The 922,746-nt window shown below is 47.3% G+C and carries 974 protein-coding genes, 3 tRNA genes, 1 other RNA gene, 2 pseudogenes, 3 riboswitches and 8 other annotated features (2 of these 991 only partly in view); of the genes and pseudogenes, 699 read left to right on the top strand and 281 right to left on the bottom strand.

The genetic code is table 11. The features are described 5' to 3' along the window. The 5 genes from ACZGCQ_RS09145 to ACZGCQ_RS09125 all read left to right on the top strand — a co-directional run. Positions 1–915, top strand: partial view of an iron-containing alcohol dehydrogenase gene (locus ACZGCQ_RS09145; protein ID WP_410501699.1) — the 3' portion only. It extends 252 nt beyond the left edge of the window; the window shows 915 of its 1,167 coding nt (coding positions 253–1,167); its start codon lies off the left edge, out of view; the stop codon is at positions 913–915. Positions 916–1,028: 113 nt separating this feature from the next. Beyond that, positions 1,029–2,378, top strand: coding sequence for a glucose-6-phosphate isomerase (locus ACZGCQ_RS09140; protein WP_047393465.1), 1,350 nt, complete (start codon positions 1,029–1,031; stop codon positions 2,376–2,378). Positions 2,379–2,550: 172 nt separating this feature from the next. Then, on the top strand, positions 2,551–3,024 hold the full coding sequence (gene ytkD, locus ACZGCQ_RS09135) for an RNA deprotection pyrophosphohydrolase (RefSeq protein WP_149427744.1): 474 nt from the start codon (positions 2,551–2,553) through the stop codon (positions 3,022–3,024). Then, positions 2,996–3,751, top strand: a complete 756-nt coding sequence (locus tag ACZGCQ_RS09130; protein WP_481266072.1) for an alpha/beta hydrolase family protein — start codon at positions 2,996–2,998, stop codon at positions 3,749–3,751. The genes ytkD and ACZGCQ_RS09130 overlap by 29 nt, the downstream gene beginning before the upstream one ends. A gap of 174 nt (positions 3,752–3,925) precedes the next feature. Next, positions 3,926–5,179: an EAL and HDOD domain-containing protein gene (locus ACZGCQ_RS09125; RefSeq protein ID WP_481266071.1), complete on the top strand. Its 1,254-nt coding sequence runs from the start codon at positions 3,926–3,928 to the stop codon at positions 5,177–5,179. Positions 5,180–5,204: 25 nt separating this feature from the next. Here ACZGCQ_RS09125 and pckA read toward each other — a convergent pair whose 3' ends face one another. Next, on the bottom strand, positions 5,205–6,773 hold the full coding sequence (pckA, locus tag ACZGCQ_RS09120) for a phosphoenolpyruvate carboxykinase (ATP) (protein WP_481266070.1): 1,569 nt from the start codon (positions 6,771–6,773) through the stop codon (positions 5,205–5,207). Positions 6,774–7,007: 234 nt separating this feature from the next. Continuing rightward, a riboswitch (SAM riboswitch) is annotated at positions 7,008–7,134 on the top strand. Between the two features lie 128 nt (positions 7,135–7,262). Here pckA and metK point away from each other — a divergent pair. From metK to ACZGCQ_RS09105, 3 genes are all read left to right on the top strand, one after another. After that, a complete protein-coding gene (metK, locus tag ACZGCQ_RS09115; RefSeq protein ID WP_023469108.1) occupies positions 7,263–8,471 on the top strand; it encodes a methionine adenosyltransferase in 1,209 nt (402 codons plus the stop codon). A 138-nt stretch (positions 8,472–8,609) separates the two neighbouring features. Beyond that, positions 8,610–9,098: a GNAT family N-acetyltransferase gene (locus ACZGCQ_RS09110; RefSeq protein ID WP_069940898.1), complete on the top strand. Its 489-nt coding sequence runs from the start codon at positions 8,610–8,612 to the stop codon at positions 9,096–9,098. Positions 9,099–9,176: 78 nt separating this feature from the next. Continuing rightward, positions 9,177–9,881, top strand: a complete 705-nt coding sequence (locus ACZGCQ_RS09105) for an alpha/beta hydrolase (protein WP_481266069.1) — start codon at positions 9,177–9,179, stop codon at positions 9,879–9,881. 47 nt (positions 9,882–9,928) lie between these two features. On the opposite strand, the gene mnmM is transcribed toward ACZGCQ_RS09105, so the two are convergent. Further along, positions 9,929–10,528 carry a tRNA 5-(aminomethyl)-2-thiouridylate-methyltransferase MnmM gene (mnmM, locus tag ACZGCQ_RS09100; protein WP_481266373.1) on the bottom strand — a complete coding sequence of 200 codons (600 nt, stop codon included), beginning with the start codon at positions 10,526–10,528 and terminating at the stop codon, positions 9,929–9,931. A gap of 153 nt (positions 10,529–10,681) precedes the next feature. On the opposite strand from mnmM, the gene ACZGCQ_RS09095 reads away from it, so the two are divergent. From ACZGCQ_RS09095 to ACZGCQ_RS09075, 5 genes are all read left to right on the top strand, one after another. Then, complete coding sequence (locus ACZGCQ_RS09095; RefSeq protein ID WP_481266068.1) at positions 10,682–11,860, top strand: MDR family MFS transporter; 1,179 nt, start codon at positions 10,682–10,684, stop codon at positions 11,858–11,860. 184 nt (positions 11,861–12,044) lie between these two features. Then, positions 12,045–13,079 (top strand): peptidoglycan bridge formation glycyltransferase FemA/FemB family protein, encoded by a 1,035-nt coding sequence (locus ACZGCQ_RS09090; RefSeq protein WP_481266067.1) that lies wholly within the window; start codon positions 12,045–12,047, stop codon positions 13,077–13,079. 94 nt (positions 13,080–13,173) lie between these two features. Then, entirely contained in the window at positions 13,174–13,818 is a 645-nt protein-coding gene (locus tag ACZGCQ_RS09085) for an HAD family hydrolase (RefSeq protein WP_069940895.1), read from the top strand. Positions 13,819–13,856: 38 nt separating this feature from the next. Further along, positions 13,857–14,079, top strand: a binding site (T-box leader). 46 nt (positions 14,080–14,125) lie between these two features. Further along, positions 14,126–16,531: a leucine--tRNA ligase gene (gene leuS, locus ACZGCQ_RS09080; RefSeq protein WP_481266066.1), complete on the top strand. Its 2,406-nt coding sequence runs from the start codon at positions 14,126–14,128 to the stop codon at positions 16,529–16,531. Positions 16,532–16,662: 131 nt separating this feature from the next. After that, positions 16,663–17,640 carry a hypothetical protein gene (locus tag ACZGCQ_RS09075; RefSeq protein ID WP_149427738.1) on the top strand — a complete coding sequence of 326 codons (978 nt, stop codon included), beginning with the start codon at positions 16,663–16,665 and terminating at the stop codon, positions 17,638–17,640. A gap of 59 nt (positions 17,641–17,699) precedes the next feature. On the opposite strand, the gene ACZGCQ_RS09070 is transcribed toward ACZGCQ_RS09075, so the two are convergent. Further along, the gene (locus ACZGCQ_RS09070) at positions 17,700–18,971 is read right to left on the bottom strand and encodes a BaiN/RdsA family NAD(P)/FAD-dependent oxidoreductase (RefSeq protein WP_050678607.1); all 1,272 of its coding nucleotides are present in this window, start codon (positions 18,969–18,971) and stop codon (positions 17,700–17,702) included. Positions 18,972–19,163: 192 nt separating this feature from the next. On the opposite strand from ACZGCQ_RS09070, the gene ACZGCQ_RS09065 reads away from it, so the two are divergent. Beyond that, positions 19,164–20,828: a putative polysaccharide biosynthesis protein gene (locus ACZGCQ_RS09065; protein ID WP_481266065.1), complete on the top strand. Its 1,665-nt coding sequence runs from the start codon at positions 19,164–19,166 to the stop codon at positions 20,826–20,828. Then, positions 20,815–21,534 carry a pseudouridine synthase gene (locus ACZGCQ_RS09060; RefSeq protein ID WP_214727605.1) on the top strand — a complete coding sequence of 240 codons (720 nt, stop codon included), beginning with the start codon at positions 20,815–20,817 and terminating at the stop codon, positions 21,532–21,534. Before ACZGCQ_RS09065 ends, ACZGCQ_RS09060 begins: the two co-directional genes overlap by 14 nt. A 58-nt stretch (positions 21,535–21,592) precedes the next feature. On the opposite strand, the gene ACZGCQ_RS09055 is transcribed toward ACZGCQ_RS09060, so the two are convergent. Both ACZGCQ_RS09055 and ACZGCQ_RS09050 read right to left on the bottom strand, forming a co-directional pair. Next, positions 21,593–22,225 (bottom strand): SDR family oxidoreductase, encoded by a 633-nt coding sequence (locus ACZGCQ_RS09055; protein WP_481266064.1) that lies wholly within the window; start codon positions 22,223–22,225, stop codon positions 21,593–21,595. Between the two features lie 108 nt (positions 22,226–22,333). Further along, positions 22,334–22,552, bottom strand: a complete 219-nt coding sequence (locus ACZGCQ_RS09050; RefSeq protein WP_023469095.1) for a DeoR family transcriptional regulator — start codon at positions 22,550–22,552, stop codon at positions 22,334–22,336. Positions 22,553–22,873: 321 nt separating this feature from the next. Between ACZGCQ_RS09050 and pepV the strand changes: the two genes are divergently transcribed. From pepV to ACZGCQ_RS09020, 6 genes are read left to right on the top strand one after another with little or no spacing between them, the layout of a single operon-like run. Beyond that, positions 22,874–24,271, top strand: a complete 1,398-nt coding sequence (gene pepV, locus ACZGCQ_RS09045) for a dipeptidase PepV (protein ID WP_133207628.1) — start codon at positions 22,874–22,876, stop codon at positions 24,269–24,271. Between the two features lie 59 nt (positions 24,272–24,330). Further along, positions 24,331–25,479 (top strand): MFS transporter, encoded by a 1,149-nt coding sequence (locus ACZGCQ_RS09040; RefSeq protein ID WP_481266063.1) that lies wholly within the window; start codon positions 24,331–24,333, stop codon positions 25,477–25,479. 7 nt (positions 25,480–25,486) lie between these two features. Then, positions 25,487–26,005: an RNA 2',3'-cyclic phosphodiesterase gene (gene thpR / locus ACZGCQ_RS09035; RefSeq protein ID WP_481266062.1), complete on the top strand. Its 519-nt coding sequence runs from the start codon at positions 25,487–25,489 to the stop codon at positions 26,003–26,005. Between the two features lie 22 nt (positions 26,006–26,027). Further along, the gene (locus tag ACZGCQ_RS09030; RefSeq protein WP_481266061.1) at positions 26,028–26,882 is read left to right on the top strand and encodes a hypothetical protein; all 855 of its coding nucleotides are present in this window, start codon (positions 26,028–26,030) and stop codon (positions 26,880–26,882) included. A gap of 34 nt (positions 26,883–26,916) precedes the next feature. After that, the gene (pulA, locus tag ACZGCQ_RS09025; RefSeq protein WP_481266060.1) at positions 26,917–29,058 is read left to right on the top strand and encodes a type I pullulanase; all 2,142 of its coding nucleotides are present in this window, start codon (positions 26,917–26,919) and stop codon (positions 29,056–29,058) included. A gap of 51 nt (positions 29,059–29,109) precedes the next feature. Then, the gene (locus ACZGCQ_RS09020; RefSeq protein ID WP_481266059.1) at positions 29,110–29,910 is read left to right on the top strand and encodes a phosphotransferase family protein; all 801 of its coding nucleotides are present in this window, start codon (positions 29,110–29,112) and stop codon (positions 29,908–29,910) included. Positions 29,911–29,950: 40 nt separating this feature from the next. Here the strand turns inward: ACZGCQ_RS09020 and budA are convergent, their stop codons facing one another. The 3 genes from budA to cydS all read right to left on the bottom strand — a co-directional run bounded on the left by budA (position 29,951) and on the right by cydS (position 32,631). Further along, complete coding sequence (budA, locus tag ACZGCQ_RS09015) at positions 29,951–30,664, bottom strand: acetolactate decarboxylase (protein ID WP_481266058.1); 714 nt, start codon at positions 30,662–30,664, stop codon at positions 29,951–29,953. 11 nt (positions 30,665–30,675) lie between these two features. Next, positions 30,676–32,367, bottom strand: coding sequence for an acetolactate synthase AlsS (alsS, locus tag ACZGCQ_RS09010; protein ID WP_481266057.1), 1,692 nt, complete (start codon positions 32,365–32,367; stop codon positions 30,676–30,678). A gap of 162 nt (positions 32,368–32,529) precedes the next feature. Then, positions 32,530–32,631, bottom strand: a complete 102-nt coding sequence (gene cydS, locus ACZGCQ_RS09005) for a cytochrome bd oxidase small subunit CydS family protein (RefSeq protein ID WP_023469087.1) — start codon at positions 32,629–32,631, stop codon at positions 32,530–32,532. Positions 32,632–32,807: 176 nt separating this feature from the next. On the opposite strand from cydS, the gene trmB reads away from it, so the two are divergent. Both trmB and ACZGCQ_RS08995 read left to right on the top strand, forming a co-directional pair. Next, on the top strand, positions 32,808–33,449 hold the full coding sequence (gene trmB, locus ACZGCQ_RS09000) for a tRNA (guanosine(46)-N7)-methyltransferase TrmB (protein WP_029342370.1): 642 nt from the start codon (positions 32,808–32,810) through the stop codon (positions 33,447–33,449). A gap of 116 nt (positions 33,450–33,565) precedes the next feature. Next, the gene (locus ACZGCQ_RS08995) at positions 33,566–34,081 is read left to right on the top strand and encodes a hypothetical protein (RefSeq protein ID WP_058703918.1); all 516 of its coding nucleotides are present in this window, start codon (positions 33,566–33,568) and stop codon (positions 34,079–34,081) included. A 38-nt stretch (positions 34,082–34,119) separates the two neighbouring features. On the opposite strand, the gene ACZGCQ_RS08990 is transcribed toward ACZGCQ_RS08995, so the two are convergent. Then, positions 34,120–34,476 (bottom strand): DUF1304 domain-containing protein, encoded by a 357-nt coding sequence (locus ACZGCQ_RS08990; RefSeq protein ID WP_029342368.1) that lies wholly within the window; start codon positions 34,474–34,476, stop codon positions 34,120–34,122. 69 nt (positions 34,477–34,545) lie between these two features. Next, positions 34,546–34,848, bottom strand: coding sequence for a PepSY domain-containing protein (locus tag ACZGCQ_RS08985; RefSeq protein ID WP_012371126.1), 303 nt, complete (start codon positions 34,846–34,848; stop codon positions 34,546–34,548). Positions 34,849–34,967: 119 nt separating this feature from the next. On the opposite strand from ACZGCQ_RS08985, the gene ACZGCQ_RS08980 reads away from it, so the two are divergent. Further along, the gene (locus tag ACZGCQ_RS08980) at positions 34,968–36,038 is read left to right on the top strand and encodes a M42 family metallopeptidase (RefSeq protein WP_481266056.1); all 1,071 of its coding nucleotides are present in this window, start codon (positions 34,968–34,970) and stop codon (positions 36,036–36,038) included. A gap of 156 nt (positions 36,039–36,194) precedes the next feature. Beyond that, positions 36,195–37,208 (top strand): PTS sugar transporter subunit IIC, encoded by a 1,014-nt coding sequence (locus ACZGCQ_RS08975; protein WP_481266055.1) that lies wholly within the window; start codon positions 36,195–36,197, stop codon positions 37,206–37,208. Positions 37,209–37,291: 83 nt separating this feature from the next. Here ACZGCQ_RS08975 and ACZGCQ_RS08970 read toward each other — a convergent pair whose 3' ends face one another. Then, positions 37,292–37,582: a hypothetical protein gene (locus tag ACZGCQ_RS08970; RefSeq protein ID WP_023469080.1), complete on the bottom strand. Its 291-nt coding sequence runs from the start codon at positions 37,580–37,582 to the stop codon at positions 37,292–37,294. A gap of 126 nt (positions 37,583–37,708) precedes the next feature. Between ACZGCQ_RS08970 and ACZGCQ_RS08965 the strand changes: the two genes are divergently transcribed. The 7 genes from ACZGCQ_RS08965 (at position 37,709) to ACZGCQ_RS08935 (ending at position 43,095) form a co-directional block, all read left to right on the top strand. Beyond that, positions 37,709–38,017: a thioredoxin family protein gene (locus ACZGCQ_RS08965; protein ID WP_481266054.1), complete on the top strand. Its 309-nt coding sequence runs from the start codon at positions 37,709–37,711 to the stop codon at positions 38,015–38,017. Between the two features lie 53 nt (positions 38,018–38,070). Continuing rightward, complete coding sequence (locus ACZGCQ_RS08960) at positions 38,071–38,868, top strand: DUF1444 domain-containing protein (protein ID WP_029342364.1); 798 nt, start codon at positions 38,071–38,073, stop codon at positions 38,866–38,868. 53 nt (positions 38,869–38,921) lie between these two features. After that, the gene (ytpR, locus tag ACZGCQ_RS08955; RefSeq protein WP_481266053.1) at positions 38,922–39,530 is read left to right on the top strand and encodes a YtpR family tRNA-binding protein; all 609 of its coding nucleotides are present in this window, start codon (positions 38,922–38,924) and stop codon (positions 39,528–39,530) included. Positions 39,531–39,567: 37 nt separating this feature from the next. Then, positions 39,568–40,500 (top strand): hypothetical protein, encoded by a 933-nt coding sequence (locus ACZGCQ_RS08950; protein WP_481266052.1) that lies wholly within the window; start codon positions 39,568–39,570, stop codon positions 40,498–40,500. A gap of 78 nt (positions 40,501–40,578) precedes the next feature. Further along, positions 40,579–41,874, top strand: coding sequence for a UDP-N-acetylmuramate--L-alanine ligase (murC, locus tag ACZGCQ_RS08945; RefSeq protein ID WP_481266051.1), 1,296 nt, complete (start codon positions 40,579–40,581; stop codon positions 41,872–41,874). A gap of 172 nt (positions 41,875–42,046) precedes the next feature. Beyond that, a complete protein-coding gene (locus ACZGCQ_RS08940; protein ID WP_023469074.1) occupies positions 42,047–42,562 on the top strand; it encodes a DUF2179 domain-containing protein in 516 nt (171 codons plus the stop codon). 92 nt (positions 42,563–42,654) lie between these two features. Continuing rightward, positions 42,655–43,095, top strand: coding sequence for a Dps family protein (locus ACZGCQ_RS08935; protein ID WP_023469073.1), 441 nt, complete (start codon positions 42,655–42,657; stop codon positions 43,093–43,095). Between the two features lie 53 nt (positions 43,096–43,148). On the opposite strand, the gene ACZGCQ_RS08930 is transcribed toward ACZGCQ_RS08935, so the two are convergent. Beyond that, positions 43,149–44,261: an aminopeptidase gene (locus ACZGCQ_RS08930; protein ID WP_481266050.1), complete on the bottom strand. Its 1,113-nt coding sequence runs from the start codon at positions 44,259–44,261 to the stop codon at positions 43,149–43,151. A gap of 139 nt (positions 44,262–44,400) precedes the next feature. Between ACZGCQ_RS08930 and ACZGCQ_RS08925 the strand changes: the two genes are divergently transcribed. The 4 genes from ACZGCQ_RS08925 to ccpA all read left to right on the top strand — a co-directional run bounded on the left by ACZGCQ_RS08925 (position 44,401) and on the right by ccpA (position 47,957). Then, positions 44,401–44,970, top strand: coding sequence for a DUF948 domain-containing protein (locus ACZGCQ_RS08925; protein ID WP_029342359.1), 570 nt, complete (start codon positions 44,401–44,403; stop codon positions 44,968–44,970). After that, positions 44,967–45,503, top strand: coding sequence for a YtxH domain-containing protein (locus ACZGCQ_RS08920; protein ID WP_481266049.1), 537 nt, complete (start codon positions 44,967–44,969; stop codon positions 45,501–45,503). The genes ACZGCQ_RS08925 and ACZGCQ_RS08920 overlap by 4 nt, the downstream gene beginning before the upstream one ends. A gap of 199 nt (positions 45,504–45,702) precedes the next feature. After that, positions 45,703–46,788: a bifunctional 3-deoxy-7-phosphoheptulonate synthase/chorismate mutase gene (locus ACZGCQ_RS08915; RefSeq protein WP_023469069.1), complete on the top strand. Its 1,086-nt coding sequence runs from the start codon at positions 45,703–45,705 to the stop codon at positions 46,786–46,788. A 158-nt stretch (positions 46,789–46,946) separates the two neighbouring features. Continuing rightward, on the top strand, positions 46,947–47,957 hold the full coding sequence (gene ccpA, locus ACZGCQ_RS08910; RefSeq protein WP_023469068.1) for a catabolite control protein A: 1,011 nt from the start codon (positions 46,947–46,949) through the stop codon (positions 47,955–47,957). Between the two features lie 53 nt (positions 47,958–48,010). Here the strand turns inward: ccpA and ACZGCQ_RS08905 are convergent, their stop codons facing one another. The 4 genes from ACZGCQ_RS08905 to ACZGCQ_RS08890 all read right to left on the bottom strand — a co-directional run bounded on the left by ACZGCQ_RS08905 (position 48,011) and on the right by ACZGCQ_RS08890 (position 51,345). Then, a complete protein-coding gene (locus ACZGCQ_RS08905; RefSeq protein ID WP_481266048.1) occupies positions 48,011–48,766 on the bottom strand; it encodes a maltotransferase domain-containing protein in 756 nt (251 codons plus the stop codon). A 105-nt stretch (positions 48,767–48,871) separates the two neighbouring features. Continuing rightward, complete coding sequence (locus tag ACZGCQ_RS08900; RefSeq protein WP_481266047.1) at positions 48,872–50,065, bottom strand: acetoin utilization protein AcuC; 1,194 nt, start codon at positions 50,063–50,065, stop codon at positions 48,872–48,874. Further along, positions 50,062–50,694: an acetoin utilization AcuB family protein gene (locus tag ACZGCQ_RS08895; RefSeq protein ID WP_035396507.1), complete on the bottom strand. Its 633-nt coding sequence runs from the start codon at positions 50,692–50,694 to the stop codon at positions 50,062–50,064. The genes ACZGCQ_RS08900 and ACZGCQ_RS08895 overlap by 4 nt, the downstream gene beginning before the upstream one ends. A gap of 18 nt (positions 50,695–50,712) precedes the next feature. Then, a complete protein-coding gene (locus tag ACZGCQ_RS08890) occupies positions 50,713–51,345 on the bottom strand; it encodes a GNAT family N-acetyltransferase (protein WP_023469064.1) in 633 nt (210 codons plus the stop codon). A 146-nt stretch (positions 51,346–51,491) separates the two neighbouring features. Between ACZGCQ_RS08890 and acsA the strand changes: the two genes are divergently transcribed. Continuing rightward, a complete protein-coding gene (acsA, locus tag ACZGCQ_RS08885) occupies positions 51,492–53,195 on the top strand; it encodes an acetate--CoA ligase (RefSeq protein WP_481266046.1) in 1,704 nt (567 codons plus the stop codon). Positions 53,196–53,240: 45 nt separating this feature from the next. On the opposite strand, the gene ACZGCQ_RS08880 is transcribed toward acsA, so the two are convergent. Continuing rightward, entirely contained in the window at positions 53,241–55,781 is a 2,541-nt protein-coding gene (locus ACZGCQ_RS08880; protein ID WP_481266045.1) for a transglycosylase domain-containing protein, read from the bottom strand. Positions 55,782–55,929: 148 nt separating this feature from the next. Next, positions 55,930–56,136: a binding site (T-box leader), on the top strand. Between the two features lie 56 nt (positions 56,137–56,192). Between ACZGCQ_RS08880 and tyrS the strand changes: the two genes are divergently transcribed. Beyond that, positions 56,193–57,440 carry a tyrosine--tRNA ligase gene (tyrS, locus tag ACZGCQ_RS08875; RefSeq protein WP_029342350.1) on the top strand — a complete coding sequence of 416 codons (1,248 nt, stop codon included), beginning with the start codon at positions 56,193–56,195 and terminating at the stop codon, positions 57,438–57,440. 46 nt (positions 57,441–57,486) lie between these two features. Here tyrS and ACZGCQ_RS08870 read toward each other — a convergent pair whose 3' ends face one another. From ACZGCQ_RS08870 to ACZGCQ_RS08860, 3 genes are all read right to left on the bottom strand, one after another. Next, positions 57,487–58,014 carry a biotin transporter BioY gene (locus tag ACZGCQ_RS08870; protein ID WP_023469060.1) on the bottom strand — a complete coding sequence of 176 codons (528 nt, stop codon included), beginning with the start codon at positions 58,012–58,014 and terminating at the stop codon, positions 57,487–57,489. Positions 58,015–58,167: 153 nt separating this feature from the next. Next, on the bottom strand, positions 58,168–58,767 hold the full coding sequence (gene rpsD, locus ACZGCQ_RS08865) for a 30S ribosomal protein S4 (RefSeq protein WP_023469059.1): 600 nt from the start codon (positions 58,765–58,767) through the stop codon (positions 58,168–58,170). Between the two features lie 233 nt (positions 58,768–59,000). After that, positions 59,001–59,486: a GAF domain-containing protein gene (locus tag ACZGCQ_RS08860; RefSeq protein WP_481266044.1), complete on the bottom strand. Its 486-nt coding sequence runs from the start codon at positions 59,484–59,486 to the stop codon at positions 59,001–59,003. 223 nt (positions 59,487–59,709) lie between these two features. Here ACZGCQ_RS08860 and ezrA point away from each other — a divergent pair, with 223 nt between their 5' ends. After that, entirely contained in the window at positions 59,710–61,416 is a 1,707-nt protein-coding gene (ezrA, locus tag ACZGCQ_RS08855; RefSeq protein WP_064299501.1) for a septation ring formation regulator EzrA, read from the top strand. 67 nt (positions 61,417–61,483) lie between these two features. Then, positions 61,484–63,043: an amidohydrolase gene (locus ACZGCQ_RS08850; RefSeq protein ID WP_029342348.1), complete on the top strand. Its 1,560-nt coding sequence runs from the start codon at positions 61,484–61,486 to the stop codon at positions 63,041–63,043. On the opposite strand, the gene ACZGCQ_RS08845 is transcribed toward ACZGCQ_RS08850, so the two are convergent. Together ACZGCQ_RS08845 and ACZGCQ_RS08840 are read right to left on the bottom strand one after the other, a co-directional pair. Beyond that, positions 63,035–63,799: a MerR family transcriptional regulator gene (locus ACZGCQ_RS08845; RefSeq protein WP_481266043.1), complete on the bottom strand. Its 765-nt coding sequence runs from the start codon at positions 63,797–63,799 to the stop codon at positions 63,035–63,037. The genes ACZGCQ_RS08850 and ACZGCQ_RS08845 overlap by 9 nt on opposite strands. Before the next feature lie 93 nt (positions 63,800–63,892). Continuing rightward, a complete protein-coding gene (locus ACZGCQ_RS08840; RefSeq protein WP_023469054.1) occupies positions 63,893–64,708 on the bottom strand; it encodes an NAD kinase in 816 nt (271 codons plus the stop codon). Between the two features lie 165 nt (positions 64,709–64,873). On the opposite strand from ACZGCQ_RS08840, the gene tpx reads away from it, so the two are divergent. The 4 genes from tpx (at position 64,874) to ACZGCQ_RS08820 (ending at position 68,624) form a co-directional block, all read left to right on the top strand. Next, positions 64,874–65,371: a thiol peroxidase gene (gene tpx / locus ACZGCQ_RS08835; RefSeq protein ID WP_148662037.1), complete on the top strand. Its 498-nt coding sequence runs from the start codon at positions 64,874–64,876 to the stop codon at positions 65,369–65,371. Between the two features lie 100 nt (positions 65,372–65,471). Further along, positions 65,472–66,380 (top strand): class I SAM-dependent methyltransferase, encoded by a 909-nt coding sequence (locus ACZGCQ_RS08830; RefSeq protein ID WP_047393526.1) that lies wholly within the window; start codon positions 65,472–65,474, stop codon positions 66,378–66,380. Between the two features lie 120 nt (positions 66,381–66,500). Beyond that, complete coding sequence (locus ACZGCQ_RS08825; RefSeq protein WP_047393528.1) at positions 66,501–67,712, top strand: acetate kinase; 1,212 nt, start codon at positions 66,501–66,503, stop codon at positions 67,710–67,712. Between the two features lie 306 nt (positions 67,713–68,018). Further along, on the top strand, positions 68,019–68,624 hold the full coding sequence (locus ACZGCQ_RS08820; protein ID WP_029342343.1) for a 3D domain-containing protein: 606 nt from the start codon (positions 68,019–68,021) through the stop codon (positions 68,622–68,624). A 109-nt stretch (positions 68,625–68,733) separates the two neighbouring features. Here ACZGCQ_RS08820 and ACZGCQ_RS08815 read toward each other — a convergent pair whose 3' ends face one another. Further along, positions 68,734–69,171, bottom strand: coding sequence for a universal stress protein (locus ACZGCQ_RS08815; protein WP_029342342.1), 438 nt, complete (start codon positions 69,169–69,171; stop codon positions 68,734–68,736). Positions 69,172–69,325: 154 nt separating this feature from the next. On the opposite strand from ACZGCQ_RS08815, the gene ACZGCQ_RS08810 reads away from it, so the two are divergent. Beyond that, positions 69,326–70,051 (top strand): SDR family oxidoreductase, encoded by a 726-nt coding sequence (locus ACZGCQ_RS08810; protein WP_029342341.1) that lies wholly within the window; start codon positions 69,326–69,328, stop codon positions 70,049–70,051. A 45-nt stretch (positions 70,052–70,096) separates the two neighbouring features. Here ACZGCQ_RS08810 and ACZGCQ_RS08805 read toward each other — a convergent pair whose 3' ends face one another. Continuing rightward, complete coding sequence (locus tag ACZGCQ_RS08805; RefSeq protein ID WP_481266042.1) at positions 70,097–71,200, bottom strand: M24 family metallopeptidase; 1,104 nt, start codon at positions 71,198–71,200, stop codon at positions 70,097–70,099. Between the two features lie 155 nt (positions 71,201–71,355). Between ACZGCQ_RS08805 and ACZGCQ_RS08800 the strand changes: the two genes are divergently transcribed. Next, positions 71,356–72,666, top strand: a complete 1,311-nt coding sequence (locus tag ACZGCQ_RS08800) for a DRTGG domain-containing protein (protein WP_023469046.1) — start codon at positions 71,356–71,358, stop codon at positions 72,664–72,666. 51 nt (positions 72,667–72,717) lie between these two features. Here the strand turns inward: ACZGCQ_RS08800 and ACZGCQ_RS08795 are convergent, their stop codons facing one another. Then, positions 72,718–73,026 carry a YtpI family protein gene (locus ACZGCQ_RS08795; protein ID WP_023469045.1) on the bottom strand — a complete coding sequence of 103 codons (309 nt, stop codon included), beginning with the start codon at positions 73,024–73,026 and terminating at the stop codon, positions 72,718–72,720. 63 nt (positions 73,027–73,089) lie between these two features. On the opposite strand from ACZGCQ_RS08795, the gene ACZGCQ_RS08790 reads away from it, so the two are divergent. Continuing rightward, the gene (locus ACZGCQ_RS08790) at positions 73,090–74,025 is read left to right on the top strand and encodes a DHH family phosphoesterase (protein ID WP_481266041.1); all 936 of its coding nucleotides are present in this window, start codon (positions 73,090–73,092) and stop codon (positions 74,023–74,025) included. Between the two features lie 65 nt (positions 74,026–74,090). On the opposite strand, the gene ACZGCQ_RS08785 is transcribed toward ACZGCQ_RS08790, so the two are convergent. Then, on the bottom strand, positions 74,091–74,285 hold the full coding sequence (locus ACZGCQ_RS08785) for a YtzJ family protein (protein WP_023469043.1): 195 nt from the start codon (positions 74,283–74,285) through the stop codon (positions 74,091–74,093). A 146-nt stretch (positions 74,286–74,431) separates the two neighbouring features. Between ACZGCQ_RS08785 and dnaE the strand changes: the two genes are divergently transcribed. The 11 genes from dnaE to ACZGCQ_RS08730 all read left to right on the top strand — a co-directional run bounded on the left by dnaE (position 74,432) and on the right by ACZGCQ_RS08730 (position 88,710). Beyond that, the gene (gene dnaE / locus ACZGCQ_RS08780; protein WP_481266040.1) at positions 74,432–77,593 is read left to right on the top strand and encodes a DNA polymerase III subunit alpha; all 3,162 of its coding nucleotides are present in this window, start codon (positions 74,432–74,434) and stop codon (positions 77,591–77,593) included. Positions 77,594–77,695: 102 nt separating this feature from the next. After that, on the top strand, positions 77,696–78,214 hold the full coding sequence (locus ACZGCQ_RS08775; RefSeq protein WP_029342337.1) for a FadR/GntR family transcriptional regulator: 519 nt from the start codon (positions 77,696–77,698) through the stop codon (positions 78,212–78,214). Between the two features lie 21 nt (positions 78,215–78,235). Then, positions 78,236–79,096: an acetyl-CoA carboxylase, carboxyltransferase subunit beta gene (accD, locus tag ACZGCQ_RS08770; protein WP_023469040.1), complete on the top strand. Its 861-nt coding sequence runs from the start codon at positions 78,236–78,238 to the stop codon at positions 79,094–79,096. After that, entirely contained in the window at positions 79,083–80,018 is a 936-nt protein-coding gene (gene accA, locus ACZGCQ_RS08765) for an acetyl-CoA carboxylase carboxyl transferase subunit alpha (RefSeq protein WP_481266039.1), read from the top strand. Before accD ends, accA begins: the two co-directional genes overlap by 14 nt. A 147-nt stretch (positions 80,019–80,165) precedes the next feature. Next, positions 80,166–81,134 carry a 6-phosphofructokinase gene (pfkA, locus tag ACZGCQ_RS08760; RefSeq protein ID WP_029342336.1) on the top strand — a complete coding sequence of 323 codons (969 nt, stop codon included), beginning with the start codon at positions 80,166–80,168 and terminating at the stop codon, positions 81,132–81,134. Between the two features lie 65 nt (positions 81,135–81,199). Then, positions 81,200–82,948 (top strand): pyruvate kinase, encoded by a 1,749-nt coding sequence (gene pyk, locus ACZGCQ_RS08755; RefSeq protein ID WP_481266038.1) that lies wholly within the window; start codon positions 81,200–81,202, stop codon positions 82,946–82,948. A 59-nt stretch (positions 82,949–83,007) separates the two neighbouring features. After that, complete coding sequence (locus ACZGCQ_RS08750; RefSeq protein WP_023469036.1) at positions 83,008–83,478, top strand: DUF441 domain-containing protein; 471 nt, start codon at positions 83,008–83,010, stop codon at positions 83,476–83,478. A gap of 218 nt (positions 83,479–83,696) precedes the next feature. Further along, positions 83,697–84,809, top strand: a complete 1,113-nt coding sequence (citZ, locus tag ACZGCQ_RS08745) for a citrate synthase (protein ID WP_047393546.1) — start codon at positions 83,697–83,699, stop codon at positions 84,807–84,809. A gap of 71 nt (positions 84,810–84,880) precedes the next feature. Beyond that, complete coding sequence (gene icd / locus ACZGCQ_RS08740; protein ID WP_050677651.1) at positions 84,881–86,155, top strand: NADP-dependent isocitrate dehydrogenase; 1,275 nt, start codon at positions 84,881–84,883, stop codon at positions 86,153–86,155. Between the two features lie 22 nt (positions 86,156–86,177). Beyond that, positions 86,178–87,116 (top strand): malate dehydrogenase, encoded by a 939-nt coding sequence (gene mdh, locus ACZGCQ_RS08735; protein ID WP_481266037.1) that lies wholly within the window; start codon positions 86,178–86,180, stop codon positions 87,114–87,116. Positions 87,117–87,570: 454 nt separating this feature from the next. After that, positions 87,571–88,710, top strand: coding sequence for a zinc-dependent alcohol dehydrogenase (locus ACZGCQ_RS08730; RefSeq protein ID WP_481266036.1), 1,140 nt, complete (start codon positions 87,571–87,573; stop codon positions 88,708–88,710). A gap of 54 nt (positions 88,711–88,764) precedes the next feature. Here the strand turns inward: ACZGCQ_RS08730 and ACZGCQ_RS08725 are convergent, their stop codons facing one another. Continuing rightward, on the bottom strand, positions 88,765–89,190 hold the full coding sequence (locus tag ACZGCQ_RS08725) for a divergent PAP2 family protein (RefSeq protein WP_029342330.1): 426 nt from the start codon (positions 89,188–89,190) through the stop codon (positions 88,765–88,767). Between the two features lie 211 nt (positions 89,191–89,401). Between ACZGCQ_RS08725 and ACZGCQ_RS08720 the strand changes: the two genes are divergently transcribed. The 13 genes from ACZGCQ_RS08720 to ACZGCQ_RS08660 all read left to right on the top strand — a co-directional run bounded on the left by ACZGCQ_RS08720 (position 89,402) and on the right by ACZGCQ_RS08660 (position 104,934). Next, a complete protein-coding gene (locus ACZGCQ_RS08720) occupies positions 89,402–90,121 on the top strand; it encodes a response regulator transcription factor (protein ID WP_029342329.1) in 720 nt (239 codons plus the stop codon). After that, positions 90,118–91,851, top strand: a complete 1,734-nt coding sequence (gene pnpS, locus ACZGCQ_RS08715) for a two-component system histidine kinase PnpS (protein ID WP_481266035.1) — start codon at positions 90,118–90,120, stop codon at positions 91,849–91,851. The genes ACZGCQ_RS08720 and pnpS overlap by 4 nt, the downstream gene beginning before the upstream one ends. A gap of 212 nt (positions 91,852–92,063) precedes the next feature. Next, positions 92,064–94,661, top strand: a complete 2,598-nt coding sequence (gene polA / locus ACZGCQ_RS08710; protein WP_481266034.1) for a DNA polymerase I — start codon at positions 92,064–92,066, stop codon at positions 94,659–94,661. A 16-nt stretch (positions 94,662–94,677) separates the two neighbouring features. Beyond that, positions 94,678–95,508 (top strand): DNA-formamidopyrimidine glycosylase, encoded by an 831-nt coding sequence (gene mutM, locus ACZGCQ_RS08705; protein ID WP_035396555.1) that lies wholly within the window; start codon positions 94,678–94,680, stop codon positions 95,506–95,508. Next, positions 95,487–96,101: a dephospho-CoA kinase gene (coaE, locus tag ACZGCQ_RS08700; protein ID WP_481266033.1), complete on the top strand. Its 615-nt coding sequence runs from the start codon at positions 95,487–95,489 to the stop codon at positions 96,099–96,101. The genes mutM and coaE overlap by 22 nt, the downstream gene beginning before the upstream one ends. 139 nt (positions 96,102–96,240) lie before the next feature. Then, entirely contained in the window at positions 96,241–97,284 is a 1,044-nt protein-coding gene (locus ACZGCQ_RS08695; protein WP_481266032.1) for a glyceraldehyde-3-phosphate dehydrogenase, read from the top strand. A gap of 258 nt (positions 97,285–97,542) precedes the next feature. Continuing rightward, a complete protein-coding gene (speD, locus tag ACZGCQ_RS08690) occupies positions 97,543–97,929 on the top strand; it encodes an adenosylmethionine decarboxylase (RefSeq protein ID WP_023469024.1) in 387 nt (128 codons plus the stop codon). A gap of 107 nt (positions 97,930–98,036) precedes the next feature. Beyond that, positions 98,037–98,405, top strand: coding sequence for a hypothetical protein (locus tag ACZGCQ_RS08685; RefSeq protein ID WP_023469023.1), 369 nt, complete (start codon positions 98,037–98,039; stop codon positions 98,403–98,405). A 13-nt stretch (positions 98,406–98,418) separates the two neighbouring features. Continuing rightward, positions 98,419–98,895 (top strand): transcriptional regulator NrdR, encoded by a 477-nt coding sequence (nrdR, locus tag ACZGCQ_RS08680; protein ID WP_023469022.1) that lies wholly within the window; start codon positions 98,419–98,421, stop codon positions 98,893–98,895. A gap of 72 nt (positions 98,896–98,967) precedes the next feature. Next, the gene (locus tag ACZGCQ_RS08675) at positions 98,968–100,329 is read left to right on the top strand and encodes a replication initiation and membrane attachment family protein (protein ID WP_029342322.1); all 1,362 of its coding nucleotides are present in this window, start codon (positions 98,968–98,970) and stop codon (positions 100,327–100,329) included. A 12-nt stretch (positions 100,330–100,341) separates the two neighbouring features. Next, entirely contained in the window at positions 100,342–101,259 is a 918-nt protein-coding gene (gene dnaI, locus ACZGCQ_RS08670) for a primosomal protein DnaI (RefSeq protein ID WP_149427706.1), read from the top strand. Between the two features lie 310 nt (positions 101,260–101,569). After that, positions 101,570–103,510, top strand: a complete 1,941-nt coding sequence (thrS, locus tag ACZGCQ_RS08665) for a threonine--tRNA ligase (RefSeq protein WP_029342321.1) — start codon at positions 101,570–101,572, stop codon at positions 103,508–103,510. Between the two features lie 218 nt (positions 103,511–103,728). Further along, complete coding sequence (locus ACZGCQ_RS08660; protein WP_481266031.1) at positions 103,729–104,934, top strand: glycoside hydrolase family protein; 1,206 nt, start codon at positions 103,729–103,731, stop codon at positions 104,932–104,934. 47 nt (positions 104,935–104,981) lie between these two features. On the opposite strand, the gene ACZGCQ_RS08655 is transcribed toward ACZGCQ_RS08660, so the two are convergent. Then, on the bottom strand, positions 104,982–106,451 hold the full coding sequence (locus ACZGCQ_RS08655; protein WP_029342319.1) for a catalase: 1,470 nt from the start codon (positions 106,449–106,451) through the stop codon (positions 104,982–104,984). A gap of 433 nt (positions 106,452–106,884) precedes the next feature. Here ACZGCQ_RS08655 and infC point away from each other — a divergent pair, with 433 nt between their 5' ends. From infC to pheT, 8 genes are all read left to right on the top strand, one after another. Further along, positions 106,885–107,415, top strand: a complete 531-nt coding sequence (gene infC, locus ACZGCQ_RS08650; protein ID WP_029342318.1) for a translation initiation factor IF-3 — start codon at positions 106,885–106,887, stop codon at positions 107,413–107,415. Between the two features lie 27 nt (positions 107,416–107,442). Further along, on the top strand, positions 107,443–107,637 hold the full coding sequence (gene rpmI / locus ACZGCQ_RS08645) for a 50S ribosomal protein L35 (RefSeq protein WP_023469015.1): 195 nt from the start codon (positions 107,443–107,445) through the stop codon (positions 107,635–107,637). A 37-nt stretch (positions 107,638–107,674) separates the two neighbouring features. Next, positions 107,675–108,034 (top strand): 50S ribosomal protein L20, encoded by a 360-nt coding sequence (rplT, locus tag ACZGCQ_RS08640; RefSeq protein WP_012371057.1) that lies wholly within the window; start codon positions 107,675–107,677, stop codon positions 108,032–108,034. A gap of 118 nt (positions 108,035–108,152) precedes the next feature. Continuing rightward, positions 108,153–108,635 carry a dUTP diphosphatase gene (locus ACZGCQ_RS08635; RefSeq protein ID WP_029342317.1) on the top strand — a complete coding sequence of 161 codons (483 nt, stop codon included), beginning with the start codon at positions 108,153–108,155 and terminating at the stop codon, positions 108,633–108,635. Positions 108,636–108,647: 12 nt separating this feature from the next. After that, positions 108,648–109,730, top strand: a complete 1,083-nt coding sequence (locus ACZGCQ_RS08630) for a M42 family metallopeptidase (RefSeq protein WP_481266030.1) — start codon at positions 108,648–108,650, stop codon at positions 109,728–109,730. Next, complete coding sequence (locus ACZGCQ_RS08625; protein ID WP_481266372.1) at positions 109,705–110,490, top strand: TrmH family RNA methyltransferase; 786 nt, start codon at positions 109,705–109,707, stop codon at positions 110,488–110,490. The genes ACZGCQ_RS08630 and ACZGCQ_RS08625 overlap by 26 nt, the downstream gene beginning before the upstream one ends. Positions 110,491–110,798: 308 nt before the next feature. Then, on the top strand, positions 110,799–111,821 hold the full coding sequence (gene pheS, locus ACZGCQ_RS08620) for a phenylalanine--tRNA ligase subunit alpha (protein ID WP_035396564.1): 1,023 nt from the start codon (positions 110,799–110,801) through the stop codon (positions 111,819–111,821). Positions 111,822–111,833: 12 nt separating this feature from the next. Beyond that, a complete protein-coding gene (pheT, locus tag ACZGCQ_RS08615; protein ID WP_481266029.1) occupies positions 111,834–114,230 on the top strand; it encodes a phenylalanine--tRNA ligase subunit beta in 2,397 nt (798 codons plus the stop codon). Between the two features lie 67 nt (positions 114,231–114,297). Here pheT and ACZGCQ_RS08610 read toward each other — a convergent pair whose 3' ends face one another. Then, positions 114,298–115,485, bottom strand: a complete 1,188-nt coding sequence (locus ACZGCQ_RS08610; protein ID WP_481266028.1) for an MFS transporter — start codon at positions 115,483–115,485, stop codon at positions 114,298–114,300. Next, a complete protein-coding gene (locus ACZGCQ_RS08605) occupies positions 115,482–115,910 on the bottom strand; it encodes a MarR family winged helix-turn-helix transcriptional regulator (protein ID WP_480003229.1) in 429 nt (142 codons plus the stop codon). Before ACZGCQ_RS08605 ends, ACZGCQ_RS08610 begins: the two co-directional genes overlap by 4 nt. Positions 115,911–116,167: 257 nt before the next feature. Between ACZGCQ_RS08605 and ACZGCQ_RS08600 the strand changes: the two genes are divergently transcribed. Then, complete coding sequence (locus ACZGCQ_RS08600) at positions 116,168–117,634, top strand: UDP-N-acetylmuramoyl-L-alanyl-D-glutamate--2,6-diaminopimelate ligase (protein ID WP_481266027.1); 1,467 nt, start codon at positions 116,168–116,170, stop codon at positions 117,632–117,634. Between the two features lie 23 nt (positions 117,635–117,657). On the opposite strand, the gene rnhC is transcribed toward ACZGCQ_RS08600, so the two are convergent. Then, positions 117,658–118,578, bottom strand: coding sequence for a ribonuclease HIII (gene rnhC, locus ACZGCQ_RS08595; protein ID WP_481266026.1), 921 nt, complete (start codon positions 118,576–118,578; stop codon positions 117,658–117,660). 120 nt (positions 118,579–118,698) lie between these two features. Between rnhC and zapA the strand changes: the two genes are divergently transcribed. From zapA to trxA, 11 genes are all read left to right on the top strand, one after another. Beyond that, a complete protein-coding gene (zapA, locus tag ACZGCQ_RS08590) occupies positions 118,699–118,935 on the top strand; it encodes a cell division protein ZapA (RefSeq protein ID WP_029342308.1) in 237 nt (78 codons plus the stop codon). A 3-nt stretch (positions 118,936–118,938) separates the two neighbouring features. After that, positions 118,939–119,487 (top strand): CvpA family protein, encoded by a 549-nt coding sequence (locus tag ACZGCQ_RS08585; RefSeq protein WP_029342307.1) that lies wholly within the window; start codon positions 118,939–118,941, stop codon positions 119,485–119,487. A gap of 46 nt (positions 119,488–119,533) precedes the next feature. Continuing rightward, a complete protein-coding gene (gene polX / locus ACZGCQ_RS08580; protein ID WP_481266025.1) occupies positions 119,534–121,249 on the top strand; it encodes a DNA polymerase/3'-5' exonuclease PolX in 1,716 nt (571 codons plus the stop codon). Beyond that, positions 121,250–123,616 (top strand): endonuclease MutS2, encoded by a 2,367-nt coding sequence (locus ACZGCQ_RS08575; protein ID WP_214727506.1) that lies wholly within the window; start codon positions 121,250–121,252, stop codon positions 123,614–123,616. Positions 123,617–123,626: 10 nt separating this feature from the next. Beyond that, positions 123,627–124,034 carry a DUF350 domain-containing protein gene (locus tag ACZGCQ_RS08570; protein WP_023469001.1) on the top strand — a complete coding sequence of 136 codons (408 nt, stop codon included), beginning with the start codon at positions 123,627–123,629 and terminating at the stop codon, positions 124,032–124,034. A 183-nt stretch (positions 124,035–124,217) separates the two neighbouring features. Further along, positions 124,218–125,114 (top strand): YitT family protein, encoded by an 897-nt coding sequence (locus tag ACZGCQ_RS08565; RefSeq protein WP_034786074.1) that lies wholly within the window; start codon positions 124,218–124,220, stop codon positions 125,112–125,114. A gap of 197 nt (positions 125,115–125,311) precedes the next feature. Then, complete coding sequence (locus tag ACZGCQ_RS08560; protein ID WP_481266024.1) at positions 125,312–126,985, top strand: AMP-binding protein; 1,674 nt, start codon at positions 125,312–125,314, stop codon at positions 126,983–126,985. Between the two features lie 71 nt (positions 126,986–127,056). Next, the gene (locus tag ACZGCQ_RS08555) at positions 127,057–127,635 is read left to right on the top strand and encodes a TetR/AcrR family transcriptional regulator (protein ID WP_023468997.1); all 579 of its coding nucleotides are present in this window, start codon (positions 127,057–127,059) and stop codon (positions 127,633–127,635) included. A gap of 74 nt (positions 127,636–127,709) precedes the next feature. Continuing rightward, entirely contained in the window at positions 127,710–128,483 is a 774-nt protein-coding gene (locus ACZGCQ_RS08550) for an electron transfer flavoprotein subunit beta/FixA family protein (RefSeq protein WP_029342301.1), read from the top strand. Positions 128,484–128,496: 13 nt separating this feature from the next. Next, entirely contained in the window at positions 128,497–129,462 is a 966-nt protein-coding gene (locus ACZGCQ_RS08545) for an electron transfer flavoprotein subunit alpha/FixB family protein (RefSeq protein ID WP_047393592.1), read from the top strand. A gap of 162 nt (positions 129,463–129,624) precedes the next feature. Further along, complete coding sequence (trxA, locus tag ACZGCQ_RS08540) at positions 129,625–129,936, top strand: thioredoxin (RefSeq protein ID WP_023468994.1); 312 nt, start codon at positions 129,625–129,627, stop codon at positions 129,934–129,936. Between the two features lie 59 nt (positions 129,937–129,995). Here the strand turns inward: trxA and ACZGCQ_RS08535 are convergent, their stop codons facing one another. Then, positions 129,996–130,376: a VOC family protein gene (locus ACZGCQ_RS08535; protein WP_481266023.1), complete on the bottom strand. Its 381-nt coding sequence runs from the start codon at positions 130,374–130,376 to the stop codon at positions 129,996–129,998. Between the two features lie 11 nt (positions 130,377–130,387). Next, positions 130,388–131,710, bottom strand: coding sequence for a dihydrolipoyl dehydrogenase family protein (locus ACZGCQ_RS08530; RefSeq protein ID WP_481266022.1), 1,323 nt, complete (start codon positions 131,708–131,710; stop codon positions 130,388–130,390). 82 nt (positions 131,711–131,792) lie between these two features. Here ACZGCQ_RS08530 and uvrC point away from each other — a divergent pair, with 82 nt between their 5' ends. Further along, the gene (gene uvrC, locus ACZGCQ_RS08525; RefSeq protein WP_481266021.1) at positions 131,793–133,577 is read left to right on the top strand and encodes an excinuclease ABC subunit UvrC; all 1,785 of its coding nucleotides are present in this window, start codon (positions 131,793–131,795) and stop codon (positions 133,575–133,577) included. Positions 133,578–133,618: 41 nt separating this feature from the next. Here the strand turns inward: uvrC and ACZGCQ_RS08520 are convergent, their stop codons facing one another. After that, positions 133,619–134,233: a PH domain-containing protein gene (locus tag ACZGCQ_RS08520; RefSeq protein WP_411211117.1), complete on the bottom strand. Its 615-nt coding sequence runs from the start codon at positions 134,231–134,233 to the stop codon at positions 133,619–133,621. A 117-nt stretch (positions 134,234–134,350) separates the two neighbouring features. Beyond that, positions 134,351–134,770, bottom strand: a complete 420-nt coding sequence (locus tag ACZGCQ_RS08515; RefSeq protein ID WP_047393602.1) for a YslB family protein — start codon at positions 134,768–134,770, stop codon at positions 134,351–134,353. 213 nt (positions 134,771–134,983) lie between these two features. Here ACZGCQ_RS08515 and ACZGCQ_RS08510 point away from each other — a divergent pair, with 213 nt between their 5' ends. The 30 genes from ACZGCQ_RS08510 to ACZGCQ_RS08365 all read left to right on the top strand — a co-directional run bounded on the left by ACZGCQ_RS08510 (position 134,984) and on the right by ACZGCQ_RS08365 (position 171,190). Then, positions 134,984–135,601 (top strand): succinate dehydrogenase cytochrome b558 subunit, encoded by a 618-nt coding sequence (locus tag ACZGCQ_RS08510; protein WP_214727497.1) that lies wholly within the window; start codon positions 134,984–134,986, stop codon positions 135,599–135,601. A gap of 19 nt (positions 135,602–135,620) precedes the next feature. Continuing rightward, the gene (gene sdhA / locus ACZGCQ_RS08505) at positions 135,621–137,384 is read left to right on the top strand and encodes a succinate dehydrogenase flavoprotein subunit (RefSeq protein ID WP_481266020.1); all 1,764 of its coding nucleotides are present in this window, start codon (positions 135,621–135,623) and stop codon (positions 137,382–137,384) included. Further along, a complete protein-coding gene (gene sdhB, locus ACZGCQ_RS08500; protein WP_023468986.1) occupies positions 137,384–138,190 on the top strand; it encodes a succinate dehydrogenase iron-sulfur subunit in 807 nt (268 codons plus the stop codon). Before sdhA ends, sdhB begins: the two co-directional genes overlap by 1 nt. Before the next feature lie 56 nt (positions 138,191–138,246). Further along, positions 138,247–138,702 carry an acyl-CoA thioesterase gene (locus ACZGCQ_RS08495; protein WP_029342293.1) on the top strand — a complete coding sequence of 152 codons (456 nt, stop codon included), beginning with the start codon at positions 138,247–138,249 and terminating at the stop codon, positions 138,700–138,702. 65 nt (positions 138,703–138,767) lie between these two features. Next, positions 138,768–139,031, top strand: coding sequence for a phosphocarrier protein HPr (locus ACZGCQ_RS08490; protein ID WP_012371023.1), 264 nt, complete (start codon positions 138,768–138,770; stop codon positions 139,029–139,031). A gap of 86 nt (positions 139,032–139,117) precedes the next feature. Next, positions 139,118–139,924 carry a glutamate racemase gene (racE, locus tag ACZGCQ_RS08485; protein ID WP_029342292.1) on the top strand — a complete coding sequence of 269 codons (807 nt, stop codon included), beginning with the start codon at positions 139,118–139,120 and terminating at the stop codon, positions 139,922–139,924. Beyond that, a complete protein-coding gene (rph, locus tag ACZGCQ_RS08480) occupies positions 139,925–140,680 on the top strand; it encodes a ribonuclease PH (protein WP_481266019.1) in 756 nt (251 codons plus the stop codon). Further along, positions 140,677–141,270, top strand: a complete 594-nt coding sequence (locus ACZGCQ_RS08475) for an XTP/dITP diphosphatase (protein WP_481266018.1) — start codon at positions 140,677–140,679, stop codon at positions 141,268–141,270. The genes rph and ACZGCQ_RS08475 overlap by 4 nt, the downstream gene beginning before the upstream one ends. A 5-nt stretch (positions 141,271–141,275) precedes the next feature. Beyond that, complete coding sequence (locus tag ACZGCQ_RS08470; RefSeq protein WP_481266017.1) at positions 141,276–141,785, top strand: metallophosphoesterase family protein; 510 nt, start codon at positions 141,276–141,278, stop codon at positions 141,783–141,785. A gap of 73 nt (positions 141,786–141,858) precedes the next feature. Continuing rightward, positions 141,859–141,932: transfer RNA gene (locus tag ACZGCQ_RS08465), tRNA-Arg, on the top strand. Between the two features lie 102 nt (positions 141,933–142,034). Continuing rightward, complete coding sequence (locus ACZGCQ_RS08460) at positions 142,035–142,559, top strand: hypothetical protein (protein ID WP_231681742.1); 525 nt, start codon at positions 142,035–142,037, stop codon at positions 142,557–142,559. A gap of 28 nt (positions 142,560–142,587) precedes the next feature. Beyond that, positions 142,588–143,571 (top strand): hypothetical protein, encoded by a 984-nt coding sequence (locus ACZGCQ_RS08455; protein WP_481266016.1) that lies wholly within the window; start codon positions 142,588–142,590, stop codon positions 143,569–143,571. A 110-nt stretch (positions 143,572–143,681) separates the two neighbouring features. Further along, the gene (gene tig, locus ACZGCQ_RS08450) at positions 143,682–144,974 is read left to right on the top strand and encodes a trigger factor (RefSeq protein WP_029342286.1); all 1,293 of its coding nucleotides are present in this window, start codon (positions 143,682–143,684) and stop codon (positions 144,972–144,974) included. 234 nt (positions 144,975–145,208) lie between these two features. Next, positions 145,209–146,474, top strand: a complete 1,266-nt coding sequence (clpX, locus tag ACZGCQ_RS08445; protein ID WP_023468977.1) for an ATP-dependent protease ATP-binding subunit ClpX — start codon at positions 145,209–145,211, stop codon at positions 146,472–146,474. Positions 146,475–146,543: 69 nt separating this feature from the next. After that, positions 146,544–148,853: an endopeptidase La gene (gene lon / locus ACZGCQ_RS08440; protein ID WP_023468976.1), complete on the top strand. Its 2,310-nt coding sequence runs from the start codon at positions 146,544–146,546 to the stop codon at positions 148,851–148,853. A 1-nt stretch (position 148,854) separates the two neighbouring features. Next, entirely contained in the window at positions 148,855–149,436 is a 582-nt protein-coding gene (gene yihA / locus ACZGCQ_RS08435; protein ID WP_023468975.1) for a ribosome biogenesis GTP-binding protein YihA/YsxC, read from the top strand. 183 nt (positions 149,437–149,619) lie between these two features. Beyond that, on the top strand, positions 149,620–152,667 hold the full coding sequence (locus tag ACZGCQ_RS08430) for a hypothetical protein (RefSeq protein ID WP_481266015.1): 3,048 nt from the start codon (positions 149,620–149,622) through the stop codon (positions 152,665–152,667). Next, positions 152,668–153,414, top strand: a complete 747-nt coding sequence (locus tag ACZGCQ_RS08425; RefSeq protein WP_481266014.1) for a response regulator — start codon at positions 152,668–152,670, stop codon at positions 153,412–153,414. Next, entirely contained in the window at positions 153,414–154,433 is a 1,020-nt protein-coding gene (locus ACZGCQ_RS08420) for a HEAT repeat domain-containing protein (protein WP_481266013.1), read from the top strand. The genes ACZGCQ_RS08425 and ACZGCQ_RS08420 overlap by 1 nt, the downstream gene beginning before the upstream one ends. Further along, a complete protein-coding gene (locus ACZGCQ_RS08415; protein ID WP_326187569.1) occupies positions 154,423–155,856 on the top strand; it encodes a glycosyltransferase family 2 protein in 1,434 nt (477 codons plus the stop codon). Before ACZGCQ_RS08420 ends, ACZGCQ_RS08415 begins: the two co-directional genes overlap by 11 nt. Before the next feature lie 27 nt (positions 155,857–155,883). Beyond that, positions 155,884–157,026: an AI-2E family transporter gene (locus ACZGCQ_RS08410; protein WP_481266012.1), complete on the top strand. Its 1,143-nt coding sequence runs from the start codon at positions 155,884–155,886 to the stop codon at positions 157,024–157,026. A gap of 214 nt (positions 157,027–157,240) precedes the next feature. Next, a complete protein-coding gene (hemA, locus tag ACZGCQ_RS08405; protein WP_410501618.1) occupies positions 157,241–158,581 on the top strand; it encodes a glutamyl-tRNA reductase in 1,341 nt (446 codons plus the stop codon). An 83-nt stretch (positions 158,582–158,664) separates the two neighbouring features. Next, positions 158,665–159,591, top strand: coding sequence for a hydroxymethylbilane synthase (gene hemC / locus ACZGCQ_RS08400; protein ID WP_058703856.1), 927 nt, complete (start codon positions 158,665–158,667; stop codon positions 159,589–159,591). Continuing rightward, a complete protein-coding gene (locus ACZGCQ_RS08395; RefSeq protein WP_149427687.1) occupies positions 159,581–160,261 on the top strand; it encodes a uroporphyrinogen-III synthase in 681 nt (226 codons plus the stop codon). Before hemC ends, ACZGCQ_RS08395 begins: the two co-directional genes overlap by 11 nt. Next, positions 160,258–161,247 (top strand): porphobilinogen synthase, encoded by a 990-nt coding sequence (gene hemB, locus ACZGCQ_RS08390; protein WP_023468970.1) that lies wholly within the window; start codon positions 160,258–160,260, stop codon positions 161,245–161,247. The genes ACZGCQ_RS08395 and hemB overlap by 4 nt, the downstream gene beginning before the upstream one ends. Beyond that, positions 161,244–162,554 (top strand): glutamate-1-semialdehyde 2,1-aminomutase, encoded by a 1,311-nt coding sequence (gene hemL / locus ACZGCQ_RS08385; RefSeq protein WP_481266011.1) that lies wholly within the window; start codon positions 161,244–161,246, stop codon positions 162,552–162,554. The genes hemB and hemL overlap by 4 nt, the downstream gene beginning before the upstream one ends. A 54-nt stretch (positions 162,555–162,608) precedes the next feature. Continuing rightward, positions 162,609–162,838, top strand: a binding site (T-box leader). A gap of 50 nt (positions 162,839–162,888) precedes the next feature. Then, positions 162,889–165,525, top strand: a complete 2,637-nt coding sequence (locus tag ACZGCQ_RS08380; RefSeq protein ID WP_481266010.1) for a valine--tRNA ligase — start codon at positions 162,889–162,891, stop codon at positions 165,523–165,525. A gap of 54 nt (positions 165,526–165,579) precedes the next feature. Further along, on the top strand, positions 165,580–166,812 hold the full coding sequence (locus tag ACZGCQ_RS08375) for a bifunctional folylpolyglutamate synthase/dihydrofolate synthase (protein ID WP_481266009.1): 1,233 nt from the start codon (positions 165,580–165,582) through the stop codon (positions 166,810–166,812). Positions 166,813–166,894: 82 nt separating this feature from the next. Then, on the top strand, positions 166,895–170,485 hold the full coding sequence (locus ACZGCQ_RS08370; RefSeq protein ID WP_481266008.1) for a GEVED domain-containing protein: 3,591 nt from the start codon (positions 166,895–166,897) through the stop codon (positions 170,483–170,485). An 18-nt stretch (positions 170,486–170,503) separates the two neighbouring features. Further along, positions 170,504–171,190 carry an ankyrin repeat domain-containing protein gene (locus ACZGCQ_RS08365; protein WP_481266007.1) on the top strand — a complete coding sequence of 229 codons (687 nt, stop codon included), beginning with the start codon at positions 170,504–170,506 and terminating at the stop codon, positions 171,188–171,190. 128 nt (positions 171,191–171,318) lie between these two features. On the opposite strand, the gene ACZGCQ_RS08360 is transcribed toward ACZGCQ_RS08365, so the two are convergent. From ACZGCQ_RS08360 to ACZGCQ_RS08350, 3 genes are read right to left on the bottom strand one after another with little or no spacing between them, the layout of a single operon-like run. Then, positions 171,319–172,890, bottom strand: coding sequence for a type IV pilus modification PilV family protein (locus ACZGCQ_RS08360; RefSeq protein ID WP_481266006.1), 1,572 nt, complete (start codon positions 172,888–172,890; stop codon positions 171,319–171,321). A gap of 18 nt (positions 172,891–172,908) precedes the next feature. Further along, on the bottom strand, positions 172,909–173,529 hold the full coding sequence (locus tag ACZGCQ_RS08355) for a prepilin-type N-terminal cleavage/methylation domain-containing protein (protein WP_029342271.1): 621 nt from the start codon (positions 173,527–173,529) through the stop codon (positions 172,909–172,911). Beyond that, positions 173,492–174,019 (bottom strand): prepilin-type N-terminal cleavage/methylation domain-containing protein, encoded by a 528-nt coding sequence (locus ACZGCQ_RS08350; RefSeq protein ID WP_481266005.1) that lies wholly within the window; start codon positions 174,017–174,019, stop codon positions 173,492–173,494. Before ACZGCQ_RS08350 ends, ACZGCQ_RS08355 begins: the two co-directional genes overlap by 38 nt. A gap of 190 nt (positions 174,020–174,209) precedes the next feature. On the opposite strand from ACZGCQ_RS08350, the gene ACZGCQ_RS08345 reads away from it, so the two are divergent. The 23 genes from ACZGCQ_RS08345 (at position 174,210) to ACZGCQ_RS08235 (ending at position 194,965) form a co-directional block, all read left to right on the top strand. After that, the gene (locus tag ACZGCQ_RS08345) at positions 174,210–175,571 is read left to right on the top strand and encodes a G5 domain-containing protein (protein WP_481266004.1); all 1,362 of its coding nucleotides are present in this window, start codon (positions 174,210–174,212) and stop codon (positions 175,569–175,571) included. A 15-nt stretch (positions 175,572–175,586) separates the two neighbouring features. After that, the gene (locus tag ACZGCQ_RS08340; protein ID WP_481266003.1) at positions 175,587–175,901 is read left to right on the top strand and encodes a hypothetical protein; all 315 of its coding nucleotides are present in this window, start codon (positions 175,587–175,589) and stop codon (positions 175,899–175,901) included. 8 nt (positions 175,902–175,909) lie between these two features. Beyond that, positions 175,910–177,574, top strand: a complete 1,665-nt coding sequence (locus tag ACZGCQ_RS08335; protein WP_481266002.1) for a GspE/PulE family protein — start codon at positions 175,910–175,912, stop codon at positions 177,572–177,574. Next, positions 177,571–178,617 (top strand): type IV pilus twitching motility protein PilT, encoded by a 1,047-nt coding sequence (locus ACZGCQ_RS08330; protein ID WP_149427679.1) that lies wholly within the window; start codon positions 177,571–177,573, stop codon positions 178,615–178,617. Before ACZGCQ_RS08335 ends, ACZGCQ_RS08330 begins: the two co-directional genes overlap by 4 nt. 4 nt (positions 178,618–178,621) lie before the next feature. Further along, the gene (locus ACZGCQ_RS08325; protein ID WP_047393618.1) at positions 178,622–179,839 is read left to right on the top strand and encodes a type II secretion system F family protein; all 1,218 of its coding nucleotides are present in this window, start codon (positions 178,622–178,624) and stop codon (positions 179,837–179,839) included. Between the two features lie 137 nt (positions 179,840–179,976). Continuing rightward, positions 179,977–180,492, top strand: a complete 516-nt coding sequence (locus ACZGCQ_RS08320) for a type II secretion system protein (protein ID WP_481266001.1) — start codon at positions 179,977–179,979, stop codon at positions 180,490–180,492. 57 nt (positions 180,493–180,549) lie between these two features. Further along, positions 180,550–181,305 (top strand): prepilin peptidase, encoded by a 756-nt coding sequence (locus ACZGCQ_RS08315; protein WP_214807561.1) that lies wholly within the window; start codon positions 180,550–180,552, stop codon positions 181,303–181,305. 18 nt (positions 181,306–181,323) lie between these two features. Then, positions 181,324–183,063, top strand: a complete 1,740-nt coding sequence (locus tag ACZGCQ_RS08310) for a fimbrial assembly protein (RefSeq protein ID WP_481266000.1) — start codon at positions 181,324–181,326, stop codon at positions 183,061–183,063. Continuing rightward, positions 183,060–183,782, top strand: a complete 723-nt coding sequence (locus ACZGCQ_RS08305) for a RodZ family helix-turn-helix domain-containing protein (protein ID WP_481265999.1) — start codon at positions 183,060–183,062, stop codon at positions 183,780–183,782. The genes ACZGCQ_RS08310 and ACZGCQ_RS08305 overlap by 4 nt, the downstream gene beginning before the upstream one ends. A 107-nt stretch (positions 183,783–183,889) precedes the next feature. Next, positions 183,890–184,465 carry a Maf family protein gene (locus ACZGCQ_RS08300; RefSeq protein ID WP_481265998.1) on the top strand — a complete coding sequence of 192 codons (576 nt, stop codon included), beginning with the start codon at positions 183,890–183,892 and terminating at the stop codon, positions 184,463–184,465. Positions 184,466–184,511: 46 nt separating this feature from the next. Further along, positions 184,512–185,144 (top strand): RadC family protein, encoded by a 633-nt coding sequence (radC, locus tag ACZGCQ_RS08295; RefSeq protein WP_481265997.1) that lies wholly within the window; start codon positions 184,512–184,514, stop codon positions 185,142–185,144. A gap of 162 nt (positions 185,145–185,306) precedes the next feature. After that, positions 185,307–186,341: a rod shape-determining protein gene (locus tag ACZGCQ_RS08290; RefSeq protein ID WP_029342258.1), complete on the top strand. Its 1,035-nt coding sequence runs from the start codon at positions 185,307–185,309 to the stop codon at positions 186,339–186,341. A gap of 14 nt (positions 186,342–186,355) precedes the next feature. Next, positions 186,356–187,240: a rod shape-determining protein MreC gene (mreC, locus tag ACZGCQ_RS08285; protein WP_058703839.1), complete on the top strand. Its 885-nt coding sequence runs from the start codon at positions 186,356–186,358 to the stop codon at positions 187,238–187,240. After that, positions 187,233–187,736 (top strand): rod shape-determining protein MreD, encoded by a 504-nt coding sequence (gene mreD / locus ACZGCQ_RS08280; RefSeq protein ID WP_023468949.1) that lies wholly within the window; start codon positions 187,233–187,235, stop codon positions 187,734–187,736. The genes mreC and mreD overlap by 8 nt, the downstream gene beginning before the upstream one ends. A gap of 3 nt (positions 187,737–187,739) precedes the next feature. Beyond that, the gene (locus ACZGCQ_RS08275) at positions 187,740–188,414 is read left to right on the top strand and encodes a septum site-determining protein MinC (RefSeq protein ID WP_029342256.1); all 675 of its coding nucleotides are present in this window, start codon (positions 187,740–187,742) and stop codon (positions 188,412–188,414) included. Positions 188,415–188,464: 50 nt separating this feature from the next. Next, positions 188,465–189,268, top strand: coding sequence for a septum site-determining protein MinD (minD, locus tag ACZGCQ_RS08270; protein WP_029342255.1), 804 nt, complete (start codon positions 188,465–188,467; stop codon positions 189,266–189,268). A gap of 63 nt (positions 189,269–189,331) precedes the next feature. Beyond that, positions 189,332–190,672 (top strand): ribonuclease E/G, encoded by a 1,341-nt coding sequence (locus ACZGCQ_RS08265; protein WP_481265996.1) that lies wholly within the window; start codon positions 189,332–189,334, stop codon positions 190,670–190,672. Positions 190,673–190,746: 74 nt separating this feature from the next. Beyond that, positions 190,747–190,816: a sequence feature (ribosomal protein L21 leader region), on the top strand. A gap of 15 nt (positions 190,817–190,831) precedes the next feature. Then, a complete protein-coding gene (gene rplU, locus ACZGCQ_RS08260; RefSeq protein WP_012370978.1) occupies positions 190,832–191,140 on the top strand; it encodes a 50S ribosomal protein L21 in 309 nt (102 codons plus the stop codon). A gap of 3 nt (positions 191,141–191,143) precedes the next feature. Then, positions 191,144–191,482 carry a ribosomal-processing cysteine protease Prp gene (locus ACZGCQ_RS08255; RefSeq protein WP_023468945.1) on the top strand — a complete coding sequence of 113 codons (339 nt, stop codon included), beginning with the start codon at positions 191,144–191,146 and terminating at the stop codon, positions 191,480–191,482. 14 nt (positions 191,483–191,496) lie between these two features. Continuing rightward, entirely contained in the window at positions 191,497–191,775 is a 279-nt protein-coding gene (gene rpmA, locus ACZGCQ_RS08250) for a 50S ribosomal protein L27 (protein ID WP_012370976.1), read from the top strand. Positions 191,776–191,843: 68 nt separating this feature from the next. Then, complete coding sequence (locus ACZGCQ_RS08245; RefSeq protein ID WP_023468944.1) at positions 191,844–192,326, top strand: Spo0B domain-containing protein; 483 nt, start codon at positions 191,844–191,846, stop codon at positions 192,324–192,326. Positions 192,327–192,341: 15 nt separating this feature from the next. Further along, on the top strand, positions 192,342–193,637 hold the full coding sequence (gene obgE / locus ACZGCQ_RS08240; RefSeq protein ID WP_023468943.1) for a GTPase ObgE: 1,296 nt from the start codon (positions 192,342–192,344) through the stop codon (positions 193,635–193,637). 53 nt (positions 193,638–193,690) lie between these two features. Further along, a complete protein-coding gene (locus tag ACZGCQ_RS08235) occupies positions 193,691–194,965 on the top strand; it encodes a hemolysin family protein (protein ID WP_481265995.1) in 1,275 nt (424 codons plus the stop codon). Between the two features lie 41 nt (positions 194,966–195,006). On the opposite strand, the gene ACZGCQ_RS08230 is transcribed toward ACZGCQ_RS08235, so the two are convergent. Both ACZGCQ_RS08230 and ACZGCQ_RS08225 read right to left on the bottom strand, forming a co-directional pair. Further along, the gene (locus ACZGCQ_RS08230; protein ID WP_047393638.1) at positions 195,007–195,549 is read right to left on the bottom strand and encodes a transcription repressor NadR; all 543 of its coding nucleotides are present in this window, start codon (positions 195,547–195,549) and stop codon (positions 195,007–195,009) included. Between the two features lie 24 nt (positions 195,550–195,573). Further along, positions 195,574–196,656, bottom strand: a complete 1,083-nt coding sequence (locus tag ACZGCQ_RS08225) for a cysteine desulfurase family protein (RefSeq protein ID WP_481265994.1) — start codon at positions 196,654–196,656, stop codon at positions 195,574–195,576. Positions 196,657–196,754: 98 nt separating this feature from the next. Between ACZGCQ_RS08225 and ACZGCQ_RS08220 the strand changes: the two genes are divergently transcribed. The 19 genes and pseudogenes from ACZGCQ_RS08220 to ACZGCQ_RS08130 all read left to right on the top strand — a co-directional run bounded on the left by ACZGCQ_RS08220 (position 196,755) and on the right by ACZGCQ_RS08130 (position 219,033). Then, positions 196,755–198,224, top strand: coding sequence for an L-aspartate oxidase (locus ACZGCQ_RS08220; RefSeq protein ID WP_481265993.1), 1,470 nt, complete (start codon positions 196,755–196,757; stop codon positions 198,222–198,224). After that, positions 198,148–198,990 (top strand): carboxylating nicotinate-nucleotide diphosphorylase, encoded by an 843-nt coding sequence (gene nadC / locus ACZGCQ_RS08215; protein WP_481265992.1) that lies wholly within the window; start codon positions 198,148–198,150, stop codon positions 198,988–198,990. Before ACZGCQ_RS08220 ends, nadC begins: the two co-directional genes overlap by 77 nt. After that, entirely contained in the window at positions 198,980–200,077 is a 1,098-nt protein-coding gene (nadA, locus tag ACZGCQ_RS08210) for a quinolinate synthase NadA (RefSeq protein ID WP_481265991.1), read from the top strand. Before nadC ends, nadA begins: the two co-directional genes overlap by 11 nt. Before the next feature lie 163 nt (positions 200,078–200,240). After that, positions 200,241–200,834: a Holliday junction branch migration protein RuvA gene (gene ruvA, locus ACZGCQ_RS08205; RefSeq protein WP_023468936.1), complete on the top strand. Its 594-nt coding sequence runs from the start codon at positions 200,241–200,243 to the stop codon at positions 200,832–200,834. A gap of 4 nt (positions 200,835–200,838) precedes the next feature. Further along, positions 200,839–201,834 carry a Holliday junction branch migration DNA helicase RuvB gene (ruvB, locus tag ACZGCQ_RS08200; RefSeq protein WP_029342246.1) on the top strand — a complete coding sequence of 332 codons (996 nt, stop codon included), beginning with the start codon at positions 200,839–200,841 and terminating at the stop codon, positions 201,832–201,834. A gap of 4 nt (positions 201,835–201,838) precedes the next feature. Continuing rightward, positions 201,839–202,879 carry a tRNA preQ1(34) S-adenosylmethionine ribosyltransferase-isomerase QueA gene (gene queA / locus ACZGCQ_RS08195; RefSeq protein ID WP_023468934.1) on the top strand — a complete coding sequence of 347 codons (1,041 nt, stop codon included), beginning with the start codon at positions 201,839–201,841 and terminating at the stop codon, positions 202,877–202,879. Next, complete coding sequence (gene tgt / locus ACZGCQ_RS08190; RefSeq protein ID WP_029342245.1) at positions 202,879–204,024, top strand: tRNA guanosine(34) transglycosylase Tgt; 1,146 nt, start codon at positions 202,879–202,881, stop codon at positions 204,022–204,024. The genes queA and tgt overlap by 1 nt, the downstream gene beginning before the upstream one ends. Before the next feature lie 71 nt (positions 204,025–204,095). Then, complete coding sequence (gene yajC, locus ACZGCQ_RS08185) at positions 204,096–204,386, top strand: preprotein translocase subunit YajC (RefSeq protein WP_029342244.1); 291 nt, start codon at positions 204,096–204,098, stop codon at positions 204,384–204,386. A gap of 153 nt (positions 204,387–204,539) precedes the next feature. After that, positions 204,540–206,751 (top strand): annotated as a pseudogene (secD, locus tag ACZGCQ_RS08180) (protein translocase subunit SecD). A gap of 72 nt (positions 206,752–206,823) precedes the next feature. After that, positions 206,824–209,133 carry a single-stranded-DNA-specific exonuclease RecJ gene (gene recJ / locus ACZGCQ_RS08175; protein ID WP_481265990.1) on the top strand — a complete coding sequence of 770 codons (2,310 nt, stop codon included), beginning with the start codon at positions 206,824–206,826 and terminating at the stop codon, positions 209,131–209,133. Continuing rightward, a complete protein-coding gene (locus ACZGCQ_RS08170; protein ID WP_023468928.1) occupies positions 209,112–209,630 on the top strand; it encodes an adenine phosphoribosyltransferase in 519 nt (172 codons plus the stop codon). The genes recJ and ACZGCQ_RS08170 overlap by 22 nt, the downstream gene beginning before the upstream one ends. 141 nt (positions 209,631–209,771) lie before the next feature. Next, positions 209,772–211,970, top strand: a complete 2,199-nt coding sequence (locus tag ACZGCQ_RS08165) for a RelA/SpoT family protein (protein WP_023468927.1) — start codon at positions 209,772–209,774, stop codon at positions 211,968–211,970. A 14-nt stretch (positions 211,971–211,984) separates the two neighbouring features. After that, positions 211,985–212,434, top strand: a complete 450-nt coding sequence (dtd, locus tag ACZGCQ_RS08160) for a D-aminoacyl-tRNA deacylase (protein WP_214859635.1) — start codon at positions 211,985–211,987, stop codon at positions 212,432–212,434. A gap of 45 nt (positions 212,435–212,479) precedes the next feature. Further along, positions 212,480–212,701 (top strand) — a binding site (T-box leader). 42 nt (positions 212,702–212,743) lie between these two features. After that, on the top strand, positions 212,744–214,024 hold the full coding sequence (gene hisS, locus ACZGCQ_RS08155) for a histidine--tRNA ligase (protein WP_214727419.1): 1,281 nt from the start codon (positions 212,744–212,746) through the stop codon (positions 214,022–214,024). Further along, entirely contained in the window at positions 214,021–215,787 is a 1,767-nt protein-coding gene (gene aspS / locus ACZGCQ_RS08150; RefSeq protein WP_029342239.1) for an aspartate--tRNA ligase, read from the top strand. The genes hisS and aspS overlap by 4 nt, the downstream gene beginning before the upstream one ends. A 63-nt stretch (positions 215,788–215,850) precedes the next feature. After that, positions 215,851–216,435: a DNA-3-methyladenine glycosylase gene (locus ACZGCQ_RS08145; protein WP_481265989.1), complete on the top strand. Its 585-nt coding sequence runs from the start codon at positions 215,851–215,853 to the stop codon at positions 216,433–216,435. 291 nt (positions 216,436–216,726) lie between these two features. After that, positions 216,727–217,911 carry a DASH family cryptochrome gene (locus ACZGCQ_RS08140; protein ID WP_481265988.1) on the top strand — a complete coding sequence of 395 codons (1,185 nt, stop codon included), beginning with the start codon at positions 216,727–216,729 and terminating at the stop codon, positions 217,909–217,911. A 74-nt stretch (positions 217,912–217,985) separates the two neighbouring features. Continuing rightward, positions 217,986–218,175, top strand: a non-coding RNA gene (gene ssrS, locus ACZGCQ_RS08135) — 6S RNA. Positions 218,176–218,268: 93 nt separating this feature from the next. Further along, positions 218,269–219,033 carry a tRNA threonylcarbamoyladenosine dehydratase gene (locus tag ACZGCQ_RS08130; protein ID WP_023468920.1) on the top strand — a complete coding sequence of 255 codons (765 nt, stop codon included), beginning with the start codon at positions 218,269–218,271 and terminating at the stop codon, positions 219,031–219,033. Between the two features lie 11 nt (positions 219,034–219,044). On the opposite strand, the gene ACZGCQ_RS08125 is transcribed toward ACZGCQ_RS08130, so the two are convergent. Beyond that, the gene (locus ACZGCQ_RS08125; RefSeq protein WP_047393656.1) at positions 219,045–220,382 is read right to left on the bottom strand and encodes a replication-associated recombination protein A; all 1,338 of its coding nucleotides are present in this window, start codon (positions 220,380–220,382) and stop codon (positions 219,045–219,047) included. A 60-nt stretch (positions 220,383–220,442) separates the two neighbouring features. On the opposite strand from ACZGCQ_RS08125, the gene cymR reads away from it, so the two are divergent. Genes cymR through ACZGCQ_RS08105 form a run of 4 tightly spaced genes read left to right on the top strand, consistent with a single transcriptional unit; the run spans position 220,443 to position 223,808 of the window. Further along, complete coding sequence (gene cymR / locus ACZGCQ_RS08120) at positions 220,443–220,850, top strand: cysteine metabolism transcriptional regulator CymR (protein ID WP_029342236.1); 408 nt, start codon at positions 220,443–220,445, stop codon at positions 220,848–220,850. 13 nt (positions 220,851–220,863) lie between these two features. After that, entirely contained in the window at positions 220,864–221,991 is a 1,128-nt protein-coding gene (locus ACZGCQ_RS08115; protein ID WP_481265987.1) for a cysteine desulfurase family protein, read from the top strand. Between the two features lie 16 nt (positions 221,992–222,007). Next, on the top strand, positions 222,008–223,129 hold the full coding sequence (gene mnmA, locus ACZGCQ_RS08110; RefSeq protein WP_029342234.1) for a tRNA 2-thiouridine(34) synthase MnmA: 1,122 nt from the start codon (positions 222,008–222,010) through the stop codon (positions 223,127–223,129). A gap of 13 nt (positions 223,130–223,142) precedes the next feature. Beyond that, a complete protein-coding gene (locus ACZGCQ_RS08105) occupies positions 223,143–223,808 on the top strand; it encodes a tetratricopeptide repeat protein (RefSeq protein WP_023468915.1) in 666 nt (221 codons plus the stop codon). Positions 223,809–223,852: 44 nt separating this feature from the next. On the opposite strand, the gene ACZGCQ_RS08100 is transcribed toward ACZGCQ_RS08105, so the two are convergent. Further along, positions 223,853–224,401, bottom strand: a complete 549-nt coding sequence (locus tag ACZGCQ_RS08100) for a VOC family protein (RefSeq protein WP_029342232.1) — start codon at positions 224,399–224,401, stop codon at positions 223,853–223,855. Positions 224,402–224,517: 116 nt separating this feature from the next. On the opposite strand from ACZGCQ_RS08100, the gene recD2 reads away from it, so the two are divergent. From recD2 to ACZGCQ_RS08025, 15 genes are all read left to right on the top strand, one after another. Continuing rightward, entirely contained in the window at positions 224,518–226,743 is a 2,226-nt protein-coding gene (gene recD2 / locus ACZGCQ_RS08095; RefSeq protein ID WP_047393660.1) for an SF1B family DNA helicase RecD2, read from the top strand. A 42-nt stretch (positions 226,744–226,785) separates the two neighbouring features. Next, positions 226,786–226,996 (top strand) — a binding site (T-box leader). Positions 226,997–227,053: 57 nt separating this feature from the next. Further along, a complete protein-coding gene (gene alaS, locus ACZGCQ_RS08090; protein WP_029342230.1) occupies positions 227,054–229,696 on the top strand; it encodes an alanine--tRNA ligase in 2,643 nt (880 codons plus the stop codon). A gap of 34 nt (positions 229,697–229,730) precedes the next feature. Further along, a complete protein-coding gene (locus ACZGCQ_RS08085) occupies positions 229,731–230,000 on the top strand; it encodes an IreB family regulatory phosphoprotein (protein WP_029342229.1) in 270 nt (89 codons plus the stop codon). Then, a complete protein-coding gene (gene ruvX, locus ACZGCQ_RS08080; protein WP_023468910.1) occupies positions 229,997–230,419 on the top strand; it encodes a Holliday junction resolvase RuvX in 423 nt (140 codons plus the stop codon). The genes ACZGCQ_RS08085 and ruvX overlap by 4 nt, the downstream gene beginning before the upstream one ends. 14 nt (positions 230,420–230,433) lie before the next feature. Continuing rightward, the gene (locus ACZGCQ_RS08075) at positions 230,434–230,721 is read left to right on the top strand and encodes a DUF1292 domain-containing protein (protein ID WP_023468909.1); all 288 of its coding nucleotides are present in this window, start codon (positions 230,434–230,436) and stop codon (positions 230,719–230,721) included. Further along, on the top strand, positions 230,708–231,001 hold the full coding sequence (locus tag ACZGCQ_RS08070) for a DUF1292 domain-containing protein (RefSeq protein ID WP_023468908.1): 294 nt from the start codon (positions 230,708–230,710) through the stop codon (positions 230,999–231,001). Before ACZGCQ_RS08075 ends, ACZGCQ_RS08070 begins: the two co-directional genes overlap by 14 nt. Before the next feature lie 78 nt (positions 231,002–231,079). Further along, a complete protein-coding gene (gene mltG, locus ACZGCQ_RS08065; RefSeq protein WP_029342227.1) occupies positions 231,080–232,228 on the top strand; it encodes an endolytic transglycosylase MltG in 1,149 nt (382 codons plus the stop codon). 71 nt (positions 232,229–232,299) lie between these two features. Continuing rightward, positions 232,300–232,938 carry an O-methyltransferase gene (locus ACZGCQ_RS08060; protein ID WP_081834729.1) on the top strand — a complete coding sequence of 213 codons (639 nt, stop codon included), beginning with the start codon at positions 232,300–232,302 and terminating at the stop codon, positions 232,936–232,938. A gap of 16 nt (positions 232,939–232,954) precedes the next feature. Continuing rightward, positions 232,955–233,602, top strand: coding sequence for a uridine kinase (gene udk / locus ACZGCQ_RS08055; protein WP_023468905.1), 648 nt, complete (start codon positions 232,955–232,957; stop codon positions 233,600–233,602). Positions 233,603–233,658: 56 nt separating this feature from the next. Beyond that, on the top strand, positions 233,659–234,132 hold the full coding sequence (gene greA / locus ACZGCQ_RS08050) for a transcription elongation factor GreA (protein WP_029342224.1): 474 nt from the start codon (positions 233,659–233,661) through the stop codon (positions 234,130–234,132). 52 nt (positions 234,133–234,184) lie between these two features. Continuing rightward, positions 234,185–234,883: a 5'-methylthioadenosine/S-adenosylhomocysteine nucleosidase gene (gene mtnN / locus ACZGCQ_RS08045; RefSeq protein ID WP_023468903.1), complete on the top strand. Its 699-nt coding sequence runs from the start codon at positions 234,185–234,187 to the stop codon at positions 234,881–234,883. Positions 234,884–234,989: 106 nt separating this feature from the next. Further along, positions 234,990–235,934, top strand: coding sequence for a beta-ketoacyl-ACP synthase III (locus tag ACZGCQ_RS08040; protein WP_058703818.1), 945 nt, complete (start codon positions 234,990–234,992; stop codon positions 235,932–235,934). Between the two features lies 1 nt (position 235,935). Continuing rightward, positions 235,936–237,174 (top strand): beta-ketoacyl-ACP synthase II, encoded by a 1,239-nt coding sequence (gene fabF, locus ACZGCQ_RS08035; protein ID WP_481265986.1) that lies wholly within the window; start codon positions 235,936–235,938, stop codon positions 237,172–237,174. A 226-nt stretch (positions 237,175–237,400) separates the two neighbouring features. Then, positions 237,401–238,828 carry a peptide ABC transporter substrate-binding protein gene (locus tag ACZGCQ_RS08030; RefSeq protein WP_481265985.1) on the top strand — a complete coding sequence of 476 codons (1,428 nt, stop codon included), beginning with the start codon at positions 237,401–237,403 and terminating at the stop codon, positions 238,826–238,828. A gap of 204 nt (positions 238,829–239,032) precedes the next feature. Next, positions 239,033–240,676, top strand: a complete 1,644-nt coding sequence (locus ACZGCQ_RS08025) for a peptide ABC transporter substrate-binding protein (RefSeq protein WP_215147363.1) — start codon at positions 239,033–239,035, stop codon at positions 240,674–240,676. A 97-nt stretch (positions 240,677–240,773) separates the two neighbouring features. On the opposite strand, the gene trpS is transcribed toward ACZGCQ_RS08025, so the two are convergent. Together trpS and ACZGCQ_RS08015 are read right to left on the bottom strand one after the other, a co-directional pair. Next, the gene (gene trpS / locus ACZGCQ_RS08020) at positions 240,774–241,775 is read right to left on the bottom strand and encodes a tryptophan--tRNA ligase (RefSeq protein ID WP_029342196.1); all 1,002 of its coding nucleotides are present in this window, start codon (positions 241,773–241,775) and stop codon (positions 240,774–240,776) included. 51 nt (positions 241,776–241,826) lie between these two features. Next, positions 241,827–242,032, bottom strand: a binding site (T-box leader). 56 nt (positions 242,033–242,088) lie between these two features. Beyond that, positions 242,089–242,469 (bottom strand): DUF3899 domain-containing protein, encoded by a 381-nt coding sequence (locus tag ACZGCQ_RS08015; RefSeq protein ID WP_029342197.1) that lies wholly within the window; start codon positions 242,467–242,469, stop codon positions 242,089–242,091. A 271-nt stretch (positions 242,470–242,740) separates the two neighbouring features. Between ACZGCQ_RS08015 and ACZGCQ_RS08010 the strand changes: the two genes are divergently transcribed. The 5 genes from ACZGCQ_RS08010 (at position 242,741) to ACZGCQ_RS07990 (ending at position 248,700) form a co-directional block, all read left to right on the top strand. After that, positions 242,741–244,354: a peptide ABC transporter substrate-binding protein gene (locus ACZGCQ_RS08010; protein WP_029342198.1), complete on the top strand. Its 1,614-nt coding sequence runs from the start codon at positions 242,741–242,743 to the stop codon at positions 244,352–244,354. 334 nt (positions 244,355–244,688) lie between these two features. Next, the gene (gene opp3b, locus ACZGCQ_RS08005) at positions 244,689–245,615 is read left to right on the top strand and encodes an oligopeptide ABC transporter permease (protein ID WP_029342199.1); all 927 of its coding nucleotides are present in this window, start codon (positions 244,689–244,691) and stop codon (positions 245,613–245,615) included. Continuing rightward, positions 245,615–246,646, top strand: a complete 1,032-nt coding sequence (gene opp3C / locus ACZGCQ_RS08000; protein WP_029342200.1) for an oligopeptide ABC transporter permease — start codon at positions 245,615–245,617, stop codon at positions 246,644–246,646. The genes opp3b and opp3C overlap by 1 nt, the downstream gene beginning before the upstream one ends. A 27-nt stretch (positions 246,647–246,673) precedes the next feature. Then, complete coding sequence (locus tag ACZGCQ_RS07995; RefSeq protein ID WP_029342201.1) at positions 246,674–247,747, top strand: ABC transporter ATP-binding protein; 1,074 nt, start codon at positions 246,674–246,676, stop codon at positions 247,745–247,747. Further along, positions 247,747–248,700: an ABC transporter ATP-binding protein gene (locus tag ACZGCQ_RS07990; RefSeq protein ID WP_029342202.1), complete on the top strand. Its 954-nt coding sequence runs from the start codon at positions 247,747–247,749 to the stop codon at positions 248,698–248,700. The genes ACZGCQ_RS07995 and ACZGCQ_RS07990 overlap by 1 nt, the downstream gene beginning before the upstream one ends. Positions 248,701–248,746: 46 nt before the next feature. On the opposite strand, the gene ACZGCQ_RS07985 is transcribed toward ACZGCQ_RS07990, so the two are convergent. Beyond that, a complete protein-coding gene (locus ACZGCQ_RS07985; protein ID WP_029342203.1) occupies positions 248,747–249,280 on the bottom strand; it encodes an HD domain-containing protein in 534 nt (177 codons plus the stop codon). 223 nt (positions 249,281–249,503) lie between these two features. On the opposite strand from ACZGCQ_RS07985, the gene ACZGCQ_RS07980 reads away from it, so the two are divergent. The 3 genes from ACZGCQ_RS07980 (at position 249,504) to mecA (ending at position 251,010) form a co-directional block, all read left to right on the top strand. Beyond that, the gene (locus ACZGCQ_RS07980; protein ID WP_023468890.1) at positions 249,504–249,641 is read left to right on the top strand and encodes a hypothetical protein; all 138 of its coding nucleotides are present in this window, start codon (positions 249,504–249,506) and stop codon (positions 249,639–249,641) included. A 172-nt stretch (positions 249,642–249,813) separates the two neighbouring features. Further along, positions 249,814–250,212, top strand: a complete 399-nt coding sequence (gene spxA / locus ACZGCQ_RS07975) for a transcriptional regulator SpxA (protein ID WP_012370920.1) — start codon at positions 249,814–249,816, stop codon at positions 250,210–250,212. A 171-nt stretch (positions 250,213–250,383) separates the two neighbouring features. Then, positions 250,384–251,010 carry an adaptor protein MecA gene (gene mecA, locus ACZGCQ_RS07970; protein WP_481265984.1) on the top strand — a complete coding sequence of 209 codons (627 nt, stop codon included), beginning with the start codon at positions 250,384–250,386 and terminating at the stop codon, positions 251,008–251,010. Between the two features lie 62 nt (positions 251,011–251,072). On the opposite strand, the gene ACZGCQ_RS07965 is transcribed toward mecA, so the two are convergent. Then, a complete protein-coding gene (locus ACZGCQ_RS07965) occupies positions 251,073–251,795 on the bottom strand; it encodes an SDR family NAD(P)-dependent oxidoreductase (RefSeq protein ID WP_047393679.1) in 723 nt (240 codons plus the stop codon). A 70-nt stretch (positions 251,796–251,865) separates the two neighbouring features. Between ACZGCQ_RS07965 and cls the strand changes: the two genes are divergently transcribed. The 3 genes from cls (at position 251,866) to pepF (ending at position 256,213) form a co-directional block, all read left to right on the top strand. After that, positions 251,866–253,377 (top strand): cardiolipin synthase, encoded by a 1,512-nt coding sequence (gene cls, locus ACZGCQ_RS07960; protein WP_034786055.1) that lies wholly within the window; start codon positions 251,866–251,868, stop codon positions 253,375–253,377. Between the two features lie 18 nt (positions 253,378–253,395). After that, a complete protein-coding gene (locus ACZGCQ_RS07955) occupies positions 253,396–254,346 on the top strand; it encodes a competence protein CoiA family protein (RefSeq protein WP_481265983.1) in 951 nt (316 codons plus the stop codon). A gap of 64 nt (positions 254,347–254,410) precedes the next feature. Beyond that, entirely contained in the window at positions 254,411–256,213 is a 1,803-nt protein-coding gene (gene pepF, locus ACZGCQ_RS07950) for an oligoendopeptidase F (protein ID WP_481265982.1), read from the top strand. Between the two features lie 217 nt (positions 256,214–256,430). Here the strand turns inward: pepF and ACZGCQ_RS07945 are convergent, their stop codons facing one another. Beyond that, positions 256,431–257,222, bottom strand: coding sequence for a DsbA family protein (locus ACZGCQ_RS07945; protein ID WP_050677567.1), 792 nt, complete (start codon positions 257,220–257,222; stop codon positions 256,431–256,433). A gap of 94 nt (positions 257,223–257,316) precedes the next feature. Next, positions 257,317–257,877: a CYTH domain-containing protein gene (locus tag ACZGCQ_RS07940; protein WP_481265981.1), complete on the bottom strand. Its 561-nt coding sequence runs from the start codon at positions 257,875–257,877 to the stop codon at positions 257,317–257,319. A 117-nt stretch (positions 257,878–257,994) separates the two neighbouring features. On the opposite strand from ACZGCQ_RS07940, the gene yjbM reads away from it, so the two are divergent. The 3 genes from yjbM to ACZGCQ_RS07925 are packed head-to-tail and all read left to right on the top strand — an operon-like array spanning position 257,995 to position 260,356. Next, a complete protein-coding gene (gene yjbM / locus ACZGCQ_RS07935) occupies positions 257,995–258,639 on the top strand; it encodes a GTP diphosphokinase (RefSeq protein WP_035396676.1) in 645 nt (214 codons plus the stop codon). 10 nt (positions 258,640–258,649) lie between these two features. After that, positions 258,650–259,453: an NAD kinase gene (locus tag ACZGCQ_RS07930; protein WP_023468882.1), complete on the top strand. Its 804-nt coding sequence runs from the start codon at positions 258,650–258,652 to the stop codon at positions 259,451–259,453. An 18-nt stretch (positions 259,454–259,471) separates the two neighbouring features. Continuing rightward, positions 259,472–260,356, top strand: a complete 885-nt coding sequence (locus ACZGCQ_RS07925; protein ID WP_350464186.1) for an RluA family pseudouridine synthase — start codon at positions 259,472–259,474, stop codon at positions 260,354–260,356. 53 nt (positions 260,357–260,409) lie between these two features. On the opposite strand, the gene ACZGCQ_RS07920 is transcribed toward ACZGCQ_RS07925, so the two are convergent. Further along, a complete protein-coding gene (locus ACZGCQ_RS07920) occupies positions 260,410–261,579 on the bottom strand; it encodes an FtsW/RodA/SpoVE family cell cycle protein (RefSeq protein WP_029342211.1) in 1,170 nt (389 codons plus the stop codon). Between the two features lie 144 nt (positions 261,580–261,723). Here ACZGCQ_RS07920 and fabI point away from each other — a divergent pair, with 144 nt between their 5' ends. Next, positions 261,724–262,497, top strand: coding sequence for an enoyl-ACP reductase FabI (fabI, locus tag ACZGCQ_RS07915; protein WP_029342212.1), 774 nt, complete (start codon positions 261,724–261,726; stop codon positions 262,495–262,497). 112 nt (positions 262,498–262,609) lie between these two features. Further along, positions 262,610–262,828 (top strand): hypothetical protein, encoded by a 219-nt coding sequence (locus tag ACZGCQ_RS07910; RefSeq protein ID WP_023468878.1) that lies wholly within the window; start codon positions 262,610–262,612, stop codon positions 262,826–262,828. Between the two features lie 4 nt (positions 262,829–262,832). Here the strand turns inward: ACZGCQ_RS07910 and ACZGCQ_RS07905 are convergent, their stop codons facing one another. Next, positions 262,833–263,345: a YjcG family protein gene (locus tag ACZGCQ_RS07905; protein ID WP_023468877.1), complete on the bottom strand. Its 513-nt coding sequence runs from the start codon at positions 263,343–263,345 to the stop codon at positions 262,833–262,835. A 145-nt stretch (positions 263,346–263,490) separates the two neighbouring features. On the opposite strand from ACZGCQ_RS07905, the gene ACZGCQ_RS07900 reads away from it, so the two are divergent. From ACZGCQ_RS07900 to ACZGCQ_RS07890, 3 genes are read left to right on the top strand one after another with little or no spacing between them, the layout of a single operon-like run. Then, positions 263,491–264,033, top strand: coding sequence for a phosphatidylglycerophosphatase A family protein (locus ACZGCQ_RS07900; protein ID WP_034786059.1), 543 nt, complete (start codon positions 263,491–263,493; stop codon positions 264,031–264,033). Beyond that, the gene (locus tag ACZGCQ_RS07895) at positions 264,033–264,653 is read left to right on the top strand and encodes a phosphatase PAP2 family protein (RefSeq protein WP_481265980.1); all 621 of its coding nucleotides are present in this window, start codon (positions 264,033–264,035) and stop codon (positions 264,651–264,653) included. Before ACZGCQ_RS07900 ends, ACZGCQ_RS07895 begins: the two co-directional genes overlap by 1 nt. Further along, a complete protein-coding gene (locus ACZGCQ_RS07890) occupies positions 264,653–265,150 on the top strand; it encodes a hypothetical protein (protein ID WP_055968682.1) in 498 nt (165 codons plus the stop codon). Before ACZGCQ_RS07895 ends, ACZGCQ_RS07890 begins: the two co-directional genes overlap by 1 nt. 55 nt (positions 265,151–265,205) lie before the next feature. On the opposite strand, the gene ACZGCQ_RS07885 is transcribed toward ACZGCQ_RS07890, so the two are convergent. From ACZGCQ_RS07885 to ACZGCQ_RS07870, 4 genes are all read right to left on the bottom strand, one after another. Further along, positions 265,206–266,081 (bottom strand): DegV family protein, encoded by an 876-nt coding sequence (locus ACZGCQ_RS07885; RefSeq protein ID WP_055968680.1) that lies wholly within the window; start codon positions 266,079–266,081, stop codon positions 265,206–265,208. A 65-nt stretch (positions 266,082–266,146) separates the two neighbouring features. Further along, positions 266,147–267,472, bottom strand: a complete 1,326-nt coding sequence (gene brnQ, locus ACZGCQ_RS07880) for a branched-chain amino acid transport system II carrier protein (RefSeq protein ID WP_064299589.1) — start codon at positions 267,470–267,472, stop codon at positions 266,147–266,149. A gap of 344 nt (positions 267,473–267,816) precedes the next feature. Beyond that, on the bottom strand, positions 267,817–268,110 hold the full coding sequence (locus ACZGCQ_RS07875) for a hypothetical protein (protein ID WP_050677561.1): 294 nt from the start codon (positions 268,108–268,110) through the stop codon (positions 267,817–267,819). Between the two features lie 247 nt (positions 268,111–268,357). Beyond that, the gene (locus tag ACZGCQ_RS07870) at positions 268,358–269,089 is read right to left on the bottom strand and encodes a hypothetical protein (protein WP_064299590.1); all 732 of its coding nucleotides are present in this window, start codon (positions 269,087–269,089) and stop codon (positions 268,358–268,360) included. Between the two features lie 132 nt (positions 269,090–269,221). On the opposite strand from ACZGCQ_RS07870, the gene ACZGCQ_RS07865 reads away from it, so the two are divergent. The 7 genes from ACZGCQ_RS07865 to ACZGCQ_RS07835 all read left to right on the top strand — a co-directional run bounded on the left by ACZGCQ_RS07865 (position 269,222) and on the right by ACZGCQ_RS07835 (position 275,014). Further along, entirely contained in the window at positions 269,222–269,779 is a 558-nt protein-coding gene (locus ACZGCQ_RS07865; RefSeq protein WP_023468869.1) for a GNAT family N-acetyltransferase, read from the top strand. 8 nt (positions 269,780–269,787) lie between these two features. Beyond that, entirely contained in the window at positions 269,788–270,501 is a 714-nt protein-coding gene (locus ACZGCQ_RS07860) for an alpha/beta fold hydrolase (protein ID WP_064299591.1), read from the top strand. Between the two features lie 86 nt (positions 270,502–270,587). Beyond that, positions 270,588–271,679, top strand: coding sequence for a conserved virulence factor C family protein (locus tag ACZGCQ_RS07855; protein ID WP_050677558.1), 1,092 nt, complete (start codon positions 270,588–270,590; stop codon positions 271,677–271,679). Between the two features lie 360 nt (positions 271,680–272,039). Beyond that, positions 272,040–272,252, top strand: coding sequence for a hypothetical protein (locus ACZGCQ_RS07850; RefSeq protein WP_023468866.1), 213 nt, complete (start codon positions 272,040–272,042; stop codon positions 272,250–272,252). Positions 272,253–272,331: 79 nt separating this feature from the next. Continuing rightward, positions 272,332–272,775 carry a BsuPI-related putative proteinase inhibitor gene (locus ACZGCQ_RS07845; RefSeq protein WP_064299592.1) on the top strand — a complete coding sequence of 148 codons (444 nt, stop codon included), beginning with the start codon at positions 272,332–272,334 and terminating at the stop codon, positions 272,773–272,775. 33 nt (positions 272,776–272,808) lie between these two features. After that, positions 272,809–273,627 carry an ammonia-dependent NAD(+) synthetase gene (gene nadE / locus ACZGCQ_RS07840; protein ID WP_064299593.1) on the top strand — a complete coding sequence of 273 codons (819 nt, stop codon included), beginning with the start codon at positions 272,809–272,811 and terminating at the stop codon, positions 273,625–273,627. A gap of 115 nt (positions 273,628–273,742) precedes the next feature. Further along, a complete protein-coding gene (locus tag ACZGCQ_RS07835) occupies positions 273,743–275,014 on the top strand; it encodes an FAD-dependent oxidoreductase (protein ID WP_481265979.1) in 1,272 nt (423 codons plus the stop codon). Positions 275,015–275,072: 58 nt separating this feature from the next. On the opposite strand, the gene ACZGCQ_RS07830 is transcribed toward ACZGCQ_RS07835, so the two are convergent. Further along, entirely contained in the window at positions 275,073–275,468 is a 396-nt protein-coding gene (locus ACZGCQ_RS07830; RefSeq protein WP_481265978.1) for a disulfide bond formation protein B, read from the bottom strand. A gap of 65 nt (positions 275,469–275,533) precedes the next feature. On the opposite strand from ACZGCQ_RS07830, the gene ACZGCQ_RS07825 reads away from it, so the two are divergent. The 5 genes from ACZGCQ_RS07825 (at position 275,534) to ACZGCQ_RS07805 (ending at position 280,960) form a co-directional block, all read left to right on the top strand. After that, complete coding sequence (locus tag ACZGCQ_RS07825; RefSeq protein WP_029342184.1) at positions 275,534–276,424, top strand: LysR family transcriptional regulator; 891 nt, start codon at positions 275,534–275,536, stop codon at positions 276,422–276,424. Beyond that, positions 276,408–277,520 carry an N-acetyldiaminopimelate deacetylase gene (locus ACZGCQ_RS07820; RefSeq protein ID WP_023468860.1) on the top strand — a complete coding sequence of 371 codons (1,113 nt, stop codon included), beginning with the start codon at positions 276,408–276,410 and terminating at the stop codon, positions 277,518–277,520. The genes ACZGCQ_RS07825 and ACZGCQ_RS07820 overlap by 17 nt, the downstream gene beginning before the upstream one ends. A gap of 234 nt (positions 277,521–277,754) precedes the next feature. Then, a complete protein-coding gene (locus ACZGCQ_RS07815; RefSeq protein ID WP_023468859.1) occupies positions 277,755–279,152 on the top strand; it encodes a cytochrome ubiquinol oxidase subunit I in 1,398 nt (465 codons plus the stop codon). Between the two features lie 12 nt (positions 279,153–279,164). After that, positions 279,165–280,187, top strand: coding sequence for a cytochrome d ubiquinol oxidase subunit II (locus ACZGCQ_RS07810; protein WP_023468858.1), 1,023 nt, complete (start codon positions 279,165–279,167; stop codon positions 280,185–280,187). A 104-nt stretch (positions 280,188–280,291) separates the two neighbouring features. Then, positions 280,292–280,960 (top strand): potassium channel family protein, encoded by a 669-nt coding sequence (locus ACZGCQ_RS07805; protein ID WP_023468857.1) that lies wholly within the window; start codon positions 280,292–280,294, stop codon positions 280,958–280,960. 37 nt (positions 280,961–280,997) lie between these two features. On the opposite strand, the gene ACZGCQ_RS07800 is transcribed toward ACZGCQ_RS07805, so the two are convergent. Beyond that, a complete protein-coding gene (locus ACZGCQ_RS07800; RefSeq protein ID WP_064299596.1) occupies positions 280,998–281,774 on the bottom strand; it encodes a Cof-type HAD-IIB family hydrolase in 777 nt (258 codons plus the stop codon). Between the two features lie 173 nt (positions 281,775–281,947). On the opposite strand from ACZGCQ_RS07800, the gene ACZGCQ_RS07795 reads away from it, so the two are divergent. Both ACZGCQ_RS07795 and rnjA read left to right on the top strand, forming a co-directional pair. Continuing rightward, on the top strand, positions 281,948–282,163 hold the full coding sequence (locus ACZGCQ_RS07795) for a DNA-dependent RNA polymerase subunit epsilon (RefSeq protein WP_023468855.1): 216 nt from the start codon (positions 281,948–281,950) through the stop codon (positions 282,161–282,163). Then, positions 282,160–283,827 (top strand): ribonuclease J1, encoded by a 1,668-nt coding sequence (gene rnjA / locus ACZGCQ_RS07790; RefSeq protein ID WP_035396693.1) that lies wholly within the window; start codon positions 282,160–282,162, stop codon positions 283,825–283,827. The genes ACZGCQ_RS07795 and rnjA overlap by 4 nt, the downstream gene beginning before the upstream one ends. Positions 283,828–283,873: 46 nt before the next feature. On the opposite strand, the gene def is transcribed toward rnjA, so the two are convergent. Beyond that, positions 283,874–284,413 carry a peptide deformylase gene (gene def, locus ACZGCQ_RS07785; protein WP_029342180.1) on the bottom strand — a complete coding sequence of 180 codons (540 nt, stop codon included), beginning with the start codon at positions 284,411–284,413 and terminating at the stop codon, positions 283,874–283,876. 377 nt (positions 284,414–284,790) lie between these two features. Here def and pdhA point away from each other — a divergent pair, with 377 nt between their 5' ends. The 5 genes from pdhA to ACZGCQ_RS07760 all read left to right on the top strand — a co-directional run bounded on the left by pdhA (position 284,791) and on the right by ACZGCQ_RS07760 (position 290,080). Continuing rightward, positions 284,791–285,873 (top strand): pyruvate dehydrogenase (acetyl-transferring) E1 component subunit alpha, encoded by a 1,083-nt coding sequence (pdhA, locus tag ACZGCQ_RS07780; RefSeq protein WP_023468852.1) that lies wholly within the window; start codon positions 284,791–284,793, stop codon positions 285,871–285,873. Between the two features lie 3 nt (positions 285,874–285,876). Further along, a complete protein-coding gene (locus ACZGCQ_RS07775; RefSeq protein WP_023468851.1) occupies positions 285,877–286,854 on the top strand; it encodes an alpha-ketoacid dehydrogenase subunit beta in 978 nt (325 codons plus the stop codon). 101 nt (positions 286,855–286,955) lie between these two features. Further along, positions 286,956–288,248 (top strand): dihydrolipoamide acetyltransferase family protein, encoded by a 1,293-nt coding sequence (locus ACZGCQ_RS07770; protein WP_029342177.1) that lies wholly within the window; start codon positions 286,956–286,958, stop codon positions 288,246–288,248. A 3-nt stretch (positions 288,249–288,251) separates the two neighbouring features. Then, positions 288,252–289,664 (top strand): dihydrolipoyl dehydrogenase, encoded by a 1,413-nt coding sequence (gene lpdA / locus ACZGCQ_RS07765; protein ID WP_029342176.1) that lies wholly within the window; start codon positions 288,252–288,254, stop codon positions 289,662–289,664. A 110-nt stretch (positions 289,665–289,774) separates the two neighbouring features. Beyond that, a complete protein-coding gene (locus ACZGCQ_RS07760; protein ID WP_481265977.1) occupies positions 289,775–290,080 on the top strand; it encodes an SAV0927 family protein in 306 nt (101 codons plus the stop codon). A gap of 56 nt (positions 290,081–290,136) precedes the next feature. Here the strand turns inward: ACZGCQ_RS07760 and ACZGCQ_RS07755 are convergent, their stop codons facing one another. Beyond that, complete coding sequence (locus ACZGCQ_RS07755; protein ID WP_023468847.1) at positions 290,137–291,624, bottom strand: aminotransferase class I/II-fold pyridoxal phosphate-dependent enzyme; 1,488 nt, start codon at positions 291,622–291,624, stop codon at positions 290,137–290,139. Between the two features lie 132 nt (positions 291,625–291,756). On the opposite strand from ACZGCQ_RS07755, the gene ACZGCQ_RS07750 reads away from it, so the two are divergent. The 3 genes from ACZGCQ_RS07750 (at position 291,757) to ACZGCQ_RS07740 (ending at position 293,410) form a co-directional block, all read left to right on the top strand. Beyond that, complete coding sequence (locus ACZGCQ_RS07750; protein ID WP_029342174.1) at positions 291,757–292,029, top strand: UPF0223 family protein; 273 nt, start codon at positions 291,757–291,759, stop codon at positions 292,027–292,029. 282 nt (positions 292,030–292,311) lie between these two features. Continuing rightward, the gene (locus tag ACZGCQ_RS07745; RefSeq protein ID WP_023468845.1) at positions 292,312–292,500 is read left to right on the top strand and encodes a hypothetical protein; all 189 of its coding nucleotides are present in this window, start codon (positions 292,312–292,314) and stop codon (positions 292,498–292,500) included. A 124-nt stretch (positions 292,501–292,624) separates the two neighbouring features. Next, positions 292,625–293,410 (top strand): inositol monophosphatase family protein, encoded by a 786-nt coding sequence (locus ACZGCQ_RS07740; RefSeq protein WP_023468844.1) that lies wholly within the window; start codon positions 292,625–292,627, stop codon positions 293,408–293,410. Between the two features lie 41 nt (positions 293,411–293,451). Here ACZGCQ_RS07740 and ACZGCQ_RS07735 read toward each other — a convergent pair whose 3' ends face one another. Continuing rightward, positions 293,452–293,622, bottom strand: coding sequence for a DUF5325 family protein (locus ACZGCQ_RS07735; protein WP_023468843.1), 171 nt, complete (start codon positions 293,620–293,622; stop codon positions 293,452–293,454). A 184-nt stretch (positions 293,623–293,806) separates the two neighbouring features. On the opposite strand from ACZGCQ_RS07735, the gene typA reads away from it, so the two are divergent. From typA to ACZGCQ_RS07720, 3 genes are all read left to right on the top strand, one after another. Continuing rightward, positions 293,807–295,654: a translational GTPase TypA gene (gene typA / locus ACZGCQ_RS07730; RefSeq protein ID WP_023468842.1), complete on the top strand. Its 1,848-nt coding sequence runs from the start codon at positions 293,807–293,809 to the stop codon at positions 295,652–295,654. Between the two features lie 26 nt (positions 295,655–295,680). Further along, on the top strand, positions 295,681–296,034 hold the full coding sequence (locus ACZGCQ_RS07725) for a YlaH-like family protein (protein WP_023468841.1): 354 nt from the start codon (positions 295,681–295,683) through the stop codon (positions 296,032–296,034). Positions 296,035–296,156: 122 nt separating this feature from the next. Further along, on the top strand, positions 296,157–297,251 hold the full coding sequence (locus tag ACZGCQ_RS07720; RefSeq protein WP_481265976.1) for a PQQ-dependent sugar dehydrogenase: 1,095 nt from the start codon (positions 296,157–296,159) through the stop codon (positions 297,249–297,251). A 45-nt stretch (positions 297,252–297,296) separates the two neighbouring features. On the opposite strand, the gene ACZGCQ_RS07715 is transcribed toward ACZGCQ_RS07720, so the two are convergent. Then, positions 297,297–297,500 carry a YlaI family protein gene (locus tag ACZGCQ_RS07715; protein ID WP_029342171.1) on the bottom strand — a complete coding sequence of 68 codons (204 nt, stop codon included), beginning with the start codon at positions 297,498–297,500 and terminating at the stop codon, positions 297,297–297,299. Positions 297,501–297,617: 117 nt separating this feature from the next. Here ACZGCQ_RS07715 and ACZGCQ_RS07710 point away from each other — a divergent pair, with 117 nt between their 5' ends. Further along, positions 297,618–298,070: a PNPOx family protein gene (locus ACZGCQ_RS07710; RefSeq protein WP_149427636.1), complete on the top strand. Its 453-nt coding sequence runs from the start codon at positions 297,618–297,620 to the stop codon at positions 298,068–298,070. Positions 298,071–298,110: 40 nt separating this feature from the next. Beyond that, complete coding sequence (locus ACZGCQ_RS07705) at positions 298,111–299,427, top strand: PhoH family protein (protein ID WP_481265975.1); 1,317 nt, start codon at positions 298,111–298,113, stop codon at positions 299,425–299,427. 39 nt (positions 299,428–299,466) lie between these two features. On the opposite strand, the gene ACZGCQ_RS07700 is transcribed toward ACZGCQ_RS07705, so the two are convergent. Further along, a complete protein-coding gene (locus ACZGCQ_RS07700) occupies positions 299,467–299,928 on the bottom strand; it encodes a hypothetical protein (protein WP_481265974.1) in 462 nt (153 codons plus the stop codon). A gap of 123 nt (positions 299,929–300,051) precedes the next feature. Here ACZGCQ_RS07700 and ACZGCQ_RS07695 point away from each other — a divergent pair, with 123 nt between their 5' ends. The 4 genes from ACZGCQ_RS07695 (at position 300,052) to ACZGCQ_RS07680 (ending at position 306,531) form a co-directional block, all read left to right on the top strand. After that, the gene (locus tag ACZGCQ_RS07695) at positions 300,052–300,330 is read left to right on the top strand and encodes an Fpa/YlaN family protein (RefSeq protein ID WP_023468835.1); all 279 of its coding nucleotides are present in this window, start codon (positions 300,052–300,054) and stop codon (positions 300,328–300,330) included. A gap of 70 nt (positions 300,331–300,400) precedes the next feature. Then, the gene (locus ACZGCQ_RS07690) at positions 300,401–301,672 is read left to right on the top strand and encodes an FtsW/RodA/SpoVE family cell cycle protein (RefSeq protein WP_481265973.1); all 1,272 of its coding nucleotides are present in this window, start codon (positions 300,401–300,403) and stop codon (positions 301,670–301,672) included. After that, on the top strand, positions 301,665–305,099 hold the full coding sequence (locus tag ACZGCQ_RS07685; protein ID WP_481265972.1) for a pyruvate carboxylase: 3,435 nt from the start codon (positions 301,665–301,667) through the stop codon (positions 305,097–305,099). Before ACZGCQ_RS07690 ends, ACZGCQ_RS07685 begins: the two co-directional genes overlap by 8 nt. A 76-nt stretch (positions 305,100–305,175) precedes the next feature. Beyond that, positions 305,176–306,531 (top strand): cryptochrome/photolyase family protein, encoded by a 1,356-nt coding sequence (locus tag ACZGCQ_RS07680; RefSeq protein ID WP_481265971.1) that lies wholly within the window; start codon positions 305,176–305,178, stop codon positions 306,529–306,531. A 46-nt stretch (positions 306,532–306,577) separates the two neighbouring features. Here ACZGCQ_RS07680 and ACZGCQ_RS07675 read toward each other — a convergent pair whose 3' ends face one another. Beyond that, positions 306,578–307,471, bottom strand: coding sequence for a COX15/CtaA family protein (locus tag ACZGCQ_RS07675; RefSeq protein WP_029342165.1), 894 nt, complete (start codon positions 307,469–307,471; stop codon positions 306,578–306,580). Between the two features lie 325 nt (positions 307,472–307,796). Between ACZGCQ_RS07675 and cyoE the strand changes: the two genes are divergently transcribed. From cyoE to ACZGCQ_RS07630, 9 genes are all read left to right on the top strand, one after another. Then, positions 307,797–308,729: a heme o synthase gene (gene cyoE, locus ACZGCQ_RS07670; RefSeq protein ID WP_023468830.1), complete on the top strand. Its 933-nt coding sequence runs from the start codon at positions 307,797–307,799 to the stop codon at positions 308,727–308,729. A 64-nt stretch (positions 308,730–308,793) separates the two neighbouring features. Next, on the top strand, positions 308,794–309,825 hold the full coding sequence (gene coxB / locus ACZGCQ_RS07665) for a cytochrome c oxidase subunit II (protein ID WP_081834728.1): 1,032 nt from the start codon (positions 308,794–308,796) through the stop codon (positions 309,823–309,825). Positions 309,826–309,860: 35 nt separating this feature from the next. After that, on the top strand, positions 309,861–311,729 hold the full coding sequence (ctaD, locus tag ACZGCQ_RS07660; RefSeq protein ID WP_029342162.1) for a cytochrome c oxidase subunit I: 1,869 nt from the start codon (positions 309,861–309,863) through the stop codon (positions 311,727–311,729). Between the two features lies 1 nt (position 311,730). Further along, positions 311,731–312,360 (top strand): cytochrome (ubi)quinol oxidase subunit III, encoded by a 630-nt coding sequence (locus ACZGCQ_RS07655; protein ID WP_029342161.1) that lies wholly within the window; start codon positions 311,731–311,733, stop codon positions 312,358–312,360. A 1-nt stretch (position 312,361) separates the two neighbouring features. After that, positions 312,362–312,691 carry a cytochrome C oxidase subunit IV family protein gene (locus tag ACZGCQ_RS07650; RefSeq protein WP_029342160.1) on the top strand — a complete coding sequence of 110 codons (330 nt, stop codon included), beginning with the start codon at positions 312,362–312,364 and terminating at the stop codon, positions 312,689–312,691. A 131-nt stretch (positions 312,692–312,822) separates the two neighbouring features. After that, on the top strand, positions 312,823–313,728 hold the full coding sequence (gene ctaG, locus ACZGCQ_RS07645; protein WP_023468825.1) for a cytochrome c oxidase assembly factor CtaG: 906 nt from the start codon (positions 312,823–312,825) through the stop codon (positions 313,726–313,728). 18 nt (positions 313,729–313,746) lie between these two features. Then, positions 313,747–314,208 (top strand): DUF420 domain-containing protein, encoded by a 462-nt coding sequence (locus ACZGCQ_RS07640; protein ID WP_023468824.1) that lies wholly within the window; start codon positions 313,747–313,749, stop codon positions 314,206–314,208. 12 nt (positions 314,209–314,220) lie between these two features. Continuing rightward, positions 314,221–314,826 carry an SCO family protein gene (locus ACZGCQ_RS07635; RefSeq protein WP_029342158.1) on the top strand — a complete coding sequence of 202 codons (606 nt, stop codon included), beginning with the start codon at positions 314,221–314,223 and terminating at the stop codon, positions 314,824–314,826. A 6-nt stretch (positions 314,827–314,832) separates the two neighbouring features. After that, entirely contained in the window at positions 314,833–315,090 is a 258-nt protein-coding gene (locus ACZGCQ_RS07630; RefSeq protein WP_214726942.1) for a hypothetical protein, read from the top strand. Positions 315,091–315,237: 147 nt separating this feature from the next. Here the strand turns inward: ACZGCQ_RS07630 and ACZGCQ_RS07625 are convergent, their stop codons facing one another. Then, positions 315,238–315,588 carry a YugN family protein gene (locus ACZGCQ_RS07625; RefSeq protein ID WP_023468821.1) on the bottom strand — a complete coding sequence of 117 codons (351 nt, stop codon included), beginning with the start codon at positions 315,586–315,588 and terminating at the stop codon, positions 315,238–315,240. A 110-nt stretch (positions 315,589–315,698) separates the two neighbouring features. Beyond that, positions 315,699–316,445, bottom strand: a complete 747-nt coding sequence (locus ACZGCQ_RS07620; protein ID WP_235609831.1) for an ATP-grasp domain-containing protein — start codon at positions 316,443–316,445, stop codon at positions 315,699–315,701. A gap of 122 nt (positions 316,446–316,567) precedes the next feature. On the opposite strand from ACZGCQ_RS07620, the gene ACZGCQ_RS07615 reads away from it, so the two are divergent. Genes ACZGCQ_RS07615 through ACZGCQ_RS07595 form a run of 5 tightly spaced genes read left to right on the top strand, consistent with a single transcriptional unit; the run spans position 316,568 to position 319,404 of the window. After that, complete coding sequence (locus ACZGCQ_RS07615; RefSeq protein WP_029342155.1) at positions 316,568–317,008, top strand: YlbF/YmcA family competence regulator; 441 nt, start codon at positions 316,568–316,570, stop codon at positions 317,006–317,008. 24 nt (positions 317,009–317,032) lie between these two features. Then, positions 317,033–317,290, top strand: coding sequence for a YlbG family protein (locus ACZGCQ_RS07610; RefSeq protein WP_023468818.1), 258 nt, complete (start codon positions 317,033–317,035; stop codon positions 317,288–317,290). A gap of 46 nt (positions 317,291–317,336) precedes the next feature. Further along, a complete protein-coding gene (rsmD, locus tag ACZGCQ_RS07605) occupies positions 317,337–317,918 on the top strand; it encodes a 16S rRNA (guanine(966)-N(2))-methyltransferase RsmD (protein ID WP_214726951.1) in 582 nt (193 codons plus the stop codon). Continuing rightward, positions 317,915–318,406 (top strand): pantetheine-phosphate adenylyltransferase, encoded by a 492-nt coding sequence (coaD, locus tag ACZGCQ_RS07600; RefSeq protein WP_029342153.1) that lies wholly within the window; start codon positions 317,915–317,917, stop codon positions 318,404–318,406. The genes rsmD and coaD overlap by 4 nt, the downstream gene beginning before the upstream one ends. After that, a complete protein-coding gene (locus tag ACZGCQ_RS07595; RefSeq protein WP_481265970.1) occupies positions 318,406–319,404 on the top strand; it encodes a SepM family pheromone-processing serine protease in 999 nt (332 codons plus the stop codon). The genes coaD and ACZGCQ_RS07595 overlap by 1 nt, the downstream gene beginning before the upstream one ends. On the opposite strand, the gene ACZGCQ_RS07590 is transcribed toward ACZGCQ_RS07595, so the two are convergent. Beyond that, positions 319,377–320,528 (bottom strand): tRNA(Met) cytidine acetate ligase, encoded by a 1,152-nt coding sequence (locus tag ACZGCQ_RS07590; protein ID WP_481265969.1) that lies wholly within the window; start codon positions 320,526–320,528, stop codon positions 319,377–319,379. The genes ACZGCQ_RS07595 and ACZGCQ_RS07590 overlap by 28 nt on opposite strands. 171 nt (positions 320,529–320,699) lie before the next feature. On the opposite strand from ACZGCQ_RS07590, the gene ACZGCQ_RS07585 reads away from it, so the two are divergent. The 35 genes from ACZGCQ_RS07585 (at position 320,700) to ACZGCQ_RS07415 (ending at position 357,090) form a co-directional block, all read left to right on the top strand. Next, entirely contained in the window at positions 320,700–321,209 is a 510-nt protein-coding gene (locus ACZGCQ_RS07585) for a YceD family protein (protein ID WP_235504895.1), read from the top strand. Positions 321,210–321,255: 46 nt separating this feature from the next. Further along, entirely contained in the window at positions 321,256–321,429 is a 174-nt protein-coding gene (rpmF, locus tag ACZGCQ_RS07580; protein WP_012370841.1) for a 50S ribosomal protein L32, read from the top strand. Between the two features lie 83 nt (positions 321,430–321,512). Next, positions 321,513–322,322 carry a ketopantoate reductase family protein gene (locus ACZGCQ_RS07575; protein ID WP_481265968.1) on the top strand — a complete coding sequence of 270 codons (810 nt, stop codon included), beginning with the start codon at positions 321,513–321,515 and terminating at the stop codon, positions 322,320–322,322. Continuing rightward, the gene (locus tag ACZGCQ_RS07570; RefSeq protein ID WP_481265967.1) at positions 322,319–322,675 is read left to right on the top strand and encodes a DUF3397 domain-containing protein; all 357 of its coding nucleotides are present in this window, start codon (positions 322,319–322,321) and stop codon (positions 322,673–322,675) included. Before ACZGCQ_RS07575 ends, ACZGCQ_RS07570 begins: the two co-directional genes overlap by 4 nt. Before the next feature lie 29 nt (positions 322,676–322,704). After that, positions 322,705–324,267 carry a bacillithiol biosynthesis cysteine-adding enzyme BshC gene (gene bshC / locus ACZGCQ_RS07565; RefSeq protein ID WP_481265966.1) on the top strand — a complete coding sequence of 521 codons (1,563 nt, stop codon included), beginning with the start codon at positions 322,705–322,707 and terminating at the stop codon, positions 324,265–324,267. A 161-nt stretch (positions 324,268–324,428) separates the two neighbouring features. Then, positions 324,429–325,367, top strand: a complete 939-nt coding sequence (gene rsmH, locus ACZGCQ_RS07560; protein WP_029342146.1) for a 16S rRNA (cytosine(1402)-N(4))-methyltransferase RsmH — start codon at positions 324,429–324,431, stop codon at positions 325,365–325,367. Between the two features lie 13 nt (positions 325,368–325,380). Beyond that, positions 325,381–325,767, top strand: a complete 387-nt coding sequence (gene ftsL, locus ACZGCQ_RS07555; RefSeq protein WP_023468808.1) for a cell division protein FtsL — start codon at positions 325,381–325,383, stop codon at positions 325,765–325,767. Positions 325,768–325,832: 65 nt separating this feature from the next. Then, positions 325,833–327,902: a penicillin-binding protein gene (locus tag ACZGCQ_RS07550; RefSeq protein WP_481265965.1), complete on the top strand. Its 2,070-nt coding sequence runs from the start codon at positions 325,833–325,835 to the stop codon at positions 327,900–327,902. A gap of 108 nt (positions 327,903–328,010) precedes the next feature. After that, positions 328,011–329,330, top strand: a complete 1,320-nt coding sequence (locus tag ACZGCQ_RS07545) for a UDP-N-acetylmuramoyl-tripeptide--D-alanyl-D-alanine ligase (RefSeq protein ID WP_481265964.1) — start codon at positions 328,011–328,013, stop codon at positions 329,328–329,330. Positions 329,331–329,352: 22 nt separating this feature from the next. Beyond that, entirely contained in the window at positions 329,353–330,315 is a 963-nt protein-coding gene (mraY, locus tag ACZGCQ_RS07540) for a phospho-N-acetylmuramoyl-pentapeptide-transferase (protein WP_050677532.1), read from the top strand. A gap of 33 nt (positions 330,316–330,348) precedes the next feature. Beyond that, on the top strand, positions 330,349–331,695 hold the full coding sequence (gene murD / locus ACZGCQ_RS07535) for a UDP-N-acetylmuramoyl-L-alanine--D-glutamate ligase (protein WP_481265963.1): 1,347 nt from the start codon (positions 330,349–330,351) through the stop codon (positions 331,693–331,695). Further along, on the top strand, positions 331,692–332,786 hold the full coding sequence (gene murG / locus ACZGCQ_RS07530) for an undecaprenyldiphospho-muramoylpentapeptide beta-N-acetylglucosaminyltransferase (protein ID WP_481265962.1): 1,095 nt from the start codon (positions 331,692–331,694) through the stop codon (positions 332,784–332,786). Before murD ends, murG begins: the two co-directional genes overlap by 4 nt. A 60-nt stretch (positions 332,787–332,846) precedes the next feature. Further along, positions 332,847–333,626, top strand: a complete 780-nt coding sequence (locus tag ACZGCQ_RS07525; RefSeq protein ID WP_214727007.1) for a cell division protein FtsQ/DivIB — start codon at positions 332,847–332,849, stop codon at positions 333,624–333,626. Positions 333,627–333,855: 229 nt separating this feature from the next. Beyond that, positions 333,856–335,160, top strand: a complete 1,305-nt coding sequence (ftsA, locus tag ACZGCQ_RS07520; RefSeq protein WP_223040588.1) for a cell division protein FtsA — start codon at positions 333,856–333,858, stop codon at positions 335,158–335,160. A gap of 47 nt (positions 335,161–335,207) precedes the next feature. Beyond that, positions 335,208–336,362 carry a cell division protein FtsZ gene (gene ftsZ, locus ACZGCQ_RS07515; protein WP_029342137.1) on the top strand — a complete coding sequence of 385 codons (1,155 nt, stop codon included), beginning with the start codon at positions 335,208–335,210 and terminating at the stop codon, positions 336,360–336,362. An 84-nt stretch (positions 336,363–336,446) separates the two neighbouring features. Next, positions 336,447–337,223 carry a peptidoglycan editing factor PgeF gene (pgeF, locus tag ACZGCQ_RS07510; RefSeq protein ID WP_069940846.1) on the top strand — a complete coding sequence of 259 codons (777 nt, stop codon included), beginning with the start codon at positions 336,447–336,449 and terminating at the stop codon, positions 337,221–337,223. Next, on the top strand, positions 337,210–337,881 hold the full coding sequence (locus tag ACZGCQ_RS07505; protein WP_214727017.1) for a YggS family pyridoxal phosphate-dependent enzyme: 672 nt from the start codon (positions 337,210–337,212) through the stop codon (positions 337,879–337,881). The genes pgeF and ACZGCQ_RS07505 overlap by 14 nt, the downstream gene beginning before the upstream one ends. A gap of 193 nt (positions 337,882–338,074) precedes the next feature. Beyond that, positions 338,075–338,401 (top strand): cell division protein SepF, encoded by a 327-nt coding sequence (locus ACZGCQ_RS07500; protein ID WP_231496839.1) that lies wholly within the window; start codon positions 338,075–338,077, stop codon positions 338,399–338,401. 2 nt (positions 338,402–338,403) lie between these two features. Next, entirely contained in the window at positions 338,404–338,679 is a 276-nt protein-coding gene (locus ACZGCQ_RS07495) for a YggT family protein (protein ID WP_023468796.1), read from the top strand. Further along, the gene (locus ACZGCQ_RS07490; protein WP_029342133.1) at positions 338,676–339,446 is read left to right on the top strand and encodes a YlmH family RNA-binding protein; all 771 of its coding nucleotides are present in this window, start codon (positions 338,676–338,678) and stop codon (positions 339,444–339,446) included. Before ACZGCQ_RS07495 ends, ACZGCQ_RS07490 begins: the two co-directional genes overlap by 4 nt. Before the next feature lie 25 nt (positions 339,447–339,471). Continuing rightward, complete coding sequence (locus ACZGCQ_RS07485) at positions 339,472–339,993, top strand: DivIVA domain-containing protein (RefSeq protein WP_023468794.1); 522 nt, start codon at positions 339,472–339,474, stop codon at positions 339,991–339,993. A gap of 1 nt (position 339,994) precedes the next feature. Beyond that, positions 339,995–340,235 (top strand) — a binding site (T-box leader). Positions 340,236–340,292: 57 nt separating this feature from the next. Beyond that, positions 340,293–343,028, top strand: a complete 2,736-nt coding sequence (gene ileS, locus ACZGCQ_RS07480) for an isoleucine--tRNA ligase (RefSeq protein WP_481265961.1) — start codon at positions 340,293–340,295, stop codon at positions 343,026–343,028. Positions 343,029–343,100: 72 nt separating this feature from the next. Then, positions 343,101–343,577, top strand: a complete 477-nt coding sequence (gene lspA, locus ACZGCQ_RS07475; RefSeq protein WP_029342131.1) for a signal peptidase II — start codon at positions 343,101–343,103, stop codon at positions 343,575–343,577. Further along, positions 343,574–344,497, top strand: coding sequence for an RluA family pseudouridine synthase (locus ACZGCQ_RS07470; protein ID WP_047393734.1), 924 nt, complete (start codon positions 343,574–343,576; stop codon positions 344,495–344,497). Before lspA ends, ACZGCQ_RS07470 begins: the two co-directional genes overlap by 4 nt. Before the next feature lie 248 nt (positions 344,498–344,745). Then, positions 344,746–345,276, top strand: a complete 531-nt coding sequence (gene pyrR, locus ACZGCQ_RS07465) for a bifunctional pyr operon transcriptional regulator/uracil phosphoribosyltransferase PyrR (RefSeq protein ID WP_029342129.1) — start codon at positions 344,746–344,748, stop codon at positions 345,274–345,276. A gap of 51 nt (positions 345,277–345,327) precedes the next feature. Continuing rightward, positions 345,328–346,641, top strand: coding sequence for a uracil-xanthine permease family protein (locus ACZGCQ_RS07460; protein WP_029342128.1), 1,314 nt, complete (start codon positions 345,328–345,330; stop codon positions 346,639–346,641). A 123-nt stretch (positions 346,642–346,764) separates the two neighbouring features. Further along, a complete protein-coding gene (locus ACZGCQ_RS07455) occupies positions 346,765–347,700 on the top strand; it encodes an aspartate carbamoyltransferase catalytic subunit (RefSeq protein WP_214807503.1) in 936 nt (311 codons plus the stop codon). After that, positions 347,684–348,955 carry a dihydroorotase gene (locus tag ACZGCQ_RS07450; protein ID WP_029342126.1) on the top strand — a complete coding sequence of 424 codons (1,272 nt, stop codon included), beginning with the start codon at positions 347,684–347,686 and terminating at the stop codon, positions 348,953–348,955. The genes ACZGCQ_RS07455 and ACZGCQ_RS07450 overlap by 17 nt, the downstream gene beginning before the upstream one ends. Next, on the top strand, positions 348,948–350,036 hold the full coding sequence (locus ACZGCQ_RS07445; RefSeq protein ID WP_481265960.1) for a carbamoyl phosphate synthase small subunit: 1,089 nt from the start codon (positions 348,948–348,950) through the stop codon (positions 350,034–350,036). The genes ACZGCQ_RS07450 and ACZGCQ_RS07445 overlap by 8 nt, the downstream gene beginning before the upstream one ends. Continuing rightward, entirely contained in the window at positions 350,029–353,238 is a 3,210-nt protein-coding gene (gene carB / locus ACZGCQ_RS07440; RefSeq protein WP_481265959.1) for a carbamoyl-phosphate synthase large subunit, read from the top strand. The genes ACZGCQ_RS07445 and carB overlap by 8 nt, the downstream gene beginning before the upstream one ends. Then, positions 353,235–353,966 carry a dihydroorotate dehydrogenase electron transfer subunit gene (locus tag ACZGCQ_RS07435; protein ID WP_481265958.1) on the top strand — a complete coding sequence of 244 codons (732 nt, stop codon included), beginning with the start codon at positions 353,235–353,237 and terminating at the stop codon, positions 353,964–353,966. The genes carB and ACZGCQ_RS07435 overlap by 4 nt, the downstream gene beginning before the upstream one ends. Further along, the gene (locus tag ACZGCQ_RS07430; protein WP_481265957.1) at positions 353,963–354,895 is read left to right on the top strand and encodes a dihydroorotate dehydrogenase; all 933 of its coding nucleotides are present in this window, start codon (positions 353,963–353,965) and stop codon (positions 354,893–354,895) included. Before ACZGCQ_RS07435 ends, ACZGCQ_RS07430 begins: the two co-directional genes overlap by 4 nt. Next, complete coding sequence (gene pyrF / locus ACZGCQ_RS07425; RefSeq protein ID WP_214727050.1) at positions 354,870–355,571, top strand: orotidine-5'-phosphate decarboxylase; 702 nt, start codon at positions 354,870–354,872, stop codon at positions 355,569–355,571. Before ACZGCQ_RS07430 ends, pyrF begins: the two co-directional genes overlap by 26 nt. Next, complete coding sequence (gene pyrE, locus ACZGCQ_RS07420) at positions 355,559–356,200, top strand: orotate phosphoribosyltransferase (RefSeq protein WP_481266371.1); 642 nt, start codon at positions 355,559–355,561, stop codon at positions 356,198–356,200. Before pyrF ends, pyrE begins: the two co-directional genes overlap by 13 nt. 80 nt (positions 356,201–356,280) lie before the next feature. Then, positions 356,281–357,090: a GNAT family N-acetyltransferase gene (locus tag ACZGCQ_RS07415; RefSeq protein WP_481265956.1), complete on the top strand. Its 810-nt coding sequence runs from the start codon at positions 356,281–356,283 to the stop codon at positions 357,088–357,090. A 108-nt stretch (positions 357,091–357,198) separates the two neighbouring features. Here ACZGCQ_RS07415 and ACZGCQ_RS07410 read toward each other — a convergent pair whose 3' ends face one another. Next, positions 357,199–358,170 carry a zinc-binding dehydrogenase gene (locus ACZGCQ_RS07410; protein WP_481265955.1) on the bottom strand — a complete coding sequence of 324 codons (972 nt, stop codon included), beginning with the start codon at positions 358,168–358,170 and terminating at the stop codon, positions 357,199–357,201. Positions 358,171–358,172: 2 nt separating this feature from the next. Next, on the bottom strand, positions 358,173–358,664 hold the full coding sequence (locus ACZGCQ_RS07405; RefSeq protein WP_481265954.1) for a lactoylglutathione lyase family protein: 492 nt from the start codon (positions 358,662–358,664) through the stop codon (positions 358,173–358,175). A 104-nt stretch (positions 358,665–358,768) separates the two neighbouring features. Here ACZGCQ_RS07405 and ACZGCQ_RS07400 point away from each other — a divergent pair, with 104 nt between their 5' ends. The 4 genes from ACZGCQ_RS07400 to ACZGCQ_RS07385 all read left to right on the top strand — a co-directional run bounded on the left by ACZGCQ_RS07400 (position 358,769) and on the right by ACZGCQ_RS07385 (position 361,808). Next, a complete protein-coding gene (locus tag ACZGCQ_RS07400; protein WP_023468777.1) occupies positions 358,769–359,083 on the top strand; it encodes a winged helix-turn-helix transcriptional regulator in 315 nt (104 codons plus the stop codon). 19 nt (positions 359,084–359,102) lie between these two features. Continuing rightward, the gene (locus ACZGCQ_RS07395; protein WP_023468776.1) at positions 359,103–359,792 is read left to right on the top strand and encodes a metal-dependent hydrolase; all 690 of its coding nucleotides are present in this window, start codon (positions 359,103–359,105) and stop codon (positions 359,790–359,792) included. Between the two features lie 205 nt (positions 359,793–359,997). Further along, positions 359,998–360,900, top strand: a complete 903-nt coding sequence (locus ACZGCQ_RS07390; RefSeq protein ID WP_481265953.1) for a DUF4097 family beta strand repeat-containing protein — start codon at positions 359,998–360,000, stop codon at positions 360,898–360,900. Next, a complete protein-coding gene (locus tag ACZGCQ_RS07385) occupies positions 360,897–361,808 on the top strand; it encodes an FUSC family protein (protein ID WP_058704466.1) in 912 nt (303 codons plus the stop codon). Before ACZGCQ_RS07390 ends, ACZGCQ_RS07385 begins: the two co-directional genes overlap by 4 nt. A gap of 63 nt (positions 361,809–361,871) precedes the next feature. Here the strand turns inward: ACZGCQ_RS07385 and ACZGCQ_RS07380 are convergent, their stop codons facing one another. Next, positions 361,872–363,563: an Rqc2 family fibronectin-binding protein gene (locus ACZGCQ_RS07380; RefSeq protein WP_481265952.1), complete on the bottom strand. Its 1,692-nt coding sequence runs from the start codon at positions 363,561–363,563 to the stop codon at positions 361,872–361,874. A gap of 168 nt (positions 363,564–363,731) precedes the next feature. Here ACZGCQ_RS07380 and gmk point away from each other — a divergent pair, with 168 nt between their 5' ends. The 12 genes from gmk to ACZGCQ_RS07320 all read left to right on the top strand — a co-directional run bounded on the left by gmk (position 363,732) and on the right by ACZGCQ_RS07320 (position 376,480). Beyond that, positions 363,732–364,349: a guanylate kinase gene (gmk, locus tag ACZGCQ_RS07375; RefSeq protein ID WP_174316772.1), complete on the top strand. Its 618-nt coding sequence runs from the start codon at positions 363,732–363,734 to the stop codon at positions 364,347–364,349. Position 364,350: 1 nt separating this feature from the next. After that, positions 364,351–364,554, top strand: a complete 204-nt coding sequence (rpoZ, locus tag ACZGCQ_RS07370) for a DNA-directed RNA polymerase subunit omega (RefSeq protein ID WP_029342114.1) — start codon at positions 364,351–364,353, stop codon at positions 364,552–364,554. Positions 364,555–364,610: 56 nt separating this feature from the next. Then, positions 364,611–365,801, top strand: a complete 1,191-nt coding sequence (gene coaBC / locus ACZGCQ_RS07365; RefSeq protein WP_214727076.1) for a bifunctional phosphopantothenoylcysteine decarboxylase/phosphopantothenate--cysteine ligase CoaBC — start codon at positions 364,611–364,613, stop codon at positions 365,799–365,801. Next, complete coding sequence (gene priA / locus ACZGCQ_RS07360; RefSeq protein WP_481265951.1) at positions 365,798–368,122, top strand: primosomal protein N'; 2,325 nt, start codon at positions 365,798–365,800, stop codon at positions 368,120–368,122. Before coaBC ends, priA begins: the two co-directional genes overlap by 4 nt. 9 nt (positions 368,123–368,131) lie before the next feature. Then, positions 368,132–369,514, top strand: coding sequence for a methionyl-tRNA formyltransferase (gene fmt, locus ACZGCQ_RS07355; RefSeq protein ID WP_481265950.1), 1,383 nt, complete (start codon positions 368,132–368,134; stop codon positions 369,512–369,514). Next, positions 369,511–370,842 carry a 16S rRNA (cytosine(967)-C(5))-methyltransferase RsmB gene (rsmB, locus tag ACZGCQ_RS07350; protein WP_029342110.1) on the top strand — a complete coding sequence of 444 codons (1,332 nt, stop codon included), beginning with the start codon at positions 369,511–369,513 and terminating at the stop codon, positions 370,840–370,842. Before fmt ends, rsmB begins: the two co-directional genes overlap by 4 nt. Positions 370,843–370,860: 18 nt before the next feature. Further along, positions 370,861–371,595: a Stp1/IreP family PP2C-type Ser/Thr phosphatase gene (locus ACZGCQ_RS07345; RefSeq protein ID WP_029342109.1), complete on the top strand. Its 735-nt coding sequence runs from the start codon at positions 370,861–370,863 to the stop codon at positions 371,593–371,595. Positions 371,596–371,597: 2 nt separating this feature from the next. Further along, complete coding sequence (gene pknB, locus ACZGCQ_RS07340; protein ID WP_481265949.1) at positions 371,598–373,532, top strand: Stk1 family PASTA domain-containing Ser/Thr kinase; 1,935 nt, start codon at positions 371,598–371,600, stop codon at positions 373,530–373,532. Positions 373,533–373,557: 25 nt separating this feature from the next. Further along, the gene (gene rsgA, locus ACZGCQ_RS07335) at positions 373,558–374,463 is read left to right on the top strand and encodes a ribosome small subunit-dependent GTPase A (RefSeq protein ID WP_214727094.1); all 906 of its coding nucleotides are present in this window, start codon (positions 373,558–373,560) and stop codon (positions 374,461–374,463) included. Positions 374,464–374,465: 2 nt separating this feature from the next. Further along, positions 374,466–375,122: a ribulose-phosphate 3-epimerase gene (rpe, locus tag ACZGCQ_RS07330; RefSeq protein ID WP_481265948.1), complete on the top strand. Its 657-nt coding sequence runs from the start codon at positions 374,466–374,468 to the stop codon at positions 375,120–375,122. A 22-nt stretch (positions 375,123–375,144) separates the two neighbouring features. After that, positions 375,145–375,254: riboswitch (TPP riboswitch) on the top strand. A 61-nt stretch (positions 375,255–375,315) separates the two neighbouring features. Continuing rightward, a complete protein-coding gene (thiT, locus tag ACZGCQ_RS07325; RefSeq protein ID WP_481265947.1) occupies positions 375,316–375,876 on the top strand; it encodes an energy-coupled thiamine transporter ThiT in 561 nt (186 codons plus the stop codon). 1 nt (position 375,877) lies between these two features. Continuing rightward, a complete protein-coding gene (locus ACZGCQ_RS07320) occupies positions 375,878–376,480 on the top strand; it encodes a thiamine diphosphokinase (protein ID WP_481265946.1) in 603 nt (200 codons plus the stop codon). A gap of 54 nt (positions 376,481–376,534) precedes the next feature. On the opposite strand, the gene ACZGCQ_RS07315 is transcribed toward ACZGCQ_RS07320, so the two are convergent. Both ACZGCQ_RS07315 and rpmB read right to left on the bottom strand, forming a co-directional pair. Continuing rightward, entirely contained in the window at positions 376,535–377,938 is a 1,404-nt protein-coding gene (locus tag ACZGCQ_RS07315; RefSeq protein WP_481265945.1) for an amino acid permease, read from the bottom strand. A gap of 140 nt (positions 377,939–378,078) precedes the next feature. Continuing rightward, a complete protein-coding gene (rpmB, locus tag ACZGCQ_RS07310; protein ID WP_023468758.1) occupies positions 378,079–378,267 on the bottom strand; it encodes a 50S ribosomal protein L28 in 189 nt (62 codons plus the stop codon). Between the two features lie 283 nt (positions 378,268–378,550). On the opposite strand from rpmB, the gene ACZGCQ_RS07305 reads away from it, so the two are divergent. The 11 genes from ACZGCQ_RS07305 (at position 378,551) to rnc (ending at position 388,739) form a co-directional block, all read left to right on the top strand. Then, positions 378,551–378,913, top strand: a complete 363-nt coding sequence (locus ACZGCQ_RS07305) for an Asp23/Gls24 family envelope stress response protein (RefSeq protein ID WP_023468757.1) — start codon at positions 378,551–378,553, stop codon at positions 378,911–378,913. Positions 378,914–378,938: 25 nt separating this feature from the next. Next, complete coding sequence (locus tag ACZGCQ_RS07300; RefSeq protein WP_029342102.1) at positions 378,939–380,612, top strand: DAK2 domain-containing protein; 1,674 nt, start codon at positions 378,939–378,941, stop codon at positions 380,610–380,612. 100 nt (positions 380,613–380,712) lie between these two features. Continuing rightward, positions 380,713–381,375, top strand: a complete 663-nt coding sequence (gene sdaAB, locus ACZGCQ_RS07295; protein WP_047393774.1) for an L-serine ammonia-lyase, iron-sulfur-dependent subunit beta — start codon at positions 380,713–380,715, stop codon at positions 381,373–381,375. 4 nt (positions 381,376–381,379) lie between these two features. After that, positions 381,380–382,276: an L-serine ammonia-lyase, iron-sulfur-dependent, subunit alpha gene (sdaAA, locus tag ACZGCQ_RS07290; protein ID WP_023468754.1), complete on the top strand. Its 897-nt coding sequence runs from the start codon at positions 381,380–381,382 to the stop codon at positions 382,274–382,276. After that, complete coding sequence (gene recG / locus ACZGCQ_RS07285; protein WP_214727112.1) at positions 382,260–384,290, top strand: ATP-dependent DNA helicase RecG; 2,031 nt, start codon at positions 382,260–382,262, stop codon at positions 384,288–384,290. The genes sdaAA and recG overlap by 17 nt, the downstream gene beginning before the upstream one ends. Before the next feature lie 85 nt (positions 384,291–384,375). Further along, entirely contained in the window at positions 384,376–384,945 is a 570-nt protein-coding gene (fapR, locus tag ACZGCQ_RS07280) for a transcription factor FapR (RefSeq protein ID WP_023468752.1), read from the top strand. Then, positions 384,942–385,937 (top strand): phosphate acyltransferase PlsX, encoded by a 996-nt coding sequence (gene plsX, locus ACZGCQ_RS07275; protein ID WP_029342098.1) that lies wholly within the window; start codon positions 384,942–384,944, stop codon positions 385,935–385,937. The genes fapR and plsX overlap by 4 nt, the downstream gene beginning before the upstream one ends. Before the next feature lie 16 nt (positions 385,938–385,953). Continuing rightward, positions 385,954–386,874 (top strand): ACP S-malonyltransferase, encoded by a 921-nt coding sequence (fabD, locus tag ACZGCQ_RS07270; protein ID WP_035396761.1) that lies wholly within the window; start codon positions 385,954–385,956, stop codon positions 386,872–386,874. Then, positions 386,871–387,602, top strand: a complete 732-nt coding sequence (gene fabG / locus ACZGCQ_RS07265; RefSeq protein ID WP_406747567.1) for a 3-oxoacyl-[acyl-carrier-protein] reductase — start codon at positions 386,871–386,873, stop codon at positions 387,600–387,602. Before fabD ends, fabG begins: the two co-directional genes overlap by 4 nt. Before the next feature lie 70 nt (positions 387,603–387,672). Beyond that, positions 387,673–387,912, top strand: coding sequence for an acyl carrier protein (acpP, locus tag ACZGCQ_RS07260; RefSeq protein WP_029342095.1), 240 nt, complete (start codon positions 387,673–387,675; stop codon positions 387,910–387,912). 56 nt (positions 387,913–387,968) lie between these two features. Next, a complete protein-coding gene (rnc, locus tag ACZGCQ_RS07255; protein ID WP_023468747.1) occupies positions 387,969–388,739 on the top strand; it encodes a ribonuclease III in 771 nt (256 codons plus the stop codon). A 70-nt stretch (positions 388,740–388,809) separates the two neighbouring features. Here the strand turns inward: rnc and ACZGCQ_RS07250 are convergent, their stop codons facing one another. Further along, entirely contained in the window at positions 388,810–389,010 is a 201-nt protein-coding gene (locus tag ACZGCQ_RS07250) for a DUF1128 family protein (RefSeq protein WP_023468746.1), read from the bottom strand. Between the two features lie 126 nt (positions 389,011–389,136). On the opposite strand from ACZGCQ_RS07250, the gene smc reads away from it, so the two are divergent. The 85 genes from smc to ACZGCQ_RS06825 all read left to right on the top strand — a co-directional run bounded on the left by smc (position 389,137) and on the right by ACZGCQ_RS06825 (position 474,939). Then, positions 389,137–392,700, top strand: coding sequence for a chromosome segregation protein SMC (smc, locus tag ACZGCQ_RS07245; protein ID WP_406747568.1), 3,564 nt, complete (start codon positions 389,137–389,139; stop codon positions 392,698–392,700). Then, a complete protein-coding gene (gene ftsY / locus ACZGCQ_RS07240; protein WP_023468744.1) occupies positions 392,697–393,701 on the top strand; it encodes a signal recognition particle-docking protein FtsY in 1,005 nt (334 codons plus the stop codon). Before smc ends, ftsY begins: the two co-directional genes overlap by 4 nt. A 99-nt stretch (positions 393,702–393,800) precedes the next feature. After that, positions 393,801–394,121, top strand: a complete 321-nt coding sequence (locus ACZGCQ_RS07235) for a putative DNA-binding protein (protein WP_023468743.1) — start codon at positions 393,801–393,803, stop codon at positions 394,119–394,121. A 12-nt stretch (positions 394,122–394,133) separates the two neighbouring features. Next, a complete protein-coding gene (ffh, locus tag ACZGCQ_RS07230; RefSeq protein WP_023468742.1) occupies positions 394,134–395,483 on the top strand; it encodes a signal recognition particle protein in 1,350 nt (449 codons plus the stop codon). A 93-nt stretch (positions 395,484–395,576) separates the two neighbouring features. Continuing rightward, complete coding sequence (rpsP, locus tag ACZGCQ_RS07225) at positions 395,577–395,852, top strand: 30S ribosomal protein S16 (protein WP_023468741.1); 276 nt, start codon at positions 395,577–395,579, stop codon at positions 395,850–395,852. A 62-nt stretch (positions 395,853–395,914) separates the two neighbouring features. Further along, positions 395,915–396,424 carry a ribosome maturation factor RimM gene (gene rimM / locus ACZGCQ_RS07220; RefSeq protein ID WP_023468740.1) on the top strand — a complete coding sequence of 170 codons (510 nt, stop codon included), beginning with the start codon at positions 395,915–395,917 and terminating at the stop codon, positions 396,422–396,424. Continuing rightward, positions 396,421–397,149 (top strand): tRNA (guanosine(37)-N1)-methyltransferase TrmD, encoded by a 729-nt coding sequence (gene trmD / locus ACZGCQ_RS07215; protein ID WP_023468739.1) that lies wholly within the window; start codon positions 396,421–396,423, stop codon positions 397,147–397,149. The genes rimM and trmD overlap by 4 nt, the downstream gene beginning before the upstream one ends. Positions 397,150–397,261: 112 nt before the next feature. Further along, a complete protein-coding gene (gene rplS / locus ACZGCQ_RS07210; protein ID WP_023468738.1) occupies positions 397,262–397,615 on the top strand; it encodes a 50S ribosomal protein L19 in 354 nt (117 codons plus the stop codon). 104 nt (positions 397,616–397,719) lie between these two features. Continuing rightward, positions 397,720–398,259: a signal peptidase I gene (gene lepB / locus ACZGCQ_RS07205; protein WP_034786034.1), complete on the top strand. Its 540-nt coding sequence runs from the start codon at positions 397,720–397,722 to the stop codon at positions 398,257–398,259. 147 nt (positions 398,260–398,406) lie between these two features. Next, positions 398,407–399,270: a ribosome biogenesis GTPase YlqF gene (gene ylqF, locus ACZGCQ_RS07200; protein WP_035396901.1), complete on the top strand. Its 864-nt coding sequence runs from the start codon at positions 398,407–398,409 to the stop codon at positions 399,268–399,270. Positions 399,271–399,321: 51 nt separating this feature from the next. Further along, positions 399,322–400,074, top strand: coding sequence for a ribonuclease HII (locus tag ACZGCQ_RS07195; RefSeq protein WP_290778039.1), 753 nt, complete (start codon positions 399,322–399,324; stop codon positions 400,072–400,074). 12 nt (positions 400,075–400,086) lie between these two features. Further along, positions 400,087–400,953 carry a flagellar hook-length control protein FliK gene (locus tag ACZGCQ_RS07190; protein WP_481265944.1) on the top strand — a complete coding sequence of 289 codons (867 nt, stop codon included), beginning with the start codon at positions 400,087–400,089 and terminating at the stop codon, positions 400,951–400,953. Beyond that, positions 400,950–401,210, top strand: a complete 261-nt coding sequence (locus tag ACZGCQ_RS07185) for an EscU/YscU/HrcU family type III secretion system export apparatus switch protein (RefSeq protein WP_214723618.1) — start codon at positions 400,950–400,952, stop codon at positions 401,208–401,210. The genes ACZGCQ_RS07190 and ACZGCQ_RS07185 overlap by 4 nt, the downstream gene beginning before the upstream one ends. A gap of 87 nt (positions 401,211–401,297) precedes the next feature. After that, complete coding sequence (sucC, locus tag ACZGCQ_RS07180; RefSeq protein ID WP_481265943.1) at positions 401,298–402,458, top strand: ADP-forming succinate--CoA ligase subunit beta; 1,161 nt, start codon at positions 401,298–401,300, stop codon at positions 402,456–402,458. 13 nt (positions 402,459–402,471) lie between these two features. Beyond that, the gene (sucD, locus tag ACZGCQ_RS07175; protein WP_023468731.1) at positions 402,472–403,389 is read left to right on the top strand and encodes a succinate--CoA ligase subunit alpha; all 918 of its coding nucleotides are present in this window, start codon (positions 402,472–402,474) and stop codon (positions 403,387–403,389) included. An 84-nt stretch (positions 403,390–403,473) separates the two neighbouring features. After that, positions 403,474–404,301 (top strand): DNA-processing protein DprA, encoded by an 828-nt coding sequence (dprA, locus tag ACZGCQ_RS07170; protein WP_481265942.1) that lies wholly within the window; start codon positions 403,474–403,476, stop codon positions 404,299–404,301. Positions 404,302–404,348: 47 nt separating this feature from the next. Beyond that, entirely contained in the window at positions 404,349–406,445 is a 2,097-nt protein-coding gene (topA, locus tag ACZGCQ_RS07165) for a type I DNA topoisomerase (RefSeq protein ID WP_029342082.1), read from the top strand. Between the two features lie 3 nt (positions 406,446–406,448). After that, positions 406,449–407,753 carry an FADH(2)-oxidizing methylenetetrahydrofolate--tRNA-(uracil(54)-C(5))-methyltransferase TrmFO gene (gene trmFO / locus ACZGCQ_RS07160; RefSeq protein WP_058264804.1) on the top strand — a complete coding sequence of 435 codons (1,305 nt, stop codon included), beginning with the start codon at positions 406,449–406,451 and terminating at the stop codon, positions 407,751–407,753. A 172-nt stretch (positions 407,754–407,925) separates the two neighbouring features. After that, a complete protein-coding gene (locus ACZGCQ_RS07155; RefSeq protein WP_481265941.1) occupies positions 407,926–408,804 on the top strand; it encodes a tyrosine recombinase XerC in 879 nt (292 codons plus the stop codon). A 14-nt stretch (positions 408,805–408,818) separates the two neighbouring features. Further along, the gene (hslV, locus tag ACZGCQ_RS07150) at positions 408,819–409,370 is read left to right on the top strand and encodes an ATP-dependent protease subunit HslV (protein WP_023468727.1); all 552 of its coding nucleotides are present in this window, start codon (positions 408,819–408,821) and stop codon (positions 409,368–409,370) included. Beyond that, positions 409,363–410,736: an ATP-dependent protease ATPase subunit HslU gene (gene hslU, locus ACZGCQ_RS07145; protein ID WP_035406964.1), complete on the top strand. Its 1,374-nt coding sequence runs from the start codon at positions 409,363–409,365 to the stop codon at positions 410,734–410,736. Before hslV ends, hslU begins: the two co-directional genes overlap by 8 nt. A gap of 16 nt (positions 410,737–410,752) precedes the next feature. Beyond that, on the top strand, positions 410,753–411,532 hold the full coding sequence (gene codY, locus ACZGCQ_RS07140) for a GTP-sensing pleiotropic transcriptional regulator CodY (RefSeq protein WP_023468725.1): 780 nt from the start codon (positions 410,753–410,755) through the stop codon (positions 411,530–411,532). Positions 411,533–411,781: 249 nt separating this feature from the next. Next, positions 411,782–412,144 carry a flagellar basal body rod protein FlgB gene (flgB, locus tag ACZGCQ_RS07135; protein WP_029342079.1) on the top strand — a complete coding sequence of 121 codons (363 nt, stop codon included), beginning with the start codon at positions 411,782–411,784 and terminating at the stop codon, positions 412,142–412,144. 3 nt (positions 412,145–412,147) lie between these two features. After that, the gene (flgC, locus tag ACZGCQ_RS07130) at positions 412,148–412,546 is read left to right on the top strand and encodes a flagellar basal body rod protein FlgC (protein ID WP_029342078.1); all 399 of its coding nucleotides are present in this window, start codon (positions 412,148–412,150) and stop codon (positions 412,544–412,546) included. 17 nt (positions 412,547–412,563) lie between these two features. Next, on the top strand, positions 412,564–412,851 hold the full coding sequence (gene fliE, locus ACZGCQ_RS07125) for a flagellar hook-basal body complex protein FliE (protein ID WP_029342077.1): 288 nt from the start codon (positions 412,564–412,566) through the stop codon (positions 412,849–412,851). A gap of 61 nt (positions 412,852–412,912) precedes the next feature. Further along, positions 412,913–414,448 carry a flagellar basal-body MS-ring/collar protein FliF gene (gene fliF, locus ACZGCQ_RS07120; RefSeq protein ID WP_481265940.1) on the top strand — a complete coding sequence of 512 codons (1,536 nt, stop codon included), beginning with the start codon at positions 412,913–412,915 and terminating at the stop codon, positions 414,446–414,448. A gap of 4 nt (positions 414,449–414,452) precedes the next feature. Beyond that, the gene (fliG, locus tag ACZGCQ_RS07115) at positions 414,453–415,460 is read left to right on the top strand and encodes a flagellar motor switch protein FliG (RefSeq protein WP_050677479.1); all 1,008 of its coding nucleotides are present in this window, start codon (positions 414,453–414,455) and stop codon (positions 415,458–415,460) included. Beyond that, positions 415,444–416,181 (top strand): FliH/SctL family protein, encoded by a 738-nt coding sequence (locus ACZGCQ_RS07110; RefSeq protein WP_350468755.1) that lies wholly within the window; start codon positions 415,444–415,446, stop codon positions 416,179–416,181. Before fliG ends, ACZGCQ_RS07110 begins: the two co-directional genes overlap by 17 nt. Continuing rightward, positions 416,174–417,487, top strand: coding sequence for a flagellar protein export ATPase FliI (gene fliI / locus ACZGCQ_RS07105; protein WP_406747574.1), 1,314 nt, complete (start codon positions 416,174–416,176; stop codon positions 417,485–417,487). The genes ACZGCQ_RS07110 and fliI overlap by 8 nt, the downstream gene beginning before the upstream one ends. Before the next feature lie 12 nt (positions 417,488–417,499). Next, entirely contained in the window at positions 417,500–417,934 is a 435-nt protein-coding gene (locus tag ACZGCQ_RS07100; RefSeq protein ID WP_406747575.1) for a flagellar export protein FliJ, read from the top strand. Further along, entirely contained in the window at positions 417,931–418,476 is a 546-nt protein-coding gene (locus tag ACZGCQ_RS07095; protein ID WP_406747576.1) for a magnesium transporter MgtE N-terminal domain-containing protein, read from the top strand. Before ACZGCQ_RS07100 ends, ACZGCQ_RS07095 begins: the two co-directional genes overlap by 4 nt. Before the next feature lie 13 nt (positions 418,477–418,489). Continuing rightward, positions 418,490–419,608 carry a flagellar hook-length control protein FliK gene (locus ACZGCQ_RS07090; RefSeq protein WP_406747577.1) on the top strand — a complete coding sequence of 373 codons (1,119 nt, stop codon included), beginning with the start codon at positions 418,490–418,492 and terminating at the stop codon, positions 419,606–419,608. Further along, on the top strand, positions 419,601–420,071 hold the full coding sequence (locus tag ACZGCQ_RS07085; RefSeq protein WP_029342069.1) for a flagellar hook capping FlgD N-terminal domain-containing protein: 471 nt from the start codon (positions 419,601–419,603) through the stop codon (positions 420,069–420,071). The genes ACZGCQ_RS07090 and ACZGCQ_RS07085 overlap by 8 nt, the downstream gene beginning before the upstream one ends. Next, positions 420,071–420,925: a flagellar basal body rod protein FlgG gene (flgG, locus tag ACZGCQ_RS07080; protein WP_214727177.1), complete on the top strand. Its 855-nt coding sequence runs from the start codon at positions 420,071–420,073 to the stop codon at positions 420,923–420,925. Before ACZGCQ_RS07085 ends, flgG begins: the two co-directional genes overlap by 1 nt. After that, positions 420,922–421,158, top strand: coding sequence for a flagellar FlbD family protein (locus ACZGCQ_RS07075; protein WP_029342067.1), 237 nt, complete (start codon positions 420,922–420,924; stop codon positions 421,156–421,158). Before flgG ends, ACZGCQ_RS07075 begins: the two co-directional genes overlap by 4 nt. A 19-nt stretch (positions 421,159–421,177) precedes the next feature. After that, entirely contained in the window at positions 421,178–421,582 is a 405-nt protein-coding gene (locus ACZGCQ_RS07070; RefSeq protein WP_231681733.1) for a flagellar basal body-associated FliL family protein, read from the top strand. 9 nt (positions 421,583–421,591) lie between these two features. Next, entirely contained in the window at positions 421,592–422,575 is a 984-nt protein-coding gene (fliM, locus tag ACZGCQ_RS07065) for a flagellar motor switch protein FliM (RefSeq protein WP_029342065.1), read from the top strand. Between the two features lies 1 nt (position 422,576). Further along, on the top strand, positions 422,577–423,710 hold the full coding sequence (fliY, locus tag ACZGCQ_RS07060; RefSeq protein ID WP_050677473.1) for a flagellar motor switch phosphatase FliY: 1,134 nt from the start codon (positions 422,577–422,579) through the stop codon (positions 423,708–423,710). A gap of 12 nt (positions 423,711–423,722) precedes the next feature. Then, on the top strand, positions 423,723–424,088 hold the full coding sequence (locus ACZGCQ_RS07055; protein ID WP_029342063.1) for a response regulator: 366 nt from the start codon (positions 423,723–423,725) through the stop codon (positions 424,086–424,088). Beyond that, on the top strand, positions 424,085–424,576 hold the full coding sequence (locus ACZGCQ_RS07050) for a flagellar biosynthetic protein FliO (RefSeq protein ID WP_406747579.1): 492 nt from the start codon (positions 424,085–424,087) through the stop codon (positions 424,574–424,576). Before ACZGCQ_RS07055 ends, ACZGCQ_RS07050 begins: the two co-directional genes overlap by 4 nt. Beyond that, entirely contained in the window at positions 424,573–425,241 is a 669-nt protein-coding gene (fliP, locus tag ACZGCQ_RS07045; protein WP_023468706.1) for a flagellar type III secretion system pore protein FliP, read from the top strand. Before ACZGCQ_RS07050 ends, fliP begins: the two co-directional genes overlap by 4 nt. Positions 425,242–425,252: 11 nt before the next feature. After that, the gene (gene fliQ, locus ACZGCQ_RS07040; RefSeq protein ID WP_023468705.1) at positions 425,253–425,525 is read left to right on the top strand and encodes a flagellar biosynthesis protein FliQ; all 273 of its coding nucleotides are present in this window, start codon (positions 425,253–425,255) and stop codon (positions 425,523–425,525) included. After that, positions 425,522–426,289, top strand: coding sequence for a flagellar biosynthetic protein FliR (gene fliR / locus ACZGCQ_RS07035; RefSeq protein WP_029342060.1), 768 nt, complete (start codon positions 425,522–425,524; stop codon positions 426,287–426,289). The genes fliQ and fliR overlap by 4 nt, the downstream gene beginning before the upstream one ends. A gap of 4 nt (positions 426,290–426,293) precedes the next feature. After that, entirely contained in the window at positions 426,294–427,385 is a 1,092-nt protein-coding gene (flhB, locus tag ACZGCQ_RS07030) for a flagellar biosynthesis protein FlhB (RefSeq protein ID WP_023468703.1), read from the top strand. A 14-nt stretch (positions 427,386–427,399) separates the two neighbouring features. After that, positions 427,400–429,424, top strand: coding sequence for a flagellar biosynthesis protein FlhA (gene flhA / locus ACZGCQ_RS07025; protein WP_481265939.1), 2,025 nt, complete (start codon positions 427,400–427,402; stop codon positions 429,422–429,424). Positions 429,425–429,427: 3 nt separating this feature from the next. Continuing rightward, positions 429,428–430,471 (top strand): flagellar biosynthesis protein FlhF, encoded by a 1,044-nt coding sequence (locus tag ACZGCQ_RS07020; RefSeq protein ID WP_481265938.1) that lies wholly within the window; start codon positions 429,428–429,430, stop codon positions 430,469–430,471. Next, positions 430,468–431,322: a MinD/ParA family protein gene (locus ACZGCQ_RS07015; protein ID WP_481265937.1), complete on the top strand. Its 855-nt coding sequence runs from the start codon at positions 430,468–430,470 to the stop codon at positions 431,320–431,322. The genes ACZGCQ_RS07020 and ACZGCQ_RS07015 overlap by 4 nt, the downstream gene beginning before the upstream one ends. Before the next feature lie 21 nt (positions 431,323–431,343). After that, the gene (locus ACZGCQ_RS07010; protein ID WP_214805154.1) at positions 431,344–433,347 is read left to right on the top strand and encodes a chemotaxis protein CheA; all 2,004 of its coding nucleotides are present in this window, start codon (positions 431,344–431,346) and stop codon (positions 433,345–433,347) included. A gap of 11 nt (positions 433,348–433,358) precedes the next feature. Then, positions 433,359–433,787 carry a chemotaxis protein CheW gene (locus ACZGCQ_RS07005; protein WP_029342054.1) on the top strand — a complete coding sequence of 143 codons (429 nt, stop codon included), beginning with the start codon at positions 433,359–433,361 and terminating at the stop codon, positions 433,785–433,787. Further along, the gene (locus ACZGCQ_RS07000; protein ID WP_029342053.1) at positions 433,780–434,388 is read left to right on the top strand and encodes a chemotaxis protein CheC; all 609 of its coding nucleotides are present in this window, start codon (positions 433,780–433,782) and stop codon (positions 434,386–434,388) included. The genes ACZGCQ_RS07005 and ACZGCQ_RS07000 overlap by 8 nt, the downstream gene beginning before the upstream one ends. Next, on the top strand, positions 434,381–434,863 hold the full coding sequence (locus tag ACZGCQ_RS06995) for a chemotaxis protein CheD (protein WP_029342052.1): 483 nt from the start codon (positions 434,381–434,383) through the stop codon (positions 434,861–434,863). The genes ACZGCQ_RS07000 and ACZGCQ_RS06995 overlap by 8 nt, the downstream gene beginning before the upstream one ends. Before the next feature lie 13 nt (positions 434,864–434,876). Further along, entirely contained in the window at positions 434,877–435,650 is a 774-nt protein-coding gene (locus ACZGCQ_RS06990) for a FliA/WhiG family RNA polymerase sigma factor (protein WP_047393832.1), read from the top strand. 11 nt (positions 435,651–435,661) lie between these two features. Continuing rightward, positions 435,662–436,090: a hypothetical protein gene (locus tag ACZGCQ_RS06985; RefSeq protein ID WP_406747583.1), complete on the top strand. Its 429-nt coding sequence runs from the start codon at positions 435,662–435,664 to the stop codon at positions 436,088–436,090. 129 nt (positions 436,091–436,219) lie between these two features. After that, positions 436,220–436,954, top strand: a complete 735-nt coding sequence (gene rpsB / locus ACZGCQ_RS06980) for a 30S ribosomal protein S2 (protein WP_012370721.1) — start codon at positions 436,220–436,222, stop codon at positions 436,952–436,954. An 82-nt stretch (positions 436,955–437,036) separates the two neighbouring features. Continuing rightward, a complete protein-coding gene (gene tsf, locus ACZGCQ_RS06975; RefSeq protein WP_023468693.1) occupies positions 437,037–437,918 on the top strand; it encodes a translation elongation factor Ts in 882 nt (293 codons plus the stop codon). A 111-nt stretch (positions 437,919–438,029) separates the two neighbouring features. Then, the gene (gene pyrH, locus ACZGCQ_RS06970; RefSeq protein WP_029342047.1) at positions 438,030–438,749 is read left to right on the top strand and encodes a UMP kinase; all 720 of its coding nucleotides are present in this window, start codon (positions 438,030–438,032) and stop codon (positions 438,747–438,749) included. A 1-nt stretch (position 438,750) separates the two neighbouring features. Beyond that, positions 438,751–439,308 (top strand): ribosome recycling factor, encoded by a 558-nt coding sequence (gene frr, locus ACZGCQ_RS06965; protein ID WP_058704863.1) that lies wholly within the window; start codon positions 438,751–438,753, stop codon positions 439,306–439,308. Between the two features lie 79 nt (positions 439,309–439,387). Further along, positions 439,388–440,128: an isoprenyl transferase gene (locus ACZGCQ_RS06960; RefSeq protein ID WP_481265936.1), complete on the top strand. Its 741-nt coding sequence runs from the start codon at positions 439,388–439,390 to the stop codon at positions 440,126–440,128. A 19-nt stretch (positions 440,129–440,147) separates the two neighbouring features. Next, positions 440,148–440,948, top strand: coding sequence for a phosphatidate cytidylyltransferase (locus ACZGCQ_RS06955; protein WP_023468689.1), 801 nt, complete (start codon positions 440,148–440,150; stop codon positions 440,946–440,948). Positions 440,949–440,962: 14 nt separating this feature from the next. Then, positions 440,963–442,117, top strand: coding sequence for a 1-deoxy-D-xylulose-5-phosphate reductoisomerase (locus ACZGCQ_RS06950; protein WP_481265935.1), 1,155 nt, complete (start codon positions 440,963–440,965; stop codon positions 442,115–442,117). Positions 442,118–442,131: 14 nt separating this feature from the next. After that, on the top strand, positions 442,132–443,373 hold the full coding sequence (gene rseP, locus ACZGCQ_RS06945) for an RIP metalloprotease RseP (RefSeq protein WP_214727217.1): 1,242 nt from the start codon (positions 442,132–442,134) through the stop codon (positions 443,371–443,373). Positions 443,374–443,407: 34 nt separating this feature from the next. Next, a complete protein-coding gene (locus tag ACZGCQ_RS06940; RefSeq protein WP_481265934.1) occupies positions 443,408–445,108 on the top strand; it encodes a proline--tRNA ligase in 1,701 nt (566 codons plus the stop codon). A gap of 129 nt (positions 445,109–445,237) precedes the next feature. Continuing rightward, on the top strand, positions 445,238–449,527 hold the full coding sequence (locus ACZGCQ_RS06935; protein ID WP_481265933.1) for a PolC-type DNA polymerase III: 4,290 nt from the start codon (positions 445,238–445,240) through the stop codon (positions 449,525–449,527). 129 nt (positions 449,528–449,656) lie between these two features. Beyond that, the gene (gene rimP / locus ACZGCQ_RS06930; protein ID WP_023468684.1) at positions 449,657–450,124 is read left to right on the top strand and encodes a ribosome maturation factor RimP; all 468 of its coding nucleotides are present in this window, start codon (positions 449,657–449,659) and stop codon (positions 450,122–450,124) included. 17 nt (positions 450,125–450,141) lie between these two features. Then, complete coding sequence (gene nusA / locus ACZGCQ_RS06925; protein WP_023468683.1) at positions 450,142–451,251, top strand: transcription termination factor NusA; 1,110 nt, start codon at positions 450,142–450,144, stop codon at positions 451,249–451,251. A 3-nt stretch (positions 451,252–451,254) separates the two neighbouring features. Further along, complete coding sequence (rnpM, locus tag ACZGCQ_RS06920) at positions 451,255–451,524, top strand: RNase P modulator RnpM (protein ID WP_023468682.1); 270 nt, start codon at positions 451,255–451,257, stop codon at positions 451,522–451,524. Continuing rightward, on the top strand, positions 451,517–451,819 hold the full coding sequence (locus ACZGCQ_RS06915) for a YlxQ family RNA-binding protein (RefSeq protein WP_023468681.1): 303 nt from the start codon (positions 451,517–451,519) through the stop codon (positions 451,817–451,819). Before rnpM ends, ACZGCQ_RS06915 begins: the two co-directional genes overlap by 8 nt. A 15-nt stretch (positions 451,820–451,834) precedes the next feature. Continuing rightward, a complete protein-coding gene (gene infB, locus ACZGCQ_RS06910; RefSeq protein ID WP_481265932.1) occupies positions 451,835–454,006 on the top strand; it encodes a translation initiation factor IF-2 in 2,172 nt (723 codons plus the stop codon). Positions 454,007–454,045: 39 nt separating this feature from the next. Next, positions 454,046–454,387: a 30S ribosome-binding factor RbfA gene (gene rbfA / locus ACZGCQ_RS06905; RefSeq protein WP_023468679.1), complete on the top strand. Its 342-nt coding sequence runs from the start codon at positions 454,046–454,048 to the stop codon at positions 454,385–454,387. A 51-nt stretch (positions 454,388–454,438) separates the two neighbouring features. Then, positions 454,439–455,347 (top strand): tRNA pseudouridine(55) synthase TruB, encoded by a 909-nt coding sequence (gene truB, locus ACZGCQ_RS06900; RefSeq protein WP_481265931.1) that lies wholly within the window; start codon positions 454,439–454,441, stop codon positions 455,345–455,347. A gap of 16 nt (positions 455,348–455,363) precedes the next feature. After that, on the top strand, positions 455,364–456,293 hold the full coding sequence (locus ACZGCQ_RS06895; protein ID WP_481265930.1) for a bifunctional riboflavin kinase/FAD synthetase: 930 nt from the start codon (positions 455,364–455,366) through the stop codon (positions 456,291–456,293). Between the two features lie 123 nt (positions 456,294–456,416). Next, entirely contained in the window at positions 456,417–456,686 is a 270-nt protein-coding gene (rpsO, locus tag ACZGCQ_RS06890) for a 30S ribosomal protein S15 (RefSeq protein ID WP_023468676.1), read from the top strand. A 138-nt stretch (positions 456,687–456,824) separates the two neighbouring features. Then, positions 456,825–459,044, top strand: coding sequence for a polyribonucleotide nucleotidyltransferase (gene pnp, locus ACZGCQ_RS06885; RefSeq protein ID WP_481265929.1), 2,220 nt, complete (start codon positions 456,825–456,827; stop codon positions 459,042–459,044). Positions 459,045–459,118: 74 nt separating this feature from the next. Next, entirely contained in the window at positions 459,119–460,351 is a 1,233-nt protein-coding gene (locus tag ACZGCQ_RS06880; protein ID WP_481265928.1) for a M16 family metallopeptidase, read from the top strand. A 59-nt stretch (positions 460,352–460,410) separates the two neighbouring features. Then, a complete protein-coding gene (locus ACZGCQ_RS06875; RefSeq protein WP_481265927.1) occupies positions 460,411–461,874 on the top strand; it encodes a UDP-N-acetylmuramoyl-L-alanyl-D-glutamate--2,6-diaminopimelate ligase in 1,464 nt (487 codons plus the stop codon). Then, positions 461,871–463,130 (top strand): lipid II:glycine glycyltransferase FemX, encoded by a 1,260-nt coding sequence (locus ACZGCQ_RS06870; RefSeq protein WP_481265926.1) that lies wholly within the window; start codon positions 461,871–461,873, stop codon positions 463,128–463,130. The genes ACZGCQ_RS06875 and ACZGCQ_RS06870 overlap by 4 nt, the downstream gene beginning before the upstream one ends. Further along, positions 463,130–463,792, top strand: a complete 663-nt coding sequence (locus ACZGCQ_RS06865) for a M15 family metallopeptidase (RefSeq protein WP_029342034.1) — start codon at positions 463,130–463,132, stop codon at positions 463,790–463,792. The genes ACZGCQ_RS06870 and ACZGCQ_RS06865 overlap by 1 nt, the downstream gene beginning before the upstream one ends. Before the next feature lie 153 nt (positions 463,793–463,945). Then, positions 463,946–465,610, top strand: coding sequence for a ribonuclease J (locus tag ACZGCQ_RS06860; protein ID WP_023468670.1), 1,665 nt, complete (start codon positions 463,946–463,948; stop codon positions 465,608–465,610). Positions 465,611–465,678: 68 nt separating this feature from the next. Continuing rightward, complete coding sequence (locus ACZGCQ_RS06855; RefSeq protein ID WP_481265925.1) at positions 465,679–467,826, top strand: FtsK/SpoIIIE family DNA translocase; 2,148 nt, start codon at positions 465,679–465,681, stop codon at positions 467,824–467,826. A gap of 331 nt (positions 467,827–468,157) precedes the next feature. Next, entirely contained in the window at positions 468,158–469,171 is a 1,014-nt protein-coding gene (locus ACZGCQ_RS06850) for a BMP family lipoprotein (RefSeq protein WP_481265924.1), read from the top strand. Positions 469,172–469,393: 222 nt separating this feature from the next. Then, positions 469,394–470,113 carry a GntR family transcriptional regulator gene (locus ACZGCQ_RS06845; protein WP_058704877.1) on the top strand — a complete coding sequence of 240 codons (720 nt, stop codon included), beginning with the start codon at positions 469,394–469,396 and terminating at the stop codon, positions 470,111–470,113. Between the two features lie 130 nt (positions 470,114–470,243). Then, positions 470,244–471,317 (top strand): BMP family lipoprotein, encoded by a 1,074-nt coding sequence (locus ACZGCQ_RS06840; RefSeq protein WP_214727235.1) that lies wholly within the window; start codon positions 470,244–470,246, stop codon positions 471,315–471,317. A gap of 66 nt (positions 471,318–471,383) precedes the next feature. Beyond that, complete coding sequence (locus ACZGCQ_RS06835) at positions 471,384–472,913, top strand: ABC transporter ATP-binding protein (protein ID WP_023468664.1); 1,530 nt, start codon at positions 471,384–471,386, stop codon at positions 472,911–472,913. Further along, positions 472,910–473,980 carry an ABC transporter permease gene (locus ACZGCQ_RS06830; protein ID WP_023468663.1) on the top strand — a complete coding sequence of 357 codons (1,071 nt, stop codon included), beginning with the start codon at positions 472,910–472,912 and terminating at the stop codon, positions 473,978–473,980. The genes ACZGCQ_RS06835 and ACZGCQ_RS06830 overlap by 4 nt, the downstream gene beginning before the upstream one ends. Beyond that, positions 473,980–474,939: an ABC transporter permease gene (locus ACZGCQ_RS06825; protein WP_023468662.1), complete on the top strand. Its 960-nt coding sequence runs from the start codon at positions 473,980–473,982 to the stop codon at positions 474,937–474,939. Before ACZGCQ_RS06830 ends, ACZGCQ_RS06825 begins: the two co-directional genes overlap by 1 nt. A 128-nt stretch (positions 474,940–475,067) precedes the next feature. On the opposite strand, the gene ACZGCQ_RS06820 is transcribed toward ACZGCQ_RS06825, so the two are convergent. Next, entirely contained in the window at positions 475,068–475,316 is a 249-nt protein-coding gene (locus tag ACZGCQ_RS06820) for a ferredoxin (protein WP_029342027.1), read from the bottom strand. Positions 475,317–475,544: 228 nt separating this feature from the next. Between ACZGCQ_RS06820 and ACZGCQ_RS06815 the strand changes: the two genes are divergently transcribed. From ACZGCQ_RS06815 to ACZGCQ_RS06780, 8 genes are all read left to right on the top strand, one after another. After that, positions 475,545–476,567 (top strand): YpbB family protein, encoded by a 1,023-nt coding sequence (locus tag ACZGCQ_RS06815; RefSeq protein ID WP_481265923.1) that lies wholly within the window; start codon positions 475,545–475,547, stop codon positions 476,565–476,567. Then, entirely contained in the window at positions 476,567–477,997 is a 1,431-nt protein-coding gene (locus tag ACZGCQ_RS06810) for a RecQ family ATP-dependent DNA helicase (RefSeq protein ID WP_481265922.1), read from the top strand. Before ACZGCQ_RS06815 ends, ACZGCQ_RS06810 begins: the two co-directional genes overlap by 1 nt. A 43-nt stretch (positions 477,998–478,040) precedes the next feature. After that, entirely contained in the window at positions 478,041–478,235 is a 195-nt protein-coding gene (locus tag ACZGCQ_RS06805) for a hypothetical protein (RefSeq protein ID WP_152995552.1), read from the top strand. 71 nt (positions 478,236–478,306) lie between these two features. After that, the gene (locus ACZGCQ_RS06800) at positions 478,307–479,191 is read left to right on the top strand and encodes a MerR family transcriptional regulator (RefSeq protein ID WP_481265921.1); all 885 of its coding nucleotides are present in this window, start codon (positions 478,307–478,309) and stop codon (positions 479,189–479,191) included. A 58-nt stretch (positions 479,192–479,249) separates the two neighbouring features. Beyond that, complete coding sequence (locus ACZGCQ_RS06795; protein ID WP_481265920.1) at positions 479,250–479,840, top strand: adaptor protein MecA; 591 nt, start codon at positions 479,250–479,252, stop codon at positions 479,838–479,840. 138 nt (positions 479,841–479,978) lie between these two features. After that, entirely contained in the window at positions 479,979–480,923 is a 945-nt protein-coding gene (locus ACZGCQ_RS06790; protein WP_481265919.1) for a D-alanine--D-alanine ligase, read from the top strand. Positions 480,924–481,057: 134 nt separating this feature from the next. Beyond that, positions 481,058–482,323: a Glu/Leu/Phe/Val family dehydrogenase gene (locus ACZGCQ_RS06785; protein ID WP_023468654.1), complete on the top strand. Its 1,266-nt coding sequence runs from the start codon at positions 481,058–481,060 to the stop codon at positions 482,321–482,323. A gap of 121 nt (positions 482,324–482,444) precedes the next feature. Beyond that, positions 482,445–483,434: a YpdA family putative bacillithiol disulfide reductase gene (locus ACZGCQ_RS06780; RefSeq protein ID WP_481265918.1), complete on the top strand. Its 990-nt coding sequence runs from the start codon at positions 482,445–482,447 to the stop codon at positions 483,432–483,434. A gap of 53 nt (positions 483,435–483,487) precedes the next feature. Here the strand turns inward: ACZGCQ_RS06780 and ACZGCQ_RS06775 are convergent, their stop codons facing one another. Continuing rightward, a complete protein-coding gene (locus ACZGCQ_RS06775) occupies positions 483,488–484,456 on the bottom strand; it encodes an asparaginase (protein WP_481265917.1) in 969 nt (322 codons plus the stop codon). A 167-nt stretch (positions 484,457–484,623) separates the two neighbouring features. Here ACZGCQ_RS06775 and prsW point away from each other — a divergent pair, with 167 nt between their 5' ends. The 26 genes from prsW to ACZGCQ_RS06645 all read left to right on the top strand — a co-directional run bounded on the left by prsW (position 484,624) and on the right by ACZGCQ_RS06645 (position 505,690). After that, complete coding sequence (gene prsW / locus ACZGCQ_RS06770; RefSeq protein WP_481265916.1) at positions 484,624–485,301, top strand: glutamic-type intramembrane protease PrsW; 678 nt, start codon at positions 484,624–484,626, stop codon at positions 485,299–485,301. Between the two features lie 19 nt (positions 485,302–485,320). Continuing rightward, positions 485,321–485,977: a flagellar brake protein gene (locus ACZGCQ_RS06765; protein ID WP_481265915.1), complete on the top strand. Its 657-nt coding sequence runs from the start codon at positions 485,321–485,323 to the stop codon at positions 485,975–485,977. A 76-nt stretch (positions 485,978–486,053) separates the two neighbouring features. Next, complete coding sequence (cmk, locus tag ACZGCQ_RS06760) at positions 486,054–486,728, top strand: (d)CMP kinase (protein WP_029342016.1); 675 nt, start codon at positions 486,054–486,056, stop codon at positions 486,726–486,728. Beyond that, on the top strand, positions 486,725–487,324 hold the full coding sequence (locus ACZGCQ_RS06755; RefSeq protein ID WP_214727262.1) for a lysophospholipid acyltransferase family protein: 600 nt from the start codon (positions 486,725–486,727) through the stop codon (positions 487,322–487,324). Before cmk ends, ACZGCQ_RS06755 begins: the two co-directional genes overlap by 4 nt. Positions 487,325–487,426: 102 nt before the next feature. Next, on the top strand, positions 487,427–488,560 hold the full coding sequence (gene rpsA / locus ACZGCQ_RS06750; RefSeq protein WP_023468647.1) for a 30S ribosomal protein S1: 1,134 nt from the start codon (positions 487,427–487,429) through the stop codon (positions 488,558–488,560). Between the two features lie 123 nt (positions 488,561–488,683). Beyond that, positions 488,684–489,994, top strand: coding sequence for a ribosome biogenesis GTPase Der (gene der / locus ACZGCQ_RS06745; protein WP_029342014.1), 1,311 nt, complete (start codon positions 488,684–488,686; stop codon positions 489,992–489,994). Positions 489,995–490,008: 14 nt separating this feature from the next. Further along, the gene (locus ACZGCQ_RS06740; protein WP_029342013.1) at positions 490,009–491,034 is read left to right on the top strand and encodes an NAD(P)H-dependent glycerol-3-phosphate dehydrogenase; all 1,026 of its coding nucleotides are present in this window, start codon (positions 490,009–490,011) and stop codon (positions 491,032–491,034) included. 39 nt (positions 491,035–491,073) lie between these two features. Then, positions 491,074–491,250, top strand: coding sequence for a DUF2768 domain-containing protein (locus ACZGCQ_RS06735; protein ID WP_034786022.1), 177 nt, complete (start codon positions 491,074–491,076; stop codon positions 491,248–491,250). Then, positions 491,247–491,981 (top strand): hypothetical protein, encoded by a 735-nt coding sequence (locus tag ACZGCQ_RS06730; RefSeq protein ID WP_029342012.1) that lies wholly within the window; start codon positions 491,247–491,249, stop codon positions 491,979–491,981. The genes ACZGCQ_RS06735 and ACZGCQ_RS06730 overlap by 4 nt, the downstream gene beginning before the upstream one ends. 85 nt (positions 491,982–492,066) lie before the next feature. Next, positions 492,067–492,339, top strand: coding sequence for an HU family DNA-binding protein (locus ACZGCQ_RS06725; RefSeq protein WP_012370671.1), 273 nt, complete (start codon positions 492,067–492,069; stop codon positions 492,337–492,339). Positions 492,340–492,479: 140 nt separating this feature from the next. Beyond that, entirely contained in the window at positions 492,480–493,058 is a 579-nt protein-coding gene (locus ACZGCQ_RS06720) for a heptaprenyl diphosphate synthase component 1 (RefSeq protein ID WP_029342011.1), read from the top strand. 22 nt (positions 493,059–493,080) lie between these two features. After that, positions 493,081–493,788 (top strand): demethylmenaquinone methyltransferase, encoded by a 708-nt coding sequence (locus ACZGCQ_RS06715; protein ID WP_481265914.1) that lies wholly within the window; start codon positions 493,081–493,083, stop codon positions 493,786–493,788. A gap of 1 nt (position 493,789) precedes the next feature. Continuing rightward, positions 493,790–494,752 (top strand): polyprenyl synthetase family protein, encoded by a 963-nt coding sequence (locus tag ACZGCQ_RS06710; RefSeq protein WP_023468640.1) that lies wholly within the window; start codon positions 493,790–493,792, stop codon positions 494,750–494,752. A 93-nt stretch (positions 494,753–494,845) separates the two neighbouring features. Continuing rightward, positions 494,846–495,262: a nucleoside-diphosphate kinase gene (gene ndk / locus ACZGCQ_RS06705; protein ID WP_029342009.1), complete on the top strand. Its 417-nt coding sequence runs from the start codon at positions 494,846–494,848 to the stop codon at positions 495,260–495,262. Between the two features lie 192 nt (positions 495,263–495,454). Then, on the top strand, positions 495,455–496,231 hold the full coding sequence (locus tag ACZGCQ_RS06700) for a CheR family methyltransferase (RefSeq protein ID WP_029342008.1): 777 nt from the start codon (positions 495,455–495,457) through the stop codon (positions 496,229–496,231). A gap of 19 nt (positions 496,232–496,250) precedes the next feature. After that, positions 496,251–497,405 carry a chorismate synthase gene (gene aroC / locus ACZGCQ_RS06695; protein WP_029342007.1) on the top strand — a complete coding sequence of 385 codons (1,155 nt, stop codon included), beginning with the start codon at positions 496,251–496,253 and terminating at the stop codon, positions 497,403–497,405. Then, complete coding sequence (aroB, locus tag ACZGCQ_RS06690; RefSeq protein ID WP_214727272.1) at positions 497,402–498,463, top strand: 3-dehydroquinate synthase; 1,062 nt, start codon at positions 497,402–497,404, stop codon at positions 498,461–498,463. Before aroC ends, aroB begins: the two co-directional genes overlap by 4 nt. Further along, positions 498,454–499,710 (top strand): 3-phosphoshikimate 1-carboxyvinyltransferase, encoded by a 1,257-nt coding sequence (aroA, locus tag ACZGCQ_RS06685; protein WP_481265913.1) that lies wholly within the window; start codon positions 498,454–498,456, stop codon positions 499,708–499,710. Before aroB ends, aroA begins: the two co-directional genes overlap by 10 nt. Before the next feature lie 11 nt (positions 499,711–499,721). Beyond that, positions 499,722–501,008, top strand: a complete 1,287-nt coding sequence (locus ACZGCQ_RS06680; protein WP_231925633.1) for a tetratricopeptide repeat protein — start codon at positions 499,722–499,724, stop codon at positions 501,006–501,008. Between the two features lie 28 nt (positions 501,009–501,036). Then, positions 501,037–501,567, top strand: coding sequence for a ReoY family proteolytic degradation factor (locus tag ACZGCQ_RS06675; protein WP_029342003.1), 531 nt, complete (start codon positions 501,037–501,039; stop codon positions 501,565–501,567). Positions 501,568–501,748: 181 nt separating this feature from the next. Next, positions 501,749–502,189, top strand: a complete 441-nt coding sequence (locus ACZGCQ_RS06670) for a DUF2487 family protein (RefSeq protein WP_023468632.1) — start codon at positions 501,749–501,751, stop codon at positions 502,187–502,189. 104 nt (positions 502,190–502,293) lie between these two features. After that, positions 502,294–502,800, top strand: a complete 507-nt coding sequence (locus tag ACZGCQ_RS06665; protein ID WP_023468631.1) for a ubiquinol-cytochrome c reductase iron-sulfur subunit — start codon at positions 502,294–502,296, stop codon at positions 502,798–502,800. A gap of 3 nt (positions 502,801–502,803) precedes the next feature. Continuing rightward, entirely contained in the window at positions 502,804–503,475 is a 672-nt protein-coding gene (qcrB, locus tag ACZGCQ_RS06660; protein WP_012370658.1) for a menaquinol-cytochrome c reductase cytochrome b subunit, read from the top strand. 40 nt (positions 503,476–503,515) lie between these two features. Beyond that, positions 503,516–504,307 carry a menaquinol-cytochrome c reductase cytochrome b/c subunit gene (locus ACZGCQ_RS06655; RefSeq protein ID WP_023468630.1) on the top strand — a complete coding sequence of 264 codons (792 nt, stop codon included), beginning with the start codon at positions 503,516–503,518 and terminating at the stop codon, positions 504,305–504,307. 45 nt (positions 504,308–504,352) lie between these two features. After that, positions 504,353–504,964: a DUF1405 domain-containing protein gene (locus ACZGCQ_RS06650; protein ID WP_481265912.1), complete on the top strand. Its 612-nt coding sequence runs from the start codon at positions 504,353–504,355 to the stop codon at positions 504,962–504,964. A 45-nt stretch (positions 504,965–505,009) separates the two neighbouring features. Further along, complete coding sequence (locus tag ACZGCQ_RS06645) at positions 505,010–505,690, top strand: zinc metallopeptidase (RefSeq protein WP_023468628.1); 681 nt, start codon at positions 505,010–505,012, stop codon at positions 505,688–505,690. A gap of 49 nt (positions 505,691–505,739) precedes the next feature. Here the strand turns inward: ACZGCQ_RS06645 and ACZGCQ_RS06640 are convergent, their stop codons facing one another. Further along, on the bottom strand, positions 505,740–506,627 hold the full coding sequence (locus tag ACZGCQ_RS06640) for a YitT family protein (RefSeq protein ID WP_481265911.1): 888 nt from the start codon (positions 506,625–506,627) through the stop codon (positions 505,740–505,742). A gap of 170 nt (positions 506,628–506,797) precedes the next feature. Here ACZGCQ_RS06640 and bshA point away from each other — a divergent pair, with 170 nt between their 5' ends. From bshA to nth, 13 genes are all read left to right on the top strand, one after another. Next, positions 506,798–507,940 (top strand): N-acetyl-alpha-D-glucosaminyl L-malate synthase BshA, encoded by a 1,143-nt coding sequence (bshA, locus tag ACZGCQ_RS06635; protein ID WP_481265910.1) that lies wholly within the window; start codon positions 506,798–506,800, stop codon positions 507,938–507,940. Continuing rightward, positions 507,927–509,060 (top strand): CCA tRNA nucleotidyltransferase, encoded by a 1,134-nt coding sequence (locus ACZGCQ_RS06630; protein ID WP_481265909.1) that lies wholly within the window; start codon positions 507,927–507,929, stop codon positions 509,058–509,060. Before bshA ends, ACZGCQ_RS06630 begins: the two co-directional genes overlap by 14 nt. Beyond that, the gene (locus tag ACZGCQ_RS06625) at positions 509,030–510,001 is read left to right on the top strand and encodes a biotin--[acetyl-CoA-carboxylase] ligase (protein ID WP_481265908.1); all 972 of its coding nucleotides are present in this window, start codon (positions 509,030–509,032) and stop codon (positions 509,999–510,001) included. The genes ACZGCQ_RS06630 and ACZGCQ_RS06625 overlap by 31 nt, the downstream gene beginning before the upstream one ends. A gap of 248 nt (positions 510,002–510,249) precedes the next feature. Beyond that, on the top strand, positions 510,250–511,089 hold the full coding sequence (panB, locus tag ACZGCQ_RS06620; RefSeq protein WP_029341996.1) for a 3-methyl-2-oxobutanoate hydroxymethyltransferase: 840 nt from the start codon (positions 510,250–510,252) through the stop codon (positions 511,087–511,089). Beyond that, positions 511,086–511,916: a pantoate--beta-alanine ligase gene (gene panC / locus ACZGCQ_RS06615; RefSeq protein WP_481265907.1), complete on the top strand. Its 831-nt coding sequence runs from the start codon at positions 511,086–511,088 to the stop codon at positions 511,914–511,916. Before panB ends, panC begins: the two co-directional genes overlap by 4 nt. A gap of 2 nt (positions 511,917–511,918) precedes the next feature. Then, complete coding sequence (gene panD, locus ACZGCQ_RS06610) at positions 511,919–512,302, top strand: aspartate 1-decarboxylase (protein WP_029341994.1); 384 nt, start codon at positions 511,919–511,921, stop codon at positions 512,300–512,302. A gap of 105 nt (positions 512,303–512,407) precedes the next feature. Beyond that, positions 512,408–515,221 carry an ATP-dependent DNA helicase DinG gene (gene dinG, locus ACZGCQ_RS06605; protein ID WP_481265906.1) on the top strand — a complete coding sequence of 938 codons (2,814 nt, stop codon included), beginning with the start codon at positions 512,408–512,410 and terminating at the stop codon, positions 515,219–515,221. Positions 515,222–515,283: 62 nt separating this feature from the next. Continuing rightward, positions 515,284–515,454 (top strand): YpmA family protein, encoded by a 171-nt coding sequence (locus ACZGCQ_RS06600; protein ID WP_069940825.1) that lies wholly within the window; start codon positions 515,284–515,286, stop codon positions 515,452–515,454. Beyond that, positions 515,451–515,918 carry a hypothetical protein gene (locus ACZGCQ_RS06595; RefSeq protein WP_481265905.1) on the top strand — a complete coding sequence of 156 codons (468 nt, stop codon included), beginning with the start codon at positions 515,451–515,453 and terminating at the stop codon, positions 515,916–515,918. The genes ACZGCQ_RS06600 and ACZGCQ_RS06595 overlap by 4 nt, the downstream gene beginning before the upstream one ends. 14 nt (positions 515,919–515,932) lie before the next feature. Next, complete coding sequence (locus tag ACZGCQ_RS06590; protein ID WP_481265904.1) at positions 515,933–517,114, top strand: pyridoxal phosphate-dependent aminotransferase; 1,182 nt, start codon at positions 515,933–515,935, stop codon at positions 517,112–517,114. 20 nt (positions 517,115–517,134) lie between these two features. After that, the gene (gene asnS / locus ACZGCQ_RS06585; protein ID WP_481265903.1) at positions 517,135–518,433 is read left to right on the top strand and encodes an asparagine--tRNA ligase; all 1,299 of its coding nucleotides are present in this window, start codon (positions 517,135–517,137) and stop codon (positions 518,431–518,433) included. Between the two features lie 75 nt (positions 518,434–518,508). After that, positions 518,509–519,087: a DnaD domain-containing protein gene (locus tag ACZGCQ_RS06580; protein ID WP_029341990.1), complete on the top strand. Its 579-nt coding sequence runs from the start codon at positions 518,509–518,511 to the stop codon at positions 519,085–519,087. Positions 519,088–519,091: 4 nt separating this feature from the next. Beyond that, positions 519,092–519,748 carry an endonuclease III gene (gene nth, locus ACZGCQ_RS06575; protein ID WP_069940824.1) on the top strand — a complete coding sequence of 219 codons (657 nt, stop codon included), beginning with the start codon at positions 519,092–519,094 and terminating at the stop codon, positions 519,746–519,748. Between the two features lie 40 nt (positions 519,749–519,788). Here the strand turns inward: nth and ACZGCQ_RS06570 are convergent, their stop codons facing one another. Then, complete coding sequence (locus ACZGCQ_RS06570; RefSeq protein ID WP_023468614.1) at positions 519,789–520,703, bottom strand: DUF3800 domain-containing protein; 915 nt, start codon at positions 520,701–520,703, stop codon at positions 519,789–519,791. A 175-nt stretch (positions 520,704–520,878) separates the two neighbouring features. Next, positions 520,879–521,181: a DUF1798 family protein gene (locus ACZGCQ_RS06565; protein ID WP_023468613.1), complete on the bottom strand. Its 303-nt coding sequence runs from the start codon at positions 521,179–521,181 to the stop codon at positions 520,879–520,881. 74 nt (positions 521,182–521,255) lie between these two features. On the opposite strand from ACZGCQ_RS06565, the gene recU reads away from it, so the two are divergent. The 7 genes from recU to ACZGCQ_RS06530 all read left to right on the top strand — a co-directional run bounded on the left by recU (position 521,256) and on the right by ACZGCQ_RS06530 (position 529,700). After that, entirely contained in the window at positions 521,256–521,882 is a 627-nt protein-coding gene (gene recU, locus ACZGCQ_RS06560) for a Holliday junction resolvase RecU (protein WP_035396916.1), read from the top strand. A gap of 20 nt (positions 521,883–521,902) precedes the next feature. Then, complete coding sequence (locus ACZGCQ_RS06555) at positions 521,903–524,569, top strand: PBP1A family penicillin-binding protein (protein WP_481265902.1); 2,667 nt, start codon at positions 521,903–521,905, stop codon at positions 524,567–524,569. Positions 524,570–524,672: 103 nt separating this feature from the next. Next, on the top strand, positions 524,673–526,937 hold the full coding sequence (locus ACZGCQ_RS06550; protein WP_481265901.1) for a DEAD/DEAH box helicase: 2,265 nt from the start codon (positions 524,673–524,675) through the stop codon (positions 526,935–526,937). Beyond that, positions 526,934–528,139, top strand: a complete 1,206-nt coding sequence (locus ACZGCQ_RS06545) for a ribonuclease H-like domain-containing protein (RefSeq protein WP_481265900.1) — start codon at positions 526,934–526,936, stop codon at positions 528,137–528,139. The genes ACZGCQ_RS06550 and ACZGCQ_RS06545 overlap by 4 nt, the downstream gene beginning before the upstream one ends. Further along, positions 528,136–528,696 (top strand): SLOG family protein, encoded by a 561-nt coding sequence (locus ACZGCQ_RS06540; protein WP_029341984.1) that lies wholly within the window; start codon positions 528,136–528,138, stop codon positions 528,694–528,696. The genes ACZGCQ_RS06545 and ACZGCQ_RS06540 overlap by 4 nt, the downstream gene beginning before the upstream one ends. 5 nt (positions 528,697–528,701) lie before the next feature. Further along, positions 528,702–529,016 carry a cell division regulator GpsB gene (gpsB, locus tag ACZGCQ_RS06535; RefSeq protein WP_023468607.1) on the top strand — a complete coding sequence of 105 codons (315 nt, stop codon included), beginning with the start codon at positions 528,702–528,704 and terminating at the stop codon, positions 529,014–529,016. Positions 529,017–529,145: 129 nt separating this feature from the next. Beyond that, entirely contained in the window at positions 529,146–529,700 is a 555-nt protein-coding gene (locus tag ACZGCQ_RS06530) for a nuclease-related domain-containing protein (RefSeq protein ID WP_029341983.1), read from the top strand. Between the two features lie 44 nt (positions 529,701–529,744). Here the strand turns inward: ACZGCQ_RS06530 and ACZGCQ_RS06525 are convergent, their stop codons facing one another. Both ACZGCQ_RS06525 and ACZGCQ_RS06520 read right to left on the bottom strand, forming a co-directional pair. Next, positions 529,745–530,062 carry a hypothetical protein gene (locus tag ACZGCQ_RS06525; RefSeq protein WP_029341982.1) on the bottom strand — a complete coding sequence of 106 codons (318 nt, stop codon included), beginning with the start codon at positions 530,060–530,062 and terminating at the stop codon, positions 529,745–529,747. A 33-nt stretch (positions 530,063–530,095) separates the two neighbouring features. Further along, positions 530,096–531,670, bottom strand: a complete 1,575-nt coding sequence (locus ACZGCQ_RS06520; protein ID WP_029341981.1) for an FAD-dependent monooxygenase — start codon at positions 531,668–531,670, stop codon at positions 530,096–530,098. Between the two features lie 88 nt (positions 531,671–531,758). Here ACZGCQ_RS06520 and yvfG point away from each other — a divergent pair, with 88 nt between their 5' ends. The 11 genes from yvfG to ACZGCQ_RS06465 all read left to right on the top strand — a co-directional run bounded on the left by yvfG (position 531,759) and on the right by ACZGCQ_RS06465 (position 541,785). Beyond that, complete coding sequence (gene yvfG, locus ACZGCQ_RS06515; protein WP_023468603.1) at positions 531,759–531,980, top strand: protein YvfG; 222 nt, start codon at positions 531,759–531,761, stop codon at positions 531,978–531,980. Further along, positions 531,977–532,588, top strand: coding sequence for an NUDIX hydrolase (locus ACZGCQ_RS06510; protein ID WP_481265899.1), 612 nt, complete (start codon positions 531,977–531,979; stop codon positions 532,586–532,588). The genes yvfG and ACZGCQ_RS06510 overlap by 4 nt, the downstream gene beginning before the upstream one ends. A 60-nt stretch (positions 532,589–532,648) precedes the next feature. Beyond that, positions 532,649–532,858 (top strand): hypothetical protein, encoded by a 210-nt coding sequence (locus tag ACZGCQ_RS06505; RefSeq protein WP_023468601.1) that lies wholly within the window; start codon positions 532,649–532,651, stop codon positions 532,856–532,858. Between the two features lie 661 nt (positions 532,859–533,519). Next, positions 533,520–534,155 carry a 3D domain-containing protein gene (locus tag ACZGCQ_RS06500; protein ID WP_481265898.1) on the top strand — a complete coding sequence of 212 codons (636 nt, stop codon included), beginning with the start codon at positions 533,520–533,522 and terminating at the stop codon, positions 534,153–534,155. Between the two features lie 184 nt (positions 534,156–534,339). Further along, positions 534,340–535,071 carry an ABC transporter ATP-binding protein gene (locus ACZGCQ_RS06495; RefSeq protein WP_029341975.1) on the top strand — a complete coding sequence of 244 codons (732 nt, stop codon included), beginning with the start codon at positions 534,340–534,342 and terminating at the stop codon, positions 535,069–535,071. Further along, a complete protein-coding gene (locus ACZGCQ_RS06490) occupies positions 535,068–536,585 on the top strand; it encodes an ABC transporter permease/substrate-binding protein (RefSeq protein WP_481265897.1) in 1,518 nt (505 codons plus the stop codon). The genes ACZGCQ_RS06495 and ACZGCQ_RS06490 overlap by 4 nt, the downstream gene beginning before the upstream one ends. After that, the gene (locus tag ACZGCQ_RS06485) at positions 536,582–537,454 is read left to right on the top strand and encodes a diacylglycerol/lipid kinase family protein (RefSeq protein ID WP_481265896.1); all 873 of its coding nucleotides are present in this window, start codon (positions 536,582–536,584) and stop codon (positions 537,452–537,454) included. The genes ACZGCQ_RS06490 and ACZGCQ_RS06485 overlap by 4 nt, the downstream gene beginning before the upstream one ends. A 176-nt stretch (positions 537,455–537,630) precedes the next feature. Continuing rightward, complete coding sequence (locus tag ACZGCQ_RS06480) at positions 537,631–538,974, top strand: sodium-dependent transporter (RefSeq protein ID WP_481265895.1); 1,344 nt, start codon at positions 537,631–537,633, stop codon at positions 538,972–538,974. Between the two features lie 256 nt (positions 538,975–539,230). After that, positions 539,231–539,974: a 5-bromo-4-chloroindolyl phosphate hydrolysis family protein gene (locus tag ACZGCQ_RS06475; protein WP_029341971.1), complete on the top strand. Its 744-nt coding sequence runs from the start codon at positions 539,231–539,233 to the stop codon at positions 539,972–539,974. Continuing rightward, positions 539,961–541,169, top strand: coding sequence for a toxic anion resistance protein (locus ACZGCQ_RS06470; RefSeq protein ID WP_029341970.1), 1,209 nt, complete (start codon positions 539,961–539,963; stop codon positions 541,167–541,169). The genes ACZGCQ_RS06475 and ACZGCQ_RS06470 overlap by 14 nt, the downstream gene beginning before the upstream one ends. Before the next feature lie 49 nt (positions 541,170–541,218). Further along, positions 541,219–541,785, top strand: coding sequence for a deoxycytidylate deaminase (locus ACZGCQ_RS06465; protein WP_481265894.1), 567 nt, complete (start codon positions 541,219–541,221; stop codon positions 541,783–541,785). 270 nt (positions 541,786–542,055) lie between these two features. Here the strand turns inward: ACZGCQ_RS06465 and ACZGCQ_RS06460 are convergent, their stop codons facing one another. Then, positions 542,056–542,541 (bottom strand): hypothetical protein, encoded by a 486-nt coding sequence (locus ACZGCQ_RS06460; RefSeq protein ID WP_481265893.1) that lies wholly within the window; start codon positions 542,539–542,541, stop codon positions 542,056–542,058. A gap of 140 nt (positions 542,542–542,681) precedes the next feature. Here ACZGCQ_RS06460 and ACZGCQ_RS06455 point away from each other — a divergent pair, with 140 nt between their 5' ends. The 3 genes from ACZGCQ_RS06455 to ACZGCQ_RS06445 are packed head-to-tail and all read left to right on the top strand — an operon-like array spanning position 542,682 to position 545,237. Next, positions 542,682–543,872, top strand: a complete 1,191-nt coding sequence (locus tag ACZGCQ_RS06455; RefSeq protein ID WP_481265892.1) for an HD domain-containing protein — start codon at positions 542,682–542,684, stop codon at positions 543,870–543,872. 11 nt (positions 543,873–543,883) lie between these two features. Beyond that, a complete protein-coding gene (locus ACZGCQ_RS06450) occupies positions 543,884–544,843 on the top strand; it encodes a CobW family GTP-binding protein (RefSeq protein ID WP_047393931.1) in 960 nt (319 codons plus the stop codon). After that, positions 544,836–545,237: a reverse transcriptase-like protein gene (locus tag ACZGCQ_RS06445; RefSeq protein ID WP_064299690.1), complete on the top strand. Its 402-nt coding sequence runs from the start codon at positions 544,836–544,838 to the stop codon at positions 545,235–545,237. Before ACZGCQ_RS06450 ends, ACZGCQ_RS06445 begins: the two co-directional genes overlap by 8 nt. A 22-nt stretch (positions 545,238–545,259) precedes the next feature. On the opposite strand, the gene ACZGCQ_RS06440 is transcribed toward ACZGCQ_RS06445, so the two are convergent. Next, positions 545,260–546,564, bottom strand: coding sequence for a hemolysin family protein (locus ACZGCQ_RS06440; RefSeq protein WP_047395515.1), 1,305 nt, complete (start codon positions 546,562–546,564; stop codon positions 545,260–545,262). A 116-nt stretch (positions 546,565–546,680) separates the two neighbouring features. Here ACZGCQ_RS06440 and fumC point away from each other — a divergent pair, with 116 nt between their 5' ends. Both fumC and ACZGCQ_RS06430 read left to right on the top strand, forming a co-directional pair. Further along, positions 546,681–548,075 (top strand): class II fumarate hydratase, encoded by a 1,395-nt coding sequence (gene fumC / locus ACZGCQ_RS06435; RefSeq protein WP_029341963.1) that lies wholly within the window; start codon positions 546,681–546,683, stop codon positions 548,073–548,075. Between the two features lie 80 nt (positions 548,076–548,155). Beyond that, a complete protein-coding gene (locus ACZGCQ_RS06430; RefSeq protein ID WP_481265891.1) occupies positions 548,156–549,673 on the top strand; it encodes a diguanylate cyclase in 1,518 nt (505 codons plus the stop codon). A 51-nt stretch (positions 549,674–549,724) separates the two neighbouring features. Here the strand turns inward: ACZGCQ_RS06430 and ACZGCQ_RS06425 are convergent, their stop codons facing one another. Genes ACZGCQ_RS06425 through ACZGCQ_RS06415 form a run of 3 tightly spaced genes read right to left on the bottom strand, consistent with a single transcriptional unit; the run spans position 549,725 to position 551,658 of the window. Next, on the bottom strand, positions 549,725–550,201 hold the full coding sequence (locus ACZGCQ_RS06425; RefSeq protein WP_481265890.1) for a dihydrofolate reductase: 477 nt from the start codon (positions 550,199–550,201) through the stop codon (positions 549,725–549,727). Then, entirely contained in the window at positions 550,198–550,992 is a 795-nt protein-coding gene (locus tag ACZGCQ_RS06420) for a thymidylate synthase (protein ID WP_481265889.1), read from the bottom strand. The genes ACZGCQ_RS06425 and ACZGCQ_RS06420 overlap by 4 nt, the downstream gene beginning before the upstream one ends. Positions 550,993–551,040: 48 nt before the next feature. After that, a complete protein-coding gene (locus tag ACZGCQ_RS06415; RefSeq protein WP_481265888.1) occupies positions 551,041–551,658 on the bottom strand; it encodes a hypothetical protein in 618 nt (205 codons plus the stop codon). Between the two features lie 224 nt (positions 551,659–551,882). Between ACZGCQ_RS06415 and ACZGCQ_RS06410 the strand changes: the two genes are divergently transcribed. Then, complete coding sequence (locus ACZGCQ_RS06410; protein WP_481265887.1) at positions 551,883–553,553, top strand: glycoside hydrolase family 13 protein; 1,671 nt, start codon at positions 551,883–551,885, stop codon at positions 553,551–553,553. 286 nt (positions 553,554–553,839) lie between these two features. On the opposite strand, the gene ACZGCQ_RS06405 is transcribed toward ACZGCQ_RS06410, so the two are convergent. The 3 genes from ACZGCQ_RS06405 to ACZGCQ_RS06395 all read right to left on the bottom strand — a co-directional run bounded on the left by ACZGCQ_RS06405 (position 553,840) and on the right by ACZGCQ_RS06395 (position 555,568). After that, positions 553,840–554,196 (bottom strand): PilZ domain-containing protein, encoded by a 357-nt coding sequence (locus ACZGCQ_RS06405; RefSeq protein WP_481265886.1) that lies wholly within the window; start codon positions 554,194–554,196, stop codon positions 553,840–553,842. Between the two features lie 59 nt (positions 554,197–554,255). Then, complete coding sequence (locus tag ACZGCQ_RS06400) at positions 554,256–554,954, bottom strand: queuosine precursor transporter (protein ID WP_481265885.1); 699 nt, start codon at positions 554,952–554,954, stop codon at positions 554,256–554,258. 131 nt (positions 554,955–555,085) lie between these two features. Beyond that, positions 555,086–555,568 (bottom strand): GNAT family N-acetyltransferase, encoded by a 483-nt coding sequence (locus tag ACZGCQ_RS06395; protein WP_481265884.1) that lies wholly within the window; start codon positions 555,566–555,568, stop codon positions 555,086–555,088. A 204-nt stretch (positions 555,569–555,772) separates the two neighbouring features. On the opposite strand from ACZGCQ_RS06395, the gene ACZGCQ_RS06390 reads away from it, so the two are divergent. Further along, a complete protein-coding gene (locus tag ACZGCQ_RS06390; RefSeq protein ID WP_023468579.1) occupies positions 555,773–556,087 on the top strand; it encodes a hypothetical protein in 315 nt (104 codons plus the stop codon). A gap of 41 nt (positions 556,088–556,128) precedes the next feature. After that, complete coding sequence (locus ACZGCQ_RS06385) at positions 556,129–556,920, top strand: class I SAM-dependent methyltransferase (RefSeq protein WP_481265883.1); 792 nt, start codon at positions 556,129–556,131, stop codon at positions 556,918–556,920. Between the two features lie 55 nt (positions 556,921–556,975). Here the strand turns inward: ACZGCQ_RS06385 and putP are convergent, their stop codons facing one another. Continuing rightward, positions 556,976–558,448: a sodium/proline symporter PutP gene (putP, locus tag ACZGCQ_RS06380; protein ID WP_481265882.1), complete on the bottom strand. Its 1,473-nt coding sequence runs from the start codon at positions 558,446–558,448 to the stop codon at positions 556,976–556,978. A gap of 260 nt (positions 558,449–558,708) precedes the next feature. Continuing rightward, positions 558,709–559,884 carry a MalY/PatB family protein gene (locus ACZGCQ_RS06375; RefSeq protein ID WP_481265881.1) on the bottom strand — a complete coding sequence of 392 codons (1,176 nt, stop codon included), beginning with the start codon at positions 559,882–559,884 and terminating at the stop codon, positions 558,709–558,711. A 155-nt stretch (positions 559,885–560,039) separates the two neighbouring features. On the opposite strand from ACZGCQ_RS06375, the gene ACZGCQ_RS06370 reads away from it, so the two are divergent. The 8 genes from ACZGCQ_RS06370 to ACZGCQ_RS06335 all read left to right on the top strand — a co-directional run bounded on the left by ACZGCQ_RS06370 (position 560,040) and on the right by ACZGCQ_RS06335 (position 565,982). Then, complete coding sequence (locus tag ACZGCQ_RS06370) at positions 560,040–560,237, top strand: hypothetical protein (protein ID WP_023468575.1); 198 nt, start codon at positions 560,040–560,042, stop codon at positions 560,235–560,237. A gap of 85 nt (positions 560,238–560,322) precedes the next feature. Continuing rightward, a tRNA-Thr gene (locus ACZGCQ_RS06365) sits at positions 560,323–560,393 on the top strand. An 89-nt stretch (positions 560,394–560,482) separates the two neighbouring features. Then, on the top strand, positions 560,483–561,370 hold the full coding sequence (locus tag ACZGCQ_RS06360) for a helix-turn-helix domain-containing protein (RefSeq protein WP_481265880.1): 888 nt from the start codon (positions 560,483–560,485) through the stop codon (positions 561,368–561,370). 13 nt (positions 561,371–561,383) lie between these two features. Beyond that, a complete protein-coding gene (locus ACZGCQ_RS06355) occupies positions 561,384–562,280 on the top strand; it encodes a helix-turn-helix domain-containing protein (RefSeq protein ID WP_481265879.1) in 897 nt (298 codons plus the stop codon). Between the two features lie 47 nt (positions 562,281–562,327). Next, a complete protein-coding gene (locus ACZGCQ_RS06350; RefSeq protein WP_481265878.1) occupies positions 562,328–563,209 on the top strand; it encodes a helix-turn-helix domain-containing protein in 882 nt (293 codons plus the stop codon). 83 nt (positions 563,210–563,292) lie between these two features. Continuing rightward, positions 563,293–564,174 carry a helix-turn-helix domain-containing protein gene (locus ACZGCQ_RS06345; protein WP_481265877.1) on the top strand — a complete coding sequence of 294 codons (882 nt, stop codon included), beginning with the start codon at positions 563,293–563,295 and terminating at the stop codon, positions 564,172–564,174. Between the two features lie 37 nt (positions 564,175–564,211). Next, complete coding sequence (locus ACZGCQ_RS06340; protein WP_481265876.1) at positions 564,212–565,078, top strand: helix-turn-helix domain-containing protein; 867 nt, start codon at positions 564,212–564,214, stop codon at positions 565,076–565,078. 28 nt (positions 565,079–565,106) lie between these two features. Further along, positions 565,107–565,982: a helix-turn-helix domain-containing protein gene (locus ACZGCQ_RS06335; RefSeq protein ID WP_481265875.1), complete on the top strand. Its 876-nt coding sequence runs from the start codon at positions 565,107–565,109 to the stop codon at positions 565,980–565,982. Here ACZGCQ_RS06335 and ACZGCQ_RS06330 read toward each other — a convergent pair. After that, the gene (locus tag ACZGCQ_RS06330) at positions 565,979–566,608 is read right to left on the bottom strand and encodes an FMN-dependent NADH-azoreductase (protein ID WP_481265874.1); all 630 of its coding nucleotides are present in this window, start codon (positions 566,606–566,608) and stop codon (positions 565,979–565,981) included. The genes ACZGCQ_RS06335 and ACZGCQ_RS06330 overlap by 4 nt on opposite strands. Before the next feature lie 145 nt (positions 566,609–566,753). On the opposite strand from ACZGCQ_RS06330, the gene ACZGCQ_RS06325 reads away from it, so the two are divergent. Further along, positions 566,754–568,595 carry a putative bifunctional diguanylate cyclase/phosphodiesterase gene (locus ACZGCQ_RS06325; protein WP_481265873.1) on the top strand — a complete coding sequence of 614 codons (1,842 nt, stop codon included), beginning with the start codon at positions 566,754–566,756 and terminating at the stop codon, positions 568,593–568,595. Between the two features lie 80 nt (positions 568,596–568,675). Here the strand turns inward: ACZGCQ_RS06325 and ACZGCQ_RS06320 are convergent, their stop codons facing one another. Together ACZGCQ_RS06320 and ACZGCQ_RS06315 are read right to left on the bottom strand one after the other, a co-directional pair. Further along, complete coding sequence (locus ACZGCQ_RS06320; protein WP_481265872.1) at positions 568,676–569,353, bottom strand: amino acid ABC transporter permease; 678 nt, start codon at positions 569,351–569,353, stop codon at positions 568,676–568,678. A gap of 2 nt (positions 569,354–569,355) precedes the next feature. Further along, positions 569,356–570,198, bottom strand: a complete 843-nt coding sequence (locus tag ACZGCQ_RS06315) for a transporter substrate-binding domain-containing protein (protein ID WP_069940808.1) — start codon at positions 570,196–570,198, stop codon at positions 569,356–569,358. 295 nt (positions 570,199–570,493) lie between these two features. Between ACZGCQ_RS06315 and gltB the strand changes: the two genes are divergently transcribed. The 22 genes from gltB (at position 570,494) to ACZGCQ_RS06205 (ending at position 597,016) form a co-directional block, all read left to right on the top strand. Further along, complete coding sequence (gene gltB / locus ACZGCQ_RS06310) at positions 570,494–574,966, top strand: glutamate synthase large subunit (protein WP_481265871.1); 4,473 nt, start codon at positions 570,494–570,496, stop codon at positions 574,964–574,966. Then, entirely contained in the window at positions 574,963–576,429 is a 1,467-nt protein-coding gene (locus ACZGCQ_RS06305; RefSeq protein WP_481265870.1) for a glutamate synthase subunit beta, read from the top strand. Before gltB ends, ACZGCQ_RS06305 begins: the two co-directional genes overlap by 4 nt. Positions 576,430–576,587: 158 nt before the next feature. Beyond that, positions 576,588–576,881 (top strand): PTS sugar transporter subunit IIB, encoded by a 294-nt coding sequence (locus tag ACZGCQ_RS06300; protein WP_058705357.1) that lies wholly within the window; start codon positions 576,588–576,590, stop codon positions 576,879–576,881. Next, positions 576,874–578,886: a BglG family transcription antiterminator gene (locus tag ACZGCQ_RS06295; RefSeq protein ID WP_481265869.1), complete on the top strand. Its 2,013-nt coding sequence runs from the start codon at positions 576,874–576,876 to the stop codon at positions 578,884–578,886. Before ACZGCQ_RS06300 ends, ACZGCQ_RS06295 begins: the two co-directional genes overlap by 8 nt. 192 nt (positions 578,887–579,078) lie before the next feature. Further along, complete coding sequence (locus ACZGCQ_RS06290) at positions 579,079–580,509, top strand: PTS mannitol transporter subunit IIBC (RefSeq protein ID WP_050678286.1); 1,431 nt, start codon at positions 579,079–579,081, stop codon at positions 580,507–580,509. A 34-nt stretch (positions 580,510–580,543) separates the two neighbouring features. Next, positions 580,544–580,981 (top strand): PTS mannitol transporter subunit IIA, encoded by a 438-nt coding sequence (locus ACZGCQ_RS06285; RefSeq protein WP_236627092.1) that lies wholly within the window; start codon positions 580,544–580,546, stop codon positions 580,979–580,981. Positions 580,982–580,983: 2 nt separating this feature from the next. Next, positions 580,984–582,126, top strand: coding sequence for a mannitol-1-phosphate 5-dehydrogenase (locus ACZGCQ_RS06280; RefSeq protein ID WP_481265868.1), 1,143 nt, complete (start codon positions 580,984–580,986; stop codon positions 582,124–582,126). A gap of 238 nt (positions 582,127–582,364) precedes the next feature. Beyond that, positions 582,365–583,162: a hypothetical protein gene (locus tag ACZGCQ_RS06275; RefSeq protein ID WP_481265867.1), complete on the top strand. Its 798-nt coding sequence runs from the start codon at positions 582,365–582,367 to the stop codon at positions 583,160–583,162. Positions 583,163–583,230: 68 nt separating this feature from the next. Beyond that, positions 583,231–583,755, top strand: coding sequence for a TraR/DksA C4-type zinc finger protein (locus tag ACZGCQ_RS06270; RefSeq protein WP_023468557.1), 525 nt, complete (start codon positions 583,231–583,233; stop codon positions 583,753–583,755). A gap of 194 nt (positions 583,756–583,949) precedes the next feature. Then, complete coding sequence (gene adh / locus ACZGCQ_RS06265; protein WP_481265866.1) at positions 583,950–585,470, top strand: aldehyde dehydrogenase; 1,521 nt, start codon at positions 583,950–583,952, stop codon at positions 585,468–585,470. 22 nt (positions 585,471–585,492) lie between these two features. After that, positions 585,493–585,855, top strand: coding sequence for a DUF779 domain-containing protein (locus ACZGCQ_RS06260; protein ID WP_023468555.1), 363 nt, complete (start codon positions 585,493–585,495; stop codon positions 585,853–585,855). A 188-nt stretch (positions 585,856–586,043) separates the two neighbouring features. Next, a complete protein-coding gene (locus ACZGCQ_RS06255; protein WP_481265865.1) occupies positions 586,044–587,054 on the top strand; it encodes a S66 family peptidase in 1,011 nt (336 codons plus the stop codon). A gap of 15 nt (positions 587,055–587,069) precedes the next feature. Next, positions 587,070–587,411: a hypothetical protein gene (locus ACZGCQ_RS06250; RefSeq protein WP_023468553.1), complete on the top strand. Its 342-nt coding sequence runs from the start codon at positions 587,070–587,072 to the stop codon at positions 587,409–587,411. A gap of 21 nt (positions 587,412–587,432) precedes the next feature. After that, positions 587,433–588,365 (top strand): alpha/beta hydrolase, encoded by a 933-nt coding sequence (locus ACZGCQ_RS06245; protein ID WP_029341930.1) that lies wholly within the window; start codon positions 587,433–587,435, stop codon positions 588,363–588,365. Between the two features lie 42 nt (positions 588,366–588,407). Continuing rightward, a tRNA-Leu gene (locus tag ACZGCQ_RS06240) sits at positions 588,408–588,491 on the top strand. 202 nt (positions 588,492–588,693) lie between these two features. Continuing rightward, the gene (locus ACZGCQ_RS06235) at positions 588,694–589,461 is read left to right on the top strand and encodes a transporter substrate-binding domain-containing protein (RefSeq protein ID WP_023468551.1); all 768 of its coding nucleotides are present in this window, start codon (positions 588,694–588,696) and stop codon (positions 589,459–589,461) included. 31 nt (positions 589,462–589,492) lie between these two features. Then, complete coding sequence (locus tag ACZGCQ_RS06230; RefSeq protein ID WP_023468550.1) at positions 589,493–590,137, top strand: amino acid ABC transporter permease; 645 nt, start codon at positions 589,493–589,495, stop codon at positions 590,135–590,137. Continuing rightward, positions 590,134–590,862 (top strand): amino acid ABC transporter ATP-binding protein, encoded by a 729-nt coding sequence (locus tag ACZGCQ_RS06225; protein WP_481265864.1) that lies wholly within the window; start codon positions 590,134–590,136, stop codon positions 590,860–590,862. Before ACZGCQ_RS06230 ends, ACZGCQ_RS06225 begins: the two co-directional genes overlap by 4 nt. 312 nt (positions 590,863–591,174) lie before the next feature. Beyond that, complete coding sequence (locus ACZGCQ_RS06220; protein WP_481265863.1) at positions 591,175–594,015, top strand: 2-oxoglutarate dehydrogenase E1 component; 2,841 nt, start codon at positions 591,175–591,177, stop codon at positions 594,013–594,015. Between the two features lie 35 nt (positions 594,016–594,050). Then, the gene (odhB, locus tag ACZGCQ_RS06215) at positions 594,051–595,307 is read left to right on the top strand and encodes a 2-oxoglutarate dehydrogenase complex dihydrolipoyllysine-residue succinyltransferase (protein WP_195864861.1); all 1,257 of its coding nucleotides are present in this window, start codon (positions 594,051–594,053) and stop codon (positions 595,305–595,307) included. Positions 595,308–595,458: 151 nt separating this feature from the next. Then, a complete protein-coding gene (locus ACZGCQ_RS06210; RefSeq protein ID WP_481265862.1) occupies positions 595,459–596,355 on the top strand; it encodes a glycerophosphodiester phosphodiesterase in 897 nt (298 codons plus the stop codon). Positions 596,356–596,572: 217 nt separating this feature from the next. Beyond that, positions 596,573–597,016 (top strand): Rrf2 family transcriptional regulator, encoded by a 444-nt coding sequence (locus tag ACZGCQ_RS06205; protein WP_481265861.1) that lies wholly within the window; start codon positions 596,573–596,575, stop codon positions 597,014–597,016. Positions 597,017–597,065: 49 nt separating this feature from the next. On the opposite strand, the gene mnhG is transcribed toward ACZGCQ_RS06205, so the two are convergent. The 7 genes from mnhG to ACZGCQ_RS06170 are packed head-to-tail and all read right to left on the bottom strand — an operon-like array spanning position 597,066 to position 602,853. Continuing rightward, a complete protein-coding gene (mnhG, locus tag ACZGCQ_RS06200; protein WP_481265860.1) occupies positions 597,066–597,440 on the bottom strand; it encodes a monovalent cation/H(+) antiporter subunit G in 375 nt (124 codons plus the stop codon). Then, positions 597,424–597,660, bottom strand: coding sequence for a Na(+)/H(+) antiporter subunit F1 (locus ACZGCQ_RS06195; RefSeq protein ID WP_369792030.1), 237 nt, complete (start codon positions 597,658–597,660; stop codon positions 597,424–597,426). The genes mnhG and ACZGCQ_RS06195 overlap by 17 nt, the downstream gene beginning before the upstream one ends. 47 nt (positions 597,661–597,707) lie before the next feature. Beyond that, positions 597,708–598,184 (bottom strand): Na+/H+ antiporter subunit E, encoded by a 477-nt coding sequence (locus ACZGCQ_RS06190; RefSeq protein ID WP_481265859.1) that lies wholly within the window; start codon positions 598,182–598,184, stop codon positions 597,708–597,710. A 3-nt stretch (positions 598,185–598,187) separates the two neighbouring features. Beyond that, the gene (locus ACZGCQ_RS06185; protein WP_481265858.1) at positions 598,188–599,675 is read right to left on the bottom strand and encodes a Na+/H+ antiporter subunit D; all 1,488 of its coding nucleotides are present in this window, start codon (positions 599,673–599,675) and stop codon (positions 598,188–598,190) included. Further along, positions 599,668–600,009 carry a Na(+)/H(+) antiporter subunit C gene (locus ACZGCQ_RS06180; RefSeq protein WP_023468540.1) on the bottom strand — a complete coding sequence of 114 codons (342 nt, stop codon included), beginning with the start codon at positions 600,007–600,009 and terminating at the stop codon, positions 599,668–599,670. Before ACZGCQ_RS06180 ends, ACZGCQ_RS06185 begins: the two co-directional genes overlap by 8 nt. A gap of 1 nt (position 600,010) precedes the next feature. Continuing rightward, complete coding sequence (locus ACZGCQ_RS06175; RefSeq protein WP_214854251.1) at positions 600,011–600,451, bottom strand: Na(+)/H(+) antiporter subunit B; 441 nt, start codon at positions 600,449–600,451, stop codon at positions 600,011–600,013. Then, complete coding sequence (locus ACZGCQ_RS06170) at positions 600,448–602,853, bottom strand: Na+/H+ antiporter subunit A (protein WP_481265857.1); 2,406 nt, start codon at positions 602,851–602,853, stop codon at positions 600,448–600,450. The genes ACZGCQ_RS06175 and ACZGCQ_RS06170 overlap by 4 nt, the downstream gene beginning before the upstream one ends. Positions 602,854–603,210: 357 nt before the next feature. On the opposite strand from ACZGCQ_RS06170, the gene ACZGCQ_RS06165 reads away from it, so the two are divergent. Next, the gene (locus ACZGCQ_RS06165) at positions 603,211–603,462 is read left to right on the top strand and encodes a hypothetical protein (RefSeq protein WP_481265856.1); all 252 of its coding nucleotides are present in this window, start codon (positions 603,211–603,213) and stop codon (positions 603,460–603,462) included. Between the two features lie 40 nt (positions 603,463–603,502). Here the strand turns inward: ACZGCQ_RS06165 and ACZGCQ_RS06160 are convergent, their stop codons facing one another. Beyond that, positions 603,503–603,796 (bottom strand): hypothetical protein, encoded by a 294-nt coding sequence (locus tag ACZGCQ_RS06160; protein WP_023468536.1) that lies wholly within the window; start codon positions 603,794–603,796, stop codon positions 603,503–603,505. A gap of 243 nt (positions 603,797–604,039) precedes the next feature. Then, positions 604,040–604,753 (bottom strand): YebC/PmpR family DNA-binding transcriptional regulator, encoded by a 714-nt coding sequence (locus ACZGCQ_RS06155; RefSeq protein ID WP_481265855.1) that lies wholly within the window; start codon positions 604,751–604,753, stop codon positions 604,040–604,042. A 195-nt stretch (positions 604,754–604,948) separates the two neighbouring features. On the opposite strand from ACZGCQ_RS06155, the gene ACZGCQ_RS06150 reads away from it, so the two are divergent. Then, on the top strand, positions 604,949–606,721 hold the full coding sequence (locus ACZGCQ_RS06150; RefSeq protein WP_481265854.1) for a glycoside hydrolase family 13 protein: 1,773 nt from the start codon (positions 604,949–604,951) through the stop codon (positions 606,719–606,721). A gap of 51 nt (positions 606,722–606,772) precedes the next feature. Here the strand turns inward: ACZGCQ_RS06150 and ACZGCQ_RS06145 are convergent, their stop codons facing one another. From ACZGCQ_RS06145 to ACZGCQ_RS06120, 6 genes are all read right to left on the bottom strand, one after another. Next, positions 606,773–607,975 carry a DUF1015 domain-containing protein gene (locus ACZGCQ_RS06145; protein ID WP_481265853.1) on the bottom strand — a complete coding sequence of 401 codons (1,203 nt, stop codon included), beginning with the start codon at positions 607,973–607,975 and terminating at the stop codon, positions 606,773–606,775. 13 nt (positions 607,976–607,988) lie between these two features. After that, a complete protein-coding gene (locus tag ACZGCQ_RS06140; protein ID WP_481265852.1) occupies positions 607,989–609,146 on the bottom strand; it encodes a phosphoglycerate dehydrogenase in 1,158 nt (385 codons plus the stop codon). Next, complete coding sequence (gene serC, locus ACZGCQ_RS06135) at positions 609,147–610,211, bottom strand: 3-phosphoserine/phosphohydroxythreonine transaminase (protein ID WP_481265851.1); 1,065 nt, start codon at positions 610,209–610,211, stop codon at positions 609,147–609,149. 125 nt (positions 610,212–610,336) lie between these two features. Then, positions 610,337–610,702 (bottom strand): nuclear transport factor 2 family protein, encoded by a 366-nt coding sequence (locus tag ACZGCQ_RS06130; protein WP_481265850.1) that lies wholly within the window; start codon positions 610,700–610,702, stop codon positions 610,337–610,339. A gap of 84 nt (positions 610,703–610,786) precedes the next feature. Then, positions 610,787–610,987: a cold-shock protein gene (locus ACZGCQ_RS06125; RefSeq protein WP_023468529.1), complete on the bottom strand. Its 201-nt coding sequence runs from the start codon at positions 610,985–610,987 to the stop codon at positions 610,787–610,789. A 244-nt stretch (positions 610,988–611,231) separates the two neighbouring features. Further along, on the bottom strand, positions 611,232–611,492 hold the full coding sequence (locus ACZGCQ_RS06120; RefSeq protein ID WP_481265849.1) for a hypothetical protein: 261 nt from the start codon (positions 611,490–611,492) through the stop codon (positions 611,232–611,234). A gap of 143 nt (positions 611,493–611,635) precedes the next feature. On the opposite strand from ACZGCQ_RS06120, the gene ACZGCQ_RS06115 reads away from it, so the two are divergent. From ACZGCQ_RS06115 to egtD, 5 genes are all read left to right on the top strand, one after another. Continuing rightward, complete coding sequence (locus ACZGCQ_RS06115) at positions 611,636–612,193, top strand: GNAT family N-acetyltransferase (RefSeq protein ID WP_481265848.1); 558 nt, start codon at positions 611,636–611,638, stop codon at positions 612,191–612,193. Then, positions 612,180–612,686, top strand: coding sequence for an NUDIX domain-containing protein (locus ACZGCQ_RS06110; RefSeq protein WP_481265847.1), 507 nt, complete (start codon positions 612,180–612,182; stop codon positions 612,684–612,686). Before ACZGCQ_RS06115 ends, ACZGCQ_RS06110 begins: the two co-directional genes overlap by 14 nt. Before the next feature lie 160 nt (positions 612,687–612,846). Beyond that, complete coding sequence (guaC, locus tag ACZGCQ_RS06105) at positions 612,847–613,830, top strand: GMP reductase (RefSeq protein ID WP_481265846.1); 984 nt, start codon at positions 612,847–612,849, stop codon at positions 613,828–613,830. Positions 613,831–613,953: 123 nt separating this feature from the next. Beyond that, on the top strand, positions 613,954–615,234 hold the full coding sequence (egtB, locus tag ACZGCQ_RS06100; RefSeq protein ID WP_481265845.1) for an ergothioneine biosynthesis protein EgtB: 1,281 nt from the start codon (positions 613,954–613,956) through the stop codon (positions 615,232–615,234). After that, on the top strand, positions 615,234–616,190 hold the full coding sequence (gene egtD, locus ACZGCQ_RS06095; protein ID WP_481265844.1) for an L-histidine N(alpha)-methyltransferase: 957 nt from the start codon (positions 615,234–615,236) through the stop codon (positions 616,188–616,190). Before egtB ends, egtD begins: the two co-directional genes overlap by 1 nt. Before the next feature lie 81 nt (positions 616,191–616,271). Here the strand turns inward: egtD and ACZGCQ_RS06090 are convergent, their stop codons facing one another. Then, the gene (locus ACZGCQ_RS06090) at positions 616,272–616,595 is read right to left on the bottom strand and encodes a hypothetical protein (RefSeq protein ID WP_481265843.1); all 324 of its coding nucleotides are present in this window, start codon (positions 616,593–616,595) and stop codon (positions 616,272–616,274) included. A 42-nt stretch (positions 616,596–616,637) separates the two neighbouring features. Then, on the bottom strand, positions 616,638–617,756 hold the full coding sequence (locus tag ACZGCQ_RS06085; protein ID WP_481265842.1) for an NAD(P)/FAD-dependent oxidoreductase: 1,119 nt from the start codon (positions 617,754–617,756) through the stop codon (positions 616,638–616,640). A gap of 284 nt (positions 617,757–618,040) precedes the next feature. Here ACZGCQ_RS06085 and ACZGCQ_RS06080 point away from each other — a divergent pair, with 284 nt between their 5' ends. From ACZGCQ_RS06080 to ACZGCQ_RS06070, 3 genes are all read left to right on the top strand, one after another. Next, positions 618,041–618,589 carry a hypothetical protein gene (locus ACZGCQ_RS06080; protein ID WP_023468520.1) on the top strand — a complete coding sequence of 183 codons (549 nt, stop codon included), beginning with the start codon at positions 618,041–618,043 and terminating at the stop codon, positions 618,587–618,589. Between the two features lie 95 nt (positions 618,590–618,684). Then, positions 618,685–619,635, top strand: a complete 951-nt coding sequence (corA, locus tag ACZGCQ_RS06075; protein WP_214809361.1) for a magnesium/cobalt transporter CorA — start codon at positions 618,685–618,687, stop codon at positions 619,633–619,635. A gap of 12 nt (positions 619,636–619,647) precedes the next feature. Next, a complete protein-coding gene (locus tag ACZGCQ_RS06070) occupies positions 619,648–620,556 on the top strand; it encodes a LysR family transcriptional regulator (protein ID WP_481265841.1) in 909 nt (302 codons plus the stop codon). Between the two features lie 55 nt (positions 620,557–620,611). Here ACZGCQ_RS06070 and ACZGCQ_RS06065 read toward each other — a convergent pair whose 3' ends face one another. Together ACZGCQ_RS06065 and ACZGCQ_RS06060 are read right to left on the bottom strand one after the other, a co-directional pair. Further along, on the bottom strand, positions 620,612–624,199 hold the full coding sequence (locus tag ACZGCQ_RS06065) for a dynamin family protein (RefSeq protein ID WP_481265840.1): 3,588 nt from the start codon (positions 624,197–624,199) through the stop codon (positions 620,612–620,614). A 120-nt stretch (positions 624,200–624,319) separates the two neighbouring features. Then, the gene (locus ACZGCQ_RS06060) at positions 624,320–625,744 is read right to left on the bottom strand and encodes an NAD(P)H-binding protein (RefSeq protein WP_481265839.1); all 1,425 of its coding nucleotides are present in this window, start codon (positions 625,742–625,744) and stop codon (positions 624,320–624,322) included. 156 nt (positions 625,745–625,900) lie between these two features. Here ACZGCQ_RS06060 and ACZGCQ_RS06055 point away from each other — a divergent pair, with 156 nt between their 5' ends. Next, positions 625,901–626,290: a hypothetical protein gene (locus tag ACZGCQ_RS06055; protein ID WP_029341901.1), complete on the top strand. Its 390-nt coding sequence runs from the start codon at positions 625,901–625,903 to the stop codon at positions 626,288–626,290. 245 nt (positions 626,291–626,535) lie between these two features. Then, the gene (locus tag ACZGCQ_RS06050) at positions 626,536–627,885 is read left to right on the top strand and encodes a phenylacetate--CoA ligase family protein (RefSeq protein ID WP_481265838.1); all 1,350 of its coding nucleotides are present in this window, start codon (positions 626,536–626,538) and stop codon (positions 627,883–627,885) included. Positions 627,886–627,944: 59 nt separating this feature from the next. Here the strand turns inward: ACZGCQ_RS06050 and ACZGCQ_RS06045 are convergent, their stop codons facing one another. Beyond that, positions 627,945–628,799, bottom strand: coding sequence for an effector binding domain-containing protein (locus ACZGCQ_RS06045; protein WP_481265837.1), 855 nt, complete (start codon positions 628,797–628,799; stop codon positions 627,945–627,947). Positions 628,800–628,971: 172 nt separating this feature from the next. On the opposite strand from ACZGCQ_RS06045, the gene ACZGCQ_RS06040 reads away from it, so the two are divergent. Next, positions 628,972–630,324, top strand: coding sequence for a phenylacetate--CoA ligase family protein (locus ACZGCQ_RS06040; RefSeq protein ID WP_481265836.1), 1,353 nt, complete (start codon positions 628,972–628,974; stop codon positions 630,322–630,324). Positions 630,325–630,670: 346 nt separating this feature from the next. On the opposite strand, the gene ACZGCQ_RS06035 is transcribed toward ACZGCQ_RS06040, so the two are convergent. After that, positions 630,671–631,003: a hypothetical protein gene (locus tag ACZGCQ_RS06035; protein WP_481265835.1), complete on the bottom strand. Its 333-nt coding sequence runs from the start codon at positions 631,001–631,003 to the stop codon at positions 630,671–630,673. A 130-nt stretch (positions 631,004–631,133) separates the two neighbouring features. Here ACZGCQ_RS06035 and ACZGCQ_RS06030 point away from each other — a divergent pair, with 130 nt between their 5' ends. Then, positions 631,134–631,850: a DUF5694 domain-containing protein gene (locus tag ACZGCQ_RS06030; RefSeq protein WP_481265834.1), complete on the top strand. Its 717-nt coding sequence runs from the start codon at positions 631,134–631,136 to the stop codon at positions 631,848–631,850. Positions 631,851–631,865: 15 nt separating this feature from the next. Continuing rightward, complete coding sequence (locus ACZGCQ_RS06025; protein ID WP_481265833.1) at positions 631,866–632,462, top strand: VOC family protein; 597 nt, start codon at positions 631,866–631,868, stop codon at positions 632,460–632,462. Here the strand turns inward: ACZGCQ_RS06025 and ACZGCQ_RS06020 are convergent. Next, positions 632,444–633,370 (bottom strand): zinc-dependent alcohol dehydrogenase, encoded by a 927-nt coding sequence (locus ACZGCQ_RS06020; RefSeq protein WP_481265832.1) that lies wholly within the window; start codon positions 633,368–633,370, stop codon positions 632,444–632,446. The two genes, ACZGCQ_RS06025 and ACZGCQ_RS06020, sit on opposite strands and share 19 nt — an antisense overlap. A gap of 122 nt (positions 633,371–633,492) precedes the next feature. Here ACZGCQ_RS06020 and ACZGCQ_RS06015 point away from each other — a divergent pair, with 122 nt between their 5' ends. Genes ACZGCQ_RS06015 through ACZGCQ_RS06000 form a run of 4 tightly spaced genes read left to right on the top strand, consistent with a single transcriptional unit; the run spans position 633,493 to position 635,231 of the window. Continuing rightward, entirely contained in the window at positions 633,493–633,660 is a 168-nt protein-coding gene (locus tag ACZGCQ_RS06015) for a hypothetical protein (protein WP_023468507.1), read from the top strand. A 12-nt stretch (positions 633,661–633,672) separates the two neighbouring features. After that, positions 633,673–634,086: an RDD family protein gene (locus ACZGCQ_RS06010; protein ID WP_481265831.1), complete on the top strand. Its 414-nt coding sequence runs from the start codon at positions 633,673–633,675 to the stop codon at positions 634,084–634,086. Next, entirely contained in the window at positions 634,076–634,801 is a 726-nt protein-coding gene (locus ACZGCQ_RS06005) for a dienelactone hydrolase family protein (RefSeq protein ID WP_481265830.1), read from the top strand. The genes ACZGCQ_RS06010 and ACZGCQ_RS06005 overlap by 11 nt, the downstream gene beginning before the upstream one ends. Beyond that, positions 634,773–635,231, top strand: coding sequence for an NUDIX hydrolase (locus ACZGCQ_RS06000; RefSeq protein WP_481265829.1), 459 nt, complete (start codon positions 634,773–634,775; stop codon positions 635,229–635,231). The genes ACZGCQ_RS06005 and ACZGCQ_RS06000 overlap by 29 nt, the downstream gene beginning before the upstream one ends. Before the next feature lie 55 nt (positions 635,232–635,286). Here the strand turns inward: ACZGCQ_RS06000 and ACZGCQ_RS05995 are convergent, their stop codons facing one another. Next, entirely contained in the window at positions 635,287–636,030 is a 744-nt protein-coding gene (locus tag ACZGCQ_RS05995) for an SDR family oxidoreductase (RefSeq protein ID WP_481265828.1), read from the bottom strand. 202 nt (positions 636,031–636,232) lie between these two features. On the opposite strand from ACZGCQ_RS05995, the gene ACZGCQ_RS05990 reads away from it, so the two are divergent. Next, on the top strand, positions 636,233–636,622 hold the full coding sequence (locus ACZGCQ_RS05990; protein WP_481265827.1) for a thiol-disulfide oxidoreductase DCC family protein: 390 nt from the start codon (positions 636,233–636,235) through the stop codon (positions 636,620–636,622). A 42-nt stretch (positions 636,623–636,664) separates the two neighbouring features. Here the strand turns inward: ACZGCQ_RS05990 and ACZGCQ_RS05985 are convergent, their stop codons facing one another. From ACZGCQ_RS05985 to ACZGCQ_RS05950, 8 genes are all read right to left on the bottom strand, one after another. Continuing rightward, complete coding sequence (locus tag ACZGCQ_RS05985; protein ID WP_481265826.1) at positions 636,665–637,780, bottom strand: hypothetical protein; 1,116 nt, start codon at positions 637,778–637,780, stop codon at positions 636,665–636,667. Between the two features lie 74 nt (positions 637,781–637,854). Further along, positions 637,855–638,148, bottom strand: coding sequence for a spore coat protein (locus ACZGCQ_RS05980; protein WP_029341888.1), 294 nt, complete (start codon positions 638,146–638,148; stop codon positions 637,855–637,857). Further along, the gene (locus tag ACZGCQ_RS05975; RefSeq protein WP_133207425.1) at positions 638,141–638,359 is read right to left on the bottom strand and encodes a spore coat protein; all 219 of its coding nucleotides are present in this window, start codon (positions 638,357–638,359) and stop codon (positions 638,141–638,143) included. Before ACZGCQ_RS05975 ends, ACZGCQ_RS05980 begins: the two co-directional genes overlap by 8 nt. 5 nt (positions 638,360–638,364) lie before the next feature. Continuing rightward, the gene (locus ACZGCQ_RS05970; RefSeq protein ID WP_411211317.1) at positions 638,365–639,246 is read right to left on the bottom strand and encodes a manganese catalase; all 882 of its coding nucleotides are present in this window, start codon (positions 639,244–639,246) and stop codon (positions 638,365–638,367) included. 77 nt (positions 639,247–639,323) lie between these two features. Continuing rightward, positions 639,324–640,469 carry a M14 family metallopeptidase gene (locus tag ACZGCQ_RS05965; RefSeq protein WP_481265825.1) on the bottom strand — a complete coding sequence of 382 codons (1,146 nt, stop codon included), beginning with the start codon at positions 640,467–640,469 and terminating at the stop codon, positions 639,324–639,326. Between the two features lie 3 nt (positions 640,470–640,472). Next, on the bottom strand, positions 640,473–641,024 hold the full coding sequence (locus ACZGCQ_RS05960; protein ID WP_481265824.1) for a cysteine hydrolase family protein: 552 nt from the start codon (positions 641,022–641,024) through the stop codon (positions 640,473–640,475). 12 nt (positions 641,025–641,036) lie between these two features. Beyond that, complete coding sequence (locus ACZGCQ_RS05955) at positions 641,037–641,342, bottom strand: hypothetical protein (RefSeq protein WP_481265823.1); 306 nt, start codon at positions 641,340–641,342, stop codon at positions 641,037–641,039. Next, the gene (locus ACZGCQ_RS05950; RefSeq protein WP_481265822.1) at positions 641,332–643,647 is read right to left on the bottom strand and encodes a HAMP domain-containing sensor histidine kinase; all 2,316 of its coding nucleotides are present in this window, start codon (positions 643,645–643,647) and stop codon (positions 641,332–641,334) included. The genes ACZGCQ_RS05955 and ACZGCQ_RS05950 overlap by 11 nt, the downstream gene beginning before the upstream one ends. 291 nt (positions 643,648–643,938) lie before the next feature. On the opposite strand from ACZGCQ_RS05950, the gene ACZGCQ_RS05945 reads away from it, so the two are divergent. Continuing rightward, on the top strand, positions 643,939–644,340 hold the full coding sequence (locus ACZGCQ_RS05945) for an RrF2 family transcriptional regulator (protein ID WP_047394819.1): 402 nt from the start codon (positions 643,939–643,941) through the stop codon (positions 644,338–644,340). 328 nt (positions 644,341–644,668) lie between these two features. After that, a complete protein-coding gene (locus tag ACZGCQ_RS05940) occupies positions 644,669–645,097 on the top strand; it encodes a hypothetical protein (protein ID WP_481265821.1) in 429 nt (142 codons plus the stop codon). 45 nt (positions 645,098–645,142) lie between these two features. On the opposite strand, the gene ACZGCQ_RS05935 is transcribed toward ACZGCQ_RS05940, so the two are convergent. Continuing rightward, on the bottom strand, positions 645,143–645,526 hold the full coding sequence (locus ACZGCQ_RS05935) for a VOC family protein (RefSeq protein ID WP_481265820.1): 384 nt from the start codon (positions 645,524–645,526) through the stop codon (positions 645,143–645,145). Positions 645,527–645,658: 132 nt separating this feature from the next. Between ACZGCQ_RS05935 and ACZGCQ_RS05930 the strand changes: the two genes are divergently transcribed. From ACZGCQ_RS05930 to ACZGCQ_RS05920, 3 genes are read left to right on the top strand one after another with little or no spacing between them, the layout of a single operon-like run. Then, positions 645,659–646,471 carry an MBL fold metallo-hydrolase gene (locus ACZGCQ_RS05930; protein ID WP_481265819.1) on the top strand — a complete coding sequence of 271 codons (813 nt, stop codon included), beginning with the start codon at positions 645,659–645,661 and terminating at the stop codon, positions 646,469–646,471. Continuing rightward, positions 646,468–646,962 (top strand): AAA family ATPase, encoded by a 495-nt coding sequence (locus tag ACZGCQ_RS05925; RefSeq protein WP_481265818.1) that lies wholly within the window; start codon positions 646,468–646,470, stop codon positions 646,960–646,962. Before ACZGCQ_RS05930 ends, ACZGCQ_RS05925 begins: the two co-directional genes overlap by 4 nt. After that, complete coding sequence (locus tag ACZGCQ_RS05920) at positions 646,959–647,591, top strand: HAD hydrolase-like protein (RefSeq protein ID WP_481265817.1); 633 nt, start codon at positions 646,959–646,961, stop codon at positions 647,589–647,591. The genes ACZGCQ_RS05925 and ACZGCQ_RS05920 overlap by 4 nt, the downstream gene beginning before the upstream one ends. Before the next feature lie 42 nt (positions 647,592–647,633). On the opposite strand, the gene ACZGCQ_RS05915 is transcribed toward ACZGCQ_RS05920, so the two are convergent. Then, positions 647,634–649,019 (bottom strand): MFS transporter, encoded by a 1,386-nt coding sequence (locus tag ACZGCQ_RS05915; RefSeq protein WP_481265816.1) that lies wholly within the window; start codon positions 649,017–649,019, stop codon positions 647,634–647,636. A gap of 330 nt (positions 649,020–649,349) precedes the next feature. Here ACZGCQ_RS05915 and ACZGCQ_RS05910 point away from each other — a divergent pair, with 330 nt between their 5' ends. Continuing rightward, complete coding sequence (locus tag ACZGCQ_RS05910) at positions 649,350–649,703, top strand: hypothetical protein (RefSeq protein ID WP_481265815.1); 354 nt, start codon at positions 649,350–649,352, stop codon at positions 649,701–649,703. A 160-nt stretch (positions 649,704–649,863) separates the two neighbouring features. Here ACZGCQ_RS05910 and ACZGCQ_RS05905 read toward each other — a convergent pair whose 3' ends face one another. From ACZGCQ_RS05905 to ACZGCQ_RS05890, 4 genes are read right to left on the bottom strand one after another with little or no spacing between them, the layout of a single operon-like run. Beyond that, a complete protein-coding gene (locus ACZGCQ_RS05905; protein WP_481265814.1) occupies positions 649,864–650,304 on the bottom strand; it encodes a hypothetical protein in 441 nt (146 codons plus the stop codon). A 52-nt stretch (positions 650,305–650,356) separates the two neighbouring features. Next, complete coding sequence (locus ACZGCQ_RS05900; protein ID WP_481266370.1) at positions 650,357–650,512, bottom strand: hypothetical protein; 156 nt, start codon at positions 650,510–650,512, stop codon at positions 650,357–650,359. A gap of 38 nt (positions 650,513–650,550) precedes the next feature. Continuing rightward, positions 650,551–650,997: a hypothetical protein gene (locus tag ACZGCQ_RS05895; protein ID WP_481265813.1), complete on the bottom strand. Its 447-nt coding sequence runs from the start codon at positions 650,995–650,997 to the stop codon at positions 650,551–650,553. 13 nt (positions 650,998–651,010) lie between these two features. Continuing rightward, positions 651,011–651,721, bottom strand: coding sequence for a GntR family transcriptional regulator (locus ACZGCQ_RS05890; RefSeq protein WP_481265812.1), 711 nt, complete (start codon positions 651,719–651,721; stop codon positions 651,011–651,013). A 165-nt stretch (positions 651,722–651,886) separates the two neighbouring features. Here ACZGCQ_RS05890 and ACZGCQ_RS05885 point away from each other — a divergent pair, with 165 nt between their 5' ends. The 3 genes from ACZGCQ_RS05885 to ACZGCQ_RS05875 all read left to right on the top strand — a co-directional run bounded on the left by ACZGCQ_RS05885 (position 651,887) and on the right by ACZGCQ_RS05875 (position 655,921). Then, positions 651,887–653,779 (top strand): beta-glucoside-specific PTS transporter subunit IIABC, encoded by a 1,893-nt coding sequence (locus ACZGCQ_RS05885; RefSeq protein WP_481265811.1) that lies wholly within the window; start codon positions 651,887–651,889, stop codon positions 653,777–653,779. A 24-nt stretch (positions 653,780–653,803) separates the two neighbouring features. Further along, positions 653,804–655,261, top strand: coding sequence for a 6-phospho-beta-glucosidase BglA (bglA, locus tag ACZGCQ_RS05880; RefSeq protein ID WP_481265810.1), 1,458 nt, complete (start codon positions 653,804–653,806; stop codon positions 655,259–655,261). Positions 655,262–655,363: 102 nt separating this feature from the next. Further along, entirely contained in the window at positions 655,364–655,921 is a 558-nt protein-coding gene (locus tag ACZGCQ_RS05875) for a ribonuclease FAU-1 family protein (RefSeq protein ID WP_481265809.1), read from the top strand. Positions 655,922–655,937: 16 nt separating this feature from the next. Here the strand turns inward: ACZGCQ_RS05875 and ACZGCQ_RS05870 are convergent, their stop codons facing one another. Continuing rightward, positions 655,938–657,149: an MFS transporter gene (locus tag ACZGCQ_RS05870; RefSeq protein ID WP_481265808.1), complete on the bottom strand. Its 1,212-nt coding sequence runs from the start codon at positions 657,147–657,149 to the stop codon at positions 655,938–655,940. Between the two features lie 130 nt (positions 657,150–657,279). Between ACZGCQ_RS05870 and ACZGCQ_RS05865 the strand changes: the two genes are divergently transcribed. Together ACZGCQ_RS05865 and ACZGCQ_RS05860 are read left to right on the top strand one after the other, a co-directional pair. Further along, complete coding sequence (locus tag ACZGCQ_RS05865; protein ID WP_481265807.1) at positions 657,280–657,849, top strand: GNAT family N-acetyltransferase; 570 nt, start codon at positions 657,280–657,282, stop codon at positions 657,847–657,849. Between the two features lie 3 nt (positions 657,850–657,852). After that, positions 657,853–658,476, top strand: coding sequence for a zinc dependent phospholipase C family protein (locus tag ACZGCQ_RS05860; protein ID WP_481265806.1), 624 nt, complete (start codon positions 657,853–657,855; stop codon positions 658,474–658,476). Here the strand turns inward: ACZGCQ_RS05860 and ACZGCQ_RS05855 are convergent. Next, a complete protein-coding gene (locus ACZGCQ_RS05855) occupies positions 658,459–658,764 on the bottom strand; it encodes a hypothetical protein (protein ID WP_481265805.1) in 306 nt (101 codons plus the stop codon). The genes ACZGCQ_RS05860 and ACZGCQ_RS05855 overlap by 18 nt on opposite strands. 247 nt (positions 658,765–659,011) lie before the next feature. Between ACZGCQ_RS05855 and ACZGCQ_RS05850 the strand changes: the two genes are divergently transcribed. Genes ACZGCQ_RS05850 through ACZGCQ_RS05840 form a run of 3 tightly spaced genes read left to right on the top strand, consistent with a single transcriptional unit; the run spans position 659,012 to position 660,979 of the window. Then, positions 659,012–659,230, top strand: a complete 219-nt coding sequence (locus ACZGCQ_RS05850; RefSeq protein ID WP_406748295.1) for an AbrB/MazE/SpoVT family DNA-binding domain-containing protein — start codon at positions 659,012–659,014, stop codon at positions 659,228–659,230. A 24-nt stretch (positions 659,231–659,254) separates the two neighbouring features. Beyond that, complete coding sequence (locus ACZGCQ_RS05845) at positions 659,255–659,755, top strand: cation:proton antiporter regulatory subunit (RefSeq protein WP_029341865.1); 501 nt, start codon at positions 659,255–659,257, stop codon at positions 659,753–659,755. Between the two features lie 3 nt (positions 659,756–659,758). Beyond that, positions 659,759–660,979 carry a cation:proton antiporter gene (locus ACZGCQ_RS05840; RefSeq protein WP_195864911.1) on the top strand — a complete coding sequence of 407 codons (1,221 nt, stop codon included), beginning with the start codon at positions 659,759–659,761 and terminating at the stop codon, positions 660,977–660,979. 51 nt (positions 660,980–661,030) lie between these two features. Here the strand turns inward: ACZGCQ_RS05840 and ACZGCQ_RS05835 are convergent, their stop codons facing one another. Next, entirely contained in the window at positions 661,031–661,555 is a 525-nt protein-coding gene (locus tag ACZGCQ_RS05835; protein WP_481265804.1) for a dihydrofolate reductase family protein, read from the bottom strand. Between the two features lie 83 nt (positions 661,556–661,638). On the opposite strand from ACZGCQ_RS05835, the gene ACZGCQ_RS05830 reads away from it, so the two are divergent. Together ACZGCQ_RS05830 and ACZGCQ_RS05825 are read left to right on the top strand one after the other, a co-directional pair. Then, positions 661,639–662,547: a helix-turn-helix transcriptional regulator gene (locus ACZGCQ_RS05830; RefSeq protein WP_481265803.1), complete on the top strand. Its 909-nt coding sequence runs from the start codon at positions 661,639–661,641 to the stop codon at positions 662,545–662,547. A 56-nt stretch (positions 662,548–662,603) separates the two neighbouring features. Further along, a complete protein-coding gene (locus ACZGCQ_RS05825; RefSeq protein ID WP_058713166.1) occupies positions 662,604–664,619 on the top strand; it encodes a Na+/H+ antiporter in 2,016 nt (671 codons plus the stop codon). Between the two features lie 85 nt (positions 664,620–664,704). Here ACZGCQ_RS05825 and ACZGCQ_RS05820 read toward each other — a convergent pair whose 3' ends face one another. After that, a complete protein-coding gene (locus ACZGCQ_RS05820) occupies positions 664,705–665,148 on the bottom strand; it encodes an NUDIX hydrolase (RefSeq protein WP_481265802.1) in 444 nt (147 codons plus the stop codon). Positions 665,149–665,305: 157 nt separating this feature from the next. Next, positions 665,306–666,721: an NAD-dependent succinate-semialdehyde dehydrogenase gene (locus tag ACZGCQ_RS05815; protein ID WP_481265801.1), complete on the bottom strand. Its 1,416-nt coding sequence runs from the start codon at positions 666,719–666,721 to the stop codon at positions 665,306–665,308. A 193-nt stretch (positions 666,722–666,914) separates the two neighbouring features. Here ACZGCQ_RS05815 and ACZGCQ_RS05810 point away from each other — a divergent pair, with 193 nt between their 5' ends. Further along, entirely contained in the window at positions 666,915–668,162 is a 1,248-nt protein-coding gene (locus ACZGCQ_RS05810) for a polysaccharide deacetylase family protein (RefSeq protein ID WP_481265800.1), read from the top strand. A gap of 37 nt (positions 668,163–668,199) precedes the next feature. On the opposite strand, the gene ACZGCQ_RS05805 is transcribed toward ACZGCQ_RS05810, so the two are convergent. Together ACZGCQ_RS05805 and ACZGCQ_RS05800 are read right to left on the bottom strand one after the other, a co-directional pair. Then, positions 668,200–669,006, bottom strand: a complete 807-nt coding sequence (locus ACZGCQ_RS05805; RefSeq protein WP_481265799.1) for an SDR family NAD(P)-dependent oxidoreductase — start codon at positions 669,004–669,006, stop codon at positions 668,200–668,202. A gap of 62 nt (positions 669,007–669,068) precedes the next feature. Further along, positions 669,069–669,836 (bottom strand): SDR family NAD(P)-dependent oxidoreductase, encoded by a 768-nt coding sequence (locus tag ACZGCQ_RS05800; protein WP_481265798.1) that lies wholly within the window; start codon positions 669,834–669,836, stop codon positions 669,069–669,071. Positions 669,837–669,954: 118 nt separating this feature from the next. Here ACZGCQ_RS05800 and ACZGCQ_RS05795 point away from each other — a divergent pair, with 118 nt between their 5' ends. Continuing rightward, entirely contained in the window at positions 669,955–670,584 is a 630-nt protein-coding gene (locus ACZGCQ_RS05795; protein ID WP_481265797.1) for a hypothetical protein, read from the top strand. Here ACZGCQ_RS05795 and ACZGCQ_RS05790 read toward each other — a convergent pair. Further along, the gene (locus ACZGCQ_RS05790; RefSeq protein WP_481265796.1) at positions 670,572–671,426 is read right to left on the bottom strand and encodes a LysR family transcriptional regulator; all 855 of its coding nucleotides are present in this window, start codon (positions 671,424–671,426) and stop codon (positions 670,572–670,574) included. The two genes, ACZGCQ_RS05795 and ACZGCQ_RS05790, sit on opposite strands and share 13 nt — an antisense overlap. Before the next feature lie 136 nt (positions 671,427–671,562). Between ACZGCQ_RS05790 and ACZGCQ_RS05785 the strand changes: the two genes are divergently transcribed. From ACZGCQ_RS05785 to ACZGCQ_RS05775, 3 genes are read left to right on the top strand one after another with little or no spacing between them, the layout of a single operon-like run. Continuing rightward, complete coding sequence (locus ACZGCQ_RS05785; RefSeq protein ID WP_051656275.1) at positions 671,563–671,928, top strand: ArsR/SmtB family transcription factor; 366 nt, start codon at positions 671,563–671,565, stop codon at positions 671,926–671,928. Then, the gene (locus ACZGCQ_RS05780) at positions 671,900–672,406 is read left to right on the top strand and encodes an SRPBCC family protein (RefSeq protein WP_481265795.1); all 507 of its coding nucleotides are present in this window, start codon (positions 671,900–671,902) and stop codon (positions 672,404–672,406) included. Before ACZGCQ_RS05785 ends, ACZGCQ_RS05780 begins: the two co-directional genes overlap by 29 nt. 17 nt (positions 672,407–672,423) lie before the next feature. Then, positions 672,424–672,834, top strand: coding sequence for a DUF4362 domain-containing protein (locus ACZGCQ_RS05775; RefSeq protein WP_481265794.1), 411 nt, complete (start codon positions 672,424–672,426; stop codon positions 672,832–672,834). Positions 672,835–672,882: 48 nt separating this feature from the next. On the opposite strand, the gene ACZGCQ_RS05770 is transcribed toward ACZGCQ_RS05775, so the two are convergent. Beyond that, entirely contained in the window at positions 672,883–673,518 is a 636-nt protein-coding gene (locus ACZGCQ_RS05770; RefSeq protein WP_481265793.1) for a homing endonuclease associated repeat-containing protein, read from the bottom strand. 183 nt (positions 673,519–673,701) lie between these two features. Here ACZGCQ_RS05770 and ACZGCQ_RS05765 point away from each other — a divergent pair. Continuing rightward, positions 673,702–674,412: pseudogene (locus tag ACZGCQ_RS05765) on the top strand (SAM-dependent methyltransferase). Here ACZGCQ_RS05765 and ACZGCQ_RS05760 read toward each other — a convergent pair. Both ACZGCQ_RS05760 and ACZGCQ_RS05755 read right to left on the bottom strand, forming a co-directional pair. After that, positions 674,401–675,168, bottom strand: a complete 768-nt coding sequence (locus ACZGCQ_RS05760) for a nucleotidyltransferase domain-containing protein (protein WP_481265792.1) — start codon at positions 675,166–675,168, stop codon at positions 674,401–674,403. The pseudogene ACZGCQ_RS05765 and the gene ACZGCQ_RS05760 overlap by 12 nt on opposite strands. Before the next feature lie 12 nt (positions 675,169–675,180). Beyond that, positions 675,181–675,537 carry a hypothetical protein gene (locus tag ACZGCQ_RS05755; RefSeq protein ID WP_481265791.1) on the bottom strand — a complete coding sequence of 119 codons (357 nt, stop codon included), beginning with the start codon at positions 675,535–675,537 and terminating at the stop codon, positions 675,181–675,183. 74 nt (positions 675,538–675,611) lie between these two features. On the opposite strand from ACZGCQ_RS05755, the gene ACZGCQ_RS05750 reads away from it, so the two are divergent. From ACZGCQ_RS05750 to ACZGCQ_RS05715, 8 genes are all read left to right on the top strand, one after another. Beyond that, positions 675,612–676,016 (top strand): MarR family winged helix-turn-helix transcriptional regulator, encoded by a 405-nt coding sequence (locus ACZGCQ_RS05750; RefSeq protein WP_481265790.1) that lies wholly within the window; start codon positions 675,612–675,614, stop codon positions 676,014–676,016. Further along, positions 675,997–676,341, top strand: a complete 345-nt coding sequence (locus ACZGCQ_RS05745; protein ID WP_481265789.1) for a DUF3147 family protein — start codon at positions 675,997–675,999, stop codon at positions 676,339–676,341. The genes ACZGCQ_RS05750 and ACZGCQ_RS05745 overlap by 20 nt, the downstream gene beginning before the upstream one ends. 16 nt (positions 676,342–676,357) lie before the next feature. After that, on the top strand, positions 676,358–676,813 hold the full coding sequence (locus ACZGCQ_RS05740; protein ID WP_481265788.1) for a GNAT family N-acetyltransferase: 456 nt from the start codon (positions 676,358–676,360) through the stop codon (positions 676,811–676,813). 56 nt (positions 676,814–676,869) lie between these two features. After that, positions 676,870–677,085 (top strand): helix-turn-helix transcriptional regulator, encoded by a 216-nt coding sequence (locus ACZGCQ_RS05735; protein WP_481265787.1) that lies wholly within the window; start codon positions 676,870–676,872, stop codon positions 677,083–677,085. Then, positions 677,082–677,435, top strand: coding sequence for a hypothetical protein (locus ACZGCQ_RS05730; protein WP_051656274.1), 354 nt, complete (start codon positions 677,082–677,084; stop codon positions 677,433–677,435). Before ACZGCQ_RS05735 ends, ACZGCQ_RS05730 begins: the two co-directional genes overlap by 4 nt. 176 nt (positions 677,436–677,611) lie before the next feature. Further along, positions 677,612–678,454: a BglG family transcription antiterminator LicT gene (gene licT, locus ACZGCQ_RS05725; protein ID WP_481265786.1), complete on the top strand. Its 843-nt coding sequence runs from the start codon at positions 677,612–677,614 to the stop codon at positions 678,452–678,454. Between the two features lie 164 nt (positions 678,455–678,618). Beyond that, complete coding sequence (locus ACZGCQ_RS05720; protein ID WP_481265785.1) at positions 678,619–680,457, top strand: beta-glucoside-specific PTS transporter subunit IIABC; 1,839 nt, start codon at positions 678,619–678,621, stop codon at positions 680,455–680,457. 14 nt (positions 680,458–680,471) lie between these two features. Beyond that, the gene (locus ACZGCQ_RS05715) at positions 680,472–681,923 is read left to right on the top strand and encodes a 6-phospho-beta-glucosidase (protein WP_481265784.1); all 1,452 of its coding nucleotides are present in this window, start codon (positions 680,472–680,474) and stop codon (positions 681,921–681,923) included. 110 nt (positions 681,924–682,033) lie between these two features. Here ACZGCQ_RS05715 and ACZGCQ_RS05710 read toward each other — a convergent pair whose 3' ends face one another. After that, positions 682,034–682,435, bottom strand: coding sequence for a VOC family protein (locus ACZGCQ_RS05710; RefSeq protein WP_481265783.1), 402 nt, complete (start codon positions 682,433–682,435; stop codon positions 682,034–682,036). Between the two features lie 140 nt (positions 682,436–682,575). On the opposite strand from ACZGCQ_RS05710, the gene ACZGCQ_RS05705 reads away from it, so the two are divergent. Both ACZGCQ_RS05705 and ACZGCQ_RS05700 read left to right on the top strand, forming a co-directional pair. Next, a complete protein-coding gene (locus tag ACZGCQ_RS05705; RefSeq protein WP_481265782.1) occupies positions 682,576–683,883 on the top strand; it encodes an APC family permease in 1,308 nt (435 codons plus the stop codon). A gap of 23 nt (positions 683,884–683,906) precedes the next feature. Continuing rightward, a complete protein-coding gene (locus tag ACZGCQ_RS05700; protein ID WP_481265781.1) occupies positions 683,907–684,896 on the top strand; it encodes a phosphotransferase in 990 nt (329 codons plus the stop codon). Positions 684,897–685,110: 214 nt separating this feature from the next. On the opposite strand, the gene ACZGCQ_RS05695 is transcribed toward ACZGCQ_RS05700, so the two are convergent. From ACZGCQ_RS05695 to ACZGCQ_RS05685, 3 genes are read right to left on the bottom strand one after another with little or no spacing between them, the layout of a single operon-like run. Beyond that, positions 685,111–685,242 carry an NUDIX hydrolase gene (locus ACZGCQ_RS05695; RefSeq protein ID WP_481265780.1) on the bottom strand — a complete coding sequence of 44 codons (132 nt, stop codon included), beginning with the start codon at positions 685,240–685,242 and terminating at the stop codon, positions 685,111–685,113. Next, a complete protein-coding gene (locus tag ACZGCQ_RS05690) occupies positions 685,239–686,114 on the bottom strand; it encodes an NAD-dependent epimerase/dehydratase family protein (RefSeq protein WP_481265779.1) in 876 nt (291 codons plus the stop codon). The genes ACZGCQ_RS05695 and ACZGCQ_RS05690 overlap by 4 nt, the downstream gene beginning before the upstream one ends. A gap of 6 nt (positions 686,115–686,120) precedes the next feature. Further along, entirely contained in the window at positions 686,121–686,303 is a 183-nt protein-coding gene (locus tag ACZGCQ_RS05685; protein ID WP_481265778.1) for a Fe3+ hydroxamate ABC transporter substrate-binding protein, read from the bottom strand. Between the two features lie 100 nt (positions 686,304–686,403). Here ACZGCQ_RS05685 and ACZGCQ_RS05680 point away from each other — a divergent pair, with 100 nt between their 5' ends. From ACZGCQ_RS05680 to ACZGCQ_RS05630, 11 genes are all read left to right on the top strand, one after another. Further along, positions 686,404–686,553: a hypothetical protein gene (locus ACZGCQ_RS05680; protein WP_023468457.1), complete on the top strand. Its 150-nt coding sequence runs from the start codon at positions 686,404–686,406 to the stop codon at positions 686,551–686,553. A gap of 116 nt (positions 686,554–686,669) precedes the next feature. Beyond that, positions 686,670–688,295, top strand: a complete 1,626-nt coding sequence (locus ACZGCQ_RS05675) for a M3 family metallopeptidase (RefSeq protein ID WP_481265777.1) — start codon at positions 686,670–686,672, stop codon at positions 688,293–688,295. A 39-nt stretch (positions 688,296–688,334) separates the two neighbouring features. Continuing rightward, positions 688,335–688,775: an NUDIX domain-containing protein gene (locus tag ACZGCQ_RS05670; RefSeq protein ID WP_481265776.1), complete on the top strand. Its 441-nt coding sequence runs from the start codon at positions 688,335–688,337 to the stop codon at positions 688,773–688,775. A gap of 96 nt (positions 688,776–688,871) precedes the next feature. Then, positions 688,872–689,573 carry an ABC transporter ATP-binding protein gene (locus ACZGCQ_RS05665; protein WP_481265775.1) on the top strand — a complete coding sequence of 234 codons (702 nt, stop codon included), beginning with the start codon at positions 688,872–688,874 and terminating at the stop codon, positions 689,571–689,573. Then, positions 689,570–690,340, top strand: a complete 771-nt coding sequence (locus tag ACZGCQ_RS05660) for an ABC transporter permease (protein ID WP_050677271.1) — start codon at positions 689,570–689,572, stop codon at positions 690,338–690,340. The genes ACZGCQ_RS05665 and ACZGCQ_RS05660 overlap by 4 nt, the downstream gene beginning before the upstream one ends. Positions 690,341–690,350: 10 nt before the next feature. After that, positions 690,351–690,773 (top strand): cytidine deaminase, encoded by a 423-nt coding sequence (locus tag ACZGCQ_RS05655; RefSeq protein ID WP_481265774.1) that lies wholly within the window; start codon positions 690,351–690,353, stop codon positions 690,771–690,773. Between the two features lie 97 nt (positions 690,774–690,870). Then, positions 690,871–691,620, top strand: a complete 750-nt coding sequence (locus ACZGCQ_RS05650) for an ABC transporter ATP-binding protein (protein ID WP_481265773.1) — start codon at positions 690,871–690,873, stop codon at positions 691,618–691,620. Next, positions 691,617–694,061 (top strand): ABC transporter permease, encoded by a 2,445-nt coding sequence (locus tag ACZGCQ_RS05645; protein ID WP_481265772.1) that lies wholly within the window; start codon positions 691,617–691,619, stop codon positions 694,059–694,061. Before ACZGCQ_RS05650 ends, ACZGCQ_RS05645 begins: the two co-directional genes overlap by 4 nt. A 29-nt stretch (positions 694,062–694,090) precedes the next feature. Next, positions 694,091–694,408 carry a hypothetical protein gene (locus ACZGCQ_RS05640; RefSeq protein ID WP_481265771.1) on the top strand — a complete coding sequence of 106 codons (318 nt, stop codon included), beginning with the start codon at positions 694,091–694,093 and terminating at the stop codon, positions 694,406–694,408. A 33-nt stretch (positions 694,409–694,441) separates the two neighbouring features. After that, the gene (locus ACZGCQ_RS05635) at positions 694,442–694,912 is read left to right on the top strand and encodes a hypothetical protein (RefSeq protein WP_481265770.1); all 471 of its coding nucleotides are present in this window, start codon (positions 694,442–694,444) and stop codon (positions 694,910–694,912) included. A 105-nt stretch (positions 694,913–695,017) separates the two neighbouring features. After that, positions 695,018–695,941 (top strand): DMT family transporter, encoded by a 924-nt coding sequence (locus ACZGCQ_RS05630; RefSeq protein WP_481265769.1) that lies wholly within the window; start codon positions 695,018–695,020, stop codon positions 695,939–695,941. A gap of 52 nt (positions 695,942–695,993) precedes the next feature. Here ACZGCQ_RS05630 and ACZGCQ_RS05625 read toward each other — a convergent pair whose 3' ends face one another. After that, the gene (locus tag ACZGCQ_RS05625) at positions 695,994–699,230 is read right to left on the bottom strand and encodes an FtsX-like permease family protein (RefSeq protein ID WP_481265768.1); all 3,237 of its coding nucleotides are present in this window, start codon (positions 699,228–699,230) and stop codon (positions 695,994–695,996) included. 66 nt (positions 699,231–699,296) lie between these two features. After that, positions 699,297–699,884 (bottom strand): hypothetical protein, encoded by a 588-nt coding sequence (locus ACZGCQ_RS05620; protein ID WP_481265767.1) that lies wholly within the window; start codon positions 699,882–699,884, stop codon positions 699,297–699,299. A 186-nt stretch (positions 699,885–700,070) separates the two neighbouring features. Between ACZGCQ_RS05620 and ACZGCQ_RS05615 the strand changes: the two genes are divergently transcribed. Beyond that, positions 700,071–700,601, top strand: coding sequence for a nucleotidyltransferase family protein (locus ACZGCQ_RS05615; protein ID WP_481265766.1), 531 nt, complete (start codon positions 700,071–700,073; stop codon positions 700,599–700,601). Between the two features lie 20 nt (positions 700,602–700,621). Continuing rightward, entirely contained in the window at positions 700,622–701,308 is a 687-nt protein-coding gene (locus tag ACZGCQ_RS05610) for a hypothetical protein (protein WP_481265765.1), read from the top strand. A 239-nt stretch (positions 701,309–701,547) separates the two neighbouring features. Here the strand turns inward: ACZGCQ_RS05610 and ACZGCQ_RS05605 are convergent, their stop codons facing one another. After that, entirely contained in the window at positions 701,548–702,423 is an 876-nt protein-coding gene (locus ACZGCQ_RS05605; RefSeq protein WP_481265764.1) for an alpha/beta hydrolase, read from the bottom strand. A gap of 144 nt (positions 702,424–702,567) precedes the next feature. On the opposite strand from ACZGCQ_RS05605, the gene ACZGCQ_RS05600 reads away from it, so the two are divergent. Next, positions 702,568–703,182, top strand: coding sequence for a histidine phosphatase family protein (locus tag ACZGCQ_RS05600; protein ID WP_481265763.1), 615 nt, complete (start codon positions 702,568–702,570; stop codon positions 703,180–703,182). 35 nt (positions 703,183–703,217) lie between these two features. Here ACZGCQ_RS05600 and ACZGCQ_RS05595 read toward each other — a convergent pair whose 3' ends face one another. Next, positions 703,218–703,760, bottom strand: coding sequence for a hypothetical protein (locus ACZGCQ_RS05595; RefSeq protein WP_481265762.1), 543 nt, complete (start codon positions 703,758–703,760; stop codon positions 703,218–703,220). Positions 703,761–703,914: 154 nt separating this feature from the next. On the opposite strand from ACZGCQ_RS05595, the gene ACZGCQ_RS05590 reads away from it, so the two are divergent. The 3 genes from ACZGCQ_RS05590 (at position 703,915) to ACZGCQ_RS05580 (ending at position 705,913) form a co-directional block, all read left to right on the top strand. Then, positions 703,915–705,195, top strand: coding sequence for a right-handed parallel beta-helix repeat-containing protein (locus ACZGCQ_RS05590; RefSeq protein ID WP_481265761.1), 1,281 nt, complete (start codon positions 703,915–703,917; stop codon positions 705,193–705,195). A gap of 2 nt (positions 705,196–705,197) precedes the next feature. Then, the gene (locus ACZGCQ_RS05585) at positions 705,198–705,416 is read left to right on the top strand and encodes a hypothetical protein (protein WP_481265760.1); all 219 of its coding nucleotides are present in this window, start codon (positions 705,198–705,200) and stop codon (positions 705,414–705,416) included. Positions 705,417–705,502: 86 nt separating this feature from the next. Continuing rightward, positions 705,503–705,913, top strand: a complete 411-nt coding sequence (locus ACZGCQ_RS05580; RefSeq protein WP_058264949.1) for an SRPBCC family protein — start codon at positions 705,503–705,505, stop codon at positions 705,911–705,913. Here the strand turns inward: ACZGCQ_RS05580 and ACZGCQ_RS05575 are convergent. The 5 genes from ACZGCQ_RS05575 to ACZGCQ_RS05555 form a co-directional block, all read right to left on the bottom strand. Continuing rightward, positions 705,888–706,106 (bottom strand): helix-turn-helix domain-containing protein, encoded by a 219-nt coding sequence (locus ACZGCQ_RS05575; RefSeq protein ID WP_058713141.1) that lies wholly within the window; start codon positions 706,104–706,106, stop codon positions 705,888–705,890. The two genes, ACZGCQ_RS05580 and ACZGCQ_RS05575, sit on opposite strands and share 26 nt — an antisense overlap. Further along, positions 706,087–706,434 carry a hypothetical protein gene (locus ACZGCQ_RS05570; RefSeq protein ID WP_406747718.1) on the bottom strand — a complete coding sequence of 116 codons (348 nt, stop codon included), beginning with the start codon at positions 706,432–706,434 and terminating at the stop codon, positions 706,087–706,089. The genes ACZGCQ_RS05575 and ACZGCQ_RS05570 overlap by 20 nt, the downstream gene beginning before the upstream one ends. 104 nt (positions 706,435–706,538) lie before the next feature. Beyond that, positions 706,539–707,243 carry an AAA family ATPase gene (locus ACZGCQ_RS05565; RefSeq protein ID WP_481265759.1) on the bottom strand — a complete coding sequence of 235 codons (705 nt, stop codon included), beginning with the start codon at positions 707,241–707,243 and terminating at the stop codon, positions 706,539–706,541. 10 nt (positions 707,244–707,253) lie between these two features. Continuing rightward, positions 707,254–707,961, bottom strand: a complete 708-nt coding sequence (locus ACZGCQ_RS05560) for a hypothetical protein (RefSeq protein ID WP_481265758.1) — start codon at positions 707,959–707,961, stop codon at positions 707,254–707,256. Positions 707,962–708,042: 81 nt separating this feature from the next. Continuing rightward, complete coding sequence (locus ACZGCQ_RS05555) at positions 708,043–708,762, bottom strand: alpha/beta fold hydrolase (protein ID WP_481265757.1); 720 nt, start codon at positions 708,760–708,762, stop codon at positions 708,043–708,045. Between the two features lie 90 nt (positions 708,763–708,852). Between ACZGCQ_RS05555 and ACZGCQ_RS05550 the strand changes: the two genes are divergently transcribed. Then, positions 708,853–709,515, top strand: coding sequence for a Type 1 glutamine amidotransferase-like domain-containing protein (locus ACZGCQ_RS05550; protein WP_481265756.1), 663 nt, complete (start codon positions 708,853–708,855; stop codon positions 709,513–709,515). Continuing rightward, positions 709,512–710,069: a histidine phosphatase family protein gene (locus ACZGCQ_RS05545; protein ID WP_481265755.1), complete on the top strand. Its 558-nt coding sequence runs from the start codon at positions 709,512–709,514 to the stop codon at positions 710,067–710,069. Before ACZGCQ_RS05550 ends, ACZGCQ_RS05545 begins: the two co-directional genes overlap by 4 nt. A gap of 5 nt (positions 710,070–710,074) precedes the next feature. Here the strand turns inward: ACZGCQ_RS05545 and ACZGCQ_RS05540 are convergent, their stop codons facing one another. Then, positions 710,075–710,347 (bottom strand): hypothetical protein, encoded by a 273-nt coding sequence (locus ACZGCQ_RS05540; RefSeq protein ID WP_058264956.1) that lies wholly within the window; start codon positions 710,345–710,347, stop codon positions 710,075–710,077. A 147-nt stretch (positions 710,348–710,494) separates the two neighbouring features. Here ACZGCQ_RS05540 and ACZGCQ_RS05535 point away from each other — a divergent pair, with 147 nt between their 5' ends. Together ACZGCQ_RS05535 and ACZGCQ_RS05530 are read left to right on the top strand one after the other, a co-directional pair. Further along, entirely contained in the window at positions 710,495–711,031 is a 537-nt protein-coding gene (locus ACZGCQ_RS05535; RefSeq protein WP_058264957.1) for a PadR family transcriptional regulator, read from the top strand. 1 nt (position 711,032) lies between these two features. Then, positions 711,033–711,497 (top strand): DUF4188 domain-containing protein, encoded by a 465-nt coding sequence (locus tag ACZGCQ_RS05530; RefSeq protein ID WP_047394648.1) that lies wholly within the window; start codon positions 711,033–711,035, stop codon positions 711,495–711,497. 35 nt (positions 711,498–711,532) lie between these two features. Here the strand turns inward: ACZGCQ_RS05530 and ACZGCQ_RS05525 are convergent, their stop codons facing one another. Further along, positions 711,533–711,691 carry a DUF1272 domain-containing protein gene (locus ACZGCQ_RS05525; protein ID WP_074668424.1) on the bottom strand — a complete coding sequence of 53 codons (159 nt, stop codon included), beginning with the start codon at positions 711,689–711,691 and terminating at the stop codon, positions 711,533–711,535. A 136-nt stretch (positions 711,692–711,827) separates the two neighbouring features. Between ACZGCQ_RS05525 and ACZGCQ_RS05520 the strand changes: the two genes are divergently transcribed. From ACZGCQ_RS05520 to ACZGCQ_RS05500, 5 genes are all read left to right on the top strand, one after another. After that, a complete protein-coding gene (locus tag ACZGCQ_RS05520; RefSeq protein ID WP_058264958.1) occupies positions 711,828–712,253 on the top strand; it encodes an Lrp/AsnC family transcriptional regulator in 426 nt (141 codons plus the stop codon). A 43-nt stretch (positions 712,254–712,296) separates the two neighbouring features. Further along, positions 712,297–712,920 carry a Type 1 glutamine amidotransferase-like domain-containing protein gene (locus tag ACZGCQ_RS05515; protein ID WP_058264959.1) on the top strand — a complete coding sequence of 208 codons (624 nt, stop codon included), beginning with the start codon at positions 712,297–712,299 and terminating at the stop codon, positions 712,918–712,920. Between the two features lie 136 nt (positions 712,921–713,056). Beyond that, positions 713,057–713,491 carry a MarR family winged helix-turn-helix transcriptional regulator gene (locus ACZGCQ_RS05510; RefSeq protein WP_481265754.1) on the top strand — a complete coding sequence of 145 codons (435 nt, stop codon included), beginning with the start codon at positions 713,057–713,059 and terminating at the stop codon, positions 713,489–713,491. Positions 713,492–713,550: 59 nt separating this feature from the next. After that, on the top strand, positions 713,551–714,534 hold the full coding sequence (locus ACZGCQ_RS05505) for a ring-cleaving dioxygenase (RefSeq protein ID WP_029341802.1): 984 nt from the start codon (positions 713,551–713,553) through the stop codon (positions 714,532–714,534). Positions 714,535–714,588: 54 nt separating this feature from the next. Further along, a complete protein-coding gene (locus tag ACZGCQ_RS05500) occupies positions 714,589–715,131 on the top strand; it encodes an NADPH-dependent FMN reductase (protein ID WP_023468418.1) in 543 nt (180 codons plus the stop codon). Between the two features lie 57 nt (positions 715,132–715,188). On the opposite strand, the gene ACZGCQ_RS05495 is transcribed toward ACZGCQ_RS05500, so the two are convergent. The 3 genes from ACZGCQ_RS05495 to ACZGCQ_RS05485 form a co-directional block, all read right to left on the bottom strand. Beyond that, positions 715,189–715,398 carry a hypothetical protein gene (locus ACZGCQ_RS05495; RefSeq protein WP_481265753.1) on the bottom strand — a complete coding sequence of 70 codons (210 nt, stop codon included), beginning with the start codon at positions 715,396–715,398 and terminating at the stop codon, positions 715,189–715,191. Between the two features lie 75 nt (positions 715,399–715,473). After that, positions 715,474–715,644 carry a hypothetical protein gene (locus ACZGCQ_RS05490; RefSeq protein ID WP_481265752.1) on the bottom strand — a complete coding sequence of 57 codons (171 nt, stop codon included), beginning with the start codon at positions 715,642–715,644 and terminating at the stop codon, positions 715,474–715,476. A gap of 12 nt (positions 715,645–715,656) precedes the next feature. Then, positions 715,657–716,001 (bottom strand): DUF2200 domain-containing protein, encoded by a 345-nt coding sequence (locus ACZGCQ_RS05485; protein WP_481265751.1) that lies wholly within the window; start codon positions 715,999–716,001, stop codon positions 715,657–715,659. Positions 716,002–716,083: 82 nt separating this feature from the next. Between ACZGCQ_RS05485 and ACZGCQ_RS05480 the strand changes: the two genes are divergently transcribed. Beyond that, positions 716,084–716,788: a hypothetical protein gene (locus ACZGCQ_RS05480; protein ID WP_481265750.1), complete on the top strand. Its 705-nt coding sequence runs from the start codon at positions 716,084–716,086 to the stop codon at positions 716,786–716,788. On the opposite strand, the gene ACZGCQ_RS05475 is transcribed toward ACZGCQ_RS05480, so the two are convergent. Continuing rightward, positions 716,789–717,817 (bottom strand): ABC transporter permease, encoded by a 1,029-nt coding sequence (locus ACZGCQ_RS05475; RefSeq protein ID WP_481265749.1) that lies wholly within the window; start codon positions 717,815–717,817, stop codon positions 716,789–716,791. Beyond that, the gene (locus ACZGCQ_RS05470) at positions 717,817–718,533 is read right to left on the bottom strand and encodes an ABC transporter ATP-binding protein (RefSeq protein WP_223040365.1); all 717 of its coding nucleotides are present in this window, start codon (positions 718,531–718,533) and stop codon (positions 717,817–717,819) included. Before ACZGCQ_RS05470 ends, ACZGCQ_RS05475 begins: the two co-directional genes overlap by 1 nt. A 155-nt stretch (positions 718,534–718,688) precedes the next feature. On the opposite strand from ACZGCQ_RS05470, the gene ACZGCQ_RS05465 reads away from it, so the two are divergent. Next, positions 718,689–719,276, top strand: a complete 588-nt coding sequence (locus tag ACZGCQ_RS05465) for a TetR/AcrR family transcriptional regulator (protein WP_195864979.1) — start codon at positions 718,689–718,691, stop codon at positions 719,274–719,276. Beyond that, on the top strand, positions 719,273–719,803 hold the full coding sequence (locus tag ACZGCQ_RS05460; RefSeq protein WP_481265748.1) for a nucleotidyltransferase family protein: 531 nt from the start codon (positions 719,273–719,275) through the stop codon (positions 719,801–719,803). Before ACZGCQ_RS05465 ends, ACZGCQ_RS05460 begins: the two co-directional genes overlap by 4 nt. A 1-nt stretch (position 719,804) precedes the next feature. On the opposite strand, the gene ACZGCQ_RS05455 is transcribed toward ACZGCQ_RS05460, so the two are convergent. After that, positions 719,805–721,061 (bottom strand): hypothetical protein, encoded by a 1,257-nt coding sequence (locus ACZGCQ_RS05455; protein WP_481265747.1) that lies wholly within the window; start codon positions 721,059–721,061, stop codon positions 719,805–719,807. A 265-nt stretch (positions 721,062–721,326) separates the two neighbouring features. On the opposite strand from ACZGCQ_RS05455, the gene ACZGCQ_RS05450 reads away from it, so the two are divergent. After that, positions 721,327–721,449, top strand: coding sequence for a hypothetical protein (locus ACZGCQ_RS05450; RefSeq protein ID WP_481265746.1), 123 nt, complete (start codon positions 721,327–721,329; stop codon positions 721,447–721,449). Between the two features lie 201 nt (positions 721,450–721,650). Here ACZGCQ_RS05450 and ACZGCQ_RS05445 read toward each other — a convergent pair whose 3' ends face one another. The 6 genes from ACZGCQ_RS05445 to ACZGCQ_RS05420 are packed head-to-tail and all read right to left on the bottom strand — an operon-like array spanning position 721,651 to position 729,471. After that, positions 721,651–722,178 (bottom strand): HAD-IIIA family hydrolase, encoded by a 528-nt coding sequence (locus ACZGCQ_RS05445; protein WP_481265745.1) that lies wholly within the window; start codon positions 722,176–722,178, stop codon positions 721,651–721,653. A gap of 17 nt (positions 722,179–722,195) precedes the next feature. Then, positions 722,196–724,832 (bottom strand): ABC transporter permease, encoded by a 2,637-nt coding sequence (locus ACZGCQ_RS05440; protein WP_481265744.1) that lies wholly within the window; start codon positions 724,830–724,832, stop codon positions 722,196–722,198. 14 nt (positions 724,833–724,846) lie between these two features. Beyond that, on the bottom strand, positions 724,847–725,263 hold the full coding sequence (locus tag ACZGCQ_RS05435; RefSeq protein WP_055968256.1) for an NUDIX hydrolase: 417 nt from the start codon (positions 725,261–725,263) through the stop codon (positions 724,847–724,849). 52 nt (positions 725,264–725,315) lie between these two features. Next, positions 725,316–727,958: an ABC transporter permease gene (locus ACZGCQ_RS05430; RefSeq protein ID WP_481265743.1), complete on the bottom strand. Its 2,643-nt coding sequence runs from the start codon at positions 727,956–727,958 to the stop codon at positions 725,316–725,318. 19 nt (positions 727,959–727,977) lie between these two features. Continuing rightward, positions 727,978–728,748 carry a hypothetical protein gene (locus ACZGCQ_RS05425; RefSeq protein ID WP_481265742.1) on the bottom strand — a complete coding sequence of 257 codons (771 nt, stop codon included), beginning with the start codon at positions 728,746–728,748 and terminating at the stop codon, positions 727,978–727,980. A gap of 27 nt (positions 728,749–728,775) precedes the next feature. Beyond that, positions 728,776–729,471 carry an ABC transporter ATP-binding protein gene (locus ACZGCQ_RS05420; protein WP_481265741.1) on the bottom strand — a complete coding sequence of 232 codons (696 nt, stop codon included), beginning with the start codon at positions 729,469–729,471 and terminating at the stop codon, positions 728,776–728,778. A 168-nt stretch (positions 729,472–729,639) separates the two neighbouring features. On the opposite strand from ACZGCQ_RS05420, the gene ACZGCQ_RS05415 reads away from it, so the two are divergent. Genes ACZGCQ_RS05415 through ACZGCQ_RS05395 form a run of 5 tightly spaced genes read left to right on the top strand, consistent with a single transcriptional unit; the run spans position 729,640 to position 734,314 of the window. After that, positions 729,640–730,497 carry an efflux RND transporter periplasmic adaptor subunit gene (locus ACZGCQ_RS05415; protein ID WP_481265740.1) on the top strand — a complete coding sequence of 286 codons (858 nt, stop codon included), beginning with the start codon at positions 729,640–729,642 and terminating at the stop codon, positions 730,495–730,497. Continuing rightward, positions 730,497–731,174 carry an ABC transporter ATP-binding protein gene (locus ACZGCQ_RS05410; protein ID WP_481265739.1) on the top strand — a complete coding sequence of 226 codons (678 nt, stop codon included), beginning with the start codon at positions 730,497–730,499 and terminating at the stop codon, positions 731,172–731,174. Before ACZGCQ_RS05415 ends, ACZGCQ_RS05410 begins: the two co-directional genes overlap by 1 nt. Next, positions 731,171–732,316: an ABC transporter permease gene (locus ACZGCQ_RS05405; RefSeq protein ID WP_481265738.1), complete on the top strand. Its 1,146-nt coding sequence runs from the start codon at positions 731,171–731,173 to the stop codon at positions 732,314–732,316. Before ACZGCQ_RS05410 ends, ACZGCQ_RS05405 begins: the two co-directional genes overlap by 4 nt. A gap of 16 nt (positions 732,317–732,332) precedes the next feature. Continuing rightward, positions 732,333–733,004: a response regulator transcription factor gene (locus tag ACZGCQ_RS05400; RefSeq protein ID WP_023468396.1), complete on the top strand. Its 672-nt coding sequence runs from the start codon at positions 732,333–732,335 to the stop codon at positions 733,002–733,004. Beyond that, positions 733,001–734,314, top strand: a complete 1,314-nt coding sequence (locus ACZGCQ_RS05395) for a HAMP domain-containing sensor histidine kinase (RefSeq protein ID WP_481265737.1) — start codon at positions 733,001–733,003, stop codon at positions 734,312–734,314. Before ACZGCQ_RS05400 ends, ACZGCQ_RS05395 begins: the two co-directional genes overlap by 4 nt. 67 nt (positions 734,315–734,381) lie before the next feature. Here ACZGCQ_RS05395 and ACZGCQ_RS05390 read toward each other — a convergent pair whose 3' ends face one another. Continuing rightward, on the bottom strand, positions 734,382–735,188 hold the full coding sequence (locus tag ACZGCQ_RS05390) for a phosphotransferase (RefSeq protein WP_481265736.1): 807 nt from the start codon (positions 735,186–735,188) through the stop codon (positions 734,382–734,384). A 138-nt stretch (positions 735,189–735,326) separates the two neighbouring features. Here ACZGCQ_RS05390 and ACZGCQ_RS05385 point away from each other — a divergent pair, with 138 nt between their 5' ends. Continuing rightward, positions 735,327–735,683 (top strand): potassium channel family protein, encoded by a 357-nt coding sequence (locus ACZGCQ_RS05385; protein WP_421018132.1) that lies wholly within the window; start codon positions 735,327–735,329, stop codon positions 735,681–735,683. Here the strand turns inward: ACZGCQ_RS05385 and ACZGCQ_RS05380 are convergent. Both ACZGCQ_RS05380 and ACZGCQ_RS05375 read right to left on the bottom strand, forming a co-directional pair. Continuing rightward, positions 735,641–736,186, bottom strand: coding sequence for an ATP-binding protein (locus ACZGCQ_RS05380; RefSeq protein ID WP_481265735.1), 546 nt, complete (start codon positions 736,184–736,186; stop codon positions 735,641–735,643). The two genes, ACZGCQ_RS05385 and ACZGCQ_RS05380, sit on opposite strands and share 43 nt — an antisense overlap. 11 nt (positions 736,187–736,197) lie before the next feature. Then, a complete protein-coding gene (locus tag ACZGCQ_RS05375) occupies positions 736,198–736,608 on the bottom strand; it encodes a group-specific protein (protein ID WP_481265734.1) in 411 nt (136 codons plus the stop codon). A 157-nt stretch (positions 736,609–736,765) separates the two neighbouring features. On the opposite strand from ACZGCQ_RS05375, the gene ACZGCQ_RS05370 reads away from it, so the two are divergent. Genes ACZGCQ_RS05370 through ACZGCQ_RS05360 form a run of 3 tightly spaced genes read left to right on the top strand, consistent with a single transcriptional unit; the run spans position 736,766 to position 738,165 of the window. After that, positions 736,766–737,260 (top strand): RNA polymerase sigma factor, encoded by a 495-nt coding sequence (locus ACZGCQ_RS05370; protein ID WP_481265733.1) that lies wholly within the window; start codon positions 736,766–736,768, stop codon positions 737,258–737,260. Continuing rightward, positions 737,257–737,712 carry a hypothetical protein gene (locus ACZGCQ_RS05365; protein ID WP_481265732.1) on the top strand — a complete coding sequence of 152 codons (456 nt, stop codon included), beginning with the start codon at positions 737,257–737,259 and terminating at the stop codon, positions 737,710–737,712. The genes ACZGCQ_RS05370 and ACZGCQ_RS05365 overlap by 4 nt, the downstream gene beginning before the upstream one ends. A 15-nt stretch (positions 737,713–737,727) precedes the next feature. Next, the gene (locus ACZGCQ_RS05360) at positions 737,728–738,165 is read left to right on the top strand and encodes a GNAT family N-acetyltransferase (RefSeq protein ID WP_481265731.1); all 438 of its coding nucleotides are present in this window, start codon (positions 737,728–737,730) and stop codon (positions 738,163–738,165) included. On the opposite strand, the gene ACZGCQ_RS05355 is transcribed toward ACZGCQ_RS05360, so the two are convergent. Then, on the bottom strand, positions 738,157–738,540 hold the full coding sequence (locus tag ACZGCQ_RS05355) for a GNAT family N-acetyltransferase (protein WP_481265730.1): 384 nt from the start codon (positions 738,538–738,540) through the stop codon (positions 738,157–738,159). The genes ACZGCQ_RS05360 and ACZGCQ_RS05355 overlap by 9 nt on opposite strands. Then, positions 738,537–739,202, bottom strand: a complete 666-nt coding sequence (locus ACZGCQ_RS05350; RefSeq protein ID WP_481265729.1) for an HAD family hydrolase — start codon at positions 739,200–739,202, stop codon at positions 738,537–738,539. Before ACZGCQ_RS05350 ends, ACZGCQ_RS05355 begins: the two co-directional genes overlap by 4 nt. Positions 739,203–739,241: 39 nt before the next feature. On the opposite strand from ACZGCQ_RS05350, the gene ACZGCQ_RS05345 reads away from it, so the two are divergent. Both ACZGCQ_RS05345 and ACZGCQ_RS05340 read left to right on the top strand, forming a co-directional pair. Then, entirely contained in the window at positions 739,242–740,087 is an 846-nt protein-coding gene (locus tag ACZGCQ_RS05345) for an alpha/beta fold hydrolase (protein ID WP_481265728.1), read from the top strand. Continuing rightward, positions 740,084–740,773 (top strand): alpha/beta fold hydrolase, encoded by a 690-nt coding sequence (locus ACZGCQ_RS05340; RefSeq protein ID WP_481265727.1) that lies wholly within the window; start codon positions 740,084–740,086, stop codon positions 740,771–740,773. Before ACZGCQ_RS05345 ends, ACZGCQ_RS05340 begins: the two co-directional genes overlap by 4 nt. Here the strand turns inward: ACZGCQ_RS05340 and ACZGCQ_RS05335 are convergent. Continuing rightward, positions 740,756–741,598 (bottom strand): sensor domain-containing diguanylate cyclase, encoded by an 843-nt coding sequence (locus ACZGCQ_RS05335; RefSeq protein ID WP_481265726.1) that lies wholly within the window; start codon positions 741,596–741,598, stop codon positions 740,756–740,758. The genes ACZGCQ_RS05340 and ACZGCQ_RS05335 overlap by 18 nt on opposite strands. Before the next feature lie 137 nt (positions 741,599–741,735). After that, positions 741,736–742,254: a DUF4256 domain-containing protein gene (locus ACZGCQ_RS05330; RefSeq protein WP_481265725.1), complete on the bottom strand. Its 519-nt coding sequence runs from the start codon at positions 742,252–742,254 to the stop codon at positions 741,736–741,738. Positions 742,255–742,450: 196 nt separating this feature from the next. Between ACZGCQ_RS05330 and ACZGCQ_RS05325 the strand changes: the two genes are divergently transcribed. The 3 genes from ACZGCQ_RS05325 to ACZGCQ_RS05315 all read left to right on the top strand — a co-directional run bounded on the left by ACZGCQ_RS05325 (position 742,451) and on the right by ACZGCQ_RS05315 (position 744,672). Then, positions 742,451–742,843 carry a hypothetical protein gene (locus tag ACZGCQ_RS05325; RefSeq protein ID WP_481265724.1) on the top strand — a complete coding sequence of 131 codons (393 nt, stop codon included), beginning with the start codon at positions 742,451–742,453 and terminating at the stop codon, positions 742,841–742,843. A 108-nt stretch (positions 742,844–742,951) separates the two neighbouring features. Further along, positions 742,952–743,641, top strand: a complete 690-nt coding sequence (locus ACZGCQ_RS05320; protein WP_050677982.1) for an ABC transporter ATP-binding protein — start codon at positions 742,952–742,954, stop codon at positions 743,639–743,641. A gap of 62 nt (positions 743,642–743,703) precedes the next feature. Continuing rightward, complete coding sequence (locus ACZGCQ_RS05315) at positions 743,704–744,672, top strand: LLM class flavin-dependent oxidoreductase (protein WP_481265723.1); 969 nt, start codon at positions 743,704–743,706, stop codon at positions 744,670–744,672. 65 nt (positions 744,673–744,737) lie between these two features. Here ACZGCQ_RS05315 and ACZGCQ_RS05310 read toward each other — a convergent pair whose 3' ends face one another. Beyond that, positions 744,738–745,466: an SDR family oxidoreductase gene (locus ACZGCQ_RS05310; protein ID WP_047391386.1), complete on the bottom strand. Its 729-nt coding sequence runs from the start codon at positions 745,464–745,466 to the stop codon at positions 744,738–744,740. 85 nt (positions 745,467–745,551) lie between these two features. Between ACZGCQ_RS05310 and ACZGCQ_RS05305 the strand changes: the two genes are divergently transcribed. From ACZGCQ_RS05305 to ACZGCQ_RS05245, 13 genes are all read left to right on the top strand, one after another. Beyond that, positions 745,552–745,989: a hypothetical protein gene (locus ACZGCQ_RS05305; protein WP_481265722.1), complete on the top strand. Its 438-nt coding sequence runs from the start codon at positions 745,552–745,554 to the stop codon at positions 745,987–745,989. A 290-nt stretch (positions 745,990–746,279) separates the two neighbouring features. Next, positions 746,280–746,822 (top strand): alkaline shock response membrane anchor protein AmaP, encoded by a 543-nt coding sequence (amaP, locus tag ACZGCQ_RS05300; RefSeq protein ID WP_023468372.1) that lies wholly within the window; start codon positions 746,280–746,282, stop codon positions 746,820–746,822. A gap of 15 nt (positions 746,823–746,837) precedes the next feature. Continuing rightward, positions 746,838–747,044, top strand: a complete 207-nt coding sequence (locus ACZGCQ_RS05295) for a DUF2273 domain-containing protein (protein WP_029341760.1) — start codon at positions 746,838–746,840, stop codon at positions 747,042–747,044. Positions 747,045–747,090: 46 nt separating this feature from the next. Then, the gene (locus ACZGCQ_RS05290; RefSeq protein ID WP_481265721.1) at positions 747,091–747,528 is read left to right on the top strand and encodes an Asp23/Gls24 family envelope stress response protein; all 438 of its coding nucleotides are present in this window, start codon (positions 747,091–747,093) and stop codon (positions 747,526–747,528) included. A 291-nt stretch (positions 747,529–747,819) separates the two neighbouring features. Continuing rightward, positions 747,820–748,002, top strand: coding sequence for a hypothetical protein (locus ACZGCQ_RS05285; protein WP_481265720.1), 183 nt, complete (start codon positions 747,820–747,822; stop codon positions 748,000–748,002). A 105-nt stretch (positions 748,003–748,107) separates the two neighbouring features. Then, entirely contained in the window at positions 748,108–748,866 is a 759-nt protein-coding gene (locus ACZGCQ_RS05280; protein WP_481265719.1) for an SDR family oxidoreductase, read from the top strand. A gap of 116 nt (positions 748,867–748,982) precedes the next feature. After that, entirely contained in the window at positions 748,983–749,897 is a 915-nt protein-coding gene (locus ACZGCQ_RS05275; protein WP_481265718.1) for a methyl-accepting chemotaxis protein, read from the top strand. A gap of 160 nt (positions 749,898–750,057) precedes the next feature. Continuing rightward, positions 750,058–751,575, top strand: a complete 1,518-nt coding sequence (nikA, locus tag ACZGCQ_RS05270) for a nickel ABC transporter substrate-binding protein (RefSeq protein WP_481265717.1) — start codon at positions 750,058–750,060, stop codon at positions 751,573–751,575. Beyond that, entirely contained in the window at positions 751,575–752,510 is a 936-nt protein-coding gene (locus ACZGCQ_RS05265; RefSeq protein WP_481265716.1) for an ABC transporter permease, read from the top strand. Before nikA ends, ACZGCQ_RS05265 begins: the two co-directional genes overlap by 1 nt. A gap of 80 nt (positions 752,511–752,590) precedes the next feature. Continuing rightward, entirely contained in the window at positions 752,591–753,334 is a 744-nt protein-coding gene (locus tag ACZGCQ_RS05260; protein ID WP_481265715.1) for an ABC transporter permease, read from the top strand. Further along, on the top strand, positions 753,282–754,028 hold the full coding sequence (locus tag ACZGCQ_RS05255) for an ATP-binding cassette domain-containing protein (protein WP_481265714.1): 747 nt from the start codon (positions 753,282–753,284) through the stop codon (positions 754,026–754,028). Before ACZGCQ_RS05260 ends, ACZGCQ_RS05255 begins: the two co-directional genes overlap by 53 nt. Beyond that, a complete protein-coding gene (locus ACZGCQ_RS05250; RefSeq protein ID WP_481265713.1) occupies positions 754,007–754,744 on the top strand; it encodes an ABC transporter ATP-binding protein in 738 nt (245 codons plus the stop codon). The genes ACZGCQ_RS05255 and ACZGCQ_RS05250 overlap by 22 nt, the downstream gene beginning before the upstream one ends. Next, positions 754,738–756,027 (top strand): MATE family efflux transporter, encoded by a 1,290-nt coding sequence (locus tag ACZGCQ_RS05245; protein ID WP_481265712.1) that lies wholly within the window; start codon positions 754,738–754,740, stop codon positions 756,025–756,027. Before ACZGCQ_RS05250 ends, ACZGCQ_RS05245 begins: the two co-directional genes overlap by 7 nt. Positions 756,028–756,067: 40 nt before the next feature. On the opposite strand, the gene ACZGCQ_RS05240 is transcribed toward ACZGCQ_RS05245, so the two are convergent. Then, on the bottom strand, positions 756,068–756,667 hold the full coding sequence (locus ACZGCQ_RS05240) for a TetR/AcrR family transcriptional regulator (RefSeq protein ID WP_481265711.1): 600 nt from the start codon (positions 756,665–756,667) through the stop codon (positions 756,068–756,070). Between the two features lie 109 nt (positions 756,668–756,776). On the opposite strand from ACZGCQ_RS05240, the gene ACZGCQ_RS05235 reads away from it, so the two are divergent. Further along, entirely contained in the window at positions 756,777–757,304 is a 528-nt protein-coding gene (locus tag ACZGCQ_RS05235) for a hypothetical protein (protein ID WP_481265710.1), read from the top strand. Positions 757,305–757,321: 17 nt separating this feature from the next. Here the strand turns inward: ACZGCQ_RS05235 and ACZGCQ_RS05230 are convergent, their stop codons facing one another. Continuing rightward, positions 757,322–757,705 carry a hypothetical protein gene (locus tag ACZGCQ_RS05230; RefSeq protein WP_023468358.1) on the bottom strand — a complete coding sequence of 128 codons (384 nt, stop codon included), beginning with the start codon at positions 757,703–757,705 and terminating at the stop codon, positions 757,322–757,324. Between the two features lie 145 nt (positions 757,706–757,850). Between ACZGCQ_RS05230 and ACZGCQ_RS05225 the strand changes: the two genes are divergently transcribed. Continuing rightward, positions 757,851–758,258: a hypothetical protein gene (locus ACZGCQ_RS05225; protein ID WP_023468357.1), complete on the top strand. Its 408-nt coding sequence runs from the start codon at positions 757,851–757,853 to the stop codon at positions 758,256–758,258. 24 nt (positions 758,259–758,282) lie between these two features. Here the strand turns inward: ACZGCQ_RS05225 and ACZGCQ_RS05220 are convergent, their stop codons facing one another. Continuing rightward, the gene (locus ACZGCQ_RS05220; protein ID WP_481265709.1) at positions 758,283–758,849 is read right to left on the bottom strand and encodes a recombinase family protein; all 567 of its coding nucleotides are present in this window, start codon (positions 758,847–758,849) and stop codon (positions 758,283–758,285) included. A 199-nt stretch (positions 758,850–759,048) separates the two neighbouring features. Between ACZGCQ_RS05220 and ACZGCQ_RS05215 the strand changes: the two genes are divergently transcribed. Together ACZGCQ_RS05215 and ACZGCQ_RS05210 are read left to right on the top strand one after the other, a co-directional pair. Next, on the top strand, positions 759,049–759,522 hold the full coding sequence (locus ACZGCQ_RS05215; protein ID WP_481265708.1) for a hypothetical protein: 474 nt from the start codon (positions 759,049–759,051) through the stop codon (positions 759,520–759,522). Next, a complete protein-coding gene (locus ACZGCQ_RS05210) occupies positions 759,503–760,231 on the top strand; it encodes a nucleotidyltransferase domain-containing protein (protein ID WP_481265707.1) in 729 nt (242 codons plus the stop codon). The genes ACZGCQ_RS05215 and ACZGCQ_RS05210 overlap by 20 nt, the downstream gene beginning before the upstream one ends. A gap of 71 nt (positions 760,232–760,302) precedes the next feature. Here ACZGCQ_RS05210 and ACZGCQ_RS05205 read toward each other — a convergent pair whose 3' ends face one another. Beyond that, positions 760,303–761,088 carry a pentapeptide repeat-containing protein gene (locus ACZGCQ_RS05205; RefSeq protein WP_481265706.1) on the bottom strand — a complete coding sequence of 262 codons (786 nt, stop codon included), beginning with the start codon at positions 761,086–761,088 and terminating at the stop codon, positions 760,303–760,305. Between the two features lie 44 nt (positions 761,089–761,132). On the opposite strand from ACZGCQ_RS05205, the gene ACZGCQ_RS05200 reads away from it, so the two are divergent. The 4 genes from ACZGCQ_RS05200 to ACZGCQ_RS05185 all read left to right on the top strand — a co-directional run bounded on the left by ACZGCQ_RS05200 (position 761,133) and on the right by ACZGCQ_RS05185 (position 762,900). Then, complete coding sequence (locus ACZGCQ_RS05200; protein WP_481265705.1) at positions 761,133–761,564, top strand: GNAT family N-acetyltransferase; 432 nt, start codon at positions 761,133–761,135, stop codon at positions 761,562–761,564. Beyond that, complete coding sequence (locus tag ACZGCQ_RS05195) at positions 761,561–762,184, top strand: hypothetical protein (protein ID WP_481265704.1); 624 nt, start codon at positions 761,561–761,563, stop codon at positions 762,182–762,184. The genes ACZGCQ_RS05200 and ACZGCQ_RS05195 overlap by 4 nt, the downstream gene beginning before the upstream one ends. A gap of 32 nt (positions 762,185–762,216) precedes the next feature. Beyond that, positions 762,217–762,546 carry an antibiotic biosynthesis monooxygenase gene (locus tag ACZGCQ_RS05190; protein WP_035407890.1) on the top strand — a complete coding sequence of 110 codons (330 nt, stop codon included), beginning with the start codon at positions 762,217–762,219 and terminating at the stop codon, positions 762,544–762,546. Between the two features lie 117 nt (positions 762,547–762,663). Further along, positions 762,664–762,900: a hypothetical protein gene (locus ACZGCQ_RS05185; RefSeq protein WP_481265703.1), complete on the top strand. Its 237-nt coding sequence runs from the start codon at positions 762,664–762,666 to the stop codon at positions 762,898–762,900. A 1-nt stretch (position 762,901) separates the two neighbouring features. Here the strand turns inward: ACZGCQ_RS05185 and ACZGCQ_RS05180 are convergent, their stop codons facing one another. Then, positions 762,902–764,158, bottom strand: a complete 1,257-nt coding sequence (locus ACZGCQ_RS05180; RefSeq protein WP_481265702.1) for a hypothetical protein — start codon at positions 764,156–764,158, stop codon at positions 762,902–762,904. Next, a complete protein-coding gene (locus ACZGCQ_RS05175) occupies positions 764,155–765,423 on the bottom strand; it encodes a hypothetical protein (protein WP_481265701.1) in 1,269 nt (422 codons plus the stop codon). The genes ACZGCQ_RS05180 and ACZGCQ_RS05175 overlap by 4 nt, the downstream gene beginning before the upstream one ends. Before the next feature lie 154 nt (positions 765,424–765,577). Between ACZGCQ_RS05175 and ACZGCQ_RS05170 the strand changes: the two genes are divergently transcribed. Beyond that, positions 765,578–766,396, top strand: coding sequence for an alpha/beta fold hydrolase (locus ACZGCQ_RS05170; RefSeq protein WP_481265700.1), 819 nt, complete (start codon positions 765,578–765,580; stop codon positions 766,394–766,396). Between the two features lie 72 nt (positions 766,397–766,468). Here the strand turns inward: ACZGCQ_RS05170 and ACZGCQ_RS05165 are convergent, their stop codons facing one another. The 9 genes from ACZGCQ_RS05165 to ACZGCQ_RS05125 form a co-directional block, all read right to left on the bottom strand. Continuing rightward, positions 766,469–767,500: an NAD(P)/FAD-dependent oxidoreductase gene (locus ACZGCQ_RS05165; protein WP_481265699.1), complete on the bottom strand. Its 1,032-nt coding sequence runs from the start codon at positions 767,498–767,500 to the stop codon at positions 766,469–766,471. A 55-nt stretch (positions 767,501–767,555) separates the two neighbouring features. After that, positions 767,556–768,278, bottom strand: a complete 723-nt coding sequence (locus ACZGCQ_RS05160; RefSeq protein WP_481265698.1) for an energy-coupling factor transporter transmembrane component T family protein — start codon at positions 768,276–768,278, stop codon at positions 767,556–767,558. Next, positions 768,250–769,779 (bottom strand): ABC transporter ATP-binding protein, encoded by a 1,530-nt coding sequence (locus tag ACZGCQ_RS05155; RefSeq protein ID WP_481265697.1) that lies wholly within the window; start codon positions 769,777–769,779, stop codon positions 768,250–768,252. Before ACZGCQ_RS05155 ends, ACZGCQ_RS05160 begins: the two co-directional genes overlap by 29 nt. Further along, positions 769,776–770,348, bottom strand: coding sequence for an ECF transporter S component (locus ACZGCQ_RS05150; protein WP_481265696.1), 573 nt, complete (start codon positions 770,346–770,348; stop codon positions 769,776–769,778). Before ACZGCQ_RS05150 ends, ACZGCQ_RS05155 begins: the two co-directional genes overlap by 4 nt. A gap of 100 nt (positions 770,349–770,448) precedes the next feature. Continuing rightward, positions 770,449–770,548, bottom strand: a riboswitch (TPP riboswitch). Positions 770,549–770,644: 96 nt separating this feature from the next. Next, positions 770,645–771,322, bottom strand: coding sequence for a 50S ribosomal protein L25/general stress protein Ctc (locus ACZGCQ_RS05145; RefSeq protein WP_481265695.1), 678 nt, complete (start codon positions 771,320–771,322; stop codon positions 770,645–770,647). Positions 771,323–771,613: 291 nt separating this feature from the next. Continuing rightward, a complete protein-coding gene (locus ACZGCQ_RS05140) occupies positions 771,614–773,164 on the bottom strand; it encodes a GNAT family N-acetyltransferase (protein ID WP_481265694.1) in 1,551 nt (516 codons plus the stop codon). A 12-nt stretch (positions 773,165–773,176) separates the two neighbouring features. Continuing rightward, entirely contained in the window at positions 773,177–773,707 is a 531-nt protein-coding gene (locus tag ACZGCQ_RS05135; protein WP_481265693.1) for a glycerol-3-phosphate acyltransferase, read from the bottom strand. Then, entirely contained in the window at positions 773,704–776,316 is a 2,613-nt protein-coding gene (locus ACZGCQ_RS05130) for a DEAD/DEAH box helicase (RefSeq protein WP_481265692.1), read from the bottom strand. Before ACZGCQ_RS05130 ends, ACZGCQ_RS05135 begins: the two co-directional genes overlap by 4 nt. A 30-nt stretch (positions 776,317–776,346) precedes the next feature. After that, positions 776,347–777,387: a tyrosine-type recombinase/integrase gene (locus ACZGCQ_RS05125; RefSeq protein WP_481265691.1), complete on the bottom strand. Its 1,041-nt coding sequence runs from the start codon at positions 777,385–777,387 to the stop codon at positions 776,347–776,349. A gap of 429 nt (positions 777,388–777,816) precedes the next feature. Between ACZGCQ_RS05125 and ACZGCQ_RS05120 the strand changes: the two genes are divergently transcribed. The 9 genes from ACZGCQ_RS05120 (at position 777,817) to ACZGCQ_RS05080 (ending at position 786,950) form a co-directional block, all read left to right on the top strand. After that, positions 777,817–778,218, top strand: coding sequence for a CoA-binding protein (locus ACZGCQ_RS05120; protein ID WP_023468336.1), 402 nt, complete (start codon positions 777,817–777,819; stop codon positions 778,216–778,218). A 178-nt stretch (positions 778,219–778,396) separates the two neighbouring features. After that, positions 778,397–780,367 carry a DNA topoisomerase IV subunit B gene (gene parE, locus ACZGCQ_RS05115; protein WP_481265690.1) on the top strand — a complete coding sequence of 657 codons (1,971 nt, stop codon included), beginning with the start codon at positions 778,397–778,399 and terminating at the stop codon, positions 780,365–780,367. Then, the gene (parC, locus tag ACZGCQ_RS05110) at positions 780,360–782,765 is read left to right on the top strand and encodes a DNA topoisomerase IV subunit A (RefSeq protein WP_064299873.1); all 2,406 of its coding nucleotides are present in this window, start codon (positions 780,360–780,362) and stop codon (positions 782,763–782,765) included. Before parE ends, parC begins: the two co-directional genes overlap by 8 nt. Before the next feature lie 298 nt (positions 782,766–783,063). After that, complete coding sequence (locus ACZGCQ_RS05105) at positions 783,064–783,534, top strand: NUDIX domain-containing protein (protein WP_230088538.1); 471 nt, start codon at positions 783,064–783,066, stop codon at positions 783,532–783,534. Positions 783,535–783,819: 285 nt separating this feature from the next. Further along, positions 783,820–784,467 (top strand): hypothetical protein, encoded by a 648-nt coding sequence (locus ACZGCQ_RS05100; RefSeq protein ID WP_481265689.1) that lies wholly within the window; start codon positions 783,820–783,822, stop codon positions 784,465–784,467. Continuing rightward, positions 784,464–785,258: a DUF3307 domain-containing protein gene (locus tag ACZGCQ_RS05095; RefSeq protein ID WP_481265688.1), complete on the top strand. Its 795-nt coding sequence runs from the start codon at positions 784,464–784,466 to the stop codon at positions 785,256–785,258. The genes ACZGCQ_RS05100 and ACZGCQ_RS05095 overlap by 4 nt, the downstream gene beginning before the upstream one ends. A gap of 46 nt (positions 785,259–785,304) precedes the next feature. Continuing rightward, positions 785,305–785,856, top strand: coding sequence for a histidine phosphatase family protein (locus tag ACZGCQ_RS05090; protein WP_214728712.1), 552 nt, complete (start codon positions 785,305–785,307; stop codon positions 785,854–785,856). Then, entirely contained in the window at positions 785,853–786,713 is an 861-nt protein-coding gene (locus tag ACZGCQ_RS05085; RefSeq protein ID WP_481266369.1) for a ComEC/Rec2 family competence protein, read from the top strand. Before ACZGCQ_RS05090 ends, ACZGCQ_RS05085 begins: the two co-directional genes overlap by 4 nt. 21 nt (positions 786,714–786,734) lie before the next feature. Beyond that, positions 786,735–786,950: a DUF3006 domain-containing protein gene (locus ACZGCQ_RS05080; RefSeq protein ID WP_406747791.1), complete on the top strand. Its 216-nt coding sequence runs from the start codon at positions 786,735–786,737 to the stop codon at positions 786,948–786,950. 33 nt (positions 786,951–786,983) lie between these two features. Here ACZGCQ_RS05080 and ACZGCQ_RS05075 read toward each other — a convergent pair whose 3' ends face one another. After that, a complete protein-coding gene (locus ACZGCQ_RS05075) occupies positions 786,984–787,211 on the bottom strand; it encodes a hypothetical protein (protein WP_481265687.1) in 228 nt (75 codons plus the stop codon). Positions 787,212–787,434: 223 nt separating this feature from the next. Between ACZGCQ_RS05075 and ACZGCQ_RS05070 the strand changes: the two genes are divergently transcribed. The 3 genes from ACZGCQ_RS05070 to ACZGCQ_RS05060 are packed head-to-tail and all read left to right on the top strand — an operon-like array spanning position 787,435 to position 790,364. Beyond that, positions 787,435–788,343, top strand: coding sequence for an AAA family ATPase (locus ACZGCQ_RS05070; RefSeq protein ID WP_214809501.1), 909 nt, complete (start codon positions 787,435–787,437; stop codon positions 788,341–788,343). Positions 788,344–788,346: 3 nt separating this feature from the next. Next, complete coding sequence (locus ACZGCQ_RS05065) at positions 788,347–789,393, top strand: DUF58 domain-containing protein (RefSeq protein WP_481265686.1); 1,047 nt, start codon at positions 788,347–788,349, stop codon at positions 789,391–789,393. Further along, entirely contained in the window at positions 789,390–790,364 is a 975-nt protein-coding gene (locus ACZGCQ_RS05060) for a hypothetical protein (protein WP_481265685.1), read from the top strand. The genes ACZGCQ_RS05065 and ACZGCQ_RS05060 overlap by 4 nt, the downstream gene beginning before the upstream one ends. A 13-nt stretch (positions 790,365–790,377) precedes the next feature. On the opposite strand, the gene ACZGCQ_RS05055 is transcribed toward ACZGCQ_RS05060, so the two are convergent. Then, complete coding sequence (locus ACZGCQ_RS05055; RefSeq protein WP_481265684.1) at positions 790,378–790,731, bottom strand: winged helix-turn-helix transcriptional regulator; 354 nt, start codon at positions 790,729–790,731, stop codon at positions 790,378–790,380. Positions 790,732–790,845: 114 nt separating this feature from the next. On the opposite strand from ACZGCQ_RS05055, the gene ACZGCQ_RS05050 reads away from it, so the two are divergent. Further along, positions 790,846–791,568 (top strand): SDR family oxidoreductase, encoded by a 723-nt coding sequence (locus ACZGCQ_RS05050; protein ID WP_481265683.1) that lies wholly within the window; start codon positions 790,846–790,848, stop codon positions 791,566–791,568. Between the two features lie 69 nt (positions 791,569–791,637). On the opposite strand, the gene ACZGCQ_RS05045 is transcribed toward ACZGCQ_RS05050, so the two are convergent. From ACZGCQ_RS05045 to ACZGCQ_RS05035, 3 genes are all read right to left on the bottom strand, one after another. Then, positions 791,638–792,156: a hypothetical protein gene (locus ACZGCQ_RS05045; protein ID WP_481265682.1), complete on the bottom strand. Its 519-nt coding sequence runs from the start codon at positions 792,154–792,156 to the stop codon at positions 791,638–791,640. 326 nt (positions 792,157–792,482) lie between these two features. Then, a complete protein-coding gene (locus ACZGCQ_RS05040; protein ID WP_481265681.1) occupies positions 792,483–792,809 on the bottom strand; it encodes a hypothetical protein in 327 nt (108 codons plus the stop codon). Between the two features lie 159 nt (positions 792,810–792,968). Then, positions 792,969–793,973 (bottom strand): helix-turn-helix transcriptional regulator, encoded by a 1,005-nt coding sequence (locus ACZGCQ_RS05035; RefSeq protein WP_069940698.1) that lies wholly within the window; start codon positions 793,971–793,973, stop codon positions 792,969–792,971. Between the two features lie 113 nt (positions 793,974–794,086). Here ACZGCQ_RS05035 and ACZGCQ_RS05030 point away from each other — a divergent pair, with 113 nt between their 5' ends. Next, complete coding sequence (locus tag ACZGCQ_RS05030) at positions 794,087–794,938, top strand: alpha/beta fold hydrolase (RefSeq protein WP_481265680.1); 852 nt, start codon at positions 794,087–794,089, stop codon at positions 794,936–794,938. Here the strand turns inward: ACZGCQ_RS05030 and ACZGCQ_RS05025 are convergent. Next, positions 794,926–795,594, bottom strand: a complete 669-nt coding sequence (locus tag ACZGCQ_RS05025) for a hypothetical protein (RefSeq protein WP_481265679.1) — start codon at positions 795,592–795,594, stop codon at positions 794,926–794,928. The genes ACZGCQ_RS05030 and ACZGCQ_RS05025 overlap by 13 nt on opposite strands. 164 nt (positions 795,595–795,758) lie before the next feature. Between ACZGCQ_RS05025 and ACZGCQ_RS05020 the strand changes: the two genes are divergently transcribed. Continuing rightward, positions 795,759–796,295, top strand: a complete 537-nt coding sequence (locus ACZGCQ_RS05020) for a flavodoxin family protein (RefSeq protein ID WP_481265678.1) — start codon at positions 795,759–795,761, stop codon at positions 796,293–796,295. A 79-nt stretch (positions 796,296–796,374) separates the two neighbouring features. After that, positions 796,375–796,692 carry a hypothetical protein gene (locus ACZGCQ_RS05015; protein WP_050677938.1) on the top strand — a complete coding sequence of 106 codons (318 nt, stop codon included), beginning with the start codon at positions 796,375–796,377 and terminating at the stop codon, positions 796,690–796,692. Positions 796,693–796,832: 140 nt separating this feature from the next. Here the strand turns inward: ACZGCQ_RS05015 and ACZGCQ_RS05010 are convergent, their stop codons facing one another. The 10 genes from ACZGCQ_RS05010 to ACZGCQ_RS04965 form a co-directional block, all read right to left on the bottom strand. After that, entirely contained in the window at positions 796,833–797,198 is a 366-nt protein-coding gene (locus ACZGCQ_RS05010) for a YciI family protein (protein WP_481265677.1), read from the bottom strand. Positions 797,199–797,291: 93 nt separating this feature from the next. Further along, positions 797,292–797,753 carry a YflT domain-containing protein gene (locus ACZGCQ_RS05005; protein ID WP_023468312.1) on the bottom strand — a complete coding sequence of 154 codons (462 nt, stop codon included), beginning with the start codon at positions 797,751–797,753 and terminating at the stop codon, positions 797,292–797,294. Between the two features lie 86 nt (positions 797,754–797,839). Then, positions 797,840–799,513, bottom strand: a complete 1,674-nt coding sequence (locus ACZGCQ_RS05000; protein ID WP_481266368.1) for an FTR1 family protein — start codon at positions 799,511–799,513, stop codon at positions 797,840–797,842. After that, a complete protein-coding gene (gene efeB, locus ACZGCQ_RS04995) occupies positions 799,497–800,729 on the bottom strand; it encodes an iron uptake transporter deferrochelatase/peroxidase subunit (RefSeq protein ID WP_481265676.1) in 1,233 nt (410 codons plus the stop codon). The genes ACZGCQ_RS05000 and efeB overlap by 17 nt, the downstream gene beginning before the upstream one ends. Before the next feature lie 2 nt (positions 800,730–800,731). Further along, positions 800,732–801,550 carry an iron uptake system protein EfeO gene (gene efeO, locus ACZGCQ_RS04990; protein WP_481265675.1) on the bottom strand — a complete coding sequence of 273 codons (819 nt, stop codon included), beginning with the start codon at positions 801,548–801,550 and terminating at the stop codon, positions 800,732–800,734. 133 nt (positions 801,551–801,683) lie between these two features. Beyond that, positions 801,684–803,387: a DUF2339 domain-containing protein gene (locus tag ACZGCQ_RS04985; protein ID WP_481265674.1), complete on the bottom strand. Its 1,704-nt coding sequence runs from the start codon at positions 803,385–803,387 to the stop codon at positions 801,684–801,686. 139 nt (positions 803,388–803,526) lie between these two features. Then, positions 803,527–804,603, bottom strand: a complete 1,077-nt coding sequence (locus tag ACZGCQ_RS04980) for a C39 family peptidase (protein ID WP_214728630.1) — start codon at positions 804,601–804,603, stop codon at positions 803,527–803,529. Positions 804,604–804,786: 183 nt separating this feature from the next. Beyond that, complete coding sequence (locus ACZGCQ_RS04975) at positions 804,787–805,836, bottom strand: oxidoreductase (RefSeq protein WP_481265673.1); 1,050 nt, start codon at positions 805,834–805,836, stop codon at positions 804,787–804,789. A gap of 73 nt (positions 805,837–805,909) precedes the next feature. Further along, positions 805,910–806,395 carry a GNAT family N-acetyltransferase gene (locus tag ACZGCQ_RS04970; protein ID WP_047395463.1) on the bottom strand — a complete coding sequence of 162 codons (486 nt, stop codon included), beginning with the start codon at positions 806,393–806,395 and terminating at the stop codon, positions 805,910–805,912. Positions 806,396–806,617: 222 nt separating this feature from the next. Continuing rightward, complete coding sequence (locus ACZGCQ_RS04965; protein WP_481265672.1) at positions 806,618–807,490, bottom strand: SDR family NAD(P)-dependent oxidoreductase; 873 nt, start codon at positions 807,488–807,490, stop codon at positions 806,618–806,620. Between the two features lie 160 nt (positions 807,491–807,650). Here ACZGCQ_RS04965 and ACZGCQ_RS04960 point away from each other — a divergent pair, with 160 nt between their 5' ends. Then, on the top strand, positions 807,651–809,114 hold the full coding sequence (locus tag ACZGCQ_RS04960) for a potassium/proton antiporter (protein ID WP_214728624.1): 1,464 nt from the start codon (positions 807,651–807,653) through the stop codon (positions 809,112–809,114). Positions 809,115–809,198: 84 nt separating this feature from the next. Next, positions 809,199–809,606, top strand: coding sequence for a hypothetical protein (locus ACZGCQ_RS04955; protein WP_481265671.1), 408 nt, complete (start codon positions 809,199–809,201; stop codon positions 809,604–809,606). A gap of 47 nt (positions 809,607–809,653) precedes the next feature. On the opposite strand, the gene ACZGCQ_RS04950 is transcribed toward ACZGCQ_RS04955, so the two are convergent. Then, positions 809,654–810,838, bottom strand: a complete 1,185-nt coding sequence (locus ACZGCQ_RS04950; protein ID WP_481265670.1) for a hypothetical protein — start codon at positions 810,836–810,838, stop codon at positions 809,654–809,656. A 21-nt stretch (positions 810,839–810,859) separates the two neighbouring features. Beyond that, positions 810,860–811,456, bottom strand: a complete 597-nt coding sequence (locus ACZGCQ_RS04945; protein ID WP_029341691.1) for a DUF1129 family protein — start codon at positions 811,454–811,456, stop codon at positions 810,860–810,862. 148 nt (positions 811,457–811,604) lie between these two features. On the opposite strand from ACZGCQ_RS04945, the gene ACZGCQ_RS04940 reads away from it, so the two are divergent. Next, positions 811,605–811,751: a hypothetical protein gene (locus ACZGCQ_RS04940; protein ID WP_023468299.1), complete on the top strand. Its 147-nt coding sequence runs from the start codon at positions 811,605–811,607 to the stop codon at positions 811,749–811,751. 32 nt (positions 811,752–811,783) lie between these two features. Here ACZGCQ_RS04940 and ACZGCQ_RS04935 read toward each other — a convergent pair whose 3' ends face one another. From ACZGCQ_RS04935 to ACZGCQ_RS04920, 4 genes are read right to left on the bottom strand one after another with little or no spacing between them, the layout of a single operon-like run. Beyond that, the gene (locus ACZGCQ_RS04935; RefSeq protein WP_481265669.1) at positions 811,784–812,575 is read right to left on the bottom strand and encodes a PP2C family serine/threonine-protein phosphatase; all 792 of its coding nucleotides are present in this window, start codon (positions 812,573–812,575) and stop codon (positions 811,784–811,786) included. Between the two features lie 18 nt (positions 812,576–812,593). Continuing rightward, positions 812,594–813,514 (bottom strand): alpha/beta hydrolase, encoded by a 921-nt coding sequence (locus ACZGCQ_RS04930; protein ID WP_481265668.1) that lies wholly within the window; start codon positions 813,512–813,514, stop codon positions 812,594–812,596. 34 nt (positions 813,515–813,548) lie between these two features. Continuing rightward, the gene (locus ACZGCQ_RS04925; protein WP_481265667.1) at positions 813,549–814,997 is read right to left on the bottom strand and encodes a PH domain-containing protein; all 1,449 of its coding nucleotides are present in this window, start codon (positions 814,995–814,997) and stop codon (positions 813,549–813,551) included. Beyond that, on the bottom strand, positions 814,994–815,485 hold the full coding sequence (locus tag ACZGCQ_RS04920) for a PH domain-containing protein (protein WP_035408021.1): 492 nt from the start codon (positions 815,483–815,485) through the stop codon (positions 814,994–814,996). Before ACZGCQ_RS04920 ends, ACZGCQ_RS04925 begins: the two co-directional genes overlap by 4 nt. 126 nt (positions 815,486–815,611) lie before the next feature. Between ACZGCQ_RS04920 and ACZGCQ_RS04915 the strand changes: the two genes are divergently transcribed. Next, the gene (locus ACZGCQ_RS04915) at positions 815,612–816,067 is read left to right on the top strand and encodes a hypothetical protein (RefSeq protein ID WP_411211458.1); all 456 of its coding nucleotides are present in this window, start codon (positions 815,612–815,614) and stop codon (positions 816,065–816,067) included. 17 nt (positions 816,068–816,084) lie between these two features. On the opposite strand, the gene ACZGCQ_RS04910 is transcribed toward ACZGCQ_RS04915, so the two are convergent. Further along, the gene (locus tag ACZGCQ_RS04910; protein ID WP_029341686.1) at positions 816,085–816,516 is read right to left on the bottom strand and encodes a MarR family winged helix-turn-helix transcriptional regulator; all 432 of its coding nucleotides are present in this window, start codon (positions 816,514–816,516) and stop codon (positions 816,085–816,087) included. 109 nt (positions 816,517–816,625) lie between these two features. Here ACZGCQ_RS04910 and ACZGCQ_RS04905 point away from each other — a divergent pair, with 109 nt between their 5' ends. Next, entirely contained in the window at positions 816,626–817,048 is a 423-nt protein-coding gene (locus ACZGCQ_RS04905; protein ID WP_023468292.1) for an organic hydroperoxide resistance protein, read from the top strand. A 132-nt stretch (positions 817,049–817,180) separates the two neighbouring features. Here ACZGCQ_RS04905 and ACZGCQ_RS04900 read toward each other — a convergent pair whose 3' ends face one another. Next, a complete protein-coding gene (locus ACZGCQ_RS04900; RefSeq protein ID WP_411211459.1) occupies positions 817,181–818,317 on the bottom strand; it encodes a Six-bladed beta-propeller, TolB-like protein in 1,137 nt (378 codons plus the stop codon). Between the two features lie 140 nt (positions 818,318–818,457). On the opposite strand from ACZGCQ_RS04900, the gene ACZGCQ_RS04895 reads away from it, so the two are divergent. The 4 genes from ACZGCQ_RS04895 (at position 818,458) to ACZGCQ_RS04880 (ending at position 820,938) form a co-directional block, all read left to right on the top strand. Continuing rightward, positions 818,458–819,534: a GTP pyrophosphokinase gene (locus ACZGCQ_RS04895; protein ID WP_231681756.1), complete on the top strand. Its 1,077-nt coding sequence runs from the start codon at positions 818,458–818,460 to the stop codon at positions 819,532–819,534. A gap of 71 nt (positions 819,535–819,605) precedes the next feature. Further along, on the top strand, positions 819,606–820,049 hold the full coding sequence (locus ACZGCQ_RS04890; protein WP_023468290.1) for a MarR family winged helix-turn-helix transcriptional regulator: 444 nt from the start codon (positions 819,606–819,608) through the stop codon (positions 820,047–820,049). Between the two features lie 72 nt (positions 820,050–820,121). Beyond that, positions 820,122–820,607: a tetratricopeptide repeat protein gene (locus ACZGCQ_RS04885; protein ID WP_481265666.1), complete on the top strand. Its 486-nt coding sequence runs from the start codon at positions 820,122–820,124 to the stop codon at positions 820,605–820,607. 85 nt (positions 820,608–820,692) lie between these two features. After that, positions 820,693–820,938: a hypothetical protein gene (locus ACZGCQ_RS04880; RefSeq protein WP_023468288.1), complete on the top strand. Its 246-nt coding sequence runs from the start codon at positions 820,693–820,695 to the stop codon at positions 820,936–820,938. A gap of 78 nt (positions 820,939–821,016) precedes the next feature. Here ACZGCQ_RS04880 and ACZGCQ_RS04875 read toward each other — a convergent pair whose 3' ends face one another. From ACZGCQ_RS04875 to ACZGCQ_RS04855, 5 genes are read right to left on the bottom strand one after another with little or no spacing between them, the layout of a single operon-like run. Beyond that, a complete protein-coding gene (locus ACZGCQ_RS04875; RefSeq protein ID WP_481265665.1) occupies positions 821,017–821,904 on the bottom strand; it encodes a phosphotransferase family protein in 888 nt (295 codons plus the stop codon). Between the two features lie 50 nt (positions 821,905–821,954). Next, positions 821,955–822,512, bottom strand: coding sequence for a guanylate kinase (locus ACZGCQ_RS04870; RefSeq protein ID WP_481265664.1), 558 nt, complete (start codon positions 822,510–822,512; stop codon positions 821,955–821,957). Next, positions 822,502–822,972, bottom strand: coding sequence for a hypothetical protein (locus ACZGCQ_RS04865; RefSeq protein ID WP_023468285.1), 471 nt, complete (start codon positions 822,970–822,972; stop codon positions 822,502–822,504). Before ACZGCQ_RS04865 ends, ACZGCQ_RS04870 begins: the two co-directional genes overlap by 11 nt. Before the next feature lie 13 nt (positions 822,973–822,985). Then, positions 822,986–823,708, bottom strand: coding sequence for a glycerophosphodiester phosphodiesterase (locus ACZGCQ_RS04860; RefSeq protein ID WP_481265663.1), 723 nt, complete (start codon positions 823,706–823,708; stop codon positions 822,986–822,988). Continuing rightward, positions 823,708–825,186, bottom strand: a complete 1,479-nt coding sequence (locus ACZGCQ_RS04855) for a carboxypeptidase M32 (RefSeq protein ID WP_481265662.1) — start codon at positions 825,184–825,186, stop codon at positions 823,708–823,710. Before ACZGCQ_RS04855 ends, ACZGCQ_RS04860 begins: the two co-directional genes overlap by 1 nt. Positions 825,187–825,331: 145 nt before the next feature. On the opposite strand from ACZGCQ_RS04855, the gene ACZGCQ_RS04850 reads away from it, so the two are divergent. Further along, complete coding sequence (locus tag ACZGCQ_RS04850) at positions 825,332–825,961, top strand: Lipopolysaccharide core heptose (II) kinase (RefSeq protein ID WP_023468282.1); 630 nt, start codon at positions 825,332–825,334, stop codon at positions 825,959–825,961. Positions 825,962–826,103: 142 nt separating this feature from the next. Here ACZGCQ_RS04850 and ACZGCQ_RS04845 read toward each other — a convergent pair whose 3' ends face one another. Beyond that, positions 826,104–826,799, bottom strand: a complete 696-nt coding sequence (locus tag ACZGCQ_RS04845; protein WP_214770049.1) for a hypothetical protein — start codon at positions 826,797–826,799, stop codon at positions 826,104–826,106. Between the two features lie 78 nt (positions 826,800–826,877). Continuing rightward, the gene (locus tag ACZGCQ_RS04840) at positions 826,878–828,170 is read right to left on the bottom strand and encodes a globin-coupled sensor protein (protein ID WP_029341673.1); all 1,293 of its coding nucleotides are present in this window, start codon (positions 828,168–828,170) and stop codon (positions 826,878–826,880) included. A gap of 250 nt (positions 828,171–828,420) precedes the next feature. Here ACZGCQ_RS04840 and ACZGCQ_RS04835 point away from each other — a divergent pair, with 250 nt between their 5' ends. Then, positions 828,421–830,679: a putative bifunctional diguanylate cyclase/phosphodiesterase gene (locus ACZGCQ_RS04835; RefSeq protein WP_481265661.1), complete on the top strand. Its 2,259-nt coding sequence runs from the start codon at positions 828,421–828,423 to the stop codon at positions 830,677–830,679. Positions 830,680–830,732: 53 nt separating this feature from the next. Here the strand turns inward: ACZGCQ_RS04835 and ACZGCQ_RS04830 are convergent, their stop codons facing one another. Next, on the bottom strand, positions 830,733–832,034 hold the full coding sequence (locus tag ACZGCQ_RS04830; RefSeq protein ID WP_481265660.1) for a hemolysin family protein: 1,302 nt from the start codon (positions 832,032–832,034) through the stop codon (positions 830,733–830,735). Between the two features lie 282 nt (positions 832,035–832,316). Between ACZGCQ_RS04830 and ACZGCQ_RS04825 the strand changes: the two genes are divergently transcribed. The 3 genes from ACZGCQ_RS04825 to ACZGCQ_RS04815 all read left to right on the top strand — a co-directional run bounded on the left by ACZGCQ_RS04825 (position 832,317) and on the right by ACZGCQ_RS04815 (position 835,279). Next, positions 832,317–833,369, top strand: coding sequence for a YrzE family protein (locus tag ACZGCQ_RS04825; RefSeq protein WP_481265659.1), 1,053 nt, complete (start codon positions 832,317–832,319; stop codon positions 833,367–833,369). Positions 833,370–833,486: 117 nt separating this feature from the next. Continuing rightward, positions 833,487–834,080: a TetR/AcrR family transcriptional regulator gene (locus ACZGCQ_RS04820; RefSeq protein WP_290776879.1), complete on the top strand. Its 594-nt coding sequence runs from the start codon at positions 833,487–833,489 to the stop codon at positions 834,078–834,080. 17 nt (positions 834,081–834,097) lie between these two features. Continuing rightward, positions 834,098–835,279, top strand: coding sequence for an MFS transporter (locus ACZGCQ_RS04815; RefSeq protein ID WP_481265658.1), 1,182 nt, complete (start codon positions 834,098–834,100; stop codon positions 835,277–835,279). Positions 835,280–835,318: 39 nt separating this feature from the next. Here the strand turns inward: ACZGCQ_RS04815 and ACZGCQ_RS04810 are convergent, their stop codons facing one another. The 4 genes from ACZGCQ_RS04810 to ACZGCQ_RS04795 all read right to left on the bottom strand — a co-directional run bounded on the left by ACZGCQ_RS04810 (position 835,319) and on the right by ACZGCQ_RS04795 (position 838,113). Beyond that, positions 835,319–835,924 carry an HAD-IA family hydrolase gene (locus ACZGCQ_RS04810; RefSeq protein ID WP_481265657.1) on the bottom strand — a complete coding sequence of 202 codons (606 nt, stop codon included), beginning with the start codon at positions 835,922–835,924 and terminating at the stop codon, positions 835,319–835,321. Then, complete coding sequence (locus tag ACZGCQ_RS04805) at positions 835,896–836,807, bottom strand: PhzF family phenazine biosynthesis protein (RefSeq protein WP_481265656.1); 912 nt, start codon at positions 836,805–836,807, stop codon at positions 835,896–835,898. The genes ACZGCQ_RS04810 and ACZGCQ_RS04805 overlap by 29 nt, the downstream gene beginning before the upstream one ends. Next, positions 836,804–837,856 carry a flavin monoamine oxidase family protein gene (locus ACZGCQ_RS04800; RefSeq protein WP_481265655.1) on the bottom strand — a complete coding sequence of 351 codons (1,053 nt, stop codon included), beginning with the start codon at positions 837,854–837,856 and terminating at the stop codon, positions 836,804–836,806. Before ACZGCQ_RS04800 ends, ACZGCQ_RS04805 begins: the two co-directional genes overlap by 4 nt. A gap of 80 nt (positions 837,857–837,936) precedes the next feature. Beyond that, complete coding sequence (locus ACZGCQ_RS04795) at positions 837,937–838,113, bottom strand: hypothetical protein (protein ID WP_481265654.1); 177 nt, start codon at positions 838,111–838,113, stop codon at positions 837,937–837,939. A 213-nt stretch (positions 838,114–838,326) separates the two neighbouring features. On the opposite strand from ACZGCQ_RS04795, the gene ACZGCQ_RS04790 reads away from it, so the two are divergent. The 3 genes from ACZGCQ_RS04790 (at position 838,327) to ACZGCQ_RS04780 (ending at position 839,439) form a co-directional block, all read left to right on the top strand. Further along, positions 838,327–838,608 carry a hypothetical protein gene (locus tag ACZGCQ_RS04790; protein ID WP_481265653.1) on the top strand — a complete coding sequence of 94 codons (282 nt, stop codon included), beginning with the start codon at positions 838,327–838,329 and terminating at the stop codon, positions 838,606–838,608. A 163-nt stretch (positions 838,609–838,771) separates the two neighbouring features. Next, complete coding sequence (locus tag ACZGCQ_RS04785; protein ID WP_214723164.1) at positions 838,772–838,981, top strand: helix-turn-helix transcriptional regulator; 210 nt, start codon at positions 838,772–838,774, stop codon at positions 838,979–838,981. After that, complete coding sequence (locus ACZGCQ_RS04780) at positions 838,978–839,439, top strand: DUF2178 domain-containing protein (protein WP_481265652.1); 462 nt, start codon at positions 838,978–838,980, stop codon at positions 839,437–839,439. Before ACZGCQ_RS04785 ends, ACZGCQ_RS04780 begins: the two co-directional genes overlap by 4 nt. Here the strand turns inward: ACZGCQ_RS04780 and ACZGCQ_RS04775 are convergent. Next, a complete protein-coding gene (locus ACZGCQ_RS04775) occupies positions 839,436–839,852 on the bottom strand; it encodes a GNAT family N-acetyltransferase (protein ID WP_481265651.1) in 417 nt (138 codons plus the stop codon). The two genes, ACZGCQ_RS04780 and ACZGCQ_RS04775, sit on opposite strands and share 4 nt — an antisense overlap. A 79-nt stretch (positions 839,853–839,931) precedes the next feature. Here ACZGCQ_RS04775 and ACZGCQ_RS04770 point away from each other — a divergent pair, with 79 nt between their 5' ends. Together ACZGCQ_RS04770 and ACZGCQ_RS04765 are read left to right on the top strand one after the other, a co-directional pair. Next, positions 839,932–840,462 (top strand): N-acetyltransferase family protein, encoded by a 531-nt coding sequence (locus ACZGCQ_RS04770; RefSeq protein WP_481265650.1) that lies wholly within the window; start codon positions 839,932–839,934, stop codon positions 840,460–840,462. Next, positions 840,459–841,244: an endonuclease/exonuclease/phosphatase family protein gene (locus ACZGCQ_RS04765; RefSeq protein WP_481265649.1), complete on the top strand. Its 786-nt coding sequence runs from the start codon at positions 840,459–840,461 to the stop codon at positions 841,242–841,244. The genes ACZGCQ_RS04770 and ACZGCQ_RS04765 overlap by 4 nt, the downstream gene beginning before the upstream one ends. Positions 841,245–841,284: 40 nt before the next feature. On the opposite strand, the gene ACZGCQ_RS04760 is transcribed toward ACZGCQ_RS04765, so the two are convergent. Together ACZGCQ_RS04760 and ACZGCQ_RS04755 are read right to left on the bottom strand one after the other, a co-directional pair. Then, positions 841,285–841,770 (bottom strand): YusW family protein, encoded by a 486-nt coding sequence (locus ACZGCQ_RS04760; protein WP_481265648.1) that lies wholly within the window; start codon positions 841,768–841,770, stop codon positions 841,285–841,287. After that, entirely contained in the window at positions 841,767–842,384 is a 618-nt protein-coding gene (locus ACZGCQ_RS04755; protein WP_481265647.1) for a flavodoxin family protein, read from the bottom strand. The genes ACZGCQ_RS04760 and ACZGCQ_RS04755 overlap by 4 nt, the downstream gene beginning before the upstream one ends. A 330-nt stretch (positions 842,385–842,714) precedes the next feature. Here ACZGCQ_RS04755 and ACZGCQ_RS04750 point away from each other — a divergent pair, with 330 nt between their 5' ends. Beyond that, on the top strand, positions 842,715–843,461 hold the full coding sequence (locus ACZGCQ_RS04750; RefSeq protein ID WP_133208586.1) for a bacteriorhodopsin: 747 nt from the start codon (positions 842,715–842,717) through the stop codon (positions 843,459–843,461). A 32-nt stretch (positions 843,462–843,493) separates the two neighbouring features. Here ACZGCQ_RS04750 and ACZGCQ_RS04745 read toward each other — a convergent pair whose 3' ends face one another. After that, entirely contained in the window at positions 843,494–843,916 is a 423-nt protein-coding gene (locus ACZGCQ_RS04745; protein WP_481265646.1) for a hypothetical protein, read from the bottom strand. Positions 843,917–843,997: 81 nt separating this feature from the next. Here ACZGCQ_RS04745 and ACZGCQ_RS04740 point away from each other — a divergent pair, with 81 nt between their 5' ends. Then, positions 843,998–844,501 carry a DNA topology modulation protein gene (locus ACZGCQ_RS04740; RefSeq protein WP_481265645.1) on the top strand — a complete coding sequence of 168 codons (504 nt, stop codon included), beginning with the start codon at positions 843,998–844,000 and terminating at the stop codon, positions 844,499–844,501. A 143-nt stretch (positions 844,502–844,644) separates the two neighbouring features. Here the strand turns inward: ACZGCQ_RS04740 and ACZGCQ_RS04735 are convergent, their stop codons facing one another. Then, positions 844,645–846,351 carry a methyl-accepting chemotaxis protein gene (locus ACZGCQ_RS04735; protein WP_481265644.1) on the bottom strand — a complete coding sequence of 569 codons (1,707 nt, stop codon included), beginning with the start codon at positions 846,349–846,351 and terminating at the stop codon, positions 844,645–844,647. A gap of 161 nt (positions 846,352–846,512) precedes the next feature. Here ACZGCQ_RS04735 and ACZGCQ_RS04730 point away from each other — a divergent pair, with 161 nt between their 5' ends. Beyond that, positions 846,513–847,565 carry a C45 family autoproteolytic acyltransferase/hydolase gene (locus ACZGCQ_RS04730; protein WP_481265643.1) on the top strand — a complete coding sequence of 351 codons (1,053 nt, stop codon included), beginning with the start codon at positions 846,513–846,515 and terminating at the stop codon, positions 847,563–847,565. A gap of 39 nt (positions 847,566–847,604) precedes the next feature. Here the strand turns inward: ACZGCQ_RS04730 and ACZGCQ_RS04725 are convergent, their stop codons facing one another. From ACZGCQ_RS04725 to ACZGCQ_RS04710, 4 genes are all read right to left on the bottom strand, one after another. Further along, a complete protein-coding gene (locus ACZGCQ_RS04725; protein ID WP_481265642.1) occupies positions 847,605–848,081 on the bottom strand; it encodes a GNAT family N-acetyltransferase in 477 nt (158 codons plus the stop codon). After that, positions 848,063–848,641: a GNAT family N-acetyltransferase gene (locus ACZGCQ_RS04720; protein ID WP_481265641.1), complete on the bottom strand. Its 579-nt coding sequence runs from the start codon at positions 848,639–848,641 to the stop codon at positions 848,063–848,065. The genes ACZGCQ_RS04725 and ACZGCQ_RS04720 overlap by 19 nt, the downstream gene beginning before the upstream one ends. Positions 848,642–848,675: 34 nt before the next feature. Beyond that, positions 848,676–849,164, bottom strand: a complete 489-nt coding sequence (locus ACZGCQ_RS04715) for an N-acetyltransferase family protein (RefSeq protein WP_481265640.1) — start codon at positions 849,162–849,164, stop codon at positions 848,676–848,678. A gap of 121 nt (positions 849,165–849,285) precedes the next feature. Next, complete coding sequence (locus ACZGCQ_RS04710; protein WP_481265639.1) at positions 849,286–850,191, bottom strand: methyl-accepting chemotaxis protein; 906 nt, start codon at positions 850,189–850,191, stop codon at positions 849,286–849,288. 264 nt (positions 850,192–850,455) lie between these two features. Here ACZGCQ_RS04710 and ACZGCQ_RS04705 point away from each other — a divergent pair, with 264 nt between their 5' ends. From ACZGCQ_RS04705 to ACZGCQ_RS04695, 3 genes are read left to right on the top strand one after another with little or no spacing between them, the layout of a single operon-like run. Further along, positions 850,456–851,439: an ROK family protein gene (locus ACZGCQ_RS04705; protein ID WP_481265638.1), complete on the top strand. Its 984-nt coding sequence runs from the start codon at positions 850,456–850,458 to the stop codon at positions 851,437–851,439. Then, positions 851,436–852,599 carry an MFS transporter gene (locus ACZGCQ_RS04700; RefSeq protein ID WP_481265637.1) on the top strand — a complete coding sequence of 388 codons (1,164 nt, stop codon included), beginning with the start codon at positions 851,436–851,438 and terminating at the stop codon, positions 852,597–852,599. Before ACZGCQ_RS04705 ends, ACZGCQ_RS04700 begins: the two co-directional genes overlap by 4 nt. 17 nt (positions 852,600–852,616) lie before the next feature. Continuing rightward, entirely contained in the window at positions 852,617–852,994 is a 378-nt protein-coding gene (locus ACZGCQ_RS04695) for a VOC family protein (protein ID WP_481265636.1), read from the top strand. Between the two features lie 507 nt (positions 852,995–853,501). Here ACZGCQ_RS04695 and ACZGCQ_RS04690 read toward each other — a convergent pair. Next, positions 853,502–854,113 (bottom strand): DUF3885 domain-containing protein, encoded by a 612-nt coding sequence (locus ACZGCQ_RS04690; RefSeq protein ID WP_481265635.1) that lies wholly within the window; start codon positions 854,111–854,113, stop codon positions 853,502–853,504. A 97-nt stretch (positions 854,114–854,210) separates the two neighbouring features. On the opposite strand from ACZGCQ_RS04690, the gene ACZGCQ_RS04685 reads away from it, so the two are divergent. Further along, positions 854,211–854,678, top strand: a complete 468-nt coding sequence (locus ACZGCQ_RS04685; protein WP_481265634.1) for a GNAT family N-acetyltransferase — start codon at positions 854,211–854,213, stop codon at positions 854,676–854,678. A 99-nt stretch (positions 854,679–854,777) separates the two neighbouring features. Here the strand turns inward: ACZGCQ_RS04685 and ACZGCQ_RS04680 are convergent, their stop codons facing one another. Then, positions 854,778–855,107 carry a DUF3784 domain-containing protein gene (locus tag ACZGCQ_RS04680; RefSeq protein WP_481265633.1) on the bottom strand — a complete coding sequence of 110 codons (330 nt, stop codon included), beginning with the start codon at positions 855,105–855,107 and terminating at the stop codon, positions 854,778–854,780. Positions 855,108–855,516: 409 nt separating this feature from the next. Between ACZGCQ_RS04680 and ACZGCQ_RS04675 the strand changes: the two genes are divergently transcribed. Beyond that, on the top strand, positions 855,517–858,735 hold the full coding sequence (locus tag ACZGCQ_RS04675; protein WP_481265632.1) for an ABC transporter permease: 3,219 nt from the start codon (positions 855,517–855,519) through the stop codon (positions 858,733–858,735). Positions 858,736–858,849: 114 nt separating this feature from the next. Here ACZGCQ_RS04675 and ACZGCQ_RS04670 read toward each other — a convergent pair whose 3' ends face one another. Then, positions 858,850–859,134 carry a hypothetical protein gene (locus tag ACZGCQ_RS04670; RefSeq protein WP_050677872.1) on the bottom strand — a complete coding sequence of 95 codons (285 nt, stop codon included), beginning with the start codon at positions 859,132–859,134 and terminating at the stop codon, positions 858,850–858,852. Then, positions 859,131–859,433: a DUF2089 family protein gene (locus ACZGCQ_RS04665; protein WP_481265631.1), complete on the bottom strand. Its 303-nt coding sequence runs from the start codon at positions 859,431–859,433 to the stop codon at positions 859,131–859,133. Before ACZGCQ_RS04665 ends, ACZGCQ_RS04670 begins: the two co-directional genes overlap by 4 nt. Positions 859,434–859,620: 187 nt before the next feature. Between ACZGCQ_RS04665 and ACZGCQ_RS04660 the strand changes: the two genes are divergently transcribed. Genes ACZGCQ_RS04660 through ACZGCQ_RS04650 form a run of 3 tightly spaced genes read left to right on the top strand, consistent with a single transcriptional unit; the run spans position 859,621 to position 861,681 of the window. Then, positions 859,621–860,034: a DUF4064 domain-containing protein gene (locus tag ACZGCQ_RS04660; protein ID WP_481265630.1), complete on the top strand. Its 414-nt coding sequence runs from the start codon at positions 859,621–859,623 to the stop codon at positions 860,032–860,034. A 28-nt stretch (positions 860,035–860,062) separates the two neighbouring features. Then, positions 860,063–860,752, top strand: a complete 690-nt coding sequence (locus ACZGCQ_RS04655; protein WP_481265629.1) for an ABC transporter permease — start codon at positions 860,063–860,065, stop codon at positions 860,750–860,752. Further along, complete coding sequence (locus ACZGCQ_RS04650; RefSeq protein WP_481265628.1) at positions 860,752–861,681, top strand: ABC transporter ATP-binding protein; 930 nt, start codon at positions 860,752–860,754, stop codon at positions 861,679–861,681. Before ACZGCQ_RS04655 ends, ACZGCQ_RS04650 begins: the two co-directional genes overlap by 1 nt. A 104-nt stretch (positions 861,682–861,785) precedes the next feature. Here the strand turns inward: ACZGCQ_RS04650 and ACZGCQ_RS04645 are convergent, their stop codons facing one another. From ACZGCQ_RS04645 to ACZGCQ_RS04635, 3 genes are read right to left on the bottom strand one after another with little or no spacing between them, the layout of a single operon-like run. Then, positions 861,786–862,745, bottom strand: a complete 960-nt coding sequence (locus tag ACZGCQ_RS04645) for a FecCD family ABC transporter permease (protein WP_481266367.1) — start codon at positions 862,743–862,745, stop codon at positions 861,786–861,788. Positions 862,746–862,750: 5 nt separating this feature from the next. Continuing rightward, positions 862,751–863,734, bottom strand: a complete 984-nt coding sequence (locus ACZGCQ_RS04640) for a FecCD family ABC transporter permease (RefSeq protein WP_481265627.1) — start codon at positions 863,732–863,734, stop codon at positions 862,751–862,753. A gap of 57 nt (positions 863,735–863,791) precedes the next feature. Beyond that, positions 863,792–864,712 carry an ABC transporter substrate-binding protein gene (locus tag ACZGCQ_RS04635; protein WP_481265626.1) on the bottom strand — a complete coding sequence of 307 codons (921 nt, stop codon included), beginning with the start codon at positions 864,710–864,712 and terminating at the stop codon, positions 863,792–863,794. 183 nt (positions 864,713–864,895) lie between these two features. Between ACZGCQ_RS04635 and ACZGCQ_RS04630 the strand changes: the two genes are divergently transcribed. Together ACZGCQ_RS04630 and ACZGCQ_RS04625 are read left to right on the top strand one after the other, a co-directional pair. Beyond that, positions 864,896–865,642: an arylamine N-acetyltransferase family protein gene (locus ACZGCQ_RS04630; RefSeq protein WP_481265625.1), complete on the top strand. Its 747-nt coding sequence runs from the start codon at positions 864,896–864,898 to the stop codon at positions 865,640–865,642. A gap of 3 nt (positions 865,643–865,645) precedes the next feature. Then, the gene (locus ACZGCQ_RS04625; RefSeq protein ID WP_481265624.1) at positions 865,646–866,116 is read left to right on the top strand and encodes an NUDIX hydrolase; all 471 of its coding nucleotides are present in this window, start codon (positions 865,646–865,648) and stop codon (positions 866,114–866,116) included. A 44-nt stretch (positions 866,117–866,160) separates the two neighbouring features. Here the strand turns inward: ACZGCQ_RS04625 and ACZGCQ_RS04620 are convergent, their stop codons facing one another. The 4 genes from ACZGCQ_RS04620 to ACZGCQ_RS04605 all read right to left on the bottom strand — a co-directional run bounded on the left by ACZGCQ_RS04620 (position 866,161) and on the right by ACZGCQ_RS04605 (position 869,331). After that, positions 866,161–866,862: a DUF554 domain-containing protein gene (locus tag ACZGCQ_RS04620; RefSeq protein WP_481265623.1), complete on the bottom strand. Its 702-nt coding sequence runs from the start codon at positions 866,860–866,862 to the stop codon at positions 866,161–866,163. Positions 866,863–866,878: 16 nt separating this feature from the next. Next, positions 866,879–867,811: a DMT family transporter gene (locus tag ACZGCQ_RS04615; RefSeq protein WP_481265622.1), complete on the bottom strand. Its 933-nt coding sequence runs from the start codon at positions 867,809–867,811 to the stop codon at positions 866,879–866,881. Further along, complete coding sequence (locus tag ACZGCQ_RS04610) at positions 867,811–868,476, bottom strand: GntR family transcriptional regulator (RefSeq protein WP_481265621.1); 666 nt, start codon at positions 868,474–868,476, stop codon at positions 867,811–867,813. Before ACZGCQ_RS04610 ends, ACZGCQ_RS04615 begins: the two co-directional genes overlap by 1 nt. A gap of 84 nt (positions 868,477–868,560) precedes the next feature. After that, on the bottom strand, positions 868,561–869,331 hold the full coding sequence (locus ACZGCQ_RS04605) for a CPBP family intramembrane glutamic endopeptidase (protein ID WP_481265620.1): 771 nt from the start codon (positions 869,329–869,331) through the stop codon (positions 868,561–868,563). A 157-nt stretch (positions 869,332–869,488) separates the two neighbouring features. On the opposite strand from ACZGCQ_RS04605, the gene ACZGCQ_RS04600 reads away from it, so the two are divergent. After that, positions 869,489–869,812 (top strand): PadR family transcriptional regulator, encoded by a 324-nt coding sequence (locus tag ACZGCQ_RS04600; protein WP_481265619.1) that lies wholly within the window; start codon positions 869,489–869,491, stop codon positions 869,810–869,812. 1 nt (position 869,813) lies between these two features. Next, a complete protein-coding gene (locus tag ACZGCQ_RS04595) occupies positions 869,814–870,572 on the top strand; it encodes a hypothetical protein (protein ID WP_481265618.1) in 759 nt (252 codons plus the stop codon). 59 nt (positions 870,573–870,631) lie between these two features. On the opposite strand, the gene ACZGCQ_RS04590 is transcribed toward ACZGCQ_RS04595, so the two are convergent. Continuing rightward, entirely contained in the window at positions 870,632–871,204 is a 573-nt protein-coding gene (locus ACZGCQ_RS04590; protein ID WP_481265617.1) for a GNAT family N-acetyltransferase, read from the bottom strand. A gap of 15 nt (positions 871,205–871,219) precedes the next feature. Further along, positions 871,220–872,455: an MDR family MFS transporter gene (locus ACZGCQ_RS04585; protein WP_481265616.1), complete on the bottom strand. Its 1,236-nt coding sequence runs from the start codon at positions 872,453–872,455 to the stop codon at positions 871,220–871,222. A gap of 120 nt (positions 872,456–872,575) precedes the next feature. Between ACZGCQ_RS04585 and ACZGCQ_RS04580 the strand changes: the two genes are divergently transcribed. Together ACZGCQ_RS04580 and ACZGCQ_RS04575 are read left to right on the top strand one after the other, a co-directional pair. After that, a complete protein-coding gene (locus tag ACZGCQ_RS04580) occupies positions 872,576–874,189 on the top strand; it encodes an ABC transporter substrate-binding protein (RefSeq protein ID WP_481265615.1) in 1,614 nt (537 codons plus the stop codon). Between the two features lie 139 nt (positions 874,190–874,328). Next, positions 874,329–875,468 (top strand): globin domain-containing protein, encoded by a 1,140-nt coding sequence (locus tag ACZGCQ_RS04575; protein WP_481265614.1) that lies wholly within the window; start codon positions 874,329–874,331, stop codon positions 875,466–875,468. Positions 875,469–875,521: 53 nt separating this feature from the next. Here ACZGCQ_RS04575 and ACZGCQ_RS04570 read toward each other — a convergent pair whose 3' ends face one another. Then, positions 875,522–876,262 carry a sugar nucleotide-binding protein gene (locus ACZGCQ_RS04570; RefSeq protein WP_481265613.1) on the bottom strand — a complete coding sequence of 247 codons (741 nt, stop codon included), beginning with the start codon at positions 876,260–876,262 and terminating at the stop codon, positions 875,522–875,524. Between the two features lie 376 nt (positions 876,263–876,638). Beyond that, positions 876,639–877,838: an MFS transporter gene (locus ACZGCQ_RS04565; protein WP_481265612.1), complete on the bottom strand. Its 1,200-nt coding sequence runs from the start codon at positions 877,836–877,838 to the stop codon at positions 876,639–876,641. A gap of 176 nt (positions 877,839–878,014) precedes the next feature. On the opposite strand from ACZGCQ_RS04565, the gene ACZGCQ_RS04560 reads away from it, so the two are divergent. Beyond that, positions 878,015–878,332 (top strand): hypothetical protein, encoded by a 318-nt coding sequence (locus ACZGCQ_RS04560; RefSeq protein ID WP_023468204.1) that lies wholly within the window; start codon positions 878,015–878,017, stop codon positions 878,330–878,332. A gap of 47 nt (positions 878,333–878,379) precedes the next feature. On the opposite strand, the gene ACZGCQ_RS04555 is transcribed toward ACZGCQ_RS04560, so the two are convergent. Beyond that, positions 878,380–879,315, bottom strand: a complete 936-nt coding sequence (locus ACZGCQ_RS04555; protein WP_481265611.1) for a cation diffusion facilitator family transporter — start codon at positions 879,313–879,315, stop codon at positions 878,380–878,382. A 171-nt stretch (positions 879,316–879,486) separates the two neighbouring features. Then, positions 879,487–880,392, bottom strand: coding sequence for a methyl-accepting chemotaxis protein (locus ACZGCQ_RS04550; RefSeq protein ID WP_481265610.1), 906 nt, complete (start codon positions 880,390–880,392; stop codon positions 879,487–879,489). 261 nt (positions 880,393–880,653) lie between these two features. On the opposite strand from ACZGCQ_RS04550, the gene ACZGCQ_RS04545 reads away from it, so the two are divergent. Then, complete coding sequence (locus ACZGCQ_RS04545) at positions 880,654–881,070, top strand: hypothetical protein (RefSeq protein ID WP_481265609.1); 417 nt, start codon at positions 880,654–880,656, stop codon at positions 881,068–881,070. A gap of 203 nt (positions 881,071–881,273) precedes the next feature. Here the strand turns inward: ACZGCQ_RS04545 and ACZGCQ_RS04540 are convergent, their stop codons facing one another. Next, positions 881,274–881,468 carry a hypothetical protein gene (locus ACZGCQ_RS04540; RefSeq protein WP_064300907.1) on the bottom strand — a complete coding sequence of 65 codons (195 nt, stop codon included), beginning with the start codon at positions 881,466–881,468 and terminating at the stop codon, positions 881,274–881,276. A gap of 364 nt (positions 881,469–881,832) precedes the next feature. Between ACZGCQ_RS04540 and ACZGCQ_RS04535 the strand changes: the two genes are divergently transcribed. Further along, positions 881,833–882,159, top strand: a complete 327-nt coding sequence (locus ACZGCQ_RS04535; RefSeq protein ID WP_481265608.1) for a hypothetical protein — start codon at positions 881,833–881,835, stop codon at positions 882,157–882,159. 68 nt (positions 882,160–882,227) lie between these two features. On the opposite strand, the gene ACZGCQ_RS04530 is transcribed toward ACZGCQ_RS04535, so the two are convergent. The 3 genes from ACZGCQ_RS04530 to ACZGCQ_RS04520 all read right to left on the bottom strand — a co-directional run bounded on the left by ACZGCQ_RS04530 (position 882,228) and on the right by ACZGCQ_RS04520 (position 883,995). Then, positions 882,228–882,395: a hypothetical protein gene (locus ACZGCQ_RS04530; protein ID WP_481265607.1), complete on the bottom strand. Its 168-nt coding sequence runs from the start codon at positions 882,393–882,395 to the stop codon at positions 882,228–882,230. A gap of 113 nt (positions 882,396–882,508) precedes the next feature. Further along, positions 882,509–882,685 (bottom strand): hypothetical protein, encoded by a 177-nt coding sequence (locus tag ACZGCQ_RS04525; RefSeq protein WP_156501870.1) that lies wholly within the window; start codon positions 882,683–882,685, stop codon positions 882,509–882,511. A 560-nt stretch (positions 882,686–883,245) separates the two neighbouring features. Beyond that, positions 883,246–883,995, bottom strand: coding sequence for an SDR family NAD(P)-dependent oxidoreductase (locus ACZGCQ_RS04520; RefSeq protein ID WP_481265606.1), 750 nt, complete (start codon positions 883,993–883,995; stop codon positions 883,246–883,248). Positions 883,996–884,077: 82 nt separating this feature from the next. On the opposite strand from ACZGCQ_RS04520, the gene ACZGCQ_RS04515 reads away from it, so the two are divergent. Beyond that, positions 884,078–884,485 (top strand): MerR family transcriptional regulator, encoded by a 408-nt coding sequence (locus tag ACZGCQ_RS04515; protein WP_481265605.1) that lies wholly within the window; start codon positions 884,078–884,080, stop codon positions 884,483–884,485. Here ACZGCQ_RS04515 and ACZGCQ_RS04510 read toward each other — a convergent pair. After that, positions 884,455–885,528: a threonine aldolase family protein gene (locus tag ACZGCQ_RS04510; protein WP_481265604.1), complete on the bottom strand. Its 1,074-nt coding sequence runs from the start codon at positions 885,526–885,528 to the stop codon at positions 884,455–884,457. The genes ACZGCQ_RS04515 and ACZGCQ_RS04510 overlap by 31 nt on opposite strands. Positions 885,529–885,652: 124 nt before the next feature. On the opposite strand from ACZGCQ_RS04510, the gene ACZGCQ_RS04505 reads away from it, so the two are divergent. Next, positions 885,653–886,330: a hypothetical protein gene (locus ACZGCQ_RS04505; RefSeq protein ID WP_481265603.1), complete on the top strand. Its 678-nt coding sequence runs from the start codon at positions 885,653–885,655 to the stop codon at positions 886,328–886,330. A gap of 200 nt (positions 886,331–886,530) precedes the next feature. Then, entirely contained in the window at positions 886,531–886,824 is a 294-nt protein-coding gene (locus tag ACZGCQ_RS04500; protein ID WP_406747885.1) for a hypothetical protein, read from the top strand. A 64-nt stretch (positions 886,825–886,888) separates the two neighbouring features. Here the strand turns inward: ACZGCQ_RS04500 and ACZGCQ_RS04495 are convergent, their stop codons facing one another. The 4 genes from ACZGCQ_RS04495 to ACZGCQ_RS04480 all read right to left on the bottom strand — a co-directional run bounded on the left by ACZGCQ_RS04495 (position 886,889) and on the right by ACZGCQ_RS04480 (position 889,792). Next, positions 886,889–888,025: a GGDEF domain-containing protein gene (locus ACZGCQ_RS04495; RefSeq protein WP_406747886.1), complete on the bottom strand. Its 1,137-nt coding sequence runs from the start codon at positions 888,023–888,025 to the stop codon at positions 886,889–886,891. A 134-nt stretch (positions 888,026–888,159) separates the two neighbouring features. Then, positions 888,160–888,432, bottom strand: coding sequence for a phage holin (locus ACZGCQ_RS04490; RefSeq protein WP_481265602.1), 273 nt, complete (start codon positions 888,430–888,432; stop codon positions 888,160–888,162). After that, the gene (locus tag ACZGCQ_RS04485; protein ID WP_481265601.1) at positions 888,402–889,037 is read right to left on the bottom strand and encodes a M15 family metallopeptidase; all 636 of its coding nucleotides are present in this window, start codon (positions 889,035–889,037) and stop codon (positions 888,402–888,404) included. Before ACZGCQ_RS04485 ends, ACZGCQ_RS04490 begins: the two co-directional genes overlap by 31 nt. After that, entirely contained in the window at positions 889,037–889,792 is a 756-nt protein-coding gene (locus ACZGCQ_RS04480; protein ID WP_481265600.1) for a helix-turn-helix domain-containing protein, read from the bottom strand. The genes ACZGCQ_RS04485 and ACZGCQ_RS04480 overlap by 1 nt, the downstream gene beginning before the upstream one ends. Positions 889,793–889,882: 90 nt before the next feature. On the opposite strand from ACZGCQ_RS04480, the gene ACZGCQ_RS04475 reads away from it, so the two are divergent. After that, complete coding sequence (locus tag ACZGCQ_RS04475; protein WP_481265599.1) at positions 889,883–890,380, top strand: DinB family protein; 498 nt, start codon at positions 889,883–889,885, stop codon at positions 890,378–890,380. A 36-nt stretch (positions 890,381–890,416) separates the two neighbouring features. On the opposite strand, the gene ACZGCQ_RS04470 is transcribed toward ACZGCQ_RS04475, so the two are convergent. Together ACZGCQ_RS04470 and ACZGCQ_RS04465 are read right to left on the bottom strand one after the other, a co-directional pair. Next, positions 890,417–890,902 carry an NUDIX hydrolase gene (locus ACZGCQ_RS04470; RefSeq protein ID WP_481265598.1) on the bottom strand — a complete coding sequence of 162 codons (486 nt, stop codon included), beginning with the start codon at positions 890,900–890,902 and terminating at the stop codon, positions 890,417–890,419. Beyond that, positions 890,899–891,432, bottom strand: coding sequence for a DUF402 domain-containing protein (locus tag ACZGCQ_RS04465; RefSeq protein WP_481265597.1), 534 nt, complete (start codon positions 891,430–891,432; stop codon positions 890,899–890,901). The genes ACZGCQ_RS04470 and ACZGCQ_RS04465 overlap by 4 nt, the downstream gene beginning before the upstream one ends. 155 nt (positions 891,433–891,587) lie before the next feature. Here ACZGCQ_RS04465 and ACZGCQ_RS04460 point away from each other — a divergent pair, with 155 nt between their 5' ends. Both ACZGCQ_RS04460 and ACZGCQ_RS04455 read left to right on the top strand, forming a co-directional pair. After that, positions 891,588–892,697 (top strand): GGDEF domain-containing protein, encoded by a 1,110-nt coding sequence (locus tag ACZGCQ_RS04460; protein ID WP_481265596.1) that lies wholly within the window; start codon positions 891,588–891,590, stop codon positions 892,695–892,697. Between the two features lie 103 nt (positions 892,698–892,800). Further along, complete coding sequence (locus ACZGCQ_RS04455) at positions 892,801–893,028, top strand: hypothetical protein (protein WP_251139628.1); 228 nt, start codon at positions 892,801–892,803, stop codon at positions 893,026–893,028. Positions 893,029–893,074: 46 nt separating this feature from the next. On the opposite strand, the gene ACZGCQ_RS04450 is transcribed toward ACZGCQ_RS04455, so the two are convergent. From ACZGCQ_RS04450 to ACZGCQ_RS04440, 3 genes are read right to left on the bottom strand one after another with little or no spacing between them, the layout of a single operon-like run. Further along, positions 893,075–893,761: a polysaccharide deacetylase family protein gene (locus ACZGCQ_RS04450; protein WP_481265595.1), complete on the bottom strand. Its 687-nt coding sequence runs from the start codon at positions 893,759–893,761 to the stop codon at positions 893,075–893,077. A gap of 17 nt (positions 893,762–893,778) precedes the next feature. Next, complete coding sequence (locus ACZGCQ_RS04445) at positions 893,779–894,906, bottom strand: MGDG synthase family glycosyltransferase (protein ID WP_481265594.1); 1,128 nt, start codon at positions 894,904–894,906, stop codon at positions 893,779–893,781. 54 nt (positions 894,907–894,960) lie between these two features. Further along, complete coding sequence (locus ACZGCQ_RS04440; protein ID WP_481265593.1) at positions 894,961–895,590, bottom strand: DedA family protein; 630 nt, start codon at positions 895,588–895,590, stop codon at positions 894,961–894,963. Positions 895,591–895,805: 215 nt separating this feature from the next. Here ACZGCQ_RS04440 and ACZGCQ_RS04435 point away from each other — a divergent pair, with 215 nt between their 5' ends. The 4 genes from ACZGCQ_RS04435 to ACZGCQ_RS04420 all read left to right on the top strand — a co-directional run bounded on the left by ACZGCQ_RS04435 (position 895,806) and on the right by ACZGCQ_RS04420 (position 897,910). Beyond that, positions 895,806–896,348: a GNAT family N-acetyltransferase gene (locus ACZGCQ_RS04435; RefSeq protein ID WP_481265592.1), complete on the top strand. Its 543-nt coding sequence runs from the start codon at positions 895,806–895,808 to the stop codon at positions 896,346–896,348. A gap of 26 nt (positions 896,349–896,374) precedes the next feature. Further along, complete coding sequence (locus ACZGCQ_RS04430) at positions 896,375–897,178, top strand: hypothetical protein (RefSeq protein WP_481265591.1); 804 nt, start codon at positions 896,375–896,377, stop codon at positions 897,176–897,178. After that, on the top strand, positions 897,171–897,539 hold the full coding sequence (locus tag ACZGCQ_RS04425; RefSeq protein WP_481265590.1) for a hypothetical protein: 369 nt from the start codon (positions 897,171–897,173) through the stop codon (positions 897,537–897,539). Before ACZGCQ_RS04430 ends, ACZGCQ_RS04425 begins: the two co-directional genes overlap by 8 nt. Positions 897,540–897,628: 89 nt before the next feature. Beyond that, entirely contained in the window at positions 897,629–897,910 is a 282-nt protein-coding gene (locus ACZGCQ_RS04420; RefSeq protein ID WP_481265589.1) for a hypothetical protein, read from the top strand. A 57-nt stretch (positions 897,911–897,967) separates the two neighbouring features. On the opposite strand, the gene ACZGCQ_RS04415 is transcribed toward ACZGCQ_RS04420, so the two are convergent. Both ACZGCQ_RS04415 and ACZGCQ_RS04410 read right to left on the bottom strand, forming a co-directional pair. After that, entirely contained in the window at positions 897,968–898,150 is a 183-nt protein-coding gene (locus ACZGCQ_RS04415) for a hypothetical protein (RefSeq protein ID WP_481265588.1), read from the bottom strand. Between the two features lie 128 nt (positions 898,151–898,278). Further along, complete coding sequence (locus tag ACZGCQ_RS04410; protein WP_481265587.1) at positions 898,279–898,914, bottom strand: NAD(P)-dependent oxidoreductase; 636 nt, start codon at positions 898,912–898,914, stop codon at positions 898,279–898,281. A 163-nt stretch (positions 898,915–899,077) separates the two neighbouring features. Here ACZGCQ_RS04410 and ACZGCQ_RS04405 point away from each other — a divergent pair, with 163 nt between their 5' ends. Further along, positions 899,078–899,509: an Rrf2 family transcriptional regulator gene (locus ACZGCQ_RS04405; RefSeq protein ID WP_406747904.1), complete on the top strand. Its 432-nt coding sequence runs from the start codon at positions 899,078–899,080 to the stop codon at positions 899,507–899,509. Positions 899,510–899,526: 17 nt separating this feature from the next. On the opposite strand, the gene ACZGCQ_RS04400 is transcribed toward ACZGCQ_RS04405, so the two are convergent. The 3 genes from ACZGCQ_RS04400 to arr all read right to left on the bottom strand — a co-directional run bounded on the left by ACZGCQ_RS04400 (position 899,527) and on the right by arr (position 900,744). Beyond that, a complete protein-coding gene (locus tag ACZGCQ_RS04400) occupies positions 899,527–899,703 on the bottom strand; it encodes a hypothetical protein (RefSeq protein WP_156501836.1) in 177 nt (58 codons plus the stop codon). 105 nt (positions 899,704–899,808) lie between these two features. Beyond that, positions 899,809–900,324, bottom strand: a complete 516-nt coding sequence (locus tag ACZGCQ_RS04395) for a hypothetical protein (protein WP_481265586.1) — start codon at positions 900,322–900,324, stop codon at positions 899,809–899,811. Positions 900,325–900,342: 18 nt separating this feature from the next. Next, positions 900,343–900,744 carry an NAD(+)--rifampin ADP-ribosyltransferase gene (arr, locus tag ACZGCQ_RS04390; RefSeq protein ID WP_481265585.1) on the bottom strand — a complete coding sequence of 134 codons (402 nt, stop codon included), beginning with the start codon at positions 900,742–900,744 and terminating at the stop codon, positions 900,343–900,345. Between the two features lie 199 nt (positions 900,745–900,943). On the opposite strand from arr, the gene ACZGCQ_RS04385 reads away from it, so the two are divergent. The 3 genes from ACZGCQ_RS04385 (at position 900,944) to ACZGCQ_RS04375 (ending at position 902,491) form a co-directional block, all read left to right on the top strand. Then, positions 900,944–901,474 (top strand): hypothetical protein, encoded by a 531-nt coding sequence (locus tag ACZGCQ_RS04385; RefSeq protein WP_481265584.1) that lies wholly within the window; start codon positions 900,944–900,946, stop codon positions 901,472–901,474. A 154-nt stretch (positions 901,475–901,628) separates the two neighbouring features. Beyond that, a complete protein-coding gene (locus ACZGCQ_RS04380) occupies positions 901,629–902,048 on the top strand; it encodes a MarR family winged helix-turn-helix transcriptional regulator (RefSeq protein ID WP_481265583.1) in 420 nt (139 codons plus the stop codon). 20 nt (positions 902,049–902,068) lie between these two features. Next, entirely contained in the window at positions 902,069–902,491 is a 423-nt protein-coding gene (locus ACZGCQ_RS04375; protein WP_481265582.1) for a MarR family winged helix-turn-helix transcriptional regulator, read from the top strand. A 68-nt stretch (positions 902,492–902,559) separates the two neighbouring features. Here ACZGCQ_RS04375 and ACZGCQ_RS04370 read toward each other — a convergent pair whose 3' ends face one another. The 4 genes from ACZGCQ_RS04370 to ACZGCQ_RS04355 all read right to left on the bottom strand — a co-directional run bounded on the left by ACZGCQ_RS04370 (position 902,560) and on the right by ACZGCQ_RS04355 (position 905,945). After that, positions 902,560–903,090 (bottom strand): hypothetical protein, encoded by a 531-nt coding sequence (locus ACZGCQ_RS04370; RefSeq protein ID WP_481265581.1) that lies wholly within the window; start codon positions 903,088–903,090, stop codon positions 902,560–902,562. Between the two features lie 271 nt (positions 903,091–903,361). Next, the gene (locus ACZGCQ_RS04365; RefSeq protein WP_481265580.1) at positions 903,362–904,153 is read right to left on the bottom strand and encodes an ABC transporter permease; all 792 of its coding nucleotides are present in this window, start codon (positions 904,151–904,153) and stop codon (positions 903,362–903,364) included. Continuing rightward, positions 904,150–904,944 (bottom strand): ABC transporter permease, encoded by a 795-nt coding sequence (locus ACZGCQ_RS04360; RefSeq protein ID WP_481265579.1) that lies wholly within the window; start codon positions 904,942–904,944, stop codon positions 904,150–904,152. The genes ACZGCQ_RS04365 and ACZGCQ_RS04360 overlap by 4 nt, the downstream gene beginning before the upstream one ends. Further along, positions 904,941–905,945 (bottom strand): ABC transporter ATP-binding protein, encoded by a 1,005-nt coding sequence (locus tag ACZGCQ_RS04355; RefSeq protein ID WP_481265578.1) that lies wholly within the window; start codon positions 905,943–905,945, stop codon positions 904,941–904,943. Before ACZGCQ_RS04355 ends, ACZGCQ_RS04360 begins: the two co-directional genes overlap by 4 nt. Positions 905,946–906,086: 141 nt before the next feature. Between ACZGCQ_RS04355 and ACZGCQ_RS04350 the strand changes: the two genes are divergently transcribed. The 3 genes from ACZGCQ_RS04350 (at position 906,087) to ACZGCQ_RS04340 (ending at position 908,386) form a co-directional block, all read left to right on the top strand. After that, complete coding sequence (locus tag ACZGCQ_RS04350; protein ID WP_481265577.1) at positions 906,087–906,470, top strand: hypothetical protein; 384 nt, start codon at positions 906,087–906,089, stop codon at positions 906,468–906,470. Between the two features lie 154 nt (positions 906,471–906,624). Continuing rightward, positions 906,625–907,710 carry a GGDEF domain-containing protein gene (locus ACZGCQ_RS04345; protein ID WP_481265576.1) on the top strand — a complete coding sequence of 362 codons (1,086 nt, stop codon included), beginning with the start codon at positions 906,625–906,627 and terminating at the stop codon, positions 907,708–907,710. Positions 907,711–907,774: 64 nt separating this feature from the next. After that, positions 907,775–908,386, top strand: a complete 612-nt coding sequence (locus ACZGCQ_RS04340) for a YdeI/OmpD-associated family protein (RefSeq protein WP_481265575.1) — start codon at positions 907,775–907,777, stop codon at positions 908,384–908,386. Here the strand turns inward: ACZGCQ_RS04340 and ACZGCQ_RS04335 are convergent. Continuing rightward, entirely contained in the window at positions 908,375–908,656 is a 282-nt protein-coding gene (locus ACZGCQ_RS04335) for an ATP-binding protein DrrA1-3 family domain-containing protein (protein WP_481265574.1), read from the bottom strand. The genes ACZGCQ_RS04340 and ACZGCQ_RS04335 overlap by 12 nt on opposite strands. A gap of 292 nt (positions 908,657–908,948) precedes the next feature. Between ACZGCQ_RS04335 and ACZGCQ_RS04330 the strand changes: the two genes are divergently transcribed. The 4 genes from ACZGCQ_RS04330 (at position 908,949) to ACZGCQ_RS04315 (ending at position 911,405) form a co-directional block, all read left to right on the top strand. Beyond that, positions 908,949–909,809 carry an alpha/beta fold hydrolase gene (locus tag ACZGCQ_RS04330; RefSeq protein WP_481265573.1) on the top strand — a complete coding sequence of 287 codons (861 nt, stop codon included), beginning with the start codon at positions 908,949–908,951 and terminating at the stop codon, positions 909,807–909,809. 43 nt (positions 909,810–909,852) lie between these two features. Beyond that, positions 909,853–910,239 carry a hypothetical protein gene (locus tag ACZGCQ_RS04325; protein ID WP_481265572.1) on the top strand — a complete coding sequence of 129 codons (387 nt, stop codon included), beginning with the start codon at positions 909,853–909,855 and terminating at the stop codon, positions 910,237–910,239. Between the two features lie 162 nt (positions 910,240–910,401). Beyond that, positions 910,402–911,064 (top strand): type 1 glutamine amidotransferase domain-containing protein, encoded by a 663-nt coding sequence (locus ACZGCQ_RS04320; protein ID WP_481265571.1) that lies wholly within the window; start codon positions 910,402–910,404, stop codon positions 911,062–911,064. 53 nt (positions 911,065–911,117) lie between these two features. Continuing rightward, the gene (locus tag ACZGCQ_RS04315; protein WP_481265570.1) at positions 911,118–911,405 is read left to right on the top strand and encodes a putative quinol monooxygenase; all 288 of its coding nucleotides are present in this window, start codon (positions 911,118–911,120) and stop codon (positions 911,403–911,405) included. A 69-nt stretch (positions 911,406–911,474) separates the two neighbouring features. Here the strand turns inward: ACZGCQ_RS04315 and ACZGCQ_RS04310 are convergent, their stop codons facing one another. Together ACZGCQ_RS04310 and ACZGCQ_RS04305 are read right to left on the bottom strand one after the other, a co-directional pair. Further along, positions 911,475–912,329, bottom strand: a complete 855-nt coding sequence (locus tag ACZGCQ_RS04310) for a LysR family transcriptional regulator (protein ID WP_481265569.1) — start codon at positions 912,327–912,329, stop codon at positions 911,475–911,477. Positions 912,330–912,530: 201 nt separating this feature from the next. Continuing rightward, positions 912,531–912,881 (bottom strand): potassium channel family protein, encoded by a 351-nt coding sequence (locus tag ACZGCQ_RS04305; RefSeq protein WP_023468138.1) that lies wholly within the window; start codon positions 912,879–912,881, stop codon positions 912,531–912,533. Between the two features lie 445 nt (positions 912,882–913,326). Here ACZGCQ_RS04305 and ACZGCQ_RS04300 point away from each other — a divergent pair, with 445 nt between their 5' ends. Beyond that, entirely contained in the window at positions 913,327–913,821 is a 495-nt protein-coding gene (locus ACZGCQ_RS04300) for a hypothetical protein (protein ID WP_481265568.1), read from the top strand. 66 nt (positions 913,822–913,887) lie between these two features. Here ACZGCQ_RS04300 and ACZGCQ_RS04295 read toward each other — a convergent pair whose 3' ends face one another. Next, positions 913,888–914,919, bottom strand: a complete 1,032-nt coding sequence (locus tag ACZGCQ_RS04295; RefSeq protein WP_481265567.1) for a zinc-binding dehydrogenase — start codon at positions 914,917–914,919, stop codon at positions 913,888–913,890. Positions 914,920–915,088: 169 nt separating this feature from the next. Here ACZGCQ_RS04295 and ACZGCQ_RS04290 point away from each other — a divergent pair, with 169 nt between their 5' ends. Further along, the gene (locus ACZGCQ_RS04290; protein ID WP_481265566.1) at positions 915,089–916,159 is read left to right on the top strand and encodes a peptidyl-alpha-hydroxyglycine alpha-amidating lyase family protein; all 1,071 of its coding nucleotides are present in this window, start codon (positions 915,089–915,091) and stop codon (positions 916,157–916,159) included. 67 nt (positions 916,160–916,226) lie between these two features. Here ACZGCQ_RS04290 and ACZGCQ_RS04285 read toward each other — a convergent pair whose 3' ends face one another. Continuing rightward, complete coding sequence (locus ACZGCQ_RS04285; RefSeq protein WP_481265565.1) at positions 916,227–917,837, bottom strand: ABC transporter permease; 1,611 nt, start codon at positions 917,835–917,837, stop codon at positions 916,227–916,229. Positions 917,838–917,884: 47 nt separating this feature from the next. Then, positions 917,885–918,769 carry an ABC transporter ATP-binding protein gene (locus ACZGCQ_RS04280; protein ID WP_481265564.1) on the bottom strand — a complete coding sequence of 295 codons (885 nt, stop codon included), beginning with the start codon at positions 918,767–918,769 and terminating at the stop codon, positions 917,885–917,887. A 234-nt stretch (positions 918,770–919,003) separates the two neighbouring features. Here ACZGCQ_RS04280 and ACZGCQ_RS04275 point away from each other — a divergent pair, with 234 nt between their 5' ends. Both ACZGCQ_RS04275 and ACZGCQ_RS04270 read left to right on the top strand, forming a co-directional pair. Continuing rightward, positions 919,004–919,597, top strand: a complete 594-nt coding sequence (locus tag ACZGCQ_RS04275; RefSeq protein ID WP_481265563.1) for a TetR/AcrR family transcriptional regulator — start codon at positions 919,004–919,006, stop codon at positions 919,595–919,597. 149 nt (positions 919,598–919,746) lie between these two features. Beyond that, entirely contained in the window at positions 919,747–920,184 is a 438-nt protein-coding gene (locus ACZGCQ_RS04270; RefSeq protein ID WP_481265562.1) for a hypothetical protein, read from the top strand. 44 nt (positions 920,185–920,228) lie between these two features. Here the strand turns inward: ACZGCQ_RS04270 and ACZGCQ_RS04265 are convergent, their stop codons facing one another. Next, a complete protein-coding gene (locus ACZGCQ_RS04265; protein ID WP_481265561.1) occupies positions 920,229–920,708 on the bottom strand; it encodes a hypothetical protein in 480 nt (159 codons plus the stop codon). A gap of 337 nt (positions 920,709–921,045) precedes the next feature. On the opposite strand from ACZGCQ_RS04265, the gene ACZGCQ_RS04260 reads away from it, so the two are divergent. The 3 genes in view from ACZGCQ_RS04260 to ACZGCQ_RS04250 are tightly spaced (at most 26 nt apart) and all read left to right on the top strand, a layout consistent with a single transcriptional unit that may run on beyond the window. After that, the gene (locus ACZGCQ_RS04260; RefSeq protein WP_422653567.1) at positions 921,046–921,204 is read left to right on the top strand and encodes a hypothetical protein; all 159 of its coding nucleotides are present in this window, start codon (positions 921,046–921,048) and stop codon (positions 921,202–921,204) included. A 26-nt stretch (positions 921,205–921,230) separates the two neighbouring features. Next, the gene (locus ACZGCQ_RS04255) at positions 921,231–922,457 is read left to right on the top strand and encodes an MFS transporter (RefSeq protein WP_481265560.1); all 1,227 of its coding nucleotides are present in this window, start codon (positions 921,231–921,233) and stop codon (positions 922,455–922,457) included. A gap of 15 nt (positions 922,458–922,472) precedes the next feature. Beyond that, positions 922,473–922,746 carry the 5' portion of a GNAT family N-acetyltransferase gene (locus tag ACZGCQ_RS04250; protein ID WP_481265559.1) on the top strand. Its footprint extends 263 nt past the window's final position, so the window shows 274 of its 537 coding nt (coding positions 1–274); the start codon lies at positions 922,473–922,475; its stop codon lies off the right edge, out of view.

Genomic DNA, 922,746 nt, shown 5'->3' with positions numbered 1-922,746 from the left:
GCACGTGAAGCAGGCGTGGACGCATTGCTTGCACTCGGTGGCGGTTCTGTCATCGACTGCACGAAATTGATTGCTGCTGGTATTCCTTATGAAGGCGAAGCGTGGGATCTCGTCATCGGCAAAGCAACACCAGAAACAGTCATCCCATTCGGAACAGTCTTGACGCTTGCAGCAACAGGTTCTGAGATGAACTCAGGATCCGTCATCACGAACTGGAAGACACAAGAGAAATACGGTTGGGGCAGCCCGCTTACGTTCCCAACGTTCTCAATCCTTGATCCGAAGTACACAGTCAGTGTGCCAAAAGATCAAACAATCTACGGTATCGTCGATATGATGAGTCACTGCCTCGAGCAATACTTCCACCCTGCGCATGCACCGGTCCAAGAACGGATGACAGAAGGTGTCATGAAAGCAGTTGTCGAAGCAGCACCAAAACTCGTCAACGATCTCGAGAACGTTGAGCTTCGTGGTACGATTCTCTTCGCTGGTACGATGGCTCTTAACGGTGTTCTTCAAATGGGAGCACGCGGAGACTGGGCATCACACAACATCGAGCACGCTGTCTCAGCTGTTCACGATATCCCGCACGCAGGTGGACTCGCAATCCTCTTCCCGAACTGGATGCGCCACGTGCTTGACGAATCAAATGCACATCGCTTCGTGACACTCGGTGAGAACGTCTTTAACGTTGATACGGAAGGTAAATCAGAGATGGAAGCAGCACACGCGACAATCGACGCAATCAGCGCTTTCTGGACATCACTCGGTGCACCAAACCGTCTTGCTGATTACGACATCAAAGAAGATACAGTTGACTCAATCGTCAAGTCAGCGATGACACGCGGCGACTTCGGAAACTTCAAATCACTTGGAAACGAAGATGTTCGTCAAATCGTGACAGCTGCCCTATAACAATCTGTAACATTTGCTAATCATTTCACAAAAGACTTGAACGACCTTCCTTCTTGCGTTTTAATGAAAAGGAAGGTCGCATTTCGTTGCGAATGAATAAGGAGGACGATGGCATGTCAACAGTACGTTTTGATTATTCGAAGGCCCTACAATTTGTAGGTCAACATGAAGTAGATCATATGGCGGAGACGGTAAAGACGCTTCACCATGCGATTCATGAAGGAACAGGCGCAGGAAGTGATTTCTTAGGATGGGTAGATCTTCCGACGAACTACGATCAAGCGGAGTTTGCACGCATCCAAGCGTCTGCAGAAAAAATCAAGTCGGATTCTGATGTGTTGTTAGTCGTCGGAATCGGCGGTTCGTATCTCGGTGCGCGTGCTGCAATCGAGATGCTCGGACACTCATTCCATAACTTGTTATCAAAAGAAGATCGCAAAGCACCACAAATCATCTATGCAGGTCATAATATCTCATCGACGTATCTGCACGATTTATTCGAAGTCCTCGAAGGAAAAGATGTATCGGTCAACATCATCTCGAAATCGGGTACGACGACAGAACCAGCAATTTCGTTCCGTCTTTTGAAATCGTTCATGGAAGAAAAATACGGTAAAGCAGAAGCAAAACACCGGATTTATGCAACGACGGATAAAGCACGTGGTGCATTAAAAACACTCGCAGACTCTGAAGGATACGAAACTTTCGTCATTCCGGATGATGTCGGCGGTCGTTTCTCTGTTTTGACACCGGTCGGTCTATTACCAATCGCAGCAGCTGGTATTTCAATCGAAGAGTTGATGCAAGGTGCCCGTGACGCGCAAGAGCGCTATGCGAGCGAAAACCTAGCTGACAACGAAGCGTATCAATACGCGGTCGTCCGAAATGCGCTTTATGCGAAAGGAAAGACGATCGAGCTTCTCGTCAACTACGAACCAGCACTTCATTATGTATCAGAGTGGTGGAAACAATTATACGGCGAGTCAGAAGGAAAAGACTTCAAAGGGATCTTCCCAGCAGCGGTCGACTTCTCGACGGATCTTCACTCGATGGGACAATACGTCCAAGAAGGTCGTCGTGACCTGTTCGAGACAGTCATCAAAGTCGGTCAAGCGCGTCATGCGTTGACGGTTGAAGAAGACGCTCAGGATCTCGATGGATTGAACTTCCTTGCAGGGAAGTCGATTCAATTCGTCAACGATAAAGCAGCAGAAGGTACGTTGCTTGCGCACACGGACGGACAAGTACCGAACTTGACAGTCGAACTTCCAGAGATGACACCGTATCACCTCGGATTCCTGTTCTACTTCTTCGAAAAAGCTTGTGCGATGAGTGGTTACCTCCTCGGAGTGAATCCATTTGATCAGCCAGGCGTTGAAGCGTACAAGAAAAACATGTTCGCTCTTCTTGGTAAACCAGGATTCGAAGCAGAAAAAGCAGAACTCGAAGCACGTTTGAAGTAATGTGAAATGACAGTCGATCGTTCCCTAGTGGAACATCGGCTGTTTTTTTGCTTTTACCGGATGATAGTAGGCTATCATTTTCCAGATTTACAGGTAATCCTAGCGTTTTCACTTTTAGAATACCCGTGAAACAGGTAAAGTGAAGTTAGAAGAAGAAATGAGGTGCACGTACGTGATTACATTCTTGGATTATTATCAAAATCAAGTGGAGTTAAGTTTTGATGACCATCCGTTCTCGGATCGTCCCTTGCACGTGTGGGTCATTGCCGTGTACGAAGGAAAATGGTTGCTGACCCATCATAAGCAGCGGGGGTATGAATTTCCTGGTGGAAAGGTTGAACCAGGGGAAACGGCAGAAGAAGCTGCACGTCGCGAAGTGATGGAAGAGACGGGTGGGGAAATCGATTCTCTCTCATATGTCGGACAGTATCGTGTTGCTGGAAAAGGTGATACGATCATCAAAAACATCTATTTCGCGCAAATCGGATCATTGTCGTCTCATCTTGCCGTGGATGAAACAGATGGTGCTTTTCTATTCGAGGAACTCCCTGATCGTCTCGATACGAATCGACAATACAGCTTTATGATGAAGGACCGTGTCCTTCCGGAGACACTCCGTGTACTTAGCGAACGCCGATTGGTTTGAACTTCCGCGGCAAGGTCCGTTTCGGACGTTTCGGATGTTTTATACCACAGCGGACGGAGAACGGGTCGGTGCCTATATCGTACTCCCGCAAGTTGCGAACGGTCAGGGGATTCTCTACTTGCGTGGTGGAACGCGTTCGATCGGAATGGTCCGACCGACTCGACTGCTCGCGTTCGCACAGGCAGGCTTTTTTGTCATGGCACCTTTCTATCGAGGGAATCTAGGCGGTACGGGCAAAGAAGACTTTGGACATCACGATATCGAAGACGCCTGCAGTGCCTTTGACTGGTTGCAGCAACGTGTCTCACATGTTCACGCATTTGGATTTTCACGTGGTGGACAGATGGCGTTGCTCCTTGCGCATCACCGTCCAGTCGCCCGAACGGTGTCCTGGGCAGGGGTGACCGAGTTGAAATGGACCTATGAAGAGCAGAAGACGATGCAAAAGATGCTTCGTCGCTACACGGGAGGTACACCAGACACGGTTCCTGATGAATATGCGGTTCGCTCGCCGCTCCATGTCGCACCTCAAGGTGAAGTATTATTGATTCACGGTGCATACGATGAGAACGTTCGTTTACGACACGCAACCGCTTATGCTGCACGTCATCCTGAGCAGACGACGCTTCAAACTTATGCCTATGCCCATCAATTTCCGATTCATGACAAGTTGCGTGTGACGCGGAATGTGTTGAATTGGTTTGAGACTGGTATCTATAATCGATGATGTAGCCGGTACGATGAATGTCGTATCGGTTTTTTTGTCATCTGAAGAATTGAACTTACATACATAATGGGAAAAAAAGAATATTGATTCGTTGTAAAAAACAATAAACTTCCTGAAAAATAAATTTTGATATAATTAGAACCATACGAGTAATGTAGAGGGGGATGGAGGACGATGGATATCTTACTAGCACGTCAACCCATCGTTGACCGAATCGGAGCAGTTGATGCATTCGAGTTGCTGTATCGTTCCGTCAAACAAATGAATGTATTCGACGGTGATCTAGCGACAATGGATGTTTTAACGAATACACTCGTTCATATGGGTGTGGAGCACGTTGCTGAAGGTAAAAAACTTTTCGTTAACTTTACAGCGGATCTCTTAAAAAGTGATCTGATTCACTATTTAGATCCAAGTCGGTTCGTTATCGAAATTTTAGAAACTGTTGATATCGATACAGAGATGTTATCTGTGTTGCACAGTTGGAAAGAAGCAGGTTTTACACTAGCACTCGATGATTTTGTGACCGATTTACTTCGTCAACATGGAACAGAATTATTCGCACTAATTGATTTAATTAAAATCGACATCGAGGCGATTTCTCCTCGTGAGCAAAGTGCGATCTTGCATATTGTCCGGCGTAATTATCCCCATATTAAGATGCTTGCCGAACGAGTCGAGACACACGAGGATCATACACGTTGTCTTGACATGGGATATGACTGGTTTCAAGGCTATTTTTACGCTAAGCCAATGTTGATGAAGGGAAAAGCTGTCCCTCCTCAATTGCCGGTATTGCTGAAGATGCTAAAATGGCTCGATACGGATGAAAAATACGATGAAGTCATTGATGAGATTGAAGCAAATCCGTATATCAGCATTCAAGTACTGCAACTGATCAATTCTCCAGGAATGGGATTACGAAATACAGTCAGCTCTGTTCGTCAAGCCATTTCACTACTTGGCTTCTCGCAACTCAAAAGCTGGATTTCGTTAATCGTCTTGCGTGAGATGAAGCTTGCTAGTCCTTACGAATGGTCAAATGAGTTACTCCGGTCTTCTTTACATTGTGCTAAGCTTTGCGAGCTATTTGCAAAAGAAACACGCACGTTGAAGTCAGAGAGTGCCTACATGATCGGATTGCTGTCACACATTGATGCGTTATTGTCTGTGGATATCGACGACATCATTGGTCAATTACCAATCGAAGATTCCTTGAAGGTTGTCCTACAAGGAAAAGATCATCCATTCCGGGATTGTTTAGTGCTTGCGATCAGTGCAGATCGCGGTGATTTTGATCAGTTCGAACTGCTCAGTCAACGTTTAGGTGTCTCACTTCCACGAGCCTATGCGCTACTAGCAGAAAGTCAGGAATGGCTTAAACAAAAAGAAACACATCTTCAAGAAAGAACGGATTCTATCCTATAAAAAAAAGAGCCCGAGGGCTCTTTTTTTATAGGCGTGGACCAGCTGACTTGATTGCATCCGTCGCACTTTCGAAGCGAAGGAAATTGTGTTGGAATTTCTCAGCAAGCGAACGCGCTTGTGTGTCGTATTCGTCCGGATTCGACCAGACGCGTACCGGGTTGAGTAACTCGCTTGGAACACCTGGAACTTCCAGTGGCATGTGAAGTCCGAAAATCGGGTGTTCTTCTGTTGGAATCGTTGCAAGTGTACCGTTGACGGCAGCGTTGACCATCGTCCGTGTATAGGATAGCTTCATGCGGCTACCTGTACCGTAAGCACCGCCTGTCCAACCTGTGTTGACGAGATAAACAGTGACACCATGACGATCAATCAATTCGCCAAGCATCGTCGCATATTTTTCAGGCATTAGTGGAAGGAACGGTGAACCAAAGCATGTCGAGAACGTTGCTTCCGGTTCCGTGACACCGCGTTCTGTTCCCGCGAGTTTTGATGTATATCCTGATAGGAAGTGATACATCGCTTGTTCTTTCGTCAATTTACTGATCGGAGGCAAAACACCGTACGCATCAGCCGTCAAGAAGACGATCGTCTTCGGATGACCAGCACGTGACGGAACAGCGATGTTATCAATCGCTGTGATCGGATAAGCAGCACGCGTATTTTCCGTCAATGATGTGTCATCGTAATCAGGATGACGGGCTTCGTCGAGCATGACGTTTTCAAGGACGGTTCCGAAACGGATCGCGTCAAAGATTTGCGGTTCTTTTTCACGCGATAAGTTAACGGTCTTTGCATAACATCCACCTTCGATGTTAAAGACACCGTCGTGCGACCAACCATGTTCGTCGTCACCAATCAATTGACGGCTATCGTCTGCTGATAGGGTGGTCTTACCAGTACCGGATAGACCGAAGAACAAGGCGACGTCGCCTTCGTGTCCGACGTTTGCCGAGCAGTGCATCGAAAGGACATTTTCTTGTGGCAAGAGATAGTTCATGACGGAAAAGATTGATTTTTTGATTTCTCCCGCGTATTCCGTTCCACCGATCAAGACGATCCGGTGTTCGAACGACATCGCGATGAACGTCTCGGAGTTCGTTCCGTCAACGGCAGGATCTGCTTTGAAATGCGGCGCATAGACGACCGTGAACGGTTCGAAGGCAGCCACTTCAGGATACTCGCGTAAAAAAAGTTGTTTGGCAAACAGGTTATGCCAAGCGTATTGTGTGAGCACACGGACCGGAAGGGTGAAGTGCGTATCTGCTCCAGCAGCAGCTTCTGTGTAGTAGAGCTGATCGGCTTCGTTCATGTAACGAAGAACCTTTTGCAACAATTGTTCAAATTTGTCTCCATCCATTGGTTGGTTAACGTGACCCCAATCAATGTGAGACTCGCAGGAAGAATCACGGACGATGAACTTATCTTTTGGTGAACGACCTGTAAATTTCCCCGTTTCTACAGATAATGCGCCGTTCTCAGCAAGGACACCTTCTTCGTTTCGAATCGCATGTTCGACAAGTTCAGCAACAGATAGTTGTTTGAACACATGCTCTTTCTTGAGTAGTTCTTCGATATTCAGGACCGTCATCGGCATCCTGACCCCACCTTTCCCCTACGTTGGTTTTGGCTCACTGTATTTAGTATGACACATTTATTATATATGACATACTAAAGAGAGAGCAATCATTTTCTGGTGCTGATTTCTATTTATCTGGAAACGCTTTCAGCATTAACAGTTTAACATCTCTTTCAAAAAGTTTCGACTAGAATTTGAAACCTTGCTTGACAGAGTAGGTACAACTTTATATCATGTAATTCGTAACGGATACTCTTATTCTGAGCAGGTGGAGGGAACAAGGCCCGAAGAAACCCGGCAACCGTCCTACATTAATTCACATATTAATGAGGGAAAAGGTGCTCTCCTGAAGCGAAGTAAACACTTCGAACGATAAGAGGGTAAAGGAAGAACGCACAACCTTTCCCTGACCATTTTTTGGACTTGGAAAGGTTTTTTTCATTTTACCGTCCCACTCAACTAGGGGAAATGAGTACACCGTCAAATTCTTTTTTGGGAGGGTCATACATGACAAACCTTAATCGCCGACTTTTCACGTCGGAGTCAGTCACTGAAGGTCATCCAGATAAAATCTGTGACCAAATTTCGGATTCAATTCTTGATGCAATCCTCGCAGCGGATCCAAACGCACGTGTTGCGGCAGAAACTTCTGTCACGACAGGTCTTGTTCTCGTTGCAGGTGAGATCACGACATCAACTTACGTCGACATTCCAAAAGTCGTTCGTGAGACAATTCGTGAAATTGGCTACACACGCGCGAAATACGGTTTCGACGCGGACACGTGTGCTGTATTGACATCAATCGATGAGCAATCAGCAGACATCGCTCTTGGTGTCGACCAAGCGCTTGAAGCACGTGAAGGTAGCATGTCTGATGCAGAAATCGATGCTATCGGTGCAGGAGACCAAGGTCTCATGTTCGGTTACGCAACGAAAGAAACACCAGAACTCATGCCACTTCCAATCTCGCTTTCACACCGTCTCGCACGCCGTTTGGCAGAAGTGCGTAAAAACGGTCAACTCGACTACCTTCGTCCGGACGGAAAAACACAAGTCACGGTCGAATACAACGAGAACAACGAGCCGGTTCGTGTCGATACAATCGTCATCTCGACACAACACGCAGAAGAAGTCACGCTTGAGCAAATCCAAGCTGACTTGAAAGAACACGTCATCACACCGGTCATCCCGGCTGAATACATCGACGCAGCAACGAAATTCTTCATCAACCCAACTGGTCGTTTCGTTATCGGCGGACCACAAGGAGATGCTGGATTGACTGGTCGTAAGATCATCGTTGATACGTATGGTGGATACGCACGCCACGGCGGTGGAGCATTCTCAGGTAAAGATCCAACGAAAGTCGACCGTTCAGCTGCATACGCAGCACGTTACGTCGCGAAGAACCTCGTTGCTGCAGGTCTTGCAGACAAAGCAGAAGTTCAACTTGCGTACGCAATCGGTGTCGCGCACCCAGTATCAATCGCGGTTGATACATTCGGTACAGGAAAACTTCCTGAAGCGCAACTCGTCGAATTGGTTGCTGAAAACTTCGATCTTCGTCCGGCTGGAATCATCAACATGCTTGATCTCCGTCGTCCGATCTATCGTCAAACAGCTGCATACGGTCACTTCGGTCGTACAGATGTTGAGCTTCCATGGGAGCAAACAGATAAAGCAGCAGTTCTTGAAGAACAAGCAAAACGTTTCGCATAATCAAAAAGTCCGAGAACCCTACGCGGGTTTTCGGACTTTTTTTGTTTACGGGGAACTTTGCAGGAAACGAATGTTTTTTCTAGAAGAGGGTAAAAGTACATGAGTCGATTCGTATGAATATAAAGGGGGGTTCCGATTATGGAAATACGCGAAGCTATTCCAGCTGATGCAGGACGTATTCATGACATTGCCGTCACATCTTGGTTGGATACGTATGCAGAAATCTATTCCGAACGTTCGAAAGCGCATTTCGTGCAGGAGGCGTATCCGCAAGAAGAAGTCGTTCGTGCGATCCGGACGGCGGAAGAAGCACGGGGAGAGTATTTTTATGTCGGAATCATCGACGAGGAGATCGTCGGTTTCATTCATGCTGTTGATGTTGAGGGAACGTGGGAGATCGTTCGTCTGTACGTCTTACCGAAATATCAGCAAAATGGTATCGGGCGACGTCTGATCCGTGAACTCGAACGACAAGGAGCCGTCCCACTCGAAGTCTACGTGGAAGCACGTAACTATAAAGCACGTCAGTTCTTGACCTCATTTGGTTTTGAAGAACTGAGTGAGATGACGGAAGAAGTCTTTGGGCAAGTAGAATCTGTCATTCGTCTTCGCCATGTCGCCTCGTGAAATCCGTCTTGGGACGGTTTCGATTGCGTTTGAAATAAGGTATCGTGAAAAGGAAGTATGAAGTGAAGAGGTGAGTTTGTGGTTGAACAACCAACAGGAATCATCGTATTAGTCTATCCGTTACAACTGCGTGCCCGTCCGAGTGAAGCTTTGATTCGGGTACTCGAACGAGAGTATGAAGTATTGCTCGTCGACGCACCACGTCGCATCTCGTTTGAAGAACATGGTCAACTGTTAAAAGAAGCATTACGTGAAGCCGGGAAACGCAAGCTACCGATTCATATCGTCGCCTGTAGCATGGGCGCACTCGTCGTCAATCGTCTGTTGCAAGAATATGAATTACCGGTCGCCAGTCTGTCGTTCATTTCACCGTTGTTTGATTGGCACCCTTCAAAACAACTCGGAGGCGTCAAACAAGTCTTTGCAAGTGCGTTCGATCGTTTCCGACCTGATGCGCCACTCGGTACGTTGCCGTTTGGTCAAAGTACGGAAGATACTGTTCGTATCGGTGAACTGACCTATGCACAGTACCGGGAAATCGAAGAAGAGATCGTCGTACATGACGAGGAACGAAAAAAACTGCCACGTGTGAACTTGGCTTGTTTTTATGCACCGGACGATCAATTCGCAGACGTCAAGTTGACGCTTGAAGTATGCCGGAAAATGGGTGGCGATCAGATTTACTTACAACGTCTACACGGATTTCCGCATTTTAGTTTCGAACGGTTGAACACACGGTTTGCAGAAAAATTAATATTGTTCTTTAAGCTTGTGGAAGAGTGAGAAAAAAGTGATGCCTCTAAAAAAAGGCATCACTTTTTTGTGTCCAATCATCCGCGTACTTTTTTCTCGATTGCGATGATGAACGGTGGATGATTTTGTTGATTCAAGAAACGGTACTGAAGAACGGCGTAATCTTGCTGATCAAGGGCTGTCACGTAATCGAGGACAGCGTCGCGCTCTCGTTTTCCTTCCAGGTGACCGTGATAGACGACGAGGACGACAAGACCGCCGGGAGCGAGGACCGGGAGGAGGGCATCGAGTGCTTCGAGCGTCTCTTCACCTGTCGTTGTGATCGATTTGTCGCTTCCAGGCAGATATCCGAGATTGAAGACACCGGCACGAACGGGACGTTGTTCGTCCGAAAGACGGGCACCGACATGGATGTGGCTTTCATGATAAAGGTCGACGCGTGCTAACATTCCGGCTTCGTCGAGACGTCGCGTCGATTCCTCGATGGCTTGTGCCTGGACATCGAACGCAAGGACTCGACCTTCTGGACCGACGCATTCTGCTAAAAACTGCGTATCATGTCCATTTCCGGCAGTCATGTCGACGACGCAGTCTCCGGGCTCGATAACGGACTCGAGTAATTGTTTCGTATAAGGTAGTACACGGGCAAGTGACATGGCATGGACTCCTGTTCCTATAGTCTGTTTTTCTAGTAATGGTTCAGTATGTGCAAGATTCTTTCTGCATTATATCATTTTTTGATTCATTGACGAAAAGCGAAGTGGCTTGACAGACAAGGGACGGATTGCGTAAAGTGGCAAGGTTGAGAATGAAATAGGAGGACCACAGGTATGCCAAAATTACCAAAAGCGGTCTGGATCCTTGTCCTTGCGATGGCCATCAATACGACGGGATCCTCTTTTTTATGGCCGTTTAATACATTATATATACATGAATATTTAGGAGAGTCGATGACGAAAGCAGGGATGGCGTTGTTCGTCAACTCGGCCTTAGCAATCGTCGGAAACTACTTAGGTGGAAAAGCGTTTGACCGTCTCGGCGGCAAGAAGACGCTCGTCATCAGTGTCATCGGACTTGTTCTGTCTTCCGTCGGCTTGTTGCTGTTTCATCAGACGTACCTCGGATACGTCGCGATGCTTGGATTGATTGGATTCGTCGGTGGGATGGTTTTTCCGACGATCTACGCGATGACGGGTGTTATTTGGCCTGAAGGCGGGCGTCGTGCCTTTAATGCGATCTATGTCGCACAAAACGTTGGTGTAGCGCTCGGGACAGCTGTCAGTGGTCAAATTGCTGCCTTTTCGATTCAGTACATCTTCATCGCCAATCTTGTCCTCTACATCGCTTTTGCCATCATTTTGTTCGTCGGTTTGTCCTGGATTCAGGCACCGGCGCGGATGCATGCGACCCATGACGAGACCGAAACGACACGCACACCCCTTGCACGCGGTGCGGCACGGACGATGTTGCTCGTCTCGATTGGTTATGCCTTACTTTGGTTCGTTTATGTGCAATGGCAGGGAACCTTTGCTGTACACACGAAATCGCTCGGTGTCACGATTTCCGAATACTCGATTCTTTGGACGATAAACGGAGCACTCATCGTGTTCGCGCAACCTTTACTAACACCAATTCTTCGTTGGTTTGGAGATGACTTAAAGCGACAACTGATGACAGGTACAGGAATCTTCCTCTTGTCTTATCTGATCGTTCCGTTCGCAGGTGGCTTTAAGATGTTCCTCGTCGCGATGATCATCCTGACGGTCGGTGAGATGTTCATCTGGCCAGCGGTTCCTGCTATGGCGGCGAGACTCGCGCCAATCGGAAAAGAAGGAGAATTCCAAGGGTACGTCAATATCGCTGCTTCAGCAGGACGGATGATCAGTCCGACCGTTGGAGGGTTGATCTACGACTTATCCGGTATGTCAGCGGTCTTCTTGACATTGATTGGATTGATCCTGTTAGCGGGCGTCGTCTTCCTTCGTGCCATTCCTAAAATCACATCATGAGCATCATCTGTAAGACAGCGGACACTTTGATCCGCTGTCTTTTGTTACGTCTTTCGTTCTAAAAACATAAAATAAACATTTAATAATATGGAATATTTCGGCAAAGAAACGGGTACTTTCTAATCAAGAACTTGAAAAGAAAGGTCATATGAACGTTGCTTCTTTTTTGACTGGAGGTGCACGAATGGAAAGGTGTCAATTCATCACAGATGCCGCAACTTGGACGACACACGTACAGCAACAGCCTCTTGATATCTTCTACAGTCACCAATACGTCACGCTCAATGCTAGACCGTCTGAGCAAGCGGTGCTATTCCGTTATGAAGGTGATGCAGGAACACTATTTTATCCCTTTTTAAAGCGCCGGATTTTTGATACACCTTATTCAGATCTCATCACGCCGTATGGCTACGGTGGACCGGAAATCATTGGTCAACTGACTGCGACTGAAATGCAGCATGCACGCTTATTGTTCGAAAGGTGGGCAGAGCGAGAAGCGATCGTCTCGGAAATGATTCGCTTTAATCCATTGACGGGGAATGAACGCTTCATGCGGGATTGGACGAAAGTCTCTTTCATCCGTCATACGACGAGTATCGATTTACGCCCTTCAATAGAGGACATCATGCAAACATTTCATAAGAAGACGAGAAGTATGATTCGCAAATCGCTTGCCTCTCCTTTAACTGTTAGAACAGGAACACGAGACGACCTATCTGTTTTTGTAGCGTTGTATCATGAAACGATGGACCGGAAGAATGCTTCGGCTCATTACTATTTTACAGCGAATTATTTTGAGCAATTATTTGAAGCAAATCCCCTCTGTGAGCCATTGTTACTGATTGCGGAAATCGACGGAGAACCTGTTGGTGGATACTTCGTATTGCTCGGAAAAGAATATGCCCACGGTCATTTGATTGGTTGTAAGCGGGATGAAGCGAGGGTGTTTCCGAATCAGCGACTCGAGTACGAAGCGATTCTTCAGGCGAAAGCACGCGGTCTCGTCGAACAACATCTCGGGGGTGGATATCAAGAACGGGATAGTCTCTTTGAGAGTAAATGCCGCTATACTGGATATCGACTATTTGAGTATCATCAAGGAAAATCGATTCTTCAACAAGCCATATACGATCAGTTATGTATACGATACGGGTCAGATGCCGATTCGGATTATTTTCCGGCTTACCGACAAACCAGTGTCCAAATGGCGACAAGTTAAACAGTAAGTAAATGAAGAAGGTGAAACGACTACATTGTGTAGTCGTTTTTTTGATATGCTGAAATCATGATAGATCAATAAAGGGGGATGTGTCTTGAAAAAACGAGGTCTTATTTTTGATATGGATGGGGTCATCTTAGATAGTGAAATTCGCTACTTTGAGGTCCATCAGCAGATGTTTAAAACGTTATCGATTCCGCTCGATCCGGTTCAGTATGCGACGTTCATGGGAAAAACAGGAGATGAGATGTGGGAAGAACTTGTCGCGCAACACGACCTTCCAGAAACAGCGAGTGCGTTACTTGAAGAAGAACATCGCTTGTTTCAAATTCATGCAAAACCGGAAGAATGTGGTTTAAAAGAGGGAGTTAAACAAGTCATCGAACAAGCGGCGTCTCTTGGTTATGATATCGGGATCGCCTCTTCAAGTTCGCTTCAAAAAATCGAACGCGTCATCCGTCATTATGAGCTTCCAATCACGCATTACGTCAGTGGGGAAGAAGTCGTACGTTCGAAGCCGGATCCTGCGATTTTTCGACTTGCAGCATCACGAATCGGGCACGCACCTGAAGAGTGTCTCGTCATCGAAGACGCTGCGAACGGGATGATCGGTGCAAAAGCAGCAGGCATGGAAGTGATTGCGCTTCTTGATGACCGGATGCCGACGCAACGTCTAGAACAAGCGGATCATGTGGCGCGATCGCATGCAGAAATCGAGGAAATTTTACGGAAGCGTTGACGCTTGAGGAAGAAACAGATTACACTAGGAAAAGATAGTCAATTGCATGGAACTGAAGTAGTAGGGGAAAGGTGCCGTCAAGAGAGCTGGTGGAAGGTGCGAACCAGTCGGTAACAACCGTGAACTCGTCAGGGAGCACGATTCGTGAAGTCGTAGTAGCGAATCCGGTCTTTCACACCGTTATCCGTGAATCAAGCGGTCTGTCATAGACAGACAACGTGGGTGGTACCGCGGAAGCCAAACCGGTCTTTCGTCCCTATTCCTAGGGGCGAAGGACCGGTTTTTTTAGATTAGAGGAGGAAAAGACATGCCGTACAATCATCGCGAAATCGAACCAAAATGGCAGGCGCGTTGGGATCAAGACAACGCCTTCGTCACGACAGAAGATCCAGACAAAGAAGGGTTTTATGCCCTTGATATGTTCCCGTATCCGTCAGGTGCCGGACTCCACGTCGGTCACCCGGAAGGCTACACAGCAACGGATATCCTCGCACGGATGAAACGGATGCAAGGATATAACGTCCTTCACCCGATGGGATGGGATGCGTTCGGGTTACCAGCAGAACAATATGCCCTCGATACAGGGAATGACCCACGTGAATTCACAGCAAAAAACATCGAGACGTTCAAGCGTCAGCTGAAAGAACTTGGATTCTCCTATGACTGGGATCGTGAAATCAACACGACGGATCCGAAGTACTACAAATGGACACAGTGGATCTTTACGAAGTTGTATGAAAAAGGACTTGCATTCGTAGACGAAGTCGCAGTCAACTGGTGCCCGGCACTTGGAACTGTCCTTGCGAATGAAGAAGTCATCGACGGATTATCTGAACGCGGAAATCATCCGGTCGTGCGTGTCCCGATGCGTCAATGGGTCTTAAAGATCACGGAATATGCAGATCGTCTTCTTGAAGATCTCGATGACCTTGATTGGCCGGATTCTGTCAAAGAGATGCAACGGAACTGGATCGGAAAATCAGAAGGTGCTGAAATCGACTTCACGATTGATGGACACAAAAAACAAGTCACGGTCTTTACGACACGTCCGGACACAATCTTTGGTGCGACGTACCTCGTGCTTGCGCCGGAGCATCCATTCGTAGCTGACATCACGACAGCGGATCACAAGGAAGCCGTCGATACGTACATTTCGCAAGTCCAAACAAAGTCGGATCTCGAGCGGACGGATTTAGCGAAGGAAAAAACAGGTGTCTTCACGGGCGCTTTTGCCGTCAACCCAATCTCAGGCGATCGCCTTCCAATCTGGATCGCTGATTATGTCCTTGCTTCGTACGGAACAGGTGCAATCATGGCTGTTCCAGGACACGATGAGCGTGACCATGAATTCGCGAAACAATTTGACTTGCCAATCGTTGAAGTCGTCGCGGGTGGAAACGTTGATGAAGCAGCCTATACAGGAGAGGGCGAACACGTCAACTCACATATGCTTGATGGTCTTGGAAAACAAGAAGCAATCGAGACGATGATTGCTGAACTCGAAACGAATCAAGTCGGACGTAAGAAAATCACGTATCGTCTCCGGGACTGGTTGTTCAGTCGTCAACGGTATTGGGGTGAACCGATTCCAGTTGTTCACATGGAAGACGGTTCGATGAAGACGCTCAGCCAAGAGGAATTACCGCTTGAACTTCCAATCATTCCGGAAATCAAACCGTCTGGTACAGGCGAATCACCACTTGCGCTTGCGGAAGACTGGTTGGATTATACGGATCCTGAAACAGGAATGAAAGGGCGTCGCGAGACGAATACGATGCCACAATGGGGCGGAAGCTGCTGGTACTATCTTCGTTTCATCGATCCGCACAATGAAGAGGCAATCGCGGATCCAGAAAAATTAAAATACTGGCTTCCAGTTGATATTTATATTGGTGGAGCGGAACACGCCGTTCTCCACTTGTTGTATGCGCGCTTCTGGCATAAAGTCTTGTATGATGCAGGCGTCGTACCAACAAAAGAACCATTCCAGAAGTTATACAACCAAGGGATGATTCTTGGAGAGAACAACGAGAAGATGTCGAAATCACGCGGTAACGTCATCAATCCGGATGAAATCGTCAAATCGCATGGTGCGGATACGTTACGCTTGTATGAAATGTTCATGGGACCACTCGATGCATCAGTTGCCTGGTCTGAAAACGGTCTTGACGGTGCGCGTCGTTTCCTCGACCGCGTCTGGCGTTTGTTCGAACGGACAGCAGACATTCAGGACGTCACAGAAGTCGATGCTGACTTCGAGCGGACGTACCACCAGACGGTCAAGAAGGTCACGGAAGACTTCGCGAACATCCAGTTCAACACCGGAATTTCGCAACTCATGGTCTTCGTCAACGAAGCAAACAAACAGCCGGTTCTTCCGCGTCACTTCCTTCGTGGATTCATCCAATTGTTAACGCCAGTCGCACCACACCTTGGTGAAGAACTCTGGGAACAACTTGGATTTGAAGAGACATTGACGTATGCGGCATGGCCAACATTCGATGAATCGAAACTCGTCAGCGATACGATGGAATTCGTCATTCAAGTGAACGGAAAGGTTCGCTCGAAAATCGAAATCAACATCGATGCGACAAAAGAAGAAATCGAAGCACTTGCCTTTGCTGATGAAAAGACACAAGAATGGATCGGCGACAAAACAGTTCGTAAAGTCATCGTCGTACCGAAAAAATTAATCAACATCGTGGCAAACTAAGCCATAGCCCCTTTCATTCGTTTGATGCGAATGGAGGGGGTTTCTTAATTTCCGTCGCAAGTCCGCTTTTTTTTTCAACGACCTTCTGCTACACTGAATCAGAAACCGAGAAAGAAAGGCGAGTACCATCAATGAAACGATCTTATATAGTCTATACAACGATTTTTGCTGTCGTTTCGGGGTTGATCCTTTGCGTACTGCTCGTCTTCTCGAAGCCGGAGACGTTGTCACGTATTCAAGAAACGTTCGCGAAAATCGAGACGCAATCAAAGCATCAGGCAGCCGTTAAACAGGTGCCACCGAAAACGCCTTCAGCTATTCCGAACCCGGAAGAGCCATTAATCAAAAATGTCCAACACATGTTATATGATGATTCCATTGGTTCGTACCTCGTCGTCACAGACGATTATCGTTTCTTTGAAATCAGTGGAACCGGAGAACGCATCAACGCATCTTTCCAGTTAGAAGAAGGAAAGTTGTTGCTCGCTGGTTTAGACGGTATGACGCTCGTTGACGGGGAGACAGTCGCGCTATTGACGTCGAATCAGATTCTGGTCACGATTACGCGAAAAGACGGTGTCTGGAGCGAAGAAAAACGTGAAAAAGTACAAGGAACGACGATACGGGATAGTTTCCATGGTCTTGGATATGATGCGAAGAAAAAAGAATTCTATACGATTAATCATATTCGAGCACTGGGACGAGTCGAGGTGACTTATTTCGCGATGAAAGAGGATAAGATCAAGATTGATCCTGACGCCTCGGAAAAGAAAAAACGTGCACTGAAGAAAAAACAGAAACCGCCTTATCTGTCAGTCATCAAACGTGAGAAGATTGAAGCGGCGAGTGGGATGCGAAGTGATGCGAAGAAATCGTTCGAGTCCGAGTTCCGTCCGATTGGTCTTGCTGAACGACAAGGTCGGATCTACACACTCGATTCAGAAGCGCTCTATCTCTATTCGATCGATCGAAAGGACAAAACGATCACGGGCGAGACAGCCAGTCCGAAAGTATATGGTTCGAAAGGGATTTTCGTGCAAGATAATGAGTTGTTCGCATTAGTCGTCACGGATAAATTCTCAAGCCGATCGTTTACACCGATTGATTAAATCCTGACAGAACAAGACCCGATTCCTCTGCTAAGCAGAAGAATCGGGTCTTGTTCATATTAAAAGACAGTATCACGTGCCATCTCTGCGGCGTGACTACCGGCGCAATGGCCCGTTACGAATGCAGCGGTGATGTTGTAACCACCTGTATAGCCGTGGATATCAAGAATCTCCCCGGCAAAGAATAACCGCTCCGCTTTTTTCGACATCATCGTCTTTGGATCAATCTCTTTGATTGAGACGCCACCACCCGTGACGAAAGCTTTATCAAAGTCGAGCGTTCCCGTTGCTTTAAGTGGGAATCGCTTTAATTTTTGCAAGAAGTCCGTCCAGTCCTGTTTCTTGACTTGTGTGCAGACTTCATCGCCAAAGCCGATTTGAGCAAATAAAAGTTCAAGCAGACGTTCCGGCACGAAGCCGCGGAGAGCGTTGCGTACCGTTTTCTTGGGATTTGCTGCAAGCGCGGCTTGGAAGCGTTCGGTTAACGCACCGAGTGATTCGTCCGGGAAGAGATCGATTGATAAATGGACGATCGTCTCTTTCGAACGTTTGCGCTCCTTGATCGTGTACTGGCTACAGCGTAAAGCAATCGGACCGCTTAAACCGAAGTGGGTAAAGAGTAAGTCACCGGTGTGTGTTTTGATTGCTTTATCTTTTTTGCCGTGGACCGTTAAGGCGACGTCACGTAGCGACAGCCCTTGTAATGTTTTTTCATGAATGAACGTATCACCTAACAAAATCGGAACTTCCGTTGGGAAGAGTTCCGTGATCGTATGACCCGCCTTTTCAGCCCACGGGTAGCCGTCACCTGTCGAACCGGTATGTGGAACAGATTGTCCGCCGACTGCAACGATGCAACTTTTTGCTTCAAGACGCATGCCATTTTCTAAGATGACAGCTGCAAAAGAACCGTCTGGATGGAAGTCGAGCGTAGCGACCTGCGCGTCTGTTTGAATCTCGGCACCGTGCGCGCGGATTTGATCGATCAATACACGGACGACATCTGCTGCTTTATCCGAGACAGGAAACATCCGTCCATTGTCCTCTTCTTTGAGGGCGACACCAAACCCTTCGAAGAGTTCGATGATCGATTCATTATTGAATTGAGAAAAGGCACTATAAAGGAAACGTCCGTTTCCTGGAATCGACTGGACGAGTTCGTCGAGTGGTTTTCGGTTCGTGACGTTACAACGTCCGCCGCCAGAGATTGCAAGCTTCCGACCTAATTTATTTCCTTTATCAAGCAGGAGCGTCCGAGCTCCAGCCTGTAAAGAGGCGAGCGTCGCCATCAAGCCGCTCGGTCCGCCTCCGATTACGATTACATCGTACATATGGTCACCTCATTCATAGAATTCTGCTTGTTTCACTTTAGCAGAAGTTGTGACTGTAAACAAACCGTCTCTTTCAATTCAAGATAGACAGCGGTATAATGATTTGCAATTGTGTACGAGAGAACTTGTATAATGAGACAGTCACGATCAGAGTGTCGAGTATAAAAATTAGAAAGCGTGAGGGATGTTACCATGTCCACAGTCAGTAATAAGCAGTCTACTTCTTCCGGCAATTCAGGGTTCGTTCGTGGAACGATGCTCCTGTCCGGTGCGTCACTGATTTCCCGCGCACTGGGTTTGATTTATCTCTTTCCGTTTCAGTTCATGGTCGGCGCGACGGGCATCATGTTCTATACCTATGCCTACAATTATTATGCGATCATGATTGGACTCGCGACAGCGGGGATTCCTGTCGCCGTCTCGAAATTCGTCGCGAAATACAATGCACTAGGTGAGTACGATACGAGTGAACGATTATATCGGTCTGGTCTGAAAATCATGTCCTTGACCGGGATTGTTTCCTTCCTCGCTTTATTCTTTCTCGCACCGTATTTAGCACACCGGGCCATTCCGGGTGGTGACGTTGATTCAGCAGCATACGTTGATGCTGTCACGATGACGATTCGGGGCGTAAGTTTCGCTTTACTCTTGATTCCACCGATGAGTATGACCCGAGGCTACTTCCAAGGGTATCAATCGATGGGACCAACAGCGATTTCGCAAATCTTGGAACAAATCGTCCGGATCATCTTCTTGCTTGCAGGAGTCAGCATTGCGATTTATTTATTTGATTCAGGTGCAGCATTTGCCGCAACGATTGCAACGTTCAGCGCCTTCATTGGCGCAATCGGTAGTGTCGCGGTTCTGATCTATTATTTCCGCAAACGTGCAAGCGGCTTGCAGGAACTTCGTGCTACTCAAACCGTCCGTTCGCCGGATCGCCCGTTAACGGATTTGTATAAAGAATTATTGACGTATGCGATTCCAATCGTCATGGTTGGTCTTTCGACACCCCTTTATCAAGTCATCGACCAGAATACGATGAATGCCGCCTTACAAAGTATCGGCTACACGCTCGAAGCGGCTGGAAACGCGACTGCCTATCTGATTGCGGATAGTCATAAGATTGTCTTGATTCCGGTATCGGTCGCAACAGGATTGTCGTTGTCGGCAACTCCACTGTTGACAGCTTCCTTCACGCAAGGCGATATGCGGAAAGTACGGGCTCAAATCTCACAGATTTATCAACTTGTTTTCTTCGTGACGATTCCGGCAGTCGTCGGAATGATTCTTTTAAGCGAAGAAACGTTCCATGTACTCTTCCCGAAAGATCAAGCAGCATGGGTCTATCTGTTAAGCTATGCACCGAGTGCCTTATTCCTTGCCCTGTATTCTGTTACGGCAGCAGTCCTTCAAGGGACTAACCGTCAGTACTTCACGATCATCGCAACACTTGCTGGACTACTTGCGAAGTATCTCTTGAATGCGCCGTTGATTCATTTGACGGGTGATGGAACGGGTGCTGGTTATGCGACGATCATTGGTTATCTCGTTGCGACAGGATTGATGTTCTTCCGGATCACACAAACAGTGAAGTTCCCATTCAGTACGGTCTTGCGCCGGACATCATTGATTCTAATCATCAGTGCATTGATGGGGGCGGGTGTCGCGCTCGTCAAGTGGGGAATGGTGTCCTTCTTACCAGAGACGACATGGGCATCTCTTTTGATCCTGATCATTGGTGCGGCAGTTGGAATCGTGATTTTTGCTGGACTCTCGATTTGGAGTGGTTTAGCAGAAGTCGTATTAGGACGGAAAATTTCATTGAAACGAGGACGAGGTCATGCGTCTAGATAAATTATTATCTAACATGGGGGCAGGCTCCCGGAAAGAAGTAAAACTTTTGCTTAAGGCAGGAGCAATTCAAGTCGATGGTGAAATCGTGCGTGATCCGAAACAGCATGTCGATGTTGAGTCGCAACAGGTTCTGATGTACGGCGAACCGGTCACGTATCAAAAATACATTTACTTGATGATGAATAAACCACCGGGTGTTATTAGTGCGACAGAGGATAAACGAGATGAGACCGTCATCGATCTGTTGTTCGAAGACGTGACGTATTTCAAACCGTTTCCGGTCGGACGACTCGATAAGGATACAGAAGGCTTGTTGTTACTGACAAACGATGGAGCATTCAATCATGCCTTGATGTCTCCGAAGAAACACGTTGAAAAAACGTATTACGCGGAAGTGACAGGTGTATTGACGCAAGAAGACGTCGAGGCAATTGCGGCAGGCGTCACCTTAGAAGACGGTTATCAGGCAAAGCCAGGAAAACTTGTGATCTTATCGACGACAGAAACAGATTCAACGCTTGAATTGACGATCACGGAAGGGAAGTTTCATCAAGTCAAACGGATGATGCTTGCCCTCGGTAAAGAGGTCACGTTCTTGAAACGGCGTTCGATTGGTCGCTTGGAGCTTGATCCGGCACTTGCACTCGGGGACTACCGTGAACTGACACCGGATGAATTATCCTTGTTTGATTGGCAACCTGAATAAGCAAAACGAAAGGCGATGGAATAATGTACATTCCATCGCCTTTTATTGTGGAATTCAATTATTGGTTACGTAGTGCTTCCGCGATCGGATAAGGACCGCTGAGTACTTCGAATACGCGAGATTGTGTCGGATGATCAATCAAGTGAACGAACAGCGCTGCCACATCGTCACGAGGCACCTTACGATCTTCATATGAATCAAAATGCTCTTTCGTTTCAACAGTACCTGCTGGGTCATCGTAGCTGAGTGGACCAGGACGGACGATCGTATAATCAAGTCCGCTTTCTTTTAGGTGAGCATCTGCTGTTGCTTTCGATTCGAGATATACTTTTAGTTCGCCTTTCGGTTCTTCTGTACCGACTGAACTGAGCATTAGGAAACGATTGATTCCGTTCGCTTTTGCTGCATCGATGACTTTGATCGCACCTTCCTGATCGACGGCACGTGTCAATTCGTCCGATGCGCCACCAGCACCCGCTGCAAAGATGACGACGTCCGCGTTACTGACGACGCCACTGACATCCTTCGTCAAATCCCCAAGTCTGACTTCAGATGCACCGAGTGCAATCAAATCGTTGATTTGATTTTCTTCCCGTACGACAGCGATCGCTTGGTGATCTCCTTGTTTAGCGATCAATTCGACCATTTTGCGTCCCGTCGTTCCGTTTGCTCCAATGATTAAAATATTCATTCTTATCATCTCCTTCTCCCAATAGCTATACCCCACGTTTTAAAAAAGATAACAAAAAAAGACGCGAAGAATCGCGTCATCGAAAGATATACATAGTGAAACAGTGGATCAACCCGCTTGCTTTTGTTTCTTACTCGACGTCCATGTACCGCGTCGAGGGCTCACAATGAGATTGTTGTATTCGAGCACGTTCAAATCCCGCTGGACGGTCCTTGAAGTGATGCCAAACTCTTCAACCAACTCTGCTGTCGTAGTAGCTCCGTTCTCTTGGATGTAGAGATAAATCGATTTAATCCGGGTCAACATACGGTCTGTAGAATCTTTCATTGGTATAACCACTCCCCCAATGGATAGAATAGTGTTCTAAAGCTTCGGGTGACAAAAGACAATGCAATATCCAGTTGTTTCGCCTTTAGTATAACGTTTTGATATTAAAATGCAAGTAATTTAACCGAACGTTTTCATAAAAAACATATTCAAATGGTTTGTAAAGTCGATGATTTATGGTTTATTTTAAATTAATGTTCGTCATTTCGATAAATAAAAAAGAAAACAGAATTTGGATGTTCGTATCTGAACGAATATTCGCTATACTAGAAAGGTGTATAGGAAACGAATCCAAAACCCGTAATGAAGGAGCGAAATCAGATGGTGAATTGGAAAGAGGAAGTACTCGCACGTCGCGAGGACTTATTAGAAGATTTAAAAGAACTATTACGGATTCCGAGTGTACTCGACGAATCGACGATCGAAGAGGGCGCACCGTTTGGTCATGAAGTCAAACGTGCCCTCGATTGGATGCTCGCGACAGGGGAACGCGATGGGTTCACGACAAAAAATGTCGATGGGTATGCAGGACATTTGGAGTATGGTCAAGGGGAAGAGTTACTCGGTATTCTTTGTCACTTAGACGTCGTTCCAGCTGGTGGCGATCACTGGACATACGGTCCGTTCAACCCGACGCTTGTAGATGGAAAACTGTATGCGCGCGGAGCAATCGATGATAAAGGACCGACGATGGCAGCGTATTATGCCCTGAAAATCGTCAAAGAACTTGGCTTACCGCTCTCAAAACGCATCCGTTTGATTGCAGGAGGGGATGAGGAGAGTGAATGGCGTTGTGTCAATCATTACTTCAAACATGAAGAGATGCCAACACTCGGTTTTGCACCAGATGCCGACTTCCCAATCATCAATGCGGAAAAAGGACTCTATGACGGGTTATTGATTCAAGGGAAACCAGCGCAAGCCTCGGATACAGGCTACCATCTCGTTCGCTTCGAAGGTGGTGAACGTCCAAACATGGTTCCAGGTCATGCCCAAGCGCTTCTTCGTGTCGTCGAAGTAGGAACGCTTGAAACGGATTTCCATGCTTATCTTGAAGAACAAGGTTTGACGGGAACAGTCAAGCAAGAAACGGAAGGTCTCGTCCTTGATGTCAACGGTGTCGCAGCCCATGCGATGGAGCCGGACAATGGTAAAAATGCTGCCTTACATTTGGCACGTTTCCTCAATACGCTTCACTTGGATTATAACGGTCGTCGTTACATTCAACTCGTGACGCATATGTTCCGGGATTCTCGCGGTGTAGCGATCGGTGTCGCTGCTTCGGATGAAACAGGTGACTTGACGATCAATGGCGGTGTATTCCGTTACGCTGAAGAGCAAGGAACGGCATCGATTAATATCCGTTACCCGTATACAGCAGACTTCACGGAACGTTTGCAAATCATCAAGGAAGCTGCGGCAGGATATGGTTTTGAATTGCAGACGCGGACGCATATGACACCGCACCATGTCGATCCAAACCATGAATTGATCAAGACGCTAAGTGCCGTTTATGAGCGCCATACGAACCAATCAGCTGATTTGATAGCAATTGGTGGCGGCACATATGCGCGTTCGTTGACGGCGGGAGTAGCTTTTGGTCCAGTCTTCCCGGGTGGTCCTGAAGTTGCCCACCAAGTCGATGAATATGTTGATTTTGATGAACTATTGCTTGCTGTCGCAATCTATGCAGAAGCGATTTATGAGCTCGCAAAATAACGATTGATGATCCCCGCATCGTAAAGATGGGGGGATTGCTTCTTGAAAGGAAGTTCCGTGTGAAAAATCGTCAAACCTATCATTTCCAAGCCTTATATTTCTTTATTTTCTTTGGACAAGGAGCGCTCATTCCGTATCTCGCGCTTTATTTCTCAAACGACGCGTTCGGACTGTCGGCTTCAGAGATTGGAACGATCGTTGCGATTGGACCGATTCTCTCCATTTTTCTACAACCTGTCTGGGGAATCGCGGCGGATCGCCTCGGGAAGCCGAAACGACTCTTACTCGTCGCGATGCTTGCTGCCGGTATTTTTACACTCAGTTACTTACTGACGTCTGCTTATCTACTTTTACTATTGATTTCTTGCGTCTGGGCGTTGTTCCAGTGCGCGCATATTCCGCTCGTGGATACATTAGCGATCGAGTACACGCGAAAGCGTAAGGTGGATTATGGTGCTTTACGTCTTTTTGGCTCAGCAGGGTTCGCTTTAGCTGTTTTCATTCTTGGGCAAATCACTGAGGGTGGCGGACTAAATCTGATTTTTTATGCAACCGGTGCAGCATGGGTTCTCGGTTTCCTTGTGCTGATCGGTATTGAAGAGACGGGCAGCGTCCATATTTCACATCAGCAATCCGTACCGTTAAAGCAGCTCTTTTCGAATCGGCGTTTCTTATTGTTCCTAGCAGGGGGGAGTTTAATCTTCGGACCCATCTTCGCCAACAATTATTACTTTGGCAGCTACGTCACGATTCGTGGCGAGACGACAGCACTCGTCGGAACACTATTCTTTGTCGCCGTTCTGTGCGAAATTCCGTTTATGCGCATCGCTTCGCGTCTGTTATTACGATTCGGAGCGATTCCGGTTCTTGTATTCGTCTCCTTGTTGTCGGCTGCGCGGACGGCGATGATTGCTTTAGAACTTCCAATCGTCATGCTATGGGTATTATCTGCGATGCAAGGAATGATCGTAGGTCTGTTGATTCCTGTCGCCTTAGATTATGTCCGATCGCTCGTTCCAGAGACGATGGTCGCAACAGCTGTCAGTACATATATGGCAACGACGACGGGACTCGCGACAGCGTTGTTTAATCTGATGAGTGGTTTTGTACTCGAGAAGAGTACAATCTATATCGTCTTTTGGGTATATACAAGTAGTAGTGTTCTCGGTGCCGTGCTGTACGGCATCAGTGGTCGAATGAAGGAGTGAAGATGCGATGAGACAGGAACGACACTTTTTCATTGCCTTACCGATTCCTTCTGAAGATTTAGCGAATATCGCTAAGTGTTTATCTCTATCTGATTATTTTCGAAACATCTATACGTTAGAAGAGTACCATTTGACGCTTCGTTTCTTTGGTCCATTGGAGGAAAAAGAACAGCAGTCGTGGAAACAGCAGTTACAGCAGATCGCACGTACGATGGAACCTTTCGTGCTACGATTCGATCGTTTGATCACGTTTGGTCGGGATGAACGGCCACGCGTCGTAGGATTTGGAACAGAATCGGAGGAGTTGTTTCAATTAGTGGAACAGATTGATCCGAATTCGACCAGACCATTCGTTCCGCATGTCACGATCGCGAAAAAATGGCACGTTGAGGCAGCCGAATGGGAGACGAGTCCGATCCGATCAGTAGAGTGGACTGTTCGTGAACTCGTTCTATTTGAAGTACGACCAGAGGTTTCACCGCGATATGAGCCGGTTTACCGGATTCATCTAGGTGAAGAGGAATGAGGTGATCCCCATCGCAATTTTGATGAAACTATATGACTTAGATAGTCGATTTGAAAAAAATCCGCTAGAGATGACGAAACGATTCGGTGAACACCAGGCACTTGATTATGCCCATGTCTATCGCAGATGGGAGGCAGGAGAGTTGTTTCCAGGAGAGACGCTCATCCGTCCGAAGAAGTGGTGGCAAGTGATGAAAAAAAGTGAAGTCATTCAACTTCCAGGGAAACAATTATCTCGAAGAGCGTTTGATAAATGGTACAAAAAACGTCTCGAATTACAAAAACTCTTGAACGTCACTGGCGGAGCAGGGGAGGAGGACATTTGGCGAATTCCATTGAAACGTCATTTAGACTTCTACCAGATGTTGCATCTACTAAATGAACAATATGCGATGTTTTATCGAGCGGTCATCCAATATCAAGTCGGAGAAGTCGAGTTGAGTCCGTTCGTCGTCGGTCCGTCCGCGATCTATATCATGGAATGGCTCGATGGTGACGAAAGTATCTATCATATACGGCGAGATAAGTTATGGCGGGAGCAGCCGTTCAAGGCTTCTGCAAAACAAATTTTGAATCCGAACATCGGTTTAAAGCGGACAGAAGATATTTTACGGGTCGTACTCGGACGAGATTACGTCTTGCCGATTGAACGAGTCATCCTCGCCCCTTCAGGTTATTTTGATCAAATTCCAAAAGAAACGACGACGACTTATGTCAATAAAGTCGATTTTCCGAATTGGGTCCAACGGATGAATGCGAATGCGACACATACAAAGGCATTTCAGATGCGGGTATGCGAAAAGATCCTAAAAGAGACGGTATCGATTCCGTTTCACAAGGCGATTCAAAGTGAGGGACAGTCTCGAATCCAAGAGTAAGGGAGGGAGCGACGGCATTGTCGTTGCGAAAGAGATGACGAACCAAGAAGTAGCGATACCAGTGATCCGGGCGGAGTTCTTATCGTTCCAAAGCATCCGGGTCGAGGTCGAAGGCAATCCGTCAATCCACTGGTCGCTTGAATGTGATGGACAATCACTTGCGATCCAGCAAGTCGAGACACACCGTGAGGAACAATTGGTGATTTATGAATTGACGGTTCTGGAACCGGTCGAGCTAGAATGCCGATATGAGGTATTCGGAGCAGGGAGATCGATCCGCGTCGTTCCCGATCGGTTAGTCCGAACGGAAGCATTCGAGCGCAAGTACCGCTACGAAGGGAAACTCGGCGTCTGGGAAGAAGAGGGCGCATTTCACTTTGCTGTTTGGTCGCCGGTCGCAGAACGGATCATGTGTGTCGTGTACGATCAAGATGAACATTTGATTGGAAAGTACGAAATGGAGCGACAAGAGCAAGGTGCTTATCATCTTGAACTGGAACAAGATATCGCAGAGTGCTGGTATCGGTATGAAGTGACGACATACCTTGGCAAACAGGAGGTCGTTGATCCGTACGCTAGTGCGATATCTGAGAATGGTCGATACGGTGTCATCGTTGACGTCGAACGGACGATTACTAAGTGGTTCCCGAAGCGCGTCGCGCGTCCTCTGTTCGTCAAACCGTCAGACGCTGTCATCTATGAAGCAAATATTCGTGATTTCACGATCGATCACTCAGCTGGTTCAAGTCATCCGGGTCAATACGCAGGGATAACGGAACGAGGGACGCGCTCTCCTCGAGGCTATGCGACGGGACTTGATTATCTTCTGGATCTCGGGATCACCCATCTGCAATTGCTACCAGTCCACTTTTTTGAGACGACCGATGAACGGACGCGGTCTCCATATAACTGGGGATACGACCCGATGCTTTGGTTCGGGCTAGCTGGGAGTTATGCGAGTTCGGTTGAACCACTCGTTCGCGTCAAAGAGTACGCGGAAATGGTAGAGCGGCTCCATGAAGCAGGCATTCGTGTCACATTCGATGTCGTCATGAATCACGTCTTCATTCGAGAACGCTCCTCTCTCGAACAGCTTGTTCCTGGTTATTATTTCCGTTACGAAGTAGATGGGACATTATCGAACGGAACGGGTGTCGGAAACGATACCGCATCCGAGCGATTCATGATGCGCCGCCTCATCGTCGACTGTTTGACGTACTTCGCTCGTGTCTACCGCATTGATGCCTTTCGATTTGATTTGATGGGGATTCATGACATTGAGACGATGAACGATGTTCGTGCGGCGCTCGATGCGATTGATCCAACGATTCTAGTGTATGGAGAAGGGTGGGATCTTGCGACAGCGTTGCCGGAACGATTGAAGGCGATGAGTGCCTCTGCTGCGCAAATGCCGCGGATTGCCCACTTTAATGATGTGTTCCGTGACGCGTTAAAAGGATCGACGTTCAGTGAGTTCGACCGAGGATTCGTTGCCGGAGATGGATGGAAGGAAGGGGAGGTCCGAAACGGGATTGCGGGAAGTATCCACATTGACAATCAAACGTACGGACGTTTTCCGGAACCTACCTATTCCATCAATTATGTCGAGGCGCATGACAATCATACGTTATACGATAAATTAAAATTATCTTGTCCAGAGGCGGATGAACAGCAATTATTGCGGATGAGTCGCCTAGCTCAGACGATTGCCTTGTTTGCGCAAGGGATTCCGTTTCTTCACGCAGGTCAAGAGTTTTTGCGTACGAAACAAGGTGTTGAGAACAGCTATAACGCACCAGACGAGATCAATCGAATGGACTGGGAACGGCGGGATGATCATCTGTCCCTTGTAACCTACATCAAGACGATTTTGCAGATTCGTAGGATGCATGGCGGATTCCGATTGCACCGAGCGAATCAGATTCGCGAGTTGCTTCATTTCATCGACTTACGTCCGGGTGTCATCGCTTATGAACTTGGAGCAGTCCACTCATATGATGCATGGCAACGCACGTTTATCGTTTACAATACGACGCGCGAAATCGTGGAAATCGGACTGGATCATTCGCGCTGGAATGTGCATGTACAAGGGGATGAGGCCTCGGTCGACCCGCTTCTGAAAGGTGTCGACAGGATTCAGGTCCTTCCGTTGTCAACGACGATCGCAACGTGTTAAGATAAGCATTGTGCCTTAGGCAAATCTACTAAAAAAGTTGAGCGGATTATAATGGAATTAGATATTTTAGATGCGCTTGGCGAAGGCTGGACCCTTACGCCAGCAGGTGGAATCACAGGAGAAGCGTACATCGCTTCAACCGGACAATCGAAGTTGTTCTTAAAACGAAATTCATCGCCGTTTTTGGCGATTTTATCCGCAGACGGAATCGTTCCGAAGTTATTATGGACGAAACGGATTTATAGTGGGGACGTCATCAGCGCCCAACAGTTCATTGAAGGCGACGAGTTGGAACCCGAAATGATGGAACGTCCTGAAGTAGCACGTTTGCTTGGGAAAATCCATGATTCGAAGGAATTACTGTTCATGCTACAACAGCTTGATCAGCGCCCGATTGAACCTGATGAGTTATTGCGACAATGTCGTTTGTACTTCCAACCAGATGATTTAGAGGATCCGGAGCTCGTGGAACATGCGATGATTTACCTCGAACAAAATCTGGAGCAGGTAAGAACGGATGAGCAGGTCGTTTGTCATTCGGATTTGAACCACAATAACTGGTTGACGGGAGCAGATGGTCAACTCTACTTGAACGATTGGGATGATGCGATCATTGCTGATCGTGCGTACGATCTTGGGATGATGTTATACAGTTATGTGGACGAAGCGGCTTGGCCAGAATGGTTTGAACATTATGGACATCCATTGACGAGTGATTTGAAGCGACGTATGCACTGGTATGTCGTAGCGCAAGCGGTCTTGTCACTCTACTGGTATGAAGATACGCGTCATCCGGATGTCGAGGACAGTTATCATTTTCTTGAACAGCTACTTGAATACTCAAACGACTAAAAAGCGTGTCATTCCGAAAAGGAACGACACGCTTTTTTGCTTAACCTTCTGCGATTTTAATCTCTTTTTCAATATCGTGACTTTCGAGATCCGCCGATCGATAAGCCTCTGTCGTCGGTAGACGTAAATCAAGTTGCGGCTTTTCTTCGAATGTGACGGTGACGTTCTTGACTGTGTAGTCAAAGACGTGACCACCACCTTCGCGGGCAGCATCGATGAAATGAAGATGATATCCGGCAACGGCGATCCCGTGACCGAATCGTGGTGTATAGTATCCGGCAAGCGTTCCTTCCGTGTGCTCAAACGTACGAGCGCTTTGAGAGGCGACAGCTTCCGTGATCGGAACAAATGGTTTCTCCTGACGCGCGACGGTACGTGTTTGCACTTCTGTGAATGCTCCATCGATCCGGATAGCATAAAAGCTATTGATCGTTGGGAGTTGTTCGTTCAGCCAGTGCTCAAACGTCGCTTTTGACATCTCTTCCGTCACGGTCAGGGTTTGTTCCGGCTCGAAATGGGTCAATGTCGCGAAAGGCGTCGTCGTCTCAGGTTGGAGCGGTCGAGCGCTACCATCTGAGCGGAGTTGATAAAACTGACCATCGAATCCAATCATCTCGCCGTCTAAGTGATCAAACGTTCCAATACCGAAATCGCGTTGATCAAGGATAGAAGCGTATGTTACTTCGCTCTCGAATACGCCGTCAAGCAGTGCCATCATCGTTGAAATCTGGACGAGTGTTTTATCGTGTGCCATGTGAATCCTCCTTAGTTCAATTGATCGAGATGAACTTGTTCTCCGAGTGCAATGTTGTCGCGGTAATCGATCGGCACATCGACGATGACAGGACCGTCTGTCGCGAGTGCTTCGTCCATGATTGCTGCGAGTTCCGAAGGATGATTGACGCGTAGTCCTTTTGCTCCAAAGCTCTCCGCATATTTGACGAGATCGACGTCACCAAATGACGTACCGGATTTTCGTTTGTATTTCATCTCTTGTTGGAACGCGACCATATCGAATCCGCTGTCACGCCAAACGAAGTGGACGAGTGGTGAGTTCAAACGGACAGCTGTCTCAAGTTCCATTGCAGAGAAGAGGAATCCGCCGTCACCTGAAATCGAGACAGCTTTCTTTCCGGGACGGACGAGTGTAGCTGCGATTGCCCAAGGAAGTGCGACACCGAGCGTTTGCATCCCGTTACTAAAGAGGAGGTGGCGCGGTTCGTACGAACGGAAGTGACGTGCCATCCAGATATAGTGTGAGCCGACATCGACCGTGACGGTGACATCGTCCGCAATTTTTTCGCGTAACGTCTTCATGAAATAAAGTGGATGCGTCAATGGAGAATCCGCGACAGGAGGAACATCACGATCGACAAGACGTTGATGTAATCCTTCAAGGAACTGAACCGAGCTTTCCGGTAATGTGAGTGGTTGCAGGCGTTCAGCGATTGCGTCGACTGTTTTCGCCATATCACCGACAAGCTCATGATCTGGACGATAGAAGTGATCGATTTCAGCACGCATTTGATCGATGTGAACAAGCGTCCGTTCGTGCGTTGGTTGGTTCCAGAATTTCGGGTCATAACCGATTGGGTCATATCCAATCGAGAGGACAAGATCCGCTTCTGCAAGTAACGCATCTCCTGGCTGATTACGGAACAATCCAACACGTCCGTAGAAATTCGATTCAAGCTCACGTGATAATGTGCCGGCTGCTTGGAATGTCTGAACGACAGGAATCGAGACGTTTTTGAGTAACGAACGAATCGCGTGTACGACGTCTGGTTGACTCGCACGCATACCGAGTAACAAGACAGGGAGTTTTGCATCTTGAATCAAGCGAGCCGTCTCGTCGACCCATGCTTCTGGTGCCACACCAAGCTTTGGTGCTTCGACCGCACGGAACGCCGTGACGTTCGCTTCGCTTAGCCCGACGTCTTGCGGGATACTGACGAAAGCAGCTCCGGCTGTCGTTTCAGCTGTTCGGAAAGCATTCGATAATACTTCTGGAATGTTGTCGGCATCTTGCACTTCCGCACTGAAGTTCGTAATCGGTGTAAAGAGTGCCTGATTGTCCATTGACTGATGTGTTCGTTTTAAACGATCGGCTCGCGTGACAGCTCCGGCAATTGCGACAACAGGGTCACCTTCAGAGTTTGCCGTCACAAGACCAGTCGCTAAATTCGATGCCCCAGGACCAGATGTCACAAGGACAACACCCGGTTTGTCCGTTAAGCGTCCGATGGCTTGAGCCATGAAGGCAGCATTTTGTTCGTGGCGTGCAACGATGAGTTCAGGTCCCCGGTCCTGTAACACATTGAAGACGGAATCGATTTTGGCGCCGGGAATACCGAAGATGTAATCGACACCCTGCTCGATGAGTGAATCGACGACGAGATCCGCACCTGTTTTCTTCTGTACTAGTTCTTTTGAATCACTGTTTTTATTTTCGTTCATTACAATTCTCCTTTTTACCAACGTTTTTGGTGTTCGATAGCTGTAATAAATTATCTGTTTCAAAAAAAGTATACATCTGTTTCATGGTAAAACCAACCTAAAATCGTTTAGAAAATAAAAAAAGTACCTTGTGTACGATTACACAAGGTACAGAGATTGCTCTTATTCGACGTCGACTTTTCCGAAAGTCGCCCAGACGAACAAAGCAGTGATTCCCAATACGAGAACGATGGGAGATGCCCAACTAATCAAGAAATCATCCACAGGATAGCCCTCCTTTTCGGTTCTTACGTACCTTAAGTGTATTAGAATGCTCACTATTTCTCAAGTGACGAACTGCTGAACATTCTTCGAAAGGAAATGAAGAAGTTCTTATATAATTACCCGAATCATGATAAACTTATCTGCGGATAATTTAAGTTTGGAAAGGATGAACGATAGTGCGTTTACGACATAAACCATGGGCGCAGGATTATATGAAGGAACAATCCTCGATCTATATAGCAGAACCAGCATCTCTTAAAGGAGCATGGGCTAGCGAGTTCAAAAATGATAATCCGATCTATATCGAAGTGGGATCAGGGAAAGGAGCCTTCATTACCGGAATGGCGCACCAACACCCGGATGTCAACTTCATCGCGATTGAATTATTCGAAAGCGTTGCCGTGACAATCGTTCAAAAATTGGTCGAGACACCACAATCGAACGTTCGCGTCTTGACGGTCGATGCAAAAGACCTACGTGATTACTTTGAAAAAGGCGAAGTGGCCCGCGTGTACTTGAACTTCTCTGATCCATGGCCAAAGACACGTCATGCGAAACGCCGCTTGACGTATAAAACATTCCTCTCGACATATGAAGATATTTTACCGGCGAAAGGTCAAATCCACTTCAAGACAGATAATCGAAAGTTGTTCGAATCGAGTTTGATGACGATGTCAGCATACGGCATGCGCTTCGACTGGATGTCGCTTGATTTACATGCGAATGAACCGGAAGATAACGTCCGGACAGAGTACGAAGAGCGTTTTTCATCAATGGGTCAACCGATTTATCGGATGGAAGCAACGTACCAAAATTAATTTAGACAAAAAGTTTTCTTATTTTCCTGGTATTTCTTTCACACTTTTTTCTTATTAATTGGTACAATGTTGTTGACTGAAGAACTTGTACTTATAGGTAAAGGGGGAATTTGGGGATGTGGCAGAAAAGCTTAGCCTTCGTAACGGCGCTCTTTCTCGCATTAAGTATCGGTCAATCGGTACTTGCTGCGGTTGATACCTCAGAAATGACGAAAGCATTAAATGAGGAATTACCAACGACGCATTACGATTATAAAAAAGGTTCGGTCGAAATCGAGGATCCGAAGACGTTCACGAATGAAAAAGGAGAAGAAGTCATTGGCGGGATCGCTGTCATCGAGACAGTCCGTGACGGCATCTTCATCACAATCAAACGTGAAATCCACTTCTTCAATGCCGATAGCGGTAAATTGTTGACGAGTGCCGATGCTGCAAAAGTTGATGGTGTAAAAGAATACATCGACGGCAACTCGGATAATCTTCAACAAAAAGTCGTCTACTGGTTACCGATGCTCTTGATGTTGTTGATCATCGCTGTACCAGCGGTCATCTTATACATCGTTGTTCCACGTCTATACTCGACGACGGAATACATGAACCCGATCTACGAACGCAACGACAACCCGCGTTAATCAAAAAAAGCCTCTATCCAATCGGATAGGGGCTTTTCTCATGCAAGCAATACAAAGATGAAAGCAAGTATGGCAGGCAAGCCTTGTTTGAGTAAAATAGAGCGATTGGCGGTCGCGGCACCATAAAGCGCAGCGATGATGACACACGCTAAAAAGAACAATTGGACAGCGACATCCTCACGAATCAGACCGAATACTAATCCGGCTGCTAAAAACCCATTATATAAGCCTTGGTTCGCAAAAAGTGTGCGAATTTGTTGTGATGCAACAGCTTCGTCCGTTAAACCAAACGTTCGACGAGCCGCTTTGGAAGAAAGAAAGAACATTTCAAGTGCTAAAATATAAAAGTGTTCCAAAGCAACGAGGATAACGAACAGCGTAGCAAGAATCGACATGAATCATACCTCCTTTACATGAACGTGGAAAAAAGACCGTACTTCGTCGATCGAAGCACGGTCTTTTGATTAAGCGTATTCGAGTAAAGCGCCAGTTTCGGCATCAACTGTGAATTGATACGTTTTTTCGTCATCACCTTCAAGGACCGAGATGCCACCTTTGTAGCTTTGGTAGTCACGTGACTCATATGCGTAAGCCTCTGGTGTTGCAGAGATCCATGCACCTTGGACACGTCCTTTTGCTGAAAATGTGCGTTTCGTGATTTCGAGCGCTTCCTCGGCAGAAAGTTGTTTGTTATCAACGGCTTTCTTCACTGCGAAAGCGGCGACGACAGCTGCTGCCAATCCGATAATCCAATAGCGTTTTTTCATTAAAATTCCCCTCCTTACAGGTTCTATTCCTACTGTACCAAATAATTCGTTCAGAGAGAAACAAAAGGTTAAGTGATAGAAGCAATTTTTTGTATAATGAGAAGCAGGAGGCGATACATATGAATGAAAAAACGAGAGAGTTATTTCGAACACTGACGGAATTGAATGGGGCACCAGGGTTTGAGCACGACGTTCGTCAGTTCGTTCGCGAACGCATCACACCTGTCACGGATGAGATCGTTACGGATGGACTCGGTTCGATTTTCGGAAAACGAACAGGCGATGCGACAGGACCGAAAGTCATGGTTGCCGGACACATGGACGAAGTGGCATTCATGGTGACGCAAATCACGAAGAACGGAATGTTACGGATTCAACCGCTCGGTGGCTGGTGGAGTCAAGTGTTGCTTGCGCAACGCTTCTCGATCTGTACGGACAACGGTGTCATCCCTGGTGTCATCGCATCGATTCCACCACACTTATTGACAGAAGAAGTACGCAATAAGCCAATGGCGATCAAAGACATGTTCATCGATATCGGTGCGGACTCCAAAGAAGAGGCGGAATCGTTTGGTGTACGTCCAGGTATTCCTGCCGTACCATTCTTCCCGTTCACACCGATGGCGAATCCGAAGAAAATCATGGCGAAAGCATGGGATAACCGCTATGGTGTCGGAATGGCGATTGAATTGTTGGAAGAGACGACAGCAGCGGATCATCCGAACATTTTGTTCTCGGGTGCAACGGTTCAAGAAGAAGTTGGATTGCGCGGTGCGCAAACAGCGACAGCGCTCATCGATCCCGACGTCGCGTTCGTCGTCGACGCTTCTCCTGCCAATGATGCATCAGGAGACAAAACGGAATTCGGTCAACTCGGACAAGGACCATTGCTTCGAATCAAAGACAGTGTCATGATCCTCTCAAAAGAGATGACGAATTACGTCCTCGATACGGCAGAATCGAACAAAATCCCGTACCAATACTATGTCGGTGCAGGTGGAACCGATGGTGGTGTCATCCATCGTTCGAATAATGGGATTCCAACGACAGTTGTTGGCTTACCAGCCCGCTACATCCATACGCATGCATCGATCATGCATACAGATGATTATGATGCGGCGAAGGAATTGCTTCGAAAACTCGTCACGAACCTCGATACGACGACGCTCGCGACGCTACAAGTCAAGTGAATGAAATGACAGACAGTGGATTTGAATCCACTGTCTGTTTTTGTTTAAAAGAACGACGTAAGTGTGAACTGTCTTGTCAGTTGAAAAAACAATGTAGTCGGATAGAAAGGAGATTTGATATAATGATACGCGATGTTAAGAAAAGGACGTGACAAGATGTTCAAACAAAAAGGGATTTCACTCAGCCCTAAAGTATATTTCATCACCGTATTAAGTTATATGGCACTTGGTTTGTTTAGTTCGTTGATCATGGGATTGATCGTGCGGACGATTGGTGAAGGATTGGTGGATCGTGGTGTAGAGGCGAAGTTCCTCATTCAGTTAGGAGAGCAGGCCATCGCGCTGACGGGACCAGCAATCGGTGTGGCCGTAGCATTTGCACTTGAGGCACCACCGCTTATCTTGTTTGCGGCAGTTGCCGTTGGTGCGTTCGGATATGAAGCAGGAGGACCAGCAGGTAGTTATATTGCAACGCTTCTTGCGACAGAGATCGGAAAACTCGTTTCAAAGACGACGCGACTTGATATTTTATTGACGCCGTTCGTTACGTTACTAGCTGGATTCGTTGCCGGACGTTACGCAGGGAAGTGGATTGGAAAAGGCATGACGGATCTGGGCGAGTTGATTCGTTGGGGAACGGAACGCGAACCATTATTCATGGGAATTTTCGTTGCTACCGTCATGGGTCTTGCATTGACAGCGCCGATTTCGAGTGCTGCGCTTGGAATCATGCTTGGTTTGGATGGACTTGCTGCAGGGGCGGCGACGATCGGTTGTGCGGCACAGATGATTGGATTTGGCATCATCAGTTACCGTGATAACGGAATCGGTGGTGTGGTTGCCCAAGGGATTGGAACATCGATGTTACAAGTAGGGAATATCATTCGAAATCCTTGGATTCTTCTACCACCGACGGTAGCTGGTGCTATACTAGCGCCATTCGCGACTGTTCTGTTAATGCTTGAGAGCAATCCAGAAGGTTCTGGTATGGGTACGAGCGGATTCGTTGGTCCGTTGATGTTATTAAAAACGATGGGGTTCGAAATGGAGTATTACCTAGCAGTTGCTGTCCTCTGTTTCCTTGCGCCTGGTATCATCAGTTATTTCATCTATCGTGTCTTACGACGCTTTGGGCGAATTCAAGATGGCGACTTAAAAATCGAATATTAAGTACAAAAAGCTGATTCTAAAGGATATGCCTGTTTGACCGGATGGTGGACGAACAAGCATATGACTTTTTGAATCAGCTTTTTTCATAAAGAGAATCCAAATGAACTTGAATAAAAACTCGTAAAGAAAACGTAGAGATAAATGAGATAAAGTGGAGTCAAATACCGCATGCGTACGACGGGTAATTTTCGAGCGAGTCGTTTTCCGAGTGCTTCAAGTAAAATGATGATCGCAAAACCGACGACCAAATACAAAAAGATTTCCGGTAAGCTCCGTTCGGAATCAATGAAAGAATAGCCGTAACGTAAACAACTCGTCATGCCGACGAAGCCGACGAAGCGTTCGAACGGATGTTTGATTGGTTGATCTGCCATAGTGAAGTCCTTTCCAGGTGTTTTCTAGTTGCAGTATAGCAAACCAAGCACGAAAACGCACAGCCACAATTGAATATGCTATGATGAGGGCAATGACTTCTAGGGAAATCAAAGGAGGAAATCATCATGAAAACATTACAATCCAAACAAGAATTCGATACAGCAAAACAAGGAAATGCCGTCTTTTTATTCTCAGCAAACTGGTGTCCGGATTGCCGCTTCTTAGATCCGTTCATGCCGGAAATCGAGCAAACATTTAACGGCCTCGAGTTTTACTACGTCGATCGCGACGATCATATTGAAATTGCCCAGGAAATGGACATCTTCGGAATTCCAAGCTTTGTTGCGTTCCGCGATGGAGAAGAGACAGGGCGTTATGTCGGGAAAGAGCGCAAGACACCAGAACAGGTGACAGCATTTTTAGAGACGGTTTAAGAAAAAAGCGAGCGCTGACTCGCTTTTTTTCATGATAGAAAGGATGAATTCGAATGGAACTACAACAAATCCGAAGAATGATGACACAAACATTTGAAGAAGAAGGGTACACGACATATTTCGATCGTGAAAAGTCTGTATTACGAATTGAGCGAAAGCACGATAAATCAGGCGTTGATGTCGGATTGAATCCGCTTGTCGCAAAAGCAAAACGAAGAGGTGTCATCGCAGTCGAAGAGACGATCGAATATATCCGTGCTGTACTCGGACAAACGGATCAAATCTCACTCGTTGGACAAGAGCAAAAAATCTTTCCTGTCATTCGTGCTAAATCGTTTGCCGATACGACAAAAGAAGGGAAGACGCTTGTCAGTACACCACATACAGGTGAGACGAAAATCATGTACGCACTTGATTTAGGGGCGACGTATCGTTTGATTGATGAGGAGTTACTAGCGTCTGCTGAATGGACAGCTGAACAGCTATCAGAAGCAGCGCGTTTTAATGTGAAATCGCTTGATGCGCCATTTAAACAAGATGAAGTCGCAGGGAATATCTTTTATTTCTTGAGTCTCGGTGACGGATATGAGGCGAGTCGTGTTTTGAACAAGACGTTATTAGCCGATTATGCGGCGCAAATCGAAGGAGAATTCGCTGTCGGGATTCCGCATCAGGATGTGCTGATTTTCGCGGATATTCGGAATGACGCCGGATATGATGTCTTACAGCAACTGATGTTTGACTTCTTCTCGAACGGTCGTGTACCGGTCACGGCATTACCATTCTTATATGAAGATGGTAATCTGGAGCCGGTCTTCGTCCTTGCGAAAAACAAGCAGCCGAAAGAGTGAAGAATCTGATACAATAGGCATTGTGAGAAAGACGGAAGGGAGTCATGGATTGAATGAATGTGTTTTATAATAAAGAGGGCGTCGGCGACGTCTTAATGATCATTTTGGAAGACGCACCACGTGCGGAAGTGACAGCGACTCGTGAAGGAGACGTAGCAACAATCAAGCATGGTGATCGTGTCGTCGGTTACAACCTGTTTGATGCTTCGACTACATTTACAATCGAGACACAAGGACCGGTTGAATTGACGGAAGAATTGGCAACACGCATCCAAAAGGAACTGGCGAGTCGAGATATCAAATTGTCACTCGAACAAGTGGATTATTCTCCGAAATTCGTTGTTGGGTTCGTTGCTTCTTGCGAGAAGCATCCGGATGCTGATAAATTATCGGTCTGTCAGGTAGAAGTAGATAACGGAACTTTACAAATCGTTTGTGGAGCACCGAATGTAGCGGCGGGTCAAAAAGTAGTCGTTGCTAAACCGGGAGCGGTCATGCCGTCTGGGTTAATCATCCGTCCTTCGGCGTTACGCGGCGTACCATCAAGCGGTATGCTCTGTTCAGCACGTGAGCTCGGACTTGTCGATGCACCACAAGAAAAAGGGATTCTTGTACTCGATGATACAAAAGCAGTAGGGGAAGCATTCTCAATCGGTCGATGATTCGACCGATTTTTTAACAAGATGGAGGGGTGAACGTATGAGTAATCGTTATGAACAGTCACTAAAAGAGCAGGCTGCCCGGATTCGTCGAGAGCTTGCAGGGGAACGTGAGACAAAGCCGGTGGAACGTCCGAAAAAAGAGGAGCGTGAAGATCGCTTCGTTTTAACGGATGTGCCTTCACCGATTTATGGATTCCAACGTCCGAAGCAATCTGCATCGGAAACCGTAAAAGCTACGGAAGAAACGGAAACGAGTGAACAGGTTTCGGAATCAGTGGAAGAGGGAAATACCGATGAGGTTGCTTTGACGGATCAAGAACTGATCGCGCCAGAAGTCGTAGTAGACGAAGCGGAAGCAGATGCTGGTCTTGTACCGGTGACGGACGTCGAATTGCTCGTACCGGAACCTCACACAAGTGAAGAACTCGTGAGAGAAGAACTACCGACCGTAACGGAAGTAGAAGAAACGGACGTAACTGAAACATCTTCCAACAGTGAGACCGTGGAACAATCAACTGTTTCGACAGAAATCGTAGTAGACGAAGCGGAAGCAGATGCTGGTCTTGTACCGGTGACGGACGTCGAATTGCTCGTACCGGAACCTCGCACAAGTGAAGAACTCGAGAGAGAAGAAGTGCCGACCGTAACGGAAGTAGAAGAAACGGACGTAACTGAAACATCTTCCAACAGTGAGACCATGGAACAATCAGCTGTCCCGACAGAGACATCAAGTGAAGCGTCTGCTGATGAAAAAAAAGCTGAGCAACAATTGGAGAGCTTCGCACCGATTCTTGATACATCTGCTATTGAAGTAGATCAAGAGTCATCTGTTACCGAGGTGGATAAGCCTGTTCAGTCGGAAGTGAAAAAACCGGTCGGACCGCCTGTCAACGTCGTCATGACAACGAAAGACTTGATGGCGATGTATCGCGCACGTCGCGAACAAAATAATTTACATGGTAAAAAATAAATCGGTTTGCTATAATGGTACAGGTTTTGTACCCGAGCCCGATGGTACGGACCGGAACGTGAATTGGAGGGCTTTTATATGACAAAGTATCATTTTGTTGGAATCAAAGGAACAGGGATGAGTGCGCTCGCCCAAGTACTACATGAGATGAATCATGAGGTGCAAGGTTCAGACATCGAAAAGCACATTTTTACTGAAGACGCGTTACGGGCTAAGGGAATTCCATTTTTCCCGTTCAATGCGGATAACATCAAAGAAGAGTATGTCATCATCCAAGGAAATGCTTTTGGAGATGATCACCCAGAAATCGCACGGGCAAATGAACTTGGTTTAACCATCCATCATTATTACGATTTCTTAGGACACCTAGCAAATGAATATCGTTCGGTCGCCATTACAGGCTCACACGGAAAAACGTCGACGACAGGTTTGCTTTCACACGTCTTGAGCGGTATCACACCGACAGCTTTCTTGATCGGAGACGGGACAGGAGCAGGAGTAGAGGATGCGAAAGCATTCGTCTTCGAGGCATGTGAATACAAACGTCACTTCTTATATTACAAGCCGGACTACGCTATCATGACGAATATCGACTTCGATCATTCGGATTATTTCACAGGAATCGATGACGTCGTTTCGGCATTCCAAGAGATGGCGATGCAGGTTAAGCAAGCGATCGTTGCTTGTGGAGATGATGAGCATCTTCAAAACATTCAAGCGAATGTACCTGTTCTCTATTATGGATTTGGAGAAAACAATGATTTCCGCGCAGAAAACGCGACGTCAACGCCAGACGGTACATCATTTGATGTCTATTTACGTGATGATTTCTACGGCACGTTCCTCATTCCAGGATTCGGTCGTCATCATGTCTTGAATGCACTTTCTGTCATTGCGATCTGTCAGTACGAAGGATTGAGCAAAGACGACGTTGCTGAACGTTTAGCCACATTTGGTGGTGTAAAACGTCGCTTCAGTGAGTCGGAATTCGGCACACAAATCCTAGTAGATGACTACGCGCACCATCCGAAGGAAATCAGCGCGACGATTGAGTCGGCACGGAAGAAATATCCGGACCGTGAAGTCATTGCGATTTTCCAACCGCATACGTACACACGCTTGAAATCATTCATGGATGATTTCGCGACTTCTTTACGTGAAGCAGATGCGACATATCTATGCGAAATCTTTGGATCGGCACGTGAGCAGGAAGGGCAAGTTCGCGTCGAAGATTTACAAGAGAAGATTCCGCAAGCTTCTATTCTGACGCGCGACAACGTTTCTGTTCTACGTCAGCATGAAAATGCTGTGCTTCTGTTCATGGGAGCAGGCGATATCCAAACGTACCAGCACCAATACCAAAGTGTAAAATAAGCGAGAATCAAAAGTGTCACTCGACTGGAGTGGCACTTTTTTTGTCGTAATTTTGAATTATGATAGTAATTTCAAAAAACCGATGAGGAAAATCTAAAATAGGATTGCATCTTGAAATAAAGTTTGAAATAGTGTGTATGTGTTGAAGTTATTAACAGAAAGGAAAGACACCATGGGACAGATTTTACTCATCTTATTGCTCCAGTTGATTTACGTTCCTGTTTTGACATTACGGACGATCATGCTCGTCAAAGGGCGGACCGTCATTGCCGGATTATTTGGAACGGTTGAAACATTGATTTACATTTTTGCATTAGGAATCGTGTTCCAAGACTTAACGACACTTGGTATGGTCGTTTATGCGCTCGGATTTGGTCTAGGAATACTCGTCGGTGGATATGTCGAACGAAAACTCGCCATCGGTTACAATATGATTCAAGTGCATACGCAAGAATTTCCAGCGGAACTGATTCAAGTCATTCGCGATAATGGTTTTGGTGTGACACATTATCAAGGACAAGGACGCGACGGTGTCCGTTACCGGTTAGATGTTCTTGCAGCCCGAACACGTATGAAAGTGTTACGTAATCTCGTTGAGGAATACGAACCAAAGGCCTTCCTTGTTGCCTTTGATTCCGTCGACTTTAAAGGTGGCTACATGTTGAAAGGTCTAAAACGCCCTCGTTGAATGACTCTTCCTGAAAATGATGTTTATCCTTTGTTATTTAAGGATAAAGATGAAGTAGGACGTCATTTGAAATCAGGAAAGGGGAATGTCAGATGATCAGTAATCATGCAAAATCAGCTTTAAATCAACAGGTAGCAAACTATGGAGTACTGTTCGTTAAACTCCACAATTATCATTGGTACATTAAAGGACCAGATTTCTTAACGCTTCACGAGAAGCTCGAAGAACTGTATACATGGGTGTCTGAACAATATGATGTCGTTGCGGAACGTCTCCTAATGAATAACGGAACACCTTCTGCGACACTGAAAGAGTATTTAGAGCAAACGACGCTTGAAGAAGCGAAATCGGGGTTATCGGCAGATGAAATGATTGATTCCGTCATCAAAGACTTCCAACAAGTCCGAAAAGAGATGCTCGATGCGATTGAACATCTTGAGGCACAAGACGTGACAGTTGAAGATGATCTGCTTGGTCAAGCGAAGGAAATCGAAAAACAAATTTGGATGCTTCGTGCGACATTGAAAAAATAAGTTAAAGAAAACGGATGACCCGGTCCTGTAAAGGATCAGCCATCCGCTTTTTCTTATTTCAAGTTTTCAGGATTGAGGACTTCGAGTTCTGGAAGGACGAAACGACCGTCTTTGCGGATCAATACGTCGTCGAACCAGATTTCTCCACCACCGTAATCAGGACGTTGGATATTAACGAGATCCCAGTGAACGGATGAGTCATTACCGTTGTAGGCTTCTTCGTAAGCTTGACCTGGTGTGAAGTGGAAGCTGCCATCGATCTTTTCATCAAACAAGATATCCTTCATCGGATGCTGGATGAATGGATTGACACCGATCGCGAATTCGCCTATGAAACGAGAACCAGCATCTGTATCGAAGACTTGGTTGATTCGATCTGTATCGTTTGCCGTCGCTTCGACGATTTTACCGTCTTTGAACGTCAGTTTGACGTTTTCAAACGTGAACCCTTGATACGGAGATGGTGTGTTATATGAGATGACACCGTTGACCGAATCCTTGACCGGTGCCGTAAAGACTTCGCCGTCTGGAATGTTGGCGTTTCCAGCGCATTTGATGGCTGGGATGTCTTTGATCGAAAACGTTAGATCCGTTCCTGGTCCGACGAGGCGAACGCGATCCGTCCGGTTCATCAAGTCGACGAGTGGTTCCATCGCTTGGCCCATTTTTTCATAATCAAGCGTACAGACATCAAAGTAGAAGTCTTCGAATGCTTCTGTCGATTGGTTGGCAAGTTGCGCCATCGATGCAGTTGGGAAACGAAGGACGACCCATTTCGTTCCTTTGACACGATCTTGTGTGTGCATCTTACCGATCGTTTGACCGTACAGTTTCATTTGTTCAGCCGGCACATCTGATAATTCATTGATGTTATCACCAGCACGTAGTCCGATGTAAGCGTCCATCGCTTGCATCTGCTTGCGTTCAATGTCTGCCATCAATTGGAGTTGCTCTTCTGAAGCATTTCGGTATAATTTTCGTAGGATACGATTATCCTTAAGTAAGACGAACGGATGACCGCCAGCCGCGTAGGTAGCTTCAACGAGTGCCTCGACCAGTTCGCGTTCGATGCCGAAGTTTTCAATCAATACTTTTTCACCAGGTTCAAGGGCAACCGAATAGTTAATCAGATTCGTTGCCAGTTGAGTAAGACGTGGGTCACGCATGAAATTTCCCCCTCGAAATGGATGATATAGGTTTCAATTATCATTGTAACGGAAATAAACCATTTGGAGTAGCAGGAACGACTTGTTGCACGTCGAACTAACAATAAAAGACTATGCAAAAAAATTGGAGGCAAGAACCATGGAAATCACATTAGGCGGAATCGCCGGATTAGTCGCTGCGATCGCATTCGTAGTGCTCGTCATTTTCCTTGCCCGTGTATTAGGTGCTGCGAGTAAGACGCTCAACAATGTAGCCAACACGACAGCAGGACTTGAACGTCAATTAGACGGTATCATGATGGAGACGACAGCGTTGTTACATAAGACGAATCGTCTGGTAGATACGATTGAAGAAAAAACAGAATTGCTTGCACCTGTCGCAAACTCGATCGAAGAACTCGGTACGTCTTTAAACAAAGTGACAGATTCTGTCCGAACAGTATCCGATACGGTTGCTGGTGCGGCGGATACGAATAAAGAACAGATTGCGCAAGCAGTCCGTTGGGGCTCAGTCGCTGTAGAGTTATTTAAGAAAAATAAACCGGCAGAAACTACGGTTCAAAATCATTCGACGGCAACGACGACGGTTGAGAAAAAGCCACGTCGTCGATTCCGGAAAAAGGCAGAGGCGCCGGTCACACCGGAAGTCGTATCTGTACCAGACGTCGAAAGCATTCCAGATGAGTTGAAGGGAGATCGTAAATCATGACGAAACAACACCCATATCAAGCACAAGATTCTTCTAAAGGAGGAGGCTTCCTTGCCGGAATCATCGTTGGTGGATTGATCGGTGCTGCGGCAGCTCTCCTTTCTAGCCCGAAATCAGGCCGCGAGATGCGCGACATGATCGATGAGCGTACAGCGCCTGCGCGTCAACGTTTGACGGAACAGACACAAGTCGTTCGCGAAAAAGCAGAACCACTCGTAGGTGAGTGGATTCAACTAGCAAAAGATAAAGCAGCACCTGTCATTGAAAAAGCAAAGAATAATCCAACGGTTCAAGAAGCGGCACAATATGCGGGCTTTGAGAAGGATCAGGCAAGCATTGATGCTGCTCTCGCAGAAGCAGAACAACTCGTACGTGACATCGAACGTGAAATTGGCGACGAAGTCGATGGGGCGTCAGTGGCAGAAGAAATCGACAAGGAGACGGTCGTTGAACTTTCGGAGTTACGTGAACAGTTAGCAGATGAACAAGATGAAGACAATGATCCGCAGTCTGATGTGAATCATAAGAAATAATCAATAAATGAGGAGCTCTCATCATGAGGGCTCTTTTTCTATGTTTCCTTATAGAGAAAACATAAAAAAATTATATGAAAAAACGTAATTTATTTTCATATTTTAAGAAATCATGCAGCTTCTTTATGTACAACAGGGAAAGAGTTCGCTATAATTAGTTGCTATTACGAGCTATATGCTGATTAGGGAGTGGTAGGACATGGATCAACATGCAGAATTAAAAAGATTACGTGATGAACTCGATTTAGTGAATGCAGAATTATTGGAATTGATGAACCGACGTGGTCAAATTGCCGTCGAAATCGGAAAAGTCAAACGAGCACAAGGGCTAGATCGATACGACCCTGTTCGAGAACGTCAAATGCTCGAATCAATTGCCGCTAATAACCATGGACCTTTTGAAACAGGACGCCTTCAGCATGTATTTAAAGAAATTTTCAAAGCTTCTCTCGAATTACAAGGAGAAGATCGGACTCGGAAATTACTCGTATCACGGAAACAAAAACCGACGAATACGATCATCCGGATCGGAGATGCCGTCATCGGAGACGGTTCGCAACAATTGATCGCTGGACCGTGTGCGGTCGAGAGCGAAGAACAAGTATTTGAGGTCGCGGAACAGCTCGCGAAACATGGCGTGAAGTTCATGCGAGGCGGAGCGTACAAACCACGTACATCGCCTTACGACTTCCAAGGTCTAGGACTCGAGGGTCTAAAAATGTTGAAAAAAGCAGCAGATGCGCACGGTTTGCATGTCATCACTGAAATCATGACACCGAGCGCCGTTGAATCTGCTTTACCATATGTCGACATCATCCAGGTCGGCGCACGCAACATGCAAAACTTCGATTTACTCAAAGAAGTCGGTCGTACGAATAAACCGGTTCTTTTAAAACGAGGTCTTTCTGCAACGCTCGAGGAATTCATGTACGCGGCTGAGTACATCATGGCAAGTGGTAACGATCAAGTCATCTTGTGTGAGCGTGGTATCCGGACGTACGAGCGTGCAACACGGAACACGCTTGATATCTCAGCAGTTCCGATTCTGAAGCAAGAAACGCATCTTCCTGTCATGGTCGATGTCACGCACTCGACAGGACGTAAGGATTTACTCTTGCCAACAGCAAAAGCGGCATACGCGATTGGAGCAGACGCTGTCATGGTCGAAGTCCATCCGTTCCCAGCACTTGCGTTGTCTGATGCGAACCAACAACTCGATTTCCAAGAATTCGATACGTTCATCGAAAACTTGACGACTACCTTTCCGGCACTAAACGTTCAATGATTTCCGAAAAAGGGTAACCTAAAGCGAATGAAAACGTTTTACAATGAAGGAAGAATGGGAAAAGAAAACTATCTTTTCCTGTCTTCCTTTCGTGTTGCCTAAAAATGAAAACGAAATGAAAACACTTGAGATGGATCATACTAAAGGAGGAATTTGTTTTGAATAGTAATATTACGATTTACGATGTCGCGCGAGAGGCTGCTGTTTCGATGGCGACCGTATCGCGTGTCGTCAACGGAAACCCGAATGTTAAACCATCCACACGAAAAAAGGTCCAAGACGCAATCGAACAGCTTGGTTATCGTCCGAATGCTGTTGCCCGTGGACTGGCAAGTAAAAAAACAACGACGGTCGGTGTCATCGTGCCCGATATCTCGAACATCTTCTTTGCGGATTTAGCACGCGGAATTGAAGATGTCGCGACAATGTATAAATACAACATCATTTTGTGTAACTCCGACCAAAACCGGGAAAAAGAGATTCATTTGCTCAATACATTACTTGGGAAACAGGTGGATGGAATCATCTTCATGGGCGGACGTCTGCATGAGGATCTCGTTCGTGAGTTTAAAACATCACCGGTACCAATCGTTCTTGCTGCAACGTTGAATCAAGATTATGATCTTCCTGCCGTCAACATCGACTATGAGAGTGCTGCGCACGATGCTGTGAAGTCTTTGATCGACCGTGGACATGAACGGATCGGGTTTATCACTGGACCACTCGAACAGCAAATCAATGGTGAAAAGAAATTTGCGGGTTATCGCCGAGCACTTGAAGAAGCAAATCTTCCGTTTAACGAGCAAAATGTCGTCCTTGGAAACTATACGTATGATTCAGGAATGAAGGCGATGAATCAATTGCTTGAACTTGGAGAAGATTGCCCACGCGCGATTTTTGCGGGAACGGATGAGATGGCTCTTGGTGTTATCCATGCCTTACAGGATGCTGGACACCGTGTACCGGAAGACTTCGAAGTCATTGGACACGATAACACACGTCTTGCGACGATGATTCGTCCGAAACTGACGACTGTCGTTCAACCGATGTATGATATCGGAGCAGTCTCGATGCGTCTATTGACGAAAATCTTGAACAAAGAAGAAATTGAAACGAACGATGTTACATTACCACACCGAATCGAACAACGGGATTCGACACGCCCTTAATCGAAAAAACGTCTCTTCTCTCAAGCAAGCTGCTTGAAAAAAGAGACGTTTTTTTATTTTGCGACGGTAATAAGTTCATCTTGATGATGGTGAAGTTGATCATTTTCGACATGGAGTCGAACCGTCGTCTGACCAGGTGCAGTCAATGTCACTTTCCCGCTGTACGCATCACCCTTTTTTTCTAAAGGAACATAGGTATGCTTTTCCATGCCGGTTTCAATGACTTCCACTTGTACGTTCGCCTTTAGCGGTTTCCCATCAAGGAAAACATGAAAGGAGACGGGGAGTTCAGCACCAGCTTTCGCTTTTGTTGCGCCCATGTAATGGACAGACAGACCGTCGACGGCTTCGTGATCATGTCCATGCTCGTGCGATGCTTCCTCTTTTTCATGTGAATGATCCATGACGACGAATGAGATCTTATCCATATGATGGAGTCCTTTTTTATCATTGATATGATACAGTCCTTCATATTCCCCTTCAGCAAGTTTTGCTTCTGCTTGATAAGAACCTGTCTTTTTCAAGGTTGCCTTGAACTTTTGATGGGCACCATCTTGTTTTCCGGCTTCCCACACTTCAAATGTCACGTCTTCAAGGTTAACTGGTTTCTTTTGTTCGACAGCTGACGCTTTAAAAACAACTTTATCTTCTTCCATTGTCTTGGCTGGAACATTGACGTTGACTTCGACCGTCGGTTTTCCTGACCCTTGCATGTTATCGTGATCCATTGCCTGTTTTTCATTGCCACATCCTGCGAGTACGATCCCCGTCGACAGAATAAGACCGGAATAAAGCCATGCCTTTTTCATGATGATTCCCCCAACTATTATTCATTTACTAAGTAAAAATTCCATATTTAGTATAGCAACAAGTTGTGAACTCCGAACGAAATAAATGTGAAGATACAAAGTCAATTAATCAACGGAGTAGGGGGAAGTCGTAGTCAATTGTCTCTTACGCTCATCGCTAACGAACGGCCAAATCAATCGTTTGACGGTTTCCCAATTTTTTTCTTCGATTTCAGGTCGTCGCGGAATGGCCGGGTAGAGTGGCGTTGGATCATGCCAGTGTGTTGGCGGGGGTGTTTCTTCTCCACTCCAACGTCCTTGCCATGAAATAGGAATCTCTCCACGAAACGGAGCTTGTCCGGTCATGGCAGCAAAAACTTGACTCCACGCGCGGGGAACGACACGATACCAGTCATAGCCGCCGCCTCCTAAAGCAACGATTTTTCCATTCGTATATTTATTTGCTGCAGCGACGGCGATTTGAGGTATCTGTTCATAACTTTTCATCGTTAAGGATAGATGAGTCAATGGATCAAGCGCGTGTGCATCGGCACCATTTTGCGTAATGATGAGATCCGGTTGGAACAATTCACAGGCTTCAAAGAGTGCCGTCTCATACGCGAGTAAAAACGAATCATCTTCCGTAAAGGCGTCCAGTGGCACGTTCCAACTAAATCCATACCCTTCTTCAGATCCCCGTTCCGTCACCATTCCCGTTCCTGGAAACAAATAGCGACCTGTTTCGTGGAGCGATAACGTCATGACGTCCTTTCGATTATAAAAGGCCCATTGCACCCCATCGCCATGATGGGCGTCCGTATCGACATAAAGAATTTTACAGTGATATTTTTCAATCATGGCTGCCATGGCGACAGCGGTATCGTTATAGACACAAAAACCAGAGGCACGTCCTCGGAATCCGTGATGCAATCCACCACCGATATGAAAGGTTCGCTTATATTGACCAGATAAGACGAGGTCACATGCTTCGATCGTGCCGCCGACAAGGAGAGAAGCGCCCGAATGCATCCCCTGGAACAAAGGGGTATCTTCTGTTCCTAACCCATACATTTGGGCTTTAAGTGGCGTTAATGCACCGGTCCCGGCTGCTTTGACTGCAGCAATATAATCCTGATCATGAACGAGTGCCAGTTCTTCATCGGTCGCATGACGCGGCGCGATACAAGGAACATCATCTAATTGATGCATCGCTTCAAGTAAGGAAACGGTTAATTCGAGACGAATCGGATTAAATGGATGTGTCTCCGAAAACCGATAAGTCGCTTCTTCAGGACTGTACAGATAGGCAAAATCCTTCATCTGCTCACATCCGGTCCAAGTACATCGAATCCTTCTTTGCGCAACTTTTCGATGATCCGAATCGGATTCATCGTCTGGACACGAAACGCAACGATCCGGACATACGGATCGTCTGTTGGATACACGAGTACATTTAAGATATTGATATTCGTTTTGGCAAGCAGTGCGGCAATTTTTGCTAATGTTCCAGCAGTGTTTTCAACACGGATTTCGATTTGAGAACTTGGTTCGAGTGCACCCGTCAATTGAACGAATGTCCGTAACAAATCCGTTTCCGTGACGACACCGACAAGACGTCGACCGCGGACGATTGGCAGACACGTCAATCGATATTCATAAAACAGCACAGCCGCATCTTCGAGAAAATCGAGCGGGTGGGCCGTGACAGGACTTTCAATCATGATGCTTGAGACCGGATACTGTAGGTCTTGTTTTGCCGTATCCGGATGAAAGATGCTACTTGCACTTTGAATTTCCTTTAGTCCGACAAGACCGACGAGTTCATGACGGGCATTGACGACGAGAATATGACGAATCTGATGACGTTGCATGAGTTCAACCGCATGCGCGATGGAATTCGTCGGTTGCATCGTGATGCACGTCGTATTCATGATTTGTTCGATTAACATGACGATTCCTCCTCGAGCTCAGTCATACATGAAACGTCTTCTCAAGCGTAGCGCATCAAAATGAGCGACGACTTCAGGTGAGACGTGTTTTCCGATACGCGCCATCAGGCAGTTGGCAGGATGGGAGGCGATTTCCGGATCGTCGGTCGGGAAGAAGACGAGACCACCATGGTTCATCATCTTCTCCATGATCTTCCGGTAATCCCAGACCGATAGTCCGCTCCCTTTTAGGTCCCAATGCCAATAATATTCAGTCGTTAAAATCAAATAGTGTTCCATGGCGGGGTCCAGCATGGAGATTTCAAGTAATTTTTTACCGATCTGTTGTCCGCGGAACCGAGAGGAGACTTCAATCGCTCCGAGTTCCAAGATGTACGGATTGTTTCCTTCACTCCACGTTTCATAGGGATCAGGGTATAAGTAAGTCACATAACCGATGATTTCCGTTCCTTGACGAGCGACGATGATCCGTCCTTCTTCAAGATCCGCAATCTCAACGAGCGCTTGATGTTGTTCAGCGGGTGGACGAAAAGCCGTCAACCCTGAATCGAGTGTATACGTTGCTAGTGTTTGACTCGGTACGGGACCTTCGATGTCGACAGGACCGAGTGATGTTTCGTGCGTCCGATGATTGAATTGTTTTTCAAACATGTAAGCGTCACCACCTTCCTATTCATTATAGACGAAAGCGCTTGAGCAAAGAGAGGGATTTTTTAACAAATTGACGGCAAATGGATTGAACTGACGGATAACTAGCTTATAATAAAGAGGAAAACATAGAAGGGGAGGAACGAGACATGAAAGTTTTGAAAGCGCTTCCGGGGAAGCATTGGTTAGCAGAATATGATGAAACGAACACGTACGACTGGAAAGATGCTGAGCAGTACTTTTCATGGGCGACAACGGGGAAAGTCAACATGGCTCATGAAGCAATCGACCGCCACGCAGAAGGCGAGCGGGCGAACAAGGATGCGCTGATCTATTTTGATGGAACGACGGAACAACGCTTCACATATGCAGATATGAAACGATTGACGAATAAAGCGGCAAACGTATTAATCGATGCAGGGGTCAAAACGGGTGACCGTATTTTCATCTTCATGCCACGTTCACCGGAATTGTATTTTGCTTTGCTTGGTGCACTGAAGGTAGGAGCGATCGTTGGTCCGTTATTTGAAGCATTCATGGAACAAGCGGTCCGTGATCGCCTGCTTGATTCTGAAGCGAAGTTACTCGTGACGACGAAGGCACTGCTCCCACGTGTTCCAGTTGGGGAACTGGAATCACTTGAAAAGGTAGTGCTTGTCGACGAAGATGTCGAAGAATCGGACACATTACTCGATTTCCGCCAAGCGTTCGAGCAAGCATCCGATGTATTCGAACCGGTCTGGTTGGATCGCGAAGACGGATTGATCCTGCATTACACTTCAGGATCGACAGGGAAACCAAAAGGTGTGCTCCATGTTCAAAATGCGATGATTCAGCATTTAATGACAGGCCGATGGGTACTTGATCTCCAAGAAGATGATGTCTATTGGTGTACGGCTGACCCGGGGTGGGTCACAGGTACAAGTTACGGTATCTTTGCACCATTCTTGAATGGGGCGACGAACATCGTCGTCGGTGGACGCTTCAATCCGGATTTCTGGTACAGTGTCATCGAGAAGTATAAGGTAACGGTCTGGTATAGCGCACCAACGGCTTTCCGGATGTTGATGGGAGCGGGAGCAGATGTTGCAAATCATCATGACCTCTCGAGTCTTCGTCATGTATTGTCTGTCGGAGAACCGTTGAACCCGGAAGTCATTCGTTGGGGGAAAGAAGCCTTTGATCAACGGATTCATGATACATGGTGGATGACGGAGACAGGCGCGATGATGATTTGTAACTACAAGTCGATGGACATCAAACCGGGATCAATGGGGAAACCGATTCCAGGAACTCAGGCCGCGATCATTGATGATCAAGGAAATGAATTACCGCCATTCCGGATGGGGAACCTTGCCTTAAAAACACCATGGCCATCGATGATGCGCCAAATTTGGAACAATCCGCAGAAATATGAATCGTATTTCTTTAAAGGATGGTATGTCTCAGGGGATTCTGCTTATATGGATGACGAAGGTTACTTCTGGTTCCAAGGACGTGTCGATGACGTCATCATGACAGCTGGAGAACGGGTTGGTCCGTTCGAGGTCGAAAGTCGTCTCGTCGAGCATCCAGCAGTCGCAGAAGCTGGAGTCATCGGGAAACCAGATCCAGTCCGCGGTGAAATCATCAAGGCATTCATTGCCTTGCGTGATGGTTACGAGCCGACAGATGAGCTAAAACAAGAAATCCAAGCATTCGTCAAAGAGGGGCTTGCTGCTCACGCAGCACCGAGAGAAATCGATTTCCGAGATAAGTTGCCGAAGACACGAAGTGGTAAAATCATGCGCCGTGTTCTGAAAGCATGGGAGTTGAATCTTGAAACAGGCGATCTGTCGACGATGGAAGATTGAACGAAAAAAGGATGAATCACCGTGACAGGTGATTCATCCTTTTTGTTAGTTTTCAGAAGCAGCATCGTTTTTCTTTTCATCTTGTTTCTTCTGTTGTTCTTGTTGTTTCTTTGCCTCTGCTTCTTTCTTCTTAGCATCAGCTTCTTTTTGCTTAGCGTCCGCTTCCGCTTTCTTTTTTGCCTCTGCTTCGGCTTTTGCTTTTGCGTCGGCAGCACGTTTTGCGTCGTCGGCTGCTTTTTTCTTGGCATCAGCTTCAGCTTTTTCTTTAGCCTGATCTTGTTCTTTTTGTTGCTCTTCTTTCTTCTGTGCGTCCGCTTCTTTTTTCTTTTCTTCTGCTTCTTTCTTTTTCTTCGCTTCGGCTTTTTTCTTTGCTTCTTCCGCTTTTTTCTTCTTATCTTCTTCTTTGAAGCGACCACTGTTTTTAAAGTCGTTTGCTGTTACAGAAGATGGTTGCGTGAAGCGGGCACCGGATTTGAAGTAGCTACTGTTCGCGGCATACGTCGCATTCGCCATTTGTGACCACAGCGTTTGTGTTCGTTGGTAATACGTCGTTGGACCGATGAGCGAGTTGTTCTGATCGTGTCCTGTCCAAACGGCAAGCGTTACACCAGGAGTGGAACCGACAAGGTAAGAGTCTTTAACATCGTTCGTCGTACCTGTCTTACCAGCCCAATCTCCAGGAACGTTTAATCGACTTTTTGCAAACGTTGCTGTACCTTTTGAGAAGACGCCACGCATCATATCAAGCGTCAGGTAAGCTGTTCGTGGTTCATAAATTCGTTTTTTCTTCGGTTTTGCTTTATAGATATCTTTTCCGTCTTTCGTAATTTTCGAAATGACGTATGGTTGCACGAATTCACCATAGTTGGCGAGTGTCGCGTAAGCACCAGCAAGTTCGACCGGTGTGATCTCCATCGTTCCGAGTGCCGCAGAAGGAGCATAACGAATCGCATCCGGTACTTCAACACCCATATCGACGAGTTTTTGAATCGAGTTCGACATGTTCATCTTCTCGTAAATCTTAACGGCAGGTACGTTCAATGAGAGTTCAAGTGCTGTACGAACCGTCACGTTTCCACGATAACGTCCACCTTCGTTCTTGATCGGACGATCGCCTGGTTGACGTGGTACGGTCTGATAGTAGTACTCTTCATCATTGACGGTAGATGCCGGAGTGATTAAACGATTTTCAATCCCGTTCGAATAGACGAGAATTGGTTTTGCCGTTGACCCGATTTGACGTTTCGCTTGGAATGCTCGGTTGAAATCATCGGCTTTTCCATCAAGGTAACGTCCACCAACGAATCCGAGAATACGACCCGTCTCATTCTGAACCATGACCGCAGCTGTCTCTTCTGGATCTTGTTTCGAAACGGTTTTTTTCGTTTTCGGATCGACGACTTGTTTGTACTGCATGCCGCCAGGGAAGTTCCCATTGTTCTTCGCAGGTTGTTGCATCGATTCATGAATTTTTTTATCTAGCGTCATATGAACTTTGTATCCACCTTGACGGAGTGCAACCAGTGCTTGATCTTGATAGTTTGCCCGGACTTCTGCCAGTTCAGACGGTTTGACTTCGTCTTCTTTCACACCATCTTGTTTCATCAAGTACTTCGTCATGATCTTCGTCGCTTCACGTTCTGCTAAATCATAGACATACGGATACGTGTCACGCGAACGTTTCGACTGTTTCGCGAAGTCTTTCGTGATGTCGTGTTTGATTGCTTTTTCATATTGTTCTTTCGTAATGTTTTTTGCGACATACATTCGCTTCAACACGGTCTTCATCCGATTGACACTTGGCGTCAAGTCCTTTTTGACGACACCGCCCTGTAGATAAGGTGTGTAGTAGTAAGGGTTTTTCGGAATACCAGCGAGGAAAGCTGCTTGTGGTAACGTCAGTTTTTTCGCTGATTTGTTGAAGACCCCTTGGGAGGCAGCTTCGATACCAGCGATGTTACGCCCGAGTGAATTTCGTCCGAATGAGACGACATTCAAATATGCCTGTAAAATTTCATCTTTTGACATCGCATTTTCAAGGCGGAGCGCTAAGATGATCTCTTTTGCTTTCCGTTCGAATGAAACTTCGTTCGTCAGGATTTGGTTTTTAATTAATTGTTGTGTCAGCGTACTTCCGCCGGTGCGTGACGCTGAATTCGTCAATTCTTGTAAGACTGCTCGTAAAGTCGCTTTTGGAACGACTCCATCATGTTGATAAAAATCTACGTCTTCCGTTGATAGAAGCGCATCAATTAAATAAGGGGAGATATTCTTGATATCAACCGGCTGACGTTCTTCATCCGTTGAGATGTTCGTCAGCTTTTCGCCACTTCCCCAATAAATTTGACTTGTCACCGCATAACTGTTCACTTCTTGTCTCATCTCAGTCAAAGGTGGTGCTTTCGTATCTTTGACGAGGGAAGCGAAATATCCTCCAGCCGCTCCGACAGAGAAGCTGCCGATGAGAAGGACTGCTATGATGAGGAATAAAATGATGTTCCACGAAACATCGTATGTGATATTCGACCAGTGCCGAACGGCTTTCGTCCGGGGGTGATTCCAAAACTTGAACCAGTTCTCGCGCATAAATGATCTCCTTTGCATCTTAAACTTAGGTGTAAATTAATATTAAATCACAGATAGACGTATTATACCATAAATCCACCAGTGAAATCGGACTTGACAGCGGATTCGCCTTCGACGTATCATGAAACCATCTTATTTTCATATATTACGTTAAACCATGATCGGAATACAGTAGTAAGTCACTCCCTGTGACAGAGACCTAGTGGTGCTGCGAACTAGGACACAGTGAACTTACGAATTACGCTTCCGGGAGTTTCTTGAGAAATCAAGCGGTCCGTCCCGTTATCAACGAACCAAGTGGTCCTTTTATGTAAAGGGCAATCAGGGTGGTACCACGGAATCTTCCGTCCCTTCGTCTTAGACGAAGGGACGGTTTTTTATTGTTAAAAGTGAACTTTAGGAGGAGACACAATGACGTTATTAGAGGATTTAGAATTTCGCGGTTTAATTAACCAAATGACGGATGAAGAAGGATTGAAGACATTACTCGAGACACCAACAACGCTATACACGGGTTTCGATCCAACAGCTGATTCATTGCACATCGGACACTTGTTGCCGATTTTAGTCTTAAAACGATTCCAACAAGCAGGACACCATGTCGTAGGTCTCGTTGGTGGAGCAACGGGAATGATCGGAGACCCAAGTGGTCGCGCAACAGAACGTTCGTTGAATACATCGGATATCGTCGAAGAGTTCGCGAATCGGATTAAGGACCAGTTGTCACGTTTCTTACCACTTGAAGGAGAAAACCCGGTCACGATCGCCAATAACCTGGACTGGACGAAAGATTTGACGATCATCGATTTCTTACGTGATATCGGAAAACACTTCCCGGTCAGCTACATGCTTGCGAAAGACTCTGTTGACTCACGACTTCAAAATGGGATCTCATTCACTGAGTTCTCATACATGCTACTTCAATCGTTTGACTTCTTGAAACTCTACGAAGACAAAGGATGCCGCCTTCAAGTCGGAGGGAGTGACCAGTGGGGGAACATCACAGCAGGGATGGAATTGATTCGTCGTGCGGGTCATGAAGAAAAAGCATTCGGATTGACGGTACCGCTCGTTACAAAAGCAGACGGTCAAAAGTTCGGTAAGACAGCAGGTGGTGCGGTTTGGTTAGATGCTGACAAAACATCACCGTACGAGTTCTACCAGTTCTGGTTCAACGTTGACGATCTTGACGTCATCAAGTTCCTGAAATACTTCACGTTCTTAACGCACGAAGAACTTGATGCGCTCGCAGAAGAAGTCAAGGCAGCACCAGAGAAGCGTGTCGCACAACGTCGTCTCGCAGAAGAGATGACCGTTCTCGTCCATGGTGAAGAAGGGCTGACACAAGCACAACGTATTACGACGGCACTCTTTAGTGGAGATATTAAATCGTTGCAAGTCGAAGATATCGAAGATGCGTTCAAAGGAATGCCACGCTTTACACTCGGTGAAGCGACAAACCTCGTCGACGTTCTCGTTGAGGCGAAGATCAGTCCGTCAAAACGTCAAGCACGTGAAGACGTAACAAACGGTGCGATCTACCTGAACGGAGAACGCGAGCAAGATTTAACGAAAGAAATCACGGAAGCTGATGCAATCGGTCGCTTTACGATCGTACGTCGCGGAAAGAAAAAATACTTCGTCGTCGAGCATGCTTGATGATATAAGAAACGCTCCCTGCACTTAGATGCAGAGAGCGTTTTTTTTAAGCTGTTCGGAATAAACGGAGTGGCAACAAACGAACGGCAATCGTCGTGGCGATGACAGCTTTGATTGTATCCCATAAGACGAAAGGATAGTTAATCGCAAAAGCATCTTTGAACGAGAGATCGAGTACAGCCATTAGACCAAATGTGCCAAGTAGGTAGACTAAACCAAGACCAAAGACGATCATCCCGATGAAGAGGGGAACGAAGCGTCGCGTTTTTTCTGCAACAAGACCGATGAAGAAACCGGCAATCGGAAAGGCAATCAAATACCCAACGGTTGGTCCGACGAATGGAGCAAGTCCACCTTTTCCGCCAAGCACCGGTAGACCAGCTGCTGCGAGTAATAAGAAAATCAATACAGCGAGTCCGCCACGTTTGCCTCCAAGGATGGCACTGACTGTCATGATCGCAAGCATCTGGAGCGTGATTGGAACAGCGCCGACAAGTTGGATTTGTGGCAAAGAGCTGACGGCTGCGATGATGGCAGCACCAAGGGCGATGAATGTTAAATCTCTTGTTTTCATGAATGAAGTCCTCTTTTCTATTTGTGTTAACTATGTATATATAAAGGTTAACACAAACGGATGAATGACGTCACTCTTTTTTTAAGACCAGGTATACATTTTAGTCATAGGCATAAAAAAAGCACCCACCGAAGTGAGTGCTGGAACAATCGATTAACGTGAGTAGTACTCGACGACGAGTTGTTCTTGGATTTGATCGTTCAATTCAGAACGCTCAGGAAGACGGACGAATGTTCCTTCGAGCTTCTCAGCATCGAAAGTAACGAAGTCTTTAGTTGCTGGAGCAACTTCGAGTGCTTCTTTGATAACGACAAAGTTCTTCGATTTTTCGCGAACTGAGATCGTTTGACCTGGTTTCACGCGGAATGATGGGATATCAACGCGTTGTCCATCAACTTGGATGTGACCGTGGTTGACGAGCTGACGAGCAGCACGACGTGTACGAGCCATACCCATACGGTAAACGACGTTATCAAGACGTGCTTCGAGTAAGAACATGAAGTTCTCACCGTGGATACCAGGCATTTTGCCAGCATCGTTGAAGATACGGTTGAATTGGCGTTCGTTTACTCCGTACATGTGACGAAGTGTTTGCTTCGCTTGAAGTTGAAGACCGTACTCAGATACTTTACGACGGCTGTTACCGTGTTGACCTGGTGCGTAAGGGCGTTTTGCGATTTCTTTTCCTGTTTCAGTAAGTGAGATACCGAGACGACGTGAGAGTTTCCAAGCTGGACCTGTATAGCGAGCCATAATAAGACTCCTCCTTATTGTTCGTTATTATTTGCATAAAAATAATAACGCCATCAAACCCACATTACGCCCATTTCATGATGTGGCACCCTCGCTTGATAGCAAAGTTACACGATGCCCCTCCGGTTATTCACCGAGTCATGAAATGTGATACGTAAGCGATTTGACCGCTATCGTTATCATTTCTGCACTTTTACAAGTATACGGTGTGGACAATCGACTGTCAATCAGAATTACAGATGGCGAAGCAGAGTCGTACAGAATGCTTCTAGACCAGCTTGGTCGACTTCGTCAAAACGATTGAATTCTGGGCTATCGATATCGAGGACGCCGATTGTTTGTCCGTTTTTGACGAGTGGAATGACGATTTCTGAATTCGAAGCCGCATCACATGCGATGTGACCTGGGAACTGATGCACATCTTCGATTCGTTGTGTCGTTTGCTCTGCTGCAGATGTTCCGCAGACACCACGACCGAATGGAATACGGACACATGCTGGAAGTCCTTGGAACGGTCCGAGGACAAGTTGGTTTTGCTCCGTATCCGTCAAATAGAAGCCGACCCAGTTGATACGGTCGAGGAACTGGTTGAGCAACGCGCTCGCATTCGATAAGTTCGCAACTTGATTGTCTTCTCCCATTAATAGCGCATCAAGTTGTTTTGAGAGCATGTCGTATTGTTTCGTCCGGTCACCTTCATATGTCTTTGTTTCGAACATAATAAAAATTCCTCCCATGAAAAGCATATTTTTTTTAGTTTAACGAGTTTTTGCGTAGCTGACAAACAATTGATTTTTGGAAAATGGATTCAAAACAGCGGAAGAAATCAGGAAAAGCCCTTGTAAATCTATGCAAAACGGTTGCGCTATACTATTATAAGGATAAGATTATTGCGATTTAGAGAAAATCTAAAGTCGTAGGACAGAGTGGAGGTCGTGACAAATGTGGGCATGGGTGATCGGAGTCATCGTCATCGTATTACTCGTCATGCTATTTAGCATGATCAGTCGAAAAAAATACTACACGAAAATCGATGAACTTGATATGCGCAAACAAGGCATCGTCAGTGCATCGATTCCAAAGGAGTTGCAGGACTTAAAGCAACTACCGATGGCGGGTGAGACGGAGACGAAGTTCAGCTCCTGGCATCAAGCGTGGGAAGAGTTATTAACGGTCCACGTCGCCCAAATCGATGAAACCCTTTACCGGGCGGAGGAAGCGCTCGATAAATATCGGTTCATCGCCGTCAAGAATGACCTCGAAGTAACGGAACAATTGATTGCGGAACTCGAAGGATTGATCGATGAGATGCTCGTCGAGATGTCGACGTTCAAAACGAATCAATCGGTTCTAGCTGAACTGAAAGCGCAAGGGGAAGCCGATTCAGGGCAAGTTCGGAAATCATTATTGATTCAAGCGAACTCATTCGGTCCGGCGCTTGCGCGTCTGGAAGAACGAAGTGAACAGATCGACGCGCACTGGAATGAGATGTGTCAGTACGAAGCTTCAGGTGAAGTGACGAAGGCGTATGAAACAAGCTTGTTACTCGAGCAAGAAGTAGCAACGACGCGTCAACTCGTCGAACTCGTACCGAAACAATGGAAGATTCTCGCTCATGAATTGCGTCAACGGATTGATCAGCTTGGAGCGGGCTATAAGGAGATGTCGTTAGATGGGTACCCACTTGAACCACTCGGTCTCCAATCCGAGATCAAACGGTTCGAGGAACAACGTCTGAGCCTCTCTGAGAAAATCGAAATGCTAGAAGTCGACGGGCTGGAAGAGGCGATTCAACAGTTATCGGCCGATGTTGATCAAATGTATGATACATTCCGTCGTGAGGTCGATGCGCGTCATCAAGTGAAAAAAGAAAATCAATTCTTGAAACAAAAAGCGCTACGGATGCGTGAACGGATTCATCAATTGGCACAAGAATTCAGCATCTTACGTGAAAAATATGAAATCTCAGCAGATTTAGGGATTCATTATGAGACGATCCAGCGTGACGAAGAGCTACTGTTTGAAGCTGCAAAAGATCTCGATGAGTCGATTGCCGGAAAAATCATTCCGTTCAGTATGCTCGAAGATCAGATGCGCGATGCGATTCGCCTCGAAGAACAGTTGATGATTCAGTACGAACGCTTTACGGTCGAACTCCAGGCACTTCGAAAAGAAGAGACGGAAGTTCGCGAACGAATCGTCGAATGGCGTCATCAGCTGTCGCAGACACGTCTCCGTCTGAAACGACTCGGATTACCGAATTTACCGGCTGAAGTGGAAGAAGCACTCCGAAATGCGAATCGTTCACTGCAGACGCTTGAGACACGGTTAGAGGAGTTACCGTTTAACGTCCGATCGATCGTCGCACAAAGTCAAGACGTCCAAGAAACGTTTAAACATGTGCAAGAACGGTTAGATACATTAGTGTTCGAAGTCACGTATGCCGAACGGCTCGTACAGTATGCGAACCGGTACCGTCGCCACGACAACGAGATACATATGTCGCTGACGATCGCGGAAACGAAGTTCTTAGCGGGAGACTATGAACGAACGATTGTCTTAGCGGAACGTGTCCTAAATGAATACGATCCGGCCGCGATCGAACGTATTAAACGGTCGTGTGCACCAGAGGAAACATTGCACGTTTAAATCAGGATCGACAATTCAGGGTGACCGTCATGGTCACCCTATTTTTGTAAAAAGAGGAGTGAGTGGAATGGGAACACTATACGTAAACGGATTGATTCGAACGATGGCACATGAAGAGGATGTCCATTCAGCGATGTTCGTCGAAAAGACGCGGATCATTGCAATGGGAGAAGAAGGAAAACTACGTCGACGTTTCGGTAGACGTATTGATCAGATTCACGACTTGAACGGAAAAGCTGTATATCCAGCCTTTACGGATGCGCATATTCATCTGATCGGCTACGGGGAAGCGATCAATCGTGTCGATGCCTCGCGTTATACGACGCTTGAAGCGTTAGGACAAGCTTTCCTTAAGGCAGAACCAGTCAATGGGATCCATGTGGCAGAAGGCTATGACGAAACGAAGCTTGATCGTGCACCAACGAAAGCATGGCTCAATCAGTTGTTCCCTGACGCACCTGCCTTGTTGAAACGGACAGACCGACATACAGCACTCGTCAATGATGTCTTGTTCCAACAGCTCGGATATAAAGCGTCGACTGTCATCGAAGGTGGAAAGGTCGGTATATCGGATAATGGTGAAGCTGACGGATTCTTGTACGATGCGGCGCTTGAACCTTTATATGCGTTACAAGCTGGAAACTTGGAGCGGAATAAATCGTCCCTCCGGTCAGCGATTAAGAACTTATACCAATACGGCATCATTGCGGCACACACAGAAGACTTGTCGTATCACGGTGATGTCGCGGACATCTTGCAAGCTTATAAGGAAGTGACGCAAGAGACAGGCTTCCATACGCATTTGCTCGTGCATCATCTTGTCATTGATGAGTTCGTGCAACAACAACCTACTTTACCGTCAACGATGTCAATTGGTGCGATGAAACTGTTCGTCGACGGCGCTCTCGGAGGACGAACAGCTCTTCTCGGTCGTGGTTATTCCGATGATCCGACGACACGTGGTATTGAAGTGCATACGCCAGAACAACTCGAGCAACTCGTCAAACGTGCACGTAGTTACGGGTTCACAGTCGCGGCACACGTCATCGGGGATTTAGCGATCGAGCGGTTCGTACAGGTGCTCGAGAAGTATCCTGCGCCAAAAGGGAAACGAGATCGCATCATTCATGCGACGGTCGTCCGACCAGAAACGCTTGCGCGAATTCGGAAGTTACCGGTCTTGATTGACGTCCAACCGGTCTTTTTACTGGATGACGCCGATTTCATCGTCGATCGACTCGGGTTGAACCGCTTAGACTGGAGTTATCGCTTACGTTCGTTAGCTGAGACCGGCGCATTATTGTGCGGCGGAGCAGATGCGCCGATCTCTGACCCCGATGTCCGACGATCGCTTTATGCAGCAACCGAAGGAACGGCAGGGCGTGTCAATAAAACGAACGAGACGTTATCGATGTTTGAAGCCTTATTGCTCTTTACGAAAAATCCACATCTCGCGACGGAAACACATGGTCGAAAAGGATTGCTCTTACCAGGCTATGATGCCGACTTCGTCATCTTTGAAGAAGACTTCTATCGCTTGCGTGGGGAAGCCATCTTGAATAACCGTTTGGTCGAGACGGTCCAAGCTGGAAAAACCGTTTATCAGGCGGAAGCCGCGTTAGTGTGATGTTTGCGTATAGTGTGAAATAGCTTCCGAATAGAACGTGGATAGTCCAGGGGCATACGCATCGTAATAGGCACGGAATCGTTCGTCAGACACATACATCTGACCGAGTGAGGCAAAGAGAGATAATGCGCATGGGTAATAGTACGTATCGATGAAGTCATGTTGATCTTTGACGACTTGTTTAACGTCTGGATCCGTAGTCATGCGCCCGTCACGGTAAAGGACCGTCAAGCGCTGATCGAGCTGTTTGTGCATGGTGCTCAGTTGTTCTTTCTCATTCGGAGTACGGTGTTTTTGTCTTTTGGCACTCATCCGATAGGCGTCGGTGTCACCATAGTGTTGCTGGACTTCATCTGCATGTTGCTTTTCATGCGTAACGATCTCATCATGCCGTAAACCACGGAATAATTGTTCGTCTTTCATGGGGAGTCCTCCTTTTAACGTGAGTAATGTCTGTTCAGCGAGTCGAGCGAGCATTTGATAATGCGAAGCTTTTTCTTGAAGGAGTACGATCTGCTTTTTCAGTGTCTTATGATGATTGGAATCAGATTGCGTGAGTAATCTTTGGATTTCTGACAGTGGGAAGTCAAGAGAGCGATAGAGCAGGATTTGTTGTAAACGTAAAAGATCCTCCCTGCTGTAACTTCGGTGACCGGCATCGGTACGCTTTGGCACGAGGAGACCGATCGTTTCATAATGATAAAGTGTTCGTTTTGTGACGCCGGTCAGTTTGGCGATTTCCTGAGTGGAATACATCAGTTGTGTACCTCCTTTGATTGGAGTATAAAGGGTGACGTAACGGAAGACGCAATAAAAAAATCTGCCCCGAGGAGGCAGATTTTTTTATTGTCATAAGAACGAGCGTTGAATCTTATGCCAAAATGTATTATTCGTCAGTTTGACGGTTTTCAGTTCTTTTTCAGAAAGCTGGATATCGACTGAATCCGTTCGTGTCAGGCTGAGTGCTTCGTTGTCCATCCCGATGATCGGATAATCATTCCCATCTTCGATGATGCGTAACGAAAGTTTCCGTCCACGATTCAGTAAGAAAGCAGAACCGAGTGTCCGGTACCGGTTATTGTTGACCGAAGCAATCTCGCTGACTTGGAGACAGTGGATCAATGGATCGACGATCGCACCAGAAAGCGACTTGTTATAAGCCGTAGAACCCGTCGGTGTTGAGATGACCATTCCATCCCCGCGGAATGTCTCAAACAGGAAGTCATCGATATAGACTTCGATCGCGAGTGATTTGATGATGCTCGACTTCACGGAACATTCGTTCAGACAGAGCATCGGTGGTCCACCGTTGATGGATGCTTCGAGCAGTGGATAACGACGTACTTCGATTTCACCATCCGAGACACGGTTGCCTGTCTCTTTAAAGATCGCTTCGACCGCCGAAAGATCATTGATATCAAAATCACAGTAGAACGAGTTTGGTCCTTCAGCGAATCCAACATAGATGGCATCATCACGGAAACCTGTGAAGCGTGCCGCTTGCAAGAAAGCCCCATCTCCACCAATCGAGACGATGATGTTTGCTTGTCGATGATCTTGGACGACGTTCAGTCCGTATCGTGTACCGACATCAATCAACTTTCGCACCTGCGTCTCGTGTCTTTGTGTATTTCGGTAGTACAGGTAGACATTATTTCGAGCCATGGTCAATTCCCCCTTGAAAGCGTTTCATGAACTCTTTCATTATACCTGTTTTTTGGAAAGACGGGTACTGAAGTCCATCAATTATGGCAGAATGCTTGCCATCTTCGCAGATCATTCCTATAGTTAAATAGAAAATACAGTATATCCAATCAGGGGAAATGGGGAATTCATATGGCAACGTTTAAAGGAAATCCAATCACACTTCAAGGTACAGCGGTTCAAGTCGGACAAACAGCACCTGACTTTCAAGTGTTAGCTAACGACTTATCACCGGTAACACGTGATACATATCAAGGTGTTCGAATCATCAGCGTCGTCCCATCAATCGATACAGGCGTTTGTGATGCGCAGACACGCAAATTCAATGAAGAAGCAGCAACAATCGAAGGTGTGACGGTCATGACGATCTCAAACGATCTTCCGTTCGCACAACGTCGCTGGTGCGCATCAAGCGGTCTTGATCAAGTCGTGACGTTGTCTGATCACCGCGATCTTTCATTCGGTACACAGTATGGCGTAGCCATCGAAGAATTACGCCTGCTTGCACGTTCTGTTTTCGTTCTTGATTCAAACAACGAGATCACGTACGTGGAATATCTTGAAGAATCAACAGACGAAGTCAATTTTGAAGCAGCACTCGCTGCAGCGCGTGAAGCGAAGTAAGAATGGTTTACAAACGCCGCTGAAGCGTTACAATGGAACTAATGATAGAAACGGCTCCTGCTCTACGGGGGGCCGTTTCGTTTTGGAGAGGATGACGTACATGGAGCCGTTAGAAAAGTTATATAAGGAATTAACACGTCAAACAAAACAAATCGAACGTGATCTTGATATGCCCTATTTAGAAGCGTTGACGACGGTGATTGATCGATTGAACGATCGTCATACTGAAAATGTAGATAAAGAGGTCATTCGGAAGGCAGTGTCGCTTGCTATTTTAGAAGGGATGAAACAAGCGCAACCGAACCATTTGCCGACGCCAGACAGTGTCGCTTTGTTTGCTGGTTATCTAATCGGGAAATTGGTAGGTAAGGAGGACATCCGATTACTTGAGTTGGGGAGTGGGACGGGTGGCATGTTACATGCTGTCTTAAGTCAGCTTTCAACAGGTACAGCCGCTGAGGCGGTCGAGGTAGATGAGACATTGATTCGTTTATCAGCAGCGGTAACGGAATTACTCGACTATCCAGTCACGTATACCCATCAGGATGCGTTACGACCATTATTGTTAGATCCAGTTGATCTTGCGATGGCCGATCTTCCTGTCGGTTATTATCCGGATGAAGAGGCTGCCGCTTCTTACATCTTGAAACGAGACGAAGGCATGAGCTATAGTCATTTCTTGTTGATTGAACAGGCGATGCAATACGTCAAACCAGGTGGATTCGGTGTCTTCGTCATTCCGAACGGTCTGTTCCAGCATGATACGGAAGGGAAGTTGAAACAGTACTTCGAATCAAAAGCGCATGTGATCGGTATTTTGCAGTTGCCGCTCACGATGTTCAAACAAGAACAGGCGGCAAAAAGTTATTTAATCGTCCGTAATCATTTAGCCGGTATGAAGATGCCAAAACAAGCATTGCTTGCTGAGTTGCCATCGTTCACAGATGCCCGCGCGTTTGGTGGTATGGTGAAACAGATTGATGAATGGATTAACACAGAATTAAAATGAATTACGCAAAGTGATTGAAATCTGTCGTTAATTTGACTATTCTAGTTGTAGAACAGAAATAGAAGAAAACCTAAACAGATGTGAATGTTCATTGGATTCAAATGGAAAAGGGGAAAAATCATGGCAAAAATTATGGCGGTAAACGCAGGTAGTTCGTCTTTGAAGTTCCAATTGCTCGAAATGCCGAACGAAACGATGATTGCAGTCGGACTCGTTGAACGCGTTGGTAAAGACGATGCAATCTTTACGATCAAATATGGTGAAGGACAAAAGTATACAGATGTCCTCCCACTTGCAACACATAAAGAAGCAGTCGAGTTGTCACTCGAAAAATTGATGGAGTTCGGAATCATCTCGTCTTACGATGAGATTAAAGGTGTTGGACACCGTGTGCTTCATGGTAAAGAAAAATATGCAGACTCTGTATTGATTACAGATGAAGTCATGCACGATATCGAGTCGTACACAGAACTCGGACCACTTCACATTCCACCAAACTTGATCGGAATCCGGGCATTCCAAGCATTGCTTCCGGAAGTACCACAAGTGGCAGTCTTCGATACGGCGTTCCACCAAACGATGCCAGAAGAAAACTTCCTTTACAGCTTGCCGTATGATTACTATACAGAATACGGCATCCGTAAATATGGTTTCCACGGTACGAGCCACAAATACGTTACGGAACGTGCATCTGAATTACTCGGTCGTCCGTTAAAAGACCTCCGTTTGATTTCATGTCACTTAGGTAGCGGAGCATCGATCGCAGCAGTTTCGGGTGGCGAATCAATCGATACGACAATGGGCTTCACACCGCTTGAAGGGATCACGATGGGAACACGTTCTGGTTCACTTGACCCAGCGTTGATTCCATTCTTGATGGAGAAAACAGGGAAAACAGCAGAAGACGTCTTGAACGTCATGAACAAAGAGTCTGGAATCTACGGTCTTTCAGGTCTTTCAAGTGACTTGCGTGATGTCCAGACAGCTGCTAAAGAAGGAAACCATCGTTCAGAGATGGCACTCCGTATCTTTGCGAACCGTATCCACGGTTACATCGGGCAATACGCTGCTGAGATGAATGGTGTCGATGCGATCATCTTCACAGCCGGCGTCGGAGAAAACTCAGATTCAATCCGTGAGCGTGTCTTACGTGGTCTTGAATTCATGGGCGTTTACTGGGATCCATCACTCAACACTGGAGCTCGTGGAGAAGAACTCTTCATTAACTACCCACACTCACCAGTTAAAGTCATCATCATTCCAACGAATGAGGAATTGATGATTGCACGCGACACGGTTCGTGTTGGTGGATTAGTTGCTCAAAACGCATAATCGTTTCAATCAAAAAGACTGAGTCGTCATTCCGACGATTCAGTCTTTTTTTATAAAATCTAAGAAATAGAATATACGAACATACGATCTATTGTTACGGTGTTTGTCATATAACGAAAAATGAATCGTCATCTTTGTAAAAATAAACCCGAAAATGATCGATTTCTTAAAAAAATGAGTCGTTTGTAACATAAAAGTAATAGTACAGACATATTTTTGTGGTCTATATGTAACGGCACTCCCTCGTTTTGTCATGTATATTAATCTCAGTTAACAAACACGAAACAATGATGGAGGAGAAAATACATGATGAAACGGATGCTCGCAAGTGTTTTAACGGTCGTGTTAGCACTCAGTTCGTTCGCAGGTCTTCAAGCAGAGGCTGCAACTAAGAAAAGCGTCAAGTCAACAGTCGATAGCCTAGTCATTCGTCAGAAAGCTACTACTTCTTCGAAAAAGCTCGGTCTTCTATATAAGAACCAAACGTTATCGTACAAAGCAAAAACAGGTAACTGGTATAAAGTAAGTTACAAAGGTAAAACAGCTTACCTTAGCGCAAGCTACTCGAAAGTCGTGACGTCAAGCAGTTCGAAAAAACAATCGACAGGTGGTTGGAAAACAATCACGAACGTAAGCGCAACAGCTTACACGCCGTATGATCCAGGTAGTGGTAATCTGACAGCAATCGGTTGGAACATCAAGAGCTCGAAAAAGAAAGTCGTAGCGGTTGATCCACGTGTCATTCCACTTCGTTCGACAGTGAAAGTGTATTACAAAGGGAAATTAAAAGGAACGTATACAGCCGCTGATACTGGCGGTGCCATCAAAGGCAAGAAACTGGATATCCTTTACTACTCTCGTTCAGAAGCATTCAACTGGGGTCGTCGTACGGTCACAGTAAAATACAAATGATTTCAAACCATCGGACATTGGTTCGATGGTTTTTTTGATTAAGTAGGTCGTCAAAAAAGCCTCGCTTCCTTTGAAATGAAGGAAGCGAGGCTTTTTGGTGAAGAGTGGTTCATAAACGGACGATCAAGACGTCACATTTTGCGTAACGCGTAATGCTTTCAGAGACACTACCGATGAAGAAACGCTCAACAGCGTTTAAACCAGTTGCGCCACAGATGATTAAATCGGCATCGTGATTAGGGGCAAGCTTTTTGGCGATCGTTACTTTCGGTGAGCCGTATTCAATCGCTACTTCGACTTCCTGTACACCGCGATCTTGAGCGGTCTTGACGTATTCGTCTAGCAATTCCTTCGCGTAAGATTCGGCACGCTCCGTGATGGTGCGGTCATATGCTTCTACCGTTGCGAATGTCCGTGTATCAATGACGTGTGCGATGATCAATTTTGCATCATTTCGCAATGAAACATCGATTGCCGTCTCGAAGGCACGTTCTGCCTCTTTTGAGCCATCTACTGCTACAAGTACATTATGATAGACGATTGCCATGATGAATCCATCCCTTCGTAATCGATATGATGAGTACACCCTGATTATACCATTCTCTTACTGGGAGCGGATGAAACATTCAGTGAGTTCTAAAAATTGTCCTTCCTTTCCGTTCCGTCGTAAGATGGAGTCAGTGAAAGGGGGCGATGCCAAGATGAGGCACGCGTTAATTACAGCAGGTACAAAAGGACTGGGAGAACGAGTAACGCGCCAGTTACTGGAAGAAGGTTGGAAAGTGACAGCGTTCCATCGTTCCGAACCCGAATTTACACATCCGAACCTCATGACGATTCAAGCGGATGTGACGAATCAAGAAGAATTGGAACGCGCAACCCAACAAGCAATCAACGAGCAAGGTCGGATTGATGCGTTGATACTTAATGCAGGACCTTATATATTTGAACGAAAAGCGTTAGTAGATTACACCGATCAGGAATGGAATGAAGTGATCACCGGGAATCTGACGGCTAGTTTTTGGCTGTTACGTCAAGTGTTACCCGTCATGCGTAAGCAATCTTATGGTCGAATCATTACGTATGGCTTTCCAGAGAGTGCAACAGCGCCGGGATGGGTATGCCGGGCGGCTTTCGCTGCTGCTAAAAGCGGGATGGTGAGTTTGACGAAGAGTGTAGCGCTTGAAGAAGCGGAACATGGCATCACGGTCAACATGGTCAACCCAGGAAACATCGTCGGAGACAATAAGACGAAACAGATTTCAGAAGCGGAGCATGATGAGGCGACGCCTGTCGGAAGAACGGGTGTCGGAGAAGACATCGCTCGCGCGATCTCCTTCTTGCTGGCAGAAGAATCGAGTATGATCACTGGAGCAATTCTCGATGTAACAGGTGGCGTCAATGTCGTCCATCAATCCCGTAAGTAAGCAAAAACACCTAATCCAAGCGATGGATTAGGTGTTTTTCTTGAGTTAAGATAACGAAATGGATTGAAGGTGTTTTGGTGTGCGAGTTAACGCAACTGGACCTTCCGCAGTGAGATGAATATCATCCTCGATGCGGACGCCACCGACACCTGGAACATAAATGCCTGGTTCGAGTGTGTAGACGATACCAGCTTCAGCCGTCAGTAGGTTGTTTGACGCGAGAGACGGGAATTCATGAACCTCGATTCCGAGTCCGTGACCGACACGGTGCGTGAAGTACTGCCCGTAACCAGCTTTTGTGATGACGTCACGAGCTGCCTTATCTAACGAACCGAGTGTCGTGCCGATCTGGCTTGCTTCTGTCGCGGCTTCAAGTGCTTGGCGAACCGTTTCATAGATTTTTTTCTGTTCTTCGTTCGCTTCGCCGTAAACGAAGGTCCGTGTAATATCGGAACAGTAGCCTTTCCAAACGACGCCGAGGTCAAATAAGACGAAGTCGCCTTCTTGGATGACACGGTCGCCGGGTACACCGTGCGGATCAGCACTGTTTGCACCAAATAAAACAAGCGTATCAAATGACATCTCGCGGACGCCTTTTTTCTTCATTTCATATTCGATTTCCGCAATGACTTCGATTTCCGTGATCCCCGGGCGGATTGCTTGTTTACCGATTTCGATTGCTTCGTCCGCAAGTTGTGCTGCTTCTTGAAGAATAGCGATTTCGTCCGGTGTTTTTTTCAAGCGCAGTCCTTGTAGCGACGCACCGATATCGAGAATCGCTGCGTTCTCAAGACGTGAACTTAACTCCTGATAGCGGCTGAACGTCATATGTTCCCCTTCGATACCAATCCGGTTATTCGAGTGTTCGAATGTCGCGAATAATTCTGCTAATCGATCAAACGGGTTTTCGTGATCCTCATACGTCACGACGTCTCCTTCCCAAGGACTCGCTGCAACGATACTTGCTTCGAGCGCCGGACAGAATAATACATGTTTGCCGGTTACATCCACGAGGACCGCCATGACACGTTCGTGGGGTTCAGCGTAGACTCCTGAGAAATAAAAGACATTTGCCTTCGAAGTGACGACGGCTAAGTCGATTCCTTGTTCTTTCAAGAATTCACTGATTTGGTTCGTACGTTCGCGCATATATGATTCCACCTCTCTACTCATTTTCTACATAAGTATATCATCGTCCGGTTCGAAAAACATTTATCGTAAATCAGACTAGTACACGTTTTCATCTTTAGAGTAGTACAGTATAATGACAGGAGAGTAGAAAAAAGGAAAAGAAGGGATACAGTATGCCTACGAAACACGAACAGATCATTCGACACATCGAAGATCTTGATGTCGGAACAAAGATTTCCGTCCGACAAATCGCGAAGGATTTGACCGTATCCGAGGGGACGGCTTATCGCGCCATCAAGGAAGCAGAAAATTTAGGGTTCGTCTCGACGATCGAGCGAGTCGGAACGATTCGGATTAAAAAGAAACAAAAAGAAAATATCGAGAAGCTGACATTCGCGGAAGTCGTGAACATCGTCGATGGTCAAGTGCTCGGTGGTCGAAATGGATTACACAAGACGTTGACGAAATTCGTCATTGGCGCAATGAAGCTCGAAGCCATGATGCGCTACATCGATGTCGATAGTCTCGTCATCATCGGAAACCGCGAAAAAGCACATGAGCTCGTGCTTGAAGCAGGGGCTGCTGTATTGATTACCGGTGGCTTCGATACGACAGAAGATGCGAAGCGATTGGCGGATGAGATGGAGTTACCGATCATTTCGACGTCATATGATACGTTCACGGTTGCGACGATGATCAACCGTGCGATTTATGATCGATTGATCAAAAAGGAGATTTTACTCGTCTCGGATATTTTAATTCCGTTGCATGACACGTTCTATTTACAGACGACGGATCCCATTTCACGCTGGCATGAGTTAAATGAGCAGACGAAACACAATCGTTATCCTGTCATCGATGAACAAATGAAGGTCGTCGGTGTCGTGACAGCGAAGGACATCATTGACCGTCCACATGACTGGGCTGTTGAAAAAGTCATGACCCGTCACCCGATCACGGTCGGTATTCGAACGAGTGTCACGAATTCCGCGCATCAGATGGTCTGGGAAGGAATCGAGATGTTACCGGTCATCGACCAGTACGGTCGATTGCTCGGGATCATTAGTCGGCAAGACGTCCTCAAGGCACTGCAACTCGCGAATCGTCAACCACAAGTCGGAGAGACGTTCGACGATCTAATCACGGGGCAAATCAAGGCGGCGGAGGACGAACGGGGACCGTACTTATCGCTTGAGGTCTCGCCGCAAATGACGAACTTCATGGGGACTGCTTCGAGTGGGGTGTTGACGACGCTTCTAGTCGAAGGAGCGACGCGAATGTTACGCCATATGAAAAAAGGTGACCTCGTCATTGAAAATGTCAGCATCTACTTCATTAAACCTGTTCAAATCGAGAGCACGGTAACGATCCGGGCGAATGTCTTTGACGTCGGTCGAAAATTCGGGAAAGTCGATGTCGAAATGTATCAAGGGACACAAATTGTTGCGAAGGCACTCGTGACATCCCAACTCATCGATCGTTAAATGAATCAAAAAGAACCGAAGTCAACTGACTTCGGTTCCTCTGAATCTAGCTCAGGATTGCTCCATCTCGCGGACGACATACGGATAAATCTTTTTGTAACGGATGAATCCGGCGATGAATGAAGCAACACCGACGATGATTAAAATGGAACAAACGATTTTCCCAACGAGTGTCGTTAATCCGTTCCCGGAAACGAACTGGTTGACGGCGAATAGGATGACGAACAAGCTCAACCAAATGCTCGCTTGCGTATTGAACAAGTATTTTCGGTTCGTGCTTTTCGTATGGAACGCGCGGCGTTTTGCTAACAAATACCCACCAAGCGAGAAAACGATGAGGGCGATGAGGATGAATTGCATGTTAAAAGGACCTCCTTTTTGTCTTCATCTAGTATCATATCAAGATTAGAGGAGCTGTGCACAGTGAAAGAGCAAATCAAACAAATGATTGAAGCGGCAGATACGATCATCATTCATCGTCATGAACGGCCAGATCCCGATGCACTCGGTAGTCAATTCGGTTTACAATTAACATTACAACATCAGTTTCCTGAAAAAACAGTTTTGTCAGCAGGTGAGATGGCGGCATCACTGTCATTCATGGGGGAGCTCGATCAAATTGATGACGTGTTGTATAAAAAGGCGTTAGTCGTGATTCTGGATACGGCGAACCAAGCGCGGATTGATGGAAAAGTTGCGATGACAGGAAAAGATGTCATTAAAATCGACCATCATCCGGATGAAGATCCATACGCGCCCGTGCAGCTCGTCGATACGACGATGAGTTCGACATCGGAACTGCTCGTTCATTTATTGAATGAATGGGGATATGAGATTCCAGCACCAGCTGCCATTCAATTCTACGCTGGGATCGTCGGTGACACGGGACGTTTCCAATTCCGTGGTACGACGAAACGAACATTTGAAGTCGCAGCGCAATTGATTGATGCAGGAATCGATACGGACTGGTTGTATCGCAATATGTACGAAACAGAACTTGCGGCGCTTCACTTACAAGGATACGTCCTACAACATATTCAATTGACGGGTCAAGGTGTCGGTTATGTCGTTTTGACACAAGATACATTGAAGCAGTTTGGGGCGACGGTTGAGCAAGCATCGTTGCTCGTCAATAGTTTTGCTGGTTTAAAAGGAATGAAGTGTTGGGCGTTATTCCTTGAAACGGACAAGGAAGTCCGTGTCCGGATTCGTTCGAAGGGTCCTGTCATCAATGAAGTAGCAAAAGAATTCAATGGTGGTGGACATCCGATGGCGTCTGGTGCAACGATTGGACAGTTGAGTGAAGTCGAACGTGTCATCCGTCGTCTGGACGAGGTCGCTGCTAACTTCCAGTTTTAAACGGAAAAAGGCTGCTCGGTCTCACTCCTCTCATAGAGGAAGCGAAGCGAACAGCCTTTTTACGCTTATTGCGTCTTTGTTTCGTCTTGCGGAATGAACCAAACGCCACGATCTGTGTGGTCTTCAATGACATTCAGTTGAAGTTCAGCGACAGATTTGCGAATCTTCTCAGCGATTTCTTCCGTTTCAGTAAAAGCGGTAACACCGAGCTTTAGTTGTTCGACTTTTTCACGTGCGATTTGACTGCGATTCAAAATCATGAGAAACGCTCCTTCCGTACCCGTCATGATATTTCTATACTTATTGTAGCGAATAATAAATCAGATGGCGAGTACTTGAGTCAGTTAGATATGAATGTTCTGAAAACTTTTAAAACCCTCCATCAGAAGAGAAAGGAGAATGGAAGATGCATATAAATGTTCGGACGCAGTTTAGTCCATTGCAAAGTTTAGTTCGAATCGAGCCTTATCTTGATGAACTAGTCCGTCGACACATCGGACGAGCGGTCATCTGTGAAACGACATTAACAGGAGTTCCCGCATTCATCGATGCATGTCAACGTCGAAATATGCAGCCGATCGTCGGATGGGAGCAACGAATCGAAGAAGAAGAATTTTGTATCTTATGGTTTGCTTTTTCTTCTGATGGACTGCGTCAACTGTATCGACTAGCCAGTCGACAGGGGGAGACTGAAGTTTCATCACTGATCGCGGTGCTCGTTCCACTGCGTCAAGCATCTGAAGATGCGACGCGTCTACGTCGTTCCTTCGTTCAATGGATGGGACACGTTCAAGGAGCGCGTACATATATGGGAGTAACCTCTAGTCGTTCAACGGTCGAACGAGAGAGTCGCACGCGTTACCGCGAAGTAGCAGCAGCACTTGGTGTTGAGACTGTACCAGTCGATCCTGTTCGTTATCTTCGTCGAGATGAAGCGCCAGCGTATCAAGCAATACGTGCGATTGGTGAAGCGACGACGTTCCAAGACCAAAAGACAGATCGTCTGATGCATTTAAAGACCCGGGAAGAGTTACTCGAAGACTTTACCGAGCGAGAAATTACGATGGCGGAGCAGTTTGCGACGACATCTGAACGCTTAGAATTACCTTATCAACAACGTCCACTTCCACGTATTGCGGAAGACTCGAATGCGTTGTTACGGAAACGTGCTGAGGAAGGGTTACTGGCACATGGTCATGAAAGTGAAACGGCACGGGAACGTCTCGCTTATGAACTATCAGTCATCGATAAGACGGGATTTGCCGATTACTTCTTAATCGTTGAAGAACTCGTAAGTAGCGCAAAAGCGAAAGGTATCTTCGTTGGACCTGGTCGAGGCTCAGCAGCTGGATCACTTGTCAGTTATGCGCTTGGGATTACGACAGTGGATCCATTGAAATATGGATTACTATTCGAACGATTCTTGAACCCCGAGCGGATTTCGATGCCGGATATCGATATCGATATCGAAGACGAACGACGCGAAGAAGTATTAGAGGATCTCGTAATGCGTTACGGAAAAGATCATGTTGCTCAAATCGGTACATTGTCGACGCTCGGTGCCAAAGCCGCTCTTCGAGACGTCGGACGGACGCTAGAGTTTTCGAAAGATGAGTTAGATGCTGCAGTCAAACAGCTTGGGAAATCAACGACATTACAAGGAATCGAACAAAATAAACAGACATATCGTTGGTTCTCTGGAAGCGAAAAGCGCCGGCAACTGTTGCAATTGGCACAAGCGGTCGAGGGTCTCCCGAGACAACGTTCGGTTCACGCGGCTGGTGTCGTCATTGGATCTGAACTGCTCGTCGAGACGACACCTGTTGAAACGGGACCAAATGAACGGTATGTGACGCAGTTCCTGATGCAGGCGTTGGAGCGTCAAGGATTGTTAAAAATTGACTTGTTAGGATTACGAAATCTCAGTCGTTTGCGTCGGATGGAAGAATTGATTCGTCGAGAACAGCCATCCTTTACGCTCACGCAAATTCCAGAGGAAGATCGTGCAACATTCCAAGTCTTTGCCCGCGCTGAGACGGATGATATTTTCCAATTCGAGTCGACAGGTATGAAACAGACGTTACGCGAAGTCAAACCAAATCGGTTCGAGGATTTGGTAGCAACGATGTCACTCTATCGTCCAGGACCAATGAAATTCATTGATCTGTACGCGAAACGAAAAGCCGGTCAACCTTATCAAATGTTGCATCCCGTTTTAGAAGACGTCCTTTCACCAACGTATGGCATCATCGTCTATCAAGAGCAAGTCATGGAAATCACCCGTCGAGTGGCTGGATTTACACTGGCACAAGCAGATTTATTACGGCGTGCAATTTCTAAGAAAAGTACGGATTCGCTCGAACGGGAACGGGTTCGTTTTCTCGAAGGAGCAAAGTCGAATGGATTCGATGATGCAATCGCACAATCACTCTATGAACAAATTGAGCGATTTGCTGGGTATGGATTCAACCGAAGCCATGCGGTCGCCTATTCAAAAATTAGTTATGCCCTTGGATATATCAAAGCGCATTTTCCGCACATTTTCTTGCTTGTCTCGGTCGAACAACCGGAGCGTCTCGTCCGATTGATGCGCGAACGACGTCTTCCTGTCCTATCGCCGGATGTCTGGATTTCGGATTACCGTTCTTCGTTAGAGGGCAAAGGAATTCGTCTCGGTATCCATGTGATTAAAGGTATTTCTGAGCGAGAATTCGAGCGTGTAAAGGACGCGTCGAAGCATACGGCGACGATTGCTGATCTGTTAACCCACGTCGGATGGGGCAAGAAGGAGCGCGCAAAAATTGAATTGTTACTCTACAGTGGTGCGCTAGATCGAGCGACGCACGGCGATCGCGGGCTCGCCGAACAAGAGGTACTTGAGTATTTCACCGAGTCGTCGAATACATTACTTCCAGACGAATTAGCAATTCTCGGGAAACGCCGGACACAGAAGTCATCGAAACGAAGTGATTCCGACTGGGCACGATTAGAACGGGAAGCGCTTGGATTCTGGTTGACGTATTCGCCATTAACGACAGCAATGAAAGCACCGGTTGAATCTGCTTATTTCCATGATCTTGGAGTCGGCTCGGAAACACATTATTTAGTCTGTTATATTGATCAGATTCGAGAGTTCAAGACGAAACGTGGTCAAACGATGGCAGTTATTCAGGCAGTCGACGGGTATTCGAATGAAGAGGTCGTCGTCTTCCCGAATCAATATGAACGATTCCGTCGATCGCTTTATTTAGGGAACGTCTTACTGATTGAACTAAAGGTGCAAGATCGCGAAGGGGAGCGTCAGTTCATTTTGGAACGTCTCCGTCCACTTGGACAAGATGTGCTGTTCGTCAAGTTAACATCAAAAAATGAGTTGGCCGCACTCGAACAGTTGCTAGAAGCAGCGCCAGGCGATATTCCAGTCGTCGTTCGCTACGCGGATTCACGCGAGACGAAATCGTTACCGCCGCTTTATGCAGTGCAACATGATGAGGAATTACTAGCTCGGCTACGTATTCGGTTTGGCGAGGATCATGTCGTCCTGAAAAATGTCCCCCGCTCAAACTAGTACTAGGTAATAAGATTTGTTATAATAAGGGGTAATTGGTCTGACCAATGCCACCGATTAAAGCAACCGACTGAAGGGTCAGAAAGGTGGTGCCGTATCGATATGGAGAAGAAACGAAATGCGTTTGAAGCCAATATCGCGGCGATTAAATTGATGATCGAACAAGATGGATTAGTTCCAGGAGACCGTATTCCATCAGAACGGGAACTGGCAGAACGACTATCCATCAGTCGACCGTCCGTACGAGAAGCATTACGGACGCTCGCTTATTTAGGGATCGTCGAGACACGACATGGAGGCGGAAGCTTTCTATTGAATCGTGACGATCATACCTATATTCAAATCATCGCTCAATTCTTAGTGACTGGCGATTCGAAGTTCGAAGACTTGGCAGGAACGCTTCGCTTGCTTGAGCAAGCAGCGCTCGCGCAGCTGGATGACCTTTCGGTGCTTGCACCAGTCGTTTCATCCGATGTTGCGTTTCGTGAAACGTTGATTCAGACAGTCGATAACGATTTGTTTGAACGAATCTGGCGACAAGTCAATGCCTTCCATAAAAGCTTCGGTCAAGGGGAACTCTATACGCAGGCGGAACGGGAACAACTCTTGAACCGCCCATAGGATGACAAGGGGGAACTGAACGTGCAAGCATTTTTTCGAAAACCTAAAAAGTTCGTCACGCTGACTTCGAAGGAGCAGCGTGTCGATGTGCCAGTTGGCCTAATGACGAAATGTCCGAAATGTAAATTAATCCAATATACGAAACAACTGGAGGCGAACTTACGTGTCTGTTCATGTGGGTATCATCACCCGTTGACCGCGCAAGAACGTTTTACGCAATTATTTGATGAAGGTTCGGTGACGTATTTCGACTTACCGGCAGTTCAAGCGGATCCGCTTGGATTCCAGGATTACCCGGAAAAATTAAAGGGCGACCAAGTCAGAACGGGTCTTGAGGAAGCGATCGTCTGTGGCGTCGGGAATGTGAATGGTCACCCACTCGTCGCTTGTGTCATGGATGCACGATTCCGGATGGGTTCGATGGGTGCAGCGGTTGGTGCTGCGATTTCTGAAGCGGTTCGTTACGCAACGAAACATCGTCTACCTGTCACGATTTTCTCCGCTTCAGGTGGAGCACGGATGCAAGAGGGAATGGTTAGTCTCATGCAGATGGCGAAATCGAGTCTCTTCTTAAAACAGCATTCAGATGCTGGATTACTTTATATTTCTTGTATGACTCATCCGACGACCGGCGGTGTATCAGCAAGTTTTGCGATGCTCGGTGATTTCAACATCGCTGAACCGGGGGCGTTGATCGGGTTTGCAGGTCGACGGATCATCGAACAGACGATACGTGAAAAACTACCGGAAGATTTCCAAACAGCAGAATTCTTATTACAAGCAGGTCAACTGGACGATGTCGTATCACGACATGATCTGAAAACGTACTATACGCGAATCTTAAAGCTACATGCGGAGGGAACGAACCATGCAACCATTTGACCAACCAGTCATCGCGTTACGCGAAAAAATTCTTGAGCTCCATGATATGGCGGAAACACAAGGATTAGACTTCAAGGAAGAACTCCAACTTCTTGAAGAACGCCTTCATCGATTAGAACTCGATATTTACGGGAATATGGAAGCGTGGAATCGTGTTCAATTGGCACGTCATCCAGAACGTCCAACGACACTCGATTACATTGAATCCATTTGTGAAGATTTCATCGAGCTGCATGGCGATCGTCATGGGTATGATGATGCGGCAATCGTTGGTGGAATTGGAACATTGAATGGTCGTCCGGTGACGATCATCGGTCATCAACGCGGAAAAGATACAAAAGAAAACATTCGTCGTAATTTTGGGATGCCACATCCGGAAGGGTACCGAAAAGCACTACGTCTCATGCAACAAGCGGAGAAATTCAACCGACCAATCATCACGTTCATCGACACGAAAGGGGCTTATCCAGGACGTGCGGCAGAAGAACGTGGTCAGAGTGAGGCCATCGCGAAAAATCTGTTTGAGATGGCTGGCATGACAGTTCCAATCATCTCAATCGTCATCGGTGAAGGTGGATCAGGTGGTGCTTTAGGAATCGGAGTGTGTGACCAACTCTTGATGCTCGAGAATTCAACGTATTCCGTTATCTCTCCTGAAGGTGCTGCAGCATTGTTATGGAAAGATGCAAGTCTTGCGGAGAAAGCGGCAGAATCGATGAAGATCACAGCACCTGATTTATTACGACTCGGGATCGCAGATGCCATCATTCCAGAAGTCGTCGGAGGCGCACATCTCGATGTGTCATTACAGGCGGATAAATTAAAAACTGTATTGGTACAGAAACTCGAATCATTGGTTCATTTGACCAAGGAAGAGCTTATCGATCAGCGGACCGAAAAATATCACCAAATTGGCACATAAGCACCATGTAATCGCTATCATGATTGATATTCCTCATTTCCGGAATCGGTGATGAAAAACCAAGTGAAAGTTTATGCAATCTACCCTGTTGTAAAACAAGAAAACAACGTGCTATTTTAGATTCAGATTAATGGAGAGGTGATTAACGTGAGTTTAAAACGGATTGCTGTCTTAACGAGTGGCGGCGATGCACCAGGTATGAATGCCGCGGTGCGTGCTGTCACGCGTAAAGCGATTTTTCATGGCTTAGAAGTATTTGGTGTCTATAACGGCTATCAAGGATTAATCAACGGGGACATCGTCCAGTTGAACCTTGGATCAGTTGGTGACATTATTCAACGAGGCGGAACGTTCCTACGTTCAGCACGTTGCCCTGAGTTCCGCACAGAAGAAGGACGAGCAAAAGCGGTCGTCAATCTTAAGAAATTTGAAATTGATGCACTCGTCGTCGTAGGCGGAGACGGGTCGTATCGTGGTGCCCAAAAATTGACAGGACTTGGCTTCCCGACAATTGGACTTCCAGGTACGATTGATAACGATATCCCTGGAACGGACTATACGATTGGTTTTGATACAGCGCTCAACACGGCGCTTGAAGCAATCGATAAAATCCGTGATACGGCATCGTCGCATGAGCGGACGTATGTCATTGAAGTCATGGGACGCGATGCAGGTGATATCGCATTATATGCAGGACTTGCTGGTGGAGCAGAATCGATTCTTGTTCCCGAGCGTCCTGAAGATTTAAAAGAAGTCCTTGATCGCATTCAAAGTGGTGTCAATCGCGGTAAAAAACACTCGATCGTCATCGTCGCTGAAGGGGCAGGTCGTGCTCAGGACGTGGGAGACGCTATCGCAAAAGAAACAGGTCTTGATACACGCGTCACGGTTCTTGGTCACGTTCAACGTGGTGGAGCACCAACGGCAGCGGACCGTGTACTTGCAAGTCGGATGGGTGCGCATGCTATCGAAATCCTACTTCAAGGAAAGCAAGGACGTGTCGTAGGTGTACGTGGTGGTAAGATGATTGATCTCGATATCGATGAGGCACTCGACGAAAATAAACATGAGCTGGATCTTGATATTCTCGAGCTTTCAAAACAGCTTTCGATTTAACGAACGTCGATAGGATTGGAATGGACAAGAGAACTTGGCCAAACACCGTAGGAGGTTTATGGAATATGCGTAGAACTAAAATTGTATGTACGATTGGACCGGCGTCAGAAAAACGTCTTCCAGAAATGATCGAAGCAGGTATGAACGTCGCTCGTTTGAACTTCTCACACGGCGATTATGAAGAGCACGGTGCACGAATCACGGATATCCGTCGTGCAGCAGAAGAAGCAAACAAAATCGTTACGATTCTTCTCGATACGAAAGGTCCGGAAATCCGTACACATTCGTTTGAAGAAGGAAAAGCGCTTCTCGAACGTGGACAAGAAGTCATCATCGTCAGTGGTGATGCAAACGAAATCGTCGGAACGAAAGATAAATTTTCTGTCACATACGAAGGACTTTACGATGATGTTGAAGTCGGTTCGATGATCATGCTTGATGATGGTCTCATCGGTCTTCGTGTCACTGAAAAACTTCCGAACCGTGAGCTTCGTTGTTCAATCGAAAACGAAGGCGTCATCAAGACGAAAAAAGGCGTTAACTTGCCAAACGTGAAGGTTAACCTTCCTGCTTTGACAGAAAAAGATATCGCTGATATCGAGTTCGGTATCAAGAGCGATATCGATTTGATCGCGGCATCTTTCGTACGCCGTGCGTCAGACGTCGTTGCGATTCGTCAATTGCTTGAGAAAAACAACGCGAGCCACATCAAGATCTTCCCGAAAATCGAGAACCAAGAAGGTGTCGATAACATCGAAGAAATCCTTGCGATTTCGGACGGTTTGATGGTAGCGCGTGGTGACCTCGGTATCGAGATCCCAACGGAAGAAGTCACGCCAACTCAAAAAGACTTGATCAAGCTTTGTAACGACTTTGGTAAACCAGTCATTACAGCAACACAAATGCTTGACTCGATGCAACGTTTCCCACGTCCAACACGTGCTGAAGCATCAGACGTCGCGAACGCAATTCTTGATGGTACAGATGCAATCATGCTTTCAGGTGAGACAGCAGCAGGGGACTACCCAATCGAATCTGTCCAAATGATGCACTCGATCGCAAAACGTACAGAAAAAATGCTCGACTACAAGCTCTTGTTGAAAGATCGTCAGACGCGTAGTGAGCACACAGTAACGGATGCGATCGCTCAAGCGGTTACGCACACTGCAATCAACTTGGACGCAAAAGCAATCTTGACACCGACACAATCGGGTTACACGGCTGCACGTATCTCGAAATACCGTCCGGAGCCGAACATCGTTGCGGTTACACCAAGCGCACGTGTCGCACGTCAGTTGAACATCGTATGGGGCGTGTACCCAATCGTCGTTGATCATCTTTCAGACAACACGGATGACATGTTGACACTTGCTGCGGACACAGCAAAAGACGCTGGTTTCGTCACAGATGGTGATCTCGTCGTCATCTCAGCAGGTATCCCTGCTTTGACTGCTGGTACAACGAACATGTTGAAAATCCACATCGTCGGTAAAGAGATCGCAAACGGTCGTGGGATCGGTGAACGTGGAGTCGTTGGCGAAGTCGTCATCGCAAACAACGCTGAGGAAGCAAACTCTAAAGCGAAGCCAGGCATGATTCTCGTTACGAACTCAACAGATCGTGACATGATGCCTGCAATCGAGATGGCTGCAGCGATGATCACAGTTGATGGCGGATTGACAAGCCATGCTGGAATCGTTGGACCATCACTCGGTAAACCAGTCATCGTTGGTGTCGAAGATGCATTGACAGTCTTCAAAGACGGTCAAATGATCTCAATCGATCCATTGACAGGTAAACTATATAACGCATAATCCATTCATGACGGACGTGACTTAGGTCATGTCCGTCTTTTTTTGTATGAGGAGGACGTATGGAAGCTTATCTTTTTTTGATTGCCCTCGTCTTCATCGGGGTCATCGCACAAAATAAATCATTAATCATTGCTGCAGCCTTCCTGCTGATCATCAAGGCAATCGGGCTGGATGGTAGACTGTTTCCTTCCTTGCAGGCAAAAGGAATAACGTGGGGCGTCACATTGATCACGGCAGCGATCCTCGTACCGATTGCAGCAGGGGATATCGGATTTAAGGAGTTGCTCCAAAGTATTCGGGGACATATCGGCATCATCTCATTTTTATCAGGAATTTTTGTTGCAATCGTCGCGGCACACGGTGTTGGACTGATGAAAGAAGATCCACTCGTGACGACAGCTTTGCTAGCTGGAACGATTCTTGCAGTCGGACTTTTCCGTGGGGTACCGGTCGGACCATTGATTGGTGCTGGAATCGCGGCGCTCGTCATCGGAATGTGGGATGTCATCGCAAAAGCGTTCACAGGATGAGCCGAATCAGCAAAGTAACTGAATTAATTTTTTGATAATAGTATGCAAGTTCATTCACTTTTTGGGTATTTTTGTTTATACTAAGAACAGAAACAAGATGGTCTATTCAAGAGTACAGCGCTACAAGCATGGGGAACGACTCTTGAGTGGACGTCTTTTTTTCAATACGGAAATGAAAGCGTTTTAAATTTCTGGGGAAAAAAAGGGGGATTATTGTCATGACGCAAACTAAAGGTTTAGAAGGAATCGTCGCGACTTCATCGAAAATCAGTTCGATCATCGATGGTCAATTGACGTATGGCGGTTATACGATTGATGATTTGGCGGAGCACGCCTCATTTGAGGAAGTCGTCTTCTTATTGTGGAACGACCGTCTACCAAAAGAAGAGGAATTGAAGCAACTATCGGAAGCACTCATTTCCGAAGCAACGGTTGCGACTGCCGTTCTTGAAACGATGAAGGCAGCACCGAAGTCGGCGAATGCGATGGCGACGATTCGAACAGCGCTCTCTCAACTCGCGCTTTACGATGAGACATCGGAAGATATGTCGACTGAGGCGAATTACGCTAAAGCCATCAAATTACAGGCACAAATCGCAACACTCGTCACAGCTTACGCTCGTATCAAAAAAGGACAAGAGCCGATTGCACCTAAAGCAGGTCTTTCATACGCAGGAAATTTCTTGTTCATGTTGACGGGTGAAGAGCCAACGGAAGTTGCAGAAAAAGCCTTTAACCAAGCGCTCGTTCTTCACGCTGACCACGAGTTGAACGCTTCGACGTTCACGGCACGCGTTTGTGTCGCGACACTCTCTGACGTCTACTCAGGTGTGACGGCAGCGATGGGCGCGTTAAAAGGACCACTTCACGGTGGCGCGAACGAAGCCGTCATGAAGATGTTGTTAGAAATTGATTCGGTTGAAAAGGTTGACGAGTATGTTCATAATAAACTTGAGAACAAGCAAAAAATCATGGGCTTCGGTCACCGTGTCTACAAGGACGGCGACCCACGTGCGAAGCATCTTCAAGAAATGAGCCGTCAGCTGACTGCTCAAATCGGGGAGCCGAAATGGTATGAGATGTCAGTTAAGATCGACGAAATCGTCCAATCGGAAAAAGGATTGAAACCAAATGTTGATTTCTATTCCGCTTCTACGTACCATGCACTTGGACTTGATACAGAACTATTCACTCCAATCTTTGCAGTAAGTCGGATGTCAGGTTGGTTGGCGCACATTTTAGAGCAGTATAGCGATAACCGTCTGATTCGCCCGCGTGCAGACTACACGGGTGAAACGCACCGGACATACGTGTCCATCGAAGAACGTTAAAAGGACGGGGAGGAGCAATCCTCTCCTGATTTTTGATGTAGATTACAATTACTTAAGGGGGATTTTTAGACATGGCTACACTTCAAGGCGAAAACATCACAGTAACTAACGGTACACTTCAAGTTCCAAACGCTCCAATCATTCCGTTCATCATTGGTGACGGAACAGGACCTGACATCTGGAACGCAGCTGTACGTGTGTTTGATGCAGCAGTTGAAAAAGCATACAACGGTGAGAAGAAAATCGAATGGAAAGAAGTCTACGCTGGTGAAAAAGCATTCAACAAAACAGGCAACTGGTTACCAGAAGAGACACTCGATCTCATCCGTGAGCACATCATCGCAATCAAAGGACCACTTACGACACCAGTCGGCGGCGGAATCCGTTCGTTGAACGTTGCTCTACGTCAAGAGCTTGATTTGTACACATGTCTTCGTCCAGTTCGTTACTTCACAGGTGTTCCTTCACCGGTTAAACGCCCAGAAGATACAGACATGGTCATCTTCCGTGAAAATACTGAAGACATCTACGCAGGAATTGAATACGCAGAAGGCAGCGAAGGCGCTGCAAAACTGCTTGAGTTCCTTCAAAACGAAATGGGTGTCAATAAAATCCGCTTCCCTGAGACATCTGGTCTTGGAATCAAACCGATTTCAAAAGAGGGAACAGAACGCCTTGTTCGTGCAGCAATCGAATACGCACTCGAAAACAAACGTGCTTCATTGACGCTCGTTCATAAAGGAAACATCATGAAGTTCACTGAGGGTGCTTTCAAAAACTGGGGCTATGAACTTGCTGAGCGTGAATACGCAGAGCACGTCTTCACTTGGAACCAGTACGATCGCATCAAGGAAGAAGAAGGAACAGATGCTGCGAACAAAGCACAAGCAGACGCAGAAGCTGCTGGTAAGTTGATCGTAAAAGATTCAATCGCTGATATCTTCTTACAACAAATCTTGACTCGTCCAAAAGAGTTCGATGTCGTTGCGACAATGAACTTGAACGGTGACTACATCTCGGATGCACTTGCTGCACAAGTCGGTGGTATCGGAATCGCACCTGGAGCAAACATCAACTACATGACAGGTCACGCAATCTTTGAAGCAACTCACGGTACAGCACCGAAATACGCTGGACTTGATAAAGTAAACCCATCGTCTGTCATCTTGTCAGGCGAAATGATGTTCCGTCACCTCGGCTGGAACGAAGCAGCAGATCTCATCATCAAATCGATGGAAACATCGATTGAATCGAAAGTCGTCACATACGACTTTGCACGTCTCATGGATGGTGCGACTGAAGTGAAGTGTTCTGAATTCGCGGACGAACTCATCAAAAACATGTAATCCGATCAGGAGGAATGAGTCGATGAACAGACGGAAGAAGATCGCAGTCATAGGAAGTGGCTTTACAGGAGCGACGACGGCACTCTATCTTGCCCAGCAAGAGCTAGGTGATGTCGTCCTCGTCGACCGACCAGAGCAAGAGAATCCGACGAAAGGAAAGGCGCTCGATATGCAAGAAGCAGCGCCGATCCTCGGGTTTGATGCTTCGGTAAAAGGGACATCGGATTATGCAGACATTAAAGGTGCAGATATCGTCGTCATCACTGCCGGTATCGCTCGGAAGCCAGGCATGAGCCGCGAAGATCTCGTAAGTACGAATGCTGCCGTCATGACAGCTGTGACGAAGGAAGTCGTAGCGCATGCGCCGGAATCGATCATCATCGTTCTGACGAACCCTGTCGATGCGATGACGTATACGGTCTATCGAGCATCTGGTTTTCCAAAAGAGCGTGTCATTGGTCAATCCGGTGTCCTCGACACGGCACGCTTCCGGACATTCTTAGCAGAGGAACTGAACGTTTCTGTAAAGGATGTATCGGGATTCGTACTCGGAGGACACGGAGATGATATGGTACCGCTACTGCGCTATTCTCAGGCGGGAGGAATCCCAATCGAGAAGCTCGTATCGAAAGAACGACTGGATGCGATCGTTGACCGGACCCGTAAAGGCGGCGGTGAAATCGTTCAGTTACTCGGAAACGGCTCCGCTTATTACGCGCCAGCAGCGGCAATCGCTGAGATGGTCGAAGCGATCTTGAAGGACCAGCGACGTATTCTTCCGGCAATCGCTTACCTCGAAGGTGAATACGGATATGACGATATGTATTTCGGCGTACCTGTCATTCTCGGCGGAAACGGTGTCGAGCATATCTATGAACTCGAACTGACGACTGAGGAGCAAGAGGCTTTGAATCGCTCTGCCTCTACTGTCCGCTCTGTACTCGACTTATTAAAATCCTGAATTTAAAAAGACGAACTTGTCACTTTCGACAAGTTCGTCTTTTTTGTCTCGTCATAACCGATGAGGAGAAGCATAGTGCGATAACTTAGCATACCAAGGACAGAATAGTATGAGAAGGAACGTCAGCCAAGGAACCAAATAACCAATCCGGAGGAAGTGACCTTGATGCTCCATATGTAGGTGTTGCGGATTCTGACAGTGTGGACAAGGTAATCCATGAGCGGACCATATCAAACGATAGATTGTTCGGGCAGACCAATTTTGACGACAAACGGTACAGCGTGCCACGCGGGTGCCTCCTTTTATTCCTGTGCTAATTGCGTAGAATGTCTTATTTCATAGCATACGATACATGTAGGAGAAAAGTTCCAATTTCAATAAACATGTAGAGGAAATGCTAGTATTAGGGTAAGGACAAAGGTATGTCATTCTATTCCACTAAGGGGGATTTTACATGCGCGCCGTAACGTACCAAGGAACAAAAGATGTCCAAGTCAAGCAAGTAAAGGATCCATCGATTGAAAAAAACGATGACATCATCGTAAAAATCACATCGACTGCCATTTGTGGTTCGGATCTACACATCTATCAGGGGAATATGCCGGCTCACAAAGACTATGTCATTGGTCATGAACCGATGGGCATCGTTGAAGAAGTGGGACCAGCTGTGACGAAAGTCAAGCGAGGAGACCGCGTCGTGTTACCGTTTAACGTTGCTTGTGGTCACTGTTTCTTTTGTGAACATGATATGGAGAGCCAATGTGATAACTCGAACGGAAATCCCCATGTCGATACAGGTGGGTACTTCGGTTTTACAGAAGAGTTTGGTGGACATCCCGGTGGTCAGGCGGAATATTTAAAAGTTCCGTTCGGAAATTTCATGCCACTTGTGATTCCTGAATCGTGTGAACTGGAAGATGAGGCATTATTGTTCTTATCTGACGTTTTACCTACGGCGTATTGGAGCGTCTTGCATGCGGGTGTGAAAAAAGGAGATACGGTCGTCGTACTCGGATCAGGACCAGTTGGACTAATGACACAAAAATTTGCATGGATGCAAGGGGCAAAGCGAGTCATTGCGGTGGATGATCAAGTGTATCGATTAAATCATGCCAAAGTCACGAATAAAGTCGAGACAGTGAATTTCTCAGATCACGCAGAAAGTGGTGCGTATATTAAAGAGCTGACACAGGGTGGGGCAGACGTCGTCATTGATTGTGTCGGTTTTGATGGGAAGATGTCCCCTGTAGAAAAAATTGAACAAAAGATTGGTCTGCAAGGTGGAACGTTGAGTGCCATTGATATTGCAAAGGATGCTGTCCGGAAATTTGGTACTGTACAGTTGACGGGCGTCTATGCTAAGAAATATAATCAGTTCCCGCTTGGCGATTTCTTTACCCGAAATATTACGCTGAAAATGGGACAAGCACCAGTCGTCCATTTAATGCCGGAACTGTTCCAGAAAATCATCAACAAGGAATTTGATCCAACAGATATCGTAACGCACCAAGTCGCACTAGATGATGCTGCGTCTGCCTATCAGACATTCAATGATCGGACAGATGGATGTATCAAGGTCGTCTTAAAACCATAAGCTATCTCATACTCAAACAGCCCATCCGATTTTGGATGGGCTGTTGTACATCAATTAAAAGAACAAGACGGGCCATAGAAGACCGACGGCTAGTCCGAGCAGGAGACCAACGAACACTTGAAACTCGGTATGACCAACGAGCTCATTCAGGAGAGGAGTCTCATGGCGAATCCCTTTAAAATAATCATTGAGTAGTTTTGCCTGAACACCGACAGCTTGCCGGACACCTGTCGCATCATACATGATGATCGTCGCAAAGATGACGGCCAGTGCAAAAATCGATGATGAGAACCCCTCCTGAAAACCGATGACAACGGCTAGAGCGACGACAGTCGAACTATGTGAACTAGGCATACCACCGGAAGCAAACATGATTTCCAGGTCGAACTTTCGTGTCCGTACCAAACTTGTGACAAGCTTCGCTGCTTGAGCGATAAACCATGCCGTAATGGCTGCAAAAAGGGGATGATTCCATTCCATACATTCTACCTCCTACAATTAACGATATGTATTGATTCCCCGTTTTATTAGCTTTTACACGAACGATCTAGTTGGATTCGGCATCTCCTTTAAAGATTATGTAAAGAAACAGCAGAAAGATTTGTGATTTTCCTGTGAAAGTCGGTAAGATGAAGACAGACGAAGCGGATTCCACGGAATTCCTCATTCGAAAGAACGAAACTTGAGGGGGATGCAAGGTTTGAAAGATAAAATTATCGTGGTAGATGATGAATTGTCAATCGCAACACTATTAAAGTTTAATCTAGAACAGGCTGGTTTCGTCGTCGAAACGGCACATGATGGGATGTCAGGTTTAAAATTAGCGGAAAAGCAAGATGCCGCATTGATTGTACTAGATCTCATGTTGCCGGAACTCGATGGTCTGGAAGTATGTAAACGGCTACGCCAACAGAAAATCAATACGCCGATCTTGATGCTGACAGCAAAGGATGATGAGTTCGATAAAGTCCTTGGTCTTGAACTCGGTGCGGATGATTATCTGACAAAACCCTTTAGCCCACGTGAAGTCGTCGCCCGTGTGAAAGCAATTTTACGACGAATGAGTCATCAGACAACCCCTTCGGAAGAAGTGACGGATGGAACGATTCTGATTGGTGATGTCAAAATCGTTCCAGATAACTATGAAGCTTTCAAAGCAGAAGAGCGTCTTGAACTAACACCTAAAGAATTCGAACTGCTCGTATACCTTGCTAAAAATAAGGGACGTGTCCTGACACGAGATCAACTGTTATCCGCAATCTGGAACTATGATTTCGTCGGTGATACACGAATCGTGGATGTGCATATTAGTCATGTCCGTGAAAAAATCGAGCCGAATACGAAAAAACCGATTTATATCAAAACAATTCGTGGTCTCGGGTATAAGATGGAGGAGCCGAAATCGGAATGAGTAAGTATCGCAAGCGATTTATCTTTAAAATGTTTTCGTTCATCAGTCTCGTGCTGATTGCACTCGGTTTCTTACTTGGACAATCCTTCAAGGAGTTCTATGTCCAAAATGAAAAAGAAAAATTGATGGATGAGACTTCTCTTGTTGAGACGATCTTACAAGGGCGTGATCTTTCTGAGATGGCCCAGTATGTGAATCAATTGTACGCTGAATCGAACTTCGACATGATTTTATTCAATGGTCGGGGTGAAATCATTGCCGGTACACCGGTTGATGTGACGAAACTGAAAGTCGCGACCCTCAATTTTTCAGCGATTCCTGATGAAGGGACGTTTGAATCGAAAACAGATGATAGTGTCGTTCAATTCACGAAGCCTGTTCCGACAGCGGACGGCGGTGAGGTGTATGTCAGTTTCATTCGTTATGCAAAAGACTTGAACGTCATTTATTCACGGATTTGGACGGTCATCATCCTTTCTCTCGTTGCGTCGTTATTGGTTATCTTCTTGACGATTTACCGTTCGACGAAACGATTCCTTCGACCAATCGCGGAGGCAACCGATGTCCTGCACGAACTATCGCATGGAAATTACAAGTCCCGTGTCTACGAATTATCGGCACCCGATGAATCACGCGATTTAGGGCGCTCCATCAATCTATTAGCGCGCAATCTCGAGAACGCATCGTCTGGTGAAGCGATGCAACGGGCACGTCTCGAATCCTTGATCGAGTACATGGGAGCTGGTCTCATGCTGATTGATGAGAAGGGCTATGTCCTACTCGTCAACCGAACGTACCGAGAAATGTTCAACATTCATGAACCGTCTAGCGGGAAGCTGTACTATCGTGTACTTCCAAACGAAAAGATGAGCCAGGTGATTGAAGATGTCTATCTGACGGAAAAACCGAACCGGAAACAATCGAGTGTCCGATTCGGCATCAACAGTCGGACATTCATGGTCAGTGCTGCTCCGATTTTCGATAAGAACGGTCGAGTGCAGGGAACGACCGTCGTCTTTAACGACATCACGGAAATCAAAAAGCTGGAACAGATGCGTAAAGATTTCGTTGCGAATGTCAGCCACGAATTAAAGACACCATTGACGTCCATTAAAGGATTTGCGGAAACGTTACTCGATGGTGCACAAGATGTTCCGGAAATCCGAGAGCAGTTCTTACGGATCATCCACGATGAATCGGAACGGATGCAAACATTGGTGGAAGACTTGCTCGAGCTTTCTCGTTTAGAACAAGATAACTATCAGCTCGAGACCGCAATCGTTGATGTGACGAGTCTCGTTCGGGAAACTGCAGCACTCCTGCACCGACGAGCAACAGAAAAAGAGATGACGATTCATATCGAAACGGAAGAAGAAGTCTTCATTCGGGCAGATCTGAATCGATTAAAACAGGTCGTCGTCAACTTGGTTGCGAATGCGCTGAATTATACGCCAAATGGTGGCAACGTCTGGATTCAGCTCGAGGATGGAGAAGAGTCTGTCCAACTCATCATCAAAGATGACGGAATTGGTATTCATCCAAAAGAAACTCAACGGATCTTCGAACGTTTCTATCGCGTCGATAAGGCACGAAGCCGCAATTCCGGGGGAACCGGTCTTGGACTGGCCATTGTGAAACACATCGTCGACCTCCATCACGGCGAGATTGAAATCGAATCGGAAGAGCAAAAAGGAACGACATTTACGATTCGTTTACCAAAACATGGCTGAATTTCACAGTAGATTCACATTTCCTTAATAGACATATCTTATGATGAAAGTACCTTCTTCATCATCTGTATGGCGACTGGATCAGCTCCCATGTCGTCATGCCCTTGGCGGTTGACTCCCCGTGAGTCAATCGTCTTTTTTTGGTCATTTTTAGCGAACAAATGTGTGTAGAGTGATACAATAGGAACAGAAAATCGATTAAAGGGGCGTAGATGATGGAAAATAAATTGCTATTGATTGATGGGAACTCGTTGACCTATCGGGCGTTTTTCGCCTTACCACCAATGACGGATGCACAGGGACGAAATACGAATGCAGCATATGGTTTTACGATGATGTTATTGAAGTTGCTCGAGGAAGAACAACCGACCCATATGCTCGTTGCCTTCGATGCTTCGAGTGAAACGTTCCGTCATGATGTCTATCAGGAGTATAAGGGAAGTCGGGAAAAGACACCGTCCGAACTACGTGAGCAATTCCCGATTGTCCGGGATATCTGTGAAGCGCTCGGTATTCAAATGATGGAACTCCATCGTTATGAGGCAGATGATTTGATCGGTACGCTCGCACGAACGATGCCGACGGATCGGACGCGGATCGTCACAGGTGATAAAGATTTACTTCAACTTGTCACGGATAAGGTCGAAGTCTTAATCACGAAGCGTGGGATCACGGACGTCCAGTGCATGACGGAGGAACTGTTCGCTGAGACGTACGGTGGTCTTAAACCGATTCAAATGATTGATCTGAAAGGATTAATGGGGGATAAGTCGGATAATATTCCAGGGATTCCTGGGATTGGTGAAAAGACGGCGGTTAAACTGATTTCGGCATATGGTTCTGTCGAAGGACTGTATGAGCACGTCGAGGACTTAAAAGGGAAGCAGAAGGAAAAAGTCATCGCGAACGAAGAGTTAGCACGACTATCGAAAGAACTTGCGACAATTAAAGTCGATGTCCCGCTCGAGACGACGCTAGATGATTTGCAAATTCGCGACGTTGATACCCAAGTTCCTTATTCGTTGTTCCAGTCGCTCGGCTTCAAGTCGTTGACGAATCGATTCGCCCCTGTCGTCAAAGAAGAGGATAAAGAGCAGTTGAACGTCGTGACGATCACGTCACTTCCTGAAGACGTTACCGATGCGGTGTTGCTTGCTGAACAGCTGCGAGAGGATTACATGGAAGAGGACATCATCGGGTTTGCGATCGCAACGCCTGACACGATCTATGTTGCTGCCCCAACGCTCGTCGAGGATCCCGCATTCCGCCAATGGATCGAGTCGGAACATCGGAAGATTTGTCTCGATGCCAAACAAGTCGCATTCGCGTTGCGTAAGCACGGCTTAACCTTAAACGGTTATGAGGATCTGTTATTAGCGGGTTACTTATTGAACTTAAGTGGCGGCACGACGCTCGCTTCAATTGCTGGTCATTATGCATTGATGGCACCGAACGAAGAAGCAGTCCTCGGTAAGGGAGCCAAACGTCTAGCCCCAGCGGATGACGTATTACATCCTTATCTTGCAGAAAAGGCACGGATGATCGAGTTATTGTTCCCGAAAGTCCGGGAAGAGTTGAAGGCGAATCAGCAATATGAGCTGTATGAAACACTAGAGCGTCCATTGTCAGGTGTCCTCGCTGAGATGGAGTGGACCGGGATTCGTGTCGACGTCGCGACGCTCCAGTCGATGCAAGCAGACCTTGCCGGGCGTCTTACAGAACTTGAGACATTGGTCTTTGAAGCGGCAGGTGAGTCGTTCAATATCAATTCACCGAAACAACTTGGTGTGATTCTGTTTGAAAAACTCGAACTACCCGCCTTCAAGAAAACAAAGACCGGCTACTCGACTGCCGCAGACGTTCTTGAAAAACTACGCCCATTGCATCCGGTCATCGATCACATCATGTTGTACCGGGAGCTCCAAAAATTACAGTCGACGTATGTCGAAGGCTTACAAAAAGTTATCAAGGAAGACGGAAAGATTCATACCCGTTTTGCTCAGACGATTGCTCAGACAGGCCGTTTAAGTTCGGTCAATCCGAACCTTCAGAATATCCCGATTCGGATCGAAGAAGGACGGAAGATTCGAAAAGCCTTCGTTCCGAGTGAGGCAGGCTGGTCATTGTATGCTGCCGATTATTCACAAATCGAACTACGTGTCATGGCCGATATGTCGAAGGATCAGACGCTTGTCGATGCATTCTTACATGATGAGGATATCCATACTCAAACGGCAAGTAGTGTCTTTGGTGTTGAACCGGAGGATGTCACAGGAAATATGCGGCGTCAGGCGAAAGCCGTCAACTTCGGCATCATTTATGGAATCAGCGATTATGGACTGTCACAAAACTTGAACATCACGCGGAAGGAAGCACAATCGTTCATCGATCGTTATTTCGAGCTGTTCCCGCAAATCAAACAGTTCATGGATACGGCAATCGAGACGGCACGAGCGAATGGATTCGTCGAAACGTTGATGAACCGGCGCCGTAACATCCCGGATATCAATTCGAAAAACTTCAATTTACGTGGTTTTGCGGAACGTACGGCAATCAATACGCCGATTCAAGGTTCGGCTGCGGATATAATTAAAAAAGCGATGCTTGATGTGCATGCTGCCTTACAAGCATCGGATCTAAAAGCACGTTTGTTACTACAAGTACACGATGAATTGATTTTTGAAGCACCGGACGAAGAACTTGAAGCCTTACAAGCGCTTGTCAAACAAGCGATGGAGCAGACCGTCGAACTATCCGTGCCGTTACGCGTCGATGGGGGCGCAGGACATACGTGGTACGAAACGAAGTAAGCAAGGAGGAATAGACGTGCCTGAATTACCTGAAGTCGAGACCGTTCGCCGCAGTTTAGAACGTTCGGTCTCTGGAAAAACAGTCTCTTCCGTCAAAGTCTACCACCCGAAAATGATTCGGGGGATGGAAGTGGCACCATTTGCAGATGCCTTACATCAAGAACGGATCGAACGCGTCGAACGTCGCGGTAAGTTCCTACTCTTTGATTTTGATCGTTTTTATCTCGTCAGCCATTTGCGGATGGAAGGGAAGTACTTCCCGTATCCGCAACCGGTCGAGCGGGATAAACATACCCATGTCGTCTTCCGATTCACGGATGGTTCGGAGTTGCATTACAATGATGTCCGGAAGTTCGGAACGATGGAATTGCGTGATAAGGAAACAGCGATGCAGACTGCTCCACTGGCACAGCTGGAGCGTGAACCGTTTGATCCGGAGTTCACAGCAGAAGTGCTAGCAGAGAATTTAATTCGTAAAAAAAGAAGTCCAATCAAAACGGCATTGCTCGATCAGTCCATCTTCCTTGGTCTTGGTAACATCTATGTCGATGAGACCCTTCATGCGGCACGTGTCCATCCGTTGACGAAGGCTGGTGCCTTGACGCTTGATGATATTTCACGCATCCATCAAGCCGGTGTCGACGTCTTACGACAAGCGGTAGAAGCAGGGGGAAGTACGATCCGAAGTTATGTCTCACCTTCCGGAAAAGGTGAGTTTCAGCTTCAACTCGCGGTATATGGTCAAAAGGGCGAACCGTGTCCCCGTTGCGGCACTGCCATTGAAAAAATCAAAGTCGGCGGACGGGGAACGCACTTCTGTCCGACGTGCCAACAGGTCGCCTTATGAGGGTTGGTCTGACGGGCAGTATCGCTACCGGTAAAAGTACGGTTTCTAGCTATCTGAAGCAAAAAGAAATAGCGGTCATCGATGCGGATCTCGTTGCGCGAGAAGTCGTTGAGCCAGGAGGGCGAGCGTATGAAGCGGTCAAGATGGCGTTCCCGGAAGCATTCGAGGAGGGACGTCTCGTCCGTCCGAAACTCGGACAAATCATTTTTCAGGATAGCGAAAAACGACAACAGCTGAATCAGTTGATGCACCCAAGTATTCGACGGCAGATGCTTGATGAAGCAGATGCCTATGAACGTTCAGGACATTCGCTTGTCGTATTTGATATTCCGTTATTACTTGAAGGCGATTGGCGGACGCTGTTCGACCGTGTCGTAGTCGTTTATTGCCCAGAAGATATGCAGTTAAGACGATTGATGCAACGTAATGATCTATCGGAAGAAGAAGCATATGCACGTATTCATTCGCAACTTAGCATTGAACAGAAAAAAGAGCTCGCGGATGATGTGTTCTTCAATGATGGGAGTCTTGATTCGTTATATCAACAAATCGATAAATGGTTAGCGTTATATGACACTGGCAAGCATGAGTGACACATAAAAAGTTTGAAGTGAGAGAAGTTTCCATCTTCTCTCACTTTTTTTAGAGAACATAATGAAATCGCTTACATTTCATGATATAGTTCTATCTGTAAACGGAGCTACATCCGTCACATTGAAGGGGGATCCGCACATGGGAGTCAAGGTGGCAGTCAATGGTTTTGGTCGAATTGGTCGAATGGTCTTTCGACGTCTGATCGCTGAGGGGAAAAGCGAAGTCGTAGCAATCAATGCAAGTTATCCAGTCGAAACACTCGCACATTTAATCAAGTACGACACGGTACATGGGAAATTCAATTATCCGGTCGACATCATCGATGGGGCGTTGATGGTTGACGGAAGACAAATTCAAATCGTCAGTGAACGCAATCCTGAGCTATTGCCGTGGGGGGAACTCGGCATCGATATCGTCGTCGAAGCGACAGGAAAGTTCAACTCAGATACGGGTGCTGCGAAGCATTTAGTGGCAGGCGCAAAAAAGGTCGTCATCACGGCACCTGCTAAAGGGGATGTCCGAACGATTGTCATGGGTGTCAATGACGACATGTATGATCATGAAACAGATGCTATCGTCTCGAACGCATCGTGTACGACGAACTGTCTAGCACCTGTCGTGCAAGTCATCGACCGGGCATTCGGGATTGAATCCGGTCTCGTGACGACGGTTCACGCGTTTACGAACGATCAAAATAATATTGATAATCCGCATAAGGATTTACGACGCGCCCGTGCATGTGGCTCATCCATCATTCCGACATCGACAGGTGCAGCAAAGGCAATCGCACTCGTCTTGCCACACTTGGAAGGGAAATTGAATGGACTCGCGCTTCGTGTTCCGACACCGAACGTCTCACTCGTCGATCTCGTCGTCGAAGTTAGTCGCGATACGACGGTGGCTGAAGTGAACGAAGCGTTCACGAAAGCAGCGGACGGTGCGCTTGACGGTATTCTCGGAATGACGATGGAACCGCTTGTCTCGATCGACTTCAACGGAGAAAAGCGTTCGACGGTCGTCGATGGACTCTCGACGATGGTCATGGGTGGTCGTCAAGTGAAGGTCCTCGCTTGGTACGATAATGAGTGGGGTTACTCCTGCCGCGTCGTCGACCTCGTACACCTTGTTTCGGCGCACTTAGAGGCGATGGGAACGGTTGAAAAAGAACTTGAATTGAATTAATGACAACGGGCAGATCCCAGTAACGACGGGACCTGTCCCGTTTTTTTTCTAGAAATGTATTAATTTTTGAAATTTATCCTTGTGTATCTTTTTGATACTCGCTATAATTCAAATCGTGAACTTCAATCGGTCTGGCAATCGCAGCTTAAAGGGTTAGGACCTCTCTGGACTAACTTTCCCCCGTGGGTGCGAACGACTCAGGCGCAAAGTAAGTGATCAACTACTTTGAAGACCATTGAATGTAGGGGGGATCCACAAATGGATACTATGGGAAGACACATTATTGCAGAACTTTGGGATTGTAATCCTGAAAAATTGAACGACATGGAATTCGTTGAACGACTTTTCGTTGACGCAGCACTTCAAGCAGGTGCAGAAGTACGAGAAGTAGCATTCCACAAGTTTGCACCACACGGCGTCAGTGGCGTCGTCATTATCTCTGAATCGCACTTGACGATTCACAGTTTCCCAGAGCACGGGTATGCATCGGTTGATGTCTTTACTTGTGGGGATCGGATCGATCCAGCCATCGCAGCGAACTACATTGCTGAAAAGCTCGATGCGAAAATCCGTGAAAATGTCGAAATTCCACGTGGTATGGGACCAGTTCAAGTTCCAGCGGCTACTGTCCAGCACGTCAACTGACAACACACACGAATTCGTCAAGCCCTCGTCGTTCAGACGAGGGCTTTTTAATATGTCTGACGTCTGTTATTCTTAATAGTAGAAGAAACAAAGAAAAGAGGATGACCATGGGACTGAAGGAACGCTTGCAAAAACAGCTAGAGACATCCGATACACATAAAAACGAAAATCTACGCACACACTATTACGCAGCAACGGTCGAGATGTTGTTTGCTGGTTTGGAAAATATCTTAAAGCAAGAGGGCGGGACGGTGCGTCGTGTTGACGCGGAACGTGGAGAACTCGCTTTTACATTAAAAGAAGTCGACGGACTCGCGACCGTCATCATGGTGGCGGGCGGACGTACGGCCGTCGATCTATTCTTACATCGTGAGAGTCTTCTCGGACCTGATCTCGAAAAACACATCGAGCGGATCTATGCCTCACTTGATGCGGGATACCGATTAAAAATGATTGGAACAAAAGAAATCACGTGAACGGAGGTACGGCATGCGCTGTCCAGCCTGTAATTTTAACGGAACAAAAGTACTGGACTCAAGACCGGTCCAGGATTTCGGTTCGATTCGGAGGAGACGTGAATGTGAGTCTTGCGGCTATCGCTTTACGACTTTCGAAATGGTCGAACAGACCCCTTTAATCATCGTAAAGAAAGACGGAACGCGCGACGAGTTCAATCGTGATAAAATTTTGCGGGGACTAGTGCGTGCCTGTGAAAAACGACCGATTTCAATTGAACAGTTAGAAACAGTCGTCAGTCGAGTCGAAAAGGCATTACGAGCGACAGCTCAGCATGAGATTCCAAGTGAGCAGGTCGGGCGTCTCGTGTTAAATGAACTAGCTTCCGTCGATGAAGTGGCATACGTTCGCTTTGCGAGTGTCTATAAACAATTCAAGGACATCAATGTCTTCTTCCAAGAGCTTTCTGAGCTGATGGAGCGACATCAAGAAAATGACCGTGAAAATTGAACGTGATATAAGAGAGGTCGTCTGTCCGGTCAGCGTACCTCTCTTTTTCTCCCTAAGGAAAGGACGAGTCAGATGGTAGAACGTGAACTTTCCGGTACCGATCTTTGCTTAGTGATGAGCAATGGTGTCGTCGACCGTGAAGCCTATCAATCTTTATATTATTTGTACCAGCCGATCATCGGCGTCAAAGCACTTGGACTTTATCAAACGTTTTGGAGCGAGATGATTCCGGGAAAAACAAAATCCCAATACATCTCCCATGCGGAACTCGGAACACTACTCGGTTTTTCTGTCGATGAATTCAAGGAAGAGTTGTTCAAGCTAGAAGGCATCGGTTTGATCCGGACGTTCGAAGCGCGCCAAGCCGCGTATCGTTACATCTATCAAATCCGGGTGCCGCTCGCTCCAAACACTTTTTTGAATGACGGGGTGTTATCGAGTCTGCTATTCTACCGCGTCGGTGAAATTCGTTTCCGCTCCCTCCAACATCGATTCCGGACAGAGCCGCTTCCGAAGAACATCGTTGATCGGACGGTTCGATTTGATCAAGTGTTCGATGTGAAAGCTGGTCTTGCTTCCGCGCATCAGCCGAAAGCCTATGCCAAACAGGAACGAGCAGTATATGAATTTGATTATTCATTTGATCTAGAAGAGATGAAACGTCAGACCGACCGTTTTCTACCACGGACATTTTATTCAAAGGCGATTGATCATCTGCTCATAAAGCTTGCTTACGTCACGCAGTCGAATGAGGCATTGATGGCGGAACTGTTGAATGCCCGTTTCCGTCACGAAGCATACTTGCCGATGACCGATGCTGAGAAACAAGAACGTTGCAAACAAATGATGTTGTCAGCGAAACAAAAACTCAGCCGCGAGAAAAAAGCGAAGGTCGCCTCACTCGACACGATTGAGGTCGGAGACGTCGAAGCGACGGAAACGATGGAAAGCACCCATCCGAAGCATTATGTCGCGAAGTTGCGGAAGGTCAAAGCGTTATCAGAGCGAGATGAAGAGTTGATCCAACAATTGATCATCGATTATGAGATGTCGTCTGGGATCGTCAATGCCGCCTACTACTATGCGCTCGTCGTCAAAAAAGACAATCGCTTCAGTAAGAACTTCCTCTTATCAATTGTTGATGATTGGAAACAGAAAGGGTACGTGACAGCATCCGAGGCACTAGCGAAGACGCAGGAGCAAGATGATTTGATTGCGAAGAAGCAGGAGCAAAAACAAGAACGTGCGCGTCAGACCGTTGGTGGACGTCGGGGACGGACCAGCAATACGAACGGCGGTCCGAATCCGAAGTGGTTGCAAGAAGAGAAGGCGAAACAGCAACAGTATGAAGCCTCTAAAAAAGCGAGTTTCGAAGCAGATGTTCCAGACGATGAAGAGATGGAACGAATCTTACGAGAACTGAAGGGGAACTAAAGGAGTCGGGACATGGAACATATCCAATCATCTATCGAAAAAATATTAAATCGACCGGACGTCGCAGAATCGGTTCGAGCGATTCAACAACGGGTGTTGTCTCATCCGGGGGTCGTCATGTTCTTACGGACCCATCCAGAGATTGATCAACGGATGATCGAGCGGGGTATGCTCAAACTGAACGAATACGCGGAACAGATGGATGGGAATCGACTGATTGAAAGTAAAGCCGTCATCGAAGGCTATCAGCCAATCCTGCACGTCGAAAAAGGACAAATCGTCGTTTCATATGAGAAGTCGCAAGCACTCAAAGACCGAGAAGATGAACGTGCACTTGAGAAAAAGTTCAAGAGTCTGTTCCTGCCGGACGAAGTGCGCGATGCGAACTTCAGTGATTTTGACTTGTCGACGACGGACCGAAAGCTCGCTTTACGTGCGGCGTCGCAGTTCCTCAATCATCTGCGCTCAAAAGAGCATGTAAAGGGACTGTACCTGCACGGTAGCTTTGGTGTCGGGAAAACGTATCTCTTGGCTGCGATCGGGAATGCACTGAAAAAAGAACGGATTGCAACGATTCTTGTCCATGCCCCTGGTTTCGTCGCTGAAGCGAAACGGCGGATCCGGTCTGATTCGTTCGATACGTTCCTTGAAGGATTCCAAACGATTCCGGTCTTATTGATTGATGATATCGGCGCAGAATCGATCAGTCCGTGGGTACGAGATGAGTTGTTCGGAATCATTTTGCAATATCGGATGATGCATCGTCTGCCGACATTGTTCAGCTCGAACTTATCTTATGATGAACTCGAACTCCATTTTGGGATTACGAACGATCAAGGCGATAAGTTAAAGGCCGCACGATTGATGGAACGGATTCGGACGACGACACAACCGATCGAGTTCCTCGGTGAAAATCGACGTCGCTACTAATTTTCCTTGTCAAGGAAGCGACGGATTCGTTATACTAATGACACGTCAATAGACGATGCAACGATTGAGGATATGAAGTATGAAATGAACCAAACTAGCGAGAGAAGAGCGGTGGAAGCTTCTCATGGCATCATTCATGTCTTTACTCCCTCATAGCACGAACGGGGCTAATCCGTTTGCGCTTCACGCCCGTTAACGCGTGTTCGAGCCGAACCAGCATTGGTCCGGGAACGAGGGTGGTACCACGAGATTAAGACTCGTCCCTTTTTAGGGATGAGTCTTTTTTATTTTGTTAAAGGGGGAAACAGTCATGTCAAACATCGCACTTACATTTCCAGACGGCGCCGTAAAGGAATTCGCAGTCGGTACGACAGCAGAAGAAGTCGCTGCTTCAATCAGCCCAGGACTTCGTAAAAAAGCATTTGCTGCAAAACTAAACGGGCACGCAATCGATTACCGTCGTCCAATCGAAGAGGACGGTACAATCGAATTGATCATGCCGGATTCAGAAGAAGGGCTCGACTTGATTCGTCACTCATCGGCTCACTTGATGGCACAAGCCATCAAACGTCTATATCCGGATGAAACGATTCATCTTGGAATCGGACCGACAATCGAGAATGGTTTTTACTATGACATCGATATGGAACGTCGCTTGACAGAAGAGGATCTTCCGGAAATCGAGAAGATGATGAATAAAATCGCGGGTGAAAACTTGCCGATCGAACGCGAAGTCGTCTCACGTGACGAAGCACTCGCGATCTATAAAGAACTCAATGATCCGTTGAAAGTCGAATTGATCGAGTCGATTCCTGCTGATCAGGATTTGACGATTTACCGTCAAGGCGAATTCTTCGATCTCTGCCGTGGACCACACGTTCCAGCGACAGCGAAGCTACAAGTCTTCAAATTGATGAGCATTGCTGGTGCTTACTGGCGTGGCGATTCAAAAAACAAGATGTTACAACGGATTTACGGTACAGCATGGGCGACAAAAGATCAGTTGAAACAACATCTCCACTTCCTTGCTGAAGCAAAAGAACGGGATCACCGTAAGCTCGGGAAAGAACTTGGCTTGTTCTTCACTTCTCAAGAAGTCGGTCAAGGACTTCCGATGTGGCTACCAAAAGGAGCAGCGATCCGTCGGACGGTCGAGCGTTATATCGTCGATAAAGAACTCGAACTTGGATATGAGCACGTCTATACACCGGTCCTCGGTTCAGTCGATCTATACAAGACATCGGGTCACTGGGATCACTATCAAGACGACATGTTCCCGAAAATGGAGATGGACAATGAAGAACTCGTTCTTCGTCCAATGAACTGTCCACACCACATGATGGTTTACAAGAATGAACCACGTTCGTACCGTGATTTACCGCTTCGTGTTGCGGAGCTTGGTGGCATGCACCGTTACGAGATGTCTGGTGCCTTGACTGGTCTTCAACGCGTTCGTTACATGGTCCTTAACGATGGACATACGTTTGTCCGTCCTGATCAAATGAAGGATGAGTTCAAAGCCATCGTTCACCTCATTCAAGAAGTCTATGCGGACTTCGGGATTACAGATTACAAATTCCGTCTTTCGTATCGTGACCCAGCGGATAAAGAGAAGTACTTCGATAACGATGCGATCTGGGAAATGGCGCAACGTGAGTTGAAAGAAACGATGGATGAGCTCGAGCTCGAATACTTCGAGGCAGAAGGCGAAGCTGCATTCTACGGACCGAAGCTTGACGTTCAAGTTCGGACAGCACTTGGTAAAGATGAGACGCTTTCGACAGTCCAACTCGACTTCCTCTTACCAGAGCGATTCGAATTGACATACAAAGGAAATGACGGACAAGATCATCGTCCGGTCGTCTTACACCGAGGTGTTGTTTCGACGATGGAACGATTCGTCGCATACTTGATCGAAGAATACAAAGGCGCGTTCCCAACATGGCTCGCACCGGTTCAGGTGAAATTGATTCCGGTTTCTAAAGTGCATGAAGACTATGCGCGTGAAATCAAAGCAATCCTATTGAAAAAAGGAATTCGTGTTGAAACAGATTTCCGTGATGAGAAACTCGGGTACCGGATTCGTGAAGCACAAGTCAACAAAGTACCAGTCATGCTCGTTTTAGGTGACAAGGAAGTCGAATCGCGCGAAGTCAACATTCGTCGCTACGGTTCAAAAGACTCAAGCAATGCATCACTTGAACAATTCGTCGCCGACTTAGAACAAGAAATCGCGAATCGTTCAAAATAATTCTAGCCTCATGAAAGAGTTCGTCCTGCTGATGTAGGGCGGACTTTTTTTGTAATGTGATACTTAAAAGAAGGAAGCAGCATGCCGATGACAAAGATGATGATCCAGCTAAATCTATCCAAAATAACTGAAAATAAATTTCCTTTAATTGGATAAATGCTATAATAAACCTTTAGTAGATGTAATGTTTTGATATAATGGGAAGGAAGTTACAAAAAATGAAGCAGACGACTCTTGCTGTGTTCATCGCATCTTCACTTTTGATTGGTATTCATCCGGGTGAAGTGAGTGCGACGACGACAAAAAAGACGTACCGGATCACACCAAAAACAGAAGCAATTGACCCGACGATCCGTAAATATACGACCTATAACGCAAAGACGCGTAATCACTATACGATGCGCTCCTATTTGGAGCGTCTTGAAAAAGAGGGTGGCGGGACACTCGTCTTGACGAAAGGAACGTACTTGTCTCCACTACGTGTCGGTATTCCGTCCAATACGACGGTGATCTTGGAAGATGGCGTCATCATCAAGAAGACGACGGAAACGGGAACGAAGAAGATTAGTTCGACGACTAGTGTATTTGATCTTGTTGCTCCATCCGTGTTGCGTTTAAACAAAAAGGTCGGAAAGTATGATGGCTCACAGAACGTTAAAATCATCGGGAAAGGAAATGCGCAAATCGACTTGAATCGATATACGCGTGGTTCAGCATTCGCCATTGCCCATAATCAAAACTTGTATATCGGCGGCATCACAGTACGGAATCAAAAAGGTTCACATGCGATGGAACTTGATGCGACGAAGAAGGCAGTCATCGAAAACATGAAATTCGTCGACGCCGTCATGATTCCGAATACCGGTCCGAATGAATCGATTAATCTCGATACACCAGACCCGATCACAAAGGGCTTCAACTGGAAGTGGTCGAAACAAGACGGAACGCCAAACGCAGATATCATGATTCGCAATAACCTGTTCCGTAATATCAACGTGGCAATTGGCACACATCAATACACAGAAAATAGATTACACACGAATGTCCGGATCGAAAAAAATACAATTGACGGAACAAAGGATTACGCGATTTCGATGATGAACTGGAAGAATCCGACGGTTCGTTACAATACGATTCGAAATGTGCACCGGGCGGATGGAAAAGCGATGACGATTCTCGGTAGAGGAGTTGTCGGAGGGACGATTCGCTACAATCGATTTGAAGATGCGGATCGGGCGATTCAAATGCAACCGTTCCAAAGCAATGGTTATGCTCCCATCTATAATACGTTTACGTCAGAACAAAAACGTTACATGCAACAAAATACGGTCAAGCGGGTCGGGCTCGATCAAATCGTCTTGTTCAAGAAACTCAATGAGTTCACGTACAAGACGGCAGAACGCTACGATTTCATCCCATATTAAGACATAAAAAAGCACCCAAGACGTAAGTCAAGGGTGCTTGTGTCATATTACGAACGCATTTGTTGCAAGAACGGTTCGATATCGACTTGAAGCGCTTCTGATAGTTTCTGACCGAGTGAAGCATCAGCACGGTAGAAGTTACAGATTGCGAGCAAGACTGTATTCTCATGACGTACTTGTTCGAGATCATTGACGAGGTTCTTCAGAAGAGCTGCTTGCTCGTCTTCTGTCAAACGACGGTATACTTCGCCGGCTTGACCGAAGTTGTTCGTTTTCTCGATTTCGAGACGACCATGTTTATCATCAAGTAACGGCTGGTTTTCTTCCGTATACTCTGGTGTTTCTTTTGGTTCTTCTTGATAACGGTTCGGTTCGTAGTTCACCGGACTCGTTTGCTGACCAACTGGCATTGCACCATCACGTTGGTAGTTATTCACTTGTGCGAACGGACAGTTAATCGGAAGTTGTTGATAGTTCGTTCCGATACGGTAGCGTTGTGTGTCCGAGTAAGAGAACAGACGACCTTGTAACAACTTATCTTCAGATGGCAACATCCCTGGAATCAAGACACCTGGGTTGAACCCGACAGATTCCGTTTCAGCGAAATAGTTGTCGACGTTTTTGTTCAGTGTCATCGTACCGACGTGTTGGAACGGGATGACATCTTCAAACCAATCTTTTGTTGCGTCGAGCGGATCGAAATCGAACTGATCGACGTCAGCCGGATCGAGCACCTGTACGAACAGATCCCATTCCGGATAATCTCCGTCTTCAATCGCTTGGAACGTATCGTTTGAAGCATGGTTGAAATCTTTTCCTTGAATCTCTGTTGCTTCTTCAGCTGAGAGATTATGAACGCCAGCTTTTGGTACCCAGCGTAGTTTAACATAGACCGTGTTGCCGTGAGCATTCACCCATTTAAATGAGTGGACGGAAGAACCACGCATTTTACGGTAGCTTGCAGGAATACCTTCATCCGTGAAAAGGTGCATGAGCATGTTCGTCGATTCTGGACGAAGTGTCATGAAGTCCCAGTAACGATCGGGATCTTGAATATTCGTGCGTGGATCTGGTTTAAGTGAATGGACCATATCCGGGAACTTCATAGCGTCGCGAATGAAGAAGACAGGAAGGTTGTTCCCGACGAAATCCCAGTTTCCTTCTTCTGTATAGAACTTGACAGAGAATCCACGTGGATCGCGGAGTGTCTCTGGAGAATGCGTGCCGTGAATAACAGTCGAGAAACGGGCGAAGACAGGAACTTCTGTCCCTTCTTCTTGTAAAAACGCAGCTTTCGTGTACTTTTTCATCGAGTTTTTCACAGTGAAGACACCGTGAGCACCGAATCCACGAGCATGTACAACACGCTCAGGTACACGTTCCCGGTCGAAATGGGCCATCTTTTCGATTAATTGATAATCTTCTAATAATGTAGGTCCACGACGTCCAGCCGTGCGTGAATTTTGATTGTCTCCGATTGGTACACCTTGATTGGTTGTTAATCGTTTTTCAGTCATCTGTTATTCTCCCCCTTATGTAAGATTACATTGATTATAAAACAATAATCATTCTAAATAAACAATTTTGCTTGCGAATGTTCTGAATCTTTTTGACATGTAATGAATGTACCCGTGAAAATCAGGTTAGAAACTTCTTGCTTATCCGCTAAAGGATTGCTATTATAATCAAGTATGTGAGCAACGTTCTGTAAGAACATAGAAAGCGGCTTGACATCACGGGAAAACAAGTGCTATGATAGCAAAGTGAAATGACAACAAAGCAGAAGCATCCCGCTTCTCACCATGTATGACGACTCGTACTGGTTCATCATGAAGATACGCAATGTATAGCGATTGCTATGCTTTGACGTTCCTTATGAGTGTGGGCGGGAAGAACTGCCGACGCTTTTTTTATAGCGTTTTCTATCATTCATTTTTCGTGCATTGCACGATGGAGGTGCTAACCATTAGCAAAGATCTGTTAATCAATGAAAGCATCCGTGCCCGGGAAGTTCGTCTTATCGGAGCGGATGGTGCTCAACTAGGTGTCCAATCACGCAACGAAGCGCTACGTCTCGCAGAGGAAGCGGAACTTGACCTCGTCATGGTCGCTCCACAAGCGACGCCGCCAGTTTGTAAGATCATGGACTACGGTAAATACCGTTTCGAGATGCAAAAGAAGGACAAAGAAACTCGGAAGAATCAGAAAGTGATTCAGATGAAAGAAGTTCGTCTTAGCCCGACGATCGAGGAGAACGACTTCCAAACGAAATTCCGTAATGCGAAGAAATTCTTGGAGAATGGTAACAAAGTGAAAGCGAGTATTCGTTTCCGCGGTCGTGCCATCACTCACTCGGAAATCGGTAAACGCGTTCTCGAACGCCTCGCAACGGATTTAAGTGAGTTCGGTGTTGTGGAACAGAGACCGAAGATGGAAGGACGCAGCATGTTCCTCGTGCTTGCTCCTAAGAAAGAAGACTAATCGAATCGAAGTAGGAGGGAATCTCTCATGCCTAAAATGAAATCGCACCGCGGTGCTTCTAAACGTTTCAAACGTACTGCTTCTGGCAAATTGAAACGTGGTCGTGCTTACACAAGCCACTTGTTCGGTAACAAATCAACAAAAGCGAAACGTAAATTACGTAAAGCTAGCATGGTATCTACGGGTGACTTCAAACGCATCCGTCACATGATCGCGAAGTAATTTATCCAATCGTATACAGATTTAGGAGGGAATTTATATGCCACGCGTAAAAGGCGGATATACGACTCGTCAACGTCGTAAAAAACAACTCAAATTAGCTAAGGGCTACTACGGCTCGAAACATACACTCTTTAAGGTTGCGAAACAGCAAGTCATGAAATCTCTCATGTACGCTTACCGTGACCGTCGTCAAAAGAAACGTGACTTCCGTCGCCTCTGGATCACTCGGATCAATGCGGCAGCACGTATCAACGGTCTTTCTTACAGCCGCATGATGCATGGTCTTAAATTAGCAGGTATCGACGTTAACCGTAAGATGCTCGCTGACCTCGCAGTTACAGATGCAACTGCATTTGCTTCACTTGCTGACACAGCAAAAGCAAAATTGAACGCTTAAGTTCTACAATTCGTCGGGGAATTTAATTCTCCGACGTTTTTTTCGATTTAATGATAAAATAAGAAGGCACGTCGATGAGACGGTCATATGATTTTTTTAGATAGAAGGAGAATTAAAGATGGATTGGTTGACACTTTTTGAGATGCAAGAACAGTTGGATAAACGGATTCAGTCAGAACATCAATTGACAGGCAATCAATTCGACGAGCGTTTACTCGCCTTATTGGTCGAACTCGGTGAACTTGCGAACGAGACACGTTGCTTTAAGTTCTGGTCGAAGAAGGGACCATCCGCTCAAGTCACAATTCTTGAGGAATATGTCGATGGCGTCCATTTTCTACTCTCACTAGGTCTAGCGCTTGAGTACAAGAAAAGTCATTTTACAGAAGGTGACTTCTATTTGACAGCAACGGATGCTTTTTTAGATGTCTATAACAAAACGAACGTCTTTGCGATTTCGCGGACGGAACAAAGTTATGACGTTCTGATTGGTGCATACCTTGCATTAGGTGCTACACTAGGCTTTACACAGGATATGATTTTCAAGGCTTACATTTCTAAAAATGAAGCAAACCATGTGCGACAAGACAACGGTTACTAAGGAGGAAATCAGATGAACGAACAATTACATATGCTAAAACGTCTCACGGACGCAACAGGTGTACCGGGAAACGAAAAAGAAGTCCGGAGCCTCATGCGTGAATATTTAGAACCTCATGCAGAAGTATTCCACCAAGATGGTCTCGGTAGTCTGTTTGCTGAACATAAAGGCGCAGGTGAAGATGCACCACGTGTGTTGATTGCTGGTCACATGGATGAAGTCGGATTCATGGTCACGAAGATCGATGAAAAAGGATTCCTTCGTTTCCAACCACTCGGCGGTTGGTGGGGGCAGGTCCTTTTGGCACAGCGTATGAACATTGTGACGTCATCTGGTGAAGTCATTCCAGGTGTAATCGGTGCAAAACCACCTCATGTTTTACCACCGGAAGCGCGCAATAAGCCGGTCGACATTAAGGACATGTTCATCGATATCGGTGCTTCATCAAAAGAAGAAGTCGACGGTTGGGGAATTCGTCCGGGTGATACGGTCGTGCCACATTGCGAATTTACTGTGATGAAAAATGAGAACTTCTTGATGGCAAAAGCGTGGGACAACCGGATTGGTTGTGCCATCGCAATCGAAGCAATCAAACGCTTAAAAGCAGACGGACATCCGAACACGATTTTCGCAGGTGCGACTGTTCAGGAAGAAGTCGGGTTACGTGGGGCTCAAACTGTCGCACACTTGCTCAAACCATCAATCGCCTTTGCTGTCGATACAGGTATCCCGGGTGACACGCCAGGAATGACTGATCGTGAAGCATTGTCGAAATTAGGTGAAGGCGTTCAAGTCATCATGTTTGATGCAACGATGATCGCACATCGCGGATTAATTGATTTCGTGACGAAAGTTGCAACAGAAGAAAATATCAAGTATCAACTGGACTTAACACCAGGTGGCGGAACGGATGCAGCGAAGTTCCACTTATCGAATACAGGTGTTCCATCACTTGCATTGACTGTACCGATCCGTTACCTGCACACAAACGTCTCAATCATGCATAAAGCCGATTTCGAAGCAGCTGTCGATTTAGTCGTTGCTGTGACAAAACGTTTAGATGCGGAGACTGTCCAAGCGATCTACGAGGGGTAATAAAATAATGAAGCACATCGCATCAGCAAAGAACGAAATCGTTAAACAATGGAAAAAACTCTTAACGAAAAAAGGACGTCTGCAGACGAATCGCTTTTTGATTGAGGGAGAACACTTAATCGAAGAGGCTGTTCGCGCTGGAATCGTCAAGGAATTGATCGTGCGTGAATCGTACCAAGTACCCGGTTCTTGGAAACGAAATGCCGATGTCTTTACGATCGATGATGCCGTCATCAAAGTATTGGCTGAGACGGAAACGTCGCAAGGCATTTTCGCTGTCTGTGAGATGAAACAAGCTTCGGCACAATTAGAGCGAGGACGCTATCTGCTCCTCGATCGTCTGCAAGATCCAGGGAACGTCGGAACGATGATTCGGACAGCTGACGCAGCTGGATTCGATGGTGTCGTCGTCGGACCGGGAACAGTTGACGTCTATAACGGAAAAGTCATCCGTGCGACGCAAGGATCGCTATTCCACCTACCTGTTATCTCCATGCCGCTCGAAGAGGCAGTCAATGCCTTGCACGAGCAAGGAATTGCGGTAATCGGAACGGCGTTAGAAGGGGCGACGTCTTATCAAGGGATCGCACCGATGGACGCACTCGGTTTAATCATCGGGAATGAAGCACAAGGCGTTGCGCCAGAGTTGCTCTCGTACTGTGATGAGCGTGCCTACATCCCGATTCGTGGTAAAGCAGAGTCGTTGAATGCGGCAGTAGCGGCTGGTATTTTGCTCTATCATTTTGCAAGCGTGGATTGAAACCGACAGGCGTTCATGCTAAAGTGAACATCAGGAATACATCATGGACGTTGATGGAACAGAGTACGTTAGGGAACGATTCAATCAGGGAGAAGCGGTCGTAGACTGAAAACTGCTTCGTGAATCTGCTAACCGAATTCACTCCGGAGTCGCACGAGAGATCGTGACGGGATGCGCCCGTTATCGCGCGATTGGAGGACTTTTCGATTGAAAAGTCAAACAAGGGTGGTACCACGGTGTTTACATCGTCCCTTCGGCATTTGCCGGAGGGACGTTTTTTTATATCTTCAACTAAAGGAGTGGGAAAGATGCGCGAGCAATTAGAAGCATTACGCGATGAAGCGTTGACATTAGTCGATCAGGCAACAACACAAAAAGATCTCAATGACGTCCGAGTCAAGTATCTCGGGAAAAAGGGACCAATCACAGAAGTATTACGAGGAATGGGAAAGTTATCAGCGGAAGAACGACCAGTCGTCGGTGAGATCGCAAATACGGTCCGTCAAGCGATCCAAGAGCAATTGGAACAACGTCTGACAGCTGTCAAACAACAAGAAATGGATGCGAAACTGGCAGCGGAAGCAATTGACGTCACTTTACCAGGACGACCGAAAAAGGTCGGTCATGCGCACCTCTTGCAACAAGTGACGGATGAGATCGAAGACATCTTCGTCGGACTCGGTTACACGATTGCCGAAGGACCAGAAGTCGAGCAAGATCTCTTCAACTTCGAGATGCTGAATTTACCGAAGGATCACCCAGCACGCGATATGCAAGATTCATTCTACATCACGGAAGAAATTTTGATGCGAACGCATACGTCACCGGTCCAAGCACGGACGATGCTCGCTTCTAAAGGTGAACCGATCCGCATTCTCTGCCCAGGTAAAGTCTATCGTCGAGACGAAGATGATGCGACGCACTCGCACCAATTCATGCAAGTCGAAGGACTCGTCGTCGGAGAATCGATTTCAATGGCAGACTTAAAAGGAACGCTTGAAGCCTTCGCGAAGCAGATGTTCGGTGAAGCACGTGAAGTCCGCTTACGCCCAAGTTTCTTCCCGTTCACAGAGCCGTCCGTCGAAGTCGACGTCTCGTGCTTTAAATGTGGCGGTAAAGGATGCAATATCTGTAAACAGACGGGTTGGATTGAAATTCTGGGTGCGGGAATGGTCCATCCTCACGTTCTTGAAATGGCTGAATATGATAGCACGAAAATGTCAGGATTCGCATTCGGAATGGGTATCGAACGGATCGCCATGTTGAAATACGGTGTCGATGATATTCGCCACTTCTATACGAATGACGTTCGCTTCAGCGAACAGTTTTAAGGGGGAACGCAGATGTTAGTCTCAAAACAATGGTTGAACGAATATGTGGATGTCAGTCACACGTCAGGACAAGATTTGGCTGATTTGATTACAAAGAGCGGGATAGAAGTCGAAGGCGTCGATGTCCGGGATGAAGCGTTGAACAACATCGTCGTCGGACGTGTGTTAACGAAAGAAAAACATCCAGAAGCAGATAAATTGAACGTCACGACGGTCGACATCGGACAAGACGAACCGGTTCAAATCGTGTGTGGTGCACCGAATGTCGAAGCTGGACAAGATGTCATCGTCGCACGTGTCGGAGCTCGCTTACCAGGTATTAAAATTAAACGTGCCAAATTGCGCGGTGTCGTCTCAGAAGGGATGATCTGTTCACTCGAAGAACTCGGATTCGAAAAGAAATATATCCGAGAAGATGAGCAGGACGGGATTCATACGTTCCGTGAACCAGTCACACCAGGACAAGACGTCTTGGAGTTACTCGGTCTACGCGATGAAATCCTCGAACTTGGGTTAACGCCGAACCGTTCGGACTGCCTCAGTATGTATGGTGTCGCACACGAAGTGGCGGCGCTTTATGATACGACACCGACTTTCCCGGTCGTTGAAGTCAAAGAAGCAGAAACTGCGACGGCAGTCGACGTGACGCTTGATTCAGAGGACTGTCCGTTCTACGCGGCACGAGAAATTCAAGGCGTGACGATTCAAGAATCACCGACTTGGTTAAAAAACCGTTTGATCGCGAACGGCATTCGTCCGATCAACAACGTCGTCGACGTTACGAACTTCGTTTTACTCGAGACAGGTCAACCGCTTCATTCATTTGATGCCGAAAAACTCGGAAAACGGATCGTCGTGCGTCAAGCGCGCGCAGGGGAGTCGTTCACGACGCTAGATGAAGTCGAACGGACGCTCGATTCTTCGATGCTCGTTATCACAGACGGTGAACGCCCGGTCGCACTTGCTGGTGTCATGGGTGGAGCGAATACCGAAGTTGACGGAAACACGACATCGATCATTTTAGAATCTGCTTATTTCGCACCGATTTCCGTTCGGAAGACGAGTCGTGTTCTTGGACTCCGTTCAGACTCGAGTGCCCGTTTCGAAAAAGGTGTTGATCCACGCCGTGTATTGTTAGCACTTGATCGGGCTGCAGCTTTAATTGCTGAACTCTCGGGTGGAACGGTTCAAGCAGGTGTTGCTCAAGCCGGAACGCTCGAGCTTGACGATCATTTGATTGAAGCAAGTGTCTCATACATCAATCATCGTCTTGGTATGGAAATCGAAGGAACGGTCATGCAAACATTACTCGAACGTCTTGGTCTCGGTGTTGAATTATCGGGTGATGCCTTGACGGTCAGCGTACCGACTCGCCGCCAAGACTTGAAAATCCCAGCTGATTTAGCGGAAGAAGTCGCACGTCTTTATGGATATGATGCCCTGACTTCAAGCTTACCGTCTGAAGCGAGCCGTGGTTTCTTACCGAAACGGAACATCCACCGTCGTCATTTACGCCGGACATTGCAGGGAGCGGGTCTCTCACAAGCGATCACGTATTCATTGACGAGCGAACAACGTGCGATGCAATTTAATGAACGGGAAGATCTGCATCCGGTCAAACTAGCGATGCCAATCAGTGAAGCCCGTTCGACACTTCGGACGTCACTCATTCCGGGACTTCTTGAAGTCGCACAGCATAACGTCGCACGACAGCATGCCGACGTTGCGTTTTATGAACTAGGCAGTGTTTATCTGCAACGGGATGCGTCACTTGAAACACTCCCGATCGAACAAGAAATGATCGGTGGTGTCGCAGTCGGTGTGTCAGAACAACACCGGGCGCACGGAACACTTGTCAAAACGGATTTCTTCGTCATGAAAGGAATCGTCGAGACACTCGCATCTGCAGCCGGTGTCACGTTGACGTTCGAGGCAGCGAATATTCCATCGATGCACCCAGGACGGACGGCACGCATTCTGCTTGACGGAGAAGCGATCGGATTCGTCGGTCAAGTTCATCCCGGTCTGTCAAAAGAACAGTATGGTCTAAAAGAAGTGTACGTCTTCGAGTTAGAGGCGATGGTACTGCGTTCGAAAGAAGAACAGGTCTATTCGGAAATTTCACGTTTCCCATCGATGACACGAGACTTAGCAATCGTCGTCGAACGTTCAGTGCCAGCACAATCAATCGTTGATGTCATGACGGAAGCAGCTGGTCCACTTCTACAGACGATCGAATTGTTCGATGTCTATACGGGTGAGAACGTCGGAGAGAATGAAAAATCATTCGCGTTCTCCCTCCGTTATCAAAACAAAGAACGGACGTTAGTCGATGAAGAAATCACGACAGCGCAACAGCGAGTCGTTGATGCAGTGAAAGAAACGTTCAATGCGGAACTTCGCGCATAATCAGGATAAACAAACAGCCGCTTTCCTTTCAAAAGGAAAGCGGCTGTTTTCGTTTAATGGGATAGATTTAAGAAGCAAGTTCTTCTGTTTCAGATGACGCAGCTTGTCGTTTCGTAAAGGTGAAATACAGTAGACCACTTACGAGAACGATCAGACTACAGGATAAGAACATATTAGAATAGCCGATGCCGCTTGCGACTGTGGCGAGAATCAAGGCACCGATTCCAAAGCCCGTGTCGTAAGCAAGGAAAAAGGTCGAGATGGCTTTCCCTTTCTGTGCGGGCGGCGCGAAGTTCAAGAGGACAGTTTGAAGTCCCGGGAAGATGGAAGCAGAACCGATACCAATGATGATGGCAGCAGTCAATAAACCAGCAAATGAAGGATACATGCCGAGAATGACAAAGCCAATCATATAAAGGGCATACGACGGCAACAGCACGAATGCAGCACCTCGCTGATCAAACAATTTTCCGGCAATTGGTCGAATCCCGACCATTCCGAGAGCGACTAACGCATAAAAATAAGAAGCATATGCGATATGTCCAATCGAGTCCGTATACAGTGAGATGAAGGCGGATGTACTAGAAATCGCAACGCCTGCCAAAAGAGTCGCTACCAACAAAAGCGGACGTGATAAGAAGAGAGATTGGCTTAGACGAAACGCGGAAGTACTTGGAACATGTTGGCTCGTCAGCGGTAGACACATCATGAACAACAAGGCGATGACTGCTAGGGCAGCAACTGTCACGAAGTACAGAACGAATGCTTTTTCTTGAATAAAGGCAAGACCGATGACAGGACCAAGGACGGATGCCAAGTTCATCGACAGGACGAAATAACCCATCCCTTCACCTTGACGTGTTTTTGGAATCAATGTCGTGACGGCGAGGCTGATCGAAGAAGATAACATCCCGAAACTAAACCCGTGGATGATACGGATGATGATTAGATAGAAAAATGATTCCAAAGGTAGGACAAGCATGTAGCAGATACTCATGACTGTAAAGAGACTTGCAGAGATCATCAAGATGCGCTTTAAGTCGTAACGATCCAACCAGTGACCAATCAATGGACGAGAACAGACGGTTGCTAGAATGAAGCTCGTCACGATCCACCCGAGTGCTGAAGCGGAGACTGGAAACTGTTTAGCAGCGAGTAAAGGAAGTGAGGCATTTAATAAATAAAACGTGATGAAGAGCAATAGATTAATGATCAGCGTCATGACGTAATGACGCGAGAATAACCGAGCAGTCATAAGGATTCCTCCTGTCGATGTAGAGTAAGTAAGTGCGTCATCCACTCACCGAGCTGTTGCTGATCAGTAAGGGAGAAGGAGGCAAGTAATCGTTGGTGTGTTTCTTGAACCGCAGCGTCGATTTGGTCGAACCGTTCGATGGCTAAAGGTGTCAATGAGACAAAGTGTGTTCGTCCTTCTTTTATCCGAGTGATGAAACCAAGCGTCTCAAGACGTGAGACGGTTTTCGTCACAGCTGGTTTTTCAATGATTAAATAATCTGCCAATTGGACTTGTGAAACAGGTTGTAGTAATGCAACTGCTTTTATTAGTGCCCATTGACCCGTGTGTAAAGAGTATGGAAGCAAAGTAGCATCAATCTCTCGTTTGACGAGACGTGAGACTTTTGATAATTGTCCGAGAACATCTTCTTGTGTGTAGAGCATTTTATTTCTCCTTTTAGTTAACTAGTTAACTTTAAGAGTGTATCAAAGCTGATTAAGAGGTGCAAGGGAAGAAACGCTCATTTCATGCATTGAAGTGAATTATTTTCTAGCACGATAAAAGATTAAGCAGGTATTAAAGCGGGTATGTTCCGTAAAAGAGTATTTGATTTACTTGAAACCATGGATACGACTGCTTATGTGATCGGTTGACTAAATCATCTTGACATAGAGAAGAGACAAGAAGGGAAGAGTACATCATGAATCGACTAGCGAAGCTTCTGACTGAACTATTACCAATCACTATAAATGAAGCAATCAATCCACTCATCACGAATATCGCAACAGATTCGCGACAAATCACACCTGGCGGATTATTCATCTGTATCAACGGCTACACTGTTGATGGTCACGATTATATCAATCAGGCAATCAAAAACGGAGCTGCGGCGATTTTAGCTGAACGATCGTTTCCGGATTGCCCGGTTCCCGTCATTACTGTGCCGGATACGAAACGACTTGCAGGTCAAGTCGCGAATCGCTTTTACGATCAACCGAGTCAAAAGATGCGTGTCTACGGTGTAACCGGAACGAATGGAAAAACGACGACGACGAAATTGGCGTATGATCTCTTTCGAGCAACAGGTATAAAAGCCGGCATGATCAGCACGGTCGGTGCACGAATTGATGAGGAACTCATTGAGACGCCGAATACGACGCCTGAAGCCATCATCTTACATCGACTGTTGTATGAAATGGTTGAACAAGGCGTGACGGATTGTATCATTGAAGTGTCTTCTCATGCATTAGCTGAAGGTCGAGTCGAGGGAGTCTCCTTCCACTCGGCAGCATTTACGAACCTGACACATGATCATTTGGATTATCATCATTCAATGGAGGATTACGCCAAGACGAAAGCCTTATTGTTTCAACAAGTCGCTGCTTCAAATGGTCGGGCCATCGTCTTGAATCGAGAAGATGGTTGGAGTCGCGTCATGCGAGAAGCTGCGCCTTTGCAACCCGTCATCTGGTATACGACGCAACCGCACCGAACATCACAAATCGCAGTCGAATGGCTGACGGATACTGTCAATGTGCGCATCGATGAGACGACAACGCGTGTGCCGACAGCTTTACTAGGTGAATTCAATGCAGCGAATTTAGCGGCGGCGATGGGATTATTGCGGGCAGGAGATGCCAATCTCTATACGTTGATTCGTCATATTCCAGAACTGGAATTGCCAAAAGGACGACTTGAGCGACTGGACTGGGCACCCTGTGAGATTTATATCGATTATGCCCATACACCGGATGGTCTAGAAAAATGTTTACAAGCACTCACTTCTTCCGGAGAGTCGCTATCGGTCGTTTTAAGCGCAGCTGGAGAGCGTGATCGAACGAAACGAGCAGAGATGGGGCGAATCGCAAGCAAATATTGTGAACACATCATCGCAACGGTCCATGATGCGAGGACAGAGAATCCGGATCAAATCATCGAAGAGCTAATCGTCGATATTCCACGTGAATATTTAGTAGGGTGCCATACATCCCGTCACGAAGCGCTCGTACAAGCAGCGCATCTGGCGCACGAAGGAAAACGCATCGTCATCGTCGGGAAAGGTCATGATGAGGTAGAACGAATCGGTACAAAAACGATTCCTTTTAATGAAAAACACATACTTCTTGCGGAATTAGAACGACTGTCTGAAGGGGAGTCCGTCGTTTAAAAAAACCGACCATTCCGTTAAGGTCATGGTCGGTTTCGTTTCGCAGCTAGTTGTTGTGCCTTTTTCGTATTCGCAAAATGGGCTTTCGTCCACTCACGAAGTTGATCAGCTCCATAACGCAAGATCAGTGAAGCAGCGACTTGATCCACTTTAGCACCAGCACCTTTGGGAATGACGACACCTGTTGTTTCACTCAATTTGTCCATCTCCTTCAAAAAGATGGCGCGAGCGATGATCGAGGAAGCAGCGACGGCGACATGGAGTTGTTCCGCCTTGGTCGAGAAGTAGACATTTTCTCGAACAGGATTGACGACACCAGACAAATGTTTGTAGTAAACAGTCTTTTCAGCGAACTGATCAATCAATATCGCTTCTGGTTTCGTCTCCAGTTGGTCAAGAAGTCGCTCGAGTACATCATTATGCATCAGGGCAGTCATCTTTCCTTGTGTCATCGTTCGTTGCATCTGATTGTATTCTGGATTGTGTAGGATACGATATGTGTACGGAATGACCGCATGGAGATCGCGAGCAATCCGACGAATCTCGGTATCGTTCAGATGTTTGGAGTCCCGAACACCGAGTTCCTGAAGAAGTGCAATCTGCTTTCGATCAACGAAGGAAGCGACGACGACGAGTGGACCGAAGAAATCGCCTTTTCCGACTTCGTCACTGCCAGCGACGGACCATTCTGCAAAACCAGCTGGTAACGTGGATACAAGTGGTTCCTTCGATTTAGTTGGTGTAGCCGTGCCAAAGCGTGAAGCGATGGTTTCAGCTTCGGTTCCTTGAAACATCACTTTTCCAGAATTGTAAATCGTGATGACACATCCAGGTACTTTAGCGGCGAAGCGGGCATACGGTGGACTCTTCGTCTGTCCTTGTTTAAACTCTTGTATGACGAGGTCTTGCTTTTCTTTAGATAAGCGTAAAACGGTAGTTCCCACGAGATAACCTCCCTTTCCGGGATTAAGCATACCATCCTTAAGACCGATGGGGGACTTCTTTTCCTAAAACGAAAATGATGGTACTATATGAAAGAAGCAAAGTATGAGGAGGACAGAAAAATGGCTGATTCAGAAGGGTTGAACCGGACGACGATTCATATCGCAGGCAATGATTATACGATTGTCGGAACGGAGTCGCCAGAACACGTACGCGAAGTGGGTCTCCTCGTGGATACGAAAATTCGAGAAATCCGAGAACAAGCACCACAACTCGACGTTCGTCAAATCGCCGTCCTAGCGGCGCTTAATATTGGTAGTGATTACGTAAAAATAAAAAAGAATTTGGGTGAACTATAAACTATGATTTCTCTCGTTATCTTATTACTTCTCGCCTTAGGCGTCATGACGGGTGTCCGACGGGGAGTCGTATTGCAGGCCGGGCATTTGCTCAGCCTGATCATTTCCTTCATCGTCGCCTTGTCGTTCTATGAGGAACTGGCGACGAAATTCCGTTTGTGGGTTCCATATCCGTCTACACTGGATGATGCGGGAATCGACTTGACGATGTTCGCAATTCCAAGTTCGGCACGACTTGATGAGGTATTCTACAAAGCCTTTTGGTTCGTCGTCCTGTTCTTCGGTACAAAGATCATCTTAGCAATTTTGTTGTCGATGTTTGATTCGTTGACGAACATTCCGATTTTAAAACAAGTCAAAGGATTATTAGGTGGTGTCTTCGGCTTCATCGAGATGTACATCTTCATTTTCTTACTCTTGTTCCTCGCAGCATTCGTTCCGATCCAGTCGATACAGGATGCGATCGCAGATTCGAGTTTGGCAAGTTTCATCATCCAACATACACCGCTCCTTGCGAATTGGCTGATGGATCAAGTTGGATTGATAAAATAAACATGCTCCCGTTAAATGGGAGCTTTTTTTGAGGGGAGAATTGCACATGCGTACGATTCAAGATGCAATGCGTCACTTGGAACGAATCTCAGTTTACCTAGAGGTTAAAGGGGAAAATCCGTTTAAGATCAATGCTTTTCGAAAAGCAGCAAGTATCCTCGAGGCATCGGATGCTGACTTCATGGCAATCGACGATTTTATGGCGATGAAGGGGATTGGTAAAGGAACGGCTGCTGTTCTTGAGGAGTACCGGGAAACGGGAACGAGTACGGCACTGACGGAACTCGAACAAGAAGTACCGGAAGGACTGATTGCTTTACTAAAGATTCCAGGTCTTGGTGGGAAGAAACTTGCTAAATTACATGAAGTCGGCGTTATTGATGCGGATTCCTTTGCAGAGAAATTAGCGGATGGTACAGTCGAAGCGATGCCTGGATTCGGTAAGAAGACGGTCGAGAAGTACGTCAAAGCGCTCGAAACGTTTGAAACACGACCTGAACGATTACCGTATGGTGTCATGCGAAAGGTCGTTGCGGAATTAAATCAGACCCTTGCGTCGTTCGATGAAATCATTCGCTTCGAAGTTGGTGGAAGCTTCCGCCGAGCAGAAGAGACGTGCAAGGACCTTGATTTCATCCTCTCGACGAACGAACCGGAACGGATCAAGGAGCAACTCTTGGAACTGTCGCTGATCGATGAAGTCATCGCTGCCGGCAGCACGAAAGTATCACTCGTCTTAAAACGAGACGTTCATTATATCGCGGTTGATTTCCGAATCGTCGATGACGCGGCGTACGCATCCACATTACATCACTTCACGGGTTCGAAGGATCACAATGTTCGGATGCGTCAACTCGCGAAAGAACGAGGAGAGAGCATTTCTGAATATGGCGTTGAGACTGAGCAAGGATTAGTCCAACCGAAGACGGAAGAAGAATTGTTTGCGCGGTACGACTTACCGTTCATCGCACCGGAATTACGAGCAGGGCGGCACGAGTTTGAACAGGATTTGTCACGCCTTTTGACGGAACAGGACATCCAAGCGGATGTACACATGCATACGACATGGTCAGATGGAACATTATCCGTTGAAGAACTAGTCGATGCGTGTGCTGCACGAGGGTATACATGGATGGCGATCACCGACCATAGTAAGTATATGAAGTTCGTCAATGGATTGACGGAAGAACGTCTACGTGCGCAACGTGTCGAAATCGAAGCAGCACGTAAGAAACATCCCGAGATGACGATTTTATGTGGCGTCGAGATGGATATCTTGCCTGATGGATCGCTCGATTATGAAGATGATTTCTTAAAAGAGATGGATTACGTCATTGCCTCGATTCACTCGAAATTCGATCAGACGGAAGAAGAGATCATGCAACGGCTTGAGAATGCGTGTCGTAATCCTTACGTTTCTCTAATTGCCCATCCGACAGGACGGATCATCGGTAGACGAGAGGGGTATGCCGTCAACGTCGATCGCTTGATCGAACTAGCAGCCGAGACAGGAACAGCGCTTGAGATGAATGCAAACCCGGCCAGATTCGATTTGACGGCGAGTTCCCTAGCAAAAGCGAAGGCTGCTGGTGTGAAAATTTTGATCAATACGGATACACACCGACCAGAAATGTTAGAAGATATGAAACTTGGAGTCCTCCATGCACGTAAAGCCTATTTGGAGGCGTCTGATGTCATCAATACGTGGGGTGCCGAAGAGGCACTTGCCTTCTTCGGTCGAAAACGTTTAGGAGTGGATTAAATGAATGCCAACGCATTACGCGTCTTAGAATATGAGAAGTTAAAAGAAAACATGTTATCGTTCACGGCAAGCTCACTGGGTGCACAGTTCGTTCGAGCGATGCGTCCAGCGGAAGAGTTTGAGCAGGTCAAGGAATTATTGGCTGTCACGACGGAAGCAACGACGGTTTACCGGTTGCGTGACCGTTATCCGTTCGGTGGATTGACAGATGTCCGCAGTGAAGTCAAACGAGCAGAGATTGGTTCGGTCCTCTCGACGAGTGAACTCTTATCCGTCGCAGACGTCGTTTATTCAGGACGTCAAGTGAAGGCGTTCCAGGAACGATTGCATGAGGATCATGCGGATCTACGATTACCACGACTCGACAGTCGAATCGAACAGATCACGAAGCTTGTTGAGATCGAACAAGGGATCCGTCATGCCATCGACGATCAGGGAACTGTCCAAGATTCGGCAAGTGATAAACTACGAGCGTTACGTAGTCAGTTACGCTCGCTCGAAGGACAAGTTCGTTCAAAAATCGATAGTGTCTTACGCAGTAAAGCGAAGATGCTGTCTGACGCCATCGTGACGATGCGAAACGATCGGTACTGTGTACCGGTCAAACAAGAATACCGTCAAGCGTTCGGCGGGATCGTCCACGATCAGTCGGCATCTGGTGCAACGTTGTTCATCGAACCACAAGCTGTCGTCTCTGCAAACAACGAGATCCAAGAAGCGCGTTTGAAAGAACGAGCTGAAATCGAACGAATCCTTGCCCAACTGTCGGCACTTGTCGGGAGTGTCGGTGATTCGCTGCGCATCAATCTCGATGTACTAGCAGAACTCGATTTCATCATGGCGAAAGCGTTGTACGGTCATCATATCGGAGCAGTCGAACCACGATTAAATGAAAACCGCCATATCATTCTGAAGGAAGCACGACATCCCTTCATTCCGAAAGATGAGGTCGTACCGATCACTGTCTCGCTGGGTGGCGATTTTACATCACTCGTCATCACTGGTCCGAACACCGGTGGTAAGACGGTTACCTTAAAGACGATCGGTCTTCTGCAATTGATGGTGCAATCAGGTCTATACGTACCGGCCGCAGATGAGACGGAGCTCAGTGTCTTCGATGCGATTTATGCTGATATCGGGGATGAACAGTCGATTGAACAAAACTTATCGACGTTTAGTTCGCACATGACGAACATCGTCTCGATGATGGAAAAAATCGATTTTATGAGTTTAGTGCTGTTTGATGAATTAGGGGCAGGAACGGATCCGACAGAAGGAGCTGCCTTGGCGATCGCGATTCTTGATGAAGTAAAACGCCGCGGAGCGCGCGTTGCAGCGACGACACACTATTCGGAATTAAAAGCATATGGCTATAACCGAGAAGGCGTCGTCAACGCGTCAATGGAATTCGATGTCGAATCACTCAGTCCGACGTATCGCTTACTCATCGGTGTACCCGGACGCTCGAACGCATTCGAGATTTCAAAACGTCTTGGACTCGAAGACCGGATCATCGATGCGGCACGAGGTCAGATCGGTAGCGACGCACAGTCCGTCGAGACGATGATTGAACGACTGGAAGAAGCAAAACAACGTGCTGAAACGTTAGAAGCGCAGTTGCTTGAAGAGAAGAAGCGACTTGTTGCAGAGCGTGAGCAATTCGAGCAAGAACAAGCCGAGATTCAAGAAGAGAAGAACGAGATTTTGGCAAAAGCGGAAGAAAAAGCTGCACGTGCAGTCGAACGTGCTCAAAAAGAAGCAGAAGGCGTCATTAAACGTTTGAAGGAATTACGTGATGCTGGTGCCGTCAAAGAGCACGAACTGATCGAAGCACGTAAAAAACTTGAAGATGCGAAGCCAAGTCTGCAAGAAAAGCGGATCGCTAAAGTGAAAGCAAAATACGATCAAACGCCACGTTTTGATAAAGGCGAAGAAGTCAAAGTCACAACCTTCAATCAAAAAGGCTATATCATCAACCAACAGGCGAACGGCGAGTACACCGTTCAAGTCGGCATCATGAAGGTGAACGTCAAACCGGAAGATCTTGCGAAGATCGGCAGTACTCCAAAACGTCCGCAAACAAAAGGGCGTTCTGGTGGCACGAGTGTGACGAAACAATCGGCGCCTTCAGCTGAACTGGATTTACGTGGCGTCCGTGTTGAAGAAGGATTATCGAAGCTCGAACGCTTCATGGACCAAGCTTTGTTATCGAACTACGACCATATTCGCGTCATTCATGGTCTGGGCACGGGAGCGATGCGTCAAGGTGTCCAAGAATTCTTAAAAGGTCATCGTCACGTCAAAGGTCACCGCTTAGGTGGCCAAGGTGAAGGCGGACACGGTGTGACGATCATCGAACTGAAATGAGGAAAGTAAGATGAACATTTTTGAGAACGTCTATGTCTATACGACAGCGCTCTATTCGGTCGCGGGATTACTGATCATTTTAGGACTTGCACTTTTTGAGTTGACAACCCGGTATAAAAACTGGGAACATATCAAGAGTGGCAACATCGCCGTTGCGTTAGCAACAGGTGGAAAAATCATCGGACTCGCCAATATCGTTCATTTCGCTGTTCAAGGGGAAGAACGGGTCGGGTCGATATTTCTTGAAAGTGCTTTTGGCTTCTTACTGTTGATATCGACATACTGGATCTTTGAATTCCTGACACCGAATTTGCCGGTAGACCGTGAAATCGAGAATGGCAACATTGCTGTCGGTATCATTTCATGTGCCTTATCGATCGGCATGTCCTACGTCATCGGATCAGCGTTAGTGGGGTGAATTCGTGTTAGAACGTTTAGCGAAAATCATGTTCGGGGTTTCGATCGCCTTTTTGGTCGTCGGTATCCTTTGGATTGTATTTAATTAAAAGAACCGGTCTTACCGTGTGATCATTCCGTACTGACATCGTTTCAGTACGGAATTTTTATTGAGCCACGCCTAATCAAAAAAGGAGGAACGCATATGAACGTACGAAAAACATCAACAACGACAGAAACGAGACGCCGTGCTTTTGAGGCGATGCAATTGATTTCTTGGAAGGACATCTTCTGGGTCATCATCGGGTCGGCGATTCTCGCCTTTGGAATCAACTACTTTACGATTCCGAACGATCTTTCAGAAGGCGGATTAATCGGGATCACGGTCATCTTCTACTATCTCTATGGCTGGGATACGGGACTTGTTTCCCTGATTGCGAACGCCTTGCTGTTCATCGTCGGTTATCGATTCCTCAGTCGGAAGACGATGCTTTACTCCGTCATCTCGGTCGCCGTCACATCATTTGTCCTCTCCTCGACTGCTAGTCTTGCGACATCATCTGACAGCCGTTTAATCGGTACGGTCTATGCGGGAATTCTGATTGGCGTCGGAATCGGACTTGTCATTCGTGCTGGAGGAACGACGGGCGGCGGAGTGATCATCGCTCGACTGATGAATAAGTACTTGAATCTCAGTATCGCGGTCTCGATGTTCATCATCGATGTCGCGGTCGTCGGTGCATCAGGATTTCTGTTCGGAGAAGAAACGATGCTGTACACGTTGATTGCGATCATCATCGGCTCGTATTTGATTGATCTCGTCAGCGAAGGATTGAATGTCCGCGAAGCGGTCACGATCATCAGTCATCGCCAAGAGGAAATCGCGACGATCCTGACAGAGACGCTCGGTCGTAGCGCGACGGTCATCCACAGTCACGGTCATTTCACGAAACAAAAAAATGATATGTTGTATATGATCGTCGATAAACGACAACTGGCACCGTTGAAACAGATCGTCGAAGCAGCGGATCCCCGCGCCTTCGTCGTCATTCATAAAGTGCGCGAAGTCATTGGTGAAGGATTCACGTATCCATCTCGGTAATGCCTATTAAAAAGCAGTACTTCTTCTTTTTCGGAAACGAGAAAGGGAGGTGCTGCTTTTTTGTATGATGATTCCGATTGAAAGAATCGAAAAAAACAAGCAGATTCGATTTCTTTTTTTGGATTTTACTGGCATGTCGAATTCGATTCAACGTATAATAAAAATGAATAGCAATTCATTATCAGGGAGGGAAATGTATGGAATCCGTTTGGTTATCTGATTATCCCGAGCAAGTACCCGCATCGATTGATTATCGAGAATTACCTCTTTATCAGGCACTCGATGAGGCAGCGACCGATTTTCCAGAACAACGTGCCTTGAGTTTCTTAGGAAAGCGTATGACGTTTCGTGAAGTACGTGACGAAGCTCGCGCACTTGGGAGCCTATTACAAGAGCACGGACTAAAAAAAGGGGATCGCGTCGGACTGATGTTACCGAACTGTCCCCAGTATATGATCAGTTATTATGCTGTCCTCTATGCAGGTGGTATCGTCGTCCAAGTGAACCCACTCTATACAGACCGTGAACTTGAACAGATTCTCGTCGATTCAGGAGCACACATGCTCGTGACGCTCGATCTACTTTATCCAAAAGCGTCTCGTGTCAAGGCGGCGACGACACTCAAGACGGTTGTGACGACAAGTATCGCGGATTACCTTCCCTTCCCTAAAAATAAACTGTACCCGATTAAAGCACGGAAAGATAACAACATCATCATTGATACGACGGGTTCGATTCCGTTTTTATCTTTGCGAGGTTATGAGTCGATTACACCAGTCGCGATTCAACCGAAGGAGGACGTCGCGGTTCTCCAATATACGGGTGGAACGACAGGCGCTCCAAAAGGTGTCATGTTGACACACTTCAACTTGAGTGCAAACGTCGAACAGATCGACAACTGGTTCTATAAATACAATCGAGGAGATGGACGGAAGCTGTTAGCGGTCGTTCCTTATTTCCATGTCTATGGCATGACATGTAACCTCAATTTCGGCATATTTAATGCCTATGAACAAATCATCGTTCCGAAATTCGATATCGAACAGGTTCTCAAGACGATTCATAAGGAAAAACCGAATCTGTTCCCAGGTGCTCCGACGATGTATGTCGGTCTATTGAATCATCCGAAACTGAAGAAGTATGATCTCTCTTCGATTGAAGCCTGTATTTCTGGTTCTGCTCCACTACCAGTCGAAGTGCAGGAAAAATTCGAAGCGCTGACGGGTGGGCGGATTGTTGAAGGATACGGTCTGTCTGAAACGAGCCCGGTGACGCATACGAACTGTATCTGGGATCGTCGCATTCCTGGAACGGTCGGTATTCCGGTACCCGATACGCAAGCGAAAATCGTCCAAGCGGACGGAGAGACACCAGCTGCTCCGGGTGAGATTGGCGAGATTATCGTCACAGGTCCGCAAGTCATGAAAGGATACTGGAAACGACCAGAAGATACGCAAGCGGTACTTCGAAACGGTTGGTTGCATACAGGAGACCTTGGATATATCGGTGAGGATCATTACTTCCGAATCGTCGATCGGAAAAAAGATTTAATCATTGCTTCCGGATTCAACATTTATCCACGTGAAGTCGAAGAAATCCTATATGAACATCCAGCTGTCAAAGAAGCGGTCGTCATCGGTGTTCCAGATGTCTACCGAGGCGAGACCGTCAAGGCGTTCATCGTCGTCAAGGATGAGATGACGGTCACGGAAGAAGAGCTCGATCAATTCTGTCGTAAACAGTTAGCATCGTTCAAAGTGCCAAAGCAGTATGAATTCCGGCAAGAGTTACCGAAGACGTTCGTTGGTAAGATCCTCCGCCGTGTTCTCGTTGAAGAAGAACGTGCTAAACAACTCGAAGAAAGCAGTTGACAGGATAAAATGACATGATAGAATAAATATGAATGAACCATCATTCATTTTATGCGTTAGGAGATAGTGGAATGAAACGAACAATGTCAAAGAGTGACCGCATCATTGATGCCGCCGTAAAAGTCATCGCCAAGAACGGCTACCATGGAGCGAAAGTGACTGCCATCGCAAAGGAAGCCGGGGTTGCGGATGGAACAATCTATCTGTACTTCAAGAATAAAGAACATCTCTTGATTTCGCTATTCCAAGCGAAAATGGGAAGCTTCATCGAATATTCCGAAGGACAAATCGCGAGCCATACATCAGCGACGGAACAATTGGCAGCATTGATTGAGGCACACCTCGAGCAATTATCCGTCGACTATGATTTAGCGGTCGTCACGCAGATCGAGTTGCGTCAATCGAACCAAGACATGCGTCAAAACATCGCTGCTGTCTTGAAACCGTACTTGCATCTGATTGACCGGGTCGTCAAGCACGGGATGACGACAGGTGAGTTTTCAAACGAACTCGATTATCGATTGGCACGTCAGATGATTTTCGGAACGATCGATGAGGTCGTGACGAGCTGGATGGCAAGTGGATTCAAATATGAGTTGCTTGAGACACGCGACGGGATTCATCGGATGTTGATCAAAGGGCTGAGTTAAGCCCTTTTCATGACAACAATCATGTAAGCGGATACAAAGAATGATGGTGAATAGACGACAAGGGGGAGCATGAGATGGAAATCTATGTACTGTTGAAACGCACATTCGATACGGAAGAAGCAATCCAACTCGAGAATGGTCAAATCGATGAGGATGGCGCTGAGTTCATCATTAACCCATACGATGAGTATGCGGTAGAAGAAGCGATTCGTGTCCGTGATGCACAAGGGGGAACGGTGACGGTCGTGACGGTCGGACCGGAAGATGCGGATAAGGAATTACGAACAGCACTCGCAATGGGAGCGGATCAAGCCGTTCGTATCTCGATTGAAGATGACATCGAAGAGGCAGATCATTTCACGATTTCTGAAGTGCTCGCTGGTTATTTGAAGGAACAGACAGTCGATCTCGTCATCGCTGGGAACGTCGCAGTCGATGGCGGAAGTGGTCAAGTGGCACCGCGCGTCGCAGAATTACTCGATATTCCTTACGTGACGACGATCACGAAACTAGAGCTCGACGGTACGAAAGCTATCGTGACACGCGACGCTGAAGGGGATACGGAGACGATTGAAACGACGCTTCCGTTACTCGTGACTGCGCAACAAGGGTTGAACGAGCCACGTTATCCAAGTCTTCCGGGGATCATGAAAGCGAAGAAGAAGCCGCTAGAAGAACTCGAACTTGATGATCTCGAACTTGATGAAGACGAACTCGCACCACGTCTAGAAACGATTGAGCGTTTCTTACCACCGAACAAAGCAGCCGGTAAGATCCTTGAAGGTGAACTAAACGAGCAAGTCGCGCAACTCGCATCATTATTACGCAACGAAGCAAAAGTGGTCTAAGGGGGAGAAACGAATGACAAAAGCATTAGTACTCGCAGAATCACGAGATGGCAGTTTACGGAATGTGTCGTTTGAGGCAATCGCAGCAGCACGACGTGTCGCTGACGAAGTTATCGCAGTCCTGATTGGGCACGATGTCGCAAAGGATGCTGATGCTTTAGCATCGCGCGGAGCGGACCAGGTGCTCGTCGTCGAGGATGAGCGTCTTCTACACTACACGCCAGATGGTTACGGACAAGTCTTCCTCGAGTTGATGAACCGGACGTCACCCGACGTGCTCGTCTTCGGACATACGTCGCTCGGTAAAGATTTATCACCGAAGATCGCGGCAAAACTACAAGCTGGTTTGATCAGTGATGTGACGGCGATTGAAGGGGAAGGCGCGGATGCGTCATTCATTCGCCCGATCTACTCGGGGAAAGCATTTGAAAAAGTCAAAGTCTCAGAGGGCAAGACGCTCTTTACGGTCCGTCCGAACAACATCGATCCGCTTGAAGCAGGTAGTTCACAAGGAACTGTCGAGTCGGTCACGGTCGAACTGAAGGATTTACGAACGATCGTCGCAGACATCGTACGCAAAGCAACTGGCGGTGTTGATTTATCAGAGGCAAAAGTCATCGTCGCAGGTGGACGCGGTGTCAAGAGCTCGGACGGCTTCGCACCGTTACAAGAACTAGCAGATGTCCTCGGAGGAGCAGTGGGTGCTTCGCGTGGTGCTTGTGATGCGGACTACTGCGACTATGCACTTCAAATCGGTCAGACGGGGAAAGTCGTTACACCGGACCTTTATATTGCATGCGGGATCTCAGGTGCGATCCAACACTTAGCAGGGATGTCGAATGCCAAAGTGATCGTTGCAATCAACAAGGACCCGGAAGCGAACATCTTCTCTGTTGCGGACTACGGGATTGTCGGTGATTTGTTTGACGTCGTGCCACTATTGACAGCTGAATTCAAAAAAATGCTCGTTCACGGATAAGTTTGAAGACCGGTGCCATTATCATGGTGCCGGTTATTTTTGCGGATTTTTCGCGTGAGCAGTTTCGTTTGTTGGAAGAGACTGCTATGATATACTCGAATCAATAAAGAGATCACCTATTTTTTTTACCGGGTCGATCTACTCATTAGGAGGTTATGATCAATGGCAATCGTACACGCAACTAGCCAATCATTTAAAGAAGAAACACAAGAAGGACTCGTCCTTGTTGATTTTTGGGCAACATGGTGCGGACCATGTCGTATGCTCGCACCAGTTCTTGAAGAACTTGATGCTGACATGCAAGATGTAAAAATCGTCAAAGTTGACGTAGATGCAAACCCAGAAGTAGCTGGAGCATTCCAAGTTCAAAGTATCCCGACACTCGTTCTCTTCAAAGATGGACAACCTGTCAACAAAACAATGGGCTTCATGCCAAAAGACGCACTTAAAGAATTCGTTGAAACATCTAACTAATTCTTTCCTGCATATCAAAACAGACCGTTCTGCACAGGCAGAACGGTCTGTTTTTTTAATTACATTGGCGTGCAAAGTTCAATCAGGTGACCATCGGGGTCGAGGACATAGGCGATGACTTGCCCCCATGGTTTTTGAGTAGGAGCGAGGACGGTCTCATATCCTGCCTCTACCACCTTCTGAAATAGAGTCGGGACGTCATCCGTGATGAAACCAATCTCTAACGTCTGTTGTGTTTTTCCGCTTGGTATCGTGTAATCCGGAATCAACTGTTGCACGTCTTCACGCGTATTGAAGGCAAGTGTCGTCTGACCGGTCTCGAACTCGATGTAGCTCCCGTGCTCCGCCTTGACGGATAGTCCAAGAACATCTCGATAGAATGTCAGCGTCCGTGCAGTGTCTTCAACGTATAAAATCGTATAACCGTATTGAATCATCAAAAAGCCTCCTGTCAATCCTCGAATAACGAAGCGATGTCTGAAGCAGGTGTCGGATAAGCGAATCCAGTTTGTTGCATCGAAGTACTTGGAATCCGGTGTTGCATCGCAAACGAGAAATAGTTTGCTAGTTCCGCTGCATTGACACCGATGAAGTGTGCGCCAAGGACTTGATCATCTTCCCCAACAAGAACTTTCGCTCGAGCGAAACTATCTTTGATTCGTGCGTTCGTTTGCCAAGAAGACGTATCAATCAAGCGACCACGGTATGAGATACCTGCTTTTTTCAAAGCGGCTTCCGTCTCGCCGACGAGGGCAAGGTTCGGGGCAGTGAATACGACGCTTGGGACAGGGAGAAGCTCGAGTTTTCGATTGTTTCCTTCGAGCATGTTATCGGCAGCAAGTCGTCCTTCGGTTCCAGCAAACGGCGTCAACGCTGGATTCCCACTGACAGCAACATCTCCTGCGGCATAGATATGTTCGACGGAAGACTGAAGGTACGCATTGACATGAATTCCTTTTTCATTATGCGCAACACCGATTTCTTCGAGTCCGAGTTTGTTGATACTCGCGACACGTCCAGTCGCATTCAATACGACATCCGTCTTTAATACATCGCCGTTCGATAAATGCAGAGAGTCTTCTTCGTAAGCGACGACCTCTGCTTCTTTGATGATTGAGATACCAAGTGCCCGTGTGGCTTCCAACAACACATCGACCAGTTCACTCTCGAATTGTTTTAAAGGACTAGAACGTAAAACGATTGTGACGTCTGCCCCAGCAATACGAGCGAGATGAGCGAACTCGAACGAGATATAACCGCCGCCGATGCAGACGAGTCGTCGTGGAAGTTCTTTCAGTTCAAGAAACTCATTACTTGTTACGAAACGCTCACTACCGGGTACAGATAATTCGCGAGGTCTTAGACCGGTTGCGATTAAAAACTGTTTCCCTTCGATTTCTTCTTCACCAATTCGAAGGCGATGTGAAGACACGAAATGCGGTTCTCCATGGAAATAGTCGATGTCCGTTTCCGCGTACCGCTTTCGAGTTTGCTCCGGGATGGCACGTGTGTATTCATTTTTTCGCTCCATCAATTGGCGCCAATCAATCGAAATCAGACCCTTTACACCGTATCCGAGCAATCGCTCGACAGCGTCTTTCGTCTCACTACCCGTCAGTAAGATTTTTTTTGCGTCACACCCACGTTGGGCGCATGTGCCGCCTGGAGTGAAGTTCTCCACGATGGCAACACGTAGCCCTTTTTCAGCGAATTTATAAGCCGCTTGATTTCCAGCGGAACCTGTTCCAATCACAATGCAATCATATGTACGCATTTTTCATCCTCCATATGTCATAATCAATGTATGGTATTTACCCGAACGAATAAAACTAGAAACGGTGAAAGGAGACATTTATTTGGGACATCAAGAACATATCAAAGCGAAACTATCCCTTTTGCCTGATGAGCCAGGATGTTATCTGCACAAAAATGAATTCGGCGAAATCATCTATGTCGGAAAAGCAAAAAATCTCAAGAACCGAGTCCGCTCCTATTTCACGGGAGCACATGATATCAAGACGGAACGCCTCGTCGCGGAAGTCCGTGACTTCGAATACATCATCACAGCCAGTGAACTAGAAGCGTTGCTGCTTGAGATGACGCTAATTAAGAAACATGATCCGAAGTACAATATCATGTTGAAGGACGACAAGTCGTATCCGTACTTGAAAATTACGAATGAGACCTATCCTCGCCTGATCACGACGCGTAAGTTAAAAAAGGATGGTGGTCATTATTTTGGTCCTTATCCGAATGCCTATGCGGCGAACGAGACGAAACGTCTGTTAGATCGTTTATATCCGCTGCGTAAATGCCAGCCGATGCCGAAAAAACTTTGTCTGTACTACCATATCGGTCAGTGTCTCGGTCCATGCGAAATCCCGAATCTCGAGCCGGAACAAAAAGCGCTCGTTTCAGAAATCCGACGTTTCTTGTCGGGCGACACGAAAGAGCTTGTCGAAGACTTGAAACAGAAGATGGCGGACGCGGCCGAAACGATGGAATTCGAACGTGCCGGAGAATTGCGCGATCAAGTAAGGGCGATCGAGTCGATCATGAACAAACAAAACATGATCACAGCGGATTTGACGTCACGAGACGTATTCGGAATCCATGTCGATAAAGGTTGGATGTGTGTCCAAGTCTTCTTCCTTCGCGGCGGAAAGATGATCGAACGTGATGTCTCGCTTTTCCCGATCTATGGTACGCCGGCAGAAGAACTCGAGAGTTTCATCGTCCAGTTCTACGAAAAGAACATCAAACCGAGTGAAGTCTATGTACCGCCTCTCGTCAATCAGCTTCTGCTCAAAGAAGCGCTATCGATTAAAATTCACGTTCCGGTTCGAGGATCAAAACGGAAATTACTTGATCTAGCGACAAAGAATGCTGAAAATGCGATCTCGGAACGCTTCGAGTTGTTAGCGAAAGATGAGAAACGGACCGTTCAAGCAGTCGAAGAACTCGCCGATGCGATCGATGTTCATCCATTATCACGGATCGAGATCATCGATAATGCGAACATTCAAGGAGCAGACGCCGTTTCGGCGCTCGTCGTCTTTGAAGACGGTAAACCACTGAAAAAAGAATACCGGAAGTTTAAGATTCGGACGGTTCAAGGACCGGACGACTATGAATCGATGCGGGAAATCGTGCGTCGGCGTTATCGACGGTTGTTACTCGAAGGAGCGCGCCTTCCGGACCTTGTTTTGATTGACGGAGGAGTCGGACAGTTGAATGCTGCTTTAGAAGTCATTCAAGATGAACTCGGCTTATCCCTGCCGGTCGGCTCATTAAAAAAAGATGACAAACACCGGACGAGTCAGTTGTTGTTTGGAGAAGATGCCCGCCTCGTCGAACTAAGTCCTCGTTCAAGTGCATTTTATTTACTTCAACGGATGCAAGATGAAGTGCACCGGTTCGCGATCACGTTCCACCGCTCGCTCCGCTCGAAAGGGATGACCCGTTCCTTGCTCGACGAGATTCCAGGAGTCGGACCGAAAAGACGTCAGCAGTTGATTCGTCATTTCGGATCGATGCGTAGCTTGCGACGCGCAACGATCGAACAGTTGGCGGAAGCAGGATTACCTGTGAAGTTAGCGGAAACCGTCGCTGAATATTTAAGTCAAGCGAATGAAGAATGAAAAAATGCCGTCCTCTTGAAGAGGGCGGCATTTTAAAGTGATTAGTTGTTGATGTACTTCTCGTAGTATGAACCGAAGTCACGCTGGTTCCACTGATAGTAGTGACCTTGTAGCCACTCGAAGGATTGTTCAGACAACTCTTTGAATGTTTGCGGCACGTTCATGTCACCTTGACGAAGTCCGCCGAGAATCGTGACCGAATGATTCAATGAGCTGTTTGCGAACTCGAGCATCTTTTGTCCTTCATACTGTTTTTCAGCGATAGCAAGAAGTGTTTTATAAAGATCTTTCACATGTTCAAGTTGTTTTTTATCGACGTCGATCGAATAATGTTTACCACCGATTTCGAATTTGATCTCGACATCAAGATCGACTGTTCCCGCCGTTTCGAACATGACGTGGCGAATCGGATAGTGTGCATACGGATAGCGATACAAGACGCGTTTTGAACTGACGGCACTCTCACCATCGAGGTGAATCAAAGCCAGATTCGTAAAGCAATACTCATCAGATTTGGATTTGATCAAGAAATAGATTTTCTCGCCGTCTTCATGCAAGACATAATCGTCAGCGGCTGCCTTGTCGAAATCATCAGGATGAATGACTTGTCCGATATCACTAAATCCCGTTAAATCTGCTGCTAGTTTTTTGAACATGTGAAGTTCCTCCTCGCGATTTGTGTACGAATGATTTTACGAGCACTTACTGCAAAAGGTTTCATGAATCTATTTCGATGTTGAAAATTAAGATTCCTGTCACGTTCTATGTAAATTTTACTTGAGCGGTTCAAGTGGATCTTTAGGATCGATTTGGACCGTGATTTGAACAAGTTCTTTACTTGTCTCAGCATATCCTTCCGCGACACACCCGTTAAAACGGGAGAACTGTTCAGCGAGGAAACCGGCTTCGAGTTGGAAGTAGCCTTGTGGTCGTTCATCTCTCGTTGTATCAGGAGGAGACAGCACGAATGAGATAGCAGTTCCTTTGCGTTTCTTGATTTCGAGCGTTCCCCAACCTGCTTGTTCAAAAAATGAGGCTAATTCAGATTCATCTACGACAGGGAATTGACGCGCTAAACGTTTACCTGCCCAATAGATGACTTGCCGATAATCCGATCCAAGAAGATCGGTCAGCACATAATCTCGGATCAATTCGATACCGAAAAGTGGTGTTTGATTTGGTGTAGCATCCATCATGATTCACTCCTATCTGTGAACCATTATACCGAGATGATTCTTGTCGGTCATTGTTTTCCTAAAAAAATTTGCAGTTAAATGCAACGGCTCGGGTTGTCTTCTAAAAAGGACAGGAGTAGAATAAGTGATGAAAAGACGAATTTCCTTATGAAAGCGCTTTTCTACCAAAATGCGCCAACGGTTGATTGGCAAACAAAAGGGGGGATTTGGATGGCGAATCATCGTGATTTCGTGAGTCGTAAAATACACTCACTGCTCGGCGTCATTCCAATCGGGTTATTTTTACTTTCGCACTTAACGACGAACTACTTCATCGTACGTGGTGAGGAAGACTTCAATAAGGCCGCGGAATTCGTGGGGAACGTTCCGTATCGATTGTTCTTAGAGATCTTTGTCATCTTCATTCCGATCATCTTGCATGGCGTCTACGGTGTGTACATCGCATTCACCGGTTCTGCGAACACAGGACGTTATACATACTTCCGGAACTGGATGTATGTACTGCAACGGTTTAGCGGTGTATTCCTTGTCGTGTTCATCACGTGGCACGTTTGGGAAACACGAATTGCCGCTGCGATGGGAACAGCAGTCGATGCAAGCATGATGCAGAACATCGTCGATAACGGATTCATGCTCGCGTTCTATATCGTCGGGATCTTGGCGACGACATTCCACCTTGCGAACGGACTTTGGACGTTCTGCATCACATGGGGAATCACACAGTCACCAGCATCTCAACGGGCGATGTCTTACGTGGCAGCACTCGTATTCATCGGTTTATCGTTTGTAGGCGTACGCTCGATCTTAACGTTTGCAGGCGTGTTGTAAGGAAAGGGGAACTGACAACATGGCGAACAAGAATCTTGTCATCATCGGCGGAGGGCTTGCCGGTCTGATGGCTACGATAAAAGCAGCGGAGCAAGGCGTACCAGTTAAGTTATTCTCACTCGTACCCGTCAAACGCTCACACTCTGTTTGTGCACAAGGTGGCATCAACGGAGCGGTCAATACAAAAGGGGAAGGGGATTCACCATACCAGCATTTCGACGACACGGTATACGGTGGGGACTTCCTCGCAAATCAACCACCTGTTCAAAAAATGGCGGAAGCAGCGCCGAAGATCATTCATATGTTCGACCGGATGGGTGTTATGTTCAACCGGACACCGGAAGGCTTACTCGACTTCCGACGTTTCGGAGGAACGTTGCATCACCGGACGGCATATGCTGGAGCGACGACAGGGCAACAACTGTTGTACGCATTAGATGAACAGGTTCGTAAGTTCGAAGCGCAAGGTTTGGTAGAAAAATACGAAGGATGGGAATTCCTTCGTGCCATCATCGATGACAATGGCATCTGTCGTGGAGCGGTTTGTCAAAACCTCCGGACGATGGAAATCGAGGCATTTGCCGCGGATTCTGTCATCCTCGCGACAGGTGGTCCTGGCGTCATCTTTGGAAAATCGACGAACTCGGTCATCAACACAGGACAAGCAGCAGCAGCTGTCTATCGTCAAGGTGCGATTTATGCGAACGGTGAGTTCATCCAGATTCACCCGACAGCGATTCCTGGAGACGATAAGTTACGTCTTATGAGTGAATCAGCACGAGGTGAAGGTGGTCGCGTCTGGACGTATAAAGACGGTAAGCCTTGGTACTTCCTCGAAGAGAAGTATCCGGCATACGGAAACCTTGTTCCGCGAGATATCGCGACACGTGAGATCTTCGACGTCTGTGTCAATCAAAAACTCGGCGTCAACGGGGAGAACATGGTCTATCTGGATCTATCGCATAAAGACGCAAAAGAACTCGACGTCAAACTCGGTGGGATCCTTGAAATCTACGAGAAGTTCGTCGGTGATGATCCACGAAAAGTACCGATGAAGATCTTCCCGGCCGTTCACTATTCAATGGGTGGACTATGGGTCGACTATGATCAGATGACGAACATCCCTGGATTGTTCGCAGCTGGTGAATGTGATTATTCGATGCACGGTGGTAACCGTCTCGGAGCGAACTCACTTCTCTCTGCGGTATACGGCGGAATGGTCGCTGGACCATCAGCAATCGCGTATATGAACGAACTCGAGACATCAGTTCATGAGATGAATGAAGACGTCGTCGAAGCGCATAAAATCGAAGAGATCAACCGCTTCAACGATATCCTATCGATGGAAGGTACGGAAAACGCGTATCAAATCCACCGTGAGCTTGGAGAAGTCATGACGGACAACGTCACGGTCGTCCGTTATAACGATAAGCTCGAAGAGACACTGACGAAAATCAAGGAACTTCGCGATCGGTTCACGCGCATCTCGGCAACGGATACAGCACGTTGGAGTAACCAAGGGGCATCGTTCATCCGTCAGCTCGATCACATGCTCGATCTAGCCGAAGCAATCACGCTCGGTGCCTTAAAACGTGACGAGAGTCGCGGGGCGCACTACAAACCGGACTTCCCGGAACGTAATGATGAACAGTTCTTGAAGACGACGATGGCACGTTATACGAATGGTCATCCGGAAATCTTCTATGAAGACGTCGACACGTCGTTGATTCCACCACGGAAACGCGACTACAGCAAGAAGTCGAAGAAAGAGGTGAAAGCATAATGGCGACACCACTCGAATCATCTACTACGCAAAAATCGGTTCAATTCATCGTTCAACGTCAAGATGGACCAGATGGTAAACCGTATGATGAAGCGTTTGAAATTCCGTACCGTCCGAACATGAACGTCATCTCTGCTTTAATGGAGATTCGCCGAAACCCTGTGAATGCAGCCGGTGAAAAAACGACACCAATCAACTGGGACATGGGTTGCTTAGAAGAAGTATGTGGCGCTTGTTCGATGGTCATCAACGGTACACCACGTCAGTCGTGTACGGCACTCGTCGATAAACTCGAGCAGCCAATCCGCCTGCAACCAATGCAGACGTTCCCGATCGTTCGTGACCTTCAAGTTGACCGTCAACGCATGTTCGATGCGTTGAAAAAAGTCAAAGCATGGGTTCCAATCGATGGAACGTACGACTTAGGTCCAGGACCACGGATGCCAGAGAACAAACGTCAATGGGCATATGAGTTATCGAAATGTATGACGTGTGGCGTGTGTCTCGAGGCATGTCCGAACGTCAACGATCGTTCGACATTCATCGGACCAGCATCGATTTCACAAGTTCGTCTATTCAACTCGCATCCGACAGGTGCTTTCCACAAGGAAGAACGCCTTGAAGCGTTGATGGAAGATGGCGGGATCATGCAGTGCGGTAACGCTCAAAACTGTGTCGAGGTTTGTCCGAAAGGGATTCCGCTGACGACTTCGATCGCAGCGATGAACCGTCAGACGACACTTCATTCATTCAAGAAGTTCTTTGGTAGTGACGAAGGACGGACAGGTGAAGCAGTTAGTTCATGATTTATCAAAGAAGGAGCTTGCTCCTTCTTTTTTCATTCAGACAGGAGGAACTCATTGTGCGCGTACCAGCTTATATTCCAGAACTTGAAACATGGCTTGAACAGATGAAACATGGCACACGACTCGACGTCGCGGTTCGTTTTGCGGAGACGGATGCCTATGGTCATATGAATAACCGGGTACCTTTCGTCTATTTTGAGGACGTTCGGACATTGATGTTAGAGGAAACAGGATATTCGCTTGCAGAAGACGGCATTATCGTCGTTGCGGATGCCCAGTGTAATTACATTCGCCAAGTTTATCCACGTACGCGTCTTGCCGTCTATGCCTATCCCGTACATGTCGGAAGTGCGTCGTGTGACGTCCATTATGCGGCATTTGATGAGCAGGGTGAACTGATGTTCACAGGACGGACATCGATGGTACAAATTGATCGTGCCGGGAAAGCATTCCCGTGGAGTGAAGCGTATAAAAATTCCTTGCAGAATCGATTCGAATCCGTTATCATTTGATAATGAGTTCACATATTCGAAAACGACTCACTAGTACGTTATTAGTGAAGGGAGATTTCTTAATCATGGAAAAAACATTCAAAGTCATCGCGGATTCAGGCATTCACGCTCGTCCGGCTACTCAGCTCGTCAACACAGCTTCTAAATTCCAATCAGACATCAACTTGGAATACAACGGGAAGACTGTCAACTTGAAGTCAATCATGGGTGTTCTTTCACTCGGAATCGCGAAAGATTCAGATATCAAAATCGTTGCAAACGGTGACGATGCTTCTGAAGCAATCACGACTCTTTCAGATATGCTGACTAGCGAAGGTCTTGCTCAGTAATCCTGTAATCGTACATTCTCGGACGCCGGTCTTGCACCGTCGTCCTTTTTTGTTACCATAGGAAAGAGAGAAAGAGGTGGAGAAGAGTGAATCGAGCGATTGGAGTACTAGATTCCGGAGTCGGTGGGTTGACGGTCGCACGTGAATTGATGCGACAGTTGCCCCATGAGCGAATCATTTATGTCGGGGATACATTGCGGTGTCCGTACGGTCCTCGTCCAGAAGAGGAGATTCGTGAGTTTACGTGGGAGATGATTGATTATCTCGTACAACAAGATGTGAAATTGATCGTAATCGCCTGTAACACAGCAACGGCTGTTGTTTTAAAAGAAGCGCGAGAACGTTTAAATATACCTGTCATTGGTGTCATTGATCCTGGAGCCCGTGCGGCAGTCAAAGTGACGCGGACGAAACGAATCGGTGTCATCGGAACGAAGATGACGATTACAAGTAATTCCTACGAGAAGGCGTTACGACATGTCGAAGGACAAGTCGTCGTCGAATCGTTAGCCTGCCCACCGTTCGTTCCGCTCGTCGAGTCGATGCAGACGGACGGTACTTATGTCGAACGTGTCGTTGCGAATACATTACGACCTTTAATGAATTATGATATGGACACATTGATCCTTGGGTGCACACATTATCCACTTTTAGCAGATGTCATTGGACGGGTCATCGGACCAGGCGTCCAACTCATCTCTTCAGGGGACGAGACAGCACTTGAGGTAGCAGCACTACTTGACTACAATACGATTTCAGCAGATGTGACACAAATACCGGAGCATCGTTATTATGCGACAGGCGATATTCGCTCATTTGATCAGATTGCAACGGATTGGCTCGATCAGCCAATCCACGCAGAACGCATCGTGCTTGGAACGGAGGAAGACTAAATGCGAATAGACCAACGAACAGCGGAGAAGCTCCGTCCCATTCACTTATCGGTTGATATCAATAAACATGCAGAAGGTTCGGTTTTAATTGAACTGGGCGATACGAAAGTCCTCTGTACGGCGACCGTCGAGGAGAAAGTACCACCATTCCTTCGTGGTAAACGCCAGGGCTGGATCAATGCTGAATATTCGATGTTACCACGAGCGACGGCTCAGCGGACGGCACGAGAAGCCGTCCGCGGCAAGCAGACGGGACGGACGATGGAAATCCAACGTCTCATCAGCCGCTCGCTTCGGGCAGTCGTCGATTTAGAAAAGCTCGGAGAACGGACAATCTGGATCGACTGTGACGTCATTCAGGCAGATGGTGGTACACGAACAGCATCAATCACCGGTGGATTTCTAGCTCTCGTGCGTGCAATCGATCAATTGATTCAAGCAGGAAAACTGACGGATACACCGATCAAAGAGGGTATCGCAGCCATTTCGGTTGGAATCGTCGAGTCGAATGTCTTGCTCGATTTATGCTACGAAGAGGATGCTGCGGCGGAAGTCGACTTCAATCTCGTCATGACCTCATCGGGTAAAATCGTCGAGATGCAAGCAACAGGAGAAGAGTCGACATTTTCCCGTCAAGAGATGCTCGAAATGCTCGAACTTGGGGAAAAAGGAATTAAGGAACTGATTAATGCTGGGCGTGAGGCACTCGGTGTCTCTTGGTGGTATGTAGGAGAAGAAGTGGGGGAACATAGATGAAGGTCATCGTCGCAACACACAATGCAGGTAAAGTGAAGGAACTTGAAAGCATGCTGGGTCGTCTCGGTTATACGGTCGAATCGTTACTCGATCACGCCGATGCTCCGGAAACGGATGAAACAGGTGAAACATTCGAGGAAAATGCACTCTTGAAAGCAACAGAGGCAGCAGCCTACTTTGGTCACGCGGTACTTGCTGATGATTCAGGACTTGAAGTTGACGCTTTAGATGGCGCTCCAGGCGTCTACTCAGCACGCTTCGCGGGTCTTGAAAAGTCGGATGCGGCGAACAATGCTCTACTACTTGAAAAGTTAGAAGGTATTCCGGAAGAGAAGCGGACGGCGCGCTTCGTTTGTGTACTCGCGCTAGCGAAGCCAACTGGTGAGACATTGACGGTTCGTGGAACGATGGAAGGGCGAATCGGTTTTGAAGCGGCGGGGTCGAACGGTTTCGGTTATGATCCATTGTTCGTCACGGCAAGTGGACAAACGGCTGCTGAGTTGACGAAAGAAGAAAAAGCGATGGTTAGTCATCGTGGCAATGCATTGCGTAAGCTCGAACAGGACTTAACTACTTTCTTAGGAGTGTGATGAAGATGAGAGCGTTGATCGTTAGTGATAGCCATGGACTAGAACAAGAACTGCTTACGATATTCGAACGTCACCAAGACGTGGATTTGGCATTTCATTGTGGGGACTCCCAATTGACGCGCGACATCGAATCATTATATCCATATCGTGTTGTGCGAGGGAATTGCGATTACGGACACGATTTTCCGGAAGAAGTCATGTCGGAATTGGATGGTCATACCATCCTTTGTGTCCACGGACATCGTCAGGACGTCAAATACAGTCTAGATGTCTTGCAACATCATGCGAAGGAAAAGCAAGCGGACATCGTCTTATATGGTCATTCCCATGTTGCGAAGGCTGAATATCGGGACGGCGTATTATTCATCAATCCAGGTTCAATCCGGATGCCACGCCATCGACCAGACAAGACGTATGCGATTCTTGAAGTGGATCAAAACCGTTATTCTATCGATTTTCTCGATGTGAACGGCGATCGAGTGAATGCCCTGCATCTGGACGGAACATTTTTGTAATAAAATAAATGCAATGTTTGTAATGTGATTGACACGAAAGAATTGTTCTAGTATAGTTTATTCGTGTTGACACGTCCCAATAGCTCAGCAGGATAGAGCAACGGCCTTCTAAGCCGTCGGTCGGGGGTTCGAATCCCTCTTGGGACGCTATAATTAAAATAGAGACTGCCCTTACGAGGGTGGTCTCTTTTTTTTATTCCGATTTTCAATTATAATTAAGGTATCATGAACTCGAAAGGGATGAATGCAATGTGGAAAAAGGTTGGAGCAGTCCTCGTGCTAAGTACGTTTCTTGCTGGATGTAGTGAGATTTCAAATACAGTCGACGATGCAAAACAACAAGTCAACGATGTAAAAAATAGTGTCGATTACGCTGGAGAACTTCAAGGCATTGCAAAAGATACGGCACAAGTCACGTCAGATTTGTCGGCTTCCTTGAATGAGGCGGCTACGACAGCGCGTGAATCTGCGAACCCTGAACAAGCACTTGATCAACAAATCGAAAAGTTGAAGGAAAACGGAACGATTGATCAGTTCAATCAAGAACTGGATCAAATCGATCAACGATTAGCGGGACTTGAAAATCCGCCACAAGAATTGCAAAATTTAAGTGCAAAACTCGAGCAGTACGTGAATCAGTCGGAAGACATCGCTCGATTACTTGAAGCGGACGTCTCATTAGATACGTTGAATCGATTAGGAATCGAGCAGGCGGGACAACTTCAAGAAGCGATCACGAACTGGACGTCTTTACTCGATCCATTTACAAAATAAGTAGTTGAACATGAAGGAGTGCCGGAATATGGGGACATCGCGCTGGATGGAACATGAACTAGAAGTAGAACGAGCGCGGATTCTTCGTTTGTCCGCTTCTAAACAAGAACAATTGATTATGGAATTAGAGACTGACCAATTGACAGGTGAAGATGTCTTACACCGGCTCTATGTCATTCAACCACTCTTAATGCATGACCGTGAACGATTTGAAACAGTGGCGGAACGATTTCTTGAAGTCGAGGGTGTCGAGCAAGTGCTCGCACTCTTTCTTTATGAACTCGGAGAACGGTATCCGATGAAACTCGCTTTGCGCTCAGCGTCACCGTATCTGCCTTATGGGCTCGCGCTTCGATTAGATGAAGTCAAACAACAGATGCGTGTTCGAGAACAAAAGCCGGCAGTTCAAAACAACCCTGTTGCACAGCGTGAAGTAACATCAGCAACGGAATTGATGCATGTGTTGCAACATGGCAGTTGGGTCGAACAAATGCGTCATTTGACCGGTATGGAATTTGAACGGACAACTGAGCTCATTGCATACATCACGCAGAAATATCTTCTGGCGCAAGAGACAGAACATCAAAGTCTACTCGTCATTGATCAGTTATTAGGAAGTGTGCTTCATCACGTGTCATATCCGATAAGCATTCATGTGCCACACTTGGATGTAGACTGGACGATCTCGTCACGCGAAGATTTAGAAGAAATCCTGGTGGTACATCAACAGGAGCAACAAGCGTTACTCGCATCGATGCATTCGTTAGAGCGAATGGATCCGTTCCGAGCATTGCTCGTCTTGCGATCGGATCAACTGATTCATTTTGAAGAACGAGAACGAATCGGATCAGACATGGAAAAGTGGCTCACAGCATGCGAAGAACTCGCAGGTCTAACATTTGAACGTGAAGAACCGGAACGTATCCTCAGTCCGCTGGCGAAGCGGTTATATCGAGCGGCACATATCCTTTATCCAGAAGTCATCGCATTCGAGCAGATTTACTTCGATTGAGACATCTGGAAACGATTCGTTCAACAGTGGTAATCGTCAGAACGATTGTGCTATAATGTGACTTGTTGTACACACATGTACGCTAATTGACAATTTTGGAGGGACTCAGCATGACTGCAAAATGGGAAAAACAATCAGGTAGCCTCGGCGTCCTCACGTATGAAGCGCCTGCTGAAGCATTTGATAAAGCGGTAGACCAAGCGTTCAAGAAAGTCGTTAAGACTTTGAACACACCTGGTTTCCGTAAAGGAAAAATGCCACGCGCAATGTTCAACAAAATGTACGGTGAAGAAGCACTGTACCAAGATGCACTCGACATCCTTTATAAGGACACAATCGAAGGTGCAGTCGTCGAATCAGGAATCGAGCCAATCGCGCTTGAGAACATCGACGTTGAAACACTCGAAAAAGGCAAGCCAGTCGAATTCAAAATCACGTTCGTCATCGAGCCAGAAGCTACACTCGGTGAGTACAAAGGTCTTGAGTACACAGCAGTTGAAACGAACGTTACTGACGAAGACGTCGACGCTGAACTCAAAACATTGCAAGAACGCGGTGCAGAACTCGTCGTTAAAGAAGATGGCGTCATCGAGAATGGCGATACAGTCGTATTCGACTTCGCAGGTTTCGATGGGGAAAACCAATTCGACGGCGGAACTGCTGAGAACTACTCACTCGTCATCGGTTCAGGGAACTTCATTCCTGGATTCGAAGAGCAAATGGTCGGTTTAAAAACTGGCGAGCAAAAAGATCTTGAAGTGACATTCCCAGAGGAATACCACGAAGCATCACTCGCTGGAAAACCAGTTACATTCAAAGTAACGATCCACGAAGTTAAAGCACAAGAGCTCCCTGAATTGACAGATGAGTTCGCAAAAGAAATGGATGAAGAAGTTTCTTCACTCGACGAGTTGAAAACAAAAATCCGTACGCGTCTCGAAAACACACGCAAACAAGAAGCTGATGCTTCAATGCGCGATGAGTTAGTCGAAGCGGCTACGAAAAATGCGACAGTTGATCTTCCAGAAGTCATGGTCGAAAACGAAGTCGAGCGTATGGTTCAAGAGTTCACACAACGTATTCAATCACAAGGCATCGACCTCAACATGTACTTCCAGTTGACTGGAACGACAGAAGAGGCAATGCGTTCTGAAATGAAAGAGCAAGCGGAAGAGCGCGTTAAAGCACGTCTCGTCCTCAAGCAAATCGTTGCTGACGAAAAAATCGAAGTAACAGATGAGGAAACTCAAGCTGAACTTCAATCAATGTCAGAACTCTACAACATCCCTGCAGATCAACTTGAAACGATGCTTGCACCACAAGGTGGTCTTGAAACGCTTAAAGGCGATCTTCAATTCCGTAAAGCTATCGATGTTCTCGTCGACAACGCAAAAGCAAAATAAGCCATTTCATGGTTTTCGATCGACTTCAAGCCCAATTTCTGGTCTTGGAGTCGATTTTTTTGTACGATAGGTCAAACAAGGACAAACGATCCTTGGTTCAGAACATCAAACTGTAAATCGTTCGTCCAGGATTTGAAAGACTTTCCTTGTTCATGCTACAATCATAAATAGTAAAACGTGAGACGGGATGCTACAGGCATCCATACAATTTCCACGTTAAAGGGGTGGACCTTTATGTTTAAATTTAACGAAGAAAAAGGTCAGCTAAAATGTTCTTTCTGTGGAAAGACACAAGAACAAGTACGCAAACTTGTTGCTGGACCTGGCGTTTACATTTGCGACGAGTGTATCGAACTCTGCAATGAAATCGTAGAGGAAGAACTCGGTACTGAAGAAGAAGTCGAGCTGAAGAATGTTCCAAAACCGCATGAAATTCGTACGACACTTGATGATTACGTTATCGGTCAAGAGAAAGCGAAGAAATCATTGTCTGTAGCGATGTACAATCACTACAAACGAATCAATGCTGGTGGTCGTGCAGATGATGTCGAGCTCTCAAAATCGAACATCGTCATGATTGGACCAACAGGTAGCGGTAAGACACTTCTTGCCCAAACGATGGCACGGATCTTGAACGTACCGTTTGCGATTGCCGATGCAACAAGTTTGACGGAAGCCGGTTATGTCGGTGAAGACGTCGAGAACATTCTGTTGAAGCTCATCCAAGCAGCGGATTACGATGTCGAGAAGGCTGAAAAAGGCATCATCTACATTGATGAAATCGATAAGATTGCTCGTAAATCAGAAAACCCGTCGATTACACGTGACGTTTCTGGTGAAGGTGTCCAACAAGCCTTGCTTAAAATTTTGGAAGGAACTGTTGCGAGTGTACCGCCACAAGGTGGACGGAAACACCCACATCAAGAATTCATCCAAATCGATACGACGAACATCTTATTCATCGTCGGTGGCGCATTCGATGGTATTGATCAGTCGATCAAACGTCGTCTTGGTAAAAAAGTCATCGGATTCGGAAACGATTCAGAGAACCGTAACCTTACGCAAAAAGAAATTCTCGCAGCTGCATTGCCAGAAGATCTTCAAAAGTTCGGTTTGATTCCAGAGTTCATCGGTCGTTTGCCGGTCATGGCGACGCTCGAGCCACTTGATGAAGAGGCACTCGTTCAAATCTTGACGAAACCGAAAAACGCCCTCGTGAAACAATATAAGAAAATGCTTCAACTTGATGATGTCGAACTCGACTTCACGGAAGATGCACTTCTTGAGATTGCAAAACTTGCAATCGAACGTAAAACAGGTGCGCGTGGTCTTCGTTCAATCATCGAAGAAACTATGCTTGATATCATGTTCGAAATCCCATCGCGTGAAGACATCGCGAAAGTCATCATTACAGCAGAAACGTTGACTGGTAAACGCGGTCCAACGCTCGAGTTGAAAGATGGTACAATTGAACATGGGAAAGAAAAAGAAACGGCGTAACACCGTGACAAATCGGCTCGGAGGCTACTTGTACGCCTTTCCGAGTCTTTTTGTTTAGGAGGAATTCGAATGAAGAAAAAACAATATCCACTTTTACCGTTACGCGGTGTCGTCGCGTATCCGTTGATCGGATTGACGATTGATGTTGGGCGTCCGGTATCCTTAAAAGCCTTACTTGCATCAAAGGAACACGAGATCGATCTCGTCGTCGTTACGCAACGTGATCCAGAAGCGGAGCCGTCTGTCGACGGGTTGCATCAGGTTGGGACACTTGTTCAAATCGCGAAGATGAGTGAACTCGGGAATGATACGGTCCGTGTCCGCGTCATCGGGAAGGAACGCGTCCGGATTGAAAACGTCGAGGAGACGGACGAGGGCTATCAAGCCGTCATCGAACCAATCGAGAAGATGGACATCAAAGGAGCGAAACAAGAAGCGCTCGTTCGTCTCATCAAAGAACAGTTTGGTCAACTCGTCTCTCGGATCAAAGGAATCGGAACCGATGAACGTCGCCGGTTCGAGACATACGAACGCCTCGATTCATTGACGGACTATATCACGTCGAAGCTACCAATCGATATCTCGAAGAAACAGGAGTTTCTCGAACAACAGGATCCGGTCGAACGAGGATTGATGTTGCTTGATGTCATGAAACACGAATATGAAGTCGTCGAACTCGAACGTGAGATGCGTGAACGGACGAAGAAGACGATTGAACAATCGCAACGCGAGTATTACTTGCGGGAACAATTGAAGACGATTCAACAAGAACTCGGTGGCGAATCAGCTTCTGTTGAAAGCGATGCGACGAAATACCGGGAGCAGCTTGCGATGCTTGATTTACCAGAAACGACGGTTGCGAACGTCGAGAAGGAAATCAGTCGTTTAGCGGTCGTACCGGCGACGAGTCCCGAACATGGGGTCATTCGCAACTATCTCGAATGGTTCTTCTCACTGCCATGGAATGAAGCAACGGACGATTTTTTGAACGTCTCTGCTGCTTCAGAACAGCTTGAAAAGGACCATTACGGTCTAGAGAAGGTCAAAGAACGAATCCTTGAGTATCTTGCCGTTCGTCAATTGACGGACTCATTACGTGGACCGATTCTCTGTCTTTCTGGTCCTCCAGGAGTTGGGAAAACGTCGCTTGCCCGTTCGATTGCCACAGCACTCGAGCGGAAGTTCGTCCGTGTCTCACTTGGTGGCGTGCGCGACGAAGCGGAAATCCGCGGACATCGCCGGACGTATATCGGTGCGATGCCAGGACGGATCATCCGTGGTTTAAAACAAGCAGGAACGAACAACCCGGTCTTCCTGCTCGATGAGATCGATAAGATGTCAAATGACTTCCGTGGTGACCCGTCGTCCGCGATGCTCGAAGTTCTTGATCCGGAACAAAACAACAGCTTTTCTGATCACTATATCGAAGAACCATTCGATTTATCGAATGTCCTGTTCATCGCGACAGCGAACGATGTCTCGAACATTCCCGGACCTTTGCTTGACCGGATGGAACTGATTCAAATCGGTGGCTATACGGAACAAGAGAAGACGGAAATTGCTGTTCGTCATCTCTTATCGAAGCAACTGGCTGAACACGGTCTGAAAAAGAGTCAATTGACAGTCAAAGCAGACGCGCTGGAAGAAGTCGTCCGTCGTTATACACGAGAAGCCGGTGTCCGGAATCTCGAACGTGTCCTCGGCTCTCTTTGCCGGAAAGCAGCGAAACAAATTGCGATGGGTGAGAAGAAGCGCGTGACGGTGACAAAACGTAATCTGGATGATTTCTTAGGTAAACCGATCTACCGCTATGGTCAAGGCGAACTGGAAGATATGATTGGCGCGGTGACTGGTTTAGCGTATACTGCTTTTGGGGGCGATACGTTGACGATCGAAGTCAGCCTTGCTCCGGGTAAAGGGAAATTACAATTAACCGGGAAACTCGGTGACGTCATGCAAGAGTCGGCTCAGACCGCGTACAGCTTCGTCCGAGCGAACGCGACGTCCCTTGGCATCGAACCGAACTTCTACGAAACGCAGGACATCCACATCCACGTTCCTGAAGGTGCCGTACCAAAAGATGGTCCATCTGCTGGGATCACACTTGCGACAGCATTGATTTCTGCCTTGACGAAGCGTCCGGTTCGCCGAGACGTCGGAATGACGGGTGAAATCACGTTACGTGGACGTGTCTTACCAATCGGTGGACTAAAAGAGAAGTCGCTCGCAGCACACCGTGCAGGCTTGACGACCGTTCTTTTACCGCAAGATAATACGCGGGACATCGATGATATCCCGGAAAGCGTCCGCGCAGGAATGGAATTCATTCCAGTCGCGACGATGGAGCAAGTGCTCGAACATGCATTAAAAGGAGAGTAACATGAAAATTTATAAAGCTGATTTTATTACGAGTGGCGTCAATCCGGAACATTATCCGGAGCCATTGTTGCCAGAAGTGGCACTCGCAGGGCGATCGAATGTCGGAAAGTCCTCATTCATCAACAAATTGGTCCAGCGTAAAGCACTCGCGCGGACGTCTTCAAAACCAGGTAAAACGCAAACCTTGAACTTCTTCAACATCAATGATGAAGTCATGTTCGTCGATGTACCCGGTTACGGCTATGCAAAAGTCTCGAAGACGGAACGCGAAGCGTGGGGCAAGATGATGGAAAAGTATTTCACACAACGTGAAATACTCAAAGGTGTCGTACAGCTCGTCGACATCCGACACGATCCGTCTGCGGATGATGTGACGATGTATGATTTCTTGAAGTATTACGATCTACCAGTCATCGTCGTTGCGACAAAACTCGATAAAATCAAAAAGAGTCAACGTGATAAACATATTGCGGCAATCAAACGTAAATTGCAATTTGACGGTCAAGATACCTTGATTCCTTTCTCATCTGAGACAGGAGAAGGCGTCGATGCGGCATGGGAAGCGATTTATCGTCTTCTGTAAAAAAAACGAAACGTTCTGTTCTCCGACAAAAGAGAACGGAACGTTTTTTTGTTAGGGGTAAAGTAATCTAAAAGTAGCATCTAATCATTTCCTTCCATCAATTTTGATTTCCATTATATGAACATCATTTGATTCACGTTACAATGATAGGAACAAATTGTTCTAGTGGGAGGCTATGCCAATATGAGGCGTTACAAATGGACGTTCGCGATCGTCGTCTTACTCATTCTGACACCATTTGCCATTTGGTTCTTGAAACAGGAAAAGACATTAAACATTGCGCTATTTGATTACACGAACGGAACGGAGGAGCGAGAGCATGCCGGAACGACGTGGTTATTGAATCACTTAAAGATCCGAAATGCGCAAGGGCAGGATTATGCGTATTCGGACTACATCAACCGTTATGACGGAACACAAGGTGAAAAAATGTTACAACAAGCCTCTAAAGCAGATGTGCTGTTGTTTACGGATACGTATGGAAAGTCATATGACGTCAACGGAAAAAAAGAACATCGTGGTGGCTTGACGACGGAAGACGTCGAGCTTGCGACCGAAGCGATTTCGCAAGGGAAAACGGTCGTGGCGGAGTTTAATACGGCGGCAAGTCCGACGTCAGTCGAACGGTCCAATGCGTTCCGCCAATTATTCGGAACGGCTTGGACAGGATGGATTGGTCGGTTTTTCCCGGATTTAACAAAACTGCAAGGTCTTGAGAAGAACGTCGTAGCTCAATTAAAAGCGCAGGCGAAAGAAAAAGAATTCAAACTATCTGGTCCAGGTTATGTCTTTATCAATGACTCAACAGAAAAAGCATTCTTTGTTAATGATGACACGCCGCTTCTCTATAAATGGGATAAAAACAAAGGCAATGCAAAAGATGAGGTCCGTTATAACTACTGGTTTGAGATTTTAGAGCTAGACGGTGGCGAGCAACAAGCGCATTTTTCTTGGAAACCGTCAAAACAAACCCAAGCGATGCTTCGGAAATATCAGTTGCCGCTTGAATTCCCAGCGTATGTCACGCAAGGAAGTGGACACTATTTTGCTGGGGACTACACTGATGTCGCGGATATCCCGCGCTACTATCGATATAGTGGGCTCGATTGGTTCCGCAAACAGTTCATTCTCGATAGTGCAGAGAGTGAATCAGCATTCTTTTGGAAGATTTATGCCCCGACACTGACACGAATTTTAGAAGATACAAAACGTGTCTCGACGCAGGCTGCGAAAGTTAAGCCACTCTCTCAAACGAAAGTCGGTAATCAAGAACTACGAACTCGAGCACGTGAAGGACAAGACACACTTGAAATGTACCAAGATGGCGAATGGAAGCCATATTTCGTCAAAGGCGTCAACGTCGGACTCGGTCGACCCGGTGCATTTCCCGGGGAACATGCGATCAGTCGTAATGAATACGATCGTTGGCTAAAGGAAATTGGTGAGTTGGGCGTCAATACAATTCGAATATATACGCTTCATCCACCGGCTTTCTATGATGCACTAAAAGCCTATAATGAACGTGCAAAACAACCGATTTATCTGATGCAAGGTATGTGGGTCGAGGAAAAACCATTCGAAGAGTTGAAGAACGCTTTTGAGCCAGACTTCTTGAAGATGACCGATACGGAAGCAAAACGAATGGTCGATGTCATTCATGGCAACGCCGTCGTCAAGGAAGTCGTTGGTCATGCTTCTGGAACATATACATCGGACGTTTCGCAATACGTTTCAGCATTCGTCTTTGGAATCGAATGGTTACCGGAAGCCGTCGTTGAGACGAATAAAAAGAACAAAGGCACACGATTTGAAGGGAAGTACGTGACGACGACAAAAGAGGCGTCACCGTTTGAATCGTGGCTTGCCGGTCGGATGGATACAGCGACAGCACATGAAATTAAAGAGTACGGAACGACTCGACCAATTGGTTCGACGAACTGGCCGACGACGGATCCGTTGAAACACCCGAAAGAAGTTGAAGAAGAGCAAGATCTCGTCTCGATCGACTTCAATCATTTGAAAGCAACGAAGGATTTCCCTGGTGGCTTGTTTGCGTCTTATCACATCTATCCGTATTATCCTTCGTTCATCAAGGAAGAATACAGCCAAAAAGCAGACAAGGGCTCTGAATCATACGCTCGTTATTTGAAAGAAATGAAAGACTATCATGAGATGCCGTTACTCGTATCAGAATTCGGCATTCCAAGCTCACGCGGTAAGACACACCTTGGACCGAATGGTTTTGATCAAGGACATGTCAGTGAAAAGAAACAAGGTGAACTCGTCGCGCAGCTCTATCAGGACATCAAGGACGTCAATACGGCCGGTGGACTTGTCTTCATCTGGCAAGATGAATGGTTCAAACGGACGTGGAACACGATGGATTATGATGATGCGGATACTCGTCCACGCTGGTCGAATGTCCAGACGAGTGAACAACATTTCGGGATGCTTGGTTTCCTTCGTTCGGACATCGTCATTGACGGAAAACTGGATGACTGGAAAGGATATGCTCCAGTTGCTGAAAATAAGGATCAAGCGATTTACATGACTTCTGACGAGGCATATCTCTACTTGCGCATCGATCGGAAGAAAGCAGAGCCGACGACACTTGCACTATCGACGAAACCGAATGATGGGAATACGAAAGTCGGTCCGTTGACGCTTGACGAAGGAGCCGAATATCGCCTGACGATTGATCAGACAGCGCGTATCGATGTCGATGCTCGCTATGACATCTTCCGTTATCATTACGGTTTGAAGATGCCGTTTGAGATGGTGAAACCGCCATCTGATCAAAAAGATAGCGGTAAGTTCGTTCCAATCTATCAAATGCTCGATTATGCAAGACGAGATCCGGTGACGAAAAAAATCGTCAAACCAGCCGTTAAATGGGACACAGGTGTTTTACACGAAGGAGAACCGGATGACATCTTGACGGATATCTCAGATGTGATGAAACCAACCGTCGAACTCCGTATTCCATGGATGGTCTTGAATATGCGTGACCCTAGTAAACACGAAATCATCGGCGACTTCTGGAAAGATGGGCTTGAAGCGAAGATGATCACAGAAGGAATCGAAGTCACAGGTAAAGTCGGTGAGACACGCATTCCAGAGAAGGATCGTGGTTTCTACAACTGGGCGGAATGGACGAATCCGCAGCAACGTGAAGAATTGAAGCCGGTCTATCATACGATGAAAAAAGCATTCACTGAGGGAGGGAACTAAATGCGGCGTGAAGAGATGTGGAAGTTAATCAATCAGTCGTTTGAGTCAACAAGTCAAGATCGTGAAATCAGTTCAACGATTGAATGGACGGAAGAGGTTGTCCGACAATCGTCGACGAACACCTTGTTCGTGCACACGGTCGGACAAATGCCGGAGACGGTCAATGGTCTGATCGAGGAAGGGTGGTGCGTGCGGACGGACATCTCGTATGCCGATGTCGTCCTCGCGAGTGAACCCGTCATCGAGGAACGAATCCCCGTCGTCTATTTTAATACGGAATCCTCTTTCTATGGGTTAGAAAATGCACGCGAAATTTTACCGGCGACGCTGTCGCGGGAGCTTGTTCTCGATCGCCTTGCACGCTATAAAAAAATCCAGCATATCGTGGAGGTCGTCGTCGTAACGGAAGATCCACATATCCGCCGGATGATGGAACGGGAACTGATGGAACGATTCGAACGGTTCGTAACGTTTGAACGAGCGGAGACGTTCCTTGATGAGTATGTGGCATCCCGTCCGTACTTGCTCGTGTTCACGTCCGCATTACCGCGAGCAGATGGACTGGAATTGTTGTTGCGGGCAAAACAACAAAGTATCGCGCCATTCCAATCGATGATGATCTCGATGTATAACCGCGAACGAGATCACGTCCTAGCGATTGATCGTGGTGTTGATTACATCATGACGCTTCCACTGAAAATCGAAGAGTTCCGTGCGTGGATCCGAAAAGTCGAGGACGGCCGATGATGCAGGCGATTCTAGTATTCATCGTCGTACTCGTTTTCTTACAAGGTGGGGCACTGATCTATCTTGTCGTCCAAAAACGACAACGTGCCAACCGCGAGCATGCATGGCGTGATTGGCAACTCGCCTTTCGAGATGACATCTATGACTATGCGACAGGGGAACGACAGGACATGCCGACGATTCAAAAAGGAAACGAGGATTTAGCGGAGCTTGAACTGTTCGCCCTGTCCAATTTAACGGCAACACCGGCACATCTCGAACGAGTGCAAGCATTCGTCGCTGCCAATATGCAATCGTATTATGAACAACAATTGAAGCATCGCCGGATTGATCGCCGCTTGAACGCCTATGAAGCGGTGTCTCAATTCCGTTTGGTCGCAGTCGCGCCAATGATTCATGCGCGTTGGGGAAAGGCAATTGAAAAAGAGGAGAGCGATGTCATCGTCCGCACACTCGTGTCACTATCCGAACAAGATGCCATCGCGATCGCTAAACAAGAAAATGACATCAGCTTCTTTGGTGCGATTCTTGCGGTCGGACGTAGCCAAGACTTGGCGGAATGGGTGACTGCGTTTGAAGAATTAACGTTGTCCTTTAGGTTAGCGATTCTTCAGCTGATCTTTGACCGCGATGAAACACGTTATATCACGCTCGTTCGTGACAAGACAACAGATGAAAATCCAGAAATCCGAAAACGTGCCCTTCGTGCACTCACGCGAATCGGACTTGAGGAAGACTGGAAATTGTATGTCCCATACTTGGAAGAAGAATCGAGTTGGGTCGAGCAAATGCTTGCTCTTCGTTTCTTAGAACATGTCGTTCCAGACGATGCGATACCAGCGATCTTGCCGTTTGTCGGTAGTCGATCGTGGTGGGTTCGGACGGCAGCCTTCGATGCGTTACTTTCTTGCGGTGGGATCGAACAGTTGGCGAAAGTATCAAGTACACACCCCGACCGCTATGCGCGTCAAAAAGCAACAGAACGGTTGGCAAAGGAGATGAAACATCATGTCGTCTGAGACAATCCAAGCCATTATTGAAGTCCTTTCCTGGACCGTATTGATTTATATGCTACTCGTCATCGTGTTCTATTCGACGCTGTACCTGATTTCAGCTCAGATGGTGCGACGACAACGTTTCCGCCGGAAAGAGAGCTCCTACTTGCCGCTGATGCGGTCACTCTATACACGACCGGTCAGTATCCTTGTTCCAGCCTATAATGAAGAATATACGATCGTGTCGAGTGTTCAAGCCTTGCTAGCGCTTGACTACCCAGAGCATGAGGTGCTCGTCATTAACGATGGTTCAAAGGACGGCACGATGGATGAACTGTTTCGTGCGTATGAGTTGGAGAAAGAAATCCAGTATCCACGTATCTTGATCGGTTCAAAACCAATCAAGCAGGTCTATCGATCCCGGATTGATAGTCGTTTGATCGTCATCGATAAAGAGAATGGTGGAAAAGCAGATGCCCTGAATGCCGGTATCGATCACTCGAGTTATCCGTATTTCTGTTCACTCGACGCGGATTCGATTTTAGAGCGTGATGCGTTGTTGAAAGTTATGAAGCCGATCGTCGAGTCAGATGAAGAAGTCGTCGCGACATGTGGTTCGATCTTCCTCGTTAACGGTTGTACGATCGAAGGCGGCGAAATCGTCGAGATTCGGACACCAAAACAACGGATCGTCCTGATGCAGATGATTGAATATTTCCGAGCGTTCCTGTTTGGTCGCCTTGGTCTTAGCCGTTTCAATATCTTATTGATCGTCTCCGGTGCCTTCGGATTGTTCCAAAAGAACATCGTCGTACAGGCAGGTGGGTATAAGGAAGGGCTTGTCGGTGAGGACATGGAGCTTGTCGTTCGTTTGCACAGGTACATGAAAGAAAATAAGCTCGATAAACGCATCGAGTACGTTCCGGCACCGGTTTGTTGGACACAAGCTCCTGAGTCGATGGAAGTGTTACGTTCACAGCGAACACGTTGGCATCGTGGTCTTGCTGAGACGTTGTGGACGCATAAACGGATGATTGGCAATCCGAAATATGGCTCTGTTGGTAGCGTTTCGATGTTGTATTTCTTTTTGATTGAACTACTCGGTCCCATCGTCGAACTGATTGGTTATTTCATCATTCCGCTCAATCTACTCGTCGGTACACTCAACTTTGAATTTGGGATCGTCTTATTAGTCGTCGCTTTACTCTACGGTTCCTTATTATCAGCAGGTGCCGTATTATTGGAAGAGTGGACGATGCACCGATTCAAGAACGTCAAGGAATTGATTCGGTTGTATCTATGGTCTTTGACCGAGTCGTTCTGGTACCGTCCGATTCTTGTTTTCTTCAAATTAGGAGGATTGATTCAATTCTTGACGGGTCGAGGAAACTGGGGACAGATGGAACGCCAACGTCTCGAAGACGTCACCGAGGAAAAAGTCGGCTGACGAATAGGTATGAGGGGGATAAGTTAGGTGGAGTTGTTACGAAACAAATGGTTCAAAGCATTAATCTGGGTATTGATGATTTTTCTCGTCATCTGGGTTGGAACGAAGATTTCATTTTTATTCCAGCCGATTCGAGTCATGTTGGCCTTGATTTTCCCGCCATTGATCATCGCAGGGATCTTCTATTACTTTACGCTCGGTATCGTGGATGCGTTGCAGAAGCGGGTCAAGAAGCGTGGTCTTGCCGTGCTGATCGTCTTGCTTGGTTTCATTACAATCCTGACGATTGCGGTTGCATCCATCGGACCGATCTTAGTCGAACAGGTGACAGATTTTGCGACAAGCATTCCGACGCTTGTCGTTGAATTGCGCGATCAGACGTTAAATTTACGCGATCAATTGATGAACAATCGTTTCATCTCGACATGGGTACACGAGAATACGGACTTGTTTGATAAGTGGACGAATGAAGCAACGTCGTATATCGGCACAGTCTTTAAGTCTGTCTCGACGTCTGTCGGAACGATTTTCGGTGTCATCTCTTCGACGGTCTTAATCATCGTCTTAGTACCGTTCATCTTAGTCTACATGTTGCTTGACGGCTATAAGTTTCCGGATTCTGTCGTGAAGCTGTTGCCGAAAAGCTATGAAACAGAAACGCGTAAAATCTTGCACGACATGCACGTAACAGTGAAGCATTACGTCAATGGACAGGTCATCGTCTCGATCTGTGTCGGTCTCATGTCATTGATTGGCTTCTTCATCGCCGATATTCAATATGCGTTACTGCTTGCTTTATTTTGTACGGTCACGAACATCATTCCGTATCTTGGTCCCTACATCGGTGCTGTACCGGCGGTCATCGTCGGGTTCATCGATGATCCAATCAAAGCGGTTTATGCGATCATCACGATTGTCGTCGCGCAGCAAATCGAGTCGAACTTGATTTCTCCTTATGTCCAAGGAAAGACACTCAAGGTTCATCCGTTGACGATTATCATCGTCTTGCTCGTTGCCGGAAAAATCGGTGGAATCATCGGTGTCATCTTGGCGGTTCCAACATACGCAGTTTCAAAGGTCGTCATTCAAAATATCGCTCGGATCTATCGTTTACGTCAGCAACGTCTCGACGTACCGGACGTGACGGTATCACCAAAATCCTTGAAGTAAAGTGTAACCCTCTGACCTTTTTAGGAGCAGAGGGTTTGTGATTTTCAAGAGAGAGGGATAAGGTAGAAGAAGAGAAAAAATGAAGAAGATTTCACAACTTCGACTCATTTTAGTTTATAAATTGATTGGAATCTTTTTTATAATGGTTATAATGTAGGATAGAGAACGAAAAGATAGATCGGAACGAAATCTTTGGACGTAAGGGGTAGAGCGCATGCATATCGTAGTGGTCGGCTTGAATAACAAAACAGCGCCTGTATCAATACGCGAACAAGTCTCATTTGGGGAGCATGAGATGAAGGGAGCGGTCGTCGCATTGCGCGATGAAAAAAGTATTTTTGAAAGTGTCATCGTCTCGACATGTAATCGGACGGAACTGTACGTCGTGACGGATCAGCCACATACAGGACGGTATTATACGAAACGTTTCCTTGCAAACTGGTTCGGTTTGACGATGGAGGAACTCGAGCCGTATCTCTTCATTCATGAAGGGTTCGATGCGATGAAGCATCTGTTCCGCGTGACAAGTGGACTTGATTCGATGATCGTCGGTGAAACGCAGATTCTTGGTCAAGTCAAGACAAGCTTCTTCATGGCGCAAAAGCTTGAAACGACAGGAACGGTCTTCAATAAACTCTTCAAAGAAGCGGTCACGCTCGCCAAAAGGGCTCACGCAGAAACTGGAATCGGTGAAAATGCCGTTTCTGTCAGTGCTGCTGCTGTCACGCTTGCCGAACAGTTACTCGGATCGCTTGAAGATAAATCAATCGTTGTCATCGGTGCGGGAGAAACCGGCGAATTGACGACGCTCAACTTATATGAAGCAGGGGCACGCGATATCACGGTCTTTAACCGGACGTTAGCTAAAGCAGAAGAGGTCGCGAATCGGTTCGAAGGATCGGCACATTCGATTAACGAGATGCAGTGCGGTTTGCTTCGGGCAGACATCGTCATCTCTTCAACCGGTGCAAAACGTGCCATCATCAAACGCGAAGACATCGCGGCAGCACAGCTGTTCCGGCACGATCGTCCATTCCTCTTGATCGATATCGCCGTACCACGCGACATCGAACCAACCGTCGGTGACTTGCCAGGTGTTCATTTGTACGATGTCGATGATCTGACATCGATCGTCCAACAAAACATGGCGGAACGGATGAAGGAAGCAGCGAAGATCGAACGACGGATTGAAGCGGCGATTGCTGAGTTCGAAGGTTGGATGACGACACTGGGTGTCGTACCAATCATCACGGAATTACGAGACCAGGCGTTACGCATTCAACAAGAAACGATGCAAAGCTTGGAACGGAAATTACCGGAGATGTCGAAACGTGAAAAAACCGTCATTGGCAAACATATGAAATCAATCATCAACCAGTTGTTACGTGAACCGTTGTCTTATATTAAAGATGCTGCAGCGAAACCAGATGCCGATGAGCGGATTGCGCAGTTCATGGATACGTTTGCATTAAACGAAGACTTGTTCGAAGGGCTCGAAGATGACGTCATGACATCAGAAGAGACGACACCTTCTGCAAAAGCTGTGAACCGGTGAACAAAGCACGATTTGTGTTACAATAGAAAATGCATGGGGCGGACTTGTGCCGCCCCTTTATCATTGTACAGGGGGATTTTAGCATGCGAAAAATCATTGTTGGATCGCGAAGCTCGAAGCTTGCGATGACACAGACGAAATGGGTCATTGACCAGTTGAAACAAGCCGGCGCGCCGTATGAGTTCGAAATCAAGAACATCATCACAAAAGGGGACCGCATTTTAGATGTGACGCTCTCGAAAGTCGGCGGTAAAGGATTATTCGTAAAAGAGATCGAGCAGCAGATGATTGACGAAGAAATCGATTTTGCCGTTCACAGCATGAAGGATCTACCTTCTGAATTACCGGACGGTCTCATCATCGGTGCAACACCAGCGCGTGTCGATGCGCGTGATGCCTTGATCACGAAAACAGGCGAAGGTCTTGCTTCCTTGCCGGAAGGTGCGGTTGTCGGCACGAGCAGTTTACGTCGTGGGTCGCAATTGCTAAAACTCCGCCCTGATTTAAAAATCGAATCGATTCGCGGAAACATCGACACACGACTCGATAAATTAAAGAATGGTCCGTTTGACGGGATCCTGCTCGCAGCAGCTGGTCTACAACGGATGGGTTGGTCTGAAGACGTTGTCTCGGAATATCTCTCGACAGATGACATGATTCCAGCTGTCGGTCAAGGAATCCTCGGTATCGAATGTCGCGAACATGACCAAGAAGTACGTGACCTTCTGCACCTGATCCATGATCAGATGACGGAAAAAGTAGCTTACGCAGAGCGCGCTTTCCTAGCGGCGATCGAAGGTAGCTGTCACGTTCCGGTCGGTGGATTCGCAACGATCAACGAAGATCTGTCAACAACACTCGTCGGATTCATTGGATCCGTCGATGGAGAGCAAATCCTACTCGAGCGCGAATCAGGTCTTGACCCGATGCAACTCGGTCAAGATGTTGCCGAACGTCTGCTTGCTTCGGGCGGTCGTGAGATTCTCGCGACACTTCCGGATGACTTGTAAGCAGGTACTCTTCACGGGCAGCCGACCACCGACGACCGAGCAGATGGCGCGACTGCGCGCCGTCGCGATCGAGTCAGTGCACTATCCTGTCATTGAAACGCGACCGGTTTCGTTTACATTGCCGAAGGGAATTGATTGGCTCATCGTGACGAGTCCGAATGGTGTCCACCGGATTGCTGATGCGTTGCCTGAATTAGCAGCAACGCGTATCGCGGTCGTCGGACGAAAGACGGCAGACGCACTTGCGAAGTACGGTCGAACAGCAGACTTCTGTCCGTCGACATTTACAGGAGACGCACTCGTCGCAGAACTCGGACCACACTTGTCTGACGGCGATCATATCGTCTTTGCGCGAGGGAACCGATCGCGGCAAGCGCCGGTCGATCAGTTACGAAACCTGAATCGATATACGATCGAAGATATCATCACCTATGAAACCGTCACTCGTCGGCTACCTGAAGCACTTGTCAGAACAGCCACCTATATTGGACTGCAGAGTCCTTCCGCTGTCGAAGCGATTGCTCCACTATCCCCGCAGACGACGTTCATCGTCATTGGGACGATTACGGAGCAAGCAGCAAAAGCAGCCGGACTTCAACCGATCCATGTCGCCCGTGAATTCACGGTAGACGGCATGATTGATCGTATCATTGAGGAGGAATCAGCATGAACACATTAGAATACGCACGTCACCGTCGTTTACGTCATACCGCATCACTCCGATCACTCGTTCGCGAGAACCAGTTGCATAAATCAGATTTAATTTATCCGATTTTCGTCGCTGAAGGCGAAGATATTAAACGCGAAGTCAGCTCGATGCCTGGCGTCTTCAACTTATCACTTGATCATTTGACGGCTGAGATTGAAGAAGTCGTCGCACTCGGAATCGAATCTGTTATCTTATTCGGTGTTCCGCATGACCACTTGAAAGACGAGCAAGGATCAGGTGCGTTTCACGATCACGGGATCGTTCAAGAAGCGACACGTCTCGTCAAGAAGGTTGCCCCGCAGCTAACGGTCATCGCCGACACATGCTTATGTGAATATACGTCGACAGGTCACTGTGGGATTGTCGCCGACGGTACGGTCGATAATGATGCGTCATTACCGCTTCACGTCAAGACAGCGATCTCACAAGCTCGCGCGGGTGCCGACGTCATCGCTCCATCATCGATGATGGACGGATTCGTCGCAGCCATTCGTCAAGGATTAGACGAGAACGGCTTCAGCCATATTCCAGTCATGAGCTATGGTGTTAAATATGCGTCTGCTTATTACGGTCCATTCCGTGATGCAGCGAACTCGGCACCGGGAGAAGGCGACCGGAAAGGTTATCAAATGGATCCAGCAAACCGTCGCGAAGCGTTCCGCGAAGCAACAGCGGACGTCGATCAAGGAGCTGACTTCATGATCGTTAAACCTGCGCTTGCGTTCATGGATATCATTCGTGATGTGCGCGAGCGAATTGATCTACCGATCGTCGCGTATAACGTATCGGGTGAGTATGCAATGGTCAAAGCCGCTGCCTTGAACGGCTGGATCGACGAAGAACGAATCGTCCTTGAGACGATGCTTGGCTTTAAACGAGCAGGCGCTGATTTAATCATCACCTATTTCGCAAAAGACATTTGTCGTTACCTGGAGGGGTCGAAATGAGCTTAATTAACCAGAACTCAAAATCAAAAGAAGCATTCGAGCGGGCACTCCCGCTCATGCCGGGTGGTGTCAACAGTCCGGTCCGTGCTTATAAATCGGTCGGGATGACACCGATTTTCGCAGATCATGCGAAAGGATCAAAGCTCTATGATATCGACGGAAAAGAGTATATCGATTATGTCTTGTCATGGGGACCAATGATTCTCGGTCATGCCGATCCAATCGTCACTTCTGCGATCCAAGAACAAGCGACACGTGGCTGGAGCTACGGGACACCAACGGAAATCGAATCAGCGATGGCGGAAGTCGTCATCAGTCGGGTGCCGTCGGTCGAAGTCGTCCGGATGGTCAACTCAGGGACAGAAGCGACGATGGCAGCGCTTCGTCTCGCACGCGGCTACACAGGTCGGACGAAAATCCTCAAGTTCGAAGGCTGTTACCATGGTCACGGTGACTCGCTCTTGATCAAAGCGGGTTCAGGTGTCGCGACACTCGGACTACCGGATTCACCAGGAGTTCCTGCGCAAATCGCGAGCATGACGCTGACGGTTCCGTACAACGATTTGGACGCTGTCCGGATCGCGTTTGAAAAACACGGCGACGATATCGCTGGTGTCATCGTCGAACCGGCTGCTGGGAACATGGGCTTCGTGCCACCAGAACCAGGATTCCTCGAAGGCTTACGGGAAATCACGGCGGAAAACGGTGCCTTACTGATCTTTGACGAAGTCATGACTGGTTTCCGTGTTGGATTCCACTGTGCACAAGGGCACTTCGGTGTCACACCAGACATCACGTGTCTCGGCAAAGTCATCGGCGGCGGAATGCCGGTCGGTGCTTACGGCGGACGTCGGGACATCATGGAACAGATCGCACCACAAGGTCCAATCTATCAAGCGGGTACGTTATCCGGGAACCCACTCGCGATGGCAGCGGGTCTAGCAACACTGACACAATTGAAACCAGAACACTATGCAGAGTTCGACCGGAAAGCGAGCCGTCTGTCGGAAGGTTACTTGAACGCTGCGGCGAAATACAACATTCCGCTGACGACGAACCGCGCAGGCGCGATGTTTGGTGTCTTCTTCACGGATGAACGCGTCACGAACTTCGAAAAAGCGAAAACATCAAACCTTGAGATGTTCCGTTCGTATTATCAAAAAATGGCGGCGCGTGGTGTCTTCTTACCACCGTCACAATTCGAAGGTCTTTTCCTGTCGATTGCCCATACGGACGAAGACATCGAGCGGACGATCGAGGCCGTCGAACTGACGTTCAAGGAACTTCAAGTCGAATTTGGTCGTTAAGCAGTTCTTGACGATTGCTTGAAGTCTCGGCTAAAATAAGTAAAGAAGAAAATGGCAACAGCGATGACGGGAAGAGTAGTCCTGTATTCGTACCGGCGTAGAGAACACATCCTTGGCTGAAAGATGTGACGGACGAACAGGAGGAAGGTCACCCCACGAGCTGGTATCGTGAGTCTTACGAGCGATATCCGTCCTCCACACGTTACGTGGCTCGAGGGCATCCGATTGTGGATGAACTAAGGTGGTACCGCGGAAAAAAGCAACGGCTTTCTTTCGTCCTTAGCATAGGACGAGAGAAGCCGTTTTTATTATGGACAAAAAGGGAGCGATCAGGATGCAGGAATTATCAATGCCAACGAAGTATGATCCGCAGGCAACGGAAGAAAAATGGTACGACTTTTGGGTGAAAGGTGACTATTTCAAAGCCGATCAGGATCCAGAAAAAGAGCCGTACACGATCGTTATTCCACCACCGAACGTCACCGGTAAATTGCACCTTGGTCACGCGTGGGACACGACGTTACAAGACATGTTGACACGGATGAAACGGATGCAAGGATTCGACGTTCTTTATTTACCAGGAATGGACCATGCCGGTATCGCGACACAAGCAAAAGTCGAACAAAAACTGCGGGCAGAAGGACAATCACGTCTTGAAATGGGGCGCGAGAAATTCCTCGAGCAATCATGGGCATGGAAAGAAGAGTACGCATCAACAATTCGTGCACAATGGGCAAAACTTGGTCTTGGACTCGATTACTCACGTGAGCGTTTCACGCTCGACGAAGGATTGTCGGAAGCCGTTCAAGAAGTCTTCGTGAAACTTTACGAAAAAGGCTTGATTTACCGCGGCGAATACATCGTCAACTGGGACCCGGCGACAAAAACAGCGATCTCGGATATCGAAGTCATCTACAAGGATATCGAAGGTGCGTTCTATCACTTCAGCTATCCACTAACGGACGGTTCAGGTCACGTTGAACTAGCGACGACACGTCCGGAGACGATGCTCGGTGATACAGCGATTGCCGTAAACCCGAAGGATGAGCGTTACGCTCACCTCGTCGGAAAAACAATCACGTTACCAATCGTTGGTCGCGAGATTCCGATCGTTGCCGATGATTATGTCGATATGGAGTTCGGTACAGGTGTCGTTAAGATTACGCCAGCCCACGATCCGAACGACTTCGAAGTAGGTAACCGTCACGAGTTACCACGTGTCCTCGTCATGAATGAAGATGGAACGATGAACGAGAACGCAGGAAAATACGAAGGTATGGATCGTTTCGAATGCCGTAAGCAGATTGTTGAAGATTTAAAAGCAGAAGGTGTTTTGATTAAAATTGAGCCACACTTGCACTCTGTCGGTCACTCGGAGCGTTCAGACGCGATCGTTGAGCCGTATCTCTCACTCCAATGGTTCGTTAAAATGGAACCACTCGCGCAAAAAGCACTCGAGGAGCAACAAGGACCAGACAAGGTCAACTTCGTTCCACAACGCTTTGAAAACACGTACGTACGCTGGATGGAAAACATCCGTGACTGGTGTGTCAGTCGTCAACTCTGGTGGGGACACCGGATTCCAGCTTGGTACCATAAAGAAACAGGCGAAGTTTATGTTGGTAAGGAAGCACCAGCCGACCTCGAGAACTGGGAGCAAGACAACGATGTTCTCGATACATGGTTCTCGTCAGCGCTTTGGCCGTTCTCAACAATGGGGTGGCCGAATACGGACGCAGCGGATTATCAAAAATACTTCCCGACGTCGACACTCGTTACGGGTTACGACATCATCGCCTTTTGGGTATCACGGATGATCTTCCAATCGTACGAATTCACAGGACAACGTCCATTCCAAGACGTCTTGATCCACGGATTAATTCGTGATTCGGAAGGACGCAAGATGTCGAAATCCCTCGGGAACGGAATCGACCCGATGGATGTCATTGAGAAGTATGGTGCCGATTCACTCCGGTGGTTCTTAACGACAGGATCGACGCCAGGGAACGATCTTCGTTTCTACTGGGAAAAGATCGAAGCAACATGGAACTTCTCGAATAAACTGTGGAACGCAAGCCGTTTTGCCCTGATGAACATGGATGGTCTAACGTTTGATCAGATCGATTTGACAGGCGAGAAGTCACTCGCAGATAAATGGATCTTGACACGCTTACAGACGACAATCGACGATGTAACACGTCTGTCGGATAAATATGAGTTTGGTGAAGCAGGACGTATTCTCTATCACTTCATCTGGGAAGACTTCTGTAACTGGTACATTGAGATGGCAAAATTACCACTCAACGGGGAAGATGAAGCAGCGAAACAGACGACGCGTTCGGTTCTTGCCTATACGCTCGACCGGATCATGCGTCTGATGCATCCATTCATGCCGTTCATCACGGAAGAAATCTGGCAACACTTACCGCATGAAGGCGAGACAATCACACGTGCCGCGTGGCCAACACGTGAAGCATTACTCGACTTCCCGGAAGCTGTTCCAGCATTCGAAGCGGTTCAGAACGTCATCCGTTCGGTTCGTAACATCCGCGCGGAAGTGAACGCACCGATGTCGAAACAGATCCAACTATTCATCTCAACGAATGACGCACGTGTTCAAGACGACTTATCGTCAAACAGCTCGTACTTGCAAAAGTTCACGAACGCATCTGAACTTCGAATCGAAGAGCAAATGCCAGCACCAGAAAAAGCGATGAGTGCGATCGTAACGGGGGCAGAATTGTTCATCCCACTCGCGGACTTGATCAACATCGAGGAAGAAATCGCGCGCTTGAATAAAGAACTCGTCAAGTATACGAAAGAAGTCGAACGGGTCGAGAAAAAACTCAACAACCCTGGCTTCGTCGGCAAAGCACCAGCACATGTCATTGATGAAGAAAAAGCGAAGGCACTTGATTATACGGAAAAACGTCAAGCTGTCGAAGCACGCATCAACGAACTCTCACACTAATAACAGTAGTGGCTCAAGTCTCCTTGAGCCACTTTTTTTAAAGGAGCGAACAGCATGAGGACGCGAGAAGATGTATTGGATTGGTTATCGAGCTTACTAGCATTCGGCGTCAAACCAGGTCTTGAACGGATGCAGGCGATGTTACTGGAATTACAGATTGACCCGGATGCGATTCCGACGATTCATGTCGCCGGTACGAACGGAAAAGGATCGACGGTCGCGTTCTTACGTGAGATGGGGATTGCAGAAGGATTACGAATCGGAACGTTCACGTCGCCGTATATCATTCAGTTCGAGGAGCGGATCATGTTGAACGGAGTCCCGATTGCAGAAGATGATCTCGTCACAGCTGCGATCGCCGTTCAAGCAGCCATTCAGCACATCGATCCGGCACTCGGTACGGTCACTGAGTTCGAGGCATTAACAGGACTTGCATTCTATTATTTTGATCAGATTCGTCCGGATTTTGTCATTTATGAAGTCGGACTCGGTGGATTGTATGATTCGACAAACGTCTTCAAGAAGCCGGTCGCGGCAATCATCACGTCGATCGGACACGATCATCAAGCGATCCTCGGAGATACGCTCCAAGAGATCGCCTTACAGAAATTCGGCATCATCAAACAAGGGACGCCGGTCATTGCCGGGAAACTGCAAGAAGAACTGACGGTACCGTTAATGGCGTATTGTGGTGATCGGAATGCAACGTTGAAATGGAGTCAGGAAGCGATCATTCGCTACCGGTTAAAGGAGACGGGGACCTGGGCGACATACGACGGGATTCCGGAAACCCGCTTAGGGCTCGAAGGTCATCATCAAGTCCATAATGCAGCGAATGCTGTCATCTGTGCGCGGCGTCTCGGCTGGTCGAAAGCGGCGATTCGAAAAGGATTACGGGAAGCAAAACATCCGGGACGGTTTGAGATCATCTCGCGCAAACCACGAATCATTCTCGATGGTGCCCATAACCCGGAAGGCATCACGGCACTGGTTGAACGGTTAAAAGAGGAATCAAAACCCGTGACGTTACTTTGTTCAATTTTGCGTGACAAAGACCGTACGGCGATGCTAACGCAGTTACGTAGCATTACGCCAGATATTTACGAGACGATATTTGATTTTCCACGAGCTCGGACGATAGAGGAGTTAAAGCAAGATGGCGCCAATGTAACGACGGTCGAAGCGTTCTTCGATCAATTAGAGATGGACCGGACATACGTCGTGACGGGGTCACTCTATTTCATTAGTGAAGTACGTCATTATTACGCTTCCATTTTTACAAAATAGGGAAAATTCGCATTCTCTCGTTATAATGAAATGGGGGAGTATAGTCCCATATCTCAATGACACGATGAGGAGACGATAAGTGATGAAACAGTGGGTTCGTCTAGCCTTAGCTATCTTACTGATTTTTTCAAGTTTTACGTATATACATGAGCCACATTCCAAAGCGGCAACGGGTGAAAAGTTTAAGATATTAGAAATCCGGGATGACTGGTCAACGACGAATCGGATTGATCCGGGAACGACAATTACGTCGTTATTGACCGGACTCGATTCAGCACGTTTTGAGACAAAGATGATGACAGTCAAGGAATTGAATGCCTCTCGCTTTCCATTAGATGGCGCCTTTGATGCGATTGTCTTTGACCCCTCCATTTTCACAGGGGCAGATCGGTATTCCGTGAAGGTATCTGATACCTCCAAACAACATAATACAAGTAAAATTGAAAATGATATTACGAAGTTAAAAGCGAATGAAATTCTGACGAACTATATTCAAAAAGGACTACCGGTTTTTTTGCACTCTGATGTGCTGACACATGCAACGAGTAATTTTACTTCGATTTTTAAGCAAAGCATGACATCTGGTGCTGCAATTGCCTATACGGATATAAAGCAGGCAGTCCTTCGACTTCAGGCAGAAAAAGTTGAGCGACCGCGCTTAAGTAAAGTGGCAGTCTCGCAAGCAGGTCTTACATTAACATCGGTAGATAAAGCGGTACCCGCTTCACCAGATAAACCAATTGATTTCAATTTTACGCTTGATCAAACAACAGCTAATACACGTGTCCAGTTGTATATTGATTTCAATAGTAATGATCAATTTGATGAATCGGAGAAGGTCGATGAAAAAGTAGCTACAGCTTCTGGTTCATTATCGTATCGCTTTGATGCGCCAAGTTATACGGGACCACGAAATTGGATGATTCGACTCGTAAGTGAAGATGGATTAACGGATTACAAAACAGGAAGCTTTCTAATGCAGGACCAAGAAGCAAAAGCAAAAATTCTACAAGTCACGCGTTCAGGAACAACTGGTTCTATTAATGGCTTCATGTCGGGCTCTTTGTTGAAACAAGATGGGTTATATGATTTTAATGTTGAAGTTTTATCAGCTGCGAATTTTAACCTAGAGTACGCCAACAAGAACTTAAATACGAATTATGACATGTTAATTTTCGGTTTCCAAGACTCCTATGGAGCTGCTGCTTTAACGGACGGTGCGTCCAATGCTATCTTGAATTTCACGAATACAGGTCAAGGATTAATGTTGACACACGACACAATCTTTAGACCGGCTCAATCCAGTAAACCAGAGCTGTTCTGGGAAACGAAATTTGCAGATCTTGCTGGTCAAAAGAACTTTACGAATATGGGGTATGCAGCACCTCGCAAATCTGGTCAAGCAGTCAAACAGAATTCCGGGGTCATGACTTCCTATCCATTTGCCTTGGCTGATACTGTTGCTATCGCAACGACACACAATCAATACTTCGGTCTGGATCTCGAGCAACCGGATTTGATTCCATGGTACAACATTCTTGAAAATAGTCTAAGTGCCTCGAACCAGACTGCAGGTCGAACGATTGGTGACGCGCGAAACCACTATTATATGTACACAAAAGGAAATATTACGTATTCCGGAGCAGGACATACTTCGAGCTTCAATCAACAACAAGAAAAAGAATTATTCTCGAACACGATGTACCGTGCGTTCATCGGTGCGAACCATAAACCTTTGATCAAGAACATCTTGCCGACAGATAAATCAAGTTATCTTGAGAATGAGCCGTTGACGATTTCTTATCAAGTCAATGACTACGACTTACAAGATCGTGAGTTGAAGACACGTATCTATATTGATGATGAGAAAGTCTTTGAAAACAATAAGTTGAAAAACAACTCGTTCGTCAGTCAATCTTTCGAATCGAAGCTCAAAGGCAAAACGAGCGTGACGATTCGAATCGAAGCAGAAGATCAACGAGGAGCGAAAACGATTGAGACGCGGACCGTTCAAGTCGTGCGTCCGGCTGCATCCGCACCATTCGTCCTGTCCCGTTCGATTGATCCAGCAACGATTCCAAAAGGGGAAACAGCGGATATCACCTATACCGTCAAAACGTCTCCGATGATGCAAAAGGATGCCATCGGGAATAACGGATACATCATGGGTCAGTTCTCGGTAACGATGGAAAACATTCTGTTCAACGAACAATTCCCGAGTAACCTTGAAATCTTATCGACGACGGGTCTGACTGGGACGAATATTACAGGACAGACGATTAAAGGGAAACTCCCGGATATCGAATACGATGAGGCGATTTCAGGTGTCCATAAAGGTGAATGGATTGCAGATCAATCAGAAGTGACGTTCACTGTCAAGGTACGTGCGAAAGATACAGCGGGAGTTCATTTACTCGATAAAAAAGACAATACGCTGACATCAACGAAAAACGTCTATCGTGATAAAAAGAACGGAAAAGATAAATCGACAACCGTCGCAAATGATACGCAAGCTTTCCCGACGATTGGTTATGCACTGACACCATCCTTTGCAACAAGCGCGAAGATCCCGCCCGTCAAGATGGATATCACGACACCATCATATAAGGTATTACCGGATATCAATCCTGCAGGTAGTCAGTATGGCACGTTAAAATGGTCAATCGTAGATTCGGAGATCGCATCCATCGATGAAGCTGGTGTCATCAAACCGAAAAAAGTCGGGACGACACAGATTAAACTTGTCGTACCAGTCGGAAACGGTAAAGAGTTGACAGCGACTTCTGAACTCGTCATTAATGATGTGTTCGGAGGACTCATCGTCCGAAACGTGCCAGATACGTTATATGTCGGCGAAACAAAATCAATGACGGGAATCGCTTCGATGGTATCGGGAAGCGAGACGCCGATTCAGTGGATCATAACGAACGATTCGCGTGTTACGACAAGTGACCTAACTAAGAATACGTTGGAGTTGACAGGAAAGACACCAGGCACAGTCACGGTCAAAGCGGTCGTACCTGCAACAGCCGGAAGCTCGACTTATCTTGCCCAATCAACGACGTATACGATTCAAGTCAAGTTACCGGAATTATCCGTCTCCCCAAGTAATCTGGAACTGTGGGTCGGATCGAATCAAGATGTAACGGCGACATTCAGTCCGAACTATCCATTACCGTTTACGACTTCGACTGTTAGTGATGCGATTGAATTGAAACAAACGGCATCGGGTTATACGATCACAGGTAAATCCGGCACACCAAACGGCCCGGTCGAAGCGCTACTCACATTGACAGATTTCCCAGATACAGTCGCGAAGACGCTCGTACGGGTACGTGAGAACCCACTTAGTCTGACAGCCGATGATATCGCGATGACGATGAAAGATGATAAAAAATCACCGATTTTGCGTTGGTTCCCAGTAACGACGACGGAACGCTTCTATCGGTTGGAAGTGCTTCAGGGTAAAGAATACGTCAAAATTGATCCGACAGGACAAGCGCTACAACCACTTCGTCCAGGTGTAGCACGCATTAAAGTAACAGCATTAAAAGAAAACAAAGATGTGCTCGAAGTGATGAAAGACAATCAAAAAACACCACTAACGACGACATTCAAGGTGACGATCGGTTCTGAGTCAGGAACGTCAGACTTGGATGGAGATGTTTATTAAGAAGTGGGGACGCTATATATGAAACGCAAACGAATCATTGCCGTCCTCTTGATTTTAATCATTATTGGAATCGGGGGAGCGGTGTATGTTACGAAATCAAATCAACAAGTAGCACTGGAACAAGGATTGCGTTCAGAAAAACCAGAACGACTTGCGAAGGCTTTAAAAGACGCTTCTTTATCAACAAAGGAGAAAAATCGTTACATCCGTCGCTTCCAAGAAACACTCGCTTTTGACAAAGCAAAACTTCTTCTTGATGAGCAGACCGTAAAAAATAAAGCGAACTGGTTTTATGCGGCGCAATTTGCGCCGCGTAGCACGGTCGCTGAATGGTTGGCGGAAGGTGCGAAAATCAGTCAACTGAATGCGCAAGGTCAGTCGGTTCTTCATGTTGCGACGAGTGTGAATCGATCGATTGATGCGTATGCTCTTTTGATAAAAGAAGCGTCTAAAAAAGAGCTCAATCGTATCGATGACTTTGGTCATACGCCACTCTTTTATGCGACACTAGATCAAAATGAGGCAGCGATTGAACTGTTGTTAGAAGCAGGAGCTGATACGAATCGTGGTAAAGAGAAACCGGTCTATGAAACGGTCAAACAAAATCGAAAAGATTTGTACGCAATGTTAGAACAGAACGGTGCAACGGTAGAAAGTAAAAAGGTGAAAAAGCTCGCTAAAGAATACCGAGCAACAAAATTCTAGTCAAAAAAGAGTCATTCGTTGCAGGCGAATGACTCTTTTGATGTTTCTTATGGTTGAACGCGTTTTGATGTTTCTTATGGTTGAACGCGTTTTGATGTTTCTTATGGTTGAACGCGTTTTGATGTTTCTTATGGTTGAACGCGTTTTGGTGTTTCGACATACAATTGGACTGCTCGATTGAGTGGAAGTAAGGCTGTTGGATTTTTTAATACCGTCGCATCATACGCCATGCGTAAGCGGGAAGCTTCAAAGTCAGATGATTTGTTAGCGACCATCAGTTTTTCGAGTTCTCTTACGTTTGCAGGAAACGCATTTTCTGGTAAATCCAATTTTCCACGATAGGCGTTGACTTCTAGATTACCCTTCGTAAAAATGCCACCGCGTACATTCATCGTCGAACCTACAGAATAAATCGTATTTTTTTGATTGTCATCACTATATAGAAAGGCATTTAAATCAGGTGTAGTCGTTTGGGGCGTCGAAAATTTATTGACGCGGTTAATAACGAGATTTCCTTTACTGAGTAAAATCAATGTATTTTGTTTAGCTGTTGAAGTCAGCCCTTGAATGTTTGCGTCATCCAGGCGACTCGTCCCGGTCGCATAAATCGTCGTTGCAAACCCAACATTTCCTCGAATCAGTAAGTTGCCAAGAACGACGAGAGGACGCTTGATTTCAAGCGGTTGGGTCAAAGGGTTCAAAGAAGAAATCGTTAAATTCCCGTTAATGATTAAAGGTTCGAGTGTTTCCTGAACAAGATCATCTGTCAACGTCACGGTATTACCTGTGTTTAATGCTGGACTAATCATTTGTCGCTTCGTATCAAGTTCTGTTAAAAAAGGTCCTGTTAGTATAGACTGCGGAATCGAGGAATTTTTTAATGTAGACGCGACTTGTGTAAGAGGCGTATTCACCGGTAGTTTCAGAAAATCATTCAACGCATAATCGAAATCGAACGGAACGAGTGTTTCTTTCGTTGATATTAATTCTGTCTCACCTTTAGGATCAAAAATCGTTTTATCACACACAAGGTAATCTCCGCACTTCAGTAATGGCTGATTCTTCTCTTGAAAAACGCGTACCTGACCTGCGATATAAGGAAGTGCTTTTGTATTAGTGAAGATTCCATCCTCGTCGTTGTATTTAAATATCGGGGTCGCAGTTGCTTGCAGAGCGTCGCGGGAAAAAATATTACCTTCGATCAAGGGAGCGCCATTTAAGATGACTTGATCATCTGAACCTAACGTATAGTACAAAAAACTAGGAATCGCAGACAAATAAACACGTTGTCGATACGTTTTTTTGATTGCCGGCTGATCGCCTTTTTGTTTTGAAACTGTCGCTGTTAAATCAAGCGCTTTGACACGAACGTTCGATGCGGCTTCATTTAGCTTGACGGTCACGTTCGGAACGATTGTTTTTAAAGGTAAGACGATAGAACTGTCGAGATTCTCAAACAATGCTTGAGAAGAAGTCGTTGGTGAAGTCCCGGTCGTCTTTGAAACAATGTTTTGGAGGGAGGCGACTGCTAAATCAAGATCATTTTGTGTCGTCGTCTCGACATCGATATCCGTCTCGCGGATCTCGGTTAGGCGAGTTGACTGTAAACTGATGCCAATCGTCGCAACAGCGAGAACGGACAGGACGGTTAAAGTCACAAGAACGAAAAGTAATGTATAGCCTTGTTCGGATTTACGCATACCGTGTTCCTTTCTGAGTTAAAATCCAATCGTACTCGTGAAGGTCTGGACTTCTTCTTGATCTGTCGATTGAATCGTAGTTGTAATCGTTAAAATCCCGTGAATGACATAGCGCCCCGGATATGTTCCTGATGTAATGGTTTGATACTCGGGACTCGATAACTTAAAAGTTTGAAGTAATTCCGTTTGGTCGTCGATCGACTGTGGTGTCGATTCGTACGTTAGTTCGGTGCTGTCTAAAGTTTGTTCTGCGAACGTATAACGAACTGGTGTCACTTCCTTCTCTGAAGAAGATGCTTCTTCTGTTGCGTTAAAAGGTTCAAATCCACTGGCGCGTTCAAGTAGACCGGTGTCGGCGTTTAAGACAGGAAGTGTTCTTTTATAAAACGATAGCTGTTTTGCTTCATCGATTCGGATTGCATCAAATCCACCGATTTCATTTAATATGATACCGACGCGGCTATCAGCTTCACTACGCAGTTCACTGATGATTCCTGTTGCCCGAAAGCTTTTCGTACCAGAGATGAATACCGTCAGGATGACAGCACTGAAAATCGAGGCGATGACGATGGCGACGAGTAGTTCGACGAGCGAGAAGCCGTCATTTTGTTGTCGGAAAACTTTGATTGAGCGTCGCATTCGTAATCGATCCTTTCAATGATGTAATCGGTTCAGTTGTTCCTTCTATGTAAACGAATACATGGAGGTCCAGAAGATTCGGATTAACGACTCCTTCGAGTTTCCGAGGAGTCACACTGTATTTGACTTCAAAGGCAATATTATTGATTTCAGGATTAGTAAAGATTGATGAGCAAATAGCCGATAGTTCACAAGAAGGAGACGTAGGCTCTGGAATGACATATTTTCCATTCAGATAAGTAGCTTTGTCTGCCTGTGTAGATAGAGAACTGAAGGCGAAGGGTTCATCACTTTTCGCTTCTAAAGCTTCTCGCTTGATATAAGAGGTTGCGTTTTTTGCCAAATAATTCGCAAACGTCAACTCTGTACTGTCGCGTGAGGCAGCTAGTGACTGAGAAAAAATGCTGATCAGAGAGACCGATATGATAGATAAGATCGTAATACTGACTAATACTTCGATTAGCGAAAAACCGCCTTGCTCGCGTTGCATGGATTCACCTCTACTTCATGATAGATGAGGATGAAAGATCCTAAATGATTTTTCTAGAAAATCAAAAACAGCACCTATTCACAGATCATGAAAGGATTTGTCAGGATAGGACTTATGTTTCATCATAATATTCATTATAATGGAAATACTAGGCACCTGAAATGATTAAATTCATACAGAAAGGAAACAGATGATGATTAATCCGAAGCGTTTTGCTATACATACACTTTTGCTACTTGTACTGGTAGCCCTGATTTACGTACCATCGTTTGCCTTGATTTCCTTTACCGGTAAAGCAACGGCACCGACGACGTTTTCTGAGACGGCACGAATTGGATCGGTTCCAGTCAGTGGCATGGATCGAAAGGAAGCACAATCGAAAGTTGAGAAAGCGATTACGGAGTGGACGAAAAAAACGCCGCTGACGACTGGAACGGGAGAAGAGACGACACCGATTCCAACAGAAGTCGTGACGATCAACGCTGCTGATTCTGTCAAAAAAGCTTCTCTGAAAAAAGGCGGAGATTTGATGGTGACGGTAGATGAAGCGTCGCTTGAGAATTTTCTAGCGACACAACCGATCAGTTACTCGGATGAGCAACTCGTTGCCTTTAAGACATGGTTAATCGATACGAGCAAAACGTTACAGGAAGAAAACTTTGATCCTGCTCAATCGGAAGCAACAGTCGATCCAACAGGTGAGGTCGTTTCAACGGTTTCATTCTCGACGCGGTCTGCTGCTGAAGAACAGATGATCACAGCAATGATGAATGTGGAAATCAAGCCGGGACAATTGATGAATGTCAAGACGTACGGTATGGATGCAGTCGCGGGATCGTATGTCGGTAGCAAGTTATACGAATTGTTCGCAAAGACGCCATTTGAAATCGTCGAACGGATGCCGCATGCGGCATTACCAGACGGCGTCACACTGGGATACGATGTCAAAATTGACGAAAAAACAGATTTTGCCGTTCGTAACACACAAGCATCAATTTACCGTGTCATTGCGACCCAAAATGGAAGTGATGTCACGCTTGAATTGCGAGGCACACCGTTCAAAGAAACGGTCACGACCGTCCTTGAAGGCGAAAAAACGATTCCATTCCGGACGATCACACGTTATTCTGCAACGCTCACGGCAGGAACGACGAGTGATACACAAGCGGGAGAAGAAGGGAAATCGATTGAAGTCTATCGCGTGACGAAGACGGCTCAAGGGGAGAAGAAGCAGTTATTGTCTCTTGATTTCTACAGCGCCATCCCGGCAATCGTCACAAAGAGTAGTCAAGAAGAACAAGCACCTGTCGTCGTACCTGAACCGGAAGACGACACGAACTCCGATGATTCGACAGATACGAATGATTCCAATGATTCAACGGATACAAATAATGACCAAACAACGGATGAGCCACAGACAGATGGCGTCGAGACGCCAGATACACCAACGTCTCCGACAAGTCCGACGACACCCGACACACCAGATAGTAATGAAACGGGTGATCCTGCTTCACCCGTAGAAGGTGAAACAACAGGGGAACCTGTTGGATAAGAAGGAGGAAACAAGATGAACTGGACGACGATAGCAATTGAACTCGGTATCATTATCGGTCTAGCGACGATCATCTGTGGTCTGATGTTTGCGGTGACGATTCCTTACGTGACGACCGTGACGACGAAAGCGATTTTATCCGTTGCGGCAATTTTGATCGTAACGTTGATCTACTTCAGCATCCAGCTCGACTGGATTACGAACCCACTCGTCCTCCTCGGAATTGTCGTCCTATGTCTGTTGACGGCAGCAGTGACGAGTGTAATGGATGAAAAACATCAAAAACCGGATGTGTTAGAGGAAGAAGAAACATGGCACGCGGAAGGATGACACGTTAAATGGCAATGAAACGAAAACGTTTAGGGGAAATGTTGATCGAAGAAAGCCTCGTGACGGAGCAACAAGTCGAAGAGGCGTTGACGGTTAAACGATCGACCGAAAAACTCGGGGATGCACTCCTTCGACTTGGTCACTTGACGGAACAACAATTACTAGAGGCGCTACATCACCAATTGAAGATTCCGATCATCCAGCTGTACAACTATCCAGTTGACGTCGCCGTCACGAAACTGATTTCAAAAGACCTCGCACAGCGACATACGCTCGTCCCGGTCTACCGGGAAGGAAATCGTCTATTCATCGCCATGGCGGATCCGATGGATTTGATCGCGATCGATGATTTGCGGATGCAGACCGGTCTATCAATCGATGTCGGAATCGCGACGCGTGACGAAATCAGACGAACGATTCTGAAATACTACGACATTGATTCGTCGTTACGGGAGCTACTCGAATCCGATGACATGATGGAGTCGGATCAATCCCGTGATGTCGTGACACGCGAAGATGCACCCATCATCCGGCTCGTCAATCAAATTTTAGAGAACGCAATTGCCCAGCGTGCATCAGATATTCATATGGATCCACAGGAAACGTCGATGACGATCCGAATCCGGATTGATGGAGAATTACGAACGGAGAACAACTATCCAAAACAGATCCAAAGCATTCTGACGACCCGGATCAAGGTCATGAGTGAACTAGATATCACCGAGTCACGCTTGCCACAGGATGGACGGATTAAATATGTCTTTAACGGATTACCATATGATTTCCGTGTCTCGACCTTGCCGACCGTTTACGGTGAAAAGGTCGTTATCCGGATTCTTGATAGCTCGAACTCGAACATCTCGATTTCAAAAATCGGTTTTAGTTCGCGGAATGAAGCACAGTTCCGGGAGATGTTGAAGCGTCCGAACGGGATTATCTTGATTACTGGTCCGACGGGGTCCGGGAAATCATCGACGTTGTATGCTGCGTTAAATGAGCTGAACGACGAGTCACGCAACATCATCACTGTTGAAGATCCGGTCGAGTACCAGGTTGATGGAATCAATCAGGTCCAAGTCAATGCGAAGATTGGATTGACGTTTGCGAGTGGTCTTCGCTCAATCCTTCGTCAGGATCCGAACGTCGTCATGGTCGGGGAGATTCGAGACATCGAGACGGCTGAGATTTCGATTCGTGCTTCGCTGACAGGACACTTGGTTCTTTCGACTTTACACACGAACTCTGCCGTTAGCTCGATCACGCGATTGATTGACATGGGTGTCGAACCGTTCCTTGTTGCTGCTTCTGTCAGTGGATTGATTGCACAACGACTCGTTCGTCGTGTTTGTCGCGACTGTGGCGAAGTCCATCCGATTTCAAAACGAGAGCAAGAATTATTTGATCAAGAAGGAATTGAAGCAACGACGGTCATGCGTGGACGTGGGTGCTCGTCTTGTAATATGACGGGGTATCGCGGACGGGTTGCGATTCAAGAAGTCATCATGGTCGACGAAGTGTTACGCCGGATGATCATGAACCAATCGACGGAAAGTGATATCACAGCGTACGTCAAAGAACAAGGTCAACGGTTCCTGCTTGCAGATGGTCTATCAAAGGTCGCGGGCGGGATCACGACGACAGAAGAGATTTTACGGACGGTGATTTCAGAATGAATAGTACGATGGAACGGGCACAAATCGAAGACATTTTACGTTCGTCAAAAGAACGAGGAGCGTCCGATGTTCACTTGACGGCGGGATCACCACCCGTCTTTCGAATCAACGGAACGTTGACACCGTTTGGGACAGAAAAGATGAAACCGATCATCATTGATGGGTTTGTGCAATCACTGATCACGGAAGAGATGTATCAACAACTGAAACAGGACCGAGACATCGACTTTTCGTTCGGTGTGACCGGTGTCGCTCGGTACCGGGTCAACTGTTTTTACCAACGGGGCGCTTTGTCGATGGCGTTTCGGACGATTCCGACCGAGGTGCCGACGCTTGAGCAATTAGCGTTACCGCCTGTCTTAAAAAGATTCTTAACGAAACCACACGGCTTGATTCTCGTGACGGGTCCGACGGGTTCCGGGAAATCGACGACGCTTGCAGCGATGATTAATGAAATTAATCAGACGATGTATAAACGGATCATTACGCTGGAGGATCCGATTGAGTATTTACATAGTCATCATAAAAGTCTGATTGATCAGCGAGAAATCGGAATTGACGCACCGCGCTTCGCAACTGGGTTACGGTCAGCGCTCCGTCAAGATCCGGATGTTATTTTGCTCGGAGAGATGCGAGACCTTGAAACGATCGCGACCGCCGTGACAGCAGCAGAGACAGGTCACCTCGTTTTTGCGACGGTCCATACGTCGACGGCTGCCTCGACAGTCAGCCGGATTATCGATGTTTTCCCGTCAGAGCAACAAGACCAGATTCGGGCTCAGCTCGCGAACGTTCTTGCGGGCGTCGTCTCGCAACGCCTGATGCCGCGTTCGGATGGTACAGGACGCGTCGCAGCCCTTGAGATCATGGTCGATACACCAGCTGTCTCGAACTTGATTCGGACCGGTAAGGAATATCAGATTCAATCCGTCCTGCAGACGGGTAAACAATACGGCATGCAGACGATGCAGATGGCATTGCAGGATCTCGTCAGTCGGGGATTGATTCCGGCTTCTGCTGCATCACCGTACATATCGGGGTGAACACATGGCAGTATTCATTTATGAAGGTCGGACGATTGCCGGCAAACGAAAGAAAGGCAAGATTACAGCACTAACGAAACGAGAAGCTGCAGAACGATTGCGGACAGATCAGATTGCTGTGACTTCGCTTGAAAAACAAGAATCGAAAGGGTTGAACACTGAGATTACGTTTCTCAGTGCAAAACCAAAAATCGAACATCTCGTCATGTATGCGCGCCAGTTCGCGACCCTCGTGCGGTCCGGTGTCTCGATCGTCAAGGCGACGGAAATTCTACGGAAGCAGACGGAATCGAAACCACTCGAACGGGCACTCGTTGAGGTCGAGGACGATTTACGAAGTGGGATCCAGTTTTCGCAAGCGATTGAAAAACATCCGCGCGTCTTTGATACGTTCTTCGTCAGTATGGCGATGGCGGGAGAGGCGAGTGGGAATCTTGAGGAAGCGCTCGATAACATCGTCACTCAACTTGAAAAACAATATGAAATCAAACGGAAGGTCATCTCGGCATTGATCTACCCAGCGGTCGTTTCACTTGTTGCCGTTGGCGTCGTCGTCTTTTTGATGATGAACGTCGTGCCGACGTTTGCGTCGATTTTCGATCAGCTCGGGAGTGAACTACCGTTAATCACGAAACTCGTCGTCGCCGTATCCGACTTCTTCGTCGCTTATTGGTGGGTGATGCTGTTGATTGCATTCGGATTGATTGGCTTACTGTACTTCAATTTAAAAAATGAGCGACAGCGCGTATTCTTTGATCGCTTCTTGTTGATGATTCCAGTCTTTGGTCCATTGATTCAAAAATCGCAAATCGCCTTGATGACGCGTGGACTCTCGGTATTATTGAACGCTTCGGTCCCGATCCTGGCATCGCTCGACATCACGGAACGGATCGTCACGAATCGGATCATCCGAAAGGGGATCGCCGGTGCCAATGAAGCGATGTCACGCGGAATTCCGATGCATGAGCCACTTGAGAAAAACAAATATTTTCCACCTCTCGTCACGCAGATGATTGCAATTGGGGAAGAATCTGGGCGTCTTGATACGATGTTGACAGAAGTCGCGAACTTTTATGAGACGGAAGTCGAGACGACGACGGACCGATTAAAGTCGATTATTGAACCACTCTTGATCGTTGTCTTAGCAGCAATCGTTGGGGTCATCGTCATTGCCGTCGTCGTACCGATGTTTAAAATTTACTCGGATATTCAAGCAAGTTGACAATTGTAAAAACATTTACCTGTTGTGAAAAAAAGACATAATCTACAAAAAATATGGTGCTACTATAATAGTATTCGTCTGGATAGTATTACCTACTAGCCAAAAACAGTCAAAAAGTACTAGGGAGGCATAATGTAATGGTAGAACGTTTAAAAGAAATCTGGTTAGATGCAAAACAAATGCGTGATGAGCGCGGGTTGACATTGATCGAGTTACTCGTCGTCGTCGTTATCTTAGGAATCATTGCAGCAATCGCTGTCGTCGCAATCGGTGGATTGATTGAGAACTCACGTAAAGATGCAGTTGTTTCGGATGCGAAGCAGTTGGTTGCAGCAGCAAAACTTTATACGTCTGCAAACCCGATGCAACCGGGTGAAAAGATTAAGCTTGGTATTAAAGACAAGGGCGTTGATATTGAAGAAAAAGCAGCAGCAGGCACAAACCCTAAAGAAGATACACTAGATAAGTATATTGACGAAATGAAAGATTCGTTGAACTCAGATGAACCATATGCTTCTTCCTATGTAGTTGTAACTGAGTCTAAAGGTAAATTTACTTATGAAGTTACTCTTTTAAGTGCTAAAAAAGGAAATACGTACTTTACTGGAGCTGAGCCAGGAAAGTTAAAACGAGCTGAAGTTACAGTAGAATAATCCTTACCCCCTCCTCGGGGGTTTTTTTCTGAACTTTTTTGAAAGGGAGGTCGTGTCATGACGATCGTCTTCACGGTTTATTTTTTCTTGTTAGGCTTACTCATCACGTCGTTTACGAACGTCGTCGGTCTGCGCGTTCCGGTCGGGGAGTCGATTGTTCATCCGCGCTCCCATTGTCCGACGTGCGGACATGTTCTTGGACCGCTCGAACTAACACCGGTACTCGGTTACGCTGTGCTCGGTGGGAAGTGCCGCTCTTGCGGACAACCGATTTCAATCAAGTATCCAGCGCTTGAATTACTTGGAGGAATTCTTTACGCCTATGCCTTCTGGCAGTTCGGCTGGTCGATGGAACTCGCCTTGACGCTCGTCCTGACGAGCTTGCTGTTCATCTTAACGATGTCGGACTTAGCCTACATGCTGATCCCGAATAAAATTTTGCTCATCTTTTTGCCGATTGCCTTGATTGTGCGCTACCTTTCTCCACTCGAAAACTGGTATAATCCAATTATTGGTGGAATCGTCGGATTCGTTCTATTGTTCGTCATCTTTCTTGCTTCTCGGCGTGGTATGGGGGCGGGGGATGTCAAGCTGTTCGGACTGCTCGGAATCTTCCTCGGACCGCTTCACGTCGTCATTGCTTTGTTCGTCTCGGCATTCGTTGGTTCCGTTCTTGGGTTAACGTTACTGGGACTCGGACGCGTGAAACGAAAACAACCAATTCCCTTCGTTCCGTCGATTGCTGTCGGAACACTACTGACATATTATTTTGCGGATGATTGGGTATCGTGGTACCTCGATTTACTGCTTTAAGAAAGGAAGAACGTACATATGGCGCAACGGCGTAAAGGTACATATATTTACTTTAATTTTACCGATGTCGCAATTTTCGGTGCAGTCGTCAAAAAAGGCGTCATCAAGCGCCGGGCAGTCGTCGCGCTGCCGCCGGGAACATTGCAAGGAGGCTGGTTGCAACCGGAAGCCTCGCTTGATTTCATCTTTGACGGGTTACTGACGAAGCTGAAAGTACCACGTGGCTCGCAAGCGGTGCTGGCGCTCGATGGTTCACTCGTTCTCGCCCGGAAACTCGATATTCCGGAGACGATCGAGACGAATCAAATTCGCGGCTACCTGTTCATGGAAATTGGACATAGTATCGTCTTGCCGTTTGAAGAACCGTATTTTGATTACACGGTTCTGGAAGAAGACGGCAAGCGAGAAATCATGCTCTATGCCGCGCCAAACGAGGCGCTGAAGCAATATACGCAACTGTTCAAACAAAAGCATTTGCGTCTAGTCGCAGCTGAACCACAGCCGCTTGCGACCTATTTCGGGATTGAAGCCCATCATCCGGTCGCAACGGAAGCTGATACGTTATTGATCTGGAATGCGAATGCGACGAACCATCAGCTGATCATCATCGAAGATCACGTTCCGCGTCTGATTCGCTCCGTTGATACGTTTGCGGCTGACGCGTGGGATGTTGATGTCATCGACGACCAGCTGCATTACCGTTACCGTTCGGATGATCCGACGGTTGAACTTGTCTTAGATGAAATGTTACTCGAGTTCTCACGTGTACTCGATTTTTATCGTTTTTCACTCGCGCGCGAAGGACGAGAGATCACGAACGTCGTCCTTGCTGGGGACTTCCCGTTCCGAGATGAACTAGCGACGCGTTTCCGGTCGAACTTTGATTTAAGTCTCGATGAGATTCCAGACATGATGACGATCGACGGGCAGGCGATTCCAAGAGCCTACTTACCACTTGCTGGTCTTGCTTCACCGCGAAAAGACCGAATTAACTTGTTGCCGGAAAATGACGAAGCCCCGAAATATCCGCTCGTTGCTTCACTCATTTTATTGTTATTCGGCGGACTTGTCGGCGGCTATCTGTATTGGCAAACCGATCAATTCGCGGATCGCGTCGAATCGACGAATGATCAAATCCAGATCGTTCGTCAGTTGCAGTCGGAGTCGGATCAATCGGCGAAGCAAGAAGTCGCACAACTTAAACAGACGGTCGAAGGTCTTGAGACGACGCCACGTCCTGCCGTGCCGACACTAGAACGGATTACCCGCTATCTACCGGAGCGCGGTTATATTCTTCAATTTGCGTACGGTGTAGATCATGCCGTGACGATGACGACCCAGTTCGAGACGCTTGATGAACTGAACGATTTTTATCGCGAGCTACTGACGGATAAAGTCTTCTCAGGAACGAATCTTGCGAGCGTTACGACACGAACGATGAACGAAAAGGCAGACGTCGTCACGACAACGACGGTTGATCCGACGACCGGACAAGAAGTCCCGACGACGGAAATTACACCGTCTGACGATGCTAAATCAGAAGAACCCCGTTATATTGGACAATTCTCGTTAAACGTCAACCCGACGGAAGTCGTCAAAGGCGAGACGAACGAGGCTGATCCGGAAGTACCAAAAGAAGATCAGCCAGCTGAATCGGAAACGGATAGCTCAACCGAAGCGACTCCTTCGACTGATTCGACGACAGGGACGACTGATCCAAATGTAACGACTGAAATCGAGGAGGTGCCGGACAATTGAAACGTTATAGTAGCTTCATCCTCCTCGGTCTAACGATCTTGATCGTCCTCGGTGCGGTTGGTTACTTCGGTTATACGACGTACATGACGCATCAAACGTTACAAGAAAAAGAAGCGACGCTGAAGCGAGAACAGATGGTGCTCGAACAAGCGAAAGCAAATGAACAGAAAGTCGACGTCGCTGAATCGAGCTTTTTGCAGCAAAAAGTACCGGTGACGGCATCAAACGATGACGTCATCGATGCGATCAATGCGTCAAGTCAGATTGCCGGTGTCAAAGTCCAGTCGATCACGTTTGGTCAGGCGACAGAGACAGCACCGCAGTCCCCGGTGACATCAACGCCTGCTGTTGACAGAGCGATGGCGACGGAATCAGATCAGGCTGAACCAACTGTCGCAGCACCGGTCACTGCGAATGCAACACCGCTTCCGGCATCACTAACAGTCGAAGCCCCATCGTATGTTGAATTAATGGCATTCCTGAAGCAAATCGAACGGACGGACCGAATCACGGTCTTACGCCAAATCCAGTTGTCAGGACCGGAAGAACCGGGTCCAGGCAGTGGAACGGTCTTACTTGAGGATGAGATGCTTTCGTTCACAGTCGAGATCGAATCGTATTATCGTCCGGATTTGACGAAGTTGACGCCGGATAAACAAACCCCACTCGAGGAGAAGACACCGAAGTCGGATCCGTTTGTCGATGTGACAGGAAATTAAGATAAAACAAGTGGTTCCTAGACTGTTAGGGACCGCTTGTTTTTTGTTAGACTAAACGATGACTCGAATTATCCGATTCGAAATTAACGGGAAAGAACGTGATACTGATGATAACGCAACCACACTTGATTCTCGCGTCGGCTTCACCACGCCGGACGGAGCTCCTGCAACAAATCGGAATTCCTCATGAAGTCGTACCGGCGAACGTCGTCGAAGAAGCGCCGTACCCGATGTCACCGCATGAATACGTTCGCCATCTATCGCAAAAGAAAGCGCGAGCGATTACAGCAGATGGTGTCATTCTGGCTGCCGATACGGTCGTCGCAATCGATGACATGATTCTTGAGAAGCCGGCGAATATTTCTGAAGCGCGAGCGATGCTTGCGCGTCTGTCAGGATGCGCTCATGAAGTCGTGACAGGCGTGACGATTCGCTTCGGGGAGAAGGAAGAGACGTTCGACGTGACGACGCACGTCCGTTTTGGTGCATTGCCAGACGAGTGGATGGAAGGCTATATCGCGACGAGCGAGCCCTATGATAAAGCGGGCGGCTATGGCATCCAAGCAATGGGTGGTCTGTTCGTCGAGACGATTGAAGGCGACTATTATAATGTCGTTGGACTGCCGATCCATGAGATCACAAAACGTCTCGCGTCCTTTGACATCAAGCCGATGTTTGCGTAATCCTGAAACAGAGAGGTCGGATGCTGTGATTGAATGGCCGAAGGATATGGTTCAGTTGAAAGGCTTGGCACAAGCGACGACAGTCGAGTTGCTGGCGTGTCTCGTCCGAAGTGGGACGCGCGACCGGACACCGCTTGAAATCGCGGAAGAATTACTGCAGATCTATCCTTCATTGATCGAACTCGAGGCAGCCGGAGTCGGTGGGCTCGAAAAAGCACCGGGGGTCGGGAAGGCGAAGGCACTACAAATCATGGCTGGACTGGAACTCGGTCGACGGCTCGTCACGGAACCCAAATGGGTGCGACCGACGATCCGTTCACCGGAAGACGCCGCCGAACTGTTGTTAGAAGAGATGCGCCTCTATCAACAGGAACATTTCATCTGCCTGTATTTGAATACGAAAAATGAGGTCGTCTCGAAAAAGACGTTATTTATTGGAGGATTGAACACGTCAATCGTCCACCCGCGAGACGTCTTCCGGGAAGCGATTCGCTGCTCGGCTGCGAACTTCATTGCCGTCCACAATCATCCGTCCGGTGACCCGACGCCAAGTCGTGAAGATATCGAGGTATCCGAGCGACTTGTTGAGACGGGACGACTCATTGGAATCAGTTGTCTTGACCACATTATCATCGGGCATGGACAATTTATTAGTATGAAACAGCGCGGATTTATGTAAGAATAACGTCTGAAGGGAAAGCTTTGATTCTTTCCGTCAGACGTTTTTTTGTGTGTTTTCTAAGGCGAACTGTAAACAAGCTGTAACGTTTTAACGCTTTCCAATGAAGGCTTTTCCGTTATAATTAGTGAAGTGTATTCTCAGAGAGGGGTTTTTTGAATAATGTTTGGATCATTCAGCCGTGAAATCGGCATTGACTTAGGTACGGCTAACACGCTTGTGTATGTAAAGGGGCAGGGAATCGTCGTTCGTGAACCGTCCGTCGTCGCCTTCCGTACGGATACAGGGAAAATTGAAGCTGTCGGTAACGCGGCAAAAAACATGATCGGTCGTACGCCGGGTAACGTGACTGCACGACGCCCGATGAAAGACGGGGTTATCGCGGATTATGAAACAACCGCTACGATGATCAAATATTTCATGGATCAAGCTTCAAAGAAAAAAGGCTTGTTCTCTTCTAAGACGAACGTCATGATCTGTGTACCAAGTGGAATCACATCGGTCGAAAAACGTGCGGTCGAAGATGCAGCGAAACTTGCAGGTGCGCGTGAAGCGTACACGATCGAAGAACCATTCGCAGCAGCAATCGGAGCGGGTCTTCCGGTTTCAGAACCAACAGGCTCGATGGTCGTTGATATCGGTGGTGGTACGACAGAAGTTGCTGTCATCTCACTCGGTGGTATCGTTACGAGCCAATCGATCCGTGTCGGTGGTGATGAGATGGATGAGTCGATCATTCGTTACATCAAATCGAAATACAACTTGATGATCGGGGAGCGGACAGCTGAGACGTTGAAAATGACGATCGGTTACGCTCGCATCGATGAAGAATCAGAAAACGAAACGATGGAAATCCGTGGACGTGATCTCGTCACAGGTCTTCCGAAACAGATTGAAGTCACAAGTGCAGAAATTTGTGACGCACTCTCAGATACGGTCGAAGCGATTCTTGCAGGTGTCAAGCACACGCTTGAGCAGACGCCTCCTGAATTATCAGCAGACGTCATGGACCGCGGAATCGTCTTGACAGGCGGTGGGGCACTTTTGAAGAACCTCGACGCTGTCATCGAAGACGAAACACGTATTTTGACGCTCGTTGCAGAAAATGCACTCGATTGTGTCGCGATCGGTACAGGAAAATCACTCGAGATGATGAATGTTCTTCGTTCGAAATCAGGCATCTCGCAAAAAAGATAAGGACGGGATGAGCGATGAAGCGATTTTTAAATAATCGAAAACTGCTCATCACACTCCTTAGTTTTCTCCTTTTGGTGATCTTGATCGGGATTTCGCTACAAGGGCGTAACCAATCCCACTGGTATCAAAGCTTCGTGCGTGATACCGTGGGCGTCGGTCAACGCCTTTTCGCGACACCGATTGGCTGGATTGATGATACGGTCACTTCGATTAAAGAAGTGCGTGACGTGTACAAAGAGAACGAACACTTGAAATCACGTTTAAGTGACTATGCCGGCAATGCCGTCAAAGTTCGTGATCTGGAACGTGAGAATAAAGAATTGAAAGATATGCTCGACCTGAATGGATCGATTCGCGACTACAAGTTGTTACCGGCAGAGATGATCGGTCGGACATCGTCCGAATGGCAACGGTTCGTCACGATTAATATCGGCGAACAAAAAGGGGTCAAGGCGAACATGGCCGTCGTAACAGCAGATGGACTGATCGGTCGCGTCATCCAGGCGAGCGCTTATACATCCCTCGTGCAGCTGATGTCGGATACGAGTCGGACGAATAACGTCTCGGCAACGGCAGATGATACGAAAGGAAAAGGAGTCTTCGGTACGATCGAAGGCTTTGATGAAGAAACGAAATTACTCAAGTTCACGAAAATTCCGAATGATGCGAAGCTGAAAAAAGGGCAGACCGTTACGACATCCGGTCTCGGTGGGAAGTATCCGAGCGGAATTGTCATCGGAAAAATCGAGGAAGTGAAAGCCGATCAGTATGGGGCTTCGAAAATCGCATACGTCAAACCGGCAGCAGACTTCGAACAGTTCGGTCATGTTTTCGTGATTGAGCGCGAAGCGAAGGAACCTTTCGCTGAGACCGATAAGGGAGGGGACACTCGTGAATAACGTTAAGTTGTTTTTCGCCGTGTTCCTTCTTTTTATCTTAGAAGGAACGTTGTTCGCGGGACCACTCGGAGACGGTTCACCGTACGTTATCCATGCGACATTGATCGGCTTGATGTTCCTCGGTCGGTACGGAAAACTTGAACAGGCACTCGGATTCGGACTCGTTTTTGGATTGCTGTATGATTTCGTGTACTCGGATATCATCGGCATTTACTTATTTGCGTTATCCGCCATTCCGCTTTTTAGTAGCTTCGTGCTAAAATATGTAAAGGAGAACGTATTGACGATTCTTGTCACGTTCACGTTCAGTGCCATTTTGTATGAGCTCGATATATATTTCTTCACGGCTTCGGTCGTAGGTGTCGGAGTCTCTTTCCAGGAACTCGCGACACAGATCATTCCAAGGAGTCTGGTTGCCCAGCTGATCGGGATCATCATCCTGTATTATCCGATGACCCGACTCGTGCAGTCGACCCTTGACGAGAAAAGAGGATGAGTCATGATTGAGCGTAAACGTTATGTAACGATGAAAGGTCATCGTGGTGGCCTCGCCGTCTATGTGAATGAAAGGTGCAGTGTGGATGAATTTCTTGACGATTTAGAGTTGACGCTTGCGGACAAATCCGTCGAGAACGGACGCGCCGTACCGATTACCTTCTTCTTCGGTCGACGTTATGTCGATGAAGGAGTGTTGACGGCCGTCGAATCTATCGTCGCGCGACATGATTCCTTCTCTTTCAAAGGCTATGACAGTGAGTGCATCACGAAGGACGAGGCAAAAGCCTTGTACGGAGAGCGAACGTTTCATTACTTCGGTGGAACGGCACGCAGTGGGCACGTATTAGACGTCGAAGGCTCGATCGTCATCATCGGAGATATCAATCCAGGTGCGGTCGTCCATGCGACAGGAAGTATCTATTGTCTCGGTGCTTTACGTGGTACCGTTCATGCAGGAAAAGGTGGCAATGCGGAAGCCGTCATTGCGGCGAGTGTATTGCAGCCGAAGTGGGTCGCAGTCGCTGGCACCGTCCACGAAGAACCGGACGACGCACCGATTCCAGCTCTCGATATGGGTTGTGCATTTTTAGGCGAAGACGGGGTCGAATTCTCCCGCCTTCAAACCGTTCCGCTCGCGCGGATGGATCAGTTTGCGATTGATAGTGAAAGAGGGTGACGGATATGGAACAAGTGAAAGAACAGGTACATATGGAGGCGAAGACGAACATGGGACGCGCCATCGTCGTCACATCCGGTAAAGGTGGCGTCGGAAAGACAACGACGACTGCAAACATCGGAACAGCACTTGCATTGATGGGACATTCCGTTTGCCTCGTTGATACGGATATCGGGTTACGTAATCTGGATATCGTGCTTGGTCTCGATAACCGGAGTATCTATAACATCGTTGACGTCGTGACAGGGCAATGTAAGTTGCACCAAGCACTCGTCCGCGATAAACGTTTTGAAGAGATGTATCTGTTGCCTGCTGCTCAATCAAAGGATAAGTCCTCCGTCACACCCGAACAGGTGAAGGCAATCATCGATACACTGAAACTCGAATACGACTTCGTCTTGATCGATTGCCCTGCAGGAATCGAGCAAGGCTTCATGAATGCAATCGCTGGAGCCGATGAAGCCGTCGTCGTGACGACACCGGAAAAAGCAGCCGTTCAGGATGCGGACCGGATCATCGGGATGCTCGAACGCTCAGAACGTAACATCGTTCCGAAACTCGTCATCAACCGTGTGCGTTCACACATGATGGCATCAGGTGACATGCTCGACATCGATGAGATCATGCGTATCCTTTCGATCGATTTGCTTGGTCTGATCATCGATGATGAAGAAGTCATCGCTGCTTCACACCGCGGTGTACCTGTGACGATGAATCCGGATAACCGGGCTGGACTCGGGTACCGGAACATTGCCCGCCGGATTCTTGGAGAATCTGTACCACTGCTTGATTTAAATGAACAACCACAAAAAGGATTCTTCGTTAAATTGAAGAAGATGCTTGGGATGAAATAAGAATGGGAAATTAGACTAGGACGACATCGTCGCGCCTAGTCTAATTTTTTTGGAGGGATCAGTATGCGATGGATTAGTGAACAGACCGCTTCACTCGAACGATTGGCATTGGTCGAAGGCGGTCGATTGATTGAATATCATGAGCGGATGCGTGACGAGATTCGGGTTGGCACTTTCGTCTATGCCAAGGTCGACCGGTTGCACCCGACGCTCGGAGCAGCCTTTTTGATCGCGACTGACGGTACACCGCTTTACTTACCGCTGAATGAAACGCTGGAAGCACTTCGTCGCTATCCGGACGTACCGACGATTGGGCAAGCCGTCCAAGTCGGACAGACGTTACTTGTCCAAGTCGTCAAGGAAGGAGTCGCACCGAAGCAACACAAAGTGACGCAGAACATCACCTATGGTGGACGTTATCTCGTTTATTTCCCGTACGGGCGACGCATCCGTTTCAGTCGAAAGCTGGATCTCGTCGTTCAGCGTCAACTGGCGGAGCAATTGACGACGACGGACGAAGAGGGGATTCTCTACCGGACAGAGGCAGCAAAAGCATCAATTGACGAATTGAAGCAAGAGCTTCAGTCATTACGGACACGACATAAAGAACTCATGCAGGCACCGCGTCTTGAACAAGACGAGGCACTGATCGTTCAGGAAGCAAAACGACTTCCACATGTCACCGATGCGCTCGTCATGACGCGTCAGGAAAAGGAACGCCTCGAATTGCTTGGTCTGTCCGTCGAACGGTCGCTACGAAAAGGACGCTTACCTGAGATGGAAGCGATCGATGGCGCAATCGAGAAGGCGATGCAACGGGTCGTCTGGCTTGACGGTGGGGCGTATCTCTTGATTGAAGAAGTCGAGACGATGACCGTCATCGACGTCAACAGTGGGAAGACGATCTCCGTCAAGGAACAAAAGCGGACGTTTGATCAAATCAATGAAGCGGCTGCCGTCGAAGTCATGCGCCAATTACGGTTGCGCAACATTAGCGGTATGATTGCGATCGATTTTTTACGTGGCTCTAGTAAAGGTCAGACACGGGTGACGCAACTCCTCAAAGAACGAGCGGCGCTCGAGACGAAACAAATCGAAGTCTATGGCTTTACGAAGATGGGCTTATGCGAACTGACACGACAACGTCACGGGAAATCGCTACAGGAACGCTCACAGGAATCTGGGCAGTGGACGCGATTGAGTGTCTATCGCTTGATTGAACCGAAGTTACTTGAGATTGCGACCTATGCGGAAGCGGTCGTGATTCGCGCACCACGGCATCTGTTGCAAGACGAATTCATCTCTCGTCAACCGCTCGAAGTCCATGTGCTCGAAGGCGATCCAGCGGTCCTGTTCACGGGGTCGTCACAGGACTGTCTCGATTTCATCAAGCGATCGGAATAATCCTTCAGAACAGCATTGACAAGGTAGAAGAACGTTTGGTATTCTGAATAACGTTAGTTCGTTTGGAAGCACCCAAATGACTACAACCGCACAGACCGGGTTTTAAAGCATCCGCTGCCCGTGATGGCGAGTCTGAGTTCCTAAGAGGAGGTGCACGTAATGTACGCAATTATCAAAACTGGTGGTAAACAAGTCAAAGTCGAAGCTGGCCAAGAAATCTACGTTGAGAAATTAAACGCAGACGTCGACAGCACAGTTGAATTTGGTGAAGTATTGATCCTTGGTGGTGACGATGTTAAAGTCGGCGCTCCACTCGTAGAAGGTGCGAAGGTCGTAGCAACGGTCATCAAACACGCTCGCGCGAAAAAGATCACTGTCTTCAAAATGAAAGCGAAAAAGAACTACCGTCGTAAGCAAGGTCACCGTCAACCTTACACGAAGGTCCGCATCGAGAAAATCGAAGCGTAAGCCATGATACGTGTCAAGATTCGACGAGATGAAGCGGAACTCGTCCGCTCTATCGAAGTGACAGGACATGCCGAGTTCGCAGAACCAGGTCTCGACCTTGTCTGTGCCGGCGTCTCGTCGGTGATCTTCGGGGCATACAATGCCATAGAAGCATTACTCGGGCAGGTCCTGCTCCTTGAAATGGCAGAACAACAAGAGGGTGGCTACTTTTATGTAGAACCGTACGCTGACTTAGCACCGGATGTCAGTGAACGCACCCAATTGTTACTGGAAGCGACTTTGGTCCAGCTTGGTACCATCGCTGAAAGTTACGGTGAGTTTATCCAACTTGAACAAGTATAGGAGGTGGATTCCACATGTTGAAACTTAATCTTCAGTTCTTCGCATCGAAAAAAGGGGTAGGTTCGACAAAGAACGGTCGTGACTCGCAATCGAAACGCCTTGGGGCGAAACGTGCAGACGGTCAAACTGTTTCTGCTGGTTCAATCCTCTACCGTCAACGCGGTACGAAGATTCACCCAGGTATGAACGTCGGACGTGGTGGCGATGATACACTTTTCGCAACTGCAACTGGTGTCGTTCGTTTCGAACGTCTCGGACGCGACAAGAAACAAGTCAGCGTTTACCCAGCATAAGGATCGACGAAGCAGACTCTAGCCACTTTCGAGGGTTAGGGTCTGTTTTTTTTAGGAGGGAACGACCGATGGAGGAACAGCAGGTACTTGATCTTTTGAAGACTCTTCGTCACGAGTGGTTGAACCGGATACAACTCGTCCGTTCGTATGGCGCGATCGGAGACGAACAAGCAGTCGAGTCGATCTGTTCGGCGTACCGGGAGCAAGCATCTCGGGAAGGACGTCTAGCGCGAATCGGATTGCCGAAAACCGCACTGGCGTTACTGCAAGCTGAATGGTCAGGCAAAACTGTGACGTATGATGTCATCGGAGCACCCCACATGGAAGATGAGCGGCTGAAGCAACTCGTCGAAGCAGCCATCGCCATGATTGATGTAGGAGTAGGAGAAGTATCCGTGACCTTCCACGAGGGCGTGACCATCGAGATCTATCGGGATCTACTAGATATGTCGCGCCTTGAGGATCTAGTGACGCCGATGGAAATCGAGTCGCAGACGGAAAATGAGTGTGTGATTGAGATTGAAAGTCTTCCGTTTGAGGAAGAGAAGTAAGAGGAGGGATCCGACATGTTTGTCGATCAGGTAAATATTTATGTAAAAGCAGGTGACGGAGGACGTGGGCAAGTAGCGTTCCGTCGCGAGAAATACGTTCCGGACGGCGGTCCTGCCGGCGGTGACGGTGGTCACGGGGCTCACGTCGTCCTTGAAGTCGACGAAGGGCTTCGGACATTGATGGACTTCCGTTACAAACGTCACTTTAAAGCAGTTCAAGGTGAAAACGGTATGTCAAAAGGCATGCACGGTCGTAAAGCCGAGCACCTAATCGTCAAGGTCCCACCGGGTACGGTCGTCTATGATGACGATACGAATGCAGTCATCGCTGACCTCGTCCATCACGGGCAACAAGCGATCGTCGCAAAAGGTGGACGTGGCGGACGTGGGAATACACGTTTTGCAACACCTGCCAACCCAGCACCTGAGCACGCTGAAAACGGTGAGCCAGGAGAAGAGAAGTACTTGAAACTTGAGCTGAAGATGCTAGCAGACGTTGGTCTCGTTGGTTTCCCGAGTGTTGGAAAATCAACGATGTTATCAGTCGTTTCAGCAGCACGTCCGAAAATCGGCGCGTATCACTTCACGACGATCACACCGAACATCGGTGTCGTCGAAACGGAAGATAGCCGTAGCTTCGTCATGGCTGACTTGCCAGGATTGATTGAAGGCGCAAGTGAAGGTGTCGGACTCGGTCACCAGTTCCTACGCCACGTCGAGCGGACGAAAGTCATCGTCCACGTCATCGACATGAGTGGGATGGAAGGCCGCGATCCAATCGAAGACTACAACATCATCAATAAAGAACTTGCAGACTATAACCTGCGCTTAACAGAGCGTCCGCAAGTCGTCGTCGCGAACAAGATGGACATGCCGGATGCGGCAGAACATCTTGAAGCCTTCAAGGAAGCTTTCCCAGAGCTTGAAGTATTCGAGATTTCAGCAGCAACACGTCAAGGATTACGCGATCTGTTATTCCGAATCGCGGACCTCGTCGATGCAACACCAGAATTTGGTCTTGAGGAACTCGAAGAGAAAACAGCGACACCACGTGTCGTCTACGGTTACGAAGCACCTGAAGCCGGCTTTACGATTTCGAAAGATGAAGACGATTGCTTCGTCATCAAAGGACCACGGATCGAAAAACTCTTCACGATGACAAACTTCATGCGTGAAGAATCGATTAAACGTTTCGCTCGGACACTGCGTCAAATGGGTGTCGACGAAGAGTTACGTCGTCTTGGTGCGATCGACGGCGATGTCGTTCGTATCCGTGATTTCGAGTTCGAATTCGTCGAGTCATCCTTCTAAGCGGTTCATTCCATTAGGAAACGGAGTGTGAAAGCATCGTGGACCCATTGCCCATGATTTCATTCGTTTGGTTAATTCCGATTCTCGTCTTATCCGCATTCTTTTCCTCAGCCGAGACGGCACTCGCGAGTGTCAATCGGTTGCGATTGTTGCATCAGTCGGAAGCAGGGGACGCGCGTGCGTCCCGTGTATTTCGTTTACTTCAACGTTACGAAGAGACACTGACGTCGATTTTGATTGGAAACACGATCGTCAACGTCGCTTTTATCTTATTTGGTGGCTGGTGGATCATCCAGTTCGTCGAGACGATCGCGACACAAACCATTGCCTTTCTTGCGCTGTTTTTCCTGTTGCTGTTGTTCGGGGAATTGATACCAAAGTCGTATGCCCGTGAACATACGGAACGTTACGTGTTATTGATCGGACGTCCACTGCGCTTCTTCTTACTGTGCTTTCGACCACTCGTCTTCCTGTTACTCCGCTTACGCCAGTTAGCGCTAAGGTTGATTGGAGCAGATCCGAAAGGACCGCTCGTGACTGAACAGGAACTCAAGGCACTCGTTGATATCAGTCAAGAAGAGGGGATCATGGGGCTTGCAGAGGCTGAACTCGTTCATCAAGCGGTTGATTTTCAACATGCGACGGTCGAGGATGCGTTGACGCCTCGCATGGACATTCAAGCAATCGATATTGATGCGCGGCTTGAAGACATCCTTGCAGAGGTCCAGAAGGGTGGCTATTCTCGTCTACCGGTCTATAAGGATTCGATTGATCACGTCATCGGTGTATTATCGGAGCGGGACTTTCTGCGTGCGTATGTGAAGAACGGCTCTGTCGATATCCGAGAATGGATTCGACCGGTATCGTTCGTCGTACCACAGACACGATTGATGGATTTATTACCGGAACTCAAAGTCAAGCAGTCCCATATGGCAGTCGTCCTTGATGAATTCGGAGGGACGGCAGGTCTGATCACCCTTGAGGATATTTTAGAAGAAATCGTCGGGGAGATTTGGGATGAACACGATGAATCATTGGAATATACGAAACGGATTGGTCCAGAGCAATACGAATGTCTAGCAGAGTATGACATTGAAGACTTCTGTCAGCAATTTCAATTGACGATGCCAGACACCGATGCCCAGTCACTCGGGGGATGGATCATGGAGGAGAGCGGACAATTGCCGGACGTTGGAACGGCGATGCGTTATGAACGTGTCACGTTGACGGTCTTGCATATCGAAAACCGACGCGTCCGCAAAGTCTTAGCAACGTTTGATCCGCCATCTACGATGTCGGAGACACGACTTGAACCGATTGAACGATAAAAAAACCGCTTATTCCTTGGGAATAGGCGGTTTTTTATTGTTCAGACATCGAGCTCCGAAACGAGAATTCCGAGACGATCGAGTTTTGCGATGGCTGCTTCTAGTGCTTCTTCATGATCCGCTTCCAGCGTATGAATATGGACTCCGTCCGTCAAGCTCGACAGCGGGGTGGCTTGCGTCTCCTTTAACTGCTCGAGCAATACGCGGACATCTCGGCGGCTTTTTAGCATCAATTCTCCAGTGATGAAGCCGTAGACGGGATGTTCGATGATGACATCGCGGACGACGACCCCTTCGTCAACGATGGCGTCACACTCATCCTTTAACTGATCGATGCCGTGACGGCAAACGATCTTGCGGCGTAATTTTGAGCCGTCGACTTCCGGATCATTGATGAAATAGCCACGAGCTGTCGCGATGACAGGATATCCTTTTGCCTTTAACAATGATAAATCCTGCACGATCACTTGGCGACTGACACCTGCTTGTTTCGCCAGTGCCGTTCCTGTGACAGGTTGCTCACTTTCCTCAATCATACGAAGTAATGATTTCCGGCGTTCTTCTCCGGAGATGCGTTTCCCCATCATGTCTCCTACCTTTCTCCAGTGTCATGAAATTGTGTTCAACACATCAATGCACTGTTCGATTTCTTCGTTCGTCGTGTGTCTTCCAAAACTGAGTCGAATCAACCCATGAGCCGCCGATTCGTCATAGCCGATGGCACGTAATGTCGCATTCGGACCATTTTCTCCAGCCCGACAAGCACTACCAGCAGAAACGGCGATTCCAGCACGATTCAAGGCGAGCAACACGTATTGACCGTCCCGTTGTTTCGTATGGATGGCACAGATGGAAGCCAGTTGCGTCGGGGACTCGATGATCACGTAACGAGACGAAGACAATGTTTTTTTTAGCATACCACGAAATCGACGACTTGAAGCTTGGATTCCTGGATTTTCTAGTCGCGTGGCTTCACAGGCAGCGATGAAGGCTGCAATTCCCGGAACATCGACTGTACCAGGACGGATCCCGAATTCGTGATGACCTTCGTAGTAAGGACTGAAGAGTGGTCGTCGCAGATACAGGGCGCCCAACCCTTTAGGTCCATAGACCTTGTGACTACTCATCGTGTACGCATCAAAGGCGTCAATATGGATGTCGTCTTTTAAGAATCCTTGGACCCCGTCGCAATGAAACAGAATCCCACGCGATTGACAGTAAGCTGCAATTCGTTCGACGGGAAAGCGAAAACCCGTATCCGAATTGACGTGTTGAATCGAGACGACACCAATCTCGTCCGTACAAGTCGCGACGAATTGTTCCCAATCGAACGTTCCGTCCGGTAATAAAGACAGGTGCCGTGTTTCTTGTGCCCAGCGCGCAAGCGGAAGCAAGACCGAATCGTGTTCACATCGAAGTGTCAAGACAACTGATTTGTTACTCTGTCGCATCAAGTGTGTCAAAGCGATGTAATTCGCTTCTGATCCGCTCCCTGTAAAGATAACGGTTCCTTCTTGTTGAGCCAATTGTTGCATCAGATAGTGACGGGCTCGTTCGAGTAAACGTTCAGCATCCCCACCGATGTCGTGAAGAGAAGAACTGTTGCCGTAGAACGACTGAGCGGCTTGTTGATAATGATCGAGTGCTTGTGGATGCAGCGGAGTCGTCGCTGCGTAATCGAGATAGATCATGAAAAAATCCTGTCCTTTCGTCTTGTCACTCAGCTAAAAGTATGCCAAACTTATTGTCAAGTCAATAGTAAACATTTAGATATAGAGGTGTAAATCATATGTCTTTACATAAAAGACTTGAGACGGATGTGTTGATCATCGGAACAGGGCTTGCCGCGATTTCAGTCGCCCTGCATCTTCCATCGGGAATGAACGCATTACTTGTCTCGAAAGGTTCGCGATTTGAGACAAATTCCGTTCGAGCACAAGGTGGGATTGCTTCCGCTTATGCAGAAATCGATCATCGTGGTCACTTTGAAGATACGTGCCAAGCAGCAAAAGGGCGTATCAATCGGTCCGTCGTCGATTACGTCACCCGATCGGGAACCGAGGCGATGGAATTCTTATTACGACAAGGCGTTTTATTCGATCAGTCCGAGGGAGAGTTTTTACTCGGTCGTGAAGGAGCACATCGTTTGCCGCGGATTTATCACTGTGGCGGGGACGAGACTGGTAAACGGATCATGGAGACGTTGATGCCGCAAGTACCATTTCCGATTCTTGAGCAGACGCATATCACAGAGTTGATTCAAGTAAATGGACAGGTAGTAGGTGCAGTCGGATATAGCGAGGGAGAGCCGATCGAGATTGTGGCGCGCGCAACGATTCTCGCGACCGGTGGAGTGGGTGGATTATTCGCAGCGTCGACGAATGACCCTTTGATTCAAGGGGACGGGATTGCACTCGCCTTTGAAGCGGGGGCGACGATTCGTGATCTCGGTTATATCCAGCATCATCCGACGGTACTCGTTCATGCAGGTCGTTCGGAAGGTTTAATCACGGAAGCATTACGAGGTGCAGGAGCGACGCTTGTAACGAAAAATGGCGACCGGATCATGGCGGATCATCCGATGCAAGATTTAGCGGCGCGAGATGAAGTCGCAAAACGAATCCATGAGGTGCGAAAATACGAACCGGTCTATCTCGATACGTCGAACGTCGTCGACCGAACGAAACGGTTTCCAACGTTTGTAGAAAAATGTGAAAAACTGAACATAAATCCGGATCTCGTTGAAATTGCACCAGGCATTCATTTCTTAATGGGTGGGATCGAGACGGACCTTTCAGGGCGGACGCAGGTCGAAGGACTATACGCGGTCGGCGAGACAGCATCGATTGGACTACACGGTCGAAATCGTCTGGCGTCGAACTCGCTCCTTGAATGTGTCGTCATGGGAAAAGCGGTAGCAGAACAGCTCAAGTTGTTACCGGAACTTTCAGTCAAACAAATAAAACGACGCCCGGGAACACTTCGTTCCGTAACAGACCGTCTATCGCAGGTCATTGGTGTCGAAATGGATGTTAGGCAGATACAAGAAAGTCTGGACGCATTAAAAGACTGGACATTAGACGAATCCGGACAGGAAGCAGAAGAAAATCGATTACGTCACGTAACGGCATGTTTGTTGCTTGAAGGAGCACGGAGTCGATTGACAGGAGAGGATGAGAGCGTTGAACAAGTGGCAGTTACGGCAACAACTGGAGGCATTTTTAATCGAGGATATCGGACAGTGGGATATCACGAGTGAAGGATGTCTGACGGGACAAGAACGCGGGACCGGTCGTTTTCTAGCAAAGGAAGACGGTGTCTTCTGCGGAGTAGACATCATTCGGGAGATGGCGCATCTCTTACAGGTCGACGTGACGATTCATGTAGCGGAAGGGACAATCGTCACGCGAGGCACACTCCTTGCCGAGTGGTCTGGTTCGTTGCAGGATATTTTAAGTGGAGAACGGGTCGCCTTGAACTTGGTGCAACGTTTATCCGGGATTGCGACGAAGACACGTCAAGCGGTCGAGGTAGCAGCAGGACGAATCCGAATCACGGATACACGAAAGACGACTCCTGGATTACGAATGCTCGAAAAACATGCCGTTCGCGTCGGGGGTGGTTATAGTCATCGCGGACGTCTCGATGACGCCGTCATGATCAAGGACAACCACATCACAGTAGCGGGATCGATTACGGAAGCGGTGACGCGAGCAAAACGAGTGGCAGGTCATACGACACCGATCGAAGTCGAAGTCGAGACGGAAGCGGAAGTGCTGGAGGCAGTGGCTGCAAAAGTCGATATCATCATGCTCGATAACCGGACACCAGCAGAAATCAAACAGCTCCGGCAATTGATTCCACCGCATATCACGGTCGAACTATCCGGTGGGATCACGATAGACACGTTATCAGACTTTGCGGACAGCGGAGCAGACGTCATCTCACTCGGAGCACTCACCCATTCAGCAATAGCACTTGATATCAGCATGAAAATCGAAGGAGGAAAAAAAGATGTCATTTGATCTATTACGTCACGAGGGAATTCCGGCGTCGTACTTACAACAATCAGAAGCAGACTTGATCGCCATCATCGAAGGGGTCAAAGCACGGATGGGCAGTCGCTTATTCTTACCTGCCCACCACTATCAAAAGGATGAAGTCGTCCAGTTCGCGGATGCGACGGGAGATTCGCTCCAACTCGCGCAAGTCGCGAAGCAGATGACAGAAGCGGAATATACAGTCTTTTGTGGTGTCCACTTCATGGCAGAGACGGCAGACATGCTGACGGATGCGTCACATACGGTCGTTTTGCCTGACATGCGTGCTGGTTGTTCGATGGCGGACATGGCGAACGATACGCAAACGGAGCGGGCCTTTACGATCTTGACGGAACGGTTCGGGGAGTCAATTTTACCGTTGACGTATGTCAATTCGACAGCAGCAATCAAAGCGTTCGTTGGTCGTCACGGGGGGGCGACAGTGACGTCATCGAACGCTGTCCAGATGGTCAAGTGGGCGCTTGCTGAACGCGACATCTTATTCTTCCTGCCGGATCAACACCTCGGTCGCAATACGGCGCACGCACTCGGAATTCCATTAGAACAGATGGCGATTTGGGATCCGATCAAGGACGAACTCGTTTTTGATGGGGAAGATCAGGACGTCCGCGTCATCTTATGGAAAGGACATTGCTCGGTCCACGAGAAATTCACGGTCGGTCAGATTGAACAGTTCCGCAAGACGGATCCGGAGCGAAAGATTCTTGTCCATCCGGAATGTTCGCACGAAGTCGTAGCAGCGTCTGATCTCAACGGATCAACGGCGTACATCATTCAACAAATCGAACAGGCTGCTCCTGGAACGAAGTGGGCAATCGGAACAGAGATGAATCTCGTCAATCGACTTGCGACGACGCATCCGGAACTTGATATCGTGTCGCTCAATCCATTCATGTGTCCGTGTCTGACGATGAACCGGATTGACTTACCGCACTTGGCGTGGGCGCTCGAACAAGTCGAAGCCGGTGACCCGGTCAACATCATCACGGTAGACGCAGAGACGACGCGGCATGCCGTGTTGGCGCTCGAACGGATGCTTGAGCGTTCATAAAATAAAGGGTGAGAGCGTGGTCGTGCGAACGATCACGCTTTTTTGTTTTCTGATTGAGAGACCGAACATATGTATTGATTTTTGCTGAAGAACGCTTTGAAGCCAAACGAAGATGTATGCTACAATAACACGAGAGTTTGTTTAAGGATGGGAGCGTTCCACATTGATAGAATTCGTACGCGGCGAAGTCGCTTATGTCTGTGCGGAATTCGTGACGGTAGAAGTTGGCGGGATTGGCTACAAAATCGTAGCACCGAACCCGTTTTTTTATCGGACCGGAGACGAACAGATCATCGTATATACGTATCATTATGTCCGTGAGGACCAAGAAGTCTTATTTGGATTCCGTTCCCGTCGTGAGCGTGCCTTGTTCACGAAGTTGCTCGGTGTCACAGGAATCGGACCAAAAGGAGCGCTTGCGATCGTCGCATCAGGGAATGTCGATGCGCTCGTTGAAGCGATTGAACAAGAGAAAGAAAGTTATCTCGTCAAATTCCCAGGGGTCGGCAAGAAAACAGCGAAGCAAATGACGCTCGACCTAAAAGGAAAGTTAGCCGAGCTTGCGCCGGATTACGTACCGAGCGAAGGCTTGTTCGCGCAAGGCAATGCTGAGCTGAATGAAGCTTGTGAAGCCTTGACGGCGCTTGGTTACAGTGACCGAGAAGTCGAGAAAGTCAAAAAAGCGTTGCAGGCAGAAGTCCTGTCGACGGATCAATATGTCAAACGGGCACTCCAGTTGTTATTGAATGTGAGGTGAGGACATGGAAGAGCGCATTTTGTCAGAATCCGCCCATGCGGAAGATCAAGAAGAGTGGAGTCTGCGTCCTCAGACGCTCGAGCAATACATCGGGCAGGAGAAAGCAAAAGGAAACTTAAGTGTCTTCATCGAGGCGGCAAAAATTCGTCAGGAAACACTCGATCACGTTCTTCTCTACGGTCCTCCGGGGCTCGGGAAGACGACGCTTGCAACGATCATCGCGAACGAGATGGGGGTCGGTATCAAGACGACAGCCGGTCCTGCGATCGAACGACCGGGTGATTTGGCAGCAATCCTATCATCACTGGAACCGGGTGATGTCCTGTTCATCGACGAGATTCATCGATTGAGTCGATCGATCGAAGAGATCCTGTATCCGGCGATGGAGGATTATTGTCTCGATATCGTCATCGGTCAAGGTGAACTTGCCCGCAGCGTCCGAATTGATTTACCACCGTTTACGCTCGTCGGTGCAACGACACGTGCCGGGATGTTATCGGCACCGCTCCGTGATCGTTTTGGCGTGACGCTGAAGCTTGAATATTATACGATGTCAGAGTTGTCTGCCATCGTGACCCGGACGTCACGATTGTTCGGATTCGAAGCGGATCGTCTGGCAGCAGAAGCCATCGCGCTCCGTTCACGCGGAACACCACGTGTCGCGAACCGGTTATTACGGCGTGTCCGTGATTTTGCTCAAGTCGCCCATCAAACCGAGATCGATGCCACGCTTGCGACAAGTGCGCTTGATCGCTTGCATGTCGATGCGCTCGGACTCGACGATGTCGATCATCGTTTACTACGATCGCTTGCAGAACGGTTTGCCGGTGGTCCGGTCGGACTCGAGACAATCGCAGCGACGATCGGGGAAGATGCGCAGACGATCGAGGATGTGTATGAACCATATCTACTGCAACAAGGATTTTTACAACGTACCCCGCGCGGACGTGTCTTAACACCGTTCGCCCGCCAACATTTAGGACTGAAAGAAGGAAATTGAACCAATGGATGTAAACTTATTTGATTTTCATTTACCAGAAGAACAAATTGCCCAAGTGCCATTGCTCGACCGGACGAGTTCGAAATTGATGGTTCTCGATCGGGAGACCGGTGCGATTCAGCACCAGCACTTCCATGATATCGTCGACCACTTCCGCGAAGGCGATACACTCGTCATCAACGATACGAAAGTCTTACCAGCACGTCTCTTTGGTGTGAAGGAAGAGACGGGTGGGAAAATCGAATTGTTACTCTTGAAACAGACGAGTGACGATGTCTGGGAAACACTTGCGAAACCGGCAAAACGCGTTAAACCAGGAACGATTTTGTCGTTTGGTGACGGATTACTCCGTGCTGAGTGTGTCGAAGCACTTGAAGACGGGGGACGAATCCTGAAGTTTTTCTATGACGGCATTTTCTATGAAGTGCTCGACCAACTTGGAACGATGCCACTGCCACCGTACATTCACGAACAACTCGAGGATCAAGATCGTTACCAGACGGTGTATGCTCGGGAACGCGGAAGTGCGGCAGCACCGACGGCTGGTCTACATTTCACGCCGGAATTGCTCGAAGCGCTCAAAGCGAAAGGCGTTCGGATCGCACCGTTGACGTTACACGTTGGACTTGGCACATTCCGCCCTGTCTCGGTCGACGACGTCGATAGTCATAAAATGCACAGTGAGTACTACGAACTGCCGGAAAGTTCAGCTGCCTTGCTACGCGAAACACGGAAACAAGGCGGACGGATCATCGCAGTCGGAACGACATCGACACGGACGCTTGAAACGGTCATTCGTGACCATGGCGACTTCGTCGAAGCAACGGGCTGGACGGACATCTTCATCTTCCCAGGTCAGGAAGTCAAAGGGATTGATGGATTGATCACGAACTTCCACTTACCAAAATCAACATTGATCATGCTCGTGTCCGCGTTATCGACACGAGAACACATTCTGCATGCCTACGAAGAAGCAGTTGCAAACGGCTATCGCTTCTTTAGCTTTGGTGATGCGATGTTCTTAACGAGAGAGGAACGAAACTAATGACAAAACACGCGGTAACATACGAACATATCAAAACATGTAAACAATCCGGAGCGCGGTTAGGAATCGTCCACACGCCGCACGGCAGTTTCGAGACACCGGTCTTCATGCCGGTTGGAACACAAGCAACGGTCAAGACGATGGCACCGGAACAAATCAAGGACATGAACGCGAACATCATCCTCGCGAACACGTACCACCTCTGGGTTCGTCCAGGACATGATGTCATCAAGGAAGCAGGCGGTCTGCATAAATTCATGAACTGGGATGGCGCGATTCTCACGGACTCAGGTGGATTCCAAGTCTTCTCACTTGCTGACCTCCGGAACATCTCAGAAGAAGGGGTTCATTTCCGGAACCACTTGAACGGGGACAAATTGTTCTTATCACCGGAAAAAGCGATGGAAATCCAGAATGCACTCGGTTCAGATATCATGATGGCGTTTGACGAGTGCCCACCGTATCCAGCTTCTCACGAGTACATGAAAGCATCCGTCGAACGGACGAGCCGCTGGGCAGAACGTTGTCTTGCAGCGCATGAACGTCCGCACGATCAAGCACTCTTTGGAATCATCCAAGGTGGAGAATATGAAGACTTACGTCGTCAAAGTGCAAAAGACCTCGTTGCCCTTGATTTCCCGGGCTATGCGGTCGGTGGTCTCTCGGTCGGTGAGCCAAAAGACGTCATGTACCGGGCGCTTGAATTCACGACACCACTCATGCCGGAAGATAAGCCTCGTTACTTAATGGGCGTTGGTTCACCGGATGCGTTGATTGAAGGCGCGATTCGCGGAATCGATATGTTCGACTGTGTCTTACCGACACGGATTGCGCGCAACGGGACATTGATGACATCACAAGGACGTCTTGTCGTCCGGAATGCCAAATATGCACGTGATTTCCGTCCACTCGACGAGAAATGTGATTGCTACGCATGTAAAAATTACTCGCGTTCGTACATCCATCACTTGATTCGGGCGCAAGAAACATTCGGTCTGCATCTGTGTTCGACACACAATCTTCACTTCCTCGTCAAGTTGATGGAAGGCGTTCGCCAAGCGATTCGTGAAGATCGTCTGCTCGATTTCAAGGAAGAATTCTTCGAAGAATACGGTTACAATTTACCGAACGCAAAGAATTTCTAACAAATCGTCTGACAAATCAATTCTTTCACGGTATAATGAACGTGATTTGAATGATAAAGGAGCTGAATCAGATGGAAGGCTTAATCACATTCCTCCCGATGATCTTGATCTTCGTGGTGTTCTATTTCTTGTTGATCCGTCCACAGAACAAACGCCAGAAGCAAGTGCGTCAGATGCAAAATGAACTCTCACGCGGCGACTCGATCGTTACGATCGGTGGTCTTCACGGGGTTGTCCAAAAAGTTGACGACATGACGGTGACATTGAAGTCAGGTAATGCACAATTGACATTCAACCGAAGTGCTGTCGCAGAAGTGACGAAAAAATCAACGACTGTCATGGACGACGAAACTGTCGAATAAGGCATTGAAAAGGCGCTTTCCGGATTCCGGAGCGTCTTTTCTGTTTATATATGAGAAAAACGTTTGCTAAGATTACCATTTCTTTTGTAAGCTAGGGTAGGAGAACAAAGTTGTCTGAAAATATACTGGGAACTAGAGAAAGGACAATGTAGCATGATCAAGAAAGGGAAACTTGCCACATTCTTCATCGTCGTCATTGCGTTGCTCGTACTGATTGGTACGACATCGTCATGGTTGTTGAAGGATACGAAGCTCGGCCTTGACCTTAAGGGTGGCTTCGAAGTCTTGTATGAAGTACAACCGCTGAAAGAAGGAGACGTCATCGATCAAAATGCGATGAGTGCGACGCTGACGGCAATCGAGAACCGTGTCAACGTCCTCGGTGTCTCTGAACCAGATATCCGGATCGAAGGCGATAACCGGATTCGCGTTCAGCTTGCTGGCGTCAAGGATCAGACGGAAGCGCGTCAAATCCTCTCTTCGACAGCACAATTGTCATTCCGTGACATCAACGATAAGTTGTTGCTCGATGGATCAGACTTAAAAGCCAAAGGGGCAAAAGTCGGATATGATCCGAACACGAATGAACCACTCGTCGAGTTGACGATGAAATCAAAAGAGAAATTCTATGAAGTGACACAAAAAGTCTCACAAATGCAACCACCTGCGAATCGTCTCGTCATCTGGCTCGATTATGAGAAAGGCGATTCGTATGAAAAAGAAATTCAAAAAGCAAACTCGAAGATCGTCTCGGATGCATCGGTCACACAACCGATCAATTCGGATAAAGCGATCATTTCTGGTGGCGATATCGATGCCGAGTACGGGAAACAATTATCGTCGATCCTAAACGCCGGCGCACTACCGGTCAAACTCGAGGAAATCTACTCGACGTCGGTCTCTGCTGCTTTTGGACAGGACGCACTTGATCAGACGCTCTTCGCCTCAGCAATCGGTGTAGCCGCTGTCTTCTTGTTCATGCTACTGTTCTACCGGATCTCTGGATTCGTATCCATCATCACATTGCTGTTCTACATCTATCTCGTCATGATCTTCTTTAACGGGATCAATGCTGTCCTCACGTTACCGGGGATTGCGGCACTCGTTCTTGGAGTCGGGATGGCGGTCGATGCGAACATCATCACTGCTGAGCGGATCAAGGATGAATTACGAAGTGGTAAATCCGTCTTGTCCGCATTCAAAGCCGGTAACCGTCGTTCGTTTGGTACGATTCTTGATGCCAACTTGACGACGTTGATCTCTGCTGGCGTGTTGTACTACTTTGGTACAAGTACGGTCAAAGGATTCGCCATCATGTTGATGGTTTCGATCGCCGTCACGTTCGTCACGAACGTCTTTGTCTCACGTTACCTGATGCAGCTCCTTGTCAGTAGCCGATGGTTCGATAAGAAGAAATCATGGTTCGGTGTAAAGGAGAGTGAAATCCGTGAGCTTTAATCCTACGAAATTCGATTACGTCAAACATCGTAAAATCTATTTCGCAATCACGATCGCGCTTGTCATCGTGTCGGTCCTCTTGTTGTCGTTCCGTGGTCTAAACCTCGGGATCGACTTCACGCAAGGAACGCGTGTCGAGATTTCTTCTGAGAATCAAATCAAGGAAGCGGACGTCCGCTCTGTCATTGAAGATGCCGGGATTGATGCGGAAGAAATCGATGGTATTCAATTCGCTCAAGGCGGAAAGTTAGCGAACGTCACGTTCGTTGGTGAATTCAGCCAAGAACAAATTTCTGAAATCAAACAATCGGTTGAAGCGGAATACAAGAAAGAACCGAGTATCTCGACAGTTTCGGCACAAGTCGGTCGGGAAATCGCGCGTAACGCGATTTATGCCGTCTTACTTGCGTCACTCGGGATCGTCATCTACGTCTCGTTCCGATTCCAACCGCTCTACGGAATTGCGACAGTCCTCGCATTGCTACATGATGCGTTAATGATCATTGCTTTCTTCTCGCTGTTCCAGATCGAAGTCAATCTGTACTTCATCGCAGCCGTCTTGACGATCATCGGCTATTCCGTCAACGATACAATCGTTACGTTCGACAGGGTACGAGAAAATCTCGGACTTGCTGAAAAAGGTGGACGGAAAGTCTCATTCGATGAGTTGCAACATATCGTCAATGAATCGATCCAACAAACGATCATCCGCTCGATCAATACGGTCGTCACGGTCATCATGACAGCAGCAGCACTCTACATCTTCGGTAGCGAAGCGATCCGCGGATTCAGTCTTGCTCTGCTCGTCGGGTTGATCATGGGAATGTATTCTTCGATCTTCATCGCCGCACAACTCTGGCTCGTCATGAAAGGTCGGACACTTGGTCGGACAAAACGTGCTTCCTAAAAGAGTATCCGCATCAGCTATCGCTGGTGCGGATTTTCTATTATAATGGGGAAGTTGATTGGAGGGTTTGAGATGTACCATGCTAAAAAAACATGGCTTGATAAAGTCATCGATTCAGAACAGATCGAACAATTGACGGCGGATGGCACGATCTCACCGCACGTCGCACAACTACTTGTCCAACGGGGATTCACGACACGTGAAGCTGCCCGTGATTTTTTAGAAACCGATCAAATGGCATTTCATGATCCATTTGCTTTTAAAGACATGCCAAAAGTCGTCGAACGGATTCAACGTGCCGTTGACGAGGGCGAGATGATTTTAATTTACGGTGATTATGACGTCGACGGCGTGAGTTCCGCTGCGATTCTCTGGCACGCTTTAATTGAAATCGGAGGGATGGCAGAGTGTTATATCCCGAACCGATTCACGGAAGGCTATGGACCAAACGAAGCCGCTTTTCGCTGGGCTGCGGAAGAAGGCTTTAGTCTCGTCATTACCGTTGACTGCGGTATTTCCGGCATCCATGAAGCAGATGTCCTGAAAGAACTCGGTGTCGATTTAATCATCACCGATCATCACGAAGCAAAAGAGACGTTACCCGACGCTTTTGCTTTGATTCATCCGGGTGTTGATCCAGCGTATCCGTTCTCGAAGCTTGCTGGAGCGGGTGTGGCCTTTAAGGTCGCACATGCACTGCTTGACCGGGAACCCGTCGAGTTACTCGATCTTGCCGTGCTCGGAACGATTGCCGATCTCGTCCCACTTGTCGGCGAGAACAGGTTGCTAGCGATTCGTGGCATCGAGGCGCTGAATGCGAGTGAACGTCCGGGTATCCTTGCGTTACGTGACGTTTGTAGTTTGACGGAAGACGAACTGACCGAAGAATCGGTCGGATTTGCGTTCGGTCCGCGGATCAATGCGGCAGGTCGTCTTGATTCGGCGATGCCAGCGCTTGAGATGTTACTAGCGGAAAGTAAGGATGAGGCACTTCACCTCGCGAAGCAACTCGACCAGCAAAATAAACAACGTCAAGATATCGTCAAGCAGATTGCGGAAGAAGCGACGGCGCTTGTCGAAGAACGTTTTAAAGATGACCGCGTACTCGTCGTCGATGCGGCAGACTGGAATCCAGGTGTCGTTGGGATTGTCGCCTCACGACTCGTTGAAAAATATCATCGTCCTGTCATCATGCTGTGTCATGACGCTGAAAAAGGAACCGCGAAGGGATCTGGACGATCGATTCCAGCCTTTGATCTCTTTGCTGAACTGACGAAATGTGAAGATATCTTGCCGCATTTCGGAGGACATCCGGCTGCTGCTGGTATGACGCTGTCTTCCGATGACGTCGAAGCGTTACGTCAACGCTTGAATGAACAGGCTAGCACGTTGCCAGACGATGCCTTCATCGCGACAATTGATGTCGATTTACGTCTACAGGTCAGTGATGTCTCGATTCAGTTGATTGAAGATATTCAGCGACTCGCGCCTTTCGGGATGGGAAATCCCGCGCCACGAATCGTCATCGAGCAGGCGAAGATCCGTGACATGAAACGGATCGGTCGTGATTTGACGCATGTCAAAGCACTATTATCAGGCGACGGAAAGGAACTCGATGCAATCGGCTTCGGCTTCGGCGACCTTGTCGATGAAGTCTCGACTTTATCCGAGATTCATTTGATGGGCAGTCTGAACATCAATGAATGGAATGGGTTCCGTAAACCACAATTGATGATTCAAGATGTCGCTGTCGAAGATGTTCAAGTGTTCGATTACCGTGGGGGTAAGCGACCGCTGAGCGAACTATTCGCCTTACCGCACGAGACAACGACATTCGTTGCCTTTACTGATGAGGTGAAGGAGAAGTACGCGGAACGTCCGTTGAACGGTCCGATTCGCCAAAACATCGTCTTCCTCGATCTACCGGAAGAAGAAGTTGCGTTTCATCCATACGTCCAACAGGCAGAGCGGATTTATTGTGCCTTTAAGGACGAGGGCTATTATTTTGAGACGATTCCATCGCGCGAGGACTTCAAGCATTACTTCCAGTATTTCGCGAAATGTCCACGTGACGAGCTCCGGATTGGTCTCGTACGTTTGTCGAAATCGCGAAAATGGACGAAACGATCGATTAACTTTATGCATTCGGTATTCTCGGAACTTGATTTTCTTGTTACAATGGAGGACGGGCTGCCGGGTGTGAACCCAAATGCTGCAAAACGAGATCTGACGGAAGCTCCGACGTACCAGCGTCATGAAGCGCGTCAAGAGCTCGAGCAACAATACATTTATTCGTCACTCGCTCAGTTGAAAGAGCGTTTTGATACTTTGGTAGAAGCGGCGAAGCAGGAGGAAAAGACATGGAGTTCAAACAGCATATAAAAGAGGTCGAAAACTGGCCGAAAGAAGGAATTAGTTTCAAGGACATCACATCACTCATGCAGAACGGACCAGTGTACAAACAATCGGTTGATGCACTCGTCGAATATGCACGCAGTAAAGGCGCTGATGTCATCGCGGGTCCGGAAGCACGTGGATTCGTCGTTGGTTGCCCAGCCGCTTACGCGATGGAGATCGGATTTGTACCTGTCCGTAAAGAAGGAAAATTACCACGTGAGACAGTCCGTGTCGAGTATGGTCTTGAGTACGGAAAAGACGTTTTAACGATGCATGAAGATGCGATTCAACCAGGACAACGCGTCGTCATCCTTGACGATTTGCTTGCAACAGGTGGTACGATCGAAGCGACGATTCAAATGATTGAAAAATTAGGCGGAACGGTTGCCGGAATCGGATTCTTGATTGAACTCGATGGTCTTGGTGGACGTGAGAAACTCGAAGGATACGACGTCCTCTCATTGATTCGCTACGAAGACTAAAGCATATATACTCTCTTGGTACATGATGACCAAGGGGGTATTTCTTTTTATTTTGACATCTTCTCAAGATTTCACGATAATAAGAACTATATATTAGGGATTCCGTTGCAGACGATCCCGGGGACTGGGTGAGGAAAAGGGATGACAAACAAACAAATCGTAAATGTAGAAGACCTTCTCGCTCGATGTGCGGAATACATGACGCAAGCTGAAGTCAAAGACATCGAACGGGCTTACCAATTCGCAAAGGACGAACATGATGGTCAATTCCGCCGTTCCGGGGAACCATACATCATTCATCCGGTACAAGTTGCCGGTATCTTAGTCGATATTGGTTTGGATGCAACGACGATCGTCGCTGCGCTTCTTCATGATGTCGTCGAAGATACGGACATTACACTCGAAGAATTAACGGAACGATTCGGTCCTGACGTCGCGATGCTTGTTGATGGCGTCACGAAACTCGGGAAAATCAAATATAAATCAAAGCGTGAAGAGCTTGCTGAGAACCACCGGAAAATGTTCATCGCCATGGCGGAAGATATTCGCGTCATCTTGATCAAACTGGCTGACCGTCTGCACAACATGCGGACGTTGCAACATATGGTCAAGGAAAAGCAGGTGCAAAAGGCAGAAGAGACGCTTGAAATCTTTGCGCCGCTTGCCCATCGTCTCGGGATTTCGACGATCAAGTGGGAACTTGAAGACATCAGTTTGCGTTATATCAATCCACAACAGTACTACCGGATTGTCTCAATGATGAAACAAAAACGGACGGAACGCGAAGCGCTCGTCAGTTCGGTCATCGAAGAGGTCAACGAAGTACTCGATGATGTACAGATTGCGGCGGAAGTCGATGGACGTCCGAAGCATATCTATTCCATTTATAACAAGATGCAAAACTCGAAAAAAGAGTTCAGTGAAATTTATGACTTAATGGCTGTGCGTATCATCGTCGATTCAATCAAGGATTGTTACGCCGTTCTCGGAATCATTCATACGCAATATAAACCGATGCCGGGACGTTTCAAGGATTATATCGCGATGCCGAAGCCGAACATGTATCAATCGCTGCATACGACGGTCATCGGACCGAAAGGCGAGCCGCTCGAGGTCCAAATTCGGACACGGGACATGCATTTTATTGCCGAGTACGGGATTGCCGCTCACTGGGCGTATAAAGAAGGTAAGGAACAGGAAGCGAAATCAGGCTTTGAGGATAAGATTGCCCATTTCCGTGAAATTCTTGAATTGCAGAAAGATACGGCAGATGCTGAAGAATTCATGGAATCGGTCAAAGTCGACTTCTTTAGTGACATGTTGTACGTCTTTACACCAAAAGGTGACGTCATCGAATTGCCAAAAGGCTCTGTTCCGATTGATTATGCGTACCGGATCCATACGGAAATCGGTCACCGGACGATCGGAGCGAAAGTCAACGGACGGATGGTACCGATTGATTATAAGCTGAAGACAGGTGACATCATTGAAATCGTCACATCAAAACACAGCTATGGTCCAAGTAAGGACTGGCTCAAGATTTGTGTATCGAGTCAGGCGAAGAATAAGATCCGTCAATGGTTCAAACGTCAGCAACGGGAAGAGAACGTCTCAAAAGGACGGGAACTGATCGAAGCGGAAGTGAAGAAGCTTGGTTTTGAGCCGAAGGAAGTCATCAATGAGAAGACGCTCGAAGACGTGACGCGGAAGTTCAACTTCGCGCAAGAAGAAGATATGTATGCTGCCGTTGGCTATCATGGTCTGACCGCTGCCCAAGTCGCGCACAAATTGACGGAAAAGTTACGCAAAGACAAAGAGTCCAAAAATCTTGAACTGAACGAAGCCATCAGCGAGATGAAGACGTTCGATCGTCCGAAGAAAGAAAATCCAGAAGGTGTTCGTGTCAAAGGCATCGACAACATGCTCGTTCGCATGAGCCGCTGTTGTAATCCGGTACCAGGGGACGATATCGTCGGGTATATCACACGTGGACGGGGTGTCTCGATTCACCGGACGGATTGTTTGAACGTCATTCACGAACAAAATCCAGAGCGCTTGCTCGAAGTCGAGTGGGAACACGAAGGTAAAGCCGTTAAGAGTTATAACGTCGAAATCGAAATTTCAGGATTCGACCGGGCTGGATTACTGAACGATGTCCTGCAGTCGGTATCTGCGACGAATACGAACATCGTCGCCGTCAGCGGGAAAGGCGACGACAGTAAACAAGCCAAAATCACGATGACGATCGCGATCAACAACGTCAATCATTTACAGAAAGTCGTCGATCGGATCAAACAAATCTCTGACGTGTATGCTGTACATCGCGTCATGATGACGTAAGGAGCGGATGAGTCATGCGAGTCGTATTACAACGAGTCAAAGAAGCAAGTGTCACAGTCGATCAGGAGGTCATCGGTCAAATCAAGCAAGGTTTTCTCTTGCTTGTCGGTGTCACGCACGAAGACACGATCGATCAGGTGAACTGGTTAGCTGATAAAATCGCAGGACTCCGTGTGTTCGAAGATGAGGAAGAACGGATGAACCGCTCGTTGCAAGATGTCGACGGTCAGATTCTGTCCGTCTCGCAGTTCACGTTGTATGGTGATGTCAAAAAAGGACGTCGTCCAGCGTTCACGGAAGCAGCGAAACCGGATCTTGCCAACGCGTTGTATGAAGCGTTCAATGAACGTCTTCGCGCGCAAGGACTGACAGTCGAGACAGGTCAGTTTGGTGCGATGATGGATATCGCGCTCGTCAATGATGGACCGGTGACATTGATTCTTGAAAAAGAAGCAAACGCTTGACAGGAACCGAGAGACGAGGCAATATTAGACGTAACCAAATGATTCATACGACCGAAGACGAAGAGGAGTAATCAAGACCTCGTCTGCTTAGAGAGTCGCCCCTTGGCTGGAAGGGCGAACAGACGAACTCGATGAAAGACCCTTCCGAGGTATCTTCCTGAACTGATAGTAGGGAAGGTCGTACGCAGGCGTTAACTGCACCGAGTGGTCAAATGTGATTTGACAACCAGGGTGGTACCACGGGATCTTCAAGTTCTCGTCCCTTTGCGGACGAGAACTTTTTTGTATTCAAAAAAGGAGGAATTTGAGATGAAATTACCACGCGGTACGTTTGATGTCCTTCCAGGAACAGTCGAACGTTGGCAGTACATCGAACAACAATTACGTGACATCAGTAAGCGTTACAACTATAAGGAAATCCGGACGCCGATTTTTGAGGAGACAGAACTCTTCAAACGTGGCGTCGGTGAGACGACGGATATCGTTCAAAAAGAAATGTTCATGCTTGAGAAACGCGGAAAAGACCAGTTGACGTTACGCCCAGAAGGAACGGCTGCTGTCGTTCGTTCATTCGTGACGAACAAACTGTTTGGTTCACCGAACCAACCGACGAAATTGTTCTACATTGGACCGATGTTCCGTTATGAACGTCCGCAAGCAGGTCGTTTCCGTCAACTCCACCAATACGGAGTCGAAGCACTCGGTAGCGAACAACCGGCGATCGATGCAGAAGTCATCAGTCTCGCAATGAGCATCTACCGGTCATTCGGCTTGAAGCACCTCAAGCTCGTCATCAACACACTCGGGGATAACGAGAGCCGCGCCGCACACCGGGCAGCACTCGTCGCTCACTTCAAACCAGTCGTTCACGAGTTATGTCAGGACTGTCAGAATCGTCTCGAAACGAATCCACTTCGTGTCCTCGACTGTAAGGTCGATCGTGATCACCCGAGCATGGCAACGGCACCATCGATTCTCGATTACTTGAACCCGGCATCAAAAGCCTACTTCGACGAAGTATTGCTTCACTTAGATGCACTTGGCATCGAGTACGTCGTTGATCCAACGCTTGTCCGCGGAATCGATTATTACAATCACACGGCGTTCGAGATCATGTCAGAAGCAGAAGGCTTCGGAGCGATCACGACATTATGTGGCGGTGGGCGATACAACGGTCTCGTTGAACAAATCGGTGGACCGGCAACACCGGGAATCGGATTCGGAATCGGCATCGAGCGTTTATTGATGGCGCTTGAGAATGAGAACGTCTTACCGGCAGTCGACGATCAAATCGACGTCTTCATCGTCGCGCAAGGCAGTGACGAAGTCGAAAAGACAGCAACGCGTCTCTTACAATTGATGCGTCTTGAAGGACTTGTCGCGGATCGCGATTATCTCGGTCGGAAGTTCAAAGGACAATTTAAAGCGGCCGATCGCTTGAAAGCACGCTACACGGTCATCCTCGGAGATGAAGAAGTCGAGCGTGGCGCAGCGGCGCTGAAGAATATGGCTACAGGGGAACAGACGGACGTTCCGTTATCAGCAGTCGCTGATACGATCGTCGCGAAATTAAAGGAGGAAGCACAATGATCGGACGCACGCATATGAATGGTCAGGTGACGGAAGAAGTCATCGGACAACACGTTCAACTTAAAGGATGGGTTCAAAAACGACGTGACTTAGGAGGATTGATCTTCCTTGATCTCCGCGACCGTAGCGGCATCGTCCAAATCGTCTTCCAACCGGAAAACGAGCAGGCACACCGCCTTGCGGAATCGATTCGTTCAGAGTATGTCCTCGACATCAAAGGACACGTCATCGCCCGTGAGAATCCGAACCCGAACATCCCGACTGGGCAAGTCGAGGTCGTCGCGGATGAAGTCGTCATCTTGAATGCAGCGAAGATGACACCATTCCCGATCAGTGAAGAAGCAGAACAGACGTCAGAAGATTTACGTCTCAAATATCGTTATCTTGACTTGCGTCGTCCGTCGCTCCAAGAGACATTCCGTCTCCGTTCGAAAGCATCGAACATCATGCGGAACTTCCTTGATGAGCAAGACTTCCTAGAAGTCGAGACACCAATCCTAACGAAATCAACACCAGAAGGCGCACGTGACTATCTCGTACCAAGTCGTGTTCACCCAGGTGAGTTCTACGCCTTGCCACAATCGCCACAATTGTTCAAACAATTGCTGATGGTCTCTGGTTTTGAGCGGTACTTCCAAATTGCGCGTTGTTTCCGTGACGAAGACTTACGGGCAGACCGTCAACCTGAATTCACGCAAGTCGACATCGAGACGAGCTTCATGGACATCGAAGACTTGTATGCGATGATGGAGTCAATGATGACGCGTGTCATGAAAGAAACGCTTGGCAAAGATATCGTGACACCATTCCCACGGATGCCGTATGCAGAAGCGATGAGCCGGTATGGCTCGGATAAACCGGATACGCGCTTCGGTCTCGAATTGATTGATGTCGCAGAAGCCGTCAAAGGGGCAGGATTCAAAGTATTCGATATGGCATTAGAAGCAGGTGGCGAAGTCAAAGCCTTGAACGTCAAAGGTGCAGCTGAGCGCTTCTCGCGTAAAGACATCGATAAGTTACAAGAATTCACGGCGATCTACGGTGCAAAAGGTCTCGCTTGGGTCAAAGTGACAGCGGAAGGATTGAACGGTCCGATTGCGAAGTTCTTCGACGAAGAAGCAACCGCTCGCTTGACAGCGGCGACAGATGCAGAAGCAGGCGACTTGTTATTGTTCGTCGCAGCAAAAGCATCGATCGTAGCAGACAGCTTAGGTGCGCTCCGTCAGAAGTTAGCGAAGGAACTCGACTTGATCGATGAGTCAGTCTTCAATTTCCTTTGGGTGACAGACTTCCCACTCGTCACGTACGAAGAAGAAGATGGTCGTTTCTACGCGAACCACCACCCGTTCACGATGCCACGTCGTGAAGATCTCGAATTGCTCGAGACGGATCCTGGAAAAGTCCTCGCAGTCGCGTATGACCTCGTCTTGAACGGATACGAGCTCGGCGGTGGATCACAACGGATCTATGAACGGGATATCCAAGAGCGGATGTTCAAATTGCTTGGCTTCACAGAAGAAGAAGCAAACGAGCAATTCGGCTTCTTGATGGAAGCATTCGAATACGGAACACCACCACATGCGGGTATCGCACTCGGTCTAGACCGTCTCGTCATGTTACTTGCAGGACGTTCGAACTTGCGTGATACGATTGCCTTCCCGAAAACAGCATCAGCAAGTGATCTGTTGACGGCAGCACCAAGCCCAGTCTCGGATGCGCAATTAAATGATCTCTCGATTCGAACAGCAGTCAAACAATCTTAAGACACGACAAGCGAATCTTCCGGTAGAGGGAGGTTCGCTTGTTTCATGAAGGAGGACGAACGGATGGAACGACAGTTTTTTGAGCGCTCACCGGTTGAAGTCGGTCCAGATTTCTTAGGAACACAGATCACCATCGATGAGGTGACGATGCGGATCGTCGAAGTCGAAGCCTATCTTGGTCCTCACGATCAAGCCGCTCATTCGTTTTCCGGGAAACCTACGAAACGGACGGCACCAATGTTCGGTCCACCGGGACATCTCTATGTTTATTTCACATATGGTATGCATCATTGCATGAACATCGTTTGTGGTCACGAAGGGGAAGGATACGGACTGTTGTTACGAGGTGCCGAAATCATCAGGGGTCATGATCGGGTCGCTGAACGTCGTTTTGGTTGTTCCTACGCAGAGTTGACAGCGGTGCAACAACGCAATCTCGTCAATGGACCAGCGAAACTGTGCCAAGGGTTCGGTCTAACGACAGCTGATTCAGGTCAAGATCTTTATCAAGCCCGTTTTCGACTCGTTGCTGACCCGGTCGATGCAATCGTCCAGACGACTCGCATCGGTATCCCGAATGCAGGAGAAGCGACAGCCTATCCATGGCGGTTCTATGTAGAGGCGAGTGAGGGTGTCAGTAAACGTTAAAAAAATGGACGCTCCGGTAAGGAGACGTCCATTTTTTATTTAGGATTGTTAATTGATTTTTTAGACTGCTGTTTTTTATAGAATTTATAGACGATTGGTCCAACCGTCGTTACAAGCGTCATTAAAGTTCTGAGTTTACCGCGTTTTGCTGCCATTGATTCATTCACTCCTCTGGTTTGTTGTACTAATCATATTCCACGAAAACAACGTCTTAAAACCTCATCGGCACATTAAGTGGTTTTCCAAATACTATAGTCGGGTCATAGTATAAAGAGAGGGGAGACGATCAATATGGGAGCAGTTGTTTGGTATCGTCATGATTTACGTGTTGATGATCATGAGGCACTTCGGAGTGCATGTGAAGAACAGGGCGTCATTCGTGCCGTATACGTCAAAGATCAAAAGAAACGCGATTTTAAAAGAGGTACACATCAAGAACGGTTCGAACAAGAGACACTTGAGAACTTAGCGGGTCACCTGTCTCAAATCGGGATTACGCTAGATATAGTAGAAGGGGAGACAAGTGAGGTACTCGATTCTTATCTGCAAGCGGATGATACCGTCTATTTCCATAAGATGACCGGAACAGAAGAAGCGACAAGTGAGCAGTATATCGAAGACAGATATACCGTCCGCTCTTTTGAAACACAGACGTTACATCGTCGGGAAGATATCGGAAGTGATGAATTAAAGCGCGTCTTTACGGCATTTCGAAAACGGGTCGAGGCGAAAGGGACCTTCTATGATCCACTCGATCCACCAAACGGTATTCAGTTAGTAAAAGAAGAATCGGTCGAAGCGAATCCCGAAATCGCGTTCCCGTTCCGTGGTGGAGAGTCAGCAGGGAGAGCGCGCCTTCAGGAATACCTTGCTGAGCCTGTATTCACCTATAAAGAAACACGGAATGGGTTCTTACGAAATGATTCTTCGAAGCTGTCTGCCTGGCTAGCGAACGGTTCACTCTCACCGCGCCGCGTCATGGCTGAATTACAAGAAGCCGAGCGAAAAAAGGGAGCGAATGAATCGACGTACTGGTTGTATTTCGAACTGTTATGGCGTGACTTCTTCCATTTGACGATGCGTGAGACGGGAAGCCGTCTGTTCCGGTCGAGTGGATTACAAGAAGGTCAATACACATGGAAGACGGACCAAGCAGCGGTCAAAAGCTGGATAGAAGGAAAAACCGGTGTGCCATTCGTCGATGCCTTCATGAACGAGATTCGCGAGACGGGGTGGATGTCGAATCGCGGCAGGCAAATCGTTGCCAGTTATCTGATTCATGAATTAAAGCAGGACTGGCGTATCGGAGCGCGGTATTTCGAACAGCAGTTGGTCGACTATGATGTCGCTTCGAACTATGGAAACTGGGCGTTCATCGCGGGTGTCGGGAATGCGACACGCACACCACGATTCGATCCCGCATTCCAACAACAAAGATATGATCCGAATCAACACTTCACGAAACGCTGGACCTGAAAAAAGCATCTTTTTCTGGAGTGGGAAGTAGTTGCATTTCAGAAGGGAGGATGCTATATTAAATGCATCAGATGGGGTTCCTGAATTGTACGAGAGCCGCCTTTTATCTTTGAGCCACTCTTTTTTGATAGGGAGTTTGACGTTCCAACTAGTAGTACATGCCTCGTAACACAGCAGGAGGACGTACGAATAGGAATCGGATAAGACACCCACCTGCACAGCAGGTTCAAAAATAAGGTATCGACACGGCACTTCGGGTCCCATCGTCTTATTATTTTATTGTTTGACACGTCGCATGACGTTTTTTTTTATGATATAATTCCGAGTAAAACAGTATGAGTATTGTGAGGTTATGAGATGTTACATCAATTTTCGCGTAATGAACTAGCAATCGGTAAAACTGGACTTGACGCATTGGCATCCAAGTCTGTCGCTATTCTGGGAATCGGTGGTGTTGGATCGTTCTCAGCAGAAGCACTTGCCCGCAGTGGCGTAGGTCGTTTGATTCTCGTCGATAAGGATGATATCGACATCACAAACGTCAACCGACAAATCCATGCTTTGCTTCCGACGGTTGGTCAACCGAAGGTCGATGCGATGGCAGAGCGTCTTGCGTTAATCAATCCGGATCTTGAAATCGTTCGTTTGAAGATGTTCTACAACGAAGAGACATTCGAGTCGTTCTTCGAACAGCAACCGGATTATGTCATCGATGCATCGGATACGGTCTCGTTCAAAATTCACTTGATTCAGGAATGTAAGAAACGCAACATTCCGATCATCTCAAGCATGGGGATGGCGAACAAGATGGATCCGACACGCATCAAGATCGTTGACATCAAAGATACAAGTTATGATCCATTGGCGAAGGTCATTCGGACGAAACTCCGGAAAGCCGGTATTCATAAGGGTGTTCCTGTCGTCTTCTCCGATGAACCGCCTGTTAAGATCATCGAAGAAGTCCGTCAAGTCGTCGGAAATGATGCGGCTGCAATTCGTAAGGCAAAGATGCCGCCAAGTTCAAATGCGTTCGTTCCATCAGTTGGTGGATTGATCGCAGCGAGCTACGTCATCAACGAGATCGTCCGTGAAGCCGGCGTGACGATCGAACGCGTTCGTTAAAAAAAGCGACCTTATGGTCGCTTTTTCTGATGTGTGGCTGTTTGTTTGTTCCAAAAATCAAGTCGAGCTTGCAGTTGTTTCTCAAAACCGCGTGGGCTAGGACGATAAAAGACCGGTTTTGTCCGGGCAAGATTCTCAGGCCAGTAATTTTGTGGCACATAGGCATGTTCGAAGTCGTGCGGATATTGATAGGTGACGCCATTCCCAAGTGCCGCTGCCCCCGGATGATGAGCATCGCGCAAGTGCGGCGGAACCGGTCCACCGTCCGAACGACGAACGAGTGTCAATGCTTGATCAATCGCTGAGATGACAGCATTCGACTTCGGTGCTGTCGCGAGATATAAGACCGTTTCAGCGAGCGGAATTCGTGCTTCCGGGAAACCGACGTATTCACAAGCACGGGCACACGCATCGACCATCAGTAAAGCTTGCGGATCAGACAGACCGATGTCTTCTGCCGCATGGACATAGAGACGACGAACGATGAAACGTGGACTTTCGCCCGCTTCAATCATGACGGCAAGCCAGTAAAGCGCGGCGTCAGGATCGGAACCCCGAATCGATTTGATGAAGGCAGAGATGACATCGTAATGCCGATCGCCGTCCTTATCGTACTTCAATGCTTTTTGCTGAATCGATTCCTCGGCGACAGCGAGGTCGATCGTGATCTGACCATCGATTTCCGGTGTTGTTAAGACGGCGAGTTCAAGTGCATTCAATAATGCTCGGTAATCGCCATCTGACAACTTGACGTAATGATCGATTGCATCATCTGTGATCGTAATCGGATATTTGCCAAGACCACGCTCTTCGTCCTTTAAGGTCCGGTCGAGGACGATTCGTAAATCGTCTGCCGTCGGTGGTTCAAAACGAAAGACCGTTGCCCGCGATAAGAGAGCGGCATTGACCTCAAAACTCGGATTTTCCGTCGTCGCGCCGATTAACGTGATTGTACCCGCTTCAAGCGCCGGCAGTAAGGCGTCTTGTTGCATCTTATTGAATCGATGGATCTCATCGAGAAAGAGAATCGTTTTTTGATCCTCGAACTGAAGACGGGCTTCGGCTGCTTTTAGAATTTCCCGTAATTGTTCCAGTTTCGCCGTGACCGCATTCAATTGCTCGAATGCTGATTTCGTATAACTAGAGATAACGCGCGCGAGCGTTGTCTTACCGGTACCCGGTGGACCGTAAAAAATGACGGTTCCGAGACGATCGGCTAAGATGGCACGCCGTAGGAGCGTCGTTTCTCCAATCAGATGGCGTTGTCCGACGATTTCATCCAGATTCTGCGGACGCATTCGATTCGCGAGCGGTCCGGCAGGTGACTGGGATTCAAATAAATGTGCCATACACATACGCTCCTTCCACTTTTAGCTACTACTATACTAGAAAGGATGATCCTTCGCATGATGAAAATCTCGACGAAAGGGCGATATGGTCTGACGATCATGATCGCACTCGCGAAAGAAGCTGAATCTAAACCACTGTCTCTAAAAAAAATCGCGCAGATGTATGACCTATCTGAGCATTATCTCGAACAGTTGATTGCACCCCTTCGTAATGGAGGGCTCGTCAAAAGTGTCCGTGGTGCTTACGGCGGGTATAAGCTCGGTCGTGAAGCGCAAAACATCACAGCGGGTGAAATCATCCGCCTGCTTGAAGGACCACTCGTCGTCGTCGAAGGTGATGCGTGTGACGAGGTCACGAAACGCAAGCTTTGGGATAAAATCCAGCAAGCGGTCGATCAAGTACTCGATTCAACGACGCTACAAGACTTAGCGGAAGAAGAAGATACAGGATACATGTTCTATATTTGAGAGGTGAAAACGAATGAATTACTTTGACCATTCGGCGACGACGCCGATGCGTCCGGAAGTCCTTGAGGCGATGACGCCTTATTTGCTCGAACAGTATGGCAATCCATCGAGTGTCCACGCGGCTGGTCGGTCTGCTCGGGCAGCAATTGACAAAGCACGTCGACAGATCGCACAAGAATTGAATTCGAAACCAACTGAACTGATTTTTACGAGTGGTGGCACGGAATCGGATAATTATGCGATCTTTGGTGCAGCTGAGGCGGCGCGTGAAAAAGGGCGTCATCTCATTACGACACGGTTTGAGCACCATGCTGTATTGCATGCGTTCGAAGAGCTCGAAAAACAAGGCTATGACGTCACGTATCTCGATGTACCGTCGTCTGGCGTCGTCTCATTGGCTGCCTTGCAAGAAGCGGTACGGGAAGATACGACTCTCGTCTCGATCATGTTCGGCAACAATGAAGTCGGAACGATTCAGCCGATTGCGGCATTTGGTCAATTTTTACGGGAACGCGGTATTTTGTTCCATACGGACGCGGTGCAAGTGTTCGGAAAACAAGCAATCGATGTCGAAGCGTTACAGGTCGATCTCTTATCCGCGTCTGCTCATAAAATCAATGGTCCAAAAGGAATCGGGCTATTGTATGTACGGACTGGTGTGAAGTTAGCTCCTCAAACGTTTGGTGGAGAACAGGAACGCAAGCGTCGCGCAGGAACGGAGAACGTACCGGGAATCGTCGGTTTAGCGAAGGCGCTCGAACTGATGGTAGCAGAGCGCGATCAACAACAGGACCACATCAAACAACTGCGTAGCATTTTGCTAACGCGTTTGGATGAAAGTGGCGTCACTTACGAAGTCAATGGTGTGGAAGGATTACCGAATGTCCTCAATCTTTACTTCCCGCAGATTGAGATCGAACCGTTCTTGATCATGCTCGATATGCGCCAGATGGCCGTATCGAGCGGGAGTGCATGCACGGCAGGATCCGTCGAACCTTCGCATGTCTTATCGGCGATGTATGGCGAAGAGGAACGAACACGGGCATCGGTCCGGATCAGTTTTGGTCACGGAAATGAGGTCGCGCAAGTCGAACTACTCGCACAAGCCTTGCAAGATGTCGTAAAATCGTTTCAGAATTAACTAAGAGGTGAAGTAAATGAATACACGAGCGAAAGCCCCGAGTGAAACGACAGTCGTCGTTGGGATGTCGGGCGGTGTCGATTCTTCTGTGACGGCTCATTTATTAAAAGAGCAAGGTTATAACGTCATCGGAATCTTCATGAAAAACTGGGATGACACGGATGAAAACGGCTTTTGTACGGCGACGGAAGATTATGAAGACGTCATCGCCGTAGCCAACCAAATCGGCATTCCGTATTATGCGGTCAATTTCGAGAAAGAGTACTGGGATAAGGTCTTCACGTACTTCCTCGATGAATATAAACTCGGTCGGACACCGAATCCGGACGTCATGTGTAACAAGGAAATCAAGTTCAAGGCCTTCCTCGATCACGCGATGCGTCTTGGTGCCGATTTCGTCGCGACAGGACACTATGCGCGTGCTGTCTATGAAGACGGAGAACATAAATTGCTTCGAGGCGTGGATGCAAACAAGGATCAAACGTATTTCTTGAATCAATTGTCGCAAGAGCAGATCGCGAAGGCGATGTTCCCGATCGGACACATGGAAAAATCAGAAGTACGCCGGATCGCAGAAGAAGCGAACCTCGCGACAGCGAAGAAAAAAGACTCGACAGGCATTTGCTTCATCGGCGAGCGGAACTTCAAACAGTTCCTCGGTCAATATCTGCCGGCGCAACCCGGTGAAATGCGGACGCTTGATGGGAACGTCATGGGACGTCACGATGGATTGATGTACTATACGATGGGACAACGTCATGGACTTGGTATCGGTGGCGACGGAGAACCTTGGTTCGTCGTTGGGAAAAACCTAAAAGAGAACATTCTCTATGTCGATCAAGGATTCCATAACGAATTGTTGTATTCGGAAGGATTGCTTGCTTCAGATGTCAGTTGGACGTCTGAGCGTCCGGTCGGTGAGACATTCCGTTGTACAGCGAAATTCCGTTACCGTCAACAAGACACAGCCGTCACGGTTCGTGTCCTCGAAGATGGACTCGATGTCTCGTTTGACGAGCGTCAACGGGCAATCACACCAGGACAAGCGGTCGTGTTCTATGATGGAGACATCTGCCTCGGTGGTGCGACGATCGATGCAGCCTATAAAGCAGGCGAACGCCTCGCTTATCTCGCGTAAGGAGCAAAAGAAGATGAACTATAATGAAGTAGGATTCCGGCATCTAGAAGCTGGAAATTATGAATTAGCAGCGCAAGCGTTCAACGACGCAATCGAAGAAAATCCAAAAGATCCGACGGCGTACGTCAATCTCGGAACATTACTCCAATCGATGAACGACGCTGATCGTGCCCTTCGTTTTTATGACCGGGCGCTGATGATCGATAATACGTTCGCAAGTGCCTATTATGCAAAAGGGGCGCTGTTCTTTGCTGCCGATCAACTCGTCGAAGCAGAGGAATCATTGCGGGCAGCGTTATTATATGGACTTGACGACGCGGATCTCCATTTTATGCTTGGGATGACGTATCAAAAACTTGGTGATCCTGTACGTGGCTTACCTCGTCTACAACGTGCGTCAGAATTGAACGGTGTCGATATCGAGATCGCGTTCCAATACGGGCTTGCCTTAGCGCAAAACGAGAAGTTGGAAGAAGCGGTCGAGATGTTCGAGCACGTCTTGATGCTTGACGAAACGCATACGGATGCACGGTACAACTATGCAATCGCGCTTGCTTTCCTCGGTCAACAGGAAGCGTGTTATGCAGAACTTGAAGCCGTTCTTGCCTACCAGCCGGAACACGCCCTTGCGCGAGATGCAAAAGCGAAGATGGATGCGTTATTAAAACAAGCAGACTGATCCAAAAAAGACGATTCCATCTGGAGTCGTCTTTTTTATGCTATTTAATTCCCGACTTCACGGATGACACGAAGTGGTGGACCGGAAAAGTCTTCATAGGCTTCATCCATGTTTTTCGTGTACAGTTCGATGACGTTATTTTCCGTATCCTTGAAATAAGCCGAATGCTCTTTTTGATTCGAAGTCTCCTGTTCATCCCACTCTCTGAGCTTCACGGTGATCGAAGCTTCGCGCAGTTGATTCAAGGCTTGTTGGAACTCTTCCTTCTCAACGTAGAAAGCACAGTGGACATGGACACCACCTTCATCGTACAACGTGTCCCATTCGGACACTGGTAAGTGTTTGACCGTTCGTTCTTCCATCGTGAAGTCTCGCTTCAGCCATAGACCGAGTCGGGTGTTACCGCCAATGTAGAGCCACGTTGCCCAGACTCCATCCTGTTTAGATTGTTCCTTGCTCGGTTCTGCATCCTCAGGTGCCCATTGCTCGACGATTGGAATACCAAGTGTCCCATTCCAAAAGCCGACCGCACGGTCCATATCCTCGACTTCCAGTACTAATTCACACAATCCTGCAATCGGTAAACGTGCCATCCTTGAACTCCTCCTCTTAACGAAATGTTTCACGGTATCTTTCCCTGATTTAAAATCCGGTAAACGAATGCTATGATGAAAGCAGCGAATGAAAAAGAGAGAAAGAAGGTGGAGTGATGGAGCACCCCCATCAAGTCGTCGGGCGCGTCAAACGTGTGCTCTTTTCTTCTGAAGAAGAAGCACACTCCATTGTATTGGTCGCTGTCAAAGAAAAGAACTTTGAACTGAAAGAAACCGAGCTCGTTATCACGGGTACAGGGGTCGGAATCGAACTCGGAGGAACGTATCAAGCATTCGGTCGTCTCGTTGATCATCCCCGCTTCGGAAAACAACTGAAGGCGGAGCTGATTCGTCGATCGGTTCCGATGACAAAACAGGCAACGATCCGCTTCTTGACGAATGGTTCGTTCACCGGCATTGGTCCGAAGACAGCGAAAAATATCGTCGATGCTCTCGGAGAAGAGGCAGTGGACCTCATTTTGAAGGATGAGCGAGTACTGAATCAGGTGCCTGGGTTAAAACAAAAACAAGCCGATATCATATTGAGTCGACTCGCTACGTTATACGGTGTCGATCAGTTGATGCTATTCTTAGCGCCGTTTGATGTCACGCCGAAGCTAGCGGCAAAGATTTATGCTGCTTACGAAGGGGACGCCATGGCGCGAATTCGAGAGAATCCGTATTCCTTGATGTATGAAGTGAACGGGATTGGTTTTAAAACAGCCGATCATATCGCGTCACATCTCGGACTTGTCGGATTACATCCGGAACGTGTCGCTGCTTCAATCATGCATATATTAGAACAAGAAGCAGGAGAGGGACATGCCTTTGCGACGGTCGACTCACTATTACAACGGGCACCCCGGTTGCTTGGTGAAGACCCAGGAGAACGGCTGGAACAAGCGATTGAACTGTTGCTCGCTGAAGATAAGGTCAAGCTTGAAGAAGGTTGTTTGTATTTACCGACGATCTTTTATGCGGAAGTCCGAGCGGCGAAAGAACTGGCTCGCGTCATGGCGAACGGTGCCGAACAGGAAGTCGATGTCGCGACAATCCTTGAAGCGATTGGGCACCTCGAAGAACAGTTTGGCATGGAATATGCCGCACAGCAGCGGGAAGCGATCGAGTTAGCGGTCAAAGCACCGTTGATGGTTCTGACCGGTGGACCAGGGACCGGTAAGACGACCGTCATCAAGGGAATTTTACATGCCTTGCAAGAAATTCATGATTGGCCACTTGAGAAAAGTCGCGTCAAGACGGGAGATGTCTATCCGTATGTTCTTGTTGCACCGACCGGACGCGCCGCTAAACGTTTGTCGGAAGCAACGGACGTTCCAGCGATGACGATTCATCGTCTGTTGAAGTATGACGGAACGAACTTCCAACTGAATGAAGATCAGCCGATCACGGGAAAAGTACTGATCATCGATGAGTCATCAATGATTGATATCTACTTGTTATCGAGTCTGCTCCGTGCTGTTCCGAACGGTATGAAAATTTTGTTCGTCGGTGACCGCGATCAGTTGCCATCCGTAGGTCCTGGGCAGGTACTGGCAGACTTGATGGACACGGAAGGGATTCCTGTCGTTCGTCTGAACGTCGTCCATCGCCAAGCGGAAGATTCTTCGATTTTACGGCTTGCCCACGATTTGAAGAACCGGACGACGTCTGCTGATTTGTTGGCACCACTTGCGGATCGTCGCTTCTATACCGCGTCTCCGCAAGAGACGTTACGCGGTATTTCAGCTTTCGCAGAAAAAGCACTTGCGAAAGGCTATTCGAAATTCGATGTTCAGATTCTTGCACCGACTTACCGTGGTCAAGTCGGAATCGACGAATTAAATGTCGCCTTGCAACGCGTCTACAACCCGGAAGAACCAAAGAAACGGGAAGTTAAACAAGGCACGCGGATTTACCGGACCGGAGATAAGATTCTCCAGCTCGTCAACAATGCAGAAGAAAACGTTTATAACGGAGATATCGGAGAAATCGTCAACATCTTCTTCGCTAAAGAGAATGTCGACAAGGTTGATAAGATCATCGCCCGCTTTGACCAGACGGAAGTCGAGTATAACCGAAGTGACTGGGATCAATTCACGCATGCCTATGCGATCACGATCCACAAGGCACAAGGGTCCGAGTTTCCGATTGTCTTGATGCCGGTCTATTTCACGGGGGCATTCAAACATTCTCGAAACTTGATTTATACAGCGGTCACCCGTGCGAAGTCGAGTTTATTATTGTTCGGCGACCCACGAGCGTTTCATAAAGCGTCGCAAGAAGAGGAACCCCGGCGCCGGACACGATTGATTGAACGACTCGGTGGGGTGACAAAGACTTGACGGATGCTGTGCGATAGGTAATAATCACGATAGATGAATGGACGTAACACGTTGATGGAAGATAAGTAAAAGGAAAACTCGAGTCCAGAGAGAAGTGAGTCTGCTGCAATCACTTTCTCGAGTCCCTTTGAAGCTCCTTCCGGAGTCGGGTGTAAACACCTGCGGGTCATCCCCGTTATCAGATGTTCGAGGTAGGCAATGGATTGCTTACGAACGAGGGTGGTACCACGGAAGCGATGCTTTCGTCCCTTTTCAGGGATGAAGACATCGCTTTTTTGCGTCCAAATAAAACCAATGGGGGTAACTGTTCATGAAAGCTCTAAAACCATTAACGGGTGCACAAATCCGTCAGATGTATCTTGATTTCTTCCAAAGCAAAGGACATGCGATCGAACCGAGTGCTTCACTCGTACCGGTCGAAGATCCATCGCTCTTGTGGATCAACTCGGGTGTTGCAACACTCAAGAAATATTTCGATGGTCGTGTTATTCCTGATAATCCACGGATCGTCAACGCACAAAAATCAATCCGGACGAACGATATCGAAAACGTCGGGAAAACAGCGCGTCACCATACATTCTTCGAGATGCTTGGAAACTTCTCCGTCGGTGATTACTTCCGTGAAGATGCAATCAAATGGGGCTGGGAGCTCTTGACGAGTGATGACTGGTACGGTCTTGATCCGGAACGTCTTTCGGTCACGATTCACCCGGAAGATGACGCAGCGCGTCAAATCTGGCTTGAACTCGGCGTACCGGCTGAGCGGATCATTCCACTTGAAGATAACTTCTGGGAAATCGGTGAAGGTCCATCTGGTCCGAACACGGAAATCTTCTTCGATCGTGGTCCAGCTTTCGGAGACGATCCGAACGATTCAGAACTCTACCCAGGTGGCGAAAACGAACGCTATCTCGAGATCTGGAATATCGTCTTCAGTCAATACAACCACGATGGACACGGCAACTATACGGAACTTCCGCGTAAAAACATCGATACAGGGATGGGACTTGAACGGATGGCGTGTGTCATGCAGGACGTGCCGACGAACTTCGATACGGATCTGTTCATGCCGATCATTCATAAGACAGAAGAAATCAGCGGTAAAATCTACCGTGATGATTCGAAACTTGATGTAGCATTCAAAGTCATCGCAGACCACATCCGTACCGTATCATTCGCGATCGGTGATGGTGCGCTTCCTTCGAATGAAGGACGTGGATATGTCCTTCGCCGTTTACTACGCCGTGCGGTGCGTTATGCGAAGATGCTTGGAATCGAGCGTCCGTTCATGTATGAACTCGTCGATACGGTCGGGAACGTCATGGTCGACTTCTACCCACAAGTTCCGGAAAAAGCGGACTTCATCAAACGTGTCATCAAAAACGAAGAAGAACGTTTCCACGAGACACTTCATGACGGTCTTGCAATCTTGAACACAGTCGCTCAGACGTCTAAGGCGAACGGTGAGCATGTCATCAGCGGCGAAGATGCGTTCCGTCTGTATGACACGTATGGTTTCCCACTCGAATTGACAGTCGAGTATGCGGAAGATCATCAGATGTCTGTTGATGAAGAAGGCTTCAAACTAGCGATGGATGCACAACGTCAGCGTGCACGTGCAGCGCGTGAAGAGAGTGGTTCGATGCAACAGCAATCGGAAGTCCTCTCGACGCTAAAAGATAAAAGTACGTTCGTCGGCTATACCGACCTTAAGGCGGATGCAAAAATCATCGCATTAGTGCATGATGGAGAACGAGTCACAGAAGTCGCTGCTGGTGAAGAAGCACAAGTCATTCTCGACATCACGCCGTTCTACGCTGAAAGCGGTGGTGAAGTCGCAGATACAGGAACAATCGAAGGCAAAGACTTCGTTCTTGATGTTAAAGATGTTCAAAAAGCACCAAACGGTCAAAACTTGCATACGGTCATCGTTCGTACAGGGATCGCAACGGAAGCGGCAGATGTCGTTGCAACGGTCGAAGCAGCAGAACGTAAAGCCGTCACGAAAAACCATACGGCAACACACTTGCTTCATAAAGCATTGAAAGATACGCTCGGAACACACGTTAACCAAGCGGGATCACTCGTTTCTCCAGAACGTCTTCGTTTCGACTTCTCACACTTCGGTGCAGTGACACAAGAAGAGTTGACGAAGATTGAACAAGACGTCAACCAAGCAATCTGGGCATCGCTACCGGTCGATATCGAAGAGATGAACATCGCTGATGCAAAAGCAAAAGGCGCGATGGCATTGTTCGGTGAGAAGTACGGTGAAACGGTCCGTGTCGTTTCAGCAGGCACATACTCGATCGAGTTGTGTGGCGGAATCCACGTCGGGAACACAGCTGAAATCGGCTTGTTCAAGATTGTTTCGGAGTCTGGTATCGGTGCAGGTACACGCCGAATCGAAGCGGTAACGGGTGCAGGTGCGTATCGTGTCATGAACCAACACTTAGAGACACTCGAACAAGCAGCGGCTGTTCTGAAGACGAAGACGACAGAAGTTCCTGTCCGCATCGAAGCACTGCAACAACAGCTTCGTGAGACGGAACGAGCAAACGAATCGTTGCAAGCAAAACTTGCGAACATCGAAGCTGCTTCATTGAAGGACGATGTTGAGGAAATCAACGGTGTGCGTGTGCTTGCGAAACGCGTCGACGTCTCAGATATGGATGCTCTTCGCGGCATGATGGACGAGTTGAAGAGCTCACTCGGATCAGCAATCATCGTTCTCGGAAGTGCGCAAGGTGAGAAAGTCAATCTCGTCGCAAGCGTCTCAAAAGATTTAATCGACCAAGGCTATCATGCTGGTAAATTGATCAAGGAAGTCGCAACACGCTGCGGTGGTGGCGGTGGCGGTCGCCCTGACATGGCTCAAGCTGGTGGAAAAGATGCGTCGAAATTAGAAGAAGCACTCGCGTACGCTTCACAATACGTGCAATCACTGGCATAATAGAAACGTAGTGTATATGAAAGAGGTGATGAACGTGAGTCAGATGGATCAAACGATGAAATTCAACTTTCCGGAAGACGATAACAAAGCAGCGACACGTGATGTGTTGTTGACGGTCTATCATGCTTTAGAAGAAAAAGGATATCATCCGATCAACCAAATCGTCGGCTATCTCCTTTCGGGAGATCCTGCTTACATTCCTCGTCATAATGACGCACGTAACTTAATTCGTAAGATTGAACGCGACGAATTGCTCGAAGAACTCGTGAAATCTTATTTGGCGGAGAGTGGAAATTCAAAATGAAACGTGCAATGGGACTAGATGTCGGTTCGAAGACGATCGGGGTAGCGGTCAGTGACTTGATGGGCTGGACGGCGCAAGGCGTCGAGACGGTCAAGTGGACGGAACCGGATTACCCAGAAGCCTTCAAACGGCTCGATGTCATCATGAAGACATACAATGTCGAAATCCTAGTCATTGGTCTTCCGAAAAACATGAACGGTTCCATCGGTCCCCGCGCAGAAGCAAGTGAAGCTTTTGCGAAGGAAATCGAACAGCATACCGGGCTTGAAGTCGTCTTCATGGATGAACGGTTGACGACGATGCAAGCAGAACGGATGCTGATCGATGCCGATGTCAGCCGTAAAAAGCGTAAACAAGTCATCGATAAGATGGCTGCCGTCATGATCCTGCAATCGTACTTGGATCGGACGAACCGATGAAGGGGGAGAAACCGATGGCTGAAGAAAAACGTCAGTATCTCTTTCCAGATGAAGAGGGCGGCGAACATCTTTTCGAAGAATGGTACCGTTACTCGAGTGAACGTACAGGAAAAACCTATCTGTTTCTTGAAATGATCGGTAACCCTGACGAAGGAGCAGATGATCTGATCATCTGTGAGATCGATGAATATGGAGAAGGCGAAGATGATTTCGAATTGAGCCTGATCGATGAAAATGATGAGCAAACTTGGGATGAACTCGAGCTTGCGTTAAAGGAGCGGATCACTGATGCAACAGAATGAACCAACACGTTACGTAATTCCGGACGGTGAAGGAAATGATTTCGAATTCGTAGAACGTCTGCGTTATGAAAGCCCACGTTCGAGCAAGACATACATCTTCCTCGAGCCAATCGGAGCAGACTATGACGAAGCAGAAGAAGTCGACATCTTCGTTTACGAACTCGACGAATACGGTGATGGAGACAACGACTTCAACCTCGTACCAATCGATGAAGACGATACAGCGACTTGGGATGAAATCGAAGAAGTCTTTAACACGCTCGAAGACCAGTTAGACTAACCCGACTCATGACAGGTGACGTCGTAAGAGACTTTCTCTTACGATGTCACCTTGTTTTAAGAGAAGAAGGAGGAACCGATGGAGAACGAATGGAAGCAAAATGCTGAAATCGAAAAAAGGCGACGCCGGACATCACGCCGGATTACGCTAATCATCCTTTCTGTATTGTTGACGATTTTTCTAGTTACCAGTGCGGTCATCTATGTCTTTTTGAAAAATGCGCTTGAACCAGTCGATGAAACAGCGACGAAATCCGTAAAAGTCGAAATTCCTTTAGGAGCAGGAACGAGTTCGATTGCTTCTTTACTAAAGGAAAAAGACTTGATTGCAAACGAGACGATTTTCCGTTACTACGTCCGTTACAAGAATGAATCGTCATTCCAAGCGGGTACGTATACACTGTCACAAGCCATGTCCCCGGATGAAATCATTAATGAATTAAAGACGGGAACGGTCATGAAGGCAGCGGATGTGAAAATCACGTTACCTGAAGGCATCACGATGGATCGTCAAATCGCTTTGATCGCGAAAGCAACGAACTTCAAGGAAGAGACGGTCCGTAAAGAATTGACGGATGCGACATTCATCGACAGCATGATTGAAAAATATCCGATGCTGACGGATGAAGTGAAGAAGAATGGTGTCTTGTATGCACTTGAAGGATATCTCTTCCCAGCAACGTATGAGTTTGATAAAGGAAAAAGCATTGATCAAATCGTCGAGACGATGCTCGATGAAACAGAAAAAGTCTACGATGAGAATGCGGATGCCATTCAAAAATCAGGCATGACCTTCCATGAAGTACTCAGTCTCGGTTCCATGGTCGAGCGTGAAGCGGCGACAGCAGATGATCGTCGTGAAATCGCTGGTGTCTTCAAAAATCGATTGGATGACGGCATGAAGTTACAGTCGGATCCAACGGTTTGGTATGGCACAGGTGAAAATACGGCTTTAACGACACTGAAGGATCTCGAGAATAATTCGAAGTACAATACGTATAAGTACGAAGGAATTCCGATTGGTCCGATTTCGACGGTCAGTAAAGATTCGGTACTTGCCGTGTTAAATCCGAATAAAACAAAATATGTCTATTTCTTCGCTCGTCCACCAAGTGATAAACATCCACGCGGACAGATTCTATACGAAGAGACATATGAAGAACATCAACGAAACGTCGTTAAGTATAAGCCGGAATGGGTGGAATACGAAGCGAGTAAAGAGCAATGAGCAACGGGTTGGGTTGAAGCGGGAAGTTCGCTTCAAGTCAACCTGTTTATGCGGAAGAGGGAGTGAATGGCGTGAATGATTTCACGACCTATGTCGAATCAATGATTCATCCTCGAGATGCTCTGTTAGAAGAAATGGAGCGTTATGCGGAAGAAAATCATATACCAATCATCGAACTGACAGGTTCCGAGGTCTTGTTATCGCTCCTGCGATTACAACAACCGAAGCGCATTCTAGAAGTCGGAACTGCAATCGGATATAGTGCGATTCGGATGGCCCGTGCGCTACCGGATGCGCGCATTACGACGATTGAACGAAATGCGAAGCGGTATGAAGAAGCAAAAACCTTCATCGCCCGGTCAGATGTGGCGGACCGGATTGACATCATTTTTGGTGATGCAGTAGAATTAGCCGAAACGCTTGAAGACCAGTTCGATGCGGTCTTCATTGATGCAGCTAAAGGACAGTATAAAAAATTCTTTGCAGGATATGGGCGACTCATTCCTGAGGGCGGCGTGCTCTATACGGATAATCTCTTCTTACACGGAGATGTCCTCGAGTCCGATCCGAAGACATTCGATCGAAGAAGACGTCGACTCGTGCGTCTCGTCAAGGAATTCACGGTCTGGATGATGGAACAAGAACAATACGATACGACGATTTTTCCGCTCGGTGACGGTGTATCCGTCAGTCGGAAAAAGTCGAAATGATGGAGGAACGAATGACATGCAAAAACCGGTAGTAATTGGCGTAGCGGGCGGAACGGGTTCAGGGAAGACGACGGTGGCACGTTCACTCGTCGATGCGTTCCCAAGTGAATCAATCGTCATGATTGAGCAGGACGCGTATTATAAAGATCAAAGTGATTTATCAATGGAGGAGCGGTATCAGACAAACTATGATCACCCGTTTGCTTTTGATAATGGTCTATTGATTGAGCACATTCAGTCGCTCCGTGAAAACATTGCCGTTGAAAAACCGGTATATGACTATGTCGCCCACACGCGGGCACAAGAAACGATTCGTCTCGAACCACGCGATGTCATCATCGTAGAAGGAATTTTAGCGCTTGAAGACGAACGGTTACGGGAACTAATGGATATCAAGGTGTTCGTCGATACGGATGCTGACGTTCGCATTCTTCGTCGGATGCAACGTGATATCAACGAACGTGGACGCTCGATCGACTCAGTCGTTGAGCAGTATACGAACGTCGTTCGTCCGATGCATCTGCAGTTCTGTGAACCAACAAAACGATATGCGGACATCATCGTACCGGAAGGCGGCGAGAATCATGTCGCGATCGATTTACTCGTGACGAAGATTCGAGCGATTCTTGATTATCGTTCAGCACTCGATCAAAGAGGATATTGATTCCAAAAAAGATGTGAATATACTATACTAGTGGAATAAAAAGGAGCGTGACAAAAATGGCAGAAAAGCAATACTACATGACGCTTGAAGGTAAAGCGAACATTGAAAATGAATTGAATGAATTGAAGTCAGTCCGCCGGAAAGAAGTCGTCGAGAACATCAAGATCGCCCGTTCGTTCGGTGACCTTTCAGAGAACGCAGAATACGATTCAGCAAAAGAAGAACAAGCGATGGTCGAAGGCCGGATTGCTCAACTTGAAGAGATGCTTCGTAATGTTGCGATCATCTCGGAAGAAGAGAAGGATATCTCGGTCGTCGGTATCGGAACGACAGTCACTTTCTTGAGTGTCGAAGATAACGAAGAAGATACGTACACAATTGTTGGTAGTGCCGAAGCAGATCCGTTCACAGGTAAAATCTCGAACGAATCACCAATCGCGAAAAGTTTAATGGGGCACCAAGTCGGAGATCAAGTCTCTGTACCAGCACCAGGCGGCGAATACGCAGTAAAAATTACATCGATCAAATAAAGAACACAGGAGCCGGAGCAATCCGGCTTTCTGTTTGATGGAGGAATGAATTATGCCAATCGCAATCATCGGCGCAATGGAAGAGGAAGTCAACTTATTGCGTAATGAGTTATCAGAACGTAAAGATACAGTCATCGCAAACTATCATTTTTATGAAGGGCTTTTAAATAGCGTTCCTGTCGTCATCTTGAAGTCAGGAATCGGGAAAGTGAACGCTGCGATCGGAACGACATTATTGCTGGATCATTACAAACCAAGTGCTGTCATCAATACGGGCTCAGCAGGTGGATTCAAGGAAGGCTTAACGGTCGGGGATGTCGTCGTCTCAACAGAAGTACGTCACCACGACGTCGATGTGACGGCATTTGGATACGAATATGGACAGGTACCTGGAATGCCAGCTGCCTATCAAGCAGATCCGAAGCTTGTTGCAACAGCAGAAGCCGTCATCGAGCGGATGGATGCGATTCGCGTCGTTCATGGATTGATTGCGACAGGCGATTCGTTCATCCACGATTCAGAGCGCTCTGCTCAAATCAAGGCGCACTTCCCAGAAGTCGCAGCCGTCGAAATGGAAGCAGCACCAATCGCACAAGTCTGTCATCAGTTCGGTGTCCCGTTCGTCGTAACGCGGTCGATTTCAGATAGCGCCAATGAAGAAGCGTCACTCTCGTTTGATGAATTCCTCGAGATTGCGTCAATCAATTCCGCTAAAATGGTCATGGAAGTCGTACGGACGTTAGCAGAATGAGGTATGAGGAAGGGCACGGGAGACCATGCTCTTCCTTTTTTCTTTGACAAAAGCAAATTAACGCTTTATATTAGTACCAGATACTAATAACAAAAGGGGATGCCTTATGAAGATCGGGATTGTAGGATTAGGAACGTCTTTGCCGTCACGGCGCGTGACGAATGATGAATTAGCAACGACGCTCGATACGAGCGATGAATGGATTCGGACACGGACAGGAATCGGAGCACGACGGATTGCAGCCGATGATGTGGATGTCACTGACTTAGCGACAGAAGCTGCTCAGAAAGCGCTTGATGATGCTGGATTGACAGTAGAGGACATCGGGTTGATCGTCGTCGGAACGGCAACGGGACGCGCGTTTCCATCTACAGCCTGTATCGTCCAAGAGCGTCTTGGAGCACGCGGAGCGACTGCATTCGATATTAGTGCGGCATGTAGTGGTTTCATCTTTGCATTACAAACAGCTGCTAGCATGTTGACGACAGTTGAAGGAAAACATGCGCTCGTCATCGGCGCTGAAAAAATGTCGAGCATCGTCGACTGGTCAGACCGGTCAACTGCCATCTTATTTGGAGACGGTGCAGGGGCAGTCGTCATCGGACAAACTGAGCAAGCGGGTCTTAATGCTTTTGAACTCGGAACAGACGGACGTGGCGCTCATCTGTTGTTTAAGGACATCGATGGACCAATCGAGATGAATGGTCGTGAAGTCTTTAAGTTCGCTGTTCGCAAATTACCGGAAATCGTTGAAAAAGTCATTCAAAAAGCGGATAGTACGCTCGAAGACATCGATATCTTGATCCCGCACCAAGCAAACCTACGCATCATTGATGCAGCGTGCGAACGACTGCATATACCGCAAGAGAAAGTCATCGTCACCATCGATGAGCATGCGAATACATCGGCTGCTTCGATCCCACTCGCACTCGAAGAAGCACGTCAACAAGGACGCCTGACACCAGGTACGAAACTTGTACTTGCTGGATTTGGTGCCGGATTGACTTGGGGAGCAGCATACATTACTTGGACTAAAGGAGAGAACACATAAGATGATGAGAAAACGCGTTGTAGTCACAGGAATCGGAGCACTGACACCAATCGGGAACGATGCCAATACATTCTGGGAAGCATTAAAAGAAGGAACGAACGGGATTCGACCGATGGAACGTCTTGATATCGATGAGTATCCAACGAAGGTCACTGGCGAATTGCAGAACTTCGACGTGACAGAATTCATCGAGGCGAAAGAAGCACGCAAGATGGACCGCTTCGTTCATTACTCACTTGTCGCAAGCATGGAAGCTGTAAAAGATGCTGGAATTGATATCAAGTCGATTGCTGAACGTGCAGGTGTCTGGATTGGATCAGGAATCGGTGGCGTGGAGACAATCGAGAAACAAGCAAAAATTTACTTCGAGCGCGGACACCGTCGTGTCAGCCCGTTCTTCATTCCGATGATGATTCCGAACATGGCAAGCGGTCAGGTATCGATCTATACCGGAGCCAAGGGACCGAATAACTGTTCTGTCACAGCATGTGCTTCAGGAACGAATGCCATCGGGGAAGCCCTTCGTGTCATCGAACGGGGCGATGCAGATGTCATGATCGCTGGTGGAGCGGAAGCGCCAATCACGAACTTAGCGTTTGCTGGTTTTTGTGCCAACAAAGCGATGTCAACGAATCACGATCCTGAGACAGCAAGCCGTCCGTTTGACGAAGGACGTGATGGATTCGTCATGGGAGAAGGGGCAGGCATCTTGATTCTTGAAGAGTACGAGCATGCGGTAGCGCGTGGTGCAAAAATCTATGCCGAAGTCAGTGGATATGGATTAACAGCTGACGCCTACCACATCACAGCTCCAGATCCAGATGGAGACGGTGGAGCACGTGCGATGGCAATGGCAATCCAAGATGCAGGTATCGCACCAGAAGCAGTCGGATACATCAATGCACACGGAACGAGCACACCGATGAACGACATTCTTGAAACAAAAGCAATCCATAGTGTCTTCGGTGAACAGGCAAAACAACTCGTCGTCAACTCGACGAAATCGATGATTGGTCACTTGCTTGGTGGCGCTGGTGGCGTCGAGGCGATTGCAACAATCAAATCGTTACAAGAACAAACCGTTCACCCGACGATTCATCTCAAACAGCCGAGTGAAGGTTGTGATCTTGATTACGTGACGGAAGGTGCACGGAGCGTTGAATTGAATTACGCCCTGAGCAACTCGCTCGGGTTCGGTGGACACAACGCATCACTCGTCTTCAAACGTTACGAAGCCTAAGCTTAAGCGATTCCCTTAGAAAAACGAGGGGGTCGCTTTTTTGCTGCTTTTCTGATTCAATAGAGAAATGCGTGTTTGACGCAGAAAGGAGTCGTTTATGACTAATATCACAAGAAAAACATCAATCCTGATACTGATCCTATTTATATTGATTGGTCTCAGTGGTACGCTCATATATCGTCTATCATCATCTCAAAAGACGAAAACAGATCAGGAAACCCAAGCAGTGAAGGTTGAATTAATTGAATCATCACTCCCGAAGACATCCGATATTGCGTTAGCGACAGATAGCCGTTCTCAGACACTGTTAGCACAACTGTATGAAGGATTATATGTTTTTACTTCTGGGACATCCGTCCGTAGAGGATTAGCACAGGATATGTCAGTCTCAAAGGATCGTCTGACGTATACGATTCAACTCAAACAAACAAAAAATGCGAAGGGTCAGCCGATTACAGCGCAAGACTTTGTCGATAGTTTCCGACGTGTCGCAGCCAATAAAACAAATTCTCCCTATGGTTTCTTATTTGAAGTGTTTGAAAATGGACGTGCCGTCAATGACGGAAAAATGAAGCCAGAACGTCTAGGTGTAAAGGCCAAAGGACGTGACCAACTGATCATCACGCTGAATCAGCCGGTTTCGAATCTAAAAGAATTACTCGCAATGTCCGTTTTTTATCCGCAACCGGCATCTAAAAAATGGCAAGACCTCACCGGGAATGGTGCGTTTACACTAGAACAGATGTCGAAAAACGGATATACGCTTAAGAAAAACAACCAGTATCATCAACAAAATGTTGTCACGGTCGAGGAAGTTAAAAGCCGCATCATCTCTGATCATCAGACGCAATGGAGTACGTATGAGAACAGTAAAGCAGCGATTCTTCCGTTACAAGAGAGTGTTGAGACACAAGAAGATCAAGTCTCTCGACCAACCTATCAAAAAAAGCGAAGCGGTATCTTTTATATCGCATTCAATCAAAAAAATGAAGCCTTCCGCGAAAAGACCCTCAGAAAACGGATTGCTTACGCTTTGATGGAAAAAGAGTCCGTTCAACTTCCTTTAGGATATGCAGGCATTCCGACGAATCGATTCGTCGTCACAGATACGAACGTATTGATGACAGAACCGATACAAGTAAAAAAAGAACAAGTTAAACAACAGAAGAAACAACGAGTCGAGATGCTTAACTTCGAGGACCCACAGGCGAAGCGGATTGGGAAACAACTCGAGACGTATCTTGAGAGACAGTTGCCTGATATTGATATCGTTCTTAAACCCGTTGCGATTGAAGAGAAGATCGATAAAGAACAGTCGGCGCAGTATGCGATGACATTAACAGGATGGATGCCGGATTATCCAGGTCCACTTGCATATTTAAACCAGTTCGTTTCAGATAATCCGTTGAATTCCGTAAACTATCACTCAGACACGTACGATCAACTGATCGAAAAAGCACGGCAGGTACGAGATATGAAGAAAAAACAGGCATTGTATCATCAGGCTGAAAGGCAGTTAATCAATCAAGATGCCGTCATCGTTCCTTTGTATCAGACGACAGAGAAATTATATGTTTCTGATACAATTCAAGGAATCGAAGTACCGATTTATGGACCGGAATACCTACTTCGCGCAATGAAAATTCTAAAATAATCACTGAGCTGGGACCATTTTTTCGTGAGGTCCCAGTCTTTTTTGAAAAAATATTTAGAAAAATCGGATAAAAGGTTTGCAAAATTATCAGAACATTGTAAACTATTTGTAACGAAGGGTTTGATTCGAATATAGTAATTCTTTTTTTTTCGGTCAAAAACCTGACAGTATCACTTTTTAGAAACCTAGGGGGGTCATCGTAACATGAAGAAGAAAAGTTTTGCTTTAGCTACATCGGTAGCTCTCGTATCAAGTGCGTTCCTCGCAGCTTGTTCGACAACGGATTCAGGCGACAAATCGGGCGACACAGGTTCAGACAAAAAGTCTAGTGATCAAACACTTAACTTGATCGAAGGTTCGGATATCCCGACACTTAACCCGACGACTTCAACAGACTCGGTTTCATTCAACGTGTTGAACAACACGATGGAAGGTCTTTACCGTCTAGATGACAAACAGCAACCAACACCAGGTATCGCTGAGAGTCATGAAGTATCAGAAGACAAAAAGACGTACACGTTCAAATTACGTGATGCGAAATGGTCTGACGGTACTCCAATCACAGCTAAAGACTTTGAATATGCATGGAAAGAAGTTCTTAATCCAGAGAACGCTTCACAGTATGCATACGTCTTCTACAACATCGAAGGTGCAGAAGAGTACAACACGAAAAAAGGCGAGCGTGATGCTGTCGGAGTCAAAGCAATCGACGACAAAACGTTCGAAGTTAAGTTAAAAGCACCTGCAGATTACTTCCTCGGACTCACTGGATTCGGTCCATTCATGCCGAAATCAGAAGAACTCTCGAAGAAAATCGGAAAAGACTTCGGTTCGACTGCAGACAAAGCGCTCTATAACGGACCATTCAAATTAACAGAGTGGACACGTGAGCAAGGCTGGAAAATGGTCAAAAACGATAACTACTGGGATAAAGATGCTGTTAAACTTAAAACGATCAACGTTAAGGTCGTTAAAGAAGTTGCAACTGGTGTTAACCTTTACGAAAAAGGTGACATCGATCGCACAGGTTTAACATCTGAGTTCGTTGCCCAGTTCAAAGATAATAAAGAATTCAAAACAAAAGGTGAATCAACAATCTTCTACCTCTACCTCAACACGAAGGTAAAAGCGCTTGATAACGAAAAAATCCGTCGCGCAATCGACATGGGTTACGATAAAAAAGGGATCACGGATGTTATCCTCGCAAACGGATCACTTCCAGCGAACTATCTCGTACCAAAAGATTTCGCGAAGGATGCTGACGGGAAAGACTTCCGTGATAAGTATCCTGGATTCAACGAATACAATGCAGACGAAGCGAAAAAACTCTGGGAAGAGGGCTTAAAGGAAATCGGTCAAAAATCGGTTGATCTTGAACTCTTGAACTATGATAGCGACGATTCGAAAAAAATCGGTGAGTTCTTGAAAGGTGAACTTGAGAAAAACCTTCCAGGTATGAAGGTCACAATCAAACAACAACCATTCAAAAACAAACTTGATCTTGAAAACAAAGGGGACTTCCAATTCTCGCTCGCGGGCTGGGGACCTGACTACCAAGATCCGATGACGTTCCTCGATCTCTTCTTGACAGACGGACCATACAACCGTGGTAAGTGGTCAAATGAAGAGTATGATAAACTCATCAAAGATGCTCAAACACAAACAGATGCAACGAAACGTTGGTCTGAATTGCAAGAAGCTGAGAAAATCCTTCTCGACTCTGCAGCGATCTCACCTGTTTATCAGCGTGGACGTGCATTCCTCGTCAAACCATACGTTAAAGGAGTCGTCGAGCATAACTTCGGCGCAGACTTCTCGTACAAATGGGCTTCAATCGAAGGAAAATAAGCAATATAAAAACTGCTTCCGAAATAAATCGGAAGCAGTTTTTTTGTTTGGAAATATCAAAAAAGACCGGAGCATTCCGATCTCTTTTGCGTAGAACTTATTTTTTTACTTTAGCACGCTTCCGTTGTAAGCCCATTGCCTTCTCGATTTTCGCGAGCTTTTTAGCAGCAACGGCTTCAGCACGATCTCGTCCAGCGTCGAGAATCTGATCGAGTTCTTCTGAATCAATCAACTCATAGTAGCGTTGTTGAATCGGTTCGAGTTCTGAAATGATTGCTTCCGCGACATCTGCTTTAAATGTTCCGTAGTTCGAACCTTCGTATTTGGTTTCGAGATCTGGAATCGAGATGCCAGCGAGTAGGGAGTAGATTTCAAGCAAATTCGACACACCTGGTTTATTTTCCCGATCGAATTTGACGATTCCTTCGGAGTCCGTGACGGCTGATTTTACTTTTTTACGAATGACATCTGGTGCGTCAAGCATCGAGATGAAGCCTTTCGGATTCTGATCAGATTTTGACATCTTTTTGTCTGGTGTCGTCAGGCTCATGATTCGAGCTCCTGATTCAGCGATGATTGGTTCTGGTAATGTGAACGTCTCATAGTAACGACTATTAAAACGTTGAGCCAAGTCGCGCGTTAACTCAATATGTTGTTTTTGGTCATCTCCGACCGGAACGAGTTCCGCATCATAGAGTAGGATATCAGCTGCCATGAGTGTCGGATAGACAAACAATCCAGCACCGATTCGGTCTTTCCCTTGCGATTTATCTTTATACTGTGTCATACGCTCTAGTTCACCCATTCCAGAAAGACACGTCAACATCCAGCCGAGTTGCGCATGCGCTTTAACTTCTGATTGAACGAAGATTGTTGATTTTTCTGGATTCAGACCACTTGCGATATAAAGAGCTGCGAGTGCACGTGTATTATTCATCAATTCGACACGATCAATGTCGACCGTGATGGAGTGCAAATCGACGACACAATAATATGCATCATGACCATCCTGTAAGTTAACGAAGTGTTTCATGGCACCTAAGTAATTTCCAAGTGTTACTGTTCCCGTTGGTTTGATACCTGAGAAAATCGTTTTCATAATGAAATCCCTCCAAATAATAAAATCAAAATAAAAAACGCCCCTTGAAAATCAAGGGACGATTCATCGCGTTGCCACCCAAGTTGCTATTCGCATAGCCGCTCAATTTGCTGTAATGGGCACACCCATCTGACTCTACTTGATTCGAATCAGCCACTCGAAAGTCCATTCACGTAGGCATCACCTGTCCATTTCCAGCACCATGGACTCTCTGAAAGGGATGTACCTAAGTTACTACTCTTTGTCGTCGTGTTTTCTTGTTTAATTCACTTAAGTTTACCATACGATAGAAGGCACGTCACGGTGATTTCGATTAAAAGTAAGAGATGATCAGCGATACGATGATGAAGATAATACCACTAGAAACATAGGGTTTCGTTCGGGCAGAAGCCCGGTTTTGCTTTTTACGGAGGACTTCTTCCTCTTCGTCATCATCTTCGTAGTAATCGCCATCAATCTCTCGAAGCTTCGCTTCCCGTTGTTTTTTAAATCCAGCTGTCATGCCACGGAAGAAGCCGTTAGCCGACATGTTGGAAAAGAATCCGATTGCCATAAGCAAAAAGCCTCCAATGAATAATCCACCGGATAGGTGATATAAAATACCGTGCGTCGAATCGGTGATAGTCGCCCATATCGTATAAAGTAAGACTAGAATGACCGCAATGATGACCGGTCGGAAATAGGTCGATCGCATGAAAATCCCCCTTAAATGCATTGATAACCTTAGTATACGAAATTTTTAATCCTGTTACGAATCGGTAACAAACGAATGATGCAAAATAGCAAATAGTGTGACTATTTACTTGACGTTAATGCTATTCTCACATAAAATCAATTTATCACTTCGTTTAAGTTTTTGAAACTAGGTCAATGCATTTTGGGGAATACATTGCAGTTTCGACGGGACGTTATTGATGTCATAGGCATTATGGCAACTTGGAAATTGAAAAGGAGATGACTTACCGATGAAGAAAAAAACAGTCGGTCTCGCATTATCAGTCATGCTTGCAGGAAGCGCAGTGCTTGCTGGATGTTCGACAGGTGGCGGAGACAGTGATTCAGGTTCAACAGACGGAAAGAAAAATCTACGTTTAACGGACACTTCTGACATCACGACAGTCGATCCAGCGAAAGCTACGGATTCTGTCGCTTTCAACATGATCGGGAATACGATGGAAGGTCTTTACCGTCTCGATAAAGACGGAAAAGCGATTCCAGCACTTGCAGAAAAAACAGATATCTCAAGTGACAACTTGACGTATACGTTCACACTTCGTGACTCGAAATGGTCAGACGGTTCACCAGTCAAAGCACAAGATTTCGAATTTGCTTGGAAACGTGCTGCTGATCCGAAAACAGCATCTAGTTACTCGTACATCTTTGACACGTTAAAAAACGGCGCTGATGTCACACAAGGTAAAAAAGCTGTCGACGAGCTCGGTGTTAAAGCACTTGACGACAAAACGTTAGAAGTAAAACTTGAGCGTCCAGCTCCGTATTTCCTTTCACTGACATCATTCGGTACGTACACACCGATCAGTGAAGACTTCTACAAAAAGAATGAAAAAGACTTCTCGCTTAAACCAGATAAATTACTTTATAACGGTCCTTTCGTTTGGGAATCTTGGAAAACGGATTCAAAACGTGTCCTGAAGAAAAACGATAACTACTGGGATAAAGATGCTGTCAAACTCGACGAAGTTACGATCAGTGTCGTTAAAGATAACTCAACAGTAGTAAATCTTTATGATTCAAACGATATCGATTACGCAGGTCTGACTTCAGAACAAGTTGAAGCGTACAAATCGAAACCTGAATTCAAAACAGCGCTTCGTTCTTCGATCGCTTATTTGAAATTCAATAACGAAGATGCAACGATGAAAAATGTCGATGCACGTAAAGCGATCGCTCGTGCAATCGATCCAAAAGGAATTACGGATACGCTTCTTGCGAACGGTTCGATTCCAACAACAAGCTTCATTCCAAAAGAATTCATCAAAGATGCGTCTGGTAAAGACTACACAAGTGACATCAACTGGTTCGATCGTGATGGAAAAGAAGCAGCAGATCTTTGGAAAAAAGCAAACGGCGATAAAAAGACGACGATTGAACTTCTTTCATTCGACAATGAGGATGCGAAGAAGATCAGTGAGTACATGAAAGGTCAAATCGAGAAAAATCTTCCGAACGTTACTGTTTCAATCAAACAACAACCGTTCAAGAACAAACTCGACCTTGAATCAAAAGGCGACTACCAACTTTCTTACTCACTTTGGGGTCCAGATTATCAAGATCCAATGTCTAACCTGTCAATCTTCGAATCAACAAATAGCCAAAACGACGTCAAATATAAGTCTGCAGCCTATGATAAATTGTTGAACGCAGCGAATGAAGAGTCTGATTTAACGAAACGTCTTGATCTCTTCAAACAAGCGGAAGCACAATTGATTGAGAAAGATCAAGCAATCGCGCCAATCTATCAAGCTGGTTCTGCATACTTGAGCCGTCCGACGGTCAAAGATTTCAACCGTCAAGTATTCGGAGCAGATTTCCAATACAAATACGTTGATATTAAGTAATCGAGAATGGGAGCGTCCCCTGATCAGTTCGGGCACGCTCCTGTTTTATACTACTTTTTATGAATGGAAACTCATTTTTAGCGAAAATGTGAAAGTTTCGTAAAAAAGTAGTTCTAATTACTTTGTTAGCAAAGTATAATGGAATCAAACGAAAAATTCTGACTATTGGATGAAATTAGAAAAACATTCAAGCGAACATCAAATCAAAGCACAATAAAAAAAGAATTTTTAAATTTTTATGACAAAATTCTTGAATGTTCCGACAATTGTGGGTCATACTGATTTTATTGATGTTTCGAAAAAAACAGAAAATCTTTATAGGGGGTGCCATCTTATGGGCCGTTATTTAGCTCAACGCCTGGTTTACGGCGTACTGACGTTTTTACTCATCGCTTCGTTCACTTTCTTCCTGATGGATCTGCTACCAGGTTCACCGTTCCAAAACCAGGAGAAACTTTCTCCTGAACAGTTGAATATCCTTCGGGATAAGTACAACTTGAATGATCCACTGCCACAACGCTATGCAGCGTATATGGTCAACTTGTTCCAAGGAGATCTCGGTATTTCATTCAAATATGATAGCCGTCCGGTAACGGATTTGATTTCTGAACGAATTGGACCATCGGCTCAATTAGGAGTTCAAGCACTAGTACTCGGAGTATTATTAGGACTCGTCTTAGGTGTTGTCGCAGCGCTTCGCCACAACACAGTGATCGATTACGGTGCGATGTTCGTATCGGTTATCGGAATCTCGGTACCGTCATTCGTATTCGCCTCACTCCTTCAATACTACGTTGGCGTGAAATGGGGCGTTTTGCCAGTCGCGTTCTGGGAAAGCCCGGCGCATACCATCTTGCCGACTATATCGTTATCACTTGGGGTCACAGCCTCAATTGCTCGATTCGTCCGGACAGAGATGCTAGAAGTTACGAACCAGGATTATGTCACGTTAGCTAAAGCAAAAGGCCTAGATGGTCAGTCGATTACTTGGAAACACATGGTTCGGAACGCCTTGATTCCGGCGATCACGATTCTTGGACCAATGACAGCTGCATTGATTACAGGAACACTCGTCATTGAGCGGATTTTCTCTGTACCTGGTCTTGGTGAACTCTTCGTATCATCAATCACACAAAATGACTACACAGTCATCATGGGTACGACGTTGTTCTTCTCAGCAGTCTTCATTCTCATGATTTTGATCGTCGATTTGCTGTACGGTGTCGTTGATCCACGGATCCGTTTGGGGGGTAACAAATAATGGCTGAACAAAATTCAAATGCAAAAGCAGAACAGTTTGATTCATCGCTGTTCCAACACGTTGAGTTCAATGAACAAGCAGGGGAACGCCTTGCTGGTAAAAGCTTAAACTTCTGGCAAGATGCTTGGATGCGTCTACGCAAGAACAAAGCAGCGATTCTTTCTCTTGCTGTCATCATCATCATCGCGATCATGTCATTGGTCGGACCTGCGTTGTCTGGTAATGACCCTTATACCCAAACAATCACGCAAGCTAAACTTCCACCTAAAGTTACTGGTTTAGAGTGGGCTGGTTTTGACGGTATGGCGACACTTGGTGATACGCCGATTGATTTTTATAAACAAAAACAGGTGACGGAGAACTTCTGGTTCGGAACGGACCACCTTGGTCGTGATCTTTGGTCACGTGTTTGGGAAGGAACGAAGATTTCGCTATTCATCGGTTTGATGGCAGCACTCATCGACGTTCTCGTTGGTGTCACATACGGCGGGATTTCTGCTTACTACGGTGGGCGTGTCGATAACATCATGCAACGGATTGCAGAAATTTTAACAGGTGTACCGAACTTGATCTTGATCATCTTGTTCATCTTGATTCTTGAACCAGGGATCACGACGATCATCCTTGCGATGACGATTACCGGCTGGATCGGGATGAGCCGACTTGTTCGTGGTCAAATCCTGAAACTAAAGAACCAAGAATTCGTTCTTGCAGCACGGACACTTGGTGCTTCTAGCGCACGATTAATCTTCAAGCATTTGATTCCAAATACCTTGGGAACAATCATTATCTCGCTTATGTTCACGATTCCAAGTGCGATCTTCTTCGAAGCGTTCTTAAGCTTCATCGGTTTAGGACTTGCACCACCACAACCGTCACTCGGTACATTGATCAACGAAGGGTACAAAGAACTCAAAACGTTCCCATTCTTGCTCGTTGTTCCATCGACGGTCATCGTACTCCTCATGGTCAGCTTCAATATGTTGGCAGATGGACTGCGTGATGCGTTCGACCCACGTTTACGACGCTAACGGAAACTAGAGAGGAGCTCATTCACAATGGAAACTATTTTATCTGTTCGCGACCTGAATGTCGCTTTCCATACGTATGCCGGGACGGTACAAGCCGTCCGCGGTGTATCGTTTGATTTGAAAAAAGGCGAGACACTCGCAATCGTTGGTGAGTCTGGTTCTGGTAAATCGGTTACTTCAAAAGCGATCATGCGTTTGATCCCAAACCCACCAGGTGAAATCACACAAGGTGAAATCTTATTTGAAGGTCGCGATCTCGTTAAGCTTTCCGATAAAGAAATGCAAAAAGTCCGCGGTCGTGATATCGCAATGATTTTCCAAGATCCGATGACATCACTTAACCCGACGATGACGATTTATAAACAAATCGCTGAAGGTCTAAAACGTCACCAAGGCTTAACAGGTGACGCAGCGAAAAAGCGTACACTCGAACTTTTGACACTCGTAGGAATTCCGAATCCAGAAGCGCGTCTGAAACAATATCCGCACCAATTATCGGGTGGGATGCGTCAACGGATCGTCATCGCAATCGCGCTTGCATGTAATCCGAAAGTGTTGATTGCCGATGAGCCGACGACTGCACTCGATGTTACGATTCAAGCTCAGATTCTCGAGTTATTGAAAGACATTCAGCAAAAAACGGGTACAGCAATCATCTTTATTACGCACGACTTAGGTGTCGTAGCGAACATGGCTGACCGTGTAGCCGTCATGTATGCTGGTAAATTGATTGAAAAAGGTACAGTAGATGAGATCTTCTATGAGCCGCGTCATCCATACACTTGGGGACTACTAGGTTCAATGCCACGTCCATCTGATGACCGTTCACAAGATCTTCCTGCGATTCCAGGAACTCCACCGAACTTGATGCATCCACCAGTCGGTGATGCGTTTGCACCGCGTAACAAATACGCGATGAAGATTGATTTCGAGAAAGAACCACCTTTCTTCAAAATCTCAGATACACACGAAGCGGCGACGTGGTTGCTACATCCACAAGCTCCATATGTCGAACCACCAGCTGCAATCCGTGACTTGGCGTTAAAATACCGTCCGGACAGCGTGTTCTCAAAATCGCTTCTGAAAGGCGGTCTGAAATAATGGAAAACCGTAATAAATTACTTGAAGTAAAAAACTTGAAGCAACATTTCAATATTGGACGTGGACGCGTCGTCAAAGCGGTTGATGGACTTTCATTTGATATCTACGAAGGCGAAGTACTAGGTCTCGTTGGAGAGTCAGGCTGTGGTAAGTCTACGACTGGTCGCTCGATTATTGGTTTATACGAAGCGACAGACGGCGAAGTCATCTTCAAAGGTGAAAATGTTCATGGTAAGAAGTCACGTAAAGACAAATTGAAATTCAACCGTGCAATGCAAATGATCTTCCAAGATCCGTATGCATCGTTAAATCCACGGATGACGGTTGGCGATATCATCGCTGAAGGAATCGATATTCACGGTTTAGCAAACTCAAAAGAAGAGCGCAATAACCGTGTGTATGATTTGCTTGAGACGGTTGGTTTGACAAAAGAACATGCGAGTCGTTACCCGCACGAGTTCTCAGGTGGTCAGCGTCAACGGATTGGTATCGCACGCGCACTTGCTGTAGAGCCGGACTTCATCATTGCGGATGAGCCGATTTCAGCACTCGACGTATCGATTCAAGCCCAAGTCGTCAACTTGATGAAAAAACTGCAACGTGATCGCAGTTTGACATACTTGTTTATCGCCCACGATTTATCGATGGTCAAGTATATCTCAGACCGGATTGGTGTTATGTATCAGGGTCACCTCGTTGAATTGTGTGATGCGGATCGTCTGTATGAGAATCCAGTTCACGCGTATACGAAGTCACTTCTATCTGCAATTCCGCTTCCGGATCCAGAGCACGAGCGGACACGTAAACGGATCATCTTCGATCGTCCGACGAGTGGACCGGTTGGTAAATCGGATGAAGATTCGAGTATTCCACCACTTCGTGAAATCGAGCCAGGTCACTTCGTTTCGATGACGGATGCAGAACTTGAAGCGTATCAAGCGCAACTCGTATAATCGTTAAAGCAAAAAGGCATTTCCACGTTGATCGTGGAAATGCCTTTTAATTTTCTGATGCGATACGCGGTAGATGAGCAAATCGATGAACGACTGCATCGATTGCATCCAGACGACGCATGGCTTCTTCAAAGTCAATTTTTTCGTAATGATGGAGTCCGCCCGGCTGTTCTTCCAGCGTATCCGCATCATGAACGAGTTGTTGTAAAGGTGTTCGATTGATCGCACCTGGTGGAAGATAAGAATCGGTATGCAACAGAACGGCGAGAGCAATTTCTTTTGCACGTGCTGGTTCTTCACCAAGGCGAATTAGAAGTTTGTGAGCACGTTCAGCTCCTTTAATGGCATGAATATCATTTTGGCGATATAAATCATAGTTCCAAGTGCCATCGGTATACCATTCGTAATGACCGATATCATGTAAGAGTGCTGCCTTCGTAGCAGTGTCAGCATCTAAGCCGCGTTTCGTAGCAAGAGTCAGTGCGCGCTCCGCGACTGAAATCGCATGATTCAAGCCAGAACGAGATAAATATTTTTGAGCGATCGGATGATCGAGAATCGTGACGAGTGTTAATGCCATGAATGAAAAACTCCTTTCTGAGCGTTGATATTTCTATACACTCTACAGAAAATTGAAAGAAATTGCAACTGTTTTTCATTTCTCAATCGACAATCTCACATATTTAATTGCTTAAAGTAGGAATAGATTTTTAGTTTACGTGGTATACTTACTAATGTAGAAGATGATTATTTCGCTTTCGTAGGTTGTTAGTTCTGTTTCGGGCCGATTGGGGTGTCGGAATATGAAAGAACGTGACAAGAAGAAAAAGCTGAAGAAGCGCCTTTTGCGGGATATTTTAGAGAAAAAACTGAAAGAAATGAAACTTCCTAAAGCAAAAGAGACGATTTCTCAGCCATTTGATCACACGCCAGCTTGTTAAAGCCACGTGGTGGCTTTAACAAGCTTTTTTACGAAAAGTTCTTTCATCTTTATAAAAAAGCTAGGTTTTCTGCTTTATTAGATGTAAACTGTCAAGTAATAGAACCATCATCAATATTTGCTTATTCACATAGATATTGAATGATGTTAAATCAGGGGGAGGATGTTTTTCAATGGTAACACTCTATACTTCACCAAGTTGTACTTCTTGTCGGAAAGCACGCGCGTGGCTTGAAGAACATGAAATCCCGTTCGTTGAACGCAATATTTTTTCAGAACCATTATCGCTCGATGAAATCAAACAGATTCTTCGTATGACGGAAGATGGAACGGACGAGATTATCTCAACACGTTCAAAAGTCTTCTCGAAACTCGATGTTTCCGTTGAAAACTTATCGTTGCAGCACCTATACGATTTGATTCAAGAATATCCGGGATTATTGCGTCGCCCAATCTTGATTGATGAAAAACGCCTTCAAGTTGGATACAACGAGGATGAAATCCGTCGATTCTTACCGCGCAAGGTGCGTACGTTCCAACTTTTGGAAGCACAGCGTCTTGTAAACGAGTAATTTTCAAAAGCACGCTGCTTCGTGAGCAGTGTGCTTTTTGTTACCGATAAAAAAGGTTAAAATAAAGATAACAAAGGAATAGAAATATATCCTTCGGATTCAAAACTATGAATCCAAGTCATGTCCTCGTTCGTATTCTAGATAAGGAACGAGAAGAAAGGAGTGGACAGTTTGAAAATCGAACGCGTCAATGACAATACGGTCAAGTTCTTCATCACGTACACCGACATCGAACGCCGTGGTTTTGCCCGAGATGAGATTTGGTATAACCGGGAACGGGGAGAACAGTTATTCTGGCAGATGATGGACGAAGCGAATGAAAAAGAGTCCATCTCCTTCGAAGGTCCACTGTGGATACAAGTGCAAGCATTTGAAAAAGGTCTTGAAGTCACTGTAACGATCGCGAAAAATGCAGTTGATGGTGAGCAAGTCGATGAAGACGAACTCGATTCACTTTTACGATCAGCGATGTCTGAGACAGAAGATAAAGATACAGAGTTAAGCCAAGATGTTTTATTTGAAACTCGCGATTTTGAACATATCATCGCGCTCAGTCAATATGCGAATGCTCCTGTATTCGCAGAACTTGAAACAGCGCTTTACCAAAAAGATGGACTCTATTTACTGCATGTTCATTTCGAAGATGATGTGAGCGTAGAGGCGCAAGAAAACGTCATGAGTTTAATCGCAGAGTATCTCCAGTTCAGCGAGCAAACGATACATCCTGTCGCTGAATACGGGAAACAGATCATTGCTTCAGATGTCTTTCCGTTCATTCGGAAACATTTTCCGAACTAAGGTCAGAAAAAGTGCGAGGAAAAGGAGGATCACATATCGTGATACCTCCTTTTGTTCTGGTATTAAGTGAGGGTGTAGCCTCCATCTACGATGAGCGCTTGACCGTTGATGTAACTCGCTTTGTTTGATAGTAAGAAACAAACGACCTCAGCGATTTCAGAAGGTTGTGCAGGTTCACCTCGAAGGTGATGTTTCATTGCGAGATCAAATTTATCTTTCCCGCCATATAACGCATGACTGAGCGCTGTATCGACTGGTCCCGGGCAAATAGCATTAAATCGGTACTTACCATGGAATCGGGCGGCGTATGTCTTTGTTAGCGTCAGTAAAGCACTTTTAGACGATGCATAAGGCAGTAGCATTGCTGGAAACTTAACGTGACCTACGATGGCACTATTATTGACGATAGAAGCACCCTTTGAGAAGCGTTTCGTCGCAAGCTGGATGATTCGTTCGGGCGCGTGATAGTTCACTTGGAACACTTCTTTTTGTTGATCGGAGACACGTTCAGGTGCAACGGGTTTCCCGAAAGTACCTGCATTGTTGAAAATACCATCGATTTCTGGGAAATCTTCTTGTGTTTCTTCAAAGAACGCATCGATTGCAGAGGAATCAGCTAAGTCGACAGGGAAGAAATATAAACGTCCTTCTCCGTTTGATTCAAGCGAGGATCCCTTTTCTTCATTGCGACCAATCGCAAGGACGGTATGTCCCTCCCGAATGAGTTGAAGGGAAGTTGCCTCACCAATTCCACTTGTTGCACCAGTAATGATATACGTACCCATTTAAACGCTTCCTTTCTGTCATCAGTTAAAATACGATTTGTACGATCTACATAAAAAAGGAGGGGGATTCATGCTACGACGTGTACAACTTCTCATGACCCTCATCTTGACCATCGGCTTGATTGCCTTTTTATCCTACTATTGGAGTGTCTATATGGTAGGTTGGCTGTCCATCGTCATCATCTTGGTCGTCATGAGCGTGTTCGTCATCATTTTACTTGAAAATCGGAACCCAGAACGAACGCTCGTCTGGGCACTCGTCATGATGGCATTGCCTGTCGTTGGCGTATTCGTGTATTTCACATTTGGTCAGAATTACCGTCGAAAACGAATGTTTCGACTGAAGGCAATGCTTGATGAAGAGTCTTACATTAAATATCGTACCCAGTTTAAGGCAGGGGTACACCAATCAGTGTTCCAAGAAGGACATTATGGAAAAGTTGTGACACTTATCGATTCAATCAGTCGCCTTCCGATTTCGTATAATACACATACAAGGATCTTGACGAATGGTCAGGAAAAGTTTCCGATTCTTTTAGAAGAGATTCGTCAAGCACAGCATCATATTCATTTGGAGTACTATATCGTACGCGATGATCAACTTGCGCTTCAGTTACAGGAAGCGTTGATTGAAAAGGCCAAGCAAGGAATCGAGGTCCGCTTTCTTTATGATGCTGTCGGATGTTTTTCGACGGATAAACATTATTTCAAGAAGATGCAGGCGGCTGGTATTGAGGTTCGTGCGTTTTTCCCCGTCGTCTTACCGTTTATTTCGAGTAAATCGAACTACCGGAATCATCGGAAAATCGTCGTCATCGATGGAACGGTTGCTTTTACAGGCGGAATCAACATTGGCGACGAGTATATCGGTCGTGATCAACATTTTGGTTTCTGGCGTGATACTCACCTTCTTGTAAGAGGAGAGGCTGTCTCTGAACTCCAATTGATTTTTTTGCAAGACTGGTATTACATGACCGGTGAACGGCTGTTTACCCCGTTTTATATGGAGCCACTTGAGTACGTTGAAGAAGCAACAGGAGGCGTTCAAATCATTGCAAGCGGACCTGATGAGCCACATGAGGCAATGAAATCACTTTACTTCGGGCTCATCACGGAAGCGCGTGAATCGGTCTATATTGCTTCCCCGTATTTGATACCGGACGAAGATCTCATGACAGCGCTGAAGACAGCTGCTATGGCAGGGATTGATGTCCGTATTCTACTACCGAGTTTCCCAGATCATAAAATCGTGTTTTATGCGAGCCGTTCATACTTTGATGATTTGCTACAAGCTGGTGTGAAAATCTACGAGTACAACAAAGGGTTCATGCACTCGAAAGTCATCGTCGTCGATGACGCCATCGCAACGATTGGGACAGCGAACATGGATTTACGTAGTTTTCATTTGAATTTCGAAGTGAATGCTTTTTTATACGGAACAAACTCTGTTCATGAACTGACACGTGATTTTTATGAAGATTTTAGCCATTCAACACAAGTTGATGCTGATCTGTTTCATCGGCGTCCATTACGCCGTCGATTGATTGAATCAATTTCACGTTTATTCTCACCGTTACTCTAGCAAAAGGGGACGATTCAGATGTTTGAAGCCATTGATGCTTCTGGTAAACGCATCATGATTCACAGATTTTCCATCCATGAATTAAAAGCGATGTCCTTACGTTGTCCGTATTGCCTGAAGCCCTTGCGCGTCAGGCAAGGACGACGACCACATTTTGCGCATATCTCAGCTTGTTCAGGAGAAAGTAGTGTGCATATGTCCTGGAAAAAGCGTATTGCCGATTCTTTAATAAACGCAGGTATCCAAGTCGAAATTGAATGGGTGACTGGAGAGAGACGTTTTGACCTGTGGATACCAGAAAGGGAACTTGGAATTGAAATTCAACGTTCTCCAATGTCGGCAGAGGAATGGATGAGACGAGCCATACTTGATGCGAAACAAGAACAAACAGTTCGGTGGATCGGATTTCATCCTTCACAGGGTGTCACGTTACGATTGCAAGGTTGGATGCGACAAGCATTTTTACAAAATGATTATTTGGATCTAATCGTTGAGAATCAAATCCGGAGATTTCGACATCCGGTTCCTTTTGCGAAACATCATGTCTATTGTACGGTTCAATCGATTTCGTTATCTGATTTTCTCTCGATAGAGCCTTCATCATTTCCTCGGAAATTTTCAATCGCTCGATGGCAAGGAATCGTTCATCGCTATCGTCGACGTCCTTTTTATCCTTCATTACCTCCACGCCTCCTAAAGGTTCCACTGTATCAAGCAGGTTTCCATCTACAAAATCTTCCCTCTTTTGTCTTTCTTCCCATCACACGTTTATTATTTCTACCCGTTCATCCCTTTGAATTTCAAATCGTCGTCTTTTTAGAGCTAAAAGGAAGATATACTTCGATCCGTCTGGAACATGCCATAAATCAACTGCTTCAGCATTTGAATCTATCAATTGAAAGAGAGTTGATTGATGCTCTTGTCAGGGAATGGATGGAGCGGATTGAGGAGGCGAATAAGCTGTTTTAGCAGGAGCACTTCGATTGTTTGTCGAAAAGAAAACAGGTATAACTGAATTAAAGGAGTGAGGGAAATGGCAGAAGTATTAACACGTCAAGATGTTGACGTTACAGAAACATGGAATCTAGAGTCGATTTACGCAACGAACGAATCGTGGGAAGAAGAATTCGAATCGGTGAAAGCGATGCTTCCATTACTCGTCGAGTATAAGGGTCGTCTTGGACAGAGTGCAGAAACACTCTATGAAGGGTTACAGTTACGCGACGAAGTTTCAAGACGCCTTTATAAGCTTTATACATACGCGCACATGCGTTATGACGAAAATACAGCAGACAGCTTCTACCAAGCTATGAATGACCGTGCTCGGACGCTCGCGTCGCAAATCGGAGCAACACTTGCTTTCATGACACCAGAACTATTAGCTGTACCTGAGTCAACGATTGAGACGTATCTTAATGAGAATCCAGATCTTGCGATGTATCGTCACGCATTTGATGAATTGAATCAAGAGCGTGAACACGTCCTGACGGAAGCAGAAGAAGCGATTCTTGCGAAGGCAGGAGAAGTACTCGGTCAATCCGGTACGACGTTCGGTATGTTGAACAACGCAGATCTGACATTCCCGAAAATCAAAGGGGAAGACGGAGAAGAGACAGAGTTGACACATGGTCGCTTCATCACATTCCTTGAATCATCTGATCGTTCGGTCCGTGAAGCAGCATTTAAAGCGATGTACGGAACATATGCGAAATACACCAATACACTCGCCTCGACACTTGCTGGGTCAGTTAAGAAAGACAACTTCTATGCGGATGTCCGGAAGTTCCCATCGGCACGCGCAGCAGCTTTACACGGTAATGCGATTCCTGAGTCCGTCTATGATGGATTAGTTGAAGCGGTACATGAGCATTTACCACTGCTCCATCGTTACGTCGCCCTGCGTAAGCGGGTGCTCGGACTCGATGAACTACACGTGTATGATATGTACACACCACTCGTTTCTGAGGTGGAGATGAAAGTCTCTTACGAGGAAGTGAAACAATTGATGGTTGAAGGGCTTGCACCGCTCGGAGCAGAGTACAAGCATATCCTCGAAGAAGGATTGTCTGAACGTTGGGTTGATGTCCGGGAGACGCGTGGTAAACGGAGTGGAGCTTACTCTTCTGGTGCTTATGATACACAGCCGTTCATTTTGATGAACTGGCAAGACAACATCAACAACCTCTTTACACTCGCACATGAATTCGGACATTCTGTCCATAGTTATTACACGCGGAAATCTCAACCATATCCATATGGTGACTATTCAATCTTCGTCGCAGAAGTCGCCTCAACGACGAATGAAGCATTATTGAACGACTATCTATTGAAAAAAGTGACGGATCGTAAAGAAAAACTCTATCTATTGAACAATCAACTCGAAACATTCCGCGGAACATTGTTCCGACAAACGATGTTTGCCGAGTTCGAACATGCAATCCATGATGCGGCTCGTCTTGGACAATCGCTGACACCGGAATTCCTAACGTCAACGTACTATGCGTTGAATCAAAAATACTTCGGAGAAGAAATTGTATTAGATGAAGAAATCGGTCTAGAATGGGCTCGGATTCCACACTTCTATTACAATTATTATGTCTATCAGTATGCAACGGGCATTTCTGCTGCTGCTGCCTTGACGGATCAGATTCTAGAAGAAGGACAACCTGCTGTAGAGCGATACATTAACAATTTCTTAAAAGCGGGATCAAGTGATTATCCAATCGAAGTGTTAAAAGCTGCGGGTGTTGATATGACAACAAAAGCACCAGTTGAAGCAGCACTTCGACAATTTGAACGTGTCCTAGATGAATTTGAAGCTTTGTTAGCAGAGTGACATCTTTGTGACAAAATGAACAAAGAGTGGAAAAGAGGAGAGGTCCACGATATACTTATATTGTGAAGAGGGTCACATTCCCCAGTCGATTCTCTTTTTCCCCCATCCAGTGGTCAAAAGAAAAGTCCTTCTCGTCAGGAGGGACTTTTTCTTTTGTCTATGATTGAACATAAAAAGGACAGTGAAGCACGCTTCACTGTCCTTTTTATTGTTTTTATCATGCATGTGCCGAATCTTTTAAATGACGCCATACTTTTCCATCACAGTACGATAGAGAAGCACATTTTTGTTGCAAGACTAGTTTTTTTAATTCATGTTCAATCTGGGATTCAGGAGCGTCATAAATAAAGGCGATTTCAGCCGTTGTTGCTGTTTCATACCGTCTCAAGAATTGTTCGAGTGGTGGCTTCGGTTGTTTTTCGATCGTATGATCTAGCAATTCACTTAAGATCGAGACATACACCAAATACTCATAAGGTCCTTCTGCTTTGATCGCTTCTTCGTCTCCGACGAAAGCGAGTGTTGGAAGAATCCGAACATCCCATTCGGTGACTAGTTCGGTTTCTTTCTCGAGCATTTGCTGAATCGTATCCGACGAGACATCACGATGGAACTCATCTAAATCCAAACCATACTCCGTTAATGCTTCTGCTAGCCGCATCAATGATGGCCGACTATAAGCACTTTCTCCTTCGACGTTATGAAGCATTCGAAGGCGTCGCATGAATCGCATACCAAACGTTTTTCCTTGAAGCTCAATTGCTTTTAGAATGACGAGTGGTGACATGTCACATGCGGATCGTGATGGAGCACATGGAATCGTTGCAATCGTCCGAAGACGGAACAGATGACCATATTCTAGTTCTAACTTCTTGAGGACGGGTATCAACCGTAAACCATCCGTTTGTGTCACATCTAGAAAATGATAAATTTCCAGAGGTTTCGTCGGTTGTTGAATCGATGGTTCGTCCAATGAACAATAAGATCCGTTACATTGTGCGTGTTCCATCCGTTCACCCCTTCCTGTTGTTATCGTTACCCTATTTTAGCAACGAAAAAAAAGAAAGAGCAAAGGTTTTGCTTGTTCATTCTTACACGAAAAATCAAGAAAGCGCTTTACGTTCCATGAAGCGAACGATTTTGTTTTTTGTTTTGCGCTTTGGAATGTCGTGTTCTGAAAGAAGTCGCTCGAAATCCTTTTGCCCTTGTTCGAAGTTACTGACCTCAAACTCTAACTCATAATCGGTATGTCCGAGATAGCGACTTTTATCAAGGACAAGCAATCCTTGCGGAAGCACGGTTTCGATTCGTTCTGTCTCTAATCGACCTAAATGTTCTAAAGATCCCTGTAAATCAAATGACTTTAGCTGATTGTTCATCTCTTCGGAATGAATTAGACCGTATTTGAATAAATCTTCTGCTTCAGTTGATGATAACGTGACATGTGTCTCAAGCAACCCCTTTTCATGAGGTTGTTTTAAAGTCAGTACGAGTCCCTGTTTTTTTTCACGAATCCGTAATGCAGCACCTTTTTTACGAAGTTCAAAATCTGGTGTATCAAAATAATCATTTGCTTGCCAAATGGGTTGTTTAGTTGATGCATAATGGGTAAATAGTGATAGATATTCTTGTTCAGACAATAAGTTCTTAAATTCGATTTCCAATTCTTGTCTAATCGGAATCACGCCTTTCTAGTTGAATGTCTGAAAATATGATAACATGAATGAGGTAGGAACAGGCAGTGAACCAATACTATTCGATTAAAAGTGGTGACAAATCAGATGACAAAAGAAAATTGGGATTTATTTCTTGCACCGTATCAAATCGCGGTCGATGAGTTGAAAGTTAAGCTAAAAGCGATTCGTAAACAATTTCAGCAACGGGGAGAACATTCACCGATTGAATTTGTCACAGGACGGGTCAAACCTGTAAAGAGCATTCTTCAAAAAGCGGAACGAAAAGCAATTGCGCGTGAGTCATTAGAACAAGACATGCAGGATATCGCCGGATTACGTATCATGTGTCAATTCGTCGATGATATCATTCATGTCCTTGAGTTGCTGCGCTCGCGCGGAGATTTTAAAATCGTCGAAGAACGGAACTATATTACGCAAAAAAAGGATAGCGGCTATCGATCGTATCACGTCATCATTGCCTATCCGGTACAGACGATCGAAGGTGAAGTGCCGACGTTAGTCGAGATTCAAATTCGAACGCTTGCGATGAACTTCTGGGCAACGATTGAACACTCGTTGAATTATAAGTACCAAGGAAATATTCCGGAAGAGACGCGTGAGCGTCTGCGTCGTGCAGCAGAGGCAGCATTTTTGCTTGATGCGGAGATGAGCCAGCTGAAAGTAGAAATCCAAGATGCACAACTCGTCTTTCAACGCGACGCTAAGGCGTCTGAACGATTAAAAGAGTAGGGGGATGACCATGCGTTTTGCAATCACGGCTCGTGATGATGAGCGATCTCATGCGCTGAAACAGCAACTCGAGCAGGCATTGACGGATCGGGGATGTATTCTTGATGTCAGCCAACCGGAAATCGTCGTCTCGATCGGTGGAGACGGAACGATGTTACAGGCGTTTCATTCGTATCTCGATCAAGTAGAGACAATTACGCTTGTTGGGATTCATACGGGGCATCTTGGTTTTTATGCGGATTGGCGCCCTGAAGAAATGGATGAACTGATTGATCATATCGCGAAGCAGGATTTAGCAACGGTTCAATACCCGTTGCTTGAACTCTCGATTGATTATGCGGACGGTTCACACAACCAACTGCTTGCCTTGAATGAATGTACGATTAAAAGTTTTAATCAGACGCTCGTTTGTGATTTATCGATTCGAGGCGACTACTTCGAGACATTCCGAGGTGATGGACTGTGTGTATCGACACCGTCTGGTTCGACAGCGTACAATAAGGCACTCGGCGGAGCGATCGTTCACCCGGCGCTCGAAGCAATTCAAATTACAGAGATGGCTTCCATCAACAATCGTGTCTACCGGACGATCGGCTCACCGATGTTGCTACCGAAACATCATGATGTCGAAATTCGTCCCGTCAATCCGATTGATTTTCAGATGACCTATGACCACTATGCTTCGATCATTCATCAAAACGTGACATCGATTCGGTGCCGGGTCTCTGATAAAAAAGTGAAATTTGCTCGTTTTCGTTCTTTCCCGTTCTGGCAACGGGTGCGGGAATCTTTCCTGGCAGACGAAAGACGTTAAAGTAAAGGAAATGGAAACATGAATGGATTTCAGCTACAACAGATGGTGACTGACATCGAGGATGGCTGGCGTGTCAGTCATTTTTGTACGACCCGCTTAGGGATTTCGCGGAAAATGTTAGTATCGATTAAAAATCATGGGGATATTACGCGTAATGGTCAGCATGTTAACGTCCACGACGTCTTACACGCGGGTGATCGTGTCCATGTCTTCTTCCCGGAAGAGACACCAGCACCGGATATGGTGGCGACAGAAGGGGAACTTGATATTTTGTTTGAAGATGATTGGTTGCTCGTCGTCAATAAACCGCCGGGAATGGCATCGATCCCGTCACGACTGCATCCGGAACGCTCATTATCGAACTATGTGCTTGGTTATTACCGAAAACAAGGAATTCCGTATGCAATCCATATCGTTAATCGGCTCGATCGTGATACGAGTGGTCTTGTCTTATTCGCGAAACACGGGCTTGCCCATCACCGGATGAGTCTCATGCAACGATCCAATGAATTAGAACGACATTATTTAGCGTATGCACCCGGAAACGTACCGGTACAAACAATTGATCAACCGATTGGTCAAACCGATCATTCCTTCATGGAACGGATGGTACGACCAGATGGTCAACGAGCCATTACGCATATCTTAAATAGCCGTCTAGTTCGAGCCTTTGACCAAGAAATCTCATTACTCGATATCCGACTAGAGACAGGTCGGACACACCAAATTCGTGTCCATCTTGCTTTTCTTGGGCATCCTTTGATTGGCGATACGATGTATCAAGGGAACCCGTTACTTCCGCGTCAGGCGCTCCATAGTGCGTCAGCAACGTTCCTTCATCCTGCGACGGGAGAACAGGTTCGTTTTGAAGCACCACTTCCTGAGGATCTCCGACTGGAATGATAAAGTACACAAATAAAAGGCAATGGACTTGGTCCACTGCCTTTTATTTGTGTTTAGTCTTCATCGAACATGGAAATCCGAGATTGAGAGGCGATTGCCATGATCAATCCTAGACCGACGAGGTTTACGATCATCGTTGATCCACCATAACTGATGAACGGTAAGGGAAGACCTGTGATCGGTAAGACACCAATCGTCATCCCGATGTTTTGGAAGATTTGGAACGTAAACATCGCGACGTATCCTGTCACGATATAGGTACCAAATGGATCCGCTGTCTCGAGAGCAATCTGAATCAAGCGATAGACGAACAGGAACAAGACGATCAAGACGATGGCAGCCCCGATGAAACCGTAGTGAGAGGCAATCGTCGTAAAGATGAAGTCTGTATGCAATTCCGGAACGAACACTTGCAGTTTCCCGTATCCAACGCCGAACATTTGCCCTGAACCTGTCGCGTTGATTGCTTGGACGAGCTGGTACGACAGATCATCCGCATATTCGAACGGTTGCAACCAAGCCATGATCCGGTTCATCGCGTGACCTGGGAAAAAGGTTGCGAGTAAATCATTTTGGAAAAAGAACAGGTAAAAGAAGATGATGACGGCTCCTGCGAACAGACCGAACATCGTCAAAAGCCATTTCCAGTTTAGTCCGGATAACAACATCGCACATGCTAAGATGACGCATAGAATCAAACCGATCCCTAAATCGGGCTGAATGATGATAAGACCGAGCGGCAAGGCTGTAACCGCGACTAACTTGATAAGTAACAAGAGATCTCTTTCATGTTGAACATAACGCGCATTGTGCTCGGTAATGACGGCAGCGAGCGTCACGATCAAAAAGAACTTCATGAACTCAGCCGGCTGAACCGTACCGATAACTGGGAATTGATACCAACCGTATGCCCCTTTGATTTCAGTGACGATTGGTGTACCACGGAAAATGACAAGACCGATTAACGATACGATACCTGCTCCATATAAAAACCAGTGGAATCGCTTCAACTGTTCATAATCGATGAAAATGACGACGGATAACGCCATGAAGCCGATGACATACCATTGAATTTGTTTGGCAGAGAAGTTGATGGCACTGATCGCACCTTTAAGCGAAGGTTGTGCTGTATAGATGGCGATGATACTGATGACCATCAGACAGGCGAGTAAAAAAAGCAACGTATGATCATAACGTTGTGTAAATGATTTGAATCGATTCATTTCATCCCTACTTTCTATCACTTTCTATATTACCGTAATTTATCAAATCCGCAATATCAAGAGCGATGGTTGACAGAAGCGTTACGTTTTTGTAACCTGAAGATAGGTTTTATTACCAGGTACTAATTCAAGGGGGACTTTATCATGAATATTTATCCTTCACTCGAAGGCAAGACGTACGTCGTCATGGGCGTCATCAACCAACGTTCGATTGCATGGGGCATCGCACGTGCGCTCGACGCTGCTGGAGCAAGCCTGGCATTTACATATGTCGGGGAGCGTTTTAAGGCACCACTTGAAAAATTAGGACAAGAATTATCACGTCCAGCTTCTTATTATACGTGTGATGTCACAAGTGATGAAGAAATCGAACAGGTCTTCCAAACGATCCATGCAGATCACGGGAAGATTTCAGGGATTGCTCACTCGATCGCATTCGCGGATAAAGAAGCGCTTCGTGGTGAATTTTCTGGGGTAACGCGTGAACAGTTCGCGCAAGCACTTGATATTTCAGCTTACAGCTTAACAGCAGTCGTCAAAGCGGCGAAAGATTTCTTTACGGAAGATGCATCCGTCATCACGTTGACGTACCTCGGTGGTGAGAAGATGGTTCCGAACTACAACGTCATGGGTGTTGCGAAAGCCGCATTAGATGCAAGCGTTCGTTATCTCGCTGCTGAATACGGTCAGCAAGGCGTTCGTGTCAATGCGATCTCAGCTGGTCCAATTCGGACAGTATCCGCAAAAGGTGTCGGCGATTTCAATTCGATTCTTGATAGCATCGAAGAACGTGCGCCACTTCATCGTAACGTGACGACAGAACAAATTGGTCAAAGTGGACTGTTCTTGCTTTCACAAATGTCGAGTGGGGTGACAGGAGAAATCCTTCACGTCGATAGCGGATTCCACATTCTTTAATAAACGATCGATTAAGCCGGGCTTTCCCATGTGGGAGGCTTGGTTTTTTTTGTGCTCGATCGGGGAACTATCAAATATAAGTGTCATTAGAAGGAGAGAGGAAGTGCAGAGGATGAACGCAATCGATTTTACAGTCGTACAATATGTCAATCGTCAAGTACGTGTCGATCCACAGCTAAAGACTGAACCAGTCGCTCGAGTTCAACCGATACGCCCAACTGATCCTTACCGCGAACACGAAGCAGACGACTTTTTAGAAGAACAGGCAAATGCATACGGTGTATTACCAGAACTTAAACTTCCCGGTCGAAGCTTCGACCGGGAAGTTTAATCATTCATTGACCTGTGAAGCGGAATGTCTCATAGACACTCCAAGCACCGTTCTCCAGTTCATACAATAAAGCCATTTTCGTGACGTCCTCTTGGAAACGGATATCTTCCATCTTGAGACGTTCTAGTACATCGAACAGTTCGACATCCGACAGTTCTTGACCGATTGTGATATGTGGCAAGAAATCGTATTTCGGCTTATGTTCGAGTGGTCCCGTATGCAAAGCGCGATGTAATTGTTCTAACTCATCCGTCGGCATTACTTTAAGGAACAAGACATTGTTCGTCGGATGGAACGAACGAGCTCCTTGGATGTGCAAATTGACAGGCTTCGTTTCGGACGCGATTCGATTCAACTCCGTCACGATGTGGTCTAGTTCTGTCTCATCGACTTCCATCCGCTCCCGTAGCGTGATATGAGGTGTGATCAGTGCATACTTCGAGTCATATCTCTTTCGGTATGAATTTGCAAAATCTTGAACGCGTTTCGATGGAAACAATACAACCCCGATGTTCATCGAAAATCCCCTACTTTCCCCTGAAATGATAACGCTTTACAAAATAATCATGACGGATTCTGGCGTCGATGTCAAAGAAGTTTGAGAGGAGCTTCAGAATCCGTGTATACTAATGAAGTACTTTGTTGGAGAGGTGGATATAGTCATGAAGAAAACACATTCAAAAGAGGTCAAACAGGCAGCTATCGATAAGTTACATGAACGAGGGGTGACGATTCATGCGATCGCTGAGATCGTGTACCAAATGCAGGCCCCCTACACGGTGGATCTGACAATTGAAACATGTGTCAGTTCAGTAGAACGTGTTCTTGAAAAACGTGAATTACAACATGCGATTCTCGTCGGAGCAGAACTAGACATCCTGGCGGAAAAAGGGTTATTATCAGAACCACTCTTGTCCATCATCCAAAGCGATGAAGGGCTATTTGGCGTAGATGAGACGATTGCGATTGGTGCCGTCAACACGTATGGTTCGATTGCGGTTACGACATTTGGCTATTTGGATAAAGCAAAGGTTGGTATTATCAAAGAACTCGATACGAAACTTGGGGATGGAAAAGTCAATACGTTCATGGATGATATCGTCGCAGCGATCGCGGCAAACGCATCCGGACGACTAGCGCATCGCTTGCGGGATAAAGAAGACTATTCAGCAGAAGAATTAGAAGAACGTAAGGGGACATACTGATGCGGGGTGCGAGAGGGGCGTGGATTGGTGCATCCATCGCTGTCGTCTTATTCGTGATCATCGCTGTCTCCATTCGGACGACAGGCTATTTTTTATTTGATGCTCAATTATCGTCATATATGTCGCAACACGTCCCAGGGGATTACGTTTCTTGGTTCACTCAACTTGGATCAGGTCCAGGGGCGATGACGATGACGGTGTTACTTGGAATAATGAGTTATGTTTTGTGGCGGGATCGCATTGCAAGCATCTGGTATGTGATCATGGCAATATCAGTAGGTGTATTGAATCAAGTCGTTAAATTTGCCTTTGTCCGAGAGCGCCCCTCATTAAATGAATTGGTTGGTGGCGTAGGATACAGTTTTCCAAGTGGTCACTCAGCGATGGCTTTTGCCGTCTATGCCGGATTTCTCGTCGTTGCGTTTCGTCATTTGAAAACAGGTGGGAAGGTACTTGTATCGATCGTGACGATTGGATTATTCCTCGCCATGGGAGCTTCTCGAATCATTTTAAACGTTCACTATTTCTCAGATGTCATCGGTGGATATTGTTTTGCCGCGATTCTTTTATGTAGCTCCTATGCATTCATCGTCTCCCGCAGAAAAAAAGGAGTGGCTTGATGTTACTGTTAGATGTTGATCATAGTTTATTATTTGATGAAGAGACGATGCGCTCCATCGACAAGCCGACGTTGCTTGTCGAGCGAGTCGCTGGGCGACCTCGTTTTATGACGATGCGAGCGCATCTCAGATTAAAACGGTTAGTATCGATTAACGGTGTTGTTCCGGTGACGAAACGAACGATGGAAGAGTACCAGCAGTTGGAACTCTTTCAAATCGATGCGCCACCGAAATGGGCGATCATTGACGGTGGAAAGATTTTGCTCAAAGAAGGAAAAGTGGATCGTCGATATGAAAATTGGCTTCGTCAATTCAATAAGGAGACATCACTTGATTCCATCCTTGAGTATCTCATCGAAATGGAACAAGTTTCGATTGATGTATATCCTTCTGAGACGTTATCCAGTGTAATCACGCTTCCGCATGAGCCGATTCAACGGACGACGGACGAAGCCGTATTATTAGAAGAACTATTTCGTAAGTATGAAACGACATGAAAAAACCGGACGGTCTCAAGCAGACCGTCCGGTTTTCATCGTTTCGTGCAAGATATCAAGTTGTTGGTAAAGGAATCTCATCGAACCAGTACACACCGACCGTCTCAGCGCCAGCATGTGCCAAGATGGAAGGACCAAATTGGGTAATGCGTACTTGAAGCTCCGGATGTTCCGTAGAAATCAAGCGCCGTAATTCTTCAGCAGCTGCATGAGCGAGCGTATGACTGACATAAAGCGTCCGATCATATACACCATGAGCACTGACTTTTGATGAAATTTCACTGACCATTTCTTTAAAAGCTTTTTTGATGGAACGGACTTTTTTAAATGGGACGAGTCGTCCTTCCTCATTAAATTGAGCGATTGGTTTAATATTGAGCATGTTTGCTAGTAAAAATTGACTTCCTGAGACACGTCCGCTTCGTCGCATCGTCTCCATATTTCCGATGATCAGATAAAAATGCGATTTGTGTTTAAATGTCTCAAGCGTAGACATGACTTCATCTGGACCTTTACCAGCAGCAACGAGTCGTTGTGCGATCCGGACAAGTTCTTGCTGATTCGCAGCACCTGTATACGAATCAATCGCGTATAAGGGGAAACCGACGGCTTCAGCTGCAGCGACGGAACTCGAATATGTGCCGCTCAGTCCACTCGTGATATGAATCGCATACCCATAATCATAACCATCTTCAAGCAATTGTTCATACAAGGTTACGAAATCACCGAATGATGGTTGAGAAGTCGTCGGTGAAGCGTGGGAATCTTCTCGCATTTTTTGATCAAGCTGTTCAATCGAGATATCGACATACTCCCGGTAAGACTCTCCGTTTAAGATGAGTAAAGTCGGTATCACATGGACTCCGATTTTTTCAGCCTCTCCTGGCTCAAAAAAAGCCATGCTGTCGGTAATCCAAGCAATCTTATCCATGTATATGACGCCTCCATTAATAGAACCATTTTGTTCATCATACCATAGCGATGAAAGCGGAATCACTAGCTAGCGCGTTTTTGTGTGATAGAAGCACTGGAAACGTGTCCAAACCATGAACTGATACCGAAGGCGATGAGTGTTGGGAATAACCATTCTAAACTTTGATCCACTAAAGGCAAGGATTGATAGAACGTTTTAAGATTTCCCGGGAAAAGCGAAAGTTGATTCAACGCACTACAGAATGAGAAGAAAATCGTTACACCAAGAGTTGATTGATAAACGACCGACTTACGACGGAACAGATGACGCATGAATGTCAAAGCGATCAAGACGATGACGATTGGATAAAGGAACATCAATACCGGAACGGCGATGGATAGCAATGTCTGCAATCCGACGATCGATACCGTAAGACCAAGAGCAGTCGTGAAGATACTTGCCGCTTTTAAAGATACACGGTTGGAAATCGTCATCATATATTCTGCAAATGCGGTGACGAGACCAACTGATGTCGTCAAACATGCAAGCAGAATTGCAAGACCAAGTACAGCTAAACCGATTGAGCCGAAGGCAGTATTTGCATAATGCTGAAGAAGTGCTGGACCATCAACTTTTCCGATGGCGGCAAATGTGTTACGTCCGATCATTCCAAGTCCGACATAGACGAGAGTCAAAGCAGTGGCAGCGATGATTCCGGCACGAGTAACGACTTTAAATTGTGCTTTTCGTTCATGAACGCCTCGACTTTTCAATGTATGCAGTACGACGACACCAAATACCAAGGCGCCGAGTGCATCAAGCGTTAAGTATCCTTGAAGGAAACCTTGAATGAATGCCTGTCCAGTCGTCTCATACGCTTCGTTTGGTGAAGCGACACTCGAAAGTGGCGAAATGATGCTACTGATGCTTAATGCAGCAAGAGCAATCAGTAATAATGGTGTGATGAAACGCCCGATGATCTCAAGTAATTTTCCTGGTCGTAGTACAAGATAAAGTGTGGCAAGGAAAAAGAGACTCGATGAGATGATCAACGTCATTTGTGAGGGAGCACCAAGGAATGGTACGACTCCGAGCTCATACGTGACAACCGATGTTCGCGGAATTCCGAAAAAGGGACCGATCGCAACATAGAGTGCGAACGTCAAGGCAGCACCTACAAAACGAGGGAGTGGTGCAGCAAGTGTTTTTATGCCACCTCCGATAGAGGCAACTGCAAGTAAGCCGAGCAAAGGAAGACCGACACCCGTTACGATAAAACCAAGGATGGCAGGAAGGAACTGTGAACCCGCAAGCGCACCGAGTTCCGGTGGGAAGATTAGGTTACCCGCACCGAAAAATAAAGCAAAAATCATAAATCCTAAAGCAAATGTATCTTTTGTCTTAAACATGTGTTGTCCTCCATTCATCCTAATTTCATAAAAAAAGCCTCATCCACTAAGTTTGTGGATAGGCGTCGTTTGCTCAGACGCCTTGTCGAAATGACGAAAAGGGCCTGGATCTTCATTTTCTCAAACGAGAAATGAATCTTCAGTCCCTACTCTTAATCACAATCAGTCGTTTTTGGATGAGCGTTGCGTGTGTCATGTTTAAAACCTCCTGTTTGAATTTTTCTAAGGATAACATGAAGAAATTAATAAAACAATATTTTCTGAAAATTCACCACCGAATTTTTGAAAACAAATAACGCCTTGAGGAGAGATAGGTATCTACCCAAGACGTTATATATTACACATCAGCTCGTTGCAATCGAGCGCGTTTTTTTGTGACGTTTCAATTTATGGAGGAGCCAAGCGTGAACGACCTCACAGGATTGACGTGGTAACGTCAGTTCAACAAGCGATTCCTGCTGTTGCCCTTTAATGATGAAAAGTCCATTTTCTTCATCGACAGGGGCGATGGTCATTGAACTCGCCTCATTCAGCGACAATTTCACTTCACCGAGTGTCGCATCCTTTAATTTCAGGATGTTCCCATTTGTCGCAAATTTCGTGAATGAGCCAATTCCGTTCACTTTTAACTGATCCATATTGAATTCCTCCTTCTGCTGATTCCAGTACTATCCCTATAAAAAACCGGGTCTAACTTCTATCTTGAAAAGGTTATCCTCATTATAGCGAAGTCTTCACAAGATGCTAGTCTTATTTTATGTGAAAATTCGAAAAATTTTTTAACAATATTGTCATATGGATAGGAATACCTTTTGAGAGGGAATCGTCATGCGAAATTCAAATAGAACAAAAGCATCCTTTTCTAAAAGAAAAAGATGCTAAAGGTCAATCTAACTCAAAACTCCATTTCTTTTTGCGACAAACAAGCGTTCCTCGTCGAAGGATCGATTCTTTCTCCGCTTCAAAATCTTCATGTAATACGCTCATATCTTCGTAGCGTCCTGCTACATATACGGGAATCGTGATATTTCTTGAGAAAACAGACCGTTTGGCACTTTCGAAATCAATCAATACTCCTTCTTTGAGGAGATGACGGATATGAATCATGATTTCAGCCGTTAAGGCGATCGAGGCGACGGATCGTGCGTGCTGACGAAATTTCCGTTGTACGAGATCGGAGATAAGTTGTTCTACTCGTGACCAATCCTTCAAGTAAACAGAAGCATGAAGACCATCGTGTTCGCTAAAATAGACCAGTTCATTCTCGATAGAGTCAAGGAAAGGAAGAGGTGTCCCTCGTTTCATATGCATTAAAAACAATAACTCCGCGATTTCGACATCCGTCAATACATCGAGCGAATGGGAAGATCGAATATCAATAGCAGTCAAAGGATGACGCTGGACATCCGTTGATTGTGAAAACTGTTCGATCTCATGCGATTCGATGTAATGAAGCATCGTTCGAAACGATTGTTTCGTCTGTTTGAAATCACTTCCTGAAATGAGTAAAGGACGTTTCAAATCGACGGCTGCAGCGAAATCAGAGAAATGTACTCCTGACATCGTTAATCGTTGATTTTCCTCGTCCTCATATAAGTAAAGTAACGCACTCGACATACCACTTCGCTTCCTTTCCATGACTAACTACTTCATAATTTAATAGTAGCAAAACTTCGAATTGCCTGAAAGGATATTTACTTCTGAAAACGGGCATACTACATAGAGAAGCATAAAGAGAGGTGATGGAGCATGTGGGGCTTGCGAAAGCCTTTCCCGGAATTGCGGACCGAGCGCTTCATATTACGTGAGCTCGAAAACCGTGACGCACGCGAATTGTTTAAAATCCTATCGGACGATAAAGTCATGTACTATTACGGATCAGATCCGCTCGTGACGGTCTATGAAGCTAAAAATGTCATCAGTTACTTTAAAGAACAGTTCACGCAAGGTAAAGCGATTCGCTGGGCAATTGCTGATGCACAAACGAATCAATTGATCGGTACGATCGGTTTTCATAACTGGCTGTCCCAATACCATCGGGCTGAAATTGGTTTTGAAGTCAGTCAAGACTATTGGCAACGTGGTGTCGCCTCGGAAGCGGCAAGAGCTGTTCTGACATATGGCTTTGAAGAATTTGCTCTCCATCGAATCAGCGCCCTCGTCGCACCTGAAAACCTCGCTTCTAACGCATTGGTTCAAAAATTAGGATTCAAAGCAGAAGGATTACTAGAAGATTATGCATACAGTCATGGGCGTTTCATGGATTTAACGATGTACCGTATGCTCGCATCTGAATGGAAGGGATGAGGTAGTCAATGGAAAAACAGACACTTGTACTCCTGCATGGATTTACAGGAGGAACAGATTATTTTAATCGGGTAGAAGCAAATTTACGACATTCCTTTGATGTATTACCACTAAGTTTACCAGGACATGAGGGACTCGATGTTGGTCCGGATACGATTGAAGGCTTTGCAGAATGGGTCATGCATGAACTTGATCGACGTGGTATCGACAAGCCGATCATCATCGGACATTCCTTTGGTGGATACATCACAGCTGCAATCGTTGAAGGGTACGCGGATCAAATCAGTGGATACGGTCTTGTATACTCGACAGCTAAAGCAGATGATGAACAAGCGAAACAAAAACGAAATCAAAACATCACGCGCGTAGAAGAAGTCGGTGTCAGAGAATTCGTCAATGGTCTTGTTCCATCCTTATTCGCTGAAGGGGCAGATGAGTTCGCTGTCGCTGAAGCACTTGAGATTGGATACATGATGACGGTCGAAGGAGCAATTCGTGCGCTCTCTGCGATGCGAGATCGGCGAGATATGACGAAGGTCTTGACGAAAACAAGCGTGAAGGGTCTCATCATTCACGGCACGAAAGATCAACTGATTTCAGAGGAAAGTGCATTTGCACCAAAGAATGATCATCTCATACATCGGTCAACAGACAGTGGACACATGGGGATGCTTGAGACACCGGATGCCTTCGTTGCAATCATCGAAGAAGCATTCAAGTAAGTTTTTGCCCTGCAGTCACGTCTGTAGGGCATTTGCTTTGCATTTCAGATGAGATATCTGAAATGATAGAAGTGGAGGGGATACACATGAAAATCGTAGCGATTGAACCAACACCAAGTCCAAATAACATGAAAGTCATCGTTGATGAGGTCTTTTCGGAAAAGGGGCAGACATTCGAGCATGCCTTTGGCGCGCCGGAACACATTCAGCGATTACTTGAAATACCTGGCGTTAAGTTTGTTTATCAGGTCAGTGACTTTTTATCGATCGAGCGTTATCCGAAATATGATTGGCGCTCGCTTGTCATCGATATACGACGTGCGTTCGGTGAAACGTTAAATGACGTTGAACAGCACGAGACAGATGCTGAGTATGAGCCTGTCCATCTGTTCGTACAGTTCATTTTAGGCGTACCGATGCAAATCAAAGGTGTGAAAGGATTAGAAGAAAAACGAGAAGGGCTGTCGGAACGTTTCCGGGAAGCAGCGCTATTCGTCCAACCGTTCGTTCAGAATGTCATTAGCGATCGACGCTGGGTGGAACAAGCACCTCGATACGGTGATCTTGACGAAAGCTTGCGTGAAGTAGCGAATGAGATTGAGATTGCCTATCCAGTCGAACGTATCGAACGTCTCAAGTCGCTCGCAGCAGGAGAAGATATTACATTTAGCGGTCAAGCGATTCAATCATCCGATTGGAAAGAACGATTCGCGGCGCTCGATGAACTACCTGTTGAGATGGAGTGGGTTCCAGCTTATGCTCGCCTGTTACAGGACGAGAAGATGCAAATTCGACGTCAAGCGATCGTAAAGCTTGGGATGTTCGAAGATCACCGTGAAGAACTGTTGGAGTATTTGACGAGTGCACTGCATGATCCGTCAGGAATCGTTCGCCGGACAGCAGGCGATACGATTTCAGATTGGGCGATGCCAGAAGCTGAACCAATGATGATGGAAGCGTTAGCGGATAAAAATAAATTAGTACGCTGGCGAGCTGCTCGCTTCCTGTTTGATGTCGGAACGGAACAGTCGATTCCAAGACTGCGTGAAGCAATCCGAGACCGGGAATATGAAGTGGCTCTACAAGCCGAACTCGCATTAACGCGGATCGAAAGTGGGGAAGAAGCACTAGGAACGGTTTGGCAGCAAATGAATCGAATGATAGATGAAAGTTCATAAGAACTTAAAAAATAATTGCTTGAGAGAATCATTCGACAAAATGAGTCATGGATTGTCTAGGTATATTTTCCCTGTTGTCTAAAAACGCTGGTAAAATAATCAAAATTATGTTGTCATCTTTTTGAAATCGAAATGAAATGTGTTGGAAATGCTTATTAAAACGCTTGCATTTAACAACTAAATCAAGCATTCCAAAATATCCCTGATGAGATTGAAATATTGTTTTGAAATGAAATGTCGAATGACAATTTTCTTCTTTTTCCTGCCCTTTGGTACAGTTAATCTACAATAACGAATTCGAATCATGTAGGTCATCTCTTGGCTGGGCATTATGAATGAGAAAAGGGGAGAATCGGGGATATGTTACTTTTCGCTGAAACAGATTTAGCAGTAGGATACAAGGAACGGACAAAAACAGGGGTATATGTAACGATCGAAACAATCGACAGTCGTACGATTACATTAGTCGCGCCAGCAAACGCGGCAGAGGATATTTGTGACGAACTGTTTGCGACAGGATTAGAGCAATTGTTTTCATTCAAGATGAATCCATCGACTTTACCTGTGGCATAAGCGAATCAACGTGCGAGAGAGGAGAAACCTCTCTCGCTTTTTTTGTGATAAAATTATTAAAGATAAAAGGAGGGATGAGATGAAACGTCTCGTTTTCATTCTGCTACTGCTTTCTGTTTGTTTAGCAGGTTGCCAAGAAAAGAAACAACAGGCAACAACCACGAACGAACCGATTCAGATCGCAGTCAAAACGACCAAGCAGGACGACATGATGCAATTAGACATTTCTTTAACGAATCCAAATGATCACAGTGTGAACGTGACGTATCCTTCCTCACAACGTTTTCAGGCTCAATTGATTGATGCGAAACAACACGTAACGTATGATTTTGAGAAAGAGCAAGTATTCACGCAAGCGATTGAGAAAGATACGTTCACGAAACGCGAAACGAAACAGTATACGGTTGAATTACCAATCTCCTCTTTAGGTGATAGTACGGAAGTTCGCGTATCGACAATCCGTCAGTTCAAAGGAGCAAGTGCGAAACAAACGACGGATCAGCAAATGATTGATTCAAAATGACGATTAACACAATGTGAAGGAGTGAAGCGATTCATGCAGCAAGAAATCATCCAAGTAACAGGCGTAAAACCTGTCATTGACCCAGCACAAGAAGTAAACGAGCGGGTAGCCTTCTTGAAGGCGTATCTCAAGCATACAGGAGCAAAAGGATTCGTATTAGGCATCTCTGGCGGACAAGATTCTTCGCTCGCCGGTCGTCTGTGCCAACTGGCTGTTGAAGAGTTGCGAAAAGAAGAGGGGAAAGATGTCGCGTTTTATGCGGTCCGCTTGCCCTACGGGGAACAACAAGATGAAGCAGACGCACAGACAGCCTTGACGTTCATTCAACCGGATCATTCGCTTCGTGTGAACATCAAACCAGCAGTCGAAGCATCGATGCAGGCGTTCAAAGAAGCGACAAGTGCAGAACTTTCCGACTTTAGTAAAGGTAATACGAAAGCGCGGGAGCGAATGAAAAGCCAATATGATTTAGCCGCTCATTATGGCTGTTTAGTCGTTGGAACGGATCATGCAGCTGAATTCGTGACGGGATTCTACACGAAACACGGTGATGGTGCATGTGATTTGACGCCATTGACAGGACTAAATAAACGGCAAGGGAAACAACTCTTACGTTACTTGAACGCACCAGAAGTCTTGATTGAAAAAGTTCCGACAGCAGACCTTGAGGAAAATCGTCCGGCACTACCAGACGAAGTGGCACTTGGTATGACGTATGAAGAAATCGATGACTACTTGGAAGGAAAGACGATTTCAGAAGCAAGTCAAGAAAAGTTAGAGACGCAGTATAAACGTGTTGGACACAAGCATCATATGCCGGTCTCACCACTCGATGAATGGTGGAAAGCCTAATCCAAAATAAGGAGACGTGATTTCAATCGTGAAATCACGTCTTTTTTCATGTTCTTCGATTCTTCTTCAATTGTTATGGGAAAAGAAGAGAAACGATGATTGAGGAGGCGAGAGTATGACGATTGGGATTATAGGTGGAGGGTTATCCGGCTTGACGGCAGCTGCATTATTCGCAAAACAAGGAACGCCGGTCACGCTTTGGGATGCGGGATTACTTGGAGGACGTGCCACCTCTCAAACCGTAAAAGGATTTACGTTTAATTACGGTGCTCATGCGATTTATGGACGCGATCAATCGATTCTTCGCAAACTAACGAAACAGCTCGGTATTGAAGTGACGTGGCTGGATTTCTCAGCGAGTCGTGCGAAATATGAGTTTTCAGGTCATTTGACGGCAGTTCCTGCGAATGCCTGGGGATTATTGAAAACAGAAGTCATCGAAGGAACGAACAAAGTACGTTTCACATGGGAAATCATTAAAACGATTTTACGAGTCGAACGAGGGGATCCGCAACAATCGATCGGGCAATGGTTAAAATCAGAACGAGTCGATGAACAAGTGGCACAGTTGATGCTTGATTTGGCATCAACGAACTTTTTTACGGCAGAACCCGAAAAAATTCCGTCAGACGTCTATTTCGAGTATTATCAAAAACTTTTTCGGACGCGCAAGCCTGTCTCATACATCGAAGGTGGATGGCAAGGGTTAGTACAGGAGTTGGAACGGATCATTCTAGAGAACCACGGAGAAATCTTGAAAAAAACAAAAATAACAGCAGTCGAATCGACTACGACAGGATTCTTAGTACGTGATCGAAAGAAACAAGAATGGAACGTCGAACGGATCATCTTTGCCGTACCACCGCGTGAAATCTTAAAATTAGCGACCCCCACTGCCATTCAGCGATTTGTTACACCGTACGCGAGCCATGAACCGGTAGAAGTATTCGTGTATGATCTTGGACTTCATCCGTATATCCAAACACCGTATTCATACATCTACGACCGTTCGCATCGAGCGTTCATCACGGATTTATCGCATTATGATGCAAGTCTTGCACCGAAGGATGGTCAAGTTCTTCAAGCAATCGCCTACCTTGAACACGATCGACTTGAGGATCCTGAATATATTGGACATGTCCGAACAGGAATCGAACAGATGCTTGACGTTCATTTTGCAGATTGGCGACAACGTATCGTCGCAGAACGAACGATTAAACGAGCAGTCGTACAAGAAATCAAATGGAAAATGGGGCAAGCGCCGCTTGCGACTCATATTCCGGATCATGCAGGTGTCGCTTTCGTCGGGGACTGGTGTGAAGGTACGGGACAACTCTCGGAGCTTGCGTTCTCAAGTGCCGTGAGCGTCTTCAATCGCTGGACGTGATGTACGATACAAATAAGGAGAAGCTCAAATAGCTTCTCCTTATTTGTATCGTGTTGTCTTATGCTTCATTGTTCGAACGTGCTGGATAGAACGCTAGAACTGAAAGTAATGTAAAGGCAATAAGACTCATCATCGGAATCGTCAAGAAACCAAAATAGTTGACCCATTTAATGAGGCAGCCACTCGTACATAACGCTTCGCCATCGGGTAAGCGCTCAAGGATGACGTGGTACAAGGCGACACCAAAGCCGGCAAGCACATACAGGCGGACGAAGAGCGGATCAATCGTTTTCGACCGAAATAGCGAGATGAGCAAATAAAAGGCAGTCGTATACATGAATAGTCGTTGCCACCAACAGAGCGGGCAGGGGATGAATCCGCGAATTTCACTGAAATAGAGACTGCCAAGCGTTGCAATCGTTGAGATGATGAACATAAAATGATAGCGTGTCATATGTATCGTCCTTTCTAACGTGTTAAACTAATGCCATCTTATATCATGAGGAGTCGAATCTCACATTGCAAGTGTCGGAAATGGAAATGTTGATCACCTTATCGGAAGAATTGAATATGAGGCGCGCTGCTGAACGATTATTCGTCTCGCAACCTGCACTTAGTCAACGTCTCGTTGCGATTGAACGACGCTGGGGAACAAAACTATTCATTCGTTCATCGCGTGGGTTAAGCATCACACCACAAGGAGAAAAAGTAATCGGTCTCGCAAAAGAGATGAATCGGAAGGAACTCGAGTTAAAAAGTGAATTGACGGCAGAAGAGGGTGCTGTTTATGGAACGCTTCGAATTGCCGTCGCTTCCATCATGGGGCAATACTGGCTCCCGCGTGTATTGAAACGATTCGTTGAGCGTTATCCGCATGTCCGTGTCCAGCTTGTCACGGGATGGTCCAGTGAGATGATGCGTCATATGTTAGAGGAACATTTTCATATCGGGATCATTCGTGGAAACCCGGACTGGAAAGGTGTTAAAGAACGTCTTTTCTCGGATCCGCTCTATTTAGTCGATAGTGAGTTGACGTCAATCGAACAGTTACGCGTGACGGATCGACCATTCATCCAGTTCAAGAGTGATTCAACGTACTATCAAGAAATTTTAGAATGGTGGCAAGATCGGTTCGCAAGTCCACCATCTCGGACGCTGGTCGTCGATCAAATCGAGACATGTAAGCAGATGGCTCTACATGGAATTGGATTTGCGATTTTACCCGAGTCGACGATCCAACAATCAAATGAAGTCATGCAGCTTCCGTTAAAAACATCGTCTGGAAAAATATTAAAGCGAGATACATGGATTTTGTCTACGGAATCGATGCTTGAACTAAAACAAGTTCAAGCATTTTGGGATATCGTAAAAGAAGAAGGAGGAAGTCAGTCAGATGGAATACGCCATTGAAATGCGGCGCGCGCTTCATAAAATACCAGAACCAGGGTTCAAGGAATTTAAGACGCAAGCTTTTATATTGGAACAAATTCGTGCCTATCCACCAGATCGTGTCACGTATGACACGTTTGAAACGGGTGTTTTCGTTCGAGTGAAAGGATTGACTGGGAATCGGACGATTGGATACCGGGCAGACATTGATGGGTTACCGATTGAAGAAGCGACAGGTCTTCCGTTTTGCTCGGAACATCCAGGCTTCATGCATGCCTGTGGTCACGATATGCACACGTCGATTGCGTTGGGATTGATGAAACGAATCATTGAATTGCCGGTCATGGATGATGTCGTCTTTTTATTCCAACCAGCGGAAGAAGGTCCGGGCGGGGCAGAACCGATGATTAAAAGTCCGTTGTTTGAAAAATATCGTCCAAGTGAGATGTATGGTCTTCACGTCGCACCGGAGTATCCAGTCGGTACGATTGCAAGCCGTCCCGGTGTCTTGTTCGCGAGTGCTCGAGAAGTCCATATCACGATCTATGGTCAAAGTGGTCACGCGGCCTTTCCTCATTTGACGATTGATACGGTCGTCGCACAAGCAGCCTTAATCATGCAATTGCAAACAATCGTCAGCCGATCCATCAATCCGATGAACTGTAGCGTCATCACGATCGGAAAGGTCGATGCCGGGATTCGAGAAAACGTCATCGCCGGTAGAGCAGTTCTTGACGGTACGATGCGCGCGCTCAATGGGGAAGACATGGAAAAACTGGAACGACGCGTTCGTGACATCATTCGAGGAATCGAAGCTTCCTTTGGTGTCAAGATTGATCTGCAATTCGGAAATCGTTATTACGAGGTCGTCAATGACCGACACATCGTTGATAAATTTTCATCATTCGTCAAAATGAATGCGAACTACATTGAATGTGATGCAGCAATGACAGGAGAAGACTTCGGATTCATGTTGAAGGAAATTCCAGGGATGATGTTTTGGCTTGGAGTCGACAATCCGACATCTGGACTTCATCAACCAACCTTGAATCCGGATGAATCTGCGATTCCATTTGTGATTGATTTACTCGATCATTATTTCCGAGAATATGTTTAAAAAGTTTTATGAAATAATGAAGGACATTAAGCTTTCCCTTTCGAAATCAAGAATGGGAAAGCTTTTTATATATGTAAGAATAAGAGTTTTCGAACATTTTGTGAAAAAAATCACGTGCACATGTGAACAATTTGTTACATCAAACATTATAAACAGACATAAAGGGTTATGTTCTCTATGATACGGTTATAGACCATATAGAGAAGTATGTTTTAGGAAGAGGGGGCTATATACATGTTCAATGATCCCGTATTGCTCAGTCGATTGTTGACAGGGCTCACATTAGCGTTTCACATTATATTCGCGACGATTGGTGTCGGGGTACCGCTCATGGTACTCGCAGCTGAATTCATCGGTCTGAAACGCAAAGATCCGGATTATATTTTATTAGCAAGACGGTGGACGCGTGGATACGTCGTTACCGTCGCAGTCGGTGTCGTGACAGGGACGGCAATTGGATTGCAATTATCACTACTTTGGCCGTCACTCATGCAAGTGGCTGGTCAAACGATCGCATTACCACTGTTCATGGAAACATTCGCATTCTTCTTTGAAGCGATTTTCCTCGGTATTTACCTGTATACATGGGATCGATTCAAAAACCCATGGTTACACTGGTTGATCGGGATTCCGGTCGTCATCGGTGCGACAGCATCAGCATTCTTCATTACGACGGTCAACTCCTTCATGAACTCACCAGAAGGATTTAAGATCGTCAACGGAACGCTAACGCAAATTGAACCATTAAAAGCAATGTTCAATACAGCAACACCTACAAAAGCAACACACGTCATCGTATCGGCTTATTTGACAGTCGCCTTCATCTTGGCGGCAATCGCGGCGTTCCACTTACTCCGCAAAAAAACACTCTCAGCAGCGGAAACAGCGTATCACAAAAAAGCACTTCGCTTAACGGTTATGGCTGGATTGATTTTTGCCTTCTCGACGGCACTTGTCGGGGACTTCTCAGGGAAATACTTGGCGAAATATCAGCCAGAGAAACTCGCGGCTGCTGAATGGCATTTTGAAACGACAAGTGAAGCAGAATTGATCTTTGGTGGGATACTTGATCAGCAAGAAGACGGCAGTTATGAAATCAAGGGAGCCGTCAAAATCCCATATGCACTCTCGATCCTTGCGGGTGGAGCTCCAGATACAGAAGTCATTGGTCTAAATGAGTTCGCAAAAGAAGATCAAGCACCGCTGATCGTTCACTATTTCTTCGATATCATGGTTTCGATTGGTATGTATTTGGCTGCCATCTCTGCCTTGTTCATCTTGGCATTCCGGTTGAAAAAATTAAATCCTTATAACAAATGGATTTTAAGAGGTGTCTTCATCGGTGGACCTCTGGCGATGATTTCCATTGAAGCAGGTTGGATGTATGCTGAAATTGGTCGCCAACCTTGGACACTGTACGGCATCATGCGGACAGCAGATGCGGCGACGACATCAACTGCCGTCGGTCCGATGTTGATTCTATTCAGTGCCTTGTACTTGATGCTCGGTACGATTTGTACAGTCGTATTATTACGGATGTTCAAGAAAAACCCGGTTGGAAAAGAACTTCAAGAACTTGCTGAAAACCACCACGCGCGTGGGGAAGCTATGTTCGTGGATGATAACAAGTAAGGAGGGAACGATTTGGACGTTCAAACACTAGGAATTACGGTCCTTTGGACTTTCCTGTACGGATATCTCATCGTTGCCTCAATTGACTTCGGTGCTGGATTTTACGCCTTTTATTCAAAATATACGAAGCGGGATCATTTAACGAATCGATTGATTCTTCGTTATCTCTCACCAGTGTGGGAGGTAACGAATGTCTTCTTCGTATTCTTCTTCGTCGGACTAGTCGGGTTCTTCCCGGATACCGCTTACTATTTCGGTACGGCACTACTCGTGCCAGCCTCGATCGTTCTCGTATTGATTGCGATTCGTGGTAGCTTCTATGCATTTGCCAATTATGGATCAAACGACAGCATGTTCTATACGTTCTTATATGGAGCAACTGGTCTATTGATTCCGGCGGCGATGTCAACGACATTGACAATCAGTCAAGGTGGGTTCATTCGTAAAACGAATGAAACGGTTGAGTTTTTAGGAACAAAATTATTTACGAACTTTTACTCTTGGTCGGTCGTAGCACTCGCTATCGTATCCGTCCTCTATATCAGTGCGATGTTCCTCTTGTTCTACGCAGATAAAGCGAAGGATGAAGGGGCTACTCCGCTAATTCGTAAATGGGCACTCTTCTGGAGTGGTCCGACGATTCTTGTCTGTGCACTCGTCTTCTTTGGATTGAAAAATCAAGCGGCATGGCACTATGAGAACATCTTAAACGGGAACTGGTGGTGGTTCGCTGCTAGTTTCATCTTCTTCCTCGTTGCGGTGACACTCGTCTACATGAAGAAGAATTACGGAATTGCTTTCGTCGCGGTCATGTTACAGTATGGAGTGGCATGGTTTGGTTACGGTTATACGCACTTACCATACATCTTGTATCCATATATCGATATCAACAAAGCGGTCGTTAACGAAACAATGGCTTCCGCACTCGTCGTTGTCTTCATCTTCGGACTCTTACTCTTGATTCCGGCGTTGTACTTGATTTTACGACTCTTCTTGTTCGATAACGATTATGTACGTGGGAAATCCTCAAAATAATGGATGAATAAACGCCTCTGCGAATCGCAGGGGCGTTTATAGTATTTTTAAATTGAATCGGGTACACTACTAAGGAAGAGCGATTGTGAAGGAGAGTTGTGAAAATGAATGGAGAGTTTGCAGTAATTGGACTAGGGCGCTTTGGTGGCTCGATTGTCCGCGAATTATCGAAAAATGGCTACGATGTCTTAGCGATTGACTCCGACGAGGAGCGCGTCAATGAATTCATGGGAATTGCGACGCATTCCGTCATCGCGGACACAACGGATGAGAATGTCTTAAAAAGTCTAGGAATCCGAAACTTCGATCATGTCATCGTTGCTATCGGGGAAAATATTCAAGCATCCATCTTGACGACATTGATCTTAAAAGAGCTTGGGGTACAATCGATCACCGTTAAAGCGACGAACGATTACCACGAAAAGGTATTACGCAAAATCGGAGCAGACTTCATCGTTCACCCCGAACGAGATATGGGAGTCCGGATTGCAAATGGTTTAATGAGTTCAAATATTCTTGACTATCTCGACTTATCTCAAGAATTTTCGATCGTTGAAATTAAAGTCAGTGACCGGATGGCAAAACAAACATTGATCGACCTTGATCTACGAAGCAAATACGGAGCGAACGTCGTCGCCATTAAACGTGGAGAAAACGTTCTGATTTCTCTACAAGCTGATGAAATGATTGAAAAAGGGGACTATCTCGTCGTCATTGGTGAAAATGAGGATCTCGACCGTCTAGAGCGTGCGATTCATAAAGTGAAGAACTAAAAAAGCTGAGGCGCGCCTCAGCTTTACATTTACTTAATTAAATGAGTTGGAATTCTTTTAATCCGTGTGCGATACCGTCCTCAAGGATTGGTTTCGTGACATAGTCAGCGGCAGCTTTCGTTTCTGGAAGCCCGTTGCCCATTGCAATACCCGTTCCAACGTAGCGGAGCATCTCTAAATCGTTTAAAGCATCACCGAATGCAAAGGTATCTTCGCGGCGAATATTCGTCAATTTCAGGAATTGTTTGATCCCTTCTGCTTTCGAGGAACCGACATTGATGACATCCATTGCGTGTGGGTGCCAACGAATGAAATCGAATGCGTCATACCGTTTAACATAATCCGCTTCTTCTTCGGCCGTACAGTAGACGAGCGTTTGGAAAACATCATGCGATAAGAAAGCTTCTTCATCGTGAATCGGTAATGGCATGTCGAGTTCGCCGAGCGAATCTACTACATGCGTGTCATTTGATTTCGTCGTGAAGCCTTTTGTTTCGCCAAGATAAACGAGTGTATGCCCGTTTTCTTTCGCTTGTTGCGTTAAATGCGTTAAATCCGTCTTAGGTTGTGGACGTTTGTAGATGATTTCATTTTGATGAACGACGATTTGCCCGTTATAGCCGATAATCGTATCGATGTTGAGTAGTTCACGGATTCCAGACAACATCGCAGGTCCGCGTCCAGTTGCAAGGGCTACATAGACACCATTTTCTTGAAGCTTACGAATTGCCTGTTTTGTTGATTCCGGAACAAAATGACCATCATGCAATAAGGTTCCGTCGATATCGAAAAAGACGACTTTCTGATTTGCCATGGTTTCACCTTCTCTTTTTAATTGGTCGAAATGACCTGTTCATGTGAAAGTATAGCATAACCAAAAGCGTGTTGCCGGAAGGGAACATGCCGAATAAGGATGAAAAATAGTCCATGTATCGTGTATACTGTACTAAGGACAAAAAACAATGTACTGATAAGGAGTTGCTAGGCATGATTTTTAAAGTATTTTACCAACCGCTTCGTTCGGAAGCACCTGTTCGTGAACGGACAGAAACAATGTATGTAGAAGGGGAAAGCATTCGTGACGTGCGATCAACGATTGACCACCTCAAAGATATCAACATCGAGTTCATCCGCGAAGTCAGCGGAGAATTTTTGACATACGAACAACAACATCCTGATTTCAAGGTTGCGACGTTCGAATGAAGTTCGTCAAAAACCATCAGGCCGCCGTTTTCGCACTCGGTGGACTCGGGGAAATCGGGAAGAACACGTATGTCGTTCAATTCCAAGATGAGATCATCGTCATTGACGCGGGTGTCATGTTCCCAGAAGATGAATTACTTGGAATCGACTATGTCATTCCAGATTACACGTACTTGATCAAGAACAAGGATAAGGTCAAAGGCGTCTTCATCACACACGGTCATGAAGATCACATTGGTGGTCTGCCTTTCTTGCTTAAACAAGTGAACTTACCGATTTACGCTGGGAAGATTGCGATGGGTCTCATCAAGGTGAAGTTAGAAGAGCATGGTTTGCTTCGCAACGCGGAACTGCATGAGATCGATGAAGATTCGGTCATCAAGTTCCGGAAGACAAGCATCTCGTTCTTCCGTACGACACACTCGATTCCGAATTCGTTCGGTGTCGTCGTCAAAACACCACAAGGGAACATCGTGCATACAGGGGACTTCAAGTTCGATTTCACGCCAGTCGGAGAGCCGGCTGATTTAGCGAAAATGGCTGAACTCGGTAAAGAAGGCGTATTGTGTCTTCTATCGGACTCAACGAACGCAGAAGTGGAAGGGTTTACGATGAGTGAACGTGTCGTTGGGGAAACGATCTCAGACATCTTCCGTAAAGCGGAAGGACGGATCATCTTCGCGACGTTTGCGTCGAACATCTATCGTCTGCAACAAGTCGTCAATGCTTCTGTAGAAGCAGGACGGAAAATCGTCGTCTTCGGACGTAGCATGGACAAGGTCATGATGATTGGTCAAGAACTTGATTTCATCAAAGCGCCGAAGGGTACGATCATCGAGCCGAACGAGATGAAACGTTATAAATCAAATGAGTTGACGATCCTTTGTACCGGTTCACAAGGAGAACCGATGGCTGCACTTAGCCGTATCGCAAACGGAACACATCGTCAAATCTCGATCATTCCGGATGATCTCGTCATCTTCTCGTCGTCACCAATCCCAGGAAACGTCGTTTCTGTCGGAAAGACGATCAATCAGCTGTATAAAGCTGGCGCAGATGTCATGTACGGTAAACTGAATGATATCCATACATCAGGTCACGGTAGTCAACAAGAGCAGTTGCTCATGTTACGTCTACTGAATCCGAAATACTTCATGCCGATTCACGGGGAATACCGGATGCTGAAGAAGCATATGTCGCTTGCGATGGATGCTGGTGTACCGGAAGAGAACTGCTTCGTCATGGATAACGGTGAAGTACTGGCATTAGATGCGAATGCAGCCGCTATCACTGGAAAGATTCAAGCGAATGCGGTTTATGTCGACGGTAAAGGAATCGGAGACATCGGAAACATCGTTTTACGCGATCGCCGTATTCTCTCAGAAGAGGGACTCGTCGTCGTCGTCGTGACGCTTGACTCGAAGACGAATCGTCTCGTCTCTGGACCGGACATCATCTCGCGTGGTTTCGTCTACATGCGCGAATCGGGTAATTTGATTAAAGATGCTGAACGTCTACTCAAGCGTTCACTTGATCAATCACTCGCGAACCGTAATACGAAATGGACGGACATCAAACAAGTCATCAATGATACGCTCACACCGTATTTAACAGAAAAAACACAACGTCATCCGATGGTCATGCCGATCATCATGGAAGTCTGATTCAAAAAAATCCTCGTCTCCAAAAACGGAAACGAGGATTTTTGTATTACGTGGCAGGACCGTATTCCTTGAACGGTTCTTTTTTATCAATCCGATCATAGAACATGACGCCATCTAGATGGTCGTATTCATGTTGGCAGACGATTGCTTTCATCCCTTTTAAACGTAATTTTATAGGATTTCCGTTATGATCGATGCCAGTTAGGGTAATACGCATATAGCGCGGTACATGTCCCTCTACTTCACGATCGACGGACAAACATCCTTCGCCGCCCGTTAAATACGTCTGCTCGACGGAATGACTGATGATTTTTGGATTATAGATACCAAATTCCAGCAAATCATCACCATCCGGTAAGCGGATCGCGAACATGCGCTTGTTGACACCGATTTGTGGTGCTGCAAGTCCAATACCGCTTCGTAAGTCGTATTTCTTCGCAATTTCATCATCTTGACTGTTGGCGAGGAACTCGCGCATGAGTCGCATCGTTTCCTTATCCTCATCGCTGAGAGGGAAGGTCACTTCTACTGACCGTTCGTGAAGAGCAGGAACGTCTTCGCGTACGATTTCATTCATGGTGATCATGAACAACACTCCTTTCGTCTACAAAAAGTATAGCATAGGAAAGTGGGGAATGATGACAACTAACACAGTAGGAAAATATCGAATGATACAGAAGATGGAATATTCTAGTTTTGTGATTGAATTCACAATGTGAAACGCGAAAAAAATAAAACATTTCCTTTGATTTTAAGGTGTTACAGATTTATACTTGTAACGTAATGAACAAGACACTATAACGTGTCGATTCATGATAATACAGTTTACTCAACTGAATAGGTACACAGACACATGTTCAAAGGATAGTCACACGGGACTTCGTTTTTTGGACACTATTGTCATGTGGGCAAATCAGTCAGAGGAATATTTCGCTGAACGCAGTGAAAGGATGAGGTGAAAAGATGAACGTAAACATGTTTAAAAACGTGGAAGAAAACTTTGAAACGTTCCGCATTCTTGACGAGAAAGGTGAAGTCGTCAATAAAGACGCTATGCCAGACCTCTCGGATGAAGAGCTTACGGAATTAATGCGCCGTCTCGTATACACACGTATCTGGGACCAACGTGCAATCTCACTTAACCGTCAAGGACGTCTTGGTTTCTACGCTCCAGTAGCTGGACAAGAAGCGTCAATGATCGGTACGCAATTCGCTTTGGATAAAGATGACTGGATTCTTCCTGGATACCGTGATATTCCACAAATGGTCTTCCATGGCTTCCCACTTTACAAAGCATTCTTGTTCTCACGCGGTCACATCACAGGTGGTAAGATCCCTGAAGGTGTTAACGTCTTAATGCCACAAATCATCATCGGTGCGCAGATCGTTCAAGCGGCTGGTGTTGCTCTCGGTCTTAAGAAAAGCGGTAAAGAACAAGTCGCAATCACTTACACAGGTGATGGTGGTTCTTCACAAGGTGACTTCTATGAAGGTATGAACTTCGCTGGAGCTTTCAAAGCACCTGCAATCTTCGTCGTTCAAAACAACCGTTTCGCAATCTCGACACCTGTCGAAAAACAATCTATGGCGAAAACAATCGCTCAAAAAGCTGTCGCTGCTGGTATCAATGGTATCCAAGTCGACGGTATGGACGTTCTTGCTGTATACGCAGCTACGAAACAAGCTCGTGTTGAAGCACTTAACGGTGTTCCGACATTGATCGAAACATTGACTTACCGTTACGGACCACACACACTCGCTGGTGATGATCCAACACGTTACCGTACAAAAGACATGGATGATGAGTACCAAGCACAAGATCCACTCGTCCGTTTCCGTGCTTTCATGGAAGCAAAAGGTCTTTGGAACGAAGATAAAGAGAACGAAGTCATCGAGCAAGCAAAAGCTGACGTTAAGGAAGCACTTGCACAAGCTGACAAAGAACCAAAACAAAAAGTTACAGATTTCATCAACGTGATGGCTGAAAAGCTTCCACAAAACCTGCAAGAGCAGCTTGATGAGTATACAGCAAAGGAGTCGAAATAACCCATGGCACAAATGACGATGATCCAAGCGATCACTGACGCAATGCGCGTCGAGATGAAACGCGACGAACAAGTTCTCTTGTTCGGTGAAGACGTCGGTAAAAACGGTGGGGTATTCCGTGCGACAGAAGGTCTTCAAGATGAGCTCGGCGAAGACCGCGTCTTCGATACACCACTTGCGGAATCAGGTATTGGTGGTCTTGCTGTCGGATTCAGTCTGACAGGATTCCGTCCAATCATGGAAATCCAATTCTTCGGATTCGTATTCGAAGTATTCGATTCAGTCGCAGCACAACTTGCGCGTCTCCGTTACCGTTCAGGCGGCACATACAGTGCACCTGTAACAATCCGTTCACCATTCGGTGGCGGTGTTAAAACACCGGAACTTCACGCAGATAACCTCGAAGGACTCATGGCTCAGTCACCAGGACTTAAAGTTGTCATTCCTTCAACACCATACGATGCAAAAGGTCTCTTGATCGCGTCAATCCGCGACAATGACCCAGTCGTATTCCTCGAGCACATGAAACTCTACCGTTCATTCCGCGGTGAAGTGCCAGAGGGCGATTACACGATCGAACTCGGAAAAGCTGATGTAAAACGTGAAGGTACAGATGTAACAATCGTCACTTACGGTGCGATGGTACACGCTTCACTTAAAGCAGCTGAAGAGCTCGAAAAAGAAAACATCAGCGTCGAAATCATCGACTTGATGACGATCAGCCCGATCGATATCGATACAATTCTTGCTTCTGTCAAGAAAACAAACCGTGTCGTCGTCGTTCAAGAAGCACAAAAACAAGCGGGTATCGCTGCAATGGTTGCTACTGAAATCCAAGAACGTGCAATCCTTGACCTTGAAGCACCGATCCTTCGTGTTGCTGCACCAGATACAATCTTCCCATTCGCACAAGGTGAAGACGTCTGGATCCCAGACCACAAAGATATCGTTGAGAAAGTCAAAACTGTCTACAATTTCTAAGAGCATTTCGGAAAATAAGGAGAGGGTTCCATTCTCTCCTTGCTTCCGTTTTTACAGATAACAATCGACTAGAAGAGTGAACTAAAAGGAGGCATATTCAAATGGGTTTATTTGAATTCAAATTGCCGGATATCGGTGAGGGTATTCATGAAGGTGAAATCGTAAAGTGGTTCGTAAAAGCGGGCGACACTGTCAAGGAAGACGACGTTCTTCTTGAAGTACAAAACGATAAAGCAGTCGTTGAAATCCCATCACCAGTTGATGGTACTGTTAAAGAAGTAAAAGTTGACGAAGGTGTCGTAGCTGTCGTTGGCGACGTCCTCATCACATTCGAAGTCGAAGGCGAAGGTTCTGCTCCTTCTGAAGAAGCAGAGCAACCAAAAGCTGAAGACAACGCGAAAGACGTTCAAGATACGGATCAAAAAGTGGAAGACAAACCAAACGAGGTTCAAATCCATAAATCAGAACGCGTCATCGCGATGCCATCTGTCCGTAAATATGCACGTGAAAAAGGTGTCGACATCCGTGAAGTCCAAGGTTCTGGCGACAACGGTCGTGTTGTTAAAGAAGACATCGATGCATTTGCAAACGGTGGACAAACTTCTGAAGCACCAGCAACAGAAGAAAAAGCACCAGCTGCAGCTGCTTCTGCACCAAAAACAGAAGTTAAGCCTTACGTTGCTGCTCAACCTGAACTTGAAACACGCGAGAAAATCAAAGGAATCCGTAAAGCGATTTCGAAAGCAATGGTTAACTCGAAACATACAGCTCCACACGTAACACTCATGGACGAAGTTGATGTTACGAACCTCGTAGCACTCCGTAAAAACTTCAAAGAAGTTGCGGCTGCTCAAGGTACGAAATTGACTTACCTTCCGTTCGTCGTAAAAGCATTGACTGCTGCTGCTAAGAAATACCCAGCAATCAACGCATCAATCGACGATGTAAACGAAGAAATCGTCTACAAAAACTACTTCAACATCGGTATCGCTGCAGATACAGACAACGGTCTTGTCGTACCAGTCGTTAAAGATGCAGATCGTAAATCGATCTTCTCACTCGCTGACGACATCAACGACCTTGCTGGTAAAGCACGCGAAGGAAAACTTTCTGGCGACGAGATGAAAGGTGGATCAATCACGATCACTAACATCGGTTCTGCTGGCGGTCAGTGGTTCACGCCAGTCATCAACCACCCAGAAGTTGCAATCCTCGGTATCGGCCGTATCGCTGAAAAAGCAGTCGTTAAAAACGGCGAAATCGTTGCTGCACCAGTTCTTGCACTTTCATTCAGCTTCGACCACCGTCTCATCGATGGTGCAACTGCACAAAACGCGCTTAACTTAGTTAAACGCCTATTGAACGACCCACAACTTCTCATCATGGAGGGATAAGCAATGGTAGTAGGTGAATTCGCACAAGAAACAGATTTACTCGTAATCGGGGCTGGCCCTGGTGGTTACGTTGCTGCAATCCGCGGCGCGCAACTCGGTATGAAAGTAACAATCGTTGAACGTGAAAACGTTGGCGGTGTCTGCTTAAACGTCGGATGTATCCCGTCAAAAGCCTTGATCACTGCAGGACACAACTTCCAGCATGCTAAAGGTTCAAGCGATATGGGGATCACTTCTGAGAATGCAACTGTCGATTTCTCGAAAGTTCAATCTTGGAAACAATCTGTCGTCAACAAATTGACTGGCGGCGTTAGTGGTCTTCTTAAAGGGAACAAAGTTGAGACTGTCGTTGGGGAAGCTTACTTCCAATCAGAAGATACAGTTCGTATCATCAACGAAGATTCTTCGACTCCTTACAAATTCAAGAAATGTATCATCGCGACAGGTTCGACTCCAATCGAACTTCCAGCTTTCAAATGGTCAAAACGCGTTCTTTCTTCAACAGGCGCATTGAACCTTCCTGAAATCCCGAAAAAACTCATCGTCATCGGTGGCGGATACATCGGGATGGAGCTTGGTACAGCGTATGCGAACTTCGATACAGAAGTCGTCATTCTTGAAGGAACAAAAGACATCCTTTCTGGTTTCGAGCCTGCTATGACGCAAGTCGTTAAGAAAAAGCTCAAACAAAAAGGTAACATCACAATCCACAACGAAGCACTTGCTCAAAGTGTGGAAGAGTCGGAAGATGGCGTTAAAGTAACATTCGAAGTCAACGGTGAAGCACAAACAGTTGAAGCGGACTACGTCCTCGTTACTGTTGGTCGCCGTCCGAACACTGGTGATCTTGGTCTCGAAATGGCAGAAGTTAAAGTCAGCGACCGTGGTCTTGTCGAAATCGACGATCAGTGCCGTACTTCAAACGAAAACATCTACGCAATCGGTGATATCGTTCCAGGACCACCACTTGCACACAAAGCTTCATTCGAAGCTAAAATCGCTGCTGAAGCAGCTGCAGGACACCCTGCATACCTCGACTACAGTGCAATTCCAGCGGTCGTCTTCACAGACCCAGAACTCGCTACAGTCGGTTACACGGAAGCACAAGCAAAAGAAGAAGGACTCGACTACATCGCGTCTAAATTCCCTTACGCTGCGAATGGTCGTGCACTTGCACTCAACGAGCCAGACGGCTTCTTGAAAATGATCACTCGTAAATCAGATGGTCTCTTGATCGGCGCGCAAATCGCTGGTACAGGTGCTTCTGATATGATCGCTGAAATGGGACTCGCAATCGAGTCTGGTATGACAGCTGAAGATATCGCACTCACAATCCACGCGCACCCATCACTTGGTGAAATCGCAATGGAAACTGCTGAAGTTGCAATCGGCAGCCCAATCCACATCATTAAATAATATTGAAACACCTCATTCGCGGGGAGCCGACCGTGAATGAGGTGTTTTTTTGTTTGGGCTTGATTCAAAAAAGGAAAAGGAAAAGTAAAAATTGGAGAGGGTGGACGCACATGGAATCCGTGACTACCTTGGAGGAGCTGTATTACGTATCAGAGATGGATAAGGTTCGTTTTGTCGGCTGGACGACTGCACTCGCCCGCTATGATTTTGCTGTCGTCTGTACAGGACAATTCTTCGGGAAAGTACTCGTCGTCAGTTTAACCGGTGGTCAGTCAGCGTTACTCGATCAACAGGATGTGTTGAATGGAGATGTCTTAGTTCGTACATTTGCGATTGAACAAGAGGATGTCGAAGTAATTGGTGAAGCACTCGCAGCATTCATTCCTTGTTCACCAAACGATGAGTACGCAGAATGAAATGACTAAAAAAGCAGTAATCCCCATTGAATAAGGATTACTGCTTTGTCTTGTTTTTACCGAATCGCATTCGATTGTTGAATGACTTTGATTGTCTCGAGTGAATGGTCCTCAAGGCCTTGAACCGGAAGACCAGCTTCGATGTTTTCTTTAATATAGGCAAGATTGTCTGCCGTAATCATTTCGCCTGGAATGAAGATTGGGATACCAGGTGGATATACCATCATGAATTCAGCTGAAATCCGCCCGACCGCATCAATCAACGGAATCGTCTCTGTCTCTTCATAGAATGCATCACGAGGACTGAGAGCGAGTGCTGGGATGTCTGGAAGAACAATCGAATGATCAGTCGTTTCAGCGCCATTATTTTGATAACGTGCAACAAGTAATGACATCGCATGTAGAAAGGCATCAATCGTCTCTTCCGAGTCACCAGACGTAATGATGACGAGGATGTTGTTCAAATCTGAAAGTTCAACTTCAATCCGATGTTCTTCACGTAAAAACTCTTCAACAAGGTGACCGGAAATACCAAGTCCTTTAACGGAAACGAGCACTTTCGTTGGATCAAAGGCAAACGTCGCACTCGAATGAAGATCGGATTCACCGAAAACAGCGAGATAAGGAAGCTTCGCTAATCCAAAACGCATCCGTGTCGCAAGTTCAAGTGCCCGACGATTCATCGCTTCACCATTGATCGCAAGGTGACGTCGTGCACAGTCAAGAGATGCGAGCAATAGGTAGGATGTCGATGTCGTCGTCAACATCGAGAGCACCGCTTGAACTTTATCTGGAGAAACAAGACCGCGACGAACGTTCAGGACAGAGCTTCCAGTGAGTGACCCACCGAGCTTATGCACGCTGGTTGCGGCAAGATCAGCTCCTGCTTGCATCGCAGACAATGGCATATCTTCGTGGAATGCGATATGAACGCCGTGTGCTTCGTCGACGAGTACCGGAATACCTTTACTATGGGAAAGCTTGACGATACTCTCTAAGTCGCCAGCAACGCCGAAATAGGTCGGGTTGATGACGAGAACTGCTTTTGTATCGGGATGAAGTGCAAGGGCACGTTCTACCGCGCTTGGTGTGATACCGTGCGCGATTCCGAATGTCTCATCAAATTCAGGGTGAATGAAAATCGGATGCGCACCAGAAAGAACGATAGCTGACATCACCGATTTATGCACGTTCCGAGGAACGAGAATTTTATCATCAGGTCCGACGACACTCATGATCATTGCCATGATTGCCGTTGAAGTTCCTTGTACGGAAAAGAACGTTTCGTCGGCGTGGAAGGCTTGAGCGGCCAATTGATGAGCTTCCTTAATGATTGCCTTTGGATGATGAAGATCATCAAGGGGAGCGATATTGATTAAATCGATATCGAGCGCATTCTGACCGATGAACGATCGAAAGGCTGGATCCATTCCTTGACCATTTTTATGACCGGGAATATGAAATTGAATTGGTTGACGTTTCGCATGCGCGAGTAGCGCATCGAATAAAGGTGTATCGAGCTGTGTTAAGCTTTTTGTTTGCACCAGATTTCCCCCCTTAAAACCGAATAAAAATACAATCAAACAAGCTAACTATAACAAGTTTTCGGACGGTTGCAACTGTTTTATGCTTCTTTTCCGTGTAAAATAGAAAAGTGCAGAAAGGAAGTGGGAATGATGGCATTGAATTATCCGCTCAATTCCGATTGGTCGACTGAGGAAATCGTGAAAGTCATCGACTTCTTTAATTTAGTCGAACAAGCGTATGAATCAGGCGTTGAACGACAGCGGTTGCTCGAAGCATATCGTGAATTCAAACAGATCGTCACCTCGAAATCCGAGGAGAAGCAATGGGATCAGTTTTATGCGGAAGAGACAGGTTGCTCGAGTTATCGGACGATGCAGCAGGCGAAACGTCAAGAAGAATCAATCGTTCGCATGAAGAAATAATTAGACCATGAAGATAAGACTCCTGTGCGAACGCGTGGGAGTCTTATCTTTTGATCCGACTGGAAATGTGCGGGAAATGATCAACATTTGTTTAAAGTGGAAAGGAAGCGGCTATATACTACATACAAGACGTTGACCTTACAAATATGTGAAACTGTATTTTTTAAAATTAGATGCTTTACATCTAAGTTGAATCGTACTATTATAGATTCAATCCACTAATAAGTCGCAATTGTCTGACAAATTAAACCTCTGTTTATCCCGCGAAGGAGTGTGGTTACTGTGAAACAAGTGATAGAAGCATACAAGAGAAAAGATGCAGAAAAACGCATTCCTGTATTGCGTCTCGAAATCGATTATGAGCTTGCTACATTACACGATGCGATGGTGGCAAGTGACGCAGAAGCTGTTGGCGCAAGTAAAGAGCGCCTCGAAAAATATCGTCAAGAGATGGTACGTCTTGAAGCTTGATTTCAACGTTCCGATCTCTACCTTATAATAAAATATCAACTCTTCAACCAGCGAACTGTTCGCTGGTTTTCTTTTTTTGTTACTATAGAAGAAGCTGGAAACAACGATGAAGGAGTGAACTCAAATGCAGATTGAGTTGGATGCGATAGATTTGATCAAACGAGCGGGAAAGTACATTCGCGAAAAAATTGATGGTTCGTATCACGTCGAACAAAAAACCGGAAAAAGCGATTTAGTGACGGAGATTGATCAAGCCGTCGAGGATTTATTGATTCAAGGTATTTTAGATCGCTATCCGAATCATCATATTTATGGGGAAGAGGGACGAATCGCTCGACCTGATACACTCGAAGGCACGATTTGGTTCGTTGATCCGATTGATGGAACGATGAACTTCATTCGTCAAAAACGAATGTTTGCCATCTCGATCGCGATCATGATAGATGGTGAGTTACGTTATGGTTTCGTTTACGACGTCATGGCTGATGAGTTGTTCCATGTCATCAAAGGGCATGGTGCTTATCAAAACGGCATACGATTACCACAAATCGAGGAGCGGAGTGTTAAAGAAGCAATCATCTGTATGAATGCGACCTGGGTGACACCAAATCGTCGGATCAATACGGATCGTCTTGCACCACTCGTGCGACACGCCGTCGGAGTACGAGCGATCGGTGCAGCATCACTTGAACTTGCATGGACAGCTGCAGGACGCGTTGATGGGTATATCACGATGCGTAATATGCCTTGGGATTACGCAGCCGGTCAGTTGTTGATTGAAGAGGTCGGTGGGCGTGTCGGAACGATCACAGGTGAATCAATGTCATTTCTCGAACAAACGAGTGTGCTAGCAGGGAGCCAGACGTTCGTTGAAGATGTTTTGACATTCGTACAAACACAAGAAGATTGAAAAAAGGTTTCTTTCGTTTTAAACGAAAGGAACCTTTTCGGTCATGCTTGTTTTCGTAAACGTGCCTTTAAGACGAACCCAGCACCCATCGCAACAATCATCAAGATGACAGAGGCAATCGTCATCGGAACGTTTTGTTCCGCGATGAAGATGCCGATGGCTGCCATGGATCCTACGGCAAGCATGGCGAGTAATAAAAATAGCAGGCGCATGTTTTTTCCCCCTCTACCCGTGAGTACGTTAACAGTGTAGCGTGAATGAAGGATAATGAAAAGGCTTTCGGAGTGATGTCGAATCTTAGTCATTGCCAATTAGGACTCTACCTGTGCTATACTCTTAAAGTTGACCGAAAGTATGATAAGATTTATTTAAATGAATAGAAAGAGGTACACACCTATGACAACATTAGTACGAAATGATTTACGCAACGTTGCGATCATCGCCCACGTTGACCATGGTAAAACAACATTAGTCGATGAGCTTTTAAAACAGTCTGGTACGTTCCGTACGAACGAACAAGTCGAAGAACGCGCAATGGACTCAAATGACATCGAGCGGGAACGTGGAATCACGATTCTTGCGAAAAACACTGCAATTGACTACAAGAACACACGCATCAACATCGTTGATACGCCAGGACACGCCGATTTCGGTGGAGAAGTTGAGCGGATCATGCGTATGGTTGATGGCGTCATCCTCGTCGTCGATGCACGTGAAGGCTGTATGCCACAAACACGTTTCGTTTTGAAAAAAGCACTCGAGCAAGGACTTCAACCAATCGTCGTCGTCAACAAAATCGACAAACCGATGGTCCGTCCTCTTGAAGTCGTCGACGAAGTCGTTGATCTCTTGATCGACCTCGGAGCTGACGAAGATCAACTCGAATTCCCAGTCGTTTATGCATCGGCAGTCAACGGCTCAAGTTCATTTGAACCTGAATTAGAAAAACAAGAAGATACAATCACGAACGTTCTTGATTTGATTCTTGAGCACACACCAGCACCTGTCGATAACACAATGGAGCCGCTTCAGTTCCAAGTGACGATGCTTGACTATGATAACTACCTCGGACGGATCGGTGTCGGTCGTGTCTTCCGTGGAGAAATCAAAGTTGGCGATAGCGTTTCGCTTTCGAAACTTGACGGCTCAACGAAGAACTTCCGTGTTACGAAGTTGTTCGGTTACTTCGGTCTAAAACGTGTCGAAATCGAAACAGCAAAAGCTGGAGATTTGATCGCGATCGCTGGTATGGAAGATATCAACGTCGGTGAGACGGTTTGCCCGACTTCACACGTTGATCCACTCCCATTATTACGTATCGATGAGCCAACGCTTCAAATGACATTCATCGTCAACAACTCGCCATTCGCTGGTCGTGAAGGGGATCTCGTTACTTCACGTAAAATCGAAGAGCGTCTTGAAAAAGAACTCGAAACAGACGTTTCACTTCGCATCGAAAACACGGACTCACCGGACCGCTGGATCGTTTCTGGTCGTGGGGAACTTCACCTCGGGATCTTGATCGAAAACATGCGCCGTGAAGGATACGAAATCCAAGTATCAAAACCGCAAGTTATCATCAAAGAAGAAGAAGGCGTCAAAGTCGAGCCATTCGAACGCGTCGTCATCGATACACCAGAAGAGTACACAGGTTCTGTCATGGAATCGATCGGTCTCCGTAAAGGTGAATTGACGAACATGCAAACAATGGACAACGGTCAAACGAAAATGGAATTCATCGTTCCTTCACGTGGTTTGATCGGTTACCGTAACGAATTCCTTTCTGCTACACGCGGATACGGAATCATGAACCACACATTCGAAGAATACCGTCCGTTCATCCAAGCGGATATCGGTGGACGTCGCAGTGGAGTTATGGTCTCAATCGAAACAGGTAAAGCAACTGCTTACGCGATCTCAGCTCTTGAAGACCGCGGAACGATCTTCATCGAGCCTGGTATCGAAGTATACGAAGGTATGATCATCGGCGAATGTAACCGTGATGTCGATCTCGCTGTCAACGTCGTTAAAGCAAAACAATTAACGAACATGCGTGCATCTGCAAAAGATTCAACGAACGTTCTTAAACGTCCACGTGTCTTCTCACTTGAAGAGTCGTTGACATTCTTGAACGAAGATGAGTACTGTGAAATCACACCACAATCGGTTCGTCTCCGTAAACAAGTCTTGAACAAGAACGAACGTGAAAAGCAAGAAAAACGTCGTCGTCTAGGTAAAGATTGAGTCTTGAACGAATAGGGGGACTGGCAATGAATGCACAAGCTGCCGTTGCTTCTGATTTCTCGAAATACGATATTCCGTTCATCGCGAAACTTCTCGGTATCGGAAGTGATCCGAATAACATCGAAGCGGGATTTTATCCTTTAATGATTACCGTTGTCATTTTGACGCTTGTCGTCTTTAAGTTAGGATTTGCTAAGGAACTGGCATGGTGGAAATCACTGATCGTCTATCTCTTGCTCGCCGTCTTCTCGGCAGCATTGACGCTTGTCTTCTGGACATGGCCGATTCCTGAAGTACTTCTTGCGATGGTCTTCGTACTTGGTATTTATCGCTTCCGGATGTGGATGGTCAAGCGTGAACGTGAACGGACAGCTTCTTGACGGAAGCGTGTCATGAATCAAAAGAACGAATCTCTTCGGAGGTTCGTTCTTTTTTTTGAGCCAATTCAGATGCATGATTTAAAGCGGAGCGGGAACAATGATACTAAAAGGGGGAGAAAACAGTGAAAATAAGGTATGTCATACCCCTACTGTTAACGGGTATTCTGATGGGCTGTACGCAAACGTCAGAAGAATCGTCAACAGAGGAAACGAATCAGACGACACAAGAAAACAATAAACAGGATTCAGGTGATCAAGAAGCGACGCAATCATCTCAAGCGCAAGAAGGCGTCGTATTTAAAGAGCTAAACGCTCCGTGGAATATCGTCCGAGAAGGAGAGGTATTTTACATCACGGAACGTGAAGGAACGATTGTCAAAGGAGAACAAGATGATTATGAACGGATGCGCCTTCAGCTGAAAGAGGATGTCCTCGCTGAAGGAGAAGGTGGATTGCTTGGGATGGTACTCGATCCTGATTTTAAGGACAATAAGACAGCATACGTCTACCATACGTACGCCAAACAAGGACAAGCGACGAATCGCGTCATCGCGATAAAAGAAGAGGGCGACCAGTGGACGGAAGAACGTGTCTTACTCGATGATATTCCCGGAGCGACGATTCATAACGGGGGACGGCTGGAGTGGGGACCTGAGGGCGCACTCTACGTCACAGCAGGAGACGCAGCGAATCCCGAACTGGCGCAAGACATTGATTCGTTGGCAGGAAAGATTTTACGCATCACATCTGAAGGGGAACCGTTCGAGGGGAATCAAAAAGGATACGTCTACAGTCTCGGTCACCGGAATCCACAAGGACTTGTTTTCGTCGATGATCAACTGTATGCAAGCGAACATGGACAAAGTGGGCACGATGAAATCAACCGAATCGAACAAAAGAACTATGGATGGCCGACGATTGAAGGGAAAGAACAAGCTGAAGGACTGGTGACGCCGTGGTATGAAGTAGGAGAACAATCTGTTGCACCAAGTGGAGTGGCAACAGCAGAGAATACACTGTATTTTGCAACACTTGTCGGACAGCGATTACAAACGATTGATTTAGAGACGAAGCAAGTCAAGACGGTTGTCGAAAACCAAGGTCGGATTCGAGATGTCTGGATTGACGAGACGTCGATTTACTATATTACAAATAATACGGACGGAAGAGGGAATCCATCGACAGATGATGATCGACTCGTTCGAATCAATCGATGAACAATAAAAAAGGTCTGTCAGGGAATTTCCCCGCAGACCTTTTGTTTACCAGTGTTTTCGTTTTGTTTCCCAAGTCGGGTATAAATGGAATTGTCCAGAAGCGTGGCGTTCAAGTGTCCGTTCTTCTACGCGTGATCGACACTCATCACAGATATGGACACGAACAGGTTTATTGCGTAATCGCTTCGCCGTGAAGGACCAATCATCAATCGTTTCACGCTTATCGCAAATCGTACATTTCACTCGCATGTCAGGTCCTCCCTTTTTTTCTTAGTATATCATATTAGAAGATTATTCAGATGTAAAAAAGGGAAACGAGAAGTATATATCGAAATATCATCACTAAGTCGTAGAGGGGGTGATGTCATGGCAAATAAAGTTGAACAACAGCTCAACTCAGGTCAACTAGAAGCACTATCGCAATTACCACTCGTTTTTTTGATTACGCATGATCAATCCAAACATTGGCCCATCACACATGCAATCAGTTGGGTACATGCGACGGATTCACAAACGATTCGTTTTACAATCGAAGCAGATTCTCATCTCGTTAAAACATTACGAGAACATCCGGTCTTCACATTGATCTTTTTTGCAGATCAGTCGACGTACAGCTTAACATGTACGGACGTCAAGGCGTTTACGCCGCAAGAAGACCTTCCGTTGCCACTCGCTTTTTATGAGGGACGCGTTGAGGAGGTACGTGACATCTTGTTTTACGGAGCAGCTGTCACACAACGACCAACTATCGAAAAAACATACGATGAACAGGCAGCTGAACGGTTGGATCAACTCGTTCATCGCATCCTAAAAGCGTAACATTCATCACAAACTCGACTCTAAAGGGGCGAACGATGGAATGAAAAAAATATACGTACTTGATACTAATGTCATGCTTCACGATCCACTTTCTCTATTCCAATTCCAGGAGCACGACGTCGTCATACCAGCGATCGTACTAGAAGAACTAGATGGAAAAAAACGCAACATGGATGAGGTTGGACGTAATGCACGAGAAACAGCTCGCATTTTAGATCAATTACGAGAAACGGGTCAGCTTCATGCGGGAGTGCCACTCGGAAACGGCGGTATTCTTCGCGTCGATATCGGGGACTCCATTCATGAAGGTTCGCCGTTTACGCATGAATCAAACGATAATAAGATCATTGAACTGGCGTGGTCGATTCATCAGGAACAACAAACCGAAGCGCCCCCACGAGATGTCATTCTCGTCTCAAAAGATATCTTAGTCCGCGTCAAAGCGGATGCGTATGGATTAGTCGCTGAAGACTATATGACGGATCATATCGCTGATTTGACCGGTCTTTATACAGGATTCATCGAAGTGACCGTCGATCAGGAATATATTGATGCCTTCTATCAGGACAAACGGCTTTCAGTGGATGTCTTGACAGAAAAAGTGCAACCGAATGAGTTCGTCATCTTAAAAAGTAATATGTCGAAAGCCTCAGCCATCGCCGTCGTTGATCAGAACCTGCCGATTATCCGGGCACTTTCGATCGATGTCGATCAAGTCTGGGGCGTCATTCCACGAAACGTCCAACAACGAATGGCATTTGAATTGTTATTACGTGACGATGTACCACTTGTAACACTCGTTGGTAAGGCAGGTACCGGAAAAACGTTACTCGCACTCGCTGCGGGTCTCCTTCAAGTAGAAGATGAGCATAAATATAAAAAATTGGTCGTTGCTCGTCCTGTCGTACCGATGGGAAACGATATCGGCTACTTGCCGGGTGAAATGGAAGAGAAGCTTCGTCCGTGGATGCAACCCATCTACGATAACCTCGAACACCTTTTCAATACGGGATCAGGAGACGAACTTGGTAACATTCTCGCCGGAATGAAGACGATTCAACTGGAAGCATTAACGTATATCCGGGGACGTAGTATGCCGGGGCAATTCATCATCATCGATGAAGCGCAGAATTTGACGAAACATGAAGTGAAGACGATTTTGACACGTGTCGGTGAAAACTCGAAAATCGTGTTAGTCGGGGATCCGCAACAGATTGATCATCCGTATCTAGATGAGTATTCCAATGGTTTATCCTACGCTGTAGAACGACTCAAAAATGAGAAGATGACGGGACACGTCAAACTCGTCAAAGGGGAGCGCTCGAACTTGGCACGTCTTGCAGCCGATTTACTATAAAAAAACGTGGTGCGTCTAATCAGGCGCACCACGTTTTCCTTATATGACGGTAACCGTATGAACGGATTTGACGATCCGATGTCCGTGCAACAAATGAACGGGTCCATTTGCTAATACTTTGCCGTCTTGTGAGAACTGCAAATACACTTCGTCGAGTTGCTCAAGTGGAAGTTCAACCGTTTCTTCGCCTTCAAAACGAATAGCGATCGCATCCGGTAAGAGTTCAGCATTCCGGATGAACGGCGCAAGCGCCATCGCGAATGACCCTTGAAGCGCGGCTTCTTTTTCAGCACGTGTCATCGGACGATTGTGATCCGTACGACTGCCTTCCATGATACCTTTATCCCACGCAGCCCCCATTTTCGCGTAGTAAGCTTCTTGTTCACTTGTGTCGGCTGGTTGCCCGATTTTCTCGATTGCCACCTTTCGTTCATCAAAGATCCAGACTGTCGGATCAATCGTTAACTGATGCCGTACTTTACCGTTAATCGGAAAAATCATTTGTTCTACCCCCTAAATGTGTAAGTCCAACAAATCCATTATACCGAAACGTTGAATTGTTGGCGAAAGTAAGGTAAAGTTTAGCTATAACAGGAACGCGTCATTTGATGAGGAGGGATTGGATTGTCAACTGAAATCGAGACAGTTCATCGCCAGCGCGCTCTTGAGCTACTAGAAGCGGATGCACAAAAAATCCGCCGGTTGATCGAGGTCCAGCTTGCGAATTTAACGATGCCACAATGTCCTCTTTACGAGGAAGTATTGGATACACAAATGTTCGGATTATCCCGTCAGATTGATTTTGCGGTACGTCTTGAACTGATTGATGCGGGTGAGGGGAAACAATTACTCGAATCACTTGAACAGCAATTATCTGATTTACATGATGCGGAGACGTGCTGATTTTCTACTCAAACGTGAAATGCGGCGTTTGGGTATTTTTTTTTAGAAAATGAAAAAAGGACGTGTACATATGTTAGCGAAGTTTAAAGAAAAACGAGCATTTTTTGACTATGGTCTCTTCTTTACGATGCTCATCCTCATGGCGATCAGTACGGTCATGGTCTATAGTGCGAGCGTGTGGAACGGTGGAGATTATGCGAATACGTCCTTCTTTGAGAAGCAGTTGATGTTTGATGCGATGGCGATCGTATTGTTCCTTTTCGTTTCGCAAATAAACCATGAGGTGTTCCGTGGACCAGTGATTCGTTTACTCTTGTACGCGATTACATGGTTGATGTTGATGGCGACGCTGTTTTCGGCACCACTAAACGGGGCTCGCGCATGGTTGAACTTTGGTATCTTCTTGATTCAACCAATCGAGCTTTGTAAATTTGTGCTCGTCGTCGGACTTGCGAGTTATTTTGATCAAAAGCACAAAGGGAAAATGGATGGCGTGATTGGGATCGTCCATCACTTTATCCATCGTCAAATTCCAGCGACGTCTCCAGGAAGACGAATTTTACTTAGTTTCTCGGACTGGATCTTGATTCCGATGATTGTATTACTTGCACCTTACGCGATCATCATTCGCATGCAACCGGATGACGGTGGATTGTTCATTCTGTTACTCATCACAGCGATGATTTTATTCGCAGTTGGATTACCGAGTGGTTACATCATGTTATGTGTCGTCACCGTACCAATCATCTTCTTGTACGCATGGAATAATTTTTCGGATAATCAGATGCAACGGATTCAAGCAAGTTTGAATCCCTTCCTTGATGCAGAAGGTAAGGGGTATCAGCTCATCAACTCCGTCATATCAATTGCCCACGGGGGATTATTCGGAGTCGGTCTCGGGAATAGTTTTCAAAAGTATGGTTATCTGCCAGAGCCTGAAACGGACTATATCATGTCGATCATCTCGGAGGAGCTCGGATTCATCGGGGTTCTCGTCGTACTCGGTCTATTGTTCTTCTTGATGATTCAAGGGGCGATCATCGCTAATCGGTGTGTCTCGCTGTACTCGAGCATGCTCGCGCTCGGTATTTCGGGTATCATCTTCATCCAGACATGTATCAATATCGCGGCGATGTCTGGTCTGTTTCCAGGTACAGGTGTCACCTTGCCATTCATCAGTTACGGTGGATCATCGTTACTTGTCATGAGTACGATGCTTGGTGTGATGGCGAACATTTCCATGCAAAACAAATATCGGATGGCGTATCATAAAGAAGTGCAGACTGCACGTTCGATGAGTGCCACGAGCTCATTAACTAAAGGGGGAGCATCAGTTGACTAAAATCCAGAAGATTCTCGTAGCAAACCGCGGGGAAATCGCGATTCGCGTTTTCCGTGCAGCGACAGAACTCGGTATTCGTACCGTTGCCATTTATTCGCGAGAGGACATGGGTTCTCTTCATCGCTATAAAGCCGATGAAGCGTACCGGATCGGAGAAGGAAAAAAACCGATCGAAGCCTATCTCGACATTGAAGATATCATTGCAACAGCGAAAAAAGCCGAATGTGATGCGATCCATCCTGGTTATGGATTCCTCTCTGAGAATATTGAGCTAGCCAAACGTTGCCGTGAAGAAGGCATCATCTTCATCGGACCGCAAGAAGAGCACCTGTATAAATTCGGGGATAAAGTACGGGCACGGACGACGGCGATTGAAGCTGGTCTTCCTGTCATTCCAGGAACGGATGGTCCGATCTCATCCATTGATGAAGCGTATGCGTTCGCAAAAGAAGCAGGCTATCCACTCATGGTCAAGGCATCGCTTGGCGGTGGTGGACGCGGTATGCGTGTCGTCCGGACAGAAGAAGAGCTTCCAGACATGATTGAACGTGCGAAATCTGAAGCCTTGAAAGCGTTCGGTTCGGATGAGATTTACGTCGAAAAATTAATCGAACGACCAAAACATATTGAAGTTCAAATCATCGGTGATGCTCATGGGAACATCATTCATTTGTTTGAACGTGATTGTTCCGTACAGCGTCGTCACCAAAAAGTCGTCGAAGTGGCACCATGTGTCACGCTATCAGACGAAGGGCGACAAAAGATTTGTGACGCAGCCGTCACGTTGATGAAACATGTCGGATACGAAAACGCGGGGACGGTCGAATTTCTCGTGACACAAGATGAATCGTTCTATTTCATCGAGGTCAACCCACGTGTCCAAGTCGAGCACACGATTACGGAGATGATCACAGGCGTTGATATCGTCCAGACACAAATTCGTGTTGCTGAAGGCGAATCGTTACATAGCGACCTCGTTGGTATTCCGCAACAAGAAGACATTAAGATGCTTGGGTTTGCGATCCAAAGCCGAATTACGTCAGAAGACCCAGAGAATGGCTTCTTGCCAGATACAGGGAAAATTAAAGCCTATCGTTCACCAGGTGGTTTTGGTGTACGTCTTGATGGTGGGAACGCTTATGTCGGAGCAGAAATTTCACCATATTATGACTCGCTGCTCGTTAAAATCTCGACACACGGTTTGACATACGACCAAGCCGTTGCGAAGATGCGTCGAAACTTAAGTGAATTCCGAATCCGTGGGATCAAGACGAATATTCCATTCTTAAGCAACGTCTTGAAACACCATGCGTTCGTCAGCGGGGATTACAACACATCGTTCATTGATGATACACAAGAATTATTCATCTTCCCGAAACGCCAAGACCGGGGAACGAAACTATTGACGTACATCGGAGAGGTTTCCGTCAATGGATTCCCGGGAATCGGAAAATTGGACAAGCCGCTTGCGCGTGACGTCCGGATTCCAAAAAATCTCCCGACAGACTATACACCAGGTGCCAAAGCGATTCTCGACGCGGAAGGTCCAGAAGCCGTCGCAAAATGGTTGGCAGCTCAGGAAAACGTTTTGTTGACAGATACGACATTCCGTGACGCCCATCAGTCGCTCCTTGCGACGCGGATGCGGACGAAGGATCTCGTCGCGATTGCAGAGGCGGAAGCGAAACTGCTACCTGAATTGTTCTCTGTCGAAGCATGGGGAGGCGCAACGTTTGATGTCGCCTACCGATTCTTATCGGAGGATCCATGGGTTCGTCTGATGAAATTGCGTGAAAAGATGCCGAACGTCCTCATTCAAATGTTGCTTCGTGGTGCGAACGGCGTTGGTTACAAAAACTATCCGGACAACGTCATTCACACGTTCGTCAAGGAAGCAGCGCAAGCAGGAGTCGACGTCTTCCGAATCTTCGATAGCTTGAACAACCCGGAGTCGATTCAACTCGCAATCGATGCGGTCTTGCCGACAGGTAAAATCGCGGAAGCAGCTGTCTGTTACACAGGGGACTTATTCGATGCGAATCGTCCGAAATACCACCTGCCGTATTACGTCAATCTGGCGAAAAAACTGGAAGAAAGCGGCGCTCATATCATTGCGATCAAGGATATGGCGGGTCTCTTGAAACCGGAAGCAGCCTATGCGCTCGTATCAGCACTCAAAGATGCGGTATCGTTACCAATCCATCTCCACACACACGATGCGAGTGGGAACGGGATTTACACGTATGCGCGTGCGATCGATGCAGGTGTCGACGTCGTTGACGTTGCGGCATCAAGTATGTCAGGACTGACAAGTCAGCCAGCGGGCGGAAGCTTGATTCATGCCTTAAGTGGTCATCCACGTCAACCGCTCGTCTCAGCACAGAAGTTTGAACAGGTCTCGGATTATTGGCAGGATGTGCGTCATCTGTACCAAGCATTCGAACTCGATATGATCGCACCGAATCCAACGGTCTATGATCACGAGATGCCAGGTGGACAATACTCGAACTTACAGCAACAAGCAAAAGCAGTTGGACTTGCGGATCGTTGGTCTGAAGTCAAAGAGATGTATGCGCGTGTCAATATGCTGTTTGGAGATATCGTCAAGGTCACACCATCGTCGAAAGTCGTCGGAGACATGGCACTCTTCATGGTTCAACATCATCTGACAGAAGAAGATGTCTTGCAACGCGCAAGTGGACTTGATTTCCCGGATTCAGTCGTCGAACTGATGAAAGGGGAGCTCGGAACACCACCAGATGGTTTCCCGCAAGACGTTCAACAGGCTATTCTCAAGGGAGTTGCTCCGCTGACAGAACGCCCAGGTAAGATGATGGAACCACTCAACTTCGATGCGATCAAACATGAGTTGTTTGAAAAACTTGAACGTCCAGTCACGGAGTTTGATGCACTCGCTTACGCGCTCTATCCAAAAGTCTTCATGGATTACAGTTCGTACGTCGCGCGATATGGTGACATTTCTGTTCTTGATACGAATACATTCTTCCATGGAATGCGTTTAGGTGAGACGATCGAGGTTGAAATCGAACGAGGCAAGACACTCTACCTCAAGTTGATTCAAATCGGGCAGCCAGACGACCATGGTATGCGGACGATCTATTACGAGATGAACGGTGTGCCTCGTGAAGTCGAAGTCAAAGACATCAGTATCAAGGAAAGTTCATCAAGTCGTCCAAAAGCAGATCGAAGCAACGCGAAACAAATCGGTGCATCCATGCCGGGTAGCGTGCTGAAGGTACTCGTCGAGACGGGTACACGTGTCCGTAAAGGAGAGCAACTCCTCGTCACGGAAGCGATGAAGATGGAAACGACGATCCAAGCACCGGAAGACGGTGAAATCAAAGCCGTCCACGTCAAGGAAGGCGAAGCAATCGCGAGTCAAGACTTACTGATTGAATTCGTATAAGGGTCACAACGAAAAACAGGCGCACGCTCGGCGGGCTGCCTGTTTTTCATTCAATACGTAGTGGGAGAGGATACGATTGAACATTATTTGTTGGGTACGAAGTGATTTTCGATTACAAGATAATCACATGTTGGCACGTGCTGTTGAATTACTAAAAGAAAATCCGAAGGCGACGGTCGAATTCGTCTTTTGGCTCAATCCGGATTACATCGGAGAATATGAAGCACGGCAACAATATTTCTTCCAAGCGCTCGAAACATTTTCTGATGCCTGCAAAGAGAAAGAGATGCCAATCCGTTTCATCGAAGGCGATGAACAGGCGTTCTTAGATGCAACCGATGATGCGGACATCTTGTTATTTAATGCGGAATATGTCGAACCATTTAAGACGCGAGATGAAAAAATCATTAAAAAGCGTAAAGATCGTCAGACGGAGCGACTACTAGACCGACATCTTCTTCACCCACATGACATTAAAAAGCAAGATGGAAAGTTCTATAAAGTATTCACGCCATATAAGAATGCATTCATGAAAAAAGACATTCCTGCACCATATGAAGTGAAATGGCAAACGCTGCGGGATCATTATCAAAAGCGTCAGCACGATAATAGTTTCATCGACGCATATTTTAAAAAGGCAGAGTCGGAAGCCGTCTTCCATCCTGGTGAAAAGCAGGCGAAACAACGCTTGAAGAAATTCATCGAACAATCGCTTGAAGGTTACGAAGAGAACCGTGATCTTCCAGCTGTTGACGGTACAAGCTTACTCTCCCGCTATTTACGGACTGGAGAAATAGGCATTCGAACGGTCTATGCGGCTGTTCAGGAGGCAAAAAAATCAAAAGGAAAACAGACCTTCATCACGGAACTCATCTGGCGTGAATTCTATTACATGATTTTAATGCATTTCCCGGAATCGAAACGACAAGCCGTCAATACGCAATATCGGGAAATCGAATGGGAGAAAGATGAAGAGGGCTTCAAAGCGTGGTGTGAGGGCAAGACGGGCTATCCGATCGTTGATGCGGCGATGCGACAATTGAATCAAACGGGGTGGATGCATAATCGTCTACGGATGATCGTCGCTTCTTTCCTGACAAAAGACCTGTTAGTCGATTGGCAGAAAGGCGAACAGTATTTCCAGCAGAAACTCGTTGATTACGAAGCGGCATCAAACATCGGGGGGTGGCAATGGGCTGCATCAGTCGGAACGGATGCCGTTCCGTACTTCCGCGTCTTCAATCCGACGACTCAATCGAAGAAGTTCGATAAGGATGGCGAGTTCATTCGAAAGTATGTTACGGAAATCAAGGATTTATCAAAGCAGTATATTCATGAACCGACTGCTGAGCAACGCAAGGATTATGGCTATCCAGAACCAATCGTCGCACACGACGAAGCACGAAAGCGTGCGATTGCTCGATTCAAATAATGAAAAAAGGATGTCCCTCAAGCGAGGAACATCCTTTTTTACGATCTTATTGAAGACGACTGTTTGCCTTGCGCGTTCGGAATGCATGGTACGTCAAGTAAGATAAGACACCGAAGTAACATGTGATCAAGAAAGCATGGAGTAACGGGACATACGTTGCATGTCCACCAAGAACGATCCAAGCCCCAGTGGCGACTTGGCACGAGATGAAGAACGTCGCAAACGCCATACCAATCGTTGTCGTCCGGTGTTTTAAGCGAATCGCAACGACATGGACGAATAAGGTGAACAGGAACAATAGTCCTGCCATGATCCGGTGAATCATCTGCACCCACGCTTCGAACGTCATTGACGGTTGAGAACAGACAGGCCAACCAACGCAAGCATATGTAGCGCCGACGTGGCGTACGTAAGCACCGGTATATACGACGATTAGCGTATAGATGAGTAGAGCGTATAAGAGTTTCCGTAAGAATGCTGGGACCGATTCCCTGAATTCCTGACCCGGACGCTCCATGATCAACAACGTCAAAATCAACAGCGAAGCAAAGGAAATCAAGGAGATACCGAAATGTAACGCCATGACGAGGTCCGATTGTTGCCAAACGACAGCACCAGCGCCGACGATCGATTGAATCAACATGAAGATGAAGGCGAGAAACGCGAAGATCTTCGTATCGAGTCGATCCTTGAAGGCAACGAGCGTCCAGAGACATAAGGCGATGATTAAGAGTCCAACGACTCCAGTTACAGCACGGTGGCTATATTCAATCATCGTTTCAACACTTGGGTTCGTCGGAATGAGTTCCCCATGACAGAGTGGCCAATCCGTTCCACAACCATCGCCAGAATCCGTTTTTGTGACTGTCCCACCCATCAGCAAGACGATCATCATCGTAAACGTGACGAAGGCTGAAAACATCGAAAGCTTTCGATTCAAGATTTGGACACCACCTTTCTAAAAAAATACGAAATACATGGATTTCCATAGGACTAGTATCGCACAAAAAGTACTGAAAGGGTTGCAATCTTTTAGAACAACGCTATTCTAGTATTAGGTAAATATGGTGAACTGTGATGAAAATCACATAGATTTCACATTTTGTTCATTATGTCGAAAGTATTTTCATACGTCACGGTCCTGAATATGTGGTATCTTTTATAGAGAAAAGGGCGTTTCGTGGCATGTCTGTGTTATTTCTGTGAAGAAATTACGTGAAGCTTAGGTGCTAAACGGAAGCAGACGGTGAAAAGGAGGGAACAGCATGGCGAAAGTTACTGGAGAGGCACTGGATATGGCGATTGAGCAAGCAGATCAGCCCACATTCAAGGACTATATTACCCTAGCAAAAATGGGGATTGTCCGTGCCAATCTGATTACGGTCTTCGCAGGGTATGTCGTAGCGGCATCGTACATAACGGATGATGTCCTGTTGTATTTATGGCAAACCAAGTGGATGTTACTGTGGACGCTTCTCGGGAGTGGATTGGTCATTGCCGGAAGTTGCTACCTCAATAACTACATTGACCGGGACATCGATTACAAGATGGAACGGACGATGGGAAGACCAAGCGTTACTGGGAAGATGGATGGACAACGGATACTCGCACTAGGACTCGGTATTCTTGCGACCGGTACGGTATTGTTGTTGATCGTCAACCATGTGGCGGCAGTGTTCGGATTGATCGGGTCATTCGTTTACGTCGTGATTTATACGATGTGGTTAAAGCGGACGCACACGATCAATACAGTCGTAGGTGGTATTTCAGGAGCTGTGCCACCAATCATTGGATTTGCGGCAGTCACTCCGACGCTTCACATTGATGCGTGGATTTTATTCCTCATCATGTTCGTGTGGCAACCACCACATTTCCTTGCACTCGCGATGCGACGGACAGAGGAGTATCGGGCAGCAGGTATCCCGATGTTACCTGTCGTAAACGGATTCGCGATCACGAAACGACAAATTGTATGGTGGATTGCAGTACTCATTCCATCATCACTCCTCTTAGCACACTATGGCATCATCTACATGATCGTCATGGCATTGCTCGGTGGATATTGGCTCTATATGGGACTGAAAGGTCTGAAGATCCAAGATGAACAAGCCGAAATCAAATGGGCGTCGAAGATGTTCTTCTTCTCACTCTTTTATTTCACGGCTTGGATCGTGACGGTCGTACTCGTTTCTCTCTAAAACGATTTGACATAATTCACGTACACCATTACGAAAGACAAAATTGGGGACAAAGAAAGTGGGGATGGTTGTGAAAAAATCAGTAAAAATGCTCTTCCGGCTTCTTCCAATCGGCTTGATGGCACTCATGTTATCAGGTTGTGGAATTCCGGAATTGTCTGCGCTACAGCCTCGCGGAGAAGGCGCTGAGATGCAACTTGAGATCATCAAGCTTAGCTTGTGGGTCATGTTGTTCGTCCTTGCGATCGTAGCCGTCATTTATATTTACGTACTTATGAAATTCCGTCGTAAATCAGGTGATAACACGGTTCCGAAGCAAGTTGAAGGGAACCATACGCTTGAAATCATCTGGACAGTCATTCCGATTCTTCTCTTGATCGTTCTTGCAATTCCGACGATCAAAACAACGGTTGAACTCGCAGATGCAAAAGAAGCGAAGAAAAACGAACAAATCAACGTTACAGCAAATCTCTACTGGTGGGAGTTCGAATACCCAGACAAAGGTGTTTCAACAGGACAAGAACTTGTCATCCCAGTCGGTAAACGTGTTGCTGTTAACTTGACGTCTAAAGACGTCATTCACTCATTCTGGGTACCAGCTCTTTCTGGTAAAACAGATACGAACCCAGGTCTTGAAAACGAAATGTGGTTACAAGCAAAAGAAGCAGGCACTTACTACGGTAAATGTGCTGAGTTGTGTGGTCCTTCCCACGCATTGATGGACTTTAAAGTCGTTGCGATGGAACAGGATGACTACGATCAGTGGTTGAAAGACATGAAATCTGCAAAAGAAGCAGAAACGAAACAGCTCGACAAAAAGAATGAAAAGAACTGGACGACTGGCGAGAAAGTCTATGCTCAGAACTGTCTCAGCTGTCATGGTGGCGGAAAAGTCGCACCTAGCTTGACGAACTTCGGTGACCGTCAACGTATCGCGGGTTACCTCGATCATGATAAAGAGAACCTCGAAAAATGGATTCGCGATCCTCAAAAAGAGAAACAAGGTACGAAAATGCCTGGATTCTCTGAAGATCAGATCAGCGATGAAGAATTGAGCGAATTGGCAGATTATCTATTGGACAAAAAGCTCCAATAATTTTTTAAGGGGGAATCATAGTGGGGACACATACTATGGGTATGCCGCAGAAAAAAAGCGGCATCATGGACTGGCTAACGACAGTCGACCATAAGAAAATCGGGATTCTCTACATCATGTCTGGATTGTTCTTCCTTCTGGTCGGTGGCGTAGAAGCCCTAATGATTCGTTTTCAATTGATTAAACCGATGAACGATTTCGTCAGCGGTGAACTCTTTAACCAATTGATCACGATGCACGGTACGACGATGATCTTCTTGGCAGCGATGCCGATGTTGATTGGATACATGAACGCTGCAGTACCGCTTCAAATCGGGGCACGTGACGTTGCGTTCCCATTCTTGAACGCACTTGGATTTTGGTTGTTCTTCTTCGGTGGAGTCTTACTGAACCTCTCTTGGTTCTTCGGCGCTGCACCGAACGCAGGATGGACAGCGTACGCACCACTTTCTACAGTTCCTGAATCTCTTGGTGTAGATTTCTACGCTTTAGGTCTTCAGATTTCTGGTTTCGGTACACTTATGGGGGGGATTAACTTCCTCGTTACGATTTTGAACATGCGTGCACCAGGTATGAAACTGATGCGGATGCCGCTCTTCACATGGACAGCATTCGTTGCTTCTGCCTTGATCGTTTTCGCATTCCCACCACTTACGGTTGGATTGTTCCTCTTGACGTTCGAGCGACTCTTCGGAGCGCACTTCTTCGACCCGGCAGCGGGCGGGAATATCGTCATCTGGGAACACCTCTTCTGGATCTTCGGTCACCCGGAAGTTTATATCTTGATCTTACCGGCATTCGGTATTTTCTCTGAAATCATTCCTACATTTGCTCGTAAGCGTCTCTTCGGTTACACGACGATGGTCTTTGCGACAATGTTGATCGGTTTCCTCGGATTCATGGTATGGGTCCACCACATGTTCACAGTTGGTCTCGGTCCGGTTGCAAACGCGATCTTCGCCGTAGCAACAATGGCGATTGCTGTACCGACAGGGGTCAAGATCTTCAACTGGCTCTTTACGCTGTGGGGCGGTAAGTTGACGTTCCCAGTCGCGATGCTTTATTCGGTCGCGTTCATTCCATCATTCCTTGTTGGTGGTATGACAGGGGTCATGCTTTCAGTAGCACCTGCCGATTATCAGTACCATGACAGTTACTTCGTAGTCGCTCACTTCCACTACGTTATCGTTGGTGGGGTAGTCTTCGGTCTCTTCGCAGGTCTGTACTACTGGTTCCCACTTATGTTCGGGAAACAGCTCAACGAGTTCTGGGGAAAAATTCAATTCTGGTTGTTCTTCATCGGCTTCCACTTGACGTTCTTCCCACAACACATCCTCGGTCTTACAGGTATGCCACGTCGTGTCTTCACGTACTTGCCAAACCAAGGCTGGGAAACAATGAACTTACTTTCATCAATCGGTGCAGCATTCATGGGCGTATCGACAATCGTTCTCGTCATCTCGATTGCAGCAGCATTGATGTCAAAAGAATATGTAAAACGCGACGTTTGGGGAGATGGACGTACACTTGAGTGGACACTTCCAGTTCCTACTCCAGAGTATAACTTCGCTCAAATTCCACTCGTCAAAGGTTTGGATACGTATTGGCTCGAAAAAATGGCAGGGAACAAAACAGTTTCTGTATCGGAAGAAGTCGGCGATATCCATATGCCGAATAACACGATCTTGCCATTCGTCATGTCAGTCGGTCTATTCCTTGCAGGTCTCGGATTCATTCTTCGCCTAGACTATGGAACTGTTGGTCTCGTCGTTGCCTTGATTGGTCTTGCGATGACATTGATCGCGATGTTCTTCCGTTCTTGGATTGACGATGAAGGATACTACATCCCGAAATCAGTCGTCGAAGAAGATCTACGCCTTGAAGCAGAAAAGGAGGCGAAGTAAGATGGGTCATCATTCAGTACCGAATAACCCGATCACGGGTATTCCGGATCATGTTGAAAAAGCAACACTTGAGGGTAAGAATAAATATGTAGCCTTCTGGTTCTTCCTTGGAGGAGAGACGACTTTGTTCGCCTCTCTCTTCGGAACATACATCGGACTTCATAACTCCGGTGCAAAAGAAGGATTACGCAGTTATGACATCTTTGAAATGGGTCTCGTCTTCATCATGACGATGCTTCTTCTCACAAGTTCATTAACAAGTGTTCTTGCGATGATGGCGATGAAACGTAATGATGTGAAGAAGATGAAAATGTGGTTGATCATCACACTTGTTCTTGGACTAGCATTCTTAGCGGGTGAGATTTATGAGTTCAATCACTACTACCACATCGGTCATACGTTCACGTCGAGTGCATTTGGTTCTGCCTTCTATACACTCGTCGGTTTCCACGGTGCGCACGTCTTGTTCGGTCTTCTCTGGATCTCGACATTGCTCATCCGGAACTGGAACCGTGGCATCACGGTCGTGAATGCGCCGAAGTACTATGTTTCAAGTCTTTACTGGCACTTCATTGACGTCGTCTGGGTCTTTATCTTCTCAGTCGTCTACCTCATGGGGATGGTGAAATAAGATGGAAAAACACGAACCGCAACTTACGCGCAATCAAATCGAGCTTGAGATGAAAGCAGAACGTGGTCGTGAGACACAACTGCAACTCATCAGTTTCGCACTCATGATTTTCTTGACGCTCATCGCTTTCGGTGCTGTCATGGCTGATCTCATGCCGCACTGGGCAGCCGGTGGTTTCTTGATCATCATGGCAATCGTTCAGGTTTATCTTCAGCTTTACATGTTCATGCATATGAACAACAAAGGCAACACATGGATCAAAGTCATGATGGGTCTTGGCATTTTCGTCGCCTTGACGATCGTTGCGACACTTCGTCTGTTGATCTGGTAAGAAATGTGACCATTCTGCTAACGTTTAGCAGGATGGTCTTTTATTTTGGAATCGTTTTATGAGAAACCTTTACAATGAAATAGGGGAACGGTAATCTTAGTTTGTAAGAGAAAGGAACGGGGTGAAAAAATATGTTAGGCAATTTAAGGGGAGCACTTTCGCAATTCGAATGGACTGTCTTATGGAGTCCTTATTATGCGTTGATACTCGTTGGATTGTATATCCTATATGCTGTCGTGACAGAAAAGTTGCGTCGTCCGGATGAGCCGGAAACAACGCTTGGGCAAAAGTTTTCGATGCTCGCGGCATTGATCGTTTTTTACATCGGTTTTGGAAGTCCGTTAGACCTGCTAGCACACATCACGTTCTCAGCACACATGCTGCAGATGGTATTCGTCTATATGGTCGCACCGCCGCTCTTGTTGATTGCGATACCAGAGTGGCTTTATAAGCGCTTGTTTGATACACCGTATCTTGGGAGGATTCTTCGCTTCTTCATCAAGCCGCTGATTGCACTTGTCGTCTTTAATGCCTTGTTTACGTTCTATCACATGCCATTTATTTTTGATTATGTCTTAACGAACTATACCGTTCACCGTCTGTTCCACGGAACATTGATTTTCTTGAGTATGACGATGTGGTATCCGATCATTGCACCGGTCAATGAGGCGGACAGCCTTTCTGACCTAAAGAAGATGGTGTACATCGTAGCGAATGGTGTGTTGTTGACACCAGCCTGTGCCTTCATGATCTTCAGTCAAAGTTTTCAGTATCAAGCGTATCAGGATCCGGCGACGTTCGCGAAAGTACTCGCTTACTGTATGCCGAACAATGATTTGAGCGGCTTGAACCTGGAACGATTGCTCGGAACGACAGATGACTTATTAGAGGACCAACGCTTTGGTGGTGTCCTCATGAAGCTCGGTCAAGAACTCGTGTATGGTTTATTTTTCGGATTAACCTTCTTTACATGGGTGCGCCGTTCAAAAAGTACTGCCGTGGATGAAGGCATGTCCTTCACACCAAAAGCGGATTAAATTGGAGGAAGTTGGAACATGAGTTATTTGCCGTTGATTTGTGTGTCGCTGATTGTCATCAGTGCGATTTTCGTAGCGATTGGCTGGTTTTTGATCGCCCAAACGCGTCGTAACATGAAAGCTCACCAAACCGTGATGACGATTGCAGCTGCACTCGCTTTATTATTCTTCATCATGTATGCCTTGCGGACGATTCTGCTTGGTAACACAGCCTTTGGCGGTCCAGAATCCGTCAAAGCCTATTACACAGGATTCTTGATCTTCCACATCCTTCTTGCGACATCTGGTGGGGTGCTCGGTTTGATGGCACTCTATCACGCGTATAAGAAGAACTTTGCACGTCACCGTAAAATCGGACCGGTTGCCTCAATCGTTTGGTTTTTGACAGCCATTACCGGTGTGATCGTGTATTGCTTATTATATGTCGTCTACGATCCAGGTGAGACGACGAACGTATTCCGGGCGATCTGGAGTCATTAAGGGGGAGCCAACTTGAAAAAGAATAGTTACTTGACGGTCGCTGCCGTCGTCCTTATCTTAGTTGCGGCAGCCGGGGGGTATTATTATTTCTTCATGAAAGAAAAGTTACCTGTCATCGCTGAACCGACGCCATTTGAATTAACGAATGCTGTAGACGGAAAATCATTCAATTCGGAAGATGGAAAAGTCAAAGTATTGACGTTCTTCTACTCGAACTGTCCTGATATCTGTCCGTTGACATTAAATGATTACCGTAAGCTTGAGAAGAAGCTTCGGAGTGAAGAATTGTATGGAAGTGACGTCGAACTCGTCGCAGTGACAGTTGATCCAAAAGTCGATACACCAACAGTCTTGAAGAAGTATGCTTCGAACTTTGAAGCAGATGCTAAGGGCTGGAAAGTATTGACGGGAGATCCAGTCGTCATCGATCGTCTGACTCGTCAGTTGAACTTCTATTACTCAAAGGCCGAGAGTGGCTTAGTGACACACGGAACACAAATGTTCATTTTGGACCGTGAGAATAAAGTACGGGCGATTTCGTCTATGGCGAAGACACCGGATGAACCGGTCGACTTAGAAGAGGTCATGTCTTCGGTCACACAATTAGCAAAGGAGTGAAGGTAGATGACGTATGAAGAGTACATGCAAGGAGATATTACCGTCTCTATTCAAGCCATCGAGGAATTACTTGCTTGTGCGATCGAAGATTATGGAATCCATCACTCCCGGATCAAACGGATGGACCGGGAAGAGATTGCATTTAGCGTAAAGGTCAGTGCACCGGCAACGTCGCTTCACGCACTTTATCTTCATGTACGCGAGCAACTTGGGATTCAGCTCGGAGACGATGTCGTATCTTATGTACAATTCGTCGCGCGTTAATAGCTGTTTCGTGTACTTTAAGGAATAACAATCAGATGGGCAGAACAGCTAATGACTTCGTAGATGATGCGAGGTCGTTAGCTTTTTTTGTTTAGAATGAAAAACAAAAAAATAGAGGCTCCTAATTGGAACCTCTACGTGTGAATCTTATTTTTCGAGTGTTTCGAGCAATGCTGCTAAACGACGTTCGCAGTCTTTGACGATTTCTGGAGGGAACGTCTCATCATACTCGACACCGTGTGGATAGTAATGTTTACCGAGAAGTGGTGTCATCATACGAACGACAGCATGGCGGTCTTCAATCTCGCCTTGGATCGCATAGACAGGAACACGCAGGTAGAATACTTCACCTGTTGATTGTTTTTCGTACTTCATGTCGTACATCGCGCGTTCATAATCCCACTGTCCTTCACGAACGAAGCGGTGATGTTCCATGATTGTTTCGAGAAGACCGAACTTCAGTTCCTTGCCTTCGATACCATATTGTTCAAACTTCATGTTTGAATCCCCCTATACCCCAGTTTGCTAGTAGATACTAGTCTTTCCAAACTATCATACCATAATGAATGAAACGATGACGTAAAAGATGTGAAGTCATTTTGAAGAATTCATGAACTTCCATATTTTCGTTCGACATATTCAAGAATCGTATCCGGTGCGTGGATACCAAGATGATTGAGTCCTTCTCCACCGAAGAAAACATTGAACTCAAGAACGTACCACTGTCCGTCACGGATGATAAGATCAAAACCAGCGTGATCGATATCGAGCTGTTTCGCGAGAGCGAGCACGAAGTCGATTGCTCCTTGTGGCACATCATCAAAATCAAGGACACCACCTTGAGCGACGTTATTTAAGAACTGAGCACCACCGACGCGCCAGTACGCAGCAAGGACTTGATCGCCGACGACGACGACACGTAAGTCTTTCTCATTCGGAATGTACTCCTGAATGTAGAACGTCTCGTGTGTATCCGTGTATTTCTTCCAGTCCATTTCATTTTTGATGAGATGGACACCTTGTCCCATTGAGCTACGGACTGTCTTAGCAACGAACGGAAACGAAAATTCTCGTAAGACACGTTCGACAGTGAATTCATTTTTTCCGTAGATGCCGGTCCGAGGGATGTTATCCGGAATGACGGTTTGAAAAATCCGTGTCATCTCAATCTTGTCATGACCTAAGTGGAACGTAGCAGCCGACGGGAAAATCGGTTTTTTCATTCCGTAGATGATCGAGTGGATTTGCCAGTATTCCGGGAACAGGACGACATCCGCCTGTTCGATTTTTTTTAAGGAATCAAAGTGATAATCTGACTTGGCATGTTCCGTCTTGATTCCAATCGTCCGGAACATATTAAAAGAGAGCAGTTGCATAAAGTTCATTCCTTCCTTCTGAACAAATTATACACAATTCAACAGGCTAGGAGGGAGAGAAATGTTATGATAAGATGGTAAAGTTAAGGAGGAGATTCGTTGTGATATATACCGATAAGACGATTGACCTCATCAACGCAGCGGAAGACCTCATTCGATCTCTCGCTCAAAGTGAAACGGGGCAAGCATATAGATGTGCGAAACAAGCACAGCAAGAGTCAGTAGAGGCACAGGCTGTCATTCGCGATTTTCATCAAGTCAAGGAGGACTACGAACTCGTACAGCGATTCGGACGGTACCATCCTGACTATCAGACGATCACGAAAAAGGTCCATGAAGTCAAACGGCGACTTGATTTACAAGAAGAAGTCGCGCAGTTTAAAAAGGCGGAAAAACAACTCGAGACGTTACTCGGACAAATCAGTCTGAAGCTCGCTGGGGAAGTATCACCGCAAATCAAAGTACCGACGGGAAATCCTTTCTTCGATCAAGGATGCGCTGGAGGTTGTTCGACCGGTGGCAGCTGTAGCTGTAGCGGATAACGAAGATGAAGGGGGTAGGCTGGCGTGATCAAGGAACGAGTGGGACTCATCGTCTATGTCAATGCGATGAAAGCATCCCGTCAATTACGCCGTTACGGGAACGTCTACTTTACGTCTAAACGTGAACGATACGTTCATCTATATGTCGATTTAGATCAACATGAACAGGTGATGGAAGTCATTTCGACTCTCCCGTTCGTCGAATCGATCAAACGTTCAGAACGACCGTTCATCACGGAGACGTTCGCGAACAAAAAAGGTAAAATGCCAGAAGAAGCATAATCCATGGAGCGATGAGGACATCCTCGTCGCTTCTTTGTTGAAAGGAATGAAGGAAATGCGAGTCATTTCAGGGGAACGGAAAGGTACACGATTAAAAGCAGTACCAGGGGATCAGACACGACCGACTACGGATAAGGTAAAAGAATCTTTATTCAACGTCATCGGTCCTTATTTCAATGGAGGACGGGCACTGGATCTGTTTGCGGGGAGCGGTGGTCTTGGGATTGAATCTCTGTCAAGAGGATGCGATGAGGCAGTGTTCGTCGACCAACACCATAAAGCTATTCAAACAATCCAAGATAACTTACGAACGACGCATTATACAAATCAAGCACGTGTTTTGAAAAAAGACGTTGCTGTCGCTTTAGCGGAACTAGCATCTGAAGAGCCGTTTAAATTGATTTATTTAGACCCTCCTTATGCAAAAGAGCGATTGACGGAACATGTCACATACATAGAGCAACATGATATGCTGACGGACAACGGTGTCATCGTCTGTGAACATGACTCTGCTGTTGAATTACCGGACCGGATCGGACGGCTAGAAGTCGTGCGTCGACTTCGTTATTCTGCTGTCATCTCGATCACATTGTACGAATTCATGGAAGCGGAGGAAGACCACGAATGAAACGAATCGCCATTTGCCCAGGTAGCTTTGATCCGATCACGAACGGACATTTAGACATCATCGAGCGTGCCGTTCCGATTTTTGATGAGATCATCGTTGCCGTACTGAATAATTCTTCGAAGCAACCACTCTTTTCTGTTCAGGAACGGATGGAGTTGATTGCCGATGTGACGTCGCACCTACCTCAAATCAAGGTGGATTCCTTTAATGGTCTACTTGTCGATTATGCGGCGGAAGTCGGTGCAACCGCGATTGTCCGCGGTCTACGAGCAGTTTCGGATTTTGAATACGAAATGCAAGTCGCTTCCATCAACAAGAAGATGAACGATCAAATCGAGACACTGTTCATGATGACGAATAATCAGTATTCCTTCTTGAGTTCTTCGATCGTTAAGGAAGCTGCCAAATATGGTGCTTCCGTTGCCGATCTCGTACCGCCTTCCGTCGAAGAGGCGCTACGTCAGAAATATACGAAAGGAGAACTGTGATGAAAGCTTGGAAACCCGCCTTAGCAGCTATCGTTGCTGCCTTGATCGTATTTTTCGTACCACTTCCTTATTTCATCTCTTATCCAGGTGATGCGACGTCGACAGAAGATTTGATCGAAGTATCTGGAGGCGACAAGGAACCGGGAGATTTGATGATGCTGACGATCGCACAACGTCGGGCCACGCCTTACTTTCTCATTGAAAGCTTATTTCTACCGTTCTCCGAAACATCAAGTGTAAGTGATTATTTGTACGACGGTGAGTCGGACGCACAGTATGAAACACGTCAGAAGCTGTATATGGAAGAAGCGCAACATAACGCAACGATCGAAGCATATGAATTGGCGAATCAAAAGGTCGATGTCGATTTTGAAGGGGTGTACGTCTCTGGCGTCATTCCCGGTGGTCCAGCCGAGGGGAAACTGAAGGCAGGGGATCGCATTACAAGTGTTGACGGAAAACCGATTACGTCATTCGAAGGTTTCATGAAGACAATTCAAGCAAAAAAAGCAAAAACAGCTGTTCCGATTCAATTCACGCGTAAATCGGAAGACAAGAAAACGACGATTCGAGTGGATCAATTATCTAAAGAGGTCAAGCGAGTCGGGCTCGGCATTTACGAACCGCTTCCGATCTCAAACGTGACGACGGATCCTGATATTGCGTTTCAGGTCGAAGGTGTCGGTGGACCATCTGCTGGAATGATGTTCACCCTTGAAATTTATGACCAATTGACGCCGGGGGATTTGGCGAAAGGGCATAAAATCGCTGGAACAGGAACGATTGAAGAAGGCGGCAAGGTAGGACCGATTGGTGGAGCGTGGCAAAAGGTCGTCGCTGCTGACGAGGCAGGAGCGGAAATCATGTTCGTGCCAGCAGGAGAGAACTACAAAGAAGCAAAACCATCCATCAAAAAACTCGGAACGAACATGAAGCTCGTTCCGATCAAGACAGTCGAAGATGCGATTGATTATTTAGAAGAACTTCCAGCAAAATAAGGGAAACGACGGTGTTCGAGCAACGCGTCGTAGCGAGCCAAGGGCAGTGCATATGCAGCTGTCACTTGGCTTTCTTTCGTTAGCCAAGGATGACTCGTAAAGGTACTGAAGACGGTAGTCCGCGTTTTGATGGTTTTGAGTGCTTGTCGTCCTCGTTCTGAAAAGGCGAGGGGACGAACAAAATTAATATGGTCGTAATCAATCCGTGCGACCTCCTCTGCTGTCGTTGAGGTCAACAGATAGATCAGGGCACGTTGCAGGCTCGTCCGCGTATAACGGCGTGTTTTGACGTAATTCAGAAAGGTATCGAACGTCGTTGCTTGTTTCGCCCCTTCGATGAGTCGTGGCGCTAACGAAGCGTCGATCCCAGCGATTCGTATCAACTCGGGTACTGGGGTTGTCAGTAGACGTTGTCGAATCCACGGATAATAGTGCGAAAAGTTGGCGAAAGAGGCGTTTGCTAAGACGTCTTCGGTTTGTTCAGGAAGTGCGAGCAGCTGACCGTGCGTTTGATGATGGGCGCGTATCGCGGTGGCGCTCATGATGTCTCCGGTTGATAAGTCGTGGTAGCCACTTCCAATCCGTTTCGTCGTGTGAAGCGATAGGGTATTTGCGGCGCGAGCGTAATAATAGCCAAGCGTATTGTTCGGTTGTGTCAAATCAAGCGTTCCTGAGACGCTCTTGAATGCTAGACTAGCGGCGTGAGCAGAAGAGAGACCAGATGCCAAACCATCGTGTAACGCTTGCTTGTAAGCAAGTGTCTCTTCGATCTGTTCCGCTGCCGCATGCAGAAAAGGTTCGATGTCTCCACACTCGCTTCCGAACGAAAGCGATTGACAGCCGATCGTCTCTGCAATCGTCACACCACCGAGTGCAAAACGATCAGCACGCTGGACAGCAAAATAGAAGGGGAGTTCAAGAACGAGATCGATGGCACCGCTCGCGACCGCTGCCTGAGCACGTGTCCATTTGTCTGTAAAGGCGGGTTCACCACGCTGCATGAACGTTCCGCTCATGATGGCGACGATGACGTCGGCATCCGTTTCCCGTCGTGCTGTCGTCGCTTGATAATAGTGTCCGTTATGAAACGGATTGTACTCTGAAATGATAGCTGTCATCCTCATGAAAACTTTCTCCTTTGCAAACCGAATTAAGTGCGGTAATATGGATAAAGACGTCCAAAAGTGTTCGTTCTCTAGCGATTTCAGTGTAAAGAAAAAACATTGACAAAACAAGATGTCCTCTCTATAATTCATATTGTTGCAATTGAGGTGATTCGGATGAAATGGTCCCTGATGCAATTGAATAAATTGCGCAATCTGGGTCAACTTCAGGTTAACGAGACGATCGAGCTCAATGAGCTAGTCGCCCTCCATCCGGATATCCGGGCGGTGCAACCTGTGCACGTTCGTGCAAATGCATCGTTTACATCGAATCAATTAATATTCAATCTTCGGATCACCGGCGAAATGACGCTTCCGGATGCCCGGACGCTAAGTGACGTCGCTTATCCATTCGAGATTGAATCCATCGAGCCATTCCTGCTCGAAGTCGATGCTGTTTCGAACGAAGCAGATGACATCAACGTACCGATCGGGAATACGGTCGATCTTCGACCGCTCGTGCAAGAATTGATTTTACTTCATGTGCCAGTGCAAGTGCATGGGGATGATGAAGAGAATCAGTTGGTTGAGGGGGAAGGCTGGACGATTCTTTCTGAAGAAGATCCAGAGGAAACCGAACCAAAAATCGATCCGCGACTCGCGGGTCTCGCTCAGTTCTTTAAAAAAGATCAGGATTCCTGATTTCTGAAGTAAAGGCGAGTGTATTTTTTCAAGGAGGTGGACAACGATGGCAGTACCATTCCGCAGAACGTCGAAAACACGCAAACGTCTTCGCCGTACTCATTTCAAACTCCGTGTACCAGGTATGGTCGAGTGCCCAAACTGTGGTGAAATGAAACTTTCACACCGCGTTTGTAAAGCATGTGGCTCGTACAAAGGTAAAGAAATCGTCAGCAAATAAGCTGATTGATCGGTATAAAAGCGACCTTCGAATCGAGAAATCGGTTTTAAGGTCGCTTTTTTCATGAAAGGGGACATGAATAGATGAATGTTGGAATCATTGGCGCGGGTGCCATCGGGTTGTTGCTTGCCTCTTATTTATCGGAAGAGCATGCAGTTACGCTTTATGTGCGACAGGAACAAGATGAGGAACGACCGATCATTCGCGATGGACAGGCGAGTCGTCTCGTACGGATCCGGAAGATTGATCGGCTCGAGTCAGAAGACTTGGTGTTTGTCGCGACAAAGTCGTATGATATAAAAAGTGTGATTCCATTCCTCAAACGGCTGACGTGTCCCGTCATGTTCCTGCAAAATGGAATGGATCATTTGAAATGGAAAGAGCAATTGCCGCATGTCTTATTTGGTGTCGTCGAACATGGTGCCATGCGTACTGCACCGTTTGAAGTTCAGCATACTGGAAATGGCCGCATCCGCTACGGCAATCAAGAGGTAGCGAACTTGTCGTCCAAGCAACTGTGCTTTGAACTTGAGTCAGATATGGAAGCCGTTTTATTGACGAAGCTATTCATCAACGTCGTCATTAATCCAGTGACGGCTTATTACGGTGTTGAGAATGGTTCCTTGTTAGAGATGCCTTATCGAGAAGAAGCCCATCAATTATTTGACGAAATGCGGACGATTTTCCCGCACCATGACATTACTTATTCCGAGATCGAGCGGATCATGAAGAATACGAGCAAAAATCGTTCTTCCATGTTACGAGATCTTGAGTATGGACGACGAACGGAAGTAGAACCGATACTTGGATACGCATTACGTCAGGCGACGACTGCGACGCCACGTTTATCTTTTTATTATGAACAGATCAAACAGAGGGAGGGTCCGCAGTGACAGTCTTCATCATTTTTCCTTTATTCAGCCTGATTGCGTTGTATCTCGTCTTTCTACTTCTATTTCGGAAACATGGGAAGGCCGTTCGATTTGCACTCGACTTTGGAACGTTCATCGTTCTGTATGCGATTCATGTTGCATTGATTGCCTTGACCGGAACAAATTACTTAGGGTGGATCGTCATCGTCGTGTTGTTGGTATTTGCGTTGAATGCGCTCTGGCAACGAATTCGTCAACTTGATGTTGATTTGAGACAAATGATTCGCCACAGTTGGCGGATCATCATCTTGCTGGCATTACCCGTCCATTTCATACTGTTCATACTCGGTATTCGTCAACTGTTCATCAGCTGACCAGTTAGGTAAGAAAGAAGGGATTTTGTTTGAAGGTACAACCATTTGAAGCCTTATACGATGATAACTCGTTGATGCATCGTGCTTCACGAGAAGAATTCTTAACATATGTCGACCACCTTGGAGAGAGTGGTTTAGCGTCGAGGAGCCGTTTGCTTGAAGAACGTCACTATCCGAATCTTGCGGCACTGACAGACGAACTTGAACGTCAAAATCCGAACATGACGGAGCGTTTGCGGGAACGTGTCGCGAAGCTTCGTACGGGTGAAGCTCAAGTTGTCATTACAGGGCAACAAACGGGTATTTTTGGCGGACCATTATATGCGATCTATAAATTGTTGACCTGTCTTAAGGTCGCGCAGCAGGCGGAAACGACACTTGGGCGGCCTGTCGTTCCGATTTTTTGGCTCGCGACCGAAGATCACGATTTTGATGAGATTAACCATGTTTACGTTCCGACAGCGGATTATCAAACGCGTAAAATCGCTGTTGCACCTACAGAATCGATTGCCCGCTCGGTCAGTCGACTCTCTTTTGATCAAGCAACACTTCTTGAAATCATCGAAGAGACATTCCGAGCAATGCCAGAAACGGTTCATACGAAACGATTAATTGCGCGTCTGAAGCAAATCGTTGAAGCGTGTACATCCTATGGGATGTTTTTCTCGCAATTGATCGGTGAATTGATCGATTATGATGTCGTCTTCTTTGATGCGGATACACATTCTGTCCGTGAACTCGAGATTCCGTTCTTTGAACGGTTGATTCAAGACAATGCGGAATTTAGACGAGCATTGACGGATGGTATTTCACAGACGCAAGAGTTACCGGATACGTTCTTGAACGAGGAAGCGGCGCATCTTTTCGTCGATGATCATGGTCGTCAGTTGCTTTATCCGACAGCAGACGGATTCGAGACGAAACAAGGAAAGCAGTATACGGAGCTTGAATTGCTCGCGTTGCTGTACGCCAGTCCGGAACGTTTCTCCAACAGTGTCGTCACACGTCCATTGATGCAGGATTACCTGTTCCCGACGCTTGCCTATATCGGTGGTCCCGGAGAATTAGCGTACTGGACACGCTTACGACCGCTCTTTCATCATCTGAATTGGACGATGCCGCTATTGATTCCCCGCATGGGCGGGTTAATCGTGCGTCATAGCGATGAAAAGCGTCTTGCTAAACTCGAGGTATCGCTCGAAGAAGTCGTCCGTTCAGGCGTTCCGATTCCGCTCTATTCAGAAGAGAAGATGACAGGACGTATGCAGACGGCAGCGATGCTAAAAGACAGTTTCGTCTCCGAGTTTCTCTCGCTCGAACAGCATTTACTGCGGACGTCGAGTAAGAGTGAGAAGGTCAAGAAACAGCTCGAACAAGCAATTGCTAGTTTGCTAGCAGAAGATCGACGTCAGTTTGATCGACAAACACGGCAATATAAAGAGACGGCTTACCATCTCCTTCCTGATGGAGCGCCACAAGAACGGGTGCATTCTGTCCTCCCGTGGTTGAATCATCATGGTCCTGATTTTGTGCGGGACTTAAGGACAGCCTATGAAGCGAATGCGAGTGATCAACTGAAGATTTTCCTCTAAACCTGCTGAAACTAGCAGGTTTTTTCGGTTTTTTAGCGAAAATTACACAAAAGTTAAATAAATCAAGGAAACTGTCTCATTTTCGTAACGTTTTCACGAGAGAATGTGATACATTGAAAAAGAGTAACGTCCTTCAAGGACAGTGAAAGGTGAGGCAGGACATGTTTGAGCATGAAACAGTATTGAAATGGGAGTCGATCGAAGGACTCGCGATTAAACCCGACGGCATTTACGTCGATTGTACATTAGGTGGAGCAGGACACAGCGAAGAGATCGTCAAGCAACTGACGACAGGTCATCTGTATGCATTTGATCAAGATGATGTCGCCCTCGCTCATGCAGCAGAACGTCTCGCGGCGTATGAAGGTCGCTTTACTTTAATAAAGAGTAATTTTGCTTATTTAAAAGAGCAGTTGGCAGCACATGGCGTCGAGAAAGTGGACGGCATCTTATTCGATCTCGGTGTCTCTTCACCACAATTAGACGAAGGGGAACGGGGATTTAGTTACAATCACGACGCACGTCTCGACATGCGCATGGATCAATCTTCTCCACTTTCTGCCTACGAAGTCGTCAATGAGTGGCCGTACAATGATCTCGTACGTATCTTCTTTACATACGGGGAAGAGAAGTTCTCGAAACAGATTGCGCGTAAAATCGAAAAAGCGCGGGAAGAGCGACCGATTGAGACGACGTTCGAACTCGTCGAATTGATCAAGGATGCGATTCCGGCACCAGCACGACGTAAGGGTGGTCATCCGGCGAAACGGACTTTCCAAGCAATTCGAATCGCCGTCAATGATGAACTGAACGTCTTTGACCGTGCGGTACACCAAGCCATTGATTTATTACGGGTCGGTGGACGTCTATGTGTCATTACGTTCCATTCACTTGAAGATCGCATGTGTAAACAAGCAATTAAAGAAAAATCATCACTACCCGAGCTGCCACCGGGGTTACCGATGATTCCCGTCGAAATGGAGCCGGAACTCCGACTCGTCACACGCAAGCCGATTACGGCTGGTGTTGAAGAGCTCGATGATAACCGTCGCGCCCGATCGGCAAAATTACGAGTTGCTGAAAAAATGAAAGAAACTTGAGAGGAGCATTCCAATGGCAGAACCACTTCGTAAATCGGTCCAAACGGTTCAACCCGTTCGTCAACAACCTGTTCAGGAACCACGAAAGACGGAAGATATCGCGCGTCGCGTCGCCGTCCGTCCGAAGTATCGCTTGTACCCCTTTGAAAAATTCTTATACAGCGCGATGATTGGTGGTCTTGTGTTATTTGGGAGTTTGACGATCAGTACGCATAACGAAGCGTATAATGTGAGCCGTGATTTAGCGAAAGAGAACCAAGTCACACAATCACTCAAAAAAGAAAACGAACGTTTACAACTAGAGGTCACGAACTTAAGCTCTCCGGAACGGATTTATAAGATTGCAAAAGAACAGGGTCTTGATATGCGTAAAGGGAACATCAAGGTGATTCCTAAATGAATCCACTGAAAAAATCCCGTTGGAGAGTAGCCTTTATCATGGTGATATTTGCTACTCTCTTTTTTGTGTTCATTGGCCGATTTTTGTATTTAGCAACGACAAAACAGTTCCATGGTGAAGATATGATTGCATACGCGGAAAAGAAACGATGGGAGTCTCAAGAAACGCTTGGAGCAGAACGTGGCGAGATTTTCGACCGTCTCGGTTCCCCGATTGCGATCAACATTCCATCCTATCATCTGATTGGCGTTTATCGACTGGGTGGTGTCAAAGATCCAGATGAGACGATCGTCGATTTTAAAAAGACGGCTGAGGGTCTTGCGCCGATTCTTGGGATGACGACGAAGGAACTGGAGACCTATCTGATTGAAAACAAAGACCGTTCTCAAATTGAGTTCGGAAAAAAAGGAAATGATTTGACGCTTGATCAAAAAGAGAAAATCGACAATCTGAAGCTTCCTGGCATCCGGATGATTGAAGAGCCGAAACGATACTATCCGAACGGTATCTTCTTGTCTGATACACTTGGGTTCGTTCAAAAGATCACCGAGGAAAATGGTCGGGTCGCTTTACAAGGTCAGATGGGAATCGAGAAGCAGTATGATAATGCTTTAAGTGAATCTTACGGAGCTCGTGTCTTTGAAAAGGATCGTAGCGGTAATCCGTTGATTCAAGGTGCGTCACGTGTCTCGAACGAACCAAAGGATGGATCGAATCTCTATTTGACGATCGATCATCGAATCCAACAGTCACTTGAAAAAGAGATGCAAAAAATGTACAACACGTACAAACCGAAAAATGCGACAGGTATCGTCATGGATGCGAAGACTGGTGAAATCCTCGCCATGGCGGATCGTCCCTCGTTCAACCCGAATTTACGTGATATGAAAGATTTCACGAATTTTGCCGTCTCGTCACGATTCGAGCCAGGTTCGACGATGAAAATCTTTACGCTCGCAGCGGCGATTGATGCGGGAGTGTTCCGTCCGAATGAGATGTATAAATCGGGTAGTTATAACTACAAAGGAACGGTCATCAAGGATTATAATGATGTCGGTTGGGGAACCATCCCGATGATTGAAGGGGTCTATCACTCCTCAAACGTCATGTTCTCGAAGTTAACAGCAGAAAAACTTGGGATCGAACGGTATAAAGAATACTTTAAGAAGTTTCATTTTGACCAACGAACGGGTATAGACATCTCGGGAGAAGTAAATAGTCAATCTGACTTGTCTAAACCGTTGAATGCGCTCATCACCTCATGGGGGCAATCGACTGCGGTCACGCCGATGCAATTGCTTCAAGGAGCGACAGCAATCGCTGGAGACGGCGAGATGGTCAAACCGCATATCATCCAAAAAGCGGATCATACGGATAAGGCACCATACCGAGCGAAAACAGAAGTCGTCGGTAAACCGATTTCTGCTGAAGCGGCAAAAGCAACACGCGAAGCACTCGACGGTGTCGTCAACAGTAAGCTTGGTACAGGTCAAATGTATAAGTTGAAAGACTACCGAGTCATTGGGAAGACCGGTACGGCTCAGATTTCTGAGAATGGAAAGTATATTCAAGGACAATTCATTCACTCGTTCATCGGTATGGCCCCGAAAGATGATCCGGAATTGATCATGTACATCGCGGTCGATCGTCCATCGAAAAACGAATCATCCGTCTCTGGTCCGCTCATCATGAGTCCTGTGTTCAAAAGTGTCATGAATACGGCACTACAGTATCGTAGCATCCAACCGGAAACGCAAAAGGATTCAGTGGATGTCAAAGCGAAAATCACGCCAAGTTATATCAAGAAGAGTGCTCGACAAGCGACTGACCTAGCAAAAGAACAAGAGGCAGTTGCGATCATCCTAGGCGATGGTGCTGAAGTCGTTTCGCAGATTCCATCCCGTGGACAGGAATTCGTCAGCGGAGAACGTGTCTTGCTGAAAACATCAAATACGTTTAAGATGCCGGATTTGACCGGTTGGTCGCAACGAGACGTCAAAAAGCTTGTCAGCTTATATGATTTGAAGCTCGACGTCATCGGTAAAGGTTTTGTAACCAAACAATCGGCTCGAACTGGTACACTAGTGAAGGAAAATGGAAAGTTGACGGTCGAACTAGCTGAACCTAAAGAGTAACGGTAGAGCAAGTTTCCTGATTTCTACAGGAAGACGAGGACGAACAGGAGTCATTCGTTGACTTTTGCATTCGTCCTCTTTTGCTGTCATCGAATGGAGGTATATATCATGTTAACAATTACGCAACTCGCTGAATGGTTACATCTCGATGTGAAAGATAATCGTATCGTTCGTCATTTTGCAACGGATTCACGCGCACAACTTGAAGACGGTCTCTATGTTCCGATTCAGGGAGCACGCGTCGATGGTCATCGATTCCTTGAAGGTGCAAAAAATCAAGGAGCGATCGTCACCTTATGGAAGAAAGGCATTGATCGACCAGATATCGATGTCGTTTTCTTGGAAGTTGATGAACCATTGGTTGCCCTGCAACAAATCGCAAAACGATACTTAATGCAGATTGCGCCAAAAATCGTCGCCATCACTGGATCAAATGGGAAGACGTCGACGAAGGACATGGTCGAAAGCGTACTCAAGACGACGTTTAAGACACATAAAACTCAAGGAAACTTCAATTCGGATATCGGAATGCCGTTAACGATTCTCATGATGCCGGCTGATACGGAAGTCGCTGTGCTTGAGATGGGAATGAACGGATTTGGCGATATTGAATTCCTTTCAAATCTAGCTGAGCCAGATATTGCGCTCGTCACGAACATCGGCGAATCGCATGCGGAGCAAGTCGGTGGACGCAGTGGCATCGCTAAAGCGAAGCTTGAGATTCAATCCGGACTCAAGCCAGGTGGTCATTTATTCGTTGATGGTGATGAACCACTTCTCGCAGAAGTCCAAGCGGAAAAAATCGGCTATCAGATCGGAAATACGTACCGGATCGAAACGAAGGAAGCAACGTTCTTTGGGACGACATTTACTTACGATGGAACCGATTTTCACTTACCTGTGCTAGGTAAACACCAAGTTCGAAATGCAGCATACGCGATCGCGACAGCACGTGCACTTGGCGTGACAGACGCCCGGATTCAAGAAGGTTTCGATGCTGTTGAATTGACACCGATGCGGATGGAACGACTGCTCTTTGAGGAGACTGCAGTCATCAATGATGCGTATAACGCGAGTCCGACATCGATGAATGCGGCGATAGAGACCGTCACTGCGCTGGAAGGGTATACGACACGCGTTCTCGTCCTCGGCGATATGTATGAATTAGGGGACCAAGAACGATTATTACATGCCTCGGTCGGAAAGCGGATTGCGTTACCCGTTTCGCATGCTATCCTAGTAGGGGAGAAAGGCGCGTGGATTGCTGAAGGAATCAGCGACCCGTCTGTTCAAATCCAATTCGCAGCAACTGTCGAGGAGGCTGCAAAACGATTGCGTCCGCTGCTCGGAGAACGAACAATCGTCTTATTGAAAGCGTCACGTGGGATGGCGCTCGAACGGATATTAACCTATCTGAACGAAAACTAATTTTTGAAAAAGGGTGTCTGCTATGATCACATTATTCATCAGTCTTATTCTTGCATTTCTTGTTGTACTACTTGTCATGCCAAAGGCGATTCCGTTTCTACACCAATTGAAGTTCGGTCAGGAAATTCGGGAAGAAGGACCGCAATGGCATCAGGTCAAATCAGGAACACCGACAATGGGTGGAATCGTCATTCTTGTCGCGATGATCGTCAGCGTTCTCGGTGCAGTTGTCATGGGCGATCTATCGACAACACAATTATCGTTACTGTTTTTAACACTTGCTTATGGCGTGATCGGCTTCATTGATGATTACATCAAAGTCGTCAAGAAACGTAATCTTGGTCTGAATTCGAAACAAAAATTAATTGGACAAATCGTCGTCGGATTGTTATTCGTCTGGTTGAGTGGTGGATTTACGAGTGATGCGACGTATCTATCGATTCCATTTACAGATTTTGAACTTGATTTCGGTATCGTCTATCCGTTCGTTGCCTTGTTCTGGTTAGTCGGATTCTCAAATGCAGTCAACTTGACGGATGGTCTAGATGGTCTCGTGTCGTTCACAGCGATTCCAACATTCTTGTTCTTCGGATTATACAGTTGGTTTATCGCGGATGAAGTCGGCGCTGCTTGTTTTGCTTTCTCAGCAGTCGGTGCATTGATCGGATTCCTGTTATTCAATGCGCACCCGGCGAAGATCTTCATGGGAGATACGGGTTCACTAGCACTTGGGGCTGCACTAGCAGGTCTATCGATTGTCTTAAAACTGGAATTACTACTCGTCTTAATCGGTATCGTTTTTGTTGTCGAGACATTATCAGTCATTCTACAAGTCATCTCCTTTAAGACGACAGGGAAACGAATTTTCAAAATGAGCCCAATTCACCACCACTTCGAAATGGTCGGTTGGAGCGAATGGCGGATCGTCGGTACATTCGCAGGAATCAGCTGTTTGATGGCATTCATCGCCTATCTATTCGTGTAATAAAAAAGAAGAGAGAAAGTGAGCGATTCAACAATGGAACAACGACAATGGAATGATCAAAAAGTGCTCGTTCTCGGAACGGCGAAAAGTGGAATCGCAGCCGCCCGGTATTTAGTGAGTGTCGGTGCAGAGGTAACAGTGAATGACGGGAAAACTCCGTCTGAGAGTGATCAAGCAGCGCTTGCATCACTCGACGTCAAAACGGTTTACGGTGAGCACCCACTCGCATTACTCGACGGAATTGACTTGATCGTCAAGAACCCAGGGATTCCGTATCAGATCGATTTATTACAAGAAGCGCTACGACGCAATATTCCGATTTGGACAGAGGTAGAACTGGCGTATCAAGCAACAGATGCGACGTGGATTGCCATTACAGGATCAAACGGGAAAACGACGACGACGACGCTTGTTCACGAATTGTTGAAAACGGGGTCTCGCCGTGTTCATTTGGCAGGAAACATTGGATTCCCAGCAATTGAAATCGCAGGTCAGGCGAAACAAGATGACATCATCGTCATTGAATTATCGAGTTTTCAATTGATGGGGATCGAGCAGTTCCGACCGTACACGGCAGCCTTTTTGAATTTATCACCGGCACATCTGGATTATCATGGTGATTTTCAATCGTATGGCGAAGCGAAAGCCCGGATCTTTAAGAACATGAAAGAAACAGATCGTCTTGTCTTGAATGCCGATGATGTTTCCGTCAATGCGCTCGGAAAGACTGCTGAAGTAACGCCGCTCTTGTTCTCTCGTCGTCAATCGGCGTATGCAGAAGTCATAAACGATACGTTGACAATCAATGGAACGAGTATCTTACCTGTTGATGAACTTGCTCTCGGTGGTGGGCATAATGTCGAGAACGTTCTCGCAGCCTTAACACTCGTCGAACCATTTAACTTAGCATTATCTGACGTTCAACATGTTCTACGGACGTTCGGTGGTGTAGAGCACCGGACACAGTTCGTTGGTGAAGTTGCTGGACGAAAAGTTTACAACGACTCAAAAGCGACGAATAATGTTGCGACGGAAGCGGCGTTATCCGGATTTACGGCACCCATCATCTGGTTATGTGGCGGACTCGAGCGTGGAGCGGATTTGACACCGTTACTCGATGCAATGAAGCATGTTAAACATGTCATTGGGCTTGGTGAGACGGGTCACCGTTTTGGAACGCTTGCATCAGAAAATGGCTATGCGTCAACTGTCGTTGAGGCGATGGATGAAGCCGTGAAAGTAGCGTTTGAAGTATCGCAACCTGGCGACATCATTCTTCTGTCACCAGCATCTGCTAGTTGGGATCAATATAAGACATATGAGGAGCGCGGCGAGCATTTCGTTCGTGCCGTACATGAAGTAGGAGGAACAACAGTATGAAAATCGTCGTCTCTGGAGGCGGTACAGGGGGGCATATCTATCCTGCGCTCGCCATGATTCGGGAACTGGAACAACGCACGTCATGTGAGGTCCTTTATATCGGAACAGAAAATGGTCTCGAGGCAGATATCGTCCGTCGCGCGGGAATTCCGTTTGAATCGATTGAGATTTCTGGTATCCGTCGTTCCTTGTCGTTCGAAAACGTCAAGACCGGTATCCGGTTCGTCAAGAGCGTCCGGCGTGTTCGTCGACTATTGCGTCAGTTCCAACCGGATATCGTCGTCGGTACAGGTGGGTTCGTTTGTGGACCGGTATTGTATACGGCTGCAAAAATGGGTTTTAAGACACTCGTTCATGAACAAAACAGTTTACCTGGTATCACGAATAAATTCTTAGCTCGGTATGTAGATCGTGTGGCACTCTCTTTTAAAGGGTCTGGACATCACTTCGGTAAGAATGAGGCGAAGACGGTTTTGATTGGAAATCCGCGTGCTTCTGAAGTGGCAGAGCTCAACATCAATCCGCTTGAAGAACGACAACGTTTCGGTTTTGAGGAAGGACGTCCTCTCATCGTCATCTACGGTGGTAGTCGTGGCGCACCTGCGATCAACGAAGCAGTCGTCGATATGATGCCAAAGGTCGAACAAGCAGGATGGTCGCTCCTCTTCGTTACGGGTCAAATTCATTACGATACGATTGTGTCACGCGTTGGTTCCGTACCAGAACGCATTCAACTTCGCCCATTCGTATATGATTTACCGAACATCTTAAAAGCAAGTCAACTCGTCATTTCGCGTTCAGGAGCAAGTACGCTTGCAGAGCTGACGACACTCGGTTTACCAAGTGTTCTCATCCCGAGTCCTTACGTGACGGAAAATCATCAAGAGGTCAATGCCTCATCGCTCGTCGAGACAGGTGCGAGTCTATTGATTCGTGAACAGGAACTGACGGGTGATCGGTTGTTTGAGGCATGTGAAAAAGCATTAGCACAACAACAAATGATGTCTGAAGCGGCGCTTGCGCTCGGTATGCCGAATGCTTCACAGGACTTAGTTGATGAATTGTTACGATTGACGGCACAAAAAAACTAAACTATTGCAGGAAAAGACCGATAGGGAAATGAACTGTTACGTATAGAGGGGGAATGAGACGTGAGGGAACGGAGAACGGTCGGACGACCACAAGAGGACGAGAACGTCCGTAGTCTCGAAGATAAGATACCTTATATCCGTGAACAACGTCGCAAAAAAGCCAACCGAAGACTCATTTATGTCCTGATTCTGATTGGTCTATTGGTCGGTGTCGTCTTTTATCTACAATCGAGTTATTCTCGGGTTGCTCAATTTGATATCGATGGTAACGTTAATGTGAAATCTGCTGATATCTTGCAAGCATCCGGGATTAAGGTGAAGGAAACTCATGCCTTTAATGTATCGGAGGAAGACGTTCTTGAGCGAATCGAGAAGGTTCCAGGTATTCAAGAAGCGACGATGCAAAAACAGTTTTTGCATCAATATCGCGTGACGGTGACGGAAGAGAAAGAGATCGCTTACGCGAAGGATAAACCGGGAGACCGGATCGTGCTGGCGGACGGGACGATCATTCCTGGAAAGTCGAAGGAGGAATTGTTCGATGCTCCGATCTTGACAGGATTCACGGATCAGTCATTAAATCGATTGACGAAGGAACTCGTAAAAATCGAGCCGAAAGTACGCAGCCGGATTTCCGAAATCGTCGCAAACGATAAGACGGACAAAGGTGGTCTGAAGTTATTCATGACGGATGGGAATACGGTATTACTCAGTACGTCTGCCTTTTCAAATTCCTTAAATGAATACGTGAAGGTCATTTCTGCCTTACCGAAAGGAAAGACGGGAACAATTACAATTGATGGCGGTATCTATTTCAAACCATATAAAGGAAAAAAATAGAAGATTCGTAATGAGCTAACGAACAAAAAAACAAACGTGTGTTTTCATTCGGCGACCGTTGTTCGAATCGTCATCAAATCGTAATCTATTCAAACGCTAAGACGGGCAATAACTTCTTTTCGTAAGTATTTATATAGTGTAGACTTAAACGAGAAGAAGCCTGTCCTATTCTTAGAATATAATTAGGAATAAAAAGGATTAGTATTATGAAAGTGGAGGTGTCACTCCCATGGAAACGAAAGGTACGATTGCCGCACTCGACATAGGGACATCGGAGGTGAAACTCATCGTCGGTGAACTACTTGGTGGAACGCTGAACGTTCTTGCTGAAGGTTCTGCACCATCCGCGGGTGTTAAACGAGGTGTCATCGTTGACATCGATCAAACGGTACATGCCATTAAACAAGCGGTCACAGAAGTGGAACGGACACTTGGTGAACCAATTGGTGAAGTATATGTCGCTATTTCTGGCGAACACATTCAAGTGAAGGATTGCCAAGGCATGACGTCCATCAAAGGTGAGGACAATGAAATCACGGATGATGACGTGAAGGATGTATTACATTCTGCGATGGTCATGCGAATTCCAAACGAACTCAGTGTCGTGGATGTCCTGCCGAAGACGTTTACGGTCGATCAGCAGACAGAAATCACTGATCCGAGAGGAATGATTGGTTATCGTCTCGAAGTAACAGGAAAGCTCATCATCGGAGCAAAGACGATCCTACATAGCATTAAACGTTCCATTGAACGGGCTGGTTTAGAGCTTGCTGGATATGTGCTGGAGAGTTTAGCGGTATCTAGAATCGCAGCATCGATTGATGAACTCGAACTCGGTGTTGGAATCATCGACATCGGACATGAGACGACGACACTTTCCATCTATGAAAAGAATGATCTCGTCTACTCGACGACGTTGCCATACGGTGGCGATCATCTGACACGTGATTTGACGTATAAGATGAATTGTAAATATCAAGATGCGAAGCTCGCAAAAGAAGAGTACGGTGTTGCACTTGAAGCACTCGGTGATCCGGAAGAGAAAGTTTCTTACGTCACGATCAACGGGGAACATCGTTTCGAGCCACAATCGGAAATCGGTTTCGTGTTAGAAGCGCGACTTGAAGAAATCTTCGAGATGATTCAAAAACGAATGACGCAAGCCGGATACGCTCATATGAACAGCGGTTTAATCTTGTGTGGCGGAAGTTCTTCATTGCCGGGAATTGACCAGCTCGGGAAACGAATCTTTAAGCAAAGCGTCAATGTCTATCAACCTGCTAGTCTTGGCATTCGTCATCCGAAGTATGCCGTCGCAGCTGGTATGTTACGTTATGTACTTTCACGAAGCGCCGTATCGAAATCAGGTTTCGACCGGGCGGAAGAAAAGGAAGTCGTAGCACACGGACGTGAACAGGATGCACCGCTCATGAACGAACAAGCGACACCTGTTCGAGAAGAACGGTCGACACGTGAACAGCCTCCAAAAGAGAAAAAGTCATTCAGCAGTTTCTTTGAGAAATTCTTTGGTTAATGCCTACAAAAAATCCAATGAGTAAAAAATATTAGGGGGCCCTTTTTATGTTGCATTTTGATGAAATGATGGACCAAGTAGCAAAAATCAAGGTCATCGGTGTAGGTGGTGGCGGTTCGAACGCCGTCAACCGAATGATTGAACACGGTGTCCAAGGCGTAGAATTCATCGCAGTAAACACGGATGCGCAGGCATTGAACATGTCACAAGCTGACGTAAAACTACAACTCGGTGCTAAATTAACACGCGGTCTCGGTGCGGGTGCCAATCCGGAAATCGGTAAAAAAGCGGCGGAAGAGAGCCGTGAGCAATTAACGGAAATCCTTTCTGGCGCTGACATGGTCTTCGTCACAGCGGGAATGGGTGGCGGAACGGGTACAGGAGCTGCTCCTGTCATCGCGGAGATTTCAAAAGAGATCGGCGCATTGACAGTCGGTGTCGTTACAAAACCATTCATGTTTGAAGGACGCAAACGGATGCAACATGCTGTTTCAGGTGTCCAGAACTTCAAAGAAAAAGTCGATACGTTAATCGTCATCCCGAACGACAAGTTGCTTGAAATTGTCGATCGGAACACACCAATGCTTGAAGCGTTCAAAGAAGCGGATAACGTCTTGCGTCAAGGTGTACAAGGTATTACCGACTTGATCGCCGTACCTGGTCTCATCAACCTCGACTTCGCCGATGTGAAGACGATCATGACCGAAAAAGGTTCTGCATTGATGGGTGTAGGTGTCGCAACAGGCGAACACCGTGCGACGGAAGCAGCGAAAAAAGCGATTTCGAGTCCGTTGCTTGAGACATCAATCGAAGGCGCAAAAGGTGTTCTGATGAACATCACGGGTAGTGCGAACCTTAGCTTGTACGAAGTGACGGAAGCCGCACAAATCGTTCAGAGTGCAGCCGATGAGGAAGTCAACTTGATCTTCGGTTCTGTCATCAACGATAACCTCGAAGATGAAATCATCGTTACAGTCATCGCGACAGAGTTCGAAAACGAACCACTCGATTTCGAAATTCCATCGGCACAAGAGATGATGAAGAATCTTCTAAAGAAAAAACAAGCGACTCCACCACCAACAGAGGAGTCAAAACCACAAGTCGAAGAGACACCTGTCAGCTCGAATCCTGAACCGGCTAAAGCGCCAGATGTCGAAGAAACGATGGACATCCCATCTTTCCTTCGCCGGAATAATCGTTGATCGATGTTCCAGTGACACGACTGCTAAACGATGAGGTGTCGCGAAAGCGGCGCCTCTTTTTTTAAAATCAAAGGAGGCATGAACATGTTTGGACAATGGATCAAATGGGATACACCGACAGGTACCGTACGTGCCGCCTTTACGACGAAGTTCGCTGCCCCTCATGAAAACGGAAATTTAGGATTACATGTCAACGATGATCGCGACGGTGTCATCCAGAACCGACAAGTCATCGCACGTCAGCTTGATCTATCCCTCGAGAACTCGATTTGGGCACAGCAAGTTCACGGAAATCACGTCGAACAGGTGACGACACTTGACTCTGGGCGCGGTGCTTTGGATTACGAAACAGCGATTCCGGGTACAGATGGATTGGTGACGACTGATTCGAATGTTTTATTGATGATGCTCTTCGCTGACTGTGTTCCGCTTGTCTTCTGTGATCCGACGACAGGAATCATCGCGAATACGCACGCCGGTTGGCGCGGAACTGTCGGCAATATCGTCGAGGAAACAGTCAAGCAAATGGAACGTGCGGGTGCGAGTCGTTCATCGATTCAAATGGTCATTGGTCCCTCGATCCGTGATTGTTGTTACGAAGTCGATCAACCCGTCATCGATGCAATCGATGCGCTTGAACTCGATGAGACTCCTTACATACGCAAGGAAGATGGAAAAGCGATGTTATCGCTACAAAAAACGAACGCTGCGCTAGCTGAGCGTTGTGGAGTCGGTGACGTCCTGGACACAGGTCTATGTACACACTGTCAGGCGGAAGATTACTTCTCTTATCGCCACGGCGACCACGGTGGTCGCTTTGCAAGTTTGATCGTAAAGGAGTCATTGGATGTCAATTCTTGATAATGTACAAGAGGTTACGAAACGAATGGAACAAGCAAGCGAAAAGAGTTCTTCTGAAAAGCAGGTACAGTTGATTGGCGTGACGAAATCAGTCTCAAGTCAAGTTGCTTCTGAATTATTAGCGGCAGGCGTGACACATCTCGGAGAAAACCGTCCGGATGGACTACTTGAAAAACAGGCGGAACTCGGACGAACGGCATGTACGTGGCACTTCATCGGTACGTTACAGACACGTAAAGTTCGTCAAATCATCGATGCCATTGACGTGTTGCATTCCCTCGACCGTCTTCATTTGGCGGAAGAGATCAATAAACGAACGGACCGAATCATTGATTGTTTCATTCAAGTCAACGTTTCTGGAGAAGAATCGAAGCAAGGCATTGCACCTGAGGATGTACCGTCGTTCTTACATGAAATCGGTCAGTATCCAGCGATTCGTGTCATCGGACTGATGACGATGGCACCGTTAACGGAAGATGCGACGCGTATCCGTGAGGTATTTCGTTCATTAAAAACATTGCAAGAAGAGGTCAAGGCGAAAAAATTGTCGTATGCTCCATGTATGGAGTTATCTATGGGAATGTCGTCTGATTTTGAAATCGCCATCGAAGAAGGGGCGACGTTCGTCCGAATCGGGACGACGCTCGTTCACACCTAAACGAGAAGAAGGGAGAATGGATATGGGTTTTAAATCAAAAATGCAAAATCTATTTCTCGGCAACAGCGACGATTTAGATGAACTTGAATATGAAAATGATGCTACAATAAATAAAGGTAGAGGTGCTTCACAACAAGAGTATGAAGAGTATTACGAGGAATCTACCCCAAGTGTTACTCAAAAGGAGGACAGCGTGAGACAATCGAATATCGTGCCGCTTCATGCGACGAAAAAAACGAAATCGCAAGTTATTTTGAGTGAACCACGTGTCTTCAACGAAGCCCAGGAAATCGGGGAACATCTTCGTCAGAACCGTGCTGTCATCGTCAATATGCAGCGTATGTCAAAAGATCAATCACGACAGATGATCAATTTCTTATCTGGTGTCGTCTTCGCTCTCGATGGAACGATTACGACGATCAGTCAGAATACCCTCCTCTGTGTTCCGAACAACGTCGAGTTGGCTGGTAGCATCTCGAATCTTCTTGGAGAAGATGATATTAATCATAAGGGGTGGTAAGTATGGATTCTCAAGTGATGTACGCAATTGGTCGTACATTGAGTACGTTATTACAGTATTACAGTTACGTCATGATCGTTTATATCCTGCTATCGTGGTTCCCGAATGCCCGTGATTCGAAATTCGGACAAGTGCTCGCAATGTTAGTCGAGCCATTCCTAGCGCCCTTCCGTCGTATCATCCCGCCTATCGGGGGCATGCTGGATATCTCGCCGATTGTAGCCTTCCTCGTCTTGAACTTGGCTCAATCGGGCATTCGAGCAATCTTTTTAGTATGAGCGTATACGATCATTATCGTGGAAGCGAGCGGGAATTCGTCGATTCAGTCTTGAACTGGATCGATCATGTGGAAGCGACCTATACGTTCAAATTAACGGATTTCCTAGATCCACGTGAACAACAAATCACACAAGAACTCGTCGGTTCGAAATGCGCCCTCTTTTTTGAGGGCGGTTTCGAAGGCGCTGAACGTAAACGGGCAATCCTCGCACCAGATTATTATGAATACAACGCGGATGACTTTGACATCTCCATCTATCGCATTCATTATCCTACTAAATTCGTTGAACTTTCTCATCGTCAAGTCACCGGTACATTATTGAACGTCGGATTGAAACGAGCCAAATTCGGCGACGTCATCATCCAGGATCAAGTACAATTTGCCGTCGCGGACGAAGTCGCGACCTATATCGAAGCAAACGTCGAACGAGCAGGGAAGACGAAGATTCGTCTTTCACGTGTTGAGGCGGAAGACCGTTTGAAAGTGAAGGATCAAGAGTGGGAAGAGACACTTGGGTTCGTCAGTTCACTCCGGTTCGATACGGTCGTGAGTGAAATTCTCGGCTTCTCACGTCAAAAAGCACAGACGCTCATTAAACAAGGTGAAAGTAAGGTCAATTATAAAGTAGTGGATGATTCGAGTTTCATGCTAGAAGAAGGCGATTTGCTTTCCTTGCGTGGAACAGGACGTGTCAAGTTGATTGCAATCCTCGGATCAACAAAACGTGACCGGATCAAGCTGCAATACGGTATTTTAAAAGGATAAGATAAATGCGGAGGAGGAATTCATCATGCCATTAACGCCACTCGATATTCATAATAAGGAGTTCACACGAAAGTTTCGCGGCTATGACGAAGATGAAGTGAACGAATTCCTAGATCAAGTCATCAAGGATTTTGAATTGTTGTTGCGTGAGAATCGTCAACAACAGGAAGTCATTCAAAACATGCAAGCACGCGTTGATTACTTTAGTTCGATGGAAGAAACATTGAACAAATCGATCATTGTCGCACAGGAAGCGGCTGAAGAAGTCAAAGCCAATGCTTCAAAAGAAGCGAGCTTGATCCTAAAGCAAGCAGAACGTGAAGCAGAGCAGTTGCAAGATGCGGCGCAACGCCGGGCACAACGGACAGACTTCGAAGTAGAGCAAATGCGCAAAAAAATCGAACTCTATCGTAATCGATTCAAAGTATTGATCGATGCACAGATGGAATTATTGACGAGCCATGACTGGGATGCGTTTGATTTCTCTTCTCGTGGAGCGCTTGACGATGTTCCAGCAGTTGCGTATAATGACGACGATGTCGTATAAATAAAAATCAATGACAAGGACACGTCGCATCTTGGACGGTTGACAGCGAATCGGGGAATGGTGGAAGCCCGAACAACGAAAAAGATGGGGTATCCCCTTGGAGTGCATGACTGAACGTTCGCTGAACAGTAAGTCATGCCGGCTCACTCCCGTTATCGAGTACTTAAGCGGTCTTGTGTCGTCGAATTGACGAGCAGGATTAGTAGGGTGGTACCGCGAGTTCAGCCAAGCTCGTCCCTATCTCAGGGATGAGCTTGGCTTTTTTTGTACTTTTAAAGCGAAAGGTGAGAGATGGTCAGATGGATTACAAAGAAACCTTATTGATGATGAAAACGGAGTTTTTAATGCGAGGCAACTTGCCGAAACGTGAACCAGATATGCAAGCACGTTGGGAAGAGATGGACCTCTACGCTGCGGTCCAAGAAAAAAATGCTGGGAAGCCAACGTTCATCCTTCACGATGGTCCTCCGTATGCGAATGGTGACATCCACATGGGTCACGGATTGAATAAAGTTTTAAAGGACATTATCGTTCGTTATAAATCGATGAATGGCTTCCAGTCGCCTTACGTACCAGGTTGGGACACACACGGATTACCAATCGAAACAGCACTTCAAAAAGCCGGCGTTGATCGTAAATCGATGACGGTCGCGGAATTCCGTGAATTATGTGCGAAATATGCGCTCGAACAAGTCGATCACCAACGCGAGCAATTCAAACGCCTCGGCGTTCTCGGTGACTATGACAACCCATATATCACCCTGCAACCAGAATTTGAAGCAGCGCAAATTCGTTTATTCGGAGATATGGCGAACAAAGGCTATATCTATAAAGGGAAGAAGCCAGTCTATTGGTCACCATCTTCTGAATCGGCACTCGCTGAAGCAGAAATCGAATATCAGGATAAACGATCAGCTGCCATCTATGTCGCGTTCCAAGTCATGGACGGAAAAAACATCTTAGAGCCGACGGATCATTTCGTCATCTGGACGACGACACCATGGACGATTCCAGCGAACCTTGGAATCTCTGTCAGTGCGGAACTGACGTATGCGCGGATCGAATATCAAGGAAAAGGCTATATCGTAGCGGAAACACTCGTTCCTGAAGTCATCGAAGCACTCGGATGGGAAGATGCAACAGTCGGACGTGTCTTCAATGGTGCGGACTTCGAGTACATCAAGGCAAAACATCCGCTTTACGATCGTGAATCACTCGTCATGCTTGGCGATCACGTTACAGCAGAAGCGACAGGTGTCGTTCATACAGCTCCAGGTCACGGGGAAGATGACTTCCGCATCGGTCAAGCGTACGGTCTTGACGTCCTTTGCCCAGTTGACGATAAAGGAGTCATGACAGCAGAAGCTCCTGGATTTGAAGGTATGTTCTATGAGGATGCGAACAAAGAAATCGGTCTCGCCCTCGAAGAAGCAGGAGCTCTCTTAAAACTATCGTTCATCAAACACTCGTATCCACACGACTGGCGGACGAAAAAACCGGTCATCTTCCGGGCAACGCCACAGTGGTTCGCTTCAATCAAAGACTTCCGTGCAGAAATCCTTGATGAGATCAAAGGCGTCCAGTGGGTACCAGAGTGGGGCGAAACACGTCTTCACAACATGTTTAAAGACCGCGGCGACTGGGTCATCTCACGTCAACGTGCTTGGGGCGTTCCACTTCCAATCTTCTACGCTGAAGACGGTACGGAAATCGTCACACCGGAAACGATTGATCATATCGCTAACCTGTTCGCAGCTCACGGATCAAACGTCTGGTATGAGCGCGAAGCAGTCGACTTGCTTCCTGAAGGATTCACACATCCAGCAAGCCCGAACGGTATCTTCAAAAAAGAAACGGACATCATGGATGTCTGGTTCGATTCTGGTTCATCACATGCCGGTGTCCTTGCGACACGTCCTGAATTGACGCGTCCGGCGGATCTCTATCTTGAAGGATCTGACCAATACCGCGGTTGGTTTAACTCTTCGTTATCGACATCTGTCGCAACGACAGGGAAAGCACCATATAAAGCGGTCGTCAGTCACGGATTCGTCTTGGATGGTCAAGGTCGTAAGATGTCTAAATCGATCGGTAACACGATCGCACCGATCCAAGTCATGCAACAATTCGGAGCAGAGATTCTTCGCTTATGGGTCGCATCTGTTGATTATCAAGCCGATGTCCGGGCGTCGATGGATAACTTCAAACAAGTCTCAGAGTCATACCGGAAAATCCGCAACACGGTTCGTTTCCTTCTCGGAAACTTGGATCAATTCGATCCTGCGGCGCATCGTGTCGCATTTGAAGACTTACCAGAGTCAGACCGTTTCATGCGGACGAAATTGGACCAACTTGTTGGAAAAGTAAAAGCGGCATATGATGCGTACGACTTCATGTCGGTCTATCAATTGCTCCACAACTTCTGCGTCCTTGATTTGTCGTCGTTCTACCTCGATTACACGAAAGATATCCTGTATATCGAAAAAGCAGACGCGACGTCGCGTCGTGCGGTTCAGACGGTCATGTATGATACAGTCGTCGCCTTGTTGCAATTGATGGCACCTGTCCTGCCACACACAGCAGACGAAGCATGGGAGTTCGTACCAGCTGTTGAGACGAAGAGTATCTTCTTGACGGACCTTCCGGAAACGATCGAAGTCTCAGAAGAAGGACTTGCCCTCATCGAGAAATGGAACGCGTTCCTGACGTTCCGCGATGATGTCTTAAAAGCACTCGAGGAAGCACGCGTTGAGAAACTCGTCGGTAAGACACTTGAAGCGAAACTCTTAATTGCGCCGAAAGAAGAAACAAAAGCCTTGCTCGGAACAATCGATCATCTTGAGCAGTTACTCCAAGTCTCACAACTCGAATTCGTGGAAACAGCGGATAAGACGTATGAGACGACCGGCATCACGGTTCAAAAAGCTGACGGTGAAAAATGTGAACGTTGTTGGACATATTCGACGGAACTCGGACAAGATCCGGCTCATCCGACGCTTTGCCCACGTTGTACTGAAGTCGTCAATTCTTTATAATGATACAAAGGGAGGGGCGACTGCGACTTCGCAGGACGTCCCTCATTATTTTTGGATGCGGAGGACAATAGGATGTGGCTTTACTTAGGGATTGCTGCTTTACTCGTTGGAATCGACCAGTTAACGAAATGGATCGTCGTTCAAAACATGACGATCGGTCAAGCGATCACGGTCATTCCGGATTTCTTTTATCTCAACTCGTATCGGAATCGAGGCGCTGCGTGGGGAATGCTCGAAGGTAAATTCGGCTTTTTCTTCATCGTTACGGTCGTCGTCGTCATTGGATTGATTTACTTCCTCTACAAGGAAGGCACGAAAAATAAGGTATTTGCTTGGAGCATCGCGTTATTGCTCAGTGGTGCGATCGGAAATTTCATTGATCGAATGGCACGAGGAGAAGTCGTTGATTTCTTCCACTTCTTCCCGTTCGGCTATAATTTTCCGATCTTTAATGTCGCAGACGTTTGTTTGACGTTTGGTGTCATCGCGATGCTGATCAGCGTCATGTTCGAAGAACGGTTGACTAAGAAAGGAACGATGGATAAATGAATGAAGTAGAAACATGGTCCGTGCAAGCGGATGGAGCGACAGGGCGCATTGATAAATGGCTCGCAGAACAAAACGATTGGTCGCGTTCGCAAGTACAGGAATGGTTGAAAGCGGGACGTGTCGAAGTCGATGGTCGTGTCGTCAAACCGAACTATAAATTATCGGGAACGGAATCGATTGTCGTTCATATCCCGGAAGCGGTGGAGCTCGAGATCTTACCGGAAGACATCCCACTTGATGTCGTCTATGAGGACTCGGACGTCATCGTCGTCAACAAACCAAAAGGGATGGTCGTTCACCCGGCGGCAGGTCATGTCTCAGGAACGCTCGTCAACGCCTTATTACACCACTGTCAAGATCTCTCAGGCATCAATGGCGTCAAACGTCCAGGAATCGTTCACCGGATCGATAAGGATACATCAGGTCTCTTGATGGTCGCTAAGAACGACTTAGCGCATGAATCGCTTGCGCATCAATTAAAAGAGAAGACGACAGAACGTCTTTACATCGCGCTCGTACACGGTGAAATCCCGCACGAACTCGGAACAATCGAAGCGCCAATCGGACGCGATAAGAACGACCGTCAACGGATGACGGTAACGGATAAGAATTCAAAGTCTGCCGTAACCCATTTCCGTGTGCTTGATCGGTACGAAGGCTTTACGGTCGTTGAATGTAAACTTGAAACAGGACGGACACACCAAATCCGTGTCCATATGCGTTATATCGGTTTCCCGCTTGCAGGTGACCCGAAATATGGTCCACGCAAGACGATGAAAATGAACGGTCAAGCCTTGCATGCTGCGGTTCTCGGTTTCGAACATCCACGCACAGGCGAGTGGATGCGGTTTGAAGCACCACTCCCAGAAGAGATGACATTTGAAATCGGTCAATTGAAAAAACTTGAATTAGAGTCTTGACGTTTTTCTAATAAAACGGTAGAGTATCACCTAGAGAGCGATGCGAGACATCCTCTACTGACACTTCGGTCGTCCGAGCGACGATCCTACCAAACTAATATCACCTTTAATCGAGTCCGGAGAGGCTGCGAAAGGGAGAACCTACCACGATTGTGTGTAGGCATGCATACAATACGTATGCCATGATTCTGTCTTCGATGACCTTCTGCGGATTCCCGCAGAAGGTCTTTTGTATGAAAGGAGAAACTATGAAACCAGCCGTCATCTTAGATGAAGCCGCGATTGGACGTGCACTGACACGGATCGCCCATGAAATCATCGAACGAAACAAAGGGATTCATGATTTGATGATCGTCGGAATCAAGACGCGTGGCGAGACACTCGCTCGTCGCCTTGCGAAGCGAATCGAACAAATCGAAGGAAAACCGGTCTTACTCGGTGTCGTCGACATCTCGATGTACCGGGATGACTTGTCGAAACGAAGTTTAGAACCAGAAATTAAAGGTTCTGATTTACCGGAAGACATCACCGGGAAAATCGTCGTCCTCGTTGACGATGTCCTCTACACAGGACGCACCGTTCGCGCCGCGATGGACGCGCTCGTCGACCACGGAAGACCAAGTATGATTCAACTCGCTGTCCTCGTCGACCGCGGACATCGGGAGTTACCGATTCGACCAGATTTCATCGGTAAGAACGTCCCGACATCCCGTGAGGAACAAGTCGTCGTCGCGCTTTCTGAAGTCGATGAAGCCGATCAAGTATTCATTAAACGCTAAAATTCAAAACCTTTAAGGTGGTCCAGAGAGACCAGAAAGGGAGTCATCCATATGGCAAAACATGCCGCAGTACTTGATGTACAAGAAGTACCTACTCACCCTCTAAACTGGCTGATGCTCAGCCTGCAACACGTCTTCGCGATGTTTGGTGCGACCGTGCTCGTCCCGCTCTTAACGGGACTCAACACATCGGTCGCGCTCGTCGCAAGCGGAGTCGGCACACTGATTTTCCTCGCCGTTACCCGCTTCAAAGTACCCACATATCTTGGTTCGAGTTTTGCCTACATTGCCCCGATCATTGCCGTCAGTGAACGGTGGGGTGTCGAGGATGCCTTAATCGGCGGAATGGTCGCTGGACTCGTTTACGGACTTGTCTCACTCCTCATCCGCTACACGGGAGCTGCTTGGTTGCTTCGCTTACTCCCGCCGGTTGTCATCGGACCGGTCATCATGGTCATCGGTTTATCGCTCGCCCCGACCGCTGTCAACATGGCGATGAACGGAGCGGACGGTAAGTACAACGGACTGTACTTCCTCGTCGCGATGGTCACACTCGGTGTCACACTCCTTGCGATGACGTACTTAAAAGGAATGTGGAGCACGATTCCGATCCTGTTCGGGATCACGGTTGGTTATCTCGTTGCGGCATCGGTCGGAATCATTGACTTCACACCACTGCAACAAGCCACGTTCTTCCACGTGCCGGACTTCACGATTCCGTTCCTGAGTTACACACCATCGTGGAATACAGCAGCCTTGCTACTAATCGTTCCCGTGACGCTCGTCACACTGACGGAACACATCGGCGAACAAAAAGTGACATCACGCATCATCGGGCGCGAGACGCTCCTTGATCCAGGGATGCACCGGACCGTACTTGGCGACGGGATTGCGAAGACAGTCGCTTCGATGCTCGGTGGACCACCAGTTACGACCTACGGTGAAAACAACGGTGTCATGTCAATCACTCGCGTCTATAGTGTCTTTGTCCTAGGTGGTGCGGCGGTTCTTGCGATCAGTTTCGGTTTCCTCGGATATGTCGAAGGGTTCATCAAGACGATTCCGACACCAGTCATGGGCGGGATCAGTATCCTCTTATTCGGAGTCATCGCGTCAAACGGTCTCCGGACGCTGACGGAAAGTAAGATTGATCTTGCCGATAAACGAAACTTGACGATTACAGCCGTCATTCTCGTCACGGGTATCGGAGGCGCAGCGCTCAAAATCGGCAACTTCTCTCTCGAAGGGATGGCACTGGCGACGATTCTTGGGATCATCCTGAATCTAGTCCTTCCGAAAACGACAGAGCAGGTCGAAGAAACAACGGAAACCTCTACAACTCAATCCGTAGCTAACAACTTTTAAGACGTTCCGAGAGAACGATAAAGTGAGGGCCATGAAAAGATGCAGGGAATCACTCTGCCTTCTTTCGGCGCACCTTCACTTAGAAGGTGCGCCTTTTTCATGACCTGAAAAGGAGTGAATGATATGAAGACGATCCTAAAAAACCGGCATTTCGTCAATTTAGAAAGCTTATCCACGACAGAGATCAATTCTTTGATTGAGCGCAGTCTCGCTTTTAAACGGGGCGAGCCAGCACCAGATTTTTCCGATAAGACACTCGTCAATCTGTTCTTTGAAAACTCGACCCGGACACGCTCTTCCTTTGAGATGGCAGAGCATCGCCTGAACATGTATCTACTACCGTTCGAAACCGCGACTTCCTCCGTACAAAAAGGGGAGACGTTACGCGATACGTGCAAGACGCTTGAAGCAATCGGCGCAGATGGGTTGGTCATTCGTCACGGGGCGACCGGCTATTACGAAGAACTACTAGCAACGCTCGATATTCCGATCATCAATGCGGGAGACGGGAGCGGTCAACATCCGTCCCAGTCCTTACTCGATCTGATGACGATGGTCGAGACGTACGGAACGGTCGAAGGAAAAGTCGTCGTCATCTGTGGGGACTTACAACATAGTCGCGTCGCCCGGTCGAATGCGGATATCTTAAAGCGACTCGGTGCCATCGTCTATGGATCAGGACCAGTTGAGTGGTACGATCCGGCGATGGGGATTCCACATCTTTCGATGGATGAAGCCGTCGAACAGTGCGACATCTTGATGTTACTGCGTGTCCAGCACGAACGGCATGACGGGACGACTCGATTTGATCCAGCAGACTATCACGCGACGTATGGATTAACGCATGAGCGGATGAACCGTCTGAAGAATTCCGCAATCGTGCTTCATCCGGCACCGGTCAATCGAGGAGTCGAGATTGCCGACGAACTGGTTGAACATCCGCGATCACGGATCTTTGAACAGATGAAAAACGGTGTCTTTGCCCGCATGGCGATTCTGGAATGGTGCTTTTCAACGAAATCAATCAAAGGAGACGATGAAGATGATAACACGAATTGAGAATGCAAGATGGTTCGAGGCGGGACAAGTTCGGACGGGGGATATTCGAATCGATGACGGGAAAATTACGGATTTAGCAGCAACACCACAAGCTGGAGAAACGGTCATTGATGCATCCGGCTTATTCGTTGCACCAGGATTCGTCGACATCCATGTCCATCTACGGGAACCGGGTGGCGAACATAAGGAAACGATTGCGACCGGCACAGCAGCGGCGGCAGCGGGAGGATTCACGACGATTTGTCCGATGCCGAACACGCGTCCTGTACCGGACGATCGCCAAACACTCGATGCCTTGTTCCGAAAGATTGAAGAAACGGCGTCCGTCCGGGTTTTGCCTTACGCGGCGATTTCAAAAAATCAACTCGGACAAGAACTCGTCGCGTTCGACCAACTAACAGATGCTGTTGCGTTCACGGATGACGGTGTCGGTGTCCAGACGGCAGCAGTCATGCGGACAGCGATGCAACAAGCGGCACGGCTCGGGAAAACGATCGTTGCCCACTGCGAAGATGATTCATTAAAAGCAGGGTGTGTGCACGAGGGGAACTATAGTCGACGAGAAGGACTACAAGGTATTCCATCGCTTGCTGAGAGTATCCACATCGCCCGGGATGTCCTGATCGCCGAAGAGACTGGCTGCCATTACCATGTTTGTCACGTTTCGACGAAAGAATCGGTCCGTGTCATCCGTGATGCGAAACGAGCCGGGATCCGGGTGACGGCAGAAGTCACACCACACCATCTCGTGTTGATCGATGAAGACATACCGAATCAGGATCCGAACTTTAAAATGAATCCTCCCCTGCGGAGTGAAGCGGATCGCCAAGCATTGCTCGAGGGGCTAGCGGACGGAACGATTGATTGCATCGCGACCGATCATGCTCCTCATGCGGCAGAAGAGAAGGCACTCGGTATCGAACGCGCGCCGTTCGGCATCACAGGGTTTGAGACGGCCTTCCCATTGCTCTATACGAAACTCGTCGCTGAAGGTGAGATGACACTTGAAACACTGATTCGGAATTTGACAGACAAGGCAGCAGCGATCTTTGAACTTCCTTACGGCAAACTCGAAGTGGGAGCGGAAGCAGATTTGGTTCTGCTTGATTTAGAAACAGAGCGGACCATATCACCGGAACGATTCCGCTCAAAAGGTAAGAACACACCGTTCGCAGGAGAACGGTTAAAAGGATTCCCGGTCATGACGCTCGTCAAGGGAGAAATCGTATTCAAGGAGGACACAGCACATGCGTAAACGGACACTGATACTAGAGGATGGGATGACGTTTGAAGGAACAGCGTTTGGCTCGGATACGACAACAACAGGAGAAGTCGTCTTTCAGACCGGAATGACAGGGTATCAAGAAATGTTATCGGATCCATCTTACTGCGATCAGATGATCGTGTTGACGAATCCGTTGATTGGAAACTACGGGATTAACCGAGAAGATTATGAAACGACGCGTCCACTCGCTAAAGCATTGATCGTACGTGAACATTGTCAGACACCGTCGAACTTCCGGAGTGAGATGACCCTCGATGCAGCACTCCAAGATCTCGACATCCCAGGATTAAGTGGAATCGATACGCGTCAACTGACACGACATATCCGTTCGAAAGGCGTCATGCGCGGACGACTTGTTGATGGTGAGTTCGATTTAGCAGCAGAACTGATTCATCTTCAAAACGCACCAATCGAGACGGATCAAGTCAAGCGGGCCTCGACGGAACGAGCGTACATCATTCCGGGCGCTGGACCGCGGATTGTCCTCGTCGACTTCGGTGCGAAGCTCGGAATCGTCCGCGAACTCGTCAAACGCGGCTGTGAAGTCGTCGTCGTGCCCTACGACGTTAGTGCAACGGAAGTCTTACGCTATCGTCCAGACGGTGTGATGCTGTCGAACGGACCAGGGAATCCAAAGGATGTCCCGACAGCGATTCCGATGATTCAAGAATTGACGGGAAAAGTTGTCATCTTCGGCATCTGTCTCGGTCATCAGTTGATCGCACTAGCGCATGGAGCGGATACGTTCAAACTCCCATTCGGTCACCGAGGGGCGAATCATCCAGTCCAAGATATCCGGACAGGTCGCGTCGATATCACGTCGCAAAATCACGGGTATGCCGTCGACGAACAGTCATTACGTGATACCGTGCTTGAAGTGACGCATCTTGCGATCAACGACGGAACAGTCGAAGGAATTCGTCATACGACAGCAGCGGTCTTCTCGGTCCAGTACCATCCGGAAGCATCACCTGGTCCAATGGATGCGAACGGTCTATTCCAACAGTTTTTAGAAGAAATCACGAAACAACAGGAGGTCTCTCATGCCTAAACGTCAAGATATCCAGAAAATTCTCGTTATCGGATCCGGTCCAATCGTGATCGGACAAGCAGCTGAATTCGACTACGCGGGAACACAAGCGTGTCAAGCCTTGAAGGAAGAAGGATATGAAGTCATCCTCGTCAACTCGAACCCAGCAACGATCATGACGGATCCAACAGTCGCTGATCGTGTCTACATCGAGCCCCTCCAAGCAGAGTTCGTCTCGCGGATCATCCGCAAGGAACGTCCTGATGCCTTGCTTGCGACACTCGGAGGTCAAACGGGTCTGAACTTGGCTGTCGAACTGGATCGTCTCGGTGTCCTTGCTGAGTATGGTGTCGAGTTACTCGGTACGAAATTGTCAGCAATCGAAGAGGCAGAAGATCGTGATTTGTTCCGTCAACTGATGTTTAAACGTGGGCATGGTGTGCCGGACAGTGAAATCGTGCATACGCTTGAAGAGGCACAACAATTCCGGCAACAGATCGGTTTACCGATCATCATCCGTCCGGCGTATACGCTTGGAGGAACGGGCGGTGGAATCGCCAACACACCAGAAGAGTTCACGCGAATCGTCGAAGGGGGACTCAAGGCAAGTCCGGCCACACAAGTACTCCTTGAAAAATCAATTGCCGGGATGAAGGAAGTCGAGTTCGAAGTCATGCGCGATGCGACGAATCAGGCGATCATCGTCTGTGCGATGGAAAACTTCGATCCCGTCGGTGTTCATACTGGAGACTCGATCGTCTTCGCTCCGACACAAACGCTATCGGATCGCGATTATCAATTGCTACGAAACGTCTCGCTCGATATCATTCGTGCACTCGGGATTGAGGGTGGATGTAACATCCAGTTCGCACTGGATCCGACGAGCTTCGACTACTATGTCATCGAAGTCAATCCACGTGTCTCACGCTCGTCTGCACTCGCGTCAAAAGCAACGGGTTACCCAATCGCAAAACTGGCTGCGAAGATTGCCGTCGGGTATGCCTTATCCGAATTAAAGAACCCGATCACCGAGACAAGTTTTGCTTCCTTCGAACCGGCACTCGATTATGTCGTCGCCAAGATTCCGCGCTGGCCGTTCGATAAATTCGAAACGGCAGACCGGACACTCGGCACACAGATGAAAGCAACTGGTGAGGTCATGGCAATGGGACGGACGATGGAAGAGGCCTTACTAAAAGCCGTTCGTTCACTCGAAATCGGTACAGCGGATCTGTATATGCCACGCTTCATCGAAATGGCAGACGATGCCTTACAACAAGCGATTCGCCAAGCGACGGACGATCGACTTTTCGCCTTGTACGCGGGCTTCGTCCGCGGTTACAGCGTCGAACAGATTCATGACTGGACGGCGATTGATTGCCTGTTCCTTGAAAAGTTGCACCATATTTGGCAGCTCGAGCAATCGGTCGCAGCTGGTTTGACACCTAAACTACTCCTGCATGTGAAGCGCTATGGATTCAGTGACCCGATGCTCGCCCGAATCACGGGACAAACGGAAACGGAAATTCGCCGGATGCGTGAAGTACAAGCGATTCATCCGGTCTATAAGATGGTCGATACGTGTGCGGCAGAGTTCGCGTCCGATACGCCGTACTACTACGGAACATACGAACGTGAAAATGAAGCGATCGCGACGAACCGTTCTTCGATTCTCGTCTTAGGATCAGGTCCGATCCGGATTGGTCAAGGAGTCGAGTTCGATTATGCGACAGTCCATTCGATTCAAGCGATTCGACAAGCCGGCTACGAAGCAATCATCGTCAACAACAATCCGGAAACCGTGTCGACCGACTTCTCGATTTCCGATCGTCTTTACTTTGAACCATTGACGACGGAGGATGTACTGGAAGTCATCCGAAATGAACGTCCACTCGGTGTCATCGTCCAGTTCGGTGGACAGACAGCGATCAACTTAGCCGAGTCATTAGCAGCAGAAGGTGTAAAGATTCTCGGGACATCGCTTGAGGATCTTGACCGAGCTGAGGACCGGAAGCAGTTCGAAGCAGCGTTGACGGCGCTCGACATTCCACAGCCACCGGGTAAAACGGCCGTGACAGTCGAAGAAGCGGTCACGGCAGCGGCGTCACTCGGTTACCCAGTCCTCGTTCGTCCATCGTATGTCCTCGGCGGTCGGGCAATGGAAATCGTCTATGCTCAAGAAGAACTCGAACATTACATGAAACACGCGGTCATCGCCTCACCGGAACGACCGGTCCTCGTCGACCGCTACCTGACAGGAATCGAACTCGAAGTCGACGCGATCTGTGACGGAACGGATGTCGTCATTCCAGGCATCATGGAGCATATCGAACGTGCCGGTGTTCACTCGGGTGACTCGATTGGTGTCTATCCGCCACAACGTGTCTCCCAAGACATCAAGGACCGGATCGTCGACTACACGACACGGATCGCGAAAGCATTCGGCATCAAAGGCTTACTCAACATCCAGTTCGTCTACGCGGATGGCGCCCTCTATGTCCTTGAAGTTAATCCGCGTGCCAGCCGGACGGTGCCATTCATCTCGAAAGTGACGGGACTTCCGGTCGCGCGTCTCGCAACGGATATCATTCTCGGTGAGACACTTGCTTCTTATGGGTTAACAAGTGGTGTCCTACCGGAAGAACCACTCGTCTCGGTTAAAGTGCCGGTCTTCTCATTTGCGAAGCTTAAAGAAGTTGATCCGACGCTCGGACCGGAAATGAAATCGACTGGTGAAGTCATCGGAACGGACCGGACGCTCGAAAAAGCGCTCTATAAAGGGTTGCTCGCATCAGGGATGGCGATTCCAGAGCACGGTCGTGTCCTCTTGACAGTCGCAGATCCAGATAAAGCAGAAATGACGGATCTCGCACGACGCTTTGCCTCACTTGGATTCACGTTACTTGCAACGGAAGGAACGGCAGCGTACTTGACGGAGCAAGGATTACCGGTCCAGACGGTCGGCAAAATCGACTCGTCTTCCGAATCGATGCTCGACGTGATTGAAAAAGGGGAGATCGAATACGTCATCAATACGATGAGTCGGGACTCGCAAGTCACGAAAGATGGCTTCATCATTCGCCGGGCAGCAGCCGAGAATCAAGTCGTCTGTCTGACATCACTCGATACAGCGGAAGCAATTCTACGTGTCATCGAAAGTCGCTCGTTTGAAGCCAGTGCAATCCAAGCCTTCACACATGAAAAGAAAGTGGTGATCCAATGAAGCAACTCTTGACGGTCGTCTCTCGACGAACGGTAGCTCAAGGTGCGACAGAACTCGTCTGTCGCCTCGAGCAACCTCAGGTCATCGCGCCAGGGCGATTCATGCATCTTCGCGTCGGGCCACTCTTACGCCGACCGATCTCGATTGCCCGGGTCGACCATGATTTGATCACGTTTCTCTTTAAAGAAATCGGACAAGGAACAGCAGAACTGGCTTCCTTGCGTCCGGATGATACAATCGATGCCCTCGGTCCGCTCGGAAACGGGTTTCCGATCAATGCAATCGATCGAGAGCAAAGGGTCATCCTCGTCGGTGGTGGGATCGGTGTCCCGCCGCTGTATGAGACGATGCGCCAACTTGTCGCCCGGGGCGTGACATGTGAAGCGATTCTAGGATTTGATACGGCAACAAGTGTTTTTTACGAAGCGGAATTCCAAGCGCTCGGAAAGACGACGGTCACGACCGTCGATGGGACGCATGGTACGAAAGGGTTCGTTACGGCAGCCTTACGTCCGGAAAGCTACGATGTCCTACTCGCCTGCGGACCGGAACCGATGTTAAAGTCACTACAGCAACAACCGATCGAGCATAAGTATCTGTCGATTGAAAATCGGATGGGGTGCGGTATCGGAGCATGCTTTGCCTGTGTCTGTCAAACACCGACAGGCGGGTACGTCAAGACGTGTTCCGATGGTCCCGTCTTTCGGGCAGAGGAGGTCGTATTATGACGGAACGATTACGTGTCGAGTTGCCGGGACTTTCTTTAAAAAATCCGATCATGCCAGCATCCGGATGTTTTGGATTCGGTGAGGAATATGCGAAGTTGTATGATTTATCAGAGCTTGGGGCGATCATGATTAAAGCAGCGACGGGGGAAGAACGCTACGGAAACCCGACGCCGCGTGTCGCAGAGAGTGGCATGGGGATGTTGAATGCGATCGGTCTCCAAAACCCGGGTGTCGATGGCATCCTAACGAATAAATTGCCTTTCCTCGAGATGTTCGATACGGCAATTATTGCCAATGTCGCGGGTTCGACACCGGAAGAATATGAGCTCGTCGCAGAAAAAATGAGTCGGCATCCTGGCATTCATGCACTGGAATTAAATATTTCCTGTCCGAACGTCAAATCTGGAGGGATTCAATTCGGAACGGATCCGTTGCTTGCCGCTGAGTTGACCCGACGTGTCAAACGAGTCTCGACTAAACCGGTCTACGTCAAACTATCACCGAACGTCACCTCGATCGTCGAGATGGCACGTGCCGTCGAAGCAGCAGGCGCAGACGGACTGACAATGATCAATACACTCGTCGGGATGCGAATCGATGTCCGGACGGGGCAACCAATCCTTGCCAATCGGATTGGTGGATTATCCGGTCCATCAATCAAACCGGTCGCGATTCGGATGATTCATGATGTCGCGCAAGTCGTTTCGATCCCAATCATCGGCATGGGTGGCGTGATGGAGGTCGATGACGTCTTGGAAATGATTTACGCTGGGGCTTCGGCTGTTGCCGTCGGTACCGCAAACTTCGTCAATCCATATATCTGTCAAGAATTGATTCAGCAGTTACCGGAACGCATGGACGAACTGGGTATCGATCATATTTTAGACATCAGGGGGAAAGCATATGAATCAACTTTACATCGCGCTTGATTTTCCGACCGAAGCAGAAGTCTTTTCGTTTCTCGAACGGTTCGAAACGACACGACCGGCCGTGAAAGTCGGGATGGAATTGTTTTATGCAGCAGGCGGAACGTTCGTCCGTAAACTCGTCGAGCGTGGACACGCGGTATTCCTCGATGTCAAAGTCCACGACATTCCAGAAACGGCGCGCCGGACGATGCGTATCATCGGACAGCTAGGCGTCGAACTGACGAACGTCCATGTTGCCGGTGGGAGAGAGATGATGATCGCAGCCCGAGAAGGACTGCGTGAGACGAACGCCGAGACACAACTAATTGGCGTGACTCAGTTGACATCGACGGATGAAGCGATGTTACGCGATTTAAAGATTGAAGGAGCGATGCCAACAGTCGTTCGTAAGTATGCGCAACTCGCAGAAGCAGCGGGACTAGACGGTATCGTCTGTTCAGCACTCGATCTTCCGGAATTAGTTACAGCCTGCCGAGCAGATTTTCGGTTCGTCACACCCGGCATTCGTCCGACGAACAGTCAAGCGGATGATCAAAAGCGTGTCGCGACCGTTCTTGACGCTCGTCAAAATGGAGCGTCGGATTTAGTGATCGGTCGTCCGATTACACGTGCTGAACATCCAGAACAGGTCTATCAGATGTTACTTGAACAATGGAAGGGGCAATTCTCATGGTAAATCCAATCGCTAGTGCGTTACTCCGTATTGAAGCCGTCACCTTATCGCCAAACGATCCATACACATGGGCGAGTGGACTTCGTTCACCAATCTATTGTGATAATCGTTTGACGCTCTCGTACCCGGAAGTTCGTTCGTTGATTGCGGATGCACTCGCAGAGAAAGTGAAGCGACTTGCAGTCGATGTGATTGCGGGAACCGCGACGGCAGGTATTCCACACGCAGCATTCGTCGCGGAACGATTAGGATTACCGATGGTCTACGTACGTAGTGGCAACAAGAAACACGGTAAAGGGAATCAAATCGAAGGTGTCATTCAGCCTGGACAACGTGTCGTCGTCATCGAAGATTTATTATCGACGGGGATGTCTGCGATCGAGGCAGCGGAAGCCTTGCAAGCGAAAGGGGCAGATGTCGTTCGCATTCAAGCGATCTTCTCATACGGGATGGAGCGCTTATCAAACAATCTCCGCGACGCAAAAATTGAAGCGGATGCATTACTGACGTTTGAAGCGTTACTCGAAACGGCGCAACAACAAGGCGATATTACTATAGAAGAGCAAAAACAGTTGGCGGATTGGTCGAAAGATCCAGTTGCTTGGAGTGAACGTTTTACAGCGAACGTTTAAAATCGATAGATTCCGTCGGACGACCTACGATTTCTCGTGTGAGATTTGGTACACTAGAAAAATAAAGGAGGTCGTCGACTATGGTGACGCATTATCGTGATTATGAACAGTTCAAAAAGGTCGTCCTCCCGTTTTTGCTTGAACGTCCGGATACCCATCAGTTGATTCTTGGCATATTAGAACGTGGGGATGAACCGCTCTTGATGGCAACGGCACAAGAAGGCGATCATCGTCTCGTCATATTGCAAACGATACCCGAGCAAGCCATCGTCGCTGGGGATGTGTTCTCGCAAGAAGGGATCCGAAAGCTTGCTCGAATTCTGGACAGTCCAGGATTCGTCGGAGAACAGGTCATCTTAGCACCGCTTTTACTTCCACATTCCATGTATGAGGTACATATGGAACAGGGGATGTATGCACTGACGAAGGTCAAGATGCCAGATGTTCCGGAAAACGTCGTCTTCCGACCGATTTCGGACGATGAAAGACAACAAGCCTTAGCGTTTGCGTCCGGATTTTTATATGAAGTCGAACCGCGACCTTCTGAGCGACAGCTTACGCAACTCCATCAGTCGATGACGCGCCACATCCATCAAGGAAGCTTGTTCGGACTGTTTAGTGGAGATATGCTTGTCGCAATGGCGGCAGCGACGCGTCCGACACAAACTGGGATTACGATTTCTTACGTCTATACGCCGAAAGAACTGCGTGGAAATGGGTATGCCTCTTATCTCGTCGCCAAACTATCTGAACATCTACTACAGTCTTATCCGGTCGTGACGCTCTATACCGATTGGTCGAACCAGACAGCGAATAAGATCTATCAGCATGTCGGTTTCGAGTTGGTCGGACGATCCTTACATATCAAGAAACAAGAGCGCTACCGGTGAATATCGAGCCGCTTGTATATTGGACATGGCTAGACATTGATATGTACAAAAACAGCCGATCATCCTTTTATCAAATAGGATGATCGGCTGTTTCATGTCAAAATGAAATTAATTGAAGGTAGCAATGATTTTACCACGGACGTGGCGTTCAGATAGACGTTGCAATCCTTTGACGATGTCTGCTGCTGGAATCTCTTCCGTGACGAGTGGATCGAGTTCTTTCGCTGCGACGAGTTTTAATAACTCGCTTGCCATATGACCGAGGTTTCGGATGGCGCGGTCATTTTCGCTGGCATAAGCAGCCGCGAGTGCCACTTCATGGATTGATGGAGAGAGCGTGAACGGTTTGACGACTGACTGATCAGGACCACCGGCGATGAAGGCAAGTTGTCCTGAGAAAGCAAGACGTCCGAGATCTGCTGTTGCTTCGTCACGACCGACTGTATTGAAAATCAAGTCAGCGCCGCGACCGTTCGTCCAGTCTCGAATGACATCCGTGACATTTTCTTTTTTATAGTCAATGGCAAGATCGGCACCGAGTCGCTTGACCCACTCGTGATTTTCCGTCGAAGCAGTCGTTGCGACCGAAAGACCAAGGCGTTTCGCGAGTTGAATGCCGATGCCACCAACACCACCTGCACCAGCATGAATGAGGATCGTCTCTTTTCCTGTCGTGTTCATCTTTTGGACGATAGCTTCATAAGCTGTCATACCTGCGCAAAGAATCGCAGCGGCTTCAGCGAATGAGACGTCTTCCGGAATCAGCGCGAGGGCACGTGTATCGACGAGCGCATATTCAGCAAAAGCACCATCGCGTTGCAGGTTCGTATGAATCGCTACACGATCCCCGACTTTTACTTCTGCGCCTGGTCCGATTTGTTCGACGACACCGGCTAGGTCAACGCCCGGAATATGCGGGAACGTCCAAGCTGGATTGTTGGTCGCCTTATAATCGACGGGATTCAACGCGACGGTCTTGACGCGAATCAAAGCTTGTCCTTCTCCTGGCGTTGGCGTTTCGACCTCTTCGAATGTCCATTGATCAATGGCTGTACCTGAGTGATTTAACCATGCTTTCATGTTTAATACGCTCCTTCCGAATACGTGAGTTCATACGAGTGAGAGTAGATTTCGACGAGGTTACCGAATGGATCCTCACAGTAGACCATCCGATACGGCTTGTCTCCAGGGTAGTATTCGCGGATCGGCATCCGTTGTTTGCCGCCGTGGGCGACGATTTTTTCGACGATTCCTTCGACGTCTGGGTCTTGGATCGCATAATGGAAGATCCCTGTTTTCCAGAATTCGAAATTGTTCTCGGGTTGTTCATTGTTCGGGAACTCGAACAACTCGATTCCGATACGGTCACCTGTCGCCATGTGAGCAATCCGGAATTTGTTCCATCCTGCACCAAAGACATCCGTACACATGACACCGATGGCAGAATCATCTTCGAGGACATCAGATGGTTCCATAATGATATACCAGCCCATCACCTCTTGATAAAAACGGACGGCTTCGTCGAGATTTGGTACAGAAAGACCGATGTGCGAAAAATTACGTGGATACGTCATGCTTAACACTCCTTTTGCAAAATGATTTACGCATACTCTAACTTACGCTACACTCGATTGCATAGTACGCACTTTGAAGTAACTACTCTGGAGGAGAGAACAACATGTCGACAGAACAATTTCCGGTCAATCGGGCGCTCGCCATCATCGGCGGAAAATGGCGTCCACAATTATATTGCACGTTAGAGAACGGTCCGAAACGTTTTTTAGAGTTACAACGTGCCATTCCCGGGATTTCTCGGAAAGTCTTGACTGATCAGTTAAAAGAACTCGAACGTCTCGGAATGATTGAGCGGATTGAGTATGATGAAGCCGTCTTACACGTCGAATACAAATTGACAGAAGCGGCATTTACACTGCAACCAGCCATGAAAGGTTTATGCGCATGGGGGGAAGGGAATCAATTATCCGAATCCTAATCGAGAGGCAGTGAACTAGATGAAGCTAACTTATCATGGACAGTCAACAGTAACGATTGAAACGAATGGTCACCATCTCGTCATCGATCCATTCTTTAGCGGTAATGAAAAAGCGACGACGAATCCGGATGACGTCAAGGCAGATTTTATTTTGTTAACCCATGCCCATGCCGATCATATGCTTGATGCAGAGCGAATCGCGAAAGCCACGGGAGCTACAATCATTGCTACTCATGAACTGGCGACGTATCTGAGTTTCAAAGGGCTTAACGTTCATCCGATGAATCTCGGCGGACAGTTTGAATTCCCATTTGGTAAAGTGAAGATGACACAGGCATTCCACTCGTCGAGCATCATCGATGAGGAAAAACAGACGATTACGTATATGGGGATGCCGGCTGGATTCTTGCTAACGATCGAAGGCAAAGAAATCTATCATGCAGGCGATACGGCACTGTTCGGGGATTTAGCCCTTTATGGCGCCCATCACGAAATCGATTTAGCCTTCTTACCGATCGGTGATAACTTCACGATGGGTCCGGATGATGCATTGATCGCTGCAGATATGTTGCAAGCGAAAGCCGTCGTACCAATCCACTACGATACATTTGATTTAATCAAACAAGATGCGAACGCATTCTGTGAAAAGATTGAAGCGCAAGGTCAAACTGGTCATCCACTCGCAATCGGCGAGTCACTCGAATTATAATCCGTTCTTAAACACAGGAGAGGAAACGTCAATGTTCCTCTCCTTTTTGTCGATTATTCTTCTTGAATGTCAGTGGTTCATCCGATGACGCTTCCTTCTTCCGCCCGATGGCGAAACGGTGAACTTCTTCTATGATAAGAAGGGGGCTGTTGACAGCCGATTCAGATATTCGGAATAATGGTAGACATGAGATGGAGGGGCTGACATGGAAGAGCATAACAGTAGGAGTGTGCGGAAACGAAAACAATCGTCGTTCACACGCTTAAAAAATAAACAAAAACAAAAGATGGATGCACGGTTGAACCGGATTGGAGAAAAAGGACCAGTGAAGCGACCGCTTTATTTATATGGTGGTGTCATTCTCGGACTTGTTGTCATCTATTCGATCACATTGCTCGTCTCAACGGAATTGTTATCGCGCGGCGAAACATTCAAAACGACGAATCGTTATAAATCTCTTGCCATCGAGGCACCGCACGCAACGGTACAATTTGTTCGAAGCACAGACGGAAACGTCCAAATCAAACTCGTCGATAGTGCGTCGAGTGGAAAACGACTGAAAATCAGTACATCGACGAATACGGTGACGGTGACAGGACGAGATGGTTGGCTGTCTCGACTTGGCAATCGTCCGAGCGAAAAAACAGCAGACTACACGATTCAAGTGGGATTACCAAGTTATATGAACCGTGTCGATGTCGATGCCGGTACACTGAAAGGAATGGGCATCTACGCAAAAACGATCGAGATGGACGGAGAAGCGATGAGTCTCGATAAAGTAAAAGGTGATGAGATTACACTGAATGCAACACGTGCGATTACCGTCAAGGAAATGGATGCCGTCCATGCGCAGGTGACAGGCGAGAGTGTCTCTCTATCAGACTACATGGCGAAGTTGAGTCTCGACGTCACAACGATTGACGGCGCGACAAAGCTAAAACCAAACAAAGCAGCCGGTACGATTACGATTGACACGGGAGGCGATGTTAAAGCCTCTGACCGATATACAAAACAAAAGAATAAGGATGAGACGATTTATGAACTGTCGAAACAAGAAAAACCGGAAGTGACAGTCAATAGTGAAGTCGGGCAGGTGACGCTCGAGTGAAATTAAAGTTTCGGATTGGACTTCGGACGATCAAGACCGGCATCGCGGTAGCTCTTGCACTCAGCATCTCTTGGTATGTCTTCGGTATTTATTCAGGCATGGGAGCAGTCGCGGCAATCGTTGCGATGCAACCGACGATTCATCGGTCGTTCAAAATCGTCTTCAATCGGATTTTCGGAACGGTACTTGGACTGATGTGTGGACTCGCCATCGTTGCGACACTTGGCGCCAATCCACTGACGATCGGACTCGCCGTCGTTGTCTCGCTCGTCCTCAATTCGATGATTGGACGAACGGATATGTCGACGTTCGCCGCTTTTGCAATTGTGTTGATGTTCGAGAGCCCGACCGCCGACTACGTCCACTATGCCTTATCACGGTCGTTGCTGACTGTCGTTGGGGTATTATCTGCTGTCCTCGTCAATTACATCGTCTTCCCACCACATTATGAAGACCGCTTACTGTTACTCGTCAAAAAAACGACGCAACAGTTGATGGAAGATTGGCGAAGTCTTGTGCAAGATGATGGACGCTTGCTTGCCGTCCGTAAACAAATCCTCAAACATGAGGAAATGATGTTGATGCTTCAAGAGGATCAAAAATATCCACTAGTGGCGAGCGGTCAAAGTGAAGCGTTCATTCGACTGAAGGAGCTTGTCGATCTTGAAGACAAGTTGCTCGTCTTGCTTGAAAGCATTGCCAGTCACCGGGATATCCCGATGACAGAAGAACAGGAAAAGACGCTCGGTCAGGAAATTGATTTCTTACTCAGCCATCATTACGATGTCATCTTCTCCCACGAACGAAAACAGGCGATGTTCTCATTCGATCAAGAATTAAGCGAAGCGAAGGATATCATCCATGGGCATTTGCTCGATTACCGGGAACAGTTAGAAAAAATGAAGTGAAGATGAAAAAGCGCTGTTTCTCCTAAATAACATTTAGGAAAAACAGCGCTTTTTTGTGTAGCGTCATTGACGTAAGGATTGGACGACATCTGGATCAGGTGTGACGTAAAGCGTCGTTTGATCCGTGTAGATGACGAATCCGGGCTTGGCACCACTCGGTTTTTTGACATAACGTAGTTCCGTGAAGTCGACCGGAACTTGGCTCGACTCACGTGCTTTCGAGAAATAAGCCGCGACAATCGCTGCTTCCTTCAACGTCGTCTCGTCCGGTGCATCACTTTGAATGATGACGTGCGATCCCGGGATATCCTTCGTGTGTAACCACGTATCGGACCGGCGTCCGAACTTGAACGTCGCGTAATCATTTTGTTTATTGTTTTTTCCGACGAAGAATGGAAGACCAGTCGAAGAACGGTATGCTTCGAGTTGTGGGAGCTGCGGTTTCTTTTTCTTCTTTTGTCGTTCGCGCAGATAACCTTCTTCGACGAGTTCCTCGCGCATTTCCCGGATGTCTTCCGGGGATGCGACGTCGAGCTGTGCAAGCAAACCTTCAAAATATGCGATCTCAGCTTGGTTCTTCTCGAGCTGACGCGCGACTTCGACTTTGGCGGTTTTTAATTTGTTATACCGTTTGTAGTAACGTTGTGCGTTCTCATTCGGCGAGAAGCGGGGGTCGAGCGAAATCGTGATCTCAGCACCGTCTGGGTCATAATAATCGACGACTGTCGCTTCCTTCATCCCACGTTCGAGCTGATACAGATAGGTCGTCAGTAATTCCCCTTTATGTTTCCACTCATCCATCCGTAGCGTCGCTTCTAAATCTTTTTCGAGTTTCGAGCGTTTTAGAATATTTTTATCATATTCACTCTTGATGAACCGTTCGAGATCAGCTGCTTGTTGTTTGACGCGATCGCGGTTCGCTTTTTGATGGAAGAAGGCGTCGAGGACTTGACCACTTGTCTCGAACGTCTTCTCATCGATGATGGATCCTTCCGTTAAGCGGACGGGGGCGAAGCGTTCCTTTCCGCCTTCCATTCGTTGCAACACATAAGGACCATCGAGTTCCTTCAGGACATCTTGAAAAGCAGATGCAAGATTCGTTCGGTTCGCAAGACCTGCTCGCGAGACGACTTCCTTTGCAATTTGCGGGGACAGACCACTGAACAGACCAAGTAACTGGCGATCGAGTTTCCCAGCGTTCCAGTCAATCCGGTGAAGCGCCTTTTCGATATCTCCTGTGAGCGGATCCACTTTATCTTGTGCTGGTGGAAGTTGATAGGTCATGCCCGGCATGATCGTCCGGAAGGTATTTTGACTGAGGGGCAAGTGTTTGATCGCATCGAGGATCTTATCTTGTCCATCGGTCAAAATGATGTTCGAGTGACGTCCCATCAACTCGACATAGATTTTTTTCGCTTCCTCATCGCCAAGTTCGTTTCGGGAGCGGACACGTAAGACGATGATCCGGTCGCGTTCGAGTTGTTCGATTGATTCGATGAATCCGCCTTCGACATGTTTGCGTAGCATCATGCAGAAGAGTGGGGGTTCACTCGGGTTGCTGACTGCTTCCGACGTAATGTGCATCCGTGCATACATGGCATTCGCAGAGGCGAGCAACAATACGTTTTTTCGCTCGGCCCGGACTTGGAATACTAAATCCAATGTATACGGTTGGTATACCTTATTGATCCGTCCTCCGACGAGCGGTTGGAGTTCTTCGACGACGCGTGTCGTCATCAATCCGTCAAAAGCCATACGATTACCTTCTTTCTTGATTTCGTTCTCACTTTCTAAAGGTAACAGAAATGGCATCGTTATGGTATGATAAAGCAGTCGAGCTAAAAAAGATGACTTGCGAACTTCCCGTCTCTACTGCTAATATGAAACAATGTGAAGTTTGTGAGATGGAGGGGTTTTGAAGTGATTTTCAAAGAGCGTGGCTTATTACTCGTATTATCTGGTCCAAGTGGTGTCGGAAAGGGAACGGTCTGTCGTGCCTTGCGCGAAGATCAGGATAATGATCTGCATTACTCGGTATCCTGTACGACGCGCCAACCGCGCGAAGGAGAAGTAGATGGTGTTCACTATTTCTTTAAATCGCGTGAAGAATTCGAAGAGATGATTGCGAACAATCAACTCTTGGAATATGCTGAATTCGTAGGGAATTATTATGGAACACCTGTCGAGTGGGTGAACCAGATCCTAGATGAAGGAAAAGATGTCATTCTCGAAATCGAAGTTCAAGGGGCCATGCAGGTCAAAGAACATTTTCCGGAAGCTGTCTTCTTATTCCTTGCACCTCCAAGCCTCCAAGAATTGCGGAACCGCCTCGTAGGGCGTGGAACGGAATCGGAGGAAGTCATCAAGCAACGTCTTCTCGTCGCTAAGGAAGAGATCGAGATGATGGATGCGTATGACTATGTCGTGACGAACGACGAAATTCATAAAGCCTGTGATCGAATTCAAGCGATCGTCACAGCGGAACATTGCAGTCGGGAACGTGTCGCGTCCCTATATAAAAAAGCCATGGAGGTTAAGTGATATGTTATATCCATCAGTTGATAAGCTTCAAAAGAAAGTACCGTCGAAATATACGATCGTTACAGTTGCCGCTAAGCGTGCACGTCAAATCCAAGACGGGAAACGCGTGAAAGTCACGAACCCAAAATCGCATAAACCGGTCGGGAAAGCTTTAGAAGAGCTTTATTTCGAAGAAGTATCCGTCACGAACCAACCGCAAGACTAATTTTGAAGCAGCCACTTGTCATCGTGGCTGTTTTTTTCAATAAGGAGGACACCTACATGTTAACCAACCGAAACATTCTACTGTGTGTCGGCGGTGGAATCGCTTCCTATAAATCAGCAGCACTCGCTTCAAAACTCGTTCAAGCAGGGGCACACGTCCAAGTTGCAATGACGCGTAATGCACAACAATTCGTCGGTAAGACGACGTTTGAAGCACTGACGCGAAAAGCAGTCTATGATGATGTCTTCATCGAGCATGATCCGTCAAAGATCGCCCATATCGATTTAGCGGACGAAGCGGACTTAATCGTCGTTGCACCAGCGACAGCGAACTTGATCGCAAAACTCGCACACGGGATCGCAGATGACTTCATTACGACAACGATCCTCGCGGCAACGTGTCCCGTCATCGTCGCACCGGCGATGAATGTCAACATGCTCGAACATCCGGCGACAGTCCGCAATATCGAACAACTCAAGCAGGATGGTGTCCAGGTGATTGCACCGGGAGTCGGAAATCTCGCATGTGGTTGGGTCGGGAAAGGTCGTTTACCTGAACCGGAAGACTTAGTCGCAACACTCTCAACGTTCTTTGAGGATAAGTATTTAGCCGGGCGAAAAGTCTTGATCAGTGCAGGTCCGACAGTTGAACGGATTGATCCGGTCCGTTACTTGACGAATGACTCTTCAGGAAAGACAGGAATTGCACTTGCGGAAGCAGCGAGAGACGCAGGAGCAGATGTCACGCTCGTCCATGGACCCCTTCGGATCGGATTACCGACCGGCATATCGACGATTGCTGTTGAATCAGGACAAGAGATGCTTGCAGCCATGTTACGTGACTATGAGACGCAAGACATCGTCATCATGTCCGCTGCCGTAGCTGACTATCGACCGTCTGTCCAGTACGATCAGAAGCAAAAGAAAATTCACGGACCATTGCGGATTGAACTCGAGGAGACGACGGATATTCTGAAGACGCTCGGTGAGCAGAAACGACACCAGCTATTAGTCGGATTTGCAGCGGAGACGACGGATGTCGAGACGTTCGCGAAACAGAAACTCATCCGAAAGAAGGCGGATTTCATCGTCGCGAATGATGTCTCTCGTTCTGACATCGGATTTGTCAGCGACGAAAACGAGGTTGTCGTCTTCGGGAAGAATGATTCCGTCACGCGATACGATCAACAATTGAAATCGACGCTCGCTAAATCGCTCATGCGCCAATTTGCGGAGGCATTGGCATGATAGCCGAAGTCATCGTCGATGTCGCAGCAGCAACCGTCGATCGTCCGTTTGATTATGCCGTGCCGGAACTTTGGCAGGAGCTGATCGTTCCCGGGATGCGCGTCGAGGTACCATTTGGTCCACGTGCGTTGCTTGGAATTGTCGTCGGAACGAAAGCTACCTCTGATCTGACGAATGTCAAATCAATCGTTCGTGTCTTAGATGAGACTCCGACTTATACGCAGGAATTGCTCGAGCTGTCGGCTTATCTATCGGAAACGACATTGTGTTTTCAGGCGACGGCATTGCTTGCGATGCTGCCGGCTGCCTTAAAGGTGAGTTATGATAAACTGGTCATAGTCGAGACGGGCCCACTTCGGGCATATCATGGTAAGAAAATGAGTCAATTACCAACAGAAGTCCAACAAATCATCTTAACAGCGGCGAAACACGCTGACGTGACGCTTCAACCGGTCATTCGCGAGAAAAAGACGTCTAAGACGGATAAACGGATTCGTCTCCTAGAGGAACAGGCAACTTTTACGAAACAAGCAAGCCAACAAGCGGCACTGTATGCGTATATCCAAGAATTTCCGAATGCGCTTTGGAGTGAAATCAAGAAGGCGACGGGCGCAACGAGCGCGACGTTGAACGCCCTCGAGAAAAAAAGCATCATTGAAGTCGAGACGATTGATGTACGGCGAAATCCTTACGAACATCTCGTCCAAGACATCTTTGTGCCGTCCTCTTTGACGGAAAAACAACAGGAAGCTGTCTCGGCGATTACGGCTGAAGCTGAGACGGGAACATTTTTGTTACATGGCGTAACAGGAAGTGGTAAGACGGAAGTCTATCTTGAATCGATTCATGCACAACTCGAACGCGGTAGACAAGCGATCTTGCTCGTCCCTGAAATCAGTCTGACGCCGATGATGGTCAAACGGTTCAAACGTCGTTTCGGAGAACGGGTCGCTGTCTTGCATAGCGGTCTATCGCTCGGAGAAAAGTATGATGAGTGGCGCAAAATCGCACAAGGCGAGGTCGATGTCGTCGTCGGTGCACGGTCCGCCGTGTTTGCGCCGCTGACGAATATCGGAATCATCATTCTCGATGAAGAACATGAAACAACTTATAAACAAGAAGAGAATCCGCGCTATCATACGCGCGATGTCGCGAAGTGGCGGGCGGCCTATCACCGTTGTCCTGTCGTGCTCGGAAGTGCAACACCATTACTTGAGACGTATGCACGGGCACAAAAAGGGGTTTATCGGTACTTACCGCTTCGCGAACGATTCGGTGGGGAATTACCGCCTGTCGACATCGTTGATATGCGTAAAGAGCTTGAACGAGGCAATCGTACTCCGTTCAGTCTTGCACTCATCGAAGGCATCAAAGAACGAATCGAGCGCGGCGAACAGACGGTCTTGCTTTTGAACCGTCGTGGGTACACGACATTCGTCTTATGTCGGGATTGCGGTGAGACGTTGCAATGTCCACATTGTGCCGTTAATTTAACGTATCATCAGCACGAAGATCGCTTGAAGTGCCACTATTGTGGATTCGAGGCAGCGATGCCGAAAACTTGTCCGTCCTGTGAATCGACGAAGATTCGTCAGTTCGGAACGGGGACGCAAAAGATCGAGGAAGAGCTGGCGCATTTGATTCCGGAAGCGCGCATTATCCGGATGGATCAGGATACGACGTCTCGTAAAGGTGCACATGAGAAGTTACTCGATGCCTTCGAGCGTAAAGAAGGGAACATTCTTCTCGGGACGCAGATGATCGCCAAAGGTCTCGACTTTCCAAATGTCACGCTCGTAGGAGTAATCGCTGCCGACGCAACACTTGGTATTCCGGACTTTCGAGCAAGTGAGCGAACGTTCCAGTTGATCACGCAAGTGTCCGGTCGTGCCGGGCGGGGGCAACTCGCCGGACAGTCGATCATCCAGACCTATAATCCGGAGCACTACGTCATTCAGACGGCAAAACAGCATGATTTCGAAACGTTCTATAAGCGCGAGATGCAGTTGCGCAAACTCGGGGGACACCCTCCATTCTGGTTCCTTGGTTTAATCACGGTCTCAGCGACACATCCACTCGAAGCACAAGCAGAAGCGCAACAGATTGCTTCCGAGCTGCGGGCTTTCGAATCCGAGGACTTAGTCGTCAATGGACCGTTCGATGCGCCACTTGCCCGACTGAAGAATATGTACCGACAACAGATCTTAATTAAACATAAAGGGCAGGAAGATGTCCGGACACATCTCCGTGATATCTTAGCCCGTCGTCAAAAGTCAAAAACACAAGTCGCGATCGACTTGAATCCATTTGTATTCATGTGAGGTGTCTGTATGTATAAAGTAGTAGAAGTACCTAATGACGTATTACGACAGGTGTGTGAACCTGTCACGAAGTTCGATAAAAAACTTGGTAAGATGATCGACCGGATGTTCGATACGATGTATGAATATGATGGTGTCGGCTTAGCGGCACCGCAAATCAATCAACCGATCCGTGTAGCGGTCGTCCATACGGATGATGAGACAGGACCGATTGAGCTGATCAATCCGGAAATCATCGAAGCCGATGGTTCACAGATTGATGACGAAGGATGTCTCAGCATGCCAGGTGTTTTCGGACCGGTCGAACGGTTCGACCGCATCGTCGTCAAGTCGCAAGATCGTCTTGGACGGACGGTCAAAATCAAAGCAAACGGCTTTTTTGCACGTGCGATCCAGCACGAGATGGATCATTTAGACGGTGTCCTGTTCACGGATAAACTCGTCGAGCAAGAAAAGCCGCGCGTCGTCTTCATGGGGACGCCTGAATTTGCGGCAGGAACGCTACGTGAAGTCATCGATGCCGGGTATGACGTCGTCGGTGTCGTCTCACAACCAGATAAGCCGGTCGGACGAAAACGAGAAGTCAAACCAACACCAGTGAAACTCGTCGCGATGGAACACGATATTCCCGTGTTGCAACCGAAACGGATTCGAGAGGATTACCAAGAGGTTCTCGACTTAAAACCGGATCTCATCATCACGGCAGCTTACGGTCAGATTGTACCGACGGCGATTTTGGAAGCACCACGTTTTGGGGCGATCAACGTCCATGCGTCACTCCTACCGAAATATCGTGGCGGTGCACCGATTCATCAAGCAATCATCGATGGTGAAAAAGAGACAGGCGTGACGATCATGTATATGGTCGATCGACTTGACGCCGGTGATATGTTGTCAAAAATCATCGTTCCGATCGAAGAGAACGATACAGTCGGAACGATGTTCGAAAAATTAGCGGACGCAGGAGCGCGGCTGTTGCTTGAAACGTTGCCGCGTCTGTTAGCAGGTGAATTGACACCGGAAGCGCAAGTCGAGGCAGAAGCGACGTTTGCGCCGAATATCTCACGGGAACGGGAACGGCTTGATTTTACGTTACCGGGTGAGACACTCTATGATCAAATCCGAGGAATGAATCCTTTCCCAAGTACGTATACGATGCTTGGAAATGATCGTTTAAAAGTCTTTTTCGCAACGAAAGTTAAAGGAACGGGACGACCGGGTGAAATCATCGCTTTAGAAGCAGATGGTCCCGTCATCGCAACGGGTTCTGAAACAGCGTTGAAGCTGATCGACTTACAACCGTCCGGTAAAAAACGAATGGATGGTGCCACGTTCATGCGCGGGATCGGTCAATCGCTTGAACTCGGACAACAAGTAGGTGAGAACGCATGAATGTACGCGATGCAGCAGTAACGACACTGATGAAAATCGGTCAAGGTGGTGCCTTCTCGACAATCACCGTTCACCAGATGCTTGAAAAGCGTGCCATCTCAGCGTCAGATGTCGGTTTGTTCACGGAACTCGTCTACGGAACGCTCAGTCGTGAGTTGACGCTTGATTACATTTTGGAGCCATATTTAGCAAAACAGAAAAAACTTGATCCGTTCATGCGTCCGTTGTTACGGATGAGTGTGTATCAGTTGTTTTATCTTGATCGTGTACCGGATCATGCCGTCATCCATGAAGCTGTTGAGATTGCTAAAAAACGTGGAAAAGTCCATGTCTCGAAAGTCGTCAACGGAGTGCTCCGGAATGTATTACGGGCGGGAATGCCTCATTTCGCTGAGATTGAGCCTGTTGCAAAACGGATCAGTATCGAAACGAGTCACCCGCAGTGGCTCGTCGAACGCTGGCTTGAACTGTTTGGTCCGGAAGAAACGCTTCAGATCTGTCAATTGAATAACACGCCTGCACCGGTCACGGTTCGTATCAATCGGACGAAGACGACGCGAGAGGAAGCGATCGAGCTTCTACTCGACCAAGGTGTGACGGCAAAACCATCTACGGTAGCGCCAGACGGTCTCGAAATCGAACGAGGAAGCGTTCAAAAAACCGATTTGATCAATCGCGGATACCTATCTTTGCAGGATGAGAGCTCGATGCTTGTCGCTCGTGCACTTGGTGCAGAAGCATCTGATCATGTACTCGACAGCTGTGCTGCACCTGGTGGGAAAGCGATGCACATTGCTGAAGGTTTGACGACGGGTACACTACAGGCACTTGATCTTCATCCACATAAGATTAAACTGATTGAACAGCAAGCGACACGATTAGGTCTTACGACTGTTCAAGCAGAAGCGTTAGATGCCCGTAAAGCAGGGGAACGCTTCGAAGTAGAATCTTTTGATCGGATTCTTGTTGACGCCCCTTGTTCAGGACTCGGTGTCATTCGGAGAAAACCAGATATCAAATGGACGAAACGTCCGGAACAGCTCGAGCAACTGCCGAAAATTCAACGAGATATTCTGACAGCTGTCTTACCACTCGTTAAAAAGGGTGGAACCTTCGTCTATTCGACTTGTACGATTGATCCGACAGAAAACGAGGAGCAGACAGCGTTCATTCTCGATCAAGGGTTCGATTTTGACACATCCTTCGCGGCACGCATGCCAGAATCCGTGCGACATCTGATCGGGGATCGAGCAGAACTCAAGTTGTTACCGACGACAGTTGGAACGGACGGCTTCTATATTGCCGCGTTTAAAAAACGAGAAGATTGACACGAACGGAGGACTGTCATGGAGTTAGCTCACCTTTCGACTACTGGGAAAGTCAGGACTAAAAATGAGGATACGGTATTACTCGTCGGGAACGCCGAACGTGGTCTTGCCGTCGTTGCGGATGGTATGGGAGGTCATGCTGCTGGCGATATCGCAAGTGCGATCGTTCGCGAGGTATTTGAAGCATCCTTTTCACTCATGCCAAATCGTCCGATGGAATTGTCTGAATGGATAGAACAACGTGTAGCCGAGGCGAATGCCCGGATTCTTCAGTTTTCAAAAGAAGAGCAACTTGCGATCGTCGGAACGACCATTGCCTGTGTCTGCTGGGTCGAGGATTTGCTCGTCATCGGTCATGTTGGAGATAGTAGAGTCTATGCCCTTGAAGGTACGGCGTTAAAACAATTGACGGACGATCATTCTTACGTCAACATGTTACGACAAATGGGGGAGCTTTCGGATGAGGAAGTCGAAAATCATCCACGTAAGAATGTCATCACACGGTCGGTCGGCTCGAACGAAACGGTCGAAGTCGACATTCAAGTCAGAGATGCTCCAGACTATGACCTCGTCCTCGTTTGTAGTGACGGATTGACCGATGAAGTACCAGATGATGTCATCGAACAGATCATCTTACAGGATGAGCCGCTTGATGAGATTGTCGGACGATTGGTGAAAGAAGCGAACGCTCGAGGAGGCGCGGATAATATTACGATTGCCGCCATCCGGTTCAAAGAAAGAAAGAGGGTCTGAATATGCGATACGGAGATCGATTAAATGACCGCTACCGCATAGAACGGCTAGTTGGAAGTGGCGGGATGGCGAATGTCTATCAAGCCTATGATGAGATTTTAAAGCGTCATGTTGCCATTAAGATTTTACGAACTGAATTTTCGCATGACGAACAATTCATTCGTCGATTCGAACGTGAAGCACATGCTGCTACCAGCTTGAATCATCCAAACATCGTTGCCGTCTATGATGTAGGCGAAGAAGATGCCATCTATTACATCGTCATGGAGTATATCGATGGTATGACATTAAAAACATTTTGTGAAAATCAAGCATTACCTGTGCCGCAGGCAGTCGATATCATCGCTCAAATTTGTGATGCAATCGACCATGCCCATGCACACCGGATCATCCATCGCGATATTAAACCGCAAAACATGTTGATCCGAGAAGATGGTACCGTCAAAGTAACGGATTTCGGAATCGCTGTGGCGATGTCGAATGCGACGCTGACGCATACGATGTCCGTTCTTGGGTCCGTGCATTACTTTTCACCGGAACAAGCAAAAGGTAAATTTGCGGATGAGAAGTCGGATATCTATTCACTTGGTGCTGTCTTATACGAACTTGTTACAGGACAAGTGCCGTTCGAAGGGGATTCACCGGTCGCGATTGCGCTGAAGCATCTGCAAGATACACCGCGTCGCCCATCCGTCTTGAATCCGAAAGTGCCACAAGCGCTTGAGAACTGTATCATGCAGGCGCTCGCGAAAGCACCGCATGACCGCCAACAGTCCGTTGCAGCCTTTAAGGCAGATATGGTGACGGCGTTGTCTGACGAACGGGCAAGTGAAGGCATTCGAGGTGCAGAAGAGGATGAGATGGAAAAGACGATGGTCTTGTCACCCGTCCAAGTGCCAGAAGAATCAAAAGTGGAACCAGAATCACCCGCCGTCACGACTGTTCAACCGAAAACACCGGAAAAGAAAAAGAAAAAACGCTGGTGGATCGTTCTCTTATTGCTCGTTTTACTCGGTGGAGCGGCTACGACGTTTGCGATGTGGCCGGATCCAACGGTTACCGTACCATCTGTCGTCAAGACAGATGGAGACGATGCGGAAACGAAGCTTGAGAAACTTGGATTCGTCGTCGAGACGACAGAACGAAATAGCGATACAGTCGATGAAGGCGATGTCATTAGTCAGACACCGCGTGAAAATGCACAAGTCAAAAAGGGTTCGACGGTCAACTTGGTCGTCTCTACAGGTAGTGCTCCGGTCGAAGTACCAGATGTGACAGATGACGCTGAAAAAGAGGCGATTGCAACATTAAAAGAGGCTGGATTCGCAAAAGTCGAGGTCGAACGTGAAAAGTCGGATGAAATTGCGCGAGGTAATGTTATCCGGCAATCGATCTCTGCTGGAACGGAAGTGATTGCAAAAGAACAGACGATTACGATCACTGTCTCGGAAGGAACGTCGTCCTTTGAATTGAAAGACTTGACGAACTTATCGAGTGATGAAGCGAAAGCGTATCTCGATGAAATGGGTCTCGACGGTACGTTTGAACAAGAATTCTCGAGTGATGTCAAGCTCGATCAAGTCATCCGTCAATTCCCACAAGCAGGGGCACAAGTCGAACCAAACGACTCTGTGACCGTCTTCATCTCTAAAGGTGAGGAAGAAAAAACGGTGACGGCAACGTTCCCTGAAAAGGTCGTCTATGATGCGGTCAGCGAGAATGAGGACGAGGAACCGCCGAAACAAGTCATCCGGATTGAGACGGAAGACGCGAAAGGGAAGCGGACCGTCATCGAGGAATCGATTGATCAAGATGAGACATTCGACGTACCGGTGACGATCGATCCGGGAGAAGAAGGAAAAATTACGATTTATAAAGACGATACGGTGTATCGTTCAAAAACCATCACGTACAACCAAGCAAAAGACGCACAATGAATGTGATGAAAAAGGAGTGCATAGGATGACGGAACAACGCATCGAAGAGAATCGAGAAGGAACGATCATACGTTTGCAGGGCGGCTTTTATGATGTCATGACACCAGAAGGAGAGGTTCGTTCACGAGCAAGAGGGAATTTCCGAAAACGCGGCATCAGTCCAGTCGTCGGAGACGAAGTCGTTCTTCATATCGAAAGTGAGACCGGGTATATTCTCGAAGTGAAGGAGCGGGACAACTTTTTAGTACGCCCTCCAGTCGCGAATATCGATCAGGCATTGCTGGTCGTTTCGGCGGCAGAACCTGATTTTTCAGCGCACTTGCTCGACCGATTTCTCGTCTTGATCGAAGCGAAGGAAATTCAACCTGTCATCCTGTTGACGAAGATGGATTTGCTGGACGATGTCAAAGGACCGGCTGTCCGAGACGCCATTGCCGCTTATCGAAAAATTGGATATACAGTCATCGAGACATCAAGTGAGACATTGACGGGTGTTGAGCAAGTCCGTCCGTTACTTGCTGGAAAAACGAGCGTTCTCGCGGGACAATCCGGTGTTGGTAAAAGTTCATTGCTCAATGCACTGGAGCCCTCTCTTGATTTAGAAACGAGTGCGATCTCGAAATCACTGGGACGTGGCCGCCATACGACACGACACGTCACGTTGATGCCGCTTGCGGAAGGATTGATCGCCGATACGCCAGGGTTCTCGAACCTTGATTTTCCGTATGAAATGGAAATCGAGGATGTACGATGGAGTTTCCCAGAATTCGTAGCTGTACAAGATGATTGCAAATACCGAGGTTGTTTGCATTTGAATGAACCCGGTTGTGCCGTCAAAGAAGCTGTCGAAGCACGAGAAATCATGTCCTCTCGTTATGAGAACTATGGTATGTTTATAGACGAAATCAAGAATCGAGCCCGGAGGTATTGAAGATGATTAAAATTGCACCATCTATCTTATCAGCAGATTTTGCGAATCTCGAGCGTGATGTTAAAGCAGTCGAAGCGGCAGGAGCGGACTATATCCATTTTGATGTCATGGATGGTCAGTTCGTACCGAACATCTCATTTGGATTACCTGTGCTTAGCAGTTTACGTCAAAAGACGGATATGGTCCTTGACGTCCATTTGATGATTGATCAACCCGAACGTTTCGTCGAAGATTTCGTCAAGGCAGGGGCAGACATCGTGACATTCCACGTCGAAGCAACGAATCATGTCCATCGCGTCTTGCAACAAATCAAAGCAGCGGGCGCAAAGGCAGGGGTCGTCTTGAATCCGCATACGCCGTTATCAACGATTGAACACGTTCTTGAGGACGTCGACATGGTCTTATTGATGACGGTCAATCCGGGCTTTGGTGGACAGGCATTCATCGAGAGTGTCATGCCGAAACTCGCTTCACTTGCGCAAATGAAGGCAGATCGTGGTCTAACATTCGAAATCGAGATTGATGGTGGCGTCAATCCGGAAACGGCAAAACTTTGTATTGATAACGGTGCGAACGTTCTTGTCGCAGGATCAGCAATCTACAATGCACCAGATTATGCAGAGGCGATCACTAGCATTCGTCAAGGGGCTGCCGTATAATAAAGACGAGAAAACGAAATATGATGACCGCAAGGGGTGTCGCTTGAAAAGCGGCTGAGAGGAGTCTTTTAGACTTTAACCCTTCGAACCTGTTCCGTTCAAACGGACGTAGGGATGTGGCGCACGCAGGCAGTACGGCGTTCGTCGTACTGCCTTTTTGCGTCCTCTCGTACAATGAAGGAGGAAAAATAGCATGAAACGGTTACAAATGATGATGGAAATTGCCATCTTCGCCAGTCTCGGAGTCGTCTTTGATTTACTGATTCCATTCAAAATGCCACAAGGAGGCTCCATTAGCTTAGCGATGCTACCGATCTTCGTCATGGCATTTCGCCACGGTGTCATCGGGGGTGTCGTCACGGGAGCGCTTGTCGGTACGATTCAATTGATGTTCGCTCCACAAGTCTTGACGATCGTTCAACCGATGCTTGACTATACGATTGCGTATGGTGTCGTCGGATTAAGTGGTCTGTTCGCACGTCAAGTCAGACAAGCCGCGCGCAATGGACAAAAGAAAAGCTTAATGGCGTTCGTTCTCCTTGCGACGTTATTAGGAGCAGGGCTCCGCTATATTTGTCATGTCATCAGCGGAATCGTCTTCTTTGCCGAGTATGCTGAAGGTCCAGTCGTACCGTATTCATTGATTTATAACGCAACATACATGGTACCGTCTTACGTTCTTTGTGGTGTCGTTGCGGGTCTTTTATTCACGACTGCGCCACGCTTACTACGTTATTCGGCACGAGGTGTCTGAGATGCGGGCGATTCTCGTCTGTGCCGGTCCGCAAGAAGAAGTGCCGGATTTACGGACGTTTTGTCAGCCGGGTGATTTCATCGTCGGTGTCGATGGCGGTGTTCAGACGGTCGAATCGTTTGGGCTGACCTGTGATATGACAATCGGTGATTTCGATTCACTTGGCTATGTACCTGAAGGGGCAATCGTTCATCCGGCTGAGAAAGATGAGACGGATCTTGAACTTGCCCTTCGTACAGTGTCTGAGAGGGAACAGCATGAGGAGATCATCATCATCGGGGCGACAGGTGGAAGGCTCGACATGACTGTTCAAAATGTCTATTTGTTGAAGCAATATCCAGAGGCGCGACTTGTCACGAAACGAGAAGAGGTGCGATACTTGGCAGCGGGAACGTATGCAGCCGAAGTAGGGAGCTATCATTATCTTTCTTTCATTCCACTTGTGCCGTCGACCTTAAGCTTATCCGGAGTCAAATATCCACTTGATGCCCATCCAATACCCGTTGGAGGTTCTTTGACGGTCAGTAATGAATGGCGTGCGTCAGAAGCGAAAGTAGAGCTCCATCAAGGAGAACTATTGATGATGCGGACGCTTAAGGAATAGAATAATTATACGAAAGAGGCCGTGGATGATTCCGCGGCCTCTTTTTGTATGAAATTATTCTTCGAGTTGAGAAGGGGCGACACGGATGTCGCTTTGGGCAGATAGATGTTTTCCTTTGACGAAAAGATGATAACTTCCCCACATGACAAGGAAGAAAGGAACACCGATGTATAGCGCGATTCGTTGATCCGCTTGAAACGCTAGACTGACGAGGACAACGACGTTTAGCGTCAACGATATCAACGGTAACACTGGATAGAGTGGTGTCTTGAATTTTAATTCGGATAAATCGTGTCCGTTTCGTAAAAACTGACGACGAAATGCGAGCTGAGAAGCAGAGATGGAAATCCAGCCGACTTGAGCGCCAAGTCCGGCTAAGGACAAGAGCCAAATAAAGACGGTATCCTCTGCGAAAAACGCGGTCAGGAGCGATAACATCGCAAACATCATCGTAAAGAGTAAAGCGCGCATTGGCACACCACGTGCATTGACGTAAGATAATTTCTTTGAAATCATCCCTTCTTGCGCCATCGCCCATAACATCCGGGTCGCCGCATATAATCCGGAGTTTCCGACGGATAATAACGCTGTCAAGACGACGATGTTCATCAAATCAGCAGCGTACGGGATACCGATCGCATCAAAGACCATGATGAACGGGCTGCTGATTCCTCCAGCCGTCTCATACGGGATTAATGCACCAACGATCGTAATCGATAAGACGAAGAAGATGAACGTACGCCAGACTGTATTCCGGATGGCTTTTGGAATCGATTTTTCTGGCGTGTCGGACTCCCCAGCCGCAACACCGATCAATTCCGTTCCTTGGAAGGCGAAGTTGACAGCAATCATCGTCGTCAAGACGCCAAGAATCCCGTTTGGAAACCAACCGATTGCCGTAAAGTTCGCGAATAACGAGGTTGGACGATCTGCTTCCATCGGTAACCAGCCGAACCAAGCAGCGCCACCTAGAATGATGAAGAAAAGGATCGCGAGGACCTTCAAACTCGAGAACCAGAATTCGGCTTCACCGAATGCTTTGGCTGAGACGGCATTCAGACCGAACAGTAAGACCGTAAAGACGGTACACCAGACGACGACGGGTACATTCGGGAACCAGCGGTCCATCAAACTGCCAGCTGCCGTGATTTCGAGTGCGACCGTCACGGCCCAGCCGAGCCAATAAATCCAACCGACGGCAAAGCCAATTCCTGGTCCAATGAAGCGGGTCGTATAGGTCTGGAAGGACCCCGAGACCGGCATATAGACCGCTAATTCCCCTAGACACAACATCGTCAGATACATGATGGTCCCACCCACGATGTAACTGAGGACCGCCCCGAGAGGTCCTGCTTGTGAAATTGTTAATCCTGACCCTAAAAATAATCCTGTCCCGATGATTCCCCCGAGTGAGATCATGAACAGGTGTCGACTCGTCATCTCTCGTTTGAGTTGCATGATGACTTCCCCCAATTCTGACAAAATAAAGTACGTTCCTATTGTAAGCGTTTTCAATAAAAGCGACAATTAGTTTATGAGAAAAATAAATGAGGGTATAAAAAAACCGGAAGGGAAGATTCCCATCCGGTGGTTGCGCCTTATACGCGTTCGACTTTACCTGATTTAAGAGCTCGAGCTGAAACCCAAACCTTTTTCGGCTTACCGTCGACGAGGATACGTACTTTTTGTACGTTGACTCCCCAAGTACGTTTTGTTTTGTTCAATGCGTGTGAACGGTTGTTACCCGACTTTGGCGATTTCCCAGTAACGTAGCATTTACGTGCCATGCGTTCCGCCTCCTTTTATGTTGTTTTGCGTTCGTCCTAATAGACACTTTGCTATCTTAGCATGGTGTCAGGGCGGTTGCAACATAAAAAAAGTAGCTGACAAGAAAAAAACTTGACAGACAACCTCGAAATTTAAAATAATGGATGAGGATGATGGTAAAAGTTCATTTGACCGCTACTATTTTTCACTTATTCATTGTATAGTCAGTACGGCGACTTTTCAATAGTAGGTCCTTATAGTAGAATTATGAGAAGAATACAATATTCAAAGGGGGCTACTCAGGTGGCGATCGAGATGAAAACGACCTATGGAAAGATTGATGTAGATAATGATGTCGTCGCGCAACTTGCGGGCGGCGCAGCAATGGAATGTTTTGGTGTCGTTGGTATGGCATCCCAGTCTCAAATCAAGGATGGTCTTGCAGAACTCTTAAAACGCGAGAACTTTGCACGCGGTGTCATCGTTCGACAGGCTTCAGAGCAGGTCCATATCGATATGCATATCATCGTAAGTTATGGAACGAAAATCTCAGAGGTGGCGAATAACGTACAGAGTCGCGTGAAATACACGCTCAGTCAGGCACTAGGTCTTGACGTGACATCTGTGAACATCTTTGTCCAAGGAGTCCGCTTGACGAATGTCTAAGGCGGGAATAGAGGAGGAAACTTTAGTGAGTGTAGATCGTTTAACAGGAGCGCAGTTAGTCAAGATGATTCAAAATGGCGCGGCGAATCTCTATCAAAACGCAGATTTCGTCGATTCATTGAACGTCTTCCCTGTGCCAGATGGTGATACGGGAACGAACATGAATTTGACGATGACTTCAGGTGCAAAAGAAGCAGGTAAATCAACTTCGGATTCTGTATCGGAAGTCGCGAACGTCTTCGCACGTGGATTATTGATGGGAGCACGCGGAAACTCTGGCGTCATCTTAAGCCAATTGTTCCGTGGATTCTCGAAATCAATCGAAGGTAAGACAACGATTGATACGAAGGAATTCGCAGATGCGTTGCAAAAAGGTGTAGATACAGCATACAAAGCAGTCATGAAACCGGTCGAAGGAACAATCTTGACGGTTGCCCGTGAAACAGCTGTCGCTGCTATCGCACAATCTGAGACGACGACGGATTTCTTAGAGTTGATGCGTCAACTCGTCGAAGCGTCGAAAGTATCGCTCGACGGTACACCAGAACTTCTTCCGGTATTAAAAGAAGTAGGCGTCGTTGACTCTGGTGGTCAAGGTCTCGTCTGTATCTATGAAGGATTCCTCGCAACGCTCGAAGGAAAAGAACTCGACAAGCCGCATGCGCCTGTCATGGAAGCACTCGTCGAAGCAGAGCATCACAAAACGGCTCAAAGCTTCATGTCGACGGAGGAAATCCATTACGGTTACTGCACGGAAATCATGGTTCGTTTCCAGGATGACAAACTTGCGAATGCACCGTTCAGCGAAGAAGACTTCCGTAACGAATTAGCGGAATTCGGTGATTCGTTGCTTGTCGTCGCGGATGAAGAACTCCTTAAAGTTCACGTCCACGTCGAAACACCAGGAGAAGTCATCACAAAAGGACAACGTTTCGGTGAACTCGTCGCTGTTAAGATTGAAAACATGCGTCAACAACACTCAACAATCCTTGAAGAAGAAGGCGCGAACCAAGTCACTCCAGTTGCTGCACCGAAGGCAAAAGCGAAAGCAGCCCTCGTGACAGTCGCAATGGGTGAAGGAATCAGTGAACTCTTCAAATCACTCGGTGTCAGTGTCGTCATCGAAGGCGGACAAACGATGAACCCATCAACGGAAGATATCGTTAAGGCGATCGAGGATGCACACGCGGAACACGTTTATGTCTACCCGAACAACTCGAACATCATCATGGCGGCTGAACAAGCAGCATCTGTCGCGAATTGTGGTGTGACGGTCGTGAAATCAAAAACAGTCCCACAAGGTTTAGCAGCAACAATCGTTTATAACCCGGAAGCGACTGTCGAAGAGAACGAAGCGCATATGGCGGATGCGATTGCAGCTGTTAAGTCGGGTCAAGTCACATATGCTGTACGTGATACGAACATCGATGGTGTTGAAATCAAGAAGGACGACCATATGGCGATTGCTGAAAAACAAATCGTCGCTACAGACGGATCAAGTCTTGGTGCTGTCAAGAAACTCGTCGATACACTCGTCACGGAAGATGATGAGATCATCACGGTTCTTTACGGTGAAGGCGTCTCAACAGAAGAAGTTGACGCACTCGTCGCGTACATCGAATCGGTTAATCCGGATGCTGAAGTGGAAGTCCACGACGGTAAACAACCACTTTATTCGTACATTTTAAGCGTCGAATAAAACCATCATACTGAAAAAGGGCGACTAGCCTTTTCACGAATCCCACCATCTGCGATAATAGAGGTGGGATTTCGTTTGTTTCATAGAGAGGGGAAAAGAGATGAAATATCGTAGCGTCTTTGACATCATCGGACCAGTCATGGTTGGTCCATCAAGCTCGCATACAGCGGGAGCTGCACGGATTGGATTGATGGCGGGTAAATTATTCGGGGAAACACCTACTGTCATCCACATCACGTTTTATGGGTCATTTGCTGATACGTATCGCGGACATGGAACGGATGTGGCGATCATTGGCGGGGTTCTCGGATACGACACGTTCGACGACCGGATTCCACAATCGATCGATATCGCGAAGTCGAAAGGGATTGAGATTCATTTCGAGACGAGTGAGGCGTTGACGGATCATCCGAATACGGCACGTGTCCACTTGTCGAATGGATTAGAAGAGTTTGAATTGGTTGGTATTTCAATCGGTGGGGGAACGATTGAGATCACGGAATTAAATGGTGTACCGCTTCGTTTGTCCGGTGGGGGACCGGCACTCGTCGTCTTACACCATGACCGCTTTGGTGCGATTGCAGCCGTGACGAGCATTTTGGCTGATTACGAAATCAACATTGGGCATATGGAAGTGTCACGGCACGAAAAAGGAAAACAAGCACTCATGGCAATTGAGATTGATGACCGGATAACGGCAGAAGTGTTGGAAGAAATCGATCGGTTACCTCAAGTCGAGCGTGCCGTCATGATGGGAGAGTGAAAACATGTTTAAATCCGTAAAAGAACTCGTCGCCATCGCGACGGAACGAAACATTCCGATTTCGGAAGTCATGATCGAGCAAGAGATGACGGTTCGTCACTTAGAGCGGGATGAAGTTTACGCGATGATGGAGCGAAACCTACAAGTCATGGAAGAAGCAGTCGCTCGTTCACTTGATGGTGATGGTGTCCAGTCGGTGACAGGACTAACCGGTGGGGATGCTGTCTTGCTTCAACGGTACCGTGCTTCAGGTAAAGGATTATCCGGTGATTTATTACTGGACGCCGTTAGTAAGGCAATCGGAACGAATGAAGTCAATGCTGCGATGGGAAAAATTTGTGCGACACCAACGGCAGGGAGTGCCGGCGTCGTGCCAGGTACGTTATTTGCGGTCAAAGATCGCTTAAACCCAACGCGTGAGCAGATGTTACGCTTCTTGTTCACATCCGGTGCGTTCGGCTTCGTCGTCGCGAATAATGCGTCGATTTCCGGAGCAGCTGGTGGCTGTCAGGCAGAAGTTGGTTCAGCAACAGCGATGGCAGCAGCTGCGATCGTTGAGATGGCAGGCGGGACGCCGGATCAGTCAGCGCATGCTTTTGCGATCGCGCTGAAGAACATGCTCGGACTCGTCTGTGATCCTGTTGCAGGACTCGTCGAAGTACCGTGCGTCAAACGAAATGCAATGGGTGGGGCGAATGCCGTCGTCGCTGCCGATATGGCACTCGCTGGAATCACGTCACGGATTCCGTGTGATGAAGTCATCTCAGCCATGCATGAGATTGGTCAGATGATGCCATCTGCGCTTCGCGAGACAGCAAAAGGCGGACTCGCGAATACGCCGACGGGTCGCTGGCTCGAAGCGAAAATCTTCGGAGAGTTATCGAATGAATCCATCACGTGACGTCAAGACGCTAAAAGGTGTCGGACGGGATTTGGCGAAAAAACTAGAAGAGATGAATATTCTTACCGTTGCGGACGTGCTCGAGCACGTCCCGTTTCGTTATGACGACTTCGTGACGGGAAGTCTAACGGAAGCGATTCATGAGGATAAAGTCAAGTTCACGGGTCAAGTCCAGTCTGAACCACTTGTGCGCTATTACGGTAAAGGAAAGAATCGTTTAACGTTCCGTCTGCTCGTTGAAGAACGATATAGTGTGACGGTGACGATGTTCAACCGAGCATTCTACAAAGACCAACTACAACTCGGGGCAGAAGTGACGGTCAGTGGCAAATGGGATTTGCACCGAATGACGATCTCTGCGACGGAACTACAATTCGGAGCAATCGAAGGTGAATTGACACCGGTCTATTCGTTACGTGGCGACATGCGGATGAAGACATTTCGACGCGTCGTCGACTTGGCGTTCAAGGAGACTGAGGCATTGGCTGAACGGATACCGGATAGCATCCGGAAGACATACCGGTTACAAGATCGGATGACGATGCTAAAGGCACTTCATTTCCCGACGAATCGAAAAGAGTTAACGGCAGCTCGTCGGAGTTATGTCTATGAGGAGTGTCTTTATTTTCAGCTGAAGTTACAGGCATTACGTCTTGGACGAAGAAAAGGTCAAGGGATTGCCTTGCCTCTGCACGAAGCGGATATAGCGAATTTCATCAAGAGTCTACCGTTTCCACTGACAGGAGCGCAACAGCGCGTGACAAAAGAAATCCTAGACGACATCAGTCGCGGCGAACGAATGAATCGGTTGTTGCAAGGGGACGTTGGAAGCGGGAAGACCGTCATCGCTGCCATCGCCTTGTTCGCGACGGTTCGTGCCGGAAGACAAGGCGCCTTAATGGTGCCGACCGAAATTTTAGCGGAACAGCATGCAGCGTCGCTCGCCCCATTGCTTGAACCACTTGGCATTCGGGTTGGTCTACTGACGAGTTCGGTTAAAGGGAAAGCACGGGTGCATTTACTAGAAGCCCTCGTGACAGGAGAGATTGACGTCTTGGTCGGAACACATGCGCTGATTCAAGACACCGTCCAGTTCAAGGCATTACACCTTGTCATCACCGATGAACAACATCGCTTCGGTGTCGAACAACGGAAACGATTGCGCGCGAAAGCCGAACAGGCAGATGTATTATATATGACAGCGACACCGATTCCGCGTACGCTTGCGATATCGGTCTTTGGAGATATGGATGTTTCGATCATCGATGAGATGCCGGCGGGACGAAAGGAAATCGAGACCTACTGGGCGAAACCACAACAGATGGAGCGCGTTTTCGGGTTCGTCGAGAAAGAATTGTCGCAAGGAAGACAAGCCTACGTCATCACGCCATTGATCGAGGAATCCGAATCACTTGAAGTTCAAAATGCGATTGAATTACATGCGATATTGACCGAGAGGTTCAAGCCCTATCATGTCGGTTTGATGCATGGGCGCTTGACTTCTTCCGAAAAAGACGAAGTCATGCAGGCGTTCAAGGAGAATACCGTTCAAATCCTTGTTTCAACGACTGTTGTCGAGGTCGGCGTGAACGTTCCGAACGCGTCGATCATCGTCATTCATGATGCAGAACGCTTCGGTCTTGCGCAATTACACCAATTAAGAGGACGCGTCGGTCGAGGTGATGCCCAGTCTTATTGTATTCTAATCGCCGATCCCTCTTCCGATACGGGAAAAGAACGGATCAAGACGATGACGGAGACGAACGATGGCTTCAAGCTAGCGGAAAAGGATTTGAAACTGCGCGGAGCCGGAAATTTCTTTGGTACCGAACAAAGTGGTTTACCGCGATTCGTCTTGACTGATCCTGCGCTCGATATACAAGTCATGGAAACCGCGCGACAAGATGCAGTCCGTTTACTGCGATCGGACGCCTTTTGGCAAGCGCCGGAATATGATGTCTTACGTGACTATATCGAACGACAAGGGCTACTTGAAGGAGAAAGAATCGAATAATACTTGAAAGTGAACAACAAGGGATATATACTACTGTTAGTACCAGGTAATAATAGTGGTCATCCTTCTTGTGGGAGGAACATACATGCGGGTACCTAAAAAAGAGAGACAACAAGAATTATTACAGACGATCGAGCAAAATCCGTTCATCACGGATGAAGCGCTGGCGACACGATTCCGTGTCAGTATCCAGACGATTCGTCTCGACCGGATGGAATTAAAGATTCCGGAATTACGGGAGCGAATTAAACACGTCGCGACCGAACGGCTGGATGATGTGCGTACGTTGACTGAAAATGAAGTCATTGGTGATATGATTGACCTGAAACTCGATACATCTGCCATCTCGATCCTTGAGATTTTGCCGGAACATGCATTTAGTCGGAATGCAATCGCCCGCGGACATATTTTGTTCGCGCAGGCAAACTCGCTTGCGATTGCACTCATCGATGATGAACTCGCGTTGACGACACGTGCGAACGTCCAGTTCACACGCTCCGTTCACGTCGGAGAACGCGTCGTTGCGAAGGCGTTCGTCAGTTCCCATCGTCAAGATGGGCGTTCTGACATCACGGTGGAGAGTTATGTCGGTGAAGAATGTGTCTTCATCGGTGAGTTCACGGTGTATCGAAGTAGTAAGGAGGAATCGAAATGATTTTAGCAGTTGACGCTATGGGGGGCGACCACGCACCCCGTGCCATCGTAGAAGGGGTCGTTGCCTATTTGGCAGAACGTCCAAACGAAGACATCGATATCCGACTAGTCGGAGATGAGTTGAAATTACGCTCATACACAATCGAGGATCCGCGCGTGACGATCGTCCACGCGGCATCCGTCATCACCGGAGAAGATGAACCGGTACGTGCGATTCGCCGCAAGAAAGATAGCTCACTCGTTGTGGCTGCAAACCTGGTGAAATCAGGAGAAGCAGATGCCTTGATTTCAGCAGGAAACACGGGAGCGCTCATGACTGCCGGATTGTTCGTCATCGGTCGAATCGAAGGAGTTGACCGTCCTGCACTGGCCCCGACTTTCCCGACACGTAATGGGAAAGGTGTCGTCATCTTAGATGTTGGCGCCAACCCGGATGCGAAGGCAGAGCATTTGCTCGATTATGCCATCATGGGGTCTGTCTACGCAGAACAAGTTCGCGGCATCACACGTCCGAAAGTCGGACTCCTGAATATCGGATCAGAAGCCGGTAAAGGGAATGCACTGACGAAGGAAACGTATCCGCTACTTGAGACAGCACCGATTCATTTCGTTGGGAACGTCGAGGCGAGAGAAGCGATGAGCGGTGACGTCGATGTCATCGTCACGGAAGGTTTTGCCGGCAATACGTTACTTAAGAGTACAGAAGGGGCTGCCAGTATGATCATGGGTGTCATGAAGGAACAGTTCATGAGCTCGTGGACATCAAAGCTCGCCGCTCTCGTACTGAAACCGAAGTTGAAAAAAATGAAGCAGTTGCTCGCTTATGAAGAATATGGCGGTGCTGGACTATTCGGCATTGCGGCTCCGGTCATCAAGGCGCATGGTTCAAGTAATGCCTACGCATTTAGCCGAGCGCTCGTTCAAGCGGAAAAGATGGTCGAACAAGAAGTCGTTGCCAAAATCGTTCAAGCGAAGGCAACAGAAGCACGTTAAGAAGGAGTGAGACGAGATGGGGAAAACAGTTTGGATGTTTCCAGGACAAGGGTCACAGACGCCTGGAATGGGACAGACGCTTATCACGCAAGACGAGACACGCCAAGCACTCGCTGACCTCGGAACGCGAATTGGTCTGGATCTGACGACGCTGATGACGACAGGGACGAAGGATGAATTGAAAGCGACGGACATCGCTCAACCAGCCATCGTCGCACATAGTGCATTACTCGCACAGCAGTACGCAGCACAAGGACATACACCTGATTTCGTACTCGGACACAGTGTTGGAGAATATAGCGCGCTCGTCGCAGCTTCTGTCATCACACCGTCTGAAGCCGTCTATCTCGTCCGCGAACGCGGAAAACTCATGAATCAAGTCACGGGTGGAACGATGGCGGCGGTCATCGGCATGAATGATGTCGAGGCAGCCCATCACGCGGTCGAATCGATTGCGGCGACGGGAGAGATTGTCCAGATAGCGAACTACAACTGTCCTGGGCAATTCGTCATCTCCGGACAAATCGCAGCGGTCGAATCCGCTACAGCGAAGTTAAAAGAGCTCGGAGCAAAACGTGTCTTACCGCTTGATGTCTCAGGTGCGTTCCATTCGTCACTCATGACACCATTCGCACCACGATTCGAAGACATTCTCGTCTCGTCACCGTTTGAAGCGGCGAAGACGAAATTCATCTCGAACGTCGACAGTGCGTTCCACGATCAACCAGACGAATTGATTCGTTTGCTCGTTCAGCAGCTCTACTCACCGGTTCGATTCGAATCATGCGTTGAGCGTCTGATCGAAGAAGGTGCGGATACATTCATCGAGTTTGGTCCATCATCTCCGTTGAGCGGTCTCGTGAAAAGAATCAAAAAAGATGCGAAGATCATCAGCATCACGACACTTGAGCAGTTGGAAGCGGAGGGAATTCGTTGAGTAAAGTAGCACTCGTCACTGGCGCGTCACGCGGCATCGGAGCTGCCATCGCGAAGCGATTGGCAACAGATGGTTTCCGTGTCGTCGTCAACTATGCAGGAAGCACGGACAAGGCGGAAGCAGTCGTCCGTGAAATCAAGGAAGCAGGCGGAGAGGCACTCGCGATTCAAGCGGATGTCGCTGAAGCAGATGCTGTCAAACAGATGATCAAACAGACGATCGACACGTTCGGTCAACTGGATTGTGTCGTCAATAATGCCGGCATCACGCGTGATGGTTTGCTGATGCGTATGAAGGAAGCGGATTTCGATGCTGTCATCGATACGAATCTGAAAGGTGCGTTTCTCGTCACGCAAGCTGCGACACGTCCATTGTTAAAAACAAGCGGTCGTATCATCAACATCGCATCAGTCGTCGGTATTTCCGGAAATCCAGGGCAAGCGAACTATGTCGCAGCGAAAGCGGGTCTGATCGGGCTGACGAAATCCGTCGCACGTGAACTCGCGAGTAAAGGTGTCACAGTCAATGCCATCTGTCCAGGCTTCATCGAGACGGACATGACGGACGAATTGACGGAAGAACAGCGGAACCTGTCACTCGGGCAAATTCCGTTGAAACGCTTCGGTCAAACGGACGATATTGCTTCACTCGTCAGTTTCATCGCTTCAGATGAAGCGCGATACATCACAGGACAAACTCTTGCCGTCGATGGCGGCATGACGATGTAACACAACTAACGGTAGTACTTTGCCAAATCGGCAATCATCTTATATACTCAACTCATGGAGGGATTTTAAAATGACAAAAGAACAAATCTTAGTAGACGTACAAGAAGCAATCGCAGAAAAATTAGGAAAAGAACAAAGTGAAATCACACTTGATAAATCGTTCAAAGACGACCTCGGTGCTGACTCTCTCGAAGTCATGGAACTCGTCATGGACTTAGAAGACAAGTTCGAAATCACGATCGAAGATGAGCAAGCAGAAAACTTGAAGACTGTCGGCGATGTCGTCAACTACATCGAAACACAAGTCTGATCATTGAAGCTGACCCACCGCAATTTGCGGTGGGCTTTAGCTGTTTAGGAGGAACTATGACGAATCAAAAAGGACGTCGTGTCCGAAAAGGACCCTATGTAAAACGACGCAAGGATGCTCGGACGCTCGCTCAAATCGAGCAGAAATTCGAAGCGTTACAAGAGCGCCTGAATATCACGTTTTCTAATGTCGAGCTATTAAAGCAAGCCTTCACGCACTCTTCGTTCGTCAATGAACAACGCGAGTCTGAAGGGGATAACGAACGCCTAGAATTTTTAGGGGATGCTGTCTTAGAGTTGACGGTGTCACGCTATCTATTCGAACACTACCCGGAACGTTCCGAGGGGGAATTAACGAAATTGCGAGCGGCAATCGTCTGTGAACCGTCACTCGTCCAATTTGCGAATCACTATCAGTTTTCCGATATGATTCTGTTAGGTAAGGGGGAAGAACTGACCGGTGGTCGGAATCGTCCAGCCTTACTTGCGGATGTCTTCGAATCCTTCATTGGCGCCTTGTATCTTGACCAAGGCATCGAAGCAGCCGAACGATTCCTCGCCGAAGCGGTTTTTCCGAAAGTGGCGACAGGCTTTTTTGAAGAACAGACAGATTTCAAGAGTCAATTACAGGAAGCGATTCAACGTGTCGGCTTAGGTGTCATCGAGTATGAAATCATCGAGGAGCGCGGTCCGGCGCATAGTCGGGAATTCATCTCGCGTGTCCAAGTCGCGGATGAGCTCGAAGGGATCGGGACAGGCCGATCGAAAAAAGAGGCAGAACAACAGGCGGCAAAACAAGCCTTACTTGAATTAAAGAAACAGTTTTAAGCAACAAAAGGCCGACCATCTCTCGAATGCGTGAGAGATGATCGGCCTTTATCGTGTGAAGTTCGCTTGATTAGACAGTCTTGAGGGATTTCAGTTCGTCGACGATCGCATCGACCTCTGCAAGTGATAACGAGTCGCGCATCATGACGAACTCATAAATCTCTTTTAAGTCCTCGTTTTTTGAGCCATCGAACTGTTCTGCTTTAATGACCCCTTTGTTGATGATGTTCAATTTATCTAAGATTGCTTCAATCATTTGTTCAATCGTCATCGTGTTATTCGCTCCTCTTCTTCTTGTTTCGCGTGATACTACCTTAAAACCTATCATGTTGCTAGCGTTTCGGCTATGGTAAACTGAAAGAAATTCAAAAGAAATTTAAACATACGGGTGATCAAGATGTACTTAAAACGAATTGAAATCAATGGCTTCAAATCATTTGCCAGTCGAACTGAATTAGAATTTCTTCCGGGTGTCACGGCAGTCGTCGGACCGAACGGAAGTGGGAAATCAAATATATCGGACGCTGTCCGTTGGGTGCTCGGAGAACAATCTGCGAAGTCACTGCGCGGGGCGAAGATGGAAGACGTCATTTTTGCCGGCAGTCTGTCTGAACACCGGAAACAATTTGCCGAGGTGACGCTCGTCTTAGACAACGAGTCGGGAACGGTTGCGTTGCCGTATCAGGAAATCAGTGTCACGCGGCGTGTCAGCCGCAACGGAGACAGCGATTATTTTTTAAATAAAAAACCATGTCGCCTGAAGGATGTCCTTGATCTGTTCATGGACACAGGCTTGTCGCGTGATGCTTTTGCAATCATCGGACAAGGGCGAGTTGAACAAGTCATCTCCGGTAAACCGGAAGAACGCCGTGCTGTCATCGAGGAAGCAGCAGGCGTCTTGAAGTATCGTCATCGCAAGAAGCAAGCCGAGCGGAAATTAAGTGATACGGAAGCGAATCTATCGCGTGTCGATGATATTTTATATGAACTTGGCGGACGAATCGAGCCATTACGTGAACAAGCGGCGCTCGCGAAAGAGTATCTCGTCGCTCGAGAACGGCATGATGTCCTCGAGCGTGGTATCTTGGCGCAAGAAATCACGACGTATCAGACGGAGCTCGAAACACTAGCGCGTGACATCGCACAATGTGAAGAACGCCTTGCGTCTCAAAAGACGACTTACGAAGAGACCGTCTTGTCCCGAGAGAATCAAGAATCGACGCTCGAAGAAGAACGACAACAAGAAAACGCGTTGCAGGAGCAACTTCGACATGTCTCGACGCGACTTGTTGAGATCCAAGGTGCCCTTAACCTAGCGAAAGAGCGTGAAAAACACGGGACCGAGACGAAAGAGCGACTCGAACAAGAGGTTGCCGTCGTCGAAGAACGCGTCAAGGAACTGGAACTCGAACTGACCGCTTTACAGGAACGCCAAGCAGAAGTCGATCAGGAAGCAAAACGGATCACGGCTGAACGGGAAAGAGCCGATCAAGCGCTGACACAAACCGATCGTGATTTTGATAAGGAAGCCGAAGTATTACGTTCGGAAGCCTTTGAAGTGGCGAGTCGATTAGCTGCGACGAATAATGCCTATAATCGGGCGAAGCAAGATCTCATGCAGGCAGAAGAACAACAACGTTCATTTACGGCGGACAGCGGTACGAAACAATCGACGCGTCGTCAACTCGAGGAAGACGTCGCTCGACTAGAGGCGGATGTCGCTTCGATTCGGACGAAGTTGGACCAAGCAACGGAAGAAGAGACGACGGCACTTGCAGCACGAAATGAACAACAACAGGCGTTACGACAAGTCGAACAGTCCGTTGCGGATTTAGAGCGACGTCGGCATAAGACGGAAGACCGGATTGAATTCCTTGAATCCGTCAAAGCCGACTATAGCGGCTATTTCGGTGCCGTGAAGACGATTTTAAAACAACGAGATCAGCACCCAGGTATTCACGGAGCGGTCGCGGAGTTGATTTCGGTTCCGGCGCGCTTTGAAGCGGCAATCGAGACAGCGCTTGGTGGGGCAATGCAAAACATCGTCGTCGATACCGATGCGACAGGACGTCGTCTGATCCAGGAGCTTCGGCGATTAAATGCCGGTCGAGCGACGTTCATGCCGCTCGCCTCACTCCAAGCACGCGAAGTCAATCGTTCAGTACGAGAACAAGTCGGTGGAATGTCTGGGTTCGTCGGGATCGCAAGTGATCTCGTGACGACAGACGAGACGTTGACGAAATTAAAGATGAACTTGCTCGGTACGACACTCGTCGTCGAGTCACTTGAACAGGCGAACCAAATCGCCCGTTCGACGGGACATCGCTATCGTCTCGTCACGCTCGAAGGAGATGTCGTCAACGTCGGCGGTACGATGACCGGCGGAAGTCGGAAAAAAGGCACACCATTGTTCAGTCAATCGCGCGAACTTGACGAGTTAAAAGAGGGACTGACGCGCGGACAAGCGGTCATTCGGGAGCAGATGCGCCGCTTGGAAGATCTGAGAGCGGCGATCCAGACTCTTGATGCTACGGCTCGGACACGGACAGAAACGATTCAAACATTACAAGGGCAACTCGAACAATCGCGCGATACGTTAGCAGATGCGAACCGTCATCTCGCTGTCATGACGTCTGAATTGTCGGTTGAAGATCGACAGATGGCACGTGTACTCGAACAAGAACAGGAAGCACGTCGGATCATCGAGACGTCGGAAGTCGAGATCGCAAAATGGACGGAGCGTCAAACAGAGCTCAGACAAGCCTTAGATCGTCTTAAGGATGCGCAAGCCCGTGGTGCCGTCACGATGGACGAACTGAAGAAGGAACAAGCAGAAGCAGTTCTCGAAGAGCGGACGATTCAAATGAAACAAGCGCAACTTTCGCAAGAGATCGAACGCCTGACGGAACAGGTCAGTCACGCGAAGCTTGAACGTGGTCATAAACGCCGTGACTTGCGTCATGTCCTCGAAGGATTCGACGAAGCGAAAATCGATGCCTTGCATGCGGAACAGCGCGAACAGGAACAGGAACAACAACGGGTCGAGACCGAACTCGTCGCGATCGGGCAACGGATTCAAGTACAAGCAGAATCCCTGCGCTTGATCCGGATACGCGAAGCGAAGACGAAGGACGATCAACAAACGACGAAACAGGCACTCGAGCAGCTACGACTCTCGCAAGGGAAAACGAGCACACGTCTTGAGACAAGACAAGAAATGCTGGAAGAGATGGGATTACTGCTCGAACTGATTGCACCTCTTGATCTATCGTATGAAGAGGCAAAAGAGGAAATTCATCTGCTCAAACGCCAACTCGAAGAAATCGGCATCGTCAACATCGGTGCGATTGAGGAATTCGCGGAGGTCGATGAACGGTTTACGTTCCTGTCCGCGCAACGGGATGATCTCGTCGCTGCTAAAACGGATCTCTATGGCGTCATCGAAGAGATGGACCGAGAAGTCATTCGGTTGTTCCGTCAAACGTATGATGCTGTCCGTGAACACTTCCGGGAAACATTCCGAGAGCTATTCGGGGGCGGTGAAGCCGATCTAGTCCTCGTTGACCCGGGTGATTTGTTGACGAGTGGAATTGATATTGTCGCGAAACCTCCTGGTAAGAAGCTGCAAAATTTGTCGCTCTTGTCTGGTGGAGAGCGTGCTTTGACGGCAATCGCCTTATTATTTGCGATTCTTAAGACACGTCCCGTTCCATTCTGTGTCCTCGATGAGGTCGAGGCAGCGCTTGATGAAGCGAACGTCGCGCGATTCGGCGAGTTCGTCCATCAGCTAGCACGCGAGACACAGTTCGTCATCATCACTCATCGTAAAGGGACGATGGAGGCAGCAGACGTCTTATATGGCGTCACGATGCAGCAAAACGGGATATCTGAAGTGTTATCCGTTAAACTAGAAGAGGCACGGCGTACATTAAGTGAAGAACCAAAGGAGATTAAACAATGAGTTTCTTTAAAAAACTGAAAGATCGCTTGACGACTTCGACACAAGAAGTCACGACTAAATTCACGGAAGGCTTGACGAAGACACGTGACGGATTAGCGAGTGCCGTCAATGATCTCGTCTACCGCTTCCGAGAAGTTGATGAAGACTTCTTCGAAGAGTTAGAAGAAGTGTTGATCCAAGCCGACGTCGGTGTGACGACGACGATGGATTTGGTCGAAGAATTAAAGACAGAAGTCAAACGACGTAACGTCAAGGATCCAAAACAAGTCCGAGACGTCCTCGTTGAAGTCGTCGCGAACATGTTAGTCGAAGAAGAAGAGACAGCCCTTGATCTTGATCATGAGCTGAATGTCATCCTCTTCGTTGGTGTCAATGGGGTCGGTAAGACGACGACGATCGGGAAACTTGCGAACCGATTAAAACAAGAAGGCAAGAGCGTCATGTTAGCAGCGGGGGATACGTTCCGGGCTGGTGCGATCGATCAACTGCAAGTCTGGGGCGAACGCTCCGGTGTACCGGTCATCCGCCAAGGCGAAGGCTCCGATCCGGCTGCTGTCGTCTATGACGCCGTCCAAGCAGCAAAAGCACGTAAGGTCGATGTCCTGATTTGTGATACGGCAGGACGCCTTCAAAACAAGGTCAACCTGATGAACGAACTTGAAAAGGTCAAACGCGTCATCGAACGTGAAATTCCTGGTGCCCCCCATGAAGTGTTACTAGCACTTGACGCGACGACAGGGCAAAACGCGATGGTGCAGGCAAAAGCCTTCAAACAAGCGACGAACGTCAGCGGAATCGTCTTGACGAAGCTTGACGGCACAGCAAAAGGCGGGATTGTTCTTGCGATCAAGAACGAGCTGAATCTGCCGGTGAAGTTCGTGGGTCTCGGTGAAAAGATCGATGATTTACAACCGTTTGACGCAGAACAATTCGTGTATGGACTGTTCGGCGATGTCTTTGAAGAAAAAGAAAACGTCGACACGGAAGAAAGCGCGGAATAAGCGACGTTTCATGTAAAGAAAAAAACTTGACAACACACTGCGAGGGCTGTACTATACTATCTGTAAAGGAATTTCACTTAACATTGCGGAGGTGCTCGAATGACACTTGATAAAACGAACCGGATGAATTATCTGATTGACTTTTATCAGGAGCTTTTGACGCCAAAACAACGGAATTACATGTCACTCTATTACTTAGATGACTTTTCCTTAGGTGAGATCGCCGATGAGTTTGAAGTCAGCCGACAAGCAGTCTACGACAACATAAAACGCACGGAAGCCATGCTCGAGCAGTATGAAGAACGACTATCGCTGTTCAAGAAACACGAACGGCGAAAGCAGTTACTCGATCAGCTGAAGCAATGCGACCTTCCGGGTGAAGCCCTAGTGATCATTGAGACATTGGAGCAATTAGAGTAGGAGGCATTCTTAATGGCATTCGAAGGATTATCGGAACGGCTTCAAGCCAGTCTCGCTAAAATGCGAGGTAAAGGTAAGATTTCTGAAGCAGACGTCAAAGAGATGATGCGCGAAGTTCGCTTAGCGCTACTCGAAGCCGACGTCAACTTCAAGGTCGTCAAACAATTCGTAAATGATGTAAAGGAACGCGCCGTCGGACAGGATGTCATGACGTCTTTGACGCCAGGACAACAAGTCGTCAAAATCGTCCACGATGAATTGACGAATCTGATGGGTGCAGAAGTGTCACCATTGACGCTTGCGAACCGTCCTCCGACCGTCATCATGATGACCGGTCTGCAAGGGGCAGGTAAAACAACGACAACGGGTAAACTTGCTAATCATTTACGTAAAAAACATAATCGTAGTCCTTTGCTTGTTGCGGCGGATATTTATCGTCCGGCAGCAATCAAACAATTAGAGACACTCGGAAAACAATTGGAGTTACCGGTCTTCTCGATGGGAGATCAGGTTAGTCCACAAGAAATCGTTACCGGTGCACTCGATTATGCAAAAGAGCATCATCACGATATCGTGTTGATCGATACGGCAGGTCGCTTACACGTCGATGAGGAACTGATGCAGGAACTCGTTGATGTGAAGGAGATCGCCAAACCGCATGAAATCTTCCTAGTCGTCGATTCGATGACGGGTCAGGATGCCGTCAACGTCGCAGAGAGCTTCAACGAGAAGCTTGGCGTAACGGGAGTCGTTCTGACGAAGCTCGACGGAGATACGCGAGGTGGTGCAGCACTCTCCATCAAGGCAGTCACCGGAGCACCGATTAAGTTCGTCGGTCTTGGAGAGAAGCTCGATGCCATCGAACCATTCTATCCCGAGCGGATGGCGTCTCGGATTCTAGGCATGGGAGACATGCTGACACTGATTGAAAAAGCAGAGTCACAAATGGACGCTACGCGTGCCAAAGAGTTAGAAAGCAAAATGCGCGATGCATCGTTTACATTCGATGATTTCATCGAGCAGTTGCAGCAAGTGAAACAGATGGGTCCACTCGACGAACTGTTGGGAATGATCCCTGGGGCAGGTAAAGGGAAGATGAAGGGGTTGAAAAACGCCCAAATCGATGAGAAGCAACTCGTGTATGTCGAAGCGATCATCCAATCGATGACGAAACGAGAGCGGACTGAACCTGAAATCTTGAATGCGAGCCGTCGGAAGCGGATTGCCCGTGGTAGCGGACGCAGTATCCAAGAAGTCAACCGCCTCATTAAACAGTTCGAAGACATGCGGAAAATGATGAAACAATTTTCCGGACAGATGGGCAAAGGGAAAAAGAAAGGCTTTGGCCTTCCATTCTTTTAAAAGTCTTTTCTCTTTTGCTGTAACGTTGTATACTAATGAAGTTGTCAATTTGACTAAACGAAAAAATCATTTATTATTTGGAGGGACTTACGAATGGCAGTTAAAATTCGTCTTAAGCGCATGGGCGCAAAAAAATCACCTTTCTACCGTGTGGTAGTAGCAGACTCACGTGCACCACGTGATGGTCGTTTCATCGAGCAAATCGGATACTACAATCCAGTTGCTAAACCAGAAGCAGAAGTTAAAATCAACGAAGAGCTAGCTCTTAAATGGCTCTCTGAAGGTGCTAAACCTTCGGACACAGTTCGTAACCTCTTCTCACAAGCTGGTATCATGGAGAAATTCCACAACGCGAAACTCGCGAAGTAAGACGTTAGGAGGTGAGCGAAAGCTTACCTCCTTTTTTTAATTCAAGAAAGGAAGTGAAACGAATGGAATGGTTGGAAATTGCGAAAATCGCCAACACGCACGGTCTAAAAGGGGAATTGAAGTTACTCGCAAGCACGGATTTTCCGGAAGAACGCTTTAAGGTCGGAAAAGAAGTCTTTCTCGGCTCTGAAGGCACGTATACACCGGTAACGATCAGTGGCTACCGAAAGCATAAACAATTCATCATGGTGACGTTCAAAGGGATGCATCATATCAATGACGTCGAGAAGTACAAAGGATTGAAACTCTATGTCCATGCAGAAGACTTACAGGACTTAGACGAGCATGAATTTTACTATCATGAGATCATCGGTTGTACGGTTTATGACGGTGAGACGAAAATCGGAGTCGTATCCGACATTCTCGAAACTGGCGCAAATGACGTCTGGACGATCAAACGCGACGGAAAAAAAGATGTCCTGATTCCGTATATCGAGCAAGTCGTCGCTTCCGTCGACGTCGAACAGAAACGCATTCAGATCACGCCGCTTCCGGGACTGATCGAGGAATGAACATCCGTGTATTGACGCTGTTTCCAGAGATGTTTTCAGCGCTTGATCATTCGATCGTCAAGCGAGCGCAAGACGATCAACACGTCATACTCGAAACCATCAATTTTCGAGACTTTTCAACGAATCGACATGGTAAGGTCGATGATTATCCGTATGGTGGAGGAGCCGGCATGCTGTTGACACCTCAACCCGTCTTCGATGCGATGGCAAGTCTACCGGAACGAAAACGACGAATCATCGTCATGACTCCGACCGGTAAACGGTTTTCGCAACGAATGGCAGAAGAATGGGCAAACGAAGAAGAACTTGTCTTCTTATGTGGTCACTATGAGGGGTTTGATCAGCGAATCCATGATCAGTTGGTGACGGATGAGGTCTCGCTCGGAGACTTCGTCTTGACGGGAGGAGAACTCGCTGCGATGACGATGATCGACGCCGTCGTTCGCCTCTTACCGGACGTCCTCGGTGCTTCTGCGAGTCACGAAGATGATTCCTTCTCAACAGGACTTCTCGAATACCCGCACTATACACGTCCGGCAGAATATAAAGGGTATCGAGTACCCGATGTCTTGTTATCAGGCAACCATGCCCGGATTGAAAAATGGCGACGGGAACAGTCGCTGAAGCGGACATATGAGCGACGCCCTGATCTTCTCGTGGATGCATCGTTAACGGATGAAGATCAACGTTATTTAGACTCGATTTCAGGATTGTCAAACGACTGAATCTATGATAAGTTAAAACATGTGGCAAAAGCCACCCATTAACGATGTTCCGCTGTCGGATGCTTGAAGCAAATGAAGATAAGAACATTGGTGAAAAAAGGAGAAATCATTCATGAACACACAACAATTGTTCCGTGAACTTACACAAGAACAAATCAAGTCAGACGTCCCTGCGTTCCGTCCTGGGGATACAGTCCGTGTACACGTTAAAGTCGTCGAGGGTACGCGTGAGCGTATTCAGCTCTTCGAAGGCGTAGTCATCAAACGTCACGGTGGCGGCATCAGTGAAACATTCACAGTCCGTAAAATTTCTTACGGAGTTGGCGTTGAGCGTGCTTTCCCGCTCCACTCACCACGTGTTGCACAAATCGAAGTCGTTCGCTACGGTAAAGTCCGTCGTGCGAAACTTTACTACCTCCGTAACCTTCGTGGTAAAGCGGCGCGTATTAAAGAAATTCGTCGTTAATCATGTGAAAAAGTGGCTTGTCTCCGGACAAGCTTCTTTTTTTTGCAGTTTATGCGTATACTAGTCCTTAGGAAGAAATTGCGTTAATCAAGGGAGTGGAATTCGTGAAGGAGTTATTTAGTTGGGTAAAGGCGCTCGTCGTAGCGCTCGTCATCGCGTTCATCATTCGAACGTTCCTGTTCGTACCCGTCATCGTTGATGGGGAATCGATGATGCCGACCTTACACAATGCGGATCGAATGATTGTCAATAAGGTCCCATACTATTTTAATGAACCAGAAAGAGGCGATATCGTTGTCTTCCATGCAACGGAAACGCGAGACTACATCAAACGGGTCATCGCTGTTCCGGGAGATACGATGTATTACAAAGACGATACGTTGTATGTCAACGATAAGAAAGTCGCCGAACCGTATCTGAAAGAATACAAAGCCCAGATGAGTGGTGTGCCATTGACAGAAGACTTCACGCTTGAAGAGCGAACAGGAGAGACGACTGTTCCAAAAGGGAAAGTATTCGTCATGGGAGACAATCGTCAAAATTCAAAAGATAGTCGTGATATCGGTTTCGTGGATGAAGAACAAATCGTCGGAACGACGAACTTCGTCTTCTATCCATTCAATGATGTACGCTCTGTCGATTAAAACGAAAGAAGATGAGACGCTTGCCGTTAAAAGTAAGCAGCTCATCTTCTTTTCTTGTCTTAAGTTGCGTATACTAGGGAGTGGATGTTTTTTCATGTATCGTATGATCAGCAAGAAGTCCAGGAATATATGAACGAGGTGAAGGATATGACGATTCAATGGTTCCCCGGTCACATGGCCAAAGCACGTCGGGAAGTCACAGAAAAATTAAAGTTGATCGATGTGGTGATCGAACTCGTCGATGCACGTCTTCCGATGTCGAGCCGTAACCCGATGGTCGAACAGATCACGGCAGGTAAGCCGCGACTGATCGTCCTCAACAAGGCGGATATGGCAGACAAACGAGTGACGGAGCAATGGATGCAGGCATTACGAGCAGATGGTGTCGATGTCGTGGCGGTTGATGCGAAGCACAATAAAGGATTGAATCAAATCCATGAGGGCGCTTTACGACTAATGAAAGAAAAACACGCACGGATGCGGGAGAAGGGTCGGAACCCGAGTGCGATCCGTGCCTTGATCATCGGCATTCCGAACGTCGGGAAATCGACGCTCATCAATCGACTTGCCGGTCGAAATATCGCAATCACGGGTGACCGTCCAGGTGTGACGAAACGCCAGCAGTGGATCAAGATGAAGACAGGTGAGATGGAATTACTCGATACACCAGGTATCCTCTGGCCGAAGTTTGACGATCAAGTCGTCGGGTATCGGTTAGCAGCGACAGGAGCGATCAAGGATGATATTTTAAACATCGACGATATCGCGCTATTTGCCCTTCGTGAGCTAAAGACACGGTATCCGGAGCAATTGCGTGAGCGCTATCGTCTCGACGAAGTATCGGGAGAAGCGGTTGATGTACTCGAAGCAATCGGTAAAAAACGGGGTTTCGTCTCAGGTGGCTATGTCGATTTCGAGCGGACGAGCGAAATGCTCCTGCATGAACTACGAACGGAAAAGTTAGGTCGAGTGACGCTTGAAACGGTCGAAGAGTGGGAAACGCATGCATAACGGACTTGGACATCCTTTGATGTCCAAGTTTTTTTCAAAGGAGCAGGATGTATGAAGATAGCAGAATTAAAAGAACGATTGCAAAAAGCAACACTAGAAGAATTTATTCAGTTAAAGCAGGAACTGGCGTCAGATACGCGAAAAGGGGTGCATACACTGTTTCGTCAGACAGAACGACGATTTGCGCACGAAGAGCAGCAACGGATCGATTTCAAGGAACGACTCGCATTTGAAGATGAGTATCGTCAGCAAGGATACGTTCGAATTGCAGGAGTGGACGAAGTCGGGCGAGGTCCACTAGCTGGTCCGGTCGTCGCAGCAGCGGTCATCTTACCAGACGGATTCTATCATCCAGGACTAACGGATTCAAAACAGATGAGTAAAGTACAGCGGCAAGCGGCACTTAAGCATCTGCAAGAAGTTGCTGAGATTGCGATCGGCATCATCGAACCGGCTGAAATCGACGAAATCAATATCTATCAGGCGTCGAAACGGGCGATGCAAGACGCAGTACACCAATTGCAACCGGATGCCTTACTTGTCGATGCGATGACACTCGACGACGATACACCACAACTCTCTCTTATCAAAGGAGATGCGCGAAGTGTCTCCATTGCTGCTGCAAGTGTCGTTGCGAAAGAGACACGAGATGCGATGATGGAACAATACGCAATCGAGTATCCGGGATATGGATTTGAAACACACGCAGGTTACGGAACACCCATACATTTACAAGCGCTCGATACACTGGGCGTCACACCGATTCACCGGAAAACATTCCGTCCTGTCAAAGAACGTCTTTAGGAGGAATCGAGCATGCAAATCGAACATCGTGCCTTACTTCCATTTAAAATCATCGATCATGCGAACCTACCGTTACGGGAAGGAGCAAACATCGTCGGTAAAGTGTTGAAGCTGTTACCCGACGGATTAATGGAACTCCAAGTCGGTCAACGCGTCTTGACGGCAGGGACGACGGCTGAACTAAAAGAAGGGAACATGTATCGCTTACAAATCGTTTCAGCAGAGGGACAACCGGTTTTAAAAATCATCTCGACCGAGTCTGTTCCGCAAAAGTCGGCTCTCCCCCAGTTACTCGACTCCTTTTTACAACGCCAGATGGTACCGACTGCGGAAACACGGGAACTCCTAAGGCAAATTGGTCAACCAGTGACGGAAGGAGAAGCGAAGCAGTTAAAACACGCCCTTACCGAACTCGTTCAACTGGCAAAGGGTGACGAGACAGGTCGAACGCTTGATCGAAAGACGAGTGATCAGATTTTAGCGCAACAACTCGTCCAAGCAACGAACGAAACAGGGAAAGGAGTCTATTTATTTCAATTACCTCAATTTGGACCATTCGAAGATGTTGATCTCATGATGGAAGCACCGTTCGAACGGACGTTTGATCCGAATCATGCCCGTGTCGTCTTATATCTTCAATTACCGACGCTCGGTGAGGTCGCTGTCGACGTCTTGATCGCAGACCGAAATGTTTCGATTTCCGTCTTTCATCCAAATGCGCACGTCAATACGTTCATGCAAGCCTACACACCGCAAATTCAGACTCGTCTTGAGGAACAAGGCTATGCATTGACGCGATTCGATTGGGTTGAACAGACGAAAGAGCGCGTACCGCATGATATCTCAACGCGTAACGGAAGGGTGGATCTTCATATATGAAAAAAGCAATAGCTCTATCATACGAAGAACAGATGCATGCTCCAAAAGTCGTTGCTAAGGGATCGGAACACATCGCAGAACGGATTTTAGAAGAGGCATTAAAACATGATATTCCGATCCGGCAGGACGAAACGTTGATGACGTTACTAGATGCTGTTCAAGTATCGGAACAGATTCCGGAAGAATTATACGGTGTCATCGCTGAGTTATTTGCCTTTTTATATCGTCTCGATCAAGATGAACTTCTGAAAAAATAAAGCTTTCGGTCGATAACGATAGACAGCGCTTCCAATTTTAACTACAATGAAAGAGCCGAAACTAAAGGGGTTAAGGGGGATTTTTTCATGAATGTACATGAGTATCAGGCAAAAGAATTACTTCGTTCGTACGGTGTACCCGTACCAAACGGAATCGCAGCCTTCACCGTCGAAGAGGCGGTCGATGCATCAGAACAATTGTCAGGCCCGATCAAAGTCGTCAAAGCTCAAATTCACGCGGGGGGACGCGGTAAAGCAGGTGGCGTCAAGCTTGCGAAATCGCAAGAAGAAGTGAAGGAATATGCGACGGAGTTACTCGGCAAAACGCTCGTCACGCACCAAACAGGTCCAGAAGGAAAAGTCGTTCAACGTCTTCTCGTCGAAGAAGGGTGTGCGATTGACAAAGAATACTATCTTGGAATCGTACTTGATCGTGTGACAGGACGTGTCGTCATCATGGGATCAAGTGAAGGTGGTATGGACATCGAAGAGGTGGCGGAAGCGACACCAGAAAAAATCATCAAAGAAGTCATTGATCCTGCGGTTGGTCTTCAAGGATTCCAAGCGCGTAAACTTGCGTTCGCAATGGGTGTTCCAGTGAAGCTCGTCAACAAGTTCGTCGGTATGGTCACAAAACTCTACAACTTCTTCGTCGACAAGGATTGTTCGATCGCAGAAATCAACCCACTCGTTACGACGAAGGATGGCGAAGTCCTTGCATTAGATGCGAAGTTGAACTTCGATTCAAACGCGTTGTATCGTCATGCGGATATCGTAGCGTTACGTGATGAAACAGAAGAAGATCCACGTGAAGTCGAAGCGTCGAAAAGTGATTTGAACTACATCGCGCTCGATGGAAACATCGGTTGCCTCGTCAATGGTGCGGGTCTTGCCATGGCAACGATGGATATCATCAAACACTTCAGCGGTGATCCTGCAAACTTCCTCGATGTCGGTGGTGGTGCGACAAAAGAGAAAGTTACAGAAGCATTCAAACTGATCCTATCAGATGAGAACGTCAAAGGGATTTTCGTCAACATCTTCGGTGGAATCATGAAATGTGACGTCATCGCAGAAGGTATCGTTGCGGCGACAAAAGAAGTCGGTCTCGAATTGCCACTCGTCGTTCGTCTTGAAGGGACGAACGTTGATGCAGGGAAACAAATTCTCAAAGATTCAGGTCTAGCGATTACAGCAGCTACATCAATGGCAGACGGCGCAGAAAAAATCGCTGCGCTCGTGAAGTAAGGGGGAGCTAAAGATGAGTATTTGGGTGAACGAATCGACGAAAGTCATTATTCAAGGGATTACTGGTAACCAAGGGATGTTCCACGGTGAACAGATGATCGACTACGGCACAAACCTCGTAGGCGGTGTTACACCAGGAAAAGGCGGTACGGAAGTACTCGGTGGTGTTCCTGTCTTTGATACGGTCGCGCAAGCGGTCGAAAAAACGGGTGCGAACGCATCGATCATCTACGTACCACCAGCATTCGCAGCGGATGCAATCATGGAAGCAGCAGATGCGAACATCGCGTTGATCATCTGTATCACGGAAGGTATTCCAGTTCTTGATATGGTCAAAGTAAAACGTTACCTCGAAGGAAAACCAGTTCGTCTCATCGGACCGAACTGCCCGGGCGTCATCACTCCAGGTGTCGCGAAACTTGGTATCATGCCAGGATACATCCATACACCAGGTCATGTCGGTATCGTCTCACGTTCTGGGACTTTGACATATGAAGCTGTCCATCAATTAACGACGGCTGGCATCGGTCAATCGACAGCTGTTGGTATCGGGGGCGACCCGGTCAATGGAACGGACTTCATCGATACGTTAAAAGCATTCAATGAAGATCCAGAAACAAAAGCCGTTATCATGTTAGGGGAAATCGGTGGAACAGCTGAAGAAGAAGCAGCTGAGTGGGTCAAAGCGAACATGACGAAACCAGTCATTGGTTTCATCGGTGGTCAAACAGCTCCTGCCGGCAAACGGATGGGTCACGCAGGTGCGATCATCTCTGGCGGTAAAGGAACAGCTGCTGAAAAAATCAAGACACTCCGTGCAAACGGAATCGAAGTGGCAGAAACACCAGCTGTCATTGGTGAGACGTTAATCCGTGTCATCAAAGAAGCAGGGATCTATGACGAGTGCGTGACGAACAGCACAGTCAAATAAATCAAAAAAAAGAAGCTGTCCTGATCAAATCAGGACGGCTTTCTTCTATATAAATAAGAAGCTTAAATAAGGAGCGCTGATCTCATGAAACGTGAACTGTATGTCCGCTTCGCCATGTGTCAGGTACCGTACACGATCGTCCGATTGATTGAGCAATTCGGAATCGTTCCAAGTCATGAATTACCCGTTTCGACGCGTCTTCGAAAACGGTATGAACAAGCATTACAGCTTGATTGGATCGAAGAGTCGATTCTAGTCAAAGGAGATCCACTGTTTCCGACTGTGTTACTGACGATCCCTCAACCGGTCTATGCCCTCTTTTACCGCGGTGATCCGTCCCGCCTAACACTTCCACGCGTCAGTATCATCGGTAGTCGAACCCCCTCAGCGCACCATCTTTCCCGCATGCGTTTCTTGCAACCCTTCTTTCATCCAGATCTCGCCACCGTTTCCGGAGGTGCCTATGGTATCGATGCCCTCGTCCATCGCTTGTCCTTAAAACATCAGCAGACAACGATTGCGGTTCTCGCAGGAGGACTTGATCGTCTATATCCTACTTCCCATGCTTCTCTTTTTAAACGCATCCTCTCGAACGGTCTTCTTCTCTCTGAATATCCACCTGGAACTCCTATTCAAAAATTTCAATTTCTAGAACGGAACCGGATCATTGCTGGATTATCTTCATCATTGATCATCGTCGAAGCGGCGAAACGAAGCGGTACGATGAATACTGCCAGTCATGCGCTTGACCAAGGAAAAGATGTCTATTGTTTGCCGGGTTGTCCCACGGAATCGTTCTTTACCGGAACGAATCAATTGATCGCAGAAGGAGCGATTCCACTCCTTGATCCGGAAGAAGTTTCAAAAAGTATTCGGCTGAACGTTGACAAATGGGAATCGAGACTACTATGATAAGTGAGATTAAAATACGAGTACGCCTCTAATAGGGAGCGATTGCAATGGCAAAATATCTAGTAATCGTCGAGTCACCCGCTAAGGCAAAAACCATTAAACGTTATCTCGGATCCAACTATACCGTGAAAGCGTCGATGGGGCACGTCATTGACTTGCCGAAAAGCCAAATGGGAGTCGACGTCGAACATGACTATGAACCGAAATATATCACGATCCGTGGTAAAGGTCCGGTCTTAAAAGAACTCAAGACAGCTGCGAAAAAAGCACAAAAAATCTATCTCGCAGCCGACCCCGACCGTGAAGGGGAAGCGATCGCATGGCATTTAGCTAAAGCATTAGGCGTTGATGAATCAACGGAGTGCCGCGTCGTCTTCAATGAAATCACGAAAGATGCCATCAAGGATTCGTTCAAGCGACCACGCAAGCTCAACTATGATCTTGTCGATGCGCAGCAAGCCCGTCGTATCTTGGACCGCCTTGTTGGTTACAGCATGAGTCCGTTATTATGGAAGAAGATTAAAAAAGGGTTATCTGCGGGACGCGTTCAATCCGTTGCCGTCAAGATGATCATCGATCGTGAACAAGAAATCAATGCGTTCATGCCTGAAGAATACTGGACGATCAAACTCGAACTCGATGCAAACGGTGAAAAGCTCGAAGCGAACTTCTACGGAGTCGATGGCAAGAAGCGTGAACTTCATTCGCAAGAAGAAGTCGATCAAATCTTGAATCAACTCTCAGAAGACTTTACAGTTGATTCCGTCACGAAAAAAGAGCGTAAACGGAATCCAGCGTTACCGTTTACGACGAGTTCTTTGCAACAGGAAGCAGCACGTAAGCTGAACTTCCGAGCGAAGAAGACGATGATGATCGCACAACAGCTATACGAAGGAATCGAAATTGGAAAAGAAGGTACAGTCGGTTTGATCACGTATATGCGTACCGATTCGACACGGACGTCAGATTCGGCGAATCTCGAAGCACACGGGTTCATTGAGCAGGCGTACGGAAAAGAATACATCGCAAGCGAAAAACGTAAAGAAAAGAAATCAGCGAACTCACAAGATGCACACGAAGCGGTTCGTCCGACTTCGACGATGCGCGAGCCACAACTCGTCAAATCGTATTTATCGCGTGATCAGTTCCGCTTATATAAACTAATTTGGGAACGGTTCGTCGCAAGCCAGATGGCGCCAGCGATTCTCGATACTGTCAAAATCGATCTCGTCTCGAACGACGTCACGTTCCGTGCGAACGGGTCGACCGTTAAATTCCCGGGCTTCATGAAGGTCTACATCGAAGATACGGACGATGAGGCGGTTTCAGACGTCAAGGAAGGACTACTTCCTCCACTCGATGAAGGGGAAGAGTTGAAACAATCAGCAATCGAACCGAAACAACACTTCACACAACCACCGCCACGTTATACGGAAGCACGTCTTGTCCGGGCGATGGAAGAGCTCGGTATCGGTCGTCCGTCAACGTATGCGCCGACGCTCGATACGATTCAAAAACGGGGTTACGTGACGCTTGAAGAGAAGAAATTCTTACCAACGGAACTTGGTGAACTCGTCATCGATATGATCAGCGACTATTTCCAAGAGTTCATCACTGTCCAGTTCACGGCAGACATGGAAGCTTTACTCGATGCGATCGAAAAAGGTGACATGCAGTGGACGGAAGTCGTCGATCCAATCTATAAGTCCTTTGCAAAGCGTCTGACACGAGCAGAAGCAGAAATCGAGAAGATTGAAATCAAAGATGAACCGGCTGGAGAAGATTGTGAAGTCTGTGGTCATCCGATGGTCATCAAGATGGGGCGTTATGGCAAGTTCATGGCGTGCTCGAACTTCCCAGAGTGTCGTAACACTAAACCGATCCAAGTCGAGATCGGTGTGAAGTGTCCGACATGTGGAACGGGCGACATCGTCGAACGTCGTAGTAAAAAAGGACGTTTGTTCTACGGTTGTTCGAACTATCCGGAGTGTGAGTTCGTCTCATGGGATAAACCGGTCGAAGAACCATGTCCGGTATGTAGTAGTATGATGGTACAAAAGAAAATCAAGAACGGTGTGAAAGTAGAATGTACATCTTGTGGACATCATGAAACACGCATCGATCAGGAGCAAGAGGAGGAATGACCGTTGAAACGTGTAACGGTAATCGGCGCGGGACTTGCAGGTTCTGAAGCAGCATGGCAACTTGCAAAACGCGGCGTACAAGTAGATTTATATGAAATGCGGCCTGTCAAACAGACACCCGCGCACCATACAGACCAATTCGCTGAACTCGTCTGTTCGAACTCACTTCGAGCGAACCAGTTAACGAACGCAGTCGGTGTCTTAAAGGAAGAGATGCGTCAGCTCGATTCCTTGATCATGAAAGCAGCAGACTTAGCGAGCGTTCCAGCAGGTGGAGCACTTGCTGTCGATCGGCATGACTTCGCAGGATATGTGACGGAAACGTTGAAAAACCACCCGAACGTTACCGTCCATCATGAAGAAATCGAAGCGATTCCAGATGGTCCGACGATCGTCGCGACGGGTCCGTTGACGAGTGCGGCATTATCGGAATCACTTAAACAATTCACAGGTGAAGATTACCTATACTTCTTCGATGCAGCGGCACCGATTCTCGATGGAGACACGATCGATCGTGAGAAGGTTTACCTGAAATCACGATATGATAAAGGCGAAGCTGCCTACTTGAATTGTCCAATGACGGAAGAAGAATTCCAGCTCTTCTATGATGAGCTGATCAATGCGGAAGTCGTTCCATTGAAGGAATTTGAAAAAGAGATTTACTTCGAGGGCTGTATGCCATTTGAAGTTCTCGCTTCTCGCGGACCGAAAACACTCTTGTTTGGACCGATGAAGCCAGTCGGACTGGAAGATCCGAAGACAGGCAAACGACCATATGCTGTCGTTCAATTGCGTCAGGATAACTCAGCTGGAACATTGTTCAACCTTGTCGGCTTCCAGACACATTTGAAATGGGGCGAACAAAAGCGGATCATTCGCTTGATTCCTGGTCTTGAGAATGCAGAAATCGTCCGTTATGGTGTCATGCACCGTAACACGTTCGTCAACTCACCGAATTTGCTGAAACCAACGTATCAGACACGTACACGTGACGACTTGTTCTTTGCTGGTCAAATGACAGGTGTCGAAGGGTACGTCGAGTCAGCAGCGTCCGGCTTAACGGCAGGAATCAATGCAGCACGTCTCATCAATGAGGCAGAACCGGTTACGTTCCCGCAGGAAACGATGATGGGTGCGATGTCGCACTATATCACGACGACGGAAGGGAAGAACTTCCAGCCAATGAATGCCAACTTCGGATTGGTACCAGCACTCGTCGGTCATCCGGTTCGGATGAAAAAACCTGAGAAGTATGCGCTCTACGCAGAGCGAGCACTTGAAGCAATCAAAGATTTCACGGATATGTGATTTTTGATGGGGAGAAAGGCGTGATTTAGCGCTCTTTCTCCCCATTTCTTAATTTGTCATAAAAGCGTGATAATTTCGTTAATTTTTCGGTTTTTGGTCTATTGTCAGACTACTTGGTCTGTGCTATGCTAAGGGCGATTCGAGAATGAAATGGTCAGAAGGGGGCGCATTCATGGGGATAGACACTGCTTTTGAGCGACTGCTAGAAGATTTTATGCGGTATGTTCATATTGAACGTCAATTATCTCCGAATACAGGTCGCTCTTATGATCAAACACTTCGACAATACGCCGCTTTTTGCCGCGATCATCAGTTACGATCGATTGAATTGGCAAGTGCACGGCGTTATTTGTATGCTCTTTACGATCAGGAGCTGGCGCGGGCGACGATTGCACAAAAAGTTTCCTGCCTCAAACAATTTGGTCGTTTTTTGACACGTGACACCGATGAGCCTAATCCATTCGATGGATTAAAAGCACCAAAACGACAACAAGGACTTCCGACATTCCTCGTCCCAACGGAATATGAACGTTTCCTCAATGCCTTTCGATCGAGTGATACGCTTGGCAACCGGAATGTGGCGTTAGTAGAACTTTTATATGCGACGGGTATGCGGGTCAGCGAGGTCGTTCAACTAGATCTTCGTGATCTCGCGACTGATCACTCCTACGTCCATGTGTATGGAAAAGGTGGGAAGGAACGCATCGCACCAATCGGAACCTTTGCTAAAGATGCATTAGAACTGTACTTACCATCACGAGATCCAATCGCAGGTCATGAGCAAGCGTTGTTCTTGTCTCATTCAGGGCGTCGATTGACGACGGATGCGATTCGGAAAATCATGAAAAAAGGGGAACAACTCGTTGGGAAACATGTGACACCACATGCGCTTCGTCATAGTTTCGCGACAGATTTACTGGAAAGAGGCGCCGATTTGCGAGCGGTCCAGGAGTTACTTGGACACGCATCGCTGTCGACGACTGGTCAGTATACACACGTAACGACGGAACGATTACGACATGTTTATCAACAAGCACATCCTCGTGCCTAAGGGAGGAAACATTGATGTTTCATGCAACGACGATTTTTGCGATTCAACATAACGGACAATCCGCGATGAGCGGAGACGGACAGGTGACTTTCGGAAACCAAGTCATCATGAAGAAAAGTGCGAAAAAAGTACGGCGCCTCTATGGTGGCAAAGTCATTGCCGGATTTGCTGGAAGTGTCGCGGACGCGTTCACACTCTTTGAAAAATTCGAAGCGAAGCTTGAAATGTATAACGGGAACTTACAACGGGCAGCAGTTGAGCTGGCAAAGGAATGGCGAGGCGATAAGATGTTGCGTCAACTAGAAGCACTCTTACTCGTCATGGATGGAACACATCTCTTACTTGTATCCGGAAACGGGGAAGTCATCGAACCGGATGACGGCATTCTCGCAATCGGTTCAGGTGGTAATTATGCGCTTGCAGCAGGTCGCGCTTTAGCTCGACATGCAAGTCATCTCACAGCAGAGGAGATCGCCCGCGCAGCTCTTGAGACGGCTGGTGAACTCTGTGTCTTTACGAACGATCAAATCATCCTAGAAACGATCGGAGGCAATGACCATGCATGAATTGACGCCAAGACAAATCGTCGAGAAGTTAAATGAACATGTCATCGGACAAGCGGATGCTAAACGTGCGGTGGCGATTGCTTTACGTAATCGGTACCGTCGACAATTACTCGATGCATCGATGCGGGATGAAGTCACACCGAAGAATATCCTGATGATCGGACCGACCGGAGTCGGAAAGACTGAAATTGCGCGACGCCTCGCGAAACTCGTCCGTGCGCCGTTCGTCAAAATCGAAGCGACGAAGTTCACGGAAGTAGGGTACGTCGGTCGTGATGTGGAGTCAATGGTGCGGGATCTCGTGGAAGCGTCTCTACGTCTTGTCAAAGATGAGAAAAAAGAAGCGCTCAAGGATCGAGCGGAAGCAGTGGCGAACGAACGAATCGTCGATGCGTTATCTGGTAAAAAAGCATCATCTGGTCTAGGTGGTGGAACGAATCCGTTTGAGATGTTGTTCGGCGGGAACCAGAAGCAACAAGAGCCGGATACATCGGAAGCGACAGCCGACCGTTCGTTACTTCGTCAGCAATTACTGACAGGGCAACTCGAGGATCGAATGATTGAGGTCGATGTCGAAGAACGTCAAGTGGATTTATTCTCTGGGCAACAAGGTATGGAGGGGCTCGCAAATCTTCAGGATATGCTCGGACAAGTCATGCCGAAGAAAACGAAGAAGCGTCAGCTCACAGTCAAGGAAGCGCGTCCGATTTTGACAGCGGAAGAAGCGGAACGGTTGCTTGACTTGAACGAAGTCCATGACGAAGCGGTCCGTCGCGCAGAACAGATGGGTATCATTTTCGTCGATGAGATCGATAAGATCGCGACAAAGGGACATGATTCAGCTGGTGTTTCACGAGAAGGTGTTCAACGAGACATCTTACCGATTGTTGAAGGATCGACGATCGTTACGAAATATGGTCCAGTCAAGACGGATCATATCCTATTCATCGCTGCAGGTGCATTCCATATGGCGAAACCATCTGATCTGATTCCTGAGCTCCAAGGTCGTTTTCCGATCCGTGTCGAACTCGACAGTTTGACGGAAGATGACTTTGTTAAAATTTTAACTGAACCGAACCAAGCATTACTCAAACAATATAAAGCATTACTAGGGGCAGAGCACGTTCATGTCACCTTTACAGAAGAAGCCATTCGTGAAATCGCACGGATTGCTGCACAGGTAAACGATGAGACGGATAATATTGGAGCACGACGCTTGTATACGATCATGGAGCGCGTCCTTGAAGAATTATCCTTCGAAGCAGCAGACATGCCGGAGACGGATGTAACGATCACGCCACAATACGTGACGGATCGAGTTGGAAAAGTAGCAGATGATCGAGACTTAAGTCAGTTCATCTTATAAAGTGGAGGAAGAAAAAATGAATTTATTGGCGAAAACGCGGAAGCTGAATACGATGTTACAACAAGAAGCGAGCACACATGTTGATTTCAAGGTCATGGCTGATCGACTCAGCGAAGTCATGGAATCGAACACATTCATCGTAAGTCGGCGCGGTAAGTTACTAGGTATCGCAATCAAGCAACAAATCGAAAATGACCGGGTCCGTGGTTTCTTAGAAGAACGTCAATTCCCGGAAGATTACACGAAAAAATTATTTAACGTCACGGAAACGACAGCAAACATTGCCATCGATAGTGAACATACGGCATTTCCGGTCGACAACCGTGATACGTTCGAAACGTCGAAAACGACGATCGTACCGATCATCGGTGGTGGAGAACGCCTTGGGACACTTGTACTCGGTCGTATGGTGGAAGACTTCAATGAAGAAGATCTCGTGCTTGCGGAGTATGGTGCGACAGTCGTCGGGATGGAGATCCTTCGTGAAAAGGCTCATGAGGCGGAAGATAAAGCACGGAAGAAAGCGGTCGTTCAGATGGCGATCAATTCACTGTCTTATTCGGAACTCGAAGCGATTGAGCATATCTTCGAAGAGCTTGAAGGAAATGAAGGGTTACTCGTCGCTTCAAAGATTGCGGATCGGGTCGGTATTACTCGTTCCGTCATCGTCAATGCGCTTCGTAAGCTCGAAAGTGCAGGAGTCATCGAGTCACGTTCGCTCGGGATGAAGGGAACATACATCAAAATCTTAAACGATAATTTCCTATATGAATTAGAACGAATTAAATCGAACTAAAAAGGGAATTGCTGCTTATAGAGAGAAGACCTAGTTAAGCACTAGGTCTTTTTTGTTTGACTAGGTATTATTTATCATTTTTATAAGAAAAGGGAATAAAAAACAGATTATTAACATCTCATTACCCTATTTTTCAAAAAACTTCTTTTCAAACATTGACCTATTTGTTTCAATTATTTCAGATATGTTACTAACGACTTACTTTTTGTCGTGAATTTGAATATAGTTTCCATGAGTGGAGGAAAGAAGATGAATTGGTTAGGGTCTGACTATAACGTAATGACACAAGCTGTCAATCGAACGGTTATGGCACAGGAAGTTATCGCTAAGAACATCTCGAATGTCGATACGCCTGGGTATAAGGCAAAGCGTGTCACTTTTGGAGATGTGCTCGATTCAGAGATGAAAATGAGTTTAAAGCGACACGCAACAATCGGAACTTCTGGTAGCATCGTCGATCGACCAAATACGATGCGTAACGATGGAAATGGTGTCGATATCGATCTTGAGATGTCTGAATTATCACGCAATCAAATTGAGTACGAGGCGTTGGTAGAACAGTTGAATCGCAAATTCTCGGGCATTCAGTCTGTTATCCGAGGAGGAAAGTAATCGATGAGTATGTTCAACGGATTTCATACGTCTGCGTCCGGGTTGACTGCCCAGCGTTTGCGGCTTGATACGGTCTCAGCAAACATTGCGAATGCTCAAACGACACGAGGTGAGCTCGTCAATGGACAGTGGCAACCGTACGCGAGAAAACTCGCTGTGTTGAAAGAGACTGCCAATGGTGTCACGGTCAGTGAATTGAAGAAGGATCCTGAACCATTCAAATTAGAATATAATCCGACGCATCCAGATGCGGATGAACTCGGGTACGTCAAGATGCCTAATGTCGATATCTTAAAAGAAATGGTCGACATGATGGGCGCGACACGCTCTTACGAAGCGAACGTAACGGCTTTGAACGCGACAAAAGCGATGCTCGTCAAAGCGATGGAGATTGGTAAATAAGTAGAGGAGATGACGAGATGGCAATTCAACCAATTCAAAACATGCAGATGGTACTACCCACGCAGACAGTCGCTAAGACGACACCAAGTGATTTTAGTGAGGTGCTCAGCGAAGCGATGAACGGACTGAATGCAACGCAACATGCCTCATCTCAAGCGCGCGTCGATCTCGCGACAGGAAAGACGACGGATCTACATAACATCATGATTAAAACAGAAGAGGCATCGCTTTCTATGCAACTCGCCCTTGAAGTCCGTAACAAAGGCATCGAAGCATACCAAGAAATGATGCGTATGCAACTGTGACTGTTAAGGAAAGCGTGGGAGATGTTGAATGAACGAACGTTTAAAAGCTCGATTGGGAGCAATGAATACAACATGGAAAGAATGGTCACTTGCGAAAAAGGCGACGATTTTAGGAATCATCGTCGTCGTTTTAGCGGCGTTGATTGTTGCGATCATCTGGTTATCTAAACCAACAATGACGCCTCTTTATTCGAAGCTATCCCCTCAAGAGGCGGGGCAAGTGACGGAAAAGCTAAATGAAGATGGAATCGCATCGGAAGTCGTCAGCTCAGCGAACGGTGTGACGATACTTGTTCCAGAAGCAAACGTTGAAAACTTAAAAGTCGAATTAGCGACGGCTGGTATACCAAAATCCGGTCAAATCGACTATTCCTTCTTCAGTGAAAACGCTGGATTCGGAACGACGGATAAAGAGATGAACATTCTCGAACGCGATACGATGCAGACGGAACTTGAAAACTTGATCACACAAGTTAATGGGATCGAGTCAGCAAAAGTCATGATCACTCTGCCGGAGAAGAGTGTTTTTCTATCTGATGAAAAGGAATCTTCAACGGTTTCTGTCGTCTTGACTTCTAGCGCGGGTAGTAATCTTAACAATCAGACGGTTCAAGGGTTGTATCATTTGATTGCAAAGAGTATTCCGAACCTTAAAGAAGAAAACATTACGATCATGGATCAGTATTTTACGTATTACGAGCCAGGATCTGCTACGAAAACAGCGGGTGGAACCGATCCGATGGCGCTGAAGAAAACGACGGAAAACGATTTACGCAAGCAGATTCAGCAGATGCTATCTGTCGTTCTCGGTCCACAAAAAGCGCTCGTTTCAGTCACGGCAGATGTCGATGTCACGAAACGTCAGGAAGAACAAAAGCTTGTTGAGCCAGTAGATCCCGATAAAATCGAAGGGATCGTCACGTCTGCTGAAAAAGTAGCAGAAGCGTACACAGGCTCTGCAAATGCTGGTACAGCAGGTACGGGGCAAAATGAGACGACGAATTTCCCAGCGGGTACTGGAACGACGGGTGATACGAGTGAGAAAACACACGATATCATCAACTATGAAGTCAATCGAATCACAAAACAAATCACAGGAGCTCCTTACGAGATTCGTGATTTAGGAATTCAAATCATCGTCGAGCCACCAAAAGGTCAGAATCAGATCGACCCACAACTACAAACGGACTTACAGACGATGATGTACTCCATCATCCGGACGTCATTAACGAAGACAGATGCGAAAGCAACGCTGACAGATGCAGAACTTGCCAATAAGGTCGTTGTCATGTCTCGACCATTCGCGGAAACGACGGCAGCGACGAAAACGACGACGGCAACACCGATGTGGGTTTGGTTCGCCCTTGGTGGAGCGGCAATCCTCGTCATTGGAGCAGTCATCCTCCTCATGCGTCGACGGAGAGCGAATGAAATCGAAGAACTTGAGGAATGGACACCGATTGAGACGGAAATTCCGGAATTATCAACAGAAGATACGAGCGATGGTGCAGTTAAACGGAAACAGCTTGAAAAACTCGCTGAATCCAATCCGGATGAGTTTGCGAAATTATTACGTACTTGGTTAGCGGAGGATTGATGAGATGAAGAAGCTAGAAATGAACAGTCGGGAAAAGGCTGCGATTCTCATGATTTCGTTAGGTCCTGAAGTCGCTGCCAGTGTATATAAACATTTATCGGAAGAAGAGATGGAATGGTTGACCCTTCAAATCTCAAGTATGAAACGAGTCGATCCGGAAGATAAGTTAGTCGTTCTCGATGAGTTTCATGAACTAGCGATGGCGCAAAACTACATCACTCAAGGTGGAATTGGGTTTGCTAAATCGGTTCTTGAGAAGGCGCTTGGTGAAGAAAAGGCGATGGAACTCATCTATCGCCTGACATCGACGTTACAAGTCCGACCGTTTGAGTTTGCACGAAAGGCAGACCCAAAACAGCTATTGAACTTCATTCAAAATGAACATCCGCAAACAATCGCGCTTGTTCTTGCCCATCTTGATCCTGCCAAATCAGGACAGATTCTCTCGGAGCTACCGGCAGAAGCACAATCCGATGTAGCACGGCGGATTGCGACGATGGACAGAATGAACCCGGAGATCATTAGCGAAGTAGAGCAAATTCTCGAACGGAATTTGTCACAAGCAGGCATGCAAGATTTTGCGCAGTCTGGCGGTATCGAGGCGGTCGTTCAAGTATTGAACGGGGTCGACCGGACAACGGAACGAACGATTCTCGATACGCTCGAGATTCAGGATCCAGAACTCGCAGAAGAGATCAAAAAACGGATGTTCGTCTTCGAAGATATCGTCACGCTCGATGCACGGGCGATTCAGCGCATCATTCGCGAAGTATCGAACGAAGATCTACTGTTGGCACTCAAAGTATCGTCAGACGACGTCAAGGATATGGTCTACCGCAACATGTCACAACGGATGGTCGAATCGTTCAAAGAGGATATGGAATTCATGGGTCCTGTTCGTCTCCGAGACGTCGAAGAAGCACAAAGTCGAATCGTCGGAATCATCCGCCGCTTAGAAGACATGGGTGAGATCGTCGTGGCTCGTGGTGGAGGAGATGATATTGTTGTCTAACGTCATCAAAAGACAAGCTGTGATTGAACGACAGGAACGAACACTCGTTCAAGTCCGAAATGCTCAGGAAGAATCGGCAATCGTTCCAGATACGTTCTATGAAGAGCGGATGGCAGAAGGTCACGCTGAACTAGAACGTCTTCGCCAGGTGATGGTTCTAGAGTTTGAACAGCGTCAGCGTGAGTTTGAACAAGAACGTCTTCAGGCATTAGAGGAAGCACGTCAACGAGGATATGAAGAAGGACACCAGGCTGGATTTGAAACAGGACGTGCGGAAGGACAAGCAACGTTCGAAGAGCAAATCGCAACGACAAATACGTTTACTGCACGAATCGAAGAGCAAAATCAAGAGCGATTGATGCGATTGGAACATGAATTGTGTGTGCTTGGACTCCAGGTGACGCATCAGTTTCTAGAGCAGTTACATGATGAAGAAGAAGAGGCATTATACCAATTATTACATCAGTTGATCATTCAGTTCCGAGATCGTGAAAAGATCATTATCTACGCTTCACCAGCGGATTTTGAACGGGTCGTTCTGCTTGAAGAGCAGCTCCAAGGTGTTCTAGGTGCTAATGCGACGATTCAATTACGATTTGATCCAGCGCTTAAAGCACGCGATTATCGGATCGACTCGGAGAATGGAGCAATCACAGGTGGTTTGACAAGTGGCTTTGAAGCCCTACAAACCAAAATCAAAGAGGTTTTACATCATGTTTAACGTAAATGCGATTCAAGCCGCAGTTCGAGAAATTCGTCCGGAAGAACTCGTACAGCATTCCGGAAAGGTCGTACAAGTGATTGGATTGATGATTGAATCACGCGGACCAACGGCTGTCGCAATCGGCGAGCGTTGTTTGATCCAAATTCAACAACGGCAGACGATTGAAGCGGAAGTCGTCGGTTTTAGAGAAGGTCACGTCCTACTCATGCCGTATGGTGAAACGACATCGATTGCTCCAGGCTCGATTGTTCTTGCGACAGGAAAACCACTCCACGTCCCTGTAGGCGATGAACTGATCGGTAAGGTGCTCGATGGTCTAGGGAGACCACTGGGCGGGGAATCATTAGAAAATTTACGTACGACATCAATCGTTCGTAAACCACCTAGTCCATTGGAGCGACCTCGTATCAGTGATGTTCTCTCGACGGGCATCCGTGCCATCGATGGGCTACTAACAGTCGGTCAAGGGCAACGCGTTGGTTTGTTTGCAGGATCAGGAGTTGGGAAGTCGACATTACTCGGGATGATTGCAAAACGATCGACAGCAGACATCAACGTCATTGCCTTGATTGGTGAACGAGGACGCGAAGTCAAGGAATTCGTGGAGGCAGAACTCGGTGAAGAAGGAATGAAACGCTCCATCTTGGTCGTAGCGACAAGTGATCAACCCCCACTTGTTCGTCTAAAAGGCGCCTATACGGCAACAGCCATCGCTGAACATTTTCGGGATCAAGGTAAGAATGTGGTCTTGATGATGGACTCTGTCACACGTTTTGCGATGGCACAACGAGAAATTGGTCTTGCGACAGGTGAACCGCCTGCGTCAAAAGGGTATACACCAAGCGTTTTTGCTCTTCTTCCTCAGTTACTCGAACGTAGCGGGAAAACGCAAGATGGCTCGATTACGGCTTTTTATACTGTGCTCGTCGATGGAGACGACATGAATGAACCGATTGCTGACGCTGTACGAGGGATCTTAGACGGTCATTTCGTTCTTGATCGTAATCTTGCGAACAAAGGACAGTTTCCAGCGATTCATGTCTTACGATCCATCAGTCGTGTCATGAATCAAATCACGACTGCTGAACAAAAGACAGCTGCCGTCGCATTTCGACAGCTGTTATCGACGTATCTTGATTCGGAAGACTTAATCAATATCGGCGCCTACAAAAAAGGGACGAACCCAGAAATTGATCGTGCCGTTGATAAATATCCGGAGCTGATCCGTTTCTTAAAACAACAAATCCATGAAGACAGTGACTTCGAGAAAGCTTGTCAGCAACTCATGGCAACGATTCAGTAAGGAGGACGGAAGATGAAGACGATTTATGAACGAATCATTCCTTTGGCTGAAGCAGAGAAAGATCGCGTCGCAAAAGAATTGAGCCTTCATAAAAAACAATATGAAATCGAAGTCGAAAAACTATACCATCTGCTCGTCCGATATGAATCCTTTCTGAAAGCGCAAGATGAGATTGGCATCGTCGAATTAACATCTTCGCAATATCGGGAGCGGGCTCGAGATGTCGTAAAGCAAGAAATCGAACGGCAACAACTGTACGTGACACAATCGAAAAATCGCTATGAACGCGCACAGGAAACACTCGAACGAGCATTGATCGAGGAGAAGAAGTTCAGTCGTCTGCAAGAGAATCATACAGTTGAAACAAAACGAATCGAAGCATTGACGGAACAGAATCAATTAGATGAACTGGCATTGTTACAGTTTGGAAGAGGACGGATGATATGAGTGAAAATAAAACGTCAAAAGGATGGATCTTACCTTTATTGATCATCCCTTTGATTTTAATCTTGCTGACGGCTTATTTCGTATTAAATTATGCGAATGGACGTCCACTGCTATCCTTACCGTTCGCAACCGAAAAAACGACTACGAATCAAGCGAATCCGTCAGCAGAACTTGAACGACGCCTGAAAGTAGCGAATCAAGAAATCAAGAAACTACGCAATCAAAGCAAAGAACAATCGGATACATTAAAAGCGAAAGAGCAGGAAGTCGAACGTTTGATTGCAGAGCGGGATCGTTTAAAACAAACACCGATGCCCGCGACGACGGATCAAACGAAGACGACGAAGAAAAAAGCTGCATCTGTGACAGATGTATATGCTGAAATGGCACCAAAGGATGCTGCGCTCATCTTAAACGAACTTAGTCCGACAGAAGTCGTACCGATCATCGAGGACATCGATGCGGAACAACAGGCGGCGATCATTGCCAAGATGGATGCTAAAAAAGCGGCGGCCTTAACACAGCTACTCGCGACGAAGTAAGGAGGGAAGCCAGATGAACATGACGGAAGTAATACAATCATCCTCCCCGAACTTGAATACTGGAACAGGGAAAAAAGGAGAGATGACCACGGTTGGTGGTCAATTTGCTTCGTTACTGGATTATCTGACGAAGTTACCAACAACGTCATCGTCACCGGTCTCAGCTGATTTGACAGCACTCGAGACGAAAGTGGAGACACCACTATTACCGGATTGGATACAAGAACTCGTAGATCAACCGGACGAGCTTCTCTCTTTACTGAAACAACCGGAAGTAGAGGCGTTAAAACAAGAACCAAAGAAAATGGAACAACTACTAGCGTTCGTCAAACAATTGCTTGAGGGAAATGTCGAGCAGGCGAAAAATCAGTTCGATCAATTGCCACCATTGCTTCAGCAAGTCGTCTTGCAGACAGTAACGAACGATACGATCAAAATGAAAGATCATCATACGAACAACTTAAAACAACCATTACTTCCTACGATTGAAGGAGACATTTCCGCGTTGCCTGTGAAACAGACGCTTCCGCAAACTGGTCCTATTGTCGAAACGCTCAAGTCGGACACTGTAGCTGTAGCTGAGCAGGCAAAAGGAAAGACACCGCTTCCGTTGGCATTCGCTTCACTCATGCGAAAAGCGACCATGCCCGTTGATCCAGAAGGAAAAGCCGCGCCGACTCCAATGAGCATGCCGATTTACAAAGGTACTCCGTTGCAAACGATTCGTCCAGTACCGCTACCCGTACCAGAACAGATTCAACAACGGATTGAAGCCGCACTTCAGCAAGCACCGTTCTTAAAAGGTGCTGACGGGTCAACGCGATTGTCGATTCGTCTTTATCCAGAGCAGCTTGGAGAGGTCGTCGTTCAACTCGATCGTAAGGAGGGGGCATTGACCGTCAAACTGTTTGCAAGTACTGAGCAAGCGAAACAATCGATTGAGCAACAACTTGGAAAATTGCAGACAGCCTTACACCAGCAGACGCCGGTCGTGAAGATCGAGACGGGGATGATTGCTTCTAGTGCACGGGAGTTTCAACAGTCGTTCACACGTGATCAGCAGGAGCATGAGTCCCCTTATCAAGAAACACCCACTCCAGTAGAGGAAGAAGAGGAGGAAGACGATGACTGATGCAATCAAAACAGATGGTACTTCATACCAGCTTCCTGAAAAGTCACAAGTACCGACGAATAAAGCAATGGATAAAGATATGTTCATGAAAATTCTGATTGCCCAGCTGTCGAATCAGGACCCGACGGCACCAATGGAAGATAAGGATTTCATTGCTCAGATGGCGCAGTTTTCTTCACTTGAACAGATGCAAGCAATCGGGAAAACGATGGACACGATGGTCTTGAACCAACATGCGACGGCGTTATTATCCTACAGCAATCTAATTGGGAAGAACGTCAGTTATGAAGCAGAGTCAAAGACGACCGATGCTTCTGGAGCGGAACAGACGACGACCGTCGAAGAGACAGCCAGTGTCGTTAGTGTAAAACGGGATGGGCTGGATATCATGGCCGAACTATCGAACGGAAAACAGATCAGTGTATACGAGTTGACGCAGATTCAATCAAAGGAGGAAAAATAATGTTACGTTCAATGTATTCAGGAATCAGTGGGCTTAAGAACTTCCAGACGAAACTGGATGTCGTCGGGAATAACATCGCGAACGTCAACACGTTCGGTTATAAAAAAGGACGGGTGACGTTTAAGGATCTCGTCAGCCAATCGGTCGGTTCATCATCCGGTGCAGGCGGCAATGTCGGTGGGACGAACCCGAAACAGGTCGGTCTTGGAGCATCGATGTCAACAGTCGATAATGTGTATAACCAAGGTGCACTTCAAAATACGGGTCGCGTTCTCGATGTCGGGATCTCTGGTGAAGGATTCTTTCAAGTCGTCACAGCGGAAGGGATTCGTTATACGCGTTCTGGTAACTTCTATACGGATCTTGATGGAAACTTAGTTACCGGCGACGGAAACTATTTAATTGGTAGTGACTCTCAAGCAATTGCAGATGGCGAGACACCACCGGTACCCCTTCCGGAAGCAGGTGGTGCAGGATTCCAAAAACTAAAAGTACCAACGGATGCACGTAACTTATCAATCGGTAAAGACGGTCTCGTCACTTACGTCGATACGACAGGAGCATTACAAAACGTCGGTTATATCACGATCGCGAACTTTGCTAACCCAGGTGGTTTAGAAAAATCAGGTGTCAACGTGTTCGCAGCGTCGCAAAACTCAGGTGAGCCAGTACTTGGAACACCGAGCTTAAACGGAATGGGTCAATTGACATCTGGAACGCTCGAAATGTCAAACGTCGATTTATCAGAAGAATTCACGGAGATGATCATTGCCCAACGTGGTTTCCAAGCGAATACGCGAATCATTACGACTTCTGACCAAGTTCTTGAGGAATTGGTCAACCTGAAACGATGATTACGCTAACGACATTACGTAATGCACCACTCGTACTAAACGCTATTCTGATTGAATCTGTCCGTTCCACTCCGGATACGACGATTCAACTCGTTGGCGGACAGATTTATGTCGTGAAGGAATCAATAGAAGAGGTCAAGGCAATCGCAATCGCTTTTTATCAACAAATCGGATTAGCGGGCTTGAACAGTGTAAGGAGGCTCGAAGATGGCCGAGGAAAAGAAGAAGAGTAAACTAAAAATCCCTTTAATCATGATCATTGTCGCAGCACTGATGGTTGGGGCAGGTTATATGATCATGAATTACTTTTTAGCTAATGATACGACAGAAGCAAAAGTCGAACAGCCGACGGGTGAAGAACTTGATGCACGAAGTCTTCAGACAGACGACTTGACGACGAACATCGCTGATGAACGTTTTTTGAATGTCCAATTTACGATCGTTACAGACGATCAAGCAACACGTGATGATTTAGAATTACGAAAGTTTCAAATCAATAACATCATCTTAGGTGATTTATCTGCGATGAAAAAGTCGGACTTAGACTCAAAAGCGGATATGGAGAAGCTCGAAGAACGATTACGGATGCAGTTCAAGAAGCTCATTCAAGAAGGTGATGTCCAGCGTGTCTATACGACGAAAAAAATCATCCAGTGAGGTGGCAGCATGAGCGAAGTATTATCCCAACATGAAATCGATGCCTTGCTATCAGCCATTTCAAGCGGAGATATGGAAGTCGAGGAAATCCGAAGTCAAGAGGAGCAGCGCCGTGTCAAAGTCTATGACTTTAAACGAGCGCTTCGCTTCTCAAAAGATCAATTACGGAATTTGACGCGTATCCATGAACAGTTCGCCCGAGTGTTGACGACGCATTTTTCTGCACAACTTCGGACGTACGTCCAGTTCACGGTCAATACAGTCGAGCAACTCCCGTACGATGAATTCATTCATTCTATTCCGAACATGACATTGATCAATCTTGTGAACCTTCATCCGCTTGATGGAAAAGTCTTGTTCGAAGTAAATCCGAACATTGCTTATGCGATGCTCGATCGATTACTTGGAGGACCGGGTGAAGGGATGAACAAGATTGAAAATTTGACGGAAATCGAGACGCGTATTCTGACACAATTGTTCAAACGTGCCTTCGTCCAATATGGCGCCGCTTGGGAATCGGTGACGGAAGTCGAGGCCGAGTACGACGATTTAGAAATCAATCCGCAGTTTCTACAGCTCGTTTCTCCGAATGAGACGGTCATCCTCGTATCGATTTACGTAACGGTTGGAGAAGTGAGCGGTACGTTGAATGTCTGTTTGCCATTCGTGACCCTTGAATCCGTTCTTCCGAAATTATCAAGTCATTATTGGATGCAACAAGAAAAGCGAACGACAGCAGATAATCAAGAGTCTGAACACATGCAAACGCAGTTGATGAGTTCCGTCGTCGATTTAAAAGCAGTGCTCGGCCAAACAGAGCTATCGTTTGGTGAATTGTTACACCTCGAAGTAGGCGATTGTTTATCCCTGAAGACGCGAGCCTCAGATGCCGTCGATGTATTCGTCGATGACCGGAAGATGTTCAAAGCCCGACCGGGACTAAACGGGAAACACCTCGCTTTGCAAGTCTTACAACGAATTGAGGAGGAATAACATGAGCGATATGCTTTCGCAAGATGAAATCGATGCGTTGTTACGCGGAACGCCATCAAACGATGAACCGCAAGATTCGGACGCAGAGGAAATATTAGATGATATGGAAATCGATGCGCTAGGGGAAGTCGGAAACATCTCACTCGGGAATTCAGCAACGGCCTTATCGGCATTGTTGAATCAAAAAGTAGAAATCACGACACCACATGTTCGGATGATTTCGATGGAAGAATTACGAAGTCGTTATCCGATTCCGCACGTCGCGTTGCGTGTCGGCTATACAGAAGGATTTAAAGGAGAAAATGTCCTGATCCTGACACAGCGAGATGCTTCTGTCATCGCGAACCTGATGATGGGAGGCGATGGTGTCATTGATGAATCGCTTGAGATGGATCCGATTGCTCTATCTGCTGTACAGGAAGCGATGAATCAGATGATGGGAGCTGCTGCGACATCGATGTCGACAGTGTTCTCCATGCGAATCGATATCTCACCACCTGCTGTTGAAATTTTTGATTTTTCACAAGATAAGAGCATCGTCGATAGCTTTTCTCTTTGGGAGAACATGGTCATCATCGAGTTTGATCTGAAGATTGGCACGATGATCGATTCAAAAATCGTTCAATTAGCACCACTGGATTTCTCGAAACAATTGATTCAAAAACTCTTTAGCGCGAGTACGACCCAACAAGCAGAACCTGCACCACAAGCAACGGCACAAGCGCAACCAGAACAACCACAACCACAAGCGCAACCGACACCGGCACCAGCGATGGAACAACGAACGGTCGTCCCACCACCTGAACCGAAAGCAACGCCAGTCGGTGTCAGTCCGGTTCAATTTAGTCAGTTAGGTGAGATGGAAGTAGAGGGCACGCCAGGAAATATCGGAATGTTATATGATGTTCCGTTGAACGTCACGGTTGAGTTAGGACGGACACGCCGCTCCGTTCGTGACATATTGGAATTAACACAAGGTTCTGTCATCGAGCTAGATAAACTGGCAGGGGAACCAGTTGACGTTCTTGTCAACAATACATTGATCGCAACGGGTGAAGTGGTCGTCATCGAAGAGAACTTCGGTGTACGCATTACGGAAATCGTAAATACAAAAGAACGTCTTCGGATGTTCTAAGGAGGAACTAATATGAGTGCAAAAGTATTAATCGTAGACGACGCCGCTTTCATGCGGATGATGATCAAGGAAATCCTATCGAAGAACGGCTATGATGTCGTCGGTGAAGCAGAAAACGGACGCGAAGCGGTCACGAAGTATAAAGAATTGACACCGGACCTCGTCACGCTAGACATTACGATGCCTGAGATGGACGGAATCTCTGCGCTTAAAGAAATCAAAGCATTCAATCCTGCCGCTAAAGTCATCATGTGTTCAGCGATGGGGCAACAGTCGATGGTCATCGACGCGATTCAAGCAGGTGCAAAAGATTTCATCGTCAAACCGTTCCAAGCGGATCGTGTGCTTGAAGCGGTCTCGAAAACTGTCTCGTCATGAAAAAAGTGACTTTGCTGATTTGTCTTCTGTTTCTGCTGACACTTCCTGTACAGGCTGAAACGGTCGAAGAAAAATTAAATCCAACCAAGAACGATGCACCGACGACTCAGCAAGTCGATGAGAGTCCTTCCATGGCATTGACCATCTTTAAAGGAGTCGTCGTTCTCGTCGTCTTGATCGGCGGATTCATCCTCGTGACACGTTTTATTCACGAGCGGACGCGAGGCGTCAGACATTCCGGACGATTGACCCATCTAGGTGGTGTACCACTTGGTAAGGATCGATCGGTTCAGTTAGTGAAAGTGCAGGATAAGATTTATGTCGTCGGTGTTGGTGAGAACGTGCAACTCTTAGACACGCTGGACGATTTAGAGGGATACGAACCGACGGATCTTGAAGAGACATCTTCGAAATCAGCACCTTCACCATTTCTTGAGACGTTCAAACAACAACTCGAGCAACTGCAGAAGAATCGAGGGCGCTCATGAATACGATTGAAAACCTGATTTCACTCGATACTCCGTCAGGAACAGCAACATCGATTAAACTGCTCGTATTACTGACGTTGTTATCACTGGCGCCCTCGTTACTAATTTTAATGACTTGTTTCACGCGTGTCGTCGTCGTGTTGTCGTTCGTCCGTTCGGCTCTCGGAACACAACAGACGCCGCCGAACCAGCTACTCGTCGGACTGGCGCTGTTCATTACGCTTTTCGTCATGTCGCCCGTTTTATCTGAATTAAACACAACGGCTTTAAAACCATATATGGCTGATAAAATTAGTCAAGATGAAGCGTTTGATAAAGCAGGAGATACGATGAAACGCTTCATGTCGAAGCACACGCGAACGAATGATTTAGAACTATTCTTAAAATACGGTAATTATGAAAAACCGGAAAAGATTGAAGATATTCCACTCGTCGCACTCGTTCCAGCATATGCGATTAGTGAACTGAAGACGGCCTTTCAAATCGGTTTCATGATTTTCATACCTTTCCTTGTCATCGACATGGTCGTCTCGAGTGTTTTGATGTCGATGGGGATGATGATGTTACCGCCGGTCATGATTGCGTTACCGTTTAAGTTATTGTTATTTATTCTAGTTGACGGCTGGCACCTGATCGTTGAATCACTGCTCGTCAGTATGCGTTAGGGGGAGAAAAGATGACTCAAGAAATGATTATTCAGTTGGCAAGCTCCGCTGTCTGGACATTACTCAAAGTATCGGCCCCCTTGTTACTCGTCTCGCTCGTCGTCGGTCTGCTCGTCAGTATTTTGCAGGCGACGACGCAGATTCAGGAACAGACGTTATCGTTTGTTCCAAAGATCGTTGCCGTGTTTTTAGCACTCGTCTTCTTTGGACCTTGGATCATGCAGGAGTTACAGACCTTTACGATTGATCTATTCAAACAAATCGCTGAGGTTTCCCGAAAATGACACTACTTTCTTTCCTGAGTGTTTTTTTGCTCGTCTTTGGACGGATCGTCGGTTTTCTCGTTGCGGCGCCTTTGTTTTCATCAAGACAATTACCAGCGCAACATAAATTAGCGCTTGCTGCGGGACTTGCTTACTTTGCAAGTTACGCCGTGAAGACGGACGTTCGTGTAGAAGACTTCGATTTTTTCTTTCGGATGGGAACGGAAGTCTTAGTGGGGCTAGCTCTTGGCTTACTTGCCAGTTTTTTATTATACGCCCCACAAATTGCGGGTTCGATCATTGATTTACAGATGGGTCTTGCGATGGCTTCCGCTTATGATCCGATGTTTGGCGGTCAGTCACCAATCGTCGGACGATTTTATTACATGCTGACGTTACTCGTCCTGCTCGCTTCTGATATGCATCTCATTCTACTGGACGGCATCTATACGAGCTTTCAGATCTTTCCGCCGGGCAGTCTGATTGCGGTATCAGGCGACGCAGGAATGAGTTTGGTCATCCGTGTCGTCGGACTTGCGATGTTGACTGCCTTACAAATGGCGATGCCACTTGTTGTTTCACTCTTTTTAGTGGATCTCGCACTTGGTTTCTTAGCGAAAACGGCACCCCAGTTCAACATTTTTGCGATTGGTTTTTCCGTCAAACTGTTAATGGGATACGCGATTCTGTTTTTATTAGCAGGAGCGACGATCACAGGAATCGGTCGATTCGTTCCATTGTTGCAAGATGTACTTGCAGACGCCATTCGATTACTAGGAGGTTAAGGACATGCATTCATATCGATTACGCCTTGATCTTCAGTACTTCGCTGGTGAGAAGACGGAAAAAGCGACACCTCGAAAGCGGGATGACTCGCGTAAAAAGGGACAGGTCGCAAAATCAGCAGATTTAACGAGCAGTTTTATGTTATTCGCGATGTTTCTTGTTCTCTATTTTTTCGGTCCATTTCTAGGACGGCGATTCGTACTCGTCCTACAAGATGGTCTCAGTGCAAGTCAAGTTCTGCAAGCCGTCGAAGAGGGACGAATTGAACAGATTTTAGTCGAGATGCTGATACAAATGGGGATTTTAGTCGCCCCCTTCTTTTTAACAGCGGTCGTCATTGGTGTTCTCGGGAACTTCGTTCAAATTGGAGTGCTCTTAAGTGGTGAGGCGATCCAGCCGAAACTGGACCGGATCAATCCGCTTCAAGGCGTCAAACGGATCGTTAGCGTTAAAGCACTCGTCGAGTTTTTGAAATCCGTTTTTAAACTGCTCGTCATCGGTGTCACGAGTGGCACGGTTCTATGGAACAACAAAGTCGAGATTTCGAGGCTGACCTCGGAACCAATCGGCGATGCGTTAGCTATCATTGGTCATTTAACATTTTTACTCGGTTTGTCGGTCAGTATCGCCTTGATCGCGTTAGCCATTCTTGACTTCGCTTATCAAAAATTTGATTTTGAAAAGTCGATTCGAATGAGTAAACAGGATTTAAAGGATGAGCATAAGAACACGGAAGGTGACCCTCAAATCAAAGGAAAGATTAAACAACAACAACGGGAGATGGCGATGCGGCGGATGATGCAAGAAATACCGAATGCCGACGTCGTCATCACGAACCCGACCCATTATGCGGTAGCGATTCAATACGATGACGGAAAACATATGGCACCGATCGTCGTTGCAAAAGGCGTAGATGCTGTCGCGTTCCGGATTCGGGAGAAGGCGACAGCAGCTGATGTCCCGATTGTTGAAAACCGTCCGCTCGCACGGGCGTTGTTCGCTCAATCAGAAATTGGTATGGCAGTGGATGAAACGTTCTATCAGGCGCTCGCTGAAACACTCGCCTTTGTCTATCAACTGAAACAAGCAAAATGAAAGGATGAAGCATCATGAGTATATCAACACGAGATTTAACGGTTCTGCTAGGCGTCATCATGATCGTCTTCATGCTCGTCATTCCACTGCCCGCTATCATGCTCGATTTTTTAATCATCATCAATATCTTAATTGCTTTGATGGTATTACTCGTTGCGATGAATGCCAAAGAGGCACTTGAGTTTTCTGTATTTCCGACGTTGTTATTGATCGTGACTCTATTTCGTCTGGCACTTAACGTCTCGACGACACGGGCGATCCTATCAAACGGAAATGGTGGCGAAGTTATTGAAGCATTCGGTGACTTCGTCGTCGGCGGAAATGCGCTCGTCGGTTTCGTCGTTTTCTTGATTCTCGTCTTGATCCAGTTTCTCGTCATCACGAAGGGTTCAGAACGAGTCTCGGAAGTGTCGGCACGTTTTACGCTTGATGCGATGCCCGGAAAACAGATGGCAATCGACGCCGACCTGAACTCCGGAATGATTGACGAAGTGCAAGCCCGGACCCGCCGCCAAAAAATCCAATCGGAAGCAGACTTTTATGGGGCGATGGACGGGGCCTCGAAGTTCGTTAAAGGAGATGCGATCGCAGGTATCATCATCGTCATCATTAACTTGATCTTCGGAATGATCATCGGTGTCGTCCAGCAAGGCTTACCGATAGCGGAGTCAGTCGAACTATATACGTTACTGACAGTCGGGGACGGTCTCGTCAGTCAGATTCCAGCACTTTTGATTTCGGTTGCGACCGGGATCATCGTCACGCGCTCGACATCCGACGGAAACCTTGGTGAGGATGTCATCGGTCAATTGACACGCACACCATTACTTGTCGGAATCGCGGCTGGAGCAATCTTCTTACTCGGACTATTCACAGCGATTCCCGATTACGTCACGATGCCGATTGCAGCGTTATTTGGCTTCTTCGCTTGGCGAATGAAGCAGACGACGAAGACGATGCAAGAAGAGGTCGCCGTTGAGGAAGCGCCGAGCGAAAACTTGCGTTCGAGTGAATCGGTCATTTCCTTACTGAATGTCGATACGATTGAATTTGAATTCGGTTACGGTTTGATTCCACTCGCTGATGAAGCGCAAGGTGGCGATTTACTCGATCGTGTCGTCATGATTCGTCGGCAGCTAGCACTCGAACTTGGATTCGTTCTACCGACCGTTCGGATTCGTGATCATCTGCAGTTATCACCAAACCAGTACCGAATCAAGATTCGCGGAAGTGAGATGGCAAGTGGTGAACTGTTACTCGATCATTATTTAGCGATGAGCCCGGGTGTCGATGATCCAGAAATTCGAGGCATCGATACGGTTGAACCGGCATTCGGTATGCCGGCACTCTGGATCGATGAACAGACACGTAGTCGAGCAGAGATGTCAGGCTATACGGTCGTTGATCCACCATCCGTCGTTGCGACACATTTAACGGAGCTCTTGAAGAAGCATGCCGCTGAGTTACTCGGTCGAGAAGAGACGAAACAGTTGGTTGATCATTTGAAGGAATCGCATCCGATTTTGGTCGAGGAAGTAACACCACAACTGTTATCAATCGGGGAACTTCAAAAAGTATTCGTTCAATTATTAAAAGAAAAAGTCTCGATTCGAAATCTACCATTGATTTTCGAAACGCTTGCGGACTATGCAGCTGTGACGAAAGACAGCGAACTGCTTGCTGAATATGTCCGTCAATCCTTATCGCGTCAAATTACGGAACAAGTCATGCAAGGAGATGTCTTACATGTCGTGACGGTCTCGAGTGAGATGGAACTGGATATCCAGTCGGCCATCCAAAAGACGGAGTTCGGAAATTATTTAGCGCTTGATCCCGAAAAGGCGACACGTTTCATCGAGACGTTACAGGAGCGAGCAACGGAATTCGAACGGTACGGGGCGCATCCGATCATCCTGACTTCTCCAAGTATCCGGATGTTCGTCCGTCAATTGACAGAACGGTATTTTCCAGATATTCCGATTTTGTCTTATAACGAATTAATGCCGTCGATTGAAGTTAAGAGTATTGGGGTGATTTAAGCGATGATAGTCAAAAAAGTCACGGCGGATTCCGTTAGCGAAGCCATGGAACGCATCAAACGCGAACTCGGTAACGATGCCATCATATTAAATACTCGCCATGTCAAAGTGGGCGGATTCTTTGGTTTGTTTGCGAAGAAAAAAGTGGAACTGGTTGCATCGGTGGATGAACATGTGTCGAACGAACCGATCGTCTCAAAGCAAGCAACGAGTCGGAAGGACATTGTGGAAACCATCCAACCGATCCCAGTGCGTCCGACGATCGTTACGGTCGGCGAACGACCATTGCCAAAAGAATTGCGACATTATGCGCCGCTGTTGGCAGAACCAGCGTTACAACAAGTGTCTGAACGATTGCATGAGCGGTTACTGACTGCGTACTATCAAACGCAGCAAACGGACTTAACGGATCTTTTAACTGAAGAAGTAAAAACGGCATTACGTGTAACAACATCGACTGCACGTTATGTCATGCTAACAGGACCGACTGGTGTCGGAAAGACGACGACCATCGCTAAACTCGCTGCGCATCATACGCTCATTAAAAATCAACGAGTCGGTCTCATCACAACCGATACATACCGGATCTCAGCGATTGAACAACTGAAGACATATGCCGACATATTAGATATTCCAATTCATGTCGCGTATGATTTGGAAGATTTCGAACGAGCGAAGCAGGCGCTAGCTTCATGCGATATCGTACTTGTCGATACAGCGGGACGGAATTTCCTTGACGAAGAATATGTAGAGCAATTACGAAGTCGTCATGACTTTGAAGATACGGATGTGTTTTTAGTTCTTAGTTTGACATCGAAATATCGAGATTTATTACAGATCCACGATCGTTTCAGCAAGATTCCCTTATCAGGGATCGTTTTTTCGAAAGCAGATGAAACAAGTGAACTGTGGTCGATGTTTGGACTTATGACAGAGACGGAGTTACCAATCTATTGCGTGACAACGGGTCAAGAAGTGCCAGAAGACATCACGTTCGCTACGGCGGATGAGTTATCCCGAATGATCGTCGAGAGAGGGATGAGATGATGCGAGAAGATCAAGCACGTGTCTTACGATCAAAAGTGACCGTCAAGGAAACGAAGACGATTGCCATCGTGAGTGGAAAAGGTGGCGTCGGAAAAACGAATGTCGCGGTGAATCTTGGCGTGGCATTATCGTTACAAGAAAAACGAGTACTCTTGATTGATCTTGATATCGGGATGGCGAACATCGGTATTCTATTCGGTAAATCATCGAAGTCATCCTTGATGGAATGCGTCAAACGACGAGAATCACTCCAGCACGCAATCGTTGAACAGTCGCCATCCCTTCATTTCATTCATGGCGGGAGTGGATTTGCGGAACTGACGAATCTGACGAAGGAGGATGTCGTGTTCCTACTGCGGGAATTCCAATTTTTCTATGAGTATGATTTTGTGTTGCTCGATTTAGGAGCCGGCGCCAATCATCAGACGTTCGATTTTATCAGTAGTGCAGACGAAGCCTGGTTGATCGTCACGCCAGAGCCGACTTCAATCATGGACGGTTATGCGTTCGTCAAACTGGCACACCATCATGCGGCGGATCTTCCGATTTCCGTAGTCGTCAATCGGGCGACGAATGGTGGAGAAGCACTTGAAACGTTTGATCGACTAGCGCTCGTCAGCCAACAATTTTTACAAAAGCCACTGCGCTTTACCGGTTTTTTGCCGGAAGATCCGACAGTCGTCAAAGCAGTCAAGGCACAGATGCCATTTTACTTGATGGATCGAACGAGTGACGTCAGTTGGCGACTCGATCATATCACGACGTCTCTAACAGGTGTACAAGTCAAAGAACGGAAGTTTTTAGATCGATTGTTACATCGTCTGAAAAAACGAAAAGATCATGTCCGTTAAGATTAAAGGAGGGTATCAGTCATGGACTTAAATGAATATGTGGGGTTGTTCCTCGATGAGTCGATGGAGCATTTACAAGCTATTAACACAAGCTTATTGGTTTTTGAAGAACGATTAGACGATGAAGCGGTCATCGATCAAATTTTCCGTTCTGCCCATACGCTAAAAGGGATGGCAGGAACGATGGGATATGATGCGATCGCTGATTTGACGCATGAGATGGAGAGCGCCCTTGATTTAGTCAGATCAAAGAAACAACCCGCTACAGCTGAGTTGATCGATGTCCTATTCGTTGCTGCTGAGCAACTGGAAACGATGGTAGAAGACATCAGTCGCGGTGGAAAAGGGAAACTTGACGTTACGGAAACAGTGAGACGATTACAGCAGTTCATTCGTCCCGAACAAGAAGAGATCATTTCGGTTACGCCATCAACTGCACCATCAACATTCGAATGTGATGTCTATTCGGAAGCGGTCGTCAAACAATCGATTGCGTCCGGTTATCAAGCCTATATCGTCCAAGTCGAACTTTCAGCAGACGTCATCTTAAAAGCGGCACGTGTCTACATGGTCTTTGATCGTTTACAACAGCTCGGAGATGTCATTTTGTCGAATCCGACATCTGATGAACTGGAGCAAGAACATTTTGAGACGTCATTCTCTGTTTTATTCGTGACGCAACAAGAGCAATCGGTCATTCAAGAGGCGGTTGCCTCGGTTTCTGAAGTCGCAACAGTAACGATGGACGTGTTCGAAGCAACACCAGAAGCAGAGGTGGCGACATCCACCCTTCCACAGGAAATGCCGGTTGCGACATCAGTACCTGCACCAACAGCTTCACCGGAATCACCAGAACAGACAGATCTATCTGTGCCTGTCGCTTCGAAAACGATTCGTGTCAATCTCGAGCGAATCGATCGTTTGATGAATCTGTTCGAAGAGTTCATCATCGACCGCGGACGTTTGGAGCGTATTGCAGCAGAAGTCAGCTCACCGGAATTGACAGATACGGTCGAACGGATCAAACGGGGCACGAACGAATTACAATCACTCGTTTTAACGTTACGAATGATGCCGATCGAACAAGTATTCAACCGCTTCCCACGAATGGTGCGTTCCGTTTCGAAGGATGTCGGAAAACATATCAAACTACACATTACGGGTGCTGAGACGGAACTTGATCGCACAGTCATCGATGAGATTGGTGATCCACTCGTTCACTTGATCCGTAATGCGATCGATCATGGAATTGAAAACAAAGCGGAACGGATTTTAGCGAATAAACCGGTCGAAGGAAATCTTTCGCTACGTGCTTATCATTCAGGAAACCGAGTCTTCATCGAGATTGAAGATGATGGAGCAGGTATCAATCACGAACGTGTCACACGGATTGCGATTGAAAAAGGATTGATCACGGAAGAAGAAGCGATGCAATTAACGATCGAAGAGGCTTCGATGCTGTTATTCGCACCTGGTTTCTCGACGGCAGAAGAAGTCACGGACTTGTCTGGTCGTGGTGTTGGTCTCGATGTCGTCAAATCGAAGATCGAATCATTAGGTGGAGAAGTATTCGTTGAGACGCGCCGCGGAGAAGGAACGATTTTCCGTATCAGTTTACCATTGACGCTTTCGATCATCTCAGCCATGCTCGTTGAGCTCGGACAAGAGACGTATGCGATTCCACTGACTGCCATCATCGAGACGACATCCTTACGTAAATCAGCGATCCTGCAAGCACACCGGGAAAAAGTATTTGATTTCCGTGGACAATTGGTGCCACTTATTTCGCTGAATGAAGTTTACGGATTGCCGCAACATGAGGCAGAAGCCTATTCGGTCGTCGTCGTCCGGAGTGGCGAAAAATTAGCAGGGTTGATCGTATCCGAATTGATTGGTCAACAGGAGATCGTCATGAAGCCACTCGGTAGTTATCTAGAAGGTATCCGTGCCATTTCTGGCGCGACGATTCTTGGAGACGGACAGGTCGCATTGATCATTGACAGCAATGCACTATTACGGAAGTGAGGGGAACGAAGATGGAACAAAAATGGGTTGTTTTTCAATTAGAAGATAATGCATACGGTATTGATGTACAGTCTGTTCGTTCAATCGAACGGCTCATCCCGATCACACGGATTCCGAACGCTGCATCCTATGTCAAAGGAGTCATCAATTTGCGAGGCGTCGTCACACCCGTGATTGATTTGCGCGCCCGTCTTGGATTCGAATTAATGGAAGAGACGGAAGAAACACGCATCATCATCGCCACTTTGGAACATGGGGACGCTGGATTCATCGTCGACCGGGCAAACGAAGTCGTCGAATCAACGGATGTTCGGATTGAACCACTCAGTGAACAAAAGCAGGAGGATGCCTCGTATTTGACTGCAGTCGCAAAAGGCGATCAGCAATTGTTTTCGTTGATTGAACCGAATCGCTTATTTGAGGACATCGTTCATGCTTAATCCAAACGAACGGGACATTTTACGGGAAGTCGGCAACATTGGAGCTGGTCACGCAGCGACAGCACTTTCGACATTACTTGGACAACCGATTGAGATCGAGGTACCTTCCGCTGAACTTGAGGATTTCACGACGATCATCGAGCGAAGTGGAGGAGCGGAAACGTATACCGCTGGTGCATTGTTACGTTTTTCTGGCGATATTCAAGCAACGTTACTTTTTTTGATGCCACTTCGTGATGCGGAGAAGCTTGTGAGCCAATTGATGCAGACTGAATTCCACTTTTTTTCCGATTCCCACGAAATGGGGGTTTCTGCTTGGGAAGAAATTGGGAATATTTTAATAGGAGCATATGCTCGGGCTATCTCCGATTGGCTTGATTTATCGTTACATGTCAGTGTTCCTGCATCAGCGTTTGATATGGTTGGTGCGTTACTTGAAGTAGCCTTACTTGAATCTACGACTCCAGGCAATATGGCTGTCTATATCGACACGCACTTGTCTAGTGCAGGAAACGATTTGACCGGACATTTACTTTTGTTGCCTGAAGCGAACGCCTTTCAGACGGTCTTCGAACGATTGGGTGTGGACTTGAATGGATGAAATCGTACGGATTGGGATTGCGGAGTACGCCATCAGTAAACGCCCCGTCATTTTACGGACAGCGGGTCTTGGATCGTGCGTAGGCGTCGTCATCTATGACCAGGAAAGAGGGTTATCGAGTATGGCGCATGTCATGTTGCCTGATTCAGCGATCAGTCGGAATCGGGAGCTTGAAGTCGGAAAGTTCGCGGATACGGCAATTCTAGAGGTAGCCCGCGAATTACGAGCAAGTGGAGCCATCCGATTACGTGCGAAGATTGCGGGAGGGGCTCAGATGTTTCAATTTAAGTATGAACATGAATCAATGCGGATTGGTGAGCGAAACATCGCTGCGGTCAAAGCAATGCTTCAACAAGTCAAAATTCCACTCGTTGCCGAAGATGTTGGCGGCACGAATGGACGAACGATCGAGTTCCACTCACAATCAGGGCGTCTCGTCATCCGGACGGTGAATGTCGGGACGCTGGAAATCTAGAGGAGGAATGGTCATGCGTGAGGAATTACAACAACTTTGGGATCGATGGCTGACCACACGCGATATTGCGGTGGCAGACCTGTTACTTCACAATTATGAACCACTTGTTCAATACCACGTTCAGCGTTTAAGTGCGACGTTGCCTAAAAGTGTCGATCGAGACGAGTTGAAAAGTTTAGGGATGATGGGATTGTACGATGCGCTTCAAAAATTCGATCAAAATCATAATAATAAATTCGACACGTATGCCGCCTTTCGGATTCGAGGAGCTATTTTAGATGGGCTTCGTAAAATCGATTGGTTACCACGTTCCTTACGGGAAAAAGCAAAACGGGTCGAGGCAGCCGTCGAGATCCTTGAACAATCTTTGCAACGGACGCCGACGTTAGACGAGGTCTCTTCCATTGTCGACATGACACCTGACGAGGTCAAGGGTGCTTTAGCAGAAAGCTATTTTGCGAATGTATTATCGATCGATGAAGCAGTCACGCTACAGGATGAGGGGAAGGCGATGACCGTCTCCTATTTAGATCCAGATACTGCTACACCGGAAGATATGTTATTAATGCGGGAGTTGATCGCTAAACTGGCAGAGGAAGTCGAAGGGTTATCCGAAAAAGAACAACTTGTCGTCTCGTTGTTCTATTATGAAGAATTGACGCTTACGGAAATTGGTGAAGTCCTCGGGCTCTCGACTTCCCGTATTTCACAAATCCATTCAAAAGCGCTTCGTAAGTTGAAGAATGCGCTCGGAAGTGCCTACTTAGCAGATCGTGTCGCCATGTGAAAGGAAGAATTATGACTGTCGTTTATATTTTATTAGCTGCTTTAGTTTGTTATGCGCTGCTGGTGTTATTTCGCCAGCAGGCAGCGCTCAAAGACCGAATCATCCGGTTGGAACGTGAAAAGAATGAGACGGAACAAGTTTTATTACATTTCATGGAGAACGTCAACGCCATGACAGAGACATCCGTAAATGTAGCGAACGAACAGGTTGATCAAGTACCGGATGCGTCTCCACAAATGGTGGAGGCGGCTACTTACGAGAAATCGGAAACCGTCGAAATCGAGCGAACCATTTCAAAAGAACCACCATTAACGGATGTCAAGCAGGCGCTACGAGAAGGAGCGGATCTTGAGACGCTTGCACGGTCTTTGAATCGGGGGACGGGCGAGGTTGCTTTGATTGCTAAACTTTCTCATCAAACGAAGGTTGCCCCTCGGTAATCTTTATGCTATATTAGTCTACGGTGTTAATTACGCACGCATGTATCGCCAGCTGCGGTGCCTTTAATAGGTTAGCTGGACAGACGATCATCGCGGAGGACATCCAAAACCCAAAAGGAGGAATTCATCATGGCAGTAATCTCGATGAAACAATTGTTAGAAGCTGGTGTACACTTCGGTCACCAAACACGCCGTTGGAACCCAAAAATGGCAAAATACATCTTCACAGAACGGAACGGAATCTACATCATCGACCTTCAAAAAACGGTCAAAAAAGTAGACGAAGCATACAACTTCATCCGTGAAGTAGCGTCTGAAGGCGGAAACGTTCTTTTCGTTGGTACGAAAAAACAAGCTCAAGACACTGTGAAAGAAGAAGCGATCCGTGCAGGTCAATACTTCATCAACGAACGTTGGTTGGGTGGAACTCTCACGAACTTCTCTACAATCAAAAAACGTATCAACCGTTTGAAACAACTCGAAAAAATGGAAGAGAACGGTACATTCGAAGTTCTTCCTAAAAAAGAAGTCATCATTCTTAAAAAAGAAATGACTCGTCTTGAGAAATTCCTCGGCGGTATCAAAGATATGCCAGGCGTTCCGGATGCACTCTTCATCGTTGACCCACGCAAAGAGCGTATCGCGATTGCAGAAGCACACAAACTCAACATCCCAATCGTTGCGATTGTTGATACTAACTGTGATCCAGACGAAATCGACTACGTCATCCCAGCGAACGACGATGCGATCCGTGCAGTCAAATTGCTCACTGGTAAAATGGCTGACGCAATCCTCGAAGTTAAACAAGGCGAAGATAACGTAGCACCTGAAACTACTGAAGAAGTAGTAGCAGACGCTGAGTAATTCGTGATGCCAGGTGATAAAGGGAATCGACCTTTTATCACCTTTTTTTTGAAACTAAGGATGTTATAAGGAGGAATATCGAATGGCTATTACAGCAGCAATGGTTAAAGAACTTCGTGAAAAAACAGGTGCAGGGATGCTCGACTGCAAAAAAGCACTCGTTGAAACTGACGGTGACATGAACGCAGCAGTAGATTTCTTGCGTGAAAAAGGGATCGCTAAAGCAGCAGCAAAAGGCGATCGTATTGCAGCTGAAGGGTTGACTGCAGTTGCAGTTGACGGCAACAAAGCGGCACTCGTCGAAATCAACTCAGAAACAGACTTCGTTGCGAAAAACGAACGTTTCCAAACACTCGTTCAAAACATCGCAGACGCTGTTCTTCGTAACGGTTCTGAGACAGCAGAAGCTGCTCTTGCTTCTGAATACGAAGCGGGTAAAACAATCGACACATACATCTCAGAAGAAGCTTCAACAATCGGAGAGAAAATCTCACTCCGTCGCGTAGCGCTCTTCACAAAAGCAGATGATGCAGTCTTCGGTTCTTACCTCCACATGGGTGGACGCATCGGTTCAGTCGTCGTTATCGAAGGTACGACAGACGAAACAGTTGCAAAAGACGTTGCAATGCACATCGCAGCAGCACGTCCACTTTACGTTGACCGTACTTCTGTCACAGAAGAAGAAAAAGCACGTGAAGAAAAAGTCCTCACTGAGCAAGCGTTGAACGAAGGAAAACCAGCTAACATCGTTGAAAAAATGATCGTTGGTCGTATGAACAAGTTCTTCGAGGAAATCTGCCTCGTCGATCAAACGTTCGTCAAGGACCCAGACTTCAAAGTTGGTAAATATGTAGAATCTAAAGGCGGTAAAGTCGTGTCATTCGTACGCTTCGAAGTTGGAGAAGGTATGGAAAAACGCGAAGAGAACTTCGCTGAAGAAGTTATGAACCAACTTAAAAAATAAGAATCGGGATCATCCTGATGACAAGAGAAGGAACACGTATGCTTCAATCCACTTTCGTGTGGAAGTGGTTCGTGTTCCTTTTTTACGGAATTTAGCAAGGGGGACATAGTCATGCAACCGAAATATAACCGGATTGTGTTAAAATTGAGCGGAGAAGCGCTCGCAGGAGATCAAGGGTTTGGGATCAATCCTGTCATCGTCAAATCTATCTCGGAACAGATTCGCGAATTAGTTGAATTGAACGTTGAAGTAGCGGTCGTCGTCGGAGCTGGAAACATTTGGCGTGGCAAAACAGGTGCAGAACTTGGGATGGACCGGGCCAACGCCGATTATATGGGGATGTTAGCGACAGTCATGAACTCGCTTGCGCTTCAAGACAGCTTAGAAGATGTAGGTGTTGAAACACGTGTTCAAACATCAATCGAGATGCGCCAAGTAGCAGAACCGTACATTCGCCGCCGTGCGATGCGTCACCTCGAAAAAGGACGCGTCGTCATCTTTGCAGCAGGTACAGGGAACCCGTACTTCTCGACAGATACGACAGCTGCTCTTCGTGCAGCTGAAATTGAAGCAGAGGTCATCTTGATGGCGAAAAACAACGTCGATGGTGTCTACTCAGCTGACCCGAATGTTGATCCAGAAGCGAAGAAATTCGAGACGCTCTCTTACTTGGATGTCTTAAAGGATGGACTTCAAGTCATGGATTCTACAGCAACTTCACTTTGTATGGACAATGACATCCCGCTCATCGTCTTCTCGTTGATGGAAGAAGGTAACATCAAACGTGTCGTCATCGGTGACGAAATCGGGACAATCGTAAGGGGGAAATAATATGTCAAAAGAAATTTTAAAACAAGCCGAAGAACGGATGGAAAAAGCACATCTTTCACTTAAGAAAGAACTTGCGACACTCCGCGCCGGTCGTGCGAACGTTGCGATTTTAGATCCCGTTCAAGTCGAATACTACGGTGCACCGACACCGCTCAATCAAGTAGCGAACGTCAACACACCAGAAGCACGTCTGATCTTGATCACTCCATGGGATAAATCAATGGTCAGCGAGATTGAAAAAGCGATTCAACGTGCTGATCTTGGTCTTGCGCCATCATCTGATGGTACGGTCATCCGTCTTGCGATTCCACCACTAACGGAAGAGCGCCGGAAGGAACTCGTCAAACTCGTCAAGAAGTATACGGAAGAAGGTAAGGTTGCCCTCCGTAACATTCGTCGTGATACGAACGAGCAGTTAAAGAAACAAGAAAAAGATGGTGCATTGACAGAAGATGATTTGCGTGGATATACAGAAGATGTTCAAACGTTGACAGACAAGTTCGTTAAACAACTTGATCAGACAGCAACGGAAAAAGAACAAGAAATCATGGAAGTATGACGCGACGGATCGTCATGGGGGGGACTCTTTGTCACACGAAGAGTCCCTTTCTTCATAATTGAGAGAGGAGGAAGTACGGATGTTTCAATGGTTGAATCAGACGAAAGAAACCGAAACCTATGACCGGGTGCCTGAGCACGTCGCTATCATCATGGATGGAAACGGTAGATGGGCACAAAAACGCGGACTTCCGCGTATCATGGGACATCGCGAAGGCATGAAATCGATTCGTGAGGTCGTTCGGGTTGCAAATGAACTCGGCGTTAAGAGTCTGACATTATACGCCTTCTCGACGGAGAATTGGACGCGTCCGGAAGAAGAAGTGAGTTTTCTCATGAAGCTACCGGCACAATTTTTAGAGTCGGATTTAAAAGAGTTAGACGCGCAAAATGTCAAAGTCGAGGTAGCAGGAGAAGTGTCACGCCTCCCTCATTTCACACGTGAGGCAGTGGAACAAGCGAAACTGGATACGCAACACAATACAGGACTTCGTCTGATTTTCGCTCTGAATTATGGAGGACGCGATGAGCTCGTACAAGTCATGCAAAAACTGGGCGCACAGGTTCAGGCAGGAACATTGTCACCAGATGCGATTACACCGGAGACGATCGAGCGCGAGCTAATGACAGGATCCGTAACCGATGTCGATTTCGTGATTCGAACGAGTGGCGAACAACGGTTATCGAACTTCTTACTTTGGCAAGCGGCGTACGCAGAGTTTTATTTTACAGATGTCTTGTGGCCAGAGTTTCGTCGGGATGCTTTCTTGGAAGCAATTGAAGATTACAATCAACGGACACGCCGATTTGGCGGCGTCTGATTAAATGAGGAACTAGCTTATGAAAACTCGGATTATCACAGGGATATGGGCAGGCGCCATCTTTTTGGCGCTTTTGTACATCGGTGGACTTCCCTTTTTAGCGTTTATGGCAGTACTAACGATTCTCGGTTATACCGAGCTTGTCCGGATGCGACAATGGAGCGGCTCACGGATTCCACGGATTTTATTCGGGATCGGCACATTATTACCATTCGTCGGTATCTATGAAGAGGCAGTCGATCGGACACTCCCAATCGGACTTTCACCAATCGCTTGGGCAATGATCATTTTATTGATCGGTCTCTTTTGGAACGTGTTTTCGAAAAATGTCTTTACGTTCGATGATGTCGCCTTTTTACTGCTGACTGCGGTTTATGTTGGTGTCGGTTTTGCATCGTTCGCCTATATCCGTTTACTCGAACATGGATTAACGTGGTCGCTCTTGATCATTCTCTTGATCTGGTTTACGGATTCAGGGGCGTACTTCGTCGGGAAGCGATTTGGTAAGAATAAACTGTGGCCGTCAATCAGCCCGAACAAGACGATTGAAGGGGCGGTCGGTGGCGTGTTACTTGCCATCTTACTCGGTGTCGTGTTCGAAAGTATCGAACCGACAGTCGGTTTTGGGAAAGTCATTGTCCTTGCCATCATCGTTGCCGTTGTTGGGCAACTTGGTGACTTGGTCCAGTCCGCTTACAAACGCCATTATGGTGTGAAGGATTCTGGAACGTTACTACCGGGTCATGGTGGTATTCTTGATCGGTTCGACAGCATGATGATCGTCTTTACGGTCCTCGTCGTACTCGATATCTTTGCTTGAGGAGGCGCTTCATTATGAAGAAAATCAGTATCATCGGTGGAACGGGATCGATTGGTACGCAGACGCTTGATGTCATTGCGGCTAATCCAGATCTTTTTGAATTGACGAGTTTTGCATTTGGTCGCAACACGACGGTTGCTGTACCGTGGTTGAATCGTTTGCAACCGATGCTTGTCGGAGTCCAAGATGAGGAAACACGTCAAGAACTCGAGCAACTGTTGACTTATCAGCCAACAATCGTCATCGGTGAAGAAGGATTGCTTGATATCGTGACGCATCCTGATGTTGATACGGTCATTACAGCGGTCGTAGGAGCTGTTGGCTTACGTCCAACGCTTGCCGCGATTGAGGCAGGTAAGACGATTGGTCTTGCGAATAAGGAGACACTCGTTACGGCAGGTCATCTCGTCATGAAGCTCGCGCGTGAAAAAAACGTGACGATTTTACCCGTCGATAGTGAGCATGCGGCGATTTTCCAATGTTTGAACGGTGAGCGGCGAGAAGATGTGCGTCAAATCATCTTGACGGCGTCAGGCGGAAGCTTCCGTGATCAATCACGTGAAGAACTGGCAGACGTGACGGTCGAACAAGCCCTTGCGCATCCGAACTGGTCGATGGGAGCAAAAATCACGATTGATTCCGCAACGATGATGAACAAAGGATTCGAAGTCATTGAAGCGCACTGGTTATTTGATGTCGACTATGCGGACATCGATGTCGTCATTCATCGTGAATCCATCATTCACTCGATGGTCGAATTCAACGATGGAGCTGTCATGGCTCAGCTTGGTATGCCTGACATGCGAGAACCGATTCAGTACGCTCTTACATATCCGTCCCGCCTTGAAATCCAAGGGGGAGAACGGTTAAACTTAAAGGAAATCGGACGCTTACACTTTGCTGATGCATCATTTGATCGTTATCCCTTGTTACGACTTGCTTTTGAAGCGGGTCAAGCCGGTGGGTCGATGCCATCAGTACTCAATGCTGCGAACGAACAAGCGGTGGACCGTTTCTTAAAAGGGGACATTCGCTTTTTAGAAATCGAAGCGAGCGTCGAGGCGGCGCTTCAAGCTCATGAGCTTATCGACGAGCCTTCTTTGGATCAAATCCTTGAAGCTGATCGATGGGCGCGTGAGTTCGTATCGTCTCTTACATTCGCTAACTAAGGATGGGATAAGTAATGACGACCTTTATTTCAATCGTGCTGATGTTCGGTGTACTCGTCGCCGTCCATGAATGGGGTCATCTCGTAATGGCGAAGCGGGCAGGTATTCTCTGTCGGGAATTCGCGATTGGATTTGGACCGAAGATCTTTTCAGTGTTTAAGAATGAGACGTTGTATACGGTGCGTCTGTTGCCGATTGGCGGTTACGTCAAGATGGCGGGTGAAGAGCCGGAACTCGTTGAGATCAAATCAGGTCAAACTGTTGGATTACAGTTAAAGGACGGCGTCATCGAGACGATTTATTTCGATGCGGATCAGCCACAAGTCGATCAAGTCGTTACTGTCGAGCGGATTGACTTGTTGCGTCAACTCGAACTCGTTGGATTACAAGACGAGACATCGGTTCGCTATCCGGTTTCACCGACAGCATTTCTCGTCGAAGGTCAGACACGGACACAAATTGCGCCGTATGACCGCACATTCGGTTCGAAATCCGTATGGAAACGCGTCCTTGCGATCGCTGCAGGACCGTTCATGAACTTTGTCCTCGCGTTTGTCATTTTATTCGGTCTTGCCTTATATAATGGCTCTCCAACGGGAGAAAGCGTCATCGGAACAGTACAAAAAGGTTCACCTGCCGATCAAGCAGGACTTGTTGAAGGTGACCGGATTGTCTCGGTCAACGGACAGGATACAGCCAAATGGACTGATTTACGTGCTGGATTCCAAGACCGCGCTGGGAAAGCAACAGAAGTGAAATATGAGCGTGATGGGAAAGAGACGACAACTGAAATCACGCCTAAAGTGCAACAACAAGGAGAACAGAAGGTCGGCATCATCGGTGTTACGAATGAGACAGAAAAATCATTCGGAACAGCACTACAAACCGGTGTCTCTGAGACATGGCGGATGTCGACGCTTATCGTTGGTGCCGTCGGAGATCTCGTGACTGGTGTCGTTGGCGTCGATCAATTATCAGGACCAGTCGGGATCGTCAAGATGACCGATCAGGTCGCAGATAGCGGGTTCTCGATGCTATTGACATGGACAGCATTGTTGTCCGTTAACTTAGCAGTCTTCAACTTGTTGCCACTTCCGGCACTTGACGGAGGGCGACTGCTGTTCCTCTTCCTTGAAGCCTTACGCGGTAAACCGGTCGACCCTCAAAAAGAAGGATTGGTTCACTTCGTCGGTTTTGCGCTTTTAATGCTACTCATGCTCGTCGTCACTTGGAACGACATTCAAAAATTCTTTTAATTAATCACTCAGTCAAAGGAGTTCGTGACTCATTATGAAACAATCAAAACTATTCATGCCAACGTTGCGTGAAGTACCATCTGATGCAGAAGCCATCAGTCACCAACTCTTGCTTCGTGCAGGATTCATGCGTCAAAATGCTGCTGGAATCTATTCGTATCTCCCACTCGCAAAACGAGTTCTCGCAAACATCGAGACAATCATCCGCGAGGAATTAGAAGCAGCGGGTGCGCAAGAATTACTGATGCCAGCGATTCAACCGGCTGAACTATGGGAAGAAACAGGGCGATGGGATATTTATGGACCTGAATTGATGCGTTTGACGGATCGTCATGATCGCCGGTTCGCGCTCGGAGCGACGCACGAGGAACTGATCACTTCGATCGTTCGTGATGAATTGAACTCGTATAAAAAGTTACCGGTCAATCTCTTCCAGATTCAAATGAAGTACCGTGACGAACGTCGTCCACGTTTTGGTTTATTACGCGGTCGTGAGTTCATCATGAAAGATGCTTATTCGTTCCATTCGTCACAAGAGAGTTTAGACGAAGAGTATCAAAACATGTTTGATACGTATTCGCGGATTTTCACACGTGTTGGTCTTGAGTTCCGTCCAGTCGTCGCTGACTCAGGTGCGATTGGTGGTAGTGGAACACATGAGTTCCATGCGTTAGCAGCAATTGGTGAAGATACAATCGTCTATTCAGACCAGTCGGATTATGCAGCGAACTTAGAGATGGCAGAGTCAATCGATGCCTATCCGAAGCAAGACAAAGCACCAGAAGCGCTTGAAGAAGTGCATACGGCAGATGCGAAGACGATCGAAGCGGTCAGCGCACATCTGAACTTACCAGCTAACGAATCGATCAAGACTGTCATCTTCAAAACGGAACAAGGGCTTGTCATGGCACTCGTCCGGGGTGATCACGAAGTCAACGACATCAAGTTGAAAAACTACCTGGGTGCTCTCGACATCACGATGGCAAGCGACGAAGAGATTGAAGCAGCGCTTCACTCAACGCCTGGAACACTCGGACCGATCGGAGCAGACATGAAGATCGTCGCCGATTACGCGGTACGTGCCTTGACGAACGCTGTTTGTGGTGCGAACAAAGCGGAAACGCATTATATTCATGTCGACCCAAGCCGTGATTTCGAAGCCGACTATACGGATTTACGTTTCGTTGAAGAAGGTGACGCGTCACCAGACGGCAACGGCAACGTCAAATTCGCACGTGGTATCGAAGTCGGTCAAGTCTTCAAACTCGGCACACGTTACTCTGAAGGAATGGGAGCGACGTTCCTCGATGAAGGCGGTAAAGCGCAACCACTCATCATGGGTTGTTACGGCATCGGTGTCTCGCGGACATTGTCGGCAGTCGTCGAACAACATTACGATGAGCGTGGAATCATTTGGCCAAAAGCGATCGCACCATACGATGTCCATTTGATCGTCGTCAATGGTAAAAATGCGGAACAGCTTGAACTCGGAGAGACGCTATATCGTGAGTTGACAGCTGCAGGATTCAGCGTCTTACTTGACGACCGGAAAGAACGAGCAGGCGTCAAGTTCGCCGATGCTGATTTGATCGGTCTACCGGTTCGTTTGAACGTCGGGAAAAAAGCGGCAGAAGGAATCGTCGAATTAAAAGCCCGTCGTGGTGGCGATGCAGAAGAAATTGGACAAGAACAAGTCGTTGAGGCTGTTCGTTCACTCTATGAAGGTTTAGAATAAAGTATGGAGACGGTCACTTTTCATAAAGTGACTGTTTTCTTGTCTCACACCCATTCGCCCCTTGGGCAATCCGCAAGAGGAGGAGGAGTTGCTGTCACGGTGTGAAGCGATCAGACAGCACAATTGCGAGTGGATACACAACAACGCATGTCACTGTTACTCAGTGACTTGGAATTACCGAACGGTATCATTGAAGAATACTTTAACGAAGCAGTCCTTGAGAAGCTTCGCGTTAATAAAGCAAAAGCAACCTGGACATTTGAGATCCGCTTGCCACATGTTTTACCCCAAAACGTTTATCAACTCTTTACGAGTCGATTGACAAGCCGGTATCAGCAATTCGCCGAAGTCAAAATCATTCTACATGCGGATAGTCGACCAGACGAACGCATGTATCATGATTACTGGCCATATGTCGTACAAGATCTCGCGGATGTCTCATCCGCGATGCGGACACAACTCGGGCGTGTCTTACCAGAGTTCAAAGAACAGAAATTATTCATTCCGGTCCGAAGTGAACCGGAAGCAGGCTTCTTAAAAAGCAGCTTATGTGGTGAGTTACAGTTACTCTATAGTGCTTATGGATTCCCGAAATTCAACTGTGAACCGATTGTTCAAATCAACGAATCGAAACAAGAAGCGTTGCGCAATCAGGTGAAACAGGAAGACATGGAAGAAGCAAAACGAATGCTCGAGTTGCAATTCAAGCGGGAACAATCGCGAGATGACGATGAAGGACCGGTTGAGATCCGGATCGGGAAACCGATTCAAGATGAGATTGTCCCAATCAAGACAATCCAAGACGAGGAACGACGGATCGCGATTCGTGGTCTCGTTTTCTCAGCTGAAAGTCGTGAACTGCGAAGCGGAAAAACGATCTTTACGTTCAAGATGACGGACTATACGGACTCCCTCGTCGTCAAGATGTTTGCGCGTGACGAAACAGACGTCAAGATCCTCTCAGCGATCAAAAAAGGGATGTGGATTCAGGCGGCAGGTCGCGTTGAGTTCGATACATTCCTACGCGATCTCTGTATGATGATTGCCCAACTGTCAGAAGTGAAGATGGAAGCACCGGCTGACCCTTGGGCAGGCGAGAAGCGTGTCGAGTTACATGCGCACTCGCAAATGAGTCAGATGGACGCTGTCATGAACGTGACGAAATACGTCGAACGCGCAGCAAAATGGGGTCATCCTGCTGTTGCGATCACGGATCACGCTGGTGCCCAAAGTTTCCCGGATGCCTACTATGCCGGAAAGAAAAACGATATCAAGGTACTATACGGAATCGAAGCGAATGTCGTCGATGACGGGGTGCAAGTCGCCTATCATCCGGTGGAACGTAACTTAGATGACGCGACATTCGTCGTCTTTGACGTCGAGACGACTGGTTTATCGGCGATGTACAACAAAATCATTGAACTCGCAGCTGTCAAGATCCACGACGGTGATATCATCGATAAGTTCGAAGCATTCGCGGATCCGAAACACCTGTTGTCGGCGACGACGATTGATTTGACAGGGATCACCGATGATATGGTCCGCGGAAAACCAGACCCGGAACAAGTCGTCAAGGAGTTCATGGACTGGGTCGGCGACTCGATTCTCGTTGCCCATAATGCTTCGTTTGATATCGGATTCTTGAATGCGACACTCCGGTCTGGTGGACACGATGAATCGGTCTTGCCGGTCATTGATACACTTGAGCTAGCCCGTGTCTTGATGCCGACGCTAAAAAATCACCGATTGAACACACTCGCGAAACGATTTGATATCGAATTGACGCAACATCACCGCGCCATCTATGACGCGGAAGCGACGGGATATTTGATGGTCAAGTTGCTTCAAATGGCAGATGAGATGTTCGACATGAAGACACACGCCTCACTCAACCGGGAGATGGGGAAAGATATCTCGCGGGCACGACCATACCACGCGACGGTCTATGCGAAGAACCGGACGGGCTTGAAGAATTTGTACCAATTGATTTCGATTGCTCATACGAAACACGTGCACCGTGTCGTCCGCACACCGCGCTCGCAACTCGTCGCGCACCGGGATGGTTTGATCATCGGATCAGCTTGCGATAATGGCGAAGTGTTTGATGCCGCTTTGAACAAGTCAGACGAAGATTTAGCGAAAGTGATGCAGTTCTATGATTTCATCGAGATTCAGCCACCCGCGATGTATGGTCATTTGATCGAGCGGGAAATCGTTCAGAATGAACTCGAACTGCGCGAACTGATCAAAAAAATCATCCGTGTCGCGGAAGAACATGATATCTTACCAGTTGCGACAGGGAACGTGCATTACCTCGATCAACATGACGCCACGTACCGGGAGATTTTGATCCGGACGCAAGGTGGAGCGAACATGCTGAACATGCGAAAACAACTGCCACCGGCACACTTCCGGACGACGAAGGAAATGATGGATGACTTCAAGTTCCTCGGGCCAGATGTATCGGAACGTCTCGTCATCACGAACAGTCAAGCCGTCGCGGAACAGTTCGAGAACATCGACATCATTCCAAAAGATCTCTATACACCAAAGATCGAAGGGGCGGATGAAGAAGTTCGGAACTTGTCGTACGATATGGCGCACCGGATTTACGGCGATACGTTACCGGAAATCGTCGAAGCACGACTCGAAAAAGAGTTGAAGTCAATCATCGGTCACGGATTCGCCGTCATCTATCTGATTTCCCATAAACTCGTTAAAAAATCACTCGACGACGGCTATTTGGTCGGTTCACGGGGGTCGGTCGGATCAAGTCTCGTTGCGACGATGACCGAGATCACCGAAGTCAATCCCTTGCCGCCACACTATGTCTGTCCGAATTGTAAGGAATCGGAGTTCTTCGATGACGGTTCTGTCGGTTCGGGATTCGATTTACCGGATAAATACTGTTCGAAATGTGATATCCCGTTATTTAAAGACGGTCACGATATTCCGTTTGAAACGTTCCTTGGATTTAAAGGGGATAAAGTACCAGATATCGATTTGAACTTTAGTGGAGAATACCAACCGCAAGCACACGCCTATACGAAAGTCTTGTTCGGTGACGATTACGTCTACCGTGCCGGAACAATCGGAACGATTGCCGAGAAGACGGCGTATGGCTATGTCAAAGGGTATCAGTCGGAGAATGAGCTGACGTATCGGAATGCGGAAGTCGATCGTCTCGTCAGTGGTGTCACCGGCGTCAAACGAACGACTGGGCAACACCCAGGTGGGATCATCGTCGTACCGGACTATATGGATATTTATGATATTAGTCCGATTCAATATCCGGCAGATGATATGGGTTCTGAATGGAAGACGACACACTTTGACTTCCACTCGATTCACGATAACTTACTCAAACTCGATATCCTCGGTCACGATGACCCGACCATGATTCGGATGCTACAGGATTTATCAGGACGAGATCCGAAGACGATTCCGGTCGATGACCCGGAAGTCATGAAAATTTTCAGTTCGACGGAATCGATCGGCGTGACGCCGGAGCAAATCGATTCAAAAACGGGAACGCTCGGTATTCCCGAGTTTGGAACAAAGTTCGTCCGCCAAATGTTAGAAGAGACGAAACCGACGACGTTCTCGGAGCTCGTCCAGATTTCAGGACTCTCGCACGGAACGGATGTCTGGCTCGGAAACGCCAGCGAATTGATCTACAACGGAACATGTGAATTAAAAGACGTCATCGGTTGTCGAGATGACATCATGGTCTACTTGATCTATGCCGGTCTTGAACCGTCACTTGCTTTTAAAATCATGGAGTCGGTCCGAAAAGGGAAAGGACTCTCGATTGACATGGAAGAGGCGATGATCGAGAACGATGTGCCGCTCTGGTATATCGATTCTTGTAAGAAAATCAAGTACATGTTCCCGAAAGCCCATGCTGCTGCCTATGTCTTAATGGCTGTTCGGATCGCCTACTATAAAGTCCATCATCCAATGTATTACTACGCTTCGTACTTTACGGTACGTGCGGGTGACTTTGATATCGGTGCGATGAATAAAGGCTCTGCAGCCGTCCGGAAAGTCTTGCAAGACATCAAGGATAAAGGATTCGAGGCAACGGCGAAGGACAAGGGATTGTACACGGTTCTTGAAATCGCGCTTGAGATGATCGAACGGGGCTTCACGTTCCAAAAGGTCGATCTCTACCGCTCAAGTGCAACGGAATTCCTCATTGACGGGGATACGTTGTTACCACCGTTTAATGCCGTGACAGGTCTCGGGACGAATGCAGCGAAGCAGATCGTCGAAGCACGTAAAGGTGGCGAATTCCTCTCGAAGGAAGACCTCCAAAAACGTGCCAAATTATCGAAAACGATCATCGAGACGCTCGATAACCTAGGCTGTCTCGAAGGGTTACCGGACGAGAATCAGCTATCCTTGTTCGACTTGTAAGCCCTTAGGAACACTTGCTTTGAGCGCTTTCCTATGCTATATTGAGTGAGGAAATGTTTTTTATACTACGACTTGGAAGGAGTAGGGGGACCTGCTCCTTTCTTGTTTGTTTTTTGAAGGAGGATGAAGATGACGAACGTAACGGAAAAGGTCGAAGCGCTCGCAAAACCAATCGTCGAACGAGAGGGGATGGAGCTAGTCGACGTTGAATTCGTCAAAGAAGGGGCGGATTGGTTCCTACGTGTCTCCATCGACAAAGAGGGTGGCGTGGATCTTGAAGACTGCGTCAAAATCAATGAACAGTTATCGGAAGCATTGAATGACAATGATCCGATCGACGAGCCGTATTACCTCGACGTCGCTAGTCCAGGAGCGGAACGTCCACTGAAGAAAGACGAGGACTTCGAAAAGGCGATTGGGAAACATGTGTATATCAAAACGCACGATCCAGTAAAGAATGCGGTTGAATTCGAAGGAACGTTGCTCGCGTACACACCTGAGATGCTTGAAATCGAAGTGCGTGTCAAAACAAGAAAATTGAAAATTGAGATACCGGTCGACAAGATTTCACTTGCGCGACTTGCGGTAATGTTCTGACGGAAAGGAAGAGAACGATGGGACCACAGTTACTCGAGGCGATCAATCAAATCGCGAAAGAGAAGGAAATTGACAAGAACATCATCATCGATGCGCTCGAACAGGCATTGATTTCAGCGTACCGACGCAACTTCGGAAAAGAATCGGAGGCTGTAAAGGTCGAATTCGACCAGCAGACAGGAGACATCCGTGTCTTCGCACTCAAGGAAGTCGTCGAACGATTGACACAACCAGAAGAGCAACTTTCGCTTGAAGAAGCACACGAGATCGATCCGACATATGAACTCGGCGATTTCCATAAAGTCGAAGTGACGCCAGGCGACTTCGGTCGTGTTGCGGCACAAACGGCGAAGCAGATCGTCACTCAAAAAATGCGTGAAGCAGAACGTGAACGCATCTACAATCACTTCGCGGATCGTGAAGATGAGATCATGACAGGTATCGTTGAGCGTCAAGATGCACGCAACTTGTACGTCAACCTAGAAGGTATCGAAGCTGTCTTGACGACACACGAGCAAATGCCGAACGAGCGTTTCGGGATTCGTGATCGCATCAAGGTGTACGTCACGAAGGTTGATCCGATGGTCAAAGGATCAGGGGCATCGATTCTCGTATCACGGACACATCCAGGTCTCTTAAAACGTCTCTTCGAAATCGAAGTACCAGAGATTTCAAGTGGCGAAGTCGAAGTTAAGTCTGTGGCGCGTGAAGCGGGCGACCGTTCGAAAATCGCAGTCGCAGCGGACGACATCGATCCAGTCGGTGCATGTGTCGGGCAAAAAGGGGCACGTGTTCAACGCATCGTCAATGATTTGAACGGGGAAAAAATCGATATCGTCCGTTACTCGGATGATCCGAAAGAATATGTTGCGAATGCACTCAGCCCAGCTCAAGTCGTTGCGGTCTACGTCAACGAACCAGCGAAAGCGACGATTGTCGTCGTTCCGGATTTCCAATTGTCACTTGCAATCGGGAAACGTGGTCAAAACGCCCGTCTCGCAGCGAAGTTAACAGGATGGAAAATCGACATCAAGAGCGAGTCTGAAGCGGAAGCGATGGATCTCGAAGATGTCTTCGCGACGGAAGAGCCGGCAGTAGAAGCGGTCCAAGTCGAAGGCGAGGAATAATTCGTGCAAAAAAAGGTACCATTACGCAAGTGTGTCATCACACAAGAAATGAAGCCGAAAAAAGAATTAATTCGTGTCGTCCGAACACCTGAACAAGAGGTCGTCATCGATTTAAATGGTAAGATGAATGGGCGGGGTGCCTATTTATCGAAAGATGCGGCAGTCATTGCGACGGCGAAGAAAAAACGGACGCTTGATCATCATTTGAAGGTCAAGACGACAGATGCCTTATACGATGAATTGCTTGAAATCGCGGGAGGTACAAATGAGTAAATGGGAATCCCTTCTCGGTCTCGCGAATCGAGCTAGAAAAGTGACGACGGGAGAAGAACTCGTACTGAAAGAAGTACGAGGAGGACAAGCGAAGCTTGTTCTCTTAGCAGCAGATGCGGGGGCTGCCACGCGTAAGAAAGTCACAGATAAATGTACGAGTTATCAGGTTCCTTACCTAGAAGTCGCCGACCGGACGATTCTCGGTCAAGCATTAGGAAAGGATGCGCGTGTTGTCGTGTCAGTCAATGAAGCCGGATTTGCGAAAAAGCTAACTGAACTCCTCTCGAACGACTAATTGGAGGTGGATCCTTTGGGTAAACGTGTATACGAATTCGCCAAGGAACAAAACGTAACAAGTAAGCAGGTCATCACCCAGCTCGAAAAGCTGGAGAAACCAGTCAAGAATCATATGGCAGTATTAGATGAACAGACAGTACAGCAACTCGATCAAGTATTTAATCCCGAAAAATATCGGGCTCAAAAGACGGAGGCTCCAAAACAAGTGAAATCAGATAATAAACCGAACCGACCAGGAAGTACAAACAAACCAGCAGGTAACCAATCACGTAACAGCAAAGGTGGACGCCCAGAATTCGGCAACCGTAACAACCGTGGCGGCAAACGTCGTCCGAACCAAAAGAAAGCAGAACCGCGTAAACTCGAAGTAGCGGATCCGAACTCGAAGTCGAGTCAACGGAAAGCAGCTCGCCGGGCGCAAGAAGAGGCGATGGCAAACGTCGTTCAATACTCTGATAACTTGACAGTCGGTGAACTCGCTGAAAAAATGGCGAAAAAACCAAATGAATTGATCATGAAATTGATGGGTCTCGGTGTCATGGCGACAATCAACCAAGATCTTGATGACGAGACAGTCGAACTGCTCGCGACAGAGTTTGGTTTTGAAGTCGAAAAGACAGTCCAAGTCGATGAGACGGACTTTGATCAATATGAATTGAACCTTGACAAGTACGAATTGTCTGAGCGTCCACCGGTCGTTACGATCATGGGACACGTCGACCACGGTAAAACGACATTGCTCGACTCGATCCGTAACACGAAGGTCACTGCAGACGAAGCCGGCGGGATCACGCAGCACATCGGTGCTTACCAAGTTGAGATCGACGGCAAGAAGATCACGTTCCTCGATACACCAGGTCACGCGGCGTTCACGACGATGCGTGCACGTGGAGCAGATGTCACGGATATCGCGATTATCGTCGTTGCAGCCGATGACGGTGTCATGCCGCAGACGGAAGAAGCGATCAGCCACGCGAAAGCAGCTGGCGTTCCAATCATCGTCGCGGTCAACAAGATGGATAAAGAGGGTGCGAACCCTGACCGTGTCAAACAAGAATTGACAGAGTTCGAACTCGTTGCAGAAGACTGGGGCGGCGATACGATCTTCGTACCGGTTTCAGCTCTTAAAGGAGACGGCATCGACGAATTGCTCGAGATGATCCTTCTCGTTTCAGAAGTTCAAGAATACAAATCAACACCAGATATGAACGGTCGCGGAACAGTCATCGAGGCGAAACTCGATAAAGGACGCGGTCCAGTCGCTACACTTCTCGTTCAACACGGAACACTTCGTGTTGGTGACCCGATCGTCGTCGGTCACACGTTCGGTCGTATCCGGGCAATGGTCAACGATATCGGTCGTCGTGTCAAAGAAGTCGGACCATCGACGCCAATCGAAATCACAGGTTTAAACGATGTTCCGAAAGCGGGCGATCAATTCTTCGCATTCGAAGATGAGAAAAAAGCACGTCAAATCGGTGAAGCACGTTACCAACGTGAAATCGAAGCACAACGTCGCGATTCAGCGAAAGTTAGCTTAGAAGATCTCTTCGACCGCATCAAAGAAGGCGAAGTTAAGGACCTCAACATCATCATCAAAGGTGACGTTCAAGGTTCAGTTGAAGCCTTAGCCGGTTCATTGAAGAAAATTGATGTCGAAGGTGTTAAAATTAACATCGTACACTCAGGTGTTGGTGCGATCACAGAAGGTGACGTTATCCTCGCCTCAGCAGCAAATGCGATCATCATCGGATTCAACGTTCGTCCGGATGGTAACGCGAAATCAATGGCAGATCAGGAGAAAGTCGAAATTCGTCTTCACCGGATCATCTACAATGCGATTGAAGAAATCGAGCAAGCGATGAAAGGTCTCCTTGATCCTGAGTTCGTCGAGAAAATCATCGGTCAAGCTGAAGTCCGCGATGTCATCAAAGTATCGAAAGTCGGTACGATCGCAGGTGGATATGTCACGGAAGGTAAGTTAACGCGTGATGCAGGTGTCCGTGTCGTTCGTGATAGTATCGTCATCTACGAAGGAAAACTCGATACACTTCGCCGCTTCAAAGATGATGTCAAAGAAGTCGCTGCTGGTTACGAGTGTGGTATTAAGATCGAACGTTATGATGATGTGAAAGTTGATGATGTCATCGAAGCGTTCATTATGGAAGAAGTCAAACGGAAGTAACAGAACGGAATCCATTCTTCCGAACTGGAGGGAACAAACATGAGTTTACGCTCGAATCGTGTCGCCGAACAGGTGCGTAAGGAAATTACGCAACTGCTCATCAAAGATGTCAAGGATCCACGCGTCAAGCCGATTACCGTCACAGGTGTCGAAGTGACAGGAGACTTGCAACAAGCGACGATCTTCTATTCGGTCCTCGGTGACGAAAAAGCACGTGAGGATGCGCGCATCGGTCTTGAAAAATCAAAAGGCTTCATGCGTAAGGAAATCGGATCGCGGATTCGTCTACGGAAAACACCTGAACTGTTGTTCGAGGTCGATTCTTCTGTCGAATACGGATCACGCATTGATGAGTTGCTTCGGAATTTGAACAAAGATTAACACCTAAGGCAACCACGCGTGTGGTTGCCTTTTTTTCAAGGAGGACATCACGTGGAACCCATCGGAGTATTACCACTAGATAAACCAGCCGGAATGACCAGTCATGACTGTGTCTTTCGTCTACGTCGCTTGTTTCAGACGAAAAAAGTCGGGCATACAGGGACACTTGACCCGGAAGTAACAGGTGTCTTACCGATCTGTCTCGGTCGAGCGACGAAGCTTGCCCGGTTCATCACGGATGAAGGAAAACGTTACGCAGCGGAAGTGACGATAGGCTTCGCAACGACGACGGAAGATGCACACGGGGAGACGGTTCGTGAAACACCGGTCGAGCCCGGAAGTATTACTGAAGAGGCAATCGCTGATATTCTGAGCGCATTGACAGGGGAGATCGAGCAGACGCCACCGTATTATTCAGCAGTCAAAGTGAACGGGAAGAAACTATACGAATATGCACGAAAAGGCATTGAAGTCGAGCGACCGACACGGATCGTCCGTATCGATCGATTGGAACGGACATCGGACCTTGTGTTCGAAGATGGTCTTTGTCGCTTCCGCCTCGATATCGCCTGTGGAAAAGGGACGTATATCCGGACGCTAGCAGTCGAAATCGGAGAACGCCTCGGTTATGCCGCACACATGAGCGACTTACGTCGGACAGGTTCTGGTGCGATTGCTGAGACGGACACCGTTACACTCGAGACGCTCGAATCATACGAGACAGTCGAAGAACGGATGCAACACGTCCTACCGATCGAACACGTCATCCAAAAATGGCCACGATTGACGGTCGACGCAGTAACAGCGCAGCGTGTCTTGAACGGAGCAAAGCTGACAAGCATTCCAGTCGAATTCGAGCTGTTTACTGTCTATAATGAAGAAGACGTACCTTTAGCACTATATCGACGTCTTCCAGAAGAACAGGTAGCACGCGTCGAGGTCATGCTACAAATCGATTAAGATCGGAGAGAGCATCATGGACATCATACATTTGACATATCCGGAACAGCCTCAAAAAGCCCCTGCTGTCATCGCACTTGGCTTTTTTGACGGTGTACATCTCGGACATCAGCAAGTCATCGCAGCAGCACGGAAAGAAGCTGAGGCTCGTCGTCTGCCTTTGGCTGTCATGACCTTTGATCCACATCCGAAACAAGTACTTGGTAAAGGGGATGAACCGGTCCGCTACATCACGCCGCTTGAACGCAAACTAGAGAAAATCGAACGCCTTGGTGTCGATCGTGTTTATGTAATTGAGTTCACGATTCCTTTCTCGGAGTTGTCACCGCAAGCTTTCGTCGATGAATATCTGATTGCGTCTGGAGCAGAGCATGTCGTCGCTGGATTTGATTATTCCTACGGTCGCTTCGGAGCCGGCAAAATGACGACGCTCGATTTTCACAGTCGAGGAACGTTTACGCATACTGTCGTAGCAGAGTTTCAAGAAGAAGCAGAAAAAATTAGTTCGACCCGGATTCGTCGTTTACTCGCTGCAGGAGAAGTCGAACCGGCTGCACGTTTGCTTGGAGAACCCTACCAAATCAAAGGCACAGTCATTCATGGGGACGCTCGCGGTCGACAAATTGGCTTCCCGACAGCCAACATGCGTCCGGAATTCGCCTATGTCATACCGAAACTCGGTGTGTATGCGACATTCGTTCGCTTAGCGGACGGTCGTCGATTCAAGGCGATGACGAACGTCGGCAGACGCCCGACGTTCTATGAGACGGGAGAGGTTAGCATCGAGACACATCTTCTTGACTTTGATGAGGATCTTTATGGTCAAGAACTGACGCTTGAATGGATTGCTTACTTACGCGATGAAAAAGCCTTCAACGGTATCGATCAATTAAAAGAACAATTGGCACGGGACCGTGAAGAGGCAAATACACGATTAAGCGTTTGACAGTACGGACAGGGTTCGTTATGATAGGTCAGTACGATCACGTACAGCCGATTCACTTGGCATCTGGTCTCACCATCCGATGCTCGGGAATACGGTCATTTATAAGATGGAGGTGGAGTGACAATGGCACTCACAAAAGAACGTAAAAACGAAATCATCGAAGCATATGCTACGAAACAAGGCGATACTGGTTCGCCGGAAGTACAAGTTGCTGTTTTAACTGAACAGATCACAACTTTGAACGATCACTTACGTACACACAAAAAGGATCACCACTCACGTCGTGGTCTCTTGAAAATGGTCGGTCGTCGCCGTAACTTGCTCACATACCTTCGTAACAAGGATGTTGCACGTTACCGTTCGTTGATCGAGCGTCTTGGTCTCCGTCGCTAATCCCGACGAGAACGAGGTAGGGAAGCAGGAGCATCGTCTCCTGTTTCTTTTTTTTGCCGATTCATGGACTTTTTGCGCAAGAACCTACATAATTAGATTTGAATGAAAAAACGGATAGCAGTGAGAGGAGATTTGTGCATGTCACAAACAAAACAGACGTTTTCGACCGAACTCGGTGGACGTCCATTAACGATTGAAATCGGTCAATTAGCAAAACAAGCGAACGGAGCAGCATTGATTCGCTACGGCGATACAGCCGTTCTTGCTACGGTCGTTGCATCAAAACAACCGAAGGACTTAGATTTCTTCCCATTAACAGTGAACTATGAAGAAAAATTATATGCGGCAGGGAAAATCCCAGGTGGATTCCTTAAACGTGAAGGACGTCCTGGAGAGAGTGCGATCTTGACTTCGCGTCTGATCGACCGTCCAATCCGTCCATTATTCCCGGATGGTTTCCGTCACGACGTACAAGTGGCGACGACGGTTCTTTCGTCAGATGCTGACAATTCACCAGAAGTCGCTGCGATGATCGGGGCTTCGATTGCGCTTTCGATCTCGGATATTCCGTTCGATGGTCCAATCGCAGGCGTGACGATCGGTCGCGTCGACGGAGAATTTGTCGTGAACCCGACTTCAGCGCAAATGGAAGTTAGCGACATCGACCTTCAAGTTGCCGGAACGAAACATGCCGTCAACATGGTTGAAGCAGGTGCGAAGGAAGTATCGGAACAAGCAATGCTTGAAGCGATCTTACTTGGACACGATGTCATCAAGGAAATGATCACGTTCCAAGAAGAAATCGTCGCACAAGTCGGTAAAGAGAAGTTCGAATATACGGTATCAAGCTTCGATGAGACAATCGTCAATCGCCTAAAAGCAGAAGCATTGGCAGAAGTCACACAAGCGGTTCAAGTCGAAGAAAAACAAGCGCGTGACGTTGCCATCAACGAAGTCATCGCAAAATACATCGAATTGTATGCTGCTGACGAGTCAGTCACAGCAGAACAACTGGCAGAAGTATCAGGCGTGCTCAACAAGTTCGTCAAAGACGAAGTCCGTCGTCTCATCACAGAAGACAAAGTCCGTCCAGATGGTCGTGGTCTTGCTGAGATCCGTCCACTCGATTCAGAAGTCGGTCTCTTGCCACGTGCACACGGTTCAGGTTTGTTCACACGCGGTCAGACACAAGTCTTGTCTGTAGCGACACTCGGTGTTGCAGGGGACGCTCAAATCATCGATGGTCTTGGTCTGAAAGAAGAGAAACGCTTCATGCACCACTACAACTTCCCGCCATTCTCAGTCGGGGAAGCACGTCCGATGCGCGCACCAGGTCGTCGTGAAATTGGTCACGGGGCACTCGGAGAACGCGCACTCTTACCAGTTCTTCCGAATGAAGTTGATTTCCCGTACACGATCCGTCTCGTGTCAGAAGTGCTTGAATCGAACGGTTCTTCATCACAGGCTTCAATCTGTGGTTCGATCCTTGCCATGATGGATGCGGGTGTTCCACTCAAAGCACCTGTCGCTGGTATCGCGATGGGCTTGATCATGGAAGGTGAAAATTACTCGATCTTGACAGATATCCAAGGGATGGAAGATCATCTCGGCGATATGGACTTTAAAGTCGCTGGAACTCACGAAGGTGTAACAGCTCTACAAATGGATATGAAAATTGGCGGAATCACGCGTCAAATCCTAGAAGAAGCACTCGAACAAGCACGTCTTGGTCGTTTGCACATTCTTGAGCACATGCAAACGGTCATCGCTGAACCACGTGTCGAATTGTCACAATACGCACCAAAAATCGTCACACTTAAAATCAATCCAGATAAAATCCGTGATGTCATCGGACCTGGTGGTAAAGTCATCAACGGTATCATCGATGAGACAGGCGTTAAGATCGACATCGATCAAGACGGAACCGTCTTCATCGCTTCGACGGATCAAGCTGGCATTGATCGTGCCCGTCAATTGGTCGAAGATATCGTCCGTGAAGTCGTCGTCGGCGAAGAGTTCGACGGAACAGTCCGTCGTGTTGAGAAATTCGGTGCATTCGTCGAATTGTTCAAAGGAAAAGACGCACTCGTCCACATTTCGGAACTCGCACTTAACCGTGTCGGTCAAACGGAAGATGTCGTCAAACTTGGTGATAAGCTAAAAGTCCGTGTCACGGAAATCGATGACAAGGGACGCGTCAACGCTTCGCATAAAGTCCTGCTCGTCGAAGGCTTAAGCGAAGAAGACCGTGCCGCATACGAAGAAAAGAAAAAGACAGAGCGTGAGAACCGCCCGCCACGCCGGGATCAGGGTTCACGCCCACCACGTGACGGACAACGTCCACCACGTCGTAACTAATGAATCCAAGGTGGCTCGACGGTGCAGAGAATGCAACGAGAGCCACCTTGTTTCCTATATTTGGAGGAATTACTATGATCGAACGGATACAATTAGAAAACGGAGTTCGACTGATCGTTGAACGGATGCCGGAAGCACGCAGCGTCGCAACCGGAATCTTCATTCAAGCAGGAAGTCGGACGGAACAAATCGAGGAGCATGGGATCAGTCATCTCATCGAGCATATGATGTTTAAAGGAACAAAACGCCATACGGCAAAAGAGATTGCGGTTTATTTTGATCGACTTGGTGGAAATATTAATGCGTTCACGAGTAAGGATCAAACGTGTTATTACGTCAAGACATTAGATGAACATGCAGGCGAAGCCTTTCACGTATTGGCGGACATGTTCCTCGAATCGACGTTTGACGCGGATGAACTGGAAAAAGAGAAAAAGGTCGTCATTGAAGAGATTAAAATGTACGATGACACACCGGATGATCTCGTCCATGAGTTATTAGCTGTTGCAGCTTACGGAGAGGATGTCATGGCTCGACCGATTCTTGGAACGGAAGAGAGTGTGCTTCGGATTGATCGTGCGATGATCGGGCGATATCTCGAAGAAGCGTATGCTCCGGATCAAATCGTCATTTCCGTTGCTGGAAACGTCTCAGACGAGTTGATTGCGCAGATTCAAGAGCGGATGTCGATCCTCGAATCAAGATCGAAGACACGCGAGACGATAGAGCCAAGGTTACAAAATGGTGTGATTCGTAAGGAAAAGGATACGGAGCAGGCTCATATTTGTTATAATTTCCGTGCGATTCCTTCTGCTGACCCACGTTTGCCTGCCCTCGCCTTACTCAATAATGCATTCGGTGCGACGATGTCGAGTCGCTTGTTCCAATCGATTCGAGAGGAACGCGGTCTTGCTTATTCAGTCTTTTCCTATTACACGACGTTTGACGATCATGGAACGTTCACGATCTATGTCGGCACGTCACCGGAATCGGTTGAAGAGGTCGAACAGGTCCTCGCTGCTGAAATCGATCGCTTAAAGCGAGATGGATTGTCGACGAAGGAACTCGAAGATGGGATTGAACAGCTGAAAGGTTCTTTGATTCTCGGGAACGAAGGCACATCGAGCCATATGAATCGAAATGCCCGAAATGAGTTGCATCTGCATCGCCATCCATCACTTGAAGAAGTGTTAGCGGATGTCGAACGGATTCGTCCATCGGACATCGAAGAGCTGATTGAGCACATCTTTTCGGAGGAACCGGCAAAGGCCTATATTCTTCCGGCAGACGAAGAAGAGGAAGCATGATAGCAGAACGGAATAGATGAAACATATGAAATGACGATGTCGAGAAAGAAGGAATACCGTTGAATTTAGCTGAATTGATTCAAGTCATACAGACGCAAAAAATCGAACGAATGGTAGAAGTGGACGTTACGTCCATTACGACCGATTCACGGGATGTTAAACCGGGAACATTGTTCGTCGCCATCAAAGGATATACTGTTGATGGACACGACTATGCTAAACAGGCGGAAGCACAAGGAGCGGTCGCCATCGTTGCGGAACAGCCGGTCGACGTGTCGATTCCTGTCATTCTTGTTCGTAGTACATCACGTGCCATTGCCGAGTTGGCTGGCAAATTCTATAATTATCCTTCTGAAAAGATGCGGATGATTGGTATTACGGGAACGAATGGGAAAACGACGACGACGACGATCGTCCGTGATATATTAGTGCACCTCGGTCGGAAGACAGGCATCATCGGTACGGTGGAAGTTAAGATTGGTGACCGCGTCGTGCCAAGTCGCAATACGACCCCACAAAGCTCCGAGTTACAAGCCTTTCTGCATCAGATGCATGAAGAAGACGTCCAAGATGTCATCATGGAGGTCTCTTCGCATGGATTAGAGCTGGGTCGAGTAACGGGTGTCGATTACGACGTTGCAGGATTCACGAATCTGACGCATGATCACCTTGATTTTCACAAAACGTTTGAGAACTATGCGCGTGCGAAAGGATTATTGTTCGCCCAACTCGGTCAACGGCTGTCGACAGAGAAAGTCGCGGTCTTGAATGCCGATGATCCGACGAGTGAACTGTATGAGATGATGACAGGTGCTCGTGTCATGACGTACGGCATCGACAACGCAGCTGATCTCCGAGCAACAGCGATTGAACAGTCGCTTCAACAAACGACGTTCACGATGCTATACAAAGAAGAACAAGTCGATGTCACGGCGAATTTCATCGGTCGCTTCAACGTCTACAATCTGTTGCTTGCGACAGGAATCCTCTTGTCTTGCGGATACGATCTAGCGACGATTGCAGGAGCAATTTCAGCAATCCGTCCGGCAAAAGGTCGGATGCAACGCTTGCCGATTGAAGGATATAACGTGTATGTCGATTACGCGCATACTCCTGACGGCATCGAACAGTGTCTGAAAGCACTCGTTGACGTACCGAAGGAAAAGATCGTCTTTCTGATTGGGACAGGTGGAAACCGTGACGTGACGAAACGACCGAAGATGGGCGAACTCGCTTCGACCTACGCAGGCACCGTCGTCATCACGACGGATGATCCACGATATGAAGCATATGAGTCGATTACATCCGGCATCGCCAAAGGGATGACACACGATCAGTTCGTTGAAATCGGTGATCGGGAAGAGGCCGTGCGTTATGCAGCACGACTCGCACGACCAGATAATATCGTCATCTTAGCCGGTAAAGGCCATGAAAAATATCAAATCATTGGGGATGAGAAAATCCCTCTCGATGAGGAAGTCATCGTCAAAGAGATGATACGGCAAATGGAGGAACAGAAGTGACTTATCAACCAATCGTTGTAACCATAGATCAATTTGAAACATTCGTAAAAACACACCCAAAAGGCGACTTGCTCCAGCTTCCGGCATGGGGAGAAGTCAAAAGCGCGACAGGGTGGACACATGAACGTATCGCGGTCGGAACAACTTCCGGTGAGATTGCCGGAGTTGGTCTGCTCTTATTCAAGAAAGTACCGAAATTACCGTTCACGCTTTGTTATGCACCCCGTGGTTTCGTCGTCGATTATACGGATTCGGACGCACTTTGCGCTCTCCGTGACGAAGCGATACGTGTCGCAAAACAACAGAAGGCGATTGCGATTAAATTCGATCCGAACGTCGAACGGGAAGAATATCCGGGTCTGTTACAGGAGATGCAAGGACTTGGCTTCAAACATAACGGATTTGGTGGCGGTTTTGACTACGCGCAACCACGCTTTACGATGGAGACGAGTCTTGAAGGAACAGAAAAAGAGATCTTTGACGGTTTCCATTCGAAGTTCCGCTATAACGTCCGCCTTGCTGAACGCAAAGGGATCGTATGCGAACAAGCAGATCGTGAAGGGCTAAAGACATTTGCAAAGCTGATGGTCGAGACGGGCGAACGGGATGGATTCTCGATCCGCGGTCTGGATTATTTCGAGAATCTGTATGATCATCTCCATCCAAAGGGTGATGCGGTCTTGTTTTTGACGAAACTCGATGTCGTACGTGCTCTTGAGAATACGGAAGCCTTATTGCTTCAAGCCGATAAGGAACTCTCGAAGATTCATCGTCAGCTTGAGAAAGAGACGGTCGAGAAGAAGTTGAAAAGCTTAAACAATCGCTTGGAGCAGACGACAGCACAAATCGAAAAAGCAGAGAAGTCGAAAACGGAACTGATGACGATTGCTGCCAAACATCCAAACGGTGTCATCCTGTCTGGTGGTCTTTTGACGCTTGCTGGTCGCCGCTCGTATTACTTATATGGCGCTTCATCAAACGAGTACCGGGAATTCATGCCGAACCACTTGATGCAATGGACGATGATGCAATATGCGAAAGAACAGGGTGCGCTCTCATATGACTTCGGTGGAGTCAGTGGTTCGACCGATCCGGATGATCATTACGCGGGACTCTATGCCTTTAAATCTGGGTGGGGCAGCCGGATGATTGAAAAAATCGGTGAGTTTGATTATGTACTCAATCGTCCGCTCTATCTGTTGCTTGAGACTGGTTTACCGATTCTACAAAAACTTCGGAAGAAGCTTCGCCGCTGATGAAACGGGGAACAATCTTCGGTTGGATCGTATTTTTATTGACGATGTTTGCGATTGGATTGTTTCTTGCGGCATCCATGAACCGGATGCCGACGATTTTAATGGATCAACCGGAGCTCGGGATTGATAGTTGTCCACGAGACGTAGCGGGAGAAGATCGCTTAATCAATGCAAGTGAGCCAAACCTGAAGCGTCTCCACCCAGCTGTCGAGGCAGGGGCAAAGGACCTGATCCGTGTGGCGCATTCTTGCTACAATATCGATATCAAGATTACGCAAGGATACCGCTCGATTCAGCAACAGAATGCGCTTTATGAACAAGGACGTTCTAAGGCAGGTGAAGTCGTCACGAATGCTCGTGGTGGTGAATCGATGCACAATTATGGACTCGCCGTCGATTTCGTTCAGCTCGTAAATGGACAGATTTCGTATGATCTTGAGTATGATGGGAATCGGTCTGGAAAAAGTGATTGGCGTGAAGTCGCTGATATCGGAAAAGCACTCGGTTTCGAATGGGGAGGGGATTGGAAACGATTCGTCGACTATCCTCATTTTGAGATGACGTTCGGGTATTCGCTCGACGAACTGAAGGCTGGTGAACGTCCAAGCCGTTCGGAAAAAGCAAAACGAACGGAAGAAGTCGAAGACTTGTTGAATACGTGATCAACGTCATTCCTGGAGTAATGTGGCAGGAATGACGTTTTTTTTAGATTTCCTAGTCCGGTTGTTGGCAGATTGTGAAAATTCGGCTAGAATAGTGATAGTGATAAGTGGACGGCTCACGAAAAGTGAATATGAATTATAGGAGGTCATGTCGTGTCAAAGAAGAAGACGGAAAAAGTAAGCGTCTTTGCTCTTGGTGGCGCCGGTGAGATCGGGAAGAACATGTACGTCGTCGAACTCGACGAGGACATCTTCGTCATCGATGCCGGGTTAATGTTCCCAGGAGACGAGATGCTTGGAATTGATAAAGTCATTCCAGACATCAGTTATTTAAAAGAAAACAAAGAGCGGATTCAGGGGATTTTCATTACCCATGGTCACGAGGACCATATCGGGGCACTCAGTTACGTCTTGCGTGACTTGAAGGTACCGGTTTACGGAACACGTTTGACGCTCGGTTTGATTGAACACAAGTTAAAAGAAGCCGGTTTATTGAAAAAGGCAGATCTTCGTCCAATTGATGCCAAGACGAAATTAACCGTTGCAGGTCATTTCATTACGTTCTTCCGGGTCAACCATTCGATTCCGGATGCAGTCGGGGTTTGTATTCAAACGTCTCAAGGTGCCATCGTCCATACGGGGGATTTCAAGTTCGATTACACACCGGTCGATGGAAAACAGGCAGACTTCGGGAAAATTGCAGCAATTGGTCAACGGGGAGTACTTTGTTTACTGTCTGACTCAACGAATGCAGAGCGACCAGGGATGTCTGGATCAGAATCAATCGTCGGTTCTGAACTGAACGACGTCATCTATGAGGCACCAGGTCGTGTCATCGTTGCTTCATTCGCTTCAAACATCCATCGTCTACAACAAGTATTTGCAGCAGCAGAAGCGAACAATCGAAAAGTAGCGGTCGTTGGTCGTAGCATGGTCAATAACGTCGAAGTGGCACAGCGTTTGAATTACTTACGCTTCAAACAGAAAACATTGATTGATCTATCTGACATCAACCGCCTCGACGATAACCAAGTCGTCATCTTGACGACAGGATCGCAAGGTGAGCCGATGGCAGCCTTGACACGAATGGCGCGTAACGCACATAAGCAAGTCAATATTCGCTTGAACGATACGGTTGTCGTTGCGGCTTCGCCGATTCCAGGTAACGAAAAATCGGTTTCGAAAACGATCGATCTCTTGTTCCGTGCTGGTGCAAATGTCATTTACAACCAAAGGAAAGTACACGTGTCCGGTCACGGTCATGCGGAAGATCTGAAGCTGATGCTCAACTTGATCAAACCAAAATTCTTCCTACCGATTCACGGAGAATTCCGGATGCAAAAGGCACACAGTCGTCTCGCACAGACGGTTGGCGTCAATGCGAACAACATCTTCATCATCGAGAATGGGGATGTCGTTGAGTTCGAGAAGCGTAAAGCACGGATGTCACGCAAAGTGAACGCTGGGAACGTCTTGATCGACGGAATCGGTGTGGGTGATGTTGGAAACATCGTTCTTCGTGATCGTCGCTTGTTATCGCAAGACGGTGTCGTCCTTTGTGTCATTACGATCAGTCGGAAAAACAAGACGATCGTCTCAGGACCGGAAATCATCTCTCGCGGATTCGTCTACATGCGTGAATCAGAAGATATGATCAACGAAGCGAACCGAATCGTTGCGAAACAACTACAAGGTAAATTAAATGGAGAATTGGATTGGACGGAGATGAAGTCGTTGATTCGAGATAAACTGAGTGCTTATCTCTATGAACAGACGAAACGCCGCCCGATGATTCTTCCGATCATCATGGAGATTTAACAAACGAGCGGCTCAGATTGACCAATACCTGGTCCACTGAGCCGCTTTTTTATCAGGAGGGATGACGTATGGCGACGACGAAACGAAAACCCGTACGAAAAAAAACGCCGCCACGGAAACGACCGGCAGCGAAGAAACAACGTCAGCCGATTGCGTATCGTACATACGCGACCATCATCGCGATCGTCTCACTGCTTGCCTTTGTTCTCGCTTTCGGAGAGTTTGGTAAAGTCGGACTGACGCTAGCTGATGGAGGAGAGCACTTAATCGGTCAGTTCGGTTCCTTATTATACGGAGGAATTGGTGCCGTACTGCTCTTGTTACTATCGAATGCGTCACGTGCTCAGAAATGGGCATGGTCGTTGCTATTGATTGGCGCAGTCGTCTGGATCGATTTAATACTCGGTGCACCTCGCGGTATCTTAAACGGATGGCTCTATCAAAACGCAGCATATTATATTTCGAGCGCGGGTGCCTTCTTGATTGGTCTGTTCTTTATCGGAACGGCCGTTCATATACTGCGCCCCTCATTTTATGGTGAGCTGTGGCTTGGGCTTCGAGAACGTATCGAAGAATTTCGCAATCGTGAACGGACATCACGTCCTCATGTTGAAAAAGAGTTAAAACCGAAACCGGTGCGTGAGAAAAAACCAAAGACGTTGCGACCAGCAACTGTCGAGGAACCAATCGAAACGGAACAGGAAGCAGAAGATCCTTCCGTTAACATTCAAGATGTTCCGATTATTGGTTTCACGGATCATGTTGAACCGCAAGCAGCGGAGACACAAGGGCCGTTGACGATGACAGAGACACCAGACGGATATCAATTGCCGTCGCTTGATTTGTTGGCAGAACCGACATCAAAAGATTTGTCCGGTGAGAACAAACGACTGAAGGACAATGCAACGAAATTAATCGCGACCTTAAAGTCGTTCGGGATTGGAGCAAAAGTCTTAAAGATTCATCTCGGACCAAGTGTTACGAAGTACGAGATTGAACCAAAACAAGGAATCAAGCTGAGTCGAATCACGGGACTGGCTGATGACTTAGCGTTAGCGTTAGCCGCAAAAGATATCCGGATCGAAGCACCGATTCCAGGTAAAGCGGCTGTCGGGATCGAAGTGCCGAACCGTGAAGTCGCGATGGTCTCCCTTCGAGAAGTGCTAGGAGCGGAGAGTGTTCAATCGGATAGTGATCGTTTACTCGTCGCGCTCGGTCGAAGTATTTCTGGTGAGACGGTGACAGCGAAGTTGAATAAGATGCCACACGTCTTAGTTGCCGGGTCGACCGGTTCCGGTAAATCGGTCTGTATCAACGGAATGATCGTCTCGATATTGATGCGTGCACGACCGGATGAAGTCCGCTTAATGATGATTGACCCGAAAATGGTCGAATTGAACGTCTACAACGGCATTCCGCATCTCTTAGCACCGGTCGTCACTGATCCGAAAAAAGCAGCGCAGGCGTTAAAACAGGTCGTCTCAGAAATGGAACGCCGTTATGAGATCTTTAGTCAAAACGGAGCGCGTAACATCGAAGGCTATAATGCATTGATCGATAAGATGAATGCTGAGGAAAAAGTGCATCAACGATTACCGTACATCGTCGTCATCGTCGATGAGTTAGCTGACTTGATGATGGTTGCGTCAAACGAAGTCGAAGATGCGATCATGCGACTTGCACAAATGGCGCGAGCAGCAGGAATTCATATGGTCATCGCGACGCAGCGTCCGAGTGTTGATATCATCACCGGTGTCATCAAAGCGAATATCCCGTCGCGCATCGCATTCAGTGTATCGAGCGCGACCGACTCGCGGACGATTCTTGATACGGGAGGCGCCGATAAATTGCTTGGACGAGGAGATATGTTGTTACTTGGTAACGGCATGAACAAACCGGTCCGTGTACAAGGTGCCTTTTTATCGGACGAAGAAGTTGAGAAGGTCGTCAATCATGTCATCAGTCAGCAAAAGGCACAGTATGTTGAAGCGATGATTCCAAAAGATGTACCAGAGGGCGAAACAGAGGTCGACGATCCACTTTACGATGAGGTCGTCCAGTTCATTCTGACACAAGAGACAGCATCAACGTCGATGATTCAACGAAAGTACCGCATCGGTTACAACCGAGCTGCCCGTCTTATTGATGCGTTAGAAGAAAACGGTCTAATTGGTCCATCTGAAGGATCTAAACCCCGTCGCGTCATGGGACGTTAATCGAGTAGAAAGGAAGTCGTGGAATATTCCGGGGCTTCCTTTTCTTTTCTAGAAAAATGTATAGAGAAGTCTTGGTATCTCGAAAAAAGAAAAGACATATGAAAAAAGAGATGATGATTTTGTATAAATAGAAATGATTGGAAAATTTAATGTATGCATCAAAAATAAAATCGCTTTCATGAAAATAGTTGTCAGACGTCTGTTGATTTTCAGTAATGTTTTTGGCATACTCAGTCATATGAGTGACCGACCTTCAACACGAGGGCTGGGGGCGACTTTTTCACAAATAGATAATGAAAGCGCTCTCATAATTGCAGAGGAGATGGATGAAATGAAGAAGAAACAGGTAATCGTATCGATGATGTCAGTAGCGACGGTTGGTCTTGCTGCTTGTGGTGGTTCAGGTGAGAAAGCCGATCAAAAAGATCAATTCTCTGTTGCGATGGTAGCCGATAAGGGTGGTATCGATGATAAATCGTTCAACCAATCCGCTTGGGAAGGTCTGCAAGCATACGGTAAAGACAACAAACTTCAAAAGAATGAAGGGTTCTCTTATCTACAATCTAAATCGCAACAAGATTATCAACCGAATCTATCGCGTCTCGCTCGTGGGGGAGAAGATTTAGTTTTCGGAATTGGTAACACGTTTAATGAAGATATTAAAACAGTTGCTGATCAATTCAAAGACACACAATTTGCAATCATCGACAACGTTGTTGAAGGAAAGAACGTCACGTCGATCACATTCAAGGAAAATGAAGGAGCATATCTTGCAGGGATCATTGCTGCAATGGAGACGAAAAAAGATCATATCGGTTTCGTTGGTGGGATGAAGATGGACGTCATCGAGCGTTTCCGCGCTGGTTTCGAAGCCGGAGCTAAATCCGTCAATCCGAAGATTAAAATCGATGTCCAATATGCGGAAGACTTCGCAGCTCCAGAAAAAGGTCAAGCGATCGCAGCTGGAATGTATGGTAAAGGAGCAGATATCATCTTCCCAGCAGCAGGTGGTACAGGAAATGGTGTCTTCACAGAGGCGAAGAACCGTAAGAAAAACGGTGAAAATGTTTCAGTCATCGGTGTCGACCGAGACCAAAAAGAAGAGGGTATGCCGGAAGATGTTACGATGACTTCTGTTATCAAACGTGTCGACCGTGCAGTCGAAGATACAGCAAACGCGGCGAAGGACGGTAAACTCGAGGGTGGCAAAACGATTCGCTATGGTCTGAAAGAAGACGGCGTTGATATCGTACCATCTGAAAAGATTTCGAAGAAGACGTTGACTGCGCTTGAGAAAGCAAAAGCAGATGTCGTTTCTGGGAAAATCGAAGTACCTGAGCAATAAGCGTTGAAAAAAGAAGGGGCATTCTTAGGTAGAATGCCCTATTTTCTTCCATTATTGATTGCGTTATGAAAAGGGTTACAAAAGCGCCAGAAGTCAGACTTCTAACCTGTTACAAAATGATTGCAGGATTGTGTTGGGCGTCATATACTTATCTTGGCTGGAGTTCTCATACGTCAGAAGTCTGAGCACTGGTTACAACTAGATAGAGGATGGAGATGCGTCATGTCGATTAAATTAGATCATCGTTTGCTTTATTTACGTGTGATTGAAAAGATCAAGTCTGACATCGATGACGGCGTTTATAAGGAAGGCGAGAAGCTCCCTTCAGAGTTTGAACTTTCAAAGCAACTTGGCGTCAGTCGAGCTACTCTTCGAGAGGCATTACGAATTCTTGAAGATGAGAACATCGTCATCCGTAAACACGGTGTCGGTACGTTTATCAATGCAAGACCACCGTTTACTTCTGGAATCGAAGAATTGTACAGCGTAACAGAAATGATTGCGCGCGCAGGTATGGTTCCGACATCAGAAGTGTTATCATCCGAGATGGTCCAACCGACTGAGCGCGACCGAGAACGTTTTCAACTTGGTCCGGATGAATTGGTTTATCGAATCGAACGAATCCGACTCGCAGGAGATGTTCCTGTCGTCTATTGCGTCGATAAGATTCCTAGCCATTATATTAAAAATGAAGAGCAGTTCACCTCTTCGACATCATTGTTTGATGCTCTAGAAAAAGAACTCGGACGACGTGTCACACATGCTGTGACGCACATCGAGCCACGCATTGATCCGAAAATCGCTGAACAATTACATACGGACCAACCTTTGCTCGCATTGCGTCAAACGCATTATGATGAGCTCGACCGTTCCGTTCTTTTTTCAGCGAACTATTTCCGAGCAGATAAGTTTGATTTCCACGTCATCCGTAAACGTGTGTGAGCCATTGTTTTAGGATGAATACTGAAAGCGCTTTCCGTCAAAACCTACGTAACGCTCCTCATCGCCAGCCTCGGGTGCTAGACGTAGTCTTGAACTTTGTATGACCATATTCGAAAGGGGATTTTTCCAGATGAAAAAGAAGTCACTTCTCGCATTAGCAGCAACAGGTTTAGCAATGAGTTCGGTCCTTGCAGCATGTGGTGGCAACGACGATTCGAAAGATTCAGGTAGCGGCAGCAAATCAGAAGGCTTTAAAGTAGGTATGGTTACAGATACAGGCGGTGTTGATGATAAATCATTCAACCAATCTGCTTGGGAAGGTATCCAAAAGTTCGGAAAAGAAAACGACTTAAAAGAAGGTACTGGCTACAAATATCTTCAATCTGCAAAACAATCGGATTATCAACCAAACCTTCAGCAATTAGCTCGTGCTAAATATGACTTGATCCTCGGTATCGGATTCTTGATGGGTGAAGATATCGGTAAAGTAGCGGATCAGTTCAAAAAGAGCAACTTTGCACTCGTCGACATGGTCGTTGACAAGCCTAACGTCGCGTCAATCGTCTTCAAAGAAAACGAAGGATCATTCCTCGTTGGTGTTGTTGCTGGTTTGACGACGAAATCAGATAAAGTCGGATTCGTCGGCGGCGTTAACTCTGACTTGATCAAGAAGTTCGAAAGTGGATTCAAAGCAGGTGTTAAAGCAGTTAACCCAGACGCTGACATCGAAGTTCAATATGCAGAAGACTTCAATGCTGCTGAAAAAGGACAAGCAATCGCTTCAGGTATGTATGGTAAAAAAGTCGACGTCATCTATCACGCAGCTGGTGGTACAGGACAAGGGGTATTCACTGAAGCGAAAAACCGTAAGAAAAACGGTGAAGATGTTTGGGTCATCGGTGTAGACCGTGACCAAGTCGAAGAAGGAATGCCAGAAAACGTCACATTGACGTCAATGGTCAAACGTGTTGATACAGCTGTTGAGCAAGTCGCTAAAGATACGAAAGACGGCAACTTCCCAGCAGGTAAAGTTGTTGAGTTCGGTCTAAAAGACGGCGGTGTTGATATCGCACCTTCGAAAGACAACGTTTCGAAAGAAGCGCTCGACAAAGTCGAAGAGTACAAAAAACAAATCATCGATGGCGACGTTAAAGTCCCAGCGACAGACGACGAGTACAAAGAATACGAAGCGTCACTGAAATAATAATGAAAGCGGGGGTCGCTAGCATTGCGGCTCCCCCTTTTAAACTAAACATGGGAGTGGATTTTCTTGGAATACGTCATTGAGATGCTGAACATTAGAAAAGAGTTTGGCAGTTTCGTCGCAAATGATAATATCACGCTCCAGCTTCGGAAAGGTGAGATTCACGCTTTACTTGGTGAAAACGGTGCCGGAAAATCGACGCTGATGAACGTCTTATTTGGTTTGTATCAGCCTGAGGCTGGAGAAATTCGTGTACGTGGTGAAAAAGTCAATATTACGAGTCCGAACGTCGCGAACGATCTTGGAATCGGGATGGTGCATCAACACTTCATGCTCGTTCAAAATTTCACTGTTACTGAAAACATCATTTTAGGTGCAGAGCCACGTGCCGGAATTAAGATTGACCGTGCAACTGCACGTGAGAAGGTACGCCAGATTTCTGAACAGTATGGTCTTGCTGTTGATCCTGATGCAAAAATCGAGGATATCTCAGTCGGAATGCAGCAACGTGTTGAAATCTTGAAGACGTTGTACCGTGGTGCAGACATTTTGATCTTTGATGAACCATCTGCTGTCTTGACACCGCAAGAGATCAAGGAACTGATTCAAATCATGAATCGCTTGATCGCTGAAGGAAAGTCAATCATCCTCATCACGCATAAACTGAAAGAAATCATGGAAGTAGCTGATCGCTGTACGACGATTCGCCGTGGTAAATATATCGGTACAGTCGATATCGATGAGACGATGACACAGTCACGTCTTGCTGAAATGATGGTAGGTCGTGAAGTCAACTTTAATGCGGAGTATTCCAAGGCAACTCCACAAGAACTCGTTCTCGACATCAAGGACTTAGTCGTCAAGGACAGTCGCGGCATCAAAGCCGTCGATGGATTAAATCTCGACATTCGTGCCGGAGAGATCGTCGGTATTGCCGGAATCGACGGGAACGGGCAAACAGAATTGATTGAAGCCATCACTGGTCTTCGTAAAGCGGATAGTGGCGAAATCTTCCTCAACAATAAATCAATCAAAAACTTGAAGCCACGTAAAGTAACGGAATCAGGTGTCGGTCACATTCCGCAAGACCGTCATAAACATGGACTTGTCCTCGATTATTCAATCGGACATAACATGGTCTTACAAACCTACTACAAACAACCATATTCAAAAGCAGGCATCATGAACTATAAACAAGTCATGGAAAAAGCGAAAACGCTCATCGAGAAGTTCGACGTCCGAACTCCAAGTCCAGAGACGTTTGCTCGTGCCTTGTCAGGTGGTAACCAACAGAAAGCGATCATCGCGCGTGAAGTCGATCGTTCACCAGACCTATTGATTGCAGCGCAACCGACACGTGGTCTTGATGTCGGAGCAATTGAGTTCATTCATGAACAGTTGGTTCTTGAACGCGAAAAAGGTCGCGCTGTCTTGTTGATTTCATTCGAACTCGAAGAAATTCTTCAAGTATCAGACCGGATTGCCGTTCTTTATGAAGGAAAAACAGTTGCCTTCTTGGATCCAAAAGAAACGAATGAGATCGAGCTTGGCTTCTTGATGGCCGGCGGTAAGAAAGAGGAGGTAGGTCATTCATGAAGTTAGAGCGTTTTTACGGCATCCTCATTCCGATTCTTTCCATCATCCTTGGAATGGTCGTCGGGGCGATCGTCATGGTCATCGGCGGGTATGATCCGATTGCCGGTTTTGATCAGTTATTCTATGGTATTTTTGGCGAACCATACAGCATCGGTGAAACATTGCGAGCAGCAGCTCCGTTGATCTTTGCCGGTCTTGCTGTCGCGTTTGCTTTCCGAACTGGACTCTTTAACATCGGGGTTGAAGGTCAGGTTCTCGTCGGGTGGATGGTCGCAGTTTGGATCGGGATCGAATTTGATCTACCAATGGCGATTCATTTACCGCTTGCTCTAATTGGAGCAGGTTTAGCAGGTGCACTTTGGGCTTCGATTCCTGGTATCTTAAAAGCGAAGTTCCACGTGCATGAAGTCATCACGTCAATCATGATGAACTACATCGCATTGTATGTGACGAACGATATTTTACGTCACGTCATCGGTATTACGAACGAGCGGACGGAGTCAGTCAAGGAATCAGCATCCCTTGCGTCACCGTTCTTACAAGAGATCACGGATTTTTCGCGTTTGCATAACGGGATTTTCATCGCAGTCATCGCCGCCCTCGTCTTCTGGTTCATTTTGTGGAAAACAACGCTTGGTTATGAACTCCGAGCAGTTGGATTCAACAAAAATGCTGCAGAGTATGCAGGTATGGGCGTTAACCGAAACATCATCCTATCGTTCGTTATCTCAGGTGTGTTTGCAGGTCTCGCTGGAGCGATGGAGGGTCTTGGAACGTTCCAAAACATGACATTGAATGCCTCCTTCACTGGGGTAGGATTCGACGGAATCGCGGTCGCCTTGTTAGGTGCGAATAACCCGATCGGTGTCGTTCTCGCGGCGTTACTGTTTGCGGGACTTAACATCGGTGGTCTGTCGATGCAACAGATCGGTATTCCGCCTGAACTGATCAAAATCATCATCGCATTCATCATCATCTTCGTGGCTTCGGGTTACGCGATTCGTCTCGTCATCGAGAAGTTCACAGTTAAGAAAGAATCTAAAAAAGCGAAAGGAGCCGGTCAATAATGGGCTTTCTTGAAGTACTTTATATCATCGTGCCAATCGCACTCGCCTATTCGGCTCCGTTGATCATTGCAGCACTTGGCGGCATTTTCAGTGAGCGTTCTGGCGTCGTCAACATTGCGTTAGAAGGTTTAATGGTCATGGGTGCCTTCACGGGTGTCGTCACGGCATTGACTCTATCAAAAATGGGTTTGGGTGCTGCGAGTCCGTGGCTTGCGATGCTCATTGCGATCGTCGTTGGAGCGGTCTTCTCACTGTTCCTTGCGATTCCAGCAATCCTCTTCCGGGCAGATCAAACGGTTCTTGGAGTAGCGATTAACTTGCTTGCAGTAGGTCTTGCGATCTTCCTCGTCCGTGCGCTTTACAGTAAAGGGCAGACAGATTCGATTCCAAACCGAATCTCAAAAGAGAATGTACCATTCTTGTCTGATATTCCGGTCTTGAAGATGTTCTTCGCAAACGTCTACTACACATCGTATATCGCGATCGTTCTTGCCTTCGTCGCATGGTATATCATCTTCAAGACACCATTCGGTCTTCGCTTACGTTCCGTCGGAGAACACCCGATGGCAGCGGACACGATGGGAATCAACGTCACGAAGATGCGTTTCATTGGCGTCATGATCTCTGGTGGTTTCGGTGGTCTTGCTGGTGCTGTCTACGCGACGTCGATTTCATTGAACTTCAGTGTGACGACGATTCTCGGTCAAGGCTTCCTCGCGATTGCAGCGATGATTTTCGGGAAATGGAACCCACTCGGTGCCATGGGGGCAGCCCTCTTCTTCGGGTTCGCTCAAGCGATTTCGATCATCGGTCAGCAATTGCCGTTACTGGATCAAATTCCACAAGTGTATCTCTTGATTGCGCCGTATTTATTGACGATCTTAGCACTTGCTGGTGTCGTTGGTCGTGCGGATGCACCAAAAGCTGTCGGTGTACCGTACATCAAAGGAAAACGCTAAATATTTACTAATCATAGACCGGATGTTGCCAATTGGTGACATCCGGTTTTTTAGATGATCGATCGATTGAATGAGAAAAAGTCCAATAAAAAAAGATGCTTCGCGAGGAAACATCTTTTTTTATTCACTTATTCGAATTTTAACGCATCGCCCTCGAACGATTCATCTGCTACTTTGATTGAATCCGTCGGGCAGCCTTCGAATGCATCAATCATATCGTCGAATAATGCTTCTGGAATTTCGGCAGTACCATTGTTATCATCAAGAATGACATACGCCAAACCCTCATCATCATAATCATAGATATCTGGTGCCGCTGCTCCACAAGCACCACAAGCGATGCAAGTATCTTTGTCGACAATCGTAAATTTAGCCATTGAACGGTCTCCTCTCTATACGAAAACATTATTGAAACACGCTGTTCTCATCTATATGTCATTGTATCGGACTCATCGTTGCATTTCAATGACGAAGCATAAGTGACAGCAGAAAATGTATATATCATCACATGCCCGCAAACGACCGCTCTAAAACGTAACGATGAAACAGGAATAGCATATCATCTTTGATTTGGAAACGACATACAACAGGGGGGAGTGTGACATATGGAAATTTCTTTACTCGAGCGTATTTTCTTGGAATCGATTGAGCGCCTTCGAAATGAACGATCTGACCGGAGTCTTTATCATGTTTTTCAAGGGAAGAAGTCAGCAACTTCTCTGCAAGATGCTCATTTTTATGATTTAGAGTCGGTATTCGGTACTGTATTAGTCAGTAAACAACGATTCGAAACAATTCTGACTGAACTCGCTCAGAAGAATTGGATTGAGCGGCAAGAGACATTGCGACTGACGCACGAAGGCACACGACTTGTAAATCAAACGGATCGTGCGATCATTGATCAACTAGGTGGTGAACTTCGTGGATATGCTGAGATGATGTGGAAACGACTCAGCCTTTTGGTTCAAACGATAATTTGCTTGGAAGCAAAACAGCCGTTCATTCCTGTACAACAGGAAACTATCGTCCGTGAATGGGTAAAAAGTGTTCTTCCGACCATCTCGAATCGAGCAGAATGGTTACATGATATGTATCAAGAGTTGATATTTCTCCTTGACCGCTTGTCAGAACGAGATGCGACATTGATAAGTTACCGCTTGTCTGGCGTACAAGCAGGATGGTCTTATCCGCAATTAGCTCAAATGATGAAAACGGATGTGGAGACTGTCCAATACGAATTTATGATCGCTTGGCGAAAGTGCATCGATGACTTGGAAAACTCACCACTCCTCAAGCAAATAGGAATGGATCTACACACATCAAAAATGACGCAGTCTGCTCAAACGACATGGGAGTTGTTGCAACAGGGACTAACCGTTGAAGAGGTTGCGATTCGAAGGCGGCTAAAAAATAGTACGATGGAAGATCATCTTGTTGAGATCGCGATGTATGCTCCTTCTTTTCCGCTGAATCATTTTGTCACGCCATCTCAGCAAGAAGAGGTACAACAGATTGCACAGCGACTCGGAACTTACGCGCTGAAGCGGATCAAGAGTGAGATGCAATCCGATATATCTTATTTTCAAATTCGATTGGTGTTAGCACGTAGTAAATGGGAGGGAATGTAATGGAAGCGTTATTGCATCGTCATTTTGGATACGAAGCATTTCGACCTGGACAACGCCAAATCATCGATTCCATCCTAGACGGAACAGATACATTAGCGATTTTGCCGACAGGCGGAGGAAAATCTGTCTGTTATCAATTTCCTTCTTATGTACAAAATGAAGGACTGACGTTGATTTTGTCTCCGTTACTCTCGTTGATTGAAGATCAGGTCATGCAAATCAAGCGCAGAGGAGAGCGATCTGTCGCTAAATTAACATCAGTCGAGACACGAGAAGAGAAAGAGCAGATCTTATCTGTACTCGAACATCTACGATATCTTTACTTATCGCCGGAACAACTCGCGCTACCACAGATTCGGGCTCGGCTAAAACAGGTCAATATTGCTCTCTTCGTCGTCGATGAAGCGCATTGTATCTCACAATGGGGACACGAATTTCGACCGGAGTACGCAAGACTCGGTCAAATTCGACAAGAACTAGGCCTTCCACCATGTCTCGCCTTAACCGCAACAGCGACTCCTGCTGTTGAGCAAGATATTCGAACACAACTGCGTATGCGCGAACCACAAATCATCCGTCGTTCTGTCAACCGACCAGAAATCCAATATGTTGTCGATCGCGTTGATCGAGAAGAAAAAGATGCGGCAGTTGATCGGTGGATGGAACGCATCGTTCGCCCATGCGTCATCTATACGACGACCCGTAAAGAAGCGGAACGAATTGCTGGAATCATTGACGGCGCGACCTATTATCATGCTGGGTTGACGATAGAAGATCGCCAGCTTGTCCAACAACAGTTTCTTCATGATGAGATTGATTGTCTCGTGTGTACGAGTGCGTTCGGAATGGGTGTCGATAAAGGCAACGTGCGTACGGTCATTCATTATACGATGCCTGCGACGATCGAAGCCTATATGCAGGAAGTCGGACGTGCCGGACGTGACGGTAAAGAGGCGACCGCAATCTTACTCTACGCTGCTCAAGATGAACAATTACAGAGGTACTTGATCGACACGCAATATGCACCCGTCTTGTGGATCGATCAATTGCGACAAGGGATGAATCAAGGCGAATCCTATGCCAAGATGGAAAGTCGTTTTCGTTTTAACCCGGAAGATCCGGCATACCGGTTACTCAAATCACAACTCGAAAATGGGTGGTCGAAGGAACGAATCATCCAGTGGCAAACGGAACGTAAACAATTAAAACGACAAGAGATCAACCAGATGATGGACTACGTTCACCGGAACGAATGTCGCCGTTCGATGTTGTTGCATCATTTTGATGAGCAGGCAATCGTACAACCACGTTGTTGTGATATATGTGGAACGATTGAGTGGGAAAATCCATTGCAGAGAAGGACGCATCAACCGGTAGATTGGAAATTGCGTTTAGAACAAGTCTTTTTTTCATCACCAGATTCGGTGTAAACTAGACAATATCCTTATATTTTTCAAGAAAAGGTGATGAACATTGAGTAAACAAGATCAGCGACGGTTGCATCAGAACGAAGAGGGTCAGTCACTGCCACCGCGTTCTTCGCGTATCGAACACGTTCGAAACGAGCGATTAAAACAACCATTTCGAAAAAATCCGTTAGCCATCACGCTGACGGTGCTCATGATCACGATCATCATCGCCTTCGTCTCCATTGGTTTCATGATGTAAGGGCACATTGTGAACGGAGATTTTTTTCCTTTCAGCGTATACTAGAAAGGAAGGGGAAGGAGGCACGATGCATGGATCGTGGGAAATATAATATCAAAGCAGTCGCTGCGTTAGTGGGACTCAACCCGACGACCATTCGTGCTTGGGAGCGGAGATATCAGGTGCTTGATCCGGATCGAAGTGAATCCGGACATCGCATCTATAGTGATAACGATGTCGCGAAATTGCGATGGATCGTCGATAAACAAAAAGAGGGATTGTCTGTCTCTAAAGCAATCCAGTTGTATGAAATGCCGGTCAATCGGGCTGAAGTACCGCACGATTACGGAGTCGAACTGCGAGATCAATTATTCCGGGCATTGACGAACTTCGAAGAGCGTCACGCGCATGATATTATGAATAAAGCATTTTCGATGTTTAGCTTCGATAAAGTCATTCAGGACATCGTCGGTCCACTTTTGCATGAGATTGGAGTGAAGTGGGAGTCGGGTGAGATTACGATTGCGCATGAGCATTTTGCGACGGCATTTCTGAGAGCTCGTCTTTCGACATTGTCGTTACAGATGCCGATCAATCCGTTCTTACCACGAATCGTCTGTGTTTGTGCGCCGGAAGAAGAACACGAACTCGGACTACTTTTCTTTACACTTTATTTACGACAATCTGGATTTGATGTCATTTTCCTCGGTTCCGGTATACCGGTTCAGGACTTGGTGACGGTTACGCATCAGCTGCAACCGAAAGCCGTTATTCTTTCCTGCACGTTATCCGATCATTTACCGTTGCTCGATGAAGCGCTAGCGCGTTTGATGAATGATTTTCCGGATCTTGAGATTGGTCTTGGTGGTTATGCGGTCGATCAACTGCCGGAACGCTATGGTCCACATTTACTTGGTGCAGACGATCAATCTTGGAAAAGTTGGTTAAGTCGACTCACTCCGACAACTGGTGTATAGTATGGTTCATAACGAACGGAGACATCTGTGTTTCCGGTTTTGACTGGAGGAGTCTATTATGAGGTTTGAACAAATGAAACAAGGACACCTTCGTGTCTTCATCACTAAGCAGGAGTTATCGCTTCACGACGTCCGACCAGAAACGTTAGCTGTCGGGAAGGGACAAGCTTTATTGCGTAATCTATTAGAAGAAGCCGAATCGAATTTTGGTTTTCAAGCAGCAGGAACACTTGAATTTTTCGTCACATTCTTTCCGAATGACGGGATGCTCGTTGATGTACGTCGTGAAGGAGAGTTGCCAGAAGAGATGAATGAGGAGTTCGATCAAGTCGAAATCCGCATGACAGTCGATATCGTCCATCACGTCTTATATGCTCTACATTCGCTCGAAGACGTCATTCAAGCGAGTCATGGATTATTGCGACATATGCCTCTTACAGAGACAGGTGGTAGCCTCTACTTCTTCGAGGGAAGCTATTATCTCTATTTCCAAGAACGAATGAACGAGTCGCTCGAGCAGACGGTGACGACGATTTTGTCTGAATACGGTGAACCAAGCCCGAAAAGTCCACTCGTCATGGCGGAGTATGGGAAAACGATTCAGGCTGAACATGCTGTCGCAACGATAGCTGAACAGTTTAATATATAAAACATCAGGTGCGACGTTCCCTCATAGGGGATGCCGCACCTTTTTGTCTTCTGCTGGAAGTGGCACCATTTTGTATTTTTTCATCGTCAGAAGGATGGTATGATAATCATTGAACGTAAGAAGAAGGAGTGAAGTAGGATGAAAGTGGCAGTATTATACGGTGGGACTTCAGGAGAACGGGAGGTTTCATTAAACAGTGGAAAGTCGATCATGGAAGCACTAAACAGTAAAGGGCATGAGGTCACGGCTGTTGATTTCCACCCTGATCAAGCGCATGAACTCTTCCAGCTGGATGTAGATGTGGCTGTCATCGCTCTTCACGGGAAAATTGGTGAAGATGGACGCGTACAGGCATTGCTTGAACTGGCAGACATTCCATATACAGGTTCAGGAGTTTTAGCGTCAGCGCTTGCGATGGATAAGGCACGTTCGAAAGTTCACTTTGATAAAGCAGGCATTACGATCGCCCGTGATGTGCTGTTAGAGCGTGGAGATGATGTCGAAGCAAAAATCGCAGAGTGGAATGGTCAATTTCCTTGTGTCGTCAAACCAGCACAAGAAGGCTCATCAAACGGATTGACGATTGCTCAAGACGAGACGATGTTACGTGAAGGAATCGCGAAAGCCTTTGAAGCGGACGATGCAGTGCTTGTCGAACAGTTTATTAAAGGGCGTGAAGTGACAGTGCCTGTCGTCGGACATAAAGGTGCAGAAAAAGCACTGCCGGTCATCGAGATCATTCCGAAGAACGCTTTTTATGACTATGAATCCAAATATGCCATCGGAGGTTCGGAGCATATTTGTCCTGCTGAACTGGATGAAGCAACGACAGAAAAACTTCAAGAATGGGCTGTTAAAGCGCACCAAGTACTTGGCTGTGCAGGATACTCGCGATCTGATTTCCTTGTGCCGGAATCCGGGAATCCAGTCATCTTGGAGACGAATACACTTCCTGGTATGACCTCGACCAGTTTATTCCCGGACGGTGCACGAGCAGTGGGAATTGAATATCCGGAATTGGTCGAATATTTCATGGAACTGGCGATCGAACGACATCGTCAAACAAAACAACCAAATCAATGATATCCTAGGAAAAGAAGTGAGAAAGCGCTTACAAATATAGGCGTAACCCCTTTCATTACGTTCGAGAAAAGAGTATACTTTATCCGAACAAGGAAACGGCATAGGGGATGCCACTTATGGGGAGGAACGTTGGAATGATCACTGACCAACAACATGCGAATCACCGCAAGAACGTACTGGAAGCAACACAAGAAATCGTCAAGGAGGCACTAGGGAAACTTGGTTATCCAGACGAGATGTACGAATTACTTAAAGAACCACTCCGGATGTTGACAGTCCGGATTCCGGTACGGATGGATGATGGTTCGACGAAAATCTTCACAGGATATCGTGCGCAACATAACGATGCCGTTGGACCGACGAAAGGTGGAATCCGTTTCCACCCAAACGTGACGGAAGTCGAAGTTAAAGCATTATCCGTCTGGATGAGTCTGAAAGCTGGTATCGTTGACTTACCATACGGCGGCGGTAAAGGCGGAATCATCTGTGATCCACGTGAGATGAGCTTCCGTGAAATCGAACGTCTCAGCCGTGGATATGTCCGTGCCATTAGTCAAATCGTTGGACCGACGAAGGATATTCCAGCACCTGACGTTTTTACGAACTCACAAATCATGGCATGGATGATGGACGAATATAGTCGAATCGATGAATTCAACTCACCTGGTTTCATTACAGGGAAACCACTTGTCCTCGGTGGCTCACACGGTCGTGAGACAGCAACGGCGAAAGGTGTCGCCATTATGATCCGGGAAGCGGCTGCTAAAAAGGGAATCTCGCTTGAAGGCGCACGTGTCGTCGTTCAAGGGTTCGGCAACGCCGGAAGTTTCTTATCGAAATTCATGTATGACTTAGGTGCAAAAGTCATCGCGATCAGCGATGCATACGGAGCACTTCATGATCCAAACGGTCTCGATATTCCATATCTACTCGACCGTCGTGATTCGTTCGGTACCGTGACGACATTGTTCAAAAATACGATCTCGAATAAAGAGTTGCTTGAACTTGAATGTGATATTCTTGTTCCGGCAGCAATCGAGAATCAAATCACAGAAGACAATGCGCACGATATCAAAGCAGCGATCGTCGTTGAAGCGGCTAACGGTCCGACGACGAACGAAGCGACGAAAATTCTTGCTGAACGTGACATCCTGATCGTTCCGGATGTTCTTGCTTCGAGTGGTGGCGTAACGGTTTCTTACTTCGAATGGGTACAGAACAACCAAGGATATTACTGGACGGAAGAGGAGGTACACGAAAAACTTGAAAAAGTACTCGTGAATTCGTTCAATCAAGTCTATCAGACAGCGCAGACGCGAAATGTCGACATGCGACTTGCCGCCTATATGGTCGGTGTCCGGAAGATGGCGGAAGCATCTCGATTCCGTGGCTGGGTCTAATACTAGGATGAACGTCCGCTTCTTCTTTACGAAGAGCGGACGTTTTGCATTGCAATTTCTTTCGTCTATTGTAGAGATTTGCTAAGATATAAAAAAAGCAACCGGAAGAGGAGATATTCGAATGTTAGATTGTATCGTAATCGGTGCAGGACCGTGTGGGTTATCTGCAGCGATCGAAATGCAAGATCGAGGACTAGACGTCAAAGTGCTCGAAAAGGGAAATATCGTCGAAGCGATCTATCGTTATCCGACGCATCAAACGTTCTTTTCAAGTAGTGAAAAATTAGAAATCGGTGGTGTACCGTTCATCAATAAGGAATTAAAACCGCGACGTCTCGATGCTCTCGTCTATTACCGAGAAGTCGTCAAACGAAAACAGTTGACGATTCGTCCGTTTGAGACGGTCGAGCGGATTGAACGTCAAGCGGATCATTTCATCATCCATTCGGAGCGTTCCGGGCAAAAAAGAATCCGAGAAGCTCGCTCCGTCGTACTTGCGACAGGCTATTATGGTTTACCGAACCGCATGGACGTTCCTGGAGAGGAATTACCTCATGTCTCGCACTACTTTACGGAAGGACATCCTTATTTTGATCAAGATGTCGTTGTTATCGGTGGGAAAAACTCAAGCGTCGATGCAGCGATCGAACTTGAAAAAGCGGGGGCACGTGTGACCGTTCTTTACCGAGGACCGGCCTATAGTCCATCAATTAAGCCATGGGTGTTGCCGAACTTCGAATCTCTCGTTCGTTCGGAAAAGGTCAAGATGATTTTTGAGGCGACGATTGAAGAAATCACGGAACAAGAGGTCGTTTATCAAATAGATGGAGACAAACGAACCGTCCGTGCTGATTTTGTATTTGCGATGACCGGATACACGCCAGACGTCGGTTTGTTCGCTGACACAGGCATCACGATTGATCGCGAGACCGGTATTCCGAGTCATGACGAAGAGACGATGGAATCGAATGTACCGGGCATCTATATCGCAGGTGTCGTGGCAGCAGGATATGACGCCAATAAAATATTCATTGAAAATGGACGTTTTCACGGTGCGAACATTGCAAACCATCTCGTTGAACGGTTACGTGGTGCATCGATACAAGCCTAAACAAAACCTCTTGATTTGGAAGATAAATTTCCGAATCAAGAGGTTTTTTTCATTTATTCAACGCGAAATGATTCTTCGAGTTCTAGTTGTGAAGCATTGATTTCGAGTTCGACCATCAGTTTAAGCCGCGCTTTTTGTGAATTCAGTCCATTTGAGAAAATGACGCCGAGTTCTTTTAATTGTTGTCCGCCACCCGTATATCCGTAGACGTCTTGAACGATTCCGTTGAAACAGCGACTGACGATGACGATCGGCATGACGGTAATCAATTCAGCGATGGCATCCACGATACTCGGTGGTACGTTCCCTTGACCAAGGACTTCAAGGACGAGTCCATCATAACCGAGCTGTTTCACAGCAAGTAATAAGTCGGGTTCCATACCGGCATAGACTTTGAGAACGGCGACCCGTTTGGAGAGCAAAGTCACCATGTGTGTTTGTTTTAAAAGCGGTGTATTGAATAAGTAGACATGATCCTTCGTCACCATCCCGAGATTTCCAAAATGAACGGATTTGAACGTATCAACGGATGACGTATGCGTTTTTGTGACATTGAATGCCGAATGGATTTCCCCGTTGAAGACGACGAGGACACCTTTTCCGCGCGCAGCTTCACTGACAGCAACACGAAGTGCCGTAATCAGATTAAACTCACCATCTGATCCGACCTCATTGGATGAACGCATGGCCCCTGTCAAAACGATCGGAACTGGAGCACCAAGCGTCAAATGTAAGAAGTAAGCCGTCTCTTCGAGCGTATCCGTACCGTGAGTGATGACGACGCCATCGTAATGTTCCTTCTTTAGCTCGCTCTCTATGAAATGGGCTAGACGCAACATGATGTCTGGTGTCATATGAGGAGAAGGCAAATTGGCGAAGTGACGCGTCGTGATGTTGGCGATATCTGTTGCTCGTGGAAGTGAAGCATCGAGGGGGTTGATATCATTTGGTAAGACATGACCAGAATGATCCTGTGCCATCGCAATCGTTCCACCCGTATGGATGAGTAATAATGATTTCATGCTAAAGGGTCCTTGTCTACAGACAGAAGACCTTCACCTACTTTCTATAACAGATTCAATTTGTTCTTCCATATTGTAACCTTTTTTTCTCCTGAGACAACGAGGACGTTTTCTTTTTTCCAAGAAACCTTTATTCTTATTAAGAGGAAGAAAGGGGGAGAGGAAGCGTGGTTCAAATCGTTTTCTCCGGAGTTGCCCCAGGCATCGCACTCCTAACTTATTTTTACCTACGGCACGAACACGAATCGGAGCCGGTCGGATATATTCTCCGAAGCTTCATTTTCGGCATTTTACTCGTCTTTCCATTAATGTTCATCGATTACATCGTCCAGACAGAGTTTGGCGGTCGTGAAGAGGTACAATTGATCCGAACAGGAGTGACAGAAGAATTCGCTAAATGGTTCGTCGTTTTCTATACGGTCTACATCCATCAACGTTTTAATGACTATTACGACGGGATTATCTATGCGGTAGCCTGTTCGCTTGGGTTTGCAACGCTAGAGAATATTCTGTATCTGATGGTGAATGGAACAGTCGAACATATGCTATTCCGGGCGCTCTTGCCGGTATCCGGTCATGCTTTGTTTGCGGTCATCATGGGATTCTTCATGGGGATGGCGAAATTCTCGCCTCATCCTTATCGGTGGTTATCGCTGTCCATAGCACTTCCGGTATTTGCGCATATCTTATTTAATTTGTTAATATTGGAAAATGGTGGTATATCTTTTTTGCCAATCGTCTTCATGGTCATCCTATGGACGATCGGATTATTTCAAGTACGAGGTGCCAATCGTCTAAACCGGCGATTTAAACGAAAAAAACAACATTCAGATGGCATCGAATAGAGAGTAGGAGCGAAGTAGTATGATGGAAATCGGGGATTTGGTAATGCTTTCGAATAGTGAGGATCGACAAGGACGCTCAAAGGTGACGGCCGTGACGAATCGATTGATTTGGATCGAAGCACCTAGTGAGGTCGCGACACTGAAGACATTCATCTTGTCAGAGCAAGAAGAAGTGTCCTTTTATTTCTTTAAGGAGAAGGGTAAATTATTTGGGTTTGATACGGTCGTCGTTGAACGACAAAATGATCCACTTCGCGGTCAACGATATGCTCTGAGACGACCGAAGGATGATCAAATCGAGCGCATCCAACGACGTCAGTTCGTCCGAGTACCGCAAATACTTGATGTCGCCGTACACCCACATAAAACACAATTCGACCCGTTTACGACGGTGACGCTCGATTTGTCGGCTGGTGGAATGATGATCTTGTCGGATCAATTACCGATTGCTAAAGATGAAGAGGTGGAAATGACATTCATTCTGCCTACTGGTGAAGGTGTATCAAGCACGCTAGACGTCGTCGCTGAACTCGTCCGAATTGATCGGCGCGAAGAACGATACGAATTAGCTTTCCAATTTACGATGATTCCCGACCGAAGTCGTGAGCTTGTATTGCGTCACTGTTATCAAATGCAAATGAAAAGTTCAAGAAGGGGCATGAATCCATTCACCTGACCGCATTTTTTTGCTATGATAACGTTCGGAAGAATGAATCCCTATTAATCATAGGGAAGATGGAAGGACAGGATGGATGATGAAAAAGATTCAAATTGCTTTAGATGGACCAGCGGGTGCTGGGAAAAGTACGATCGCAAAACAATTGGCAGCGCGCCTTGACTATGTATACATCGATACAGGAGCCATGTACCGAGCTGTGACGCTGGCAGCACTTGAACAATCGCTTGACCTCAACGATGGTGAAGTGCTCGGAGAATTAATGAAATCGCTTGATATTCGTTTAACACCAGGTGAAAACGGGCAACGTGTCTTTATTGGTGATCGCGAAGTGACGGATGCGATTCGTTCCATCGAAATCACGAATAATGTCTCGTTCGTCGCTCGTCAAAAAGAAGTCCGGGCTGCACTCGTCACGGCACAGCGGAAATTAGCTGAACGCGGTGGGATCGTCATGGATGGGCGTGATATCGGCACAGTCGTATTGCCGGATGCAGAATTAAAAGTCTTTTTGACGGCAACTGTGGAAGAACGTGCTGCTCGAAGACACCGCGAAAACATCGCGCGTGGGATGGACAGTGACATCACGGTTCTTCAAGAAGAGATCGCACTACGCGATAAGCGCGACAGTGAGCGTGAAGTCTCGCCATTGCGTCAAGCTGACGATGCGCTATATCTCGATACGACAGAGATGACGATCGATGAAGTCGTTGTCCGCTTGATGGAACTAGCAGAGGGTGTCCTAAAATGAAACGTCAAGATACCGTTTACCGGATTGCGCGGTTTGTCGTCTGGGTCATTGCGAAAACTGTCTTCCGATTGAAAGTGACAGGGCAAGAAAATATTCCAAAAGACGGTTCCTTACTCGTCTGTGCCAATCACAGCTCGAACTGGGACCCGGTTTTCCTCGTCAGCGCGATTCCGCCAAAACGTGCAGTTCGTTACATGGCAAAAGAAGAACTGTTCAAAGTTCCTGCCTTGAAACAATTAATGATTGCAGCAGGAACATATCCTGTCGGTCGCGGTCAAGGAGATCGTCAAGCTTTAAAACGGACGATTGAACTATTGAATTCAGATGAGACGGTCGGTATTTTCCCAGAAGGAACACGTTCCGCACCAGGTGAATTTACAGCAGCACAACCAGGAGTTGGGTTCTTTGCGTTACGATCGAATGCTCAGATTTTACCGATTGCCATCATCGGATCTTATCGTCCGTTTAAACGGATGCACGTCGCGGTCGGAAAACCGGTTGATATTTCGGATTTACGTGACCAGCGGGGTGCAGCGAAAGCGATTTCTGACCGAATCATGGACGAAATCAAATCCGTCTACTTCAATCACGCTTAATACCTTGACAAATAGTCAGAATTGTAAGAAGTTAGAAGCAGGATAAACGCATTGACATGTGTCAGGCGTTTCTTGTACTCATCGTGAGGAGGTTGTTTTGGAATGGTCGAAGAAATGAAAGATATGCCTGATTTTGAAATTCATCGGGACCAGGTAGTTACCGGAATGGTCGTGAAAATTGAAGACAAGCAAGCACTCATTGATATCGGATATAAAACAGAAGCCATCTTACCGATCAGCGAAGTATCGAGTCTTCATCTCGATGATATTCGCGGCGTGCTGAACGTCGGAGATGAACTACAAGTGAAGGTCAAGAAAATCACGGATGAAGAGGTCGTCGTCTCGAAACGAGAAATCGACGCGCTCAAAGCGTGGGAGCAAGTAGAAGAAAAGTATAAATCAGGTGAGATCTTTGAAGTTGTCGTCAAGGACATCGTCAAAGGTGGACTCGTCGTTGATATCGGTGTCCGCGGATTCATTCCGGCGTCACTCGTCGAACGGCATTATGTCGAAGATTTCTCGGATTACATCGGTCGTTCGATCGAAGTCAAGGTCGTTGAACTCGATCAAGAGAAGAACCGTGTCATTCTCTCGCACAAAGCTGTCGTTGAAGGCGAATTGAACGCGAAGAAAAAAGAGACACTCGAAAATTTAGAAGTAGGTCAAATACTCGAAGGTACAGTCCAACGTTTAACGGACTTTGGTGCTTTCGTTGATATCGGTGGCGTCGACGGTCTCGTTCATATCTCGGAGATGGCACACCACCGTGTCGAACGTCCTTCGGATATCGTCACGGAAGGTCAAAAAGTCGAAGTCAAAGTACTTGGTGTCGACCGTGATACGGAAAAAGTCAAGTTATCGATCAAGGAAACACAACCTGGTCCATGGCAACAGATGGAAGGGAAGATCGAAGCTGGCGATATCGTCAAAGGACGTGTGCGTCGTCTCGTCCAGTTCGGGGCCTTCATCGAACTTGCGCCGCAAGTAGAAGGACTTTTGCACATTTCGCAAATCGCGAACCGTCATATCGGTTCACCTTCGGAAGTACTCGAAGAAGGGCAGGAAATCGAGGCGAAAGTACTAGAAGTGCGTCTTGACGAGCATAAGATTTCGCTATCAACACGTGTTCTTGAAGAGGAAGAATCATCCGCTGACGATTACTCGGATTATACGAATCAATCAGAAGGATTCTCGGTCGCTGACTTGACTGAGGACGATTCTGATCAGAAAGAATAAGCAATGACACAAAGCGGACACAAGCGTGTCCGCTTTTTATATGCGGTTTGTTATGGTATATGACAGTTTGATTTGATACAATAGAACGGCTATGAAGCGAGAGAAGAGAAAGAAGGTGTTGGGATGGCAATTCCAGTCGTGGCGATCGTAGGTCGCCCAAATATCGGAAAGTCGACGATTTTTAACCGGGTGATTGGAGATCGGGTTTCAATCGTAGAAGACAAGCCAGGCGTTACCCGCGACCGTATTTACGGAACTGGAGAATGGCTGAATCGTCATTTTCATTTGATTGATACAGGTGGAATCGAAGTCGGGGATGAGCCCCTACTTCAAATGATGCGTCATCAGGCGGAGCTCGCCATTGATGAAGCGGATGTCATCATTTTCATGGTGAACGGACGCGAAGGAATCACAGCAGCGGATGAGGAAGTCGCGAACATGTTGTTCCGTTCGAACAAACCAGTCGTCGTAGCTGTCAACAAAGTCGATAACTTTGAAATGCGTGATTTAATGTATGAATTTTACTCCCTTGGATTCGGAGACTTGTTCCCGATTTCTGGTACGCATGGTCTTGGTCTAGGTGACTTACTCGACCGTGTCCTTGAACTCGCACCAGATAAAGAAGAATTAGAATATGACGAAAGCACGATCAAGTTTGCCTTGATTGGTCGTCCGAACGTCGGGAAATCAAGTATGACGAACTCGATTCTCGGTGAAGAACGCGTCATCGTTTCAAACATCGCCGGTACGACACGCGATGCAATCGATACACCGTTTACGCGAGATGAGCAAGAATACGTCATCATCGATACGGCAGGGATGCGAAAACGCGGGAAAGTCTATGAATCAACAGAACGTTTCAGCGTCATGCGTGCTCAAAAAGCAATCGAACGGGCAGACGTCGTCTGTGTCGTGCTTGATGGCGAAGAAGGCATCATCGAGCAAGATAAAAAAGTGGCGGGATATGCGCACGAAGCAGGTCGCGCGGTCATCATTGTCGTCAATAAATGGGATGCTGTCGAAAAAGATGATAAGACGATGAAAAAGATGCAAGAAGAGATTCGGGAAGAATTCCGTTTCCTTGACTACGCACCAATCGTCTTCGTCTCAGCGAAAACAAAACGTCGTTTGCAGACGTTGTTACCGGTCATTCAACAAGCAGCGCACAGTCATGCGCAACGGATTCAGACAAGCGTCTTGAACGATGTCATCGTTGACGCTGTTGCGATGAACCCGGCGCCGACGGATAAAGGGGTTCGTCTTCGGATCAACTATGCGACTCAAGTCGCGTCACGTCCGCCAACGTTCGTCTTGTTCGTCAATGATCCAGAATTGCTGCACTTCTCTTATAAACGATATCTTGAGAATCGGATTCGGGAAGCATTTGATTTTACAGGTACACCAATCCGGATTTTAGCTCGTCAAAAACAATAATGAGGTGAGTCAGTATGACCAAAATCGCTGTCATCGGAGCGGGAAGCTGGGGAACAGCGCTCTCGCTCGTTCTAGCCGATAATGATCAGGAAGTCATGCTTTACGGTCGTGAACAAACAAACGTCGACCGCATCAATGAACATCATGAAAATGCGCAATTTTTGCCGGGGGTCATGTTACCACAATCATTGAAGGCGACGACGGATCTTAAAGTGGCGGTTGAAGGTGCAACACATATCTTGATTGTCACACCGTCCTCTGCGATTCGTTCGGTTTCCCGACAATTGAATGACTTGTTGACGGAACCAGTCGTTCTGATTCATGCATCAAAAGGAATTGAGCCAAAGACCCATCTTCGGTTGTCAGAATTAATCGAAGAAGAGGTCGATCCTGCGAAACGCAAGGCGGTTTGTGTCTTGACGGGTCCTTCGCATGCCGAAGAGGTCGCGTTACGTAAACCAACGACAGTGACCATTGCATCGGATGATTTAGAAGAGGCTGGTCGTGTACAGGAGCTGTTTACGAATGAAAACTTCCGCGTCTATCTAAATGCGGATATCATTGGAGCTGAACTTGGTGGGGCGCTCAAAAATATCATTGCGCTTGCCGCAGGTATGACGGATGGTCTCGGTTACGGGGACAATGCCAAAGCAGCATTGATTACGCGTGGAATGGTTGAAATTGCACGTCTCGGTACGATGCTTGGAGCTAACCCAATGACGTTCACTGGATTGACGGGAATGGGTGACTTGATTGTTACTTGTACATCGGTTCATAGTCGAAATTGGCGTGCGGGGAATGCCATCGGTCGCGGTGAAAAGTTAGAGACGGTGCTAGAAAACATGGGAATGGTCGTCGAAGGTGTTCGTGCAACCCAAGCGGCATATGATTTGGCGGAGACGAAACAGTGTGAACTCCCAATCACTTCTGCCCTCTACCATGTTCTCTTTGACGGTCATACACCGGAAGAAGAAGTCAAAAAGTTGATGCAACGACCACAGAAAAATGAGATCGAGCATCTCTTCACGACGAAAGATTAACGGAGTGGGGTGGAAACCTTGAGTCCAGGATTAATAAAAATGTGGATCTCGTTCGCTGGCATTGGACTCTTTGCGATCAGTGTCTTGCTGGTCACAGTCAGTCGGACGAAGTTGAAAGGGATATGGCAGGTTCTCGTATCGACTTTGGCATTCGTATGTTTCATCGTTGCGTCGATCATCATGGTGTTCATCGTCATGGCGGGGCCAAGCGCATGAAGAAGTGGTTCGTCATCCTCATGCTCATTCCGGTGACGTTGTTATCGGGTTGTCTGTTTCCAGACAGTCAGAAACCGTCGAACCGCGTACCGTATCCGCAACAGTTACGTACCGTACAGGATGCTGTCGATGCGTATCAAAAAGACACGGGTGTTTTGCCAATCAAGACGATGGAAGCAGATACTCCGCTCATGGAGCGTTATCAAATCGAATTAGGGCGGCTCATTCCGCGTTATATGAGTGATCCACCATCAAACAGTTTTGAAGGTGGCGGAACATTCATCTACTTGTTAGTTGATGTCGATACGAAACCGACTGTTAAGTTGATGGACTTACTTGTTGCAGAAGAGTTACAGAAGCTCCAAGTCCGGATTGATGCGTATCGGAAGAAGAACGAAAAGTATCCGTTTAAAGGATCGTTCGGAAAAAACCAGTTTACGCTTGACTATAAAAAACTATTCATCAAAAAAGAACCGACCGTTCCAAGTCCGTATTCAGATGAAAAGTTGTCGATCTATGTCGATGGTCAAGGACGCCTGTTCATCAACTATTTACCTGAGTTGAAGAAAGCTGTTCAAACTGCGAAGAAAAAGCCGAAAGTCGGTCAGGATATTCGGTATTTGCTCTATGAAGATCAACCTTTTGTTCCTGCCTATTCTCAAAGCTACACGATAAACGAAAAAGGCGAACCTGTGTTTTCAGAGGAATCGAGCGAAGAATCTGAAAATTGAACGTTATTTACACGAAAATGTTGTAATAGCAACGTTTATGGGGTATGATTACCCTCGAAGAAGTGATTGGGAGGGGGTGAAAGTAATGAACAAAACTGAACTCATTCAAGCAGTCGTCGAAAAATCAGGTCTTACAAAAAAAGACGTGACGAAAGTTGTTGAATCAACATTCGAATCGATCACTGAGACACTTCAGTCTGGAGAGAAAGTCCAATTGATTGGATTTGGTAACTTCGAAGTCCGTGAGCGTGCAGCCCGTAAAGGTCGCAACCCACGTACAAAAGAAGATATCGAGATTCCAGCAAGCAAAGTACCTGCCTTCAAACCAGGTAAAGCATTGAAAGATGCTGTGAAGTAATCCGGCTACATAGTCGCCCGAGATTTTCTCGGGCGGCTTTTTTGTGGACATTCAGAAGCGTGAAAGCCCGCCGATTATGGTATATTAAAAAAGAAGAACGTCCATCAACGAGATGGCACTGGAGATCGGGGGGTAAAAGCATGGAACAACATGAGCTGCGCGTGGATGAAATCATCACTGCACTCACCACTAAACAAACGACACGATTGGCTCGACATGTGGATTTCCCTTCCATCGATCGTGAACAGATCAGTTGGTTGATTGATGTCGCTCAACATGACACGCTGGATACGGAAGCACTCGTCAAAGCGATACATTTCGCACAAGTAGCGCTACGTCTGCATGAGCGTGTCAATGAAACGCTACGCGGTTCGAAGGAGCGACAGTTGCTTGTATTAGCGGGGGATTTATTCTCGAGCTACTTTTTCGAACAGCTAGCTGGGTTACCAAAAGAGGTTCTCGTTTCACTCGGACGGACAATTCAACGGGTCAACGAGGCAAAGTGTGCCCTTCACGAAATGAATTATGCATCGACGGAAGAACGGGTTCTCTTATGGTTAACAGCAGAGTTCGGATTAATGCAAGGACTCGCGGCAATCACGAAACGAGAATGGCTGACACGACAGGGGCGACAGATCATTCAACAACAGGCAGAACAATTGGATCTGGTCGCACAGAAATTACTGTTATCGCATCTCGAGCAGATGGCGGTAGCATAAGATCTTGGAAAGGGTGAGCGGTGTGCAGGCAAAAGATAAAGAAAAAAAAGTATATGAAGTGTTTCAATCGATATCAACGAACTATGATCAAATGAATTCAGTCATCAGCTTCCGACTGCATAAACTATGGAGACGCGAAACGATGCGCCGGATGCAAGTCTTCCCAGGCGCTAAATGTCTCGATCTTTGCTGTGGGACAGCGGACTGGACGATTCAACTGGCGAAAGCAGCCGGTCCGACAGGGGTCATCAAAGGACTTGATTTTTCAGAAAACATGCTGAGAGTCGGCGTCGAGAAGGTAGAATCGCTCGATATGAAAAACATCGAATTGATTCACGGAAATGCGATGGATCTACCGTTCGGTGATAACTCGTTCGATTATGTGACGATCGGTTTTGGTCTACGCAACGTACCTGATTATCTACAAGTCATCAAAGAGATGCATCGTGTCTTAAAACCAGGTGGAACGGTCGTCTGTCTCGAGACGAGTCAACCGACTGCGCCACTTTTCCGCGAAGCATATTCATTGTACTTCGGGAAAATCATGCCTCAGGTCGGGCGATTGCTTGCGAAATCATACGATCAATACAACTGGCTACAAGAATCGACGGAAGTGTTCCTCGACCGCGTCGAACTGAAACAACTCTTCGAACAGGCAGGCTTCATGCAAGTGGAAGTCAAGGCATTCGCGGGTGGGGCTGCTGCAATGCACCTTGGGAAGAAGTGGTGAGATGTCACTGCATTCCATATACCGTGATGTCACGAAGGAAGTTAATTTAGTCGATCGTTTTCTGATCAGTCATATCGCCTCTGAGGAACCAACGATCGATGCGGCCGGAAAACAATTGTTGAAGGCTGGTGGAAAACGGATTCGACCAGCGTTCGTATTGTTAGCGTCTAAATTCGGTGAGGCAGATCGAGATGAACTGATTCGTGTGGCAGCAAGTCTTGAACTTGTCCATATGGCGTCACTTGTTCATGACGATGTCATTGATGATGCGGAACTACGACGAGGAAAACCGACCGTCATGCAATATTTCGATGAAGAAGTAGCATTGTATTCCGGGAATTATTTGTTTGGAGAGGCGATTCGGTTGATTGGTGAAGTCGGAAAGCCGGAACTTGTCCAAGTGATGGTCCATACGATGCGTGAAATTTGTGAAGGTGAGATTGAACAAATCTACGACCAATATGATTGGGAACAGTCGATTAAGCGCTATATCAAACGGATTGAACGAAAAACAGCCATTCTTATCGAAGCGAGTTGCCATCTTGGTGCAATTGTTGCGAACTGTTCTGCAGCCGATACGAAAGCGTTACGGTTGTTTGGACGAGATATCGGACTCGCTTTTCAAATTGCTGACGATTTGCTTGATTTCACCGCAAATCGCACAGAACTTGGTAAGCCAGTAGCAGAGGATTTGCGTCATGGACACAAAACGTTACCTGTCTTTTATGGTGCAGAAGATGCTGTCTTTTATGAACGTCTTTCGAAAATCGAGAGTATGCCAACGCATGAAGAAGTCGCACCGTTATTGTCGTTTCTTCAAACTTCCGGTGCTCTCGAACGAACGCAACAAACAGTCGATCATTATATCCATCGTGCCATCAAACGTCTTGAACCCTTACCTAAATCCTCAGCTAAGCGTTCACTTGAAGAAGTCGCACGCTACGTTGGAAAACGAAAAGGATGAAGATTGTCAAAAATTTCTTGCTGTTCTTCTCAAAAGCCAGTAAACTGACTATGTAAGCGCTTTTCTAAAAGCATTTCATAGGGGGAACTAGAGATGGAACAGACATTTTTGATGGTCAAACCGGATGGCGTAGAACGTGGATTGATTGGGGAAATCATTGGACGGATCGAACGCAAAGGATTCATCATTCGTGAAATGAAAATGATGAACGTCACAGAAGAGCTCGCAAAAGCACATTACGAAGAGCATGCGGAAAAACCGTTCTTTGGAGAGTTGGTCACTTTCCTCACATCGGGTCCTGTCGTTGCACTTCGTGTCGAGGGTGCAGACGTCGTCGCTGTTTCTCGTTTGATGATCGGGAAAACAAAACCACTTGAAGCAGCACCTGGAACGATTCGTGGTGATTTCGCGAACACGATGAGTGAAAACGTCATCCATGGTTCAGATAGTGTCGAGAGTGCGGAGCGTGAGCTTTCCCTCTGGTTTCAAGGACAGCCAGTCAACGCGTAATAAATGAATGGAAAGACAACGGGGAGGGGATTCGATTTGATCGAATCCCTTTTGTCGTGTTCTTGTAAAACGGAATGACCCAATTGTCTAATTGCTTTTTGGAATGCCTATAGCTTTATGCTACTATAGAAAATAAGTTGAACCGGTCATGGAGATGACCATTCGATATCGAGAGTGAGTGAGGTGTGCCAATTGCAAGATTATGAACTTTTTATTCAACGATTCAAGACCAAATCAGGGATTGACCTCGGTCAGTATAAAGAAGCACAGATGAAACGGCGATTGACGGCGTTACGTGATAAAAAAGGATACAGTACATTTGCTTCTTATATGCAGGCAATGGATAAGGACACATCGTTATACGACGAATTTTTAGATCGGATGACGATCAATGTCAGTGAATTTTTCCGTAATCCGATTCGTTGGCAACAATTGGAACAAGATATCTTACCGATCCTAGAGTCGCGAGCACATGGACGAATCCGGACGTGGAGCGCAGCTTGTTCGACCGGAGAAGAACCGTACTCCCTCGCGATGATTTTAAGTGAACGGCTCGATCCGTCCGCCTTTACGATTCAAGCAACAGATTTGGATGAACTCGTCCTTGAAAAAGCCAAGCTTGGTCGATACGGAGCTTCTGCATTGAATGAAGTCGTCGAAGCCCGTAAAAAGCAATACTTCATCGAGCAAGAGCAAACGTTCGAAGTCGTTCCGGAAATCAAACGACTCGTTCGTTTCAGTAAACATAATCTGTTAGGAGACCGGTACGATACGGGGTTTGATTTAATCATCTGCCGCAACGTACTAATTTATTTTACAGAAGAAGCAAAAGCACACGTCTATCGTTCGTTCGTCGAGGCCTTAAAGCCAGGCGGAATCCTATTCGTTGGTGGAACGGAACAAATTTTCCAACCCGAACGGTTTGGATTAAAGATGAAACAGAGCTTCTTTTACGAAAAAATCGGTTGAACAGGAAGGGATGAAGCGAATGCGTTACATGACAGCAGGAGAATCACACGGAAAAGGGTTGACCGTCATCATCGATGGGATGCCGGCAGGACTCACGATTGATTTTGAAGCCATCCAGCGTGAAATGACACGTCGCCAAGGGGGATACGGACGCGGACGACGGATGCAAATCGAACAAGATCAAATCGATGCACGTGGCGGGATTCGTCACGGGTACACGACGGGATCACCGATCAGTTTGTTCATCGAGAATAAGGATCATACGCACTGGACACAAGTCATGCAAGCAGAACCGCTCGAAGAACAGTTGGAGCGCCCGCGAACGTTGACGCGTCCACGTCCCGGACATGCGGATCTCGTTGGTGGATTGAAGTACGGTCATCGCGACTTACGCGATGTGCTAGAACGTTCTTCCGCTCGTGAGACAGCAGCACGTGTAGCGGTCGGTGCCTTCGCTAAACAATTACTGAATGAACTCGGAATTGAAGTGTTCTCGCACGTACGGTCGATTGGTGGAATCGATGCACCGTGGAAGGATCCCGTCGAACATCAGGAAACGATTGATGCTTCACCCGTTCGTTGTGCAGATGAGATGGCTGGACAACGGATGATGGAGGAAATCGATGCGGCTAAAAAAGAAGGGGATACACTCGGCGGTGAAATCGAAGTCGTCGTGACGGGCATGATGCCTGGCGTCGGGTCCTTCACCCAAAACGATCTAAAGCTCGACAGCCGGATTGCACAAGCTGTCATCAGTGTCAACGCGATGAAATCAGTCGGTTTTGGTGACGGATATGAACTTGGTCGTCGCAAGGGAAGTACCGTCCAAGATGAAATCGTTCATGATGCATCCGGATATCATCGGCGGACGAATCATCTAGGCGGAATCGAAGGTGGGATGTCGACAGGCATGCCGATTCGCGTCCAAATCGCGATGAAGCCGATTCCGACACTCTATCGTCCACTGCAATCAGTCGATATCGAGACGAAGGAAGCATTCACGGCTCAAATCGAGCGAAGTGATGCCTGTGCCGTTCCAGCCGCATCGGTTGTCCTAGAAGCCGTCGTCGCGTTTGAGATTGCGGTTGCTATCCTTGAAATGTTCGGGACATCGACACTCGATCGTCTTCAGGCTGCCGTCGCTGCTTATAAAGAGGAGGTTCGGACGTTTTGATCGAATTTGATATCCGGTTGAAAACGTCATATCCCGTATTTGTCGGAAATGGGGCATTAGCCCGGTTATCGCATCTTTCAGCGCTAAACAAGGCGGACCGCATCTGGGTCATCACGGATGAAACGGTACATCATTTGCAGATGAATCGATTGCAGGCTGCGTTAGCGGATATATCGCCGTCGATCGATGTTCACATCAGTACCGTTGCGCCTGGTGAGAACAGTAAGTCGCTTGCCGTATACGGCGCTCTACTTGAAGAAGGAATTCGGTATGGGATGACACGCCATAGCCTTATCCTTGCGTTCGGTGGTGGTATGATTGGGGATTTAGCGGGATTCGTCGCGGCAACCTTTTTACGCGGCATCCCGTTCATTCAAATTCCGACGACACTGTTAGCGCATGATTCAAGTGTTGGTGGAAAGGTTGGTCTCAACCTCTCCCTTGGTAAAAACTTAGTCGGTGCATTTTATCAGCCGAGTGGTGTCGTGTATGATTTAACGCTCCTTCAGACATTACCAGACCGGGAATGGAGAAGTGGCTTCTTTGAGTTAGTCAAGCATGGGTTCCTTTCGCGACCATCATTTGCGGATTCGTTACTCGATGTTTCGCTGGATACTGTTAAAGGACTCGATTTAGAAGACTGGCTCGCACGAGGGATTAATGTGAAACGGGATATCGTCGAACAAGATGAGACGGAGCAAGGGATGCGTGCCTTCTTGAATTATGGACATACATTCGGTCATGCCGTTGAATATGCGAGTCTGGGTCTGTCGCATGGCGAGGCCGTAGGAATCGGACTCGTCTTCGTCAAGTTCTTGGAAGGAAATGACGGACAGGCGAAGCAGCTCGGGCAATTGCTCCACCGTCTCGGAACGGAATTGCCAGATCGACAATCGTTCGAGACCTATCTCGAACTGATGCGTCGCGACAAGAAGAACCACCAAGCAACGATTCGATTCGTCCTTGAAAAAGAAGGACGCTTCATTTTAGAAGCGATGAGCGAAGAACGATTGCGCCAAGCATTCAATCAAACAGTGAGGTGTTTAGAATGGGCTTAAGAGGAACTGTACAAGTACCAGGCGATAAATCAATGACGCACCGTGCTTTCCTGTTCGGTGGAATTGCCGAGGGAACAACACGTGTCAGAAATGCGCTTGAAGGAGCTGATTGTCTCGCTTCACTAGAAGCGATGCAGGCGCTTGGTGCGCAGATCGATCGAACACCAGAGGAAATTCGGATCACCGGAACGGATACGTTCCAAGAAGCGACGATCGATTGCGGAAACTCGGGGACGACGATTCGTCTCTTGAGCGGTATCCTAGCAGGCGGTCAAGCGGCGTATGCGCTCGATGGCGATGCTTCCTTGCGAAGACGTCCGATGAAACGGATCACGGAACCGCTTGCCTTATTTGGAGCGAACATCACAGGTGAGACGGCACCACTTCATATCACAGGAACGCCGCTTGTCGGAACGACGTATACATTGCCAGTTGCAAGTGCGCAAGTGAAAAGTGCCGTGTTGCTCGCAGGTCTGCATGCGACGGGTGAGACGACTGTCATTGAGCCGGTCCTGTCACGCGATCATACAGAACGGATGCTGCCACAGTTCGGCGTTGACGTAACAATCGATGAACGCGAGGATGGTCGGCACATTCGTGTACAGGGTCCTGTACGCTTACACGCGACGTCACTGGACATTCCAGGGGATCCATCGTCAGCAGCGTTTTGGTGGACGGCAGCAGCAATCGGTCAGGATAGTCGCATCACGACGACCCACGTCTTGATGAATCCGACACGGATCGGTTTTTTACAGACGTTACGACAGATGGGTGCAAGTGTCGAAATCAATCATCGCTCAGAAGACGGTGGAGAGGAGACGGCAGATGTGACCGTCGAGACGACATCGTTACAAGCGATCACCGTCGAAGGGGATCAGATTCCATCCTTGATTGATGAGATCCCGTTACTCGCTTTACTTGCGACGCAAGCGGAAGGACGAACGATCATTCGCGATGCACAAGAGCTTCGTATCAAGGAAACGGACCGGATCGAGACGGTCGTGACGGCATTACAGCGTCTTGGGGCGAACATCGAGGCGACGGATGACGGCATGATCATCGAAGGACCGACATCTTTGCAAGCAGCGGAAGTCGACAGTGCAGGTGATCACCGGCTCGCGATGATGTTAACGATCGCAGCGACGATCAATCCGGAAATTATGGTTCATGGACGCGAAGTAGTTGAAGTCAGCTATCCAACGTTCTATGATGATTTAAAGAAACTTCAATCCGACCAATCTGAGTAAGCAATAGGCGGATGACAGAAAGTGGGGCGTTTGCCTTGAATGAACAACTATTGAATGGCATCATCGAAGAATTAGAACATGGTCACACCTCAGAAGCGTTAGCAGCATTAGAAAAACTCGAAAAGACAGGAACGGATGAGGACCGCCTCGCCGTTGCCGATCTCTATATCGAACTCGGATTGTCTGACCGGGCGGTCGATCTCTTGGCACCACTTTACGTTGAATATGCGGGTAACGCGGGAGTTGCCTTGTTACTTGCAGAATGTTATATCGATTTGGATCGCGAAGAAGAAGCGATCTCGGTCCTCGAGCAGGTTGATACGTCGGACATGGAATATGGTCCCCGGTCTCTTGTTTTACTTGCGGACCTTTATCAGTCGCAAGGTCTTGACGAAGTAGCGTTAGCGAAGCTGAAGGAAGCACGTAATCTTGCGCCGGACGAACCGTTACTTGCATACGGTTTGGCTGAGCTCTACATGACGCTCGGCGCGTTTGATCAGGCGGTACCGTTATTCGCTGAAATCGCGGAGCGTCCAGAGTTACGTGCTGAATTGCCGCTCGATGCCCTTTATGCGGAATCGCTCGCGATGACAGGACAATTTGAAGATGCGATTCCACTGTACGAACGTGCTGTCGCAGAACGCTCCGACCTGCATACGCTGTTTGGTCTTGCGATGACGGCTCACCGTGTTGGTCAACATCAAAAAGCGGTCGAGACATTCCAGCAATTGATTGCACAGGATCCAGACTATACGTCGGCGTACGTACCATATGCGGAAAGCCAAGCCGAACTTGGTTTGACGAAAGAAGCGCTGAACGTCATCAAACAAGGAATGGAGCGCGACGATTACAATGATGAGTTGCGGACGATGGAAGCCTTGTTCCTTCTAAAACTCGGTGATCGCGCAGGAAGCGTCCAAGCGTTGCGTGAAGCACTTGCCTTGAATCCGGAATCAATCGTCGCAGCGGAACGTTTGCTTTCGTTACTAGCTGAAGACGAGGACCACGAAGCGATGATCGAGACGATCTCTGCCATCGAAGAACACGTCACGGCTCCGATTCTGACATGGTACCGGGCACGCGCTTTGTATGCCTTAGAGGAATACACACAAGCGATGGAGAATTATGCGATAGTCGAAGGTGCATTCACGGAAGATGCGCTCTTCTTGAAAGAGTATGGATTTGCACTCGTCGAGGAAGGACGGCGTGAAGAGGGGCAACGTCTCCTCCGTCGCGCTGCCCAGTTGACACCAGAAGATAACGAACTCGTCGACTATGTTGAACGAATGGATGGATGACTTCACGGGAGAAGGGAGTAGGATTGAGATGATAGAGAGAAAGCAGCGATTCTTACGCCGCATCTTGACCTATTACACGTTAAAGCGACGGGAAGCGAAATGGATCATCGATTATTGGCTGCGTAATGAGGCAAAACTCGAGCAAGTACACTTCGTCCAAAATGCGACCTTCGCACCGAAGGCAATCATCATGACGACATACGGATTCGATGCAGAACCGTTTCTCTTCAAAAAAGGGGATGTCACGACGTTAGATCCAGAAAAAGCGTATCATGACATCCGCCTGACCTCGGAAGATATCTATATCGAGTTGAACTTCCAAGGTATGATGATGGATGACGAGTATTTGTCTTTACTAGAAGAAAATCCGTTTCGCCCAGAAGTTGCTGTTGAACCGCGTTTAGCGGATGAAGCGACACATTTCATCGCGGTCACGGTCAATCGGCAGGAAGAAGAACGGTTAGTCCGCTTGATTGATGAAGCGCTAGATGCACGCGATCAACATCGGTTCCACTCCCTTTCCGAACAGTTACGGCTCGTTCGAAGTCAACTTCCTTAACAGAAGGACTCTATTGCCCAGTGCAGGCGATAGGGTCCTTTCGTATGTGAAGATTTGTGCAAAATATGAAGAAAAATAGAGTGGAATTTCATAAAACGTTCACATTAAGAGAGTAGGAGGAAATGCGGATATGATACATTAAATGTGACGAATTGTAAGTACGAAGAAAGGGGGAAATGACTTGCGTTTCAAACCATCCGACGTACAGCGGACACGAAGCGAGCAAGCGTACATCGATACGCTGATCGTGCCTTTGCTTCCGGTCGGTTTCGATGAGGCGATGCATGCTTACGCGGAATGCGCAGACATGACATTGACGGTGGCGTCCGAAGTCGAACGCCAGCTATCCGGACGGGCGTTGCTCGTTCCGGCTCTGACCTACATCGATGCACCGTCGATCGAACAGTTGGAAGGATGGCGTCAAGCGGCTGCTTCCGGGCAATTCCGTTTCATCACCTTCATCACCGCTGATTTAAGGTGGAAGGAGACTGCCGCCGAAGAGATTATCTACGTGCCACGTCTAGCTCTTGAGACGATGAGTCGTGACCAACAAGGTCAGATGGTCGGGAATTTTGTTGGACAAGTTCTCGAACAGTTAGGAAACCGTTGGACCGCGCTATGAAGCGGTTGACGCAATGATTTTATTAAGATACTATTACCATGTGAGAAATTTGTGTGAAGTACTGTCGTCTTGGGGCACAGCGTACATCACAAGGGGGGATCGAGATGGCTCAAAACGGGTCTAACGTAACACGTCGTCAGTTCTTGACGTATACATTGACAGGCGTCGGCGGTTTCATGGCGGCGACGATGGTCATGCCGATGGTCAACTTCGCAGTTGATCCAGTCCTGAAGAAATCAGGAGCAGGCGATAAAGTAAAAGTAATGAAGTTGTCGGATATCACGACAGAACCAAAACGGGTCGACTTCAAGAAACAAACGCAAGATGCATGGTATGAGTTCGAAGAAACGTTGTCAGCTTGGGTGTTCAAAGATGATAAGGGAGAAATTCTAGCCCTCTCACCAATTTGTAAACACTTAGGTTGCCAAGTCAGCTTCGGTTCAGATCCGACGCACCCGGAGCAATTCTATTGCCCATGTCACTTCGGTCGGTACACGAAGGATGGCGTCAACGTTCCAGGAACGCCTCCGACGAAACCACTCGATGGTTATGAAATGCAGCAGAAAGATGGTTTCCTCTACCTTGGTAAACCAGTCGAAAGAGGTGCGTAAGCGATGATGCAAAAAATCTATGATTGGATCGATGAGCGCGTTGACATTACGCCGCTCTGGCGAGATATCGCCGACCATGAAGTACCGGAGCACGTCAACCCGGCACATAACTTTTCAGCTTTCGTTTATTGTTTTGGCGGATTGACGTTCTTTACGATCGTCATCCAGATTCTTTCGGGGATGTTCTTGACGATGTATTATGTACCGGACATCATCAACGCACACGCGTCCGTCTACTATCTTCAAAATGAAGTCGCACACGGACAAATCGTTCGTGGTATGCACCACTGGGGTGCGTCGGTCGTTATCGTAATGTTGTTCCTACATACATTACGTGTCTTCTTCACTGGTTCATACAAGAAACCACGTGAATTGAACTGGGTCGTCGGAGTTCTCTTGTTCTTCGTCGTCTTAGCTCTCGGTCTGACAGGATACCTATTGCCTTGGGACATGAAAGCGTTGTTCGCGACAAAAGTTACGATTCAGATTGCTGAAAGTATTCCGGTCATCGGTGGTATCGCGAAGACCCTCCTTGCGGGTGGAGAAATCGTCGGCGCAAGTACAATCGCTCGATTCTTTGCGATTCACGTCTTCTTCCTTCCTGCAGCATTGTTCGTCTTGCTCGGGGCCCACTTCATGATGATCCGTAAACAAGGGATCTCTGGACCACTTTAAACCGACTATCATCTAGACAACAAAAAAGGGGGAGAACACGATGCATCGTGGTAAAGGAATGAAATTCGTCACCGATTCACGGGTGTCGATCAACAACCGGATGCCGAACAAGTCGAAAGACTACTCGGAATATCCAGGTCGAACGGAAGCGTTCTGGCCAAACTTCTTACTTCGCGAATGGATGGTTGGAGCGGTCTTCTTGATCGGCTTCATGACACTGACAATCGTAGAAGCAGCACCACTTCAAAACATTGCCGATCCGACGAATACGTCGTACATTCCACTTCCGGACTGGTACTTCCTATTCCTCTATCAGCTCTTGAAATACCAATTCGCTGCAGGTCCATACATCTTGATGGGGACGGTCATCCTTCCAGGTCTTGCGTTCACAGCACTTCTCGTCGCGCCATGGCTCGACCAAGGTCTTGAACGTCGTCCTGCGAAACGTCCGATCGCAGTCAGCATGATGCTCCTCGCAGTCGTCTCGATCGTCTTCTTGACATGGGAATCTGTTCAAACGACTCACTGGGATACAATCCATAAACAAGGTGAGTTGACGATGAACGAAGGACCAAAAATTGATACTTCGGCAAAAGGATACGAAATTTATTCGAACCAGTCATGTGTCAACTGTCACGGTAAAAACCTCGAGGGTGGAGCAGCAGCTCCGGCACTCGTTGGTACGAAGAAGACAGAAGAAGAGATTTATGAGATCGCAGATAAAGGTGTCGGTTCGATGCCTGCTGGTCAGTACAAAGGATCAGATGCGGATCGTAAAGAACTCGCGAAATTCATCGCTTCATACGGTGAAGGCGGCGAAAACAATAAATAAGCCAAAAGCCGGGGGAGCAATCCTCCGGCTTTTGTCGATGATGAGGTGAAACAATTGCAAGGTATTTTGACATTACTCCGCCATAAAGCAGTACTCTGGATCGTCGGATTGATCAACTTAGCAGGAACGATCTACGGCTACATCTGGTATGAACCGCAACTTGCGACATCGAAGTGGTATTACTATCCGTTCATTCCGGATAGCCCGACCGCCTCCCTCTTCTTTACGATCATCGTCTTTCTCTGGATCTTTGGACGACGTTCCCGACTGTTTGAAGCGCTCGCGTTCGTGACATTGATCAAATATGGCGTCTGGGCAGTCGTCATGAATGCGTTGATGTTGAATCAACTCGGAACGGAGAATGCGACCTTAACGGCAATGGCACTGATGTTGATGGTGTCGCACGGAGCGATGGCGTTCCAGGCATTGTTATACAGTCCGCTAATGACGTTTCGCGTCAAGGAGCTCGTCCTCGTCGCCATCTGGGTCATCCACAACGATGTCGTCGATTACGTCCTCGGACAATGGCCGCGCTATCCGGCGCTTGCGGAGCACATTCAGTGGATCGGATACGGCTCCTTCTGGTTGACCGGATTATGTCTTTTGATGGGATATCTGCTTGTCGCACGCGATTCAATTGACAATAAGATCACTTGAACATAAAATAGACCTATAATCAAAAAAAGAAAGGAACGATGTCTCGTGGCAAACTATTTGATCTATCTCGCGATCATCATCATCGTCCCGATTTGGGCTCAGATGCGGGTGCGGAGCACCTATAAAAAATATCAAGATGTTCCGATTCAAAGTGGGGTGACAGGGGCACAGGTCGCCGACTTCATCATGAAGCAGAACGGGATCACGAACGTCCGTCTCGAGCCGATTGGTGGAACGATGTCCGACCATTATGACCCGACGAACAAAGTCGTTCGTTTGTCGGAAGACGTCTATTACGGTTCGACGGTCTCAGCCGTTTCGATCGCAGCACACGAAATCGGTCACGTCATTCAAGATGCGACGGATTACAATATGATGCGTGTCCGTCACCGGATCGCACCTGTCGCGTCGATCACGTCGAATTTATCGTTCCCACTGTTGTTGATTGGTCTGTTTGCCGGTTTCAGTGGTCTTGCGATGCTTGGTGTCGTCTTGATGCTCGGTGCCGTCATTTTCCAACTCGTCACGTTACCGGTTGAGTTTGATGCCTCGAATCGAGCGATGGCGCAGTTGACGGAGCATGGTATCATTGATGCCGAAGAAGAACGTGGTTCACGTCGTGTCTTGAACGCAGCGGCTTGGACGTACGTCGCAGCAACACTCGTTGCCGTCGCCGAGTTTCTTCGTCTTGCACTGCTCGTCTTCAACCCATCAAGTGATGACTAAAACGAAAAACACGGATTGCTCGTTTGAGCGATCCGTGTTTTTTGTCTGTTTAGGTTTCTTTGATCGGAACCCGGTTTTCGTCGAACGTGAATCCTTCTCCCGTTACTTCATAGACATCATGCAACGTGATGAAGGCGTGCTGATCGACACTCTTTACAAGTGTCTTCAAGCGATTGATTTCATTACGAGCGACGACGACGTACAATACTTCGAGATCTCGTCCGGAGTAACCGCCTTTCGCGATCAGACGGGTCGTGCCACGATTCATTGTCGCATGAATGCCGTCTGCAATCTCCGTCCGGTGATCACTGATGATCATCGCTGCTTTACCAGCATAAGTGCCCTCTTGCATCCAATCGATGACACGGGCGCCGACGTAGACGGCAAGTAACGTATACATCGCTTGTTTGTAATCGAGATACGTCAAGGATGCGACTATGACGAAGAAATCGAAAATCAAGAAAGTTCGACCGATCGACCAACCGAAGTAGCGTTTCGTCAAACGCGCGATGATATCGACGCCACCTGTCGTACCACCATTGTTGAAGATGATACCAAGACCTACGCCGATGAAGACACCGGCAAAGAGCGCAGCAAGCACCATATCGTCGCGCAGGTCGATGACAAGAGGTGAATATTTGGCAATTAATCCATACCAGAAGGAAAAACTGAATGTACCGACCAACGTGTAGACGAAGGTCGTCCGTCCCAAAATTTTATAACTGACGAAAAAAAGTGGGACATTCAACACTAAGTTCGTGATCGATGGAGATAATCCGAACAATCCTTTTAAAATTAAGGTAATCCCTGTAAAGCCGCCTTCTGCCAATTCATTTTGGACGTTAAAATGATAAATACCAAAAGCAAAGATAAATGATCCGACTAAAATCCAGAGGATGTTCTGAATCCGGATCGGAAACTGGAATGGAGGTGCCATTTCCGTATGCTCCTTTCAAATCAAGACTCTTTCTCTAGGGTAACGGCACAGTCGGAAAAAGACTAGCTTTTCCTCTGAAAATCAGTCGAAAAGTGATCAGTATGGTCATTCCGATCGATATTGCTTAGAATAGAGACGAATAGAAGTCATAAAGAGAGTGTGGTCTTATCATGAAAAAAGCAATTGGGATTCTTTGTTATCCATCCGTCGGCGGGAGTGGGGTCGTCGCAACAGAGCTCGGTATGAAACTGGCGGATCGTGGACATGACGTTCACTTCATCACGTCAAGCATGCCGTTTCGGCTGACAGAATATCGTCCAAACATCACGGTCCACTTGGTTGAGGTCAACCAGTACTCCGTCTTTAAATATCCACCATACGACATTACGTTGGCGTCAAAAGTCGCAGAGATCATTGATTTATTCGATCTCGATGTCATCCATGCGCATTACGCCGTTCCGCATGCTGTCTGTGCAGAACTTGGGCGAAATATGGCGAAGAAAAAAGGCGTTGCCGTCGTCACGACGTTACACGGAACAGACATTACCGTCATCGGGCAAGACTTAGAGATGCAACCGGCCATCCGGTACGGCATCGAACAATCGGATGCGGTCACAGCTGTTTCCGAGAGTCTAGCGCTTGAGACGAATGCGACACTTAACGCCCATTACGCGATTGATGTCATTCCGAACTCGATTGATGAGAGCGTCTATTATCCGATGCGGGATGAACGCTTGAAGCGGCATTACGGCATCGAAGCGGACGAAGTCGTCGTCATTCACATCTCGAACTTCCGACCGGTCAAACGAATCGATGATACGCTTGCGGCGTTCGCCATTGCAGCGAAAGACCGGAAGATGCGTCTCTTACTTGTCGGGGATGGTCCAGAGATGGGACAAACGAGACGTCGTGCAAAGGAACTCGGCATTTACGACAAAGTGATCTTTGCTGGTAAACAGGAACACGTCGCGCAATTGCTCGCCATCAGTGATATTCATGTCCTGTTGTCGGAAAAAGAAGCGTTCGGGCTCGTCGTCCTTGAGGCGATGGCAATTGGGGTCCCGAGTGTCGTCTCGACAGCAGGTGGCTTACCGGAAGTCATACAGGACGGCGTAACCGGGTATATCGTTCCAACCTACGACGTCAAAGTAGCTGCGGCACGAATCGGTGAACTCGCAGATGATCCGATGTTACGGGAACGGATGGCAGAGGAAGGCATTCGTGATACCCGTCGTCGTTTTGATTCAAATGAGATCGTCCGTCGTTATGAACAAGTCTATGAACGGGTGTGTGCACGTCATGAACTTGCTTGAAGGGGCACATCACATCATTCAGACGATCGAGGAAGCTGGTGGTGAAGCGTATATCGTCGGTGGTGCCGTTCGTGACATGTTACTCGATAGGACACCTGGAGACTACGATTTAGCGAGCTCGATGTTACCGGAACAAATCATCGACTTATTCCCTGTCGTCATTCCGACAGGACTCGAGCATGGAACCGTGACGGTCGTTCTCAACCACGTGCCGTACGAGATCACGACGTTTCGCTCGGAAGCAACGTATAGCGATCGCCGGCGACCGGATGCGGTAACGCTTGGTGTCAGTTTGGAAGAGGATTTGACCCGACGCGACTTTACGATCAACGCGATGGCACTCAGACCAACGGGTCGCGTCGATCTATTCGGAGGAGTGCGTGACATCGAAGAGCGGATCATCCGGACGGTCGGCAAACCGACCGAACGTTTTAATGAAGATGCGCTTCGGATGATGCGGGCGTTCCGCTTCATGAGCCAACTGGATTTCTCGCTTGACGAGGCGACGGAACAAGCAATTGTCGAACTCGCTCCGCATCTAGCGGCCGTTGCGATTGAGCGGATCGCGATTGAGTTCGAGAAGCTCTTACTTGGTCCGGGAAAACAGCGGGCGTTACAGGCGATGCTACGCACTGGCATCGAACGCTATTTACCCGGCATGACTTCAGAAATCGTCAAAGGACTTGCGCAGCAGTCGCTTCGGGGTGTTTCAAAAGATGCCGTCTGGACACTCGTGCTCGATGCGGGTCTTGCGCGAGACCAATTGACGCGCTGGAAACGATCGAAACATCAAGTCCAGCTCGCTACACGTTTGGCACCCCTGTTGCATCGACCGTTACAGGACTGGGATCGTTATCAGTTGTCGGACTCAGAACTGACGACTCTTCGGGAAATGACGGGAAAGCATTATCCGGATCGTTCGGATTTACCGATTCGTGGTCGCAAAGAGCTCGCTGTCGACGGAAAAGATATGATCCGCCTCGGTCTTCAAAAGCAACAGATCAAGGAAGCGCTCTTGCACTTGGAGAATAGCGTCGTCATGCGATCTTGTCCAAACGACCGAACGGCATTAATGGAGGAGGTAGAGCGATGGCACACTCAGTCCGAGAACAAATCTTGATCGCACTTCGTCAGCGGACGTGGTATTCCGGACAAGAATTAGCAGAGACGTTAAATATTTCACGTACCGCTATTTGGAAGCATATGCAAATTTTAAAAGAAGAAGGATACCAGATCATCTCGAATAAAAAACAAGGTTATCAATTAGTCGATGAAGGCGATTTGCTAACGCCGATTGCCATTGAACAATGGTTGACGACAGCGCGTCTTGGTCGCCACCTCCTTCATTTCGAAGAACTGGATACAACGCAACGGATTGCACATGAACAAGCGCAACAGCATGCACCAGAAGGAACACTCGTCGTATGCGATCACCAAACGAATGGACGCGGACAGCTAGGGAGAACGTGGCATGAGGCGAAAAATGAAGGCATCGCGATGAGTCTACTCGTCCGACCAGATGTACCGATGCATCAAGCAGGTCAATTAACACTTGTAGCAGGTATTGCACTTGCACAGTCTCTCCGGACATTCGATGTTCCGGTTACGATTAAATGGCCGAACGACATCTTGATCAACGGTCGTAAGGTAGCAGGCATCTTGACGGAAATGCAGACCGAGGCGGACCGGATCAGTTCGGTCATCATCGGCATCGGCATCAATGTCCATCACGAACGGTTTCCCGAAGGCATCAAAGATCGTGCTACCTCGCTTGTCCGAGAATCAGGAAGAACTTTCCGACGTGCGGAAGTCGTCGCGACGTTTTTGAATCGATTTGAACGACTATACAAGCAGTGGCTCGAGCTAGGGTTCGGATCTTTCGTCTCCGAGTGGGAAACACTCGCTGACCGCTTACATGAACAAGTGACACTGCGGACACGTCAGATGACCGCTTCCGGAACATTGCTCGGTATTGACGAGACGGGTACGATTCGGATTAAGACGGAAACAGGTGAGACCCGTTTCCATTCAGCAGAGCTGATTTACTGGGAAAAAGAATAAGGGTTTGAATCAGACGGTTTGCAGAGAGCTTTTCCCGTCATGTATAATAAAGCCACGGATGGTATCCGCTCATCGGAACCATACCAAATTGACAGGTGCCAGTTTTAGCTGTTTCAACTGCCTTGATCTTAACGGACAGGGACAGAAGGACGATATTCAATTATTCCGCCTTCTTTTCCGCATGCATTTATTTTGGAGAAGAAGGCGTTTTCCTTTTGTCCTCCCTACACACGTAAGGAGAGAACACAATGCACACAATGGGTCCATTACTGAAAAAACAACAAGCTGGAGAAAAGCTCGTCATGTTGACGGCGTATGATTATCCTTCAGCAAAACTATCGGAGGCAGCAGGGGTTGATATGTTGCTCGTCGGCGATTCCCTCGGGAACGTCATCCTCGGCTATGATTCAACGATTGCCGTCACGGTCGACGACATGGTTCATCATGCGCGTGCCGTTCGCCGCGGCGCACCACAGACGTTCATGATCGTCGATATGCCGTTCGCAAGCTATCATGGTTCATTTGATCGCACGCTTGAATCAGCAGCCCGCATCTTCCAAGAATCACAGGCAGATGCCTTGAAACTAGAAGGGGCAGGGGAAATCTTAAAGACGATTCGTCGTTTGACGGATGCTGGGATGCCTTGCGTCGCGCATCTCGGATTAACACCACAATCCGTTGGCGTTCTTGAAGGATTCAAGGTCCAGGGGAAATCACTAGAAGCAGCCGAACAACTGATTGCAGACAGTTTGGAAGCAGAGCGTGCCGGAGCGAAGATGCTCGTGCTCGAGTGTGTGCCGCATCCGCTCGCGAAACGGATTCAAGAGCTCCTCTCGATTCCCGTCATCGGAATCGGTGCCGGCGCAGAAGTCGCCGGTCAAGTACTTGTCTATCATGACATCTTGACGTATGGCGTCGGTCGTTTACCGAAGTTTGTTAAAGCGTACACGGACTGGAATACTTCAGGAACGGAAGCAATCGCAGCTTACGTCAAAGACGTCAAAGCCGGTGCCTTCCCTGAACTAGCACATTCGTTCCAGATGGACGAAGAACTGATTGGTGCGCTTTATGGAGGGAACAAGGAATGAAGATTATCGAGGACGTCCAGACGTTACGCGAACATTTAGCGGGAGCCGGTTCAATCGGTTTTGTACCGACGATGGGATTCTTGCATGAAGGGCATGCTTCCTTGCTCAAACAAGCACGACAAGAAAATGATGTCGTCGTCTTGAGTATTTTCGTCAACCCGACGCAATTCGGACCAAACGAGGATTTGGATCGTTATCCACGAGACGCAGAACGGGATCAGAAAATCGCGGAGGCAGAAGGAGTCGATTATCTGTTCTATCCGACGAACGAGACGATGTATCCGCTGGATATGGCCCGTGTTACGGTCCGCTCCGGTGATGATGTCTTATGCGGCGCATCACGACCAGGGCATTTTGACGGTGTCTTGACGGTCGTCAGTAAACTGTTGAACGTCGTCCGTCCAACCCGTGCGTATTTCGGTCTGAAGGATGCACAACAGCTCGCATTGATCGAAGCGTATGTCGCTGATTACTTTGTTCCGGTTGAGATTGTCCGTTGCCCAATCATTCGCGAAGCAGATGGTCTAGCGAAATCGTCACGTAATGTCTATCTATCGGAAACAGAACGTGCGCAAGCACCGGGAATCCAGCAGGCGTTACAACAAGCGAAACAAGCACTCGATCAAGGGGTGCCAGTTGAAACGGTTCTCGAGCAGACTCGCGAAGCACTTCAATTCGAGGGAACCACGATCGATTACGTCGAAGCTGTCGACTATCCATCACTACGATCTGTCACTGAACAAACGACTACGATTCTCTTAGCTGTCGCCGTGCAGTTCGCATCGGCACGGTTGATCGATAATTTACTATATACGAGAGGAGCATGACGATGTTACGCACATTCATGCACGCTAAACTACACAAGGCCCGGGTCACCGAGGCAAACTTACACTATGTTGGTTCGATTACGATTGATGAAGATTTACTCGATGCTGTCGGAATTCTTGAAAATGAAAAAGTCCAAGTGACGAACAACCAGAACGGTGCGCGGATTGAAACGTATGCGATCAAAGGTGCGCGCGGTTCAGGTGTCATCTGTTTAAACGGTGCGGCAGCACGTCATTTCCAAGTCGGGGATGAGGTCATCATCATGGCGTATGCGCAATTGTCGACGGAAGAAATCGCGACACATGTCCCAAAAGTGGCTGTTCTAAATGAGCAGAACGACATCAAACAAATGTTGTCTCAAGAAATCGCCCACACGATCTTATGAAATTTTAGAGACCCGATCATGTCAGCGGGTCTCTTTTTTTGTTAAGATGAAAAATGAGATGCCGTCCGATCATGGAGAGGATGGATAAAAGGTGGAGGATCAGTGTTGAAGAAAAAGTACGTCGTAGTCGACCTGGAAACGACAGGTCATTCCATAAAGGCTGGCGATGAGATGATTGAGATCGGCATGGCGGTCATTGAAGATGGACAGTTGACAGAACAATTGTCTGCCTTCGTGCGTCCGACCCAACCGATTCCTCCGTTCATTTCCCAGTTGACGGGCATCACGGATGAGGATGTCAAAGAGGCCGAGACATTCGATGTCATCGCACCGCGTGTCTTATCATTGCTCGATGGTGGTGTCTTCGTCGCACATAATGTGCAGTTCGATTTAAACTTCTTAAACGATGCGTTAGAAGAGGAAGGATACTTGCCGTACACAGGTCCTGTCATTGATACGGTCGAACTCGCACGAATCTTACTTCCGACAGCAGAAAGCCACGCGCTGTCGCATCTGTCAGAGTCATTACACCTTGCCCATCAAGAGGCGCACCGGGCAGGGAGTGACGCTTCGGCGACGGCTGAATTGTTGCTTGAACTACTCAAACGACTACATACGTTGCCGCTTGAGACATTAAAGCACTTAAGACGTTTATCACCGCGCCTGTTCAGTGCCATCGAAGAGGAAATCGACCATGCGATTCGTTTAGTCGGTATCGAAGAGGATGAGCGATTCGATCGTTTTCGAAAAATCGCTTTGAAAAAACGCCAGACGATAGAGCGGTTGGCACATCCACCCGTCCTTGAACCGTTTGGACCATTCGTTGATGAATTGAATGCCGTGACGTTCCCTCGTCTATTCGAAGGATATGAAGAGCGACGTGGGCAGCTCGAGATGATGCGTCATGTCTATCAATCGCTCGATCAAGAAACACCGTTACTCGTCGAAGCAGGGACGGGAACAGGAAAATCGCTCGGTTATCTTGTGCCTGCAGCGCATTACGCACTCGAACATGAAGTACCAATCGTTGTCAGTACGCACACGATTCAATTGCAGGAGCAATTGTTCGCGCGTGATTTACCGCTCTTGCGTCAGCTGTTCGAGGCACCGGTCCAGATTGCATTACTTAAGGGACGAAGTAACTACATTGATTTACGGAAATTCGAATTTTTCTTGAATGATCAAGAGGATGCTTATAACTTCACGCTCGCAAAAGCGATTCTGCTCGTCTGGTTGACGGAAACAGAAACGGGAGATTTAGAAGAAGTCAGCTTACCAGGCGGTGCTGCGCAAGGCAATATCGGCATCAAACAGTTGATCCAGTCTGATAGCCAATCGCAGCTTGGACGGTTTGACCCATGGTACAGCCGGGACTTCTTCCAACACGCGATTCGCCAGGCAAAGGATGCGACGATTATCGTTACGAACCACGCCTTGTTGTTTAGTGACCTTCAATTCGAGGCAGGGGTCTTACCGAAAGGAAGTCCGTTGATTCTTGATGAGGCGCACCAAATCGAAGAAGTCGCGAGTCATCATTTTGGTCTCGTCTTTGATGGACATACGTTTGATCGTTTGTTCCGACAACTCGGATATTCGTCCGACAAAAAATTGTTACACCGCTTGCTCGATCTGTCGGAAGAATGGGACATCGCCGAGATGGTCGAAGCCCATAGTGAGACAGTCGATGAGGCGTTGACGACATTGCTCGAAGAGGCGGACGGGCTGTTGATGATCATTCAAGCGTACGGGCTCGAACTGGCTTCCCGCAAAGCACGTCGGGAAGGGATGGTCAGCATTCGCTTCAAGCGACTCGACCGTTCGATGCGTGCTGTTCAAGAGAGTGCCAAGCGGGTTGAATTAGTGTTGCGTCGTTTGCGTCAAGCAATCCGTGCGATTCATAAACTATTCCACGAACACCGTGAGCAGATGAGTTATCGGGAGCGTTCACTCGTCGCGGATTTAAAAGCGATTACGTCTCAAATCGAAGAAGCGGAGCTCGCCATCTTCGAGACAATGCTTGCTCCGCACGACGATACGGTATCTTGGATCGAAACGTCCGTTAAGAATCGAAAACTGACACGCGTGTATACACAACCAATCGACATTTCAGAGCGACTACGTCGCGATGTCTTTTCGAAACGGACGTGTATCCTGACGTCTGCGACGTTGACCGTCTCGAACAAGTTCCAATTCATTGAGAACCGATTAGGACTTGATGCGTTTGAGACACGTCGATTCGTCGTTCCGTCACCATTCGGATATGCCGATAACGTACGATTGATGATTCCGACGGATCTTCCGCTCCTACAGGATGTGCCATTGCCGGAATTCGCAGAGACGATTGCAGAAGCCATCTTACAAATCGCAGAGGTGACGGAAGGGCGGATGCTCGTCTTATTTACGTCAAACGATTTACTTCGACTGACGCATGAAGCGACGAAGCCGTTACTACCTGACCGGTTTACGTTACTCTCGCAAGGGGTCACGCAAGGTTCACGGCAACGACTGATGAAACAATTCAAACAACTCGACGCCTGTATCTTGTTCGGAACAGCTAGTTTTTGGGAAGGGGTCGATATCCCAGGAGATGACCTCAGTTGTCTCGTCATCGTCCGGTTGCCGTTTGCACCACCGGATCAACCGATTGTCCAGGCACGTTCGGAACGGATCGAAAAACTCGGGAAATCATCATTTTTCGAATACAGTTTACCGCAAGCCATCATTCGCTTTAAGCAAGGATTTGGTCGCTTGATCCGGACGACGAACGACCGAGGTGTCGTCTTCGTACTCGATCGACGGATCGAGACGACACGTTATGGAAAACGGTTCGTGACGAGTCTGCCGAAAGTGCCTGTTTTATCAAAACCACTTGATGAACTAACGGCAGAACTAGAATTGTTCTTGAATGATGGCGATTGAGTCTATTCAGATAAACCCTATCGCATTATAATAGATAGAGAAAAATGAGGGAGGACATACAGATGGATTCAAAAATTGAAACACTTGCGACCGTCAAAGTGAACCGCCATGAGGATACGTATAAAATCGTCGACTTGTTGAATCGGACACTGAAAACGGAAGATTTAATGTTCGGTCTTGCTCTCGATGAAAAAGACAAGGAGCAGATGGTCTTCACCATCTACCGCACATGAAGTGGAAAATCACGCTCGGTCTGCTGAGTGCACTCATCCTTTTGACTGTGCTTGGCACCGCCGTTTATCAGGTGACGATCGCTGAGGCAAAAGACCGGGAACAGAGCGTCGCCGAGCAAGCAGAGGCACGTCTGAAAAAAGAACTCAAACCGACGGACGTCCGGTTCGAGTCTGTCTTTAACGGGAAACGTCAATATGTCGTTTTTACGATGAAGCAGAACGGACAGGCGGTACGGGCGTTCGTTCCGAAAAAAGGAACGATTGAGACACGACCGGTTGCTGATGGTATTGCTATCAAAACGGTCATCGCGGATCATCCAGAACTCGGAGACATCGTGTCTGCTAAGTACGGCTTTGAGGAGCGTGCCGTCATCGAGATCGTTTCAAAGACGACGACAGGTTATGATTATTCGTATTACACGTATCAAGAAGGTTCTTTCATCAAACGATTACGAATCAAGTAAAGGGAGTGGGCGACATGTTATCGAAACGCGTACGACAATTGACACCATCTACAACGCTAGCCATCACAGCGAAAGCCAAGGCACTACGTGAAGAAGGTCAAGACATCATCGGTTTAGGTGCGGGAGAGCCCGACTTCAATACACCGGAATTCATCATCCAAGCAGCATTCGAGGCAGCAGAAGCGGGCGATACGAAGTATACGCCGTCTGGCGGAACGGTTGCCTTGAAGGATGCGATCATCGAAAAGACACGCCGTGACTTATGGATGCCATACGAACGCTCAGAAGTCATGGTTGCTTCAGGAGCAAAGCATGCACTATCAACGTTGTTCCAAGCGATTCTTGATCCAGGCGATGAAGTCATCGTCCCAGCACCATACTGGGTCAGTTACCCGGAGCAAATTAAACTCAGTGACGGTGTACCGGTCATTTTAGAAACGGACGAATCGTCTCGCTTCAAAGTGACACGGGAATTGCTCGAGCAACACATTACTCCAAAAACGAAAGCACTCGTCTTGAATTCACCATCGAATCCGACAGGAATGGTCTATTCGAAAGAAGAGCTCGAGATGGTAGCAGATGTTGCGATCAAGCATGATCTACTCGTCATCAGTGATGAGATTTATGAAAAGTTGCTCTATAACGGTGCGACACATATCTCGATCGCGTCCTTGCCAGAGATGCGCGAACGGACGGTCATCATCAATGGTGTCTCGAAGTCCCATGCGATGACAGGCTGGCGGATCGGGTATGCAATCGGACCGAAGGAAATCATCTCAGCGATGACAAACTTAGCGAGCCATTCGACGTCGAACCCGACATCGATTGCGCAAGCAGCATCAGTTGCTGCGTATGCAGAAGGCGATGCACCGGTCGAAGCGATGCGTGTCATCTTTGAAGAACGACTTGAGAAAATTTATGCACGACTCAATGAAATCAAAGGATTGACGTGCTTGAAGCCGGAAGGGGCATTCTATTTGTTCCCACATGCAAAGCAAGCTGCTGAGATGTGTGGATTCGATAATGTCGACGACTGGTGTACAGCTGTTTTATCTGAAGCGAAGGTCGCCTTGATTCCAGGTTCAGGATTTGGTGCACCGGACTATGTCCGCCTATCTTACGCGACGGACCCGGCACGTGTCTTAGAAGCACTCGACCGGATTGAAGGATTCATCACGGCACATACAGCCGTTTAATAGAGAGAGGATGTTGACTGTTGAAAGCAATGATTCGAGAAGTAAACAAATATGTAGGAGAAGAAGTGACGATCGGGTGTTGGTTAGCAAACAAACGCTCAAGCGGTAAGATCGCTTTTCTCCAGCTTCGGGATGGCTCTGGATTCATGCAGGGTGTCGTCGTCAAAGAAACCGTCGGCGAAGACTTATTCAAACAAGCAAAAGGCTTAACGCAGGAATCGTCACTTTGGGTGACAGGTGTAATCAAATCAGACGGCGGTCGGACAGCGATCGGTCACGAAATGGAAATCTCTAAGATTGAGCTCATCCATGAAGCAGTCGATTATCCGATCACTCCAAAAGCACACGGAACGGATTTCTTGATGGACAACCGTCACCTCTGGTTGCGTTCAAAGCGCCAGCATGCGGTCATGGTCGTTCGGAACGAATTGATTCGAGCGACGTACGAATTCTTCAACCAAGAAGGATTCATTAAAGTGGATCCGCCAATCCTGACAGGTAGCGCGCCAGAAGGAACGACAGAATTGTTCCACACGAAATATTTCGATGAAGATGCGTACCTTTCACAATCTGGTCAGCTCTACATGGAAGCGGCAGCAATGGCACTTGGAAAGGTCTTCTCGTTCGGTCCAACGTTCCGTGCTGAAAAATCAAAAACACGTCGTCACTTGATCGAATTCTGGATGATGGAGCCTGAGATGGCATTCCACGACCACGAGATGAACCTCGAAGTCCAAGAAAACTACGTTTCGCACCTTGTGCAATCGGCACTCAAAAACTGTCGTGCGGAACTCGAATTGCTTGGTCGTGACTTGACGGTCCTTGAGAATATCAACGCACCGTTCCCACGCGTCAAGTACACGGAAGCAATTGACATGCTCAAGGAGCAAGGATTCGACGATATCGAATTCGGCGATGACTTTGGTGCACCACACGAGACAGCGATCGCGAACAGCTTCGCACGTCCTGTCTTCATCACGCACTGGCCAAAAGCGATCAAACCGTTCTACATGAAAGAAGATCCGGAAAACCCAGACTTCGTTTTATGTGATGATTTGATTGCCCCAGAAGGATACGGGGAAATCGTCGGTGGTTCACAACGTGAAGAAGATCATGAGAAACTTCTCGCGGAGATGAAGAAACACGGTCTTGACGAGACGGGTGCCTATAAATGGTATCTTGAAACACGTCAATACGGTTCTGTGCCACACAGTGGTTTCGGTCTTGGTTTAGAGCGGACAGTCGCTTGGATCACAGGCGTCGAGCACGTTCGGGAAACGATTCCGTTCCCACGTCTGCTGAACCGTCTCTATCCTTAAGCAGTAAAGAAAAACATCGACCCATCGTCTCGACGGGTCGATTTCTTGTTTAGACTAGAGAATCGAGGAAATACGATGAATCATAATTTAGTGCAATTATTTGAAGAAGGGACCGTCGTCTTACCAAAACGATTGTTCACCGAGGCAAAACGGTTAGGCATCAGTTTTGTCGAGTTCACGTTGATTGGACAACTGTTTGCTTGTCGGGCGGAAGGCATGGAGATGCCGTCACCGGAAGAGTTAAGCAATCGACTCGGACTATCAGAGACGGAAACGATCGAGACGACTCTCGGTCTATTGCAAAAAGGATTACTGGCAATGGAAAACGTCAACGGGTCAGAACGTTATTCGCTTGTTCCGTTGTACGAAAAGCTGATGGCACCACCGGAACAGGAAACACCGAACTTTGATACGATCAATCCGTCCGTCTTCCAACAATTCGAACGGGAACTCGGGATGATGTCACCGTTTCAGATGGAGCAGATCATTCAGTGGTTGACGATCGAGAACATTTCGGAAGAACTGGTGCTTGCCGCACTTCGAGAAGCGGTCTATCATAATGTCCGTAAAATGACTTATATCAATCAAATTTTACGGACGTGGGAACGTGAAGGGATCAAGACGCTCGAGGATCTCGCAGGGCGGGGAGGTTGAGTAGATGTTACGAAAAGCAGAAATCGATCGGATTGAAGCAACGCTAGAAGAGATGTTTCCAGATGCATTTTGTGAGTTGATTCACCGTAATCCGTTTGAACTTGTCGTCGCGGTCGCACTCAGTGCACAAGCGACCGATGTGCTCGTCAATCAGGTGACGCCTGGATTATTCGCGGCGTATCCGGATCCTGCTTCGCTTGCTACGGCACCGGTCGAGGAAATCGAGGACAAAATCAAACGACTTGGATTATACCGGAATAAAGCAAAAAACATCAAGGCGCTTGCGGCACAACTCCTTACGCAACACGATGGAGAAGTCCCGACGGAACGCGCCGGGCTCGAAGCATTACCTGGCGTTGGACGTAAGACGGCGAACGTCGTCTTGTCTGTCGCCTTTGATGTCCCGGCATTTGCGGTCGATACACATGTCGAACGTGTCTCAAAACGCCTCGGGATCTGTCGCTGGAAGGATAATGTCACGCAGGTCGAAGCGACACTCATGCGTCGTTTCAAACGGGAGCGGTGGTCAAAGCTCCATCACCAATTCATCTTCTTTGGACGGTATCACTGCAAGGCACAACGTCCGAACTGTGAAGCGTGCCCGTTACTTGATATGTGTCGAGAGGGAAAAAAGCGGACAAAAGGACTAGCTACACTATAAAAAAAGTGGATCCAATGGGGATCCACTTTTTTTTTGCATATCATCCATTCCAAGGAGTATCGGACCATTCACGACGCTTTTTCGTGATCGGTACTTTTTTGAATCCCCAGTTTCGGAAATCTTGGTCCGGACTATCGCGTCGAATGTAAATCTTATCTTTGATGGCTTTAAAAATCCGGTTTTCGTCCCCATAATGGACAAACCGTGGTTTTACCTCGATGACACCACGACGGACGCGAGATAAAGGTAAGCAGACCAAGTCGGCAATCTCAAGACCAGATTGGTAGAGGTCGCTGTCTTTTTCAGCAAAGATGAAGCCTTTGATTTTTTGACGGCTTTTTTCGACGTCGAGATGGACCGTTCCCGAATTGAAGATATCGAAGAACGCCTTTTGAATGAGCAAGTTTTGATAATCATCACGGCTCTCAAGGACGACACGCGCACTCGTTGCTTCTGTCTCATCGAGGAAGGAATAAAACGACTTCATCAGATGGGCGAAAGCAACGACATACGGATCCTTCGGTGTCGAGAAGAAGTCTTGCAGCTTCTGTTTATCGACTTCGACGCTGACGATCGTACAATCGATATCAACTAAAAATTCCGGCAAGGCGATCCAGAAATGTCGTAACATATCGATCGTGATGCCATCTTCTTTACCGTACGGATGCTCAGCTTTTAAAATCTCTTTCAAATGAAGGGGAATATGTGGATCTTCAAAAACTTTTGCCTTAAAATCCATCAAACGTTGACGAAGCGGACTTGGTTCACCGGTCTCATCCGAATCGATGGCATATTTATATTCCATCAAGACACCCGTTAAGTTGAATTGTGTATTCCCTTTCGGTGTCCCAGTTTCGTCGACGAACATGATGTATTTCTTCGGGGCAGGGGTTGAATTCTTAGGAAATCCTTTGACGTCAACGCCTTTGACGTTCGATTGTACCCGTTTGTTCAAATGAATCTCCTCCAGTTGCACAATAATTACACAGTCTTTTCGAAAGAAATGCTCTTGATGCCACTTTACACGCTAGGCGGTTGAAAAGCTATAGCCTGATAAGTGAAACCGTAGAAACATTCCCTCGTATGATTAGGTGTTCGACTTAAGGAAGATAATTCCTGTTTTTTAATCGTTATTCTTCACCATTCATCAAGCGATCGATATATCGAACGGATTTAATTGTTTCATTGAAGCGCTTCAGACTCGTTTTTGGCTGAAATGCTTGGACGGAAATTTGCTTCAGTTGATCAACGGCGCTTTCGACCATGCTAGGTCGTAAGTAAGGACTATCTTGGGCATTCGTTTGCCACTGTGCAATCAGTTGATCCGCTCGTTCAACGAACGGTACGACGTCTCGATTGAAGTCATATTCGGTTCCGGCACGTCCTTCTTGATAAATACGTTCAATCTCTTGTAATAACGGTTCAATTGTCATTGGTTTTTAACTACTCCTCTCGGCCGATACGGTACAATCACATATCATGGTACAATAAACGCGATAGGAGGGGAATCGTTTTGAATTACCCGAATGGGAAAAAATTTCAAAAGCCACTCGAGTCGCATGGAACCCGAATCAAGAAGGCGCGATCAACCGATTCAACCTTTTCAAATCGAGGGATGACGCTCGAAAAATTATTGAATGAAAGTAATACGTTTTACTTGACCCATAATCGGGCAATCATTCACAAGAAACCCACTCCGTTACAAATCGTTCAAGTGGATTATCCGAAGCGGTCGGCAGCTGTCGTCAAGGAAGCCTATTTTAAGCAACCATCGACGACCGATTATAATGGTGTCTACCGTGGAAAATATATTGATTTCGAAGCGAAGGAGACGACGAACAAAACGTCCTTCCCGATAAAAAATTTTCACCCCCATCAAATCGCACACATGCGCCAATGTGTCGAACATGGAGGAATTTGTTTTGTCATCATTCGTTTCAGTCTGTATAATGTGCAATATGTGCTTTCAGTCGAGCACGTGTTCCCCTGGTGGGATCAGCTAGAAAGCGGACGAAAATCAATTCCGCTGACGGTCATTGAACGAGACGGTATCAAAGTCGAGACTGGCGCGTACCCTGCCATCGATTATTTAAAGGCAGTGGACGAACTATATTTCAATTCAGACACTTTTTGATTGAAGGAGAAGGATAGCATATGGAAAGAAGTCGTGTCGCACGTCGTGAAGAGACGAAGTCATCTGAGAAAAAGATGAAACGGACGAAACGTCCCCAAAAGAAAAAGTCAGGTGGAGGTTCCGGTGGAAAAGGACCACTTTGGAAAAAGTTATTGCTGATTGCTACTGGACTATTCATCGTCATGATGTTGGTCGGAGGCGGATTTGCCGCTTACGCGATTGCTACGGCACCTGAGCTCGATGAGACAGAACTTCGAGATGCTTTGCCATTGAAAATCTATGCGAGCAATAAGGAAGAGATTACGAAAGGCGGAACGAGTCGAGAATACGTATCAATCGATGAAGTACCGGAAGTCGTTAAAGACGCATTCATCTCGATTGAGGACCGTCGTTTCTATCAGCACAACGGAATCGATTTCCGTCGTCTGGGCGGAGCCATCATCGCGAACGTGACGGATGGTTTCGGATCGGAAGGAGCGTCGACGATCACACAACAGGTCGTCAAACAATCATTCCTTAGCTTCGATAAAACAGTCACGCGGAAAGTCCAAGAACAATGGCTCGCAATCCGCTTAGAGCAGGACTATACAAAAGATCAAATTTTAGAGATGTACTTGAACAAAAACTACTATGGTCAAAATTCGTTTGGGATTCAGACGGCTTCAAAAGCTTATTTCAATAAATCAGTTGATAAGTTGAATTATGCGGAAGCTGCGATGCTTGCAGGACTGCCACAACGTCCGACCGCATACGATCCAATTAAAGGAGATCCAAAACTTACGAAATGGCGTCAAACACAAGTTCTTGATGCGATGTTGACGACAGGCGTCATCTCACAAGCGCAACGCGACAAAGCGGTCAAACAACCGATCTCAAAATTAATCAATCCGGCGCCGAAGTCGACGAAGGATGAATCGTACGACAGCGTCATCTTCGATATGGTATCAAAAGAGTTAGAAGATGATTTTGGTTTAGAAGGAAAAGACATTTATGGTCAAGGGTTGAAGATCTATACATCGATCGATAAACCGATGCACGACTACATGAATGAAGCCATTAAAAAAGACCAAATCGTTCAGTTACCGGAATATGCGGAAACAGCTGCGACAGCGGTCAACACGCAATCAGGAGAAATCCTTGCGGTCGTGGATGGTAAAAATCCAGGTAAAGGAACGGCACGACGAAACTTTGCGAATGAACCGCATCAACCGGGATCGTCTGCAAAACCATTCTTCGCTTACGGACCAGCGATTGAAAATGATAAGTGGTCGACTGCGAAACAATTAACGGATAAACCAACAGAAGTCAACGGAAAAGAGATTGGAAACTACTATGATGGATACCGTGGCACGAATACGATTCGCCACTGGTTGAAAATATCAGCAAACACACCGGCCATCCAAACGTATCAAGAAATCGGCGGTGATTCAGTCGAGGCGTTCGCTGAAAAATCTGGCTTGAAAATGAAAGACGATGAGTCGATTTCGCCTGCGTATGCGATTGGTGGGATGAAACACGGTTTCAATACGACTCAGATGGCTGGAGCTTATGCCACACTCGGTAACGGTGGCGATTACATTAAACCACACGTTATCAAATCGATTGAGTACAGTGATGGATCGAAAATCAAATCACCGATCAAATCGAAAAAAGCGATGGAAGACTATACAGCGTATATGTTGACGGATATGCTACGTGACGTCTTAAAACCAGGTGGTACGTTCCCGAGTGCTGGATTGTCATTTGATGCAGCCGGTAAGACAGGAACAACGAATGCCTATAAAGATGTCTGGTTCGCAGGATATACATCTGATGTCTCAATCAGTGTCTGGACAGGAACGACGAAATCCGGAAACAACAACGGAGCCGGACTTAGCGGTCCGTATAACAGTACGATGGCACAGCAAATCTGGAAAGATTTCATCACGAAGACTCGTGATCGTACGCCGGCACCGTTTGAACAACCAAGTTCTGTCCTTAGTATCGGAAATGAATTGTACGTGAAAGGGACGAAGGAACCTGTCGTTGAAAAAAAGACAGTACCCGCTCCGACTGGATTACAAGCATCTTACGATGAAGACACAAAGAGCGGTGAACTGACTTGGAACTATAATGACGCCGCGCTTCGTGCCAATGGGTATGACGATGTATCGTTTGAAGTGACGATGACAGATGCTGACGGTGAAACATCAACGATTGGTACGAGCACGACGAATCGAATTGGCATCAATGGTTTGAAACCAGGACGGTCAACGTTCCAAGTCGTAGCGAAAGCGTCTGGCGAGGAATCTGGTCCGGTCTCGACGACGGTAACGGTTACCGATCCTGAAGCAGAAGAACCGACGACGGATGAACCAACGACGGATGAACCGACGACGGACGAACCAGCAACGGACGAACCGACGACGGACGAACCGACGACGGACGAACCGACGACGGACGAACCGACGACGGATGAACCAGCAACGGACGAACCGACGACGGATGAACCAGCGACGGACGAACCGACGACGGATGAACCAGCGACGGACGAACCGACAACGGATGAACCAACGACGGACGAACCAGCAACAGATGCACCGAATTCGAATGATGGAGCAAATACGCAAAACAATTCGAATGGTTCGACGGAACGAAACAACAATCCGAACAATCCGAATAACAGTGGAGATGACTCTGAAGATTAATAAAGGAGCATCACTTGTAAAGTAGACAAGACCAAAGGCGAGTAGTTCGTTCTTTGGTCTTGCCTCTTTTTTTGTATAATGAGAAGTGGAAGGAAGTGAAGGCATGCAAGCGAAACAAACGCTCGTTGCATTTCTCGAAGAATTGAAACAGGACCGCTCGTTCACGGAGCGGATTACGTATATGAAAACGATGGAAGCGACAGCTGGGCGCTATGTCGATTTTCCAGAACGACTACCGGAGCGTTTACGGCAAGCCCTTCGCACACGTGGGATTACGCAATTGTACCGTCATCAAGGGTTAGCGTTTGAACGTGTACAAGCGGGAGAGTCGACGGTCATCGTCACACCGACTGCCTCCGGAAAGACCTATTGTTTTAACTTACCGGTCTTATCGCACCTGCTTGAGCATCCGAATGCACGAGCATTGTATCTCTATCCGACAAAAGCCCTCGCACAAGATCAAAATAGTGAGTTACTTGAAATGATTGATCAATTAGAGGCGCCGATCCGATGTTTTACCTATGACGGAGATACGTCGCCGACGATTCGAACAAAAGTAAGAAAAGCCGGTAATATCGTCATCACGAATCCGGATATGCTACATTCCGGCATTTTGCCACACCATACGAAATGGATCGAACTATTTGAGAACTTAAAATATATCGTGATCGATGAGCTTCACACGTACCGCGGTGTCTTCGGCAGCCATGTCGCGAATGTCATTCGGCGATTACGACGGATTTGTCGGTATTACGGCAGTGATCCGGTCTTCATCATGACGAGTGCGACAATTGCCAATCCGCAGGAGCTGGCTGAACGGTTAACGGAGAAAAAAGTCGGTTTGATTGATGAGAACGGTGCGCCGACTGGTCGCAAACATTTTCTCGTCTATCAACCACCGATTGTCAACGCACAACTCGGCATTCGGCGTTCAGCGACGCTTGAGACAAAACAACTGGCGATGCGCTTCATCAAGAAAAAGTTCCAAACGATCGTCTTTGCGCGCTCCCGCGTCCGCGTTGAAGTCTTACTGACGTATCTACGTAGCATCTATCCGCATGAGCTTGGTCCTCGATCGATCGAAGGATACCGGGGCGGTTATTTGCCAAGTGAACGTCGCGATATCGAACGACGGTTACGTCAAGGAGAGATCACCGGTATCGTCTCGACGAACGCTCTCGAACTGGGTGTCGACATCGGTCAACTGCAAGTCTGTATCATGAATGGTTATCCGGGAACGATTGCTTCGCTATGGCAACAAGCAGGGCGCGCAGGGCGCCGTCAAGATGATGCGTTAATCATTCTTGTCGCTTCTTCCGGTATGCTCGATCAATATGTTGCAGAACGACCTGAGTTGTTCTTGAATCAATCCCCAGAGGCAGCCCGACTGGATCCGGATAATCTGATCATTGCCGTCGATCACGTCAAATGTGCAGCGTTTGAACTGCCTTTTACGAAAGGAGAATCATTTGGAACACTCGAGACGGAAGATATCCTCGAATACTTAGTCGAAGAGCGTGTCCTGCACGAACGCGGCGATCGGTTTTATTGGATGAACGATGCGTTTCCGGCTCATGGAATATCGCTTCGGTCGAGTGATCAAGAGAACGTCATCATCGTCGATCAGACCGAGGTACCGAATCGAGTCATCGGTGAAATGGATACGTTTAGTGCGATGACGTTGTTACATGACGAGGCCATTTATCTTCACGGAGCCGATCAATACCAAGTTGAGCATTTGGATTTTGAAGAGAAAAAAGCGTTCGTCCGTGCCGTGGACGTCGATTATTATACGGATGCTAATTTTTCAGTCGACCTTTCTGTGCTCGAAGAAGATGAACGATACGCAGAGGGAGAATATAGTGTTGCCCGTGGCGATGTCAGCGTTCGTGGGATGGCGACGATGTTCAAGAAAATTAAGTTCGGAACTCATGAGAATATCGGATCGGGTCCGATTCACCTACCGGAACGAGAAATTCATACGACGGGTGTCTGGTTCACTTTACCTGACCATGCACGCTCTTCGACAGAGCTCGAGCAAGTGTTAGAAGGGGTCGCGAATAGTCTACGGCGTGTTGCACCGCTTTATTTGATGTGTGATGCCAGTGATGTCTTCGTCGTGCCGCAAGTCAAAGCGACACACACACAACAACCTACCGTCTATCTGTATGATCGTTACCCTGGTGGAGTTGGACTTGCGCAGTCGATCTACAAGCAACGCGGTGTCATGTTACGTGCAGCACGGGATTCGATCGTTACGTGTCCTTGTCAGGACGGCTGTCCTGCTTGCATCGGTATGGTAGGTGTCGCAGATGAAAAAGAACGAACGATTCAGTTATTAGCAGAAATGGAGAAGGAACTATCATGAAAAATCGTCTTAGACGAATGCTGAAATCTACATCAGACGTCGCACCAGATGCTCCTGCGTCCTCCGCTTCTGAAGCGGAAATAGCGGAGACCACAGTCGGATGGACCGACGAGCAGCAGGCTTGGATTGATCGAGGGGCCGACATCTTGACGTTTGAAGAAGAGTGGATTGTTCGGATCGACAAACGGTATGCGTTAACGGACCGACATGGAGACCGAAGCTTTGCTGAAGTGTATGAGTCCTTACAGCTTCCTCATCCGCCACTTGCACTGGATGTTCCACTTGAGCAAGTCATTTTCTTTGATACGGAAACGACAGGATTACGAGGAACCGGAACGACGATCTTTTTACTCGGGTTCGCGCGCTTTGAGCAGGGTGGATTGCTGATGCGGCAATATTTCTTACCGCATCCGCACTTTGAAGCTGCCTTTTACCATCACTTCCTGCATGATATCGGAGATGATGTCCGCTTCGTGACCTATAACGGGAAAAGCTTTGATTGGCCGCAAATCAAGACACGTCATGTCTTCGTTCGGGAACGTGTTCCTCGTTTGCCGAAAGTCGGTCATCTTGATTTACTTCATGTTGCGCGACGGATCTTTAAAGGAATGTATGATTCCTATCGGTTGACAGCGATGGAAGAGCGGATCGGATTCGAACGGGAAGGGGATTTACCTGGATTTTTGGCACCCATGCATTACTTCCAGTACATCGAACACCAGCATCCGGATATCATGACAGGGGTCTTGCAACATCATCTGGATGATTGTTTGACGCTTGTCGGACTCTATGATGCATGCAACCGACTCGTCACACATCGAGCGGAGGCACCTTCTCCGATTCAAGAAAACATCGCGATTTGGCTGGCAGATCTCGGAATTCATGAAGGATCACACGCTCATTTTCAACAAGTCAAAGAACTATCCGCAGAAGGATGGTTGCGTCAAGGTTATTTGCATAAAAAAATGAAGAACTATGAACTAGCTCGAGATTGTTTCTTGAAGAGTAACAGTTATTTAGGGTATGTCGAACTTGCGAAGTGGGCAGAGCACATTGCAAAAGATCCAGTGCTTGCTTATGATTATACGGAACGAGCACGACAACACGTCGAGCGACATCATTGGTTGATTACTAAAAAAGAACGAATCTTGGCAGAGCTAGATCATCGAGGACGTCGGTTAAAAAGGAAGTGTGACGCGTGAAAGTTATCGCCATCACAGGTTACAAACCCAATGAACTAGGTATCTTTGATCAAAAACATCCTGGTATCCGGGTCTTAAAGGCAGCATATCGAGAGCGGATGATTCGCTTAATTGAGGATCGAGGTACAGAGTGGTTTATCACGAATGCCTCACCGGGTTGCGAAATCTGGGCATGCGAGGTCGTGCTTGAATTAAAGGAAGAGTATCCACATATTCGTCTCGGTATTCTTTTGCCGTTCTTGGAACAGGAAGCACGCTGGAAAGAGCCAGTTCAAGCGCAGTACCTCTCCATTCTTGAACAAGCTGACTTCGTCGAAGCAATCAGTCAGAAACCGTATACGGATCCATCGCAGTTACGCAATAAAACCGAGTTCATGATTCAAAAAAGCCAAGGATTATTGTCGGTTTTTGATGAAGAACATGGAGGATCGGCGAAATTTTTAGTAGAGCGTGCTAGAATAGAAATGGAACAATCCGATTATCAGTTGTTTTTAATTACACAAGATGATTTATCTTGGCTCGAACAAGAATTACAATACAATGATCAGTGGGAGTGAAGAGGATGTATAAGCCATTGTTGACAGCGGACGATATTTACAAAAAGGAATTCAAAACCGGCCTCCGTGGCTATGTCATCGAGGATGTCGATGGATACTTGGATCAAATCATTAAGGATTATGAAGGATTCGAACGTGAGATCGAACGTCTGAAGAAAGAGAACGAGGCGTTAAAACAAGCACCAGCACAACCGGTAAAACGTGAAGAACGCCGCGTCGAACAAGCGGAGCCACAAGTATCAAGTTCATCGAACTATGACATGTTACGTCGTATTTCGAATCTAGAGAAGGCCGTTTTCGGACGTCCGCACCAAGATTGACGCATCAAAAAAGACATTTCTGTCAAATCAGAAGTGTCTTTTTTATTTCCTTCTTTTTGAAAGAATCGTCATCTGAACGAAAACGGTGTTAAGATAACTAATAATACATACTACAAAGGATGATGAACCATGTTACAAGTCATGACTGCTTCTGTTCCTGAACCACCGCGCCGTCGTTTTTTTGCAAATAAACAAGTGAGTACGACGACGAGTGAAACGGATGCACTCTGTAATGAAATCCGTCATGTTTGTCGTTTTGATTGGATGTTGTTTGATCGGATTCGTCTTTCTGACACGATTGTCATTCCTTTTGCACTGATTGGTCCAAAAGGATTGTTCCTCGTGTTACAAAACGATGCGGTCGTAGAATGGATGACGGAGGAATCTTGTCATATCATGGATTCTGAGCATGGAAGAAAAGTGTTTGAACCTCATCCAATCAATCAGTCGAAAAAAATCGTTCAAGCGGTTCGAAAAACGCTAAAAGAACAAGGGATCATCATTCCGATTCATGGCATCACACTTTTTCCGAATGCACCACAGATGCGAACGGAACGAATTAAATTCCCGACGGGGCATAGCTTCAAGGATGTGCGGGCGTTCATCGTCTCAAAAAAATCCTCCCCTGTTCTAGAGCAAGAACGAAAACAAGTTGCATTTTATCTTGCACAGCAGCAGGAATGAACAAAGGCAGTGAAGCGCTCGCTTCACTGCCTTTTCATTTGAATTCATCGTCTTGGTCGAGAAGCAAGAATGTCTTCAGCTTGATCCAAGTCTTCTTTCAAGACATACACCGCTACGCGATCATCCAAGTCTTTACTGAAACGCCGGAATAAAAACGAAGTCTTGACGCCGCGTTCGACTCGAATGTCTAAGTCAGCTGCTTCAAGTCGAGCAGCATCCTTTAATAAATCTTCTCCTTTTTCACCAAATGCTTCCCCAATCAGTGACCATCGAAGATTTTCCTTCGTTCGTCTACTGACGATGACGAGAAATGCAATGACTAAAAGAATGATTAAAACCGTTCGTACTAGCTGTATATCCATCTTTGCCTTCACCTCACCTACTATCATACCGAGTTAACGCGCATAAAGTAAACGTTCAACATAGCGGGCGAATGATTTACTTTTCAAACCTTGTTGGCGATACGCGATATAACCGTCAGGGCGAATCAAATATAATCCGGATTGCTTGATGCCAAAGCGTCGTGCAAGTTCACCGCCTTGATCGACGACACCATCCTCTTTAAGGGATTGATGGATCGGTACCGTCTCAAATAGATCGGGATAGGTATAGGCGAGTTCCTTGAATGGCTCAAGAAGATCATCGGTTGCGTTTTTTGGTAAGAACAGCAGCAATAAGAAATTCCGATCGGCACGACGTAACAATAGTTCGTTCTTTTTGGTCCGCGGGTGGACGACTTCACTGTAAGGCATCGGTTCACCTGGTTTTGGTGTCAATGGACTAAAGTGTCCTTGTGTGACGAAGGTCGAACTCGCTGGGTAGTGGCTGTTGAGCTGAGCAATCCGGTTCGTCACGAAATGATGTAAGGGTGCGATTTTGAGACTATTCCGAATGACTTTTTCCTGCAAGGGTAATAAAAAGGGAATGTTGATTTGCAGGAGTTCCGTCGCAAGATTTGTTGATCGTAAGATCCCTTGTGCCGCTTCTCGACGTTCGACGCTGTAAGAATCAAGTAATGGAAAACTCGCCTTGAACTGATGGACACACCATAGTTTCCAAGCGAGGTTCATCGCATCAGCAATTCCGGTGTTCATTCCTTGACCACCGACGGGTGAATTAATGTGTGCGGCATCCCCAATCAAATAAATCCGATGGTGACCAAATTTCTCGATAATCCGGTTATGGACACGGAACATCGAATACCAATGGACTTTTTTTAGCTCAAACGGTACTTTGGCTCGATTTTGTAAAAAATCATCAATCGCTTTATGGTCGGTCGGAACAGGTCCGCTCGTTAGATTACCAGTAATACGGAACAAGTTCGACTGGAGAGGAAACGACTCGATGACGCCATGATCAGAGAAGAAGATATGAACCTCTTCAGAAGAGAGTGGCCAGTCGACCTCGATGTCAGCCAGTGCCCACGATTCTTTAAACGACTTCCCGCTGAATGGAAGCCCGAGCTCACGACGGACGAAACTGTTCGCACCATCTGCTCCGATGATGAAGGAAGCATCGACCGTCTCTGTTTCCCCTTTATGTTGTAAGGAAGCAGTAACAAAAGTCGGGAATTGAGCAAACCCCGTCAATTCCGTCTCTCGTTCCACTGCATGACCGTAAGTGGCGAGTTGCGCTTCAAGAATCCGTTCTGTCTCACTTTGAGGTAACAGCGTGACGAACGGAAAGGGTGTATTCAAATCAGTAAAATCAAGTTTTGCCTGCCATGCACCATTGACATAGAGGTTTCCTTGATTGATTTTAATCGCATTCTCCATCAAGTCTTCTGCGACACCAAGCCTTGCGAACAACTCTAGAGAACGCGCTTGAATCCCGATTGCTTTTGAGACGACGGATGGTCCGCTTGCACGTTCGACGATGCGAAAGGATAATCCATAGCGTGAGAGTGCGAGTGCGAGTGTTAAACCGGTTGGTCCGGCACCGATAATGAGGACATCTAATTTTTTATTCACGGATAACCCCCCTTAATTTACATCTTAGCCAAAACTCGTTACCATTAAACTATTGATGACACGCTTGACGTGTGAAAGGATGAAATTTGTGAACGAACAACTTTTTACGACAGAACGATTGATTGCGAATTTTAAGGAATATATCCGTCAGAATGAGGCACATCTGACGAAACGACATGCGTTAAACGCCTATTACAAGACGGTAGCAGGATCGATTTTATCGGACCGGATTGCTAAAAATGCGGATCTCATCGTTCGTATGCGCCATCTGGAAGAGGCGTACCAACACGTTGCACAAGAAGGGCGATGAAACAGGTGAACTTAGCCGATATCCGAAAGCATTACGTAGATTCTGAAGAACGTTTACCTCGTCATGCGGCAGCTGTACTCGTTCCGTTAGTCGAGCAGGATGACGAAGTCTATTTGTTATTTCAAGTACGCGCCAAGACATTACGTTCGCAACCAGGTGAAATCGCTTTTCCGGGTGGTCGGATCGATGGCGGTGAATTACCGAAAGCAGCAGCCGTCCGCGAAACGGTCGAAGAATTAAATGTCAGTGCTTCTGAGATCGAAGTGATTGGAACGCTTGAACCACTCGTGACACCGAACCGGTCGATCATTTACCCGTATCTTGGTATTCTCCATGCGACAGACTTTAATCCTTCGCCGGCCGAAGTCGATCATGTCTTTCTCGTGTCATTAACGGAATTGATGACTTCGAAGCCGATCAAAGGAGATATGGAGTGGCGGATTCGCCCTGGTAAGGAAGTGCCAACCGAACGCATGGCGAATCGAGAAGCCTATCTGGATCGTACGTATACAGTCACGGAGCACTTTTATGAGCACGGGGATTATCTGATTTGGGGATTAACCGCTAAAATCTTGCGCCAGTTCTTAGCTCAATTGACGCGTGACTAGCTTTTTCGGTCGTTATTTTATATGATTAACTGTAATTGAACGTGTCAGGAGATGAGTCAAATGGAAGAAACAGAAGAGTTATTCGATTATATCGTTGGCGATATGGTAAAAACGAAAGAAGGCTGGGTAGCGGAAGTAACGGCAGTATTGACAAATACGGTCGTTGGTGATGTATCCCACACGAAAAACTTTGAGGCACTCGGCTTAGAGTTTGAAAAACAAGTCTTATTAAAGTCAGAGATCGAATTGTTAGAACGTAAAACAAAATAATACATGAAAGCACACCACATAATTGGTTTGCTCAGACTTAAGACAAAGCGTAATTTTTCTCTTAACGAGAAAGATTGCGCTTTTTTGTTCATCTCGAATCGTTTTCCTGGGACAAGCATTGCGCCGCTTCATTTCGTTGCAGGGTCGCTCCTGCTTGTTTTTCCCTAGGAAGCGATTTCGAGTGAACAAAACGCTTCTCCCCTCTTTCTTTCGGTATAAAAAAGTAGAAACGAAGAAGGAGGAGGACTTTCAATGATGGGTAAGAAAGATCACCATCATATTGGAACAACTGGTTCCGCAGGACCATCTTGTTTGCAAACTCAGCACACCACATGTGGGTGTGTTTTTTTATGTTCATTCAGCGATCTGAATAATAATAAAATCCTATATTCTTATATTCTTTAAAAAATTGGACAAAATGACTGAAAACATCGAAAAGATACATTTATTACAAAAGAGTAACAAGAGTTAATTCGTAACAGAACGGTTACAAAATATAAAAACGTTGATACACAACGATTGAGAGCGTTTTTTGTAAGCGTGTAACCATTTCGTTACTTTTTGACAGATATATTTCAATTCATAGTGTTCGCTTTTCAAACTATTTGTCACCGTGATACGTTGTGCGGGTCGTAAAACGGCGAGAAAGGTTGGCATCAACATGAAACGAACATCATTCCTTTTATCCCTTTGTTTAGCGGGATTCATATTTATTCTTTTGCCGCATCATGAAGCGTCGGCAGCACAAATCGGGATCGGTACGGAGAAAACAATCGTACAAAATCCATTAGAGATGAAACGTCAAGCTGCTCAAGAGAAGCGTGAACAAGCAGAGGCGAAAAAACAAGCGCGTCTAAAAGCCTTGGCTAAGCAAAAAGCAGAAGCAGAGCAAAAAGCAAAAGCAGCGCAAGAAGCCAAAAAGGAAGCACAACAGGTAAAGAAACACAGTCGAACACAAGCAAACGCTGACCGTTCCACAAAGCGTACGGAAACATTTGAGACGACAGCGTATACGACGAATCCAGAAAACAATGGAAGCCGCTTGTATAATGGTCGTGCCTTAACGGCATCAGGTTATGACGTCACAAATACGATTACATACGAAGGACGTCGCATTGTTGCTGTCGATCCATCGGTCGTACCGCTTGGAACTAAGGTACATGTAGAAGGTTTCGGCGATGCGATTGCGCTCGATACAGGTGGTGCGATTCGCGGAAAAATCATGGATCTTCTTGTCGGTTCAAAACAAGAAGCCTTAGAATGGGGTCGCCGTCAAGTCACGGTGACGTTCGAATAAGAGAAGTATACGATTAGGCGGTGGATAGTTTCCATCGTCTTTTTTGTTTTGATAAAGAATTAAAAACTTGCCTGTTCGATAATGGATTTAGAAAACAGGGAAAAGAGTGGATGGAATAGGTTTTGGAATGTCCAAGAAAGGGGAATTTTACAAAGATAATAAACCGGGAAACGAGGGATGGTTCGTGATTGAATTCAAGGATGTCGGCAAAACGTATGCAGACGGAACAAAGGCAGTGCAACATGTGAATTTTACAGTTGAACAAGGCGAGATTTTTTGTTTGATTGGTCCTTCAGGATGCGGTAAAACTACAACGATGAAAATGGTCAATCGATTGATTGATCATACGGAAGGGCAAATTTGGATTGATGGTGAACCGATCATGTCGATCAATGAACATGAACTGCGTCGGCGAATTGGCTATGTCTTACAACAGATTGCCCTTTTTCCACACATGACGATTGAGGAGAACGTTAGCGTCGTACCTGAGTTATTAAAGTGGGATAAAGAGAAAGTGGTACAACGAGTCGATGAATTATTTCGGTTAACTGGGTTGAACACCTCACTTAAGAAAAAATATCCAAGCGAACTCTCTGGGGGACAACAACAACGGGTCGGGGTTATGCGGGCACTCGCAGCAGAACAAGACGTCATCTTGATGGATGAACCATTTTCTGCTCTTGATCCCATTTCACGGGAACAATTACAAAATGATTTGTTGCATCTAAACGAAGAGCTTGGTAAAACAATTTTGTTCGTCACGCACGATATGAACGAAGCGTTAAAACTAGGCAGTCGCATCTGTCTGATGAACGCTGGAGAGATCGCTTTCATCGGTACGAAGGAAGAGGTACTAGCAAGTAACGATCCGTTCGTTCAAGAATTCATGCGTCAAGTCAGGGGGAATATCGAATGAACGGATTGCTTGAGACGTATCAGGACCGAAAAAGCGAACTGCTTCAAGCGTTGATCGAACATATCCAATTATCTGTCATCTCCTTGCTCATTGCATGTGTTATCGCTATTCCGCTTGGGATTTACTTATCACGTAACAAACGTCTGAGTGAGTGGTCGATTGGTGTGACCTCAGTCATCCAAACGATTCCATCACTCGCATTACTTGGTTTGATGATACCGCTTGTCGGGATTGGTACAGTACCGTCGATCATTGCACTTGTCTTATATTCTTTATTACCGATTGTTCGAAACACTTATACAGGGCTTGCCGAAGTCGATCCCTCGATTAAGGAAGCGGCACGCGCATGTGGGATGACTCCGATGCAAAGTTTATGGAAAGTCGAACTTCCATTAGCACTACCTGTCATGATGGCGGGTATACGGACCGCGATGGTACTGATCATTGGTACAGCAACGATTGCGGCCTTGATTGGTGCTGGAGGATTAGGCTCCATCATTCTCCTTGGAATCGACCGTAACGATAACTATCTATTGTTGCTTGGTGCGATTCCAGCAGCACTGCTCGCCCTTCTATTTGATGGCTTATTACGTCAAACGGAAGTCGCAACTCGTAAACGACAAACAGCCCGTCTCGTAACAGCAGTCGTATTGATGGTCGCGATTGTCGCCGCACCTTTTGCCTTTGGTCGCAGTGAACGACCGGATCTCGTCGTTGCTGGAAAATTAGGTGTAGAACCTGAAATCCTGATGAATATGTATAAAATCGTCATTGAAGATGAAACAGATTTGATGGTTCAAGTTAAACCAAACTTTGGGAAGACGACATTCGTCTACAAGGCACTCGAGTCAGGTGATATCGACGCATATCCTGAATTTACGGGAACGGTACTCGCTAGTTTGACGAATGAAAAACCGAAGTCAAACGATGCAAAAGAAGTGTATGAACAAGCCAAAGCCGGTCTTGAAAAACAAGAATTAGCCTTGCTACCACCTATGAACTATAACAACACTTATGCTGTAGCCGTTCCGAAGAAATTAGCTGAACGATATGATCTGAAGACGATTTCTGACTTGAAACAGGTCGCGAATCAGTTAACAGCCGGCTTCACGTTAGAATTCAAGGATCGCCAAGATGGGTATAAAGGCATTCAAGAAAAATATGACGTCAATTTCAAAGAAGTCGTTACGATGGAACCGAAGTTGCGCTATAAAGCAATCGAATCAGGTGAAATCGATGTCATTGATGCTTACTCAACGGATCCAGAAATCGCGAAATACGACATGGTGGTCCTAAAAGACGACCAGCAATTATTCCCACCGTACGAAGGGGCTCCTCTTCTGCGTCAAGAGACGATTGAAGAATATCCAGAAGTAAAACAGGCACTCGAACAATTATCAGGTAAAATTTCTGATGAAGAGATGTCCAAAATGAATGAAGCGGTCGCATATGGTGGGAAAACAGCGAATGAAGTCGCTCGTGATTATCTGAAGAAAGAAGGCATCATTCAATGAAGCTATTACTGATCAGTAATCCAACAGCGGGCACGAATGGTACGGGATTACTTGGAGAAGTCATCGAACCGTTAAGTACATTGTTCGATGAAATCGTCATTAAAAATACGAAACAAGCCGGCGATGCGATGCATTTTGCGGAAGAATCATCTTCGTTTGATGCCGTCGTCGTCATTGGTGGAGATGGAACGGTCTTTGAAACAATCAACGGCGTCGCAAAACTAGACGAGCGACCAATTCTTGGGATCATTCCTGGAGGTACTTGTAATGATTTCGCACGAACACTCGGGTTGCCGATGGCTCCGCGCCTTGCCGCGGAAGCGATTGCGATGCAACATGTCGTTCAAGTCGATCTCGGACAAGTCGAAGATAGCTATTTCTTGAATTTCCTTGGCGTCGGTCTTGTCGCAGAAGCATCAATTGGAATCGATACGGAAGAAAAAGCACGTCTTGGTAAGATGGGTTATTATCTATCGACGATTCGTTCGAGTCTAGAAGCAAAACCATTTGAATATGAATTAATCTTAGACGAAGGTCGTCATATGACAGGCGAAGCGGTACTAATTCTTGCGGCAAATGGAGAATCGCTCGGTGGAATCGAAACAAACTTGTCAGATGGAGCATATAACGATGGGAAACTTGATTTAGTCATCGTCGACGAAGTAAACTTGACGACTATTCGTGATGTGATCCTTCAAAAAATCGGTCTTGCCAATGATCCTTCCTTTACGCATATCTTGACAAGTGGTTTTAAGTTGAAAACGAAAGATGCAAAAGTCATTGATACAGATGGTGAAAAAGCGATTCATACACCAGTGACAGTCAAAGTATTACCAGAGTATCTCCGAATGTATGGAGGAACTCTATAATAAAATTGGAAGGAAGAGAAGGTCGTAAAAGTATACGATCTTCTCTTTTTTGATGCTTATTCAACACACGTATGCGGTTATGCTTTGACGCTTTAAAGAAAATATTTGATAAAGGATGACTTTCACGGATTCTTTCTGTACAATGAAAAAGTATTTTGAAAAGGAGGTGGAGCACCATGAAAGGAAACGCATGGGCTTCAAAAGTTGGATTTATTTTAGCAGCAGCGGGATCCGCCATTGGTCTGGGGGCCATTTGGAAATTTCCGTACACGACTGGAACGAACGGAGGAGGCGCGTTTTTACTCTTATTCCTCGTGTTTACCTTACTGCTTGGACTGCCTGTCTTGATTGCCGAATTTTTAATCGGTCGAACGAGCGGGAAAACAGCACTTCGAGCATTCTCGGAGCTTGGCCATAAGAAGTTCACGTTCATTGGTGTCCTTGGTGTCATCGCATGTTTCTTGTTGCTCTCTTTCTACAGCGTCATTGGTGGATGGGTATTGATTTATACCATTCTAGGGTTTACTGGTCGTTTAACGACGATGGACAGTGGTGCGCTTGGTGAACTGTTCGGCACGATTTCTGCCTCACCGCTCTATGTCATTTCAGGACAATTGATTTTCCTCGCATTGACGTGTTGGATCGTCTTACGCGGAGTTCAATCTGGTATTGAAAAAATGAGTAAAATCATGATGCCTTTATTATTTGTTTGTTTCATTGTTCTTGTTGTCCGTTCTTTGACACTCGATGGTGCAATGGAAGGTGTTAAATTCTTCATACAGCCTGATTTCTCGGTCCTGAATCGAACATCAGTGCTCAGTGCACTCGGTCAAGCGTTCTTCTCACTATCGCTCGGTGTATCAGCGATGCTGACATACGCTTCCTATATGAAGGAACGTGGAGAGATTAATCGTTCTGCAGCTTGGATCGTTACAATGAATGTCGCTGTCTCGTTACTCGCAGGATTTGCGATTTTCCCAGCAGTTTTTGCTTCAGGTCTTGATCCAGCAGAAGGACCAGCGTTACTCTTTATCGTCTTACCAACAGTCTTCAGCCAAATTCAGTTTGGTTCAGTCTTCTTGACGTTGTTTTTCCTTTTATTCGCTTTCGCATCGATCACGTCATCGATCGCGATGCTTGAAGTCGTTGTTGCTTCCTTAACGGATCGTAAAGAAAACGCGACGATGCGTGATAAAAAACGGACGACATGGCTTGCGACACTAGCGATTGCAATCGTCGGGATTCCGTCCGCGCTTTCGTTCGGAATCTTAGGTGATGCACAGTTCATGGGAAAAACGTTCTTTGATAGCGTTGATTTCCTAGTCTCGAATATTTTAATGCCAATCGGTGCATTATTAATTTCGATTTTTGCTGGCTTTAAGTTAGACCGTGCACTTGTCGAACAAGAATTGGTTACTAGCCCAATGATGAAAAAAATGGTCCCAATCTGGCGACTGAGTGTATGTTACCTAAGTCCAATCGCGATCCTCATTATTCTTGTTTGGCCGTTGTTCGGATAATAAATGAAGTATTCTCCATAAGGTAGTCGACTAAAATTGTCGACTACCTTATTTGTCATGAAAGGATATCAAACAGAAAAGCCTGAACAGTTCATTCTTCAGCCTGATGTCATTCGTTAAAAAGTATGGTGAAATATGAATACATGAGGCGTAACATTTCGCAAAAACGGGAAACTTTTTGTTAGACCATACGTAATGTTAAAATAAAGACACGTAAACCTGATAGAAGAATCAGCACGAAGGAAGAGGGGATGACATGAAGTCTTCATGGTGGATATTTGGTTCCATCGGTATGATGTTCGTATTTCTACAATTAGCCGATACGTTTAACTTCTCGGGAATCTTCATCGCTCTTGGTTTGTGGTTCATTTGGAGCGGTTACCGGACAAAACCAGGTCGACGATATCGGACAGAACGGAAGTCGACTGAAATCAAGCGGAAAAATGTGAAAAAGAAATTACTTCTTGACGATGAAGAGGAATTCGTCGGAAGTGTCATTTTAAAACCAGAACGGGCGACACGCCGTTTTGAAGAGACGGATGATTTGGAGCTTCAAGTGTTGCAGCGGACAATCGAAGAAGGATTTGCGAAAATCCAGACGTACGATCAAATCGTTCCGTCCATTCGAGATAGCGAAATTAGAAGCGAGATGCGAATCGTCTCTCGTGAAGCGCATGTATTGTTCGAGGAATTATATGAAAGTCCACGCGACGTCAAAAAAGTTCGGGACTTCTTTACATTCTACTTGGATTCCTTATTGTCGATTTCAGAAAAATATGCCGATTTGGAACGCCGTGGTGCCCAAGTTCAATTGGATACGAAAAATCAATTGATTTCGAACTTAAAGATGATCGGTCAAAAGCTGAAACAGCAACAAACCTTGTTGCTTGAAGGAGACACCGTTGATTTAGAACGGGAACTTTTGACGATTGAAAAGGTACTGGCGCAAGAGACTGAACAACGAAAACAGGAGGAGAGTTACCGACATGACCCATTCTGATAAAGATACATGGCAACAATGGCCTGATGAGCAAGAGCAACCGACGATTTCTGATCCATCGGTCGATCTGAATGTAGCAGAGACACCACCTAAAATGCCGGCACGTCCGGTCGAAGAGATGATTCCTTCAGATGTTCCGTCAGAACAACGACAAAAGATCGAACGTCTACTACAGGTGATTGATCTTCAGAAAACAGATGCTGTCATGCAGTTTGGCGCGCCTGTTCAACGTGAGTTATCCCAATTCTCTGATCAAGTCTTAAGTGAAGTGAAGATGAAGGATGGCGGCGAAGCGGGAAAATTGTTGAGTGATTTAATGCAACGTGTCCGCCAAATGGATCCAGACACGCTCCAAGAAAAAAAGAGTTTCTGGTCGAACGTACCGGTCATTGGTCGGGCGAAGAAAAAAGCGGAAACGTACTTCTTGCAATACGAGAAAATGAGTGCGTATCTGGAAGAAGTCGTACACAATCTTGATCGATCGAAATTTGGTTTAATGAAGGATATTACGCTACTTGATCAAATGTATCAAAAGAACAAGCGTTATTTCGAAGAATTGAACGTCTATATTGCAGCCGGCGAAACGAAAATTGCTCACGTTCGTCAACATGAAATCGAACCGTTACGAACAGAAGTCGAGGTATCGCGGGATCAAACGAAGTTACAGGAATTAAATGACTTGATTCAATTGACGGATCGTTTTGAAAAGAAAATCCATGATTTAAAATTATCTCGAACGATTAGCTTGCAGATGGCACCGCAAATTCGTGTCATTCAACAAAACAACCAAATTCTAGCGGAAAAAATTGAATCAGCCGTCGTCAATACGATTCCACTTTGGAAGAACCAAGTTGTCCTATCTTTGAGTCTGTCGCGTCAAAAGGCAGCGCTTGAAATGCAGAAGGATGTCACCAATACGACGAACCAGTTACTTGAGCAAAATTCGAAGCTGTTGAAGGAATCGTCAATTGAAATTGCGGAAGAAAACGAAAAAGGTATCGTATCTGTTGAATCGTTAAAGGTTGCACATCAAAACTTGATTGAGACACTCGATGAAACATTACGCATCCAACAAGAAGGAAAACAAAAGCGTCGTGATGCGGAGCATGAGTTAGAACGAATGGAGAACGAACTGAAACAAAAAGTCATCGAAGTCGCTTCAAAAAGCAGAGAATTACCGAATCGACCATACTAAGGAACACGATTTTTCGTGTTCCTTTCCTTCATGAAAGGAAGGATTAGGAATGAAAAGTGAAGAGAAACAGCTGCAATGGGATACGACATGGTTATTATTCGCACGGATGATGGCAGATCGTCATTCTAAATGTGCCTCGAAATCTGTTGCCTGTGTCATCGTCAAAGATGAAAAACCGATTTCGATTGGGATAAATGGAACACCTAGTCAGCATGTGAACTGCAATGAAATCTACTTAAAGCAAGAGGGTATTCTCTATACATCACGACCTGACCACCCGATGGTTGAAGAATCGATTGAGCGAAACGGTATTCTTTTTTATCGGTGCGAAAATCAAGAAGAACACCATGAATGGTCGAAACAACACGAGATTCATGCTGAAATCAACGCTCTCGGTAAGCTAGCAGCCGATTCGACGAGTGCGCGTCATGCGACCGCTTATGTGACTCATAGTCCGTGTCATGCATGTAGTTTGGCGCTGATTGCCTCTAAAATCGATCGGGTCGTCTATTCGACAGGTTATGAATACGGGGACGGTTTGAACCTGATGAGGCAGAGTGGGATCGAAGCCATTCACTTGCCACTCGCAAACGAATATTTTCTTGAAAAAATTTAACGGAAAAGGGTTGTAAACGCTTCCATTGCATTGTATGATGAAATCAAGCATTGCCATGGTAATTATTCACTCTTCCATTCGGACTGATTTTCAATCGAAAATCGGTCCACTTTTTTTTAGAAAAGAATTGACAGGAATTGAATAGTTTGTCATGATGACTATAGAATATGACGAAGCGGAACGCCGCATTTTCATACAAAACCAATCAAGGAGCTGGAATGCCAGGTCGTTGAATGAAAAAATCCTGACTCACATGAGTCAGGATTTTTTTTATGGATGAACAAGTGTCGCTTCCTTGAAGCGTTTAGCACGGATTGCGCATTTCGTGGCGACCGCACCTGAAAGAATCGTCATGAATCGCTGACAGAGGATGTCTGGTTGCGATTGATGTAAAAACAGTTGATGCAATAGTCGGTTAAAGGCAGCGTCTAGCGAGGATAAGTGTCGTTTGATTGCAGTGGGAGACATATCTTGAATTTCTTCTGCTTGATAGCCCGCATCACTTTGGAAGGCAGAGAGAATGAGAAGCTCTGTTTGCGCATCAGCCAACGTTAGCCCTTGTTCTTGGACATGCTGACAAGCCTCACGCAATTCATGAATCAACAATTGTTCCAAAGCATACGACGTATGCATTTGATATGGATCGTACAACTGAACAGCTTGCCGAATTTGATCGCGTGTCACGATTTCGGATAACGTCCATTGATCGAGTGTGCCAACAGCTTCACTGTATAGTTGAGTAAGTGGTCGAATCATCGTTTCTCCTCCTTAAGCATAAAATGGACTTCCAATTTCATCATAATTCATTTAGAAAACGCTTACAATATCTGTTTAATAGTAGTCGTGATGAAATCGTGTCTGCTATGATATGAATGAAGAAAAAGGAGTGAGATGACGTGATTCAATTATTTAAGGCACTTCCAGAAGTGACGATGCCTCCTTATGAAAATGTTGATTTTTCCATTAATCAGTCGAATCAACCGATTGGATTTTCGATTGATACATGTGCTCCCGGTGAACGAGTGGAAGAGGTCCTACTTGTTGCCTCTGGTGAAATCCGTACTGGTCAAACCGGACGAGAATGGTTACAATTCACGTTCAATTCGCCCGCTGGATCTTGTAAGGGAAAACAATGGATCAATCAAGGAACGGCAGAAGAAGCACTTCGTCCCTATCTCGAAACACGAATCGTTCGGGTCGAGGCAAAGGTAGAGGAATATCCGCCGCAATCCGGAAACAAATCATTGACCGTTCAGCGTGTCACTCCGATTCATGAGGCCTCACCGACGCAGTTCTTGCCACAGTTACCGGCAGGTGAATCGCTTGAAACATACCGTGATCAGTTGCTTGGATTAGTCGGTCAGCTTGATTCTCCTCATCAAGAAATCGCGCTCTCGATTTTGCGACAGTACTGGGCAGATTTTTCGACACGACCGGCTGCTCTTTTTCATCACCATGCCTATATCGGTGGGTTGCTGAAACACACTGCTTGTATGATGACGATTGGTCGAGGAATTTGTGATAGTGAACAACCATACTTGACGCTACTCAAATGTATTCAAGAAGCAGAAGCCGATCATAAAAATGAACTATTCCAAGCAGCTGAACGAGAGATACGTCAATTTTCTTGGGATGATAGTTTTGATGCTCTCTATCAAGCGGCAAAAGGGGTTGCACTGTTAGATCAACGTCCAAATCCGAACGAATTGTTACTCGGCATTTTATTGCATGACATCGGAAAGCTATGGGAGTATACACATGCAGGGGCTTCGGCAGATCGTTTTTCAAGACTGCTGCACGTAACAGAGGAAGAGGAAGAACTGGCGGGCATTGCGCTTGATCCGGACGGCGTGTTGATGGGGCATATGCCATATGGATGTTTTGTTCTCGAACAAACACTTCGAGAAGAAGATATCCGATTACCGCGTGCTGTTTATCACCGTCTCATGCATATGGTATTATCACACCATGGTAAACGCGAGTGGGGATCAAGTGTTACGCCGCAAACGACAGATGCTTGGTATCTCCATGCGATCGATCTACTCGATGCACGAAAAGAAAAATGGCGTCAGCAACAAGGACGCTAAGGAGTGAAATCATGCAAGACAAAATACGTACGACTGTCATTACTGGTTTTTTAGGTGCCGGTAAAACTACGCTACTCAATCATCTCGTTTCTCAACCGACAGAAAAGTTTGCGTTGCTCGTCAATGAAGTAGGTTCTGTTCATATTGATGAAGCATTGATTGAACGAAGTGACGAAGAGATGATCGAATTGACGAATGGCTGCATTTGTTGTTCGATTCGCGGTGATTTACGGGATGCGTTGTTACGGATCGCAAAACGCCGTCGAGATGGGGAGCTATCGTTTGATCGATTATTGATTGAGACGACAGGCGTCGCTGATCCAGGACCGATTCTACAGACATTCTATTTTGAGCCGGCTGTTGAACAGTCCTATCAGATTTCCAGTGTCGTCACAGTCATCGATGCATATCATTTAGAACGTCAACTGACGTTCCAAGAAAATGTGAAACAAATCGGTTTTGCTGATGTCCTTATCTTAAATAAGATGGATTTAGTTGATGTATCAGAGCGCGAAACGTTGACCGCTTTACTGCGCGAACGAAATCCTTCTGCAGCCATCATTGAAACGGAACAAGGTCAACTCGAATCAGATCGACTGTTTGAAACGTTCCATTTTCCAAAAGAAGAGCAAGTACGACTTAGTCAACAAACGGATCAGATTCATCAATCGGTTGAGGATTTCACGGCATTGACGATTGTCGAGGAACGACCGTTGAACCGGAATCGATTCGGAATGGTCCTACGTGAGGTGTTAGAGGCCTATGCGGAAGACCTGTATCGCTATAAAGGGATCATTCATTTTGCAGATACGGATCGAAAGGTCATTTTACAAGGTACTGGCATGATTTACGGAACAGCGATTAGAGAACCATTTAGCGAACAACCAAAGACGACGCTCGTCTTCATTGGGAAAGGGCTAGATGAACAAGCGATACGAAAAGGAATCGAGGCGGCAATTGAACATGGTTGAACTTTATTTTGACGGTACGGTCCGTCCTTCGAATGATGAAGCGGCGGTTGGACTTTTTAGTAAAAATTCCGAGGGCGAAGTCACGGAAAAAATGTATCAAATTCAAGCAATCAATAATCATGAGGCAGAATTTATTGCTTTTGCAAAAGCTGTCGAGTGGGCGCACGAACTCATCGCACAAGGCGAGAGTGTCATTTCGTTTCGGACGGATTCAGAAGCAGTTGCACTCGCGGTCGAACGCGAATTCGTCAAGAATAAACGAACGCAGACGATCTTTGATCCTGCCTTTGCGCGTTATCAACTCTTACCACTCGCTTTTGTGAAGTGGATTCCACGGTCGGAGAATAAAGCAGATCGTGTCGCACGAGAGGCGTTACGATTATACGAAGCATGATTGACGACAAACACCCCTATCCTCACGGTAGGGGTGTTTGTTTATGTTCGATGCGCTCAATCAAAATTTGGTCGACGCGTCGTCCGTCTAAATCGACGACTTCAAACCGATACGGTCCAATTTCGACAGTACTCCCACGGGAGGGTACATCACCTAACGTATATAAAATTAAACCAGCAACCGTATGATAGGCGTTCAACTGTTCTCCAGGTAAGTCATCTGTATAACCGAGCGTTCGTTTCAAATCATCGATGTGCAATAATCCATCAGCGAGGAACGACCCATCTTTCCGCATGACGAGTTCCGGTTCTTCCTCGACGCTTGAAATCTCACCGACAAATGCTTCGAGAATATCAAATAAAGTAATCATACCGAGGAACCCCCCGTACTCGTCTAAAACGAAAGCAATTGATACAGTTTCCTTCCGCATCCGTTCGAGTAAAACGGTTGCTTTTAATTGACGGGGAACAATCAGCGGTGACTGAATCAGTCGTTCCAGTTCCTGAACAGGTCGTTCCGTTGATAGCACTTCTTTCGCATCAATGAAACCGACGAAGTGATCCAAGTCACCATGACCAACCGGTAAGTTTCGATGTCGCGCTTGCCGAAGCTCTTGTAAGATCGTGTCGGAGTCATCCGCTAAGTCAATCCATTCGGTAACGGTACGCGGCTCCATCAGTTCGTAAGCGTACAAATCATGAAAATCAAACACACGAGAGACTTGCTCCGCTTCAGACCGGTTGAAGGTTCCCTCTTGCGTACCACGAATCAGTAATTGCCGGACTTCGTCTTCCGTCTCGTCTTCTGTCTGTAGGCGATCCAAACCAATCAAACGGAAGATGGAACTCGTCGACTTACTTAGAACCCAAATGAATGGTCGAAGCACGATTGAGAAAAAACGCATCGGTGGGGCAAGCCACATCGTAACCCGTTCAGGACTGACAAGGGCGATACGCTTAGGAACAAGTTCACCGATGACAAGCGAAATGTAGGTAATGATCGTTACGACGAGAATATAGCCAATTGTACTGGCATAAGGAGCCATCCATTCAAATTGAGCGAGCCAGTTGATGACAGGACCAGATAATGCGGCACCACCAAATGCACCATTGACGATTCCGATCAACGTGATGCCGACTTGTACGGTCGATAACAGATCGGTCGGGCGATCGAGTAACTCTAACGCGACATGGGCTGACTTCTTACCATTATTCGCTGCTTTTTCCAATTTCGAACGTTTTGAGGAAAGCAAAGCGAGTTCGGTCATCGCAAAAATGCCGTTTGCCAGAATCAATAACAAAACAATCATTAAATTTATCAACCACATAAAATCTTCACTCCTTTTTCGATAATAAACTATTCCCCAAAACTGTCTCCCTCATTCCCATTCCGCAAGCTTTCCGGTAAACTAGAAGAGAAGTAATCAAAAGGGGGAATTTGTTTATGGAATACCGTGTAGAACGTGACACGATGGGGGAAATTCGTGTACCAGAAGCGCAGGAATGGGGCGCACAAACACAACGTAGTCTAGAAAACTTTAAGATCGGAACGGAAAAAATGCCGATTGAAGTCATTCGTGCCTTTGCAGTCCTGAAAAAAGGAGCAGCACTTGCGAACCGTGACTTAGGCGTGCTTGAGGCAGAAAAAGCGGGTGTCATCGCTGAAGTATGTGACGAAATCATCGCGGGGAAATTCGATGATGAGTTTCCGCTTGTCGTTTGGCAAACGGGTTCAGGTACACAATCCAATATGAACGTCAACGAAGTGATCGCTCGGGTCGCGACACGCAAGTTAAAAGAACAAGGTAGTGAGACGACAATTCATCCGAATGATGACGTCAACAAATCACAAAGTTCAAATGATACATATCCGACAGCAATGCATTTAGCGGCAAAAACAGTCTTGCTGGAATCACTATTCCCAGCGATTGATGCTCTGCATGCGACACTTGACGAAAAAGCGAACGCGTTTGCGGATATCGTCAAAATTGGACGGACACACTTGCAAGATGCTACACCGATCACACTCGGTCAAGAAATCAGTGGTTGGGTCCGGATGCTTGCACTTTCGAAGCAAATGATCGAACGGACGCTTGATCCGTTAACGGAATTAGCAATCGGCGGTACGGCAGTCGGAACCGGCATCAACGCTCATCCTGAGTTCGGTGATTTGGCTGCGAAAAAGATGAGTGAAGAAACGGGATATGAATTCACAAGCGCGGAAAACAAATTCCATGCCTTAACGAGCCACGATCAACTCGTCTTCACACATGGAGCGGTCAAAGCGCTAGCGATGGACGCGATGAAGATCGCGAACGATGTCCGCTGGCTCGCATCAGGTCCACGAGCAGGAATCGGTGAAATCACGATTCCAGAAAATGAGCCGGGAAGCTCAATCATGCCGGGGAAAGTCAATCCGACTCAAAGTGAAGCGTTGACGATGGTCGCAGCGCAAGTTCTTGGAAACGATGCAACGATTGGTTTTGCTGCAAGTCAAGGGAATTTCGAACTAAACGTCTTTAAACCGGTCATCATGTATAACTTCATTCAATCCGTTCGTTTATTGACAGACGCCTTGCATTCGTTCAATGACCATTGTGCGATCGGAATCGAACCAGAACAGTCCGTCATCGCTGAAAACGTCGAACGTTCGTTGATGCTCGTCACTGCACTCAACCCGCACATCGGATATGAGAATGCGGCGAAAATTGCGAAAGCGGCGCATCAGTCAGGATCCACTCTAAAAGAAGCAGCACTTGCGACAGGTTTACTAACAGAAGAACAATATGATCAATGGATCGTACCAGCAGATATGGTCCGTCCGAACTTAAAAGCGTGAGTTGAAAAAGCGGGGGAATTCCCTCGCTTTCTCTTTATCCGAGGACGGTTTTTCGGATCTATAGAAAGAGAGGGAATTGGATGGAACGGAGTCGAAAACGGGCAGAAAAACAACTGCAACAAACGATTGTCATGGTAGAGACATTACTTCGAATGCCGAACGTACCACGGACAGAATTGCTAGCTTTAGCCAGCTGGCTCGAAGGACTCGGGAGAGAAGAGCTCTTTAAGGGACTCGCTGATCAAGTCAGCCGTGAAAAAGTGACGTGGGAACAAATGGACGCTGTCATTTCGCAGTCAAGCGTCAAAGAATTGCTGCAACCCATCGTCGATCAGTTGTCGGAACGTTCACGCGCCAATCGAATTCGAAAAGAATTGGTGGTCACTGTGACAAGACGTTTTCTTGAAAATATCAAATGGAAGAAATCGCTCGAACAGGAGCGCTATATGTCACGATTCTTCAGTTCGGTCGAAGACACGATGTCGATATCACATGATATTGCTATGGATGCTGTCATCATCGACCATGCCTTTATCGTGGATTCATTAGAGTTGTTCAAAAAACTCATTAAACAACTGGAGTCGGCATTCGTTCCCGTCATCATCGTAGGTCCGAACCGGTCTGACATTCGTCAAGTCAGCTACGAGTTGGGAGCTGATGACTACTGGGATGAAACGGTGACGCATGAAGAACGGCATGTTCGTCTAGCGAGACTCTTACGAAAATTAAGAGTCGTATCTTCGACGATTTTGGTCGATGAATTGACAGGTGCTTATAACCGAAAATACCTTCAAAATGCGTTTGATCGTCGCTTAGCACGTCTCGAGCGTGAACATCGGACATTTGGGCTAGCGATTTTTGATATCGATCATTTTAAGAGGATTAATGATTTACATGGACATCCAACGGGGGATTTGGTCCTTTCCGAATTAGCTACCGTCGTTCAACAAGCCGCTCGTCTCGACGACGAATTCATTCGTTTCGGTGGTGAGGAATTCATGTTGTTGTTCTCAGCGGAGACATTGCCACAAGCAATCGCTAGTATGAATAAAGTACGTGAACGCGTCGAACGACATATTTTTGCGAATGGATTAAAAGTTACCGTTTCGATTGGTCTATCCTTTTCATTTAATATACATACGACGCTTGCGCAAGCAACAGCGGAGGCAGATGAAGCTCTGTATCAAGCGAAACGTAACGGACGTAATCAAGTGGTGTCTTATTCCACAGCGATATCCATTGAAAAAATACCGGTCTATATCCGTGTCGAGCCAGGATTACTCAAACAGGTACATACGCTTGATATGCCAGATCATCCGAAATATCATATTGAGGTGATTCCACTAGACGATTGTCGGACGACCACATTACAATTGGCGATTCTTTCACTTGATCAATTAGCAAGAGAGAACTTTGTACGATTAGAGGAGTGGAGACAACAACGGGAATCAATCATTGATATTTTGATCGTGACGGATCAAGAAGACGATCGTTTAGCCAATGCGCTATCATGCGGTGCGACAGACTACATCATAACCTCACAGATCGATTCTGATATGGAGGAATGGATTGCTGAATGGATCATGCAAATCCCTTAAAAAAAACAGCCACATTCGTCCGTTATTCGGAGCAATGTGGCTGTTTTTTAGTTACTGATCATATCGACGAATGATGAACGGATAATCGTTTCCCTCGACCGCATCATAACGTGTTTCGGAAGTGATCTGAAATGAAGACGGGATTTCGGGATAATGTACATCTCCAGAAAGAACCGCATCAATTTCAGTTACATACAAGCGGCGAGCAAGAGGAAGCGTTTGAGCAAACAACTCTCCACCACCAATTAAAAAGACTTCTTCTTCTGAATCGACGTATGGTTGTAAAGCGGATAGATCATGCCATACCGTTACCCCTTCGGCTACAAACGCTTGATCGCGCGTAATGACGATGTTCTCTCGACCGGGCAATGGTCGTCCGATGGATTCGAACGTCTTTCGTCCCATGATGATTGGTTTGCCAATCGTTGTACGCTTGAAGTGAGCCAAATCAGCTGGAAGATGCCAAGGCATTGCATTGTCACGACCGATGACATGATTTTTCGTATACGCTACGATATGTGTGATCATACGGCTACCACACCTTTAATGTGCGGATCAGGATCATATCCTTCAATGATGATGTCTTCGAAGCGGAAGTCTTCGATACGATCGACTGTTCGAGCGAAGCGCAGCGTCGGTAATTTTTTAGGGGTACGCGTCAACTGAAGATTGACTTGTTCCACATGATTCGAATAGATGTGGGCGTCACCGAGCGTATGAACGAAGTCACCAACTTCAAGTCCACATACATGTGCAATCATATGTGTCAGTAACGCATATGATGCAATATTGAATGGTACGCCTAGGAAAACATCAGCTGAACGTTGATACAATTGGCATGATAGTTTTCCGTCAGCGACATAAAATTGGAACAAGAGATGACAGGGCGGTAAAGCCATCTCATCGACTTGTCCAGGATTCCAAGCACTGACGATCAAACGACGAGAATCCGGATTCGTCTTGATCTGTTCAATGACTTGTGCCAGCTGATCGACTGTCGTGCCATCTGGACGTGGAAAAGAGCGCCATTGAGCTCCATATACAGGACCTAGATTTCCGTTCTCATCGGCCCATTCGTTCCAAATCCGCACACCATTTTCCTGTAGATAACGAATATTCGTATCACCCGAGATGAACCAAATCAACTCATGGATGATCGACTTCATATGTAACTTTTTCGTCGTGATGAGAGGAAAGCCATCTTGAAGGGAGAAGCGCATTTGGTGACCAAACACGCTGAGCGTCCCCGTTCCCGTCCGGTCTTCCTTTTTTGTTCCATGTTCCAAAATGTGTTCGCAAAGTGCATGATATTGTTCCATCGGATGACAGCTCCTTTTCAAAAAATCCAAATTTCATTGTACCATAAATTAAGATTTTGAGGATGTCGGTAAATGTCTTGCGAATAGATAACGGAATAAGCCAAAGAGTGGGATCACGTCTTGCCACTTTAATGACTGTGCATTCCGAAGACGAATGCGACGGAGCAAATAGACTTGCAAAATGTAGAATAATAACAAATCGACGGTCATCGTTCGAACGAATTGATTGGTCTCAAAGTAGATGCGGAATATACTCCAATCAGATCGAGCAAGAGCAATCCAAAGCAACAATGTCGTCACAACGCTAAGTAAGGCGACGACGGTCGGAATCCATCCTCGACGACGAAAAGGAAGAAAAGTTTTCCTTGGAATGGCAAGTGCGACATAAGGCATCAACACGAAGGCACCTAAGAAAAACGATCCAATACTTGCGACGAGCGGTCCTGGCCGCATGAATCGCTTCTCATCTAGAAATAGTAAAAAGAAAGCGAACGGATAAATACCGAGTAAGGCAAATAAACTTAACGCGGATGTATCAAATTGACTTTGGTCGAAACGTAAAAACGAAATCAAGAAACCGTCTGGAAAAACACGATTATTTCCAAATAATAAGATGAAGACAATAGCAATCGCCCAGACAAGGAAGAGCAAATATCGACGATACATTTGTCCACACTCCTTTCTCATACCTTTCTTTCCCATCATCTTGGATGTAGTAAACACTTGTATTTCATATTTCATGATATCAAATATGTTGAGGTTCTTGCTTGAGCACCTCTCATGGACATGTTAAGATGACGTTGTGATAATTGAAAGCGCTTTTACAAATTGATGCAATCGTTTGCTCAATATGTAGCACGATACGTACATAAAAGAGGAGAGTGTTGAGGATGGAACGTAAATGGTGGCATGATAGTGTCGTGTATCAAATTTACCCACGTAGTTATAATGATTCGAATGGGGATGGAATCGGTGACTTGAATGGGATTATCGAAAAGTTGGATTATTTGAAGACACTTGGCATCGACGTCATCTGGCTAAGTCCTGTCTATGATTCACCGAACGACGATAATGGCTATGATATCCGTGATTATGAAGCCATCATGAAGGAATTCGGAACGATGGATGATTTTGATCGTCTTCTAGATGAGGCACATGCACGAGATATCAAAATCGTCATGGACCTCGTCATCAATCATTCGTCAGATGAACATCAGTGGTTCGCGGAATCGCGTCAAAGCAAAGACAATTCGTATCGGGATTATTACATGTGGCGCCCAGCAAATCCAGACGGTTCGCTACCTAACAACTGGGGTTCGATTTTCTCCGGACCTGCCTGGGAATATGATGAAACAACGAATGAGTATTACTTACACTTATTCTCGAAGAAGCAGCCTGACTTGAACTGGGAAAATGAACAGATGCGTCACGATGTGTACGGAATGATTCGTCGTTGGTTGGATCGAGGAATTGATGGTTTCCGAATGGACGTCATCAACTTGATTTCGAAGACACCCGGCTTACCAGATGCGACGGTCCATCCAGGGGCACTGTATGGAGATGGTGGAGAACATTATATCAATGGACCACGTGTTCATGAGTTTTTACACGAGATGAACGAAGCCTCCTTCGGTAAATACGATGTCCTGACAGTCGGTGAGATGCCAGGAGCGACAACGGATGATGCCATTCTATACACAGATCCGGCACGTAAAGAGGTCAACATGGTCTTTACGTTCGAACACATGGATCTCGATTCAGGTCCGAACGGGAAATGGGACGTCATTCCGTTTGATTTACTCAAACTCAAGCAGAACTTCACGAAATGGCAGACGGCGTTACATGAGACGGGCTGGAACTCGCTCTATTGGAACAACCACGATCAACCCCGCGTCGTCAGTCGATTCGGAAATGACACGACGTACCGCGTCGAATCAGCTAAAATGCTTGCTACACTGTTGCACTTGTTAAAAGGAACGCCATATATCTATCAAGGTGAGGAAATCGGCATGACGAACGTCGCTTTTGAAGATATCGTGGACTATGAAGATATCGAAATTCGGAACATGTGGAAAGAACGTACGGAACAAGGGGCATCACCGGCTGAACTACTACGTTCTATCCATATCAAAGGACGCGACAATGCGCGGACACCGATGCAGTGGGATGCGTCGGAGAACGCTGGGTTCTCGACGGGTACACCATGGTTGAAGGTCAATCCGAACTATCCGGAAATCAACGTCGAACAGGCGCTTGCAGATGAGCAATCTATCTTTTATTACTATCAACAGTTGATTCGTCTACGACATGATCATGAACTCGTCGTCTATGGTCGCTATCAACTCTTACTCGAAGATCATCCGGAAGTATACGCCTACTCACGGACGCTTGAAGGTGAGACATGGTATGTCTACTGTTCGTTTGCGGACCATGATGTAACTGTTCCGTTTACGCATGATACGTCAGACCGCGTCATCGGAAACTACGAGGGGTCCGTCATTACTGACGAACTCACGCTTCGACCTTACGAAGCCGTCGTCTTCCGAACGTTTGAAGGATAATTCATCTAGGCATAAAACAGAGGACTGACTCAAAAAAAGAATGACACATCTTTTCACGCACTTTCCTCAGGCGAGACACAAGCCAGTTTTCCTGCTTTATTGAAGCAGGAAAGCGGGTCTTGTTTGTCTCTGAAGCGCATAAATGTGCTTTTTCCTGTAGGAGTTGCGTGTGATGCGTCATTTTTTACAAAAAATGGTACAAGAAGAGGGTGGCAGATCATCAATCTGCCACCCTCTTCTTTGTAGAGACTGACTTTTGAGTCAGCTCCTTATTCATCTGAATAAATTATCGCTCCAATTGAGCAACTTGTTTAACCTGAGCGATGATTGTATCGCGGTCAGTCGTTGACGGATTGAGGCGGATGCCATACAGTCTCTCGGGACCGACTGGCTTCTCATGCAGTAGTTGCCCTTCGATGCATAAGGGTTCCTGCCCTTCGATCAATGAGAACTCAACAACGATCTTCATCGATTTCAGAAGCGGGAGTTTTAGTTCTGTGCTGATTGCTAACCCATTCGGTGAGACATTATGAATTTTCATCAGTCCATTAGGTGTACGCTGTTCATTTTTCATGAGATAAAATTCGCCTGTTATTGGCGTCTTCAGCGTATATCGAAATGGTTCGTTGCGTTTGATTTTCATGCAGGCACCTCCTCTCCCATTATCCGACAATTCCGTCAAGTCTTCTACATTTTTTTAGGTTAAGCGGCTGCCTCTGTCGATTGTTTCGTCGGATGGATACGCTTTGCTAAATACATGAATGGTGTCGCGAACCAAGCGACGACGAATTTCGCGAGATACGTCGTAATGAAGATTTGCCACCAGATGGAGAAGGGCATATCGTGAAAAGCGATCGCACAAAATGTCAACGTATCAAGCAACTGACTTAATACGGTTGATCCTGTCGTCCGTAACCAAAGTTTACGTTCGCCTGTCTTCTGACGGATTTTTGAATAAATAAAGACATCGAATAGTTGCGAGACGAGATAAGCGGCAAGACTACCAACAGCAATCCATGGTAAGAGTCCAAACAATAAATGCAAGGAATCGGATGTCTCGAGTGCAGCCTTATCAGCAAGTGGTGTATATAAGAGACTGAACTGCATAAGAACGGTCGTCGTGATCAGGGAGAAGAACCCCATATAGACGCCTTTACGAGCGACCTGTTTTCCGTATTTTTCATTGAGGATATCCGTCGCTAGATAACAACTGCCATACACGACGTTCCCTAACGTAAAGACGAAACCAAAAATATCGACGGTTTGTGTAACTTGGATGTTTGCAATGATTGTTGCGATGGCAATCCACATCAACAATCCTGTCTTACCAAATAAATAATAACTAAAAATCAATAATCCCATCGTTAAAAAGATGGAAGGGATCCATAACCATTCGTTCATGAGGTGTGCTCCTTTCTGTTCATACAGATGAAAATTGTACGCTGAAATCGATCGCCTGTCAAAGGTGATAGAGCGATAGCGATGAGGGGCAATAAAAAAAGACCATGAGGTTCATGGTCTTTCGATAGTCTTTAGCCCATTCGTTGCAGAGAGTACCGACGACGTCTTCCTTTGACGTAATAGTTCTCTGTTGATGTAAAATCATTCGCTTCTAAAATGCGTTTTGCATACGAAGCGTGCGGTGATTGATCAAGGACACGTGCGCGTACTTCGTGGCGATCTAGTACCTTAGAATACGTCAATGCTTCTCCAACTGCTTGAGTAGCTAGACCCCGACGCGTATAGGGATCAAACACCATAAAGTCGAGTTGGAAGTAATGACCCATTTTTAAGAGCAGAACCCGCCCCACGATCGTATCCGTTTCAACGATATCAAAGTAATAATCTTCAGGATAACTGTGCTCGACGGAATCAAAAGCCCGCTCTTCTCCAAGCTCATGGTCATACCCTTTGATTTCTTGCGGAGTCAGTCCATATGCTTGCTCGCCATACTTCAAGAAATGATCGTACTCAGCTTGATCGACATGACGTAATGTTCGACGTCTTAATTCCATCACAAAATCCTCCCTCATCCCAATTGATGCTTCGTTTACATTATAGCGATACCCTTCGTGCAATTGCAAAAATTAACTGGAATCGATCCGCAGGAAGAAATCTAAAAAAAGTCATTCTGTAATCATCTTGTGATTGTTTTAATTACCTCGGAATATGGTAAAGTAATGATGTAGACAACTGCATACTGGAAGGGGCTGGAAAACGTGTTCACAGAACGTGACGGAATCAAATTGCGTCTAGAGCAAATCGAACGATTGTATTCGGACTTGAATCGTGAAGCGAAACAATTGACGGAACGCTTACGCCAATTAGATGAACAAGGGGATGAAGTTCAACATGATCTTTCCCTTAATAAAGAAGACCGAGATCATTTGAAGTCAAGCATCGATGAGACGCTACAAGCACTCATGAAGCGGACGACGGTCGATGCAAAAGTCGAACAGGAAAAGCAAGAAGACCTGATTTCGAAAAAAGCATTGATTGAAGACATCGAAGGATTATTGAAGAAAAAGAAATGAGCTAGCTCCGGCTAGCTTATTTTTTTATGGAGGAACACATTATGAAACCAACCATTGGACTGACGACATGTCTTCGTCCGACTGACGACGTACATGATCGTGTGAAGCAGTTGTTAGCGGATGAAACGATACATTTCGTTTACGTCGTACGTCAGAAAAAAAGCATAGAATACTTGCAACAGGAGACAGGATTACCGGTGCTTGTCGTCGATAAACAGCGGCTTGAGTTATATCCACTAGGCGAGACGACATCGTTCTTTTTCCATCCTTCAAGTGCGGTGTTTCGCATCAAACAAATTGATGCAGGTGGAGGAGATCCACTAGTTTCAATCGGACGCTTATCGGAAGGGATGCATGTGTTAGATTGTACGCTTGGACTCGGGGCAGATGCGATCGTCATGAGTCATGCCATCGGAGAGCGGGGGCGGATCATCGGTTTAGAGAGCCGGATTGAGACAGCATTTGTCGTCAAGAACGGATTAAAACGGTGGGAAGAATCCTACGAACCGATCAATCAAGCAATGCGACGAATCGAAGTGAAAGTCAAACACCATCTCGCCTATTTGAAAGAATGTCCGGATTATTCTTTTGATGTCATCTACTTTGATCCCATGTTCGAACAGACCGTCGAAGAATCGACGCACCTCGACGCTTTACGAACGCTTGCGAATTATGAAGCCTTATCCGAAGAAGCGATGATGGAGGCGAAGCGTGTGGCACGTCAGCGCATCGTTTTAAAAGCACATTATGAGAGCCCATTGTTTGAACGGTTTGGGTTCGAACGAACAAAGCGGAAGACGTCGAAGTTGCATTATGGTGTGATTGAACTGTAAGTCAAAAAAGACCTCTGCCAATTTTCCGGCAGAGGTCTTACTCGTTATTCGCTGATTATTGAACAGCGTCTTTTAATTCGTCTTCCATCTCTTCAAACGTTTCCTGAACGGCATTGACCGGTTGTTTCGTCATCAAGCTGACAACGACCGTAAAGATCAAGCTTGTGAAGAATCCAGGTACCATTTCGTAAAGCGTCGTACTAAGTCCAAGTTGAACCCAGATGATGACTGTCAAGGCACCTGAGATGATACCAGCCAGTGCACCTTGTTTCGTCATCCGTTTCCAGTAGAGAGAAAGCAAGATGATCGGACCAAAGGCAGAACCGAATCCAGCCCATGCATAACCGACAAGTGCAAGAATCGTCGCTGATGGATTCCACGCGAGTACACTTGCGATGATCGCAACGACAAGAACGGCAATTCGACCTGTTAAGACGAGTTCTTTATCTGATGCATCTTTTTTCAAGAACGTCTTATAAAAATCTTCTGTCAACGCACTTGAAGTAACAAGCAATTGTGATGAAATCGTCGACATGATTGCTGCAAGAATCGCAGCCATTAAGAATCCTGTGATATACGGGTGGAATAGTACATCCGAGAAACGAATGAAGACTGTTTCCGGATCACCCAGTCCATTGCCTTGTCCTTCGAAATAGGCAATCCCGACAAGACCAGTCATCATCGCACCGATGATTGAGACGAACATCCAACCGATCCCGATACGACGGGCACTTTTTAAATCTTTAACGGAACGAATCGCCATAAAGCGGACGATGATGTGTGGTTGACCGAAGTAACCAAGTCCCCAGGCAAGGAATCCGATGATTCCAAGTGCAGTTGTTCCTTTGAGTGGATCAAACAACGAAGGGTCTAAGTTTTCAGCGTAATTGTACGCACCATCGATTCCACCGACGTCCGTTAATGCGACGATCGGTACAAGAACGAGTGCGATGAACATGATACAGCCCTGGACGAAATCGGTCCAACTAACTGCGAGAAAACCGCCAAAAAGTGTGTAGGCGATTACGACCGCAATCGTCAAGAGCATACCATAGTGGTAATCAAATCCAAATGAACTGACGAATAATTTTCCGCCAGAAACGATTCCAGCTGATGTATAGAACGTGAAGAAGATGATGATGACGAGTGCTGATACAGTACGAAGCACGCGTGATTTGTCTTCAAAACGATTCTCTAAGAAATCAGGAATCGTAATCGAGTCGTTCGCCATTTCCGTATAGAGACGGAAACGTGGTGCGAGTACGATATAGTTTACGTAACATCCAATCAATAAACCGAGTGCGAGCCAAAGTGCTGATACACCTGTTGCATACATGGCGCCGGGAAGTCCCATGAGCATCCATCCACTCATATCCGATGCACCAGCAGAAAGTGCTGTGACACCTGGACCGAGATCGCGTCCGCCTAACATGTAATCTTCTGTATTCGTCGTTCGCTTGTAGGCAAAATAACCGATTGCCAACATGAGAACAAGATACAGGATGATCGAAATCCATTCTTGCGTCATAAAGTTAAATCCTCCAAATGCAATAGTTTTTTCAGCGATCAAGTACGTATTGACCAGTTCGCCAAATGATATGTTCCCCACCTTACAGGGGATAAAACGACTTTGCAAGTCACTTCAATTTCATAAAAAGTGCCGCCACGCCTAGTGCCTTAAGGGGTTGGGACGGTTTTAGTCCCTGTTGAAGTTCATCAATTTAAAATATTCAGAATAATTCAACAAAAAATAAATGACCCTAATGAATTAGGATCATTCGTGTCATGTTAATTGGTCCAAAACCGTTGGTATGCAGCGCTTAAGCGGTCTAGTGCCTGATCTAATTGTGCACGAGGACACCCGATATTTAAACGTTCAAATGTTTCTCCACCAGATCCGAACGAAGAACCATGCGTTAGGGCAATTTTGACCTCCTTGACGAGCCAATTTGCTCGTGTTTTACTATCTAGTTTGAGTGCTTTGAAGTCGATCCACAACAGGAAAGTTGCTTCTGGAATGACAACGTCTAATTTTGGCATCTCTTGGCGAATCCGACGAATGGCGTGGTCACGATTTCCTTCTAAATAAACAAGTAATTGTGAAAGCCATTGTTCACTCGCAACATCACCATACGCTGCTGTAATCGCAGTCGAAGCTAATGCATTCGGGTGAACGAAATGACGTTGCTGGATACGCTCGATCTGTTGTCGAATCGAAATGTCAGGTACGATCAAATACGACGCGTATAGACCCGGAATATTGAACGTTTTGGATGGTGCACTCACTAAAATGAGTTTTTCATAATCCAAACCAAGAATAGGCGTGTGGACGGAACCTGTATAGACGAGGTCCGCATGAATCTCATCGGATACAAGATAAACATCATGGCGCTTCGCGAGTTCGACGATTTGTTCTAATTCTTCTTTCGGATAGACTTTACCACTTGGATTATGCGGGCTACAGAGAATCATCATACGTGCTGTTCGCATTTGCCGTTCGAGAAGTGAAAAGTCGGTCTGATACGTCTCACCGTCTAAAAGAAGCGGGCTTTCAATGATTTGTCGTTGGTTAGACTGAATGATTTGATGAAATGGAGGATAGACCGGTGTCTGAATGATGATTTCATCACTCGGTTCAGTCAATGCGAGGACAGTATGCGCAAGTCCTGGAACGACACCGCTTGAGTAGAGAATGGAATCCGTAGTGATTGTTACGTCATATCGCTTTTGAAACCATCGCTGAATCGCTCGTTTTGCTTCGTCTTCAAACATCGAGTAACCGAAATGACCTGTAGCAGCACGTCTTGTCAATCGTTCTGTCAAATGGTGTGGTGGACGGACATCCATGTCGGCGACCCACATCGGAATCAGCTCATCTGATCCATACAGCGAAGGGAGCCCATCCCACTTGACGGATCCTGTATTTCGTTTCTCGATCGTTTCGTCAAAATTGATTTGTTCCATCAGACTTCACTCCTGTTCTTCCATAGTTGAATGACTCCATTTCACCATAGCGGATAGGGAGAGAATGGGGCAAGTCGAAAAAATAAAGGTTTAACTTTTATTCGATAAGGAAATTACTAAATTCGAACCTACCATAACGGAACGGAGTGATGATCATGTTGCATTCTAAAGTAGTTGTCGGGCGATCGCCTGAAGAATTAGAGGAAAGACTAAATGAATTTTTTGAGAATAATGGGGTCGGGTCAAACGCCATCATTACATTAAAATTCTCAACATTCGTTGCGTCTAAAGCGGATGAACATTATTCAGTTTTAGTCGTTTATGATAACTCGCTAACGAAAACTACATTGTAAATTAGTGACAAGAAGTTGAGCTGAAAAAGCGTCGACTTCTTGTTTTGTCTTTTTTTATAAGTTATACTAGAATCAGGTTTTGCAAGCTTCCGTAGGTTAATGGCAGACCTCAGCAATGGTAATGCTGCAGTGCGAGTTCGATTCTCGCCGGAAGCATAGACACGTCTTCCGTCTCAAGTGATATATACTTGAAACGGAAGACTTTTTTCATGAGTTCGATATTTTTGATTTGAGGAGTGACCTCCATGCATCCAGTCATTCATTCTGTTGGTGATAAGATCAAGCAGGAACGAAAAAAACAAGGAATGACACAAAAAGCACTTTGTGAAGGAATTTGTAGTCAGGCTGAAATCAGTAAAATCGAAAATGGTCGAAATTCCCCAACGATTGATTTGTTACAGCAGATTTGTCGAAGACTACGCATCCCGATTTCATTGTTTTTTGAAGATGAAATCGTCTCGCAAAAATTAAATGAAATAGACCAACGAATGATTCGGCATTTACGTGAAAAAACTTACTCAGATATGGCAAAAGACTTAGCGATATATGAGAAAGTCAACAATGCGGTCGAAACTCAAATTTTAATTCGCTACCATCAAGAATTACTAGAATATGAAAGAGGAAATATTGATTTTCGGACATGTATCGCTTCCTTATTACAAGTTGTCAGACAGGAACAGGTCAAAGAAAAATCATTTCTTCTCTATACACGAATTCAGATGGTGATTGCTGTTCTGTATACGAACCACGAAGAATATAGTCGTGCCCATCAAATTTATAAGGAACTATTAGACTTACCTTATCAAACAAGAGAGTATAAAAAAATCCGAATGAAAATCATGTATAATTTTATACGTAATTTAGTAGAGTTTGAACGATTCGAAGAAGGGCTTCAGGAAGTTGAGAAGGTCATTGAAGAGACAAAACAATTACAGGATTTAACATATCTTGGACAGTTTTATTTTCAAAAAGGAATTTTATTAGAGGCGTTACAAGCATCTGAATCAGAAACAAAGGAAGCATATACGACCGCTTATTCCTTTTTCATTGCTACTCAGAATCACTCTTATCTAAAAATCCTTGAAACCTATTTTTCCGAACACCTCTTATTTCCGATTAATGAAAGTGAGTGAATAAACGATGGAGATGAATACTTTAACTTCATCGAATGGTACAAAAATTAAACAATTTCGTATCGAAAAGCAAATGACTCAAAAAGAACTATGTGAGGGTATTTGTAGCCAAGCTGAGATTAGTAGAATCGAGAACGGCTTAAATTCACCAACCGTAGAATTATTGCAAAAAATTGCGGCTCGTTTAAATAGTCCGATTACACTTTTATTCGAGAATCCTCAAGTTAATGAGGAAATAGATTTTTTTGATAAATTTATTTCAGATCAACTTCGAGAAGAAAATTTTGATCAAATCACACAAGTCATTTCAACGTATGATTTCAAAGAGAATAGGAATTTAATTATATTAAGTGCTTACTTTCAGATCATCGTGGATATGAAACAAAATCGGTTTGATTTTAGAACAGTTACTTCCTCATTAAGTAACCTTTTAAACGAGTATGATGTTTGGAACGAATCCATTTCTTTATTCATTCGGATTAAAACGGCAATTGCCAATATATATGCTGAACATGAGTTATACCATTTAACTACAGATACTTATTCCGACATCGAAACACTATTAGAACAACTCAAAAGTTCCTTATATATTACTTCTTTGATTAAAATCTATTTTAATCATGCTCAAATTCTGTTGTATCAAGATTTATTTGAAGAAGCGAATGTGTTTATTCAAAAAGGAATTAATCTATGCTTAAAATCTCAAAAGACTTTTCTTTTAGGGCATTTTTATTTTCAATTAGGAAATTATCAAGAAGCTGTCGGTAATGCTTTATTTCAAAAGACATATACGATAGCTTATACATTGTTACACGCATTTGAATTTCAAACGACGAAACAGTTAGTCGTTGACTTAAAGAAAGAATATTTATTGTTTACATTTGAGTCTACCTCTATACACGAAGCATGATTCATAACACAAGGTGATGTTTTAAGATATTTGGAGGATTTGATAAGATGGTTAAAGCTAATCCAATTGGAGAAAACTTAAAACGATTTCGTGTTAAAAAGGGATATTCTCAAAAAGAACTATGTGCTGATTTATGTAGTCAAGCTGAAATTAGTAAAATTGAGAACGGCTTAAATTCTCCGACTGTTGATTTATTACAACAACTGGCTATAAGGTTGCAAGTTCCTATCTCTTTGTTGTTTCAAGAACATAGCGATGAGGAAAAATTCTTTCAACTAGATCGATTCTTATCTGATTTGCTTCGAGAAGAGAAATATAAAGAGGCGTTAGAGCGAATTCACCAGCAAGAAAAGGTTAGCATCGTCGAAATCGACATTTTAAAAAGCTATATCAAGACGATCATTGAACTAAAGCAAAATCGAATCGATTTTCGAACAGCTGCAAGTCTGCTCACCAACTTGTTGATTGAAAAGGAAGTACAATTTCAGTCTATTGATTTGTTCATTCGAATCAAAATGGCGATTGCGAATATGTATTCAGAACAGGACCTATTTCATTTGACGGAATCCGTGTATCGGGAATTAGAGAATGAAATTGAAGTCTTTCAGTCAACCACTCATCTAAATGCGCTATTAAAAGTTTACTTCAATCATTGTCAGATTCTTGAGTACCAAGGGAAGTCTGAGGAAAGCATCGTCATCGTCAAAAAAGGATATGAGTTATGCTTGAAATATAATCATACATTTTTATTTGGGCATTTTTATTATCAACTCGCTCACTATGATGAATACTCAGGTGAGGAAAAGAAGTCACTCCAAAAACAGTATTCAGTCGCCTATGCATTATTTCATGCGTTTGAGCACGACATGAGGAAAAAGATGATTCTTCGTATGAAGGAACCGTATATGTTGTTTACCTTTGAGAATTAATAAAAAGGATACGTAATCTTCTTGGTAAACAAGAAGGTTTTTTCATGAAAAGTGCAACTTGTTTATTTTAAAGAGGTGATTAGATGAAGGACGAACATCCAATTGGTAAAAAACTAAAATTTTTTCGACAATTGAATGGTTTATCTCAAAAAGAACTGAGTGCAGGGATTTGTAGTCAAGCTGAAATTAGTAAGATCGAGAACGGGAAGACGATGCCGACTGTGGAATTATTACAACTCATCGCAAAAGTACTTCGTGTTCCGATATCAGAACTATTAAAGAGCGATTCTGAACATAAATTGGAGCAAGTAAATATCCTTGATCAAAAACTTAGTACCTTACTACGCGAGAATGCTTTTGATGAATGTTTTCATGAAATGAAAAAAATCTCAGTAAGTGAGTCTTCTGATGAAATAAGAAGATTAATGACCTATTATGAAATTGTGATTGCTTATCGGAAAAAACAAGTTGATTATCGAACGACCTCCGTTTTATTTGCGCGATGGATGGATCAAGAGGATTTATGGGTGAAAGATCCGATGCTTTACTTTCGAATCAAGATGGCATTATCCATTCTATATGCGGAATGCGGACAGTACCAACAGGCAGAAAAAATATATGATGACGTGCTACGCATCACTACAGAAATCAGCGGTCTGAAGGAGGAACGACTAAAGATCCTTTATAACTATGCAAAATTATTATATAAAATGAATCAGTCTCAAAAGGGTCTTCGTATCATCGAGGAAGGCATACAGCTCAGTCGACAATTGAGACAGACTTCCTACTTAGCGCACTTGTATTATCAACGTGGCGAGTTTCATGAACGGATGGATACGGATTTTATGCAGATGAAACAGGATTATACGATGGCGTATGAATTATTTTCTGCTTTTCAGATGAAACAATACGCTACCATCGTTCTAAGGACGAAACGTTCTTTTCTACAATCTGTACTGGACTAAGATTACTACAAAAAAATACAAGAAAGGGGAAGGAAGGTTGCGTATCGAGTCATTTGGTAAACAAATAAAACAACTACGAATCGAAAAAAATTTAACACAAAAAGAATTGGCAAAAGATGTATGTAGTCAGGCGGAATTAAGTAAGATTGAAAATGGAAAAATAATGCCAACCATCGATCTTATTCAAGGTTTGTCTCAAAAATTACATATTTCAATGGGACAAATCTTCATCGATTCAAATGAAGTAAAGCTATTTCATGACTATGACGTACAACTGTCGGACTTTTCTAGGCAACGTCGTTATGATGAAATGCTAGAATTTATGAAACGTTTACCACCTAGTCTTCCTCCTTCCGTTCAATTATTGATTCATTATTTTGAATGGGTTGCTCGCGAAGGTAAAAAAGATATCGATTACCGGACATGTATCTCCCAATTGCTTCGCTTATCGGATGAACATCAAATGGAAATAGAGTATCCTGTTCTTTATTTACGTATTCGAATGTCGGTCGCGAACTATTATTACTTGAACGGTCAATATCCATATGCGCGAAAAATATATGAAGGGTTATTATCGTATGATTATTCGACACATGCACTTAAAAAATTACAGTGTAAAATCATATATAATCATGCGCAACAGTTGTATTTTCAAAATGACTTTAAAACAGGACTACAGGTTGCTGAACAAGGGATTTGTTTATCCATCGAACGAAAAGATACAGCGATGTTAGGACATTTCTTTTATCAAAGAGGATGTTTCTATGAAGAATTGAATTATCGAAAGTGTGATATCCGTGATGCGTTTACTCATGCCTATTCTCTTTTTACTGCCTTTGGCAATGAGAATCATGCCGCGTTAGTCTTAAAAGGTAAAAAACAATTTCTCCACTTTCAAATGTGATGATGGAAGTGAAAGAAAGGAAGATATAATGGATCACTTACCCGTCTCGATTGGTTATGAAATCAAGAGAATTCGAAAAGAAAAAAAGATTACACAATCAGAATTGTGTGAAGGTATTTGTAGCCAAGCTGAAATTAGTAAAATCGAAAATGGTAAAAACTCACCCACCATCGATTTGCTACAACAAGTCGCAAAACGATTAAAGGTACCATTGTCGATGTTGTTTCAAGATCATTTACGAAGTGATGTTTTTCAATCGTATGACAAGCAATTAGGAGAACTATTGCGCACTATTCAATACGTCGATGCTTTAAAGATGATCGAACATATTCTTTCAACAGTAGATTTTGAGGAAGTTCGTGACTTAGCAGCATATTATCAAGTCATCGTTCAAGAAAAAAGTGGTCAACTTCACTACCAAAAAGCCATTCAATCGCTCGAACGATTACTCAATAAAGAACACCTTTGGTTTGAATCAGCTACTCTGTATTTAAGAATTCAGATGGCGATAGCAAATTTGTATGTTGAACATGGTGACTTCGATTTAGCGGAGGCTATCTTTCAAACATTGATTCAATCGAATTACCCATCCATCGAATTGAAAAAAGTTCGAATCAAGATTTTATATAATTATGGACAACAACTATTAATGCAAAAAAAATACCTTGCCGGTCTAAAAATCACCGAACAAGGTATTCAAGAGAGTCTTCAAATAGAAGATGGTCTTTTTTTAGGTCACTTTTATTATCAGCGAGGATATTTCACTCAACAACTGAATGGCGATCTTTCAGCTATCCAACGCGATTTTACGATGGCCTATTCCGTCTTTCGAGCATTTGATATGCCACTTCATGAAAAAATACTTCTGGAAGAACATGCAGAGTACGTTCTCTTCCCCACTTAAAACTCACGACCGAATTGTCGGCACTCTTGAAGCGCTTGATTGATTAATTCAGAGGCACGTTCCGGGTATTGCTGATGTCCTTCGAGAATGACAGTCGATACATCTTCAATGCCAAAGAATGCTAATAAATCTAGCATGTAGCGAACAGCGTGCTCACTCGATGCTTTCTCTTTCGTCGAATAATCACCACCGCGTGAATGAATCAACAGCACTTGTTTGTCTTCAACAAGTCCGATTGAACCTTCTGCCGTATAACGAAACGTTTGACCAGCTTGGGCAAGGTAATCCATATAATTGTGCAGTGGTGCCGGAACCGTCAAGTTCCACATCGGAAATGAGAAGACGACCTTGTCGGCGTCTAAAAACCCGTTTAAATACTCTCGAAGTCGATGAGCATGAGTCGCGTCATCTCCAGTTAATTCTTCGCCTTTAAAGAGACGACCTGCTGCGCTCGCAAGTTTCAAATCAAAAAAGGGAAGACGTTCTTCAAATAAATTCAAAACCGTAACTGCATCATCCGGATGTGATTCGCGATACGCGTTCAAAAAGGCATCGTTCAATTCAGAGCTAATGCCTTTTTTTTGATGTGTGCTATCGTTCGCTTCAATGAATAGTAAATGTGACATAAACATTACTCCTTTCTATACTTATCTATTCCCATTCTGCTCAAAATCATGACTTCCCATTATTTTATTATTTTTAGAAAATTCAGGTTTTATTTTGGTTCTGATAAGGAAAATAAACGACAGGAACTAGAAAGAGGGGATGGCGGTGAATACACAGCGACGTTCTTCCAATAGTCTGCAATATCATCGAGAAATTCGGGCAAATTATCAGTTGTTCGGGATGATCATTTTTGTGTTGACGAGTTGTGGTGCCGTTTTATACATCGTGGCGAATACATTTAGTCGCTCCGGTTTAGATGGTGACGATTGGGTGCGAGCGACCGTCATTGCAAGTGCTGGAATCGCGCAGTATTTCATCGGTAAAAGCTCGTTGTCAGATCGTTTAAAACCCCATATGATGTCGAGTATTTTTTTATTGATTCCTTATATTTATTATCCATTCATTGATCGAGGTGTTCAGTCCGTTTGGGCATGCGCATTACTGTTTATTTTAGCGTCTCTCGTCGTTATTAACCGAACGATGTTGTTATACGCGACGAGCATCACGACGATCTCTCTCCTCTATATTTGGTATCAGACTCCCTCACTAGAAGGTGTTACGCTGTTTGCATCCGATCATATTGCGCGAATCGGACTTATCTTGATTGCGACGATCATAAGTTTATTGATCCATAATCAATACGTCACTCGTCTTGAGCGTAATATTGACTACTTAGCCCGTTTACAAGAACAAGCATTTACGGATTCTGTGACAGGTTTGTCAAACCGTTCTTCTTTTGTCATAGAAGTGGACAAGAAGAAGCGAGAAGGCGACATGATTTGTCTGGTTGATCTGGATGATTTTAAAACCGTCAATGATGCTTTTGGTTACCGGACAGGTGACCGCACTTTGCATATTATTGGTCGTCGGTTGATGAATCGCTTTCCGGATTGTACGATTGCGAAAGCGAGTGGAAGTGCTTTTTTACTACATGCACCAAACCATTACGATGCGCGAACTCTTTGTGACGATATTTTATCGAGTGTATCAGAGCGCGTCCAAATTGATTTTAAACAGATTAACGTCACTGCAAGTATCGGTGTTTCCTATGTGAATGACGAAACGACGGACCATGTCATTAATGATGCGGAGATTGCCTTGTTCACTGCTAAATCTAATCGGAAAAATACGTATGCGATTACAGATTTAGCGACACAAAATGAACGAAAGCGGGCGCTTCAGTTAACACGCGACTTGTACGATGCAGAACTGGATCGCGACTTTTTTATTTTATTTCAACCTCAGGTCAATGCACGAACTCGTCAAATTACAGGAGTCGAAGCATTAATTCGATGGAATCATCCGGAATATGGTCTTGTTCCACCAAACGAGTTCATTCCACTCGCGGAGCGGACACGTTTCATTGAGACATTAGGAGTTTGGGTCATGCGTCAAGCTTGTTTCCAAGGAAAAGCATGGTTGGAAGAAGGCAAGGAGCCGTTAACGATTTCTGTGAATGTCTCGCCGTGGGAATTACGCCAATCTGATTTTACGGATCGCGTATTGGCGATCTTAAAACAGTCTGGCTTTCCTCCGTCATTACTCGAAATCGAAATGACAGAACACATCTTCATTGAAGGAACAGAGCAAATCATCGAGACATTAAACGCACTCCATTTGTATGGGATCCGGATTGCGCTCGATGACTTCGGAACGGGCTTTTCATCGATGCAATCCTTAGTGGAGTTACCGTTCGATCAATTGAAGATTCCAAAAGAAATCGTTCAAGAAGCCATTCATTCTGAGAAGAAACGAGCGATGATCGAAACGATCATTCAGTTAGGGAAGCGATTAGATATGACAATCGTAGCTGAAGGGATTGAATTAGAAGAAGAGGCGGCATTGCTCGAGAGATTAGGGTGTCATACATTGCAAGGATATCTCTTCCATCGCCCGTTACAACCAAGACAATTAGAACACTTTTTAACGATGTATCGAGAAGGCTGACGATATGATATATCAAAAAAGAAAGTAAACAGGCGGTGGACTATGTCCATCGCCTGTTCGTATAACTGTTTATTAATGAATCACAGATACCGCGCAAAACGTCGTTCGAGAATCTCTTGAATGACTGCGATACAAGAACAGATACCCCAGTAAATGAACGCAACAACAAAATAGACGGTCATATAATCGAATTCGCGCCCACCAACGATTTTTGCTTTTTGAAAAATCTCAGGAACTGTAATCATGGCAGCAAGCGATGAAGCTTTAACCAGATCAAGCAAGACGTTTGAAAGCGGTGGGATAGCAATTCGAATCGCTTGTGGCAAAATGATGCCAACAAATGTCCGGTATCTGGATAAACCGAGTGACGCCGCCGCCTCTTCCTGACCACGATCAATCGATAGCAAGGAAGAACGAATGATCTCCGCCATGTACGCAGCACTGTTCAAACTAAAACCGGTAATTGCTGCGGTTAACGCGTTCAGTTGAATATTGATGACCGGCAGCCCGAAATACAACATGAACAGCAATACGAGAATCGGGACACCTCGCATGAACGAGATGTAGGCGCTCGCTCCGAGACGTAAAAGTCGAAGGCGAGACAGACGACAAAGGGCAAGGATTAACCCGATTCCGAGACCAATGGCCATGCTAAGCAAGGAAATCCATAACGTCTGCCCTAGTCCACTCAAAATATAAGGAAACGATTCGACCGCCAATTCCGGATTGAAGACGGACCGCCAATCAATCGAAGACATCGTTACTTCACATCGACGATCGTCGTTTTGACGTCAGGCATTTGGGAGACATCTTTTCCGGCATAGAATTGCTTGGAAATTTCCTTTAACGTGCCGTCTTCCTTCATCTTATCGAGTTGTTCGTTAATATTGGATTGAAGTTCCTTGTTATCTAAATCCATGATTAAACCAACCTGACTTGGATTATAAGCGATATCAGGATGAATCGTAATATCAAAGTCCTTGAAGAAATCGACAGCGAGTGTTTGCAAGTAATAATCATTCAAGATGACGTCTGTGCGACCATTTGAGACATCTCGAAGATATTGATCGTTCGTCGCGTTATCGTACGTGACTTCTTTTGCACCGTATTTTTTAGCAATCTGCATATACGTCGTCGTTGCTTCTCCGGCAGCTTTTTTTCCTTTTAGATCTTCGAGAGATTTGATGCCTGACAAATCACTTTTACGGACGATTGCCGTACCATACGTATATTTATATGGTTTTGAGAACGCAAATTTTTCTTTACGATCATCGGTGATCGTAATGTCGTTAGCGGCAAGATCGACTTGACCTGTATTGACGCTTGTCAACATACCGTCGAATGACATCTCTTTGAATTTCACTTTCAAATCAAGGCGTTTTGCTACTTCTTTAACGACTTCGACGTCAAATCCAGTCAACTTATTGTTCTTCTCTTCATGGTAAGATGTCGGAAAAAGTGTACCAGCTGTAGCGACGACGATCGTTCCTTCTTTTTGAATCTTGTCATATGCGGTTGCCTTCTCCTCTTGCTGACCACATGCGCTTAATAAGATCGAGCTTCCTGCGATCAAGAGACCCGTAAATTGCATTGTTTTTTTCATCGTATTATTCCTCTCTTTATTTCCATGATCAAATAACTCTTTTCATAGTTAAAAATACCACGGAATCATATGTTCGGGCAAAGTAATACGCGCACAAAGTGTAGAAATCAGCCAAAAAAAATGTTGAATGAATATCCAAGTTTATGTAAGCGTTATCAATGTTGATATATGGTAATTATGGCTTCAGAGGTTGCGCGAAATGGTGATTATGCATAGTAGCGAATAAACATAAAAGGGTGTAAAGTATAATTTAACTGAATATACAGAAAATTAAGAAGGCAAGGAGAGTGCTACTATGACATTTCATCAATACCCTGAACAGCAGGGATTATACGACCCTCGTATGGAACATGATGCGTGCGGGATCGGGGTTTACGCACATCAAACAGGACGAGCGAGTCATGAAATCGTTGAACATGCATTGGCCATGCTTTGTCAAATGGAACACCGTGGTGGACAAGGAAGCGATGCGAAGACGGGAGACGGAGCGGGTATTTTAACGCAATTACCAGATCGGTTGTTTCGTGAAACAGTTCGTCACATTTCCTTCCCTAAAAAAGGGGATTATGGCGTTTTCATGATGTTCTTACCACGTGAGGAACGGGAACGGATGCGACTCGAGCGAACGTTAGAGTCAATCATTTTGACGGAAGGACAAGACGTATTGGGATGGCGGACCGTACCTGTTCAGTCCGAAGTGCTTGGATCGGGTGCACGCAGCACGGAGCCAGTCATTCGTCAATGCTTCATTGGTGCACAGGCGATGGAAGGATTGACATTCGAACGAACGCTCTTTTTGATTCGACGAGCGTTTGAACGTGAATCAGAACAACTCGGTCTTGAACAATACGTCCTCAGTAGCTCAAGTGAAACAATCGTTTACAAAGGACTTGTGACGACGGATCAATTGCGCGCGTATTTCGATGACTTACGAGACGAGCGCTATCAATCAGGATTTGGTATCGTGCATTCGCGTTTTAGTACGAATACGTTCCCAAGCTGGAAACGTGCCCATCCGAACCGTTATTTGATTCACAATGGCGAAATCAATACATTACAAGGGAACATCCGGGCAATGCGCGGTCGCGAACGTCGACTGGCTGAGACGACATACGGCAATCGGGCAGAAGAAGTGTTACCGATTCTAGATGAGACGGGTAGCGACTCATCGATGCTTGATAATGCGTTTGAGTTTCTCCATCTGTCAGGTCTATCGCTTGCTGAGACAGCACTGATGCTCGTACCGGAACCATTCGAACATGCCGAAATCAGACCGGCGAAGCGCGCGTATTATGAGTACCACAGCAGCATGATGGAACCATGGGATGGTCCGTCTGCCATCGTCTTTACGAACGGGAAACAGATTGGTGCGACGCTTGACCGAAATGGTCTACGCCCGGCGCGATATGTTCTATTACGCGATGGTCACTTCATGTTGTCGTCAGAAGCAGGAGTACTCCCTCTTCGTGAACAAGACATTCTGTACAAAAAACGATTAGCACCGGGTGAACTGCTTTTACTCGATTTTGCGTCCGGTCAGTTGATTGCAGATGAAGAAATCAAACGGGAGCTAGCGACACGGCACCCCTACGCGGAGTGGCTCGCTCAAGAAGTCGTGACCCTCTCAAGTAACGACTTTAAGGAAACGCTCGTCGATCTTGGTACGAAACAACGACACTTCGGGTATACCCGTGAAGATATCGATCAATACCTGATACCGCTCGTCGAAGAACAAAAGGATCCGTTAGGCGCGATGGGGACGGATATACCGCTAGCGGTCTTAAGTGAACGCCCTCAATCCTTGTTCCGTTATTTCAAACAGCTGTTCGCTCAAGTCACGAATCCACCGATCGACGCGTTACGCGAAGAGATCGTCACCTCGACGCTAACATGGTTAGGTCGACAAGGGGAGCTGCTGACGCCGAACCGTGCGAACTGTCATCGTGTTCGCTTAGAGACGCCGATTCTAAGACCAGACGAAGCCCATGCGCTGAAACATTGTGGGCTCAAGCAAAAAACGATTTCGGCGACGTTCACCGATTCACTTGAAGAAGCGCTCGGCATGATCGTTGATGAGGCTGTGACCGCTGCACGAAACGGATATGAATTATTGACGTTATCGGATCGCCTCGTACGCCCTGGCACATTGCCGATGCCGATCCTCTTAGTGACGAGTGCGATTCATCATGCTCTGATCCGTAAGGGATTACGCACAAATCTCAGCTTAATCGTTGAAGGTGGAGAAATTCGTGAAGTTCACCATGTTGCGACGTTGATCGGATACGGTGCGGATGCGATTTATCCGTACCTGGCGTATGCGACGCTTGAAGAAGCGGTAGGGGATCGTTTTATGGATGTAGACAAACGTTACCAAAAAGCAGTCACGGAAGGCGTCGTCAAAGTCATGTCGAAGATGGGCATTTCGACGGTCTTCAGCTACCGGGGGGCGCAAATCTTTGAAGCAGTCGGAATCGACCGCGCCGTCATCGAGCAGCATTTCACTGGTACGGTCTCTCAATTGAGCGGGATGACGCTTGAACTGATGGAAGAAGAAGTCCGACGGGCACAACGGATTGCAGATGAACGGATTCATTTAGAATCCGGCAGTGTCTTCCGGTACCGTCAAGCGGGAGAACATCATGCCTTTAACCCGGCAACGATTCATTTGTTGCAACACGCATGCCGGACGAATGATTACCGGCTCTATCAAAAGTATGCACAACGCATTCAGGAGGAACCGGCAACGGTGCTACGACATCTGTTGACATTCAAGGAGACGACGGCAATCCCAATCGAAGAAGTCGAGCCTGTCAGCGAAATCGTCAAATACTTTAAGACGGGTGCGATGTCATACGGTTCCTTATCAAAAGAAGCACACGAGACGCTTGCGATCGCGATGAACCGCTTAGGTGGTAAGAGTAATAGTGGTGAAGGCGGGGAAGAGGAGGAACGATACGAACGGGATGAAAATGGTGACTTCCGGATGAGCCGGATCAAACAGATCGCCTCTGGTCGTTTTGGGGTGACGAGTCATTACCTCGTTCACGCGGACGAATTACAAATCAAGGTGGCACAAGGTGCGAAACCTGGCGAAGGCGGTCAATTACCTGGTGAAAAAGTCTATCCGTGGATTGCGCGTGTACGTGCATCGACACCGGGTGTTGGATTAATTTCCCCACCTCCACACCATGATATCTATTCGATTGAAGATTTGGCCCAGTTGATTCATGACTTAAAACGTGCCAACGATCAAGCCCGGATTAGCGTCAAACTTGTCGCAAAAGGTGGCGTTGGGACAATCGCGGCTGGAGTTGCGAAGGGACTTGCGGACGTCATCGTCATCAGTGGGCATGATGGCGGCACGGGTGCCTCGCCGAAGACGAGTATTCAACATGCCGGACTGCCATGGGAACTTGGTCTTGCTGAAACCCACCAAACGTTGACATTAAACGGGTTGCGCGAGCGTGTCGTCCTTGAAACCGACGGAAAGCTATTGACTGGTCGCGACGTTATCCTCGCCGCAATGTTAGGAGCGAATGAGTATGGGTTTGCGACAGCTCCGCTTATCGCCGTCGGATGTATCATGATGCGTGCTTGTCATCTCGATACGTGTCCTGTTGGTGTCGCGACACAGGATCCAGAGCTCCGTAAGAAATTCACGGGATCTGCCGATGACGTCGTCCATTTCATGACGTTCATCGCAGAGGAAGTACGAGAACATTTAGCGAAACTCGGTGTAAGACGACTACAAGATCTCGTAGGGCGAACGGATTTACTCGAACCATCAGAGCGACAACGGACGCATTGGAAGGCGAAGAGTCTTGATTTTTCGCGTCTCCTCGTCCATGTGACACACGGTCCGGCTGAACAACAACAGCATCATGTCGAGCGTTCCTTTGATGCTCGTGAAATCTCGCCGTATTTGGAGGCGGCAGATTTCAGTCAGCCTCAGACACTACGTTTAACGATTCAAAATACAGACCGTGCGATCGGAACACAGACCGGTGCCATGCTGACAAGACGGTTTGGGGCACTTGGTCTTCCGACGGACCGATTAAAACTCGAACTGAATGGATCTGCCGGACAAAGTTTAGGCGCTTATTTACCACGTGGCGTAACGCTTGATGTCACGGGAGAAGCGAATGATTACGTTGGGAAAGGATTGTCCGGAGGTATCATCGCCGTGCATCCTCCACGTTCGATTTCGTTCGTCTCGTCCGATCAGTCGATCATTGGTAACGTCGCACTTTACGGGGCGACAAGTGGAGAACTCTATGTCAACGGTCAGGCAGGTGAGCGATTTGCTGTTCGAAACAGTGGAGCCGTCGCCGTCGTCGAAGGAATTGGCAACCATGGACTCGAGTATATGACCGGTGGATCTGTCGTCGTCCTTGGAGATGTCGGAAAAAACTTTGCTGCTGGTATGTCAGGTGGTGTCGCCTATGTCTTGCCGCGTAATCCTGAACAATTTTTACAACGTGTCAACCGCGAACTCGTTTCGACGGGACCTGTCACGCATGTCGAAGAGATTGCGCGACTGAAGACGTTCATCGAACGTCACGTCGCACGGACTGGTAGTGAACAGGGCGATGCGATTCTAGCGAACTGGGATCATGTCATTCATTCGTTCATCCGCGTCATTCCTTCGACGTATGAGAAAGTGACGACGTTGATGGCTGATTTTGCAAAACAAGGACATAACACCGAAGAAGCGATGTTGCTCGCATTTGAGACACATTTAGGGCGCAGAACAGGAGGGGTACGATGAAACGACGCGATCAATTCATGACAGTTGCTCGTTCGGGTGGGACGGAACGACATCCAAGCGAACGGGTGGGTGATTTTAAGGAATATAAGACGGCTTTGACGGAAGCGGAAGCGAGTCAGCAAGCAAGTCGATGTATGGATTGTGGCACCCCGTTTTGCCATGTAGGGGAAGTATTTGATCAAGTGAAGATCGGCTGTCCAGTCTATAACTTGATTCCAGAATGGAACTTGCTCGTAGAAGAAGGACGTTTTCAAGAGGCACTCGATCGCCTTCTTGAGACGAACAATTTCCCGGAATTCACGGGTCGTGTCTGCCCAGCGCCATGCGAAGGGTCCTGTACGTTGTCGATTCATGAACCCGCGGTCGCGATCAAAGATATCGAACGGACGATCATCGACATCGGCTTTGAAAAAGGATGGGTCGTGCCCCGAATTCCAGCAATACGATCGACACGCTCGATTGCCATCGTTGGATCTGGTCCTGCCGGTCTTGCGGCTGCCGATCAGCTGAATCAAGCCGGTCACCAAGTGACGGTCTTTGAGCGGGAAGATCGTATTGGCGGTCTATTGACGTACGGTATACCAGCCATGAAACTCGATAAAGAGGTCGTACAGCGCCGTGTCGATTTGCTTGAAGCGGAAGGGATCCACTTCCGGACGAACGTCACGATTGGCGCAGATATCACTCTTGAGACACTTGAAGCGGAGTATGACGCCGTCATCTTATGTGTCGGTGCGACGGAACCGCGCAAATTGACTGATGCACCAACGCGTGGAGTTGGTTATGCGATGGATTATCTGACAGGGGTGACACGTCACGTGCTCTCGCAAGAACCGTTGTCTCCTGATCACGATGCGAAAGATAAAGATATTCTCGTCATCGGTGGAGGCGATACAGGAGCGGACTGTGTGGCAACAGCACTCCGTCAACGTTGCCGCTCCGTCGTCCAATTTGGTAAACATGAACAACCGGGTATGACGCGTGCAACAGGAAATATGTGGCCGGATACACCGTTACTCTACTCCATCGATTATGGGTACGCAGAAGCGTTGCAACAATTCGGTCGGGATCCTCGTGAATACTTGATCGCCATCAAGCGATTCACAACAAGTGAATCGGGTCAAGTCACCGGTGTCTGGACGATTCAGACGACGAAAACAAAAAATGAATCGGGGGCAGTGATCTTTGAGGAAATCGAAGGGAGCGATCGTTACTTCCCGGTCGATCAAGTCTGGATCGCCATTGGATTCAGTGGTGTGGAAGAGAATGTACTCGAACATTTAGCGGTCGCATCAGAACGCGGGAAAATCAAGACGACGCGTTACGCGACGAACCGGCAAGGCGTATTTGCCGCAGGTGACGCAAGACGGGGGCAATCACTGATCGTCTGGGCGATTCGAGAAGGTCGTGAAGTGGCGGAAGCCGTCGGTCAGTATTTAAGAACGATGCAACAAACCGGCTAAATCACATGGTCTGGATTTTCTGATACTTTCAGAAATCCAGGCTTTTTTACGTTTGGCAAAGGAATCTGCCAGTTCAAAAATAACTATTGATTTTATTTCAAGGTGAAACACCGAAAATATTTCTGCTATTCTTATAAAATGAAGAGGAGGTATGACAGATGAATCCAGAAATCATCTATTTCGTATGCGAGAGTGGAATGGCGAGTAGTATCATGGGGGCTACGATTTTAAGAAAGCGCTTACTTGAATGCGGTATTACGACAGACGTCAAGACATGTCGCATCGCAGAACTACCTGATCAGGCATCTTTTATCGTCGGAGAAACGCAACTCGTCCATCGACACGTATGGAAAGCACATTGTTCTGTTCATCCAGTCGATCAGATTCTTGATCCGACTGCATATGATGTCATCCTCGAATCTTGGCAGAAAAGAGTGAGGCTGCATGACTGAATTTACACCACGGGAACATGATATCTTATTTTTCCTCTTATCACGCGAAGAACCTGTTCAAATCCAAGAGATCGCGGAAACGCTCGAGACATCGGAACGAACGATTCAACGTGAACGCGATCGTCTTGCCCAGTCTTTAGAAGATCATGACTTGCGTTTGACATATGTCCGCGGCAGAGGTCTATTAATTGAAGGAACAGACGAAGCTAAACATGCATTACGAGACCAATTATTGTTGTCACATAAACAATTACCGAACGCTGAAGATCGCCAAGTCGAGTTAGCGTATCGGCTACTGCAAGAAGAAGGGATGGTCAAATTACAGGCGATCGCCCATGCGATGTATGTGGCTCCGAGCACGGTCAGCCAGGATTTAGAGCGGATTGATGAGTGGTTTCTGCAATATGACCTTGAAATCAAGCGCAAAAAAGGTATTGGTGCAGAAGTCATCGGCGAAGAAATCAATAAACGCCGTTTACTGATTTCATTGATTTTTACGCAATGGGATGTTCTCGCTTTCTATCGGTTGTTACAAGGCGACGCCGGGCAATTACCTCATCTGTTACGCATGAATCGAACATCCTGGCTTGAGATGATCAATCAAGCGTACGCGGTCATTGCGCCATTGACGAAAGAAGGGCGTCTCAATGACCGACAAATCATGCGCGCGACACTCAGCTTAGCTTTACAAGCGTTGCGCAAAGATCAGTTTCCGATGCGTTACGAGTTAAAAGCGTATCCGGTCGAAATCCTCAAATGGGTAGAACGCGTGGAAGAGCGATTACCTGACACATTGTCGATTGCCGAACGCCAATGGTTATCAGAAGAGTTGCGTGCTTTCTTTCAATCGGACGCAGGAGATACGGAAGAACTCGTCACGCGCCTTCGTGTGAAACGATTGATTGAACATGTTTCCTTATTGTATGGAACGAACTTCACGAAGGATCATGCGTTAGAACGCGGACTCGTTTCGCATATTCAATCGTACACGCGTCAAAATAGCGTCAATCCGTCCTATGTCATTAAACAAATCGAACGGGAATATCCGCGCTTGTTTGATGCGGTCAAACAAGCAGCGCTGTCAATCTTCACCGATGCGACATTTGAAGACGTCGATTTAGCTTTTTGGGTCATGCATTTCGGTGCCGTTCTCAGCAAACCGACACCAAAACTACCCTATCGCGTTTTAGTCGTCTGCTCTGCAGGACTCGGTTCCTCGAAGTTACTGATGAATCGGTTGCGGCAAGAATTCGCTGAACTCGAGCACATCGATAACTCGTCCCTGTTTGGCATCGAACGGTTACCAATCGACTCGTACGACTTCGTTTTATCGACCGTACCGTTGCCTGACATCCGCCCACCACATCTTCTCGTTAACCCGTTACTTCCTCAGGATGAGGTCGAACGGATCCGGAAATTAATTCTCGCATTGCCTAAATCCTTTCAGCCGGCACCGCGAAGGAAGAAAACGGAATGGCTTGATCTTGAGCAATTGCATCGGCTCGTTGCGTCGTCAATTCAAGTATCGGACGGATTCCGAATGGAACGGTTAGAGCGAGTAGGCGATGGGATTGAATCGCTATTGTTTGAGATCAGTACGCGCATGGTCGAGCAAGGATTAGCAAAGTCAGCTGTTTCGCTCTCTGGACAATTGCTTCGTCGTCATGAGATGTCAGGTCTCGGTATTCCGGGAACGCGGCTCGCACTGTTCCACGGACGCGATGCGACGATCCAAAGAGGGGGATTTCTTATCTTTGAATTACCTGAACCGATCGACTTACTCGGGATGGATCAACAGTTGCAATCCGTCGAACGGCTCCTCGTCTTGGTCGCACCGGAAGAAACATCGAATGAACTGCTTGAATTACTCAGTTCAATCAGTGCTGCGATCATCGAGAGTCCCGAACAAATGGATCAATTCGAGTTCGGTGAGGAACAGACGATTCGTCTGCTTTTGAATCGAACGTTTCGAACGGTCATTGATCAATTTCTAGGTCACACTTGAAAAATCCCTGTCACTCAATTCCTGAAGTGACAGGGATTTTTTTAGGTCAGGCAGGCTTCTTTCCAGTCTGTCCAACTTCTTGGACAAAGACTGAACTAGGAAAGATTGAGTAAGCGCTTGCAGTGCACTTACAATAAGAGCATAGCAAAGCAATCATCTTATCAACTCATACACGAAATGGAGGCTAACGCAATGGCGACAGCTCAAAATGGAGCACGGGGCATCCGTGTACAAGTTCAACGGTTCGGAAGCTTTTTAAGCGGAATGGTCATGCCGAACATCGGTGCATTTATCGCCTGGGGGATCATCACGGCACTGTTCATCCCAACTGGATGGGCACCAAATAAGGAACTCGGTGAACTCGTCGGTCCGACAATCACCTATCTTTTACCGTTGCTGATCGGATACACAGGCGGAAAATTAATGCATGACGTCAGAGGGGGCGTCGTCGGGACGCTCGCGACGATGGGGGTCATCGTCGGAACAGAGATTCCGATGTTCCTCGGTGCCATGATCATGGGACCACTTGGCGGATACGTCATCAAAAAGTTCGATCAGTTGATCGAAGGAAAAATCAAACCAGGTCTCGAAATGCTCGTCAACAATTTCTCGGTCGGAATCATCGGAGGTTTGTTGATGCTCGGTGGATTCAAAGTATTCGGACCACTCATGACAGGTCTTGACGACATCATGGCTGCAGCAGTTGGTGCGATTGTCAGTGCACACTTATTACCGCTTGCCAGTTTGTTCATCGAACCAGCGAAAATTTTATTCTTAAACAACGCAATCAACCACGGTATCTTAAGCCCTCTTGGTCTCGATCAAGTAAACGAGGCGGGCAAATCAGTTCTATTCCTACTCGAAGCCAACCCAGGTCCGGGTCTCGGATTGTTACTCGCTTACTCGTTCTTCGGTTCTGGTGCAGCGAAGAAAACGGCACCGGGGGCAGCATTCATTCAGTTCATTGGTGGGATTCACGAAATCTACTTCCCTTATGTCTTAATGAAACCGGTCCTATTACTTGCGATGATCGCAGGCGGTATGAGTGGGATCCTCACATTCGTCCTATTTGATGTCGGTTTAGTCGCACCTGCTTCACCAGGTAGTATCATCGCTGTCCTTGCGATGGCATCCCGCGGCTCTTACGTTGGATTGATTGCCGGTGTCCTTGTGTCAGCGTCCGTGACATTCGTTGTATCAACTGTCCTGCTGAAGACAAGCAAAGCAAAAGAGACATCACTTGAAGAAGCAAGCGCGAACGTCAGTGCGATGAAAGGAAAACAATCGATTGCTTCGACACTCGTTTCAGCTGATGCAAAACCACTTGCGGAAGTCGAACATATCATTTTCGCTTGTGACGCTGGGATGGGATCGAGTGCGATGGGAGCATCCGTCCTTCGCAATAAAATCAATAAGGCGGGGTTACCGATCAAGGTAACGAATACGTCGATCAGCCAACTGCCGCAAAACGCTGAATTGATCATTACGCATCGAGATTTGACGGAGCGGGCTATGGAACAGGTACCAACGGCAGAACATCGGTCAGTCGATAACTTCTTGAATGCCGGTTATTATGACCAACTCGTCCATGAGATCGAAACAGCACGGAATAAGATTTCTTAAAGATAAAGATAGAGACACTCAAGGAGGAATAAACATGACAACGACAATGAACCTTTCACCGGAACTCGTATTACTTGACCAACAATTCGCAGACGAGACGGCAGCCATTACGGCTGCCGGTCAACTCCTCGTCGATCACGGATATGTCGAAGCCGGTTACATCGACTCAATGCAGGAGCGTCATGCTTTATCGACGGTCTATATTGGCAACCATGTCGCGATTCCCCACGGAACAGAGTCGGCTAAATCGCAGGTCAAGAAGACAGGACTTTCGATTCTACAAGTACCGCAAGGCGTAGCGTTCGGAACGGAACAAGCACGACTCGTCATCGGCATCGCTGGCGTCGGTGACGAACACCTCGAGTTGCTATCGAATATCGCGGTCATTTGCTCCGATGAGGAGAACGTCGAGCGTATTGTGAAAGCGACATCAAAAGAAGAAATCATTGCCTTATTGACAGCGGAGGTGTAAGCATGAAAGCCATCCATTTTGGTGCCGGTAACATCGGACGTGGGTTCATCGGCTTACAACTCGTCAAGACGGGTTACGAAGTCTGTTTCGTCGATGTCAATACGACGGTCGTCGATGCATTGAAAGCACGACATACCTATGAGGTCGGTTATGCCTCTGAACAAGGAGGGCGTGAACGGGTCGACGGCGTGACAGCGCTCAACAGCTTGTCTGAACCGGATCAGGTCATTGCAGCGATTCGCGATGCAGATGTGATTACAACAGCTGTCGGACCGAGCTTGTTGTCGAAAGTCGCTCCTTTGATCGCGGAAGGATTACGTCAACGTGATCAGCAGACACCTGTCTACGTCATTGCGTGTGAAAACATGATTGGTGGGTCAAAACACTTGCAAGCAGAGGTGGCGAAACATCAGCCGATAGAAGAGAACTGGTATTTTCCGAATGCAGCGGTTGACCGAATCGTACCGCTTCAACATCACGAAGACCCGTTATACGTCGAAGTGGAAGAATTCTTCGAATGGGTGATCGAGACGACTGGATTACCGGAAGCCTATCCACGAATCGAAGGCGTCACCTATGTCGAGAACATCGAACCGTTCATTGAGCGGAAGCTGTTCACCGTCAACACAGGACATGCGATCGCTTCGTACCTCGGAGCACTATTCCATAAAGAAACGATCGCTGAAAGTCTAACGGATCCACGCATTCGTCGTGGTGTCCAGACAGCACTTTACGAAACAGGGTGGTTGTTACTTGAAAAGTACGGCTTTAACCCAGTCGACCATAGTGCGTATATCCAAAAGAATATGAAACGCTTTGAAAATCCGCGGATTCATGATGAGATCATTCGTGTCGCCCGCTCACCGATTCGAAAACTGAGTCCAAGTGATCGACTCGTCAAACCGGCGAAGGAACTGATGGAGCGTGGGATTGAAGCAGATGGATTAGCGCGCGGGATCGCAGCAGCCCTGACCTATTTCGATCCAAATGATTCAGAATCTTCTGAATTAAATGCGTATATCACGAAACATGGAATTGAAGACGCATTGAGCGAATATCTCCAATTGTCAGCATCGGATCCACTGGGATCTCGGATTGTTGAACATTATGAAGCGATGCAACAACAAGTCAATTCGATTGCTTAATAATAAATGTGCGCACCACCCTTCACATCACGCGAAGGGTGGTTTTGTATTTCAAATAACATGTAGCGCATCGTCATCGAAATAACCAGTTTTTGAAATTCTTCTATCACAATTTGATTACAATTTGTATATTAAATTTGGAATATTCGAAAACGAATATTTAGCGATTAAAATACATTGTACGCTATATGAACGGAACATCTCTATTCCGATTTTTCAGGTAAGAGAAGGTGATCATATGTTGAATTATAAAGTGAACGTATATAGATTAAACGGAGCACGACCAAAAACTACAAAAGGAACCGGACCAAAACATTTGATTTATTCGAGTCAATTTTCTTCACGTACACCAGTCCATTTATTGCATCAACTCATCTTGAATCGACTATTGGTTGAACAAGAAAAAAACCTTGATTTGACGTACACGATCGAAGTAAATGCGGTACTTGATCAATTCGTGATCGACGTTCGTGTCTTTTCGACAGATACGGTCAGTGTCCAAGTTGAGCGTGACTTGATTGAAATCATTGAACGCGAAGAAGTCCGTCATATCCCGGCGCTTGAAATCGGGAAACCTGATTTTGCTGAATTCGCCCACATCGTCTTAAAGGTGAAGGAAGGTGGACTACGCCTTTCACAAGAGGATACGCAACGAATTTTCAATGAGTCTGGTGTTCGAGGACGAATCATCCTGCACAAGGAGCGCATCGATAGTCATGAGCCCTCCCATTCGATTCAGTTGTTGATTGGTGGGGCCGAGAAGTGTTTGTATAGTCTTTCGCAATATCAGCTTGATCCACTCTTCCGTAAACATGGGTTGACGATTCAATCCTTGAATCTGTTACCGTTTGATTTATTCATGATTCGTGACAAAATTGCGATGCTGTCTTCGGCAGATGCTTCGCAATTGTGGATCGATGACATCACGACATCCAAGAACGGACGATCACATCAGATTTGTTTTAACGATGGGAATGAATGCATGACGGTCATCTGTGATCTGCATGGATCAATTCGTTCTTATAAATGTTCGTGATGGTTTAACTCTTCTTCGAATAGGCTACATTCTTAACAGAGGTTATAACGAAGGGGAGTCGAACAATCATGTTATCTAAACAACAGACGGAAGAATTCAAGCAACGATTATTAAAGGAAAAAGAAAAGACGACATCAAACATCGAACAACGCGATACGGATTACGATGAAGGTGAATTGTCGAGTTACGATAATCATCCTGCTGATTCCGGCGATGAATTGTTCTTGCGCGAACGCGATCAAGCGATCACGGATATGCAAGAAGACATGCTGTCGGATGTTGATCGTGCATTAAAAGCGATCGAGGACGGAACGTATGGCATTTGTAAGGTCTGTGGAAAAGAGATTGAGATTGAACGTCTTGATATCATTCCGGAGACGTTATTATGCATCGAGCATGCAAAAGAAGAAGCAGAACAAAACGAGAACGATCCGAATTCGCGACCAAGCGAAGAAGACGTACTGGATCCATCTGTCACAGCCCGCGGGAAAGACATCGACGGTGATACGGACGGTTTCTCGAAAGTGAGTGACTTTGGTAGTTCCGATACACCGTCTGACCAAGAAGACGGGATTGACCCGACACGGTCTTGATCGTAAAACATCTCCTGAAAACGGAGATGTTTTTTTTCGAAAAAAATCACAGATATTTACCGGAATTTTTTGACTTTTCATATAATTTTGGTACGATGGTATCGAGAGGGCTGTTTTAGCCTATATTAAAATGTAAGCGCATACAAGCATCCATCTCACTGCTTGACCATTTTAGTTGAGGGAGGAAATAACGCATGATTTATGACATTCCGAACAAGCAAGGGTCAAAAGTACAGTACAAGGAACGGTATGAAAATTACATCAATGGAAAGTGGACGGCACCTGTCGGGGGAGAATATTTTGATAATGTAACACCTGTCACCGGTAAAGTATTGTGCCAAGTTGCTCGTTCCGGTAAGGAAGACATCGAACTGGCTCTTGACGCAGCACATGCCGCAAAAGAAGCATGGGGGAAGACGTCTGTAACGGAACGTTCAAACATTTTAAATAAAATCGCGAATCGGATGGAAGAAAACCTTGAGATGCTCGCTTATGCAGAGACACTGGAGAACGGGAAAGCGGTCCGTGAGACACTCAACGCGGATTTACCGCTTGCAATTGATCACTTCCGCTATTTCGCCGGCGTCATCCGTGCCCAAGAAGGTTCGGTCGGTGAACTTGACCAAGATACGGTCGCGTATCACTTCCATGAGCCACTTGGCGTCGTCGGTCAAATCATTCCGTGGAACTTCCCGCTCCTGATGGCTGTCTGGAAATTAGCACCAGCTCTCGCGGCAGGAAACTGTGTCGTCTTAAAACCAGCAGAACAAACACCAGCGAGCATCATGGTACTCGTTGAACTCATCGAAGACTTACTTCCACCAGGTGTTCTTAACATCGTTAATGGATTCGGTCTCGAGGCAGGGAAACCACTCGCTTCAAGCAAACGAATCGCCAAAATCGCCTTTACAGGTGAGACGACGACAGGACGTTTGATCATGCAGTACGCATCACAGAACCTGATTCCGGTCACACTCGAGCTTGGTGGGAAATCACCGAACATCTTCTTCGAAGATATCATGCAGGCAGATGATGCCTTCTTCGATAAAGCAATCGAAGGATTACTGATGTTTGCATTGAACCAAGGAGAAGTCTGTAAGTGTCCGTCGCGTGCCTTGATTCAAGAATCAATTTACGAGCCGTTCATGGAACGTGTTCTTGAGCGCGTCAAAGCCATCAAGATCGGAAATCCTCTTGATTCGGACGTCATGATGGGGGCTCAAGCTTCGAACGAACAGATGGAGAAAATCCTTTCATATCTTGAAATCGGGAAATCTGAAGGCGCAGAGTGTCTCGTCGGTGGAGAGCGTAACATGCTCGAAGGGGATCTCGCAGAAGGATATTACATCCAACCAACGATCTTTAAAGGGCATAACAAGATGCGAATCTTCCAAGAAGAAATTTTCGGACCGGTCTTGTCGGTCACGACATTCAAGACGGAAGAAGAAGCGCTCGAAATTGCGAATGATACGTTGTACGGTCTTGGTGCCGGTGTTTGGACGCGCGATATGAACCGTGCGTACCGGTTTGGTCGTGCGATCGAAGCAGGACGCGTCTGGACGAACTGTTATCACCAATATCCAGCTCACGCGGCATTTGGTGGTTACAAAATGTCGGGTATCGGACGCGAAAACCATAAGATGATGCTTAACCATTACCAACGGACGAAAAACCTACTCGTTAGCTATAACCCGAATAAACTCGGTTTCTTCTAAGGCGGAAAGGACGTGGATGCAAATGGTGGAACGTGTTCAGGCGACAGCAGCTTGTTTAGAGTTAATCGACCAGTTGAGAGAAAAGCACGGTCCGTTGATGTTTCATCAATCTGGTGGTTGTTGCGATGGCAGTTCCCCGATGTGTTTTGCGCAGGGTGATCTATTTCTAGGGGATCAGGATAAAAAACTAGGAGAGATCGGTGGTTGTCCGTTTTATATTCATGAAGATCAATATGAGTACTGGAAACATACGCAACTCATCATTGATGTCGTGGATGGTCGAGGCGGAATGTTCTCTCTTGAGGGTGTCGAAGGAAAACGTTTTTTGACACGCTCCCGTGCGTTCACGCAAGAGGAATACGCTGAACTATCAGCATCAAGCTAATGAAGGAATCAAACACGGTTTCGTCGATGCGACTTGTTCATTCGGGTCGCTTGTACGGAATCGTGTTTTTTGTTCGTATCACGACGTTCGAACAGGATAAAAGTTGGTAATGCGGCATAAGAACGGTATAATGAACTCATATTTTGACGAGAAGATAGTTTCACACTATGACATTATAGGGGGTCACCATGAAATATCCATTTTTAGGTTGGACAGGTCAAACGATCGGAGTGACGGCGCCCTCCTCCGGATTACGTGAACAGCAACAGGAATGGGTCGAACGAGCAGTTGAACAGGTACAAGCACGGCAAATGAACGTCCGTTTAGGTGAAACGATTTGGTCGCATCAACTTGCTGAGAGTGCACCGGTCAAACAACGGGCTGAGGAATTGAATCACATGATGACGGATGAGACGGTTGATGCCGTCATCCCGCCATTTGGTGGAGAACGTGCCATTGATCTTTTACCCGAGTTGACGCTAGCTACTTACCAAACAAAATGGTTGCTTGGTTATTCCGATATCAGTACGTTATTGCTCAGTCTGACGCTTCAGACGGGAATTGCAACAGCACATGGTCCGAATTTCGTTGAGCTTCGAAGTGAAGAATGGGATGAGACGACAAGTGCCTGGCGACGGGTGCTCGCGACGCAACCAGGTGGAACCGTCACACAGTGGGCTTCCGATCGTTATCAACCCGAGTGGACTGATGAAGAACGTCCAGCAGGTTCGTTATTTCAGCTGACGAAAGCGACCGAATGGAAAGCACTTGATGAGCGAACCGAGGTAACAGGACGTTTACTTGGTGGGTGTCTGGAGACGATTCGCCATCTGATTGGGACACCGTATGGAGATGTGCAACGTTTCCAGCATGAAGAGATCAACGGAGAACCGATCCTCTGGTACTTCGAGGTGTCTGAAGCGAATTCTGCAGAGGTGCACCGGACGTTACGACAAATGGCGTACGCTGGGTGGTTCGACCATGCGGCTGGCTTTTTATTCGGGCGCACGTCTGCAAGGATTACAGAAGACCTGACATGGCTAGACGTGTATCAGTATCTAGCGGATGAGACGGGCTTACCAGTCTTATACGATCTTGACATCGGTCATCAGCCGCCACAGTTGACGTTAATCAATGGAGCGACGGGTACGGTTCGTATTCAAGGAAAAGATTCACGAATCGATCTGACGTTCAACTAAAAAGGAGAGCACGCAATGGCACGTCGTAAGTTTCAAGCATTAGGCGTTTATAAACGCGTCCATATCAATCCGGAGACACGTCGAATGACGTTACCGGAACCATTTTACGATGCACTTCGTCTAGAAGATGAATTGCTGATTGCACAAGTCGGAGATGTTCTCGTCATGCGACGTCCGGGCGAGGTCGTCGAGACAGAAACGGATTTATTGAGCGAACTCGTAGAAGATGGGTTCACGGGTACAGAGCTTGTCCAAGAGTTTGCCTACCGGCGTCAGCAACAAGAACAACGATTACGTCAACAAGTCTTGCAGGATGAAGAGGATGACCATGCTGCTCAACTGAAGATCGAGCTATAACGGAAAGAAGGAGTGGGGCAGATGCGTCGCAGAACAAAAATTGGAATCGGAGTCATCGGATCCGGATTAGTAGCAGCGAGTTATTATTTTTATGAGATGGCAATCGCCACGAATCCGAAGCCTTTCTTATCGAATAATCGGGATTTGAGTGATGAGATGGTCCGATTGATGCAACCTGGACAGACCTGGATCAAGGAGCAGCCGCTCGAGCGGATCGAGATTGAAGCGAAAGATGGTTTGACGTTACGCGGGCATTTCCTTCCGTCTCCTGTTCCATCAGATCGGATTGTCATTCTCGTGCACGGATACGGAGGCGTCGGAACGGATTTAGCCGGATTCGCCTATCTGTACCATCAGGCCGGTTTCCATGTCATGATGCCGGATAATCGAGGACACGGAATGAGTGACGGTCACTATATCGGATTCGGATGGCATGATCGGGAAGATTGTCTCAGTTGGTCGAACTATCTGATTGAACGGATCGGACAGGATGCGAAACTGTTCCTGCATGGGGTATCGATGGGAGGGGCGACCGTATTGATGACGAGTGGCGAACAACTCCCACCACAAATCAAAGGAATCATTTCTGATTGTGCCTATACGTCCGTCAATGCTGTCCTTGCGTATCAGATGAAGCGGATGTACCGTTTACCTCACTTCCCGTTTTTAGGGATGACGAGTGTATTGACGAAGCTAAAGGCAGGTTATACGTTCCGTGAAGCATCAGCGCTGAAACAAGTCAAAAAGGCACAAGTACCGATTTTGTTCATCCATGGTGGGGCGGATACATTCGTACCGACAGACATGGTGTATGAGCTGTATGAAGCTTGTCCGACGGAAAAAGAGCTCGTCGTCATTCCGAATGCCGCTCACGCGATGGCCTATTTTGAGGATCCGGCATTGTATGATGATGTCGTCGAGAAGTTCGTTCGCAACATCTTGCGAAATGATTGACAACTCTGTTCGTTACCCGCTATATTAATATCATAAATCAACGTCGTCGTGGCGGAACTGGTAGACGCGCTAGACTCAGAATCTAGTGGTGGCAACACCGTGGAGGTTCAAGTCCTCTCGGCGGCATAAATGATTGAAGGAGGCAATCCCAGCAAGGGATGACCTCCTTTTTTGATGATGAATAGAAAACGGTTTCAACGAATAAAAATTCAGAAAAGTTTATCTTTTTAGAATTTTTCTGGTAAAATACGTTTTAAAGAGGGTACTCTTCAGGGAAAGTACTAAGTAGAGTTAACAATCTTTAACACATAGGAGAGGGGAAACAAACATGAAAAAAGGGAGTATCTTGCTAGCGCTCTTGATGAGCTGTGTTCTCGTGCTTGGTGCATGTAGCATCGGTTCAAAAGAAGAAGAGTCGTCAGAAGGAAAGACGTATAAGGTCGGTATCGACGTCACGTATCCGCCATTTGAGTACAAAGATGGCGATACGTACAAGGGAATCGACATCGATCTCATGAAAGCGATCGCCAAGGATCAGAACTTCAAGATTCAATTTGAAGCGATGGACTTTAGTGGTATCATTCCGGCACTTCAAGCAAATCAATTGGACGTTGCCATTGCCGGTATGAGTATTACACCAGAACGAAAGAAAGTCGTTACATTCTCAGATCCATACTTCAAAGCTGGTCTTATTTTAGTCGTCAAAGAAGATGAGAATGGTATTAAATCTGTTAACGATCTTAAAGGGAAAAAAGTAGCCGTCAAAAAGGGAACGACGGGTGCAAAATATGCAACGGATAACGCAGATAAGCTTGGCTTCACAGTCACACAGTTCAATGACAGCCCAGCGATGTTCCAAGAAGTGAAGAATGGTAACGCTGCTGCTTTGATTGAAGATTATCCTGTCATCTCATATGCCAACAAACAACAAAACCTTGGATTAAAACTTGTCGGAGACCGTCTCAACGGGGACAACTACGGAATCGCTGTCTTAAAAGGTGAGAACGAGGATCTGATGAAGAAAATCAACAAAGGACTTGCGAATCTGAAAGAAAACGGTGAATACGATAAAATCGTTGATACGTATCTGAAATAAGTCGCAAGGCGATAAGGGAGTGGGATAGCCAATGGAAGTGGTCAAAACCGCATTTCCATTTTTCTTGGAAGGGCTTCAAGTCACATTGTATATTTTCATCATCGCGGTCATCGTCGGCTTTCTGATTGGCTTAGTCGTCGCATTGATGCGGTTATCACCATCAAAAATCTTAAACGGGATCGCGATCGTCTATATCGATGTCATTCGCGGAACGCCGTTCATCGTTCAGTTATTCTTCATCTATTTTGGACTCAATTCGCTCGAATGGTTATCGATGGACCGGATGTATGCAGGGATACTGACGGTCGCAATCAATGCCGGTGCTTATTTTGCAGAGATCATTCGAGCGGGTATCCAGTCGATTGATAAAGGACAAACAGAAGCTGCACGTTCACTCGGGATGACAGGGCGTCAAACGATGGTACAGATCATCTTACCGCAAGCATTCCGGCGGATGTTACCAACGATTACGAACCAATCGATCATTAGCTTAAAAGATACATCGTTGTTGTCGATTATCGGGATCGCTGACTTGACGCAACAAGGTCAAGTACAGCAGTCAACGACGTTTGAACCATTCATCGTCTGGTCCGTCGTCGGATTGATGTACTTCGTCATCATTTATCTCTTGTCCCTAGTGGCGAAGTTCTTGGAACGGAGGTTTACATTACGATGAGTATCATTGAAGTAAAGAATCTAAAGAAATCCTTCGGTTCGAATGAAGTCTTAAAAGACATCAACGTCTCGATCGCTGAAAAAGAAGTTGTCTGTGTCATCGGTCCATCGGGATCTGGGAAAAGTACGTTTTTACGCTGTTTGAATCGATTGGAAGAGATTACAGGTGGCACGGTCATCGTCGATGATTTCGACATTACGAGTCCAAAGGTCGATATCAACAAGGTCCGGGAAGAAGTAGGAATGGTTTTTCAACATTTTAATCTTTTCCCGCATAAGACCGTATTAGAAAACGTCACGCTTGCACCAATCAAAGTGCGTAAATCGGATAAAGAACAGGCGAAACAGCGGGCACTTGAACTCCTTGATAAAGTTGGATTACGTGAAAAAGCGGATAATTACCCAAGTGAATTATCTGGGGGTCAAAAACAGCGGGTCGCGATTGCCCGCGCGCTTGCAATGAATCCGAAAATCATGTTGTTTGATGAACCAACGTCAGCACTTGACCCGGAAATGGTCGGTGACGTGCTTGCCGTCATGAAACAACTTGCTCTTGAAGGCATGACGATGGTCGTCGTGACCCATGAGATGGGATTTGCTCGTGAGGTTGGAGATCGCGTCTTATTCATGGATGGTGGCTATATCGTCGAAGAGAACGTACCACAAGCATTGTTTGATTCTCCACAACACGAACGGACGCAATCGTTCCTTAGTAAAGTCTTATGATGAGACCGGCGTATCTAAATGCGGATACGCCGGTTTTTTGACGAATCATAAATAACTGGCTAAGCGCTCATAAGAAAAACTTATACATTTAAGCGTGAGAATTTGGGAATTCGAAATGCACACATAGGAAAAGAGTAGTAATATAGTAACGAAGGCACTTTCATGGAAGAATGACACGATCATTCCTTCTCATGACGTTCAGCGTTTCATCCATGCAATTCCTTTTGAAAGCGCTAACAGGTAGAGGGCTGGAAACACATTTAGTATCCACTGGATGTGTGGGGAGAAATATAGAAACGGGGGGAACCGTACATGGCAGGCCACGAGCAAGATCAACAAGCATTTTATGGACCAAACCTTGGCTACATCATTGAATTGTACGAGCGTTTTTTAGAAGATAAGACATCCGTTGATGAGGAGACACGTGCTTATTTCGAAGAGCATGGTGCACCCGTGACGGAACCAGTCGTACCGATGCAAGTCGAGACAGGAGATTTCGAAAAATATCTTGCGGCGAATCGTTTAGCGGAACAAATTCGTGCAAAAGGACATCTTGCGGCGGATATCTATCCGCTGAAGGACCATCCGCGAGAAACAGGGTTATTCGAATTGAGTCAGTACGGATTGACAGAGGCAGATCTTCGAAAAATGCCAGTGTCACTCATTTGCCCTGAACCACCAACTGGTGTACAGGACGCGTTTGAAGGCATCGAACATTTAAAAGCGCAGTACACGGGAGCAGCCGCAGTTGAGTTTCAGCATGTCGATGATCTCGATGAAAAGAAATGGCTCCGTCAAAAAATCGAGCAAGGTGCTTTGACAGCGACGCTAGATGCTGAACAAAAGAAACAGTTGTTCAAACGCTTAGCTGAAACGGACCTCTTCGAAAAATACTTGCATAAAACATATGTCGGTCAAAAACGCTTCTCGATTGAAGGACTAGATGCGATGGTGCCATTGCTCGACACGATCGTCGGACACCTCATCTCGAACGGGTCGGAGACGATCAATATCGGAATGGCACACCGTGGACGGTTGAACGTTTTGGCGCACGTACTCGGGAAGCCATATGAAATGATCTTTGCTGAGTTCCAACATGCACCAAACCACGACCTCGTACCATCTGAAGGCTCGATTGGAATCACGTACGGTTGGACGGGCGACGTGAAGTATCACCTCGGTTTAAACCGAAAACTCGAGCAAGAGACACGTAACGTGCGGATGACGCTTGCGAACAATCCGTCGCACCTTGAGTTCGTCGACCCAGTCGTTGAAGGCTTCACACGTGCGGCACAAGATGATCGCTCACAAAAAGGTGCGCCACGCCAAGAGCAAGCGGCTGCTGCTGCAATCCTGATCCACGGTGATGCAGCGTTCCCAGGCCAAGGAATCGTGGCTGAAACATTAAATTTAGCGAATCTCAAAGGATATAACACCGGCGGAACGATTCATATCATCGCGAACAACACGATCGGCTTCACGACGGAGCCGACGGACTCCCGTTCGACGCGTTACTCGAGTGATCTTGCCAAAGGGTATGAGATCCCAGTTTTCCACGTCAACGCGGATGAGCCGGAAAGCTGTCTCGCTGTCGCGTTGCTCGCGAGCGAGTACCGGGCAACGTTCAAGAAGGATGTCATGATTGATTTGATCGGATACCGTCGTTTTGGTCATAACGAAATGGATGAACCGATGAATACGAACCCGGTCTTATACGATTTGATTCATAAACATGATCCAATTCGTGTCTTGTACGGGAAAACACTTGTCGCGAACGGGGATGCGACAGCTGACGAAATTCAATCGATTGAAACATCCATCAATGACCAAATGAAAGCGGCGCGCGAAAAAGTACCGAACGTCGAGAAAGAGTATGGTGGGGTCATGCCGGACGTCGTCTTTAAAGGCGTTCCGACAATCGAGACAGGGGTCTCGATCGAAACACTAACAGTGTACAACGAAGAATTATTACAGTGGCCGGATGGCTTCCAGGTGTTCCATAAACTTGAGAAGGTCCTGAAGCGCCGGACGGATGCGTTCTCGACAAAGAACGGAATTGACTGGGGACATGCCGAAACATTGGCGTTCGCTTCGATTCTCTCAGATGGAACACCAATCCGCTTGAGCGGTCAAGATTCTGAACGAGGAACGTTCGCACAACGGAACATTAATCTTCATGATGTGAAAACAGGAGAAGGCTTCTCGCCACTCCATGCCTTATCAACGGCAACTGCATCATTCTCGGTCTACAACAGCCCGTTGTCTGAAGCAGGTGTACTTGGTTTTGAATACGGTTATAACGTCTTCGCTCCGGAAACGCTCGTATTATGGGAAGCGCAATATGGGGACTTTGCGAACTCAGGTCAAGTCATCTTCGACCAGTTCATCTCAGCTAGCCGAGCGAAATGGGGACAAACGTCAGGTCTCGTCATGTTGCTTCCGCATGGTTATGAAGGGCAAGGACCAGAACACTCGAGTGGTCGTTTAGAACGCTTCTTGACGTTATCGGGTGAGAAAAACTGGACAGTCGCGAACGTATCGAGCGCAGCCCAGTATTTCCACCTATTGCGCCGACAAGCAGCGATTCTCGGTAAAGAGGAAGTCCGACCGCTCGTCGTCATGACACCGAAGAGTCTCTTGCGTCATCCGCTTGCGACATCCGATGTTTCTGAGTTGACGGAAGGTAGTTTCCAACGTGTCATCGAACAATCAGGGCTCGGAGAAGCACCAGATCGTGTTAAACGTCTTGTGTTCTGTTCTGGTAAGATGGCAATCGATCTAGCGGAAGCCGTTTCGAAATCAGATGAGAATCTCGATTGGCTACAGATCGTCCGGGTCGAGGAGTTGTATCCGTTCCCGGCGAAAGCCTTACAAGAAGTCATCGCGCGCTATGAAGCCGTCGAAGAGATGGTCTGGGTGCAAGAAGAACCGAAAAACATGGGTGCGTGGTCCTTCATGGAACCGCGTCTTGAGACAGTTGCACCGAACGGCATTCAAACCGTCCGTTACATCGGTCGTCGTCGCCGTTCAAGTACAGCAGAAGGTGACCCGTCAGGTCATAAAGTAGAGCAGGCACGTATCATCAATGATGCACTCACAGCGACTGCTTCTACTCCAACAGCACCATCACACGTATCAAATCACACATTATAACTTAAGATAGAATCGAGTCATAGGGGGAGAATACGATGGAAATCAAAGTACCAGAACTTGCCGAATCAATTACAGAAGGAACGGTGGCGTCTTGGTTAAAACAACCAGGTGATCACGTAGAAAAAGGGGAAGCCATCGTTGAACTCGAGACAGATAAAGTCAACATCGAAGTACCGTCAGATGAAGCGGGTACGTTGACGGAAGTGATGGCTGCTGAAGGAGATACAGTTCGCGTCGGGGAAACGATTGCTGTCATCTCTGCTGGTGGCGAGGCTCCAAAACCGGCTGCGGCAGAACCAGTACAAGAAACTCCAAAAGAGACACCAAAAGCAGAAGAAAAAGCGGAACAACCAGTGGCTGTGGCAGCGACTGAAAGTACATCTGTTGCGGATCGTCCGATTGCTTCACCTGCTGCCCGTAAACTGGCTCGTGAAAAAGGAATCGATTTAGCACAAGTGGCGACGCAAGATCCACTTGGTCGCATCCGCGTCCAAGACGTCGCGACGTTTGAAGTAGCACCACGTGAGCAAGCAAAACCGGCTCCTACGAAACCCGCTACACCGGCACCAGCACCTGCAGCCGCTCCTGGGAAACCGGAAGAGCGAATCAAGATGTCACGTCGTCGCAAAACGATTGCGAACCGACTCGTTGAAGTTCAGCAAACGGCAGCAATGTTGACAACATTCAATGAAATCGATATGTCAGCGGTCATGGCACTGCGTAAACGTCGCCAAGAGAAATTCGTGAAAGAAAACGAAGTCAAACTCGGCTTCATGTCATTCTTTACGAAAGCAGCAGTTGCAGCACTTAAAAAGATGCCATACTTGAATGCTGAGATTCAAGGCGACGAAATCGTCCTGAAGAAATTCTACGATATCGGTATTGCCGTTTCAGCACCAGATGGTCTCGTCGTTCCAGTCGTGCGTGATGCGGACAAAAAGAACTTCGCTGAGATTGAAAAAGACATCATTCAATTAGCGGTCAAGGCGCGCGATAACAAACTCGGTCTTTCTGACTTGACGGGTGGTACGTTCACGATCACGAACGGTGGTACGTTCGGTTCACTCATGTCGACACCAATCTTAAACGGTCCACAAGTCGCGATTCTCGGAATGCACGCAATCAACTTGCGCCCTGTAGCAATCGATGCTGAACGCATGGAAAACCGTCCGATGATGTACGTCGCACTCTCATACGATCACCGAATCGTTGATGGAAAAGAAGCGGTTACGTTCCTGAAACACATTAAAGATCTCCTCGAAGATCCAGAGTCATTGATTTTCGAAGCGTAATCATAAAAAGACCCGTTTTAGATGCGGGTCTTTTTTTGTTGATATCACTTTGTCATCAAAACACGAAACGACATTTACATCATCTCTATATCAGCTTCATACATACGATTTAGGATAAGTGTTGTAGGAATATTTCAAGGGGGAATTGATTATGTTGAAACAAATTGGGTTGACGATGGTAGCAGGAGCCGTATTAAGCACTGGTCTTCCGACAGAAGATGTCAGCGCACATTCAAAAGGAAAATCGTTACTCGATCCAAATCGAATCATCAATGTTGCCCACCGCGGAGCTTCAGGATACGCGCCAGAGCATACGATGCCAGCTTATGAAATGGGACATAAGACATTCAAGGCAGATTACATCGAAATTGATTTACAGATGACAAAAGACGGTCAATTGATTGCGATGCACGATGAAACGGTCGATCGGACGACGAACGGAACAGGTGCCGTCAAAGATAAAACGCTTGCTGAGATCAAGAAACTTGATGCCGGTAGCTGGTTCAATGAAGCGAACCCAACGCTTGCGAAAAAGTCATATGTCGGTCTGAAAGTACCGACGCTTCAAGAAGTCTTGAGTAAGTATGGGAAGCATGCGAATTACTATATCGAGACGAAATCACCGGAAGTGTATCCCGGAATGGAACAGAAATTGCTCGACGTACTAAAGCAGAACGGATTGTCGAGTAACAAGGTCAAACCAGGACAAGTATTGATTCAGTCATTTAGTGAAGCGAGTCTTCAAAAAATCAGAGCCATCGATCCGAACGTCCCATTGATTCAATTAATGGAAGCAAATGAAGTCAAGGCTTTGACGGATGATCGATTAAATGCAATTCGCCAGTATGCAGTCGGCGTTGGTCCTTCCTTTAAAGCCTTGACACGTGAAAACGTCTCAGCAATTCGCGCGCATGATTTGTTAGTTCATCCTTATACTGTGAATGAAAAGGCAGATATGGTTCGTATGCTCGACTATGGTGTCACGGGAGTCTTCACGAACTATGCCGATCGTTTTAATGATGTCGTAAAAGGGTTGTACAAAAAATAAAGTAAGTACGAAACTGTGCTATTCCTTCTTTCGAACAGGAAAGGAGGAATAGTTTTTTTTGTTTTAAAACTCGTATTTTAAATCCAATATTTCATTCCATACGTAAACCGAATAGAGGTTTATCAGAATTTCGAATCATGAGACAAAACAATGTAGTCAGTTTCGTATTTCATGGTACGATAACAGTGCAGTTTTGGGAAGGAATGGAGTGAGGATCGTGAGAATTACACAGTATACGGATTATGGATTACGTGTGTTGATGTATCTCGGGGTGCACCGGGATGTCATCACACCAATGCCGCAGATTGCCAATCATTATGGCATCTCATCTAACCATTTAATGAAGGTGACACAACAATTAGCGAAACTTGGCTATGTCGAATCAACAAGAGGTCGGTCAGGCGGCCTTCGTTTGATTCGTGATCCAAAAGACATCAACATCGGGAAAGTCGTTCGGGAGATGGAACCGATGGATATCGTCGAGTGTTTTGGAAGCAACGGTCATTGTGTCATCGAACCAGGGTGTCGTCTAAAAGGCGTACTCGGACGAGCGCTTCGAGCTTTTATCCGGGAACTGGAACAACATACATTAGAAGAATTGCTAGATAATCGTGATGAATTAGCCCTCTTGTTCGCTGCCGCACCTTTACAGCGAACCTAATCAAAAACCCTCGTTTCCGTGAATGGAAGCGAGGGTTTTCTCATGTTTCTTAAACTTCATCTTGGCGTTTCTTTGGTTCCACATGTTCTTTATTCTGGGATAAGTCGTCCCGGACGGATGATTTCCATAATGGAACATTGCTGTAATATGCAGCACGAGCGATTAGATGTCCTCCAATCGGTGCCGTGATGAGCACAAATAAGATACCCAATAAAACACGAGAGGAGAAGAAGCCATCTTCAGTGACGAAATAGATGATGACACCGATTAAAATCGACATGACACCTAACGTCGCACTTTTAGATGCGGCATGCGCACGCGTATAGACATCTGGTAAGCGGATCAAACCAAGCGCGGTGACGAGACTAAATCCCATCCCGAGCAAGGCAAAGATCGCGACGATCCATTCATTGATTGCGGTCACGTTCGATGATCTCTCCTTTCTCAATATATTTCGAAAAGGCAACCGTACCGATGAAGGCGAGTATACCAATCAACAGGATGACTTCGAGGTAGTCGCTCGTCCGTAAGATGATCGAGACAAGACCAACGATTGAAATCAAGCTGATACCAATTGAATCAAGAGCGATGACACGATCCGCAACACTTGGTCCTTTAATAACACGATAAAACAGACCGAGCATCGAGAGAAAGACGCCTCCGAGTGCGATATAGATTAAAATATCGAACATTACCGACTCACCTCCCAAATGGCTTTCTCAAAACTATTACGAATCGATGCGACTGCCTCATCGACTTCTGGCATGTGGAGCGCGTGAATATAGAGTGTCTTATTATCATCCGAGATATCGACGACAAGTGTTCCTGGTGTCAATGTGATCAGCATCGACAGCAACGTGATTTGCCACGGTTGATCGAGTTCGGTCTCATAGGCAAAGATACCAGGCTGAATATCTAACCTCGGCTTTAAGATGATCTTCAAGACATCGATGTTCGCGACGACAAGCTCGTAGAGAAAGCGGAAGAACAATAGAACGAGTGCGACGACAGGTCCGAGATAAAAGCGACCTTTGAAGCCGCGACGGAAAGCGAACATCGCAATCAGCCCCAGCGCGTAACCGATGACAAAACCGGAGGCCGAGAAATTGTTTGAGAGGAACATCCACAAGAATGCAAGAAATAAGTTGAGCAAGACTTGAAATGCCATGAATTAACGACCTCCTTTTAGTACGGCATCGATATAGAGCGTTGGATTCGTCAACGGTTCAACGGCTTGTTGAATCAGTGGACGCATCGCCTCAGCACCTACTCCATAGAGAACGCTGAGCGCAACTAAGGCAATCGTAGGAACGAGCAGCTTTGAAACAAGCGCTTGTTTATCACCAGAGTAGGTTTTCGGTGTTCCCCAAAAGGCACGCATGAACAATTGAACGACCGAATACAAGACGAGTAGACTGGATAGTAGAACGATGATTGGTCCAATCAACTCACCGGCTTCAATACCACCACGAACAATCAGGAATTTCCCAATGAATCCGCTGAGCGGTGGAATCCCGGCAAGTGATAACGCCGCAATAAAGAACGTCCAACCTAATACAGGATAGGCTTTGATCATCCCGCCCATGTCTTTCAGCTTACTCGAGCCGGCAATTCCGACCATGATTCCTACGAGTAGGAATAAAGCAGCTTTAATCAACATATCATGAAGAAGGTAGAAAATCGCACCTTCTAGTGCTTGCGGTGTCATGAGGGAAACCCCGTACAAGATGACTCCGACTGCGACGATGATGTTGTAGATGATGATTTGCTTCGCATCTCGTGTCGCGAGCGCACCGATCACCCCGATGACGATTGTACTGAGCGCAAGGATACTTAAGATTTGATGAATCGTTCCAATCTCATTTGAGAAGAACAAACTATACGTCCGTAAAATCCCGTAGACCCCGACCTTCGTCAACAAGGCACCGAACAAAGCAAGAACAGGCGTCGGTGGTACTTGATAAGAACCAGGCAACCAGAAGTAGAGCGGGAAGATCGCACCTTTTAATCCGAAGACGATCAGGAATAACAAGGCGATGACGTTGAGGATTGCCGGCTGTCCGACCTCTGAAATCTTTTGACTGATATCCGCCATGCTGAGTGATCCGATGATTCCGTACAAGAAGGCGACGGTCATGACGAATAATGCAGACGAGATGACATTAATCAAAAGATACTTCAGCGATTCTCGTAATTGTGCCGGTTTCCCGCCGAGAACGATCAAAACATAAGACGAAATCAGGAAGACTTCGAAGAAGACGAACATGTTAAAGATATCACCTGTCGTAAAGGCACCATTGACACCAACGAGCAGGAATTGGACGGCGATGAAATAGTAGTATCGTTGATAGGAAACGCTCAAGTAGACAATGGCATACCAGATGATACAAAGAACAAGAATGCTTGTCGTCGTGACGAGTAAAGCGGATAGCATGTCAGAGACAAGCGTGATACCAAAAGGTGCTGGCCAGCTACCGAGTGTGACGGTTAAGATGCCGTTTGACCGGACAGTCAGCACGAGATAGATGGAGGCACAGACAGTCAAAATCGTCGAAAAGAGAGAAACGATTCGTTGTCCTTTGAGGTGTCGCGGGAAAAACATCAAGAGGACACCCGTCAACAAAGGGATGATGATTGGTAGTAGCGGTAAGTTAATCATTCGAATCGGTTCCTTTCATCTCTTCGATATTATCGGTTCCGAGCTCTTGATAGGCACGATAAGCAAGTACTAAGAAAAAGGCAGTGACACCAAAGCTGATGACGATGGCGGTCAAGACGAGTGCTTGCGGTAGTGGATCCGTATAGGAAGTCACGCCGTCCTTTAAGACCGGAGCCGCGCCTCGTTTTAATCCCCCCATCGTCATGACGAGCAGATGGGCAGCGTGGCTGAGCAACCCTGTTCCGATGATAATACGAAGAATACTTTTCGAAAGAATGAGATAAATGGCACACATCGTCAGGATGCCTGCGGCGATCGCCATGATGATTTCCATATTAATCACTCTCCCCAATCGTTTGAATAATCGTCATCGTCACACCGACGACGACAAGATACACTCCAAGATCAAACAGCATCGCGGTGTGAAGCGATGTCTTGCCGAACAACGGCAGGTTGAAATAATCATGTGCATGTGTGAAGAACGGTACGTTGAACAGAAGCGCTCCTGACGCCGTCAGTACGGCAATCAACATACCAAGAGCCGTGATCCATTTATAGTCGAATGGCAAAATCCGGCGCAACGTCTTGATGTCGTAAGCAAGTAAAATCAAGACAAGAGCAGACGCTGTCACGAGACCACCAATGAAACCACCACCTGGCGTGTAGTGTCCGGCAAAGAACAAGTAGACAGCAAACAGGAAGATGATGAACGTGATAAAGGAAGTCGCGGACTCTAAGATGACGTCATTCGTATGCTTTTTTGCCTGCTTTTTCATTTATCCATCCCTCCTGTTCGTCTGAATTTAATCATCGTATAAATACCGATTCCGGCAAGTGCGAGAACGGCAATCTCAAACAACGTATCGAAGCCACGGAAGTCGACGAGAATGACGTTGACCATATTGCCGCCAGCGGCAAGATCAGCGACGTTATCGATGTAATACTTGGCGATTGAAGTAAACGATCGTTGGCTGAGAGAAGCAAGGGCGACGAGTGTCACCGTCAATCCGACGAGTGCCGAAATCAAGGCATTGCCGAGCTTGAATGGAATACGTTCTTCTTTCCGGCTGATTTCCGGTAAACGATAGAAAACGAGCAGGAACAAAGCGACCGATACTGTCTCGATGACGAGTTGCGTTAAAGCAAGGTCTGGCGCTCGGAATAAGACGAAGAACAGAGCGACCGTATAACCTGTCACACCGAGCAAGATGATCGATGTCAGTCGTGAACGCGCAAAGGTGATCGAGAGTGCACTCGAAACGAGAACGAGTGCAAGGATGATCTCATACGCGTCAATCGTGCTGATTGGATCAACCGCGAAGCGGAAGGCATCAAACCCGTATAATGCCGTCAAAATCAAGATGACGATGAATCCGAAGATGTAGACGAGATACGACCGCATGTATCCGGTCATGACCGTATCATGGATTTTTGTCGAGGTCTGTTCACCTCGGCGTAACAAAGCGTCATATTGATGATTCAAGGAGACGGCACGAGGCATCCGGTTATAGAGCGATTGCCAGCGTGGCAGTGTCTTATACAAGATGAACCCGACTGTAAAGATGAGTAACGTCAGGAAAAATTCTGGTTGGAATCCATGCCACATCGTAATATGCACATCAATCTTCCCACCCGCATCAACGACTTGCGGTAAGATCGCTTCGACTGCCGGTCGAATCAACGTATCCGATAATATATTCGGGAAGAGTCCGATGATGACGACGAGCGAGACGAGGACGAGTGGTGGAATCAACATGCCAATCGGTGCCTCGTGTGGTGTTTTCGGCAACTTGTCGTCTTGGCGTTTACCGAAGAACGTTCTGCGAACAATTAAGATACTGTAGACGAATGTAAAGATACTTCCAACGACGGCGAGTACAGGAATGATCCAACCGTAAGACGGTAAGTGGAACAAGTCAGATCCTGAAACTTCAAGTACACCTGTCAAGAACATCTCTTTACTTAAGAACCCGTTGAACGGTGGAATCCCCGCCATCGAAAGGGTCCCGATCATCGCAATCGTCATCGAAATCGGCATGAGTTGTGCAAGACCACCGAGCTTCCGAATATCGCGAGTACCAGTCTCGTGATCGACGATTCCCGCCATCATGAAGAGACTGCCTTTAAACGTCGCGTGGTTGATCAGGTGGAAGATCGCAGCAACTGTAGCAATCGTATATAATCCGTCATCTAACGCATCGACGTGCAAGGCGGCGGCTCCGAGTCCAAGTAAGGACATGATCAATCCAAGCTGAGAAATCGTCGAGTAAGCAAGGATTCCCTTTAAATCATGTTGTTTCACCGCATTGAGTGAACCCCAGAATAAGGTGAATATTCCGACAGATGAGACGAGATAGAACCAAAGCGACTCATCCGCAAAAATCGGACTAAAACGAGCGACGAGATACAACCCTGCCTTGACCATCGTTGCCGAGTGCAAGTAGGCACTGACAGGGGTCGGTGCTTCCATCGCATCCGGTAACCAGATGTGGAACGGAAATTGAGCCGATTTCGTGAAGGCAGCCAGCAAGAATAAAACAAGGGCGACCGTAAAGAAAGGTTCACCTTGAATCGATTCAAGTGACGCATACGTCTCACGAATACTTAACGATCCGCTAAGTGTAGAGAGAATCGCAATTCCCCCAAGCATCGCTAGTCCACCAAAGACGGTGATCAACATCGATTTTTGAGCGCCATAACGAGAACGTTCTCGCTCGTACCAGTAGGCAATCAATAAGAACGACGAAATCGACGTTAATTCCCAGAACAGATAGAGGACGATCATGTTATCTGACAGTACGACCCCAAGCATGGCGGTCATGAACATCAACAGATAGACATAAAATGTTCCGAGTGATTCTTTTTTCGCATCTAGATAAAAAATCGAATAAAGAACTACGAGTGATCCGATTCCTGTGATTAATAGTGCGAACAATAAGCCGAGTCCGTCAAGATACGTGACGAAATCGATATCGAGCGATGGTATCCACGGCATGCGTGCCGTAAAGGTCTCACCTGACATCGTACCAGGGAGAAAGCGGCTGAAATACGAAACGAGCAGTACAGGTACGACAAGTACAAACCAACCGGTATGAATGTTCGGAAGGCGTTTCGCTAGAAGCGGAATGAAAAGACTGATCAATATGGGCAGTAAAATAGCCCCGTGCATCACGGACACGAAATTCCCTCCTTTGTGACATCGACGACCAAAAATGAAAAAGGGACGCGAACGCAAGCTGTTGAAGCTCGGAACTGTCCAGTAGAAGACACGATTCATTTTGTTCGTCGAAGATGTTTCTGAATCAAGTATAGCGTACTTTTTTCCTTCTTGCATGACGTGAAGCGTTGAAGCATAAGGGATAGAGCCATTTTTTCTCTTGATTATTAAATATGTAGGAACACGGCAGAAATAGGCTGAAAATTTTTTTGATTTTTTTCAAAAAACACGTGGATCCATGAGAAGAATGATTCAAAATCAAGTAACGCGGGTACATCTATCTAGAGCACAATTAATGACCTTAGAGGGGGAACTTTTATGCGAGCAACATTCAAGACAGGTGTCATTTTAGGTGGTCTAGCAGCGATTGCGACAATCGCTTACCAACAATACCAACAACGAAAATCGACTTCAAACGATATTGACCATCGTCCAAGTGTCGACGCGAAACGCGATCCGGCTGAAGTCGGACTGACACAACTTGATTCCATTCATCGGGCAGATTGGCAAGCGAATGGATTCCCACAAACACACGCAGAACTCGAACGCCTCGAGCGAGAAGAAAATTAAAAAAGCACGTCTCTCGAATGAGAGGCGTGTTTTATGGTCATTAAGCACTTGTTGTGACTAGGGCACGTGTCCGTTCACTATGTGCAGTATAAGAAGAGAGATGTTCGAATTGATAAAGCGTTAAGGTCGCTGTGCGACGTTGACCGGTACTCGATTCAAGCATTAAATAAGCTTCATTGAAGTCCGTACCACCACCATCATAGCGGATGTGAGCCGTAATCGTTCGTCCATCTGTTGTCTGCATATAAATATCGTAACCTCCGAAATCAACGCGCTTAAAGCTAGTTGCCTCGCTTACGATGTGTTTGAATGTTTCAATTAAAGAATATGTCATCGTTCGTTCCTCCTTTTATTTCTTCAAAGCAAAATAAGTTATAATCAACTCCGAATATTACTATTCCCATTAAATACAAGAAATAAACATCACAAATGAATCTTTTTTTGTTCTTGTTATGAAACGCGTTTCATACTTTATGATAAAACAGACGGTGCGTGACCGATTTCGGGCGTTAACCGATACAGAAACTATAATCAAAAAGACAAGGGGATGGTCGTGACCATCCCCTTGTCTTTTTGATTATAGTTCTACGTTATGGTAGACCTGTTGTACATCCTCAAGATCTTCCAGTGCGTCGATCATTTTCTCGAATTGTGCGATGTCGTCCTCAGACAACGCAACTTCGTTTTGAGCGAGCATGACGAGTTCAGCAAGTGAGAACTCGGTAATCCCTGCAGCTTTCAATGCTTCTTGCACAGCATGGAATTGTTCCGGCTCAGCGTAGATGATGACAGAGTCATCTTCTTCAAGGATATCGCGCACATCAATATCTGCTTCCATCATCAATTCGAGAACGTCATCCGCAGTTTTACCTTCGAAGGCAAAGATTGCCGTCGCATCGAACATATAAGCGACGGATCCGCTCACGCCCATGTTCCCGCCATTCTTACCGAATGCAGCACGTACGTCAGAAGCCGTCCGGTTTACATTGTTCGTCAACGTTTCGACGATGACCATTGAACCGCTTGGTCCGAATCCTTCATAACGAAGCACATCATAGTTCTCTTCCGCTCCACCTTTTGCTTTTTCAATCGCCCGATCGACGATAGCGCGAGGTACGTTGTATGTCTTCGCTCGTTCAAGAACGACCTTTAATGCTTGATTTGATTCCGGATCGGGTTCACCTTGTTTTGCCGCTACATAAATCTCACGACCGAACTTTGCGTAAATCCGACTCGTATTTTTGTCTTTTGAAGCTTTTTTTTCCTTGATGTTATTCCATTTACGACCCATTGCGTATCCACTCTCTTTCCGTAATATCAGAAATCCTTGATTTCCTATGCGTTATCAGTATACCTTAAACTACCTGACAGACTGAACTAAAATGTCGGTGGAACCGTTGAATTTCCACTAAAAACGTTTAAGGAATACGGAAGAAAGGAACTTTACCGAATAGAGAAATATCAATCTAAGGGAGAGTGGCAGAATTTGAACCAGGCTGGAGTAGTTCACCGCGCATTATCACCATTCGTTTATGCATATGATCAAGAGACTGTCCATGTTCGACTCATGACGGCTAAGGATGACGTACGTGAAGTAATGTTGATTCATGGTGATCCATATGAATGGGAAGCGGAACGGGAAGAAGACCGCGACTGGAACTTTGATCCGGAGAAAGAAAAATCGTGGAAAGTAGAGCGGACACCGATGCAACACAATGGAAGTGATGCGACGTATGATTATTGGTTCATCGCGATCCGTCCGGAACGAAAGCGAGTACGATATGGGTTTGAGGTGCATAGCGATATGTCAGCCGTTTTAACCGAACGTGGCTGGTATGATGAAGCGCCACTCGATCACCCAGGCTATTACTTTTCCGTCCCGTATGTTCATGCGACAGATGTTTTCGATACACCAGACTGGGTGAAAGATACGGTCTGGTATCAAATTTTCCCGGAACGATTCGCGAATGGCGATTCGGCAAACGATCCATCGGGAACGAAGGAGTGGGGGAGTGAGGAACCGGCATTTCAGAATTTCTTTGGTGGAGATTTTCAGGGAGTCATCAATCACATCGATCATTTAAAACGACTTGGTGTCACGGGGGTCTATTTCTGCCCAGTCTTCCAGGCACCATCGAATCATAAATACGATACATTGGATTACTTAAAGCTCGATCCCGCGTTTGGTGACGAGGAAACGTTCCGAAAGATGATCGATGTCTTACACGAAAACGGTATCCGCGTATTACTCGATGCCGTCTTTAATCATATTAGTGAAGAGCACCCAGCATTCCAAGATGTCTTAGCAAAGGGACAAGACTCAAAATATGCTAGCTGGTTCACGATCGATTCCTTCCCGATTGATCCATCGATTCCAAACTATGAAGTGTTTGCCTTTGAACGGAATATGCCAAAGCTGAATACCGCTCATCCGGATGTCAAAGACTATTTACTTCACGTCGGACGTTACTGGGTCGAGGAATTCGGAATCGATGGCTGGCGTCTGGATGTTGCAAGTGAAGTCGATCATGCATTTTGGCGTGAGTTTCGAAAGGAAGTCCGAGCTGCGAACGGAACATGTTATATCGTTGGCGAATGCTGGACGGATTCGCAACCATGGCTCCTCGGCGATCAATTTGATGCCGTCATGAATTACGGTTTGACAGAGAGCTTTTTGACTTGTTTTGCGACGGGTGAGACAACGGTCCGTGACTTCTCGAACGCAGTCAGTCGAAATTTAAACTGGCACTCTCAAAATGTCAACGAGGTCATGTTCAATTTGATTGATTCGCATGATACGCCGCGTGCATTAACACGTGCGAAAGGAAATATTGATCGGATGAAATTGCTCTTCACTACACTGTTGACGTTTCCAGGTTCACCCGTCATCTATTATGGTGATGAGATCGGAATGAAGGGTGGGCAAGATCCGGCCAACCGTGCGTGTATGGAATGGGACGAGACGAAGCAGAACCTTGAGTTGTTCGATCACGTTGCGCAGTTGATCGCCCTTCGAAAACAGCATCCGGTTTTAGCAAATGCCGGAACGTATCATTTCCAAAGGATCGATGATACAAGACAGACATTTATTGTCGAGCGACGTCAGGGCGAACAGGTTTACTTGCTCGTCGTCAACGTCAGTGAAGAGGTACAATCTCTTTCGCTTGAAGGAACGTATGAAAGTCTGTTAGATGGAACGACATTATCGGAAACTATTCAAGTAGAAGCTGTGTCAGCTCTTCTTTTGCGACACGTATAACAAAAAGCAAGTCGTGGATATCTCATCCGCGACTTGCTTTTTTAGTGTGCATTACGAATCAAACGGATGGATCAGTAAACCGCTCCGAAGTTTCGGTTCGAACCAAGTCGATTTTGGTGGCATCACTTCTCCGGCATCAGCCACAGCCATCAAATCTTCGATCGAAGTCGGATGCAAGTGAAAAGCAACAGCGGCATGCCCAGAGTCCACGATTTGCTCAAGACCGGCATACCCCTTATGACCACCGACGAACTGGATCCGTGCGTCCGTCCGTGGATCTTCAATACCGAGTAACGGTGTCAACAACTCTTCTTGTAAAATCGAGACATCGAGATTCGCTTTCGTCCCTGTTCGTTCAGAATCGTACGAAAGGGTATACCATTGCCGGTTGAGATACATCTCGATTTGGTGAGGCTTCGTTTGTTCGGCACGTCCTTTTATAATCGTGAAGCGATGGGCTAATCGCTCGAGGAAATCAACGACGGATTGACCATACAAATCTTCAACGACACGATGGTAGCCGAGGATTCGTAATTGATCTTGCGGGAAGGAAACACCAAGAAAACGTTGGGCTTCCTCCTGGTCCGTCCGACTGGCAGCGATGGCGGCCGCCGCCGCACGATGATGACCATCAGCGATATAGAGAGCATCGTGACGGGCGAACTGGCTTCCGATCGTCAACAGGTGATTACGATCGGCGATTTTAAAAATTCGATGTGTCACTCCATCGACGGTGAAATCATATAGGGGGTCGCCGGCAGTAATCGTCGTGACGATTGCTTCGAGTTGAGCATCCGTCTGATGCGCCAGTAAAATCGGTCCCGTATGTGCTTGTAACTGTTCGACGTGCCGAACACGGTCACGTTCTTTATCAGGACGTGTGAATTCATGTTTACGAATTTGATTCGTCTCGTAATCGCTGACGGCAACACATCCGACGAAACCAGATTGTGTATGTGCCCCATCTGACAATTGATAGATGTAATATGTCTCGTCCGGATCGAGTTGCAAGATGCCGTTTGTTTGACTCTCTTCGAAGGCAAGCGCCGCTTGCTGATAAACGCGTGGGTCATCTTCAGCGATCAATGACGGAAGGGTGGCTTCTGCTTTATCGATCCGTAAAAAAGACAGCGGATGACGTCGAATCTCGGAACGTGCTTCTTCGCGCGAATAAACATCATACGGTAAAGCGGCAAATTCTGCCGCATATTTTGAGTCCGGTCGTAACGCTGCAAAAGGTTCGAAAGTTGGCATGGGGTTCACTCCTTTAGAGTAGGCGTGTTTTCAAGACGCCAGGAATCTGATTCAGTCGATCGAGCGAAATCATCTCGTCTGCATGGTTATCGATATCGATGATCGTATAGGCAATCGCATCTTTACTACCATTGATCATATTCGCGATATTGATCGACTCTTGCGCTAACACCGAGGCGATTTGACCGACCATGTTCGGAATATTGTGGTGAGCAATCGTAATTCGTCGTTTTCCAGTGAACGGTAACTCGACGGCTGGGAAATTGACAGCATTGCGGATGTTTCCTGTCTCAAGGAACAGACGCAGTTGATCGACCGCCATGATGGCACAGTTTTCTTCGGCTTCACTTGTTGATGCCCCGATATGTGGTAAAGCAATGACGCGGGGGAGGGATAAGATGAAGGCGTTCGGGAAATCTGTCACATAGTTCGCCAGGCGACCCGACCGGAGCACGTCAGCTAATGCTTGTTCATCGACGAGTTCACCACGCGAGAAGTTGAGCAGTGTCGCACCGTGTTTCATCTTCGAGAAGAGTGAGGCATCGAGTAAACCTGTCGTCGCGTCAACGAGTGGGAGATGCAACGTGATGTAGTCACTTGTCGCGAGGAGATCCTCAAGCTGTGTTGCCCGCTGAATCTGATTTGAGACGCGCCAAGCGGACTCGACGGACATGTGTGGATCATAGCCTGTGACGGTCATGCCAAGCTCGTGGAGGGTGTTGGCTAAATTCGCACCAATCGCCCCAAGTCCAACGATTCCGATTCGTTTCCCTAGTAGTTCTGTTCCGACAAATTGCTTTTTGTTCGCTTCGATCCGCTCCGGGATATCCGGTCCGCGTAAGTTGTTCGTCCAAAGCAGACTCGGAACGAGTTTTCGCGCCGTCAGGAATAAACTACCGATGACAAGTTCCTTGACGGCATTCGCATTAGCACCTGGCGTCGAGAAGACGGGAATCCCGCGGTTCGCGAGTTGATCGAGTGGAATCGTATTGACACCGACACCAGCTCGCGCGACGGCTTTGAGACTGTCCGGAAAGCGCATGTCATGTAAATCCTTGCTACGGACGAGAAAAGCATCCGGTTGTTCCGTTTCCCGCTGGACATGATAGTCGTCTGTGAATCGTTTTAATCCTTTATCCGATAGATCATTCCATAGTTGGACTTGATACATTTAACGTTCCCCCTGTTCAAAACGGTGCATGATATGAATCAGTGCCGTAACCCCTTCGGTCGGCATCGCATTGTAAAGACTCGCGCGCATTCCACCAATCGAACGGTGACCGGCAAGGTTGATTAGATCGTGACGTGCAGCGAAGTTCAAGAAAGCAGCGTCCTCCGATTCACTTCCGGTCGAGAATGGAATGTTCATCCGGCTCCGATCTTTGACGGCAACATGGTTATGAAAGAGATTGGATTGATCAATTGCTTCATATAACATACATGCTTGTGAGATGTTTCGTGCCGCGATCGTCTCGAGTCCCGTCTCTTCAATCCATTCGAGCACTAATTTCGTCATATAAAGACTGAACGTCGGCGGCGTGTTATACAGAGATCGCTGTTTTGCATGGATGTCATACCGTAAGTAGGCACCAATCGTATCAGGAACACGATCTAGCAACTCGTTCTTCACGATGACGACCGTTAAACCAGCGACGCCAAGATTTTTTTGAGCACCAGCATACAACACATCGAATGACTCGATCGGCAATGGCTCAGATAGGATTGATGATGAGACATCAGCGACAAGTGGCACATCGACGTCAGGTGGTGTCTGATACGTTGTCCCTTCGAGCGTGTTATTCCAAGTAATATGCAGATAGTCGGCCGTTGACGTAAACGGACCTTCTGGAATGTAACGATACCCGTGATCAGCGGAAGAGGCGAGCACTTGTACTGTGGCATACAGTTTGGCGTCTGCGATCGCTTTCGTCGACCAGCCGCCGGTATCGATGAAATCAATCCGTCCGGTCTTCGCCGCTAGATTTTGCGGTAACATTGCGAACTGAAGTGTAGCTCCTCCTTGAAGAAACAATACGGAGTACGAATCGGGAATTGACATGAGTCTCCGCAATGATTGTTCGGCTGCATCCCGAATCGATTCGAAGATTGGCGAGCGATGACTCATTTCAAGAACGGATTGTCCTGAATTTTCATAATCGAGTAACTCGGATTGAGCCTTCAATAAGACCGGGGCAGGAAGGACTGCAGGACCGGCAGAGAAGTTATAGACCGTCATGATGAAACACTCCTTCTTGAATTTTCAGAAAATATGTACCATTCAAGTGTAACGGAATGAAAAATGAGAAGCAATTCCAACTGACAATGAATGGAGCATGAAAAGAAAAACATCCCTTGAATCCGTCACGACGGATCAAGAGATGTCAATTGACCAAAGTGCCATTTCCAACCATCCGGCGTAGCGCGATAAACCGATACGACTCGAAAACGACCAACGTATTGAGTAGGTCCATATTCAAATCGATCTTCTATCAAACTATATTGGATCGCCGTATCGTCAAAGTGATCGATGTATGAAAAATCAGCAGTCCGGGATAACCAGTGAATGTTCGCAGGATCGACGTAATGATCGAGATACGTTTCGGCATCGAATGATCGACCTAACGCATCGATGAACGTGAATTCGGTAGATAACAAATGAGAAACTTGTTTCACGTCTCCCTTTAACATAGCATCTTCAAGGTGTTGCAATGTTTGTTCGAGTGTCATGTTACATCTCCTTTCTTCCTGAATCGCTAGTGTAGCATATATAAACAAAAAAAAAGACCCTGCGTGAGCAGGGTCTAAAGGAAATTAAAGTTTTACAACGTTAGTTGCTTGTGGTCCACGTTGACCTTCTTCAACTTCGAAAGAAACCTCTTGACCTTCGTCAAGTGATTTGAAACCTTCAGATTGGATTGCTGAGAAGTGTACGAATACGTCGTCTCCGCTTTCGCGCTCGATGAAGCCGAATCCTTTTTCTGCGTTAAACCATTTTACTTTACCTTGTTCCATGTGTATTGCCTCCTGCGTGTGACTGGCACACTGATTATTACTACCGTGATCAATTTCATCGAATATAAAGTGAAACACTTCGTATCTCCACCGAACAACAATAATTACTTAATAATATAGCATGCCTCAAACAAAAAAGAAAGGACAAAACAAAAAAAGAACAAACGAAGCTGTTCTTCTCTGAATAAATCATGCAATTAAAAGGGTTCATTCTACTCATGTCGAAAGAATATAACTGATTCTTTCAGCGAGTCGGGATATGTTCTCTTTTGCTACTGAGTTGTCGTAATGTATGCAGAATGAATCCTTGAAAGTTCGGATAACGTGTCGGTTGTTCCCAAACTGTGCGGAATAACTGAGTCATCGCGGAATGAATGAGTGCTTCCTCGACTTGCGTGCGACGGAATAGAAGAAATAGTGTTTTTTCGTAACGATCGTATAATCGTTCGAGCGCGACAGGATCGCGTCGTTTGATTTGATTAAGCAAATCATTGTCTGAATACATAGGTCACTCCTTCTTCGACAGTTTTCTCTATAGTATGCTGTCACAGTAATGTAATGAAACTATTATGTAGATTCCCGCTGGATGAATTATGAAACACCCAAACTTCTTGAACTAAAGATATTGATGAAAGAGGAGGAATAATTATGTTACCTGTTTACATTCGTCCTTATACATTAGAGGATGCAGCGGCGGTCCTTGAGGTGAATTTGCGAAATCGTGATCACTTTGAATACTGGATGCCAATCAAACCGTCTCCTGAACAATACACGATCGAAGGACAACGAGAACGAATTTACCGCCATCAAGAGTTGATGCGCCAAGATGCTTATTATGCGTATGGCGTCTTTTTAACTGAGACAGACCAATTGATTGGGGATGTCTCGGCGATGTTCGTTCAGCGTGGACCAGCCGAGACATGCATGATCGGTTATCAACTGGATGCCACCTTTTCTGGTCGAGGATATATGGCTCAAGCAGTCGGATTATTCATAGATCATTTATTTGATGTCCATCAGTTCCACAGGATCCGTGCTGAAGTCATGCCAGAGAATATCGGTTCGATCCGAGTCCTTGAAAAAGTCGGATTTCGTAAAGAAGGAATCGCGAAACAAAATCTTTTTATCAACGATGCCTGGGAAGACTTTATTTTGTTTGCTTTATTAAAAGAAGACCGGAAGGAGACAAAACATGCCAATCTCTGATTATTATGCTAATCTACGCCAGCTGGTCGGAACACAGCGTCTTTTTACACCATGCGTCGCAGCGATTATTCGAAACGAGGCAGGTCATATCCTCTTTCAGGATCCAGGAGGTCCGTTTTGGAGTTTGCCTGCCGGGGCGATTGAACTAGGAGAATCGCCGGCACAAGCAGTCATTCGCGAAGTCTATGAAGAAACGGGTCTATTCGTCCGACCGGTTCGTCTGATTGCAACATTCGGTGGAGAGGCGTTCCGTTTGACGTACCCAGACGGAAACGAAGTTGAATACGTAGCGACGGTCTTCGAGTGTGAAGTAGTCGAGGGAACGCTTGAAGCCATTGATGGGGAGTCTAAACAGCTGACTTATTTTCCAAAACAGGATCGGCCTCCTCTAGCACTCCCTTATCCGGATCTTGTATTTGAAGAATTCGAAGCAACGAGCTATTTTGACTGGGAAGAGCACTGGTTGACAGATTTACAACATCAAAATCAGTAAAATCCGAACGTTTAAACGGATATATCTGAATAAAGTTCTTGAAAAACCTTAAAAACGCGAAAATTTCTTTGACACTATGAGGACAGTTCGTTATAGTAGTCAAGGGGCGAATGATTATCGCCAATATATTAAAAAATATTCGTAATTAGAGGTGTTATTCATGGATGTAGTATTCGATTATGAAGATATTCAATTAATTCCAGCAAAATCAATCGTTGGTAGTCGTTCGGAATGTGATACGTCAGTCGAGTTCGGTGGTCGTCGTTTCAAGCTTCCGGTCGTACCGGCAAACATGCAAACGATCATTGATGAATCGATCGCTTTGTTCTTAGCAGAAGGCGATTATTTCTATATCATGCATCGATTCGAACCGGCTCGTCGTTTGGCATTCGTTCGCATGATGCAAGAGCGTCAACTGTTCGCTTCAATTAGCGTCGGTGTCAAGGAAGAGGAATATCAGCTGATCGAACAGCTCGCAGCAGAAAAGCTGACTCCGGAATACATCACGATTGATATCGCACACGGTCATTCGGAAGCCGTCATTCAGATGATTCGCCACATCAAGTCGCTTCTACCAGCAAGTTTCGTCATCGCTGGTAACGTTGGTACACCGGAAGCGGTGCGCGAACTTGAGAATGCGGGAGCCGATGCAACGAAGGTCGGGATCGGACCAGGTAAAGTATGTATCACGAAGATTAAGACAGGATTCGGAACAGGTGGTTGGCAACTTGCGGCACTTCGTTGGTGTGCAAAAGCAGCAAGTAAACCGATTATCGCCGATGGCGGGATTCGGACACATGGCGATATCGCGAAGTCGGTCCGGTTCGGTGCTTCAATGGTCATGATCGGTTCACTCTTCGCAGGGCATGAAGAATCGCCTGGTGAGACACACGAAGTGGACGGAGTGCTCGTCAAGGAATACTTCGGTTCTGCTTCTGAGTTCCAAAAAGGGGAACGCAAGAACGTCGAAGGAAAGAAAATGTTCGTCGAGCATAAAGGAAGTCTAGCGGATACATTGATCGAGATGGAGCAAGATTTGCAATCGGCAATCTCGTACGCTGGTGGGAACAAATTGCAGGCGATTCGGACGGTCGACTACGTTGTCGTCAAGAACTCGATCTTCAACGGCGATAAAGTATATTAAAGTGATCAGTTCGCTCTTAACGGAGCGGACTTTTTTTGTTTCTTTAGCATAACTCTTCCATCGAAGGGGTATACATCAAATGGACCAAAAGATTCGGAATATTTTGGATAGGGAGTGATTGACATGCTATTTGAAACGACATCGTACTTAATTGAAAAATTTGCCACTGTTCGTAACCAAACGATCGCCTTGATCGAACCACTCGAAGCGGAGGATTTCGTCATTCAGGCAAGTTCCGACGTGAGTCCACCGAAATGGCATATCGCCCATACGACATGGTTTTTTGAACGAATGATACTACAGGAATATAGTGAAGGCTATCGCGTCTTCCATCCGAAGTACAATTATCTATTCAACTCGTACTATAACTCGATCGGTCCTTACCAACCTCGTCAACAACGAGGAATGTTGTCGCGACCGACCGTCGAAGACATCATTGCTTACCGGTCATATGTCGATGGACAAATGGTCGAGTTCTTGAAAAAAGAACGGACTCCAGAAGACCAACGGAAAATCGAAGCATTAGTCGAGATGGGACTACAACACGAACAACAACATCAGGAATTGATCTTGATGGACGTAAAGTATAACTTTTTCACGAATCCGTTGTTACCTGCCTATCAGTCAAAGTCGCGAGCAACAGATGTGCCTGAAAATGCAGTCAAGGAAACATCTTTTATCCAATTCGAGGAAGGACTCGTCGAGATCGGTCATACAGGAGACGGTTTTGCGTTTGACAACGAGAGTCCACGTCATAAAACGTGGCTGTATCCGTTTGAATTAGCGACGCGTCCTGTCACGAATGGAGAGTATTTGGCGTTCATTGAAGCAGGAGGCTATGAAAAATCAGAGTACTGGTTGTCCGACGGCTTTGCGACGGTTCAAAAAGAAGGCTGGAAAGCACCGTTATATTGGATGAAGGATGAAGCGGGGGAGTGGACGATCTTTACGATGAATGGTGTCGAACCACTTCGTCTCGATGAACCGGTCTGTCACGTCAGTTTTTATGAGGCGGACGCTTATAGTCGCTATATAGGGAAACGGTTGCCAACAGAAGCAGAGTGGGAATGGGCTTCTCGCCAAGTCGATTCTGTCACGAAGCGTAATATGATGGGAAGCGGGACCTTCCATCCGGTAGCTGTCGAAGAGTCAGAGACGACGCTTGCGAGCATGTTCGGAAACGTCTGGGAATGGACGTCGAGCGCTTATAGTTCATACCCAGGCAGTAAACCGCTCGAAGGAGCACTTGGAGAATACAACGCGAAGTTCATGTGTAATCAAATGGTACTGCGTGGAGGCGCGTGTGTGACGCCTGACGATCATATTCGCGAAACATACCGCAACTTCTTCCCGCCTGATAAACGTTGGTTATTTGGCGGCTTCCGATTGGCAGGTGACATGTGATGCGGGAAACAGTCATAGGTTACGATTTATATACGCCGCAACAAAACATGCGTTTAGAAGTCATCGAAGGTCTGTTACAAGAACAAAAGGTCTTACCGGCAAAATATTTTTATGATCACATCGGATCCCAGCTGTTCGAACAGATTACGCAACAACCGGAATATTATCCGACACGGACGGAACTCGCCATCTTGGAGCAACATCGAGCGGAAATCGCACGAAGTATCGGGGATGTGCATACACTGATTGAATATGGAAGTGGAAGCAGCCGTAAAATCCAAATGTTACTGGAGACATTTACACATTTAGACACGTATATGCCCATCGATATTTCAAAAGATTTCTTAATGGAATCTGCACGCCAATTGTCGGAACGGTATCCTGCGCTGCATATTAAAGCGGTCTGTGGGGATTACTCACAATCGATTTCTTTACCGGTCGAGGAGTCTCAAAAACGAGTCATCTTTTTCCCGGGATCGACGATCGGAAACTTTGAACCTGAGGAAGCGATGCGCTTCTTACGTCATTCCTCACGAATTCTTGAAACGGGAGATGGATTCTTGATCGGGGTCGATCTGAAAAAGTCTGTTGATGTGCTTGAACGGGCTTATAATGATGCAGCCGGCGTCACAGCAGCATTCAATTTGAACATGTTGACGCATTTGAATCAGATGCTCGAGGGAACGTTTGATGTGACACGATTTGAACATTATGCTTTTTATAATGAAGAAAAAGGACGAATCGAAATGCATCTTCGGAGTCAACTCGATCAACTCGTGCAAGTCGGAGATGTGACGGTTCCGTTTAAACAAGGCGAAACGATTCATACGGAAAACTCCTATAAATACAGTAAAGAAGAGTTTGAGACACTTGCCCGTCAAAGTGGTTTTCATTCAGTTAATTGTTGGATCGATGACGATGAACGATTCAGTGTGCATTATTTAGAAAAAATGTAACGGCGAAAAAACTAAAAATACTCCCGCTTGTAAGCTTCTGTGTAGAAGCGATGAAGGGGAGTATTTTTGTGAGTGAAGCGTTTATTCGATCCGAGCGCCTTCTGGAATCGGATGTTCCGGTACGACGAGGATCGGCATCCATTGTTCCGAACGTCCGATTTCAAGCAACCGCCCTGACTCTTTAGGCGTACGACCAGGTACATTCAACACGGCAATCGCTTGTTTTCCAAGCAATTCATGGACATCGGGTCGCCGTGATTCCCAGTCGATTGAAAATGAACGTGTAAATCCGTCGAATTGTAGTTCAAGCTGAATCAAGCCGTCTGTACGATTTGAAATCGACTGGATCGTACCAACGCGTATATCTAAAGCATCGAATAATTCAAGAGGAACGATAGGTTTCATGGACAATGGTGTACTTCCTTTCAAAGTGAAGCATAGAGTTGGTCAGGAGTCGAGAGTGACGTAGGTCGGCTCATAAGTCGTCCATTCGATATCAGGCGTTTGATGACGTGCAAGCTTCGCTAATTGGCTACCGAGATAAGGTCCGATCGTTAGACCGGATGCACCGAGTCCATTCGCTAGGAACACGTTCGGATGATTTTGAAGCGGTCCGATCACCGGTAGGGAGTTTTTCGTATACGGGCGTAAGCCGATACGCAGTTCATCGATCGTCGTTTCTTCTAAACTTGGTAAGACAGGTAAGGCGCGATTCAATAAAGCGTGCATCCCCTTGACGGTCGGTTTCAAGTCATAGTCGGTCTGCTTTTCGTGTGTCGAACCGACGATCAGTTTCTTTTCGTGGATTGAGACCAGATATAATCCGCGTTGTCCCATGATGACCGGCCACGTCGTTGATGTAGAATCCGTCAAGTCGAGTTGTAGGATTTGTCCCTTCTCCGGATGCAAATCAATTTTAAGCGCAAGCGGGCGGAGAAGATCATTCAACCAGACACCTGCCGTTAAAATGAACTGTTCTGCCGCATACTCCTCACGCCCCAATTTGATTCCAGTGACGCTCCCGTCCTCTACGATCAGAGAAGCGTCTCCTTCGATCACGGTGGCTCCATGTTCGACAGCACCACGGATCATAGCGGCACATAAGGCACGTCCATCAACACGGGCACCGCCAGAGACGAACAACGCATCTTCAATTTGTTCGACGAGCGGAAAGAGCGTTTTGACACGATCTTGATCGAGTCGCTCGATGCGCTCGATGGCAGGAGCTTCCGGAAAACGATTATGTGCAATCGTCTCCATCTTATCGATTTTTGACGTTTCGTGTAAAGCAATCGTACCAACTTGCTGATAACCCGTACTGGTTTCACCGAGTGCTTCCAGTTCAGGAATCAATGTCTTGTAAAAATGAGCCCCATTATTCGCTAATTGGTACCATGCCTTATTTCGTCGCTGTGTCATCCATGGACAGATAATGCCGGCTGCAGCATGAGAGGCTCGACCAGGTTCCTTCCGATCGACGAGTAAGACGCGTTCACCAGCCTTCGATAAATGATAGGCCGTCGAGGCACCGAGAATGCCGGCGCCGATGATGATATGAGTGTACATGAGAGATTCAACTCGATTCTGTTCAATTGGAATATCTTATATTGTAGCAGTAGAAGATCCGGACGACTAGCAAGAGCGGGTTTCCAATCTGTAGCACATCGAATGATGGGAAATGATGGGGAAAGTGAACCATTTGGCGCGTCATGACGTATACTAAATATACAGTTTCTAAAAACTGTGAATTAGACGATTAGAAACAGCTGAATTCGGAAACATACCCTTATAGGCATCATGTCCTGTCATCATCGACTTTGAAACGGTCCATCATGAAGGAGGGGAAGGCAATGAATATGAGTCAAGCCATCGTACGCAGACGCTACACGGATCATACTTTATTTTATTCCGCCATCCTAATCTGGAAATTGCTATTCTTCCTGCCACTGCTCATGTTCGTCAACAGCGGCACGGACCATGTGTTTCAAATGTACTTCGTACCGTACCTCACGGTCATCTTCCTATTTCGTGTGATGACCTACTTCGCGACCTATAAAGCATCTTTCATGGAGATGACGGAAATGGGTCTCTCGTTATCCTTGCTGATCGCAGATGTATATTTGATTGCGTTGTTCGACATTCCACTTCCGTTTGCTTTAATTATTCTTGCGCTCGCTTTACTCCACTTCAGTGCGGCATTCAGTCGTTTTCGTTGGTTCCGCCGTCGTCTTTGGTTGAATCGGCATCTCGAGATTCTCAATTATTTGACGGATCACGGTGAAGTACCCATTAAAATCGCTGTCATGGCAGAAGATGAGATGCTTGTAACGACGAAAAGCGGTAAAGAATTTACGTATCGTCAAGTATATTGGAGCGGCTTTTATATTGAACATGGTTGATTGCTATATAAAACGGATTTCTCTTCGGAGGAGTCCTTTTTTTGTTGCATACGAAAAAATATAGTACGCTTACATAATCAAAGGGGGAGAAAAAGTTGATTCGTTGTATACTGATCGATGCGAATGACACAATCATTTTGACCGCTGATGTAAGTCGGACACAGGAGTCAGGTATTAAACGTTATTTCGTTGATTTCGATCAACCGACAGACGCAGAGAAGCAAAAATTGATTGAGGTTTTTGATTTCCATCCACTTGCGGTTGAAGATTGTTTCCATTACTTACAACGCCCGAAGCTTGAATATTATACAGAACATAGCTTTTTTGTCCTTCATGCGCTCGATGAAGGAACGTTGACGAGTCGCGAAATTAATTTGTTCGCAAGCGACCGGCATCTCGTCAGCTACCATGAGCAATCTTCGCGAGAAATTGATATCGTGTTCGAACAGTGTACACAACGCCTTGACAAACAAGAGACGGTCGACCTCGTCCACAAAATCATGGACAAAATCGTCGATGGTTATTTTCCGATCGTTCATGCGACGGAAGATGAGTTGTTTGCGCTTGAGGAACGTTACCGGACGCGTGGAAACGATCGTCGGTTGATGGAAGAAATTTTCGAACTACGGGCGCGGTTACTTCGAATCTCGCGGACGGTCATGCCGATGCGGGACTTATTGTACCGTGTCGTCGAATCGAAGCGGTTATCGATTCATCCGAAGAAACAGGCATTTTTTCGCGATTTGTACGATCACTTACTGAAGTTATCGGAAATGATTGAATACAATCGATTGATGACATCTGAATTTCGGGACAATTTCATTTCCCTCAACTCGTACCGGATGAATAGTATCATGAAGACATTGACAATCTTCACGACGATTTTCATGCCGTTGACGTTCATTGCCGGTATATACGGTATGAACTTCGAACATATGCCAGAACTGACCACTCGGTACGGTTATTTCGTGACATTAGGGGCAATGGCGCTCCTTGCTTTAGGAATGATTCTGTTCTTCAAAAAAAATCGCTGGTTTGATGAATAAGGGGAGATAGAAGTGGATATTCGACAGTTACTTTTTTTTACGACGATCGTCGAGCAAGGCTATAACTTAACGCGTGCTTCGAAGCACTTGTCGATTTCGCAACCAGCGCTTAGTCAGATGATTCGCGACTTCGAACAGCTGGAGCAAGTGGAACTATTCATTCGAAAGCACGGACGGTTGACAGGATTATCGGAAACGGGACGTCAATTATATGAAGATGCGAAGATCGTTCTGACACGTCATCAAGCATTGATGGGTCATCTGCGCGAACGCTCGAACGTCGTCCGAGGGAAAGTCCGTCTTGGCATCCCACCCGTTATCCTCCCTGTCTTATTTTCACAGTTGATTCCGAAGTTCATGGCGGAACACCCTGGGATTGAACTCGAAATCATCGAGGAGGGGGCGTTTGAACTCAAACGTCGACTGTTACTTGAAGAACTCGACTTGGCCATCTTGATCGAACCAGGTGAATCCTATGGCATCGAACGTTTTCGATTGATTGAAGATGAGGTCGTCGTCGCCGTGCGTCCGAATCATCCATTTCAATCAAAAGAAGCCCTATCGTATCGTGATATCGGAAATGAACCACTCGTCATCTTGAACGACCGATTCATGTTGCACCATCAGATACTATCGGAGTTTCGTAAGGTGCAACAAGAACCGAATATCTTCTTCATGTCAGGGGCATGGGACTTGTTGATCGGGATGGTCCAAGAACTTGACGTCATCTCAATCCTACCGGAGCCGATACTACGGTTTCATCATGCGGATGACATTAAAATCATCCCGTTCGACCCACCGATGTTATGGGATGTCTCGTTGAACCGTCTCGTTGGGACGGAATTACGTCCTGTTGTCCGGCACGTCCACCAATACATCGTCCACTATTTTCAGTCGTATTGGCCAACGCCTGCGCGGTGAAGAAAAAAGACCGGAACGCATCGCGCTCCGGTCTTTTGTGCTGAACGATCGTATCTCATGAAGTGACGTGTTGCGTCAGACTGCGAATCTGCTTAGCTGCTTGTTTATAAGGGGTCAGCGTCTCTTGTGCCTGTAACGTCGCGCGTTCACTCTCAAGTTGCTCGAGTGTTTGACGTAACAGGTGCTCTGAAACGGCTGTCAAAGAAACATCTAGATGTGCCGCCGCGACTGCCAGCAAGCGTTTTTCTTGAGTGGCAGTATACGCGAGTGCTTCTTGTTTGGTTAATGTCGCAAGCTCCTCCTTCAGCTGCTCCTTCTCATTTTTCTCGAAGAAGGCTTTCGCATTTCGGAAGTGACGTTTGACGCCGACATAAGGCGTTGCATCTTCGAAGGGACCGTCGAACGTCATTTCGTTTAATCGAGAGACCGTGACAGGCGCGAGCTGGAAAGATTCGTTCCATTGCTCTAGCAACTGTTGCTCCTCTTGTTGACGCCGGATCAAGGCCGCTTCGAGCCATTGGTCGACACGGAAATGCGTGACCCGGAGCTCTTGTTCAAAATCAAAACGGAGGAACGTCAACAGTTCCGTTAGCGCATCCTGTAATGCCGCTCCTTTGCCAGTTTGAGCAAAACGAACAGGATTATAGGCTTCCTTGAAGAAGTCAGGGAAACGGTAATAAATACGTTGTACGACATGGTGCAACAGTTCATGGATCTCTGCTTTGAGCGCAGGTTCGATCAAAGCAGCGCGATTATCTTCGAACCGATCTGTGACCTGCTGTTCTAGAGCAGATAGCTCAGCCAACCGCTCTTCTTTTCGCAACAGATTCGCTTCAGTCGCAATGATGAATCGTTCGAGTCGCTGAACGGTCTTTTCTGTCTGCTCAGACAAGGATACTTTGGCAAGACCGGTCAAGTCCTCTGCTAGGAAGTGATGGAATGCCTCTTCGAATACAGGTAAACCGGAAGTTGAATCTGCTAGCTCTTGTTGCTTTTCAGCGAGTCCTTGTAAGCTCGAGACGCCATACAGTCGGGGTGATCGAATCCCGAACCGTTGCAATTCCGTCGCGACATAGTTCAAGACATCTTGACGTTCGCTATCTGAAGCAGCGAGATCAATTGCGTTGACGAGGAAGAACATCTTGTCGAGTTCGAATGCATCTTTGACACGACCGAGTTGAATCAAGAATTCACGGTCAGCGCGGGCGAAGGCATGATTGAAGTACGTGACGAATAAGATTGCATCCGCATTCTTGATGTAATCAAAAGCGACATCGGTATGACGGGCATTGATTGAATCTGCTCCCGGCGTATCAACGAGTGTCACGCCGAGACGCGTCAACGGGCTATCGTAATAGAAATCGATGACATCGACGAAACAGCTTCGTTCTTCCTGCGCGACATACTGTTTAAAAGCTTCTTGATCGACCGTCTGAACGGTACCGATGAAGGATTGAACGGCAGGGAATCCTTTCAAGAAAGCACGCAAGAACGGGTCCGCCAGTGACGCGGTACGAGGTAAGAGCGTATCGTATGCCTGTTTCGTGGACTCAAACGTCATCGTTTCGACCATCGCTTCATTTAAGTCTTCAAGCATCGCTGCTTCCGACTTGAACGTGACTTCTGCCACGCCGTGCGGGTGTGCAGCGTCAACAGGGTGAATCCGGTTGATTGATGCGGTTGTCGGATTCGGAGAGACTGGAAGGACCTTATCTCCGAGTAAGGCATTGCAAAACGATGATTTTCCGGCACTGAAGGCACCGAATAAGGCAATCGTGAACGATTGGTGTGTCAGTCGATCCAATTTGTCATTCAAATAAGCGACGGCATCTTCAAAACCTTGAAGACCATTCAGATGCTGACGGATTTGAGCGACGTCTTCTGGTGCATAACGGACGGCTTGTTGCTCACTGACCGTCGTCGCAAGTTCAAACGCAGTTGTCTCTGTCATCGACTCAAACCCGGTAAAGGAGACGATCGCCGCTTCTTGCTGAATCAATTGCTCCTCCCAGACCGAAACTTGCGTCCGAGCTCGTTCGAGTTGTTGATCAGATGGATCGGCAACACCATGCTCATAACGCTCAAGTGCTACAGTAGCCTGTTGCCATGCTTGAACATTGTCCCATTTGTGCTGTAGCGACGACTGTCGTTGCAATAGCTCAGCTTGCTCTTTCGGGAAAGTCACCGTTAACTCTTGGCGCACATGCTCTCGCCACGCGTTCGTTTCCTTGACGAACCACGCTTGTGTCTGCTCAGCGACACGATTCGTGAACTGGAGCACCGATTCACCGGTAATCGTAATACCGGTCGGCAAGGCACTTTCGAGAACGGAAAGCGGCGGGTCGAGTGAGAGCTGATCGATTGCGACGATGTGTGTATCCTGCAGGAGATCAAGGTCGCGCAACGATTGTTTCATCAAGTTACGTAAATGAAGCGAAATTTCAGAAGCGGTCACCGTCTGATAGGCACGTAGCACGTCTTGCGCGATCTCTGCTTGAGCCGCTTCCGTCTTTTTCGTACTACGGAATAGTCCAACCTTGAAGTCACGTTGGCGTGACTCAAGAAAACGGCGCATCTTCTCACGTAACTCAAACGGCATCAAGGTTGCATTTTTCAAGAGTTGATCCCGATGCAACGAAAACGTCTGTACCCAACGGTCCGGTTGGCGTGCTTCTAATTGCTGCGAGATGCGGACTAGTTCGGCTTCGATCGTCGCCGGATCGCGTCGTTCAGCGTCACTCAATTGCTCAGTCATCGTCTCATGGGCTTCTGAAACGAGACGTGTGAGATACCGTGTATGCTCCTGGTGAAGACTTTCAAGTGTCAAAGCGGCAGACGTCAAGAACTTCGGTTGAGCGTCGCGAATGCTTTGCTTAACGAGCTGTTCGACTTCCATGAAATCGTTATGCGGATGATCTGGATTCCTTAAGCTCGTAAAGAAAATGCCTTTTGGCACGACACCATGTTCGGCGAAGGACGCATGGACCGAGCGGCGGAATGCGTCGAATGATAATTCATCGTCACGATGTTTATCAATTTGATTGACGATTAAATATAACTCAGGTACGGCAGCTTGTAATTCATCCGTTACCATGAAGTTCAATTCGGATTGGACATGGTTGTAGTCCATGACGTAAAACAAGATGTCTGCTAAGTGAAGTGCGGATTCCGTTGATACACGGTGGGCATCATCGACCGAGTCAACGCCAGGTGTATCCATTAGGACAAGACCAGGTGGCAGCTTGGACGCGGCATGCGTCAAGTCGATTTGTCGGACATCGCCACTCTTCCCAAGCGTTTGAAGATGCTCCTCTTGCTCTTTCGCTGTCAGGCGAACAGACGGTTGTTCGTGAAAGTGAACGATCGCTGAATCCGTGTCACCTTGCTGAAGCGTCACGATGTTCGCACTCGTTGGAATCGGGCTCGTCGGCAAGACCGATTCTCCTGTCAAGGCATTAATCATACTCGACTTCCCAGCCGAGAAATGACCAGCAAATGCAATCGTGAACTCTCGTTTTAATAGTTTCATGGCGAATTTATCTAGTTTATCTAAACGAAGTTGATCCGTTGAAGGTTGAATCAATGTGACGAGTGAGGCCGTCGCCTCGAGTTGGTTCGATAATCGTTCTTCAAATGAGCGCATGCGATGAAACCCCTTTCTTTCAGTCACCGTTCAGTGTATCACGATTTTTTCAGTTTCGTCATCCTTCTAAAAGCGACAAAAAACGATCCGCCCGGGAAGAGGCGGATCGTGTGATCGTGATTAAGACGACGGAACGATTTCGTCTGCGCGTGTCGATTCTTGCTCCGTCGAATGAATCCGACGCAACAAGTGTAATTTAAAGAGGTACATCACGAGCAAGTGAACGTTCGCCTGCGTTGCTTTATAGAGTACCCAAGGCAACGCAGGTACGAATTCATGGATGGCGATGATACATTCCTGTGTATCAGGAATTTGTCGGAATTCAATTCGACCACGACTATCTTGCTCGACTTTCGCGAACAGTCCACCAGTAATCCGGTACGTCGCCATTTGTCGGTCGTGGACCGGTTCCTTCGTCAATTCAAGTAGTGGTTGTTCGTAAAATGGAATGTGGATTCCGACGACTTGATCCTGCACAGTTGACGATAGGAAGGGACGGGCAAACGAAGACAGCCAATTCATATAATCATCGGCTGCCCAATCGGCGTCACGATCCTTCGGTAGAAGGACACGTTGGACTGAACGAACGTCTAGGACGTCTGGTGTCGAAGACGACGAGGAGGAAGAGCCTTTTTGTTCTTCTTCCTCTTTTAACGCATCCCGAACCGATTGTTCGAAAGTGATTTTACCGTCACTGATGCCGGGAACCATTTTTTCTGGATCTGCGACCATCTCATGCACCATGCTTTCAACAAGTGGATAGACGGTTTCTTTTGGTTCCCCGGACACGAGCGTCACCCAGAGGCGGGATAATTTAACGGTCAGTAAAGGAATATCAATCGTCGGTCGTCGTTTTCCCATGATATCTGCCGTTTTAAGAATCATCTCTTTGTAAGTCATCGCTTCCGGACCACCGATATCGATTGCCCGGTCTTTCACGTCGTCACGATCAACACTTTCGCCAAGTGCATGAATGACGTCGGGCAAGGCGACCGGATGCGTTTTGTTGCGCGTCCAGCGGGGAAGTGCCATGACGGGAAGGCGTTTGACGAGCTTTGATAAGATTGGGAACGATGAGCCTTTTGGACCGACGATCAACGCGGCACGGATTGTCGTCACCGGAGTACCGTAAGCACCGAGGACACGTTCGACTTCCAATCGGCTCTTTAAGTGACGTGATAGATCTTCTGTTTCCTCAGGGATGATACCACTTAAGTAGATAATCTGGCGGATACCATTTTCTTTTGCGGCACGGGCGAAGTTATCAGCTAACAGTAAATCCATGTTCTCAAACGATCCTTGTGTCAATTTGGCAGAAGGCATCATCGAATGGACGAGATAGACAGCGATGTCCGCTCCTTTCATCCCTTCGATCGTATCGTTTAAAGAAAAGAGATCGCACGATCGCCATTCGACGCGTTCCTCATTGTCCTTATCATCACCGTTTCGTGAAAGGGCGATAACGTCATATTTTTTCTTTAATTCATTCAGTAGGTTGTGACCAATGTATCCGGTGGCTCCGGCTAAAGCTAAACGCGTTGGCATGGATGTAAACTCCTCTCTTATATCTGTTGTAATGTACCCCCAATCGAGTCGGTTCAATCGCAAGAGATTATGCTAAGACGATTCAGGTGAACGGAATAGGGAATAGATGAATATAGAGAACCAACAGGAAGAATGAAAATAAAGGGGGCTTCAACCATGCAGACGATACAATTCATGCAAGAGGGACATGAACGACGATTCGATCTGTTGTGGAGACGCTTAAAGCCGAAACACCGGGAAGATGCAGCGATGGTCTCGATGCTGTACCTTGCGACAGGACAGCCACAAGTGCTCGAACGATTTTCGGATTACTTTTTCCCGGATAGTGGCGAGTTTTTTGACCGTGAATTTCTAGCTGAACCCTATCCGAATCCAGCGTTAGAAGCAATCATTCACTTGATCGTTCAACTGTATAATGGACGAACGACGATCACGATCATCGAGCTGATTGAACGATTAGATCAGCAACAGATGTCGCTCGTACTCGAAGCGATAAAATTGCGGGCTTACGGATGTCAAATGTTACAAAAAGTCGCAAAATCGTAATGACCCTAGTATGAATCCGATTGATGAAGGAACTTCTCTTCGTCGATCGGATTTTTTGTGAAGGAAGAAAAGTTGTAAGTTCAAGAATCGGTAAGAAGATGTTCGTGAATTAGAGTTCATTAAAATAAATCGCCATGAAAATAAAAGCTAAGTTTATTCACGAAGAACTAATTGAGATGGGCAGCGACTGGAAATAAGATGAAAGTATCAGTAAAAGGTGGTCTAACTATGGAAGGAGTGACATCATGCAGCTTAAAGAATCGATCTACTTTCACTCACCAATCTTCATTCAAAACTTATTGACGACGTTACAAGGACGCCGTCTGTTCCACGAACGATACGGTGCAACTTACCAGCAACGCTTACAAGAACTGAAACAGAAGTTAGGACGACCGATTGACGTTCGAGCAGAACAGTTGCATCGATTAAACGACTTCCTTTCTTTTTGCCAAACGCATAGTCCATACTATCAGGAATTGTTTTCTTCTATCAGATTAGAGCTCCCTTTCCAATCGATTGACGAGCTAAAGCAGATTCCCCCTTTAACGAAAGAAATCTTACGGCAACAAAATGAAGATGTCCATGCGCACGTCCATGCCCCGATTCTCGGAAAAACGGGCGGGACGACTGGTAAATCGATTCAAGTGCATTATACAAAGGAAGATATGCAAATCCGGATGGCACACCTCGATTTCTTCAAGTGGACCCATGGAGTCGATCAAGGAATGCGCCGTGCAAGTTTTACCGGTCAAACGCTCGCTTCGCCGCAACAAAAGGCACCGGTCTACTGGCGGACGAACAAAGTCATCAATCAGATGCTGTTCTCGATCAAAAATATCAATCCGAAAACCGCTGCTGCGTACATTGAACAACTGAATCGGTTTCAGCCGGAATCGATTGATGGTTTACCTTCAGGAATGATTGAAGTCGCACGATATGCTAAAAAATATGGGATGACCTGTACGTTCCGACCGAAAGCGATTTTCCCGACGGCAGAGATGATGACAGCAGAAGAACGAGCACTCGTCGAAGACGTCTTCCATGCACCGATCTATGACCAGTATGCGTCTTCAGAAGGGGCACCGATCGTCGCCGAATGTCCGTATGGGAAAAAACATTTACATTATGAGATGGGAATCATTGAACGCGATGAGGATGGAGAAATTCTCGTGACGAGTTTTGATACACACGGGACACCACTCGTCCGTTACCGCGTCGGCGATCGGATGACGCTCAGTCAGGAAACGTGTCCGTGCGGTCATCAAGGTCCAATCATCGCTTCGATTGATGGTCGAGGGAGAAGCTTCATTCAACTCAGAAACGGACATCGTGTTTTTGAAGGGGAGCTCGCGGGAATCGTTCGAGCGTTCCCGAACTGTATCGAACGCGTGCAATACATTCAAGAGACGCGGGACGAGATTGTATTATTGTATGTTCCGGATGAACGATGTTTTGAAAAAGAACATGAGAAAAAACTCTTTTTCGTTCTGGACCGACTGTTTGACGGACAATTGAATGTCGTCATGCGCGCGGTACCCGAAATTCCGAAAGAAATCAGTGGCAAAACGTTACTGATTAAACAACAGTATGCATGACGTACAACGTAAAAGGCGAGACCACCAATGATCTCGCCTTTTCGTATGTCCTGAAATTATCAGTCGCGCGGACGCACCGGAATCCAGATGGCAGATTGGTAATCGGCGGCAGACGGGTCGCCTGCCGAATACACTTCGAGTTCAGCGTGAGGCAGAGGATCATATCCATGCGATGGGAGCCACTCTTGATAGATACGCTGCCACATCTCTTGAATGGCATGCGGCATCGGACCAACGACCGGAAACGTCGCCCAAAGACTCGCCGGAATCGTCATCGTTTCTTGACCGGGTAGAATTTCCGTTGTTGTCGTCGCAATCCAATAATCCATTGATTCTTCAGTGAAATTGGAACAGACACCAATCACACCTTCAATTTGACCATCATTTTGTTTGAACAAAATCGCGTCTTGACCAGAACGATTCACATCATTCCAAAACAACGGAATCAGTTGCTGTTGGGCGCCATCTTGCGTCGGGAAATGTTTTCGCCATCCTGAAATCTGTAAAGCCGGTCGTTCGATGAGTTGGTAATCCATTTGCTCCAGTCCTTTCAAGGTCACCTGAATACTCAGGCGGTTATAGGCGTGAATCGGACGTCGCTCGTTTCGCATCAACGTTGGCGAACAACCATGCTGACGTTTAAACGCTTTTGTGAAAGCTTCCGGCGTCTCATAACCAAAACGTAAGGCGAGATCGATGATTTTTTCGTCCGTCTGTGTCAATTGTTGGGCAGCGAGCGTCAGACGTCGCCCTCGGATGTATTCCGGTAAGGTCATCATCGCAAGTAACGAAAACGTCCGTTGTAAAGGATACGTTTGCATCTTCGCCACCCTTGTCAAAACGTTGAGATCGAGCGAGTCTTCTAAATGATCTTCGATATAGTCAATGACGCGTTGAATCGATTCGAGCCACATCTTGTCACCTCCTTGTCTTCAGTATAGTAGAGCGATGTTCGTCGGACCTGTCCAAGGCGATAGTAATTTGTCAGGATGCGTTTCCCCTTAATTTTGTCATATTCCTGTCAGATACATAGGCTATCGTAGAGACATCGAAACCGTTACTTCCCTTGCGAAAGGACGTGATGACATGGGTATCAAAGAGCAAATCTACAATCGCTCTCCTCTATTTCTCCAGCATCTCTTCACAACCCTCTATGGGTATCAATTGCATCGCGAACGTTATGGACCGGTCTATCAAGAACGGTTCCGGATGCTCCTCGAACGAGAACATTCGACGATCGACGTCAAAGCGGAACAACTTGATCGATTAAATGACTTCCTTCGCTTCTGTACGGAACATAGCCTCTATTACCATCAGCTCTTCACTTCACATGGCATTCGCCTACCGTTAACGGACTTATCAGAACTAAAAAACATCCCTGTATTATCAAAAGAAACATTACGAACGAAGATGGCGGAAATTCAAACGGACATTCCTGCACCGATTGTTGGAAAAACCGGTGGAACGACGGGCACGTCACTTCAAGTGCGATATACCGTACCGGATATGCAAATTCGCATGGCACATCTCGACTACTTTAAAGCGACGCATGGAGTGCGACGCGGGATGCGGCGTGCTAGTTTTACAGCGCAAGATTTAGTACCTGAGCGGCAACAGACAGATGTATATTGGCGGATGAACCGAGCTGCGAATCAACTCTTATTTACGGTGAAACGATTGTCTCCACGAACGATGGCAGCGTATCTCGAAGCCATTGAGCGTTTTCAACCAGAAACAATTGATGGGCTTCCGTCAGCGATGATTGAGCTCGCCCGGTTTGCGAAGCGAGAAGGGATCCGCTTAACGTGTCGACCGATTGCGATTTTTCCAACTGCTGAACGAATCGATGCGGAGGAGCGCCAAGTCATCGAAGACGTGTTTCACGGACCAGTTTTTGATCAATATGCATCGTCTGAAGGGGCACCAATCGTCTCAGAGTGTCGATTTGGTCAAAAACATCTGCATCATGAGATGGGGATCATCGAACTCGATACAGACGGGGAGATTCTTGTGACGAGTTTTGATACACACGGAACCCCCCTAATTCGCTACCGTGTCGGCGATCGGATGACGCTGAGTCAACGCACCTGTTCGTGCGGTCATCCAGGACCAATCATTGATTCAATTGACGGAAGAGGACGCGCCTTCATCCAAAAACCGGATGGGCAAAAGATTTTTGAGGCGCAACTGTCGAGTCTCGTCAAACACTTACCAAACAGTATCGAGCGTATTCAATATGTTCAAATGACGCCGGATAGCGTATTGATCTACTACGTTCCGGACGCAGAGCGGTTCAGTCAATCAGACGAACGACTTCTGATGGAACGGCTGTACCGTTTGTTCGGTCGTGATATCCTTCTCGATGTGCAAGCCGTTTCTTATATCGATGCAGAGGAAAGCGGTAAGATTTTGCTCGTCAAATCAAGCTTAACAGGATGAAAGAAAGAGGCTGACTCAAAAAAAGAATGACGCGTCTTTTCGCGCCCTTTCCTCAGGCGAGACACAAGCCAGTTTTCCTGCTTCATTCAAGCAGGAAAGCGGGTCTTGTTTGTCTCTGACAGCGCAGCAATGCGCTTTTCCCTGTAGGAGTGTCGTGAAATGCGTCATTCTTTTTGTTATGAGATAAGGGTAGCAGATCATCATTCTGGCATCCTTATCTTTGCGGAAACTGACTTTTGAGTCAGCCCCTTTCTAATGTCTTCTCACTCTACTTCGTGTAAAAGTACAAAACATCTCCGCTGATCGTATTTCTATAGATGCACCACGTTAAAGGTGTTAAAGTGCCTCATTGATTTAGAGTGTTTTCGATATCCCTTACCTTTTGTAAAAGCCATTTTTTATTTTCTTTATCTTTTACAATGATAAAATCTTCTGTTCCTTTAACAGAATAGATGGTGGATCCGACTGAAAAGAGATTCGATTGACTGTTCGCTTGAGGCATTTCATATGCTTTTGTTTTCTTTAGTATCGTGCTAATTTTTTCTCCTTGTTGCTTAGATGCATCCAATTCTGCTTCTGTTCCACTATATTCTTTGTTGTTCACAATGACGATCATGGCATAGCTACCATGTTCCTCTGTACTAGACTGACTGCATCCGAATAAACATCCAATGAACATAATGACGAATATCCTTTTCATCGGAACCTCCTTATATGACTATTTGTTAAATGGTAACGTAAATTCATGATAGGTAAAGGTCGCTTCCTCTACCGAGTATAAGGTAAAATCAGGAAAAGGAGGGGGATAGATGAAACCTCAGATTTTACTGATGGGCATGTTCCATCTTGACCGACCAGCAAATGGTGATCTGATTCGTCCGGCAATTTTTGATGTCGCGTCAGAAAGACGGCAACGAGAAATTCAAGAAGTCGTTGCTCGATTGAACGTATTTCGACCGACAGGCGTAGCTCTTGAGACATCACCTGAACGCATGAGTGACTTGCAATATACATATGAAAACTATCAATCTGAGAGCGACTTAACCGATAATGAACGGCAACAAATCGGCTTTCGCTTAGCTCAGATGGCAGGTTTAGCAGATCTCCATGGGGTCGATTGGAACGAAACCGTACCCGGCGTACCGGATTTAGGAATCGTCCGTTCACATCATCCGGAAGCCTTTGAGACGATCGTCACGGCTGAGATGAAGCGGATTGAACAGTTAGAGCACGCGATGGAGCAGTTATCCTTCTCCGAATGGCTCGATCAATTGCACACTGAAGAGACGATTGCAGCGTCGGCTAGGATCTATGATCAAATCGAACGACTAGAGAGCGGGCGGATTTGGATCGAAGGCTACTGGCATGTTCGCAATCAAAAAATTGCGAATCATCTACTGCAACTCGCTCAGGCGAACGAGCGAATCGTCTGTTTGTATGGAGCTGCGCACCTCCCGTTATTACGACAATACTTGAATGATTCGAAGCAAGTCGACGTGATGACGTGGAACGATTGGAATAATTAAAAGGAGTGTATGTAAATGCTATTTCACTACCATATTTGGACACCACACTTGGAAGAAACAGAAGCCTGGTACACGGTACGCGGGTTTCACGTTTCCCAGCGCATCGGGAAGAAGGACGGAGAATTTTCGTCGTTTAATCCACCCCTGACGTGGGATGATTTTCGAACAGATCACATTTTATTTCGAATCATCGAAATGAAACGGGGAGCGGTCAACGTGACGATTGGATTCGGGAAAACGGTTCGCTTCGATCATATCGGATTTTTGATTCAATCAGATGACGTGCAAACGATTCTCGACCGTGCAGAAACGTTATCGTTCACGATCCAAGCGAACGAGCGGCGGACGTTCTTACAGACACCATACGGGTTACGGATTGAACTGCAAATTCATGAAGATGCGATTGCGGACGCTGACGGAACGATTCTTGAGCGTCTGATTCTAGCAACGCCACGCGAAGGATTAGAGGAAGATTTAGCGAAGCTGTTCGATCAACCGATGTCACAAATTCAAACCGTCCGCGGGGAGAAGAACGTCTTACAAGAAGCAGTCTTTTCCGACGCATCGCTCGTAGGTAAGGATCCGAACGGCGTTCAGCTCGTCTTATCGTAATCGACGAACACTTTGATTGGGAGATCTGGTGTTTCCATTAAGGCTGCGAAGCAACTGGCGAGCTCCGAAAACGAAGTCTCTTGTTCGAACAAAGCGGGTAAAGTCACGTGACGATCGTTTGCAAAGAGCCAGTCTGCATGCTTGCGGTAGTCCCAGCCGTCACTCGATGCAATGATCCGAAGTTCTTTTGCGTGAAACGCGGGCGTCAACGTCAAGGCTTCCCGGTTACCGTCCGATAAGACACAAATCGTACCATGAGGACGGATGGCAGACTGAAGCTCGGCAAAGGCCGCTTGGCGTCCGGAACATTCGATGGCGGCGTCATACATACTTGAGTCCGGTGTGACAACACATGCACCTAATTGATGGGCTAACTCCGCTCGGGACGTAAGCGGCTCGATGATATCAATCTGACGAACATTAAAGTAATGCCGTAAGTAATGCACCGTCAGCAAACCGATCGTTCCCATTCCGGAAACTAAGACGCTAGAATCGGGCGTCAATGCCAGCTTTCGGACACCTTTTGCCGCGTCGCAAGACAGGATCAGAAGTAAAGCTTCACGCGGTGAAATGTGAGCAGGAACCGGGATGACCTTCGATTCAGGAACGATCGCTTGATCTTGATGTCCATAGAAGCTGACGATCCGATCACCCGGCTTGACGATTTGGACCGCGTCACCAACAGCAAGCACTTCGCCGTAACTTTCATATCCGGTCTCGAGTGGATAATCATAAACGGTTTCGGTCATATCCTGTTCCAGCCATCGGGGAAGTTCGGCACCGATACTGATGGCACCGGCTAGAGTGCGGACATGGACGTCATGGATGCCGAGCGGCGGCAGTTCCCGATTGAGATAACCGGGCGTTTTCGACTCAACAAGACAGCAAATCGTTGTAGTGTTCAACATGTAAACCTCATTTCATTGTTGGATTGATTACATATGGATCAAGCATATACTAACTTACTTGTAAAATATAACAATTAGAGACTAGATATGAGGTAGAATAAGAAAGAAAAGGGGGGAATCAAATGGAACCATTATTGATTTTGGCATTGCTCGTGTTCGCATTCTTGACGTATCGGTATAGTAAAATCCTCGTCCGAAAGGATATCTCTGCCGCAAACAAACGACTCGCAATCGTCTTTTATTTGATTGCTGTCAGTGGACTCGGCGCTGTCGTCTATTTCAACGTATAAGGAGGATCATTCATGCACTCAACGACAAAACGACGAATCGGTGCGTATATCATCAACCAAGCTGTTTATCTTGGACTTTCCGTCGTCATCGAAAAAACGGTATTACGGCGTGTGAAGTCAGAAGTCGTGCACGCCTTCGTCACACAACCGACGATCAGTTTTCTAGGAGAAGTCGCGCAATTAAAACTGTTGAACGGAAAATCGATTGGTGGTCAGATCTGTGGCATTCAGGTTGAAAGCGAGAACGGATTACCGTTGACGACAAAACAAGTCATTCGTCGAACAGTTTACCGCGATACGGTCTCGTTATTTAAGATCCGACCGTACTGGAAACCGTTTCTTGAGAACGGACAACGGTTACCGGAAGATGACTTCGCGAGAACGATTGTCCGCTTAAACCAGGAGAAGCTAAAAAATGAAGCTTGATTTTCATGTCCACATCGTCCGAGCCTCTCAACCAAAAGGAGCCATCCTGCTCTATCATGGTTGGGGTGGGACAGCTGTTTCTTATCTAGCGTTTGCTGAACAACTCGCTGACGAAGGATACGATGTCTTCATTCCGGAACTCGTTCGACATGATCAACGTGAACCGTTTGATGACCCTTACGATAAAGAAGTAATGACGACCTATTTTTGGTCCGTCGTCGAACAATCGATTAAGGAAGCGACCGATCTCATCGAACAATCAGGCTGGCATGCTTCAGACGTGATGGCGGTGGGCGTCTCGATGGGTGGGTTCATTGCCCACGGGATCATGGCGCGTCTGCCGATTAAAGCACTTGTTGCGATCAATGGGGGCGGTGCCTATCTTGAAGCAGAACGCTTATTCCGCGCGCGCGACGGGCGACCTGTTATCAAAGAGACGGATGTACCATGGAAGCTTGATCCAATCAGTGTGATGGATGAGCGTCCACGATTGCTCCTGCACGGGGATGCCGATGACATCATTCCATTATCGACCCAACAGTTCTATCACGCGTCAGCAGTTCGAGCGGGGATGGCGCAAACGACTGTATTAGACGTTTTCCCGGGTGTCAATCATACCGTGACCGATGCAATGATCAAGCAACTCATCGCCTGGCTGAAGCACGTCAAACTTCAAGGGGCGACAGATGGACTACATACGTTTTCTTCGCAGTAAGGTTGGTCAAGAAAAAGTGATGTTGAACTTTGCCGGTGGCATCGTCTTCGACGAGGAGGGGCGCATTCTTCTTCAAAAACGACGGGAGCAACAAGCATGGGGCTTTCCGGGCGGTGCACTGGAACTGGGAGAGTCAATCGTAGAAGCAGCAAAGCGTGAGATTTTCGAAGAGACCGGTTTTCATGTCACGATTGAACGGTTAAGTGGTGTCTATTCGAAGTACGAAGAGATGTATCCGAACGGAGATGTCGCCCAACCGATCGTCCATTTTTTCGTTTGCCGAATCAATGGGGGACAATTGACGATTGACTCCGATGAATCACTCGATGTTGCTTTTTTTGAAAGAGATCAAATGCCACAACTCTATAGCGATCTGCATCAAACAGCCTGGAACGATTTTTTGACGGAACCGGATCCAGTTTTTCGATAATGCAAAACATCCTTCTGATTTTAGCGTCAGAGGGATGTTTTTGCATGTGACATGTTCATCGTTCAAAACCACCTTCGGAATGAATGACTTGTCCGGTCACCCAGCCACCATCTGGACTCACGAGAAATTGAATCAAGCGTGCGACGTCTTCTGGCGCACCGATTCGTCCGAACGGAAAACTAGGTTTAAGCGCTGTTCGTGTTGCTTCATCCATCCAAGTCGAGTCAGTCGGACCTGGATTGACGGCGTTGACGGTGATGCCAAGCGGTGCTACGGCTGCTGCATAAGTTTTCGTAAACGTCGATAAGGCACCTTTTGTCGTAGCGTAAGCAATCTCGTCTGGCATCGGACCGAGGTCCTGTCCCGATGTCAGTTGAATGATACGACCGGACGTTAGATTCGATTCAGTGAATCGTTTCGTAAAACGTGTCGCAAGCAACAGCGGCGCCCGGAGATTGACGGCATAGTGTTGGTCGAGGTTTGCTGCATCGAGCGTTTGCCAATCCGTCATCGTCGAGTGGGCAGCATTGTTGATCAGGATGCTGGGTGTTCCAAAGTCTTCTACCTGAGCGAATAAATCGTCTGCGGCATCTGCTTGACCCAAATCAAGCTCGATCGCAAGAACGCGGGCACCTTGACTTTCAAGATCGGTCGTAAAACTAGCCGCCCAATCCGCTGTTGCTTTAAAATAAGTGAAGACCAGGTCATGTCCGGACGAGGCAAGCTGGCGGCAAATCGCAGCTCCGATGTCGCGTGTCTGACTGGCACCGGTCACGATGGCAATCGGTCGTTTCGTCATATGTACGCTCCTTTACATGGATACATTCAAATAAATGAACGGTTCCAAATGTTTACAAAAACAGTATAGCCTAAGAAAGACAATGAACGGAAGCGTTATCATGATTTAACATACTGATTAAATGCATGTTTTGACCTAAAGTGTGGTAAAGAAAAAGTGTACGAAATCGTTCGTTAAACAGATAGGGAAGGATGAATCGATCATGAAAGCAATCGTCTTATTTGACGGGGAATGTAATCTCTGTGACGCGAGTGTCCAGTTCATCTTAAAGCGAGATCAAGGGTACCATGACTTTGCTTCATTGCAAGGGGAGACGGGGCAAGAACTCGTAAGGCGCCATCATCTCCCGGAAACGATCGACAGTGTCGTTGTGATTGACCGAGGTGTACCGTATATTAAATCCGATGCTGCGTTACGGATTGCCGGTCATTTAAGAGGTGGGTGGCATCTGTTAAGTATACTTCGGATTGTTCCACGTCGACTTCGGGATCACGTCTATGACTTCGTTGCAAACAATCGTCATCGTTGGTTTGGGCAAAAACAGCAGTGTGCACTGCCGTCTCCTGAGACACGAGCTCGATTTCACGACTAAATATGAAAAGCCGCGACGAATCGGTCGCGGCTTTCTCTCTGTTCATTGATTCATCACATGTAACCAGTGACAACTCGGCAGCGGATCGCCGAGAAAACTTAAACCTAAATCATGGGCTTGGTGAATCGTCTCGAAACAATCGTCCCCTTCATCCAAGTACACTTCATGATGCGGTGATTGGAGATGTGTTCCTGCGATACGCCAAAGATTTGAACGATGTGCCACCTTGATCTCGTAGTCGATGTTAGGTGAGATGACGAGCGGATTACCGACAGAATGGTGGAGTGTATACCCAGTTGGTGATTGATTTGATAAATAGACCCGCTGTGTCGAGGCAACATCTTCTCGATATAGCTGATGACGAGCATCGAAGGAGCGGGTAGGATTTGCTTGTTTTGATAGTTGATGAGTAGTTTCACCATCACAAGTTAGGACTTCTGTAAAGGTGCGATACTCTTTTGAAAAAGGGGAATACTGTCGCGCATCGCCTTCAAAATATCGATGCGGAGAAAACGGATTCGGATTCACGAGAATCGGCGGAGCAATGAACGTCAGTACACGCAATCGGTATGAAGCCACCTTCGTATGTGAAGCCGATAGCGGGTACAAAGAAAAATAGAGCACGAACTGTTCAAATTCTCGTTCCCGGTCTTGTTCCTGTTTTATTTGATTCGTAACGCGGGCAAACGTCTCGATCATTTTTGCAAGCGACATCAATTTTCTGGAAATGGGACGGAGCACCCGGATTTCAAAACGTGTAAACTGTTCAGAGTCAATCGTTCCTTTCCATTCAGGTATCGTAGTTTGACCTAATCGATACCCATCTTGAAATACCGTATAATGTGATACCTCTGGAATTTCACCCCACAACAGTCGGACAGCATGATCTTGTTGGATCAAGACAGTCATTTTTCGATTCCAGAACAAATCATCCGTACTTGAAACAAGCGCGGTGACGATACGTGTCTTCGAATCTGAATCGATCAGTTCGAACGAGAGAGGTTCAAATAAAGGAAGTGTCTCCGTTTGATAGGTATTCGAGTTCTGAATGAAACAGGGTCTACCATTTAATAAGAGACGGACGTTACTTGTCCCTTCCCAGGTGAGGCAAACGGTTTCTCCACTTTGTTTGATTTGAATGTGATTGATGTCAATCATGGGACTGATCGCTCCTTACACGAATTATGAAAGAAAACCCCTTCCGCTTCAGGATCAGAAGGGAAGGGGAAACGTCATAGCAATCCTTTTGCGACTTCTAGTTTTTCTTGATCGTGTTTTAATTGTTTTTTCAAGTCATGCGCGTGATACATATCGTGATCAATCATGTATCCGGCGATCGCAGCGTGAGTCTGAATGGCTTTATTCAGTTGTTCGGTCAAGACTTTCCGCACATCAGGAGAAGCCGTTTCCGTAATCGCGACAGCATAAGCGCGGACAAGTGATTTGCTGCTGATCAAGAAGTCCGTCGCAATCAACTCGTCGCGTTTTTTACTAGGACGGTTGATGGATTGGAGAGCTTCATTCATGAGAATTGCCTCCTTCATGATCTGCCAAGAGCTTTTGTAAATCGTTTAATGCTTGTTCGCTATCTTTAATGTCTTGAGCAATCAATTTTTCAAGCGTCTCATCCTTGACGAAGGAACGAACGGCAACAGCTTTAACGAGACAGGCTTGTTTCATCGTCATGATTTCATGGATTTCGAGTGTTTCATGGATTGCAAGTGATGATTTCGCCATCGGTCTCACTCCTTATCATGTAACATCCGTTTGACAGTATCTTTAACGTTTTGCATTCCTGTTTTTTCTGCTAGATCGTGGTGAAGCTTGTGTGCTGGTACCTTCATCTTCGGAATGTTTCCTTGCGGTGCAGGATTTTCTAGATGAACGAATTCACCGGTTCCATCTTGTGCTTCCCCTTGAGCCCAACGACCTTCTTTGGAAGCTGTGCCTTCCGATAGGTCCCAGAACTCATAAGCATGCGGTTGCGCTTCCATCTCATCTTCCGGTGCGAAAGTAGCCGGCACGACGACTCCGTTTTTCGTCTCCAGTTCTTCGATCGCAGCCATCCATTGATACTGGTGATATCGGTCGCGAGCGAGCATCTTACGGAAGGTAGCACGAACGCCTTCATCTGTCGTCATATGATAGAGGCGGGCGACCTGAAGGCGACCTTGTGATTCAGCATGTAGGTTCGATCGCATGTCTGCCAATAAGTTACCACTGGCGACGATATAGGATCCGTTCCATGGAATGCCGTTTGCGTTCGATGGCAATCCACCGAGACCGCTGACAAGTAGGTGCTGAGGATTCATTCCCCCGAGAATTGCTGCCGTCGCCGGATCTTTGGCAGCTTCTGCCTGATCATCCGGTGACGCCCCGTCGAGCAATTGAGAAATGAGGGAACACAGCATCTCAACGTGTCCGATTTCTTCCGTCCCGATATCCATCAGCATATCCTTGTACTTTTCTTCGCCACGGCAATTGAAGCCTTGGAAGAGATATTGCATCATGACCGTCATTTCACCGAATTGTCCACCGAGTACCTCTTGCACGGCCCGAGCAAGTTTTGGATCGGGTCGATCTACCTTGACTTCGAATTGTAATTCCTTTTGATGACGAAACATGAAAAGACCCCCTTTAAGTTTTAAACATATGCAAGTTACACATGTTATATACCTTAATCGATTTCTTTCAAACCTGTTTAGTCATATTTTTTGAATGATCCGAGCGAACGTTTCATCATAGGATAGTTTTTGGGTTCACTCATCCACTTGGTGATACTGGTGAAGATGAACGCCGTCTCGTTCAATATGGATTGTCGCCATTGTTTATTTTTAGGAATGTAAAGTGCGTCGAACCGCTCCATGATTCGTCGAGGAGCGACCGCTTGATCGAAGAAGAGACGATTTTCGTCAATCGTTGCTTTTAACGTTCGGAGTAAGGCAATAGGATGTTTCCCAAGCGTTCCGCACTCAAGGGTTAAACCTAAAAAACCGATCTTTCGTTTTTTTGTTTCTTGATACAGATAGTTTAGCCATTCCCCTTCAATCGCATAGAACTGTTGATCTCGTGGTTGATCGACAATCGGGTAATGTGTGTATGCTTCTACTTCCTTTGCGTGCCGTGGATCATCCGACGACATGACGAGTTGGACTTGCCCCGCTGGTCCATAACCAGTATGACAGTCGAGCATCACGACGTGTCGGTAAGTAGATAGGGTATCGACGAGACGACTTAATACGTCAGAGAAGTAAGCGTCTTGCGTACGTCCGCCATAATAGAATCCGGTCGGATGTTTGAATTGTCCTAGTGTCGCAGCCTTTAAAAAAGCATGTGGACCTAGACGAATCAAGTCGTATAAGACATGTAACGTAAATGGCACATAATCCAGACGACGCCCTGATCCTGACCGTTTTATGAACAAAGACTGTAAGTCATCAAAACCTAAATTACGTAAATCTGCCTGCGAAAAATCGTGAATGGCATTTCGGTTTAAATTAAGGTTATGCTGTGTTTCTTTACGATGATGTTTCATCCCATACGCATTAATACCATGAATCAGCAAAATATCGACTTCTCCCGTATTTAGCTGTTTCATATGGTCTGATAAAAATTGAAGTTGCATGGCGCTGCCTGCATATCCTTCAATTCCATGCAGCCCACTCGTTAAGATGAACAACGTTGAATTATTACCTGACTGACCATGCCACCAATCAGAATAAAGTGACGCCTGTTGTTCAAGTGAATCATGAGTAAGCTGCGGATAATACCGAGAGAGCATTTGCTGAGCAGTCTCATTGAAACGTTGACGTGCTGTTTCATACGTACCAGAAAAATAGTGAAGCATGGGTCATTCCTCCTTCATCAAGTGTGAACTTAAGGAGCAATTAAGAGATAATGTCGAACTGAGAATTTCCAAGGCGTGATCTTTAGCAACAGCTGTTTTTGCTGCCGTACAGTCTGCTGGGACATGAATGGCATATTCTCGCATATAAGCGTCGTTTGCAGTAAATAAGATACACATATCTGTCGTGAGACCAGTGATAATGAGTCGTGAGACATCCAAATGCTTCAATAAAATATCGAGTTGGGTCCCGAAAAAGCCTGAGTGTTTTGGTTTGATGATGAAGTAATCGTCCTCTTCTGGATGCATTGCTTCGATGAGGACATCGCCAAGACCACCGCGGCACTCATCAATGATTTGATTAACATTCTCTTGCCATAGACCAAAATTGTCGTTGACGTAAATCACCGGGATGTTTTGACGTTTACAATGTTGTTTTAATTTTGAGAGTGGTTCGAGGACAGGGAGCGTCTGTTGCAATAACTGCTCAGCTCCTTCGAAATCCATCTTATTGATGACATCGATGATCAACAATGCTGTATTTTCTTGAACAGTCATGGCGGACTCCTCTCATAAAAAGGTGACTAAATAATGATACGGCGAATAGAGATGGGCTTTAGAGATAAAAATCTCGGAAGGGGAGGCTGATTCACGGGCTCCCCGGACATCAATTAAACAACGATAAATGAGTGATTCCAACTCTGCGATGAAATCAGGATATTGATACAAGGCATCCTCCATCCGTCTTTTACGGTGATCTTCCATCAAGACGATGCAGGGGTTGGTCTCTTTCAATGCCATTGCACTGAAGACAGTTTTTTGCTGTTTAAAATCTTGATTTAAACAGCGAACGATTTGGTTTAAATCAGCTTCCACTTTCTTCACTTCCTAGTTGTAGATTATTCATACTGCTCTTATACATGTTATTGGTTGTGTTCCACTCTTCATCACGAGGTAAACGGATAAAAAAGTCGGATCCTTTTCCGATTTCTGAATGAACGGTGATACGTCCGCCGTGCGCCTCAATGATTTCCTTACAAATCGGTAAACCGAGACCTGTTCCTTGAACTTGGAGATGGTCTGCATGTTCGACGCGGTAATACGGATCAAACAGATGGGGAAGATCTTGTTTTGGGATACCATATCCGTCATCGCTAATGGTGATGACGATTTCAGCTTCACAGCACGCTAGCGAGATTTGGATATTTGAATCAATAGGAGAATACTTTATTGCATTATTCAAGATGTTTAATAAGACTCTCCGGATTTTTTCTGGATCAGCCGTGATCAAGCAAGGACCATCGGTTTCGATTTGTATATGATGCGTCGATGTCGCAACGTTCAACCATTCCGTTAACTCAATGAGCATATGCTCGATGCAAAATGATTCTAACTGATACGATTCTTTTTGATGACTGAGTCGCTGATAATCTAGGAATTCGGTTAACAGTTGACTGAGTCGCTGTGTCTCACTCCGCATCGTCTCTAGATATTTGCGCTGTTTTGAAGGAGACAACGTCCGATGTAACATCAGTTCGCTAAACCCTTCAATGGACGCAAGTGGCGTTCGTAGCTCATGAGATAAAACCGAAATGAAATTTTGCTCCTTTTTGGCATAAGTGACTTCAACCGTACGTTCACGAAAAACAAATAAAATCCCTTGCCGATCGGGCAAAAATTCTGTATAAAGTCTTACATGACGATCGTCTGGCATTGAAAAATCCTGAGCAGGAACGACTGTTGCGTGCTCAAAGCCTGCTTTGATTTGTTCGAAATAGGCATATAACGCATCTGTTTCGAGAATCAACGGTTCGAAGGTTTCGATGACGAATGCTAAGTTTTCGGATTGTTTTTCAGAAGGTGACCAGTTCGGGAACAATTGATGGAACATGTGATTCGTAAAGATATTTGTGTTCGTCACATCGACGAATAATATAGCTTCTCGAAGACCATTTAAGATACGTTGAATTAATTGATGATGATCTTTTATACGGATATCATCAAGCAACCGCATCAATCCGATATTCAATAAATGTGTCGTTTTCTGAAGTGCGATAGTCTCGGTGAAACGATGATGAAATTGTAACGTCAATGTACCAATGAATTTTGACGGACTGTGTAATGGAAGAGCACACAACGTCGATTGTTCCTTCTCGATTAGATGGAGCGATGTATCTAACTCAGTCTTCGCTTCTAACTCTAGCCGCTCTTGGTCAAATGTCGGTTCGTCTGATAGTGTGATATGGACAGGTTCAAAACTTTCCGACTGTGGTGAAAAAAAGATATGCGTCGCCCGAAAATGACTACCGATTGCTTGTAGCCACGTGTGAAGACCTGACATTGATTGATGGCGTAAAATTTGAGTAGCTAACTGGTTTTGAAATTGAAGTTGTCGCTCAATTATTTTTTGTTGATAGAAAGACTCTTGAAGTTGTGAATTAACAGCTTGCGTTTGCTGGTGTTCAAAGGCGAGCAACGTCGTCATTTGTTGCATCGATCGTCCAAGTGTACCAATCTCGTCGTGACGGTTCTGAAAATCGTTCTGCTCCAATCGATCAGGTTGTTTCGTTTGATCGACGAGGTCAAGTAAGTCCGTTTGAAAAGACCGCACAAGTCTTAAAATCAAGTAACTGAGAAGGCAAAAAGCGATGATCATCACACCAAAAGCATAGCGTAAAACTTCAACGGTTCTTTGTTGTAGTGACTGTTGCGCTTTTCGCTCTTCATCAAGAATCAATCGAAAATAGTCATTGATAGCGGAGTCAGATTGTTGAACCAGCTTTTGATTATCCGTGAGTACTTGCAATGTGAGTTCGAGTTCCAAAAATCTCGCAAATTGAACGAGTTGATGTATAAAGCGTTTGTCCGCTGGATCTGAGTAGCGTTGACTGAATGATTGAACGTGTTGTTGAAAACGTTCCAACCGTTGATTAACCTGCTTGAGATCGTCCTGATCATTAAAGTCGACTTGTTGGATTTGAAGATTTACTTGCTGTGCTTCATTCCAAAGCGTACGAGCTTTCGTTTTTTGTAATGTTATTTCTTGAGATGAAGCACGGTGTTGCTCTAGCTCTTTTTGAGCAAAGTAAAAGGTTAGGGTGCCGATGCTTGCAAAAATCAAGAAATTTGAGATTAACAAGATATAAAATCGATGAAACATACTTGATGAGAGCCACTTCATGACTAGACCTCTTTCTAAAAAGATATATAAACAAATCGTAATCATACATGTTTAAAGGAATCTTATCATAGACATTCAATAATCTGAATGATTTGATTATTCAATCCAAATATCATTTTGCCTCTTTCCGAAAAAATCCCTAGATTTTGACACTTCATATCCTTTAAGATAAACGATATACATATGTGCAAAATCACTCTAAACGACACTTCAAGCCATACTATTGATTGTGAAAATGAGTAAGCTTCTGTACTATGTTTATATAAAGGAAAGAAAAAGAAGGTGAAATGGATGAAGATGACTCGCTCTACGGACTATGCCATTCGTGTGCTTATTTTTGCAGCGTCGCATCCGAATCGGCTCGTACAAATTCAGGAAGTGGCAACCCATTATGATATTTCTAAAAATCATTTGATGAAGATTGTCCATTCATTGAGCAAGTTTGGTCTCATCATTTCCGTACAAGGTCGTAATGGTGGATTCAAATTAGCGAAATCGCCAGAGACGATTACGTTAGGAGAAATCGTTCATTTATTTGAAGAAGTATCCTATCTTGAAAATGTGACCGTTCCCAATAAAAATGGTAGTTTGCAAAACACACGTCAAGCGTTCGATCAAGCATTCATGTCCTTTACGGACGCGTTGCAGGCATACACGTTACAAGATTTAATCGCGCCAACGATGAACGACTGAAGAAAGAGTCAGAGAGGGATAGATGATCTCTGACTCTTTATCCGTGTACATATTTCAGTCATGTAGATTTTTATCACATGATGATGGTAATTATGATTAAAACTAGTATCTTTTATGTTACTATAAACAAGATTCGGACGCTATTCGAATCTTAATTTTGAAACAAAAACATGTACACTTTGTACTTGTTTTTGTGGTATAACTTTACAGGAGGGAGGTTCTTTTTCCAATTCACCTGCTTGATTTTCATACAGGACTCTTATTGTCCATTCAGATAAAGGATTAGAGGCATTCGTCCATTGATCCACGTAAAAGGGAGGGTTTCGGAATGTCCGAAATGACCATCGAAATGTTCGTTCAATTCATTCAACACCTAGTGAATTCTCCACGATTCATCGTCCAGCGTCAGCATGAACATGAGGATGCCTTCATGTTCGAAATTCGTGAGTTGAATCTATCGCATGTCTCAAAAGCCGTATTACTTCATAAGACGGTTGATCTTCTTCATGAAAAGACGTCAGAAGATATGCGCGAAACGTTGACGAATGAACTGGTCACTCTATCACAAAAGACGTTAATGAAGTCAGATACGATTGCGATGCTTGAAGTGCAGTCCACGATACATGACTCACTGCATCTTACATTTTCACAGAACAAAAAGATCTGGTTTTCTGGCATTCTTGATACTGAAGAAGCGATCAATCGGTTCACAGAACGTTTTCAAAGCGTCATAAATGACGATCGAACGTCTTATTAAACAAAGGCAGGTCGAGCCACATCAGTGGTTCGACCTGCTTTTGTCTTATCCTGTACAGAGCATCAAGACGTTACCGTCGGGATCAGCAAACGTAAAATAAGCAAAGTCATCGAAACGCTCGATGTCGCGGATGATGGGTGCCTGTAACGACAACACAAACTGGTAGGATGCATCGATGTCCGTCGTATAAAAATTAAACAAGGCATGTGGTGAAGGGTGATGTCGGTACGTTGCGTCATTCGTATGATCGTCGAGCGTCAAACTCGTTGGACCTTCGAGCGGGAGATTGTAGACGGGTGATGAGACACGCGACGCATCAAACGGCAACTGTAGTAACTGGTGATACCAAGCCGCGGAACGCTTCACATCCTGAACATGCAAAAAGACAGCGTTCAAGCGGGGGGGAATGAGGTGGGTCGAAATCGACATGATGAATCTCCTCCTTCGTTTTTCACACCTATTTCCTTTCGGTAAACGCCTCTTAATTCCTCTAATCCCTATAAATGGAATATGTTATGATATATCAGGAAAATCATTTACGAATGGGAAAGGAATGATGATATGAAAACCATCATCTGTACGACTTGTGGTGTCGAACAAATCAATCCAGAGCGCGAAACGTGTCCGATTTGCTTAGAGGAGCGACAGTATGTCAATCCAACCGGTCAAACGTGGACAACGCTCGTTGCCATGCAAACGTCAGGAACGTATCAAAACGTCATTAGTGACGACGGAGCAGGCGTCTATGCGATTCAGACGACACCGGCGTTCGGTATCGGTCAGACGGCATATCTTGTCCAAGGAAAATCGTTCAACCTGTTATGGGACTGCATTACATATCTTGATTCAACAACGAAAGAGCAACTTGACGAATTAGGCGGGATTCAGGCGATTGCTTTATCACATCCGCATTATTACGCGACACAAGTCGAATGGGCGGAGACTTTTGACGTACCAATCTATATTCATGAAGATGATGCGTCGTTCGTGACGCGACCAAGCGAACGCATCGTCTTCTGGAGTGGTGAACGCTTGGAGTTAGCAGAAGATTTGATGTTACATCGCATCGGTGGTCACTTCAAAGGAGCAGTCATTTGTGAACGAAAAGACGCGTCAGCGGGGCTATTGTTGACAGGAGACATCATTCGGATCGTTGCCGATCGGACGTGGGTCAGTTTCATGTACAGCTATCCGAATGTGATTCCGCTTCCGGCAAAGACGGTCGCGCGAATGGCAGAAACGTTACGTCCGCTTCACTTTGAAAAATTATATGACGCTTTTCATCGGAAAATCGAAACCGGTGCGTCTGAAGCAGTGGCGCGCTCTGCAGAGCGGTACATTGCTGCCTTAAACGGGGACTGGTTCACGACATGAAGTCGCGCTTGATCGTCATCCGCGGGAATTCTGGTAGTGGAAAAACGACGCTTGCTAAAGCGTTACAATCGGTCTTACCGAATAGCATCCTGTTGTCGCAAGATGTCATCCGCAGGGAAATGTTGAACGTAAAAGATGGGCCAGGAAATCCGACGATTCGCTGGATCGAGGAGTTGGTCGGACTTGCTGACGGACGTTACGCGACGATTCTGCTGGAAGGAATTCTTGCACAAGACTGGTACGGTGAGATGATTGACCGATTGGAACGCCGCTTTACTTCACGGTACGCGGCGTATTATTTTGACGTCTCATTCGAAGAAACCGTCCGTCGCCATGCGATGCGGCAGCCGACGGAGTTTTCTGAGACGGATATGAAACGCTGGTGGATTGAACGAGATTACCGTTCGACGGATCGTCTGATTGCTGAGGATAGATCGATAGCATCCGTGATTCAAACGATTAAACAAGAGCAAAGGGGGAAAATCGAATGACACATTACATTTTTGACATGGATGGAACGTTGTTTCAAACGAATGCTGTGCTTGCGCATGCGCTAGAAGATGTCTTTCATGAGTTGCGTCAGACGGGACACTGGGAAGGAGAGACACCAGTCGCTCTCTATCAGCAAATCATGGGCGTCTCGTTACCGGAAGTCTGGCAGACGTTACTGCCGGATTTTTCAGCAGCGGACCAACAGGCTGCGGATCAAAAGTTTCGAAACAGTCTGGAGCAGGCAGTCAAGGCGGGACACGGGTGCTTATATCCGGGAACGGTCGAGTTGCTCGCTCGTTTGAAACAAGCGGGTCACTTCGTCTATATCGCTAGTAACGGGTGGCCGTCCTACTTGTCAGCAATCGTGACGACGTATGGACTTGAAGCCTATATCGATCATGTCTATAGTATCGAAGACATCCGTTCTGGTGATAAATCCGCACTCGTACGTGAGATTTGTAAGACGCACGCCATCTCGTCAGGCTACGTTGTCGGTGACCGCTTATCTGATTTCAAAGCGGCGCATGCGAACGGACTCGCTGCGATCGGTTGTCAGTTCGATTTTGCGCAAGAGCAGGAACTCGCAGTCGCGGATCGCGTCGTAAATGAGTTGAGTGCTGTCTACTAAAAAGAGCCGTCTTCTGCGGGAGACGGCTCTTACTTATAGGAATTATTCTGCCCACCAGAGAGCATCATCTGGTTTCTTTGCGATCGACGCGACTTCTTTTTCATTTGATACAGTCGGATGCGACCCTTTCAGTGCCTTACCAGCTGTATTCTTAAAGAAGAAGAAGAACGTGACGAAGCCGATGACGCTGACTGCTGTTAGATAGAAAGCAGGAGCGAGCGAGTTTTGTGTCGTATGGACGAGCCACGTTGAAACGAGTGGCGTCGTTCCACCGAAGATCGAGACCGAGACGTTGAACGTCACCGATAGTGTCCGGTAACGGACATCCGTATAGAAGATACTCGGTAGAAGACTTGGCATCGTTCCCTCAAAGATCGCCAAGAAGAAGCCGAGGATGAAGATTCCGATTCCGACGAATAAGAGTGGTTTAAGACCAATCAAGAAGAACGACAGGATCGAAAGCAACGATAGTCCGGCTAACGCGAAGAGGACGATATTGCGATTTCCTCGTTTATCACTGAGCTTCCCGAAGAAGTAAGCGAGCGGAATCATGATCACCATGACACCGGTGATAAGAATCGTACTTGTCGAACTTGACATACCGATGACTTCGTTAAGATACGACGGCATGTAGGACAAGAGCATATAGTTCGTGATGTTGAAGAAGGCGACAGCGATGAAACAAACGATGATATCACGTTTGTGGTCACGTAGGATTTCACGGAACGTCGCAGGTTCTTCTGTATTTTCATTGATCTCATTTTCGAAGATTGGTGACTCATCCAAATGACGACGTAAATAAAGTCCGAATAATCCGAGTGGTGCTCCAAGTATGAACGGAATCCGCCATCCCCAAGATGCCATCTGATCATCCGATAAGGTGACGAAAAGTGTTGTGGCAAGTAATGAGGCGAGAATGTATCCACCAAGCGTTCCGATTTCAAGCCCACTTCCGAGAGCACTCCGTTTGTTATCGGGTGATGATTCAGCAATGTAGACCATGGCGCCGGCATATTCACCGCCAGTCGAGAACCCTTGTAAAATGCGGGCTAACAATAACAAGATCGGTGCCCAAATACCGATTTGATCGTAGGTCGGTAATAATCCGATGATGAGCGTCGAGCCGGCCATCATGACGATCGTCGTCGTTAAAACGACCTTCCGTCCAAGTCGGTCTCCGATGCGTCCAAAGACGATTCCGCCGATTGGTCGCATTAAAAAGGCGATCGCAAAGGTCGCAAACGTAAAGACGAGCTTCAGTTCATCATTTTCAACAGCGCTAAAGAAGTTTTGACTGATGATGATTGCGAGATAGGAATAAAGACCAAAATCGAACCATTCCATCGCATTCCCAATTCCGGTCGCATAGACACTCTTTTTGGTTTGCTGCATGTCAACGACATTGACTTTTTCTTTTCTGAATTTCATAAGTTCTGTTCACTCCCTTTAATAAGTTCGTATCGTACCATAGCAGGAAAAGAAGTCAAGTTGCTAATACGATTAACCACTTGAAAATGACTGAAAATGGCTCTGTGCCGGGAGTTGTCAAATCGTTGAGACTCTAAGGAAGACGTATTGTCGTCAAGACAAATGAAAATATATTAATTTTTTTCATTTATTTTCACGAAAATGACATGCTTATCATTCGTTTTCATTTTGTTTTGCGCTTAACAATCCGTCTTAAGCAGGAGGTGAGAGTAAGGAAATTATTGGTAAAATAAACAGGATATATAAATGTATTTAAAGGGGCAGATTGTGATGAAGACACGACGCATGGGAAAATGGCTGGCAGGTTTATTAGGTATAGCAATCGTCAGTGGAATGGCTTGGTATTATCTGTTTGAAACGTCAAACGTAAACGGTTTTCCTATTCCACGAACGGGGACGGTCGAGGAAAAGCCGGAGGGTTTATTAGTCAAGACGCATCTCGTATCGGAAGTCGAAGGTCCCGGCGTATTATACGAAATGCGGATCCGGCTAGCTGGCTGGAAATGGGTCGACCGGGAAGGACTGGCTGCCTGGTACGAAAAAGACGGCCGGATGATTGAGCTGACGACTTTTGATGATGAACTGTTTCTTGAAGCGGCTGTGCGAGCGGGTATCGAACAGTAAACGGGGCTGACTTAAAAAAGAAACACTCATTCTTTCACGCCCTTTCCTCAGGCGAGACTCAAGCCAGTGTTTCTTTTTTAATGAGAAAAGGGTGTCAGATTCCAATTCTGCCACCCTTTTTTTGTAGAATCTGATTTTTGAGTCAGTCTCGTTTGTGTCGTCAATTCGGATAGAGCAACGTTTGCGTATGTTTGTCGAAGACCCGGTAATTGATTTCGAACGCCTGATTTTGTGTCGTCGTCACCCGGCAATAATACGAAACCTTTTTGTCGTAAACATCAAGATCAGGTGCGTCACGGAAAGAAAACGTATCGTTGGTCTCCGTTAATGTAATGTCGATCGATGTTCCTTTTGACTCAGACGGTTCTAGAATACACGGACCTTCTAATACACGGTAATCCCGAAACACGATCTCGGTAAAACTTGGTATCGTGATTGAGAGACAGAGCAATCCGAGCAACAGGACACCCGTCCACTTAAGTTTGTTGAAGAAAGCATATTGCTTATTACCGAAGTGAAGGACAAGAACATAACTGGCCGGTAAGACAAACGCAACACCTAGTAAGAAGATGAAAACATATCTAATGATCTCGGCATTCATCTGGATACGTCCTTTCAAGAAAAAGTTCATCAATCCGAATTTTCTGTGAGTGTTAATTCCTCGGTCCAAATAAGGTAACAGCTACACCAAGCAAAAAAATCCCACCGCCGAGCAGTGCGAAATAAGCAGGGCGTTCCTCTCGTAACCACAGCCAAATCAAGTGACCACCGCCGATCTCAGCGAGTCCGGCCAGTGAAAAAATAACAATGACATAAACTAAACAGTATTCTTTTTTAAACGTATCAGTTATTCAGACGAATACAATAATTTGTTTGTCTTGAAATTATAAATCCGGTAAGAAATCTCGAACGCCTGATTTTTTGTCGTCGTCACGTGACATGTATACGGAACGTCCGGTCCATAAGCGCCGAGTTCGGCACGATCAAAGAATCTGAAATAGTCGCCTGTTTTATCGTAATAAAGGTCAATCGTCCGCGGTGAGGATTGATCATCGTACTCGACTGTACAGGTTCCTTTAGTCGTCACATAGTCATGATTGACGACGTATTTCAGACTCGGAACCGTATACCAAATAAGTCCGACGCCGAGTAAACACATGAGAACGAGTCGACCGAACGTGGAAAATTCGATCCCAGTATCCTCACGGAGCCAGAAATATAACAAGATACTCAAGATTATACAGAGGATACCGCCTGCGAAAAGTGCGTAATAAAACAATATTTCTTCATTCATGCGATCATTCCCCTCATAAATACAAGCCGTTCGCCTGAACGACGAAATGCGAATGTTCATAGTGGTATGTGATGACGGAATAGTCGAACGGACGACCGTTCGTTAAATGAAATACTGTCTCAATCGTCAATCCAGGATCGCCCTCGATGAGATCCAGATGACGAGCCGACTCAGCGCTTAACTTCCCGATGTGCATATACATATCCGAGAACCCAATCTTCAATTGAAGTGCCGTCTCTAAATATTCAAAGATCGACTGCTCGACGATTTCGCGATTTAAATATGGAACGATCAATTGGCGATAATAAGACTCTTCGAGACAGAGGATCTTGCCGTCGATATAGCGGATTCTCTTGACGTAATAAACCGTCTCACCCGCTTCAATGCCGAGATTCTTCGCAATGTTATCGGTTGCAGCGATTGGTTCGAGTGCGAGAACGATCGACTCAATCGTATGACCAACGAGATTCTGTTTGAATCCTTGGGTCGAAAACAGGCGAATGTAGCCGGTGCGATTTGTCTTCCGGACAAAAATTCCGCTTCCGCGAACTTGAAAAATGATTCCTTTTCGTTCGAGTAATTCGAGTGATTTTGTCATCGTCGTCTTACTGACAGCAAATTGTCGGATCAACTCTTCAAGAATCGGTAGTTTGTCCCCTTGTTTCAACTCATGTTGTTCTATGTACTGTTCGATTTCATCAGCCGTCTGTTGGTATTTCAGCATAGGACACCTTCTTTTCTTACGAACTTTTTTCTTGTTTCAGTATAGCATAAGCAGACTCTTTATTTATAAAGTGTCAAATTAAATTATTTATGTATTGATTAATTGTGCATGTACAATTAAAATGAAAAGGTATTCAACGCGTTTTATTCAGGGGAGGGACACGATATGGGCAAGGTTCGTGATTATCAACAGTTGGCGCATTCGATTTTAGAAGCTGTCGGGGGAGAAGATAACGTCATCAGCGTCGTTCGATGCGCCACACGACTTCGTCTTGTCTTGAAACGATCGGATTCGTCAGCCAAGGAAACAGTCAGTGCATTACCTGGCGTCATTACGGTCGTTGAGTCTGGCGGGCAGTTTCAGGTCGTCATTGGTCAACACGTCGGGGAAGTCCATCAAGAGTTTGTGAAACTTGTCGATCTGGAACAACCGGAAACGGAAGAGGCACCGAAAGGGACGGTCCTCAACCGAATCATAGCGACGATGTCAGCCGTCTTTGCACCATTCGTCTATATCTTAGCTGCAGCGGGGATTCTACAAGGGACTTTGATTTTGACGACACTTGCTTTTCCAGCCTTTGCGAAGACGGGTACGTATGAAGTCTTCAGCTTCATCTCATGGGCACCATTTACGTTCTTGCCGATTTTCATTGCCATCACAGCAGCGAATCATTTTAAGGTCAACGCCTTTATCGCGGTCGCCTGTAGTGCGGCACTGGTCAGTCCGACGTGGGCAGATATCGCAGCACGCATCACTGCCGGTGAATCCATCACGTTCTTAGGAATCGCATTATCCGGAACAACGTATACGTCATCGGTCTTACCGCCATTATTCCTTGTCTGGATTCTGTCTTATGTCGAGCGATTCTTGAACAAGACGATCCATGAAGTCATTCGTCCGTTATTCGTTCCGTTCTTTAGCATGGTGTTGATGGTACCGCTTACGATTCTTTTGATTGGACCAATCACGACACTGGGTGCAGAAGGAATCGCGAACGGGTATAACTACTTAGCAGAGAATGCTCCTGCGGTCGCTGGTCTGATCATCGGTGGCTTTTGGCAAGTCATCGTCATCTTCGGTGTCCACTGGGGTGTCACGCCGATGGTGCTCGCGAACTTTGAGCAATATGGTCGTGACTCCTTCCAGGCGTATCAAACGATTGCCGTCATCGCCCAAATTGGTGCCGTCATCGGTGTCATCTTGAAGGCACGCAACAAAGAAACGAAAAAAGTCGGTGTCTCAGCCGGACTGACGGGCATCTTCGGTATCACGGAACCGGCCATCTATGGGGTGACGCTCCGCTTTAAGAAACCGTTTATCTATGGCTGTATCTCGGGAGCAATCGGTGCTGTCACGGCAAGTTTCTTTAAACCATATTACTTTGCCTACGCCGGATTACCGGGACCATTGACGCTCGTCAACGGCATCGATTCCGACTATCCATCGTCAATCATCGGCTTATTAATCGGAACGGCGATTGCCTTGATTTTACCGATCGTCTTGATTCAAGTGTTCGGTTTCGGGGAGCAGGCTGCTCCAGTCGTAGCACCTGAAAGTACAGCGACACCAGTTGCAAAACAGGAAGTCAGCGCTACACTGACGAACGAAGAGACGCTTCGGGCACCACTTGAAGGAACGATTGTTGCTTTATCGGATGTACCGGATCCCGTCTTTGCTTCCGGAGCGATGGGGCAAGGGATAGCGATTCGTCCGACGAACAACCGGGTCACGGCTCCGTTTGACGGAACCGTCGTCATGGTCGCTCCGTCAAGTCACGCGATCGGATTACGTTCGACGAGTGGTGTCGAAGTTTTGATCCATGTCGGTCTTGAGACGGTGACGCTCGACGGTAAACCATTCACGCTTCACGTCAAAGAAGGCGAAGCCGTGACGACCGGTGATCTACTCGTGACGTTCGATGCGACAGCGATTGAAACGCATGGACTTGAGACGATCACACCAATCATCATCACGAACACGCAGAGTTATGCGCAAATCCTGCCGACAGACGAGACAGTCACGACGGCAAATACAGAAATCTTGACAATCATCAAGTAAGAGAAAAAGAAGGAGGACATGAAGATGAAGACATTACCAAACGATTTCCTATGGGGCGGTGCGTTAGCGGCGCATCAATTCGAAGGTGGCTGGAATGCTGGTGGCAAAGGACCGAGCGTCGTTGATGTATTGACGGCAGGAGCGCACGGTGTCGCTCGTCGCATCACGGATCAAGTAGAGGAAAATGAATTTTATCCGAACCACGAGGCGATTGATTTCTATCACCGTTATAAAGAAGATATTGCTCTGTTCGCTGAGATGGGACTGAAATGTCTCCGGACGTCAATCGGTTGGAGTCGGATTTTCCCGAATGGGGACGAAGCGGAACCGAACGAAGAAGGACTGAAGTTTTATGATGACGTCTTCGATGAATTACTGAAATACGGCATCGAACCAATCATCACGCTGTCGCACTTTGAGATGCCACTCCACCTCGCACGTGAATACGGTGGATTCCGCAACCGGAAAGTAGCGCTGTTCTTCGAAAAATTTGCGGAAGTCTGTTTCACGCGTTACAAAGACAAGGTCAAGTACTGGATGACGTTCAATGAAATTAACAACAAGATGGACGTCAGCAATCCGTTATTCCTCTGGACGAATTCTGGTGTCCTTCTTGATCCGGAAGAGAACGCAATGGAAGTCATGTATCAAACGGGACACCATGAGTTACTCGCGAGTGCACTAGCCGTCGCGAAAGGGAAAGCGATCAACCCGGACTTCGAGATCGGAGCGATGGTTTCCCATGTACCGATCTATCCGTACTCATCGCACCCGGAAGACATTCTGCTTGCTGAGACATCGATGCGTCAGCGTTACTTCTTCCCAGACGTTCAAGTCCGCGGGTATTATCCGTCTTACGCGTTGAATGAGTTCAAACGGGAAGGGTATGACATCCCGATCTTAGAAGGTGACGCAGAGATCCTTCGAAACGGAACGGTCGATTATCTCGGATTCAGTTACTACATGTCGACGACCGTCAAACATGATGCTGTCGTCAATAACACAGGTAACATCGTAAACGGTGGTCTTGCGAATGGCGTCGAGAACCCATACATCCAGTCGAGTGACTGGGGCTGGGCGATTGATCCGGTTGGTCTTCGGTATGCGATGAATCGTCTGTACGACCGCTATCAGATTCCGTTGTTCATCGTCGAGAATGGTTTTGGTGCGATCGACACGATCGAGGATGGTCAGATACATGACACGGCGCGGATCGATTACTTGCGTGCGCACATCGAAGCGTTCAAAGCAGCCGTGCTCGAAGATGGCGTCGAATTGATCGGCTACACGCCGTGGGGCGTCATCGACATCGTCTCCTTTACGACCGGTGAGATGAAAAAACGCTACGGTATGATCTATGTTGACCGGGATAACGAAGGCAATGGATCGATGGAACGGATGAAAAAAGATTCGTTCGATTGGTACCGTCACGTCATCGAGACGAATGGTGCTGCGTTACACGGTTCAGAGACAGCAAAATAAAGAAGCAAGGGGTAACGAAAATTCGTTGCCTCTTTTTTTAAAGAATTAGAATGAAAAAGAAGAGGGGTGTGGCACACTAAAGAAAAAATGGAGGACCGGTAAATGATTAAAAAACGCTATGCCGATCGACGTGACTGGGGTCGCGTCACACAACGACACTATGCTCATGAACAGGTAGACAACGAAGTGTTCAAAGGACATGTGACACTCCTTCAACTCATGGAAGTCACTTCACCATTAGATGTCGAATATAACGACGAGACGATTCGAATCGCTGACGCCGGTTACGTCTGGGTACAACAATTCCCAAGCGGTGCCCAACATGCCGTGACCTCGATGTTTGACGCCACGGGTCAGTTAGTACAGACCTATATCGATATTTGTCTTCGTACCGGAGTAGAGGACGGACGAGTCTACTGGGAGGATCTGTTTCTCGATCTGATCGTTTTGCCATCGGGACAAGTCTTGTTAATCGACACGGACGAACTGGAAGCGGCACGGGAACAAGGAATTGTCTCACAAGCGGAATACGCGCTCGCTTGGGTGGAAGTAAAACAACTGCAGAAACAACTACAAAGCGGAACTTTTCCGCTCGTCGCACATGCCGAAGTAATGAAAAAACGGTTAGAACAGCAACTTAAACAGGGAACACCGCATTGACGGGGTTCCCTGTTTTTTAGGCATGTCGTTCTTCGTTTATCTCGTTCGTTGCAAAATACTGTTGCTTGCGCGGAAGGAGAACCAATCCAAGAAAACAGATCGTCACGATTACGAGGAGACCAGCAAATAGGATCGTACTGAAGCGAATCGACCAGATATCACCAAGCAGACCGATGCCGACGATCGCTAGAATCTGCAGCAGACTGACACCGACTCCGTAAAGACTCGTAAAGCGTCCCATTAAGTGTAGTGGAATATTCGACTGTTGGAACGTTAGGAAACCGGTCCCCGCAAATGCGTGGAAACAACCGAGCAACAAGAAACCGATACAGACGATTGAAAACGAATTCGCACTCGCATACAGCATGTAACCGACGGCGACGAACACATAGCCGATTGTCAGCATCATCCGAACGGAGAGCGTTTTGGCGTAGCGGGCGACGACCCAGCTGCCGGCGACGGAACCAATCCCAGTCAGACTCATCAGTAAACCATAATCGGTTTCCGATAACCCGATGCTTCGTTGCAAAAAGACGACTTCTTGTGTATCAAGCGCAAGTGTCGCGATCATCATCAGCATCGCGAGGATGTATAATCCGGTCACGTAGCGTGCGCTTTTACTGAACTGATAGACAAGCCGCCAATCGGATATAATGTCCTGCAACCGCATTCCTCGTTCGACTGAAGCGGTAAAACGCGGCAAGCGCATCAGCAAGACAGCTGATCCGAGAAACGAGACAGCGTTGAGCCAAATGGCAACGTCAGCAGAAGCAACATAGAGCAGTCCTCCAGCGAGAGCCGGACCGATCAAAAAGGCACCCGAGGTGATCAGACTACGATAGGCATTAAACGACGTCCGATCATTTTGCGGAACAAGCGTCGTGATGTAGGTCAACGTTGCCGGTTCAACGACCGCTTTGATGATAGCTAGGGCAATTAAGTCGATGTAAAGCAATGATAATGGTAGAAAGGGCATGATACCGATTAAAAAAGCACGTAACAGATCGGTCTGAATCAACAGACGACGTAAGTCGGATCGGTCGACAAAACTTCCCGCGAACGACTTGATGACGAGTGAGACGACCGGACTGATGATCCACAGCGCAGCAACGGCTGACGCTGAACCAGTCAGACGATAGATATAAACGTTGATCGCAACGAGATAAATGAAGTCACCAAACTGTGAAATACCGAGCGCGCTTAAGAGCGTTCGTTCCCGAGAAGACATGACAGCATCCTTTCTTACATCATTTTCCAATAGTATACCAGAAAATTCTGATAACGTTTTCGTATATCTCTATACTTTTTGTATAAGAGTGGGTATACTTGGAAAAAATCAAGGGAAGAAGGGTTCAATCATGTTAACAACCATCGATTTATATCAGGCATTGCCTGTACTTGAAACGGAGCGACTCCGTTTGCGACCGGTTCGTATAGAAGATGCAGCAGATATCTATGCCTATACGAAAGATGAAGAGACGGCGCGATATGTCAGCTGGCATGCGCATAAAAGCCTCCCGGACTCTGAGCAATTCGTCGAACATATCCTTCGACAATATGAACAAGGAAATCCGGCACCTTGGGCAATCGAAGACAAAACGAGCGGACGAGTCATCGGAACGATTGATTTCATCAAAGTCTCGTTTGAGCAACAGCAAGCTGAACTCGGCTATGCGCTGTCGCGCGAGTACTGGGGGAAGGGGCTGATGCCGGAAGCAGCAGCGCGTCTCGTGCAGTACGGTTTTGAGACACTCGGACTCGAGCGCATTCAAGCCCGTTGTTTTGTTGCGAATGATGGATCTGCTCGTGTCATGGAAAAGATCGGTATGACGTTTGAAGGGATCTCGCGGAGTGCTTTATTCGTTAAAGAGCGCTTCTGGGACTTAAAGATTTACGCGATCACGCGTAGCGATTACGAAGGGAAGTAAGCGATGGGTTCACGACTAATGCATGCCTACATCGGACAACGATTGATTACGTTACTTCCGGAACTAGACCCCGCTCGATTTCTTCTCGGTACGATCGCTCCTGATGCGCGCTATGACGAGAAGGAGCAAGCCCACTATTATACGGGTGAATTAGCGAACGGGACACGAGCAATTGACTACGAAGCATTTTGGAGAGACTCGACGTCTTGGGATCCATCTTTTCGAAGTGGCTATTACGTCCATCTGATAGCGGACGATATTTGGTTACGCGGATTTTATATGACATGGTTGCGGCAAGCGATCATAGCCGACGCCTCGATCGGTTCAAGATATCATGATGATTTTAGGCGGTACAATACACGCATCGCTCCGTTCGTGAACTGGAATGAACAAGCGATCAACGGAGCGCTTCACGAAGTGAGTGTACAGTCGAGGTGGAAAGCACTTCCACAATTTGTTAGCGAGGTAGAAGAGGACCGACGAACCGTTCTGCCACAAGAATATGATATCTTGTTGCCGTGTCAATTGGACGGATACATCGAAACAGCGATTGAACGTTCCTTCCATCACTTAGGTGAAAAAGGGCTCAAGATTAATCCAGCCAAAGAATCATCTCCGAATCATTGAAATGACCCATTTGACGATCCCGAATAATATGTAACAGCATCCGTTCAACAGACCAATCCACATCAGGTTAATCAGACTTTCTAAACCTTCAAACCAATCCATGACTGGTGTGACGAATAAAGCGAATACAAAAAGTACCATGACGGTCCAACTGACGATTGGAATCAGGAAGAGAATTGTTAAGCCAGCGACTATAGCTGGTACGATTCGTTTATAGACAAGATAAATTGCTGCCACGTTCAACGATAATATATAGATTACAAACGCAATTGAAAATAATTGCGACATAAAGTCACCTCCGAATAACAATAGGACGAAGAACGCATCCATTTAGATTAGGATGCGTCTTTCTATGTTTATTGTAAGATGTCTTGAAAATAATCGTATGAATACGGTTGAACAAAAAGAAAATCGATTTTTAAATTTTAATTCAAAGCAAAACACTCGGAATAAGTGTAGAACTATGCTAAGATGGTAATAAGAAAAGTAAGGAAGTAAGGAATACAAGAAAAAAACAGAAAGAAGGAAGTTCGTGATGGAGCTATCAAAGTTAACGTCAAAAGGACAGATCACCATCCCTAAAAAAATTCGGCAAGCCTTGCAAGTGGAGGAAGGAGATCGCGTGGCATTCATTGAGGAGGACGGGTTTGTCATCATGGCGAAAGCGGATTTGAAACAGCTGCATGACCTTCAAGATATATTAAGTGATGAGGCATTCAAGGCACTCATCCACAAAGCGAATCATCATTTGTAAAATCAAAAAAGGAGGAAATAACAGATGGATATGCGCGAAGTAGATTTACCAGGAATCGGACGGAAGTTCGAAGGCATTACGACACGAGGAGATAAGGTGGTCGTCATCGTCCATGACGACGGACGACGCGAAATGCATCATTATGATGACGATGATTTTGATGAGAGCATCTCGAGCGTGACGTTCAATGATGCAGAAGCTCGTCAGATGGCAGGAATTCTCGGAGGATTATCCTATAAGCCGAAGGATCTTGAGAAAATCGAACTCGCGTTTGATGATCTCGTCATCGAGTGGTTCAAAGTCGGTCAGGATTCAAAGGTCAATAATCGAACGATCGGTGAACTTGATGTCCGTAACCATTACGATATTTCAATCATTGCGGTGCTCAAGCATGACCGTTCGAAATCGCTCAACCCAGGACCGGATACACGCCTTGAAGCCGGTGATACGATCGTCTTATCTGGAGAACGTCAAAATATCCGTCACATCACGAAAGCATTATTCTCAATCGAAGGAGGCGGATAATATATGGATCATCTCATATTTGAAGTCGGTACCGCGCTTATCTTAGTGGCGATCGCGGCAGTGCTCGCGAACAGACTCAATTTCTCGATCATCCCGTTTCTAATCATTCTCGGGATGATTGTTGGACCGCACGCTCCGACAATCGGGATACTAGACTTCAAGTTCATTGAAAGTGCTGAGTTCATCAGCTTCCTCGGACGAATCGGCGTCCTGTTCCTCTTATTCTATCTCGGACTCGAATTCTCGGTCGGTAAGTTGATCCGGTCCGGAAAATCGATTGTCACGAGCGGAACGATTTATTTATCGATTAACTTTACCGGTGGTCTCTTATACGGATTCATCGCCGGCTTCCCACTTTATGAAGTACTCGTCATCGCCGGAATCATTACGATCTCCTCGAGTGCGATCGTGGCGAAAGTCCTCGTTGATCTCCGCCGGACCGGTAACACGGAGACGGAATTGATTCTTGGAATCATCATGTTCGAGGACATTTTCCTCGCGGTCTACTTGTCGGTCTTATCGGGACTGCTTCTCGGCGGTGGGACGACGTTACTTGCGTCCCTTACCTCAATCTTGATCGCCCTCGGCTATATGTTGCTGTTCTTCATCGTCGCTCGGAAAGCAACACCGCTTTTGAATAAGATGCTAAAGATCGCCTCGGATGAAGTTTTCATCATCGTCGTCTTTGCTGCCTTGTTCTTCATCGCCGGATTCTCGGAAACAATTCATGTTGCAGAAGCAATCGGGGCGTTGTTACTCGGTCTCGTCTTCTCGGAAACCGATCAAGGCGAGCGGATCGAACATCTCGTCGTACCATTCCGTGATTTCTTCGGTGCGATCTTCTTCTTCAGTTTCGGGTTGAGTATCGATCCGACGATGTTACTTGACGCCGTCTGGCTCGCACTCGGTGCCGTCGTCATCACGATCATCGGAAACTATGTGGCTGGTATGATTGCGGGACGTAAAGCAGGTTTGTCACACAAAGCATCCTCGAACATCGGCTTGACGATCGTCTCGCGTGGGGAATTCTCGATCATCGTCGCGAATCTCGGAATCGCTGGTGGGTTGATGGACATCTTGTCACCATTCTCAGCCTTGTACGTCTTGATTCTCGCCATCCTCGGACCGTTGATGACGAAGGAATCAAAACGGATTTACAACGTCATGAATAAAATCTTCAAGTGGACGGAACCAAAAGCGAAAAAGACGAAGAAAAATGCCTAATCTGATATAAACGAACAACCGGTTCGCTTTCCCGAACCGGTTGTTGTTGTTTTAAGTCAAGACTTCATACGTCGCCATCAGGAATTGTCCCGAATGGCGACTCGCTGTCAAACGAAGATGCGTTTCATTCGTCCCTTCCGGAAACAGCGAAATGCCTGTTCCGAGGATGACGGGTGCAATCGCCAGTTCAATCGAGCGGATGCGTTTTAAACGCAACGCTTCTTGAATCAATTCGCCACCACCGACAAGCCAGACGTTACCTTCGATTGCTGGCGTGATCCGGTCAAGCAGTTGATCGAGCGGTTCATCCGTATAAGTGACCGTCTCGGACGTTTGTTTTGTTCGGCTATAGATATAACTCGGAATACCTGCGTAAGGGTACGTCTCGCTGAGTTGCAGGACTTCATCATATGTTTTTCGTCCCATGATGACGGCACCGACTTGATCATAGAACGCTTGATATCCATTATCCCCGTCTCCGGCAACGGCAAATAACCAATCAAGTGAACCGTCGAGTCTGGCAATTTTCCCGTCAAGACTACAAGCGATATAAAGAACGGTCGTAGGTTGTGACATCCATAATTCCTCCTTTTGCATCGTGTGACTTCATCTTAGCGTATAATGACGACAAAAGATGTCGTCATTTAAGGAGGAACTGTATGAATACGAGACAGTGGCGTTTAGTACGCTTGTTAAACCGGGGCGAACACTTCTCTGCACGGATGCTCGCGGAAGAATGTCAGGTGTCGATCCGGACAATTCAACGAGACATGACGGTACTTGAAGCAAATGGTTATCCAATCTACAGCGAACCTGGCGTAGCAGGGGGTTACCGGATGTTGCCACATCGGAACATGCCGCCACTCGTTTTGACGGATGAAGAGACGATTGTCTTCTTCATCCTTCTGGAATGGATTAGTCAGATTCCTGATTTTCCATTCGGAACGATTCGTCAGGAAGTCGCTGAACGCTATGCGAACGAGTTACCGAAAATGACGGAGCAACAGATCGTAAAATGGAAAGACCGCTTTCGCTTTCAAGCGGTTGATACACCACCGTCGCCGCAAAATCCTGCGTTACTCGACTTGTTAGAGAGCGGACGGATGGGGAACATTCTCTATGAGACGACAAAAGGACGACGCATGATCGTCGTAGATCCGATTGGTTTATCGTTCGAACAGAATCGCTGGTACTTCTATGGACAGACGAATCGAGGGTATCGCCAGTTCCGTGTTGATCGGATCAAAGACGTGACGCTTCATGAGTTGCCAGCAACCGAGTTAACCTTTTCAGATTTGGAACAAGACATGACACGTCTACCGATGACGACGGTAAAACTGGAAGTATCACCATTAGGCGAACGTTTGCTAGAGGGGATTTTACCAATTCAGGCGGGACGTACGTGGTTGGTTCCGGAAACCGAACTGCCGTATCTCGGACGCCAATTGATGCGGCTGGGTCCGGAAGTTCGAGTCCTTGAACCAATCGAACTCCGGGAGCAGTTAATTCGTCAAGCAGAAGAAATGATTGCTGTGCAACGGTCCGATAAGGCGCTCGGACAGGATTGATTAAAAAACTATGTTAGGATATAGGTAGAAAGAAACAATAGAGGAAGGGGTCTTCCATGGAAACACTATCATTGATTTTATTGATGCTTGCTCTTATTTTATTGACGCAAGTCATCGGACATTACATCCGTTTCATCCCAACGGCTTTGATTCAAATCATTGCCGGAACCGTCGCTGCTCTTCTGATGAGTGGCTTGACGATTGAGGTCGAATCCGAGTGGTTCCTCCTCTTATTCATCGCACCGTTACTTTATAACGATAGCTCTCACTTCCCACGAGAAGATTTATGGCGGATGCGGACAGCAATCTTCGGGAACGCAATCATCCTCGTCTTGTTGACGACGATCGTCGGAGGGTACTTCATCAACTGGTTGATTCCAGTCATTCCAGTCGCTGCTGCGTTTGCTTTAGCTGCGATTTTATCGCCGACCGATCCGATTGCCGTCAACGGGATTGCGAAACGTGTCCAGATTCCAGAACAGATTCTGACGCTCGTTCGCGGAGAATCGCTGATCAATGACGCCTCAGGATTAGTTGCGTTTAGTTATGCGGTGGCTGCTGTCGTCACAGGGTATTTCTCGCTTCAAAGTGCGACGACTGAGTTCTTTTACATGTTCATCGTTGGAGCGGTGATCGGATTGACGATCTCACTCGCCATGAACTTTCTCAAGGTTCGTTTGCGTCGCGCCGGTATTGAAGACGTCGTCTTTTATGCCTTGCTGCAAATTTTGACGCCGTTCATCATCTTCTTCATCGCCGAAGAAGGGTTTCACGCGTCAGGCGTCATCGCCGTCGTCACAGGTGGTATCTTGCATGCCTTGATCAAAGAACGAACAGAAACGTTCTTTGCGCAAGAGCAGACGTTGACGGATAACATCTGGACGATGATTGCGTATACGCTAAACGGGATCATTTTCTTATTGCTTGGTTTGACGTTGCCAGAAGCGACACGCGAGATTTTCGCAGATGACGCAATCAACAACTGGCGTTTGATGTTATATGTCATCGAGATCGGTTCATTCATTCTCGCGATCCGTCTCGTCTGGACGATGTTCTTCAATTGGTTCGATCATCGGTTCTTCAAGAAAGAGGACCGGGAGCACCGTCGACCGTCCTTTAAGCAAGATTTGATTACGACACTGGTCGGTGTTCGCGGAACGATCACGATGGTCGGGGTGTTATCGTTACCGTTCCTGACGGAGTCCGGTGAAGCCTTCCCGGAACGCTCGTTGATCATCTTCCTTGCAGCGGGTGTCATCATCTATACACTTGTTCTTGCGACGATTCTCTTACCGGTCTTGAACCGGGGCGAAGCGTCAACACCGATCGCACTCGACTTGAACGCTCAAAAACAACGAATGATTCGCCGGGCGATCTCAGAAATCAAACAAGTGACGGACGAAGACAATGCAGTCGTTGCGTTTGATCTTCTTAATGAGTATCATGTCATGCTTCGGTTACTGCGAGCGCAGGAGAAAAGTCAGGAAGAACTAAACCAGTTCAATGACCAATTAAAAGCCCTTCGTCTTGAAGCCGTTCAGTGGGAGAAGGAAGAATCAAAACGCTTCGTCGCTGAACATAAGGTGCCGGATCTACTGAAGAAGGACGTTTTCCGCTCAATCGAAAATCGTCGTAAGGCGATCGGCAAGGATTCGCGCTTCCAAATCGTCCAACCGATTCGTAAATTGTGGTGGAAGCGGAAACGATCGAACATGTCGTCTGACGCGTTGATTCAAATGACGCAAGTCGAGCATGAACTGTATGAAAAGGTAATGGGAACGGTCATCGAACGTCTCGAGAATTGCCGCTCATCGTATCCGCCAGACGTCGTTCAAAGCGTGCTGGAGTTCTATAAACGACTTCGCTTCAAACATACGCGGTGGTCGTCACCAATCGGTGGCAAGGACGTCGATCAACAAAAAGAAGAACTTTGCTTGAAAGCGATTGAAGTTCAGCGTCTTGAAATCGCCAATATGTCAAAAGAAGGCGATCTCTCGAACGAAGAGGAGAAGGAACTACGCCGCTTCATTCACTACATCGAGAGTGTCGTCCTCTACGAATACGTCGAATAACAACGAGACTATTTGTTTGTCACATATTTAAAAGGAGCACGTTTTCTCTGAATAAGAGAAACGCGCTCCTTTTGTGCGTCTTGATTTAAATCATGTATAGCGTCTTTTGGACTGCGTAGCGTTGATGTGCGTGAAATAGATGTTCGATTGCTTCAACCGGGTCGATCCATCGTAAGGCATGATCATCCTCAATCGGATCTTGTACTTTCTGCCCAGCATCGCAACGATAGAACTGCCCTTCATTCAAATAATATGTCGTTTCATTTTGTGAATAGAAATGTTGATTGGCTCGTCCGATGAAATCACCGATTTCGACGACCATCCCCGTTTCTTCTAGTACCTCTCTTTTAAGACAGTCTTCATGCGTCTCATAGGTCTCGATACCGCCACCTGGAAGAAACAACTTACCGTCCCTTTTTTGAATAACGGCGATTTTACCTGTTTGAGAGTCGCGCATGACCGCATAAACAGCAGGTCTTGTTATGTAGTGTTGGTTCTGTTCTCGCTGCCCGAAGGTGATGACATCCATTCTTTAATCACTCCTTTTCGTATAATCATTTGAATTCAATCATCCCTTACAAAATGGCATGTAAGAATGCGTCATATAAAAACCCCTCATTTCACTCAAGAAATGAGGGGTGACCTATGAGTAAAGATCGTTTGTTTTAAACGAAATGTTAAATCGATTAACCGAGTGACAAGTATTTGACTTCGAGATAATCTTCGATGCCGTAGACGCCACCTTCACGGCCAAGACCACTCTCTTTATAGCCACCAAATGGAGCTTGTGCAGCAGATGGTGCACCATCGTTCAGCCCAATGATCCCGTATTCGAGTCGTTTTCCGAGCATTAATGCTTCATCGATGCGTTCAGAGAACGCGTAAGCCGCCAGTCCGTAAGGTGTATTGTTCGCCCGTTCGATGACTTCATCAAGCGTCTCAAAGACAGAGATCGGTGCGAGCGGACCAAACGTCTCTTCCTGCATGCAAAGCATATCTTCAGTAACATTCGCAAGCACGGTTGGAGTGACGAAGTAGCCGACAGATTCGTCAATCGTACCACCAGTCAGAATCGTTGCTCCTTTTGCGACAGCGTCATCGATATGTGCTTTGACTTTTGCGACGGCTTTCGCATTGATCAATGGACCAACTGTCGAGTCAGCGTCCATCCCGTTCCCGACTTGTAGTTGTTTAACGGCTGCTGTGAATTTTTCCGTGAATGCGTCAAGAACAGATGCTTGCACGTAGAAGCGGTTTGTCGCGACACACGCTTGACCACCGTTCCGGAATTTCGAGCGCATCGCGCCTTCAACGGCTTTGTCGAGATCCGCATTTTCCGTGACGATGAAAGGTGCGTGCCCACCGAGTTCAAGTGATAGTTTTTTCATCGTATCGGCTGCTTGACGCATGATTAGTTTCCCGACGGCTGTTGAACCTGTAAATGTGATTTTCCGGACGCGGGAATCGGCTTGCCAAACACCACTGATTGTTGCCGCGTCACCTGTTAGGACGTTGATGACCCCTTTAGGAATACCTGCTTCTTCTGCTAGTTCAACGAGACGAAGTGCCGTAAATGGTGTTTCTTCCGATGGTTTGAGGACAATCGTACAACCTGCTGCAAGTGCCGGTGCAAGTTTACGTGTGATCATCGCTGCCGGGAAGTTCCATGGTGTGATCGCTGCGACAACACCGACTGGTTCTTTTTCGACGAAGAGTCGTTTCCCTGGAACAGAAGCCGGAATCGTTTCACCGTAAATCCGGCGTGCTTCTTCAGCGTACCAACGGACGTATTGATTGCCGTAATCGACTTCACCGAGTGCTTCGACATACGGTTTCCCTTGTTCCGTCGTCATGATCCGAGCGAGTTCCTCACGGTGTTCGTTGATCAAGCGATACCAGGCATCGACTAAATTCGCACGTGTGTCTGCTGTTTCATTTGACCACTTGACGAATGCTTCGCTCGCTGCGTCAACGGAACGTTGTGCGTCTTCGGCTGAACTTGCCGGAACATGTCCGAGCAATGCTTTCGTTGCTGGGTCGTAGACCGGAATCGTTTCTGTTGTGTCGTACCATTCACCATTAATTAAGTTCTTTTCAATCATCTTGTTGCACCTCCGTGAATTTCATTACGCTCCCTATTAAACACCTCAAGATGAGTGAGCGGAAGTTCCGCTTTGGATGGACCGTCATAACGAAACGGAATGACTCAAAAAAGTAGTTAATCGACTGAACAATCGGGAACAGTTAGAATAGAGGGTAATGAAAACGTCAAAATTGATAAAGGGGTCGAAAGACATGAAACGGAACTGGATCATTAGCGGTGTGACGCTGAGCCTACTACTAAGTGGATGTGGGGAAAAAGAAGTCAGCGAGAAAAAGTGGGAAAAACCAAAAGAGACACAGCAAAAAAGACAAGCGACGCGACAAGCATACATAGAAAAGACGCTGCAGCGTGCGGATCGTTACGCTGCCCAGTACGATTATGACCGAGCTATCAAGGTGTTAAAACCCGTGCGCACAAAAGAGACGAATCTGAAAACGGAAGAATACGAACAGAAAAAGCAGGCGCTCTTACCTATGAAAAAACCTGTACCGCATCTCTTTTTCCATTCACTGATTGCTGATCCAAAACAAGCGTTTGACGGCGACCGAAAGGAAGCGGGATACGACGATTATATGGTGACGCAACAGGAGTTCGAACGAATCTTGGATGCATTGTATAAAAACGATTACGTACTCGTCCGACCGACGGATTTAGCAAAAGAAGCGAACGGAAAGATTGTCGAGACACCGGTTCGTTTACCAAAAGGAAAACATCCGCTCGTTCTCTCGCAGGATGACGTCAATTATTACGAATACATGGAAGGGGATGGATTTGCGAAGAATCTAAAAACGCAGGATGGCAAAATCGTCAACACGATGGTCGGAAAACCGGATGGTGCCTATGATCTCGTACCGATCGTCGATGCGTTCGTCCAGTCTCATCCGGACTTTTCTTATAAAGGGGCAAAAGGATTGCTCGGTATTACAGGTTATAATGGGGTGCTCGGGTATCGTTCCTCCTACAACCAGTACGGACACAATAAACAGGTCGAAACGGCACGAAAACAAGCGAAACAGACCGCCGTCGCATTAAAAAAGGATGGCTGGCAGTTCGCGAGTCATACGTACGGACATATTTGGGTCGGGAAAGAATCAGTCACGACGATTCGCGCGGATCTTAAACGCTACAAACAAGACGTTGCACCGCTGATCGGAAAAACGACGCAATTGATTTATCCGTACGGCAGTGATGTCGGGGATTGGCATGAGTATTCGGGTGAGAAATATCGTTTGCTCATCGATAGCGGGTTCCGGTATTTCTTCAATGTCGATGCGAGTCAACATGCGTGGAAACAAGTTGGTCCCGACTACTTCCGCCAAGCCCGGATCAACGTTGATGGGATTCGTTTACGCCAAGCCGTTGCTGGAAAGACGAGCGTACTCGATCCATTCTTTGATGCGAAAGAGGTCTTTGATTCAGCACGACCGGAACGGAAGTAAGTGATTGAAAACTAGTTTAATCCATCGAGTAAAGCAATTAAAACGGCAGTGGCTGCGTTCCGTCCTGATCCGTAAAGTGATACGTCTTCGCAAGATCAGCGACGAAAACCGCTTGCCCGGAATAACGGCTAACGTCGTCATCCGCCATTAGCGCTGCGACAGCTCGTCCGATATAGGTCGTCGATTCAGTCGCGGCACTCGCGAAACCGGCATCAACGACTCGTTCCGTTCGCATGAAACCGGGGCAGAGCGCGATGACAGAGATATTCGTTTGAGTCAGCTCTTGCGCCATGACGTGCGTCATCCGATTAATTGTTTGCATCGCCAAATCATAGTAGAGGTTTCCTGCAACCTGATTTGGAGCGAATGACGTCAAATTGATGACGAGTGCGGCTCGACTTTGTTGCAGTAATGGCATCGCAGCCCGAATCGTCCACAAATACGCTTTTGGTCCGGCAGACATCATCGCGTCCCAATGCTCCGGTGGTCGCTCCCAAAACCGTCGTCCGGTTCCAGACGGTAAGTGGCTTTCCGAACCACCGAACACACAATTGACAAGGAGATCGATTCGACCATGTTGGTGCTGGATCTGCTGAATGAGACGATCGATATCGTCAAGACTCGTATGGTCACAAACGATGGGGATACCAAGTCCACCACGTGCCGTGACACCGGCAGCCGTCTCTTCGATCGTTTCGCTTCGATGATCCGTTGTCTGTTCGTTCGTACTCCGTCCGGTGACGTAGACGATCATTCCGGCGTCGCCTAAGGCATAGGCAATGCCACGTCCGGCGCCACGGGAGGCACCTGCGATGAGTGCGATACGTGTTAATGTAGTAGGCATGATGAAACTCCTTTCAGATACGAGAAGACGGATGTGCAGATGCGCATCCGTCTTCTTCTGTCTTAAAATCCTTTAATCGTCATCCCACCATCGACATAAAGCGTTTGCCCAGTCACGTAACGGGCAGCGGCAGACGATAAGAAGACAGCTGGTCCAACCAGTTCTTCTAATTCACCGACCCGACCGAGTGGTGTCACGTCAACGATCTCTTGCAGGTATGTAGGGTCTTTCAGCAATGGTTCCGTTAATGGTGTCTTGAAATACCACGGTCCGATCGCATTGACACGAATATTGCGTGGTCCCCATTCAAGCGCCAGTACTTTTGTCATCTGAATCATTGCTGCTTTCGTCGTTGCGTATACGACGCCGGTCCGTAAGGCGACGTGACCAGCAACCGAGGCGATATTTAAAATGCTTCCACCTGTCTCTTGCATCCGTTTCCCGACTTCTTGAGCGAAAAAGAAAGCGGATTTCAGATTAGTCTGTTGGATCGTTTCCCACTCGTCTTCTGTTACATCGAGTGCCTTCGAACGAATGTTCATCCCAGCATTGTTGACGAGCCCGTCGATCTGTGGCACTTGTTCATAAGCCCGAGTCACCGTCTCGACGACTTGTTGCCGGTCAGTGATGTCGCACGGGAATATGTAAGCTGTTCGACCGAGTCGCTCGATTTCTTGTGCCGTCTCCTTCAAATCCGGTTCCGTCCGGGCGACGAGAATGATGTTCGCACCGGCTTCTGCCATTCCGATGGCGAGCGCGCGTCCGATGCCTCGCCCAGCTCCTGTGATGAAAAACGTCTGATCAGTTAACGAAAAACTTGGAAGATACATGATGTCACGTCCTTTTACTAAGAGTCACCACTTACTCTAATGAAAAATTGACTGAAAAGAAAGAAAAATCACTCCGTGACAGAATTGGAATGGTAAAATATTGAAAAGGAGGGATGGGATGAAGCGTGGATTAGTTGTGACATTATGTATAGCAATCGTAAGCCTTGCTGCTATTCAACTGGTCGGTACGGAAGTCTATCGTTATTTCTTTTATGATCCGGCAACCTATCAAGCCCGATTTATGGTTGATGGAGGCGGAAAGGAAGAAGGGAAACCGATCAAACAAAAAATCGACACCCAAAGCGGGGGATTTGCGGATAAGGATGCATTAGGAGTTGTTACCTTTTACGGTGTCGTCGGTCTTGCCATACTACTAATCGTCCTCTTCAGTGTGCGTTACTTCTTGAAGCGTTTGCGAATACGACGCAGACGAGAGAATGTAATCGACGATTTAATGGAGCCGCCGCCGGTCTTTTCCCCAAATCGTTCGACACGACAAACACTTGTTGGTGAAGAATCAGAGTCAGAGATTCGCCGTCTGTTACAAACGTTCGATCGGCAACTGACACGACAAAAACGCCGCCGCTCCGAAGAGACGGTCGGCGAATGGTTACAGCGGATTGATGTCACGCTCGATCCATCGATCTATCATCTTGTCCGGTACGGTGAGACACCGGATTCGGCGATTTCACAAGATCAGGTCGATGATTTGAGACATGAATTACAAGTGCACCTTCAGCGCGACTGACCGAGTAAATCAAGCAGGATCGCATGATGGGAGGCGTCTCGTGAGACGAGTGACAATTCGCGGACGACATCAAACCCGTCGACCGGTAACGTCTTGATTTCAGGGGACAGTCCATCTTGGAAAATCTCCGGCAATAGAGCGATACCAAGTCCTGCACGGATGAAACCGAGGACGCTTGATCCGAATTCCATCTCGTTTTCTGATTGATAGACAGCACCTCGCTCGATGAACGCGTCCTTTAAGATGTTCGTCGAATCGCAATCAATCGGAAGCGATAGGAAAGAGGCATCTCGAATTTGATCAAACGCTACAGACGTACAACTCGTGAATCGTTCATCGTCTCGATGCACGTAAAGTAAAAAGTTCTCCGTATACAAATGTGTCGTATGATACGGATGGACGTGATGTCGATCGTCGAGTAAGACGGCATCGTATCGGCGTTTTTCAAGGCCTTGCATCAAATCGATCGTCGTATGCGCCGTCTTCAACTTGAGATCTGGTGCCGTCGCTTGACGCGAGACGTGACGCGGGAGATAGGTCATCGCGACGCTTGGCCATGATCCGAGCGTTAAGGTCGTCCGTTCGTCGATCGTATCGATCCGTCGTTTCATCTGATCGATCCGATCAAGCAGTTCACGACTCTCTTCAAAGACGATTTCGCCTGCTGGCGTCAACGTGACACCATGTGCCGATCGGTGTAACAAAGAGACATCAAGCGCACTCTCAAGACTTTTGATTTGTTTACTTAACGCCGGTTGCGTCATATGCAATACTTCGCTTGCTTTCGTCAGGCTGCCGGTCTCCGCGGTGACGAGGAATGCTTCCATCCATTCGGTCTTCATTGGTTCACGCTCTTTTCATACAGGTTGTTTAGAACGTACGTCATTTGAACGCATCTGACAATCATTTTGCATTTTTTATATTCTTAGTTTGGAATATTCCAAATTGGGAATATATGAAATAAAGAGGTGAACGGATATGAACGATCGGATACCAATACGATTCTCAGCACTCGGAGACGCGACACGGCTCCAACTGATCGAAGCGTTACGAAACGGTCCTCGCTCCGTCAATGAGTTAGCTGAACAATTACAGTTACGCCAACCGCAAACCTCGAAGCATTTGAAGCTGTTGCTTGACGCGGAACTGATCACTGTCGAACGACAGGCGAATCGTCGCTTGTACAGTCTTCGTCCAGAAGCGTTTCGAGAACTCGTCATATGGAGCAACTCGCTAGCGCAAATGGAGGCCCGCATGCATCGTCTAGACGCACATTTGAAGCAGATTCAGTCGAACGTGAAGGGAGACGGGACGAATGAAAAAGGAATTGAAGACTTCGATTGAGGGGAAGACGCTACGAATGGAATGGACGTGTGAAGCGCCGCGAGATAGCGTCTTTGCCGCATTCACGGAAAAAGAACAGCTTGAAGCGTGGTGGGGACCGGAAGGCTGGGAGACAACGATCAAGACGTTCGAATTTCAACCGGGTGGTATGTGGCATTATTGCATGCGCTGTGTTGATCCGGCGCAAGGTGACTTTTACGGCATGGAGTCGTGGGGAAAAGCGATTTTCAGAAACATCGATGCTCCGAACACGTATAGTCATGCCGATTATTTCTCGGACGCGTCAGGGGCGATCTCTGAACATCTACCAGGAAGTGAGAATGTCACGACATTCCTCGACCACGGGGAGACGACGTTAATTGTCTTCGAGTCGACCTATGAGACAGAAGCAGCCATGCAAGAAGTACTCGGTATGGGGATGAAAGAAGGTTTCACGTCACAATTGTATCGCCTAGATCACCTATTGACGAAACGTTGAGAAGGAGTCGGTGAGGGATGCGGAAGCTCAGTCTTATACTATGTTTGCTTTGTTTAGCCGGTTGCGGAAAGTACACGATGGAGGAAGCAAAGGAGAACGGCGACATCATCGTTCAGAAGGATGTTACGAATAGCGACCGATTTGAATCCTTTTTGAAGAACGCAACGCAAGGGAAATCAGATCAGATTCGCATCACGGCGTTTACGACTGAAGGCGACCCGATTTTGTATGATGTCAAGTATGATGGTAAGTCGTATCAATACACGTCCGATTCATCGCGTGATCAGTTCGGTACGACAGACGATGATCGTAAAAACGAAGTCTGTCAGCAACTCGACAAGACAAGCGAGAAGGAGCAGTCGATCTATACGTTACGTAAATGCGCTGAAGGAGCGGATCATGAGATCCTGCGATTGCCAAAACAATAATCAAAAAGGATCGTGTCCCGTCGAATCAATCAGCGGGCACGATCCTTTTTATTCGATTTCGAGACGACGCAAGGCTTCGCGCCAACTGGAGAAACGTTCAATCAACAACGTCAGTGAAGGTGCTTGGTGCGCACGCGCCCACTTGGCATATTGTTGACTCGTCAGAAGTGGTCCATGTGTGGCTGCAGCTTGTTCAAGAGCGTCTAAGCAGTCTTGATCGGTGAAGAAGCCGTTCGAGGTGAGGTCGAAGTGTGCTAAGGCATTTTTCCATGTACCGAACCGACGAATGATCGTATTGGCACTTAACATCTCCGGATGTAGATCCCGCAATTCCGTGTAGGCGCGAATCGTCATGTTCGTTCCTTTTTGTGCGACATAAAAGGCGACGCTTTCTTCGATCGACCACCGCTTCGTTCGCTTGACCGCAGCGGGACGGTTCAACGTCATGCGTTCTTTTGTCGATAAGTGGGAAGTCTTGACGATTCCCGCTCGTTCTAACAGGTGTGCCCACGAACCGAATCGGGCATTGATCTCTTCAAGCGAAGGATAAGGAAGTTGAGCTGCTAACTTTTGATAATGGGTAGCTTTCATAGGTGAATGGTGCATTTGATGAAGACCTTGAATCAAGCGGATGATCTTCTCATCCGTTGCTAAGGTGGAAGTGGAAGTCGGATGTTGACGCATGCAAGATATCTCCCTTTTGAATGGTTGTTTCAATTACAAGCTAGTGTAGCATGAGAGATTTCAAGAACATACTAACAATATCGTAAGGTAAGAAAAATAGCGCATTTCTATCCGAGAAATACAGGAAAATCAGTAGGGAAACACGAAAATAATATTATAGAAGAAAAGAGGGGGAACTGATCAATGACAGAACCACAGACGATTGATACGATGGAGGATATTTTAAAGATGCTCGACGCGCGATTGCGTGAACCGGAACCATTTTGGGACAAATTTTATGAAGATCGTACGAAACCGGTTCCGTTTTTTTAGAACATCCCGGACGAGAACTTAGTTCGCTATATCGAACAGGGATGGCTCTCACCGGGTGATGCGTTAGATCTCGGAACAGGACCGGGGCGTAACGCAATCTACCTCGCAACACACGGTTTTTCGGTGACGGGACTCGATCTTTCAGCAACCGCGTTAGACTGGGCAACAGAACAAGCACAACAGACTGGAGCGCATGTTGCGTTTCGAAAACAAGATTTTCTAGAGACGACCGAACAGAATACATATGATTTCATTTACGATTCCGGCTGTTTTCACCATATGGCGCCACATCGACGTTTGACCTACGTGACGCGACTGAAGGAGATGTTGCGGCCAGGAGGATATTTCGGATTGACGTGTTTTGTTGCGGGCGGTCCGCTAGGCGGGGCGACGTTGACGGACTGGGAAGTCTATCAAGAAAATAGTCTCCAAGGCGGACTTGGCTATACGAAAGAGCGATTACTCTCCATATTCGATGCATTCGACGTCATCGAACTAACGGAAATGAAACCCGTCGACAATCCAGAGGCATTATTTGGTCACGCCGGACTGTGGACTGGTCTGTTTCGATTAAAGGATTGATTCGTCCGGCATTCGAGACGCGAACCAGTCTACAAAGTAGTGGACATCCTCTAACGAGACGATTTGATTCGTATCGTAAGCGGCGAACAGTGACAAAAAGCGCGGTTCGTCAGGGAAATAATGAAGCAGGATCGGACGGAGTGCCTCTAGGTCGTGCACGAAGCTTTGATCGTCTTCTAGAATAAGGTGATAGGCGCTCCGAACAATCCGTTTCACGATCGAATCGGAATGAAGCAAAGCGACCTGACTTGTTTCTAAGAGAAATAAATCCGTTTTTAACTGCTCACATACACCACTGTTTAACGCGAAGCCAAGAGCGCGTGTCTGACGAAGGGATGGAAATCGACTTTGGAGATTTTCGCCTGCCAAAAACAAGTTGATGGATTTCAACCAGACGCCCCAGCGAAGTGCTTCGTCATCTCGTATGATGTCGACAAGCAGACCGATGTCATAATCGATTTTCGTGACGAATGGATAGTCCTTCAACCAGTGTTCCGTCCGTTCATCTAACTGCATGTGTTCTTCTTCCGTCAACGGTTCTGTCAAAATCAGTGTAAGATCGAGGTCGGATTCAAAGGGACGGGCCGTTCCTTTGGCGACGCTGCCATACAAGTACACGCCATGAAACGCGGATAAGGTTTGTACATAGGCGACGACGTCCTGAATCACGGCACGATAACGGACAGGAATCGCTTCAGCGGAAGTTGGATTGTGGATGTAGCCATTTTTCGTGCCCAATGTCGTTGGATACTGCATCTGTCTTCCTCCTCATCCTTTAGGGATCGATTGATAGCGATACCAGGTCTTGTTTCGCTGCACATATAGAAACATCGTATCATCTTTTTCTTGATAGATGACCGTACCGCTCTTAAGACGAGTTGCCATGCCGTCCTTGAGCGTCTTTTCGGATGCTATTTTTTGAACACGTGGACCAGGAGTCGAGGAGAGATCGGAGACGGTTACGACCTGATCTAGTCGATACATGCGATCGTTCAAGCGGATGACGTCTTGATCTTGTTCAATGGCTTCTGCCGCGATGAGGTCTGTCGTTGTCATCGTCGTCTCCGCTAAGTATCCACTGAGAAAAAGAATGACCAATACGATAGTAGCTAACACTTTTTTCATGAAAATACCTCTTTCTCTGGTTATATATCGTAATTTACGATATATTCGGATTATACGATATAAGGGGGAGCATCATGATTTCAGCTGATTTTGCAAAAATTTATTATCAACTACATCCTAGGTTCGAGGAAAACCTGTCTCACCAAAGCGTCCGCATCCTGCAATACATTCAATTTGCGACGAATCCGACGATCAAGCAGATTGCCGAGGCATTTCGCCTCTCACATAATACGACGTCCGAGCACGTCAAAAAGTTGGAGGGATTAGGCTATATCGAAAAAAAACGGAATCCAGAAGACCAACGCCAAGTGACGATTGGTTTGACAGACTTAGGAGATACAATCGTTCGTCGTCATACGGAACTTGATCCTGAACGGTTAAATCAAGTCCTTGCTACGATGTCAAAAACAGACCAACAGGCGATTGAACAGGCATTTCGATTATTGCGGGAGGCGGCAGATGATTGCTTTTCTCGTTAAGGTGTTTTCGAGCGCACTAGTCATTGGTCTTGTTACCGAAATCGCCCGTCGTTCACCGTCACTAGGTGGCGTGTTGTCTGCGTTGCCCGTCGTCAGTCTGATTAGCTTTGCCTGGCTCGTTAAACAGGGAAGTAAACGGGCAGAACTGAGTACATTCTTAAAGAGTGTGTTACTCGGATTACCAGCGACGTTCTTATTGCTTGCCGTTTTATATGGATTGATCCGCTTAGGTATTCCTATTTTTTACAGGATACTCGGTGCAACAAGTCTTTTTATCGTTTGTTGGTATATCCAACGTTACCTACAACAGTGGTGGCAAACCTAAAAAAGGAGACAAAGTAATGATAACCCTTCAAACAAAGCGATTGACGATTCATCCATGTACAGCGAATGACGTGACACGTTTACAACAACAGCACTACGATAACGGACCGGAAATTCAGCATCATTTGATGTCAATAGCGTCAGATCCCTCGCTATTATACTGGGGCAGCTGGCTCGTCATGACAAAGGATGGTCAAGTAATCGGGGATATCGGATTCAAGGGGAAGCCGGACATACGACAAGCGGTCGAAATCGGTTATGGTCTATTACCAGCTTATCTCAATCAAGGGTTTGCGACGGAAGCAGTTCAAGCATTGATTGAATGGGCGTTCAAACAAACGGAAGTGACTGCAGTACTCGCAAAGACGGAGTCGACGAATCAAGCATCGATCCGAGTGCTCGAAAAAGCGAGATTGATTCAGGTCGGGAGTGATGATCGATATATCATGTGGGAGCGAACAAAGAGGTTGTAAAGGAAACTTGACAGGTAGTGTGTTATTTACATATAGTGGAAGTACGAGGTGGAATCATGAAAAATAAGGTCAAGGAGATGCGCGAAGAACGGGGCTGGTCGCAAGGCGAACTGGCAAAACGATTGAATGTGTCGCGACAGACGGTCATTTCCATTGAAAAAGAGCGGTATAATCCGTCACTCGACCTCGCGTTTACACTAGCTGATCTATTTGAGCGGCGAATCGAAGAAATTTTTACACCGAATCGAACGAGCGAGGAGGGAACAGCATGAAGCGAGTCAATGTGTTCTTAGACATCATTTTAATTGGAGCGGGTCTTTACTTAACAATGACGGATCCAGCGGCTAAAACACTCGGAATCATCCTTGTTTTAGCAGGTGTCACGTCACGTATCACAGGAACGGTATTCTCGCCAACGGAACCGTATGATGAGCGCCAAGGAGCGGTTAAAATCCGCAGTGGACATATCGCTTATCTCGTAAGTATCGGATATCTTTTTTTAATCTTGGTACTCGTTAATCTGTCGATCATTCAAGACATTCAATTTGCTCTGTTACTAGCATTAGGAGGACAACTTTTATTCTTTCCGCTTGTATTGCTGTACGTGAATCGAAAGATGTGAAGAAGTGAATGTTTATAAAAATGATACTTGTAACCGTTATCAATAATGGTATAGAATGTAATGGAATAGGGATTGTTACTGGTCAAGCAGGCGAAACCCAAATCAGCGATCACTGGAACCGTGAGTGACGTTTGATTTGGGTTTTTCTATTTTTCTGATTTGAAAGGAGGTCACCGATGATCATTCACCAAATTTTCAACAACAATGTCATCAGTGTATTTGACAAAGCAGGGCGTGAACGAGTCGTCATGGGGAAGGGAATCGGGTTTAAACGGAATTCAGGACAGAAGATATTAGCCTCCGATGTAGAAAAAGTCTTTTATCTCGATGATGCAGGTAATCATGAACGATTTAAATTACTACTTCAAGAAATTCCTGAAGAAATTATCGTCTTGACTGATGATATCGTAACGATTGCTAAATTGACGCTTGGGAAAAAACTCAATGAACTTGTTTATATCGCTCTTGCCGACCATTTACATTTTGCATTAGAACGTCATGAAAAAGGCTTAGAGATTAAAAATGTATTGCTTTGGGAGATTAAACGTTTATACCAAGATGAGTTTAGTGTTGGTCTGCAAGCGCTTGAACTGGTTGAAGAAAAATTCAATATCATATTACCTGAAGACGAAGCAGCCTATATTGCACTTCATATCGTGAATGCTGAATTAAACGAAGAGATGCCGAACATCGTCTCAATGACAAAAGTCATTCAAGAAGTATTGAATCTCGTAAAATACCACTTTGCACTAGAATGGGATGAGAATGCTCTCGCCTATCATCGTTTTGTTACTCACCTTAAATTTTTTGCACAACGACTCGTGACACGAACGGAATACGAAGGAGATGAGAGTGCGCTTTTCGATCTAGTGAAAATGCAATATCCAAAGTCCTATGTCTGCACTGAAAAAATCGCTAACTTTATTCAGACAAAATATGATTATCGGTTGACGGATGAAGAGAAATTGTACCTAACGGTTCATATCACAAGACTAATTAAAGAAAAAAAGAAGGATTGACATATAAATGTATAATTGTTATTATATGTTTAACAAATATATATAACGGGATTGTTACTGGTCAAGCAGGCGAAACCTAGGTGAAACAATACGTATTTTCATGAAATACGTTACTTGTTCTCATCTGGGTTTCTTTTTGTGTCTATCAACTATGGAGGTGTCTTATGAAATACGATCAATTGGCAAAAGAAATCATTGAATCTGTCGGAGGCGAACAAAACGTTAGTTCACTTGTTCATTGCGCGACCCGACTACGTTTCGTACTTAAAAACAAAGCAAAGGCTGATAAATTAAAACTTGAAAAACTAGAAGGTGTCATTGCAGTAAAAGAGAGCGGAGGGCAATTTCAGGTCGTTGTCGGAAATACAGTACCTGAGGTATATCAAGCAATTGGGAAACAAACAAAGCTGATGGAGGAGTCAACAGACACTAGTGAGATAAATGAAAAAGGAAACATTTTTGGTCGAGCAATCGATATTATTTCAAGCATCTTTACGCCGTTGCTTGGTGTCATGGCGGGAGCTGGTATCTTAAAGGGGTTACTTGCGATTGCGACGAATGCAGGTTGGTTAATTCCTACTGAAACTACGTATATTATCTTAAATGCTACAGCGGATAGTCTCTTTTACTTTTTACCTATTTTGTTAGCGGTTACATCAGCGAGGAAGTTTGGTGCGAATCAATTTGTTGCCATGACAGTAGCAGGTGCCTTGATCTATCCGACAATCATTCAACTGAAGACGGATGCAGTCGCGACGACATTCTTCGGTATACCCGTGACGATGATGTCATATACCTCTACGGTCATTCCGATCATTCTTGCCGTTTGGGTTATGAGTTATGTTGAAAAATTCTTCAATCGACATATCCATGAGAGTGTTAAAAATTTTGTTACACCTTTGATTGCTCTCATTACAATCGTTCCATTGACATTAATCGTTTTTGGACCAATCGGCGTCACGTCAGGCGACTTGATTGCTGCGTTCATTTTAAAGGTATTAGCATTTAACCCAATTTTAGCAGGGGCATTTATTGCTGGTGTATGGCAAGTCCTTGTCATTTTCGGTATTCACTGGGGAGTCGTTCCGATTTTCATCAATAACATTGCGACTAAAGGATATGACTATATCAAACCAGCAACTGCTCCAGCAATTTTTGCACAGGCAGGAGCTTCATTTGGTGTCATGCTTCGTTCAAAAAATAAAAAGTTAAAGACATTAGCAGGATCTACGGGAATTACCGCATTATTCGGTATTACAGAGCCAGCCGTATATGGAGTTACTTTACGCTTAAAGCGCCCTTTCATTGCAGCGGTCATTAGTGCAGCAGTAGGTGGAGGAATTGTAGGATATTTTGGAAGTGTAGCGGTAGCTTCTGGTCCTCCGGGATTATTGACATTACCCGTCTTCATTGGAGATAGTATGACAGCATTTTACGGGTTATTAATTGGTGTCGGTGTCTCATTCTTTTTATCGATGCTCTTAACATACATCCTTGGATTTGAAGATGATCCGATTGAAAAAGAAGCGGAAATAAATGTTCGTCCATCAACAGAGATGACGATTCCAAGCCCGGTATCAGGTCAAATCGTCTCTCTCGAAAAAGTTTCGGATAGTGTGTTTGCGAGTGGAGCGATGGGACAAGGTTTCGCAGTCGTTCCGACTGAAGGAAAAGTCGTTGCCCCAGTGTCAGGTCAAGTAACTGCTATATTTGCAAGCAAACATGCGATTGGTATTCGATCAGAGAACGGAATGGAAATCCTCATTCATGTTGGGATTGATACGGTACGCTTAGATGGAACTTACTTCGAATTACACGTCACACAAGAGCAGAAAATCGAACCAGGAGATGTATTAATCACTTTTGATATGGAATCGATTCAAGCGGAAGGATATGACATCATCACTCCTGTGATTTTCACGAATTTATCAGAAGAACGACAAATTACGATTGACCAAGATCAAATTTCAGTAAGTGAATACAATAAACCTGCTTTTGCATAAGAAAGGATGAGACGATGCAATTTCCAAAAAACTTTTTATGGGGTGGCGCTATTGCGGCCAATCAAGCAGAAGGTGCCTATTTATCCAATGGGAAAGGATTATCTTCCGTTGATTTAATTCCTAATGGGTCAACTCGAAGAGCAGTCATGAAAGGAGACTTATCACATTATGAGCCGCTCCCAGACCTAACTTATCCATCCCATGAGGCGATTGATTTTTATCATCGCTATAAGGAAGATATTGCGTTATTCGCTGAAATGGGATTTAAAGCACTTCGTTTATCGATTTCATGGGCGCGTATCTTTCCGAATGGTGATGAAGAACAACCAAACGAACAAGGATTGAAGTTTTACGATGATGTGTTCGATGAATTATTAAAATATGGAATTGAACCGGTTGTCACGATGGCGCACTTTGATGTCCCCGTTCATTTAATAAAGCATTACGGAAGTTGGCGAAATCGAAAGATGGTTACATTCTTCGAACGATATGTTGAGACGATTGTATCCCGGTATCATTCAAAAGTTCGTTATTGGATGACTTTCAATGAAATAAACATGTTGTTCCATCTTCCTTATATGGGAGCTGGATTAGTATTCGCTGAAGGAGAGGATCGACAACAAATTCAGTATCAAGCAGCACATCACCAATTGGTAGCGAGTGCGCGTGCCGTGGAAATTGCTCATACGATTAAACCGGATCTTCAGGTTGGGTGTATGTTGGCAGCAGCTATGACGTATCCTTATACCTGTAATCCAGATGACGTCGAAAAAGCGATGGAACGAGATCGTGAGAATTTCTTCTTCATTGATGTACAAGCTCGTGGGGCCTATCCTGGTTATGCATTAAGACAATTGAAAGATGCTGGAATTGAAATTCAGATGGAACCAGGTGATATTGAACTATTGCGCAACCACACAGTGGACTTTATTGGCTTTAGTTATTATTCGAGTCGTTGTATCAGTACTGATCCAGAAATACTGGATAAGATGACGGCGGGGAATGTGTTCCCGACTGTTAAAAATCCATATCTGAATCAATCGGAATGGGGATGGACGATTGATCCGAAAGGACTCCGTTTAACGGCAAATCAGCTATACGACCGTTATCAACTTCCTTTATTCATCGTCGAAAATGGCTTAGGGGCATTTGATGAATTGGATGGTGAAGGAAACATTCAAGATGACTATCGAATTGCTTATTTAACAGATCATGTACGTGCAATGTACGAATCGATACAAGACGGTGTAGAACTAATCGGTTACACGAGTTGGGGCTGTATTGACCTCGTCAGTGCTTCTTCTGGAGAATATGCAAAACGGTATGGCTATATTTATGTAGATCTTCATGATGATGGCAGTGGAACGAATCGAAGACAAAAAAAGGCGTCATTTGATTGGTATAAAAAAGTAATTGCATCAAATGGTACCTTTATAGAAAATCAAAAACATATTAAAACTAAATAAAAATAACGCTAACGATGTGGATCTAGAAATGTTTAGATCACAACTCGTTAGCTTTTTAATTATTATTGGGATTCTTTCATAAAAATCATCAATGAAGATGTTTTCAAGCTTCACCCATGAATCGTAAAAGTATCCCGTAGTTCGATGATCGTTCCTTCGGGTGCTTTTAATTTGCTGAGATGACCATCGACGACGAAGTAGATGTTTCCGCCTTGTTTCGGTAAGAAAGGCATCCCGATTCGTTCCAGGCGTGTTACTTCTTCTTGCAAGTCGTCAACGTAGAGGGCGAAATGGACGGGACCAGCTGCTTGTTTCGTATAATCGGTGAACGATTGACCTGATTTTGGTGTTTGCAACTCGATATAGAAGTCACCAAGACGTAACCAGCTGTTAAAGGCACGGTCGTGAAAACCAGGTGACTCTTGGACGAGCGAGAACCCAAGCTGTTCATAAAATCGTTTAGACGCAGCGTAGTCCGTCGTCTGGATACAGATGTGATGAATTTGTTTCATAATAAACCTCTTCTCTTTCATTCTTCATAGTAGGATTTGCCCCTTATCAGTATAAAGGAGAAGGTCTGAAATTGAAAAATGATTAATTCAGGACCGGTAAGGGAAACGGTATCTAACTTACTGAAGTATCAAGAGGAGGAATGATAGTGGCAGAGTATAAAAAAGACAGTATTAGTTTAAAAGGAGCCGTTGGTCTAGGAACCGGCGTCATGATCAGTGCCGGGATATTTGCCTTGCTCGGACAGGTCGCAGAACTCTCAGGATCTTGGTTACCGTATATTTTCATTATTGGCGGTATCGTGACTGGATTTAGTTCTTATTCTTATATCAAATTGAGCAATGCTTTTCCATCAGCTGGAGGAATCGGCATGTTTCTTGTCAAAGCATATGGTAAAGGAACGATTGCTGCCGCAGCAGCCTTGCTGATGGCAATCTCGATGATCATCAATCAGAGTCTCGTAGCGCGCACGTTCGGTACCTACTTGTTACAACTCGTACCAGGAGAACAGGCTAGTTACTGGATTCCAGCACTCGGTGTCGTTTTATTGATCGTTGCATTCATCGTCAACATCTCTGGGAATTCGTTTATCCAAACATTTTCGTTAATCACTTCAGCGCTTAAGATCGGAGCTCTCGTTCTGTTCGGCATTTTGATTTTATCGATTGGTGGATTTGAGCTGGATAGTTCAAACACTACGTCGGATGGGGCGATTACGAATTATGTAGCGGCTGTCGCACTAACGATTCTCTCGTTTAAAGGATTTACGACCATCACGAACAGTGGCTCGGAAATTAAACACCCGAAACGAAACGTCGGCGTAGCCATCATGTTGTCCATCCTGATTAGTTTAATCGTCTATCTCTTGTTAGCCTTTGCCGTCTTATCGACATTGTCGCTTGATCAAATCATTCAAGCGAAAGACTATGTGTTAGCTGAAGCAGCCCGCCCGTTACTTGGAAATAAAGGCGTCTTGTTCACGGTATCTATCGCGCTTCTTGCGACGATTTCTGGCATCATTGCGAGCGTCTTTGCGGTCTCGCGGATGCTTGCGATGTTGACGGACATGCATATGATTCCGCATCGTCATTTCGGAATGCCGGGATCCGTGCAAAAACATACGTTAGTCTATACGATCGTCCTAGCGATGTTGCTAACTGTCTTTTTCGATCTATCTCGGATTGCGTCGATGGGAGCAATTCTGTACTTGGTCATGGATATCATCATTCATGTCGGCGTCTTAAAACATCTTCGTAAGCAGTTGCATGTTCGCGTTTGGGTGGTCACATTGGCGATTTTGTTTGACGCCATCGTGTTGCTGGCATTTCTGTATCTCAAGGGAACGACGGATCCGCTCGTACTGATCGTCTCCCTCATCAGTATCATCTTGATTTTCATCGGTGAATATTATTTTACTCGTCATACGAAACAATCGGATCAATCCGCGTAAGCGTTAAGTAAAAGGAGTTTTCAATGAATGACGAACAAATGAAAAAATTATGCCTAGACTTTCGAATTGGTATGTATCAGCAGGATCTTTCACCACTCTCAGGAGGACTGATGCACGAGATGTTCCGTTTTTCGACGGATACAGGACACTTCGTCGTAAAACGTCTAAATCAACAAATCATGAAGCGGAAGACGGCTCGAGCTAACTTCATTCAATCCGAGGATGTGGCGTCTGCCGCTGCAAAGTTGCTACCTGCGTTGCCGGCACTTCGTCTAGATGGACCGTTGTATGCAGTGGGAGAATCATGCTGTCTCTTGTTCCCGTGGATCGACGGACAAACTTTAAAAACGCAGGACTTATGTCCGATGCATGCAGAAGCCATTGGTAACGTACTAGGTACGTTACATCGAGCGGCGATTGAAACGACGCCGTCGATTCCTTCCGCTTCATCTGAGTATGTTCCGATTGATTGGAATGGTTTTCTTCAACAAGGACAAATGCAGAATAAGCGGTGGTCAAGACAGTTGGGGGAACTGGTGCAGCAACTACGAGCGATCGAAGCGGATGTATGCCGCTCGATCAAGACGTTAGGGAATGACTGTGTCATCAGTCATCGTGATCTTGATCCGAAGAATGTCATTTGGACAACAACCGGACCGGTCGTTATCGACTGGGAGTCTGCCGGACCGATTCATCCGATGCTCGATCTTTTCGAAACCGCCTGTTATTGGTCAAGCCGGGTGGATGGCACACACGATGCAGAACGTTTTTCTTCGTTCTTAAACGGATATGCAACGACGAATCAAGTACTCGATGTCGATTGGCACAGTGTCATCGACCGCAGTGTCCACAGCAAGCTTGACTGGTTAGTCTTCAATCTCGATCGTTCACTGGACAAGACAGGTTCCGGAGCAGAACAGAGACTTGGAACGGAGCAAGTCATTCAGACGCTTACAGAGTTAAGACGGCATGATCGGGAAAAATGGTACGACTGGCTACAAACGATAGTATGAAGAGAGGCTGACTCAAAAAAAGAATGACGCGTCTTTTCACGCCCTTGCCTCTGGCTTGTTTGTCTCTGATAGCGCATAAATGCGCTTATTCCTGTAGGAGTGGCGTGTGACGCGTCATTCTTTTTTTACGAGATAAGGGTGGCAGATCAGGAATCTGCCACCCTTATCTTTGGAGAGACTGACTTTTGAGTCAGCCCCCTTTTCTTGGAGTACATCACGCTTGTTGGGGTGAATTACCAGGTTCGATTTGTCCGCCAGGAAAATTCCAAACGTTTTCTCCTCGCGCTACATACTGTCGTACCATCAGTACGTTTCCGTTTACTAATATAATTGCTTGTGAAATCATGATTTCACTGTAAAGGATTGAATCAACTGTTCGATTGTCTCTTGCGGTGTTCGGAGTGGAACATATCCGAGTTGTTTGATTCGTTCGTTCGAGAAAGTAGCGCGTTCCGCAGAACGCTTCGGTGTTCGGTATGGCGTGCCACTCGCATGGATCAACTTCAACCGAAAATCCGTCTCCGGTAGATTCGCATCGATCGCATTAAAGATGTCCCCATTATGCGCATTTTTTGCTGAGATCATGATCATTTCGACTAGATTATCCGTATGTACCCACGGGACGACATCGTCCGAATGCACCCAGGTAATCACATCTGCTTCTTTCATCCGCTCGACCTGTCGATCCCCCCAGTAGGACTCTTCCTCGGCACAAATTGATCCTGGACGTAAGATGATTAAATCAGAATCGGGTGTATATTCCTGTAACAGGCGTTCGGATTCCTGCTTTGTATGGATGTAGACATGTTCGGACGGTAGGAGCGGTGACGTCTCTGTAAAATGTCCACTCACGTCTTCGCCGTACACGGAAGTCGTCGAGATGTGAATGATGCGCTTGACACGACCTTTTGTCGCAGCATCCGCGAGATGTCGTACACCTGTGACATTTGCTTCCTGTGCTAAAACTGGATCCTCTCCGAGATAGGCAGCACAGTGAATCAACAGATCGACGCCTTGGAGTGCTGCAAGAAGCGAATCCGGATCACCGAGCTCACCGATGACTGCGTGAACACCTTTAAAAGTATGTTGATCCGCTTGTTCCTTGGAGCGATACAACCCGCGCACTTCACGCGCTTCCTTTAGGATGCGTCGCGCAACACGAGACCCAAGCGTTCCGGTCATTCCTGTAATCAAAATTGTGCTCTCTTTCAGGTTCATGGCTGCTTACCCCTTTGACTCTGTCTTTTCAGCGAAACATTTGTCACAAATAAATCGTCCTTCGCTTTTTAGGTACGCCTTCACTTCCGTCATCCCGCGATGTTTTGGATAGCGCATCTGAATGTAAACCTTTTCGTTTCCTTCGATCGTTTTGCCACAATGAATGCATGTCGGTTCTTTACCAAACATCCTATCGCCTCCTATAATCTATTATCTTCTACCTTATCGTAAAGGAAAATTAAGGGTGTTGGAAGAATAAAGTAAAAAAGGAATCCAAAGGAGGATGTCTATGATCTTCATTGCTATTTTTCTCGCCGTCGGTGGAGTCGTCTGGTTCATTTCAGCGCGCAGTCAGTCGAAACATCGTTCGCTCGACGATCAGGAGTATACGCTGAACCAGCACGACGTCCATCAGCAACAAAATCATCGTGATTTTTGAAGGCATGTCAAGGAGCATCCGGTCGATTGACTGGATGCTCCTTTTTAGTGATAAATCAATTATAAGTATGGAATAAAATGTATACTAGAATAAGGTGAAAGGAGATGTGAACGATTTTGAAGAAATCTCAACTGGATACAGATAATGTCTTGCACGTTCAGGACGTGAAGAGTTGGATTCACTCTATTCTCGAATCGGAAGAGTCGTTGATCAAACAAAAAATCACGTATCTCCAAGACGTGACAGACTCGGACGCAACTAATACATACGAACAAGGACGTCAGCAGCTATCAGACAAACTTGATACGTTAAGACGTTCGGTAAAAATGAATTTTATCTCGCGCGGCGATGTCACGCTACGAACGCGAGCACACTTTGAACAATCACTCAGAGCGACGCCCGTGACGGAAGAGGAAGCACGTCTCATCCAAGAGTATCTCCGGATTGAGGCAACGATGATGACACGAGCAGGGGAAGTGGTTTCTGATATCTATGCCGCCTTATTTGATGCAGATGAGCCGACACGGAAACAAGCATTCTTATCGATTGAGAAAGCGTTCCGGACGAATGAATCTGTCATTCAACGATTATTGTCGCAACTCGTCGACTTGCGACAAGCGCGTGCTTCTGCAAGTTATCAGTCGGGATACGAAGAATTGGCTTTTGCGGAGCTCGGACGTATCGATTATACAAGCAAGGATGTCGATCATTACGCCAGCATCATTCAAACATATTTTCTGCCGGTTAAACAGTTATTTCAGCTCGAGCAACAAACGTTTCTTGGCAAACAGGCGCTCCATCCGTGGGACGTCCGGCAATCAGCCTATACGCAGATTGATCATCACGTAACCGGTTCTGACGCTTCATTCTTAGACAAGGCACAAGCAATCCTCGAGAATGTTCATCCGTCTTTTGCTGATCTCCTAAAAGAGATGCGCCAAGCGAATCATCTCGATATCGGAGCCAGGTCGAATAAGGCTGGTGGTGGATTCTGCGAGTATTTACCCGTCGAACGACAATCGTTCTTGTTCATGAATCGCATGCAGACGTTCGATGATCTCGTCATCTTCATGCACGAGATGGGGCATGCCGTCCATCATGATGCGATGAAAGAGACGTATGATGGGCTTCAACTGATTCCGCTCGAAGTAGGCGAATTCGCCGCCATGTCGCTTGAATTGTTGACGATGAACGAGTGGCATCAAGTGATTTCAGATCGAAAAGACGTTGCCCGAGCGAAACTCGAACAAATTCGTTCCATAGTGGAGTTTTTGCCACAAACAATCATCGTTGATCGTTTCCAGTCCTGGCTCTATGCTCACCCGGAACATCTGCCGGAAGAACGACAAGCTTCTTTTGCGCGTCTCCGGGAGACGTATGATACGGACGTCATCGATTGGTCGGAAACGCCTAATTGGAAAGGACTCGAATGGATGAGTGTCATTCATCTCTTTGAGACGCCATTCTATTACATTGAATATGCGATCGCCCAAATTGCTGCTCTTCAGTTGTATCACCGTTTTACAAAAGAGCCTGACCAAACGATGAAGGACTTCCTTGCAGCTTTAGCGCATAGTCAAACCCATTCGGTTCAAGACGTTTATGCGAGAGCGGGTGTGTCATTCTTACCAAGTGATGTGGAAATGAGTGAGTTGCTGGCATTCCTAGAAGGTCAAATCGAAGCTTGGATAAATGAGTTGAATCAATCAGACGACGAAAATGTTAAGAAAAGAAGGTCTTAATCCAGAGCGACAGATGTACAAAACGATAGGAGGATGAACATGAACACACGAAAAAATATCGTTTATGCGACATTATTCAATGCCACAGGCAATCAATTATTGATGGTCGAGAACCGTGGAGAGCACGGTGACTACTATACACTGCCGGGTGGTACAGTCGAACGTGACGAAACGTTACATACGGCAATCACGCGTGAAGTACTAGAAGAGACTGGATTTACTATTATTCCACGTGACATCGTCCATGTGGCAGAAGCATTCTTTCCGCAAGCGGGGGAACATTGTCTCTTTTTCTTCTTCGCGGGAGAAATCACTTCCGGTCAATTGCAGACGAATGTTCCAGAAGAAATTTCCGGACTCGTCTGGATGGACCGTGAAGAAGCGTTCAAACACCTCAATTTACCGGAAGCGTCAAAAGAATCGCTCTTTGCTGGTCGAACGGTACCCTATGATTTTGCCGGAGAGATCATTCATTCGTAAGGAAGTGTTCCCTGACGTACTAAAGCGACTGATTTTCGGGTACAACACTACAGGAGCATTACCCGAAATTTGCAGAAAGTCAGGTGAACACACAGTATGTCGATTCTTACGTTTCACGAAGTCAGCTATCAACACATCTTACACGAAATAACAGGTGAGTTCCGAGAAGGTGTCATCACGACTCTTGTCGGACCAAGTGGTGCCGGGAAATCGACGACCTTGAAGCACATCAATGGACTGATCTCTCCCGATCGCGGCGAAATTTGTTTTCGAGGCGAACCACTTGAACAGATGAATCTGCTCGATGTCCGCAAACGAATCGGGATGGCGTTTCAAAGTGCGCCGATGATTCCCGGTACCGTCTACGATAATATCAATTTGCCGAAATCGATCTTCGGTGAATCGTTGCCGCGCGAAGAAGCAGAACGCTTGCTGCAACAAGTCGAACTATCGGTCGAACTTGAGCGACCGGTCAAAGATTTGTCCGGTGGTGAACGGAGCCGACTCGGAATCGCACGGACACTCGTCAATCGACCGGACGTCCTGTTGCTCGACGAAATCACGGCAAGTCTTGATTACCGCATGGTGCAAGAGATTGAGAAACTGATTCTTGATCTCCAACAGGAGTTACAGACGACGATCATTTGGATTACGCATGACTTAGAGCAAGCCAAGCGGGTCAGCGACGACGTCTGGTTTTTAAAAGACGGTCGATTGATCGAATCCGGTGATTTTAAAGAACTCGCTTCAAGTGGTCAAGCAGAGACACAAGCGTTCTTGAAGGGGGAAACGGTATGAGTTACCTCCAACTGGCAACTTCGCTCATCTTCATTTTGATCCCCCTCGTCTTAGCGAGGACGTTACGGCTTGGTTTAGAAAAGGACATCATCATCGCAACCGTTCGATCGATCGTGCAACTCTTGATCATTGGTTACATTTTGACGTTCGTCTTTGAAAGCGGCAGTCCGATCTTCATGTTATTGATGATTCTGTTGATGATTGGTGCAGCGACACTGAACGTCATCCGTAAAGGGGACGGGATTCCTGGTATTCAGTGGATCATCTTGTTCACACTGATTGCGGTTGAAGCATTGACGATGGGGATTTTGCTCGGGCTACAGATCATTCCGTTCGAAGCCCAGCAAGTCATTCCGATTAGTGGGATGGTCATCGGGAACTGTATGATCTTGTCCTTATTGTTTCTCAATAAGTTCAAGGACGAGGTTGAACGGAGTGACGAGGTCATCGAACTGATTCTTTCACTTGGTGGAGACGCGAAGACAGCGATTGATACGAGCTTAAAAGGTGCGATCCGGACAAGTATGATTCCAACGATTGAAGCGCAAAAAACGATGGGGCTCGTCCAACTGCCAGGGATGATGAGTGGGTTGATCATCGGTGGCGCCGATCCGATGGAAGCCGTCCTCTATCAACTATTGATTCTATTCCTGATCTTGACGACGGCCGCGATGGCATCAGTCCTCGTTGGTTTTCTATCCTACCGGCGACTGTTCAATGAAAAAGCACAATTCATTGGTTTAACCTATAAGAAAAAAGACACATAAGGAGTACGATATGCAGACTTATCCGATTACAGAAGCCGACCTGCAACTGGTCGAACTAGCAACCGAAACGATTCAAAGTCGTTACGCTGACGATAAACATCACGTCGCAGCTGCGTTGCGGACAAAAGATGGCGCAACAAAAACGGGTGTTCATGTCGAAGCGTATATCGGACGGGTGACGGTGTGCGCGGAAGCCATCACGATTGGTTCCGCCATCACGGATGGATTGACGGATTTTGAGACGATCGTCGCGGTCCGACATCCTTATTCGGATGAGACGGACCGAACAATCCGCGTCGTCAGTCCGTGCGGCATGTGTCGCGAATTGATTTCCGATTATGCACCGGGCGCATTTGTCCTCTTGACGATCGACGATCAGTTGACGAAAGTCCGGATCGCGGATTTGATTCCATTGAAATATGTCCGACAGTAACCAGTAACTCCTCATCGTTTTGATGAGGAGTTTTTTTGCATTTACTTCTAAATAATCCTTATTATGGTTATGATAAAGACGGAATAATTAAGGAGGGATGTACGTGTCAGCTTTATTAGAAGTCGAACGATTATCAAAAACCTACATACGTGGAACGGAGACGATCCATGCATTGAAGCAAGTCAGCTTTACGTTAGAGGAAGGAGGGTTCATCGCCATCATGGGCACGAGTGGCTCAGGGAAAAGTACACTGTTGAATATCCTGGGAGCGCTTGACACGCCAACCGGCGGAACGTTGACCTTAAAAGAAAAACGGCAACGCGACATCTTCACTGAACCTGCAGCGACGTTATACCGACAACAGCACATCGGCTTCATCTTTCAATCGTTTCACCTGCTCGATGATTTGACGGTCCAGGAGAATATCGCTTTACCGTTGATGTTGAAGGGAATGGATGACAAAACGATCAATCAAGAAGTAGAGATTTGGCTCAAACGAGTCGGACTGACGAAATGGAAAGGTCATCGACCACAAGAGTTGTCGGGTGGACAACAACAACGTGTCGCGATCGCGCGTGCCTTGATCAGTCGACCACCGATCATCTTAGCGGATGAGCCGACGGGGAACCTCGATTTCAAAACATCTGCTGAAATCATGCAGTTATTGCAGGAACTCAATCGGGAACAACAGACGAGCATCCTGCTCGTGACTCACGATGCAACCGTAGCTGCTCATGCGAAACGTGTACTGTATTTCCATGACGGACAGATCGTTGCTGATCAGCCGTCGACCGGAGACGTGGCGCCGATCTTAGAGACATACGAGCAGTTCGTGGGGGCTGTATGAAACGACGACACCTCTTCCGTCTTTCCCACCGACTGTACCGTAAAAGTCCGATGATTCTAGTGACCTCAATCGGAAGCGTCATGATTTCGATTGGTCTCGTCTTAACGATGGTCATTTTTTTACTACATAATCAAGCCGCAATCGAGACAGATCGTGTACAAAAATATGGTCAAGTCGATCTGACGGTCAAATATACACCAGGAGACGAGCGGACGGATCAGTCCGTGTTTGAGCAACTTGAAAAGAATCAAGGTGTCTCGCGCGCAGCGTCGATCCTACAGACGACAGCGCGCGTTGCTGGTCAAACGATGGCCGACGTGGAGACGATGGGAGTTCATTCGGACGCCCTGACGAAAAGTCGGTATCATTTCACGAATGATTTGAAACAGGGAGAAGCGATCATGTCAGATCGACTCGCGACGGCGCTTAACCGTAGTGTCGGGCAATCGCTTCGCGTCGGAGAAAAGACGTATCGAATCCGTGAGATTTTACCTAGTGCGAAAACATCTGAAGCTTCGCACGATCAAGTCTTGCTTTCGTATGCTGATCTGAAGAAGAATCATCCAATCGAAACGAAAGCAGTCTTGGTTGATCTGAAAGAAAAGACAGATGCCGTTCACTATGCCGATAGACTCGTCAAAGCGAATCCGAAGCTCCGTGTTGAACTTGCGGAAGGACAGGCGCTCTCACCGGCGCTGAACGGCTACATCACAATCCTATCAGTACTGATCCTTGTCGTCTCCGGCTTCATCTTGATAGCGAACTTCGACTTATATTTACGCAAACATGCTGTCCAATTTGCCATCATGCGGACGCTTGGGGCGACGACACGGCAACTGTTTCAGCTGTTCTTCGTTCAATCTGGATTGATTGTATTAGCGGGCACGATGCTTACGATTCTAGGCAGTATTTGCTTACCGTTACTCGGTCAACTCGTATGGCCGACAGAGGGGAAAATGATCGTCCTCCTCATGATTGAACAGGGAGCGTTCTTGATGCTCGTCACGTTCGGTAGTGCCTTGTTGATTTTGATGTTGCTCGCGAGTACGGCTTACCGAAAACGGGATGTGTTACCACTCCACGTCTTACGAGATAATCTGAAAACGGCAGCAAGACCGACCCGACGAAAACGTCTCGCCCTGTTCAGTAGTGGATTGACTGGCAGCTTAGTATTATTTGCTGAAGTGATTGCTAGTACGGGTGGGTCACGGGCGATCGCCTGGCTCGGTGCAACCGTCGCCTTTTTACTGACGATGTATCTCGCGACGCCACTCCTCTTGAAGGAAGTGCTGCATCGAGCGGAACCGATCGTTCGACGGTTAGCGGGACCGACGAGTTTCGTCGCCTTCCGGGGCGTGTTACCGCAACTTCGGAAAAATGCCTGGTTGATGCTGATCGTTCAAGTATTGATGATCATCGTCGTCATCGGCTCGACGTTCCTTGAGACGGTGCAACAAAACGAGCGGAAATACATCATCAGCCAATATAAGACAGAAGTCGTCTTAAAGAGTCGTTTAGATGAAGGATCGCAAGGAGACCCGCTACAATTGATTCGACAAATTGAAACGGAGCTACCTGGCGCAAAAGCGACATTCCTGTCGTCTCGAAATTCACTCGAATATCAATTGCCTCAAGAAGATGTCTCGATCGAATACGAAGTGACGGACTATCGTCGTCTTGACGTTTTAAAGGGAGAACAAACGAGTGACACAGAGGGAATCATCGTCTCACGTACCTTCGCTAAAAAACACAGTCTCGAAAAAGGCGATACGTTGCCGCTCGGGCGATGGGACGGGGAACAAGAACGAAGCGTTTCGGTCGGTCAATTCCGAATCGTTGGAATCGAAAAGAAGATGGCACCAGACGTCCTCGTGGATTGGCGGAACGAGCAGCTGCGGCAACCGAACGATCAGATCTTAAATGTCTTTATCGATGTTTTGTCCGAGTTAAAGAAGGCGCAAGTGACCAAAACATTATCAGAGATCACGCAAAGTTATCCGACCTTGCAAGTGAATCGACTATCTGACGCGCTTCGCGATGCGGAGCAACAAACGACGGAACGCTGGTTTGTCTTCTTGATTGCGCTTGTCGTCATGAGTGGATCCGTCTGGTTCGGACTTGCGAACGCCCTACTTAGTTTCGTGAGTGGAAAACGAGGTGAGTATGCCTTGCTACGAACGATTGCATTGACACGGAATAAGCTCCGGCAGTTGACACTCATTCAAATGCTCTTGTTCATTGGGAGCGGCATCACCTTTGGACTGATCAGTGGTGTCGGGGCGACCTTCTTCGTGACACGGATTGATGACGCAGGATCATTTTACTTCAATGTACCGACGATTGCCGGAACCATTGTCGGTTTGGTAGTACTTATCATAGGCATCGCGTGGTTCGTCACCCGAAGAAAGCAGGAAAACCTCGTTCACGAATTGAAACAGTAAGCAAGGGCAAGTGAACCGGGGGGATCGAAATGCGAAAAACGATCGGGGCGATTCTATTACTCGTAGTGATTAGCGGTGTCGGCTGGTGGATGATTGCAGATGAACGGGATGCGACCTATGAACAGATCATTGAAGTGCAAGTCGTTCGACACGTGACGAAGCAGTTCGGACGCGATGATATCGCGTCGGTCAAACCGTACTTTGTAGCGTCGGAATCATCGAAATCACGACGGCATCAGATTGCCGTTCAGCTGAAGTCGGCACCGACGGGAGAATACCGGATGTATCGTGTACTTCAAAATAAAGTCGAGTACATCGGACGATCACGGACCGTTCGACCGAATTAATAGAAGACGTCATATCCGTTTGGGGGAATATAGGTGAAAACAAAAGCCGAACGCATCGCGTTCATTCAAGAAGAAAAGCGTCAACTCGTCAAATCCCGTTTGTACAGCTCGTTGCTGTACGGCGTCAGCATCTTATTGGTCGTCGCCAATCGGGACGTGTACTGGCCATTGTTCTTTTTACTTGTGGCATCGGTCTGGATTGCGCGGATTCACTCGCAAGAAGTCGAACGTGATATGGCATTAACGGTAGAACCACAGATGAAGAAAATCATTCAATGGCAGTATGTGACCGATTTTTTGTTCGTCATCTTAATGGGACTGTTCTTCCCACTGATCATCGTCTTCGATTTACCGTTTTTCCTAAGTTTTGCCGTCTATGTCGTGCTTGCGATTGTTTTGCTCGTATCTGATATGTTGCTTGAACGAAACGGAAAACGTCTCGATGCTGAGCATCCAACGAAGAAGGAACTGCGGACGTATCCGAAGTCGTGGAAAAACATCTAATCCATGGAGCCGGTCGATGAACCGGCTCCTTTTTGAGCATTCCGATCGCTTCAGCGTGTTTGACTACCGTATGATGGAAGGGCACATGAAGAAGGAGGTCCTCGTATGCTTGCAATCATCATTGGATTCATCATCGGTCTGCTCGTACCGGTTCAAACGAGTGTCAATACACGACTACGGGGCGTCGTGGGGTCGCCGTTCCTCGCTTCGCTGATTTCCTTTTCGATCGGCTCACTCTTCTTACTGATTCTCGTGTTGCTCGTTGATGGGAATCTCACAGGTCTTACGGCTACTGCCGATGAACCGTTCTGGATTTGGGGTGGGGGACTGCTTGGCGTCATCTATTTGACGGGGAACATCCTGCTGTTTCCGCGACTCGGAGGTGTCCAAACGGTCATCATGCCGATTTTCGGTCAAGTCATCATGGGACTGTTGATCGATCATTTCGGATTGTTTGAGTCAACGGTCACTTCACTCTCGCTGACACGAGTCATCGGCGCAGTGCTTGTGTTACTCGGTGTCGTCGGGACGGTCGCGCTAGGTGATTATTTCGCACGACGGCGGAAGAAACAGGGAGCATCATCAGAAAATTCGTTGTTTGTCTGGCGTATTCTCGGGATTCTAACCGGTATGATGAGTGCTGCTCAGACGGCCATCAATGGTCATCTCGGAAGTGTTCTCGGGTCAGCCGTCAAAGGGGCCTTGATTTCGTTCGTCATCGGAACGGTCACCTTGCTGCTCTTGAATCTGATCCTCCGAACGAAGTGGCACATCGATCGTGCGCAACCACTCCCTGCTTGGATCTGGATCGGAGGATTGATCGGTGCACTGTTCGTTGCCGGTAATGCTTTCATCGTTCCACTCGTTGGTACAGGACTCGCCGTCGTCATCGTTACGATTGGTTTATTGACCGGCAGCCTATTGATTGATCGTTTCGGTTGGTTCGGTGCAAAAAAACAACCGATCACCGGTGTGCAAATCGTTAGTCTGCTTGTCATGCTCAGTGGCATCATCCTGATTCGTTTATGAACAAACAGACCGTCTTGCACGTAGGAGAATCTACGCGCAAGACGGTCTGTTTTTAGTCATTCTTTAAATCAAGTTTGACCGTAATCGTTTTCGCGAAGCTATCCCCTGAGACGAACAGCACGAATTCTGTCTCATCTGCCGGTACTTGATAGACGAGGTTGACGTGTGCCTTGCCCGGGGCGACGTATTTGAGTCCTTGTTTCCAGGTTTTTTCGTTCTTATTTTCATAATCAATCGGTTCATAGACTCCACTGACTCCCGTCAGACGGAAACGATTCGGATGGTAGAAGCTTTCTTCACCGATTTCTTGATAAAGTGGGTCTTGATAGAATGTCGGTACCGTGATGTATTGGTAGCCAGCTTTTTCTTTTAATTTCAAGGAGGCGGGCGGTTGCTTCAATAACTTGCCGACCCAAAAACTTGTATCTTTGACGACGGGGTCTCCCGGGAACGTCTTGATGACGCCTTTTGCCATCGTTTCTTCAATCACACCGGAATCTTGTTTTTCTGTTTTCTTGAGCGTTCTCTTCGATCCTGTCACACCATCTGTTATCTTACTACCTGTCGTGATGACCTTTGGTGCTTGAGCAGTCGGTGTCTGTTCAGCCGGCGATTCATTTGTCGCAAATAGGAACAGCGATAAGACACCGACGAATAGCACGGCACCAATCGTTGAGAGGGCCAGTTTGAAGCGACGCTCCGTTTCTTTGGAATTGGCGCTGACACTACTGATCGCTGCGTTCGGAACGATTCGGACAGCGCGCTGAGCCGGTAAGACGGCTCCGATGATTCCGGTCAAGAGCGGAATCAGAATCGTGGTAGTCAAGAACCCGAGTTCTGACGTCGGGAATTGACGGTAGACTTGCCAAATCATCGCCAGTGCAAAGAGAAGACCGACAATCCCGGCGAGTAGTCCCGTCAACAAACCTTCTAGTAAGACAAGTCGACGAATGAGTCTGTCTTGCCAACCTGTCGCCTTTAAGACGGCGAGTTGACTGCGACGTTCATTGACGTTTTGCCAAAGAATTTCCGTCGTTGTCAAGATGGCAATCAAGAGGGCGACGCCCATCGCGACATAATGCATCGTGCCGACTTCTAAGGCGACATATTCACCGAGCCACGTGGCATATAAGACTCCTTTCAGACGGAATGTCACGAACAGGAAGAAGATGAACAGACCCGTCGGTAAGGCAATCGCGATGATGGAAAGAAGCGTTCGTTGCCAGTACGTGAAGAGTTGGTTCATGCTCATGCCAACAATCGATTGCGAACGTACAAATCGCCGCGAACGTGAGACTTCCCCAGAACGCATACTCTCATAGGGTTTGATTCTTCGAATCAACATCATCGGCACGAGCGTACCACCCCAGTAGATGAGTAAACCGGCAAGTCCGATTAGAAGAATCCGACCTAGTGCAATCGGATGGTCCGTCGTCAACCAAAACGTGCCGAGAATCGTCCAGGCGATTAGCGCGACGAGAGAGCCGAGTAGCGTCGCTTCAAGGAATAGCAGTTTCGAGAGCTGACGGGGGCGCCAGCCGAGTGATAAAAGAATCGCGAACTCTTTTTTTCGTGCATACAGCAGGATGATGTTCGAACTAAAGACATAGACGAGTGCGACCGCGATGACGCTAGCGATGACACCAGACATGCCGACTTTCGCTTCCTGGAAAATCGTCATTGAAGAACCGAGCTTAATCCACGGTTGCTGCACCCAGCCGAGTGCTGATTTTTTTTCTAGACCCGGTAAGTAAGTCAATGCGAGTTGCGGTGACGAACCGAGCGTGATGTCCGTGATCAAACCAGTCTTATCCTCGATTTCGCGAGCGACATCTTGGAGTTTTTGTTCACTCGCGGCATTCATCTGATCGACACCTTTGACGTTGACACGAATGACGGAAATCGCTTTTTCACCGCGAATCTTAAAGGCAGCATCGAGCGTCGTCAACATCGAAGGTGGCTTCGTCAAGAAATCATAAGCGTCGTTCGTCGGCTTGACGTCCTTGACCGGATTGATCGGTCGATCGTTTTTGTCCATGACCCATTGCGCTTTTGCTGGGAAGTAGGTTTCCATCGGTAATTCGGTTAACGGATCCTTTGATAAATTCAGTTTTTTCGGATTGAAGACACCGATATAGTTCAAACGAATCCGCGGCCAATCGTCACTTGTATTTCCGAACATCCGTGCCTCCCGATACATCGTCCGTTTCGCAAGTAAGGAATCAGGATTGACTTTTTTCGGTTCGACCTGATAACTGAATGGCCAACGCGAAGCGAAAGGGCTTGAAATCGTTTGGTAACTGATTGGTGACGGTTTGAGGATCAGCCACTCGGAGCTACCAGAGGGTAATGTCGGAAAGGAGTCGGTCATGATTTGCTGGATCAACTTTTTCTGAACGTCTTGTGTCGTGACGGAGTAGGTTTTTCCAGGACGATCCGTCGTCTTTAACGTTTTTAAATATTTTTCGCCGCCCCGTTTCGTTACATCTCGAATCGTCTCCTGAATCGAATCATCAATGAGGGGGAGATCCAGCTTTTCGTACGTATACGTTCGTGATGCGTCGACATACTCGCGCTCGTTCATTAATATCGGAAGCTCGACCGTTCCAAGTTCCGGATCGACGATGTTTGCTGCGTCCTGTTCGTTAAAATAACGGCTATGTTTGCCGTTGACTGTCGCATCATCGAGTCCGATCAAACGGGCTTCTGCCTCGGGATCAATTCCGGCAATCATCGTATCGCTCCCGAATTCGAGCAAAGGTTCTTCGCCGAGCGCAGCAGGTGAGACACCGGCGATGGTGGCGTTCTCATCTGGTGTCCAACCAGCGGCGAGATAGCTGATGGAGGAATATTTTTCGACGTTCAGTCCGGTGTTCTGTTTGTCCGTGATCGTCAACTTATAGACTCCGTAATCATCAAAACGATGCGTCCCGACGTTCGCTCCTGTCGCATGATTTCCAATCATCGCGATTGGAGCGGCGACGTCGACATCTGTAATGGCTTGAATCGTTTTGTATTGTTTCATCGTGATCCCACCGTCAAGACCACTCATATAGTTCGGTTCGAGTAGTTTGAGGTCTTCCGTCACGCTCCGGCTGTTCGGTGGACGAACGACGATATCGTAGGAAGATTTCCAGCGTTTTTGTAACTCGTCAACGACCGTACCGTTGTTCGCTTGCGTCGTGCCGATCAAGTAACTCAGTCCAGTACTGACGACGAGTACGCCGACGAGTAAGAGGATGAATCGTTCTTTATTGCGCCACCAAGAATTCCAAATGAATCGTAGCAAGCTCTTCACGTCCTTTCATAACATCCTATGTAAAAAGCGCTTACACAATCATGCAAGCGCGGCAGTTCATAACTCGATCTTGATCGCATGTGTTTTCGGGAACGCGTCGGAATCTGCGAGTAAGACGAACGTTTTCGATTTGTCCGGTACTTGATAAACGAGGTCGATTTGAGCACGTTGCGGAGCATAATACTGATGACTGTTTCGCCATGCTTTCGGATTATGGCTGACATAGTCGACGATCTTGTATTCGTTACCCTTACCGTCATTTAGAACAAACAAGTTCGGTTTGTAGATGCTGTATCCTCCCACGGTCTCAGTCGTATCATGTAGGACGAGTGGTACGGTTACGTAGCGGTAACCCGTTTGTTCTTTTAGCTGCAATTCTTTTGGGGGAGAAGCTAAAAGTGCTTCAGCACGAAAGGACTTCTTTTTTAGTTGCGGATCCCCGGGATACGTCTTAACAGTTCCTAATTCCATCAATTCTTGAATCGATTGGACACGATCTTCGGTTGTTTCATTGACACCAGCTAATTTCGTTTGCGATGAGACGCTGACGGGCTGATCCTGATGCGAAGACCAGTACCAACCAGCACTACCGACTAGGACAAGAGACGTTACAAGCACAGGAATCGTTTTACGAAAACGCAGCATGAAAACACTCCTTTTCGTTGAATTGTCAGAATAGTTATACAAAATATACTATTTACAAGGAATGGAAACAAGCGGTAAGACAAAAAATGGGATAAAAGCCAGGAAACGATTCCCGATTTGATGAAATGAGGTAAACTATAGAAAACACGCATCCAGCATCATGCTGCGTCGGAGGGAGGAAAATAAATGAATCAAGCTGACATCGAACAGCGATTACGAGAGGACTCAGAAGTGCAGCTCATGCTGACCATCGCGGAACGACTCGATTTACCGGATTGGTGGATTTGTGCCGGTGTCCTTCGTTCGAAGATTTGGGGCATTGATCAAAACGCACAGTCTGACATCGATATCGTCTATTTTGACCCATCGGATATTTCTGAAGCGACGGAAAAAAGACATGAGCGTCAATTGTGTAAATGGCTTGATTTACCGTGGTCGGTCAAGAATCAAGCACGGATGCATCTCGTGAATGAGTTGCCACCGTATGCATCAGCGCAAGATGCAATCTCACAATTCCCTGAGACCGTCACGGCAATCGGCGTAACGAGACGACCCGATTTTGAACTCTATCTTCCATACGGTGCAAGTGACTTTACTCATCGGATCATTCGACCGACCCCTTCTTTTCAAGTTGGTACCGACCGTCATTCGATTTTTCAGCGACGAGTGATCGAAAAAGGATGGCAAGACGACGTAAGTCTACATATATGTCCATGAAACAAGAAGGAGCTTATGTGATGAAACGAATCAGTTATAAAAAAACGATACCGCTTATACTAGTAGGACTCCTCTGTATCAGCGGGTGCGCACCGGAAAAGAATGTCGAGGTGAAAGAAAAGATTCACGTTGATGGTACGAGTTTGTTCGACAGTGGCTCCTATCCGACTGCTGTAGAGACGGCCGAACATCAGTTTAAATATGACTTGAGTGACAAGTCCACCTATACGTTAAAGCAAGACGATTTTCGAGTGGACGCTAAATTCGGTGACTATAATTTACTGCTAGCAAGCGTCATCGATGGACGATTCGATTCGCTGATGATTTATGAAAAGAAGTCGAACTGGATGTTAAGCAGTTCGATGGATCTCATTCGGGATCAATCCACGAAAGGCGAGTCAATCGAAGGGAGTCTAGCGTGGGAAGGAAACAAGAAAAAAATGGCGACGAAACTTGTCACGAATCGTCATTACACGGTGATTGAGACACGACTGAAAAGTGAGCAGATTCCGGCACGATTTGGAAAACGGGTACGTACCATCAACGGATTGAAGGTACACGTTCAAAAGCAAGGGAGACAGCTCAATCTTGCCTACCAAAACGGAACAGACGTGATGTGGATCGTCAGTGATCGACCGGAAGAGACAACCATGCGGTTGATTCGGAAATCACCAGACAGTCCGATTGACTCGCTTCTCACCGAGTAGAAAAAAAGAATGACGCGTCTTTTCACGCCCTTTCCTCAGGCGAGACACAAGACTCGCTTACCTGCTCTATTCAAGCAGGTAAGCGGATCTTGTTTGTCTCTGACAGCGCAAAAATGCGCTTTTTCCTGTAGGAGTGGCGTGGAACGCGTCATTCTTTATTTACGCGATAAGGGTGGCAGATGATTATTCTGCCACCCTTATCTTTGTAGAGACTGACTTTTGAGTCAGCCCCCTTATACTTACGAACGATAGACGGACTTGAGGTAATCCGCGATACGTTGCCAAGCCTGAAGCGCCGCGTCTAAGTCACCGTGGTGTGTAAAGGCATGCGCTTGACCGGCGAATTCCTGGTGTTCAACAGCGACACCTGCCGATTGAAGGCGTTTTGCATACTGCCGCGCCTCCTGCGCCAGCGAGTCGTGCTCCGCCGTCAGGACGAGCGTCTGTGGTAACGCATTGAGTTGAGCCGCATAGAGTGGCGAAGCGAGGTGGTGGTATGCGTCTTCCGATCGCGCGATGTACATCGCATTGAACTGCCGGGCTTGTTCGACCGGAATCGCCTCCTCAAAGAACGGTTTATCCGCTGGATCCGTCGCGAGATCAAGCGGAGGGTAGTCCAGAATTTGAGCGATGAGCGGCACAGGATCTGTCTGCTCAGCGTTCCGTAACGATACGGCAGTCGCAAGATTGCCACCGGCACTATGCCCTCCGATTGCGATGCGTGAAGCATCGAGGCGTAACGTATCAGCATGTTGGAAAATCCACTGAACGACCTCATAGGCGACGTGGACCGGAACAGGAAATGGATGTTCCGGCGCTAACGGATATTCAATATTCAGAACATGACAGTTGGCGGTCTCAGCGAGAAACAGATTCCATGGTTCATCCATCTCTGGCGTTCCGGTGATGAAGCCACCACCATGGAAACTGATGAATCCAGGTAGCGGTTCTACTGCATCAAGCGGTGAGTGGCACAGCACTCGGATATCTCCGACTGAAGTCGGCACGTGTAGCGTAGTCGTGGTCGCTTGCGGTGGATGAGGAGGTGTGACTTGAGGACGTTCCTCATCTGAGCGGATTTGTTTGGCAAGGTCAATCATCTCTTGGCGATTCATCGAATTCCTCCTTTAGGTCTATCTTCATCATACCGAACGGATTGGTGAATTTCTCTTCTGGATTCGTTTTCTCTAGTTGCAGGAAAAAGCAGCCAGAGTTTGATACACTTTTGAAAGAAACTAGAAATCGAAAGGATGGAATAGATGCCAACACTTTACATTACGCGTCATGGCGAGACGGAATGGAACTTAGAAAAACGAATGCAAGGCTGGGAAGACTCTCCTTTGACAGCAAAGGGCAGGCAAAATGCGCGCGATCTTGGTCACCGCTTACGTGAAGTTCATCTGGATCATCTCTACATCAGTCCGATTGGTCGCGTCCGAGAAACAGTTCGAATGATGGATCTTGATCCGGCGATTCCGGTCACCATCGACGATCGATTGCGTGAAATGCACATGGGAGCCTGGGAAGGGCGGACGGCGGCAGAAATTGAAGTCGCGCATCCACTTGCGCATGCTGCATTTTGGCAAACGCCGCATACCTACATACCGGAGAGTGGAGAATCCTTTGACGCGGTCCGCGAGCGCATTCTATCGTTTTTGGAACGACTGGCAGATCATGAAGAAGACGAAAACATCTTAATCGTCACCCACGGTATCTTCCTTAACATCTTGCTGACATGTCTTCAACGTAAGCCGTTCGCGACCTTATGGGATCCGCCGTTCATTCATGGAACGAGTTTGACGATCGTTGAATACAGGGATGGGGAAGCCGTGATTCGATTGGAAGCTGACATGTCGCATGTCAAAGCGGACTAAAAAAACGGCGGACTTTTCTCGGTCCGCCGTTCTCCTTATCGTGATTTCGTCAAATAGATCAAAATTGCGCCTTCTTGTTTTCTGACCTTTAGGTGAGGAGAGGATAACGTGTCGACTGAGCGACCGATGATCGATTCTCCTGTCGTATAGCGTTTGAGGAGTAAGGGATAGAATGAAACATTCGTCTGTTTTTGATCATTGAATTGACCGCTGTCAGTCTGGACGTTTTGAGGTAAGGTATAGACCGTTTTCGTCTCAGGAATACCATTCTTCGCATCAAGCGAATAGGTGAAGGCATGCGAATCGTTAAGTAGGTTCAAATCATACGTCAACTGGAATGGCGTACGATCATATGTACCGGCAGAAATCGATTTGTCGATCAGCACCTCTGGTGGTTCTGTATCGTCAAATTGGACCGCCTTGAGCTCGAGCGGGCGATCGAGTGTACCAGTTAAGAAAAATGTCTGCTGTTGCTGCGACTCGTCCTTTGCGGTAGAGGGTGTGATCGAAAAATGAAGACTTCTTGATCTTGACGGTTTCTTTTGGAAGGATGGTTGCTTCCATTGTGCAACCAGCAAGCAAGAAGGGAAGGGTGAATAGGAGCGCATATTTCATGACGTGTTCCTCTTTTCCGTAGTCATAGTGAATCGGGATGAAATTGAAATATTCAAAAAATTAGAAATGACACCTAGATTATACCAACAATGTTCTTGCTAAATAAAGGAGGAAATCATGAAAGGCAAATGGTTATTAGCAACCGTCCTGCTCGTCGGTTGTGCCTCGACGGGGGAAGAGGCCGAATCGACGGCAAAATCGTTATACGTCGCACCGAACGGCAGTGATAAAAATACTGGCATGTTGAAGCATCCGTTTAAAACGATTCGACAGGCGACACAAAAAGCGACTGCGGGTACGACGGTCTACTTGCGAAAAGGAACGTATCACGAGAAGCTGAACGTTAGACAGAACGGAACGAAAGAACGCCCGATCACCTTCCGAAACTATCAAGACGAGCAGGTCACGTTAAGCGGGAAAAACATCAAAGATCAGGACGCAACCTTACCGATCGTTCAGGTGCAAAATCGAAAATATGTGACAATCCAAGGACTGACGATCGAAGCCGTTCAGTCGAAACGGTCGGATGCGACACCGATCGGCATTTTGGTCACGGGATCAGGATCTAACATCACGTTGAAGAACAATACGGTTCGCCAGATTAAGACGCTCGCGAAAGATGGGGATGCCCACGGCATCGCCGTCTACGGAACGGGAGCGATTCGTCACCTGACGATCACCGGTAACCGAGTCGAGCAGAATCGTCTCGGTTTCAGTGAAGCCCTCGTCTTAAACGGAAACGTTAAACATTTCCGTGTGACGAAGAACGTTTTACGGGATAACGACAACATCGGCATTGATTTAATCGGACACGAAGGGATCGCTCAGTCGAAGAAAGACGACTACGTCCGTGAGGGCGTCGTGTCGGAAAATCGTGTCTACCGGACGTCAAGCTACGGGAATCCTGCTTACGGGAAGGAATACAATGCGGCCGGTATCTATGTCGACGGTGGGAAAAACCTAACGATTGAGAAGAATCTCGTCGAAGCGAGTGATATCGGGATTGAAGTGACGAGTGAACATGCCGGACGGTACGCAGAAGATGTCATCGTGCGCCAGAATGATGTACTGCAAAACGTCTACACCGGAATTGCGATCGGTGGGTATGACACGAAGCGAGGCGGTACAAAACGTGTCCGGATCGAGCAAAATCAGCTGATCGGGAATGATACAAAAGGACTCGAGGGTGGTCAATTGCTCGTCCAGCACGATGTCCATGACAACAAAATCATCGAGAACACGTTCGACGGTTCGTTAAGTGTCGCCCATTACTTCAAGACGAGTTCTGGAAATCAGTTTGAAAAAAATACGTTCAAGCATACAAAACGTTTCATGTGGCGCGACGCCTCCTATAAAACGGAACAAAGCTTTCTGAAAGCGGTCCGAAAGGTGGAGTGAAGATGAAGTTATCGGAGCGACTCCTAGCTTACTGGATCCGGATTCCGAGACGCTGGCGGCTTGCAGCGTTGACCGCCTTAATGTTAACGATTTGGACAGTGGAAGGCGTTCGGTTTTTAACAAGTCCGGCGTTACGACTGCCGACCGTTACCGATGCAATCATCTGTCTCGTTCCAGCAATTATATTGTTTGTGTTATGGAAAACAAAGCGTTCAAAATAACACCTGAATTAATCGATAATAACAAGGAATTCATTTAATCGTCCTCGAAATAGGGAGAGAACTTCAATTGGTAAGGAGGAAGAAAGATGACGAAACTAACGATTCAAGCTGTGATTGACCGTCCGGTCGAGACCGTGTGGGAGATTTGGAACGCACCGGAAGACATCAAACGCTGGAACGCAGCGTCTGACGATTGGCATACGACGGCGTCAACGAATGATTTGACGGTCGGTGGTCAATTCACGAATCGAATGGAAGCAAAAGACGGTAGCATGGGGTTTGATTTCACGGGTACATACGAGACAATCGTTCCTTACGAACGCATTGTGTATGTCCTCGAGGATGGTCGTCAGGTGACGATTGATTTCTCTCGGAACGGGGAACAGACTGAAGTCATCGAATCGTTTGATGCCGACACAAACAACCCGCCTGAGATGCAACAAGCGGGCTGGCAGGCGATCCTTGATCGGTTCAAGGCGTATGCTGAGTCGAAGTAAGTCGTTCGCTTCGTAACTTCCGACCACGGCGATCCGTCAGGGCAGGAATACCGCCGCTCTCATAGCGCCGGACCCAGTTATACAATTGTTGATACGACACATCATGCCGTCCGGCGATGCGTTGGTAGTCCTTTGCGGCCGCCAAACAATCGAGGACGGCATTCATGCGTTGTTCAAGAGTGTTGGTGGACATGAACGTTTTCCTCCTCATTGAATCGCCCTGGATTCGTCCACGGCATTAAACTAGTGCACATACAATCGATGGAAGCCATTGAATCAAAGAAAAATTGACGCGTCTCCTGTTGATTCGTTTTGACGATCAGTCGTTTTTCTAGCGTTGGTAAATGCACGAGAAACGAAATCTGATATTCAATAGGCTGCGAGTGAATGGTGGTAGATCGTTTTTGTAAGTGGATAGCTGCTGAATTTGCAGTGATGTATAAGACGTGTCGATTCCATTCCTCTTCGTTGAAAAGTGAATCCATCATCGTGATAAAAGCTTGACCGGAAATGAAGTTCATCGGACGACCTCCTTTCTTATAATGTGTATATCCTGTACATGTTTTTCGAAAACCTATATTTCAAATATTACAAAAAACCACCTCCAAAAGAGAGGTGGTTAACGTTACCCTGCCAGTGCAAGCATTTGGACGAACGCGACGTCCGGATCCGTCGTCTCGAATCGGTTCAACCAATCCTTGAAGTCGCCTTCATACAAAATACGACCTTGATGAAGGAAGATGACATGGGCATCGGTATGCAATAGATCGTGTAATTGATGCGTCGAGAAGAGGCACGTTTGACCGTTTGCTGTCATCTGCTCGAAGCGTCGCATGATATGGAGGCGGGTTGCCGGATCAACGCCACTTGTCGGCTCGTCAAAAATGTAGAGCGAACGCGGTACTGTCGTCAACAGGGTGACGAATAACCATTTCTTTTCACCAGCGGACATCTTACCGATTTTCATTTCCCACAGATGAGCGAATAGATCGAGTTCTCGCGGTTGTTTCAGATGACGCGTATAGGTCTCTTGTTTGCGATATGCTTTCAGACGGGCGAGCCGACCGACGAAGACGGCGACATCCTTGCCCTTTAATTCATCCGAGTAATAGATGAATTGCGTCAAATAGAGAATGTCCGAGATATCGGGTAAGTCCAGTTCTCCGGACGTGATCGGTAAGGCACCGGTCATGCAATCAAACAGTGTTGTTTTCCCGGCACCGTTCATCCCGATCAAGACGTTCAATTTTCCGGGAATGAGTGAAAAGGAGACATCGTGTAACAGGTCAGGTGATTTCGGATAGTTGAAGCGTATATGTTGGACGTGCATCTGAGTCCTCCTATCGGGTCAGCAATGACATGAGATTAAAGCGTTTGACAGAGAGTAGACCAAGTAACAGATAAACGACGAGTACGACGGTCAAGATAAGTAACGATGCTCCCGTAACGTGCTCAGAGACGGCGAGACCAAGTGTTTTCATGACATAAAAAGGATTCAAGTAACTGTACCAGCGATCCGGTTGGCTATTCGCGAACAAGAACAGGGGATACATGACGATGTTGATCAATGTCGACATGCTCGAAATCTTTGCTGGAAGCATCGTCAAGGCAATGCTTGCAAAAGCAAGCGGGATGCTGAGCAACAAGACGAGATAAGCGAGTAACAACGTCAAAGGTGAGAAGTAGCCGAATACGAGCATCAGGATCGTCGTAAAGACTGTCAAACTAACGGCTGCAAACACGAGCTGAACGAGTACGAGTGCGAGAATACAACCAATCTTACTACCGGAAATCATGATATACGTCTTCATCAAACCATGTTCCCGCATCCGGGCAAGTTGGAGTCCGATGCCATTTACGTAAATCGAAAGTGAGATATAGCCCCAAAAGAGCGCAAGGAACGAGAGGAAACTGTTCTCGGTGAAGTCCAACCGTGACCCGAAGACAAAGGCGAGAATCAACGGGAAAATCAACGACCAAAAGACCGGAATCTTATCCGTCAGCATGATTTTTAAGTAGAGTATGAAGTAGCTAGGAATCGAATACATATGTGCCTCCAATCAGTCTGTCGAATCAAGCTTATATTAAGTATACGTTTAAAAATGGGAAATAGTTCCGTTGAAAAGAGCTTAAGAATCACCTGAAATCAAACGATGTAACGCATCGACAACAATATGGGGGACATCCTGTTGAATGAAGTGCCGGCTGTTTGGAACTTCGATCAACAACCCTTGGATCGACTGTGCAGCAGTTTGTCGTTGCAATTCGTGCCACAATAGTTGCGCCTCACGCGAATAATGATCCTTTTTACCAGCAGACAAAACAACGACTGGAAATGGGTAGAGGATATCAACGTTCGTCGCTTCAATACTCTCTTTAAAATCTTCGTATGTACATTCGAGCGTGAATTGTTTTTTGTATATGGATTGGAACGTGTTTGGCATCACTGGTAAGAAGCGTTGAATATAAGACTCTGGTGTTGCATCGATGAGCAATAGACCTTTTATTTCACTTGGATATTGCGATGCAAATTGTCGAACTAACGTGCCGCCATAGGAATGACCCACAAGAATAAAGGGTGGTTTGAGAGATAAGGTATCGATCAAACGGCGAAGGCGATTCACGCTCTGGCGACTAGTCTCAGAATCATGCTGCATACTACCACCGATGTTCGTACGGTCATACATCAAGATCGTTCCAAGTCCTTCAACTTGATCCATGATTGGTTGCCAGGTTGAAAGATCTTGTCCATATCCATTTTCAAAGATAAACGTCGGTTGATCGGAAGTTCCGAGAATCAGACGATAGTGTAACGTCGTTTCAGGTAACATCATGAAATCGAAAGACATATGATTCCTCCTATTCTAGTGGGAATAAAAGTAAGAATAACAGAAACGCACAAATATTGTAAACTGAAGCAAAGGACAGGAGGTACGATGATGGACTATTTATTAACGTCCGGTGGGATACAGAATCCATCGATTCATAAAGCGTTACGCGAGATGCTCAGAAAACCGATTGAGGAATGCCATGCCATTGCGATCACGACAGCTTCCTACGCATTAGCAAGAGGAACGGACCTCGCTGTCAACTTCATTCAAGGAAAAGATGAGGCACCAATGGTCGATTTAGGATGGAAGTCAGTCGGTTTGTTGGAATTATCAGCGGTTTCGGTGATTGATCCAGCAATTTGGCATCCAGCGGTCGAACAAGCAGATGTCATTCTCGTTAACGGCGGGGATCCGCTATTTCTACATCACTGGTTCGTCGAATCGGGCTTTGATCGACTGTTACCGAATCTGACCGGTGTTTATGTCGGGATGAGTGCCGGTAGCATGGTGCTTACGCCACGAATCGGAACGGATTTCGTTGGGTGGAAAAAGACGCCGGAGCAATCGGACGCAACGCTCGGTCTCGTTGATTTCTCAATCTTCCCGCATCTTGATCATCCGCAATTACCAGACAATCACTTACAAGCTGCCGAATCATGGGCTGAGACATTGACGAATCCAGCGTACGCGATCGACGACGCGACAGCAATCCGTGTCATTGGTGCGAGCGTGGACGTGATTTCTGAAGGAAAGTGGGTGAAATGGCGATGACGACAATCTATTTCGTTCGCCATTGCGAATCAGTCAAAGCAGGCAGTGATCAAAGGCGGGGATTAACGGATGCAGGTCAGGCGCAAGCGCAGGAACTTGTAGCGTTTTTTAAAGAGATGCCGATTGACGCGATTTATTCAAGTCCGATGCGACGGGCGGTAGACTCCGTTCGCCCACTTGCTGAGCAACGAGATTTGCGAATCCACGAGGCAGCGTTTCAGGAACGGAATTTTCAGGAAACAGACGAACGTTTATCGCCTGAACGGCTAGAAGAACTGTTGAAGCGATCATTTCAAAATGATGATTACGCGCAAAGTGGTGGAGAGTCGAATCAAATAGCACGTAATCGTGCTCTTGTAGCCATCGATCAGCTACGTAAAACCCACTCGCACCACCGAGTGGTCGTCGCGACGCATGGTCTCGTGTTGGCATTGGTGCTCGAACACTACACAGGACGATCGGCAAATGAGTGGCTGGACGCGATGACGAGTCCAGCGATCCATCAGCTGACTTTCGATGCAGGCGGAAAAACGTCTCATGAACAACTAGTGTAAAAAGATTAAATCTGCCCGCTGAAGATGAAACCGAGAAAGAGCAGTAGTACCACACCGAGCGGAACGGCACAGGCGAGACTGACGTATTTGAGGACTCCCGGTTCGCATCTTTTGATGGCGACGATCCCGAGTCCGATTCCGAACAGATAAATGGCAAGTCCGATCGGTATCGTAAGCATCGAGTTCGGTCCAAACGACCAGTTGAGCGGCGGGAAAATCATAGAGGCGATGAGCAGACCGATCAAACTAAAGAAGATAGAGGCTTTAGCGTATGTCATGTGAGAACTCCTTTTAATTAAGTATGTGAACAAGAATTCGGATTCAAAATGAGAATTCCTGCTTAATTAGATGATTTTCCCGTTTGTCTTTTGAAAGAACGGGAACTATATCTAAAAGATACTATCTTTTAGATATAGGAGGGACCGATGCCAAAAGAAAACATGACCCGTTATGCGATTCTCGGACTTCTTGCCAGCGGATGTACGTCTGGTTATGAGATGAAACACACGATCGATACGAGCTTGAATCACTTTTGGAAAATCAGCTTCGGACAAGTCTATCCAACGTTGAAACGGTTAGAAGCGGAAGGGTTGATCGTTGAAGAGGTCACGGATGGGGAACGGAAACAATTCGCCCTGACGGAAAACGGGCATGCGGAGCTCGCACGGTGGGTCGCTGAACCGTCCGTCGAGCTGCCGGTGCAACGGAACGAGCTATTGTTGAAGCTGTACTTCGCTCGACATGCTTCAAAAGAAGTCACCTTGCAGAAAATTCAGGAGCACGCGCGATTACTCGAAGAACGGCTTGAGACGTATCAAGCGATCGATGCGATGATTCGTTCCTATCCGGACTCGAATGATGCCGTCTATTGGTTATTGACGCTTGATTATGGCATTCGGAAGACGCGTGCGTTACTCGACTGGTGTGACGCTTCCCTTGAGACCCTTGAAGGAGGAAATTGACATGAAACGGATCATTGCGACTCCGAACAAAGACGTCGTCGTGTTCATCATCGGTTTACGGATCAATCGCCTGCGTTCTGTCCGGCAATGGTTGCCGACGGTCCAAGCGATGGGTCCGATGCTGCAAGAGTGTTATGCAAACGATGTCGGTCTGATTTCACATGAGTCGCTCGTCGGTTGGCGTTCCGTGACGTTGATTCAGTATTGGCGTTCGACGGAAGAATTGATGGCATATGCCCATGGTTCGCGTCATTTGACGGCGTGGAAACGATTCAATCAGAAGGCACGGACATCAGAAGCGGTCGGGATCTTCCATGAGACGTTCGAAGTCAGCAATTACGAGTCGATGTATGTCAATCTTCCGACACGAGGTCTAGCGAAAGCACTCGGGGAGTCGGCGATCAAGCCGCATCAAGAACAAGCAAAAGGGCGCCTAGCCGAGCGGCAGTCACAAGAGACGATCTGAATCGACAAAAGACGGGTGCCGAGGCATCCGTCTTTTTATGTCGCGACTGGCGTGACGGGTTCGAGCATCTCCCCGCAGTTTTGGCAAATATGATCAAGCGTTTTCGTACATGGTTCGCAAAACGTACAAGCGTGCGAGCACCGATAGACCGTCGTTTCAATCGTTTCTTGGCAGCGGACACAGGTTGATTCCATAAGTATCACCTCCTGTTAATAGTATAAGAAATACTACTCGATGAACACAGGAGCAGAATAAAGTAAAAGGCTATATTTTCCTTTGATTCCATGTTAATTTGAAGAAAGTGGTTTTAGTTCGAAAGGGAGATGAAAAATGGACCAAATTGATCAACAGATTGTCCGGATTCTGCAAGACGATGCACGGATTCCGTGGTCGGAACTCGGACGACAGATCGGGTTATCGGCACCTGCCGTCATCGAACGGGTCCGAAAAATGGAGGACGCAGGAATCATCGAAGGCTTTCGTGCCGTCATCAATCCAGAAGCACTTGCGCAAGGGTTACTCGCGATCGTCATGTTCGAAGAGACACGCTGCGCAGGCTTGATTGAATTTTGTAAAGGACATCCAGAAGTCGTCGAATGCCACCGCCTGACTGGGAGCTACAACTTCATGGTCAAGTTGCAAACGGCGTCCGTTGCAACACTGGAACGTTTCCTTGATGACGCATCAGTTTACGGCAAACCGTCGACATGGATTCGACTGTCGACGCCAGTGCCGTTCGCAGGGTATACAATATGAAAAACCCCTGTTTTCGTAAATGTCGTTCCATAGGAGAAAAAAGATGAACCTCATGCTAATCGGAGGCGGTCAATTGATTGCACCGTCGCAGCAGTTCATCAATCGACATGTCGTTCAACTGACGAAACACGCGCCACATATCGTCTTCCTGCCGACGGCAAGTCGGGATGAATCGCTATACCAATACCAATTTCGAGATACATATGAAGCACTTGGCGCGACCGTCTCGGTCATTACACTGTTTGACGACGAACAATCCAAGACGACGCAACGACGATTAATAGAACGTGCCGACATTCTTTATGTCGGGGGTGGCAATTATCCGTTACTCGTTCAGACGCTTGCTGCAAAAGGTATGGATGTATTGCTCAAGCAAGCCGTCGAGCGCGGAACATGGTACGTCGGTGTCAGTGCTGGGGCGATCTATGCGATGGAATACGGCATTCGCACGATGGAAAACGGAACAGACTATTGCCTGGATACAGGGCAAGGCTGGCTGAGTGGTTGTCTCTGTCCGCACTTGAACCAGGAAAAACGGGCAATCCGTTTTCAGGAATACCTGTCTCAAATGAATCACGCCATCGGATTACCTGACAATACAGCGTATATTCAATCTGATACAGATCACTATCTATTAGGAAAAGGATACGTGCTTGGCTCTAAATGATGATGAACGCTTTGAACATCTAAAGTGTTCATCATTATTTAAAGTAATTCAAAACAGTTGACGAACAAAAATCGAGATGGTATATTTATCTCGAATTAAAGATATATGAATTAAAGATACAAAAGAGGTGAACGAAATGACACAACCGAATCCGAACTTGAAAGCATTGACGGTCATGGTGCGCGTAGTCGATGCGTTACATGAAGTCATCAAGAAAGACGTTGCGCAATGGGGATTGAACCCAACGGATTTTTCGGTTCTTGAGTTGCTGTTTCACAGGGGCAGGCAACCCATTCAATTGATCGGGAAAAAAGTCTTGATCACGAGCAGTAGCATCACCTACGTCATCGATAAGCTTGAAAAGAAGAATTACGTTGTCCGCAAAGCATGTCCAGAGGATCGGCGTGTGACATTTGCGGAACTGACCTCTGAAGGACACAAACTGATGGAAACGATTTTTCCGGAGCACGAGCAAGCGATCAATCAAGTATTTCAAGGAATAGCCCCGTCAGATCTCGAAGCATTCATCGAGACAGCCAAAACGATCGGCTATCAAGCAAAAAAACAATAAAATTTTTTTAGACTGATATCTCGAATTCGAGATAATAACCATTAAAGGAGCGATTTTTCATGAATGAATTAAAAGGAATCCACCACGTGACGGCGATTACGAGTAGTGCCGAGAAAAACTATGACTTCTTTACGAACGTCCTAGGAATGCGATTGGTCAAGAAGACCGTCAATCAGGATGACATCCAGACATATCACTTATTCTTTGCCGATGATAAAGGGTCTGCCGGCACGGATATGACGTTCTTTGATTTCCCTGGTATTCAAAAAGGATCACACGGAACGAATGAAATCTTCAAGACCGCGTTCCGTGTTCCAACGGATGCGGCACTCGAATACTGGATCAAACGCTTTGACAAATACGACGTGAAGCACCGTGGTATCAAAGAACAATTCGGCAAGAAGACGCTCTCGTTCGTCGATTTCGATGAGCAACAATACATGTTGATCTCTGACGAGCATAATCAAGGTGTCGCTTCCGGTACACCGTGGCAAAACGGTCCGGTACCCCTCGAGTTCGCGATCACGGGGCTCGGTCCAATTCACATCCGGATCGCGGAATTCGACAACTTAAAAGCGGTACTCGAACAAGCGATGTTGATGCGCGAAGTCGATCAAGCGGGTTCCCTGCACTTGTTCGAGATGGGTGAAGGCGGAAACGGTGCCCAAGTCATCGTCGAGCACAACGTCGTCCTGCCGAGCGGACGTCAAGGATTCGGAACAGTGCACCACGTCGCTTTCCGTGTTGAAGATACGGCTGCCTTACAGGAATGGATCGAGCGGATGCAACAGCTTCGCTTCAACACATCCGGTTACGTTGATCGCTTCTTCTTCGAGTCGCTCTATGCTCGTGTCGCGCGTGGTGTCTTGTTCGAATGGGCAACAGATGGTCCTGGTTTCATGGGGGATGAGCCATACGAAACGGTTGGAGAGAAATTGTCATTACCTCCGTTCCTCGAGCCACAACGCGCACAGATCGAACAAATGGTCCGTCCGATCGATACGGTCCGGAGTACTCGAAAAATCGAAAAAGAATACCTTTAAGAGAACGTTACGCTAACGTAACTAACCGCATCTAAACAAGAGGAGGAAATGAAGATGGAGAAATTAAACATTGGTATCATTTTAGGGTCCACACGTGAAGGACGCCTCAGCCCACAAGTCGGGAACTGGGTCAAACAACTCGCCGACCAACGAGGGGATGCGAACTATACGATTCTCGATATCGCCGACTACAAATTACCGCTCCTAGGTGAAAAGGACGGGGATGCGTCAGGTGCTGCTGATTGGTCGAAGGATGTCGCGGCACAAGACGGATTCGTCTTCATCGTCCAGGAATACAACCACTCCATCGCAGCGTCACTCAAGAACGCGCTCGATTATCTACGCGTCGAGTGGAACAATAAGGCAGCAGGAATTGTCTCTTACGGTTCCGTCGGTGGAGCGCGGGCAGCAGAACACTTGCGCGGCATCCTCGGTGAGTTATTGATTGCCGATGTCCGTGTGCATCCGGCGTTATCCTTGTTCACTGATTTCGAGAACGGATCGGTCTTAAAAGCGGCAGCCGTTCAAGAAACATCGGTCAACCAGATGCTTGATCAAGTCATTCCGTGGGCAACGGCGTTAAAAACGATTCGCTAATTAGTTACTATAAAAACCCCTCATTTCATCTCGAAATGAGGGGTTTTTGGATGGTTATTACGTACAACACGACGTGACGCGGCGCAAATCCTTTTCTTGAATGTAAAGCGTCTGTTGACGGACTTTATAAGGAATGTCAGCCGCTTGAAGCCGTTCGAGATAGTGACCCGTTGGAGCGACCGTCCATTTCACATATGTCGTTGCGGCATTCGGTGAGGCGAGACAGATGAGTAGCAAAAGCGGAAGGATCCATTTTCGAAGTTGCAATCGTATACCTCCTCTATTATTTCAAATACTGTATTTATGATTTTATTGTTTGAGTCAAAAACTAAAAATCACGACTTACGTCAACAAAAAATAACTGACCATCAAACCGACCAACAGACCACTAAAAGCAAGTCGATAGACGGGTGAACGATGCGTTCCTTTGTTTCGTTTGACTTGATAGACGATGAAATAAGCCACACTGGTCACCATGACGAGGATCGCCAGTGTACTGAGGATCGTAGACATCAGCATTCCTCCTTATCGTAGGATTTTAGATAACGCTTTTCCTTTCGCCAGTTCGTCGACGAGTTTGTCGAGAATCCGGATGTTACGAATGAGCGGATCCGTTAGATGTTCCACACGAATCCCGCAGATGACGCCAGTGACTAAAAAGCGACGTTCATTCAGGGCGGGTGCGTGCTCGAAAAAGGCTGCGACGGTTTGGGTTTGTATGGCTTGTTCAAGAGTGGGTTTCGTGTGTCCGGTCAACCAGAACAGCACGTCATCGAGTTCGTCTTGGGTCCGTTGCTTGCGCTCGACTTTTTGACGGTATAGCTGATACAGCTGCAACATCGGCATTTGAAATACTTTTTCGTAACTCATCTGAATCGCCTCCTTTCATGGTAACATATGGGAAAAGGTCTTGTGTCACGGATTTCAATTCGGTTTGGAGGTGCAGGATGAAATGAGACGTCGAATCATTGGAATGACTTTTTTGACGTGCCTAGTGCTATTTTTAGGCGTCGTGGGTGTAAAACTGTCGTATCAGGCATTGATTGATCCTCCGATTGATCAATCGACAGGAAACTGGGTGCATATTCCGAGCACGATCTTACCGACTAAAAAAGTCATTTACGCGAAAAAAGAGCAAATCATCAAACAACCGGATTCTTCAAAAAGTGGAAAAGAAGGATATCGGAAAGAACCCAAAAAGAAAAAACCGATTGAGCTTGGACAAGGCTTCTTGACGGATGCGATCAATCAAATCGCACGTGTGACTCCTTGGATTGTCGCTTTGGTGATCATCTTCTATCTGTATCATCGACAACGATTCAACCGCATGCAGTGGTCATTTCCATCAAGGCATCAACCAAAGCGAACCGCTCTATCGCTTCCGCTTACGCCTGAAGTCCAGTCCTCATCTAAAGACAGTATGCTGGATTCAAAAATTCGCGAAGCGATGCGTACTTTTAATCGGTCACTTGCTCCAGCGCAGCAACGACGGACGCATGAGACGCTGACGGAGTGGTTAACACGCTTAGAAGTCACAGTCCCGCATGAAATCTATCAGCTCGTTCGCTATGCCGACGTAGCAGAACAGACACTCGATCCCTCTCGACGGACTGTTTTCCTCGAACAGCTTAAGCAAAATCAGACACGGCTCGTGTAATCAGCCGTGTCTTTTTTGGTGTCCGCGATACTTGTTAAGGGCGAGCATATTTAAGAGGAACAGTGCTGCTCCATAAAGGAATAGTCCGAGCCAGTAAGGCCAGATGCTCGACCAACCGTTGCCGTAGACGAGTACCTCTTTGATCGCACTCGCTCCGTAGAAAATCGGGGTGATGTATCCGATGTTACCGAGTCCGTATGGGATCAAATCAAGCGGAATCAAGCCTGAGAAGAAAATCTGCGGAATGATCGTAAAAGGAATCAATTGGACGACTTGTAATTCAGACTGGGCGAAAATCGAAATCGTTGCGCCGAACAAGACCGCGACGACGGCAAGTCCAAGCATCGTCAGGAAGACCCAGATGATCGAACCTTCAGACGGTAAGTCAAGAACGGTTGTTGCGTACAGGACGACTAGAATCGCCTGGATGGAGGCGAAGACGCTATAACCGAGCGTATAGCCGAAGATGACGTCGGTTTGGCGAATCGGTGTCATCATTAACCGCTCGAGCGTGCCACCACTGCGTTCTTTGACGAGTGCCATTGCCGATAAGATAAAGACGAAAAAGAACGAGAATAAGGATAAAAAGACGAAACCAAGCGCGTCAAACGTCGATTGATCGACATCACCATAGAGATAGTTTGTCTCAAGTTGCATTGTCGGTTGAAGGGTCGCCAGTCCAGCTTGAATCTCGCGTAGTGCCTTTGAACTTTTCGTCGAAGGTTCGCGGAGGTTCAACGCTAGCTGGTTGTCTTTCATGTCTAAGACGACGTCGACCGTTTCATGGTCCTTGAGATAGGCGTCCGCATCACTGCCGTTATACGCTTTAATCGTTAAATCTTGTTTTTCAATCGTTTGTGAGACCGGTGCCGGTACATCTTGACTGATGGCGACGACAGGCGTGTAGTCATCGTTTCCAAGTAGGAAATAGATCAAGGTAAAGATCAATAAAGGAGCAAGTAAAATGAGTCCGACGCTTCGTTTATCGTTCAACGTTTGACGGATGACCCGTCGTGCGAGTTGCCACATCACGTCACGTCCTTTCCAGCGAGCAGGAATAGTTCCTCGACCTGACCGTTTTCAGTCTGTGCGAGCAAACGGTCGAGCGGATCGTAGGCGATGATCCGACCGTTATAGATCAATGCTGCCCGGTCACATTCATTGATTTCATCCATGACGTGGGTCGAGACGACAATCGTCGTACCTTGCGCACGAATCGCTTGGAATTGATTCCAAATCTGGCGGCGTAACACGGGATCAATCCCGACGGTCGGCTCATCCAGGAATAAGACGGTCGGACGATGCAAGATTGAGATGGCGAGGGACAATCGTTTCTTCATCCCACCGGAATAATGACGAACGAGCTTTTTTTGATCATTCGTTAAATCGACGAGTGTTAACACTTCTTCGATGCGTTTTGCTAAATCCTGACGGGACATGTTGTATAAGGAACCGAAAAATTGCAGGTTCGCAAGCCCCGATAAATCCTCATACAAAGCATCGTTTTGTGGCATGAAACCAATCTGCGATAACATCTTGAAGCTTGGCATCGAAGTGTCACCAATCTGAATCGAACCTGCGTCTGCCTGGATCGCACCAATCATCAAACGAATCAGTGTCGTCTTACCAGAACCTGACGGACCGAGCAAGCCACAAATCTCACCGGACGGAATCAAAAGATCAATCTGTTGGAGGACGTTCTGTTGATGAAACGATTTTGATACACCGTTCAGTCGTAAATCCATCGTATTCTCCCTCCTTTTTATAAAATAATTATTGAACAACGTGTTGATTAATTTCATTATAAAAGGGAGAGAAACTGGGAGCAATGACCAATTGACGTCCATCTGTCGCTTAAGCGACACATCCTTCTAAAATGTTGAAGAAAGAGGCGATTTCAATGAAAAAACAGGATTTACGCGTTATCCGGACCGACCGGAGGATTCGTGAGACGTTCCTTCAGCTGATCGACGAAGTTGGTTTTGATGCTGTGACGATCAAGTTGTTGACGGATCGGGCGGAAGTCAACCGCGGGACGTTCTACCATCATTACGCGGATAAATACGAACTGCTCGAGCGGATGACGAATGAGATTTTTGAAAAGATTGAAGCGACGTTTGAACGCGAGATTCCCTTTGTCCTGATCAACCAAAAGGAGGACTCACCGTACCGACGAATTATTCCGTTTCTGACGTTTCTTTATGAACACCGGACGCTGATGCGGATCCTACTCAGTCCGACGAGTGACGGGATGTTTCGGAACCGGGTCCGTGATTACATGCAACAGATTCTGTTCTCGGGACTACCGGAACAAGGAGAACGGCTCGTTCCAGAAAATTATCTCATTGCCTATCTCTCGGCCGCTCATCTCGGTGTCATCGAATCCTGGTTGCGCCATCCAAACGAGACATCACCGGAAGAGATTGCCCGGATCATCTTTACGATTTCGATGGAAGGTCCGTTTCGAGCAGCGGGGTTCCGACGATGAGTATTGAGCAAGTGTTAGAAAAAGTCGTCGCGTGTTTGCAGCATGAACAGATTCAGTTTGCGATCGGTGGTTCATTATTGTTACACCATCATGGACTGCCTGTCACTCCGCGCGACATCGATCTCGTCGTCGCGTTAGCGGACGCCGAACGGGCAGTCCTATTGTTATCTGAGATGGGAACTGTCGTTGAACAAGACGAGACGTCACTTTACGCGACGGAAGTATTCCAAGAATTTATGATCGAAGGAATCGATCTCGATCTGATGAGCGGACTTCAGGTTCGCCATGACGAGGGCGTGTTCGTCTATCCGTTTGATGAACAATCGATCGATTCAGCTGGACGTCCGTTCATGGCACTCGTCGATTGGTACGTCATCTATCAACTGATTCCGGGACGGGAACAAAAGGTCACGATGATTGAAGACGTATTTACAAAACAGGAAGTGGACCGTAAGCGTCTCGAACAGCTGAGAAGCCTCGTTCTTCCGCAAGTCGTAAGAAATCGGATAGATCAATGGCTAAATTGACCTATAAGTCGCGTAATAAGACGACTTCGTTCGTTGCTGATAAGTAAGCGTGGTTCGAGTCAAGCAAACCACAAAGAACGTAGTGACATTTTGAGACATCGAACACATAACGCGGTATGAGCAAAAGGTACGGACGTAATGCATTGAAGATGACATCTTGCTGCTCATCCTCGAGCTCCGGTGGAGCAACGGATGCGAGCGCGGTATGGAGTTCCTGATCGTCGGTCAAGCTAATCCAGTCAAGTGTCTTTTCGTCAAGGAGAATCGTGACGCGTCGCTGCTGATCAACATAGGACGTCGGATGCGCGCGTGACAACGTGACAGCAAGGTAAGGGTGTTGCCGGTAAATGTACCGAATCATCCATTGTCCGGAATCGGCAGGGTACTCGTTTTGAATGATGTCTTTGATTACGGTATGACAAGCGTTCACAGTCTCCTGCGAAATCGGGTGAAAATCAGGATGTTCGGTCTGCGTGATCACGTCATTCGCCGTCACGATTTCTCCAGAGTGATCCGGATACCGTTCATACTTCTTAGACGGTAAACCTGTCCAAGATAACACATCATTCACTTCGATAGAGGAAGTGAAATCTAGTTTACTTGGAACAAGGATAGATCTTTCTTGCGTAATGAACGTTTCGGAGACGGTGTGCGCGTACTGATGTCCTGTTTTAGGGTAGGAAAACCATTTTATTTGTTGTTTGGTTAGCAAGTCGATGTCCTCGAGCGTAAAAGCGAAAGCTTCCTGGTTCACATGATGATCAAGCGGATGAGGACCGTATAGGAACAACTCATCGAGTTGACCATTTTCCGTTAATGTCAGATGAATGAAGCAACCGGGAGTCAGCCGAATCCCTTCGTAACAACTCACATAACTGAAAAACGTTTCGTCGTCTTCTTCGAGCATGAAATGCATGTCATGGATCATGCCAGTCTCTGACTCGAGCCAAGCGATCCGAGTGGTTGGATCACGTAAATCGTCAGGCACGGAATGAAGAGAGGTCGGACCATGTAAGGATAACGTCGTCGTTCGTTTCGTGACAGGGTCAATCGAAATCTGCACGGCTCCTTTAGGAAGCATCGTGCTATTCTCTTCCTCGATGACCGATGCACCTCGCGGAATCCAAAACGTCTCAAACGAGTAGACGGTTTGATCGTTCATTTTGTCTCGAGCGTAAGATGAATCATAGAGAATGTAATCATTTAACTGATACTTCTCGATAATGAATTCGACTAATTGGTTAGTTAAGATATGCACTACGTTCACACCTTTCGATAACGATTAGCTGATTTGTAATAACGATTGGTTAAAAATAGGTGTACAAAATTAGCTGATTGTTTAAGGAAAAGAGAAGAATTTTGATGGTTACGTTCTCTTTCTCATACGTTCAGTGTAACGTGAAGTATTGGAAAAAGAATGTGAATTGAAATTTATTACATAATTGTAAGGCAGCGAACGCGGTTTAATGTATTATTCTAGAAGAGTAACTAGAAGTAGTATTAAGCTGTAGGAGGAAACAAAAGTGTCAGATTTTAGTTTAGCAATGAATTTTTTATTTGGAAGTGTCCATCTCATCCTCATGGCGATGGCGGTTCCATCGATCATCTACGCGCTTTATCTATTACGAAAAATCGCTAATAAATGATTTTCAGGGATTTATTGGTAAAAAAAGAAGATAGTTATTGTACCTACGAATCATTTAAAGGAGGCGATAACATGTCATTTTGGACATGGTTTGCAATCTTATTTGTGTTAGCGGTCAGTGTCTACGCATCTTCTCAACCAAAACGTTCGAAGAAATAACAAAGGCGCGACTTCCATTGTGGAAGCGCGCCTTTTTGTTTGTTCAGTATTGCGTATCGAGCCAAGCGATCGCGTCCGTCAAGTCGTCGGCAATATAGTCGACGTTTGCTTGTTTCACCCGGTCAGCGTAATCACGAATGGAACTCTCTCCGGCACCGGTTCGGACTAAGATTTTGATACACCCGGCGTGCGCAGCTGCCACCATATCGCTCCAGCGGTCCCCGATGACGACACATTGATCGAGTCGGAGATCGTGTTTTGCTTGTGCTTGCCTTAATAATTCAGATGATGGTTTGCGACAAGTGCAGTGATCTTCCGCTGCATGCGGACAAATCAGCGTATCATCAAAGCCCAAGCTCAGTAATTCTGTTCGAAAATCCTCTTCACGGGCCAATCCTTTTGAGATACCAGGTTGATTCGTGAACGCAATCAGTAAAATCCCTTGATTACGTAAGCGTTCGATTAACGAAGAAACGTATGGAAATAACGCAAACGTTCCAGGGTAGTGGACGGTGGCATCTCCACCAATCGTTCCGTCTCGATCAAGAAATATTGCCTGAATAGAATTCATGTGTACAACTCCTTTGATTACGAAGCATCTTTCAGTTCTTGGTACGGTTGAACACGTGCGGCCAGTTGTGCTGGGATGAACGCCGCAATGACACCGAACAGAATCGGTAAGGCGAGCGATACGCCAATCAATAACGGCTCATTCCACGGTACGAGATCGTACAAGACATAAATCGTCGTGTAGGCGACAATCAGTCCAAGGACTCCGGAGATGAGACCGACCAGGAAGCCTTCGAGGACGATCAATTGACGGACCGCGCCGTTCGTCCAGCCGAGTGCTTTTAAGACGGCGAGTGAGGCGCGGCGATCGGTGACGTTTTGCCACATAATCTCTCCTGTCGTCAAAATGGCAATCGTGATCGCAACGCCCATCGTCACGTAATGCATCGGACCGACTTGCAGAGCAACGAATTGACCGAGCCATGATGTGTAAAGAACACCTTGTAAATGGAACGTCACGAATAAGAAGAATGTCAAGAGAGCTGTTGGTAAAGCGATTGAGAGAACGGACAAACTATTACGCTTCCATTTCCCAATCAGTTCCTTTAGTGCAAGTGTCATCGTCGAACAAAGCTTCAGTCCGACGCGAGCAGCTTTCGCGTATTCGCCGGTCTTGATCGCTTCGTACGGTGAGATGCGGCGAATCGTCCAAGCTGACCAGGTCGCACCAGCGAGGTAGATGACGAGACTGAACAGCGCGATCCAAAGAAGGCTCCAGCCGTTCATTGCTTCATTACGGACATATGAGAAGATTCCTTCAACAATCAAGGCGACCGTCGAGACGAATCCAGCGAGAATCGCCGCCTCGATCAAGACGATTTTATACAGATCCTTCGTCCGCCAGCCGAGAGCGAGTAAAACAGCGAATTCTTTCCGACGCGCTAACATCGAGACATAGCTTGTCGCGAGGACATAGACGATGGCGACAGCGAGCATCGCGAAGATGACGCCTGAGAAACCGACGCTCGTCTCGCGGAAGATTGTCATCGCGGCACCGATGTGGATCCATGGTTGTTCGATCCAACCGAGCGTCTTGCCGTCATTGACGACCTTCGTGACGACGGGTTGTGGGGAAGAACCTTTGGTGATCGTGGCAATCAATCCAGTTCCTTGTTCAATTTGTTGTTTCACATCTTGTAGCAGTTGTTCTGACTCTTCACTGACAGTATTTGCACCTTTCACTTTCAGACGAATCGAAGAAATAGCTTGTTCGCCATTGACTGCTCGTGCGCTGTCAATCGTCGTTAGGATGTTTGGAGAACTCGTCAACAATCCGACGGGATTACCAGATGTGTCAATCGACTTCGCTGGATTGACGGGTTCGCCCTTCGCATCTAAAACAAGATCGGCAGAAGAGGGACGATAAGTTTCCATCGGTAACTCGTTCAGCGGGTCTTTTGAGACCCTGATGTTATTCGGATCATACAAGCCGACGACTTTAAATGCTAGATAAGGAAACGCAACGTCCACCTCACCTGGTTTTGGTTTTTCTACCTTTCGTCCGACTGACTCAAGGGAACGGAATCCTTTCTTAGGAAAGAACTGTACACCTTCTGACCAATTTTTGATTTTAGTTGATGAAGCAGTTACTTCAAAAGCAGTCTTCCAGCGACTAGGATAGGGACTATTTGCTGGCTTAAATGAGAGTGGTCCAGATTTATAAAGTAGCTGAGATCCCTCGGCACTATTCATATCAGTGTATGTGGAATTTGTCTGTTCTATCAGTGTTTGTAAATAGGCCTCTTCCACTTTAGATGCTGGAATTTCAAGATGCTGTATTTTCTTTGCAGGATAAGTAGATAAAACTGAGTGAAGAACTGAACGTTGCGGCTGCTTTTTTACTAATCCATCAATCAATTTTTGTTGATCCTGTTCTGATTTAAAGGGAGCATCTAATTTTTCAATTGTGTATTCATAACTTCCTTTGTTAAAGGAATTTGGATTTATTAAGACGGGAATAATATGCTCGTCAGGATTATTACCAGATTGGTGTTGATCCGTATTTTTGAAATATCGCGATTTATTATTTGATCGAACACTTTTGTCTAATCCGACAAGCCGAGCTTCCTCAACAGGATCGATTCCGACAATCAGTATGGGATTACGTGCAATTGCATTTTTAAAAGATTCGATGGGTTCATTGAAAAAAGAAGCATTCTTGGGAACAATCACTTTCGTACCTTGAGAGATATGGATGACGGTATGCGATTGACGTTCTCTCGTAAAACCATCTTCGATAAAGTTCGTTTCTGTTAAACGATAAATACCGGGTTCACTTGGAAACTTCAATGCATTTTTAAATGAAGTAGAAGAGTTAACATACCCCATTACAGCAACCGGAGCTGCAATATCAATCGCATTCATTTTTTTGATTTGTTGGTATTGTTCAAAAGAAATTCCACCATTGATACCATTTAAATAGTTCGGTTCGAGTAAGTCGTTCGACTCACTCGCAAGCTGACTGCCTTTCGGTCGTACGACGATATCGTACGCAGACGACCATTTCTTTTGTAACGTCTGTTCGACCGTTCCTTGACTGGAGTCGGTAAGATTGAACATCAGACTGAGCCCGGCACTGATGATGAGGGCACCGACGAGCGTCAGGATGAATTTCCCGCGCTGCCTGCGCCATTGATTTAAGACAAATCGCAACATCGTCATTCCTCCTTTTATGGGGTAAAGGCTACAAAAAATGGATGAGACTGTTCATCTAAGATATGTAAGATTCGTTCGCTGAAGTTCGACCACGTCACACGTCGTAACACTTCTTCGAGCGGGAAAAAACCGACTGCTAAACTTTCGCTGCTCGTCTGCGGTTGACCACCAATCGCTTTTGCAAGCCAACAAGTCGCACAGACATTCGCCTCGAGGTTTTGATAGATGCCACAAAACTTCACGATTTCAATCTCAATTCCAGACTCTTCTTTGACTTCGCGAATTATACCGTCAGCTGCACTTTCCCCAGGCTCGACGATGCCACCCGGAAACTCCCAGCCGCGATCCGGTCCTTGGATCAAAAGAATTTCGTTTTGGTCATTCAAAACGACCGCTCCTGCCGATAACGAATAAATCGATGTTGGTAACATAGACTTCCTCCTGTGAAGAGAGGGACAACGTCTGTTGCCCCTCCGCCAAATATTAAGATGCATCTTTCAGTTCTTGATACGGTTGAACACGAGCGGCCAGTTGTGCTGGGATGAACGCCGCGATAACACCGAACAGAATCGGTAAAGCGAGCGATACGCCAATCAACAACGGTTCATTCCATGGAACAAGGTCATACAAGACATAAATCGTCGTGTAGGCGACAATCAGTCCAATGACTCCGGAAATGAGACCGACCAGGAAGCCTTCAAGGACGATCAATTGTCGGATCGCGCCGTTCGTCCAGCCGAGTGCTTTTAAGACAGCGAGTGACGCACGGCGATCGGTGACGTTTTGCCACATGATCTCTCCCGTCGTTAAAATGGCGATTGTGATCGCAACACCCATCGTCACGTAATGCATCGGACCGACTTGCAGGGCGACGAATTGTCCGAGCCACGACGTGTAAAGGACACCCTGTAAATGGAACGTCACGAACAGGAAGAAGGTCAAGAGAGCTGTCGGTAAAGCAATCGAGAGGACGGATAGGCTATTGCGCTTCCATTTCCCGATCAGTTCCTTTAGTGCGAGTGTCACAGTCGAACGAAGCTTCAGTCCGACACGAGCGGCTTTCGCGTATTCACCGGTCTTAATCGCTTCGTACGGTGAGATGCGACGAATCGTCCACGCTGACCACGTCGCGCCAGCCAGGTAAATGACGAGACTGAACAGCGCAATCCAAAGAAGACTCCAGCCGTTCATCGTTTCATTACGGACATACGAGAAGATCCCTTCGACGATCAAGGCGATTGTTGAGACGAATCCGGCGAGGATCGCTGCCTCGATCAAGACGATTTTATAGAGATCCTTCGTCCGCCAGCCGAGTGCGAGTAAAACAGCGAACTCTTTTCTGCGCGCGAGCATTGAGACATAACTCGTCGCGAGGACATAGACGATCGCGACGGCGAGCATCGCGAAGATGACACCGGAGAACCCGACGCTCGTCTCGCGGAAAATCGTCATCGCAGCACCGATATGAACCCATGGTTGTTCGATCCAACCGAGTGTTTTGCCTTGTTCGACGACTTTCGTGACGACCGGTTGTGGGGAAGAACCCTTAGTGATCGTAGCGATGAGCCCGGTTTCTCGCTCGATTTGTTGCTTCACGTCTTGGAGTAATTGTTCTGACTCTTCACTGACGGTCGAAGCCCCTTTGATTTTTAGACGAATCGATGAGATCGATTTTTCACCATATGTCTCTTTTGCAACATCAAGTGTTGTTAGAATATGTGGTGAGTTTGTAAGTAGTCCAACCGGGTTTCCAGACGATTGAATTTTTCGAGCCGGATTAATCGGTTGTTGTTTTTCGTCAAGAACTAAATCAGCCGTTGATGGTCTGTACGTCTCCATCGGTAACTGGTTTAGCGGATCTTTTGAGACCTGAATGTTATCAGCATCATATTGTCCGATGATGTTCATCGAAAAATAAGGTACGACGTAAGGGAGCATTCCCGGATCTTTCGAGTTAAATTTTTTGCCCGTCGATTGAATCGAGCGATAACCGAATGCAGGGACATTAGTCTCAGAAAAACTCCAATTTTTTAATTTTGTTGGAGCTGTTTCAACGGCATACGCATTCGACCAACGTGTAGGAAAGGGACTTTTAGTAGTCTTGTATTGTAGTGGACTTGTTTTAAAAAATAAACCCGTCACAGTGGAGCCAGAAGCGTCACGATTCATGAATCGTGTCGTTTTTCCATTCAATGAATTTAGAAAAATACGTTGCATGTCCATGACGGAGACTGTTTCCGTCTGTAGAACTTTTGCCGGGTAGTCATTTAAAGATGAATTAAACGACGTTTTGTGAAGGTCTTCTTTTGCAAGACGATTGACAAACGATTGTTGTTCGTTGTCAGTCGAGAAGGGTACCTTTAATTTTTCGACTTTAAATGAAAAATTACCACGACTCACGGCATCAGGATCGATGATGACTGGAATATTATGGAATGAGCCATCACCTCCTCCTTTACGATATTGATCCGTCTCTTCAAAATAGCGTGAATTTTTATCTTTAATAATACTCTTATCCAGTCCGACAAGTTTAGCTTCTGCAACTGGATCGATTGCAACGAGCAATGTCAGGTGATTCATCGTAAAATCTGAAAACTCTTTTATCGGTCTGGTAGAGAATGTATTCTTCTCTGGAGCAGGAATTTTTAATCCTTGGGCAATATGATAGGACTGGTTATAAAGACGCTCTTTTTTAATACCCGAGTCATCGTATTCTTGCGTCGTTACACGATATACGCCGTTTTCTTTTGGGAATTTTAAGACTTGCGGAACGTTAACATTGATGCTTGCATAGCCCATCACGGCGACGGGTGCCGCAATTGCAATGTCGTTCATTTTCTTGATGGTTTCGTATTGTTTGAAGGAAATACCACCACTAATGCCATTCAAATAGTTCGGTTCCAGTAAATCACTCGACTCACTTGCAAGCTGACTGCCTTTCGGTCGGACGACGATATCATACGCAGACGACCATTTCTTTTGTAATGTCTGTTCGACCGTTCCTTGACTCGAATCGGTCAAGTTAAACATCAAACTGAGTCCGGCGCTGATGATGAGGGCGCCGACGAGCGTCAGGATGAATTTCCCACGCTGTCGGCGCCATTGATTGATGACGAAACGAAGCATATGTAGTCTCCTTTGTATGTTATTGGGAGAGCTGCGTCTTTAAATAACGCGTAAGATCTTGTTCGAAATGATGAATCGCTTGTGCATCCAGTGCTTCTACATCTGCTTGTGCCGCGTAGCGAGTGACGAAATAAGGTGAGAGTGGCGTCACCAGATGAATGCGCTCCGTCCAGTCTGTCAATGATTCATGGCTTCGCCGTCTGAGGGCACGTGGTAATCGTTGATTAAAATCAAATAGCATCAGACGCAAAGATTCTTCAGGCGGAGTAAGCACCGATTGAAGGTTTATTTGTTGGACATAACTTTCAGGAGATGGTTGGACCCAATGGTTTGCTTCACTTTCAAATTCTCGTGATTGTGATGAACGTCGCCGACGACGAAGAATCCGGTATGCTACGAAAGCAACGAGTACAAGTACAGCGGTGAAGTATAGAAGTTTATTGGAAGAAGACGAACTTTCTACAACATTCGAAATAGAAAATGGAGGAAGATCCTTTACTTTTCGATCGCGTGGTGTGCCACCCGTATTTTTAATTTGTTCATCGGACTCACCAAAATCGATGCCGTCTTCTCTCTCATCGATTTTGTCATCGAAATTACAACTGTTTTTTGTGAAGAATAAATTGGATAAGTCGTTATGATTACATCCCCGCACGATCGTCGTCTCCTGTTCCGAGAAGTCCGCATTCTGAAACGCTTCATACGCGGACTGCGTCGATACCGATAGCAACAGAAAAACGACAATTGAGCCGATGAAGCTTGTAATTAATTTGGCACGAAACGTGTGCAACGCGAGACACCTCCTCGTTAACAGTACTTAGACACTTTGCACCGTGCGCTTCCGGCGGTCTTCGACGATTCGTCCATCCTGCATGAAGAGAATCCGGTCAGCACGTTCGGCGAGTTCTAGGTCGTGTGTGACAAATAAAACGCCACACTTGGCTTCACGATGCAGCTCTAGTAACAACTCGAAGATTGCGTCACCGGTCACGGAATCGAGATTACCGGTCGGCTCGTCCGCGAGAATCCATTGCGGATGATGAAGCAGGGCACGGGCGATCGCGACCCGTTGTTGTTGTCCACCGGATAATTGAGCCGGTAAAGCATTCCGTTTATCGTCGAGTCCAACCCGTTCGAGCAGCTCGAGAATCCGCTCCTCTTGATTGAAAAGTGTCTTTTGCTTCAACAAGGCGACCTTTAAGTTCTCAGACACCGTCAGTGCCGGTAATAAGTGAAACTGCTGGAAGATGAATCCGATCTCTTGCGAGCGGAACTGCGATAACCGTTTGTTCTTCCAAGACGTGATGTCCTGCCCGTCATAGAGGATCTGACCGGACGTTGGGCGATCAAGCGAACCAAGGAGACTCAGGAACGTTGATTTTCCAGAACCGGATGGACCGACGAGTGCCGTCACCTCACTTTGCGAAAACTGACCGTTTAGTTGATGCAAGACATCGGTCCGGACACCGCTTCGTTCGAATGTATGCGAAATATCTTGAAAGATAATATCCATATGACCACTCCTTTTACATAATTTGGTTATGTTCAGTGTATTATTTTTAGAAAATTTTGTCTATTGCGTTTTTATTTCTGATCCAACCACTTTTTTTACATTTGTTCATAGTTGGTTCATAACTTCTCCCTATGATCGGATTAACACCAATCAAGGGAGGCATTTAACATGAAACGAACACGCAAGAAATGGTTATGGATCAGTGGAGGGGTTATCCTGGCACTCCTGTTAATCGGTTCCACGCTCTTTTTAGGACGAGGAGAGGCACAAGGAACGAAGGAGGTCGTCGAGTCAAAGACATTAAAAACATTCTTCTACTTCTCGGGCACGCTTGAAGCGAAAGATCGACAGACGGTCATCAGTGATCGTGATGTCCGTGTTACCGACGTTCGCTTTGAAGAAGGAGATACCGTTAAGTCGGGTCAAACGATCGTCAGCGTCGAAGGAGGAGAAGATTTCAAGGCACCTCGCTCCGGACAACTCGTCCGTCTTGACGTCACGGAAGGCGAAGTTTATGCCCCGAATACTGTCCTCTTCGTTGTTGCAGACAACAAAGAGTTGATCGCTCGTCTGAAAATTGATGAACAAGATATCGAACGGATTGAAGTTGAAGATACGATTGAACTACAGACGGATGCATCTGATAAAACCATCAAAGGGAAGGTCGAATCGATTAGTCCGGAAGCTGTGACGGAAAATGGAAGTACGTATTTCAATGCAAAGGTATCGGTACCGAGCTCGTCAAACTGGTTACCCGGCATGACGGTCGAGGGACGTTTACCTTATCAACTCGCACAAGATGTACCTGTCTTATCGCTCGATGTCATTTCGTATTCGAAGTCGGATCGTCCGTATGTATATGTGAAAAAAGACGGGGAAATGACTCGTCAATACATCGAAACGGGCGTGACGGACGGACAGGATATTGAAATCAAGGATGGATTGTCCGCAGGAGACGAAGTCTTCCTGCCGAGTGAAGACGGTGGTTCCGGTCTTCTTCCGACTCCACCAGGAGGTGCGTCCTGATGCCGGTCGTTGACTTGCAAGAAATCCAAAAAACTTACGGCGAAGGAACCAATCGTCACATCGTCCTCGATCGAGTATCGCTGACGATCGAGGCTGGTGAATATGTGACGATCCTCGGACCTTCGGGTTCAGGAAAATCAACGCTGATGAATATCATCGGATGCCTCGATGTCGCTTCAAACGGCGTCTATCGTTTGCAGGAGCAGCTCGTCCACGATCTATCCGAGGATCAGCTAGCGACGATTCGCAATGAAGAGATTGGCTTCATCTTTCAACAGTTCCAGTTGCTACCGCGCATGAGCGTCTTACAAAACGTCGAATTACCACTCATCTATGCCGGCGTCTCGCGCAAAGAGCGCCACGCGCGATCGCTTGAGCTCCTGGAACGTGTCGGATTGACAGATAAAGCCGATGCCTTACCGACTCAACTGTCCGGTGGTCAACAACAACGGGTTGCGATTGCCCGGGCGCTCGTGACGCGACCGACGATCTTACTCGCTGATGAGCCGACCGGAGCGCTCGATCAAAAGACAGGGAAACAAATCATGGAGTTGTTCGAGAGCCTCTCAGAGGAAGGGAAGACGATCATCATGATCACACACGATGTCAATATTGCTAAGCAAGCCCGCCGGATCATCCGGATCGAAGATGGTCAGGTGACGGAGGTGACGACATGATTCGCGAAACGTTACGGATGGCATGGTCGAATATCTGGCATCATAAGATGCGGTCGTTCTTGACGACGCTTGGTGTCATCATCGGTGTCGCATCGATCATCGCCTTGATTTCAATCGTCAACGGCGCGACGGCCTCAATCAATGAAGAGGTCGCCTCGTTCGGTGCCAATAAATTAACGGTCCAAACGACAGAGACGCCGTTGAAAGAAGGATTATCACCTGCACAACTGGAAGAGTTAAACACGATTAAAGGAACACGCGGTGTCTCACCGACCGTCTCGACGGTCCGGGACATCCGTGTCGAAAATCACTCACTCGACCAGGTGACGATCGAAGGGCGAAATCACATCTATTACCGGGAATCTGAAGATGTCCCGCAAGGACGCGGCATCGTCATCAGTGATGTGAAACAACAGACGCATGTCGCCGTCGTCAGTCCATCCGTCGCCCGGACGCTCTATCCTGGTCAGGTCGCGATCGGTAAGACGATCAAGCTCGATGGACTCGATTACCGGATCGTCGGTGTCAGTGACGCGGATGGCGATCAAATCGTCATTCCTTATACGACGGCCCTACGAACGCTTGGGGTGACAGCCGTTAAGCAAGTGGATATCTTCAAGACGGACGCAGCTGACGTCGCGACCGTCAAACGGGATGTCACGGCAAAGCTGTACCAGTTCTATAACGGACGCGACGATACGTATGACGTCGTCAGCTTGGATGAAGCCCTCGATTCGATTGACCAAATCAATACGATGCTCTCGCTCTTGTTGACGGGTATTGCGTCGATTTCCTTGATCGTCGGTGGGATCGGCATCATGAACATGATGCTCGTTTCGGTCACGGAACGAACAACGGAGATTGGCTTACGAAAAGCACTCGGTGCGAAACCACGTACGATCCGCCTTCAGTTCCTCTTGGAATCGATTCTACTGTCCTTGATGGGTGGAGTGATCGGGATTCTTGTCGGAGCGATGCTCGCATTTGGCGTCAGTCTGATGATCAGTACACCGTTCACACTCTCCGTGAGCACGATTCTGCTTGCCGCTGGATTCTCGATCGGTGTTGGTGTCTTGTTCGGTTATATGCCAGCGCGAAAGGCATCTCGTTTGAATCCGATCGAAGCCTTACGAAATGTTTAAGTGAAGGAGGAGGACGATGGTAACGATTTTGATTGCCGAAGATGACCGGAATGTCCGTCTACTATTAGGCGAGACACTCCGGTCCGCCGGCTTTACGGTGATTGAATCGAGAGACGGGAAAGACGCACTCGACCAACTAGATCAACAACACGTCGATCTCGTCGTAACGGATGTGATGATGCCGCACGTTTCAGGAATCGAACTGGTTGAGCTGCTGCGTGAATCAGGATACGAACAACCTGTCTTGATGTTGACGGTGCTGGATTCCTTTCAGGATAAGGAAGCCGGGTTCACGACCGGTGCTGATGATTATATGGTCAAGCCGGTTGATTTGGACGAACTGTTACTGCGGATCCGAGCGCTGTTACGCCGGTCAAAGATCGTAGCAGCGCAAGAATTGATCGTGGGTGCCCTGCAACTACGGATGACGGACGCGACGGTCGTAACGCCTCATGGTGAGATACCGTTACCACAAAAGGAGTTTCAACTGCTCTATCGCTTGCTGGCACATCCGAAGCAAATTTTTACACGTCAGCAGTTGATGGACGAAATTTGGGGATATGATGTCGAGAGCGACAGTCGGACGGTCGATGTCCACATCAAGCGGTTGCGTGACAAGTTCAGCGCCTATGATGATTTTACGATCGAGACGGTCTGGGGACTCGGATATAAGGGAGTAATCCAGTGAAACGCTTCGTCCGCTCGATCTCCGGTCGCTTTTTCGTCATCCTCTTCGGTTTATTGTTACTACCACTGCTGTTACCGTTCATCATGACGATCTGGTTCCAGTTCCAAGAAGTCGATCAAGACCTAAATAATCAATTGCAACAACGAACGGATCAGATTGAACGATTGATGCAAGACCAAAATCTGTCGTCCGCTGAGGCGAGTCAGTACATGGATCAGTCTTTGATTCAAACGACACAATACACGTCGCTCAATCAAGTACAATCATTATCGTCGTCAGAACGTGACCAGTTACAGCAAAAGGGTGAAATCACGATCGATGGAACGTGGCTCGAACCGTCGCAATACATTCGCCAGACGGAGACAGGATATCTCGTCTCGACACCGATTGCCGGACAACGCATCCTTGACGGATTACGAACGTCAGCTGGAATCGGTATCGTCATCACGATCGGCGTCGCCTTCATCCTGACCTGGCTTGCTGTCACGCTTGTGACACGACGGATTCGTAGCATCAGTGAAGCGGCGATTGAAGTGACGAACGGGAACTATGATGTCTCGATCAAGGAAGGTGGAAATGATGAGGTCGCACTCCTCGTTGAAAACTTCAACCACATGACCGAAGCACTACGACGAAACGACCATCTCGCAAAAGATCTCGTCGCCTCGATCTCGCATGAGCTGAAGACACCGATTGCTTCGATTCAAGGATTTTCTAGGTTGTTACAGACAGAAGAAAACTCGGATAAACGGCAGCAGTACTTGACAATCATGGAGCAAGAGAGCACCCGTCTATCACGCTTGACGTCGAATCTCGTCCGCTTATCGCGGCTTGATCATCAGACGATCATCGAGCGGAAACGGTATCGCCTTGATGAACAACTTCGGACATGTCTTTTACTACTGGAACGACAGTGGACGGAGAAATCACTTCGACTGGAGCTTGATTTACCAGAAATGTCCGTCGAGTGGGAAGAGGAACTGATGCAGCACGTCTGGCTCAATCTGCTTGAGAACGCGATTCGGTTTTCGCCAGAGTCGGGAGTGTTAGAAGTGACCTTAAGTGAAGGAAAGAACATTCGTGTCACGATCCGCGATGAAGGACCAGGAATCGCAGAACAGGACTTACCGTACGTGTTCGATCGCTTTTATCAAGGCGAACAGTCACGAGCGAATGTAGGACATGGTCTTGGATTATCGATCGTTAAACGAATCATTGATTTACATGACGGTGAGTTGACGATTAGGAATCAGTCGGAGCAAGGCGCAATCGTGACCGTTACGTTAACGGCGAACGAGACGCGTGAATGATGACAGACGAAAAGGAGCGCGGACTTAAACGATTTTATCGTGAAGTGTTGCGCTCCTTTAGTATGTGTTAGCTTAAGTTATTTGCATTGGTAAACCACTTCTCCCCATGTTCCGCGATGAAACGGTATTCCGCTCGATAATGTGTATCGTGACCGTCTTCTTTCATCTTGATGAAGGCAGCATCACCGTCCGCAGCTCTTTGATCAATCAACAGATACAAGGCTTCAACGCGCAACAATAATAGGGATAGCAATTCGGAACGCGATCCTTCATAACTATACGCATCAAGGAATCGACTCACCCGCTCGGAGAAGCGTGCGTCATCTTGCTCCGGTGAATAAGTAAGAACGAATCCGTCAGGTGCTTGTCGTCTGCTGCTGAGCGGAACGAACGTATAGAGCGCATAGACGATATCCCAAGCACGCGGACCGGGTGCCGCGAGGTCAAAGTCAATCACGCCACTCAGTTTTTGATCTTCAAAAATTGTATTGTAGACGGCAAAATCATTGTGGCAGATGACTTCGTGTGGAGTCGGGGTATGAAGCAACGGTTCCCAGTCCGGTGAGACTTCAAAGTCGACTGTTGCGTCATGAAACTGGCGCATCAGACGCGCGACATCGTCTAGCACGTCGTCTTGCCACATGTATGCCTTTAGCGGATAATCTGCCGTTTCGCCAGGGAGGAAGGTTAATATTTCTCGTCCTTTTTCGTCTATGCCGACGAAACGCGGAACGCCGGATAGACGTTTAGTTTCTAAGTGGCGCAATAACCGTTGGACGTTTTTGCTGTTCTCTTTTTGTGAGCGATAAACATGCTCACCTTTTCGATAGACAGCGGAGACATTTCCGCCAGTCAATCGTTGTTCTTCAGACATCATCGTTCCTACTTTCTTTGTTTCATTTGTGATCAGTTACTTATCGGCTCGTCATTATGAATCCGTTTAAAAGAAGCGGATTGTCTTTGCCACGAGACGGGAATCGACTATCAAAAAGCCGAAAGAAGGTCGATTCGCATGCTGGCGTTTTTCATCGTATTTAAGAATATGTACCACGTGCTACGAATCCTCTTTAAGCAACAGGAACAGCAAGCCGTCATGGGGTCCGTCGTCTTTTTACTTGCAATCGGGATGTTCTTTTATCATGGCGTCGAGTCACTCGGGTATCTCGATGCGCTCTATTTGTCGGTCATGACGTTGACGACAGTCGGGTACGGTGATCTACACCCCGTGACACCGCTCGGTAAGATTTTCTCGATGGGATATGTCTTACTTGGGATCGGCATGATCAGCGCCTTGATTGCGAACTTCAACCGCGCGTTACGTCAACATCATGGTGTCGACACACCACCAAAGAAAGAATCAAACGATTGATTCGTGATGTGTTCGAGGAATGCTTCGACGTCTTCCGTCGAACGAAGATGAACGATTTGGTCGGCCTCACGGGGAGCAGGCGGCTCAATCCGTTGCCGTTGATAAATGTCGTGGTACGACGCATTGCCACGAATCTCCCGTCCATCACGTGTCGAATGGGTCAGTCGGTCTGTAAGGGTTGTTTCAGGTAAATCGAACCAGACGAGGATCGAGCGGAACGTCGAACGGGGAAATTGATCTAACAGTTGCTGACGTCCGGTGCGCAAGGCGTTGGCATTACATAAGATGATCGTCTCGAGGGAAGAAGCGACTGCTTGTTTAATCAACCATCCCGTCAAGTCATGTTTGATCTGATTTGGTCCTTCTGTTGGAACGAGGTCTGGATAATGTTCGAGCAAAAAACGTGCTTGAAGATCCTGATCGATGACAAGGCTTGTTGGTAGCTGCTGAACAAGCTGTCGGGCGAACGTCGTTTTCCCGGCATGAGTCGGACCGATCGTCAACAGGACCGTCCTCATGACGTCAGTTGTTCTTCCGGTAAGCGATTGGCAAGAATCTGCGCGAGCCAGTCTTCCTTCGTTCCGAAGCAGAGAGTCGTTTGGCCAATATGATAAAACGTACTCGCTAACGGTCCAGTGAAGTAGGTCGCGTCTGGCATACATAAGTAGATGGGGCGATTCGTCGCGAGCGCAATTCCAAGTTCGACATGGCTACTTTTTCCTGCCGGCAACACGAGGACAAAGACATCTGCTTGCTGCACGGCTTCGAACTCCGCAAGACCGATTTGACGAAGTGCTTTAGGATCCTCTGCCCGATCATTCATCGTCCAGTCATATGTTAAGTCGTGACCACGCAATCGGAGTTCATCCCGGAGCCAGCGGACGGTCAACGTGTGGTCGAAGCGAGAAGCGATATAGAGTTTCATTCTTCGTACAGCCTCCTTTTTTTATCTCTCTGCTTCCCATCCTATCGAATTCATTCATGCAATAAAAGGGAATTATAAGAAAAATTTGAAAAAATGAAACTTTTTAAACGTGTCGCGTATCTAATAAAGGAGTGATTGCAAAAAGGAGGATGCCGATGTGTTTCGAAAGTCAGGTGTAGCATTATCGGACGCTGCTTTTGAAGCAGCTTTGTTCGCAGAAGAGGACTATGTATACCGCATCTCCTTCATTTATCTAAAAGAGGAGGCGGCAGCACTCGAGAACGTGCAAGAGGTCGCGTACCGGGCATGGCGCGCGCGAAAGAGTCTACGGGATGCTGCGTATTTTAAGACATGGTTGACGCGCATCACGATGAATTGCGCTTTCAAGCAACATCGAGCGTCGTTTCAACCGCACGCGATCGAACCCAGTCCAACGACGTCGTTTGAAGAGCGTCTCATTGATCGCTTGTACCTGGACGATTTACTGGAAGTGCTCGAGCCGACCGAGCGTTCGATCGTTTACTTCCGGTATCAAGAAGATTTGTCATTGCAAGAGATTGCGCAAACCTTCAATGTGCCACTTAGTACGGTCAAAAGTACGTTGTACCGCGCGCTCGAGAAAGTACGACGACAGAAGGGGATGAGTCTATGAATCACGAGCCAAAATTCTTGATCGACGTACCGTCATCCGTCAGGCAACGGACAATTCAGGGCATCCGTAAAGCAAAACGGCGCCGGCGCTCGGTACAAGCTGTTTGCCTTGCTGCCGGTCTGACGATCATCGGCTTTAGTTCCTTGCATGAGACCGTTCCCGAGCAATCATCGCAATCGATGAGGGTCGGCATGTATTATGATGAACAGTTTTACGCAGTAGCAAAAGAGATGACGAATTTAGACTGGCAACAGCTGAAAGGGAAGCGACTCGGCGTCACGGATGATGTCTTGACTGATACGCAACTAGAACAGGACACATCTGATTTTGCGTCGAACCTCGATGCGTTTACCGTCTATCAAATCAAGGATGATCCGGTATCTGAGCACGTGTTAGTCGTCGGTGAGGAAGAGGGTCGAGAACGGGTGATGATTCTGTCACCAGAACAGTAAAAGGGGGAAAGGGAGATGAACGTTCGGTCCTGGATAACTAGCGATTTGCCGCAATTGGTCGGTTTAATGGCGCAGCTCGGGTATCCGACAAGCGAGAACGTCTTACGCGAACGGTTTACACGGGTCACGCGTCATCCAGATTATGATTTGTTTGTATTAGAAGAAGATGGGATACTTCTCGGCTGCGTCGGTCTATTTCAGGCGCAAGCGTTCGAGCATGATACGACCTATGTCCGAATCGTGGCTTTCGTCGTCAATGCGATGTATCGTCGGCGAGGAATCGGTCGCCGCTTGATCCAAGCAGCGGATGACTGGGCACACGAAAGAGGAGCGACTGCTGTCTTGCTGAACAGTGGCAATCGACCGGAACGCGAAGCAGCCCATCACTTTTATCAAGCGATGGGCTACAGCGTAACGAGCACGAGTTATTCGAAATCACTCGCTTCATCGTGATTTACGGAAACCATGGAAAGCACGAAATCCTTGTTGTTCATAAAAGGAAGCAGATTGACGGGTTGCCAGGAGATCGATCCGTGTCGGATAGGTGAGTTGCAAGTGATTGAGTAACTGTTGTCCGTACCCATGCTTGCGTGCGTTTCGGCTGACGAGGAGCTCACAGACGAACGTCGTCACTGAACCGTCCGTTAAAGCGCGGACATAGGCAAGGATTTCTCCGTCAGACTCAAGGACAAAAGCGGCATTTGTATTCATCCACGCGTTGCGGGTCCGCTCTTGATCAGCAACGAGATCCTGCCACCCTTCTAATGCGTTCAATCGATGAATTTGCTCAAAATCGTCGGGTTGGAAACGGCGAATCTGTTCCGTCATGGCTGGTTCTCCTTTCGTATCAGGTCTTGGAGTGGAGCAGGTAACTGGCGCCAGTCCGAAAATTGCGTGTCGGTCAACGGAATATCGCCTGTGCGCTTCCAAATCGCCTGCATGCCGAGGGCGCGCGCCGGTAAGATGTCGTGGTCGTAATGGTCGCCGACATAAAGGACTTCGTCCGGGCGAACACCTAAACGGTCCGTTAAGCGCAAGAAAAATGCCGGATCCGGTTTACGGACGCCTTCTTGTTCCGAAATCCCAATCTGCGTAAAGGAGGGAGACAGTCCGATTGCGTCACAGACGGCACGTTGGAACGTCGTCCGACCGTTCGATAGTAAGCCGATGGGTAGCTCAGACGGTAATTGCGCAAAAAAGGTGTCGACCCCCTGAAAGCTCCGTGCGAAGATCGGATAACGCGTCACGTAGTCGTATAGCAGTACTTCAATAGAAAGCGACAATTCGAAGCGACGAATCATTTCGGCATAGACGACGTCCTTCCAGACGCGTCCTTCTTGATCAAGCGCCAAGAACGTCGTGATATAGTCGTCGATCGGAACATGCGCAACTTCACGAAAACGTTGATGCTGATCCCGAAGGAAATAGGGAAGCGAACCGGACCGGTCATGTAACGTCTCGTCTAAATCAAACAATAAAGCACGAATCAAGGTAAACACCATCTTTCAAAGTATAGAGGAGTGATTATAATGGAACGAATTATGCAACATCAGGGAAAACAAGTGACGTATTATGACGACGGTTCGACAGGTCGACCGTTGTTACTATTGCCATCCCTCGGTGGGACATACCAGGACTGGTCAGACATTCTGACGAAACTAACGCCGGACTACCGGGTCGTCAGCTTTCATCCACACGAATGGTCGGACGATTACATCGACGGGACGACCGGCATCTTACGGCAAATCAATCAGTTTCTTAACGCGACGAATATTACGACTCCGGTCACACTCGTCGGTCATTCCTACGGTGGTCTTGTCGCGCAAGCTTTTGCTCTACATCATCCAGAACGTGTCGCCGGTCTCGTTCTCGTGGATGCGACGTCCGTTGATTTAGCAGAACTCGATCAGCTCGATACACCGATGCTCGACCGGGAAGGGGATGACGCAGTCTGGATCGACCGTTTCGCGGAACTAGCGAAAGCAACCGACTTGCGCGACCGTTTCCCGGACGGGGATGACCGCACGGATTGGAACCCGGCGTATTACCAGTCGATGCATGCGATCATCTCGCAGTGGAAAGCTGATGCGAAAGATCTTCAACCACGCATGCGCGATCTCGGTGTTCCGTTGACCGTTCTTGGACGGGACAAAGCGCAGTCGATCGAAACGATGATGGCTGCTGGTTTTCCAAAAGACGAATTGGAGCAGATGGAAGAAAAATGGCAGGAATTGATTCAGCGACAGGCGAATCTATCCTATCAGGCGAACGTGACGTTCGTTCCGGGAACATCACACCTGATGCATCGCGATCGTCCGGACGTCATCGCAGAAGCGATATTGACACTACATCAATTTAAGGAGTTTACCGTATGACACGTATGTACGTATTACATGGACTAATGGGAACGGCAGCGACGCACTTTGCACCACAGCTATCTGCTTTAGCGGATGAGTTTACATTTATTCCGATTGATCTGCCTGGTCACGGAATGACGACGGAGCCAGCAACAGAGGATTACTTATCACAAGCAACACGTGCCATCCGCGAACGAATGGCACAGGAAGGTCCAGGATGGATTCTCGGGTTGTCGCTTGGCGCAACTCTTGCGATGCAACTGGCACTCGATGCACCGGACGAACTTGAAGGTGTATGTATCACAGGTTTTTCACCATTCATTCCTAAAGCGATGGAACCGCTGATGCGCGAACAACGAGAGTTTTTCCTCCATCTCGAACAGCAGGCACCGGAAATTGCCGAACAGTTCGAACAGTTGCACGGTCCTGCCTGGAAAACGACAGCGCGGGCGGTGCTTGATTTGATGACATTCCGTTTCCCGGCACTGACGGAAACGATGCTGCAGTCGATCACCTTACCGGTCGTTATCCTAAACGGAACAAATGAAACATACGAAGTCGACGCAACCGCGTTCGTTGCGGCACACGTGCCGAACGTCATCGTCTTACCGGTCGAGGGAGCCGGGCATACAGCGAATCTCGATCAACCGGAACGCTTCAACGCCTTACTGCTTCGGGCTCACCAATCAATGCTGACGACTTAAGCGATCATTCATCTTTTCTTGATACATCTGCTCATCTGCCTCATGCAGGACGTCGTCGATACGGCGTCCTGTTGTCGTATGAACAGCGCCGATTGCAAGGCCAATCTCGTGCGTCGCGAACGTTGAGCGAACGTGTTCGACGAACGCTTCAAACGTCTCAATAGTCGGACTCTCATCAATCAAGACGAATTCATCGCCACCGATTCGGTAGCCCTGATTCGTTAAACGGCGGATGCAAAGCCCTGTTTGTTCAAGCAAGGCATCACCGACCGCGTGACCGAAACGGTCGTTGAGCTCTTTTAGTTCATTCAAGTCAAGCAGAATCAGACCATATGTCGATTCCGCTTGATCAAATTTGCGAACAGCCTCATTGAAGGCGTGTCGATTACCGAGCCGCGTTAAGGAATCAATCCGGTATTGATCGAGCAATGCCTGTTGTGATTTCAACTGCTCGTCAATGTTACGGATCACTCCTTGGATGGCAACGACCTGTCCATTTTCACAAATCGGCGTCGCATATTCTTCGAACCAGATGTACGTCCCGTCATTCGTCCGCCAGCGTTGCTGAAACGGCTGATCGTAGTCACAATCGCCCGAAATCTTCGACATCAAGACTTCGACGTCTTCCGGATGAATGCGTGCGAAACACTCGTCTGGATCCATGTAGCTGGCTGCTGCCACGCCTTTCCCCATATGGTCATCGAGGGAAGGACTGATATAACGAAACCGATATTCCGGCTGCACTTCGAACACGTAGAAGATGTCTTTACACAATGCGATCGTATCCGGCTGTTGCTGGCGGAATAACCGGAAACTGATCAACATTAGAAGACCACCTACAATCAATCCCAATACAAATATGACGTCCACCTCCTCTACTCATCGACCATCATATCATAATTGGGTTTTATTACCTATAATTTACAAAAAACACGCTACTCCAATCGTAGCGTGTTTTTTGATTAGTCTAGCTCGATGAAGACACGAAATCCTCGGCTTGCATAATAGGAATCCGCCCCGTTGTGATAGATGAACGTTGTCTCATAACGACGGTCTCCGAACAAGGCGCCGCCTTTATGACGAATTGCGTCCGGTGTCGCAAGCCAACTGGAGGTTTTTTCGTCAAACGAAAACTGCGTCTGCAATTCTTGATACTGCTCTGGTGTTAAGAGGTGCACCTCTAGCTTCTCAATCATCGACTCGACACTTGCTGCAGGCGCATTTTTCTTTCGACCGAGTCGAGCGGACTCATCTAAACAGACACTTCGGCGACCTGAGGGACTTTCTTTGACAGTGTCGATGATGACGAATCTTCCTTCCATTTTTAAGACGTTCGGCTCGCCGCCCGTCTCTTCCATCCAAGCAAGTGCTGCTCGTTTCGATGACGTCAGACGTGATTCGACCTCGTCATACGAAGGACCATCGTGCAGGTCAGAAGTAGCTTCAAAGCGGTCACGAAACATCGTTAATGGTTCCTCCATCGGTAAAACCTCACTTTCCTAGTTCCTTTTTTCGATTATTCAATGAATTCGCTTCCAATGCAATCGTACAGAGACTGAATAAGTCAATCTGAAGACAATTGACAAATGAAATCGGACTGCCTACACTAATTGTACATATCCGGTTTCTGTCGCGATCGCGCGCACAGGAATGACATTTAGGAGAGGAGCCAACCGTATGCGCTGGATCAGTTATGCGGCTGTCGTGACGATTCTTTCGTTCTTAGCGTTCACGGCGTATTCGTTCTTGACGACGATCGATTTTGAAATCGTCTATCAGTTCGGAACGTTTGCGATGACGTTATCCTATTTTATCTTTGGTTTACCGATGTTATGGATTGTTCGCCACTATCCATTAACTCTTCGTCTACTCATTTACGTGACGACGAGTAGTGTCGTCTTGTTTCTATTCATCGGTCTATATGAAGCGTGGCACGAAGCTTCGCTATCTCCCTTACCACCAATCGGCAGCATGATTCAGTTCACGGCTCTTGCTTGTCTGTTGTTCGTCTTACCGTACGAGATCGTCTATCGCAAAAATTTCGTTTCCATTCAACCACATGTTTCGTGACAGTATTCTTGTTCCTCAAGAATACTGTTTTTTATTTCCTTTCATTTTGAAGGAATTCCCAATAAATTCTTGAATAGTACGTTATCACGAATAAATGGAGGGTTACATATGGAGGGAACATTTCAATGTAAACAGATGGGAAAATCATTTTCAGGAGACGGTGTCGAGACACATGCGTTACAAGATATCGACGTGACACTCGAAGCGGGTGATTTTATCTCGATTATCGGACCATCTGGTTCTGGAAAGTCGACGTTACTCAGTCTGATCGGGACGCTCGATCGTCCGACGAGCGGGGAGTTGCACTATGACGGGAAACCGATCAACAAATTAAACAGCAAAGAATTATCCGACTTCCGGTTCGAAAACATCGGCTTCATCTTCCAGCAGTTTCATTTGATTCCGACGCTGACGGCGCTTGAGAATGTCATGGCGCCACTGTTCGGTCGAAAAGTACCATACGATAAAAAAGAACGCGCCGAGCAGTTACTCGCGCAAGTGGGTCTCGCCGATAAAGCGGGCAGTTTGCCGTCGCAACTCTCTGGTGGACAACAACAACGGGTTGCTGTTGCCCGCGCACTTGTCCATGAACCGAAATGGTTACTTGCCGATGAGCCGACAGGGAACCTCGATACGGATACGGGGGAAATCATCTTCAATCTCTTACGGTCGTTGAACGAAGAGAAGGGCTGCGGCGTCTTGTTCGTCACCCACGATCCGGCACTTGCGGAACGAGCGAACCGGACGATTGAGATGCGAGATGGCGTCATCATCGAAGATCGTCTCGTTCGTGTCTGAGCCTCGTTTTTGAACTCCTTTCCATCACCCTTTACACTAATAGGGTAGAGGAGGAATGTGTGATGCGACTTGGAATACTCGATCAAGTACCGTTACATGAAGGCGATACGGTCGAAGCGACGATGGAAGCGACGGAACGACTCGTCTCAGAAGCCGAGCGACTCGGTTATGAACGGTACTGGTTCGCAGAACATCATAATACGAACGGGTTGCTCAGTGCGGCACCGGAACTGTTCATCGCCCGAATGGGTGCGCAGACCGAGACAATCAAGCTTGGATCAGGAGGGATACTGTTACCGCAATATCATCCGCTGAAAGTCGCCGAGAGTTTTGCGACACTTGATGCGTTTTATCCGGGACGGATTGAACTTGGGATCGGCAACTCGCCAGGTGGAAGTGAGCGGACACGACTTGCCTTGACGGATGGAGAAGAAAACCGAGCGGCTGAGTTTAGTCGACTTGTCAATGAAACGGCGGGCTTCTTGACAGACAGTCTATCGAATCGACACCCGTACCGGATCGTCAAGACGACACCGCGTGACCGACAACCGTCGCCAATCTCGATCCTGGGTCTGTCGCCACGTAGTGCGCGGATTGCAGCCGAACAAGACCGTGGTCTCGTGTTTGGTCACTTCATTAATCCGGATCGTTGGGAAGAGACGCTTTCGACATATCGCGAAGCAGGCGGGAAGAACGTCATCGTCTGTGTCTTCGTCATCTGTGCCCCGACACAAGAAGAAGCAGAGCGTCTCGCTCGGACACAAGATGCCTGGATTCAAGGCGTCCGACTCGGGAATTCAATCGTTCCGTCGTTTACGACGACAGAAGCAAAGGTCTGGAATGATGTGCAAACGGAGCGGATTCGCAAAGATCGCCGGCGAGCAATTATTGGGACACAAGACGTCGTTGTGCGAGAACTTGAGGCATTAGCAACCCGATATCAAACGGATCAATTTTTACTGATCAATAATGCCTTTGATCAAGAAAAACGATTGCAGTCGTACCAGCTCATCGCGGAACGACTACTCTAAACACAACAGGACCCCTCATTAGCCAAACGGCTAACAAGGGGTCCTGTCTACAAATCTAGATTTAATTAACGTTGAGCGGTTGGGCGGATCAAAATCTCGTTAATCGCGACATCCTCTGGTTCGTTGACGGCATAGGCGATGGCACGCGCAATCGCGCTCGCATCGATGGCTTTTAAGTCACCGATTCCTTGTTTGATCTCTTCATCCGAGATATGGTCCTTCAGTTCTGTATCGACCGCTCCCGGTGAGATGATTGTTGCGCGGATATGATTGTCGACCGATTCTTCTTTACGAAGACCTTCCGTGATCGCGCGAACAGCGAATTTCGTACCACTATAGACGGCGCTTGACGGCATGACTTCATGACCTGCGACGGACGAGATGTTGATGACGTGTCCGCTTTTTTGCTCACGCATATACGGGAGGACTGCTCCGATCCCGTGAAGGACACCTTTGATGTTGACGTCGACCATCGTGTTCCATTCGTCTTGCTGATTTTTATGGAGGTGTGACAGTGGCATCAATCCAGCATTGTTGATAATGACATCAACAGAACCGAACTTGTCTTTTGCAAGTTTAGCGAGTGCATCGACTTGCTCGCGATCAGTGACGTCCGTCACTTGATAGACGGCTTGACCACCTTCTGCTTCAACGGCTTTGACGAGTTCTTGCAAACGATCTTCCCGGCGTGCAGCAAGAACGAGTTTTGCGCCTTGTTTTGCAAGTTCTTTTGCCGTTGCTTCCCCAATCCCGCTTGATGCTCCTGTAATGATGACGACTTTATCCTGAATCATCTGAACTCCTCCTTTTGAATAACGTACTCCTTGAGAGGTATTGCCGCTTTTATTGATTTGAAAACATTGTGTAGGAGGTTGCCTTGTGAAACAACAGACGTTTATTGGTATAGTGCTGATTAGTTTAGGGTTACTCTTCTCGCTGGATCCTTTCCGCCATCAACCGCCAGCACCTGACGTGACGATTGAAAATCGTGAAGCAAAGGTGTACTTAGGAACGTATACGTGGACGGGAATTTTTTTAGGGGAGACGGCTGATACAAAGATCGGACCAGTTGAGCAAGTAGAGGATAAACAAGGTGAACGCGTTGCACCGGAAGAACAGATGTCAATTCTTTTTCAAAGTGGTCCCTATCCGAAATCTGTCGCCGTTGAACTGTGGTCGATTACAGATGGAAAAAAGCTTGAGACGTTTCAGGACGTCGAAAATATCACTTTGCCAACGACCCCTGGAAAATATGTCTACAGATCAAAGCGGGGTGGGAAGAAGGAAACGGTTATTTTACCGTTCCGATCGAAGTAGAGTGATCATTTTCAAAAAAACGTATTGACGAAATATACGAGAGATGATAAATGAATTAGATTATTGACTTCTTTTTAGTTGAAAGAGGTCTTTTTTCGTTAAATATAGTAAATAATCCACTTGTTTCGTTAATTATAGTCTGAATAATCAGAATATATGAACATTTTAACAAAAGTGTATGTAAATGTTTCGGGTTCGAATGAACGGGAATAAACACATCATACACATAATAGTTCATGTGTTGAATCACCTAGGTGAAAGAAATTAACAATCGTAAAGGAGAGTTGCAGATGAATGGGTTCAATCGATTCTTACTCGTCATCATAGGCATACTCGGACTCGTCAGTGTCGGGCTGCTTGTGCTCGGTGTGTATGATGTTCCACGGCTCAGTTCATTGATTGAGCAGTGGCAGGATCAGCAATGGTATAGCTATACCGTTCTATCCATTGGAGGATTTTTAGCATTCGTATTCGTCATTCTATTATTCACTGGATTATTCAGCCGCTCGAAAGGTCAACGTCTGTTGATCCAAACGGGTGACGGGACGATCACGATTTCGAAGGAAACGATCGAACGGACGGCGTTAGAGTCGATTCGTGGGATTGGTGGCGTACGGACACCGCGTGTTCACGCCGATATCCATTCGAAAAAAGAGACGGTCGCCTTGAAAGTCGACTGCTCGGTCTTCGGACAAGAAGGATTACCAACGATTGCGAAGGATATTCAAGAACGTGCTAAACAAGCCGTCGAATCCTTACTTGAGTTGCCGGTAACGAGTACGAAAGTCACGATCAGTGACACGAAAACGAAAACATCGGAACGTGTCGTCTAAAGGAGGAGAGGGAACATGAAGACAAGAGAAGCACTCTATCCGTATCGGTTCCGACTGATCGGAGGACTTGCCGGTCTGATCCTCGCCGTCTTATTCTTGACGATCGGCTTCGGTCCGACGATCCTCATCGTAGCATTCGCGGCGATCGGATTCTTGATTGGAAAATGGCGCGATGGCGCGCTCGATATCGAAGGGTGGATTCAGTTCTTTCAACGGGACTGATTCATATATAACTTACTAAACATTCAATTCAAAGGAGAGATTTCAAATGGCAAACGAAGTAAACACAACAACTCAAAACGAAGTGGTACGCGAGAATAAATTGACGTTCGAAGATCAAGTCATCAAAAAAATCGCTGGGATTGCGTCAAACGAAGTGACGGGCATCTTGTCAATGAGTGGCGGTTTCATGAGTGGACTGACGGATCGTCTCCGGAGCACCGAAGACATCACGAAAGGAATCGGCGCTGAAGTCGGGGAACGCCAAGTCGCACTTGATTTAAAAGTCATTGTTGAATACGGCAAAAACATTCCGTCGATCTTCCAAGAGACGGTCGCTAAAATCAAAAAATCAATCAGCGACATGACTGGTCTTGAAGTCGTAGAAGTCAATATGCACGTCGAGGACGTCATGACTCGTGCTGAATTTGACGCAAAAAATAAATCAAATAATGAACAAGAAGAAAAGAACCGCGAATTGCAATAAGCAAGTCAAAAGATCCGACAAACTCGTTGGGTCTTTTTTCATGTATTCATCAACTAACGTAATTCTCATAAGGAACGGTTAGATGGGATACGATCGATATAGGAATGATCATTTATTTAAGGAGGCATCACATCTTTGAATCAAAACGAATCGTATTATATTTGTCCTGTATGTGGATGGGATAAACTCGAAATCCCGCCATATTATGAACACTTTGCGGGGAGTAATGAAATTTGTTCATGTTGTGGTTTTGAGTTCGGTGTAGATGATTTCGACTGCGTAGAAATAGACATGGAACAGTTGTCAGACGAAGACATCGTAAAAAAAGCACACGAAATCTATCGACGCAACTGGATCAATCATCATTTTAAATTATTTAATCCGAGCATGTTCCGAGAGTCGGTGAAAACCGGGCAGCGATTAAACGCTGACGTCGCGATGAACCAATTACAACGTACGAGCTATAGGACCTGACGAATTCGTTGGGTCTTTTTTCATGGAATCGACACGTCGTTTGACTAAATTAGAGCCTTTTTCGGGAATAGATTAGTATCACGATGAATGAAAGGATGATGCACGATGAGACTAACAGGAAAAACGATCATCGTCACCGGTGCCGGCTCAGGAATGGGGGAAGCAATGGCAAAATTGTTTGCACAAGAAGGTGCGCGAATCGTCGCAGCGGACATTCGGTTGGAAACCGTCGAACGGGTCGTCTCTGACATCAAGGCAGCAGGTGGAGAAGCGATAGCTGTTGTAAGTGATATCGCCGAGTCTAGCGCGGCAAGAGAACTGATCAAACAAACAATCGATGCGTACGGAAAATTGGACGTTCTCGTTAACAATGCCGGTATCATGGACGGAATGGAGGGAGTGGAAGACATCTCGGATGAGCGCTGGGATCACGTCTTTGCGGTCAATACGACAGGAACGATGCGTCTGATGCGTGAGGCAGTCAAGCATTTCAAGGAAGTAAAAGGCGGCGTCATTCTGAATAACATCTCGATCGGCGGTCTGAACGGTGCCCGGGCAGGAGCAGCCTATACGGCTTCTAAACATGCCGTCATCGGTCTGACGAAAAATACTGCCTTCTTTTATGCCGGAGAAGGGATCCGGTGTAACGGGATCGCACCCGGAGCCGTCGAGACGAATATCGGACAATCGATGACGAATCTAAATGAATTCGGGATGGGCCGGGCAATGCTTGGTATGGGTCTGAATCCACGCACTGGTCAGCCGAATGAGATCGCAAAATTGGCATTGTTCCTCGTGTCTGACGAGGCGAGTTTTGTTAACGGGGCGATCGTCGTCGCGGACGGCGGATGGAGCGCCTATTAAAAATCATATCTTATTTACTGGATTACAGTTTAAAATGGCAGGAACTTGTCGATATAAGGGATAATATGACAATAGGGGTATTATGACCTTGAGTTTGAATCCAGGGAGGAATCGGCATGTCGATGCAGGAACAGGCAGCACACGTCACCGACACACAAGTCATTCGAGCAATCGAACAAAATCTAGCAATCATCCGCTTTGACGATCGACGGAAAGTTGCATATGTCAATGAGCTGTTTGCCCAGACGATGGGGTACGAGGTAAACGAACTAATCGGTAAATACCACCGTGATCTTTGTTTTCCAGCGTATGTCAACAGTCCGGATTACGAGTTGTTTTGGCGCAAATTGATGCAAGGAATCACGTATCAGGACAAGATTGAACGCCGGGCTGCCGATGGGCAACAGAAATGGCTCGAAGCAACGTATATGCCGATCTACTCGGATGACGGACGCCGGGTCGTCGGGGTTTCGAAAATTGCATCGGACATTACAATTCGCCAACAGGACGTTTTACGGATGGCAGCTGAACTCAACGAGACATCCGCGTTCTTGACGGTCAAATCGGAGAGTGGTCGTCAGGACGGTCTGAACGTGCTGGCGACGGTCCAACAAGTCGAAGCAGAGTCCGTCGAGAACTTGTCGAGCCTTGTTGCCTTGCGGAAGGATGCGAATTCGATCACCGACATCGTCAAGACGATCCGTGATATTGCGGCGCAGACGAATCTACTCGCCTTGAATGCGGCAATCGAGGCGGCACGTGCCGGTGAACATGGGCGCGGGTTCGATGTCGTCGCGACCGAAGTCCGAAACCTGTCGAACAAAGTGTCGCACTCAATCGGGGAGATCAAGAACAACATTGAAGGGATCGTCGAACGAATCGAGGACGTTTCGCACAGCATCGAGCGGATTTCGTCCAAGGTCAAGGACAGTACGGGTCAACTCGAGCATACGGTCAGTGAGTTCGATCAGTTGGCTGATTCAGCGAAACAACTCGAGCGTCAGGCAAAACAATTCGTCAATGTCTTATGACACGCATCGATACCGGATCACACGAGCTGTTCGCTTGTTGTTGGTTCGGTATTTTTTTGATGGGGAATTCAATATAGAGGAATAGAAAAGACGCTTGTTAAATCGGAATCATTACGATATGATGTAAAACGTAATTATTCCGAATTAAAGGTGGAGAACAATGTCTACATATAAAACAGCGAGCCTCATCGGTAGTGTCTTCCTCGGATTGACACTTGCCGGTTGTGCCTCCTCTGATACGCCACAAGAGCAAAACCATTTGACGTTCGTCTATAACTTCGCGACACAATCACTCGATCCGCATCGGGACAGCAGTTATGTTCCGCTTCGCGCGGGGGTAACGGAGACGCTCGTCCGTCTTGATGATGAACGATTGACAGTCGAGCCGTGGCTTGCGAAGAAATGGTCCTATGAAGGAAAGCGAACGTGGCGGATCGTCTTACAGAAAGACGTGACGTTCCATAACGGGAAACAACTTGATGCTGCGGCCGTCAAATCGTCTCTCGAACGCTCGATCGACGAAAATCCAGGTGTCAAGAATGCTTTGAACATCGAGACGATCAAAACGGACGGACCCGATTTGCTCATCCAAACGAAGACGACGTATCCGGAGTTCGTCTCGGAACTCGTCAATCCAAACACAGCAATCATTGACACGAAGGCGAGCGGGGTGACGAAAGAACCGATGGGAACAGGTCCGTTCCAAGTCGAGCGGTTCGCTCCGGGAACAAAAGTCGAGTTAAAACGTTTTAAGTCCTATTGGCAAGAACAAGCGAAACTTGATTCCGTTGATTTTGTTTTCAACGATGACGCTGGCGCACGGACGAACGCTTTGCGTGCCGGACAGGCAGACATCGTCTATCGTCCGGAAATCGAGAGTGTCAAGCAATTGAAGTCTGAAGGGTTGACAGTCCAAGCGACGGATACGTTCCGTGTCCATCAGTTGACAATGAATGTCGCGAACGGTCCGATGCAATCGCTTGAAGTCCGACAGGCAATGGATGCTTTAATCAATCGAAAGCAACTCGTCGATCACGTCCTCCAAGGATATGCGGTGCCAGCGCGTGGTCCATTCCTCTCGTCATTCCCATTTGCTCCGGATTACCCGCAACAAGAACAGAAATCGCCTGAGGAATGGCTCAAACAAGCCGGTTATACAAAACAAAACGGACGGATGCAAAAGGACGGTCGTCCTTTAAAACTGACGTTATTGACGTATGCGGCTCGACCAGACCTGCCATTGATCGCCCAAGTCATTCAAGATGACGCGAAAAAGATCGGCGTGACGATCACGATTAAACAGATTGATGTCCCGGAAGAATACATGGCGAGCAACCGGGACTGGGATATCGCGACGTACAGTAATCTGACAGCTCCGCGTGGGGATGCTGGTTACTATTTGAACGCGACCTATCATCCGAACGGGGGACTGAACTTCAGTCGTGTCGCGGATCCGAAGTTGACGAAACAGATCGGGACATTGAATAAAACGATTCAGATCGAGGAACGTTCACGGCTTGCGGAGCAGATCGCGCGATATGTCGACGAGAAACGCTACAATAGCTTCTTGCTCCATCCTTCAACACTCGTCGCCTATGACAGCAAACGCGTCAAAGGATGGAAAACGGAAAAGAGTGAATACTACATGATCACGAACACGTTGCAGGTGACCGATTGATGCGTTCGATCGTCAGACGACTGCTATCGCTGAGTCTATTCACTCTACTCATCACGTTCAGTTGTTTTGTCTTGTTACGGTTACTGCCGGGTGATCCGGTCTTGACGTTATTGAATATCGATGAATTATCAGCAACGCCCGAACAAATCGAGGCCGCGCGCCGTGAATTAGGATACGATCAGCCGATGCTCGTTCAATACATTCGTTGGCTGCAAGACATACTCACTTTGCGTCTCGGAAACTCGTTACAGACGGGGCGACCGGTCATCGAGATGTTGTTAGAGAGTTATCTTGTGACGGCGGAGCTGGCACTTGGTGGTCTTACGATCGCCTTATTGATCGCCTTACCCCTTGGAATCGGTAGCGCCTTGACGACGCGCCGAAGTATCGTTCGTCTTGCGCACCTTGTCAGCATGAGTGGAGCGGCCGTGCCTGGTTTTTGGATCGGTCTGTTGCTCGTCGACCTGTTTGCCGTCCGTCTCGGATGGTTACCTGTAATGGGAAGGGAGGGGATGACGTCACTCGTCCTCCCGGCTCTATCACTCGGCTTTCCACTTGCGAGCGTCTATATTCCATTGATTCGACTGAATTTACGCCGTGAACTGAGCCAACCGTACATCGAGTTGGCACGGATGCGTGGCATATCCGAGCAGACGATCCTTTGGCGTTATGCGTTACGCGGCAGTTTGCCGCCGGTTCTGTCCGTTTTCGGTCTGACGCTCGGCAGTCTTGCCGGAGGTGTCGTCGTCCTCGAAGTCCTGTTCGCGTATCCAGGTGTCGGAAAGTTAATGGTCGATGCGATTTTGCAACGCGATTACCCACTGATCCAAGGCTACATCTTGCTGACGACAGGCATCATTCTTGTCTTGCATCAAGGTATCCGATCGTTAAACCGGGCGTTACGACCGGATTGGCAGAAGGGAATACACACATGAAAAAAACATGGCTCATTTTCGGAGGATGTCTCCTACTATTTATTTCATATACCGTATTTAGTAATCCGTTTGATACAAACGTGGCAAAGAGACTTGAGCCTGCTTCATTCGAACATTGGCTCGGAACAGACGGTTTGGGACGAGATTTCGCAGCTCGTCTTTTTTTAGCTGGTTTGATATCCTTAGGTTTCAGCTTACTTACAGTATTGCTCACAGCATGCGTCGGGACCTGCCTTGGCTGTCTAGCCGGTTTTTATGATGGACGTCTCAAGCGAGTGATTCATCGATTAGAAGATGGGCTCGTCATTTTCCCGGACACTGTTCTAGCACTCGTCATCGCCGGACTATTGGGTGCCAGTCCACAAAGTTTAATCTTTGCGATTCTGCTCATTAAATGGATTTCCTACGCGCGATTAAGTGAGACACTTGTGACCGAGGCGATGCAAAAGCCATACGTCAGCATGGCACGCATCAATGGGTTAACAGACAGGATGATCCTACGACGCCACATTCTTCCGCCTATCATCCGGCAAGTCGTCGTCTTAATGAGTTTGGATGTCGGCAAAGTCATCTTATTCTTATCAGCGTTCTCTTATATCGGACTTGGTGTCCAAGCTCCACTGCCAGAGTGGGGAGCGATGTTGAACGAAGGACGTCCTTATTTCAGTTCGGCACCTCGGCTCATGCTTTTGCCAGGTGCGTGCATCGTCTTGACCGTCGTTGCAACGATGGGATGGACGCGTTGGATGAAGAAAAAAGGAGGACACGTAAATGATTCAAATTCGGAGCTTACACGTTCGGGCGAAACACGTCCTTCTGCATGACGTGAATCTATCGTTACCAGCTCATCGATTCATCTGTCTCGTCGGAGCGAGCGGGAGTGGTAAGACGCTCTTGCTGAAACGATTACTGGATCGATTGCCGGACGGGATGTCGTCGAGTGGGGAGGTCATCTCGGACGAACCCCTGCGACGTGGTCTCGATATCGGATACATACCCCAGCAGTATAATGATGCGTTCCTTCCGTTTTTGACAATGCGTCAGATGTTACGGGATACGTACCGGGCGCATGGACACAAGATTGATCATCCTCACATCGCTGACGTCTTGCGAACGCTTGAGTTGGACCCGACCTGGTTGGACCGGTATCCAGCAGAGTTGAGTGGTGGGCAATTACAACGCTTCGCGATCCTGTTTGCCGTCGCCTTAAAACCACGGTTAATTTTAGCGGATGAATTAACGACGGCACTCGATCCCGTCTTGACACGTCGTTTACTCGACTGGTTGACTGAGTACCAACACCAGTACGGGGCAACGATTGTGTTCGTTACCCACGAATTAGGACCAGCCTTACATTACGGGGAGCAACTTGTCTTGATGCAGGATGGACGAATCGTCGAGACGGGAACACCACAGATGATCGAGCAAAGTCGTCATCCATTTACGCTTGCCTTGATGCAGGCGCATCGTACGTCACTGGAAGAAAGGAAGAGTTCATGTCACCAGTCTTATCCGTAACAGATCTTACTTATCAGATAAAGGGTCAGTCCATCTTGTCGAATATCTCTTTTCACGTGATGAAAAAATCGTCCATTGGCATCATTGGGGAGAGTGGGAGTGGCAAGACGACTCTCGGACGATTGATTCTCGGTCTACTTAAACCCTCGCATGGTTTGATTTCCTTACATGGAAAGGCATTTCCGAGTGGTCAACGAAACGAACGACGATCTATTCAAGCCGTCTTTCAACATCCTCTCGCTTCTTTTAATCCGGAATGGACGGTGCGGGAATCGATTCTTGAGCCGTTTCGTCGGCATTGTCCGATCCTGCGGCATTTTCCGGTGACGTCAGAAGAAGATCTCATCGCAGCACTCGCCCTTGCTGTCGGGGTCGAGAAGCGGTTATTCGATCGATTGCCCCATCAATTGAGTGGGGGACAAATTCAGCGTGCCGCGATTGCCCGCGCGATTTCGATTGAACCCGACATCATCGTGATGGATGAACCGACGACGGGACTTGATGTCGTCTCGCGGGCGCACATCATCGAACTCCTAGAACGCTTGCAACAGACACTCGGTGTCAGTCTTGTATTGATCTCGCACGATATCGATTTTATCCGGTGCTTGTGTTCAGAAATACTCGTCTTACGTGACGGTCGTGCTGTTGATTTAATTGATCGATTGGAATCAGGTGGTACGTATACCCAACGGTTCGTCGAGGCCGGAACATGGTGAACGCACAACCGACTCACAAAACGTACTGGTTACTCGCTTATCCGCTGATTCTCTCAAGTATTGCGACACCCTTGCTTGGTGTGACCGATACCGTCGTCATCGGTCAATCCGGTGATCCGCGGGCGATCGGTGGTATTGCCGTCGGAGCCGTCTTCTTTAATACGATCTATTGGTTGTTCGGTTTCTTGAAAGTGAGTACGACAGGATTCAGTGCCCAAGCAAGTGGAGCGAATGATGGACACGCCTTACGGACGTCACTTTACCGTCCGTTGTTTTTAGCAGCCTGTATCGGTCTGCTCATCTTGCTGTTCCGACAGCCGCTCGAGCAAATCGGACTGTACTTACTTGCACCCCCCGCCGACTTGCTCGATGCCGTCAAGACGTACATCTCGTACCGAATGATTGGCGCACCGTTCGTGTTGATGGGCTATGCGTTACTTGGCTGGTTGATTGGTACCGGGCAGGTCAAGCACGCCTTGTTCGTCCAATTGTTCAGTACAGGAGTCAATGTCGTTCTCGATATCGGATTCGTCTACGGATTGGATGCCGGTGTTGCTGGAATCGCGGTTGCGACCGTCATTGCGGAGATTAGCATCGTCGTCTGTAGTCTGTACCTGATCCGTGGTCATTTATCGATGACGCGTGATGAATGGCGCGCCTTGACGGCATGGCAAGCGTACCGTCAATTCTTTCAAGTCAATCGGGATTTATTCATTCGCACGATTTTCCTGCTACTCGTCACCGGCTGGTTCACACGTGCTGGTGGACAATTCGGACCGGATATCCTCGCGGCCAACGCGATCCTGCTACAAATCCAGTATTTGATTTCTTACTGGTTCGGTGGACTCGGTCATGCGTCAACCGTTCTCGTCGGTCGGGCGAGAGGGAATCAGGATCAAACAGCATACCGGACGAGTGTCCGTTTGGCACGGATGTTCGGATTCTACTCGGTCGTCTTCTGGTCACTTGTGCTGCTATTCCTTGAGACACCGCTTCTTCAGTTATTCACTTCAGAAGAGGCGATCCTAAGCGCGGCACGCGATTATTACTTCTGGATTATCATCCTACCGCTCCTCGCCGGTTGGGCGATGATATATGAAGGAATCTTTGCCGGGCGGGTTGAAGCAACACCGGTCCGGAACTCGATGATTCAAGCAGGGATCGGTTTTGCGATTGTCCTTCTGTTGACACCGAGTTTTGGAAATCAGGGCGTCTGGGCAGCATTTCTGACATTCTTCTTGATTCGTTCCGTATCGTTGATTCTCATAGAAGCAAGACGATGAAAAACCCGCTGTTTCCCTCTCGATTGAAGGAAGCAGCGGGTTATTTGCCGTCGATCGCTAAAGGACGGACGAAGAGGGCGTTCAAGTGATGGACGAGCACATGACGCAGGCGTTCTTTTGGCAGACGTTCCGGTCTAAACAGGGCATGAAAGGCCAACCCGTCAACGAGTGCTGCGAGCCGTTCACTTTCAAGCGCAATGTCTAAACCCGCTCGAAGTGTACCGTCCGGGATCTGCGTCAACAGTACCTGAACCATATGATAGATATCATCCGGATTTTCCGTCGCCTGCGACGTATACGCGGACATCATGAATTGAAACCAAACCTGCATCTCGAGCTGATACTCGGGTGCGTAAGGTAAGACCTCAAGTAAGACGTCACATAACGTTTCTTCCGGAGTTCCTCCTTTCTCGAAAATGGTTGTGATGCGTCCCTGGACCCGCTCTTGGACGAGGTCCATCGAGAAGCGGAGCAACTCGTCCTGGGTCGTGAAGTAATACCGCAAGGCACCCAGCGAGAGTCCCGCTTCCTTGGCGATCGTCCGGACACTGGCTTGTTCAATACCGACTTGAGAAATCGTGCGCCACGTCGCTTCCGCGATGAGGCGTTTGCGTTCTTCGTGATTGACTTGTTTTGGCATACATTGAGTATAACATCTTTTTTAGCACGAATGTATTAAAAAGACTAGTCAAACTATGAAAGAGGTGTTATCTTTATGATACAGTCGTATTAAAAAGGAGAGGATTGATATGCAACTTGTCGCGTGGGCAATCGTCTGTTGTGAGATTTTATTTTGGGTATTCATCGTCGCTGGACTAATCGTGCGTTATGGATTCAGACGAGAGAAGCTTGGTTTTCGATTGATGGCGATGTCACCGGTCATTGATCTTGTCTTACTGGTCTTAACGGTGTTTGACTTGAGTCGCGGCAGCACAGCGACGATCGCGCACGGACTTGCTGCGATCTATATCGGCGTCTCACTCGCCTTCGGGAAACAGATGATTGCCTGGGCGGACGGGATGTATCGCCGGTTCATCCTGCGAGAACAAGTATCACGGGAGCGAATTTCAAAGGCACGTAAAGAGCGAAACGGGTTCTATCGGCACGTGCTGGCCTTTTTGATTGGTGGGACGTTACTCGGTGCGATGATTTTGTGGCTGGGAGATGCTGAGCAGACGGAGAGTCTCTTACGGACGTTACAATTGTGGGGACTCGTCCTCGTGATCGACGGGGTCATCTCAATGAGTTATACGGTCTTTCCGGCTCGATCCAAATGAAAAACGAACCTTGTCTGTCAGCGGTCGACAGTGAAGGTTCGTTCCCGAATCGTATTCGTATGGACTTGTTTGCGGGCGTCGATCGAATCCCGAATGTGGATGATGTAGCGACGTCCTTTTTTGTATCCCGTGCGCGGCGGTTTGATTCGGATTTCTTTGCCGTCAAGGACTTCAATCTCCGTTTGCATCCGCTCACCGTTCGAATCCGTCACGGTGACTGTTCGGTTCGAGACTTGCTCCTTCCGTAATCCTTTGGCATATTCGATGTCGAAGGTATGGTACGAGGAGATGGAGCGGGCACGCGATTTGAAGTGTGGCTCGTCCGTCCGTTCGTCGAGAGTGCAGTAGCAACCTGTGAACAAAAGACTCGCCGAGAGGAGTATCGAAAATAGATGTTTCACGAAAACGCTCCTTTATGTATTTGGTAATTTTAGTATAAGACAAATTTTAGGTTACGACAATCCTTCTTGAGACCGAGTCGTTGACAGCTATTAAAATCGAGCAGGTCCATGCTATAATCGACCGAGAGAAAGGAAGCGATACACCATGCCAGTACAACCAGACCAACGCGAGATCATCGTCTCGATCCGGACGAGTTATGATTTTAAAGCGGATACCGGTCGCGCGATCCGCGTCATCGAGTTTCACGGACGCCGGACGACGCTGTTCGATACGTTCGAAGCGTCGTCACCGAAACGGATGATCTTGATCGAGATGATTCGTGCCGTCCAATCGTTCAAGGAACCCTTCCACATCATCTTCAACGTCGAATGTAACTTCGGTTTCAAGTATTTGACGGATCAGCGGAAATGGGAAAACCGGGACGTCGGGAATACGTTCCTCGACCTGATCGAACAAGGCGGTCATACGTATGAATTACGAGACAGCTCGTTCTATGAAGGCGGAAAAGCCCTCCAAAAATGGCTCGGCAACACCTTAAAACAAAATAGCTGAAAAAAGGCTGATTCCATGATGGAGTCAGCCTTTATCTGTATCGATTGTCTCGCTTTCGAGATATCGGTACAGCGTACTTTTACTAATACCGGTCTGTTCTCGGATATCAGCGAGCGAATAGTTTTTACTTTGATACATCGCGATCGCGCGGCGGACATTTTCATCCGGCTTCCGCGGTCGACCGGTCTGCTTTCCTTGTTCTTTTGCTTTTGAGAGTCCGGCACGCGTCGACATGCTGATGACATCACTTTGCAGCTGGACCAGGTGGCGTGCCGTTTCAAGAAACGACAAGGAGGCACACTCGCTCGTCCGAATCTGTTCGCGGAGTGACCACAGCGTCGCACCGCGCGTCTCCATGTGCTCGAGCATCTCGATCAAGTGCCGCGTCGAGTCTGCTAAGATGTAGAGATGCGTGACGATGACTTCGTCTCCCGTCTGAAGGGTCTCGAGCATCTGTTCTAATTCCGTCCGTCGTTTCGCTGAATCATGCGTCTCGATGACACGTGTCGTCACATTCATCTTGTCGGCTTCCGCTTGTTGCGTAGAACAGTCTGGATCATCCGGATAGGGTCTCATGTAGAAATATTGCATGGATGGAGCTCCTCTCTGTCGATCACGATCGACGTCAGTTCCTCATCAGTATACCGTATTCTCACCTCCGTGCCGCAGAAAACCGAAAACATGCCTTTCTTCTCATGTTCGTATCGACTAATTTGTGGTAAATTGAGTGGAAGTAAGTTTCTCGGACTCATCCCGATACCATTCATTCTTTTTAAATGAGGTGCTCATCATGAACAAAGAAGATCATCAACTCGCCCGTCAGCTTTTGACGACCTATTTCATCGGCACACAGTTAGCGACGGTCCATGTCGCAGGCTACGTCACGCTCGAATTCATCAATTTGTTTGATACGACAGCGCCTGAACTACGACTAAGGATTGAGACGGACCGTCTGTTTTACGGCGATGTCGAGACGACACAGGACTGGGTCGTCCGCCATGCGACAAAAGAAGAGATGTTACACTTGATCGTCTCGCTTCACGCGGAACGCATCACCGGTGTGCGGATCGGAAAGACGGCACCCCACTTATTCCTAACGTTTAGCAACGGACAAACGCTCGTCTTGAACGGATCGGATACATATTATGAATCGTGGGCGATTGATATTGGTCTCGCGCCACACAGAGCCGACGCGACGATCGTTGCTGTACCGGGTAACGAACTGGCTGTTTTCTCCGGAATTGGTGAACAAGTTGAAGACTAAGACACGTGTCGAGTGGCAAGACTGGATCATGCCGCTCGTTGCGTCACGTTATCCGAATCACTGTGCCGTTTTACTTGTCGGCAGTCATACGCGAGGGCAAGCGACCGCTCAATCAGATGTCGATGTGATCATCTTTGAAGTGAGTCGAGGTCAGGCATACCGGGAATCGTTCATTCATGATGGTGTCCCGGTCGAAGCATTCGTCCATTCCTTTGAGACGATTCAGCCGTTTTTCGAGAGTGACCGGAAACGTGGTCGCCCGTCCCTGCAACGAATGATTGCTGACAGTTGGACGATCGAGGATCATCCGCGACTTGCATCTATCCGTCAGGAAGCCATTCAACAATTGGTAGACGGACCGATTGCGTGGACGAATTCGGAACAAGAGCGCGCACGTTATTTTTTAAGTGATTTGCTCGACGACTTCGAGAGTGTGACGAACCGCGCAGAAGGTCTAGCGATTGCGTCACGTTTATATGAACAGAGCATCGAATTCATCCTTCGTGCCAATCGTCGTTATATCGGGCAAGGTAAGTGGGCGATTCGCGCTCTTGCGGAGTTTGACGAAGACTATGCCAGCCGACATACAATGGCATTCGAGTTGTATTATCAATCGGATGACCGACGAGAAGTGATCGCATTAGTCGACGATTATCTCGCACCATTCGGCGGGCGTTATTTTGACGGCTTTACGCTCGGTAAACGATAACAAGCATTCAAAAGGAGGCGCGCTTTCGGATCAATCGACCGAAAACGTGCCTCTTTATCGTTCACTTCTGTTTAACGCCAATGGGATGGACGGAGCAAACGATTTGGTAACTGTGTCGCCGCATTGCCGATCGCTGCATTGATTTGTGCCTGTGTCAAAAAGAGCGTATTCGTCAAATCCGCGCCTTTGACGTTACAGTCTCGTAAATCAGCCCCGAGAAAGTGGACCCCGCGCAAACGGCAATTTGACAAGTTCGTTGCGAGCAACCACTGGTTCTGAACACTGGCACCTGAAAAATTACGTCCTTGTAGCTGTTTTCCAACCCAGTCGCGTGGTGTCTGGTCGCGTCTTCCGCTATACTGAGCTTGAACACGTGACGCAATCATTTCAAGGAGTGGTCGGACGGTGTGACGAACGGATATCACATCAAGTCGTTCAAATTGATTGGCTGGTAATGCCGCGTACCGAGTCAGTGCGGCAAGCGTCTCATCGAGTTGATCGTGAATGTCACGCGTGACATCGCGTTTCCCGTCGGTTATGTACCACATCATCTCAAATAAATGAACCATCTTCGGGAAAGCAGCATAGATCGCTCGGCGTCGCTTAGGCGCATCATCGCCTTGAAACGTCTGTTGTGACAGATGCTGTCCAGCACCGAAACAATCATAGACGGTACAGCCTTTGTAGCCGCTGTCGCGTAACCGGTCATGAATACGACAGCTGTAATCCGTATCAAGATTACGACACGGTGTCGCTTCCGGTTTGTCATGACCAAAATCACTGGATTTCGAAAAAGCGAGTGCTGTACAACATAAACCAAAACACTTCGTACAATCAATCTGGAACGTGGGTTCCATCGGATTCACCTCCATTACTACTATAACAAGAAAGGAGTTTGGACATGCTGCAATTTCAACTCAAAGAAAATGAGGACGGACAGGACTGGCTTCGACAACAAGTGCGTCAATACAATGTCGAGCATTCACCATTTCATGCGACGAAACGCTCCGAGGGAACACAAGCCGTCACATTATTTGCGACGCGTGACGATCAACCGATCGGTGGCATCTCAGGGGAAATGTACTGGGGCTGGTTACATATTGAATGGTTCTTCGTCGTCGAAGAGGAACGGGGAAGTGGGCTCGGTACTCAGTTACTCCGTCAACTGGAGGAATGGGCACGAGTAGCGGGTATTCAGCGCATCCGCGTCGAGACGTTTTCGTTTCAAGCGCTTCCGTTTTATGAGCGACAGGGATTCGTTGAAGTCGGACGGATTGATGACTATCCACCAGGGATGAGCTATCATCTGCTTGTCAAACAGGTCGACCGATGAAACGTCGTCTTTTCCTCATCTTATTGTTCGGTCTCGTGCTCGGGACGCTGACAGGGATACAACCACGTCAAGAGACCGCTTCCTTTACGGCGAAACAAGTCGCCCAGTTATATACACAGATGACGAACACACCGGTCGAAGCGCGCGACGTCTATTTCGTTGAACGACTGTCTCGGCATTATGCCGTCGCGTATCTTGAAGCGAAACACGACCGCTTGTTTCTGCTCCTGCACCAAACCGACGAATCCGAGCGGATTGACCGCATCATTCGCTCGAAACAGACGATGGAGACCGATTGGTTCGAAGGTCGCTTATTGACGACGGACGAAGGGCGATATCTTGTTGCCTACGGCATGAATGGTTCAAAACGAATGAAATCGATTCGGTTCGAGCCGTATAAGACGACGGCTGATGGCGAAGCGCCACTCCGTCCGATGCAACGTTCATTGTCGGTAGCGAATCAGGAGCGTTTCCATACCGTCCAACCGTTACCGGATGCCTTCCCGCATTCGCTCTATTTCGAGATGATCGCGACAAGCGTAGATGGAAAAGAGACGATCCAACGCTTGACGTTACCAAGCGATAACGCATCCGTGTTTTCTACGACCCGTGACTTCTAGTATACTGAAGACGAAAAAAGGGGGAAAAGAACATGTGGATCGTCATGAACCAGTTACACGTCGTCAAAGGTGCAGCAGATCAAGTCGCAGCACGTTTTAAGACGACGAAAGGAATTGAACGGATGGAAGGATTCCACCGGATGCAAGTCCTCGTCGATATCAGTCAGGAAGAAGAAGACATCGTCACGATCATGACGACGTGGTCGAATCAAGCAGCATTCCATGCGTGGCAAGAGAGTCAAGCGTACAAAGGCGTGCACCATAAACGGGATAATGGAACGTCCGAAGTCAAACCGCTCGTGACGTCGAATACCGTCACGGAATATGCAATCGTCGCTGATCACAGTGCTGCAACAGAATGAACACAACACCCCTTGGGAGGACGCCTCTCAAGGGGTGTTGTCTAGTACATTAAAATAGATTGTTTTACCGTAATTTGGGTATATTTTAACAAACTAGATGAAACGAGGTGGCACCGCATGGTCTATCGTAAACCTGTCGTCTCTAGCTTGTCCGTCCTCGGTGGTATGATCCTGCTCTTCGGTTTCTTGACGAGTGGCGGGTTCATTTATCTCTACTTCTTCGTCTTACTGTTTGCCTGCGTCTCTTTCTTACGGGAACCGTTGACACGAAAAGAGTGGTTGCGCGAAGGGATTGTCTTCATTTTCTGGTGTTCCTTGATTTACTTACTCCAACATCTCGTCTTCATGGCGTGAGTCATTTTTCATACTGCTCGAACAAAGGAAGGAGGATGTCACGACCTGTTGCTGAAAGATGAATCGACACGTCACGTTTCGGATCTTTTAAATAGACATCGGTCTTTTTGACGCGCTTGTCGAGATAGACTTCATATTGTTGTCCTTTCACTCCATCTCGGAACGTCAAGTATTTCCACTTCGCCCGTTTTCCCCTTACGTCAGCCTGTTCACTTGCCTTGATCGCTTTTTTTAATTTCCCGGATTCATCACTCGTCATCATGATCATTTTGTCCCAATCGAAGCCTTTTTCCGAAGTAAAATCATCTTCTTCAAAACGGATATGCTGGAACTGTTCTTGATGGAATAACGTCACTTCCGAGTTATCCGCTACGATGTCGTCTGCTGTCTGTTCCGGCTCTTGAAGTTCAGATGGTCGTTCCATCGTATGTCGAATCGATAATTCATAGCGAAATTCGCGTCCGTTTTTCTCCGTTACGATAAGCGTTCCGTAATGTTCCGGTGTCCCGTCACCCGGAATGAACCGGACCTTTCCCGGTTGTTTCATCGAATGGATCGGGCGTTCGGCATGGCGTCCACCGTATAACTCAGGCAAGCGCACCATCACGTCATAAGTTGAATCGAATTGTTGATTGTAGACGAGATAGAGTTTGACATCACGTGTAAATGGTGTGAGTGAATGCGTATACGTAAAGATTGTCGTCCGTGCATCTTTTTTCGTGACATCCGTCGCGTCGATGACAAGGTAACCTGAGCCTGGGAGCTCTAATGTTCGAGCGGAGTGCTCTGCAATCTTTTCATCAGGGATGAACCGATCGTCTTTTTTTAGTACAGTAGGCTTCATGCTAAAGTCCTGTCGTTGTGGAGTCAGAGCGGTTTTCTTGAAGACATCGTCTTTCTTTGCTAGCGGATAATATCCACTTTTTAACGGTGTCTCACAATATAAATAGGTTTTCTTTCCGGATTTGACATAGCGGGCAGTTTGACCTGTATAGTCATCGAATGGGTTCGTCATCATGACGGAATAGATGCCGCCGACCGAGTAATCTTTGGGTGCATCACTCGCTTTCGTTGCGCACGTTTCTTGGATGACGGTTCGTTCCTTGGCTGACAATGTCCGCGAACCTTGATCACTAAACTGCCCTCCATCATACATTTGCGATAAGTAACCCCATTTGAAATTCGGCGCATCACTTTGACAACCGCTTAATGCTAGTGTCGCTCCAAGTGTGAGTCCGATCCAGTAACGTTTGTTCATTGATTAAGCACCTCACTAAGTGCTTCACTGGTCGTACCTGACAGCTTCGCACCGTTCTTTGATCCTTTTTTTACGACATAGATTTCAAGTTTTTTGGCGCGTTTGCGTTCATACAGCTCGAACATCTGGCTTTTCCCTTCGCGCATCAACGTCAATTTTTTCTGCTTTAGTTTTGTGCCTTGCGGCTCCATCACTTCGGTCTCTTTTAATTCCTGAGCGATTTTTTTGGCTAGTTTATCCGGTATTGCCGAGACGAACTTATAATCGCTATCAACAAGCTGTTTTGGTGATTGATGGATGAAACCGACATAATTGCTTGAGGATGCTTGAAGGAATCCATAATCGAAATTCACAGGTTTTTTATAAGTTTTATTAAAACGCAAATAAATCGATGTTTCTTGGACGACTTTTCCGTCCTCTTGTTTCTGAACGGTCGCGAACTGGACGGTCTGACCCGTCGCAAGACTATCCGGAAGTTGCTTTCGCTCAATCTGATAAGTTTGTCCATTCGTATATTCTTGAATCGTCGAAGGGAATCCGTTACGGTCACTACTGAACATCAGCTCAATCGACGATTGTTGGAAACCACCAGTCGGACTAACGCGAAAAGCTAAATTCAATTCGGAACCGGATAGTGACTCGGTCGTCTCAAAGAGTGTTTGTTCTTTATCTTTGCCTTTCTCTTTCATGTAGACGACGAGTTGTCCTTCTGGTGGCAAAGATAGTTGATAGGACGGGAAGAGGTACCGTCCGAGCTCTTTTATTTCTTTCTGATCTTCGTTTTCTTGTTTTTGTTGATCTGTCACTTCTTGTGGGACAGGTTTAAAGCGAACGACTGTCGATTTAGCTTTAACCGGTTGTTTTGACCAATCGACGAATGGATAATCACTTCGCTTAATCTGATGGACCGCATAATCCGCGTGGCGAATCGGCTGACACGCCAGATAGTCCTTTTTTTTGTCTGACAAGAAACGAACGTGTTGGAATTCGCGCCCTTGGACATTCGGAGGCAGGAAGTATAAGTCAAACCCTTCGTGTTGCACGTATCGGTCAGGTAAGCGCGTCAAGTCCGGTTTTTGCTGACAAATTTTCAATAAAGCAGCCGTTTGTTTTTTAGGAAGATCCGGTATCTCTTGCCCATCAAAAGTAGTCGAAATACCGCCCCAGTAATTGGCATCATATGTAAGGTCTAAGTATTGTTCTTTACCGCATCCAGCAAGTAGGACTGCGCCTGCGAGAATACCGGTATGTATATAGCGTCTCATGAAAAACCTCCTTCATCCTAATGACTATATTTTACCATAATTTCTAGAATAGACAGAATTTTCTATAATGCTTTAACATCAAGATGTTTGATATCTCTTGACTCGGGAATAATAGATGCATGCACGGTCAATCTATTACTATGGGGGTTTTATGATGAGTACATTCATTCAAGCAGTTGATGGCACGAAGATTTACGTCGAGGACGTCGGATCGGGTCAACCAGTCGTCTTTCTACACGGCTGGCCGGCAAACAACAATATGTTCGAGTATCAAAAGAACCTGCTCGTCGAAGAAGGATACCGTTACGTCGGAATTGATTATCGCGGTTATGGTCAATCAGATGCACCGGCAACGGGATACGATTACAAGACGATGGCGTCCGATATCAATGAAGTCATCGAACAGCTGAAATTATCGAACGTCACGTTGCTTGGCTTCTCGATGGGAGGAGGAATCGCCTTGTCCTATCTCTTGCAATACGGGGATTCAAAAGTCAGTAAGCTCGTTCTCGCAGGAGCTGCAGCACCTGTCTTTACACAGCGAGACGGTTATCCATACGGAATGACAAAAGAAGAAGTCGATGCGTTGATTGCCGACACGAAACAGGATCGTCCGTCAATGCTCAAAGGATTCGGGGAAATCTTCTTCGCGAAGGAACATCCAGAACCACTCCAACAATGGTTCCACGGTCTTAGCATCGCCGCTTCGTCCCACGGTACGATTCAGTCAGCAATCGCATTGCGTGATGAAGACTTACGTGGAAAACTCGAGAACATCAAAGTCGATACGTTGATCATCCACGGTAAAAAAGACCAAGTTTGTCCGTTCGAGTTCGCGGAACAAATGCAAAAGGAAATTCCACATGCACGACTCGAAGTCTTTGAAGAGAGTGGGCACGGCATGTTGCTTGATGAACAAGAGAAGTTCAACGAGACATTACTGTCGTACGTCAAAGGAAATCAAACCGTCTAATCCAACAAGCCATGGACACCCGTCCATGGCTTGTTTTTGTGTACAGAAAAAAGCGTGCGCCGGCGCACGCTTTTAAGGGCGATACTTCCGCATGAACCGTTGATCAATCCAACGCTTCAGGTACCAACCGAACGGGTGAGTCGAATACTGATTGCCATACAGGGAAACCGCATGACGTGGTCCCATCGATAAAATCGTCAAATAGTTCGTTTGCGGACGATAGGATCGCAACGTTTCTTCTTTGACATACCGTAAGAGGTTCGCTAGTAAGATCGGTGCTTGCCGGACAGCTGTGACACCGTTCTTCGGAATGTCGGGATAGGCGACGAGGGTCGCCGCGTCACCCGCAGCAAACAGACTCGGATGATCGAGCGCTTGCAGCTGTTCAGTGACGAGTAGGAATCCGTCTTCCGTGAAGAGCTTGCTGTCCGCAAACAATGCTGGAGCTTTCGCACCCGTCAAGCGAATGATCGCATCCGAATCAATTGGTTGATGATGTGAAAAGCGGAGGGGAGACACCTCGTTCAGTGGCCGTTCCCGAATCCAATGAACATCGAGTTCTTGTAAGCGTCGTGTAATGGCTTCCGCTGCTGGGTGCCCTGAAAGTAACTCTGGATCCGTGATCAGGGTGATCGGTACGCCCGCTGCTTTTAAGGACGCCGCCATCTCGACAGCAGCTGCTCCGCTCCCGATCAAGACCGGACGCTTTGCTTGTTGCAGGCGCTTTAATGTACCCGGTAACCGGTAGTTCGGTTTGATCGATAATCGCGTCGTGTCTTCCGTCCAATCGAACGAGCCGATATTCGTCGAGACGACGTCATAGGTATAGTGTCTGCCGGATGCACCGAAGACGACCTTTTCGACAGGGTCGATTTTGATGACAGTCTCCTCGATGAATTGTTTATCATAGGCGCGACATAAGGCGGCAACGTCGACACGGATCTCATCGATATCGTATGTTCCGTCAGCAAGACCGGAATACATGCCCGAGTAATATTGATACGTCGAGGCATTCAGAACCAGCCACTCGACGTCTTCTGTGGGTCCGTGTGTAATGCAATGCAGGTGAGCGTGTCCCGCACCAATCAAGAGGATTCGTTTCATGTTGTTCTCCTTCAATCTGTCTTGCTAAAATGTACCCGGATACGGGTGGCGGTAATCATAGCCAAAAGACAAGACTGATAAACAGGAGGATGACCACAAGGTAGATCATATCCTGACGCTGAACGACCGGTACCTCGTAATACGTCCGCTTTGCTGAAAAATGACGGGCTTCAATGGCAATCGCCATCCGTTCTGCTCGCTGAATCGACCGTGAGAAGAGTGGTAAGCCGATTGAAAGAAATCCATCACCAGGAAAACGACTCTGCACATTGCGAATCATCCGGACTTGCCGCAAGACGCGGACTTCTTCGACCAGTTGTGGCAGAAAGCGGATCCCGGCAAGGAATCCATAGGCGAAGCGAGGAGATACCTTCGCCTGATGGATCAAGCTCATCACAAATCGGGTCGCATCGGTCGTCGTGACGAAAGCGAGACTTAAACAGACGAACGCTGCCATTCGTAAGGCAAGTAACCAGCCGTGCATGACGCTTTCCGACGTGACATGAAACCAACCGAACGACCAGAGGGTATTCGTACCTTTGCCGAAAGCCGCCATCATCCAAAACGTTAGCAGGAACAACAGACTGTACGGCGCAAGGCGTTTTAAGAAATCCATCGGTGTCCATCCAGAGAGGAGTAGCAACGCGATAGCAAAACTTAGGAATACCAACGTCTTGATCCAGTCGTTCGTTGCGATTAGGGCAAACATGATCAAAAACAATCCGCTCCCCTTGATGACAGGATTGAGTTTAGCGAACGGTGACGCGTTCGTCTGCATTGCGCTTCACCTCCTGGAATTGGTACGAAAGCGGACGTTGTAGCTGACAGCGTTCGAGTAACGGAACGTCAGCGAACAACTCGTTCGGATACCCGTCAAAAGCAATCCGTCCTTGCTCCATGACGAGGACACGATTTGCGTACCGGGCGACGAGTTCCATATCATGCGTTGCCATGACGAGTGTCGTTCCGTTTTGTTGCTCCGTCAACAACTGCTCCATTAAACGCCGCGTCGTCAACCCGTCCTGTCCGAACGTCGGTTCATCGAGCAGTAACAAATCCTTCGTCTGCCCGAGTATCGTCGCGACGCTGAGTCGTCGTTGCTGCCCCGTACTGAGTGCTAGCGGTGACTGTTGTTTGACGGATGCAAGTTCCAGCCGTTCGAGCAATTTTGCGCGCTCATCACTCGTCGCTGCTCGGTGACTCCAGTCGATTTCCGCTTCGACTGTCAGCTTGAGAAACTGCAGATCCGGTTGTTGAAAGACATAGCCGACGTGCTCATAAAAGCGTCGCCGGGAGTAACGATGAGCCGGACGTTCCTGGAATCGATATGTTCCACGATGGGGGAGCAATCGACCGAGTGTTGCAAGTAACGTACTTTTTCCGGAGCCGTTTGCCCCGAGCAACATCACCCATTCTCCTGTCTGTAAGGAAAACGTCGCATCGGTCAGCGGATATGGTTGTTTCGATGACAATTCGTGAACACTTAACAAAGGAAGTCCCGTTGTAGTGATAGGAGGCGTGACATAGAGTCGTGCTGCTTGCGGTCCATCCGCTGGTAACGTCTCTAGCGTATACGGATACAAAGAGGGAACAGCGATGCCTTTTGATTGAAGCTCCGTATAAGCCTGTGGAAACAAATCCCGTGGGTGCGCGGTCTCAGTCACGGACCCGTCCTCGAGTAAGACGATCTGGTCGACGTATGGTAAACAGACATCGAGTTGGTGCTCAATCAAGACAATCGTTAAATCGTGTTCTTTCTGAATTCGAAAAATCAATTCCATCAACTCGTGTTGTCCGATCGGATCAATCTGAGCCGTTGGTTCATCAAGTAATAAGATTGTCGGCTCAAGTGCAAGGACCGCGGCAAGCGCTAGGCGCTGTTTCATCCCACCCGATAGACTTGCGATCGCTGTCGAGAAGGGGAGGGGGAGACCGACAAGTGTGAGTAAGCGTTCCATTCGTTCATCCATCTCCGCGTGTGGAATCGACCGGTTTTCTAAACTAAAGGCGATTTCCCGTCCGATCGTTTCCATGCAGAACTGTTCTTCTGGATTTTGGAATAAGACTCCGACCGAACCGGACCGGGTAACGGTTCCAGTTTGTTCGACTTCAATCGTCTCCGGTGTCAGTCCGGCTAAGGCATGAAGTAGTGTCGTCTTGCCACTCCCGCTTCGTCCAAGCAGAAGGGTCGTACCTTGCTCGATCGTTAGCGATACATGATCGAGCACCGGCTTCATCTGACCCGGATAGCGGATGCTGAGGTCGTCGACAGTAATCATGCGACTTCCCGTTTCGCACGTCCTGCTGCAAACCCGTTCAAGACACCGGTCGCAACAAGACGACGGACGAGAATCGCTGCGAGCAAGCCGCCGAGTAATGCACCACTGATCAATTGTAAGCCAGTTGTCGCAAGCAACGTCGTCGTCGTGTAGTAACCGAATCCGTTCGCGATCAGACTGTAGACGATACTACCAACTGCAGCACCGACGCCCGACAACATCAATGTCCAGGTATCATAACGGCGGTAACGTGTCATGGCGAAGACGAGTTCCGCACCAAGTCCTTGGCAGACCCCGATCAATAGAGCAGATAAGCCGAAGTGGCTTCCCGTAAACAGTTCGACGGTCGCCGCGACGACTTCTGCGATCAGGGCAGCACCTGGTTTTTGAATGATTGCTGCGACAAGCGGACTTGCGATGATCCAGATCCCAAACATCCAGTTGGCACCGACTGGTCCGAAGATTGCAGACATCGGTAACCAGAGTGTTGACCAACCGAGATAGATGACGCCGCAAGCCACGGCGAGCATCATCATGACCATGATTTCTTTCATCTTCCAGTGTTTCATCAAATACGTCCTCCTTTAAATGGGGGAGACGCCAAAAAAGACCGCCCTCCGTAAAAAAGAGAGCGGTCCTCAGAAAAACTGCGCGCAGCAGGAGTCATTGGATGTGATCGCTCCACTTTCCTACGCTAGTATGAACTAGATCAGGTTCGAAGGGTCCGAAGTGAATCGTCTCAGCCAAATGGGCTCCCCTAGTGGATATAGTGAATAGTTGATACGCTGTTCACTTTAGGCAATCCAGCGTCTATTGTCAAGACACAAAAAAACGATACGCCACGAAGGGCGTATCGCTGAACAACTTATTTGTTGTCTTCGTTCTCTTCTGTTGTTTCTTCTGAAGACTCTTCTGTTGCTTCCGCTTCGTTGTCTTCACCAGCTTCAGCTTGCGCCTCTGCTTCCGCTTCTTCGATTTCCTCAAGATCTTGTTCAAGCGTTGATTCGACGACAGCTGCGACTTGAATGTCGCCTTCTGTGACGATACGGAAATCTTTTTGTTCCGGAAGATCAGCTACAGAAATCGAATCACCGATTTCGAGGTTCGTGACGTCGACTTCGACGTTCTCTGGTAATTTATCTGGTGTTGCTGCAACTGTTACTTTAAAGAGTGTTTGTGATAGGAATCCACCGACTTTAGCGCCAGCTGCTTCCCCAACGAGTACGATGTCTGCTTCGACTTCTGTCTCTTCATCCATTTTGACGGCGATGAATTCGACGTGGTCGATTGTTGGTGTGAAGACATCCATATCACGACGGTTGATCAGAACGTTAACGTTCTTGCCATCTAATTTTAGTGAAATCAAGACGTTTTCACCGTTTTCACGGATAATCTTGATGAGTTCTTTTTCTTCGAATGCGATTGGCGTACTTTCCACTTTGTAACCATACACGACACCAAGAGCTTTTCCTTCATGACGTAATTGTTTACGGAGTGAGCGTGGACGTACCTCGCGTTTTTCGACTGTTAATTTAACTGACATGTTCATTTCCCCCTTGAATTTGGTATAGCCCTCAAAAGGTAATGAATGTAGGAGCAGGACAAGTCCTGAACAATTTAAATATGCTAAGACAATCGGTTTCAGACTCGCTTTGAATCTGACGCTTTCGTGACTTTGCATTTCTCTCCCAGGTCATTACGCTGATATTGAGAAACATGTGTGAGTAAGTCACCGGTTTGATGCGGTGCTATTGAGTTTATACCCCTATGTTTTAAATCCTCAAACCTCTTTTTTTATTTTTTTAAAGTCGAAAGACCTCCAAACCGCTTGAAATCAAGGGTTGAGAGGTCTTTCATTTTTCTCGTTTTTTAAGATGATGCGTTGGTTTTCACGGATCAAAACACGGACGAGACGTTCGATTTGCCGCATCGTCGTCTGTCCCATCGTCGAAATTTGAAGCCACTGATTGCGAACGAGATAGTCACTTTCATATTGAACGTGATAGCCCTGGATCCGGAGAGCATCTCCTAAGTCGGTTGCCGACGGATGGACAATCGTCAGGATTCCCGGCGCCTGTGCCTCTTGAGTCGCAAGAAGTTGAAAACCAGTCGCGCGAACGGCTTGTTCGAGATAGGTCATCTTGATTGCGGCTTGATCGAGATCGAGGGCATCCAGTGCTGCCTGACAAGCAAGTAACAGGTTCGAGGAACCGGAGAAAGCGACACCTTCCATATAGAGCCCGAGATCCAGATAACGTGGAATACGCGGAGAAGGTAGGATGCTGTCTGCATGCCCGATGAACGCAAGACCCGGTAATCCGCCAATCGCTTTTCCGGAGACGGTCGTGACGAAGGTACAGCCAGCGTATGAGAAACGTCCGGTCCCGACGGCGCTGATTGCATCGACGATGAGTGCAGTTCGTTGATTCAACAGTGCTTTTAACGCATCGAGATCGTAGAGAACGCCCGTTGACGTCTCACAATGCGTTAACCAAATCCAGTCGTACTCCGTTTGATGCAGTTGGCTCTCGAGTTGTTCTAAGTCGATCGGGTGACCTGGTGAAAGGGTATGGACATCAAAGGACTTTCCGGCACGTGCCGCGTGATCAATCAAACGTTGACCGAACTCGCCACCGTTTAGAATCAACCCATGTCCGCTTAGTTGCTGTGCGACGATATCATTGGCGAGGGTGCCACTGCCGACAGCCATCGAGACGTGTGGTAGATCCAGTAGTTGACGCATCCGACCACGCAAGTCTTGATCGAGTTGGCGCATCGAAGCCGTCCGGTGTGGGCGCGGTGCTTGTTGCGCCGCTTGCCGTACCGTCGGAGCGACCTCGACCGGACCGGCTAGAAAATGCAGAGGACGTAAGACGTCCGCGATGACGGAGCGTTCGTATGTCGCCCGTGACAACAACATTGGTACGAACAGGGCGTCACCACTACCGAGCGTTGCTGCGATTGGCGTGAAGCCGAACCGCGCGTACAGTTTTGCCTCCCGCGTCGTACCGCTGATATAGACGTAATCGATCGTCTCCCGCTCCAAGTAGACCATCAAAAAGCGCATCAATTGCATGAACGTACGACTATTACGGTATTCGGGCCGAACGCTGAGCAAGCGGATTTCCGCCGGATCTGTCAGTGTCTCATCTAGCGTTACACCTTTTTCTTCGAGCGAAAAAGGACGATGCTTCCGAATAGCAATCATCGCGACGAGTCGATCGTCTTCTTTGCCGATCAGATAGGTATTTTGATCATGAAAGCGGTCAATCCGTTTCTGCTCGATGTTTGGTTGGTGTTGCGGAATCTCTTCCGTGAAGGTGAGATAGTTCAATTCATGGATTGCTTCAGCGTCCGCAACGGTAGCAATGGAAAAGTCGATCATGAGACGTCCTCCTTATGTAATGACTGGCTTGTGAAGTGCATCATGAGCCCACAGGACAAGTAGACTTACGGCAACGGTACACAAGATATTGATGGGTCCCGCGCCAAAGTAGACAGGGAGTAACGGGAGCAGCACAACCGGAATCAGCCCCGCTTTGACGCTATCTTTCGTTATGAGATAAGACAGACCGAGTATGCCTAGTCCACCCAGATATGCCCATGGTGTGATGGCAAAGACGATGCCGGAAAATACGGCATACCCTTTACCGCCACGCCGCGGATGAAACAACGGAAACAAGTGACCGATGAGCACGGCGAGGGCGACTGGGTAAAACGCGTCTGTGATCTGCAACACAAGAACCGTCTTCGCAGCATCAAACAGATACACGAATAAAAAGGCCGGGAGCCCACCGGCGCGATGGGCATTGCGGGCACCGATGTTTCCGGAACCGACCTGTGCCAAATCGGTACGACTGATGTACTTCCAGAGCGTACCGCCAAGCATGCTGCCGATGAGATAACCAAGCAGGAGATCAAGGATCACCGATGTTCCTCCTTTGTCGTTACGAGATGGACGAGTTCCTTGACGGTCAAGGCATCACTGTCCGGAGCCGTCAGGACGGCATCGACCATCTGAGCTTTTCGATCTTGTAATTCCGTCATCTTCTCTTCAATCGTCCCGCGTGTCAGCAGTTTGATGACCGTCACGTCAGATTGTTGTCCAAGCCGGTGGGCGCGATCGGCTGCCTGTTGTTCGACGGCCGGATTCCACCAGCTGTCAAACAGGATGACGGTATCAGCAGTTGCGAGATTCAGTCCCGTTCCCCCGGCTTTCAGTGAAATCAAGAAAAGATCGACTTCACCGTCATTGAACCGATCGCATAACGCGACCCGGTCTTCAAGTGGTGTCTCACCCGTCAATAGGAAGTGGGGGAGGTGCCGTTGCGCAAGGTCCGAACGAATGCGCTCGAGCATTTGCGTATACTGCGAGAAAATCAAGATTCGCTTTCCGGCTGCTCGTTTTTCGGCAATCAAAGAGAGCAGACGCGTTCGTTTCGTCGCTTCCCCGGTGTATCCTTCGACGAATAATCCCGGATCGTTGCAAATTTGCCGCAACCGCGTTAATCCTGCTAGTAACTTCATGCGATCTTCGCGTTTCGTCTCGTCTAAATGTTGCAGCGTCTCCAGTTGCAGTTTGGCGAGATACGACGCATATAACCGTTTTTGGTTTGGTCCGAGCTCGACATAGTGATGCTCGATCTGTTTCTTCGGTAAGTCCTGTAAGACATCTTGTTTTTCACGTCGCAATAAAAACGGTTGGATAAACTGTTGCATATCATCAAACGACCATTTCTCAAACGTCATTAGATCCGGCAGTAACTCCGGAAACAGAACATGGAAGATCGACCAGATGTCGCGCGGTCGATTCTCGAGCGGTGTGCCCGTTAAGGCGAAGCGACGTTTTGCTTGCAGATGCCGCAGTTGACTGACCGTTTGTGACTGCGGATTTTTCAAGTGCTGTGCTTCATCAAAGAAGACGACGTCATATACGGGATGGCGGCGGACGTCGGTCCGAAGTGTTGTATAGGAGACAATCCTCACCGTATCTTCAACTAAGTGCTCCAGTTCACGGACTCGGTGAGCTTGAGAGCCTGTCACGACATGAACCGGTCGATTTGGGAGAAAACGCTTCAGCTCCGCCTCCCAGTTGCGAAGCAGTGACGCCGGTGCGACGATAAGCGCACGACGATCTGGGATCGTTGCGATATAACCAATCGCCTGAATCGTCTTCCCGAGCCCCATCTCATCAGCTAAAATCCCGTGACATCCTAACGCGTCTAAATTCTTCAGAAATTGAATGCCCGTCCGTTGATACGGATAGAGTCGTGATTCTAACGAATTCGGCAAGTCGAGCCGGAATCCTTGTCCGGATTTTAATTCAAGCCATTTCTCCAGTAAATCGGCGTGAAGATGGAGGACGGAAGCGCCAATTAGATGCTTCATGTTCCGGACGGCAGGTAAGACGATCCGTCCATCGCGTAAGTCCCGTTCACTCGCTTCCATCTGGGCGAGAACCCGTTGCAACTGCTCGAAGGCACGTGTCTCTAGGGAAACAAATTGACCGGATTTCAAACGGTGATAGCGTTTTTGTAAGACGAGCGACTTCAGGACACGTTTTAGCTCATCTTCCGGAATCCCGTCCATTGAAAAGTTGAAGACAAGCCAGTCGAGGCGGTCCGTCACGTCGACTTCAATCCGCGGATGGAACGGACCTTTTGGTAACGTCGTTCGGATGGCTTGCGTTGCAAATAACTCCAGTTGGCCGAGCGCGACCCGTTCGTCAAGCAGACTCCGCAGAAAAGCATACTGCGCGGCGTCACTCGCGATGACATAATGCGAATTCGAAGATGGTGTCGCTTGAAATTCTCGTAAGAAGCGCAAGACACACTGCTCCGTTACTTGATCCCGCCCAGCGTAGACAGTCTCATCGAGCGGATTGATCTGAATCCCTTGATAATCAAACGACACGCGGATTTCGACTTCCTGAGCCGTTCGGTCGAGATGGAGCTTGACGATCGGCGTTCCGGAAACGATCCGGTCCTGTAAATCAGGACTGAACGAAACATCGGCAACCCGTTGTAAATGCTCCGTCTGTCCAAGTAAACGATCGAAGTAGGGCAGGGACAGTTGATGTTGCTGCTTATCCGTCAATCGTTTGAGCGTCACGACGGATCCAGTCAGTTCGAAGTGGATTGCCACCCGACGATCCGGTGTGAGACTGCGTAAATAGTTGCGCGCGCCAGCGTCATCGACTTGAATCGCCGTGAACGGACGGATCTGCGGCGATAGCGGCGTCGGTGTGCCATGTGCCTGCACATGATGCATCGCGAGTAAAACGGCGACGATATGGCCACAAAATGACGTATCCATCGCAAGCGACGGACAGTTACAGCCAGCATCGACCCCATGCGCTTTGACGCGGACCGTCACTGTAAATCGTTCCTCACCGTCGACACTCGCTTCAATCAGTTCGTCACCCATCCGGTAATTGTGCAACGTGACCTTTCGGGCAGCGACATACTTCTTACCACGTCGAAAGGCATAGGCATCAGACATTTGTTTGATTTTACGTTCACTGAGCCCGTAATTCACGCTATCTCTCCTTTAGTTGACATAATATGATTATCGTTCACCATCGAATAAATCGACGGCGCGTTTTTTCTCGGAATCACCGATGTGGGCATAGACTTGTGTTGTCGCAACGGACTCGTGACCAAGTAGTTGCTGGATCGTCAGGACATCGACTCCACCAGTCGCAAGTCGTGTCGCAAACGTATGCCGAAGTTTATGTGGCGTAATTTTTTTACGTTCCAAAAAGGGGAGAACCGGTTTTAATCGTTCCGTGTGCCGTTGCAAAATATGCTGAACCGCCCGCGGACTGAGTGGTTTCCCGTGTTTTTGGAAGACGGGCACGGCGCCGCTCGTTGGCATCTGATAATGAATCGCGTATTTGCGTAAGGCAATCCGGGCTGGTTTCGCAAGTGGAATTAACCGTTCTTTATTACCTTTCCCGATGACGCGGAGCGTGTTTTCGTGGAAATCGACATCATTCCAGACGAGCTGGGTCATCTCACTTAAACGCATCCCGCTATAGCCAAGCAGTTGGAATAACGTCACGTCGCGGACGCGATCCCGTTCATAATGCGACGCTTCCCGCGCGTTCATCTCAACGTTTGACGGTAACAACTGAATCAATTCATCCCATTCGCGTTTCGTCAGGTAAACGGGTTCCCGCTTCGCTTGTTTCGGTCGATTGACTTTTGCGACCGGGTTTTCCGACAACTGACCTGTATCAACCAAATAACGGAACAACGATTGTAACGCCGATAACTTCCGGTTGATGACGCTCGGTGCATTTTGTTTCGTTAAGGCAAGGTATTCGGCATAAGCTTCGATCCCCGCTGCATCGATCTCGACGAACGCTTCAAGCGGAATCTCGCGCGCCGTCACTTCTTCACCCGACGCCGTTGCAACGAATTGAAAGAACGCTTCATAGTCGTAGACGTAGCGGCGCATCGTTGCTAATGAGAAATGTTTTGCTGCTAACTGATCCAAATAGGACTGAATGAAGCGAGGCATCCGCTCATAACCCGGAATCGCTGGTGATGTAGCCGAAACGGTCGTTTTATGTATCGTTTTTCCTAGGTTTTTAAATAAACTCATCCAACAATCACCCCTCTAGTAGTAGTATACCAAACGTTGGTACGTCAAACACTTGTTTGCGTGAAATAGTTATTTCACGCAACGTTAAATTGTCAGACAGGGAGCGCTCAGTTGCATCGACAACGCATCAGACGGGTCGTTGGTCAACTCGATGCACGTGAGAATTTAACCTATTTTTATCGTTTTTGAACTACGACATTCTCTTAAATGACAATAATAATATTATGTAACCTCAATCATCGAAAAAGAATGAATATTCAATTTCGCTCTCAGTTGCATCGAGAAGTCGTTCGACGGGTCATCGGTCGACTCATTTGATTTCAAGACGATTTCTGAAAAACGTCGAAAACGTGCTCGATTTCGCATACTTCATCTCGGTTCGGGTATAGAGTGTTAGGTAAGAGTTATTTTCATAAGGGGGAGTTCTAGATGATTACCGATCAACAAGCACGTCAATATTTGAAGGATGCCAAACGCATTGCCGTCGTCGGTGTCTCGAGTGATTCCGGAAAGACCGCGAACTGGATTGCGGACTACTTAGTCCAACATGGATACGAAGTCATTCCAGTCAATCCGACGTTAAACGAGTGGAACGGTCAAAAAGTCTATCCGAGCGTCGCAAGCATTCCAGGACACATCGATATCGTCGACGTCTTCCGTCGGTCTGAGTTTTTAGCGGATGTCGCCAAAGATGCTGTTGCTCACGGTGACGTCGGGATGATTTGGAATCAGCTTGGTCTCTCGAGTGTCGAAGCAGAAAGTCTCGCACTCGGTGCTGGTATTCCATATATTGAGAATCGTTGCATCAAAATCGAGCATCAATATCTGTGAGTCATCGCACGATTTTAGGCATCTTCACCCGTTCGTGAAGGTGTCTTTTTTCATGCGCTTTACAGGTTATGCTTGTCAGGAAGCAAGAAGATGCCTACAATTAGAGACAGACTACTTGAAATAACGAACGAACGTTTGTAAAAACGACGTCGTAATTTCGAATTTTGAGGTGAAATGAATGGCGACAGACTTAAATAACTACAATGATGATGCCATACAGGTGCTCGAAGGACTCGAAGCAGTCCGGAAGCGCCCAGGTATGTATATCGGTTCAACCGATCACCGTGGACTTCACCATCTCGTCTACGAGATCGTCGATAACGCAATCGATGAGGCACTCGCAGGATTCGGGGAACAAATTGACGTCACGATTCATAAAGATAATGCAATCACTGTCCGTGACCATGGACGTGGGATGCCAACGGGGATGCACGCATCGGGAAAGCCGACTGCTGAAGTCATCTTCACGGTCCTTCACGCTGGCGGTAAGTTCGGTCAAGGTGGCTATAAGACGTCCGGTGGCTTACACGGCGTCGGGGCGTCGGTCGTTAACGCCTTATCAACGGATTTGAAAGTAACGATCTTCCGTGACGGGAAACAATATGAGCAAATCTTTGAAAACGGTGGGATTCCGAAGACGACGTTGCTTGAAACGGGTACGACGCGTCAAAAAGGAACGAGCGTTTACTTTAAACCAGATGGCTCGATCTTCAGTACGTTGACATACAACTACGATACGCTCGCAGAACGCTTACGCGAATCCGCTTTCTTGCTGAAAGGTCTGAAGATTACGCTGACGGACGAACGGTCCGATAAACAGGACATCTTCCAGTACCAAGACGGTGTCAGCGAATTCGTCCAGTACTTGAACGATGATAAAGACACGCTGCATCCGACGGTTGCGTTCGAAGGTACGGAAAACGAGATCGAAGTCGATATCGCCTTCCAGTTCACGGATGCCTACTCGGAAAACGTCCTGTCGTTCGTCAACAACGTCCGGACACGCGACGGTGGAACACACGAAGTCGGTGCAAAAACGGCAATGACACGGGTTATGAATGAATATGCCCGGAAAAACACGCTCTTGAAGGAAAAGGATAAGAACCTTGACGGAAATGATATCCGCGAAGGGTTGACGATGATCGTCTCAATCCGGATTCCGGAAGAGTTCCTCCAGTTCGAAGGACAAACGAAGTCGAAACTCGGTTCGCCGGAAGCACGGACGAGCTGTGACGCTGTCATCAGTCGTCGTCTCTCGACGTACTTGGAAGAAAACCCGCAAACGGCGACGCTGTTGATCAAAAAAGCGATCCGCGCAGCGCAAGCTCGGGAAGCGGCACGAAAAGCCCGCGAAGAAGCACGAAACGGGAAAAAGAAGAAACGTTCGAGTATCTTGAACGGGAAACTGACGCCTGCTGCTTCGAAGAACGCGGACAAGAATGAACTGTTCCTCGTCGAGGGTGATTCTGCCGGTGGTTCCGCGAAACAAGGACGAAATCGGACGTTCCAAGCGATTCTTCCACTCCGTGGTAAGGTCTTGAACACAGAAAAAGCGAAACTCGCTGACATCATGAAAAATGAAGAGATCAACACGATCATTCACGCGATTGGTGGCGGTGTTGGAGCTGATTTCGACTTGTCAGATTGCAATTTTGATAAAGTCATCATCATGACCGATGCCGATACCGATGGCGCGCATATCCAAGTCTTGCTGTTGACGTTCTTCTTCCGCTACATGCGTCCGTTGATCGACGCTGGGAAGGTTTTCGTTGCCTTACCACCGCTCTATCGTGTCTCCAAAGGAAAAGGCAAATCGGAGAAATTTGAATATGTCTGGGACGAAGAAACACTCAAGAAAACGACGAAGAAATTCGGTAAAGGTTATATGATCCAGCGTTACAAAGGACTTGGGGAGATGAATGCACCACAGCTCTGGGAAACAACGATGGATCCCGAGACACGGACATTGATTCGGGTCACGATCGACGATGCTGCTGTTGCGGAAAAACGTGTCTCGGTCTTAATGGGCGATAACGTTGGTCACCGCCGGACGTGGATCGAGGACAATGTCGCCTTCGGTCTCGCGGAAGACCTCTCGATCATCGAGAATGAGCACGTGACGAAAGAGAGTGTGAACGAACATGTCTAATCTACAAAACATCCTGAACCTGTCGCTCGAGCAAGTTGTCGGCGACCGGTTTGGTCGTTATTCGAAATATATCATCCAAGATCGTGCCTTACCGGATGCCCGGGATGGTCTGAAACCAGTTCAACGCCGAATCTTGTATGCGATGCATACGGAAGGGAACTTGTTCGACCGTGCTTACCGGAAATCGGCGAAGACGGTCGGTGTCGTCATCGGTAACTACCACCCGCACGGTGATTCATCGGTCTATGAAGCAATGGTCCGCTTGAGCCAAGAGTGGAAACTGCGTTACCCGTTGATCGATATGCAAGGGAATAATGGATCAATCGACGGCGATAGCGCGGCAGCGATGCGGTATACGGAAGCCCGTTTATCAAAAGTTTCGAGTCTGATTCTCGACGGGATCAACAAACAAACCGTCGATTACACGCTCAACTTCGATGATACGACGGAAGAACCGCTCGTCTTACCGTCACTACTGCCGAACTTGCTGATGAACGGTTCGACGGGGATTTCCGCTGGTTATGCAACCGAGATTCCACCGCACCACGCGGGAGAAGTCCTCGATGCTGCGATTGGTCGGATTTCCGGTACGGTCCAGAACGTCGATGACTTGTTGACGCACATGCAAGGTCCTGATTTCCCGACTGGTGGTGTTGTTCAAGGGCTTGACGGCATCAAGAAGGCGTTCGAGACAGGACGCGGGAAAGTCATCATCCGCTCGCGCTCAACGATTGAGACACTGCGGGGTGGTCGTCAGCAAATCGTCATCACGGAGCTCCCGTATGAGGTCAATAAAGCGAACCTCGTTAAACGGATGGAAGAACTCCGTCTTGATAAAAAGGTCGAAGGTGTCGCTGAAGTCCGTGATGAGACCGACCGCGACGGCTTACGGGTCGTCATCGAGTTGAAGAAGGAAGCGGACGCAGAAGGTGTCTTACACTTCTACCTCAAACAGACTGACTTACAAATTGCCTATAACTACAACATGGTCGCGATCCATGAACGGACACCACGGCAAATGGGCGTCTTGACACTACTTGATGCGTATCTTGCACACGTCAAGGAAGTCGTCATCCGCCGGACAGCGTTTGATCTCGAACAAGCGAAACGCCGTCAGGAAGTCGTTTCTGCCTTGATGACAGCCATCTCTGTCCTCGATGAGACACTTGCCTTGATCCGATCTGCGTCGAACAAAGCAGACGCGAAGGAGAAGCTGATCACGCGCTTCAACTTTACGGATCGCCAAGCGGAAGCCGTCGTCATGCTCCAGCTGTACCGGTTAACGAATACCGATATCGTCGAGTTGCAGGAAGAAGCTGCGAAACTCGAGAAGGAAATCGCTCGTCTTGAGAAGATCCTTAACGATGAAAAGACACGGAATCGTCTGATCATCAAGGAATTGACAGTCTTGAAGGAACAAGTCGCGGACAAACGTCGCTCGACGATCGAAGCGGAGGTTGAAGAACTGAAGCTGAAGACGGAAGTCATGATCGCTGTCGAAGAAACGATGGTCTTCCTGTCGAAAAACGGTTACGTCAAACGTTCGTCGCTCCGTTCATTCGGTGCCTCGAACGACTTACCGGACTTGAAGGAACAGGATCGTCCGTTGCTCCAAGGGCAAGCGATGACGACGGATCACTTGATCGTCTGGACCGTTCGCGGGAATTACTTGCTGATTCCGGTCCATCAATTGCCGGATACGAAGTGGAAAGATGGCGGTCAACACGTCGCGAACCTCGTTCCACTCGAACCGGGTGACCGGGTTCTCTCAGCGGATCTCGTTCGTTCGTTCGACGAAGCACAGCATTGCTTGTTCGTGACTCGTCAAGGGATGGTCAAACGCTCGAAACTGAGTGACTACAACGCCCAGCGGAAGTCAAAACCACTTCAAGGTGTTCGTTTGAAGGCAGACGATGAAGTCTTGTATGCTCAGGTCTCAACGGGTCAAACGGAGCTGTTCCTTGCAACACAGAACGGTTTCGGTCTCTGGTTCACGGAAGACGACGTTCCTGTCGTTGGTGTCCGGGCTGCCGGTGTTAAAGCGATCAACCTGAAGGATCAAGATGTTGTCGCGGGTGCAATTGGCTTCAAGGAAGCACCACAGATCGTCCTCTTGACGCAACGGGGTGCCTTGAAGAAGATGCGCCTCGCGGATCAGTTCCAAGTCTCGAGCCGTGCGCTCCGTGGCTTACAGTTGCTCCGTGATTTGAAATCGAAACCACACCAAGTCGCAGCATTGATCGACGTCACACAAGCGAAAGAATTGGTCCTCAGCGGGAAAGAGCAAGAGAAAACGATCCAAATTGGTTCGTTATCGTTCCTCGACCGCTTATCGAACGGTTCATTTGCTTACGATGAAGAGAAATTCGGTCCATTGCTCGACTGGTATACACGATAAGATGCGGCTCCTCCGGTTAACGGGGGAGCTTTTTTAGATTTAGCGGGGCAGGAGAAGGGGATTTTGAGACGAATGCTCGGAATTTTGAGATTTATCGCTATAAATATCGTTTACAAATTGAAACACTGACCAATAACGGCTACAATAGAAGAAATAGTCAGGTCACGATTCGTCACGAACAAGCGTCGGGTCACGCGTCTCCGCAGCTTTGCTTATAGCGTCAATTGATCAAGCAGCTACGGGACCGTCCCTTTAGCTGCTTGTTGTGCAATCTGCCGACCTTGGAGAGGTGATGAAGATGAAATTCAGACGTCGCGAAAAAGTAGCAATCTATATCACTCGGGAAAAACCTAACGGATGGGAACTACTTGTTTTTCATCCACAATCGGCTCCTGAGAGTGATTGGCAGATCCCCGCAGGTACGATCGAAGATGCTGAAATCGCCAAGGAAGCGGCTGTCCGTGAGACGCTTGAAGAAAGTGGTCTCTCGTTAGCATCCGTCCAGTACATCGGCGAAGAAGAGATGCGTTATCCGGAACGAATGCGGGTGCATTACACGTATTTCTACCATGCACACATCGAATGCCAAGAGAACCGTTGGACACATTGTGTTGCTGGTGACGGTCAGGATTGCGGTGATTTCTTTGATTTCGCGTGGTTGCCACTTGAACGGATCACGCAACTTGAACGCCGCCATCATATATTCCTAGATCGTTTGATTCATCGATTGGAACGGACACGTCCATATGATTGTCGAAAACACGGTTAATCCCGTGTTTTTTTGTTTTGTCTCACTATCTTAAGTTTACCTTGATTATGAGACGAATTCTTATAACTATTGATAATATGTGTTATGTTAACTTGAATAAAAAATGATCTTTTAGTCAGATTCATCCATCCCCCCTGTCGTGTAAAAATCGGTCTATCGTCCTGTTGGTCTTCTTCTTCATTCTTTGTTACTCTAATAACAGTAACACCGCGAATGTTACCTGTTTAACGGTAACAAATAAAATGTTTCCATGATTGTGGCAACAAATGAACAGGAGGAATCGTCATGCAAGCTGTTGCCTTGTCGTTTGATGTCAAAGGCTCCCGCGATTATCCGAGCAAAGAAGCATTACTTCAAGCGCTCCGAGAACTCGCGAACGATCTGAATACGGCATTTCCTACGAGTATCGTTCCGTTCCAAATCAAATCCGGTGATAGCTTACTGGCGGTATTTGCGGATTATCCGGTTAGTTATCCGGTCATGCTGCACTTATTGAATCAAGAATTGCCAGGTTACATCGGGATTGGATTTGGTCAGTATGAGACGATTTCGACGACCCAAGCTGAAGAAGCCAATGGCAGTGCGATCATTCATGCTTTTGAAGCACAGGAATTGGCGAAGACGCTTCCGTCACGGATTGCGTTTGCTGGACCGCCCTACTTACCGACCGCCCTGCTGAATGGTTATCTTGAGATGCTCTATCCGGCGTATTTCGGGAAGACGGACCGTCAAATTGAGTTGCACCGGTTGATGGATCAATATCCGGATGATACGTATGAAGAGATCGGTCTAAAGATGGGCTTTAAGGAACAAGATGCCCGCGCGAATGTCGCAAAACTCGTCTCTCGCTCGCAGCGTAAGCAACGCAAGCGACTTGAAGCTGCCTTGGCACAGGCACTGGAGCAATTCCAAGTCTGGGAGGCGATTCGGTGACTGTCTTATTGAGTCTTATCCTTGTCCATCTACTTGCTGATTTTCCATTACAGACGAGACGGATGGCGCAACTGAAACATCGACATCGACGCATCTTGGTCCAACATCTTGCCGTCCATGCGGCTCTGATGCTACTTGTCCTTGCGTTCTTCGTCATCCGAGGACAGTTGACCCTCGACATCGCCGGATGGCTTGGAGGGAGCATTCTCGTGTTTCACGCCCTACTCGATGCCTCCCCGCTCAAACGTCGCGTCAAGCAAGCAGCGGCGTACTGGATCGATCAAGCGTTACATATCGTTGCCATCATCGCTTTGACATGGGTGTTTGTTCCGATCGATTGGTCGTTGTCGTTCTCGCGCCCGGAGCAGGTCCTCTGGATTCTGTGTTTTAGTTTAGTGACGACGGAATTACTCGGTCACGGGATTGCTTTGATGCTCGCGCCATTTGCCCCACGGTTGATTGAAGCGCATTTCGAGCGGAAAGTGACACGCAAGGAGCAATTAGACGGTGTTTCACGGACCGTCACACACGAAGTCGAAGATTCTGCCCGCAGTTATACGACGGAATTGAACGGAATCGGACGTTATATCGGTCTCGTCGAACGGGCGATCATCACCCTACTCGTCGTCACGAACGCAACTGGAGCCATTGGCTTCATCATTGCCTTGAAGGCGCTGGCCCGCTTTAAACAGTTTGAAGATCGCCGCTTTGCGGAATATTACATCATCGGGAGCTTGCTGAGTATCTTAGGAGCGATTTTATGTGGACTGGCGATGCGCGTCGCTTTGTAAACGATGAATGAAAGTGAGGGAGACGGTTTGGACCGTCGCACGACATATGAAACAAATTGGATTAGTCAGGCATCACCGGGTGACGGAGGGATACCCGACGAAAGGCTGGATCAGTGCCAGTGACATTGAAAAGTGGATTGAACGGTATGATACGTCAGACATTGATATTCAGCCGGTCGAGCTCGGTCAGATCGACTGGACGGTCTGTTATGCGAGTAGCATGCCGCGTGCCGTCCAGACGGCACAAAGCGTTTACGATAAAGAGATCATTGTGACCGATCTACTACGGGAGGTACCATTTCCTACGATTCGCTCGAATCTCCGCTTGCCATTCCTTGGCTGGGCGGTCCTCGGTCGACTGGCAGCCCCGTTCAGCAAACGGATTCAAGCGGAGATCAAAGATGCGAATGAGCGGATTGAGGTCCTCTTGAATCAATTGATGTTCGAGGATGATGAACGGGTCTTACTCGTCGGGCACGGCGGCATGATGATTCTGATGCGGGCTGCCTTGAAACGGCGCGGTTATCGCGGACCCCGGTTCGGTCATCCGCGCAACGGTATGCTCTATCTGTTCGAGAAAGAGGAACCGACATGTTGAAATGGGGCTCAACGATTCTGTTAGCACTCTGCCTGATCGTCATCTTCTACACGACCCGGGATGAAGAGCCCCCTGCCCCAACAGCAGGACAAATGGAGGTCTATGGTTTTGATGTCGGTCAAGGGGATAGTACGTTCATTCGGACGAAGGAAGACGCGATCTTGATTGACGGTGGGAATAACGGTAAAGGCGAGGATGTCGTCCGCTACCTGCAAGAACTGGGAGTTAAACGCTTAACAGCAGTTATCGCGACACATCCAGACGCCGATCATATCGGTGGACTCGATACCGTCCTCGATGCCTTTCCGGTCGACAGCGTCTATGCCCCTCGTGTCACGCATACGACAGAGACCTATCGCGACTTCCTCCTTGCCGTCAAACGCGAAGGGGTGACGATCAAGTCGGTTAAGGCGGGTCTAGAGATCCCGAGTGAAGCTGCACGCTTTACGTTCCTTGCACCCCTAACGGACGGGACACAGGATCTTAACAGTTGGAGTGCCGTCCTGCGGGTCGAACATGGACAGGATCGGTTCCTCTTCATGGGCGACGCACCGATCCGGACGGAACGACAATTGCTTGAGTCGGACGAAGATCTCCGCGCCGATGTCCTGAAACTTGGACATCACGGGGCAGACACATCGTCCTCCCTGCCTTTCCTACAAGCCGTTAATCCGAAGCGAGCCTTGATTTCAGCCGGGAAAGATAATGCCTATCGTCATCCGCGTCCCTCCGTCTTACAGGAACTGAAAGCAGAACAGATCACGATTGATCGAACCGATCAAAGCGGTACGATCCAGTACATCTCGACCGGTGATGGCATTAAGGAATCGAACCGGACCGATTTACGACCGGAATAATCGAATGCGGAGGTACATCAGATGCGATTGACCCTAGCTGATTTTGAAGACGATCTTGCGATTTGCGAAACCGACGACCGCGAGACGATCACGTTACCGAAAAGTCGTTTGCCGCGTCAGGCGACGATTGGCGACCGACTCGACTGGAGTGGGCGTTCGATTCGCATCTTACGCGATGAGACGAACGCACGTAAAAAAGAGATCACCGATTTGATGGATGATCTCTTTGAAGAATGATGGGACTCCCTCAGAACGCTGAGGGAATCTTTTTTAACCGAGTAGACTGATGACGAGTCCAGCAATGATGCCTGCTATGAATAAGGTACCTAGCGTATAGGTGAGTATTCGTAATCCGATCGGTAGTCGACGAATCGCTGCAAAAGCTCGTCGATTCGGGGGACCTCCGGCAACAGCACGTTGATACGCATCGATCGGACTATGAGCCACGTCGTGTCGTTCGGCTGGAGTAGTATTGGATTCCGTCGTATGTTGTTTCATCTCTCCACCCTCCCTAATCTAATAACTATATCTCATAATATTCGCTAAGTGACTTCATCATCCTGCTTCAATTTTTTTGATATTTCACGAAACTTTTGGATGAAACTGGTAGTATAGATAAGAGACGTATTTCTAGATATTCGTTTTTAGAAAACCACTAGCAGTTTTTTCTGAATTTTCGTACACTTTAGAAATACGATGCATCTTAAAGGGGGAATCATCCATGTTTCAAACGTTACGGACATCACTCAAACAATCTGTCCTTGGTCAGGACGATGTGATTGATCATTTATTGATGGGCTTGCTCGCAGAGGGCCACGTTTTGCTCGAAGACCGTCCGGGGACCGGTAAGACGACATTAGCAAAAGCACTGGCGCAGACACTCGAAGCGAAGTTCTCACGTGTTCAATGTACAGCGGATACGTTACCGACCGATCTACTTGGAATGGAGCTGTTCAATCCGCTGACTGGATCGTTTGAACAACGGTTTGGTCCACTGTTCGCGAATATCGTCCTCGTCGATGAGATTAACCGGACGACTCCACGGACACAGTCAGCATTGCTCGAGGCAATGGCAGAAGGACAAGTGACGATCGGGGATACATCCTATACATTACCGCAACACTTTCTTGTCATCGCGACACAAAATCCATTTGATGGACATGGTACGTTCCCATTACCGCATGCCCAACTCGACCGTTTCTTGTTCAAATTGTCGTTCGCCCCGCTGACACGTCAAGCGGAGAAGGCGTTATTACGTGGAGCACACTTAACAGCAGCTGAACTACAGATTCCGCTTGAACAGCTTAATGACTGGAAAGAAGAGGTCGCCGCCGTCTCGATCGACGATAGCGTCGAAAACTACTTACTCGACGTCTGTGACGCACTCCGCGCCCATCGTGACGTTGAGATCGGACCGAGTCCACGGGCAACGCTCGCTCTCTTGAAAGCGGCGAAAGCACGTGCTTGGATGCAAGAACGGGCATACGTCACACCAGAGGACGTCAAGCATTTGGCGACGCCATTGCTTGCCCACCGTCTCGTCTTAACGCTCGAAGCGACGCTGAAGCTATCGAACGAACGTCTTGTCGAGCAGGTCCTCGATTCTCTCACTGTGCCGACTGAGGTGTAAGCGATGCAATTAATCATACCGAAAGCCTTCAACCTGATCATTCTTACGATGACAGGTGTGAGCGGCGTCATCGTGGCTCTTTATGGGCCTGTCTGGATCGCGGCTTTATTACTCGCCTATACGTTATATGGCTGGGTGATGCCGTATTATCTCGAATACGTTGCGAAGCGGCTTCGCGTCCGCCTTCTTGAGACGGTCCGCGCTTTTCGAGAGGAGACGATCCAGATACCGTTCGAGTTATCAAACCCAACGAAGTTACCACTCGGTCGCATCACGATTTCCGGGTTGCTCGGGGATCAGATTAAGCTTCCTGACGCGAGTAGTCAATTTTGGCGTCAACACCTATATGTCAGTAAACAAACGATCGTGCCGTTTTCAATCGATGTCATTGCCGCTCACCGAGGAACGATTCGGATTCAATCGTTTGACGTCATGATCTCGGATCCATTTCATTTCACAACGATCTATGTGACGCTTGATATCCAAGAGCTAGGTCATGTCTTCCCTGACTTTGCACCAGCATCGGTCGAGTGGAATGAGCGAATGATTCCTGGTGAGACGATTGATCGCTCGAGTCCGTTCACCGATCGCTCAAGTTTCCACTCCGTCGTCCCCTACTCCGGAGATGCGAAATCAATCTACTGGTCCGCTTATGCGAAGACGAATGAGCTGTACTCGTATCAATATGACCGAAAACGTAACCATGATTATGCCGTCATCGTCGATGGCTTATCCGTAGACGGACTCGCGCTCCGCTCGGACTTCGAGAAACTATTATCGCGTGCCGCGACGATCATCCGTGAACTCGAGAAACAAGGGGCTTCCTACAGCCTCTGGATTTCGATGGTCAACCGATCCGGTCAGTGGTACCATGTTCCGTCTGGGACGGGAAAACATCAATTCCTACGGACGATGGAATGCCTTGCTCGGATTTCTGAATACGATCTACCGCTCGAGCGCCGGTACTTCACGAAACGATTGCAACGTAGTGTACCGTCGACGACGGCGGAGATCCATCTCGGTCATCGGCAGAAAGGAGTGAGCGCATGATTCTCTGGTGGATATTCCTTGCGAGTCTGTTACCGGTTCCGTTCTATCTCGCGCTCGCTCTTCCAGCACTTGCCTTCGTGCCGCATCGTTCGCTTCGCATCGGATTACAGCTGCTCGTAGCGGGATCATTCTTTTTCCTCTCTCCCGTAGCTAGTGTCTTAGCTCTCGTCTTCGTCGCCTGGACCGCGTTTCTTGATACGGTCGATTCGACGTGGCGATACGCTACGAGTGCGATGGTCATCGGTGTCGTGATGGTATTGTTCCCAGGAGTGACACCACCGATTGGCGCCTTTTTACTTCTCGTCTTCGTCGTTGCGCATCCCTTCGTCGTCACGTACATGACAGAATGGCGGCGTATCTTCCCGACAATCGCGTTAGTCCTCAGCGTGGGGCTGATCATCGCTGTCGTCTTCCGGCTCACGAAAGAGGCGCTCGTCGGATCCGTCACGAGTGCGATTCGACCGCTATTTGAAGCATTCGGTTCATTGTTCCTTTGGACGGAGCCACTTAGTCGGGAAGCGGACACGATGACGAACCGGGCAATGGGGCTAGAGAACATCAAAGGTGTTCAAGACGTGGAGCAAGCGGCCGTCCAGGCAGGAACACCGGATTGGATTTGGATCGCAACGACGCTTCTGACCGTGATCTTAGTAGCGGTCACGCTTTATGTCATCCGGAAGCGAAAAGTCGTAGCAATCGAAAGAGAACAAACCGTCAAACACTCTAAACAAGTACGAGCGCATGCGCCAAAGCGGCATAGTCACCATCCGCTCTTAAAGATTGCCTCTCAACTCGAGCAAGCTTTCCCGAGACGCCATGAGGAGACGACGCTTGAATGGCTGACGCGGATCGAGTTTCCGGATGCGTCACAAAACGCTCGTCTGATTGACGGGATTGAATTCAGTCCAAGTGAACCAGCCTACGACATCCAGACGTTCCGCCGTCAAGTACGGGAACAAATCGAACGCTAACGAAAGCCCCTGCTCATGGAGCGGGGGCTTCTTCGTCGCATAATGTGCGGATCAATTGATTGCGTGGTGTCGTCGCGAGTCCCCAGTCGCAGATCGCATCAAGCAAGGGAATCAAGGAAATACCTTTTTCGCTCAAGGCATATTCGACGCGTGGGGGGATTTCTGGGTAGACGGTCCGCGTAATCAAGCCATCTTGTTCGAGTTGCTTCAGTTGCTGTGTCAGCGTCTTCGATGAGACGTCCTGGATATAACGCTCCAGTGTATTAAAACGGACCGCACCTTCTTCATGTAGCTCGTACAAGATCATCACTTTCCACTTGCCTTGAATCTGACGCATCGTTGCATCGAACTCATTTAAATACGGCATACCGTTCCCTCCCTTACCAAAAGGTAACCGACTGACCTAAAAGTGCGTACTTCTCGGAATGGTTTCCCTCTGTTATCTTCAATCTATCATATCAAACAATAAGGAGACGATATCATGAAAACAGGATTCATTGCCATCACAGGAGCTACGTCAGGAATCGGGCATGCGATTGCGCGAACATTCATTCAGAAAGGGTACCGTGTCTTATTGCTCGGACGCCGGATTGATCGTCTTACGAGCCTTGCTTCAGACGATGTCTTGATCCGCCAAGTCGCAGCCACCGACCGAGCTGCTCTCGATGCTGCTTTAGCAGACGCGACGGAAACGTTCGGACCGGTCGAAGCGATCATCAACAATGCGGGTCGGATGTTACTCGGTCAAATCGAGACACAAGACGCGGCAGAATGGGAAGAGATGTTTGACGTCAACGCGCTCGGTGTCTTACACGGGATGCAAGCTGTCCTTCCTTCGATGGTGAAACGGAAGACCGGCACGATCATCAACATCAGCTCGATTGCCGGTAAAAAGACGTTCGCAGACCACGCCGCGTACGTCAGCACGAAATTCGCCGTTCATGCGATGAGTGAGAACGTCCGAGGTGAAGTCGCATCTCACGGTGTCCGCGTCATGACGATCGCACCAGGTGTCGTCGAGACGGAATTGCTCGGTCATACGACAAGTGACGCGATCAAGGACGGCTATAACGAATGGAAACAGTCGATTGACGGTGGACTCGATCCGCAAGTCGTCGCGGATACTGTCTTATTCGCCTTCGAGCAACCGCAACATGTCAACATTCGAGAAATCGTCTTGGCCCCGACGAAACAACTCGATTGACGAAGAATAGACCGAAGCGCTCGGAAGTAAGTATATTTCCAAGTACTTCGGTCTGTTTTCATGTCAGCGTTATTTTACTAGGCGACTCTGTTCAATCGTTTGAAAGATTGAGTGATAAATCTGGAGTTGTTCCGAACGATTCGGTCGTTCGATCCCCTCCCCGAACAACCAGGTCGTCTCTTGTGTATCGTCATAGAGCATACCAGCCGCAAACATCGGATTCGGTACCGAGATGCTATCCTCATAGGAGAGACTTGGATCAAGGAACGGTTCGACGGATTTTTGAGAGCCGATAAAGAAAAAGGGAATCTGCGCCTTCCGGTAGACGGAGGCATAGTCACGTCCCGCTGCCTGATGTAAGTACTCCGGCATGATCATGACGGCGTCGTATCGTCGTAAATCTCCTTTGATCTCCTCCAAATCAATCGAGTGGAAGTCCGGAAATTGCGTAAGAACTGGAGCCGTTCCGACGACGGCGATAGTAAGATCGATGGTACTGGCTTTTGGCGTCAACGTTGGTTTTTTCATCATACATACGGTAAGCAATAGACTGAGTGCAAGTAAAGTCATGACGGTTCTCTGTTTCATCGGTCCCTCCATGATTTCCTGATATTAGGTCTTTCGCCTAGTTCCTTTATACCATAGAAATGGATGACGTTATGTTTTTGCACAATAGGGAAATCGCGTGAATAAAGTACCAACAGAAGCCAATAAAAAAAGACTCCCTGATTGGAGTCTCCTTACTTTTCAGCATCGATTTTCGAAGCTTTTTTTGCAATGACGACAATAAAGACGATGGCACCGACAGGAATCACGAGCGGCATCCAGTCGAGGATATACTGTGCGTTCATCGTATCCCCCCTTACCTAGCAAGCTATAAGCGTAGCATATGCCAATTGTTAGGGAGTTGCAAGTCACAGTCGGGGCAGAAGTTCGTTCACGACCGCGTAATAAATCAAGACACTTGTCGAGAACGTGTACCCGACGAATAAAAGGGGTGTGAATTTAGGTTTCATGCGTCGTTCGATCAAGCGTAACGAGCCGATGGTGACGACAAGAGCGACGACCGGACTAAATCCGAACACGACGATATCTAAGGATGTCACGACATCTTCAGAAAACACGAGATGAAAGACAAAAAGTGAGAATAAGTACCACGATGTATAGGATAGACAAACGAAGAAGAGGAAAGCAGCTAGTTTCCGCATCCCGTTTGATTGGCTTTTTTCCATCTGTTGCATGTCGTTCCTCCTACATAAGTATCAGATATCCTTAATAGTAACTGGAACTATTCGCTTAAAATATTCAAATATGAATATCCGACAAAAAACGACAAAAAGTTTTTTTCTCAACAATTAAAAAAAGCAAGATCCACGGTCAAGTGAACCTTGCTTCAGCCCTTAAAGTGCAGGTGTTTCGACTTGGTACATCGTCGCAAGACCTGCCACCTTATTCTTGAATGTCTCCCGACGTTCGACAGGTGCGATGATTTCCGCCTGATTGCCGAACTGAATCAGCCACATCATGAACCCATCTGAAAAGAGCGCATCAACTTTGACCTCGAACCAGAGATCATCGAGGCGACGGCAACGGATATCTGTTCCGAACCGGTCAACGACGGTCGGCATCAGACTCTCCTGGAATTTAAGCGTCAACTGTTCGTTCTCTCCCCCGTACATATTGAACATGTTACTTAAGTAACTCGGCTCGACGTGAACCGGTTCTTCCATCGGTTCGAACGCTTTACAATCGACGATTCGGTCGACCCGGTACGTCCGGATCTCTTTGATCCGCTCATCGCGTCCAATCAAATAGTAATTTCCGTTATCCATCAACAGGTGAGCCGGAGAAACGAGATAATGCTCGCCATCCTTCCGTAACTCGAACTTCCGCGTCCGTTCATTGAACTTTCCTTGGTACTGGAAACTGATGACGAAACCATCGCTGATGGCTTTCTGGATCGTATCGATCGAGCGCGACGTCATTCCTTTTGGTTTTTTGACAGTATGTAGCACCGGTTGGAGTGATTCCGCCATCTTATCACTCGTCAACGACTGAATCGTTTGAACGAGCGACGTCGTCTCACTTTCCGAGATGAACTTCGCACTGGCGATGGCATCGACGAGCAATCGGAGCTGATGATGCTCAAAAGGACGACTGACGAGATGATACGGAATGGCAAGCCCATTCTTCGTCTCTTCCGCCACGACGTCGAAACCTGATTTGGCAAGTGCCGCAATATCATCCTTCAACGATTTTCGGGATAACTTCTCGATCAATCCTCGTTTCGAGAGTTCCATGCTCAATTCCTCAAGCGTCAACGTATGGTCTTCATCCGACTGACGTTCGAAGATTTCTCGTACAGCAAGTAAGCGGTCACGGTTCGTTAATTTTTCGTTTGACACTACGCATCCTCATTTCCTAAGTCACAATGGTTTGGTTATACTTTACAGTATACATGAAAATAAATTCGAGATTAACAATAAAATGGTAATAATTAAGAGATAGGAGAATTTGGATGCATTATATTGCAGAATGGAACGGTCAGCGCTTTGATTACCGGGATAGCGGAAGTGGTCCCGTCATTCTTTTGATTCATGGTACGCAGTCGGATTACCGGGAAGTCTACCATGTCGAAAAATTAATTGCTGCAGGATATCGAGTCATCGTGCCATCGCGTCCGGGATATGGAAGAACACCACTTCAGCTCGCTGATAGTCCGGAGGCGCTTGCAACGTTCTACGCTGGGTGGCTGGCATCCCGCCAGATTAAACAGTACACCGTTTACGGCATCTCTGCCGGTGGACCGACAGCAATCGCGCTTGCTGGAATGGATCCAGGCGTTCATGCTCTCGTCTTAGCGTGTGCAATGACACACCGGATCTCGCTTCCCTATCACCGGCTTCTGATCCAACCGGTCTTACAACGTCCTTTACAGTTCATCCAGTGGGGACTCTGGACGTACGTGAAGGATAAGATTCGTAAGTTTCCTGAAGAAGCAGCGGTTCGGATGGTCGAGATGACGAGTCTTTTACCACGCGAAACAATCCGTACCCACATTAGTGAGACGGATGCATCGTTGTTGTATGAAGTTGGTCTCCAAAATGGTCCTGGGCGAGGTGTCTTGTTTGATATCACACAAGACATCGAACGAGAACGGCTTGAAGCCGTCACGTGTCCCGTCTTGATCGTCCATTCGAAATCAGACCGTGCTGTTCCGTTCGAGCATGCGGATCACGCACGACGGAGCATTCCTCACGCGCAGTTCATTGAATCGAAAAGTCCCGGTCACCTGATCTGGATCGGTCCATCCGCACGTCGGGATGAGCGGATGATCGAACGGTTCATCGCCTTCAATCAGATGACTTGAAGGCGGAGCCGCATTTTTAGCTTTTCATCATCCTCCTCGATCGCAATCAGACCACGACGCGCCAGTTCACCAATCGCACGACGCGTCCGGTCTTGATTAAGTCGGGCACAACGGGCAATCTCAGCGATGCCCATTCGACATGACAATTGGTTCGCTTTGATCTTCGATGAAGGCTTCGCGACGGAACGTTGTAAGAGACGCCAAAAAACATGGCGGGCATCTTCTGATAAAGCATAGGCATTTTTCTCGATCACTGGCGGCATATAACGAACGTCTTCTCGAATCCGGCGAATCAAATAAAGACTGAGCCATTCTTCGAGCTCCGCTTGAATTCGCGAGAATTCGAACCACCAGAGTTGCTCGAGTGCCTCTTCTTCTTTTGTCGCCAGTTGCCAGCTAGCAGGAATCTCATCAAACTCTTCCTCAAGCCAATCTTCGTAATCGAGTGCCGTCTCATACAAGACTTGTGACGGAATCTGCTCGAGTGACGTCCGATGTTTATAGATATCAAAGCTCATCCGTCGAAAATGTTCGACGGATGCAGCCACTTGGCTCAAATGAATCAATTGTTTCGTAATGAGTCGCGCCAGTCCATCCATCTCGAGGTGGATGGCATATAAGTGTTTTTCTAGCGCAATGAGCGTGCTTCTCTCCATTCGACCGTTCCTCCCCTATTTGTTTTTCGTCTTCCTGTCTTTTTCCGCAAAACCCTTATTCAAAACCAATTGTGAGCATATCGGTGTATTGACAGTGCAGTTTGGAATAGAATAGAACAATCGAATTCAAATAGAACAATCGAATTCAAAAGGAGATGCACGTTATGTATACGATTTTTGGTAGCTCACGAAAAGGAAACAGTGAATGGCTCGGGGAACAAGCATTGAAAGACATCCCTCATGTTGCTGTCGATTTGGCGAACGTCTCGATTCAGCCGATTGAAGACCGCCGTCATCACGGAGGCTTTTTGCCGATCGGTGATGACTATCGCCGGATCGTCGAAGAGATGCTTGAACACGATGACATCTTGTTCATTACTCCGATTTACTGGTACTCGATGTCGACGAAGATGAAACTATTCATCGATCGATTCAGCGAGTCACTGCGCGACGAAGAGCTCGACTTCAAACGCCGGATGGCGGGGAAACGATTCCACTTGATCGCGGTCGGAGGAGACAATCCACGCGTTAAAGGACAAGCGCTCGTCACGCAGTTCGAGCATATCGCATCGTTCCTTGGCACGACGCTTGAGACAGCGATTCTTGCCGAAGGGAATGCACCGGGTGAGGTCGAGCGCGATCAAGAAGCGATTGCGGCAATCGAAGCGTTTCGTGAAAAAATATCAGGAGCACGTGTTTAAGCACGGTTCGTGAAGGGAATTATCTGAAGCAGAGCGCACGACTGTTTAGCGTACGACTCAATTCAGGAGGTGGTCAGCCATGTTCGCATCTAAAAAACGATCGAATCGCAAGTGGAAACAACTGACTTCACGCCAGCATATCCTTCATCTTGAGCATCTGTATCAATCACGCGAAGAGACGATTGTCCGTGATCGCCTCTCCTTACAACACATCATGGAACGTGCAGTCCGGACCGGACAGACGGTCCACGTCCGATTAAAACAACTCGATACGGTATCCGGTTCGATCCAAGCGATTTTTCATGACCGCGGAACGATCGAACTCGTTACATCGACAGGCATGCGCCGGATGGTGCGAGCGTCAGACGTCATCGATATCGAGTGGAAGACAACCTAACAGCATTCAACCCCTTCTCGACTAGAGGAGGGGTTTTGGTTTACATGAGCCCTTTGTCGCCACACGGTTGATCTTCCAGTTCGAGCACCGGGCGTGCCGTAGTCGAGCTTGAATCGTAAACGTCGTCCATAACCCGTACATCAAGAGGTACCGGATAACGGACGGACTTCCGCGCGCCACCCGTAAGCTTCCCCTTCTGCGACTTGCGTCGTCGGGTGAAGAGAAGCCAGTTCCATTGCCTGATCCAAATCACGTGCTTCAAAGACAATCAAACTGCCAATCTGCTCTCCATGCGTTCGATCCGGCTCTACTTTCTTCTGTACGACCCCATCCTGCCAGTAAAATGCTTGTGTTGTAAGACCCGGGTGCCAGTCTGATAGGACATCGACTTGTTCATTGAAGGTGTTCATCAACGCATCACAACGCGACATCAAAGCATCGATCTCTTCCTTCGATAAAGCATCCATCCGCTCAGCATCGTAATAACCGACATATAAGAATTGCATTGTCTCTCCTCCTCTCAACTTTCCCATTCCCTTCCATGAGCAGACTAAACAAAAGCCTCCTGTCTCTACGCTGAGAAACAGAAGGCTTATGTATCATTCATCTTTTAACTTGACGTTTTGATCGGCTGGTAACGTCGTCGTCGTTTCCTCGTCTTCGAGTTTCGGTACGCCAGCACCATAATCGGTTGCTTCATCCGTCACGTACGACGCCGCGAACGCTGGATTCAGTAAATCGGATTTCGAACCGACGATGACGATCCGACCGTGTCGGACTTCATCTTCTAGATCCTCAGCGACATCCTTCGTCATGCCAAGCTCGGACAACTGCGCGATCCGGTCATTTCGGTTACTCCGGACGGCTGATAATAACGTCTCAAAGAACGACTTCTTCGTCACGCGGTACGGTAACGTCTGTGTGTCATTCGCGATCCGTTCCGCGAGTTCTTCATCTTTAGCAAAAATGTAAATCTGTTTATTCGAATAGCCACTTGATTTGAGGCTCGTCACTTCTGCGTCGACAGCGGTCATGTTTCGTACGATGCGTGTTTCAAGCATAAAAATCCCTCTCTTTCATGCAGCAAGCTGCTGATAAGAAGTTATACCCGAAACATAATAGTTGAAACCTGAAATTGAAAAATGGATTAAGCAGCAGTCTGGATTGAAGACGCACGCCGCTTTTGCCAGATTGTAAACAACGCAATCAGAATCATCAGAACGATTTGTGGGATGAGCGTCTCGAGCGTCGGATAAAAGCCGATCCACCCGGCAGTCCCGAGTCCATTGATCGGATGAATCGGTAAGACGTTCGTCAGCTGCAACGCATGCAGACTCGTACCAAGAATCTTAAACGCCATCACATAAATCAACCACGAGGCGACTTGGAACAGGCGGTGGATCGGTAAACGGACACCAATCTGGATGACCGCATACGAGACGAGTCCGATGATGATGATCGCAAGACCGATTCCGGATAACAGGGCGGTCTTCGTCATCGCTGGTGCCATTCCGATATAAAACAGTAACGTCTCGGCGCCTTCTCGGAAAATCGTCAAGAAACTGACGAAGAATAAGGACGTCGTCGAAAGCGTCGATAGAAAGTGTTTTCGTTTGGCGACGGCGCTTTTTGAGTGCAACCAGTAGCCGACGAACAACATGACAACGACCGCAACGATGCCCGTGTAGCCTTCAATTTGTTCCCGACCGGTCGCCGCGAACGATGCCTGAAAGACCGTCTGGAGGATGAGCGCTAACAGACCGCTTGCGATCAGACCAAGCCCGGCGCCTGCCCAAACCTTTCCTTCTTGTTTGGAACGGCTTTTGCGAGCGAAAGCCACAAGCGCGCTGACGATCAGTAACGCTTCGAGACCTTCCCGTAGCATGACGAGCATCGCGTCAACGAACGTATAGTGGGTCTTCGTTTGTAATTGTGCGATAGCATTCTCAAACGACTGGAGTTCTTGTGCCGTCGTTTCTCGTGTTTCCGGCGTCAGCTGGGCAAGTAATAGCGGTACGTCGGACTCAAGCTGAGAATAGAGCCCTTCATTACGTGTCCGGACCTCGCCTTCCGCTCGCGGCCATGTCTTCAGAAACGATTCGAGTGCCCGTTTCGCTTGTGGCAGATCATTTGCCGCAAGTGCGGTCTGCGCCTTTTCAAGTGGCGTCAGCAGCGACTGCAGTCCCGTTTTCTTCGCCTGGACCTGCTCCCCGTCGAGGAACGACTGGACGGCCATATCGAACTGATCAAGTGCGGCTTTCCATTCCTTCGTATCCGCGGACTCACGCGCCGCCGCAATCCGGATTGACGCGAGTGCCATCTCGATGTTGCCATAGTGACCGACACTGTCATTGCGAACAAGACTCTCGTGCGTCGTCCATGCGGTCAACAACCGTTGCTCGGCTACCGGACGATCGCTCGCCTTGACTTGCCGCATCTCTTTCGTCAACGAAAGCAATTGCTTCACCTTTGCTTTCGCAACCGGATCCGTCTTCGGTTTCGTTGCTTCTTCCTGCTTCCGGACGGCAGCAGAGAGTGCTGTCAGTTGCTCGCGGACTTCCGGAAACGTTGCCGACCGTTTCGCATCGACCTGTTTGACAGCTTTCATGATTGCCGCTTGCTGTTCCGGTAAGTCTTTGGATGCTTGATTCAGTTCATCGATCGCTTGATTCAGTGCCGCGCGATCTTCACTTGCAACAGCGGACAAGGCTTGTCCGATCGCGACATAGAGATCATCCGTCGAAGCAGCATGGACAGGCACGGCGTGTTGACCGACCATAAGGAGTACAAGTAAAAGGGCGAGATTACGCAAATAACGCATCACCGATATAGCCTCCTTTCGAAATCCCACCGAAGCAGGCGAAGATGGCACTACCACGGTGCGTGATGTATTCATTTAATCGATCCTGCGCTGCAAGACGACGTTGAATCTCGATGAATTGTTTCGGTGAACGCTGATACGATAAAAACAGCAGTCCAGCATCAAGGGCACCCGTCTTTTCATCGATGCCGTCCTGATACGAGTAGGAACGGCGTAAGATGGCTGTCTTCCCGTCTCCATGCGCGACAGCGGTATGCGAGTCAACCGGTAAGTCAGCTTCGCCACGAGCTTGTCGTTTCGCTGGTGTGACGGAAGCGAACTCGTCTGTTGAGCCGAGCGGCGCCCCGGAAGCACGCTCGCGTCCGAAGGTCCGTTCTTGCTCTTTTAGAATCGTCCGGTCCCAGACTTCGAGATGCATCTGAATGCGACGGACGACAAGGAACGAGCCGTTCGTCAACCACGGTGTCCCGTCTTGCCACTGACAAAAGAGCGATTCTTTCCGGACCTGCTTCTTCGAGACGTCAGGATTTCCCGTACCGTCCTTGAAACCAAATAGATTGCGCGGGGTTCCACCAGAGGCATCTGCTGCTTTACTGCGCTGGAAACCAGCTTGGGACCATCGCATCGCGACCGTTCCACGCCCGACACGGACGAGGTTACGGATGGCATGGAAGACGACTTGCGCATCATCACCACAGACTTGGACGACGAGGTCGCCTCCACTCCATTTTTCGTCTAAACGATCGAGGTCGAACGTCGGCAACGCTTGGAGCGCCTCCGGTCGTTTATGACGGATGCCGAAGCGACCGTCAAACAGACTTGGACCGCACCCGAACGTAAACGTCAAGTGACCGGCCGATAATCCATCCGCTTCCCCCGTATCTTCCGGTGGCACGTAACGGGAGTCGGAATCACCGTACGATAAACCAGCAGCAAGTCTGGCACATAACCGCGTCCAGCGTTTTAATAAATCGACCAACTCATCGCGTCGCTCCGTCTTGATATCAAACGCCACGACTTGGACGTGATTTTGTGGGGGTGTCAGAATTCCCGCTTGATACGTTCCGTAGAACGGCTCTTGATCACTGGCTTCGACAGTCAATGTTCGCGGAAGAAACTTCTCAAGACCACTGGCATACAGGGCGGCTCCGAGACTCGTCAAGCCCGCGACCTTCAGGACGTCACGCCGCGTGACACCTTCTTGGATTGGTTTCATGCTTATCCCTCCAGTACGATGCCCATCTTCGAGAGCGGTTCCGCGAGTTCATTGATGGCGACACTCATTTGTTTGACGTCCTGTTTCGAAAGACTCGTATAGAGGACGTAGCCGTCACCCTTTTTCTTGGCGTCGAGTAAAGCGTGGACATCTTTGAAGCGAGCCGCGATTTCTTTAGATAATGCCGCGTCTTGTTTTTTCAGCGCCGGGTTCAACAGTTCATAGATTTTTTCAGCACCTTCGACGTTTGCTGCGAAGTCATATAAATCGGTATGCGAATAACGATCCTCTTCCCCTGTTACTTTTGACGTCGAGACTTCGTTTAGTAAATCTGTCGCCCCCGTGACGAGTAATTCTGGTGTCACCTCGACCGTCTCGACCTTCGCCCGCAGTAAGTGAACGTCCTTCATCAATTGTTTCGCGTATGCTTCATAGCCTTTTGTCGTTCCCTTTTCAAATAACCCTTGTTCGATCCGGTGGTAGCCACCCCACTCCGACGCTTTAACGTCGCCTGCTCGCGCATCGATTTTCGGATCGAGGTCACCGAACACTTCCGCGATTGGTTCTGCACGTTCGTAGTGCATCCGTGTTGGAGCGTACAACGCTTTCGCTTCTTCGAGTTTGCCAGCCTGTACGGCATCGGTGAACTTTTCCGTCTCGCGGACGAACGTATCGATTTCGTTGATCGCATACGTTCGGTAATCCGTGACGACCTGATCAAAATTCGTCTTTTTTGGTGCCGGTGTCTCCGCTTGTTTCGCTTCACTACAACCTGCTAAAACGACGGCGAGCGCCCCTGTCATCAATAATGCTTGTTTCATGTATGGTTCCCCCTGTTACTAATTAAGTCAGTTCCTTAAATAGTATAGACGACAATGATAATCGTTATCAATAAAAATTTTGCGCAATTAAAAAAGCTTGAACCGGTTCATTTCAACCGATTCAAGCGCTTCGTTATGCTTGTTCTTTTCGTTTTTTGAAGTACGTCCGTGAAATGATGAATGTGACGATCCCGAAGCCAATGAAGACGAACGCTTTTTGGAATAAGCTCAGGAACGACAAATCGAACAGTAAAAGCTTGACGGCACTGATCGTCAGCAGCAACAATCCGGACAATCGCCACGTCGACGACGTCCGCATCCGACCGATCGCGACAAGGACGAGTGCGAGGACGATATAGGCAGCGGACAACGTCGTACTACGCGCCGTTTCTTCAAGACCGCTGTAGAACGGTAACTCCATGATAATCAACGTATAGGTCGTAAAGATACCGATCGCAGCTAAGACGAGAACAAGTTGCCATGACCCTTTCCAGACCGGATCACGATGTGTCTGAACGAGGAGCAAGACGAATGCTGTCGAAGCAATGACCATAGCGAGCACCGTCAAGGCGTAAGACAGACCTAAGCTTTGATAGGATTCATAATCAACGACGGCAGAAAAGATGAAGACGACATATAAGCCGACGTTAAACAACCGTTGATGCGGCATCCGCGCCCGCGGAACGAACCAAAATGCGGCAATCAACCCGGCAATCAAGAAGTAGCGTAGTTGATACGTCCAGCTGATGGCATCTGCCGGAATCAAGAGGACGGCGACGAGTAAGGCAACGTGACCGACGCCGTTTTGCGCCGAATCCTTTAATCGATCAGCGAGCACGTAGGCAACGCCAGCAAACAGAATCGCGATTAGCGTCCCGAACGACCAATCAAGAATCAGTAACGTCAGCAAGACGACAACACCAGCAAGCCAGCTTGGGGCGTTTGGCTGAAATTGAATCCGTCGTCCGACGAAAGACGTTGCGCCGTAACCGAAGAATGTCGCAAGTAAGAGAGACCATTCATCGAGTTGCGGAACACCATCGTCGTACCGTGAGAGCGTCAACGACAACAATCCAAACGCGAGTGCAATCGTAAAGATCACCCAAGCGAAGACGAACGCTCTCTTTGCCTTCAGTCGGTCAACGGCAAAGAAGATCGCTGCGAACAAGACGACTTCGTACAATAAGAAGAGCGGTAAGTTCGGCTCGTCCGATAATTGTAGATACGGTAATAAGAAACCGGTGATGGATACGAGGACGAGTAAGGCTTGCGATCGCATCCAGAGCATCAAACCGTACGCGATGAAGACGACGACGAGCTCAAGTAAGAACGCTAAAGATGGTGGATAAAATTGATATAAGGCCATTCCAGCAAACAATGCCGCTAAGGCGACAATCGTTCCGGTCGCGACGAGTCCGACGCCAAGCTCGCGCCGCTTCTTCTCATACTGATATTCTCCGAGGGCGATGACGAGTAGACCAATCAACACCCCACTTCCGATGCGGACAGGCGGACTGATCAGACCGGCAACCGAGGCATAGGAGAAGAGGAACAAAGCCCCGAGTGCAGCAAATATCGCTCCTATCCGGGGTAACCAGACGGTCGCGATGACCTGTTCCCATTCTTCGCGGGAGCGCTTTTCCTTGAACGTTGGTTGAGGAACAACCGGTTTTCGTTTCGTATAGGAAGGACGCGGGGCTGGGCGAGCGACTGTACTTACTTCTGGTTCGCTCGGTTCAGGTGCGACAGACGAAGTGTGCTGTCCTTCAAGGGCAGCTACTCGTTGTCGTAACGCCGCGATCTCCTGCTCGAGACGCGTGATCCGTGGATCTTCCATCTCTTCACTTCCTTTCATGGATACATTGTCATTCTTTTACACACCTAGCAGGTGAACTCCTTCATTTTACAGTAGATTTCGTATCAATATGCCTGAAAATGACAAAAATCCGGTCGCCTAAGAGCGACCGGATGAGGGTTTAACGAACAGATAATGCATATTGTCCCGTCTGATTGAAAACGGATGTGAACTGCGAGCGACTGACACTGTACTTGCCGCGGTATGGATCCGAGACATAGAACGAGCCGCTTGAGACACCTGTCACGAGCATGACGTGATAGTTCCGGTAACCAGTGAAAGTTTTACCGTCCGGTTTGATCCAAGAGAAGTAGCCATATGGATTCTTGAAATCGACCGTTGCCCAGACGATGACCGGGTTACCGCTACGGATTTCACTTTCGATCTTCGAAACGCCTTGTTTTGAGATATCGACGGCGCCACTGCGGTATTTTTTCGCGAGTGGTAAGATTCCTTTCGGGTAAATGCCCCAGTTTTTGTAGTAATCAAGCGTTCCGGCTGGATTCCCCGTGAACATTTTTTCCGGATCTGCCCAGTAATACTTCCCGTTTTTATACGTCGCGTTCTTCATGCTTTTCGGCATTTGATTGTAGAGTGACGCAGCAGAGACCGCTTTTTTCTTGTATTCGAGTGCCATCTTCAACGAGACGAACTCACAGCCAGATGGATACCCGAGTGAATATTGGTTGTAGTACGGAACATTTAACTGTTTCGTCGTCGTCGATGGTTTCGACTTCGAGACGTACTGCGTTGAGATATAACGGTAGCTTCCCTTATAGAGAATCCGTGTCCAGCTTCCTGACGTGCCATATGTCGCAACGGCAACCCCTTTATTCAGTTGCCCTACGACCTTATACTTCGTTCCAGCACCCGTCCGGACGTTGAGTGTGCCGACCGTCGTATACTTCGTCCCTGTCGACGTGTATTTCGACGAGGACGATTTGACGTAGTTCTTGTGTATGTATCCGGTGCGGGATTTGTAGCTGATTTTATACCAGCTGCCTGATGTTCCTTTCGATGTGTAGACGTTCCCTTTGTAGACGTTACCGAGAATCTTACTCGATGTCGACGGTTTTTCGCGGACGCGCAAGACATCCGTCGTCACGGTCAACTTCGTCGCGGCCTCAGCGATCAACGAAGGGCTGAGTACCCCAACGATGACAACCGCTACGAGCAATGCGGATAAGAATCGTTTCATGATAGACCCCCTATGTTTGGATTTGGTGAGACATTCCCCTTTTCCCAACTATTTGAAAAAATAATCAACATTTCTTTAGAAAAATCTGAAAAATCAGGAATGCACTTGTTCTTTATATCAAAAAAACCCGACCATGCCTATGGGCACAGTCGAGTTGTCATCAACCTGCAATCAAATTAAAATTTAATTTTTAATCGTTAAAATATATGGAGATGGTTGCGCGAAGGCTTGTTCAAGCAGATGGGCAACAAACAAGGTATCCTCTTCTTTCACCGGAAGCGGTGCATCTTCGACGATACTGCGGTAAAAGGCGCGATACATTTTACCGTAATCACCAACAGGACTCGGAATCCGGACGTCTTGCAAATGACCGTGTTCATCATGATAGATCAAACGACCATAATCGTCTTCTGAATCCTCACCGAACCCCTCTTCTCCTGGGAAGTAGTTCGCTTTCAGATCGAGCTCTTGCCGATCGACGTGTTGTTTGATGAACGTGCCATTCGTTCCGTGTAACATCCACCGGGGTGCCGGGGCAAGTGCGACATGACTTGTCCGGACGCTGACCTTCAGCTCCGGATAATAGAGATCAATCGCAAATGCGTCGTCTGGATTGTGCGGCAGTCGAACACTGCGCACGTCAAAGGCGACCTTGTCCGGTTTTCCGAACAAGGCGATGATTTGATCGAGCGTATGGACGCCGAGTCCATAGAGCGCACCGTTTTCGTGACGCGCGTCAGCTGACGCTGCTTCCGGGCGGAATAGATCAAATTGCGAGACGACCTCGACGAGTCGTCCAAGTTTTCCGGAACGGATGATTTGCGCGACGACTTGGAAGTCGCTATCGTAACGTCGATTTTGATAGGCGAGAATCTTAACGCCTTGCGCAGCTGCTTCCGCAAATAACCGCTTTGTCTCTTCTTCCGTCACCGTAAATGGCTTTTCGACGAGAACATGCTTTTGATGCTGTAACGCGAGCAATGCGTATTCGAAATGGGTCGCCGGTGGTGTATTGATGACGACGACATCAAGTTCCGGGTCAGCGAGCATCTCGGACACATCCATTGTAAAACGAGCATCCGGCAGTCGATCCTGATAGGATGCGAACAGCTCCGGTTTTTCTTTCCGATTGTAAATCCAGGTGACGTGATAGTTGTCCTCGATCATCACGTACGGTAAATGGTAACGGGTCGTACTTTTGCCAAAGCCGATAAAGCCGATATTCAGTCGCATCCGATCACTCCTTGAACCGTTCTTTTTCTATTACCATACCAAACGAAACGACCGTTGTCTTGATTGAACCGCTTCAGGCAGTCGCTTCGATGCGTTCGTACTCATAAATCGAGAATCCATCCCGTGTTCCTTGATAGACGAATCCGAATGATGCGTAATATGCATTGAGAAACTCGTTCGTCGCGACACAGTCAAGTCGTAGAATTTCTCCTTCATCCTCTGTCACAGCAATCGCGTGTTCGAGTAGTTTTCGACCGACACCCTGTCCTTTTGCACGGTCGCTGACGACGATTCGATGGATATACAGACCTTCTACATCATCCCACAAGGATTGATCCCATTCGAGCGAAGGAAGCAGGGCAACGGAACCAAGCAGCTCGTTCTGATCCTCAAAGACATACAAACGACCTGCTTCTAAATCTCGCGCGACGAGTTGCTCGATGTCTTGCTCCAGATAAGCAGACCACTGGCTACTGCCACTGGCTTTGAGGGAGAGCGCTTTTTGCTCAAGTAGGGTTGCGATGTTTCGAACGTCTTTTGATGTAGCTTGTCGTATCATGTTATTCCTCCTGTTACAAAAAAATTCTTCTCTATCCTAACGAATGTACAGCGTGAAGAAAACCTTTTTGCTTCAAGATTTCACGTTTGCCCATTATTTTGTGATTTTTTTCATATTCCACAATTTTATTTCAATGTAACGTATTCTTTAGGAGTGATCTGACCCCCAGTCGTCACAACGGATAAACGACCGGCTTCCCACGAGCCGGTCGTTTTTTTGTATTTAGACGAGTTCGACCCAACGACGCGACAGATTCCGTACTTGCGCCCGGTACTCGTCGTCTTCAACGATCGGATTGCTGAGACGGGGTGCAGAGTCCGCATAGTAGCCACCGTTGTCAAGCGGCTCGTCGGTTGTTGCGAGGTAGAGTGCCGTCTTTGCACCGTATTCCGGCGTATAGAGTTTTCCGGTCCAGTATCCGACTTGGGCGACTGGTTTGAGTAACGTCTTCATCACTTTGCCGTACTTGCCGCGGTAGAACAGATCCGTGTTGACGATTCCCGGGTGAACGCTGACGAACGTGATCCGGTCGCCATGCTTCTCTGCCAGTTCACGCATATGAATCATTTGCAGGAGCTTTGATTCACGGTAAGAACGCATCGGGCTATAGTGTTCTTTTTTGACGTGGGCGATGGCTTCGAGTTCGACGTCGGTCCGAATCAAGCCGCCTTCACCAGCGAGCGACGAAATCGAGATGACGCGCGGGTCGTTTCCTTTTTCAAGTAACGGCAATAAGCGCTCGATCAAGTAGAAATGACTCAAGTAGTTGACTTGAAATTGTGATTCGAAGCCGTCCTTCGTAACATGATACGGCGGTACCATGACTCCAGCGTTTAAGATCAAGCGGTCGATGCGACCGACTAAATCAAACAGACGATCCGCGAAGCGACGAACGGAGTCCAGTTGATCGAGTTGGACAATTTCGATTTCCAGATGCGTATGCGATACACCATGTTCCCGCATTAATTGCACGAGTGCCGTTGCTTTCTTCTGCGAACGGACGGTAGCGATGACCCGATCTCCTCGCTCCAATAATTCTTGAATCGTGACCATCCCCATGCCGGAGTTGGCACCCGTGACGATACAGATGTTCATCCCTTTTCCTCCTTGTGTTCCATTTTGAACGCAAATAGTTCTGTTTCTAGTTTTCCTTTTTCTTTTCGTTTGTACACCTCGTTTTGACGTTATTTTTCGAAATTTTCAAAAAGTAACGTATACTAAAAGGAGAACATGTTATCACGAAAGAGGTGGTCGGATGGAAGAAGGGACGATTTTATTCGTCGCAGGAACGTTACTACTGATTGCGATCATCACGACGAAGTTCGCCGTCCGGTTAAATGTACCGACGTTGATCCTGTTCGTCGTCGTCGGGATCGTCGCAGGGTCAGATGTCACAGGAATCATCAACTTTGGTGATTTCGAGCAAGCCCGTCTCTTTGGGACGATGGCGCTCGTCCTGATTCTGTTTGACGGTGGCTTGCATACGAAGTGGACACACTTTCGGAAAATCCTCCCTGCCGCTCTGTCGCTTGCGACCGTCGGGGTCCTTGCGACGACGGGGATCATTGCGATCGTCGCGTATCTACTACTTGATTTTTCTTGGCCGGTCGCATTATTGATTGGTGCGCTCGTTGGCTCGACCGATGCGGCCGCTGTCTTTTCCCTGCTTAGTGGACGACCGGTCGATCCAAAAGTCAAACATACGCTCGAAGCGGAGTCCGGAACGAATGATCCGATGGCCGTCTTCCTGACGATTTTGTTCACGTCCTTTGCGTTAGCGCCGGAATCGTTCTCGATCGGTGCGGGTATTCTGTCCTTCATCTACGAGATGGGACTTGGGACGCTAGTTGGTCTCGCAATCGGGTATCTCGTCACGCAACTGCTGAACCGGATCGAGTTGCCCTCGTCCGCCCTTTATCCGACACTTCTGTTCAGTGGGGCGCTCTTCTCGTATGGTCTCGCGACGATTTTGCACGCCAGCGGATTTCTCGCCGTCTATTTGACCGGGATTTGGATCAACAATCATGACATGATCTACCGCGAGACGCTCAAACGCTTCAGTGGCAGCTTGTCGCATTTAGCAGAAATCGGCATGTTCATCATGCTCGGATTGCTCGTCTTCCCAAAACAACTGCTCGATCCCCGGACATTATTCGTCTCGGCCGTCATCGTCTTGACGTTGATCCTGCTCGCTCGCCCACTTGCCGTCGTCTTATCGCTGCTGCCGTTTCGGTATACGGTCAAAGAACAGAGTGTCATCACAGCAGCTGGTCTACGAGGAGCAGTTCCGATCATTCTCGCGACGTATCCCCTCTCCAGTGGTCTCGCGGAAGCACCGCTTCTTTTCAATATCGTCTTCTTTACGGTTATGACGTCTGCCCTTTTGCAAGGAACGGCCTTGCCGTGGATCGTCCGACGGATGGGGCTAGAAACACAGCACGACACGACGGTTGAACCGTTCTTAAAATTCATGACGGTCACTCATCCACAAGCGGAAATCATCGAGGTCAGGGTCTCGACAAACAGTGTGATTGCCGGGAAGACACTGCAGGATATCGAGATGCCGCAAGATGTACTTGTCGTCGCCATCATTCGTGAAGATGAAATTCTGACGCCGCGTGGTCAGACACGTGTCCTCGTAGACGATCAACTGTTGATTTTGACACCTAAACAAGCGGATCAGGACGTTCGACGGCTGATCGCGTCGCTCGGGTTATAGGTCGCTCTTTACACATCCTCTAGTAGGGTGTGTTTTTTGATATAGATTGGTATACTCAAAAAGGAAAATAAAGGAGGAACCTTGATGTTGAAACGATTACTTGCTGTCATCTTGACCACCACCCTCGTCTGTACCGTCCTAGCATACATATCCTATACACCGCTCCGAGATCAGGCATCGGATACGATGTATGAATCATTCGGGTCAACATTTTTGTTTTATGTCTTAGTGGCATTGCCGATCATCCTGCTGTCCGGCTTCTTACTCGACTTTATCATCGGCATGATCATCAACCGATCATCGACGACATTAGCGTATGTGCCGACAGTCCTCGGTTACGGAGTGTACGGCATCGTGATTGCGAGCCTGCTCATCGTACTGACGACGAAGGACGCATTTGATCTGCCACTTTCTTTTGCGATCGCTGGTCTGACAGCCATGATCTATTACAGCCTGTCCGTCGTCTTTAATCGACTGACACCAGCACATTAAAAACGACCAGGTACGTCTGCTCGAGCGCGGACATGCCTGGTCGTTCATTATTCTGCTTCCGTTCGTTCGATCGTGACGACACCCGGCGGACGATGCGGGAAGGTCAACGTCAGACCGGCAAAACGACAGATATCATCTTCGTTCGGCGCCCGGTGCACCCAATCAATCGTCTCTTGTCGTGCTAGCGCGTGGCGAATCCGGTTATCGGCTTGTATACGCGAGATCCCACGGCAGTCGACGTTCGTGATGTACGTCGCTTCGTCCGACTCGATTTGTTGCCAAATCCCGAGGATCAGTTGACCAATCGGACTGACGGATTGACCATCCGGTTCTTCACTACTGACGGCATCGTCGAGCATCTCGATGACAGCGTCACAGGACTCACCGGAAGCAAGCAATCGCGTCGATCCTTGTTGTAGAATCCGGTATCGCGTCACACCGTTCTCGAGCCACAGGCGCTGTGCGAATGGGTTGACCGGAACACCGTGGAAAAACGTCTGTGTCCCGCGCCAAGCAAAACCAAATGATGGGTCGTACGCCCGAATCGTCGCCATGGCGCGATCATGGAATTTAGTGATCGTCTGTCGTTCTGTTTCCAGTAAGGTTCGGATTGCATCTTCATCCTCTAACGGTACCGACTGTGGTGTCACGGTGAATAATTCTGATTCCGGTAAGCGATGTGGGGACAAAATCGTTCCGTCGAAGCGATAATCGTTCGCCGGACGTCCGGTACGCCCGACGGATAAACGCCACATCCGTTCTTCCGGCATGAAGGCATAACTTTGATGGGCGAAAGGTGGCGCGACGAACAGTCCCGGAAACGGATCGAACGTTTCGACTCGTAGGACGTTACCGTCATACCAGCACTCTTCGATCAGACGGACGAGCCGTCCGACGGGTGCATTACGGTCCGTCAGGTAACGACCGGTATTCGCGTGAAACCCGAGCAGGAACTCGCGCTCTTCTTCCTGGAAGGTCACCATCAAGAGTTGGAACAACGAGGCGATCTGTTGCTCGACGAGTTGTGAATCCTCCTCCGTCTCTGCCTCAAAGGCGATCATCTTCCAACCGGACCGCTCATACAGATGGATCGTCACCGGAAAGAACAGGAAGGCACCATGTGTCGCTTCGAGTTTGACCATATCTTGCATCGCTAGGCGTTCTGTCAGTAAGGAAAAGCCCATTCGTTCGAAATGATCTTGCAGCCGTCGTTTCCAATGTGTGAACTCCACGCAATCCTCTCCTCTCGCGAATTATGCGCCGCGTTTTCGTAACGGATTCTTTGACCAGTAGATATAGAGACCAACGAGTCCCGCGATGCCGATGATATAAGACGGCGTTCCGCTGACTTGAATCAAGACGTCCGGTGCCGGGAAGACCGTCACGAGCAGTGCCTTGTAGGTTGAAAAAAGAATGAAGCTGATGACGAATTGAATCCACACCCGCGGTTTGACTTGTTTAAGCTTCGGTGCCGTGATGACTTGTGACATCGCGTCGATCAAGAACAGAGCGATGATCGAGAAGAATAAGTAATCAATCAGGGCGAATTGGAACAATCCATCGATCCCTTCGATGAAGATGAACATCAGGATCGACGAGACATAGTTTCGCGTCCAGCGTTTTTGTGTCTCCATCCGGTGCCGCTGCGGTAATTCAGCGATCATCTGATCGAGGCGTGCTTCGACCGATAGACCGTGAATCTCTTCGAATGGACGCTGTTTCCGCTGGGCTTCATAGATATCTGCCCGCAGACGGTCTTCAATCTCCGTCCGGTCCGGTTCTGCGACATTCAGGTTCAAGCGTGGTAAAACGGTTTCTAATAGACGTGTGTTGGCTTTCGTTAATTTCAATCGATTTCCCCCTTTTTCATGTTTAAGTATACTGGGTTTTTGGGAAAAATACGTAGTGGAAGTAAAAGATTGCTTGACGAAACGATGAAGAATGTTCAGAATTATTAAAATATAGTGTCGGAATCAGACAGAAAGGACGTGCCGGACCATGCGTCAAACATTGACGAGCGCCGCCTTGATCACCTTGCTGACAAGTGCGGGCATCGCCTTCCCGTTGGCTGAAGCGAAGCCACCCGTGGACCAAGAACCAGTCGAACTCGATCAGCAACAGGAACAAACGCCTGAAACAGAATAACAACAACCCGCGCTCAAAGAGCGCGGGTTGTTTCATGTATCACTAGGTTGGGTGACGCGTTCGTCAATCGTGACGGTCCATGTAACGACCGTCGTGCTGTCACGAACGCCCTGTGCCTCGATCGTCGAGAGAAGTTCTTCGACACCACCTGACTGTAATGCTTTCTCAATCTGCATCGCTTCAGCGTACGGAGTACCCGGGCACTCAAGCAAACCATCCGTCGTCACGAACAATCGGTTGTCCCCCTGCCGCAACTCGCGGACGCCACGCGTATAACTTGGAACCGGTAACGCAAAGGTGTTCGCGCGTCCAATCCATTCATAGAACTGCCGCTCATTCAAGGCAGCTTGTCCCATCTTCATCAAATCGGGGTGAAATAGATACAAGACGACGTCACCGACCGAGAACCACCATATGAACTGTCCTTTGCGGACCGCAATCAGACACGCCGTCTCCCCTTGCAACGTCGCACACGCCGCTAAAAAGTCCGGATCTTGAAATAGATCCAGCAAGGTCGTCTCGATCCGTCGGAATGCGTCCGTAAGTGGTGCATCCAGATCAGTCCGAATGCGCGACTCGTGTTGTGACAACTGCTGTAAGACAAGTACCGCACTATCCGCTGTCTTATGAGCGTCTAAGACGACAGTCATCTCCCAATCGTCGCCGATCAAGATGGCAACTCCGTCTTCGTTTTTATACTGACCGCTTCTTGAACAGCCTCCGAATCGGCCGAGCGCCACCCGACCGATCTGGTCGATCTGCTGCGTGTCGACGAATGGTTCGTCGGACCCGACCCAGTAGTAGGATGGATGTGTCGTTTGCATGCATCAGTCTTCCCTTCTTTACATCTCGCGCAAGTATGGTTGCAAGAATAAGCGTAATCGTTTTTCGTAGTTGTCCGGGTCCATCGTATACGTCTCGTCATGACCGGCACCACGAACCGGATACAATTGTTTTAATCCCGTTTTTGCTTGATACAGTTCATACATCATCCGGACCGGAACGAGGTCGTCCTTCATTCCGTGAATGAACATTGTCGGAATCCGACTCTTCGTTGCTTGGCGCGTCACCGAGACGTCACCATAAAAGAAATCCTGCTCGCCTTTGTTCCACATGCTCGCAACCGTCAGAGACGGCAGTGCCGGGTAACGAATCTGTTCGTCCGCGAGTAGACTGAACCAGTCGTCGAGTCGGGCGTAAGCCCCTTCGACAACGATTGCCCGGACTTGTGTCGGTACGGTCTCGCCAGAAGCGAGTAAGACGGTTGCCCCGCCGACACCAAGTCCGTGATAGACGATCCGTGTATCGTCTCCGTTTTCAGCAAGCAGGCGCTTCGTCCATTCCAAGACATCCAGTCGATCGAGCCAACCGTAGTTCCGGATGCCGCCGGTTCGTTCCTGCCCCCGCCGTTCAATCAAGAGGACGTTAAAATCAGCATCATGGTAATAGCGGGCAAGCGCATAAACACCGGTTTGCGAAAATCCGATTTCGTCCGGTACGAGAAGGACGGTCTGTTTGCTATCGTCATCCGGTAGATAACGCCCGAAACGGACGATTCCGTCCTTCAACCATTGCTGTGTTTCGCTCGTTTGTTTGAACCATGTCTCGTCTTTCGTCACTTGTCCGTCCGTTTTCGTCGTTTTTAGAATCGGAGAAGCATCCGACTGACCAATCAATGTTTCTTGCATCCGGTATCCGTCATAGATGATGAACAGTAGCAGACACGTGACGAGCAACACGATGCCGATTCCCCATTTGCGCATGTGCTTCGCTTCCTTTCCGACAGTGAGTCTTTCCTTATTCGTCGTCGGTTTTCACTTCCCCTGCTAACGGGGTCGAAAGGAATGATTGTTTATACCAGCGCTGTAAGGTATCAATATCCGTTCGTTCGAAATAGAGCGCGTTAAAGGCAGTATTGCCCCGCAGTTGAATCTCAATCCGGGCAATCTCCTTTGCTTCGAGCCAGCGGGAGACGGACCAGGTCAATTCCTCGATCTTCAGTCGTGGCGTATAGACAGTCTCTTTTTGAACCCATTGTTTGCGTAACATCAAGAGATCGTGGCCGGTTCCGAACCGGGTCTTCCGGTAACCGCTGCGCACTGCGAGGTAATAGAACGGTAACCAGATAAATAGAAGCAAGATCAAAAAGCGCCAGGAAGAATCAAGGACGATGATGACGACACTGCTTAGTGCCGTAAACAACAGCGCATAACCGAGTAACGGCCAACGAACCCGGTAGCGAAAGCCGATCGGTGCGACTTCGTGCTGCGGGTGGAACTGACGAAAGCGCGGCAGATATGTCGCTAGGAACGGATCAATCTCGTTCGTCCGGATGAACGGATGGAGCAACAGTCGCTCCTTCTCTCCAGTCGCCGAGATGATGTGCAAGGACAGGCTCGCCCGTCCGATCAACCGCTGAATCCAGCTTTCCTGAATGACGAGGGCTTGAATCTTATCGGCATGAAACGCGACCTCGGTCCGGTTCAACATTCCGTACCCGATCAATAATCGGTTGTGTTGCAAGACGGCACGGTACGAACCGTATTTCAAGATATAGACGATGATCGAGCCGATATAGATGACGAGTAAGACGAGGACGCCAAGCCCCGTCAAGACGAACAGTGATAAATGCGCGAGCTCCGAGAACAGTCGATCGACATAACGTTCAATGAACTGATCGATGAATTGATAGGCGGTTCCGATCCCGACGAGCGCCAGTCCGACGCGTCCTGACAAAGCACCGGCTAATGCCAAATCACGGACCGGGATCGTATAGGCGACTTCCGCCTGTTGTTCTTCGACGACGAGTTGCCCCTCATTTTTGATCGACGACTTTAGTTCTTTCGCAAAATCAAGACGGATTCCCTTTAGTTCGACTTCCGGTGTTCCGCTCTCGGACGACGTCTCGACGGTCAACGTCGCAAGACGCAGCAGTCGTTCGATGACATTTTGCTGGATGCCGATCGACTCGATTCGTTTACGTTGCGTCGTCCGTTCACTTTTTTGGAAAATCCCTTTGCGGACCCGGATCGTCTCGGCATCAATCGTGAACGTATAGAAATACCAGGAGGCGATCCCGTATAAGAGGACGAACACAATCCCGACACTGATCCCGATCCACGTATAGGTGTTGATCTCGCCTTTGCGGATCGCATTTAAAATCAAGGCGGCGAACGGAATCAGAAGCGAGCGGATGATCGAGATACTCGACATCACGATGAACAGCGGGTGGACGCGCCGGGTCATAACGATTCCTCCTCCCGCTCCTCGAGTTTCGCGAAGCGTTCGACTTGTGTGCGTAGCGCGTCTCCTTGCGCACGATCGAGTCGTGACAACGTGACGAAGCCGGATGCCGTTCGAATATCCAGTGTGATCAAATCATAGCGACGCAGGATTGGTCCCGTTTGGCTATCGATCAATTGCACCTTGACGAGCGGCACGGTGACTTCGCGGCGGAAAAAGATCCCGTTGCGGACGACGAGAAATTCCTCATCGATGCGATAACGCATATATTTCAAGCGAAGAACGGGTATGTAGACGATACGGGGAATGAAATAGATCAGCCAAAGCAGACCGACGATGCCCATCCACCAGGGTGTCAGGTCGAGCCACATGACTTGGGTGATCGTCGTTCCGATCAAAATGACGGCGATCAAGCCGTGTAACGGCAACAATCCGAGCCGTTCTGCTCGAATCGATCGTTCTGGCAATGTATGCCATTGTACAGTAGACATCAAAAAACACTTCCTTTCGTTTCCATTTACGGTTAAAAACGTCGCTTGGTTTCAGACAGCGGTTGACATTTTGTTTGATTTCATCGCATATATAGAAGTGAAGAACTGTAACACCAAGGAGGAACCATGTTAACTTTTGAAGAAAAACTACGAATTATCGAGACCTTCCCACAGCTCGTCCGCAAAGATGTCTCGCTGAAGCGCGTCAATTTCCAATTCCCGGACAGTCAGTATGAGAAGAAGAATCTCGTCTATCATTTGCATCCGAACGGAAACGGCTTCGTCTATGCCGCTGGTCTACCAGGTTATGAAACGGACGAAAAAGGATTCGTCAACATCCGTGAATTTTCAGAGCCTGCTTTAATGCTCTTATTAGAAGATGCAATCAAAGCACTCTCGACGGTCCAATCGGTCGAAACACTCGAAGAAACATGGGTCAACGATAATCAGTTCGAATTGACGTTGCTTAATGAAGACATTGACACGTGGCTCGTCTACGCTGGTGATCTTTTAGACGGTGCATTCAACTCGTATAAGGAAGCAGCAAACTATCTTGAAGAAGAAGGCTTCCGCCGTAAATAAGACAATGAGCGATCCGGTTAATCCGGGTCGCTCATTTTCATGACGAGACGATTCAGTGCCGCTTTAACGACGCGTAAGTCTTCTTCGTCGACGTCGAGTGTCCGGACGAGATCAAGCGGAACGGTCTCTGCTTGTTTCCGTAATGCACGACCGGCATCCGTCAAAAAGATCTGGATGTGCCGTTCGTCTTCCGGCTTACGAACGCGTCGCAACAGATCTGCCGCTTCGAGTTTCTTCAGTAACGGCGTCAACGTTCCCGAATCAAGATGGAGCCGTTCACCGATGGCTTTCAGCGATTGTCCCTCCTCCTCCCAGACGACGAGCATGACGAGATATTGCGGATACGTCAGACCAAGTGGTTCAAGTAACGGACGATAACGACGCGTGATCTCACGCGAAATCGCATAAAACGGAAAACAGAGTTGTTCATCTAAAGCTAATGGGTTCATAAAAAAATTCCTCCTATCGTGAGCAAACGAGTTGCATTTCGATTTAAATTGTATACAATCTAATTGTAAGCTACTTATTTGAATCCAACAACGAAAGGGAGTTACACACATGAAACCAATGTTCACATCATCTGCAACAGCTGTCGGAGGTCGCGACGGACGCGTCGTATCGGAGGACGGAATCCTTGACGTCGCTCTCGCAATGCCGGTACCAGGATCGAAAAAACAAGCAACGAACCCAGAACAACTCTTTGCTGCAGGATATTCTGCTTGCTTCGACTCTGCTTTAAACATGGTCGCACGTAAACAAGGCATCAAACATGATGGCAGTGAAGTCACAGCACATGTGACATTAAACGAAGCAGCTGACGGATTCATGCTTTCTGTCGAACTCGATGTTCTCGTCCGCGGGATCTCGGAAGAAGCGGCAGCTGAACTCGCGAAAGTCGCACATACGGTCTGCCCTTATTCGCGTGCAACTGCTGGAAACATCCAAGTCGACGTCTACACACGTACGACTGACGCAGAATAAGTGTAGCATTTCTAGCCAGTCTGGGGTTTACTCTCGACTGGTTTTTATTTTTTGTATTAATTTCGGTAGTTGAAATAATTTTATTTGAGATGATAAACGGTTGCTCTCACGAAAAGAACAACCGCTCTTTTTTTATAGTTGATGGACCGATAAGATAACGAGTTCCCCGGATACGGTGACATAATAGGCATCCTCGAACCGATAGCGTTCATTGTGTTCTGCGTCATAGACGGTGACCATTGGTTCCGCGTCGTCTCCGATCGCTTCGTGTAGATAAAAGCGTCCCCGTAAGACACGTTCGAACGGTTCCTTATCGAGGAATCGGGCACCGTTGCGTAAGTTGATCACTTCATGATGGTGCTCGGACCGGTCATTGACGATGAAGATCGTCGACTCAACGTCATCGTACGTGAAGTCGAGCGGTTCATAGTCACTCCACTGAATCCGGGCAACCTCTTCGACACTCGCTTCCGTATCAATCCGGTAAAAGATTTCTTCGTTCAAACGATCGGTATAGGCACTGAAGATCAGATGCCCTTCTTGTTCTCCGAGATACTGGACGGTATCCCCTTCCCCTTCTAACTTCAACAAGGTTGCGAACGATAAGTGCTCAACACCACGTTCGATTTCCTCAATCAAGGTCGGCAGTGGGGCAATCAACAGACTTTCCGAGTGGTCGATCGGATCTTCTGGTGAGATGACACCACTTTCAAGGGCATCATAGAACGAGAACTCATCGAGCCGAGCATTACAGACGATGTACTCCTTGTCTTCGAGCGTGACGAGAAAGAAATAGAGTTCCCGGTAATTCTCCGTCATCCCGTAGAGCCGTGGATCGCGAATCGTCTGCCGCGATTCAACCTTGACGTCATACAAAAACGCGGACGTCGTATCCGTCGTCTGTAAAAATACGAGATAGTTCTCGTTGAGCACCCAGTAGAGCGTCAAATCCCCTTCGACATAAAACGACGCAATCTGCTCCCGTTTACCGGACAAGAGATCGATGACGAGCACTTCCGTCTCCCCGCCCTGTTCTTGCGTATGTTCATTCAAACAATAGACTCTTCCGTGCCGCACGAACGGTCGGGTTGGTCCGTGATCCGTCAAGGCTTCTGGCGTTAGATCGACCTGTTCCTGATCTTCAAGATCATACCGGCTGATGTGGTAACGGGCGTCATCAAGACGACGTCGAAAATAGATCGACGATGGTGTGACATGCAAGACATCCATATGATCGGCGGGTAAAGCACGGGCATCCACTATTTCCATGATTAATCTCCTCCCGGACACGTACTACTTGTCTTTTTCCCACGAATCGTACTGCTTCAAACAGGGTCTTGCTGTGCGTTTAACGAAGCAGAGTGCTACAATATGGCTAGATGACTACAGGATGAGGAAGGTGCGAAACGGTGCAATCACAAGATTTAAATACGATGATGCTCGAATATGTCAACGATAAGGAAGAATATGATGCCTACGCCGACAAGTTGAAGATGCTCTTGTCCGAGTTGCTCGACGCGGCAGGCATCAAATACCACTCGATCGTCGCTCGGACGAAGGACTCCGAGAGTCTGTATCAAAAAGTCTTACGGCAGCCGAATAAATACCGTTCACTCAAGGACGTCCATGACTTGACCGGGATCCGGATCGTCACTTATTTCCATGACGACGTCCGGGAAGCGGCACGCATCATCGAGAATGAGTTCGCGATCGATCGCGATCAATCGGTCGATAAGTCGACGTTGCTCGATACGACGGAATTCGGTTATCTTTCGGTCCACTTCGTCGCTTCACTGAGCGATCAGCGGCTTGCTCTGAGCGAGTATGGACGTTTTAAGGACTACACGGCAGAGATCCAAATCCGCTCGATCCTGCAACACGCGTGGGCGGAGATCGAACATGATCTTGGATATAAAAACCCGAACAGTGTCCCAGCAGAAGTCCGGCGCAGCTTCAGTCGGGTCGCAGGATTACTCGAGATCGCCGATCAGGAGTTCGTCAACATCAAGAAACAGTTGAAACAATTTGAAGACGAGACCGTCCAACAAATCTTGTCTGACCCGCATCAAGTCCGAATCACGGCAGATAACTTGAACTACTTCATCGATCATTCCCCGGTCATCAACGAGCTCGATAAACGACTCGTTACATCGCAGATGATGCTCGATTCCGATCAACAGTTGATCAACGAACTGATCCGGATGTTCCATTATGTCGATATCCGGACGTACGGAGAGTTGATTGAAGCCGTGACGACGCACAGTCCGCTCGCCTTACGCTGTGCGAAGGTCATGCCGAATCCGTTCCTGCCTCGTCAAGGAATCGGCATCGCCTATATCTGCATGGCGCTGACGATCGCTGGCGAAGATACACACCGGATCGACTACTTCTTCCGCCGCTTCTACCCGGAACTTCGCAACGTCGAAGAGATCGTCGCTCAAGTCGCTCGCGTCGTCGAAACAGATGATTCAAGAGAAAAATATTGATTAAACTAAAATTTTTCACTATACTAAATCACGAGTGAAAGAAACTACGGTATAGAAAGAGTGAACGATACATGGCAACTACACTAGAAGTAGCACAACGCGATCAGTTGATCGTTGATACAGAAAAAGGATTACGGATGAACTACCGCGCGATCAAGAAGGACGTGCGTAGCATGTTCACGACGTACTTGACACGCAATGAGTTCTTCATCTTGAAGTCCCTTTGTGCGAACAGTCCACAAATCGCCTCTGCCCTCTCGCAAGAGTTCCAATTCTCAGCGAGCATGATCACGGCATTAGCAGATGAATTGACGAAAAAAGAGTTGATCTCGCGTGAGCGAAGCGAACTCGATCGTCGCGTCGTCGAACTCCGTGCCACTCCGAAAGGCATCGAGCTCTACGAAAAACTCGAGTCGATGAAGATGGATTACCTCGCAGACGTCTTCGAGGACTTCTCGGATCAGGAACTCGAACTGTTCCGGACGCTCTTGACTAAGCTTGAAAAAACAATCTAAGCTGTTCAATCGAACGGATCCGGTCAGGACGACCGGGTCCGTTTTTTAATTTATTCAGGAGGAGGAAACACGATGTTTGATTTCGAATCGGTGCAACAGTTGCGACAGACAGGGCAATATGAAGCAGCGAAGGCTGTCGTTCGACAGTATGTCGAGACGGCACCTAACGACCCGACCGTTCTCTATCAGATGGCGTGGTGTCATGATAGTCTCGGTGAGGAGCAGGCTGCTGTTCCCTATTACGAACAAGCCCTAGACCTCGGTCTTACAGGCAAGGACCGCTTACAGGCATATATCGGACTCGGTAGTACGTATCGTGTCATCGGTCAGTTCGAGGCAGCGTCAGACGTGTTCCATCGTGCGCTCCGTGAGTTCCCGGACGCCCATGCCCTGCAAGCCTTCCTCGCAATGACGGAGTACAATCTCGGTCAAGCCGATCAGGCAGTCGGTCGGTTGCTAAAGAGTCTTGCTACGACGTCGTCGGACGCCTCGATCCAGACTTTTGACCGAGCAATCCGTTATTATGCCGATCATTTGGACGAGATCGTCAAAGAATGAACGGCAACGGTTGACGAGTGCTCGTTTTGCACAGCATAATGTAACAGCCAAGCGGACTCGCTTTTGGCAGGAAAGGAAGTTAAGAATGTCATCAAAAAAAGTATGGACAGTAGAAGGTTACGAAGAACAAGGGCAAGAAAAACACGGCAAGGCAAGCAAGTCAGAGACATATACGAATGAAGCCGATGCTAAGAAAGCTGCTAAAAAGATGGCGGATCAGAATGATCATCTCGACGTCTACGTCATTTATACGAGTACGGTAAACGGTAAAACAGAAGAACGATTCTTCAATTCGAACGGCAAGTATAGTGAAGAAGGCTTCGAGTGGTAATCTCTATTTTCATCTTAAGATTCACCGATAAAAACAACGGGTTCGTCTCTTCTTAAAAAGAAACGAACCCGTTGTTTTTTAATCATGAATTTGCCCTTCATACCAAAGCGGGATGTCCCGCTGAAAGCCAGCATGATCCTGAATGATTCGCTGAACGCGTCGTTGCATTGCTTGCATTCCGTCTGCATCGAACCGCTTCGACCAGACGAGTGCTGAAAAGACGACCATCGCCATGTAAAGACTATACATTCGCCAAAAGTCGGACGGTACTTCGTTCTCGAAATACCCTTCAATCATGTGCCGGGCAAATAGCGGACTCGTCTCGACCTGAAACAGACCACATTTGACGAAGTCATGCCACGGATCGCCATAATCATGGTTCCCGTAATCAAGGAAGGCGGAAAGATGCCCATCCTCGACAAGGAGATTATCGAGATGAACGTCATCATGTTGCAACCGGTTCGGACGTGTCTGAAGTAACGGAATCCGCTCGCTAATGAATCGATCAAGACGCTTGATCCACGTTGGCTCAAGCAACCCGTCAATCGCCGCGCGATAGCGGTCATGTTTCGCCTGGCAACGTTCGCTCCAAGACGTCATTTCGCTCGGTGCGGTGACGTCATGAATGCGTCTCAACGCTTGCCCTGTCTCCTGACCAAGCTGAGGCGCTAATTCCGGTGACTCCTCGAGCACGCTTCGAACGGTTTTTCCGGGTAGGTACGGATAGATGCCGTAAGCGGTCGTTGCGGTCCGTCCGGTCGCTAGCGGTAAGGCATGAGACAATCCCGCTTGTTTTGGAATCGCTAAAGTGGCTTCTCGTTCAAATTGACGACTAGACGGATCCGTCACGACCTTGACGATGTAGTGCGCTGTTGCCGTCTTGACGGACCAGACGGCTTGGCGCGATCGACCAGATAACTGTCTTTTGCTCTCAACGTGCGTGAGCAAGGGATGCAAAGGTAGCATGAAGACTCCTTTCTGACATCAAAAAGAGGACGCATCTTGCGTCCTCTTCGTCATGCCTGTGGAATGTAGCCAGCAATGATCTCAAGCAGATCGGCATACGCTGTCTCAAAATCGATGTTTTCAATCATATAATCATAATGATCGCGGTCTTTCCACGCTTCCTCGTAATCGACGAGTCGCGCTTCAAGCTCCGGTGTATCCCCGCGCATCAACAGTCGTTCCTTCATCAAGTCGGGTGGAACCGAGACGAAAATCGTGATCACTTGGTCGCCAAACAAACGCTTGAAGTTCGCCGCCCCTTTCGGATCAATGTCCTTGATGACGATTTGATCCTGTTCGAGGACATCGACATACGCTTGACGCGGTGTCCCGTACCACGCCCGGTGGACGTGGGCGTATTCGATGAAGCCGTCGTCTTGGATCAATTGTTGGAACGTCTTGACGTCGACGAAATGATAGCTTGCTCCATCAATCTCCGTCGGTCGTTTCGGTCGGGTCGTGACCGACGGGATGAACCGGACGTGCGCGTATTCCGTCCGCAGACGTTTGATCAGGGAGGACTTTCCGCTGCCCGATCCACCAATCAAGAGAATGATTTTACCTGACATCGTTTTCCCCCTGTTGTTGTGTCGTGAAGTAACCTGTAAAGCGAAGAGCGAACTGTTCGAGTTCACTATCGACGACCGTTCCGTAAATCGGTCGGATGACGATTAAATAGCGTTCGTACGAGATGATCCGGGATGTTTCGTTTCGTGTCATCTGGACTTGTTCTTCCGGATAACTCTCGACGTAATACCAATCGACCGCAATTCGTTCATCGGATGGGGTCTCATAAATCCAGGTCACCGTCGTTCCATCCGCAGGAAGGGTGCTTTTCAAGGTGAAGCGCTGAATCTGCTTCAGTTCCCGTTTCGCTGACGCAAGTCCTGCCTGATAATCGGCAGGGCGCATCGGTGTCGTCGTCACTTGCTTCGGTTTTGGTTCCGGCAAGCGGGCAAAGCCAAGCTGAAGTCCGACGAATAAAGCGACGAGCGACAAACTGATGACGAATACGTATTCCTTGCGCATCCCTTCCTCCTCCTCATCCTTCGAGTGTATCGCGCATCCCTTTTGGATCATTAACGATGACGGCGTCGACGCCGATCCGCTGCATCTGCCGGACATCCTCGACCGTCTTCGGAGTGTAAACCCGGACCGTGACGTCTTGCGCGTGAGCGAACGCGACGTCCGCTTCCGTTACCCGTCGATAATCGGGATGGATACCGGTCGCACCAATTCGGAGGGCTTGTTCTTCCGGATGATAGATCGGATACGGATAGAGAATCGCCGTCTCAACGCTTGGGTCGATCTTCCGGATCAAGGCAACCGAATAATGGTTGAACGAACTGAATAACAATCGGTCGGTCGCGATGCCGTGTGCAGCGCAACGTTCCAGGACATACGCCTCAATCCCGTCATAGCGAATCGTATCCGTCTTCAGCTCGATGTTGAGCCGGAGCGTCGCTGGTGCGAGGATTGCAAGGACTTCGTCAAGCGTCGGAATCTTCGTCTTGATCGGTCCTCCTTTGAATCGTGCTCCAGCATCCAGCGCCTGCAATTCGGCTACCGTCATGTCGATGACGCGCCCCTTCCCGTTCGTCGTCCGGTTGACGGTCTCATCGTGAATGATGACACCGACGCCGTCCTTAGAGAAATGGACATCGAATTCGACCCCATCGACGTCGTCTTCGATCGCAGCAGCGATGGCTTCAAGCGTGTTCTCCGGAAAACGGTCACTGACGCCGCGGTGTGCGAACCACAACATCAGAGTGCCTCGACGACACGCGTGTATTTCTTCGTCAAGTAGTTGACGAGTGGTGCGACCGAGATCGATTGACCCGTTGCTGCTTCAATCAGTTCAGCTGGTGTCTTCGATTTCCCGTGACGGTGGATGTTTTCTTTCAGCCAGCCTTTGATCGGGGCAAGTGTACCCGCTGCGATCAGACCATCGACGTTGTCGACGTCACGACGAAGTGCTTCGTTTAGCTGTGCCGCATAGACGAGACCGAGCGCGTAACTTGGGAAGTAACCAAACGAGCCACCTGACCAATGGACGTCTTGTAAGACCCCTTTTGCGTCGCTCGGCACATCGACACCGAGATACTCTTTATAGAGACGGTTCCATTCCTGCGGGAGATCCTTGACTTCGAGTTCTTTCGTCATCAGGCGTTTTTCCAGTTCATAGCGGATGATGATATGCAGGGCATACGTTAATTCATCGGCTTCAATCCGAATCAGTGACGGCTTGACTTCATTGACCGCAGCATAGAAGCGTTCGAACGGAACGTCAGCCAGCGACGGGATTGCTTGTTGTAATCCGTGATAACGGGCTTCTAAGAACCCTTGGTTACGCCCGATGAAGTTCTCAAAGAACAGTGATTGTGATTCGTGAATCCCCATCGAAGCACCATCACCGAGACCGAGTGAATCGAGCTCTGGTTCGATTCCTTGCTCATACGTCGCGTGTCCGGCTTCATGCATCGTGCCGAAGACCGAGTTTCGGTAGTCATTCTCATCATATTTCGTCGTGATCCGGGCATCCTTGCGGTTGATCGTCGTCTGGAACGGATGGACCGTCTCATCCAAGCGACCGGACGTGAAGTCATAGCCGATATCGCGGAGCCACTCTTGGTTCAAGGCGATCTGTGTCTCGCGATCAGCTGACCAATCGAGCGTCGGGAAGTCTTTTCCTTCGAGCTGACCGAGCAAACCGATGATTGCTTGGCGGAGTTCTGCGAACAATGGATCAAGTGTTGCGACCGTCATCCCCGGCTCGTAGTCATGGAGCAGTGCGTCATATGGATGTGCATCATAGCCCCAGTATTCGACGAACTGGCGCTCCATCGCGACGATTTTTTCAAGGTATGGTTCAAACATCGACCAATCGTTCGCGTCCTTCGCCTTTTCCCAGACGCTCTCTGCTTCAGAAATCAACGTGATGAATGTTTGGTACTCGGCTTCTGGAATCTTCGAGTCGCGATCGAATGCTTCTTTTGCTTTCGCGAATGAGATCGCTTCGATGCCCGTCAGCGTCTCTTGCTCCATCGCGGCCAGTAATTGTTGGTACGCAGTACCAGTCCGGCGGCGGAAGCTCTCCGTCGAGAGGAATCCGATCGACGCGGAACGGTTTGCTGCGCCTTGATCCGGCATGTATGTCCGCATATCCCAGTAGAGTAATGCGACGGCTTCTTCGTATGCGCGAAGACCATCGAAATGGTCGCGCCATTGTTGTGTCGTTGACATGATTAAAAACCCCCTTAAAGTATGTAACAGTGTAGCATTTTTAGCATATCACATAATGTTCAAAACTTTCACACACAAGCGATTTTTGAAACTTTTCCTGTCAGATGAGCGTATAATGGGTATAAGAAATGAAGGAGGAAAGGAAGTGACACCATTGAAAACTGACGCTGAGTTAGCGCAATTGATCCAATTGAAAGAAACAGGCTTCGTTTGTACGATCGAGCATCTTCCGAGTGAACTTGACTTAATCGGGACAGGACGAAGTGCGTTCGTCTTTCGCATCCGCGGCACGGATCGCGTCATCAAGAAATTTTACCCGTCGTTTCGAACGCTGGCCGATCTCGAAGGAAGCATCTACGCACAGTTGACTGACTTTCCGACGTACGCACAAGTCTACGAATATGGTGCAGACTATATCGTGCTTGAATACATTGAAGGTCAAACGTTATTCGAATGTCTCGTCAGCGGGACGTTCATCCCGGAATCCGTCTTAACGACTGTCGATACAGCTTTAGCACAAGCGCGGTCCGTCGGTCTGAACCCGTCAGACATTCATTTACGGAACATCCTCTTGACGGCGAACGGAACACGGATCATCGACGTCGCACGGTTCCGTCAAACGGAACCATGTACACAATGGGATGATTTAAAGAAGGCGTATCATTATGTGTATGCAAAACCGTTCTTCCCGAAAAAGTTGAGCGAGACATTTCTCAATACGATTGCCGACGTCTATAAGGGGCGATTGTTCGAATCGATCCGAAAGACCGGTTAACGAAAAGGCGCGCTGATTCTCTTCTGTAGAGATCCAGCGCGCCTTTTTTGTATGTATTCATATAATCATTAGGGGAACGACCTATCTTATTACTTCTTGTGCTTTAAATTTTTAAATCAACATTACGGTCAGTGAAATAAAATCACTTCGAATAAACAAGTCGAAAGACGATCATACTAGCGACGGCTAAGAGACGTTCGTTCGTGTCACAGTTAAAGACGAGTCGCGCCCCGTGTCGTGACCCCGTCGCGATACAATCCCCGTTTTGATAGACGCCGATTTTTCGCGTAAGCGTCGAGGACCGAATCTGATACTCCTGACCGGCATACGAGACGAGTAAGACTTCTTGCAGCTGCAGTTGCTGACGCAGTGCCGCATCGTTACGAATCGTTCCGACATCGCGTCCGTCTTTGCGAATCACGAAATGTGTCGTATTGCGGAGCCACTCCGTTCTCGTCTCTTTAATTTGTAATTGTTCCCCGTCTCCTTCGAACGTCACGTCGAGAAAAAATGATTCGAACTTTTCGAAGCGCGCAAGGATTGCCTGCCACCACGTGGCGTATCGACGTGAGAACGTCAGCCATCGTTCATGCGCGAGAAAGACCGTATTCGTCTTTCGGCTCGCCCGATCTGCCAAGCGAACGGATATCCCCTCTTCTACTCCCCGATAACGTAAATCGCGCCGGATTTGCCACCATTCGACTCCACCGATCACGAAAGCGACGCCCGTTAAACCGAGTAATCCGTACAACTCACGTGGAGCGAGTTCCCCTGTCATCAAATAATGTCCAATCAATGCTAAAAAACATAAAACAATCAGTAGTAGACTCTGAACCATAAACCATTCACACCTCCACTTTCATTTTTCCATAAAACGACAAAAAAATCCTCCTTTCTTTTAGAAAGGAGGATCATATTAGAGAGTCGCTGCGACTTCTTGTAAGTCATCCGCTGTCTCAGCAATCGCTTCTGCGATTTTCCGCATGCCTTCGATCGTTCCAGCGACATCCTTCGTATCCGTCGATAGTTCGTGAATTTGCCGCGAGACCGCATCTGTCTGTTCCGAAATCCGTGAGAAGGCACGGACGACTTGTTGCATCTCTGTCGTCGTCCGAACGACCGCTGTCTCGGTTGTTCCCATTCGTTCGGAAACGACGAGCATCTTTTGCGTGATTTCTTGGGCGATCCGCGACGTCTCCGCTGCCGACTGTTTACTCTCTTCTGCGAGTTTCCGAATTTCTTGCGCGACGACAGTAAACCCGCGCCCCATCTCCCCGGCACGCGCCGCTTCGATGGAGGCGTTCAAGCTGAGTAGGTTCGTCTGATCGGAAATCGTCGTCACCATCCCAGCGATCCGCTCGATTTCCTGCGACAGACGAGACAGTTCAGCGACTTGTTCAGTCGTCCGTGATAAATCTGCAACGACATGTTCAAAGCGACGTGTCTCCTCTTCGACGAGGACGACACCTGCTTCTGCTTCACTGACCGCTTCCGTCAACTGGATCGAAATTGCGTCTGTCGTCGTCGAGACGTGTTTGGCGTGCCGTTCAATCTCCTGGAAGTTCGCTGACGACTCTTCACTCATCGCAGCAAGTTCTTCCGTGGATTTTTGAACGCCATCTCCGACGTGCCGTTTGGCTGTCGCGATCGCTTGGCGCTCCTCATCGATTTGATCCTCATACATCGTCATGACGATTTGTTGCTCGAGGTTGAAGAGTTTCCCCGCTGCCCGCATGATCCGGACACGTTCTACTTCCGGCCAATCACTGCCGTCAATTTGTTCACTGAGGACGTTCCAGACTTTTTGGAAGGCGGCGATATACCATTTATTATGCAGCCCGATTTGAACATGCCGTTCAGCGATCCGGCGCCGGGCTTCGATGTAGTCCATCGTCACCTGACCATCGAACATTTGTAGGATGTGCCGAGCGAGAGTGCCTTTCAATCGTTCGAGCGTCGAATGCTGTTCAATCAAATGCCGGAGTGACGGAACACGAACCAGCTCCTCGTAGAACGCGTCGACCATGCTCGGCATCCAACGGGATACATCTTCGCGGATGACCCGGACAATTTGTAAATCGACTGCTTCTAGACCGATTAAACGTAATTGTTCATGTAAGGATGTCGGAACATTCAACACGACATGAGCGCGTTCGCCTTCGATGCGCGCATCGAAGGACGGTGATGCTGATTTCGCGAACCATTTCATATGCTTCTCTCCCTCATTCATAGATGGACTTCATTTTCTTTATCGTCACCTATAATTGACATTTGAATGGCTATCATTCGAAAATCCAAAATTTTCATATGGAATTTCCCGTCATGATTGGTACTTTTGATGTGCGACACTCGCCCATTTCCTCAAGCATTCTAGGTAAGCACCCTTCAAAAAATGGAAAATTTGACCGATATCTATATAACACTTCTCGCTTTTTAACTTAAGGAGGTCCGTTCAACTCATGTGGCGTTACTTCTCTTTCATCGTCTTTCCTGTATTCCTGGTTTTCTATGGTTGGATTCGTTTTGGACCTGCTGAAGAGTGGGCACACTTGATTGGAATCAACGTCTTTCATATGATGGCGGGTCTGATTGCCGCCTATTGGATGATTCGCGCACGCATTGAACAGCGCAATCCACACCTCCGTTTTCTAAGTTTCTTGTTCGCAGGTCTTCTATTACACGTCCTCGGGAATGGTCTATGGCTGTTCCTTCAATTGACAGACGGACGGGTCGATGCACCGATTGCCTCGACCATTCTTTGGTGTTTGTCTTATTTCAGCTATGTCTTAGCGCTAATCACGAAGATGCGTAGCATCGGATTGAACTTCACGAATAAGAACTACATCTTCAATTTAGTCGTGTTCATGACGACGGCTTTCGTCATGAGCGACTATTATTTATTGCAACCCTATTTTGAGATCCTGAATCCCTCGCTCGAGCGAACGATCTCCACCTTCGGATTTCTCATTGCTGATGTGTTACTCCTCTTTTTCAGTGCGATTTTGTACTACCATGTTCGTTATAACCAAGGAAAACCGCATCACCGTTTTCTCGTCGTTGGTTTTTTGTTTCAAGTGTGCGGTGATGTCATGCTTACCGTCTTTACGTTTAACAACAGTCCGTTTCTCGAACATCTCGTCGATGTTTTCTGGGTCATCGCGCTTCTGTCCATCGGATGGAGTGGTCATTTAGAAGGAAAACAGCATCCGCAACAAGAACGACTCTTTCGTTCTCAGCGAACGGTAACGGAACGCGATTTCATCTTGCCTTATGTCAGCATCGGTTTACTGACAGGGTTCGTCTTATCGACTTATGACTGGTACCTCAATATTCTATCGAGCGGTTGGCTGCTCTTGTTCTCTCTTGTTCTCGGTCGGCAAATCTTTACGTTACGTAGCAACAATCGATTGCTAAACGAAGTCTCATTCATCGCTTACCACGATTCGCTGACACAGCTCGCGAATCGCCAACACTTCATCGAACGGCTTACGAACGACTTACCGCGTTCTTTTGCGGCCGTCTCGCTTGATTTACATCGTTTGACGATCGTCAATGATACTATGGGGCATGCGACGGGAGATCGTGTGTTGGTCGAGACCGCGAATCGACTTCGGCTGTTGCGTCACGATGATCTGGAAATCTACCGAATCGGTGGGGATGAGTTCGCGCTCATCCTTCCGTACGCGACAAATGATTCGTTGACCGCTCTTGAACAGGCTTTATTACACCAATTCGAGCGCCCGTTCCGAATTCGCGGATATTCGATTCAAGTCACCATCCATGCTGGTAGTTGTCTCATCGAAGACACTTCCTTGCACCAGGACATTCTTCCTTGTCTTGATACGGCACTTCTTCAAGCGAAACAACAAGGACCGATGCACTGCGTCCGGTATGATGAACGACTCCACCAATGGTTCAATCGGAAGATCCAGCTGGAAATGGATATCCCCGCAGCGATCGAGAACAATCAATTCCAACTGGTCTATCAGCCAAAAGTCGATCTGATGACAAACCGTCCAATCGGTATGGAAGCACTCGTTCGTTGGCATCATCCAGTCTTTGGTTTGATTTCTCCCGTCGAATTCATCTCGATTGCTGAAGAGAGCGGTCACATCATTGCTCTTGGACGCTGGATTCTAAAGACGGCATGCCGCAGGACATTTGACTGGCATGCGCAAGGCTATCCGCTGATCGTCGCTGTCAATATCTCCGTTCCACAGTTTAAGGATCAACATTTACTAAACATGATTGAAGAGACCTTGTCTGAGACGAACTTATCTCCAGCTTATCTTGAACTCGAAATTACCGAAAGCGTCTTACAAGACGTCTCAGATAGCAGCAAGATGTTACACACGTTGCGCAATCAGGGAATTCACTGTGCCATCGATGACTTCGGAACCGGTTTCTCTTCTTTATCCATCCTGCATCAACTGCCAGTCCATTCACTGAAGATTGATAAATCATTCGTCGATGATTGTCCGGAAACAACAGGGGGAGCTGCTTTACTTCCACATATCATCGCAATGGGACAAACGATTGGTCTGACGATGATCGCAGAAGGTGTCGAAAACGAAGCGCAGCACTTGTATCTTAAATCCATCGGATGCCACATCGGTCAGGGGTATTACTATGCACGTCCTTTATCGGAAGAAGCATTTTCTCTGTATTTGAAGGAACAGTTACCACCAACCGAATCCAATCTCCCCACTGCCCGATAAAAAAGACCCGTCTGCTCAGTAGATTGAACTACTAAGCAAAACGGGTCTTTATTTTAGCTTGACGGCAAGGTCAACTTGACATCCTGAATCTGGTAGTGAGCAGAACGCAAGATCTCAAGCGTAAACGCCTCATCTGTGACGATCGTTCCCTCTTCAAAAGCAGCCGTCCGTGATTGGATATAGCCACCAATCGTGTCGACCGCCTCTGATTCAGTGAACCGAAGACCAAATCGTTCTTCGATCTCAACTAATAGGACAGTACCCGCTAATCGATACGAGCCGTCCGGTAACTGTTCGATCTCGGCTTGCTCCGCTTCATCGAATTCATCGCGGATGTCACCGACGATTTCCTCCAAAATATCCTCCATCGTGATCAAACCGGATGTCCCACCATACTCGTCGATGACGAGAGCGATGTGTGACCGTGTCTGCTTCATCTTCAAGAGTGTTTCTTGCAGCGGTGTCAATTCCGAAACGACCGGCAACGGTTTAAGGAACGAGGCGAGTTCTCGTTCGTCTTGTACCGCGTGATGGGCGAGCACTTCCTTGACGTTGATATAACCACTAATCCGGTCCTTATCCGTTCCTTCACTGACCGGGTAACGTGTATACGGATTGTCAGACATCGTCTGTAATAGATTTTCCCAACTCATCTCGTCCGAAATGACCATCATGTTCATCCGTGGCACCATGATGTCGCGCGTTACACGCTCATCAAACGCAAAGACGTTTTGCATCAAGGCGAGTTCCGATTGATTGATCTCACCACTTTGAAAACTTTGTGCCATGATGATCTTCAACTCTTCTTCGGAATGGGCTTGTTCGTGACCGGCAGGTTTCACACCGAACATCCGCAAGAGGACACGGGCCGAACCGTTCATGATCCAGATGAATGGATACATGACTTTTCCGAATACATAGAGTGAAGGAGCTAGCAGTAACGTCATCCGTTCCGCATACTGGATCGCGAGCGTCTTCGGTGCAAGTTCTCCGATGACGACGTGGAGAAACGTCACGAAGATGAAAGCAATACTGTATGAGAGAATCGTTGAGAGCGCAACGGCGACACCAAGTTCATCAAAGACCGGTGTCAACAATTTCTCGACGGTCGGTTTTCCGAGTGCACCCAGACCAAGTGCAGTGATCGTAATACCGAGCTGACAGGCCGACAAGTAATAATCGAGATCTCCTGCGACCTTCTTCGCAAGTACTGCTCCCTTTTTTCCTTCTTGCACCATCTGGTCGAGACGTGACATCCGGACTTTAACGACAGCAAATTCCGAACCGACGAAAAACGCGGTCAAACCAATCAATACGACGAGCAACAACAAATTCAGTGTTAAGACGATGTCCAACTTGTATCCCCCTAGAAGCGGGGGATCACCTCCTTTTGATTTTAAACTGTACAGTATAACGTGACACTTGATAAGAGTGTACGATGCTTTTTCTTCAAACGCAACCAATATCACTTCGTTGAAGTTCATACGACCGTTAATCATGTACCTGTAATACTAGGTTTCTCTTATTTAGTTACCGGTTATATAAGAGCTATGCGCGTAAGAAACTTGAGGTGAAGCTTTTACATTCATGAACATCTCGAACTTGAAAGACCAATTTGGGGAGAGGTAGTGCTTATTATGGAAAAAACAAACAGAGGCTTTTCATCGCATTTCCGAGCGGAAGCGGACGGAGCAGGTCGTAACATCTCATGGAGTTCGATTTTTGCAGGTGTGGTATCATTTCTATCTTTATTGATCTTATTCAGTTTAATCGGTTCAGCAATTGGACTCGGCGTCACGGACGTCACGTCGAATAACCCGTTCGATGGTGTCGGCACTGGCTTGATCATCTGGGCAATCCTTTCATTGCTCATCTCGCTGTTCGTTGCCGGATTCGTCTCCGGTGTGACGTCGGCACGTGCCGGTCTCGTCCACGGTTTCTTGACATGGTCGACGAGCGTCATCCTCTTGTTCGCTCTTTTGACGTTCACGACGGTCAATACGTTACAATCGGTCGGCTCACTACTCGGGACGGTCGGTGGTGCGGCAGGTAACGGCATCGGATCCGTTGCTTCGACAGCGCAAGACGCTGCGACGAAAGGATTCGATTCGATTACGAAAAACGTTTCACAAATTGATACGAAAGAACTTGAAGGTAACGTTGACGAAATCTTAAAAGACACAGACATCAAAGAATTGCAACCAGGCTACTTGCAAAACGAACTTGACGCTGTGCAAGAAGACGTCACGGCTGCTGGTAAGGAAGCAATCACAAAACCAGAAAACTTCGATACGATCGTCCAGGATCTCGGTGATTCATTGACAGCACGAGCTGAAAAAATCGAGAAATCGGTCGATGAAGATAAAATCGCTGACGCTGTCGCGAAGAACACTGATCTAACAGGTGCTGAAGCGGAAGAAGCGACACAAAACATCGTCGATGGTCTCAATACGGCAACGAAAGAAACGACGCAACAAATCGAAAACGCGAAACAAACGCTTGATGAGACATCAGCTGACCTCAAGAAAACGGTCCAAGATGTCCGTGAGCAAACGGAACAAGCAACACAAACGGCATCAAAAGTTTCAATCTGGGCGTTCGTCGGACTGCTTCTGACACTCATCTTCACGTCATTCGCAGGAATCGTCGGCTCACGCGTCGCAACACGCGGTCGTGTCATGAATAAATAATGATTCCTCACTAACTGATTCCGCCATCGCGGAGTCAGTTTTTTTGTGCGGTAAGACAATCTGATTGACTCTATTTGAAATTTACTGTTACAGTGTTACCTAACGACCGTTAGGAAGGTGATTGATCTGAAAGCCCAACAATTGTTACAGACGAGCATCCATCATTTTGCCGCACATGGCTATGAAGGGGCATCGCTGCAAGAAATTGCGACAGAGGTCGGTATTAAAAAACCATCGATCTATGCGCACTATAAAGGCAAGGATGACTTATTCCTGCAAGCGACGACGTATGCGTTGCAAGAACAAAAACGACGTTTCGCGACGTATTTTACGAACACGCGAAAGCAGCCGCTCGAACAATCGTTGCATGGTTTCTTTGACTGGTTCATTTCGGAACAGCAAGACGATATCCTGATGCGCTTCATTCTTCGGGCTGCCTATTTTCCACCAGAAAAGCTCGAACAAGAGATGACGGACCGTTTCAATCCGTTTTTCGATTCATTGCACGATCTATTGACGCGATTACTACGCGAACGAGACCGAACAGAACAGATTCTCTTTTCGACGGATTACAAAAGTGCCGCACTCGCTTATTTGACGGTTGCTGAAGGTACGCTGACGGAACTCGTCTACAACGGTGTCGACGCGTTTCACGCTCGACAGCAGGCTGTCTGGCCGATCGTCTGGCGCGGTATGTCAAAAACGATTTAATTTTATTGAGGTGAACTATGCAAAACAATACATTGATTTTAAGTACACTCCTGCTCAACTTATTCATTGCCTTTTTAGGCATTGGACTCGTCATTCCCGTCACACCGACGATCATGAACGAGTTGAACATTTCCGGGGCGACAGTCGGTTACATGGTTTCCGCCTTCGCCTTTGCGCAACTGATTCTGTCACCACTCGCAGGACGTGCCGTCGACAAGTACGGTCGTAAACCGATGATCATCATCGGCTTGTTCATCTTCAGTATGTCCGAGCTCTTATTCGGTCTCGGTCAAAGCGTCGAAGTCCTGTTTGCGTCTCGGATTCTCGGTGGTGTCAGTGCGGCTTTCATCATGCCAGCCGTCACGGCATTCATCGCTGACATCACGACGAACGAGACTCGTCCAAAAGCGCTCGGATATATGTCTGCCGCCATCTCGACTGGTTTCATCATCGGACCGGGAATCGGTGGGTTCCTAGCAGATCTCGGAACACGGATGCCGTTCTTCTTTGCTGCTGCCTTCGGACTGACGGCGATGGTGTTATCCGTCTTTACGCTCAAAGAACCTAAGCGTCACTATGAGACAACGACGGTCAAACAACAGACAGGTTTCCGAAAAGTCTTCAGCCCGCTCTATTTCATCGCATTTCTTGTCCTGTTGATCTCATCGTTCGGTCTTGCCTCATTCGAGTCGTTGTTCGCCTTGTTCGTCGACCGCAAGTTTGGCTTCACGGCGAAGGATATCGCCCTTGCGATTTCTCTCGGTGCAATCGTCGGTGTCATCGTCCAAGTCGGATTGTTCGATCGGTTGACGCGCTGGTTCGGTGAGATTCGCTTGATTCGCTATAGTTTGATCGGTTCGACGTTACTCGTCGTCTTAATGACGTTCGTGACGAACTATATCTCGATCATTCTCGTGACGATGGTCGTGTTCGTCGGGTTCGACTTGATGCGACCTGCCGTTACGACCTATCTTTCAAAGATTGCCGGTAACGAACAAGGATTCGTCGGCGGGATGAACTCGATGTTTACGAGCATCGGGAACATCCTTGGACCGATCGTTGGTGGATTATTGTTCGACGTTAATTTGAACTATCCGTTCTATTTTGCGACAGCGATGCTTGCAGTCGGTATTTTACTGACGTACTTCTGGCGCGCACCACGCGCTGAAGCATCCGAAGCAGATCGATTGTCTTCTTAAAAAACAGCCCCGTTTCCAACAGTGGAAGCGGGGCTGTTTTTATGTCAGTAACAGTTCCTTTAATCGATCGATTGACGGTACGGTATACGTCGCAACTGTCTCTCTTGGTCGATTGCTTATCAAGCACGTCTTGATACCGGCACGATGTCCGGTTAAGACGTCAAGTTCCCGGTCGCCGATCATGATCGTCTCGTCTGGAGTCATCTGGTGACGGTCGATCAAGTACACGACAGCTTCCGGATCCGGCTTGCGAGCGAATCCATCCGGTGCCGTCAACACGTCTTGGAAATAATGGGTCACCCTGTGTTTTGCAAGCAACGCGTGGATTGATGTTCCGCGATGGGTGACGATATGGTGCGTCGCACCTCTCGTCGATAACGCCTCTAGCAGTTCACGGATTCCGGGAAACGGTTCAGATCGTTCTTGTTCGATGATCATCTTTTGTTGCTTGTAGTTCAGAATGAATGGTTCGGACACACCAAACGCCTCATACGTCGTTTTTGCCGAGATCGCCATTAGCTCTGCTACTTGCTCACGTTCGACCGTTTGCCCCTCACTCTCAAGCAAGTTCGCGAACACATCGACCAATACGGGATACGTATCAAACAACGTGCCGTCAAAATCCCAAATGAAATGTTTCAACATCTGCCTCTTCCTCTCCCATGCGCTTTACTCCGACAAAAACGGCTTGCCCATCCATCTCGACTTTCCATTTGTTATGATCAAGACCTTCGCCAGAAATACGGATTCCGACCTGACCGGGTCGTCCCATCTCGTGTCCTTGTTCGACGATGATCGCTGTTTCCGTTTCAAGTGGCTGGATGAATTTTCGGTAATAGACACCCATCACACCACTCGCTGTTCCCGTAACCGGATCTTCGACACTACCTGCTCCCGTTGCTGAGAAGTGACGTCCGTGAATCGTCGCTTGTCGGTCATATGTATCGAGACAAATCAGATGAATCGAGGCTTGTGGGAAGTCGGTCAGAACAGTGGCAAAGCGTTGGTTATCCGGCATCATCCGGTGAAAGTCCTCAAGTCGATGAATCGGTAGGAGCAGTGTCCAGTTCCCAGTACTGCCGTATACAATTGGCCACCGTTCATCGAGATGTTTCAATTCGAGACCAATCGCGGCTAGAACGTGCTTTGCGTCACCGTCAAACCGTTGTAATCGAGGTTGTCCTTGTTGCAAGCGAAACAATCCGTTCGCTATACGCATCACAGGCAAGATGCCTGACTTTGTCTCGATCTGACATGATGGAGATACACTGATCTTTGAATCGAGTGCCGTCAGTGCAGCAATCGTACCATGGCCGCATAAGTCCATTTCCTGTTCTGGTGCAAAGTAGCGCATGCGGTAATCCGCTTGCTCGGAAGTCAGGACAAACGTCGTCTCGGTAAAGCCATTCGTACGAGCGATTCGTTGCATTTCTGACTCAGTCAATTGATCGGCGTCTAAGACGACCCCAGCTGGATTACCTGCTCCAGGCGTCGTCGTGAACACATCATAATGTAGCGTCTCGATCATTTTTCTCCTCCTCGCTTTTCTAGATAGCGTTCAACGGATCGTAAGGCACCTTCTAAGTGTCCACCATGACTTGGATTGGTTTCTGTCCCAATCAGTGAAATCGCTGCATGCTCCACTCCGAGATTGATGGCGTGATACGCCGGGAAATCCACGAGCGGTGCTGCATCAGCTCGTGTTGCTGTCCAACTATCCGTCGACCAATCTTTATAAGCCCAACCAATCGACTGACGCGCTTGTTCACCGAACAAACGAACCAGCTGCGCGAGAACCGTTTCCTTGATTTCCGCCTCGGTCAATACCTGTCGTTCACGTGCCGGTGTCCGGAAAAAACCGAACAACGCTCCTGGTCCGTCTTGTGGGGAAGCGTCATGAATCTCTTGCACCATACCAGTCCAGCTGATTGCCTGACCGGACCAGCCCGAATCACGCCAAAACGGTCTTTCGTAAAGAACAAGACATTTCGCTTGCTGCGCCATCCAGGTTGGTAATGCTTCGAGTTCATCCAGAACTACTTCAGGTAAAGCTGGCACATACGATAACGTTGTCGCTAGACGTGGTGGTAGTGCGAGAACGATCTCATCGAACGGTTGACTCTTCCTTCCTGAACTGACAACAATCCGATTCATGACATCAATCTGGCTGATGGGAGACTTGAGTCGAATCGTTCCCGGTGTGAGTCGTGCAGCAAGTGCCGTAGCAACGGAGCGGATTCCGTCACGAAGGCGAAGCGCCGTCGGTTGATTCGCAACCAGATGCGACTCGATTCCGTCAGCCCGTTCGAGTCGAAGTGCTCCCGTCGCATATTGTTCGAGTGTCGGTAAGTCTAATCGATGGATCAAATCGACCATCAATGGTTCGCTGTCCGGCCAAAACCAAGTCGGTCCAAGATCAAACGCATATGTTCGACTATCAACTTCGAAATCGACCGTCTCGATTCTCCCGCCGATTCGGTCACGTGCTTCATAGATTGTCACGTCGTGTCCCAGTTCCTGCAAACGCGTCGCAAGATACAAACCACTGATTCCTGCTCCAATGATGGCCACGTTCATTTCACTTCATCCTCTCTATTTGAGATGCTTGTTTTAGTATACCGGAACACGTGAAAAAACAAGGACGAGACGTCCTTGCCTTAGGATGATTGCATTTGCTGCCAGTCGTCTTCTTCATAAATCGATTGAACCCATTCGATCGGAACATACAAGGATTGGGCAATCGCTTCGTCTGTTTTGCCCAGTTTTCGCAACAGGTGGACAATCCGAATCCTTCGTTCGAGCTCCCGGTCATCCGGTATCAGTTCAGGCATCATCTTCTCTTCTCCTTTCCACTGAATCGGCGATGGCGTTTTCAAAAGAATACCCGATAATTATCTGAATATTCCGATTGATGTGCAGATGCGAGGATTTTTGATAAAGTTCAGGGATAGATAACAGAAAGGAATCCATCGCTTTTTGTAGAATCATTTTTAATAAGTGCAATAGTAGGATTTCCTGCATCAAACTAACAGATTAGGAGGATACATATGATTAAACGTCAAGCACTGTTTCGTCTGTCGATTGGCTTACTGCTAATTGGTGTCTTTGGTGGTATCCTTTTAGATGCCATCGGCTTCTTTCCACATGCGACAGCTTATTTATTGAGTATTCCGATTGCTTCGAACGGCAAGGAGTTTTTAGTAGGATGGATCTTATCCGGCGTGACGATCATCGGGCTGGTCACGCTCTTCTTATCTTTACGTCATCACCAAGTCGTGACGACGTTCGCCTGTCTCTTAGCCGTCATAATAACACCACACATCCTGTGATTATTACACGGTAATATCACTTTTATACGATGAGTTACAACCGATCATGAAAAACCACTGAATCGAATCGATTCAGTGGTTTTTCATGATCAATAAGTAAAGTTGACTTTACAAATTGTAAAATGGACTTTACAATGTAAACAACTGGAAAGGAGGTCGTCAGATGAAACTGACGAACCATGTCCGCCTGTATCGTCAACAGCACAAGTGGACGCAAGAGCAATTCGCGGAAAGAATCGGTGTGACGCGCCAGACCGTCATCTCACTTGAAAAAGGGAGCTATACGCCGTCGCTCTTACTCGCGATGCAGATTGCCCGTGTATTCGATCGTCCGATCGAAGAACTATTTCAATTAGAGGAGGAATCCCGATGAAACGTGTCGTCACTCAATCCTTACTTAATTGTTGTCTCTACTTTTTAGCTGCTTATCTCATTAGTGCCATTCATGCTAATCTGCAGTTGTTTCAAGACGACCCTGTATCCGGTATGGGATTGTCGCTGGAATTGAATCTAATGAGCGTCCTTCCAGTACTAGTGGTTGCGATTGTCCTTTCGATCGTCAGTTATTTCTTACGAGAAGACCGTTCGCGTTCGTTTGCAACAGCAGAATTCTCTGACTCGGACGAACGTGAGGCACTAATCACCGGTAAAGCGACGCGCGCTGCGTACGTTGCTTTTATGATCAGCCTCCCCATCCTGATGATTGCCTTTTTATTCGAGCAACCGTTACTTCAACTCTATCCAGCGTTTCCGTTTTATGCGATTGCTCTTGTCTTATCGATCGGAACACTTACGTACATGTCAGCTTGGATCCTGCACGTCCGGCGTTAAAGTCGCTTGACGAAGAAATATTGAGTTTGTCCAATCGATGGATGATCGGTCAGGCGTCCATATTCTTCATAACCATGCTTGCGGTAAAAGTCTGGTGCTTGAAAATCAAACGTATCCAAAAGGATTTTCGTACACCTTGCTTCCTTTGCATATCCTTCGATTGCTTGCAGCAGGCGGGTTCCGACACCTGCCTGTCGTGCTGTATCGCTCACCCAAAGAAACTGGACATGAATGTGTTGCCAACCGTAAGACGCGGTAATTCCTCCGATGCATTCGCCCTTCTCATTATATGCTGTAAAACAAAGTTCTTCCGATTTTTCATATAAGGCTACAGGAACATGTTGCCGATTGTAGGCAATCAATTGCTCGCGGATGAACGTCCCATCTTCCTTCGTTCCAGTTTGAATTTTCATTTCTTCTCTCCTTAAATTTACAAATGATACCATTCCTGCCATAATGATAGCATATTCCATCTAGAACGGAGGATTACATATGCAGACGATGCACCACTCGTTCGATACACAACGGTACCAGATTCGACCGGCTCGACTTAGTGACGCTAAAGCCCTCGCTGAACTCCGCCAAACACTCGATGCGGAAACTGAATTCTTCGACCGAATGCCTGGTGAGGACGTGATGACGGCGAGCGATTTCGCGGATCAATTACGCGATGCCTCGGTTCCGGATCGTATCCTCGTCGTCGAGCGAGATGGACGACTCATCGCCTACGCTCGGTGTCGTGGGTTTCATTTAAAACGTTTCAAGCACAAGGCATCATTTGGACTAGGTGTACTTCAATCCGACTGGGGACAAGGAATCGGTACGCAACTGATCGAACGGATTGTTGCTTGGGCAAAAGCGCAATCCCTGCAAAAAATACAGCTCGAAGTCGTTGAGACCAATCTCGGCGCCATTCGCCTCTATCAGCGACATGGATTTCAAGAAGAAGGACGACTGCGTCATGACCGGTTACTATCGGACGGTTGCTTTTACGATACGGTGTTGATGGGCTTACAGCTATGAGTCTCTCGTTATCGATTGCGACCTATAACATCTGGCATCACCCATACGAACGACAAGAACGGTTCGAGGCGTTATGCGCGGAGATCAAGCAACACCAACCGGATATTCTCCTGCTACAAGAAGTCATGTCGACGTTTCATCCGGATGAACCATTCATTTCGATCGCCGAGCACCTCGCAGAGGCGACCGGTTATCCGTATATGATGATGGATCCTTACATGGATTCACCGGATGAAGGACTTGCCATTCTATCGAAATTACCGTTCGAACGAACGGATTCGAGTGCCGCTGCGACAGCAAATATCAACCACCATTGTGCGATTCGGATCCCGTTTTCGATTGACGGTGTGCGTTTTGCCATGACGAACATTCATTTCAATTGGCGTGCTTCAGACATTCGACTCGATCAACTTCGATTCGTCAACGAATGGATCGCCTCACAGACGGATGACACGACGATTGAGTTCTTAGGTGGTGACTTTAATGATGGTCCAAACTCTACTCTGCATCAAGCTACGCTTAAGGAGTGGGTCGATCTCGCTGACAGTTTTGCCGCTCGTACAGGACAAATTGCCGCCGCTACGCTTGATTCCGTGACGAATCCGTACGCAAGGAAAAATGACGGCGTCACAAGTCCCGTTCGATATGATTGGTTACTCTGTCAGCGTTCGCTTTCACCCGTGACCTTACAGCACGTTCAGCTGATCGGAAACCATCGACTGCCGCATCACCTTGTACCGAGCGATCATTACGGTGTCCTCGCTCATGTGTCGCTGCACTAAGACAACAGGTCTACACCCGTCACGGGCGCAGACCTGTTGTTTATTTTTTATATTCTTTTTCGTTTCCGTCTGAGAATTCGATTTCAACCTCTAAGCGGGAAGCATCTTGAATCGCAAACACACGCTCAACCTCACTGATGACCTCTTTTTCAGATGTATTCTCATCAATCTTTAAGTTCTTGAACTTCGCGTCGAGTTCCGCCATCGCGTCGTCTCCTTGCTTTTGCTCACCTTTATAGCGATATTCCGCTTCCGTTCCGTCATTATCTCGGTCATAACTAATATCGATGGCATCGTTATCCCCTTCAACATCCGCTTCAATCGACAGACTGTTAAAGCCATAATCCGTATCGGCATTTTTCGTCACCGTATCCTTGTCCTTCATCGTGTCGTCGGTCGTGTTCGAGTTCGTTGATCCTTCTTCGACCTTGTCCGTCGACGTTTCGTCGTTTCCGCAACCCGCAAGCATTAAACTCATGGCGAACAACGTGGCGACACCGTATCCTGTTAAACGTTGTTTTTTCATTCCATCACATTCCCTTCTGCTGGAATCGGATGCTCCTTTAACATCTTAGCAAAATGGTATAGGTTGGCAGCTAAAAACTGTGCGTGTCGCTTCGTAAAGTCATTGTCCCGTCCTGCTTCGATGTACGACGGTCCTGGTCCCGCTTCACCGACCCAGTAAGCATCGACGTTCGGCGGAATCGTAAAACCGATATGCGACAGACCGTACAAGATGGAAGCAGACGCATGTTTAGCTCCATCTTCATTCCCCGTGACGATGACGCCACCGACCTTGTTATAGTAGATGGCTTGTCCAAGATCGTTCGTCAGACCGCTCCCTCCGTACAATCGTTCAATGACTTGCGTCGCAACACTACTTTTTTCACCCAGCCAGAGCGGTGTTCCGATGACAACGATGTCGGCTCGTTTCACCTTTTCGAAAATCACTGGCCATTCATCTCCGTTGCCTTCGTCTTCCGTGACGCCGAACGCGACTTGGTGATCGACGATGCGGACAATTTCTGAAGTGACATTCTCCTCTTTCCAATATGCGATCATGTCACGGATCAGCGCCTCCGTATTCGATGGTTCACGTGATGCTTTTAAGGTACAGTTCAAGAATAAGGCATGCAACATCCATCCATCCTCCTTCGTCATTTTAAGTAACATCATTCGTCTTTAGTACTTTCCTTCTTCCATCGACGGATAAACTAAAAAACCCTCGCTTCAGCGAAGGCGGGTCATGACGGAATGTCTGAATCGATTTAGAGTTCATTTTGTTAAGCCCTATGACATCGAGGCTGATAGTGTGTCATCGATTGTTCCTCTCTAGGTGTGTCGAAATATTGTCAAACCGTTGATATGCGGCACATCAAGAGAATTCCGACATGACGTTCGACTGCTTCGTTCTCTATAAAATAGAAGTATGAAAGGTCGTGTCCACTTACGAAAAGGAGTCGAAACAACATGGAAGACGTTAACCTTCTCGTTCTTGCGACCCAGTATATGTTCTGGGTCGGATTCGTCGGAATGGCCGCCGGTACGCTATATTTTCTTGTCGAACGAAATTCCCTGGCCCCGGAATACCGCTCGACCGCAACAGTCGCTGCACTCGTCACGTTCGTCGCCGCGATTCATTATTATTTCATGAAGCAAGCTGTCGGGGAATCTGGTTTATTGTCGGAGATCGATGGCTTTCCGACTGAAATCCGCTACATCGATTGGCTCGTCACGACACCGCTATTGCTGATCAAGTTTCCGCTGTTACTCGGTTTAAAAGGTGGGAAAGGACGTTCCCTTCTAACGAAACTCGTCATCGCCGACATCATCATGATCATCGGTGGTTACATCGGAGAGTCGTCGATCAATCTAGCGGGTGGCTTCACACAACTCGGTCTTTGGGCATATGTCGTTGGTTGCATCGCATGGTTTTATATTATTTATCTGCTGTTTACGAACGTTACGAAAGCCGCTGAAGATAAACCTGCCCCGATTCGTAAAGCTTTGCTCCAGATGCGCTTGTTCATCTTGATCGGATGGGCGATCTATCCAGTTGGTTACGCGGTCACCTTGTTTGCTCCCGGCATCGAAGTGCAGCTCGTCCGCGAATTGATCTATAACTTCGCTGACTTGATCAACAAGGTCGGATTCGGTCTGATTGCCTTCTTCGCCGTTAAGACGATGTCCGCAACGCAAAAATTGAAATCCACTTAATCAAAAGACCGGATGCTCAAAACATCCGGTCTTTATCTGAATTGATGTTGTTGTTCATAAGAAATGTCTTCATTTTTGATGACATAACCCGCTAACTCGATATCATTTTCACGGAATTGCAACATATAAATCATATTCGGTTCATTCGCGAATTCGACTTCAATCATATACGGATTTGCTGAAGATTCATATGAAAACTTCTGTGATCTCATCGTGTATGCTTCTCCTGGAAACTGGCGGGCTAGCTCTACTTTTGCGCGCTTCGTATTCTCAGCAATCTGCTGATTGACAAGCGTCGGTCGGATGTACCAAAAGGAACTGCACCCGATTGCCACCAAACCAAGCAAAATCAAGCCATACCGCTTCCATCGTTTCGGGAGACACATCACGCCACAGCCGATTACGAGTAGTGTAAAAACGATCGTCATCCCTTCGATTATGAAATTTGGTACCATCTCATTCACTCCTTTCGTTCTATCCTCGACTAAAAAACCGTGGTATGATCAATTCCTATGACAAAAAATAGGAGGTATTGCATGCGAAAAATCATCTTGATCGGTTCCGGTGGATCCGGTAAATCGATGCTTGCCCGCGAGATGGGCAAAAAACTCAACTATCCCGTTGATCACCTCGACAGCTTATTGTGGCGTCCGAACTGGGAGGCGGTTTCGCGTGAGGAACAACGCCAGATTCAACAAACACTCATATCGCGAGACACGTGGATTATCGACGGTAATTACGGTGGAACGCTTGACTTACGAATCAATGCCGCGGATACGGTCATCTTCCTTGATTTACCGCGGACACTCTGTCTTTACCGGGCACTCAAACGGACGTGGCGCTACCGCAAGACCGGTCGACCGGATATGGCGGTAGACTGCCCGGAGAAATTATCGTTTGATTTTCTGAAGTGGATTTGGCGTTTCCCGATTGATAAACGACCGAGTATCCTTTTGACGCTTAAAGCGACGTCCGATAAACAAATCATTCATTTGACGTCCCGCCGCGCCGTCAAACAGTTTCTTCAATCACTTTCATAATATCCATCCATTGCCTTTCGTCATCCTTACTTCACCTGTACATACGACGAAACACGCTTACTTCCCTGCTTATTTTCCAGTCATTCCCACAAATAAAAAAACGACCATGACGGTTGCCCTTCATGGTCGCAGTTTTAAATTACTTAGACAGTAAACCTGCCTGTGACTTGTTTTAAATCATCCGCCATCGTCGCAAGCGACTGGGACGCAGACGAAATTTCTTCCATCGATGCCATCTGCTCCTCGGTCGAAGCGGAGATGTTTTGGGTTCCGGCAGCCGTTCCTTCCGTCACCGCTTGAATTGTTCGCATGACGGAGGCGATCTGCTCACTCGCTGCCGCCATTTCCTGTACGGCACCGGACACTTCTTCGACGTGCCCTGTCACGTCGGTGATGGCTGTCTCGATTTCTGAGAATGAGGCACCGGCTTGATCGACAACGGCAATTCCACTCGTCATCTCGGTCGAAACCTTCTCCATCGAGGCGACCGATGCTTCCGTCTCTTGTTGGATGACCCGAATCAACGACTCGATCTGTTTTGCCGAGACCGCCGACTGCTCCGCGAGCGTCTTGACTTCCGCTGCGACGACAGCGAATCCGCGTCCTTGTTCTCCAGCACGCGCTGCCTCGATTGCTGCGTTTAACGCGAGTAAGTTCGTCTGCGCCGCGACACCTTTGATCGAATCCGTGATTTGTCCGATTTCCTGTGATCGGTTACCAAGACCGTCAATGACGTGGCTCAGTCGAGAGACATCTTCTTGAATCCGTCCCATTTGGGTACCGAGTGTTCCGACGACTTGACCACCGAGAGCGACTTTTTCCATCGCATCCGCAGTGCGTTCCGTCATTTGTTGGGCATTACCGGCGACATAACGGACCGAGGTCGTCAACTCTTCGATCGTCCGTGAGGCATCCGATACTTGATGCAATTGTTGACTAGCACCGCTTGCCATCTCTTCCATCGTCACGGCGACCATTTCCGTTGCTTTCGTCGTCGATTCCGCGTTGACGCTGAGTTCGTCCGACGCAACAGCGACACGGTCAGCCGTACCGGTTAGTTCAAGCACGACTTGTTGCTGTGACGCAATCATTTCATTGAAGGACGTCGTCAACTGTCCAAGCTCGTCTTTTGAGTCGTATGTTCCACGGACGGTCAAGTCCCCGTTCCCCGATTGATCCATCCATCCCTGCAATTGACGAATCGGACGCGTGATGAGACGTGTAATGTACATTGCAAGTCCTGCAAACAAGAGAACCGCGAGTAAAAAGATGCCGAGCATTAAGTAAAAGGCCGTTTGTTTTTCTGCTTGATTCTGAGCGTCTAGCGTCTTTGCTTGTTTTGTCATCGAAGCCATCAACGACTTCGCTGAATTCGCGACGTTATCCCGGACTTGTTCCAGACCTTGCGTGTATGCCGTATAGGCTTCTTCGGTTTCGTTGCGCGTCGCCGCATCCTGGACGATCGTCATCGAATTATCATAGGCGAGGACATTATCCTTTAATTCTTCGAGCTGCTTCTTCTCTTGCGCATTAAAGTGTCCTGCTTTTTCGATTTTCGTGACTGATGCGCGAATCTGTTCCTGACGCGTATCGATGTCAGCTTGCAGCTCAGCGACTCGCGTCTCATCCTTCGTCAACATCATCTCGACTAAAAAAGAATCGAGTGCGCGAGTATCAACTCGGATTTGAGCCACTTCCTGGATCGGTATTAAGTTTTCCTGATACATCGCTCGGGAAGCGTTCGACATCTGATTCAAGAAATAGAGTCCTGCTCCCGCAATTAAAAGCATCGCAACGACGGCTGTTGCGATCAAAGCTTGTATCTTCCGTCTGACTGACATGTGTTTCATTCCATCCCCTCCCGTTTTTGTTATCGGTTTAAGAATGAAAAAGTTGACTATTTTTTCAATATTCCCATACTTTAGATGTGCTTAATTAAAGACTTGCCATACGACATTCTCCCTAACGTTCGATATAATCAGCATACAGCAGTTGAAGAAAGGATGATTGTATGCAACGTGTAGCCAATGAGATCACACAATTCCGCGGCAGTCATTATGAATTCGGTCGCGAACAAGGGCGTTACGTCAAACGAAACCAGTTGCTCCATAACCGGGAGGACAACTGGAAGATCCGTGTTCCGCGCTTTCAAGTCGATCCGGTCGAAACGAAGGAGATGTTTCTCCGCTACGCCCCGCATATTTGGGACGAGTTACTCGGACTTCAGGACGAACTTGAACTATCATTGCCAGATACGTTACTGCATTTCGGGCATTACCGGGTTGAAGGACCGAAAAGTGGTTGTTCGATCATGACCGGTGATAATTTCCTCGTCCGCAACTATGATTACCATCCGATGACATATGATGGTCGATTTTCTGTCTTTCAACCGAATGATGGCGGATCAGCAATCATCGGTCCGGCATCACGGGTAACAGGTCGGATGGACGGGATGAATGAACATGGGCTTGCAATGGGCTATAACTTCATCAACCGTCGCCGTCCGGGAGACGGGTTCGTCAGTTTCATGATCGGGCGGATCATCCTCGAGATATGCACGTCGGTCGACGATGCAATCTCACTCGTCAAGGAGATTCCGCATCGCGGATCGTTCACGTACGTCGTCCATGATAAATCCGCGCGTTCGTTCGTCATCGAGGCGACGGCACGAGACGTTCAGGTGCGCGAGACAAACATGTGCACGAATCACTTTGATTTGCTACAGCACGAAAACCGCTATCACCTCGATGACTCGAAACGTCGAATGATGGAGTTAAAGACGCATCAACACATGATTCAAGATGCGGAGTCCGCTTTTCGACTACTCAACGATACTGATAAAGGCGTCTTCGCTGATTTATATGCGCAGTGGGCGGGAACGATCCATACGTCTGCCTACTTCCCCGAAGAGTTGAAGGTCTGGTTCGCGCTTGGTGGTGATCAGGAGCCGGTCACGTTCGACTTTGCCGACTGGCTCGCTGGTAATGACTTTACAGCAAGCGAGATCACGGGTGAACTGGAGACAAACATTCAGTTCGCGAATACATTACAGACATGGCGTTAAACGAAAAAGCTTCCTCCTGCTCGCGCAAGAGGAAGCTTTTTAATGGCTGTCATCGAGACGTTTCGACATATGATAATCCGTCGTCTCGTAGCCAAGCGAGTGATACACATGAATCGCCCGTTCGTTATGGGCAAAGACGTGTAAAGAAATCTTCTTGACGTTCATCCGCTTTAGCATCACTTCGAGCAAGCGGAGTGCTTCCTTGCCGTAGCCTTGGTTTTGTTTATCAGACGTAATCTTGACGTCGAAGATGAACGCTTCACGTCCAAGCGGTCCCTTTATCACATGGACCCAGACCATTCCGACATCACTACCTGTCTCGTCACGAAACGTAAATAAATAATGATCCTTCGTCTTCAGACCTTCTGGCAACAATGTTGCGAACTCTCCTGTCGCCTTATCATGCGCCTCGTTCTCTGACCACGTACCGGCGCGACACTTATCTGCCGCATACTCCTCGATTGCGACCGGTAAGTAAGCATCATACGTCGCTTGATTCATTTGCTCGATGCGCATGCTGCCACCTCCTGCGTTTTCGTCCAGTCCCGTCGTAACATCGCATAGACCTGGAGGTCATGATAAGTCCCGTACAATTTCTCAGCGTCCCGTAAGACGCCTTCTTCCGTGAACCCGAGTCGTTCCGGGATCCGTCTACTCCGGACGTTTCCAGTCGCACACTCGATGACGACACGGTTTAAGCCGAGCGTCTCGAAACAGTAGTTTGTCACGAACCGGACGACGTCCGTCATGACGCCTTTTCGAAGTCCCTTTTCTCCTAAATAATAGCCGAGCGACGTTTGTCCGAGGTGTTGATTAATCTCATGCAAACCGATCGTTCCAACGAGCTCGTCCTCAAGATAAATGCCACATGTAAAGCCGTTGCCATCGGCGAATTGTTGCAGCCATGCTGGAATGACGATCTCCTGATATGTATTTGCCTCTGTTGCACCATCGACCCAACCGAGCCATTCGCGGAGATGTGCGCGATTGGCATCGACGAGTGCGAATAATCCTTCCGCATGGTGCCGTTCGATCAATTGAAGCGCTACGTGATCGGATACTTGTAACCTGAACATGACCTCTCCCCTTTCTAATATCTGTTGTTTGACGTCACGTCGTCGTTTCCCTGCTTGGTGTTACGTTCCATTCCATTCGTCTCGAGCGGACAGCCATTCCGAGTGCCTCGTAAAAGGCAATCGCTTCCTGATTGGCGTCATCGACGCCGAGTTCGATTTTGTCACAGCCAATCGTTTCCGCGTGCGCGTAAGCGGCTTGCATCAATCGTTTGCCGACGCCTTGTTTTTGATGCGTATCCGCAACGACGAGACTGATGACGCGTAAGTAATGTTTATCGAAGACGAAGCCGCTTCCTTCGACGATATCTTCCTTGAGGACGATTAAACCGGCAAGCCCGTCGTGTTCCGCAACGAGTAATGCATAATCCGGATTCTCGAGTTGCGACAGAAATAAGTCTTCCGGAACCGGCATCTCGTGCGGACGGTAATGGTCGGGTCGTAAGGCGACGTGTTGATCATGGATTTGCTGGAACAATGGAATCAATGCCTGAAAATCGTCAGGACGAGCAGTGCGGATATTCATCAGAAGTTCGCTCCTTTTTCGTTTTGTAGTATATTAACATATTATTCCATCAGATGGTTGGACTTTTTAAAATAAAAACGACATTCCATTTGATTGGAATGCCGTCTATCACGTGCCTGTTTTATATCGCTCGGGTAAAGTCTCGCGCTGTCTCCGTTAACGACGATGCTGCACTCTGAACGTCATGGAAGCGATCGACCGTTTCCGCGACGACCGTGACGCTTGCTTGCGCATCCGACGTTGCTTGCGTCATCGCACGGGCAATCCGCTGCAGTTCATCATTCATTCGCTGTGTCGTTTGCCGGACATCGACGACGGCTTGTTCGACGAGCTTTGAGAGATTTCGGACTTCCGTCGCGACGACATTGAATCCTTTGCCGTGTTCGCCAGCTCGCGCTGCCTCGATCGATGCATTCAGTGACAAGAGATTCGTCTGTGACGCAATTGTTTTGATCGTCTCGGTCACTTGAGCGATGTCCTGCGCTTGGTGTTGAAGCCGTTCAATCGTCTGATGGTTATCACGGGTCGTCTCGGCCATCTGTTCGATCGTTCGCCGTAACGCTTCGCTTTCCTGCTCGCCATGCGTCGACCGCGTATTTAAATCACTAGCAATCGTGTCAAACGAAGTCGCGAACTTTTGAATCGTCTGCTGACGATCCGTAATATCGGAGGCAATTTTCAAAACACCGGTCACTTCCGTTCCATCGTAAATCGGCATATAGGTTGCTTCTAGCCAAATCGATTGACCATGCGCATCGATGCGTTCAATTTTATCTGCCGTACTGAAGCCACTAAACAGCTTCTGCCAAAATGCTTGGTAACTGTCACTCATTGCAAACTCCGTCGTGCAGAAGAGGTGATGTTGCATCCCGATCATCTCTTCTCGTTTATATTTCATCGTCTTAGCAAATAAACCATTGACGTCGACGACACGACGTTGCCGGTCGAATCGAATCATTGCGACATTATCTCGCAGGGAGGCTAAAATATCTTGGGATCCTAGGTCGGTTGAAAGTTGGGTGGTCATGATTACAAGCTCCTCTCGCCATCTACCTCCTGTTACAGGCTATCCAAGATATTACAAATCGGAATAGTATGAATTAAAGATATATGACTAAAATTTTTTATCTTCTTTTTATATATCCAGACAACGATAGGATGAAACGTTATTTCTCTAAATATTCTTATCCTACACCTCTTTTTTAAACTTGTCTTTTTCTTCCGACCTGCTATACTCAAATCAAAACTTATTAAACTTTTTTAATAAGTGATTTAGATTGGAGGTCTTTGTTTGACTGAACTCATTTCACGTACACGTCACGCTTTTTTAGTCGACCATCTGGATACGATCCCTGCGATTCGTCAAGTCTTGGATGTCAGTTTTCCGACTGCAAGCAAACAGATCGATCAGATGATCGCTGCACAGGAAATTGAAGAGACACCACTTGAATTGGTTCGCGGAGGACGTCCGGCAAAACGGTATCGCTACCGCGCGGATCGCTTCCACGGACTCGCTCTATATCTCGAACGCACGTATCTGCAGTATCGCATACACGACGTCGGTGGACATCTGATCGCAACGGATCGCCTGAACTTCGATTCGTCGGATCATGAATCTGTTTTATCGAAAACACTGACAACATTACTCGACGATCATCCATCTATTCAAACGCTTGCGATTGGTGTCGCTGGTGCCGTTGATACAACCGGCACGATCCTATTCGCCCCAGATTATCCGACGCTTGACAGTCGCCCCTTGCAACAAGAACTGACGGAACGGTTCGAGCGGCCCGTCATCGTCGAAAATGATATGAACGCTGCAGTCCGTGCACAAGCTCCTGATAACGAGACGACTGTCTATGTGTATCTCGGGACGAACGGACCGGGCGCTGGCGTCGCCGTTTCCGGTCATGTCGTCCGCGGAGCGCATCACTTCGCTGGAGAGATCTCGTTCATCCCGTTTGACGACAAGCGAAATGTCGGTCAAGTCCTCGCGACGACTGCACCACACTCTGACGACTGGTATGAGGCGTTGAGCCGGATCATCCTCTCGTTTAGCGTCACCTTGAACCCAGATGTCATCTTGTTTACAGCGTCAGATGTCTCGGATGACGGATTAGCACGGTTGACGGAACGATGTGCCAAGCGCTTTCCGCTCGATAAATTACCTCAGTTGCGGCAAGGCGACTGGGAAACCGATTATTTAGATGGTTTGATGCAACTGAGCATCCAGTCATTTATTGAACAAATTCCGTTAGGAGGTCTCGCCCGATGACCCGTCTACTATTACCTTTGATTTATCTCGCTTTTATCAGCCTTGGTCTTCCAGATGCGTTACTCGGTACGGCGTGGCCTGTGATGCGGCTCGATCTCGACGCACCGCTCGACATGGCAGGTTGGCTCTTTATGACGATTGCTGCCGGAACGATCGTCTCGAGTCTGTTTAGCGGTCGTCTGATCGAACGTTATTCAACAGGTCCGATCACGGCAGCTTCTGCCGGTTTGACGGCACTGGCATTGATTGGTTTTTACGTTGCTCCGTCCTTGATTTGGCTCTTCGTCCTTGCGATCCCGCTTGGACTCGGTGCTGGAGTCGTTGACGCCGCACTTAATCATTTTGTCGCCACGCATTATCAAGCGCATCATATGAACTGGCTCCATTGCTTCTGGGGCATCGGTGCGACGGCCGGTCCGCTCATCATGGCTGGTGTATTGCTCGATTCCGGTTGGCGTGTTGGTTACCTCGTCGTCGGTGCATTGCAACTCGTCTTGATGATTGTCTTAATCGTCAGCTTACCGCTCTGGAAGCGGGCTCCAAAACAGGTGTCCGAACAGGTTCAGTCCGTAAGTACAGCGTCCGGAAAACCACGTGGATTGATTGCCGCTCTCGCAGCGTTTTGCTTTTATTGCGGAGCCGAGGCGGTCGTCGGGCTGTGGGGCAGTAGTTATCTCGTCCAAGTCCGGTCCTTTTCCGTAACATCAGCAGCGACGTGGATTTCCGTCTACTACGGAAGTATCACCGCGGGGCGTTTCATCAGTGGTTTTCTATCGCTGCGCTGGTCGAATCGTCGTTTGATTCGTGTCGGTCAATGGACGGCACTCGTTGGTGCTGCTTGTTTCATCCTCGCACCCGCTGCCTGGATGCCGCTTGGTTTCGTACTTGTCGGGCTTGGTCTCGCACCGATTTACCCGGCAATGCTCCATGAGACGCCGGTTCGCTTCGGGGAGGCTGCGGCGCAACGGCTGATGGGGGTGCAAATGGCATTCGCCTATACCGGTAGTACCTTCATGCCGCCATTATTCGGATGGCTGGCGACGTCCTATTCCTTATCGTTGTTCCATTGGTTTACGATCAGTCTCATCTTCTTGATGCTGGTCGCTACGGAAGGGTTGAACCGGATGTTATTCAGACAGCGATTGGCAAAAGCGTCTTGAAAAAAGGAGGAATGGAGATGAAGATTGAACATATCGCCCTCTGGGTGGCAGACTTGGAAGGAATGCGTCAATTCTACGAAACACATTTTGATGCAACGGCAGGCGAGCGGTATCATAATCCGGCGAAAGGGTTCATGTCGTATTTCCTGACGTTCTCGAGTGGTGCGCGTCTTGAGTTGATGCATCGGACGGATATCACGGAACGGACGATGAATGCGCTCGGGTATGCCCACTTCGCCTTTTCGCTCGGCAGCAAACAAGCGGTCGACGACTGGACGGCTCGGTTACAGGATGCCGGTGTACAACATCTTGACGGTCCCCGGACAACGGGTGACGGGTATTATGAAAGTACGATCACGGACCCGGAAGGTAATGTGATCGAGTTGACGGTCTAATGATGAAACGAAACAATCCCTCATTCTGATTAGAGTGAGGGATTGTTTGTTGCTCGATGACTGCTCAATGGTTTCCTGCTTGTTGGTATGTTTCGTGACGAGTAGGTGTATGACACGCATTTCAATCAGGCTATCTTTAGACGACTTATTTAAAAAACTCTTCCACTGTAAACATTTGTAATGATACGCTTAAAAAAACCAAATTATGACTATGTGTATTCATTTTACGAGGAGGTAGTTTATGCGAAGGCATTTGGGATGGATCTCGATCGGCATCGTCGTTTTCACTTTCCTTACTGTTAAGCTCTTACCGTTCAATGGTTTTTGGGGTACGAACTATATGTTAGCTGGACTATTGCTTGCGCTAGTGTGCGCCATCATAAGTCTTAGAAATACGGGAAAAATCCTCGCGTTAACATTGCTCACCTCTCTATTGGTTCTTTTTATTTTTTCAGTGATCGGCTTCTTGGCACTGGCTTGAGTATTTCTAAAAGCGATTAAAATCGATTAGCTGATATCATGACGATATTTCTTCTTAAACACGTCATACGTTGCTGAATCACCGAACAGAAGGAAACAGCCGCGATCATCATAGATATTCATGACGATATTTCGATCTACGTTCACGAAAAAGACTTCCGGATAATATGTATACGTTTGATGAAATCTTGGTTGTAGCGGTGGGAAGTCCTGATGGCAAATCGCTTTGATTACACGCTGATAATTTAACGTCTGTTTGTTCGGTAATAACACGGCATATTCGATCACTTGCTCTTCTTCATCCATCACTTTCTCTACAAACTTTATGTTGTATTTGTCTGCTCTACGTCTTAACTGATGAAACACTTTCGTCGCTGACTGTTGATACTTACCGCGCTCACTTCTCACATGCACAATTAAATAAAGGGACTCCTCTTCTCGGAATACATCTTCAAACAGTTCGTTTGATTTTTTGTATACCTGTTTGAAGTATTCCTCGTTGACTTCATCTGAATTATCCTTTAGCTGATAAAGATCCTTCACTAAGTCTACGTGGAATACTAAATCCTTCTCGACAAAGGAACGATCAAATAAGTTCACCTTCCCAAAATGTTGTTGCAAGTATTGTTCGAAGTTCATTCCAAAGCTCCTTTATTCTGATGAGGACAGATGTATTGTTTTGAATAACTGTTGCAGGACGGATCGATATAACAATTGTAGAAAGGAGGATGAGAAGATGATCATTGATACATTATCGAATCATCCTAAACAATTAGAAGTGGTTGCCACAATGATTCATACCGAATTCGTTCAAAAGAAAAATCGGACGACACCGTACGAACAAGTAAAAGCATTTTTAGACAAAAAACCAAGAGAACCCTATCCTGTGACGTTCGTTGCCTTAGATGATGTCACGTGTGTAGGAACTGTCTCCTTATTTGAAAATGACTTGATTGAACGACCAGCCTATACACCTTGGCTCGCTTCTTTATTCGTTGAAAAAGTCTATCGGAATCAAGGAATCGCGCAGCAACTCATCAATCAATTAATCGTTTACGCCAAGTCACGACAGGTTTCTACAATCTACTTAAAAACAGATAACGCTGCAGCATATTATAAAAAATTGGGATGGACCTTGGTCGAAACGATCAAGACGACGGAGTTACCCATACACATTTTTTCATACACGATTGATGAGGGTTGATATCTTCATATGAACGACGAAAGTCATTTCGATGTTAATCGTCTTAAGGGATTTCTCATTATGGTTTAAATGATGGAGGTCTTGCTGACGTGAACAAAATTATCTCTTTTTCTTGAATCGGTCATTCGTGTTGGAATAGACGATTGCAAATACAATAAGAAAGAATAATAGCAGGACGCCCAAAGTAAACAAAGAGTGATATCCAAACAGCTCGCTCCCAGCAATCAACAGGATGCTAAAACAAACGCCGTACATGATCTTACCCATAAATTGACATAGGGCGACTTCGTCATAGTCTTGTTTCTTGCTTTCAGACAACGTATTATATCCTGCAAGCAATGATGCGCCTTTTCCTTTCGATAGAACGGTAGCAAACACCAGCAGAGGAACAAGGATTATAAAATAAACAATGGATTCGCTCACGACCATCCGCTCCTTTCTCTCGTTTTAATGTATGACGCGTGTCAATTCATTAACGCTTTTATACTCCTTCAGGTTTCATAACCTTTTTGAATTAATCACATAAATCGAATGATGTGGATTTTTTCCTATCATGAGCACATGATAATCTATTCGTCCCCTTCAATGTCATTCTTAAGTTGAATGATTGACTCATTTTTCTGATTTTTCTGTTTTTATACCCCGCTTTCTCAACCTTCGATTATAATTAGGTAATGATTGGATTTTTTACTTACATATGGAATAAGAGGTATTCATTCAAAGGAGGGTTCATCCATGACTGAATCGGTACATATCGTCAGCCACACGTCACTTCAGTCGACTGTTGATGCAAGGTCCATCATAAGACAGGACATTTTACCACTGGAGGAGTTTGCCGATGCTTAAGTTCATCTGGAATTCCTGGTGGCGCAATAAAGAGCGATTCATCCTGCTACTTGTCGGCGTTCTGATCGTCAGTACTGGACTGAGCTATTTGATCGGAACGACGCAAGCCAATAACGGAACCGTCGTCGATGAACTGCAAAAGCGCTGGGGCTCCTCTTACGACATCGTCGTCCGACCGGAAGGCAGCCGGAGCGTAACGGAAGACTTAAAGTTACTCGAGCCAAACTATATGAGTGGGCTCGATGGGGGGATTACGCGTAAACAATACGAGACGATCAAAAAAATGACTGACGTCGAGGTCGCTGCCCCGATTGCGATGATCGGCTACAATCAAACAGTTTCAAGTGTGGGTACGCATACGATCGACCAAGAAGGCATTTATAAACTAACGATCAAAGATACGCAAAATACCGGATTACAGAACGAATCCTCGAGTGGAGTCACCTTCTTAGCAGCAGGATGGGAACCGACAGAAAATGCAGTAAAATCAGGTGTGTCCCCCCTCCCCCTTGGAAAACAACCGTTATACGAGTATGGAAGTCAAGTCATGATTGCGGGGGTTGATCCCGAAGCGGAAGCCGCACTCGTCGGCTTGGACCAAGCGACGACAAAAGGAACCTACAGTAACTATTTTTCAAAAGATGATCAAGTCACCTCGTTTGGTGAAGACGGTGTCCAAATTCCGATCCTGTTGAACAATCGTGAATACGTGGACGCGTCACGCATCTACACGTACGAAAAAGTGGAGCTGCCGTCGAAAGAAACATCCATTAACGATCTGGTACAACAGGTCGAACAAAAAGGCGGAAAAAAATACTTAGACTCCTTACCGACAAGTGGTGCGAAACGTTATACGATCACGACACAAGATGTCCAGAAAAAACTCGTCAATGATATTTTGAAACATACGTTACCGACTGCTGAAGAGACGAACAGTAATTCCTTTACGTGGATTGCCTTAAAACCGTCTCCGATCGACTACCGCTCAATCAAAAGTCCGTACGCATCACGTTGGCCGTTCACCTACCAAGTCCAACCGAAACAAGTCGAGCAAGATTCCTTACTCGCTAAACGCAGCATGTACCGGGAAGCGCGCATGTTCGGAAAAGAAAGCACGGACTGGCCAAAGGTCAACTTGAACTACATCGGGGTCTTCGATCCGAAAAAATTGAACATCTCGAAAGACCCGCTGACAGAACTGCCGATGGAGACGTACTTCCCGTCAAAAGCCCAGTGGGTGATGGATAAGAATGAACGTCCCGTCAATCCGGTTCGAGACGTTAAACCGACGAATGATCCATATGATTTCCTGACGAAACCACCGTCGATGCTGACGACGCTCGATGCTGCGTTTAAAATTCGTGGTGCCAAAGCGATTTCTGCCATCCGCGTCAACGTCAAAGGTGTCGAGACGATGAATGCTGCTAGCGAGAAAAAGCTCCAACAGGTGGCAACAGAAATCGAACAGAAGACAGGTCTAATCACGGACGTGACCCTCGGCTCGTCACCGCAGCTCGCCTTGACCTATTTACCGGGTCTAAAAGACGAATCAGCGCTCGGCTGGGTTCAACAACCGTGGATTAAGCTCGGCTCGTCGATTGCGATCTTCCAGGAAGCAAAAGTCGGGATGAGCGGCATCATCGCAAGTGTCATCGCTGTTGCGCTCGTCTATGTCTTCAGCTCGAACATCATCCTGCTGTATGCACGAAAGAAAGAATTCGCGATTTTATTATCACTCGGTTGGCGTCCGCGTCAGCTGTCAAAACTACTGTTCCTCGAAGCCACGCTGCTCGGAACACTGGTCGTCTTGATTGCCTGGACTATTCTTGGTTCGTTCTGGGTCACGACGGACAACCCGATTGCAATCAGTCGAATTTTATTGATTGGTCTTGCTGGTTTACTTATTTACTGGGGTGGAGCGCTCGTGCCGATGACGCTCATCCGTCGGATCAAACCGTACGAAAGCATGCGTTCCGGTGAAGTCTCAAAAGGTCGCCGTTTCGTTCGTGCACGTAGCGTGCTTGGGATGAGCATCAACCAGCTCGTCACCTACTGGCAACGGACATTTCTTTCGGTCGTCGCGATCGCTTTACCCACGAGTCTGTTCATCTTCTTCCTCTTCATCACGTTCCGACTAAAAGGCGTCTTGTACGCAACGTGGCTCGGCGAATATGTCGCGCTCGAAGTCGGAACGATGCACTACGTCGCGATGGGTGTCGCTCTACTGATTGCCATTCTGACGACGACCGAAATCATGTGGCAAAACGTCAATGAACGGAAAAGTCAGCTCGCCGTCCTTAAAGCAACGGGGTGGCAAGACAAACAAGTTCGTTTACTCGTACTAAGCGAAGGCATGATGACAGGACTCTGTGCTGGTGTGATCGGTCTCTTGACAGCACTTGGAATGATTGGCTTCGTTTACGGACAATTTCCGGTCCAAGAGCTTGGTTTCCTCAGCATCATGCTCTTGATTCCAGTGATCACGGGTCTGTTAGGTGCCTTGCTCCCTGCCGAGCGTGCCGTCCGCATCACACCGAATGCTGCACTCGGCAGTATCGTCGAAAATACGCAAGCGACAGAACGGCGTTTTAAATGGGCGCTCGGATCCATCGCCGTTTCCTTGTGTATCGGAGTGGCAAGCCTGTTCTTGTTCGCCTCAACGGAATCCTCAACGACTACAACACAGAGTGCTCCTCAGCAACAGACGAGCGGACAAAAATTAAAGGATTTGACCACTGATCCAAAAACATCTGCTGACAAGAAAACAGGTGATCAAACAGCACTAAAAAAACTGATGAAGAAAGGAGTCATCCAAACGTATCCGGGCGATCCGGAAGCAACTTCTGAACTGTTCTATGCTAAATCACTCATTCCAACACCGAAAGAACTCGATTTAAAGGAAAAGAGCGGTTATCGGTATGTTACGGTTCCTGTTGTCATGTACGATCCCGATAATAGAGTAAAAGGCGCTTATGCTATTTACCGACCTGGCACCTTTACATTGACGTCGCTCGACGGAAAAGAATATGAAACCGTTGATTACGTCAATCATAATAAGAAAGCATTCAGAAACAGTTATCAGTATCTCCCACCATATAAGTCAACCGTTGATTTAGTCTATCAAGTTCCTGATGACCAGAAGGTATTCGTTCTCTTTGCGGCGGATGATGCGTTTCCAAAGGATACGACAGTGAAGATTGAACTCGATTAATATGCCGTAATATGAATCTAACCCGGAACACGTAAATGAGAGTCGCCTCGGTTTCATCATCGAAACCGAGGCGACTCTCATTTTTCACTAAAAAACGCTATGTATCGTTGTAACTCACAATGTATCGTGCACGCGCATCCGTTCTAATTCTTTTTCTTGATTCTCTTTAAGCTTCTTTCGACCACGCGACCATTGTTCCCACAGTGAAATCATGCCGACTCCTAAAATCAATACATAGGCTAAAAAACTATTGTATCTACCATCAAAGTAACGCCATGTCAGGAAAATCACTAAAACGATTGGCATGATGATACCGAGATACGGATTATGACGACTCGATAAAAAATATTGTATTCCTAAACAGATGCTGATAATTAGAGCAGAAATGAAAAAGTTCATTCGCTGTTACCCCTCTCAAGTCGATATTTTTCGATGATTTTTTTGGCATCTTCAATCGTGATGCGGTCCTCGATAGCCATTTGTTTAATGTATGCGATGAACGGTTCATTCTCGATTTTCTCATTCACTTCGATTTTTTGAATGATACGATCGACGCGAATCCGGACTGTGGGATAGGAGACATCATAATGTTTCGCCAGTTCTTTTAAGGAACCCGAGCTTACGATGAATTTTTTAACAAATTCTATCTCTTCCAATTCTAGAGATAAAACCCAATCTGGAACATCATCTTTTTTCATTTACCATTTCCCTCCCATGTCACTATAGTAGCATCTATTTAAACAAAGTTAAAGTATTTTTAATATTAATTAAACATTTAACCAATAAATAATTAAAATATATTCATTAATTCGCTTGTCATAGTGATTGGAGTCATGGTAGTTTAGGATTGTCAAATCGGAAAAATAAGGAAAAGGAGTGTTTTACTTGAAAAGAAAAACGGAATACATTTTTGCTGTCATCGGTATCGTCTTGTTCGGTTCATTGTGTTTAGGAGGTTTCTTGTTATCTGGATCGATTGCGGATCATGCTGGGATGAAGGACTTGGTCGACCAATTTATCCGCGATGAGAACATCACGGATGTCACGGCGAATCAGATCCTCACATCCTTCCAACAATTCTTCTTGTATCTTGGTGCTGTCTCACTCTTATGTACATTAGGAGGTATCGTTTCAATCGTCCGGATCCGTAAAAACGGTTCTGCTGGAAAGATGCTCATCATTACTGCGATTCTCGGTGGGATCTTCACATTACTCGCTGGCGTCTTTGGTTCAATCGCTTACTTGATCGCCGGTATCACCAACGTATCGAAGAATAAAAAGCTAGCACGGCAATATTAATTTTACTTACAGAAAGGTGCGTCTACATATGTTTGCCATAACACTTCGCGAATTTAAATCGCTTTTTCAAAGCATCCGTGCCATCCTGATCATCGTCGTGTTGTTCGGTGTGACAATCGGTTCCGCTAAACTCGTCAGCCAGTTCAAAGGACAACTCAGTGATCTCGGTTTAGGTAACAATGCCTATATCATCGGTTTGATGCTACTTCTGTTCTTAGCTGCTCCTTTGTTCGTAACAAGTATTTCTCATAGTAGCGTCAATAAGGAGATAGAGTCGAAGACGATTCGTTTTCTTGCGACGAAAACGTCTCGTGAGAACATCATTTTCGGCAAATTTTTAGGCAACGTCTCATTTTGGGTGCTTTGTCTGACAGTTGCCCTCTTATTGATCGTTCCATTTTCAAAGTCGTTTCACTTCGTCGATTTGATCCAAACCATCATCTTCGTCTCTTATTTCATCGGTCTGTCGTTATTTCTTTCAACAGTCGTCAATAACTCCTCGATGACGATGTTCATCGGGATTTTCATCTCGATTGCGCTACCAGTCATCGGGATGTGGAGTCTTTTTTCAAAGAATGTCATCGTCGATACGATCTCTTACCTGACACCGTACTACTATTACACACAAGAAAATACTGCCTATACCTATCTTGTCTTGATTCATATCGCTGTTTTCATCATGACGAGTCTGGTTATCTTTAAAAGGAGAGATCTGTGATGTTAGCCCTTCGCGCAACTAACTTAACGAAACAATATGGCAACAAGACCGTCGTCAATCAGCTGAATCTCGAGATCAAACAAGGGTCCATCTTCGGCTTCCTTGGTCAAAATGGCGCCGGTAAATCCACATTCATCAATATGATTACAGGACTTGTCCGCCCGACGTCCGGAACGTTCGAATTACTTGGAGCAACGAATGATTCCTTGAAGAACATTCGGACACGGATTGGTGTCCTACCGGATTACTCAACTTTCTATGAGAATTTCACAGCACTCGATCACTTGAAGTACTTCAGTAAAGTCCTTGGTCTTAAGATAACGACGGACGAGTTAAAACAACTTCTTCGCGATGTGCAACTTGAAGACGCGATCGATATGAAAACGAAGAACTACTCGTTCGGGATGAAAAAAAAGCTCGGGATTGCCCAAGCGTTGATCAATCGACCGGATATCTTGTTTTTGGATGAACCGACGTCAGGCGTTGATGCCAACTCGATTCTCGGTATCCATTCCTTGATTCGCAAGATCGCAGCAGACGGAACGACGATTTTTCTGACGTCCCACAACTTGGACGAGGTCGAAAAACTGTGTACGGAGATCGCAATCATGCAGGATGGATCGATTCAGACACAAGGCACGATGGAGGAGTTGCGGGAACAACATGAGAAGAACATCACTGTTCATATCAAACATGCGTCGCTCGACAATGAGATGCAACTACACTTACAGACCAAGTTGTCGACGCTTGCGAAAGATGTCAACGTCTCCTCTACTCACTCGACGTTGATCGTCCAAAGTGAACACGATATCGCTACAATCAATAGCTACCTCGTCTCGCAACACGTCAACGTGTATCGACTCGAAGTAGAGGAAGCTTCTTTGGAAGAGATTTTCTTGAACTTAGGTTCAGAAATCCGCTCGGCATAAAGTGAAAAACATGTCTCGTGATGCATCTAATAAAAACTTCTATACAATAATCCCCCCATTCCAATTATGAAATGAGGGGGATTGTTTTGTTTTGTTTCATCCGTTTAAGCCGTCCGTTCTCTTCGTAAGAGATACAAGAAGTACGGCACACCGATGATTGCTGTGATCAATCCAGCCGGTACTTCAAGCGGCGGATGAATCCCGCGACCGAGCGCATCGGCGACGACGAGTAACCCACCGCCGAGTAATAGCGCCATCGGTAAGACTGCGAGATGTTTATGTCCGACGAGGCGCCGTGCCATATGCGGGGCAATCAGACCGATGAAGCCGATTGCACCAACCGTCGCGACGGCAACACCGGCTAGGACGACAGCGAGCGCCAAGAAGACGTGACGCGTCCGTTGAATCGGTAACCCGAGACCAATGCTGACCTCTTCACTGAGTGATAAGACATCAAGTTGACGGTGTCGATAGAAGAGGATCGCACCGATTACGACGAGGACAGGCACTAAGATCAACACTTCCTGCCACCCTTTTCCGAACAGACTACCGGCGAGCCAGACGAGTGAATCGTTCGTCTGAAGTGGAAATTTGATCAACAGATATTCTGTTCCCGAGGCACAAATCGCACTGACGGCGATACCAAGTAACGCAAACGAACTGCGGGAGACGTTGCCTCCCCGCTCAAGCATCATCAACGCCAGCATGACGAGCGCTGCTCCGATGAAGGCGGCGATCGGTGTCAACAAGAGCGGACCATCCGGCACGAGGGCAATCGTCAAGACAGCAAACAGAGATGCTCCGTTCGTCACCCCGATCACGTCCGGTGAGATCAATGGATTGCGGATGACACTTTGTAAAATCACTCCAGCAAGAGCGAAACTCGCACCTGCTAAAAAGGCGAGAACCGTTCGCGGCAAGCGGTAATTTTGAACGATGAAGGCATCCTTTCCACCAAAGAATGACTGCCATAGTTCCGATAACGATAATTGAATCGAACCGACCGACAGTAAGGCGAAGCTCGTGACAAAAACGACTAACGCGACAAGTAGAATCCGACGCATCTCTCTCATCGTAATCCCCCTTTCATCTGGCGGCGTGCCAGCAGAAGAAAGAAGGGTGCACCGAGCAATGACGTCACGATGCCGACCGGTGATTCATACGGATAGGCGATGAAGCGCGCCAGGACATCAGCATACGTCAACAACAGACCACCGATGACGGCAGAGACGGGTAAGACGATTCGGTAGTCCTCGCCAACGAGTCGGCGCGTAATGTGCGGCACCATCAGACCGATGAAGCCGATTGCTCCGGCGACAGCAACCGTCACCCCTGCGAGTAAGACGACACTGATGCCGGCAAGCAAACGGATTCGCGTCACTTTTTGCCCGAGACCGACCGCGACGTCTTGCCCGAGTTGAAAAACAGCGAGCGATTTCGCGAGACTCGCAGCGAGAAGCAAACCCGCGAGCGACCACGGTAAGACGATCCGGAGTTCGAGCCAGCTTGCATCACTGAGCGAACCGGACAGCCAGTACAAGACGTTCGTGATCCGGTCGTTGAACAAGATCAAGCCTTTCGTCAGTGACGTCAGTAAGAGATGAATCGCCATCCCGACGAGGGCGAGTTTTAATGCCGTCATTCCGCGAATCGAAGCGAACGAGAAGACGAGCACACCACCGAGCAAGGCACCGGCAAAGGCGAAGTAAAGCAGGTTCGCCGTTCCAAGCGATGGAAAGACGAGCAGACTTAAGACGACGAGAAACGACGCACCGGCGTTGACCCCGAACACTTGCGGTGAAGCGAGCGGGTTCCGCGTCACGGCTTGCATGATTGCTCCGGCGACGGCAAGATTCGCTCCGAGCAACAACCCGAGTAAGAGCCGTGGCAAGCGCAGATTCGTCAGAACGAGCCCTGCTTTAGAGGTCGTGCCACTGATCCACTCGTGCACTAAGTGAACCGGATTCATTTGTGTGATGCCAAAGAACAAGCTACTATAAACGGCCAAGCAACTGAGTAAGATAAGTATGAAGACCAGACGTTTCCGCTGCACCGGATGTTTCCCCTTTCTAAGACGAAAAGCCAGATTGCTCCGGCTTTTTGTCGTTCGTTATTTCTGTTGTAGTAATTGAATCGCTTCATCGACGATTTGTTCAGCAGCGTCAAGACCACGATAACGCGTCCAGAGGTCACGATTGACTTCATAGACTTCCCCATTTTTGACCGCCGTGATTTGATTCCAGAGCGGATTGTTTTTCCACTCCTTCAGCAGCTTCGGATCGGCTTCCGCCATGAAGATGACGTCTGGGTCCCACTTGACCATCTGCTCTAACGTAATCGTCACAGTCGGTTCCGCTGTTTTCGTGACAGCATTCTCGATCCCGATCTTCTCGAGCAATTCACCGTCAAACGACGTCTCACCGTGTGCTGTCAGTGAATCGGCACGGAATACACCGACCATGACTTTCCGGTCATCTTTTGGGTCAACCTTCTTTTTCGCTGCCTCTAAGCGCTCCTCATGCAGCGCAAGGCGATCGTCCATCTGTTTCGTTTTACCGACTGCTTCCGCAATCGTCTTGAACGAATCGATGTTCTCTTCATACGTTGCATTGCGACTCTTTAAGATGATTGTCGGTGCGATTTCTTGTAATTGCTTGTAAATCCCTTTGTGACGATTAAAGTCGCCGATGATCAAGTCCGGTTGCAAGGAACTGATCACTTCAAGATTCGGTTGTTGGCGTGTACCGACTTCCGTGAACGAGATGTCTTTTCCGAGTAATCCGGAGACATCCGTCTTATTTTCTTGTGCGATCCCGACTGGTGTGATCCCGAGTTCATCTAAGGCATCAACGAATGAAAATTCGAGCGCGACGACCTTCTTCGGCTTTTCCGGTACCTTCGTTTTTCCTGCTTCATGCGTGATCGTCCGCGTCTTTTCGCTCGATTGCTCTGCTTGACCTGAACAAGCTGCAAGCATCAAACTGCTCAACACGAGGAGCGTCAACGCTGTCATCCAAGTTTTCCGTCTCATGGTGAGACCCCCTTTAATTCGTGATTCGACATTGAGAATCATTCTTAATTAATCCTGTCTCAGCATATCAAAGATTTCCATCGAACAAAAGGGAAATCCTTATTTTCAGATAATATAGACTGAAAGCCACATTTTCTGAAGGAATATGGGATAATCAGGTAGTGAACAAAGGAGGAATGAGAAATGGATTGGATGAAAGACTTAGGACAGCGGATTGAGTTTCCGCTCGATTCGATTACGTTTAATCAATTACCTGGCTTACTCGAAGCCTTCGCCTACCATTTACCGTTCGAGAATACGACCGTGCTTGAGAAAAGACTCCGTCCGTTTAGCGACGAGCGCTTCATCGAGACGTTTCTGACAGAACGCCGCGGTGGTGTCTGTTATGACTTAAACGGACTGTTGCACCGGGTCCTGCAGGAACTGAATTATCCCGTTCGACTTGTGCGAGCGACGGTTTACGATACGAAGTCAGATGCCTGGTCAGCGACCGGACCGACCCATGTCGCGATCATTTGGAATGAGACACATCTGCTTGATACCGGCTTCGGTGTCAACTTACCGCTCGTTCCGATTCCGTTAAGTGGGGAAACCGTTAATTCCGCTAGCGGCAGTTACCGGATAATCAATGACGATACGCTCGAGATGAAGCGAACGGGACAAGCAGAGTTTGTGACTGGATACCGGTTCGACCGTGAGACAGCCATTACGATGGACGACTTATCGAAGATGGAACAGATCATCCAGCAGAGTGATGCTTCCCCGTTCAATAAAGGCCGCCTCGTCGCGATGCGGACGCCGCGCGGACAAAAGACGTTGACTGAGCGGACGTTACGGATTGAAGAGGCGACGACGACCGAGTTACCGGTCGCAGGTCCTACCCAATTCGAGATGCTGTACAATACACACTTTTTAGGACGGGAGTCGTAAATCATGGATCGTTACACACTTTGTTTAATCCGCCATGCGGACCACTTTTTACTCGTCAATCGGCAAAAACGTCCGGCGATGGGCATGTGGAACGGTGTCGGTGGTAAGATCGAACCGGGCGAAACACCGGAAGCCGCCGTCATCCGCGAGACGTTTGAAGAGACGGGCATCACGCTCACCTCAGTGACATCAAAAGGCATCGTCCGCTTACACGGGGAAGAAACGTCTGGCATGTACCTCTACCTGGCTGAATTAGAAAATCGTCCGTTTGCGACACCGGTCATGACGGTCGAAGGGATCCTCGATTGGAAACCACTCGACTGGATTCTAAACGACGATAACATGGGAGTCATTAGCAATCTCCGGCATTACTTACCGGTCGCTTTGACAACGGAGCAACCGTTGTTGCACGATTTCCATTACGATGGACATACGATCACTGTTTACGAGACGCACGAATTAATTGAGACATAACACAACATCCCCGCTTGTCCTCTCGGACAGGCGGGGATGTCTCATTAGAATAGATGTAGACCTGTCACGATGACAGCGACGATGACGATGCCCGGTAGCAAGTTCGCGACGCGGATCTTCGTGATGCCGGCGAGATTGAGACCAATCGCCGCAATCATCACCCCACCGGTCGCCGTCATCTCCAAGATGAATTCTTGCAGCGCGGCGTCGGGAATGAACTTCGTGATGGCAACGGCACACAGTGCAATCGCCCCTTGATAGAGAAAGACGGGAATTGCCGAGAACATGACACCGATACCGAGTGTTGAACTAAGGACGAGCGCCGTAAAACCGTCAATCAACCCCTTCGTATAGAGGACGTCGTGATCCTGACGCAGTCCACCGTCTAGTGCACCGAGGACACCCATCGCTCCGATGACGAAAATCAACGTCGCGGTGACGAACCCTTCGGCGATATTCGACGGACGCCCGCGACTGATCTTGCGTTCGAGCCACGCTCCCATCCGATCGAGCTTCTCGTCGAGGCGGAACCACTCTCCAATCGCTCCCCCGAGGACAAGACTACCGATAACAATCAAAAAGTTCGTGCTTTTCATCCCCATCTGAATCCCGAGGACGACGACGGCTAGACCAATCGCTTGCAGGACCGTCTCCTTCATCCGTTCCGGAATCCGGTGGAACATCAATCCGAGCAATGTCCCGATGATGATCAGGACGGTATTGACGAGTGTACCTGTTAAAACCATCTGACAGCCTACTTTCTCAATTGATTTTTCGTTTCGCAGGACGGACGACCGTCCGCTCCGCCTGATTCAAGCTATGCAACGTCATCCCGAGCATGACAAGGATGATCCCGAGTGTCGCGAGTCCCGTCGGAAGTCCCGCGTGGAGAAACAAAATCTCGCCGAGAACGGTAAAGATGATCTCAAACGACTGCGTCGCTTCGATCGCAGCTAACCGGACCGGTTCCGTCCGGACGAGCGACGTTGCGTAGAAAAAGAGCGATGTCGCGATGACGCCTGAGAATAAGGCGACGAAGCCGGACTGGGTCACTTGACTGACACTCGGTAAGCCGACTTGTATGTAAGCAATCACCGAGAGCACGATCCAAAACGGTAGACTCGCGATCGTCATCCCAAGGATCCGTTCAAAGACGTCGAGCTCGTTTCCATACCGTTCCATCATCTTGCGGTTCCCGAGCGGATAGGCAATCGCAGCGACGAGCACCGGCAAGGCACCGAACAACAGCGACTGCAGCGACAGACTTCCTGCGACGGATACTTGCATGACGACGACCCCAAGGACGATCAAGGCGGAATACTTGAGTGCCGACCATGGAATCCGTTGTTTGAACAAGGGTGCAAGCAGTGGTCCGGCTAAAATCGTCAATTGCCACGTTCCGGCAATCAGCCAGCCCGGTGCATGATCGGCAGCGAGACAGATACTACCGTAAAACAGCCCAAAACCAATCGTTCCGTACAGTAACCAAAAGCCGATATCTGCTCGCAGTGCTTGCATGACGCGCCCGATGCCTCGGCGCATCAAGACGATGACGATAAAGAACGGCAACATCAAGAAGAAGCGAAGCGACGCACTGTAGATCCAGTGCCCCCCTGCTCCTTGCATCGATTGATTCAAGATGAAGGTGACGGCAAAGAACATCGCCGCTAAGATGCCATACATGATCGGTCGCATCAGCGCTCCTCCTTTAGTGTTGAGACGAGTAGACGTCCGAGTCCGTTCCAGTTGTGTTCCGTCGCTTGGACGAGCTGTTCGATATCCCGTTGTTCACACGCAACTAAAATCGCGGCATGATCGGCAATTGACTGACGTCCGAGTCGATCGAACTGGGCGTATTCGAGCCGGCGGATTAGCGGTGTCAATCGGCGAATCGTTTCTCGTAGCTGAGCGTTCTGACTCCGCTGCACGAAGACATCGTGAAAAGCATCGTCAAGCGTCAGTGCCGTCTCCGTATCCTGCTGATCAATCGCCGTCGTGAACTGTTGATGAATCGTTTGAAGTTCCGTCACGTCGTCTTTTGTCAGCACTGGTCCCGCCAGGCGCGCTGCTAGTCCATGCAATGTCGCGATGATCGGATAGGTTTGCTGTGCCTGTTCAGCATCGAGCTCCGTCACGATCGTCCGCGAACCCCGTTTCGCAAAAATCAATCCCTCCTCCTCGAGTCGTTTCAAGGCTTCGCGAACCGGCGTCCGACTGACACCGAACATTTCCGCGAGCGCTTGATCGTTCACCTTCTCACCTGGGGCAAGGCGTAAGGTGATAATGTGATGTTGCAAACGTCGATACACTTCCTCACTGAGAGGAAGTCGTGCAATCGCTAAATCATCTGTAGGTTTCATACAAGTAATATATTACATATTAATCATCGTTACTACCTTTATTCAAAATTAAAACTCCCCGTCACATGACGGAGAGTCGGCTATTCAAACATTTCGCGGATTCATCGGTCCATTCAAGTGACTGAGATCATGTCGTTTTAACAAGATCAATTGAATGACGATCGCAACTAAAAGATAGACTTGCGTTAATAGCGAGGTAATCCCTAAATTGACGTTGACGACATCCGCAGCGATGCTCGCGAAATCCCATAAGGCATGGAAGATGATCAACGGCCATAGATTATTCAACTTCAGTGCGATGATCGCAAAGAATACACCAAATACGAACGTGTTCGCGAGTTGGAACAGCATCGCTGCCGGTGGAATCAAGGCAATCAGATTCAGCAGATGAAACGACGAGAACAGAAGCGCACTGATGAGGACGGCACGATACGGATGTTCATTCGGTCGAAGGTAACGCAGGATGATGCCTCGAAACAGAACTTCTTCGTTGAAGCCGACGAATAAGGTCGTCACGAAGACAATTCCTACGAGTTGAAGCACCGACGACGAAGGTGACGTGGTGAACAGGGCGTTGACGATCAGACCGACTTGAAAGAGAACGATCAACAGTAACGGAATGTACCAGACGAGTCCTCTTGCTTGCAGTTTCGAAAAACCAACGGCAGCAAACGTGGCATGACGACGAATGTACCAAACGAGAAAGAGTGCTGACGCTACTTCACCAAAAATCGCGATCCGTAACAACTCTGGATCACCGTAACGAATGCCGAAGCCAAATGCCGAGACAGCCATGACGATACCCATGATGACGAAGATGACGGTTGCCGAGACGATGGTGTTCCGCTTATCCACGATCAGGACCTCCTTTTCAAACGAGCGACCTTCCTTCTGTATCATTGATTTACCTTTTTTTCAGAGAAATGAACCTTTTTTTCTTCACTACCTTGCAATACAAAATAGCTTAGCGTATCATTACCTTGTAATACCAAGTAGCGAAAGGAAGATGCGGATGTCTTCGACACAAATGTTAAAAGGGATTCTTGACGGCTGTTTACTTGCGTTGATCGCGGAAGACGAGATTTATGGCTATGAACTGGCGTCCAAACTCAAAGCATACGGTTTTGCTGACATCAGCGAAGGAACAATCTATCCCTTATTGATCCGGATGCAAAAACTGGGCTGGATCGAAGCGACTTCACGCGTTTCCCCGTCTGGTCCGAAGCGAAAGTATTATTCGATCACGACGAGCGGTATGGAAGAACTTGTTGCTTTTACGAAACGATGGCATCACCTTTCGATGAGTGTCGAAAGCATTTTAAAGGAGGATGATTGAGATGACCCTATCGACGGAATCAACACGATTTTTAGAAGACTTAAAGGTATACCTACTTGCTTCCGGAAAAAATGAACAGGCAACGAACGAGATTGTTCATGAACTCGAAGACCATCTGATTGAAGCGGAATCGGACGGGAAATCGGTTCGTGCGATTACTGGCGAGAGTCCTGCTGCCTATATCCAGTCGATATCGAAAGAGATGGCGTTTGATCCGAAAGAAGTATTTTGGAACGTATTGCAAGTTTTTCTCGGTGCATCGATTTTTCTCTATCTCCAAAATCTCCTGAATGGAACAACGACGTTCAGCATGCTGCTCGTTGGCGGATTTTTACTAATTAGTATTGTGTATTTGACGACACTGGCGCTTCTATTCCGTCAAGATGCTTTACGGGATAGCGCGCGCCCTCGTATCATGCTTTACGGGATTCATGGGAGTGTTCATATTTTACTCATCATCGGACTATTGATCGTCAATGGACTTATCGATTCGCCAAAGATCACGTTATCCCTAAGCGTCGGCTGGATGATTGGTGCCCTATTGATTGTTTGGATTCTCGTCACAGCATGGAAGACAAAGACATGGATTTTGCCGATTGCATTACTCGTCTATTTTGCTCCTCAAATCATTCTCCGTTCTGTATTTGATTGGTCGGAATTGACTTCTGGACTCGTCGGATATGCTGTTGCTGCTATTACAATCACAGTTGCTTTTATTCGAGAATCTAAACAAGATCAGTCAAAATCGTCGAGTCACTGAAAAATCTGCTTTCGTTCTGATAGTAAAAAACGACCTCAGCGATGAGGTCGTTTTGTGTATTACGTATTCTTTATCCCGTACTCTGCCTCATACCGCTCACGCGTCCAGTTGTAGACATGGCTCGTCACGGTCCGTCCGTCGATTCGTTCTAAGACGAATGGTCGGTCAAGGACATGCGTAAAGCCAACTTTTTCAACGACACGGCGTGACTGGTCATTAAAATCAAAGTGACCACACCAAACGACATCGATCGGTAACTCCCTAAAGATGAAATCAAGCATTGCTTCGACGATTTCCGGCATCCGCCCTTCTCCCCAGTAATCAGGTGCGAGGACATAGCCGATCTCGACTTGACGGTCATGGGTGATCGAATCGTCCGGTCGACGATTAAAGTGAAATCCGAAGCTCCCGATGACTGCCCCCGTCTCCTTATCGGTCACGGCATATTCACCAGGTGACTCTTGGAAAATGACAATCACTTCGCGGCTTTCGTCAAGTGACGCGTGCGGCGCCCAGCCTGCTTTCGGTCCAACATTCGGATCCTTGGCGTAAGCATACAATGCGGCTGCATCGTTTTCTTGCCAACGGCGTAACAGGTGCCGTGGTGTTTCGATAGTATCTGGTAAGTTCATCTGTATTCCCCCTTATTAAGATACGTTTCGCTCTCGTTGAACAGATTCCTTCACGAACAGACTCGTATAAACTAATCCAAAGCCCGTTAGGAGGATCAATCCGAGGTAAACACTCATCATCGACGGAATCAAGAAGGTTCCGACGAGAATCGTCGACCGAGAAAGTAAATCCGCTCCAGCAAACGACGTTCCCGCGAACGCAGAGTACGCCCCACGTTGATCAGCTGGCATCATATTCGCTTTTTGTGTGTTCAAGACCGGAGAGTAGAGCAACTCGCCAATCGTTGCGATGAAGATGAAGACCATCAGTGCCGTCATGCTATTGGCACTCGTCACGACAACATAACCGATCGTGTACAGCATGAGACCCGCAGCGAGCGTCCGGCGCGGAGACAAACGCTTCGCTAGTCGCTGGACGATGAACGTCAACGTGACGACGAGCAACGTATTTTCGATGTTGATGATACTCATCATCCGGACCCCGTTGATCGACCACCCGGCAAATGATAGCGGTTCGAACGAATCGGCGAGTCGGACTGCGACGTAACTGCCCATCGAAAACTCAGCCGCTAAGATACACATCGAACCGAAAACGACCTTGACGAACGGGCGGTCCCGCCAAGCAAGTTGATAGCTCGTGAAGATATCCGTGAGGACACCACGTAGTTTTTGGCGCTGCCACGTCCGTGGCGTGTCGTCGAGAAACAGGTAGTACGCAATCGGTAAAACGGACGACGTGAAGCTCAAAATCCAGAACAACAGCAGTTGATTACTGACGTAGAGCCAGCCCCCGAGCGCCGTTCCGATGGCGATCGAGAGATTGATCAACCAGTAGTCAAGCGCATAAACCGCTTGGCGATTTTCCTTCGTCGTTGCATCGATGATAATTGCGCTCATTGCCGGTCGACCAAGATTACTTGTCACCGAGAAGACAGCGTAGATGACCATGAACAACAGCATCCAGTCGAATGTCAATGAGATCGTCATCGTGATGAACGTCAACGCTGTGAGCGCAGAAGTCGTGACGAGCAGACGTTTGCGGGAAAAACGATCGGCAAGATATCCGCCGAGTAGATTCGTGATGAAGCTGACGAAGACCATCGCGATCAAAAATGCACCGGCAATGACTTCGTTGAATGCCTGGACGAACAAGAGGGCCATGAACGGCATGATGGAGAACGAGACAGCCCGGTTGAAAAACGATGTGATGAGACGTACTTTAATTGGTTTCGGTATTTCTTTCCATTTCATATTGTCACCTTCCATTCTCTACCTGTATCATAAACAAGACAAGACACAGGAAAAATGGACGTCATTAAAAAAAGATGTCCCCTTTTAAGGAGGAGAAGTATGATGGATGCTTATCTTTTTATGTTATGGAAGACTTGCCGAAATGGACATTACTCGATTGCGACGCTTGCCGACGCCATCCATCTCAGTCCTAAACAAACGAAACGATATCTCAATAAATGGCAGGAAGACGGTTGGATTGGTTACACGAGTGGTCGCGGACGAGGCAACTTAAGTGAACTCGTCTGGTTGCGCCACGTTGAACGGGAATATGCGAAACGGATGCTCGAGCGGATTGACCGTGACTCGATCGAATCGGTGACGGAGGAATTGACGTGGGACTGGTCGCCGGCGCAAGCCGGACGCTTCATGCGGCAACTGGAACGAAAATTCGGCTATACACAGACGATGTCTGATGCGTTACTGATTCCGCGAAAACGAAACTTCCTGACGACCCACCCGTTAGAAGCAGCCGATATCCATAGTGCCCACCTCGTCCAGAACGTCTTCAACCGGCTGTTTACGATCGACAGCGACGGCAACATTCAGGGTGAACTCGCCCATCATTATATTTGGAACGGGACGACGCTCAGTCTCTTCTTACGGAAGGACGTCCGCTTTCATGACGGCTCGCTCCTGACGAGTAAGGAAGTGACGAAGAGCCTGCGTGCCTTGATTGCCTATCCGGCTTACGCTTATTCCTACCGGCACGTGAAAAAGATCGTCTCGAACGGTCCGTACCGGGTCGACCTCACACTCGATCAGCGCCGGAGTTCGATTTTTCCGCAACTTGCCTCGATACATACGAGCATCATCAAGGATGGCATTGGGACAGGACCGTTCCAACTGACGCAACATGACGACAAGAAAACCGTTCTGACAGCGTTCCCGAATTACTTTGGCATCCGTGCCCTGCTCGACCGGATTGAGTTCATCCAGATGCCGGAGCAATATGACCCGGTCTACCGGACATCGGCTTCTGATTCCAGTCCGATTGATACGATCGCAACGCAATCCGGATTTGGTCTTGTCTTGCTCCATCCACGCGCCGGTGGTCCGTTTGAATCAAAAGCCGCGCGTCATTATATCCACCGGCTCGTCGCGGAAGTCCGTGGTGGCATTCATGACTTCCATGAACGGGCACAACCGAACGATTGTGGTTTTCTTGAGTCCTATAGTCAACCGTATACCGTCCCGGATGGTCCTGCCGTTTTGTTCACGCAACCGATCCGAATCAAGCTGACTGATTTTACGGACAAAGTGACACGCTGGCTCTGTCAGCGATTTGATCAAGACGGGATTCCGTATGAGTTCGTCGAGGTCGGATTTGAAGAGAGCATCACGGATTTTCATGTCTACGATACGATCGATCTCGCCATCCATGCCGAAGTGTTCGAGCGAAATATCCAGTACGCTTTTTATCAGTTCATGACGAACACGTTCTCACCACCGATCCGACTGTTTCAGCAGATGCCAGAGATGCTGACCTGGATCGAACAATACGATGCTACACCGTTCGAAAAATGGCTCCCGATCCACCAAGCAATCGAACGCCACTTGATCGACGAATCGTATTTCATCCCGTTCTATCACGATACGCGGCTGATTCCGTATCCGATCGAACTGCAAAACATCACGATCGACTCGTTCGGTTACTTTGATTTCTCGAAGCTCTGGATTTCCAATCAATCGTGACGAATCGTTGTCGAAATCTTGACCTGCTTGTGACAAAAGACACGATATTCATTAATCTAGTATTTTAAATGTTGTATTAAAGATGAGACTACGAAATACTAAGACTGTCTTCATTACTTAACAAAAAGGAAGTGGTCTTATGTTATCAACCTCTACCATTCAAATCGTTCAATCGACTGTTCCAGTCCTCGCGTCGCACGGTGCCGCGATCACGAAAGTCTTTTATCAGCGTTTGTTTCAAGCTCATCCGGAACTGAAACATGTCTTCAATCAATCGAATCAGCGGAGCGACCGGCAATCGCAAGCACTCGCGACAGCCGTGTATGCCGCTGCTGCTCACATCGATCGACTCGAGACGTTAAAGCCAGTCTTATTACCAGTGCTCCATAAGCACCGCAGTCTACAAATCAAACCGGAGATGTATCCTATCGTCGGACAACAATTACTCGGAGCGATGCAAGATGTCTTAGGAGAAGCCGCAACGCCAGAAATCTTGCACGCGTGGGGAGAAGCATACGGAGAGATTGCCAATCTGTTCATCACGCTCGAAGCCGAACTCTACGCGCAGGATGAACAAGCGAAAGATTTTTCCGGTTATCAGACAGTCGAGATTTCGAATGTCGAAGAACAAGCGGATGGGATTCGCGCCTTGACCTTCCGCATGGACGGTCCACTCCCCGCTTATCAAGCCGGACAATACATCACGGTGCGGATTCAAGACAAAGACGGCTTATGGCATAATCGTCAATACAGTCTGACGACGGCATCAAACACGGAGACATATACGATTGGTGTCAAACGAGAAGGCATCGTCTCGGACTATTTACATGCAGCGCAAGTCGGTGACACGGTATTGATCAGTGCGCCAGCAGGTGCTTTTACACTCGATGCTTCCGACGAACCCGTCGTGCTGATTGCTGGTGGTATCGGGATTACACCGATGCTTGCGATGGCTGACGAAGCGTTAGCTGCTGGTCGCCACGTAACGTTACATCATGCCGTCCAAGACGAACGCAATCGTCCATTTAACGAGCAACTTGCCTTGCTTGAGGAGCGCGGCGCGCGAGTCATTCGTTACGCGGAGCATCAGGCGACGGATCAAGCGGGTCGCCTGCCGAAAGACGTTATCGCAAGCATCACAGATCCGACATACGTCTGCGGTCCGGAAGCGATGATTCAATATGTGATCGAACACTTCAAGGCGTCACCAGACAAACTGCATTACGAAATCTTCGGACCAACGCTTGCCTTTTCAGCAGAAACTCCAGTTGCTCAATAAAAAACATCCCGTTCACTTTGACACGCGTCAAGGAGAGCGGGATGTTTGTTTGATTAGAGGGGCAATCGTTCTGACAACGGACGAACCAAGACGACGTCCGTCGCCATCCGGTTATCGCGGCGTGGTTCATCGACCGGTTCGATCGTCCAGTTTTTTGCATGAAGCGTATTCAAGGCACGCGCTAAGTCGTACATCGAATAGCGATCGTTACCGTTCAACTGATAGAGACCTGCTTCGTGTTCAAGTAAAATCGTAACGAGTGCTTCAGCCGTATCTTCAAGCACCGAACTCGACGGATACCAGTTCCGACTCGCCCGAATGACGCCGTGCTGCTCCATCTCGTTCGTGAAGAAGTCAACCATATTGTTTGAACCAGCTTCCGTCCCGATCTGCCAGCCGATCCGGACGATCTTCGCTTGTGGATCGAGTGCTTGAATTGCTTGCTCGCAGGCAATCTTATAGGCACCATACTCATCGGTCGCATCCGGTACTGCGTCCTTTTCGATCGGTGCCGGCACGTCGTCTGAGAAGACAGACACCGTACTCGTGAAGAAGAACGGAATCTCGTATTCCTGGCACAAGCGGACGAGCGCTTCCGTCCAACTGACAGACCCCATCCCGATATGTAAGAAATAATCTGGTCGTTCCGTTTCTAAAAACGTGCGCATCGCGGATTCGTCAGTCGTCGAGACTTTCGTCCGATCCCAAGCGACTGTCTCGATGTTGTGCTTTGCTAAGACATCCGCAACGACGGGTGCTACCGTACCGTTCATACCTGTAATGATTGCTTTCATGTTGATGCTTCCCCCTTATCTTCGATCGAAAATCATAAAACCGCTTGCTACTTCAGTTTACACGGGAAGTATTGATTTAACGAATCTGAGGTCATTCTTTTACGACCATTTATGCCTCAAATGAAAAAAAAACGTCCGCTGTCCAATCTAAAATTGGTAAGCAGACGCACTATTTAGTTCATGATTACTCCGAAACGCCTTCCGTCTCCATTCGACGCCACAGTACATTCAAAAAGACCGTCATCCCACTGATCGGAATCAAAAACAATAACGCTGTGATCCATAAACTCTCCATCGACTCCACTCCTCATCGTTCATTTCTATCTCTAGTGTATAAGAGTGCGAAACCGCTTACCTCCACCTCAAGGCGGATATTTCATCCGACCTTGTCCTGTCGTACCTCAGCAAAGGAAACGGTACGATGAAGAAGCAACCAGATACTGGTCATCACAAGACCACTCAAGGCAAAGAACAAGAAAACGAATGAGATACTGAAGAACGACGTCAAGTACGACGACAATCCGTAACAGAACGCGGAACATGCCGTTGATGCTGCGACCATCGCCGTCCGGACCCGGCCGAGCAAATGCGCAGGCGTCGAGCGCTGCAACAAGGTCGCAAATGGAATCCCGAATAACGTCAGCGCCATCCCGAGCAAGACGAACCCACCAACAGCCACTGGGACGGATGAGACATAGGCGACGATCGCAATCGCGAGACCTTGCAAGACGACGGCAAAACGAAACAGCTTATCCTGTCGTACGGAGGCGACCCATTTTCCGTAAAGGAGCGACATCGCGATTCCCCCGATCACCGTCGCTAGTTCGAGTGCAGAAAACGTCTGGGCATTTCCCGATAAGACATTCTTGGCATATGGTGCAAGTAAAGTATTCATCGGTGTGATCATCCAGTTCGCGAGGACCGCACAACCAAGGATCCATTTCAGGCGACCGTCACGGACGACGTGACCGATCCCTTCGAGCAACGCTTCGCGGTACGATCCTTGACGCGCCCCTTCTGCGACTTGCCCTGTCATATGTCGAACGAGTAACCAGGCGACGAGATGCAATCCAAGGTCAAGCCATAAGATACTCGCGATCGAGAAATGGGCGATCATCATTCCACCGAGTAAAAATCCGCTTAGCGTACCGATTCGTTCAATCGTAGCGAGATAGGCATTTGCTTGCGGCAATTGGTCATCTTCGACTAAATCAACGACCCACGTGAAGACGGCATTGCCACCAATGATTTGTAAAATCGTCTGCACGACGAGTAAGCCGAGTAACCACGGAAGGACGACGTCCGTCAGACCGATTCCCGCTAACGCGATCCCAAGCGCAAGCAACCGAATGAGTAATGATGTTTGATACAACGATGCACTGACGAATCGGTCGATCCATGGTCCGACGAACGTTGAGACAAGAAAACGAATCAAAAAGACACCGGTCGCAAGTAAGGCGACGCCAGAAGCACTGATCTCTTCCGCGCTCAACCAGTAGATCGCGATATAAACGAAACTCGTCCCGACGGTCGATAACAAATCCGAGACATACATAAAACGAAACGCACGTGACATGATGCTTTATTCCTTTCCTAAAACGACTTCTTGTCTATCTTACAATTTTTCTCAATTGCTGCCCATTCTTTTTTCGTCATCACATCGTCATCGTCTGTTAAGGCATTCTTACCCGTCTGTAACAGAGCCGACATGTTCATTCGCTATACTAATAACGCATAGGGAGGTGAAGATCCATGAAAACGCAAACGCGTTATGACTATGAAACCGAACAGGAACAGGTCGACGTCCCATCCGAGGCACGTCTAGGCTACTACTTTCTTTTGATCGTCCTGCCGCTTGGTCTCGCGCATCTTGTCCAGTCGCTTGCTCCTTCGCCGGATCAACACCACTCGTCCGTATTGACGGGTTTGACGTTCTTATCCATCGTCTTTTTCATGTACTTAGGTAACCGAGCGGCTGGAAATGCCAAAACGACCTTTTTCGGATACTCGATGTTCTTGAGTATCAGTCTGTTCGCGACGCTGTTTCTACCAACGGTGCCGATCATTTGAGCATAAGCAAACGAGCACCCGTCCGACTTGGACGCGTGCTCGTTTTTTTAATGCGTATGCGATTCGTGTTTACCGTCACAATACAACGTATTGCCGTGCGCATGCTGATCCGTTTCGACCTGGATGGTTGCATGGTTAATACCGACGTGTTTCAAATCGTGATCAATCTGTTCGCGAATCGACTCTGACTCCCGGACAGTCATGTCCTCCTTGACGACGACGTGACACGATAATGCGTTATAACCACTCGTGATCGACCAGATGTGTAGATCATGCAGACCGAGGACGGCTTCGTTCGTCTGAATCGTCGAAACGACCTCATCAATGTCGACATCACTCGGCGTTCCTTCCATCAAGACGTGAACGGATGCCTTCGTCACGTAATAGCCGCTCCGTAAGACGAGGATCGCAACGATGACACTTGCCAATGGATCCGCCCATCCCCAACCGAAGAACATGATCAGAAGAGCAGCTGCAATCGCACCGACCGATCCAAGCATGTCACTTAAAACGTGCAGATAGGCACCACGCATGTTGAGGTTATGTTCATGCCCACCGCCGCGTGTCATGATCCAGGCAACGAGAATGTTGACGAGCAAGCCAAGGACACTGATGATCAGCATCCCGGTCGTTGCGACAGCGGGTGGATCGATGAAGCGCTGGATGGCTTCAATGAAAATATAGAGGGCGATGACGATCAGCGTCACTCCATTTATGATAGCGGCTAAGATTTCAAAGCGTTTTGAACCGAACGTCTTACTCGCATCCGGTGCTTGACTCGAGAACTGGAAGGCTAACAAAGCAATCGCAAGTGAAATCGAATCACTTAACATGTGCCCTGCGTCCGATAACAACGCGAGACTGTTCGTCCAAATCCCGCCGATGACCTCGACGATCATGAACGCGGTGATGATCAGGAACGACAGGCCTAGTACCTTTTTATTGTCGGTATGATGATGGTGGTGATGATGATCATGTGCCATGACGTTGCCTCCTTTTACCTTACATTCAAATGTCTATTTGAATTATAACGTGCCTCCGTTCTGTGGTCAACGGGCTCATCTGTTATATCCCACGCCTTTACTCTTCCAAAACGACTCATCTGACTAAACAAAAAAACGATGCCCACTGCCATCGCTTTTTCCATATCCTTTTCAAATAAACGACCGGAAATCCTCTGTTTGCTGCTCGAGTTGTCGTGCGACCTCTTCGATTGCGGTAAAGCGTTGCATCGTTTCTTTTACCGTCGCAAGGCTCGACGCGACTTCGAGATGGGACGCTTCAATCTTTTTCATCATCGCCATGATTTGACGGTTCATCGTTTCCGTATTCGTGCGTACTTCGACAACTGCACTGCCGACTAAATCCGATAAGTTTTTGACTTCACTGGCAACGACGGTAAAGCCTTTACCGTGTTCCCCAGCCCGTGCCGCTTCGATTGCCGCATTCAGAGACAACAGGTTCGTCCGGGCCGCAATCTCCTTGATCGTATCAGCAATCTTCGTGATCTCGATGGCTTGGTCATACAGTGTTTCGAATGTCTGTTGGTTTTCTGCCGTTTCACTCGCGATCGTGGTCATCGTCTCTTGAAGCTGGGTGCCCTCTTTCGATCCTTGAACCGATTGCAGATTCAGTCCTTCAGCAAGCGTCTGGAAGCTTTTCGCATATCCTTGTACACGATCGATCCGGTCCGTGATGTTACTGGCGATTTTGACGACACCGACGACTTCTTCTCCTTCAAAAATCGGCATGTAGGTTGCTTCAAGCCATAAGATGTCGCCCCGGGCATCAACCCGTTTGATTTTATCCGCTGTACTGAAGCCCGAAAACAGGCGTGTCCAAAAGTCCTGATACTCACGGCTGTTCGCGAATTCTGGTGTACAAAACGTATGGTGCTGTAAGCCAATCATCTCGTCTCGTTTATATTTCATCGTTTTCGCAAACAAGTCATTGACGTCGACGACGCGTCGTTGACGATCAAAACAAATCATCGCGACGTTTGCTTCCAGGCTCGATAAAATCGCTGGAGAGCGTAATGGTCTCGGTAAGGTTTCATTCATGGTGTCATTAACTCCTTCTATGTATCGTTCATGTACTAAGACAGTTTTTCAAAAGAACAATCTGTACCTATCTATCGTCATCGATTGATCTTTTTTATAGCTGAATCGGCGATTATTCAAGTTGTTTTTCACGAAAACGAAATCACTTCGATAAAAATATTGTGACAGTTAAAATCGATACACCATGGCATTGTCAAAAAGCGTAGTAGATGCTACATTTATTTATGTAGTAAATACTACATCTTTAAGGAGGAAATACAAATGACACATGATAAGCCCCCTCTATTCTCGAAAGGACAAGCTATCGTCTTGGTCGTACTTGGTGCAGCATTTTGGTTCGTCGGTGCCCTGTCAGTCAGATTCGGATCTGGAATCGGCATGTTCGAAAATGTTGGAAACGTGATTGCCTTCCTGATTGGTTTACCGGTTTCGTGGATTTCCGTCATCATCATAAAAAAAGTTGCATGCTTGAATGCTGAACAGATGGTGCCGGGTGTCAGTCTCGGACTGTTAGTGGCTACATTTTTAGACGGAATCGTTCTAACGTGGGGCACATCTCTGTATGGAACGGATCCCTTACTCGTTGGACGTGGGGCAGCATGGATCCTTTGGGGGGTCTTCGCCTTTCTTGCTGCTGCTTTCATCGAGGCGAGACGAATGGGATATAAAATGATCTAAGGCGATGAAATGTGTTCTACAGGACGACAAATAACACAAATAGACCATTGGACTCGTCACTCGTCCAACGGTCTATTTGTGTAAAAGCAGGTGAATTCCAGTGCGTCGGTGAAAAAGATAATAATCGGAATCGTATCGTGATTATCTCGACGATTTAGTTCGGTGGGGTCATATTTAAACAGAACGATTGACTTCAAATGAAATCAATCGTTCTTCGTCTCTGCTTCAGCCTTTTCGATTTGGGCTGATTTGAAGTTGAGATATATGGTATACCCTACTGTTACTATTAAAAAAATGATGCCATACCCGAGTTCCCAATCGAATCCAAAATACAAGATTGACGATGTGATGACGACAATGAGAACTAACCGAATGCTCGATAAATGATACTTACTCATGATTTCGCTCCTTTTCTACCGCCACCGAAGTAGATGTATGTCACGAAAAGAATCAACGTCCACGTAAAGACCGCGAATATGATTTTAAATAAACCGTCAGGCAGTATTTTTGAGATATATAACAGGGTCATTAGGATTGAAAACGTTAAATGGTTATTTCTCATTTGTGTCGAGAGCTTATCCCAATTGAGCAGTACAAGTAATACTGCTACCGGTGCGAGGAGTGCTGCGAGAATGAAAAACGGTACGTTTCTCATATAGTACGTTATCTCATCTTTGTTATTTTCCATTATCAATCGCTCCTCATCCACATACGTATAGAACACCATCTTCTCACTCAATTCATCGAAACGGATGTGATTGTATGAAAAAAGAAGTACGTCCACTCATCTATACACTTATCGTTCTCGTCATCTTGATAGCTGCCTATCCGGCTTACCTCTTCGTTTCTAAAACGATGACTGAAATCAAGATTGAACGAATGTTAGTTGAATCAGGATACGACCAAGATATTTCAAAAAAAGAAACGGTCTTTGAGTTGAAAACCGGAAGATACGTGCTGGAAATCAAATACACGAATGAACCAGACTATATATATAACTATGAAATCGTTGAAGATCATGTGCTGACGACTGTATACGACCAGCATCATGTTCAAGTGACCGGCTCCATTCAACATGAATTAAAGTAGACATCATACTTTAAATAACAATCGAGTCCATTCAGCAATCTCACGAATGGACTCGATTTATGTACCTCTTAACATTCTTCTTTCATGTTCAATGATTCTGCCGAGCGAATCGTAATTTGTTTTGTAGCATCATTGATGGAAATGACACAATCCCATGTCGGCTTTAACTGAAGGATATCATTTCGATCCAACCACAAGACCGCAGTCAGTTCGATGAAGTCCCTCATCACTACCATTTTTCTCGCCTTCTCATCAATCACAGCATACAGTTCATCCTGTAAATTAATTTTCCAGTCAAAAAATTCATTGACGCTCATTCTCTCTCCCAATTCTTCATACGTTCTTTAGATCATTCCGCCGTAGAGAACGTAATCTTCCATTTTTTCCGCGCAATCAATACTACGATCAGTGAAGCCAACAAAGATATTTTCAGCGTCGTATCACTGATGAGCTGTAGCCCGTAATGCAGTGAAAAGAGCGTCGTGAGTAAGAGAACGACGAGTCCTAAGAACATCATGTTTTTCATTCGATCACCTCTTTTCCAATGGTCATTTGACGTTACTTTCAATGTTTTGACATGTTTCGTACAACTTGATTCCCCGTGTTTTAAAATCCGCGATATGTTTAAACTAATACAATAACACAAAAAAAGGAAGTCATTCATGATAAAAAAATCCATAAAATACTTTTTATTGTCATTGATGTTGATTGTTATCATCTTGAATCTATTGAATGGTCGAGTGATTGAAAATGAGCGATTAACGTTAGCCGTGAACATCGCTATCGTGCTGATGGCGTTATTTTTTATCAGTTTGAGGTTTTCAAAGCGAAAACGTAAATAGAATGCTTATCGCTCCAAAAAAAGTATGTAAAGGTGGTTAACTCGTGGGACAATTCATGATTTTTGGTGCCTTGATGAATCTTCTGATCATTGGCGCAGTCGTCTATGTCGTATGGAAATTAGCAAAAAAAGTCTTTAAAAATAAGTGATGGACGTCCTTTTTTGATCCATTCATGAAACTTGTTTGAATTATGCTTACATAAGCAAGGTCCCTTTCTCATTCGAAAAAGGGACCTTGTTCCATTTTATCCTGCGTAGTTGAACAACGGACCACGCAATTCGAACTCATACGTCTCGCCGTCGACGATGCCGACGATCGCGTCACTTTCGATCAACTGATGCAGGAAGCCTGCCATCTCAGCCGCCGTATGGTACTTTTTGACGTTCTTGCTGTAGTCGAAACCTGCTTCTCCGCGCGAACGATCCGCAAACTCTGTCTCAGTCGCAGCTGGTGCCAGTACTTTCGCCCGGAGTTTTGCCCCACCTTTTTGCAGTTCTTGCGCGAGCCCTTCTGTATAGGCACTGACATAGAACTTCGTCGCGCAATACGTGACCGCGTTCGGAACGATCCGGTAGCCACCTGCTGACGAGATATTGACGAGCGTCGTTCCTTCAACGTCATGATGATCGCGGACGAACAGACTCGATAGAATCGTCAGCGCCTCGATGTTCAAGCGAAGCATTTTCTCGATTTTCCCGAGCTCAATGTCCTGGACGAGATCAAAATCGCCGAATCCAGCATTGTTGATCCACGTCTCGATGTCGAGTTCCTTTAGTCCCTCATATAAATTATGGACATTTTGGTTATCTGCGAGATCGACCGACTTGAGGATGACATCACTATCTGGTGAGATTTGTTTGACTTCATCCCGAAGTTTTTCGAGCTCAGACGTCCGTCGCGCGACGAGAACGAGTGATTTCCCTTTTCCTGCGAGTAGTTTTGCCGTCTCATATCCAATTCCTGAACTTGCTCCTGTAATGACCGTGTACTTCATATAGCATATCCCCTTTTTGATTTGGTATAGTGAGAGTCTAGTCCTTAGAGTGAACTCTAAGTCAAGCAGAAAGGTGAGATGTATGTATACGATTTCTGAAATCAGTCGATTGACCGATACGAGTGCCCATACGATCCGCTATTACGAAAAGGAAGGGCTACTGTTTCCGAAGCGTCAGAACGGTCAACGTCGATACGACGACCAAGATGTGACATGGTTTCGGTTCGTCCTTCGCTTGCGCGAAACGCATATGCCGATCGAGCAAATCCGTTCTTACGTGACGCTGTTCCTTGCTCAAGGCGAGCAGGATACGACGCAAGAACGGCTCGCATTGCTTGAAGCACACCATGCGAGCGTCTTAGCGCAACTGGCAGCATTACAAGAAACGGAGCGAATGATTGCAGAAAAAGTCGACACCTATCGTCGCCTCCATCCTACGATTCCCGCTCCTGATGTTGTTCAATCCTCTGAGAACGCCTCCGTCAATTGACGATAGACTGTTTCACGCTCGTCAGGCGTCAACGTAAGAAAACTGTCGCCGATGTTGATTTCCGTCGCACAGCCGCTATCTTTATCAACTAGATAACCAGCGATACCCACTTTTCCGTTCGACTGGATTTCAATCAATTTTTCTTCGACGACTGCTTTTTCTGCCTTGAAGTAGAGATGAAACATGTTCGAGACTGGCTCTAGGGGACGAGTCGAGATGCCCGAAATCGCATTCAAACTGCTCGCAAGCTCCTTTGCAGCTGCATGGTACTCTGCCATGCGGTCTTTTCGTTGTTCATAATAAAAATCGGCAGACAGAATATACGGATATAGACTGATCAAGTCGCCGCCGTAGCGACGTTTCCAGATTCGTGCCTCTTGGCAAAACGTTTCTGGTCCAGCTAAGATTGCTCCTGCGACGCCGCCGAGTCCCTTATAAAAAGAGATATAGACACTGTCAAACAGTTGCGCGATGTCCTTTGCTTCTGCCTCATAATACGGTAAGACCTCAAGTAAACGGGCACCGTCCAAGTGAAGACGGATTCCTCGATCACGGGCATACGCACAGATCACTTCGAGTTCTTCACGCGACGGAAGCAATCCGCCGAGTTCGCGTTGCGGTAGTTCGAGTAACAGACAACTGACGTCCTGCAAAGCTTTGACGTCGTCTATCGTCATCAATCGATCGGCTTCTCCGACTAGTATCGGTTCGATCTCGTGCAATTTTTTTAAACCGTCCTGTTCATGGATTTCGAGATGACAGAGAGGGTGGTACGCGACCTTACGATTGTTCTGTTCATCCGACCAGATACGTAACGCAATCTGTTGCGCCATCGTACCACTCGGGAAAAAGACCGCATCGTCGTGCCCGAGTAAGTCTATCATCTTACGCTCGAACGTCTTGATTAATTCGCCGTTGCCATAAATATCACTTGGTTGATCAGCCGAGACAGTTTGGAGCGCCTCTTGTAACACGCCGACCGTCCGACTACCATGTCCATCTAAACGTTTCGTCGTTTCTTGGTAACTCGATCGTAAATCCATCTCTTTCATTCCCTTCTAAATCAATGACTATTTTTTGAAAAAATCAAAATATTCCCTCTCCACTTTTGCTATACTGTGTAGCGAAAGTCTGTTAAACGTACTCGTCAAAGGAGGTGTCCCTATCGTGAAAACGCTTCGCACTCGCCTATTGCTTCTTATTCCACTTGTCTGTCTACTACTACTTACCGTGCAACAATTCGTCCCGTCGCTATATACGTCACTTCTTGGACGAATTGATCCAGCAACGAATACATATTGCGTCGACCGTTGCGGTCCAAAGGAATCAATCTTCGATACGATCGAAGAAGGAACGTCTTATGGTGAAAGCACGGTCACGATGAGCGAAGTCGATCCACCAGCTCCATGGTTCCGGACAGGGTTCGATTCTTCGGTGACGACACCTCCTTATCTTCTCATACTATGTCTCATTCTCCTGTTTTGTAGCTGGTTTTTCTGGCATTATCTCCAGTGGTTGCGTCGACCTCGTATCGATCCATCAGGGTATGTGCTTCCGCCACGATTTCCAATCTTCATTTATGAGACAAAAGACCTGCCTGCTGACTCGATTCGAAAACAACTCGCTCACTTTAATGCACAATTGCCGCTGTCCTTACAACGCCGGACCCACGAGACAGTAACGGAATGGTTCGACCGAATTGCGTTCCCTTCTCCTGTTGATCCGCTCTACTTCGAAGTGCGATACGGGAAGGTGCCTGTCATCTCGACGCATCAATTGACCTTCTTCGTTCAAGCGATGGAGCAGTATCTTCGAAAATGCCAAGTCCAGTCATCGATCTCTTGAATTCTTCCGCCCTGCTCAGTGAAGCTTGGCGGTTTTTTTATTGAAATCAGTAAGGATAACGTCTTGAAAGAAGGTTTCAAGTGTTTTTGAAATTTGGATTGACTATTTTTCAAAATCAGACGATTAGTTGCCAGAAAACTGGGTAATATAGACTATAGTAGAGAAAAAGTCGTTCAACCAGGAGAGTGAGGTGAGAGAAGATGATTAGTGCACAAGAAGCCTATTACATCAAGAAGGAATTGAATGAAAGATTCGAGGATCCGCGGATTTCCTGTGATTTTTCAATCTTTTCACTTGAACCGTTCCAACTTCTCTTGCACGTCCAAGAAGATGTCGATGAGCTTAGTACTGAAACACGCTATGGCTTAAGCCGCAAGATTCGGTCTCAGCTCAAACAACTCGATGCACGTGTCGGTGGTGTTCCCGTCAAAGCGGTCTATGTCATATCGGCGCCTCTCATTTCCGATCGATCGTATTGCGTCATCTTACAATGAACATAAAAATACCCCGCATGAGAAGTACACTCTCATGAGGGGTATTTTTGTCGAATTCATATTTTCAGCCTGCCATGTCACCGATTTGATTCCGACCATTTTCTTTCGCCCGGTACAACGCTTGATCGGCTTGATCGATCACCTCTTTTTCCGTCGTCTCTGCTCCGGGTACGAGCGACGTCAAGCCAAGACTGACACTGACCCGGCAAAGTGGTTCATAGCGCTCATGTACGATATTCAAATCGAGAATGTCCTGACGGATTCGTTCTGCAATGCGCCGGGTTTCTTCTGCTCCACGCGGCAACAAGACTGTGAATTCCTCTCCACCGTACCGTGCGACTTGTCCATGCCGTGCTTGACGCTTCAAGACGCGGGCGACTTCTTTTAAACATTCATCCCCTTTTAAATGACCATACGTATCATTGTACGACTTAAAGGCATCGACATCGATCAAAATCAGGGAGAGCGGTGTCTGGTGGTGTTTGGCTTCTTCGAGGAGTTGCTCCAATCGTTCATCGAACGCTCGTCGATTCGGGATGCCGGTCAAGGCGTCGTGAAGCGAACGATGAATCAAGGCTTGTTTGCTACGTTCCATCCGAAACGTCTGGATGAAGGCAATCAAGACTATGACAGCGATGCTTGCAACGACGACGATGACCCATTTCGCAGCACTCGATGCTTGTTCGGAACGATTTGTTGCTTCGGCAATGATTCGGTTGACGTCCGTCCGTAGACGGGCATCGATCGGGCGAAACGTCTCGATGAACTGCATCCCTTGATAACGCTTTGCCTCAGCAGCTGCTTGATCCCCGTTTCGAACGAGTGCCAGTTGGGCATCATAAAATCGGATGGCCGTCTCGATCCGGGGAATCGCTTCCGTCCGGACGAGCTTTCGCATGATCGGATGATTCTCATCGAGTTGATTGAGTCGCTTGACCGTTTGATCAAGCCGATCAATCGTCCGATCATACTGCGCTAGATCCGCCTCGTTCGGTGAGAGGATGTAACTGCGAACGACCAGTTCAAGATTTAGTAACGCCGGAAACAACTCCGCTGCTTCCGTCGAGATCGGAATCGCCTCGTTTAAGATGCGTGCATTCTCTCGTTCGATTTTCAGGAAAGCTTGATAGCTCCAAACGCTTGTAAATAAAAGCGCACAGAGTGCCAAAAACAAATAGCGCTGCAACGTTGACCATTTCACAAAAAGACCGACCTTTCTTTCTCTTTCTAATTGACTAAAGTCTATCCCTTATATCGGTGTCTTGAAATCAAACTGTTAGTCGTTTGTATGAAATAATGCCCGTTGCTAGCACATTCCAAACGCTTCCAGACTTCTTAATCGGTCAGGGATGTGTTTTCCAGCTGTTCCTGTGCCTGCCTTCGTCTCATTGTCCGCTCAGTCACGTCATTGTTCTTCCACCACGCGACGAGTAGACCAACTAGTCCGATCAGACCCGTCACGAATCGCTCGATGTCACTTGACGATACTGGCAATGCTGTAAAACCGAGCGTCGGTAAGAGTAACTCAAGAAAAACATAGAGCGGAATCAAGAGACGGATCCACGCCTGCAGTCTTATCATGGCGACACCGGAAAGAGGCGACGCCATGTTTGCGGACCAACGATTCCGTCAGCGACTAGACGACATGTCTGTTGGAACGTTCGAACAGCGTGTGTCAATCGGGCATCAAAGATTCCTGTCACCACAAGACCTAAGCGTTTTTCAAGGACTCGGACGAGTTCCGGTGCTTGAATTCGTTCCCGGAGATAGCGACCTTGTTTTGGCACGTGATGGCGCGCTAGACTGACATGATCGTACAGTTCAAAGTGTGGGTAGTCGGGAAAACGAGACCAATCGCCTCCCCAGTCCATTCCGCGTCGTTTCATCGCTGCAACGATCCGCCGGAGTCGCGCATCTGGCGGAGAAAGGAACAATGCTCCATCCTGATAGAGAAAGACGTCGATTGCGACACCGAAGTTATGGTTTGATTGTCCGCCGCGGGCTTGCGTCACGATGGGTCCTGGTGTCGTCCGTCCTTTTGCATACAACGCATTCTGTTCCGCGATGCTTCGAAAGCTTTGTGCTATACCGAGCTTGATTCCATGCGGATAAAGCTCTCGAATCACGTCACGCGCGATCCCGACGACAGACGGATGCATGCCCGGAACGGATAGTTTTTGATTGGCACGTCGGAGTAATTCTTCCAGTTGCATCAGGCTCCCTCCCTTGTCAGTCCTTGTAATAGTTCAGCAATTTCGGCGTCGTCAGGAATGCTTTGTATCTTCTTCTGGTGTGCTTCATATGCTCGTTGTGCTGCTTTATCTTGTTCCACCCAATTCGGTAATTGAAATAATGAAGTGTCTCTCCTTGAACGTTTGGTTATTCGTTTCTGCCGTTCAGCTGGTAATCCAGTCGCGAGACGCTTGACGACTTGCTCGATGTAACCGAAATGACGACTATTCGCCCGCGCTGCCTCTTCGATCGCGTATTGAATCCGTTCGATCGGATGATCTGTTGCCAGCTGAAGCAATTCTTGCTCGATTCGGGGTGTCGCCTTGCCGAGGTTCGTCTCGTACTGCTCCACCAGTTCCTTTTTTAAAGTCGTTTTCTTCAAGACTTCTTCTTCGGAGGCATCAGAAACCTCGGGGGTAGTCGTCTCTTGACTCGCCGGGGACGGTGTGTCGACACGGGGCAGGACACGGTAAGCATTTGAGGTCTGTCCTCCGTGTTTCGTGAACCGTTCAACTTTTTCGATCCGACCGCTTGCAATCAACGACTGAATACACGACTTGACCGTGGATTTACTGCACGGGACAGCATCGGCGATCGTCTGATAGGACGGAAACGCTTGACCGTCTTGACCACTGAAGCTTTCAAGGATCAGGTAGATCATCTTTTCATGGACGGACGCAAATGCCGTCCCGCTCCGTAAGAGCGTATGGGGAACCGGAAGATAAGGGTCTTGCATGGTGATTCCTCCTTTCTAGGAAATATGACAGGAAGAAGTCGCGGATTGTTCGAAAAGAGTAAGGAGAAGTTTTTTGAGAGGAGTGACGAAATGAACGATCTATTTACGTTTTTCTTACAGGAACTGGATCACTATCGTCCCGATGAATTAATCCATCATCTCAATCATGACACATGGTCGATCAGTCAGATGTACGATCATCTGATTGTCGTCAGTCATGAGTATTTGTATGAGGTCGAGTCGTGCCAGTTCGCACTCATGACCACGTCCGGGAAGTCACCGTTTGGCGAGGTACTGTTTGCTGCCGGTGCGTTTCCGGCGACACCGATTCGGTTACCGGATGCGATGAACGCACCACCGGACGAGACGGCTCACGTCGACCGATTGCGGACGCGTTGGCTGCAACTGATCGATCGTCACACTGCACTTGCTTCCATCGCAGAGTCGGCACCCGCTGACCAAAAGACGCACCACGGTGGGATGGGCTGGTTGAATGCCGCCGAGTGGTATGCTCTCGTCACGTATCATCTCGCCCACCATCGCCATCAAAAACGACGGCTTGATGCTGCGTTAGCGAATCGCCCATAAGAAAAAGCGCTCTCCGTTAACGAAGAGCGCTCCTGTTCATTTTAAGACGTCCCAATTCGAGAAGTGTCGTGCCTCGAGATCGAGTTGCTGTTCCTCGATCCAGCGAAACGCTTCGAGTACGAGCGGAGACGCGTTATCAATCGAGACGTCACTCGCCTTGACCCAGCGCGCACCGAGCGAGTCTTGTCCGACAAATTGTTCAGGGATACTAAGTGTTCCACCCGTCTGTCGGACGAGATAAAAGACGGCGATGTGATGGACTTCTTCGAACTCGCGCCAATCCCACGGAAGCTTGAAGTCCGCGACGCCGATTTGCCGTTCGAGTGCCACCTCGAGCCCTGTCTCTTCCGTGAATTCACGACGCATCGCCGTAGCGAGCGTCTCCCCTTCTTCAAGGTTCCCCCCTGGTAGGTCATAGCGATTGATATACGGTCCACCATTCTTGTCGATGACGAGTAAGGTATCCTCCTTCATCAATAATCCATAGACACCGAATGCCCGGTGGCAACGAATCGTCTTCATGTGTCATTCCCCCTTCTCTTCATCTGCAGGACGGTCGGGATGAATGGATCCAAAAAGCCGTCAAACGGAAACTGCTGCTGCACGATTCGCTGTTGTAGGTTCAGTAACGATGTACGGGCTCGTTCAATCACATCAGGCGGATAGTCGTACAATTGTTGGTTCTCTAAAAATTCGTCCTCGTCGACGACCGTCCACACTCCCTCGCGATGGACGAGATCGAGATCCAGATCAATGAACGATAAGCTATTTCCTTGAAGAACCGGCGGTAAACAAATGTTACAGTAGTACGTCACCTCTCCCGTCCGCTCTAAATCGAGACCGACCGTAAAATCCGCATCAAGCGGATAGAATTCCAGACTATAATTGTCGTATGTATAAACGGCTTCGCGACGATGATGTAAAAGTGTCCGTCCGGGCGTATTCGCGACGAGTAGATACGCTTCCGTCTGTTCAAGGACATACCCATCCCACGAATAGTGCGGACGTCCATCAAATTTTCGCGCTTCTATCGTTACATGCTTCAGTTCCATTCTCATCCCACCCCTTCCCTAAAGCTCTCTAATTTTACCAAATAAATCTGTTTGAGCAAGTCTTTACCTGAATCTTTAAAATTTTGAGAGTCTCTCGTTGACATCCTTTATCAAACTGCTATCGTGAAAGTATCATACTCAAGGATGTGGAACCGATGTTCATTGCCGAGTTGTTATTGAATGCTTGCATCGCCTTCACCGGCTTTTATTTGATTGCTAAAATCATCTATAGTCAACGTCTTGCGTCAAGTAGCTTGAAATCCCTCATCGTCGGTCTCGCGACCGGGCTGCTCGGGGTGCTATTGATGTTTAAGGGAATCGCCGTCAACGAGTCGTTACGAATGGATTTGCGTCATTTACCACTCGTTCTGCTCGCTTTTTATGGCGTCCGCTCGCCACTGATCATCGCAACGCTGATCATCGGCTGCTCCCGGTTCTATTTCGGTTGGACACCCCAAGCGGTCGTCGCCTTTCTCGCAGTCCTTGGCATCAGCTCCGGGATGTACTTCATCCATAAACGGTTGCTCCATCGACCATTCTTGCAAAATCTCATCATGAACGTTTGGGCCTTGTTCATGATCTCGATTGCTGTCTCGATTAATCTCGGTTTTAGTGATGCCGCCCTTCGTTTGCTCGCTTCGACATGGACGATTGGACTGGCGGTCGGGCTGTTATCGAGTCTATTGACGATTGATTTTCAGTTGCTCAACGAACAGGTGCAGCGCTACAAACAATCAGCGGAACTTGATCATTTGACAGGACTGTACAATCGCCGTGTTTGGGACGAACGGACGGCGTTGCTCGAAGAAGAAGGACGTGTCTACAATGTGCTCGCACTCGACATCGACCACTTCAAGCATGTCAACGATACATACGGGCATGCGAACGGTGATCTCGTCTTACAACAATTCGCACGGATCTTACAGGAAGAAACGCGTCCGCACGATATCACGGCGCGCATCGGGGGAGAGGAATTCATGGTCCTCGTCTATGATTTGACGCCTTCGAAAGTCGCGAAGGTCGCTAACCGAATCCGGGAGCGAATCGCGAACACGCGCTTTCAGCTCGACGGTTTTCCCGCCATCTCGATCACAGCATCCGTCGGCATCGCCCATGGGAAACACGTTGCTGCCCAGCGGATGAATATCCTTGCCGACGAAGCGTTATATGCCGCCAAGGAACAAGGGCGGAACCGTGTCATTCTGTACGAGGTCGATGCTGAGGCAGCCATGACGACACAAGACCGCGAACCGGTCCGTTCTTAATCTTTATCATACGCATTCGATTATTGAGTAGATTGCGCTAGATGATGCAAAAACAGATCATCCATCCATAAGGAGTGAAGCAATGAAATCCGATTTTGAGTTCATGACGACATCAGAAGCGATTCTATTCGTCAGTTCCTTGTTCATGTGGCTGTACATTGGGCGTCATTTCGTCATGATCACGACGTTTGATGACTTATTTTTAACACAATCGTGGTGGTTACTACTTCCGCTCATCACCTTCATCTTATTCTTACGCTCGTTCGTCGTACGACGCTTGATCCTCCATCATAGTCAAGCAGACGAGGACGACATGTCACGCAATGCTTAATCCATGCAAAAGAGGACTTACCATGAAACCGGTAAGTCCTCTTTCTTTATGCTTGATCGATTCGCCGAAACTGTAAGCCGCGTGCTTTCCACTCCGGCAAGAGTTCTTTCAGCGCCGCAATCGTCTGCACGGGTGCTTGTGGATCTGCACCGAACGTATCCCCATTATCATGGAGCAAGATGATGTCTCCTTCTGACACATTTGATAGCAGCCGTTTGATTTTTGCCTTTCCGCCCTCTAGCTTCCAGTCCTCTGCCATCTTCGACCAGAGAATCATGTTGTAAGAAGGAGGACAAAGGACATCTCCAGCATTAAGCGCACCCCACGGTGGACGATAGACCGTCGGACGTTCGCCCGTGATCCGTTCAATGATTGTAGCCGTCCGCTCGATGCCTGTCCGGACGGTCGACGGTCGCATCGACCAGTTCGGACGATGGATATAATTGTGGATACCGACTTGATGCCCTTCTTCGTGCATCCGGCGAATGAGGTCCGGATGTGCTTCTGCTTTATGACCCACGACGAAAAACGTCGCATGAATGCTTTCTTGTTGTAAGAGATCAAGAAGTTCTGCCGTATAGACAGGATCTGGACCATCATCGAACGTCAAGGCGACGGATCGTGAGTCCAGTGATTTCGTCACGCGCCATCCAAAGACGCGTGACGCCATATACGGAACGACCGTATAGGCGAGTGTCGCGAGAACTCCCGCTGTGACAAGACGTGAACGCATGTAAACTAACTCCCTTATTATCCATTTACTTTTTGACGACGATCTTGCAGGCAACCCGCAATCCGTTCAGCGAAAAATCGCTGATCGGCCATGACGCGATCATTTTGATACTGTGTGACCGCTTGTTGCCAAGCGTGCATGACGTCCGGATTCTCAAGCGTCCGACGGATGACGTCCGCGAGTGTATCCGTTTGATTAAAGGAGAACGCAAGCCCTTTCTCCATCAAATACGTGCGATTGATTTCTTCTTGCCCCGGTAGGACGTGTTGAATGAACAGCGGTATACGTTTTTCGAACGCTTCGCTAACCGTCACGCCACCCGGCTTCGTGACGATCGCATCCATCCGTTCATACAGTTGATTCATCTCATCTCGTGAATCGATATAGGCGAGCGGATGAATATGTGGATGGCGTCGCGAGGCTAGTCGTTTATAGAGCGTTTGATTGTTCCCGCACAAGACATGAAAATCGGCTTCTGCACACTGTTCGATTTGCGTCAGCAACGTCTCGAGTTGACCGAGTCCACCGTTTCCGCCCGCAACCAGAATTTGTTTGCGCGACTGCGTCGAGCGAATGATCGAACCACCAGAAATTGCTGGATGGACAGGGATTCCTGTTACGAACAACCTATCTTCTGGTACAGCATGGTGCGCGTGTAATTCCCGCCTCGCCTCACGATTAGGCAACAGATGATACTCGATATGCGTCTTTCCCCAGACGCGACTGACGAATAGATCGGTATAGGCATTGATGACGGGTACATCACAAAGGTTTCGTTCCTTTAATTGATTCAAGAGATAGGACGGAAACGCATGCGTACAGATGATGACATCCGGTTGTTCCGTCCGGATGATCCGTAACATCTGTTGTTGGAAATAATGCGACGTCCATCCCCTTGAGCGCGCGTTACTCGAGCGCCCGGCAATATGCCGATGATAAAAACGACTATAACCGTTCGAGAAATGTCGGATCCAGTTCAGATAAAACTTCGATGTCACCCATTCCGCGAACGGGCTGATCGTACTGAGTAACTCTACTTCCTTGACTTCAACATCTGGTCCCTGCAGTCGTTCGGCGATGGCTTCCGCGACGAGATGATGACCGGATCGCATCCTTAAAAAAGGAAAGATCACTATTTTTTGCATCGTATGTCCACTCCTTCAAACTATCCGCAAAAATCCTTTAAAAAGAAGTATCGCTTAGTCTTCTTTTCCCGCTTGGTTTTTTCCTGAAACGACGCGTTTTTCAAGCCGTCTACGCTTGAGCCATTTGACGAGTACACCGAGCAGGAACAATACGAGTAAGGCAAGTCCGAAATACGGTACGACTTCCGGCTTGATATGAAACGTCTTTCCGGCAAAGTGACCGAGTAAGACGAAAGGAACGACCCATAGCGCGGAACCAAGTGCCGACACCCAGAAATAACGACCGAACGGAATCCGCTTCATCCCCGCAAAATACGGATTGATTTGCCTCACGCCTGGAATATAAAGACCCGCGATGATCGTCCGATTGATGCGTCCCATGTAGCCGTTTGACACCCGCTCCCAGCGCTCCCTCGTCAATCCGATAAAACGACCGTATCGTAAGACGGTCGGTCCAAAGAAACGTCCTGCGCCATATGCCGTCAGCATGCCGACGAACGTTCCGGCATATGCCGTCAAGATCGAATAAATCAAACGTTCTTCGTTCTGACCACTTAAGATACCAATCAGGACGAGTAGTGATTCTTCCGGTGCCGGGATCCCGACGATGCCAAAAAATAAAAAGATGAAAATAACGCCATATCCATAGGCATCGAGATACTGGTTGACCGTATCCATGTTCATGTTGTCACGTCCTCTACTGCTGTCTCTCTGTACTGTTTCATCGTCTTCTGACTATGTATTCGTTCCTGTTCATGCAATTCCTTTTTTAGAAAAATTAAAACCCGTTTTCAGCTAAAAATTGACCTGTTCTCGTATCTCTCCTCGTGACAGTCCTCAGCATTTAGGCGATGATGAAGAGAGTGAACTACATCTTTAAAGATAGAAGGAGGATGACGATGAAAGAGACTGAACAATTGAAAATTCGCCCTCTCTCGATCGAGAGTATTCCACTCGTCAATGATGCCAACGATCCGTTTCCAATCATCGGACGCATCGTTCCGCAGTTTTCCGGTACCACCTGGTCCTACACGGAAGAACTTTATGAGACAGCTACCGAAACCCATTTCCCGGACGACCGTCTCGATTGGTCTACTTATATTGATCATCAAGATCGTATCGTCCTACTCGCCTTCTCCGGCACTTCTTGTATCGGTCAGATTCGTCTCGTACGTGACTGGAACCGTTTCGCCTACATCGAGAACATCGCCGTCAAACAATCGTTTCGTAAACTAGGCGTCGGACACCAACTGCTCGCCGCTGCGACGAAGTGGGCACAGCAACGTGAGTTGATCGGTCTGTCCCTTGAAGCACAGGACGATAATCTGATGGCTTGCCGGTTTTACGCGCGAGAAGGCTTCGTGCTCGGTGGTGTCGATAGCCTAAAACAAGTCGCCAATCCCCACATCGATCTGACGCTGTATTGGTACAAATTATTTTGAGCAACAAACGGAAAGGACTTATTTCTATGGCATCAATCGTAAAGAACAGTTTCATTTCCGCGATATTGTTCGCTTTCTTGTACGCACTGATTGCTGGGCTTGAGATGGGGAATCCAGCAATCTACGGCACGTCCTTCACCGACTTCTTCCTGATTGGTCTACTGTTTGCCGGTCCAGTCATCCTAATCGGCGCACTCTTGACAGAAGGGCTGCCGCGCCTGTTATTCCGTTCGACTATTTCATTCGCACAACGAATCATCCTCAATCAAGTCATCGCGTTGTTCGCAAGCATCGTCCTCTATCTACTTGTGCAACCACATTCGTTTTCACTCGTTCTGATCGTATTCTGTTCTGGTGTAGCGTTGATGTATCTTATCGTCTCCGAGTCGGCACGGAAGTATCCGTCATTCCTACCCTATCTGTTCGGGTGGCTCGGTCGGACCGTCCTTAGCTTTTTTCTATTTCTACATTTATTTGGATCGATGACGATGATGGTACCGTTTATGTCCTACACGGTGCAGTTGGTCAATGACCACTTGGACGCAGTCATGCTGTTGTACTTCAGCAGCATCGCGCTAGCTGACATGCTGTTAGCTGTTCGTTTTACGAAGCGTTCGCTACCGTGGACGACACATCTCCTCGTTCATCAAGGCACGGTCTTCGTGTTTGCTGGCGCGTTCATTTTGTTGACTTCGCTTCCTGCGGTATTTTTCACCGGAAACGTAGTCGCTGCCTTTTTATATGTGATGGTCACCCGTCTATTCATCGTCATGAAAACCGGGAAGGAGGAACACCATGATCCGTCTGTCATTTCGACTACTGATGACTAACTGGATTTTTTTAATGCTGTATCAACATCTCCCGTCGTCACCACGCCTTATGGCCAAGGCGGACGCTGGGTATTATTCAGGTGTTTTTGAGACATTGCTGTCGTTTATGATTGTCATCACGGTCGGCGGCATCCTGACTGACGCGATTCGTTACTTCAGCTTCCGAACGCGACCACTTTCCTTTACATCACATCTCTTCCTGAATCAAGGCATCGCCTTCCTTATTGGTGGCATCTTATTAATCGTCTTCAATGGTCTGTTTCAACCGCTCTATTTTCAGGCAATCGCGAGTAGCGCCGCTTTTCTCTATTTTTTGATGACACGTTTGACATTACTATACAAGAACGATTCAGCTGTTTGAAATCAGCCACATTCTTACATTTTTGTTAGGTAAGAATGACAAGCTGGGCATTATACTGAATGTATCGTTCAGTAAAGGAGACATGCCGCATGTTTCGTCAAAAATCACTTTTGTACTTACTGATATTCTTGTCCTTCGGTTTCGCTTTTGACACGATCACGGGAGCGTCTCTCATTCCGTTCGTTGAACCCCTTCATCAATTGATCGCCTCACTTACGCTAACGATCACGACTGTCTGTTTGACACTGTTCTTTCTGTTCTACCACGGCGTTCGTCCGCATCTTGAATTACTGATCGTCCTCTCCTTTTTGATTTTGACGAGCGGCATTACGTTCTTCTTCGTCTTCTTGAACGCAATGACTGTCATCTAACGTCACCAAAAAGCCCGTCTTCTTCAAGGAGACGGGCTTTGATCGGCAATATGTAGATCACGGTTTGGCGTGAAGTTCCGGCAACGGATCGCTTTCACTCGGCCAATTGATTTGTCCTGCGTAATGATCCTCGATCGTCGCGACGGGTTCCGAACGCTCGAACCGGGACGGTTGCGTCGATGTCGTACAGACGATCAAGACAGCTAACAAACTGATGATACTAAACATTCGTCGCATCATGATTTATACTCCTTTAGTCGTTTCTATTCTCATATTAAACAAACCATGCTTCTATGCCATCCGTCCTCCGCCGTATCTCGTCATCCGCCCATTAAAAAAAACCGACTACATGAGTCGGTCTGACACCATCACCCTTGTTCGCCAACGACCGAGAACCGCTCGTTGAGATGTTGCGCGTTTTCTAGCTCATCGACTACAGCGATAGCGTAATCCGCGTAACTGATGTAGCTTTCCCCTTTTGCGTTTAGAATCATCTGCTCGCCGCCGACTGTATAGGTTCCTGTGCGTTGACCATTCGGATCAAAGAATCCAGCGGGGCTGAGATACGTCCACGTCACGTCGTGTTGCCCTTGCAGATCGATCAAGTTTTTTCCCATGTTCGAGGCTGTCGGATAATACGCTTCCGGGAAATCCGGTGTTTCCATGACACGTACTGTATGCTCGGCATCGACGAATAGGCTTCCCGCCCCACCGACGACGAATAGTCGTGTCTTGCTTCCTGCTAACACGTTGATTAAATGACGCCCGACTTCGATATGTTTCGTTTCCTCACCCGGTGCTGCATTAAACGCATTGACGATGGCGTCAAACCCGTTCAAGTCGTCTTTCGTCAGCGCGAGCACATCGCGCTCGAGAATCGTGACGTCTGCCGTCACTTTTGCGGCATTACGGACGATTGCCGTGACGTCATGTCCACGTTTGATTGCTTCTTGTACAATCAACCGCCCTGCTTTTCCTGTTGCGCCGATGATTCCGATGTTCATGATGATTCCTCCTTTTGATATGTAACTAATTTGATTACATGTAACCAATATAGTTACAATTATTTTGTTTGTCAACAGTGTTGTTTCTATTCCCCGTTTCTTGCCAAATGAACAATACGACGTATAATGAGAGAACAATGTTTTTAAGAAGGAGGGTCATCCGTTGGCCATCAGTACTCGTTTTTCCGTCGGCATCCATATTCTCTCGTTGATTGCGACCGACGAGAAGATGACATCCGACTTGATTGCTGGCAGCGTCAATACAAATCCGGTTGTCATTCGTAAAATCATGAGCATGCTGAAAAAAGCTGATTTGATCGCGGTCCGTCCGGGTGTCGCCGGTGCGCGACTTGCCCGTCCGTTATCTAGGATCACGCTGCTTGACGTCTATCACGCCGTCGCTGTCGTGCCGGACAAGGAATTGTTCGGCGTCCATGCCGCACCGAATCCAGATTGCCCGGTCGGACGAAACATCCAATCGACGGTCACACCCATCTTCGAGCTTGCGCAATCTGCTCTTGAGAAGGTACTCGCTCACGTCACACTGGATGATATCGTCAGTGAAATCGAACAAAAAGAAGCATCGTCCTCGTAAGGGCGATGCTTCTTGCTTTAGAAAAACCATTGATACAGTAGATATCCTCCACCGAGGACGACAAGCACCGCGAGCATCTCCAGACCACGCATCCCGTCGTTTTGCCCACGTGGTACGGCACTACCGAGACCTTGATCGACACCATCGCGGAGATGATCAAGTGGTTGTTTCTTTTCTTGTTTGAAGCGAGACATATAAACGCCCCCCTTTTTACATATTGTACCATTCCATCTTCACCTTGCAGTACATTCTGACAAAAAAATACGTGGTAGTGCTTATCTTACATTCAATAAGTTTCTCTATTCATTTCGAAGCAATTTCATGAACCCCATCTTTTCAATGATCAAAACATCCTGCTCGAAGCGTTTGATAGAATGTTTTGATGCTTGTTCGTCAATCACATTCGGATGACCAAAGCATACATTTAGTATCGAATTAAGTTTCTCTGCCTCACCGCCGATGAAGTAGTGAGACATATAGGTGTCGTCTTCTGAAGCGATGACGACGAATGTCGCCATATCAAGCACGCCTTCGACGCTTTCTGCTGTCAGGAGTTTGTCTTTCACAGATGCATTCTGAAAGTCATACGATTCGATGGAGGCAATCCTACTTTTTAACAGATTAAGAATTGATTTTCGGTAAATACAATAGACGCCAACGATCGTTTCAATGGGTGGAACGAACGGATCTTCGAGGATTGTGATCCATCGCTCATCCTGTTGATTCAGGCGGATGGCATGTAAGTGATTGACCAATAATTGATCAATGACGTTCACGTTCGTCGGTTGGATCGATTTAAAATCATATACAGGCAAGTCTTCTCCCCCGTTCGTTTAGTCGATGATCGTATCCTTCCCTTCTGCTCGTAACCGCTGAAGCGATGCTTTCATCGTCTCAATCTCCTCGTCCGTGTGACGTTCCCACGTTCCGAGTTCGGCGATGATTTTCACCGGTTCAGTCGAGCGATACGACCGGGTCGGATTGCCAGGGAACCGTTTGTTCGTCAAGTTCGGATCATCCTCGTACGCTCCGAGTGGCTCGACGAGGTAGATATGCTCCGGAGCGTCACCTTGTGCGAGCTCAGCGCCCCACTTCGCTGCATCAAGTGTTGCCGTGAAATAGACGTGCTGGAGCGGTTGTTCGCGAAAGTTCGACGCGTGTCCCGGCTTCAATTCGTCACCGATTTGCAACGTAGCTTTCGTGCCATGAAAAAACGGACCTTCGACTGGTTTCATATCATCGCCTCCTAACTGGATACATTCAGTATAGACAGTCGACTCATTGAGATGTAGTCTGTTTCAAAATGAAATTTCACGGTATACTTAAAGCAAAGGAAGACGATTTGTCGTCAGATTGTAACTCGTTTTTTGTCTAACCATCAGGCATCATGGGAATAGTCATTTTACATATACTTTAGGAGGTCATCCGTTCAACGTGAAGTTCTTTAAAGCTTTAGCGAAAACCGAAGAGGCTGTCTGGATTCCAGAAGCCGAGTGGCAAACCGTTTGTGAGCAAGAAGGACTGACCGTGCCGAATCATCCGCAGGAGCAAATCGTTGGGCTCGCCTACAATAATCAACGTCAAGTCGTTGAAGTCACGCGTAATTTGCGTCCACCGGCACTCAGTTATTACGTCACGATTCTTGAACCACCAAATAATCGATCCCTCATCTCAAAACGTTCGTTTTTAACCGTGCTTCATGAACGGACGGAGCGCACGTCCCTGACCGAATACGGTACATTTTGTTTGCTTGAGATCAACGTCCGTGAGGAAGGGCTCGGTGAGCGTGGTCTGTTACTTGAGTCGTTAATTCATGACATTGAAACAAAGTATACCCATTACGCGATTCGTGGTGATTATTCAACAATTACCTTGCAAGGACGTGTCTCGGATCAATGTTTTACGAAGTATGGATTCCGATTAATGGATTCTTATCTCACCTTATCAAACGGGCTTCCTTCCTGAACCGACCTGACATATTCAGGTCTTTTTTTGTACAGTTCTTAGACAATGATGGGAAGTGATGGGTTTGCGTTCAAACTAGTAGCACTACATATTTTTAATATGGTATGGTAAAAGTAATTCATCAGCAGTACATTCTACATTTAAGAGGTTCCCCATGACAACAATGACAGAGACATATCCCATGGCATGCTGGCAGACGATTTCAACGTATCATAATCAACAAATCAAGCGCGTCAATGCTTTCTTGAAACAATGGGATCTCTCCCATACGAATCTTGAAGTATTGCGTTGTCTACAGACGACCTCATGCACGAGCCAGAAGGAAATCGCTGAACGGATCCAAGTGACCGATGGCACGATTTCACACGGAATCAAGCGTTTATTCGATCGGCAACTCATCACCCGCAAGCGCAAATGGAAGACGAACTATTTGCTATTGACGGAAAAAGGAACAGCCATTCTGCAAGAAGTGTTGCCCGCTTACGAACGTTTTCAACAAGAACAATTCGCCGCCTTGACGGCTCGACAACAGGAAGAATTAATCCGTTTCTTCGATAAGCTCAACCCTGCATGACAGAAGAGGAGGAAAAAATCATGACCTTCACATTCGAATCTTCAATGCACCACTGGAACGCCATTCAGCGGATCCATGCCCGTTATTCGAAAGAAGTCAACGATGTATTGAAACCAAAAGGACTCTCGAAGTCACAATTTGATTTATTGATGACGTTGTATCATCAAGAGAGTGCGACGCAGAAATCACTTGAACGCACGCTCGAACTCTCAAGCGGTGCCATTTCGCAAACGGTCAAGAAATTGCTTGCGGAACACCTCGTCATTCGAAAACGGATCAACCGGGAAAAACGGATTCTCTTGACGGAAGATGGTGCAGCGCTGATTCAAACATCAGCTCCCGAGATCGAAGAGATTGACGATCGCTATTTCCGTGCTTTCTCGAATAAGGATCATGAAACATTTGATCAATTGCTGCACAAGATGCAAAGCGATCATTTTTAAATGGGCGTGATCATTAAAACAAAAGAGTCCTTCTCTCTTCTGAAAGCACAGGAGAGAGAAGGACTCTTTTATTGTTCAAATGGGAACACATTCCTTTTATCTGAATCCGACAATCCCTCTTTTTTCCGAGTCCACCATGCAATTAAGCTCGCAATTAATAAAATGCTTGCCCAGTAAATCAAGAAAGTATTGCCATTGAAGAACTGACTATTCATATGGGGTGAAGGTACTGACGTAATACTCGTTAAATAACCGTCATCGATCGTTTCATTCTCCGCTATGACTTGTTGTTTGACGAAAACTCGATACTGGCTGAACTGCTCGATTTGATAGAGAATGCCACACACAAGATAGATCATCGTACTGATTGATAGACCAATCAAGGATAAAAAACGTAACTGCGCTGCTCTCATCCATTGCACCACGAGACCGATGCCGAATGGAAAAATGAATAGGAGTAGTAAGAGAGGTAGAAAACCTAGATTTCCATTGCCGCTGCTTGATTGTGGATATACTTCCGTCGAGCGACCTAAGGATACGAGAAGTCCACTAAAGATGCTCAATGCTACTAACAATCGGTCTACTCTTACGACTCTCATCTCACTACACTCCTCCTTTGAATAGAGTTTGTAATCCATATGTCTCCCCTCTTCATTATACAAAATCGAAACGCTAAAAATTTCCTTTTTCAGGAATTAAGGAAACGGATTATTCTTCTTTATTGTATTTTTTAGCATCACTCATTGATTTACACAGATGACATCGCCGATCTCTCAATTACGCAAAATTTACTAACGAGCGGATTTAAAAATATGAGATCACACCGAAAAGAACCTTGAAGCGTAGCAACGCTTTAAGGTTCTCCTTATTTCATGATCCCGTACTCGCAAATGCCTTCAGTCCGAACAACCAGAACCGATAGGCGATCAAACAAGCGATGATCGCGACAAGTGGTGTCGCGACCGCCATTGCGCCGTAACCTCTTCCGTCAAAGAAATACATCGCCGGATAAAAGGCGGTGAAGCCGAACGGGATGATGTAGGTCAAGACGAACATCAACACCTTCGAGTAGATCGTCATCGGGTAACGGGCAAAATCACTCAGACTGAAGACCGCTGAGACGATCGGTAGACTATCGACCATCCAGAATGAGAACGTCGCAAAAAACAGGTTGATCGCGATATAGAGTAATCCGCTCGATAAGACAAGGACAATCAACATCAAGACATCACCAAAGCTCCAGATCATGTTGAGGTGATCGGAAGCAACATAGAGTACCCCACCACCAATCAACAGTTGACCGAATCCGTCTTGTTGAACGCGCTCAGCGACAATTTGAAATAACGGATTGACGGGGCGCATCAACAACCGATCCAGATTCCCGGTCCGGATGTACTGCCAGCCGATTGTCCAGAGATTATCAAAGAAAATATGATGTAAGGCTCGTCCTAAAAAAGCGATCCCGTAAATGAATAGAATCTCGTAAAAGTCCCAGCCGTTTAGCGTCTCGATATGCTGAAAGACGACCGACAGGAAAAAGAGTGAGGCGAACTGTTGACCAAATACCGACAAGACACCGATCAAAAAATCAATCCGGTATTCCATCATGACCTTAAAATGACTTTTGGCATACAACCAGTAGAGTGTTATGTATCGTTTCATCCGCCGAATACCGTCACTTTCCGGATCGCGAGCGCAAACGTGATTCGCAAGATGACGAAGAACCCAATCAACCAGCCGATTTGAATCAGTAACGCCTGCAGAATGCCGCTTGCCCCGATCTCTCCCGTATAAATCGCGACCGGGACATAGACGAGTGAAGCGAACGGTAAGTACAGACTAATCGTCTGAAACCAGTCCGGAAACAGCGTCAACGGAACGATCGCACCGGACATGATCGTGATGACAGCGTCCTGTAAGACGGATAGTCCCCAAATGTTGACGGTGTAGAAGGCGAAGATGCCGACGAGCAGGTCAATCAACGTCGCAAGCAACACGGCACAAAGAACACTGCCTACGAAGGCGAGTCCAGCCAGCCACGACTGTGGTCGATCCACGCCGATGAACAGGATTGAGACGAGAACGAGTGGCAGGATCGAGCGGAACAAGACCGAGACTTTTGAGCCAATATCTTGAGCGAGTAATTTATCGAGCAAGTGATACGGACGGAGCAACTCGATTGCAATCGCCCCTTGTTTGATCATCCGGGCAAGATCACGTCCGGCACCCCCGCGGAACTGATCGATCATCGTCGCAAGCACCGCATAGGTCAGCATCGTCGACAGCGAGATACCGGAGACATCGGTCTTATTGGCATAAACGGCTTGCCAGAAGAAATAGAGGATGAACAAACGCATCATCACGCTGAACATGCTGGCCCAGTACCAGGCTGTGTAGGCGAGATCGACCTTGATTTGGGACCGCATCAACGCAGTATATTTGCGGATTCTCATGCGCTGATCCCCGCTTGGTACAGTTTTCGGATTAACGTCTCCATCTTCGGAACGGACACGGAGACATCCCGAACGACGTAAAGCGAAACGATTTCCTTGATGACTTGTCCGCTCGATAGCTCACGGTCGTCAAAGGCGAGCTCATACGTCAGTTCATCCGTCGTAAATAAGATCACGCGGTTGATCAACGCTGTCGGTAAAGAAAACGGCACCGGTTCTTCAAGCGTAATTCGAAGCGTCCGCTCGTGGCTGAATGATGCCTTTAGTTGATCGATCGTATCGTCATAGATGATCTTGCCGTCGTCGAGGACAATCACCCGGTCACAAACCTCCTCGATGTCCTGCATGTCGTGCGTCGTCAAGATGACAGTCGTTCCCCAACGGTCACTCATCTCGCGGATGAAGTGACGGATTGTCTCCTTGATCTCGATATCAAGCCCGATCGTCGGTTCGTCGAGATAAACGACTTTCGGTCGATGCAGGAAGGCTGCTGCTAACTCGCAACGCATCTTTTGACCGAGCGACAGTTGCCGCACCGGTACGTCAAGGAGCGGTGCAAGCTCGAGCTTTTCCCGAAACCACGTGAGCGTTTCGTCAAACTCTGACTTTGGTACTTGATAGATTTCCTTTAACAGCTCAAACGATTCTTGGACCGGAATGTCCCAGAACAGTTGTGTCCGCTGACCGAAGACGGCTCCGATTTGTGACGCGTTCTTGACGCGATCGGTGTGTGGATCAAGTCCAAATACCCGGACGTTCCCCGCGTCCGGACGAAGGACACCAGCGAGCATCTTGATCGTCGTTGATTTCCCGGCACCGTTGAAACCGATGTAGCCGACGCGTTCTCCAGCTTCAATCGTTAAATCAATCGCTTTGACTGCCTCTTTCGTCCGGTATGTCCTGCGAAAGAGTGCTTTAATTGCCCCGCGTAGTCCTGGTTCCCGTTGGAGGATTTGATAGTGTTTCGTCAGTCCTTTTGCCTCAATGGCATATGTTCGCATATATTCTCCCCCTTTTGTGCAAACGCTTTCCGAAAACGTAGTATACCAGAAAAATCCAAACTTCTTCCATCTCTTTTGAAAATTTTTCTCGATATTCTGACGCCGTCGCGTAATAATAGATGAAAAAGGAGTGGTCTGACCATGATCTTACGTCATATGACACATCGACATCATATGAAATCGATCGTGACACGCGGCGGCTTGTCACCGACATTTCAAATTGACGCACCAACAGGCTGGATTGCCTTTGAAGTGGATCCTCCAAGCGCAACGTATCAAATGCATTTTCATCAATTGAAGAGTGATTGGCAAGATGGAGATGTCGTCACGCTCGAATTCGATGGGGAGCGGATGCAAGCAGCTGGATTTGAGATGCTACAATCGGAAGAGGACGATCGCAGTCAACAGGCAGAGAGATTAGGAGTATCCATCGAGGAAATCGGCTCGTATGTATTCATTCGCAATTTCGTCTCACTTGATTATCTAATCGAGTCTTCACGTGAGAAAGTCTCAGAGTATTATTGATTTTGAAAAAGAAATTTGATCTTTTTAAAAGATTCGGAAATCAAGATATTTTCATACATCTTTAGGGTATCATTGGCTATATAGAATAAATATTCACTGAATGAAACATTTTTTTGTAGTTATTTTTCAGAACTCATTTGAGAGGAACACGAACATGTGGAATACATTGAATCATCTTATCCTCAACGTCGCTCTGACCTTTTTCTTCGTGCTCATCTCTCTGTTCTTTTTTAAACGATTTCAGTTTCGAAATACGCTTGACAGTTGGTTGAAGAAAAATCTGTTAGTACTGATTCTTGCGACAGGTGCCGGCTACTGGGTCATCCATAATGCCATCACCTATGAGGGATTCCGTTTCGATTTGTCGATTACTTTGATCGTCATCGCTTTCATCTATGGAGGCATCAGTAGCGGCTTCATCACGACCCTCGTCTTTGCTTCCCTTCAAACGTTCATTTTTGATTCTGCTCATGCCTATTGGCTGATCGGTACGTATCTGATTGTCAGCGTCATTGTCTTGTACTTGCAAAATGAAGCACCGGATCGATTCATCTCGTTTCCGATCATCTTCACCATTGCACTCATTCTCTGTTTACCATATGTCCAACATGTCCAACCGAATGACATGACGGCGATGACGATCTTTCTCGTCGGGAATGGCTGTGCCGGTCTCCTTTTGCACAGCATTTTGCATCAAGTCCGCTGGCACTTCAATCAAGTCCGGATGCATCGGCGTCTCGCCTTGACGGACACGTTGACAGGGCTTGATAATCGACGTCGTCTAGAAGAGACCGTCCAACGTTACAAATCCCAACAGACAGACTTTTCGATCATGATCATCGATGTCGATCATTTCAAGCAGGTCAATGATACCTACGGTCACGACCGCGGTGATCATATTTTACGGCAAATCAGCTCTTTGCTTGCATCGTACTGCCCCCCAACTTGTGTGCTCGGACGATTCGGTGGTGAAGAGTTCATGATGCTGTTGCCGGAGCATTCGTTGCCGGAGACGCGTCGACTCGCGGAACAAATCTGTGAAGCCAGTGCTAAGCGGTCGTATGAGTTATCAGCGACGGAACCGCTGCAAGTAACGTTATCGATTGGCGTGTCCCGACAAACTCATCAACCGTCTGAGACCCATAATTTTCTGCAGACGATTCAGCAAGCAGACGCCGCTCTCTATCAAGCGAAAAAGAGCGGTCGGAATTGTGTCTTTCATCATGACCCGTTGCGTTGAATATGAAAAGTACCCCCTCTTATGACGATGAGGGGGTACTGCTATCTGGAATGGAGGAACAAACGTGAAAATCACGAACGCCTTACGCTTTACTAATCGCAATGACTTTCGACAGTGGCTGATAAAACACGCGGATCACGCGTCCTTTTGTTGGGTGATTCTCAGTCGAAAACAAGTCGGGAATGGGTTACTTTATCTCGATGCCGTAGAGGAGGCACTTTGCTTCGGCTGGATCGATGGAATTGCGAAGAAGACTCCGGATGGTGAACTCGCGCAACGCTTTACACCGCGTCGAAAGAACAGTAACTGGACCGAATTGAATAAGGAACGAGTCCGTCGCTTAGAACGTCTCGGCTTGATGCAACCGTCCGGACGACAGGTTCTACCAGACATGCGCGCTGATGCGTTCGTCATCGATGACACGATCCAAGCGCGTCTTCAAGAAGACCCGATCGTCTATGAACAGTTTAATGACTTCCCGGAACTCTATCGACGCATTCGGATTGATACGATTCAAAGTGTGCGCAAGGATCCTGTTCTCTATGAAAAACGTCTGCAGACCTTGATCGAAAAAACAAAACTGAACCAGGTGTATGGTCAGTGGAATGACGGAGGTCGTCTCTTACTCGAAGATGTGCCGGTGACAAAATCAGAGGCTGATCGGTCAGACCGCTAAGAAGATCTCTTCTAACGATTGGCGTTCGATCTGTACCTCGTAGACTTTGACGTCTTGTTTTGCAAGCATGACGAGTAACTCTGGAATATCTTCTTCCGTCGTTAGAGTTAGCTGTGTATACTCATCGGTTTGTGACAAAAGTCGAGCGTATGCTGGCAGATGCGATGGCTCTACTCGCGGAACAGTCCGAATACGGATTTGAATCTCCTGCCTCATCGCTTCTTGTAAGGACGCAACGGTTCCGCAGCGGACGATTCTCCCCTCCGCCATGATGGCGAAACGGTCACACATCTTTTCGATCTCATTTAAGTTATGCGAGGTCAAGAAAATCGTTTTCCCTCTCGCTTCTAATTCAAGCGTTCTTTTACTTTTGTGACAACGACTCCAAGTCCGTATAAGGTAACGACTGTTAAGAACATCGTGATGATTGTTTCCATGTGAATTCTCCTCTATGTAAATGACGTGTTATCTTACTCTACGCTACTCCTTAAAGAAAGTTTCCTTATTTTTCAATTCCCAACATTCTCCTCATGGTACAGTAAAAGAAAAAAGGAGACGGCAAATGAAACGTTATACGATCATCTGTCAGCAACAATCCGTCCACATTACGGAATGGGGAAATAAACATCTTCCGACGATCGTCTGCCTCCACGGACTTGGCAGTACGAGTCTCAGCTTCATCGAAATCGCCGAAGCGCTCGCGGACGAATTCCGTCTTATTGCACTCGATTTACCCGGTCACGGCAAAACACCAGCTTTTGCAGATCCCCTACACTATCGCATGAAACCCTTTACGGACTGGATCGACGAAGTCTTACACATCCTTGATGTCAAGCGGTTCTATGCCTTATCGCACTCGTGGGGCAGTGTTCTCTCGCTTTATTATTTGATTGAACATGCAGACCGTGTGCTTGGTACGATCCTAATTGACGGCGGCTATCATAGTAAACGACTTTACGGGCGTTCCGTAGAGGAAGAAGTGGGTTTTTATGAACAAGATTTCGAGGATTCCGTTTCGACATGGGACGAATTTTTGGATGTTGCCGTCTATTCTCCGGATGCACGTCGCTCGCCCTCCCTCGATCTAGCTGGTGCCGATCTCCTTCGGATGGAGGAAGGACGATACCACTGGCATGCGCGAGGAGAGACGGCTGCTGCGATCGTACGCGCGCTGCATCACGAGGATATTCTTGATTTCCTCCCGGACGTTCCACCAGTAAACATTCAGTTGTACGTCGCAACGTTACCGACGGATCAAGCAGCTATTCGTCAGCAAGCAACGAACCGATTACATGAGATGACGCAAGCGACGGTCCATTTCGTCCCGGAGACAGGACATCTATTACACTGGGATCGTCCCGATGTCATCGTTGAGGCGATTCGTCATCATTGGTCGCCTGGAAAAAGATTGTCTTCCGTTTAAAAATTGGTTTATTATGGAATTAAAGTAAAAAGGAGGGGTTCATATGCTAAAACGGTTAACGTTCGTTTGTGTAACCTTATGCGTCGCGATCGTCGCCGTGCTCGTCGCAGCACGCCACTCAACTGGAAACACCATTTCGTTTGAAGAGCCGTTATCGGTTTACCTCGCGATCGGACTAATCATCTTCTTATTCTTACCACCGCTCGTCCTATCATTTTTCGAACATCCTGTCCTGAAGATCATCAATATCGTCTATCAATCCTTGATCGTCTTCAGCTTCGTCGGACTGATTCCCGTCGGCTTCTTGATTCCGAACGGATCCTCGACGATCATTGTCGCTGTCCTTGGAACGGTCGCGAGTCTTGCCAGTGTCATCGTGACAGTGCGAAGTCACTCGATTTTAGCTAACTATTCTTCTGACGTACGTTAATCTATCTTTCAAACTGCTTCCGCCGTCATGGTGGAAGTAGTTTTTATTTTTAAGTATAAATTTATTTATCGATAAGCTCATTTTTATTAATTTGTTTTTTGATTCAAGCGGGCGTATTCTAATCACGTAGCCAATCGGCAAACGAAAAAGGAGGAACATATCATGAGTAAACACATCTTAATGGTCGTCACGAACGCGAAAGAAATGAAGGAAGGTCACGCGACAGGACTTTGGTTGTCGGAGTTCGCAGAAGCATACATTGAGTTCAAGAATGCAGGATATACGGTAACGGTTGCAAGTCCGAACGGCGGCGAATCACCAATCGACGATCGGAGCCTTGAAGACGAAGTCCCAGCTGAGATCCAAGCGACAGCTCCACTCTTGAAAGAGACACTTGATTTAAAAGCAATCCAGGACTTCTCAGCATTCGATGCAATCTTCATGCCAGGTGGACACGGAACGATGTTCGACTTACCACAAAGCGATGCCTTGAACAACGCCCTTCGCACATTGTTTGAAGCGAATAAAACAGTCGCTGCAGTCTGCCACGGACCAGCTGGACTCGTTAGTGCGACACTTTCAGACGGAACACCACTCGTCGCTGGAAAAACAATCGCAACGTTCACGGATGAAGAAGAACGCGCGACAGGTCTTGACGTCTACATGCCATTCTTGCTCGAGACACGTCTTCGTGAACTCGGTGCGAACATCATCACGGCTGACAACTTCACGGAAAATGTCCAAGTCGACGGAAAACTCGTCACGGGTCAAAATCCACAATCAACGATCGCAGTCGCGAAAGCTGTCATTAATACACTCAACTAAACGAAACAAGAGATCCTTTGGATGAAGGGTCTCTTTTCATAGGAGGTTATTCGATGATTCAACTGATTGCCCGGATCGAAGCGCATCCGAATCAAGGCGAACAGCTCGCTTCTATCATCGAAGGTGTGATCGCACCTTCTCGTGCCGAGGCAGGCTGCCTGACGTATCAGACACATCGCGCCATCGACAATCCGAACGTCTTCTACTTTTACGAACAATGGCGTGATCAAGACGCTTTCGATCAGCATGTCGCCTCACCGCACTATCAAACGTACCGTGCGGACAGTGCCAGTCTTGTCGCTGATCGAAACTTGACGTTCTTAGATGACGTATCGAAATAATGTATATTTCGTACAAAAAAGTCCAATCCTCTAAGCAATTGCTTGGGGATTGGACTTTTTTAACTTAATTCAACTTAACGCCTTAATCACCTGTTGCAAAACCGGATCGTGGCGCGAGTCCGTTCGATAGGCGACATATAACTGATTCGTCGCGAATCGTTCCGGTGCAATCCGTTGTACCCGTCCAGCGCTGACCGCTGCTTCGACGAGATAATCGGGCAAAACACTAATCCCGTGTCCTGCTTCGATGGCTTTTAGTATCGCATCGACGTTCGGTAAGATCATTTCCGGACGGATCCCAGGTCGTTCTCCGAACTGCGTCTGATAGTACCGACGAATGATCGGCAACTCGAGTCCGTAACTGATCCAGCGCTGACGGTCCATCCATTCCTTTAGATCCGCTTTCGGAACTTCGTAGCCAGTCGGTGCGATCAAATGAAATCGTTCGTCAGCGATCGGGACGTACTGGACGCCCGGTTCATCGATCCGCTTCGTTGCGATGATGAAGTCGAGCTCATTCGTAAGCAAGCGTTGCAACAAGGGAACCGTCAAATCAAAGACAACCGTGAACTGTGCGACGTCGAGCGGTAGCTTTGGTACGATCCCATGCGTGACGAATTCCGTCGGTCCACCGAACTTCAAGACCGGACGAGATTGCTCCCCTGCTTCGTACTTCATCTCAAGCGATAACTCCTCGAGCCGGTCAATCAATCCGACGACTTGTGTATAGAGGGCTGTTCCCGCGTCCGTCGGAATCATTTGCCGTGGCGCACGGATGAACAAGGACGTCTCCAGTTCTGCTTCTAGTGCCGCGATATGCTGGCTGACCGCCGGTTGCGTCAAAAAACGAATTCTTGCCGCTGCCGAGACGGAACGCTGTTGGTAAACGTGAATGAAACTGCGATACCATTCAAAATCAATCATATGGTTTCTCCTTTTGCTGGGTCTTCTTAAAAAGTATAGATTCATTCAATCCATAAGACAAATAACGAATAATTTAGTAAGTCATAAATTTATTTATCGGATAATGAGAGAGGATTTCCAAAATGTTTCGTTAGAAGTTCCTCTATACAGAACCCAACGATTGCTCCGCGGATCATTGCAAGAAAAGCGCCAAATCTGATTTCATTTCTGCTCTTCTTTCTTTTTCTTCTCCCGGTGATATTGTTTTAATGCCATATTGACGTTCACGATGACGGCACTGAGAACACCGACGCCAAGCATGACGTAAACGATCGAAAACAATTTACCGAACGCTGTTTGGGGGACAAGATCCCCATATCCGACCGTTGCGAGAGTCATGACGGAGAAATAAAAGGCGTCCAGAATACTGAACTGTTCGACATTGTGATAGAAGACCGTTCCAATCAAGAAAAGTGCCCCGACCATGATCATCAATGCTTTCTGTTCTTCTTGCTTGAATAAGATACGGATGACATGAAAAAAATTTCGGATCAAAATAAAGAACGCCAGCATGCTCTCTCCTCCTCAGTTCCGTCATCACGGCACACGTTCATTGAACAATTTCTCTAGTTGGTCAGGATCAAGTTGATTCAAGTCAGAGATCAGGAAACAATCGATTCGTTTTGATGACTGGATTTGTAAGCTTTTATCCGTCCGTAGGAGCTATTTGACACCGAGCAACGTCGCGATCAAAATAAAACTACAGTTGATCAGGAACAGATATCTGCACCGAGCGCATAGTTCATGTTCTGATTCATAATGGCGTAATCGATCGTATAGACCAGTGTCAACAAGGCGGTGGCGATTAAGACACCGGGAACGTCCGCGCAATCAGTTCGTCACTTAAAAACGTGTCATGCCATTTAAGTCATTGGTTTTTATTTACCCGTTTTTAGTGTGTTCGCCTTATTTCACTTATGAAAAATAAAAAATCCCTTAACTGAAAGGTGCATCGTTCATGAAAAAATTCCGCGGCAAACGCCGTTATTTTAAAAATCTCGAACTTGAATTCAACAGTTTTTCTTCTTCAGCCTATATTGATCCAGACGTTTGGTTTAACGACTGGCACGAGCACCCTGACTTTTATGGACATGGCAACGCGAGTCTGCGCATTCGTAAAGCACATCTTCGGATCGCGTTGAGCGCTATGCAGGACATGCGACAAAAACTAGCGGAAAAACAGATTGAACATCAGCTTTACATAACGATTGTCCTCGAGGATGCTTCACAAGACGCACTACATGTCCACACGACGAATCCGGACGGAACCCCATTCCCACTCGAGCGGATTCAGTCGTTCCCTCTCGTTTCACACGTTCCGACCTGGCTAACGGAACTCTTTCCGGGCAACCGGTATACGATTCATCAATCACAGGAGGAATTCATCGATTACGCGGAAGAGGAGCCTGTCAGCTCGATCGTCACGTTTTTTTACATCTTGCCTAGTCCTTAAATTGACACGAAAACGAGCTATCCTTTCCATCACAGGAAGAGGATAGCTCGTTTTATTCGGTTTCTCTTATGGTAGCAAGACGACCTTACCGAATTTGCCAGCTTGTTTAAAGTACGCTTGGGCTTCTCGCGCTTCAGCGAGCGGGAACGTCCGGTCGATGACGGGCTGAATCGTCTGCGTCCGAACGGCCTCCAGTAATTTCTCATAATCATGGCGATTGCCAAGGACGGATCCTTGTAGGCGGATATGTTTTAAATAAAGCGTCCGAAAATCGAGCGACGTCACCTGCCCCCCGGAAGATCCGGAAATACAGTACGTTCCGCCGCGCTTCAGCAGATCCAGTCCTTGTTTAAACACCGCATCGCCGACGACGTCGAGAATCGCATCGACCGGACCGACTTCTTGCATGACCTGCTGATCCCAGTTCTGCTCACGGTAGGAAACGACCAAGTCCGCCCCGAGTTCGTGCAATTGATCCGTCAGCTTCAAGTCACCGACGAGTGCGACGACACGGGCTCCGAAGACCCGTTTCGCAATCTGGACGTTGAGTGAGCCGACACCACCACTTGCCCCTGTTACGAGTACCGTCTGTCCTTCTTGTAAGTCCAATTGTTCGACCATGTGCCATGCCGTCAATCCACTGACCGAGAAGACCGCACTGTCCGTATAGGAAGCAAGCGGCATGTCATAGCAGAGTTCGAGCGGCCAGCAGACATACTCCGCGTATCCGCCGTCGTACTCGGAGCCGATGAACGATAAGTCCTCGGCACTTTGTTCATCAGCGATTTCTCCACTTGCCGTGAACGGGAACAAGACGACGTCGCGCCCGATTACCGTCTCGGCGACACCGTCTCCGACCGCGACAATCCGTCCGCTGATGTCTGAACCGGGAATCCGGGGGAACTTCACCCCTTCTGCTTTCCAGCCTGATTCACTCTCTGCACCATAGGCGCCTTCCCGCATCCAAATTTCTGTATTGTTCAAGGCACAAGCTTTGATTTCAATCAGTACCTCTCCTTGTTTCGGTTGTGGTGTCTCTTGATCGATATAGGCGAGCTGCTCAAGCCCGCCATGCCCCGTTACGGTGACTGCCTTCATGTTTTTGCCTCACTTTCTTTCCCTCATATGATATCTCTCTTCTTTACCCATCTATCCTGATTTTAATATCCTGCTTCCGTAACCCGCTGTCTCCTCCTATAGAACGATTCGTCCTCGTTTAATATCTAGATATAATATGGATACGAATTCACGTCTGGAGGAACAATGCATGAAAAAACGATTAATCTTTATAGGAACATTAGCAACCATCACGGTGTTGGGTATTTCCTGGTCGAGAGGTGGCGCAGATCCCGTCATGAAAGACAACTATTCATCCATCCCAAAAGATACGACGTATCGCGGTCAGGTCGCATGGCCACTAGAAACGCGCGATCGTTCGATTGCCGGCGAAGCAAGCGGTGTCGCTGTTGCTCCGAACGGTGACGTCTACTATTTACACCGGGGTAGTAATTCATACGGCGATGACACCTACATCAAAGAACCAACATTGATCGTGCTCGACGGAAAGACGATGCAGGTGAAGAAGCGGTTAGGCGCTGGTCTATTCAAGTCACCGCACGGTCTTGAAGTCGATGACCAAAACAATATCTGGATTACCGACATCAGCCTGAACCAAGTCTTCAAGCTCGATGCGTCCGGTAAAGTCTTGCAAACGTTCGGAAACGCATATGGTCCGTTCACGGAAGTCGGTCTGCGTATCCGAAACGTCTTGCCAAGCATCCCGCTACAACTGGATGAAAAGACGTTCGCTCGTCCGACAGACGTCACCGTTTTCAAGGACGGCTCGTTCGCTGTATCTGACGGCTACCGGAATAGTCGCATCGTCATGTTCGATCCAAAAGGAACAGTCAAATGGGAAGTCAGTGAACTCGGCAAACAAGACGGACAGTTCAATCTGCCGCATGGGATCAGTAGCGACGATGAGATGAATCTCTATGTGGCGGACCGGGACAACGCCCGGGTCCAAATCTTTAATCGAAACGGCAAACACATCGATACGTGGTCGTCAAAAGAACTCGGTCGACCGTACGGAATCGAAGTCGGTGCGAACGGTAAAGTCTACGTCGCTGATGGCGGAAACTATTTAAATGGACAAAAAAAGAACGCGCAGAGTCAAATCGTCATTTTGAACAAACAAGGAAGGATTGAGAAACGATTCGGTGCGTGGGGCAAAGAAGCGGGACAACTCCGGATTGCGCACGACATCGCGGTCGGTTCGGATGGAACGATTTATGTCGCGGAACTAATGAATGAGCGAATTCAGGTGTTTTCCAAGTGATGAAATATACCTCGCCTTAATACGTCAGCAGCCTGTCTCGTTATTAAATCGAGACAGGCTGCTTCATTTAAGATCCTTCCTGAAAATCACGACGTGCATATCCGACTTGACCGATGACAACAAGTAGACATGCTACTACGAGCAGGACACCGAACAGTAGTCCATCGAAGTCTTCCGTCGGTACTTGCGGAATCAATCCTTGGATCGCCGTATACTCCACCCATTTTGGTAAGTCGATGATTCCACCGAAATACCCAATAGAGAAGGAATAGGTCACGTATACATAGGTTAACTTGCTCCACGTTGGTCGCCACCCGATGAAAAAAGCAGCCACCCCAAGAAACAGGAGAACTGATGGCAGATAGTTGATTCCGGCAATGAAAAAGTCAGTGAACGTCATGGTCGCGTCCGGTCCCATCACTGAAATGGCAGTAAAGCCTAGACTACTGATGACTATGAACATCGAGACGAGAGATGACGCGACGGCCAAACCGATCGTATTCCAGTACAGTTGCTGTCGTGAGATTTTCGTCGCGAACAACGGACTCAAGCGCCGACGGTCCTCTTCGGTGTATAACCGGTTCATGAGCGTAATCGGTAAAATCGCAACGAGGACCATCATGATCATCATGATCGTGCCGGTAAAGGATTCTTCAATCGTAACACCTGAAACCGTGAACATCTGCTGGATGGTTGCATTGCTGTCAATGAATGTCTGCATGTCTCCATAAATCGAACCATATGCAAGAGCCATGATTAGAAAAGCGACCATCCATGCGATGATGCTTCCGCGACTAATCCGAATTAACAGACCACGGATCGATAACAAGGATCGATTGGCTGTAGCACGTCCCTCTTTTTCAGGCAGATACCCAGCGCCCATGTCCCGATGATTTTCAAGAACTAGAGCCACGGTCATCAAAATGAGGCTCACTCCGATCGCCATTACGAGAAACAGCCAATTGTTCTCCGTGAATGGATAGGTCAAATACGTCCATCCCAGCGGATTGAGCACTGATAGTTGGTCATTCGATACATCCGTACCGGCGCGTCCTAAATAAAGAAGACCAATCCATCCCATCACACCTGCCGTCGCACTAGAAGACGACGGCATGATTTGAGCAATCAGTAAGGCAAACGTTGCACCTAAGATCCCTGCAGCCCCAACCGAAAGACCGAATAGAGCTGCACCCGCATTTGAAAACGTCTCGACTTGAAAAGCAATCAACGCACTGCTAATCAGTATCGAAATACTAAGATTGATTAAAATCACTTCAATTAGAATAGCGAGTGAATTGGCTTGTCGTCCGATTTGAAAAGAACGCATCAACTCCGTCAGCCCTAAATCTTCTTCCTTCCGTGTGTGTTGAATGACATGGAGTGACGATAAGACCATCGACAATAATGCACAGAAGATGAGCATTTGATGTGAGAACATGGCGCCTAACGTATAGTCCGCTATTGAAACAGGCGTCGTACCGATCATCGAGATCATCGCTGGATTTTTCAAGGTTTCATATAATCCACGCAGACTATCCCCTTTCGCCATCTCTTCGAATGAAGGAATAAAGCCGACCGTAAATAAGGTCACACCGAGCGTCCATATTATGATTTTTTTGCTATCCCGTCTGAGATACTGAGACAACAGGATCTGCCAACAGGTAAATTGAAATCGCATTCGTCTTCCTCCTCTTTATCATGTGCAGCACGTAGTATATACCGTCGTCATTTTTCGTAATGGCGCATGAACAGATCTTCTAGTGATGGAGGCACTGCTTCTAAATGAACTACTTCCAGTTTTATCGCCTCTGTAAGAACCGCATTTATGCGAGAAGAATCCATTGAAAATACTGCCTGATTTATATTGCGCTGCGTGAAGTCATGAACACCGTCCAAGTTTTTAATCAATGAAAGATCCTGTTTCGTCTCTAACGTGATGACCGATCGTGTCAAATGTCTCAGTTCTTGTAACGTTCCCGTCTCAACGATTTCGCCTTTTCGAATGATGACGACACGATCCGCTAGTCGTTCGACTTCGCTGAGAATGTGCGATGACAATAAAATCGATTTTCCAGCTTGTTTGATTTTTTCTACCTCTTCTTGAAAAACAGATTCCATCAACGGATCAAGACCGGATGTTGGTTCATCAAAGATGTAGAGATCGGAATCGACTGCTAACGCGGCAATCAGACCGACTTTTTGCCGATTTCCTTTCGAATAACTTTTCGCCTTCTTTTTTGGATCAAGTTCAAAGCGATCAATTAGAGCATCACGCTTCGTTTGGTCTCCACCACCGTGTAACTTCATGAATAGATCAATGATTTCTCCACCTGTCAGATTCCCCCATAATGCGACGTCCCCTGGCACATATGAGATTCTTTTATGGATCTCAACACTATCGCGCCAGACATCCTTCCCGAAGATTTCCGCCTTTCCCGCATCTCGTTTGATGATCCCGAGCAACGTCCGAATTGTCGTTGATTTCCCTGCACCGTTCGGACCGATGAAGCCAATCACTTCACCTCGTTGTACCGAGAACGTGACGTCGGATAAAGCTTGAAATTTCGAGAATTTCTTTTTAACTCCTTTTAGTTCAATAATCGGATTCATGTTTCTTCCTTCCTCTCTTCATCTCTAAATTCAGACTTAAAACAAACTAAATCAATAATTGTAGTTTCAAACTAAAGTAATTAGTTTAAATAAAATACTATTTAATCTAATTTAGTTCATTTTATATTTTTTAATTCCATCTGTAAAGATAATAATGTACTAAAATTAATTTGATAGTCCATTTCTAATCCATTACAATAGAAGGAGAAGTATTTTTTATAAGAGGTGAGACAAATGAATGGTTTTGAAAAACGAACAGAAGAAAAGAAAAAACAGATTCTCGATACAGCGTTTCGCTTGATGAATCAACCAGATGGTCACAAGACAATGACAGTCGATGAACTTGCCAAACAGGCAAATGTCGCCAAAACGACGATTTTCAAATACTTCGGTAATAAAGAGGCGTTGGTCCAAGAAGTGTACAAACGGTTCATTACGGAGATGAGTACATCCGTAGAAGTCATCTTATCCAAAAATGAGTCTTTCGAAAAAACCCTTCTTGAGATCAGCTTCAATAAATTACGATTTCTGAAGGATCTCGATGAATCGTTTTATCTTGAGATGATGCAACAAATCACAACGAAACAGGATGATGGTTTGTCAGTATTAATGGAGAAATTCGCAAGTGATAGTCACGCGATGATGCTCGATTTATTTCACCGTGGTCGTAAGGAACAGAAGATCGACTTGAAGTATTCCGATGAGTTTTTGCTACTCTATTTCCAAACACTTGCGGAAGGTCTGTCACATCCCCAGATTTATGAGCAACTCTTACCTTACACGTCAAATTTCTCAGAAGTGATCATCAAAGGAATCTCACCTCGATAAATACGGTTTGACTTGAGAGTGAATAGAACCTGACTAGGAAACGACATCGCCTACGGTTTTTGAAAAAATGAATGACCTCAATTGAAAAGGCAATAATGTTTCCTTTCTATATTTTGGTAAGATAAAGAAAATCCATCGGGGGGTGTCTCATGAAACGTGGTCTAACATTAGCCGTCCTACTGATCCTCGTCGTTTGCATCATCGTTTTCGAACCGTTCCGTGGTGCGCCACCGAATCCCGAAGTCGAGGCAAAAGGAAAGGATGTTCCGACTGTCCAAGGATCTTATTGCTGGGATAGCTTACTCCGCAGTCAATGTGTCGATAAGACGTACCGTGACGGTCTTGACCTAGCAAAAGGGAAAACGCCAGTTACCGTCTCTGCTGGAGCACCCGTCCGTGTCGAATTATCTGGTGATCTTAAAAGCGTAAAACTATCACAGTGGGACGATCAAAAACAGGAATCCCCTGTCGCTTTGAAAAAAGATCAGTTCAACGCCCCGACAGAACCTGGCCTCTATGCGTACGAACTAAACTCGCGCTGGGAACGAGGAGACGGACAATTCGGATTCTTACTGAAAGTGCAGTAAAAACAATAACCCCCTTGACGTACGATGACGTCAAGGGGGTTATTTCATCCTGCTTGGTGATAAAGTTGCAAAATGCCAAAGGCAGTCAAGATCATATACCCTGTCCCGATGAACAGAAAGACCGGGCGAATCAATTGATTCTTCGGTTGGCGCGTGATGCCCTCGAAGAAACAACTGACAATAAAACCGAGGACCAGCATCCCGCCATACATGAAGAGAAATGTTTCGAGAAGACCGACGAGACTGGGGTGCGTCATCGAGGGTGCTATCCAAAATAGACTACCAATGATTATAGCAAGTATGAAGGTACCCAGTATGATCCCGATAAGTGGATGGATCGTGTTCAGTCGTCGGATCACATCATAACGTTTGACGAGACGCTCCACTAATGTCATCGCTGACAGACAGGTCAGTAAAAATAAGATTAAGAAATAGATTGCTTGCTCGACTGGACTTAACGTCGTGAAAAAGACAGCTCCGGTAAGAACAAGGAGTGGAGATATGAAAAAAATCAAACGTTTCATTTCTTTCTCTCCTTTCGTACGACTTTCTTGAAAGTAAACGCGTGACCATGACAATGTATCATACAACCTGTTACATCTTTTAACATTTAGGTCGCTTTTACTAATTCTGATATCTATGTATCATTTTCAATAATTGTAAAAAAATGATAAAATCCTTTACGGTTCATTCTGCATATGCTAGGATGAGACAAATCACATGAATCAAACGCGTTGAAGAGAACAGTACGTCATCTCGGCTTTTCCTAGAGAGCTCCGATTGGTGGAAAGGAGCATCAGCCATTGACCGAACCAAGCCTCTGAGCAGCACGGTGGAACCGAATCGGGGATATCGTGACGGGTGCTCCCGTTATCGAGCTCAGGTATTTGCCGTTTAAAAGCGGTCGTACCGATGAAGGCGGTACCGGTGACGGTCTCGCGAACAGGGGTGGCACCACGACACGCACAGTCTCGTCCCCAAGACCAACGTCTTGGAGGTGGGATTTTTTTATTGGCTTAAAACACAATAAAAAAGGAGTGTGTCGGATGTCGAATTGGAAATACCCTGGATTGCTATTACTTGGTGTCGGTGTCTCGAACATCGGCGCTTGGGTCTACTTCATCGCCTTGAATTTAATTGTCCTCGAACGAACGGGATCAGCGTTCGCCGTCTCCGTTCTCTATATTCTGTTGCCGATCTCCGCGCTGTTGACGAGCCTCTGGTCCGGTAGTGTCGTCGATCGGATCAATCAACGTCGCTTGCTCGTCATGCTTGACGTCGGGCGTGCCGGGCTCGTCTTTTCACTGACACTGATCGATTCACTGTATGTCCTTTATGCGCTCGTCTTTATCCTGAACATCGGGAACACGCTGTTTGAGACATCGTCGTTGATCTACATGACGAAGCTCGTCCCGGAGAACAGCCGCCAACGGTTCAATGCGTTAAAGAACTTTATTCAATCGGCCGGATTCATTCTCGGACCGTCGATTGCCGGGTTCTTGTTTTTGATCGGTTCACCGGAAACGGCGATCATAATGAATGCGGGAGCACTACTGTTTTCTGCTATTCTCCTGTCCTTCTTACCGAACGTTCACATTAAGTCGAAAGAAAAGACAACATTCTCACTTCGAGTGATTCTCACGGACTGGAAAGAGACCCTTCAGTTTGCACGGACGCGGCGGTACATCACGCTCGTCTACGCCTTCTATGCGTTGATGATTGTCCTGATGAGCGGACTTGATTCACTCGAAGCCTCGTTTGCGACGATCGTCCTGCAGCTGGATGAGAGTACGTACGGGTTTCTCGTCAGTATCGCCGGAATCGGTATCATCTGTGGTTCTGCAGTCAATGCGACCTTCACGCATCGCTTGTCGCTCCGCTTCTTGATTCAATTCGGAGCACTGGTGACACCGATCGGTTATTTGATTTTTGCCACAGCGACGTCATTCTTGACGGCAACGATTGGCTTTTTCTTGCTGACGTTCGCCCTTGCGTTTGCGAACACCGGCTTCATGACGTTCGCTCAAACGCACATTCCGGTCGACTTGATGGGACGATTCCTCAGTAGTATCCACGTCGTCCAGTCAGCTGGTATCATTCTCTTGACGGCGTTGATTGGTTTCTATGCTGAGACCTCAATCCGCTTGGCGTATACCGTCTCTTCAGTCAGCTTCCTCCTCATCGGTGGATTGATCGTTTGGATCGTTCAGGATCGAACGAAACGTCATTATTTTACGACGGAAACGGACGAAACAATCAAGCTTTCGTCATGAGAAAGGAAGGTATTCATGAACCTGACCGCAGAACGAATTTTCCTACGCCCGCTTAACGTGACGGATGCACACGTCTTTTTCGAACAAACCCAGGATGAGACATTACGTTACCTGACTGGGACGACGGCGACGTTTTCGCTCGAACAGATTGAACAGCACATTCTTTCCATTCAAACTGATCCGACGCGCTTTGACTTCGCCATTTGTTTGAACTCCGGTGAAATAATTGGCGAGTGTTCGGTTTTAGACATCGATGTAAAGTTGAAACAAGCGGGCTTTCGCATTTCGA

The organism is Exiguobacterium sp. HSB13 (genome assembly GCF_056764755.1).
Note: the sequence above shows the minus strand (reverse complement) of the source record. Positions and strands in the feature narration are given on the sequence as shown.

Bases quoted from the DNA above. Each gene is read 5' to 3' on its own strand.
- aspS (WP_029342239.1), top strand. From the start codon at position 214,021: ATGATCGGACGCACGCATATGAATGGTCAGGTGACGGAAGAAGTCATC.
- frr (WP_058704863.1), top strand. From the start codon at position 438,751: ATGTCAAAAGAAATTTTAAAACAAGCCGAAGAACGGATGGAAAAAGCA.
- ACZGCQ_RS07715 (WP_029342171.1), bottom strand. From the start codon at position 297,500: ATGCGAGTGAAATGTACGATTTGCGATAAGCGTGAAACGATTGATGAT.
- ACZGCQ_RS06260 (WP_023468555.1), top strand. From the start codon at position 585,493: ATGGTGGAACGTGTTCAGGCGACAGCAGCTTGTTTAGAGTTAATCGAC.
- ACZGCQ_RS07930 (WP_023468882.1), top strand. From the start codon at position 258,650: ATGCGTTTTGCAATCACGGCTCGTGATGATGAGCGATCTCATGCGCTG.
- ACZGCQ_RS05505 (WP_029341802.1), top strand. From the start codon at position 713,551: ATGAATGAATTAAAAGGAATCCACCACGTGACGGCGATTACGAGTAGT.
- ACZGCQ_RS08980 (WP_481266056.1), top strand. From the start codon at position 34,968: ATGAATGAAAAAACGAGAGAGTTATTTCGAACACTGACGGAATTGAAT.
- metK (WP_023469108.1), top strand. From the start codon at position 7,263: ATGACAAACCTTAATCGCCGACTTTTCACGTCGGAGTCAGTCACTGAA.
- ACZGCQ_RS07015 (WP_481265937.1), top strand. From the start codon at position 430,468: ATGATGCGAGAAGATCAAGCACGTGTCTTACGATCAAAAGTGACCGTC.
- ACZGCQ_RS09110 (WP_069940898.1), top strand. From the start codon at position 8,610: ATGGAAATACGCGAAGCTATTCCAGCTGATGCAGGACGTATTCATGAC.
- ACZGCQ_RS07865 (WP_023468869.1), top strand. From the start codon at position 269,222: ATGTGGGGCTTGCGAAAGCCTTTCCCGGAATTGCGGACCGAGCGCTTC.
- pknB (WP_481265949.1), top strand. From the start codon at position 371,598: ATGCGATACGGAGATCGATTAAATGACCGCTACCGCATAGAACGGCTA.
- ACZGCQ_RS08660 (WP_481266031.1), top strand. From the start codon at position 103,729: ATGAAGCAGACGACTCTTGCTGTGTTCATCGCATCTTCACTTTTGATT.
- ACZGCQ_RS08025 (WP_215147363.1), top strand. From the start codon at position 239,033: ATGAAGAAGAAAAGTTTTGCTTTAGCTACATCGGTAGCTCTCGTATCA.
- ACZGCQ_RS04735 (WP_481265644.1), bottom strand. From the start codon at position 846,351: ATGAAACACATGTCAGTCAGACGGAAGATACAAGCTTTGATCGCAACA.
- ACZGCQ_RS04645 (WP_481266367.1), bottom strand. From the start codon at position 862,745: ATGCGTCGGATTCTACTTGTCGCGTTAGTCGTTTTTGTCACGAGCTTC.
- ACZGCQ_RS04475 (WP_481265599.1), top strand. From the start codon at position 889,883: ATGAACGATCTATTTACGTTTTTCTTACAGGAACTGGATCACTATCGT.
- fapR (WP_023468752.1), top strand. From the start codon at position 384,376: ATGCGGGTACCTAAAAAAGAGAGACAACAAGAATTATTACAGACGATC.
- ACZGCQ_RS06895 (WP_481265930.1), top strand. From the start codon at position 455,364: ATGGACATCATACATTTGACATATCCGGAACAGCCTCAAAAAGCCCCT.
- ACZGCQ_RS06725 (WP_012370671.1), top strand. From the start codon at position 492,067: ATGAACAAAACTGAACTCATTCAAGCAGTCGTCGAAAAATCAGGTCTT.
- ACZGCQ_RS06195 (WP_369792030.1), bottom strand. From the start codon at position 597,660: ATGCTCGGTCTGTTTTATCGTGTTATTAAAGGACCAAGTGTTGCGGAT.
- ACZGCQ_RS08830 (WP_047393526.1), top strand. From the start codon at position 65,472: ATGGAGCCGTTAGAAAAGTTATATAAGGAATTAACACGTCAAACAAAA.
- ACZGCQ_RS08235 (WP_481265995.1), top strand. From the start codon at position 193,691: ATGATTTCATTCGTTTGGTTAATTCCGATTCTCGTCTTATCCGCATTC.
- ACZGCQ_RS06470 (WP_029341970.1), top strand. From the start codon at position 539,961: ATGACCCATTCTGATAAAGATACATGGCAACAATGGCCTGATGAGCAA.
- speD (WP_023469024.1), top strand. From the start codon at position 97,543: ATGGATACTATGGGAAGACACATTATTGCAGAACTTTGGGATTGTAAT.
- ACZGCQ_RS07630 (WP_214726942.1), top strand. From the start codon at position 314,833: ATGACGTATGAAGAGTACATGCAAGGAGATATTACCGTCTCTATTCAA.
- ACZGCQ_RS05160 (WP_481265698.1), bottom strand. From the start codon at position 768,278: ATGCAGACGAACGCGTCACCGTTCGCTAAACTCAATCCTGTCATCAAG.
- ACZGCQ_RS07390 (WP_481265953.1), top strand. From the start codon at position 359,998: ATGGAAGAGCATAACAGTAGGAGTGTGCGGAAACGAAAACAATCGTCG.
- ACZGCQ_RS05040 (WP_481265681.1), bottom strand. From the start codon at position 792,809: ATGCAACAGATGGAAAAAAGCCAATCAAACGGGATGCGGAAACTAGCT.
- odhB (WP_195864861.1), top strand. From the start codon at position 594,051: ATGGAAATCAAAGTACCAGAACTTGCCGAATCAATTACAGAAGGAACG.
- ACZGCQ_RS04625 (WP_481265624.1), top strand. From the start codon at position 865,646: ATGGATCGTTACACACTTTGTTTAATCCGCCATGCGGACCACTTTTTA.
- ACZGCQ_RS05205 (WP_481265706.1), bottom strand. From the start codon at position 761,088: ATGGAACCCACGTTCCAGATTGATTGTACGAAGTGTTTTGGTTTATGT.
- ACZGCQ_RS04470 (WP_481265598.1), bottom strand. From the start codon at position 890,902: ATGAAGACGATTCGTTGCCACCGGGCATTCGGTGTCTATGGATTATTG.
- ACZGCQ_RS05440 (WP_481265744.1), bottom strand. From the start codon at position 724,832: ATGTTGCGATTTGTCTTAAATCAATGGCGCAGGCAGCGCGGGAAATTC.
- ACZGCQ_RS06815 (WP_481265923.1), top strand. From the start codon at position 475,545: ATGGAAATTTCTTTACTCGAGCGTATTTTCTTGGAATCGATTGAGCGC.
- ACZGCQ_RS05070 (WP_214809501.1), top strand. From the start codon at position 787,435: ATGTTTCAAACGTTACGGACATCACTCAAACAATCTGTCCTTGGTCAG.
- ACZGCQ_RS05510 (WP_481265754.1), top strand. From the start codon at position 713,057: ATGACACAACCGAATCCGAACTTGAAAGCATTGACGGTCATGGTGCGC.
- ACZGCQ_RS05820 (WP_481265802.1), bottom strand. From the start codon at position 665,148: ATGGATGTCATCACCTTCGGGCAGCGAGAACAGAACCAACACTACATA.
- ftsL (WP_023468808.1), top strand. From the start codon at position 325,381: ATGGCAGAACCACTTCGTAAATCGGTCCAAACGGTTCAACCCGTTCGT.
- rsmB (WP_029342110.1), top strand. From the start codon at position 369,511: ATGAATGTACGCGATGCAGCAGTAACGACACTGATGAAAATCGGTCAA.
- ACZGCQ_RS09065 (WP_481266065.1), top strand. From the start codon at position 19,164: ATGTCCACAGTCAGTAATAAGCAGTCTACTTCTTCCGGCAATTCAGGG.
- ACZGCQ_RS05020 (WP_481265678.1), top strand. From the start codon at position 795,759: ATGTATACGATTTTTGGTAGCTCACGAAAAGGAAACAGTGAATGGCTC.
- ACZGCQ_RS04450 (WP_481265595.1), bottom strand. From the start codon at position 893,761: ATGCGTTCACGTCTTGTCACAGCGGGAGTTCTCGCGACACTCGCCTAT.
- ACZGCQ_RS06985 (WP_406747583.1), top strand. From the start codon at position 435,662: ATGACTGTCGTTTATATTTTATTAGCTGCTTTAGTTTGTTATGCGCTG.
- ACZGCQ_RS06730 (WP_029342012.1), top strand. From the start codon at position 491,247: ATGAAGAAGTGGTTCGTCATCCTCATGCTCATTCCGGTGACGTTGTTA.
- ACZGCQ_RS05540 (WP_058264956.1), bottom strand. From the start codon at position 710,347: ATGACATACGCTAAAGCCTCTATCTTCTTTAGTTTGATCGGTCTGCTC.
- ACZGCQ_RS07505 (WP_214727017.1), top strand. From the start codon at position 337,210: ATGTCAATTCTTGATAATGTACAAGAGGTTACGAAACGAATGGAACAA.
- ACZGCQ_RS05480 (WP_481265750.1), top strand. From the start codon at position 716,084: ATGAGACGTCGAATCATTGGAATGACTTTTTTGACGTGCCTAGTGCTA.
- fabF (WP_481265986.1), top strand. From the start codon at position 235,936: ATGATGAGAAAACGCGTTGTAGTCACAGGAATCGGAGCACTGACACCA.
- topA (WP_029342082.1), top strand. From the start codon at position 404,349: ATGGCAAAATATCTAGTAATCGTCGAGTCACCCGCTAAGGCAAAAACC.
- ACZGCQ_RS05245 (WP_481265712.1), top strand. From the start codon at position 754,738: ATGGTGAACGCACAACCGACTCACAAAACGTACTGGTTACTCGCTTAT.
- ACZGCQ_RS08965 (WP_481266054.1), top strand. From the start codon at position 37,709: ATGAAAACATTACAATCCAAACAAGAATTCGATACAGCAAAACAAGGA.
- ACZGCQ_RS04905 (WP_023468292.1), top strand. From the start codon at position 816,626: ATGAAACCAATGTTCACATCATCTGCAACAGCTGTCGGAGGTCGCGAC.
- ruvX (WP_023468910.1), top strand. From the start codon at position 229,997: ATGAAACGTGCAATGGGACTAGATGTCGGTTCGAAGACGATCGGGGTA.
- ACZGCQ_RS06865 (WP_029342034.1), top strand. From the start codon at position 463,130: ATGAAACGGGGAACAATCTTCGGTTGGATCGTATTTTTATTGACGATG.
- ACZGCQ_RS04665 (WP_481265631.1), bottom strand. From the start codon at position 859,433: ATGAAAAAAGATGATGTTCCAGATTGGGTTTTATCTCTAGAATTGGAA.
- ACZGCQ_RS04670 (WP_050677872.1), bottom strand. From the start codon at position 859,134: ATGAACTTTTTCATTTCTGCTCTAATTATCAGCATCTGTTTAGGAATA.
- ftsY (WP_023468744.1), top strand. From the start codon at position 392,697: ATGAGTTTCTTTAAAAAACTGAAAGATCGCTTGACGACTTCGACACAA.
- ACZGCQ_RS05435 (WP_055968256.1), bottom strand. From the start codon at position 725,263: ATGTTACCAACATCGATTTATTCGTTATCGGCAGGAGCGGTCGTTTTG.
- ACZGCQ_RS07020 (WP_481265938.1), top strand. From the start codon at position 429,428: ATGATAGTCAAAAAAGTCACGGCGGATTCCGTTAGCGAAGCCATGGAA.
- ACZGCQ_RS08915 (WP_023469069.1), top strand. From the start codon at position 45,703: ATGGATCAACATGCAGAATTAAAAAGATTACGTGATGAACTCGATTTA.
- ACZGCQ_RS05665 (WP_481265775.1), top strand. From the start codon at position 688,872: ATGTCGATTCTTACGTTTCACGAAGTCAGCTATCAACACATCTTACAC.
- ACZGCQ_RS06400 (WP_481265885.1), bottom strand. From the start codon at position 554,954: ATGAACGAATGGTTATGGATCCCTTCCATCTTTTTAACGATGGGATTA.
- ACZGCQ_RS04965 (WP_481265672.1), bottom strand. From the start codon at position 807,490: ATGAACATCTGTATCGTCACGGGTGCCAACTCCGGCATGGGGATGGTC.
- ACZGCQ_RS04930 (WP_481265668.1), bottom strand. From the start codon at position 813,514: ATGCGCAAATGGGGAATCGGCATCGTGTTGCTCGTCACGTGTCTGCTA.
- ACZGCQ_RS04715 (WP_481265640.1), bottom strand. From the start codon at position 849,164: ATGAATATCCGCACTGCTCGTCCTGACGATTTTCAGGCATTGATTCCA.
- ACZGCQ_RS09140 (WP_047393465.1), top strand. From the start codon at position 1,029: ATGTCAACAGTACGTTTTGATTATTCGAAGGCCCTACAATTTGTAGGT.
- ACZGCQ_RS05905 (WP_481265814.1), bottom strand. From the start codon at position 650,304: ATGAATGCCGAGATCATTAGATATGTTTTCATCTTCTTACTAGGTGTT.
- codY (WP_023468725.1), top strand. From the start codon at position 410,753: ATGAATTTATTGGCGAAAACGCGGAAGCTGAATACGATGTTACAACAA.
- ACZGCQ_RS08850 (WP_029342348.1), top strand. From the start codon at position 61,484: ATGGGAACACTATACGTAAACGGATTGATTCGAACGATGGCACATGAA.
- ACZGCQ_RS04400 (WP_156501836.1), bottom strand. From the start codon at position 899,703: ATGTCTCGCTTCAAACAAGAAAAGAAACAACCACTTGATCATCTCCGC.
- arr (WP_481265585.1), bottom strand. From the start codon at position 900,744: ATGAAACCAGTCGAAGGTCCGTTTTTTCATGGCACGAAAGCTACGTTG.
- ACZGCQ_RS06045 (WP_481265837.1), bottom strand. From the start codon at position 628,799: ATGTGGCTCGAATCGATTCAACGCGTCATTGACTATATCGAAGATCAT.
- ACZGCQ_RS04485 (WP_481265601.1), bottom strand. From the start codon at position 889,037: ATGCAACTGGAAGAATTACTCCGACGTGCCAATCAAAAACTATCCGTT.
- ACZGCQ_RS06445 (WP_064299690.1), top strand. From the start codon at position 544,836: ATGGTTGAACTTTATTTTGACGGTACGGTCCGTCCTTCGAATGATGAA.
- ffh (WP_023468742.1), top strand. From the start codon at position 394,134: ATGGCATTCGAAGGATTATCGGAACGGCTTCAAGCCAGTCTCGCTAAA.
- ACZGCQ_RS07805 (WP_023468857.1), top strand. From the start codon at position 280,292: ATGAATGGAGAGTTTGCAGTAATTGGACTAGGGCGCTTTGGTGGCTCG.
- ACZGCQ_RS04515 (WP_481265605.1), top strand. From the start codon at position 884,078: ATGTATACGATTTCTGAAATCAGTCGATTGACCGATACGAGTGCCCAT.
- ACZGCQ_RS05320 (WP_050677982.1), top strand. From the start codon at position 742,952: ATGGAGGGAACATTTCAATGTAAACAGATGGGAAAATCATTTTCAGGA.
- ACZGCQ_RS08840 (WP_023469054.1), bottom strand. From the start codon at position 64,708: ATGGCTCGAAATAATGTCTACCTGTACTACCGAAATACACAAAGACAC.
- ACZGCQ_RS07315 (WP_481265945.1), bottom strand. From the start codon at position 377,938: ATGCAACTCAAACGAGAGATGACGAGTCGACACCTGTTCATGATCTCA.
- ACZGCQ_RS04720 (WP_481265641.1), bottom strand. From the start codon at position 848,641: ATGTTCAGGTTACAAGTATCCGATCACGTAGCGCTTCAATTGATCGAA.
- ACZGCQ_RS04355 (WP_481265578.1), bottom strand. From the start codon at position 905,945: ATGCGAACATATGCCATTGAGGCAAAAGGACTGACGAAACACTATCAA.
- accA (WP_481266039.1), top strand. From the start codon at position 79,083: ATGCAACCATTTGACCAACCAGTCATCGCGTTACGCGAAAAAATTCTT.
- ACZGCQ_RS06990 (WP_047393832.1), top strand. From the start codon at position 434,877: ATGCGTGAGGAATTACAACAACTTTGGGATCGATGGCTGACCACACGC.
- ACZGCQ_RS07185 (WP_214723618.1), top strand. From the start codon at position 400,950: ATGAAAAAAGCAATAGCTCTATCATACGAAGAACAGATGCATGCTCCA.
- ACZGCQ_RS06375 (WP_481265881.1), bottom strand. From the start codon at position 559,884: ATGGAACAAATCAATTTTGACGAAACGATCGAGAAACGAAATACAGGA.
- ACZGCQ_RS08860 (WP_481266044.1), bottom strand. From the start codon at position 59,486: ATGTTCGAAACAAAGACATATGAAGGTGACCGGACGAAACAATACGAC.
- ACZGCQ_RS06125 (WP_023468529.1), bottom strand. From the start codon at position 610,987: ATGGAACAAGGTAAAGTAAAATGGTTTAACGCAGAAAAAGGATTCGGC.
- ACZGCQ_RS07155 (WP_481265941.1), top strand. From the start codon at position 407,926: ATGGGGATAGACACTGCTTTTGAGCGACTGCTAGAAGATTTTATGCGG.
- pyrF (WP_214727050.1), top strand. From the start codon at position 354,870: ATGAATCAACTTTACATCGCGCTTGATTTTCCGACCGAAGCAGAAGTC.
- ACZGCQ_RS07110 (WP_350468755.1), top strand. From the start codon at position 415,444: ATGATATTGTTGTCTAACGTCATCAAAAGACAAGCTGTGATTGAACGA.
- ACZGCQ_RS06035 (WP_481265835.1), bottom strand. From the start codon at position 631,003: ATGTTCATTGGATGTTTATTCGGATGCAGTCAGTCTAGTACAGAGGAA.
- ACZGCQ_RS08075 (WP_023468909.1), top strand. From the start codon at position 230,434: ATGGCTGAAGAAAAACGTCAGTATCTCTTTCCAGATGAAGAGGGCGGC.
- fliI (WP_406747574.1), top strand. From the start codon at position 416,174: ATGTTTAACGTAAATGCGATTCAAGCCGCAGTTCGAGAAATTCGTCCG.
- ACZGCQ_RS05200 (WP_481265705.1), top strand. From the start codon at position 761,133: ATGCTGCAATTTCAACTCAAAGAAAATGAGGACGGACAGGACTGGCTT.
- flgB (WP_029342079.1), top strand. From the start codon at position 411,782: ATGAATTGGTTAGGGTCTGACTATAACGTAATGACACAAGCTGTCAAT.
- ACZGCQ_RS07965 (WP_047393679.1), bottom strand. From the start codon at position 251,795: ATGGGTACGTATATCATTACTGGTGCAACAAGTGGAATTGGTGAGGCA.
- ACZGCQ_RS06765 (WP_481265915.1), top strand. From the start codon at position 485,321: ATGATGGAAATCGGGGATTTGGTAATGCTTTCGAATAGTGAGGATCGA.
- ACZGCQ_RS08785 (WP_023469043.1), bottom strand. From the start codon at position 74,285: ATGATTTTGAATCGCAGTCAAATCGCACGTGAAAAAGTCGAACAACTA.
- hemL (WP_481266011.1), top strand. From the start codon at position 161,244: ATGAGCTTAATTAACCAGAACTCAAAATCAAAAGAAGCATTCGAGCGG.
- ACZGCQ_RS05805 (WP_481265799.1), bottom strand. From the start codon at position 669,006: ATGCCTACTACATTAACACGTATCGCACTCATCGCAGGTGCCTCCCGT.
- ACZGCQ_RS06880 (WP_481265928.1), top strand. From the start codon at position 459,119: ATGATCGAACGGATACAATTAGAAAACGGAGTTCGACTGATCGTTGAA.
- ACZGCQ_RS05190 (WP_035407890.1), top strand. From the start codon at position 762,217: ATGTGGATCGTCATGAACCAGTTACACGTCGTCAAAGGTGCAGCAGAT.
- ACZGCQ_RS04920 (WP_035408021.1), bottom strand. From the start codon at position 815,485: ATGTCTACTGTACAATGGCATACATTGCCAGAACGATCGATTCGAGCA.
- ACZGCQ_RS04985 (WP_481265674.1), bottom strand. From the start codon at position 803,387: ATGGAAGATCCACGGATCACGCGTCTCGAGCAGGAGATCGCGGCGTTA.
- ACZGCQ_RS06810 (WP_481265922.1), top strand. From the start codon at position 476,567: ATGGAAGCGTTATTGCATCGTCATTTTGGATACGAAGCATTTCGACCT.
- ACZGCQ_RS06235 (WP_023468551.1), top strand. From the start codon at position 588,694: ATGAAAAAAGGGAGTATCTTGCTAGCGCTCTTGATGAGCTGTGTTCTC.
- ACZGCQ_RS06830 (WP_023468663.1), top strand. From the start codon at position 472,910: ATGAAGTTAGAGCGTTTTTACGGCATCCTCATTCCGATTCTTTCCATC.
- dnaI (WP_149427706.1), top strand. From the start codon at position 100,342: ATGGAACATATCCAATCATCTATCGAAAAAATATTAAATCGACCGGAC.
- ACZGCQ_RS05830 (WP_481265803.1), top strand. From the start codon at position 661,639: ATGAATACGAGACAGTGGCGTTTAGTACGCTTGTTAAACCGGGGCGAA.
- ACZGCQ_RS06590 (WP_481265904.1), top strand. From the start codon at position 515,933: ATGTTATCGAAACGCGTACGACAATTGACACCATCTACAACGCTAGCC.
- aroA (WP_481265913.1), top strand. From the start codon at position 498,454: ATGGGCTTAAGAGGAACTGTACAAGTACCAGGCGATAAATCAATGACG.
- ACZGCQ_RS06465 (WP_481265894.1), top strand. From the start codon at position 541,219: ATGAAAAGTGAAGAGAAACAGCTGCAATGGGATACGACATGGTTATTA.
- pdhA (WP_023468852.1), top strand. From the start codon at position 284,791: ATGAACGTAAACATGTTTAAAAACGTGGAAGAAAACTTTGAAACGTTC.
- udk (WP_023468905.1), top strand. From the start codon at position 232,955: ATGCAAAAACCGGTAGTAATTGGCGTAGCGGGCGGAACGGGTTCAGGG.
- ACZGCQ_RS08575 (WP_214727506.1), top strand. From the start codon at position 121,250: ATGAATGCCAACGCATTACGCGTCTTAGAATATGAGAAGTTAAAAGAA.
- ACZGCQ_RS04560 (WP_023468204.1), top strand. From the start codon at position 878,015: ATGAAAACGCAAACGCGTTATGACTATGAAACCGAACAGGAACAGGTC.
- rpe (WP_481265948.1), top strand. From the start codon at position 374,466: ATGATTAAAATTGCACCATCTATCTTATCAGCAGATTTTGCGAATCTC.
- ACZGCQ_RS08895 (WP_035396507.1), bottom strand. From the start codon at position 50,694: ATGTTAATCGAACAAATCATGAATACGACGTGCATCACGATGCAACCG.
- ACZGCQ_RS05795 (WP_481265797.1), top strand. From the start codon at position 669,955: ATGAAGCGTGGATTAGTTGTGACATTATGTATAGCAATCGTAAGCCTT.
- ACZGCQ_RS05930 (WP_481265819.1), top strand. From the start codon at position 645,659: ATGAAAACCATCATCTGTACGACTTGTGGTGTCGAACAAATCAATCCA.
- ACZGCQ_RS06405 (WP_481265886.1), bottom strand. From the start codon at position 554,196: ATGAAAATCAAACGCAACGAACCATTTCGATATACGCTGAAGACGCCA.
- ACZGCQ_RS04765 (WP_481265649.1), top strand. From the start codon at position 840,459: ATGAGTCTCTCGTTATCGATTGCGACCTATAACATCTGGCATCACCCA.
- ACZGCQ_RS08330 (WP_149427679.1), top strand. From the start codon at position 177,571: ATGAATAGTACGATGGAACGGGCACAAATCGAAGACATTTTACGTTCG.
- ACZGCQ_RS06780 (WP_481265918.1), top strand. From the start codon at position 482,445: ATGTTAGATTGTATCGTAATCGGTGCAGGACCGTGTGGGTTATCTGCA.
- rnjA (WP_035396693.1), top strand. From the start codon at position 282,160: ATGAAGTTCGTCAAAAACCATCAGGCCGCCGTTTTCGCACTCGGTGGA.
- ACZGCQ_RS07640 (WP_023468824.1), top strand. From the start codon at position 313,747: ATGAGTTATTTGCCGTTGATTTGTGTGTCGCTGATTGTCATCAGTGCG.
- flgG (WP_214727177.1), top strand. From the start codon at position 420,071: ATGTTACGTTCAATGTATTCAGGAATCAGTGGGCTTAAGAACTTCCAG.
- ACZGCQ_RS06915 (WP_023468681.1), top strand. From the start codon at position 451,517: ATGAGTAAATGGGAATCCCTTCTCGGTCTCGCGAATCGAGCTAGAAAA.
- ACZGCQ_RS08040 (WP_058703818.1), top strand. From the start codon at position 234,990: ATGAAGATCGGGATTGTAGGATTAGGAACGTCTTTGCCGTCACGGCGC.
- sucD (WP_023468731.1), top strand. From the start codon at position 402,472: ATGAGTATTTGGGTGAACGAATCGACGAAAGTCATTATTCAAGGGATT.
- pckA (WP_481266070.1), bottom strand. From the start codon at position 6,773: ATGCCGATGACGGTCCTGAATATCGAAGAACTACTCAAGAAAGAGCAT.
- ACZGCQ_RS06545 (WP_481265900.1), top strand. From the start codon at position 526,934: ATGAAAAATCGTCTTAGACGAATGCTGAAATCTACATCAGACGTCGCA.
- ACZGCQ_RS04865 (WP_023468285.1), bottom strand. From the start codon at position 822,972: ATGCGCAAGGAATACGTATTCGTCATCAGTTTGTCGCTCGTCGCTTTA.
- ACZGCQ_RS08255 (WP_023468945.1), top strand. From the start codon at position 191,144: ATGATACGTGTCAAGATTCGACGAGATGAAGCGGAACTCGTCCGCTCT.
- ACZGCQ_RS05295 (WP_029341760.1), top strand. From the start codon at position 746,838: ATGAAGACAAGAGAAGCACTCTATCCGTATCGGTTCCGACTGATCGGA.
- ACZGCQ_RS06065 (WP_481265840.1), bottom strand. From the start codon at position 624,199: ATGCGCTCATTTGAAGAACGATTATCGAACCAACTCGAGGCGACGGCC.
- ACZGCQ_RS05255 (WP_481265714.1), top strand. From the start codon at position 753,282: ATGATTCAAATTCGGAGCTTACACGTTCGGGCGAAACACGTCCTTCTG.
- ACZGCQ_RS05730 (WP_051656274.1), top strand. From the start codon at position 677,082: ATGAAGCGAGTCAATGTGTTCTTAGACATCATTTTAATTGGAGCGGGT.
- ACZGCQ_RS05500 (WP_023468418.1), top strand. From the start codon at position 714,589: ATGGAGAAATTAAACATTGGTATCATTTTAGGGTCCACACGTGAAGGA.
- ACZGCQ_RS05560 (WP_481265758.1), bottom strand. From the start codon at position 707,961: ATGTATTCGATTCCTAGCTACTTCATACTCTACTTAAAAATCATGCTG.
- ACZGCQ_RS08115 (WP_481265987.1), top strand. From the start codon at position 220,864: ATGAATTACTTTGACCATTCGGCGACGACGCCGATGCGTCCGGAAGTC.
- ACZGCQ_RS05895 (WP_481265813.1), bottom strand. From the start codon at position 650,997: ATGAATGAAGAAATATTGTTTTATTACGCACTTTTCGCAGGCGGTATC.
- pheT (WP_481266029.1), top strand. From the start codon at position 111,834: ATGTTAGTCTCAAAACAATGGTTGAACGAATATGTGGATGTCAGTCAC.
- ACZGCQ_RS07090 (WP_406747577.1), top strand. From the start codon at position 418,490: ATGAACATGACGGAAGTAATACAATCATCCTCCCCGAACTTGAATACT.
- ACZGCQ_RS06775 (WP_481265917.1), bottom strand. From the start codon at position 484,456: ATGAAATCATTATTACTCATCCATACGGGTGGAACGATTGCGATGGCA.
- ACZGCQ_RS04805 (WP_481265656.1), bottom strand. From the start codon at position 836,807: ATGATCGAGACGCTACATTATGATGTGTTCACGACGACGCCTGGAGCA.
- ACZGCQ_RS05165 (WP_481265699.1), bottom strand. From the start codon at position 767,500: ATGAAACGAATCCTCTTGATTGGTGCGGGACACGCTCACCTGCATTGC.
- ACZGCQ_RS05170 (WP_481265700.1), top strand. From the start codon at position 765,578: ATGAGTACATTCATTCAAGCAGTTGATGGCACGAAGATTTACGTCGAG.
- ACZGCQ_RS04630 (WP_481265625.1), top strand. From the start codon at position 864,896: ATGGATTGGATGAAAGACTTAGGACAGCGGATTGAGTTTCCGCTCGAT.
- ACZGCQ_RS08935 (WP_023469073.1), top strand. From the start codon at position 42,655: ATGATCAGTAATCATGCAAAATCAGCTTTAAATCAACAGGTAGCAAAC.
- ACZGCQ_RS06280 (WP_481265868.1), top strand. From the start codon at position 580,984: ATGAAAGCCATCCATTTTGGTGCCGGTAACATCGGACGTGGGTTCATC.
- fliY (WP_050677473.1), top strand. From the start codon at position 422,577: ATGAGCGATATGCTTTCGCAAGATGAAATCGATGCGTTGTTACGCGGA.
- efeO (WP_481265675.1), bottom strand. From the start codon at position 801,550: ATGAAACAAGCATTATTGATGACAGGGGCGCTCGCCGTCGTTTTAGCA.
- ACZGCQ_RS04760 (WP_481265648.1), bottom strand. From the start codon at position 841,770: ATGAAAAAACAACGTTTAACAGGATACGGTGTCGCCACGTTGTTCGCC.
- egtD (WP_481265844.1), top strand. From the start codon at position 615,234: ATGCGGGAAACAGTCATAGGTTACGATTTATATACGCCGCAACAAAAC.
- rpoZ (WP_029342114.1), top strand. From the start codon at position 364,351: ATGTTATATCCATCAGTTGATAAGCTTCAAAAGAAAGTACCGTCGAAA.
- fliM (WP_029342065.1), top strand. From the start codon at position 421,592: ATGAGCGAAGTATTATCCCAACATGAAATCGATGCCTTGCTATCAGCC.
- ACZGCQ_RS05835 (WP_481265804.1), bottom strand. From the start codon at position 661,555: ATGTCACAACCTACGACCGTTCTTTATATCGCTTGTAGTCTTGACGGG.
- ACZGCQ_RS06230 (WP_023468550.1), top strand. From the start codon at position 589,493: ATGGAAGTGGTCAAAACCGCATTTCCATTTTTCTTGGAAGGGCTTCAA.
- ACZGCQ_RS04315 (WP_481265570.1), top strand. From the start codon at position 911,118: ATGATTCAACTGATTGCCCGGATCGAAGCGCATCCGAATCAAGGCGAA.
- rpsO (WP_023468676.1), top strand. From the start codon at position 456,417: ATGGCACTCACAAAAGAACGTAAAAACGAAATCATCGAAGCATATGCT.
- ACZGCQ_RS07415 (WP_481265956.1), top strand. From the start codon at position 356,281: ATGGTGACGCATTATCGTGATTATGAACAGTTCAAAAAGGTCGTCCTC.
- murD (WP_481265963.1), top strand. From the start codon at position 330,349: ATGGAACAACGACAATGGAATGATCAAAAAGTGCTCGTTCTCGGAACG.
- ACZGCQ_RS04925 (WP_481265667.1), bottom strand. From the start codon at position 814,997: ATGACCCGGCGCGTCCACCCGCTGTTCATCGTGATGTCGAGTATCTCG.
- panD (WP_029341994.1), top strand. From the start codon at position 511,919: ATGTTACGCACATTCATGCACGCTAAACTACACAAGGCCCGGGTCACC.
- ACZGCQ_RS05290 (WP_481265721.1), top strand. From the start codon at position 747,091: ATGGCAAACGAAGTAAACACAACAACTCAAAACGAAGTGGTACGCGAG.
- rpsP (WP_023468741.1), top strand. From the start codon at position 395,577: ATGGCAGTTAAAATTCGTCTTAAGCGCATGGGCGCAAAAAAATCACCT.
- fliP (WP_023468706.1), top strand. From the start codon at position 424,573: ATGAATACGATTGAAAACCTGATTTCACTCGATACTCCGTCAGGAACA.
- rnc (WP_023468747.1), top strand. From the start codon at position 387,969: ATGACGAATCAAAAAGGACGTCGTGTCCGAAAAGGACCCTATGTAAAA.
- hisS (WP_214727419.1), top strand. From the start codon at position 212,744: ATGAAATTACCACGCGGTACGTTTGATGTCCTTCCAGGAACAGTCGAA.
- ACZGCQ_RS06710 (WP_023468640.1), top strand. From the start codon at position 493,790: ATGTCACTGCATTCCATATACCGTGATGTCACGAAGGAAGTTAATTTA.
- ACZGCQ_RS04550 (WP_481265610.1), bottom strand. From the start codon at position 880,392: ATGAATGAAACCTTACCGAGACCATTACGCTCTCCAGCGATTTTATCG.
- fabI (WP_029342212.1), top strand. From the start codon at position 261,724: ATGAATATTTATCCTTCACTCGAAGGCAAGACGTACGTCGTCATGGGC.
- ACZGCQ_RS05265 (WP_481265716.1), top strand. From the start codon at position 751,575: ATGCGTTCGATCGTCAGACGACTGCTATCGCTGAGTCTATTCACTCTA.
- ACZGCQ_RS05345 (WP_481265728.1), top strand. From the start codon at position 739,242: ATGGAACGAATTATGCAACATCAGGGAAAACAAGTGACGTATTATGAC.
- budA (WP_481266058.1), bottom strand. From the start codon at position 30,664: ATGGCACACGATAAAACACTCGTCCAGATTTCAACGATGATGGCACTG.
- ACZGCQ_RS07740 (WP_023468844.1), top strand. From the start codon at position 292,625: ATGCAGATTGAGTTGGATGCGATAGATTTGATCAAACGAGCGGGAAAG.
- ACZGCQ_RS08725 (WP_029342330.1), bottom strand. From the start codon at position 89,190: ATGGAATGGAATCATCCCCTTTTTGCAGCCATTACGGCATGGTTTATC.
- ACZGCQ_RS05525 (WP_074668424.1), bottom strand. From the start codon at position 711,691: ATGGAATCAACCTGTGTCCGCTGCCAAGAAACGATTGAAACGACGGTC.
- ACZGCQ_RS08775 (WP_029342337.1), top strand. From the start codon at position 77,696: ATGGAGAAGAAACGAAATGCGTTTGAAGCCAATATCGCGGCGATTAAA.
- tyrS (WP_029342350.1), top strand. From the start codon at position 56,193: ATGACGTTATTAGAGGATTTAGAATTTCGCGGTTTAATTAACCAAATG.
- ACZGCQ_RS05100 (WP_481265689.1), top strand. From the start codon at position 783,820: ATGCAAGCTGTTGCCTTGTCGTTTGATGTCAAAGGCTCCCGCGATTAT.
- ACZGCQ_RS05405 (WP_481265738.1), top strand. From the start codon at position 731,171: ATGATTCGCGAAACGTTACGGATGGCATGGTCGAATATCTGGCATCAT.
- nadA (WP_481265991.1), top strand. From the start codon at position 198,980: ATGTCATTTGATCTATTACGTCACGAGGGAATTCCGGCGTCGTACTTA.
- ACZGCQ_RS05215 (WP_481265708.1), top strand. From the start codon at position 759,049: ATGAACAAAGAAGATCATCAACTCGCCCGTCAGCTTTTGACGACCTAT.
- ACZGCQ_RS04885 (WP_481265666.1), top strand. From the start codon at position 820,122: ATGTTTGATTTCGAATCGGTGCAACAGTTGCGACAGACAGGGCAATAT.
- ACZGCQ_RS04745 (WP_481265646.1), bottom strand. From the start codon at position 843,916: ATGGTACCAAATTTCATAATCGAAGGGATGACGATCGTTTTTACACTA.
- ACZGCQ_RS08565 (WP_034786074.1), top strand. From the start codon at position 124,218: ATGAACGTACGAAAAACATCAACAACGACAGAAACGAGACGCCGTGCT.
- ACZGCQ_RS04835 (WP_481265661.1), top strand. From the start codon at position 828,421: ATGTGGCGTTACTTCTCTTTCATCGTCTTTCCTGTATTCCTGGTTTTC.
- ACZGCQ_RS07885 (WP_055968680.1), bottom strand. From the start codon at position 266,081: ATGGATAAGATTGCTTGGATTACCGACAGCATGGCTTTTTTTGAGCCA.
- ACZGCQ_RS06165 (WP_481265856.1), top strand. From the start codon at position 603,211: ATGCGAGCAACATTCAAGACAGGTGTCATTTTAGGTGGTCTAGCAGCG.
- ACZGCQ_RS07800 (WP_064299596.1), bottom strand. From the start codon at position 281,774: ATGGCAAATCAGAAAGTCGTCTTTTTCGATATCGACGGAACCTTATTG.
- ACZGCQ_RS04730 (WP_481265643.1), top strand. From the start codon at position 846,513: ATGCAACGTGTAGCCAATGAGATCACACAATTCCGCGGCAGTCATTAT.
- ACZGCQ_RS04855 (WP_481265662.1), bottom strand. From the start codon at position 825,186: ATGTCAACGACACAACAATGGCGCGACCATTTCGATGGTCTTCGCGCA.
- ACZGCQ_RS06225 (WP_481265864.1), top strand. From the start codon at position 590,134: ATGAGTATCATTGAAGTAAAGAATCTAAAGAAATCCTTCGGTTCGAAT.
- ACZGCQ_RS07860 (WP_064299591.1), top strand. From the start codon at position 269,788: ATGGAAAAACAGACACTTGTACTCCTGCATGGATTTACAGGAGGAACA.
- ACZGCQ_RS06460 (WP_481265893.1), bottom strand. From the start codon at position 542,541: ATGATTCGACCACTTACTCAACTATACAGTGAAGCTGTTGGCACACTC.
- ACZGCQ_RS08230 (WP_047393638.1), bottom strand. From the start codon at position 195,549: ATGGGGAAACGCATCTCCGGAGAAGAACGCCGGAAATCATTACTTCGT.
- ACZGCQ_RS05570 (WP_406747718.1), bottom strand. From the start codon at position 706,434: ATGAACTTCATTTCCGGTCAAGCTTTTATCACGATGATGGATTCACTT.
- nth (WP_069940824.1), top strand. From the start codon at position 519,092: ATGTTACGAAAAGCAGAAATCGATCGGATTGAAGCAACGCTAGAAGAG.
- pgeF (WP_069940846.1), top strand. From the start codon at position 336,447: ATGTTTGGACAATGGATCAAATGGGATACACCGACAGGTACCGTACGT.
- ACZGCQ_RS08940 (WP_023469074.1), top strand. From the start codon at position 42,047: ATGGGACAGATTTTACTCATCTTATTGCTCCAGTTGATTTACGTTCCT.
- ACZGCQ_RS07485 (WP_023468794.1), top strand. From the start codon at position 339,472: ATGCCATTAACGCCACTCGATATTCATAATAAGGAGTTCACACGAAAG.
- ACZGCQ_RS06795 (WP_481265920.1), top strand. From the start codon at position 479,250: ATGAGGTTTGAACAAATGAAACAAGGACACCTTCGTGTCTTCATCACT.
- nusA (WP_023468683.1), top strand. From the start codon at position 450,142: ATGGGACCACAGTTACTCGAGGCGATCAATCAAATCGCGAAAGAGAAG.
- ACZGCQ_RS04740 (WP_481265645.1), top strand. From the start codon at position 843,998: ATGCGAAAAATCATCTTGATCGGTTCCGGTGGATCCGGTAAATCGATG.
- ACZGCQ_RS08430 (WP_481266015.1), top strand. From the start codon at position 149,620: ATGAGGCGTTACAAATGGACGTTCGCGATCGTCGTCTTACTCATTCTG.
- ACZGCQ_RS05975 (WP_133207425.1), bottom strand. From the start codon at position 638,359: ATGGCGAAATCATCACTTGCAATCCATGAAACACTCGAAATCCATGAA.
- smc (WP_406747568.1), top strand. From the start codon at position 389,137: ATGTACTTAAAACGAATTGAAATCAATGGCTTCAAATCATTTGCCAGT.
- ctaG (WP_023468825.1), top strand. From the start codon at position 312,823: ATGTTAGGCAATTTAAGGGGAGCACTTTCGCAATTCGAATGGACTGTC.
- ACZGCQ_RS05685 (WP_481265778.1), bottom strand. From the start codon at position 686,303: ATGTTTGGTAAAGAACCGACATGCATTCATTGTGGCAAAACGATCGAA.
- ACZGCQ_RS04980 (WP_214728630.1), bottom strand. From the start codon at position 804,603: ATGAAACGATTCTTATCCGCATTGCTCGTAGCGGTTGTCATCGTTGGG.
- ACZGCQ_RS04785 (WP_214723164.1), top strand. From the start codon at position 838,772: ATGAAACTGACGAACCATGTCCGCCTGTATCGTCAACAGCACAAGTGG.
- ACZGCQ_RS08415 (WP_326187569.1), top strand. From the start codon at position 154,423: ATGTCGTCTGAGACAATCCAAGCCATTATTGAAGTCCTTTCCTGGACC.
- gpsB (WP_023468607.1), top strand. From the start codon at position 528,702: ATGTATAAGCCATTGTTGACAGCGGACGATATTTACAAAAAGGAATTC.
- leuS (WP_481266066.1), top strand. From the start codon at position 14,126: ATGCCGTACAATCATCGCGAAATCGAACCAAAATGGCAGGCGCGTTGG.
- ACZGCQ_RS08695 (WP_481266032.1), top strand. From the start codon at position 96,241: ATGGGAGTCAAGGTGGCAGTCAATGGTTTTGGTCGAATTGGTCGAATG.
- ACZGCQ_RS06475 (WP_029341971.1), top strand. From the start codon at position 539,231: ATGAAGTCTTCATGGTGGATATTTGGTTCCATCGGTATGATGTTCGTA.
- ACZGCQ_RS04890 (WP_023468290.1), top strand. From the start codon at position 819,606: ATGGCAACTACACTAGAAGTAGCACAACGCGATCAGTTGATCGTTGAT.
- ACZGCQ_RS05840 (WP_195864911.1), top strand. From the start codon at position 659,759: ATGGATCATCTCATATTTGAAGTCGGTACCGCGCTTATCTTAGTGGCG.
- ACZGCQ_RS06415 (WP_481265888.1), bottom strand. From the start codon at position 551,658: ATGTATCGTCGATATTTGCTCTTCCTTGTCTGGGCGATTGCTATTGTC.
- ACZGCQ_RS05325 (WP_481265724.1), top strand. From the start codon at position 742,451: ATGCGCTGGATCAGTTATGCGGCTGTCGTGACGATTCTTTCGTTCTTA.
- ACZGCQ_RS06655 (WP_023468630.1), top strand. From the start codon at position 503,516: ATGCATCGTGGTAAAGGAATGAAATTCGTCACCGATTCACGGGTGTCG.
- obgE (WP_023468943.1), top strand. From the start codon at position 192,342: ATGTTTGTCGATCAGGTAAATATTTATGTAAAAGCAGGTGACGGAGGA.
- ACZGCQ_RS04595 (WP_481265618.1), top strand. From the start codon at position 869,814: ATGACCCTATCGACGGAATCAACACGATTTTTAGAAGACTTAAAGGTA.
- murC (WP_481266051.1), top strand. From the start codon at position 40,579: ATGACAAAGTATCATTTTGTTGGAATCAAAGGAACAGGGATGAGTGCG.
- ACZGCQ_RS06755 (WP_214727262.1), top strand. From the start codon at position 486,725: ATGAAACGTCAAGATACCGTTTACCGGATTGCGCGGTTTGTCGTCTGG.
- ACZGCQ_RS04685 (WP_481265634.1), top strand. From the start codon at position 854,211: ATGATCATTGATACATTATCGAATCATCCTAAACAATTAGAAGTGGTT.
- ACZGCQ_RS06255 (WP_481265865.1), top strand. From the start codon at position 586,044: ATGAAATATCCATTTTTAGGTTGGACAGGTCAAACGATCGGAGTGACG.
- ACZGCQ_RS04480 (WP_481265600.1), bottom strand. From the start codon at position 889,792: ATGCAAGACCCTTATCTTCCGGTTCCCCATACGCTCTTACGGAGCGGG.
- ACZGCQ_RS07955 (WP_481265983.1), top strand. From the start codon at position 253,396: ATGTTTGAAGCCATTGATGCTTCTGGTAAACGCATCATGATTCACAGA.
- ACZGCQ_RS07395 (WP_023468776.1), top strand. From the start codon at position 359,103: ATGAAGCTAACTTATCATGGACAGTCAACAGTAACGATTGAAACGAAT.
- ACZGCQ_RS08455 (WP_481266016.1), top strand. From the start codon at position 142,588: ATGGGGACATCGCGCTGGATGGAACATGAACTAGAAGTAGAACGAGCG.
- ACZGCQ_RS05140 (WP_481265694.1), bottom strand. From the start codon at position 773,164: ATGATCGACTTTTCCATTGCTACCGTTGCGGACGCTGAAGCAATCCAT.
- ACZGCQ_RS09050 (WP_023469095.1), bottom strand. From the start codon at position 22,552: ATGAAAGATTCTACAGACCGTATGTTGACCCGGATTAAATCGATTTAT.
- ACZGCQ_RS05915 (WP_481265816.1), bottom strand. From the start codon at position 649,019: ATGAAATTCAGAAAAGAAAAAGTCAATGTCGTTGACATGCAGCAAACC.
- ACZGCQ_RS06000 (WP_481265829.1), top strand. From the start codon at position 634,773: ATGGACTACATACGTTTTCTTCGCAGTAAGGTTGGTCAAGAAAAAGTG.
- ACZGCQ_RS07835 (WP_481265979.1), top strand. From the start codon at position 273,743: ATGACGATTGGGATTATAGGTGGAGGGTTATCCGGCTTGACGGCAGCT.
- ACZGCQ_RS07690 (WP_481265973.1), top strand. From the start codon at position 300,401: ATGTTAGCGAAGTTTAAAGAAAAACGAGCATTTTTTGACTATGGTCTC.
- ACZGCQ_RS05630 (WP_481265769.1), top strand. From the start codon at position 695,018: ATGCTTGCAATCATCATTGGATTCATCATCGGTCTGCTCGTACCGGTT.
- ACZGCQ_RS07445 (WP_481265960.1), top strand. From the start codon at position 348,948: ATGCGTAAACGGACACTGATACTAGAGGATGGGATGACGTTTGAAGGA.
- ACZGCQ_RS08380 (WP_481266010.1), top strand. From the start codon at position 162,889: ATGCAGGAATTATCAATGCCAACGAAGTATGATCCGCAGGCAACGGAA.
- ACZGCQ_RS05650 (WP_481265773.1), top strand. From the start codon at position 690,871: ATGTACGTGTCAGCTTTATTAGAAGTCGAACGATTATCAAAAACCTAC.
- ACZGCQ_RS06220 (WP_481265863.1), top strand. From the start codon at position 591,175: ATGGCAGGCCACGAGCAAGATCAACAAGCATTTTATGGACCAAACCTT.
- ACZGCQ_RS05080 (WP_406747791.1), top strand. From the start codon at position 786,735: ATGCGATTGACCCTAGCTGATTTTGAAGACGATCTTGCGATTTGCGAA.
- fmt (WP_481265950.1), top strand. From the start codon at position 368,132: ATGTATAAAGTAGTAGAAGTACCTAATGACGTATTACGACAGGTGTGT.
- ACZGCQ_RS06595 (WP_481265905.1), top strand. From the start codon at position 515,451: ATGAAGTGGAAAATCACGCTCGGTCTGCTGAGTGCACTCATCCTTTTG.
- ACZGCQ_RS04590 (WP_481265617.1), bottom strand. From the start codon at position 871,204: ATGAACTTACCAGATACTATCGAAACACCACGGCACCTGTTACGCCGT.
- ACZGCQ_RS06385 (WP_481265883.1), top strand. From the start codon at position 556,129: ATGAAACCAACCATTGGACTGACGACATGTCTTCGTCCGACTGACGAC.
- ACZGCQ_RS07575 (WP_481265968.1), top strand. From the start codon at position 321,513: ATGAATGTTGGAATCATTGGCGCGGGTGCCATCGGGTTGTTGCTTGCC.
- ACZGCQ_RS06630 (WP_481265909.1), top strand. From the start codon at position 507,927: ATGAACTTGCTTGAAGGGGCACATCACATCATTCAGACGATCGAGGAA.
- ACZGCQ_RS08545 (WP_047393592.1), top strand. From the start codon at position 128,497: ATGACAAAAGCATTAGTACTCGCAGAATCACGAGATGGCAGTTTACGG.
- trpS (WP_029342196.1), bottom strand. From the start codon at position 241,775: ATGAAAACGATTTTCTCAGGTATCAAACCAACGGGAACAGTAACACTT.
- rpmF (WP_012370841.1), top strand. From the start codon at position 321,256: ATGGCAGTACCATTCCGCAGAACGTCGAAAACACGCAAACGTCTTCGC.
- ACZGCQ_RS06420 (WP_481265889.1), bottom strand. From the start codon at position 550,992: ATGGAACAATATCATGCACTTTGCGAACACATTTTGGAACATGGAACA.
- ACZGCQ_RS08325 (WP_047393618.1), top strand. From the start codon at position 178,622: ATGGCAGTATTCATTTATGAAGGTCGGACGATTGCCGGCAAACGAAAG.
- ACZGCQ_RS06320 (WP_481265872.1), bottom strand. From the start codon at position 569,353: ATGTCTTCGATTGATTGGCGGTCCGTCTTCAATCCGGAATTGGCGGTC.
- ACZGCQ_RS04460 (WP_481265596.1), top strand. From the start codon at position 891,588: ATGTTCATTGCCGAGTTGTTATTGAATGCTTGCATCGCCTTCACCGGC.
- ACZGCQ_RS05340 (WP_481265727.1), top strand. From the start codon at position 740,084: ATGACACGTATGTACGTATTACATGGACTAATGGGAACGGCAGCGACG.
- ACZGCQ_RS08300 (WP_481265998.1), top strand. From the start codon at position 183,890: ATGATAACGCAACCACACTTGATTCTCGCGTCGGCTTCACCACGCCGG.
- mreC (WP_058703839.1), top strand. From the start codon at position 186,356: ATGAAGCGATTTTTAAATAATCGAAAACTGCTCATCACACTCCTTAGT.
- tgt (WP_029342245.1), top strand. From the start codon at position 202,879: ATGACAAAACACGCGGTAACATACGAACATATCAAAACATGTAAACAA.
- ACZGCQ_RS06115 (WP_481265848.1), top strand. From the start codon at position 611,636: ATGTTACCTGTTTACATTCGTCCTTATACATTAGAGGATGCAGCGGCG.
- ACZGCQ_RS06940 (WP_481265934.1), top strand. From the start codon at position 443,408: ATGAAACAATCAAAACTATTCATGCCAACGTTGCGTGAAGTACCATCT.
- icd (WP_050677651.1), top strand. From the start codon at position 84,881: ATGGCTACACTTCAAGGCGAAAACATCACAGTAACTAACGGTACACTT.
- ACZGCQ_RS04775 (WP_481265651.1), bottom strand. From the start codon at position 839,852: ATGAAAATTCAAACTGGAACGAAGGAAGATGGGACGTTCATCCGCGAG.
- ACZGCQ_RS05825 (WP_058713166.1), top strand. From the start codon at position 662,604: ATGGAAACACTATCATTGATTTTATTGATGCTTGCTCTTATTTTATTG.
- ACZGCQ_RS06480 (WP_481265895.1), top strand. From the start codon at position 537,631: ATGAAAGGAAACGCATGGGCTTCAAAAGTTGGATTTATTTTAGCAGCA.
- ACZGCQ_RS04845 (WP_214770049.1), bottom strand. From the start codon at position 826,799: ATGGTTCAGAGTCTACTACTGATTGTTTTATGTTTTTTAGCATTGATT.
- ACZGCQ_RS05075 (WP_481265687.1), bottom strand. From the start codon at position 787,211: ATGAAACAACATACGACGGAATCCAATACTACTCCAGCCGAACGACAC.
- ACZGCQ_RS04490 (WP_481265602.1), bottom strand. From the start codon at position 888,432: ATGGCGTCGCCTCTTTCCGGTGTCGCCATGATAAGACTGCAGGCGTGG.
- ACZGCQ_RS06060 (WP_481265839.1), bottom strand. From the start codon at position 625,744: ATGCCAACGCGTTTAGCTTTAGCCGGAGCCACCGGATACATTGGTCAC.
- ACZGCQ_RS05845 (WP_029341865.1), top strand. From the start codon at position 659,255: ATGGATATGCGCGAAGTAGATTTACCAGGAATCGGACGGAAGTTCGAA.
- ACZGCQ_RS05360 (WP_481265731.1), top strand. From the start codon at position 737,728: ATGAACGTTCGGTCCTGGATAACTAGCGATTTGCCGCAATTGGTCGGT.
- ACZGCQ_RS06955 (WP_023468689.1), top strand. From the start codon at position 440,148: ATGAAAACTCGGATTATCACAGGGATATGGGCAGGCGCCATCTTTTTG.
- ACZGCQ_RS08070 (WP_023468908.1), top strand. From the start codon at position 230,708: ATGCAACAGAATGAACCAACACGTTACGTAATTCCGGACGGTGAAGGA.
- ACZGCQ_RS04520 (WP_481265606.1), bottom strand. From the start codon at position 883,995: ATGAAGTACACGGTCATTACAGGAGCAAGTTCAGGAATTGGATATGAG.
- hemA (WP_410501618.1), top strand. From the start codon at position 157,241: ATGCATATCGTAGTGGTCGGCTTGAATAACAAAACAGCGCCTGTATCA.
- ACZGCQ_RS04960 (WP_214728624.1), top strand. From the start codon at position 807,651: ATGGAAGAAGGGACGATTTTATTCGTCGCAGGAACGTTACTACTGATT.
- ACZGCQ_RS04345 (WP_481265576.1), top strand. From the start codon at position 906,625: ATGTGGAATACATTGAATCATCTTATCCTCAACGTCGCTCTGACCTTT.
- rimM (WP_023468740.1), top strand. From the start codon at position 395,915: ATGGAATGGTTGGAAATTGCGAAAATCGCCAACACGCACGGTCTAAAA.
- rpmI (WP_023469015.1), top strand. From the start codon at position 107,443: ATGCCTAAAATGAAATCGCACCGCGGTGCTTCTAAACGTTTCAAACGT.
- ACZGCQ_RS04690 (WP_481265635.1), bottom strand. From the start codon at position 854,113: ATGAACTTCGAACAATACTTGCAACAACATTTTGGGAAGGTGAACTTA.
- ACZGCQ_RS04435 (WP_481265592.1), top strand. From the start codon at position 895,806: ATGAAAGAGACTGAACAATTGAAAATTCGCCCTCTCTCGATCGAGAGT.
- ACZGCQ_RS08920 (WP_481266049.1), top strand. From the start codon at position 44,967: ATGACGAAACAACACCCATATCAAGCACAAGATTCTTCTAAAGGAGGA.
- ACZGCQ_RS07250 (WP_023468746.1), bottom strand. From the start codon at position 389,010: ATGACGATTGAACAAATGATTGAAGCAATCTTAGATAAATTGAACATC.
- mtnN (WP_023468903.1), top strand. From the start codon at position 234,185: ATGCCAATCGCAATCATCGGCGCAATGGAAGAGGAAGTCAACTTATTG.
- ACZGCQ_RS07585 (WP_235504895.1), top strand. From the start codon at position 320,700: ATGCAATTGAATAAATTGCGCAATCTGGGTCAACTTCAGGTTAACGAG.
- recG (WP_214727112.1), top strand. From the start codon at position 382,260: ATGAATCCATCACGTGACGTCAAGACGCTAAAAGGTGTCGGACGGGAT.
- qcrB (WP_012370658.1), top strand. From the start codon at position 502,804: ATGATGCAAAAAATCTATGATTGGATCGATGAGCGCGTTGACATTACG.
- ACZGCQ_RS05090 (WP_214728712.1), top strand. From the start codon at position 785,305: ATGAAACAAATTGGATTAGTCAGGCATCACCGGGTGACGGAGGGATAC.
- ACZGCQ_RS07945 (WP_050677567.1), bottom strand. From the start codon at position 257,222: ATGGAACACGCACAATGTAACGGATCTTATTGTTCATTGGACGAACCA.
- adh (WP_481265866.1), top strand. From the start codon at position 583,950: ATGATTTATGACATTCCGAACAAGCAAGGGTCAAAAGTACAGTACAAG.
- ACZGCQ_RS05400 (WP_023468396.1), top strand. From the start codon at position 732,333: ATGGTAACGATTTTGATTGCCGAAGATGACCGGAATGTCCGTCTACTA.
- ACZGCQ_RS06800 (WP_481265921.1), top strand. From the start codon at position 478,307: ATGGATCGTGGGAAATATAATATCAAAGCAGTCGCTGCGTTAGTGGGA.
- pnp (WP_481265929.1), top strand. From the start codon at position 456,825: ATGTCACAAACAAAACAGACGTTTTCGACCGAACTCGGTGGACGTCCA.
- ACZGCQ_RS05275 (WP_481265718.1), top strand. From the start codon at position 748,983: ATGTCGATGCAGGAACAGGCAGCACACGTCACCGACACACAAGTCATT.
- ACZGCQ_RS08550 (WP_029342301.1), top strand. From the start codon at position 127,710: ATGGAAATCTATGTACTGTTGAAACGCACATTCGATACGGAAGAAGCA.
- ACZGCQ_RS04935 (WP_481265669.1), bottom strand. From the start codon at position 812,575: ATGCAAACGACACATCCATCCTACTACTGGGTCGGGTCCGACGAACCA.
- lspA (WP_029342131.1), top strand. From the start codon at position 343,101: ATGTGGCTTTACTTAGGGATTGCTGCTTTACTCGTTGGAATCGACCAG.
- rpsD (WP_023469059.1), bottom strand. From the start codon at position 58,767: ATGGCTCGCTATACAGGTCCAGCTTGGAAACTCTCACGTCGTCTCGGT.
- fliQ (WP_023468705.1), top strand. From the start codon at position 425,253: ATGACTCAAGAAATGATTATTCAGTTGGCAAGCTCCGCTGTCTGGACA.
- dnaE (WP_481266040.1), top strand. From the start codon at position 74,432: ATGCATATAAATGTTCGGACGCAGTTTAGTCCATTGCAAAGTTTAGTT.
- ACZGCQ_RS04875 (WP_481265665.1), bottom strand. From the start codon at position 821,904: ATGCTACCTTTGCATCCCTTGCTCACGCACGTTGAGAGCAAAAGACAG.
- ACZGCQ_RS04880 (WP_023468288.1), top strand. From the start codon at position 820,693: ATGTCATCAAAAAAAGTATGGACAGTAGAAGGTTACGAAGAACAAGGG.
- ACZGCQ_RS05145 (WP_481265695.1), bottom strand. From the start codon at position 771,322: ATGTCAGTTAAATTAACAGTCGAAAAACGCGAGGTACGTCCACGCTCA.
- ACZGCQ_RS08010 (WP_029342198.1), top strand. From the start codon at position 242,741: ATGAAGAAAAAAACAGTCGGTCTCGCATTATCAGTCATGCTTGCAGGA.
- ACZGCQ_RS05375 (WP_481265734.1), bottom strand. From the start codon at position 736,608: ATGAAACTCTATATCGCTTCTCGCTTCGACCACACGTTGACCGTCCGC.
- ACZGCQ_RS05060 (WP_481265685.1), top strand. From the start codon at position 789,390: ATGATTCTCTGGTGGATATTCCTTGCGAGTCTGTTACCGGTTCCGTTC.
- ACZGCQ_RS05715 (WP_481265784.1), top strand. From the start codon at position 680,472: ATGCAATTTCCAAAAAACTTTTTATGGGGTGGCGCTATTGCGGCCAAT.
- pyk (WP_481266038.1), top strand. From the start codon at position 81,200: ATGCGTAGAACTAAAATTGTATGTACGATTGGACCGGCGTCAGAAAAA.
- hemC (WP_058703856.1), top strand. From the start codon at position 158,665: ATGCGAAAAATCATTGTTGGATCGCGAAGCTCGAAGCTTGCGATGACA.
- ACZGCQ_RS05640 (WP_481265771.1), top strand. From the start codon at position 694,091: ATGCGAAAAACGATCGGGGCGATTCTATTACTCGTAGTGATTAGCGGT.
- minD (WP_029342255.1), top strand. From the start codon at position 188,465: ATGGGACGCGCCATCGTCGTCACATCCGGTAAAGGTGGCGTCGGAAAG.
- ACZGCQ_RS09095 (WP_481266068.1), top strand. From the start codon at position 10,682: ATGCCAAAATTACCAAAAGCGGTCTGGATCCTTGTCCTTGCGATGGCC.
- bglA (WP_481265810.1), top strand. From the start codon at position 653,804: ATGAAGACATTACCAAACGATTTCCTATGGGGCGGTGCGTTAGCGGCG.
- ACZGCQ_RS05385 (WP_421018132.1), top strand. From the start codon at position 735,327: ATGCTGGCGTTTTTCATCGTATTTAAGAATATGTACCACGTGCTACGA.
- ACZGCQ_RS04365 (WP_481265580.1), bottom strand. From the start codon at position 904,153: ATGAAACGATACATAACACTCTACTGGTTGTATGCCAAAAGTCATTTT.
- carB (WP_481265959.1), top strand. From the start codon at position 350,029: ATGCCTAAACGTCAAGATATCCAGAAAATTCTCGTTATCGGATCCGGT.
- ACZGCQ_RS08795 (WP_023469045.1), bottom strand. From the start codon at position 73,026: ATGCAATTCATCCTCATCGCCCTCATCGTTTTCTCGCTTGGTGGGTAT.
- ACZGCQ_RS05515 (WP_058264959.1), top strand. From the start codon at position 712,297: ATGAACCTCATGCTAATCGGAGGCGGTCAATTGATTGCACCGTCGCAG.
- ACZGCQ_RS05815 (WP_481265801.1), bottom strand. From the start codon at position 666,721: ATGATTGAAAAGAACTTAATTAATGGTGAATGGTACGACACAACAGAA.
- ACZGCQ_RS08820 (WP_029342343.1), top strand. From the start codon at position 68,019: ATGATGAAACGGATGCTCGCAAGTGTTTTAACGGTCGTGTTAGCACTC.
- ACZGCQ_RS04795 (WP_481265654.1), bottom strand. From the start codon at position 838,113: ATGATGCCTGAACTGATACCGGATGACCGGGAGCTCGAACGAAGGATT.
- ACZGCQ_RS06005 (WP_481265830.1), top strand. From the start codon at position 634,076: ATGAAGCTTGATTTTCATGTCCACATCGTCCGAGCCTCTCAACCAAAA.
- ACZGCQ_RS05755 (WP_481265791.1), bottom strand. From the start codon at position 675,537: ATGAAAAAAGTGTTAGCTACTATCGTATTGGTCATTCTTTTTCTCAGT.
- ACZGCQ_RS07345 (WP_029342109.1), top strand. From the start codon at position 370,861: ATGGAGTTAGCTCACCTTTCGACTACTGGGAAAGTCAGGACTAAAAAT.
- ACZGCQ_RS06425 (WP_481265890.1), bottom strand. From the start codon at position 550,201: ATGATCACACATATCGTAGCGTATACGAAAAATCATGTCATCGGTCGT.
- ACZGCQ_RS07815 (WP_023468859.1), top strand. From the start codon at position 277,755: ATGTTCAATGATCCCGTATTGCTCAGTCGATTGTTGACAGGGCTCACA.
- ACZGCQ_RS05855 (WP_481265805.1), bottom strand. From the start codon at position 658,764: ATGTCGCAATTATTTTCAATTGCGTTTGTAATCTATATATTATCGTTG.
- ACZGCQ_RS08290 (WP_029342258.1), top strand. From the start codon at position 185,307: ATGTTTGGATCATTCAGCCGTGAAATCGGCATTGACTTAGGTACGGCT.
- rplS (WP_023468738.1), top strand. From the start codon at position 397,262: ATGAACACACAACAATTGTTCCGTGAACTTACACAAGAACAAATCAAG.
- ACZGCQ_RS05280 (WP_481265719.1), top strand. From the start codon at position 748,108: ATGAGACTAACAGGAAAAACGATCATCGTCACCGGTGCCGGCTCAGGA.
- ACZGCQ_RS04305 (WP_023468138.1), bottom strand. From the start codon at position 912,881: ATGCTGGCGTTCTTTATTTTGATCCGAAATTTTTTTCATGTCATCCGT.
- ACZGCQ_RS08365 (WP_481266007.1), top strand. From the start codon at position 170,504: ATGAAACGCAAACGAATCATTGCCGTCCTCTTGATTTTAATCATTATT.
- ACZGCQ_RS06840 (WP_214727235.1), top strand. From the start codon at position 470,244: ATGAAAAAGAAGTCACTTCTCGCATTAGCAGCAACAGGTTTAGCAATG.
- rbfA (WP_023468679.1), top strand. From the start codon at position 454,046: ATGAGTTTACGCTCGAATCGTGTCGCCGAACAGGTGCGTAAGGAAATT.
- ACZGCQ_RS04780 (WP_481265652.1), top strand. From the start codon at position 838,978: ATGAAACGTGTCGTCACTCAATCCTTACTTAATTGTTGTCTCTACTTT.
- ACZGCQ_RS07400 (WP_023468777.1), top strand. From the start codon at position 358,769: ATGTCGACAGAACAATTTCCGGTCAATCGGGCGCTCGCCATCATCGGC.
- ACZGCQ_RS06395 (WP_481265884.1), bottom strand. From the start codon at position 555,568: ATGGAATTAAGACGTCGAACATTACGTCATGTCGATCAAGCTGAGTAC.
- rseP (WP_214727217.1), top strand. From the start codon at position 442,132: ATGACGACCTTTATTTCAATCGTGCTGATGTTCGGTGTACTCGTCGCC.
- ACZGCQ_RS07850 (WP_023468866.1), top strand. From the start codon at position 272,040: ATGTTACTTTTCGCTGAAACAGATTTAGCAGTAGGATACAAGGAACGG.
- ACZGCQ_RS08635 (WP_029342317.1), top strand. From the start codon at position 108,153: ATGGATTGGTTGACACTTTTTGAGATGCAAGAACAGTTGGATAAACGG.
- ACZGCQ_RS05390 (WP_481265736.1), bottom strand. From the start codon at position 735,188: ATGTCTGAAGAACAACGATTGACTGGCGGAAATGTCTCCGCTGTCTAT.
- ACZGCQ_RS07435 (WP_481265958.1), top strand. From the start codon at position 353,235: ATGAAGCAACTCTTGACGGTCGTCTCTCGACGAACGGTAGCTCAAGGT.
- ACZGCQ_RS06040 (WP_481265836.1), top strand. From the start codon at position 628,972: ATGGGTATCAAAGAGCAAATCTACAATCGCTCTCCTCTATTTCTCCAG.
- ACZGCQ_RS08970 (WP_023469080.1), bottom strand. From the start codon at position 37,582: ATGGCAGATCAACCAATCAAACATCCGTTCGAACGCTTCGTCGGCTTC.
- efeB (WP_481265676.1), bottom strand. From the start codon at position 800,729: ATGAAACCAATCCAAGAAGGTGTCACGCGGCGTGACGTCCTGAAGGTC.
- fliR (WP_029342060.1), top strand. From the start codon at position 425,522: ATGACACTACTTTCTTTCCTGAGTGTTTTTTTGCTCGTCTTTGGACGG.
- ACZGCQ_RS08470 (WP_481266017.1), top strand. From the start codon at position 141,276: ATGAGAGCGTTGATCGTTAGTGATAGCCATGGACTAGAACAAGAACTG.
- ACZGCQ_RS05010 (WP_481265677.1), bottom strand. From the start codon at position 797,198: ATGCAATTCTTATATGTCGGTTATTACGATGCTGAGCGGATGGATGCT.
- ACZGCQ_RS05015 (WP_050677938.1), top strand. From the start codon at position 796,375: ATGTTCGCATCTAAAAAACGATCGAATCGCAAGTGGAAACAACTGACT.
- nadE (WP_064299593.1), top strand. From the start codon at position 272,809: ATGCAGCAAGAAATCATCCAAGTAACAGGCGTAAAACCTGTCATTGAC.
- ACZGCQ_RS08675 (WP_029342322.1), top strand. From the start codon at position 98,968: ATGGTAGAACGTGAACTTTCCGGTACCGATCTTTGCTTAGTGATGAGC.
- ACZGCQ_RS06300 (WP_058705357.1), top strand. From the start codon at position 576,588: ATGAATCCAGAAATCATCTATTTCGTATGCGAGAGTGGAATGGCGAGT.
- ACZGCQ_RS07450 (WP_029342126.1), top strand. From the start codon at position 347,684: ATGATAACACGAATTGAGAATGCAAGATGGTTCGAGGCGGGACAAGTT.
- ACZGCQ_RS04610 (WP_481265621.1), bottom strand. From the start codon at position 868,476: ATGAAACCTACAGATGATTTAGCGATTGCACGACTTCCTCTCAGTGAG.
- ACZGCQ_RS08990 (WP_029342368.1), bottom strand. From the start codon at position 34,476: ATGTCGATTCTTGCTACGCTGTTCGTTATCCTCGTTGCTTTGGAACAC.
- ACZGCQ_RS04770 (WP_481265650.1), top strand. From the start codon at position 839,932: ATGCAGACGATGCACCACTCGTTCGATACACAACGGTACCAGATTCGA.
- ACZGCQ_RS07620 (WP_235609831.1), bottom strand. From the start codon at position 316,445: ATGTTCCGGACGATTGGAATCAAGACGGAACATGCCAAGTCAGATTAT.
- ACZGCQ_RS04525 (WP_156501870.1), bottom strand. From the start codon at position 882,685: ATGAAAAACATGATGTTCTTAGGACTCGTCGTTCTCTTACTCACGACG.
- ACZGCQ_RS05925 (WP_481265818.1), top strand. From the start codon at position 646,468: ATGAAGTCGCGCTTGATCGTCATCCGCGGGAATTCTGGTAGTGGAAAA.
- fliE (WP_029342077.1), top strand. From the start codon at position 412,564: ATGGCAATTCAACCAATTCAAAACATGCAGATGGTACTACCCACGCAG.
- infC (WP_029342318.1), top strand. From the start codon at position 106,885: ATGGAGGTGCTAACCATTAGCAAAGATCTGTTAATCAATGAAAGCATC.
- ACZGCQ_RS04955 (WP_481265671.1), top strand. From the start codon at position 809,199: ATGTTGAAACGATTACTTGCTGTCATCTTGACCACCACCCTCGTCTGT.
- ACZGCQ_RS06825 (WP_023468662.1), top strand. From the start codon at position 473,980: ATGGGCTTTCTTGAAGTACTTTATATCATCGTGCCAATCGCACTCGCC.
- ACZGCQ_RS05365 (WP_481265732.1), top strand. From the start codon at position 737,257: ATGAATCACGAGCCAAAATTCTTGATCGACGTACCGTCATCCGTCAGG.
- coaBC (WP_214727076.1), top strand. From the start codon at position 364,611: ATGTTAACCAACCGAAACATTCTACTGTGTGTCGGCGGTGGAATCGCT.
- alaS (WP_029342230.1), top strand. From the start codon at position 227,054: ATGAAAGCTCTAAAACCATTAACGGGTGCACAAATCCGTCAGATGTAT.
- pnpS (WP_481266035.1), top strand. From the start codon at position 90,118: ATGAGTAAGTATCGCAAGCGATTTATCTTTAAAATGTTTTCGTTCATC.
- rsmH (WP_029342146.1), top strand. From the start codon at position 324,429: ATGTTTGAGCATGAAACAGTATTGAAATGGGAGTCGATCGAAGGACTC.
- thrS (WP_029342321.1), top strand. From the start codon at position 101,570: ATGTCAAACATCGCACTTACATTTCCAGACGGCGCCGTAAAGGAATTC.
- ACZGCQ_RS07625 (WP_023468821.1), bottom strand. From the start codon at position 315,588: ATGAAGTTTGAACAATATGGTATCGAAGGCAAGGAACTGAAGTTCGGT.
- ACZGCQ_RS07920 (WP_029342211.1), bottom strand. From the start codon at position 261,579: ATGAATCGATTCAAATCATTTACACAACGTTATGATCATACGTTGCTT.
- ACZGCQ_RS04300 (WP_481265568.1), top strand. From the start codon at position 913,327: ATGAAAAAATTCCGCGGCAAACGCCGTTATTTTAAAAATCTCGAACTT.
- gltB (WP_481265871.1), top strand. From the start codon at position 570,494: ATGACATTTCATCAATACCCTGAACAGCAGGGATTATACGACCCTCGT.
- ACZGCQ_RS05005 (WP_023468312.1), bottom strand. From the start codon at position 797,753: ATGCTTGAAACACGCATCGTACGAAACATGACCGCTGTCGACGCAGAA.
- ACZGCQ_RS06675 (WP_029342003.1), top strand. From the start codon at position 501,037: ATGATAGAGAGAAAGCAGCGATTCTTACGCCGCATCTTGACCTATTAC.
- ACZGCQ_RS04370 (WP_481265581.1), bottom strand. From the start codon at position 903,090: ATGAGAGTCGTAAGAGTAGACCGATTGTTAGTAGCATTGAGCATCTTT.
- ACZGCQ_RS04810 (WP_481265657.1), bottom strand. From the start codon at position 835,924: ATGTTGAAACATTTCATTTGGGATTTTGACGGCACGTTGTTTGATACG.
- ACZGCQ_RS06345 (WP_481265877.1), top strand. From the start codon at position 563,293: ATGAAGGACGAACATCCAATTGGTAAAAAACTAAAATTTTTTCGACAA.
- ACZGCQ_RS06510 (WP_481265899.1), top strand. From the start codon at position 531,977: ATGAAACAGGTGAACTTAGCCGATATCCGAAAGCATTACGTAGATTCT.
- ACZGCQ_RS06185 (WP_481265858.1), bottom strand. From the start codon at position 599,675: ATGATTAACTTACCGCTACTACCAATCATCATCCCTTTGTTGACGGGT.
- ACZGCQ_RS07085 (WP_029342069.1), top strand. From the start codon at position 419,601: ATGACTGATGCAATCAAAACAGATGGTACTTCATACCAGCTTCCTGAA.
- ACZGCQ_RS04420 (WP_481265589.1), top strand. From the start codon at position 897,629: ATGTTTCGTCAAAAATCACTTTTGTACTTACTGATATTCTTGTCCTTC.
- ACZGCQ_RS04970 (WP_047395463.1), bottom strand. From the start codon at position 806,395: ATGATACGACAAGCTACATCAAAAGACGTTCGAAACATCGCAACCCTA.
- trmD (WP_023468739.1), top strand. From the start codon at position 396,421: ATGAACATCCGTGTATTGACGCTGTTTCCAGAGATGTTTTCAGCGCTT.
- ACZGCQ_RS04540 (WP_064300907.1), bottom strand. From the start codon at position 881,468: ATGAGTAAGTATCATTTATCGAGCATTCGGTTAGTTCTCATTGTCGTC.
- ACZGCQ_RS04555 (WP_481265611.1), bottom strand. From the start codon at position 879,315: ATGGCACATGATCATCATCACCACCATCATCATACCGACAATAAAAAG.
- ACZGCQ_RS06850 (WP_481265924.1), top strand. From the start codon at position 468,158: ATGAAGAAGAAACAGGTAATCGTATCGATGATGTCAGTAGCGACGGTT.
- ACZGCQ_RS05050 (WP_481265683.1), top strand. From the start codon at position 790,846: ATGAAAACAGGATTCATTGCCATCACAGGAGCTACGTCAGGAATCGGG.
- ACZGCQ_RS07655 (WP_029342161.1), top strand. From the start codon at position 311,731: ATGGGTCATCATTCAGTACCGAATAACCCGATCACGGGTATTCCGGAT.
- ACZGCQ_RS04635 (WP_481265626.1), bottom strand. From the start codon at position 864,712: ATGAGACGGAAAACTTGGATGACAGCGTTGACGCTCCTCGTGTTGAGC.
- ACZGCQ_RS05125 (WP_481265691.1), bottom strand. From the start codon at position 777,387: ATGAGTTTATTTAAAAACCTAGGAAAAACGATACATAAAACGACCGTT.
- yihA (WP_023468975.1), top strand. From the start codon at position 148,855: ATGAAAATTTATAAAGCTGATTTTATTACGAGTGGCGTCAATCCGGAA.
- ACZGCQ_RS08925 (WP_029342359.1), top strand. From the start codon at position 44,401: ATGGAAATCACATTAGGCGGAATCGCCGGATTAGTCGCTGCGATCGCA.
- ACZGCQ_RS05780 (WP_481265795.1), top strand. From the start codon at position 671,900: ATGAAAAAGGAATTGAAGACTTCGATTGAGGGGAAGACGCTACGAATG.
- ACZGCQ_RS05335 (WP_481265726.1), bottom strand. From the start codon at position 741,598: ATGTTGATCAGTTTCCGGTTATTCCGCCAGCAACAGCCGGATACGATC.
- ACZGCQ_RS04815 (WP_481265658.1), top strand. From the start codon at position 834,098: ATGCAAAACAATACATTGATTTTAAGTACACTCCTGCTCAACTTATTC.
- ACZGCQ_RS07900 (WP_034786059.1), top strand. From the start codon at position 263,491: ATGAAGAAAACACATTCAAAAGAGGTCAAACAGGCAGCTATCGATAAG.
- ACZGCQ_RS07195 (WP_290778039.1), top strand. From the start codon at position 399,322: ATGAAGATAGCAGAATTAAAAGAACGATTGCAAAAAGCAACACTAGAA.
- ACZGCQ_RS06160 (WP_023468536.1), bottom strand. From the start codon at position 603,796: ATGACATATTCTTTAATTGAAACATTCAAACACATCGTAAGCGAGGCA.
- ACZGCQ_RS07875 (WP_050677561.1), bottom strand. From the start codon at position 268,110: ATGGATCAGTTAAAAGTGAACGGAATTGGCTCATTCACGAAATTTGCG.
- ACZGCQ_RS07070 (WP_231681733.1), top strand. From the start codon at position 421,178: ATGATCATTGTCGCAGCACTGATGGTTGGGGCAGGTTATATGATCATG.
- ACZGCQ_RS04455 (WP_251139628.1), top strand. From the start codon at position 892,801: ATGACGACATCAGAAGCGATTCTATTCGTCAGTTCCTTGTTCATGTGG.
- ACZGCQ_RS05875 (WP_481265809.1), top strand. From the start codon at position 655,364: ATGATTAAAAAACGCTATGCCGATCGACGTGACTGGGGTCGCGTCACA.
- ACZGCQ_RS04700 (WP_481265637.1), top strand. From the start codon at position 851,436: ATGACCCGTCTACTATTACCTTTGATTTATCTCGCTTTTATCAGCCTT.
- ACZGCQ_RS04755 (WP_481265647.1), bottom strand. From the start codon at position 842,384: ATGTTGCATGCCTTATTCTTGAACTGTACCTTAAAAGCATCACGTGAA.
- ACZGCQ_RS04915 (WP_411211458.1), top strand. From the start codon at position 815,612: ATGTTAACTTTTGAAGAAAAACTACGAATTATCGAGACCTTCCCACAG.
- ACZGCQ_RS05775 (WP_481265794.1), top strand. From the start codon at position 672,424: ATGCGGAAGCTCAGTCTTATACTATGTTTGCTTTGTTTAGCCGGTTGC.
- ACZGCQ_RS08730 (WP_481266036.1), top strand. From the start codon at position 87,571: ATGCGCGCCGTAACGTACCAAGGAACAAAAGATGTCCAAGTCAAGCAA.
- ACZGCQ_RS06950 (WP_481265935.1), top strand. From the start codon at position 440,963: ATGAAGAAAATCAGTATCATCGGTGGAACGGGATCGATTGGTACGCAG.
- ACZGCQ_RS04650 (WP_481265628.1), top strand. From the start codon at position 860,752: ATGTTAGCCCTTCGCGCAACTAACTTAACGAAACAATATGGCAACAAG.
- opp3C (WP_029342200.1), top strand. From the start codon at position 245,615: ATGGCTGAACAAAATTCAAATGCAAAAGCAGAACAGTTTGATTCATCG.
- ylqF (WP_035396901.1), top strand. From the start codon at position 398,407: ATGACGATTCAATGGTTCCCCGGTCACATGGCCAAAGCACGTCGGGAA.
- trxA (WP_023468994.1), top strand. From the start codon at position 129,625: ATGGCAATCGTACACGCAACTAGCCAATCATTTAAAGAAGAAACACAA.
- rpsA (WP_023468647.1), top strand. From the start codon at position 487,427: ATGGTCGAAGAAATGAAAGATATGCCTGATTTTGAAATTCATCGGGAC.
- ACZGCQ_RS05710 (WP_481265783.1), bottom strand. From the start codon at position 682,435: ATGAAACAAATTCATCACATCTGTATCCAGACGACGGACTACGCTGCG.
- parE (WP_481265690.1), top strand. From the start codon at position 778,397: ATGGCGACAGACTTAAATAACTACAATGATGATGCCATACAGGTGCTC.
- thiT (WP_481265947.1), top strand. From the start codon at position 375,316: ATGAAACGGTTACAAATGATGATGGAAATTGCCATCTTCGCCAGTCTC.
- ACZGCQ_RS06145 (WP_481265853.1), bottom strand. From the start codon at position 607,975: ATGCCAACTTTCGAACCTTTTGCAGCGTTACGACCGGACTCAAAATAT.
- ACZGCQ_RS05180 (WP_481265702.1), bottom strand. From the start codon at position 764,158: ATGAACAAACGTTACTGGATCGGACTCACACTTGGAGCGACACTAGCA.
- ACZGCQ_RS07430 (WP_481265957.1), top strand. From the start codon at position 353,963: ATGACGGAACGATTACGTGTCGAGTTGCCGGGACTTTCTTTAAAAAAT.
- ACZGCQ_RS04870 (WP_481265664.1), bottom strand. From the start codon at position 822,512: ATGTCAGGTAAAATCATTCTCTTGATTGGTGGATCGGGCAGCGGAAAG.
- ACZGCQ_RS06090 (WP_481265843.1), bottom strand. From the start codon at position 616,595: ATGAAACCTATCGTTCCTCTTGAATTATTCGATGCTTTAGATATACGC.
- ACZGCQ_RS04280 (WP_481265564.1), bottom strand. From the start codon at position 918,769: ATGAATCCGATTATTGAACTAAAAGGAGTTAAAAAGAAATTCTCGAAA.
- ACZGCQ_RS08560 (WP_481266024.1), top strand. From the start codon at position 125,312: ATGGAATCCGTTTGGTTATCTGATTATCCCGAGCAAGTACCCGCATCG.
- ACZGCQ_RS04415 (WP_481265588.1), bottom strand. From the start codon at position 898,150: ATGATGCGACGAATGTTTAGTATCATCAGTTTGTTAGCTGTCTTGATC.
- ACZGCQ_RS04710 (WP_481265639.1), bottom strand. From the start codon at position 850,191: ATGACCACCCAACTTTCAACCGACCTAGGATCCCAAGATATTTTAGCC.
- ACZGCQ_RS05220 (WP_481265709.1), bottom strand. From the start codon at position 758,849: ATGCAATATTTCTACATGAGACCCTATCCGGATGATCCAGACTGTTCT.
- ACZGCQ_RS07470 (WP_047393734.1), top strand. From the start codon at position 343,574: ATGAATGAAGTAGAAACATGGTCCGTGCAAGCGGATGGAGCGACAGGG.
- ACZGCQ_RS07320 (WP_481265946.1), top strand. From the start codon at position 375,878: ATGCGGGCGATTCTCGTCTGTGCCGGTCCGCAAGAAGAAGTGCCGGAT.
- ACZGCQ_RS05885 (WP_481265811.1), top strand. From the start codon at position 651,887: ATGGGCAAGGTTCGTGATTATCAACAGTTGGCGCATTCGATTTTAGAA.
- ACZGCQ_RS04840 (WP_029341673.1), bottom strand. From the start codon at position 828,170: ATGAAATGGTTCGCGAAATCAGCATCACCGTCCTTCGATGCGCGCATC.
- ACZGCQ_RS08810 (WP_029342341.1), top strand. From the start codon at position 69,326: ATGAGGCACGCGTTAATTACAGCAGGTACAAAAGGACTGGGAGAACGA.
- ACZGCQ_RS08265 (WP_481265996.1), top strand. From the start codon at position 189,332: ATGCGATGGATTAGTGAACAGACCGCTTCACTCGAACGATTGGCATTG.
- ACZGCQ_RS08225 (WP_481265994.1), bottom strand. From the start codon at position 196,656: ATGATCTATCTCGATTACGCAGCGACGACTCCGCTGCATCCACAAGCA.
- ACZGCQ_RS05950 (WP_481265822.1), bottom strand. From the start codon at position 643,647: ATGAAGTGGCTCTCATCAAGTATGTTTCATCGATTTTATATCTTGTTA.
- ACZGCQ_RS07460 (WP_029342128.1), top strand. From the start codon at position 345,328: ATGGCAAAACATGCCGCAGTACTTGATGTACAAGAAGTACCTACTCAC.
- hslV (WP_023468727.1), top strand. From the start codon at position 408,819: ATGTTTCATGCAACGACGATTTTTGCGATTCAACATAACGGACAATCC.
- ACZGCQ_RS05485 (WP_481265751.1), bottom strand. From the start codon at position 716,001: ATGAGTTACGAAAAAGTATTTCAAATGCCGATGTTGCAGCTGTATCAG.
- ACZGCQ_RS06370 (WP_023468575.1), top strand. From the start codon at position 560,040: ATGTTGCATTCTAAAGTAGTTGTCGGGCGATCGCCTGAAGAATTAGAG.
- fliF (WP_481265940.1), top strand. From the start codon at position 412,913: ATGAATACAACATGGAAAGAATGGTCACTTGCGAAAAAGGCGACGATT.
- ACZGCQ_RS04500 (WP_406747885.1), top strand. From the start codon at position 886,531: ATGATTAGTGCACAAGAAGCCTATTACATCAAGAAGGAATTGAATGAA.
- clpX (WP_023468977.1), top strand. From the start codon at position 145,209: ATGTTTAAATTTAACGAAGAAAAAGGTCAGCTAAAATGTTCTTTCTGT.
- ACZGCQ_RS08815 (WP_029342342.1), bottom strand. From the start codon at position 69,171: ATGGCAATCGTCTATCATAATGTACTTGTAGCAGTAGATGGCTCAAAA.
- ACZGCQ_RS05120 (WP_023468336.1), top strand. From the start codon at position 777,817: ATGATTACCGATCAACAAGCACGTCAATATTTGAAGGATGCCAAACGC.
- ACZGCQ_RS04425 (WP_481265590.1), top strand. From the start codon at position 897,171: ATGACTAACTGGATTTTTTTAATGCTGTATCAACATCTCCCGTCGTCA.
- ACZGCQ_RS05445 (WP_481265745.1), bottom strand. From the start codon at position 722,178: ATGAATTCTATTCAGGCAATATTTCTTGATCGAGACGGAACGATTGGT.
- ACZGCQ_RS08530 (WP_481266022.1), bottom strand. From the start codon at position 131,710: ATGCGTACATATGATTGCATTGTGATTGGAACAGGTTCCGCTGGAAAT.
- ACZGCQ_RS09125 (WP_481266071.1), top strand. From the start codon at position 3,926: ATGGATATCTTACTAGCACGTCAACCCATCGTTGACCGAATCGGAGCA.
- rpmA (WP_012370976.1), top strand. From the start codon at position 191,497: ATGTTGAAACTTAATCTTCAGTTCTTCGCATCGAAAAAAGGGGTAGGT.
- ACZGCQ_RS09090 (WP_481266067.1), top strand. From the start codon at position 12,045: ATGGAAAGGTGTCAATTCATCACAGATGCCGCAACTTGGACGACACAC.
- ACZGCQ_RS05770 (WP_481265793.1), bottom strand. From the start codon at position 673,518: ATGCGTCAACATCCGACTTCCACTTCCACCTTAGCAACGGATGAGAAG.
- ACZGCQ_RS08220 (WP_481265993.1), top strand. From the start codon at position 196,755: ATGTCTTTACATAAAAGACTTGAGACGGATGTGTTGATCATCGGAACA.
- ACZGCQ_RS06175 (WP_214854251.1), bottom strand. From the start codon at position 600,451: ATGAAAAAGCAGGCAAAAAAGCATACGAATGACGTCATCTTAGAGTCC.
- ACZGCQ_RS05935 (WP_481265820.1), bottom strand. From the start codon at position 645,526: ATGTCGATTTCGACCCACCTCATTCCCCCCCGCTTGAACGCTGTCTTT.
- ACZGCQ_RS05990 (WP_481265827.1), top strand. From the start codon at position 636,233: ATGAAAGCAATCGTCTTATTTGACGGGGAATGTAATCTCTGTGACGCG.
- ACZGCQ_RS07910 (WP_023468878.1), top strand. From the start codon at position 262,610: ATGAACGCAATCGATTTTACAGTCGTACAATATGTCAATCGTCAAGTA.
- ACZGCQ_RS04975 (WP_481265673.1), bottom strand. From the start codon at position 805,836: ATGCGACTGAATATCGGCTTTATCGGCTTTGGCAAAAGTACGACCCGT.
- ACZGCQ_RS08890 (WP_023469064.1), bottom strand. From the start codon at position 51,345: ATGTTTGAAAAACAATTCAATCATCGGACGCACGAAACATCACTCGGT.
- ACZGCQ_RS09055 (WP_481266064.1), bottom strand. From the start codon at position 22,225: ATGAATATTTTAATCATTGGAGCAAACGGAACGACGGGACGCAAAATG.
- ACZGCQ_RS08750 (WP_023469036.1), top strand. From the start codon at position 83,008: ATGGAAGCTTATCTTTTTTTGATTGCCCTCGTCTTCATCGGGGTCATC.
- ACZGCQ_RS04335 (WP_481265574.1), bottom strand. From the start codon at position 908,656: ATGGCGGAGGGGAGAATCGTCCGCTGCGGAACCGTTGCGTCCTTACAA.
- ACZGCQ_RS06740 (WP_029342013.1), top strand. From the start codon at position 490,009: ATGACCAAAATCGCTGTCATCGGAGCGGGAAGCTGGGGAACAGCGCTC.
- ACZGCQ_RS06110 (WP_481265847.1), top strand. From the start codon at position 612,180: ATGCCAATCTCTGATTATTATGCTAATCTACGCCAGCTGGTCGGAACA.
- ACZGCQ_RS04290 (WP_481265566.1), top strand. From the start codon at position 915,089: ATGAAAAAACGATTAATCTTTATAGGAACATTAGCAACCATCACGGTG.
- serC (WP_481265851.1), bottom strand. From the start codon at position 610,211: ATGACGGTCTATAACTTCTCTGCCGGTCCTGCAGTCCTTCCTGCCCCG.
- fliG (WP_050677479.1), top strand. From the start codon at position 414,453: ATGAAGAAGCTAGAAATGAACAGTCGGGAAAAGGCTGCGATTCTCATG.
- citZ (WP_047393546.1), top strand. From the start codon at position 83,697: ATGACGCAAACTAAAGGTTTAGAAGGAATCGTCGCGACTTCATCGAAA.
- ACZGCQ_RS06555 (WP_481265902.1), top strand. From the start codon at position 521,903: ATGGAAAGAAGTCGTGTCGCACGTCGTGAAGAGACGAAGTCATCTGAG.
- ACZGCQ_RS08555 (WP_023468997.1), top strand. From the start codon at position 127,057: ATGAAACGAACAATGTCAAAGAGTGACCGCATCATTGATGCCGCCGTA.
- ACZGCQ_RS05970 (WP_411211317.1), bottom strand. From the start codon at position 639,246: ATGTTTCGTCATCAAAAGGAATTACAATTCGAAGTCAAGGTAGATCGA.
- ACZGCQ_RS05605 (WP_481265764.1), bottom strand. From the start codon at position 702,423: ATGAATCGCCAAGAGATGATTGACCTTGCCAAACAAATCCGCTCAGAT.
- ACZGCQ_RS05545 (WP_481265755.1), top strand. From the start codon at position 709,512: ATGACGACAATCTATTTCGTTCGCCATTGCGAATCAGTCAAAGCAGGC.
- yjbM (WP_035396676.1), top strand. From the start codon at position 257,995: ATGACAAAAGAAAATTGGGATTTATTTCTTGCACCGTATCAAATCGCG.
- ACZGCQ_RS08360 (WP_481266006.1), bottom strand. From the start codon at position 172,890: ATGCGTAAATCCGAACAAGGCTATACATTACTTTTCGTTCTTGTGACT.
- ACZGCQ_RS06080 (WP_023468520.1), top strand. From the start codon at position 618,041: ATGAATATGAGTCAAGCCATCGTACGCAGACGCTACACGGATCATACT.
- ACZGCQ_RS08610 (WP_481266028.1), bottom strand. From the start codon at position 115,485: ATGACTGCTCGGTTATTCTCGCGTCATTACGTCATGACGCTGATCATT.
- ACZGCQ_RS07775 (WP_023468851.1), top strand. From the start codon at position 285,877: ATGGCACAAATGACGATGATCCAAGCGATCACTGACGCAATGCGCGTC.
- ACZGCQ_RS08975 (WP_481266055.1), top strand. From the start codon at position 36,195: ATGTTCAAACAAAAAGGGATTTCACTCAGCCCTAAAGTATATTTCATC.
- ACZGCQ_RS08520 (WP_411211117.1), bottom strand. From the start codon at position 134,233: ATGTTCAAAAAACTAGCAGCAGATTTAACGGGATTTAGTGATATCGGA.
- pheS (WP_035396564.1), top strand. From the start codon at position 110,799: ATGCGCGAGCAATTAGAAGCATTACGCGATGAAGCGTTGACATTAGTC.
- ACZGCQ_RS08995 (WP_058703918.1), top strand. From the start codon at position 33,566: ATGTGGCAGAAAAGCTTAGCCTTCGTAACGGCGCTCTTTCTCGCATTA.
- ACZGCQ_RS06120 (WP_481265849.1), bottom strand. From the start codon at position 611,492: ATGTATTCAGACAATGATTTGCTTAATCAAATCAAACGACGCGATCCT.
- acsA (WP_481266046.1), top strand. From the start codon at position 51,492: ATGAAAGTTTTGAAAGCGCTTCCGGGGAAGCATTGGTTAGCAGAATAT.
- ACZGCQ_RS04580 (WP_481265615.1), top strand. From the start codon at position 872,576: ATGTTATGGAAGACTTGCCGAAATGGACATTACTCGATTGCGACGCTT.
- spxA (WP_012370920.1), top strand. From the start codon at position 249,814: ATGGTAACACTCTATACTTCACCAAGTTGTACTTCTTGTCGGAAAGCA.
- ACZGCQ_RS05785 (WP_051656275.1), top strand. From the start codon at position 671,563: ATGAACGATCGGATACCAATACGATTCTCAGCACTCGGAGACGCGACA.
- flhA (WP_481265939.1), top strand. From the start codon at position 427,400: ATGAGTATATCAACACGAGATTTAACGGTTCTGCTAGGCGTCATCATG.
- ytpR (WP_481266053.1), top strand. From the start codon at position 38,922: ATGAATGTGTTTTATAATAAAGAGGGCGTCGGCGACGTCTTAATGATC.
- sucC (WP_481265943.1), top strand. From the start codon at position 401,298: ATGAATGTACATGAGTATCAGGCAAAAGAATTACTTCGTTCGTACGGT.
- ACZGCQ_RS05575 (WP_058713141.1), bottom strand. From the start codon at position 706,106: ATGTCCACCAACACTCTTGAACAACGCATGAATGCCGTCCTCGATTGT.
- ACZGCQ_RS06485 (WP_481265896.1), top strand. From the start codon at position 536,582: ATGAAGCTATTACTGATCAGTAATCCAACAGCGGGCACGAATGGTACG.
- ACZGCQ_RS06055 (WP_029341901.1), top strand. From the start codon at position 625,901: ATGCAGACGATACAATTCATGCAAGAGGGACATGAACGACGATTCGAT.
- ACZGCQ_RS05150 (WP_481265696.1), bottom strand. From the start codon at position 770,348: ATGAAACACTGGAAGATGAAAGAAATCATGGTCATGATGATGCTCGCC.
- ACZGCQ_RS06050 (WP_481265838.1), top strand. From the start codon at position 626,536: ATGCAGCTTAAAGAATCGATCTACTTTCACTCACCAATCTTCATTCAA.
- ACZGCQ_RS08335 (WP_481266002.1), top strand. From the start codon at position 175,910: ATGGCAATGAAACGAAAACGTTTAGGGGAAATGTTGATCGAAGAAAGC.
- ACZGCQ_RS04570 (WP_481265613.1), bottom strand. From the start codon at position 876,262: ATGAAAGCAATCATTACAGGTATGAACGGTACGGTAGCACCCGTCGTT.
- ACZGCQ_RS08245 (WP_023468944.1), top strand. From the start codon at position 191,844: ATGGAGGAACAGCAGGTACTTGATCTTTTGAAGACTCTTCGTCACGAG.
- ACZGCQ_RS05520 (WP_058264958.1), top strand. From the start codon at position 711,828: ATGGACCAAATTGATCAACAGATTGTCCGGATTCTGCAAGACGATGCA.
- ACZGCQ_RS04790 (WP_481265653.1), top strand. From the start codon at position 838,327: ATGATTAAACGTCAAGCACTGTTTCGTCTGTCGATTGGCTTACTGCTA.
- ACZGCQ_RS05250 (WP_481265713.1), top strand. From the start codon at position 754,007: ATGTCACCAGTCTTATCCGTAACAGATCTTACTTATCAGATAAAGGGT.
- ACZGCQ_RS04680 (WP_481265633.1), bottom strand. From the start codon at position 855,107: ATGGTCGTGAGCGAATCCATTGTTTATTTTATAATCCTTGTTCCTCTG.
- putP (WP_481265882.1), bottom strand. From the start codon at position 558,448: ATGACGCAAGAATGGATTTCGATCATCCTGTATCTTGTTCTCATGTTG.
- ACZGCQ_RS06505 (WP_023468601.1), top strand. From the start codon at position 532,649: ATGGAAGAAACAGAAGAGTTATTCGATTATATCGTTGGCGATATGGTA.
- ACZGCQ_RS08510 (WP_214727497.1), top strand. From the start codon at position 134,984: ATGGCGAATCATCGTGATTTCGTGAGTCGTAAAATACACTCACTGCTC.
- panC (WP_481265907.1), top strand. From the start codon at position 511,086: ATGAAGATTATCGAGGACGTCCAGACGTTACGCGAACATTTAGCGGGA.
- ACZGCQ_RS06245 (WP_029341930.1), top strand. From the start codon at position 587,433: ATGCGTCGCAGAACAAAAATTGGAATCGGAGTCATCGGATCCGGATTA.
- ACZGCQ_RS05555 (WP_481265757.1), bottom strand. From the start codon at position 708,762: ATGTCTTTCGATTTCATGATGTTACCTGAAACGACGTTACACTATCGT.
- ACZGCQ_RS05655 (WP_481265774.1), top strand. From the start codon at position 690,351: ATGCAGACTTATCCGATTACAGAAGCCGACCTGCAACTGGTCGAACTA.
- ACZGCQ_RS07010 (WP_214805154.1), top strand. From the start codon at position 431,344: ATGGACTTAAATGAATATGTGGGGTTGTTCCTCGATGAGTCGATGGAG.
- recD2 (WP_047393660.1), top strand. From the start codon at position 224,518: ATGGAGCACCCCCATCAAGTCGTCGGGCGCGTCAAACGTGTGCTCTTT.
- ACZGCQ_RS05055 (WP_481265684.1), bottom strand. From the start codon at position 790,731: ATGCCGTATTTAAATGAGTTCGATGCAACGATGCGTCAGATTCAAGGC.
- ACZGCQ_RS06720 (WP_029342011.1), top strand. From the start codon at position 492,480: ATGGAACAACATGAGCTGCGCGTGGATGAAATCATCACTGCACTCACC.
- ACZGCQ_RS08655 (WP_029342319.1), bottom strand. From the start codon at position 106,451: ATGACTGAAAAACGATTAACAACCAATCAAGGTGTACCAATCGGAGAC.
- ACZGCQ_RS05670 (WP_481265776.1), top strand. From the start codon at position 688,335: ATGAACACACGAAAAAATATCGTTTATGCGACATTATTCAATGCCACA.
- pyrR (WP_029342129.1), top strand. From the start codon at position 344,746: ATGAAACCAGCCGTCATCTTAGATGAAGCCGCGATTGGACGTGCACTG.
- ACZGCQ_RS05745 (WP_481265789.1), top strand. From the start codon at position 675,997: ATGATTGCTTTTCTCGTTAAGGTGTTTTCGAGCGCACTAGTCATTGGT.
- greA (WP_029342224.1), top strand. From the start codon at position 233,659: ATGGCAGAAAAGCAATACTACATGACGCTTGAAGGTAAAGCGAACATT.
- ACZGCQ_RS06335 (WP_481265875.1), top strand. From the start codon at position 565,107: ATGGATCACTTACCCGTCTCGATTGGTTATGAAATCAAGAGAATTCGA.
- ACZGCQ_RS08345 (WP_481266004.1), top strand. From the start codon at position 174,210: ATGATGATTAATCCGAAGCGTTTTGCTATACATACACTTTTGCTACTT.
- ACZGCQ_RS06290 (WP_050678286.1), top strand. From the start codon at position 579,079: ATGGCGACAGCTCAAAATGGAGCACGGGGCATCCGTGTACAAGTTCAA.
- ACZGCQ_RS04270 (WP_481265562.1), top strand. From the start codon at position 919,747: ATGAAACGTGGTCTAACATTAGCCGTCCTACTGATCCTCGTCGTTTGC.
- ACZGCQ_RS06210 (WP_481265862.1), top strand. From the start codon at position 595,459: ATGTTGAAACAAATTGGGTTGACGATGGTAGCAGGAGCCGTATTAAGC.
- ctaD (WP_029342162.1), top strand. From the start codon at position 309,861: ATGGGTATGCCGCAGAAAAAAAGCGGCATCATGGACTGGCTAACGACA.
- ACZGCQ_RS06305 (WP_481265870.1), top strand. From the start codon at position 574,963: ATGAAACGACGCGATCAATTCATGACAGTTGCTCGTTCGGGTGGGACG.
- rpsB (WP_012370721.1), top strand. From the start codon at position 436,220: ATGGCAGTAATCTCGATGAAACAATTGTTAGAAGCTGGTGTACACTTC.
- ACZGCQ_RS08825 (WP_047393528.1), top strand. From the start codon at position 66,501: ATGGCAAAAATTATGGCGGTAAACGCAGGTAGTTCGTCTTTGAAGTTC.
- ACZGCQ_RS07405 (WP_481265954.1), bottom strand. From the start codon at position 358,664: ATGACGTATCCACGTAATTTTTCGCACATCGGTCTTTCTGTACCAAAT.
- ACZGCQ_RS05490 (WP_481265752.1), bottom strand. From the start codon at position 715,644: ATGTCTACGATCCTCAGTACACTGGCGATCCTCGTCATGGTGACCAGT.
- ACZGCQ_RS08140 (WP_481265988.1), top strand. From the start codon at position 216,727: ATGGGAGCAGTTGTTTGGTATCGTCATGATTTACGTGTTGATGATCAT.
- ACZGCQ_RS06665 (WP_023468631.1), top strand. From the start codon at position 502,294: ATGGCTCAAAACGGGTCTAACGTAACACGTCGTCAGTTCTTGACGTAT.
- ACZGCQ_RS05705 (WP_481265782.1), top strand. From the start codon at position 682,576: ATGATAGTGGCAGAGTATAAAAAAGACAGTATTAGTTTAAAAGGAGCC.
- rph (WP_481266019.1), top strand. From the start codon at position 139,925: ATGCGAATAGACCAACGAACAGCGGAGAAGCTCCGTCCCATTCACTTA.
- ACZGCQ_RS04255 (WP_481265560.1), top strand. From the start codon at position 921,231: ATGTCGAATTGGAAATACCCTGGATTGCTATTACTTGGTGTCGGTGTC.
- brnQ (WP_064299589.1), bottom strand. From the start codon at position 267,472: ATGTTTAAGACAAAAGATACATTTGCTTTAGGATTTATGATTTTTGCT.
- ACZGCQ_RS04360 (WP_481265579.1), bottom strand. From the start codon at position 904,944: ATGAGAATCCGCAAATATACTGCGTTGATGCGGTCCCAAATCAAGGTC.
- radC (WP_481265997.1), top strand. From the start codon at position 184,512: ATGGTTCAGTTGAAAGGCTTGGCACAAGCGACGACAGTCGAGTTGCTG.
- ACZGCQ_RS04825 (WP_481265659.1), top strand. From the start codon at position 832,317: ATGGAAAAAACAAACAGAGGCTTTTCATCGCATTTCCGAGCGGAAGCG.
- ACZGCQ_RS06155 (WP_481265855.1), bottom strand. From the start codon at position 604,753: ATGGGTCGTAAATGGAATAACATCAAGGAAAAAAAAGCTTCAAAAGAC.
- ACZGCQ_RS04750 (WP_133208586.1), top strand. From the start codon at position 842,715: ATGGAAGACGTTAACCTTCTCGTTCTTGCGACCCAGTATATGTTCTGG.
- ACZGCQ_RS06295 (WP_481265869.1), top strand. From the start codon at position 576,874: ATGACTGAATTTACACCACGGGAACATGATATCTTATTTTTCCTCTTA.
- ileS (WP_481265961.1), top strand. From the start codon at position 340,293: ATGGATTACAAAGAAACCTTATTGATGATGAAAACGGAGTTTTTAATG.
- pyrH (WP_029342047.1), top strand. From the start codon at position 438,030: ATGCAACCGAAATATAACCGGATTGTGTTAAAATTGAGCGGAGAAGCG.
- ACZGCQ_RS05195 (WP_481265704.1), top strand. From the start codon at position 761,561: ATGAAACGTCGTCTTTTCCTCATCTTATTGTTCGGTCTCGTGCTCGGG.
- ACZGCQ_RS04800 (WP_481265655.1), bottom strand. From the start codon at position 837,856: ATGAACGTGGCCATCATTGGAGCAGGAATCAGTGGTTTGTATCTTGCG.
- ruvB (WP_029342246.1), top strand. From the start codon at position 200,839: ATGGAAGAGCGCATTTTGTCAGAATCCGCCCATGCGGAAGATCAAGAA.
- cls (WP_034786055.1), top strand. From the start codon at position 251,866: ATGCTACGACGTGTACAACTTCTCATGACCCTCATCTTGACCATCGGC.
- ACZGCQ_RS08805 (WP_481266042.1), bottom strand. From the start codon at position 71,200: ATGCGCGAACGTACGAACCAAATCAGTGAATTCTTGAAAGAACAAGGA.
- ACZGCQ_RS04380 (WP_481265583.1), top strand. From the start codon at position 901,629: ATGACAACAATGACAGAGACATATCCCATGGCATGCTGGCAGACGATT.
- ACZGCQ_RS04695 (WP_481265636.1), top strand. From the start codon at position 852,617: ATGAAGATTGAACATATCGCCCTCTGGGTGGCAGACTTGGAAGGAATG.
- ACZGCQ_RS04275 (WP_481265563.1), top strand. From the start codon at position 919,004: ATGAATGGTTTTGAAAAACGAACAGAAGAAAAGAAAAAACAGATTCTC.
- pepV (WP_133207628.1), top strand. From the start codon at position 22,874: ATGGTGAATTGGAAAGAGGAAGTACTCGCACGTCGCGAGGACTTATTA.
- ACZGCQ_RS08370 (WP_481266008.1), top strand. From the start codon at position 166,895: ATGAAACAGTGGGTTCGTCTAGCCTTAGCTATCTTACTGATTTTTTCA.
- rimP (WP_023468684.1), top strand. From the start codon at position 449,657: ATGACGAACGTAACGGAAAAGGTCGAAGCGCTCGCAAAACCAATCGTC.
- ACZGCQ_RS07650 (WP_029342160.1), top strand. From the start codon at position 312,362: ATGGAAAAACACGAACCGCAACTTACGCGCAATCAAATCGAGCTTGAG.
- fabD (WP_035396761.1), top strand. From the start codon at position 385,954: ATGGGGAAAACAGTTTGGATGTTTCCAGGACAAGGGTCACAGACGCCT.
- ACZGCQ_RS05185 (WP_481265703.1), top strand. From the start codon at position 762,664: ATGGTCTATCGTAAACCTGTCGTCTCTAGCTTGTCCGTCCTCGGTGGT.
- ACZGCQ_RS05645 (WP_481265772.1), top strand. From the start codon at position 691,617: ATGAAACGACGACACCTCTTCCGTCTTTCCCACCGACTGTACCGTAAA.
- typA (WP_023468842.1), top strand. From the start codon at position 293,807: ATGACAACATTAGTACGAAATGATTTACGCAACGTTGCGATCATCGCC.
- def (WP_029342180.1), bottom strand. From the start codon at position 284,413: ATGATCACCATGAATGAAATCGTACGCGAAGACGTTCCTGCTCTTCAC.
- ACZGCQ_RS08130 (WP_023468920.1), top strand. From the start codon at position 218,269: ATGTTACATCAATTTTCGCGTAATGAACTAGCAATCGGTAAAACTGGA.
- ACZGCQ_RS05415 (WP_481265740.1), top strand. From the start codon at position 729,640: ATGAAACGAACACGCAAGAAATGGTTATGGATCAGTGGAGGGGTTATC.
- ACZGCQ_RS05430 (WP_481265743.1), bottom strand. From the start codon at position 727,958: ATGCTTCGTTTCGTCATCAATCAATGGCGCCGACAGCGTGGGAAATTC.
- ACZGCQ_RS08630 (WP_481266030.1), top strand. From the start codon at position 108,648: ATGAACGAACAATTACATATGCTAAAACGTCTCACGGACGCAACAGGT.
- alsS (WP_481266057.1), bottom strand. From the start codon at position 32,367: ATGAACGAAAATAAAAACAGTGATTCAAAAGAACTAGTACAGAAGAAA.
- guaC (WP_481265846.1), top strand. From the start codon at position 612,847: ATGGATGTAGTATTCGATTATGAAGATATTCAATTAATTCCAGCAAAA.
- ACZGCQ_RS06330 (WP_481265874.1), bottom strand. From the start codon at position 566,608: ATGTCACATTTACTATTCATTGAAGCGAACGATAGCACACATCAAAAA.
- rsgA (WP_214727094.1), top strand. From the start codon at position 373,558: ATGACGGAACAACGCATCGAAGAGAATCGAGAAGGAACGATCATACGT.
- dprA (WP_481265942.1), top strand. From the start codon at position 403,474: ATGAAACGTGAACTGTATGTCCGCTTCGCCATGTGTCAGGTACCGTAC.
- amaP (WP_023468372.1), top strand. From the start codon at position 746,280: ATGAATGGGTTCAATCGATTCTTACTCGTCATCATAGGCATACTCGGA.
- ACZGCQ_RS06430 (WP_481265891.1), top strand. From the start codon at position 548,156: ATGGAACGGAGTCGAAAACGGGCAGAAAAACAACTGCAACAAACGATT.
- ACZGCQ_RS08375 (WP_481266009.1), top strand. From the start codon at position 165,580: ATGAGGACGCGAGAAGATGTATTGGATTGGTTATCGAGCTTACTAGCA.
- parC (WP_064299873.1), top strand. From the start codon at position 780,360: ATGTCTAATCTACAAAACATCCTGAACCTGTCGCTCGAGCAAGTTGTC.
- zapA (WP_029342308.1), top strand. From the start codon at position 118,699: ATGGCTGATTCAGAAGGGTTGAACCGGACGACGATTCATATCGCAGGC.
- ACZGCQ_RS05760 (WP_481265792.1), bottom strand. From the start codon at position 675,168: ATGCAGTATCCAACGACATTGGGCACGAAAAATGGCTACATCCACAAT.
- ezrA (WP_064299501.1), top strand. From the start codon at position 59,710: ATGTGGGCATGGGTGATCGGAGTCATCGTCATCGTATTACTCGTCATG.
- ACZGCQ_RS05590 (WP_481265761.1), top strand. From the start codon at position 703,915: ATGAAAGGCAAATGGTTATTAGCAACCGTCCTGCTCGTCGGTTGTGCC.
- ACZGCQ_RS05790 (WP_481265796.1), bottom strand. From the start codon at position 671,426: ATGAAGACCGAATGGATGGAAGCATTCCTCGTCACCGCGGAGACCGGC.
- ACZGCQ_RS08355 (WP_029342271.1), bottom strand. From the start codon at position 173,529: ATGCGACGCTCAATCAAAGTTTTCCGACAACAAAATGACGGCTTCTCG.
- ACZGCQ_RS05940 (WP_481265821.1), top strand. From the start codon at position 644,669: ATGTCCGAAATGACCATCGAAATGTTCGTTCAATTCATTCAACACCTA.
- ACZGCQ_RS07545 (WP_481265964.1), top strand. From the start codon at position 328,011: ATGTTAACAATTACGCAACTCGCTGAATGGTTACATCTCGATGTGAAA.
- ACZGCQ_RS05920 (WP_481265817.1), top strand. From the start codon at position 646,959: ATGACACATTACATTTTTGACATGGATGGAACGTTGTTTCAAACGAAT.
- ACZGCQ_RS08985 (WP_012371126.1), bottom strand. From the start codon at position 34,848: ATGAAAAAACGCTATTGGATTATCGGATTGGCAGCAGCTGTCGTCGCC.
- ACZGCQ_RS05045 (WP_481265682.1), bottom strand. From the start codon at position 792,156: ATGAAACAGAGAACCGTCATGACTTTACTTGCACTCAGTCTATTGCTT.
- ACZGCQ_RS04535 (WP_481265608.1), top strand. From the start codon at position 881,833: ATGAAAAAAGAAGTACGTCCACTCATCTATACACTTATCGTTCTCGTC.
- ACZGCQ_RS08460 (WP_231681742.1), top strand. From the start codon at position 142,035: ATGTGGAAAAAGGTTGGAGCAGTCCTCGTGCTAAGTACGTTTCTTGCT.
- ACZGCQ_RS06355 (WP_481265879.1), top strand. From the start codon at position 561,384: ATGAATACTTTAACTTCATCGAATGGTACAAAAATTAAACAATTTCGT.
- ACZGCQ_RS05470 (WP_223040365.1), bottom strand. From the start codon at position 718,533: ATGGATTTACGACTGAACGGTGTATCAAAATCGTTTCATCAACAGAAC.
- ACZGCQ_RS04350 (WP_481265577.1), top strand. From the start codon at position 906,087: ATGATCTTACGTCATATGACACATCGACATCATATGAAATCGATCGTG.
- ACZGCQ_RS06565 (WP_023468613.1), bottom strand. From the start codon at position 521,181: ATGACAATTGAACCGTTATTACAAGAGATTGAACGTATTTATCAAGAA.
- der (WP_029342014.1), top strand. From the start codon at position 488,684: ATGGCAATTCCAGTCGTGGCGATCGTAGGTCGCCCAAATATCGGAAAG.
- ACZGCQ_RS07705 (WP_481265975.1), top strand. From the start codon at position 298,111: ATGAAAAAAATATACGTACTTGATACTAATGTCATGCTTCACGATCCA.
- ACZGCQ_RS06960 (WP_481265936.1), top strand. From the start codon at position 439,388: ATGTTTCAATGGTTGAATCAGACGAAAGAAACCGAAACCTATGACCGG.
- ACZGCQ_RS04600 (WP_481265619.1), top strand. From the start codon at position 869,489: ATGTCTTCGACACAAATGTTAAAAGGGATTCTTGACGGCTGTTTACTT.
- cmk (WP_029342016.1), top strand. From the start codon at position 486,054: ATGATGAAAAAGATTCAAATTGCTTTAGATGGACCAGCGGGTGCTGGG.
- ACZGCQ_RS06530 (WP_029341983.1), top strand. From the start codon at position 529,146: ATGTTACAAGTCATGACTGCTTCTGTTCCTGAACCACCGCGCCGTCGT.
- ACZGCQ_RS05025 (WP_481265679.1), bottom strand. From the start codon at position 795,594: ATGGAGAGAAGCACGCTCATTGCGCTAGAAAAACACTTATATGCCATC.
- ACZGCQ_RS04575 (WP_481265614.1), top strand. From the start codon at position 874,329: ATGTTATCAACCTCTACCATTCAAATCGTTCAATCGACTGTTCCAGTC.
- ACZGCQ_RS04430 (WP_481265591.1), top strand. From the start codon at position 896,375: ATGGCATCAATCGTAAAGAACAGTTTCATTTCCGCGATATTGTTCGCT.
- ACZGCQ_RS07700 (WP_481265974.1), bottom strand. From the start codon at position 299,928: ATGATTTTTCCGATTAACGGTAAAGTACGGCATCAGTTAACGATTGAT.
- ACZGCQ_RS04285 (WP_481265565.1), bottom strand. From the start codon at position 917,837: ATGCGATTTCAATTTACCTGTTGGCAGATCCTGTTGTCTCAGTATCTC.
- tig (WP_029342286.1), top strand. From the start codon at position 143,682: ATGACTGCAAAATGGGAAAAACAATCAGGTAGCCTCGGCGTCCTCACG.
- ACZGCQ_RS04655 (WP_481265629.1), top strand. From the start codon at position 860,063: ATGTTTGCCATAACACTTCGCGAATTTAAATCGCTTTTTCAAAGCATC.
- ACZGCQ_RS04585 (WP_481265616.1), bottom strand. From the start codon at position 872,455: ATGAAATGGAAAGAAATACCGAAACCAATTAAAGTACGTCTCATCACA.
- ACZGCQ_RS05850 (WP_406748295.1), top strand. From the start codon at position 659,012: ATGGAGCTATCAAAGTTAACGTCAAAAGGACAGATCACCATCCCTAAA.
- ACZGCQ_RS05355 (WP_481265730.1), bottom strand. From the start codon at position 738,540: ATGACGGAACAGATTCGCCGTTTCCAACCCGACGATTTTGAGCAAATT.
- ACZGCQ_RS04330 (WP_481265573.1), top strand. From the start codon at position 908,949: ATGAAACGTTATACGATCATCTGTCAGCAACAATCCGTCCACATTACG.
- egtB (WP_481265845.1), top strand. From the start codon at position 613,954: ATGCTATTTGAAACGACATCGTACTTAATTGAAAAATTTGCCACTGTT.
- ACZGCQ_RS09020 (WP_481266059.1), top strand. From the start codon at position 29,110: ATGGAATTAGATATTTTAGATGCGCTTGGCGAAGGCTGGACCCTTACG.
- ACZGCQ_RS05315 (WP_481265723.1), top strand. From the start codon at position 743,704: ATGCGACTTGGAATACTCGATCAAGTACCGTTACATGAAGGCGATACG.
- ACZGCQ_RS06190 (WP_481265859.1), bottom strand. From the start codon at position 598,184: ATGGCATTTCAAGTCTTGCTCAACTTATTTCTTGCATTCTTGTGGATG.
- cyoE (WP_023468830.1), top strand. From the start codon at position 307,797: ATGGCGAAAGTTACTGGAGAGGCACTGGATATGGCGATTGAGCAAGCA.
- ACZGCQ_RS06640 (WP_481265911.1), bottom strand. From the start codon at position 506,627: ATGGCACCTCCATTCCAGTTTCCGATCCGGATTCAGAACATCCTCTGG.
- ACZGCQ_RS07100 (WP_406747575.1), top strand. From the start codon at position 417,500: ATGAAGACGATTTATGAACGAATCATTCCTTTGGCTGAAGCAGAGAAA.
- ACZGCQ_RS05240 (WP_481265711.1), bottom strand. From the start codon at position 756,667: ATGCCAAAACAAGTCAATCACGAAGAACGCAAACGCCTCATCGCGGAA.
- ACZGCQ_RS06580 (WP_029341990.1), top strand. From the start codon at position 518,509: ATGAATCATAATTTAGTGCAATTATTTGAAGAAGGGACCGTCGTCTTA.
- ACZGCQ_RS07795 (WP_023468855.1), top strand. From the start codon at position 281,948: ATGATTTTTAAAGTATTTTACCAACCGCTTCGTTCGGAAGCACCTGTT.
- ACZGCQ_RS05690 (WP_481265779.1), bottom strand. From the start codon at position 686,114: ATGAACCTGAAAGAGAGCACAATTTTGATTACAGGAATGACCGGAACG.
- dtd (WP_214859635.1), top strand. From the start codon at position 211,985: ATGCGAGTCGTATTACAACGAGTCAAAGAAGCAAGTGTCACAGTCGAT.
- ACZGCQ_RS06250 (WP_023468553.1), top strand. From the start codon at position 587,070: ATGGCACGTCGTAAGTTTCAAGCATTAGGCGTTTATAAACGCGTCCAT.
- ACZGCQ_RS05965 (WP_481265825.1), bottom strand. From the start codon at position 640,469: ATGCTTCACTATTTTTCTGGTACGTATGAAACAGCACGTCAACGTTTC.
- ACZGCQ_RS08320 (WP_481266001.1), top strand. From the start codon at position 179,977: ATGGTAGAACGTTTAAAAGAAATCTGGTTAGATGCAAAACAAATGCGT.
- mltG (WP_029342227.1), top strand. From the start codon at position 231,080: ATGGAGAACGAATGGAAGCAAAATGCTGAAATCGAAAAAAGGCGACGC.
- yajC (WP_029342244.1), top strand. From the start codon at position 204,096: ATGGAAGGCTTAATCACATTCCTCCCGATGATCTTGATCTTCGTGGTG.
- ACZGCQ_RS05910 (WP_481265815.1), top strand. From the start codon at position 649,350: ATGAAGACACGACGCATGGGAAAATGGCTGGCAGGTTTATTAGGTATA.
- ACZGCQ_RS05800 (WP_481265798.1), bottom strand. From the start codon at position 669,836: ATGTATCTTCCAAGTTTTTCGTTAACTGATCAGACGTTTTTCATCACA.
- ACZGCQ_RS06315 (WP_069940808.1), bottom strand. From the start codon at position 570,198: ATGAAAAAAACAATGCAATTTACGGGTCTCTTGATCGCAGGAAGCTCG.
- ndk (WP_029342009.1), top strand. From the start codon at position 494,846: ATGGAACAGACATTTTTGATGGTCAAACCGGATGGCGTAGAACGTGGA.
- ACZGCQ_RS07760 (WP_481265977.1), top strand. From the start codon at position 289,775: ATGGAATCCGTGACTACCTTGGAGGAGCTGTATTACGTATCAGAGATG.
- hslU (WP_035406964.1), top strand. From the start codon at position 409,363: ATGCATGAATTGACGCCAAGACAAATCGTCGAGAAGTTAAATGAACAT.
- ACZGCQ_RS08845 (WP_481266043.1), bottom strand. From the start codon at position 63,799: ATGTATTCCACTCAGGAAATCGCCAAACTGACCGGCGTCACAAAACGA.
- rplT (WP_012371057.1), top strand. From the start codon at position 107,675: ATGCCACGCGTAAAAGGCGGATATACGACTCGTCAACGTCGTAAAAAA.
- flgC (WP_029342078.1), top strand. From the start codon at position 412,148: ATGAGTATGTTCAACGGATTTCATACGTCTGCGTCCGGGTTGACTGCC.
- ACZGCQ_RS05860 (WP_481265806.1), top strand. From the start codon at position 657,853: ATGGGTTCACGACTAATGCATGCCTACATCGGACAACGATTGATTACG.
- ACZGCQ_RS04725 (WP_481265642.1), bottom strand. From the start codon at position 848,081: ATGCGCATCGAGCAAATGAATCAAGCGACGTATGATGCTTACTTACCG.
- ACZGCQ_RS05610 (WP_481265765.1), top strand. From the start codon at position 700,622: ATGAAACGAATCAGTTATAAAAAAACGATACCGCTTATACTAGTAGGA.
- ACZGCQ_RS04410 (WP_481265587.1), bottom strand. From the start codon at position 898,914: ATGAACATCGGAATCATCGGCGCAACAGGAAAAGCAGGGCGGTTGATT.
- ACZGCQ_RS06995 (WP_029342052.1), top strand. From the start codon at position 434,381: ATGGATGAAATCGTACGGATTGGGATTGCGGAGTACGCCATCAGTAAA.
- ACZGCQ_RS07750 (WP_029342174.1), top strand. From the start codon at position 291,757: ATGGCATTGAATTATCCGCTCAATTCCGATTGGTCGACTGAGGAAATC.
- ACZGCQ_RS07095 (WP_406747576.1), top strand. From the start codon at position 417,931: ATGAGTGAAAATAAAACGTCAAAAGGATGGATCTTACCTTTATTGATC.
- opp3b (WP_029342199.1), top strand. From the start codon at position 244,689: ATGGGCCGTTATTTAGCTCAACGCCTGGTTTACGGCGTACTGACGTTT.
- ACZGCQ_RS08880 (WP_481266045.1), bottom strand. From the start codon at position 55,781: ATGCGCGAGAACTGGTTCAAGTTTTGGAATCACCCCCGGACGAAAGCC.
- ACZGCQ_RS07190 (WP_481265944.1), top strand. From the start codon at position 400,087: ATGCAAATCGAACATCGTGCCTTACTTCCATTTAAAATCATCGATCAT.
- ACZGCQ_RS06790 (WP_481265919.1), top strand. From the start codon at position 479,979: ATGAAAGTGGCAGTATTATACGGTGGGACTTCAGGAGAACGGGAGGTT.
- ACZGCQ_RS04565 (WP_481265612.1), bottom strand. From the start codon at position 877,838: ATGTCACGTGCGTTTCGTTTTATGTATGTCTCGGATTTGTTATCGACC.
- ACZGCQ_RS05225 (WP_023468357.1), top strand. From the start codon at position 757,851: ATGCCAGTACAACCAGACCAACGCGAGATCATCGTCTCGATCCGGACG.
- ACZGCQ_RS06085 (WP_481265842.1), bottom strand. From the start codon at position 617,756: ATGTACACTCATATCATCATCGGCGCCGGCATTCTCGGTGCCTCGACG.
- ACZGCQ_RS05870 (WP_481265808.1), bottom strand. From the start codon at position 657,149: ATGTCTTCTCGGGAACGAACGCTCTTAAGCGCGCTCGGTATTTCACAG.
- ACZGCQ_RS04265 (WP_481265561.1), bottom strand. From the start codon at position 920,708: ATGAAACGTTTGATTTTTTTCATATCTCCACTCCTTGTTCTTACCGGA.
- plsX (WP_029342098.1), top strand. From the start codon at position 384,942: ATGATTTTAGCAGTTGACGCTATGGGGGGCGACCACGCACCCCGTGCC.
- ACZGCQ_RS07990 (WP_029342202.1), top strand. From the start codon at position 247,747: ATGGAAAACCGTAATAAATTACTTGAAGTAAAAAACTTGAAGCAACAT.
- rsmD (WP_214726951.1), top strand. From the start codon at position 317,337: ATGAAGGAAATGCGAGTCATTTCAGGGGAACGGAAAGGTACACGATTA.
- aroC (WP_029342007.1), top strand. From the start codon at position 496,251: ATGCGTTACATGACAGCAGGAGAATCACACGGAAAAGGGTTGACCGTC.
- ACZGCQ_RS04900 (WP_411211459.1), bottom strand. From the start codon at position 818,317: ATGGAAATAGTGGATGCCCGTGCTTTACCCGCCGATCATATGGATGTC.
- ACZGCQ_RS06820 (WP_029342027.1), bottom strand. From the start codon at position 475,316: ATGGCTAAATTTACGATTGTCGACAAAGATACTTGCATCGCTTGTGGT.
- ACZGCQ_RS08490 (WP_012371023.1), top strand. From the start codon at position 138,768: ATGGAAAAAACATTCAAAGTCATCGCGGATTCAGGCATTCACGCTCGT.
- ACZGCQ_RS08585 (WP_029342307.1), top strand. From the start codon at position 118,939: ATGATTTCTCTCGTTATCTTATTACTTCTCGCCTTAGGCGTCATGACG.
- ACZGCQ_RS08800 (WP_023469046.1), top strand. From the start codon at position 71,356: ATGCCTACGAAACACGAACAGATCATTCGACACATCGAAGATCTTGAT.
- ACZGCQ_RS08475 (WP_481266018.1), top strand. From the start codon at position 140,677: ATGAAGGTCATCGTCGCAACACACAATGCAGGTAAAGTGAAGGAACTT.
- priA (WP_481265951.1), top strand. From the start codon at position 365,798: ATGATAGCCGAAGTCATCGTCGATGTCGCAGCAGCAACCGTCGATCGT.
- ACZGCQ_RS04375 (WP_481265582.1), top strand. From the start codon at position 902,069: ATGACCTTCACATTCGAATCTTCAATGCACCACTGGAACGCCATTCAG.
- ACZGCQ_RS05460 (WP_481265748.1), top strand. From the start codon at position 719,273: ATGAGTATTGAGCAAGTGTTAGAAAAAGTCGTCGCGTGTTTGCAGCAT.
- ACZGCQ_RS05695 (WP_481265780.1), bottom strand. From the start codon at position 685,242: ATGATTTCACAAGCAATTATATTAGTAAACGGAAACGTACTGATGGTA.
- ACZGCQ_RS06680 (WP_231925633.1), top strand. From the start codon at position 499,722: ATGACAGAAAGTGGGGCGTTTGCCTTGAATGAACAACTATTGAATGGC.
- ACZGCQ_RS08685 (WP_023469023.1), top strand. From the start codon at position 98,037: ATGGGACTGAAGGAACGCTTGCAAAAACAGCTAGAGACATCCGATACA.
- ACZGCQ_RS08425 (WP_481266014.1), top strand. From the start codon at position 152,668: ATGCGGCGTGAAGAGATGTGGAAGTTAATCAATCAGTCGTTTGAGTCA.
- ACZGCQ_RS08930 (WP_481266050.1), bottom strand. From the start codon at position 44,261: ATGCGTGACCCACGTCTTACTCAACTGGCAACGAATCTGATTAACTAT.
- ACZGCQ_RS05890 (WP_481265812.1), bottom strand. From the start codon at position 651,721: ATGCTGAAATACCAACAGACGGCTGATGAAATCGAACAGTACATAGAA.
- ACZGCQ_RS07980 (WP_023468890.1), top strand. From the start codon at position 249,504: ATGAAAGAACGTGACAAGAAGAAAAAGCTGAAGAAGCGCCTTTTGCGG.
- ACZGCQ_RS06600 (WP_069940825.1), top strand. From the start codon at position 515,284: ATGGATTCAAAAATTGAAACACTTGCGACCGTCAAAGTGAACCGCCAT.
- bshA (WP_481265910.1), top strand. From the start codon at position 506,798: ATGAAAAAAGCAATTGGGATTCTTTGTTATCCATCCGTCGGCGGGAGT.
- ACZGCQ_RS08515 (WP_047393602.1), bottom strand. From the start codon at position 134,770: ATGGATGCTACACCAAATCAAACACCACTTTTCGGTATCGAATTGATC.
- ACZGCQ_RS04675 (WP_481265632.1), top strand. From the start codon at position 855,517: ATGCTTAAGTTCATCTGGAATTCCTGGTGGCGCAATAAAGAGCGATTC.
- ACZGCQ_RS05105 (WP_230088538.1), top strand. From the start codon at position 783,064: ATGAAATTCAGACGTCGCGAAAAAGTAGCAATCTATATCACTCGGGAA.
- ACZGCQ_RS06845 (WP_058704877.1), top strand. From the start codon at position 469,394: ATGTCGATTAAATTAGATCATCGTTTGCTTTATTTACGTGTGATTGAA.
- coaD (WP_029342153.1), top strand. From the start codon at position 317,915: ATGAAACGAATCGCCATTTGCCCAGGTAGCTTTGATCCGATCACGAAC.
- ACZGCQ_RS08870 (WP_023469060.1), bottom strand. From the start codon at position 58,014: ATGAAAACAAGAGATTTAACATTCATCGCCCTTGGTGCTGCCATCATC.
- ACZGCQ_RS06270 (WP_023468557.1), top strand. From the start codon at position 583,231: ATGTTATCTAAACAACAGACGGAAGAATTCAAGCAACGATTATTAAAG.
- ACZGCQ_RS07870 (WP_064299590.1), bottom strand. From the start codon at position 269,089: ATGTCGAGTGCGTTACTTTACTTATATGAGGACGAGGAAAATCAACGA.
- ACZGCQ_RS05585 (WP_481265760.1), top strand. From the start codon at position 705,198: ATGAAGTTATCGGAGCGACTCCTAGCTTACTGGATCCGGATTCCGAGA.
- ACZGCQ_RS06350 (WP_481265878.1), top strand. From the start codon at position 562,328: ATGGTTAAAGCTAATCCAATTGGAGAAAACTTAAAACGATTTCGTGTT.
- ACZGCQ_RS08600 (WP_481266027.1), top strand. From the start codon at position 116,168: ATGAATCGACTAGCGAAGCTTCTGACTGAACTATTACCAATCACTATA.
- ACZGCQ_RS07075 (WP_029342067.1), top strand. From the start codon at position 420,922: ATGATTACGCTAACGACATTACGTAATGCACCACTCGTACTAAACGCT.
- ACZGCQ_RS08350 (WP_481266005.1), bottom strand. From the start codon at position 174,019: ATGCAACGCGAGCAAGGCGGTTTTTCGCTAATCGAAGTATTAGTCAGT.
- ACZGCQ_RS08395 (WP_149427687.1), top strand. From the start codon at position 159,581: ATGACTTGTAAGCAGGTACTCTTCACGGGCAGCCGACCACCGACGACC.
- mnmA (WP_029342234.1), top strand. From the start codon at position 222,008: ATGAATACACGAGCGAAAGCCCCGAGTGAAACGACAGTCGTCGTTGGG.
- ACZGCQ_RS06025 (WP_481265833.1), top strand. From the start codon at position 631,866: ATGCTATTTCACTACCATATTTGGACACCACACTTGGAAGAAACAGAA.
- ACZGCQ_RS08605 (WP_480003229.1), bottom strand. From the start codon at position 115,910: ATGCTCTACACACAAGAAGATGTTCTCGGACAATTATCAAAAGTCTCA.
- ACZGCQ_RS06735 (WP_034786022.1), top strand. From the start codon at position 491,074: ATGTGGATCTCGTTCGCTGGCATTGGACTCTTTGCGATCAGTGTCTTG.
- ACZGCQ_RS07595 (WP_481265970.1), top strand. From the start codon at position 318,406: ATGAAAGCTTGGAAACCCGCCTTAGCAGCTATCGTTGCTGCCTTGATC.
- ACZGCQ_RS06275 (WP_481265867.1), top strand. From the start codon at position 582,365: ATGTTGAATTATAAAGTGAACGTATATAGATTAAACGGAGCACGACCA.
- ACZGCQ_RS07380 (WP_481265952.1), bottom strand. From the start codon at position 363,563: ATGGCTTTTGACGGATTGATGACGACACGCGTCGTCGAAGAACTCCAA.
- ACZGCQ_RS07235 (WP_023468743.1), top strand. From the start codon at position 393,801: ATGACACTTGATAAAACGAACCGGATGAATTATCTGATTGACTTTTAT.
- sdhA (WP_481266020.1), top strand. From the start codon at position 135,621: ATGGCGAACAAGAATCTTGTCATCATCGGCGGAGGGCTTGCCGGTCTG.
- ACZGCQ_RS08720 (WP_029342329.1), top strand. From the start codon at position 89,402: ATGCAAGGTTTGAAAGATAAAATTATCGTGGTAGATGATGAATTGTCA.
- ACZGCQ_RS05465 (WP_195864979.1), top strand. From the start codon at position 718,689: ATGAAAAAACAGGATTTACGCGTTATCCGGACCGACCGGAGGATTCGT.
- ACZGCQ_RS08960 (WP_029342364.1), top strand. From the start codon at position 38,071: ATGGAACTACAACAAATCCGAAGAATGATGACACAAACATTTGAAGAA.
- ACZGCQ_RS08310 (WP_481266000.1), top strand. From the start codon at position 181,324: ATGGCGCAACGGCGTAAAGGTACATATATTTACTTTAATTTTACCGAT.
- ACZGCQ_RS09060 (WP_214727605.1), top strand. From the start codon at position 20,815: ATGCGTCTAGATAAATTATTATCTAACATGGGGGCAGGCTCCCGGAAA.
- ACZGCQ_RS06140 (WP_481265852.1), bottom strand. From the start codon at position 609,146: ATGTATCAAGTCCAACTATGGAATGATCTATCGGATAAAGGATTAAAA.
- nrdR (WP_023469022.1), top strand. From the start codon at position 98,419: ATGCGCTGTCCAGCCTGTAATTTTAACGGAACAAAAGTACTGGACTCA.
- ACZGCQ_RS05155 (WP_481265697.1), bottom strand. From the start codon at position 769,779: ATGATTACTGTCGACGACCTCAGCATCCGCTATCCGGGTCAGATGAAG.
- coxB (WP_081834728.1), top strand. From the start codon at position 308,794: ATGGTTGTGAAAAAATCAGTAAAAATGCTCTTCCGGCTTCTTCCAATC.
- ACZGCQ_RS07995 (WP_029342201.1), top strand. From the start codon at position 246,674: ATGGAAACTATTTTATCTGTTCGCGACCTGAATGTCGCTTTCCATACG.
- sdhB (WP_023468986.1), top strand. From the start codon at position 137,384: ATGGCGACACCACTCGAATCATCTACTACGCAAAAATCGGTTCAATTC.
- ACZGCQ_RS05330 (WP_481265725.1), bottom strand. From the start codon at position 742,254: ATGGAGGAACCATTAACGATGTTTCGTGACCGCTTTGAAGCTACTTCT.
- ACZGCQ_RS05580 (WP_058264949.1), top strand. From the start codon at position 705,503: ATGACGAAACTAACGATTCAAGCTGTGATTGACCGTCCGGTCGAGACC.
- ACZGCQ_RS06360 (WP_481265880.1), top strand. From the start codon at position 560,483: ATGCATCCAGTCATTCATTCTGTTGGTGATAAGATCAAGCAGGAACGA.
- ACZGCQ_RS06450 (WP_047393931.1), top strand. From the start codon at position 543,884: ATGCAAGACAAAATACGTACGACTGTCATTACTGGTTTTTTAGGTGCC.
- ACZGCQ_RS05235 (WP_481265710.1), top strand. From the start codon at position 756,777: ATGCAACTTGTCGCGTGGGCAATCGTCTGTTGTGAGATTTTATTTTGG.
- ACZGCQ_RS06525 (WP_029341982.1), bottom strand. From the start codon at position 530,062: ATGGATATACAGCTAGTACGAACGGTTTTAATCATTCTTTTAGTCATT.
- ACZGCQ_RS07845 (WP_064299592.1), top strand. From the start codon at position 272,332: ATGAAACGTCTCGTTTTCATTCTGCTACTGCTTTCTGTTTGTTTAGCA.
- ACZGCQ_RS08170 (WP_023468928.1), top strand. From the start codon at position 209,112: ATGGAGTTCAAACAGCATATAAAAGAGGTCGAAAACTGGCCGAAAGAA.
- lon (WP_023468976.1), top strand. From the start codon at position 146,544: ATGAAGAAAAAACAATATCCACTTTTACCGTTACGCGGTGTCGTCGCG.
- ACZGCQ_RS07985 (WP_029342203.1), bottom strand. From the start codon at position 249,280: ATGGCATTAACACTCGTCACGATTCTCGATCATCCGATCGCTCAAAAA.
- ACZGCQ_RS07050 (WP_406747579.1), top strand. From the start codon at position 424,085: ATGAAAAAAGTGACTTTGCTGATTTGTCTTCTGTTTCTGCTGACACTT.
- ACZGCQ_RS05285 (WP_481265720.1), top strand. From the start codon at position 747,820: ATGGAACAGTTGTCAGACGAAGACATCGTAAAAAAAGCACACGAAATC.
- ACZGCQ_RS07820 (WP_023468860.1), top strand. From the start codon at position 276,408: ATGGAATACGCCATTGAAATGCGGCGCGCGCTTCATAAAATACCAGAA.
- ACZGCQ_RS07925 (WP_350464186.1), top strand. From the start codon at position 259,472: ATGAATGGATTTCAGCTACAACAGATGGTGACTGACATCGAGGATGGC.
- ACZGCQ_RS09030 (WP_481266061.1), top strand. From the start codon at position 26,028: ATGAAACTATATGACTTAGATAGTCGATTTGAAAAAAATCCGCTAGAG.
- ACZGCQ_RS08275 (WP_029342256.1), top strand. From the start codon at position 187,740: ATGATTGAGCGTAAACGTTATGTAACGATGAAAGGTCATCGTGGTGGC.
- tsf (WP_023468693.1), top strand. From the start codon at position 437,037: ATGGCTATTACAGCAGCAATGGTTAAAGAACTTCGTGAAAAAACAGGT.
- ACZGCQ_RS05600 (WP_481265763.1), top strand. From the start codon at position 702,568: ATGCCAACACTTTACATTACGCGTCATGGCGAGACGGAATGGAACTTA.
- ACZGCQ_RS08900 (WP_481266047.1), bottom strand. From the start codon at position 50,065: ATGAAGGATTTTGCCTATCTGTACAGTCCTGAAGAAGCGACTTATCGG.
- ACZGCQ_RS05000 (WP_481266368.1), bottom strand. From the start codon at position 799,513: ATGCGTTATTTGCGTAATCTCGCCCTTTTACTTGTACTCCTTATGGTC.
- ACZGCQ_RS06285 (WP_236627092.1), top strand. From the start codon at position 580,544: ATGACAACGACAATGAACCTTTCACCGGAACTCGTATTACTTGACCAA.
- ACZGCQ_RS05530 (WP_047394648.1), top strand. From the start codon at position 711,033: ATGAAACGGATCATTGCGACTCCGAACAAAGACGTCGTCGTGTTCATC.
- mraY (WP_050677532.1), top strand. From the start codon at position 329,353: ATGATCACATTATTCATCAGTCTTATTCTTGCATTTCTTGTTGTACTA.
- ACZGCQ_RS06490 (WP_481265897.1), top strand. From the start codon at position 535,068: ATGAACGGATTGCTTGAGACGTATCAGGACCGAAAAAGCGAACTGCTT.
- ACZGCQ_RS05065 (WP_481265686.1), top strand. From the start codon at position 788,347: ATGCAATTAATCATACCGAAAGCCTTCAACCTGATCATTCTTACGATG.
- ACZGCQ_RS07905 (WP_023468877.1), bottom strand. From the start codon at position 263,345: ATGAACATCGGGGTTGTATTGTTTCCATCGAAACGCGTTCAAGATTTT.
- rplU (WP_012370978.1), top strand. From the start codon at position 190,832: ATGTACGCAATTATCAAAACTGGTGGTAAACAAGTCAAAGTCGAAGCT.
- ACZGCQ_RS04445 (WP_481265594.1), bottom strand. From the start codon at position 894,906: ATGCAAAAAATAGTGATCTTTCCTTTTTTAAGGATGCGATCCGGTCAT.
- ACZGCQ_RS04295 (WP_481265567.1), bottom strand. From the start codon at position 914,919: ATGAAGGCAGTCACCGTAACGGGGCATGGCGGGCTTGAGCAGCTCGCC.
- ACZGCQ_RS05565 (WP_481265759.1), bottom strand. From the start codon at position 707,243: ATGCACGTCCAACATATACGCTTCAACTATCCGAAATCACCTGACCTG.
- acpP (WP_029342095.1), top strand. From the start codon at position 387,673: ATGACAAAAGAACAAATCTTAGTAGACGTACAAGAAGCAATCGCAGAA.
- ACZGCQ_RS07490 (WP_029342133.1), top strand. From the start codon at position 338,676: ATGAGCGTATACGATCATTATCGTGGAAGCGAGCGGGAATTCGTCGAT.
- ACZGCQ_RS04440 (WP_481265593.1), bottom strand. From the start codon at position 895,590: ATGAACATGGATACGGTCAACCAGTATCTCGATGCCTATGGATATGGC.
- sdaAA (WP_023468754.1), top strand. From the start codon at position 381,380: ATGTTTAAATCCGTAAAAGAACTCGTCGCCATCGCGACGGAACGAAAC.
- ACZGCQ_RS05700 (WP_481265781.1), top strand. From the start codon at position 683,907: ATGAATGACGAACAAATGAAAAAATTATGCCTAGACTTTCGAATTGGT.
- ACZGCQ_RS07725 (WP_023468841.1), top strand. From the start codon at position 295,681: ATGAATGCACAAGCTGCCGTTGCTTCTGATTTCTCGAAATACGATATT.
- ACZGCQ_RS09075 (WP_149427738.1), top strand. From the start codon at position 16,663: ATGAAACGATCTTATATAGTCTATACAACGATTTTTGCTGTCGTTTCG.
- ACZGCQ_RS07770 (WP_029342177.1), top strand. From the start codon at position 286,956: ATGGGTTTATTTGAATTCAAATTGCCGGATATCGGTGAGGGTATTCAT.
- ACZGCQ_RS05310 (WP_047391386.1), bottom strand. From the start codon at position 745,466: ATGATTCAGGATAAAGTCGTCATCATTACAGGAGCATCAAGCGGGATT.
- flhB (WP_023468703.1), top strand. From the start codon at position 426,294: ATGCATTCATATCGATTACGCCTTGATCTTCAGTACTTCGCTGGTGAG.
- panB (WP_029341996.1), top strand. From the start codon at position 510,250: ATGCACACAATGGGTCCATTACTGAAAAAACAACAAGCTGGAGAAAAG.
- ACZGCQ_RS04530 (WP_481265607.1), bottom strand. From the start codon at position 882,395: ATGGTAGTGATGAGGGACTTCATCGAACTGACTGCGGTCTTGTGGTTG.
- ACZGCQ_RS04465 (WP_481265597.1), bottom strand. From the start codon at position 891,432: ATGGAACTGAAGCATGTAACGATAGAAGCGCGAAAATTTGATGGACGT.
- ACZGCQ_RS05475 (WP_481265749.1), bottom strand. From the start codon at position 717,817: ATGTGGCAACTCGCACGACGGGTCATCCGTCAAACGTTGAACGATAAA.
- ACZGCQ_RS08015 (WP_029342197.1), bottom strand. From the start codon at position 242,469: ATGCGATCGACCTATTTCCGACCGGTCATCATTGCGGTCATTCTAGTC.
- ACZGCQ_RS05680 (WP_023468457.1), top strand. From the start codon at position 686,404: ATGATCTTCATTGCTATTTTTCTCGCCGTCGGTGGAGTCGTCTGGTTC.
- ACZGCQ_RS05740 (WP_481265788.1), top strand. From the start codon at position 676,358: ATGATAACCCTTCAAACAAAGCGATTGACGATTCATCCATGTACAGCG.
- ACZGCQ_RS07590 (WP_481265969.1), bottom strand. From the start codon at position 320,528: ATGAGGATGACAGCTATCATTTCAGAGTACAATCCGTTTCATAACGGA.
- ACZGCQ_RS04510 (WP_481265604.1), bottom strand. From the start codon at position 885,528: ATGGATTTACGATCGAGTTACCAAGAAACGACGAAACGTTTAGATGGA.
- ACZGCQ_RS06010 (WP_481265831.1), top strand. From the start codon at position 633,673: ATGCACTCAACGACAAAACGACGAATCGGTGCGTATATCATCAACCAA.
- ACZGCQ_RS08570 (WP_023469001.1), top strand. From the start codon at position 123,627: ATGAACATTTTTGAGAACGTCTATGTCTATACGACAGCGCTCTATTCG.
- licT (WP_481265786.1), top strand. From the start codon at position 677,612: ATGATCATTCACCAAATTTTCAACAACAATGTCATCAGTGTATTTGAC.
- ACZGCQ_RS06625 (WP_481265908.1), top strand. From the start codon at position 509,030: ATGGCACACTCAGTCCGAGAACAAATCTTGATCGCACTTCGTCAGCGG.
- ACZGCQ_RS06015 (WP_023468507.1), top strand. From the start codon at position 633,493: ATGGAACCATTATTGATTTTGGCATTGCTCGTGTTCGCATTCTTGACG.
- ACZGCQ_RS07710 (WP_149427636.1), top strand. From the start codon at position 297,618: ATGGCAAATAAAGTTGAACAACAGCTCAACTCAGGTCAACTAGAAGCA.
- ACZGCQ_RS05420 (WP_481265741.1), bottom strand. From the start codon at position 729,471: ATGGATATTATCTTTCAAGATATTTCGCATACATTCGAACGAAGCGGT.
- ACZGCQ_RS05945 (WP_047394819.1), top strand. From the start codon at position 643,939: ATGAAGATGACTCGCTCTACGGACTATGCCATTCGTGTGCTTATTTTT.
- ACZGCQ_RS07495 (WP_023468796.1), top strand. From the start codon at position 338,404: ATGGATTCTCAAGTGATGTACGCAATTGGTCGTACATTGAGTACGTTA.
- ACZGCQ_RS05865 (WP_481265807.1), top strand. From the start codon at position 657,280: ATGTTAACAACCATCGATTTATATCAGGCATTGCCTGTACTTGAAACG.
- ACZGCQ_RS05985 (WP_481265826.1), bottom strand. From the start codon at position 637,780: ATGATTGACATCAATCACATTCAAATCAAACAAAGTGGAGAAACCGTT.
- ACZGCQ_RS05720 (WP_481265785.1), top strand. From the start codon at position 678,619: ATGAAATACGATCAATTGGCAAAAGAAATCATTGAATCTGTCGGAGGC.
- ACZGCQ_RS06030 (WP_481265834.1), top strand. From the start codon at position 631,134: ATGAAACCTCAGATTTTACTGATGGGCATGTTCCATCTTGACCGACCA.
- ACZGCQ_RS07000 (WP_029342053.1), top strand. From the start codon at position 433,780: ATGCTTAATCCAAACGAACGGGACATTTTACGGGAAGTCGGCAACATT.
- ACZGCQ_RS05175 (WP_481265701.1), bottom strand. From the start codon at position 765,423: ATGAGACGCTATATACATACCGGTATTCTCGCAGGCGCAGTCCTACTT.
- ACZGCQ_RS05995 (WP_481265828.1), bottom strand. From the start codon at position 636,030: ATGACGAAACGACCGATTGCCATCGTGACCGGTGCCAGTCAGACACGC.
- ACZGCQ_RS08340 (WP_481266003.1), top strand. From the start codon at position 175,587: ATGAACTGGACGACGATAGCAATTGAACTCGGTATCATTATCGGTCTA.
- ACZGCQ_RS05750 (WP_481265790.1), top strand. From the start codon at position 675,612: ATGATTTCAGCTGATTTTGCAAAAATTTATTATCAACTACATCCTAGG.
- murG (WP_481265962.1), top strand. From the start codon at position 331,692: ATGAAAATCGTCGTCTCTGGAGGCGGTACAGGGGGGCATATCTATCCT.
- ACZGCQ_RS08950 (WP_481266052.1), top strand. From the start codon at position 39,568: ATGAGTAATCGTTATGAACAGTCACTAAAAGAGCAGGCTGCCCGGATT.
- ACZGCQ_RS09070 (WP_050678607.1), bottom strand. From the start codon at position 18,971: ATGTACGATGTAATCGTAATCGGAGGCGGACCGAGCGGCTTGATGGCG.
- nikA (WP_481265717.1), top strand. From the start codon at position 750,058: ATGTCTACATATAAAACAGCGAGCCTCATCGGTAGTGTCTTCCTCGGA.
- ACZGCQ_RS05550 (WP_481265756.1), top strand. From the start codon at position 708,853: ATGGACTATTTATTAACGTCCGGTGGGATACAGAATCCATCGATTCAT.
- ACZGCQ_RS04320 (WP_481265571.1), top strand. From the start codon at position 910,402: ATGAGTAAACACATCTTAATGGTCGTCACGAACGCGAAAGAAATGAAG.
- ACZGCQ_RS04545 (WP_481265609.1), top strand. From the start codon at position 880,654: ATGACACATGATAAGCCCCCTCTATTCTCGAAAGGACAAGCTATCGTC.
- ACZGCQ_RS06785 (WP_023468654.1), top strand. From the start codon at position 481,058: ATGATCACTGACCAACAACATGCGAATCACCGCAAGAACGTACTGGAA.
- ACZGCQ_RS08905 (WP_481266048.1), bottom strand. From the start codon at position 48,766: ATGAAAAAGGCATGGCTTTATTCCGGTCTTATTCTGTCGACGGGGATC.
- ACZGCQ_RS05620 (WP_481265767.1), bottom strand. From the start codon at position 699,884: ATGCTGCGTTTTCGTAAAACGATTCCTGTGCTTGTAACGTCTCTTGTC.
- mdh (WP_481266037.1), top strand. From the start codon at position 86,178: ATGAACAGACGGAAGAAGATCGCAGTCATAGGAAGTGGCTTTACAGGA.
- ACZGCQ_RS07455 (WP_214807503.1), top strand. From the start codon at position 346,765: ATGAAGACGATCCTAAAAAACCGGCATTTCGTCAATTTAGAAAGCTTA.
- queA (WP_023468934.1), top strand. From the start codon at position 201,839: ATGGATGTAAACTTATTTGATTTTCATTTACCAGAAGAACAAATTGCC.
- ACZGCQ_RS05980 (WP_029341888.1), bottom strand. From the start codon at position 638,148: ATGAATGAAGCTCTCCAATCCATCAACCGTCCTAGTAAAAAACGCGAC.
- ACZGCQ_RS07735 (WP_023468843.1), bottom strand. From the start codon at position 293,622: ATGCGCCTGCTATTTTTATTACTCGCCATGCTTGCCGTAGGATCCATG.
- ACZGCQ_RS04325 (WP_481265572.1), top strand. From the start codon at position 909,853: ATGCTAAAACGGTTAACGTTCGTTTGTGTAACCTTATGCGTCGCGATC.
- ACZGCQ_RS06550 (WP_481265901.1), top strand. From the start codon at position 524,673: ATGCAAGCGAAACAAACGCTCGTTGCATTTCTCGAAGAATTGAAACAG.
- ACZGCQ_RS04310 (WP_481265569.1), bottom strand. From the start codon at position 912,329: ATGATTGATTTTGAATGGTATCGCAGTTTCATTCACGTTTACCAACAG.
- rpmB (WP_023468758.1), bottom strand. From the start codon at position 378,267: ATGGCACGTAAATGCTACGTTACTGGGAAATCGCCAAAGTCGGGTAAC.
- recJ (WP_481265990.1), top strand. From the start codon at position 206,824: ATGTACCATGCTAAAAAAACATGGCTTGATAAAGTCATCGATTCAGAA.
- ACZGCQ_RS07895 (WP_481265980.1), top strand. From the start codon at position 264,033: ATGCGGGGTGCGAGAGGGGCGTGGATTGGTGCATCCATCGCTGTCGTC.
- ACZGCQ_RS08125 (WP_047393656.1), bottom strand. From the start codon at position 220,382: ATGGCACATTTATTTGAATCCCAGTCACCTGCCGGACCGCTCGCGAAT.
- ACZGCQ_RS06130 (WP_481265850.1), bottom strand. From the start codon at position 610,702: ATGACACTCGAACAAACATTGCAACACCTTGAAGATGCTATGTTAAAG.
- ACZGCQ_RS07410 (WP_481265955.1), bottom strand. From the start codon at position 358,170: ATGAAAGCATGGTTAAATCACTCAGGTACAGCCATTGATCAATGGACA.
- polA (WP_481266034.1), top strand. From the start codon at position 92,064: ATGATGGAAAATAAATTGCTATTGATTGATGGGAACTCGTTGACCTAT.
- ACZGCQ_RS05410 (WP_481265739.1), top strand. From the start codon at position 730,497: ATGCCGGTCGTTGACTTGCAAGAAATCCAAAAAACTTACGGCGAAGGA.
- ACZGCQ_RS04615 (WP_481265622.1), bottom strand. From the start codon at position 867,811: ATGCGACCGATCATGTATGGCATCTTAGCGGCGATGTTCTTTGCCGTC.
- ACZGCQ_RS08100 (WP_029342232.1), bottom strand. From the start codon at position 224,401: ATGGCACGTTTACCGATTGCAGGATTGTGTGAATTAGTACTGGAAGTC.
- ftsZ (WP_029342137.1), top strand. From the start codon at position 335,208: ATGTTGCATTTTGATGAAATGATGGACCAAGTAGCAAAAATCAAGGTC.
- ACZGCQ_RS08420 (WP_481266013.1), top strand. From the start codon at position 153,414: ATGCAGGCGATTCTAGTATTCATCGTCGTACTCGTTTTCTTACAAGGT.
- ACZGCQ_RS05735 (WP_481265787.1), top strand. From the start codon at position 676,870: ATGAAAAATAAGGTCAAGGAGATGCGCGAAGAACGGGGCTGGTCGCAA.
- thpR (WP_481266062.1), top strand. From the start codon at position 25,487: ATGAGACAGGAACGACACTTTTTCATTGCCTTACCGATTCCTTCTGAA.
- sdaAB (WP_047393774.1), top strand. From the start codon at position 380,713: ATGAAATATCGTAGCGTCTTTGACATCATCGGACCAGTCATGGTTGGT.
- ACZGCQ_RS07055 (WP_029342063.1), top strand. From the start codon at position 423,723: ATGAGTGCAAAAGTATTAATCGTAGACGACGCCGCTTTCATGCGGATG.
- ACZGCQ_RS07855 (WP_050677558.1), top strand. From the start codon at position 270,588: ATGAAAATCGTAGCGATTGAACCAACACCAAGTCCAAATAACATGAAA.
- ACZGCQ_RS05960 (WP_481265824.1), bottom strand. From the start codon at position 641,024: ATGACTGTTCAAGAAAATACAGCATTGTTGATCATCGATGTCATCAAT.
- ACZGCQ_RS05030 (WP_481265680.1), top strand. From the start codon at position 794,087: ATGCATTATATTGCAGAATGGAACGGTCAGCGCTTTGATTACCGGGAT.
- ACZGCQ_RS06180 (WP_023468540.1), bottom strand. From the start codon at position 600,009: ATGGAAATCATCATGGCGATCGCCGCAGGCATCCTGACGATGTGTGCC.
- fumC (WP_029341963.1), top strand. From the start codon at position 546,681: ATGGAATACCGTGTAGAACGTGACACGATGGGGGAAATTCGTGTACCA.
- ACZGCQ_RS07890 (WP_055968682.1), top strand. From the start codon at position 264,653: ATGTTACTGTTAGATGTTGATCATAGTTTATTATTTGATGAAGAGACG.
- ACZGCQ_RS05615 (WP_481265766.1), top strand. From the start codon at position 700,071: ATGAATCAAGCTGACATCGAACAGCGATTACGAGAGGACTCAGAAGTG.
- ACZGCQ_RS08105 (WP_023468915.1), top strand. From the start codon at position 223,143: ATGAACTATAATGAAGTAGGATTCCGGCATCTAGAAGCTGGAAATTAT.
- lpdA (WP_029342176.1), top strand. From the start codon at position 288,252: ATGGTAGTAGGTGAATTCGCACAAGAAACAGATTTACTCGTAATCGGG.
- ACZGCQ_RS04860 (WP_481265663.1), bottom strand. From the start codon at position 823,708: ATGTTGTGGTTCGCACACCGCGGCGTCAGTGACCGTTTTCCGGAGAAC.
- ACZGCQ_RS06855 (WP_481265925.1), top strand. From the start codon at position 465,679: ATGGCGACGACGAAACGAAAACCCGTACGAAAAAAAACGCCGCCACGG.
- ACZGCQ_RS07830 (WP_481265978.1), bottom strand. From the start codon at position 275,468: ATGACACGCTATCATTTTATGTTCATCATCTCAACGATTGCAACGCTT.
- ACZGCQ_RS06440 (WP_047395515.1), bottom strand. From the start codon at position 546,564: ATGTGGTTGATAAATTTAATGATTGTTTTGTTATTGATTCTGGCAAAC.
- ACZGCQ_RS05810 (WP_481265800.1), top strand. From the start codon at position 666,915: ATGAAACGGAACTGGATCATTAGCGGTGTGACGCTGAGCCTACTACTA.
- pepF (WP_481265982.1), top strand. From the start codon at position 254,411: ATGGCAGAAGTATTAACACGTCAAGATGTTGACGTTACAGAAACATGG.
- ftsA (WP_223040588.1), top strand. From the start codon at position 333,856: ATGGAAACGAAAGGTACGATTGCCGCACTCGACATAGGGACATCGGAG.
- polX (WP_481266025.1), top strand. From the start codon at position 119,534: ATGCGTACGATTCAAGATGCAATGCGTCACTTGGAACGAATCTCAGTT.
- ACZGCQ_RS07005 (WP_029342054.1), top strand. From the start codon at position 433,359: ATGGAACAAAAATGGGTTGTTTTTCAATTAGAAGATAATGCATACGGT.
- hemB (WP_023468970.1), top strand. From the start codon at position 160,258: ATGAACACATTAGAATACGCACGTCACCGTCGTTTACGTCATACCGCA.
- ACZGCQ_RS08145 (WP_481265989.1), top strand. From the start codon at position 215,851: ATGGAACGACAGTTTTTTGAGCGCTCACCGGTTGAAGTCGGTCCAGAT.
- ACZGCQ_RS04620 (WP_481265623.1), bottom strand. From the start codon at position 866,862: ATGGTTTTAACAGGTACACTCGTCAATACCGTCCTGATCATCATCGGG.
- ACZGCQ_RS06020 (WP_481265832.1), bottom strand. From the start codon at position 633,370: ATGTTGAACACTACAACGATTTGCTGTCTTGTTGAGTCGAAAACGCCC.
- ACZGCQ_RS06500 (WP_481265898.1), top strand. From the start codon at position 533,520: ATGAAACGAACATCATTCCTTTTATCCCTTTGTTTAGCGGGATTCATA.
- ACZGCQ_RS08315 (WP_214807561.1), top strand. From the start codon at position 180,550: ATGACGATCGTCTTCACGGTTTATTTTTTCTTGTTAGGCTTACTCATC.
- ACZGCQ_RS04940 (WP_023468299.1), top strand. From the start codon at position 811,605: ATGCGTCAAACATTGACGAGCGCCGCCTTGATCACCTTGCTGACAAGT.
- cymR (WP_029342236.1), top strand. From the start codon at position 220,443: ATGAAAATCTCGACGAAAGGGCGATATGGTCTGACGATCATGATCGCA.
- ACZGCQ_RS06410 (WP_481265887.1), top strand. From the start codon at position 551,883: ATGGAACGTAAATGGTGGCATGATAGTGTCGTGTATCAAATTTACCCA.
- ACZGCQ_RS05535 (WP_058264957.1), top strand. From the start codon at position 710,495: ATGCCAAAAGAAAACATGACCCGTTATGCGATTCTCGGACTTCTTGCC.
- ACZGCQ_RS08165 (WP_023468927.1), top strand. From the start codon at position 209,772: ATGACAAACAAACAAATCGTAAATGTAGAAGACCTTCTCGCTCGATGT.
- ACZGCQ_RS04910 (WP_029341686.1), bottom strand. From the start codon at position 816,516: ATGAACCCATTAGCTTTAGATGAACAACTCTGTTTTCCGTTTTATGCG.
- pulA (WP_481266060.1), top strand. From the start codon at position 26,917: ATGACGAACCAAGAAGTAGCGATACCAGTGATCCGGGCGGAGTTCTTA.
- ACZGCQ_RS05660 (WP_050677271.1), top strand. From the start codon at position 689,570: ATGAGTTACCTCCAACTGGCAACTTCGCTCATCTTCATTTTGATCCCC.